Source organism: Liquorilactobacillus satsumensis, from assembly GCF_964065465.1.
Classification (GTDB): Bacteria; Bacillota; Bacilli; order Lactobacillales; family Lactobacillaceae; genus Liquorilactobacillus; species Liquorilactobacillus satsumensis.
Genome location: NZ_OZ061606.1, coordinates 57,672 through 980,417, shown reverse-complemented (window position 1 = coordinate 980,417; position 922,746 = coordinate 57,672). Strand labels below are relative to the sequence as shown.

At 40.2% G+C, this 922,746-nt stretch carries 844 protein-coding genes, 19 tRNA genes, 9 rRNA genes, 2 other RNA genes, 17 pseudogenes, 3 riboswitches and 3 other annotated features (1 of these 897 cut by a window edge); of the genes and pseudogenes, 747 read left to right on the top strand and 144 right to left on the bottom strand.

Features of this window, described 5'->3' with window-relative positions; all coding sequences use genetic code 11:
- From AB3Y88_RS04740 to istA (AB3Y88_RS04710), 7 genes and pseudogenes are all read right to left on the bottom strand, one after another.
- On the bottom strand, positions 1 to 108 hold the 5' portion of the coding sequence (locus tag AB3Y88_RS04740; RefSeq protein WP_228889047.1) for a putative hydro-lyase. The gene continues 687 nt to the left of window position 1, outside the view; 108 of the gene's 795 nt are visible here — the first part of the coding sequence; it begins with the start codon at positions 106 to 108; its stop codon lies beyond the left edge, outside the window.
- 26 nt (positions 109 to 134) lie between these two features.
- Positions 135 to 1,451 carry an acetyl/propionyl/methylcrotonyl-CoA carboxylase subunit alpha gene (locus tag AB3Y88_RS04735; RefSeq protein WP_228889045.1) on the bottom strand — a complete coding sequence of 439 codons (1,317 nt, stop codon included), beginning with the start codon at positions 1,449 to 1,451 and terminating at the stop codon, positions 135 to 137.
- Positions 1,452 to 1,460: 9 nt separating this feature from the next.
- A complete protein-coding gene (locus AB3Y88_RS04730; protein ID WP_367293399.1) occupies positions 1,461 to 1,886 on the bottom strand; it encodes an acetyl-CoA carboxylase biotin carboxyl carrier protein subunit in 426 nt (141 codons plus the stop codon).
- 15 nt (positions 1,887 to 1,901) lie between these two features.
- Positions 1,902 to 2,924 (bottom strand): biotin-dependent carboxyltransferase family protein, encoded by a 1,023-nt coding sequence (locus AB3Y88_RS04725; RefSeq protein WP_228889040.1) that lies wholly within the window; start codon positions 2,922 to 2,924, stop codon positions 1,902 to 1,904.
- Positions 2,925 to 2,927: 3 nt separating this feature from the next.
- On the bottom strand, positions 2,928 to 3,665 hold the full coding sequence (pxpB, locus tag AB3Y88_RS04720; RefSeq protein ID WP_056961738.1) for a 5-oxoprolinase subunit PxpB: 738 nt from the start codon (positions 3,663 to 3,665) through the stop codon (positions 2,928 to 2,930).
- Positions 3,666 to 4,082: 417 nt separating this feature from the next.
- Positions 4,083 to 4,913 carry an IS21-like element helper ATPase IstB gene (gene istB / locus AB3Y88_RS04715; RefSeq protein WP_313819558.1) on the bottom strand — a complete coding sequence of 277 codons (831 nt, stop codon included), beginning with the start codon at positions 4,911 to 4,913 and terminating at the stop codon, positions 4,083 to 4,085.
- Positions 4,900 to 6,113 (bottom strand): annotated as a pseudogene (istA, locus tag AB3Y88_RS04710) (IS21 family transposase). Before istA (AB3Y88_RS04710) ends, istB (AB3Y88_RS04715) begins: the two are co-directional and overlap by 14 nt.
- A 183-nt stretch (positions 6,114 to 6,296) precedes the next feature.
- Here istA (AB3Y88_RS04710) and AB3Y88_RS04705 point away from each other — a divergent pair.
- From AB3Y88_RS04705 to AB3Y88_RS04620, 18 genes and pseudogenes are all read left to right on the top strand, one after another.
- Positions 6,297 to 7,199, top strand: coding sequence for a LysR family transcriptional regulator (locus AB3Y88_RS04705; protein ID WP_228890044.1), 903 nt, complete (start codon positions 6,297 to 6,299; stop codon positions 7,197 to 7,199).
- 33 nt (positions 7,200 to 7,232) lie between these two features.
- Complete coding sequence (locus AB3Y88_RS04700) at positions 7,233 to 8,123, top strand: ABC transporter ATP-binding protein (protein ID WP_056961736.1); 891 nt, start codon at positions 7,233 to 7,235, stop codon at positions 8,121 to 8,123.
- Positions 8,120 to 9,346, top strand: coding sequence for an ABC transporter permease (locus AB3Y88_RS04695; RefSeq protein ID WP_228890041.1), 1,227 nt, complete (start codon positions 8,120 to 8,122; stop codon positions 9,344 to 9,346). Before AB3Y88_RS04700 ends, AB3Y88_RS04695 begins: the two co-directional genes overlap by 4 nt.
- A 1,549-nt stretch (positions 9,347 to 10,895) precedes the next feature.
- Positions 10,896 to 14,515: pseudogene (locus tag AB3Y88_RS04690) on the top strand (glycoside hydrolase family 70 protein); the annotation flags it as partial.
- Between the two features lie 394 nt (positions 14,516 to 14,909).
- Entirely contained in the window at positions 14,910 to 15,671 is a 762-nt protein-coding gene (locus tag AB3Y88_RS04685; protein ID WP_056961732.1) for an ABC transporter ATP-binding protein, read from the top strand.
- Between the two features lie 12 nt (positions 15,672 to 15,683).
- A complete protein-coding gene (locus AB3Y88_RS04680) occupies positions 15,684 to 17,483 on the top strand; it encodes an FtsX-like permease family protein (RefSeq protein WP_261907633.1) in 1,800 nt (599 codons plus the stop codon).
- 46 nt (positions 17,484 to 17,529) lie between these two features.
- Complete coding sequence (locus tag AB3Y88_RS04675; protein ID WP_056961727.1) at positions 17,530 to 17,892, top strand: GntR family transcriptional regulator; 363 nt, start codon at positions 17,530 to 17,532, stop codon at positions 17,890 to 17,892.
- 3 nt (positions 17,893 to 17,895) lie between these two features.
- Positions 17,896 to 18,759 (top strand): ABC transporter ATP-binding protein, encoded by an 864-nt coding sequence (locus tag AB3Y88_RS04670; protein ID WP_056961725.1) that lies wholly within the window; start codon positions 17,896 to 17,898, stop codon positions 18,757 to 18,759.
- Positions 18,760 to 19,548: a hypothetical protein gene (locus tag AB3Y88_RS04665; RefSeq protein ID WP_056961723.1), complete on the top strand. Its 789-nt coding sequence runs from the start codon at positions 18,760 to 18,762 to the stop codon at positions 19,546 to 19,548.
- Positions 19,549 to 19,617: 69 nt separating this feature from the next.
- Complete coding sequence (locus AB3Y88_RS04660; protein ID WP_228890035.1) at positions 19,618 to 20,484, top strand: hypothetical protein; 867 nt, start codon at positions 19,618 to 19,620, stop codon at positions 20,482 to 20,484.
- 33 nt (positions 20,485 to 20,517) lie between these two features.
- Complete coding sequence (locus AB3Y88_RS04655) at positions 20,518 to 21,429, top strand: RluA family pseudouridine synthase (protein WP_054757708.1); 912 nt, start codon at positions 20,518 to 20,520, stop codon at positions 21,427 to 21,429.
- A 109-nt stretch (positions 21,430 to 21,538) separates the two neighbouring features.
- Positions 21,539 to 22,186 (top strand): metal-dependent transcriptional regulator, encoded by a 648-nt coding sequence (locus tag AB3Y88_RS04650; protein ID WP_056961719.1) that lies wholly within the window; start codon positions 21,539 to 21,541, stop codon positions 22,184 to 22,186.
- Positions 22,187 to 22,351: 165 nt separating this feature from the next.
- Positions 22,352 to 22,552 (top strand): cold-shock protein, encoded by a 201-nt coding sequence (locus tag AB3Y88_RS04645; RefSeq protein ID WP_054757709.1) that lies wholly within the window; start codon positions 22,352 to 22,354, stop codon positions 22,550 to 22,552.
- Between the two features lie 65 nt (positions 22,553 to 22,617).
- A complete protein-coding gene (locus AB3Y88_RS04640; protein ID WP_056961717.1) occupies positions 22,618 to 23,793 on the top strand; it encodes an MFS transporter in 1,176 nt (391 codons plus the stop codon).
- 68 nt (positions 23,794 to 23,861) lie between these two features.
- The gene (locus tag AB3Y88_RS04635) at positions 23,862 to 24,605 is read left to right on the top strand and encodes a threonine/serine exporter family protein (RefSeq protein WP_054757711.1); all 744 of its coding nucleotides are present in this window, start codon (positions 23,862 to 23,864) and stop codon (positions 24,603 to 24,605) included.
- 14 nt (positions 24,606 to 24,619) lie between these two features.
- The gene (locus AB3Y88_RS04630; protein ID WP_056961715.1) at positions 24,620 to 25,060 is read left to right on the top strand and encodes a threonine/serine exporter family protein; all 441 of its coding nucleotides are present in this window, start codon (positions 24,620 to 24,622) and stop codon (positions 25,058 to 25,060) included.
- A 202-nt stretch (positions 25,061 to 25,262) separates the two neighbouring features.
- A complete protein-coding gene (locus AB3Y88_RS04625) occupies positions 25,263 to 26,675 on the top strand; it encodes an ABC transporter permease (protein WP_228890032.1) in 1,413 nt (470 codons plus the stop codon).
- Positions 26,676 to 26,686: 11 nt separating this feature from the next.
- Positions 26,687 to 27,343, top strand: coding sequence for an ATP-binding cassette domain-containing protein (locus tag AB3Y88_RS04620; protein ID WP_056961711.1), 657 nt, complete (start codon positions 26,687 to 26,689; stop codon positions 27,341 to 27,343).
- A gap of 145 nt (positions 27,344 to 27,488) precedes the next feature.
- On the opposite strand, the gene AB3Y88_RS04615 is transcribed toward AB3Y88_RS04620, so the two are convergent.
- The 4 genes from AB3Y88_RS04615 to AB3Y88_RS04600 form a co-directional block, all read right to left on the bottom strand.
- Positions 27,489 to 27,758, bottom strand: a complete 270-nt coding sequence (locus AB3Y88_RS04615) for a hypothetical protein (protein WP_054757714.1) — start codon at positions 27,756 to 27,758, stop codon at positions 27,489 to 27,491.
- A 316-nt stretch (positions 27,759 to 28,074) separates the two neighbouring features.
- Positions 28,075 to 29,130, bottom strand: coding sequence for an LCP family protein (locus AB3Y88_RS04610; protein WP_228890030.1), 1,056 nt, complete (start codon positions 29,128 to 29,130; stop codon positions 28,075 to 28,077).
- 42 nt (positions 29,131 to 29,172) lie between these two features.
- Positions 29,173 to 29,547: a DUF1634 domain-containing protein gene (locus AB3Y88_RS04605; RefSeq protein ID WP_054757715.1), complete on the bottom strand. Its 375-nt coding sequence runs from the start codon at positions 29,545 to 29,547 to the stop codon at positions 29,173 to 29,175.
- A gap of 1 nt (position 29,548) precedes the next feature.
- Positions 29,549 to 30,391 (bottom strand): sulfite exporter TauE/SafE family protein, encoded by an 843-nt coding sequence (locus AB3Y88_RS04600; RefSeq protein WP_054757716.1) that lies wholly within the window; start codon positions 30,389 to 30,391, stop codon positions 29,549 to 29,551.
- A 140-nt stretch (positions 30,392 to 30,531) separates the two neighbouring features.
- Between AB3Y88_RS04600 and AB3Y88_RS04595 the strand changes: the two genes are divergently transcribed.
- From AB3Y88_RS04595 to gntK, 24 genes are all read left to right on the top strand, one after another.
- The gene (locus tag AB3Y88_RS04595) at positions 30,532 to 31,410 is read left to right on the top strand and encodes a LysR family transcriptional regulator (protein WP_228890027.1); all 879 of its coding nucleotides are present in this window, start codon (positions 30,532 to 30,534) and stop codon (positions 31,408 to 31,410) included.
- A 50-nt stretch (positions 31,411 to 31,460) separates the two neighbouring features.
- On the top strand, positions 31,461 to 31,976 hold the full coding sequence (locus AB3Y88_RS04590) for a GNAT family N-acetyltransferase (protein WP_056961705.1): 516 nt from the start codon (positions 31,461 to 31,463) through the stop codon (positions 31,974 to 31,976).
- Positions 31,977 to 32,202: 226 nt separating this feature from the next.
- Positions 32,203 to 33,885: an acetolactate synthase AlsS gene (gene alsS, locus AB3Y88_RS04585; protein ID WP_261909646.1), complete on the top strand. Its 1,683-nt coding sequence runs from the start codon at positions 32,203 to 32,205 to the stop codon at positions 33,883 to 33,885.
- A gap of 66 nt (positions 33,886 to 33,951) precedes the next feature.
- Positions 33,952 to 34,126: riboswitch (Lysine riboswitch) on the top strand.
- Positions 34,127 to 34,268: 142 nt separating this feature from the next.
- Positions 34,269 to 35,732, top strand: coding sequence for an amino acid permease (locus AB3Y88_RS04580; RefSeq protein ID WP_228890025.1), 1,464 nt, complete (start codon positions 34,269 to 34,271; stop codon positions 35,730 to 35,732).
- A 300-nt stretch (positions 35,733 to 36,032) separates the two neighbouring features.
- Positions 36,033 to 37,301, top strand: a complete 1,269-nt coding sequence (serS, locus tag AB3Y88_RS04575) for a serine--tRNA ligase (protein ID WP_228890023.1) — start codon at positions 36,033 to 36,035, stop codon at positions 37,299 to 37,301.
- Positions 37,302 to 38,067: 766 nt separating this feature from the next.
- A 16S ribosomal RNA gene (locus AB3Y88_RS04570) occupies positions 38,068 to 39,628 on the top strand.
- A gap of 80 nt (positions 39,629 to 39,708) precedes the next feature.
- Positions 39,709 to 39,783: transfer RNA gene (locus AB3Y88_RS04565), tRNA-Ile, on the top strand.
- Positions 39,784 to 39,799: 16 nt separating this feature from the next.
- A tRNA-Ala gene (locus tag AB3Y88_RS04560) sits at positions 39,800 to 39,872 on the top strand.
- 161 nt (positions 39,873 to 40,033) lie between these two features.
- A 23S ribosomal RNA gene (locus AB3Y88_RS04555) occupies positions 40,034 to 42,951 on the top strand.
- An 85-nt stretch (positions 42,952 to 43,036) separates the two neighbouring features.
- Positions 43,037 to 43,153 (top strand): 5S ribosomal RNA (rrf, locus tag AB3Y88_RS04550).
- The 16S, 23S and 5S rRNA genes sit together here with 11 tRNA genes alongside, the layout of an rRNA operon.
- Before the next feature lie 6 nt (positions 43,154 to 43,159).
- Positions 43,160 to 43,232 (top strand) — tRNA-Val (locus AB3Y88_RS04545).
- Positions 43,233 to 43,234: 2 nt separating this feature from the next.
- A tRNA-Lys gene (locus tag AB3Y88_RS04540) sits at positions 43,235 to 43,307 on the top strand.
- A gap of 12 nt (positions 43,308 to 43,319) precedes the next feature.
- Positions 43,320 to 43,404: transfer RNA gene (locus AB3Y88_RS04535), tRNA-Leu, on the top strand.
- A gap of 9 nt (positions 43,405 to 43,413) precedes the next feature.
- Positions 43,414 to 43,489: transfer RNA gene (locus AB3Y88_RS04530), tRNA-Thr, on the top strand.
- Between the two features lie 7 nt (positions 43,490 to 43,496).
- A tRNA-Gly gene (locus AB3Y88_RS04525) sits at positions 43,497 to 43,568 on the top strand.
- A 28-nt stretch (positions 43,569 to 43,596) separates the two neighbouring features.
- Positions 43,597 to 43,682: transfer RNA gene (locus AB3Y88_RS04520), tRNA-Leu, on the top strand.
- 16 nt (positions 43,683 to 43,698) lie between these two features.
- Positions 43,699 to 43,772 (top strand) — tRNA-Arg (locus AB3Y88_RS04515).
- A gap of 16 nt (positions 43,773 to 43,788) precedes the next feature.
- A tRNA-Pro gene (locus AB3Y88_RS04510) sits at positions 43,789 to 43,862 on the top strand.
- A gap of 40 nt (positions 43,863 to 43,902) precedes the next feature.
- Positions 43,903 to 43,976, top strand: a tRNA-Pro gene (locus AB3Y88_RS04505).
- Positions 43,977 to 44,357: 381 nt separating this feature from the next.
- Positions 44,358 to 44,825, top strand: a complete 468-nt coding sequence (locus tag AB3Y88_RS04500) for a CtsR family transcriptional regulator (RefSeq protein WP_054757885.1) — start codon at positions 44,358 to 44,360, stop codon at positions 44,823 to 44,825.
- A gap of 17 nt (positions 44,826 to 44,842) precedes the next feature.
- On the top strand, positions 44,843 to 47,323 hold the full coding sequence (locus tag AB3Y88_RS04495; protein WP_056960996.1) for an ATP-dependent Clp protease ATP-binding subunit: 2,481 nt from the start codon (positions 44,843 to 44,845) through the stop codon (positions 47,321 to 47,323).
- A 393-nt stretch (positions 47,324 to 47,716) separates the two neighbouring features.
- Complete coding sequence (locus AB3Y88_RS04490) at positions 47,717 to 51,313, top strand: DNA-directed RNA polymerase subunit beta (protein WP_156653517.1); 3,597 nt, start codon at positions 47,717 to 47,719, stop codon at positions 51,311 to 51,313.
- A 63-nt stretch (positions 51,314 to 51,376) separates the two neighbouring features.
- Positions 51,377 to 55,039: a DNA-directed RNA polymerase subunit beta' gene (gene rpoC / locus AB3Y88_RS04485; RefSeq protein ID WP_056960998.1), complete on the top strand. Its 3,663-nt coding sequence runs from the start codon at positions 51,377 to 51,379 to the stop codon at positions 55,037 to 55,039.
- A gap of 576 nt (positions 55,040 to 55,615) precedes the next feature.
- Positions 55,616 to 57,157: a gluconokinase gene (gene gntK, locus AB3Y88_RS04480; protein ID WP_228889773.1), complete on the top strand. Its 1,542-nt coding sequence runs from the start codon at positions 55,616 to 55,618 to the stop codon at positions 57,155 to 57,157.
- 160 nt (positions 57,158 to 57,317) lie between these two features.
- Here gntK and AB3Y88_RS04475 read toward each other — a convergent pair whose 3' ends face one another.
- Both AB3Y88_RS04475 and AB3Y88_RS04470 read right to left on the bottom strand, forming a co-directional pair.
- On the bottom strand, positions 57,318 to 57,605 hold the full coding sequence (locus tag AB3Y88_RS04475) for a hypothetical protein (RefSeq protein WP_367293446.1): 288 nt from the start codon (positions 57,603 to 57,605) through the stop codon (positions 57,318 to 57,320).
- A gap of 132 nt (positions 57,606 to 57,737) precedes the next feature.
- Positions 57,738 to 58,007, bottom strand: a pseudogene (locus AB3Y88_RS04470) (prepilin peptidase); the annotation flags it as partial.
- Between the two features lie 254 nt (positions 58,008 to 58,261).
- On the opposite strand from AB3Y88_RS04470, the gene rpsL reads away from it, so the two are divergent.
- The 56 genes from rpsL (at position 58,262) to hemH (ending at position 101,679) form a co-directional block, all read left to right on the top strand.
- The gene (gene rpsL / locus AB3Y88_RS04465) at positions 58,262 to 58,675 is read left to right on the top strand and encodes a 30S ribosomal protein S12 (RefSeq protein ID WP_056961000.1); all 414 of its coding nucleotides are present in this window, start codon (positions 58,262 to 58,264) and stop codon (positions 58,673 to 58,675) included.
- Positions 58,676 to 58,704: 29 nt separating this feature from the next.
- Positions 58,705 to 59,175 carry a 30S ribosomal protein S7 gene (gene rpsG / locus AB3Y88_RS04460; protein ID WP_056961001.1) on the top strand — a complete coding sequence of 157 codons (471 nt, stop codon included), beginning with the start codon at positions 58,705 to 58,707 and terminating at the stop codon, positions 59,173 to 59,175.
- A gap of 127 nt (positions 59,176 to 59,302) precedes the next feature.
- The gene (gene fusA / locus AB3Y88_RS04455; RefSeq protein WP_056961002.1) at positions 59,303 to 61,393 is read left to right on the top strand and encodes an elongation factor G; all 2,091 of its coding nucleotides are present in this window, start codon (positions 59,303 to 59,305) and stop codon (positions 61,391 to 61,393) included.
- Between the two features lie 484 nt (positions 61,394 to 61,877).
- Positions 61,878 to 62,186 (top strand): 30S ribosomal protein S10, encoded by a 309-nt coding sequence (rpsJ, locus tag AB3Y88_RS04450; RefSeq protein WP_054756437.1) that lies wholly within the window; start codon positions 61,878 to 61,880, stop codon positions 62,184 to 62,186.
- A gap of 38 nt (positions 62,187 to 62,224) precedes the next feature.
- Entirely contained in the window at positions 62,225 to 62,854 is a 630-nt protein-coding gene (gene rplC / locus AB3Y88_RS04445; RefSeq protein WP_056961003.1) for a 50S ribosomal protein L3, read from the top strand.
- Between the two features lie 20 nt (positions 62,855 to 62,874).
- Entirely contained in the window at positions 62,875 to 63,498 is a 624-nt protein-coding gene (gene rplD / locus AB3Y88_RS04440) for a 50S ribosomal protein L4 (protein WP_054756439.1), read from the top strand.
- Entirely contained in the window at positions 63,498 to 63,782 is a 285-nt protein-coding gene (rplW, locus tag AB3Y88_RS04435; protein WP_054756440.1) for a 50S ribosomal protein L23, read from the top strand. Before rplD ends, rplW begins: the two co-directional genes overlap by 1 nt.
- Positions 63,783 to 63,805: 23 nt before the next feature.
- A complete protein-coding gene (rplB, locus tag AB3Y88_RS04430; RefSeq protein ID WP_056961004.1) occupies positions 63,806 to 64,636 on the top strand; it encodes a 50S ribosomal protein L2 in 831 nt (276 codons plus the stop codon).
- A 46-nt stretch (positions 64,637 to 64,682) separates the two neighbouring features.
- Complete coding sequence (gene rpsS, locus AB3Y88_RS04425; protein WP_054756442.1) at positions 64,683 to 64,964, top strand: 30S ribosomal protein S19; 282 nt, start codon at positions 64,683 to 64,685, stop codon at positions 64,962 to 64,964.
- Positions 64,965 to 64,978: 14 nt separating this feature from the next.
- Positions 64,979 to 65,326 carry a 50S ribosomal protein L22 gene (rplV, locus tag AB3Y88_RS04420; protein ID WP_056961005.1) on the top strand — a complete coding sequence of 116 codons (348 nt, stop codon included), beginning with the start codon at positions 64,979 to 64,981 and terminating at the stop codon, positions 65,324 to 65,326.
- 13 nt (positions 65,327 to 65,339) lie between these two features.
- Entirely contained in the window at positions 65,340 to 65,996 is a 657-nt protein-coding gene (rpsC, locus tag AB3Y88_RS04415; protein ID WP_054756444.1) for a 30S ribosomal protein S3, read from the top strand.
- 3 nt (positions 65,997 to 65,999) lie between these two features.
- Positions 66,000 to 66,434 carry a 50S ribosomal protein L16 gene (gene rplP / locus AB3Y88_RS04410; protein ID WP_056961006.1) on the top strand — a complete coding sequence of 145 codons (435 nt, stop codon included), beginning with the start codon at positions 66,000 to 66,002 and terminating at the stop codon, positions 66,432 to 66,434.
- Positions 66,424 to 66,618: a 50S ribosomal protein L29 gene (rpmC, locus tag AB3Y88_RS04405; protein WP_054756446.1), complete on the top strand. Its 195-nt coding sequence runs from the start codon at positions 66,424 to 66,426 to the stop codon at positions 66,616 to 66,618. The genes rplP and rpmC overlap by 11 nt, the downstream gene beginning before the upstream one ends.
- Positions 66,619 to 66,644: 26 nt before the next feature.
- The gene (gene rpsQ / locus AB3Y88_RS04400; RefSeq protein ID WP_054756447.1) at positions 66,645 to 66,911 is read left to right on the top strand and encodes a 30S ribosomal protein S17; all 267 of its coding nucleotides are present in this window, start codon (positions 66,645 to 66,647) and stop codon (positions 66,909 to 66,911) included.
- A gap of 70 nt (positions 66,912 to 66,981) precedes the next feature.
- Positions 66,982 to 67,350: a 50S ribosomal protein L14 gene (gene rplN, locus AB3Y88_RS04395; RefSeq protein ID WP_054756448.1), complete on the top strand. Its 369-nt coding sequence runs from the start codon at positions 66,982 to 66,984 to the stop codon at positions 67,348 to 67,350.
- A gap of 33 nt (positions 67,351 to 67,383) precedes the next feature.
- The gene (gene rplX, locus AB3Y88_RS04390; RefSeq protein ID WP_056961007.1) at positions 67,384 to 67,695 is read left to right on the top strand and encodes a 50S ribosomal protein L24; all 312 of its coding nucleotides are present in this window, start codon (positions 67,384 to 67,386) and stop codon (positions 67,693 to 67,695) included.
- A 25-nt stretch (positions 67,696 to 67,720) separates the two neighbouring features.
- Positions 67,721 to 68,263, top strand: a complete 543-nt coding sequence (rplE, locus tag AB3Y88_RS04385; RefSeq protein WP_054756449.1) for a 50S ribosomal protein L5 — start codon at positions 67,721 to 67,723, stop codon at positions 68,261 to 68,263.
- 13 nt (positions 68,264 to 68,276) lie between these two features.
- Positions 68,277 to 68,462, top strand: coding sequence for a type Z 30S ribosomal protein S14 (locus tag AB3Y88_RS04380; RefSeq protein ID WP_054756450.1), 186 nt, complete (start codon positions 68,277 to 68,279; stop codon positions 68,460 to 68,462).
- A 27-nt stretch (positions 68,463 to 68,489) separates the two neighbouring features.
- Positions 68,490 to 68,888: a 30S ribosomal protein S8 gene (gene rpsH, locus AB3Y88_RS04375; RefSeq protein ID WP_054756451.1), complete on the top strand. Its 399-nt coding sequence runs from the start codon at positions 68,490 to 68,492 to the stop codon at positions 68,886 to 68,888.
- Positions 68,889 to 68,917: 29 nt separating this feature from the next.
- Entirely contained in the window at positions 68,918 to 69,454 is a 537-nt protein-coding gene (gene rplF, locus AB3Y88_RS04370) for a 50S ribosomal protein L6 (protein WP_054756453.1), read from the top strand.
- Between the two features lie 41 nt (positions 69,455 to 69,495).
- Entirely contained in the window at positions 69,496 to 69,861 is a 366-nt protein-coding gene (gene rplR / locus AB3Y88_RS04365) for a 50S ribosomal protein L18 (protein ID WP_056961008.1), read from the top strand.
- A gap of 21 nt (positions 69,862 to 69,882) precedes the next feature.
- On the top strand, positions 69,883 to 70,383 hold the full coding sequence (rpsE, locus tag AB3Y88_RS04360; protein WP_054756457.1) for a 30S ribosomal protein S5: 501 nt from the start codon (positions 69,883 to 69,885) through the stop codon (positions 70,381 to 70,383).
- Between the two features lie 13 nt (positions 70,384 to 70,396).
- Positions 70,397 to 70,579: a 50S ribosomal protein L30 gene (rpmD, locus tag AB3Y88_RS04355; protein ID WP_054756459.1), complete on the top strand. Its 183-nt coding sequence runs from the start codon at positions 70,397 to 70,399 to the stop codon at positions 70,577 to 70,579.
- 37 nt (positions 70,580 to 70,616) lie between these two features.
- A complete protein-coding gene (rplO, locus tag AB3Y88_RS04350; RefSeq protein WP_054756461.1) occupies positions 70,617 to 71,051 on the top strand; it encodes a 50S ribosomal protein L15 in 435 nt (144 codons plus the stop codon).
- Positions 71,051 to 72,346, top strand: coding sequence for a preprotein translocase subunit SecY (secY, locus tag AB3Y88_RS04345; RefSeq protein ID WP_056961009.1), 1,296 nt, complete (start codon positions 71,051 to 71,053; stop codon positions 72,344 to 72,346). Before rplO ends, secY begins: the two co-directional genes overlap by 1 nt.
- Before the next feature lie 87 nt (positions 72,347 to 72,433).
- Positions 72,434 to 73,093, top strand: coding sequence for an adenylate kinase (locus AB3Y88_RS04340; protein ID WP_056961010.1), 660 nt, complete (start codon positions 72,434 to 72,436; stop codon positions 73,091 to 73,093).
- Positions 73,094 to 73,285: 192 nt separating this feature from the next.
- A complete protein-coding gene (gene infA / locus AB3Y88_RS04335) occupies positions 73,286 to 73,504 on the top strand; it encodes a translation initiation factor IF-1 (protein WP_056961011.1) in 219 nt (72 codons plus the stop codon).
- A gap of 37 nt (positions 73,505 to 73,541) precedes the next feature.
- On the top strand, positions 73,542 to 73,655 hold the full coding sequence (rpmJ, locus tag AB3Y88_RS04330) for a 50S ribosomal protein L36 (RefSeq protein WP_003689393.1): 114 nt from the start codon (positions 73,542 to 73,544) through the stop codon (positions 73,653 to 73,655).
- 24 nt (positions 73,656 to 73,679) lie between these two features.
- Positions 73,680 to 74,045 carry a 30S ribosomal protein S13 gene (rpsM, locus tag AB3Y88_RS04325; protein WP_054756467.1) on the top strand — a complete coding sequence of 122 codons (366 nt, stop codon included), beginning with the start codon at positions 73,680 to 73,682 and terminating at the stop codon, positions 74,043 to 74,045.
- A gap of 33 nt (positions 74,046 to 74,078) precedes the next feature.
- The gene (gene rpsK, locus AB3Y88_RS04320) at positions 74,079 to 74,468 is read left to right on the top strand and encodes a 30S ribosomal protein S11 (RefSeq protein ID WP_054756469.1); all 390 of its coding nucleotides are present in this window, start codon (positions 74,079 to 74,081) and stop codon (positions 74,466 to 74,468) included.
- Positions 74,469 to 74,553: 85 nt separating this feature from the next.
- Complete coding sequence (locus AB3Y88_RS04315; protein WP_056961012.1) at positions 74,554 to 75,498, top strand: DNA-directed RNA polymerase subunit alpha; 945 nt, start codon at positions 74,554 to 74,556, stop codon at positions 75,496 to 75,498.
- Between the two features lie 33 nt (positions 75,499 to 75,531).
- Positions 75,532 to 75,915, top strand: coding sequence for a 50S ribosomal protein L17 (gene rplQ, locus AB3Y88_RS04310; protein WP_054756471.1), 384 nt, complete (start codon positions 75,532 to 75,534; stop codon positions 75,913 to 75,915).
- A 318-nt stretch (positions 75,916 to 76,233) separates the two neighbouring features.
- Positions 76,234 to 77,067: an energy-coupling factor ABC transporter ATP-binding protein gene (locus AB3Y88_RS04305; RefSeq protein ID WP_228889766.1), complete on the top strand. Its 834-nt coding sequence runs from the start codon at positions 76,234 to 76,236 to the stop codon at positions 77,065 to 77,067.
- Positions 77,043 to 77,906, top strand: a complete 864-nt coding sequence (locus AB3Y88_RS04300; RefSeq protein WP_056961014.1) for an energy-coupling factor ABC transporter ATP-binding protein — start codon at positions 77,043 to 77,045, stop codon at positions 77,904 to 77,906. The genes AB3Y88_RS04305 and AB3Y88_RS04300 overlap by 25 nt, the downstream gene beginning before the upstream one ends.
- A gap of 4 nt (positions 77,907 to 77,910) precedes the next feature.
- Positions 77,911 to 78,708: an energy-coupling factor transporter transmembrane protein EcfT gene (locus AB3Y88_RS04295; protein ID WP_056961015.1), complete on the top strand. Its 798-nt coding sequence runs from the start codon at positions 77,911 to 77,913 to the stop codon at positions 78,706 to 78,708.
- A 20-nt stretch (positions 78,709 to 78,728) separates the two neighbouring features.
- The gene (gene truA / locus AB3Y88_RS04290) at positions 78,729 to 79,502 is read left to right on the top strand and encodes a tRNA pseudouridine(38-40) synthase TruA (RefSeq protein WP_228889763.1); all 774 of its coding nucleotides are present in this window, start codon (positions 78,729 to 78,731) and stop codon (positions 79,500 to 79,502) included.
- Between the two features lie 121 nt (positions 79,503 to 79,623).
- Positions 79,624 to 80,067 (top strand): 50S ribosomal protein L13, encoded by a 444-nt coding sequence (gene rplM, locus AB3Y88_RS04285; protein ID WP_228889760.1) that lies wholly within the window; start codon positions 79,624 to 79,626, stop codon positions 80,065 to 80,067.
- Positions 80,068 to 80,079: 12 nt separating this feature from the next.
- Positions 80,080 to 80,472, top strand: coding sequence for a 30S ribosomal protein S9 (rpsI, locus tag AB3Y88_RS04280; RefSeq protein WP_228889757.1), 393 nt, complete (start codon positions 80,080 to 80,082; stop codon positions 80,470 to 80,472).
- 44 nt (positions 80,473 to 80,516) lie between these two features.
- Positions 80,517 to 80,711 (top strand): hypothetical protein, encoded by a 195-nt coding sequence (locus AB3Y88_RS04275; protein ID WP_054756484.1) that lies wholly within the window; start codon positions 80,517 to 80,519, stop codon positions 80,709 to 80,711.
- A 120-nt stretch (positions 80,712 to 80,831) separates the two neighbouring features.
- Positions 80,832 to 81,617, top strand: a complete 786-nt coding sequence (locus AB3Y88_RS04270; protein WP_228889754.1) for a carbon-nitrogen family hydrolase — start codon at positions 80,832 to 80,834, stop codon at positions 81,615 to 81,617.
- A gap of 40 nt (positions 81,618 to 81,657) precedes the next feature.
- Entirely contained in the window at positions 81,658 to 82,839 is a 1,182-nt protein-coding gene (locus tag AB3Y88_RS04265) for a pyridoxal phosphate-dependent aminotransferase (protein WP_056961018.1), read from the top strand.
- Positions 82,840 to 83,477: 638 nt separating this feature from the next.
- A complete protein-coding gene (locus tag AB3Y88_RS04260; RefSeq protein WP_056961019.1) occupies positions 83,478 to 83,915 on the top strand; it encodes a MarR family winged helix-turn-helix transcriptional regulator in 438 nt (145 codons plus the stop codon).
- A 129-nt stretch (positions 83,916 to 84,044) separates the two neighbouring features.
- Positions 84,045 to 84,638 carry an ECF transporter S component gene (locus AB3Y88_RS04255; protein ID WP_056961020.1) on the top strand — a complete coding sequence of 198 codons (594 nt, stop codon included), beginning with the start codon at positions 84,045 to 84,047 and terminating at the stop codon, positions 84,636 to 84,638.
- 33 nt (positions 84,639 to 84,671) lie between these two features.
- Positions 84,672 to 85,358 (top strand): glycoside hydrolase family 73 protein, encoded by a 687-nt coding sequence (locus AB3Y88_RS04250; protein WP_056961021.1) that lies wholly within the window; start codon positions 84,672 to 84,674, stop codon positions 85,356 to 85,358.
- Positions 85,359 to 85,513: 155 nt separating this feature from the next.
- Entirely contained in the window at positions 85,514 to 86,104 is a 591-nt protein-coding gene (locus tag AB3Y88_RS04245) for a xanthine phosphoribosyltransferase (RefSeq protein WP_054756491.1), read from the top strand.
- Positions 86,094 to 87,389: a nucleobase:cation symporter-2 family protein gene (locus AB3Y88_RS04240; RefSeq protein ID WP_228889751.1), complete on the top strand. Its 1,296-nt coding sequence runs from the start codon at positions 86,094 to 86,096 to the stop codon at positions 87,387 to 87,389. Before AB3Y88_RS04245 ends, AB3Y88_RS04240 begins: the two co-directional genes overlap by 11 nt.
- Positions 87,390 to 87,572: 183 nt before the next feature.
- Positions 87,573 to 88,730 (top strand): 5-(carboxyamino)imidazole ribonucleotide synthase, encoded by a 1,158-nt coding sequence (locus AB3Y88_RS04235; protein ID WP_056961023.1) that lies wholly within the window; start codon positions 87,573 to 87,575, stop codon positions 88,728 to 88,730.
- 241 nt (positions 88,731 to 88,971) lie between these two features.
- The gene (gene pcrA, locus AB3Y88_RS04230) at positions 88,972 to 91,194 is read left to right on the top strand and encodes a DNA helicase PcrA (protein WP_315972245.1); all 2,223 of its coding nucleotides are present in this window, start codon (positions 88,972 to 88,974) and stop codon (positions 91,192 to 91,194) included.
- Between the two features lie 23 nt (positions 91,195 to 91,217).
- Positions 91,218 to 93,239 carry an NAD-dependent DNA ligase LigA gene (gene ligA / locus AB3Y88_RS04225; protein WP_228889749.1) on the top strand — a complete coding sequence of 674 codons (2,022 nt, stop codon included), beginning with the start codon at positions 91,218 to 91,220 and terminating at the stop codon, positions 93,237 to 93,239.
- A complete protein-coding gene (locus AB3Y88_RS04220; protein ID WP_228889746.1) occupies positions 93,236 to 94,384 on the top strand; it encodes a CamS family sex pheromone protein in 1,149 nt (382 codons plus the stop codon). Before ligA ends, AB3Y88_RS04220 begins: the two co-directional genes overlap by 4 nt.
- 110 nt (positions 94,385 to 94,494) lie before the next feature.
- Positions 94,495 to 94,797 (top strand): Asp-tRNA(Asn)/Glu-tRNA(Gln) amidotransferase subunit GatC, encoded by a 303-nt coding sequence (gene gatC, locus AB3Y88_RS04215; protein ID WP_054756514.1) that lies wholly within the window; start codon positions 94,495 to 94,497, stop codon positions 94,795 to 94,797.
- Positions 94,798 to 94,800: 3 nt separating this feature from the next.
- The gene (gene gatA / locus AB3Y88_RS04210) at positions 94,801 to 96,264 is read left to right on the top strand and encodes an Asp-tRNA(Asn)/Glu-tRNA(Gln) amidotransferase subunit GatA (RefSeq protein ID WP_228889743.1); all 1,464 of its coding nucleotides are present in this window, start codon (positions 94,801 to 94,803) and stop codon (positions 96,262 to 96,264) included.
- A complete protein-coding gene (gatB, locus tag AB3Y88_RS04205; protein ID WP_056961028.1) occupies positions 96,264 to 97,694 on the top strand; it encodes an Asp-tRNA(Asn)/Glu-tRNA(Gln) amidotransferase subunit GatB in 1,431 nt (476 codons plus the stop codon). Before gatA ends, gatB begins: the two co-directional genes overlap by 1 nt.
- A 69-nt stretch (positions 97,695 to 97,763) precedes the next feature.
- Positions 97,764 to 98,801: a diacylglycerol kinase gene (locus AB3Y88_RS04200; protein ID WP_228889740.1), complete on the top strand. Its 1,038-nt coding sequence runs from the start codon at positions 97,764 to 97,766 to the stop codon at positions 98,799 to 98,801.
- Between the two features lie 325 nt (positions 98,802 to 99,126).
- On the top strand, positions 99,127 to 100,494 hold the full coding sequence (rlmD, locus tag AB3Y88_RS04195) for a 23S rRNA (uracil(1939)-C(5))-methyltransferase RlmD (RefSeq protein WP_056961042.1): 1,368 nt from the start codon (positions 99,127 to 99,129) through the stop codon (positions 100,492 to 100,494).
- A gap of 219 nt (positions 100,495 to 100,713) precedes the next feature.
- Entirely contained in the window at positions 100,714 to 101,679 is a 966-nt protein-coding gene (hemH, locus tag AB3Y88_RS04190; RefSeq protein ID WP_228889737.1) for a ferrochelatase, read from the top strand.
- A gap of 168 nt (positions 101,680 to 101,847) precedes the next feature.
- Here hemH and AB3Y88_RS04185 read toward each other — a convergent pair whose 3' ends face one another.
- On the bottom strand, positions 101,848 to 102,231 hold the full coding sequence (locus AB3Y88_RS04185; protein WP_056961031.1) for a DUF4828 domain-containing protein: 384 nt from the start codon (positions 102,229 to 102,231) through the stop codon (positions 101,848 to 101,850).
- A 227-nt stretch (positions 102,232 to 102,458) separates the two neighbouring features.
- Between AB3Y88_RS04185 and AB3Y88_RS04180 the strand changes: the two genes are divergently transcribed.
- The 3 genes from AB3Y88_RS04180 to AB3Y88_RS04170 all read left to right on the top strand — a co-directional run bounded on the left by AB3Y88_RS04180 (position 102,459) and on the right by AB3Y88_RS04170 (position 104,953).
- Positions 102,459 to 103,469 carry a Gfo/Idh/MocA family protein gene (locus tag AB3Y88_RS04180; RefSeq protein WP_228889621.1) on the top strand — a complete coding sequence of 337 codons (1,011 nt, stop codon included), beginning with the start codon at positions 102,459 to 102,461 and terminating at the stop codon, positions 103,467 to 103,469.
- Between the two features lie 18 nt (positions 103,470 to 103,487).
- Positions 103,488 to 104,780 carry a DEAD/DEAH box helicase gene (locus tag AB3Y88_RS04175; RefSeq protein WP_056961033.1) on the top strand — a complete coding sequence of 431 codons (1,293 nt, stop codon included), beginning with the start codon at positions 103,488 to 103,490 and terminating at the stop codon, positions 104,778 to 104,780.
- 99 nt (positions 104,781 to 104,879) lie between these two features.
- Positions 104,880 to 104,953: transfer RNA gene (locus tag AB3Y88_RS04170), tRNA-Arg, on the top strand.
- A gap of 62 nt (positions 104,954 to 105,015) precedes the next feature.
- Here the strand turns inward: AB3Y88_RS04170 and AB3Y88_RS04165 are convergent.
- From AB3Y88_RS04165 to AB3Y88_RS04145, 5 genes are all read right to left on the bottom strand, one after another.
- Positions 105,016 to 106,149, bottom strand: a complete 1,134-nt coding sequence (locus tag AB3Y88_RS04165) for a tyrosine-type recombinase/integrase (protein ID WP_367293398.1) — start codon at positions 106,147 to 106,149, stop codon at positions 105,016 to 105,018.
- 94 nt (positions 106,150 to 106,243) lie between these two features.
- Positions 106,244 to 106,789: a DUF5067 domain-containing protein gene (locus tag AB3Y88_RS04160; protein WP_367293397.1), complete on the bottom strand. Its 546-nt coding sequence runs from the start codon at positions 106,787 to 106,789 to the stop codon at positions 106,244 to 106,246.
- 13 nt (positions 106,790 to 106,802) lie between these two features.
- Entirely contained in the window at positions 106,803 to 107,315 is a 513-nt protein-coding gene (locus tag AB3Y88_RS04155) for an SHOCT domain-containing protein (RefSeq protein WP_367293396.1), read from the bottom strand.
- Between the two features lie 57 nt (positions 107,316 to 107,372).
- Positions 107,373 to 107,918: a hypothetical protein gene (locus AB3Y88_RS04150; RefSeq protein WP_367293395.1), complete on the bottom strand. Its 546-nt coding sequence runs from the start codon at positions 107,916 to 107,918 to the stop codon at positions 107,373 to 107,375.
- A gap of 135 nt (positions 107,919 to 108,053) precedes the next feature.
- Positions 108,054 to 108,746 carry a helix-turn-helix domain-containing protein gene (locus tag AB3Y88_RS04145; protein ID WP_367293394.1) on the bottom strand — a complete coding sequence of 231 codons (693 nt, stop codon included), beginning with the start codon at positions 108,744 to 108,746 and terminating at the stop codon, positions 108,054 to 108,056.
- Positions 108,747 to 108,898: 152 nt separating this feature from the next.
- On the opposite strand from AB3Y88_RS04145, the gene AB3Y88_RS04140 reads away from it, so the two are divergent.
- The 54 genes from AB3Y88_RS04140 to AB3Y88_RS03875 all read left to right on the top strand — a co-directional run bounded on the left by AB3Y88_RS04140 (position 108,899) and on the right by AB3Y88_RS03875 (position 151,118).
- The gene (locus tag AB3Y88_RS04140; RefSeq protein WP_367293393.1) at positions 108,899 to 109,129 is read left to right on the top strand and encodes a helix-turn-helix transcriptional regulator; all 231 of its coding nucleotides are present in this window, start codon (positions 108,899 to 108,901) and stop codon (positions 109,127 to 109,129) included.
- Between the two features lie 4 nt (positions 109,130 to 109,133).
- Positions 109,134 to 109,946 carry an ORF6N domain-containing protein gene (locus AB3Y88_RS04135; protein WP_367293392.1) on the top strand — a complete coding sequence of 271 codons (813 nt, stop codon included), beginning with the start codon at positions 109,134 to 109,136 and terminating at the stop codon, positions 109,944 to 109,946.
- A 2-nt stretch (positions 109,947 to 109,948) separates the two neighbouring features.
- A complete protein-coding gene (locus AB3Y88_RS04130) occupies positions 109,949 to 110,158 on the top strand; it encodes a hypothetical protein (protein WP_367293391.1) in 210 nt (69 codons plus the stop codon).
- A 4-nt stretch (positions 110,159 to 110,162) separates the two neighbouring features.
- Positions 110,163 to 110,492 carry a DUF771 domain-containing protein gene (locus AB3Y88_RS04125; RefSeq protein ID WP_367293390.1) on the top strand — a complete coding sequence of 110 codons (330 nt, stop codon included), beginning with the start codon at positions 110,163 to 110,165 and terminating at the stop codon, positions 110,490 to 110,492.
- 180 nt (positions 110,493 to 110,672) lie between these two features.
- Positions 110,673 to 110,978, top strand: a complete 306-nt coding sequence (locus AB3Y88_RS04120; protein ID WP_367293389.1) for a hypothetical protein — start codon at positions 110,673 to 110,675, stop codon at positions 110,976 to 110,978.
- A gap of 11 nt (positions 110,979 to 110,989) precedes the next feature.
- Positions 110,990 to 111,409, top strand: coding sequence for a hypothetical protein (locus tag AB3Y88_RS04115; protein WP_367293388.1), 420 nt, complete (start codon positions 110,990 to 110,992; stop codon positions 111,407 to 111,409).
- A 349-nt stretch (positions 111,410 to 111,758) separates the two neighbouring features.
- The gene (locus tag AB3Y88_RS04110; RefSeq protein WP_367293387.1) at positions 111,759 to 112,025 is read left to right on the top strand and encodes a hypothetical protein; all 267 of its coding nucleotides are present in this window, start codon (positions 111,759 to 111,761) and stop codon (positions 112,023 to 112,025) included.
- Complete coding sequence (locus AB3Y88_RS04105) at positions 112,022 to 112,411, top strand: hypothetical protein (RefSeq protein WP_367293386.1); 390 nt, start codon at positions 112,022 to 112,024, stop codon at positions 112,409 to 112,411. Before AB3Y88_RS04110 ends, AB3Y88_RS04105 begins: the two co-directional genes overlap by 4 nt.
- The gene (locus tag AB3Y88_RS04100) at positions 112,408 to 112,887 is read left to right on the top strand and encodes a siphovirus Gp157 family protein (protein WP_367293385.1); all 480 of its coding nucleotides are present in this window, start codon (positions 112,408 to 112,410) and stop codon (positions 112,885 to 112,887) included. Before AB3Y88_RS04105 ends, AB3Y88_RS04100 begins: the two co-directional genes overlap by 4 nt.
- Entirely contained in the window at positions 112,884 to 113,567 is a 684-nt protein-coding gene (locus AB3Y88_RS04095) for an ERF family protein (RefSeq protein ID WP_367293384.1), read from the top strand. Before AB3Y88_RS04100 ends, AB3Y88_RS04095 begins: the two co-directional genes overlap by 4 nt.
- Positions 113,568 to 113,569: 2 nt before the next feature.
- The gene (locus AB3Y88_RS04090; protein ID WP_367293383.1) at positions 113,570 to 114,265 is read left to right on the top strand and encodes a putative HNHc nuclease; all 696 of its coding nucleotides are present in this window, start codon (positions 113,570 to 113,572) and stop codon (positions 114,263 to 114,265) included.
- Entirely contained in the window at positions 114,237 to 114,791 is a 555-nt protein-coding gene (locus AB3Y88_RS04085; protein ID WP_367293382.1) for an NUMOD4 domain-containing protein, read from the top strand. The genes AB3Y88_RS04090 and AB3Y88_RS04085 overlap by 29 nt, the downstream gene beginning before the upstream one ends.
- A gap of 15 nt (positions 114,792 to 114,806) precedes the next feature.
- Complete coding sequence (locus AB3Y88_RS04080) at positions 114,807 to 115,214, top strand: single-stranded DNA-binding protein (RefSeq protein ID WP_367293381.1); 408 nt, start codon at positions 114,807 to 114,809, stop codon at positions 115,212 to 115,214.
- A 14-nt stretch (positions 115,215 to 115,228) separates the two neighbouring features.
- Positions 115,229 to 116,011, top strand: coding sequence for a conserved phage C-terminal domain-containing protein (locus AB3Y88_RS04075; protein WP_367293380.1), 783 nt, complete (start codon positions 115,229 to 115,231; stop codon positions 116,009 to 116,011).
- A gap of 11 nt (positions 116,012 to 116,022) precedes the next feature.
- Positions 116,023 to 116,841, top strand: a complete 819-nt coding sequence (locus AB3Y88_RS04070) for an ATP-binding protein (protein ID WP_367293379.1) — start codon at positions 116,023 to 116,025, stop codon at positions 116,839 to 116,841.
- Positions 116,842 to 116,988: 147 nt separating this feature from the next.
- The gene (locus AB3Y88_RS04065; RefSeq protein ID WP_367293378.1) at positions 116,989 to 117,738 is read left to right on the top strand and encodes a site-specific DNA-methyltransferase; all 750 of its coding nucleotides are present in this window, start codon (positions 116,989 to 116,991) and stop codon (positions 117,736 to 117,738) included.
- 12 nt (positions 117,739 to 117,750) lie between these two features.
- Positions 117,751 to 118,059, top strand: coding sequence for a hypothetical protein (locus AB3Y88_RS04060; protein WP_367293377.1), 309 nt, complete (start codon positions 117,751 to 117,753; stop codon positions 118,057 to 118,059).
- Positions 118,056 to 118,613, top strand: a complete 558-nt coding sequence (locus AB3Y88_RS04055) for a hypothetical protein (protein WP_367293376.1) — start codon at positions 118,056 to 118,058, stop codon at positions 118,611 to 118,613. The genes AB3Y88_RS04060 and AB3Y88_RS04055 overlap by 4 nt, the downstream gene beginning before the upstream one ends.
- Positions 118,606 to 119,052: a DUF1064 domain-containing protein gene (locus AB3Y88_RS04050; protein WP_367293375.1), complete on the top strand. Its 447-nt coding sequence runs from the start codon at positions 118,606 to 118,608 to the stop codon at positions 119,050 to 119,052. Before AB3Y88_RS04055 ends, AB3Y88_RS04050 begins: the two co-directional genes overlap by 8 nt.
- A gap of 1 nt (position 119,053) precedes the next feature.
- Complete coding sequence (locus AB3Y88_RS04045) at positions 119,054 to 119,452, top strand: hypothetical protein (protein WP_367293374.1); 399 nt, start codon at positions 119,054 to 119,056, stop codon at positions 119,450 to 119,452.
- Positions 119,445 to 119,711: a hypothetical protein gene (locus AB3Y88_RS04040; protein ID WP_367293373.1), complete on the top strand. Its 267-nt coding sequence runs from the start codon at positions 119,445 to 119,447 to the stop codon at positions 119,709 to 119,711. Before AB3Y88_RS04045 ends, AB3Y88_RS04040 begins: the two co-directional genes overlap by 8 nt.
- Complete coding sequence (locus AB3Y88_RS04035; protein ID WP_261909726.1) at positions 119,704 to 120,111, top strand: hypothetical protein; 408 nt, start codon at positions 119,704 to 119,706, stop codon at positions 120,109 to 120,111. The genes AB3Y88_RS04040 and AB3Y88_RS04035 overlap by 8 nt, the downstream gene beginning before the upstream one ends.
- Positions 120,108 to 120,482 (top strand): hypothetical protein, encoded by a 375-nt coding sequence (locus AB3Y88_RS04030; protein WP_261909725.1) that lies wholly within the window; start codon positions 120,108 to 120,110, stop codon positions 120,480 to 120,482. Before AB3Y88_RS04035 ends, AB3Y88_RS04030 begins: the two co-directional genes overlap by 4 nt.
- Positions 120,475 to 120,732 (top strand): DUF3310 domain-containing protein, encoded by a 258-nt coding sequence (locus tag AB3Y88_RS04025; RefSeq protein WP_367293372.1) that lies wholly within the window; start codon positions 120,475 to 120,477, stop codon positions 120,730 to 120,732. The genes AB3Y88_RS04030 and AB3Y88_RS04025 overlap by 8 nt, the downstream gene beginning before the upstream one ends.
- Positions 120,692 to 121,207, top strand: a complete 516-nt coding sequence (locus tag AB3Y88_RS04020; RefSeq protein ID WP_367293371.1) for a hypothetical protein — start codon at positions 120,692 to 120,694, stop codon at positions 121,205 to 121,207. The genes AB3Y88_RS04025 and AB3Y88_RS04020 overlap by 41 nt, the downstream gene beginning before the upstream one ends.
- A 10-nt stretch (positions 121,208 to 121,217) precedes the next feature.
- Complete coding sequence (locus tag AB3Y88_RS04015) at positions 121,218 to 121,634, top strand: transcriptional regulator (protein ID WP_367293370.1); 417 nt, start codon at positions 121,218 to 121,220, stop codon at positions 121,632 to 121,634.
- Positions 121,635 to 122,008: 374 nt separating this feature from the next.
- A complete protein-coding gene (locus tag AB3Y88_RS04010; RefSeq protein ID WP_367293369.1) occupies positions 122,009 to 123,208 on the top strand; it encodes a helix-turn-helix domain-containing protein in 1,200 nt (399 codons plus the stop codon).
- Positions 123,209 to 123,370: 162 nt separating this feature from the next.
- Complete coding sequence (locus tag AB3Y88_RS04005; RefSeq protein ID WP_367293368.1) at positions 123,371 to 124,294, top strand: terminase small subunit; 924 nt, start codon at positions 123,371 to 123,373, stop codon at positions 124,292 to 124,294.
- Entirely contained in the window at positions 124,284 to 125,525 is a 1,242-nt protein-coding gene (locus tag AB3Y88_RS04000) for a PBSX family phage terminase large subunit (RefSeq protein WP_228889510.1), read from the top strand. Before AB3Y88_RS04005 ends, AB3Y88_RS04000 begins: the two co-directional genes overlap by 11 nt.
- A gap of 21 nt (positions 125,526 to 125,546) precedes the next feature.
- Positions 125,547 to 127,022 (top strand): phage portal protein, encoded by a 1,476-nt coding sequence (locus AB3Y88_RS03995; RefSeq protein WP_228889507.1) that lies wholly within the window; start codon positions 125,547 to 125,549, stop codon positions 127,020 to 127,022.
- On the top strand, positions 127,000 to 127,305 hold the full coding sequence (locus AB3Y88_RS03990; RefSeq protein ID WP_228889504.1) for a ribosomal-processing cysteine protease Prp: 306 nt from the start codon (positions 127,000 to 127,002) through the stop codon (positions 127,303 to 127,305). Before AB3Y88_RS03995 ends, AB3Y88_RS03990 begins: the two co-directional genes overlap by 23 nt.
- 4 nt (positions 127,306 to 127,309) lie before the next feature.
- On the top strand, positions 127,310 to 128,539 hold the full coding sequence (locus tag AB3Y88_RS03985; protein WP_228889501.1) for a minor capsid protein: 1,230 nt from the start codon (positions 127,310 to 127,312) through the stop codon (positions 128,537 to 128,539).
- Positions 128,540 to 128,826: 287 nt separating this feature from the next.
- On the top strand, positions 128,827 to 129,486 hold the full coding sequence (locus AB3Y88_RS03980; protein WP_228889498.1) for a DUF4355 domain-containing protein: 660 nt from the start codon (positions 128,827 to 128,829) through the stop codon (positions 129,484 to 129,486).
- 16 nt (positions 129,487 to 129,502) lie between these two features.
- Positions 129,503 to 129,862 carry a hypothetical protein gene (locus AB3Y88_RS03975; RefSeq protein WP_054756182.1) on the top strand — a complete coding sequence of 120 codons (360 nt, stop codon included), beginning with the start codon at positions 129,503 to 129,505 and terminating at the stop codon, positions 129,860 to 129,862.
- A 37-nt stretch (positions 129,863 to 129,899) separates the two neighbouring features.
- A complete protein-coding gene (locus AB3Y88_RS03970; protein WP_367293367.1) occupies positions 129,900 to 130,940 on the top strand; it encodes a major capsid protein in 1,041 nt (346 codons plus the stop codon).
- A gap of 17 nt (positions 130,941 to 130,957) precedes the next feature.
- Positions 130,958 to 131,263 carry a phage head-tail connector protein gene (locus AB3Y88_RS03965; protein WP_367293366.1) on the top strand — a complete coding sequence of 102 codons (306 nt, stop codon included), beginning with the start codon at positions 130,958 to 130,960 and terminating at the stop codon, positions 131,261 to 131,263.
- The gene (locus AB3Y88_RS03960; protein WP_056961229.1) at positions 131,260 to 131,619 is read left to right on the top strand and encodes a hypothetical protein; all 360 of its coding nucleotides are present in this window, start codon (positions 131,260 to 131,262) and stop codon (positions 131,617 to 131,619) included. Before AB3Y88_RS03965 ends, AB3Y88_RS03960 begins: the two co-directional genes overlap by 4 nt.
- Positions 131,612 to 132,163 (top strand): hypothetical protein, encoded by a 552-nt coding sequence (locus AB3Y88_RS03955; RefSeq protein ID WP_056961228.1) that lies wholly within the window; start codon positions 131,612 to 131,614, stop codon positions 132,161 to 132,163. Before AB3Y88_RS03960 ends, AB3Y88_RS03955 begins: the two co-directional genes overlap by 8 nt.
- The gene (locus AB3Y88_RS03950; RefSeq protein ID WP_056961227.1) at positions 132,163 to 132,528 is read left to right on the top strand and encodes a hypothetical protein; all 366 of its coding nucleotides are present in this window, start codon (positions 132,163 to 132,165) and stop codon (positions 132,526 to 132,528) included. Before AB3Y88_RS03955 ends, AB3Y88_RS03950 begins: the two co-directional genes overlap by 1 nt.
- A 27-nt stretch (positions 132,529 to 132,555) precedes the next feature.
- Complete coding sequence (locus AB3Y88_RS03945) at positions 132,556 to 133,026, top strand: phage tail tube protein (RefSeq protein ID WP_056961226.1); 471 nt, start codon at positions 132,556 to 132,558, stop codon at positions 133,024 to 133,026.
- A 111-nt stretch (positions 133,027 to 133,137) separates the two neighbouring features.
- Positions 133,138 to 133,542, top strand: a complete 405-nt coding sequence (locus AB3Y88_RS03940; RefSeq protein ID WP_054756761.1) for a DUF6096 family protein — start codon at positions 133,138 to 133,140, stop codon at positions 133,540 to 133,542.
- A gap of 89 nt (positions 133,543 to 133,631) precedes the next feature.
- A complete protein-coding gene (locus AB3Y88_RS03935) occupies positions 133,632 to 133,904 on the top strand; it encodes a hypothetical protein (protein ID WP_261909621.1) in 273 nt (90 codons plus the stop codon).
- 15 nt (positions 133,905 to 133,919) lie between these two features.
- Positions 133,920 to 139,739, top strand: a complete 5,820-nt coding sequence (locus AB3Y88_RS03930) for a phage tail protein (protein ID WP_367293365.1) — start codon at positions 133,920 to 133,922, stop codon at positions 139,737 to 139,739.
- A gap of 13 nt (positions 139,740 to 139,752) precedes the next feature.
- Positions 139,753 to 140,115, top strand: coding sequence for a DUF6711 family protein (locus AB3Y88_RS03925; protein WP_228889475.1), 363 nt, complete (start codon positions 139,753 to 139,755; stop codon positions 140,113 to 140,115).
- A 15-nt stretch (positions 140,116 to 140,130) separates the two neighbouring features.
- Complete coding sequence (locus tag AB3Y88_RS03920) at positions 140,131 to 144,825, top strand: gp58-like family protein (RefSeq protein ID WP_367293364.1); 4,695 nt, start codon at positions 140,131 to 140,133, stop codon at positions 144,823 to 144,825.
- The gene (locus tag AB3Y88_RS03915) at positions 144,822 to 145,259 is read left to right on the top strand and encodes a DUF1617 family protein (RefSeq protein WP_228889470.1); all 438 of its coding nucleotides are present in this window, start codon (positions 144,822 to 144,824) and stop codon (positions 145,257 to 145,259) included. Before AB3Y88_RS03920 ends, AB3Y88_RS03915 begins: the two co-directional genes overlap by 4 nt.
- Before the next feature lie 2 nt (positions 145,260 to 145,261).
- Positions 145,262 to 145,492: a VCBS domain-containing protein gene (locus tag AB3Y88_RS03910; RefSeq protein WP_367293363.1), complete on the top strand. Its 231-nt coding sequence runs from the start codon at positions 145,262 to 145,264 to the stop codon at positions 145,490 to 145,492.
- 34 nt (positions 145,493 to 145,526) lie between these two features.
- Entirely contained in the window at positions 145,527 to 145,880 is a 354-nt protein-coding gene (locus AB3Y88_RS03905) for a hypothetical protein (RefSeq protein WP_228889464.1), read from the top strand.
- Positions 145,880 to 146,242, top strand: a complete 363-nt coding sequence (locus tag AB3Y88_RS03900; protein ID WP_367293362.1) for a holin — start codon at positions 145,880 to 145,882, stop codon at positions 146,240 to 146,242. The genes AB3Y88_RS03905 and AB3Y88_RS03900 overlap by 1 nt, the downstream gene beginning before the upstream one ends.
- Positions 146,243 to 146,253: 11 nt before the next feature.
- Complete coding sequence (locus tag AB3Y88_RS03895; RefSeq protein ID WP_367293361.1) at positions 146,254 to 147,489, top strand: GH25 family lysozyme; 1,236 nt, start codon at positions 146,254 to 146,256, stop codon at positions 147,487 to 147,489.
- A gap of 423 nt (positions 147,490 to 147,912) precedes the next feature.
- Positions 147,913 to 149,058, top strand: coding sequence for a non-hydrolyzing UDP-N-acetylglucosamine 2-epimerase (gene wecB / locus AB3Y88_RS03890; protein WP_315972251.1), 1,146 nt, complete (start codon positions 147,913 to 147,915; stop codon positions 149,056 to 149,058).
- A 27-nt stretch (positions 149,059 to 149,085) separates the two neighbouring features.
- Entirely contained in the window at positions 149,086 to 149,460 is a 375-nt protein-coding gene (locus tag AB3Y88_RS03885; RefSeq protein ID WP_367293360.1) for a hypothetical protein, read from the top strand.
- A gap of 125 nt (positions 149,461 to 149,585) precedes the next feature.
- Positions 149,586 to 150,161, top strand: coding sequence for an alpha/beta hydrolase (locus AB3Y88_RS03880; protein WP_228889447.1), 576 nt, complete (start codon positions 149,586 to 149,588; stop codon positions 150,159 to 150,161).
- Positions 150,162 to 150,365: 204 nt separating this feature from the next.
- Positions 150,366 to 151,118 carry a C39 family peptidase gene (locus AB3Y88_RS03875; protein ID WP_056961043.1) on the top strand — a complete coding sequence of 251 codons (753 nt, stop codon included), beginning with the start codon at positions 150,366 to 150,368 and terminating at the stop codon, positions 151,116 to 151,118.
- 376 nt (positions 151,119 to 151,494) lie between these two features.
- Here the strand turns inward: AB3Y88_RS03875 and AB3Y88_RS03870 are convergent, their stop codons facing one another.
- Positions 151,495 to 152,196, bottom strand: coding sequence for a LysM domain-containing protein (locus AB3Y88_RS03870; RefSeq protein ID WP_228889445.1), 702 nt, complete (start codon positions 152,194 to 152,196; stop codon positions 151,495 to 151,497).
- 542 nt (positions 152,197 to 152,738) lie between these two features.
- On the opposite strand from AB3Y88_RS03870, the gene AB3Y88_RS03865 reads away from it, so the two are divergent.
- The 8 genes from AB3Y88_RS03865 (at position 152,739) to rrf (AB3Y88_RS03830) (ending at position 166,005) form a co-directional block, all read left to right on the top strand.
- Positions 152,739 to 153,917, top strand: a complete 1,179-nt coding sequence (locus AB3Y88_RS03865) for an acetate/propionate family kinase (RefSeq protein ID WP_056961036.1) — start codon at positions 152,739 to 152,741, stop codon at positions 153,915 to 153,917.
- Positions 153,918 to 154,087: 170 nt separating this feature from the next.
- A complete protein-coding gene (locus tag AB3Y88_RS03860; protein ID WP_056961037.1) occupies positions 154,088 to 155,212 on the top strand; it encodes an exonuclease SbcCD subunit D in 1,125 nt (374 codons plus the stop codon).
- Positions 155,209 to 158,319: an AAA family ATPase gene (locus AB3Y88_RS03855; protein WP_228889442.1), complete on the top strand. Its 3,111-nt coding sequence runs from the start codon at positions 155,209 to 155,211 to the stop codon at positions 158,317 to 158,319. The genes AB3Y88_RS03860 and AB3Y88_RS03855 overlap by 4 nt, the downstream gene beginning before the upstream one ends.
- 105 nt (positions 158,320 to 158,424) lie before the next feature.
- Positions 158,425 to 158,886: a Fur family transcriptional regulator gene (locus AB3Y88_RS03850; RefSeq protein WP_156653518.1), complete on the top strand. Its 462-nt coding sequence runs from the start codon at positions 158,425 to 158,427 to the stop codon at positions 158,884 to 158,886.
- 279 nt (positions 158,887 to 159,165) lie between these two features.
- Entirely contained in the window at positions 159,166 to 160,419 is a 1,254-nt protein-coding gene (gene tyrS / locus AB3Y88_RS03845) for a tyrosine--tRNA ligase (RefSeq protein ID WP_228889439.1), read from the top strand.
- A 699-nt stretch (positions 160,420 to 161,118) separates the two neighbouring features.
- Positions 161,119 to 162,679: ribosomal RNA gene (locus AB3Y88_RS03840) — 16S ribosomal RNA — on the top strand.
- A 205-nt stretch (positions 162,680 to 162,884) separates the two neighbouring features.
- Positions 162,885 to 165,802, top strand: a 23S ribosomal RNA gene (locus AB3Y88_RS03835).
- Between the two features lie 86 nt (positions 165,803 to 165,888).
- A 5S ribosomal RNA gene (gene rrf / locus AB3Y88_RS03830) occupies positions 165,889 to 166,005 on the top strand.
- An 83-nt stretch (positions 166,006 to 166,088) separates the two neighbouring features.
- Here the strand turns inward: rrf (AB3Y88_RS03830) and AB3Y88_RS03825 are convergent.
- Entirely contained in the window at positions 166,089 to 166,679 is a 591-nt protein-coding gene (locus tag AB3Y88_RS03825; RefSeq protein ID WP_056959856.1) for a sigma-70 family RNA polymerase sigma factor, read from the bottom strand.
- Positions 166,680 to 166,972: 293 nt separating this feature from the next.
- Between AB3Y88_RS03825 and arcA the strand changes: the two genes are divergently transcribed.
- Positions 166,973 to 168,199: an arginine deiminase gene (arcA, locus tag AB3Y88_RS03820; protein ID WP_056959854.1), complete on the top strand. Its 1,227-nt coding sequence runs from the start codon at positions 166,973 to 166,975 to the stop codon at positions 168,197 to 168,199.
- A 392-nt stretch (positions 168,200 to 168,591) separates the two neighbouring features.
- Here arcA and AB3Y88_RS03815 read toward each other — a convergent pair.
- Together AB3Y88_RS03815 and helD are read right to left on the bottom strand one after the other, a co-directional pair.
- Positions 168,592 to 168,664: transfer RNA gene (locus AB3Y88_RS03815), tRNA-Thr, on the bottom strand.
- A gap of 75 nt (positions 168,665 to 168,739) precedes the next feature.
- Positions 168,740 to 171,010 (bottom strand): RNA polymerase recycling motor HelD, encoded by a 2,271-nt coding sequence (gene helD / locus AB3Y88_RS03810; protein WP_228888897.1) that lies wholly within the window; start codon positions 171,008 to 171,010, stop codon positions 168,740 to 168,742.
- 325 nt (positions 171,011 to 171,335) lie between these two features.
- Between helD and trpS the strand changes: the two genes are divergently transcribed.
- Both trpS and AB3Y88_RS03800 read left to right on the top strand, forming a co-directional pair.
- Complete coding sequence (gene trpS / locus AB3Y88_RS03805; RefSeq protein ID WP_056959850.1) at positions 171,336 to 172,349, top strand: tryptophan--tRNA ligase; 1,014 nt, start codon at positions 171,336 to 171,338, stop codon at positions 172,347 to 172,349.
- A gap of 62 nt (positions 172,350 to 172,411) precedes the next feature.
- Positions 172,412 to 173,386 carry a Ppx/GppA family phosphatase gene (locus AB3Y88_RS03800; protein WP_228888894.1) on the top strand — a complete coding sequence of 325 codons (975 nt, stop codon included), beginning with the start codon at positions 172,412 to 172,414 and terminating at the stop codon, positions 173,384 to 173,386.
- Between the two features lie 2 nt (positions 173,387 to 173,388).
- Here the strand turns inward: AB3Y88_RS03800 and AB3Y88_RS03795 are convergent, their stop codons facing one another.
- Positions 173,389 to 174,168, bottom strand: a complete 780-nt coding sequence (locus AB3Y88_RS03795; protein WP_228888892.1) for a transporter substrate-binding domain-containing protein — start codon at positions 174,166 to 174,168, stop codon at positions 173,389 to 173,391.
- A gap of 108 nt (positions 174,169 to 174,276) precedes the next feature.
- On the opposite strand from AB3Y88_RS03795, the gene AB3Y88_RS03790 reads away from it, so the two are divergent.
- The 9 genes from AB3Y88_RS03790 to ispE all read left to right on the top strand — a co-directional run bounded on the left by AB3Y88_RS03790 (position 174,277) and on the right by ispE (position 183,023).
- Positions 174,277 to 175,542 carry a hydroxymethylglutaryl-CoA reductase, degradative gene (locus tag AB3Y88_RS03790; RefSeq protein WP_056959843.1) on the top strand — a complete coding sequence of 422 codons (1,266 nt, stop codon included), beginning with the start codon at positions 174,277 to 174,279 and terminating at the stop codon, positions 175,540 to 175,542.
- A complete protein-coding gene (locus AB3Y88_RS03785; RefSeq protein WP_228888889.1) occupies positions 175,542 to 176,495 on the top strand; it encodes an IpaB/EvcA family protein in 954 nt (317 codons plus the stop codon). Before AB3Y88_RS03790 ends, AB3Y88_RS03785 begins: the two co-directional genes overlap by 1 nt.
- Positions 176,496 to 176,528: 33 nt before the next feature.
- The gene (locus AB3Y88_RS03780; protein WP_056959839.1) at positions 176,529 to 177,221 is read left to right on the top strand and encodes an NAD-dependent protein deacylase; all 693 of its coding nucleotides are present in this window, start codon (positions 176,529 to 176,531) and stop codon (positions 177,219 to 177,221) included.
- 121 nt (positions 177,222 to 177,342) lie between these two features.
- Positions 177,343 to 179,370, top strand: a complete 2,028-nt coding sequence (gene metG / locus AB3Y88_RS03775; RefSeq protein ID WP_056959837.1) for a methionine--tRNA ligase — start codon at positions 177,343 to 177,345, stop codon at positions 179,368 to 179,370.
- A 75-nt stretch (positions 179,371 to 179,445) separates the two neighbouring features.
- Positions 179,446 to 180,210 carry a TatD family hydrolase gene (locus AB3Y88_RS03770; protein ID WP_056959861.1) on the top strand — a complete coding sequence of 255 codons (765 nt, stop codon included), beginning with the start codon at positions 179,446 to 179,448 and terminating at the stop codon, positions 180,208 to 180,210.
- A 2-nt stretch (positions 180,211 to 180,212) separates the two neighbouring features.
- Positions 180,213 to 180,776: a ribonuclease M5 gene (gene rnmV, locus AB3Y88_RS03765; protein ID WP_056959835.1), complete on the top strand. Its 564-nt coding sequence runs from the start codon at positions 180,213 to 180,215 to the stop codon at positions 180,774 to 180,776.
- Positions 180,773 to 181,663 carry a 16S rRNA (adenine(1518)-N(6)/adenine(1519)-N(6))-dimethyltransferase RsmA gene (rsmA, locus tag AB3Y88_RS03760; protein WP_228888886.1) on the top strand — a complete coding sequence of 297 codons (891 nt, stop codon included), beginning with the start codon at positions 180,773 to 180,775 and terminating at the stop codon, positions 181,661 to 181,663. The genes rnmV and rsmA overlap by 4 nt, the downstream gene beginning before the upstream one ends.
- A 99-nt stretch (positions 181,664 to 181,762) precedes the next feature.
- On the top strand, positions 181,763 to 182,005 hold the full coding sequence (locus AB3Y88_RS03755) for a Veg family protein (RefSeq protein ID WP_054757906.1): 243 nt from the start codon (positions 181,763 to 181,765) through the stop codon (positions 182,003 to 182,005).
- A gap of 139 nt (positions 182,006 to 182,144) precedes the next feature.
- Complete coding sequence (gene ispE, locus AB3Y88_RS03750) at positions 182,145 to 183,023, top strand: 4-(cytidine 5'-diphospho)-2-C-methyl-D-erythritol kinase (protein ID WP_056959830.1); 879 nt, start codon at positions 182,145 to 182,147, stop codon at positions 183,021 to 183,023.
- Between the two features lie 666 nt (positions 183,024 to 183,689).
- On the opposite strand, the gene argH is transcribed toward ispE, so the two are convergent.
- Both argH and AB3Y88_RS03740 read right to left on the bottom strand, forming a co-directional pair.
- Positions 183,690 to 185,087 carry an argininosuccinate lyase gene (gene argH / locus AB3Y88_RS03745; RefSeq protein WP_228888901.1) on the bottom strand — a complete coding sequence of 466 codons (1,398 nt, stop codon included), beginning with the start codon at positions 185,085 to 185,087 and terminating at the stop codon, positions 183,690 to 183,692.
- A gap of 2 nt (positions 185,088 to 185,089) precedes the next feature.
- Entirely contained in the window at positions 185,090 to 186,331 is a 1,242-nt protein-coding gene (locus AB3Y88_RS03740) for an argininosuccinate synthase (protein ID WP_056959828.1), read from the bottom strand.
- Between the two features lie 546 nt (positions 186,332 to 186,877).
- Between AB3Y88_RS03740 and AB3Y88_RS03735 the strand changes: the two genes are divergently transcribed.
- The 6 genes from AB3Y88_RS03735 to AB3Y88_RS03710 all read left to right on the top strand — a co-directional run bounded on the left by AB3Y88_RS03735 (position 186,878) and on the right by AB3Y88_RS03710 (position 194,263).
- On the top strand, positions 186,878 to 188,062 hold the full coding sequence (locus tag AB3Y88_RS03735) for an aminotransferase class I/II-fold pyridoxal phosphate-dependent enzyme (RefSeq protein ID WP_056959826.1): 1,185 nt from the start codon (positions 186,878 to 186,880) through the stop codon (positions 188,060 to 188,062).
- Positions 188,059 to 189,048 (top strand): D-2-hydroxyacid dehydrogenase, encoded by a 990-nt coding sequence (locus tag AB3Y88_RS03730; RefSeq protein WP_228888884.1) that lies wholly within the window; start codon positions 188,059 to 188,061, stop codon positions 189,046 to 189,048. Before AB3Y88_RS03735 ends, AB3Y88_RS03730 begins: the two co-directional genes overlap by 4 nt.
- Positions 189,049 to 189,074: 26 nt before the next feature.
- On the top strand, positions 189,075 to 190,118 hold the full coding sequence (locus AB3Y88_RS03725) for a PTS transporter subunit IIC (protein WP_056959822.1): 1,044 nt from the start codon (positions 189,075 to 189,077) through the stop codon (positions 190,116 to 190,118).
- A gap of 414 nt (positions 190,119 to 190,532) precedes the next feature.
- A complete protein-coding gene (gene purR / locus AB3Y88_RS03720; RefSeq protein WP_056959819.1) occupies positions 190,533 to 191,369 on the top strand; it encodes a pur operon repressor in 837 nt (278 codons plus the stop codon).
- 429 nt (positions 191,370 to 191,798) lie between these two features.
- Complete coding sequence (gene glmU, locus AB3Y88_RS03715; protein ID WP_056959817.1) at positions 191,799 to 193,202, top strand: bifunctional UDP-N-acetylglucosamine diphosphorylase/glucosamine-1-phosphate N-acetyltransferase GlmU; 1,404 nt, start codon at positions 191,799 to 191,801, stop codon at positions 193,200 to 193,202.
- 83 nt (positions 193,203 to 193,285) lie between these two features.
- On the top strand, positions 193,286 to 194,263 hold the full coding sequence (locus AB3Y88_RS03710; RefSeq protein ID WP_056959814.1) for a ribose-phosphate diphosphokinase: 978 nt from the start codon (positions 193,286 to 193,288) through the stop codon (positions 194,261 to 194,263).
- Between the two features lie 374 nt (positions 194,264 to 194,637).
- Here the strand turns inward: AB3Y88_RS03710 and AB3Y88_RS03705 are convergent, their stop codons facing one another.
- From AB3Y88_RS03705 to AB3Y88_RS03695, 3 genes are all read right to left on the bottom strand, one after another.
- Positions 194,638 to 195,492: an aldo/keto reductase gene (locus AB3Y88_RS03705; protein ID WP_056959812.1), complete on the bottom strand. Its 855-nt coding sequence runs from the start codon at positions 195,490 to 195,492 to the stop codon at positions 194,638 to 194,640.
- Positions 195,493 to 195,504: 12 nt separating this feature from the next.
- Entirely contained in the window at positions 195,505 to 195,735 is a 231-nt protein-coding gene (locus tag AB3Y88_RS03700; protein ID WP_054757758.1) for a hypothetical protein, read from the bottom strand.
- Between the two features lie 64 nt (positions 195,736 to 195,799).
- Entirely contained in the window at positions 195,800 to 196,408 is a 609-nt protein-coding gene (locus tag AB3Y88_RS03695) for a GNAT family N-acetyltransferase (protein WP_056959810.1), read from the bottom strand.
- Between the two features lie 175 nt (positions 196,409 to 196,583).
- Here AB3Y88_RS03695 and AB3Y88_RS03690 point away from each other — a divergent pair, with 175 nt between their 5' ends.
- Positions 196,584 to 197,258 (top strand): hypothetical protein, encoded by a 675-nt coding sequence (locus AB3Y88_RS03690; RefSeq protein ID WP_056959808.1) that lies wholly within the window; start codon positions 196,584 to 196,586, stop codon positions 197,256 to 197,258.
- A gap of 573 nt (positions 197,259 to 197,831) precedes the next feature.
- Positions 197,832 to 198,539: a glucosamine-6-phosphate deaminase gene (gene nagB, locus AB3Y88_RS03685; RefSeq protein WP_228888881.1), complete on the top strand. Its 708-nt coding sequence runs from the start codon at positions 197,832 to 197,834 to the stop codon at positions 198,537 to 198,539.
- Positions 198,540 to 198,738: 199 nt separating this feature from the next.
- On the opposite strand, the gene AB3Y88_RS03680 is transcribed toward nagB, so the two are convergent.
- A complete protein-coding gene (locus AB3Y88_RS03680; RefSeq protein ID WP_056959806.1) occupies positions 198,739 to 199,722 on the bottom strand; it encodes a biotin--[acetyl-CoA-carboxylase] ligase in 984 nt (327 codons plus the stop codon).
- Positions 199,723 to 199,890: 168 nt separating this feature from the next.
- Between AB3Y88_RS03680 and AB3Y88_RS03675 the strand changes: the two genes are divergently transcribed.
- The 4 genes from AB3Y88_RS03675 to AB3Y88_RS03660 all read left to right on the top strand — a co-directional run bounded on the left by AB3Y88_RS03675 (position 199,891) and on the right by AB3Y88_RS03660 (position 203,198).
- Entirely contained in the window at positions 199,891 to 200,988 is a 1,098-nt protein-coding gene (locus tag AB3Y88_RS03675; protein WP_056959804.1) for a YibE/F family protein, read from the top strand.
- Entirely contained in the window at positions 200,985 to 201,746 is a 762-nt protein-coding gene (locus AB3Y88_RS03670) for a YibE/F family protein (protein ID WP_228888878.1), read from the top strand. The genes AB3Y88_RS03675 and AB3Y88_RS03670 overlap by 4 nt, the downstream gene beginning before the upstream one ends.
- A 72-nt stretch (positions 201,747 to 201,818) precedes the next feature.
- The gene (locus AB3Y88_RS03665) at positions 201,819 to 202,805 is read left to right on the top strand and encodes a hypothetical protein (protein WP_056959800.1); all 987 of its coding nucleotides are present in this window, start codon (positions 201,819 to 201,821) and stop codon (positions 202,803 to 202,805) included.
- Between the two features lie 27 nt (positions 202,806 to 202,832).
- On the top strand, positions 202,833 to 203,198 hold the full coding sequence (locus tag AB3Y88_RS03660) for a DUF3899 domain-containing protein (protein WP_162256063.1): 366 nt from the start codon (positions 202,833 to 202,835) through the stop codon (positions 203,196 to 203,198).
- A gap of 215 nt (positions 203,199 to 203,413) precedes the next feature.
- On the opposite strand, the gene AB3Y88_RS03655 is transcribed toward AB3Y88_RS03660, so the two are convergent.
- Positions 203,414 to 204,760: an HD domain-containing protein gene (locus AB3Y88_RS03655; RefSeq protein ID WP_228888876.1), complete on the bottom strand. Its 1,347-nt coding sequence runs from the start codon at positions 204,758 to 204,760 to the stop codon at positions 203,414 to 203,416.
- Positions 204,761 to 204,937: 177 nt separating this feature from the next.
- Between AB3Y88_RS03655 and AB3Y88_RS03650 the strand changes: the two genes are divergently transcribed.
- The 7 genes from AB3Y88_RS03650 to AB3Y88_RS03620 all read left to right on the top strand — a co-directional run bounded on the left by AB3Y88_RS03650 (position 204,938) and on the right by AB3Y88_RS03620 (position 211,442).
- Complete coding sequence (locus tag AB3Y88_RS03650; protein ID WP_162256062.1) at positions 204,938 to 205,372, top strand: DUF1934 domain-containing protein; 435 nt, start codon at positions 204,938 to 204,940, stop codon at positions 205,370 to 205,372.
- 44 nt (positions 205,373 to 205,416) lie between these two features.
- Positions 205,417 to 206,004, top strand: a complete 588-nt coding sequence (gene rpoE / locus AB3Y88_RS03645; protein ID WP_228888873.1) for a DNA-directed RNA polymerase subunit delta — start codon at positions 205,417 to 205,419, stop codon at positions 206,002 to 206,004.
- 180 nt (positions 206,005 to 206,184) lie between these two features.
- Positions 206,185 to 207,780: a CTP synthase gene (locus AB3Y88_RS03640; protein ID WP_056959791.1), complete on the top strand. Its 1,596-nt coding sequence runs from the start codon at positions 206,185 to 206,187 to the stop codon at positions 207,778 to 207,780.
- Positions 207,781 to 207,860: 80 nt separating this feature from the next.
- Complete coding sequence (locus AB3Y88_RS03635; protein WP_054757766.1) at positions 207,861 to 208,070, top strand: LBP_cg2779 family protein; 210 nt, start codon at positions 207,861 to 207,863, stop codon at positions 208,068 to 208,070.
- Between the two features lie 414 nt (positions 208,071 to 208,484).
- Positions 208,485 to 209,747 (top strand): UDP-N-acetylglucosamine 1-carboxyvinyltransferase, encoded by a 1,263-nt coding sequence (locus AB3Y88_RS03630; protein ID WP_056959788.1) that lies wholly within the window; start codon positions 208,485 to 208,487, stop codon positions 209,745 to 209,747.
- Between the two features lie 28 nt (positions 209,748 to 209,775).
- A complete protein-coding gene (gene rho / locus AB3Y88_RS03625) occupies positions 209,776 to 211,077 on the top strand; it encodes a transcription termination factor Rho (RefSeq protein ID WP_228888898.1) in 1,302 nt (433 codons plus the stop codon).
- Between the two features lie 113 nt (positions 211,078 to 211,190).
- A complete protein-coding gene (locus AB3Y88_RS03620) occupies positions 211,191 to 211,442 on the top strand; it encodes a type B 50S ribosomal protein L31 (protein WP_056959784.1) in 252 nt (83 codons plus the stop codon).
- Positions 211,443 to 211,787: 345 nt separating this feature from the next.
- On the opposite strand, the gene AB3Y88_RS03615 is transcribed toward AB3Y88_RS03620, so the two are convergent.
- On the bottom strand, positions 211,788 to 213,008 hold the full coding sequence (locus tag AB3Y88_RS03615; protein WP_228888870.1) for a multidrug efflux MFS transporter: 1,221 nt from the start codon (positions 213,006 to 213,008) through the stop codon (positions 211,788 to 211,790).
- A 232-nt stretch (positions 213,009 to 213,240) separates the two neighbouring features.
- Between AB3Y88_RS03615 and AB3Y88_RS03610 the strand changes: the two genes are divergently transcribed.
- Together AB3Y88_RS03610 and AB3Y88_RS03605 are read left to right on the top strand one after the other, a co-directional pair.
- A complete protein-coding gene (locus AB3Y88_RS03610; RefSeq protein ID WP_228888868.1) occupies positions 213,241 to 214,548 on the top strand; it encodes an NCS2 family permease in 1,308 nt (435 codons plus the stop codon).
- 499 nt (positions 214,549 to 215,047) lie between these two features.
- A complete protein-coding gene (locus tag AB3Y88_RS03605) occupies positions 215,048 to 215,878 on the top strand; it encodes a TIGR02452 family protein (protein ID WP_056959776.1) in 831 nt (276 codons plus the stop codon).
- A gap of 537 nt (positions 215,879 to 216,415) precedes the next feature.
- Here the strand turns inward: AB3Y88_RS03605 and AB3Y88_RS03600 are convergent.
- The gene (locus AB3Y88_RS03600; RefSeq protein ID WP_164478093.1) at positions 216,416 to 216,553 is read right to left on the bottom strand and encodes a hypothetical protein; all 138 of its coding nucleotides are present in this window, start codon (positions 216,551 to 216,553) and stop codon (positions 216,416 to 216,418) included.
- Positions 216,554 to 216,646: 93 nt separating this feature from the next.
- Positions 216,647 to 217,516, bottom strand: coding sequence for an alpha/beta hydrolase (locus tag AB3Y88_RS03595; RefSeq protein ID WP_228888865.1), 870 nt, complete (start codon positions 217,514 to 217,516; stop codon positions 216,647 to 216,649).
- A gap of 84 nt (positions 217,517 to 217,600) precedes the next feature.
- Between AB3Y88_RS03595 and AB3Y88_RS03590 the strand changes: the two genes are divergently transcribed.
- The 10 genes from AB3Y88_RS03590 (at position 217,601) to AB3Y88_RS03545 (ending at position 226,506) form a co-directional block, all read left to right on the top strand.
- Positions 217,601 to 218,035 carry a GNAT family N-acetyltransferase gene (locus tag AB3Y88_RS03590; RefSeq protein ID WP_056959771.1) on the top strand — a complete coding sequence of 145 codons (435 nt, stop codon included), beginning with the start codon at positions 217,601 to 217,603 and terminating at the stop codon, positions 218,033 to 218,035.
- Positions 218,036 to 218,615: 580 nt separating this feature from the next.
- Positions 218,616 to 219,173, top strand: coding sequence for a LemA family protein (locus AB3Y88_RS03585; protein WP_056959769.1), 558 nt, complete (start codon positions 218,616 to 218,618; stop codon positions 219,171 to 219,173).
- A gap of 24 nt (positions 219,174 to 219,197) precedes the next feature.
- On the top strand, positions 219,198 to 220,085 hold the full coding sequence (htpX, locus tag AB3Y88_RS03580; protein WP_056959767.1) for a zinc metalloprotease HtpX: 888 nt from the start codon (positions 219,198 to 219,200) through the stop codon (positions 220,083 to 220,085).
- 33 nt (positions 220,086 to 220,118) lie between these two features.
- A complete protein-coding gene (locus tag AB3Y88_RS03575; protein WP_367293359.1) occupies positions 220,119 to 220,901 on the top strand; it encodes a hypothetical protein in 783 nt (260 codons plus the stop codon).
- Positions 220,902 to 221,172: 271 nt separating this feature from the next.
- Positions 221,173 to 222,540, top strand: coding sequence for a UDP-N-acetylmuramoyl-tripeptide--D-alanyl-D-alanine ligase (gene murF / locus AB3Y88_RS03570; RefSeq protein WP_056959763.1), 1,368 nt, complete (start codon positions 221,173 to 221,175; stop codon positions 222,538 to 222,540).
- Between the two features lie 46 nt (positions 222,541 to 222,586).
- Positions 222,587 to 224,083 (top strand): DEAD/DEAH box helicase, encoded by a 1,497-nt coding sequence (locus AB3Y88_RS03565; protein WP_056959761.1) that lies wholly within the window; start codon positions 222,587 to 222,589, stop codon positions 224,081 to 224,083.
- 213 nt (positions 224,084 to 224,296) lie between these two features.
- Complete coding sequence (gene acpS, locus AB3Y88_RS03560) at positions 224,297 to 224,662, top strand: holo-ACP synthase (RefSeq protein WP_056959758.1); 366 nt, start codon at positions 224,297 to 224,299, stop codon at positions 224,660 to 224,662.
- An 18-nt stretch (positions 224,663 to 224,680) separates the two neighbouring features.
- Entirely contained in the window at positions 224,681 to 225,805 is a 1,125-nt protein-coding gene (gene alr, locus AB3Y88_RS03555; protein ID WP_228888860.1) for an alanine racemase, read from the top strand.
- A gap of 66 nt (positions 225,806 to 225,871) precedes the next feature.
- On the top strand, positions 225,872 to 226,141 hold the full coding sequence (locus tag AB3Y88_RS03550; RefSeq protein ID WP_054757643.1) for a hypothetical protein: 270 nt from the start codon (positions 225,872 to 225,874) through the stop codon (positions 226,139 to 226,141).
- Positions 226,138 to 226,506 carry a type II toxin-antitoxin system PemK/MazF family toxin gene (locus tag AB3Y88_RS03545; RefSeq protein WP_054757644.1) on the top strand — a complete coding sequence of 123 codons (369 nt, stop codon included), beginning with the start codon at positions 226,138 to 226,140 and terminating at the stop codon, positions 226,504 to 226,506. The genes AB3Y88_RS03550 and AB3Y88_RS03545 overlap by 4 nt, the downstream gene beginning before the upstream one ends.
- Positions 226,507 to 227,026: 520 nt before the next feature.
- Here AB3Y88_RS03545 and AB3Y88_RS03540 read toward each other — a convergent pair.
- Complete coding sequence (locus AB3Y88_RS03540; RefSeq protein ID WP_054757645.1) at positions 227,027 to 227,764, bottom strand: hypothetical protein; 738 nt, start codon at positions 227,762 to 227,764, stop codon at positions 227,027 to 227,029.
- 2 nt (positions 227,765 to 227,766) lie between these two features.
- Positions 227,767 to 228,660 (bottom strand): XRE family transcriptional regulator, encoded by an 894-nt coding sequence (locus AB3Y88_RS03535; RefSeq protein WP_054757646.1) that lies wholly within the window; start codon positions 228,658 to 228,660, stop codon positions 227,767 to 227,769.
- Positions 228,661 to 228,869: 209 nt separating this feature from the next.
- On the opposite strand from AB3Y88_RS03535, the gene istA (AB3Y88_RS03530) reads away from it, so the two are divergent.
- Both istA (AB3Y88_RS03530) and istB (AB3Y88_RS03525) read left to right on the top strand, forming a co-directional pair.
- Positions 228,870 to 230,084, top strand: coding sequence for an IS21 family transposase (gene istA / locus AB3Y88_RS03530; RefSeq protein WP_228890254.1), 1,215 nt, complete (start codon positions 228,870 to 228,872; stop codon positions 230,082 to 230,084).
- Positions 230,071 to 230,901 (top strand): IS21-like element helper ATPase IstB, encoded by an 831-nt coding sequence (gene istB, locus AB3Y88_RS03525; RefSeq protein WP_313819558.1) that lies wholly within the window; start codon positions 230,071 to 230,073, stop codon positions 230,899 to 230,901. Before istA (AB3Y88_RS03530) ends, istB (AB3Y88_RS03525) begins: the two co-directional genes overlap by 14 nt.
- Positions 230,902 to 231,245: 344 nt before the next feature.
- On the opposite strand, the gene cbpA is transcribed toward istB (AB3Y88_RS03525), so the two are convergent.
- Both cbpA and AB3Y88_RS03515 read right to left on the bottom strand, forming a co-directional pair.
- Positions 231,246 to 231,884 carry a cyclic di-AMP binding protein CbpA gene (gene cbpA / locus AB3Y88_RS03520; RefSeq protein WP_056959754.1) on the bottom strand — a complete coding sequence of 213 codons (639 nt, stop codon included), beginning with the start codon at positions 231,882 to 231,884 and terminating at the stop codon, positions 231,246 to 231,248.
- A gap of 304 nt (positions 231,885 to 232,188) precedes the next feature.
- Positions 232,189 to 233,157 (bottom strand): L-lactate dehydrogenase, encoded by a 969-nt coding sequence (locus AB3Y88_RS03515; RefSeq protein ID WP_054757647.1) that lies wholly within the window; start codon positions 233,155 to 233,157, stop codon positions 232,189 to 232,191.
- Between the two features lie 280 nt (positions 233,158 to 233,437).
- On the opposite strand from AB3Y88_RS03515, the gene pth reads away from it, so the two are divergent.
- The 23 genes from pth (at position 233,438) to AB3Y88_RS03400 (ending at position 259,235) form a co-directional block, all read left to right on the top strand.
- Positions 233,438 to 234,001, top strand: coding sequence for an aminoacyl-tRNA hydrolase (gene pth, locus AB3Y88_RS03510; protein WP_228888857.1), 564 nt, complete (start codon positions 233,438 to 233,440; stop codon positions 233,999 to 234,001).
- A 25-nt stretch (positions 234,002 to 234,026) separates the two neighbouring features.
- Entirely contained in the window at positions 234,027 to 237,581 is a 3,555-nt protein-coding gene (mfd, locus tag AB3Y88_RS03505) for a transcription-repair coupling factor (RefSeq protein ID WP_228888855.1), read from the top strand.
- Positions 237,553 to 239,109, top strand: a complete 1,557-nt coding sequence (locus AB3Y88_RS03500; protein ID WP_261909652.1) for an oligosaccharide flippase family protein — start codon at positions 237,553 to 237,555, stop codon at positions 239,107 to 239,109. The genes mfd and AB3Y88_RS03500 overlap by 29 nt, the downstream gene beginning before the upstream one ends.
- 17 nt (positions 239,110 to 239,126) lie before the next feature.
- Entirely contained in the window at positions 239,127 to 239,396 is a 270-nt protein-coding gene (locus AB3Y88_RS03495) for an RNA-binding S4 domain-containing protein (RefSeq protein WP_054757649.1), read from the top strand.
- A 79-nt stretch (positions 239,397 to 239,475) separates the two neighbouring features.
- A complete protein-coding gene (locus AB3Y88_RS03490; protein ID WP_056959748.1) occupies positions 239,476 to 239,868 on the top strand; it encodes a septum formation initiator family protein in 393 nt (130 codons plus the stop codon).
- A gap of 103 nt (positions 239,869 to 239,971) precedes the next feature.
- The gene (locus tag AB3Y88_RS03485; RefSeq protein ID WP_054757650.1) at positions 239,972 to 240,469 is read left to right on the top strand and encodes a S1 domain-containing RNA-binding protein; all 498 of its coding nucleotides are present in this window, start codon (positions 239,972 to 239,974) and stop codon (positions 240,467 to 240,469) included.
- A gap of 174 nt (positions 240,470 to 240,643) precedes the next feature.
- Positions 240,644 to 242,008: a tRNA lysidine(34) synthetase TilS gene (gene tilS, locus AB3Y88_RS03480; protein WP_228888849.1), complete on the top strand. Its 1,365-nt coding sequence runs from the start codon at positions 240,644 to 240,646 to the stop codon at positions 242,006 to 242,008.
- A gap of 8 nt (positions 242,009 to 242,016) precedes the next feature.
- Positions 242,017 to 242,559, top strand: coding sequence for a hypoxanthine phosphoribosyltransferase (gene hpt / locus AB3Y88_RS03475; RefSeq protein ID WP_054757653.1), 543 nt, complete (start codon positions 242,017 to 242,019; stop codon positions 242,557 to 242,559).
- An 84-nt stretch (positions 242,560 to 242,643) separates the two neighbouring features.
- Entirely contained in the window at positions 242,644 to 244,698 is a 2,055-nt protein-coding gene (gene ftsH / locus AB3Y88_RS03470) for an ATP-dependent zinc metalloprotease FtsH (protein ID WP_054757654.1), read from the top strand.
- 92 nt (positions 244,699 to 244,790) lie between these two features.
- Complete coding sequence (hslO, locus tag AB3Y88_RS03465; RefSeq protein WP_056959744.1) at positions 244,791 to 245,675, top strand: Hsp33 family molecular chaperone HslO; 885 nt, start codon at positions 244,791 to 244,793, stop codon at positions 245,673 to 245,675.
- 74 nt (positions 245,676 to 245,749) lie between these two features.
- Positions 245,750 to 246,766, top strand: a complete 1,017-nt coding sequence (gene dusB, locus AB3Y88_RS03460) for a tRNA dihydrouridine synthase DusB (RefSeq protein ID WP_056959742.1) — start codon at positions 245,750 to 245,752, stop codon at positions 246,764 to 246,766.
- Between the two features lie 63 nt (positions 246,767 to 246,829).
- Positions 246,830 to 248,326: a lysine--tRNA ligase gene (lysS, locus tag AB3Y88_RS03455; RefSeq protein WP_056959740.1), complete on the top strand. Its 1,497-nt coding sequence runs from the start codon at positions 246,830 to 246,832 to the stop codon at positions 248,324 to 248,326.
- Between the two features lie 564 nt (positions 248,327 to 248,890).
- A 16S ribosomal RNA gene (locus AB3Y88_RS03450) occupies positions 248,891 to 250,451 on the top strand.
- A gap of 205 nt (positions 250,452 to 250,656) precedes the next feature.
- Positions 250,657 to 253,574 (top strand): 23S ribosomal RNA (locus AB3Y88_RS03445).
- A gap of 84 nt (positions 253,575 to 253,658) precedes the next feature.
- Positions 253,659 to 253,775: ribosomal RNA gene (rrf, locus tag AB3Y88_RS03440) — 5S ribosomal RNA — on the top strand.
- A 95-nt stretch (positions 253,776 to 253,870) separates the two neighbouring features.
- Positions 253,871 to 253,942, top strand: a tRNA-Glu gene (locus tag AB3Y88_RS03435).
- 10 nt (positions 253,943 to 253,952) lie between these two features.
- A tRNA-Thr gene (locus AB3Y88_RS03430) sits at positions 253,953 to 254,025 on the top strand.
- Positions 254,026 to 254,462: 437 nt separating this feature from the next.
- Positions 254,463 to 255,932, top strand: a complete 1,470-nt coding sequence (locus AB3Y88_RS03425) for a peptide MFS transporter (protein WP_056959722.1) — start codon at positions 254,463 to 254,465, stop codon at positions 255,930 to 255,932.
- 138 nt (positions 255,933 to 256,070) lie between these two features.
- Positions 256,071 to 256,156: transfer RNA gene (locus AB3Y88_RS03420), tRNA-Tyr, on the top strand.
- Positions 256,157 to 256,160: 4 nt separating this feature from the next.
- Positions 256,161 to 256,232, top strand: a tRNA-Gln gene (locus AB3Y88_RS03415).
- A 311-nt stretch (positions 256,233 to 256,543) separates the two neighbouring features.
- Positions 256,544 to 257,347, top strand: a complete 804-nt coding sequence (proC, locus tag AB3Y88_RS03410) for a pyrroline-5-carboxylate reductase (protein WP_228887844.1) — start codon at positions 256,544 to 256,546, stop codon at positions 257,345 to 257,347.
- Between the two features lie 37 nt (positions 257,348 to 257,384).
- Positions 257,385 to 258,518, top strand: coding sequence for an N-acetylglucosamine-6-phosphate deacetylase (gene nagA / locus AB3Y88_RS03405; protein WP_228887843.1), 1,134 nt, complete (start codon positions 257,385 to 257,387; stop codon positions 258,516 to 258,518).
- A gap of 18 nt (positions 258,519 to 258,536) precedes the next feature.
- Entirely contained in the window at positions 258,537 to 259,235 is a 699-nt protein-coding gene (locus tag AB3Y88_RS03400) for a GntR family transcriptional regulator (RefSeq protein WP_054757914.1), read from the top strand.
- Positions 259,236 to 259,384: 149 nt separating this feature from the next.
- Here AB3Y88_RS03400 and AB3Y88_RS03395 read toward each other — a convergent pair whose 3' ends face one another.
- Positions 259,385 to 260,125, bottom strand: coding sequence for a WecB/TagA/CpsF family glycosyltransferase (locus tag AB3Y88_RS03395; protein WP_056959715.1), 741 nt, complete (start codon positions 260,123 to 260,125; stop codon positions 259,385 to 259,387).
- Between the two features lie 143 nt (positions 260,126 to 260,268).
- Here AB3Y88_RS03395 and AB3Y88_RS03390 point away from each other — a divergent pair, with 143 nt between their 5' ends.
- The 5 genes from AB3Y88_RS03390 (at position 260,269) to AB3Y88_RS03370 (ending at position 264,483) form a co-directional block, all read left to right on the top strand.
- Positions 260,269 to 261,732: a nicotinate phosphoribosyltransferase gene (locus tag AB3Y88_RS03390; RefSeq protein WP_056959713.1), complete on the top strand. Its 1,464-nt coding sequence runs from the start codon at positions 260,269 to 260,271 to the stop codon at positions 261,730 to 261,732.
- A gap of 54 nt (positions 261,733 to 261,786) precedes the next feature.
- On the top strand, positions 261,787 to 262,614 hold the full coding sequence (gene nadE / locus AB3Y88_RS03385) for an ammonia-dependent NAD(+) synthetase (RefSeq protein ID WP_056959711.1): 828 nt from the start codon (positions 261,787 to 261,789) through the stop codon (positions 262,612 to 262,614).
- 201 nt (positions 262,615 to 262,815) lie between these two features.
- Positions 262,816 to 263,286 carry a SprT family protein gene (locus AB3Y88_RS03380; RefSeq protein ID WP_054757912.1) on the top strand — a complete coding sequence of 157 codons (471 nt, stop codon included), beginning with the start codon at positions 262,816 to 262,818 and terminating at the stop codon, positions 263,284 to 263,286.
- A 25-nt stretch (positions 263,287 to 263,311) separates the two neighbouring features.
- Positions 263,312 to 263,397, top strand: a tRNA-Leu gene (locus AB3Y88_RS03375).
- 90 nt (positions 263,398 to 263,487) lie between these two features.
- The gene (locus AB3Y88_RS03370; RefSeq protein ID WP_056959710.1) at positions 263,488 to 264,483 is read left to right on the top strand and encodes a beta-ketoacyl-ACP synthase III; all 996 of its coding nucleotides are present in this window, start codon (positions 263,488 to 263,490) and stop codon (positions 264,481 to 264,483) included.
- A gap of 326 nt (positions 264,484 to 264,809) precedes the next feature.
- On the opposite strand, the gene AB3Y88_RS03365 is transcribed toward AB3Y88_RS03370, so the two are convergent.
- Entirely contained in the window at positions 264,810 to 266,015 is a 1,206-nt protein-coding gene (locus AB3Y88_RS03365; protein ID WP_261909882.1) for an LCP family protein, read from the bottom strand.
- A 197-nt stretch (positions 266,016 to 266,212) separates the two neighbouring features.
- Between AB3Y88_RS03365 and AB3Y88_RS03360 the strand changes: the two genes are divergently transcribed.
- The 4 genes from AB3Y88_RS03360 to AB3Y88_RS03345 all read left to right on the top strand — a co-directional run bounded on the left by AB3Y88_RS03360 (position 266,213) and on the right by AB3Y88_RS03345 (position 270,826).
- Positions 266,213 to 267,157, top strand: a complete 945-nt coding sequence (locus AB3Y88_RS03360; protein WP_056959708.1) for an AEC family transporter — start codon at positions 266,213 to 266,215, stop codon at positions 267,155 to 267,157.
- A gap of 14 nt (positions 267,158 to 267,171) precedes the next feature.
- Positions 267,172 to 268,131: a DMT family transporter gene (locus AB3Y88_RS03355; protein ID WP_056959706.1), complete on the top strand. Its 960-nt coding sequence runs from the start codon at positions 267,172 to 267,174 to the stop codon at positions 268,129 to 268,131.
- A gap of 445 nt (positions 268,132 to 268,576) precedes the next feature.
- The gene (locus tag AB3Y88_RS03350) at positions 268,577 to 269,758 is read left to right on the top strand and encodes an NlpC/P60 family protein (RefSeq protein WP_228887841.1); all 1,182 of its coding nucleotides are present in this window, start codon (positions 268,577 to 268,579) and stop codon (positions 269,756 to 269,758) included.
- Positions 269,759 to 270,139: 381 nt separating this feature from the next.
- Positions 270,140 to 270,826, top strand: coding sequence for a 2,3-diphosphoglycerate-dependent phosphoglycerate mutase (locus AB3Y88_RS03345; protein WP_054757908.1), 687 nt, complete (start codon positions 270,140 to 270,142; stop codon positions 270,824 to 270,826).
- Positions 270,827 to 271,262: 436 nt separating this feature from the next.
- Here AB3Y88_RS03345 and AB3Y88_RS03340 read toward each other — a convergent pair whose 3' ends face one another.
- From AB3Y88_RS03340 to AB3Y88_RS03330, 3 genes are all read right to left on the bottom strand, one after another.
- On the bottom strand, positions 271,263 to 272,597 hold the full coding sequence (locus tag AB3Y88_RS03340) for a C1 family peptidase (RefSeq protein WP_056959704.1): 1,335 nt from the start codon (positions 272,595 to 272,597) through the stop codon (positions 271,263 to 271,265).
- A gap of 69 nt (positions 272,598 to 272,666) precedes the next feature.
- Positions 272,667 to 273,350 carry a ribose-5-phosphate isomerase RpiA gene (gene rpiA / locus AB3Y88_RS03335; RefSeq protein ID WP_228887840.1) on the bottom strand — a complete coding sequence of 228 codons (684 nt, stop codon included), beginning with the start codon at positions 273,348 to 273,350 and terminating at the stop codon, positions 272,667 to 272,669.
- Between the two features lie 15 nt (positions 273,351 to 273,365).
- Complete coding sequence (locus AB3Y88_RS03330) at positions 273,366 to 273,656, bottom strand: GNAT family N-acetyltransferase (RefSeq protein WP_054757212.1); 291 nt, start codon at positions 273,654 to 273,656, stop codon at positions 273,366 to 273,368.
- A gap of 105 nt (positions 273,657 to 273,761) precedes the next feature.
- Here AB3Y88_RS03330 and AB3Y88_RS03325 point away from each other — a divergent pair, with 105 nt between their 5' ends.
- The 17 genes from AB3Y88_RS03325 (at position 273,762) to mprF (ending at position 289,397) form a co-directional block, all read left to right on the top strand.
- Positions 273,762 to 274,298, top strand: a complete 537-nt coding sequence (locus AB3Y88_RS03325; RefSeq protein ID WP_056959699.1) for a dUTP diphosphatase — start codon at positions 273,762 to 273,764, stop codon at positions 274,296 to 274,298.
- An 83-nt stretch (positions 274,299 to 274,381) separates the two neighbouring features.
- Positions 274,382 to 275,752 (top strand): DNA repair protein RadA, encoded by a 1,371-nt coding sequence (gene radA, locus AB3Y88_RS03320; protein ID WP_056959697.1) that lies wholly within the window; start codon positions 274,382 to 274,384, stop codon positions 275,750 to 275,752.
- A 26-nt stretch (positions 275,753 to 275,778) separates the two neighbouring features.
- The gene (locus AB3Y88_RS03315; RefSeq protein WP_056959695.1) at positions 275,779 to 276,900 is read left to right on the top strand and encodes a PIN/TRAM domain-containing protein; all 1,122 of its coding nucleotides are present in this window, start codon (positions 275,779 to 275,781) and stop codon (positions 276,898 to 276,900) included.
- A gap of 122 nt (positions 276,901 to 277,022) precedes the next feature.
- Positions 277,023 to 278,513 (top strand): glutamate--tRNA ligase, encoded by a 1,491-nt coding sequence (gltX, locus tag AB3Y88_RS03310; protein ID WP_228887839.1) that lies wholly within the window; start codon positions 277,023 to 277,025, stop codon positions 278,511 to 278,513.
- A gap of 435 nt (positions 278,514 to 278,948) precedes the next feature.
- Positions 278,949 to 280,376 (top strand): cysteine--tRNA ligase, encoded by a 1,428-nt coding sequence (cysS, locus tag AB3Y88_RS03305; protein WP_228887838.1) that lies wholly within the window; start codon positions 278,949 to 278,951, stop codon positions 280,374 to 280,376.
- Positions 280,369 to 280,785: a Mini-ribonuclease 3 gene (locus tag AB3Y88_RS03300; RefSeq protein ID WP_056959689.1), complete on the top strand. Its 417-nt coding sequence runs from the start codon at positions 280,369 to 280,371 to the stop codon at positions 280,783 to 280,785. Before cysS ends, AB3Y88_RS03300 begins: the two co-directional genes overlap by 8 nt.
- Positions 280,766 to 281,521 (top strand): 23S rRNA (guanosine(2251)-2'-O)-methyltransferase RlmB, encoded by a 756-nt coding sequence (gene rlmB, locus AB3Y88_RS03295; protein WP_056959687.1) that lies wholly within the window; start codon positions 280,766 to 280,768, stop codon positions 281,519 to 281,521. The genes AB3Y88_RS03300 and rlmB overlap by 20 nt, the downstream gene beginning before the upstream one ends.
- Complete coding sequence (locus tag AB3Y88_RS03290) at positions 281,522 to 282,061, top strand: NYN domain-containing protein (RefSeq protein WP_056959685.1); 540 nt, start codon at positions 281,522 to 281,524, stop codon at positions 282,059 to 282,061.
- Between the two features lie 58 nt (positions 282,062 to 282,119).
- Positions 282,120 to 282,269, top strand: coding sequence for a 50S ribosomal protein L33 (gene rpmG, locus AB3Y88_RS03285; protein WP_082610387.1), 150 nt, complete (start codon positions 282,120 to 282,122; stop codon positions 282,267 to 282,269).
- 12 nt (positions 282,270 to 282,281) lie between these two features.
- Positions 282,282 to 282,449, top strand: a complete 168-nt coding sequence (gene secE, locus AB3Y88_RS03280; RefSeq protein ID WP_054757221.1) for a preprotein translocase subunit SecE — start codon at positions 282,282 to 282,284, stop codon at positions 282,447 to 282,449.
- Between the two features lie 135 nt (positions 282,450 to 282,584).
- The gene (gene nusG, locus AB3Y88_RS03275) at positions 282,585 to 283,136 is read left to right on the top strand and encodes a transcription termination/antitermination protein NusG (protein ID WP_056959683.1); all 552 of its coding nucleotides are present in this window, start codon (positions 282,585 to 282,587) and stop codon (positions 283,134 to 283,136) included.
- Positions 283,137 to 283,172: 36 nt separating this feature from the next.
- Entirely contained in the window at positions 283,173 to 283,907 is a 735-nt protein-coding gene (locus tag AB3Y88_RS03270; protein ID WP_228887837.1) for an alpha/beta hydrolase, read from the top strand.
- Between the two features lie 118 nt (positions 283,908 to 284,025).
- On the top strand, positions 284,026 to 284,451 hold the full coding sequence (gene rplK, locus AB3Y88_RS03265) for a 50S ribosomal protein L11 (protein ID WP_056959680.1): 426 nt from the start codon (positions 284,026 to 284,028) through the stop codon (positions 284,449 to 284,451).
- Between the two features lie 102 nt (positions 284,452 to 284,553).
- The gene (gene rplA, locus AB3Y88_RS03260) at positions 284,554 to 285,243 is read left to right on the top strand and encodes a 50S ribosomal protein L1 (protein ID WP_228887836.1); all 690 of its coding nucleotides are present in this window, start codon (positions 284,554 to 284,556) and stop codon (positions 285,241 to 285,243) included.
- Between the two features lie 58 nt (positions 285,244 to 285,301).
- Positions 285,302 to 285,433, top strand: a sequence feature (ribosomal protein L10 leader region).
- 22 nt (positions 285,434 to 285,455) lie between these two features.
- On the top strand, positions 285,456 to 285,959 hold the full coding sequence (rplJ, locus tag AB3Y88_RS03255; protein ID WP_054757231.1) for a 50S ribosomal protein L10: 504 nt from the start codon (positions 285,456 to 285,458) through the stop codon (positions 285,957 to 285,959).
- A 53-nt stretch (positions 285,960 to 286,012) separates the two neighbouring features.
- Positions 286,013 to 286,381, top strand: a complete 369-nt coding sequence (gene rplL / locus AB3Y88_RS03250; RefSeq protein ID WP_054757233.1) for a 50S ribosomal protein L7/L12 — start codon at positions 286,013 to 286,015, stop codon at positions 286,379 to 286,381.
- 430 nt (positions 286,382 to 286,811) lie between these two features.
- Entirely contained in the window at positions 286,812 to 289,397 is a 2,586-nt protein-coding gene (gene mprF, locus AB3Y88_RS03245; protein ID WP_228887835.1) for a bifunctional lysylphosphatidylglycerol flippase/synthetase MprF, read from the top strand.
- A gap of 209 nt (positions 289,398 to 289,606) precedes the next feature.
- Here the strand turns inward: mprF and nrdF are convergent, their stop codons facing one another.
- The 3 genes from nrdF to nrdH form a co-directional block, all read right to left on the bottom strand.
- Positions 289,607 to 290,563 carry a class 1b ribonucleoside-diphosphate reductase subunit beta gene (gene nrdF / locus AB3Y88_RS03240; RefSeq protein ID WP_056959673.1) on the bottom strand — a complete coding sequence of 319 codons (957 nt, stop codon included), beginning with the start codon at positions 290,561 to 290,563 and terminating at the stop codon, positions 289,607 to 289,609.
- A 21-nt stretch (positions 290,564 to 290,584) separates the two neighbouring features.
- Positions 290,585 to 292,756: a class 1b ribonucleoside-diphosphate reductase subunit alpha gene (gene nrdE / locus AB3Y88_RS03235; protein ID WP_056959671.1), complete on the bottom strand. Its 2,172-nt coding sequence runs from the start codon at positions 292,754 to 292,756 to the stop codon at positions 290,585 to 290,587.
- Between the two features lie 254 nt (positions 292,757 to 293,010).
- Positions 293,011 to 293,244 carry a glutaredoxin-like protein NrdH gene (gene nrdH, locus AB3Y88_RS03230; RefSeq protein ID WP_054757237.1) on the bottom strand — a complete coding sequence of 78 codons (234 nt, stop codon included), beginning with the start codon at positions 293,242 to 293,244 and terminating at the stop codon, positions 293,011 to 293,013.
- Positions 293,245 to 293,439: 195 nt separating this feature from the next.
- Between nrdH and AB3Y88_RS03225 the strand changes: the two genes are divergently transcribed.
- The 17 genes from AB3Y88_RS03225 to tsaD all read left to right on the top strand — a co-directional run bounded on the left by AB3Y88_RS03225 (position 293,440) and on the right by tsaD (position 305,404).
- Complete coding sequence (locus AB3Y88_RS03225) at positions 293,440 to 294,042, top strand: class I SAM-dependent methyltransferase (protein WP_056959669.1); 603 nt, start codon at positions 293,440 to 293,442, stop codon at positions 294,040 to 294,042.
- Positions 294,043 to 294,063: 21 nt separating this feature from the next.
- Entirely contained in the window at positions 294,064 to 294,555 is a 492-nt protein-coding gene (gene tadA, locus AB3Y88_RS03220; RefSeq protein WP_228887834.1) for a tRNA adenosine(34) deaminase TadA, read from the top strand.
- Positions 294,556 to 294,596: 41 nt separating this feature from the next.
- An RNA gene (gene ffs, locus AB3Y88_RS03215) (signal recognition particle sRNA small type) lies at positions 294,597 to 294,683 on the top strand.
- A gap of 73 nt (positions 294,684 to 294,756) precedes the next feature.
- Positions 294,757 to 296,484, top strand: coding sequence for a DNA polymerase III subunit gamma/tau (dnaX, locus tag AB3Y88_RS03210; RefSeq protein WP_228887853.1), 1,728 nt, complete (start codon positions 294,757 to 294,759; stop codon positions 296,482 to 296,484).
- A 21-nt stretch (positions 296,485 to 296,505) separates the two neighbouring features.
- A complete protein-coding gene (locus tag AB3Y88_RS03205; protein ID WP_054757239.1) occupies positions 296,506 to 296,820 on the top strand; it encodes a YbaB/EbfC family nucleoid-associated protein in 315 nt (104 codons plus the stop codon).
- Between the two features lie 33 nt (positions 296,821 to 296,853).
- Positions 296,854 to 297,453 carry a recombination mediator RecR gene (gene recR / locus AB3Y88_RS03200; protein WP_056959728.1) on the top strand — a complete coding sequence of 200 codons (600 nt, stop codon included), beginning with the start codon at positions 296,854 to 296,856 and terminating at the stop codon, positions 297,451 to 297,453.
- 23 nt (positions 297,454 to 297,476) lie between these two features.
- Positions 297,477 to 297,716 carry a YaaL family protein gene (locus AB3Y88_RS03195; protein ID WP_056959667.1) on the top strand — a complete coding sequence of 80 codons (240 nt, stop codon included), beginning with the start codon at positions 297,477 to 297,479 and terminating at the stop codon, positions 297,714 to 297,716.
- A 134-nt stretch (positions 297,717 to 297,850) separates the two neighbouring features.
- Positions 297,851 to 298,489, top strand: a complete 639-nt coding sequence (tmk, locus tag AB3Y88_RS03190) for a dTMP kinase (protein ID WP_228887833.1) — start codon at positions 297,851 to 297,853, stop codon at positions 298,487 to 298,489.
- A 26-nt stretch (positions 298,490 to 298,515) separates the two neighbouring features.
- Complete coding sequence (locus AB3Y88_RS03185; RefSeq protein ID WP_054757243.1) at positions 298,516 to 298,845, top strand: cyclic-di-AMP receptor; 330 nt, start codon at positions 298,516 to 298,518, stop codon at positions 298,843 to 298,845.
- Positions 298,846 to 298,855: 10 nt separating this feature from the next.
- Positions 298,856 to 299,851 carry a DNA polymerase III subunit delta' gene (gene holB, locus AB3Y88_RS03180; RefSeq protein WP_228887832.1) on the top strand — a complete coding sequence of 332 codons (996 nt, stop codon included), beginning with the start codon at positions 298,856 to 298,858 and terminating at the stop codon, positions 299,849 to 299,851.
- Positions 299,852 to 299,872: 21 nt separating this feature from the next.
- Positions 299,873 to 300,214 carry a DNA replication initiation control protein YabA gene (locus AB3Y88_RS03175; RefSeq protein WP_056959660.1) on the top strand — a complete coding sequence of 114 codons (342 nt, stop codon included), beginning with the start codon at positions 299,873 to 299,875 and terminating at the stop codon, positions 300,212 to 300,214.
- Complete coding sequence (gene rsmI, locus AB3Y88_RS03170) at positions 300,214 to 301,122, top strand: 16S rRNA (cytidine(1402)-2'-O)-methyltransferase (protein ID WP_056959658.1); 909 nt, start codon at positions 300,214 to 300,216, stop codon at positions 301,120 to 301,122. The genes AB3Y88_RS03175 and rsmI overlap by 1 nt, the downstream gene beginning before the upstream one ends.
- Positions 301,115 to 301,864: an acyl-[acyl-carrier-protein] thioesterase gene (locus AB3Y88_RS03165; RefSeq protein ID WP_228887831.1), complete on the top strand. Its 750-nt coding sequence runs from the start codon at positions 301,115 to 301,117 to the stop codon at positions 301,862 to 301,864. The genes rsmI and AB3Y88_RS03165 overlap by 8 nt, the downstream gene beginning before the upstream one ends.
- A 104-nt stretch (positions 301,865 to 301,968) precedes the next feature.
- Positions 301,969 to 302,064: riboswitch (THF riboswitch) on the top strand.
- Between the two features lie 34 nt (positions 302,065 to 302,098).
- Positions 302,099 to 302,623 (top strand): folate family ECF transporter S component, encoded by a 525-nt coding sequence (locus AB3Y88_RS03160; protein WP_054757251.1) that lies wholly within the window; start codon positions 302,099 to 302,101, stop codon positions 302,621 to 302,623.
- A 454-nt stretch (positions 302,624 to 303,077) separates the two neighbouring features.
- Complete coding sequence (gene tsaB / locus AB3Y88_RS03155; protein ID WP_056959655.1) at positions 303,078 to 303,800, top strand: tRNA (adenosine(37)-N6)-threonylcarbamoyltransferase complex dimerization subunit type 1 TsaB; 723 nt, start codon at positions 303,078 to 303,080, stop codon at positions 303,798 to 303,800.
- Entirely contained in the window at positions 303,775 to 304,371 is a 597-nt protein-coding gene (gene rimI, locus AB3Y88_RS03150) for a ribosomal protein S18-alanine N-acetyltransferase (RefSeq protein ID WP_056959653.1), read from the top strand. Before tsaB ends, rimI begins: the two co-directional genes overlap by 26 nt.
- Positions 304,364 to 305,404, top strand: coding sequence for a tRNA (adenosine(37)-N6)-threonylcarbamoyltransferase complex transferase subunit TsaD (tsaD, locus tag AB3Y88_RS03145; protein WP_056959651.1), 1,041 nt, complete (start codon positions 304,364 to 304,366; stop codon positions 305,402 to 305,404). The genes rimI and tsaD overlap by 8 nt, the downstream gene beginning before the upstream one ends.
- Positions 305,405 to 306,155: 751 nt before the next feature.
- On the opposite strand, the gene AB3Y88_RS03140 is transcribed toward tsaD, so the two are convergent.
- A complete protein-coding gene (locus AB3Y88_RS03140) occupies positions 306,156 to 308,096 on the bottom strand; it encodes an ABC-F family ATP-binding cassette domain-containing protein (RefSeq protein ID WP_056959649.1) in 1,941 nt (646 codons plus the stop codon).
- Positions 308,097 to 308,322: 226 nt separating this feature from the next.
- Between AB3Y88_RS03140 and AB3Y88_RS03135 the strand changes: the two genes are divergently transcribed.
- Positions 308,323 to 308,976, top strand: a complete 654-nt coding sequence (locus tag AB3Y88_RS03135) for a redox-sensing transcriptional repressor Rex (RefSeq protein ID WP_228887830.1) — start codon at positions 308,323 to 308,325, stop codon at positions 308,974 to 308,976.
- 264 nt (positions 308,977 to 309,240) lie between these two features.
- Here the strand turns inward: AB3Y88_RS03135 and AB3Y88_RS03130 are convergent, their stop codons facing one another.
- On the bottom strand, positions 309,241 to 309,876 hold the full coding sequence (locus AB3Y88_RS03130; protein ID WP_228887829.1) for a CPBP family intramembrane glutamic endopeptidase: 636 nt from the start codon (positions 309,874 to 309,876) through the stop codon (positions 309,241 to 309,243).
- Between the two features lie 184 nt (positions 309,877 to 310,060).
- Here AB3Y88_RS03130 and groES point away from each other — a divergent pair, with 184 nt between their 5' ends.
- From groES to AB3Y88_RS03110, 4 genes are all read left to right on the top strand, one after another.
- Positions 310,061 to 310,345, top strand: coding sequence for a co-chaperone GroES (gene groES, locus AB3Y88_RS03125; protein WP_054757258.1), 285 nt, complete (start codon positions 310,061 to 310,063; stop codon positions 310,343 to 310,345).
- A 47-nt stretch (positions 310,346 to 310,392) separates the two neighbouring features.
- A complete protein-coding gene (gene groL / locus AB3Y88_RS03120; RefSeq protein WP_261909399.1) occupies positions 310,393 to 312,021 on the top strand; it encodes a chaperonin GroEL in 1,629 nt (542 codons plus the stop codon).
- A gap of 441 nt (positions 312,022 to 312,462) precedes the next feature.
- Complete coding sequence (locus tag AB3Y88_RS03115) at positions 312,463 to 314,292, top strand: APC family permease (RefSeq protein WP_056959639.1); 1,830 nt, start codon at positions 312,463 to 312,465, stop codon at positions 314,290 to 314,292.
- A gap of 138 nt (positions 314,293 to 314,430) precedes the next feature.
- Positions 314,431 to 315,564, top strand: a complete 1,134-nt coding sequence (locus tag AB3Y88_RS03110; protein ID WP_056959637.1) for a glycosyltransferase family 4 protein — start codon at positions 314,431 to 314,433, stop codon at positions 315,562 to 315,564.
- 286 nt (positions 315,565 to 315,850) lie between these two features.
- Here the strand turns inward: AB3Y88_RS03110 and AB3Y88_RS03105 are convergent, their stop codons facing one another.
- Positions 315,851 to 316,486: a YigZ family protein gene (locus tag AB3Y88_RS03105; RefSeq protein WP_228887827.1), complete on the bottom strand. Its 636-nt coding sequence runs from the start codon at positions 316,484 to 316,486 to the stop codon at positions 315,851 to 315,853.
- A gap of 51 nt (positions 316,487 to 316,537) precedes the next feature.
- On the opposite strand from AB3Y88_RS03105, the gene AB3Y88_RS03100 reads away from it, so the two are divergent.
- The 28 genes from AB3Y88_RS03100 to whiA all read left to right on the top strand — a co-directional run bounded on the left by AB3Y88_RS03100 (position 316,538) and on the right by whiA (position 348,359).
- Positions 316,538 to 317,920: a DEAD/DEAH box helicase gene (locus AB3Y88_RS03100; protein ID WP_228887826.1), complete on the top strand. Its 1,383-nt coding sequence runs from the start codon at positions 316,538 to 316,540 to the stop codon at positions 317,918 to 317,920.
- Entirely contained in the window at positions 317,883 to 318,575 is a 693-nt protein-coding gene (locus AB3Y88_RS03095; RefSeq protein WP_056959633.1) for a ComF family protein, read from the top strand. The genes AB3Y88_RS03100 and AB3Y88_RS03095 overlap by 38 nt, the downstream gene beginning before the upstream one ends.
- 118 nt (positions 318,576 to 318,693) lie before the next feature.
- A complete protein-coding gene (gene raiA / locus AB3Y88_RS03090) occupies positions 318,694 to 319,245 on the top strand; it encodes a ribosome hibernation-promoting factor, HPF/YfiA family (RefSeq protein WP_228887825.1) in 552 nt (183 codons plus the stop codon).
- Positions 319,246 to 319,466: 221 nt separating this feature from the next.
- Positions 319,467 to 321,830 (top strand): preprotein translocase subunit SecA, encoded by a 2,364-nt coding sequence (gene secA / locus AB3Y88_RS03085; RefSeq protein WP_056959629.1) that lies wholly within the window; start codon positions 319,467 to 319,469, stop codon positions 321,828 to 321,830.
- Between the two features lie 98 nt (positions 321,831 to 321,928).
- Positions 321,929 to 323,048 (top strand): peptide chain release factor 2 gene (gene prfB, locus AB3Y88_RS03080; RefSeq protein ID WP_228887824.1). Its coding sequence is split into 2 segments (ribosomal slippage): positions 321,929 to 322,000 and positions 322,002 to 323,048, totalling 1,119 coding nucleotides; the frame shifts between segments, so codons are not numbered across the junction.
- A 98-nt stretch (positions 323,049 to 323,146) separates the two neighbouring features.
- Positions 323,147 to 323,845 (top strand): cell division ATP-binding protein FtsE, encoded by a 699-nt coding sequence (gene ftsE, locus AB3Y88_RS03075; RefSeq protein WP_056959625.1) that lies wholly within the window; start codon positions 323,147 to 323,149, stop codon positions 323,843 to 323,845.
- Positions 323,826 to 324,713, top strand: a complete 888-nt coding sequence (gene ftsX / locus AB3Y88_RS03070; protein ID WP_056959623.1) for a permease-like cell division protein FtsX — start codon at positions 323,826 to 323,828, stop codon at positions 324,711 to 324,713. The genes ftsE and ftsX overlap by 20 nt, the downstream gene beginning before the upstream one ends.
- 219 nt (positions 324,714 to 324,932) lie before the next feature.
- Positions 324,933 to 326,084, top strand: a complete 1,152-nt coding sequence (locus AB3Y88_RS03065; RefSeq protein WP_056959621.1) for a PDZ domain-containing protein — start codon at positions 324,933 to 324,935, stop codon at positions 326,082 to 326,084.
- A gap of 16 nt (positions 326,085 to 326,100) precedes the next feature.
- On the top strand, positions 326,101 to 326,835 hold the full coding sequence (locus AB3Y88_RS03060) for a response regulator transcription factor (RefSeq protein ID WP_054757833.1): 735 nt from the start codon (positions 326,101 to 326,103) through the stop codon (positions 326,833 to 326,835).
- The gene (gene pnpS, locus AB3Y88_RS03055) at positions 326,813 to 328,231 is read left to right on the top strand and encodes a two-component system histidine kinase PnpS (RefSeq protein ID WP_228887823.1); all 1,419 of its coding nucleotides are present in this window, start codon (positions 326,813 to 326,815) and stop codon (positions 328,229 to 328,231) included. The genes AB3Y88_RS03060 and pnpS overlap by 23 nt, the downstream gene beginning before the upstream one ends.
- Positions 328,232 to 328,423: 192 nt before the next feature.
- Positions 328,424 to 329,098 (top strand): phosphate signaling complex protein PhoU, encoded by a 675-nt coding sequence (gene phoU, locus AB3Y88_RS03050; protein WP_082610385.1) that lies wholly within the window; start codon positions 328,424 to 328,426, stop codon positions 329,096 to 329,098.
- Between the two features lie 102 nt (positions 329,099 to 329,200).
- Complete coding sequence (locus AB3Y88_RS03045; protein WP_054757831.1) at positions 329,201 to 329,518, top strand: PspC domain-containing protein; 318 nt, start codon at positions 329,201 to 329,203, stop codon at positions 329,516 to 329,518.
- A 26-nt stretch (positions 329,519 to 329,544) separates the two neighbouring features.
- Positions 329,545 to 329,895 carry a phage holin family protein gene (locus AB3Y88_RS03040; RefSeq protein WP_056959619.1) on the top strand — a complete coding sequence of 117 codons (351 nt, stop codon included), beginning with the start codon at positions 329,545 to 329,547 and terminating at the stop codon, positions 329,893 to 329,895.
- 71 nt (positions 329,896 to 329,966) lie between these two features.
- The gene (gene hprK / locus AB3Y88_RS03035; protein WP_056959617.1) at positions 329,967 to 330,908 is read left to right on the top strand and encodes an HPr(Ser) kinase/phosphatase; all 942 of its coding nucleotides are present in this window, start codon (positions 329,967 to 329,969) and stop codon (positions 330,906 to 330,908) included.
- Positions 330,909 to 330,923: 15 nt separating this feature from the next.
- A complete protein-coding gene (gene lgt / locus AB3Y88_RS03030; RefSeq protein WP_056959615.1) occupies positions 330,924 to 331,760 on the top strand; it encodes a prolipoprotein diacylglyceryl transferase in 837 nt (278 codons plus the stop codon).
- A gap of 11 nt (positions 331,761 to 331,771) precedes the next feature.
- Positions 331,772 to 332,794: an NAD(P)H-dependent glycerol-3-phosphate dehydrogenase gene (locus AB3Y88_RS03025; protein WP_056959613.1), complete on the top strand. Its 1,023-nt coding sequence runs from the start codon at positions 331,772 to 331,774 to the stop codon at positions 332,792 to 332,794.
- A gap of 80 nt (positions 332,795 to 332,874) precedes the next feature.
- A complete protein-coding gene (trxB, locus tag AB3Y88_RS03020) occupies positions 332,875 to 333,813 on the top strand; it encodes a thioredoxin-disulfide reductase (RefSeq protein ID WP_056959610.1) in 939 nt (312 codons plus the stop codon).
- Between the two features lie 203 nt (positions 333,814 to 334,016).
- Entirely contained in the window at positions 334,017 to 335,744 is a 1,728-nt protein-coding gene (locus AB3Y88_RS03015; protein WP_228887822.1) for a phospho-sugar mutase, read from the top strand.
- A gap of 399 nt (positions 335,745 to 336,143) precedes the next feature.
- The gene (locus AB3Y88_RS03010) at positions 336,144 to 336,659 is read left to right on the top strand and encodes a transcription repressor NadR (RefSeq protein WP_228887821.1); all 516 of its coding nucleotides are present in this window, start codon (positions 336,144 to 336,146) and stop codon (positions 336,657 to 336,659) included.
- A gap of 90 nt (positions 336,660 to 336,749) precedes the next feature.
- Positions 336,750 to 338,183, top strand: a complete 1,434-nt coding sequence (locus AB3Y88_RS03005) for a nicotinate phosphoribosyltransferase (RefSeq protein WP_082610384.1) — start codon at positions 336,750 to 336,752, stop codon at positions 338,181 to 338,183.
- A gap of 133 nt (positions 338,184 to 338,316) precedes the next feature.
- The gene (uvrB, locus tag AB3Y88_RS03000) at positions 338,317 to 340,320 is read left to right on the top strand and encodes an excinuclease ABC subunit UvrB (RefSeq protein ID WP_228887820.1); all 2,004 of its coding nucleotides are present in this window, start codon (positions 338,317 to 338,319) and stop codon (positions 340,318 to 340,320) included.
- 31 nt (positions 340,321 to 340,351) lie between these two features.
- Positions 340,352 to 343,186: an excinuclease ABC subunit UvrA gene (gene uvrA / locus AB3Y88_RS02995; protein ID WP_228887819.1), complete on the top strand. Its 2,835-nt coding sequence runs from the start codon at positions 340,352 to 340,354 to the stop codon at positions 343,184 to 343,186.
- Positions 343,187 to 343,258: 72 nt separating this feature from the next.
- On the top strand, positions 343,259 to 343,732 hold the full coding sequence (locus AB3Y88_RS02990; protein WP_054757991.1) for an S-ribosylhomocysteine lyase: 474 nt from the start codon (positions 343,259 to 343,261) through the stop codon (positions 343,730 to 343,732).
- A gap of 504 nt (positions 343,733 to 344,236) precedes the next feature.
- The gene (locus AB3Y88_RS02985; protein ID WP_056959598.1) at positions 344,237 to 345,088 is read left to right on the top strand and encodes a PhzF family phenazine biosynthesis protein; all 852 of its coding nucleotides are present in this window, start codon (positions 344,237 to 344,239) and stop codon (positions 345,086 to 345,088) included.
- A gap of 208 nt (positions 345,089 to 345,296) precedes the next feature.
- Positions 345,297 to 345,452 carry a hypothetical protein gene (locus tag AB3Y88_RS02980; protein WP_156653463.1) on the top strand — a complete coding sequence of 52 codons (156 nt, stop codon included), beginning with the start codon at positions 345,297 to 345,299 and terminating at the stop codon, positions 345,450 to 345,452.
- Between the two features lie 32 nt (positions 345,453 to 345,484).
- Positions 345,485 to 346,369, top strand: coding sequence for an RNase adapter RapZ (rapZ, locus tag AB3Y88_RS02975; RefSeq protein ID WP_056959596.1), 885 nt, complete (start codon positions 345,485 to 345,487; stop codon positions 346,367 to 346,369).
- Complete coding sequence (gene yvcK, locus AB3Y88_RS02970) at positions 346,366 to 347,388, top strand: uridine diphosphate-N-acetylglucosamine-binding protein YvcK (RefSeq protein WP_228887818.1); 1,023 nt, start codon at positions 346,366 to 346,368, stop codon at positions 347,386 to 347,388. Before rapZ ends, yvcK begins: the two co-directional genes overlap by 4 nt.
- Positions 347,389 to 347,408: 20 nt before the next feature.
- A complete protein-coding gene (gene whiA, locus AB3Y88_RS02965; RefSeq protein ID WP_056959594.1) occupies positions 347,409 to 348,359 on the top strand; it encodes a DNA-binding protein WhiA in 951 nt (316 codons plus the stop codon).
- A 224-nt stretch (positions 348,360 to 348,583) separates the two neighbouring features.
- On the opposite strand, the gene clpP is transcribed toward whiA, so the two are convergent.
- Positions 348,584 to 349,177: an ATP-dependent Clp endopeptidase proteolytic subunit ClpP gene (gene clpP / locus AB3Y88_RS02960; protein WP_054756571.1), complete on the bottom strand. Its 594-nt coding sequence runs from the start codon at positions 349,175 to 349,177 to the stop codon at positions 348,584 to 348,586.
- A 494-nt stretch (positions 349,178 to 349,671) separates the two neighbouring features.
- Between clpP and AB3Y88_RS02955 the strand changes: the two genes are divergently transcribed.
- Positions 349,672 to 349,977, top strand: coding sequence for a hypothetical protein (locus tag AB3Y88_RS02955; RefSeq protein WP_156653478.1), 306 nt, complete (start codon positions 349,672 to 349,674; stop codon positions 349,975 to 349,977).
- A gap of 311 nt (positions 349,978 to 350,288) precedes the next feature.
- Here the strand turns inward: AB3Y88_RS02955 and AB3Y88_RS02950 are convergent.
- A tRNA-Arg gene (locus tag AB3Y88_RS02950) sits at positions 350,289 to 350,360 on the bottom strand.
- A gap of 64 nt (positions 350,361 to 350,424) precedes the next feature.
- Between AB3Y88_RS02950 and rpoN the strand changes: the two genes are divergently transcribed.
- The 9 genes from rpoN (at position 350,425) to smpB (ending at position 361,217) form a co-directional block, all read left to right on the top strand.
- Positions 350,425 to 351,747: an RNA polymerase factor sigma-54 gene (gene rpoN, locus AB3Y88_RS02945; protein WP_228887817.1), complete on the top strand. Its 1,323-nt coding sequence runs from the start codon at positions 350,425 to 350,427 to the stop codon at positions 351,745 to 351,747.
- 322 nt (positions 351,748 to 352,069) lie between these two features.
- Complete coding sequence (locus tag AB3Y88_RS02940; protein ID WP_056960205.1) at positions 352,070 to 353,098, top strand: sugar-binding transcriptional regulator; 1,029 nt, start codon at positions 352,070 to 352,072, stop codon at positions 353,096 to 353,098.
- Between the two features lie 58 nt (positions 353,099 to 353,156).
- Positions 353,157 to 354,170: a type I glyceraldehyde-3-phosphate dehydrogenase gene (gene gap, locus AB3Y88_RS02935; protein ID WP_054756656.1), complete on the top strand. Its 1,014-nt coding sequence runs from the start codon at positions 353,157 to 353,159 to the stop codon at positions 354,168 to 354,170.
- Between the two features lie 103 nt (positions 354,171 to 354,273).
- The gene (gene pgk, locus AB3Y88_RS02930; RefSeq protein WP_056960173.1) at positions 354,274 to 355,464 is read left to right on the top strand and encodes a phosphoglycerate kinase; all 1,191 of its coding nucleotides are present in this window, start codon (positions 354,274 to 354,276) and stop codon (positions 355,462 to 355,464) included.
- Positions 355,465 to 355,507: 43 nt separating this feature from the next.
- The gene (tpiA, locus tag AB3Y88_RS02925; RefSeq protein ID WP_056960171.1) at positions 355,508 to 356,263 is read left to right on the top strand and encodes a triose-phosphate isomerase; all 756 of its coding nucleotides are present in this window, start codon (positions 355,508 to 355,510) and stop codon (positions 356,261 to 356,263) included.
- Positions 356,264 to 356,363: 100 nt separating this feature from the next.
- The gene (gene eno, locus AB3Y88_RS02920; RefSeq protein ID WP_054756660.1) at positions 356,364 to 357,689 is read left to right on the top strand and encodes a phosphopyruvate hydratase; all 1,326 of its coding nucleotides are present in this window, start codon (positions 356,364 to 356,366) and stop codon (positions 357,687 to 357,689) included.
- Positions 357,690 to 358,037: 348 nt separating this feature from the next.
- On the top strand, positions 358,038 to 358,274 hold the full coding sequence (secG, locus tag AB3Y88_RS02915) for a preprotein translocase subunit SecG (RefSeq protein ID WP_054756662.1): 237 nt from the start codon (positions 358,038 to 358,040) through the stop codon (positions 358,272 to 358,274).
- 105 nt (positions 358,275 to 358,379) lie between these two features.
- The gene (gene rnr / locus AB3Y88_RS02910; RefSeq protein ID WP_228887816.1) at positions 358,380 to 360,722 is read left to right on the top strand and encodes a ribonuclease R; all 2,343 of its coding nucleotides are present in this window, start codon (positions 358,380 to 358,382) and stop codon (positions 360,720 to 360,722) included.
- Between the two features lie 24 nt (positions 360,723 to 360,746).
- Positions 360,747 to 361,217, top strand: coding sequence for an SsrA-binding protein SmpB (gene smpB / locus AB3Y88_RS02905; protein WP_054756666.1), 471 nt, complete (start codon positions 360,747 to 360,749; stop codon positions 361,215 to 361,217).
- 361 nt (positions 361,218 to 361,578) lie between these two features.
- Here smpB and AB3Y88_RS02900 read toward each other — a convergent pair whose 3' ends face one another.
- Genes AB3Y88_RS02900 through AB3Y88_RS02890 form a run of 3 tightly spaced genes read right to left on the bottom strand, consistent with a single transcriptional unit; the run spans position 361,579 to position 363,579 of the window.
- Complete coding sequence (locus AB3Y88_RS02900; protein WP_054756667.1) at positions 361,579 to 362,145, bottom strand: GNAT family N-acetyltransferase; 567 nt, start codon at positions 362,143 to 362,145, stop codon at positions 361,579 to 361,581.
- 22 nt (positions 362,146 to 362,167) lie between these two features.
- Positions 362,168 to 362,683 carry an LURP-one-related/scramblase family protein gene (locus AB3Y88_RS02895; protein WP_056960167.1) on the bottom strand — a complete coding sequence of 172 codons (516 nt, stop codon included), beginning with the start codon at positions 362,681 to 362,683 and terminating at the stop codon, positions 362,168 to 362,170.
- 29 nt (positions 362,684 to 362,712) lie between these two features.
- Positions 362,713 to 363,579, bottom strand: coding sequence for a Cof-type HAD-IIB family hydrolase (locus AB3Y88_RS02890; RefSeq protein ID WP_054756671.1), 867 nt, complete (start codon positions 363,577 to 363,579; stop codon positions 362,713 to 362,715).
- A 163-nt stretch (positions 363,580 to 363,742) separates the two neighbouring features.
- Between AB3Y88_RS02890 and AB3Y88_RS02885 the strand changes: the two genes are divergently transcribed.
- From AB3Y88_RS02885 to tsaE, 3 genes are read left to right on the top strand one after another with little or no spacing between them, the layout of a single operon-like run.
- Positions 363,743 to 364,471 (top strand): uracil-DNA glycosylase, encoded by a 729-nt coding sequence (locus AB3Y88_RS02885; RefSeq protein WP_228887815.1) that lies wholly within the window; start codon positions 363,743 to 363,745, stop codon positions 364,469 to 364,471.
- The gene (gene pta / locus AB3Y88_RS02880) at positions 364,458 to 365,438 is read left to right on the top strand and encodes a phosphate acetyltransferase (protein WP_056960163.1); all 981 of its coding nucleotides are present in this window, start codon (positions 364,458 to 364,460) and stop codon (positions 365,436 to 365,438) included. The genes AB3Y88_RS02885 and pta overlap by 14 nt, the downstream gene beginning before the upstream one ends.
- 20 nt (positions 365,439 to 365,458) lie before the next feature.
- Positions 365,459 to 365,947 (top strand): tRNA (adenosine(37)-N6)-threonylcarbamoyltransferase complex ATPase subunit type 1 TsaE, encoded by a 489-nt coding sequence (gene tsaE / locus AB3Y88_RS02875; RefSeq protein ID WP_054756675.1) that lies wholly within the window; start codon positions 365,459 to 365,461, stop codon positions 365,945 to 365,947.
- A 590-nt stretch (positions 365,948 to 366,537) separates the two neighbouring features.
- On the opposite strand, the gene AB3Y88_RS02870 is transcribed toward tsaE, so the two are convergent.
- The gene (locus tag AB3Y88_RS02870; RefSeq protein WP_228887814.1) at positions 366,538 to 367,098 is read right to left on the bottom strand and encodes a TIGR01440 family protein; all 561 of its coding nucleotides are present in this window, start codon (positions 367,096 to 367,098) and stop codon (positions 366,538 to 366,540) included.
- A 213-nt stretch (positions 367,099 to 367,311) separates the two neighbouring features.
- Between AB3Y88_RS02870 and nrdD the strand changes: the two genes are divergently transcribed.
- Together nrdD and nrdG are read left to right on the top strand one after the other, a co-directional pair.
- Entirely contained in the window at positions 367,312 to 369,471 is a 2,160-nt protein-coding gene (gene nrdD, locus AB3Y88_RS02865; protein ID WP_228887852.1) for an anaerobic ribonucleoside-triphosphate reductase, read from the top strand.
- Positions 369,461 to 370,045 carry an anaerobic ribonucleoside-triphosphate reductase activating protein gene (gene nrdG / locus AB3Y88_RS02860; protein ID WP_056960161.1) on the top strand — a complete coding sequence of 195 codons (585 nt, stop codon included), beginning with the start codon at positions 369,461 to 369,463 and terminating at the stop codon, positions 370,043 to 370,045. The genes nrdD and nrdG overlap by 11 nt, the downstream gene beginning before the upstream one ends.
- 240 nt (positions 370,046 to 370,285) lie before the next feature.
- On the opposite strand, the gene AB3Y88_RS02855 is transcribed toward nrdG, so the two are convergent.
- Together AB3Y88_RS02855 and AB3Y88_RS02850 are read right to left on the bottom strand one after the other, a co-directional pair.
- A complete protein-coding gene (locus AB3Y88_RS02855; protein ID WP_228887813.1) occupies positions 370,286 to 370,843 on the bottom strand; it encodes a M15 family metallopeptidase in 558 nt (185 codons plus the stop codon).
- Positions 370,844 to 370,895: 52 nt separating this feature from the next.
- Positions 370,896 to 371,357 carry a hypothetical protein gene (locus AB3Y88_RS02850; protein ID WP_056960157.1) on the bottom strand — a complete coding sequence of 154 codons (462 nt, stop codon included), beginning with the start codon at positions 371,355 to 371,357 and terminating at the stop codon, positions 370,896 to 370,898.
- A 93-nt stretch (positions 371,358 to 371,450) separates the two neighbouring features.
- Here AB3Y88_RS02850 and AB3Y88_RS02845 point away from each other — a divergent pair, with 93 nt between their 5' ends.
- From AB3Y88_RS02845 to pepF, 5 genes are all read left to right on the top strand, one after another.
- Positions 371,451 to 372,185 carry an MBL fold metallo-hydrolase gene (locus AB3Y88_RS02845; protein WP_054756680.1) on the top strand — a complete coding sequence of 245 codons (735 nt, stop codon included), beginning with the start codon at positions 371,451 to 371,453 and terminating at the stop codon, positions 372,183 to 372,185.
- A gap of 317 nt (positions 372,186 to 372,502) precedes the next feature.
- Positions 372,503 to 372,901 carry a transcriptional regulator SpxA gene (gene spxA, locus AB3Y88_RS02840; protein WP_054756682.1) on the top strand — a complete coding sequence of 133 codons (399 nt, stop codon included), beginning with the start codon at positions 372,503 to 372,505 and terminating at the stop codon, positions 372,899 to 372,901.
- 225 nt (positions 372,902 to 373,126) lie between these two features.
- A complete protein-coding gene (locus tag AB3Y88_RS02835) occupies positions 373,127 to 373,852 on the top strand; it encodes an adaptor protein MecA (protein ID WP_056960155.1) in 726 nt (241 codons plus the stop codon).
- 363 nt (positions 373,853 to 374,215) lie between these two features.
- Positions 374,216 to 375,238: a competence protein CoiA family protein gene (locus tag AB3Y88_RS02830; RefSeq protein ID WP_228887811.1), complete on the top strand. Its 1,023-nt coding sequence runs from the start codon at positions 374,216 to 374,218 to the stop codon at positions 375,236 to 375,238.
- 70 nt (positions 375,239 to 375,308) lie between these two features.
- On the top strand, positions 375,309 to 377,117 hold the full coding sequence (pepF, locus tag AB3Y88_RS02825) for an oligoendopeptidase F (protein ID WP_261909401.1): 1,809 nt from the start codon (positions 375,309 to 375,311) through the stop codon (positions 377,115 to 377,117).
- Positions 377,118 to 377,451: 334 nt separating this feature from the next.
- Here the strand turns inward: pepF and AB3Y88_RS02820 are convergent, their stop codons facing one another.
- Complete coding sequence (locus tag AB3Y88_RS02820; RefSeq protein ID WP_054758147.1) at positions 377,452 to 378,087, bottom strand: DsbA family protein; 636 nt, start codon at positions 378,085 to 378,087, stop codon at positions 377,452 to 377,454.
- A 206-nt stretch (positions 378,088 to 378,293) separates the two neighbouring features.
- Between AB3Y88_RS02820 and AB3Y88_RS02815 the strand changes: the two are divergent.
- From AB3Y88_RS02815 to mgtE, 4 genes and pseudogenes are all read left to right on the top strand, one after another.
- Positions 378,294 to 378,929: pseudogene (locus AB3Y88_RS02815) on the top strand (GTP pyrophosphokinase family protein).
- Positions 378,930 to 379,028: 99 nt separating this feature from the next.
- Positions 379,029 to 379,835, top strand: a complete 807-nt coding sequence (locus AB3Y88_RS02810; RefSeq protein ID WP_054758148.1) for an NAD kinase — start codon at positions 379,029 to 379,031, stop codon at positions 379,833 to 379,835.
- The gene (locus tag AB3Y88_RS02805; protein ID WP_228887809.1) at positions 379,825 to 380,730 is read left to right on the top strand and encodes an RluA family pseudouridine synthase; all 906 of its coding nucleotides are present in this window, start codon (positions 379,825 to 379,827) and stop codon (positions 380,728 to 380,730) included. The genes AB3Y88_RS02810 and AB3Y88_RS02805 overlap by 11 nt, the downstream gene beginning before the upstream one ends.
- A 38-nt stretch (positions 380,731 to 380,768) precedes the next feature.
- Positions 380,769 to 382,097, top strand: a complete 1,329-nt coding sequence (gene mgtE, locus AB3Y88_RS02800) for a magnesium transporter (RefSeq protein ID WP_235803433.1) — start codon at positions 380,769 to 380,771, stop codon at positions 382,095 to 382,097.
- A gap of 346 nt (positions 382,098 to 382,443) precedes the next feature.
- On the opposite strand, the gene AB3Y88_RS02795 is transcribed toward mgtE, so the two are convergent.
- Entirely contained in the window at positions 382,444 to 383,478 is a 1,035-nt protein-coding gene (locus AB3Y88_RS02795) for a lactonase family protein (RefSeq protein WP_228887808.1), read from the bottom strand.
- Between the two features lie 133 nt (positions 383,479 to 383,611).
- Here AB3Y88_RS02795 and AB3Y88_RS02790 point away from each other — a divergent pair, with 133 nt between their 5' ends.
- Entirely contained in the window at positions 383,612 to 383,968 is a 357-nt protein-coding gene (locus AB3Y88_RS02790) for a PTS glucitol/sorbitol transporter subunit IIA (RefSeq protein WP_056960147.1), read from the top strand.
- Between the two features lie 454 nt (positions 383,969 to 384,422).
- On the opposite strand, the gene AB3Y88_RS02785 is transcribed toward AB3Y88_RS02790, so the two are convergent.
- Entirely contained in the window at positions 384,423 to 385,400 is a 978-nt protein-coding gene (locus tag AB3Y88_RS02785) for a GMP reductase (protein WP_054758084.1), read from the bottom strand.
- A gap of 207 nt (positions 385,401 to 385,607) precedes the next feature.
- On the opposite strand from AB3Y88_RS02785, the gene AB3Y88_RS02780 reads away from it, so the two are divergent.
- From AB3Y88_RS02780 to AB3Y88_RS02690, 19 genes are all read left to right on the top strand, one after another.
- Positions 385,608 to 386,108, top strand: a complete 501-nt coding sequence (locus tag AB3Y88_RS02780; RefSeq protein ID WP_054758085.1) for an aminoacyl-tRNA deacylase — start codon at positions 385,608 to 385,610, stop codon at positions 386,106 to 386,108.
- Positions 386,109 to 386,124: 16 nt separating this feature from the next.
- Positions 386,125 to 386,985 (top strand): methyltransferase domain-containing protein, encoded by an 861-nt coding sequence (locus AB3Y88_RS02775; protein ID WP_054758086.1) that lies wholly within the window; start codon positions 386,125 to 386,127, stop codon positions 386,983 to 386,985.
- Between the two features lie 202 nt (positions 386,986 to 387,187).
- Entirely contained in the window at positions 387,188 to 387,700 is a 513-nt protein-coding gene (locus AB3Y88_RS02770) for a tRNA (cytidine(34)-2'-O)-methyltransferase (RefSeq protein ID WP_056960145.1), read from the top strand.
- Positions 387,701 to 387,780: 80 nt separating this feature from the next.
- Positions 387,781 to 390,108 (top strand): DNA translocase FtsK, encoded by a 2,328-nt coding sequence (locus AB3Y88_RS02765; RefSeq protein ID WP_056960142.1) that lies wholly within the window; start codon positions 387,781 to 387,783, stop codon positions 390,106 to 390,108.
- A 344-nt stretch (positions 390,109 to 390,452) separates the two neighbouring features.
- Positions 390,453 to 391,706: an EF-P 5-aminopentanol modification-associated protein YfmF gene (locus AB3Y88_RS02760; RefSeq protein ID WP_228887807.1), complete on the top strand. Its 1,254-nt coding sequence runs from the start codon at positions 390,453 to 390,455 to the stop codon at positions 391,704 to 391,706.
- 5 nt (positions 391,707 to 391,711) lie between these two features.
- Positions 391,712 to 393,013: an EF-P 5-aminopentanol modification-associated protein YfmH gene (locus tag AB3Y88_RS02755; protein ID WP_228887806.1), complete on the top strand. Its 1,302-nt coding sequence runs from the start codon at positions 391,712 to 391,714 to the stop codon at positions 393,011 to 393,013.
- Position 393,014: 1 nt separating this feature from the next.
- Positions 393,015 to 393,740, top strand: a complete 726-nt coding sequence (locus tag AB3Y88_RS02750) for an elongation factor P 5-aminopentanone reductase (RefSeq protein WP_228887805.1) — start codon at positions 393,015 to 393,017, stop codon at positions 393,738 to 393,740.
- A 98-nt stretch (positions 393,741 to 393,838) separates the two neighbouring features.
- A complete protein-coding gene (locus AB3Y88_RS02745; protein WP_056960137.1) occupies positions 393,839 to 394,744 on the top strand; it encodes a helix-turn-helix domain-containing protein in 906 nt (301 codons plus the stop codon).
- 31 nt (positions 394,745 to 394,775) lie between these two features.
- Positions 394,776 to 395,363 carry a CDP-diacylglycerol--glycerol-3-phosphate 3-phosphatidyltransferase gene (gene pgsA / locus AB3Y88_RS02740; RefSeq protein ID WP_056960135.1) on the top strand — a complete coding sequence of 196 codons (588 nt, stop codon included), beginning with the start codon at positions 394,776 to 394,778 and terminating at the stop codon, positions 395,361 to 395,363.
- Positions 395,364 to 395,546: 183 nt separating this feature from the next.
- Positions 395,547 to 396,791, top strand: a complete 1,245-nt coding sequence (locus tag AB3Y88_RS02735) for a competence/damage-inducible protein A (RefSeq protein WP_056960134.1) — start codon at positions 395,547 to 395,549, stop codon at positions 396,789 to 396,791.
- 105 nt (positions 396,792 to 396,896) lie between these two features.
- Positions 396,897 to 397,985 (top strand): recombinase RecA, encoded by a 1,089-nt coding sequence (recA, locus tag AB3Y88_RS02730; protein ID WP_228887804.1) that lies wholly within the window; start codon positions 396,897 to 396,899, stop codon positions 397,983 to 397,985.
- 721 nt (positions 397,986 to 398,706) lie between these two features.
- Entirely contained in the window at positions 398,707 to 403,836 is a 5,130-nt protein-coding gene (locus tag AB3Y88_RS02725) for a glycoside hydrolase family 70 protein (RefSeq protein ID WP_261909402.1), read from the top strand.
- Between the two features lie 384 nt (positions 403,837 to 404,220).
- Positions 404,221 to 404,931 (top strand): Crp/Fnr family transcriptional regulator, encoded by a 711-nt coding sequence (locus AB3Y88_RS02720; protein ID WP_228887802.1) that lies wholly within the window; start codon positions 404,221 to 404,223, stop codon positions 404,929 to 404,931.
- Between the two features lie 85 nt (positions 404,932 to 405,016).
- A complete protein-coding gene (locus AB3Y88_RS02715) occupies positions 405,017 to 405,487 on the top strand; it encodes an arginine repressor (RefSeq protein WP_228887801.1) in 471 nt (156 codons plus the stop codon).
- Positions 405,488 to 405,586: 99 nt separating this feature from the next.
- A complete protein-coding gene (locus AB3Y88_RS02710; RefSeq protein WP_056960126.1) occupies positions 405,587 to 407,704 on the top strand; it encodes a PBP1A family penicillin-binding protein in 2,118 nt (705 codons plus the stop codon).
- 63 nt (positions 407,705 to 407,767) lie between these two features.
- A complete protein-coding gene (locus AB3Y88_RS02705; RefSeq protein ID WP_228887800.1) occupies positions 407,768 to 408,112 on the top strand; it encodes a YlbF family regulator in 345 nt (114 codons plus the stop codon).
- A 146-nt stretch (positions 408,113 to 408,258) separates the two neighbouring features.
- A complete protein-coding gene (locus AB3Y88_RS02700) occupies positions 408,259 to 409,476 on the top strand; it encodes a DNA repair exonuclease (RefSeq protein ID WP_056960124.1) in 1,218 nt (405 codons plus the stop codon).
- Positions 409,454 to 411,859, top strand: a complete 2,406-nt coding sequence (locus AB3Y88_RS02695) for an AAA family ATPase (RefSeq protein ID WP_228887799.1) — start codon at positions 409,454 to 409,456, stop codon at positions 411,857 to 411,859. The genes AB3Y88_RS02700 and AB3Y88_RS02695 overlap by 23 nt, the downstream gene beginning before the upstream one ends.
- Positions 411,860 to 411,878: 19 nt before the next feature.
- The gene (locus AB3Y88_RS02690) at positions 411,879 to 412,850 is read left to right on the top strand and encodes a 3'-5' exoribonuclease YhaM family protein (protein ID WP_156653472.1); all 972 of its coding nucleotides are present in this window, start codon (positions 411,879 to 411,881) and stop codon (positions 412,848 to 412,850) included.
- Between the two features lie 182 nt (positions 412,851 to 413,032).
- Here AB3Y88_RS02690 and AB3Y88_RS02685 read toward each other — a convergent pair whose 3' ends face one another.
- The 3 genes from AB3Y88_RS02685 to AB3Y88_RS02675 form a co-directional block, all read right to left on the bottom strand.
- The gene (locus tag AB3Y88_RS02685) at positions 413,033 to 413,923 is read right to left on the bottom strand and encodes a peptidylprolyl isomerase PrsA (protein ID WP_056960103.1); all 891 of its coding nucleotides are present in this window, start codon (positions 413,921 to 413,923) and stop codon (positions 413,033 to 413,035) included.
- Positions 413,924 to 414,096: 173 nt separating this feature from the next.
- Complete coding sequence (locus AB3Y88_RS02680) at positions 414,097 to 414,393, bottom strand: hypothetical protein (protein ID WP_056959867.1); 297 nt, start codon at positions 414,391 to 414,393, stop codon at positions 414,097 to 414,099.
- 3 nt (positions 414,394 to 414,396) lie between these two features.
- Positions 414,397 to 414,825 carry an HIT family protein gene (locus AB3Y88_RS02675; protein WP_228887798.1) on the bottom strand — a complete coding sequence of 143 codons (429 nt, stop codon included), beginning with the start codon at positions 414,823 to 414,825 and terminating at the stop codon, positions 414,397 to 414,399.
- A gap of 135 nt (positions 414,826 to 414,960) precedes the next feature.
- Between AB3Y88_RS02675 and AB3Y88_RS02670 the strand changes: the two genes are divergently transcribed.
- The 4 genes from AB3Y88_RS02670 (at position 414,961) to trmB (ending at position 418,656) form a co-directional block, all read left to right on the top strand.
- Positions 414,961 to 415,701 carry an ABC transporter ATP-binding protein gene (locus AB3Y88_RS02670; RefSeq protein WP_054757033.1) on the top strand — a complete coding sequence of 247 codons (741 nt, stop codon included), beginning with the start codon at positions 414,961 to 414,963 and terminating at the stop codon, positions 415,699 to 415,701.
- Complete coding sequence (locus AB3Y88_RS02665; RefSeq protein WP_228887797.1) at positions 415,694 to 416,905, top strand: ABC transporter permease; 1,212 nt, start codon at positions 415,694 to 415,696, stop codon at positions 416,903 to 416,905. Before AB3Y88_RS02670 ends, AB3Y88_RS02665 begins: the two co-directional genes overlap by 8 nt.
- 64 nt (positions 416,906 to 416,969) lie before the next feature.
- Entirely contained in the window at positions 416,970 to 417,761 is a 792-nt protein-coding gene (locus AB3Y88_RS02660; RefSeq protein ID WP_056959871.1) for a phosphotransferase family protein, read from the top strand.
- 238 nt (positions 417,762 to 417,999) lie between these two features.
- Complete coding sequence (trmB, locus tag AB3Y88_RS02655; RefSeq protein ID WP_054757041.1) at positions 418,000 to 418,656, top strand: tRNA (guanosine(46)-N7)-methyltransferase TrmB; 657 nt, start codon at positions 418,000 to 418,002, stop codon at positions 418,654 to 418,656.
- Positions 418,657 to 418,685: 29 nt separating this feature from the next.
- Here trmB and AB3Y88_RS02650 read toward each other — a convergent pair whose 3' ends face one another.
- Entirely contained in the window at positions 418,686 to 419,018 is a 333-nt protein-coding gene (locus AB3Y88_RS02650) for a hypothetical protein (protein ID WP_054757043.1), read from the bottom strand.
- 161 nt (positions 419,019 to 419,179) lie between these two features.
- Between AB3Y88_RS02650 and AB3Y88_RS02645 the strand changes: the two genes are divergently transcribed.
- From AB3Y88_RS02645 to AB3Y88_RS02510, 28 genes are all read left to right on the top strand, one after another.
- Positions 419,180 to 419,500 carry a thioredoxin family protein gene (locus AB3Y88_RS02645; protein ID WP_056959873.1) on the top strand — a complete coding sequence of 107 codons (321 nt, stop codon included), beginning with the start codon at positions 419,180 to 419,182 and terminating at the stop codon, positions 419,498 to 419,500.
- 59 nt (positions 419,501 to 419,559) lie between these two features.
- Positions 419,560 to 420,174 carry a YtpR family tRNA-binding protein gene (gene ytpR, locus AB3Y88_RS02640; RefSeq protein ID WP_056959875.1) on the top strand — a complete coding sequence of 205 codons (615 nt, stop codon included), beginning with the start codon at positions 419,560 to 419,562 and terminating at the stop codon, positions 420,172 to 420,174.
- A gap of 161 nt (positions 420,175 to 420,335) precedes the next feature.
- Positions 420,336 to 422,660 carry a DNA translocase FtsK gene (locus AB3Y88_RS02635; protein ID WP_228887796.1) on the top strand — a complete coding sequence of 775 codons (2,325 nt, stop codon included), beginning with the start codon at positions 420,336 to 420,338 and terminating at the stop codon, positions 422,658 to 422,660.
- A 75-nt stretch (positions 422,661 to 422,735) separates the two neighbouring features.
- On the top strand, positions 422,736 to 424,067 hold the full coding sequence (gene murC / locus AB3Y88_RS02630) for a UDP-N-acetylmuramate--L-alanine ligase (RefSeq protein WP_056959879.1): 1,332 nt from the start codon (positions 422,736 to 422,738) through the stop codon (positions 424,065 to 424,067).
- A 466-nt stretch (positions 424,068 to 424,533) separates the two neighbouring features.
- Positions 424,534 to 424,998, top strand: coding sequence for a MaoC/PaaZ C-terminal domain-containing protein (locus AB3Y88_RS02625; RefSeq protein WP_261909404.1), 465 nt, complete (start codon positions 424,534 to 424,536; stop codon positions 424,996 to 424,998).
- A gap of 13 nt (positions 424,999 to 425,011) precedes the next feature.
- Complete coding sequence (locus AB3Y88_RS02620; protein WP_056959883.1) at positions 425,012 to 425,713, top strand: Bax inhibitor-1/YccA family protein; 702 nt, start codon at positions 425,012 to 425,014, stop codon at positions 425,711 to 425,713.
- A 434-nt stretch (positions 425,714 to 426,147) separates the two neighbouring features.
- Positions 426,148 to 428,820 (top strand): DNA polymerase I, encoded by a 2,673-nt coding sequence (gene polA, locus AB3Y88_RS02615; RefSeq protein WP_228887795.1) that lies wholly within the window; start codon positions 426,148 to 426,150, stop codon positions 428,818 to 428,820.
- A 26-nt stretch (positions 428,821 to 428,846) separates the two neighbouring features.
- A complete protein-coding gene (gene mutM / locus AB3Y88_RS02610) occupies positions 428,847 to 429,674 on the top strand; it encodes a DNA-formamidopyrimidine glycosylase (RefSeq protein WP_056959887.1) in 828 nt (275 codons plus the stop codon).
- Positions 429,675 to 430,283 (top strand): dephospho-CoA kinase, encoded by a 609-nt coding sequence (gene coaE / locus AB3Y88_RS02605; protein WP_228887794.1) that lies wholly within the window; start codon positions 429,675 to 429,677, stop codon positions 430,281 to 430,283. It abuts the gene before it with no gap.
- Between the two features lie 21 nt (positions 430,284 to 430,304).
- Complete coding sequence (gene nrdR, locus AB3Y88_RS02600) at positions 430,305 to 430,802, top strand: transcriptional regulator NrdR (protein ID WP_056959890.1); 498 nt, start codon at positions 430,305 to 430,307, stop codon at positions 430,800 to 430,802.
- 21 nt (positions 430,803 to 430,823) lie between these two features.
- On the top strand, positions 430,824 to 432,182 hold the full coding sequence (locus tag AB3Y88_RS02595) for a replication initiation and membrane attachment family protein (RefSeq protein WP_228887850.1): 1,359 nt from the start codon (positions 430,824 to 430,826) through the stop codon (positions 432,180 to 432,182).
- A gap of 15 nt (positions 432,183 to 432,197) precedes the next feature.
- Positions 432,198 to 433,121 carry a primosomal protein DnaI gene (dnaI, locus tag AB3Y88_RS02590; RefSeq protein ID WP_056959893.1) on the top strand — a complete coding sequence of 308 codons (924 nt, stop codon included), beginning with the start codon at positions 432,198 to 432,200 and terminating at the stop codon, positions 433,119 to 433,121.
- A gap of 311 nt (positions 433,122 to 433,432) precedes the next feature.
- Positions 433,433 to 435,376 (top strand): threonine--tRNA ligase, encoded by a 1,944-nt coding sequence (thrS, locus tag AB3Y88_RS02585; RefSeq protein ID WP_228887793.1) that lies wholly within the window; start codon positions 433,433 to 433,435, stop codon positions 435,374 to 435,376.
- A gap of 53 nt (positions 435,377 to 435,429) precedes the next feature.
- Positions 435,430 to 435,560 (top strand) — a sequence feature (ribosomal protein L20 leader region).
- A gap of 45 nt (positions 435,561 to 435,605) precedes the next feature.
- Positions 435,606 to 436,103, top strand: coding sequence for a translation initiation factor IF-3 (infC, locus tag AB3Y88_RS02580; protein ID WP_056959895.1), 498 nt, complete (start codon positions 435,606 to 435,608; stop codon positions 436,101 to 436,103).
- Between the two features lie 32 nt (positions 436,104 to 436,135).
- Positions 436,136 to 436,336 carry a 50S ribosomal protein L35 gene (gene rpmI, locus AB3Y88_RS02575; RefSeq protein WP_054757056.1) on the top strand — a complete coding sequence of 67 codons (201 nt, stop codon included), beginning with the start codon at positions 436,136 to 436,138 and terminating at the stop codon, positions 436,334 to 436,336.
- Positions 436,337 to 436,440: 104 nt separating this feature from the next.
- Positions 436,441 to 436,800 (top strand): 50S ribosomal protein L20, encoded by a 360-nt coding sequence (gene rplT / locus AB3Y88_RS02570; RefSeq protein WP_054757059.1) that lies wholly within the window; start codon positions 436,441 to 436,443, stop codon positions 436,798 to 436,800.
- Between the two features lie 401 nt (positions 436,801 to 437,201).
- Entirely contained in the window at positions 437,202 to 437,732 is a 531-nt protein-coding gene (locus tag AB3Y88_RS02565; RefSeq protein WP_056959897.1) for a YqeG family HAD IIIA-type phosphatase, read from the top strand.
- A complete protein-coding gene (yqeH, locus tag AB3Y88_RS02560) occupies positions 437,725 to 438,840 on the top strand; it encodes a ribosome biogenesis GTPase YqeH (protein WP_228887792.1) in 1,116 nt (371 codons plus the stop codon). The genes AB3Y88_RS02565 and yqeH overlap by 8 nt, the downstream gene beginning before the upstream one ends.
- 9 nt (positions 438,841 to 438,849) lie before the next feature.
- Positions 438,850 to 439,173, top strand: coding sequence for a ribosome assembly RNA-binding protein YhbY (gene yhbY / locus AB3Y88_RS02555; protein WP_054757063.1), 324 nt, complete (start codon positions 438,850 to 438,852; stop codon positions 439,171 to 439,173).
- A gap of 45 nt (positions 439,174 to 439,218) precedes the next feature.
- Positions 439,219 to 439,815 (top strand): nicotinate-nucleotide adenylyltransferase, encoded by a 597-nt coding sequence (locus AB3Y88_RS02550; protein ID WP_056960106.1) that lies wholly within the window; start codon positions 439,219 to 439,221, stop codon positions 439,813 to 439,815.
- Positions 439,808 to 440,404: a bis(5'-nucleosyl)-tetraphosphatase (symmetrical) YqeK gene (gene yqeK / locus AB3Y88_RS02545; protein WP_228887791.1), complete on the top strand. Its 597-nt coding sequence runs from the start codon at positions 439,808 to 439,810 to the stop codon at positions 440,402 to 440,404. Before AB3Y88_RS02550 ends, yqeK begins: the two co-directional genes overlap by 8 nt.
- A gap of 16 nt (positions 440,405 to 440,420) precedes the next feature.
- On the top strand, positions 440,421 to 440,777 hold the full coding sequence (rsfS, locus tag AB3Y88_RS02540) for a ribosome silencing factor (RefSeq protein WP_054757067.1): 357 nt from the start codon (positions 440,421 to 440,423) through the stop codon (positions 440,775 to 440,777).
- Between the two features lie 3 nt (positions 440,778 to 440,780).
- Positions 440,781 to 441,518 carry a class I SAM-dependent methyltransferase gene (locus tag AB3Y88_RS02535; protein WP_228887790.1) on the top strand — a complete coding sequence of 246 codons (738 nt, stop codon included), beginning with the start codon at positions 440,781 to 440,783 and terminating at the stop codon, positions 441,516 to 441,518.
- Between the two features lie 11 nt (positions 441,519 to 441,529).
- Positions 441,530 to 442,702 (top strand): nucleotidyltransferase, encoded by a 1,173-nt coding sequence (locus AB3Y88_RS02530; RefSeq protein WP_228887789.1) that lies wholly within the window; start codon positions 441,530 to 441,532, stop codon positions 442,700 to 442,702.
- A gap of 55 nt (positions 442,703 to 442,757) precedes the next feature.
- Positions 442,758 to 443,300 (top strand): DUF177 domain-containing protein, encoded by a 543-nt coding sequence (locus AB3Y88_RS02525; RefSeq protein WP_054757071.1) that lies wholly within the window; start codon positions 442,758 to 442,760, stop codon positions 443,298 to 443,300.
- A gap of 85 nt (positions 443,301 to 443,385) precedes the next feature.
- The gene (rpmF, locus tag AB3Y88_RS02520; protein ID WP_056959905.1) at positions 443,386 to 443,565 is read left to right on the top strand and encodes a 50S ribosomal protein L32; all 180 of its coding nucleotides are present in this window, start codon (positions 443,386 to 443,388) and stop codon (positions 443,563 to 443,565) included.
- A gap of 152 nt (positions 443,566 to 443,717) precedes the next feature.
- The gene (gene yihA, locus AB3Y88_RS02515) at positions 443,718 to 444,335 is read left to right on the top strand and encodes a ribosome biogenesis GTP-binding protein YihA/YsxC (protein ID WP_056959907.1); all 618 of its coding nucleotides are present in this window, start codon (positions 443,718 to 443,720) and stop codon (positions 444,333 to 444,335) included.
- Positions 444,322 to 444,621: a nucleoside triphosphate pyrophosphohydrolase family protein gene (locus AB3Y88_RS02510; protein ID WP_054757084.1), complete on the top strand. Its 300-nt coding sequence runs from the start codon at positions 444,322 to 444,324 to the stop codon at positions 444,619 to 444,621. Before yihA ends, AB3Y88_RS02510 begins: the two co-directional genes overlap by 14 nt.
- Before the next feature lie 55 nt (positions 444,622 to 444,676).
- Here the strand turns inward: AB3Y88_RS02510 and AB3Y88_RS02505 are convergent, their stop codons facing one another.
- Positions 444,677 to 444,805 carry an SPJ_0845 family protein gene (locus tag AB3Y88_RS02505; protein WP_252894950.1) on the bottom strand — a complete coding sequence of 43 codons (129 nt, stop codon included), beginning with the start codon at positions 444,803 to 444,805 and terminating at the stop codon, positions 444,677 to 444,679.
- Between the two features lie 202 nt (positions 444,806 to 445,007).
- Between AB3Y88_RS02505 and AB3Y88_RS02500 the strand changes: the two genes are divergently transcribed.
- The 3 genes from AB3Y88_RS02500 to uvrC all read left to right on the top strand — a co-directional run bounded on the left by AB3Y88_RS02500 (position 445,008) and on the right by uvrC (position 449,179).
- Complete coding sequence (locus tag AB3Y88_RS02500) at positions 445,008 to 446,468, top strand: ABC transporter substrate-binding protein/permease (protein ID WP_056959909.1); 1,461 nt, start codon at positions 445,008 to 445,010, stop codon at positions 446,466 to 446,468.
- Positions 446,461 to 447,201, top strand: a complete 741-nt coding sequence (locus AB3Y88_RS02495; RefSeq protein WP_054757073.1) for an amino acid ABC transporter ATP-binding protein — start codon at positions 446,461 to 446,463, stop codon at positions 447,199 to 447,201. Before AB3Y88_RS02500 ends, AB3Y88_RS02495 begins: the two co-directional genes overlap by 8 nt.
- Before the next feature lie 208 nt (positions 447,202 to 447,409).
- Positions 447,410 to 449,179, top strand: coding sequence for an excinuclease ABC subunit UvrC (gene uvrC, locus AB3Y88_RS02490; protein ID WP_228887788.1), 1,770 nt, complete (start codon positions 447,410 to 447,412; stop codon positions 449,177 to 449,179).
- A 5-nt stretch (positions 449,180 to 449,184) separates the two neighbouring features.
- Here uvrC and AB3Y88_RS02485 read toward each other — a convergent pair whose 3' ends face one another.
- Entirely contained in the window at positions 449,185 to 449,898 is a 714-nt protein-coding gene (locus AB3Y88_RS02485; protein WP_315972246.1) for a cation diffusion facilitator family transporter, read from the bottom strand.
- A 61-nt stretch (positions 449,899 to 449,959) separates the two neighbouring features.
- Positions 449,960 to 450,106: pseudogene (locus tag AB3Y88_RS02480) on the bottom strand (transporter); the annotation flags it as partial.
- 269 nt (positions 450,107 to 450,375) lie between these two features.
- Here AB3Y88_RS02480 and obgE point away from each other — a divergent pair.
- Both obgE and AB3Y88_RS02470 read left to right on the top strand, forming a co-directional pair.
- The gene (gene obgE, locus AB3Y88_RS02475; protein ID WP_082610394.1) at positions 450,376 to 451,686 is read left to right on the top strand and encodes a GTPase ObgE; all 1,311 of its coding nucleotides are present in this window, start codon (positions 450,376 to 450,378) and stop codon (positions 451,684 to 451,686) included.
- 32 nt (positions 451,687 to 451,718) lie between these two features.
- Positions 451,719 to 453,623 carry an acyltransferase family protein gene (locus AB3Y88_RS02470; protein WP_228887786.1) on the top strand — a complete coding sequence of 635 codons (1,905 nt, stop codon included), beginning with the start codon at positions 451,719 to 451,721 and terminating at the stop codon, positions 453,621 to 453,623.
- A gap of 76 nt (positions 453,624 to 453,699) precedes the next feature.
- Here AB3Y88_RS02470 and AB3Y88_RS02465 read toward each other — a convergent pair whose 3' ends face one another.
- Complete coding sequence (locus AB3Y88_RS02465) at positions 453,700 to 454,011, bottom strand: hypothetical protein (RefSeq protein WP_228887785.1); 312 nt, start codon at positions 454,009 to 454,011, stop codon at positions 453,700 to 453,702.
- Positions 454,012 to 454,178: 167 nt separating this feature from the next.
- Between AB3Y88_RS02465 and rnz the strand changes: the two genes are divergently transcribed.
- The 6 genes from rnz (at position 454,179) to AB3Y88_RS02435 (ending at position 460,471) form a co-directional block, all read left to right on the top strand.
- Positions 454,179 to 455,117 carry a ribonuclease Z gene (gene rnz, locus AB3Y88_RS02460; RefSeq protein ID WP_056960111.1) on the top strand — a complete coding sequence of 313 codons (939 nt, stop codon included), beginning with the start codon at positions 454,179 to 454,181 and terminating at the stop codon, positions 455,115 to 455,117.
- 11 nt (positions 455,118 to 455,128) lie between these two features.
- Entirely contained in the window at positions 455,129 to 455,938 is an 810-nt protein-coding gene (locus tag AB3Y88_RS02455; protein ID WP_056959916.1) for an SDR family oxidoreductase, read from the top strand.
- A gap of 13 nt (positions 455,939 to 455,951) precedes the next feature.
- Entirely contained in the window at positions 455,952 to 456,308 is a 357-nt protein-coding gene (locus AB3Y88_RS02450; protein ID WP_056959918.1) for a lipopolysaccharide assembly LapA domain-containing protein, read from the top strand.
- A 21-nt stretch (positions 456,309 to 456,329) separates the two neighbouring features.
- The gene (recJ, locus tag AB3Y88_RS02445; protein WP_056959920.1) at positions 456,330 to 458,648 is read left to right on the top strand and encodes a single-stranded-DNA-specific exonuclease RecJ; all 2,319 of its coding nucleotides are present in this window, start codon (positions 456,330 to 456,332) and stop codon (positions 458,646 to 458,648) included.
- Positions 458,649 to 458,669: 21 nt separating this feature from the next.
- Entirely contained in the window at positions 458,670 to 459,188 is a 519-nt protein-coding gene (locus AB3Y88_RS02440; protein WP_054757079.1) for an adenine phosphoribosyltransferase, read from the top strand.
- Between the two features lie 617 nt (positions 459,189 to 459,805).
- On the top strand, positions 459,806 to 460,471 hold the full coding sequence (locus AB3Y88_RS02435) for a TrkA family potassium uptake protein (RefSeq protein WP_054757304.1): 666 nt from the start codon (positions 459,806 to 459,808) through the stop codon (positions 460,469 to 460,471).
- Between the two features lie 73 nt (positions 460,472 to 460,544).
- Here AB3Y88_RS02435 and AB3Y88_RS02430 read toward each other — a convergent pair whose 3' ends face one another.
- The gene (locus tag AB3Y88_RS02430) at positions 460,545 to 463,196 is read right to left on the bottom strand and encodes a YfhO family protein (protein WP_228887784.1); all 2,652 of its coding nucleotides are present in this window, start codon (positions 463,194 to 463,196) and stop codon (positions 460,545 to 460,547) included.
- A 213-nt stretch (positions 463,197 to 463,409) separates the two neighbouring features.
- Between AB3Y88_RS02430 and AB3Y88_RS02425 the strand changes: the two genes are divergently transcribed.
- From AB3Y88_RS02425 to AB3Y88_RS02395, 7 genes are all read left to right on the top strand, one after another.
- A complete protein-coding gene (locus AB3Y88_RS02425; protein ID WP_056959924.1) occupies positions 463,410 to 465,470 on the top strand; it encodes a penicillin-binding protein 2 in 2,061 nt (686 codons plus the stop codon).
- 134 nt (positions 465,471 to 465,604) lie between these two features.
- Positions 465,605 to 465,754 carry a 50S ribosomal protein L33 gene (rpmG, locus tag AB3Y88_RS02420; protein WP_082610395.1) on the top strand — a complete coding sequence of 50 codons (150 nt, stop codon included), beginning with the start codon at positions 465,605 to 465,607 and terminating at the stop codon, positions 465,752 to 465,754.
- Positions 465,755 to 465,936: 182 nt separating this feature from the next.
- Positions 465,937 to 466,482 (top strand): 5-formyltetrahydrofolate cyclo-ligase, encoded by a 546-nt coding sequence (locus AB3Y88_RS02415; RefSeq protein WP_261907342.1) that lies wholly within the window; start codon positions 465,937 to 465,939, stop codon positions 466,480 to 466,482.
- A gap of 16 nt (positions 466,483 to 466,498) precedes the next feature.
- Complete coding sequence (locus tag AB3Y88_RS02410; RefSeq protein ID WP_056959928.1) at positions 466,499 to 467,155, top strand: rhomboid family intramembrane serine protease; 657 nt, start codon at positions 466,499 to 466,501, stop codon at positions 467,153 to 467,155.
- 33 nt (positions 467,156 to 467,188) lie between these two features.
- Positions 467,189 to 467,407: a YqgQ family protein gene (locus AB3Y88_RS02405; protein ID WP_056959930.1), complete on the top strand. Its 219-nt coding sequence runs from the start codon at positions 467,189 to 467,191 to the stop codon at positions 467,405 to 467,407.
- A 13-nt stretch (positions 467,408 to 467,420) separates the two neighbouring features.
- Entirely contained in the window at positions 467,421 to 468,380 is a 960-nt protein-coding gene (locus tag AB3Y88_RS02400; RefSeq protein WP_054757309.1) for an ROK family glucokinase, read from the top strand.
- 23 nt (positions 468,381 to 468,403) lie between these two features.
- Positions 468,404 to 468,814: a rhodanese-like domain-containing protein gene (locus tag AB3Y88_RS02395; RefSeq protein WP_056959931.1), complete on the top strand. Its 411-nt coding sequence runs from the start codon at positions 468,404 to 468,406 to the stop codon at positions 468,812 to 468,814.
- Positions 468,815 to 468,894: 80 nt separating this feature from the next.
- Here the strand turns inward: AB3Y88_RS02395 and AB3Y88_RS02390 are convergent, their stop codons facing one another.
- Positions 468,895 to 469,071: a DUF3042 family protein gene (locus AB3Y88_RS02390; RefSeq protein ID WP_082610396.1), complete on the bottom strand. Its 177-nt coding sequence runs from the start codon at positions 469,069 to 469,071 to the stop codon at positions 468,895 to 468,897.
- Positions 469,072 to 469,187: 116 nt separating this feature from the next.
- Between AB3Y88_RS02390 and miaA the strand changes: the two genes are divergently transcribed.
- The 4 genes from miaA (at position 469,188) to glnA (ending at position 473,232) form a co-directional block, all read left to right on the top strand.
- Positions 469,188 to 470,108, top strand: coding sequence for a tRNA (adenosine(37)-N6)-dimethylallyltransferase MiaA (gene miaA, locus AB3Y88_RS02385; protein ID WP_228887782.1), 921 nt, complete (start codon positions 469,188 to 469,190; stop codon positions 470,106 to 470,108).
- Between the two features lie 17 nt (positions 470,109 to 470,125).
- The gene (locus AB3Y88_RS02380) at positions 470,126 to 471,403 is read left to right on the top strand and encodes a methionine gamma-lyase family protein (RefSeq protein WP_056959935.1); all 1,278 of its coding nucleotides are present in this window, start codon (positions 470,126 to 470,128) and stop codon (positions 471,401 to 471,403) included.
- A 73-nt stretch (positions 471,404 to 471,476) separates the two neighbouring features.
- On the top strand, positions 471,477 to 471,866 hold the full coding sequence (locus AB3Y88_RS02375) for a MerR family transcriptional regulator (protein ID WP_054757314.1): 390 nt from the start codon (positions 471,477 to 471,479) through the stop codon (positions 471,864 to 471,866).
- Between the two features lie 22 nt (positions 471,867 to 471,888).
- The gene (gene glnA / locus AB3Y88_RS02370) at positions 471,889 to 473,232 is read left to right on the top strand and encodes a type I glutamate--ammonia ligase (RefSeq protein WP_056959936.1); all 1,344 of its coding nucleotides are present in this window, start codon (positions 471,889 to 471,891) and stop codon (positions 473,230 to 473,232) included.
- A gap of 203 nt (positions 473,233 to 473,435) precedes the next feature.
- Here glnA and AB3Y88_RS02365 read toward each other — a convergent pair whose 3' ends face one another.
- Complete coding sequence (locus tag AB3Y88_RS02365) at positions 473,436 to 473,759, bottom strand: hypothetical protein (protein WP_054757315.1); 324 nt, start codon at positions 473,757 to 473,759, stop codon at positions 473,436 to 473,438.
- A gap of 186 nt (positions 473,760 to 473,945) precedes the next feature.
- On the opposite strand from AB3Y88_RS02365, the gene gmk reads away from it, so the two are divergent.
- From gmk to AB3Y88_RS02310, 11 genes are all read left to right on the top strand, one after another.
- Positions 473,946 to 474,566, top strand: a complete 621-nt coding sequence (gene gmk, locus AB3Y88_RS02360) for a guanylate kinase (RefSeq protein ID WP_056959938.1) — start codon at positions 473,946 to 473,948, stop codon at positions 474,564 to 474,566.
- Positions 474,563 to 474,775: a DNA-directed RNA polymerase subunit omega gene (gene rpoZ, locus AB3Y88_RS02355; RefSeq protein ID WP_054757316.1), complete on the top strand. Its 213-nt coding sequence runs from the start codon at positions 474,563 to 474,565 to the stop codon at positions 474,773 to 474,775. The genes gmk and rpoZ overlap by 4 nt, the downstream gene beginning before the upstream one ends.
- Before the next feature lie 159 nt (positions 474,776 to 474,934).
- Positions 474,935 to 476,122: a bifunctional phosphopantothenoylcysteine decarboxylase/phosphopantothenate--cysteine ligase CoaBC gene (gene coaBC / locus AB3Y88_RS02350; protein WP_228887781.1), complete on the top strand. Its 1,188-nt coding sequence runs from the start codon at positions 474,935 to 474,937 to the stop codon at positions 476,120 to 476,122.
- A 15-nt stretch (positions 476,123 to 476,137) separates the two neighbouring features.
- Positions 476,138 to 478,555, top strand: a complete 2,418-nt coding sequence (priA, locus tag AB3Y88_RS02345; RefSeq protein ID WP_228887849.1) for a primosomal protein N' — start codon at positions 476,138 to 476,140, stop codon at positions 478,553 to 478,555.
- A gap of 20 nt (positions 478,556 to 478,575) precedes the next feature.
- Positions 478,576 to 479,529 (top strand): methionyl-tRNA formyltransferase, encoded by a 954-nt coding sequence (fmt, locus tag AB3Y88_RS02340; protein ID WP_261907339.1) that lies wholly within the window; start codon positions 478,576 to 478,578, stop codon positions 479,527 to 479,529.
- Positions 479,522 to 480,889 carry a 16S rRNA (cytosine(967)-C(5))-methyltransferase RsmB gene (rsmB, locus tag AB3Y88_RS02335; protein ID WP_228887779.1) on the top strand — a complete coding sequence of 456 codons (1,368 nt, stop codon included), beginning with the start codon at positions 479,522 to 479,524 and terminating at the stop codon, positions 480,887 to 480,889. The genes fmt and rsmB overlap by 8 nt, the downstream gene beginning before the upstream one ends.
- On the top strand, positions 480,890 to 481,642 hold the full coding sequence (locus AB3Y88_RS02330) for a Stp1/IreP family PP2C-type Ser/Thr phosphatase (RefSeq protein ID WP_056959947.1): 753 nt from the start codon (positions 480,890 to 480,892) through the stop codon (positions 481,640 to 481,642). It abuts the gene before it with no gap.
- Entirely contained in the window at positions 481,639 to 483,621 is a 1,983-nt protein-coding gene (gene pknB / locus AB3Y88_RS02325; protein ID WP_228887778.1) for a Stk1 family PASTA domain-containing Ser/Thr kinase, read from the top strand. Before AB3Y88_RS02330 ends, pknB begins: the two co-directional genes overlap by 4 nt.
- Before the next feature lie 37 nt (positions 483,622 to 483,658).
- Positions 483,659 to 484,537 (top strand): ribosome small subunit-dependent GTPase A, encoded by an 879-nt coding sequence (gene rsgA, locus AB3Y88_RS02320; protein WP_228887777.1) that lies wholly within the window; start codon positions 483,659 to 483,661, stop codon positions 484,535 to 484,537.
- A gap of 15 nt (positions 484,538 to 484,552) precedes the next feature.
- A complete protein-coding gene (gene rpe, locus AB3Y88_RS02315; protein WP_056959953.1) occupies positions 484,553 to 485,206 on the top strand; it encodes a ribulose-phosphate 3-epimerase in 654 nt (217 codons plus the stop codon).
- 1 nt (position 485,207) lies between these two features.
- The gene (locus AB3Y88_RS02310) at positions 485,208 to 485,852 is read left to right on the top strand and encodes a thiamine diphosphokinase (protein ID WP_228887776.1); all 645 of its coding nucleotides are present in this window, start codon (positions 485,208 to 485,210) and stop codon (positions 485,850 to 485,852) included.
- A 73-nt stretch (positions 485,853 to 485,925) separates the two neighbouring features.
- Here AB3Y88_RS02310 and rpmB read toward each other — a convergent pair whose 3' ends face one another.
- The gene (rpmB, locus tag AB3Y88_RS02305) at positions 485,926 to 486,111 is read right to left on the bottom strand and encodes a 50S ribosomal protein L28 (protein ID WP_056959959.1); all 186 of its coding nucleotides are present in this window, start codon (positions 486,109 to 486,111) and stop codon (positions 485,926 to 485,928) included.
- A gap of 238 nt (positions 486,112 to 486,349) precedes the next feature.
- On the opposite strand from rpmB, the gene AB3Y88_RS02300 reads away from it, so the two are divergent.
- From AB3Y88_RS02300 to rplS, 15 genes are all read left to right on the top strand, one after another.
- Positions 486,350 to 486,712, top strand: coding sequence for an Asp23/Gls24 family envelope stress response protein (locus AB3Y88_RS02300; RefSeq protein WP_054757319.1), 363 nt, complete (start codon positions 486,350 to 486,352; stop codon positions 486,710 to 486,712).
- A 37-nt stretch (positions 486,713 to 486,749) separates the two neighbouring features.
- Positions 486,750 to 488,447, top strand: coding sequence for a DAK2 domain-containing protein (locus tag AB3Y88_RS02295; RefSeq protein WP_056959961.1), 1,698 nt, complete (start codon positions 486,750 to 486,752; stop codon positions 488,445 to 488,447).
- A 150-nt stretch (positions 488,448 to 488,597) separates the two neighbouring features.
- Positions 488,598 to 490,634 (top strand): ATP-dependent DNA helicase RecG, encoded by a 2,037-nt coding sequence (gene recG / locus AB3Y88_RS02290; protein WP_056959963.1) that lies wholly within the window; start codon positions 488,598 to 488,600, stop codon positions 490,632 to 490,634.
- Between the two features lie 21 nt (positions 490,635 to 490,655).
- Entirely contained in the window at positions 490,656 to 491,693 is a 1,038-nt protein-coding gene (gene plsX, locus AB3Y88_RS02285; protein WP_056959964.1) for a phosphate acyltransferase PlsX, read from the top strand.
- Positions 491,686 to 491,934 (top strand): acyl carrier protein, encoded by a 249-nt coding sequence (gene acpP, locus AB3Y88_RS02280; protein ID WP_054757321.1) that lies wholly within the window; start codon positions 491,686 to 491,688, stop codon positions 491,932 to 491,934. The genes plsX and acpP overlap by 8 nt, the downstream gene beginning before the upstream one ends.
- A gap of 267 nt (positions 491,935 to 492,201) precedes the next feature.
- Positions 492,202 to 492,897 (top strand): ribonuclease III, encoded by a 696-nt coding sequence (gene rnc, locus AB3Y88_RS02275; protein ID WP_054757322.1) that lies wholly within the window; start codon positions 492,202 to 492,204, stop codon positions 492,895 to 492,897.
- A gap of 40 nt (positions 492,898 to 492,937) precedes the next feature.
- On the top strand, positions 492,938 to 496,486 hold the full coding sequence (gene smc, locus AB3Y88_RS02270) for a chromosome segregation protein SMC (protein WP_228887775.1): 3,549 nt from the start codon (positions 492,938 to 492,940) through the stop codon (positions 496,484 to 496,486).
- Between the two features lie 23 nt (positions 496,487 to 496,509).
- Positions 496,510 to 497,499 carry a signal recognition particle-docking protein FtsY gene (gene ftsY, locus AB3Y88_RS02265; RefSeq protein ID WP_056959969.1) on the top strand — a complete coding sequence of 330 codons (990 nt, stop codon included), beginning with the start codon at positions 496,510 to 496,512 and terminating at the stop codon, positions 497,497 to 497,499.
- Between the two features lie 28 nt (positions 497,500 to 497,527).
- Entirely contained in the window at positions 497,528 to 497,866 is a 339-nt protein-coding gene (locus AB3Y88_RS02260; protein ID WP_054757333.1) for a putative DNA-binding protein, read from the top strand.
- Positions 497,867 to 497,882: 16 nt separating this feature from the next.
- Positions 497,883 to 499,316 carry a signal recognition particle protein gene (ffh, locus tag AB3Y88_RS02255; protein WP_054757323.1) on the top strand — a complete coding sequence of 478 codons (1,434 nt, stop codon included), beginning with the start codon at positions 497,883 to 497,885 and terminating at the stop codon, positions 499,314 to 499,316.
- A gap of 105 nt (positions 499,317 to 499,421) precedes the next feature.
- Positions 499,422 to 499,697, top strand: a complete 276-nt coding sequence (rpsP, locus tag AB3Y88_RS02250; RefSeq protein ID WP_054757324.1) for a 30S ribosomal protein S16 — start codon at positions 499,422 to 499,424, stop codon at positions 499,695 to 499,697.
- An 11-nt stretch (positions 499,698 to 499,708) separates the two neighbouring features.
- Entirely contained in the window at positions 499,709 to 499,957 is a 249-nt protein-coding gene (locus AB3Y88_RS02245; protein ID WP_056959972.1) for a KH domain-containing protein, read from the top strand.
- A gap of 74 nt (positions 499,958 to 500,031) precedes the next feature.
- Complete coding sequence (gene rimM / locus AB3Y88_RS02240) at positions 500,032 to 500,544, top strand: ribosome maturation factor RimM (RefSeq protein WP_056959973.1); 513 nt, start codon at positions 500,032 to 500,034, stop codon at positions 500,542 to 500,544.
- Positions 500,544 to 501,281, top strand: a complete 738-nt coding sequence (trmD, locus tag AB3Y88_RS02235) for a tRNA (guanosine(37)-N1)-methyltransferase TrmD (protein WP_056959975.1) — start codon at positions 500,544 to 500,546, stop codon at positions 501,279 to 501,281. Before rimM ends, trmD begins: the two co-directional genes overlap by 1 nt.
- 175 nt (positions 501,282 to 501,456) lie before the next feature.
- Positions 501,457 to 501,807, top strand: coding sequence for a 50S ribosomal protein L19 (gene rplS / locus AB3Y88_RS02230; RefSeq protein ID WP_056959977.1), 351 nt, complete (start codon positions 501,457 to 501,459; stop codon positions 501,805 to 501,807).
- 104 nt (positions 501,808 to 501,911) lie between these two features.
- On the opposite strand, the gene AB3Y88_RS02225 is transcribed toward rplS, so the two are convergent.
- Positions 501,912 to 502,331 (bottom strand): ImmA/IrrE family metallo-endopeptidase, encoded by a 420-nt coding sequence (locus AB3Y88_RS02225; RefSeq protein WP_054757330.1) that lies wholly within the window; start codon positions 502,329 to 502,331, stop codon positions 501,912 to 501,914.
- A 2-nt stretch (positions 502,332 to 502,333) separates the two neighbouring features.
- Positions 502,334 to 502,675, bottom strand: coding sequence for a helix-turn-helix domain-containing protein (locus tag AB3Y88_RS02220; protein ID WP_054757331.1), 342 nt, complete (start codon positions 502,673 to 502,675; stop codon positions 502,334 to 502,336).
- A gap of 216 nt (positions 502,676 to 502,891) precedes the next feature.
- Here AB3Y88_RS02220 and AB3Y88_RS02215 point away from each other — a divergent pair, with 216 nt between their 5' ends.
- Positions 502,892 to 503,101, top strand: coding sequence for a hypothetical protein (locus tag AB3Y88_RS02215; protein WP_054757332.1), 210 nt, complete (start codon positions 502,892 to 502,894; stop codon positions 503,099 to 503,101).
- Between the two features lie 337 nt (positions 503,102 to 503,438).
- On the opposite strand, the gene AB3Y88_RS02210 is transcribed toward AB3Y88_RS02215, so the two are convergent.
- Positions 503,439 to 503,558 carry a DUF4044 domain-containing protein gene (locus AB3Y88_RS02210; protein WP_082610401.1) on the bottom strand — a complete coding sequence of 40 codons (120 nt, stop codon included), beginning with the start codon at positions 503,556 to 503,558 and terminating at the stop codon, positions 503,439 to 503,441.
- Positions 503,559 to 503,732: 174 nt separating this feature from the next.
- Here AB3Y88_RS02210 and asnB point away from each other — a divergent pair, with 174 nt between their 5' ends.
- The 29 genes from asnB (at position 503,733) to AB3Y88_RS02065 (ending at position 535,312) form a co-directional block, all read left to right on the top strand.
- Positions 503,733 to 505,619, top strand: coding sequence for an asparagine synthase (glutamine-hydrolyzing) (gene asnB, locus AB3Y88_RS02205; RefSeq protein ID WP_056959979.1), 1,887 nt, complete (start codon positions 503,733 to 503,735; stop codon positions 505,617 to 505,619).
- A gap of 23 nt (positions 505,620 to 505,642) precedes the next feature.
- On the top strand, positions 505,643 to 506,842 hold the full coding sequence (dapG, locus tag AB3Y88_RS02200; RefSeq protein WP_054757536.1) for an aspartate kinase: 1,200 nt from the start codon (positions 505,643 to 505,645) through the stop codon (positions 506,840 to 506,842).
- Positions 506,843 to 506,853: 11 nt separating this feature from the next.
- A complete protein-coding gene (locus tag AB3Y88_RS02195; protein ID WP_056959981.1) occupies positions 506,854 to 507,207 on the top strand; it encodes a DUF3397 family protein in 354 nt (117 codons plus the stop codon).
- Between the two features lie 410 nt (positions 507,208 to 507,617).
- A complete protein-coding gene (mraZ, locus tag AB3Y88_RS02190; RefSeq protein ID WP_056959983.1) occupies positions 507,618 to 508,049 on the top strand; it encodes a division/cell wall cluster transcriptional repressor MraZ in 432 nt (143 codons plus the stop codon).
- Between the two features lie 17 nt (positions 508,050 to 508,066).
- Positions 508,067 to 509,014 carry a 16S rRNA (cytosine(1402)-N(4))-methyltransferase RsmH gene (gene rsmH, locus AB3Y88_RS02185; RefSeq protein WP_056959984.1) on the top strand — a complete coding sequence of 316 codons (948 nt, stop codon included), beginning with the start codon at positions 508,067 to 508,069 and terminating at the stop codon, positions 509,012 to 509,014.
- Between the two features lie 31 nt (positions 509,015 to 509,045).
- Complete coding sequence (ftsL, locus tag AB3Y88_RS02180; RefSeq protein ID WP_056959986.1) at positions 509,046 to 509,417, top strand: cell division protein FtsL; 372 nt, start codon at positions 509,046 to 509,048, stop codon at positions 509,415 to 509,417.
- A complete protein-coding gene (locus tag AB3Y88_RS02175; protein ID WP_056959988.1) occupies positions 509,414 to 511,567 on the top strand; it encodes a penicillin-binding protein in 2,154 nt (717 codons plus the stop codon). Before ftsL ends, AB3Y88_RS02175 begins: the two co-directional genes overlap by 4 nt.
- A 16-nt stretch (positions 511,568 to 511,583) precedes the next feature.
- Positions 511,584 to 513,071 (top strand): UDP-N-acetylmuramoyl-L-alanyl-D-glutamate--2,6-diaminopimelate ligase, encoded by a 1,488-nt coding sequence (locus tag AB3Y88_RS02170; protein ID WP_056959990.1) that lies wholly within the window; start codon positions 511,584 to 511,586, stop codon positions 513,069 to 513,071.
- Positions 513,072 to 514,034, top strand: a complete 963-nt coding sequence (gene mraY, locus AB3Y88_RS02165; RefSeq protein ID WP_056959992.1) for a phospho-N-acetylmuramoyl-pentapeptide-transferase — start codon at positions 513,072 to 513,074, stop codon at positions 514,032 to 514,034. It abuts the gene before it with no gap.
- Between the two features lie 57 nt (positions 514,035 to 514,091).
- The gene (gene murD / locus AB3Y88_RS02160) at positions 514,092 to 515,465 is read left to right on the top strand and encodes a UDP-N-acetylmuramoyl-L-alanine--D-glutamate ligase (protein WP_228887774.1); all 1,374 of its coding nucleotides are present in this window, start codon (positions 514,092 to 514,094) and stop codon (positions 515,463 to 515,465) included.
- 1 nt (position 515,466) lies between these two features.
- Complete coding sequence (gene murG / locus AB3Y88_RS02155; protein ID WP_056959996.1) at positions 515,467 to 516,561, top strand: undecaprenyldiphospho-muramoylpentapeptide beta-N-acetylglucosaminyltransferase; 1,095 nt, start codon at positions 515,467 to 515,469, stop codon at positions 516,559 to 516,561.
- A gap of 22 nt (positions 516,562 to 516,583) precedes the next feature.
- Entirely contained in the window at positions 516,584 to 517,441 is an 858-nt protein-coding gene (locus tag AB3Y88_RS02150; RefSeq protein ID WP_228887848.1) for a cell division protein FtsQ/DivIB, read from the top strand.
- A 137-nt stretch (positions 517,442 to 517,578) separates the two neighbouring features.
- A complete protein-coding gene (gene ftsA / locus AB3Y88_RS02145) occupies positions 517,579 to 518,916 on the top strand; it encodes a cell division protein FtsA (RefSeq protein ID WP_228887773.1) in 1,338 nt (445 codons plus the stop codon).
- 21 nt (positions 518,917 to 518,937) lie between these two features.
- Positions 518,938 to 520,197, top strand: a complete 1,260-nt coding sequence (gene ftsZ / locus AB3Y88_RS02140) for a cell division protein FtsZ (protein WP_056960003.1) — start codon at positions 518,938 to 518,940, stop codon at positions 520,195 to 520,197.
- Positions 520,198 to 520,232: 35 nt separating this feature from the next.
- On the top strand, positions 520,233 to 520,655 hold the full coding sequence (locus tag AB3Y88_RS02135) for a cell division protein SepF (RefSeq protein ID WP_054757554.1): 423 nt from the start codon (positions 520,233 to 520,235) through the stop codon (positions 520,653 to 520,655).
- Positions 520,656 to 520,674: 19 nt separating this feature from the next.
- A complete protein-coding gene (locus tag AB3Y88_RS02130; protein ID WP_054757574.1) occupies positions 520,675 to 520,953 on the top strand; it encodes a YggT family protein in 279 nt (92 codons plus the stop codon).
- 12 nt (positions 520,954 to 520,965) lie between these two features.
- A complete protein-coding gene (locus AB3Y88_RS02125) occupies positions 520,966 to 521,751 on the top strand; it encodes an RNA-binding protein (protein ID WP_056960006.1) in 786 nt (261 codons plus the stop codon).
- Between the two features lie 24 nt (positions 521,752 to 521,775).
- Positions 521,776 to 522,495, top strand: coding sequence for a DivIVA domain-containing protein (locus tag AB3Y88_RS02120; protein WP_056960008.1), 720 nt, complete (start codon positions 521,776 to 521,778; stop codon positions 522,493 to 522,495).
- A gap of 264 nt (positions 522,496 to 522,759) precedes the next feature.
- Positions 522,760 to 525,555, top strand: a complete 2,796-nt coding sequence (ileS, locus tag AB3Y88_RS02115) for an isoleucine--tRNA ligase (RefSeq protein ID WP_056960010.1) — start codon at positions 522,760 to 522,762, stop codon at positions 525,553 to 525,555.
- A 416-nt stretch (positions 525,556 to 525,971) separates the two neighbouring features.
- Positions 525,972 to 526,964: a diaminopimelate epimerase gene (gene dapF, locus AB3Y88_RS02110; RefSeq protein WP_228887771.1), complete on the top strand. Its 993-nt coding sequence runs from the start codon at positions 525,972 to 525,974 to the stop codon at positions 526,962 to 526,964.
- A complete protein-coding gene (locus AB3Y88_RS02105) occupies positions 526,954 to 527,505 on the top strand; it encodes an NUDIX hydrolase (protein WP_228887770.1) in 552 nt (183 codons plus the stop codon). Before dapF ends, AB3Y88_RS02105 begins: the two co-directional genes overlap by 11 nt.
- Position 527,506: 1 nt before the next feature.
- Positions 527,507 to 527,761, top strand: a complete 255-nt coding sequence (locus AB3Y88_RS02100) for a hypothetical protein (RefSeq protein ID WP_054757563.1) — start codon at positions 527,507 to 527,509, stop codon at positions 527,759 to 527,761.
- A gap of 13 nt (positions 527,762 to 527,774) precedes the next feature.
- A complete protein-coding gene (locus tag AB3Y88_RS02095; RefSeq protein ID WP_228887769.1) occupies positions 527,775 to 528,461 on the top strand; it encodes a 5'-methylthioadenosine/adenosylhomocysteine nucleosidase in 687 nt (228 codons plus the stop codon).
- Between the two features lie 13 nt (positions 528,462 to 528,474).
- Positions 528,475 to 529,629, top strand: coding sequence for a cysteine desulfurase family protein (locus AB3Y88_RS02090; protein ID WP_056960015.1), 1,155 nt, complete (start codon positions 528,475 to 528,477; stop codon positions 529,627 to 529,629).
- Between the two features lie 6 nt (positions 529,630 to 529,635).
- Positions 529,636 to 529,980, top strand: a complete 345-nt coding sequence (locus AB3Y88_RS02085; protein WP_056960017.1) for a DUF1831 domain-containing protein — start codon at positions 529,636 to 529,638, stop codon at positions 529,978 to 529,980.
- A 113-nt stretch (positions 529,981 to 530,093) separates the two neighbouring features.
- The gene (mnmA, locus tag AB3Y88_RS02080; protein ID WP_228887768.1) at positions 530,094 to 531,218 is read left to right on the top strand and encodes a tRNA 2-thiouridine(34) synthase MnmA; all 1,125 of its coding nucleotides are present in this window, start codon (positions 530,094 to 530,096) and stop codon (positions 531,216 to 531,218) included.
- 258 nt (positions 531,219 to 531,476) lie between these two features.
- Positions 531,477 to 532,130: a histidine phosphatase family protein gene (locus tag AB3Y88_RS02075; RefSeq protein ID WP_056960020.1), complete on the top strand. Its 654-nt coding sequence runs from the start codon at positions 531,477 to 531,479 to the stop codon at positions 532,128 to 532,130.
- A gap of 11 nt (positions 532,131 to 532,141) precedes the next feature.
- Complete coding sequence (locus AB3Y88_RS02070; RefSeq protein WP_228887767.1) at positions 532,142 to 532,825, top strand: tetratricopeptide repeat protein; 684 nt, start codon at positions 532,142 to 532,144, stop codon at positions 532,823 to 532,825.
- 12 nt (positions 532,826 to 532,837) lie between these two features.
- Positions 532,838 to 535,312, top strand: coding sequence for an ATP-dependent RecD-like DNA helicase (locus AB3Y88_RS02065; RefSeq protein WP_228887766.1), 2,475 nt, complete (start codon positions 532,838 to 532,840; stop codon positions 535,310 to 535,312).
- 336 nt (positions 535,313 to 535,648) lie between these two features.
- Here the strand turns inward: AB3Y88_RS02065 and AB3Y88_RS02060 are convergent, their stop codons facing one another.
- The 3 genes from AB3Y88_RS02060 to AB3Y88_RS02050 all read right to left on the bottom strand — a co-directional run bounded on the left by AB3Y88_RS02060 (position 535,649) and on the right by AB3Y88_RS02050 (position 538,939).
- Positions 535,649 to 536,650 (bottom strand): diacylglycerol kinase family protein, encoded by a 1,002-nt coding sequence (locus AB3Y88_RS02060; protein ID WP_228887765.1) that lies wholly within the window; start codon positions 536,648 to 536,650, stop codon positions 535,649 to 535,651.
- A 397-nt stretch (positions 536,651 to 537,047) separates the two neighbouring features.
- Entirely contained in the window at positions 537,048 to 538,724 is a 1,677-nt protein-coding gene (locus AB3Y88_RS02055; RefSeq protein WP_056960024.1) for a ribonuclease J1, read from the bottom strand.
- Complete coding sequence (locus AB3Y88_RS02050; RefSeq protein ID WP_056960026.1) at positions 538,721 to 538,939, bottom strand: DNA-directed RNA polymerase subunit epsilon; 219 nt, start codon at positions 538,937 to 538,939, stop codon at positions 538,721 to 538,723. Before AB3Y88_RS02050 ends, AB3Y88_RS02055 begins: the two co-directional genes overlap by 4 nt.
- A gap of 262 nt (positions 538,940 to 539,201) precedes the next feature.
- Here AB3Y88_RS02050 and AB3Y88_RS02045 point away from each other — a divergent pair, with 262 nt between their 5' ends.
- Positions 539,202 to 539,672 (top strand): hypothetical protein, encoded by a 471-nt coding sequence (locus tag AB3Y88_RS02045; RefSeq protein WP_228887764.1) that lies wholly within the window; start codon positions 539,202 to 539,204, stop codon positions 539,670 to 539,672.
- A gap of 209 nt (positions 539,673 to 539,881) precedes the next feature.
- Here the strand turns inward: AB3Y88_RS02045 and def are convergent, their stop codons facing one another.
- The gene (gene def, locus AB3Y88_RS02040) at positions 539,882 to 540,436 is read right to left on the bottom strand and encodes a peptide deformylase (protein WP_056960031.1); all 555 of its coding nucleotides are present in this window, start codon (positions 540,434 to 540,436) and stop codon (positions 539,882 to 539,884) included.
- A gap of 223 nt (positions 540,437 to 540,659) precedes the next feature.
- Here def and AB3Y88_RS02035 point away from each other — a divergent pair, with 223 nt between their 5' ends.
- The 3 genes from AB3Y88_RS02035 to typA all read left to right on the top strand — a co-directional run bounded on the left by AB3Y88_RS02035 (position 540,660) and on the right by typA (position 543,754).
- Positions 540,660 to 540,953: a UPF0223 family protein gene (locus AB3Y88_RS02035; RefSeq protein ID WP_054758099.1), complete on the top strand. Its 294-nt coding sequence runs from the start codon at positions 540,660 to 540,662 to the stop codon at positions 540,951 to 540,953.
- A 22-nt stretch (positions 540,954 to 540,975) separates the two neighbouring features.
- Positions 540,976 to 541,758 carry an inositol monophosphatase family protein gene (locus tag AB3Y88_RS02030; protein ID WP_228887763.1) on the top strand — a complete coding sequence of 261 codons (783 nt, stop codon included), beginning with the start codon at positions 540,976 to 540,978 and terminating at the stop codon, positions 541,756 to 541,758.
- Between the two features lie 145 nt (positions 541,759 to 541,903).
- Positions 541,904 to 543,754, top strand: a complete 1,851-nt coding sequence (typA, locus tag AB3Y88_RS02025; protein WP_056960033.1) for a translational GTPase TypA — start codon at positions 541,904 to 541,906, stop codon at positions 543,752 to 543,754.
- A gap of 272 nt (positions 543,755 to 544,026) precedes the next feature.
- Here the strand turns inward: typA and AB3Y88_RS02020 are convergent, their stop codons facing one another.
- A complete protein-coding gene (locus AB3Y88_RS02020) occupies positions 544,027 to 544,848 on the bottom strand; it encodes an IS3 family transposase (RefSeq protein ID WP_228887847.1) in 822 nt (273 codons plus the stop codon).
- Positions 544,849 to 544,895: 47 nt separating this feature from the next.
- Entirely contained in the window at positions 544,896 to 545,414 is a 519-nt protein-coding gene (locus AB3Y88_RS02015; RefSeq protein ID WP_228887762.1) for a helix-turn-helix domain-containing protein, read from the bottom strand.
- Positions 545,415 to 546,212: 798 nt separating this feature from the next.
- Here AB3Y88_RS02015 and AB3Y88_RS02010 point away from each other — a divergent pair.
- The 11 genes from AB3Y88_RS02010 (at position 546,213) to holA (ending at position 559,215) form a co-directional block, all read left to right on the top strand.
- Positions 546,213 to 547,382 carry an FtsW/RodA/SpoVE family cell cycle protein gene (locus tag AB3Y88_RS02010; RefSeq protein WP_056960117.1) on the top strand — a complete coding sequence of 390 codons (1,170 nt, stop codon included), beginning with the start codon at positions 546,213 to 546,215 and terminating at the stop codon, positions 547,380 to 547,382.
- A gap of 61 nt (positions 547,383 to 547,443) precedes the next feature.
- Positions 547,444 to 550,872, top strand: coding sequence for a pyruvate carboxylase (locus AB3Y88_RS02005; protein ID WP_367293440.1), 3,429 nt, complete (start codon positions 547,444 to 547,446; stop codon positions 550,870 to 550,872).
- Between the two features lie 5 nt (positions 550,873 to 550,877).
- The gene (locus AB3Y88_RS02000; RefSeq protein WP_056960035.1) at positions 550,878 to 552,011 is read left to right on the top strand and encodes a CAP-associated domain-containing protein; all 1,134 of its coding nucleotides are present in this window, start codon (positions 550,878 to 550,880) and stop codon (positions 552,009 to 552,011) included.
- A gap of 12 nt (positions 552,012 to 552,023) precedes the next feature.
- Positions 552,024 to 552,323: a YlbG family protein gene (locus AB3Y88_RS01995; RefSeq protein ID WP_054758057.1), complete on the top strand. Its 300-nt coding sequence runs from the start codon at positions 552,024 to 552,026 to the stop codon at positions 552,321 to 552,323.
- 4 nt (positions 552,324 to 552,327) lie between these two features.
- Positions 552,328 to 552,885 carry a 16S rRNA (guanine(966)-N(2))-methyltransferase RsmD gene (rsmD, locus tag AB3Y88_RS01990; RefSeq protein ID WP_228887761.1) on the top strand — a complete coding sequence of 186 codons (558 nt, stop codon included), beginning with the start codon at positions 552,328 to 552,330 and terminating at the stop codon, positions 552,883 to 552,885.
- A 2-nt stretch (positions 552,886 to 552,887) separates the two neighbouring features.
- Positions 552,888 to 553,364, top strand: a complete 477-nt coding sequence (gene coaD / locus AB3Y88_RS01985) for a pantetheine-phosphate adenylyltransferase (RefSeq protein ID WP_228887760.1) — start codon at positions 552,888 to 552,890, stop codon at positions 553,362 to 553,364.
- Positions 553,364 to 554,398, top strand: a complete 1,035-nt coding sequence (locus AB3Y88_RS01980) for a SepM family pheromone-processing serine protease (protein ID WP_228887759.1) — start codon at positions 553,364 to 553,366, stop codon at positions 554,396 to 554,398. The genes coaD and AB3Y88_RS01980 overlap by 1 nt, the downstream gene beginning before the upstream one ends.
- Before the next feature lie 276 nt (positions 554,399 to 554,674).
- Positions 554,675 to 555,352, top strand: a complete 678-nt coding sequence (locus tag AB3Y88_RS01975; protein ID WP_228887758.1) for a helix-hairpin-helix domain-containing protein — start codon at positions 554,675 to 554,677, stop codon at positions 555,350 to 555,352.
- Positions 555,353 to 555,417: 65 nt separating this feature from the next.
- Complete coding sequence (locus AB3Y88_RS01970) at positions 555,418 to 555,924, top strand: ComE operon protein 2 (RefSeq protein WP_056960039.1); 507 nt, start codon at positions 555,418 to 555,420, stop codon at positions 555,922 to 555,924.
- Between the two features lie 71 nt (positions 555,925 to 555,995).
- The gene (locus AB3Y88_RS01965; RefSeq protein WP_261909466.1) at positions 555,996 to 558,170 is read left to right on the top strand and encodes a DNA internalization-related competence protein ComEC/Rec2; all 2,175 of its coding nucleotides are present in this window, start codon (positions 555,996 to 555,998) and stop codon (positions 558,168 to 558,170) included.
- Positions 558,171 to 558,180: 10 nt separating this feature from the next.
- Positions 558,181 to 559,215: a DNA polymerase III subunit delta gene (holA, locus tag AB3Y88_RS01960; RefSeq protein ID WP_056960042.1), complete on the top strand. Its 1,035-nt coding sequence runs from the start codon at positions 558,181 to 558,183 to the stop codon at positions 559,213 to 559,215.
- A 193-nt stretch (positions 559,216 to 559,408) separates the two neighbouring features.
- Here the strand turns inward: holA and rpsT are convergent, their stop codons facing one another.
- The gene (gene rpsT, locus AB3Y88_RS01955; protein WP_054755973.1) at positions 559,409 to 559,663 is read right to left on the bottom strand and encodes a 30S ribosomal protein S20; all 255 of its coding nucleotides are present in this window, start codon (positions 559,661 to 559,663) and stop codon (positions 559,409 to 559,411) included.
- Positions 559,664 to 559,948: 285 nt separating this feature from the next.
- Here rpsT and rpsO point away from each other — a divergent pair, with 285 nt between their 5' ends.
- The 14 genes from rpsO (at position 559,949) to AB3Y88_RS01885 (ending at position 577,323) form a co-directional block, all read left to right on the top strand.
- Positions 559,949 to 560,218 (top strand): 30S ribosomal protein S15, encoded by a 270-nt coding sequence (rpsO, locus tag AB3Y88_RS01950; protein ID WP_054755975.1) that lies wholly within the window; start codon positions 559,949 to 559,951, stop codon positions 560,216 to 560,218.
- Between the two features lie 214 nt (positions 560,219 to 560,432).
- Positions 560,433 to 561,482: an aspartate-semialdehyde dehydrogenase gene (locus tag AB3Y88_RS01945; protein ID WP_228887755.1), complete on the top strand. Its 1,050-nt coding sequence runs from the start codon at positions 560,433 to 560,435 to the stop codon at positions 561,480 to 561,482.
- A 14-nt stretch (positions 561,483 to 561,496) separates the two neighbouring features.
- Positions 561,497 to 562,369, top strand: coding sequence for a 4-hydroxy-tetrahydrodipicolinate synthase (gene dapA, locus AB3Y88_RS01940; protein ID WP_056960044.1), 873 nt, complete (start codon positions 561,497 to 561,499; stop codon positions 562,367 to 562,369).
- 17 nt (positions 562,370 to 562,386) lie between these two features.
- Positions 562,387 to 564,090, top strand: a complete 1,704-nt coding sequence (locus tag AB3Y88_RS01935; RefSeq protein ID WP_056960047.1) for a ribonuclease J — start codon at positions 562,387 to 562,389, stop codon at positions 564,088 to 564,090.
- A gap of 97 nt (positions 564,091 to 564,187) precedes the next feature.
- Positions 564,188 to 565,084, top strand: a complete 897-nt coding sequence (locus AB3Y88_RS01930; protein WP_228887754.1) for a hypothetical protein — start codon at positions 564,188 to 564,190, stop codon at positions 565,082 to 565,084.
- A 220-nt stretch (positions 565,085 to 565,304) separates the two neighbouring features.
- The gene (gene tuf / locus AB3Y88_RS01925) at positions 565,305 to 566,492 is read left to right on the top strand and encodes an elongation factor Tu (RefSeq protein ID WP_054755984.1); all 1,188 of its coding nucleotides are present in this window, start codon (positions 565,305 to 565,307) and stop codon (positions 566,490 to 566,492) included.
- 315 nt (positions 566,493 to 566,807) lie between these two features.
- Complete coding sequence (gene tig, locus AB3Y88_RS01920; protein WP_056960050.1) at positions 566,808 to 568,121, top strand: trigger factor; 1,314 nt, start codon at positions 566,808 to 566,810, stop codon at positions 568,119 to 568,121.
- Between the two features lie 169 nt (positions 568,122 to 568,290).
- Positions 568,291 to 569,541: an ATP-dependent Clp protease ATP-binding subunit ClpX gene (clpX, locus tag AB3Y88_RS01915; RefSeq protein WP_056960052.1), complete on the top strand. Its 1,251-nt coding sequence runs from the start codon at positions 568,291 to 568,293 to the stop codon at positions 569,539 to 569,541.
- Between the two features lie 387 nt (positions 569,542 to 569,928).
- Positions 569,929 to 570,170: a binding site (T-box leader), on the top strand.
- A 70-nt stretch (positions 570,171 to 570,240) separates the two neighbouring features.
- Entirely contained in the window at positions 570,241 to 570,801 is a 561-nt protein-coding gene (locus AB3Y88_RS01910; protein WP_054755988.1) for an ECF-type riboflavin transporter substrate-binding protein, read from the top strand.
- A 9-nt stretch (positions 570,802 to 570,810) separates the two neighbouring features.
- Positions 570,811 to 572,541: an ABC transporter ATP-binding protein gene (locus AB3Y88_RS01905; protein ID WP_228887752.1), complete on the top strand. Its 1,731-nt coding sequence runs from the start codon at positions 570,811 to 570,813 to the stop codon at positions 572,539 to 572,541.
- Positions 572,513 to 573,349 (top strand): energy-coupling factor transporter transmembrane protein EcfT, encoded by an 837-nt coding sequence (locus AB3Y88_RS01900; protein WP_228887751.1) that lies wholly within the window; start codon positions 572,513 to 572,515, stop codon positions 573,347 to 573,349. The genes AB3Y88_RS01905 and AB3Y88_RS01900 overlap by 29 nt, the downstream gene beginning before the upstream one ends.
- 131 nt (positions 573,350 to 573,480) lie before the next feature.
- Positions 573,481 to 574,902 (top strand): NADP-dependent phosphogluconate dehydrogenase, encoded by a 1,422-nt coding sequence (gene gndA / locus AB3Y88_RS01895; RefSeq protein ID WP_228887750.1) that lies wholly within the window; start codon positions 573,481 to 573,483, stop codon positions 574,900 to 574,902.
- A gap of 211 nt (positions 574,903 to 575,113) precedes the next feature.
- Positions 575,114 to 575,800 (top strand): response regulator transcription factor, encoded by a 687-nt coding sequence (locus tag AB3Y88_RS01890; RefSeq protein WP_054755990.1) that lies wholly within the window; start codon positions 575,114 to 575,116, stop codon positions 575,798 to 575,800.
- Entirely contained in the window at positions 575,797 to 577,323 is a 1,527-nt protein-coding gene (locus tag AB3Y88_RS01885; RefSeq protein WP_228887749.1) for a HAMP domain-containing histidine kinase, read from the top strand. Before AB3Y88_RS01890 ends, AB3Y88_RS01885 begins: the two co-directional genes overlap by 4 nt.
- Before the next feature lie 164 nt (positions 577,324 to 577,487).
- Here the strand turns inward: AB3Y88_RS01885 and AB3Y88_RS01880 are convergent, their stop codons facing one another.
- Both AB3Y88_RS01880 and recU read right to left on the bottom strand, forming a co-directional pair.
- The gene (locus AB3Y88_RS01880; RefSeq protein WP_228887845.1) at positions 577,488 to 579,800 is read right to left on the bottom strand and encodes a transglycosylase domain-containing protein; all 2,313 of its coding nucleotides are present in this window, start codon (positions 579,798 to 579,800) and stop codon (positions 577,488 to 577,490) included.
- Positions 579,790 to 580,422: a Holliday junction resolvase RecU gene (gene recU / locus AB3Y88_RS01875; RefSeq protein ID WP_054755995.1), complete on the bottom strand. Its 633-nt coding sequence runs from the start codon at positions 580,420 to 580,422 to the stop codon at positions 579,790 to 579,792. Before recU ends, AB3Y88_RS01880 begins: the two co-directional genes overlap by 11 nt.
- A gap of 130 nt (positions 580,423 to 580,552) precedes the next feature.
- Between recU and AB3Y88_RS01870 the strand changes: the two genes are divergently transcribed.
- The 4 genes from AB3Y88_RS01870 (at position 580,553) to AB3Y88_RS01855 (ending at position 583,167) form a co-directional block, all read left to right on the top strand.
- Positions 580,553 to 581,116: a DUF1273 domain-containing protein gene (locus AB3Y88_RS01870; protein WP_228887748.1), complete on the top strand. Its 564-nt coding sequence runs from the start codon at positions 580,553 to 580,555 to the stop codon at positions 581,114 to 581,116.
- A gap of 67 nt (positions 581,117 to 581,183) precedes the next feature.
- The gene (gpsB, locus tag AB3Y88_RS01865) at positions 581,184 to 581,525 is read left to right on the top strand and encodes a cell division regulator GpsB (RefSeq protein WP_054755996.1); all 342 of its coding nucleotides are present in this window, start codon (positions 581,184 to 581,186) and stop codon (positions 581,523 to 581,525) included.
- Between the two features lie 23 nt (positions 581,526 to 581,548).
- Positions 581,549 to 581,916, top strand: an RNA gene (gene rnpB / locus AB3Y88_RS01860) — RNase P RNA component class B.
- A gap of 81 nt (positions 581,917 to 581,997) precedes the next feature.
- Positions 581,998 to 583,167: a class I SAM-dependent RNA methyltransferase gene (locus AB3Y88_RS01855; RefSeq protein ID WP_056960066.1), complete on the top strand. Its 1,170-nt coding sequence runs from the start codon at positions 581,998 to 582,000 to the stop codon at positions 583,165 to 583,167.
- Between the two features lie 280 nt (positions 583,168 to 583,447).
- Here AB3Y88_RS01855 and AB3Y88_RS01850 read toward each other — a convergent pair whose 3' ends face one another.
- Positions 583,448 to 583,837: a ribonuclease HI family protein gene (locus AB3Y88_RS01850; RefSeq protein WP_056960120.1), complete on the bottom strand. Its 390-nt coding sequence runs from the start codon at positions 583,835 to 583,837 to the stop codon at positions 583,448 to 583,450.
- A gap of 30 nt (positions 583,838 to 583,867) precedes the next feature.
- Between AB3Y88_RS01850 and AB3Y88_RS01845 the strand changes: the two genes are divergently transcribed.
- The 23 genes from AB3Y88_RS01845 (at position 583,868) to pflA (ending at position 610,715) form a co-directional block, all read left to right on the top strand.
- On the top strand, positions 583,868 to 584,251 hold the full coding sequence (locus tag AB3Y88_RS01845) for an EbsA family protein (RefSeq protein ID WP_054755999.1): 384 nt from the start codon (positions 583,868 to 583,870) through the stop codon (positions 584,249 to 584,251).
- A 128-nt stretch (positions 584,252 to 584,379) separates the two neighbouring features.
- A complete protein-coding gene (locus AB3Y88_RS01840; RefSeq protein WP_228887747.1) occupies positions 584,380 to 586,035 on the top strand; it encodes a formate--tetrahydrofolate ligase in 1,656 nt (551 codons plus the stop codon).
- A 402-nt stretch (positions 586,036 to 586,437) separates the two neighbouring features.
- On the top strand, positions 586,438 to 587,103 hold the full coding sequence (locus AB3Y88_RS01835; protein ID WP_228888904.1) for a glycerophosphodiester phosphodiesterase: 666 nt from the start codon (positions 586,438 to 586,440) through the stop codon (positions 587,101 to 587,103).
- Entirely contained in the window at positions 587,096 to 587,902 is an 807-nt protein-coding gene (locus AB3Y88_RS01830; RefSeq protein ID WP_056960072.1) for an ABC transporter permease, read from the top strand. The genes AB3Y88_RS01835 and AB3Y88_RS01830 overlap by 8 nt, the downstream gene beginning before the upstream one ends.
- 14 nt (positions 587,903 to 587,916) lie before the next feature.
- Entirely contained in the window at positions 587,917 to 588,897 is a 981-nt protein-coding gene (locus AB3Y88_RS01825) for an ABC transporter ATP-binding protein (RefSeq protein ID WP_056960074.1), read from the top strand.
- A 4-nt stretch (positions 588,898 to 588,901) separates the two neighbouring features.
- Entirely contained in the window at positions 588,902 to 590,080 is a 1,179-nt protein-coding gene (locus tag AB3Y88_RS01820; protein ID WP_056960076.1) for an extracellular solute-binding protein, read from the top strand.
- Positions 590,081 to 590,084: 4 nt separating this feature from the next.
- Positions 590,085 to 590,933, top strand: a complete 849-nt coding sequence (locus tag AB3Y88_RS01815; protein ID WP_228888907.1) for an ABC transporter permease — start codon at positions 590,085 to 590,087, stop codon at positions 590,931 to 590,933.
- 4 nt (positions 590,934 to 590,937) lie between these two features.
- Positions 590,938 to 591,402 carry a hypothetical protein gene (locus AB3Y88_RS01810; protein WP_054756004.1) on the top strand — a complete coding sequence of 155 codons (465 nt, stop codon included), beginning with the start codon at positions 590,938 to 590,940 and terminating at the stop codon, positions 591,400 to 591,402.
- Positions 591,383 to 592,357 (top strand): CehA/McbA family metallohydrolase, encoded by a 975-nt coding sequence (locus tag AB3Y88_RS01805; protein ID WP_054756006.1) that lies wholly within the window; start codon positions 591,383 to 591,385, stop codon positions 592,355 to 592,357. Before AB3Y88_RS01810 ends, AB3Y88_RS01805 begins: the two co-directional genes overlap by 20 nt.
- Positions 592,358 to 592,832: 475 nt before the next feature.
- Positions 592,833 to 594,032 (top strand): enhanced intracellular survival protein Eis, encoded by a 1,200-nt coding sequence (eis, locus tag AB3Y88_RS01800; RefSeq protein WP_228888909.1) that lies wholly within the window; start codon positions 592,833 to 592,835, stop codon positions 594,030 to 594,032.
- Between the two features lie 113 nt (positions 594,033 to 594,145).
- The gene (gene lspA, locus AB3Y88_RS01795; protein ID WP_056960082.1) at positions 594,146 to 594,592 is read left to right on the top strand and encodes a signal peptidase II; all 447 of its coding nucleotides are present in this window, start codon (positions 594,146 to 594,148) and stop codon (positions 594,590 to 594,592) included.
- Positions 594,576 to 595,490 carry an RluA family pseudouridine synthase gene (locus AB3Y88_RS01790; RefSeq protein WP_056960085.1) on the top strand — a complete coding sequence of 305 codons (915 nt, stop codon included), beginning with the start codon at positions 594,576 to 594,578 and terminating at the stop codon, positions 595,488 to 595,490. The genes lspA and AB3Y88_RS01790 overlap by 17 nt, the downstream gene beginning before the upstream one ends.
- Positions 595,491 to 595,652: 162 nt before the next feature.
- Complete coding sequence (gene pyrR / locus AB3Y88_RS01785; RefSeq protein WP_054756014.1) at positions 595,653 to 596,192, top strand: bifunctional pyr operon transcriptional regulator/uracil phosphoribosyltransferase PyrR; 540 nt, start codon at positions 595,653 to 595,655, stop codon at positions 596,190 to 596,192.
- 135 nt (positions 596,193 to 596,327) lie between these two features.
- Complete coding sequence (locus tag AB3Y88_RS01780; RefSeq protein WP_315972240.1) at positions 596,328 to 597,614, top strand: solute carrier family 23 protein; 1,287 nt, start codon at positions 596,328 to 596,330, stop codon at positions 597,612 to 597,614.
- A gap of 12 nt (positions 597,615 to 597,626) precedes the next feature.
- Positions 597,627 to 598,574 (top strand): aspartate carbamoyltransferase catalytic subunit, encoded by a 948-nt coding sequence (locus AB3Y88_RS01775; protein ID WP_228888912.1) that lies wholly within the window; start codon positions 597,627 to 597,629, stop codon positions 598,572 to 598,574.
- Between the two features lies 1 nt (position 598,575).
- The gene (locus AB3Y88_RS01770; protein WP_228888913.1) at positions 598,576 to 599,874 is read left to right on the top strand and encodes a dihydroorotase; all 1,299 of its coding nucleotides are present in this window, start codon (positions 598,576 to 598,578) and stop codon (positions 599,872 to 599,874) included.
- A 2-nt stretch (positions 599,875 to 599,876) separates the two neighbouring features.
- A complete protein-coding gene (locus tag AB3Y88_RS01765; RefSeq protein ID WP_056960091.1) occupies positions 599,877 to 600,962 on the top strand; it encodes a carbamoyl phosphate synthase small subunit in 1,086 nt (361 codons plus the stop codon).
- A complete protein-coding gene (gene carB, locus AB3Y88_RS01760; protein WP_228888916.1) occupies positions 600,955 to 604,143 on the top strand; it encodes a carbamoyl-phosphate synthase large subunit in 3,189 nt (1,062 codons plus the stop codon). The genes AB3Y88_RS01765 and carB overlap by 8 nt, the downstream gene beginning before the upstream one ends.
- A gap of 48 nt (positions 604,144 to 604,191) precedes the next feature.
- Entirely contained in the window at positions 604,192 to 605,130 is a 939-nt protein-coding gene (locus tag AB3Y88_RS01755; RefSeq protein ID WP_228888918.1) for a dihydroorotate dehydrogenase, read from the top strand.
- The gene (pyrF, locus tag AB3Y88_RS01750) at positions 605,130 to 605,849 is read left to right on the top strand and encodes an orotidine-5'-phosphate decarboxylase (protein ID WP_228888921.1); all 720 of its coding nucleotides are present in this window, start codon (positions 605,130 to 605,132) and stop codon (positions 605,847 to 605,849) included. Before AB3Y88_RS01755 ends, pyrF begins: the two co-directional genes overlap by 1 nt.
- Positions 605,846 to 606,463 (top strand): orotate phosphoribosyltransferase, encoded by a 618-nt coding sequence (pyrE, locus tag AB3Y88_RS01745; protein WP_054756020.1) that lies wholly within the window; start codon positions 605,846 to 605,848, stop codon positions 606,461 to 606,463. The genes pyrF and pyrE overlap by 4 nt, the downstream gene beginning before the upstream one ends.
- Before the next feature lie 961 nt (positions 606,464 to 607,424).
- Positions 607,425 to 609,683, top strand: a complete 2,259-nt coding sequence (gene pflB / locus AB3Y88_RS01740; RefSeq protein ID WP_228888924.1) for a formate C-acetyltransferase — start codon at positions 607,425 to 607,427, stop codon at positions 609,681 to 609,683.
- A 207-nt stretch (positions 609,684 to 609,890) separates the two neighbouring features.
- On the top strand, positions 609,891 to 610,715 hold the full coding sequence (pflA, locus tag AB3Y88_RS01735) for a pyruvate formate-lyase-activating protein (RefSeq protein ID WP_228888928.1): 825 nt from the start codon (positions 609,891 to 609,893) through the stop codon (positions 610,713 to 610,715).
- Between the two features lie 289 nt (positions 610,716 to 611,004).
- Here pflA and AB3Y88_RS01730 read toward each other — a convergent pair whose 3' ends face one another.
- Positions 611,005 to 611,607: a nitroreductase family protein gene (locus tag AB3Y88_RS01730; RefSeq protein ID WP_228888931.1), complete on the bottom strand. Its 603-nt coding sequence runs from the start codon at positions 611,605 to 611,607 to the stop codon at positions 611,005 to 611,007.
- A 267-nt stretch (positions 611,608 to 611,874) separates the two neighbouring features.
- Here AB3Y88_RS01730 and AB3Y88_RS01725 point away from each other — a divergent pair, with 267 nt between their 5' ends.
- The 3 genes and pseudogenes from AB3Y88_RS01725 to AB3Y88_RS01715 form a co-directional block, all read left to right on the top strand.
- On the top strand, positions 611,875 to 612,318 hold the full coding sequence (locus AB3Y88_RS01725; protein WP_228888934.1) for a PTS fructose transporter subunit IIA: 444 nt from the start codon (positions 611,875 to 611,877) through the stop codon (positions 612,316 to 612,318).
- A 3-nt stretch (positions 612,319 to 612,321) separates the two neighbouring features.
- Positions 612,322 to 613,755: a PTS fructose-like transporter subunit IIBC gene (locus AB3Y88_RS01720; protein ID WP_228888937.1), complete on the top strand. Its 1,434-nt coding sequence runs from the start codon at positions 612,322 to 612,324 to the stop codon at positions 613,753 to 613,755.
- 16 nt (positions 613,756 to 613,771) lie between these two features.
- Positions 613,772 to 614,608: pseudogene (locus AB3Y88_RS01715) on the top strand (MalY/PatB family protein); the annotation flags it as partial.
- A 65-nt stretch (positions 614,609 to 614,673) separates the two neighbouring features.
- Here the strand turns inward: AB3Y88_RS01715 and istB (AB3Y88_RS01710) are convergent.
- On the bottom strand, positions 614,674 to 615,504 hold the full coding sequence (gene istB, locus AB3Y88_RS01710) for an IS21-like element helper ATPase IstB (protein ID WP_313819558.1): 831 nt from the start codon (positions 615,502 to 615,504) through the stop codon (positions 614,674 to 614,676).
- Positions 615,491 to 616,704, bottom strand: a pseudogene (gene istA, locus AB3Y88_RS01705) (IS21 family transposase). Before istA (AB3Y88_RS01705) ends, istB (AB3Y88_RS01710) begins: the two are co-directional and overlap by 14 nt.
- 21 nt (positions 616,705 to 616,725) lie before the next feature.
- Here istA (AB3Y88_RS01705) and AB3Y88_RS01700 point away from each other — a divergent pair.
- A complete protein-coding gene (locus AB3Y88_RS01700) occupies positions 616,726 to 617,142 on the top strand; it encodes an aminotransferase class I/II-fold pyridoxal phosphate-dependent enzyme (protein ID WP_367293358.1) in 417 nt (138 codons plus the stop codon).
- Positions 617,143 to 617,154: 12 nt separating this feature from the next.
- Positions 617,155 to 618,861: an HTH domain-containing protein gene (locus AB3Y88_RS01695; RefSeq protein WP_228888942.1), complete on the top strand. Its 1,707-nt coding sequence runs from the start codon at positions 617,155 to 617,157 to the stop codon at positions 618,859 to 618,861.
- A 135-nt stretch (positions 618,862 to 618,996) separates the two neighbouring features.
- Here AB3Y88_RS01695 and AB3Y88_RS01690 read toward each other — a convergent pair whose 3' ends face one another.
- The 3 genes from AB3Y88_RS01690 to AB3Y88_RS01680 form a co-directional block, all read right to left on the bottom strand.
- Positions 618,997 to 619,506, bottom strand: a complete 510-nt coding sequence (locus tag AB3Y88_RS01690) for an HdeD family acid-resistance protein (RefSeq protein ID WP_056962051.1) — start codon at positions 619,504 to 619,506, stop codon at positions 618,997 to 618,999.
- A gap of 204 nt (positions 619,507 to 619,710) precedes the next feature.
- The gene (locus tag AB3Y88_RS01685; RefSeq protein WP_228888944.1) at positions 619,711 to 621,441 is read right to left on the bottom strand and encodes an ABC transporter ATP-binding protein; all 1,731 of its coding nucleotides are present in this window, start codon (positions 621,439 to 621,441) and stop codon (positions 619,711 to 619,713) included.
- A 23-nt stretch (positions 621,442 to 621,464) separates the two neighbouring features.
- A complete protein-coding gene (locus tag AB3Y88_RS01680; protein WP_228888947.1) occupies positions 621,465 to 622,043 on the bottom strand; it encodes a MarR family winged helix-turn-helix transcriptional regulator in 579 nt (192 codons plus the stop codon).
- Positions 622,044 to 622,614: 571 nt separating this feature from the next.
- On the opposite strand from AB3Y88_RS01680, the gene AB3Y88_RS01675 reads away from it, so the two are divergent.
- From AB3Y88_RS01675 to AB3Y88_RS01620, 12 genes are all read left to right on the top strand, one after another.
- Positions 622,615 to 623,190 (top strand): hydrolase, encoded by a 576-nt coding sequence (locus AB3Y88_RS01675; protein ID WP_056962067.1) that lies wholly within the window; start codon positions 622,615 to 622,617, stop codon positions 623,188 to 623,190.
- Between the two features lie 164 nt (positions 623,191 to 623,354).
- Positions 623,355 to 624,329, top strand: a complete 975-nt coding sequence (locus AB3Y88_RS01670; RefSeq protein WP_367293357.1) for a LysR family transcriptional regulator — start codon at positions 623,355 to 623,357, stop codon at positions 624,327 to 624,329.
- Positions 624,330 to 624,368: 39 nt separating this feature from the next.
- The gene (locus AB3Y88_RS01665; protein ID WP_228888950.1) at positions 624,369 to 625,289 is read left to right on the top strand and encodes a manganese-dependent inorganic pyrophosphatase; all 921 of its coding nucleotides are present in this window, start codon (positions 624,369 to 624,371) and stop codon (positions 625,287 to 625,289) included.
- 275 nt (positions 625,290 to 625,564) lie between these two features.
- Complete coding sequence (locus AB3Y88_RS01660; protein WP_056962055.1) at positions 625,565 to 626,326, top strand: DeoR/GlpR family DNA-binding transcription regulator; 762 nt, start codon at positions 625,565 to 625,567, stop codon at positions 626,324 to 626,326.
- Positions 626,327 to 626,642: 316 nt separating this feature from the next.
- The gene (locus AB3Y88_RS01655; RefSeq protein WP_054757788.1) at positions 626,643 to 626,972 is read left to right on the top strand and encodes a hypothetical protein; all 330 of its coding nucleotides are present in this window, start codon (positions 626,643 to 626,645) and stop codon (positions 626,970 to 626,972) included.
- A 397-nt stretch (positions 626,973 to 627,369) separates the two neighbouring features.
- On the top strand, positions 627,370 to 627,909 hold the full coding sequence (locus AB3Y88_RS01650; protein WP_228888953.1) for a biotin transporter BioY: 540 nt from the start codon (positions 627,370 to 627,372) through the stop codon (positions 627,907 to 627,909).
- Between the two features lie 100 nt (positions 627,910 to 628,009).
- Positions 628,010 to 629,197, top strand: coding sequence for a pyridoxal phosphate-dependent aminotransferase (locus AB3Y88_RS01645; RefSeq protein ID WP_056962057.1), 1,188 nt, complete (start codon positions 628,010 to 628,012; stop codon positions 629,195 to 629,197).
- 55 nt (positions 629,198 to 629,252) lie between these two features.
- Entirely contained in the window at positions 629,253 to 630,032 is a 780-nt protein-coding gene (murI, locus tag AB3Y88_RS01640; protein ID WP_056962058.1) for a glutamate racemase, read from the top strand.
- A 592-nt stretch (positions 630,033 to 630,624) separates the two neighbouring features.
- On the top strand, positions 630,625 to 633,261 hold the full coding sequence (gene acnA / locus AB3Y88_RS01635; RefSeq protein WP_261909578.1) for an aconitate hydratase AcnA: 2,637 nt from the start codon (positions 630,625 to 630,627) through the stop codon (positions 633,259 to 633,261).
- A 2-nt stretch (positions 633,262 to 633,263) separates the two neighbouring features.
- Positions 633,264 to 634,370, top strand: a complete 1,107-nt coding sequence (locus AB3Y88_RS01630; RefSeq protein ID WP_056962060.1) for a citrate/2-methylcitrate synthase — start codon at positions 633,264 to 633,266, stop codon at positions 634,368 to 634,370.
- Positions 634,371 to 635,648, top strand: a complete 1,278-nt coding sequence (icd, locus tag AB3Y88_RS01625) for an NADP-dependent isocitrate dehydrogenase (RefSeq protein ID WP_228888959.1) — start codon at positions 634,371 to 634,373, stop codon at positions 635,646 to 635,648.
- 160 nt (positions 635,649 to 635,808) lie between these two features.
- Positions 635,809 to 635,952, top strand: coding sequence for a hypothetical protein (locus tag AB3Y88_RS01620; protein WP_228888961.1), 144 nt, complete (start codon positions 635,809 to 635,811; stop codon positions 635,950 to 635,952).
- Between the two features lie 195 nt (positions 635,953 to 636,147).
- On the opposite strand, the gene AB3Y88_RS01615 is transcribed toward AB3Y88_RS01620, so the two are convergent.
- The gene (locus tag AB3Y88_RS01615) at positions 636,148 to 636,708 is read right to left on the bottom strand and encodes a sigma factor (RefSeq protein WP_228888964.1); all 561 of its coding nucleotides are present in this window, start codon (positions 636,706 to 636,708) and stop codon (positions 636,148 to 636,150) included.
- Between the two features lie 209 nt (positions 636,709 to 636,917).
- Here AB3Y88_RS01615 and AB3Y88_RS01610 point away from each other — a divergent pair, with 209 nt between their 5' ends.
- The 21 genes and pseudogenes from AB3Y88_RS01610 (at position 636,918) to istB (AB3Y88_RS01510) (ending at position 657,400) form a co-directional block, all read left to right on the top strand.
- Positions 636,918 to 637,685 (top strand): hypothetical protein, encoded by a 768-nt coding sequence (locus AB3Y88_RS01610; RefSeq protein ID WP_228888966.1) that lies wholly within the window; start codon positions 636,918 to 636,920, stop codon positions 637,683 to 637,685.
- 557 nt (positions 637,686 to 638,242) lie between these two features.
- Complete coding sequence (locus AB3Y88_RS01605; protein WP_228888969.1) at positions 638,243 to 638,914, top strand: sugar transferase; 672 nt, start codon at positions 638,243 to 638,245, stop codon at positions 638,912 to 638,914.
- A 17-nt stretch (positions 638,915 to 638,931) separates the two neighbouring features.
- Entirely contained in the window at positions 638,932 to 639,819 is an 888-nt protein-coding gene (rfbA, locus tag AB3Y88_RS01600) for a glucose-1-phosphate thymidylyltransferase RfbA (protein ID WP_228888972.1), read from the top strand.
- Positions 639,816 to 640,385 carry a dTDP-4-dehydrorhamnose 3,5-epimerase gene (gene rfbC / locus AB3Y88_RS01595; RefSeq protein WP_228888974.1) on the top strand — a complete coding sequence of 190 codons (570 nt, stop codon included), beginning with the start codon at positions 639,816 to 639,818 and terminating at the stop codon, positions 640,383 to 640,385. The genes rfbA and rfbC overlap by 4 nt, the downstream gene beginning before the upstream one ends.
- A 1-nt stretch (position 640,386) precedes the next feature.
- Positions 640,387 to 641,370, top strand: coding sequence for a dTDP-glucose 4,6-dehydratase (gene rfbB / locus AB3Y88_RS01590; RefSeq protein ID WP_228888976.1), 984 nt, complete (start codon positions 640,387 to 640,389; stop codon positions 641,368 to 641,370).
- A 45-nt stretch (positions 641,371 to 641,415) separates the two neighbouring features.
- Positions 641,416 to 642,528: a beta 1-4 rhamnosyltransferase Cps2T gene (cps2T, locus tag AB3Y88_RS01585; protein WP_367293356.1), complete on the top strand. Its 1,113-nt coding sequence runs from the start codon at positions 641,416 to 641,418 to the stop codon at positions 642,526 to 642,528.
- A gap of 88 nt (positions 642,529 to 642,616) precedes the next feature.
- Positions 642,617 to 643,830: pseudogene (gene istA, locus AB3Y88_RS01580) on the top strand (IS21 family transposase).
- Positions 643,817 to 644,647 carry an IS21-like element helper ATPase IstB gene (gene istB / locus AB3Y88_RS01575; protein WP_313819558.1) on the top strand — a complete coding sequence of 277 codons (831 nt, stop codon included), beginning with the start codon at positions 643,817 to 643,819 and terminating at the stop codon, positions 644,645 to 644,647. Before istA (AB3Y88_RS01580) ends, istB (AB3Y88_RS01575) begins: the two are co-directional and overlap by 14 nt.
- 157 nt (positions 644,648 to 644,804) lie before the next feature.
- The gene (locus tag AB3Y88_RS01570) at positions 644,805 to 645,791 is read left to right on the top strand and encodes a DUF6625 family protein (RefSeq protein ID WP_228888980.1); all 987 of its coding nucleotides are present in this window, start codon (positions 644,805 to 644,807) and stop codon (positions 645,789 to 645,791) included.
- A 15-nt stretch (positions 645,792 to 645,806) separates the two neighbouring features.
- Positions 645,807 to 647,249: a flippase gene (locus AB3Y88_RS01565; RefSeq protein ID WP_228888983.1), complete on the top strand. Its 1,443-nt coding sequence runs from the start codon at positions 645,807 to 645,809 to the stop codon at positions 647,247 to 647,249.
- A 10-nt stretch (positions 647,250 to 647,259) separates the two neighbouring features.
- The gene (locus AB3Y88_RS01560) at positions 647,260 to 648,405 is read left to right on the top strand and encodes a glycosyltransferase family 4 protein (RefSeq protein ID WP_228888986.1); all 1,146 of its coding nucleotides are present in this window, start codon (positions 647,260 to 647,262) and stop codon (positions 648,403 to 648,405) included.
- 19 nt (positions 648,406 to 648,424) lie between these two features.
- A complete protein-coding gene (locus AB3Y88_RS01555; RefSeq protein ID WP_228888988.1) occupies positions 648,425 to 649,417 on the top strand; it encodes a glycosyltransferase family 2 protein in 993 nt (330 codons plus the stop codon).
- Positions 649,414 to 650,418: a glycosyltransferase family 2 protein gene (locus AB3Y88_RS01550; RefSeq protein ID WP_228888991.1), complete on the top strand. Its 1,005-nt coding sequence runs from the start codon at positions 649,414 to 649,416 to the stop codon at positions 650,416 to 650,418. The genes AB3Y88_RS01555 and AB3Y88_RS01550 overlap by 4 nt, the downstream gene beginning before the upstream one ends.
- Before the next feature lie 19 nt (positions 650,419 to 650,437).
- Positions 650,438 to 651,592: an EpsG family protein gene (locus AB3Y88_RS01545; RefSeq protein ID WP_228888994.1), complete on the top strand. Its 1,155-nt coding sequence runs from the start codon at positions 650,438 to 650,440 to the stop codon at positions 651,590 to 651,592.
- Between the two features lie 82 nt (positions 651,593 to 651,674).
- On the top strand, positions 651,675 to 652,625 hold the full coding sequence (locus AB3Y88_RS01540) for an LCP family protein (protein WP_228888997.1): 951 nt from the start codon (positions 651,675 to 651,677) through the stop codon (positions 652,623 to 652,625).
- An 18-nt stretch (positions 652,626 to 652,643) separates the two neighbouring features.
- Entirely contained in the window at positions 652,644 to 653,408 is a 765-nt protein-coding gene (locus AB3Y88_RS01535; protein WP_228889000.1) for a YveK family protein, read from the top strand.
- A gap of 11 nt (positions 653,409 to 653,419) precedes the next feature.
- A complete protein-coding gene (locus AB3Y88_RS01530) occupies positions 653,420 to 654,175 on the top strand; it encodes a CpsD/CapB family tyrosine-protein kinase (protein ID WP_056960650.1) in 756 nt (251 codons plus the stop codon).
- Positions 654,126 to 654,944, top strand: coding sequence for a tyrosine-protein phosphatase (locus AB3Y88_RS01525; RefSeq protein ID WP_228889002.1), 819 nt, complete (start codon positions 654,126 to 654,128; stop codon positions 654,942 to 654,944). Before AB3Y88_RS01530 ends, AB3Y88_RS01525 begins: the two co-directional genes overlap by 50 nt.
- Positions 654,945 to 654,982: 38 nt before the next feature.
- Positions 654,983 to 655,336: a hypothetical protein gene (locus AB3Y88_RS01520; protein WP_367293355.1), complete on the top strand. Its 354-nt coding sequence runs from the start codon at positions 654,983 to 654,985 to the stop codon at positions 655,334 to 655,336.
- A gap of 32 nt (positions 655,337 to 655,368) precedes the next feature.
- Positions 655,369 to 656,583: an IS21 family transposase gene (gene istA, locus AB3Y88_RS01515; RefSeq protein WP_228890254.1), complete on the top strand. Its 1,215-nt coding sequence runs from the start codon at positions 655,369 to 655,371 to the stop codon at positions 656,581 to 656,583.
- Positions 656,570 to 657,400, top strand: coding sequence for an IS21-like element helper ATPase IstB (istB, locus tag AB3Y88_RS01510; protein WP_313819558.1), 831 nt, complete (start codon positions 656,570 to 656,572; stop codon positions 657,398 to 657,400). Before istA (AB3Y88_RS01515) ends, istB (AB3Y88_RS01510) begins: the two co-directional genes overlap by 14 nt.
- A gap of 647 nt (positions 657,401 to 658,047) precedes the next feature.
- Here the strand turns inward: istB (AB3Y88_RS01510) and AB3Y88_RS01505 are convergent.
- Complete coding sequence (locus AB3Y88_RS01505; protein WP_228889174.1) at positions 658,048 to 659,040, bottom strand: 1-phosphofructokinase family hexose kinase; 993 nt, start codon at positions 659,038 to 659,040, stop codon at positions 658,048 to 658,050.
- The gene (locus AB3Y88_RS01500; RefSeq protein ID WP_054756835.1) at positions 659,037 to 659,798 is read right to left on the bottom strand and encodes a DeoR/GlpR family DNA-binding transcription regulator; all 762 of its coding nucleotides are present in this window, start codon (positions 659,796 to 659,798) and stop codon (positions 659,037 to 659,039) included. Before AB3Y88_RS01500 ends, AB3Y88_RS01505 begins: the two co-directional genes overlap by 4 nt.
- 251 nt (positions 659,799 to 660,049) lie before the next feature.
- Between AB3Y88_RS01500 and AB3Y88_RS01495 the strand changes: the two genes are divergently transcribed.
- From AB3Y88_RS01495 to AB3Y88_RS01405, 19 genes and pseudogenes are all read left to right on the top strand, one after another.
- Entirely contained in the window at positions 660,050 to 660,520 is a 471-nt protein-coding gene (locus AB3Y88_RS01495; RefSeq protein ID WP_056960661.1) for a PTS sugar transporter subunit IIA, read from the top strand.
- Positions 660,521 to 660,544: 24 nt separating this feature from the next.
- On the top strand, positions 660,545 to 660,880 hold the full coding sequence (locus tag AB3Y88_RS01490; protein ID WP_056960662.1) for a PTS galactitol transporter subunit IIB: 336 nt from the start codon (positions 660,545 to 660,547) through the stop codon (positions 660,878 to 660,880).
- Positions 660,881 to 660,894: 14 nt separating this feature from the next.
- Positions 660,895 to 662,280: a PTS galactitol transporter subunit IIC gene (locus AB3Y88_RS01485; protein ID WP_228889176.1), complete on the top strand. Its 1,386-nt coding sequence runs from the start codon at positions 660,895 to 660,897 to the stop codon at positions 662,278 to 662,280.
- A 27-nt stretch (positions 662,281 to 662,307) separates the two neighbouring features.
- Positions 662,308 to 662,547 carry a hypothetical protein gene (locus tag AB3Y88_RS01480; protein WP_056960664.1) on the top strand — a complete coding sequence of 80 codons (240 nt, stop codon included), beginning with the start codon at positions 662,308 to 662,310 and terminating at the stop codon, positions 662,545 to 662,547.
- A 16-nt stretch (positions 662,548 to 662,563) separates the two neighbouring features.
- Positions 662,564 to 663,376: a class II aldolase/adducin family protein gene (locus AB3Y88_RS01475; RefSeq protein ID WP_228889179.1), complete on the top strand. Its 813-nt coding sequence runs from the start codon at positions 662,564 to 662,566 to the stop codon at positions 663,374 to 663,376.
- A 125-nt stretch (positions 663,377 to 663,501) separates the two neighbouring features.
- Positions 663,502 to 663,723, top strand: a pseudogene (locus tag AB3Y88_RS01470) (alpha/beta hydrolase fold domain-containing protein); the annotation flags it as partial.
- 283 nt (positions 663,724 to 664,006) lie between these two features.
- Entirely contained in the window at positions 664,007 to 664,318 is a 312-nt protein-coding gene (locus tag AB3Y88_RS01465) for a PTS lactose transporter subunit IIB (RefSeq protein WP_054756846.1), read from the top strand.
- A gap of 2 nt (positions 664,319 to 664,320) precedes the next feature.
- A complete protein-coding gene (locus tag AB3Y88_RS01460) occupies positions 664,321 to 665,562 on the top strand; it encodes a PTS sugar transporter subunit IIC (RefSeq protein ID WP_228889182.1) in 1,242 nt (413 codons plus the stop codon).
- 81 nt (positions 665,563 to 665,643) lie between these two features.
- On the top strand, positions 665,644 to 666,003 hold the full coding sequence (locus tag AB3Y88_RS01455; RefSeq protein WP_056960669.1) for a PTS lactose/cellobiose transporter subunit IIA: 360 nt from the start codon (positions 665,644 to 665,646) through the stop codon (positions 666,001 to 666,003).
- The gene (locus AB3Y88_RS01450; protein WP_056960670.1) at positions 665,996 to 667,444 is read left to right on the top strand and encodes a glycoside hydrolase family 1 protein; all 1,449 of its coding nucleotides are present in this window, start codon (positions 665,996 to 665,998) and stop codon (positions 667,442 to 667,444) included. The genes AB3Y88_RS01455 and AB3Y88_RS01450 overlap by 8 nt, the downstream gene beginning before the upstream one ends.
- A gap of 38 nt (positions 667,445 to 667,482) precedes the next feature.
- A complete protein-coding gene (locus AB3Y88_RS01445; protein ID WP_367293354.1) occupies positions 667,483 to 669,408 on the top strand; it encodes a transcription antiterminator in 1,926 nt (641 codons plus the stop codon).
- 39 nt (positions 669,409 to 669,447) lie between these two features.
- Positions 669,448 to 670,029, top strand: a complete 582-nt coding sequence (locus tag AB3Y88_RS01440) for a YitT family protein (protein WP_056960672.1) — start codon at positions 669,448 to 669,450, stop codon at positions 670,027 to 670,029.
- Between the two features lie 156 nt (positions 670,030 to 670,185).
- Positions 670,186 to 670,332, top strand: a complete 147-nt coding sequence (locus AB3Y88_RS01435; protein ID WP_156653493.1) for a hypothetical protein — start codon at positions 670,186 to 670,188, stop codon at positions 670,330 to 670,332.
- 467 nt (positions 670,333 to 670,799) lie between these two features.
- Entirely contained in the window at positions 670,800 to 671,807 is a 1,008-nt protein-coding gene (locus AB3Y88_RS01430) for a LacI family DNA-binding transcriptional regulator (RefSeq protein WP_228889189.1), read from the top strand.
- Between the two features lie 69 nt (positions 671,808 to 671,876).
- Positions 671,877 to 672,338: a PTS sugar transporter subunit IIB gene (locus AB3Y88_RS01425; protein ID WP_054756855.1), complete on the top strand. Its 462-nt coding sequence runs from the start codon at positions 671,877 to 671,879 to the stop codon at positions 672,336 to 672,338.
- A gap of 17 nt (positions 672,339 to 672,355) precedes the next feature.
- Positions 672,356 to 673,150 (top strand): PTS sugar transporter subunit IIC, encoded by a 795-nt coding sequence (locus AB3Y88_RS01420; RefSeq protein ID WP_228889192.1) that lies wholly within the window; start codon positions 672,356 to 672,358, stop codon positions 673,148 to 673,150.
- Positions 673,143 to 673,964, top strand: a complete 822-nt coding sequence (locus AB3Y88_RS01415; protein ID WP_367293353.1) for a PTS system mannose/fructose/sorbose family transporter subunit IID — start codon at positions 673,143 to 673,145, stop codon at positions 673,962 to 673,964. The genes AB3Y88_RS01420 and AB3Y88_RS01415 overlap by 8 nt, the downstream gene beginning before the upstream one ends.
- 12 nt (positions 673,965 to 673,976) lie before the next feature.
- Positions 673,977 to 674,396, top strand: coding sequence for a PTS sugar transporter subunit IIA (locus AB3Y88_RS01410; RefSeq protein WP_228889196.1), 420 nt, complete (start codon positions 673,977 to 673,979; stop codon positions 674,394 to 674,396).
- Positions 674,389 to 676,098: an alpha-glucosidase gene (locus AB3Y88_RS01405; protein ID WP_228889279.1), complete on the top strand. Its 1,710-nt coding sequence runs from the start codon at positions 674,389 to 674,391 to the stop codon at positions 676,096 to 676,098. Before AB3Y88_RS01410 ends, AB3Y88_RS01405 begins: the two co-directional genes overlap by 8 nt.
- Before the next feature lie 207 nt (positions 676,099 to 676,305).
- Here AB3Y88_RS01405 and AB3Y88_RS01400 read toward each other — a convergent pair whose 3' ends face one another.
- Entirely contained in the window at positions 676,306 to 677,481 is a 1,176-nt protein-coding gene (locus AB3Y88_RS01400; protein ID WP_056960675.1) for a hypothetical protein, read from the bottom strand.
- A gap of 198 nt (positions 677,482 to 677,679) precedes the next feature.
- Here AB3Y88_RS01400 and AB3Y88_RS01395 point away from each other — a divergent pair, with 198 nt between their 5' ends.
- From AB3Y88_RS01395 to AB3Y88_RS01350, 10 genes are all read left to right on the top strand, one after another.
- Positions 677,680 to 678,879: an amidohydrolase family protein gene (locus tag AB3Y88_RS01395; RefSeq protein ID WP_056960676.1), complete on the top strand. Its 1,200-nt coding sequence runs from the start codon at positions 677,680 to 677,682 to the stop codon at positions 678,877 to 678,879.
- 51 nt (positions 678,880 to 678,930) lie between these two features.
- The gene (locus tag AB3Y88_RS01390) at positions 678,931 to 680,130 is read left to right on the top strand and encodes an amidohydrolase family protein (RefSeq protein WP_056960677.1); all 1,200 of its coding nucleotides are present in this window, start codon (positions 678,931 to 678,933) and stop codon (positions 680,128 to 680,130) included.
- A 12-nt stretch (positions 680,131 to 680,142) separates the two neighbouring features.
- Positions 680,143 to 681,480, top strand: coding sequence for a M20/M25/M40 family metallo-hydrolase (locus tag AB3Y88_RS01385; RefSeq protein WP_228889199.1), 1,338 nt, complete (start codon positions 680,143 to 680,145; stop codon positions 681,478 to 681,480).
- Between the two features lie 269 nt (positions 681,481 to 681,749).
- Positions 681,750 to 682,595 (top strand): hypothetical protein, encoded by an 846-nt coding sequence (locus tag AB3Y88_RS01380; protein WP_054756868.1) that lies wholly within the window; start codon positions 681,750 to 681,752, stop codon positions 682,593 to 682,595.
- Between the two features lie 108 nt (positions 682,596 to 682,703).
- On the top strand, positions 682,704 to 683,846 hold the full coding sequence (locus tag AB3Y88_RS01375; protein WP_228889202.1) for a glycoside hydrolase family 3 N-terminal domain-containing protein: 1,143 nt from the start codon (positions 682,704 to 682,706) through the stop codon (positions 683,844 to 683,846).
- 82 nt (positions 683,847 to 683,928) lie between these two features.
- On the top strand, positions 683,929 to 684,816 hold the full coding sequence (locus tag AB3Y88_RS01370; RefSeq protein WP_056960680.1) for a zinc ribbon domain-containing protein: 888 nt from the start codon (positions 683,929 to 683,931) through the stop codon (positions 684,814 to 684,816).
- A gap of 3 nt (positions 684,817 to 684,819) precedes the next feature.
- Positions 684,820 to 686,232: a zinc ribbon domain-containing protein gene (locus AB3Y88_RS01365; RefSeq protein WP_228889205.1), complete on the top strand. Its 1,413-nt coding sequence runs from the start codon at positions 684,820 to 684,822 to the stop codon at positions 686,230 to 686,232.
- 439 nt (positions 686,233 to 686,671) lie between these two features.
- The gene (locus tag AB3Y88_RS01360) at positions 686,672 to 687,235 is read left to right on the top strand and encodes a biotin transporter BioY (RefSeq protein WP_228889208.1); all 564 of its coding nucleotides are present in this window, start codon (positions 686,672 to 686,674) and stop codon (positions 687,233 to 687,235) included.
- 36 nt (positions 687,236 to 687,271) lie between these two features.
- Positions 687,272 to 687,577, top strand: coding sequence for a CHY zinc finger protein (locus tag AB3Y88_RS01355; RefSeq protein ID WP_156653494.1), 306 nt, complete (start codon positions 687,272 to 687,274; stop codon positions 687,575 to 687,577).
- 137 nt (positions 687,578 to 687,714) lie between these two features.
- A complete protein-coding gene (locus AB3Y88_RS01350; RefSeq protein WP_228889210.1) occupies positions 687,715 to 688,152 on the top strand; it encodes a GyrI-like domain-containing protein in 438 nt (145 codons plus the stop codon).
- A 429-nt stretch (positions 688,153 to 688,581) separates the two neighbouring features.
- Here AB3Y88_RS01350 and AB3Y88_RS01345 read toward each other — a convergent pair whose 3' ends face one another.
- Genes AB3Y88_RS01345 through AB3Y88_RS01335 form a run of 3 tightly spaced genes read right to left on the bottom strand, consistent with a single transcriptional unit; the run spans position 688,582 to position 691,964 of the window.
- Positions 688,582 to 688,857 carry a SemiSWEET family transporter gene (locus tag AB3Y88_RS01345; RefSeq protein ID WP_056960683.1) on the bottom strand — a complete coding sequence of 92 codons (276 nt, stop codon included), beginning with the start codon at positions 688,855 to 688,857 and terminating at the stop codon, positions 688,582 to 688,584.
- Between the two features lie 34 nt (positions 688,858 to 688,891).
- Positions 688,892 to 690,562: an alpha-glucosidase gene (locus AB3Y88_RS01340; RefSeq protein ID WP_228889213.1), complete on the bottom strand. Its 1,671-nt coding sequence runs from the start codon at positions 690,560 to 690,562 to the stop codon at positions 688,892 to 688,894.
- 16 nt (positions 690,563 to 690,578) lie between these two features.
- The gene (locus AB3Y88_RS01335) at positions 690,579 to 691,964 is read right to left on the bottom strand and encodes an SLC45 family MFS transporter (protein WP_056960685.1); all 1,386 of its coding nucleotides are present in this window, start codon (positions 691,962 to 691,964) and stop codon (positions 690,579 to 690,581) included.
- A gap of 212 nt (positions 691,965 to 692,176) precedes the next feature.
- Here AB3Y88_RS01335 and AB3Y88_RS01330 point away from each other — a divergent pair, with 212 nt between their 5' ends.
- On the top strand, positions 692,177 to 693,157 hold the full coding sequence (locus AB3Y88_RS01330) for a LacI family DNA-binding transcriptional regulator (protein WP_228889216.1): 981 nt from the start codon (positions 692,177 to 692,179) through the stop codon (positions 693,155 to 693,157).
- Between the two features lie 158 nt (positions 693,158 to 693,315).
- On the top strand, positions 693,316 to 694,239 hold the full coding sequence (locus AB3Y88_RS01325) for a GH25 family lysozyme (RefSeq protein ID WP_228889221.1): 924 nt from the start codon (positions 693,316 to 693,318) through the stop codon (positions 694,237 to 694,239).
- Positions 694,240 to 694,337: 98 nt separating this feature from the next.
- Here AB3Y88_RS01325 and AB3Y88_RS01320 read toward each other — a convergent pair whose 3' ends face one another.
- On the bottom strand, positions 694,338 to 696,203 hold the full coding sequence (locus AB3Y88_RS01320) for a beta-glucoside-specific PTS transporter subunit IIABC (RefSeq protein WP_228889223.1): 1,866 nt from the start codon (positions 696,201 to 696,203) through the stop codon (positions 694,338 to 694,340).
- A gap of 193 nt (positions 696,204 to 696,396) precedes the next feature.
- Here AB3Y88_RS01320 and rpe (AB3Y88_RS01315) point away from each other — a divergent pair, with 193 nt between their 5' ends.
- The 14 genes from rpe (AB3Y88_RS01315) (at position 696,397) to AB3Y88_RS01250 (ending at position 710,349) form a co-directional block, all read left to right on the top strand.
- On the top strand, positions 696,397 to 697,047 hold the full coding sequence (gene rpe / locus AB3Y88_RS01315; RefSeq protein ID WP_228889226.1) for a ribulose-phosphate 3-epimerase: 651 nt from the start codon (positions 696,397 to 696,399) through the stop codon (positions 697,045 to 697,047).
- Positions 697,048 to 697,058: 11 nt separating this feature from the next.
- Positions 697,059 to 697,553 carry a ribose 5-phosphate isomerase B gene (rpiB, locus tag AB3Y88_RS01310; RefSeq protein WP_315972302.1) on the top strand — a complete coding sequence of 165 codons (495 nt, stop codon included), beginning with the start codon at positions 697,059 to 697,061 and terminating at the stop codon, positions 697,551 to 697,553.
- An 81-nt stretch (positions 697,554 to 697,634) separates the two neighbouring features.
- Complete coding sequence (locus tag AB3Y88_RS01305; protein WP_261909863.1) at positions 697,635 to 698,657, top strand: LacI family DNA-binding transcriptional regulator; 1,023 nt, start codon at positions 697,635 to 697,637, stop codon at positions 698,655 to 698,657.
- A 222-nt stretch (positions 698,658 to 698,879) separates the two neighbouring features.
- The gene (locus AB3Y88_RS01300) at positions 698,880 to 700,367 is read left to right on the top strand and encodes a PRD domain-containing protein (RefSeq protein WP_261909862.1); all 1,488 of its coding nucleotides are present in this window, start codon (positions 698,880 to 698,882) and stop codon (positions 700,365 to 700,367) included.
- Positions 700,357 to 700,842 carry a PTS sugar transporter subunit IIA gene (locus AB3Y88_RS01295; protein ID WP_228889238.1) on the top strand — a complete coding sequence of 162 codons (486 nt, stop codon included), beginning with the start codon at positions 700,357 to 700,359 and terminating at the stop codon, positions 700,840 to 700,842. The genes AB3Y88_RS01300 and AB3Y88_RS01295 overlap by 11 nt, the downstream gene beginning before the upstream one ends.
- Before the next feature lie 2 nt (positions 700,843 to 700,844).
- The gene (locus tag AB3Y88_RS01290) at positions 700,845 to 701,159 is read left to right on the top strand and encodes a PTS fructose transporter subunit IIB (RefSeq protein ID WP_228889241.1); all 315 of its coding nucleotides are present in this window, start codon (positions 700,845 to 700,847) and stop codon (positions 701,157 to 701,159) included.
- 16 nt (positions 701,160 to 701,175) lie between these two features.
- Entirely contained in the window at positions 701,176 to 702,258 is a 1,083-nt protein-coding gene (locus AB3Y88_RS01285) for a PTS fructose transporter subunit IIC (RefSeq protein ID WP_228889245.1), read from the top strand.
- A gap of 16 nt (positions 702,259 to 702,274) precedes the next feature.
- Positions 702,275 to 703,138, top strand: a complete 864-nt coding sequence (locus tag AB3Y88_RS01280; RefSeq protein ID WP_228889247.1) for a class II fructose-bisphosphate aldolase — start codon at positions 702,275 to 702,277, stop codon at positions 703,136 to 703,138.
- A gap of 20 nt (positions 703,139 to 703,158) precedes the next feature.
- A complete protein-coding gene (locus tag AB3Y88_RS01275) occupies positions 703,159 to 704,052 on the top strand; it encodes a ketose-bisphosphate aldolase (protein WP_228889251.1) in 894 nt (297 codons plus the stop codon).
- A gap of 251 nt (positions 704,053 to 704,303) precedes the next feature.
- On the top strand, positions 704,304 to 705,725 hold the full coding sequence (locus AB3Y88_RS01270) for a GH32 C-terminal domain-containing protein (RefSeq protein WP_228889254.1): 1,422 nt from the start codon (positions 704,304 to 704,306) through the stop codon (positions 705,723 to 705,725).
- Positions 705,726 to 705,767: 42 nt separating this feature from the next.
- Positions 705,768 to 707,039 (top strand): MFS transporter, encoded by a 1,272-nt coding sequence (locus AB3Y88_RS01265; RefSeq protein WP_228889257.1) that lies wholly within the window; start codon positions 705,768 to 705,770, stop codon positions 707,037 to 707,039.
- A gap of 1 nt (position 707,040) precedes the next feature.
- On the top strand, positions 707,041 to 708,078 hold the full coding sequence (locus AB3Y88_RS01260; RefSeq protein ID WP_228889260.1) for a LacI family DNA-binding transcriptional regulator: 1,038 nt from the start codon (positions 707,041 to 707,043) through the stop codon (positions 708,076 to 708,078).
- Entirely contained in the window at positions 708,075 to 709,448 is a 1,374-nt protein-coding gene (locus AB3Y88_RS01255) for a glycoside hydrolase family 32 protein (RefSeq protein ID WP_228889263.1), read from the top strand. The genes AB3Y88_RS01260 and AB3Y88_RS01255 overlap by 4 nt, the downstream gene beginning before the upstream one ends.
- Before the next feature lie 28 nt (positions 709,449 to 709,476).
- Complete coding sequence (locus tag AB3Y88_RS01250) at positions 709,477 to 710,349, top strand: ROK family protein (RefSeq protein ID WP_228889288.1); 873 nt, start codon at positions 709,477 to 709,479, stop codon at positions 710,347 to 710,349.
- Positions 710,350 to 710,508: 159 nt separating this feature from the next.
- Here AB3Y88_RS01250 and AB3Y88_RS01245 read toward each other — a convergent pair whose 3' ends face one another.
- A complete protein-coding gene (locus tag AB3Y88_RS01245) occupies positions 710,509 to 710,829 on the bottom strand; it encodes a DUF898 family protein (protein ID WP_056960699.1) in 321 nt (106 codons plus the stop codon).
- A 195-nt stretch (positions 710,830 to 711,024) separates the two neighbouring features.
- The gene (locus AB3Y88_RS01240) at positions 711,025 to 712,710 is read right to left on the bottom strand and encodes a LysM peptidoglycan-binding domain-containing protein (RefSeq protein ID WP_228889297.1); all 1,686 of its coding nucleotides are present in this window, start codon (positions 712,708 to 712,710) and stop codon (positions 711,025 to 711,027) included.
- A gap of 4 nt (positions 712,711 to 712,714) precedes the next feature.
- Between AB3Y88_RS01240 and AB3Y88_RS01235 the strand changes: the two genes are divergently transcribed.
- Positions 712,715 to 713,506, top strand: coding sequence for a hypothetical protein (locus tag AB3Y88_RS01235; protein ID WP_367293445.1), 792 nt, complete (start codon positions 712,715 to 712,717; stop codon positions 713,504 to 713,506).
- Positions 713,507 to 713,553: 47 nt separating this feature from the next.
- On the opposite strand, the pseudogene AB3Y88_RS01230 reads toward AB3Y88_RS01235, so the two are convergent.
- The 3 genes and pseudogenes from AB3Y88_RS01230 to AB3Y88_RS01220 form a co-directional block, all read right to left on the bottom strand.
- Positions 713,554 to 713,670 (bottom strand): annotated as a pseudogene (locus tag AB3Y88_RS01230) (KxYKxGKxW signal peptide domain-containing protein); the annotation flags it as partial.
- A 143-nt stretch (positions 713,671 to 713,813) separates the two neighbouring features.
- Positions 713,814 to 714,059, bottom strand: a complete 246-nt coding sequence (locus AB3Y88_RS01225; RefSeq protein WP_054757585.1) for a hypothetical protein — start codon at positions 714,057 to 714,059, stop codon at positions 713,814 to 713,816.
- A 128-nt stretch (positions 714,060 to 714,187) separates the two neighbouring features.
- Entirely contained in the window at positions 714,188 to 714,868 is a 681-nt protein-coding gene (locus AB3Y88_RS01220) for an EAL domain-containing protein (RefSeq protein ID WP_228889266.1), read from the bottom strand.
- 72 nt (positions 714,869 to 714,940) lie between these two features.
- Here AB3Y88_RS01220 and AB3Y88_RS01215 point away from each other — a divergent pair, with 72 nt between their 5' ends.
- The 15 genes from AB3Y88_RS01215 (at position 714,941) to AB3Y88_RS01145 (ending at position 737,353) form a co-directional block, all read left to right on the top strand.
- Complete coding sequence (locus AB3Y88_RS01215) at positions 714,941 to 716,320, top strand: FAD-dependent oxidoreductase (RefSeq protein WP_056960701.1); 1,380 nt, start codon at positions 714,941 to 714,943, stop codon at positions 716,318 to 716,320.
- A gap of 618 nt (positions 716,321 to 716,938) precedes the next feature.
- Positions 716,939 to 717,886, top strand: coding sequence for a GDP-mannose 4,6-dehydratase (locus tag AB3Y88_RS01210; protein WP_056960702.1), 948 nt, complete (start codon positions 716,939 to 716,941; stop codon positions 717,884 to 717,886).
- A 105-nt stretch (positions 717,887 to 717,991) separates the two neighbouring features.
- Entirely contained in the window at positions 717,992 to 720,091 is a 2,100-nt protein-coding gene (locus AB3Y88_RS01205; protein ID WP_056960703.1) for a DUF4118 domain-containing protein, read from the top strand.
- Positions 720,079 to 720,993: a hypothetical protein gene (locus tag AB3Y88_RS01200; RefSeq protein ID WP_056960704.1), complete on the top strand. Its 915-nt coding sequence runs from the start codon at positions 720,079 to 720,081 to the stop codon at positions 720,991 to 720,993. Before AB3Y88_RS01205 ends, AB3Y88_RS01200 begins: the two co-directional genes overlap by 13 nt.
- Positions 720,986 to 722,821 carry a DUF2194 domain-containing protein gene (locus tag AB3Y88_RS01195; protein ID WP_056960705.1) on the top strand — a complete coding sequence of 612 codons (1,836 nt, stop codon included), beginning with the start codon at positions 720,986 to 720,988 and terminating at the stop codon, positions 722,819 to 722,821. Before AB3Y88_RS01200 ends, AB3Y88_RS01195 begins: the two co-directional genes overlap by 8 nt.
- Before the next feature lie 5 nt (positions 722,822 to 722,826).
- Entirely contained in the window at positions 722,827 to 724,254 is a 1,428-nt protein-coding gene (gene pelF, locus AB3Y88_RS01190) for a GT4 family glycosyltransferase PelF (RefSeq protein ID WP_228889269.1), read from the top strand.
- Complete coding sequence (gene pelG, locus AB3Y88_RS01185) at positions 724,223 to 725,686, top strand: exopolysaccharide Pel transporter PelG (protein ID WP_201780643.1); 1,464 nt, start codon at positions 724,223 to 724,225, stop codon at positions 725,684 to 725,686. Before pelF ends, pelG begins: the two co-directional genes overlap by 32 nt.
- Before the next feature lie 205 nt (positions 725,687 to 725,891).
- Entirely contained in the window at positions 725,892 to 726,743 is an 852-nt protein-coding gene (gene rfbD / locus AB3Y88_RS01180) for a dTDP-4-dehydrorhamnose reductase (protein ID WP_056960708.1), read from the top strand.
- A gap of 512 nt (positions 726,744 to 727,255) precedes the next feature.
- Complete coding sequence (locus AB3Y88_RS01175) at positions 727,256 to 728,545, top strand: dicarboxylate/amino acid:cation symporter (protein ID WP_056960709.1); 1,290 nt, start codon at positions 727,256 to 727,258, stop codon at positions 728,543 to 728,545.
- A gap of 452 nt (positions 728,546 to 728,997) precedes the next feature.
- Complete coding sequence (locus tag AB3Y88_RS01170) at positions 728,998 to 729,804, top strand: MurR/RpiR family transcriptional regulator (RefSeq protein WP_056960710.1); 807 nt, start codon at positions 728,998 to 729,000, stop codon at positions 729,802 to 729,804.
- Positions 729,805 to 730,500: 696 nt separating this feature from the next.
- Positions 730,501 to 731,361 (top strand): MurR/RpiR family transcriptional regulator, encoded by an 861-nt coding sequence (locus tag AB3Y88_RS01165; RefSeq protein ID WP_228889270.1) that lies wholly within the window; start codon positions 730,501 to 730,503, stop codon positions 731,359 to 731,361.
- A gap of 199 nt (positions 731,362 to 731,560) precedes the next feature.
- A complete protein-coding gene (locus AB3Y88_RS01160; protein ID WP_228889273.1) occupies positions 731,561 to 732,646 on the top strand; it encodes a MupG family TIM beta-alpha barrel fold protein in 1,086 nt (361 codons plus the stop codon).
- A complete protein-coding gene (gene murQ / locus AB3Y88_RS01155; RefSeq protein ID WP_056960717.1) occupies positions 732,643 to 733,551 on the top strand; it encodes an N-acetylmuramic acid 6-phosphate etherase in 909 nt (302 codons plus the stop codon). The genes AB3Y88_RS01160 and murQ overlap by 4 nt, the downstream gene beginning before the upstream one ends.
- A gap of 12 nt (positions 733,552 to 733,563) precedes the next feature.
- Positions 733,564 to 735,534 (top strand): glucose PTS transporter subunit IIA, encoded by a 1,971-nt coding sequence (locus tag AB3Y88_RS01150; protein WP_228889276.1) that lies wholly within the window; start codon positions 733,564 to 733,566, stop codon positions 735,532 to 735,534.
- A 634-nt stretch (positions 735,535 to 736,168) separates the two neighbouring features.
- Positions 736,169 to 737,353, top strand: coding sequence for a GGDEF domain-containing protein (locus tag AB3Y88_RS01145; protein ID WP_261909648.1), 1,185 nt, complete (start codon positions 736,169 to 736,171; stop codon positions 737,351 to 737,353).
- Between the two features lie 429 nt (positions 737,354 to 737,782).
- On the opposite strand, the gene AB3Y88_RS01140 is transcribed toward AB3Y88_RS01145, so the two are convergent.
- The 3 genes from AB3Y88_RS01140 to AB3Y88_RS01130 all read right to left on the bottom strand — a co-directional run bounded on the left by AB3Y88_RS01140 (position 737,783) and on the right by AB3Y88_RS01130 (position 739,424).
- Entirely contained in the window at positions 737,783 to 738,010 is a 228-nt protein-coding gene (locus tag AB3Y88_RS01140; protein ID WP_054758007.1) for a DUF2922 domain-containing protein, read from the bottom strand.
- 23 nt (positions 738,011 to 738,033) lie between these two features.
- A complete protein-coding gene (locus AB3Y88_RS01135) occupies positions 738,034 to 738,231 on the bottom strand; it encodes a hypothetical protein (RefSeq protein ID WP_228888125.1) in 198 nt (65 codons plus the stop codon).
- A 161-nt stretch (positions 738,232 to 738,392) separates the two neighbouring features.
- The gene (locus tag AB3Y88_RS01130; RefSeq protein WP_056960721.1) at positions 738,393 to 739,424 is read right to left on the bottom strand and encodes a dihydrodipicolinate reductase; all 1,032 of its coding nucleotides are present in this window, start codon (positions 739,422 to 739,424) and stop codon (positions 738,393 to 738,395) included.
- A gap of 419 nt (positions 739,425 to 739,843) precedes the next feature.
- Between AB3Y88_RS01130 and AB3Y88_RS01125 the strand changes: the two genes are divergently transcribed.
- The 8 genes and pseudogenes from AB3Y88_RS01125 to AB3Y88_RS01090 all read left to right on the top strand — a co-directional run.
- Entirely contained in the window at positions 739,844 to 740,380 is a 537-nt protein-coding gene (locus tag AB3Y88_RS01125; protein WP_054758009.1) for a phosphatidylglycerophosphatase A, read from the top strand.
- Positions 740,381 to 741,137: 757 nt separating this feature from the next.
- A complete protein-coding gene (locus AB3Y88_RS01120) occupies positions 741,138 to 742,553 on the top strand; it encodes an amino acid permease (RefSeq protein WP_056960722.1) in 1,416 nt (471 codons plus the stop codon).
- Positions 742,554 to 742,975: 422 nt separating this feature from the next.
- A complete protein-coding gene (locus tag AB3Y88_RS01115; protein ID WP_228888124.1) occupies positions 742,976 to 744,352 on the top strand; it encodes a cytosine permease in 1,377 nt (458 codons plus the stop codon).
- The gene (gene codA, locus AB3Y88_RS01110) at positions 744,342 to 745,592 is read left to right on the top strand and encodes a cytosine deaminase (protein ID WP_056960724.1); all 1,251 of its coding nucleotides are present in this window, start codon (positions 744,342 to 744,344) and stop codon (positions 745,590 to 745,592) included. Before AB3Y88_RS01115 ends, codA begins: the two co-directional genes overlap by 11 nt.
- Positions 745,593 to 745,622: 30 nt before the next feature.
- Complete coding sequence (locus AB3Y88_RS01105; protein ID WP_228888123.1) at positions 745,623 to 746,732, top strand: acyltransferase family protein; 1,110 nt, start codon at positions 745,623 to 745,625, stop codon at positions 746,730 to 746,732.
- Positions 746,733 to 746,812: 80 nt separating this feature from the next.
- On the top strand, positions 746,813 to 747,838 hold the full coding sequence (locus AB3Y88_RS01100) for a zinc-binding alcohol dehydrogenase family protein (protein ID WP_228888122.1): 1,026 nt from the start codon (positions 746,813 to 746,815) through the stop codon (positions 747,836 to 747,838).
- 54 nt (positions 747,839 to 747,892) lie between these two features.
- On the top strand, positions 747,893 to 748,828 hold the full coding sequence (locus AB3Y88_RS01095) for an NAD(P)-dependent oxidoreductase (protein WP_228888121.1): 936 nt from the start codon (positions 747,893 to 747,895) through the stop codon (positions 748,826 to 748,828).
- A 1,385-nt stretch (positions 748,829 to 750,213) separates the two neighbouring features.
- Positions 750,214 to 753,420: pseudogene (locus AB3Y88_RS01090) on the top strand (glycoside hydrolase family 70 protein); the annotation flags it as partial.
- 65 nt (positions 753,421 to 753,485) lie between these two features.
- On the opposite strand, the gene istB (AB3Y88_RS01085) reads toward AB3Y88_RS01090, so the two are convergent.
- Positions 753,486 to 754,316, bottom strand: a complete 831-nt coding sequence (istB, locus tag AB3Y88_RS01085) for an IS21-like element helper ATPase IstB (RefSeq protein WP_313819558.1) — start codon at positions 754,314 to 754,316, stop codon at positions 753,486 to 753,488.
- Positions 754,303 to 755,516, bottom strand: a pseudogene (gene istA / locus AB3Y88_RS01080) (IS21 family transposase). Before istA (AB3Y88_RS01080) ends, istB (AB3Y88_RS01085) begins: the two are co-directional and overlap by 14 nt.
- Positions 755,517 to 755,632: 116 nt before the next feature.
- On the opposite strand from istA (AB3Y88_RS01080), the gene AB3Y88_RS01075 reads away from it, so the two are divergent.
- Positions 755,633 to 757,627 carry a hypothetical protein gene (locus tag AB3Y88_RS01075; RefSeq protein ID WP_367293439.1) on the top strand — a complete coding sequence of 665 codons (1,995 nt, stop codon included), beginning with the start codon at positions 755,633 to 755,635 and terminating at the stop codon, positions 757,625 to 757,627.
- Between the two features lie 326 nt (positions 757,628 to 757,953).
- On the opposite strand, the gene AB3Y88_RS01070 is transcribed toward AB3Y88_RS01075, so the two are convergent.
- The 4 genes from AB3Y88_RS01070 to AB3Y88_RS01055 all read right to left on the bottom strand — a co-directional run bounded on the left by AB3Y88_RS01070 (position 757,954) and on the right by AB3Y88_RS01055 (position 761,294).
- The gene (locus AB3Y88_RS01070) at positions 757,954 to 758,505 is read right to left on the bottom strand and encodes a YiiX/YebB-like N1pC/P60 family cysteine hydrolase (protein WP_054757086.1); all 552 of its coding nucleotides are present in this window, start codon (positions 758,503 to 758,505) and stop codon (positions 757,954 to 757,956) included.
- Positions 758,506 to 758,728: 223 nt separating this feature from the next.
- Entirely contained in the window at positions 758,729 to 759,460 is a 732-nt protein-coding gene (locus AB3Y88_RS01065) for an EAL domain-containing protein (protein ID WP_228888119.1), read from the bottom strand.
- A gap of 231 nt (positions 759,461 to 759,691) precedes the next feature.
- Entirely contained in the window at positions 759,692 to 760,018 is a 327-nt protein-coding gene (locus AB3Y88_RS01060; protein WP_054757088.1) for a hypothetical protein, read from the bottom strand.
- A complete protein-coding gene (locus AB3Y88_RS01055) occupies positions 759,999 to 761,294 on the bottom strand; it encodes a Y-family DNA polymerase (protein WP_228888118.1) in 1,296 nt (431 codons plus the stop codon). Before AB3Y88_RS01055 ends, AB3Y88_RS01060 begins: the two co-directional genes overlap by 20 nt.
- Before the next feature lie 191 nt (positions 761,295 to 761,485).
- Here AB3Y88_RS01055 and AB3Y88_RS01050 point away from each other — a divergent pair, with 191 nt between their 5' ends.
- From AB3Y88_RS01050 to AB3Y88_RS01040, 3 genes are all read left to right on the top strand, one after another.
- Entirely contained in the window at positions 761,486 to 762,388 is a 903-nt protein-coding gene (locus AB3Y88_RS01050; RefSeq protein ID WP_228888117.1) for an NADP-dependent oxidoreductase, read from the top strand.
- A gap of 336 nt (positions 762,389 to 762,724) precedes the next feature.
- Positions 762,725 to 763,258, top strand: coding sequence for a GNAT family N-acetyltransferase (locus tag AB3Y88_RS01045; protein ID WP_056960730.1), 534 nt, complete (start codon positions 762,725 to 762,727; stop codon positions 763,256 to 763,258).
- Positions 763,259 to 763,300: 42 nt separating this feature from the next.
- Positions 763,301 to 764,065: an NAD(P)H-dependent oxidoreductase gene (locus AB3Y88_RS01040; protein ID WP_056960731.1), complete on the top strand. Its 765-nt coding sequence runs from the start codon at positions 763,301 to 763,303 to the stop codon at positions 764,063 to 764,065.
- Positions 764,066 to 764,578: 513 nt separating this feature from the next.
- Here the strand turns inward: AB3Y88_RS01040 and AB3Y88_RS01035 are convergent.
- Complete coding sequence (locus AB3Y88_RS01035) at positions 764,579 to 767,227, bottom strand: YfhO family protein (RefSeq protein WP_261909583.1); 2,649 nt, start codon at positions 767,225 to 767,227, stop codon at positions 764,579 to 764,581.
- A 324-nt stretch (positions 767,228 to 767,551) separates the two neighbouring features.
- On the opposite strand from AB3Y88_RS01035, the gene AB3Y88_RS01030 reads away from it, so the two are divergent.
- The 4 genes from AB3Y88_RS01030 (at position 767,552) to AB3Y88_RS01015 (ending at position 772,729) form a co-directional block, all read left to right on the top strand.
- Complete coding sequence (locus AB3Y88_RS01030) at positions 767,552 to 768,808, top strand: MFS transporter (RefSeq protein ID WP_201780644.1); 1,257 nt, start codon at positions 767,552 to 767,554, stop codon at positions 768,806 to 768,808.
- 69 nt (positions 768,809 to 768,877) lie between these two features.
- On the top strand, positions 768,878 to 769,327 hold the full coding sequence (locus AB3Y88_RS01025; protein ID WP_054757103.1) for an NUDIX hydrolase: 450 nt from the start codon (positions 768,878 to 768,880) through the stop codon (positions 769,325 to 769,327).
- 164 nt (positions 769,328 to 769,491) lie between these two features.
- Positions 769,492 to 771,939, top strand: coding sequence for a YfhO family protein (locus AB3Y88_RS01020; protein WP_228888115.1), 2,448 nt, complete (start codon positions 769,492 to 769,494; stop codon positions 771,937 to 771,939).
- Positions 771,940 to 772,531: 592 nt separating this feature from the next.
- Positions 772,532 to 772,729, top strand: coding sequence for a hypothetical protein (locus AB3Y88_RS01015; RefSeq protein ID WP_056960735.1), 198 nt, complete (start codon positions 772,532 to 772,534; stop codon positions 772,727 to 772,729).
- Positions 772,730 to 772,968: 239 nt separating this feature from the next.
- Here AB3Y88_RS01015 and AB3Y88_RS01010 read toward each other — a convergent pair whose 3' ends face one another.
- On the bottom strand, positions 772,969 to 773,268 hold the full coding sequence (locus AB3Y88_RS01010; protein WP_056960736.1) for a hypothetical protein: 300 nt from the start codon (positions 773,266 to 773,268) through the stop codon (positions 772,969 to 772,971).
- Positions 773,269 to 773,518: 250 nt separating this feature from the next.
- Between AB3Y88_RS01010 and AB3Y88_RS01005 the strand changes: the two genes are divergently transcribed.
- The 18 genes and pseudogenes from AB3Y88_RS01005 (at position 773,519) to AB3Y88_RS00920 (ending at position 793,162) form a co-directional block, all read left to right on the top strand.
- Positions 773,519 to 774,874, top strand: a complete 1,356-nt coding sequence (locus AB3Y88_RS01005; protein ID WP_228888114.1) for an FAD-dependent oxidoreductase — start codon at positions 773,519 to 773,521, stop codon at positions 774,872 to 774,874.
- Between the two features lie 175 nt (positions 774,875 to 775,049).
- Positions 775,050 to 776,222 (top strand): AI-2E family transporter, encoded by a 1,173-nt coding sequence (locus AB3Y88_RS01000; protein WP_056960738.1) that lies wholly within the window; start codon positions 775,050 to 775,052, stop codon positions 776,220 to 776,222.
- A 223-nt stretch (positions 776,223 to 776,445) separates the two neighbouring features.
- Positions 776,446 to 777,687 (top strand): MFS transporter, encoded by a 1,242-nt coding sequence (locus tag AB3Y88_RS00995; protein ID WP_228888113.1) that lies wholly within the window; start codon positions 776,446 to 776,448, stop codon positions 777,685 to 777,687.
- A 196-nt stretch (positions 777,688 to 777,883) separates the two neighbouring features.
- A complete protein-coding gene (locus AB3Y88_RS00990; RefSeq protein WP_056960740.1) occupies positions 777,884 to 778,978 on the top strand; it encodes a S66 peptidase family protein in 1,095 nt (364 codons plus the stop codon).
- Between the two features lie 63 nt (positions 778,979 to 779,041).
- The gene (locus AB3Y88_RS00985) at positions 779,042 to 779,692 is read left to right on the top strand and encodes a LysM peptidoglycan-binding domain-containing protein (RefSeq protein WP_228888112.1); all 651 of its coding nucleotides are present in this window, start codon (positions 779,042 to 779,044) and stop codon (positions 779,690 to 779,692) included.
- A 540-nt stretch (positions 779,693 to 780,232) separates the two neighbouring features.
- Positions 780,233 to 780,655, top strand: a complete 423-nt coding sequence (locus AB3Y88_RS00980) for an OsmC family protein (RefSeq protein WP_054757114.1) — start codon at positions 780,233 to 780,235, stop codon at positions 780,653 to 780,655.
- A 17-nt stretch (positions 780,656 to 780,672) separates the two neighbouring features.
- A complete protein-coding gene (locus AB3Y88_RS00975) occupies positions 780,673 to 781,593 on the top strand; it encodes an alpha/beta hydrolase (protein WP_228888111.1) in 921 nt (306 codons plus the stop codon).
- A 368-nt stretch (positions 781,594 to 781,961) separates the two neighbouring features.
- Positions 781,962 to 782,867: a magnesium transporter CorA family protein gene (locus tag AB3Y88_RS00970; RefSeq protein ID WP_054757116.1), complete on the top strand. Its 906-nt coding sequence runs from the start codon at positions 781,962 to 781,964 to the stop codon at positions 782,865 to 782,867.
- Between the two features lie 107 nt (positions 782,868 to 782,974).
- Positions 782,975 to 783,445 (top strand): RpiB/LacA/LacB family sugar-phosphate isomerase, encoded by a 471-nt coding sequence (locus AB3Y88_RS00965; protein ID WP_054757118.1) that lies wholly within the window; start codon positions 782,975 to 782,977, stop codon positions 783,443 to 783,445.
- 298 nt (positions 783,446 to 783,743) lie between these two features.
- The gene (gene ndk, locus AB3Y88_RS00960; protein ID WP_056960742.1) at positions 783,744 to 784,175 is read left to right on the top strand and encodes a nucleoside-diphosphate kinase; all 432 of its coding nucleotides are present in this window, start codon (positions 783,744 to 783,746) and stop codon (positions 784,173 to 784,175) included.
- 55 nt (positions 784,176 to 784,230) lie between these two features.
- Positions 784,231 to 784,659 carry an iron chaperone gene (locus tag AB3Y88_RS00955; protein WP_228888110.1) on the top strand — a complete coding sequence of 143 codons (429 nt, stop codon included), beginning with the start codon at positions 784,231 to 784,233 and terminating at the stop codon, positions 784,657 to 784,659.
- Positions 784,660 to 785,078: 419 nt separating this feature from the next.
- On the top strand, positions 785,079 to 786,002 hold the full coding sequence (locus tag AB3Y88_RS00950) for an ABC transporter ATP-binding protein (RefSeq protein WP_056960744.1): 924 nt from the start codon (positions 785,079 to 785,081) through the stop codon (positions 786,000 to 786,002).
- Positions 785,992 to 787,380 carry an ABC transporter permease gene (locus tag AB3Y88_RS00945; RefSeq protein WP_228888109.1) on the top strand — a complete coding sequence of 463 codons (1,389 nt, stop codon included), beginning with the start codon at positions 785,992 to 785,994 and terminating at the stop codon, positions 787,378 to 787,380. The genes AB3Y88_RS00950 and AB3Y88_RS00945 overlap by 11 nt, the downstream gene beginning before the upstream one ends.
- A gap of 290 nt (positions 787,381 to 787,670) precedes the next feature.
- Positions 787,671 to 788,321 carry a TetR/AcrR family transcriptional regulator gene (locus AB3Y88_RS00940; protein WP_056960746.1) on the top strand — a complete coding sequence of 217 codons (651 nt, stop codon included), beginning with the start codon at positions 787,671 to 787,673 and terminating at the stop codon, positions 788,319 to 788,321.
- 225 nt (positions 788,322 to 788,546) lie between these two features.
- Positions 788,547 to 789,287: an ABC transporter ATP-binding protein gene (locus tag AB3Y88_RS00935; protein ID WP_228888108.1), complete on the top strand. Its 741-nt coding sequence runs from the start codon at positions 788,547 to 788,549 to the stop codon at positions 789,285 to 789,287.
- The gene (locus AB3Y88_RS00930; protein WP_228888107.1) at positions 789,265 to 790,404 is read left to right on the top strand and encodes an ABC transporter permease; all 1,140 of its coding nucleotides are present in this window, start codon (positions 789,265 to 789,267) and stop codon (positions 790,402 to 790,404) included. The genes AB3Y88_RS00935 and AB3Y88_RS00930 overlap by 23 nt, the downstream gene beginning before the upstream one ends.
- A gap of 9 nt (positions 790,405 to 790,413) precedes the next feature.
- Positions 790,414 to 791,064 carry a TetR/AcrR family transcriptional regulator gene (locus AB3Y88_RS00925; protein WP_056960749.1) on the top strand — a complete coding sequence of 217 codons (651 nt, stop codon included), beginning with the start codon at positions 790,414 to 790,416 and terminating at the stop codon, positions 791,062 to 791,064.
- A gap of 331 nt (positions 791,065 to 791,395) precedes the next feature.
- Positions 791,396 to 793,162, top strand: a pseudogene (locus tag AB3Y88_RS00920) (oleate hydratase).
- A gap of 379 nt (positions 793,163 to 793,541) precedes the next feature.
- Here the strand turns inward: AB3Y88_RS00920 and AB3Y88_RS00915 are convergent.
- Positions 793,542 to 793,781 carry a SemiSWEET family transporter gene (locus tag AB3Y88_RS00915; protein WP_082610455.1) on the bottom strand — a complete coding sequence of 80 codons (240 nt, stop codon included), beginning with the start codon at positions 793,779 to 793,781 and terminating at the stop codon, positions 793,542 to 793,544.
- 266 nt (positions 793,782 to 794,047) lie between these two features.
- Here AB3Y88_RS00915 and AB3Y88_RS00910 point away from each other — a divergent pair, with 266 nt between their 5' ends.
- The 8 genes from AB3Y88_RS00910 (at position 794,048) to AB3Y88_RS00875 (ending at position 800,100) form a co-directional block, all read left to right on the top strand.
- Positions 794,048 to 794,734 (top strand): MgtC/SapB family protein, encoded by a 687-nt coding sequence (locus AB3Y88_RS00910; protein WP_056960751.1) that lies wholly within the window; start codon positions 794,048 to 794,050, stop codon positions 794,732 to 794,734.
- A 25-nt stretch (positions 794,735 to 794,759) separates the two neighbouring features.
- Positions 794,760 to 795,230, top strand: a complete 471-nt coding sequence (locus AB3Y88_RS00905) for an N-acetyltransferase (RefSeq protein ID WP_156653498.1) — start codon at positions 794,760 to 794,762, stop codon at positions 795,228 to 795,230.
- 107 nt (positions 795,231 to 795,337) lie between these two features.
- Positions 795,338 to 795,820, top strand: a complete 483-nt coding sequence (locus AB3Y88_RS00900; RefSeq protein WP_056960752.1) for a glutathione peroxidase — start codon at positions 795,338 to 795,340, stop codon at positions 795,818 to 795,820.
- Positions 795,821 to 795,881: 61 nt separating this feature from the next.
- Positions 795,882 to 796,409, top strand: a complete 528-nt coding sequence (locus AB3Y88_RS00895) for a hypothetical protein (protein ID WP_228888105.1) — start codon at positions 795,882 to 795,884, stop codon at positions 796,407 to 796,409.
- Between the two features lie 255 nt (positions 796,410 to 796,664).
- Entirely contained in the window at positions 796,665 to 796,964 is a 300-nt protein-coding gene (locus AB3Y88_RS00890) for a hypothetical protein (protein ID WP_228888104.1), read from the top strand.
- Between the two features lie 357 nt (positions 796,965 to 797,321).
- Positions 797,322 to 798,833 (top strand): ribosomal protection-like ABC-F family protein, encoded by a 1,512-nt coding sequence (gene abc-f, locus AB3Y88_RS00885; RefSeq protein ID WP_228888103.1) that lies wholly within the window; start codon positions 797,322 to 797,324, stop codon positions 798,831 to 798,833.
- Between the two features lie 74 nt (positions 798,834 to 798,907).
- On the top strand, positions 798,908 to 799,549 hold the full coding sequence (locus AB3Y88_RS00880; protein WP_056960754.1) for an HAD family hydrolase: 642 nt from the start codon (positions 798,908 to 798,910) through the stop codon (positions 799,547 to 799,549).
- A 41-nt stretch (positions 799,550 to 799,590) separates the two neighbouring features.
- On the top strand, positions 799,591 to 800,100 hold the full coding sequence (locus AB3Y88_RS00875; RefSeq protein ID WP_228888102.1) for a GNAT family N-acetyltransferase: 510 nt from the start codon (positions 799,591 to 799,593) through the stop codon (positions 800,098 to 800,100).
- Positions 800,101 to 800,479: 379 nt separating this feature from the next.
- On the opposite strand, the gene AB3Y88_RS00870 is transcribed toward AB3Y88_RS00875, so the two are convergent.
- The gene (locus AB3Y88_RS00870) at positions 800,480 to 801,019 is read right to left on the bottom strand and encodes a DUF1440 domain-containing protein (RefSeq protein ID WP_228888101.1); all 540 of its coding nucleotides are present in this window, start codon (positions 801,017 to 801,019) and stop codon (positions 800,480 to 800,482) included.
- Positions 801,020 to 801,529: 510 nt separating this feature from the next.
- Here AB3Y88_RS00870 and AB3Y88_RS00865 point away from each other — a divergent pair.
- The 6 genes from AB3Y88_RS00865 (at position 801,530) to AB3Y88_RS00840 (ending at position 807,576) form a co-directional block, all read left to right on the top strand.
- Positions 801,530 to 802,666 carry an epoxide hydrolase family protein gene (locus tag AB3Y88_RS00865; protein ID WP_228888100.1) on the top strand — a complete coding sequence of 379 codons (1,137 nt, stop codon included), beginning with the start codon at positions 801,530 to 801,532 and terminating at the stop codon, positions 802,664 to 802,666.
- 118 nt (positions 802,667 to 802,784) lie between these two features.
- Positions 802,785 to 803,426 (top strand): cation transporter, encoded by a 642-nt coding sequence (locus AB3Y88_RS00860; protein ID WP_228888099.1) that lies wholly within the window; start codon positions 802,785 to 802,787, stop codon positions 803,424 to 803,426.
- A 95-nt stretch (positions 803,427 to 803,521) separates the two neighbouring features.
- Positions 803,522 to 805,045, top strand: a complete 1,524-nt coding sequence (locus AB3Y88_RS00855; RefSeq protein WP_228888098.1) for a ClC family H(+)/Cl(-) exchange transporter — start codon at positions 803,522 to 803,524, stop codon at positions 805,043 to 805,045.
- Between the two features lie 117 nt (positions 805,046 to 805,162).
- Complete coding sequence (locus tag AB3Y88_RS00850) at positions 805,163 to 806,749, top strand: APC family permease (protein ID WP_228888128.1); 1,587 nt, start codon at positions 805,163 to 805,165, stop codon at positions 806,747 to 806,749.
- Positions 806,750 to 806,942: 193 nt separating this feature from the next.
- On the top strand, positions 806,943 to 807,290 hold the full coding sequence (locus AB3Y88_RS00845; protein ID WP_056960759.1) for a helix-turn-helix transcriptional regulator: 348 nt from the start codon (positions 806,943 to 806,945) through the stop codon (positions 807,288 to 807,290).
- Between the two features lie 79 nt (positions 807,291 to 807,369).
- Positions 807,370 to 807,576, top strand: a complete 207-nt coding sequence (locus AB3Y88_RS00840; protein WP_056960760.1) for a hypothetical protein — start codon at positions 807,370 to 807,372, stop codon at positions 807,574 to 807,576.
- 122 nt (positions 807,577 to 807,698) lie between these two features.
- On the opposite strand, the gene AB3Y88_RS00835 is transcribed toward AB3Y88_RS00840, so the two are convergent.
- On the bottom strand, positions 807,699 to 808,292 hold the full coding sequence (locus AB3Y88_RS00835) for a TetR/AcrR family transcriptional regulator (protein WP_054756890.1): 594 nt from the start codon (positions 808,290 to 808,292) through the stop codon (positions 807,699 to 807,701).
- A 206-nt stretch (positions 808,293 to 808,498) separates the two neighbouring features.
- Here AB3Y88_RS00835 and AB3Y88_RS00830 point away from each other — a divergent pair, with 206 nt between their 5' ends.
- The 4 genes from AB3Y88_RS00830 to AB3Y88_RS00815 all read left to right on the top strand — a co-directional run bounded on the left by AB3Y88_RS00830 (position 808,499) and on the right by AB3Y88_RS00815 (position 816,417).
- Complete coding sequence (locus tag AB3Y88_RS00830; protein ID WP_367293352.1) at positions 808,499 to 812,152, top strand: MMPL family transporter; 3,654 nt, start codon at positions 808,499 to 808,501, stop codon at positions 812,150 to 812,152.
- A 577-nt stretch (positions 812,153 to 812,729) separates the two neighbouring features.
- Entirely contained in the window at positions 812,730 to 813,593 is an 864-nt protein-coding gene (locus AB3Y88_RS00825) for a metallophosphoesterase (RefSeq protein WP_056960762.1), read from the top strand.
- A 114-nt stretch (positions 813,594 to 813,707) separates the two neighbouring features.
- The gene (gene map / locus AB3Y88_RS00820) at positions 813,708 to 814,505 is read left to right on the top strand and encodes a type I methionyl aminopeptidase (RefSeq protein WP_056960763.1); all 798 of its coding nucleotides are present in this window, start codon (positions 813,708 to 813,710) and stop codon (positions 814,503 to 814,505) included.
- Between the two features lie 166 nt (positions 814,506 to 814,671).
- Complete coding sequence (locus AB3Y88_RS00815) at positions 814,672 to 816,417, top strand: methyl-accepting chemotaxis protein (RefSeq protein ID WP_228888096.1); 1,746 nt, start codon at positions 814,672 to 814,674, stop codon at positions 816,415 to 816,417.
- Positions 816,418 to 816,592: 175 nt separating this feature from the next.
- On the opposite strand, the gene AB3Y88_RS00810 is transcribed toward AB3Y88_RS00815, so the two are convergent.
- On the bottom strand, positions 816,593 to 817,696 hold the full coding sequence (locus tag AB3Y88_RS00810) for a serine hydrolase (protein WP_056960765.1): 1,104 nt from the start codon (positions 817,694 to 817,696) through the stop codon (positions 816,593 to 816,595).
- A 13-nt stretch (positions 817,697 to 817,709) separates the two neighbouring features.
- On the bottom strand, positions 817,710 to 819,464 hold the full coding sequence (locus tag AB3Y88_RS00805; protein WP_367293351.1) for a hypothetical protein: 1,755 nt from the start codon (positions 819,462 to 819,464) through the stop codon (positions 817,710 to 817,712).
- A gap of 466 nt (positions 819,465 to 819,930) precedes the next feature.
- Between AB3Y88_RS00805 and AB3Y88_RS00800 the strand changes: the two genes are divergently transcribed.
- On the top strand, positions 819,931 to 821,283 hold the full coding sequence (locus tag AB3Y88_RS00800; RefSeq protein WP_261909606.1) for an aspartate aminotransferase family protein: 1,353 nt from the start codon (positions 819,931 to 819,933) through the stop codon (positions 821,281 to 821,283).
- Between the two features lie 291 nt (positions 821,284 to 821,574).
- Here AB3Y88_RS00800 and efp read toward each other — a convergent pair whose 3' ends face one another.
- Positions 821,575 to 822,132, bottom strand: coding sequence for an elongation factor P (gene efp, locus AB3Y88_RS00795; RefSeq protein ID WP_228888093.1), 558 nt, complete (start codon positions 822,130 to 822,132; stop codon positions 821,575 to 821,577).
- Between the two features lie 189 nt (positions 822,133 to 822,321).
- Between efp and AB3Y88_RS00790 the strand changes: the two genes are divergently transcribed.
- On the top strand, positions 822,322 to 822,780 hold the full coding sequence (locus AB3Y88_RS00790) for an HIT family protein (RefSeq protein WP_228888092.1): 459 nt from the start codon (positions 822,322 to 822,324) through the stop codon (positions 822,778 to 822,780).
- 470 nt (positions 822,781 to 823,250) lie between these two features.
- Here the strand turns inward: AB3Y88_RS00790 and AB3Y88_RS00785 are convergent, their stop codons facing one another.
- Complete coding sequence (locus tag AB3Y88_RS00785) at positions 823,251 to 823,520, bottom strand: TetR/AcrR family transcriptional regulator (protein WP_228888091.1); 270 nt, start codon at positions 823,518 to 823,520, stop codon at positions 823,251 to 823,253.
- Positions 823,521 to 823,611: 91 nt separating this feature from the next.
- Between AB3Y88_RS00785 and AB3Y88_RS00780 the strand changes: the two genes are divergently transcribed.
- On the top strand, positions 823,612 to 825,033 hold the full coding sequence (locus AB3Y88_RS00780) for an MDR family MFS transporter (RefSeq protein ID WP_267476069.1): 1,422 nt from the start codon (positions 823,612 to 823,614) through the stop codon (positions 825,031 to 825,033).
- A gap of 5 nt (positions 825,034 to 825,038) precedes the next feature.
- Positions 825,039 to 825,758 (top strand): DUF4811 domain-containing protein, encoded by a 720-nt coding sequence (locus AB3Y88_RS00775; protein WP_228888090.1) that lies wholly within the window; start codon positions 825,039 to 825,041, stop codon positions 825,756 to 825,758.
- 10 nt (positions 825,759 to 825,768) lie between these two features.
- Here AB3Y88_RS00775 and AB3Y88_RS00770 read toward each other — a convergent pair whose 3' ends face one another.
- Entirely contained in the window at positions 825,769 to 826,674 is a 906-nt protein-coding gene (locus tag AB3Y88_RS00770) for a cation transporter (RefSeq protein ID WP_228888089.1), read from the bottom strand.
- Positions 826,675 to 826,685: 11 nt separating this feature from the next.
- Entirely contained in the window at positions 826,686 to 827,105 is a 420-nt protein-coding gene (locus tag AB3Y88_RS00765) for a MarR family winged helix-turn-helix transcriptional regulator (protein WP_054756915.1), read from the bottom strand.
- 290 nt (positions 827,106 to 827,395) lie between these two features.
- Between AB3Y88_RS00765 and msrA the strand changes: the two genes are divergently transcribed.
- Positions 827,396 to 828,244 (top strand): peptide-methionine (S)-S-oxide reductase MsrA, encoded by an 849-nt coding sequence (gene msrA, locus AB3Y88_RS00760; protein WP_228888088.1) that lies wholly within the window; start codon positions 827,396 to 827,398, stop codon positions 828,242 to 828,244.
- Between the two features lie 47 nt (positions 828,245 to 828,291).
- On the opposite strand, the gene AB3Y88_RS00755 is transcribed toward msrA, so the two are convergent.
- Together AB3Y88_RS00755 and AB3Y88_RS00750 are read right to left on the bottom strand one after the other, a co-directional pair.
- Positions 828,292 to 829,107 carry an HAD family hydrolase gene (locus AB3Y88_RS00755; RefSeq protein WP_228888087.1) on the bottom strand — a complete coding sequence of 272 codons (816 nt, stop codon included), beginning with the start codon at positions 829,105 to 829,107 and terminating at the stop codon, positions 828,292 to 828,294.
- Complete coding sequence (locus AB3Y88_RS00750; RefSeq protein ID WP_056960773.1) at positions 829,100 to 829,870, bottom strand: DeoR/GlpR family DNA-binding transcription regulator; 771 nt, start codon at positions 829,868 to 829,870, stop codon at positions 829,100 to 829,102. Before AB3Y88_RS00750 ends, AB3Y88_RS00755 begins: the two co-directional genes overlap by 8 nt.
- Positions 829,871 to 830,261: 391 nt before the next feature.
- On the opposite strand from AB3Y88_RS00750, the gene AB3Y88_RS00745 reads away from it, so the two are divergent.
- From AB3Y88_RS00745 to AB3Y88_RS00700, 10 genes and pseudogenes are all read left to right on the top strand, one after another.
- Positions 830,262 to 831,260: a hypothetical protein gene (locus AB3Y88_RS00745; RefSeq protein WP_228888086.1), complete on the top strand. Its 999-nt coding sequence runs from the start codon at positions 830,262 to 830,264 to the stop codon at positions 831,258 to 831,260.
- A gap of 22 nt (positions 831,261 to 831,282) precedes the next feature.
- A complete protein-coding gene (gene secY2 / locus AB3Y88_RS00740; protein ID WP_228888085.1) occupies positions 831,283 to 832,524 on the top strand; it encodes an accessory Sec system protein translocase subunit SecY2 in 1,242 nt (413 codons plus the stop codon).
- Positions 832,525 to 832,572: 48 nt separating this feature from the next.
- Positions 832,573 to 834,180 (top strand): accessory Sec system protein Asp1, encoded by a 1,608-nt coding sequence (gene asp1, locus AB3Y88_RS00735; protein ID WP_228888084.1) that lies wholly within the window; start codon positions 832,573 to 832,575, stop codon positions 834,178 to 834,180.
- Positions 834,164 to 835,729 carry an accessory Sec system protein Asp2 gene (gene asp2, locus AB3Y88_RS00730; protein ID WP_261909603.1) on the top strand — a complete coding sequence of 522 codons (1,566 nt, stop codon included), beginning with the start codon at positions 834,164 to 834,166 and terminating at the stop codon, positions 835,727 to 835,729. Before asp1 ends, asp2 begins: the two co-directional genes overlap by 17 nt.
- Positions 835,726 to 836,703, top strand: coding sequence for an accessory Sec system protein Asp3 (gene asp3, locus AB3Y88_RS00725; protein ID WP_228888082.1), 978 nt, complete (start codon positions 835,726 to 835,728; stop codon positions 836,701 to 836,703). The genes asp2 and asp3 overlap by 4 nt, the downstream gene beginning before the upstream one ends.
- Positions 836,696 to 839,071, top strand: coding sequence for an accessory Sec system translocase SecA2 (gene secA2, locus AB3Y88_RS00720; RefSeq protein ID WP_228888081.1), 2,376 nt, complete (start codon positions 836,696 to 836,698; stop codon positions 839,069 to 839,071). Before asp3 ends, secA2 begins: the two co-directional genes overlap by 8 nt.
- 22 nt (positions 839,072 to 839,093) lie before the next feature.
- A complete protein-coding gene (gtfA, locus tag AB3Y88_RS00715) occupies positions 839,094 to 840,611 on the top strand; it encodes an accessory Sec system glycosyltransferase GtfA (RefSeq protein WP_228888080.1) in 1,518 nt (505 codons plus the stop codon).
- On the top strand, positions 840,604 to 841,929 hold the full coding sequence (gene gtfB / locus AB3Y88_RS00710) for an accessory Sec system glycosylation chaperone GtfB (RefSeq protein ID WP_228888079.1): 1,326 nt from the start codon (positions 840,604 to 840,606) through the stop codon (positions 841,927 to 841,929). Before gtfA ends, gtfB begins: the two co-directional genes overlap by 8 nt.
- Before the next feature lie 21 nt (positions 841,930 to 841,950).
- Positions 841,951 to 842,124, top strand: coding sequence for a hypothetical protein (locus AB3Y88_RS00705; RefSeq protein ID WP_228888078.1), 174 nt, complete (start codon positions 841,951 to 841,953; stop codon positions 842,122 to 842,124).
- A 617-nt stretch (positions 842,125 to 842,741) separates the two neighbouring features.
- Positions 842,742 to 842,846 (top strand): annotated as a pseudogene (locus tag AB3Y88_RS00700) (KxYKxGKxW signal peptide domain-containing protein); the annotation flags it as partial.
- A 173-nt stretch (positions 842,847 to 843,019) separates the two neighbouring features.
- On the opposite strand, the gene AB3Y88_RS00695 reads toward AB3Y88_RS00700, so the two are convergent.
- Positions 843,020 to 843,910, bottom strand: a complete 891-nt coding sequence (locus AB3Y88_RS00695) for a hypothetical protein (protein ID WP_228888077.1) — start codon at positions 843,908 to 843,910, stop codon at positions 843,020 to 843,022.
- 134 nt (positions 843,911 to 844,044) lie between these two features.
- On the opposite strand from AB3Y88_RS00695, the gene AB3Y88_RS00690 reads away from it, so the two are divergent.
- Both AB3Y88_RS00690 and AB3Y88_RS00685 read left to right on the top strand, forming a co-directional pair.
- Entirely contained in the window at positions 844,045 to 844,188 is a 144-nt protein-coding gene (locus AB3Y88_RS00690; RefSeq protein WP_228888076.1) for a hypothetical protein, read from the top strand.
- A 23-nt stretch (positions 844,189 to 844,211) separates the two neighbouring features.
- Positions 844,212 to 844,442: pseudogene (locus tag AB3Y88_RS00685) on the top strand (MucBP domain-containing protein); the annotation flags it as partial.
- A gap of 542 nt (positions 844,443 to 844,984) precedes the next feature.
- Here AB3Y88_RS00685 and AB3Y88_RS00680 read toward each other — a convergent pair.
- On the bottom strand, positions 844,985 to 846,757 hold the full coding sequence (locus tag AB3Y88_RS00680; RefSeq protein ID WP_367293350.1) for a hypothetical protein: 1,773 nt from the start codon (positions 846,755 to 846,757) through the stop codon (positions 844,985 to 844,987).
- Here AB3Y88_RS00680 and AB3Y88_RS00675 point away from each other — a divergent pair.
- Positions 846,750 to 846,941 carry an LPXTG cell wall anchor domain-containing protein gene (locus tag AB3Y88_RS00675; RefSeq protein WP_315972249.1) on the top strand — a complete coding sequence of 64 codons (192 nt, stop codon included), beginning with the start codon at positions 846,750 to 846,752 and terminating at the stop codon, positions 846,939 to 846,941. The genes AB3Y88_RS00680 and AB3Y88_RS00675 overlap by 8 nt on opposite strands.
- 182 nt (positions 846,942 to 847,123) lie before the next feature.
- Here AB3Y88_RS00675 and AB3Y88_RS00670 read toward each other — a convergent pair whose 3' ends face one another.
- On the bottom strand, positions 847,124 to 847,600 hold the full coding sequence (locus AB3Y88_RS00670) for a MarR family transcriptional regulator (RefSeq protein WP_228888073.1): 477 nt from the start codon (positions 847,598 to 847,600) through the stop codon (positions 847,124 to 847,126).
- A 92-nt stretch (positions 847,601 to 847,692) separates the two neighbouring features.
- Here AB3Y88_RS00670 and AB3Y88_RS00665 point away from each other — a divergent pair, with 92 nt between their 5' ends.
- The 10 genes from AB3Y88_RS00665 to AB3Y88_RS00620 all read left to right on the top strand — a co-directional run bounded on the left by AB3Y88_RS00665 (position 847,693) and on the right by AB3Y88_RS00620 (position 861,751).
- The gene (locus AB3Y88_RS00665) at positions 847,693 to 848,289 is read left to right on the top strand and encodes an NAD(P)H-dependent oxidoreductase (protein ID WP_228888072.1); all 597 of its coding nucleotides are present in this window, start codon (positions 847,693 to 847,695) and stop codon (positions 848,287 to 848,289) included.
- Between the two features lie 148 nt (positions 848,290 to 848,437).
- The gene (locus tag AB3Y88_RS00660) at positions 848,438 to 849,613 is read left to right on the top strand and encodes a cation:proton antiporter (protein WP_228888071.1); all 1,176 of its coding nucleotides are present in this window, start codon (positions 848,438 to 848,440) and stop codon (positions 849,611 to 849,613) included.
- A 414-nt stretch (positions 849,614 to 850,027) separates the two neighbouring features.
- A complete protein-coding gene (locus AB3Y88_RS00655) occupies positions 850,028 to 852,208 on the top strand; it encodes a glycosyltransferase family 39 protein (RefSeq protein WP_228888070.1) in 2,181 nt (726 codons plus the stop codon).
- Between the two features lie 77 nt (positions 852,209 to 852,285).
- A complete protein-coding gene (locus tag AB3Y88_RS00650) occupies positions 852,286 to 853,332 on the top strand; it encodes a glycosyltransferase family 2 protein (RefSeq protein ID WP_082610444.1) in 1,047 nt (348 codons plus the stop codon).
- A gap of 458 nt (positions 853,333 to 853,790) precedes the next feature.
- Complete coding sequence (locus AB3Y88_RS00645; protein WP_082610445.1) at positions 853,791 to 853,880, top strand: potassium-transporting ATPase subunit F; 90 nt, start codon at positions 853,791 to 853,793, stop codon at positions 853,878 to 853,880.
- Complete coding sequence (gene kdpA / locus AB3Y88_RS00640; protein ID WP_056960777.1) at positions 853,877 to 855,652, top strand: potassium-transporting ATPase subunit KdpA; 1,776 nt, start codon at positions 853,877 to 853,879, stop codon at positions 855,650 to 855,652. The genes AB3Y88_RS00645 and kdpA overlap by 4 nt, the downstream gene beginning before the upstream one ends.
- 16 nt (positions 855,653 to 855,668) lie before the next feature.
- Positions 855,669 to 857,747 (top strand): potassium-transporting ATPase subunit KdpB, encoded by a 2,079-nt coding sequence (gene kdpB, locus AB3Y88_RS00635; protein WP_056960778.1) that lies wholly within the window; start codon positions 855,669 to 855,671, stop codon positions 857,745 to 857,747.
- A gap of 16 nt (positions 857,748 to 857,763) precedes the next feature.
- Positions 857,764 to 858,348: a potassium-transporting ATPase subunit KdpC gene (kdpC, locus tag AB3Y88_RS00630; RefSeq protein WP_056960779.1), complete on the top strand. Its 585-nt coding sequence runs from the start codon at positions 857,764 to 857,766 to the stop codon at positions 858,346 to 858,348.
- Between the two features lie 54 nt (positions 858,349 to 858,402).
- On the top strand, positions 858,403 to 861,063 hold the full coding sequence (locus tag AB3Y88_RS00625; protein ID WP_228888069.1) for a sensor histidine kinase KdpD: 2,661 nt from the start codon (positions 858,403 to 858,405) through the stop codon (positions 861,061 to 861,063).
- On the top strand, positions 861,056 to 861,751 hold the full coding sequence (locus AB3Y88_RS00620; RefSeq protein WP_228888068.1) for a response regulator transcription factor: 696 nt from the start codon (positions 861,056 to 861,058) through the stop codon (positions 861,749 to 861,751). The genes AB3Y88_RS00625 and AB3Y88_RS00620 overlap by 8 nt, the downstream gene beginning before the upstream one ends.
- A 120-nt stretch (positions 861,752 to 861,871) precedes the next feature.
- On the opposite strand, the gene yjeM is transcribed toward AB3Y88_RS00620, so the two are convergent.
- Positions 861,872 to 863,383, bottom strand: coding sequence for a glutamate/gamma-aminobutyrate family transporter YjeM (yjeM, locus tag AB3Y88_RS00615; protein WP_228888067.1), 1,512 nt, complete (start codon positions 863,381 to 863,383; stop codon positions 861,872 to 861,874).
- Positions 863,384 to 863,977: 594 nt separating this feature from the next.
- Here yjeM and AB3Y88_RS00610 point away from each other — a divergent pair.
- From AB3Y88_RS00610 to AB3Y88_RS00590, 5 genes are all read left to right on the top strand, one after another.
- Positions 863,978 to 865,450 carry an anthranilate synthase component I family protein gene (locus AB3Y88_RS00610; protein WP_228888066.1) on the top strand — a complete coding sequence of 491 codons (1,473 nt, stop codon included), beginning with the start codon at positions 863,978 to 863,980 and terminating at the stop codon, positions 865,448 to 865,450.
- Complete coding sequence (locus tag AB3Y88_RS00605; protein ID WP_367293349.1) at positions 865,434 to 866,027, top strand: aminodeoxychorismate/anthranilate synthase component II; 594 nt, start codon at positions 865,434 to 865,436, stop codon at positions 866,025 to 866,027. The genes AB3Y88_RS00610 and AB3Y88_RS00605 overlap by 17 nt, the downstream gene beginning before the upstream one ends.
- Before the next feature lie 252 nt (positions 866,028 to 866,279).
- On the top strand, positions 866,280 to 866,675 hold the full coding sequence (locus AB3Y88_RS00600; RefSeq protein ID WP_054756942.1) for a CrcB family protein: 396 nt from the start codon (positions 866,280 to 866,282) through the stop codon (positions 866,673 to 866,675).
- Complete coding sequence (gene crcB, locus AB3Y88_RS00595; RefSeq protein ID WP_228888065.1) at positions 866,672 to 867,025, top strand: fluoride efflux transporter CrcB; 354 nt, start codon at positions 866,672 to 866,674, stop codon at positions 867,023 to 867,025. Before AB3Y88_RS00600 ends, crcB begins: the two co-directional genes overlap by 4 nt.
- A gap of 137 nt (positions 867,026 to 867,162) precedes the next feature.
- Complete coding sequence (locus AB3Y88_RS00590) at positions 867,163 to 867,681, top strand: helix-turn-helix domain-containing protein (protein WP_056960785.1); 519 nt, start codon at positions 867,163 to 867,165, stop codon at positions 867,679 to 867,681.
- Between the two features lie 277 nt (positions 867,682 to 867,958).
- Here the strand turns inward: AB3Y88_RS00590 and AB3Y88_RS00585 are convergent, their stop codons facing one another.
- Entirely contained in the window at positions 867,959 to 868,612 is a 654-nt protein-coding gene (locus tag AB3Y88_RS00585) for a haloacid dehalogenase type II (RefSeq protein WP_228888064.1), read from the bottom strand.
- Between the two features lie 124 nt (positions 868,613 to 868,736).
- On the opposite strand from AB3Y88_RS00585, the gene AB3Y88_RS00580 reads away from it, so the two are divergent.
- Positions 868,737 to 869,384 (top strand): helix-turn-helix transcriptional regulator, encoded by a 648-nt coding sequence (locus AB3Y88_RS00580; protein WP_228888063.1) that lies wholly within the window; start codon positions 868,737 to 868,739, stop codon positions 869,382 to 869,384.
- Positions 869,385 to 869,453: 69 nt separating this feature from the next.
- On the opposite strand, the gene AB3Y88_RS00575 is transcribed toward AB3Y88_RS00580, so the two are convergent.
- Positions 869,454 to 870,641: an MFS transporter gene (locus AB3Y88_RS00575; protein ID WP_056960787.1), complete on the bottom strand. Its 1,188-nt coding sequence runs from the start codon at positions 870,639 to 870,641 to the stop codon at positions 869,454 to 869,456.
- A 247-nt stretch (positions 870,642 to 870,888) separates the two neighbouring features.
- Between AB3Y88_RS00575 and AB3Y88_RS00570 the strand changes: the two genes are divergently transcribed.
- From AB3Y88_RS00570 to AB3Y88_RS00515, 12 genes are all read left to right on the top strand, one after another.
- Positions 870,889 to 871,692: an alpha/beta fold hydrolase gene (locus tag AB3Y88_RS00570; protein ID WP_228888062.1), complete on the top strand. Its 804-nt coding sequence runs from the start codon at positions 870,889 to 870,891 to the stop codon at positions 871,690 to 871,692.
- 45 nt (positions 871,693 to 871,737) lie between these two features.
- Positions 871,738 to 872,316 (top strand): TMEM175 family protein, encoded by a 579-nt coding sequence (locus tag AB3Y88_RS00565; RefSeq protein WP_054757751.1) that lies wholly within the window; start codon positions 871,738 to 871,740, stop codon positions 872,314 to 872,316.
- 86 nt (positions 872,317 to 872,402) lie between these two features.
- Positions 872,403 to 873,104 carry an MBL fold metallo-hydrolase gene (locus AB3Y88_RS00560; RefSeq protein WP_228888061.1) on the top strand — a complete coding sequence of 234 codons (702 nt, stop codon included), beginning with the start codon at positions 872,403 to 872,405 and terminating at the stop codon, positions 873,102 to 873,104.
- Between the two features lies 1 nt (position 873,105).
- Positions 873,106 to 873,663 (top strand): TetR/AcrR family transcriptional regulator, encoded by a 558-nt coding sequence (locus AB3Y88_RS00555; RefSeq protein WP_054757749.1) that lies wholly within the window; start codon positions 873,106 to 873,108, stop codon positions 873,661 to 873,663.
- A 263-nt stretch (positions 873,664 to 873,926) separates the two neighbouring features.
- Entirely contained in the window at positions 873,927 to 874,460 is a 534-nt protein-coding gene (locus AB3Y88_RS00550; protein WP_228888060.1) for a GNAT family N-acetyltransferase, read from the top strand.
- A gap of 303 nt (positions 874,461 to 874,763) precedes the next feature.
- A riboswitch (FMN riboswitch) is annotated at positions 874,764 to 874,896 on the top strand.
- Positions 874,897 to 875,130: 234 nt separating this feature from the next.
- Positions 875,131 to 876,186: a bifunctional diaminohydroxyphosphoribosylaminopyrimidine deaminase/5-amino-6-(5-phosphoribosylamino)uracil reductase RibD gene (ribD, locus tag AB3Y88_RS00545; RefSeq protein ID WP_228888059.1), complete on the top strand. Its 1,056-nt coding sequence runs from the start codon at positions 875,131 to 875,133 to the stop codon at positions 876,184 to 876,186.
- Position 876,187: 1 nt separating this feature from the next.
- A complete protein-coding gene (locus AB3Y88_RS00540; RefSeq protein ID WP_228888058.1) occupies positions 876,188 to 876,784 on the top strand; it encodes a riboflavin synthase in 597 nt (198 codons plus the stop codon).
- Positions 876,781 to 878,001, top strand: a complete 1,221-nt coding sequence (gene ribA / locus AB3Y88_RS00535; RefSeq protein WP_228888057.1) for a GTP cyclohydrolase II — start codon at positions 876,781 to 876,783, stop codon at positions 877,999 to 878,001. The genes AB3Y88_RS00540 and ribA overlap by 4 nt, the downstream gene beginning before the upstream one ends.
- A complete protein-coding gene (gene ribH, locus AB3Y88_RS00530) occupies positions 878,002 to 878,469 on the top strand; it encodes a 6,7-dimethyl-8-ribityllumazine synthase (protein WP_228888056.1) in 468 nt (155 codons plus the stop codon). It abuts the gene before it with no gap.
- 106 nt (positions 878,470 to 878,575) lie between these two features.
- Positions 878,576 to 879,175, top strand: coding sequence for a cadmium resistance transporter (locus tag AB3Y88_RS00525; protein ID WP_056960791.1), 600 nt, complete (start codon positions 878,576 to 878,578; stop codon positions 879,173 to 879,175).
- 250 nt (positions 879,176 to 879,425) lie between these two features.
- A complete protein-coding gene (locus AB3Y88_RS00520) occupies positions 879,426 to 880,502 on the top strand; it encodes an NCS2 family permease (protein WP_228888055.1) in 1,077 nt (358 codons plus the stop codon).
- A gap of 2 nt (positions 880,503 to 880,504) precedes the next feature.
- Positions 880,505 to 881,050, top strand: a complete 546-nt coding sequence (locus tag AB3Y88_RS00515) for a phosphoribosyltransferase family protein (protein ID WP_056960793.1) — start codon at positions 880,505 to 880,507, stop codon at positions 881,048 to 881,050.
- Positions 881,051 to 881,299: 249 nt separating this feature from the next.
- Here the strand turns inward: AB3Y88_RS00515 and AB3Y88_RS00510 are convergent, their stop codons facing one another.
- Positions 881,300 to 882,781 carry a DHA2 family efflux MFS transporter permease subunit gene (locus AB3Y88_RS00510; RefSeq protein ID WP_228888054.1) on the bottom strand — a complete coding sequence of 494 codons (1,482 nt, stop codon included), beginning with the start codon at positions 882,779 to 882,781 and terminating at the stop codon, positions 881,300 to 881,302.
- A gap of 457 nt (positions 882,782 to 883,238) precedes the next feature.
- On the opposite strand from AB3Y88_RS00510, the gene AB3Y88_RS00505 reads away from it, so the two are divergent.
- Positions 883,239 to 884,051, top strand: a complete 813-nt coding sequence (locus tag AB3Y88_RS00505) for a Cof-type HAD-IIB family hydrolase (RefSeq protein WP_228888053.1) — start codon at positions 883,239 to 883,241, stop codon at positions 884,049 to 884,051.
- Between the two features lie 139 nt (positions 884,052 to 884,190).
- Here the strand turns inward: AB3Y88_RS00505 and AB3Y88_RS00500 are convergent, their stop codons facing one another.
- From AB3Y88_RS00500 to AB3Y88_RS00490, 3 genes are all read right to left on the bottom strand, one after another.
- The gene (locus AB3Y88_RS00500; protein WP_056960796.1) at positions 884,191 to 885,279 is read right to left on the bottom strand and encodes an Ldh family oxidoreductase; all 1,089 of its coding nucleotides are present in this window, start codon (positions 885,277 to 885,279) and stop codon (positions 884,191 to 884,193) included.
- 71 nt (positions 885,280 to 885,350) lie between these two features.
- On the bottom strand, positions 885,351 to 885,683 hold the full coding sequence (locus AB3Y88_RS00495; protein WP_228888052.1) for an AzlD domain-containing protein: 333 nt from the start codon (positions 885,681 to 885,683) through the stop codon (positions 885,351 to 885,353).
- Positions 885,670 to 886,377: an AzlC family ABC transporter permease gene (locus AB3Y88_RS00490; RefSeq protein ID WP_056960797.1), complete on the bottom strand. Its 708-nt coding sequence runs from the start codon at positions 886,375 to 886,377 to the stop codon at positions 885,670 to 885,672. The genes AB3Y88_RS00495 and AB3Y88_RS00490 overlap by 14 nt, the downstream gene beginning before the upstream one ends.
- Positions 886,378 to 886,617: 240 nt before the next feature.
- Between AB3Y88_RS00490 and nadB the strand changes: the two genes are divergently transcribed.
- The 22 genes and pseudogenes from nadB (at position 886,618) to AB3Y88_RS00380 (ending at position 907,737) form a co-directional block, all read left to right on the top strand.
- Positions 886,618 to 888,078 (top strand): L-aspartate oxidase, encoded by a 1,461-nt coding sequence (gene nadB, locus AB3Y88_RS00485; RefSeq protein ID WP_367293348.1) that lies wholly within the window; start codon positions 886,618 to 886,620, stop codon positions 888,076 to 888,078.
- A gap of 7 nt (positions 888,079 to 888,085) precedes the next feature.
- On the top strand, positions 888,086 to 888,925 hold the full coding sequence (gene nadC, locus AB3Y88_RS00480) for a carboxylating nicotinate-nucleotide diphosphorylase (protein WP_367293347.1): 840 nt from the start codon (positions 888,086 to 888,088) through the stop codon (positions 888,923 to 888,925).
- Complete coding sequence (nadA, locus tag AB3Y88_RS00475) at positions 888,922 to 890,019, top strand: quinolinate synthase NadA (protein ID WP_228888050.1); 1,098 nt, start codon at positions 888,922 to 888,924, stop codon at positions 890,017 to 890,019. Before nadC ends, nadA begins: the two co-directional genes overlap by 4 nt.
- Before the next feature lie 8 nt (positions 890,020 to 890,027).
- A complete protein-coding gene (locus AB3Y88_RS00470; protein WP_228888049.1) occupies positions 890,028 to 891,125 on the top strand; it encodes a cysteine desulfurase family protein in 1,098 nt (365 codons plus the stop codon).
- Between the two features lie 478 nt (positions 891,126 to 891,603).
- Positions 891,604 to 892,053 (top strand): annotated as a pseudogene (locus AB3Y88_RS00465) (aggregation promoting factor); the annotation flags it as partial.
- Positions 892,054 to 892,671: 618 nt separating this feature from the next.
- Positions 892,672 to 893,388 (top strand): metallophosphoesterase, encoded by a 717-nt coding sequence (locus tag AB3Y88_RS00460; RefSeq protein WP_261909565.1) that lies wholly within the window; start codon positions 892,672 to 892,674, stop codon positions 893,386 to 893,388.
- A gap of 28 nt (positions 893,389 to 893,416) precedes the next feature.
- The gene (locus AB3Y88_RS00455; protein WP_054756131.1) at positions 893,417 to 894,010 is read left to right on the top strand and encodes a DJ-1/PfpI family protein; all 594 of its coding nucleotides are present in this window, start codon (positions 893,417 to 893,419) and stop codon (positions 894,008 to 894,010) included.
- A gap of 245 nt (positions 894,011 to 894,255) precedes the next feature.
- A complete protein-coding gene (locus AB3Y88_RS00450) occupies positions 894,256 to 894,468 on the top strand; it encodes a hypothetical protein (protein WP_054756129.1) in 213 nt (70 codons plus the stop codon).
- 379 nt (positions 894,469 to 894,847) lie between these two features.
- A complete protein-coding gene (locus AB3Y88_RS00445; protein ID WP_056960801.1) occupies positions 894,848 to 895,957 on the top strand; it encodes an SLC13 family permease in 1,110 nt (369 codons plus the stop codon).
- A 14-nt stretch (positions 895,958 to 895,971) separates the two neighbouring features.
- Positions 895,972 to 896,838, top strand: coding sequence for an alpha/beta hydrolase (locus AB3Y88_RS00440; protein ID WP_228888047.1), 867 nt, complete (start codon positions 895,972 to 895,974; stop codon positions 896,836 to 896,838).
- Positions 896,839 to 896,884: 46 nt separating this feature from the next.
- The gene (locus AB3Y88_RS00435; protein WP_056960802.1) at positions 896,885 to 897,838 is read left to right on the top strand and encodes a zinc-binding dehydrogenase; all 954 of its coding nucleotides are present in this window, start codon (positions 896,885 to 896,887) and stop codon (positions 897,836 to 897,838) included.
- A 16-nt stretch (positions 897,839 to 897,854) separates the two neighbouring features.
- Positions 897,855 to 898,841, top strand: a complete 987-nt coding sequence (locus tag AB3Y88_RS00430) for a nitronate monooxygenase (protein ID WP_324250759.1) — start codon at positions 897,855 to 897,857, stop codon at positions 898,839 to 898,841.
- A gap of 34 nt (positions 898,842 to 898,875) precedes the next feature.
- Positions 898,876 to 899,736 (top strand): arginase family protein, encoded by an 861-nt coding sequence (locus AB3Y88_RS00425; RefSeq protein WP_228888045.1) that lies wholly within the window; start codon positions 898,876 to 898,878, stop codon positions 899,734 to 899,736.
- Between the two features lie 339 nt (positions 899,737 to 900,075).
- Entirely contained in the window at positions 900,076 to 900,474 is a 399-nt protein-coding gene (locus AB3Y88_RS00420; RefSeq protein WP_367293438.1) for a DUF3021 family protein, read from the top strand.
- A 6-nt stretch (positions 900,475 to 900,480) separates the two neighbouring features.
- Positions 900,481 to 901,230, top strand: coding sequence for an alpha/beta fold hydrolase (locus tag AB3Y88_RS00415; protein ID WP_228888044.1), 750 nt, complete (start codon positions 900,481 to 900,483; stop codon positions 901,228 to 901,230).
- 91 nt (positions 901,231 to 901,321) lie between these two features.
- Positions 901,322 to 902,527 (top strand): MFS transporter, encoded by a 1,206-nt coding sequence (locus tag AB3Y88_RS00410; protein ID WP_228888043.1) that lies wholly within the window; start codon positions 901,322 to 901,324, stop codon positions 902,525 to 902,527.
- A 225-nt stretch (positions 902,528 to 902,752) separates the two neighbouring features.
- Positions 902,753 to 903,244 (top strand): PH domain-containing protein, encoded by a 492-nt coding sequence (locus AB3Y88_RS00405; protein ID WP_056960806.1) that lies wholly within the window; start codon positions 902,753 to 902,755, stop codon positions 903,242 to 903,244.
- Positions 903,237 to 904,679, top strand: coding sequence for a PH domain-containing protein (locus AB3Y88_RS00400; protein ID WP_228888042.1), 1,443 nt, complete (start codon positions 903,237 to 903,239; stop codon positions 904,677 to 904,679). The genes AB3Y88_RS00405 and AB3Y88_RS00400 overlap by 8 nt, the downstream gene beginning before the upstream one ends.
- 266 nt (positions 904,680 to 904,945) lie before the next feature.
- Positions 904,946 to 905,869 carry an ABC transporter ATP-binding protein gene (locus tag AB3Y88_RS00395; RefSeq protein WP_228888041.1) on the top strand — a complete coding sequence of 308 codons (924 nt, stop codon included), beginning with the start codon at positions 904,946 to 904,948 and terminating at the stop codon, positions 905,867 to 905,869.
- Complete coding sequence (locus AB3Y88_RS00390; protein ID WP_228888040.1) at positions 905,859 to 906,632, top strand: ABC transporter permease; 774 nt, start codon at positions 905,859 to 905,861, stop codon at positions 906,630 to 906,632. Before AB3Y88_RS00395 ends, AB3Y88_RS00390 begins: the two co-directional genes overlap by 11 nt.
- Positions 906,632 to 907,288 (top strand): TetR/AcrR family transcriptional regulator C-terminal domain-containing protein, encoded by a 657-nt coding sequence (locus AB3Y88_RS00385; RefSeq protein WP_056960809.1) that lies wholly within the window; start codon positions 906,632 to 906,634, stop codon positions 907,286 to 907,288. Before AB3Y88_RS00390 ends, AB3Y88_RS00385 begins: the two co-directional genes overlap by 1 nt.
- 182 nt (positions 907,289 to 907,470) lie before the next feature.
- Positions 907,471 to 907,737: an SDR family oxidoreductase gene (locus AB3Y88_RS00380; RefSeq protein WP_228888039.1), complete on the top strand. Its 267-nt coding sequence runs from the start codon at positions 907,471 to 907,473 to the stop codon at positions 907,735 to 907,737.
- A gap of 277 nt (positions 907,738 to 908,014) precedes the next feature.
- Here AB3Y88_RS00380 and AB3Y88_RS00375 read toward each other — a convergent pair whose 3' ends face one another.
- Positions 908,015 to 908,776 (bottom strand): CPBP family intramembrane glutamic endopeptidase, encoded by a 762-nt coding sequence (locus tag AB3Y88_RS00375; RefSeq protein WP_261909566.1) that lies wholly within the window; start codon positions 908,774 to 908,776, stop codon positions 908,015 to 908,017.
- A gap of 431 nt (positions 908,777 to 909,207) precedes the next feature.
- Positions 909,208 to 909,759 carry a TetR/AcrR family transcriptional regulator gene (locus AB3Y88_RS00370; RefSeq protein WP_054756100.1) on the bottom strand — a complete coding sequence of 184 codons (552 nt, stop codon included), beginning with the start codon at positions 909,757 to 909,759 and terminating at the stop codon, positions 909,208 to 909,210.
- A 139-nt stretch (positions 909,760 to 909,898) separates the two neighbouring features.
- On the opposite strand from AB3Y88_RS00370, the gene AB3Y88_RS00365 reads away from it, so the two are divergent.
- The 7 genes and pseudogenes from AB3Y88_RS00365 to AB3Y88_RS00335 all read left to right on the top strand — a co-directional run bounded on the left by AB3Y88_RS00365 (position 909,899) and on the right by AB3Y88_RS00335 (position 914,111).
- Positions 909,899 to 911,053: an alpha/beta hydrolase gene (locus tag AB3Y88_RS00365; RefSeq protein WP_228888037.1), complete on the top strand. Its 1,155-nt coding sequence runs from the start codon at positions 909,899 to 909,901 to the stop codon at positions 911,051 to 911,053.
- Between the two features lie 110 nt (positions 911,054 to 911,163).
- The gene (locus AB3Y88_RS00360) at positions 911,164 to 911,415 is read left to right on the top strand and encodes a hypothetical protein (protein ID WP_367293346.1); all 252 of its coding nucleotides are present in this window, start codon (positions 911,164 to 911,166) and stop codon (positions 911,413 to 911,415) included.
- A gap of 11 nt (positions 911,416 to 911,426) precedes the next feature.
- Positions 911,427 to 911,489 (top strand): annotated as a pseudogene (locus tag AB3Y88_RS00355) (hypothetical protein); the annotation flags it as partial.
- Between the two features lie 84 nt (positions 911,490 to 911,573).
- On the top strand, positions 911,574 to 912,128 hold the full coding sequence (locus AB3Y88_RS00350) for a GNAT family N-acetyltransferase (RefSeq protein ID WP_228888075.1): 555 nt from the start codon (positions 911,574 to 911,576) through the stop codon (positions 912,126 to 912,128).
- A 58-nt stretch (positions 912,129 to 912,186) separates the two neighbouring features.
- Positions 912,187 to 912,597: a hypothetical protein gene (locus AB3Y88_RS00345; RefSeq protein ID WP_228888036.1), complete on the top strand. Its 411-nt coding sequence runs from the start codon at positions 912,187 to 912,189 to the stop codon at positions 912,595 to 912,597.
- Positions 912,598 to 912,916: 319 nt separating this feature from the next.
- The gene (locus AB3Y88_RS00340; protein WP_228888035.1) at positions 912,917 to 913,948 is read left to right on the top strand and encodes an MFS transporter; all 1,032 of its coding nucleotides are present in this window, start codon (positions 912,917 to 912,919) and stop codon (positions 913,946 to 913,948) included.
- Complete coding sequence (locus AB3Y88_RS00335; protein ID WP_228888034.1) at positions 913,938 to 914,111, top strand: hypothetical protein; 174 nt, start codon at positions 913,938 to 913,940, stop codon at positions 914,109 to 914,111. The genes AB3Y88_RS00340 and AB3Y88_RS00335 overlap by 11 nt, the downstream gene beginning before the upstream one ends.
- A 63-nt stretch (positions 914,112 to 914,174) precedes the next feature.
- Here the strand turns inward: AB3Y88_RS00335 and AB3Y88_RS00330 are convergent, their stop codons facing one another.
- On the bottom strand, positions 914,175 to 914,549 hold the full coding sequence (locus tag AB3Y88_RS00330) for a helix-turn-helix domain-containing protein (RefSeq protein ID WP_228888033.1): 375 nt from the start codon (positions 914,547 to 914,549) through the stop codon (positions 914,175 to 914,177).
- Positions 914,550 to 914,706: 157 nt separating this feature from the next.
- On the opposite strand from AB3Y88_RS00330, the gene AB3Y88_RS00325 reads away from it, so the two are divergent.
- The gene (locus AB3Y88_RS00325; RefSeq protein ID WP_228888032.1) at positions 914,707 to 914,925 is read left to right on the top strand and encodes a hypothetical protein; all 219 of its coding nucleotides are present in this window, start codon (positions 914,707 to 914,709) and stop codon (positions 914,923 to 914,925) included.
- An 89-nt stretch (positions 914,926 to 915,014) separates the two neighbouring features.
- On the opposite strand, the gene AB3Y88_RS00320 is transcribed toward AB3Y88_RS00325, so the two are convergent.
- Entirely contained in the window at positions 915,015 to 915,476 is a 462-nt protein-coding gene (locus AB3Y88_RS00320; protein ID WP_056960815.1) for a GNAT family N-acetyltransferase, read from the bottom strand.
- 1,565 nt (positions 915,477 to 917,041) lie between these two features.
- Positions 917,042 to 917,512 carry a MarR family winged helix-turn-helix transcriptional regulator gene (locus tag AB3Y88_RS00315; RefSeq protein ID WP_228888031.1) on the bottom strand — a complete coding sequence of 157 codons (471 nt, stop codon included), beginning with the start codon at positions 917,510 to 917,512 and terminating at the stop codon, positions 917,042 to 917,044.
- A 93-nt stretch (positions 917,513 to 917,605) separates the two neighbouring features.
- On the opposite strand from AB3Y88_RS00315, the gene AB3Y88_RS00310 reads away from it, so the two are divergent.
- Positions 917,606 to 918,580 carry an aldo/keto reductase gene (locus AB3Y88_RS00310; protein ID WP_228888030.1) on the top strand — a complete coding sequence of 325 codons (975 nt, stop codon included), beginning with the start codon at positions 917,606 to 917,608 and terminating at the stop codon, positions 918,578 to 918,580.
- Between the two features lie 595 nt (positions 918,581 to 919,175).
- Here the strand turns inward: AB3Y88_RS00310 and AB3Y88_RS00305 are convergent.
- Positions 919,176 to 919,412 carry a hypothetical protein gene (locus tag AB3Y88_RS00305; protein ID WP_228888029.1) on the bottom strand — a complete coding sequence of 79 codons (237 nt, stop codon included), beginning with the start codon at positions 919,410 to 919,412 and terminating at the stop codon, positions 919,176 to 919,178.
- A 184-nt stretch (positions 919,413 to 919,596) separates the two neighbouring features.
- Positions 919,597 to 920,433 (bottom strand): helix-turn-helix transcriptional regulator, encoded by an 837-nt coding sequence (locus AB3Y88_RS00300; RefSeq protein ID WP_228888028.1) that lies wholly within the window; start codon positions 920,431 to 920,433, stop codon positions 919,597 to 919,599.
- Between the two features lie 159 nt (positions 920,434 to 920,592).
- Here AB3Y88_RS00300 and AB3Y88_RS00295 point away from each other — a divergent pair, with 159 nt between their 5' ends.
- Complete coding sequence (locus AB3Y88_RS00295; RefSeq protein ID WP_228888027.1) at positions 920,593 to 921,792, top strand: MFS transporter; 1,200 nt, start codon at positions 920,593 to 920,595, stop codon at positions 921,790 to 921,792.
- Between the two features lie 266 nt (positions 921,793 to 922,058).
- Here AB3Y88_RS00295 and AB3Y88_RS00290 read toward each other — a convergent pair whose 3' ends face one another.
- The gene (locus AB3Y88_RS00290) at positions 922,059 to 922,718 is read right to left on the bottom strand and encodes a YitT family protein (protein ID WP_056960817.1); all 660 of its coding nucleotides are present in this window, start codon (positions 922,716 to 922,718) and stop codon (positions 922,059 to 922,061) included.
- Positions 922,719 to 922,746 lie beyond the last annotated feature (28 nt).

Below are 922,746 nucleotides of genomic sequence, written 5' to 3'. Positions count from 1 at the left end.
TGCCTGAGTATAACCAGGAGCAAGTCCGCTGGTAGGAGCAGTATATTTACCTGCGCGAATCAAGTGGCGCAATTTTTGCGGTGATAACTGTGTGAGTGAGCTGTCCATTTAGAAAACCTCTCTTTCGCTTAATTTTAATTTGCGGTTAAGTGGTCAAGCCAATTAATATCGGTCGTATTAGCCAAAAATGCTGGTTCGGCGAGTAGTTGCATGAGAAAGTCCAAATTTGTCTGCGGGCCGGCGATGACAGTTTCGTCAAGCGCATTCAACATCATTTGGATCACCGTCTGCCTTTTTGGACCGAACGCAATAATCTTGGCAATCATTGAATCGTAGTTTGGAGGAACTTGATATCCTTGGTAAAGAGCGCTGTCAGTTCTAATGCCATAGCCGGCCGGCAAATGCAGCGCCTGAATTTTGCCCGCAGTTCGTGCATTGATGCGGCATTCAAGTGCAAAACCCTGTGCAATTTTATGGTTGATTGTACTAGGTAATTTTTCCCCAGCAGCAATGCGTAATTGGAGAGTGACCAGATCGAGTCCGCTTGTCAGTTCTGTCACGGGATGTTCGACCTGAATTCTGGTGTTCATCTCCATGAAATAGAAGTGGTCTGGATCATCAAGCAAAAATTCCATTGTTCCAGCGCCAACATAACCGATTTCTTGAGCGGCTTTTACTGAAACAGCAAACATCTGTGCTCGAGTTGCCGGTTTAAGAATAGTTGCCGGTGCTTCCTCAATTACTTTTTGATGGTGCTGTTGCAGTGTACAGTCCCGTTCGCCTAAAGCGACTGCATTCCCGAATTTATCTGCAAAAACCTGAACTTCAATATGGCGTGGATGAGGGAGGTATTTTTCTAAGTACATATGATTGTCATTAAAGGCATGCAGGGCCTCATTTTGAGCGAGTGTAAAACTCTCTTTAAACTGGTCTTCATGTGAAATGATACGCATCCCTTTGCCACCACCGCCGGCACTTGCTTTTAACATGACTGGAAAGCCCAACGCAATTGCAGCCTGCAGCCCCTGTTGCTGATCATTAAATTCTGTTTTGCTACCAGGAACGACAGGTACTCCTGCTGCTTGCATCGTTTCTCGTGCTCGTGCTTTTTCTCCCATTAATGCAATCACATGTGCACTTGGTCCGATAAAGGTAAGGTTATGCTCCGCACATAATTGCGCAAAGACGGCATTTTCAGAGAGAAATCCATAACCGGGGTGAATTGCATCCGCGTTAGTCAATTTTGCTGCGGTGATAATCGCGTTCATGTTTAGATAACTCTGCTTGGGTGCTGCGGGGCCGATACAGCAAGCTTCATCAGCAAGCTGCACATGAAGAGCAGTACGATCAGCAGTCGAATAGACTGCGACTGTTTTCAAATTTAATTGCCGACAGGCGCGAATAACACGCACTGCAATCTCACCGCGATTTGCGATTAAAACTTTTTTCAAAAAAGCACCTCATTTCGCAATCACAAAGAGTTCTTGATCATATTCAACATTTGCCTCGTTTGTAACTAGAACTTTTGCAAGTGTTCCAGCACACGGAGCTTTTATTTCATTCATCATTTTCATCGTTTCGATAATTCCTAGGACTTGTCCCGTTTGTACCTGTGTCCCAACTTTGACAAAGGGCGATTCTGTGGGACTGGCAGCTGCATAGAACGTTCCGATGAAGGGTGCCTTGACTACTTGAGTAGTACTAGGTAGCTTAGGTGTCGGACCAGGCTTGGAAGTTGGAGTTTGAGCAGTGCTTGGTAACTGTGAAATTGAGGGAGCAGGCTTTTTTTCTAAAATAATGTGTTCGTGCTCGTTTTGAAGCTCCAAGCGGGTCAGTTGCGCCTCATTGAATAGTTTAGTTAATTTGGGTAATTCTGGGATTTTCATCAAAATTCAACTCCTTCACTGGTTTTGGATGATTAATTTTGTGATTTTGGGTGCAGCTTTTCGGGCTGGGCCTAGAGGCTGCTGATAGCGTAATTCTTTAAATTCAACTGCTAACTTTTTCAAAGAAGCACGTTGATTTTCAAGTGCCTGTGTCGCAGTTGCAAGGGTTACTTGCTTAAAATGAATCTTTTGTTCACTAGTGAGCTGGGTAAACATACTTAAGTCTGCAGCAATAATTGTTCCGATCACGGGATAGCCACCAGCAGTTTGGCGATCTGTCAATAAAACGATGGGTTCGCCTGCCCGGGTAATTTGGATATTGCCCAAGACAGTACCTTCAGAAAGCATGTTTTTGTTGGGAACTGGTAAGTTGTCACCTGCCAGACGATACCCCATGCGGTCGGCCTGTGGAGAAATATTAAAAAGTTTGGTAGTGAACGCCGCCTGCGCCTCGGTAGAAAAAAGCTGCCATTGTGGTCCCTGCATAAAACGAACATTGACCGTTTTATTTTGAGAAATAGCAGTCAAATTAGTCTGTCTAAATGCCAGGCTTGGCATTTGAAAACATTCATTGTGCGGAATAAGATCACCTTGTGCTAACTTGCGTCCGTGATAACCGCCTAGAGAAATTTTCACTGTAGTCGAGCGGCTTTGAAGAAGCGGTGCAGTTAAGATTCCTCCAGCTGCAAGTGCTAAATAGCCGAAACGACCGGCCGCCATTGGAGAAAAGCTGAGAATGTCACCACAATGAACGGCATAAGCTTTGCCACGACTCAGGTCTTTACCATTTAGGCAAGGGTTTGAGGCTCCACCTGTCACGGCAATAAAAGTATGACAATTAAATTTTATTTTGGGACCAAGGAGCATAAACTCAAGGGTAGCGGCAGTCACAGGATTGTTAACCAATAAATTGGCGAGCTGGTGTGCAAACAGATCTGTCGCCCCGGACACAGGAATTCCCTGTGCCTGGTATCCACGACGACCGGTATCTTGCACAGTAGTTGCCAAGCCACCTGCGAGAATTTCAAACTGAGCCATCAGCTACGCCTCCTTTGTTTTTTTGATATTAAGGTGGTATTTTCCAGCCTGATCGACGGTTTTGATCCGTTCGTATTCTTGGCGATTAATGGCTTTAAATTGAATTCGGTCTCCAGGTTGGTATTTTGGAAGTGGGGCATGGGGATCATAAAGCTTTAAAGGCGTCCGTCCGATAATACGCCAGCCGGCAGGTGAGGCCACTGGGTACATTCCAGTTTGTTTTCCTGCAATTCCAACACTGCCAGCCGGGACCTCTGCTCGCGGTCGGTTGAGACGTGGCATTGCGATTTGATCAGGGACGAATCCCATGTAGGCAAAGCCCGGTAAAAAGCCCATCATATAGATAAAATAAGAATTTTGGGTGTGCATTTGAATTAATTGCGGGATCGAAAGCCCAGCAAAAGCTGCAACATCCTTAAGATCGGGACCAAATTCAGGGGTGTAACACACCGGTAATTCGAGCACGCGCTCCTGAGTAACAGCAACTGCGTCTGTATAATTATGTAAGTAAACGGTTAATTTGGACCTGAATTGAGCCTCGGAGATGCGTTGAGTGTCGAAGTAGAGTGTTAACGTGTGATAAGCAGGAATTGCATCAAGTAAAGCAAACGTAGGGTCTGTTCGCAAATCCTTAGCGATCCTTTGAATCGTTTGATTTTCCGCAACATCAATTTTTTCAGGAAAGACAAGATTCATAGCTTGTTCACCGACTGCTACTAAGTTGTAAGGGTACATTAACATTCTGTCACCTCATTCGGACAAATTTATTTAGGACGCTCTTTGCAAATATTTTGCTATGATTAATAAAATACAATTAAAGAATAATTATTGAAAGGGGATTCTGAGAAAAGTTAAGAAACAGAGGATATGTGGCACAAAATATTTTTTAACAATTGAAAAAGCTGAATTGAGTTTTTAAAAAAAACTAAATATCATTTATATTAAAAAATAATGAGTGCTGTCGCTAACTTTTAATTTAGAAAAATTATTAATGCAGAAGTCTTTCTAGATTGGAGTAACGCGGGTGTAAAACTTTTGAAAAAGGGTTAGCCATAAGGACTTTAGAATATTTTAAAACTAATTAATAATTCATGTCAACGCCGATGTGAAAATGTAGTTTTTTGCCGATTAAAAAATGCTGTTTTTTACCGATAAAGTTTACAGTGTCTCACTGCTCCTTTCTTTATTTTGTGCGTTGAAACCTGATAAATCAGGTCCGGAATTATCCTTCTTTTCAATTAAATGATCTTTCATTCGATATGATCGACCAGTGATTCGGATAACTTTAGCGTGATGAACCAAGCGATCTAAAATGGCGTTAGCTAACATCTTATCTGAAAAGGTGTTTCCCCACTTAGAAAGCGGAATATTAGTGGTGATAATGGTTGATTTCCGTTCGTATCGTCTTTCAATTAACTGAAAAAACAGCTTAGCGCCCACTGACTCAATTGGAAGATAACCAATCTCATCAATGATTAGAATTTGAAAACGGGCATACCGGCGTAGCACTTCTTCGCTCCGGCCTTGAACTTGTGCTGTTTGAAGCTTGTTGATGAGGTCGCTACATCGAATAAACTGCGTTGAAATTCCTTGTTTACACCCTTCAATTCCAATGGCGGTGGCTAGGTGAGTTTTACCGACACCGGAGGTGCCGATAAACAAAACGTTTTGATTCTCTTGGGTGAATCTTAGTGATCCCAAGTCCTCAATTATCCCTTGGTTAATTCCCGGTTGATAACTAAAGTCAAAGTCAGCTAACGTTTTTTCATATGGAAAGCGGGCTAGTTTAATTCTCAAATTAATCTTTTTTTGTTCCCGGTATTTAAGCTCAGCCGTTGTCAATTCGAATAAGGCATCACTCAAGGACTTGGGTGCTTCATCTTGATGATCCAATAGGTAGCCTAAATGTTCGGCGAAACGATCTAACTTTAATTGTCTAAGGTTGGTGTATAAAGCTTGGTAATTGGCCATTTTCTCACTCCATTTCATCAAACATCTTCAGGTTTCGGTCGACGTAATCATCAATGACTCGGTCATCACGATTCTTATAAAGGTCTGATCGGACAATCTCTTCCATGTCATCGCGAAGGTAAGTAAATCTTTTCAGTGAAATAGGGTGAGAACGAATTAATTCTCCGTTATAATAAATGTATAGAGTATTGTCATCGTGTTTAATTTGTACGGTTTCGTCAATATATCTTATGGGGACGGAGTATTTCCGATTTTGAAAGACAATCATTGATTCCTTGCTAACTTTCCTTGCGATGGTTTGGCTGGCATAGGCATCGAGTAAGTCGTGATCAAAATCCTGGAGATACTCTTTTTCTTTATCAAGCAATAAATAAGGCGGAATTTGAGTCGCCTGAGACTTCTCATGATTCAGCTGATCACACGTCAAATGGACGATCTCGGCTAAGTCTAGCGGCTCTTCAAACTCATGGTTGTAAACTTTGATTCGCTGAGTAGTTCTGGCCAGCGCCTCAACCTTTCCTTTGGTTTGTGGCCGAAACGGTCGACAAGCAATTGGCTTGAAACCAGCGTCCTTAGCGTATTCAACGAAGGTTTCATTAAATACCGGCTTACCAAAATTACTTTTATGATGATCGACGACAACCTTTTGGTTGTCAAACCAGATTTCTTTCGGCACACCCCGGTTGCCCAAAAGGCATTAGTTAAGCAATCAAAAAAGGTAATTTGGCTGCGACTGAAGGTAAATTGCATGTATTTCATTCGCGAGTACCCTAAAACATATAAGAAGATGTTGCCTTTGACAATCTCTCCATGCCGAGAAACCAACGTTAAATCTTCTTTCCAATCAACCTGGGCTGAAATCCCTGGCGAGGTTTCAATCCGGATAGTGGCTTTTTTCGTTGCGGCTTTTCTGATGGTTCGACAATAGTCTCTGAGAATACTTTGCTTTCCTTGATAGCCACGTTCTTTGATAAAGTAATAAATTGCCGTTGCCGAACAGCCTTCTAGAACCTTTTCTTCAATCGTTTTTCGATAATCGTCAAGTTTACTCGGCCGCCGTAAGGGTTGTGGCTGCTCATCTGGGGGCGTAAGCCCTAAATTGTAGTATCTTTTTACCGTTCGTGGATCAACACCGTATCGCCGACCAATTTCAGCGAAGTTGGGCTTTATTTTGTTCATAATATATTGCTGGACACACTGCTCAACATCTAAACGCATTTCAGTTCCTCCAAATTTGAGATGCGTTTATTTTACCGTAAAAAAATGTTGGAAAACCGACATTTTCTAATCGGTATTTTCCAACATTTTACAACCGTTGCTGACAATCACGGTTGTATCTAATAATAAGAATAATTTATAATAAATGGAGCACATTGATTCTAGGGGGAGGAAGTGGGCAGATTGAATACTAAAGATCTTGAATATTTTATCAACTTAACACAGCTGAAAAATTTCTCTAAAGTAGCACAAAAATTTGGGGTGAGTCAACCGACGATCACATTTGCATTGCAACGACTCGAAAATGAACTGAATGCAAAGTTAATTATTAGGCATCGGGCACAACGAAGACTTGTTATTACTGAAAGTGGACAGCAGTTACTTGAACATGCTACCGATATTATGCTGCATTATCAGTGGTTACAAAGAGAAATTCTTGCAGGTCACCAGAAAAAGCTTTCATTAGGATTACCGCCGATTATTGAAAATAATTATTTTCCACGAATTGCGAAGCGTTTGAAAGAACAGAAATTGTTGGATAAAATCCAAACGATGGAATATGGTTCTAAAACTACCTTGGAAGCTTTACAGACTGGGGAAGTAGATCTTGCATTATTGGGCTCAATTGATCCGCTCAGCAATGAGGAAATCATCACTGAGGAATTTGATCGGCAACCTTTTGTGATTTATGTGGCGCGCACGCATCCGCTAGCGCACCAAAAGACGGTTAGTTTTGCTGATTTGAAAGCTGAAGATTTTGTGCTATTTAAAGATGGTTTTGTTCATAATCAAGCTTTTAATTTATTAGCTAAACGGAGTCATTTTCGGCCACATGTTGTCTTTCGTTCCAATGGGACACATAGCTTGATTAATTTGATTGCCGATGGAGTCGGGATTGGATTTTTGACCGCTACAATTAAAACAAAGCGTTCAGACGTTGTTCGTCTTGAATTACGTGACCCGGATGCACCTTCTTTTGTCACGAATATCGCTTATCGCCGTTCGCACGTTTTTAATAAATTACAGCAGCAAATTTTGGATTCTATTAGAGAAACCTTGATTACGAATAAATATGATGGATGCTAAAGTTCATGCTAAATACGACTAAGGGGGAGCTTAATGCTTGAAATTAAGGAACTACATAAAAGCTTTGGGGCTAAGAAGGTTCTAAAAGGGATCAGCTTCAAGGCCAACGCAGGGAAAATTACCGGTCTAATTGGGAAAAATGGTGCCGGGAAAACGACTATTTTCCATAGTATTTTGAATTTTGTCGAATCTGAGGGGGAGATTACCTTTGCAGATAAAAAAATCACGGCCAAAACGTATCAAGAGATTGGCTATTTACCAGAAGAAAGAAGTCTGATGCCCAAATTAACAGTTTTTGAACAAGTGCGGTTTTTAGCGAACTTGAAGGGGTTAACTAACCACGAGATCCGTAAAAGACTGGAAAAATGGCTGGTTAGGTTGCAGGTTAAAGGAAAAAGTGAAGACAAGATTAAAAGTCTTTCAAAGGGAAATCAACAAAAAGTTCAATTGATTTGTACGCTGATTCACGAGCCAAAGCTAATCATTCTAGATGAACCCTTCAGCGGGTTGGATCCAGTTAACACAGACTTGCTTAAGCATATTATTTTAGATGAAAAGAAGCGTGGAGCAGTTATTATCTTCTCAGACCATGATATGACCAATGTTGAAGAACTGTGTGATGATTTAGTGATGGTTAACGCGGGACAAGTTGTTTTGGATGGCGACATTCGTTTTATCCGAGAAAGTTTTGGTTTGACCCGCATTTTTGTAAAGACGGCTGTGCCCTTAGAAGAACTACAGCAGATGCCGCATGTAATTGAAGTCTCAGTGACCAAGCAGGGTAATTATCGACTGGTAATTGACGATGAAAAAAGTGGTGCTGCTATTTTTGATAAGGTAACTGGCGGAAGCTACGTGCAAACGTTTGATCAACAACCGCCAACGCTTAATGAAATTTTCAAACTGAAAGCAGGTGATGAATGATGAAGCAGATCGGAATTGTTGTTTTGGAGACATATCGGCGCCAAGTCAAATCATGGAGCTTTTTATTACTGGTACTTTCACCTTTTATTTTCTTGTTGCTTTCCTTTGGAGTTGGTTATCTAAGTGCAACTGCAACGAAAGGCAATGCTGAAAAAGTGGCAATTATTGCTGCTCCAAAACAACTGACGCAGCAATTGGTTGTTGATCAGAAAAACACAACAACAAGGTATCAAACTGTCGCGACTGCACAAAAAGCACTCTCAAATAAGGATCTCAAGGGTTATTTAGTGGTTAAAAAGACAGCTGGAAGATTGCAGGCAACATATCATGGGACAGAAAAGCTATCTCAGACGCAAAGTAGCCACTTTTTACAAGTTTTGACAGCCTACCAGCAATCCTTAAATTTGCAGCAAGCCAAGTTGAATCAGCAACAATTGACAGCGTTGCAGACGACACCGCAGTTAAGACAAAAAGTTACACATGTAGATAAGAATAATGATGACGCCGTTAAATTAGTGTCGTTTATGCTGCTTTTATTTTTGATGTACTTTATCTTGCTTACTTATACAACAACCGTTGCACAAGATATTGCTTCGGAAAAGGGTACTAAAATTATGGAAGTGATTTTTTCTAGTATGCCCGCTAGAAATTATTTTTACGGTAAGATTTTGGGAACGTTGAGCGTAATTATAACGCACTTATTGATTTATGTTCTTGGGGGGATAGCTTTCTTCTTAATGGCTCCCCAGCTTGCAATTACCAAAAAAGTTTTCAACGAAAATCATGAGCTGATTACTAAAGTACTTGGCAATCTTGCAAATTTGAACCTGCTCTATGTTTTATTAGGGGTAATTATTTTTACGGTTTTGGCGGCACTTTGTGGATCACTGGTTGTGCGTCCAGAAGATACGTCAAAGGCCATTCAACCTGTAATGTATTTGGTAATGGTAGGATTCTTTGGGGCACTAATTTTAGGACAGACAGATGATAATCTAATCGTAAAAGTTGCTTCGTTCATTCCTTTCCTGTCATCCTTTTTTATGCCAATCAGGCTGATCAATGAGCACCCAGCCGGATGGCAAGTAGGATTGTCACTTTTGCTTTTATTAGCAAGTACGGTTGGTTTGAGTGTTTATGTGGGGAATCTTTATTCAGGGTTGATTTTGCAAACTGATGATGTTGGAATGCTCAAGAGCTTCCGCAGAGGGTTAAAGATTAAATAACTTGCGGCTAGTCGCATATCTGGGTCAAAATTCTCCGTCTAACTGCGCATTGCTCAGCGCAGAGAATGCGCACGGCTTGTAATTCTGCGTTAATATTCAAATTCTAGCGACGACTATCATACTCTCAATAAATTATTTTAGTTAAGTCAAAAAAGCAAGTCTGGTAAAAGCTTAACTGCTAAAACCTTTTACCCTAATTTATTAGGAAAGGCCAAACTGTTGGTTATTAAAAAGCTTTGCGGCTTAAGTTGAAATGACGAACTTAGTACTGAAATAATTAGCGATAGTTTGTGATTGAAAGTTAAAAAAGGTTGCCGAAGAATAAGTTTCAGTACTGTGTAATGAGGCAGGCTCGAACATTCCAGTATATAATTGCTCTGGTTTAGCGGTGAATGACGGATTGCTATGAGGAAGAATAAGGAAAACTAGGTTAAAATTTTAGCCTAGCTTTTTTTGTTAGGGAGCGTTTTGTAATTTATCGGCTGGGTTAATTACAATAGGATATGTTTCTGTAGGTTGTTCGCAATTTACATGAAAGATGGGGTAATAAAAGTATTTTGCAAATCTGATGATAGTTTTAGGCATTAACCAAGAAAACAAATGTGGTTATTTAAATAGTTCTTAAATATTTTTTATTATATGATTAGTTTTTTCATGATACCGGTAATTATGTTTTTAGATTGAATTGAAAGCAGGGAGAATCTATGCTAATTTATAGACGTGTGTTAAACGTTTAGCACATTTTGCAGAAATTTAACTATTTTTGTATACCATTGGGAGGCATATGAGGGATATGGCTAGATTAGATAAACGAAAACTTGTTTTAAACAAGCCTGAACGATACTTAGTGACGGCTGAGATTGCATTAGCACTTGGATTGGGGCTTAATTGTACTTTTGGGGCACATGTGCACGCTGATACAGTGATGACAACAAAACAGGTACAGGTTACTGAGAAAACAACCAGTGACAGCCCAGATTCCGCTGAAAAGACTGGGGTAACGACTGCAAGCACAAAGGACACGGTTCAATCTGGGACAGCAACCACGACACAGACACCTGAAACAACACAAACACCGAATACAGGGGCACAGCTAGGAGCTCCGTTAATCGAAAACACAACGCAAACAGCAGTAACAAGTTCCACACCAACAGCAACACCGAATACTGCAACGCAAACAGCAACACCGGATACCACAACGCAAACAGCAGCAACAAGTTCCACATCAACAGCAACACCGGATACCACAACGCAAACAGCAACAAGTTCCACACCAACAGCAACACCGAATACTGCAACGCAAACACCAGCAACAAGTTCCACATCAACAGCAACACCGGATACCACAACGCAAACAGCAATAAGTTCCACACCAACAGCAACACCGAATACTGCAACGCAAACACCAGCAACAAATTCCACACCAACAGCAACACCGGATACCACAACACAAACAGCAGCAACAATTTCCACACCAACAGCAACATCGAGTACCGCAACACAAACAGCAGATTTGACAGTAACAACAGCATCATCTACCGGCGACACACATATTCAAACAATCGAAGGAAAAACCTACTTTGTGGGTGACGATGGAAAAGTTAAAAAAATTTTACTGCAGTTGTTAATGGACAAGTGATGTATTTTGACAATGAGACAGGGGCACTGACTTCGAATGAAAAACAATATACGAACGGCCTTGTCAATATTGGAAATGAACATAATGCAGCATATTCAGCATCTGCGGACAACTTTACACAGGTAAACGGATATTTGACAGCTGAAAGTTGGTATCGCCCAAAAGATATTCTCAAAGGCGGGACGACTTGGACGGCTTCAACAGCAACCGACTTTAGACCATTGTTGATGACATGGTGGCCTGATAAAACAACACAATTGGCTTACTTGGAATACATGCAAAAAAATGGATTATTGGGAACTGACGTAAAGCTCGCTAGTAACGACAATCAGCAATTATTGACGGATGAAGCTTTCAAAGTCCAACAGAACATCGAAAGCAAAATCAGCTCTGTGGGCAGTACTGATTGGTTGAAGAATAGTATTACACAATTTGTAGATGCACAGCCTAATTGGAATATTACAAGTGAGTCAAAAGGGACCGATCATCTGCAAGGCGGGGCTTTGTTGTATGTTAACAGCAGCCTAACTCCTGCTGCAAATTCGGATTCAAGATTGCTTAACCGCACGCCTAAGAATCAGGAAGGACAGATTCCGAGTACCGAGAATCAAGGCGGTTATGAAATGCTTTTAGCGAACGATGTTGATAACTCAAATCCTGTGGTCCAGGCAGAACAGCTGAACTGGCTGTATTATATGATGAATATCGGAACTATTGCTGGCAATGATTCAAGTGCCAACTTTGATGGTTATCGCGTCGATGCAGTCGATAATGTTGATGCCGATTTGTTACAAATTGCAGGTGATTATTTTAAAGCTGCATATGGAACTAATCAGAACGATGCTAACGCCAATCGTCATTTATCAATCCTAGAAGACTGGGAGAGCAGTGACGCAGCTTATGTTAAAGAACATGGAAATAATCAATTAACAATGGATTTTCCGATTCACTTAGCGCTTAAATACTCATTGAATACGCCACTGGGTCAGCGGAGCAACTTAGAAGCCAATCTGACGACCAGCTTAGTTAATCGTACAAATGATAATGCAGCTGAAAGCGGAGCGCAACCCAATTATTCTTTTATTCGGGCGCATGATAGCGAGGTCCAGACCGTTATTGCACAGATTATTAAAGATCACATTAATCCAAACTCTGACGGATTGACCGTGACCCCTGAAGAAATTGCACAAGCCTTTAAGATTTACAATCAAGACGAATTACAGGCTGATAAAAAGTATACCGCATACAACATTCCCTCGTCTTATGCACTTTTATTAACGAATAAAGATACAGTTCCCCGGGTCTATTACGGTGACTTGTTTACTGATGATGGTCAGTATATGGCGGCGCATTCTCCATATTACGATGCATTAACAGCCTTGTTAAAAGCCAGAGTCAAATATGTTTCTGGCGGTCAGAATATGGGAGTCGAGTATGTACAAGGCGATAGCACAATGGACAGTGGCAGTTACCGTGGAGTATTAACTTCGGTACGTTACGGCAAAGATGCGCTGTCTGCCAGCTCTACCGGGGATGCTGACACGCGAACTCAAGGGATGGCAGTCGTCTTAAGCAATAATCCAGACTTGAAGTTAAGTCAAAGTGATCAAGTTGTTGTTAACATGGGTGTAGCTCATCGAAACCAAGCCTATCGCGCACTTTTGCTGACTACTAAAGAAGGCCTAAAGGTTTATTCTGCTGATGATGGGGCCCCGGTAGTGTACACCAACGACTTAGGGCAGTTAATCTTCAAGCGCGATTCGATTTTTGGAGTCAGTGATCCGCAGGTTTCGGGTTACTTAGCCGCCTGGGTTCCAGTGGGAGCAAGCAGTACCCAAGATGCGCGTACTGCCAGCAGCACTGCTGTTTCAACAGATGGAAGCACATTTCACTCTAATGCAGCTTTAGATTCACAAGTGATTTTTGAAGGATTTTCGAATTTTCAAGCAATGCCGACACAAACAGCGGAGTATACCAATGTCAAGATTGCGCAGAATGCACAGTTGTTTAAGGACTTAGGCATTACAAGTTTTGAGTTAGCACCGCAATACCGCTCAAGTACGGATGCTAGTTTCTTAGACTCTGTTGTTCAAAATGGATATGCATTTACTGATCGCTATGATGTGGGGTACAATACGCCAACTAAATATGGGACGGTTGCACAACTTCTGAGCGCCATCAAAGCATTGCATGCCCAAGGAATTCAGGCAATTAACGACTGGGTTCCAGATCAAATCTATAATCTTCCAGGTGAGGAGATTGTGACAGCTGAACGCACAAATTCTGCTGGAATCTATGATCAGGATTCAGCAATTAATAATACACTCTATGATTCTCATACTGTTGGCGGTGGTCAATATCAGGCAATGTATGGGGGCGCATTCTTAGATAAAATTAAACAGCTTTACCCAGATCTGTTTAAGACCAAGCAAATCTCAACCGGACAATCCATGAATCCTAATGAAAAGATCACTGAATGGTCAGCTAAATATTTCAATGGCTCTAATATTCAAGGTCGTGGAGCATGGTATGTTTTGAAAGACTGGGCAACGAATAAGTACTTCAGTGTCTCCAGCAACAATAGTTTTCTACCTAATCAGTTGTTGGCAGGAAAGGCAAGTACAGGCTTTGTAACCGAGAATGATAAGACTACTTTTTATTCAACCAGTGGATATCAGGCTAAAGGAACTTTTATTCAGGATGGGAATAACTGGTATTATTTTGATAATGACGGTTATATGGTAACGGGCGCTAATAAAATAAACGGCTATAACTACTATTTCTTGCCTAATGGAATCGAGTTAAGGGATGCTTACTTGTCAGATGGTAATAAAAGTTACTACTATAACAAGGCCGGGCGACAAGTTGCCGATCGTTATTATTTACTAGCTGATGGCAACTGGAGATATTTCTTCAAAGATGGCACGATGGCAAAGGGATTGACCCAAATTACAGCGGTAAATGGTGAAACGGTAACGCAATACTTTGATTCTGAGGGAATTCAGGTTAAGGGCAAAGCTGTGATTGATAGTAGTAATAACATCAGATATTTTGCTGAAAATACAGGAGATATGGTTATTGATGGGTTTGGTAAAGACAGTGATGGTTCGTGGTTGTATCTTGACCATCAAGGAGTAGCGGTCACTGGCAAACAGGTTATTAATGGACAAACCCTGTACTTTAATGCAGACGGTCGTCAGGTTAAGAATGATTTCAAGGAACTAGCCGATGGTTCGTGGTTGTACCTTGATCAAAACGGGGTTGCAGTTACGGGAAAACAAGTCATTAACGGACAAACCTTGTATTTCAATGCAGATGGTCGCCAAGTTAAAGATGATTTCAAAGAATTACCGGATGGCTCATGGTTGTATCTTGATCAAAATGGAGTCGCAGTTACAGGTAAGCAAACGATTAGAGGTCAACACCTTTACTTTAAAGCGGATGGAATTCAGGTCAAGGGTGATGCAGTCTTAGAGGCTGACGGTAAGTTGCATTATTATGATCCTGATTCAGGTGAAGAGTGGCTATAATGAACAACTTGACATTTTAGTGAACTATGCAACTGTTAATTAGGATTTAATAATGTTTAGTTAATTAAAAAAGTGGAGCGTGGGACAAAAGGCGTTTAGTTGGCGGGCATTACAGCGTAAGACGGAAAATTTTGGGATGGAATTGTCTGACTTACGGGGGTAGGTGCAGCCAACTACCTTTTGTCCCAAACTCTTGCTGCGTGAAATTTAAATTTGAAGCAGGAACTGGGCTAAAGATACTTTTTGACCTGGTTCCTTTTATTTTGCACTGCAAACTGAGATTTTGCGGAGTTTGTGCAAGTTATTAAAAACTAATTGCAATTCAGGTTGTTCAGTGATATGGTTAGTTACATAAGTAATTAACTACACCACGAATGGGAGAAGATGTTCAGAAATGAAAGCTAAAACAATTATTAAAGTTGAACGTTTGCGAAAAGTATACGGTAAGCAAACTGAAAAAAAGTATGAAGCCTTAAAAGCAATTAGTTTTGAAGTTGCACAAGGTGAGTTTGTAGGAATCATGGGGGCATCTGGTTCGGGGAAAACGACTTTGCTTAATATGCTGGCAACTTTTGATCACCCCACTAGTGGAACAGTTAAAATCAATGACACAGAAGTTAGCCGATTAAAGGGAAATCAATTAGCAGATTTCCGGGCCAAAGAGATCGGTTTTATTTTTCAAGATTTTAACTTACTTGAGAATTTAACTGCCGCAGAAAATATCGGGTTAGCTCTTTCACTGCAGAATGTGAAACCAAAAACAATCGAAAATAGCGTAGTCAAAATTGCAGCAACTTTAGGAATTTCTGATTTGTTAGAAAAATACCCCAGTGAACTTTCTGGAGGGCAAAAGCAACGTGTAGCCTGTGCAAGAGCACTAGTACATGATCCAACAATTTTATTTGGTGACGAACCAACAGGAGCACTTGATTCCAAGTCTGCACGCGAATTACTGGAATTGATGTACCGAGTTAATGAACAACAGAAAACATCAATTTTAATGGTGACACATGATGCATTCTCGGCCAGTTTTTGTAAAAGAATTATTTTTATCAAAGATGGGCAGGTCGAACATGAGTTGGTGAAGCAGGTCCAGGCTAGTCGCACACAATTCTACCAAGAAATATTGGATATCTTAGGAACTTTTGAAAAGTAAGGGGGGCGTAGAATGCTAAGAAAATTAACAATCAGCGCGATAAAATACCGTTGGAAAGATTATTTAATTCTTTTTTCGGGTTTGATCATTTCAAGTGCAATTTTCTATTTGTTTGAGACGTTGGCGACTAATAACGTTTACCTGCATGCCAATGGTCAACTTGTAAGTATTATCGGGTATATTTTTTCTTTTGGTGCGGTCTTATTAATGCTGATCACGTTTGTCTACATTAACTATGCGAACAGTTTTCTGCTGAGCATGCGTCAACATGATTATGGTTTGTTTATGATTCTAGGGGCACGTCGCAAGAAGATTGGGCAAATGATTTGGCTTGAAACAGTCTTTGTAGGGATAGTTTCGACGGTGCTGGGGATTATTGTCGGGATTGGTTTGAGTGCTTTAATGCAAAGCTTTGTGCTGAAGTTATTTTCCGTGACGGCTAAACATTATGCCCCATTTTGGGGGAAGGCAGTGATTTGGACGTTATTTATGTATCTGGGGCTGTTTCTGTTAGCTGCTTTTTTCAATACATTTGTGATGACGCGCAAATCGGTATTGAAGCTGCTGCATAGCTCACAAGAAATAAGCAGGCATCGAATTGTTTGGTGGAAACAAATAATTCAGGTGCTATGCGGACTTGGATTGTTAGGAACAGGTTATTGGTTCATTATGCATCCGCTGGTCTTGAAACAGCAGACTATTCCTACTGGTTTATTTACGCTCTCATTTGGTACATTTTTCTTATTCAACGCTGTGATTACAGCAGGAGTAGCTTTTTTGCGAAAGACAAAGAATGCTAAAAAGGGTTTACGCACGTTTACATTAGGACAGTTAGAGTTTCGCATACACGATTATACAAAAATTTTGACTGGAGTCGCAATGCTGTTTGCACTTGCCTTGGGGGCCATTACGACAGGAATTGGATTTAATAATATAATTGAAAAAACTGCTACTGCAGGCAGTGCTTATACACTTGGTCTAGTTGGACCAACTGCGCAGCAAAAAAAGCTTGTAACTGCATTGAGACCGCAAAAACAGGTGACCTATCTTTTTAAGAGCGATCAGCAGAATGTTTATTTTATAAAGCAGCAGTTTGAGCAGGAAAAATTTGAAATTCCAGTGACAAAAAAGAGCACGTTCACAAGCGTGTATCGTGGGCAGAAGGTTGCTGAGTTGCAAAAGGACCCTACAGATCTGATGACAGCGATGGGAGCCAAGTTTGCCACACGACACCCACATTTTATTAGTGAGCGCGCTTTTGCAAAAAAAGAGGGATCAACAAGCAGTTTATTCTTGTTTAGAACTGAAGGGTTGACTTCAAAGCAAGCAGTATTGGACAAGTTGGTAAAAAGCGAAGCTGCTAAAACAACGGAAATGTCAGCTTCCAGCCAAGCAGCTTTTCGTGGTAGTTATGATGCATTTAAGGTTGTTAAACCACTCTATTCAGGACTGCAATTTATGGGGATTTTTCTGGGAATTGCTTTTTTGGCAATGTTGGCCAGTTGTTTAATGTTTAAGTTGCTTTCTGGAGCTTTTGCCGACAAACGGCGTTATGAATTGTTAAGGAAGCTGGGTGTTCGTCCTCAATTACTTAGAAATGCAATTAAAAAGGAAGTGGGGCTATTGTTCTTGCTGCCTGCGTTAGTTGGAGTGGTGCATGTTTTATTCGGACTAAATCTTTTTAAAGGCTTGTTGGGAAATCCTTATTACGGAATTTGGATTCCATTTACGTTCTTTGCTGCGTTATACTTTGGGTACTATGTCGGATTGGTGTTATTGTACCAAAAGATAGTGCTGAGTGAAGAAAATTAATAAATAATAGGATTGCGCACTTGTGACAGATGATGAGGTGAAAAGAGTGTATTTTAACTTTAACAGTGCAGAACCAATCTATTTGCAGGTTGCACAGCAAATAGAAGAAGCTATTTTCACGGGAAGTTATCATGAAGGGGCTCAAGTTCCTTCGACGACAGAGATTTCAAGAGATTTCCACATCAATCCAGCTACAGTTTTAAAAGGAATGAATCGATTGGTAGAAGCGGGATTGATTGTTAAGAAGAGGGGGATTGGCATGTTTGTTGCGGAAGGTGCACATGCTGTAATAGTTGATAGACGGCGCAAAGCTTTTTATCAGGATAAGGTTATTCAACTCATTAAAGAAGCAAAGGGATTGCAAATCTCTGAGGGAGAACTTGTAGATTTAATTAAACGGGGGTTTTAACTGATGGGAATTGAAGTCAAAAATATTAAAAAGCGTTTTGGTAAACATGAAGTCCTACGTGGGATAAATTTAGAATTTGTTCCCGGAAAAATCTATGGGCTTTTGGGCAGAAATGGTGCAGGAAAGAGTACATTGTTGAATATTATCGCTGCCCGGATCTTTCCAACTGCAGGTACGGTAACGCTTGACGGGAAAACAGTCTGTGATGATGACAGTGCGCTTGAACAAATTTACTTAATGAGTGAGCGCAATCTTTACCCCGAAGGAGAGCGCTTAAAAAAATTATTAAAAACGACTGAATTGCTCTATGGCAGTTTTGATTATACTTATGCTAACAAACTGGCAGCTGAATTTTCGTTAGATCTCAATCAAAAATTTGGTAAATTATCTACGGGCTATCGTAGCATTTTTAAATTGATTGTAGCTCTTTGTGTGCCAGCACGTTACGTTTTTTTGGACGAACCGGATCTGGGATTGGATGCAAATCACCGTGAGTTGTTTTATCGTGAATTGATGGAAAATTACGCGCAGACACACCGGACATTCATTGTTTCAACGCACTTAATTGGTGAATTCGCTAATCTTTTAGAACGAGTTTTTATTATTAAAAATGGGCAGATTTTAGTAGCTGGTGAAGTTGAAGATGTGTTGGCTAAAGCGTATTTAATTGCGGGGCCTAAGGAAGATGTCTGCAAATATTCAGCTGGGTTAAATGTGATTGGTCATGAATCTTTGGGGAATATTTATGGTAATTACGTTTTTGGCGGAGTAGATGATGAACGCCACTTGCCGGACACTGTTTCATTAGAACATCTGGACCTGCAGAAATTATTTATCAATTTAACCAATGAAAAGGGGGAAAAGTAAATGCTGACGGCTAAAGAACGGAGTGTGACGATCTATCTTTTCAAACGCGCCTTAGTGCAGTTACTTTATATTATATTTTGGATGATAGTGGGTTTTGTGCTTGTTCCTGCTGCAATTTCGTTAATAAACAGCAATCCGCTTGATCTTAAAGGTCTGCTCCGCAATACTCATGTTGGCCAAATGCTCTTTTTCTTGATTTCATTATTAGCGCTGTTTGGATATCGAGATTTTAAGCTCTTAAATCAAAATGGAATTTCACGAAAAACCTATTGGAAAGCACGTTTGCTGGCTTACTTTGGAATTAGTACTTTAGGTCAGATTGTTGGAATTTTATTCACATTGCTTGTACCCTTTCAAGATTCATGGAACAGAAGTTCTATTTATATGGAAATGTATGGCAAATTTTTTGCCAATCCGCTTTTAAATATTTTAGCCGCACTTGCATTTATTATTTTAGCAGCGTATGTTGTTGCACTTGGCGGGATTTTTGTAGGTAGTATCTTCACGCTTTTTACTAGGAAACAACGGGTTTTGATCTTTGTTGCGCTTGCAACTTTGAATGTAGTTGGAGTGTCATTCATTGCTAGTTCAGCTAGTCAGGATTCATTTACTGGCTTAGCGCGTTCGATACTTAAATTAATTTATTTTTTAGTGGGAGATGCTAGTAGAAATGCAACTCTAGGCTCTTTCGACCCTACGGTACCGTTTATTGTAATTCTTTTGGCAGGAATTGTTTTTTGTTATGGCAGCCGGATAGTAATCGCACACTTCAAGCTCAAGAGTGAATGATCCGCTTGTTGCTGTCCGTCCCCCGGGTTATACTGATGGTGTGAATTGGTTAATTTAAGGGGTGGAAGAATGAACAGGGGAAATGAAGGGTTACGCAGAAGTTCTTTGCAGCAAAGAAGAGTTCCAGGAGCTGGGCTGAGTAGATGGCTGGCATTTTTCCTTGGGCTGGTATTATTAATATTTGTAGGTACATTTTCGCTTAATAAAACAGTTTTCAAAGCAGATGTAGCGGTGGCAGAAATTACAAAACCGGTTTATGTGAACGAAGCAACCACGACCTTGAATCAAGTCGTGGCTGCTTTGGCAGCTGAAAATAATATTCCAACTGCAGTGACACAGAATTTGCTGACTAAAGCCCAGGTAAAAACCGATCTGGCGGCTTTAACGCGCAATGTCTATGCAGGCAAACAGCAATTGATTGAGACGACTACTGTCAAACAGCAAATTGGGGAAAACATTGCACAAAAAGCTCAAAAAGTTGGAATTCCAACCAGCAATGCACTTTATCAGTCAGCCCAAAATACTTTCCTTGATGGACTGGGTGAATATCTGAATAAAAAAGTTTCAGCAACGTCAGCACCACGTTTGGCGACGACTCTAAGTACGGCTGTTAAGCTTAATCGTGGTCTTTTGTTTGGAAGCCTGATTTTAGGCATAGTATTATTGCTACTCCAGTTATTTCATGAACGCAGTTTTTTGAGATGGTTACATTATCTTGGATTAGCAGCTTTAGTGAGTGGATTACTGCTTTTGGTGGCTGCTTTTCTAATCGGGAATTCTGGGATAATTACGACAGTCTCTGCACAAGCACAACAGGCAAGCGGCTTAGTTGCGACTCTTTTGGAGAAAGCTTTTAATCAGATGCAGGTTTCAGGAGTTTGGCTGAGCGGCTGCGGTATCTTAGGGCTTGTGCTAGGATTTTTTAGAAAAAAATAAGGTAGTTAAAAAGAAATTTTGAGAGTGTAAATAATGAAGTATACGTGGATAAACGATCTTAAAGCAGAAGTCACAATTAAAAAATTGTTAACCGTCAAAGGTGTTAGTCACCGCATTCTTTCACGTGTCAAACGTGGAGAAGGTGAAGTTTGGCTAGAGGGAAAGAAAAGTAACCTGACTCAAAAGGTGGCAATCGCTGAACATGTAACTTTGGGCTTAATACCTGAAAATAACCCTGCTATTTTACCAGCGGTTGGAGCATTAAAAATCTTATTTGAAGATCAAAATTGGCTCGTGGTTGATAAACCAGCCGGGATTACCAGCGTTCCAGGACCAAGTAATCGTAAGTCTACCTTGGTTAACCGAATTAAGGGATACTTAATGGCTCAGGGAGCGCAAGATCTTGTACCGCACATCATCACACGCTTGGATCGTGATACAAGTGGAATTGTCTTAGTTGCCAAAAACAGACTGGCACAAGGCTTAATAGGTAAACAAACCGAAAAACAACAGCTTCAAAAAAGATACTTGGCAGTCATAAGCGGTCGGTTGCCACAGCAACATGGGCTGATTGAAGCCTGTATTGGACGTCAGGATAAGCAAATCAAGCGGGAAGTGACTGCTGCAGGACAATTTGCAAAAACCGAGTATTGGGTGCTTGATGAGTCTTCTGGAACAACTTTAGTTGAGGTTAAGCTCCATACTGGAAGAACGCATCAAATTCGAGTCCACTTTAGTGCAATTGGCTGTCCGCTTTTAGGTGATGAACTTTATGGAGGAGACTTGAACAAGGGAATTACGCGGCAGGCGTTGCACGCTTTTAAGCTCAGCTATCTTGATCCATTTACATTGCAAAAAAATGCTTGCACTGCGGCTTTACCGGATGATATGCAGGCTTTGTGTTCACATTTGGGACTCGACATACTAACTAGTCAAAGAGAATAAATAGTGTTTTTTTACTGCCTAAATTGTTTTTTTGGTATAATATAGATTAGACATTGTTTTCTAAGCAGTTGTTATACTAAAAGTGAACCGGGCAAGTGAGGTGAAAAACTTGACTCCAAAAAAGGAAGATTACTTAAAAATAATTTTTGAATTAGGCGGAACCCAGAAGAAGGTTACCAACAAGCAGATTTCTTTAAGCTTGAACGTGGCTGCAGGTTCTGTAACTGAGATGGTTAGCAAATTAGTAAAAGATGGGTTGGCCGAACACACCCCATATGCTGGAATTTCTCTAACCCATGAAGGAATCCAGGTTGCTGAAGAATTGGTGAGGCGGCATCGCCTGTGGGAGACGTTCTTAGTGTCTGCACTAGGATATAAGTTACAGGATGTGCATACTGATGCCGAGGTGTTAGAGCATATTACAAGTCAGAATTTGATGGATCATCTTGAGGTCTTTTTAGGACATCCAACCCATTGTCCACACGGTGGGGTAATTCCTGACAAGTCTGGAAATTATCAAGAGGACAGTCACCAAGTTCTGGCAGATGCGCAAGATGGTCAGGAAGTCATCGTTGACCGTTTTATTGATAATCATGACTTGCTACTTTATCTTGATGACATCGAACTTCAGTTGGGTGACAAGTTACTCATTTTAGGGCATGCTCCTTTTGAAGGTCCTGTTAAAATTAAAGTGGCACGGACTGGACAAGAAACAAGCGTTAGTTTTAAAGCAGCTCATTATATTTTTGTGAAATAGTTGAAAACACTATCTTTTTTATAATAAGCATGCTATACTATGAGTTGTATTTTTGTATAGGTTACCGTGGTTAGATTGTTTCAAATAACTTTCCCCATTTGTGCCGATCAAGAATTACAACTATTTCAAAATAGTGCCAGATTAGGCACAAGGAGGATTTTATTTATGGAACAAGGTACAGTTAAGTGGTTTAATGCAGACAAGGGTTTTGGTTTCATTACTCGTGAAGATGGCAGCGATGTATTCGTACATTTCTCAGCTATCCAAGGTGACGGCTTCAAGACTTTAGACGAAGGCCAACACGTAACTTTTGATGTAGAAGAAAGCGACCGCGGCCCACAAGCTGTTAACGTTAATAAAGACTAATTAAGTCATAAGAAACCGGAACAGGGCGGAAGCCTTGCTCCGGTTTTTTTGTTGGGGGAAAGAAGATGACACAAAAGAGACTTAAATTAAGCTGGCTGCTGCTGGGAAGCCTGATTGCGAGTACTGGAACTAGTTTTATTTGGCCGTTGACAACAGTTTATATGCACGATTATTTGCATCAGACACTAACATTAGCAGGCATTGTCTTATTTGTTGAATCAGTGTTGATGATTGGCGGGAGTTACTTGGGAGGATATATTTATGATCATTTCAATTATCGTCCATGGCTACTGGGATCAATTGGAGCTTCGCTAATTTCAATGTTTTTGCTGATTTTCTTTAATGGCTGGCCGCTTTATCCGCTGCTGCTGCTTGTAAATGGTTTTGGTGGAGCAATTGCAAATACAATTATTAATGCATTAGCAACTACTATTAAACATCATGATGCTGCGTATGTTTTCAATATGATGTATTTTGCCGCTAACTGTGGGGTTGTGCTAGGCACCTTTATTGTGGGTTTCGTTGTTAAATACAATATTCGCTATGTTTTTGTAGTGACCTTTATTTTGTTTGTATTTTTCTGGTTAATTGCTCAGCGCCACTACCGAGTTCCACGCAAGGTAGCAGTACCTGAAAAGACCGCTGCAACTGATCCGCTTTTGCCGAAAAAAACGCCGGTCTTTGCTGTTTGGATTGTCTGTGGATTGTTACTTGCGTATTTAATGATAGAACTTGGGTATAGTCAATGGCAATCAAATTTGGCAGTTTATATGCAGTCGTTAGGAATTGGCCTCAATAAATATAGCTACTTATGGACAATCAATGGCATTATTATTGTGATTGGGCAACCGCTAATTAATTATTTGGAACTTCATTTTGAGATTAATGGGTATCACAAAGTTTACGGTGGTTTTTTGCTGTTTATACTTGGTTTTGGTTCCTTGATTTTTGCGAAGGATTATCCCCACTTTATTCTTTCAATGGTAATTGTCACCCTTGGGGAGGTAATTGCATTTCCAACAATTCCTGCACTGGTGGCTAGTCTAAGCAGTGAGGCGGAAAAAGGAAAATATCAAGGGTTTGTGAGCATCTCTGCTTCGTTAGGTCATGCAATTGGTCCGTTACTTGGTGGAGTAGTAATTGAATTTGCTTCGTATGAGGTGTTATTTGAGGGGTTAACATTTTTGATAGTGATTGCTGGGGTACTGAGTATGATTATTACGTGGTTTAAAAAAATTTAAAAAGAAATTGCATTTAACATTTTTTTGTTAGATAATTTGCCTCAAAAGAGCAGGAGGCTGGGTGAGTGATGGAACGCGATGATCAAATTATTGAAACTGTGTTATTGGCAGGGAAAATAATGATTGAAAATGGTGCAGATATGGCACGAGTAGATGATACGATGACAAGAATAGCACGAAATGCCGGAATTAAAGATCCTAAAATTTTCGAAACGACAACTGGAATATTAATGTCTCTTCCTGAAAAAAGGGCGTCACAAGTTGAGCCGATTCAAAAAAGAACCATTGATCTTGAAAAAGTTTCGTCAGTCAATCAGCAGTCACGCGCGTTTCAAAAGGGCCAAATTTCATTGCAGGAATTTAGAGATAGTTTAATTAAATTAAATGTGACCTCCCCTTTTTTCTCGTTTTGGTTGCAGCTTGTCGCAGCAACAGTAATCAGTGTGACTTTAATGTTAATGTATGGTGGCGCTTGGCAGGATATGTTCGCAACTGCCTTAGCAGGCGGTTTCGGGTACAGCTGTTATTATTTTATTAATAATCGTTTGCAGGTACGTTTTGTTAGCGAATTTTTAGGAGCCTTTCTGATTGGCATTACGGCGGTCTTATGTGTGCGTTGGGGAGCTGGAAATCAGATTGATATGATCACAATTGGTGGGGTAATGCCGCTTGTGCCTGGGGTTCCGATCACTAATGCAGTTCGCGATGTTTTTGCAGGGCACTTTCTCAGTGGAATGGCACGGGCATTAGAATCTTTACTGAGTGCATGTGCAATTGGAATGGGAATTGCATTTGTTTTTCGATTTATGTAAAAGAGGTGACAGCAATGGTGATTTTATTGCACGTAAGCTGCAGTTATTTAGCTACTTTGGGATTTGGAATCATTTTAAATATTCCGCACCGCGCATTAAATTCCTGTGGTTGGGTAGGGGTTTTAGGCTGGATGGCTTATCTTTTTGCATGGCATCTGCACGCCGGCACAATGCTTTCGAATGTCACTGGGGCTTTGGTAATCGGACTTAGTTCAATGGTGATGGCGCGCAGACTTAAGATGCCGATGATTTTATTCAATATTCCCAGTTTAGTTCCACTTGTTCCAGGTGGACAAGCGTATAAGGCGGTCCGAAGCTTTGCAGCTGGTAATGATTTAGGTGCAATTGATTATTTAGTGCAGGTTACAATGATTGCAGGTTCTATTGCAATGGGTTTTTTTATCTCTGAATTGGTTGCGCGGGCTTATTTTCGCCTTCGCGCAAGTGGTAAGTAAGCTGGATTAAGAGCGTTGGTTAGTAACTAGAAGCACGAAAAGATCTTGCATTTTGAATTAGTGCCAACAATATCAAATTGCAATAAGTTCACAAATAATTTGTATTTTTTAACACGGAAAGTCCCACTTTTTTTCACACTTTTTGCTTACTCTGTAAGTAGTAATGATTGAACGGAAGAGTGAGCGGACAGAAGGTGTGAAAATGAGTCTTAGGAAACGCGTATTTTTGAATGTTAAGATTAACAAAGGGCGAAGTGTTGGATTGTTTTTAGTACTCTCAATGATCCTCTTATTTATACTAGTCGGTCTGATCCTAGAACAAACTGCCAAGGAGGCAATTCAGCGCGTAAAGAGTAGTGCAAATGCAACTGTTACACTCACGGCTAATCGCGAACAGGCATTCAGAAATATTACCAAGCCTAAGGGAACACAGCAACAACTAACTTTGCCTGCTGTAAGGATTGCGGTTGCTAAAAAAATAGCGGCTGCAACAGCAGTCAAAAGTTACAATGTTTCAAGTATGACGACTGTTAAAGCAGTCTCTTTTTCTGCAGTTACTGAAACGGCAGACGCAAATGCGACACATGTCAGTGGACGTAAACAAAATACTGAGAATCTCTCGCTTTTAGGTGTGACTAGGACTACTAGTTTGATTGCTTTTTCGAGTGGAGGTTCGAAAATAACACAAGGACGTGCTCTTAGAGCCAGCGATGGGCGCACACGTAACATCATTATTGAAGAGCAACTTGCTAAGAAGAACAAACTAAAAGTTGGGTCTAAAATTAGTATTAAAAGCAGTAGTCAGAAAAATATTAGCTTAAAGGTTGTGGGAATTTATCAAGGAGGAGCTCCTGCGAGTTCTTTAGCATTGGGACAGATGAATACCAGTAATACAATTTATGCTGGAGTAGAAACCGTTAATCAGTTGAAAAATACAAACGGCATGGCGGATTCAGTAACTTTTAGTTTAAAAAATGCGGTAGTGGCAAAGAAGTTTGTTAAAATGGCTAGTTTGCAATTAGATTCTTCCCAATATGTCTTGGCGGCAGATGACAGTGTTTATCGTGCATTGTTAACTCCTTTAAATAATGTTAGAACTTTTGCAAAGGGTTTATTGCTGGTTTCTGTTAGCCTGGGAACGATTATCTTGACAATTATAGTTGCTGCGATAATGAGCAAAAGACGTGCTGAGATTGGAATTTTACTCTCATTAGGAGAAAAGAGAATGAAGATTGCGGCGCAAGTAGGGAGTGAGTTATTGTTAATCGGGCTAGTTGCAAGTGTGATGGCGGTTTCTGGGGGTACAACACTTGGAAACTTAATCTCAAAGCAGCTAATACAGCAAAATTCAGCGAATGCCAGTAGCCTGACAATTGGAACTGCCCAGAATCAGCAGGCTGAAAATAATGCTACGACCGAGGAGGTTTCAGCACAAACAGGAACACAACAGGGAATTTTGCGGCAAAATCAACAGTTAAAAACATTAACAGTTCATCTTAGCTGGAATACTTACGGTAAGTTGATAGTACTTGGAAGCCTAATTATTGTGCTAGCGGTTTTAATTGGTACAGCACATATTCTTTTTCTGGAACCGTACCGCTTTATGAGCAGATAAGGAGGATTAGGATGCTAAGAACGAAGAAACTATCCTATTGGTATGGAAATGCTGCTAATAAATTATTTGACCACGTTGATCTTGAATTTACAGCAGGACACCTTTATGCAGTAGTCGGCAAAAGTGGAGTTGGGAAAACAACCTTTCTCTCCTTGCTAGCAGGACTCACGCGTCCAAGCAAAGGTGTAATTGAATTTGAAGGTCGAGGATTGGCAAAAATCGGCATGTTGAATTATAGAAAAAGACATGTTTCAATGATTTTTCAAACAGAGAACCTTTTTTCATACATGTCAGCCTTAGACAATTTATTGACAGCAATGGAAATAACGGAGGCGCATCATGCTGGAGATCAAGGATATGCACTGCAGCAGCTTGAGCAAAGTGGTATTGACAGGCGAAGTGCCCAGTGTAGAGTTACACAACTGACACTTGAACAACAGCAACGCGTTGCCGTTGCACGCACAATGTGTTGCGATTCGCAGATTATAGTTGCTGATGAGCCGACAAATCAAGTGGGGCAAGAAGGTGCCGGAGACATTCTAGAATTGCTGCAAGCAGCTGCTTATGAGCAGCAAAGGTGCGTGATTGTCGGAACAAAAAAAGTTGAAGTCGCCAAAAAATGTGATGCTGTAGTTGAATTGCATCAACGTAAATTTGAATGGCTGTAAGTTTAGTAACAACTGTTTTTTAGCTTGCTTGGGCACGTTTCAGCACTAGCTGTTTGGAAAACACGAACACAAAAAAAGAGTTTGCGACTTTTGTCCCAAACTCCTAGACTGTGCGGTGAATGTCATTATCGGTGTTAAGCTGATCTTAGCTATTTTTTTGTAGTTGGTTGATATAGTAATTTTCGGTCGGAACATGATGCTTTTTCATCACGCCGATAAAACATTGACTGAAAAGGTCAAGCTCCGGAATATTAGATTCAATTAACCAATGCTTGTGGTGAATCTGAACTAAGTTGCCCAATTGCTGAACCTCGGGAAAATTTTCGATTTGAGGAACAAGGACGCTTTTTTGGAAATCGATCTCATAAGTGTGCGGCGTTTTTTCTAACCAAGCGCGGTAGCTGTTTTCGTTCATAAAATAATTCCTCCTTCAATGTAAGCGTTTACTTTAGTATAAATATACTGCTTTTTTAGCAGTTGTCAACTCTAGATTTGCAGATTGTTAAGAAAGAAGTGCGATTACCAGCGGTTAAGCTCCGTAGGCGAAGGCTCAGCTTACGCGGTAATAGATGTACATAAGACAAAAAAAGCGACTCTCTTCGTGATGGAAGAAAGTCGCTTTTTATCTTGATCAGTTCTTTAATCTCAAGTCTGCTGATTTAAGTAGGGTTCGGCCAATTGTTGTAGGTAAAGCGAAACTATTTTTTCGGTAAAAACTTAATAAGCATATGTTATTTTGCAGTAGTGTCAATTGTCTGGGAGCTCTTTAAGGTATTTCCAGTAGAAGCACTTTCGAGCTCAAGTGATGAGCGCAACAGGTCAGTGACTCGCTGTTTTTCTGTCTCTGAGACAACTTCAAAGGATTGAGCGGAGATCATGGCTGAGCTGCCTTGGGCATGATCGGAGGCAATGTTGTGGGTTGCCGCACGATATTTTAGTGCTAACAAAACTAGATCATTAAAAGAAAGATCGGTTTTTAGTTGTTGTTTTAATTCAGTGAAAAACTGGTCTCTTAGCAGGATCTGCAGCTTGGTTGCGCTAAAGGCTACTGTTGTTAATACCTGACGTTGGCGTTGCTGACGTCCGTAGTCTCCTTGTGGATCAGTATAGCGCATTCGGACATATGCGAGTGCCTTAGCACCGTTCATATGAGTTTGCTGGTCCTTAGTAAAGGAATATCCGCCATAGCTGAACGTTAATAATGGTTTAAGGTCCACTCCGCCAACCGCATTAACGAGATTCTCAAGTCCCCCCATATTGATCGTTGCATAAAAATCAATTGGAACGTTGAGATACTGTTGCACAGTTTTAACAGCAGTTGCAGAGCCACCATAATCATAGGCAGAATTCAGCTTGCTTGGGTAGTGCTGTTTATAACCGCTGACTGCGACCAAACCGTCCCGTGGCAGGCTGACAACGGTCATTTTTTTCTTTGTCGGGTTAAGGGTTAGGACGATCATAGTATCCGTCCGTCCTTTAAAGTTGCGTCCCAATGCACCGGTATCTGTCCCAAGCAGCAAGATTGAAATCGGACGACCTTCTTTAAGAAGAGCTTGGGGGTTGCGGGCTTTAGTGATCTTGCTGGGGCTATAAATTGCATTTGAGGCATCACGTGCACTTTGATATACACGGTTTAGGCTAAATAAGATAAAACCGAGTATAAGCAACAGGATTACAAGCAAAAAAGTAAAAAAACGCTTCTTTTTTTTGTGATGCCGTGTGGGTTTATGTCTTCGCTGAACGCGTTCACTCCGATTCAGCTGCTCTGGTTCATTTTGTGTAGCCACAGCAAACATCTCCTTTTAACATTTCTATTCTAACAAAAATTCTTAGTGATGACCAATGAGGTAACTAATGATTAAAATGAAAAGCACTGCGGAGGTAATATAAACATAAAGGAAGTCTTTTTCTTTCCAGAATGCATAGATTGAGACGATAACACGCAGGACAGGAGTTAGAATTAAAAAAAAGATTCCGGCCATCATATAGGCATAGGCTTTAAAATGAAGCGTACCTTGAAAAATCAATGTTAGCGTAGTTGGAAAGGTTGCACCCGGGTATCCGCTCCCTTTATTTATGAAGAAAAGCCCCATTCCAACCAACATGAAAACCGCTGCAAGTACAACACCTACACGCATTATTTTTCCGATTGTCAGTTCAATTTCCTTCATCTCAAGTGCTAGTGTTGGTTTTTTCTTTTCCATTTTAAAGCACCCCCGTTCCTTTGAGAATCATTTGTAAACCTAAATAAAGGAGCACTGGGATAAAGACGGCTCTAATAATTTTTGAAGGTAATAACTGCATAATGCGGCTGCCAATGGTTGCACCAACTAGGATTCCAAGTGCAAGTGGGACAGCAATATCCGGTCTGATTGAACCGTTGAAAAAATAGACTGTTGCACTGGCAGCGGCAGTAACACCCATCATTAAATTACTAGTTGCACTGGCAGGTTTCAAGGGCATCTTCATGGCATTATCGAGCGCCATAACTTTGAAAGCTCCTGAACCAATTCCAAGCATCCCGCTTGCTAAACCAGCTCCAAACATGATACTTAGACCTGTTGGAATATGCTCAACTTGATAATCTATTTTAGCTTTTAGATTTTTATCATAATAACTATCATTGAGCTTAAAGCGGGTTGCAATTTTATCGGGATGAGTGAGCTGCAAGACCTCTTGCCCAGCACGTAGCTTGCGCAACATATTCCAGCTTGAAAAAACTAGCAAACTACCGAACAGTACATAAAGAAAGCCAGAATTAATTACTCCAGTCAAAATTGCACCGGCAATCGCACCAATCGTTGTTGCAATTTCAAGGAACATTGCAACCCGCAGATTCAAAACATCGTCTTTTAAAAAAGCGATCGTCGCACCTGAACTAGTAGCAATTACGGCAATAATGCTTGCACCAATCGCATACTTAATCTCAAGCCCAAGGGCAAGCGTAACAATTGGAGTAATAATAATGCCACCGCCAAGTCCAAGAATGGCACCCATAGTGCCAGCGAAAAGACCAATTAACAATAAAATTAAAATATCATTTGACATAGTAGAAACCCCTTTAAAGAAGGATATTTGCTCATTAAGAATACCACTCTTCCTGCTATCTGAAAAATACCAAATTCAGATAACTTTCATCAAATTATTATATACTAACTAATGAATACAGCAGTAAGGAGGAAGTTCATTTGAATTTAAAACAATTATCTTTTTTTATCACGATTGCCGAGGAGGGCCAGATTACAGCCGCTGCCAAAAGATTACATATTGCACAGCCGCCTTTGAGTTATCAGATCAAGCAGTTGGAATTAGAATTGGGTGTTGAGTTATTTAAAAGAACTTCACGCGGTATCAAGTTGACTGAAGAAGGAAAACTGTTTCGTAAATATGCGTTGCAAATTGTTGACCTAACCCAACTTGCACAAAGTAAACTGAAGGCTGCAAAAAAGGGTGTCGGGGCTACGATAGTTGTAGGATCGATCTCATCTTCGGTCAAACTGTTACCTAGTCAAAAGCTACGCAATTTGCAGCTTAACTATCCTGGATTAAAATTTGAAATTATAGAGGATAACACATATGGTGTAATTGAAAAACTACGTAAAAAAATGATTGAGATTGCAATTGTTCGGACCCCTTTTAATGGGACCGGATTGCAGATGCAGTATTTTCCGTCTGAACCGATGGCAGCCATTTTTCCACGTGAATTTCAGGCGCATTTAAAAGCGCAAATTACGCTGCAAGAACTTGTAAAATGGCCATTAATCACATACCGGCGCTTTAGCAGTCAATTTGAACAAACCTTTTTAAGAGCAGGTCTTACTCCTCAAATTGCAGTAACTTGCGATGACGCACGAACTGCTTTACGTTGGGCAGATTGTGGGTATGGGGTTGCGCTTATTCCGTCTTCGGTAACGCACACCGATACGCTTCATGAAGTTGTCCCAGTTGCATGCCACGCCTGGGAAACGCAACTGGCACTTGTGTGGCCTAAGGAGCACCTCATGACGCCCTTTTTAAGGGATTTTATTACCGCTTTTTCTTCTGAGATGTGTACCAAAAAAAATTAAAAAAATAGCATGTACTTTACCAATTTTAAAAATGAAAGAAGATGTTTGCTGTGAACAACGAGGATATTCTTTTACGGCGGGTAGTTCAAAGCGATGTTGGCGCGCTGTTTAGATACAGTTCGCAAAAAGAAGTTGCAGCAGCTGCTGGGTTTAAGCGTGCTAACAACCAAGCAGATGCACTTTCCTTTATGCATTTTTTGGACAATGATTTTTCATGGGTGATTGAAGAGCAAAAAAAGAAACAGGTAATTGGTAATATCTGTTTATATGAAGGTAGTAATGCAGCTGGTGAACCAGTCACAACTACTCGGACTTTGGGGTATGCACTTAACAAAGACTATTGGAATCAAGGAATAATGACACTAGCTTTGAAGCAATTACTAAAAACTTTGCCGCCAGGAACGGTGAAAACAATTGAAGCTTTTGTTGCTTTAGACAATCCAGCATCAGCTCGCGTTTTAGAGAAAAATGGATTTGTATGCCAAGACGTGATCACACTTCCTTTTTGGAAGAATTTTGCGCAGCAGGAGAGGGCCTGCGTTTATCGGCGCGATTTTACCGGCTGATTTTAAGGTTGTGTGCAACGTTAAGAATTTAACAATTTAATTTTTTTCTGAGAATGCTTTCAAAGGCAGCGCAGGATGCAAGGCATCTTACTTTAATTACTTTATTCACAATGAAAAAACACGCTAGTATTTGCATTTTTGCAATGCTATCATAATGACTGTATTTGTTGTACCCGCGGAGTGCAATTGGTGAAACAACTTTTTTAAGTAAAGAGGAGTTTTTATAATGGAAGATAGCAAAAAATATTATGGAGCCGACGCGATTATTGACAGCCTTGCTAATCATGATGTCAAGTATGTCTTTGGAATTCCAGGCGCAAAGATTGACCGGGTTTTTGAGCGCCTTGAAAAACCAGTTAATCCTAAAGCACCTAAATTGATTCTCACGCGTCATGAACAAAACGCAGCCTTTATGGCGGCTGGAATTGGTCGAATTACGGGTAAACCAGGAGTTGTAGTCACAACTTCGGGCCCAGGTGCCAGCAACTTGGCAACCGGCCTAGTTACAGCAACTGCCGAGGGCGATCCAGTTCTAGCGATTTCTGGACAAGTCCAGCGCACAGATCTACTGCGTTTGACGCACCAAAGCATGGATAACGCAGCTTTATTTGCACCAATTACCAAATTCAGTGCCGAGGTGCAAGATCCGGAAAATATCTCCGAAGTGATTGCGAATGCTTATCAAGAAGCTGAAGCTGGCAAGCAAGGGGCAGGGTTTGTTTCAGTTCCCCAAGACGTGATTGATAGTGAAGTCAAAACCAAGGTGATCAAACCTTTAATAGCGCCTAAGCTCGGACCGGCTAGTCCCATCGAAGCAACCCTCTTATCCCAGCGAATCAAAGCAGCACAGTTACCTGTTCTTTTACTGGGAATGCGTGCATCTTCACCTGAAACGACCAAGGCAATTCGAACACTAATTGAAGAAACTCATTTGCCAGTTGTTGAGACCTTCCAGGGTGCAGGAATTATTCCGCGTGCGATGGAAGATGATTTCTTTGGAAGAGTTGGATTGTTCCGCAACCAACCTGGAGATCAGTTACTAAAGCGCAGCGACTTAGTGATTGCGATTGGATATGATCCGATTGAATATGAGCCGCGTAACTGGAATTCAGATGGAAAGGCTAATATTGTAGTAATTGATACTATTAGGGCTCAAGTCGACAAGAACTTCCAGCCAGAAAGAGAGCTCGTTGGCGATATTGCACAGACGCTTGATTTCTTAGTACCTTACATGAAGGGTTACGAAGTCCCACAGACTTCACGCAAGTATTTGGCTGAACTGCATGACAAACTTGAAAAAAGAGACGAAGCTCCAGCAGTAAAAGACGATCAGATCCTTAATCATCCGCTCAGTGTAATTCAAGAATTGCAAGAGCATGTAAAAGATGAGATGACGGTCACGGTAGATGTCGGCAGCTTTTATATCTGGATGGCACGTCACTTTAGAAGTTATGCACCGCGTCATTTGCTTTTCAGTAATGGGATGCAGACCTTGGGAGTTGCTTTGCCATGGGCGATTGCCGCTGCATTACTCCGCCCACAAACACAAATTGTATCAGTTTCTGGAGATGGTGGTTTCTTATTCTCTAGTCAGGACTTAGAGACTGCAGTCCGGCTGCATTTGAATATTGTGCATATTATTTGGAATGATGGCAACTATGACATGGTTAAATTCCAAGAAGAGATGAAATATGGTGCTTCTGCCGGCGTTAAATTTGGACCAGTTGATTTTGCCAAGTATGCTGAAAGTTTTGGTGCTAAAGGGTTGCGTGTTTCAAAGGCTAAAGATCTTAAAAAAGTTCTAGATGAAGCTTTTGCTACGAAGGGCCCAGTAGTAGTCGATGTTCCAGTCGATTACAGCTTTAATCAGGAACTTGGAAAACAAATTCTTGAGGATCAATTACATTAGCTTTAAGTTAAAAAGTTGATCGCTAGTCAGCTTGTTTTTTGAACACTGTTTAGGGTATAATAAGTTTTATCGAAGAGAGGTCGCGAAAGCTATCAGTAACTGTTTTCAGATGGTAAAGCATTGTTAAAGGACAGTAAAAGGAGAATTCGCCGAAGCAGATGCTGCTTTAACAGCATTGAGCTGGGCCCCATTCTAATAAAATGGGGACTGTCGCGTTAATTCGCGGAGCGCTATCGAGTATGACTTTTGTATTTTTAGTTGCTAGAGACTATTAAGAGTCCTGCCGGTAGGTAAATATACTGGCAGGGCTTTTTGATGTTAATTGCGTTTTTAGATACTTAAGTGCAACACAATAGGCCTCTTTATTTTTAAGGAGGATTTTTATGGAAACAACAGCTAAGTCTAAGCCTGAGGGCCACATCAGACGTGCGCTCAAAACACGTCATCTTTCGATGATTGCATTGGGCGGCAGTATTGGCACCGGACTATTTGTTGCAAGCGGGTCCGCCATCAGCACTGCTGGTCCCGGTGGTGCATTGGTTGCGTATATTGGAATTGGAATTATGGTGTATTTCTTGATGACTAGTTTGGGTGAGATGGCGACCTATTTACCGGTGACCGGATCATTTGCAACCTATTCTTCACGTTTTGTTGATCCAGCTTTGGGTTTTGCGATGGGATGGAATTACTGGTTCAACTGGGCTATTACATTGGCGGTTGATGTTAGTACTGTGGCATTGGTGATGAAATTTTGGTTGCCAGGAGTGCCGACTTGGATTTTTAGTGCCGCTGCCTTATTGCTGATTTTTATGATCAATGCTTTCTCAGTCCTTTCATTTGGAGAAGCTGAGTATTGGATGTCTTTGATAAAAGTCGTAACTGTCATTATCTTTTTAGTAATTGGATTTTTGACAATTTTTGGGATTATGGGCGGCCATGCAGTTGGTTTAGAGAACTTTGTCTATCACAAGGCTCCATTTGTAGGCGGAATTCCGACTGTTTTGAGTGTTTTTGTCGTCGCGGGCTTTTCGTTTCAAGGGACTGAATTGATTGGAATTACTGCGGGGGAATCAGCGACACCAGAAAAGAGTATTCCTAAGGCAATTAAGCAGGTTTTTTGGCGAATCCTTTTGTTCTACATTCTTTCTATTTTTGTGATTGCGTGTTTAATCCCTTATACTAGCCATAATTTATTAGGTTCGGATGCAAAAGATATTGCGATCAGTCCATTTACACTTGTTTTTCGGCGTGCAGGGCTTGCCTCAGCAGCCAGTGTCATGAATGCTGTTATTTTGACTTCAGTAATTTCAGCTGCTAATTCGGGAATGTATGCATCCACGAGAATGCTTTATTCGCTGGCAAAGGGTGGTAAGGCTCCACGTATCTTTGGTTTGCTAAATAACCGCGGGATTCCTGTTTTTGCACTTTTGGGGACGACTTTTGTCGGTCTGTTGACTTTTTTAGCAGGTATTTATGGAAATCGCATTTATACATTCTTGTTGAGTGCTAGTGGATTGACTGGATTTATTGCTTGGCTTGGGATTGCTTTTGCGCATTATCGTTTCAGACGTGCTTTCAAAAAACAAGGCAAGTCGTTATCGCAGTTACGGTACCGTGCAAAACTCTTTCCATTTGGTCCGTTATTATCTTTGGTGCTATGTATTCTTGTAATTGTCGGACAGGACCTGAAGTCTTTTGCAAATTGGGATTGGCAGGCAATCGGGGTTAGCTATATGAGTATTCCGTTGTTTGTGATTCTCTATTTATTTTATAAGATTAAGTATCATACTAAGCTAATTCCGCTAGAAGAAGTTGATTTGACACCACACGATATTCATAAGGAATAGTGTGCGATATGTAAAAAACCAACTTGCTATTTTTGGTGTAAGAGGTTAAAATAATGGCATAATAATCGTGAAACATCAGAGTTCGCCATAAGTAGACAGTCAGAGACATGGTGGGTGGTGCAAACCATGAGGTCGAAATTCCAGCGTTCGGAGTATGGGCAGGTAATGCTGCACGGGAGACCGTTATTTTGCTTGAGTGCGACAGAATTGTCGAACATGGGTGGTACCGCGAAACAAAAGTCTTTTCGTCCCAATATTTGGGATGAAGAGGCTTTTTTATTTTTTTAGGAGGAAAACTGAATGTTAGATATTAAAATGATTCGTCAGAACACGGCGGAAGTTAAACAGCGCTTGGCCACACGCGGTGTCAAACCGGCAACACTTGATAAGTTGATGGAGTGGGACCAGCAAAGACGTGAATTGGTTGTCCAAACCGAGTCGTTGAAGCAAAAAAGAAATGAAGTTTCACAGGCAATTGCCACTGCCAAGAGAGCTAAAAAAGATGCTGCCCAACAGATTGCTGCAATGCGGACAGTCGGCGGTCAAATCAAAGAATTAGATGAAAAGCTGGCGCAAGTAGAAGAAGAGGTTCAAAAGATCGCTGCGCGGTTGCCAAATTTGCCTAATCCTACAATTCCAGTTGGACCGGATGAGAGTGCTAATGTTGAAATTAAGGTCGTGGGAGAGCCAACTAAGTTTGATTTTAAACCACAACCACATTGGACAATTGGTGAACAACTGGGAATTTTGGATTTTGAACGTGGGGCAAAGGTATCCGGCAGCAGGTTTGTCTATTATGTAGGTTTAGGTGCGAAGTTAGAGCGTGCCGTCTATAACTTTATGCTGGATGAACATGCTAAAGAGGGCTATACAGAAGTTATTCCACCATATTTGGTAAATGGAGATTCCATGTATGGGACTGGACAGTTTCCTAAGTTCAAAGAAGGTGTTTTCCAAATTGAAGATCAGGATTTGACATTAATTCCAACTGCAGAAGTGCCTTTAACCAATTACTATCGGGATGAAATTATTCCAACTGAAAAATTACCAGTTTACTTTACTGCGCTTTCACCTTCGTTTAGATCGGAAGCTGGGAGTGCAGGGCGTGATACGCGAGGCTTGATCAGAATGCATCAGTTTAATAAAGTTGAGATGGTTAAGTACACTAAACCTGAAGACTCTTATTCGGAATTGGAAAAAATGACCAAAGATGCTGGAGATATTCTTGAAAAATTGGGCTTGCCATATCACATTATTACACTCTCAACTGGTGATATGGGCTTCTCTGCCGCGATGACACATGATTTGGAAGTGTGGATTCCAGCGCAAAACACGTACCGCGAAATTTCGAGTTGTTCAAATTGTGAAAACTTTCAAGCTAGGAGAGCTCATATCCAGTACAGGGATGAAAATGGCAAACTTAATTTTGTCCATACTCTTAACGGGTCAGGCTTGGCAGTTGGTAGAACAGTGGCTGCAATTCTTGAGAATTATCAAAATGAAGATGGGACAGTCACAGTTCCTGAAGCTTTAAGACCTTATATGGGTGGGGTAACTTTGATTAAATAGATGATTGGATGTTTAGTTTAAGCAAGTGCAGCAAACTGGCTTAGCATCTGAAAAATTGAATCACAGGAGATTAAGGAAGAGAGTGTGACATAAGTCGGGCAACTTTGAGTGCTAACTCGAAATTACGAACATAGCGAGTACTTTGCTATGAGCAATTCGAAGTTAGACGGAGGATTTTGACTTATGGAACACGTTTATCCGGAATAAAAGAGGGGCTGTGACAAAAGTTAACTTTTGTCACAGCCCCCTTCCTTTTTTATGTTAGTGGAATACTAGGCGAAAGACTGCGTATCAGAAAATTTCTATATAATTGTGGAGAACGGCTGGTGTTTAAAGCTTTTAGGGCTCAGGGAGGATGCTGCAAAGCAAAGAATACACGGGATAAAAAAGTAGGAATGGTTGTTTATAAGGATTTAAAAGCTTGAGCTCATAAAAAAATAAAAAAAGTTATTGACGGAGCAACAAATAGTTGGTATGATATTCATTGTTGCTAATGACGAAAGTTGTTAGTTAATCCCTTTCCAACAGGCATTAACGTCGATTTGAGGCGAGAGCGGGAAAGGATAATGTATAAAAAATGTTTTAAAATTATGTTGACTTTTAATTTAATTGATAGTATAATAATTAAATGTGTTACATAATTCAAGTAGACCTTTGAAAACTGAACAAAGTTTCGACAAATCAAATGTGTAGGGCTCTTGCAGTGCAAGAGCAAACATTTGCGAAGTCAATTTCGCTAGTATTAAATTAATGAGTCACAAACTTTTAAAATGAGAGTTTGATCCTGGCTCAGGACGAACGCTGGCGGCGTGCCTAATACATGCAAGTCGTACGCAGTTTCTTCACCGAGTGCTTGCACTCACCGAAGAAACTGAGTGGCGAACGGGTGAGTAACACGTGGGTAACCTGCCCAAAAGAGGGGGATAACACTTGGAAACAGGTGCTAATACCGCATAACAACAAAAACCGCCTGGTTTTTGTTTAAAAGATGGTTTCGGCTATCACTTTTGGATGGACCCGCGGCGTATTAGCTAGTTGGTAAGGTAATGGCTTACCAAGGCAGTGATACGTAGCCGAACTGAGAGGTTGATCGGCCACATTGGGACTGAGACACGGCCCAAACTCCTACGGGAGGCAGCAGTAGGGAATCTTCCACAATGGACGCAAGTCTGATGGAGCAACGCCGCGTGAGTGAAGAAGGTTTTCGGATCGTAAAACTCTGTTGTTAGAGAAGAACGTGTGTGAGAGTAACTGTTCATGCAGTGACGGTATCTAACCAGAAAGCCACGGCTAACTACGTGCCAGCAGCCGCGGTAATACGTAGGTGGCAAGCGTTGTCCGGATTTATTGGGCGTAAAGGGAACGCAGGCGGTCTTTTAAGTCTGATGTGAAAGCCTTCGGCTTAACCGAAGTCGTGCATTGGAAACTGGGAGACTTGAGTGCAGAAGAGGAGAGTGGAACTCCATGTGTAGCGGTGAAATGCGTAGATATATGGAAGAACACCAGTGGCGAAAGCGGCTCTCTGGTCTGTAACTGACGCTGAGGTTCGAAAGCGTGGGTAGCAAACAGGATTAGATACCCTGGTAGTCCACGCTGTAAACGATGAATGCTAAGTGTTGGAGGGTTTCCGCCCTTCAGTGCTGCAGCTAACGCATTAAGCATTCCGCCTGGGGAGTACGACCGCAAGGTTGAAACTCAAAGGAATTGACGGGGGCCCGCACAAGCGGTGGAGCATGTGGTTTAATTCGAAGCAACGCGAAGAACCTTACCAGGTCTTGACATCTTTTGCTAACCTGAGAGATCAGGTGTTCCCTTCGGGGACAAAATGACAGGTGGTGCATGGTTGTCGTCAGCTCGTGTCGTGAGATGTTGGGTTAAGTCCCGCAACGAGCGCAACCCTTATTACTAGTTGCCAGCATTTAGTTGGGCACTCTAGTGAGACTGCCGGTGACAAACCGGAGGAAGGTGGGGATGACGTCAAATCATCATGCCCCTTATGACCTGGGCTACACACGTGCTACAATGGACGGTACAACGAGTCGCAAGACCGCGAGGTTTAGCTAATCTCTTAAAACCGTTCTCAGTTCGGATTGTAGGCTGCAACTCGCCTACATGAAGTCGGAATCGCTAGTAATCGCGGATCAGCATGCCGCGGTGAATACGTTCCCGGGCCTTGTACACACCGCCCGTCACACCATGAGAGTTTGTAACACCCAAAGCCGGTGCGGTAACCTTTTAGGAGCCAGCCGTCTAAGGTGGGACAGATGATTGGGGTGAAGTCGTAACAAGGTAGCCGTAGGAGAACCTGCGGCTGGATCACCTCCTTTCTAAGGATAATTACGGAAACTGCACATTCGTCGAAACTTTGTTTAGTTTTGAGAGGTTTACTCTCATTTAAGGATGTTATGGGCCTATAGCTCAGCTGGTTTAGAGCGCACGCCTGATAAGCGTGAGGTCGATGGTTCAAGTCCATTTAGGCCCATCCTTTTTATGATTTCGGGGCCTTAGCTCAGCTGGGAGAGCGCCTGCTTTGCACGCAGGAGGTCAACGGTTCGATCCCGTTAGGCTCCATTAGCAACTATATGGTTGCTATAACTTGTTCTTTGAAAACTAGATAATATTTTTTCTGATTTAAATTAACAAACCGAGAACACCGCGTTTTAAACGAGTTTTGAAACAAGATTTAGTTCTTTAACGTAAAACTCATAGCCGCTTTACCGTAGGTAAAGTTAGGTTAAGTTATTAAGGGCGCATGGTGGATGCCTTGGTACTAGGAGCCGATGAAGGACGGGACTAACGCCGATATGCTTCGGGGAGCTGTAAGTAAGCTATGAGCCGGAGATTTCCGAATGGGGCAACCCAATAGTTTTAATCAACTATTACTGCTGATCGAATTCATAGATCAGTCAGAGGAACACGCAGGGAACTGAAACATCTAAGTACCTGCAGGAAGAGAAAGAAAAATCGATTCCCTCAGTAGCGGCGAGCGAACGGGGAACAGCCCAAACCAGAAAGCTTGCTTTCTGGGGTTGTAGGACTGAACATTTGAGTTACCAAAGTGGACGTTAACCGCATGACCTGGGAAGGTCAGCCAGAGAAGGTGAAAGCCCTGTAGGTAAAAGCGGCCACTCTCAGTTCAGGATCCTGAGTACGGCGGAACACGTGAAATTCCGTCGGAATCCGGGAGGACCATCTCCCAAGGCTAAATACTCCCTAGTGACCGATAGTGAACCAGTACCGTGAGGGAAAGGTGAAAAGCACCCCGGAAGGGGAGTGAAACAGTTCCTGAAACCATGTGCCTACAAGTAGTTAGAGCCCGTTAACGGGTGATAGCGTGCCTTTTGTAGAATGAACCGGCGAGTTATGTTTGTCTGCAAGGTTAAGCCGTCAAGGGTGGAGCCGTAGCGAAAGCGAGTCTGAAGAGGGCGTTTGAGTAGGCAGACATAGACCCGAAACCAGGTGACCTACCCATGTCCAGGTTGAAGGTGCGGTAAAACGCACTGGAGGACCGAACTCATGTATGTTGAAAAATGCTGAGATGAGGTGTGGGTAGCGGAGAAATTCCAAACGAACTTGGAGATAGCTGGTTCTCTCCGAAATAGCTTTAGGGCTAGCCTCGGAAATTAGGATCGTGGAGGTAGAGCACTGTTTGAACTAGGGGCCCGTCTTGGGTTACTGAATTCAGATAAACTCCGAATGCCACTGATCTTTATCCGGGAGTCAGACTGCGAGTGATAAGATCCGTAGTCGAAAGGGAAACAGCCCAGACCACCAATTAAGGTCCCTAAATATATGTTAAGTGGAAAAGGATGTGGAGTTGCACAGACAACTAGGATGTTGGCTCAGAAGCAGCCACCATTTAAAGAGTGCGTAATAGCTCACTAGTCGAGTGACCCTGCGCCGAAAATGTACCGGGGCTAAACATATTACCGAAATTGTGGATGCAACCGTGAGGTTGCGTGGTAGGAGAGCGTTCTAAGGGCGAAGAAGCCAGACCGGAAGGACTGGTGGAGCGCTTAGAAGTGAGAATGCCGGTATGAGTAGCGCAAGACAGGTGAGAATCCTGTCCACCGAATGACTAAGGTTTCCTGGGGAAGGCTCGTCCTCCCAGGGTTAGTCGGGACCTAAGCTGAGGCCGCAAGGCGTAGGCGATGGATAACAGGTTGAGATTCCTGTACTAGTTATATTTGTTTGAACGATGGAGGGACGCAGGAGGCTAGGAATGCACACTGATGGAAATGTGTGCCCAAGCAGCAAGTTTGGTTACGAGTTAAATGCTTGTAACTGAGGACAAGCTGTGACGGGGAGCGAAATTATAGTAGCGAAGATTCTGATGTCACACTGCCGAGAAAAGCTTCTAGTAAGAGTATAACTACCCGTACCGCAAACCGACACAGGTAGTCGAGGAGAGAATCCTCAGGTGAGCGAGAGAACTCTCGTTAAGGAACTCGGCAAAATGACCCCGTAACTTCGGGAGAAGGGGTGCTGAGCGTAAGCTCAGCCGCAGTGAATAGGCCCAGGCGACTGTTTATCAAAAACACAGGTTTCTGCAAAATCGTAAGATGACGTATAGGGGCTGACGCCTGCCCGGTGCTGGAAGGTTAAGAGGATGGGTTAGCTTCGGCGAAGCTCAGAATTGAAGCCCCAGTAAACGGCGGCCGTAACTATAACGGTCCTAAGGTAGCGAAATTCCTTGTCGGGTAAGTTCCGACCCGCACGAAAGGCGTAACGATCTGGGCACTGTCTCAACGAGAGACTCGGTGAAATTATAATACCCGTGAAGATGCGGGTTACCCGCGACAGGACGGAAAGACCCCATGGAGCTTTACTGTAGCTTGATATTGGGTGTTTGTACAACTTGTACAGGATAGGTAGGAGCCATAGAAGTCGGGACGCTAGTTTCGACAGAGGCATTGGTGGGATACTACCCTCGTTGTATGAACACTCTAACCCGCGCCACTAAGCGTGGCGGGAGACAGTGTCAGGTGGGCAGTTTGACTGGGGCGGTCGCCTCCTAAAAGGTAACGGAGGCGCCCAAAGGTTCCCTCAGAATGGTTGGAAATCATTCGCAGAGTGTAAAGGCACAAGGGAGCTTGACTGCGAGACAGACAAGTCGAGCAGGGACGAAAGTCGGGCTTAGTGATCCGGTGGTTCCGCATGGAAGGGCCATCGCTCAACGGATAAAAGCTACCCTGGGGATAACAGGCTTATCTCCCCCAAGAGTCCACATCGACGGGGAGGTTTGGCACCTCGATGTCGGCTCATCGCATCCTGGGGCTGTAGTCGGTCCCAAGGGTTGGGCTGTTCGCCCATTAAAGCGGTACGCGAGCTGGGTTCAGAACGTCGTGAGACAGTTCGGTCCCTATCCGTCGCGGGCGTAGGAAATTTGAGAGGATCTGTCCTTAGTACGAGAGGACCGGGATGGACACACCGCTGGTGTACCAGTTGTTCCGCCAGGAGCATCGCTGGGTAGCTACGTGTGGATGAGATAAACGCTGAAAGCATCTAAGTGCGAAACTCACCTCGAGATAAGATTTCCCATTTCTTCGGAAAGTAAGACCCCTGAGAGAAGATCAGGTAGATAGGTTGGAAGTGGAAGTACAGTGATGTATGGAGCGGACCAAAACTAATCGGTCGAGGACTTAACCAAAAGAAAAAAACGGAGTTTTTGGAAGTTAACGCAAAGCAGAAGAAATATTAGCTAGTTTTGAGGGAACAAGGTTTTCTCAAAAGAGTGCGGTGATGATGGCAGGAAGGATACACCTGTTTCCATTTCGAACACAGAAGTTAAGCTTCTTAGCGCCAAGAGTAGTTGGGGGATCGCCCCCTGCGAGGGTAGGTCGTTGCCGTGCGATGTTGGAGGATTAGCTCAGTTGGGAGAGCGTCTGCCTTACAAGCAGAGGGTCACAGGTTCGAGCCCTGTATCCTCCATCGAGTCGTTAGCTCAGTCGGTAGAGCATCTGACTTTTAATCAGAGGGTCGACAGTTCGAGCCTGTCACGACTCATGCGTCAATTTTGCGGGTGTGGCGGAATTGGCAGACGCACTAGATTTAGGTTCTAGCGTTGAAAGACGTGGGGGTTCAAATCCCTTCACCCGCACCATTTATTTTTGCCGACTTAGCTCAGTTGGTAGAGCATCTGATTTGTAATCAGAGGGTCGGGCGTTCGAATCGTCTAGTCGGCACCATTTTTATGCGGAAGTAGTTCAGTGGTAGAACATCACCTTGCCATGGTGGGGGTCGCGGGTTCGAATCCCGTCTTCCGCTTGTTTATTGTTTTTTATTGCCGTTTTTTGCCGGGGTGGCGGAACTGGCAGACGCACAGGACTTAAAATCCTGCGGTAAGTGATTACCGTACCGGTTCGATTCCGGTCCTCGGCATTATAAAAATATTTTTGCACCCATAGCGCAATTGGATAGAGTGTCTGACTACGAATCAGAAGGTTGTAGGTTCGACTCCTACTGGGTGCATTTTTGTTTTATTTATCGGGAAGTAGCTCAGCTTGGTAGAGCACCTGGTTTGGGACCAGGGGGTCGCAGGTTCGAATCCTGTCTTCCCGATCATCCTCAGTTTTAAACAATCAGTTTTGTGTATTGTTTTCGGGAAGTAGCTCAGCTTGGTAGAGCACTACGTTCGGGACGTAGGGGTCGCAAGTTCGAATCTTGTTTTCCCGATATGAGTTAGATCAGTGAAACATGTTAATATAACAATTTAGAGTTAGCTCTAATTTGAGAATTGATGAAGGTCAGTTTTCAGATTAGAGCTTTTTACTTTTTAATAAGAGTAAGAGTTAGAAAGCAGCGATCAAATTCAGTTACTGCAAATTAATGATGGCAAAAGATAATTGGACATGGTAATGTGCAGATTATAAAATGAAATTAAGAAGTTAAACCAAAGATAGTTGGTGGATTTTTGCTAATAATAGAGAAGGGACTAGACTATCTTCAAAACCATGTGTGGTAAATATTTTGCAAATCCGAATTAATAACTTTGCTTTTTAGAAATTTTTTCGTATAATGAAAGTCAATATTAGTCAAATTCAAGGAGATGATTGCATGCAAGGTCAGAATATTTCAGATATTATTGAAAAATATCTGAAAAGTATCTTGGCTGATTCACGTCAAGTTGAAATCAGACGTTCTGAAATTGCTCAACTTTTTAATTGCGTACCATCTCAGATTAATTATGTAATCAACACACGTTTTACGATCCAAAATGGATATATAGTAAGAAGCAAACGCGGAGGCGGTGGTTATATCAGAATTGCAAAGGTAAATTTAGTTGAGGATTCCACTGTTTTAGATGATCTGCTTTCATTAATCGGTGACGAGATCGATCTGAATAAGGCTTTTCAAATTATTCAAAGCTTGTTTCAGGATGGTTTCTTATCACGAAGAGAAGCAAATATTATTCTAGCGTCAATTGATAGAAAAACATTAGCATTTGAGAGCCACAAACTTGAAAATGTTTTGCGAGCGCGTATCCTTGTAAATGTATTAAATCGTCTGCGTTACGATGATTAGAAAGTGAGGGCACAATTATGGATAACTTATTTACTCCCAGTGCAAGAAAGGTTTTGGTCTTAGCACAGGAACAGGCAAAGTATTTCCGGCACCAGGCAATTGGGACAGAACATCTGCTACTCGCTTTAACGCTTGAGGAAAATGGGATTGCGGCAAAAGTTTTAAAACAATTCATTGTGACAGAGACTGATGTGCGCGAAGAAATCGAACGACTTGCTGGTTATGGAACTTTGAAACGGACTAGCAAGGGTTATCTGCCGTATTCTCCGCGGGCGAAAGAGATTTTAGCGGTTGCTGGTGAAGAAGCCAAGCGAACCAACTCAATTAAAATTGGAACTGAGCATCTGTTATTGGCCCTGTTGCGAAACAACGACATCCTGTCAACTCGAATTCTTCAAGGATTAAATGTTGATACTCGCAGAATGTATCAAGCAATTGTGCATAAATTGGGTCTTAGTGAAGCACAAATGAAGAAGTATGAAAAAAAGGCGACTAAATCTGCTGGAACACCAACGTTGAATTCATTAGCACGGGATTTAACCGAGCTAGCGCGTAAAAAGAAAATTGATCCCGTGATTGGGCGCGAAAAAGAAGTTAGACGCTTAATCCAAGTTTTAAGTAGACGAACCAAGAATAATCCAGTTTTACTGGGTGAACCTGGAGTTGGAAAAACGGCGATTGCTGAAGGTTTGGCCGAATACATTGTCAAGGGTGATGTTCCAGAGTCATTGCAAAACAAGCGCGTGATGATGTTGGATATGGGCTCATTAGTTGCAGGTACAAAGTATCGTGGTGAGTTTGAAGATCGTGTTAAAAAAATTATTGATGAGATTTATGCTGATGGACATGTAGTTCTCTTCATTGATGAGTTGCATACCTTGATTGGAGCTGGTGGAGCTGAAGGTGCAATTGATGCTTCTAATATTTTAAAACCAGCATTAGCACGAGGAGAAGTTCAAGTTATTGGTGCAACAACCTTGGATGAATTTCAAAAATATATTGAAACAGATTCTGCACTTGAACGGCGGTTTGCCAAGATATTAGTTGAAGAACCTTCTACTAAGGATACAGTTGCAATTCTTAAAGGATTGCGGCCGAGTTATGAAGAACATCATCAACTCAAAATCACAGATGAAGCACTTGAGGCAGCGGTCAGTTTAAGTGTCCGTTATATTTCGGATCGTTTCCTTCCTGACAAAGCAATCGATTTGATGGATGAAGCTGCAGCTCGTGTGCGGCTTGACAATGTTGGACAATCCAAGAAGATTGCTAACAAACAGGCTGCACTCAAGGAATTGGAAGGGCAAAAGATTGTGGCCCTCAGTGCAGAACAATTTGAAGAAGCTGCGGCAATTCGTAAGAAAGAATTACGTGCGAAACAGCAACTTGACAAGCTGACGGAAGCTGCAGCTGAAAAAAAGGGACAGTATGATACAAAAGTTACTGAAGAAGATGTAGCAGCAGTCGCTTCTGAGTGGACAGGTGTACCTTTGACACAAATGAAGAAAAAAGAATCAGAACGTTTGCTTGATTTGGAGAAAGTTCTTCATAAGCGAGTGATTGGTCAAGATGAAGCTGTTTCTGCAGTTTCACGCGCAATCAGACGAGCACGAAGCGGTTTGAAAGATCCTGATAGGCCCGTGGGCTCATTTATCTTCTTAGGACCGACAGGTGTCGGGAAGACTGAGTTAGCGAAGGCTTTGGCACAAGCGATGTTTGGTTCAGATGATGCAATGATCAGAATCGACATGAGTGAGTACATGGAGAAGTACGCAACTAGTCGTTTAATTGGCTCGCCTCCTGGCTACGTGGGTTATGAAGAAGGCGGACAGCTGACTGAGAAAGTTAGACAGCATCCTTACTCCGTAGTTTTATTTGATGAAATTGAAAAAGCACATCCAGATGTTTTCAATATTCTTTTGCAAGTGTTGGATGATGGTTATCTTTCAGATTCAAAAGGCAGACAAGTTGATTTTAGAAATACGATCATTATTATGACCTCTAACTTGGGTGCAACCGCACTTAGAGATGAAAAGGAAGTTGGTTTTGCAAGCGTCTCTGTGCAAGATAACTTTAAGGAGATGTCAAAGCGAATTCGCGAGATTCTTAAAAAGACATTTAGGCCCGAATTTCTCAACCGAATTGATGAAAATGTTATCTTCCACCCACTGAAGAAAGAAGAGCTGCATCAGATTGTCAAATTGATGGCGAAAGATTTGCTCGATCGTGTGCGTGAACAAAACGTGGAGATTAAAATTACTCCTGCTGCAATTGATGTTATCGGCAAGGCTGGTTTCGATCCGGAGTATGGTGCAAGACCAATTCGGCGAGCATTGCAGACAAGAGTCGAGGATCGTTTAAGTGAGTTATTGATTACCGGGCAAGTGAAAGTCGGCAGTAAAGTTACAATTGGTGCAAGCAAAGGCAAGATTAATTTTTCGGTAAAAGATGAAGATAACGATTCTAACAGAGGACGCAACAAACAACTGACAAAATAATAAAATAAAGCTTTTTTCACCAAAAGGGTGTCGGTTTATGACATGCAAGTGCTAAGGGGGTGGATCAAAACATTAGTTTTGGACCAATCCCTTAGCTTTGTTTTGCAAGGCTTGTCCTAGTGCGGCATACTTCTGTGGATTTCTCCTTAAAATCAACATTAAACTTGACAGTCTTTAAAAAGCTTGTTATAGTAAGTAATTGCAAAACTGTGAAATATTTGACAGCTGTGATCTATTGTCCATAGTTGTCTTGATAGGAAGCAAAAATAGTGGTTATCACCCGTTGAGGTGTGTGCTGTTTTTGGTTTTTTTTTGCCAAAAAAACAATAAATTTGCAATTTGTAATCAAATTGTAATATTTGTTTGATGGCTGTCGCAGAAAAATTTTGAGAGGTGAACAACTTGGCAGGACATTTAGTAAAATACGGTAAACACCGTACCCGTAGAAGTTACGCACGGATCAAAGAAGTTTTGGATTTACCAAATCTGATCGAGATTCAAACGGATTCCTACAAATGGTTCTTAGATGAAGGTCTGCGTGAAATGTTTGAAGACATTATGCCAATCGAAGACTTTGCTGGTAACTTGTCACTAGAATTCGTTGATTATCAATTACTGGAGCCAAAATATACGGTCGAAGAAGCCCGGCAGCATGATGCGAATTATTCCGCACCGTTGCATGTTACTTTGAATTTGATTAATCATGAGACTGGTGAGATCAAATCCCAAGACGTTTTCTTTGGTGATTTTCCGTTAATGACCGAACAAGGAACGTTCATTATTAATGGGGCAGAACGTGTAATTGTTTCCCAGTTAGTGCGTTCACCAGGGGTCTATTACAACTCTGAACTTGATAAAAATGGTCGCGAAAATTACGGAACGACAGTTATTCCTAATAGGGGTGCTTGGCTTGAGTACGAAACTGACTCAAAAAACATTGCCTATGTGCGAATTGACCGTACCCGTAAGATTCCACTAACAGAGCTGATTCGTGCTTTAGGTTATAGCACAGATGACGAAATTATCAAATTGTTAGGTGAAAACGACAGTTTGATGTTGACACTTGAAAAAGATGTGCATAAAAATGCCGATGATTCGCGGGTAGTCGAGTCTTTGAAAGACATTTACGAACGGTTACGTCCAGGTGAACCTAAGACAGCGGATAGTTCCAGAAGTTTGCTGACTGCGCGTTTCTTTGATCCAAAGCGCTATGATCTTGCACCTGTAGGGCGTTACAAGATCAATAAAAAATTGAATTTAAAAACACGCTTACTGAATCTGACTTTGGCTGAAACCTTAGCTGATCCAGAAACAGGCGAGATTATTGTTAATAAAGATACTGTTTTGGATAAGCATGTTATGGAAAAATTAGCACCTTATTTGGAACGGAATGACTTTAAGACGGTTGTCTTCCATCCTTCAGAAGAAGGGGTGGTTACCAATCCAATGACGCTGCAGATGATTAAAGTGTATTCTCCTAATGATCCTGACAGAGTAGTTAATATGATTGGCAATGGAAATATTGATCTTAAATTCAAACACATTTTGCCGGCTGACATTATTGCCTCAATGAATTATTTCTTCAACTTACAAGAAGGAATTGGCGTGGTTGATGATATTGATCATTTAGGTAATCGTCGGATTCGTTCAGTTGGTGAATTACTGCAAAATCAGTTTAGAATTGGGTTATCTCGGATGGAACGTGTTGTGCGTGAAAGAATGTCGATTCAAGATACCTCGACTGTTACACCACAGCAATTGATTAATATTCGCCCAGTTGTTGCTTCTATTAAAGAATTCTTTGGTAGTTCTCAACTTTCACAATTCATGGATCAGACTAATCCGTTGGGTGAATTAACGCATAAACGGCGTTTGTCAGCCTTAGGACCGGGTGGCTTGACACGTGATCGTGCGGGTTATGAGGTTCGTGATGTGCATTATACGCATTACGGTCGGATGTGCCCAATTGAAACTCCTGAAGGTCCTAATATTGGACTGATTAATAGTTTGTCATCATATGCACGGGTTAACAAATACGGGTTTATTGAGACTCCATATCGGCGTGTTTCATGGACGACGCATAAAGTTACAGATAAAATTGATTATCTGACCGCGGATGAAGAAGATAATTATGTAATTGCACAGGCTAATTCACCATTAAATGATGATGGTTCATTTGTTGATAATGTTGTTATGGCCCGTAGTAAGAGTGAAAATATTGAAATTACTGTCGACAAAGTCGATTATATGGATGTTTCTCCTAAACAAGTTGTAGCCGTTGCGACTGCATGTATTCCATTCTTGGAAAATGATGACTCCAATCGTGCGTTAATGGGGGCCAACATGCAGCGTCAGGCGGTTCCATTGTTAGATCCACATGCTCCACTTGTAGGAACTGGGATTGAGTATAAGACTGCGCATGATTCCGGGGTAGCTTTAATTAGCAAACATGCTGGAAACGTTGAATATGTCGATGCACGTGAAATTCGTGTGCGCCGCGAAGATGGTTCACTTGATAAGTACAAGCTGATGAAGTTCCGGCGTTCAAATGGCGGCAAGAACTATAACCAACGTCCGATTGTTAAAGTTGGCGATCATGTTGATCCAGATGAAATTCTTGCAGATGGGCCATCCATGGAAGGCGGAGAGCTTGCCTTAGGTCAAAATCCATTAATTGCTTTCATGACTTGGGATGGTTACAACTTCGAAGATGCAATTGCGATTAATGAACGTTTGGTAAAAGAAGATGTCTATACTTCGATTCATATTGAAGAACATGAATCAGAAGCACGTGATACAAAGCTAGGGCCGGAAGAAATGACCCGTGAAATTCCTAATGTCGGAGAAGATGCACTAAAAGATCTTGATGAATTTGGAATTGTACGGATTGGGGCTGAAGTTCATGATGGCGATATTCTAGTCGGTAAGGTAACTCCAAAAGGGGTTACTGAATTATCAGCTGAAGAACGTTTATTGCACGCTATCTTTGGTGAAAAAGCACGCGAAGTTCGGGATACCTCCTTACGTGTACCGCATGGTGGCGGTGGAATTGTACAGGACGTGAAAATCTTTACGCGTGAAGCTGGAGATGAACTTTCACCAGGTGTGAATATGATGGTTCGTGTTTATATTGCACAAAAACGTAAGATTCAAGTTGGTGACAAGATGGCCGGACGGCATGGTAATAAAGGAACGGTTTCAATCGTTATTCCTGAAGAAGATATGCCATTTATGCCTGATGGAACTCCTGTTGATATTATGCTTAGCCCAATGGGTGTGCCTTCACGTATGAATATCGGACAAGTTCTTGAACTGCATTTAGGAATGGCTGCACGCAAACTTGGAATCCATGTTGCTTCTCCTGTTTTTGATGGGGCACAGGATAATGATATCTGGGCGGCTATTAAAGAAGCTGGCATGGCTAGCGATGGCAAGTCAGTACTTTATGACGGTCGGACAGGGGAACCCTTTGATAATCGAATTGCTGTAGGTGTGATGTACTACATGAAGCTTGCGCATATGGTTGATGATAAGATCCATGCACGTTCGATCGGACCGTACTCACTTGTAACTCAGCAACCTTTAGGAGGGAAAGCTCAGTTTGGTGGTCAGCGTTTTGGTGAAATGGAAGTTTGGGCTTTGGAAGCATATGGTGCTGCATATACACTGCAAGAAATCATGACGTATAAGTCAGATGATGTTGTTGGTCGTGTTAAGACTTATGAAGCAATCGTTAAGGGCGAACCGATTCCAAAACCAGGAGTTCCGGAATCATTCCGTGTACTAGTAAAGGAAATGCAGTCCCTTGGCTTGGACATGAAAGTCTTGGACAATGAAAAACAAGAAATCGAGTTGCGTGATATGGACGACGATGATGATGAGGTTGTTAACGTCGATGCATTAAGTAAGCTTGCTAAAGAACAAGCAGAAAAGAAAGCACAAGATGCAGTTGGAGACACGGAAAAGGCTGAAACAAAGACCGAAAATTAATTTTTTTCAAGTCGTTGGACCTTTTCGCACTGAAATCAACTAGATGAAAGGGAGGTCGGTCTTTTGATCGATGTCAATAAATTCGATAGTATGCAAATCGGTTTGGCTTCGTCTGACAAGATCCGCAGTTGGTCATATGGAGAAGTAAAGAAACCGGAGACAATTAACTACCGCACACTTAAACCGGAAAGAGACGGTTTATTTGACGAAAGAATCTTTGGCCCTACTAAAGATTGGGAATGTGCCTGCGGGAAGTACAAACGAATTCGCTATAAAGGAATTGTTTGTGACCGTTGTGGTGTAGAAGTTACACGTTCAAAAGTACGGCGTGAACGAATGGGACACATTGAACTTGCTGCCCCTGTTACTCATATCTGGTATTTCAAGGGGATTCCTAGCAGAATGGGCTTAGTGCTCGATATGAGTCCTAGAGCGTTGGAAGAAGTCATTTATTTTGCTTCTTATGTAGTGACGGAACCAGGAAATACTCCGCTTGAAAAGAAACAATTGTTAACCGAGCGAGAATATCGTGAAAAACGTGAACAGTATGGACAAGAATTCAAGGCTGGAATGGGTGCAGAAGCAATTAGAACCCTGTTGCAAGATGTTGGTCTTGAAAAAGAATGTAAAGAATTAAAAGAAGAGTTAAAGGAAGCTACCGGGCAAAAAAGAACACGTGCGGTTCGCCGCCTGGATATTTTGGAAGCTTTCTTACAGTCAGGCAATGAACCAGCTTGGATGGTCATGGATGCAATTCCAGTAATTCCACCCGATTTGCGTCCAATGGTGCAGCTGGAAGGCGGGCGTTTTGCAACTTCCGATCTAAATGATTTGTACCGGCGTGTAATTAACCGTAATAATCGTTTGAAGAGACTGCTTGATTTAAATGCTCCTGGAATCATCGTGCAAAACGAAAAACGGATGCTACAAGAAGCTGTCGATGCTTTAATTGATAATGGTCGTCGTGGACGTCCGGTCACAGGACCTGGTAATCGTCCATTGAAATCTTTGTCTCACATGCTGAAAGGAAAGCAAGGACGTTTCCGTCAAAACTTGCTGGGTAAACGTGTAGATTATTCTGGACGTTCAGTTATTGATGTCGGACCGAAATTAAAGATGAACCAAATGGGGATTCCACATGAAATGGCTTTAGAGCTCTTTAAGCCATTCATGATGAAAGAACTTGTTAAACGTGAGATGGCATCAAATATCAAGAATGCCAAACGTAAAATTGATCGGCGTGATGAAGATATTTGGGATGTACTTGAAGACGTCATTAAAGAGCATCCGGTGCTGTTAAACCGAGCACCTACACTTCATCGCCTGGGAATTCAGGCCTTTGAGCCGACATTGGTGAATGGTAAAGCGATGCGCTTGCATCCTTTAGCTTGCGAAGCTTACAATGCCGATTTTGATGGTGATCAGATGGCGATCCATGTGCCACTTTCAGACGAAGCTCAGGCTGAAGCACGTTTGTTGATGCTTGCGGCTCATCACATTCTTGCACCTAAGGATGGTAAACCAATTGTGACACCATCTCAGGATATGGTAATTGGTAACTACTACATGACCGTTGAAGAGACTAAACGCGAAGGCGAAGGCATGATCTTCAAAGATGTCAACGAAGTCAGAGCGGCTTATCTGAGTAATTATGTGCATTTGCATACGCGAATTGGACTGCAGACTTCATCGTTAGCTGCAACTGGCAAACCGTTCACTGATTGGCAAAAAGAACGAATCATGGTCACAACGGTTGGTAAAGCAATTTTCAACGAAATTTTACCGCTTGATTTTCCATACTTGAATGAGCCTACAGCTGCGAACTTGACAGGTGGGATTCCGGATAAGTACTTTGTTGACCCGGGAGTTGATATTCATCAATTCTTAGCTGAACAAGAACTGGTTTCACCATTTAAAGCTGGTTTTTTGAGTGATATTATCGCTGAAGTTTACAAGAAGTTCAAAGTTACAGAAACTTCTAAGCTGCTTGATCGTCTCAAGGACCTTGGCTACTATGAATCTACTAAATCAGGATTGACAGTGGGAATTGCTGATGTCACAGATTTGAAGGAAAAACCAGAAATTATCGACAATGCCCATAAAGCTGTGGATAATGTCGCTAAGCAGTTCAGAAGAGGTTTGATCACAGAAGACGAACGCTATGAACGGGTTATTGCAATTTGGAACAATGCTAAGGATCAGATTCAAGAGAAACTGGTTCAAAATATGAATCCAAGAAACCCAATTCAAATGATGTCAGATTCAGGTGCTCGTGGTAATATCTCTAACTTTACCCAGCTTGCTGGGATGCGTGGCTTAATGGCTGCTCCTAATGGCAAGACAATGGAACTGCCAATCATTGCGAACTTCCGTGAAGGCCTTTCTGTGATGGAAATGTTTATTTCAACTCATGGGGCGCGTAAAGGAATGACTGATACTGCGTTGAAGACTGCTGATTCCGGTTATCTGACACGTCGTTTGGTTGATGTTGCACAAGATGTTATTATTCGCGAAAAAGATTGTGGAACCGATCGTGGTTTAGATGTGACTGCTATCCGTGAAGGCAACGAACTAATCGAACCATTGTATGATCGAATCTTAGGCCGCTATACAATTAAGGAAGTAAAAGATCCTCAAAGTGGTGCAATCATTGCTCCTAAGAATGTTTTAGTTGACGAAGATCTTGCACAAAAGATTGTGGATGCAGGAGTTGAAAAGGTTACGATTCGTTCTGCGTTTACATGTAATACACGTCACGGTGTTTGTGAACATTGTTATGGTCGCAATATGGCCACAGGGGATGAGGTTGAAGTTGGTGAAGCAGTAGGAACAGTTGCTGCTCAGTCGATTGGTGAGCCTGGTACTCAGTTGACGATGCGGACCTTCCATACTGGTGGGGTTGCTGGAGACGATATTACACAAGGTCTTCCACGTGTTCAGGAAATTTTTGAAGCGCGTAACCCTAAAGGACGTGCCGAAATTTCTGAAGTTACCGGAACAATTGAAGCAATTGAGGAAAACCCTGCTGAACGGACAAAGGAAGTTACAGTTAAGGGTGAGACTGATACCCGGACGTACAGTTTGCCATTTACTTCAGTATTGAAGGTTAGTGAAGGAGAAAAAATTCACCGTGGTGATCCATTAACGGTTGGGTCAATTGATCCTAAGCAATTAATTCAAGTTCGTGATGTGCTCTCTACTGAAAATTATATCCTGCGTGAAGTTCAAAAGGTTTATCGGATGCAAGGGGTGGAAATTTCAGATAAGCACGTTGAGGTAATGGCGCGGCAGATGCTCAGAAAAGTTCGGATTATGGATCCAGGCGATACAGATCTCTTACCAGGAACCTTAATGGATATTATTGATTTCAGAGATCGCAACTACGATACTTTGATCAAAGGTGGAATTCCAGCAACTTCACGTCCTGTCTTACTGGGAATTACGAAAGCATCGCTGGAAACAAATAGTTTCTTGTCAGCGGCTTCCTTCCAGGAAACAACGCGTGTATTGACCGATGCTGCTATTCGCGGTAAGAATGATCCACTGGTTGGTTTGAAGGAAAATGTTATCATTGGTAAGATTATTCCTGCAGGAACCGGGATGCCAGTTTATCGCCAAATTAAGCCTAAAGAAGTCGGAGCAGTTTCAGAAAATGTCTATTCGATTTCCGATTTGGAAAAGAAGATGAAGGCTGAAGAAGGCCAAACACAAGATACAAATAAATAATTTTTTAAGACAATGCTCATTAACTGCAGTTAGTCTGACTTAAATAAAAGCAATCTAGTTTAAAGGGTTAGTTACCAGACCTTTAAGCTAGATTTTTTTTAGCGAAAATAGGATGGATAACCTAGTTCGAATGAAAGGATAGCATCCTTAATTCAAACTAGAATTGGGTGAAATACTCTCTGATGGAAGCCAACTGCGACAACTAGCACAGCCCCGCTGAAAATTGACGTCGGGTGAGATTTTGCTTGACGGAGGCAATCATTATTAAAAAGATTCTCTGGTTCAAAATGAGAGATTGAAAAAGATGAATCAGCTGGTTTGATATTGTGACCTCAGGAGGACGGATGAGACACGATACTACGGTTATATTTCCTAGTTGGTGGGTTATGTTAAAGCTTTTCAAAAATTGAGGTACGCTTTAAACAGCTTGCACAAAAAGACGCTTGTTTATATACTGGGCTTGCCGGAAGGAAGATGCATGCGCGTCCGGTTGCAGATGAAATCCTTGCTGAAAAAGCGATTGCTACCGTACGAAATGGACTTGGCAAAGCGAGATTAAAGAATGGAGGAAGCAAAGTGAAGTATATGATTGGTGTTGACATTGGCACAACTAGTACTAAAGCGGTGTTATATGATCTGAAAGGAAACGTTAAGCAGTCAGCTAACAGTGAGTACCAATTGTATCAAACTGAACCAGAAATGGCAGAAGAGGATCCAGAGGAGATACTTGCTGCAGTAATTGAAGTCTTGCAGCGAGTTGTTCAAGGTGCAAAACTTAATCCAGGTGAATTACAAGGGATCAGTTTTTCTGCTGCAATGCACAGTTTGATTTTGGTTGATCATGAAAACAAGTTATTAACACGGGCAATCACGTGGGCTGATAATCGAGCTGCTAAATATAGCAAAGAATTATTAGCTCAAGGAGTTGGGCAACAGATTTATGCACATACAGGAACGCCTATTCATCCCATGGCGCCGCTTTCAAAGATAATTTGGTTGCGCAATGAAAAAAAAGATCTCTTTCAAAAAGCAGCCTATTTTATTGATATTAAGACCTATGTTTTTTATCAATTATTTCATGTTTATCGGATGGAATACTCACTTGCCTCGGCGACAGGTCTCTTCAATATCTTTACTTTAGATTGGGATGAACAGGCACTGGCAGTAGCTGGAATTGAACGTAGTCAGCTCCCAAAACTGGTGTCACCGACTGCCAGTATTCAAGGGCTAGCTGAAATTTATTGTAAAGCTATCGGAATTAGCGCGGATGTTCCTTTTATCTACGGTGCCAGCGATGGAGTCTTGTCAAATTTAGGTGTAAATGCAATTGACCCGGGCGTTTTGGCAGTGACAATTGGAACTAGTGGTGCTGTCCGAACAGTGCTGGATCATCCTGTAGTCGATCCGCAAGGACGGCTGTTTTGCTACGCATTGACGAAAGATAAGTGGGTAGTTGGAGGTCCCGTAAATAATGGGGGGATCGTTTTTCGCTGGGTACGCGATCAGTTATTTGCACCTGAAAAGGCTCCAGTCAAACAGCTTCAAGTTCCTACTTATGAAGCTTTAACGCAGATTGCAAGTAAAATTCCAGCTGGAGCTGACGGATTACTTTTTCATCCTTATTTAGGAGGGGAACGTGCCCCCTTGTGGAACGCTGACGCGCGTGGTTCTTTTTTTGGTTTGACGCGGCAACATACACGGGCACATCTGGTTAGAGCTGCTTTAGAAGGAATTGTTTACAATTTATATATGGTAGTGTTAATGATCGAAAAAGTCAGTGGAAAACCAACCCGCATTCAGGCGACAGGAGGGTTTGCACAATCTGAGCTATGGCGACAAATTTTGGCAGATGTGTTTGAACAGCAGGTGACAATTCCAGCAAGTTTTGAGAGTTCTTGCTTAGGAGCGGCAGTGTTAGGAATGTACAGCTTAAAGTTAGTAGATAGCTTGAATGTAGTTAAGAAAATGGTGGGCGTGACGCATGTACATACTCCTAAAGCAGAAAATTTTGCAGTTTATCGTGAATTACTTCCAATTTGGATCCGGCTTGCGCATGCAGTCAGCCCAGAATATAGTGCAATTGCAGCCTTTCAGCGAAAACATTTAAAAGCTAAATGAGCACGAGCAGGCAGAGAATTTAGCAGCAATGATCAATAAATGATTGCCCTGGACGGGCCGAAATTATTTTGAATTCGGGATTAAAACAGTTTTAAGCCAGCACTTGAAAATTTATTTTTAGTTAGCAGTCGAAAAACGTTAATTGTCAGTTGGCAGTAGCTTAAACGATTAGGAAAAAGAGGAGGATTCCACTCGAGAGGTACGGGATAAATGGAACCTCTTTTTTTAAAGAAAAATAATTAAAGCAAAGTGCGCCTAATGAGGCAAATAGACAAGTAAAGAGAGTTGCAAGAGTACCAAAAGCGAGCATAACAAATAAGAGGTAGTATAGATCAGCAGAACCCATTTTTTTGAGCAGCACCAGTAAGAGTAACAAAGCAGCTAGTGGTAAAATGATCCCCCAGTCATTTAAAAGCTTTTTTTGGACGACAAATGAAATGCTTAGCATTAAAAAGGCCCCTCCTAGGAGGAATGTAGCTGAAACTGTCCGGCTGTAATAATCTTGCATACTTAAAATGAGAGACCATAACGCAACTATAAATAGAAAAAGAAATGATATCGGGTTTGCATGCCAAAAGAGCAGTACAGAATATCCCCCGAATAAGAGCTCTACCACTGTACTAGTGCGCGCAATCTGCTGACCGCAAAAAAAGCAATGACCGCGTTGTAGACAAAAGCTAAGCAGCGGAATAAGTTGATAAAGTTTAAGACGATGATGGCAATGTTCACAGAAAGAAGATGGCGCAAAAAGTGAAATTGAATGGGCGAAGCGCCAGCCACAGCAAACGGAAAAAGACGCGCAACTTGACCCTAATAAAAAAATAAGCAAAAAAAGAAAGACTGTTTTCATTGAATTCCCTCCTTAGTTTTAAGATACGTTAAATGAGGTGATTATTTTTTTATTGACTTGTTGACAGCACAACATCAGCGTGGTAACCTGTAAAAGGTGCTTTATGTAGACAGTTCTTCCGTTTGTGGAACATGCTGACTGTGTTGCGTTAGCATACAATTGCAAACATTTGGGCATTATTTTTTTGTGAAAAAATGGTCCGCCTGGATGTGTGTACTTAAAAAAGGTAAATCAAAGAAAGGAGGAAGCTTTAGATGCCAACAATTAATCAATTAATTCGTAAAGGGCGTAAGTCTAAAGGTTCAAAATCTGATTCCCCAGCTTTAAACTTCGGATATAACAGTTATAAGAGAGTACAGACAAATAATCCTGCACCACAAAAACGTGGAGTTGCAACTCGTGTCGGCACAATGACACCTAAGAAACCTAACTCTGCTTTGCGTAAGTATGCACGTGTACGTTTGTCAAACCTGATTGAGGTTACAGCATATATTCCCGGAATTGGTCACAATTTACAGGAACATAGTGTTGTTTTAATTCGTGGAGGTCGTGTTAAGGATCTTCCTGGTGTTCGTTACCATATTGTGCGTGGTGCTTTGGATACGGCTGGTGTTACAGATCGTAAACAAGGACGTTCTAAGTATGGTACCAAGAGACCTAAGAAATAAATTTGGATTGGTTTAAGGAGGTTATTTAGATGCCAAGAAAAGGTGCAATTTCAAAGCGTGAAGTACTCCCAGATCCAATTTACAAGTCTAAATTGGTCACACGCTTAATCAACCGTTTGATGGTTGATGGAAAACGGGGAACGGCTTCAAAAATTTTGTACGCAGCATTTGATCAAGTTAAGGAACAAACAGGCAATGAACCTTTAGATGTTTTCGAAGAAGCAATGAAGAATGTAATGCCTGTCCTTGAAGTTAAGGCTCGTCGTGTTGGTGGATCAAACTATCAGGTTCCAATCGAAGTTCGTCCGGAAAGACGTTCTACATTGGCTTTAAGATGGTTGGTTAACTACTCACGTCTGCGTGGCGAACACACAATGTCAGAACGTTTGGCAAAAGAAATTGTTGATGCAGCTAATAATACTGGTGCATCAGTTAAAAAACGTGAAGATACCCACAAGATGGCGGATGCTAACCGTGCATTTGCGCATTATCGCTGGTAATTTTTAAAAAATGGCTATTATATGATTTCAGGAAATCCACAGGAAATCCTATAGTAGTCATTTTTTTGGGAAAGCTGGTTAGATGCTCGTATACTGCTAAGTAGATTTGGAAGGAGAAAACTCTCAAATGGCTAATAAACGTGAATTTCCGTTAGAAAAGACGCGTAATATCGGAATTGTTGCCCACATTGATGCTGGGAAGACAACGACGACTGAGCGTATCCTGTACTACACTGGTAAAATCCACAAAATCGGTGAAACCCATGAAGGTGCTTCACAAATGGACTGGATGGCGCAAGAACAGGAACGTGGAATTACAATTACGTCTGCAGCAACGACTGCTCAATGGAAAGATCATCGCATTAACATCATCGATACCCCAGGACACGTTGACTTTACAGTTGAAGTTGAACGTTCACTCCGTGTGCTTGATGGTGCTGTGGTAGTTCTTGATGCACAATCCGGGGTTGAACCTCAGACTGAAAATGTTTGGCGTCAAGCTACTACCTATGAAGTACCAAGAATTGTTTTTGTCAATAAAATGGATAAAATTGGGGCTAACTTTGACTATTCAGTTAGCACAATTAAGGATCGTTTGCAGGCAAATGCGGTTGCAATTCAGATGCCAATCGGTGCTGAAGATAATTTCGAAGGTGTCATTGATTTAATCGAAATGAAGGCCGACATTTATGATGAAGACAAGCTGGGTGCAAAATGGGATACTGTTGACATTCCAGATGAATATAAAGAAGACGCTCAGGCACGTCGTGAAGCAATGATCGAAGCAATTGCTGATGTTGACGATGGAATTATGGAAAAATACCTTGGTGGCGAAGCAATTTCAAACGATGAACTTAAGAATGCGATTCGTAAAGCTACTTTGGGCTTAGAGTTATTCCCAGTTCTTGCAGGCTCTGCTTTTAAGAATAAAGGTGTCCAAATGATGTTGGATGCTGTTAACGATTATCTGCCATCTCCACTGGATGTTAAGCCATATAAGGCTACTGATCCTGACAGCGGCGAAGAAGTCGAATTGATTGCCGGTGATGACAAACCTTTTGCTGGACTGGCTTTCAAAATTGCAACTGATCCATTCGTTGGACGTTTAACATACCTACGTGTCTATACCGGAACACTTGAAGCAGGTTCTTATGTTCTGAACGCAACCAAAGACAAACGTGAACGTGTTGGGCGTTTGTTGCAAATGCATTCAAATCACCGTAAAGAAATTCCTGAAGTATTTTCAGGTGATATCGCTGCTGCGATTGGTTTGAAGGATACAACTACGGGTGATTCTTTAACGGACGTCAAGCGTCCATTGATCCTTGAATCTATGGAATTCCCAGATCCAGTTATTCAAGTTTCAATTGAACCAAATACAAAAGCTGATCAAGACAAGATGGACGTTGCTTTGCAAAAACTTGCAGAAGAAGATCCAACTTTCAAGGCTGAAACTAACCCAGAAACAGGCGAAACCTTGATTTCTGGAATGGGCGAATTGCATTTGGATATCATCGTTGACCGTATGAGACGTGAATTCAAGGTTGCAGCTAAAGTGGGTGAACCTCAAGTTGCTTACCGTGAAACATTTACCAAGCAGGTTTCAACTCAAGGTAAATTTGTCCGTCAGTCTGGTGGTAAAGGACAATATGGTGATGTTTGGGTTGAATTTACACCTAACGAAGAAGGCAAAGGCTTTGAATTTGAAAATGCCATCGTCGGTGGGGTAGTTCCGCGTGAATATATTCCATCAGTAGAGCAAGGCTTGAAGGAATCAATGCAAAATGGTGTTCTTGCAGGATACCCATTAATTGATGTTAAAGCTAAGTTATATGATGGTAGTTACCATGATGTCGATTCTAGTGAAGCAGCCTTCAAAGTTGCTGCATCATTGGCATTACGTAATGCTGCTAAAAAGGCCGGAGCTGTGATTCTTGAACCGATTATGCGGGTTGAAATTGTCACACCTGAAGATTACTTAGGTGATGTTATGGGACATGTCACAGCACGTCGTGGACGTGTTGAAGGAATGGAAGCTCATGGCAATGCTCAGGTTGTTAAGGCTTTTGTACCATTGGCTGAAATGTTTGGTTATGCGACTGTGTTGCGTTCTTCAACACAGGGTCGTGGGACATTTACAATGACAATGGACCATTACGAACCAGTTCCAAAGTCAATTCAAGAAGAAATCATTAAGAAAAATGGCGGTAATGCTTAGAAATTTCTAAAGCACAACGGTCACTAGGTTAACTAGGAAAGAGAGTGTGACATAAGTCGGGAAAATTTGAGTACTAACTCGAAATTACGAACATAGCGAGTACTTTGCTATGAGTAATTCGAAGTTAGACGGAGAACTTTTGACTTACGGAACACGTTTATCCGGAATAAAAGAGAGGGGCAGTGACAAAATTCAACTTTTGTCACTGCCCCTTTTTTTGATACTTACAGCAGTCCTCAAAAGAAAATGAACAGTTTGCACAGACTAAAGCAAAGTCCAACCTAATTAAAAAAACACCTTGCATTCTGAGAAGAAAAAAGGTATCATAGTTAGGTACTTGTCTAGGGATTAAGTGCGCACAAAAAGAAGAACGCTGAGCAATGATGTTGAAGGTTGCGACACACCCGGGAGCTTTGCCATGGGGTGGGTTGGGAATTTCGACGGAGCTAGTCTTGTTTTTAAAATAGACGAAGGAGGGAACACAATGGCAAAACAAAAGATTCGTATTCGTTTGAAGGCATACGAGCATCGCATTTTAGATCAGTCAGCTGACAAGATTGTCGAGACAGCAAAGAGAACTGGTGCAGCAATCGCGGGTCCAATTCCGTTACCAACGGAACGTACATTATATACGGTTATTCGTTCACCGCATAAGTATAAGGATTCTCGTGAACAATTCGAGATGCGGACACATAAACGTTTGATTGATATTGTAAATCCAACACCAAAGACAGTTGATTCATTAATGAAACTGGACTTGCCTAGCGGTGTGGATATTGAAATCAAGTTATAATTTTAGTGCAAACAAATAAATTTATTGGAGGTGTACTCATGACCACAAAAGGAATCTTAGGTAAAAAAGTAGGTATGACACAAGTCTTTACTGAAAACGGAGAATTAGTTCCCGTAACAGTTGTTGAAGTTGGAGGAAATGTTGTCTTGCAAGTTAAAACCGTTGAAAATGATGGTTACGAAGCAATTCAATTAGGCTTTGATGATTTACGTGAAGTCTTGTCAAACAAGCCTGCTAAAGGTCATGCAGCAAAAGCAAAAACTGCTCCTAAGCGCTTCATTCGTGAGATTAGCGATGTAACGCTGGGAGATTACAAAGTCGGAGATGAAGTTAAGGCAGACGTCTTTGAACCCGGTGACATCGTTAGTGTTACAGGTACATCAAAGGGCCATGGCTTCCAAGGTAACATTAAACGCTGGGGACAATCACGCGGACCAATGGCTCATGGTTCTCGTTATCATCGTCGTCCTGGTTCAATGGGTGTTATTATCAACCGTGTTTTCAAAGGTAAACTTCTTCCAGGCCGAATGGGTGGAAAACGGGTTACGATCAAGAATCTTGAAATCGTTAAGGCTGATACCGAAAACAACGTTCTGTTGATTAAGGGTAACGTCCCAGGAGCAAACAAGTCATTAGTTACGATTACAGGGAACGTAAAAGAAAAATAAAGAGGAAGGAGGAATTTTAAATGCCAAAAGTTACATTATATAAGCAAGATGGCAGTCAAAATGGTGAGGTTTCTTTGAATGAAGGAATTTTTGGAATCGAACCTAATAATAATGTCGTTTTTGATGCAGTTGTTATGCAACGTGCATCACGTCGTCAGGGAACACATGCTGTTAAAAACAGAAGTGCAGTTTCCGGGGGCGGAAAGAAGCCATGGCGGCAAAAAGGAACAGGGCGTGCGCGTCAAGGATCAATTCGCTCACCACAATGGGTTGGTGGTGGAACTGTCTTTGGCCCGACACCTCGTTCATACAGCTACAAACTTCCAAGGAAGGTTCGTCGCTTAGCAATCAGATCTGTCCTTTCTCAAAAGGTGCTTGATGAAAGCTTAGTGGTGGTTGACAAATTAGCATTTGAACAACCAAAGACAAAATCCTTTGCAGAAGTATTGGACAACTTAGATGTTAAGACAAAAGTATTAGTAGTTCTTGAAGATGGTAACGACTTAGCTGCACTTTCAGCGCGTAACTTGAAAAACGTTACGGTCATCGATGCAAAAGGCGTGAACGTCTTAGATGTTATCGACAATGATAAGTTGGTCTTGACTCAAGAAGCTCTTTCTCAAGTAGAGGAGGTTCTTGCATAATGGATGCACGCGATGTGATTTTAAAACCAGTTATTACTGAAGCTTCAACTGATCAAATGGATTCGAAACGCTACACTTTTGATGTAGCAGTAACTGCTACCAAAATACAGGTTAAAAAAGCGGTTGAAGAAATTTTTGATGTTAAAGTTGTTAAAGTTAACATTATGAACGTTAAAGGTAAAATGAAGCGAATGGGACGCTACGCTGGATACACCAAAAAGCGTCGTAAAGCGATTGTTACTTTGAGCGCTGATTCAAAAGAAATCAAATTATTCGAAAAATAAAAATTAATTAGGAGGGAATTCACGTGGGGATCAAAAAATTTAAACCGACCACAAACGGACGTCGTAACATGACCGGTTCAGATTTTTCTGAGATTACAAAAACAGTGCCAGAAAAATCATTACTTGAATCGCAAAGTAAGACAGCCGGACGTAATAGTTACGGCCGGATTACTGTACGTCATCGTGGTGGCGGCCACAAACGTCAATATCGTTTGATTGATTTCAAACGAATTAAAGACGAAGTGCCAGCAACAGTTAAGGCAATCGAATACGATCCAAACCGTTCTGCTAATATCGCACTTTTGGTTTATGCAGATGGAATTAAGTCGTATATTCTTGCACCTAAAGGCCTTGAAGTAGGTCAAATTGTTGAATCTGGTAAAGAAGTTGATATTAAGGTTGGAAACACCCTACCACTGGGAAGCATTCCAGTTGGTACAGTGATTCACAATATTGAACTTAAACCAGGAAAAGGCGGACAACTTGTACGTTCAGCTGGTACCTCGGCTCAATTGCTTGGTAAAGAAGGTAAGTATGTTTTAGTTCGTTTAACTTCGGGTGAAGTTCGAATGGTACTTGCAACTTGCCGTGCAACAATTGGTGCAGTTGGAAATGAACAGCATGAACTTATTAAAATTGGTAAAGCTGGTCGGACACGTTGGGCTGGCAAACGTCCTACAGTTCGTGGATCTGTTATGAACCCTAACGATCATCCACACGGTGGTGGTGAAGGTAAAGCTCCTGTTGGACGTCCAAGCCCAATGTCACCATGGGGTAAGAAAACTATGGGTTACAAGACACGTTCTAAGAAAGCTCAGTCAGACAAGTTTATCGTACGTAAACGTAATAAGTAGCCACCAAGCTGCTTAATAATCAGATGATCCGAAAGGAGGATTCACTTTGAGTCGTAGTTTGAAAAAAGGACCTTTTGCTGATGCACATTTGATGAAAAAAATCGAAGCGCAGGCAGATCAAGAAAAGAAATCCGTCATCAAAACATGGTCTCGTCGTTCAACAATTTTCCCAAGCTTTATTGGTTACACAATTGCAGTATATGATGGTCGCAAGCATGTGCCCGTATATATTCAAGAAGATATGGTAGGCCATAAGCTGGGTGAATTTGTGCCAACACGGACTTTCCATGGTCATGGCAACGTAGATAAGAAAACGGCAGTTAAGTAAGGGAGGATAATAAAATGGCTGAACAGGTAACATCAGCAAGGGCAATTGCCACCACAGTTCGCATTCCTGCGCGTAAAGCGCGCCTTGTGATCGATTTGATTCGTGGCAAGAGTGTAGCTGAAGCCTTAGGGATTTTAAAATTCACTCCTAGAGCTGGCTCCCCGATCATTGAAAAAGTTTTAAAATCAGCAATTGCAAATGCAGAAAATAACTTTGATTTAGACGTTGAAGATTTGTTTGTAAGCGAAGCCTATGTCAACGAAGGACCTACGCTCAAGCGTTTCCGTCCCCGTGCAAAGGGTTCAGCTTCTCCAATCAACAAGCGTACAAGTCATATTACTGTAGTTGTATCCGTAAAATAAGGAGGGATAATGCGTGGGTCAAAAAGTAAATCCAACGGGATTACGTGTTGGAATCATTCGTGACTGGGATGCTAAGTGGTATGCTGAAAAAGATTATGCAGCAAACTTGCACGAAGATTTGCACATCCGTAAATATATTGCAACTAAATTAGCCGATGCAGCTGTCTCTACCGTTGAAATTGAACGTGCCGCAAAGCGTGTTAATATTTCAATCCATACTGCAAAACCTGGTATGGTAATCGGTAAAGGCGGATCAGAGGTTGAAAAGCTTCGTAAAGAATTAAACGAATTAACAGGTAAGAGAGTTCACATTAACATTGTTGAAATCAAAAAACCTGATTTGGATGCTAAGCTTGTGGGCGAAAATGTTGCGGTTCAGCTTGAAAACCGTGTGGCATTCCGTCGTGCAATGAAGCAAGGTATTCAACGTACAATGCGTGCCGGCGCAAAGGGCATCAAAGTTCAAGTTGCTGGCCGTTTGAATGGTGCGGACATGTCACGTGTTGAACATTTTTCTGAAGGAACTGTTCCTTTGCACACATTGCGTGCAGATGTTGACTATGCATGGACCGAAGCTCAGACTACTTATGGTAAATTAGGCGTTAAAGTTTGGATTTACCGTGGGGAAGTTTTACCTGCTAGGAAAGAAAATAGCAAAGGAGGGAAATAACCTATGTTAGTACCAAAACGTACAAAGCATCGTCGCGAATTTCGTGGCAAGATGCGTGGTGAAGCTAAGGGTGGTAAGTCGATTGCCTTTGGAGAATATGGCTTGCAAGCTGTTGATTCTCATTGGATCACGAACCGTCAAATTGAAGCTTGTCGTGTCGCAATGACACGTTACATGAAACGTGGTGGGAAAGTTTGGATTAAAATTTTCCCTCACAAGTCATACACAGCAAAAGCAATTGGTGTTCGTATGGGTTCTGGGAAAGGTGCTCCCGAAGGTTGGGTAGCTCCTGTCAAACGTGGTAAGATTTTATTTGAAATCGGTGGGGTTTCTGAAGAAGTTGCCCGCGAAGCATTACGTTTAGCTTCCTACAAGCTCCCAATCAAGACCAAGTTTGTAAAACGTGAGGAAGTAGGTGGCGAATCAAATGAAGACTAAAGAAATTAACGAATTAACCACTACTGAAATGCTTGAAAAAGAGAAGCAGTTCAAGGAAGAATTATTTAACTTGCGTTTCCAATTAGCTACCGGACAATTGGAAAATACTGCTCGTTTGAAAGAAGTACGTAAAACAATTGCGCGTCTTAAGACCGCATTGCGTCAACAAGAATTAAACAAATAGAATACGAAGAAGGAGGAAAATAAAGTATGGCTGAAACTCGTAACCAGCGTAAAGTCTATCAAGGACGTGTTGTTTCGGACAAAATGGACAAAACAATCTCTGTTGTTGTTGAAACCTACAAGACTCACAAGACATACAACAAACGTGTTAAGTATTCCAAGAATTTTAAGGCACATGATGAAAACAACGAAGCAAAGGTTGGAGACATCGTCAGGATTATGGAAACTCGTCCATTGTCAGCTACGAAACGGTTCCGTTTATTAGATATCGTTGAAAAAGCAGTTATTATCTAGGTTACTTTGTTCCTAGTTAAAAATACTTTGATTCGTATTCTGATTTGTTAACGAAAGGAGGTCACATACAGTGATCCAACAAGAAAGTCGTTTAAAAGTCGCTGATAATTCTGGAGCACGTGAAATCTTGGTAATCAAAATTTTAGGTGGTTCCCGTGTAAAAACTGCGAATATCGGTGATATTATCGTTGCTACTGTCAAACAAGCAACACCAGGTGGCGTTGTCAAAAAGGGTGACGTTGTTAAGGCCGTTGTTGTGCGTACTAAGTTTGGTACACATCGTACAGACGGTTCTTACATCAAATTCGACGAAAATGCTGCTGTGGTAATTGGTGATGACAAAGCACCAAAAGGCACACGTATTTTCGGACCAGTTGCTCGTGAGTTGCGTGATGGAAACTTCATGAAGATTGTTTCCCTGGCACCTGAAGTATTGTAATAAACCAACGTTGGCAAGGAGGTGCAAATCTAAATGTTCGTTAAAAAGAATGATAAGGTTAAAGTGATTGCCGGTAAAGATAAGGGTAAGACTGGTACGATCGAAAAAGTTTTTGCTAGCAAAGACCGGGTGATCGTAAAAGGTGTGAATATCATTAAAAAACACCAAAAGCCAAGTAATGCGAACCCAAATGGTGGAATCGTCGAGGTTGAAGCACCGATCCATGTTTCTAATGTTATGCTGGTTGACTTGTCTAATGATGAGGCTACTCGTGTTGCAAACAAGATCGTTGACGGCAAAAAAGTGCGAGTTTCCAAAAAAACTGGTAAAGCGCTAGACAAGTAGGCAGGAAAGGAGGATTACTTTCTTCATGGTTAATCGTTTAAAAGAAAAATATGACAAGAATATTGCTCCGTCATTGATGGAGAAGTTTAATTATACTTCAATCATGCAAGTCCCAAAGGTTGATAAAATTGTGATCAACATGGGTGTGGGTGATGCTGTTAGCAATGCTAAAAATTTAGATGAAGCAGTTGAAGAACTAACTTTGATCGCTGGTCAAAAACCAGTGATTACAAAGGCTAAAAAGTCAATTGCTGGTTTCCGCTTGCGTGAGGGAATGCCCATCGGAACAAAAGTTACATTACGTGGACAACGGATGTATGAATTTTTAGACAAATTGGTTTCAGTTTCATTACCACGTGTGCGTGATTTCCATGGTGTTAGCAAACGTGCATTTGATGGACGCGGAAATTATACATTAGGTATTCACGAACAACTGATTTTCCCTGAAATCGATTTTGATAATGTTAACAAAGTTCGCGGAATGGATATCGTCATTGTTACTACAGCTAACAGTGATGAAGAATCCAAAGAATTATTGACTCAATTAGGAATGCCATTCGCCAAATAAAGGGGGTTTCACATTGGCTAAAAAATCACAAATTGCAAAGAATAAACGCCAGGCTAAGTTCTCGACACAAGAATATTCGCGCTGTGCACGTTGCGGTCGTCCGCATTCTGTTTATCGCAAGTTTAAACTATGCCGTGTTTGCCTTCGAGATCTTGCACATAAAGGTCAGATTCCTGGGATGAAAAAGGCTAGTTGGTAATCCAATAAAGTAAAGGAGGGCAAATTAATGGCTATGACTGATCCAATCGCAGACTTCTTGACTCGTGTGCGCAATGCAAATGTTGTTAAGCATGAATCACTTGAAGTACCTGCTTCAAAAATCAAGCATGATATCGCTGAAATCCTTAAAAATGAAGGTTTTGTCCGCGATGTTGAATATATAGATGATGACAAGCAAGGAATCATTCGCGTATTTTTAAAATTTAACAAAAATAACGAACGTGTTATCACAGGAATTAAACGAATCTCTAAACCAGGTCTGCGTTCATACGTTAGAGCTGACGCTGTTCCTAAGGTTTTAAACGGCTTAGGAATTGCAATCCTCTCAACCTCAGAAGGGGTTATGACGGATAAAGAAGCTCGCGCTAAAAAAATCGGCGGCGAAGTGCTCGCATACGTTTGGTAGAAAAATAACGAAGTAAGGAGGTGTCATTCATGAGCCGTATTGGTTTTAAAGAAGTTACTTTACCTGAAGGTGTTGAAGTTAAACGTACTGACAATACCGTGACTGTTAAAGGTCCAAAGGGTGAATTAACAAGAGAATTTTCTGACAAGATTTCAATGGAAATCGAAGGCAAAACAGTTAAGTTTGATCGTGAAAGTGATGACAATAAAGTCAAGGCTTTACACGGTACAACACGAGCTTTGTTCCATAACATGGTGCTCGGCGTAACTGAAGGTTTCAAAAAAGAATTAGAACTTCAAGGTGTTGGATATCGTGCACAGATGAAGGGCAATAAGCTTGTCTTGAGTGTTGGTTATTCACATCCAGTTGAATTCGAACCTGAAGAAGGATTGAAAGTTGAAACTCCTTCTGCAACTTCAATTATTGTTTCTGGAATTTCAAAAGAAGAAGTTGGCGATTTAGCAGCACGGATTCGTTTGACTCGTGCTCCAGAACCTTACAAGGGTAAAGGGATTCGCTATGTTGGTGAATATGTTCGTCGTAAGGAAGGTAAGACTGGTAAGTAATACCAGTTTTTCTAAGTAATGCTAGCAGATTAAATTAAGAGGTGAAAATAGTGATTTCAAAACCAGATAAGAATAAAACACGTCAAAAGCGCCATACTCGTGTTCGTGGTAAGATCTCTGGTACATCTAAGCGCCCACGCTTAAATATTTATCGTTCAAATAAAAACATCTACGCTCAAGTAATTGATGACGTAGCGGGTGTGACGCTAGTTAGTGCCTCGACATTAGATAAAGAAGTTAGTGGTCAAACAAAAATTGAACAAGCTACTTCCGTTGGTGCAACTGTTGCCAAACGTGCCGTTGAAAAAGGTATTAAGGAAGTTATTTTTGATCGTGGTGGCTACTTGTATCATGGGCGCATTGAGGCTCTTGCTGCTGCTGCACGTGAAAATGGATTAGATTTTTAAGAAAGGGAGGGAAACTAGTTTATGACTTTTATCGATCCAGCTCAGTTAGATTTAGAAGATCGTGTGGTTGCAATCAACCGAATTACTAAAGTTGTTAAAGGTGGACGTCGTCTGCGTTTTGCTGCACTTGTAATTGTTGGCGATCATAATGGACACGTTGGTTTTGGAACTGGTAAGGCACAGGAAGTTCCAGATGCTATCCGTAAGGCTGTTGAAGCTGCACGCAAAAGCCTTATTAAGGTACCGATGGTCAACGAAACTCTTCCACATAAGGTTATCGGTGAATATAGCGGAAGCCGTATTTTATTGAAACCAGCAATTGCCGGTTCTGGTGTTGCTGCCGGTGGAGCAGTTCGTGCCGTGATGGAATTAGCAGGTGTTGCCGATGTAACAAGTAAGTCACTCGGTTCAAATACACCAATCAACGTTGTACGTGCAACAGTTGATGGCTTGCAGAAAATGAAGAGTGCTGAAGAAGTTGCAGCACTCCGTGGCGTTTCTGCACAGCACTTAGCAGAATAAGGAGGACTCAATTGTGGCTGAATTAAAAATTACATTAACTCGCAGCGTCATTGGGCGTCCTCAGAACCAGCGTGAAATTGTAAAGGCGCTTGGCCTGGGACGTGTCAACAGTTCGGTTGTGCTTCCTGACAATGCTGCAACTCGTGGTGCCGTTGCAAAGATTAATCATTTGGTTGCTGTTTCAGTTGCCGAATAAGTCATGCTATAATTACTAATAAGGAGGTGCCAACCTGATGAAATTACATGAATTAAAAGCGAGTGAAGGTTCACGCCAGACACGCAATCGTGTCGGCCGTGGAACTTCATCCGGTAATGGTAAGACTGCGGGCCGTGGTCAAAAAGGCCAAAAAGCGCGTGGAAAAGTTCGTTTAGGATTTGAAGGTGGACAGATGCCATTGTTCCGCCGGATGCCAAAACGTGGCTTCCAGAATATCAACCGTAAAGAATATGCTGTGGTAAATCTTGAAACGCTTAATAAGTTTGAAGATAACACTGAAATTACTCCTGTTCTTTTGGTTGAAAATGGTGTTGTTAAAGACGAAAAAGATGGTATCAAAGTTTTAGCAAATGGTGAATTGACGAAGAAATTGACTGTTAAAGCCAACAAATTCTCTGCTGCAGCTAAAGAAGCCATCGAAGCAGCTGGCGGTCAAGCCGAGGTGATCTAATGCTGAAAACAATGAAGAACGCCTTAGCTGTAAAGGAGATCCGTAATAAAATCTTATTTACATTAGGTGTCTTGATTGTCTTTCGTTTAGGCACATATATCACTGTCCCTGGGATCAACGCAAAAGCCTTGAGCAGCGTTGCATCTTCAGGGTTAGTTAGTATCTTGAATACCTTCAGCGGCGGCGGTTTAACTAACTACTCAATCCTTGCAATGGGTGTTTCGCCTTATATCACTGCGCAAATTGTTGTTCAGTTGTTGCAAATGGATATTGTGCCTCGCTTTGTTGAGTGGAGCAAACAGGGTGAAGTTGGCCGGAGAAAGCTGAATCAGGCTACCAGATACTTGACTATTGTGCTTGCGTTTGTACAGTCAATTGGGATCACAGCTGGTTTTAATGCGTTGAGCAGTTTGAATTTAGTTACTAATCCAGGTGTTAAGACCTATATTAGTATCGGAATTGTTTTAACAGGTGGGTCATTGTTTACAACCTGGTTAGGTGATATGATTACTGATCGCGGTTTTGGAAACGGAATCTCGATGATTATCATGGCAGGTATTTTAGCCAGAATCCCAACAGGTGTTAAACAGATTTATACTGAACAATTTGCAGATGCTTCCTCGGGTGAACTTTGGAAAGGAATTTTATTCGTAGCGGTCTTACTGGTTGCAATTTTGGTCATTGTGACATTTGTGACTTACGTCCAACAAGCGAATTATAAAATTCCAATTCAGTACACACGGCGGTTAGCTGGTGCAACGAATAATTCGTACTTACCGCTTAAAATCAACGTTGCGGGCGTTATTCCTGTTATTTTTGCAAGTTCATTTATTGCGACACCACAAACAATTCTGATGGCTTTTACCCAGAGCCATGGTGAGGATACGTGGTACAAAGTGTTGACTAACATTTTTAACATGCAGGCAACTGGCGGAATGATTCTCTATACGTTCTTGATCGTTGTCTTCACCTTTTTCTATGCTTTTGTGCAAGTCAATCCGGAGAAGCTCTCGGAAAACTTGCAAAAGCAGGGGAGTTACATTCCAAGTGTCTGGCCTGGGAAAGAGACTGAAAAGTATGTTTCCCATCTCCTGATGCGTCTTAGTTCCGTTGGTTCACTCTTTTTGGGATTAGTTTCCTTAATTCCATTAGTTGCTTCAAATATTTGGGGCTTAGATGAATCGATTGGCTTGGGCGGAACGAGCTTGTTGATTGTTGTCGGGGTTGCACTAGAATCTATTCGGCAATTAAAAGGTATGATGATGAAGCGTGAATATGTTGGCTTTATCAGGTAATACTCTGGATTAAGTTGGGCTTTGCAGTCTGCGGAGCCAGCTTTTTCATTTGAACTTATTTAAATTTCAATGGGGGTAAACGAAGCAATGACTGCTAAGAATCTAATGTTAATGGGGCTCCCCGGTGCTGGTAAAGGAACCCAGGCGGAAAGAATCGTAGCTGATTTTGAAATTCCACATATTTCGACCGGAGATATTTTTCGGGCCGCAATTAAGAATGGCACGCCAATGGGTCTTAAGGCTAAGAGTTTCATTGATAAGGGCGAGTTAGTCCCTGATGAGGTTACAAATGGCATCGTCAAGGAACGTTTAATGGAAAATGATACTGCAAAAGGATACTTACTTGATGGTTTCCCACGTAATTTAGCGCAAGCTACAGCGCTGAAAGAGATGGGCACAGAACTTGGAAAGCCTTTATCAGCTGTTATTAATATCCATGTTGACCCGAACTCTTTAATGGAACGGTTGACAGGACGATTTATTTGTCGAAATTGCGGCGCAACCTATCATAAGATTTTTAATCCAACGAAGGTTGAAGGAACATGTGATCGTTGCGGAGGTCATGAGTTTTATCAGCGCGAAGATGACAAGCCGGAAACTGTTAAGAATCGGTTAGAGGTTAACATCAAGATGAATACACCGTTGCTGTCTTTTTATCAAACACAGGGACTGTTGCATCAAGTTGATGGTAATCAGGAAATTAGTAAAGTCTTTAGTGATATTAAGGATATTTTGCAAAAGTTGTAAGCGATGTTTAGTAGTATTTCAGCTTGCTTATTTCTAGACAAGATGATATAATATTCCAGGTTTATCTTTTCAAGAGGGGGAGTCTGTCCATTTGGCAGATGCTCCTGCAGAAAAGGGCACTTAGACTTCGGTTGGAAGTGTCTATCATTATTACGTGTGAAGTTTTGAAATCATTTAAGGAGGTACTTTTGCGTGGCGAAAGATGATGTGATTGAAATTGAGGGCAAGATTAAAGAAACACTGCCCAATGCGATGTTCAAAGTTGAACTCGAAAATGGGCATGAAATCTTAGCCCATGTTTCTGGGAAAATCCGGATGCATTACATTCGCATTTTACCCGGTGACAGGGTAACGGTTGAAATGTCCCCTTACGATTTGACTAAGGGTCGCATTACCTATCGCTTTAAATAGATTGTACTTCATCAAATATCTATGGGAGGTATAATTCATGAAGGTAAGACCATCAGTAAAACCAATGTGTGAACACTGTAAAGTAATTAAGCGCAAAGGCCGTGTTATGGTTATTTGTTCTAATCCAAAGCATAAACAACGTCAAGGATAATAAAAATTAGGAGGTGTAATTGTTATGGCTCGTATTGCAGGTGTCGATTTACCACGCGATAAGCGAATCGTAATCGGCTTAACTTACATTTATGGAATCGGTAATACTACTGCACAGAAGATTGTGGCAGAAGCAGGTGTTTCTGCAGACGTTCGTGTCCGTGATTTGACAACAGATCAAGAAGACAAGATTCGTGCTGCTGTTGATAACTACAAGGTTGAAGGTGACCTTCGCCGTGGAATCAGCTTGGATATCAAGCGTCTTTCAGAAATTGGTTCATACCGAGGCCTTCGTCATCGTCGTCATTTACCAGTTCGTGGACAAAACACGAAGAATAATGCACGGACACGTAAAGGCCCAGTCACATCAATTGCTGGCAAAAAGAAATAATTAAATTAATAGACAAAGGGGGTCAGCTAATTCATGGCAGTTAAGAAAGGTACACGTAAACGTCGTGTCAAGAAAAATATTGAAAGCGGCGTTGCACATATTCACTCAACGTTTAATAACACATTAGTTATGATTACTGATGTGCATGGCAATGCGATTGCATGGTCATCAGCAGGTTCTCTTGGCTTCAAGGGAAGTCGTAAATCGACTCCATTTGCTGCTCAGATGGCTGCGGAAGCTGCCGCTAAGGGTTCAATGGAACATGGAATGAAGAGTGTAGAAGTTGCAGTTAAAGGACCAGGCTCTGGTCGCGAAGCTGCTATCCGTGCATTACAAACAACAGGACTTGAAGTAACTTCTATTCGCGACGTTACTCCTGTTCCTCATAATGGATGTCGTCCTCCAAAGCGTCGCCGTGTTTAATGTGGTATCGTATTCATTTTGAGGTAAATCTTCATAATGTTTTCGCCAGATTGCACGCAGCGTTTTGAAAGGGGTAAAGATAAGAATGATCGAATTTGAAAAACCAAAAATTCATAAAATAGAAGAAAGTCATGATTATGGCAAATTTGTTGTTGAACCGCTGGAACGTGGTTACGGCACAACATTAGGCAACTCTCTTCGTCGAATTTTGCTTTCTTCGCTACCTGGTGCAGCAATCACAAGTATCCAAATTGATGGAGTTCTTCATGAATTCTCAACAATTAAAGGTGTACTTGAAGATGTTACACAAATTATTTTAAACTTGAAGAAGGTCGCTTTGCGGATTGATTCAGAAGAAGACCAAACACTGGAGATCAGCGTTAATGGGCCCTTAGAAGTAAAGGCCGGCGATATTCAAGGTAGTAGTGATGTGGAAGTGCTGAATCCAGATCTGTATCTTTGTACAGTTGCTGAAGGCGCATCTTTTCACGTACGCATGAATGCTAACACTGGTCGTGGTTATGTTTCGGCTGATGAAAACAAGATTAAGGCCGATGATATGCCGATCGGTGTTTTGCCAATTGACTCAATTTATACCCCGATCGAGCGTGTCAACTATCAAGTTGAGAAAACACGTGTTGGTCAAAGAGATGATTACGATAAATTGACGCTGGATGTTTGGACCAATGGTGCAGTTTCACCTAGCGAGGCAATTAGTTTATCGGCTAAAATACTCACTGAGCATTTAACTTTATTTGTTGATTTGACTGATGAAGCTAAAAATGCTGAAATCATGGTCGAAAAAGAAGAAACGCATAAAGAAAAAATGCTTGAGATGACAATTGAAGAGCTTGATCTTTCTGTACGTTCTTATAACTGTTTAAAACGTGCTGGGATTAACACTGTTCAGGAGTTAACTAATAAGTCTGAAGCCGATATGATGAAAGTTCGTAATTTAGGACGTAAATCACTGGAAGAAGTTAAAAATAAATTAACTGATCTTGGGTTATCATTACGTCATGATGACTAAAATTAATTAAGGACAAGGGAGGGGAACAAACTCATGGGTTACCGGAAATTAGGACGTACAAGCGGACACCGCAAGGCACTTTTACGCAATCTGACGACGGACTTGCTTGTTAATGAAAAAATTGTGACAACTGAAGCACGTGCTAAAGAAGTACGTAAAACAGCTGAAAAGATGATTTCATTAGGAAAGAAAGGCGACTTGCCTTCACGTCGACGCGCTGCTGCATATTTAATGGATGTTGTTGCTGACGTTAAGGAAGATGGCGATGATGTTGTTGTACAAACTGCATTGCAAAAGCTTTTCTCTGATGTCGCAGATCGTTTCAAAGAACGCAATGGCGGCTACACAAGAATTCTGAAGATGGAAGAACGTCGTGGCGATGCTGCCAAGATGGTTGTTCTTGAATTGGTTGATTAGTCAGTAATTTTTAAAATTTGTCACTTTTATAACGATAACTGGGCGTTACGATGTTGGTGAATACCTAGTCTAGTCCTAAGTACCCTGTTGGGGAAACCTTCGTTGTAAAAAGTGATTTTTTTTGGCCCTGGAAGAAAATCCAGGGCTTTTTGCATCTCCAATTAATTGTCACTTGCGACCAGCTGTTTCGGTGCAGAAATTTAGCAGTTGTGTACAAGCCTTTTTCAGCACTGACGTCATTGATTTTTAATATATTTGAACAGGGGAGTTGTGGTATGATAGGTGCAATAAGTTCAACTTGAGGAGCGATATTGGACAATGGAAAAGATAATTGAGATTGCAGACCTGACTTTTCACTATCCGCAACAGGATTCGGAGTTGTTGCGCCAAGTTAATCTCACAATCCATAAGGGAGAATGGGTGGCCTTGATTGGACATAACGGAAGTGGTAAGAGTACACTTGCACGTCTAATCGATGGTCTGCTAGTCCCGACGACTGGAACGCTTAAAATTGGGGGAACCATTTTAAGTGACGCTTCAGTGTGGCAAATTAGGAAAAAAATTGGAATGGTTTTTCAAAATCCTGACAATCAATTTGTGGGGGCAAATGTTGAAGAAGATGTTGCCTTTGGGCTGGAAAACTTGGCAATTCCCCGTGCACAAATGCAAGTTCGAGTTAAGGAAGCACTTCAAAGAGTTAACATGTGGGAGTTTCGTGAACATGAACCAGCTCGCCTTTCTGGGGGACAGAAGCAAAGAGTTGCATTGGCGGGTGTAATTGCGATGCGTCCAGAAATTATTATCTTAGATGAGGCGACCAGCATGCTTGATCCAGAAGGTCGCAAAGATGTTATTAAAATAATTCAAGAATTGAGTCAAGCTGGTTTTACCATCATTTCAATTACTCATGATATTAATGAAGCTTCTTTAGCGCAACGCGTGGTAGTCTTAAATGATGGTCAGATATTGCAAGATGCTACACCGCAGACTGTGTTTGCAAGAGGCGAAAAATTATTAGCTGTAGGGCTTGATGTGCCATTTTCTGAAAAACTAAAGGTTGCCTTGAGTAGGCAGGGACTGCATGTACCAGCGGGATATTTAACAGAAGAAGGGATGATCGACTGGTTATGTCAATCCATTTCAAAAACGTAAACTATATTTATCAACAAGCCACACCGTTTGAACAGCAAGCACTGTTTGATATTTCACTTACGATCCCCAGCGGAAGTTATACAGCAATCATCGGACATACCGGAAGTGGTAAGTCAACTTTACTGCAGCATTTAAATGGGCTCTTGAAACCAACGAGTGGACAAATCACAATTGAAAAGCAGATAATTACACCCACTACAAAAAATAAGGCATTGAGTAGTTTGCGTAAACAAGTCGGAATCGTTTTTCAATTTCCAGAAGCACAGTTGTTTGAAGAGACGGTCTTAAAGGACATTGCATTTGGACCTAAAAATTTTGGGAGTTCTGAGCAAGAGGCAACTCAGCTGGCTCGTCAGATGGCACACTTGGTTAACTTACCGGAGGAACTGCTTGAAAAATCACCCTTTGAACTTTCGGGTGGTCAAATGCGTAGAGTGGCGATTGCTGGTATTTTAGCGATGGAGCCACAGGTCTTGGTACTCGATGAACCGACTGCGGGATTAGATCCGCGTGGAAGAGCAGAAATTATGGAAATCTTTCAAGCGTTAAGAATAAAGCAGCACTTGACGATCATTCTTGTAACTCATCAAATGGACGATGTTGCACGCTATGCAAATCATGTGATCGTTTTGGAAAAAGGACGGTTACTGGCATCAGGAACTCCAACAGAAATCTTTTCCGATCCGGATTGGTTGCGGACACATCACTTGGCTTTGCCTCAAGCTACTCGCTTTGCTAGTGCACTTCAAAAAAAGAGCGGGTTTGAATTTTCAAAAATGCCTTTAACTGAAGAAGAGTTAGCTAACCAACTGGTTCAGCAACTGGGGAAAAGGGGGTAAGTGTATGAATAAGATCATTCTTGGTCGGTATATTCCAGGGGCTTCCTTTGTACACCGCTTGGACCCTCGTTCAAAGCTGATTTTAAGTTTTTTCTTTATTGTAGTGATTTTCTTTGCAAATAATGTACAGTCTTATTTGTTGCTTGGAGTCTTTACACTTTTTTGCGTATATTTATCAAAAATTAGCTTGGCATTTTTTATTAAAGGTGTCCGCCCGTTGATTTGGTTAATTTTGTTTACGGTTGTGCTCCAGATTTTCTTCACCCGTGGTGGGCAGGTCTACTGGCAATTTGGACCTTTTTCAGTGACACATTTTGGACTAGTCAATGGCGGTTTTGTCTTTTGCAGATTTGTCCTCATCATTTTTATGTCGACGTTGCTGACTTTAACCACAGCACCGCTTGAGATTGCCAGTGCATTGGAAGCCTTGATGTTGCCTTTGAAGAAATTTAAGGTGCCGGTTTATGAAATTTCATTAATGATCTCAATTGCATTACGTTTTGTACCAACGTTAATGGATGAGACTGAGAAAATAATGAATGCGCAGCGTTCTCGTGGAGTGAATTTTGGAGAAGGCAGCTTGATTAAGCAACTTAAAGCAGTTGTCCCACTGCTAATCCCGCTTTTTGTTGGAGCCTTTAATCGTGCAGAAGATCTCGCAACTGCAATGGAGGCCCGCGGTTATCGCGGCGGAGAAGGCCGGACCAAGTATCGAGTTCACTTCTGGAAACGCCGTGACACGCTTAGTTGTGTGTTATTTGGATTATTAACACTGTTACTTTTATTTTTACGTAACTGGTAGTTTTGAATGTGGAGAAGAGAATGTCTAAGAGATATAAAATTACGATCGCATATGATGGAACAAATTTTGCTGGTTTTCAAAGCCAGCCCCAGCAGCGGACAGTTCAAACTGTTTTGGAAGCTGCAGTCAATAAAATGAGTACAGCAGCCGATTTTGTGCATGTTTTCGGATCGGGGCGCACAGATGCAGGAGTGCATGCGTTAGGTCAAGTCGCTCATTTTGATCTTGAAAACGAAATTCCTGAACAAGGGATTGTGAATGGCTTGAATAGTATTTTGCCGCTAGATATACAAATTTTAGCTGCGCAAGTTGTGCCGACAAGTTTTCATGCACGCTTTACGACACATGCTAAAAGTTATGTTTACCGTGTTAGTCGCGGCAGATTCGTAGATCCATTCAAACGCTTTTACACCGGGCATTATAAATACCCACTGGATGTGAAGTTGATTAAGGCAGCTTTGCCTGATGTCATTGGTGAACATGATTTTTCAAGCTTTGTAGCAGCTGGGAGCCAGGTACGTTCGCACGTTAGAACAATTTATCAGGCAACTGTGACTGAGAATCCTACCAGCAATGAAGTTGTTTTTGAGTTTTGTGGTAATGGCTTCTTATATAATCAAGTTAGAATTATGGTTGCAGCTCTTTTGGAAATTGGCAATGGTAGGCGACCAGTTCATGATTTTCTAAGACTTTATGAAGTGAAAGATCGAAATGAATGCCGCCAGACTGCACCAGCAAGTGGATTGTATCTTAAAAAAGTATATTATAATGATGATTGGCTTAAAAATGTGTAATAGTTTTGATTGACTTTGATCAAGAAAAATTGTATCATAATATTTGGTATTGTTTGCCCCACAGTAGGCCCCGGAAACTTATTATGTGTCAAACAAGCATATAAAAATGGAGGAAATAATCGTGCGTACAACATATATTGCAAAACCAGGTGAAGTGGAACGTAAATGGTATGTCGTAGATGCAACAGATGTTCCTTTGGGACGTCTGTCGGCAGTCGTTGCTTCTATCTTGCGTGGTAAAAATAAACCAACTTTTACACCTAATATTGATACAGGTGACTTTGTCATTGTAATCAACGCAGAAAAAGTTGCTTTGACTGGACGAAAAGCAACTCATAAAATTTACTATCATCATACAGATCATCCAGGTGGCTTAAAGAGTCGGACAGCTGGCGATTATCGTCAGAATGATCCTGAAAACTTAATTGCACTCTCTATTCAAGGGATGCTTCCAAAGGGAACCCTTGGTAAAGCTCAGGCTAAGAAGTTACATGTTTATCGTGGAGCAGACCACAAACATGCTGCACAGCAACCAGAAACATTAGATATCACAAACTTAATCTAGGAGGAAACGTAATTGGCTCAAGTACAATATAAAGGAACAGGCCGCCGCAAAAATTCTGTTGCGCGAGTACGCTTGGTACCCGGTACCGGAAAAATCGTTATGAACGGCAAACCTGCTGAAGAATATATCCCATTTGCAAACTTACGCGAAGTCATGGTACAACCATTTAATGTTACAGAAACAAAAGGTAGTTACGATGTTCTTGTCAACGTTGATGGTGGCGGCTTCTCTGGTCAAGCAGGTGCAACTCGTCATGGAATTGCACGTGCACTGCTTGAAGTAGATCCTGATTTCCGTGGTGTTCTGAAACGTGCAGGACTCTTGTCACGTGATGCACGTATGAAAGAACGTAAGAAGCCAGGTCTTAAAAAAGCTCGTAAAGCTCCACAATTCTCAAAACGTTAATTTTTATATTGAGACTAAAGCTCTCCTTCTGGGGAGTTTTTTTGTTGCAACAAATTATTGACAGCAACAAGCAGAGCCTGCTCTTGTTACTGCTTAAGCAATATGCTACACCCAAATATCCAGCTTGTCTTTTGAGCTTGACAACTTATGGTTTTCCGCTAGAATGGCAGTATGCATTAAAAATAAATGAAAATCTGCTAAATAAAAATGTTAAATCTAGAAGCAAACCTGTTTTTTAAAGAACTAGGTACACAATCAAAGCGGGATGTGACAAACCAAGTTCCTTTCGCAGGTAAGTTGAACTTTTTTTCTGCATACATAGTTATTCAACTATTAGGGCAAAGGGAGTGAAATAATAAGTGAAAAATTTTAAAGTGGCGTTGTTGCAGTTTGATATTGCGCTTGCAGAACCTGATAAAAATTATCAAAAGGTTGAGCAGCAAATTGCATTAGCTGCGCGCACACACCCAGATGTAATTGTCCTTCCGGAAATGTGGAACACGGGGTATGCGCTTGACCAGCTCAAGCGACTTGCCGATCAGAATGGTGTACGTACGAAAGCTTTTCTACAGCAGATGGCGCAGCAGTATCAGCTCAATATTGTAGGCGGTTCAGTGGCTACTCAAAAAAATGAACATTTTTTTAATACTAGTTATGTTTTTGATAAATCTGGTGAACTCCTAAGTGAATATGATAAAGTCCATCTTTTTGGATTGATGGAGGAAGATCAATGGATTACCGCAGGCCAAATGGGAAATAGCTTTCAGTTCGCCGGAATTTCTGCTGCGGGTGTAATTTGCTACGATATTCGCTTTCCAGAATGGGAACGTAAGTTAATGGCAAACGGGCAGCAGGTGTTGTTTGTAAGTGCCCAGTGGCCGCAACCAAGAATTGCGCAGTGGAAAATTTTGTTGCAGGCAAGAGCCATTGAAAATCAGGCGTTTGTTGTTGCAGTTAACCGTGTCGGCACTGCCAATGCCGACTATTTTAATGGACATTCGCTGGTAATTGATCCGCTGGGGAAGATCATGTTAGATGCACAAAATGCAGAGGGCATTTTTACAGCCGAGCTTGATTTTTCTAGGTTAAAAAAAGTCAGAGGCGAAATTCCTGTTTTCAAAGATCGCCGCGTAGACCTTTATTAAGTAGATAGCTTTAAGCTGAACAAAGAAGGGAATCGTAAATATGTTTTTTGAAGAGTCACAATTACTAAAGGGACTACCATCACAATTCTTTGCCACTCTCGTACAGAAGGTCAATCAAAAAATTGCAGCCGGCAATGATGTAATTAATCTGGGACAGGGCAATCCTGATCAACCAACGTTTGACTACATAGTTAAAGCACTGCAAAAAGAAGCTGCTAAACCGCAGAATCATAAGTATTCGCAATTTAGAGGCATGCATTCTTTGAAGCAGGCTGCCGCTGATTTTTATCAAAAACATTATCAAGTTAAGCTTGATCCGGAAAAAGAAATTGCAATTTTAGGGGGATCAAAGATCGGCTTGGTCGAACTCCCGTGGGCGCTGATGAATACTGGTGAAAACTTGTTGCTTCCAGACCCGGGGTATCCGGACTACTTATCTGGAGTGGCCCTAGGGAAAGTAAATTATAGTACATTTCCATTAAAAAAAGAGAATAACTTTTTACCAGATTATGCAGAAATACCTGCAGCAGATGCACAAAAGGCAAAGTTTATCTATTTAAACTATCCTAATAATCCAACTGGGGCGGTTGTAAATCGTGAATTTTGGGCGGAAACGGTGGCTTTTGCCCAGAAATATCAATTAGGTGTAGTTAGCGACTTTGCATATGGTGCTTTGGGCTTTGAGGGTTACAAAAATCCGAGTTTTCTACAGGCTCCTGGGGCAAAAGAGGTCGGAGTAGAGTTTTATACTTTTTCCAAGACCTTTAATATGGCAGGCTGGCGCATTGCATTTGCGGCTGGTAATGCTTCAATGATTGAAGCAATTAATTTAATTCAGGACCATTTATTTGTTAGCGTCTTTCCTGCAATCCAAGCAGCAGGAGTGACGGCGCTCACAGCTGCAGACGAGGAAAAAGAAGTCGCACGGTTAGTGGCTATTTATGAAGAAAGACGCAATGCGTTTATCAAAGCTGCTGCTCAAATTGGGTGGAAAGCTTTTGTGCCAGGAGGGACATTCTATGCTTGGATGCCAGTTCCAGAAGGCTATACTAGTGAAAGTTTTGCAGATATCTGTTTGGAAAAAGCAAATGTTGCAGTTGCACCAGGAAGAGGATTCGGTGCACGCGGTGATGGCTACGTTAGAATTGGGCTTTTGGTTTCGCCAGCCCGTTTAATTGAGGCAGTTGAAAGAATCGGTAAACTTAATTTATTTGAGAAGTAGCTTCAAAGCAAAAATTACTTGTGTAAAGTAAATAGTAATAGAGCGAATTTAAAGTTCTTCAGTATATAATGAAGCAGTCTAAGAATCTTAAGGCCAACATGTAAGTGCCAAGATCTAAGTATTATTGGTAAAATACAGGTTGAGTCTGGAGATAATGAGGCTGTTTTTTGTTTGAAAGTTCAGCTAAACAGCGTGAACAGAGACTTTTATAAATAAATCTTAAAAAGATTAAAAAAAGAGGAAAAAAGCAAAAATAATTTGCTAAAAAAAATTAGTCAAGTTATAATTAATATAAGGTTGAGTTTATTAAAATTTGTATTTTAAGTAATACATATTAATGTTAATTAGTTCATTTTTTGTTATTTAAGTAGTACAATGAGTAAACAAAGTAGAGAATAAGTGGCAGTGAAGAGGTTTTCTTAAAAGGGGTGATTCATTACAAAGATTATTAAAGTGAACGTTTTTGTCGTCTTACTGCTGTGACTTTCTCGATTCTCTTCATAAAAGGCGTAATAAAATTAGCTTTATGAAGAAATTGCTAAGACGTTTCCGACTGACTTGACAACGGAAGAGTATTTTAGTATATTATTGTAGTTTAAGTAGTGCATAAATTATTTTAAACTTTCGGAGGCAAAAAAGTGATAACTTTACAAAAATCCCTAACAAACTTAATGCAAGTGCTGCGCTTACATGAACATCGCCAAAATGATCCAGATTTTGAACGTTTAGGCGCAATCGATGTTTACTATTTAGAAGCAATTTATCAATTAAAAGAGCCAACGATTGGAATGATTTCTAGACTACTTGATCAATCTACCCCCAACACCAATTATCATATCAAGAAATTAGTGAAATTAGGTTTGATCGAAAAAAGACTGGATGACACCGATCGTCGTGTGACCCATTTACGTGTAACTGACAAATATCTTAAAATGCTCAATCTTGATAGTGATTTTTGGCAACGCTTGGAAAATCGCATGGAAGATGAAGTCGCACCTAAAGATCTCGCTATTTTCAAGCGTGTATTACGACAAACAACAGAATTGGTCGCAGATGAGAGCCTTGATGAATTCTAAAATAGTTTTCAACCAGAGTATGTTTTTCACTGATAACACTGACAGCTAAGAAAGCCAATTAAAATCGGCTTTCTTAGTTTTTTTTTAATATGCTATAATCAATGCATGGAAAAGACGGGGGTTGAAACTTTGGGTAACAAGAATAGAACATTAAGAAGTGTTTTTATTGCATTTTTTTGTGCAATTATCATTTTACAAAATCTAATTCCTTTTCTAGGATATATTCCGCTAGGACCGTTGGATCTGACTCTGATTCATATTACGGTCATAGTGGCAGCTTTTGTTTTAGGTGTACGTGCAGGTGCTTTAGTTGGTGGAGTTTGGGGCGTGATTACTTTTATCAGGGCTTTTGTTTGGCCGACGAGTCCGCTGGCAACGATTGTCTTTATTAATCCACTAGTTGCGATTTTTCCGCGCATCATGATTGGAGTCGTGGCGGCTGTAGTTTTTAGGCTTGTATTATCAAAAACTAACAAAGCATTTGCTGCAATGTCACTTGCGGCAGTTTTGGCATCATTGACAAATACGTTCCTGGTGTTAGGACAGATCTATTTTTTCTATCAAGGAAAATCGCAGATCCTTTATCATTTAGATGCACAAGCATTACTCCCTTATTTACTAGGGGTAATCGGTACTAACGGAATCCCAGAAGCCATTCTTGCTGGGATTATAGCACCATTGATCAGTATGCCATTAATTAAGAAGTGGGACTTTCAAAAGTAAGAATCTGAACATCAAAATGAAAGGTTGAATAGAGTGGCAGTTAAGCGAAAAAGGAAGACAACTAAGCGAAAAAGTCGCGGGAGAAGACCGCAGCAAAAACATAATTTTTTGTTTGAAAATGGGCACTTGCAAGTGACCAATCTTTTAGTGGTGCTTCTTTTTTTAGGAGTTCTAATGCTGCAATTTGTTGGTTGGACGAGTCAGGATAATTCCCAGAAAAATTCTGCTACGAACGCAACAATGCAGATTACAGACAATCAGAAAAGGGCATTTATTGCACAAATTTTACCTATTGCCCAAGCAGAGCAGCAAAAATACAAGATCTTTGCTAGTATAACGCTTGCACAAGCAGCGCTTGAATCTGATTGGGGCCAAAGCCAGCTTGCTAGCCAGTATCACAATCTTTTTGGTGTAAAAAGTAGTGCTTCGGATGCACAATTGCTCACAACTAAAGAGTACGTAAATGGGCAATGGATTACGGTACAGGCACGTTTTGCAACTTATGCCAGTTGGAAGCAGTCAGTGCAGGCGCATACACAATTATTTGTAAATGGTACAGCTTGGGATCACGCACATTATGAAGAGGTTCTGACGGCAACTAATTATCAGCAAGCTGCCGAGGCTTTGCAGAAGAAGGGATATGCAACAGACCCAGAATATGCCCAAAAGTTGATTTCGCTGATTAAAGAATATCAATTAAACAAGTACGATGGACTTTAATGGATAGAATACGAACAATTGTGGTTGAATTAGCTCTTATTGTATGATATTCTTCTGGAGGGCTGACTAGCAATGCAGCATTGGAAAGCAGATGTGATGTTAAGCAGCATTAAGCTGATTTTAGATACAGTATAGTGAAGGGAAGAACGACAAAAGTGAAATTATTAGAGGATCGAATCCGCGAAGATGGAGTAGTGCTTCCAGGAAACGTGTTAAAGGTTAATCAATTTTTGAATCATCAGATTGATCCAGAATTAATGTATGCACTTGGTAAAGAGTTTGCAAACCTGTATCAGGCAGAAAAGATCACGAAGATTTTGACGATCGAGGCTTCTGGAATTGCTCCGGCAATTATGACAGGGCTTATATTGCATGTGCCAGTGTTGTTTGCACGTAAACAAAAAAGTGTCACAATGAATGATAATCTCTATACTGCCGATGTCTATTCGTATACAAAGAAGACTAAAAATAAAGTGGCAGTGACGAAGAATTTCTTACATGCTACAGATCGAGTATTGATTGTGGATGATTTTTTAGCAAATGGTCAAGCGGTAAATGGACTCTTGGATATTTGTGAGCAGGCACACGCAGGAGTGGTTGGAGTTGGAATTGCAATTGAAAAATCATTTCAAGCGGGTGCACAGCTAATTAGAAAAAGAGGAGTTCGGCTTGAATCGCTAGCACGTATAGCTTCTTTTACCAATAATGAGGTTCATTTTGTTGGAGGAGAAGACAGTGAAGAATAATGAAGTAAAGAATGTAGGCCAATTTCAGACTGCAGTTTTAGGACTTCAGCACTTATTGGCAATGTATTCTGGTGCAGTTGCGGTTCCTTTGTTGATTGGAACTGCGCTTAAATTCAACAGTGCACAGATGACGTATTTGGTCTCAATTGATATTTTTATGTGTGGTCTAGCAACACTTTTGCAATTATTAAGAAATCGCTATTTTGGAATTGGTTTGCCGGTAATTCTTGGGTGTGCAATTCAAGCTGTGGCACCTTTGAAGATGATTGGAAAAGAATTTACGATCGGAACAATGTATGGGGCAATTATTGTCGCGGGTTGTTTTGTTTTTTTGATTGCGGGCCAGTTTTCACGAATTAAGAAACTTTTTCCACCTGTGGTGACAGGGTCATTGATTACAGTAATTGGGCTTACCTTGATTCCAATTGCGATTCAAAACTTAGGTGGAGGAGACGCTACCGCTAAAAACTTTGGTGACCCACAGAATTTATTGCTGGGCTTTTTGACAATTGTAGTAATCTTGGGTGTTCAGATCTGGGCCCGGGGTTTTTTGAGCACAATTGCAGTTTTATTGGGCTTGATAGTAGGAACAATTGTTGCCGCAATTAGTGGGATGGTTTCGGCTGCCCCAATTACTGAGGCAGCCTGGTTCCACATCCCGCAACCTTTTTATTTTGGGATGCCGCATTTTGAATGGTCTTCAGCGGTGACCATGATAATTATTGCCTTGGTTTCAATGGTTGAGTCGACCGGGGTGTTCTTTGCACTTGGAAATGTCCTCGATAAAAAAATTACAGCTGCTGACCTGAAAAGAGGGTACCGTGCAGAAGGGTTAGCCGTTATTCTCGGTGGTGTTTTTAATACCTTCCCGTACACAACTTTTTCACAAAATGTTGGGTTGCTACAGCTTTCGGGAATTAAGACTAAACGGCCGATTTACTGGTCAGCGGGGCTTTTGATGCTGATGGGACTGCTGCCCAAAATTGGGGCGTTAGCGACGATCATTCCTACGGCTGTACTTGGCGGCGCAATGTTGGTAATGTTTGCGATGATCAGTGTGCAAGGGATTCGAATGTTATTGCGAGTGGACTTCAATGACCAGCGCAATATCTTAATCGTAGCAATCTCGGTTGGTTTGGGACTGGGGGTCTCCGTTTACCCCACGATTTTCCAATTCTTACCTAAGGCTATTCAGTTATTTTTAGGCAATGGGATCGTAGTTGCAAGTCTAGCATCTGTCGGATTAAACATTATTTTTAAAGGAAGAGCCGGTTTAGATGAGTAATTCATGAAACAAAACCCTACACTTTTTTTTAAAGTTGGGGTTTTTTACTGTTTTTTTAATTATTACTTTAAAATTTGGAATAAGTCTTCGTCCAATTCTATGGTAGAATGTGAATAAGAGAAGTTTAGCTGGGCTTTACCCGGAACAAACAGTTAATCTATTCATAAGGAAAGTAGTGAGAGAATGGACAAGAAAATATTGTTTCCAGGGAGCACAATCGGAATCATTGGCGGGAGTGCGAGCGGTATTATGCTTGCAGAAGCTGCTAAAAAGATGGGTTTCAAGGTAATTGCTTATAACAGTGATGAAGCAGCTCCAACTGTTCAGGAAGCCGACCTGGGAATTACGGGTTCCTATACTGATCACGGTAAATTACAGGATTTTGCTGAACGCTGTGATCTGGTAACATATGAATCAGAAAATGTCCCTTCTGATGTAATCGCATTTATTTCACAATTTACGGCGGTTCCTCAGGGAAAAGATGCTTTGGAAATTGCACAGGATCGTTTATTAGAGCGGGCCTTTTTAGAGCAGGTGAACGTTAATATTGCTCCTTACGCGACAATTGTGAGTTTGGATGACATTTATCAAGCGATTGGTTCCATTGGCTATCCATGTGTACTTAAACCAATTCAAAAAGGATTTGGTAAGCGACGTCAACAAGTGATTCGCAAACAGTCTGATATTGCTAAATGCGCAGATCTAATTGATTTAGGAACCTATGTACTTGAAGCTTGGGTTCCTTATATGAAAGAACTATCGGTAATTGTTGCTAAAGAAGCTGATGGGGCACTTAATCTTTTTCCAGTTATCGAAAATGTTTATCGTGATCATCGCCTCTTTGAGTCAATTGTCAAATGTGAGCTTGACTCGGCTGTTGAAGAAGAGATACGGCGGCTGGCAACCGAAATTGCTAAACAATTAAACTATGTGGGTGTTTTGGAAGTTGCTTTTTTCCTAACAAAAAGTGGCACAATTTATGTTAAACGGATCGTGCCTGCGTTGCATAAAGCAGGATTTGTATTTGATAAAGCTACAAATGTCTCGATGTGCGAACAGCATTTGCGTGCATTGGCTCAGATGCCACTGCCGCAGGTGCATTATTTACAACCAACAGTCATGGTTGCTCTACAATCCTCAGAACTGGAACCAATGCATACGCAGTGGGTTTTAAAAGACAATTGGTATTACCGCTTCTATCGCTATCCTCAGATGGCACGGACACGTGCTCCGGGCTATCTGCTTGTCTTAGCCGAATCTACTGCTGCTGCACTGCAGCAAATTGAGGCTACGGGTATTTGGAGTGAGCCCGAACAAGCAGCTGAAAAAGATATTCAATGAGAGTTGGAGTACGTGAATTTTAAGTAACAGCAATAAAAAATGAGCAGTCTGAACAGGAACTGGTGAGATTTTCTCATGAGTCCCTTTTTGTATTGGCGTTAGAAAAGTCGGTTTTTAGTACATTTTTAAGTTAGAGATGCAATAAAACAGATGTTGTGTCTTTTTGCTTTTTTCCTAAGAAGTAAATTGAGTTTTTTGCTATAATTAGAATTGATTGGAATTTAAGAGAGGGTTGAAAAAAGTGACAGCCGAAAAACTATTAAATGGAATGAATGATAAACAACAAGAAGCTGTGCTATGTACTGAAGGGCCGTTACTTGTGATTGCGGGTGCGGGAAGTGGAAAGACACGTGTTTTAACGCATCGGGTTGCGTATTTAATTGAGGAAAAGGGCGTTAATCCGTGGAATGTGTTGGCAATCACTTTCACCAACAAAGCGGCTGCTGAAATGCGCGCAAGAATTACTAACTTGCTTAGTGAAGACCTTGCAGCTGATGTCTGGGTATCGACATTCCATGCACTAGGTGTGCGCATCTTACGCAGAGATATTGATAAGCTGGGATATAACCGGGCGTTTGTGATTACTGGGACTAGTGAACAGCGGACTCTTGTTAAACATATCTTGGCTGAACTGAATGTCGATCCTAAAAAATTTGATCCACGGGCAATTATCAGTACAATTTCGAATGCTAAAAATGATCTGCAGTCTCCGCAAACATATGCGCAAAATGCGCGGACGCCTTTTGAAAAAGTTGTGGCAGAAGTTTATCCACTGTATCAAAAACGTTTGGAAAGTAACCAAGCAGTGGACTTCGATGATTTAATTATGCTAACACTGAGGCTATTCAAAGAATTTCCTGATGTTTTGCAGTTTTATCAACGTAAATTTAAATATATTCATGTGGATGAGTATCAAGATACAAATCAGGCGCAGTACGAACTTGTTAACTGCCTCGCACAGAAAAACAAGAATTTATGTGTGGTGGGCGATGCCGATCAGAGTATTTACGGATGGCGCGGTGCCAACATGGAGAACATCCTCAACTTTGAGAATGACTATCCTGATGCACAAATTGTGAAGTTAGAGCAAAATTACCGGTCAACCAAAAATATTCTAGAAGCTGCGAATGCTGTTATTCAAAATAATGTAAAACGCAGGGCCAAAAATTTATGGACGCAAAACGCTACCGGTGATAAAATCCATTATTATCGTGGGCAAAATGCTAATGATGAGGCTTTTTATGTTGTTCGACATATCCAGCAATTGCTGAAAGAGAGCGGTTATCGGTATAGTGATTTTGCTGTTTTATATCGGACCAATGCTCAGTCGCGAATGATTGAAGAAACATTTATGAAGGCTAATATTCCGTACCGGATTGTAGGTGCGCATAAATTCTATGATCGAAAAGAAATTCGAGATGTGCTTGCTTATATGCAATTAGTTACCAACCCAGCAGATTCCTTTAGTTTTGAGCGCGTTGTGAATGAACCCAAGCGTGGGATCGGAGCAACTAGTCTTGAAAAATTGACGGCCTTTGCGCAAATGAATGGGATGTCGTTACTGGATGCAGCTGCAAATGCAGTGCTAGCTAATCTTTCTGCTAGGGCAAGCAACGCTTTAACAGATTTTGCAACCGTAATTCAGGACTTGCATACACAAAAAGATGAATTGAACGTCACGGAACTGACTGAAGAAATACTGAAAAAGACAGGTTACCAAAAGGCTTTGGAACAGACGAATAATCTGGAAAATCAGAGTCGGCTTGAGAACTTGAAGGAATTTCTGTCAGTCACTAAGCAGTTTGATGATGCGTGGCAACCAACTGATGAACAAGCAGATCCGTTCGTAGATTTTCTGGCTGAGTTGGCATTAGTCTCAGATCAAGATATGCTTGAACAAGAAAATGCTGAGGTAACTTTGATGACGCTGCATGCGGCTAAAGGATTGGAATTTCCAGTTGTCTTCTTGATGGGAATGGAAGAAGGAATTTTCCCGCTCTCGCGTGCAATGATGAATGAAGATGAGATGGAAGAAGAAAGGCGTTTAGCATATGTCGGAATTACACGTGCCGAAAAAGAACTTTTTTTGACCAATGCACTCTCACGAATGCTTTACGGAAGAAGACAAAGCAACCCAGCCTCTCGCTTTATTACGGAAATTGGTCCCCAGCTACAAGCGGATAATCAACAAGTCGCAAATACAACTAGGAATACAGCATCCTATCCTTTTAGTAGAAAGAAAAATTGGATGCCAGCGGGTACTGTAGAAGAAAACAAAGGAACTGGTGCAGCTAAGATCACATGGCAGATTGGTGATAAGGTATTGCATAAAGCATGGGGAGAAGGGACTGTCGTTAAACTTTCCGGCACTGGTGATGACTTGGAACTTGACATTGCTTTTGCAGGTAAGGGAATTAAGCGGTTGTTAGCAACCTTTGCCCCGATTTCAAAGAAAACAGATTAATGGCGGCAAGAGGAGGAGCACAGATGGAAGACGAAGCGCAACGGCAGGCTGTAGCAGACGTTCAAGCTTTGCGTGCCAAACTTGATCGCTGGCGTCAGCAATATTATGTTGAAGACCAGCCAACTGTTGAAGACTATGTTTATGACAAGGCCTATCAGCAATTGGTGGAGCTCGAAAAGGCTTATCCTGCACTAATTACTGACGATTCACCGACACAGCGAGTAGGCGGTCCGGTTCTAAGTGGTTTTCAGAAAAAAACACATGAGATTCCGATGTTATCACTAGGCGATGTTTTTTCGAAAGAGGAGTTAGTTACTTTTGACCAACGTTTGGAAAAAGCTGTGGGGAAAAAGCAGCATTACAGTTGCGAGCTAAAGATTGATGGATTGGCAATCTCACTTATCTATCGCAATGGCAAATTTGTTGAAGGTTCGACGCGCGGAAATGGTATCATTGGTGAAAACATCACGGAGAATTTAAAGACGATTAAAGCGATCCCACTGCGTCTTAGCGAACCAGTTTCGTTAGAAGTTCGTGGGGAATGTTATATGCCTAAAAAAGCTTTTGCGGCTTTAAACGAAAAACGTGAAGCGCAGGGCAAACCAATTTTTGCTAATCCGCGAAATGCAGCCGCAGGAAGTCTACGGCAACTGGACACACGGATCACAAACAGCCGCCAATTAAGTACCTTTATTTATTACTTGATGGAACCGCAACAGTACGGGCTAAGTACCCAGACCGAAGTTTTGCACCAACTGGCGGCGTGGGGATTCAAAATCAACCAAGAATCAAAAAGAGTCTGCACAATGGCAGAAATTGAACGCTATCTTGATGAGTATCAGCAAAAAAGGGCCACATTACCTTACGATATTGATGGAATTGTATTAAAGGCTGATGAGATAGCTGTCCAGCAACTCGTGGGAAATACGGTTAAGGTTCCTCGTTGGGCCATCGCTTACAAGTTTCCCCCAGATGAGCAAGAAACGGTTGTCAGACAGATTACTTGGACAGTTGGGCGCACTGGGATTGTTACACCTACTGCTGTGATGGATCCTGTCCAACTTGCTGGTACCACTGTTGCACGTGCTTCCTTGCACAATCCAGACTACTTACAGCAAAAAGATATTCGTTTGCTGGATACTGTCAAGCTGCACAAAGCAGGAGACATTATTCCGGAAGTCTCAGAGGTTGTTATCCAAAAAAGAGCGGCCACTTCTGAACCATACCCAATTCCCAAAAATTGTCCGGTTTGCAAGGCCAAGTTGGTGCATCTGGATGAAGAAGTTGCTTTAAGATGTATTAATCCTAAGTGTCCTGCACTCCTTAAGGAAAGTCTAGTGCACTTTGCCTCGCGCAATGCTATGGAGATTACAGGATTAGGGCCGCAAATTGTCGCTCAGCTATTTGCCAAAGGACTTGTAAATGATGTTGCAGGTCTGTACCGCCTTTCCTTTGAAGATTTGCTTAAATTAGATAAATTTAAGGATAAGTCTGCACGCAACTTATTGACAGCCATTGATAAAAGTAGGCATAATTCTGTTGAACGTCTTGTTTATGGCTTAGGAATCAGACACGTGGGCGCAAAAGTTGCGCGTATTCTGATGTCCCATTTTGGAAACCTTCAAAATTTAATGGCCGCATCTGTTACTGAGATTCTTGAAATTGATTCTTTAGGAGAAGTGATTGCGCAAAGCATTGTAACTTATTTTTCTAAGAACGAAGTCAAGGAATTGATAACAGAGCTCAAAGAAGCGGGGCTTAACTTTAAGTATCTTGGGGTCAGCGCAGCAAAGGCCGCCCAAAAAGAGGGTTTCTTTGCAGGAAAGAAAGTAGTTTTAACCGGAACACTTTCTCAAATGAAACGTACAGACGCTAAGAAATGGTTAGAAGCTCAGGGCGCTGATGTGACTGGGAGTGTTTCCAAAAACACTGATTTTGTGATTGCGGGACAAGATGCTGGGAGTAAACTGACGAAAGCTCAAAAACTCGGAATCACAGTTTTGGATGAACAAGGATTTAAAGAACAAATGGAGGCAAGAAATTGAGAAAAAGCAATCTTATTTTAGGAGCGATCGCCGGAATTTTTCTACTTGCTGGTTGCGGCAGGTTGGATTCTTCCACCTCCACAACTACTACTGCTAAAAATTCTTCTTCTGGTTATCGCACGACTGGTCAAACTAGTGACAGTGAATATCAAGGTGTGATTAAGGATGGCAAGTACTTAACCAGCAAAGCAAGAGGAGTGGGAGTCAATCAGAATTCGGACAATCTGCTTAATTTGAAGAGCTTTGAGTCTGGGCTGACACAACTTTCAAAGAACCAGTTTTCAACCAGCAACTATATTTTTCAAGAAGGCCAATTATTATCATCTTCAACAATTGAGAATTGGCTGGCACGCAAGTCAAAGAACAATCAGGATGGTTTAAATCCTGAAGACAACGGACAGACAGATGCAAATAAGCGTAATCCGATTTATATCCAGCAGATTGAAGAGCAGGATTATATGAAGGAAAAAAATGGTAAAATGTCTCTAGCTGGAATTACAATTGGGATTGGGATGAATGCTAAGGATTATTATCAAAAGGAAAGTTATGGTGCAACCTACACAACTGATATTTCTGAAGATAAGATGATTGCTGAAGGCAAGATAGCTGCTGCTAAAGTTCTGCAAAGATTGCGCAGCACAAGCGGGGTTTCTGCTGATACGCCGATCTTGATTGGGATGTTCAAACAGGCGCCTAATGACAGTTTAGTTGGTGGTTCATTTTACGCTTATACGCTTGTAAAAAATGGTCAAGTGATTAGTACTTGGAATAATATTAACATTAAAAGTTATGTCTTTCCGTCAACGTCGTCTTCATCAGTTCCAAATGACAATGATGAAACTTCCTTCGAGAGTTTTAAAAAGCAGGTGCAAAACTTCTTCCCTAACCTAGCAGGGGTAACCGCACAAGGGCAGTATAAGAATAAGTCATTACAGGGGATGCACGTTAATATTACAACGCAGTTCTATAGTGAAACAGAAATCACAAGTTTTACACAGTATCTGGCACAGGCAGCGAAGACCTATTTACCAAGTGGAATTCCAATTGATATCACGGTTAAGGGCAGTGATGGAACGGTCCAAAGTTTCCTGTCACGCCAAGCTAAAGATAGCAGCTACTACACACATGTTTTCAGTAGTTACTAAAATAAATTTGAGAACCGTAAAGAATTTATTTTAAAAAGAAGAGATGCCAGCCGCAGGAGTAACTGTTTATGCTAGAATACTACTATAAAAAAGGGAAAGAAGGAGTAGAAGTGGCAATTAACGCAAGCGAAGTCAAGCACGTTGCAAAGTTAGCAAAACTTGCTTTTTCAGAAGATGATTTACAAAAATTTACAGGACAGATGGATAAAATTATTCAGATGGTTCAGCAACTGAGTGATGTTGAAACTGAGGGAGTTCCTGTAACAACTCATATTAGTGATACTCAAGGAGTAATGCGAGCGGATCAAGCTGAGCCAGGAACCTCACGGGATTTGTTGATGAGAAATGTTCCCCAGCATCAGGATGGTTATATCAAAGTACCCGCAATTATTGATGAAAGCGAGGAAGCATAAGGAATGGACTATTTTAAATACGATCTTGCAGCCTTGCATGCATTGTTAGTAAAAAAGGAACTCAGTGTCTCAGATCTAGTTAAGGAGACTTTCAAAAGTATTGAAGCACGTGAAGCAGATGTTTCTGCCTTCGTGACACTTAATGAAAAACAGGCACTTTCACAGGCCGCAAAGCTTGATCAACAGGGAATTGCTCAGGATAATGTTTTATTTGGAATTCCTTTAGGCATTAAAGACAATATTGTTACGCAGGATTTAAAAACAACGGCAGCAAGCAGAATTTTAGAGAATTTTAAGCCCATTTACAATGCTACAGTGATGGACAAGCTGAATGCAGCGGCTATGATCACTGTTGGGAAGACCAATATGGATGAATTCGCAATGGGCGGTTCAACTGAGACATCAGCTTTTAAAATTACCAAAAATGCTTGGGATCGGACAAAAGTTCCAGGTGGTTCGTCAGGCGGTTCAGCAGCTGCAGTGGCCGCAGGCGAAATAGTGGCATCTCTAGGAACAGATACAGGTGGTTCAATTAGACAGCCAGCATCTTTCAATGGAATCGTGGGGGTTAAGCCAACATATGGCCGTGTTTCGCGTTATGGGTTAATTGCCTTTGCTTCCAGTCTGGATCAAATTGGGCCGTTAACTCGTTCTGTTAAAGATAATGCATTGATCTTGAATGCTATTAGTGGAGTAGATCCGCATGATTCGACGAGTGCTGCACGTGAGGTACCTGATTTTACTGCAAAACTTGATGGAAATATTCAAAAAATGCGAATCGCAGTGCCAAAGGAATACATGGGTGAAGGAATCGCTCCTGAAGTTCGTGCCGCAATTAAGAAAGCAATTACAACTTTTGAAAAATTAGGTGCAGTTGTTGATGAAGTTTCATTGCCACATAGTCAATACGGCATCCCCGTTTACTACATTATCGCTTCTTCAGAGGCAAGTTCAAATCTGCAACGCTTTGACGGGATTCGTTATGGCTTTCGGGCACAAGATGTCAAAAACTTAGAGGACGTTTATGTCAAATCACGTTCAGCAGGCTTTGGTGATGAAGTTAAGCGCCGGATTATGTTAGGAACTTTCTCGCTTTCAGCAGGTACATATGATGCCTTCTTTAAGAAAGCAGCCCAGGTCAGAACATTAATTTGTCGTGATTTTGCCCGCGTCTTTGCAGATTATGACTTGATTTTGGGACCAACAACACCAACACCAGCATTTGGGTTGGGTGAGGATACAAAGGATCCAGTGACAATGTATATGAACGATATTTTGACAGTGCCTGTGAATCTGGCTGGCCTGCCTGGCATGTCGTTACCAGCAGGCTTTACAAATGGCTTGCCAATCGGAATGCAGTTGATTGCAAATCATTTTGATGAGGAAACCATGTACCGTGCAGGCTATGCTTTTGAACAGGCAACCGACTACCACAAAGAAGTACCAACGTTTGGGGGGCAGAACTAATGAATTTTGAAACAACTATCGGTCTGGAAGTCCATATTGAAATGAAGACCAATTCCAAGGCATTTTCACCAGCACCTGTGCAATATGGGGCAGCACCAAATACTAATACAAATGTTGTGGACTGGGGCTACCCGGGAGTTTTGCCAACGGTTAACAAAGGTGCAGTTGAATTTGGAATGCGTGCTGCACTGGCATTAAACTGTGAGATAACTAAAGATACTCACTTTGATCGTAAAAATTATTTTTATCCTGATAATCCGAAAGCTTATCAAATTACACAAGCACAGGAACCGATCGGCCGCAATGGCTGGATTGAAATTGAAGTCGATGGGCACAAGAAAAAGATCGGGATCGAAGAAATGCACGTCGAAGAAGATGCCGGGAAAAACACACATAGTCCTGATGGCTATTCATATGTTGATCTTAACCGGCAAGGGACGCCACTAATTGAAATTGTTTCAAAACCTGACATTTCGTCGGCTGATGAAGCCTATGCCTACTTAGTTCGGTTACGTCAGATTGTTCAGTTTACGGGTGTTTCTGATGTTAAGATGGAAGAAGGCTCGATGCGTGCAGATGTCAATGTCTCTGTGCGACCAATTGGTTCTGAAAAAATGGGAACCAAGACAGAAATGAAGAACCTGAACTCTTTCGAGCACGTTAGAAAAGGGGCGCATTATGAAGCTAGGCGCCAAGAGAGACTGTTATTAGCTGGAAAGAGCATTCAGCAGGAGACACGCAGATTTGATGAGGCCTCCGGTGAAACTGTCTTAATGCGTGTCAAAGAAGGGGCTAGCGATTATCGTTATTTCCCAGAACCAGATATCCCCCCACTGCATATTTCTGATGAATGGATTCAGCAAGTTAAGGATTCCATTCCTGAAATGCCAGATAAGCGACGTGCAAAATACGTTACTGAATGGGGAATTCCAGAATACGACGCGGGTGTCTTAACCCAGACTAAAGAAATGTCTGACTTTTTTGAAGCAGCAGTTGCACAAGGTGCACAACCTAAGCTGGCTGCCAACTGGTTGATGGGGGAAGTTAATGCTTATTTAAACACTAATAAGCTTGATCTGCTTGAAACGAAGTTAACCCCAGAACATCTGGCCACAATGATTAAATTAATTGAAGATGGGACAATTTCATCTAAGATTGCTAAGAAAGTCTTTAAGGAAATTATTACGAACGGCAGTGAACCCAAGAACTGGGTGGAAGAAAAGGGATTAGTGCAGTTATCTGATCCTCAAGTACTCGAACCAATCATCACTGCGGTTTTGGATGATAATCAAAAATCAATTGAGGATTATCAAAATGGCAAGGGGCGTGCAATCGGCTTTTTAGTGGGGCAGATCATGAAACAAACGCATGGCAAAGCTAACCCCAAGATTGTTAATAAGCTGTTGATAAAGAACCTGAAAGAAAGATAACGTGGCAGGCTTTTCTTGTAACATGGCGAGAATAAGTGCTTTTTGTAAGGAATTAAAGGAGAGGTAGCGATGAAAAAGCGTTGCAGGATTATTTATAATCCAACATCGGGCCGTGAAGCAATGAAAAATGATTTAGTTGATATCTTGAATATTTTGGAAAGAGCTGGTTATGAAACTAGTGCTTTCCAAACTACTCCGGAATTTAATTCAGCTAGAGATGAAGCTGCACGTGTCGCACGCGATGGCTTTAATTTAGTTATTGCAGCCGGTGGAGATGGGACGATTAATGAAGTTGTGAATGGAATAGCGCCTTTCAAGCAACGTCCTAAAATGGGGATTATTCCAGCTGGAACGACAAATGACTATGCGCGCGCTTTAAAGATTCCACGAGAAGATCCCATTGCTGCTGCTAAGGTAATCGCTAAGGGAAAAACAGTACGCATGGACATTGGGCAAGCCGGTAAAAAGTATTTTGTCAATATTGCAGGTGGTGGCTTATTGACAGAGTTAACCTATGGAGTGCCTTCACAGTTCAAATCATTGTTCGGTTACTTGGCATACTTGGTTAAGGGAGCTGAGATGCTGCCACGCATTAAACCCATTAAAATGCATCTTGAATATGATACAGGTGTATTTGCTGGAAAAGCTTCGATGTTTTTCTTGGCATTGACGAATTCAATTGGTGGTTTTGAACAAATTGTGCCGGATGCTTCACTTGATGATGGAAAGTTTACGCTTATTGTTGTTAAGACTAGTAATTTAGTTGAAATTTTACAGTTAATGACAATGGTTTTGAACGGTGGTCGTCACATTAATGATCCGCGAATATTGTATGTCAAAACTTCTAAACTGGTTGCTAAACCGGTTGATGAAAAAATGATGATCAATATTGACGGGGAATATGGCGGTGATGCGCCAATGGTCTTTAAAAACCTGAAACAGCATATTGAAATGTTTGCTAATACAGAAAAGATTCCGCTGACTGCAATTACTTTTAGTAAAACACCAGCAGAAGTTGATGCTAGTGAGCACTTTGTCGAAGGTGTCGAACACCTCGCAGGACAAAGGCTAACTAACAATGGTCAGGAACAAGAAAGTAAAAAATAAATTAGGCGACAGTTGTTTGATACTGAAACTTGGTTTGACGCTGTGGTTTAATTAATTGCCAGTGTAATGGAAGACTGTGCTAAAATTGGAGGAGGTTCCAATTTTTAGTGCAGTCTTTTTTGAAAATTCCATAACGTTTTAAAAGTAGGTTTAGCGAACCTGTTTGTGCGTGTTTAACATCGCACTTTTATTTTTAAGGTGTCCGCAATCAGCTGCTGGAGCTAATTTCCAAATTGTACAGAGTTTAAGGATGTCAACTTGGCAATTTGGAGTTGGTGTTGGCGGTTGCAAATTGTTAGGCACTTCTAATACAAAGGAGAAAGAAATGAATAAAGCACCTGTAACCAAAAATCAAGAATTAGAATTAACAATCACCGACCTAAGTTATGAAGGCAAAGGGGTCGCAAAAATTGAGCGCTATCCGTTGTTTATTGCCAATGCACTTCCAGGTGAAACTGTAGTGGCGCACGTGATGAAAGCCGGAAAAAATTTCGGTTTTGCGAAGGTAATTAAACGGTTAAATGACAGTCCACAACGAGCAACAGCTATAGAAGATAAATATATGCAAACTGGGATTGCGCCATTAGAGCATCTTAAATATGCAGCGCAGCTTGAATTTAAACGCACGCAAATTGTTGAATTGCTGAAAAAAGCACATTTGGAGCAACTGCAGGTGGCACCGACTGTCGGGATGACCACACCGACTCACTATCGAAATAAGGCGCAGATTCCTGTCAGGATGGTTCGCGGCCAATTGGAAACGGGCTTTTTTCACCAAAACAGCCATCGTCTGATTCCAATGGAAAATTTCTTAATTCAGGATCCGCGGATTGATGAAGTTGTCAAAAAAGTTCGTGATATTATGCGTAAATACCAGGTAATTGCCTATAACGAAGACGGGCATAGTGGAATTTTACGCCATCTGATTGTGCGTCGGGGACACTACTCCCATGAGGTCATGGTAATTCTGGTTACACGAACTAAAAGGATGCCACAAAGTGAACAAATCACGCAGGCAATTCTGCAAGAATGCCCTGATGTTGTGAGTGTGATTCAAAATATCAATCAAGAAAAAACAAATGTAATTTTGGGGAGCAAAGATCGTTTGTTAGCGGGTAAAGCACAAATTACCGATACTTTAAATGGAATCAGTTTTGCAATTTCTGCACATTCTTTTTATCAGGTTAATTCTGTTCAGACTGAAAGACTCTACCAAGAAGTTGCGCAGCGTGCAGAGCTGACAGGAAACGAGACCGTGATTGATGCATATTGTGGAATTGGCACGATTTCATTGAATCTAGCTGCAAAAGCGAAACAGGTTTATGGGGTAGAGATTGTCCCAGAAGCGATTGCTGATGCACGTAAAAATGCAGAAATGAATAAAATTGCTAATACTACTTTTGAAGTTGGAACGGCAAGTGAATGGATGACTAAGTGGTCACAAGCGGGACTAAAGCCTGATGTTGTAGTTTTTGATCCACCGCGTAAGGGCTTGGATAATGAAGTTATTCAAAGTACAGTTACATTAGCCCCACGTAAAATTGTGTATGTCAGTTGCAATCCGGCAACCTTGGTTCGTGATTTACAGATATTTATCCAGCAAGGATATGAAATTAAGCAGCCAATTTTACCTGTCGATCAGTTTCCGCAAACGGTACATGTCGAATCAGTCACTGTTTTGGAACGTGCTTAAAAGGTTAAAAATTACGCAAGGATAAAAAAACAAGCTCTCATAGTTTAATGCATAATTAGTATTTTAATATTTTAACGCAGCTCTAGCCTACTAGTCAGGAAACTTCTAAGCAGTTTGCGAGCTAATTAACGTGTAGTTAGGGAATTGACATTCGGTAAAAGTTAATGTAATTTACTTAATTAAAGGAAGCAAATTATAGAAGATAGCCGGTGATTGACTATGAAAAAGGGAATTTTATTAATTAACTTGGGGACTCCCGTGGCACCCACTGCGGCGGCAGTCAGACCATATTTAAGACGCTTTTTAGGTGACCCGCGGGTGATTGCAATGCCGCGTTTGTTGTGGAAACCCATTTTAGAATTGATGATCCTGCCTAAGCGGCCCGCAGCCTCTGCAAAGATGTATCAAGCAATTTGGTCACAAGACTATGGGTCACCGTTGGCATATTACACTCAAAAACAAGCGACACGCCTGCAAGCTTTGCTGCCAGACAGAATAGTGAAGTATGCTTTCAGTTATAGTGCACCGTTTATTCCAGAAGTCTTGCGTGAATTTGCCCGTGAGCAGGTGGAAGAATTAACAATCATTCCACTTTATCCGCAATATTCGACTACGACAGTCGGGTCTGTGACGGATGAAATTACTGCATTCTATCATAAAAGTACTTTTGTGCCTAATCTGCGCGTGTTAACCTCTTTTTATCAGGCACCAGATTATATCGAAGTATTGGCAGCAAAGATTAAAAATGCCTGGCAACAAAAGCATTATGATAAATTGCTACTCTCTTATCATGGAATTCCAGAAAGCTACGTTGCAAAAGGGGATCCGTATGCACGCCAATGTCATGCTACAACCCAACTTTTACGTGAGAAGTTGGGCACTATTCCCGTATTGGAAACCTTTCAGTCTAAATTTGGAAGGGCTAAGTGGTTAGAGCCAGCCACAGATCACACGTTGAAAAGTTTACCACAGACTGGAATTAAAAATGTTTTGGTTGTTTCACCGGCGTTTGTTTCGGATTGTTTGGAGACGCTGCATGAATTACAGCTCGAAAACAGGGAATATTTTATGTCCGCTGGCGGGCAGACCTATGATGTTGTTCCGTGTTTAAATGATGATGAGGATTTTATTAAGGTACTTAAAAATTTAGCGGTTGCGCCTGCAGATCAGCACGCGCTGCGTTAAAGAGAGCTTAAAAAAGATGCGGTTTTTTGGGATTTGCGCGGTCTAAAAACTAATAAAAAAGCTGGGACAAAACTGGAAATAGTTTCCAATTTTCTCTCAGCCTTTTTATTTTTTACAGGTTGAACTCACGAATTAAAAAAGTAGTTTTCATAGAATGAAAGGCTAAAATTATTTTTCCGATGCTGGATCATTTGTTTGCAAGGTTTCACACCTTGTAACAGGATAGACTTGATTGTCTGCCTCATCAAATAGGCTGATTGGCTTATGTTCTGAAAGATCAACACGAAGATGGTAACCATAGTTATCTAAAAAAAGCAATTCCTTTTCATCCAAGTGAACTATTTTTCCGGGAAGCTTGCGCCCATCAATTAGAACATCAAGGGGTTCTGTGATCTGTAAAACATGGATACGTCCATTCAAATCATCTGTGAAATTCCACTTGCCAATGTAATAAGCAGGAAGATCTACGCTGCGATGATGTTTTCTAAACAGCGGAAGAAAGCTGAGGTGATTGCGCAACCTGAATCCCGTGTTTTTCTGGTTTCGGCTCATTTTACTGCGCTCCTCCCTCGTAAACAATAAAAACTTGGACTAATATTTTCACATATAATATAACATTTTTTTGTCCGATAAAGTAGCCATTCAACTGAAATTTAACACTAATATGAAACAAATGAAATATTTTTGTGATGTATGTTTCATAACCGTCCGCCTTGATATACGGTCCGTCTTTTTTTTGATACAATGCTTATAGTGAAAAAAGCAAAGGAGGGGTACAAATGTTAAAATTAGGGGTAATTGGAACGGGATGGATCACTAAACAATTTGTTGAGGCTACCCAAGAAGTCGGTGGGTGGCAACTTACAAGTGTTTTTTCGCGTAACCTTGAGCGAGCTCGCGCTTTTGCAGCTGATTTTGCGGGGGAAATTAAAGGGTATCGTGATTTAGATACTTTTTTTGCAGAAGGTGATTTTGATGTTGTTTATATTGCGTCGCCTAATAGTTTGCATTTTGCACAGGCACGACAAGCGATTCTAGCAGATAAGCATGTGATTGTTGAAAAACCGGCCTGTTCAAATCCTAATGAGATGAAGGTCTTAATTAGATTGCTGCGGCGTAAGCACCACATCTTTTATTTTGAAGCTGCACGGCATTTTCATGAGCCGAACTTTAAAGCCGCTGAACGGCAGCTTCGAAAAATGAAAACGTTACAAGGAGCTACATTGACTTACCTAAAATACTCGTCACGCTTTGATGACTTTCTGGCGGGTAGTGAACCCAACGTTTTTTCTCTGGATTTTTCTGGTGGAGCACTGCAAGATCTTGGGGTTTATCTGGTGTATGATGCAGTTTCTTGGTTTGGAATGCCGCAAAAGGCAATGTATTTTCCACATAAATTACGTAACGGAATTGATGGTAAAGGGGTTGCAATTTTACAGTATGCTGATTTTGAAGTTACGCTTAATCTTGGTAAAACTGCTACTTCGTATCTTCCAAGTGAGATTTATGGTGCGCGGGATACGCTCTGGCTGGATAATGCCGCAGAGCTGAAAAAGGTTACTTATTTTGCAGCAGATGGTTCAAAAACAGATTTGACGCAAAAGACTGCTGAGAATCCAATGGTTGCAGAGGTCAAAAATTTTACAGCCGTGTTGCAAAGGCCCGAATCGCTTAGTAATAAACAGTTAATGGAAGACTGGTTAGCGGTAGCTGTGCAGGTAAATCGGGTTTTATATTCTCTCAGACAGAGTGCACAGCTTCAATTCAGAGCAGACTTTGAGTTTAGATAAGAAATAGAAGAGGAAAAGATGGATTTAAAATTTCAAGAATTTTTTAAAGAACAAGGATATACGCAACAAACAATTATTCAACAGACGGTGTATCAACCGCTAAAAGCTGGAGAGAGTATTTTAGGTCTTGCACCAACCGGTTCAGGCAAAACCTTGGCATATACGTTGCCGCTTTTAGAAAATGTTGTACCGGCTCAAGGCGTGCAGTTGATGATCGTGGCACCTTCACAAGAACTTGCCGCCCAACTTGCAACGGTGATTAGGCGCTGGGCAGCATTAAAAGAACTCAAAGTCACAACTTTGATTGGCGGAGCAAATGTTAAACGGCAACTCGAAAAACTTAAAAAAAAGCCAGAAGTGATTGTCGGGACACCAGGTAGAATGTTAGAGTTGGCTGACGCTAAGAAGCTTAAATTGCATCATTTACACGCGGTGGTCTTTGATGAAGCTGATGAACTGTTGACAGACGAAACACTTACGGCTTGTCGTGCATTGCTCGCGCATGCTCCTGGGCGCCAAGTTCAATTGAGCTTTTTTTCCGCTACTACTGCAGATATTTTTCAACAACTGGAACACTGGTTTGGGGTGCCGATTAAAACTTACGATGTGCGGGCACAGGATCAAACGCAAGGGGAAGTGACACACTACTTGCTCGAAACTCCCACACGTAAACGAACAGAAGCTTTACGTCGGCTTGCACACTTAGAAGGCTTTAGTGCATTGGTATTCTTCAAACAAGTTGCGGTGCTTGAGGAAGTCGCAGCTAAACTAGATTACCAAAAAGTGCCGGTAGCGACTCTTGAAGGTCAAAGTCGGCAACAGGAGCGGCAGCGTTCATTGGAACAACTGAGACAAGGAAAGATTAAACTGTTACTGACAACTGACGTGGCTGCTCGCGGTTTGGATATTCAACAGTTGCCCGCAGTGGTCAATTATGATTTACCTGCAGATATTACGATTTATATTCATCGGGTCGGTCGTACTGGGAGAATGGGAGCTCAAGGTGCTGTGATTAACTTGGGTAATGAGCATGTTCTCAGGACCTTTCGTCAGTTGTTGCGTGCTGGTGGCTATGAGCCCGTCCAAGGAGAACTTTTTGGCGGTAAATTGCTTAAAGCAAATGAGGTTGCAGCAAAATCAGAGCTTAAAAGCCCCCTTGACCGCACTTCCAAGAATGTGAAGCCACGCACAAGCAAACCGGTTAAAATGGACAACTCAGTTTCTTTGAAGAAAAAGCACAAAGGGCATAAAAAGCGAAAACGAGACCAACTTAATAAGGGAAAGAGACGTGTTTCTAAGAAAATACAGTAAATGCCTGTTTCTTCTCCAAAGATGACTTGCAAGCGAAGTATTGACTTTATGCAATTTAATTTCTATACTAATAGAGTTAGTGCTTTAATTGTGCGTCATGCGCTTGTAGCTCAGCAGGATAGAGCGACCGCCTCCTAAGCGGTAGGTCATCGGTTCGATTCCGATCAAGCGCATTTTTAACATATGCTAGAAAATGGGAATGCCGGTATAACAGCATTTACACGATTATAAAATGTTAAGGAAGGCTAAGAAATGCAACTTTGTTGTCCAGTTGTTGTCCTCCTAAATGGTCTATTAAGGATTCAATTTTGTCGTCGCTACGGGCTTTGTACTCATCGATCAAATAGGCATATTTTTTAACTGTTGTCGTCATGTCTGAGTGACCAAGCCTCTTACTAATAGCATATATATCAACGCCTTTAAATAAAAGGTAAGCGACATGTGAGTGACGCAGACTATGAAAATGAAAGTTTTTCTTCTTTAAACCGCATTCCTTTAATAGCGCACGCAGTTTTATATTCACAGCATTGGAACTTGGAATGGTGCTTTGATCGTTTTCAAATACCATTTTATAGTTGTTTGTTTTGAGTTGCTTCAAATATCCCAACAGTGTTTTGTTAACTCTGACAGTGCGGTAAGAGCAACTTGTCTTAGGCTTTTTGAAGCCTCCGCCTTCTTGGTAGTTCCATGCTTTGTTAATTGAAATAGTGTGGCGCTCAAAGCTTATATCTTTCCATGTGAGTGCTTGGATTTCTCCTAAACGCATTCCAGTGTAAATCGCCGTTAGTATCATATATCGGCTTGTAAAACGTGGAGAAAGCTTACTAGCAGTCATATTTATAAGCTGATTTATTTCAGATACATTAAGGTATTCAACTCGTAAAGTTCTCTCACTGTCGTAAACTAGCTCAACGTCAGTAGTAAAGTCCTTGGTAATGATGTCGTCAAAGATTGCTGCTCGTATGCACGCTTTAACTGTGCTGTTAGTTTTTTGCATAGTATCTTTTGAATGGTTCTTACCAAAAACGTTAATGAATTTTTGGTAGTGATTCCTCTTTATGCTTTGCAGCTTTTGGTTGCCGAAATATTTTTTGATAATGCTCGAAGTAACCCGGTACCTATTTAATGTAGATGCTGCTACTCTGTTTTCTTTATACGTTTTATACCAATTGTCAAAGTACTCAGAAAAAACTACATCACGCTTGGCAACTATGACGCTTCCGTTTTGAGACTCAATTTTGGCAGCATATACCTTAGCTTCGCTTTTTGTTGAAAATCCACTTTTAGACATTTGCCTGAGTTTTCCGTTTTGATCTCTCTTTGAAACTATCACTTTCCAGCCAGTACTCATTTTACGGTAGCTTGCCATAATATTTCACCTCCTTTATAATGTAATAGGAGCGTAAGCTCCCTTAGTAATCTGTTAGCACATCTTTCGTCTTGGTCGGGGAGAGATGTGTTTTTTATTGTTGTTGTTCAATTTTATATGTCTGAGATCCTATCTTAGATCCGTCATAACCTTTTGTAGCTTGAAGCTTAACTGGAGTTTTCATATCTGTAAGTTCATAAGTTGATTCATTTTTAACTGTTCCATTTTTCTTTATTTTTTCTGATTGAGTATCTAAATACTGTTCATCGATAGTTGAACCTATCTCCAATTTATTAACGCTGTTAGCATCATTATCTTGATAAGCAGTGAACACCGCTTGCCAAGCACTTATAGGATCGATATCCTTGTTAGTCTTATTAGTTACCTTGTAATGAAAAATAATTAGTGGCTTGTCTGAGTAAGAATTTGTTTGATCTGCATTCTTAACCTCAACCTTAGTAATTTCAATTTTAAGATCGTGTATTTCAGCTACATTGTTTTTAAAGTAATATTTCTGTTGTTTTTTGACTTTAACAACAGATTTTTTGCTAGAATTGTTTTTTGAGTTTGTATTATTACTACAAGCTGTGAGAATGGAAATGCCTGCTAAGCATAATAGGACTGATGATATTTTTTTCATATTTCACCTTTTTTTATAATTTAAGTAGTTGCTTTTTCTTAGCTTCAAATTCTTCTTGAGTAATTACACCATCATCAAAAAGTTTTTTCATTTTTATTAATTCATCTGTTGAATCGTCATTTGCAGAAACCTTATTTAGGGTGCTTTTTGTTTCAGCTTTAATTTGTTGCTTGCTTTTTTTACTAAATCTGAAAAGAGCTATCGCTGTTAAAATTATATATCCCCAAGCAAAAATCATAAGATCTTGGAAATATTTAGATGATGACATAATTGCGATGAACCCAAAAATCAAAGTGATTATTAAAACAGTCCAGAAAACCCAGCGTTGATCCTGCTTGCTGGTCACTATTAATATAATTCCTGTCACTGCACAAGCAAATGCCATAATTATGCCACTTGTTGCAGCAAATGATCCAGAATCTGAATTAGCAAATGCAAATAGCTTTGATGCAGTGCTTGCTTCGTCATAGGTTATAAAAGCTAATAATAATTGTACAGCTCCTATGACAATCCTTTTAATGTTCATGATAAATCCCCCTAATGATTCAGCTTTTAAAGTCGTCAGATTTTGGACGAGTGCACGCTAAAATTTTATTTTGAATTTCTTGCCACATTGCATACATATAGCATCATATTTTTTACCACGTTTACCTGCAAAACCAACTATTGTTCCAATACCGCCATATATAACACCGCCTATTGCAGCCTTGCCTAAAGAAAATGCTTTGCGTCTATTATCAAGCACTTGAATATCATGTGATTTACATTTAGGGCATTTTGGAGCATGACGCTTGTATTTTTTCTTAGGCTGCTCATTAATGGTAATATTTTGAACAACAGGCCGTTGAGCTTTTAAAGCTTTTTCTTCTTTGTCTTTTTCGTTTTCTTCATGAACATGATTCCAAAATTTAGAATCATCATCTTTAATCTGTTCAGGCGTTCTTTTATCTTTAAATTTAGGCTGTGTCCCAACTGTTAACCAAACGACAATCCACACAATTAGTCCTAGATGCCAAACATGTAGAAAAGCTATATTTAATATTCCAACAAATAGTCCTCCAAACATGCCATACACAAATCCCGCAACTGCATCGCCTTTCCAAAACTTAGGCTCTTTTTTATCGTCCACCACGAATCCCCCCTGATAATTTAAAAATAATATGTGTTAATAAAAAATATAAATCATTATGTAAAAATATCTGAGTAGTGGTATATTTTACTCAGATACATGATAAGTCTTAGCCTTCACATCCTATCGGGAGGGCTAGGACTTTTTCTTTTCCTCTAACATAATTTTCCCAATTACATCAACATCTTGTGCAGGATAAACCATGTCTTCATATTTATCATTGATAGATTTCAATCTGATTTTTCCATCTTCACGATAAATCTTCTTGCAAGTAACGCCTACATCTTTAATCCTAACAATTACTACTTGTCCATCGGTATCAGGCACTGGCTGATAATGTAAAAAAGCCTGCGAACCTTTTGGAAGCAAAGGTTCCATAGAATCTCCAGCAATTGTTACAACTTCATCGGCGCCTCTAGGAACTTCGTTTCTAATGACTACCATTTCTTGCTGGCTGTCTTGATAGTCACCATCTATAGGAGCACCAGCAGCGGTTGCACGCCCTGAACGAACGGTTTTACTGTTTTGCTCATATAATTGCGCTTCAGCAAAATGATAAACTTGTTTTTGCCTTAATGGTTCAAGCTCTTCGTAAATAGATAGAATATCATTACCACTGTTAGATTCTGGGAAAAATCTATTAATGCTAACACCTAAAGCATTTGCTAACGCAAACAAAGTATCTTGCTTGGGTGACCTAAGACCAGCCTCATAATTAGCAATTGCTCCTTTTACAACACCAACTTTGTTAGCCAATTCAGTTTGAGTCAAATTTTTTTCTTCACGAAGATTTTTAATAACTAGTCCAGCATATTTAGCTAAATCCAAATTGTTCATCTCCTTATCTATACCTATATAATATGCTTGGCTGTGAACTTAGTCAACATAAAAAACACGAAAAGTGAACTTTTTTTGCCTTTTCTATTGATTAATGTTCACGAATAGTGTACTATAAAAATATAGAAAAGAGGTGAGCAAAAATGCAATACAAACTTTTAGCCCTTAGAAAAGAGAAAAATGAAACCCAAAAAGATGTTGCAGAAATGCTTGGTATTACAGAGGCTTCATATAGAAACAAAGAAAATGGTAAAACACAGTTTAAGATGAATGAAATGTTTTGTTTAGCTAGCCACTATTGTCATTCAATCGAGGAAATTTTTTTGCCTCGAAAGTTCACAATTAGTGAACAAAAAGAAAAAGTGAGGAAGTGAAATTATGAAAACAGAATTAAAAGCAATCGGGAAACAACACATTGGAAAATATGAATTTACTGGAATTGAGGGCGGATTTGGCGAAGGCAAAAAAGCGATGCTGGTACCAGACATTGCAAAAGTTCACGACAGGCCAGTGTACAAAATTAATGAGCTTATTAATCGAAATATAAAAAGATTTAAGTCAGGAATTGACTTGATTGATTTAAAAACCGTTATCCCTCAGAAGGATAAGGAAAAATATGGCTTTAGTCAAAATGCGTGGAACAGGGCCTCAAACATTTACTTAGCATCTGAACGTGGATATGCGAAACTTCTCAAAATACTTGAAGATGATAAAGCTTGGGAAATTTATGACGAACTGGTCGATAACTATTTCAACATGCGACAAGCAATTAAGAATAATCAGCCAGAACTATTGAAGGACAAACGTTTGGCTATTCTAGAAACAAATGCTGCTACTAGGCGAGCGAAATTGCTTTATGATGTTGCCTTGAAAATGCCAGAGGGAATTGAACAACAAAGACTTTTTTCTAAAGTTGCATCAATGATTACTGACGAAACGATTTTACCCATTATGAATAAGGCAGAGTATTCAGCTAAGCAAGTTGCTGAAAAAATTGGTCAAGGCTTAACAGCGAATATGGTTGGAAGAATTTCCAACAAACTTCATTTGAAGGCTAAACAACCTGAGCAAAATAAATATGGCCGTTGGGCTAATGGCAAGTCTCAATATTCAAGTAGAGAAACGCCGCAATGGATTTATTTTGACAAAGGATTAGATGCTATTAAGAAATATAGACAGCAGGGGGCTTGAAAATGGAAATTGAAAATATTCGTGAAACATTAAAAGTACTTCTTGACTATAACAACAGTGAACTTAATCCTGACTTGATGGTTGGGGAGTATGGAAAATCTCAAAGAAAAGCAACAGTAGAAGACGTTCAAGAGCTTAATTTAAGCCTTCTTACTAGCATTGCTGACTTGCTAGGTATGAGCGATTTATATCTTACTGATGAAAAGGAGTGATCGTATGCCAACTCTTTTAAATGAAGAAGTGCTGAGAAACGTCCTACAAGAGCCTGTACACAAATTAGCTGATGAGATGCTTAGCAAGGAACTCTCAGGACGGACGTGGGGAATTGATGAATTTCGTAAAGCTTGCTGTGGCGGAAAAGATAAGCCTTGGGTTTCAACCTATGTTTTTGCACCGTTCAAAAAAGAAATAGATGTAAAAAATGGTGGTTGGCTAATACCTGCTCATGGAAAAGGAACCAAATTTGTCATTTTTGCTAAGCCAGCTTGCGAATGGATGGAAGAAAACAGGCAGCGCATTGATTGGGAGGCAAAGATTCCAAAATGACTATGTTTTGGCTAGGAGTGCTAATTGGCGGAGTGATTGGAGAGTTCACAGGAATCGTGCTTGCGGCTTTATGCAATGCAAATAAAAGGAGGTGAAGTGATGTTACTTGTAGGCTGGCTAGCCACAATCGTTCTTGCATATTTTATAGGATCGTACGAAGGAAGGAATGGTAGAGCATGATTGGATACGGAATTTTCACATTGGCATTTGGGTTTATCTGCTTTTGCATCGGTGGAGTGCTTTCAAAGTGGGCATATCAAGATGAAAGCAAATAAAAAAGAGCTGAGTGCAATCAGCTCGATTAGAAATATATTTACACGTTTATTTTATCACACTCCAGAAAGAAAGGTGAATGACGATTTTTTCAGCATAGAAATATTGAATCAGGCCGCACAAAAAATGGGTTACGACTATTTTTACAACGTTCCTGATGATGATGTACAAGACATGTTTGATTTAGCAGAAGACTTATCAATGGAAAACTAGGAGGAACAGAAATGACAAAAACAATTGATTTAAATGGTAAGAAGTTTGTGATTGAAGAACAAAAAGTAACAAAGGTAAATGAATTTAAAATAGGCGACACGGTAAGAATTTTAGACAAGCATTATGACCCTGCAACTATCAATTCTGGAGTGATTATTGAATTTCTTGATTTTCAAGATTTGCCAACAATTAGAGTGGCAGTTTTCACTGACAGTTGGGGAAACACATCTTTGGAATATAAAAACATTAATGACAAATCAGATAATTTGGAAATCCTGCCAGCAAGCCCAGATGAATTAAAAATTGACATGGATATTATCAACGGGAGCCTTGATTCAGATATTGCGAAGAAGCAACGTGAAGTGGAAGAATTGAAGCACAAAAAAATGTTTTTCAACAAGTTTTTTGGAAATGGATTAAAGGAGAAATAGCCATGAATAACGAACAGGCACAACAAGCATTAGAAAATATTGGTAGCAAACTAAAGCTTGAAATGGATAGCAGTATGCCAAGTTTTAGATATGGTAATTAGCCTATTGGGTACGTTTCAACTTCGAGCATTTCAATTTATCCATTTGGAGGCTATCTCAAACACAAAATAACTGATGAAGAATATCAAATACTAGTGCAATTGTCACACACAAGGTTAGACGATCGTGTAGTGAACGACACTTTTTCAAAGTTTACTGACAGTTTAAGGCGAGCTGATGAACCAACACGCACGAAAATAATTAATTACGTTAAGGAGCTGATTTCAAATGATAACAGGAGGGAAAGTTGATGGAAACTAAAATTGGTGCATTGTTGCCAAATGGCACTCGTGTATATGAAGACTGGGAGTCGAATGATTTAACCAACGAGAGCTATTTTCTGATTGAGTTTGGTTCACAGTCGGCATACCTAGTTAAAGCTGAGGGCTTGCATAAATGGATAGAATATGTATTCGAGACAAAGCTACCTAATATAGACGAAGAGTTCTGTGAGGGCTGGCTGTTTGCCAATGAAATTAACTACATGAGAATTAATGAATTGGAGGAATTGGAATGAAGAGTCTTGAATTTGTTTTAAAAAATTTTAAAAGTGACTGTATTGACGGAAGAGATGCCTATAGATTGGGAGAATATACGCCAAAAAGTGAGCTTAAGCTTTTAGGACTCGAACTTAAAGATGATGCAACACACAATCCAAAAGAATGGTGTGAGGAAAATATTCTTGATGATTTAAAGGACGACATTAGATTTGGATATACAAAAGCAATAAACGGTCGGGGAATTTCATCTAAATTCATGGCCTCAGTTGTTGAGATGTGGGACTGGATATTAACCGATGATAAAAAACTACTAGAACACCATGAATCATTTTGTGACAATCATTTAAACACATTTATGGGGCTGGCAACAAAATATGGCATAAGTTTGGAGGAATTGAAATGAACCTATTTGAATTAACAGATAAATATACAGAACTTGCTAATCGAGATGATTTAGATCCTGAAATGATTAAGGACACGTTGGACAGCATTGAAGATACATTCAATAGCAAGGTTGACAACATTGCTACTTGGATTGAGCGCAATCAAATGAATGTAGATTGGCTTACAAAGAAAATTCAAGAGTTGCGAGAATTGCAGACTACTTTAAAAAATAAGAATAAGCAACTTAATCAGTATCTAACAGAAGCAATTGATAACGCTGGGTACAAGGAAGTTAAAACAGATAATCATTTCTTAAAGCCTAGAAATTACAAGGCAAGTGTGATCATCAACGATGAAAACCAGATTTCAAGCAAGTATGCAACTGTTGAAACAGTTATCAAGCTAAATAAAAAAATGCTCTATGAAGACTTAAAAAACGGTATCTATGTAGAAGGAGCAAGCTTAAAGCCTAGTCGAAAGGTGGTAATTAAATGACCGAGGAAAAGCAGAACACTTTAGTTACTATCCAAAGCACGTTGAAAGCTCCTAAGGGTCAATACAACAGCTTTGGTAAATATAAATATCGAAGTACAGAAGACATTCTGACAGCCTTGAAACCTATTCTAAGAGCTTTGAATTCAACACTTACTATTACTGATGAACCTACATTAATTGGGGAGTGGCATTATATCAAAGCCACAGCAACACTCACAACTCCTGATGGTGAATTTAAGACAACAGGATATGCACGCGAGAGTGTTTCTAAGAAAGGCATGGACGACAGTCAGATAACAGGTACAGCAAGCTCATACGCACGTAAATATGCCTTGAATGGACTGTTCCTAATTGACGATACAAAGGACGCTGACACTGACGAACATTACAATCAAACGAATCGTCAAGCAACGAAAACTACTGGTCAAAGTGCAAAAAAATCATATCAGAAAAATGATCCAATGATTCAGAAGAAAGCTTTAATTATTGGATATTTAAAAGCCATTTCCCTTGCTACACAATCTGACGTAAAAACAGTTCAGCAAGAGGCACTAAAGCAAGCAGCTACTAAACCTGAATGGAAAACAGCGGATGCAAATGAAAAAGCAAATATCACTTGTCATATTTTGGAAGAAATGAAGAACAGCCTTGGTAAAGACAAAGTATTTGAGGAATTCTAATCATGTTCGGCAAGCTAATCAAGATTTCAAATAACAAGGTTGAAATCGAATTAGGCGAAGAACTAGATATGTACAAGCTGCAAAAGCTGGCAAACGATAAACAGCCAACAGTTGAATTGAGTATTCAAGACGGAAGACAAATTAGCCCTGATCAACGTAAGAAGATATGGGCGCTGCTGAATGATATGTGCGACTACACCGGAGATGTTCCTGAGGAATGGGAGAAGCGTTTTAAATTCAAGACTCACCTTGATCTTGGTATTAAGCCATTCAGCTTGTCTGATTGTTCGATGACAGTTGCTAACTACATGATTTTGGAAATATTAGATTATCTGTTCACAGAGGATATACCTTTCAAACTGAAAACTTGGGAGAGCATACCAGATTTTTTTCCAAAACAGTTATTGTGTATGAAAAACAGAACTTGCGTCATATGTGGAAGAAAAAACGCACAGCTTGCCCATTTTAAAGCCGTTGGTATGGGTAGAAATCGCAGAACGATAGACGAAAGAAAAATGTATTTCATGTCTCTATGCGTTTTTTGCCATCAAGAGCAGCATCGCATTGGAATTAACTCATTCATGAGTAAGTACCATATTAGGCCCATAAGACTTAATGATGAAGATTTAATAAGATTCAATATCATGTCTAAGAAAGGATTAGATAAGTTTGAAAAAAGAGATTTGGAAATCAATTAAAGGTTATGAAGATCTTTATGAAATATCAAATTTAGGAAGGGTCAAAAGTTTGGAGAAAAAATTCTTGATACCACACCACGGAAAAATGGAAATGGCTATTAGAAGAGAAAAAATTCTAAAACAGAGTAGGAATGCGGACGGATATATGCAGGTATACCTTTGCAGAAACAAAAACCAAAAAACTATGATGGTTCACAGATTAGAATTGTCATCTTTTAGTGGTACTCCATATAAAAATAATCTTCAAGTGAATCATCTAAATGAAAAAACTGATGATAACCGCTTAGAAAATCTCGAATGGTGTACACCGTCATATAACATTAATTATGGCAGCAGAAATAAACGTGTTTCTAAGAAAAATAGCAAGAGAGTTATTGCTACCAATATCGATACTAAGAGCAATAAAATTTTCGAAAGTGTTTTACAAGCTAGCAAAAAATTAGGCTTACAAAATAGTCATATTTGTGAATGTGCGAATGGAAAACGATTTACTACAGGTAATTATAAATTTGAATACGTCAATTAGGAAGGATAGATAAAGATGATGAACTCAGTTAATTTAACAGGGCGTTTAGTTGCAGACCCTGAACTTAGATATAGTGCAAGCGGAACAGCTTTTGCAAATTCAACTATTGCTGTTCAAAGAAACTTTAAGAATCAGCAGGGAGAATATGAATCAGACTTTATTAGATTAACAGCAAGTGGCAAACGGGCAGAAACCTTTGCAAATTACTTCCACAAAGGAAGCTTGCTAGGAATAAGCGGAGAAATTAGAACAGGCAGCTATGAGAAAAACGGGCAAAAGGTTTACACAACAGATGTGAATATTAATCAGCTAACTTTTCTTGAATCAAAAAGCAGTAATCAGAATACTCAATCTAGCCAGCAGAATAATCAATATTCAAACGATAAACAGATTAATATTGATGATGATTCGTTGCCGTTCTAGGAGGTATACCAATTATGGCTCAAAGAAGAATGTTTAGTAATCGAATTACTAACAGCGCAAAGTTTTTAAAAATGCCACTTAGTAGTCAAGCTTTATATTTTCATCTTGGACTGCATGCTGATGATGACGGAGTAGTTGAGGCTTTTACCATCATGCGACAAGTTGGGGCAGTTGAAGATGACCTTAGAATCTTAGCAGCAAAAGAATTTGTCGTAGTGCTTAATAAAGATTTAGTCACTTATATTACTGATTGGAATGAAAACAATCGAATTAGGGCTGACAGAAAAGTTGATTCAATCTACAAAAACATGCTTTTAAAGATTCTTCCTGAAGCAGAAGTAATCAATCCTAAACCCCGTGCTGACACGGGTAAGCCAACTGGACGTCCACTGGACAACAAATGGACCGCACAGGTTAGGTTAGGTAAGGATAGGTTAGGTAAGGATAGTAAAACATATAGTCCTGCTAAAGCAGAACCACATCTCCCTTACAAAGAAATAATCGACTACTTGAATGAAAAAGCAGAAACAAGTTATCGAGCAACTACTAAAAAAACTCAAACTTTAATCAAAGCTAGGTTTAAGGAGAAGTTTAGCTTAGATGATTTTAAAAGAGTTATTGATAACAAAGTAGCTGAATGGAAAAACACTGATATGGCTAAATATCTTAGGCCTGAAACACTGTTTGGAACCAAGTTTGAGAGCTACTTGAATCAGAAAGCAAGCAAGGGCAAGCAACGCTACAACCATTTTGAGGGCGAAAATGACCCGAGCGTTTATGATAATCTACCATTTTAGGAGGCGAAAGCATGGAAAGCGTGGCAGATGCATTTGCAGAAATGGAAGAACGACTGTTTGAAACTTACGGTATTAAGTGCCCTAAGTGCCACAAACTATTGCTTCGTCCAAAAATTTTCAACAAAAAAGGTGAAAAGATGGCTGGAGCTTGTGCAACCCCAGGGTGTGGGTACAAAGAAGCAGACAGCAAGGCAAAAGAACGGCGCAACGAAAATGTTGATTTGACAATCAAGGCTTATAAAAATGATGCCTATGGTTATTTAGAAAAAGCCTCAGTTACTAGTTCATTAAAGGTGTTCAGCAAAAGTTTTGCTAATTATTCAACTGGAACGGTCAATGAGAAGCGAGCTTTAACTTATGCAAGAAATATTTCAGCTAAGCTATGCGATGAAACTGTGCATGCACTACTGGTAGGCCAAACAGGCACCGGAAAGACGCATTTGGCAGTTGGAATTATGCTTGACTATTTAAAACGCAATAACTACATGAAAAAGGCTATGTTTATTGACTTTCCACAGTTGATGGACCAGCTGAAAATGGGGATCAGCAATGATGACATTGGCAAAAAAGTGAATCAATGCCTAGAAGAAGCTAAAAAATGTGATTTGCTGGTGCTGGATGATTTAGGAGCTGAGAGAGACAGTGATTACTCGCTGAGCGTTGTAGATACGATTTTTAGGGCAAGAGAAAACGAAAGCATTGTCGTAACTTCAAACCTTGCAGGAAACACCTATGAAGAAAGATATGGTGCACGGACGTTTGGAAGACTAAAAATGCACGGTAGCGGCAACACATTTTCGTTTAATGGAATCGACGACCATAGGAGGTAAACATGCGTGAATGTAAGCTATGCGGTGGCACAGGCATTGAGCATATCGAAACAAATTGTGGCATGCAGGTAAGACCGTGCATTGTGTGCGGAGCGGTAGACGAATTGATAAGGAGGCACGAAAGTGGAACACGAGCGAAAAGCAAAATTGCAATTAATTAATGACCATTTTCAAAATTACAAGCGATATGCGATTCCTAAAGCACAGTTAGTGATTGCGGATATACCTTATAACTTGGCTGATAATGCCTATGCCTCTAACCCTTTGTGGTACAAAGGCGGAGATGATAGAAATGGCCAATCAGATAAGGCGGGGAAAACATTTTTTGACACTGATGTTGATTTTAGAGTTGCTGAGTTCATGCATTTTTGCTCACACATGCTAATTAAAGAGCCTAGGCAAACTGGTAAAGCGCCGGCAATGGTTGTCTTCTGTGCTTTTCAGCAAATGCAAATGGTGATTGACTACGCAGAAAGATATGGGTTCAAGCATAGTATCCCACTTGTGTTTATAAAAAATAGTTCAGCACAGGTGCTAAAAGCCAATATGAAAATCGTGGGAGCTACAGAATATGGGCTAGTTCTTTATCGTGATAAATTACCAAAGTTTAATAATGACGGGCGCATGATTTTTAACTGGTTTAACTGGGTAAATGACAACAGCTATCCTAAAATTCACCCCACTCAGAAACCAATGCCTGTTTTAAAGCGACTGATTGAAATTTTTACGGATAAAGGCGATACGGTAATCGACCCTGTGGCTGGCAGCGGTTCAACACTTAGGGCAGCAGCAGAGCTTAACCGTAGCGCATACGGTTTTGAAATTAAAAAGGATATGTGCAAATTGGCTCAAGAAAAAATGTTAAAAACTACAGAATTATCATTACTGTCAATTTAAGGAGGCGCGAGCATGAAATTAGACGAGATAGCAGCCAAAGCAGAAAAAGCAGGATTCATTGTTAAGCGGCAGGACGTTGGCAACGGCACAACTTTTTTGAATGTGGACGCGGTTGTATATGACAAGACAATCGACATTGTCAATGATTGCATGCCAATAGCAAGTTTGCTAGGAAACAAGCTCAATATGTACGAGGTATTCAGCAAGCATGAGGAGTATCGCAAGGTGGATAAGGTTACGCCGATTAGAACGGCAGACGTTGTGGAAGTGCTGACAGACATGTTCGAGTATGCAAAAGGAAAAGTGGAGGTAACAAAATGAAGTATAAGAAAAACGACAAGGTTTTAATTCTATGCACTGTGGATTATGGTGAAGAAGGTTTCACTGTGCTTAAAGAGTCACCATTAGAAGGACCAAATATTTTAGGCAAGTTGGAAGATTTTCAGCCTAAAGAAGAAAAAATAAAGTTTACACCTGAAATTAAAAAAGAGTTTGATAGCATCTATAATTCATGCTTCATTCTTTATAGTGCAATGACTAGAATATATAGAAATCCACGCAATTTTCCTAATCTATATCATTTTTTGTTCTGTTGTGAAACGGGAATGGAGCAAGCACAAAATCAAAGAACATTTTCAAATGCGATGTTTAGTTATTCCTTAGTTGAAACTGCTCAACCAGAAAAGCACACGGTCAAAGTTGGCGAGGAATGTCTATATTTTGCACAAGATCAAGATCAAGAAAAAGTATTTGGCTTTGCTTATGATTCTGATGATTTCAAATTAACACTTGATGAAGTGAAAGAAGCAGAAAAGAAGCTGGGCGTTCAAGGCTTGCAAGCTAAATGGTACGAAGCAAGTGAAAAGGATGAATAGGGTAGGCACACACTTTGCGACTAAGCCAGTTATGGATGGCATAAAATTCGACAGCAAACGTGAAATGCAGTTTTACGCCAATTTCGTGAAAGGCAAGCACAGGTTTGAGTACCACAAGAAATATCCGCTGTTTGATAAATTTGCTGTAGGCGGTATGAATATGTTCGGAGCCAGTTACACGCCGGATTTCGTGATTTATGACGTAGACGGAAATGCGATTCATATATTAGACATAAAGACGGGTTTCTCATCGTCAGCAATCAACAGTGGCATACGGCTTCGATTTGAGCTGTTTGCGAGGAGATACGGTAAACCGGTAGAAGTTATCGTTCCAGCAACTAAGACGTTCAGAATGAAGATTCTGGGGCTGACAACGCCATTTGAAGTTAGAAAGTTTAGCAATTTTGATTATACAGTGTTTGATCTGATTGGAGGATAAAATGACATTTGATGAAGCGTGGAAAAAAATTGATGAGGATTCGTTTCCGTTTGAAATTCCTGATGAAGCTAGTGACTCAGAAATTCTTCAGTCTGATTTGATTTATGTTTTTGAAGAACTGCGTAAAAAATATGCACCAATTGTTGAATTGACGCAAGAACAGAAAAACGTTTGGGATATAGCAGTTGATGCGTCTAATCAACATCCTAAAGATTTCATATTCTTTGTAGATATGTTAGAAAATGTAGACGAATTTCACGGGTATGTGTTTGAAGAAAAACTGACAAAATTTAGGCATAATTCAGGAGACTTAATAAACATGTGGTTACACCCGGAAACAATTAAGGTTGTTGGCAACATTCACAATAATCAAGAATTGTTGGAGGATAGTCATGATTGATAGACAATTTATACAGGATAAGGAAACTATAGAACACTACGTCAGAAGAAGTATGAAGGATGCCAATTCAGTAACTGAGATAGTTGCAAAGCTAATCACTAAGTATGTGAGATGCAAACGGAATGGATTTGAGCCATCACCAGAAATCAAGGCGTTGTTCAGGATAAGCGAGTTGCCCAATGGGACAGACCGGTTAATGCAGCAGTTGCTGATTGACAAAGGTAATGGTGAATTTGAGGGGGTTAAATTAAATGATTGAAAGCAATGCATTTACTGATAAATATGGTAAGCAAATACTTGTGGTGGGGAATAGAACAAATATTGAACTTGTAAGTACTGAAAATACAGAAAAAATTACTTTTGATTTAGAAAATACAGATATCTTGCAATTTATTTATAAAGTAGCTAAAAGAACTTGGAAGAACTTTACTCCAAAAATGGCATGGTCGGACTCGTCTGATTACTATGCCTACTATGACAGAAAGCTGGATAGTGAAGGAGGGCTAACCCTATCAACGAGTCTAAGAAGCTCTCAATTAGTTGTTGAGAGACCTTATGGAGCTGGTGAAGTCTACTACAGATTTAATAAAGTACGTTGTGAGACTTTTATTTATGATGTTCTTGATTGGTTTCCAGAAACTAAGGGGGTAAAGGAATGAAGACTAGGGAAGAACTTTTAAAGATGTTTGAAGGAGATAAATTATTTTTTCCCAAAGGAAGCACGCTTGAAGACCAACATAGAAATATTTGTTTATTAGATATTTTGGATGTTTTAGCAGCACCCACTGAGGAACAATCAAAGTGCGAATACTGTCATTCCCCTTTTAAGTACTTAATCCAAGCTTGGAATTATTATAAAAATAAACCTGACTTAAAAGTAAATTTTTCTGAATTGGAAAAAGATTATCAAGGTGATGCGGCTAAAGAGTATTTGGAATTGAAATGGGGCGATAAGTTAACAGGAGTTCCATTGGGATTTTATGGTTGGAAATATTGTCCAAAATGTGGAAGAAGGCTGAATGATGAGTAAATTACGACCAGATTATTACAAGGGTAAAAATGGTCATGACTTGTTCTGGTTCTTTGAAACATTCTTGCCTAAGCCGTGGGTAATCGGATTTTATGTGCTGAATGTGATCAAATACGTAGTCCGACATGAGGGCAAGAATGGTATTGAAGACTTAGGAAAAGCCAAGACTTATGTTGAACGGCTAGTGGAGTTCGAGGAGGCAAATAAAAATGATAAGCGAGGAAGCATACGAAATAATACATCAGATTGACCGGGAGCGTGGCTGGAACAGTATTAAGCCCACCGATGAAAGACTGGCTAAGCTAAGAATTTTAATGAGCTATTCTAGTAAGGAGAAACAGTTTGCTGAAACAACAGAAAAGCTTGGCATTAGTAAGCAAAACTTTGCTGACGAGATCAGAAACTTCAATTCTATTAGAGGAATGGCGGAAAAGTTTGATATTGAACGCAAGAAGGTTATGGACTATATAGAGAACTTTGGGCTCAGAGATCTTTATTATGATTATGTAGAAAAGAGCCATGCCTATGTAATCAAAAATAACCAAAGCGGATATGTTCAGACTATATATGGCGGCAATAAAGCACTAGCGAAGTTTTTTGGAGTGGCGAATGGAACAATGCAGCATGCAGTTTTATTTGGGAACTATAAGGGCTACAAAATCATGAGAATGCAAGATTTCTTAGGCGAACGTGACTACAGTGCACAGCGAATAAAAGCTAAATAGAGGTGTAAGCGTGAAAAGGACAACTTTTAATTATATTGCAGATATGATCAGAGATTATCCGTCGGCAGAGGAATATGTTCGTCGACGCGAGCAAGAGCTGATGTATAAATATCAAGAGTTTCAAGATGAAAATGTTGGCGGTGGCCGAGCGGAAAACAAGAAAGACGAAGGCGTAGCTCAAATGGCTATTACATTGGCGACAGATAGACGCATTGAGAATATTAAAAGAAATCAGCAGGCTGTAGGCAGAGCACTGCAAAGGTCTAGCGACATCACGAGAGATATAATTTATGAGCTGTATCTTCGAGAGAATGGAATTTACAATACAGAAGGCGTAGCTCAAATGGCACATATTTCAACTAGCCAAGTAAGACGTAAACGAAATAAATTTTTTGAATTAGTTGCAGAGGAACGAGGACTGATTTGAGCATGCGTGAAACGTGCGTGTTTTTGCCATTGTAATATTGATAAAATGGTATTGTCGGAAAGTTGATAGTGACCGACAACCTATGATGGTTTTCTCATTTTTAATTAATTTCTAAATTTGGTAGCAATGGTCGGCGTATGATGGTTCGATTCCATCACATTGCGTAGTGTTTGTAGTAATCACTTAAAACTACCGTGTAGCTATGTTACAAGCTTGGCAGTCGGGAGGCTGTTTTACATAAATAAACCTAATCCAGTAGCAACTAGTATACGCAGAAAAGTCTGCCAAGCTTTTCCTACTTGTTACAAATGGATAGAGCGTTATAGCAATTGAACTGTCAACAAATAGTTGATGGTTCTTTTTAATTTAAGGTGGTGGTACAGACGAAGTGGAACAAAGAACATATTCAGTACATTAAAGAGTTGCAAGAAAAAGGGCTAAGTTCTGAAAAAGCAATCAAAGTGTTTAATAAGTATTTCGGTAGCGATACAAGCGCTAGATATCTGAGACAGAAAGCGTACGAAAATGGAATACCGTTTGAAAATCATGGTCGCAAGCCTAAGTCTGTATCATCACGTACTAAGAAACAGACTCAATCATGGAATGCAGATGGTGTGCAAACCTCTGAAACAATAATCAAAGTCATTAAAGGTCAGAAGATGAGTGATGAAGACTTACTAAAAGCTCATGGATATGACCCTGACAAATTTATTTTAGCTAATGCAATATCTAACTTTTGGAAGCAAACTCCCGAAGCAACGTTATTTCAGACTAAAATATCAATCAAGCCTAAGAATGAATTATCTGCTAATGAGTATGTGGATATATTTAATAGCAAGATTGAACCATTGCAAGTTAATTTAATCAGAGAGGGACGACATAGTTTAGTCGTTCCGCTTTTTGACCTTCATATGGGCATTATGACGTTTGATCTATACAGAGAGCAGTTGGCAGAGATTGAAGAAATCATGAGTCGTGGCTTTAAACATATTGTTGTTGAACAAGGCGGAGACCTCTTTCATTCAGATTTCATGAACAAAACACAGACAGTCAAGGGCACGCAATTAGACCACGTTGATATGGTCAATGCAATAAAGGACGCTAAGCGATTCTATGATGAAATTCTTAAGTGTGCTTTAGCAAATGCACCAAAGGTTGATGTTTATTCAGTAGGCGGTAACCATGATGAAGATATGGTGTATATGTTTACAGACGCTTTAGCAGATCGTTTTCCGCAAGCAACTATACACAATACTAATGAATATCGACAAGCATATCAGATTGACAAGGTTGGTATCATGCTTGCACATGGCGACAAAGCACAAAAGAAGTTTCCAATGCTGTTTGCGACAGAATATCCGTTTATTTGGTCACAGAGTAATTACAGGGAAATACATTACGGACATTTCCACAAAGAAGTAACCAATGATGATTATGGAGTTGTCACACGTCAAATTGGCACGCCTAAACTAAATGACCCATATGAGAAAGCAAATGGATATACGATGGCTACACATAAGCTACAGTTATTTGAGTATGGGATTGATAAGCTGAAAGCGACATACGAGATATAAGGAGTGATTATATGAGATGAAAAAAGACAGTGAGTACGGACTAGTTAGCAGCAGGGAAGAACTGTAACTACTGCGTGAGTTAGATAGAGAATTGAAGTGTGATGAATTTAAAGTGACGATTGGTGAGATTGTTAAAGCAAAGATAGGTGGTGGTGATATGACATGACAGAGCAAGAGCAAGAGCAAGCTAAGAAGGATTATTTAGCAGGAATGAAGTATAAAGACATTGCTACCAAGTATGAAGTGTCTATCAACACCGTTAAAAGTTGGAAGAATAGATATGGGTGGCAAAGAGGTGCACCCACTAAAAAAAGTATGCACACAAAAACAAAAAAGGGTGCACACAAAATTACAAAGGTTGCAGTTGAAAAAATAACAGAGAATGATGAACTGACAGAAAAGCAAAAACGTTTCTGTCTTTTTTATTTGCAAAGATTTAATGCAACGTGGGCGTACCAGCAAGCTTATGAGTGTAGTTATGAGGTGGCCAATGCTAAAGGACCATCCTTGTTAGTAAAAGATAGTATTAAATTAATGCTCAAAGAATTAAAGAAACAGCAGTCACAAGAGCTTTATGTTGATGCAAATGATATTCTGCAAGGCTACCTAAAGCAGGCTACAGCGGACGTTACGGATGTTGTGGAGTTCGAGACGGTTAAGCGATTGAAGTGGCAGAAGGACTATTCAAAGAATGGTAAGTATGGTCCGAAAAGTAATCCCTATGATTATGTTCCTGTCATTGATCCAGATACTGGGGAGCAGGCTTTTTACTTTGAGCAGGTCGTTAAATTACGTGATAGCAAGAACGTTGATACCTCCAATATCAAGTCAATCCGGATTGATAAAGGCGAAGCGGTTGTTGAGATGTACGACAAACAAAAAGCTATGAAAGAACTGCTTGAACGATTACCTGCAACAGATGATTTAAATAAGCATAAAACACGTAAGCTGAAAGCCGAAGCGGATATTGCAGAAGCTAAGGCACGCATTCTAAATGATAAAGGCGATGATACTGAGACTAAAGTGTCTAAGTTGTTGGATAAGATAGACGAAGCAATCGAAGGAAATGATAACAATGATAACTGATTTGTATTCACCTAAACAAGTAGATGTGATGAGGACAGTGCTTCACCGTCATGATTGGCGTTTGCTGATTAATTATGGAGCTGTGCGTTCTGGCAAGACAGTTATTGATAATGATATCTTTCTGATGGAGTTACGCCGAGTGCGTATGTTAGCAGACAAGTTAGATGTAGATGAGCCGATGTATATTTTGGCTGGTTATTCTAGTAAATCATTGCAAAATAATGTGCTGCAGGAAATATCGAATAAGTATGGTATTGAGTTTAAGTTCGATAAGCATGGATCATTTGTTTTATTTGGAGTTAAAGTAGTACAGACATTTACTGGTTCGATTGCCGGCCTTGGTGCTATTCGTGGTATGACAAGTTTTGGTGCATATGTAAATGAAGCATCCCTTGCTAACGAAGAAGTATTTAATGAAATTCTTAATCGCTGTTCTGCTAGAGATGCACGGATCATTTGTGATACTAATCCTGATGTGCCAACTCATTACCTCAAGAAAGATTACATTGATAACCAAGATCCTAAAGCTGGTGTAGTAAGCTTTCATTTTACGATTGATGATAATAAGTTTTTGGATGCTAAATATGTTCAGAATATGAAAGCTGGAACTCCCACAGGAATGTTCTATGATCGCAGTATTTTAGGCTTGTGGGTGTCTGGTGATGGAATGGTGTATCAAGACTTTAACAAGGACACGATGATTATTCCACGAGATAAACTTCCAAATGATCTCAAGTATTACGTTGGTGTCGATTGGGGCTATGAACATAAGGGCACAATTGTTGTTCTTGGTGATGATAAGGATGGTAATACTTACCTAATAGAGGAACATACGAAGCAGTACAAAGAAATTGATTACTGGGTGAGTGTGGCAAAAGACATTCAGAAGAGGTATGGAAAACGAGTTAAGTTTTGGGCTGACTCAGCCCGACCAGAACATGTTGCGAGATTTAAAAGAGAATTTATAGATTGTTTCAACGCAAAGAAGAGTGTTATTTCAGGTATTGAATCAGTGGCCAAGTTAATAAAAACCGGTCACTTTTTTGTTGTAGAAGAATCAATCGAAAGTTTTCTCGATGAAATTTATCAATATGTATGGGATGAAAAGAGTGGACTTCCAGTTAAAGAAAATGATGATGTGATGGATGCTGTTCGTTATGCAATTTACAACACACATGAACGAATCAAAGCTAAGGTCACAAAAAAGCCGAGCTTCTTTTATAGAAATTAACGATAGATTGGAGATGAGAACATGGGAGTTCCGATTGATGCAGAGTTACTACAGGATCCCAACGATCCTAACTACAAAGTTTTAAATTATGTAGTTCAGCAACACAATAAAGAAAAGTACCGACTGCAGATGCTATCGGATTATTACGATGGCAAACATGAGATATTGCATCATTCAATGGCAAATAATCAGTACAGTAGCAATAACAAGGTAGTCGTCAATCACGCCAAGTACATCACTGATATGAACGTTGGCTTTACCACTGGTAATCCGATTGCGTACACAGCTGAAAAAGGTAAGAACATTGATCCGATTACTGATGAATTCAATAAGATGGATGTTCAGACACACGATGCAGAGCTTGAAAAGGATTTGAGCGTGTTCGGTGTCGGCTTTGAAGTTCATTACCTCAAAACGACAGGGTTTGCAGATGATAAGCAGAAACAACCGATTACAGAGGAACGGATTGAATGTATCGATCCACGAGGGATTGTAATGTGTACCGATGATACGGTCGAACATAATCCGTTGTTTGCGATCCACATTCAAGAAAAATTCGATCTAGACGGAACAGCTAACGGCTATTTGCTCGATGTGTACACCAAGACACAGCTAATTTCTTATCGCACAAGATTCGGTTACAACTTGGATGATAGCAATATCGACAGCAGGAAAGTAACACCGCATTACTTTGGTGATGTGCCGGTAGTTGAGTTCAGAAACAACGAAGAGCGACAAGGCGATTTTGAACAATGCAAGTCACTGATTGATGCCTACAACACGTTACAGTCTGATCGGATTACTGATAAGCAAGACTTTATTGACGCTTTACTGATTGTGTATGGATTCAGCTTAATGGGTGACGATGAGGAAGAAAGCAAGAGTAAACTTAAGAACGGCTTTATTGACGGGGCACCAGGCAAAGGTGAAGATGGTGCATCTGTTGAATGGCTCACTAAGCAGTTAGACGAAACACAGGTTGAATTGTTAGCCAAGTCAATCGAGAATGACATTCACAAGATTTCTTATGTTCCTAACATGAACGATGAGAACTTCATGGGCAATGTCTCAGGAGAAGCAATGAAATACAAGCTGTTTGGTTTGCTAAATCTGCTGTCTACCAAAACGAGATACCTGGTTAAAGGTCTTCGCAGACGTTTAGCTTTAATGCAGAACATCCTGAATAAAAAAGGACAAGGCGTTGATGCTTCTGGTTGCAAGATTACCTTCACACCAAATATTCCGGTTAACTTATCAGATATTATTACCAACATGAAGAATGCTGACGGAATTATTCCGCGAACCATTACCTATGGGTGGTTGCCTGACGTTGACGATCCGGAAGAAGTAGCAGATCAGATGAAACAACAAAAGGCTCAAGATATTAAGGACAGTCAAAAAGCTCTAACAGATGATACTGGCAAGAATATTGACGATGAGGAGTTTAATCAAGACGACAAGGGAGGGAAGAAAGATGATCAAAGTTCAAATGATTGAAACACGCCGCTTTGATGAACGTCAGGTCTCAATTAGAGCAAGTGGCCATGCAGGCTTTGATCTACCTGGTAAAGACATCGTGTGCGCTGCTGTTTCAGTTTTATTGGAACATACCACACAAAATTTAACCTCTTGTCGTATTAATGATGATGGGGTCAGTTATAAAGCCGATGTCTTGAACATTGATGAGGGAGATAAACGGCTACTGAGAGCGCTAGGCAACACTTTAGCAACAATTGCTAATCAATATCCAGATAATCTTTCATTCACTACAAAGGTCTGATGATATGGCTGATAAAGATAAGTTAACCTACTGGGAGCTACGAGCTGTTAGAAATGAACAAAAAGCACACGATGATGCAAACGACAAAGTTGATATCATAACGCGTGCTTATTTACGTGCACAGAGATATTTGGGTGACCAGGTCAATGATATTTACAAAAGATACTTTTACAGTGGTAATTACACGGCCGTACAGGCAGAAGAAATCATGAACACGGCTGTTAGCCCTACCGAGCTTGTAACTTTGCGTGCGTTAGCTAAGAATGTTACAGACGCTGAGTCTAAGAAACAGGTTACAGATTACTTATCAGCTTTGGCGGCTAAAGGACGAATCACTCGCTTAGAAGAGTTACAGGCTAAGTCCTACATTGCGGTTAAACAAGCAGCTAGTGTTGAGATTGAACATTCAACTGGACTGTACACCAAAGTAATTCAAGACGCATGGAATCAAGCTGCTGCAGAAAAGATTATTGGTGATGTTACCAAAGATGTGCAGCTTTACGAAAAAGGTTATGTGGCTGAGTTAGACAAAACAAAACGTCAAATTAGAATTGCTGATCCTGAAACTGGTAACGAGATCACAACGGTTAATGCAGTACCAGAGAAGAAGGTTACTGAGTTCAGGCAACTCTCCACTCGTTACGTTAAGCAGGCGTTAAGTGAACGATGGCACGGTAAAAATTACTCACAGCGTATTTGGAACAATACCGATAAATTAGCAGATAGGTTGCAGGAGTTGTTTACCGCCCAACAGATGTCCGGAATGTCTGAGCGTGAGATGGCGCAAGAAATTGAGAAAGAGTTTGGTGCCGGTATCTACAATGCAAAACGTCTGATCAGAACTGAGGCTAACTATTTCCATAACAAGATAAAGCTTGATAGCTGGAAAGAACGTGGCGTAGAGGAGTACCAACTAGTTGCAGTCCTGGATAAGCGTACGTCTCAGATATGTAGGCACATGGACGGTAAAGTGTTCAAGGTTAAGGACGCAGAAGTAGGCAAGACAATGCCGCCGTTACACCCTTTTGTAGAACCGTGTGTGTCATTCATTTTCAGAATAGCCCGTATTCTGGTGCACGCACGGCTAATAATCCTAAAACGGGAAAGAGATTTAAGCTTGACCAGAGCAAAACTTATCATGACTGGGAGAAAATCATTAACAATGAAAGAGAAAATAATGCCAACAATCATTGATGCAATAGTGTTCTTAGACAGTTTTATGATGAATATTTAAGGATGAAAGAAAATGGTGGAGTTCACAATGAGCCTGACACTTCCGAAGCTAAAAAACGACTTGTGAAAAGAAGAAAAGATTTACGAGATATGATAAAAAAAGAATTTGGATATACAATCTAAATTTTGACCTGTCGAATGTCACTAAACTAGGCAAATTAAATAGCGTGTGTGGGTTTAACTACTCTACATAATGATTGATAGCACTGTACATGGGGCATTTGCCGTGTGTGGGGTGCTATTTTTCGTGGAGTGAATTAAATGTGCATGGGCTAAGGAGGAGTCACAATGGAAAAGATACGATTTTACAGCACTTTATTGAATCTGCAACGTTTCGCTGAAGGCGGAGAAGGAAGTGGTGAAGGTTCTGGCTCAGGCGAGGGTGAAGGTTCAGGTGAAGGAACTGGTACCGGTGAAGGTAAAGAAGATAAGCCGTTCAAGGCATTCAAAACTGAGGATGAATTCAATAGCTGGTTTGATTCTGCTTATGACAAGCGGTTTGAAAAGGCTGCAGAGAATTTGAAAGCCAAATGGGAGAAAGAGTCTAAGGAAAAGAAGTCCTACGACAAGATGACTGACGCTGAAAAAGCTGAGTATGACTTCAATCAGAAGCAAGAAAAGCTCAATCAACGTGAGCAGGAAGTTACCGTCAAAGAAAATCGTGCCAACATCACGAATAAACTCGCTGAGGATGGCTTACCAGTTAGCTTGGCTAAGGCTTTCGCACCGGCGTTTGCTGACACAGATAATCTTGAAGCAACTTACAAAGAAATTACCGAGGGATTCCGTGAGGCACTCAAGCAAGGCGTTGATAAGGCACTGGCTGATTCATCTAAAACACCTGGTGCCGGTAGTGGCGGTTCGAAGTCTACCGGTGAAACCTTTGCTCAAGAGCGAAACAAGCAGAGTAAGGGTGCTGCAAAGAGTATTTGGGACACAGTCAAATAAATAAGGAGGAATTTCAATGTATGTAAAAGGGAAAACAGTAGTTAACCAGATCAATTTCTTAGCTTCAGAAGTATCATTAGTTCCATTTCCACAGACAGTGGATAACACCAACTACAATGTACAGACTGATGATCTTGGTCACAAGATCATTCCAGCCGGTACCGTATATCCAACAAACGATGCTAAGGCAATTGGGGTAACTTACAACGAGGTTGATGTAACTAATGGCAAACAGCCTGTGGCAGTCATTCAGGAAGGTTGGGTACTTGGTCAACGCTTGCCAGTTGCTCCGTCTGCGGATGCAATTAAGGCAATGACCACAATTCATTTCAAGGATATTGATGCTTTAACTGCCGCACAAGGCGGTCAAGGCTAGTATTTTTGTTCAAATCACAAATTAGGAGGAACTGTTAATGCCAAAATTAATTGATTTACAACGTTTTGCAGATATTGCAGAACTTTTCTCGCAACGAGAAATCTTAGATTACACCCGGAATCGTGATTATCCAGTAATGTTGGGTGATACGTTATTCCCAGCACGCCGGACACAATCACTTGAATTAGATCAGTTGAGCGGCGGGACACGCACACCGATTATTGCTTCACTGTCTGCATTTGATGCCGAAGCTGAGATTGGCAGCCGTCAAGCTGAAAAGAAAGCAATGGAACTTGCGTACATTAAGCGTAAGATGCAGATCAAAGAAAAAGATCTCATTGCTTTGAAGAATCCACGAACACCGGAAGAGCAGCAGTATCTTATGAGTCGTGTATTTAACGACATCGATGTTTTGGTGCAAGGTGTCAATGCACGTGTTGAGAAGATGGCTATGGATGTGTTGGCTACTGGTAAAATTACCGATGAAGATCTTGATATTTCTTTGGATTACCAAGTTCCAGCAGAACATCAAACAACGCTCACAAGTACTAAGACATGGGATAAAGACGGTGTCGATATTCTGAACGACTTGGTTACTTTTGCTGATGCGTTGGATATCACACCAACGCGTGCACTGACATCTAAGAAAGTCTACCGTTTGATTACTACTAACGCTAAGGTGCTGCAGGGTATTTATGGGACTTCAACACGTGCGTTGAGCCAAGCAGACTTTGATGCATTCATGCAAGCACAGGGATTACCAATTATCCGCACGTACGATAACAAGTACAAAAAGGAAGGCAAGGACGGTAAGCTTACCTCTGAACGCTACTTCCCTGAAAATCGGATTGTGCTGATGAATGACGATCTGTTAGGTGAAAAGGTTTATGGGCCAACACCTGACGAGATTGCTTTACCAAGCAACTCTGATGTGCAGTCAAATCAGATTGGAAATGTGTTTACTGCTATTTACTCTACAACTAAGGATCCGATTGGTACTTGGGAAAAGGCAGCTGCTACTGCATTACCAGGTTTTGCAGCAGTTGATGAAGTATTCCAAGCACAAGTTTTAGCTTAGGCATGGAGGTGTAGTCGATGAATGACGCTCAACAGATTGCTGCATTGGTTACACGTTTAGGTATCAGTACAGACCTTGCAACCGATTATTATAACGACGGTGTAGCTGAGATTCTCGACTACACTAACCGAGACAAGTTGGTTGGGAATATGGCGGTGTATGCTAAGAAATTAGCAATCATTGCTTATAATCGAGACGGGATTGAGGGCGAATCAGAACGTACTGAGGGTGGAGTAAGTAACACCTTAGAACTTGGAATTCCGCTTGAAATCAGACATGGGTTAAATAAATATCGGACTGCAAAGGTGGTTGATCTGCAATGAGACTTAAAACAGCAGATTTAACCACTATTTATTTACGTGAACCGATTAATGGTCAAGATGATGAGGGTAATATCATAAAAAATGGTTGGGGCGATCCAATCACAATTAAAATGAATGTCCAAAGTGCTGGTGGTACTGTCAATGCTCAAATCTGGGGCAAAGACCTTAAGTATATCAAGTCCTGTAAGTACCAAGGAAACTTGATAAACGAAGGACAGCAGGAAAACTGGGGCATTTGCCTGCATGTTGCTAAGGATGAGGAACCAGATTATCTGATAAATTCCATTCAAACCTTTAGTGACCACAAGAATATTACGTTGGAGAAACGTAACAAAGGCAGTGATTCTAATGGCTGAGATTGAATGGAAAGGTTATGACAGTTTAAAAGCTAAACTCGCTAAGCTACCTAAGATTGCACATGATGCAATTTGGGATGGGAGTTTTGACGTTGTCGAAAAAGTGCAAGGTTACGCGATTAGAGAACTTCAATCCAGTGTAAAGCATGGAAATGGAGAGCTTGCACGCAGTCTGAAGTATGAAGTAATTGATAAAGAAGGCAAAGTGGTCGGTCGTGTTTGGTCCGATGATGCGGTGGCTTGGTTTAGAGAATTCGGGACTGGGAAGGTTGGTCAAGAGTCACCAAAAGAACTTCCGAAGGGATTTAATCCTTCTTACAGGCAAACGCCTTGGTTTATTCCGGCGGATAAGGTAGGAGTTGACCTTAACGAAATCTATGGAATGCCAAAAATCAAAATTAATGGGAAGTTATTTTATCGGACTAATGGTCAGCCGGCACGCCAATTCTTAACACCGGCAATCAACAAGGTTAAGGACGAAGCACCTGAGATTGTCAAAGCTAGAGTCAATAATGCAATCAGAAACAAGTTAGGGGGATCATGATGGAAATATTCAACGTGAAATCCCAAGTATTTAAGACACTGAAATCTGTAACTGAAATAAAACAGGTTTCGACAACTTATCCAGATCAGTTTGTGGTTTATCCCGCTGCAGTTTATTATGCACAGCACAAGGCTTATTTCAGGGATAATCACATGCAGGAATTACAGACAGAATGGACAATTACCGTTGATCTATTTATTGATCAAGGTAGTTTAACCAGCATTACCAATCAGCTCATATCGCTATTTAGTGATATGGGCTTTTCTAATGATGTCGGTGATGACAACTTAGCTGGGATCACACGTTGTGTTCTGCGATTCACTGGGGTAGTTGATAATCAGACACTAAGAGTTTTTCAGAAATAGAAAGGATGAAACATATTGGAAAAATACATGAAGTATGAAACATTGCTCAATCTGCAGCGATTTGCTGACACGGTAGATGCTAGTGCTGGTCTTGCTGGTACTGGTTCAAAATTGGAGATGTCATCTGATAATGGAACAACTTTTACTGAAGTTGCCTCAATTAAAACAATTCCCGATATCGGTGCTGATCCAGAAAATATTGATGTTACCTCCTTAGCTGATGACAAGAAAAAGAATGTCCCGGGTATTCAAAATACTTCTACATTGGCATTTCAAGTTGTTTATAAAGGAGACAACTTCAAAACTGCGCTTACACATGCTGGGGATCACAAACAGTATAAATGGAAAGTTACTTATCCAGATGGAATGACAGCAACCTTTGAAGGTTCATACACGATCAAGATGGGCAACGTGGCAGTTAATGGTGCGTTGGACTTCACGATTTCAATTGTGGTATCTGATGGACCGGACTTTACAGCTGCCAGTAGTGGCCAATAATGGAACGACAACCTATTATCCAACAACTGGGTAAGTAATTAACTAGGTAAGAGACGAGCAAGCCTAAAAAGGTGGATATGAGACGATTAAATAAAACGGAGGAATTTAATAATGCCAGTAAAAAAAGCAACTAAGAAGTTTGAATTTGGTGGTCTGCAGCTTGAATTGAAGTTAAGTGGCCGTGACGTGATTAATATTGAAAAACGTTTAGGAAAGTCCATGATGTCGTTATTTATGAGTGGAGATGGAGACATGAAGTTGCCACCTGCTAATGAAATGCTGATTGTATTGCAAGGTGCAAATCAGACTCACGGGGTCAGCGAAAATGACATTATTACTGCCTTTGAAAAGTTCTTCGATGAAGGGCATGCACCAATGGAATTATTCTCTGTGTTGACAGATTTATTCCAGGAATCAGGTTTTTTCGGCAAAAAGGATTCGGTTTCGAAGACGAATTCCAAATCGGAGTTGGAAGTGTTGGACGGAGGAGTAAAGGATCCGGAAAGCGTACTGTAAAAGAAAGTTATTCAACTGTATCTGAACTGCTGAGAGCTGTTTATCCATTGGCAGTTCAATCCGGTATTGATGCAGAGCAATACTGGGAGATGAATTTTGAGGAAGTCATGGTGCAAACTTTGGCTAATAATCGTAATAGAATTCAAGACTTACGAATGCGAGCCATTATGGATCATAAGCAATCGGAGCTTATGGCGTACGCGTTAAATGATCCGGGTAAGATGCCAAAAGTAGAAGAAGCTTATCCATTTGTTAAGGGGTCGGAACCTAAACAAGTTGAGCAGGTACCACAATGGAAAAAGGATCAACTGATGCTTATGCAACAGGCGCAGAGAATCAGAAATTCTAGAAAAAATACATAGGAAGGAGGCAATAACGTGGAATTAGAAGAGATGGAAATGCTGTTCAAGGTTAATACCCAGCAAATGGAGGAACAGTTTGCGAAGATTCAGCCGATGATTGACCGTTTTATGGGTAAAACAGCCGATTCTGCTAAAACTGGGATGTCTAAAACTGAACAGTCGATGGACGTTTCCAAAGGAATTACCAAAGTCCAAGAACAGCTATCTAAGTTGAACGAAAATTTTGGCAGCATGTTTGAAAAAATCCGGAATACAGCTTCAACTGGTGCAACTAAAGTTAGTCAAACTACTGGCAATATGTTTAGTGGTAGTCGTACTAAAGTTAAACAAGACCTTGATGCAATGTTATCAGACATTAACGCTAAGATGGACCAAGCACGTGCAGCGCAAGCAAAGGCAAGAGATCTAGTCAACCAGAAGAATTCTTTGGGAACTGCGCAACAAAGCGGAACTGAAGGAGTTAAATTTGACGGTCAAATAGCTTCTGCACAAGCTCAAATGACACGTTACCAGAACCAAGCTAAAGCTCTAGCACAAGCGATGCAGCGTGAATTTAATGCTGTACCTGATTCATTAAAACGCATTGCGCAAACAATGGATCAGAATGAGGTTAAGATTGAGACCTTACGCAGGCAATTAACGGCTTTACAAAGTTCTTATAAGGACGTCCAAGAATCACTAAGTGTCATGGGTGACAATAGTCGGCTTGTTAGACAAAGTACTTCATTGGAAAAAAGTATTATGAGCGTTCGCGATAAGATGAATCGGCTTATCAATTCTAATGATGACCTGAATAAGTCATATGCGTATGTTTCTGATCGTGGAGAGAAACTAAAGTCGATTGTTGGACAGTTAAACACTGAATTAGGTACATCCGGCAGTAAAGCTAACAGTTCAAGCGGAATGTTTAACCGACTTGGAAACTCAATGCGTGAAGCTGCCAGTCGAATGATGAATTTTGGTAATAATAGTAGCAGTTCAATGGAAAAGTCATCAAGCAGCGCTAGAAGATGCAGATCTGCAATTGGAGAAATTAGCCAGCAACTGAAATTTTTGCCAGCTCAATTAATCGTCTTTGGTTTGATGTACCAAGGTATTATGTCATTAGCTAGCGGACTTGGTTCTGCTTTAAAAGCTAATACACAGTTTTCCAACAGTCTCAATCAGATCAAGGTCAATTTGCTGACAGCTTTCTATCCAATTTATAACTATATTCTGCCAGCAATTAATGCTTTAATGTCTGCACTTGCTAAAGCAACTTCTTGGATCGCACAGTTCAGTTCTGCTTTATTTGGCATGAATTATTCAACTGCACGGAGTGGTGCTTCGGGCTTGTACGATCAAGTTAAGGCGATGAACGATACTTCATCTGCTTCCAAAAAGGCTTCTGAATCTGTAAAAAAAGCAAATGAAGAAATTAAGAAGCAAAATGAGGCACAGTCAAAGGCAGTACGTGATGCTAATCGACAAATTACAGCAGCAAACAAAGAAGGAGCTGCTCAAGTTCAAGCTGCTAACGAACAAATTAAGGCTTCAAATAAACAGGCTCAGGAGTCATATGAGGAAACTAAGAAGAAAAACCAAGAATTAGCTGAATCATTAATGGGTTTTGATGAACTCAATCTTTTAGATAAGAGTTATGGGAATGATAGTCTGACCAAGCCCGAAAGCCAGCCTTATGAGAAGTTTGATGCGCAAGATAAACAGCAAACACCAGATTCGCAACCACTTGAATCAACTGATGATGCAGATGGTAGCGGAGACGGTGTTAATTTTAATGTTCCGCTAGGCAATCAGTTTAATAGTGCGTCCGATGCTGCTAAGGATCTTAAAAAAATCTTGGGTGAGTTATTCGACCCGATGAAAGAAGCTTGGGACGCTAAAGGAAAAGAAGTTGTTGATGCGGCTAAGTATGCTTGGAATGAAGTTAAACGCGCTCTCGAAGATGTTGGTAAATCCTTCATGCATGTGTGGGATAACGGTACAGGTGAGAAGACAGTTGCCAATATTTTGCAGTTACTGGCAGACATGCTGAACATTGTTGGTGATATCGCCAAGGCATTCTCACAAGCTTGGGAAGGTGGCGGCGGTCGAGGAACTAAGCTTATCCAGACAATTTTCGATTCGCTTAATAGTGTCCTGAAACTCTTGCATGATATTGCCACTTCATTCAGAGCGGCGTTTAATGATAACAATCTTGGTGAACGAATCATGGCTAACATCTTGGAAATTGTTACCAATATTTTCAAGACGATTGGTAATTTAGCTAGTCAGTTCGACAAGGCTTGGAATAAGGGGAATGTAGGAACCTCAATTTTTAAGACGCTGCTTGGTATAGTGAATGATTGCCTATCAGTTATTAACGATATGACTGGAGCAACTGCAAAATGGGCCGCTAAGCTTAACTTTACACCGTTACTTAATTCGATTGATACATTGTTAAAAGCTATTCGACCAGTCGTTAAGGATGTATGGGATGGACTTGATTGGGGTTACCAGAATCTCTTATTACCACTTGCTAAATACACGATCACGCAGTTAATTCCGGCGTTCTTCAATGCTTTTGCGGCAGCTCTCAAAGTTGTACACAGCATTGTTCAAGCAGCCAAACCAATTTTTCAATGGCTATGGGATAATTTCTTGCAACCAATTGCTAAATGGACTGGTGGGATAATTGTAGGTGCACTCAATACCTTAGCGAATGCACTTGAAGGAATCGCAAAATTTGCTACTAACCATAAAACTATTATGGAATGGTTGATTGGTACCCTTATTGCCATGATGACAATTAAATACACAAGTAAAGCATATGCTGGTTTAATTACTGATCTTGGTAAAATAATTGTCGCTACTCAAAATGCCAAGGGAGTTAGCGGTATTATAAAATCTATGTTCAGTAAAATCACTGGGCTAGATGATTTGAAAAAAGCGTTGGAATACACAAAGAGTCTTGGTAATATCCCTGGACTAGGAAAAGTGGCAACAGGTCTTACAAGTATTTGGAAAGGTCTTAAAAATTGGAGTGTTTGGTCTAAATTAGCTGCTGCAGGTCAAGCAGTATTAAGTGCAGCTATGGTAGCTGCACCTTATGTACTAATTGCAGGTGCGATAGCAGCAGTTATTGTTGGTTTTGTTGAGTTGTACAAGCACAATCAAAAATTTAGAGAATTTTGTCAAAACATTTGGAATAGTGTAACTAAATGGTTTGGTGCTGTACTGGATTTTGCAAAGAAAAATTGGGCAGGTTTAGCTATGCTAATAGTGAATCCTGTGGCTGGTGGTTTGAAGCTTCTTTACGATAATAATTCAGGATTTAAAAAATGGACCGATGATTTGTGGACTTCTGTCAAAGGTGGTTTAGACAACTTCGGAAAAGGCTGGACTAAATTTTGGAGTTCTACTATGGATTGGATTAAGAAAAATTGGGTTGGTGTGGGCCTGCTAATTGTAAATCCAATTGATGGCGCTATTAAACTTCTTTACGACAACAATCCTAAGTTTAAAAAGTGGGTTGACGATCTATGGTCGGGAATGCAAAAGAATCTTTCTAACTTTAAAAAAGGCTGGGATAGTTACTGGGATAAACTGCATGAAGGTGCGGACAAAACTTGGGATAATACCAAAAAAGGCTGGAATGATTTTTGGCAGGGATTAACTACTGATCAAACTAAAAATAAAAACAAGAAATCATTTACTCAAGGTTGGGAACAGTTCTGGTATGACTTAGGAACAAACATGAATAAATGGTGGAAAGACGTTCAAGGTGGTTGGAGTGACTTTTGGAATCAATTAAATATTGAACAAGGTAAGAACAAAAATAAAAAAGCCTTCTCTCAAAATTGGAATAGTTTTTGGAGTGGAATAGGTAAAGACTTACAATCCACATGGAATGATGCCAAACAAAGTACTAACAGCGCTTGGAATTATGTAGCGTCAAAAGTTATGGAAGGCGCAAATAATGCACGTAACGGTTCTGCTGCGGCTTGGGACAACATTAAAAGTAAAACAAGTAGTATATGGAGTGATGTTTGGAACAATACAAGTAGTACTTGGTCAAATGTCCGAGATCGAATAAGTACATTAGCTTCCAATGCTAAGGAAAACACTTCGAATATTTGGAATGCCTTGCGTCAAAACACAAGTGACTCTTGGGCTAATGTCAGTTCTGCTGCTGGTAATATATGGAATGATATCAGGAATAAGGTTAGTTCTGCTGCAAGTAATGCAAAAGACAATACTTTATCTGCATGGGATAATTTAAGGAACAATACTCCAGGTTATTTTGAAAACATTAAGTCAACTATCGGTAATGCATTCAATAGTGTAGTAAGTAGTGCTGGTTCATTGGGCGGTAGAGTTGCTAATGGTATTAGAAATGGTATGAGCACTATCAGAAGTGCTATAGGTGACATGGCTAATTCCATTAAAAATCCAATAAAGAATGCTATTGATAAAATAAAAGATGGTATTAATTGGGTCTTGAGCAAAGTAGGTCAAAGCGGCTTTGATTTTGGATGGTTCAATTGGGCTACTGGTACAAATAGTCATCCAGGTGGACTTGCTATGGTCAATGATCAAACGGGACCAAGTTATCGTGAATCTTTCGAATTACCAAACGGTAAACAAGGAATTTTCCCTGATGTTAGGAACTTGCTTTTACCATTACCACAAGGCACTAAAGTTAAAACTGCCGCCGAAACAGCTAAGCAAGTTGCTGCAATGACTCCTCATTATGCTGGTGGAATTGGAGATTTCAATTTTGATTTCAGCGGATTAGATCATCTGATGGACGGTTTCGATTTCAGTAGTCTTTTGAGTGGAATTGGAGATTTTACCAGTGGCATAGTTGATGAGTTTGACAATATTCTCGACGATATAACTCATCCAAGAAAAATGCTTGATTATATGATTAACAAGTTTGTGAAAATCTCTGAGCCAAGTGAGTTGCAACAGAAACTCACAAAAGGTGCTGTAAATAAAACCGAAGATGGTTTAGTTGGTTGGGCATCTAAGATACTCAAACAGTTCGGTGGAAGTACAAAACAGAACGGTGCTGGTGCAGAAGGTTGGCGGAGTGCTGTTAAAAAAGGTTTACGCGAAAATGGGTTACCAACTACTGACTCGTATGTAAATGCTTGGATTCGTCAAATTCAGACTGAATCTGGTGGTAATGAAAGAGCCGTTCAAGGCGGATATACTGACATCAATACTTTAACTGGGGACCTTGCCAAGGGCTTACTGCAAACAATCAGCGCTACATTCAATGCTTACAAGTTCCCTGGTCATGATGACATCTTCAAGGGTTACGATAATATTCTTGCCGCTATTAATTACGCAAAACATCGTTATGGTTCAGATATGTTAGGGGTGATTGGTCATGGTCACGGTTATGAGAATGGTGGCATGGTTAGCCTTGATGGTATGTACCATGTGGCAGAAGGAAACAAGCCAGAAATGATTCTACCGTTAACTAATACTCCACGTGCACTAGAACTGATTAAACAAGCACTTGCTTTCATGGGACAAACATTTAGTGGTGGCTTACAGATGCCAGCAGCACTTACGCAGCAGATGGATTTAGGCAGCCTAGGTGTAACTTCAAGCAGCGGCTCTCAGAACATTAATGGAGGCGGAATTAATGAACTTGGTTCTTCAATTGTTAATGCGCTGTTACAAGGTTTGCAAATGACAAATATCAGTAATAGTTCAGCGAGTTCGCAGCCAATTAATCTTAATCTTACACTGCAAGTTGGTGATGAGAAGTTTGGCAGTGCTGCTATTAAAGGTATCAATGCAGTCAATCAAAAGAATGGTAAGAATATGCTGAAGTTATAGGAGGCGGTTACGATTGTCATACTCACTATCGATTGGAGGGGCACAGGTTAAAGCACCTGCGTCTCTTGATTGTATAATACAAGATATTGATGCAAAAGCTTCACGTGATGCGAATGGACTGCTCCATCGTGATCGTGTTGCTGTAAAAAGAAAATTAACTTTGAAATGGGGTCCATTAACTGTTTCTGAATGTAGTACATTATTGCAAGCTGTCTCCGGACAGTTTTTTTCTTGCACTTATTTAGATGCGCAAGATGGAGGATTAGCTACACGAACATTTTACGTAGGTGATCGAACTACACCAGTATACACATTTAATACTGATTTATCGGAGTATGTGTGGCAGAACTTACAGATGGACTTTATTGAACAATAGTCAGGAGGTGATAATTTGATAACACAATCAGATAAAGCCCTTGAAGCTTGGAGAGCAACCGAACGGGTATTGGACGCAATTGTAACGATTAATGGCACTGATTACCACACCACTGATATTACCTCTATTGCCTATGATTCTGGAGCATTTACTGGTGATACGTTTGCCATTGGTTCCACGTATGAAAATGGGCTGACAATCGAGTTCTCACATATTGTTGAGGGCTTGGAACAAGGACAAAAAGTCACAGCAAAAGTTGGTATTAAAACATCTGATGGGACGTACGAATACTGTCCATTAGGTGTTTTTATTGTTTCTGATGATATTCAAATGGACCGTAATAATGATCAGACTTCGATTAAATGTTATGACCAGATGTGTTTAATGGAAGGAACTTATACTTCTAAGTTAAGCTATCCTGCGAGTGCTGCAGATATTATTGCAGAAATAGCTAATATGGCAGGAGTTACGCTTAACACCGATGAGATTGCAAGATTACCTGCAGTGACAAGTTTAGCAAATGCAATTTCAGGACAGACTTATCGTGATGCAATCGGTTGGATAGCACAGTTTTACGCCGGCTTTGCGACTTTCGATAGAGATGGAAAGCTGACAATTCGTACAATAGCCACTCCAGATTATACTTTGAATCCAAGTCAGTATGAACAAGCGGGGCTTACCAAGAATGAGGCTCCATACAAAATCGGCGGTATTCAGTGCGAGGTAACTACAACTACTACTGATTCAACTGGAGAATCAACAGATAATACCGTAACTTTGCAAGTTGGTGATTCTACTGGATCACAAATTAAACTAACCAACAACTTAATGACACAGGAAAGACTTGAAATGGTTTGGGCACAGCTCAAAGATATTAATTTTTATCCTTATAGTCTAAATTGGTTTGGAAATCCTGCCATTGAAGCTGGTGATTGGCTAACTCTCCAAGATACAAAAGGTAACAAGTTCAATGTTCCTAATAATTCTTACACTATGACCTTTGATGGGAGCTTTTCAGCAGTCTCTAAAGCTGACCAAACATCTACTTCAAGTTCAACTTATGCTTGGAACGGTCAACTGACGCAAGTGGTAAAAACGTTGGTTGGTAAATTAACCCCTGCCGGTAATTTTATTTATGGGCCCGAGACAACCGATGAGCCAACGGGGGCTAAGTTTAATGATCTTTGGTATAAGCAAAATGGGAACAAGTTGGAGATGTGGACCTATGAACGTCAAAGTGATGGTTCTGGTAAGTGGTCTCAGACTCTTTCCGATGCGACTGGCGAAGATGTAAAGAGTGCGGTAGCTGCTAATCAGGCAGAAGCAGAGATTGCGAAAACAAACTCTCAAAATGCAGTCGATAAGGCTGATAGTGCTATCCAGCAGGCTGTTTCAGCGTATACACTTGGTTCGAATGCAAATCAACTGGCATCGGATGCTAAGAATGATGCAGCGACAGCATTAACAAAAATTGGTCAGACTGACAATAATCTTACGAATGTTCAAACTCAATTAACTGATGCAAAGAGTGACTTATCCGCAGTTACTCAGAAAGCAAAAGAAAATGGCGATAGTATTATCGTTGTTCAATCTGATATTAGTGGATTTAAGAATCAATTAGCGGATACTGATGGAAGAGTTAGTTCAACGGAACAAGATATAAATGGACTTAAGACTGCTGTAACAGATAGCAAGAATGATATTACAGTACTGCAGACAACTGCCACAGGGCTGACTGCTAATATGCAAGACGCTCAGGGAAATATCGCCTCACTGCAAGCTACCGCTCAAAATATCACGCAGACGGTTAGCGCTGTTCAGGCTAGTGTTAATACCAGTGCAGTTGGAACTAATCTGCTCACAGGTACAAGCGTAGATTTAGTTATTGAAGATGATTCGGCATCTGGACAGGGGTGGAAATGGAATGCCATATATAACGATTTACAGCCCAATACTGTTTACACTTTTGCGTCAGAGATAACTTTAACGGGTACTAATAACGGAGTTTCACTAGTTACTTTCAACAGTGATGGAAGTACTAATGAAAGCACCAGAAAAATTTTAGTTGCAGATGGTACAAGACAATCATGCACATTTACTACTGATACTAGTCATTTAATTCTTATTATTTATGCAGGAATTACAGGAAGCACCGGGCAACATACAGCAAATTTTCATCATAATAAACTAGAAAAGGGTTCAGTTGCTCATGACTGGAGTCCAGCACCGCAAGATTTTACCGATCTTTCTACAATAGTTACAGGCCACACAACTCAAATCGAACAGAATGCTGCTGCAATTAGTCTGAAAGCTAATTCAACCGATGTCGATCAATTAGCCGGACGTGTTTCAACCGCCGAGGGTAATATTTCTGTTATGACCGGACAGATTCAGACTAAAGTAACCCAAAATGATATCAATAATGCTCTTACAGGATATGCTACCCAAGACTGGACTAACGGCCAGATAACAGTTAAAGCCAATGAGATTAACAGTTCTGTGGCACGTGTACAGACCAATCTCGATAATTTACAAATTGGTGGTACTAACTTATTAAAAGGCACAAGTTCTACTTATGCAGTAGTAGCAAACGCAACAGGCTGGAACACAAATCTTTATTATGATGATGTAGAAATTTCTGTTAGTTCAGCTACAACTTATACACTGAGAGCTTATCTCAAACCTACTACTCATAGCGTGCATGTACAGTTAAATTATGAAGATTCTAGCGGAACGTGGTCATTCAACAACGGAAATGACATTGATGCCGGCAATGAAGGCTACTCTACGGTAACTGTCACCGTTCCAGCAGGAGCAATTATCAAAGGTGCTACAATGGCATTTGTTACGCAACAATCTGATAGCACACAAGTAGAATACAAGGAATTTAAACTAGAAATTAGTACAAAGCCCTCAAGCTGGTCCCCAGCTCCGCAAGATATGGCAACTAACGTCGCGTTGACTGAGGTTAAGCAAACGGCTGACAGTATAAGCACTACAGTAACTAATAATAAGAATGATGCCGATTCTAAATTTAGTACTATTAATCAGACTATCTCAGGTATTCAATCCACTGTGTCAAATAAGGCGGATAATAGTACCGTTACGCAACTTTCAAATGTTGTTCAAACAAAAGTTTCATCGCAGGATTATACTTCTAAAGTTACTCAGCTTAACAGCATGATTGATGCTAGAGTCACAAAAAATGGAGTCATTAACGCTGTTAATATCAGCTCTGAGGGTATTCAGATTTTTGGTAATAAGCTGCATATCACGGCTTCAACTTATATTGATAATGCAGTAATTAAATCTGCCATGATCGATACTTTATCAGCAGATAAGATAACGGTAGGAACTTTAAATGGTGCTAATGTCAATGTGATTAATCTCAACGCTGCCAACATTACCGCTGGCACATTGAGCGGCATAGCGGTTAACGTTACTAACAGTGGTGCGAAAATTAGTCTAGACAACAATGGGATAACAGTTAACGCTAGTGGCAATCGGACGTACATTGATCATATTGGTATTCATAACACTAATGGCAATGGCAATGATGTCTGGATAAACAATGGCCAGATTACAGCTAACGCTGGCAAAATACAGAGTGCTGCAATAGTTAGTCTTTCCGCCGATAAAATTACGGCTGGCACGATTAATGGTGCAAACGTAAATGTGATTAACCTGAACGCCGCAAATATTACCACCGGTACATTAAGTGGATCAAATTTGAGTTTGAATCTTGATACTGGGGAAGTTCTGTTTCAAAAAGGTACAATTAAATCGACTGACGGTTTATTAGATATTGAAATTAATGATGGAACATTTTCTCAGAATAATTCCAGTGGTGACGGATTTATATTTAGAAATGGCAATATCTATTTCTCTAATAAGTCATCTTGGGCTGCTTGGGATGCACCATTATATGGGACAATCAGTCTTAATGAGCGTGCATTTGCAGCTGGCCAAGGTGGAATGGCAATTAAAGGTGCAAAAAATGTTGTAGTACAAACTGATGATTATAATGGTGATTTTGTTATGGGGCCTCCATCAAATCTAACAGGTTCCGGCTTACTTTTGAGGGAAGACCGAATCGAGATGGCTTCTGCACAAACCTATCTTTATGGGGGGCATGGATATAGTTATATTAACCATCCGTTTATTGAAATAGGTACTAGTATTTGGGAGAACCAATACAATGATAATGTTGGTTCAAATGTATTAATTAGAGCGTCGGGAATCATACTAGATGGTAATGTAATGAGTCTAAATGGTTTCCACATTGCAAATAACTATATAACAACAGCCGGTGACGGATTATGGGTCAACAGTGCTTTTGGAAGCGGTGGAAATGCAACTATTCATGCTCAATCATTTAGTCAGACGTCTTTGTTATCAAAGAAAACTAATGTTATTCCGCTTGATAGGCTTAAGGCACGGGATGCTATTCGAACTGTTGATATCCAAGAATACATGTACAAAGATGATGTTGAGAATGGCATTACGAAAAAGTATTCTTCGGGAATCATTGACGACATTAATGAAAAGCCAAAATATTCAATGCCATTTGATTGGATTTCAGCAGATGGCAAGGGACGTGAGGATGGAACGGCACTTGGATATACGATAGTTGCAGTTCAGGATTTATACGATCAAATTGAGGATTTAAAAGAACAGGTCAAACAATTAAAAGGAGAGAGTGCAGTATGACAAAGACATTGGAATTTAGAAATGGTGAAGTAGTAGCAGTTGGTAATTTCTTGGCGGGTTTGAAATTAAAGAATAAGGCTAGTCGCGGGCGTACCAAATTAATTAAGCTGCTAGATAAAAAGAATAAAGAGTTCAGTGAGGATCGCGATGAAATTCGTGATCCTTATTTTGTTAAAGATGAATCTGGAAAGGCGGTGGTTAAGGACAACCAATACGAATTAAAGGATAAGGATAAAGTAGGAGAACTGAACAACAAGTTAAATGAACTAGCTGAGGAAAAGGCTGTGATTGAGTTTACTGAGTACAACGAGAAAATCAAGGCTCTCTATGATGCGCTCAGTAACTACACCGAAGATTTAAGCAATAGTGACGCTATTCTTTATGATTTAGTGATGGACCAGCTCGAAAACAACTTTACAAAGGAAGGTAAATAATTATGGAAACTACATTAAATAGAATTGCTTATAGTTTTGCAACTGACGGCACAACTCAAGCCGTTTCAGTAGGTTTAAATGGTAGTCAGGATAGTAATGCAGTCAGCGCAAGCATTCAGCTGACAGCTGAGGATGTGACCGATGGGAAAACGCTTGATGATTTGACCAAAAAAGATTTTCAAGCTCTTGCTAAAGCTAAGTTAGCCAAGTTTACTGCAGTCCAAGCCTCGTAAGAGGTTTTTATTTTGGAATTCTAGGAGTGGGAAGATGATTCAATTAGGGTATTGGCTACAGATATTTAGTGAACTGGGTGGTGTGGGTGTGATCGCATGGGCTGTAAGAAATTGGACGAAGTACTTAGAACATAAAAAGGAAACGCACCAAAAGACAATGGACGGTCTGCATCAAACAGATAATCTATTAAAAGCTGGTGTAGTCGCCATGCTTCATCATGAGCTTTATGCCAATTGTACTAAATATCTGAAAAATGATTATGTGACTCCTGGTCAGTTAAACGATTTGGAGTATATTTTTTCAAGTTACAAAGATCTTGGAGGCAACGGTACAGGGGAAGTCTTATACAACAAAGTTAGGGCGTTATCAATTAAGGAGGAAGAATAATGGAAATTTTGAAAAATTTATTAGGATCAGGTACCAACGCAACAGTAGGATTAACGGTAATTGTAACTTGGGTGCTAGTTCAAGTTATTAAACCAGTCGTGAAGAACCAGAAGTATTTACCACTTGTATCTGCAGTTGCCGGAGGTGTTGCCGGACTGGTAGTTGCCATGCAGAGTAAAGATGCAAGCTTATTGTTGTCTGATACAGTTTTAGGGATTGTAGCCGGGTTCGCTGCAACTGGTGTTAATGAAACTTTCACCAAGTCATTTAATGAAGTTATCGGAACAACCACACAAAAAATTGCTGGATCTGTAAATGATTCAGCAGAAACGAAAAAAGAAACTCCAACTCAAAATAAATAGGAGGTCATCCTGTGAAATTTAAAAAGTTATTATTGGGAGTAGCCCTTGTGGTTGCTCCTTTTCTGTATGCTGAGAATGCCCATGCAATGACTCAGACGGCCAGTCAGCCTCGTGTTGATATGGTTGATGTTAGCTCACACAATGGCAACGTTTCAGTTGCTGATTACCAGCAGATGAAGTCCCAAGGAACTAAAGCCGTTGTTGTTAAGGCAACTGAGGGCAACACCTATCAGAATCCATACGCAAAAGAGCAAGCGCAAAATGCTGATAAGGCTGGATTGGCAATCAACTTTTACCATTTCAGTCATTTAACTAGCGAAGCTGACGCAATCAGTGAAGCTAACTGCTTCGCTGACTACGTTCAAACGATTACCTCCGATCGCCATGTGGTTATGGTGAATGACGAAGAATCATCAACTTCTACCTATTATACGTTTGATCAGAATAATACGTTTAACGCAGCGTTTGTAAATCAACTCAATAAACGTGGATATTACTCTACTGACATTTATTCTAGTGCTAGTTGGTTTAACTACCGCTTTAGTGCGAACAACGCTAATAAGGGCTGGGTAGCAGCTTATCCAAGTATCCCGACAGGAACACGTTATTCCACTAATAATTCTTGGCAATGGGGATCAGACTTCCAGTTTTGGGGTATGGGTGGAAGAAACTTTGATGTTTCACAGAACTACTCTGATAAGTATTACCATACTGGAACATCTAACGCTTCCCAACCTGCACAGGCAATTACCAACGGGACAGCTTCGGCAACGACAAGTGCTCTTAGTGCTGGCAACACGGTTTACATCAAAACCGCAGCAGGTAAGTATTACGGATCCAACACAGACATTCCTAAGTTTGTAAAGAATAAGAATTATCATGTTCTTTCGGTTAGTGGGAATCGAGTAGTAATTAAGGAAATCCTGTCAGCAGTAAACCGTACCGACGTGGTTAAGGTAAACCAAGTGTCTAGTCAAAGCACAGCATCTGTTTCAGATACATTTAACGATGACGGCTACACAATTCACCGTGAAGATGGTTACTTTACACCTAACCAGACATTGCGTGTGTTTGCATACCCTGGAGTACAGCCAACTGGTGCTGCTTACTATCCTGGCGAAACTGTTAAGTATGATGGATATATTAGACGTGATAACTACATCTACATTAGTTACGTGAACTACGCAGGTTATCACCATTACATTGCAGTACGTGAGAACGGTGTACCGCTCGGAACATTTAAATAAACGCATTCGATCGAATCAACATTCAAATCAAATGCAAAAATTAAGCCTCGCTCTTAACTGAGTGGGGCTTTTTTTGTTGTCCAATTGTTGTCTTACACTTCACAAACACTACTACCAGTAAGGCAATTCGATTCCGATCAAGCGCATTAGTTGGACAGCCTGTGGCAGAGCTAAAGTTAGTTTTTTCTCCGAAGCTTGTAACTGAAGTTGAGGTTTAAGCAGCTGCTGTGGAAGGAATCTCTAAGAAGTATCATTACTTTACAATTCAAGTTAATGAATTGTAAAGTAATGATACTTTTTTAGTTAAATGACTTTGTTTAACTAAAAACTTAGAAAGTGTTTAATTTCACAGATTGAGTTTTCTGTTAGGGTTTGTTTGTAGTACAATGATGGTAAGAAAGTTGATATTGAGGTGGTCTCCAAGTGAAAAAAATTAAAGTGATGACAGTATTCGGCACACGCCCAGAGGCTATCAAAATGGCACCAGTTATTTTGCAATTGAAGAAACGTACAGCAGAATTTAAAGCTGTGACAGTTGTGACGGCACAACATCGTGAAATGCTCGATCAGGTTTTGAAGGTCTTTAATATTCGTCCTGATTATGATCTGAATATTATGAAGAGTAATCAAACCCTAGGAGATATCACTGCAAATGTGCTGCAGTTACTTGATGGAGTTTTGGCGGAAGTTCAACCTGAGATAGTACTGGTACATGGTGATACCACCACCACTTTTGCTGCAGGTTTAGCTGCTTTTTATCGGCAAATTCCAGTAGGCCATGTTGAGGCTGGATTGCGTACTTGGAATAAATATTCACCATATCCTGAAGAAATGAACCGCCAAATGACAGATGCACTGAGTGATTTATATTTTGCACCGACCGCTATGAGTCGGGATAATTTATTGAAAGAAAATCATGCAGCAAAACGAATTTTTGTCACGGGCAATACTGCAATTGATGCTTTACGTGAGACGGTTAGTGCCACTTATCAGCATGAGGTACTTTCTCAAGTTGAGGCACAGCACCGCTTAATTTTATTAACCATGCATCGTCGTGAGAACTTAGGAGCCCCGATGGCAGCTGTCTTTAATGCAGTAAAGAATGTGGTTGCAAAACATCCGGATGTCGAAGTGATTTATCCACTGCATCTAAACCCGAAAGTACGCAAGGTTGCACGTGAAATTTTAGGGGACGTTTCACGGGTACATTTGGTTGAGCCATTAAATGTAGTGGATTTTCATAATCTGTGCGCCCGTTCTTATTATATTATGACTGATTCAGGGGGAGTGCAGGAAGAGGCGCCGGCACTTAAAAAACCAGTACTCGTATTGCGTGATACAACCGAACGCCCTGAAGGAGTTACTGCTGGAACGTTGAAACTCGTCGGAACAAAACAAGCTACCGTGGAATTGGCCATGGAGCAATTGTTAAATGATAATGGAGAATATGAAAAAATGAAAGCTGCACGTAATCCATATGGAGACGGGCAGGCAGCTGCACGTATTTTAGCTGCAATCCGATTTCATTTCGGACAAACGGAAGCCAAGCCAAACGAATTTGTCGAGTAAGTGTTTGTTTTTTAGGGGGAGATACCCATGGGTAAAATGGAAGTTGATCGCCACGGTTTCAAGTTTTCACTATATACGATTGGATTGCGCTATTACCCTGAGTTGTTTAATCTACTTGAACAACATCCAGACCCAGAGAATCCGCGAACAATTTCATCGAATATGAATGTTGTTTTTGCAATTTTACGTTATCAGGAAATGACCAAAGATCTAGTTAGTTTGCAGGCTGTCAGCCAAGTTAGCAAAACTGAGGGCAATATTTCGTGTGAGGTCAAAGAGTTGCGGAAGATTATCGATACACTTGAACATTTGCAATATATGATTGCACACGATCCCAGTGTGGCTAAAAATGCACAAGTTGTTAAGGATAAGATTCTTGATCTAGATCATTTTAGAAAGTAGTTCCTAAACGGAGTTACTTTATTTTTATACATTATAAAATATTTTGCTGATTTTGAAACAAGCCCTTTCTGGTGGTTGGGAAAATTTATTTTGATAGAGCAATGAAATATAAGGGAGAGTTATTTTTGAAATATAAGCAGGAGGTTATCTATCCACGTGGGGAAGTCGTTAATGCTCAGACGCCAGTCGTGGTTACGCTACATGGAATGGGGACGAACTATTTAAATTTAAGACCTTTGATGCCGATTTTTGCACTTCCGATCATTGAAATTCATCTTGAGGGTGATCTAACCTATGGTGATGGTTATACGTACTATATTCCTGAATTTATTCATCAAAGTGAAGAAGCGGTGATTACGGAAACTGCATTGGCTGTGCACACTGAAGTGGCAGCTATTTTGGCGAACAGAGGATTAGCAGAAAATCCGTTGAATGTTTTGGGATTCAGTCAAGGGGCTATTTTAGCAACAGCTTTAAGTGTGCTTTACCCAAGCTGGATTAACAATGTCGTACTGTTATCTGGCAGACTGCCAGCCTTTTTATGGAAAACTGCGCAGACCAAATTAAAGTCCAAGAAACTTCAAACAGCGTGTTTTATTTCGCAAGGTGAAAAGGATCCGCTATTTCCAGTCGAGGCTGGACAAGAACTAGTACGTTTTTTTAGGACCTATGCGGCTATCGAACCTGAGTATCACGTATAACCTTTTGGACACGGTGTCAGTTATCAGGCCGTTGAGGACATTTACAATTGGTATGTTAGGCTGCATGCCGGGACTTGACGGTCGCTGGTAATTACGGTTTTGAAAATGGAGTTCTTTTGTCAGACGTGGTATTCTTAGAATTGTAGCAGATTTAATGATTGGTAGAAAGAAGGTAATTACTTGAGGAGGCGCCGCCGAAGAGTGATGTTTTCAATCATCATGTTGTGTGTGCTGATTGGAACTAGCGTCTATGCTTTCCGAGAGGTTATCTTGGGGGACGATCAAGGAGCTGTAATCAGAAAGTTTACAGATTCTGTGCGGATGATGACTACTGGGAAAAAGGCAAATGAAGAAAAAACACTAAAAAAAGTTAACAAAGTTGTTTTGGATGTACCATTGATTAATCAGATGGATGATCCAAAATTATATAACGGCTGTGAGGTCACTTCCTTAGCGATGCTGTTGCAATACCATAAGATAAATGTCAGCAAGAATACCTTAGGGGATGAGATTGAAACAGTACCGTTGGACTATGATGATGGGCAGCATGGAAATCCCAATGTAGGGTTCGTCGGGGATGTTACGGGCGATTCTGCAGGATTGGGAGTCTATCATGGGCCAGTTGCAAAATTAGCACAGAAGTATTCTAAGAATGTCCACGATATTAGCGGTCAAAGTTTTTCAAAGGTAATCGAACGTTTAGAGCTCGGGCAGCCTGTGTGGACGATTACAACAGTTAATTTTGCTCCGGTAGATGATTTTCAAGACTGGCAAACGCCACAAGGTGAAATGAAGATTACTTTTTCAGAGCATAGTGTTGTGATTACAGGATTTGATCGTAAAAACAGCCTAATTTATATTAACAATCCTTTTGGAAATAAAAATCAGGCTGTCAGTTGGAACGACTTTGAAGATGCTTATAATCAAATGGGTAAGCAGGCAATTTATATTGACTAGGGAATTTAAATTGCCCAGTGATCCAGTATTATAGTGATAGCTAGATACGCATGCCATGAATTAAGGTTAGACATCAAAACAGGATACTGATCATTTTGGCAGTTTGCCAAGTGAATTAATTTACTCCAGCAAAAAAACTGATTTCAGATAGTTTTCTTGCTGGAGTTTTTGCAATTGCTAAATAAAATTGTGTGCTGGCAAGCGCTAAAACAGGATAGGGATTAGCAGTAAGTTTAAAAAAGCACAAAAAAACAGGGGAACGAGTCATGTTAAAGCTCATGAACCCTGATCACCTGTTGAAAATTACTTTAGATTGTTGTAGTAAGAATTATTACCAACAAAATTATTTTTTATAATCAATTATTTATTGAGTAGTTTAGTACCAACCGTTACTCAACCAATGCTGTTTAGCAGCACTCCATGAACCATAACGTGAAGTTACATAGCTTTCAGCAACAGCTTCTTGGTTAGCAGCTGAATAGTCACCATTCAAGTATGAAGCACTCAATTGGTACTTACCAACGTACTGACCATTACGAGCAGTGTAGCTACCACCAGATTCTTGGTTAGCAATCCATGCTTTTGCAGAAGCATCAGAATCTGAAGAAGTACTTACGGTAGTATTAGTTGTTGAGCTGGTTGTAGCAGCTTGCTGTGTAGAAGCAGTGTTATTGCTTGTACTTGCAGCGGCAGCATTATTATTAGTGTTGCTACTTGCAGCAGCTGTATTACTTGTTGTAGTGCTTGCTTGCTGTTTTTGTGCAACAGGTGCTTGTGCCTGTGTACTTGTTTGTGTTGAAGCTGCAGTTGTAGAACTTGCAGTGTTACTTGTGCTTGTTGTAGTACTTGCAGTTGTGCTTGCACCAATTTCAAGCTTTTGACCAACGTAAATCAAATTCTCGTTACTCAAATTGTTTGACTGTTTGATCTGTGCAACTGAAGTGTTGTACTGGTGAGCTAATTCGGAAACTGTTTGTCCAGATTGGACTGTAACAGAATCGGCATTAGCTGCCAATGTTCCGGCTGTCAGTACACCTGCAACGGTAGCTGCTGATAACAAAATTTTCTTAATATTCATAATATATCCTTCACTCCTGTGATTTTTTGACACGTAGCAAATTTGCTACAATACTTACGATCACTTTCGATCGAATCAACAATGATTAGTATATAGGGCTAATATAACAAGCAGATAGCAGTGAAATTACTATTTGCACCGTTTTTGTAATATTTTCTTATTTTTGTAACATACTGTAACAATAAATTATTAACTTTTTGTGGGAGATCGGGACAGAAAAGCTATTAAAATAGGAAAAATGGAGCTTAAAGGCTGCAAAAGTTAATATGACAAAAAGAGTGTTAAATTTGCGAAAAAAAGTCATATTTTCTTTTAAAAAGAGTCAAATTAATTTGAAATTTAGCTTGACAGCAGCAAAAAAAGTTTTTTTAGGGGGAAAGATTACAAAATATCCGACTTTTGTAATCTTAGACTGCTTTCAATTCCCACATTTTTAAATTTTTAAGCAAAACAGATTTTTACGACCCAGCTTTTCTTTTTACAAGCTGAAAGCAGCGACGAAATATTATATAATTGAGGAAGATTAATTGGAGGTGCCTCAGGTGGGGAAATTTTTATTGGTTAATGCCGGCAGTTCGTCGGTTAAGTGGCAGCTATTTGAAGCTGAAAATGAAAAAACCATTGCTAAGGGATTGGTTGAACGGATTAATATGCCTGATTCCTTGTTTACGGTTAAATATAATGGAAAAAAACAGCAGCAAAAGTTTGACCGTCTTTCTTATACAGATGCTGCCAGAATGCTCTTCAAGCAATTAGTGCAACTGGGAATTATTACTACACTAACAGAGATTGAAGCTGTTGGACATCGTGTAGTAGCCGGCGCAGAGCTTTTTACGCATGCAGTTGAGTTATCAGCAGCAAACTTGGAAAAACTTCGTGGATTAAATGATTTTGCTCCTTTGCATAATCCGTTAGAAGTGAAATATGTTGAGATTATGCAACAAGAGTTACCAGAAGTGCCACAGTATGCTGTTTTTGATAGTCAATTTTTTACAGATCTCCCAGAGATGAATGCGATTTTCAGTTTGCCATATGAGGATACTGCGGAATTGGGAATTAGGCGCTATGGAGAACATGGGATTAGTCATGCCTATATTTCCCATAAAGCAGCACAACTGTTAGGAAAACCACTGACTTCTTTAAAAATGATTACTCTTCATTTGGGGAGCGGGGCCTCGGTGGCAGCCGAAAAAAACGGCAAAGCATTTGATACCTCGATGGGTTTTACTCCTTTAACTGGTTTGACGATGGGGACGCGGGCAGGAGATGTTGATCCTTCGGTGATTCCATATCTAATGAAGAAACGTTCGCTTACTTTGGAAGAAGTTTTCATGCGGTTGAATGCCCAATCTGGATTATTAGGAATTTCAGGAATTTCGCCTGACATGCGTGATTTACTGGCTAATAAGAGCCAAAAAAGGGTGCAACTTGCAATTGATATTTTTGTTAATAGAATTATTAAGTATATCGGGAGTTATTACACAGAGCTAGCCGGAATTGATGTGTTAGTTTTTTCTGGAGGAATTGGGGAAAACAACGCACAACTACGAGCAGCGATTGTTGAGAAACTGGCAGTTTTGGGATTGGAACTTGCACCAGAACTCAATGAGAGTGTGTCTGAAGGCTTAATTTCGACACCTGCTTCGAGTGCCCAAATCATGGTGGTACCTACCAATGAGGAATTATCAATGGTTAGACAAATCAAGGAACTGCGGCAGTAATTTTTATGTGGTTATATATAGGAAGATAATTAAAAAGTAGTCCAGCTAAATTTCTTTTCAAACTAGTGTTTTGTTAAAAAAGGATGGCTGGACTGCTTTTTCTTACGGGAAAAGGTTGCTATGCTATAATAACGACGAACAGAAGTTCGAAATTCTAAGGAGGAATCAGGGTGCGTTTTTTACATACAGCAGATTGGCACATCGGCAAGAAATTGTATGGGTATGATTTGGAACAAGAGCAAGAGGATGCCTTCAAGCAAATTGCACGCTTAGCTGTCACGCAAAAAGTTGACGCGGTTGTCATTGCCGGCGATTTATTTGATCGTGCAACTCCAAGTGAAGATGCAGTTGCACGTTTGGATAGAATGATTATTCAACTTAACTTGAAGTTAAAAAAACCAGTGTTGGCAATTAGCGGGAACCATGACTCTGCTGTGCGGTTGAACACGGGACGTGAGTGGTATAAAGCTACATCATTTTTCTTAACAACTGCTTTAAAGGATGCCCTTGTCCCTGTTGAATTTGCTGATACTCAATTTTTCCTGCTGCCTTATTTTCGAGCATATCAGGTCCGCAATTTATTTGATGACCCAGAGATCACCGATACAACGAAAGCTTTACAAAAGTTAATTTGTGAAATGAAGAAGAACTTTGACCCCGCGAAGAAACACGTATTAGTTGCCCATTTTTTTGTGATTGGAAGTTCGCAGTTGGATCCTGAAATGCAGCCGCAAGTGGGTGGATTGAATGCTTTCTCCACAGATCTATTAACAGATTTTGATTATGTTGCTTTAGGCCATCTTCATGATAAAAATGCGTTGAAAAATGAAAAAGTGCGGTATAGCGGTGCACCATTAAAATTTTCACTAGCAGAAGCTAAAACTAAAAAGGGTGTGTGGATTGTTGACACTGCTCCTTTTACCTGTGACTTTCATGAAATAAAGCCTCTACACGATGTTGTATTGCTACAAGGATCTTATCAAGAACTAACTACTCCTGAGTATTATAAGCAAGTTGCCGCTACAGACTATGTCGGCTTGCAGCTGACGGATAAAGCGGTGATTCCAAATGTCATTAATAACTTACGGGGCTTTTATCCGCGAATTATTAACCTTGAAAGAACTGCAAAGGCTGCAGCACCTCAAGCTAAGGATCAAGAAAAATTGGATCTTTCGCCAATCCAATTGCTCCAGCGCTTTTTTACAGAAATGACTGACAGTCAAATCTCAAGTTCGCAGCTTAAGTGGGCGCGTGAAAGTCTGGAACGAATTAAGACAGAAGGTGAAGGTAAATGAAACCGCTGAAAATTGAGCTTCAAAATTTTGGTCCCTATGAAAAGCAAATAATTGATTTTTCACGTTTCGAAGGCGCACCGCTTTTCCTAATTAGCGGGAAAACCGGCAGTGGAAAAACGACTATTTTTGATGCGATGTGCTATGCGCTGTTTGGGAAAACTTCTGGAATGGATAGACAGCCTGAACAAATGCGTTCTGGGTTTGCACAGGCTACACAAAAAACCTGTGTGCGGTTTACATTTTCTCATCAAAATAAAGTGTACCTAATAGAAAGACAACCACGACAAAGATTGGCCAAAAAACGAGGACAGGGAACTACTGAAAGAAAGATGGAAGCCTGTCTTAAGTTCAAAGATAATGCGGGCAAGGAAAAAGAGCTAGCGAAGGTTGGAGCTATTAATACTTTTATCCAGGAGCTATTGAGCCTGACTCCTGAGCAGTTTACCCAGATTATAATGTTACCGCAAGGAAAATTTCGCAGTTTTTTGGAGGCGGATAGCAATGAAAAAGAAAGGTTACTGCGTGACTTATTTGGAACGGAGATCTTTAAACTCTGGGCAGATGATCTTCAAAAGCATGCCAAGCAATTTTTTTATGAAAATGAAAAAAGGCGTACTCAAATCGATATTTTAAAAAAACAAGTTGAAGAAGTTGACCAAGAGCTTGAATTACCAGATTGGTTGCCTGCAATGGAAAGTTATCTTAAAGGCATTACGGTTAAAGCACAGGCAGCGGAAAAAGCATTGTTGCAACAAGACAAGTTACTTGCACGCGCTCAGCAGCACTATGAAGGACAAAAACAGTTGCAAGCGGAGATTCAGGAGCTACATGAATTAAGACAGCTTTTGACACAAAAGTATCAACCGCAAGAAGATACGCAAAAAAAGAAAATAATCGCGCAATTAGTGGAAGTTCAGAAAATAGAGCCATTGTTTGTTCAACAAGAGGATTTACAGGAAACACTGCGAGAAACTCAAGCAAAACTGGTGACTAATGAGAACAACCAAACTGCTTTGCAGATTAAACTTGATGAACAACTGAAAAACGAAAAAGAGCTAATGAAACAGCAGACCGAAATGGAGAAGCTGCAGCACAAAGTTAATCTCTATACCGAAAAGGTTCCTTTATATGAAAAGGCGGCTAAGTTAAAAGCTGACCTGCTTGAATGTCAGCATATGCAACGGCAGTTGACGGCTAAAAAAGTTACATATGAAAAAAAAGAACAGCAAATTGCGGCAGAAATTGAAGCAAAAAAGCAGAAAATTGTAAATGAAGCTGAACTTTCACAACAAGCTTTGCAACTGCAAAAACAAGTACATGAGTTAGAGCGGGGAGCAGAACTGTTGAAGAGTCAACGTACCAAAGAGGCTGAATTCACTGAATTACAACAGACACTGCACGTTAAGCAAGTCGAATTAACGCAGCTTGCGGCAGCTGAAAAGGCGGCAAATCAAGTGTATGAAAGGCTGGATAATGATTTCGCATTAACTCAAATTGAGCGCTTGCGGCAGCACTTGCTTCCGGGAGCCCCTTGTCCAGTCTGCGGCTCTAAAACACATCCAGCTCCAGTTCTAAACGCAGTTAAGCAGGTTTCAGAAAACGAGGTCAAGGACGCAGAAAAAAACGTCAAGCAAATTTTAGCGCAAAAAGGTCAATTAGAGGGCAAGCTCACGGCTATGAATAAGCGGCTGGTGGAGTTAAAAGCTGAATTGCGGACGGTCTCACAGAAACTGCAGCGTTTATTTCCGGCTGCAGATTTAAAGAATAGTAGCTTAACAGCTGCATTATTAACCAAAAAGGAGAAAGCTTTGCATGCTGCGCAGTCAGTTTTCAAGCGTAACAAAACCGAAAATCAGCAAGCCAGTCTGCAAATTACTAATTTGCATGCTGAGCTTAAGGAGCTACAAATAACACTTAATGCTGTTGTACAAAACTTGCAGGCAACTGAAATTGAATGTGCTAAAGGTAAGGTCAAATTGGAACAGGCAATTGCACAATTACCGTCTGAATTGACGAGTCTTAAGGACTTAGAAGAGTTCTTAACGCTCCAGCGTGAAAAATTAACAAAGTTTAAAGTGCGGCGTGAGCATACGCATAGCGTAATTGAAGATCTTGAAGGGACCAGGACATTGCTTTTATCAATGGAAAAGGAATATCAAAGGAATCTTCAGGCATTACAGGAAAAAGAAAAGCAAACAGCTGCCAAAATTGCACAAAAAAGCGCACAGCATTTGGCAGATCTGAGCCCCGCACAGCTCACTAAAAGGCGCCATCAACTGCCGCAACTTGCGGATTTGCAGACAGAATTTGCTGCGCGCGCAGCGGAGATTTTGAAGCTGCGAGTCAAGATAGAGCAGTTGGAGACACGGACAGCAGCGCAAGTTCCACGACTTGTGCAAAGTAAAACTGAATATGAAGCAGCAGGTAAAAAGCGCCAGGAATTATTGCTGGAGTATTCAAGTGCAAATCAACGAAAAGAAACAGCCCAGAAAAATTTTGCAGCTGTTGAGCATCATTGGATAAAATACCAAGAACAGCTCCAGACTGAGGCGGACTGGAACCAACTTGTCGAAGTAATTGGTGGCAAAGGAAGAGTCAAGTTAGGACTTGAACGCTATGTTTTACGTAGCTATCTTAAACGAGTTTTACAAGTGGCCAACCAGCGCTTGTTTACGCTCACAAGCGGACGCTACCGGCTTGAGTTAGCACAGGAAAACGGTTCTTATGCAACGAATACGGGACTTGAATTGAATATTTTTGATGATGACTTAGGTAAAGTCAGAAGCGTGCACACTTTGTCGGGCGGAGAAAGTTTTATTGCAGCGTTATGCTTAGCTTTAGCCTTGGCTGAAGTTGTACAGCGTGCGCATGGAGGAACTCAAATAGAGGCCTTGTTTATTGATGAAGGTTTTGGGGCGTTGGATGATGATGCACTGCAAACTGCCTTAGAGGCACTCCAGACACTTGATGCACAACACCGCTTGATTGGAATCATTAGCCATGTGAGTGCGTTGCGTGCTCAGATTCCAGATCAGTTAAGAATTAGTTCGCATTTTGGAAGAAGTCAGGTGCATTATGTGGCAGATTTTGAAGAAATTGCTGATTAATGTCACATGTAATTATATTTATGGACTTTTTTTCTGTAAGTGGAGTATAATGCTTTATGAGAATAACTGCTAGTTAAAATTTTTACCGAAGGGGGAAATCAAATGATGGTGCAAAGCCAAGAGACGCTTCTCTCAGCTGCCAATAAACTGAAGGAATACCGGATAAAGAATACACCACAGCGCCAAGTTATTTTATCTTACTTGATGACCTCACATGCCCATCCTTCGATTGAGATGATTTTCAAGTATGTTCGGAGTAATGGCTTTAGTGTTAGTCTGGCAACAGTCTACAACACCTTGCAGTTATTGATCGATCATAACTTGATTATTGAAATTGCAGCTGATAGTGGCGGACATATGCGATACGATTATTTTGAAACCCCGCACTATCATGTGATTTGTGTTAACTGCAACAAGATTGTTGATGTGTTTGATGCGAGTTATAAGCAAAACGAACGGGAAGCAGCACAAGAGACTGGGTTTCAGGTTTTTAATAGCCAGTATGAAGTTTATGGACTTTGTCCTGCATGTCAACAAAAGCTTGCGGAAACTGAACACAAAAATTGAGGTTGACTTTTGAGGCATGATGCAATATATTAACTCTAATAAAACTGATGAAGTAGCATAGTAGGGAAAGCAGCATTGCAAACAGAGACTTGATGGCAGCTGAAAATCAAGGCGTGTGTTTTTCTGAATTACACTACTGTAAAATTCATCTGATTCATCTCTTTACTGATGACAAGAGCTGATCGCTGAATGCGATAACTTGGGTGGTAACGCGGAATTTAATGTTCGTCCCTGACATGGAAGTGTCGGGGACTTTTTTTATTTTAAGGAGGAAATACTATGAATATTATTGATGAGCTGAAGTGGCGTGGAGCAATTAACCAAATGTCGGATGAAGAAAGTCTGCATCGGTTAGTTGCTGAAAAATCAGTTGGCTTATATTGTGGAGTTGATCCTACAGGTGATAGTCTGCATATCGGGCATCTGATTCCTTTTATGATGTTGAAAAGGTTTCAAATGGCTGGGCATCGTGCACACATTGTAATTGGTGGTGGTACGGGATCAATTGGTGATCCTTCAGGAAAAAAATCAGAACGTGTTTTGCAGAGTATGGAGCAGGTTCATCATAATGAGCAAAAGTTGACTGAACAAATGGAACGGCTGTTTGGAAAAGATAATATTACGATTGTAAACAACTACCAGTGGCTTTCTAAGATTGATTTACTGAGCTTTTTGCGTGACTATGGCAAGTTGTTTAATGTTAATACAATGCTGGGTAAGGAAATCATTGCTAGCAGACTTGAAGCGGGAATCTCATTTACAGAGTTTACATACCAGATTTTGCAGTCCATTGATTTCTATCATTTGTTCAAGGAAAATGATGTGCAATTGCAAATTGGTGGAGCAGATCAGTGGGGCAATATTACAGCTGGAATTGACTTAATTCATAAACTCAATGATTCTGATAAAAAGGCTTTTGCCTTGACTATTCCGTTAATGCTTAAAGCAGATGGTACCAAATTTGGGAAGACTGCCGGTGGAGCTATTTGGTTGGATCCAGAAAAAACTACTCCGTACGAGTTTTATCAGTTTTGGTTAAATCAAGATGATCGGGATGTAATCAAATATTTGAAATATTTCACTTTTTTGAGTCGCACTGAAATTGATCAATTGGCAGAGAAAGTGAAGATTCAACCAGAAAAAAGAGAAGCACAACGCCGTTTAGCTGAAGAAGTGACCGCTTTTGTTCATGGAAAAGAGGCTGTTAAACAAGCAGAACATATTTCTCAAGCTTTGTTTTCCGGAGATGTGAGACAGTTAAATGCTGTTGAGATTGAGCAGGGTTTTAAAAACATGCCAACTGTTGAAGTTGAAAATCAGGCTGAGAACATTATTGAGTGGTTAGTGCAGACCAACATTGAAAAATCAAAACGACAAGCACGTGAAGATGTTACCAATGGTGCAATTTCCATTAATGGAGAAAGAATTCGTGATCTTGAGTTTACTATTGATCCGGCCGCAAACTTTGATGGTAAATTCATCATTGCTCGCCGAGGGAAGAAAAAGTACTTTTTGGCAAGAGTTAAAAGGTAGTTTTGATAGGCAAGTAAGAAGTCGAATTACGAATGAAGCTGGCAGGAGTTTAAGATTCAGCTTCAGTAGCAAATGCAAGCACGGTTAATTACAGTGATAAGGTTAAGAAGATTGAAAGAGAAGTTGTAAGCTAAGTTTAAAGGATGAGAGTGTGACATAAGTCGGGAAAATTTGAGTGCTAACTCGAAATTATGAACATAGCGAGTACTTTGCTATGAGTAATTCGAAGTTAGACGGAGAATTTTGACTTATGGAACACGTTTATCCGGAATAAAAGAGGGGCTGTGACAAAAGTTAACTTTTGTCACAGCCCCGTCCTTTTTTGAGTCATTAAGGGTAAATAACATTTAATGAGTAGGAGTGTTGGTCTAGAAATTAGCTGATATTTTTTTGAAAATATTTCTTGACGTACTCTGTCTTTCAGAGTATAGTAATAAATGTTGTTGGTTCGGGTTGTTACTTCTCATGTGAAAATTATATTTGACATTGGAAATCAGATCAGATATAATGTAAGAGATAAACAACTTAGAAATATTCGTTCTGAATTGAATGCGTCTGTTTCTAAACAATCTTCAATAGGTAGACCTTTGAAAACTGAACAAAGTTTCGACAAATCAAATGTGTAGGGCTCTTGCAGTGCAAGAGCAAACATTTGCGAAGTCAATTTCGCTAGTATTAAATTAATGAGTCACAAACTTTTAAAATGAGAGTTTGATCCTGGCTCAGGACGAACGCTGGCGGCGTGCCTAATACATGCAAGTCGTACGCAGTTTCTTCATCGAGTGCTTGCACTCACCGAAGAAACTGAGTGGCGAACGGGTGAGTAACACGTGGGTAACCTGCCCAAAAGAGGGGGATAACACTTGGAAACAGGTGCTAATACCGCATAACAACAAAAACCGCCTGGTTTTTGTTTAAAAGATGGTTTCGGCTATCACTTTTGGATGGACCCGCAGCGTATTAGCTAGTTGGTAAGGTAACGGCTTACCAAGGCAGTGATACGTAGCCGAACTGAGAGGTTGATCGGCCACATTGGGACTGAGACACGGCCCAAACTCCTACGGGAGGCAGCAGTAGGGAATCTTCCACAATGGACGCAAGTCTGATGGAGCAACGCCGCGTGAGTGAAGAAGGTTTTCGGATCGTAAAACTCTGTTGTTAGAGAAGAACGTGTGTGAGAGTAACTGTTCATGCAGTGACGGTATCTAACCAGAAAGCCACGGCTAACTACGTGCCAGCAGCCGCGGTAATACGTAGGTGGCAAGCGTTGTCCGGATTTATTGGGCGTAAAGGGAACGCAGGCGGTCTTTTAAGTCTGATGTGAAAGCCTTCGGCTTAACCGAAGTCGTGCATTGGAAACTGGGAGACTTGAGTGCAGAAGAGGAGAGTGGAACTCCATGTGTAGCGGTGAAATGCGTAGATATATGGAAGAACACCAGTGGCGAAAGCGGCTCTCTGGTCTGTAACTGACGCTGAGGTTCGAAAGCGTGGGTAGCAAACAGGATTAGATACCCTGGTAGTCCACGCTGTAAACGATGAATGCTAAGTGTTGGAGGGTTTCCGCCCTTCAGTGCTGCAGCTAACGCATTAAGCATTCCGCCTGGGGAGTACGACCGCAAGGTTGAAACTCAAAGGAATTGACGGGGGCCCGCACAAGCGGTGGAGCATGTGGTTTAATTCGAAGCAACGCGAAGAACCTTACCAGGTCTTGACATCTTTTGCTAACCTGAGAGATCAGGCGTTCCCTTCGGGGACAAAATGACAGGTGGTGCATGGTTGTCGTCAGCTCGTGTCGTGAGATGTTGGGTTAAGTCCCGCAACGAGCGCAACCCTTATTACTAGTTGCCAGCATTTAGTTGGGCACTCTAGTGAGACTGCCGGTGACAAACCGGAGGAAGGTGGGGATGACGTCAAATCATCATGCCCCTTATGACCTGGGCTACACACGTGCTACAATGGACGGTACAACGAGTCGCAAGACCGCGAGGTTTAGCTAATCTCTTAAAACCGTTCTCAGTTCGGATTGTAGGCTGCAACTCGCCTACATGAAGTCGGAATCGCTAGTAATCGCGGATCAGCATGCCGCGGTGAATACGTTCCCGGGCCTTGTACACACCGCCCGTCACACCATGAGAGTTTGTAACACCCAAAGCCGGTGCGGTAACCTTTTAGGAGCCAGCCGTCTAAGGTGGGACAGATGATTGGGGTGAAGTCGTAACAAGGTAGCCGTAGGAGAACCTGCGGCTGGATCACCTCCTTTCTAAGGATAATTACGGAAACTGCACATTCGTCGAAACTTTGTTTAGTTTTGAGAGGTTTACTCTCAAACTTGTTCTTTGAAAACTAGATAATATTTTTTCTGATTTAAATTAACAAACCGAGAACACCGCGTTTTAAACGAGTTTTGAAACAAGATTTAGTTCTTTAACGTAAAACTCATAGCCGCTTTACCGCAGGTAAAGTTAGGTTAAGTTATTAAGGGCGCATGGTGGATGCCTTGGTACTAGGAGCCGATGAAGGACGGGACTAACGCCGATATGCTCCGGGGAGCTGTAAGTAAGCTATGAGCCGGAGATTTCCGAATGGGGCAACCCAATAGTTTTAATCAACTATTACTGCTGATCGAATTCATAGATCAGTCAGAGGAACACGCAGGGAACTGAAACATCTAAGTACCTGCAGGAAGAGAAAGAAAAATCGATTCCCTCAGTAGCGGCGAGCGAACGGGGAACAGCCCAAACCAGAAAGCTTGCTTTCTGGGGTTGTAGGACTGAACATTTGAGTTACCAAAGTGGACGTTAACCGCATGACCTGGGAAGGTCAGCCAGAGAAGGTGAAAGCCCTGTAGGTAAAAGCGGCCACTCTCAGTTCAGGATCCTGAGTACGGCGGAACACGTGAAATTCCGTCGGAATCCGGGAGGACCATCTCCCAAGGCTAAATACTCCCTAGTGACCGATAGTGAACCAGTACCGTGAGGGAAAGGTGAAAAGCACCCCGGAAGGGGAGTGAAACAGTTCCTGAAACCATGTGCCTACAAGTAGTTAGAGCCCGTTAACGGGTGATAGCGTGCCTTTTGTAGAATGAACCGGCGAGTTATGTTTGTCTGCAAGGTTAAGCCGTCAAGGGTGGAGCCGTAGCGAAAGCGAGTCTGAAGAGGGCGTTTGAGTAGGCAGACATAGACCCGAAACCAGGTGACCTACCCATGTCCAGGTTGAAGGTGCGGTAAAACGCACTGGAGGACCGAACTCATGTATGTTGAAAAATGCTGAGATGAGGTGTGGGTAGCGGAGAAATTCCAAACGAACTTGGAGATAGCTGGTTCTCTCCGAAATAGCTTTAGGGCTAGCCTCGGAAATTAGGATCGTGGAGGTAGAGCACTGTTTGAACTAGGGGCCCGTCTTGGGTTACTGAATTCAGATAAACTCCGAATGCCACTGATCTTTATCCGGGAGTCAGACTGCGAGTGATAAGATCCGTAGTCGAAAGGGAAACAGCCCAGACCACCAATTAAGGTCCCTAAATATATGTTAAGTGGAAAAGGATGTGGAGTTGCACAGACAACTAGGATGTTGGCTCAGAAGCAGCCACCATTTAAAGAGTGCGTAATAGCTCACTAGTCGAGTGACCCTGCGCCGAAAATGTACCGGGGCTAAACATATTACCGAAATTGTGGATGCAACCGTGAGGTTGCGTGGTAGGAGAGCGTTCTAAGGGCGAAGAAGCCAGACCGGAAGGACTGGTGGAGCGCTTAGAAGTGAGAATGCCGGTATGAGTAGCGCAAGACAGGTGAGAATCCTGTCCACCGAATGACTAAGGTTTCCTGGGGAAGGCTCGTCCTCCCAGGGTTAGTCGGGACCTAAGCTGAGGCCGCAAGGCGTAGGCGATGGATAACAGGTTGAGATTCCTGTACTAGTTATATTTGTTTGAACGATGGAGGGACGCAGGAGGCTAGGAATGCACACTGATGGAAATGTGTGCCCAAGCAGCAAGTTTGGTTACGAGTTAAATGCTTGTAACTGAGGACAAGCTGTGACGGGGAGCGAAATTATAGTAGCGAAGATTCTGATGTCACACTGCCGAGAAAAGCTTCTAGTAAGAGTATAACTACCCGTACCGCAAACCGACACAGGTAGTCGAGGAGAGAATCCTCAGGTGAGCGAGAGAACTCTCGTTAAGGAACTCGGCAAAATGACCCCGTAACTTCGGGAGAAGGGGTGCTGAGCGTAAGCTCAGCCGCAGTGAATAGGCCCAGGCGACTGTTTATCAAAAACACAGGTTTCTGCAAAATCGTAAGATGACGTATAGGGGCTGACGCCTGCCCGGTGCTGGAAGGTTAAGAGGATGGGTTAGCTTCGGCGAAGCTCAGAATTGAAGCCCCAGTAAACGGCGGCCGTAACTATAACGGTCCTAAGGTAGCGAAATTCCTTGTCGGGTAAGTTCCGACCCGCACGAAAGGCGTAACGATCTGGGCACTGTCTCAACGAGAGACTCGGTGAAATTATAATACCCGTGAAGATGCGGGTTACCCGCGACAGGACGGAAAGACCCCATGGAGCTTTACTGTAGCTTGATATTGGGTGTTTGTACAACTTGTACAGGATAGGTAGGAGCCATAGAAGTCGGGACGCTAGTTTCGACAGAGGCATTGGTGGGATACTACCCTCGTTGTATGAACACTCTAACCCGCGCCACTTAGCGTGGCGGGAGACAGTGTCAGGTGGGCAGTTTGACTGGGGCGGTCGCCTCCTAAAAGGTAACGGAGGCGCCCAAAGGTTCCCTCAGAATGGTTGGAAATCATTCGCAGAGTGTAAAGGCACAAGGGAGCTTGACTGCGAGACAGACAAGTCGAGCAGGGACGAAAGTCGGGCTTAGTGATCCGGTGGTTCCGCATGGAAGGGCCATCGCTCAACGGATAAAAGCTACCCTGGGGATAACAGGCTTATCTCCCCCAAGAGTCCACATCGACGGGGAGGTTTGGCACCTCGATGTCGGCTCATCGCATCCTGGGGCTGTAGTCGGTCCCAAGGGTTGGGCTGTTCGCCCATTAAAGCGGTACGCGAGCTGGGTTCAGAACGTCGTGAGACAGTTCGGTCCCTATCCGTCGCGGGCGTAGGAAATTTGAGAGGATCTGTCCTTAGTACGAGAGGACCGGGATGGACACACCGCTGGTGTACCAGTTGTTCCGCCAGGAGCATCGCTGGGTAGCTACGTGTGGATGAGATAAACGCTGAAAGCATCTAAGTGCGAAACTCACCTCGAGATAAGATTTCCCATTTCTTCGGAAAGTAAGACCCCTGAGAGAAGATCAGGTAGATAGGTTGGAAGTGGAAGTACAGTGATGTATGGAGCGGACCAAAACTAATCGGTCGAGGACTTAACCAAAAGAAAAAAACGGAGTTTTTGGAAGTTAACGCAAAGCAGAAGAAATATTAGCTAGTTTTGAGGGAACAAGGTTTTCTCAAAAAGAGTGCGGTGATGATGGCAGGAAGGATACACCTGTTTCCATTTCGAACACAGAAGTTAAGCTTCTTAGCGCCAAGAGTAGTTGGGGGATCGCCCCCTGCGAGGGTAGGTCGTTGCCGTGCAAATAAAAAAGCATTTCGAGTTTTTCTCGAAATGCTTTTTTTGTGTGGTTAAAATTAAAAACTGGGTTAAGGACTTTAACAAGTTACTGCTGTAAGGCCTCTTTTAACTTAGCTTTACAACGTGAGATGGCACGTTTAATTCTTGATTCAGGAACAGCAAGAAAGCTTGAAATTTTATCGGGATGAAAATGTTCGAAATAAAGTAAGGAAAAGACATGGTATTCAAAGTCAGAAAGAATATGCGGCAGTGAATCAATCACTTCTTGAATAATTGCGAGATCTTCAGGCTGGACCTGTGTAATTGAATAGGAATAACAATCGCCCTGAGTTTCCAAAAGATTTTCAAATGATTCTGCGAAACGTTCTCCCTGGCGTTTAACAGCTGTTTCCTTACGCAAGAGACTGCAGTACCTATTCAAGAGACTTTGTTGATAAAATTTACCAAATGAAATACTTGTTGACTGATTGTAAGCCTGTACTGCTTGAAAACAAACAATTCGGGCTTCTTGAAGAAGATCATCAGTTTCATGAAATCTGAAATGGTAACGTTGCATGGCATTGATCACTAGGGGGCGATATTTAATGAACAGTAATCTGAAAGCTTCACTGTCATTTGATTGGCGGATCTTTGTGATTAATGAAAAGTCTTCAGTTTTAATATTATTGTAGTTCATCTGTATGCACCTCGTTTTATAGTAATTTGATATAACTTAAATATAGCAAGATAAAAAAATACAGGTGAGATCTACTTCACAGAAACTAATAAATTTGCAAAAAAAATTTATGATGAGCCTTGTGAATATTTCTAAATATACATTGTATGTATTAAAATACATGCTGCTTTATTAAATTTAATGAAGCACCCATTTTAATTAGCAAATTATTCCTATATAATAGCAATAATTTGACTTATATTCAGTTGAATAATATACTGGGCACATATTTGATCCAAGAAGGGGATGTGTATATGCAAAAACCAATCCATGTGTTATCAGAAATTGGGAAGTTGCACACAGTTATTTTAAAACGCCCAGGAACTGAGCTTGAAAATTTGATTCCCCAAATGATGAAATTTTTACTTTTTGATGATATTCCATATTTAAAAATTGCTCAACAAGAACATGATTATTTTTCTGAGACTTTGAACAGACTTGGAACTGAGGTCTTGAATCTCGATGATCTAATTGCGGAATCTTTAACCCAGCAGAATGTTAAGAAAGATTTTATTGAACAAGTGATTGACGAATCAGGTTTTCTACACGGACCTGTTCATGATGCTTTGGAACAGTACTTGCTTTCCTTAGAAACGCAAAAAATGGTAGCTAAAGTAATGTCCGGAGTACGTCGGAATGAGGTTGAATTAAAAGAGGTGGGGTTGAAGGAATTGACGGAAGATACTCGATTTCCTTTTTATATGAATCCGATGACGAATCTTTATTTCACACGTGATCCGGCTGCTGCAATTGGAGAGGGAATTTCGATTAATAATATGACGTTTGCAGCGCGCAAACGCGAGTCTTTATTTATGGAGTACATTATTGCACATCATCCCCGCTTTGCGAATCAGGGAATTAGAGTTTGGCATAATCGTGCTCAAGCAACAAGTATTGAAGGTGGAGATGAATTAGTTTTAAGTGCTCAGGTGCTAGCTATAGGAGTTTCTCAGCGTACAGATGCAAGTGCAATTGAAAAAATTGCACAAAATTTGTTTGAAAATTCGAATTTTAAAAGCGTACTTGCAATTCGAATTCCACATAATCATGCAATGATGCATCTAGATACAGTCTTTACGATGATTAATCGTGATCAATTCACGGTCCATCCCGCAATCTTGAATAAAAAAGGTCAAATTGATAGTTGGGTATTGCATCCTAAAAAAGGTGGTGGAACTAGCATTGAGCACCATACTAACTTAAAAGCAACTTTAAAAAAAGTTTTAGGACTATCAGAGATTGATCTGATTCCAACAGGTGGCGGAGATGAGATTGCAGCTGCTAGAGAACAGTGGAATGATGGCACTAACACATTAGCAGTTGCTCCAGGTGAGGTTGTTACATATGACCGAAACTACATTTCAAACAAGTTGTTGCGCGAACATGGAATTTTAGTACATGAAATACATTCTAGTGAATTATCACGCGGACGTGGCGGCCCCCGCTGTATGTCAATGCCAATTATTAGGGAAGATTTATAAGGAACGGTCAAAGGGGCACGGTGCAGTACGAAACAAAATATATTATTTTGCATGTTATAAAAGAGAAGATCAATTACTCTAAGGTGTTACTGAATGGTTGCTGGACTTCAATTAATCAATGAAAATTAGCTGCTGTTCAACAACACAATTAGCGTTTCTAAACAGTATCTTAATTCGTGCAATCTAAAATAAAACAGAGGAGAGTGTGACATAAGTCGGGAAAATTTGAGTGTTAACTCGAAATTACGAACATCGTGAGTACTTTGCTATGAGTAATTCGGAGTTAGACGGAGAATTTTGACTTATGGAACACGTTTATCCGGAATAAAAGAGGGGTTGTGACAAAATTTAACTTTTGTCACAGCCCCTTCTGTTTCATTAATCTAAACTTAAGCCACTTACCGGACTTGAACCGGTGACCCCCACCTTACCATGGTGGTGCTCTACCTGCTGAGCTAAAGTGGCACTGAATTACTGACTTAAATAGTATATCTGATATATGCTATAAAATCAATATTTATCAGTATTTTTTTCAGGAAATTAATGAAGTTTGACCTGCCGTTCAATGCTAAAAAGGGATGCAGGTACTTGGCGGATAAAGTCAGCTGGCGTTTCAGTACTTAATAGAATAAGTTCATGCATTGCACGCGAACAAATTGTATAGAGAATGCCTCGTGTACTTTCGGAGGAATACTGTTTTTGAGAAACATCCGGGATAATAACGGCATCAAATTCTAACCCTTTAGCCAAATAAACAGGAAGTAGCACTAACCCCTGGGGAAGCTGTCGGTCTTTTGCACTGATCAATGTATGAGGTTGAGCTGAACCCAGTTTGAAATGCAGTTGTTGCGCTTCTTGTAAATTTCGTGTGATGATGGCCACTGTCTCGTATTTTTGCAATAGTTGGGCTGATTTTCTGCGTAATTCCGTTAAGGTAGCAGTTGAATCCGGTGCGATGACCAACTCCGGGAGTTTACCTGGACGAGTAAATGCTTGAATACGCTCGCCGTCTGGCAGTAGTGCTTTCATAAAGGCGGTGATTTGTTTAGTAGCGCGATAACTCTTATTTAATTCGATTAAACGTGCATTTTTAGGTGAAAGAGTGTGTTTGAGCGTCTCCATCAGTTCAGATGGAGATTGCATTTTTCTAAAAAGGGCCTGTTCGCTATCGCCTAGTAGTGTTAATTTGGCATTAGCAAAAGTATACTTAAGGTAAAATAATTGAGCAGCAGAGTAATCTTGCATTTCATCAATAAATAGATACTGAATATTACGATTCTGTCCTGTCCCAGTCAGCAGGTCCCGCAGATACAGCAGGGGTGCACAATCTGCTAATGCAATTTTATGAAATTCGAGGAGCTCAGTAAAAGCTGTACGCGCTTGTGGGAGTGCCTGTTCCAAAAAGTCAGTGTATTGGCGATAAATATCAATGAAGTAATCATTGTAGAGCGCATCATAGATAGGTTGATATTTTTTCAAGACAATCTGGTAGCCAAGATAATCTTCCTCGCTTTTAAGCTGTTCAAAACGGCTGCGCTGATAATCTCCTAAGAGGCTGTGATAATGCTCATCGTCAAGTTCATTGATTCTGCGTAGGACCCAATCAGCATTTCTTTGTGCAAGAATTTTGTGTTTAAGCTGCTTGATCAGTATGTTTTTTGTATCAGCAAAGCGAAGCGCTACAGGTAATGCGTTCGGTAAGCTGGCATAAACTTGCGCAATTTCTTCTTTTGTGAAAACAACTTCATCGGCCAGCATCAGATCGGTAAAACAGAGATTTTGAGAAGGTAAATTGAGTAGATATGCTTTGACCTTTTGCATAAAATGAGTTGTTTCCTTTTGAGCATCAGTTGCTTGCCAAGCATGAGTAGCATGTTGTTTTTCAAAGTGGTCAAAAAGTGTTTCCACTTCAAGTCCTTCAAAGCGCTGTGCAAAGAACTCTGCCAAAGTTACTTGGCGCATATTACGTTCTCCTAAACTGGGAAGGACCTCTGAAATATAGTGACTAAATAAGCGATTAGGCGAAAAAAGGACAATTTGATCCGCATTTAATGCAGTTCGATTATGGTAGAGCAAGAAGGCGATCCGCTGTAAAATGGCGGAAGTCTTGCCGCTGCCAGCTACTCCTTGGACAATCAGCAAGTCATGACGAGTATCACGAATAATATCGTTTTGTTCTTGTTGAATAGTTGCAACGATATTTTTCATATATTCATCGCCGGCTTGGCCTAGCATTTCCTGCAACAGGGCATCCCCAACGGTTTCATTGGTATCGAACATATTTTTAATCTGTCCATCTTTAATAGTGAATTGCCTTTTTTTTAATAAATCAACCTGCTGTTTGCCTTGAGGAGAAGTATATGTGACAGCACCTAATGTCCCATTATAATAGATACTTGAAATCGGAGCTCGCCAATCGTAAATCAAAAAATTGTTATTTTGATCTGTGAGCGAGGCTGTTCCGATATATAAGGTCTCTTGTTCTTTTTCACCATCTTCAAGAATATCAATCCGACCGAAGTAAGGGGATTTTTGGAGTTCATCAAGCACTGCAAGTTGTCTTTTGAGGATCTGCTCAGTTTCAATATTTTTGGAAACCAGCTGTTTTTGTTGCTGGACTTCAGCATTTGTCTCCATCTGATCGTCAACTTCAAAAGTATTGATTTTAGCATTTTGAACATAGTTTTTTTCAACTGAGGAGCGTTCTGCTTGAGCCTTACGATATTCCTGTCTTGTTTTTTGCAATATATTTTTGATTTGTGCGAGTACATGCGTAACACGTTTTTGTTCGAAAGAGTATTCTTTATCCAAAACAACTGCTCCTTTCCAGCTTTTCGTAGATAGTAATATTAACACAAACATTAAACGACAACAATCAAACAGTTCAACCTTTGACTTTAGGCGTGCTTGTGCGTAAAATAACAGTGTTCGATACTTAAAGAGTAGTTCGGTCACAGACAGAGAGACATCCTTGGGCTGAAAGATGTTTTGACAGAGCGAAATGGAATTGGAAGTTTTATTGATTTTAATGATTGAGTGGCAGGTTTTCCTGCAAAATAGGTGGCACCGCGGTCATTCGCCCTATTGTTTTTTTGCAGTAGGGTTTTTTGCTATAAAAATAGGAGGAATTATTGTTATGAAAGAAACGATTTTAACAGGCGATCGACCAACTGGGAAACTGCATATTGGCCATTATATTGGTTCTTTAAAGAATCGGGTCAGGATGCAAAATACAGACAAATATCAGACATTTATTATGATTGCTGATCAGCAAGCTTTAACAGATAATGCACGTGATCCTGAAAAAATTAGGCATTCCTTAATCGAAGTTGTTTTAGATTATTTGGCGGTGGGCATCGATCCTGCAAAATCAACCATTTTTGTGCAGTCACAAATTCCAGCACTGACTGAACTGACAAGTTACTATCTTAACTTAGTGACTGTTTCTCGGCTTGAGCGCAACCCAACTGTCAAAGCTGAAATTCAACAAAAACATTACGAACGTTCACTGCCAGCTGGCTTCTTTATTTATCCGGTTAGTCAGGCTGCAGATATTACAGCATTTAAAGCGAGCCTTGTCCCAGTAGGAGATGACCAAGAACCAATGCTTGAACAGGCTAGAGAAATTGTCCGCAGTTTTAATTCAATTTACGGGCAACAGATTCTGGTTGAACCCCAGGGAGTTTTTCCACCTAAGGGTGAAGGACGCTTGCCTGGACTTGATGGGAACGCTAAAATGAGTAAATCACTCGGAAATGCAATCTACCTATCTGATGATGCTGATACGCTTAAGAAGAAAGTAATGTCGATGTATACAGACCCAGCACACATCCACGTTGAAGATCCAGGAAAGGTAGAGGGAAATACAGTTTTTACTTATCTCGATATTTTTGACCCGGATCAAGCCAAGGTTGCAACGCTAAAGGAACAGTATCGCAAAGGCGGTTTGGGAGATGTGAAAATTAAACGTTACTTAAATGACGTACTGGAGGCGCAGTTAAAACCAATTCGTGAACGCAGAGAACGATTTGCCAAAGACATTCCGGCTGTGTATGATATTTTAAAAGCAGGAAGTCAGAAAGCCAATGCGGTTGCCGAACAGACCTTAAGTGAAGTACGTGCGGCAATTGGGGTTAACTACTTCGACTAAAAGCATACAAAAGCCAAGAGAACTTTGAGGTCTGACGTTAAACTAAATAGGAGGCTGCGGTTTTGAAAAATGTAGTGGTGCTTGACTTTGGTTCTAATTCTGTCCGGTTGTCTATCAATCAAATGCATGAACGTAATGGAAAAACGTTTTTTAAAGAAATTAAGCGTTTGAAAGATACAACACGTTTAGCAGAAGGAATGGGTGAGAGTAGAAAAAAGCAGTTAAGTGCAGCAGCAATTGAGCGAACTCTTGCCGCAGTTCGTCATTTTAAAGACATTTACCAAAGCTATCCTGAATATCAGGTATACGCGATTGCAACAGCGGCAGTTAGAGAAGCACAAAATAGTCAAATATTTTTAGAACAGATTAAGCAATTGACTGGCTGTGCGATTAAAGTTTTGTCCGGTGAGACTGAAGCTTATTATGATTATCTTGGGGCTGCCAATTCTTTAGCACTAAAGGATTTTTTGATAACTGATATGGGTGGCGGCAGTTGCGAACTGATTCTCGTGAAAGCAGGTGCAATGCAGGAACGGGTTAGTCTTCCTTATGGAGCGGTCAGTCTCACGGAACGCTTTTGTTATGCAGGACAGCTAAGTGCCGCACGGCTCTTTGAATTTCAGAATTTCATTTCAGATAAGCTAGGTCCTTTGAGCTGGTTGCAGGAGGCAAATACATTACCACTTGTATTGATGGGCGGCTGTAATCGGACTGTGGCACGGATTCAACGTGTGCGTGAGGGATATACTCAAATAGATAATATTCACGGCTATACTGTTTCAACAGGACATTTTTTTCAGATATATAAAACATTTTTAAAGAAGAATGTTGTGCAACGTGAACATATTGCCGGCATGGAGCCTGCACGTGCAGATATTATCCTCGGCGGAATGACCCCTGTAGTGTATTTATTGCAGCAGTTACACAGCGCGGGAGTTGTTTTTTCTGAAAGCGGAGCGCGTGAAGGTTTTCTTTATGAGCTTTTGCAAAAACAGGAGCAAGCAAAAAAACACATTCAATTTGAGAATGAGAAATAGTTTTATTCTTTTGTATAGTCTTGATTAAAATAACGCAAAGAAAGCTGTCCAAGCTTTCCTTGTGCCCGTAGCTTTTTAAGTACACTGCCGATTTTTCGAGCCGCTTGCGGTTGAACACGTGCAGTGTATTTTTGGGCTGTGACTGGCGGAAGCGTGTGCTTTACCTCCAGTTCTGTAAGAAAACGGGGTGTGTTTTCAGTCAGCGCCGCATAATCGGTGGTACTAAGCAATGCAGCTTTGATTTGCTTGGCTTCCAGTGCAGCTACAGTTTGTTGCACTGTTGAATAATACTTGCGCGTTAGAGGAACTGTTGTCAAGCTTGTCGGAAGCTGCATGCTGTGCGGCAAGCCAAGTACAAGTTTTCGGTGTAGCCGGGTCAGGTTACCTAGAGTTTGACCGCTGCGAGTTAGTAGAACGTTGGGAAGATAGAGATAGGTAATTGTCTTTTGACCAGTCTGAACAGCGTTAAGTTGTGTGCTGGTGTTGACTAGCAGAACATCGAGTTGATGCTTGGTAAAGGCTTTTTGCAACTGATTCAGACTGCCTTGCTTGATGACAAGTTTCTCCTGGGTTTGCTGTGCCAATTGGTGTGCTAATGCTTTGTTCAGCCGAACGAGCTGGATTTCTTGACGAGAATCAGTCTGGCGAGTGGCTTGGACGATTCCGACACGTAACTGGGAAAGCTGAGTTTTATGTAAATGCTTGCGGGCTATGTTCCATAAAAGAAGGAAGCAGAGCGCAACAATGGCAAATGATAAGATAATTTTTAGTATTTTGTTCATTTTGGTTAGCCAGATTTTGGCTACAAAGCCCCTTTGTTATTTAGATTCAGTACATATTATATAATAAAAACAACTTATAGATGTTATTTCTTTATTAAGGAGGCTACTATGCAGGAATTTGGAAAGTTCTACCAAAAAACACGAGATCAGCGGCTGCGTTTGTTACGCAAGTTCAAAATAACTGCCCAACAAGAAGAGGTGCTTCGTAAGCAGGCGGTGAACCCTGCGCTGGGAGATACCATGATTGAAAATTATTTGACAGATTATACTCTTCCAGAAGGTTTGAGCTTCCATTATCTGATTGACGGGGAAAAATACTTGGTCCCAATGGTTACGGAAGAACCTTCTGTGATTGCTGCCAGCAGCCATGGGGCTTCTTTGGTAGAACAAGCGGGTGGATTTTCAACGAAATTGACTGCACGTTTGCTGCTTGGTCAGATTGTCATTGAAAATGTACAAAATATGGAGCAACTGTGTTCACAGTTAGAAGCAATCTTTCCGCAATTGCTGGAGACTGCGCAAAATGCACATCCGTCGCTTAGTAAACGCGGTGGCGGAGCACGCTGGTTACGTACCCGTCCTCTGAGTGCAGATCTGCTTTCTTTGGACCTTGCAGTGGATGTGCAAGAAGCCATGGGAGCTAATATGATGAATACGATGCTGGAAGCAGTTGCACAAGAGATCACACAGCGTTTGGGAACGGATGTCTTGCTGGCGGTCTTATCGAATTATGCAACGGAATGCCTAGTGACAGCAAGCTGTCGGATTCCTATTGACGTACTTGCCAAAGGAGAGCTGGCGGGGGAGACAGTTGCAAAGAAAATTGTGCAGGCTAGCCGCGTTGCGCAGTTGGATCCTTATCGAGCGGCAACCCATAATAAGGGAATTATGAATGGAATTGATGCGGTTGTGCTTGCAACTGGAAATGATTGGCGGGCGATTGAAAGTGGGATTCATGCATTTGCAACTCGTACAGGAAGCTATCGTGGGTTAAGTACTTGGGAACTGACAGGCGGCAGTTTAGTCGGAAAGTTAACTATTCCAGCGCCAGTTGGCTTTGTGGGTGGTTCAATTGGAATTGTTCCCTTAGTTGCAGTTAATCACGAATTATTACAGCTTAAAAGCGCGCGTAATTTAGAAAAAGTAATTGTAAGTGTCGGGCTTGCACAAAACTTAGCCGCGCTCTATGCTTTGGTTACAGAAGGCATTCAACGTGGACATATGAGATTGCAATTGAAATCACTGATCCTGACGGCAGGTGCAGCACCAGATGAAGTTGCCCCTTTGATGGCACAACTTTTACAGTCTGAAAAACAAGATCTGGCGGCGGTTAGCCGTGCTTTGCAAGCTTATCGCAAAGGGAGAGAGAGTTAATGACAGAACTTAATTTAGATGCACAAACACGTACACTAGTTAAACAAGTAGAAAAGGCACTGGGGTATCAGTTGGAGTTTAAAATTCATGAAGGAAAAGTAGGGTATTTGAGGCATGATCAAGCCCAGCATTATTTGCGTGGGGGTAAGATGGTACTTGAACTTAGCGATTTAACGGCCCCGTCTTATACGGTCGCACACGAATTGCTGCATATTTTGTTATTGACAAAGAAAATACCTGAAATCACCTTTAACTTGACAACAACCAAACCCGCTTTAGATACTAAATTAATGGCTGTAGGCTTAGAGTTATATGAGATCGTCATGCACTTCACAGTTTATCGGATGCAAGCGGAGATGGGGTTATTCACTGAAAAGATTCAGGAACTCTACTTGAAGGGACTCTTTGCGACACTTAAACCTGAACCAGCAAATGGCAATGATAATTGGATGATATTGCGTACGTTGGGAATCTTGGATACTTTAGTCTTCTTTAAGCGAGATCAGGACCGAGTATTGCCTAAGCTAAAACAGCTTTATCCTAAGACAACGGCTGCAGCTGTGGCACTTTACAGTGACCTGACAGCACATGAAGTCGAGAGTGCTTTTGGAATTCGTCGCGCCGTGGTCAAGCTGTATCATAGTTTAGATGAAGATTTAACTGCCTGGGGTCTTGCTCCCTTGAATTTGAAACAGTTCGTAACACTCACACTGGTTTTAAGTGCACGGCAGACGCGTTTACAAGTCCGGCAATTGTTTGAAATTTATCATTCAGCACTGCACGAAAATATACATGATACAACAGCATATCTGGGTTTTTATAAAAAAGATGGTCAAAATTCTTTTGTCTTACCACAACCTAAAAATCATCCTGAACAAGAATTTCAGCGGATTTATGCACTTACGCTCGGAACATACTTAGATGAAATCGGGGTTCCATATTTAACACGTTAGATTTTAGGCAGGAAGCTTCAAGGGGGAATCAGCATGCAGTTAAATGATGAGATTGCGCGCTCTAAGCAGCTTTTGTTTTTGACAGGAGCAGGTGTTTCAACTGCTTCTGGAATTCCGGACTATCGCTCAAAAAATGGATTGTATGCGGGAAAAGAGAGTCCAGAGTATTTGCTGAGTTTGACTTGTCTAAAACAGCAGCCTGAGTTATTCTATCGCTTTGTGAGCCAGAAAATGTATTATCCGGCAGCACAGCCTAATATTATTCACCGGCAGATGGCGTTAGCGACACAGAAAAGAAGAGCCGGCATCATTACACAAAATGTTGATGGACTGCATACCAAAGCAGGGGCTAAAAATGTAATTGAGTTTCATGGAAACCTTTACCATGTAACTTGCCAACGCTGTGGACAAAAAGTTCCATACACTGATTATCTTAACCAGGGGATGCGACATGCGTGCGGCGGAATTTTACGGCCAGAGATTGTTTTATATGAAGAACAACTTGCACCAGAGGTAGTTGAACAGGCAGTTGCGGCTGTTGCCCAAGCAGATCTGATTATTGTGTGCGGGACTTCTTTACAGGTTTATCCCTTTGCGGGCTTACTTGATTATCGGAGGCCCGATGCACATTTGATTGCGATCAATCGTGAGCAATTGAAATTACCACAAGGCAGTCGGCAATTGCGCATGGATGCGGCCACTGTTTTTGCACAGTTGATTTTTTAAGTGAACTTGCTGTAATTTATTTTTCATTTTACCTATGAGGTTATGATATAATTTAAACGACTAACAAAAATTAAAAATCACAAATTATTTCAGCTGACTTAGAGCGAAAGGATTTGAACTTATGTGTACTGATAAAACATTTTATATTACAACTCCAATCTATTATCCATCTGGAAAATTACATATCGGCAACTCCTACACGACGATTGCTTGTGATGTGATGGCACGTTATAAGCGGCTTCAGGGATTTGATGTGTTTTTCCTAACAGGAACGGATGAACATGGATTAAAGATTGAGCAAAAAGCCGAGCAGCTTGGCACTACTCCGAAAGCATATGTGGATGAGATGGCTGCCGGGATTAAGAAACTTTGGAAACTGCTTGAAATTTCAAATGATAAATTTATTCGAACAACGGATGACTATCATGAAAAAGCAATTCAGAAAATTTTTATGAAGTTACTGGATAAAGGTGACATTTACCTAGGCGAATATGAAGGTTGGTATTCTGTTTCTGATGAAGAATATTTTACAGAATCACAACTTGCAGAAGTTTATCGCGATGCCACCGGCAAGGTGACTGGAGGAAAAGCTCCTTCTGGCCACGAGGTACAGCTGGTGAAAGAAGAATGTTATTTCTTTAAGATGAGCAAGTATGCTGATCGTCTGGTGAAATACTACAATGAGCATCCTGATTTCATTATTCCAAATTCACGCAAAAATGAGATGCTAAATAATTTCATTAAACCTGGACTGGAAGATTTGGCGATCACAAGAACAACGTTCAATTGGGGAGTAAAGGTTCCTAGTAACCCCAAACATGTTGTGTATGTTTGGATTGATGCACTGTGTAACTATATTACAGCACTTGGCTATGGCACTTCCGATGACACGCTTTTCAAGAAATATTGGCCTGCTGATATTCATATGGTTGGAAAAGAAATTGTCCGGTTCCATACAATTTATTGGCCGATTATCTTAATGGCTTTGGAACTGCCGTTACCTAAACATGTAATTGGGCATGGCTGGTTATTGATGAAAGACGGTAAGATGTCCAAGTCAAAAGGTAACGTTGTCTATCCGGAGATGCTGGTTGAAAGATATGGCCTGGATGCATTGAGATACTATCTAATGCGTGCGGTGCCATTTGGCAATGATGGGGTCTTCACCCCTGAAGATTTTGTCAGTCGCGTCAACTTCGAGCTCGCTAATGATCTTGGCAACCTGCTTAACAGAACTGTGGCGATGATTAATAAATACAATGCTGGTCAGATTCCAGCATTGACTGCAAATGTAACAGCTTTTGATAAAGAACTTGAAAAGGTTGCACAAGAGACAATTACCGCTTATGCTAAGGAAATGGATGAGGTCCATTTCTCAAATGCCCTCGCAGAGGTTTGGCAGCTTGTTAGTCGGACTAACAAGTATATTGATGAGACAGAGCCTTGGATCCTTGCAAAAGATGAAACCAAAAAAGAAGCGCTTGATAGTGTGTTGGCACATTTAGCTGCCAGTTTGCGGGTAATTGCAATTCTACTGCAGCCGGTGATGACCCATGCACCTAAGGAAATCTTTGCACAGCTTGGGTTAAGTAATAGCAAGATGGAGATTAAAGACGTCAAATATACGGATTTGCCTAAAGAGGCAGTAGTTGTCTCAGCCGGGACTCCGATTTTTCCACGACTTGATATGGAAGCAGAAATAGAATTCATAAAATCCAAGATGTCTAAGAATGAAAAGGCCAAAGGGCGCAAAGCAATGGCAGAGGCTGCACGCAAAACAGCCGAGCAAGCTGAGACTGCAGAACTTAATCTGACTAAAAAAGAAATTCGGTTTGATAAATTTGATAAAGTTGAGTTAAAAGCTGCTGAAATTCTTAATGTTGAGCGTGTTTCAGGTGCTGACAAACTTTTGAAGTTTACGTTAGCTGCAGGCGACAAAGGGCCTCGTCAGATCCTGTCTGGAATAGCTCAGTGGTATCCAGAACCACAAGAACTAATTGGCAAGAAGGTTATTATTGTGGCTAATCTGCAACCACGTAAGATGCGTGGTGAAGTTAGTCAAGGAATGCTTCTTTCAGCGGAGTACGGTGAAACTGTTAAATTGTTGGAAATCAGCGATCAGATTCCTAATGGATCTTTGATCGGTTGAGGTTAGGAGGGGCTTTTCTGTCCAAGTGTTTTTCACTTGCGGTGGAAAGCTTCTTTTTTAGAAAGCGAGGATTTAATGGAAATCTTTGATTCGCATACCCATATTAATGCACCAGAATTTGCAGACGACATCCCAGATGTGATTCAAAGAGCGAGTGCGCTGGATGTCACGGCGATGCTGGTCATCGCCTATGACGCTGACAGCACTGCCAAGATGCGGAAGCTCGTTGCAGATTTTCCAGAAATTTACGGGGCAATCGGCTGTCATCCAGAAGATGCAGCGGCCTATGATGAAAAATTGGAACGTTCCTTTATCTATAATCTGCAACAGCCCAAAGTTTGCGCTTTAGGTGAAATTGGGTTGGATTATCATTGTGAAGTTTCACATGATTTGCAGCAAAGCGTGTTCGCACAACAACTTAAATTAGCGCAGCGTTTACAGGTCCCGGTCAGTATTCATAATCGGGATGCATTTGAGGATGTCTACCGAATTCTGCGTGCAGGTGAAGTTTGGAAGACGGGTGGGATAATGCATAGTTTTAATGGAGACGCTGCATGGGCGCAAAAATTTCTTGCGTTAGGGATGTCCCTTTCATACAGCGGAGTAAGTACTTTTAAAAATGCTGGAGATGTTCGGGAAGCCTTTTTAGCAACACCGCTTGATAAAGTTCTAGTGGAAACAGATGCTCCTTACTTAGCCCCTGTGCCTTACCGCGGTAAACGAAATGAACCAGGATACACCCGATATACACTTGAGTTCTTGGCACAACAGCGTGGGTTGAGTGCGCCTGAACTTGCGCAGAAAACATTTGAAAATACAAAGAGGATATTAGGAATTTAAAAATGAAAAAAATACAAGAAGTCATAGTGGTTGAGGGAAAAGACGATACTAAAAGAATAAAGTTAGCTGTCAATGCCGATACACTTGAGACTCGTGGATCAGCAATTAGCGATGAAGTCTTGCAGCAAATCGAACAGCTACAAAAGAAACGTGGAGTAATTGTATTTACGGATCCTGATTTTTCGGGAGAAAAAATCCGCGGAATTATTACACGTGAAGTTCCAGGGGTTAAACACGCCTTTTTGAATAAAAAAGATGCAGCTCCTGCAGCTAAGGGGAGCTTGGGAGTCGAGCATGCTTCACCAGAGGCTATTCGAGAAGCACTGAAACATCTTTATACAGAAGAAACGGTCACAACTCCACAAATTTCACTTGCAGATTTGCGTGCGGCAGGTTTGATTGCGGGGAAAGGTGCAAAAGAAAAAAGGGCTTTACTAGGTGAGAATCTGCAAATCGGCTATACCAATGGAAAACAGTTGTTTAACCGCTTAAATCTTTTCCAAATCACAGCAGCACAATTGCACGCGGCACTTGAAGAAATTGCAGCTTTGGAGGAAGAAAAATGACGGATAAAACCCCTGAGATTGCTTCGCCTTTGAGAACGAAAGCAATTATGAATGCCTATGGACTGACATTTAAAAAAAGCTTGGGACAAAATTTTTTAACAGATGTAAATGTGCTTCACAAAATTGTGACTGCCGCTGAGATCTCTGCAGCCGACGATGTCCTTGAAATTGGGCCCGGAATTGGGGCATTGACTGAGCAACTTGCTAAAAAGGCTCATCAAGTGGTCGCACTTGAGCTTGATGAACGTCTGCTGCCAGTCCTTGCTGATACACTTGCACCTTATAAAAATGTCACAGTCTTGCATCAAGATGTTTTGAAAGCTGATTTACAGCAATTACTGGCAACTAATTTAGACGGAGCACACCAACTTAAGGTTGTTGCTAATTTGCCATATTACATTACAAGTCCAATTATTCTACATTTGTTGAATACCGGAATTGGGTTTGAAGCGTTGGTAGTTATGATGCAAAAAGAAGTGGCCGAGCGGCTTAGTGCAGATCCAGGGACCAAAGCCTATGGTTCGCTTTCTGTGAGAGTCCAGTATCAGATGGACGTCAAGACAGCATTTATTGTACCGCGGACGGTTTTTGTACCGCAACCTAACGTTGATTCTGCGATTGTTAGTTTGACGCCCCTAAAAACCAAGCAACTGCTACCTTTCAATGAAGCTGCCTTTTTTAAAGTGGTTAAGGGCTGTTTTGCACATCGAAGAAAAAGCCTTTGGAATAACCTGAAAAGCATGTTCGGCAAAGAGGAGACGCAAAAGACCGCTTTGACGCGTGTATTAGCTGAATTAGAGCTTTCACCGCAATTAAGAGCAGAAAAGTTAACAATTCAGCAGTTTATTTTGTTAGTTAATAAGTTGCACGAACTAGAATTACTCTAAAAATTAATTATTTTCTAATTGAACTTTTGTGGGGCTTTGTGGTATAATTGCATTTTCTGTGAAACTATGTTACAATTGTTTCACAGAGAGGTGAAGACAATGCCACTAACTTTGGCTACAATTAAGCAGAAGCTCGATAGTTGTGTTGGTGAACGGTTAACCGTTGTTGCTCAAGCAGGACGGCGCAAGATTATTAGGCGCCACGGTGTGTTACGGGAAACGTATCCAGCAGTGTTCGTTGTTGATTTGAATCAAGAAGAAAATTCTTTTGAACGTGTCTCCTATAGTTATACTGATGTCCTCACGAAGAATATTGAACTCGATTTTAGTGAAGAAAATTAGTCTGTAAATTTAATGGTTATCAAATTTTTAAGCCTGTGATTAATTGCATGGCTTTTTTTAGTTTACAGAGATAGTTTTTCTTTCCAAGATAGTCTATTTTTAAGTATAATAGAATTAAAACATTTGAGTAGGTGACAGAATGGAGATTATCGAAAAAGCGCCAGCCAAAATTAATCTATCTCTGGACACTCCATTTCGTCATCTTGATGGCGCCCCAGAGTGGCGAATGGTAATGACGGCGGTTGATCTGGCTGATTATGTCCAAGTCAAATCTGCTGCCCGTTTTACGGGGGTCAAGGTTGAAACTGACAAGGGTTTTCTACCGCAGGACTATCATAATCTAGCTTATCAGGCGGCCAAAAAAATGCAGCAGCTGTTTGCGGGGCATCAAGGTGTTCAAATCAGAATTCGCAAGCGAATTCCAGTTGCTGCAGGGATGGGCGGCGGTTCTGCAGATGCTGCCGCAGTTTTGCGAGCTTTAAATAAGCTTTGGCGGTTGAAACTTTCAAGGGCTCAATTAGCTGAGATCGGACTAGAGATTGACTCTGATGTCCCTTTTTGTGTGTACAGCGAACCGGCGCTCGTGACGGGTAAGGGAGAGAAGATCCTGCCTATAGGTGAATTACCTGCGATGTGGATTGTATTGGCTAAACCCAAGGCAAGTGTTTCTACGCCTACCATTCTCAAAAAGATTTCATATGCCCAATTGGCTCATCAGGATGTAACGCGAGTGGTAGAGGCGATCAAACAAAAGGATGAAGAATTGTTGTTTCAAACAATGGGGAACACGTTGGAAGAGATCACAGTCACAGTACTTCCAGAAGTAAAAAAACTGAAGGATAAGATGCTTGAATTTGGCGCAGAAGTTGCACAAATGACTGGCAGTGGACCGACAGTTTTTGGGCTTTGTTCAAGATATTCGCGAGCACAGCACGTTTACAACAGTTTGAAAGGTTTTTGCGATGAAGTCTATTTGGTACGTCCGTGCAAACTTGATTCAGTTGAAGCAGAATGCTAAAGATTCAACCAAGCACAAAACAGCTTAAACGCAGTTCAAAGTGTTGAGTAACTCAGCTTTTTGAACTGTATTTTTTTGAACTGCTTGAAGGTAAATTATAAATACAGTACTGATAAAATAGCTCAGGTTGCATTTTTGGCCTCAGGTTTAATGTACTTAAAATGGTACGTGAGCGAGAGATCAACAAAATTTGGATACTAACGCCAAACTGCGAACAGCATGCGCATTTTGGGCTGGGGAGTTCAAAGTCAATCGAGAATTTTGACTTATGGAACACGTTTATCCGGAATAACTAGAAAGAGAGTGTGACATAAGTCGGGAAAATTTGAGTACTAACTCGAAATTACGAACATAGCGAGTACTTTGCTATGAGTAATTTGAAGTTAGACGGAGAATTTTGACTTATGGAACACGTTTATCCGGAATAAAAAAGAGAGTGTGACATGAGTCGGGAAAATTTGAGTACTAACTCGAAATTACGAACATAGCGAGTACTTTGCTATGAGTAATTGGAAGTTAGACGGAGAATTTTGACTTATGGAACACGTTTATCCAGAATAACTAGAAAGAGCCAGGTCAAAATTTAATTTTTGACCCAGCCCTAGAACTTGGTTTAGCTTATTCATTCAATGAGGTAGAACGAGAATTGATGCTAGCTAGTAAATGCTAGTTTTTGGGTGAATTTGAAGCCAATTCCGCGCGTGCTTGTGCCAGTTGTTTTTTAATTTGGGAAAATCCGGTTCCACCAAAAGAATTCCGACGGGCAACAGCCTCTTTTGAAGTTAGTTTTGCATAAATGTCGTTGGCAATTAGCGGTGAGACGGCTTGCATTTCTGCTGGCGTCAAATCCTGCAAATTTCTTTTTTCTGCAATGCATTTTAAGACGAGTTCTCCGACGACCCGGTGTGCCTCCCTGAATGGTAAGCCTTTGCTTGCAAGGTAATCGGCAAATTCTGTTGCATTCGAAAGATCGTGGGTGGTCGCTTGTTCCATTTTTGCGGTATTTACTTTGAGTGTTTTAAGCATTCCTGTGAAAATTTTGAGCGTTGGAATAATAGTCTTGACGGTATCAAAAACACCTTCTTTGTCTTCTTGCAGATCTTTATTATATGCAAGTGGCAAACCTTTCATCGTCGTGAGCAGTCCGAGAAGATGACCAAAGATGCGTCCACTTTTACCCCGAATGAGTTCAGCCATGTCGGGGTTCTTTTTTTGCGGCATGATTGAACTACCGGTTGAAAAAGAGTCGTCAAGTTCAAGATAGCCGAATTCGTAGCTGCACCACAGAATGATTTCTTCACAAAAACGCGAGAGATGCACCATTAAAATGGAAGCATTATTAAGAAATTCCAAGACAAAATCACGATCAGAGACGGCATCAAGAGAATTTGAATAGGTTTTTGAAAAGCCCAAAAGCTTTGAAGTGTATGCACGCTCAATCGGAAAAGTGGTTCCTGCCAAAGCTGCCGCACCTAAAGGATTAATGTCAGTATGTTGTAGATTGAATTCGAAACGTTCACGATCACGACTGAACATTTGATAATAGGCCAACAAGTAATGGGCATAAGAGATCGGCTGAGCATGCTGCAAGTGCGTGTAACCTGGCATAATCGTCGTTACATGTTGCTGTGCTTTTTGCACCAAGACTTCCTGTAATTCCAAAAGCGCGGCATTAATTTCAGGGAGACGATGTTTTAAATAGAGATGAAGATCGGTTGCAACTTGGTCGTTGCGGCTGCGGGCAGTATGCAATTTACCAGCGACAGGGCCGATTTTTTGAGTGAGTAGGGTTTCGATATTCATGTGAATATCTTCAAGTTGGACATCAAAGGTTACCTTGCCTGCTTTAAGATCATGTTCAATCTCTTTTAGACCAGCGATAATTTGTTCGGCGTCTGCCGGACTGATTATACCGGCTTTTTTGAGCATTTGGGCATGTGCAAGTGAGCCTTCTAAATCTTCATGTGCCATTTCCTGATCGAAGCTAATGGAGGCACCAAAGCTGTCGATCCAAGCGGCACTTTGTTTTGAAAAACGCCCGCCCCAAGGTTTTTTGTTGCCCATCATTACTGAACCTCGCTTGGAATTGACGGGGTTTTTTTAGTTGATGCCACACTTTTTTGTTGTACTTGAGCATAAACTTGTGATGGTAAACCCCAAAGTTTAATAAATCCGGCCGCCGCCTCCTGGTCAAATTCATCCGCTGCCGTGTAAGTTGCAAGATTTTTATCGTAGAGAGAATTAGGTGACTTCCGTCCCTCACAAATTACATTTCCCTTGAAAAGTTTAATCCTGACTGTGCCATTCACATTTTTTTGCGATGCTGTCAAGAAAGCTAAAAGAGCTTTTGTTAAAGGAGAGAACCAAAGTCCATTATAGATAATCTCACTGAGCTTTTGTTCAATTACAGGTTTGAAATGTGCCAGATCACGTTCGCTAGTCAAGTCTTCCAAATCCTTATGTGCTTTTATTAAGACTGTGGCTGCTGGACACTCGTAGATTTCCCGCGACTTGATTCCAACCAACCGATTTTCAATATGATCAATCCGGCCAATTCCATGCTGACCAGCTAGCTTGTCAAGCTTCATGATCAATGTTGCTAGCGAATAAGGCTCTTCATTTAACTTAGTTGGAATTCCTTTTTCAAAGGTCAATGTGATAGTTGTCGGTTGATCAGGGGTATCTTCGATTGCGTTTGTCCGTGCATAAGCATCTTCTGGGGCGCTTGCCCATGGATCTTCTAAGATACCACATTCATTTGCTCTGCCCCATAAATTTTCATCAATCGAGTAGGGACTTTTCTTATTGATTGGGACTGGAATTTCATTTTCAGCAGCATACTGAATTTCTTCTTCCCGTGACCAGTGCCAATCTCTGATTGGGTCTTCAATTTTAATTTCTGGTGCAAGTGCGTGAATCCCGACTTCGAAACGAACTTGATCATTCCCTTTACCAGTGCAACCATGAGCAATTGCAGTTGCGTTGTATTTCTTTGCAACTTCGACTAGCTTGGTTACAATCAGTGGCCGTGAAAGCGCTGAAATCAGCGGATATTTATTTTCATAATAGGTATGGCCTTGGAGTGCAACGAGCGCATAGTCATGTGCAAACTCTTCTTTAGCATCGATCGTTAAAGAAACAGTGGCACCCACCGCTAGTCCCTTTTGTTTAATAGCTTCCAAGTCTTTGCCTTCACCTACATCAATGCAGCAGGCAATGACATCGTACCCTTTATTTTTAAGCCATGCGATGGCGACTGATGTATCCAGACCACCAGAATATGCGAGAACAACTTTTTCTTTTTTCATAATAATACACTCCTCAATTGTTATGGCTTGCGATTGATCAAACAATAACATTAATATGCGTTAAATGCAATAATATTTACAAAAAAAGTATTTTTAACGGATATTTTGAATAAATATAAGCTTTAGAGTGAATATACACAATCAATATAAAGTATGCTTCCAGAAATTATCAGGGATCAGTGTGTGGACTTTTGAGATTTTACATTGACAGTTTTTATTTTTTAGGTTATAGTCAATTTATTCAATTTTAAGGAGTTTTTAATTATGATCTCAAATAGCGGACTCACACAATTGAATGGTTACTATTACTTTTGGTTTTTTCACGAGTGTTTGTAGTTGATCGAATTTCGATGAGGTGCAAACACGTTTGCAAACGTATTTGCATCTGTGGGGAAAACAAGAGTTAATTTGCTGAGGAATTTTAGCAAAGCCGCACAGCTGTAACAATAGTCTGACGGCTTTGATTCAAATAAAGAATGTAAAAAGCCAGAGGACTGTTGGAGTCTTCTGGCTTTTTTGTGTCATTTTGAAAGGAAGGGTTAGTTTATGAAATCACTAGTTTCAAGTATGAAAAAGGAACTTTCATTACTCAAACCGTCAGATATTCGGACTTTTGATGAGTTTGCTTCGAAGATTCCTGGAATTATCAAGTTTACAATGGGTGAACCTGATTTTGCAACACCAGAGCATATTAAAGCAGCAGGTATTAAGAGTATTCAGGAGAATCAAACTCATTATGCGCCTTCGAATGGAACGGTCGCATTGCGTCAAGCCGCTGCTTCTTTTCTACAGCAAAAGTATGCGCAGCAATATGATCCAATGAATGAAGTGATCGTGACTAATGGAGCGACAGAAGCGATTTACACGGCTTTAACTTCCATCTTGAATCCAGGCGATCAAGTTATTATTCCGACGCCAATTTTTCCGCTATACATTGCGATTACGCTTTTGAATCAAGCCACCCCAATTTTAGTTGACACCTCCAAAAACGGGTTCAGAATGTCGCCTGAGATGTTGCAAGAGCAGTTGGACAAGCATGAAAATGTTAAGGCAGTCGTTCTTAACTATCCTTCTAATCCGACTGGGGTTACTTATAGTCAAACTGATTTAGATCAGCTTGCAGCTGTAATCAAAGGCAAACAGATCTTTGCAATTTGTGATGAGATTTACAGTGAGCTCAACTATGATGCACCGCATGCTTCGTTAACCAAATCGCTGCGTGAACAGACTATTTTGTTAAATGGTGTTTCCAAGTCGCATGCAATGACAGGCTGGCGAATTGGAATAATGTGTGCACCTCGTGCGATTGCACAGGAGTTAAGCAAAGTTCACCAGTTCACGATCACGACAACTTCTACCATGACGCAGGCTGCTGCAACAGAGGCTTTTGCTAATGGGATAAACGATAGCGATGCAATGAAAAAGGAGTATCGCAAACGCCGCGATTATTTATTTGAAAAAATGACTTCTTATGGTTTTGAATGCGCCAAGCCGGAAGGGGCATTCTACCTCTTTGCTAAGATTCCCCAGGGGTTAATTCAGGATGATCAGAAATTTATCTATGATCTAGCTGAAAAGGCCAAAGTTGCCTTGATTGGTGGCAGCAGCTTTGGTCCTGGCGGTGAAGGCTATGTGCGTATCAGCTATGCTGCAAGTATGGAAGATATTATTACAGCAATGGAACGTGTCGGCAGTTATGTTAAGGAAAACAAAGGAGCAAAAAGCAGATGACAAAAATTTTGATGCTGAGTGTGCGCGATGATGAAAAAGCCGCAATAAAAGCATGGGAAAAGCGCAATCAGATTGCAGTTACAACAGTTCCTTGGGAATTGCATCCTGAGACGGCTAGCAAGGTTGCCGGCTTTGATGGGTTAGTTGTCCAACAACGCAGCAAGATTGAAGCAGAAGTTTATCCGCTGTTAAAAGCAGCTGGATTAAAGCAGGTTACAACCCGAACTGCGGGATATGATATGGTCGATGTTAAGGCGGCTGTCGCAAACGGGTTGGTGGTGACAAATGTTCCTGCCTATTCTCCACGATCTGTTGCAGAGCTAGCTCTGGCACATACAATGCGGCTGATTCGTAACTTGGAAATTTTTGATAAAAGAATGGAAAAACAAGATTTTCGCTGGGTGGGGCTGCAAGCAGCTGAAATCCATTCTTTAACGATTGGAATCATTGGAGCAGGGCGAATTGGGGCCACAAGTGCGCAAATCTTTAATGCCTTAGGTGCCAACGTGATTGCATATGATGTTCAAGAGCGTGAGGAACTTAAAAGTATTTTAACTTACAAGCGCAAAGAAGAAGTTTTAGCACAAGCAGATGTAATTTGTTTACATGTTGATTTGAACCCGACTTCTGTCAAGCTGATTGATAAAAAGGCACTTTCTTTGATGAAGCCGACTGCTTTTTTGGTAAATGAATGCCGAGGTCCAGTGGTCGATACGGAAGCCTTGATTACGGCGTTAGAACACAAGCAACTTGCTGGGGCAGCACTCGATACATTAACAGGTGAAGAAAATTTCTTTAATTTCAACCTAGAAGGGAAAAAATTGCCAAGTCAACAGCTTGAGCGGCTGCGTTCTTTTGACAATGTAATTTTGACACCACATGTCGGATTTTATACTAATATTGCGGTCAAAAACATGGTTGATATTAGTTTGGACGATGTGGTTACGATTCTCCATGGTGGTCGCAGCGAACATCAGGTTTCCTAAATAAACTAAAAATATGAGGTAAGAAGATGATAAAAAAAGTTACAGGTCAAGAGTACAGTATGAATGTACTGAATGGAATCAGTTTAGGTGTAGTCGTAGCACTTGTGCCAGCAGCTTTAGTGGGGCAATTAATGCAAGCACTAAAAGGAATTTTGCCAGGAGCAATGCAAATAGTGATGATGACGACTTTTGCGATGAGTTTACTTCCGGTAATTGCTGGTTTGTGTGTCGCAATTCAGTTTAAATTGAATCCCATTCAGATTTCAGCTGTTGGAATTGCAGCGATGGTCGGTTCAGGTGTAATGCAACAAGTTAACGGGAGTTTTATTTTAAAAGGAACTGGCGATATTATAAATACGGGACTGACAATTGCATTTGCAGTCTGGCTGGCACTATTTTTAGGCGACCGTTTCAAAAACTATACAATCCTGCTTTTGCCGTTATTGGTAATTGTGATTGCGGGTGGTGCAGGCTTGCTTGTGCTGCCATATGTTAAGCTGGTTGCAACTACGATTGGAGCTTTAATCGCACATTTAACGACTCTGCAGCCGTTGCTGATGGGACTTTTAATGGGGATTTGTTTTGGAATCTTAGTTGTTTCACCGATTAGTTCGGTTGGGATAGCGACTGCCATTGGTTTAGCTGGAATTGGTTCGGGGTCTGCTAATCTTGGAATTACAGCTGCTAGTTTTATGTTAGCGGTCTACGGCAGTACTGCAAATAACTTTGGAACTACAATTGCACATTTTATTGGTTCACCCAAGATTCAAATGGGAAATCTGTTACAAAAACCAGCACTCTTTTTTCCATTAAGTATAAATGCTGGAATAATGGGCTTTGTGGGGGCAATCTTTGGTATTAAGGGGAATCCAATGAGTGCCGGTTTTGGTTTTAGTGGCTTGATTGGACCTTCAGCGGCCTATCAGCAAATGCCACATTCGGGCGTGAACTTGGGATTGTTGGTGCTCCTGTTTGTCGTTTTACCAGTCTTACTAGCTTATCTTTCCCGCTATCTTTTTGTAGAGAGGTTGAAGTGGTTCCGTGCCGATGATTTACTTTTACAGATTTAGTAACTGCTAGGGATCTCAACTTAAGCCACAGCATAGGATAATTTTAAATTAGGATGACCTATAATTGTTAGCTAAAAGAGCTAATGATTATGGGTTTTTTATTCTTGAAGCTGCAAATGGAATTTTGGCTATTATTTTAAACTGTTGCGAATGCAGCTCTGAGTTTTTTTCAATCTCGGAGTCTTAAAGGCGTGCTGAGTGCGCTGTAAAGAAGTGTTTGTCAAAGACGAATGTTAGACAAAATTAATTTTTGAGAAATAAAAAGAGCGATGATCAGAATAATTTGCAACAAAAACGAACTATTTTTGTAATTGAGGTAAAAAAACTATGCAAATTACGTAAAATGCCTTATAATGACTGATAGAATATTTTATTAATAATGATATTTTGAAATGAAGTATTGGAGGACTTAATGTGAAAACAAGAAGAAGTGATCGGCTGATCGATATGACTAATTATTTGCTTGAACGGCCACATACGCTGATTTCTTTGACCTATTTTGCAGAACGCTATGAATCTGCAAAATCATCTATCAGCGAAGATTTATCTATTATTAAACGTACATTTAAAGCACGAGGGATCGGTATTTTGGAAACGATTCCCGGAGCCGCTGGTGGTGCACGCTTTATTCCTTCAATTGATGAACATGCAGTTAGAGCATTTATTGCAGAAATGACGGAAAAATTATCTGAAAAAGACCGCCTTTTACCGGGTGGTTATGTCTACCTATCTGATTTATTAGGTAGACCCGATATTTTGCGTGAAGTCGGACGAGTGATTGCAAGACAATATCTTGATCGGCAAGTTGATGCGGTGATGACAGTTGCTACCAAAGGGGTCCCAATTGCACAAAGTGTTTCTACTTATCTTAATGTTCCGTTTGTTATTTTGAGAAGAGATTCTAAGATTACAGAAGGCTCTACGGTTTCAGTTAATTACGTCTCTGGTTCAAGTGAACGAATTGAGAAAATGGAACTTTCCAAAAGGAGTCTCAAACGGGGTTCACATGTTTTAGTTGTGGATGATTTCATGAAGGGTGGCGGCACTGTTAATGGAATGAAAAGTATGATCGAAGAGTTTGAATCTGAACTGGTAGGAATTACGGTTTTTGCGGAAGCAGCATTTGAGGGCCACCGCATGATTGATGACTATACTTCTTTGTTGAAAGTTGACAAGGTCAATACCCTGGACAAGACGATTGAGGTAAGTGCAGGAAATTATCTTGAAAGAGTCTATGGTGACAAAAAGTAGTTTTTTGCAGGCCGACGGTAAAGGTTGAGACTAACTTAAAATGATCGACAAAGCGTGTTTACTCCGAGTAATTTAAGGTTAGATGGAAGAGCTTGTCTGAAGGAGCACACTGACCGCAATAAAGAGAGAGTGTGACATAAGTCGGGAAAATTTGAGTGCTAACTCGAAATTACGAACATAGCGAGTACTTTGCTATGAGTAATTCGAGGTTAGACGGAGAATTTTGACTTATGGAACACGTTTATCCGGAATAAAAGAGGGACTGTGACAAAATTTAACTTTTGTCACAGTCCCTTTTTTATCCAAAGGAACTTGGAAATTTTTAGAATTACGTATTTTTAATGATGCGAAGTGACCGGTTCTTGCACAGCAGAAGTCACTAATGTATGATTAATAGGGAAAACACTAAAACTTAGAGGAGACATTGAAATGACGGCGAAATATGCGGTTATTCTTGCTGCCGGACAAGGCACAAGAATGAAGTCCAAGTTGTACAAAGTTTTGCATCCAGTTTGTGGGAAACCCATGGTTGATCATGTGTTGACCCAGATTGAAGGAAACAAGATGGACCAAGTTGTAACGGTAATTGGTCATGGTGCGGACAAGGTGAAGGAAACCTTGGGGAAGCGGACCGCCTATGTGATGCAAAAAGAACAGCTCGGAACAGGGCATGCAGTTTTGCAAGCTGAACAGCTTTTAGGGGGAAAAGACGGAATTACTTTGATTGCGTGTGGAGACACCCCGCTTTTTACCACGCAAACCTTTAAGGAATTATTTGAGTATCATCAGCAAAAAGGGGCTGTAGCAACGGTTTTGACGGCTGTGACAGACCAGCCTTTTGGTTACGGACGGATTAAGCGTAATAATCTTGGAATTGTTGAAAAAATTGTTGAACAAAAAGATGCAACTGCCGAAGAGGCTGCAATTACGGAGATTAACACTGGAGTTTATTGTTTTGATAATAAGGAATTATTTGCAGCATTACACCAGATCAAAAATGATAATGCACAGGGTGAATATTATTTAACAGATGTGATGGAAATTTTTAAAAAACAAGATAAAGTAATTGCTGCATATAAGATGAAAAATTTTGCAGAATCAATGGGTGTGAACGATCGAATTGCATTAGCACAAGCCGCCCGAGTGATGAGAAAGCGAATTAACGAAAAACATATGCGCAATGGTGTAACGTTAGTGGATCCAGCAACGACATACATTGACGTTGATGTAACAATCGGATCTGACACAGTGATTGAGCCAGGAGTCTTGTTGAAGGGCAAAACTGTGATTGGAGCTGATTGTGTCATCGGGGCACATTCTGAAATCAGAGATAGCGTAATCCATGATGGGGTTCATATCACGTCTTCACTCTTGGAAAATGCGCAGATGGAGGATGGCAGCAATATTGGACCATATAGTCATCTTAGACCTGAGGCACAGATTGGCAAACACGTTCATATTGGTAATTTTGTAGAGGTTAAGCGGGCACAGATCGGTGAAAATACAAAAGTAGGTCATTTAACCTATGTCGGTGATGCTACACTGGGCAAAAATATCAATGTTGGTTGCGGGTGTGTTTTTGTAAACTATGATGGTAAAAATAAACATCAGACACATGTAGGCGACTATTCCTTTATAGGTAGTGCTTCCAATTTGATCGCCCCACTTGAAGTTGCGGATCATGCTTATGTTGCAGCCGGTTCAACCATTACAAATGATGTCGCTGCCAGGGATATGGCGATTGCCCGCGGACGACAAGTCAATAAAAAAGGGTACTATGACCGTTATCCATGTGCTCAAACAGCGCAAGAAGAAGAGAACGGGAATGATTAAGTGATAAGAGTCTAATTGAGCTTGATTTTAGTGTTAAAAGTGAATAAAATTATTGTAGATAAATATGAAAGATGGAGGCTGTCATGTCTGGACAATATAATGATCCAAAGCTCAAAATATTTGCTTTGAATTCGAACAAACCCTTAGCCGAAAAAATTGCTGCTTCGGTTGGCGTGGAATTAGGTAAAACTTCGGTTGATCGCTTTAGCGATGGCGAGATCAGGATTAATATCGAAGAAAGTATTCGTGGAGATGAAGTCTTTATCGTGCAATCAACTTCTGCACCCGTAAATGACAACTTAATGGAACTTTTGATCATGGTTGATGCTTTACGCCGTGCAAGTGCTGAAGTTATCAATGTGGTGATGCCTTATTACGGATATGCACGTCAGGATAGAAAGGCACGTCCGCGCGAACCAATTACTGCTAAGTTAGTTGCAGATATGATAGTTAAGGCAGGTGCAGACCGGGTGGTTGCGCTTGATTTACATGCCGCGCAAATTCAAGGGTTCTTTGATATCCCGGTTGATCATTTAATGGGTGCTCCATTGCTGGCAGATTATTTCTTAAATGCTGGTTTAGAAAAAGATGCAGTAGTTGTTTCACCTGATCATGGTGGAGTGACACGTGCACGTAAATTGGCGGAGTTTTTGAAAGCCCCAATTGCGATTATTGATAAGCGGCGTCCGAAGGCAAATGTTGCTGAAGTGATGAATATTATTGGTTCAGTCGATGGCAAACGTTGCATTTTGATCGATGATATGATTGATACGGCTGGAACAATTACGTTAGCTGCTCAGGCGTTAAAAGATGCCGGTGCGACCGAGGTTTATGCATGTGCAACTCATCCTGTTTTGTCCGGTCCTGCAATTGAAAGAATAGAGAATTCACCTATCAAGCGTCTTGTGGTGACTGATTCAATTAAGCTGCCAGAAGAAAAACAAATTGATAAGTTACTGCAAGTTTCTGTTGGGCCGTTGATCGGAGATGCCATCAAACGGATTCATGAGAATAAATCTGTGAGTCCACTCTTCAAGAAACGCTTTCACGAAGAAAATTAAACCTGAGTTTCCTTGTTAAATAAGACAAGAGAGCGGTATAGGTCGGTATGCTTTGAGTATTAATGCAAAATTGCAGGCATACATGTCTTTGGCGATGAGTAACTGTGGAGTTATCGAGTATTTTGATTTATGGAACATGTTTATCTGGAATAAAATAGAGAGTGTGACATAAGTCGGGAAAATTTGAGTACTAACTCGAAATTACGAACATAGCGGGTACTTTGCTATGAGTAATTCGAAGTTAGACGGAGAATTTTGACTTATGGAACACGTTTATCCGAAATAAAATAGGGGCTGTGACAAAAGTTAAATTTTGTCACAACCCCTATTTATTTTAAGCTACGCATTTAACGTCCACCAATCATCAAGTTCGGTTAAAATTCTTGATAAACTGCTGGGTTTTGATTGTTAGTGCGTCCATTGTCTTTATCAAGAGAAGAAATTGCAGTTACTTCTGCTGCAGATAATTCAAAATCAAACAATGTAAGATTTTGAATTTGTCTTGAAGTCGAACTTGACTTGGGGATCACAGCAGCTCCTAATTGTGTTTCCCAACGCAGAATAATTTGTGGGATTGTTTTGTTGTGCGCCACTGCGATTTTCTTAATCAGCGGATCTTTCAAGACAGCATTGGCGCGACCAAGTGGACTCCAAGCTTGAGTGACAATACCATGTTCGCGGTCAAAAGAAAGCTGTTTGGGCTGAGACCAGTAAGGATGGAGCTCAATTTGATCGACAACCGGCAAGACACCAGTTTCTTTTTCAAGTCGCTGCAAGTGTTCTGGCAAAAAGTTAGAGACTCCAATTGAGCGGACTAAGCCGAAACGTTGGGCATCAATCAATGCCTGCCAAGCCTCAACATATTGATCTTTGAGTGGATTGGGCCAGTGAATCAGATAAAGGTCAAAATAGTCAAGTTGCATACGGTACAGTGATTCTTGAATTTCGGTGAGTGCTTCTTGATACTGATGATGTCTACCCGGAAGCTTCGAGCTGATAAAAAGCTCCTCACGTGCAAGGCTAGACCGACGAATTGCGGCTCCGACAGAACCTTCATTTTCGTAATTAACTGCGGTATCAAGAGCACGATAGCCATTGTTTAAAGCTTGCTGAATAGTGTTTACTCCTGCAGCCCCACGTAATTTATAAGTACCAAACCCTACTTGAGGTAGTCGATTGCCATCACGTAATTCAAGAAAAGGTGTTTGTTTTGCTAATTCGTAATTCACACTGGTTCCTCCCTATTCATCTTTTTCAATTCTTTTGATAATTTGGTAGCTTTTGCTTGTCTGCTTGTTTGTAGCCGGCCGGTCTTTGTCGAACACGTAGTAAAGTTTGCCCTTTTCTTCCTGTACGATCAAGGGATAGCGCTTTGTTTTTTTACGGTAGATCTTGGCTGCTAAGTAAGCTTCTTCATAATCATAGCTACTGGAGATCATTTGACCTGGATTGAAGAGAACATTTTCAGGCATTGCTATCACTCCTCTCAAAATATCGTTGTTCCTCAAGAATCTGCCCACATTCTACCATGAAAATTCAACAATCAGTAGTATTTGGCTCTGTGTAAAAAGCAGTGCTGATTTCAGGAAACTTGTGAAAACTTGGAGCTGGGATAGTGTGCGCCGCGAGTATCTTCTCCATCCAAATCATGTCGTACCACGTTGAAAATTTATAACCGCATTGGTGAAAATGAGCAGTTTGGACGTAACCCATTTTTTTATGAAAATAGACACTTGTTAAGGGGAGGTGGGCGGTTTGTGTTTCAGAAAAACTAATGCAGGCGTTAAGATTGAGAATATTTTGCGCGCGTGCAATTTTTTCGAGTTCTGCATATAAGCGACTGCCAATCCCTTGATGACGAGTTTTTGGATCAAGGTAAATGGAAATTTCCGCGGACCAGCCATAAGCTGCGCGCGGATGAAAAGCAGACAGATAGGCATACCCCACAATTTTTTGATTAACTAAAGCTACCAAGTAGGGGTACCGCCTTGAGATTTTTAACATGCGTTTTTTAAACTCAGCAATACTGGGAACAGTATACTCAAAAGTAATTGCAGTTTGTTCAACGTAGTACGAGTACAGTTTGACTAAAGTTGCAGCATCTTGGAGAACTGCCGGTCTGATTTTGAAAGTTTCTGCTGTCATTTAGATAACTCCTTATGTAAAATTAGCTCAATTTTAGCGCTTTTTTTGCAATGCACAAGCGTTTATTAGATAAAATAAATAATAATCTTGTAAAGTTATTGAAAATGTTCAAACGCTAAAGTAAGATAATCACTGTTGATAATGGAATAATGTTTTTTAAAATTGGAGCAAAGTAATGGAAAAAAAATCACTTAGTAAAACATCTGAGCTGCCTTTAATGCTTGGGTACTTCGTTTTTTCAATTTTTTTAAATAGCTTAGGTAATGCGCTGACAGTTTCTCTTAATCTAGGAAGTGCATTGTGGACAGCAGCAGCAGTCAATGTTGCCCATGCAACTGCTCTTCAGTTGAGCTGGATTCTTTTTGTGGAAGGCTTTTTAGTAATCTTGCTTAATTTGTTTTTAGTCGGACATCTCTCAGTGAGAAGAGTTGTGGGTAATTTAATTTTTATGGTTTCTTTTTCTTATTTGGTAGGGGGTTTGTCTGGTGAGCTGGTTACTTTAGGCATTGGTAATCTTGCACTTCCTTTGCGTATTGTCCTTGATTGCGTGGGAATTGTTTTAATTGCAACTGCAATTTCAATCTATCAAAGGGTTAATTTGATAATGCACCCATGTGATGATTTGATGCAAATTTTACGCTTCAAGTTTTTTAAGGGTAATCCAAGTACTGCACAATTGGTATCTTTTATTCCACCAATTGTTGCAATTGGGGTTGTTTTTGGTTTTACACAGCAGATTTTTGCGCTTAATATCGGGACTATTTTCGCACTTATTTTTCAAGGAGCTTTAGTTGGAATTGCAGATCAAAGAGTTTTTCCGACATTACGCCACCATGATCTGGAAATTTAGAGCAGAGAATTTCAGTGTTACGTTTTTTAAATCCGGAGTTTCATAATTTGAAGAGGCTAGTTAGAAGTTTGGGACAAAAAGTCGCGAACTTTTTTTGTGCCCGCTATTTCCAAACAGCGAGTGCTGAAACTTGCACTAAAAGGTAACTAGCTGTACTTAAACTCGTAAACCAGACAACCCAATTCCGGAACTATTCGGTTGATACTGTTGATTCTCGCCATCTAAACGCCTTTTAACCCACTCGCACTTTAGTTTTCATTTTGTAAGTTATGAATTAAGTTGCTGCAATTATCAGCCGTGGGTGTTTACGATTTGCGTAAAGCTTAATGTTGAGGATTACAATTTCAGCCGTTGCTACAGTGATATCTGATTTTGAAATTGAATTTACAGATAAATACAGCATATTTTAAGCACTTTTAATATTTTAAAAGTTTTTTTAAGTCTTTAAAATCATTTACAAGCGCTTACAAGGATGTTAGAATAACTCTGTTAGGTGAAAAGTTATCTGTTAGCTTGCTTTTTTGGTATAGTCCAATTATAATAGGACTATACCAATAATTGGAGGTAGTCATAATGAAACTGATTGTTGTTAAAGATAGTGAACAAGGTGGCAAAGAAGCTTATCAGATTTTTGCAGAAGCCCTCAAAAATGGAGCAACAGTTTTTGGACTTGCAACTGGGAGTACTCCGCTTACGACCTATCAAAAGCTCGTAGCAAGCAAACTTGATTTTTCAGATGCTATTTCGATCAATCTAGATGAATATGTCGGATTGAAGCCAGATAACCCGCAGAGTTATCAATATTTCATGCAAGAGCACCTTTTTAAGAGCAAACCTTTTAAGCGGTCTTATTTGCCGCAAGGAGATGCCAAAGATGCAGCGCAAGAAGTAAAGCGCTATGACCGGGTAATTGCTGAGAATCCAATTGACTTACAGCTGCTTGGAATTGGAAGGAATGGTCATATTGGTTTTAATGAACCGGGTTCTGATTTTACTTCAGCCACCCATAAAGTGGCTTTAACACCGTCAACAATTGCTGCAAATGCGCGTTTCTTTAAAAATAAAGATGAAGTTCCGCGCTATGCTTATTCAATGGGAATCGGCACAATTTTAAAGTCTAAAAAGATTATCCTTGAAGCTTTTGGAGCAGCCAAAGCAGCTGCAGTTGCTGCGATGATCGAGGGACCAGTAACTCCGGCTTGTCCAGCAAGTGCCTTGCAAAAGCATGCTGATGTGGTAGTGATTGTTGATGAGGCAGCCGCTGCTAAACTGAAAAAGTAAGCAGTAAAATATGGGCTAAAAGCCAGTAGCTTGTGTACGAACACAAAATTGGGGACAACACACACTCCACCCCTCGCTCAGTTCGTAGCATAAGTATACTGCCTTTTGGCCCATATTTATTTTTCTCAAGAGTGATCGCAAGCAGATATCCCGTTCTTTTGGCGTTTACAAGCAAAGGAAAGGCTAAATACACTAGGCACTACCGTTTTTTTTCAGTGACAAGACGAGTTTTGGTTACTTCACCAGATGAAAAGCGGGTCCCATCATGCAAGACCAATCGCCCTTGATCATCGATAGTCTTAACGATCCCAGAAAATTTGCGGTTTCCTTGGACTAAAGTGACCTCCTTACCGAGCATCAGAGAACGTTTGCGATATTCGTCTAAAAAGGCACCATCTTCATAATGAGCGTAAAGTGTAAAGAATTCGTTTAAGATATTTGCGATAAAAATGTTGCGAGACACTTTTTGAGCAAGGACCGCTTGGCGCAAACTTCCGGCACGTTTTTGCAATTCAATTGGGAAACTTGTCGGATCGGTTAAGTAGTTAACGCCAATCCCCACAACGAGCTGGCTGATGGTTTGGCTTTCAATATCAGCAACTGCCTCGGTCAAGATCCCAATTACTTTTTTATCATTTAGGACGATATCATTAACCCACTTAATTTTAGGAAAAACAGCGAGTTTCTTTTCAATCGCCAGTGTGAGTGCAAGGGCAGTGGCAGTTGTTAACAAACCAGGGTTTAGGGAAGTACTTGGATTCTTGAGTAAGATGCTCAGATAAATTCCGGTTCCAGGTGAATCGAAATTGCGTCCGTAGCGACCATAACCATTCAATTGTTGATTTGCCAAAATAACGGTAGGAGAGGTTTGCGAGCCGTGCACTGCCAATTCTTTGGCACGAGTGCTAGTCGAACTGATTTTTTCATGAACTTCAAAGCTTAACTGTGTCCGCAACTCTTTTTTTAGATGTTGTTGAATAATAAAGGTGTTTAACTTGCCAGTGTCGGTGTAGTAGTATCCAGCATGACGTTTACTGCTGATAGGAAAACCATCTTCTTGTAGATGTTTAACTATTTTCCAGATTGCAGTGCGCGATAGCTGCAGTTTGGTTGCAATTGCCTCCCCAGAAACGTAATCTGGGCTAGTTGAAATTAATTTCAATACTTTTTGTGTGTTATCCATATTTTCTTCCTTAAAAGACTTTTACCTTGGATTATAACCGGACATTTTCAAGAATTCAAATGAGGATCAATTATCTTTTTTCTCATAAGAAAATTAGTGCTCTCTTTTTTTACAAGGATATCCATGATATCTTAGAAAAAGAATTGAAAATAAAAAGAAGTGAGTGTGTTGAAAGTAAAAAAAATACTGTTGGAAGTTGCAGTAATATTTTTGGGGGGCATTGCGCTTTATTTTGCTACCAGCCATAATGCTTTTATGTACCAGCAACCAATTCTGCAAGTTACAGCAGTTGAAAATGGGAAAACAAGTGTCACGAAAGATGAATTTAGTAATCGTGATGAGCAGACTACTCAAAGACTGACTGGGCGAATTTTAAATGGTTCTTCTAAGGGTGAAAAGTATACTTTTAGCAATACATATACAAAATCTGGCGGAATAGATCAAAAATTTCACGTCGGACAACAACTCTTTGTTAATTTGTATCATCAAAAAGGACGGACGTCAGTCTCGGTTTCAACCTACAAACGTGATACTTATTTTGCGATACTTGTGTGGATTATGCTGTGCCTACTCCTCTTAGTGATGAAAATAAAGGGATTACGGGCACTTGGTAGTGTTTTATTTAACTTCATCCTCTTTATTTTAATAGTCCAGTTGGATGTTAACTGGAATATTACTTCCTTTTTTGCAATCTTTGCCTGCAGTGCGCTGATTTTTACAGCACTCACGCTGGTCTGGATTTTAGGCTGGAATAAACAGTGTTTAATAACATTAGAGGCGATTGTCATTGGGACGGCGCTGGCGTTTGCCATTTGTATTTTTGCAATGTGGATCACCAATGATCAAGGGATGCATTATGAGGCACTAGACTTTGCCACCCAGCAACCTAAACAACTTTTCTTAGCCGCTAGTGTAATTGGCTTGTTGGGAACCGTAATGGATGCCGCAACCGATATTGTGTCAACTCTTTTTGAAATGAAACGACGGCAGCCACAGGTTGGGTTTAAGCGGCTATACAGTTCCGGAAAGCAGGTTGGCAAGTCGATCATGGGGCCGTTAGTGAATGTCTTATTATTAATCTTTTTTGCAGAGACCTTTACATTGGCAATTCTTTACTTTAGAACTGGCAATTCAATTGGATATACTTTTTCGTGGACAATGTCACTGGGCTTAGTGCAATCCTTAATTAGTGGAATTGGAATTACATTAGTGATCCCAACAGCAAGCTTTTTGGCTGCAATTACTTTGGGGAGAACGGAAAAATGACAACAATAAGTTTATTGACAATTATTTTAGCTGTTTTGATGGTAATCAGTGGTGGCCGCAGAGGCGCAATTTCATTTGTAAGTCTTTTACTGAATTTCACGCTTTTATTTTTAACAGTAATTCTGATTGCTGGAGGATTACCTGTTTTACCAGTTACCTTTCTTGCGGCAGTTTGCATTCTAGCAATTACCATTTACTTAGGAAACACAGATGAAGTAGAAACAAATGTAGCTTTCCTTGCAACGCTTGCAGTGCTGGTATTAATGTTATTGCTAATTGTTCCCCTTGATCATTTGGCCCAAATTCATGGATTCAGTAATGAAGAGTCGGAAGAAATTGAAGCTTTTAACTTAGCAATCGGAGTTAATTTTGAAGAAATTGCCCTGACTACGACTTTACTGAGTACCTTGGGAGCCATTGCCGAAGCCGCAATTGCGGTGGCAAGCGGAATGGCTGAGATTATTCGCCAGACTGCCACTGAAGGAGACTCGGAGTTGCGAAAGAGTGGTCGCAATATTGGTCTTCAAATAATGGGCATGACCTTTAATACGCTCTTTTTCGGCATGTTCGGCGGTAATTTGGCGTTATTCATTTTACTGTATAAATTACATGCTTCGTTTGGTTATTACTTAAACTCAAAGATTTTTGTGGGCGAGACCTTCTTGGTGCTCTATTCTGCAATTGCGGTTATTTTGGTTATTTGGCTTACGATTGAATTTATGATCATCAAAGCCCACAAAATGAAGCAGTCAAAATAACCTGGATATTAATGTTTACCTAGTCGTGATATAATTAATAATAAAGAATTCACGCTTGGGGAGTGAAGCTTAATGAATAATCAAGTCCGGAAAAAATTAGTCGCTATGGCAGTTTTAATGCTTGCAGTGGGGACTGCTGCGTGTTCGGCAGGAAGCCAAACTACTTCAAAAAGCAGTTCTAGTGTGGCACAAAACACGGAGATGACAAAGACAAGTTACCGCAAGGCTTTAACGGATTTGCAAAATGGTGCCCCGCAACAAGCATATCATGAGCTTGAAAAGGTTGTTGAAAAGGGAGCTGCGGACCGTAAAACAAAGGAGCTTTATTATAGTCTTAAAACGTTGCTAGCTGCCAAAAAAGCGGTGACAGCGAATCAGCTCGAAACAGCTGCAGCTAAGCTAGAAGTACTGGAGCAAGTTAAGACGCCGCAAAGCTTAGTTAAACAAATTAAAGCAGTTAAATCTGAGTATCAGGCAGTTAAATTGGCCAAAATGTATTACAATGAAACGATTGCTTATTACAAGGCTGCACGTTATTCAGAAGCTGGCGGCAGTCTTGAAATGCTCTTGGCATTACCTGGGAAATATCAGGCAGTGGTTGCATATCAAGAAAAAGGCAAACAGTATTCAGGCCAGATTGCAAGCGCCCAAAGCAAAGCAACCTCCACCAGTTCTGCGAGCGCGGCGAGCGCTGCAAACTCTCAAAGTAGCGGATACACTAATGCACGCAGCTCCAAAATTGTTAGTTCAGAATATAAGCAAAAAACGGGAAGTTCCATTTCTTCAGCAACTAATAGTCAAGTGTCATCAGTTGCTGAGGAACTCTCGGATTCAGAAATCTTAGGCAAGTTTCGGAGTGTTACAGGTATTCCGCAAGAAGCTGGCGATCAGTATTATGTTAAGAAACTGGCGGATCATCTGTATCAAATTGAAATTAGACATACGAGTCCCTCAAATACAAGCGTTTCAAATCTTAAGGGAATGTACAAGTATGATTATGGAACTGGGACCGTCGAAAAGATGAATGAGATTTCTGGAGAATATTCACGGATTAATTAAAATAACTTAGAAGTTAGGATGATGAGGGTGGAGAAGCTACAGCGCCACTACTATGTTAAGACAGTTGCATTTTTCCAGTTCATCGGTTTGTTGTGCTTTTTCTTAGGCATCCTAGGATTCAAACGTTTGCAAATTGCAGACGGCTTGTTTATGGTGGGACTGCTGGGAATTTGTTGTACTGTAGTCGATATTTTATTAGGGGCGCACTTGCTAGCAGGTTGGTTTCGCTGGCGTAGAAAAGGCGAGACTGATGCCGAATATCAGGCTGCCAAGATTGACCCGCATCAAGTCGGACGTCTTAAAGATAAACCGTTGCGCTTTAGCCGCTTAGGGAAAAGTTGTTTGAGTGTAGGGCTGGGCTATATTGTTTTTTCGATTCTTTTAACCTGGTGAACTAAAAAATGAGCACACTAGCATCTCAGACTCGGAGTTCAGCAACTCTGGATGAGAAATGCGCAGTGTGCCCATTTTTTATGGTGGATTTTTTTGAGAAAAAGAGGACTGTTTCTCAGGACTTCTTTACCAGCAAACTTCATGCTGAGGATTAGCTTATTGTCACAAGTCTAGGTTACTTTGTAGACTAGCACCTGGTTTTTCGGGTCTGAGCGTTATTTGTCGGCATTTTTGGGGATGATGACCCATCTGTTTTTGAGATAGTGTTGGAAAGCCTGATAGATGGGAGTAAAGACTTCAGGATCTTCCGAAGATGAAAGCATCTCTTTTGGGAAAAAGAAACGCTCATCACCAGAGAATTTTCCTGTAATAGCACTCACCAAACTACTGACGGCTGAGAGCTCAACCAGCGAACCATCGTCTTGCATCAACTCAATTTGATCAGCTTTTTTGGTACTACCAGGGACATAGGTATCATAGGGCAGATCATAGCTATCGTTGGTCGCAGTATAATATTCTGCGTTGTAGCCTGCTTCGCTAACGAGTTTACTGAGTTCTGGAAGTAAAAATGCGGTTTTAGAAGAAAAGCGGACTGATTTCAAAGGCTTTCGATTGAGAAAACGTTTAGCGAGATCGCTTAGAATGTGGTCTGGACTGGTACACCATTGAATAAAATAAGTATTTAGTACACCATCATCTAACTTGAGATAGTCGTCAATCGAAAAATCTTTTTTGAAAAAAGGCAGCAACAGACTGGGGTTTCCAATTGCTTCTAAGTCTTTGTGCTCAAACAGATATTTTGCTCTTTTTAATAAATGGCTTAAAATAACTTCCATGGAACGAGAAACTGGATGAAAATAAACTTGTTGATACATCTGAAAACGGCTCACAATGTAATCTTCAACGGCGTGCATCCCACTAATGTGGAAAGTAATGCCATTGTGATAAGGTCGCATTACACGTAAAATACGTTCAAGGTCAAAAGTTCCATAATTGGTGCCGGTGTAGTAGGAATCACGTAACAAGTAATCCATCCGATCGGCATCAATTTGGCTAGAAATCATTTGGACTACTTGAGGATCTGGATAGCTTTTCTGAATGACACTTGCAACTTTGGCGGGAAAGTCAGCAGAAACGCGTTTTAAGACCTGATTAACTTCTGTTTCTGGAGAAGTTAGGATGGCAACTGTTAATTTTTCGTGATCAGTATGGAAGATATGTTCGAAAGTATGTGAATAAGGACCATGGCCAATATCGTGGAGTAAAGCAGCACATAACGCTACTAAGCGCTCATGATCGTCCCACAGCCCATCTTGGGGTGTCTTTGTCGGATAATTTCGTTGAAAAAGATCACAAATTTGACGTGTGATCTCATAAACACCGACTGAATGTGTGAACCGGGAATGTTCTGCTCCATGGAAAGTGCTGCTAGCAGTTCCAAGCTGACGAATGCGACGTAAACGTTGAAATTCACGGGTATTAATCAGATCAAGGATCACTTGGTGTTGGATATAGATATAACTATGGATCGGATCGCGAAGGACTTTCTCCATCGGCAACATTTTATTTTTGTAAGCAATAATAGTTCCTCAGCCCCTGACTGTACATCGTTTTGTTTAGATTAATCTAGCCTTATTATAACTTAAACTAGGCACAGCTGCACAGTACCTTTCGTTTCAAAAGACTAACTAATTTAGGCAAAATGCTATATAATTAATTCAAAGAGTGTTAAAAAGGAGGTGGTTGCGTTGGGCAATGGAACACCTGTTTTAATCTATTTAAAAACTAGACATAATCAGGACGGAGAAACAGTTGAATATGAAAAGGAGTTTCAAGGACAGATTTTTCAAATGGGCAGTTCACTTTACTTACGTTACAATGAAGAAACGGATGAGCAGAGTACTGTGACTTTTAAGGTATTTGAAAATGGAAATGTGCAGCTTACCAGGAAAAACGAGGATTTGCGGATGCAACTTTTCTTTGGAGATAATCGCCGCATTTCGGCCACATATCGGACTCCCTACGGTGATATTCCAATTGAGACTGTTACACCTGATTTGACTGTCAGACTAAGTGAAGCACCTTTAGCAGGCAAGATCAATATTGATTATTTATTATACAGTGGTGGACAGTTACTAGGAGAATATAAAATAAGATTGCATTTTACTACTTAAGATTGTATGATAATACGTAGACTGTAGAAGGGACGTGTACCAGTTTGGAGCTAGAAATTTTTAAGGATGCCAACAAAAGTGAATTGTCTATGATTGAAGTTGCTCATGCTATCCTTAAACAGCGCGGGGATGTGATCCCTTTTGCTGATTTAGTTAATGAGGTTCAAGAATATCTCGCTAAAAGTGATGAAGAAATTAGAGATCGTCTTTCACAATTTTATACCGATTTAAATGTTGATGGCAGTTTTATTTCTCTGGGTGACAATCTTTGGGGGCTGCGTTCGTGGTATCCATACGACTCCATTGATGAAGCTGTGATTCACGTTGAAGATGATGATCCAGAAGAACCTAAAAAGAAAAAAAGAAAAAAAGTCAATGCTTTTATGTCCGATGCTGCTGAAGATGATGATGTAATCGATTATAACGATGATGATCCAGAAGATGATGATCTGGATGCTGATTATGCTGATGACAGTGACGATGACAAAGAATTGAAGGAATACAGCAAGGATTTGAGTGATATTGATGATCCGGAAGATGAAGAAGAACTCCCAGATGGAATTGAGGGACAATTGACTGAGCTTTCGGATGATGATTTGAATGAAGATGATGACGAACAAGAAGGTCGTTAAATCTTACTTGACTGTGATTGCTTGATTGGGTACAATACTCATTGGGCACCTCATGCTTTTTGTGAGGAACGTGAACGGAAATGATCACAAGCTCCCTATTCAGTGTGAATAGGGAGCTTGTTATTTTATTTTTTATGATTGTTGTGCGAGCCTTCAAAAAATAACTAAAGGAGTTTTGTAATGACCAAGTATATTTTTGTGACTGGTGGCGTTGTTTCATCGTTAGGGAAAGGAATTGTAGCTGCTTCTCTGGGACGATTACTGAAAAATAAAGGCTTGAAAGTTATGATTCAGAAATTTGATCCTTATATTAATGTTGACCCTGGAACAATGAGCCCGTATCAACATGGTGAGGTTTTTGTGACAGATGATGGCACTGAAACTGATTTAGATTTGGGGCATTACGAACGTTTTATTGACATTAATTTGAATAAGTATTCGAATGTCACCACGGGAAAAATCTATTCAGAAGTTATTAAAAAAGAACGGCGTGGAGATTATCTTGGGGCAACGGTCCAAGTGATTCCACATATTACCAATATGATCAAAGAAAAGGTCATGCGTGCGGGCACAACTACCAATGCGGATGTTGTCATTACCGAAGTCGGTGGAACGGTTGGCGACATTGAATCGCTGCCTTTTCTGGAAGCTTTACGACAGATGAAGGCTGATGTTGGGAGTGAGAATGTCGTTTATATCCATACAACTCTAGTTCCATATCTTCATGCTGCCGGAGAAATGAAAACAAAGCCAACACAGCATAGTGTAAAGGAACTGCGCGGTTTAGGAATTCAGCCGAACGTTTTAGTGGTCAGAACTGAGCGCCATATTTCTCAAGCAATGCGTGATAAAATTGCAAGTTTTTGTGATGTTGAGCCCGAAGCAGTGATCGAGTCGATGAATGTCGATACGCTTTATGAAATTCCACTTAATTTGAAGGCCCAGCATATGGATGATATTGTCTGCAAACTTCTTCACTTGCAGACACCTGAATCTGACATGAGTGCATGGGAAGCATTGACAAAAAAGGTCAAGCATTTGGATAAAAAAGTTAAGATAGCACTTGTTGGTAAGTACGTCAAACTTCCAGATGCGTATATTTCTGTTGTCGAAGCACTAAAACATGCCGGGTTTAAGATTAATGCAGATGTTGAAATTGCGCTGTTTGATTCTGAAAAGTTAACCACAGAAAATGTTTCAGAAAAATTAGGAGCCTATGATGGCATCATTGTACCAGGTGGTTTTGGAGATCGCGGATTGGAAGGGATGATTGCTGCAATTCGTTATGCACGTGAGCAAAATGTACCTTATCTTGGGATCTGTCTAGGAATGCAGATGGCCTGCATTGAGTTTGCCCGCAACGTTGTTGGTTTAAAAGATGCCAATACGACAGAGGTAAATCCGAACTGTGAAAATAAGATCATTGATTTGATGGCTGATCAAGAAGATGTTGAAGATATGGGTGGAACTCAAAGATTAGGCTTATATCCATGCAAATTGAAAAAAGGGACAGTTGCTGCACAAGCTTATGGCGATCAAGATGTCATTCAAGAAAGACATCGTCACCGCTATGAATTTAATAACAAGTACCGCGAAACATTCTCTGCGAATGGATTGACTTTCTCAGGAACATCGCCTGACAATCATTTGGTTGAAGTGGTAGAGCTTTCTGAGCATAAGTTCTTTGTGGCCGCCCAGTATCATCCAGAATTTCTCTCACGTCCGCAAAGACCAGAAGGGTTATTCAGTGCATTTATTGCTGCAAGTTCCAAGTAATTTAAAAAGAACACACTTACTGCAAGGAGTTGTGTTATTCTTAAGAAGTAGGTTATGTAACTTGCATAGGAGTGATTTAAGTGAGTCAAATACAGCAGTCTCAGGAATTAGCTGAAAAGATTTTAACTTTCCAGGAGAATTTTCATTTAAACGACGCGACACTTTCATTGGTTAGTCATCTATCCGTTGAAAAAGTGCATGGAATTAAAGTTGGGAAATATGCTCCTAGTCACGAAGAAAGCGAATTGCTTCTTGAGTTTATCCAAAATTATCGTAACAAGGAACAATGAAAAACACGTGGCACAGGTACTGAATTTATAAAGACAAGAGATTGTAACAAAACTCAGGTTTTGTTACAATCTCTTGTCTTTTTATTTAACTGCCAGTTTTACTTGAGGTAGAATAATTTTAGGAGTGCGCTTTAAAAGTGTTAAGCGCTAGGGATTACCGGGAGGTGATCTTTAAAACGACCACCGTTGTATAGTTGTAAAAAAACAACAAGATTCAAATTGGCGTTGTAATAAAGCTGCTTTTTTTGGTGAATATTTGGGAATATTTTCCTTAATTTTAATTTTTTTGATTGAAACGATTGCGGCGATCTTGTAGTATTAGAAGAGGCACTTTTGGTGTCACCAGTTTGTAGCGAATGACTTAATAAATGAATAAGTCCTTTTGTTTGATACTTGAGTGGAGATTTATAGACGATGAAAAAAATGATTGTTAGAGGCGGGCAGAAACTGTCTGGCGAAGTCACAATTGGCGGAGCTAAAAATAGTACAGTTGCCCTAATACCAGCGGCGATCTTAGCAGATACGCCCGTAAAATTTGATTCTGTTCCAGCTATTTTAGACGTACGTAATTTAATGTTGATTTTAAATTCAATGAATGTTCCTTCTACCTTTAACCACGGGGAACTCCAGCTTGATCCGACACATATTAAAAATGTTCCGCTTCCAGGGGGAGCAATTAAAAGTCTGCGGGCTTCCTATTATTTTATGGGGGCGCTTTTGGGCAAATTTGGGGAAGCGGTGGTTGGCTTCCCTGGTGGCGATAATATTGGACCGCGGCCGATCGACCAGCACATAAAGGGTTTTCGTGCATTGGGCGCTAAAGTGGTAGAAAAAAATGACGCTGTGCATATTACAACAGGCGCCGGTGGGCTTCATGGAGCACGGATCTTTTTTGATATTGTCTCAGTGGGTGCGACGATTAATGTTCTTTTAGCTGCCGTCAAAGCACAAGGGACGACGGTAATTGAAAACGCTGCTAAAGAACCAGAGATTGTCGACTTGGCGACTTTTCTAAATAATATGGGAGCACAGATTAGAGGCGCAGGTACGGATGTGATTCGAATCAAGGGCGTCCCAACGCTTAAAGCAACCAATACACATACTATTATTCCTGATCGAATTGAAGCAGGAACATACCTCGCATTTGCTGCAGCAAATGGTGAGGGAGTCTTGGTTAAAAATGTAATTACAGAGCATTTGGAACCGTTCATTGCAAAGTTAGTCGAGATGGGCGTTTATCTTGAGGTCAACGAAGATAGTGTGTATGTTGCTGGTGGTCACGAGCTTACGCCGGTTACAGTCAAGACGGCTCCTTTTCCTGGATTTGCAACGGACCTGCAGCAACCGATTACGCCCTTGTTGATGAAAGCCAAGGGAGACAGTACGATTATTGATACACTTTATCCTGAGAGAATTAAGCATATCTCTGAAATGAAACGGATGGGTGGCTTGATTTCTAGCAAAGACGGTGTGATTACCGTGCAGCATTCAACACAACTTAAAGGGACCACGGTCAAAGCAAGTGAGATTCGAGCAGGGGTTGCCCTTTTGGGATTAGCTTTGATGTCTGAAGGAACGACAACAATTATCAATGCGGAAAATATTTTACGTGGCTATGAGAGAATTGTGGAAAAACTGAGAGGACTTTCGGTGAACATTGAGATTGCAGAGGATTAGTCTGGTGTGGTAATGATCCGGGAATCAGATTCGAGGAGAGAGTAATACGAAAAATTTAACTTTAATAGACTTAAAGGACAAAACCCTCAAGGAAATTTATAGTTATGCACGAGAGTTTAAAATACCATATTATAGTCAGATGAACAAAAAAGAGCTTTCATTGGCTGTTATTCGAGCACAAGCTGCTTCCCAAGGATATTACTATATGGCAGGCGTGCTTGATATCTCTGCACAGCAGGAAGGTTTTGGATTTTTGCGGCCAATTAACTATGGACCTTCTCAAGAAGATATTTATATTTCGGCTTCCCAGATTAAGCGTTTCGGGTTGAGAAATGGAGATTTGGTGGCGGGCAAGGCGAGAACGCCTAAACCGAATGAACGTTATTATGGTTTGATGCATGTGGATAGTGTTAATGGAAAACATCCTGAAGAAGCTAAACAACGGCCTCATTTTCCGGCATTAACGGCCCTTTATCCTGAACAACAAATGGTGCTTGAGACTAATGAGCATGAAATTGCAACGCGGGTCCTTGATTTGTTTGCCCCGATTGGTTTTGGACAAAGAGGCTTGATAGTAGCACCCCCGAAAGCTGGAAAGACGACATTACTTAAAAGAATTGCCAACGGGATTACTCACAATTGTCCGACAGCCAAGTTGATTGTACTTTTAATAGACGAGCGGCCCGAAGAAGTTACCGATCTTGAACGGACGGTGCACGGGGAGGTAGTCTATTCAACTTTCGATCAGAAGCCTGAAAATCATGTCAGGGTTTCTGAACTAGTGCTTGAACGTGCAATGCGGCTGGTTGAAGATAAACAAGATGTAGTTATTTTGCTGGATTCTTTGACGCGTCTTGCGCGTGCATACAATTTGTTTGTACCGCCGAGCGGACGGACGCTTTCTGGAGGGATCGACCCCCAGGCTTTATTCAAACCTAAGAAATTTTTTGGAGCGGCCCGCAATATTGAAGAAGGCGGCAGTCTGACGATTTTGGCGACTGCACTGGTTGATACTGGGAGCCGGATGGATGACGTGATTTACGAAGAATTTAAAGGAACTGGAAATCAGGAGCTCCAGTTAGCCCGTGAATTAGCAGAACGCAGAATTTTTCCGGCGGTAGATTTACGCAAGTCTGGAACCCGCAAAGAGGAATTGTTATTAGACAAGAAAAAACGTGAGCAACTGTGGGAACTACGTAAAGAATTGAGCAATGATCCAGTTAGACAGGCTGAACAATTATTTGCAATGATGCGGCAAACTAAAAGTAACGAAGACTTACTTGCTTATGCGATGCAAAAAAAACGACAACAATATGCGAAAAAGAAATGAACTATAAAAGATTGATTGCAACTCGTTTTTTTTCATGGTAGAATGTTTATTGTTGTAGCATTGAAGATTAACTCTGGTACAGCAAATGGACCAGGGCAAAGGAGAGTATATTAATGAAAAAAGGAATTCATCCAGATTATCATAAAGTTGTTTTCCAAGATTCTGTTACGGGCTACAAGTTCCTTTCAGGATCAACGAAGACTTCAGCTGAGACGATTGACTGGGAAGATGGCAACTCGTATCCTTTGATCCGTGTTGAAATTTCCTGTGATTCTCATCCATTTTATACTGGGCGTCAAAAATTCACCCAAGCAGATGGCCGTGTGGATCGTTTCAACAAAAAATATGGTTTTGCCAACAAATAGGTATTGCAAAAAAGCATCCCAGCAAGGGATGCTTTTTTTATTAAGGTAAAATAAGAGAGTGTGACATAAGTCGGGAAAATTTGAGTGCTAACTCGAAATTACGAACATCGCGAGTACTTTGCTATGAGTAATTCGAAGTTAGACGGAAAATTTTGACTTATGGAACACGTTTATCCGGAATAAAAGAGGGGCTGTGACAAAAATTAAATTTTATCACAGCCCCTTTATTAAGGTAAAATAAGCAAAAAGTAGCAGTTAACTTAAGTCATAGATTATCTATCACTGGGGGATACACCTAATTGAAACTTAGCATAAATTGTCTTAGATTGCACCTCAAGCTGCCACTTAATCAGGTTCTTTAGTGGCAAAAGTAACCCACAAAAAGCCCATGAAAAGGACGACAGCGGTGGAAATAAAAACACCATTATAGTTCCAGATACCAGAGACAGTCGAACCCAGTAGCGGGCCAAGGACATTGCCCATCGCCTGAAATGATTGATTATAACTGAAAATTCTACCAGTGGCTGCGGCCGGAGTGTTTTTTGCAAGCAATGTTTGGACTGCTGGCAGCAAAGCACCGTCGGAAATTCCAACTAAAAAGCGAAGCGAACCGAATTGCCAAATGTTGGTTACTAATGCCATTGGTAAAAAGATTGCCACGGCAAAAAGCATTCCGATTTTAAGAATCCGAGCCGTTCCAATTTTATCGCCTAAAGCCCCTAGGCGCGGAGCAGCAAGCAGAGTTGCGATTCCAGGAAGCGAAGCAATAATTCCACTGGCAATGGTAATCGGACCGGCATGATGCATCAGGTCACGGATGTAAAGACTGATAATTGGACTGATTGAAAAATTACCTAGTTGAATAAGCAATGTGGTCACCAGCATTCCAAAAACAATTTTTCGATTTTTAAGGTTGCGAAAAATGGTTGCACCGGTTTGCATTTTATTCTTGGGAACTGGTTGAAAGTTTTCTTTGACAAAAACGGCACTGAGTAAGAAAACCAGGAATAAGATTAAGCCGGTTAGAAAGAAAGTCAACCGATAGCCAAAGATTGCGGCCACAACTCCGCCAACTAACGGACCAAAAAGTGTTCCAGTGACGTTTCCTGTAATTAAAATTCCAAGAGCTTTACCACTACTTTGTTTGGGTGTTTCTGTAGCGATCAATGCATTTGAATTGCTAACGTACCCTGAAAAAACTCCTTGTAAAAGGCGCAATAAAATTAATTGAGTTACATTAGTGACAAGTCCCATTGCGGCAATCACAATGGCCATTCCAAATGAAGCACGTAAAATCATTAATTTTCGGCCCCTGCGGTCGGCTAATCTGCCCCAAATAGGTGAGACGATTGCCATAACTAAGAAAGTGGCTGAGTATGTCAATCCACTATATAAATTAAGCTGTGCACTGGAAAATTTGCCGAGAGTATCAATATACAAAGACAAAAACGGCATTACTAAACTAAAAGCAATGCCGGCCATGAAGGTTCCGATCCAAAGGACGATCAGATTTTTTTCCCAAAGCTGGCGTGGACGCAAAAAAAAGTTTTTGATTTTTTCAAACATCGGACTGTTCCCTTTCTATAGTCTAAATTGAGCTTAGTATCTTAATTGTCGCTAAAATCAACGTTAATAGCAAATGATAAACAACATTTAGTGAAAATTAAAAGTGATTAAAGGCGAACATTAAATTGAAATATTAAGTGTATTTACATTTTTTAATCTCTATAGTATAGTATTTATCGGGTTCAATCACCAAAGAAAAATAATAATGTTCGTAAAAAAAGGGGTAAGAGTTTTGAAAGAAAAGTTAGAGGCGTATTTTCAAATCGACAAGCTTGGATCAAATGTCGGACGTGAGGTATTAGCGGGATTCACAACTTTTATTTCAATGGCATATATTTTATTTGTTAATCCCAGTGTTCTCGGAGCAGCTGGAATGGATAAAGGTGCTGTTTTTACTGCAACAGCACTTGCAAGTGCTTTAGGCTGTTTATTGATGGGGTTATTAGCAAAATACCCGATTGCAACGGCACCAGCACTTGGAATCAATGCTTTTTTCACATATTCAGTCTGCATCGGCATGAAAGTTCCTTGGCAGACTGCACTAGCAGGTGTGTTTGTAGCGTCTTTGATATTTTTGTTGATTACTGTTTTTAAATTACGGGAATTAATCATCGATGCAATTCCTGCCAATTTGAAATATGCGATTTCCGCTGGGATTGGTTTATTTATTGCTTTTATTGGTTTAGCCGATGGTGGTTTAATTGTTGCTGATAAATCTACGCTGGTTAAGCTTGGAAGCTTTGCAGGAACTACGTGGTTAACTATTTTTGGGTTGATTGTGACTGCAATTTTACTGGTGCGGCGAGTGCCAGGCGGAATTTTCATCGGAATGATTGCGACTTCATTACTTGGAATTATTACAGGAATGATCAAATTACCAACGGCCTTGGTGTCTTCAGCGCCTAGCCTTTCACCCACTTTTATGGTCGCACTTAAACATGTTAGTGATATTAACACTATTCAACTTGCAGTAGTCGTGTTGACATTTTTATTAGTAACTTTTTTTGATACTGCTGGAACCTTAGTCGGACTTGCTCAGCAAGCTGGGTTTATTCGTGATAATAAGATGCCCCGGGTGGGAAAGGCACTTTTATCAGATTCTGTTGCGATGACAGCAGGTTCGCTTCTGGGAACTTCACCAGTAGGGGCCTATGTTGAATCTTCTGCAGGAATTGCTGTCGGAGGTCGTTCCGGTTTAACGGCAGTTGTGACAGGTCTGCTCTTTATCGGCGGCATGTTTTTCTCACCCCTGCTGGCAGTTGTCACTAGTCAAGTTACAGCTCCAGCCTTGATTATTGTGGGTGTTTTGATGGCACAAAGTATGCGGAAAATTGAATGGGATAAGATGGAAATCGCAATTCCTTCATTTTTGATTTTACTAGGAATGCCATTAACCTATAGTATCTCAGACGGTTTAGCTTTAGGTGTAATTGCTTATCCAATCACGATGATTGCTGCTAAAAGAGGCAAGGAAGTTCATCCAATTATGTATGTTCTTTTCTTCGTTTTCATTGGATTTTTCTGGATTCTTAATAAGTAAAAATTAGCTGATAGTTTTGATATCTAAGCGGCCTGATTCCATGTTGGAAGGGTCGCTTTTTGTATCGAATCAGCGCAAAAATAGTGAGGAAAAACTTTTTTGATTTTAAGCTGCTAAAACGACAGATAAAAGCAAGGATGATTAGCTGATTAAATACAGAATGTGATATTATTAAAGAAAAGCGTGACACTTGTGAAGTGCCTTACAAAAGCGCCTCGCCTTGACGTAAGTAAGGCAAGGGGGCTGACAGTGGAGCATGTTAAAGAAATGTCGACAAACAGCGTTTAGGTCCTTAAGACTAGGTGCTGGCTTACAAAGTACCTAGGTTTTGGTTACGAGTAAGTCAGTCCTAGGCGATAGGAGCTGCTGGATGGAGCATGTTAAAGAAATATCGCGCAACCCTCGGGGAATACGTTAATTGTCAGCTGATAAAATTAAGGGATTGAAGTCAAAGATATTTTTTAAACCAGTTCCGGTTTTAAAAGAAGGAAGTAGTGGCATGAAAACTAAAAAAGAAGTTTTGCAAGAAATTGGTCACCGGACCATGAATTTGTATCAGATCGAGATGAATAAACTGGAGCAAAGTTCTATTTTAGTTACGCAGCTTCTTCCTGCGACAAAAACGCAGGGAACTTTTCCCAGCAAAATCAGTGTACTTGCAGAAAATGTGCTTACACGGATTCGTTTGGAAAATGAAGCTGGCGTAAAAAAGCTGGGAGTTTTGAATTTTGCTAGCCCAATTATACCGGGAGGGGCTTTTTTAGAGGGAATTGATGCGCAAGAACAGGCACTGTGCCGTAACAGTTTTCTTTATCCTGAACTTTTAAAGTATAAAAAGAATTACTATTTGAAAAATCAACAAAATCCACAACATTATTTCTATAGTTCAGCTTTTATCTTTGCACAAAATATTAGAATTTTGCGTGACGAAACAGAACAGAAATATTTGCCTGGTAATTGTTTAGTAGATGTTGTTAGTATTGCGGCACCCAATGTGACAGAAATGAAACGGCACGGTCTGCAAGTGAACAGCGCCGCACTTCAAGCAGATTTTAACTGCAAAGTGCAGCAGTTGTTGCGGCAGTTCAAACGCGCGCACGAGCGCATTTTGCTATTAGGGGCTTTTGGATGCGGCAGCTTCGGAAATGATCCGCGATTAGTTGCTCAGACTTTTAAAACACAGCTTAACGCGCCTGAATTTGTAGGTTGTTTCGAACATATCTACTTTTCCATTTACCAAGATTCTAAAGCATTGGCAGCTTTTTCGGCAGTTTTTGCACCGAAACGGATTAAAACAGCGGCTGCAAAGGGGCAGCCTGATAGTGAGTAGTGCATACTTAGCTGATTTATAGTCTTAGGATGCAGTTGCAGTTAAGCAAAATTAAAGGAGAGTGTGACATAAGTCGGGAAAATTTGAGTACTAACTCGAAATTGCGAACATAGCGAGTACTTTGCTATGAGTAATTCGAAGTTAGACGGAGAATTTTGACTTATGGAACACGTTTATCCGGAATAAAAGCGAGAGTGTGACATAAGTCGGGAGAATTTGAGTACTAACTCGAAATTGCGAACATAGCGAGTACTTTGCTATGAGTAATTCGAAGTTAGACGGAGAATTTTGACTTATGGAACACGTTTATCCGGAATAAAAGCGAGAGTGTGACATAAGTCGGGAGAATTTGAGTACTAACTCGAAATTGCGAACATAGCGAGTACTTTGCTATGAGTAATTCGAAGTTAGACGGAGAATTTTGACTTATGGAACACGTTTATCCAGAATAAAAAAGGGACTGTGACAAAATTTAACTTTTGTCACAGCCCTCTTTAATTTAATTGTGTTAAATGCTTATGCCCAAAGGCAAATTCTTTAACGCTGAAGTTTCTTTGCGTCAGCATCCAGACGGGCAAAGCCTGAGCCATCTTTTTTGGTTGGGTGTTTTGCGCGGTCATCTAAAGCCTTGCGAGCCAATGCTTTTTTTTCTTCTTTGCTTAATTTCTGTGACATTGATATCGCCTCTTTATATTGAAGTCCACACTGTGAAACAATTTCCACACCTTTATTTTAGTCCTAAATTGAAATATAGCAAATGAAAATAAGCTACTTTGGCCAAAGAAAGTTAATTACAGCTTGGTCTACGGTTGTATTATGATTGTGGAGCAAGGAATGTTGAGCATTGGCCCCCTTGACCATTAATTCTTGATATGATGCTACGTGACCCCGAATTAAGTAAGCTAAAGAACGTGCAGAAACATTGGTCACTAAACCGTCAGAATTTGTGCCGTCTTCTAGATTGCCGAAGATGTTTAAAACTTTAGTTTGTCGTGGAAAGCGACTTCTAAACTTGAAGTAGTCACGGTAAGCAGTATTTTGAGAAGTCGGTTTGCCAGAAGCTTCCAATGAATTTTGGTTGGGAGTATCATCAATATAAATGACGCCATTAAAAGGACCAGCAATTGGAACGAATTTATTTAGAACAGGTCCGTTTTTTTGCCGGAGATGGACTGCCCAGTAATATGTGACGGGTCCGCTCATTGAATGAGTCACCACATTGAATTTTTGCATATTATAATGCTGGTGCAGATAGTTAACCACCTGCTTGAGCCAAGCTGCTTCAGTCGGAATCTCAGCTGTATTATCATCAAAGATAACTTGGACAATCGGATTTTTTTCTGACCAAGACCATGTTCCCTGAAGATGTAATTGTCCATCTTGAGAAACATTTATAGTTAGAGTTTTTTGTGCGCGTCCACTTTTTTCAGCAGCGGCAATCATTTTATTGGTGGAAGCTGCACCACCGCCGTAACCATGCAAATAAATAGTGGGAATAATCGCCGTGAAGTGAAGTTTTCTGTCGTGAGTGTTTTCGGTTGCACCTAGTAATACTAAAGTACAAGCTAAAAGCATCAGTAGGATACGGATAAGGAAGGTCGAAAAAAAGCCTTTTTTTCTTTTAATGTGTTTCGCCAAGATATTCACCTGATTATTATGTTAGAATAATGTACTCTCAATCTAGTATACAATTATAATCTTTTTTTGAAAGGACTGAGTGCGATGTTAAAGTTTGAACAGACAGACAATTTGGATTCCAAGTGCTATCAGGATGCACTTGCCATCCGTAAACAGGTCTTTATCAAGGAACAAGGAGTTGCTCCTGAATTGGAGGTAGAAAATGAGGCGGCAGCCGAATATTTTGTGGCCTACTATGATGGACAACCCGCTGCGACTGCACGTGTTTTACGCGAAGAGGGTCCAAGCTGGCACGTCCAAAGAGTAGCTGCCTTACCTGAATTCAGGGGTAAGGGAATTTCAAGGGCTTTGATGCAGGTAATTGAGCAAGCAGCTTTAAAACGCAAGATTTATTTTCTAAAGCTGGGAGCTCAGGACCAGGCACAAGGTTTTTACAGCAAGCTGGGGTATCAAGTGACAGGTCCAGGTTTTTTGGATGCCGGGATTGCACATCATCAGATGGAAAAAAAGTTACACTAAGCTGAGCTTGTCTTTTGAAGGTTGATGTAGTAGAATGAAACTATGCGATGAGTCGAGACAGTCAGGCGATCAGTAGATCGTTCCGCTGCGGCGGCTAGTGACTTTTCGAAGCGGAGTACAAATGCTAGCGGATTTCTAGCGTACTTATAGGAAACTATTGTGGAGTAGTACCTATTTATCAGTAATGATACCGCATAGGGGCTGTGACAAAAGTTAAATTTTGTCACAGCCCCTCTTTATTCGGATAAACGTGTTCCATAAGTCAAAATTCTCCGTCTAACTTCGAATTACTCATAGCAAAGTACTCGCTATGTTCGTAATTTCGAGTTAGCACTCAAATTTTTCCGACTTATGTCACACTCTCTTTTTTAATTGTGTCGGTGGCTAACTTGTTAGAGAAAATGAGTTTAATTATTTTTAAAATACAAGATAATCAGCTTTATTAAAGAACAGTAATTTGCTATGATAATTATGGGTAGTAGTCAGTGTTACAACGTGTTCAGCGGGGTATGCATGTGCGCAATGTGTAATAACTGAAGTTGTGATTTTACTTACGCACAAGATATTGGAGGAGAAAAAGATGTTTTGGATTATACTGATAATAATCATCGCATTAGTTGTATTTGGATATATTGGACTTTATAATGGTTTGCAAACTGCTAAGGTTTATACAGAAGAGTCATGGAGTCAAATTGATGTCCAATTGAAACGTAGAAATGACCTGATTCCGAACCTGGTTGAGACCACTAAGGGGTATGCTAAGCATGAACGTGAAACTTTTGCACAAGTAGTGCAATTAAGAAATCAATTGGTTAGCTTGCCAAGTGATGCGCATCAACAGAAGATGGAAGTTTCTAATCAGCTGACCGACACACTGAAGTCAATCTTTGCCTTAGCTGAAAATTATCCAGATTTGAAAGCAAATCAGGAATTTACCAAGTTAATGGAAGAACTGACCAACACTGAAAATAAAATTGCATACTCACGTCAGCTTTTTAATTCTAGTGCAGCATCTTTCAATCAGAAATTGATGACGTTCCCTTCTAATTTTATTGCAAAAATTCATGGCATGACTAAAGTTGGTTACTTAGAAGTTCCTGCAGAAGAAAAAGTAGCACCCAAGGTTTCTTTTGAGTAAACCTGATTCAAAGGAGTATAGTGAATGTTATTTCAGCAAATAGCACGTAATAAAAGGCGGACTGTTTATGTGATGATCGCCTTTTTCTTATTAGTTTTGGTAATTGGCGCTGCTGTAGGTTACGTTTTTTTTAATAATTCTGCCTTGGGAATTGTGATGGCTGCGGTTTTAGGTGTCTTTTACATGCTTGCCATGCTTTCACGTTCGACTGAAATTGTGATGGGGATGAATCACGCAGAAGAAATTCAGCAGGAAAGTGATTTTCCAGAGCTGTGGCATGTTGTTGAGGATATGGCTCTCGTGGGACGTGTTCCAATGCCACGGGTTTTTGTCATTGCTGATGAAAGTCCCAATGCTTTTGCGACAGGAAACAATCCTGAGCATTCGGCTGTTGCTGTCACACAAGGGTTGCTTGAACGCTTAAACCGTGAAGAACTTGAAGGTGTGATTGCACATGAAATCTCGCATATTCGTAATTACGACATTCGCTTGCAAACTACTGCGCTCGCCTTAAGTGCTGTTATTTCAGCACTTGTTAATTTGGGTTTCAACTCATTTTGGTGGGGCGGTGGTCGCAGAAGAGATAATGAAGGTGGCGGAGCTAATGCAATTTTAATGGTCTTATCAATTGTGGTGGTTATTTTGGCTCCGGTAGCGGCAACCTTAGCTCAACTTGCCCTGTCACGCAATCGTGAGTATTTGGCTGATGCTTCAGGTGTTGAGCTAACTAGAAATCCGCAGGGACTAATCAATGCACTGGATAAGATTTCGCAGAGTGAACCGATGAAAGCCGCGGATCCGAGCAGTTCATCTTTATATATTGCAAATCCTTTCAAATCGGGTTCTTGGACCCATCTTTTTGACACGCATCCACCAATTGAAGATCGAATTGCACGTTTGCGTAAGATGTAGATATGTATTTTTTAATAGAATAGAGGAAAAATGATGCGTAGCAATCTTGTTTACGTATATGTTGAAAAAATATCCCATCTCACCTTGAGTTATGGCATTTCCACAGCAGATTTTATCACAAAGTCTTCGCGGCCACCTGACAACGTTCTTTCACTTGGGATTGTCGATCCCCAACAGGAAATTGATATTTATTCAGGGTTCAATATGTATTTAGGAACGGAAAATGTCAAGGAGTATTTAATGCAAAAACATGCTCGTCCGTTAGAGTGGATTGATTTTGACGATGTGAATGATTTGGAGTCGCTTTCACCACGGGAAGTGGCAGAATTGCTTTACTTAGGGCATGCGTACACTCATCTTAAAGCGCCTTTTTATTACAAATTGCAAAATAATTATGTCTTTTTGACTTTACCAAATGGTGCAAAAAAGGTATACTATCGTTATTTGCCCCATTTTTACCAATTACTTTCAAAGTGTCTTGCTGCACGTCTTGGGGAGACTTATAAGGAAAGACGTCCCTTTTTGCGTGCACGAAGACGCTTTCGTGATTTACCAGCTGAAATTATGCAGAAGTTGACAGCGTTACTCGTCAATGGAGCGGTCTTTGATTTTGGCGGTTTAAAAATAAAAGGACAAGAAGCCTCGATTCCAATGCTTGCTGCACCTGAAAGTGTCTATCAACTTAAATGGCATGAGCCAACGATGCTGATCGAAAAGTCAAATTTGGTGGGAAGATTGCATTATCAGCTAAATACAGAAGAATGGGAATTGGAGATTCTTTCACCGACAGCCTTTGAAGATAGTTTCAACATATAATTTAAGGAGTATTGGCTTAATGCAGGAGTTGATTCTTGATGTTTTCTTGTGCCCAAGCAGTCGCAAGAGAATCGACACCTGCTGTTTTTGAGTGGTAGTAAATAATTATTTTTGAGTAAGTGTAAGTCAGGTTTTTAATATGTGATACAATAACTAAGGGTGAATTTTGTCTTCAGGAAACGGCAGGTAGATATTCACTTTTTGAAACAAGCGGAATGCTTATGGGACACTGCGTTTGGTTAACAGTGCCAGGAGAAAGGAAGATAGTCACATGAAGATGCGATTAGCAGAAATTGCGAAAGCACTACAGGTAGAGTCAGCTGAAGAATGGGCGGATGTCGTTGTTACAAGCGTTTCATTTGATACCCGTTCATTAAAACCCGGGGCGCTTTTTGTACCGTTAAAGGGGGAGCATGACGGCCATGATTATATTCAAAATGCAATTTCAAGGGGTGCTGTTGCAACGCTCTGGGAGGAAGGTCATGAGAATGGGCCAACTGATTTTCCTAAGATAACAGTTACTGATAGTTTGGCTGCCTTGCAGCAGCTTGCAAAGTATTATTTGCATAAAATTAATCCAAAAGTTGTGGCGGTCACTGGTAGTAATGGGAAGACAACTACCAAGGATATGATAGCTGCTATTTTAGGGACGCAGTTTAATGTGAAAAAAACACATGACAACTTCAACAACTATATTGGTGTTCCAATTACAGTTTTGGCGATGGAGCCCAACACTGAAGTGCTAGTTGTCGAAATGGGCATGGATCACTTTGGTGAACTTGATGGACTAAGTCATTTGGTTGAACCTGACATTGCAGTGATTACGATGATTGGGGAGGCACACATCGAATTCTTTGGTACAAGAGATAAGATTGCAGATGCAAAGATGGAGATTACCCATGGCTTAAAAGAAGACGGTGTGTTTATTTATAATGGTGATGAACCACTGCTAACACAAAGAGCCAAGGAGCTTTCTCAAGAAACAATAACTTTTGGGAATCAAGATTCAGATGATTTTCGAGGACTTAACATTGTTGGTAATGAGAATAAGACGAGTTTTCGAGTTTCAAAGTGGCCAGATGAAAATTTTGTTATTCCGATGATTGGTTCATATAATGTCAACAACGCGCTGGCTGCGTTGAGTGTCGGTGATTACTTCAGAATTTCGGTTAAAGTAATGCTCAAAGCATTGTCTTCCTTTGCTTTGACTAAAAATCGCACTGAATGGGTCAAGGGAAGTCAAAACGAACGTATTTTAAGTGATGTCTATAATTCGAATCCGACTGCTGCCAAGCTGGTCCTTAAGGCTTTTTCTCAGGCGGAAACGTCAGGTAAGCGGATTGTAGTATTAGGAGATATGTTGCAGTTGGGGACACGCTCTAAAGAGATGCATGCCGGTTTAGCAGAGGCGATTGACCCAGAGAAGATTACGAGCCTTTATCTTTGCGGCGATGAGATGGAAGAGTTAAAGGCAAGTCTGGCAAGTAAGTTCTCAAGCGCCCAGTTGCATTGGTATCGGGCAGATCAAAAGGAACAGTTGGTGGCAGCGTTGCAGGCTGAAATCGAACCAGAAGATCTCGTGCTGCTAAAAGGTAGTCATGGGATTCATTTGGAAAAAGTGCTTGCAGCTTTAGTTTAAGTACAATAGGATAGAAAACACAGAGCTATATAGGAGGAAATATTTTTTGAAATTTACAGAACTCGGACTTTCAGACAATTTATTAAAGGCAATTAAACGCAGCGGATTTGAAGAGGCAACGCCAATTCAGGCTGAAACAATTCCTTTAGTTCTGGAAGGTGACGATGTTATCGGACAGGCACAAACAGGGACAGGTAAAACGGCAGCTTTTGGATTGCCACTGTTGAATCATATTGATGTTAAGAAAAATGAGATTCAAGCAGTTGTAATTTCACCAACACGTGAACTTGCAATTCAGACGCAAGAAGAATTGTTTAGACTTGGACGCGACGAGCATGCTAAAGTTCAAGCTGTTTATGGTGGTGCAGATATCAGGCGCCAAATTAATATGTTGAAGCGCGCTCCTCAGATTATTGTGGGAACTCCTGGACGCCTGCTTGATCATATTAGAAGAAGAACGGTTGATTTAAGTAAAGTTAAGACATTGGTTTTAGATGAAGCTGATGAAATGCTTGATATGGGTTTTGTGGATGATATTGAAAGTATTATTGCAAAGATCCCTACTGAAAGACAGACGCTTCTCTTTTCAGCAACGATGCCTGCAGCAATCTTGAAAATCGGTGAAAAGTTTATGACGAAGCCTAAGATTGTTAAAATTAAGGCAAAAGAGTTAACAACTGATTTAGTAGATCAATTTTATGTCCGCGCCCGTGATTTTGAGAAGTTTGATACGATGACCCGGATTCTAGATGTTCAGGCTCCGGAATTGACAATTCTTTTCGGCAGAACCAAGCGGCGTGTGGATGAACTCTCAAAGGGCCTTGAAGCACGCGGATATAATGCAAAGGGAATTCATGGTGATCTTTCTCAGCAACGCAGAATGAGTATTTTAAAACAATTTAAAGCAGGAAAGCTTGATATCTTGGTGGCAACAGATGTGGCTGCTAGAGGTTTAGATATTTCGGGAGTCACACATGTGTACAATTATGACATTCCGCAAGATCCAGAAAGCTATGTTCATCGGATTGGGAGAACAGGGCGTGCCGGACATCATGGTGTTTCAGTTACCTTTGTTACTCCCAATGAAATGGATTATCTGCGCGTGATTGAGCGCTTAACAAAGAAGCGCATGACACCGTTGAAGCCACCGACAGAAGAAGAAGCCTTTATTGGTCAGATTTCTTCAGCAGTTGAAGGCATTGATGACTTAGTCAAAAAGACGAATACAGCCAAATTTGAAAAACAAGTTACCCAATTACTTGAAAAGTATGATGCAACAGACCTAATTGCGGCCTTGATCAATGAAATGGCCAAGGACAATGCTAGTGAAGTCCCGGTTAAGATTACACCTGAAAGACCATTACCGAACCGACGTAAAAAATCTGGCCACTATGGGCATAATAATAAGCGGCGGTCATGGCATGATCGTGATAATGGGAAGAATTCTAAGGGGTACAAACCCAGAAAAGATCAGAATCGCGAAAAATACAGTCGTGACCATAAGAAAAAGCGTAAATTCACAATCAGAGTTAAGAAAGACTAATTTACTTTGATGAGTGTAATGCTGTCTTGAAGAAGAGTGCGGAACACATTAAAACAAATAAGATCTAAAAAGAAGGTGCTGTAGCCGAAACTTGATTTTTGTCTCAGCCTCTTCTTTTTTGTATTTAAGAGATGTGGTAAGATAACCAGTAGATATGCAATAACTGCACTTTGAAGATTTGGTCTGGTTGTTTTAAAAGGAGAAGTCGATAAGGTGATTTTAGGAACGGGAATCGATATTACCGAAATAGCGCGCATTAAAGAGGCCGCCCAAAGGCACGCAGGCTTCGTACAAAGAGTCCTGACACCTGCAGAAGTGGAGTATTTTGAAAAATACGGTGGGCGCCGCCGATACGAATTTTTAGCAGGTAGATTTTCTGCTAAAGAGTCTTACAGTAAGGCAATGGGGACTGGGATCGGCAAAACAGTGCATTTTCAGGATATTGAGATTATTGAAGATGGAAAGACAGGCAAACCGCAGATTACGCGGCATCCGCGCAGTGAACTTCGAGCGCATATTTCAATTTCACATACTGCAACACTGGTAATGACAGAGGTAATTTTAGAAAGTAATCAATAGACAAGGAAGATGCTGGGAATGGTTGAAGGAACACATCGTAATACTTATGCTGAGGTAGATCTTGAAGTTATCAAACAAAATATTAATGCTGAAAAGAAATTAATGGATACACAGCAATCGTTATTTGCGGTTGTGAAAGCCAATGCCTATGGTCACGGATTAGTGGAGGTTTCACAAGCTGCACATGCTGCGGGAGTCGATGGCTTTTGTGTTGCAATCATTGATGAAGGGCTTAAATTGAGAAGTATTGGATTGAGCGAGATGATTCTAGTCCTGGGTGTTAATCCTGCAGCTCAGGCGGTTGTAATGGCGCAAAATAACCTTTCGGCAACAGTCGATAGCCTTGAATTTCTTGAAGATGCCGCAGTTTTCTTACGAGCACACAAGCTTCAGTTGGCAGTGCACCTGGCGTTAGACACTGGTATGAGTAGAATTGGTTTCCGAACTCCGGCAGCTTTAGCCGCAGCAGTGACTTTTTTGAAGGCCCATCAAACTGAATTCAAGTTCGAAGGGATTTTTACGCATTTTGCGACTGCTGATTCTTCTAAGGCAGATGCTCGAGCATATTATCGCCAGCAGTTGACGAAATTTCAGCAGTTGATGGCGGTGGTTGCTGAAAAGCCGCGTTACGTCCATGTTGCTAATTCGGCGGCTTCTTTGTGGCATCACGAAGCCAAAGGAGATGCTGTTCGTTTTGGAGTTGCAATGTATGGACTTAATCCGTCGGGAGGAGATTTGGAGTTACCGACAGTTTTTAAACCAGCACTAAGTTTATCTAGTGAGATTATCTCGTTACGCCGCCTTGCAGCGGGTGAATCGGTAGGATATGGTAAAACTTACACTGCCAAAAATGATGAATGGATCGCGACTGTTCCCATTGGATATGCAGACGGCTGGCTGAGAAGAATGCAAGGTTTTGCCGTGTTGGTGGCAGGTAAGAGCTGTGAAATAGTCGGACGTGTCTGCATGGATCAAATTATGATCAGATTACCCCAAAAAATAGCAGTCGGCACACGAGTGACACTGATCGGTGAAAATCAAGGGAAAACCATAACCGCACAGGATGTCGCAACCTATTCTGAAACAATTCATTATGAAGTACTTTGTGCCCTTTCCGAAAGAGTGCCACGGTATTATAATTAAAGTAGCTACCATTTGTGAAGATTTGTGGTATTATTAATGAATAAATAATGTTGGGGGCCGCTTGCGATGACATATCACTTTGATGAAAATACGACAAATGGTTTTGTCTCTAAAGAAGATGAACGTCTTTCGATATATTGCGATTATTATTCAATTGATCAAGGAGAGCTTAAAAATAGTTTGATAGCGGATTATGTAGATGCGCATCATCAAATTCTTGATGAATTAATCAATGGTTATAAAGAGATGGGACCACTTAATAAGAAGATCTGTGATGAATTTGTTGGCTGTGAATGTGAAGCCGGCTACGAAATAGAAAATAGAGGGATTATATGACAGTTGATGATGTCAAGCGCGGCGACATTTTTTTCGCCGACCTTTCACCTGTTGTGGGATCAGAACAAGGTGGGATGCGGCCTGTGCTGATATTACAAAACAACATTGGCAATCGTTATAGTCCGACAGTTATTGTTGCAGCGATTACTGCAAAAATTCAAAAACCTAAAATGCCCACACACGTTGGACTTTCAGCGACAGAAGTGGGGTTGGAGAAAGATTCAGTTGTGCTCCTTGAGCAGATCAGAACAATCGACAAACAGCGTTTATTGGACCGAGTTGCACATATCAGCACTAAAGGAATGAGCGCAATTGATCATGCGTTGGAGGTCAGTCTAGGACTGACTGATATACATAAACAGTAACTTAGGCAACGAAATTGCAATTATAAGGAATTTTTAAAGGTGAAGCAGTGAAAGGTATGATAATAGAATCGAGAGTGTGACATAAGTCGGGAAAATTTGAGTGCTAACTTTAAATTACGAACATAGCGAGTACTTTGCTATGAGTAATTCGAAGTTAGACGGAGAATTTTGACTTATGGAACACGTTTATTCGGAATAAAAGGTGGGCTGTGACAAAATTTAACTTTTGTCACAGCCCCACCTTTTTTGTGTGGATCCGTTAAATTGGAGACAGTTTTGACAAGTTTAAATTAAAATACTGAATCTGCTCTATAGTCTACAAGTTAAAGGACCTGATCAAAAACTAATTGATCAAGTCCTTTTTGAGATATTTTTAAAGGGTAGCGTTGTTGAGGGAAGGGCACGCTGATTGTCTGTTTAGCCTGATTTGCTGTAATGAGCTGTGTGGAATTTTGCTAGTCTGTGAAATCACCATTTTAAGAATTTTTTGACAAAATCGTACAAATTTTTAAACATTTATCTACCGTGTTTTTTTAATTAATTTCACCCAGAGAATTGCTAAAAATGGTATCAGAGTAATGCCAGTTGTAAGACAAAAAAACAGCAAGGGAGCGGTGAGATTTTTATTATTCATTAATCGATCCGCAATTGGGTATAAATAATACCCGGGAAATAATTTTTGAATTGCAGTCACAAGATCAACAAAGGGCCCAGCAGTAAAGGATTTAAAGGGAACAATGAAAAGTGAGACAATAATCATCAAGGGTGCACTTGCCGCGTCAATAATAGAGCTGTCCAGTAAAATGCCTACAACGAAGCCAATGATACTGGAATAGATTCCAAAAACATTTAATAGTACAAGAGAAATTAGTAATGTTAAATTAGTAGGAATAGTTCCCAGCACAAACCCAGTGGTCACAATCACAAGCATGATAAGTGTGTTTAGAATGAATTGTGTTAGAAGCTGGTCGCACATAAATCTCCAAAGCGAGTAGTGCGAAAGATGGGTTTCGAGTAGATAATAGTTTCTGCCAGTGCTGGTTCTTTTACTAAAGGTCACAAGTGAGTTGCCTGTAATGCCCATTAAACAAGCCACTAAAAACCACATAAACCATAAATGATTTAAAAGTGGGTTGGAAAGGTGACTGTCTTTTACTAGATTAAGCATAAAAAGATACCAGAAGCAGGGAATTATGATTGTAAAAAAGAAGAATCTTTTATTGCGTAAAACTTGTCTCAGTTGAATATAGGCAATCATTTTTATTGGGCCTCCGTAGCGTTAAAGTGGCGATACCACTGTTCAATAGTTTGATTATGGCTGTGTATTTTATCAATCGAAACGTCTTGTGCAATTTTGCCATTTTTTAATAGTAAAACTCGTGAAAAATATTGATCAATTTGATTGAAATCATGGGTAATTGTAAGCACACTGCCACTCACATGATCCAGATAGTTCCAAAAAAAGTCAATTGCATCTAGATCCATTCCAACAGTGGGTTCATCCAAAATTAAGAGTTTCGAAGGTTTTAGTAGGCTTAAAAGTAGTGCAAGTTTTCTTTTTTGCCCACCTGAAAGTTTACTAACAGAGGTAGCTGATTGTTTATCAAGTTTGAATTTTTTGATCATTTGTGTGACGAAAGCCGGTGAATATACTTTATTAAGACGTGCTGTTAGTTGAACGTGTTCTGCCAATTTGAGATCTTCAATTAGAATATTTTCTTGCGGCATGACCCGAAGATCATCCTTATTTGAGATAAAGCTTTCAATTTGACCGCTGTCGGGTTTTAGCTTGCCATAGATGATTTTTGCAAGCGTAGATTTGCCAGCACCATTACTTCCAAGTAAAGCAATGCGTTCTCGCCCATAGAGATTCAAGTTGATGCCGCGCAATACTGGAGTCGTGAAGGCTTTTTTTAAATTACGGATTTTTAAAATGACATCAGTTGGTTTTTCAGTGTCTAAAATTAAAAAATCTAGAGTAACTCCAAAAATTTCTGCGAGCGCTACTAATTTGTCAATCCCTGGTTCAGCATCACCATTTTCCCATTTTGAAATTGATTGGCGTGAAACATACAATTTACGGGCGAGCGCGGTTTGCGACAGTTGTTTGCGTCTGCGCAGGGTAATCAGTTGTTGTTTAAAAACATTTTGCATATTACTTTTTTCCTCCCTTAAGTCCTTCTTTAATTATCCAGTTAGCTTTTCATTAGTAAAGGGAAAGTGTGACTAATTATCACTGCGGACCTGGCAACTTGAGTGTCAGCAACGGTTGTAAAATGTTGGAAAATACCGATTAGAAAATGTCGGTTTTCCAACATTTTTTTACGGTAAAATAAACGCATCTCAAATTTGGAGGAACTGAAATGCGTTTAGATGTTGAGCAGTGTGTCCAGCAATATATTATGAACAAAATAAAGCCCAACTTCGCTGAAATTGGTCGGCGATACGGTGTTGATCCACGAACGGTAAAAAGATACTACAATTTAGGGCTTACGCCCCCAGATGAGCAGCCACAACCCTTACGGCGGCCGAGTAAACTTGACGATTATCGAAAAACGATTGAAGAAAAGGTTCTAGAAGGCTGTTCGGCAACGGCAATTTATTACTTTATCAAAGAACGTGGCTATCAAGGAAAGCAAAGTATTCTCAGAGACTATTGTCGAACCATCAGAAAAGCCGCAACGAAAAAAGCCACTATCCGGATTGAAACCTCGCCAGGGATTTCAGCCCAGGTTGATTGGAAAGAAGATTTAACGTTGGTTTCTCGGCATGGAGAGATTGTCAAAGGCAACATCTTCTTATATGTTTTAGGGTACTCGCGAATGAAATACATGCAATTTACCTTCAGTCGCAGCCAAATTACCTTTTTTGATTGCTTAACTAATGCCTTTTGGGCAACCGGGGGTGTGCCGAAAGAAATCTGGTTTGACAACCAAAAGGTTGTCGTCGATCATCATAAAAGTAATTTTGGTAAGCCGGTATTTAATGAAACCTTCGTTGAATACGCTAAGGACGCTGGTTTCAAGCCAATTGCTTGTCGACCGTTTCGGCCACAAACCAAAGGAAAGGTTGAGGCGCTGGCCAGAACTACTCAGCGAATCAAAGTTTACAACCATGAGTTTGAAGAGCCGCTAGACTTAGCCGAGATCGTCCATTTGACGTGTGATCAGCTGAATCATGAGAAGTCTCAGGCGACTCAAATTCCGCCTTATTTATTGCTTGATAAAGAAAAAGAGTATCTCCAGGATTTTGATCACGACTTACTCGATGCCTATGCCAGCCAAACCATCGCAAGGAAAGTTAGCAAGGAATCAATGATTGTCTTTCAAAATCGGAAATACTCCGTCCCCATAAGATATATTGACGAAACCGTACAAATTAAACACGATGACAATACTCTATACATTTATTATAACGGAGAATTAATTCGTTCTCACCCTATTTCACTGAAAAGATTTACTTACCTTCGCGATGACATGGAAGAGATTGTCCGATCAGACCTTTATAAGAATCGTGATGACCGAGTCATTGATGATTACGTCGACCGAAACCTGAAGATGTTTGATGAAATGGAGTGAGAAAATGGCCAATTACCAAGCTTTATACACCAACCTTAGACAATTAAAGTTAGATCGTTTCGCCGAACATTTAGGCTACCTATTGGATCATCAAGATGAAGCACCCAAGTCCTTGAGTGATGCCTTATTCGAATTGACAACGGCTGAGCTTAAATACCGGGAACAAAAAAAGATTAATTTGAGAATTAAACTAGCCCGCTTTCCATATGAAAAAACGTTAGCTGACTTTGACTTTAGTTATCAACCGGGAATTAACCAAGGGATAATTGAGGACTTGGGATCACTAAGATTCACCCAAGAGAATCAAAACGTTTTGTTTATCGGCACCTCCGGTGTCGGTAAAACTCACCTAGCCACCGCCATTGGAATTGAAGGGTGTAAACAAGGAATTTCAACGCAGTTTATTCGATGTAGCGACCTCATCAACAAGCTTCAAACAGCACAAGTTCAAGGCCGGAGCGAAGAAGTGCTACGCCGGTATGCCCGTTTTCAAATTCTAATCATTGATGAGATTGGTTATCTTCCAATTGAGTCAGTGGGCGCTAAGCTGTTTTTTCAGTTAATTGAAAGACGATACGAACGGAAATCAACCATTATCACCACTAATATTCCGCTTTCTAAGTGGGGAAACACCTTTTCAGATAAGATGTTAGCTAACGCCATTTTAGATCGCTTGGTTCATCACGCTAAAGTTATCCGAATCACTGGTCGATCATATCGAATGAAAGATCATTTAATTGAAAAGAAGGATAATTCCGGACCTGATTTATCAGGTTTCAACGCACAAAATAAAGAAAGGAGCAGTGAGACACTGTAAACTTTATCGGTAAAAAACAGCATTTTTTAATCGGCAAAAAACTACATTTTCACATCGGCGTTGACACTTGAGGTTGCATTGCTGATTTAAAGGCTTCTTGGGACATAAAAAAGCCATTTCTTGGGGGGATGATTTGTGTTTTTTTAAAAATTCAGCATAAGAAAACTGTACTAATGGACAAGTGAGATAGCAGACTATCCATTTTTTTCGTGATGCTAGCCAATAAAAAGACCCCTCTAAGTTAAAAAGTAACTTAGGGAGGTAATTTAAGCCAACGATTTTTTTACCTAACTAGTTAAATTAGCTAGTTAATGTTTCAAGGGCAAGCTGAAATGGTGCAGCAGCTAGAGTGCCTTTAAATCTTCAATCTCAGGAACTTTGAAACTTTTGCGTTCTAAATTTGCAATGATTTTGCGTAATGTTTCTGGGGATACTCCCTCGGGTAGCGTAAAAAGGGTTCGGCGTACGAGGACATTTGCCTGAACATCAAGCGTAATACAGCTGGCAATCGAAGTATACTTAGTAATAATCTTAGACATTTCTACTAGATCTCCACGTTCGCCTGATGAGACAACAGTTAATACGTAACTCCCAATTCCAACGTTCCATGATTGTGAAAGCATTCCGAGTAAGCTGGAATGCGTTAAAATGCCATAGAAGAAATTTTGTTCGTCTAAAACAGTAATGTACGGTAGATCTTTAATGGAAAAGAAAACCTTAAAGAAGGCTGAGTCGAGTGTAATAAACTTAGTTGCATTTTTAAGCAAATACGTAACTGGCAGGTGCATATCTCCCCCGCGTGACTTATGCCGATAAATATGCATTTTATAGATGTTGCCTCGAAAGATTTGTCCAGTTTTATCGAGAATTGGAACACATCGGAAACCGGATTCTTCGAGAACTTTCAGCGCCTCTTCCAGGGTGATGTCTTCACGCACCGTAGTAAGGTCTTTTTTTGGTTTAATAAGTGATTTGAATAGCATGAGATGTTATCCTCCATATAATTAAAAACTTCTAATACATATTATCATAGATCACGCGTAAAAGGGAAAGATATCTTTTAGTTTTACGTTTTATTTAGCGGTCAGAAGTGATTATAAAATAAAATGCAAGTTTGACTATTTGTTAAATTAACCTTAGAAAAAGGGCTATAGTAAAACTGAAGTCTAGCTCCAGTCTTACTACAGCCCTTAAGTTAAACAAGGTGTTTAACTTAGCATTTCGTTTGCAACAAAGCAAACGCATTAATGCTGTATTGTAATCAAAACTTTAATAAGCAAGTTGAAATTAAGCGTTTTGTTCAAGGTTCTTTAAACCGTCGTTTAAAACCTTTTTAAGCGTTGTTGCTGAATCGCTCATCTTTTTGCTTTCTTCTGCATTTAAAGGAACTTCAAGGATCTTTACAAGACCTGTGCCATTAACAACGGCTGGTGTCCCGATATAAATGTCGTTAAGCCCATATTGTCCTTCCATGTAAGCAGAAACAGGCAAAACAGCATCTTCATCACGCAGAATTGCTTTAGAAATACGAGCAAGGGCGGTTGCAACACCATAGAAGGTTGCACCTTTTTTGCTGATGATTGTATAAGCTTTGTTACGAACATCATCTTCAAGCTTAGCAAGTGTTTCTTTAGAAACATTGTTTTCTTTTGCCCAGTCAAGGATTGGAAGGCCACCAATTGTTGCAGCAGAATATGCAGCAAATTCTGAATCTCCATGTTCGCCCATGATGTAAGCATGAACCGAACGAGGATCGCGAATACCTGTTAACTCGCCAAGAGCAACACGTAAACGTGATGTATCCAATGATGTACCTGAACCAATAACTTTGTTCTTAGGGAAGCCAGAGAATTTCCATGTTGCATATGTCAAGATATCAACAGGGTTGGCAGCTACCAAAAAGATGCCGTCAAAACCAGATTCTACAACTGGCTTTACGATACTTGATAAAATCTTCAAGTTCTTGTTAACCAAGTCAAGACGTGTCTCGCCTGGTTTTTGAGGAGCGCCGGCTGTAATTACAACCAAGTCAGCGTCTTTGCAGTCAGAATATTCAGCAGAGTAAATCTTCTTTGGGTAAGACAATGCTGTTGCATCGGAAAGATCAAGCGCATCGCCTTCTGTACGTTCTTTCACAACATCGACGATTCCAAATTCTTCAGCAACTCCTTGGAGTGCCATCGCATAAGCAAAACTTGATCCAACAGCGCCGTCACCGACTAAGATAACTTTTTGATGATTTTTTGTTTCTGACAAAGTAACACATTCCTTTCATTAAGTGGACTTGTTAGCACACTGTAAGTATATCACGTTTTTCTGAAAAATGTGAATAAGTTTTCAATCATTTTTTTGCAGGTCAAACACTGGCTTATGGTATACTATGAAAGAACTTTGAAGAAGTGCTAACAGGCAACGGGTCGATTTAACGTCCCGGATTTTTGTTGTGTAATTATACGAAAATACATTGAAACAAAATGTAAACAGTCTGGGTAGAGTGCACGAGCTACCCAGAGCTAATGAAAATTGGAGGATACCGATGAAGTTAATTGTTGGATTGGGTAATGTTGGTAGTAAATATGCAGGAACACGGCATAATGTCGGGTTTATGACAGTAGAAGAGTATGCGCGGCAGAAGGGAATTGAATTTTCTCAAATAAAACACGAAGCCGAAATCGCCGAGTTCTTCTATCAAGGAGAGAAAATTATCCTAGCGAAACCTTTAACATATATGAATGAATCAGGGAGAAGTGTCAAACCTTTACTAAATTATTCTAATCTTGCAGTTTCTGATTTAGTTGTAATTCATGATGATCTGGATTTGCCGGTTGGTCATCTCAGGTTAAGACCGCAAGGCTCAGCTGGTGGTCACAATGGAATTAAGAGCATTATTGCGCAATTGGGTACGCAAAAATTCAAACGAATACGAATCGGCATTGACCACCCTCAAAAAGTCAGTGTGGTTGACTGGGTTTTGACGCGCTTTACACAGACTGAACAAAAGGAACTTGCGCAAGGGATTGAGCAGGCCACGGCAGCTTTAGATAATTGGATTGAAAATGATGATTTTATGTTGACCATGAATAAGTTTAACCACAAGTAGAGGAACTAAGGAGTTTTGCACGTAGATGAAATTAGAAGATCTGTTGCTGGATTCACCAGCACTAAAACAATGGTTTAAAGGAATCAAAATAAAGAATGAACGACATCTGGTAACTGGACTGTTGGCTGCCGCTAAACCGCTTTTTATTGCAAGCCTGTTTAAGCGGTATCAGAAAACAATTCTATTGGTTTCCGATTCATTGCATCATGCCCAGTTATTAGAACGCGCTTTGGGTGGGATCGTGGGCTCAGACAACGTTTATCTATATCCGGTTGAAGAGGCCACTGCTGCTGAGGTTGCGGTAAGCTCGCCAGAGTATCGTGGTGAGCGGGTGGCTGCGTTGACTGCGCTTTGTGCTACAGAGCCTCGAATTGTGCTGGCTTCTGCTAAAGGAATGAAGCGCTTGTTACCACCACGTGCGGTGTGGCAGAATGCTAAACTGGAATTTAATGTGGGGCAGGAGATTGAGTTGGAGCAGGTTGCTGCCCAGTTATCTTTATTGGGATTTGAGCGCCATAAATTGGTGGATAAACCAGGAGATTTTGCAATTCGAGGCTCAATTATTGATATCTATCCGTTGAATTTGGGACATCCATTAAGAATTGATCTGTTTGATAATGAAATTGATTCGCTGCGTGAATTTGCCCCAGATACTCAGCGTAGTTTGAAAAATATTGAACATGCTATAGTTCTACCGGCAACGGATCTTATTTTGCCGGCACAACTTAGACCAGCTGCGCTTGAAAAAATTAAAGTTCAGTATCAAGCTGATAAGCAGGCAGTTAAAGAGCAAACGGCACTGAATAATCTAAAGGAAACGTATCGCACGTTGCACGAAAGTATCTCTACAGGACAGTTGCAGCCTGCCCAAGTAATCTTTACTGACCAACTGTATCCCACACGAACAGCGCTGCTTGATTATTTAAATTCAGACGGTTTTTTGTTAGTTGATGATTATCCGCGTGTGCTTGAAAGCGAACGAATGCTGGACGAAGAAAATATGCTTTGGAAAACAGAGCAGTTGAAAAGTGGCGGACTTTTTTCAAAAGAAAATTGGGAAAATCAGTTGCGACCGTTACTAAAGGGAGCAACCCAAACCAGCTTTTTCTTTTCGCTGTTTGAAAAGGGAATGGGGCAGTTAACTTTTAATTCAAAAGTTGATCTCAAGGTTAGAGCAGTTCAGCAATTTTTTGGACAAATGCCACTGCTGAAAACAGAGCTTGAGCGCTGGAAAAAGCAAAAACAAACGGTTGTGTTCGCTTTAAGCACACAGGAACAGATTGAGAAGTTTATGCAGACCTTGGATGATTTTGAGGTTTCTGCGATTTTAACGAAGGCTGATTCGATTCAACCGCACAGAGTTCAAGTGATCTTGGACAATATCGAAAACGGTTTCGAATTTCCGCAAGGACATGCAGTTGTCTTGACCGCACATGAGATTTTAAAAAAAGTAATTAAACATCGTCCGCAACGACAGACGATGGAGAACACGGAACGCCTTCGAAGTTATACTGAGTTGAAGCAGGGTGATTACGTTGTGCATCTTAATCATGGGATTGGTAAATATGAAGGCATGAAGACGATGGAAGTGGGCGGAAAGCATCAGGATTATTTAACAATCACATATCGTGATAATGCTAAGCTTTTCCTGCCTGTCTCACAGATTGATCGGATTCAAAAATATGTCTCCTCTGAATCGCGGACACCGCGCATTAATAAACTCGGAGGAAGCGAATGGGTAAAGACTAAGAAAAATGTTGCTGCGAAGATTGAAGATATCGCGGATGATTTGATTGAATTATATGCACAACGTAAGACTCAAAAAGGATACTCATTTTCTCCGGATAATGAATATCAGCATGAATTCGAAGAAGCATTTCCATACACTGAAACTCCTGATCAGTTGCGCAGTGCTCTTGAAATCAAACGCGACATGCAAAAGGCACGACCGATGGATCGCCTTTTGATAGGGGATGTTGGGTACGGTAAAACTGAAGTGGCATTAAGAGCGGCGTTTAAAGCAATTCAAGATCAAAAGCAAGTTGCTTTTTTGGTACCTACGACTGTTTTGGCGCAACAGCATTATGAAACAATGATTAATCGTTTTGACGAATTCCCGGTTGAAGTGGGAATTCTTTCACGTTTTAGGACTCAAAAACAGATTTCACAGACGTTAATGGGATTGAAGAACGGGACGGTTGATATTGTAGTCGGCACGCACCGCTTATTATCTAAAGATATTCACTTTGCTGACCTTGGTCTTTTAATCATAGATGAAGAGCAGCGTTTTGGAGTTAAACATAAAGAGCGTCTCAAACAACTGCGTTCTAAAGTGGATGTCTTGACCCTGACAGCAACACCGATTCCGCGCACGCTCAATATGTCGATGCTGGGAGTCCGAGATCTTTCAGTAATTGAGACTGCACCGATGAATCGTTATCCAATTCAGACATATGTGATGGAACAAAATTATGGTACGGTTGCTGATGCCATTTCACGTGAACTGGCACGTGGAGGACAGGTTTTTTATTTGCATAACCGTGTTTCTGATATTGAAAAGGTTGTAGCTGAAATTAGAACTTTTGTACCGGAAGCTCGGGTGGCATATATTCACGGACAGATGACAGAATTTCAATTGGAGCAGGTCTTATATGACTTTATTGCAGGAGAATACGATGTCTTAGTGACCACCACGATTATTGAAACAGGGGTCGATATTCCAAATGTTAATACTTTAATTGTAGAAGATGCGGATCATATGGGATTAGCACAACTTTATCAATTACGTGGGCGCGTTGGGAGAAGCAACCGTGTTGCTTATGCTTACTTCATGTATCAGCCAAATAAGGTGCTGACAGAAGTGAGTGAAAAGAGACTGGAAGCCATCAAGGACTTTACAGAATTGGGATCGGGCTTCAAGATTGCAATGCGTGATCTTTCAATTCGGGGAGCAGGCAATTTGCTTGGAAAACAACAGCATGGATTTATTGATTCTGTTGGCTATGATCTTTATACCCAAATGTTAAAGGATGCGATTGCAAAGAAACAAGGCAAGCAAAAAATTAAGCAAACCGATGCCGAAATTTCATTGGAGTTGGAAGCCTATCTGCCATCGACGTATTTAGAAGATCAAAGGCAGAAAATTGAAGTTTATAAACGAATTAGACAGTTAGAAAATGAAGACCAGTACCGTGAGGTTCAAAGCGATTTGATTGATCGCTTTGGTGAATATCCACCAGAGGTTGAAAATTTGCTGCAGATCGGATTGCTAAAAATGTATGCTGATCGTGCGCAGGTTGAGACCATTTCGCAAAATGGCAAGCAACTCAAAATTTGTTTTGCAGCAGAAGTTAGTCAGCAACTGAAGGCACCTAGTTTTCTTAAGGCGCTTTCTTATACAAAGCTGAAAGCTTCATTGAAGGTTGTTGCTCAGAAAATGCAATTAGGAATTGTGCTTCAACCGCGTGATGACTTGCAGTCTGTAATTGCGGATTTACAAGTGGTGTTGAACAAGATTATGGAATATTTAAACGAGAGTAAGGAAAGTGATTATGAAAAAGCCAACGGAAAATCTCTTTAAAGGTGCAGCGGTCTTAACGCTTGCGGCCTTGGTTGCTAAGATCTTAAGTGCGCTTTATCGAGTCCCGTTTGAAAATCTCGTTGGTAATACGGGATTTTATATCTATCAGCAAATCTATCCTTTTTATGGGATTGCTGTCACATTTTCGTTAACCGGATTCCCGGTGTATATTTCAAAGTTAATTTCAACTTGCACAACTGATAAAGCACGAGAAAAAAATGCTTATCATTTGTTCTTACTCTTGGCGGTATTTGGATTAGGTGTGTTTGGGTTACTGCAGTTGCTGGCTCCGGATTTAAGCCAGTTAATGGGCGACAGATTACTGGCACCTTTAATTCGCAGTGTTTCTTGGAGTTACTTGCTAGTTCCATTTCTTGCAGTAGGACGGGGGTATAAGCAGGGAATCCTAGAAGTGGTCCCAACGGCCTTATCACAATTAATTGAGCAGACTATCAGGGTAATAATAATTGTTGGTGTTGCTGTAGGAGCTACTCACGCAGGCTGGTCACTTTATCGGATCGGTTCTTGGTCACTATTTGCGGGTGCCATTGGCGCATTTTGTGCGCTCCTGTTTTTTAAAGATTTCTTTAGCCAATTATTGAGGCTTAAAGTTCCCCTTGAAACAACGCTGTTTAAAAAGCTTCTACGTGGCCTTTTTTCGGAAGGGTTGGTAATTTGTTTGTATTCTGCACTGCTAGTGTTATTACAGTTGATTGATTCTTTTACGCTGAAAAATGCGCTAGAGGCGGCTGGAAATAACCCCGCACTGGCTAAGAGCTTGAAGGGGGTTTACGATCGGGCCCAACCCTTATTACAGTTGGGGCTGGTACTTTCGTTGAGTTTTTCTGCCAGTTTAATGCCGCTTTTAAGCCGAAAGTCAATCCGACACACCGCTGAATATCAGCAAACACTTGAGCTTGCCTTTCGAATTTGTGCGACTGTGGCTACAGCTGCCAGTGTTGGCATGTTTGTCTTGATGCCTGCGATTAATGAAGCACTTTTTGGGAATCGACAAGGGACTTGGGCACTGGGAGTTGCTGCTTTTTCGGTGATTGCCGCGTCGTTAATTATCTTAATGAATTCTGTCTTGCAAAGCCGCGGACAATATGTGAAGACAATTGGAACGCTGATACTCATTGTTAGTTTGAAAGCTGCTACAAATTATTTATTTGTGTATTGGTGGGGTCTCAGTGGTGCAAGCTTTTCTTCGGTGTTAAGCTTAAGTGGTGGCTTACTTTTTTCACGCCTGATGCTTTCAAATGAAGGTCTGCGGGACTTTTTAAGTGTTGCTTTTTGCGGGCGCATTTTCATTTGCTTAGCTTTTCTTGCGCTATCTGCCTGGGGCCTGGCAGCCGGTGCTGCAGTTTTTCTGGGGGATGGACGTTGGGCAAGCTTTATGCAGTGTGTTTTGGGAGCCGCTGGAGGTGCAGGAGTTTTTGCCCTTTTGGCGCGCAAATTACAGCTGTTTTCAACGGCAGAATGGTTAGAATTTCCAGGAGGCCGGATCATTGTTAAACTTTTTAAATAAAATAATGAGGTGAATAAATGAGGTTAGATAAGTTTTTAAAAATTTCACGAATAATCAAGAGAAGGACTGTCGCAAAGGAAATTGCTGATAAAGGAAGAATCACTGTTAATGACAGGCCTGCTAAATCTGCGACTAATATCACGGTCGGCGATCTCTTGGTGATCAATTTTGGCAATAAGATCTTGCGGCTTAAGGTCTTGTCAGTCAAAGAGACTGCGAAAAAAGATGAGGCATCTGAGCTTTATCAGTTAATTGCAGAAGAATTCAAGGAAGATTATCGCAAATAGTACATGTAATTAATAGACTTCAAACTTTGGAGTTTGGTATACTTAACGTAGTAGAAATTTAAGCGAAAGGAGTGACAAGATGGCTGGCGGGCATAAGGTCAGAGTCCTTGATAATTCTTTTTTCAGGGAAAAAAATAAAGCACAGAAGATGCATGAACGAAAATCACGCGTGCGAATTGTACATCGGCGGCGCTTAATTTTTATAGGGATTTTTGTCGCTTTGACTGCTTTTTTTTGCGGTTATCAGATTATTCATACTCACTTTTTGACTGCCAATCTTGAAGCTCAGGTTAAGAGTGCACGCAGTAAGCTCGACCAGGAAAAACAAACTCGCGTGAATCTTAAACAACAGGTTAAACAATTGAACGATCAGGATTATCTGCAAAAACTCATTCGTGAAAAATATTACTATTCAAAAGATGGTGAAACCATATACAGTCTACCCAGCACCAAAACAAATAACGCGAATTAAAGAAAGAGAGAAACTAGTACACACTTCCCGTTTCTGTCTATTGCATCCCTTTGAGGGCGTGTTATACTGAAGTGTATATAATTTAAGGAGGAGCAGCATTTTTATGGCAATTGAAGTAGGAGCTAAAGTTACTGGAAGGGTTTCGGGGATAACTAATTTTGGTGCATTCGTTGATTTAGGTGAAAAGAAGAACGGCTTGGTTCATATTAGTGAAATTTCTGACAGTTATGTAAAGGACATTCATGATGTTTTGAGTGTTGGTGATGAAGTAACTGTTAAAGTTCTGTCGATTGCCGCTGATGGGAAAATCAGTCTTTCAATTCGTAAAGCTACCGCTAGTGCTCCTAGTAACAGTGAAACAAAGTTTAATAAAAGTGAGCACCATGAAAGCTATAATCATGCACATCACACCAGTGCAACGGGAGTTAAAACACACAGTAGCAACGGGCACTATAATCAATCATATCGGAAGCCAGAACCAAAACCAAAGGACTTTGACTCTTTGCTTTCGGGATTCTTAAAAGAAAGTGAAGCGCGGCTAACATCGTTAAAGAGAAACACTGAAGGAAAACGTGGCGGTCGTGGCGGTCGTCGCAGCTAAGCTTTTGCAGTCTAAGCTAGCGCGCAACTAGATTTTGAAAAAGATTTGGGCTTAGGGGTTGAGTTTTTTCGCTAAGACACGTTAATCTACAGCTACTGTAGGCCAAAACAAAGGGACTGGGTCAAAACGTGAGTTTTGGCGCAGTCCTTTTGTTGATAAGGTTGGGAAATGTTTATGGATTTAAAACGAGAATTTACGCAATATTTTAAAAAAATTTCACATAGTTCCAAAGTTCTGGTGGCTGTTTCAACAGGGGTTGATTCAATGACACTCTTGGACCTCCTGTTACAGTTGCCAACTAGCGTGCGCCCGCGAATCTATGTTGCTTACATTGATCACCAGCTGCGTCAAGAGAGCAGACAAGAGCGCGAGTTTATTGTGGAATTTTGCAAACAAAAAGGTCTGCCACTTTTCAGTGCGGTATGGCCACTTAGTGAACACCCGCAAAGCGGCGTTGAGGAAGCTGCTCGCAATTTCAGATATACTTTCTTTCAAAAAATATTGAAACAAAATGCAATTAGTGAACTTTTGACAGCACATCATGCAGATGATCAAGCAGAAACATTTTTAATGAAGCTGATACGCGGTGGAGAACTCGGTCAGTTGTGCGCTATCAGACAAAAGCGCTCATTTGCGACTAACTTTTGGCTTATCAGACCGTTACTACCGTTTTCGAAGAATTTGATACGTGAATATGCGCAAAAAAGACAACTTTCTTTTTTTGAGGATCGTACTAACCAGACAAACGCTTTTTTGCGCAATCGTCTCAGGCATCAAGTAGTTCCTTTGTTAAAAAAAGAAAATCCACGTTTCTTAGAGCATATAAATGCCTATACTGCGCAACTAGCAGAAGTGTGTATAGTGGCACAGCATGTGATTGCAAAACAAGTTAATCAGCTTAAAAATGTAACTGGTTCTTACTCGCTTCAAGGCTGGAAAGAGCTGACCACAGCGGAGCAAACGATGGTCCTGAGGCAGATTATTAGCAGTCATAACTACCATGCTTCTGAAAGACAGTTGGAACAAGCGGGTGCACTATTACTTAATGACGCTAAGCCGCAAGGTTGGATTCAATTGCAAAAAGCGCTTTTTTTAAAAAAAGAGTACACTACCTTTACGATTTCTCCAACTCAAAATGTAACCGTGGAGGCGTCTGTCTTTAATTCTCAATTGAATTTAGGAGAATGGACAAGGTTACCACATGGCGCAGAAATTGGGTTGTTTGAGAGCACTGCTGGAATTGAGGCTGTCTCGGGTGAGCAACGGTTTTATTTTTCAAAACGAGCTTTCTTGCCCTTAACTGTCAGACATCGTCTTCCAGGAGATAAGCTGCCTACACGTGTTGGGAAACAAAAAATCAAGAAAATTTTTATTGAAAAAAAGATTCCATTGCAGGAAAGAAATAAGAAGTGGATTGTGGCAGCTTCCAGTGGCCTTCCCTTATGGATAGTCGGAGTTAGGCAATCTGATTTGTCAGAGCAGAAGGTAAATGATAAAATGCAATACATGGTGATTTTTAGAAACATAACTGAGAAATGAGGCTGACTATGAACGAAGATATCAAAGAGGTCCTGTATAGCAAAGAAGACATTAGCAGGATTTCACACAAGATTGGGCTGCAGCTGACCGCTGATTATAAAGATAAAAACCCGCTAGTAATCTGTGTGCTAAAGGGGGCTTTTCTTTTTATGGCAGATATTGTCCGTGAAATTCAAACCTATGTGGAGATTGACTTCATGGATGTATCAAGTTACGGAGATGAAACTGTTTCTTCCGGAGAGGTTAAGATCATTAAAGATCTTGATGTCCCGGCAGAAGGACGCGATATCATCATTATTGAAGATATTATTGACACTGGAAAGACTTTGCAGTGTTTGGTCGAGCTATTTAAACATCGCAAGGCTAATTCTGTTAAGATTTGTACGCTTTTGACTAAACCTGAGCGTCGTGTTGCAGGAATTGAACCAGATTACGTTGGTTTTGAAGTTCCAAATGAGTTTGTGGTCGGTTACGGCTTGGATTATAAAGGAAGGTATCGTAACCTTCCTTATGTTGGGATTTTAAAGCCAGAAATTTATGAGAATAATTAATAGTCAAGAAAAGTCAAGTATGTTATGATTTATGCGTTAGCTGTTTAAAGACAGCAATTTGTGCATCAGTCAAGGAGGAAGCAGATGAACAATAACAAGAATGGGCTTTTTAAAAATAGTCTATTTTATATTGTGATTTTCCTTGGGATAATGGGGATGTTATATTACTTCTTCGGAGGTAAGGCAAGTTCACAATCTCAACAAATCCAATCAAGCCAATTTATCAGTGAATTACGGAAGGACAATGTAAAAGACTTTACAATGCAGCCTTCCGGGAGTACCTATAAAATAACAGGTACATACAAGAAGGCACAAAAAGCTAAGGAAACAACTGGAATTGGCGGGTTCGCTTCTAGCAGTAGCAAAGTGACTTCATTTACCAGTAATGTGTTGACGAATGATACTGCGGTTAAGCAGATTCAGGAGTTGGCACAAAAAAATGATGTTAAAAACGGCGCAAAGGAAGAAGAATCCAGCAGTTTATGGTTGCAGTTGCTAATTTATTTGCTTCCAGTGATCTTCTTTATCTTCTTCTTCTATATGATGATGGGTCAAGCCGGTCAAGGTGGCGGCAACGGACGGGTCATGAACTTTGGCAAGTCCAAGGCTAAGCCAGTTGATAAAAAGGCAAACAAAGTCCGCTTCTCGGATGTTGCTGGTGCTGAAGAAGAAAAGCAAGAACTTGTGGAAGTGGTAGAATTTCTACGTGATCCGCGCAAGTTTCTGTCTTTGGGTGCCCGCATTCCTTCTGGTGTTTTGCTAGAGGGACCTCCTGGTACAGGTAAAACATTGCTCGCACGTGCTGTTGCTGGTGAGGCCGGTGTTCCATTTTTCTCAATTTCGGGATCTGATTTTGTGGAAATGTTTGTCGGCGTCGGCGCAAGTCGTGTACGTGACTTGTTTGAAAATGCAAAGAAGAATGCACCTTCAATTATTTTCATTGATGAAATTGATGCCGTTGGGCGTCAACGTGGCGCTGGAATGGGTGGAGGTCATGATGAACGTGAGCAGACTTTGAACCAATTGCTGGTGGAAATGGATGGGTTTGAAGGAGACGAAGGTGTCATTGTGATGGCAGCTACTAACCGTTCAGATGTTTTAGATCCAGCTTTACTTCGCCCAGGTCGTTTTGATCGGAAGATACTTGTCGGACGTCCAGATGTTAAAGGGCGTGAAGCAATTCTGAAAGTGCACTCGAAGAATAAACCACTTGCGAAAGATGTTGATCTGAAGATGATTGCCAAACAAACACCTGGTTTTGTGGGTGCTGATTTGGAAAACTTATTAAATGAAGCTGCTTTACTGGCAGCTAGACGTAATAAAAAAGAAATCGATGCTTCAGATGTTGACGAAGCAGAAGATCGAGTTATTGCTGGGCCAGCCAAGCGGGATAAGGTTATTAACAAAAAGGAACGCAGAACAGTTGCCTTTCATGAAGCGGGGCATACGATTGTTGGGTTAATTTTAAACGATGCACGTGTTGTGCATAAAGTTACAATCGTGCCACGTGGGCGTGCAGGCGGGTACGCAATTATGCTGCCTAAAGAAGACCAAGCACTTCTTTCCAAACGCGATTTGAAGGAACAAATTGCTGGATTAATGGGTGGACGTGCTGCTGAAGAGATTATTAACAATGAACAATCTTCAGGCGCTTCCAATGATTTTCAGCAGGCAACACAGTTGGCCCGTGCGATGGTTACGGAATATGGGATGAGCGAAAAACTAGGTCCAGTGCAATATGAAGGACAGAGTAACATGTTCGCCGGAGCAGGCATGCCTGCAGGGCAACCTAATTATTCTGGACAAACAGCTAACTTGATTGATGAAGAGGTCAAAGCACTGCTGAACGAAGGAATGAAAAAGGCCAAAGAAATTATTGAACAACATCGCCAACAGCATAAAACAATTGCTGAGGCTTTGCTTGAATATGAAACTTTGGATGAAAAGCAAATTTTAAGTTTATTCAAGACAGGTCATATGCCAAATAAAGCCAAAGAAGAGTTCCCAAGCGAAAAGGCCGCTACTTTTGAAGAATCAAAAGAGGCTTTAGAACGCAAAGAAGCTGAAAAGCAAAAGGAAAGCAAAAAGACTGCAGAAGATGACGGTGAAACAGTCACTTTCTATCCTAAAGACAAGTAAGTAAATATTAAAATAAGTGAGTTGATGGGCGGAATGAAACAGTTGTAAAATTGTTTTGTTCCGCTCATTAATTTAGTAAAAAGGAGAGTAACATGACGGATTATTTAGTTAAAAGTTTGGCCTTTGCAGGGCAGTTAAGAATTTATGCAGTTGATACCACTAAAACCGTGCAAAAAGCACAGCAACTTCACGATACATGGAGTGCAGCTTCTGCTGCTTTGGGTAGAACATTGACAGCGACTGCTTTGCTTTCTCAAGCACTTTTAAAAGAAAGTGGGCGGCTGACGGTGAAAGTGTTAGGAGATGGACCTGTAGGCGCATTAGTAGTTGACGGTGATGCACAGGGACAGCTTAAAGGTTACTTACAGCATCCGCATGTGCATCTGCCATTGAATGAAAAACATAAAATTGATGTGAAAGGGGCGGTTGGAACCCATGGCTTTTTAGCAGTTACAAAAGATCTTGGAATGAAGACGCCCTTTACCGGGCAAGTACCGCTGGTGTCAGGAGAATTGGGGGAAGACTTTGCATACTATTTGGCTAAGTCTGAGCAAATTCCTTCGGCGGTGGGACTTTCTGTCTTTGTTAACGAGGATAATACGGTACGGACGGCTGGTGGGTTTTTAATTCAGGTTTTGCCAGGAGCACAAGACGAGTTACTGGCAAAATTAGAACAGACGCTTGCTACACTTCCCTCAATTTCTGAAATGATGGCAACTGGGATGACGCCAACAGAAATGATTGCTAAAATTTGTGGAGCAGGGAACTATCAAATTTTAGCGAAAAGTGAAATCAAATACCAGTGTGACTGTTCAAAGGAACGGTTTGAAAAAGCGTTGGCCGCAATTGCAGTATCAGATCTGGAGACGATGATCAACGAAGATCATGGAGCAGAGGCAGTTTGTCATTTTTGTGGAAAAAAATATATTTTTACAGAAGCAGAGTTACGCCAGTTGCGTGACGGGAAAAATGATTAACATTTTTGCTTTAGATTGTTTTGTGGTATCATGCAAAAGGTATAATTGACTATGTGAAAACGAGGTGTAATAAAATGGAATGGAAGATCGGCAATCTTACGATCCCAAATCAAATTGTAGTTGCTCCTATGGCTGGGGTCACGAATGTTGCTTTTCGAATGATCTGCAAGGAATTCGGTGCAGGCTTAGTTGTCTGTGAGATGATCTCCGATCGGGGAATTCAATTTAGAAACAAAAAAACGCTAGGAATGCTGAGATTTGACCCCACAGAGCATCCGGTTAGTGTGCAAATTTTTGGCGGAAATAAAGATACTTTGGTCGAAGCCGCACGCTACATTGAAGAAAATGTTGATGTTGACATTATTGATATTAATATGGGATGTCCAGTGCCTAAGGTCACTAAAGCTGAGGCAGGGGCTCGCTGGTTGTTAGATCCTAATCAAGTTTATGAGATGGTTCATGCTGTAACAAGCGCATGTTCTAAGCCTGTAACCGTTAAAATGAGAACTGGATGGGATGAGGATCATATCTATGCAGTTGAAAATGCATTAGCGGCACAAGAAGGCGGAGCAGCAGCTTTAGCCATGCACGGTCGAACCCGCAAACAGTTATATAGCGGACATGCTGACTGGGGAATTCTCAAAGAAGTCGCAGATCATCTGCATGAAATTCCATTTATTGGGAATGGAGATGTGCGGACTCCTGAAGATGCTAAGAAGATGTTAACAGATGTCGGAGCTGATGCAGTCATGATTGGACGTGCTGCATTAGGAAACCCTTGGATCGTGAAACAGGCTTCAGAGTACCTTGCAGGGGAAGAGGTTGTTCCAGAACCAACTCCCGCTGAAAAAATTAAAGTAGCTAAAGAACATCTACATCGCTTGGTGGGGATTAAAGGGGACTATGTCGGACCACGTGAATTTAGAAGTCAGGCCGCCTATTACCTCAAAGGCATTCCGCGGTCAGCGCGGGCAAAAGCAGCTTTAAATGATGCTGCAACGGAAGCTCAAATGATTACAATTTTTGATAACTTTTTAAGTGACGTTGAAGATTACGTTGAACGTAAAAAACAGCGTCAATTGGCAAAATAGATTTGCAATTTAGCGGTAGAATTGGCAATATATAAGATGGAAATTGTTTTTGGAGGGATAAGTTTGGCGAAAGAAGAGAATTTAAATGATCAGTTGCGGGTGCGGCGTGAGAAACTAGCGGAGCTGCGCACAGAAGGAATTGATCCGTTTGGTCACCGTTTTGAGCGGACAGCAATGTCACAGGAATTACATGACAAGTATGATCAAAAGACGAAACAAGAACTTGAAGATTTAGATATTAAAGTAAAGATTGCCGGAAGAATGGTTGCCAAGCGAGGCAAAGGCAAAGTAGGTTTTGCTGATATTCAAGATCGTGACGGCCGTATTCAATTATATATTCGTAAAGATGTTGTCGGTGAAGAAAAATATCATATTTTTAAACGGTCCGACTTGGGTGATCATCTCGGCTTGAGCGGTGAAGTTATCAAAACCGATATGGGTGAACTGACGATTAAGGTGACAGATGTGACCTTCTTGTCAAAAGCCCTGCGACCACTTCCTGATAAATTTCATGGACTGCAAAATGTTGAACAAATTTATAGACAGCGTTATCTTGATTTGATCTCAAATCGTGATAGTTTTGATCGCTTCTTGAAACGCAGTAAAATTATCAGTGCAATTCGAGGCTATCTTGATGAACATCGTTTCTTGGAAGTGGAAACACCTGTCTTGCATAATCAGGCTGGTGGTGCAGCTGCACGTCCATTTATTACCCATCATAACGCGCTCGACATTAAACTATACTTGCGGATTGCGCTTGAGCTGCATTTGAAGCGCCTAATTGTTGGCGGTATGGAACGCGTGTATGAAATTGGCCGCGTTTTTCGTAATGAAGGAATTGATACTAAACATAATCCTGAGTTCACAATGCTGGAATCATATGCAGCTTATTTTGATTTCAAGGATGTTATGGATGAGACAGAGGGAATCTTTAAAGCTGCGGCTAAAGTAGTTACTGCTGACGGAATTGTTACTTATCAAGGAAATAAAGTCGATTTCAACAAGCCATTCAAACGGATTCACATGGTTGATGCGATCAAAGAGGAGACGGGAGTTGATTTTTGGCAACCGATGACAATTGAGCAAGCGCGCCAGCTTGCAGATGAAAAGAATGTTCATTATGAGGATTATTGGACAGTTGGACATATTATCAATGAATTTTTTGATAATTTTTGTGAAGCTCAGCTTGTAGACCCTACATTTGTTTATGGACATCCAGTCGAAGTTTCTCCGTTGGCTAAGAAAAATGCTGACGATCCGCGCTTTACTGACCGTTTTGAAATGTTTATTTTGGGTAACGAATTTGCCAATGCATTTACTGAATTGAATGATCCGATTGACCAACGACAAAGATTTGAGGCACAGGTAGCTGAGCGGGCCGCTGGTAATGATGAAGCCGAGGGAATTGACGAGGATTACATCGAGGCTCTTGAGTATGGCATGCCGCCAACGGGTGGTTTAGGTATTGGGATCGATCGCCTTGTAATGTTAATGACCGATGCGCCATCTATTAGAGATGTATTACTATTTCCAACTTTACGCCCTGAAGAACATAAGTAGCGCACGGATGCTGTTGGAGTCTGCGCGAAAGTATACTTAACGGTAATTTAAAAAGCAGCTAGCTCCAATTTGAAATGCTAAATTTAAATAATACGCTTTTTGAGATTCAGCACAAGACGTTGACTACATAACGTTTTGTGCTGAATCTTTTTAATTTGACTTAAAAACTAGGAGAAAATGAAATTTTTAGGAGTTTGAAATCAGACTATTAACGGAATTCCGAGGTAGAAGAACGTCAGTTATCGCTGTTTAAAGCAGTTGAGAGCTGTTTTTAAACTGACAAAATTTAGCTGAGTTATTTTTTGAATTTTATCTTGCATTAATTATTAGGCGTGCTATAATATAAAAGTTGGCTGTTGATGAGAACGGTGTTTAGAAAAAAGTTCTTGCATTTAATTCAAATTGCTAGTATAATAATCTATGCTATCTCATAGCAGACTTTAAGTAGACCTTTGAAAACTGAACAAAGTTTCGATAAATCAAATGTGTAGGGCTCTTGCAGTGCAAGAGCAAACATTTGCGAAGTCAATTTCGCTAGTATTAAATTAATGAGTCACAAACTTTTAAAATGAGAGTTTGATCCTGGCTCAGGACGAACGCTGGCGGCGTGCCTAATACATGCAAGTCGTACGCAGTTTCTTCACCGAGTGCTTGCACTCACCGAAGAAACTGAGTGGCGAACGGGTGAGTAACACGTGGGTAACCTGCCCAAAAGAGGGGGATAACACTTGGAAACAGGTGCTAATACCGCATAACAACAAAAACCGCCTGGTTTTTGTTTAAAAGATGGTTTCGGCTATCACTTTTGGATGGACCCGCGGCGTATTAGCTAGTTGGTAAGGTAATGGCTTACCAAGGCAGTGATACGTAGCCGAACTGAGAGGTTGATCGGCCACATTGGGACTGAGACACGGCCCAAACTCCTACGGGAGGCAGCAGTAGGGAATCTTCCACAATGGACGCAAGTCTGATGGAGCAACGCCGCGTGAGTGAAGAAGGTTTTCGGATCGTAAAACTCTGTTGTTAGAGAAGAACGTGTGTGAGAGTAACTGTTCATGCAGTGACGGTATCTAACCAGAAAGCCACGGCTAACTACGTGCCAGCAGCCGCGGTAATACGTAGGTGGCAAGCGTTGTCCGGATTTATTGGGCGTAAAGGGAACGCAGGCGGTCTTTTAAGTCTGATGTGAAAGCCTTCGGCTTAACCGAAGTCGTGCATTGGAAACTGGGAGACTTGAGTGCAGAAGAGGAGAGTGGAACTCCATGTGTAGCGGTGAAATGCGTAGATATATGGAAGAACACCAGTGGCGAAAGCGGCTCTCTGGTCTGTAACTGACGCTGAGGTTCGAAAGCGTGGGTAGCAAACAGGATTAGATACCCTGGTAGTCCACGCTGTAAACGATGAATGCTAAGTGTTGGAGGGTTTCCGCCCTTCAGTGCTGCAGCTAACGCATTAAGCATTCCGCCTGGGGAGTACGACCGCAAGGTTGAAACTCAAAGGAATTGACGGGGGCCCGCACAAGCGGTGGAGCATGTGGTTTAATTCGAAGCAACGCGAAGAACCTTACCAGGTCTTGACATCTTTTGCTAACCTGAGAGATCAGGCGTTCCCTTCGGGGACAAAATGACAGGTGGTGCATGGTTGTCGTCAGCTCGTGTCGTGAGATGTTGGGTTAAGTCCCGCAACGAGCGCAACCCTTATTACTAGTTGCCAGCATTTAGTTGGGCACTCTAGTGAGACTGCCGGTGACAAACCGGAGGAAGGTGGGGATGACGTCAAATCATCATGCCCCTTATGACCTGGGCTACACACGTGCTACAATGGACGGTACAACGAGTCGCAAGACCGCGAGGTTTAGCTAATCTCTTAAAACCGTTCTCAGTTCGGATTGTAGGCTGCAACTCGCCTACATGAAGTCGGAATCGCTAGTAATCGCGGATCAGCATGCCGCGGTGAATACGTTCCCGGGCCTTGTACACACCGCCCGTCACACCATGAGAGTTTGTAACACCCAAAGCCGGTGCGGTAACCTTTTAGGAGCCAGCCGTCTAAGGTGGGACAGATGATTGGGGTGAAGTCGTAACAAGGTAGCCGTAGGAGAACCTGCGGCTGGATCACCTCCTTTCTAAGGATAATTACGGAAACTGCACATTCGTCGAAACTTTGTTTAGTTTTGAGAGGTTTACTCTCAAACTTGTTCTTTGAAAACTAGATAATATTTTTTCTGATTTAAATTAACAAACCGAGAACACCGCGTTTTAAACGAGTTTTGAAACAAGATTTAGTTCTTTAACGTAAAACTCATAGCCGCTTTACCGCAGGTAAAGTTAGGTTAAGTTATTAAGGGCGCATGGTGGATGCCTTGGTACTAGGAGCCGATGAAGGACGGGACTAACGCCGATATGCTCCGGGGAGCTGTAAGTAAGCTATGAGCCGGAGATTTCCGAATGGGGCAACCCAATAGTTTTAATCAACTATTACTGCTGATCGAATTCATAGATCAGTCAGAGGAACACGCAGGGAACTGAAACATCTAAGTACCTGCAGGAAGAGAAAGAAAAATCGATTCCCTCAGTAGCGGCGAGCGAACGGGGAACAGCCCAAACCAGAAAGCTTGCTTTCTGGGGTTGTAGGACTGAACATTTGAGTTATCAAAGTGGACGTTAACCGCATGACCTGGGAAGGTCAGCCAGAGAAGGTGAAAGCCCTGTAGGTAAAAGCGGCCACTCTCAGTTCAGGATCCTGAGTACGGCGGAACACGTGAAATTCCGTCGGAATCCGGGAGGACCATCTCCCAAGGCTAAATACTCCCTAGTGACCGATAGTGAACCAGTACCGTGAGGGAAAGGTGAAAAGCACCCCGGAAGGGGAGTGAAACAGTTCCTGAAACCATGTGCCTACAAGTAGTTAGAGCCCGTTAACGGGTGATAGCGTGCCTTTTGTAGAATGAACCGGCGAGTTATGTTTGTCTGCAAGGTTAAGCCGTCAAGGGTGGAGCCGTAGCGAAAGCGAGTCTGAAGAGGGCGTTTGAGTAGGCAGACATAGACCCGAAACCAGGTGACCTACCCATGTCCAGGTTGAAGGTGCGGTAAAACGCACTGGAGGACCGAACTCATGTATGTTGAAAAATGCTGAGATGAGGTGTGGGTAGCGGAGAAATTCCAAACGAACTTGGAGATAGCTGGTTCTCTCCGAAATAGCTTTAGGGCTAGCCTCGGAAATTAGGATCGTGGAGGTAGAGCACTGTTTGAACTAGGGGCCCGTCTTGGGTTACTGAATTCAGATAAACTCCGAATGCCACTGATCTTTATCCGGGAGTCAGACTGCGAGTGATAAGATCCGTAGTCGAAAGGGAAACAGCCCAGACCACCAATTAAGGTCCCTAAATATATGTTAAGTGGAAAAGGATGTGGAGTTGCACAGACAACTAGGATGTTGGCTCAGAAGCAGCCACCATTTAAAGAGTGCGTAATAGCTCACTAGTCGAGTGACCCTGCGCCGAAAATGTACCGGGGCTAAACATATTACCGAAATTGTGGATGCAACCATGAGGTTGCGTGGTAGGAGAGCGTTCTAAGGGCGAAGAAGCCAGACCGGAAGGACTGGTGGAGCGCTTAGAAGTGAGAATGCCGGTATGAGTAGCGCAAGACAGGTGAGAATCCTGTCCACCGAATGACTAAGGTTTCCTGGGGAAGGCTCGTCCTCCCAGGGTTAGTCGGGACCTAAGCTGAGGCCGCAAGGCGTAGGCGATGGATAACAGGTTGAGATTCCTGTACTAGTTATATTTGTTTGAACGATGGAGGGACGCAGGAGGCTAGGAATGCACACTGATGGAAATGTGTGCCCAAGCAGCAAGTTTGGTTACGAGTTAAATGCTTGTAACTGAGGACAAGCTGTGACGGGGAGCGAAATTATAGTAGCGAAGATTCTGATGTCACACTGCCGAGAAAAGCTTCTAGTAAGAGTATAACTACCCGTACCGCAAACCGACACAGGTAGTCGAGGAGAGTATCCTCAGGTGAGCGAGAGAACTCTCGTTAAGGAACTCGGCAAAATGACCCCGTAACTTCGGGAGAAGGGGTGCTGAGCGTAAGCTCAGCCGCAGTGAATAGGCCCAGGCGACTGTTTATCAAAAACACAGGTTTCTGCAAAATCGTAAGATGACGTATAGGGGCTGACGCCTGCCCGGTGCTGGAAGGTTAAGAGGATGGGTTAGCTTCGGCGAAGCTCAGAATTGAAGCCCCAGTAAACGGCGGCCGTAACTATAACGGTCCTAAGGTAGCGAAATTCCTTGTCGGGTAAGTTCCGACCCGCACGAAAGGCGTAACGATCTGGGCACTGTCTCAACGAGAGACTCGGTGAAATTATAATACCCGTGAAGATGCGGGTTACCCGCGACAGGACGGAAAGACCCCATGGAGCTTTACTGTAGCTTGATATTGGGTGTTTGTACAACTTGTACAGGATAGGTAGGAGCCATAGAAGTCGGGACGCTAGTTTCGACAGAGGCATTGGTGGGATACTACCCTCGTTGTATGAACACTCTAACCCGCGCCACTAAGCGTGGCGGGAGACAGTGTCAGGTGGGCAGTTTGACTGGGGCGGTCGCCTCCTAAAAGGTAACGGAGGCGCCCAAAGGTTCCCTCAGAATGGTTGGAAATCATTCGCAGAGTGTAAAGGCACAAGGGAGCTTGACTGCGAGACAGACAAGTCGAGCAGGGACGAAAGTCGGGCTTAGTGATCCGGTGGTTCCGCATGGAAGGGCCATCGCTCAACGGATAAAAGCTACCCTGGGGATAACAGGCTTATCTCCCCCAAGAGTCCACATCGACGGGGAGGTTTGGCACCTCGATGTCGGCTCATCGCATCCTGGGGCTGTAGTCGGTCCCAAGGGTTGGGCTGTTCGCCCATTAAAGCGGTACGCGAGCTGGGTTCAGAACGTCGTGAGACAGTTCGGTCCCTATCCGTCGCGGGCGTAGGAAATTTGAGAGGATCTGTCCTTAGTACGAGAGGACCGGGATGGACACACCGCTGGTGTACCAGTTGTTCCGCCAGGAGCATCGCTGGGTAGCTACGTGTGGATGAGATAAACGCTGAAAGCATCTAAGTGCGAAACTCACCTCGAGATAAGATTTCCCATTTCTTCGGAAAGTAAGACCCCTGAGAGAAGATCAGGTAGATAGGTTGGAAGTGGAAGTACAGTGATGTATGGAGCGGACCAAAACTAATCGGTCGAGGACTTAACCAAAAGAAAAACGGAGTTTTTGGAAGTTAACGCAAAGCAGAAGAAATATTAGCTAGTTTTGAGGGAACAAGGTTTTCTCAAAAAGAGTGCGGTGATGATGGCAGGAAGGATACACCTGTTTCCATTTCGAACACAGAAGTTAAGCTTCTTAGCGCCAAGAGTAGTTGGGGGATCGCCCCCTGCGAGGGTAGGTCGTTGCCGTGCAAATAATAGTACTCAGGAGGATAGATAACCGGGGAACTGATTATTTTTAATTTTCTGAGTACCTTTGTTTTATAGTAAGTTAAAAGCTTACTTATGACCCGTTGGTCAAGTGGTTAAGACACCGCCCTTTCACGGCGGTAACATGGGTTCAAATCCCGTACGGGTCATCAACATTGTGCCGGCTTAGCTCAGCTGGTAGAGCATCGGTATCGTAAACCGAGGGTCACAGGTTCGAATCCTGCAGCCGGCATATCTATGCAAGTACATAATTTCTTTTGAATTAAGGGTCTGGGACAAAAGTCGCGAACTCTTTTTTTGTGCTCTTTATTTCCAAACAGCTAATGCTGAAACGTGCACCAAAAGCCAGATGGCTGCACTTAACAGTGTAAGTCAGCCACCATCCCATCGCGGAATTATCCGCCTTATGCTGTTAATTCTCGCCATCTAAACACCTGTTGTCCCACTTTTTATTTTTACTGTGAAATTCAAAATAATTAGTTTGAAAATTAGCATGATTGCGCGGTGGCTTGAAGAAATTCTAGGCTGAAAGAGCCTTCACAATTAGAGTTGACGCTCTGAGGTGAAGCTCCTATAATTAAATCTGTTGTGTGTTAAGTGTTAAGTCATTTAATTGAACTATTATTAATTTTCTTGTAGCTTATACAAGATATTTGGAGGAATTAGGTAATGAATAAAGAAGCGCAGGATACTGCTTTTTTAGGGCATCCGCGAGGATTAGCGACACTTTTTTTCACAGAAATGTGGGAAAGGTTTAGTTACTATGGAATGCGTGCCATCCTTTTGTATTATATGTACTATTCAGTGACGGCTGGCGGATTAGGTTTTAATCAAACGGTTGCAGCATCCATAATGGCAATTTATGGATCCTTGGTGTATCTTTCTAGTGTTGTGGGGGGGTTCGTTAGCGATCGTCTCTGGGGCAGCAGAAGAACCGTTTTTGTAGGCGGAATTTTGATTATGTTGGGGCATATTGCTTTGGCAACACCATTTGGAAAACTGGCTTTGTTTATTTCAATTGCACTGATTGTCGTGGGAACTGGGCTTTTAAAACCTAATGTTTCTGAGATGGTGGGTGATCTTTATCAAGCTACTGATTCACGACGCGATACAGGATTCAGTATTTTTGTTTTCGGAATTAATATGGGAGCTTTCGTGTCACCATATCTTGTAGGTTATTTAGGGCAAAAAGTAAACTTTCATTTAGGGTTTTCGTTAGCTGCAATTGGAATGTTTTTCGGTTTGGTTCAATATTATTTTGACGGTAAAAAATATTTGACCAAGGACAGTCTTTACCCAAAGGATCCAATTGGTCCGGTAGAGATGAAGAGCTTAGTTAAAAAAGGTATTTTGGCAGTAATTGCACTTATTTTAATTTTTGTCATTATGGGCTTGTTTGATCTTTTAAATATTACTAATGTTATTCTACTGATTACAATTTTGGCAGTCTTAATTCCGGTTTATTACTTTGTTTTAATGCTAAACAGCCAAAAACTGACTACTAAAGAACGCTCTCGGGTATGGGCTTACGTACCGTTATTCATTGCAAGTGTGCTTTTTTGGTCCATTGAAGAACAAGGTGCGGTGGTCTTGGCATTATTTGCAGGGCAGCAGACGCGGCTGACCCTTTGGGGATTTAATTTCCCAGCAAGTTTTTTCCAGAGTATGAATCCGTTTTTTATTATGATCTATGTCCCGCTGTTTGCGCTGTTGTGGACTAAACTTGGTAACCGCCAACCTTCTTCACCTACAAAATTTGCTTATGGCTTATTCTTTGCCGGAATTTCATTTTTGTGGATGATGCTTCCAGGGATGTTATTTGGTTCTGAAACTAAGGTTGGTCCGCTATGGCTAGTGATGAGTTGGGCACTAGTAATCATTGGGGAAATGTTAATTTCTCCAATCGGCCTTTCGGCTACAACCAAACTTGCTCCCAAAGCTTTTCAATCACAAATGATGAGTATGTGGTTCTTGAGTGATGCAGTTGCGCAGGCTTTCAATTCACAGATTGTTCGTTTTTATACTAAGGGATCGGAAGTCCTCTATTTTGGAATAGTAGGTGCGGTAACTATCATTTTTGGAATTGTATTGTTAATGCTTGTACCACAGATTAAAAAATTGATGGTCGGTGTCGCTTAAAAGGTATCAAATTATTTGATGAGATTCAAAGAGATCTTCAAGAATTGTATTAATTGAATTGAAAAAAAGCTTGCATCTAGATCACAATCATAGTATTATTATAAGGTCGGATATATGATATCTGTGTTTGTGATCTTTGGAAGGGTAGCGAAGTCTGGCTAAACGCGGCGGACTGTAAATCCGCTCCTTCGGGTTCGGTGGTTCGAATCCACTCCCTTCCACCATAATTGGGCTATAGCCAAGCGGTAAGGCATCGGGTTTTGATCCCGTGACGCGCTGGTTCGAATCCAGCTAGCCCAATCAGAAAAAGTGAAAGAACGTTGCTGAAGAGTGATGTTCTTTTTTGTTGCGAAAAAAATTTTATTTGGCAAGAATATTATTTTAAACTGTAATATCCGAATTAAATTTTTAGGATAAATAACTTTTTAAGGCAACAACGAATTACCCTTAGCCAAGATCAGATGATGTTCGCAATTTAGCATAGTAGATAGTTGAAGCTGCCGATTAGCATAAAATTTTCTTTGAAATTATTAAGGCTCTTGATTGACATTTGGAGCAAAAATAGGTACATTCACTGTATTGGTATATATCATTTATGAGGAGGGTATCAAATGAAAATTGGGTTTATTGGTGTAGGCAACATGGCAAAGGCGATTATAAATGGGTGGCTGACTTATGGGGAAGTAAAAGCTCAGGATATTTTTGTACATAGTGCGCACGCGCAAAATTATCGCAAGTATGCATTTGAGAATCATTTGGAACCAGTTGACAGCAATTCAGAACTTGCAAATCAAGCCGAAGTCATTTTTCTTGCGGTAAAACCAACTGTGTTACCCAGTGTTTTGGCTGAGATCAAGGAAGCCGTTACCACGCAAAAAACGGTTCTTGTTTCAATGGTTAGCGGGGTTTCATTAGCTGAAATAAAGGCTTCTTTGGGCGCAGGCAATCATGAATTATTACGTATAATGCCAAATATTAATGTCGAATTGCATGCTGGAATGACTGCTCTGGCTAAAGGAGAATTTTTATCAGAGGCGCATTTTGATGAATTACAAGGCTTACTTAATCAGCTTGGAAAAACAACCCTGCTTCCGGAAAAAGATTTTAGTACTTTTGTAGCCTTGGCAGGAAGTTCACCTGCTTTTATTTACCTCTTTATTGATGCGATGGCGCGAGCAGGCGTTAAATACGGCTTAACTAAAAAACAGGCGACTCAAATTGCAGCACAAGCAGTTTGGGGCAGTGCCGCGAAAGTTTTGGGAACGCCTAAAACACCTTGGGATTTGATTGATGAAGTTTCGTCCCCAGGTGGCACAACTGTTGCAGGACTTTTAGCAATGGAAGATGCAGGATTTATGAGTGCTGTGGTCAAAGGAATTGATGCCGCAATTGCTAAAGACCAAGAAAAGCATTAGTAGATTTTTATAATTATAAAAGAAAGAAGCATTACTAATGAAGACAGTTTTAAAACATGCACATCTTTATACAGGAACTGAGCAAATCAGTGACGGCTTCATTCGCTTTTCTAAAAAAATCGAAGAGCTTGGACCGATGAGTGCGTATCAACCGCAAAGTGATGAAAAGGTTATCGATCTTGCGGGGCAACTGATTGTTCCCGGCTTCATTGATGTTCACAGTCATGGTGGTTATGGCTTTGATGCAATGGATGGGGATGCGGCACAGCTTGATGAGATGGTTCGTCACATGGTGCATGAAGGAATTACCAGCTACTTTCCAACGACAATGACACAGTCGCACGCGAAGATTGCACACGCAATGAATGGGATTCGTGAAGCTGCGGCAAAAAATCCTGTGATCCAAGGAATCCATTTAGAAGGTCCCTTTATTTCTCCGGTATTTAAAGGGGCTCAACCTGAGGAATATATTCAAAATCCTGATGCTGCTTTACTCGCGCATTGGGATGAACTTTCGGGGCACCGTGTCAAATTAATTACTTATGCTCCAGAAGACGAACATGCTGCTGAATTTGAAGACTACTGCCTAGCACATGGAATAGTTCCGTCAGTCGGTCATAGTAATGCCTTAAGAGAGCAGCTCAAGCATTCAAAAGCTAGTCATGTGACCCACTTGTACAACGCACAACGAGAATTTAAGCATCGTCAGCCTGGTGTGACAGGACACGCGCTGCTTGAGGACAACCTGTACTGTGAAATGATTGCTGATGGTTTTCATGTAGTTCCTGACATGATTAAATTGGCCTACGAGATTAAAGGCCCTTACAGAATGGAACTTGTGACGGATTCGATGCGTGCAAAGGGGATGCCTGAGGGAGTTTCTGAACTGGGTGGTCAGAAGGTAATCGTAAAAGATAAGCAGGCACGGTTAGAAACTGGTAATCTTGCAGGCTCTGTTTTGCAATTTCAAGATGCTTTCCGTAATATAATCAGATTCACCGGATGTGGCATCGCCGAGGCTGTGCTCATGTCTTCCGTTAATCAGGCACGTGAATTTGGACTTGAGCATAAGGGGACACTGACTGTAGGTAAGGACGCTGATCTGAATGTTTTCGATCAAAATTTGGAATTAAAGGAAACATATAGTTTGGGGCAGCTTGCTAGTGATTAATAGAAATGAGGGAGTAAGATGACTTCGCCTGTTTATATTCAAATTCATAACGTGATCAAACGGTCAATTGAGTCCGGTAAATGGTCAATCGGCGATCGCATCCCTTCTGAAAGAGAACTTGCTGTTAAATTCGGAGTCAGTCGCATGACGCTCAGACAAGCAATTCAGACATTAGTTGACGAAGGTATCCTTGAACGCCATGTAGGTTCAGGAACCTATGTTGCACGGCGAAAAGTGCAAGAAAAGATGTCGGGTGTCACGAGTTTTACGGAACTTACAAAAGAACAAGGCAAGGTTCCATCAAGCAAGACACTTTCTTATCACGTGACGACACCTTCTTTAAGTGAAATGGAAAAACTTAACTTGAAGGAAAAAGATCAGGTGTTGCGCATGGAAAGAATTCGTTATGCTGATGAGACTCCAATTTGTTTTGAGGTTGCTACGATTCCAGCGCAGTTAGTTAAGGAATTCAGTAAAGAAGAAGTCACGAGTTCGTTATACCATGCTTTAGAAGAGAGCGGGTATGCGATTGGACATGCACAGCAAACAGTAACTGCAATGCTTGCCTCTGAAAAAATCGCCGATTATTTGGATATTAAACGTGGAGATGCGATTCTACGTTTACGCCAGATTACGAATTTAAAAGACGGTCGGCCGTTTGAATATGTACGCACACAGTATGCAGGAAACCGGTTTGAATTTTATCTCGAAAAATAACTTAGATTCCAGAGATACCAAAATTAATAAAAGATCCAGTGAAAGAGGTAGAAAAGCCTTTCAAACTGGATCTTTTTTACTTTTAAGAAACAAATTTGGTGTATGGGAAACTAGTCATTAATTGGTTAGAAAAGCTGCAGATTAGGTAATTATTTTTTCTGATGGTTATATTTTGAAAATAAGACCAATGCGAGATAGCGCGGTAAAGACAAAATTCTGCCAATTCTGGTAGGTTCTTGCAAAAGCCGATAGAGCCATTCGATGTGATGCTTTTGCCAAAAAAGCGGAGCACGTTTGACGGTCCCTGCTAAGACATCAAAACTACCACCAACTCCCATCCAAATTGCAGAGGCACAGGAGCGATACTTTGCAATAAAGAATTCCTGTTTTGGAAATCCTAGTGCAACAAAGACAAAGTCAGGGGCACTTGCTGTAATCTCAGCGGCAACCTGCGCCGCGTCGTCGAAATAACCATCATGGTAACCAACAATTTTGAGATGCGGATATTGCGCATGCAAGTGCGCAACTGTCAATTCTAAAACAGCTGACTTTGCACCTAAAAGAAAGACCCTTTTATTATTTTGCGCAGCAAATGCAAGCAGCGCAACCAAGGTATCAAAACCGGTGACACGTTCAGGTAGCGGGGTATGCAAAAGTTGTGCCCCCTTGATAATCCCGATACCATCTGCGGTTATATAATCAGCCTGCTGGATGACCCTAGCATATGCAGGATCATGCCGTGCATACAAAACAATTTCAGGATTGGCAGTAACAACAAAACGGTTTAAGTGCTGTTGGCTGTCTGCTATCAATTGCGTGCGCAAGGCATGATTTGTGATCTTGGTAAAGTTCACTCCGAGAACATTCACCGTTGGATATTTTGCTTTCATGGGATCCCTACTTTCGAAACAAGCTAGCCTAAGTATAACAGAAATGACTGTGCAATGAAAAAGTGCTAAAATAATATAATGTTTATTCTATAATTACGGTACCTTAAAAATCAACTCAGCGTGACTGAGAAGGAGTATGAATGATGGTAAAGATTTACCCAGATGATAGCTATGCCCTTCACACGGATGAATATCAATTAAATATGATCCAAACATATTGGGAAAAGGGAATTGATCAAAAGAAAGCGGTTTTTGAACTATATTTCCGAAAACTACCGTTTGAAAATGGCTATGCTATTTTTGCTGGTTTGGAACGTGTAATTGAATATATTAACAAATTGCATTTTAGTGCGACCGATCTTGAATATTTAAAAGGAACAAATGACTTTCCACCTGCTTTTTTGGAATATCTGCGTGATTTTAAATTTACAGCAACAATTAGATCAGTGGTTGAAGGTGAAGTCGTTTTCAACAATGAACCAATTTTGCAGGTTGAAGGCCCGCTTGTTGATTGTCAGCTGGTGGAAACTGCTATTTTGAATGTTGTTAATTATCAAACTCTCATTGCAACTAAAGCTGCACGGATGCGTTCGGTAGTTCACGATGATGGTATCATGGAATTTGGAACTAGAAGAGCACAAGAATTTGATGCAGCTATTTGGGGTACGCGTGCGGCCTATATTGGTGGTTTCGATGCGACAAGTAATGTGCGCGCAGGAAAAATATTTGGAATTCCAACCAGTGGAACGCATGCTCACGCGCTTGTGCAGGCTTACCGCAGTGATTATGAAGCTTTTTGCGCATACGCAGCAACGCATAAAAATTGTGTATTTTTAGTGGATACCTACGATACTTTGCGTAGTGGAGTGCCGAATGCAATTAAAGTGGCACAAGAATTCGGGTCTAAAATTAATTTCTTAGGTGTCCGGATTGATTCGGGGGACATGGCCTACATTTCAAAGCGTGTGCGCGAACAGCTTGATGAGGCTGGTTTTCCTAACGCCAAAATCTATGCTTCAAATGATCTTGATGAAAAAACAATTACTAATCTTAAAATGCAGGGTGCTAAAATTGATGTCTGGGGTGTCGGTACTAAATTAATTACAGCATTTGACCAACCTGCTTTAGGCGCAGTTTATAAAATGGTGGCAATTGAAGACGAAAACGGGAAGCTTGAAGACACAATTAAGTTGTCTAGCAATGCTGAAAAAGTCTCTACACCAGGACGCAAGCAAGTTTGGCGAATTACCAAGAAAGCCGATGGCAAATCCGAAGGCGATTATATTGCGCTGTGGTATGAGAATCCAACAGCTATTAAATCGCTTTATATGTTTCATCCGCACTACACTTATATCAATAAATATGTGACTGATTTTGATGCGCGGCCGCTACTCCATGATATTTATCGCGCAGGTAAATTGGTTTATCAACTACCTCCACTTGAAGTGATCAAACAATATGCACATGATCGGTTAGATAGTCTCTGGGAAGAGTATAAGCGTGATTTGAATCCGCAAGATTATCCGGTAGATCTTTCACAGGATTGTTACGATAATAAGATGAAAATAATTAAAGAAATTCGTGAAAGTATTACTAAAAAAGGGTAGAATGATGGTAGATGTTATCACATTGAATTGAGCTTTACTTCAGGAGGACTAGCGATGCGTGAACTTCAACAAAAAATAATCAAGGAATTAAGAGTTAAACCTGAGATTGATCCCCAACAAGAAATCCGGAGGAGCGTTGAGTTTCTCAAAAATTATTTGCAAAAGCATTCTTTTTTACGCTCACTTATTCTAGGTATTTCTGGTGGACAGGATTCAACCTTAGCTGGGAAGCTTTGTGAAAAGGCAGTGGAAGAATTGCGTCAAGAAACCGGAAAGCAAGATTATGAATTTATTGCTGTCCGTCTTCCATATGGCAATCAAGCGGATGAACAGGATGCAATGGACGCAATTGCATTTATGCAAGCCGATAAGACTGTAAGAGTAAATATCAAACCTGCAACGGACGCAACAGTTGCAAGTATTGAAGAAAATGGTGTGCTTGTTAGTGATTTTAATAAGGGAAACATTAAGGCTCGTCAACGAATGATTGCACAGTACGGTGTTGCAGCGGCCAGCCATGGAGCAGTTGTGGGCACAGATCACGCTGCTGAGGCGGTCACTGGTTTTTACACGAAGTATGGTGATGGAGGAGCCGATGTGACTCCTTTATGGCGTCTAGATAAGCGGCAGGGTAGAAAAATGCTGGAATTGCTGGATGCGCCTAAACATTTGTATGAGAAGGAACCAACTGCTGACTTGGAAGATGGTCGTCCGGCTTTACCAGATGAAGTTGCGTTAGGTGTAACTTATGCTGATATTGATAACTACTTAGAAGGGCGCCCAGTCCCTGAAGATGCGGCGAAGAAAATAGAGACTTGGTATTTTAAAACGCAGCACAAACGTCATTTGCCAATTACGGTTTATGACGAGTTTTGGAAATAGCAGTTTTTGTTTAAAGTCACAGATTTTTAAGCCCAGAGCTTCTGAACCTTGCATTAGCTGGTAAAACCCGCTAGCATATTCAGGAGTGGAGGGCTTTTTTAGACGAACAGTTTTACTTCTGAAACAGGTTACCTTCCTTGTCAGATGTTGTTTTTTTTAATATTGAAAGCGAGCGCAATTAAATGAAAAGGAGGCTATCATATGAAGGATGACCAACTGCAGACGCTTGTAACTCAGATTTCGCGGCATTTTTTTCAACTGGAGTTTAAACATAAAGCAACCTTTAATAAGCGGTTGCGAACTACTGGAGGAAGATATCTCCTAGAACAGCATGATATTGAAATCAATCCTAGAATGGCTGTTTTGGGAAACGGTGTTTTGATTGGAATTATCAAGCACGAACTTTGCCATTATCATCTACATTTGCAACATCTAGGTTATCGGCATCGAGACCATGCGTTTAAGGAACTGTTGTTGCAAGTTGGTGGGTTGAGATATGCGCCCAGAACAGCTGCACCAGTTTGGAAGTATAAATATCGTTGTCGTAATTGTGGTCAGTTGTATTTTAGACAAAGAAAGATTAATAGACGGCGGTATGTTTGCGGAAATTGTCATGGTGTTTTAGAAATTTGTGCAAAAAGAAATGTAAAAAAGCTTGCCTCTGATGCTTAGATTTGATATAATTATTTTTGTTGTTGCGGGTATGGCGGAATTGGCAGACGCGTCAGACTAAGGATCTGGTGGGCGTTATAGCCCGTGATGGTTCGAATCCATTTACCCGCATTTTAAAAGAGGGACCCAGGAAGACTTGGGTCCCTTTTGCTACACCTTAGTATTAAAATTTGAGTGCCTGAAAGGAAGATGCAGAAAAAGATGGTTAAAGCTGTTAAAATTGCTGCAACTGCTCATTATGTGCCACAGCGAATCGTTACAAATGATGAACTCAGTAAGATTATGGAGACATCAGATACGTGGATTCAACAGCATACGGGCATTAAGACACGACATTATGCACTTGATGAAAATACTTCTGATTTGTGTGCTAAAACGGCGGTTAAGTTGTTAAAAGAAGCTCAACTTCCTGCAACGGCAATTGACCTGATTATCGTTGCGACAATTACACCGGATGCATTAACACCTGCAACGGCAATTTTAGTACAGCAAAAGATTGGAGCTGATGCTGCAGTTGCTTTTGATGTGAATGCAGCTTGCGCCGGTTTCGTGTTTGCACTCAATACTGCAGAAAAATTTATGCGCCAAGGAATATATAAGAATGCACTTGTGATTGCTGGAGAAGTTAATTCAAAAATGATGGATTTCCAAGATAGAACTTCCACCGTATTTTTCGGTGATGGGGCAGGCGGGGTGTTGCTAAGCGCAGTGGATGACCCTGCACAAGAAGCTTTTGTGGCACAGGAATTGGCAACTAAGCCTGCACCTGAAGTAATTCATAGTGGCCGAATTCCGCATGTAACACAAGTTTCAGCGCAAAATTATCCTAGCTTGGATGCTTTCTATCAAGATGGACATGCTGTCTTTGATTTTGTGATTACAGAGGTTCCACGCTACATTCAGCATTTTTTGCATATTAATAACGTCAGCCTTGAAGAGTTAGGGTTGGTCGTTACACATCAAGCAAATTTGAGGCTGATCGAGGGAATTGCACACAAACTTGCTTTACCCCTGCATCTTTTTGCTCAGAATGTTGTTTATTATGGAAACACTTCTTCTGCCGGGATTCCCATCGGTTTGGATCTTGCGCTTAAGGATGGCCGCGGACACAAAGGCTTAAGTCTGCTCTCAGGTTTTGGTGCAGGTTTAAGTTACGGGAGCATCTTATTGGATTTGTCCCATGTTGGCAATCATTAAAGAAGCCACCAGAATGGATGCAACGCATGTTTTTCAGCATTAATCTGAGAAATTATAAATTAAATGAAATTTTAATTTTTGAAATATGTTTAGCTGCAATAAAAAGGAGAGTGTGACATAAGTCGAAAAATTTGAGTGCTAACTCGAAATTACGAACATAGCGAGTACTTTGCGATGAGTAATTTGAAGTTAGACGGAGAATTTTGACTTATGGAACACGTTTATCCAGAATAAAAGAGGGGCTGTGACAAAAGTTAACTTTTGTCACAGTCCCTCTTTTTTAATACTTCTCAAGCAAAAGCGAATGTTAGTGTTGTTATTAAATTTTAGTAGCCGTTATTTGAATATCCGCCACCACCGGGTGAATAGGTGGAGCCACTAGTACCAGTACCATTGGTTCCAGTTCCATAATTTGAAGTAGAGCCATTCGAATAGGTACCATAACTGCTTCCAGTTGTAGTGCTTGAGTTCGTGGTAGTAGAAGATCCGCCGATTTGACCCACAAAAGTTTCTGTGGAAGCGCTGAGCCCCAATTCTTTACGAATGCGATCAGAAACCTTTTTCTTTTCCGTAGCCGACGCCACTTGGTAGGAGAGACCATCGATTGTTGCATCTTCCCCTTTAAGGACATACGATTTAATGGAGCCCGCTGCGGCTTTATAATTTGTTTCAATTGTGATCATGTCATCATATGTTAAATCGGTTTGCATATTACTTTGAACAGTGTTCAGAATCTTTTGGTAATTTGAAAGGGAAGTAACCGACAATAATTTATTAACAATGGCTTCAATCACTTGTTTTTGCCGTTTTTGCCGACCATAGTCACCTTCTGGGTCAGTATAGCGCATGCGTGAATAGGCAAGGGCTTCTTTACCGTTTAACTTCACTGTTTTACCTTTAGTGACATTTGCATCGCTATAACTGAAAGTCAGCAGTGGAGTGAGTGTGACACCGCCAACGGCATCAACTAATTTACGCAATCCGCCCATGTTAACCAAAAGATAAAAGTCTAGCGGAATGTGTAATGTGTTTTGAATCGTTTTAACTGCGGCGGTTGTGCCTCCGCTTGTGTAAGCTGCATTGACTTTTTCGTAGGCACTTGAATCTCCGCTGACTTTAACTTGAGTATCACGTGGGATACTTGTTAAAGTTGCGCGTTTTGTTTCGGGATTAATGGTTGCAATAATGATTGTATCCGTTCTACCTTTGTCGCTGCGTCCAAGATCACCAGTATCAGTTCCTAGTAAGAGAATTGAAAAAGGCTTCTTTTCTTTTAATACTTGCGAAACGTTCCGTAACTTCTTTACATTTGTTTTCTGATATGTTTTGTTCAATGTCTTCTCAGCGGCCCCTAATAGTCCATGGACGTAGACGCCCGCACCATAAAAAGCCACTAAAACAACCACTAAAAGAGCGGCGCAAATTTTTCTGCGTCTGCTATGCGGGCTGACTTTACGGTGCGAACTACCTGAATCGCTGCGCCTTAGGGGTGTTTCAAGAAAGTCATTATTTTCTTTTTCATTTTTATTCATAAAAAACTCCTTAATTGCACATTTCGACACTATGTGAGAATTATACTACTTAATAAAGAAATATGAAGCGGTATTTTTTTTTTTAAAGGTAAATTAAGTAATTGGGGGCATTTAGTTGACAAATCAATAAAATTTAATTTGCCAACTGTGATATACTGGTGATTGTTTATGGAATGATTAGAGAAAGAGATGAAAGTATGGAAGTTTTTGAACATAGCGTTTCGGGTGTTTTAGTGATTTTAGTAATGATCGTATTAGGCTACATTTTAGCTGAACGTGGCTGGTTTGATCAGAAATCATCTAAACTGATTGCTCGAATAGTTACACAGATCTCCCTTCCCTGTTACATGATGGCTACGATTACTAACCGATTTACGGCGCAAGAACTCGCAAAAATGCTTCCAGATCTGCGTTTCCCGGTTATCTCAATGCTGATTTTAATGGCTTTTGCATTTGCAATTGTACAGCTGTTTAGAATTAAAGATAGTCACGCCGGTTTATTTTCTTCGATGTTTTTTAATTCAAATACAGTTTTTGTAGGTTTACCGATTAATCAAGCTTTGTTTGGGAGTGCAAGTGTACCATATGTGTTGATTTATTATATGGCTAACACCACAATTTTTTGGACACTGGGGACCTATCTGATACAGCGCGATGGGACTGTTGAGGTTAAGATGAGTTGGAAAAAAACACTCTCCAAAATATTCTCGCCACCATTGCTGGGATTCTTAATTGGAGTTGTTTTTGTGTTACTGAAGATTAAGCTACCGGTTTTTATCAATTCGGATCTAAGTTACGTAGGAAGTTTAACAATTCCGCTTTCAATGATCTTTATTGGGATCTCTGTTTCACATGCTGGTCTAAGAAATATTGCATTCCGCAAGGATAATATTCTTGTTTTACTAGGGCGTTTTTTCTTTGCACCTTTGTTAATGATGATCTTAGTAATTCCATCTAACATGCCGCTTTTAATGAAACAGGTTTTTATTTTACAGTCTGCGATGCCTGTAATGACCAATGCACCTGTTGTTGCAAGTTTATATGGGGCAGATGCAGATTATGCTGCTGTCATGGTAACTGAGACCACGTTAATTTCCCTAGTTATGGTCCCGTTACTGATGATGGTTACACAAAGTCTTTAAAAAGGAAGTTTATCATGAAAAAAACAATAATTTATGTCGTGATCTCGACTTTAATGTTTAGTTCAATGGAGATTGCGCTAAAAGTTGCGGGGGCAACTTTTAATCCAATTCAATTAAACTTAATTCGCTTTTTTATTGGAGCGCTGGTCCTATTTCCAATTGCTAGTAAAACACTTAAAAAGCAACAGCGGAAAATTGAAAAAAAAGATTGGATGCTATTTTTAATTACTGGTTTTCTCTGTGTAATCGTAAGTATGTCATTGTTTCAGTTAGCTGTGGTCGCAACCAAAGCTTCAACTGTAGCTGTGCTTTTTAGTTGTAATCCGGTATTTGCTTTGATTTTTGCTTTTGTGATTTTGCATGAACGGTTGGGCAGGGCCAACTTGATTGCGGTGACAATTTCGATTATTGGCTTGATTGTGATTGTGGATCCCTTTCATCTGAGCAGACCGTTCGGTATTATTTTAGCGTTATTATCTGCAGTTACCTTTGGTTTTTATTCTATTATTTCACGCTATGGTTCTACCCAACGCGGTTTAAGTGGAATAGTCATGACATGTTACACATTCATTGCAGGAACCCTCGAATTATTGGTGCTTGCGTGGATTACACATATTCCAGCCGTTGCAAGTTATTTAAGCAGAATTCCTGCTTTAGCCAGTTTTAGCAAAATTCCGGTTCTTCAAAACATCACGCTTGCTTCTGTACCGATGCTGCTTTATCTGGGAATTTGCGTTACTGGTGGTGGCTTTGCCTTTTACTTTCTTGCGATGGAAAATTCAGATGTTTCCACGGCATCGCTGGTTTTCTTCATTAAACCAGGGCTGGCTCCAATTATGGCAGCAGTCTTGATTGGTGAACACATTACATTGCTCACGATTATTGGAATTATAATTATTCTGATTGGTTCAGTGGTTACCTTCGTAGGCAATCGTGTCAAAGAAGATAACACGGTTGTACCAAAAGATAATTAAAGATTCTTTGGTTACTTGGTAAATCAAAGAACGACCTCGGCTGTTAATAAAAGTACTATTTGAAAATGTTAAAAGCAGGCTCAGTTTTTATTAAAGCTGGCTAAAGGAATGCAGAAAATGCACTTTTTTAGCCGGCTTTTTTAGTGTGGTGAGACAAATTACAACTTTTTTGCATCATATAGAGGGGTTAAAAGTTCATTATTGAGCAAAAATTCATTGAAATAGGTGAATGAGTGTTAATAAAAATCCCATTTGGCGCGTTTGAAATTTAAAATGTTACTTTTGACACACAATCGTAATAAAAGGTACCAAAAAGCCTATAAAAACGTTATTTTTGTAAATAGACTGTAATGCTCACAACTGAATTAAAATGGTACTATTATAAGCGTGGTTAGAATTAAAAATTAAAATTAAAAAACAAATTCGACGTCAGAGGTGTTCGTTAGTGAAAAAAGGGGTTTTTTCAAAGGTGGTCGTTGCAGCAGTTGCTTTTTCTGCTGTTTGGGGGCTAAGTGTTCGTGCGTTAGCATCGGATACAGAACAAAAGCTTAATGAAGTGAATCAGAAAATAACACAGAAACAAGATCTTGTAGACGGAGGTCAAAAAAAGCTCTCCAAATTACAGGATCAGCAATTCAGCGATGAAACTGAAATCAAAGAGTTGACTAAAAACATAAATGCGCGCAAAGCACATTTATCTGACCAGGCACGGTCAGCACAGGTTAATGATACAGGTAGTTTGATCGAATTTGTCACAGATTCAAAAAGTGTGAGCGATGCGGTGGGACGGATTGCGACAGTTGCAACGATGGTCAATGCTAACAATCAGACGTTGAATGATCAAAAAAGAGATAAGCTTAAGGTTGCCGCCGACAAACAACGGATTGCAGAAGCTGTGACACAGCAACAAAAGCTTAACGAACAGTTACGTAATGATATGGCAGACCTTGCAGTGCAAAAAGTTGAATTAAAAGTTCAAAAAGCAAAAGAAGATGCTGATAAGAAAAAAGCTGAAGATGCTCTCGCAGCCACAAAGCAGGCAGCCGCAGCAGCTAAGCAGGCTAAGGATAATGCAACGGCAGCTCAGGCATTGGCAAATGTTAATAAAGCAGCTGCAACGGTGACTACAAACAAGACTACCAGTACAGCTGATAGCAGCAGTAGCACAACCGCAACAACTACTAATACCACTTCAACGAACACAAATAGTAACGTTCAGACGGTTGCAGTTAAGAGTACAAGCACAAGCTCTACCACGCAATCAAGTATGGACACCAGTTCGGTTGTCAGTGCGGCACTTTCATTGACTAAAATGGGAATTCCATATGTTTGGGGAGGAAGTTCTTTGTCAGGGATGGACTGTTCTGGTTTAACAGCCTATGTCTATAGTCAATTTGGGGTTTCACTACCACATAATACTGTTTCTCAAGAAGGCTACGTTACATATGAGAGTGTGTCTCAGGCCCAACCAGGTGATTTACTGTTCTGGGGATCTAAAGGAAGCTCTTATCATGTTGCCATTTACATTGGCGGTGGACAGTTTGTGCACGCTCCAACAGAAGGTGAAAATGTTAAAGTAGGCAGCATTAGCAGCTTTGCACCAAGTTTTGCAGGACGTTTAAAATAGTAATAGGTTAGTCGAAAAGAGTATAAATTCAGTTCAAGGTGCCGTTTAAATTTGTCTTGGCACAAAGTGACCTACAATTTGTTAGACCAAGCAAGTCTAATGATTGTAGGTTTTTTGTGTTTACAATTAGCAACCGCTTCAAAAGAACACAGTTGACTGCTATTTTAAAATTGAGCCTAGTTCTTTAAGGCGCAGTTGAATTAATTAATGATGCAGTATTTTAAATCCGGTACAACAAAAATTCAAAGTTAAGCATTCCTGCCAGTTTCAAATAAGAGGCGTTTTTGTGCAGATTTAGTGTTTAAAAATTGCGACTATTGTTACACACATCTCTTAATTTTGGTATGATAAAGTTGTCTGATATTTCAAAGGAGCGGTCATATGGTAAAGTTAGTTTTGCTACGTCACGGCCAAAGTGTTGCCAATCAAAAAAATGAATATACGGGATGGACGGACGCACCTTTAACTACTAAAGGTGAGCTCCAGGCACAGCTCGCAGGTGATCTTTTGCATGAAACCAAGATTGTATTTCAGCAGTTACATACATCGGTGCTTTCACGTGCCATTAAGACGGCAGAGATTGTTTTAGAACGAATTGAGCAAAATAACATTCCGGTTTTAAAGACATGGCGTTTAAATGAGCGACATTATGGTGCTTTAAGAGGGTTAAATAAGGACTGGACACGTCAAGAATATGGCGCTAAACAGGTGGCATTATGGAGACGCAGTTTTATTACCGTGCCTCCTTTGATGGAATTTCCGGATCAGGATCGACGTTATGCTAGTTATCCACAATCGATTTTACCGCGAGCTGAGAGTCTTAAAATGGCGTCCGATCGTATCATTCCGTATTGGATAGATCAAATTGCTCCACAGCTCTTACACGGGCATAATCAATTAATTGTCGCACATGGAAGCACGTTGCGGGCTTTAATCAAGTATATTGAAGAAATTGATGATAAAGACATTGATGGAGTCGAAGTTGCCAATGGGGTGCCGCTGATCTATGATTTGGATAATAAGTTGCGGATTCAACAGAAGCAAGTTTTACGTAAGCATGAAGTCTAACAATCAGTTTTTAGCGTAAATAAAAGAGACGCTAAAAGGGTGGCAATTAGAAAACACCTTTAAGCAATCGTTTGAGAATAAAAGAGGGGCTGCAACAAAACGTATGTTTTGTTGCAGCCCCTCTTTTATTTCAGGATAAACGTGTTCCATAAGTCAAAATTCTCCGTCTAACTTCGAATTACTCATCGCAAAGTACTCACGATATTCGTAATTTCGAGTTAGTACTCAAATTTTCCCGACTTATGTCACACACTCTCTTTTATTTCAGGATAAACGTGTTCCATAAGTCAAAATTCTCCGTCTAACTTCGAATTACTCATCGCAAAGTACCCGCTATGTTCGTAATTTCGAGTTAGTACTCAAATTTTCCCGACTTATGTCACACTCTCCCTTCTGGTAAGATTTGCTCTTGTCAGATAAAATTTAAACTTTGAGTTTAAGCAAGTGAACCCATTGGATCCCAAGGAGCAAGAACAGTCGGTTTTTCTTTAAGAATTTCTTGTAATTTCGCAGGTAAATGTTTCTTGTTAACAACTACTTGGTAGCAGTATTCGTTCATCCAAGCATTGCTCATGACGAAGAAACCGTCATTTCCAACTTTTTTACCCCAAGAATTTTCAACTTTCCATTTGGTTGGTTTATCATCAATCAAATCAACCCCTGTCAGCACCATTGCATGCGTCATAAGGCTTTCTGCGTAGTCTAAACGCTGTGCTTTTGTCATCTTAAGGTCAATATCGAAAAGTTCTCCCTTGTGATACAAGGTCGTGTCCATAATGCCTTTTTGCCTGTCAGATTCTTGACCAACATCGCAGCCAAACCAGACGCTTTCGCCTGATTGCAGTTGTTTGATAGCCACCGCTCTAAAGGTTTCCATATCGACATTTAGATGGCGTACTTGGCGACCATCAACTACATTACCCAGCATTTCTACAGTATACATCTGATTGTAAGGTTTATCTGCAGTTGGCCCATTGATAATAGAAACGTAATCAGCTAAGTCCCAGCCAACATATTTTTCGAAAAATGCGGTCGGAGTTAATCCACGGTCAAGATGATAGTTCTTGGCAGCATCACGATATTCAAAATCAAATTGGGCTGGTGGTTCTCCAAAGCTGTAAGCTAACATCCGATAAACATCATTTAGAAGCTCTTCTTTGAAAGCTGCGATTTTAGCTGCAGGTGTATTTGCGGCAACTAATTTTCGGAGTGCTACGGCATCTTTGCGTAATTTTAAATTGAAAGTACTGTTGAATTCGCTTGATTTAGAAGAATTATATGTTTCAGGCATTGCAGCTTTAGGGACGACACCGTATTTTTGAATAATTGCGACAATCATGTCCCACTGACCACCATCTTGTTGCGGGGTTGTCATTAGCCAGGCTACTTTACGATCAGAGGTTGGCAAATCAGCAGTTGCAAGGACATTTTCGTAAAAGTAATTTGCTTTTTCAAGTTTATCCCAAAAATAAGTGTAGTTTTGGGATAGCTCAAAGTCCTTTGGAACGTTAAATTTATTTTTAATCTCATGACGCATGGTGTTTAAAGCTGCAAACATCCAGCAACGGCCGGATTGTTTCTGGTTGGCAACATCACCAGTGTCAAGATCAATGGAGAAGACGGGTGTCATTTTGGTTTCAGCTTGATAATCCGCCGCGGACGCCAAAATCCCATTTCTTGTGATGGTTCTTTCTAAAACCTTATGTTCGGGACGCTCTTGTAGCGCGTCTTTGAACTTAGATAACTGTTGTTGCACGATTGCTTTAGTCAATTAAGTCACTCCCTAAAAAGATATAAAGGTATTATATGCTAAAAAAGATAATGCGTAAATACTGCAGGCTTAGCGCACTTCAAACACCCGAGGTCCATCATCAAAACCTGCAATCACAGTATTGACAGTGTCTAAAAAGAGTCCCTGTTCAACTACCCCGACTTGTTGCTTGAGATAGGTTGCCATTTCAGCAGGGGCCGTAATTTCACCAAGATGAAGATCAATAATGAAATTATCAGAATCTGTTTTAACTTTTTGACCATCGGATGTCAAACGAAAGCTGGGATGGAAACCTTTGGCTTCGAAACGGGTAAGCAATTGCTGGCTGCCATACGGAATAACCTCAACAGGTAATGGAAATGCTCCCAACTGTTTAACAAGTTTGCTTTGGTCAACAATCCAAATGTTTTTACGGGAGTTAGTTGCTACGATTTTTTCAAAAAGTAAGGCTGCACCGCCGCCTTTAATTCCTTGATAGTCTGCACTTACCTCATCAGCACCATCAATGGTTAGATCAATATGATCAACTTCATCCACACTTTTTAGCCTAATTCCCAGAGAGCGGGCCTGTTCTGCCGTGCGGGCTGAGGTAACAACACCAGTGATTTCAAGGTGTTCCGTTTTGATTTTTTGTGCAAGTGCAGTCACCATATACTTGACGGTCGAGCCAGTTCCCAGGCCGACAATCATGTCGTTATGCACCCAATCAACAGCTTTTTCACCAACTAGTTTCTTTAGTTCTTCTTGTTTCATAAGTTTCCTCCGATTTCAGCGTTCTTTAGCCAACAAGGATTTGTATTCGGGATTTTTTTCAAAAAAGGCACGTGTGAATGGACATAAAGGCAAGACTTTTTTCTTTTGAGCGGCAACTTGATCAAGGAAATCCTTGGTAATTCTTCCAGCAAGACCTTGTCCGCGTGCTTCTTCAGCTACCCAGGTATGCTCAACCACATAGGTTTGTTCATGATTAATAAGTCTAAAACCAATGTGGGCCACAGGGTTTTTGTCCGTCTGAGCTCGATAATAGTCAAAAGCGCTTTCACTCCAAGCAGTAAACATCTCATCACCTCATTTTTTATTTAATTATATCATAGTAATCTGGACCTGTATCTAGGCCGGAAATGATGATAGAATAAGAATACTAAGCAAAGAAAGAGTGATTTTTTGAAAAGAGGATTTGAAATTGTCAGCAAGTACGAATCTCAAGGGATCCACCTGCCGATTAGGGCGACACAAAATGCAGCAGGATATGATTTCTATGCTGCGCAAGACTTTATCATTCCAAGTATCTGGAGACTTAATTTTATTAAACTTTTGTGGAAGATGGCGACAGCCAAAGAAGTCTTGGAAGACGAACAGTTTGCTGCACAAAAAGACCTGAAACCTTTTTTGGTACCAACTGGGATTAAGGCCTATATGCAGCCTGATGAATTCTTATTGCTGGCTAATCGTTCCAGTAATCCTTTAAAGCGGAGTTTAATCTTGCCAAATGGAGTCGGAATCGTTGATGCTGACTATTACAATAATGCGGATAACGAGGGGGAGATCTTTTTCCAGTTGCTTAACTTTGGGGTTAAAGAATTGCGGATAAAAAAAGGGGAACGGATTGGGCAAGGTATTTTTGTGCCATTCCTGTTAGCTGATGCCGAACAAAAAATTGTTCGCAAACGAACGGGTGGCTTTGGATCTTCCGGACGTTAAAGCAAAGGTTTAGTGGTATAAAAGTCAAAAAATTTCGCTAATTATGTTAAGATGGTACGAGAAAGAAGAAAGAAGGTTCCCCTGTGGCAAAGACGAAAACGCATTATGTTTGTCAAAATTGCGGATATACCTCTCCCAGATATCTGGGACGGTGTCCTAACTGCGGTTCGTGGAACACACTGACTGAGGAGCTGCAGCAACCAGAGTCAAATAAAAAAGCCGCCCGGGTTAACTTTAGTGGAAACAGGATCAAGCCACAACTGTTGCGAGATGTTAGCGTTCAGGAAAATCCGCGTGTTAAAACTGATTCACGCGAACTTGATCGTGTTTTAGGGGGAGGAATTGTCCCAGGCTCGCTCGTTTTGATTGGAGGCGATCCTGGAATCGGCAAATCAACACTTTTGCTGCAACTTTCGGGACAGTTAGCTGCTAAACAAAATACTGTGCTTTATGTTTCAGGTGAAGAAAGTGCCGTTCAAATTAAGCTGCGTGCCAAACGTCTGGGAGTTAACGGGGAACAGTTCTATCTTTATCCTGAAACTGATATGCCAAGTATTCATCAGTATATAGAACGGATGAAACCTGATTTTGTGGTAATTGATTCTGTCCAAACGATGCAGGAACCGGAAATGTCCTCTGCAATCGGGAGTGTTTCCCAGATCCGAGAAGTGACTGCCGAATTGTTACAGATTGCCAAAACCAATGGTGTTACAATTTTTGTCGTTGGTCATGTGACTAAGGGAGGGGCTTTAGCTGGTCCTAAAATTCTGGAGCATATGGTAGATACGGTGCTTTACTTTGAAGGAGACTTGCATCACGCATACAGGATACTGCGTGCCGTTAAAAATCGTTTTGGTTCAACTAATGAGATCGGAATTTTTGAAATGAAGGAAAATGGGTTGGTCGAAGTTCCCAATCCTTCTGAGATCTTTTTAGAAGAACGTCTTCAAGGTGCAACCGGATCTGCAATTGTAGTTTCACTGGAAGGAACGCGACCAATTCTGGTCGAAGTACAAGCGCTGGTTACACCCACAGCTTTTGGGAATGCTAAGCGAACTTCAACCGGATTAGATCACAATCGGATTTCATTGATTATGGCGGTGCTTGAAAAACGTGCCGGTTTATTGTTACAAAATCAAGATGCTTATTTAAAAGCGGCTGGTGGGGTCAAATTGGATGAGCCGGCAATTGATTTGGCAATTGCAGTTAGCATTGCCTCAAGCTATCGCGATGCCGAGACACGCCCGACCGACTGCTTTATTGGTGAATTGGGTTTGACCGGTGAAATCAGACGTGTTAATCGAATTGAACAGCGAGTTGCTGAAGCTGCAAAGTTAGGGTTTAAACGGGTGATTTTGCCTAAAAACAATGCAACTGGCTGGAATCCACCTGCAGGGATAAAGATTGTTGGAGTGGCAACTTTGGCACAAGCCTTACAAACCGTGTTTAATTAATAATTAGGCTGGAAAGGAGTAAAAACATGAGAAAGAAAATGATTAAAGTTGTCCTTGCCGTTCTTGGAATCGGCGCAGGGTACACTTTTTTACCATATTTGTGGCTACTATTGGCACTCCAAAACAACTTTTGGATAAATAACTTTATTGTCAATGTGTTACTTGGGATTGCAGTCATGTCTATTGTCTCATTATTTGTGACTGATCCGCTTGAAAAGCTCATTCAAAGAATTGAAAATAACTTAGCACGTCAGAGCCCGTATGTAATTATCTCAACGAGCGTTTCTGTAGTCGTTGGTTTGATTATTGCAGCGTTGCTCTCAACACTTTTTTCGCATTCGCGCTTATTTCTTTTAAATACAGTTATTCCAGTGGTGCTAATGGTTATTTTAAGTTATTTAGGCTATATCGTTGGGAGGAATCATCTCGATTTTTTCAAAAAGTTGATTACACAACGGCGCAAACCTGAAAGAGAACGAGAAGATTCGCGGCAAAATATTTTAGAACGAAAAGCGGGGGAAAATTTCCACCGAGTTAAGTTGCTGGATACTAATATCTTGATCGATGGTCGTATCTATGATTTGGTAAATACTGGTTTTATTGAAGGAACACTGGTTGTTCCCAATTTCGTCTTGTATGAGCTTCAATATATTGCCGATTCAGCGGATAGTATTAAGCGCGTCCGAGGCAGGCGGGGGCTAGACATTTTAAATAAGTTACGGAGCGAGAAAAATGTTCCTGTGGAGATGTATGATGGGGACTTCGAGGATGTTCAAGAAGTGGACAGCAAATTGATTAAGCTTGCCAAGCTTCTTGATGCAGTGATTGTTACAAATGATTATAATCTAAACAAAGTTAGCGAATTTCAAAACGTTGAAGTTTTGAATGTAAATGCGCTTGCCAAAGCATTGAAACCGCGAGTTGTTCCGGGTGAAAAGATGACAGTGACAGTCATCAAGAAAGGGACTGAGCGGCAACAAGGAGTTGCTTATCTTGATGATGGCACAATGATTGTGGTGGAAGATGGGCGTTATTATACCAATCAACCGCTTGAAGTTGTTGTCACTAGTGCATTGCAGACTGATGCAGGCCGGATGATTTTTGCTAAGCCGGTCCATGCTACGCGGAGTCTAAAAGAAAAAAATTAAACAACAAATATAGAGCTGTTGGTTTATTTTTTTTTTTATTCATTGTAGAATTATCAGAGTAACGATCGTTCGCTTTTTTCAGGGATGATCAAATCAAGAAAAAGAAAGAAGAGGCGCTAGAATTGGCAGACAAAAAAATTCGTGTCCGGTATGCTCCTAGTCCTACTGGACATTTGCATATTGGAAATGCACGTACAGCATTATTCAATTATCTCTTTGCTCGACATAATAATGGGACTTTCGTTATCAGAATCGAGGACACTGACTTAAAACGGAATATTGCCGATGGTGAAAAAAGCCAATTAGATAATTTGACTTGGTTGGGAATGGACTGGGATGAAGGTCCGGACAAACCTGGTGAATATGGCCCTTACCGTCAATCAGAACGTTTGGCAATCTATAAACCCTTAGTCCAGGAGTTACTAGACAAAGGCTTGGCCTATGAGTCGTTCATGACAGAAGAAGAGCTGACAAAACAGCGCGAAGAGCAAAAGGCGCGTGGTGAGGCTCCTAGATATGTTTATGAATATGAAGGAATGAATGCTGAAGAAATTGCTGCAAAGCAGTCACAAGCTCGTGCTGCAGGTCTAGAACCGGTTGTCCGGATTCGAGTTCCTCAAAATAAGACTTATGAGTTCGATGATATCGTCAAAGGACATATTAGTTTTGAATCCAACACAATTGGTGGAGATTTTGTTATTCAAAAACGTGATGGGATGCCAACATACAATTTTGCCGTCGTGGTGGACGATCATCTGATGAAGATTACGCATGTCTTACGGGGAGACGACCATATTGCTAATACTCCTAAGCAGTTAGTTGTGTATGAAGCTTTTGGTTGGGAACCTCCTGTTTTTGGGCATATGACTTTAATTATTAATACAGAAACTGGCAAAAAACTCAGCAAGCGGGACGAAAGTGTGTTGCAATTTATCGAACAATATCGCTCCTTGGGTTATCTTCCTGATGCTATGTTCAACTTCATTACTTTATTAGGGTGGTCACCAGTTGGTGAAAAAGAAATCTTTAACCGTAAAGAATTGATTGGCATGTTTGATCCGAAACGTCTCAGCCGCTCGCCAGCCTCGTTTGATGCCAAAAAGCTGGAATGGATTAATAATCAATATGTTAAGAATGCACGAGAAGATTTGATTGCAGATTCTTCCTTGAAACAGCTGATTAAAGCAGGCAGAATTCCCGCTGACCCTGATGCTAAAACAATTGAATGGGCGCGTAAATTGACGAATCTCTTTAAACAGCAGATGTCATTTACAGGACAGATAATCAAACTTTCAGAAATTTTCTTTGATGATCCGGCAACTTTAGATGAGGCGGCTTTGAAGGAACTTGCTGATGAAAGTGCACCCGTTGTTTTGAACGCATTTGCGCAGAAGATTAAAGAATTGCCGCTTTTTGATGCAACGGAAATCCAAAATGCAATTTATGCTATTCAGCACGAAACTGGCGTCCGTGGACGTAAGTTGTATATGCCGATTAGAATTGCAACAACGCGTGAAACCCACGGACCTGAACTAGCAGCTTCTGTCGAATTGCTCGGGCGCACTAAGGCGTTGATGCATTTGCAAAAAACCCTGGCTGAGATTGGAAAATAAGTGACAGGGGTTAGGATTTAACCAAGTATTTTGAAATAAAAAAGTGTGGTAATGGAAGTGCACTATAAGACGGTAAAATTTGATGACTAACTTGCGGTTACAAAAATTACGCGTACTGCGGCATGAGTAATTTAAAGTTAGGGCGAAAATTTTGACTTATGGAACACAGTTATCCAGCATAAATAGAGGGACCTGATCAAAATTTAACTTTTGACCCAGTCCCTAATTTTATTTTAGGGATCTTTGGGGGTACGACCCCAACAGCAGATTGTGTCAAAGTTAGGAAAGTTTGCAGTTCAATGCTTTTAACTTCGTGCTATTGGTGTTAAGCGTCGCTGGTGCCTTGAGGTTGGAAAATTTGCTGAAAATTTTTCAACTTATACCACACTCTGTGCGAATCGTATATAATTAGAATTAAAAAAGGAGGCACGCTGCATGATTCAACTATATAATACTTTGACAAATAAAAAAGAAGAGTTTGTTCCGCGCGTTCCCGGAGTAGTGAACATGTATGTCTGTGGCCCGACTGTTTATAATTACATTCATATTGGAAATGCAAGAAGTTCAATTGCATTTGACACGGTCCGGCGTTATTTTGAGTTTAGAGGTTATCATGTTAATTATGTTTCTAACTTTACTGATGTAGATGACAAGATCATTCGTGTAGGGCACGAGCAAAATATCAGTCCACGCGCGGTAGCAGATAAGTACATTGAGGCCTTCTATGAAGATACCGATGCACTGAACATTGAACGTGCAACACTTAATCCACGAGTTATGGATATTATGGATGATATCATTGCTTTTGTAGAAGCACTTGTTGCCAAGGGGTACGCGTATGAATCACAAGGAGACGTGTATTATCGGGCACGTAAATTTAAAAATTATGGGCAGCTATCAGGACAATCTGTCGATCAGCTTGAAGAAGGTGCAAGCGAGCGGATTAGTACAGTTGAAGCACTTAAAAAGGAAGATCCACTTGATTTTGCGCTTTGGAAGGCAGCTAAACCAGGTGAAATTTCGTGGGACTCGCCATGGAGTAAAGGACGTCCTGGTTGGCATATTGAATGCTCTGTGATGGCAACTAAGTATTTAGGCGCAACGCTTGATATTCATGCTGGTGGGCAGGATTTAGAATTTCCGCATCATGAAAATGAAATTGCACAAAGTGAGGCCAAGACCGGGCAAAGATTTGCAAACTACTGGTTGCATAATGGATTCGTAACGATTGGTGACGATGACGAAAAAATGAGTAAGTCATTGGGAAATTTTGTAACAGTTCATGAACTCATCAAAAGTGTTTCACCCCAGATTTTACGCTTTTTTATGGCAACGACACAGTATCGGCGACCTATCAGATACAGCCAGGCTAATTTAGATGAGGCGAGCGCTAACCTTAAAAAAATAACAAATGCTTATCAGAATGCGGGTTATCGCTTACGTTTTGCTGAGCCAAAAAAGGCGCTTGAAAGTAATATGGCAGCCTATTTGCAAGCAAAAAAAGCTGCATTTATTCAAGCAATGGATGATGATTTAAATGTCCAAAATGGAATTACTGTTGTTTATGAAATTGCAAAGGAAGTAAATGTATATAGCGCTTCAACTGCACCAGCAGCAGCAACGCTTATAGCCTTGAGAACACTGCTGCAAGAATTACTGCAGATTTTTGGGATCAAGTTGACTGATGGCGAAACTGAGCATCAAAAGGATGATCAGCAGATTGAAGACTTAATTGCACAACGGGATGTGGCGCGTGCACAGCGTGATTTTGCGCGGAGTGATGCTTTGCGTGACGAGTTAAAAGAAAGAGGGATAATATTGGAAGATACTCCTCAAGGAACAAGGTGGAAAAGGAATGAATGACGAATCTTTTGAACAAATCAATGGGATCGCCTTAGCTTATATGGGTGATGCAATTTATGAAGTCTACATTCGTCGGCACTTGATTGCTGCAGGGTTGACGAAGCCCAATAAGCTGCATCGCATAGCAACGCACTTTGTTTCCGCGAAGGCCCAAGCTTTTTTAATCACAAAGATGGAAGAAGAGGACTTATTAACTCCTGTCGAGCAGGAGTATTTCAAACGGGGGCGGAATGCTAAAAGCCACACAACTGCTAAAAACACTTCTGTATTAACTTATCGTATTTCAACTGGTTTTGAAGCTTTATTTGGCTATCTTTACTTAAGTGAACAAACCCAAAGATTAGACGAGCTGGCACAGTGGTGTATAGTGACAATTGAAGGAAAGAAGGATGAACTTGGACAAGACTGAACAGAATGCAGAGTTCATAATTGGGAGGCATCCTGCCTTAGAGGCATTAAAGAATCATCAAAATATTAATAAGGTTTTTATTCAAGAAAAGAACCAGTCTGATGCACTCAGCGAACTCAGTCAACTTGCTAAAAAAAGGAAAATCATTGTGTCAACGGTGCCTAAAAGCAAATTGGATTTGTTGGCTGACGGGCAAAACCATCAGGGAGTTGTGGTTGCAGTAGCGGCTTATGCCTACGCCCAGCTAGATGATCTTTTTGCAGCAGCTGCGGCTAAAGGGGAAGCACCGTTTTTTTTGATTCTTGATGGCATAGAAGACCCGCACAATTTAGGTTCAATGATGCGAACGGCTGATGCCGCCGGGGTACATGGGATTATTATTCCTAAACGACGGGCGGTACAGTTGACTTCAACTGTTGCGAAAACTTCAACTGGTGCAATTGAACACGTTCCTGTAACTCGGGTTACCAACTTAGTACAAACTGTCCAAAAATTAAAGGAAAAAGGACTGTGGATTTTTGGGACCGATATGAGCGGCAAAGATTTTCGCAAGTGGGATGCACACGGTGCAGTTGCACTAGTGATTGGAAATGAAGGTAAAGGAATTTCGCCACTTTTGAAAAAAGAATGTGACGAGATGCTGACAATCCCAATGAGCGGTCATGTTCAAAGTTTAAATGCCAGTGTTGCTGCTGCACTATTGATCTATCAGGGATTCACTTCAAGGAGAAAATAAATGAAGAAGAACATCCTGATTGTTGATGCCTATAACATGATTGGAAATTGGCCAAAATTAAATAAGCTTAAATTATCCGGTCGTTTGGAAGAAGCGCGCGATCAACTGTTGCGCATTTTATCCAATTATCACAAACAACGGGATTATCAGATCATTGTGGTTTTTGATGCGATGTACGTTCCGGGGTTAAGCAAGAGTTATCGGCAATACGGGCTCAAGATTATTTGGACCGCGGAGGATGAAACTGCGGACACCCATATCGAGTCGCTTGCAAAAGAATTGCAAAATCGGCTGACACAAGTCACAGTTGCTACGAGTGATCAAGCTGAGCAGTGGACAATCTTTTCACAAGGGGCAATGCGGATTCCAGCTTGGGAGCTGTACCAGGATATTAAGCGTGCTAACAAAGAAGTTCAACGACAAGCCCAAAAGTATCAAGACGAAGCTGCGGTAAGAAGGCTTCCTTGGGATGAACAGCAGCTCCAGAAATTAGCGCAGCTACGTGAACAGCTCTCACACGAGGATCATAGTGATGATTGACAGTTAACGTGCTGCATGTTAGAGTTATTTCTGAATTAATGACTGAGAGGTATTTGAAATGTCACAAAAAAAGGTCGCTTTAGCATGTTCAGTTTGCGGCTCGCGTAACTATACTCTGAATTCTAATGCTAATCGAGTAGAGCGCCTGCAGGTTAAAAAATTCTGTAAATATTGTAATAAACATACATTGCATCAGGAAACAAGATAGGGAGGGCTTTTGGTGAAGTTTTTCAGAAGTGTCATCAAAACAATTAAAGAAACAAGATGGCCAACGCGCAAAGAAACCGTCAGCGATACAACAACTGTGATTTCAACAGCTGTCCTATTCGCTATCTTCTTTGCAGTGGTCGATTTTGCGGTTCAGCAATTGATTAGCTTATTGGCATAGAAAATTAGAGCTAGCATAAAAAAATCTAGTGGTTGAGTTTAGTTTTATGCTATACTTAATTGTAGTGAGGAAAACTTCGTTTGAGCGAGGTTTTTTTATTTTTCGTTTTTTCGGTTAACTTAAGGAGGCAAAATCATGGCCGAGTCATTAGAAAAAAATTGGTATGTTTTACATACCTATTCTGGATATGAAAATAAGGTAAAGACTAACTTAGAGTCGCGGGCACAGTCAATGGGAATGGAAGACTATATTTTCCGCGTAGTGGTTCCTGAAGAAGAAGAACATGAAACTACTAAGACTGGGAAAGATAAAGTTGAGAGTAAAAAAACTTTTCCAGGATATGTTTTAGTAGAAATGGTGATGTCTGACCGTTCGTGGTATGTTGCACGTAACACCCCTGGAGTCACAGGCTTCGTTGGTTCCCATGGCGCAGGTAGCAAACCCGCTCCTTTATTAGGCGAAGAAGTTGAATTAATTCTGCGCCGGTTAGGAATGAGTTCGCGGCATAAGGAATTTGACGTTGAGGTTGGCGAATCAGTTAAAATTGTTGAGGGTGCTTTCTCTGGGTTAGTCGGCAAAATTACAGAAATCGATCGGGAAAAGATGAAGTTGCGGGTTAATATCGATATGTTTGGCCGTGAAACGGCAACTGAACTAAATTACGATCAAGTTGATAAATTAGTTTAAGCTAAAATACTTCGAGATTGAAAAAGAGTGAGAGTTATGAATAAAAAATTTGATGAACCACTGCTCTTTATTCATGGTTATGCAGGAAATTTTTTTTCTTTTGATAGGATGATTCGTTTTTTTAAGCAAAAGCAGCTCTGTTCAAAACGAACTTTGGTATTTATCAATTCTCGAGGTAAAAGTTGGATCTGGGGAAAAAAGATTCGCACTGGAGTTGCTGTTCAAGTAATTTTCTTGCGCAATCATGCTTCAGTAACCCAGCAAAGTGCATGGTTAAAGGAATTGCTCTTCAAGCTTAAGAACGAGGATAATATTCAGCATCTGAGTATTGTTGCACATTCTATGGGAGCAGTCAGCGTGCTGCATTTATTGACTACATGCGCACAAGATCCTTGTTTGCCGCAGGTGAGAAAAATTGTTTGTTTAGGCGCGCCTTTTAATGATCTTGAACCTGGACGAGATACAAAAGAAGTAGAGCGAATTCCTGTTTCACATTTGGGACCGCTATATCCTACTAATTTATTTGCGCAGATGCGGCGTGGAGCGGTTAATATTTCAAGAACGACGCAGTTTTTGAACATTATTGGTGACATTGATGATGGTTTTTCTGACGGAAAAGTCGCGGTCAGTTCGGCGCGGATGCTGCGTTTTTTACTGAAAAAAGGCAATTTTTATCGAGAATTAGTGTTTGAAGGTAAAATGGCGGCACATCAGCGGCTGCACAGAAATAACGCAGTCTTTGCAGCGATCGCAGCTTTTTTGCTTAAATAAAACTCTTGCACCGAGTTTGAAGATGTGCTATGTTAATCTAGTATGCTGTTGCGTACTAGTGGGAGGTCAAATAAGCTGACCATCCGTACCACACACGGACTTTAAGGAGGTATGTACCGTGGCTAAAAAAGTAATTAATGTTGTTAAATTGCAAATTCCTGCAGGGAAAGCAACACCGGCTCCCCCAGTTGGACCGGCTTTGGGTCAAGCAGGAATTAATATTATGGGCTTCACTAAGGAATTTAATGCACGTACAGCTGATCAAGCTGGCATGTTAATTCCTGTTGTGATTTCTGTTTACGAAGATCGTTCATTCGACTTTGTAACAAAAACACCACCTGCGGCTGTCTTGTTAAAGAAGGCTGCTGGTGTTGAACATGGTTCCGGCGAACCTAATACTAACAAAGTTGCAACAGTTACTAAGGCACAAGTTAAGGAAATCGCTGAAACAAAAATGCAAGATCTAAACGCTGCAGATGTTGAAGCTGCAATGCGCATGATTGAAGGTACTGCACGAAGCATGGGCTTTGTCGTAAAAGATTAAGCTTCTCTTTACCGTGCTTCTCAGTCGGGTACTTTATGAAAATAAATGTACCAAGTGGGAGGTATATCCGTTTCACCACACATTGCAAGGAGGAAAACACAAATGGCTAAAAAGAGTAAAAAATATATCGAGGCTTCTAAGAAGATCGAAGCCGGAAAAGCATACGATGCAAATGCAGCGTTAGCTTTAGTTAAAGAAATCGATTTTGCAAATTTTGATGCAACAGTTGAAGTTGCATATCACTTAAATCTTGATACCAAGCAAGCTGACCAACAGTTGCGTGGTGCTGTTGTTTTACCAAATGGAACTGGTAAAGAGCAGACAGTCATCGTTTTTGCTAAAGGACAAAAAGCTAAAGATGCAAAAGAAGCTGGTGCTGATTTTGTTGGGGATGATGATTTGGTCCAAAAGATTACTGATGGCTGGTTAGACTTTGATGTTGCAATTGCTACCCCTGATATGATGGCCCAAGTTGGTCGATTAGGACGTGTTTTAGGACCTAAAGGCTTAATGCCAAACCCTAAGACTGGTACAGTTACAATGGATGTTACTAAAGCTGTTTCTGAATCTAAAGCAGGTAAAGTGACTTACCGGACTGACAAAGCTGGTAATGTGCATGTACCACTTGGCAAAGTTTCGTTTTCTGCAGAAGCATTAGCAGAAAACTTCAAAACTATTCAAGATATTATTGCAAAATCACGCCCTGCATCTGTTAAGGGACAGTACATTCAGCATGTTTCTGTTGCTTCAACGTTTGGCCCAAGTGTAGCGCTTGAGATTTCAGCACTTTAGTTTGCAACCGAACGTTGGTTGACTTCGTTTAACTGATGTGGTATGTTAACTAAGGTCAATTTTATAAATGATTCTACCTAAGACTCAGGTGGCGGATGCCTTAATATAACCTGGCGAGGAATTTGAGTGAATATTTTACTTTAAAACTTTCTCTATGTCTTGGTGGACATAGGGTTTTTTTAAACCCTGACACTGACTGGGAGGTGAATCGAATGAATAAGGAAATTGTTGCAAAAAAGGCTGCTGCTGTTGATGAAGTTCTTGAAAAATTCAATTCAGCTGTTTCGTGTGTAGTTGTTGACTACCGTGGTGTGACAGTTGAGGAAGTTACAGCTTTACGTAAGGAATTACGTGATGCAGGCGTAGAATTACGTGTTATTAAGAACACATACTTGAAGCGTGCTGCTGATAAAGCAGGCTATGAAGGATTAGATGACACATTTGCTGGTCCAACTGCAGTTGCTTTTTCAACAGAAGATGTTGTTGCTCCGGCACGTATCTTGGCAAAATTTGCTAAAGATATTGATTCTTTGAAAATCAAGGGTGGCATGATCGAAGGCAAAGTTGCTTCTTTGGAAGAAATCACTGCACTTTCGAAATTACCAAACCGCGAAGGCTTACTTTCAATGTTACTTTCTGTCTTGCAAGCTCCAGTCCGCAATGTTGCATATGCGGTTAAGGCTGTTGCTGATAGCAAAGATGGTGACGCTGCTTAAGCGTTCTAAAAGCGAACACACAAAAAAATCATTTTTATATGGAGGGTATTACAATGGCTTTAGATACAGAAAAAATTATTGCTGACTTAAAAGATGCCAGCATTCTTGAATTAAATGCATTAGTTAAAGCAATCGAAGACGAATTCGGTGTTTCTGCAGCTGCTCCAGTTGCTGCAGCAGGTGCCGGCGCTGGTGAAGCTGCCGCAGAAAAAGATTCTTTCGATGTTGAATTAACAGAATCTGGCGACCAGAAGATCAAAGCAATCAAGGCTGTTCGTGAGATTACAGGTCTTGGTTTGAAAGATGCTAAGGGCTTAGTTGATAACGTTCCTTCAATTCTTAAAGAAGGCGCAACAAAGGACGAAGCTGAAGATATTAAGGCAAAACTTGAAGCTGTTGGTGGAGTTATCACTCTTAAATAGTTTTTAGGAATAGTTTTTCTAAAAAGGGGGCTGTGACAAAAGTTAAATTTTGTCACAGCTCCTCTTTTATTCCGGATAAACGTGTTCCATAAGTCAAAATTCTCCGTCTAACTTCGAATTACTCATCGCAAAGTACTCACGATGTTCGTAATTTCGAGTTAGCACTCAAATTTTCCCGACTTATGTCACACTCTCCTTTTGTTTTAAACTTAAACGCAATATAATTGGATTTTTTTACTCTTTTTGGTAAGGGACAGGTAGCTTGAAAAACGAGTGACGCTGCAACTTGGGGAGCGTTTGCGAAAAGTGAAATTGAGGCTGCTTGAATTGGGGGCTTAGAGGGCTTATTATAATCAACGATTACACATTTAAAGAGCAATTACTGGTTATGGTGTAAGCTAAGAGATGAATGTTTTTAAGGCGGGGTTTTATGAAGGATAAATTAAAAAGTTTGGCAATGTTTGTTGATAGGAAGATAGCAGCAATTAAGTTTTTGTTTGTACTTTCGGTTTTAATTTTTATTTTCTTTGAATTGGGCAGAATTTTCAAAGGGATGTCTTGGGAAAATATTAAAGGCAGCATTGCAGGACAATCGCCTGCGGCAATGCTGTTGCTGGCAGTCTTAGGATTTGTGGCAGTTATTCCCATGTTGACATATGATTTTGTAGTGGTTTCTTTTCTGCCTGCAAAGTATTCACGTAAATACATTTTACGCAGCGGCTGGATTACGAACACTTTTACTAATATAGCTGGATTTGGTGGCTTTTTAGGGGCCACTTTACGTGCGAATTTCTATAATCGTTCTTCGACCAAAAAGCAGGTCGTCTTTGCAATTTCAAAAGTAGCGCTGTTTCTATTATCAGGGCTCTCAGTGTGTTGTTTATTTGCCTTGATTGCATTATTTGGCTTTGGAGTTGGGGATCAATTTGAACAATACAGCATCTGGCTTTTTGGTGGAGCGCTTTATTTTCCGGCATTGCTTTTACTTACCCATTTTAGGGACTCCGCTTTTTTCAAAGATCTTTCCTTCAAAAAAGAGATTATTCTAGTGCTTGGTTCAACACTGGAGTGGGGAGCAGCTGCGGGCTTCTTCCTTTTAGTAGGGGCAATGATGGGCCTTTCAGTCGATTATACGGCTGTTTTTATCCTATATGTGATTGCTTCGATTATCGGGGTAATTTCGATGGTTCCTGGGGGATTAGGTTCATTCGATGTTTTCATGTTAATCGGTTTGACTAACCTGGGTATCCTAGATGAAACTGGTGTGGTGTGGCTCCTGTTTTTCCGTATTTTCTACTACATATTGCCCTTTATTGTAGGAATTGTGCTTTTTATTCATGATACAGGACGTAAAATTAATACATTTCTTGATGGAATTCCAGAGGCAATTTTGCGTAAAACAGCTCACGGAATTTTGACACTTTTCCTATATGCTTCTGGGATTGTAATGCTGCTAGAATCAACGGTTCCTAATTTTGCGTTTGGCAATTCATTGATTGTGAAGTTGTATCCCTATACTTTCTTTTTTCTGAATCAGATTTCCAGTGTAGTTTTTGCTTTTTTGTTAATTGGGGTCGCACGTGGAATCGAGTCTAAGGTTAAACGTGCATATTGGTTAACGTTGATTGTGTTGGCAATCGGGATAGTAAACACTTTGTGGCGTAGTTTTTCACTGGGAATGGTCGTTTTCTTGTTTATTATTATGATGATTGTTTTTCTTTCGCGTAAAGAATTATATCGGAATCATTTTGCTTATTCTTTTGGCAAGGCATGCTTTGACAGTGTGCTTTTTGTAGGCAGCTTTGTTTTGTATTCAATTGTTGGGGCTGTTAATTCTCCACAATATACAATTCATCATGCAGTCCCGGATGCACTTTTCTTTCCTTCTGAACGGGTCTGGTTGTCGGGTTTCTTAGGACTAGTTTTTGCAGCTCTCATTGTTTTGTTGATATATCGCTATCTTTCTTTAGGAGACTCTTTTGAAGATAAAAGTTTTCCAGAAAAAAGAGTACGTGCGGTCCTTGAAAAGTACGCAGGAAATGAGACCAGCCACTTAGCATTTTTAAGAGATAAACGGATTTTCTTTTTTCAGCATGAAGGTGAAGATAAGCTGTTTTTTATGTACAGAAAAAAGGCCGATAAACTAATCATTATGGGGGAACCAGTCGGAGATCGTAGCTTTTTGCGAATTGCAATTGCTAACTTAATGCAAAAGGCGGACTGTGCTGGATACCAGCTAGTTTTTTATGAAATTAATAGTGCAATGACATTAACGTTGCATGATCTTGGCTTTGACTTTATCAAAACGGGCGAAGAAGGATACGTTAAACTCTCAGACTTCACCTTAAGTGGTAAAAAACAACGTGCTCAAAGAGCATTAATGAACAAATTTGAACGCCAAGGATATCGATTTGCGCTTATCAAGCCGCCTTTTGCACACGAAGAGATTCAGGAGTTGAAAAAGGTTTCTGATAGTTGGTTGGATTCACAGGAAGAAAAGGGCTTCTCGTTAGGCTTCTTTGATGAATATTACCTGAACCAGGCACCAATTGCAGTTATTCGTGACGCCCAAGGGCAGGTAGTTGCCTTTGCTTCTTTGATGCCTTCAGGCAGTAAAAAGATTCTCTCGATTGATTTAATGCGGCATCTTAAAGAAGCACCGTCAGGGATCATGGATAAAATTTTCATCAGCTTATTTGAGTATGGCAAGGAAAATGGATATGAATACTTTAATATGGGAATGGCGCCACTTTCAAATGTGGGTCGCTCGGAGTATAGCTTTATTGAAGAACGAGCGGCACATTTAATCTATGAGTATGGATATCATTTTTATGGTTTTCAGGGCTTACGTTCATATAAGAATAAGTATGTAACTAAGTGGCATTCAAAATATACTGCTTATCGCAAACGTAATTCTGTGTTAATTACGATGCTCCAACTAGCAAGTGTAGTTAATCAGCATGCTGCCACAGGACAGTCTAAACGTGCTTTGATGATTGCTCATTTCTTTAAGTAGAGAGGGTAAAGCCCTGCCTGTTAGCGCTAAATTATAATAGTACGTGTTCTTTACAATTCAGAGATAAAGGGTTTGACTTATGGAACACGTTTATCCGGAATATAAAGAGGGGCTGTGACAAAATTTAACTTTTGTCACAGCCCCTTAATTTTAGACTGACTGTAAAAGACAACGCTGTTACCTAAATGCACATGTAGTACGTTATATAGTTATTTGATATTGTAGTCTTCGTCTGACATTGCTTCAACATCGCCTAATAAATAGCCATTGCCTACCTGGGAGAAAAAGTCGTGATTAGAAGTAGTAGTCGAGATGCCATTCATAACGACAGGGTCGACATCATCTGCTGTGTCTGGGAAAAGCGGGTCTAATCCTAGATTCATCAACGCTTTGTTGGCGTTATAACGGAGGAAGGTTAAGACTTTATCTGCCCAGCCGACTTCATCATAGAGATAATGAGTATACTTTTCTTCATTAGCATAAAGATCATAGAGCAGGTCATAGATCCACGCAGAAAGCTTGTCTTGTTCTTCTTGATTCAATTCACGAAAGCCAAGTTGGAATTTGTATCCGATATAGGTCCCATGAACGGATTCGTCGCGTAAGATCAACTTAATGATCTCAGCGACATTAGCCAGCTTGTTATGCCCTAACCAATATAAAGGAGTGTAAAAACCAGAATAAAATAAGAAGGTCTCAAGGAAAACCGAAGCGACTTTTTTCTCTAAAGGTGTTCCCGTACGATAAATTCCATCAATTTTTTGAGCTTTGTATTGCAGATATTTATTTGTGTGGGTCCATTCGAAGATTTCTTCAATTTCCTTGGGTGTATTCAAAGTGGAAAAGATTGAAGAGTAGCTTTTGGCATGGACAGATTCCATAAATTGAATGTTATTCAAGACAGCACGTTCATGCTGAGTTCGAATATCCTTCATTAAAGAGTCCATTCCATCTTCGGATTGGACGGTATCTAACAGTGTCAAACCGCCAAAGACACGTTCAACTACTTTTTTATGCTCTGGTGCAAATTTACGCCAATCAGCGAGATCATTTGAAAGTGGGATTCTAGTATCGAGCCAAAATTGTTCAGTTAATTTTTCCCAAGTTGCTTTATCGATTTGATCTTCCAGTTTGTTCCAGTTGATTGCTTGATAATAATCTTTCATTTGTCTGGGTCTCCTTAGTTATTAAATAACACAGCTTTCGCATTCATTTGCGCCGACTTCATTTTGATCATCAGTAAATGTACGGACATAATAAAGTGATTTGATTCCCTTTGCATGCGCATAGTTCCGCAAAATTGATAAGTCGCGGGTCGTCATTTTATCTGTATGACCTGCTTTCCAGTCATATAACCCTGCAGGAATCGTTGAACGCATAAAGAGTGTTAAACTCATGCCTTGATCCACGTGCTGTTGTGCTGCAGCGTAGGTGTCAATTACTTTTCGCATATCTGTGTCATACGCGGAAGTATAGTAAGGGAGCGTTTCGTTTGAAAGATAAGGAGCTGGATAATAAATTTTACCGATTTTACGTTCCTGACGTTCCTCAATGCGATTGATGATTGGGTGCAGACTCGCAGTTGTGTCATTGATATACGAAATGGAGCCATTCGGTGCCACAGCGAGCCGATTTTGATGATATAGACCATCTTTTTGCACGGCTGCCTTCAAATCTGCCCAATCCCGCTGGGTAGGAATAAAAATCCCGGCAAAAAGTTGTTTAACCTTATCGCTTTGAGGCTGGAAGGTTTGCGTCGTATATTTGTTGAAATAAGTACCATCAGCGTACTTGCTCTTTTCAAAGCCTGCAAAAGTTGTTTGACGTTCAACTGCGATTTGATTTGAGGCCTTTAAAGTCCAGTAATTTAAGAGCATAAAGTAAATATTAGTAAAGTCAATTGCTTCTTTTGAACCATAATGAATTTTGTTCTTGGCTAAGAAAGCATGTAGTCCCATTGCACCAAGCCCAATCGTATGGCCTAATTTGTTTCCTTTTTGGATAGAAGGAACAACATCAATGTCTGAATGATCGGTAACATAGGTTAGAGCGCGTACCATGGCTGCTACTGAAGCCCCAAAATCAGGGGATGCCATCAAATTAACAATGTTAGTAGAACCCAAATTGCAACTGATGTCAGTACCCAATTTATCAAAGCCTTGAGTATTATTGACAATTGAAGGTTGTTGGACCTGTAGGATTTCTGTACACAAGTTACTCATAATAATTTTGCCGGAAATTGGATTCTCCTGATTAGCAGTGTCAATATTAAGAATATAAGGATATCCTGATTCTTGCTGCAACTTGCTGATTTCAGCTTCGAGCTCGCGTGCTCTAATCTTCTTTTTAGGAATTCTGGGGTTCGCGACAAGTTTATCATATTCTGCAGTGATATCAACGTAGGAAAAAGGCACCCCGTATTCGCGCTCTACACCCCATGGATCGAAGAGATACATTTCTTCATTTTGACGGGCTAATTCATAAAATTTGTCAGGAACCACTAACCCGAGTGACAAAGTTTTGACACGAATTTTTTCATCTGCGTTTTCTTTTTTAGCTGATAAGAAAGCAACAACATCAGGATGGAAAATATTGAGGTATGCCACACCAGCACCTTGACGTTGACCTAATTGATTAGAGTAAGAGAAACTATCTTCTAACAATTTCATAACGGGTACGACTCCAGAAGCTGCTCCTTGAATGTTCTTAATTGGTGCTCCAGCACCACGCAAATTGCTGAGGGAAATGCCAACTCCGCCGCCAATTCTGGACAGTTGCAAAGCGGAGTTAATTCCTCTGCCGATCGAGTTCATATCATCAGTAACTTGGATTAAGAAGCATGAAACCAGTTCTCCACGGCGTTTACGTCCAGCATTGAGGAAAGACGGAGTAGCAGGTTGGTAACGCTGATGAATAATTTCATCGGCAAGTGCAAGCGCTAATTTTTCATCACCGTCTGCAAAGAAAAGAGCATTGGCAGCAACTCGATCGATGAAGCTTTCAAGATAGAAGTCGTTATCATTGGTGCGTAACGCATACTGTGCGTAAAATTTATAGGCAGCCATAAAAGTCTTGAATTTAAAATGTGCGTCTTCCAAAAATTTGTAAAGTTTTTCAATAAAATGAAAATCAAACTTTTCGATAAACTCACGTTCAAGATAATCGTTTTCGATTAAGTAATTAAAACGTTCTTTGAGAGAAGGAAAAGTTTTAAGATTAGGTTTAACGTTTTCTGCTAGGAACGCTGCCAGTGCTTCTTTGTCTTTGTTGAGCGGAATTTGTCCATTTACAGGAAGATTGATCTCGTTATTTAGGTCATAATAGGTTACTTTGTTACTGTCTATATCTTTAAGTGTCAATTTCTGTCACCACTTTCTAAGTTGTAAAGAACTTAATGAATGAGCTCTTGTGCTGCTGTGCTAAGCTGCTTAATAAGATTGAAAGAAGATTTTCGGCTTTCGGGGCAAACAAAAAGAGCTCAGCGAGTTTTTTGATCGCCGTCGACTACGCTGAGCAAACTTAAACTGGGCTTTAAATGCTAAGAAAATCAAGGCTTCAAGCTGAGGTTATGCGAAAAAGACAGCCTTTTTTCAAAGCTCAACCCCAAACGATTTTAAAAATTAGCAACTAAGTTTTTTAAAAGATCGGGACGAAAGCCATTGATAATTGGAGCATCATTTTTTTCGATCACAGGAACAGAGCGAAATCCTTTTTCTTTCAGATAAGTAATGTACTGTGGTTCGCTGCTGACATTATGCTCTTCAAAGGAAATATGGTGTTCTGTTAGAAACTTTTTTGTCATCTTACATTGGATACAGTTGTTTTTTGTATAAATTGATAATTTCATAGTTGGCACCTCGCGTTAATATGTTGTATGCTTAGTATACATCATTTGACGAATTAATCAAGAAGCAAACACCATATATGGTATTTGCTTCTTTTAATGGTATACGATATATAGTATTTTTTGGAAATACCGCAAGCTTAACACGCCTAGGCTTCAGCTTGCGTAGGAATTTAAAGTAGGATATGAGGTTGAAAAATGACAAATTATTATTATTCCAAAAATCCAGATGTAGTTCATCAAGAAAGCAGCTGGGATTTTACGTTATTGGGGCAACCAATGCATTTTGTAACCGATAATGGTGTTTTTTCCAAAAGAACGGTTGATTTTGGTTCACGGGTTCTTTTGGAAAATCTTCCCTTAACGACCTTGATTGATGGCCCAATCTTGGACGTAGGCTGTGGGTATGGGCCCTTAGGGTTAGCGGTCGCTAAAAGCGAATCCCAAAGACAAGTGGACCTGGTTGATGTAAATGAACTTGCTTTACAGTTGGCACATAAAAATGCGGCTTCTAATCAGGTAGACAATGTTAATATTTGGGAATCAGATCTTTATACTGCAGTGACTGAAACTGCTTATGCGTTGATCCTTTCAAATCCACCTATTAGAGCAGGCAAACAAGTTGTCCACCAAATCTTGACGGGTGCAAAAGCACATTTGAAAGAGGGCGGGAAATTGGTGATTGTGATTCAAAAAAAGCAAGGAGCTCCTTCAGCACGTCAAAAAATGGAAACAACCTTTGGCAACTGCCGAGTAGTTGCCAAAGACAAGGGATATTTTGTGCTTGAAAGTACCAAGTAAAATGCTGGAGGAGGTCCGTCTGTGGAACTAGATGCACAACAAAAAATAAAATTTATGCAAGAGGCACTTTATGAAGCACAAAAGGCAGCTGCAATTGCGGAAGTTCCAATTGGGTGTGTGATTGTGTCGAATGGTAAAATAATTGGACGCGGACATAATCTACGTGAGCATAGTCAAGACGTCACAATGCATGCTGAGATGATTGCCTTACAAGAAGCCAATGCGGCCGTTAAAAGTTGGCGTTTACCGGACGCACAACTTTTTGTAACCTTAGAACCATGTCCAATGTGTAGTGGTGCAATCATAAATGCACGGATTAAAGAGACTTATTACGGAGCACCTGATCCTAAGGCGGGTGCGGCTGGGTCTTTATTGAACTTGCTAGAAGATCAACGGTTTAATCATCAAGTAAAAGTAGAGCGCGGGTTATTGGCAGCCGAGTCCAGTGCGCTGCTTAAGAGCTTTTTTAGAGAGATTCGACAGAAAAGAAAAAAATCCAAACGTGAAGACTAGCATTTTTATTACATTTCATGTATTATAGATAGTGCCGCAAGGCCTTGGGACAATGTCGTCCTTGTGAACTGTGTCAGGTCCGGAAGGAAGCAGCACTAAACTTGGTACGGCATGTGTCTCAAGTTAATATGACAAGTTACCTCCCGATCATAGCGGTCGGGAGCTTTTTTTAAAATGAGGCAAGATAAAGGAAGTGTTGAAATGGGATATCAAGCTCTCTACCGTGTCTGGCGACCACAGCGTTTTGCTGATTTAGTGGGCCAGGAAATGATCACGAAGACCTTGCAAAATGCGATCGTGACTGGGCAGACGAGTCACGCATATCTTTTTACCGGTCCTCGTGGTACAGGGAAAACATCCGCTGCCAAAATTTTTGCTAAGGCACTTAATTGCCATGCACGCAAAGATGGCGAACCTTGTAATCAGTGTGAAATCTGCCAGGCAATCACTGCTGGCAGACTAAACGATGTCATTGAAATTGATGCAGCTTCAAACAATAGTGTAGATGAAGTCCGAGAGATTCGCGATAAGGTTAAATATGCGCCTACCGTAGCTGATTATAAAGTTTATATTATCGATGAAGTGCATATGCTTTCAACCGGGGCATTTAATGCACTGCTGAAAACCCTTGAAGAGCCACCGGCCAATGTTGTCTTTATTCTCGCTACTACAGAGCCCCATAAAATTCCAGCAACAATTATTTCACGCACGCAGCGGTTTGATTTTCGTAGAATCAGTAACCGGGATCTTTTTGCCAGAATGAAATACATCTTAGAACATAAAAGTTTCAGTTATGAAGAAGATGCGCTCCAAGTGATTGCACAAGCAGCTGCCGGAGGAATGCGGGATGCACTCAGTATTTTGGATCAAGTTCTTTCCTTTGGAGACGATACTGTCACGTTGAAAAATGCATTGTTGGTGACTGGGAGTATTACGCAAGAGAAACTTTATCAGTACTTAGAGCTGGTATTTACACATCAACCTGCAAAGGCGCTCGATAAGCTGCATGTTTTATTGGAAGAAGGGACCGACGCTAACCGGTTAGTGGAGGCGACAATTAAATATTGTCGTGATTTGCTAATGTATCAGACGGCTCCTGAAATTCTTGAAAAAGAAGGCCTAGGGAAAGTCAATGAGAACTTGAAAAAGCTTGCTGTTGAACTGACACCGGCAGAATTGTACGCTGCAATCGATATTTTGAACAAAGAACAGCAGACAATGCGTTTAACCAGCCATACCGATATTTGTCTAGAAGTTTTGACAGTTAAATTGGCACAACAAAAGAGTAAAGAAAAGCCTGCTATTCCACAAGCAGCGAACGGTGAATTAAGTACTTTAAAGAAAGAAATCAAAGACTTACGCCGGACAGTTGACGAATTGCAGCAAAACAAAGGGCAGGCAGGGTCTGCTCAACAGCCGTTGGCACATAAAAAAAAGGCGACCGCTGCTTCTAAAGGGAAAATGGTAATTAACCTAAAGAAAATTTATCCAATTTTAAGCACTGCAACACGCGATAATTTGATACAATTAAAAGATGTATGGGTGGACTTGATGAGCATGCTTTCAGTAACACAACGAGCAATTATGAATGTCAGTCAGCCAGTCGCGGCAAGCTCAGCTGGGGTAATTATTAGTTTTCGCTATGATTTTCTTTGTGAAAAAGCCAGTCAGGATGCAGAGCTAAAAGACGAACTTGCAGCTGATTTGGAAAAATTAGCAGGCAGTCAGTATGAATTAGTCTTTATCCCTAATGAACGCTGGCCTGAAATCCGGAAACAATTTTTACGTGAGCATGGGACTGAACTTGAAAAGGATCAGGCACAAGAACAAAAACAGGCTGAAAAAAATCAGGATGAACAGCTTGTTAAACAAGCTGTTCATATCTTTGGTGAAAATGTGACTAAAATTGTAGATGTTAAAGAGGATTAACTAAGAAAGGATCTTGATAATATGATGCGTGGAATGGGAAATATGCAAGGTATGATGAAACAAATGCAAAAGATGCAAAAGAACATGAAGAAGGATCAAGAAGAACTAGAAAGCCAAGAATTTATAGGTAAAGCGGCTGATGAGGCGGTTGTGGTTAAATTTACTGGGAAAAAAGAAATGACTGATATTCAAATTAAACCAGAGGCGGTCGATCCAGATGACATTGACATGTTGCAGGATTTAGTGATTATGGCCGTCAACGACGCGATCACACAAATTGAGCAAGAAACCCACAAAAAAATGGGCAAGTATACCCAAAATATTCCTGGATTTTAGCTCTAGTTTAGAACTTACGAGAGGGATGTCATGATGCAGTATCCAGAACCGATCGCCAAGTTGATCGACAGTTATATGAAATTACCAGGAATTGGAGAAAAGACAGCAACACGTTTAGCTTTTTTCACAATTGATATGCAACAAGAAGACGTTGTTGGTTTTTCCAAAGCTCTTTTAGCAGCAAAGCGTGATTTGCGTTATTGCAGTATTTGCGGAAACATTACTGAAAGCGATCCTTGCGTGATTTGTGCTGATAAAGCTCGAGACCAAGCTAAAATTATTGTGGTTGAACAACCTAAAGATGTAATGTCACTGGAAAGAATGCGCGAGTACCATGGCCTTTACCACGTGCTTCATGGAGTCCTTTCACCAATGGAGGGGAAAGGTCCTGAGGATATTAACATTGCCAGTTTGCTACGTCGCTTGCAGCATAATTCTGAAATCAACGAAGTCATTATTGCAACCAATGCTACGCCTGAAGGTGAGGCAACTGCAATGTATATTTCACGCTTAATCAAGCCAGCAGCTATTAAAGTGACCCGCTTGGCTCACGGATTAGCTGTTGGAAGCGACATTGAATACGCTGACGAGATGACTCTCTTTAAAGCAATCGAAGGTCGGCAAGAAATCTGAACTCACTAAAGAGGAGTGATTGTGTGTTTGGCAAGAAAAAGAAAAGGCTCAAAGTAATTTTCGACGAGAAATTGTTGAGTGCAATTGATATTGCAGCTGCTGAATGGGAGCATGCCAAGCAAACACAAGTGGCTGTACGTGAAGAGGATAATGAATTGAGCGCACAGACTAAATTGGCGGAAGCAAAGTACACTTTTTTGTACATGGAGGCCCGCAGGCGAAGAGTCAGAGGTCATCTGCAATCTTCAATAATTGAGCACTGAAATTTTTCAGTGTAATCATTCAGCAAGGACCGATCATGGCAAGCAACATTTTGATCTGTCCTGTTTTTTTATTGTTAGACACTGGAACACTAGTAAAGTAGAATAAAAGAGTACAGGTGAAAGAGGTTATTTAAGTGGCGGGAAAGTTTATAACTTTTGAAGGTCCAGATGGGTCAGGGAAAACAAGTGTATTGAAAGAAATTGCAGCCAGACTTACACAAAAAGGAACTATTGAGTATCTCCTAACACGTGAGCCAGGCGGTAATCGCATCGCAGAAAAGATCAGAGGAATTATTTTAGACAAACAGCTGGGAGAAATGGATGCACGGACAGAAGCATTACTTTATGCTGCCGCGCGGAGACAGCATCTTGTCGAAACGGTCCTTCCTGCACTTAAGGCTGATAAGCTTGTTCTTTGTGATCGTTATGTGGACAGTTCAATTGTTTATCAAGGTGCTGGTCGCGGATTGGGTGAAGCTGCGGTAGCACACATGAATGAGTTTGCAACTAATGGATTATTACCGGAGTTAACGCTTTACTTCGATGTTTCGCCTGAGATTGGGTTAAAAAGAATCGCACGTTTTCGCAGCAATGAAGTTAATCGTTTAGATAAAGAATCATTAACTTTTCATGAAACTGTACATGCGGCATATTTGCGAATGGCAAAGGCCGAAAAAAGAATCGTTACAATTGATGCAAGTCAGCCGTTTAAGAATGTTGTGAGTGCAGCTTTGCAGCAACTCAATAAGGCGCTGCCAGGTTTGTTTGATTAATTTTGTTAAAAATGGAGGGAAACAAGATGAAAATGATCATTGCAATTGTGCAGGACAAAGATAGTAACCGTCTTAGCAATCAATTTATTGAAGAAAATATTCGCGCCACAAAGTTGTCGACGACAGGTGGGTTTTTAAAATCAGGGAATACGACTTTTATGATTGGGATTGAGGACGAACGGGTCCACGATGTGCTGGAGTTAATTAAGGAAACTTCGCGTACACGGAAGCAATTCATGACACCTCCAATTAACTTGGATGCTTCGATGGATTCATCAGCAGCTTATCCGGTAGAAGTTCAAGTTGGCGGAGCAACTGTTTTCGTCTTGCCAATTGATTCATTTCAACAATTCTAGGATGAGCTAAATGACTGCTACTAATAAAGTAAAAAATTTGCAACCGCGACTGATGAATTACTTTGCAAAATTGGTTGCTACTAAAAAACTTGCACATGCATATCTCTTTGCTGGTCCTGAGGGTGCAGGGAAACGGGAACTTGCTGTCTGGATTGCACAAGGGATTTATTGTGAGCATGCGGCAGCGGGGCGTCCGTGTCTTGAATGCTCTGAGTGTCATCGAATTGCCGCTGGAAACCAGCCGGATGTGGTATATGTCGCACCTGATGGACTTTCAATTAAGGTTGAACAAATCCGGTTTTTAAAGGACGAGTTTAGCAAAAGTGGTGTAGAAAGCAATAAAAAAGTGTTTATTATTGAAAATGCCGAAAAAATGACGGTCAGTGCTGCAAACAGTCTGCTTAAATTTTTGGAGGAACCAAGCGGACAGGTTGTGGCGTTTTTACTAACGACGCAACCGGCTGCACTTTTGCCAACGATTGTATCACGATGTCAGCTTTTTGAACTGCAACCCCTAAGTGCCAGGCAGCTAACAGCTTTGTTGGAAGCAGAGAATGTCCCTAGGGAAAAAGCTGTTTTGCTTGGAAGGTTGACCAATAGCTTAGAACGTGCGCGTCAACTCGCACAAGCACCGGTCTTTGATAAGCTGAGTGGGAGTGTTTGCCAATGGTATTTACATATATTGCAAAATGATTGGCGTTGCTTTGTGGAAGTCCAAACCAAGTTGATGGCAGAGGTCACGAATAAAGAAGATGAAAAGATTTTACTAGACCTGCTTTTACTTTTGGGAAAAGATTCACTAGAATTAACTAATGGTGAAAAAGAAAGTGCATTTAAAAAATATCAAACTCGTTTTGCAGAACAGCTCGCGGGAATTTCAAGCGCGCGAGTCGCTGAAGGAACAGAGTTTTTTTTACAAACTTTATATCTTTTGCGGATCAATGTGTCTTTTCAAAATACAATTGAAGCATTGACGCTGAAGCTTTGTCGGTGCTATCACGGATAACGGATAAATGAAGGTGATTTTTTGAACAAGCGGGAATTATACGATGGTTTTGCACAGATGGGAGCCGAAGCTCAAAAGATGCTTGAGCGTATTGAGGCGATCAAAGTAGAGATGACACGGGTAATTGAACGAAATGCAGAGCTTGAGACTGAGAATCAGCATTTACGTGCACATCTGCAGGAACTTGAACAACAAAAACAAAGCAATGGGCAAGCAGAATTGTCAAAATCGAAAAAAAATTTAGAGATGCTGTATGAAGAAGGATTTCACGTATGTAATGTGGATAATATGTACGGGACACGCAGAATTAACGATGAACCGTGTGTTTTTTGTCAAGATGTCATTTATGGGGAGAGACGCTGATGGCTTTTGAAAAAATGAGTAGTTTTCAACAAGCCGAAACTAAAGGGGCACTTTATCTAGTACCTACACCAATCGGTAATTTAGAGGATATGACGATCCGGGCCGTTAAGGTGCTGCAGGAAGTGGATTTGATTGCTGCAGAAGATACCCGAAATACCCAAAAACTGCTGAATCATTTTGAGATTAAGACTCCACAGATCAGCTTTCATGAACACAACACGCAAGAAAGAATTCCGATACTTTTGCGTAAGTTACAGGATGGACAAAAGATCGCGCAGGTTAGTGATGCGGGGATGCCTTCAATTAGCGACCCAGGGCATGAATTGGTGGTGGCAAGTCTTGCTCAAAAAATTCCTGTTATTCCGCTGCCTGGGCCAAATGCGGGACTTACAGCGTTGATTGCTTCGGGAATTGCACCTCAGCCTTTTTTGTTTGTAGGGTTTCTTGCGCGGAAAAAAAAGGAAAAAGAAGCGCAATTGGAGGCTTTGTCTAAAAAAACTGAAACAGTGATTCTTTACGAGGCACCACATAGGTTAAAAAAGACGCTTAAAGCTTTAGCCGCCTCTTTTGGGGGAAAAAGGCAAATTGTTTTATGTCGGGAACTCACTAAAAAATTTGAAGAATTTTTGCGTGGAACCTTAGATGAAGCCTTGGCGTGGGCAGAAAGTGAGCAAATCAGAGGCGAATTTTGTCTGATTATTGCAGGTAATCAGCAGGTGCAACAACCCGCTTCACCTGAGTCGATCCTGCCTTTGGCTGATCAAGTTGAGTTATTGATTGCTACCCAAGGCTATAAACCTAATGAAGCAATTAAAACGGTTGCTAAGAAGAACGGGCTGAAGAGACAGAGTGTTTATAACAGCTTTCATCACATTGAAGCTGAACAAGGAGGGCAAGCGCGTGACTGAAGGAGTATTTAGTGAAAAGCATCAAGTGTTATTCTATGAAACGGATCGAACTAAAGAGACAACAGTCGGGATGCTTGTAAATATTTTGATGTTGGCTTCGCAGGACCAGAGTATTGCATTGGGGTTGACGGAAGAAAAGATCAACGCCCTTGGATATGGCTGGGTAATTACGCAACATCTGATTGAAATTGTGCGGATGCCAAAATATGGGGAACAGATTACAATTTTCACAAAAGCCGATTCTTATAACCGCTATTTTTGTTACCGTGATTTCTGGATTGAATCACAACAAGGAGAGCGACTAGCCAAAATGCATAGTGTGTTTGTTTTGATGGACCAACAGAAAAGAAAGATCGCACGTGTGTTAGATGAACTGATTGATCCTTATAATTGTGAGTACTCTGCAAAAGTAGAGCGGATGCCAGATCCTAAGCGCTTAGCGCAAGGAAGACAATTGCCAGCTAAACAGTATCGCGTGCGCTTTATGGATATTGACTCTAATCAGCATGTTAACAATGTACATTACTTTGACTGGATGATTGATGGCCTCAGTGAAGACTTCTTATTAAGGCATAAGCTGCTTAAAATGAATATCAAGTATAAACGTGAAGTTCATTATGGCGAAATGGTCGAAAGTGCGACTGAAATTGATGAAGCCAAACTTGAATCTTTCCATGTGATCAAAACAGTTCAAGGCGAAAGTTGTCGTGCACGCTGTCTTTGGCAAAAAAGAAGCATGTGAATGGCGGGCATGAGCGTCACTAGCAGTGATTATAAAAAATTTAGGTAAAGAAGCTTCTCCGCCCTTGGAGTGTGGTATAATGAACGGGCATGTAATTATGCAAATTCGGGGTAGGAAATAAGGCGTTAAGTGCTGGAAGGACGGAATGTGTCTTCTGGACGAAAGTGGAGACCTGCGATCTTATTTCCGCATTCGCCGCATCTTTTTGTGGCAACTCCAAAAGGGAGATGTCTTATGAATAGTTTTGTTGCACGTTTGACAACACGCAAATTATCTTTGCTGGGTTTTTTGATTGCATTGGATATTGTGGTTGCCAAGTTTTTGTCATTTGGTATTTGGTCAGTGAGGGTCAGTTTAACCTTCGTGGTCGTTTTTTTTATGGCTTTGTGGTTTGGCCCGTTACTTGCTGGGATTGCTGCTGGGTGTGCTGATATTGTGGGTACCCTCATCTTCGGCGGAATCGGTGGTTATTTCTTTGGTTTTACAATCTCTGCGTTTGTAGGAGCTTTTGTGTACGGTATCTTTTTTTATCAGCATAAACCACAGTTATGGCGGATCATCGTAGCAGTTTTGATTAATGTTTTGTTGATTGATGCGTGCTTGAATACGTTTTGGTTAATGGAGTTGTATCATGCTTCTTTTTGGGCACTTTTTCCGACACGCATTGTTAAGGAGTTAATTATGATCCCGTTGCAAGTAGTGTTACTTTACTTTGTGAGTCATAATAGAACTTTACAAAGTTTGGAAAAGAGAATTTAATTGAGTTGTTAAGGTTCTAATGCACAACATGAATGTGTGCAGCAATTTTTTTGAATACTAAGATTACTCAGCCAAGGGGGCTGTGACAAAATTTAACTTTTGTCACAGCCCCTCTTTTATTCCGTATAAACGTGTTCCATAGGTCAAAATTCTCCATCTAACTTCGAATTACTCATAGCGAAATACTCGCTATGTTCGTAATTTCGAGTTAGCACTCAAATTTTCCCGACTTATGTCACACGCCCTTGTTCATTTGAATAAGGTGGTCATACTTAGCAATTTTGGATAATTAGGCTCGCATTAGGCGTAACTTTGAATCCGATTTACTTTGTAACGCAAGACTTAACTCGTGGAGGTTAGGGGGACTTCTCTTTAAAATACGGGCGCATTCTTAACCCAAATGTGGTAGTATTATTGTTGGAATCGGACTAAGAATTGGAGCGGAATTAAAGAAATGAAAATATTAGCCATTGATACTTCGAATCAGCCGTTAAGCTTAGCGCTACTTGAAGATGAGCGGTTATTGGCGACGATGACAACAAATCATTCTAAGAATCACAGTGTAGCTTTGATGCCACAAATTGCTGCACTTTTGAAAAGTGTTGCGCTTGAACCTACAGAGATTGATCGAATTGCAGTTGCTCAGGGACCAGGTTCGTACACAGGTCTTAGAATTGGGGTCACAACAGCTAAGACACTTGCTTTTACTCTGAATAAAGAGTTGGTAGGAATTTCAAGCTTAGCAGTTTTAGCAGGAGCAGTGCATGTTGCGGAAACGGTGATTGTTCCTCTTTTTGATGCACGGCGGGGAAATGTTTTTGCTGGAATTTATCAAGAAAAAGAAGGGATTCTAACATCCTTGGTTGCTGATCGCCATCTTGGACTGAGTGAATTATGTCTAAAGTTACAAAAATATCCCCATATCGTTTTTGTGGGGAATGATAGTCAACAATTTGCACAGCAGTTTAAACATGCATTCAAGCCGCAACAAGTTAGTTTTGCACATCCTGAGTTGAATTATCCTCAAGCGTACATTCTTGGATTATTAGCTTTGCGTCAAAAACCAGCAGAAATTCAAAATTTTATTCCAAAATATCTGCGTTTAACACAAGCAGAAGCACAGTGGAAGAAAAAACATCAGGGGACTTTAGATGGACCGCTTGTTGAAAAAATTTAAGAAAATGCAGCTTTGGCTGCAAAAGCATCGAATCAAAAAAGATGAATTAGAATTTGCTAATCTGCGGGTTGAGATTAATGGTGAAAATTATTTGCTTTGCAGGGCACTAGTCCCTGACATTCCTGAAATGTATGCACTTCAACGACAGGTTTATCCACAAGATGCCTCCTGGGATCCGACAGTCTTTGAGAGCGAGTTGCAGGATCAGGCGCATAAAATATATTTTATTTTGCGCTACAATGATCAGTTGGTAGCTTTTATTGGTGGGACCTTTGCAGTTAGGAGTAAGGACGTTCATATTACAAATGTGGCTGTTATGCCTTTATTTCAGGAACGTGGCCTAGGCAGTTTTTTATTGAAAAAAATGATTGCATATGCAGCACAGCATTCTTTTAAAACAATTACTTTAGAGGCGCGTCTAAGCAATGTTCGTGCACAGAGGCTCTATGCTGCATTAGGATTCAAAAATAATGGGTTAACGAAAAATTATTATCAATCAAATCGAGAAGACGCAATCAATATGAAGTATGTGATCAAAAAAGAAAAAAGGGAAAGTAAAGAAAATGAATAGTCTTAAAAGAGAACTGATCTTGGCTTTTGAAACCAGCTGCGATGAAACCAGTGTAGCAGTTGTAGAAAACGGGGAGAAAATTCTTGCAAACGTAGTTGCTACCCAAATAAAGAGTCATAAACGTTTTGGCGGCGTCGTGCCGGAAGTGGCTAGCCGACATCACATAGAACAAATTACACTTTGTTTGCAAGATGCTCTTGCTGAGGCTGCAGTTACCTATGAGGAACTTGATGCAGTGGCTGTAACATATGGACCAGGGTTAGTTGGTGCGCTTTTAGTTGGTGTTGCGGCAGCAAAGGCTGTTGCTTTTGCACATAATTTGCCGTTGATTCCAGTTAATCATATGGCGGGTCATATCTATGCAGCACGTTTCGTTACTCCGCTTGAATTTCCAGCGATGGCACTGCTTGTTTCCGGAGGTCATACTGAACTTGTTTATTTACCTGAACCTAATCGTTACGAGATCGTGGGAGAAACGCGTGATGACGCTGCGGGGGAAGCTTATGATAAGATCGGTCGGGTGCTGGGACTATCATATCCTGCGGGTAAGGAGATTGACGCACTAGCACACGCAGGAAAAGATTCCTTCAAATTTCCACGAGCAATGTTGCATGAAGAAAATTATGATTTTAGTTTCAGCGGGCTAAAAAGTGCATTTATTAACACAGTTCATCATGCACAACAAGTTGGAGAAGAACTTAACAAAAATGATTTAGCTGCGAGTTTCCAACAAAGTGTAATCGATGTGCTAGTCGCTAAGACAATTAGGGCGTTGCACGCTTTTCCAGTGAAACAGTTAATTCTTGCAGGCGGGGTGGCAGCTAATCGGGGATTACGGCAGGCGCTCGCACAACGTTTGACGCGCTTAGATGAAGTTGAATTTGTGAAGGCTCCACTTACTCTTTGCGGTGACAATGCTGCAATGATTGGAGCTGCAGGTTATGTGGCTTGGAAAAATGATGTTAGAGCTCAACTTGACCTTAACGCAGAACCGAGTCTTGAGTTCCCATGGGTAAAAGGTGCATTGAAATAGGACGCAACTATCTAGAACTAATAGCGTAGAAGATCCTTAAGAGAGTGTGACATAAGTCGGGAAAATTTGAGTACTAACTCGAAATTACGAACATAGCGAATACTTTGCTATGAGTAATTCGAAGTTAGACGGAGGATTTTGACTTATGGAACACGTTTATCCGGAATAAAAAAGAGAGTGTGACATGAGTCGGGAAAATTTGAGTACTAACTCGAAATTACGAACATAGCGAATACTTTGCTATGAGTAATTCGAAGTTAGACGGAGGATTTTGACTTATGGAACACGTTTATCCAGAATAAAAAAGAGAGTGTGACATAAGTCGGGAAAATTTGAGTACTAACTCGAAACTACGAACATAGCGAGTACTTTGCTATGAATAATTTGAAGTTAGACGGAGAATTTTGACTTATGGAACACGTTTATCCAGAATAAAAGAGGGGCTGTGACAAAAGTTAAATTTTGTCACAGCCCCTTTAGTCTAGCATGATTAAAGTGCACTAAAATTTTTGTAACAGTTTACACAAGCGGGTTAAGGGGCCAACAGATGCTTGATTTAGAAAGCTAAAGCTGTCTATTGATGCCGCCAAGTGTGCATGAATCTGAAAATTGTTTTTGGGGTGTAAATAAAAAGGATCCAATTCAAAAAACTGAATTTAATCAGAGTTTTAAACTGCATCTTTTAGTTTAAAGTATTTTTACTAAATCCGTTGGAATAGTCAGCAACAAGAGAACTGCGAGTTTAATTAAGTTAGAGCTCTTCATTTTCCAGACTTTTATGCTCCCACTGCTGTTCCAATTGGTCCTGAATATCTTGGGCTTTTTTTAGTTGTTGTTGCAAGGTTTTACTTTTAGCAGGATCTTTATAGTTTTCAGGCAGAGTCATCTGGGTCTGGATCTGTTCAATTTCTGTAGCCTTGTCTTCGAGTTCTTGTTCGAGCAGCGCGATTTCACGTGTGAGTTTGCGTTTCTTTTTTTGCAGCTCTTTGCTTTGGAGATAATTTTGCTGAGTTTCTTTTACAGTTTGTTTTCCCAAAGCAGTGCTGGGGACTGCCTGGTCATCTGCCAGTGCTTGTTCCTCTTCTTTTTTATCTAGGTAATAATCGTAATCACCTAAGTATAATTTGCTGCCGGCAGATGATAACTCAAGAATTGAACTGGCAAGTTTGTTGATAAAATAACGATCATGAGAAATAAAGAGGACGGTTCCATCAAAGTTTTGCAGTGCTTCTTCTAGAACTTCTTTGCTTTCGATGTCTAGGTGGTTGGTAGGTTCATCGAAAATCAAAAAATTATCGTGCTCAAAAGCCAATTTTGTAAGCAGTAAACGCGCCTTCTCGCCACCAGAAAGATTATGAACCAATTTTTTCACATCGTCGCCTGAAAAAAGGAAGCTACCTAAAATTGAACGAATTTCGCCTTCAGGAGTTGTAGGATGATCGTCCCATAACTCCTGAAGTACGGTTTTGCTGGAGTGCAGTCTTTTTAATTCTTGGTCGTAGTAACCGACATCTACATTTGTACCAAAACGAACCTCACCAGAAAGTAATTGGATTTTTCCAAGAAGGCTTTTAAGAAGAGTGGATTTTCCCACTCCATTTGGTCCAATAATTGCCATTAGTTGGTGCTTTCTGAGATCAAGGTTAATCGGGCCCGCGAGTGGTTGTGAATTGTAACCAATGTATGCAGCGGTGACATTTAACACTAAGTTGCCGCTTTGCCTGGCAGGCGTGAATTGAAAACGGGGTCCCTTGGCTGCAAGTGTAGGTTTTTCAAGGCGTGTTATTTTTTCAAGCTGTTTGCGCCGGCTTTGTGCACGTTTAGTAGTAGAAGCACGGACAATATTACGTGCAACGAAGTCCTCTAATTTTTCAATTTCTACTTGCTGTTTTTCATACTGTTTGAGTTGTTGTTGGTAACGCGCTTTTTTTTCATCAATGTAAGCCGAGTAATTTCCTGGATAATGTTCTGTTCCAGTAGGCGTTAGTTCATAGACTTCATGCGCCACTTTATCAAGAAAATAGCGGTCATGTGAGATGAGCAACAGGGCACCTGAATAAGTTTGCAGATAATTTTCAAGCCAACTCAAAGTCTCAATGTCCAAGTGATTGGTAGGTTCATCCAGAATTAGTAAATCCCTTTTTTCGAGTAAGAGCTTTGCTAGCGCCAAACGTGTTTTCTGTCCACCAGAAAGAGTTGCAACCTGGCGCTTATAATCTTCTTCAAAAAAATGAAAACCATGCAAGACAGAGCGAATTTCGGATTCATAACCATACCCGTTGGCTTCTTTGAAGTCATGTTGGAGTTGATCATACTTCTTTAGTAGGTGCTGATAAGCAGCACTTTTTGTGCTAGTCGCAGTTGCAGCAATTTCTGCTTCGATTTGATGGAGCTCATTTTCCATGTGACGTAAATTTTTAAAGACTGTCAACATTTCAGCATAAATTGTATTTGAAGTTTCTAAACCAGTATCTTGTGCAAGATATCCCAGTGTGAGCCCCTTATTTTTACTAATTTGTCCTTGATCAGGACTTTGTTGTCCGACAATCATTTTCACAAGCGTCGATTTTCCCACACCGTTGTGACCTACAAGTGCGATGCGCGCATTTTCCTGGACGTCCAGATTAACATGTTCAAAGAGGACGTCACTTCCAAAAAAGCGTGCGACCTGTTGTACCTGTAATAAAATCATGGTTGTTTCTCCACCTCTTTAAAAATTGATTAAGTAAAAGTCCGATTGAGCAAAGTAGCTTGAAACATTCTTTATTGCACGAAAACATAATTTAGTGTAGCATAGTCACGGTAAAAAGTAGTGCACAAGCTACTCACTTGTGAAGTTGACTAATAATTGTTTTCACAAATTTGTGCTATACTACAATTATGAAAATCTTTTTATTGTTTATGAAAGGAGCAGTGCAATGGCAACATCGAAGATTCCACACGCAACGGCAAAGAGACTGCCTATTTATTACCGCTATCTTCATTTTTTGGCTGATGCTGGCAAACAAAGAGTTTCCTCTACTGAACTTGCTGACGCAGTCAAAGTCGATTCAGCGACTATTCGTCGTGATTTTTCCTATTTTGGTGCTTTGGGGAAGCGCGGTTACGGCTATGAAGTAGAAAGTCTGCTTGCTTTTTTTAGAAAAACATTGAAACAAGATAAGTTGACCAATGTTGCCTTAATTGGAGTAGGTAACTTGGGACATGCTTTATTGAATTATAATTTCCATCAGAGCAACAACGTCAGAATCAGTGCAGCATTTGATATCAATGAAGATATCACTGGGACAATCCAAAGTGGTGTTCCAATCTATCATATGAACGACATGAAGGAGCAGTTGACTGTCCAGCAAATTGAAATTGTCATTTTGACTGTACCCTCAAATGTTGCCCAAGAAGTTACTAATGAATTAGTAGAAGTTGGGATAAAAGGTATCCTGAATTTTACACCACTGAGAATAACGGTTCCGAATTCTGTCAGAGTTCAAAATGTTGATCTGACTAATGAATTGCAAACATTGATTTATTTCCTTGATAAATTTGGCAAGGATGATGAAACACCTGCTGAGTAGCCTAGTTACATATTGCGCAGACTGAGAAGGGCAGTTACTTGTACATGTTGTCGCATGTTACAAGCTAAAGCCTAATAAAGTAAGTGCATGTACGGTCACCTGATTACTAGGTTAGTTGTGACTAAAACCAGCTAAGTACGTTGATTCGTAGCTTCTCAGATAAAGCTAAGGGACTGGACCAAGCATTAATTTTGGCCAGTCCCTTAGCTTTTTGTGTTTTGTAAGGGTCTCAGAATCTATGCTACTTACATGATTTTGAAGGTGTCAAATTACAAATTGCAAGACGATTATGATCGCGTTCATCAGAATGTGAGCAGTCATGGACGTCAACAATCTGCCGGTTTTACGGTAGAGATAACAAAAAAATAATCCAAGTAGCGCATAGGTTAAAAAATGGCCATCAGCATGTGCAATACTGAAAAGAATACTTGAGATCAGCGCAGCTCCAATGGGAGGAATTAATGTGCCTAAATTGCCAAAAAGTACTTTACGAAACACAAATTCTTCCATCAAGGGGGCAGCCCCAACAAGATAGACGAGATAAAAAGGGTACCGGCGCATAATTGCAAGTGCTTCCGCCGTATTTTGCGATGAAACTGACTGACCTAAAATACCCGTTTCAACGATTAAAGAAAAGTGCTGTAAGACAAGGGCAACAATAGCACCGCCAATACCCCAAAGTAAGCTGCTAAAAACGGTCGTTGTTTTCTTTTCCAAGTTGTTTTTGTAGGCATTTTTTTTATTAAGATGAAACATGGTAGCTACTCCAAGTAAACTGCAACACAAGGTTGCATAAAATAAAAGTGTATTATTTTTAACAATTAAAAAAAGGATACTTGGGAACAACATCACGGTAGCATATGTAAGCAGTAATCCAAACGAATTTTTTTTAATTTCCATTGACGATACTCCTATCAAAAGCTTCTTGTAGTCAGTATAACATAAAAAAACTAGCGCTTAGCACTTGCAACATAAGAGTGACAAAACTCTTGCAATTAATTTGTAAATTGATTATAGTAATAAATGTGGTTAGCACTTAGAGATATAGAGTGCTAAAAGCATAACAATATTGGAGGGATAGATAGTGCTTAAGCCTTTAGGAGATCGAGTTATTTTAGAAGTTCAGAAAGAAGAAGAACAGACTGTTGGTGGAATTGTAATCGCAAATAATGCGAAAGAAAAACCACAAACAGGCAAAATTGTCGCAGTCGGAAGCGGCCGTGTCTTAGACAATGGTGAGAAGGTTGGATTGTCAGTCAAAGTAGGCGAAACCGTTTTGTTTGACAAGTATGCTGGCACAGAGGTCAAATACGATGAAAAGCCGTATTTGGTTGTCCATGAGAAAGATATTGTTGCAATCGTAGACTAATGCTCTTTTTACTTATTGAACTATTCTAATTATGAGGTGAATAATTAATGGCAAAAGAAATTAAGTTTTCAGAAGATGCGCGTTCAAAGATGCTTGCTGGTGTAGACCAACTAGCTAATACTGTCAAATCAACACTTGGGCCAAAGGGAAGAAACGTTGTATTGGAACAGTCTTACGGTTCTCCTACGATCACAAATGATGGTGTGACAATTGCTAAGGCGATTGAACTTGAGGATCATTTTGAAAATATGGGTGCTAAACTTGTTTCAGAAGTTGCTTCAAAGACAAATGATATTGCTGGTGATGGTACAACAACTGCAACAGTTTTAACACAGGCAATTGTAACTGAAGGAATGAAGAATGTGACAGCTGGTGCTAACCCTGTAGGTATTCGCCGTGGGATTGAATTGGCAACCAAAAAAGCTGTCGATGCTTTACATGAAATGTCGCATAAAGTCGAATCCAAGAGTGATATTGCGCAAGTTGCTGCAATTTCCTCTTCAAATGAAGAAACTGGCAAATTAATTGCTGATGCAATGGAAAAAGTTGGCAATGATGGCGTTATCACGATTGAAGAATCAAAGGGAATCGATACTTCATTAGACGTCGTAGAAGGAATGCAGTTTGATCGTGGTTATCTTTCACAGTACATGGTGACAGATAATGATAAGATGGAAGCAGATCTTGACAATCCTTATGTTTTGGTAACAGATAAGAAGATTTCTAACATTCAAGAAGTCTTGAACTTGTTACAATCAATCGTTGAACAAGGTCGTCCTTTACTGATTATTGCAGATGATGTTGATGGCGAGGCTTTACCAACACTTGTTTTGAACAAGATTCGTGGCACGTTTAATGTCGTCGCAGTAAAGGCTCCTGGTTTTGGTGATCGTCGTAAAGAAATGCTGCAAGACATTGCAACCTTGACAGGTGCAACAGTTATTACTGATGACCTTGGCTTACAATTGAAGGACACCAAGATCGAACAATTGGGTTCTGCAGGTAAGATCACAGTTACAAAAGAAAAGACTACTATTGTAGAAGGCGCTGGAGATAAAGCAGCGATTGCTGAAAGAGTAAATACCATCAAGAAACAAATTGCCGAGACAACTTCAGATTTTGATCGCGAGAAGTTGCAAGAACGTTTGGCTAAGTTAGCTGGTGGTGTTGCAGTTATTAAAGTTGGTGCTGCAACTGAAACAGAACTTAAAGAACGCAAATATCGGATTGAAGATGCCTTGAACGCTACACGTGCTGCTGTCGAAGAAGGCTTTGTTCCTGGTGGTGGAACAGCCTTGGTAAACGTAATCAGCCAAGTTGCTTCGATCAAGGAAACTGGCGATGTTGCAACTGGTGTTAACATTGTTAAGCGCGCGTTAGAAGAACCAGTGCGGCAAATTGCTGAAAATGCAGGGCTTGAAGGCTCAGTGATTGTCGAAAAATTAAAGTCACAAAAGCCAGGTGTAGGTTACAATGCGGCTGCTAATAACTGGGTAGATATGGTTGCAGCTGGAATTGTTGATCCTACAAAGGTAACACGTTCAGCACTTCAAAACGCTGCGAGTGTTTCAGCTTTGTTGTTGACAACAGAAGCAGTTGTAGCTGAAGTTCCAGAACCTGAAAAACAAGCTCCAGCAGCTCCTGCACCAGGTGCTGGCATGGGCGGTATGATGTAATTTAAGCCACTTACTAAAAGATGGTCAAATAGAGAGTGTGACATAAGTCGGGAAAATTTGAGTGCTAACTCGAAATTACGAACATAGCGAGTACTTTGCTATGAGTAATTCGAAGTTAGACGGAGGATTTTGACTTATGGAACACGTTTATCGGAATAAAAGCGGGGCTGTGACAAAAGTTAAATTTTGTCACAGCCCCGCTTTTATTTTATAAGCTGCAAATTAATTTGCACCGATAGTCAAACTTACCTCTTTTTTATGCGTATTTTTGATTAGTGTACTGAAGGTTTGACAAAAGGGGGTGCAACTCTAAATGAAATGTGATAAATTGATTTAATAAGGACTGGGCTTGCGAAGAAAGTGAGCAGCTCATCTCCTTTATTTATTTTTTAGAACAAGGATTTATTATACGTATTATGTACACAAAGGAGAAATTGAAAAATGTGGCGTTATTTGAAACGGTTGCTGATTGGCAAACCGTTAAAGACAACAGATGAGGGTGGACAGCAACTAACAAAATTTAAAGCTCTAGCCTTGCTTTCTTCGGATGCTTTGTCATCTGTTGCTTATGGAACTGAGCAAATCACAGCTGTTTTGGTGGTGCTATCCGCAGCAGCTACGTGGTACGCACTCCCAGCGGCTGGGATTGTACTTATTCTCCTGTTTGCGATTACGATGTCTTATCGCCAGATTATTCATGCCTATCCTTCAGGGGGTGGAGCCTATGTTGTGGCAACTAAGAACTGGGGGACAGGGACAGGCTTGGTTGCAGGCGGTTCATTGTTGGTTGATTATATGCTGACTGTTGCTGTATCAGTAACATCTGGAACAGAAGCAATCACCTCTGCGGTTCCTTTTTTACGGGAATATAGTGTTGCCATTTCAATTGTCATCGTTTTATTTATCATGACATTGAATTTACGCGGAATGCGTGAATCTGCATCATTTCTCACAGTTCCGGTTTATTTATTCATTGTCATGTTAGTGATGATGATCAGTTGGGGATTGTTTAATATTGCAACTGGTAGAGTGCAATATAATGCCGCAGCACCGGTTGGCAGTTTTGTTCCTGGAATGTCATTGCTATTATTTCTAAAGGCTTTTTCGGCAGGTTCTTCTTCCCTAACCGGTGTTGAAGCAATCAGTAACGCAGTGCCTAACTTTAAAAAACCAAAACGCAAGAATGCTGCCAACACACTCGCTTTGATGGCAGTTTTGTTAGGATTATTCTTTGCGTCTGTAACTTTTCTAAGCTATTATTTGGGTGTGATGCCTAACAATGATGAAACGGTGTTGTCTCAGATTGGGATGGCAGTCTTTGGTCATGGAATTTTATATTATTTGCTGCAATTAGCAACAGCGATGATTCTGGCTGTAGCAGCTAACACTGGTTTTTCGGCGTTTCCCATTTTGGCATATAATTTGGCAAAGGATAAGTTCATGCCGCATATGTTTATGGATCGAGGGGACCGGCTTGCATATTCAAATGGGATTATCTCATTAGCAGTGGGTGCAATTGTTTTGATTTCAATTTTTCATGGACAAACCAGCAGATTGATTCCGCTGTATGCGGTCGGCGTCTTCGTTCCGTTTACGTTGTCGCAATCTGGGATGATTATTCACTGGTTCCGAACTCGTGATCGCAATTGGATTCTCAATTCGCTGGTCAACTTGTTAGGGACTGTGATTTCTTTTTTGCTAGTCGTATTTCTCTTTTTGCTGCATTTTGATACCGTCTGGCCTTATTTATTGATAATGCCGGTGTTGCTCTATGCATTTTATAAAATTCATGAACATTACGGAATTGTTGCTGCACAGTTGCGTTTAAGTGAAGAGGCAGAACTGCATGATTATGCTGGATCAACGGTAATTGTACTTGTCAGTTCAGTGACGCATGTTACGACAGGGGCAATTAATTATGCACGTTCAATTGGCGACTATGTAATTGCAATGCACGTGTCGTTCGATGAGAATCCGAAGAAAGAGCATGAAACGGCCAAAGAATTTAAGGAATCATTTCCAGATGTGCGGTTTGTTGATCTCCATTCTTCATATCGTTCGGTACCAGCACCTGTGCTGCGTTTTTGTGATGTAATGGCAAAAAATTCTGCACAAAAGAATTTTACGACGACTGTTTTGGTACCACAGTTTGTACCACGAAAGCCGTGGCAAAACATTTTGCATAATCAGACAAGTCTGCGTTTACGGGCTGCATTGAACTCGCGCGAGAATATCATTGTTGCAACTTATAGTTATCATCTGAAAAAGTAGTTAGTTTCTAAGCAGTGTGATTAAATCTCGATACAAAAGTAGCTAGGATTTATGGTATAATAAATACCAATTAGTGCAGAAATGATCTAAAGTTTTAAGCTCTTCTTTGGATGATTACTAAAAGAAAGAGGACGGCGTATGTATAGAATTGTTGCGTCTTTATTTGTGACAATGGTTTTATCCTTTCTCTTAACGCCATTAGTTCGCAAATTGGCGGTTAAGATTGGAGCGGTCGATAGTCCCAATGCGAGACGCGTCAATAAGATCCCAATGCCAACAATGGGTGGTTTGGCGATTTTTGTGGCGTTTAACATCTCATGTTTTTTTTTAATGAAGCAACAGTATCCCGCACACCAGCTCTGGACCCTTTTTATTGCTGAGTGTGTTGTGATTGCAACGGGGGTTCTAGATGATGTCTTTGAACTAACTCCTAAGCAGAAATTGTCAGGGATCACGTTAGCTGGACTGATCGTTTTTTTCTTTGCGAAAGTCAGAATGACGACACTCACGCTCCCTTTTTTGGGCACGCTCAATCTTGGATTATTGAGTTTACCAATCACATTATTGTGGATTCTAGCAATTACTAACGCTGTTAATTTAATCGACGGGTTAGATGGTTTAGCAACCGGTGTCTCGATTATCGCGCTCTTTACCAGTGGATTAACTGGCTTTTTCTTTTTAAATGTAACGAGTACATTTGTTTCAATTTGGATCTTCACGCTGGTGGCTGCCTTACTTGGCTTCCTGCCATTTAATTTTCATCCGGCTAGCATCTATTTAGGAGATACTGGTGCGTTATTTATTGGATTTATGATTTCAGTTTTTTCGCTGTACGGGCTTAAAAATGCGACCTTTATTACGATTGTAATTCCTGTGATTATTCTTGGTGTTCCAATTACAGACACAGTATATGCAATTCTAAGGCGCTTTTTGAATAAGAAGCCAATTTCTCAGGCTGATAAGCATCACTTACATCATCGTTTGATGGAAATGGGATTATCGCATACCCAAACCGTCTTAGTAATTTATGGAATTGCGTTAATCTTTTCGTGTATTTCCTTACTGTATCCGATCTCCAATGTGTTGGGGTCAGTTTTACTGACAGTTGCGACTTTGTTTGGGCTTGAGCTTTTTGTGGAGTCGATTGGACTTGTAGGTTCTCAACGTAAACCGCTACTGAATTGGATCAGCAAGATTGTGGGAGAAAAAAAGCAGGAATTGTTGGCAGCTGAAAAGAAACGTAAACAAGAAAAAAACAAGAAAAAAAAATAAACACATTCAAATTTTAGGAGAATTTGGGTTGTTAGGTTTGACTATTAGAAAGTTGTGTCTGGGGCTCAAAACCGAATATTTGAAATGTGCTAATTAATACTTTAGGTCAAAAATAAAAGAGAGTGTGACATAAGTCGGGAAAATTTGAGTGCTAACTCGAATTACGAACATAGCGAGTACTTTGCTATGAGTAATTCGAAGTTAGACGGAGAATTTTGACTTATGGAACACGTTTATCCGAATAAAGAGGGACTGTGACAAAAGTTAAATTTTGTCACAGCCCCTCTTATGCGTGATAAGGCAGCTCACGATAGCGGAGCTGCCCTTTTTTAATTTTAACTGCGTTATTAAGGAGCTCAATTACCTTTTTTTCAAATTGAGTGGCATTTTCTTGAGGAACGGCTACAGTTAGAGTGACACTCACAAGATACTCAGTGTTAATGAGTGAAATCGCTTCTGATTCAAGGAAATGTTGCAGTTTTCCCAGTTGAGGGTAAGCAATTTCGAGCTCAAGAATTTGCTGCGGTTGACAGATAACGATTGTTTCTGCGGTAAGTGCTTGGCTGGTAGCTTGGCTATATGCGCGAATCAAGCCGCCAGTACCTAGTTTAATTCCCCCAAAGTAACGGGTAACCACAGCAGTCACATTGCGTAAATTGTTTTTTTTCAAAACTTCTAAAATGGGATGTCCGGCAGTCCCAGAAGGTTCGCCATTATCACTTGAACGCTGGATTTCATTTTGCATCCCCAGCAGATAAGCAAAGCAATTATGGGTGGCTTTTGCGTGGGATGCCTTAACTTGTGTGATAAACTGGGTAGCTTGTTCTTCTGATTCTGTGCGCGACACACTGCAGATAAAAGTTGATTTTTTAATTAATAATTCAGTCTGATGCTGATTTTTAACGGTAAGATATGTTTTCAATCAAATTCCTTCTTTTTACGTATTTTAATAATGGAAAGGGGGAGGATCAGCGTGACTGCGTCTAAAACAAATGCATATAATGAATTATTTGGCAGGTGGTTGACCGGTAGAAATGGTTTTACACCTATACAAGCAAACGAGCTGAAAATTATTGCACAACCAGCTCTTGAAGTTAGTGCTGGAAAAATAAGGTGTAGACGTTGTGGACAAAAAACCGGCAAAAAACGGGCGCTGCTGCCGCATGGGCAGTATTATTGTCCCCGGTGTCTGAACTTCGGACGGCTGACAAGTCTAGATACATTATACACTATCAGTGAACCGAACTTTTTTGAACCACCTAAGCAGATTTTAACATGGGAGGGACAGCTTTCACCTTACCAGCAAAAAGCTGCTAAGCGTCTGTTGCAAACTATTGACCAGCAAGAAACCTTCTTACTGTGGGCGGTCACGGGTGCCGGAAAGACAGAAATTCTCTTTCCAGCACTGGCGCGTGCTTTTGCCCAGGGAAAACGCGTTTGTCTGGCTTCTCCGCGAATAGATGTGTGCAATGAGCTTTATCCACGATTAATGAGCGCTTTTTCCCAGATTTCGCTTGTACTGCTTCATGGACAACAACAGCAAAAATATCGGTATACACAACTTGTGATATGTACTACCCACCAATTGATTCGGTTTGTAGCTGCATTTGATGTGCTGATTGTTGACGAAGTAGATGCTTTTCCTTTTAGAAACAATGCTTGGCTTTCATATGCTGTGCAAACAGCCAGAAAAAAGAACAGTACATTGCTTTTGCTCACGGCAACTCCAACGAAACAACTTTTGCGGCAGGTTCACAAAGGAAGATTAGCTTTTGGGTATCTCCCATTGCGTTATCATGGATACTTGTTACCACAACCGCAAGTTTTTTGCGAAATGGCATGGAAGAAAAAAATTGCTAAGGGCGAAGTTCCTGCACGTCTCAAACGAATTCTCTTAACCTGGATAAAGCAGCAAAAACCTTTCTTAGTTTTTGTTCCACGAATAACTTTACTGGCACCCGTTTATCGTGCAATTTGCCGGGTTTTACCATCCAAAATTCAAGGAACCACGGTTCATGCAAGCGATGTACAAAGAAGTGCGAAAGTCGCTAAAATGCGTCTAGGTGAGTATCATTTTCTCGTTACCACAACGATTTTAGAGCGCGGGGTCACGTTTCCCCGGCTTAATGTAGTGGTTTTAGGAGCAGATGATGAGATCTTTATGCAGTCAGTGCTAGTCCAAATTGCTGGGCGTGTAGGACGAAGCCGTGCGTGTCCAACAGGAGATGTTTATTTTATTTGTACAATGCAAAATACTGAAATCAAAGCAGCTTGTAAGCAAATTGCTTTTGTGAATAGAAAAGGACGGAGGATGAAAAATGAAATGCTGTCTGCTTTGCCAAAGAAGAAAATATGAACCGTTTAGCTTTGCTTGGCTTTTTTCACTGCAGTCCGAAAGTGATGCGCTGCTTTGTCAGCTTTGTCAAAGTGCATTTACACCGCTTAAAGAAAAGATTTGCACCGGTTGCGGGAGGGAAGGAACATATGTTAACTACTGTACAGATTGTCAACGGTGGTTGCAGACCGGAATATCAGAATTACTTTATAATAGAGCCCTCTATCGCTATAATGATGCAATGAAAAAATATTTTGAACAGTTTAAATTTGCAGGCGACTATTACTTGCGCATACTCTTTAAAAGAGAATTGGCACGTTTTTTGCGGCAGCGTTACCGCCAAGGGTGGCTTTTTGTTCCAATTCCAGTTACAGCAGAAACAGCTACTAAACGCTGTTTTAATCAAGTTGAGGGACTTTTTGAAAACGTTACTTTACACAAAGTGATTTACAGCAAGATAAAAAGCAAAAAACAGCAGTCATTGTTAAAGCGAAGGGCACGGTTGCAGACGCCACAGCCATTTGCAATTACTTCTCAAGATCAAAGCAGGTTATCAGGGGCAAAGGTGGTCTTAGTGGATGACATTTATACGACGGGGCGAACGTTGTATCATGCAAGGGCGGTGCTAAAAGCGGCGGGAGTTGCACAAATTCGGGCAGTTACATTAGCGAGATAGATAATATTATTTGTTAATTGTAACGTTTTCTTTTATAATATAATAAACGTTGATAGATCATAAGTGGTCTATCCTGCATGTTAAATGCAGTGTTTAGTTGTGAAAGGAGAGGTTTGTTATGCTAAATTACAATATCCGCGGGGAAAACATCGAAGTGACGGAGGCTATTAGGAATTACGTCCAGAAAAAGCTTAACAAACTCGAAAAGTATTTCGAGAATACTTCCGATTCAATTGCGCATGTAAACTTGAAGGTTTACTCGGATAAGACTGCTAAGGTCGAAGTTACAATTCCACTTCCTTATTTAGTACTACGCGCAGAGGAGACTTCACCCGATATGTACGCGAGTGTCGATTTGGTTACTGATAAACTGGAACGACAGATTAGGAAGTATAAAACTAAGATAAATCGTAAATCACGTGAAAAAGGCTTCAAAGAATTTCAGTTTAATGATGAACAAAATACCAAGGCAAATGATGAAAATAAATTTGATATCGTACGCACAAAGCACTTCTCATTGAAGCCAATGGATAGTGAAGAAGCTGTTTTACAGATGGATATGCTTGGACATGACTTCTTTATTTATGAAGATGCAGAAACAAGCGCAACTAATATTGTTTATCGGCGAAAAGACGGACGCTATGGCTTAATAGAGGCAAGCGAGAAGTAGCAAAGCACTAAGAATAGACAGAGATAAAATATGTTTTTTATGACAGGCTATCCATTGATCGGATTAAGCCTGTTTTTGTGTCACTTATGAATAGTTAGAAGTTGTTTCAAAATACTTTAAAAGATGATAAAATACAACATGGTATACTGTTTTGCTGAAATTGATAAAGTTATAATGAATTTGAATGAGATTTAATGTTTTTTTGAGAAAGGAAATCTGACATGGCCAATGTCCTAAGAAAATGGGTTGAAAGTGATAAGCGCGAATTAAAGCGTTTAGGAAAAATAGCAGATAAAGTTGAAGCTTATGCTGATGATATGGAAGCACTAAGCGATGCTGAATTGAAAGCTAAGACACCAGAATTAAAAAACAAATATCAAGACGGAGCAACGCTGGATGATCTTTTGCCAGAAGCATTTGCGGTCGTTCGTGAAGGTGCAAAACGTGTTTTGGGGTTGTATCCGTTTCGTGTCCAGATTTATGGTGGAATTGTTTTGCACGAAGGCAATATTGCTGAGATGAAAACAGGTGAAGGTAAAACTTTGACGGCAACGATGCCGGTTTATCTAAATGCTTTAGCGGGCGAAGGTGTGCACGTTGTAACAGTTAATGAATACCTTTCAAGTCGTGATGCTAAAGAAATGGGTGAACTATATACTTGGCTGGGACTGACTGTTGGTCTCAATATTTCAGGTAAAACCCCAGATGAAAAAAGAGAAGCCTACAACTCAGATATTACTTATTCCACTAATAGTGAATTAGGCTTTGATTATCTGCGCGACAATATGGTAGTTTATCGCGAAGATATGGTGCAGCGTCCTTTGAATTTTGTGATTGTTGATGAAGTTGATTCGATTTTAATTGATGAAGCACGAACACCATTGATTATTTCAGGGCAAGCAGAACAATCAACTACTCTTTATACGAGAACAGATCGTTTTGCCAAAACGTTGACTGAAAAAGCAGATTATAAGATTGACCTTGAATCCAAAACAGTTTCTTTAACTGAAGAAGGGATTAAAAAGGCTGAAAAATATTTTGGATTAGAAAATTTATATGATCCTGATAATACGGCCTTGACACATCATTTGGACAATGCTTTACGGGCTAACTTCATCATGTTGCGCGATAAAGATTATGTGGTTTCAAACGGTGAGGTTTTAATTGTTGATCAGTTTACCGGTCGAATCATGGAAGGCCGTCGTTATTCAGATGGTTTACATCAAGCCATTGAAGCAAAAGAGCATGTTGAGATTCAACAAGAAACCAAAACAATGGCAAATATCACTTATCAGAACTTTTTCCGGATGTACAAAAAAATTGCCGGAATGACTGGGACGGCGAAGACTGAGCAGGAAGAATTCCGCGAGATCTATAACATGGAAGTTATTTCGATTCCGACCAATAAACCAGTAATTCGCGAAGATCGGCCTGATTTGTTGTATCCAACGCTAAAAAGCAAGTTTAAGGCAGTGATCAACGATATTCGGGAACGTCATGAAAAGGGACAACCAATTTTGGTGGGGACAGTTGCAGTTGAAACTTCTGAACTGCTTGCGCAATTGCTTGATCAAGCTGGGATTCCACATGCAGTTTTGAATGCTAAAAATCATGCAAAAGAAGCCGAAATTATTATGAATGCTGGACAACGTGGTGCAGTTACAATTGCGACCAACATGGCTGGGCGTGGAACAGATATCAAGCTTGGACCTGGTGTTCGTGAAGTCGGAGGCTTGGCTGTTATCGGAACTGAGCGGCATGAGTCACGCCGGATTGATAATCAGCTGCGTGGACGCTCTGGCCGTCAAGGAGATCCAGGACTGACACAATTTTATCTTTCACTAGAAGATGATCTGATGCTACGTTTTGGTTCTGAGCGGGTGAAAGCGATTCTTGAAAGGTTCAAAGTGGCTGATGAAGATGCTGTAATTCAAAGCAAAATGATTTCGCGTCAAGTTGAATCAGCGCAAAAACGAGTTGAAGGAAATAACTATGATACTCGTAAGCAAGTTTTGCAATATGACGATGTTATGCGTGAACAGCGTGAAGTTATTTATGCACAAAGACAACAAGTAATCATGGAAGATGAATCACTTAAGCCAGTAATTATGCAGATGATCAAGCGCACAGTCGCACATATTGTCCAAATGCACACTCAAGGTGAACAAAAAGACTGGAATTTGCAGGCAATCCTTGATTTTGCAGTTGCGGCGATGGTTAATGAAGATAGTATTACTTTGTCTGACCTCCAAGGCAAAGATCCAGATGCAATTGTGGCATATTTAGTAGATCGAGCAGAAGCTAATTATGCCCTCAAAGAAAAGCAACTTTACGATGCATCTCAAATGTTAGAGTTTGAAAAAGTTGTTGTTTTGCGTGTGGTTGATTCACGTTGGACTGATCATATTGATGAGATGGATCAGCTGCGACAATCAATTGGATTGCGTGGTTATGGTCAGTTGAATCCATTAGTAGAATACCAAACAGACGGTTTTAGAATGTTTGAACAAATGGTGGGTGACATTGAATATGATGTGACGCGGCTCTTCTTGAAAGCAGAAATTCGACAAGATATCAAACGTTAAACAAAAATAATAAAAGAGAAGAGGGAATCTTAGTATGCGGTAACTAAACGTACTGAGATTCCCTCTTGAATTAAACAACTAGAAAGGATAGATAACTGATGGATAATGGGGAATACAAAAAGATTATTGAAAAAATGAAAAAACAAGTCGCTGACTTTAGGGGGTCTCTTTGACTTAGATAGTCTGAATGAAAAAATTTCTGAAAATGAAGAGCAGATGGCTGCTCCTGATTTTTGGAGCGATCAACAGAGTGCTCAAAAAGTTATCGCGGAAAATAATCTGTTAAAAACAAAATATGATAACTTCAAGCTGCTAGCTAATGCAGTGGACGATATTGAAGTGCTCTTTGAACTTTTGCAAAGCGATCCAAGTGACCAAGAATTATTGACGGAACTTGACAATAAAATTGCAATAGTTCAGAAAAAGATGAATAGCTATCAGTTAGAATTACTGCTTAATGGCAAATATGATAAAAATAATGCACTGCTAGAGATTCATCCTGGGGCTGGCGGCACAGAGTCGCAGGATTGGGGAGCCATGCTGTTGCGCATGTATGATCGCTGGGCTCAGCAGCATGCCTTTGAGGTGGAGCTGCTTGACTACCAAGATGGCGATGAAGCAGGGATTAAGAGCGTTTCATTGCGAATTAAGGGAGAAAATGCGTATGGTTATTTGCGAAGCGAAAAGGGTGTTCACCGGCTGGTACGGATCTCACCGTTTGATGCTGCTGGCAGAAGACACACCTCATTTGCATCAGTAAATGTCATGCCGGAACTTGCAGATGACGTTGAGGTCGAACTACGGCCTGAAGAGATTCGGATGGAGGTTTTCCGTGCAAGTGGAGCTGGGGGACAGCACATCAATAAGACTTCTTCCGCGGTGCGTCTGATTCACGAACCGACCGGAATTGTGGTTTCCAGTCAAGCTCAGCGTTCGCAATTTCAAAACAGAGCAACGGCAGAAAGTATGCTGCGTTCGCGCCTTTATGAGCTGAAGTTAGAAGAACAAGAGAAAAAACGAGCGCAGATTCAAGGAAAGCAACTTGAAATTGGTTGGGGTTCTCAGATTCGCTCCTATGTTTTTCATCCTTATTCTTTGGTCAAGGATCATCGAACAGATTACGAGACAGGTAACACTCAGGCAGTGATGGATGGTGACCTTGATGGTTTTATAAATGCTTACTTGCAGTTTGAACTTCAAAAAGAAAACCCCCAATAAGGTAATTGAAACTTAAACGTAATATGATTGTAATATCACTCTTTTTATTAATGATATAATATCTGGGTGCGTAGCCGAATATGGGGGGGAAAGTCCTTTTGATAGAGTTCAAACATGTTTTTAAGAAGTATGCAAATCAGGTTGTTGCTGTTAACGACTTTAATATTAAGATCCAACAAGGAGAGTTCGTGTATGTGATCGGACCAAGTGGAGCAGGAAAATCGACTTTTATCAAAATGATGTATCGGGAAGAAAAACCGACATCTGGGCAGATTAAGGTCAATGATTATCAGCTAGAAGAAATCAAAAATAGCAAGGTTCCCTTCTTACGCAGAGAGTTAGGGGTTGTTTTTCAGGACTTTAAATTGTTACCCAAACTCACAATCTTTGAAAATGTTGCATATGCACTACAGGTAATTGAAAAACAGCCTGCTGCAATTAAGGCGAGAGTTGAGCATGTTTTGGGATTGGTTAAATTGGCTTCCAAGGCGCCAGCATTTCCCAACGAACTTTCAGGTGGAGAACAGCAGCGTGTTGCAATTGCCCGCGCAATTGCAAATGAGCCCAAAATTTTGATTGCAGACGAACCAACGGGTAATCTTGATCCCGAAACAGCTGCAGGCATTATGGAAATCCTTGAAAGGATTAATCAGCAAGGTACAACAGTGGTAATGGCTACTCACAACAGCCACTTAGTGAACGAATACCGACACCGCGTGATTGAAATTGAAGGTGGACGCGTGATTCGCGATCAGGACGAAGGGAGATTTTTCCAAGATGAAGCTAGCAACTTTTAAACGACATCTCATTGAAAGTTTTAAAAGCCTGAAACGCAATGGGTGGATGTCCGTAGCAGCTTTTAGTGCGGTCACCGTGACTTTGCTTCTAGTCGGAGTGCTGTTGTCAGTTTTAATGAACGTGAACAAGATTGCGGCTGATGTTGAAAATGATGTGCAGGTGCGGGTGCTGATTAATCGTGGGACAACACAAGCACAACAAACTAAATTGAAAAATAAACTTGAGAAACTAGCTGAAGTTAAAAAAATAACGTTTTCAAGTAAAGAAAATGAATTAAGCAAGGTAGTAAAGAGCTACGGCAAAGGCTTCAAGCTTTTTGGTGGCGACGGCAATCCGTTGTATGATGTTTTCATAGTCCAAGCAAAAAAGCCACAGCAAACCGTACGGGTAGCGCAACAGGCAAAGAAAATGAGTTTTGTCTATGATGCAAAATACGGCGGAACTTCTGCTAAGAAGATGTTTGCAATTGTTGATAATATTCAAAAATGGGGCTTAGGTATCAGCTTATTGCTGCTGTTTGTAGCGGTGTTCCTAATTTCAAATACGATTCGAATTACCATTCTTTCGCGCCAAAATGAGATTTCTATTATGCGGTTAGTGGGTGCGACAAATAGTTTTATCAGATGGCCTTTTATTCTTGAAGGAGCGTGGACAGGATTATTTGGCGCGGTCATACCTTTAGTAATCGTTAACTTTGGATACGTGTGGACGCATCGGGTGCTCTCCCAAGCACTTGCAAGTACTAGTTATCGCTTGTTGACTCCGGGGACTTTTCTGCTTGAAATTGACGCTCTCTTAATTTTAATTGGAATTTTTATTGGAGCGCTTGGAGCAGGTTTTTCAATGCGCCGCTTTTTGAAAATTTAATTTCATTTCAAAAGAAATGGACATTACCATGACAACTGGAGTGTCGCGTGCGGGTTATTAATTTAGTTATAGGGCTGGACCAAAACTTAGGTTTTGTGCGCAGCCCTATAATTATGTCTTAGAAACAGAATTTTTTTGTGATTAAAGCTCAGCGGGCTTTGTGCTCGATTTGATTAATTGGTATACTTAAGTTTGAGAAAAAGCTTAGGAGCTGTAATTATGTTGATGATAAAATTCATTTTGTTATGGGGATTGCAACCAGTCTTTTGGTTTGGCTTTTTAGCAACAAGTTGTGCGCATTTTTTGCGGATCAAGCATGAGCGTGAGCATTATCACGTTGCTATTAACCGAGATTTTTATGAAGGACGGCATTATTTGAAAAATGGGTTCATTTTTTCATTACTGGGTTCAATGCTGTGCCTCGGACTGGGTGTGGTTTTTCCTATAAAATGGATTTTTATGTATAGTATCGCGGCTATCTTAGGAATAATTTTCAGTGTTTTTTGTGATGCCGGTTTATTCTTTTTACTGAGTGCATGTCTGCTGCCGATCGGTGTCCACTTCCTACAGACGTGGTTTCCACATACCAACATGCTTCAGCTTGAGAAGCTTGTGCCGCAGAATTTTAATGGCACAGCATTCCTATTGCTATGCGCGCTTTTCTTCTTATTTAGATGGTTGCTATTAGGACGTTTTTCTCCCGAATTTTTGACTCCTAAAATTAAGCAAGGCAAACGGGGTCGAAAACTGGCTTCATATAATTGGCGGGAATTAACCGTTGTTCCTTTAGTAGTTTTGATTCCAGGCAATTTTTCTCAAAATCTAATTCCGTTTTGGCCTTTAGTAACATTTCAAGGGCAGCATTATAGTTTCTTTGTACTACCTTTACTAGTTTCGGGCAGCTTGTGTATTTGGCGAACCGCAGTCACTGTAGGTGTTGCGCAAGCCCGCAAAAATGCGGCACAGCTGCTGGGATTTTGTCTGTTAGGTGCCTTAATAACAGCAGTAGTTTCACAAGCGGTTGGTGTAGTTTTTCTTTTATTGGTTTTGATGGTCGTCTTGCGCTTTATTAGAAGATATGCCAAGATGAAGAAGCAAGGAAAATGGTACGTGGAGACTTATAATGGCATTCGCGTGATTGCAGTTCGCCCCAATACTCCGGCAGCCAAAATGCAACTGGAACCCGGCGATGTGATTCTTGAATGTAATGGCAAAACCGTTGTGAATGAAGCTGAGTTCTATGCAGCATTGAAACTTGTACCAACCTTTTGTCGTCTCAAAGTCAAAACTTATGCAGGCGAGTTAAAGATTGCTGAAAGTGCGATCTTTGCTAACTCACCTCATGAAATAGGTTTAGTATTATTTCACTGATTTTGGAGGGAACATTTTGAAGAAAATATTAGTTGTCGATGATGAAATTTCGATAGTCACATTGTTGAAATATAACTTAGAACAGGCCGGCTATGAAGTGGCAACTGCAGTCGATGGCCAAACAGCACTTGAAATGGCCAGAAGCAACGGATTTGACTTTATATTATTGGATCTGATGTTGCCTCAGATGGATGGACTGGAAGTTACAAAACACTTACGCCAAGAAAAAATTAAAACGCCTATTATGATTTTAACGGCAAAAGGTGAGGAATATGACAAGGTTATTGGGCTTGAGTTGGGGGCCGATGACTATATGACGAAACCTTTTTCTCCACGTGAAGTTATTGCACGGATTAAAGCAATTGCGCGTAGGACAGAAAATGCGACAGACAAAGATGGAAAAGCGAGCGATCGCATTGCAGAAGAACGGACTGAATACTTTGAGTTTCCTGACTTTTCAGTTGATTTGGTTAATTATACCGTGACTAAGGATGGTCAAAAAATCAAATTAACACCCAAAGAGTTTGAACTGTTGACCTATTTTATTAGAAGGCAGCATCGCGTGTTAAGTCGTGATAAACTTTTAAACGGTGTTTGGGGTTTTGATTATGTAGGACAGACTCGAATGGTCGATATGCATGTCAGTCATTTACGTGAGAAGATTGAAAAAGATCCGAAAAAGCCACACTACATAGAAACTGTGAGAGGTTTTGGATATCGTTTTGAGGGTGAAGCAAATCAAAATAATTAAAACTTTTTGTAGCGATGTTGTGATTATTTTTCTTTTTTTGGCAGCAATTTTTTTACTAGTGATACAGCAATCCGGTGTGGCTGTACGCCATGCGTGGAGTTTTGAGACATGTTTTTTATTGCTGGTAACTGCAATGATCTTAGCGGCGGTCGATGTTTGCGGAAGATTTCTGCGGTTTAAGAAGCGTAAAGATGAATTGCAACTCTTAAATGCTAGATTGGATGACATTATTGATGGGAGAAAGCCTAAGCATGTTTTGCTGGATCCCACTGATCCTTACTATGAATTATCACGCACAATCAGTGCTGTCCAAAGCATGAAAAATGATCTTTCTAAAAGTTTTGTCACGCAGCAACGCGGTTATTTTTCGTTGATCGAATACTTAACAATTGGTGTTTTGGTTTTGGATCAAGATCGTAAGATCTACCTTAGTAACCATGCCATGAGTGATTTGATCGGGCGTGAGATGAATCTTAAGGGACAAATTTATGTTAATGTCTTGCGGACTTATGAATTAAGCCAGTTGATTGAGAAGGTTTATCAGGATAAACAGGATCAGCATGTAGAAATTAAATTAGATTTTTCCGCTAAGATTGTAGATGCGCATGTCGTTTACGTTCCGGTAAGCGAGCATCATTTCTTAGTGATGGCGCTCCTTTATGATATTACAGAATTAAAAGAGATTGAAAGAATGCAAATGGATTTTGTTGGTAACGTCAGCCATGAGCTCAAAACACCGATCACGGCAATTACCGGTTTCAGCGAAACGCTTTTGCAAGGAGCAATGAATGATCCCAAGGCTTTGAATGAATTTTTGAACATTATTCATCAAGAAAGTTTGAAATTGACTGAGTTGGTGGAGGATATTCTGTCACTTGCAAGAATTGATGCCAGCCCTGAACTCAAATTGGTTGAAATCGATCTGCGGAAGTTTTTAATCGAACTTTTAAAATCTTTCAGACCGGAAATTAATAAAAAAGAAATTCAAATTTACATTGAAATCCCAAGTGGATGTGTTGTGCAGGTAGATCAAAACAAATTACGTCACGTCGTCAATAACTTGGTGCAGAATGCGATTAAATATAATAATCGTAAAGGAAAAGTTTGGCTTAAAGGAACAATCAAAAAAGATTTTTGGTTTATCAGTGTGATTGATAATGGCTATGGGATTCCCAAGGATGAAAAAGATCGGATTTTTGAAAGATTTTATCGGATTGATACTTCGCGTTCTCGTCAAAATGGAGGCACCGGATTGGGGCTTTCAGTTGTGAGGGAATATGTAGAAGCAATGTCTGGAAAGATTACAGTTGAGAGTCAAGTTGGCGTTGGCTCAACGTTTACGGTAACATTTCCAGTAGTGTTGCCAAAAAAAGAATTGAATAACGAAGCTGAATAGCGGCGGGCTGTATCGATGCTTGTTAAGAGCTGGATACAGCCTGCTTTTAAAATAAAATCAAAAAAAGCTGATTTAATACTTTTGAGAATTGCACGAAGTCAGAGAAAAGTATAGAATCAAAATAATCAAGAGCTTTTGCGTTTTATTTGGGGATGAGACTATCAAAGTTCAAGCAGGCTGGGGGTGAAGGAATTGAGAAAGACTTTCAATAATGAATTGAACAAAATGCATGTACGGTTTGCAGAGATGGGGATGATGACCCACGAGGCAATCTTTCGTTCAGTTAAAGCTTTTGTCGATCATGACAAGGAACTTTCCCGCGAGGTAATTGCCCGCGATCAGGCAATTAATGAGTGTGAGAATGAACTTGAAAAGATGACCTTGGAAGTCATTGCGCTCTATCAGCCAGTGACTGCTGATTTGCGGGATGTAATAACCATTTTGAAGGCTAGCTCGGATATCGAACGAATTGGAGATCATGCAGTCAGTATTTGTCATGCAACCATCAAAATGAAAGGGAGCCAGCGGATTGCGGCAGTTGAAGTTGAAATTGCCAAGATGGGTGACTATACGTGTTCAATGGTTGAGCAGGTTCTTGACGCCTACGTCAATCGTGATCTTGAGGCTGCTTACAAGCTTGCAAAGGAAGATCGCTTTCTTGATCAAGAGCTGAAAAAAATTCGCTCTCTTTGCATGAAAGTTATGCAACAAGAACCTGATGCAGTGTTCAGTGGGTCGTATTATATTTCAATTGCAACTTATCTTGAGCGAATTGGTGATTATGTAACTAATGTCTGCGAATGGATTGTTTTCTTGCAACTTGGTGAGATTGTCGAGCTTAATCCCAGCGCACGCAATGAGCTATAGTTTTGTTTAAGTTTGCCGCACTTAGTTTGCTAAAAATCAAATGAAAATGTACAATTTTCATAGGTAACGTTACACAAGATTAAGTTTAGGAGGCTTGTTTAAATGAATAAAGATGCTAAAAAAATCAGGAGATCGTCAAATCGGTTAATTGCTGGTGTATGTGCGGGCCTGGCTGAATATCTTAATCTGCAGCCTTGGATTGTGCGCGTAATTTTTTTGATATTAGCCCTCGTGCCACATCTGACTTTTTGGATGATCTGTATTTATGTCATGCTGATTGCATTGATACCAGCAGTTGAAAGCAATCCTTTCACGGCCCTTTTTTCGTTGTTTGGAGAACAAAAGACGTCAGCAAAGGAAGATCATTCTAAAAATAAACGACGCATTATTAAAGATGCACGTGAAAAAGATATTCATTAAAAAAGAAAAATTTAGGAGGAATTTAGATGTCATTCTGGCGACGTGTGGTGGTGAACGCACTCGTATTTATAGCTACGGCAGGCTTTTTTTCGCAGTATTTTCATGTTGCTAACATATGGGTTTCACTAATTGCTGCGTTTGTGCTGGGCTTATTAAATATGTTTGTCAAGCCTGTTTTGCTGATTTTGTCGCTACCAATCACTTTTGTGACGCTTGGTCTTTTTTACTTTGTCATCAATGCTTTGATGCTTGAGATGACTTCTTTTTTAATTGGGGATTCATTTAAATTTGCAAATTTTGGGGCGGCATTTTTAGTAGCCTTGATTTTAAGTTTTGTTAATTTGATCATCACTAATTATTTTCAAACGGATCATTAGTTAAGTTACACACCAAAGGAATTGTAGTAGAAGGAAAGCTGTTTAGAAAGCTTGTGCAGGAGGTCTTTAGGGTGGATAACGCTGTAAATGTACAAAGTCTAGTTGAAGCAACGGGGTTGAAAGTTTTTTCTGGCGGAAAATATTTAAAAACTAAGCAGATTTATGCAAGTGATATTTCACGTCCTGGTTTGGAATTGACGGGCTATTTTGATTATTATCCTGCTGAAAGAATTCAGGTTCTCGGAATGACAGAAATTTCTTATGCCCGAAAAATGGATCAGGATAAGCGTAAAGAAGTGATGGCTAAGTTATGTGCTGATGCTGCGACACCTTGTTTTATTATTTCACGTTATTTACCTGTTCCAGCAGAACTGGATGTTGCTGCTAAAAGCAATGGGATTCCAGTTTTAAGATCAAAGCTTCCCACGACACGCCTGCTAGCCAAGTTGACAGATTTTTTAGAGTCCCAATTGGCCGAAAGAAAGTCTTTGCATGGAGTCTTAGTGGACATATATGGTTTGGGAGTCTTGATTACAGGTGATTCAGGTGTCGGTAAGTCTGAAACAGCACTTGATTTGATTAAAAGAGGTCATCGGCTAATCGCAGATGACCGGGTCGAAGTTTATCAAAAAGATGAGCAGACTATTAGAGGTGAGGCTCCTAAAATCTTGAGGCATTTACTCGAAATCCGCGGAATTGGAATTATTGATGTCATGAATCTTTTTGGGGCAGGAGCAGTGCGGGCAGAAACTGATATTTCATTGATTGTCCACTTGGAAGACTGGGGACCGGATAAACAGTTTGATCGGCTGGGCAGTGGGGAACAAAAATTCAAAATTTTTGATGTGGAAGTTCCACAGATTGCGGTTCCCGTTAAAATTGGGCGCAATCTTGCAATTATAATTGAAGCAGCGGCGATGAATTTTCGTGCCAAAACAATGGGTTATGATGCAACAAAACTTTTTGAAAATAATCTGAATAATTTGATTAAAGAGAATTCAAATGAACAGTAAGGATGTGTTTATTAAGTGAATTATCTATTTGGCGCCCTTAATCCCGTGGCGTTTTCGGTGGGGCCGCTTGAAGTGCACTGGTATGGAATCATCATTGCCAGTGCAGTTGTTTTGGCGGTGATTTTAGCAGTTCGTGAGGGAAAACGGCGCGGCATCAGCGAAGATACTGTCTATGATTTACTGCTGTGGGCCATGCCTTTTTCAATTATTTCTGCCCGCATCTACTATGTAATTTTTCAATGGAGCTATTATTCCCAGCACCTTAATGAAGTTTATCGTATCTGGGATGGTGGCATCGCGATCTATGGTGCTTTGATCGGTGCAATTATAGTAATTATCTTTTTTTGCCGGCAAAGGCAGATTCCGGTTTGGTTATTATTGGATGTGATTGCCCCTACAGTAATTATGGCGCAAGGAATTGGACGCTGGGGTAATTTTATGAATCAAGAAGCACATGGAGTTAAAACGACACTTAGCTTTTTGCAAGAATTACATTTACCAGAGTTTATTATTCGACAGATGAATATTAAGGGTACATATTATCAACCAACCTTCCTGTATGAATCAGCATGGGATCTTGCAGGTTTTGTGGTGCTGCTTGGACTGCGCCATCGGAAAGGGCTTTTTAAACGCGGCGAAGTTTTCTTTGGCTATGTAATTTGGTATTCCTTTGGTCGTTTCTTTGTTGAAGGAATGCGGACCGATAGTTTGATGCTTGGTTCATTGCGTGTTTCACAGTGGTTATCCGTTATTCTTTTTGGTGGGGCAATTGTGTGGTTGCTTTTACGGCGCTACTGGAGGCCGCTTGATCCGTGGTATCTTGATGGAACAAAAGATGTATTTGAAAAATAGGAGTGGTTGTTTTGTGTGAAAAAATTGCAGTGATCGGTGCCGGATCTTGGGGAAGTGTACTTGCCAATATTTTAATTTTAAATGGTAAGCAGGTCTGCATTTGGTCGCGCAGGCAAGAACAAGTAGAGGAATTAAATAATTTACATACAAATGAGCACTATCTTCCCAAGCTGAAATACGATCCACGTTTAGAAGCGACCACTTCTTTAGCAAGGGCGCTTGCAGGAGCAGATGTGATCTTATTCGCAATTCCTACCAAGGCGATTAGAGCAATGGCACAGCAGGTTGCAACCTTACTTAAAGCTGGGGCACACCCGGTGATTGTGCATGCCAGTAAAGGATTGGAATTGAAGACACATAAACGGATTTCCGAGATTCTTGCAGAAGAAATTCCCAGTGAGAATCGTGCTGGAATTGTGGCACTTTCAGGTCCCAGTCACGCTGAAGAAGTTGCACGGCATGATTTAACCTTAATTACTGCGGCAGCAAAAGATAAGAAAGCCGCGCAGTGTGTGCAGAAAATTTTTATGAATGAATATTTCCGCGTGTATACAAATAGCGATATCATCGGTGTTGAATTAGGTGCAGCTTTTAAAAATATTATTGCCTTAGGTGCGGGGGCATTACATGGTTTAGGCTATGGTGATGATGCAAAAGCTGCTTTAATGACACGCGGGCTAGCTGAAATTGCACGTCTAGGGGTGGCACTTGGTGCTGATCCGATGACTTTTATTGGATTAACCGGAGTGGGTGACCTAATAGTGACATGTACCAGTGTGCATTCACGAAACTGGCGTGCTGGTGACCAATTAGGTCGCGGACAAAAATTAGCGGATATAGTTGCAAATATGGGAATGGTGATTGAGGGCATCAATACCACTAAGGCTGCCTACGAATTAGCGCAGCAAAAGCAGATTGAGATGCCAATTACTGAGGCAATTTATGAAGTTCTTTATCAGGGGAAAGAAATTAAAGCAGCGATTGCAGATTTGATGAAACGTGAAGGCCGCTCGGAAGAAGAAACAAATTACTAGCATGCTTACAATTTGTAAGCTATAATGTGACGGAGTCCTGAATGAAAGACATTGAGGAAGAGAAGGAAGGGTGACTTAATTTGGTAAAAAAATATGATGTGATTATCATCGGAGCTGGTCCAGGAGGAATGACGGCGGCTTTGTATGCTTCACGTGCAAATTTGTCAGTGCTGTTGCTTGATCGTGGCGTCTACGGTGGACAGATGAACAATACGGCTGAGGTTGAAAATTATCCTGGATTTAAGTCCATTCTTGGACCGGATCTTGCAAAAGAAATGTACGAAAGTGCCACTCAGTTCGAAGCAGAGTACGCTTATGGAACCGTCGAAAGTGTTACGGTCTCACCTACAGGGATTAAAACGGTAAAAACAGACAGTGCTGAGTTTGAAACACATGCCTTGATTATTGCCACGGGTTCACAATATAAGAAACTCGGTATCCCGGGTGAAGAAGATTATAGTGGACGTGGTGTTTCCTACTGTGCTGTCTGTGACGGTGCTTTTTTCCGTGATCGTGATGTGGCAGTTGTCGGAGGTGGGGATTCTGCAATTGAGGAAGGCTCTTATCTGACACAGATGGTTAAAGAAGTTAATGTAATTCACCGACGTGATCAGTTACGCGCACAGCAGATTTTGCAAGAACGTGCTTTTGATAATCCTAAGATTGACTTTACGTGGGATACGATTGTCACTCAGATTGAAGGTGACGGACAGAAAGTCACCGGTGTGAAGACGCATAACAAGAAGACAGGTGAGGATAAACTGCTCCCGGTTTCGGGCGTCTTTATCTACATTGGTCTGTTGCCCATGACTGAGACCGTCAGTCACTTAGGAATCACAGATGACGAAGGCTGGATCATTACCAATGAAAAAATGGAAACGAAAGTTCCCGGAATTTTTGCAGTTGGTGATGTCCGCAAAAAAGATTTACGCCAAATTGCAACTGCAGTTGGTGATGGCAGTATCGCAGGGCAAGAAGCCTACAATTACCTTGAAACCGTTAAAGATGTCCAGCGATAATTAGCAGATCAAGAAATACTTTAATAAAGCTCTTGTTTAAGAACTGTTAAAAAACAGGTACTTGAATGAGGGCTTTTTGAATGGATCTGAAATCAAATGCAGGATTCCAATTTTTTTACTTAACTGGTAAAGAATTTCTCTTTTTTGTATAAAAGCGGTTTATTTATAGTATACTATCAGTAGAATAATTTAGGAGTGATTATGTGAGCTGGAAAGAAAATTATACCGCATGGACAAATTTTGCTGGCCTCAATCAGCAGTTGCGCGGCGAACTTGAAAAGATTAAAAATGATCAAGAAGCGCAAGAAGATGCTTTTTATGCACCTCTTGAATTTGGAACAGCGGGGATGCGTGGAGTCCTCGGAGCCGGAATTAATCGGATGAACATTTATACAGTCAGACAAGCTACTGAGGGACTGGCTTTATTCATGGATACTTTAGATGAGAAGCTAAAAAAACGTGGTGTGGCAATCAGTTTTGATTCAAGACATCATTCCCAGGAATTTGCGCATGAGGCTGCCCGTGTTTTGGGGGCACATGGAATTCCAAGTTTTGTTTTTGAAAGTTTGCGTCCAACACCTGAACTTTCATTTACTGTGCGTCATCTAAAAACATATGCAGGTATTATGATTACAGCAAGTCACAATCCTAAACAATATAATGGCTATAAAATTTATGGTGAAGATGGCGGTCAGATGCCCCCTAAAGAATCTGATTTGATTACTAAATTTGTACGGCAGGCAAATGATTTGTTCAATATTAAAGTAGCAGACGAAAACGACCTGCAGGCTACGGGATTAATGAAGATCATTGGTGATGAAGTCGATCAAGCCTATTTAGCTGAGGTTGACCAAGTTACGATTAACAGGGACCTTGTTGCAAAAGAAGGCAAAACACTGAAGCTGATCTTCTCACCGCTGCATGGCACTGGAGCAGTTTTGGGTGAAAGAGCTTTAAAGCAAGCAGGATTTACCAACTTTACGATGGTCAAGGAACAAGCTACTCCCGATCCAGAATTTTCGACAGTTACTAAGCCCAATCCGGAAGACCCAGCTGCTTTTAATCTAGCAATTGAACATGGTAAAAAAGAAGATGCCGATCTGCTGATTGCTGTTGATCCAGATGCTGACCGCTTGGGAGCTGCAGTGCGGCAGCCTTCTGGTGCATATCAATTAATGACAGGTAATCAGATTGCTGCGGTGATGTTAAATTATATTCTGACTGCTCACCAAGCAGCAGGAACATTGCCTGCGAATGCGGTAGCTGTAAAATCGATTGTTTCAAGCGAATTTGCGACTGCAATTGCCAAAAATTACAATGTGAAAATGATTAATGTGTTAACAGGGTTCAAATTTATTGCTGAACAAATTAAAGACTATGAACAAACAAAAGCACATACCTTTATGTTTGGTTTTGAGGAGAGCTACGGATACCTTATTCGACCGTTTGTCCGCGATAAAGATGCGATTCAATCACTTGTTATGCTGGCAGAGGTTGCTGCTTACTACAAGAGCAAGGGACAAAATCTGTATGATGGGTTGCAGGAGCTTTTCAACAAGTATGGTTTCTTTGCAGAAAAGACGATTGCGTTAACTTTTGATGGCGTCGAAGGTGCCACAGAGATTAATACTTTGATGGCTAAGTTTAGAAAAGCTGCACCTAAAGCATTTGCAGGTGTTTCTGTGGCTGCAATGGAAGACTTCTCGAATTCTGAAAAGAAGACCGCAGAAGGTACGGTGACCAAGATTGAGCTGCCTCAAGCCAACGTTTTGAAGTATATTCTGACAGATGGTTCATGGCTGGCGGTTCGTCCTTCCGGGACAGAACCAAAAATTAAGTTCTATATTGCAACTGAAGCACAAACGCAGGTCGAAGCAGTGGCCAAAAGGGAACAATTTGCAGACGAGATTCTGGCCTTTGCCAAAAAATAACGAAGACTGCATGTTTGGCTGTGTGAGTACCTGCAGTGAAATGTGGGAATTCAAGCAGTGGGACTGAGAGTGTGACATAGGTCGGGAAAATTTGAGTGCTAACTCGAAATTACGAACATAGCGAGTACTTTGCTATGAGTAATTCGAAGTTAGACGGAGAATTTTGACTTATGGAACACGTTTATCCGAATAAAAGAGGGGCTGTGCCAAAATTTAACTTTTGTCACAGCCCCTAGTCTTCTCTAATATTATGCGGTGCTTATGTCTGCAAGGGGTCGCTTAATGCACATGTCAAGGTTAGACTAGTTTTGCATTTACCAAAAATGAGTAGGTTGTCGATAAATTATCATAATTGCTATTTGGGTTTTTTAATGCAAGTTCAGGCGAGGTGGTGACAAGATGAAAAGAAATAATGTAGAGCGTAGAGCCGCGCTCAAAGATGACTTGTTGAATAATGAGGTTGTGAGCGCAAGCGAGTTGGCGCGCAAGTACCAGGTTAGTCGGCAAACGATTGTGGGCGACATTGCGTTAATGCGTGCACAGGGAGAAAAAATCATTGCTACTGTGAACGGCTATAAATTTAAAACGAAGAGTGCTTCTTTCCATGGCATACTTGTCTGCCAACATGACTTTAAGCAAACGCGTTTGGAACTTGAAACAATTGTAAAAGCAGGCGGTGAAGTTTTAGATGTTACGGTGGATCACAATGTTTATGGTCAGTTAGTGGGGACACTGGGAATTGCGACTGAAGCTGATATCAATGACTTCATGAGCCGCGCTGTGCATGGCAAGCATAAATTGCTCTCTAGTCTTACAAATGGAATTCACCTGCATAACATTGCCTGTGAGAGCGAAAAAAAATTTGACGAAATAAAACGCAATTTAGGAAGCTTGGGGTTGCTTTATAAGGAGTAAGCTTGACTGCTGCGGTAGATAGGTATAATTTAAAGGTATTAGATGTCTTTACATCCCTACCGGCCTGTAAGACAGAGTTGGAGGAAACAGATGAAATCACGTAACTTAACGCTTTTGTTAGACTTGTACGAGTTAACGATGGCTAATGGTTTTTTTGAAGAAGCTCCCCAAAAAAGAGGTTACTTCGATCTTTATTTTCGTAAAATTCCTGATAAGGGTGGCTTGGTAATTTATGCTGGACTTGCACAAGTAATCCAGTATCTGAATGAATTGCATTTTAGTGAGTCTGACCTTGATTATCTTAAAAAACTCGAGATCTTTTCGCCTAATTTTTTGGAATATTTGCGGACTTTTAAATTTGAGTGTGATGTGTGGTCCGTTGAAGAAGGAACTCCAGTTTTTCCAAATGAACCTTTGATTACAGTCAGGGGACCGCTGGTTCAGGTCCAACTGTTAGAAACAATGCTCTTGAATATTGTTAACCACGAGTCTTTGATTGCTACAAAGGCACGCAGAATTTGTATGGTAGCACGTGGACGTTCCGTGATGGAATTCGGTTCACGCCGCGCTCAGGGAGCGGATGCGGCAACTTATGGTGCGCGGGCAGCTGTGATCGGCGGCTGCTCTGGAACAGCAAATGTGTTGAGTGCAAAACTCTTTGGGTTAAAACCGCTTGGGACAATGGCACATAGCTGGATTCAATCGTTTTCTTCTGAAAAAGAGGCTTTTATGGCATGGAAAAAGATCTATCCACATAATTGTCTTTTACTGGTTGATACTTATGATGTTTTGCACTCCGGCGTTTTGAATGCATTAGAAGTTTTTAAACAGTTAAAAGAAGAAGGTATTCAAAGTAATCTTGGAATTCGGATTGATTCTGGTGATATTACGTATCTGACAAAGCAAGCTAGACGCATGCTCGATGATGCCGGATTTAAGGATGCAACAATCACGGTTTCAAATGCACTTGACGAAGATGTAATTCAAAACGTGCTTGAAGAAGGCGCTTCGATCGACAGTTTTGGGGTAGGAGAAAAGTTAATTACCGCTTCTTCTGATCCAGTTTTGAGCGGAGTGTACAAGTTGGTAGCTACTCAAGAAAATGGGGAGATTATTCCCAAGATCAAGCTCAGCAACACAGTTGAGAAAACTACTATTCCAGGGTTTAAAAATCTTTACCGGCTTTATGATGATGATGGGCAAGCGCGTGGTGATCTTTTAACATTGGATGGAGAAAAAATGCGGCATAACAGCCAACTTTTCAATGCGGATCCAAATAAAACATATCAAAAAAAGAAGCTGCGCGGGTTGCAGTTGAAACCACTGCGGGTGCAAGTTTTTGCTAAAGGAAAGTTAGTCTATCAGGAACCAGAAACGATGGAGATTCAAAGAACTTCGCAAGCAAAACTGGCGACATTGCCAGCAGCATGTTTGCGTTTGAAAAACCCAGATATTTACGATGTCTATTGGACGCGGCAACTTAAAGAACTGCGGACTCAAATGATCGAACAGTATTCCGAATAACTGAATTTAAAAGCGTGCGAAAGTATGTTCGCTATGTTAGAATAATAAGGCGTGATAGTAGACCGTGACGAGTCATATTGTCATGGCCTTTTTTGCAGTTAATAGCAATCAAAATAACAGGGGGTTGGCGAACGTGATAGAAAGACAAGAAGAGCGTGAATTTGACTTAGTTTCTGGGTATCAGCCGACAGGTGATCAACCGACAGCTATTCAAGAACTCTCTCAGGGAATCTTGCAAGGTGAAAAAGCACAGGTTCTTTTAGGAGCAACCGGAACCGGTAAAACCTTTACGATTTCCAATGTTATTAAAAATGTCAACAAACCGACACTTGTCTTAGCGCATAATAAAACTCTGGCAGGGCAGTTATACAGCGAATTTAAGGAATTTTTCCCGAATAATGCGGTGGAATATTTTGTCAGTTATTATGATTATTATCAACCAGAAGCGTATGTACCTTCAAGTGACACCTATATAGAAAAAGATTCAAGTATTAATGACGAAATCGATAAGCTTCGTCATTCGGCTACCAGTTCGCTGCTTGAACGCAATGATGTGATCGTTGTCGCTTCGGTCTCCTCAATTTTTGGATTAGGGGATCCTAAAGAATATAAGGCACATACCCTATCTTTACGTGTGGGGCAGACATTGGAGCGTGATACTTTACTGCGGCAGCTGATTGATATTCAGTTTGAAAGAAATGACATTGATTTTCAGCGTGGGCGTTTCCGGGTTCACGGAGATGTAGTTGAGATTTTTCCGGCTTCACGGGATGAACGTGCCTTACGGATTGAATTCTTTGGAGATGAGATCGATCGCATTCGTGAAGTTGATGCGCTTACCGGTGAGATCGTAGCTGAGCGGGAACATGTCTCGATTTTTCCAGCAACTCATTTTATGACGAATGACGACATTATGGATAAAGCCATTGCGGGAATTCAAGCAGAATTGGCAGCGCAACTTGAAAAATTAAAGGGTGCAAATAAGTTGTTGGAAGCGCAAAGGCTTGAGCAAAGAACCACCTATGACATTGAAATGCTGCGCGAGATGGGGTATTGCTCAGGAATTGAGAATTATTCTAGGCATATGGATGGGAGAAAACCTGGTGAACCCCCATATACCCTTTTAGATTTTTTCCCAAAAGACTTCCTGCTTGTAGTGGACGAATCGCATGTTACGATGCCACAGGTTCGTGGAATGTATAACGGAGACCGTGCGCGGAAACAAATGTTAATTGATTATGGTTTCAGGCTTCCCAGTGCACTTGATAACCGGCCGTTAACTCTGACAGAATTTGAGCAGCATATTCATCAAATAGTCTATATGTCCGCAACACCAGGTCCTTATGAGCTTGAGCAAACAGATAAGATTGTCCAGCAGATTATCAGACCAACAGGACTTTTGGATCCTTTAATCGAAGTGCGTCCGATTATGGGGCAAATGGATGATCTTGTGGGTGAAATCAACAAACGAGTTGCTCGCCATGAACGTGTTTTTGTAACGACACTCACTAAAAAAATGTCCGAAGATTTGACAGATTATCTTAAAGAATTACAGATCAAGGTTAAATATCTGCATTCTGACATTAAAACATTGGAGCGAACGAAAATTGTGCGTGATCTTAGATTAGGAGTCTTTGATGTGTTGGTAGGGATCAACTTGTTACGTGAAGGAATTGATGTACCTGAAGTTTCTTTAGTAGCAATCCTTGATGCCGATAAAGAAGGGTTCTTGCGTAGTGAACGTTCGCTGGTACAGACCATTGGGCGTGCAGCGCGCAATGAAAATGGACGTGTGATTATGTATGCCGACCATGTCACTGATTCAATGCAAGGCGCAATTGATGAAACAAAAAGACGGCGCAGTATCCAAGAAAAGTACAATGAAGAGCACCATATTGTGCCACATACTATCAAGAAAAAGATTCGTGCACTGATTTCAATTACGAAACCGGTGCGCGGTGGCAAGTCAGAAAGTTTCAGCACACTAGAGTTTAAAGACATGGAAGAAAAACAGCAGCAAGAAACGTTAATCAAATTGGAAGATCAAATGCGGGCAGCGGCCAAACAGTTGGACTTTGAACAGGCAGCAACCTTGCGTGATACAATCATTGAATTGAAAGGGCAAACTGGCAAATAGTTGGATTTATTGAGAGGAAGAAGGCAACGGTTTGGGACAAAATAAAATAGTGATTCAAGGGGCACGAGCACACAACCTGAAAAATATCAACGTTACAATTCCTAAAAACAAGCTGGTAGTGATTACTGGTTTGTCGGGATCTGGCAAGAGCTCACTAGCATTTGATACTTTATATGCTGAAGGGCAACGGCGTTATGTGGAAAGCCTTTCGGCGTATGCCCGTCAATTTTTAGGTCAAATGGATAAGCCAGATGTCGATTCGATTGACGGTCTTTCTCCAGCAATCTCGATTGACCAAAAAACGACTTCGAAAAATCCACGTTCGACGGTCGGGACCGTCACAGAAATAAACGACTATCTTAGGTTGTTATGGGCCCGAGTTGGGACACCCATTTGTCCGAATGATGGTCATAAGATTACAAGTCAGTCACCTGAACAGATGGTTGATCGTGTTTTAGAACTTCCTGAAAGAACAAAAGTCCAAATTCTCGCGCCAGTTGTGCGCGAAAAAAAGGGACAACACAGGAAAATCTTTGAAAAAATTAAACGTGATGGTTTTGTGCGTGTGCGTGTCGATGGTGAAATTCATGAGATTGAAGAACCCTTGGAACTTGCTAAAAACAAAAAACACTCTATCGAAGTGGTGGTTGATCGGCTTGTGATCAAACCCGAAGTTCGTTCCCGGCTGTTTGATTCTTTTGAGGCTGCGCTGCGTCTTTCTGAAGGATATGCAAATGTCGATGTGCTTGAGGGAAAGTTATTGCAATTTTCTGAAAACTTTGCATGTCCTTATTGTGGCTTTACGATTGGCGAACTTGAGCCCCGGTTATTTTCTTTCAATGCACCATTTGGAGCATGTCCAGATTGCGATGGCTTAGGAATCAAACTTGAAGTTGACCGTGATTTGGTGGTACCTGATACAACGAAAACATTGGCAGCGGGTGCGATTGAGCCCTGGAATCCAATAAGTTCACAGTATTATCCGACACTATTAGCACAAGCTTGCGCTGCATTTGGGATTTCACTTGAGACGCCTTTTGAGAAGCTTTCTCAAGCAGAACAACGGACAATTTTATACGGGGCAAATGGACGAACTTTCCATTTTCATTATGAAAATGATTTTGGCGGTGTGCGTGATGTCGAGGCACCCTTTGAAGGAGTAATTCCTAATATTGAGCGACGCTACCATGAAACAAATAGTGATTTTACCCGCGATGTGATGCGCAAGTATATGACAAGTTTGACTTGTCAGACTTGTCATGGTTATCGTTTGAATCGTAAAGCTTTGGCAGTCAAGATAAACGGCAAGCAGATTGGCGAAGTTTCGGATCTCAATATTGCCGATGCCCTTGATTTTTTCAAGCAGCTTTCCTTTGGGGAACAGGACGAAACAATCGCACGCCCAATTTTGAAGGAAATAAAAGACCGCTTGACTTTTCTGATTAATGTCGGACTTGCTTACTTAACGCTCAGCCGCTCAGCTCGAACTCTTTCTGGGGGAGAAGCACAGCGGATCAGACTGGCGACCCAGATTGGGTCGAATTTATCCGGTGTCTTATATATTCTTGATGAACCTTCGATTGGATTGCATCAAAGAGACAATGATCGATTGATTGACTCTTTGAAGAAAATGCGTGATTTAGGTAACACATTGATTGTGGTGGAGCACGACGAAGACACAATGCGCGCAGCTGATTATGTAATTGATATTGGTCCAGGAGCTGGGAGTGCTGGCGGTCAGGTGATGGCAGCCGGGACACCTAAGCAAGTTGCACGCAACAGTAAGTCGTTAACTGGGCAGTATCTTTCAGGCAAGAAGTTTATCCCTGTTCCACCTAAAAGAAGAACAGGAAATGGGAAAAAAATCGAATTGCTAGGAGCGGCTGCAAACAATTTGAAGCAGATTGATGTGGCGTTTCCCTTAGGGACTTTTATTGCTGTGACCGGAGTTTCCGGCTCAGGCAAGTCAACGTTGATTAATTTAATACTGAAGCGCGCATTGGCTCAAGAGCTAAATCACAATTCAGAAAAGCCAGGTAAATTTAAGCGCCTTTTAGGAGCAGAGAACCTTGAAAAAGTAGTTAATATTGATCAAAGCCCAATTGGTAGGACTCCGCGAAGTAACCCGGCAACCTATACGAGTGTCTTTGATGATGTGCGTGGACTTTTTGCGCAGACCAACGCTGCCAAAATGCGCGGTTACGGCAAGGGGCGTTTTAGTTTTAACGTTAAAGGCGGACGCTGTGAGGCCTGCAAGGGCGATGGAATTATCAAAATTGAGATGAATTTTTTGCCGGATGTTTATGTTCCATGTGAGATCTGTCATGGTGCACGTTATAATTCTGAGACCCTTGAGATTGAATATAAAGGGAAAAATATTGCCGATGTTTTAGATATGACAGTTGCAGAAGCGTTGGAATTCTTTAGTGCAATTCCTAAAATTAAACGAAAGCTGCAAACAATTGTGGATGTTGGGCTCGGATATGTCAAACTTGGACAACCGGCAACAACGCTCTCAGGCGGAGAAGCACAAAGAATGAAGCTTGCCTCAGAATTGCATCGTAAGGCAAATGGTAAAAGTTTCTATATTTTGGATGAACCAACCACAGGGTTACACACCGATGATATTAAAAATTTATTAAATGTTTTGCAACGCTTGGTAGATAAGGGCAACACGGTGCTGGTGATTGAACATAACTTGGATGTGATCAAGAGTGCTGATTATCTGATTGATCTAGGACCTGAAGGTGGCGACGGTGGTGGCAGGGTGATCGCAACTGGAACACCGGAAGAAGTTGAAAAAAGCACTGTTAGCTATACCGGAAAGTATTTACATCAGGTTTTAGAACGAGCACGCAGGCATTGAGCACTTGCTTTTTGGGGGTGAAATGCTTAGAGTAAGTTTGAAAGGTTAATTCTAAAAAAGGAGTGTTTAATGATGGCTAAGGTTGAAAGTTTTACTTTGGATCATACAGCAGTGAAGGCACCATATGTGCGGTTAATTACAATCGAAAAGGGTCAAAAAGGTGACGAGATCTCGAATTATGATCTGCGGTTAGTGCAGCCAAATGAAAATGCGATTCCAACAGCTGGGTTGCATACAATTGAGCATATGCTCGCGGGATTTTTGCGCGACCGTCTTGACGGAGTGATTGATTGTTCACCATTTGGTTGTCGTACAGGATTTCATTTGATTGTTTGGGGTGAACACGACACTACAGAAGTTGCTAAAGCTTTGAAGGGCGCTTTGGAGCAAATTACTAAGTCCACATGGGATGATGTGCAAGGAACGGATATTCGCAGTTGCGGTAATTATCGTGATCATTCACTGTTTTCTGCACAAGAGTGGTGCAAAAAGATTTTGGCAGCAGGAATTTCTTCCGATCCATTTACCCGTAAGGTTGTTGATTAGAGTAGCATTGATGAGCTTAAGTCGATGCTGCGTAATCCGCTGGTTACAATAAAAGTTTTGGATTACAGAAAATGTAAAAATATGTTTTTGAGCATATTTAGCAATTAAATACTGTCGTTAAGAGAGTGTGACATAAGTCGGGAAAATTTGAGAGCTAACTCGAAATTACGAACATAGCGGGTACTTTGCGATGAGAAATTCGAAGTTAGACGGAGAATTTTGACTTATGGAACACGTTTATCCGTAATAAAATAGGGGTTGTGCCAAAAGTTAACTTTTGGCACAGCCCCTTTTTATTTTGAGTTAAGAAAGTAGATAATTGACATTATAGTTAATAAGTTTCGGAGTTTATCACGACAATGAAAAAGTGGTGACAAGCTCACATTTGTTGGGCGTAGCTCAGGTGGCGCTAATGGCGATATTATTGTAATTATGTACATAAATTGATATACTAACTAAAATAAAGTATCGACTAAATCAATTTTTGAATAGGAGACAAATAAAATGGTTGAAGTACATGTTGTAAGTGCCTTTAGTAAGGACAATACTGGGGGTAACAAAGCCGGTCTTGTTTTTGATAGACCTGATTTGAATTCAATTCAAAAAATGGCGATCGCTAAAGAGTTAGGCTATGCTGAAACTGCTTTTATCACTAAGTCAAACTTAGCAGATTTTTGTTTAGAGTATTTCACACCTACAGAGGAGGTACCGCTCTGTGGACACGCTACAATAGCTACTTTCGCATTTTTGAATTTAATGAACAAGTTATCTAAAAATGAATATACGATAGAAACAAAGTCAGGCATTTTGTCCATGAGAATTGATTCAGACGGTATGGTATTTATGGAACAAAATGCTCCTACTTACGCTGATGTTCTTTCCCTCGATTCATTTAATAATTGTTTAGATACAAATTCAATCGACCCAAAATTACCAATTCAGATTGTATCTACAGGATTATGGGATATTCTTTTACCAATAAAATCAGGTGAAGAGCTTAAAAAGTTAGCGCCTGATTTTGACGTTATGACTGAATTAAGTAAAAAACATGATGTTATTGGTGTTCATGCTTTTGCGTTAGAAGATAAAGAAAATAACATTACTGCAGTTTGCAGAAATTTTGCACCACTTTATGAGATCAATGAAGAATCTGCGACAGGAACTTCTAACTGTGCGCTAGCTTGTTATCTATTTAAATATGTTGAAAAGAAGTCGCAATATATTTTTGAGCAAGGGTATAATCTAAATAATCCAGCAAGAATTGTTGTTAACCTAACAACTCATGATGACATGATTGATGCCATCTTTGTTGGCGGCTATGGTTATCTTGTAGAAACAAAATCAGTAGCTGTTTAAATTAATTAAGAATGAATTAACAGTAGACACAGTCTCAAATGTACAGAGCTGTGTTCTTTTGAATATGCCATGCATAAGGTAGGCAATCGATTATGGGCTAGAAAGGGTTTAATCGATCTTAGGACCATAAGGAGCAGCGACAAAATTGTACACCGATATGCTATTATGATTTTAACGGAACGCCAAACTAGGAACACAGTGTTATTTTTTGGATCGTAGTAAAAAGTCTAATGAAATGGTTGCTGCTTTTAAACTCTTTGATGAACATTACGGCAAAGCTGTGCGGGCTGTGATGGCTGAGTGTCGTGTTTATTTTTATGAAAAAGCAACAAAGGATGAAGACGGCACACCCGGTGTGTTATAATTGCCTGAAGGCTTTTGGATGGAGGATTGAAGATGGAAAAACAACTAAAACTTGTTGTTGTAACCGGAATGAGCGGGGCAGGCAAAACAGTTGCAGTTCAGAGCTTTGAAGATCTGGGCTATTTCTGCATTGATAACATGCCCCCATCACTGCTGCCTAAATTTTGGGAACTGGTGCGCGAATCCGGCAAGATTGACAAAGTTGCGTTAGTAATTGATTTACGTTCCCGTGCTTTTTATGATGAAATTATTGAAATGCTGCGTAACTTAGGCAGCGATGGGTTAATTGATGCAAAGATCCTTTTCTTGGATGCTTCCGATGAGGAACTTGTTGCACGCTATAAAGAAACCAGACGCTCGCATCCTTTAGCGATGGAAGGCCGCTTGATGGATGGAATTAGACTTGAACGTGATCTGTTAAAAGATATCAGATTAAAAGCCCAACTGGTGGTCGATACAAGTAAGTTGACACCTCGACAGTTGCGTGAAGAGATCTTTCATAATTTTGATACCAGCAAATCAACTTCATTTCATATCGAGGTTCTTTCATTTGGTTTCAAGTACGGTTTGCCAATTGATGCTGATATCGTGATGGATGTTCGTTTCCTGCCTAACCCGTACTACATTGCTGATTTGAAAAATAAAACAGGGCTTGAGCAGCCAGTCTATGATTATGTGATGGATTCTGATAAAACCACTATTTTTTACCAGCAATTTATGACTTTATTGCGTAATATTATTCCCGGTTATAAAAAAGAAGGGAAAACTAGTTTAACAATTGCAATTGGTTGTACCGGCGGGCAGCACCGTTCTGTGGCACTTGCGGAACGGATTGGTAGAGCTTTAGATGAAGAGTATCCTGTTAGGATTTCACATCGAGACGTTACAAAAAGGAAGGAGACGACTAACCGCTCATGAGAAGAAAGCCAGGCTGCAAAAGCCAACGGCCACATATTGTTGTGATCGGTGGAGGGACAGGACTTCCTGTAATTTTAAAGGCTTTGCATAAAAAAAATGCCGATATTACTGCAATTGTTACGGTAGCTGACGATGGAGGTTCGTCAGGTGTTATTCGTGATTATATTAATGTTGTTCCTCCAGGTGATATTCGGAATGTTTTAGTTGCACTTTCAAATATGGCGCCCATTTATAAACGAATTTTTCAATATCGCTTTATTTCGACAGATCAATTTTTCTCTGGACATGCGATTGGTAATCTAATCATTGCCGCTTTATCGGAGATGAATGATAATGGTATTTTTAATGCCGTGCAAGAGCTCTCACGCATGATGGACGTTGAGGGACATGTCTATCCGGCAGCCAACGAACCCCTTGTCTTGAATGCCCAATTTTCCGATGGGAGCGTCCTAGCGGGTGAATCTGAGATTTCTGCGGCTGAAAAGACCATTGAAAGGGCCTGGGTGTCAGGCAGCGATGGGACACCACCACGTGCCGTTGATGAGGTTATTGCGGCGATTATGGATGCTGATCAAATCGTTTTAGGACCAGGCAGTTTATTTACAAGCATTTTACCCAACTTGATGATTTCAAACTTGGGTGCTGCTGTTTGTCAGACTAGTGCAGAAGTCATTTATATTTGTAATATTATGACCCAAAAAGGTGAGACTGAACATTTTACTGATGCAGATCATGTGCGGGTTTTGAATCGGCATATGGGGAAGCAGTTTATTGATACTGTCTTGGTAAACACAGAGCCCGTTCCAGCCGACTATATGGATCATCAAAAGTATGGAGAATATCTGTACCAAGTTAAACATGATTTCAAAGGGTTACGTGAGCAGGGATGCCGCGTGATTTCAAATAATTTCCTGGAACTGCGAGATCATGGTGTTTTCCATAATGGTAATCAAGTTGTGGATGAATTATTGCGGTTGACAGGCAGACCGCTATCATGGTTTGACGGTGAGTTTAATTAGGCCTAAAGGAGGGGATTCCATTGTCATATGCGAGTGATGTTAAGAAAGAACTTACGACTTTGGAAGTTCACTTTGGAAATGCTAAAGCGGAGTTAATGGCGCTAATTCGGATGAATGGCGCGGTGAGTATCATTAATCATCATTTTGTTTTGAACATCCAAACTGAAAATCCTGCGATTGCGCGCCGAATCTATCAATTGCTAAAGAAGTTTTATGATGTTGAAAGTGAATTGCTGGTTCGGCGTAAAATGAAGCTCAAGAAAAACAATCTGTATATTGTGCGACTCAAACGCGGCAGCGAAACGGTGTTAAATGATTTAAAAATTTTAGATGATTATCATTTACAACCGACACTTCAATTAGATTTACTAACTGATGATGCACAGATTCGGTCATATTTACGGGGCGCGTTTTTAGCGGCCGGCTCAGTCAATAATCCAGAGACTAGCAGGTACCATTTGGAGATCTATTCACTTTATGAAGAGCAGAATAATGCAATTTGTCAATTGATTAATCGTTATGGGTTGAACGCCCGTAAGACGGAAAGACGCAGCGGGTATATTACCTATCTTAAAGAAGCAGAAAAGATTGCTGACTTTTTGTCGCTGATTGGTGCAACAAATGCAATGCTTAAATTTGAGGACATTCGGATTGTGCGCGATATGCGCAACTCTGTGAATCGGATTGTTAATTGCGAGAATGCTAATATGAATAAGGTGGCGGATGCCGCTAATCGGCAAATTGAAAATATCAAATATCTTGATGAACGGATGGGGCTCAATAAGCTTCCGCCTAAGTTGCAAGATGTTGCGCGTACCCGGGTGACCCATCCAGAGATTAGCCTAAAGGAATTAGGTGAAATCGTTCCTGGAGGTCCGATCTCTAAGTCAGGAGTTAACCATCGCTTACGTAAGTTGAATGAATTGGCAACAAAAATGCGTGCAGGTTTAGAAGTTTCGGAATATAAATAAGGCTAGAGAGTGTGACATAAGTCGGGAAAATTTGAGTACTAACTTGAAATTACAAACATAGCGAGTACTTTGCTATGAGTAATTCGAAGTTAGACGGAGAGTTTTGACTTATGGAACACGTTTATCCGGAATAAAAGAGGGGCTGTGACAAAAGTTAACTTTTGTCACAGCCCCTTGCCTTATTTGAATTACCTGATTATAGACAATCCAAGCATTAAACCAGCTTATTTGACTTCTTTTTTATTCTTCATAATCCCATCGATTAAACCGTATGAGACAGCTTCAGAAGCCGTCATGAATTTATCACGTTCAGTATCATGATTGATGGTTTCGATATCTTGACCAGAACCATCGGATAAAATTTTGTTAATCAGTTTGCGGGTTTTTAAAATATGTTCAGCCGCAATACTGATTTCGGTTGCTTGGCCTTGCGCTCCACCTAATGGTTGATGGATCAATATTTCTGAGTTTGGTAAGGCAAAACGTTTGCCCTTTTCGCCAGCAGTCGCTAGTACACTGGCCATTGAAGCTGCCATTCCCATTACGATTGTTTGAACATCAGCTTTGACAAAATTCATTGTATCGTAAATTGCCAATCCAGCCGAAACACTGCCACCAGGAGAGTTGATGTAGATATAGATATCTTTTTCAGAATCTTGTGCATCTAAGAAAAGCAGCTGCGCAATGATTGCATTTGCCATGTCATCATTGACTTCACCGGAAAGCATAATAATCCGATCTTTTAACAAGCGTGAGTAGATATCGTAGGCACGTTCTCCGCGAGATGATTGTTCAATTACTGTAGGAACTAAATTCATGAACTGAAACCTCCTCAAATTAATTAATTGACGTTTTTAGTTTAGCATTCTAACGTCTGTATTGCTAGTTTAACCCGTTGGTCAAAAAAGGTCAAACAAAAGAACCAGTTCATAAAAATAAAAAAGGTTTGGGAGAAGGACAAGCTTACAAGCTGTAACTTTGTAAAAATTATGGGGCTACTGTAAAAGAAAAGTGAGGTAAATTAAGAAGCGTGAGCAAAAAATTGCCAACTGAACTGCATCAATGGTATAATCATTACATATTGAGCGTTATTTAATTTACAAATCAGTATTGAGTTTTTTGATCTTTCATAATTTGGGCGCAGTTTTGGAGCTGTAATGATTCTGTAGAGGTAGGGGCAGAATCTTGGAAGCTAGAATTTGACTTTGGTTCTTGTAATAAAATTTTGAATTAATTTAATGTAACTAACTTAATTAGAAGGCGTCGTACTGGTGATGTATGACGCCTTTGTCCACTATAAGGAAGTGATTTTTTGGCAAAAGTCTTAGAGAATTTAAAATTAATCATTGGAGACGAATCTGAGTTTTGTGTCTATATTGGAACTACTAACGAAGAGAGTGAAGATGCTGTCGCAACAACTGTTCAAGGCAGCGGGCATCTGGTAATTGTAAGTGAGAATAATCCAGAGAATAACACAATTCAGCATGCAGACGGCGCGGCTTTTCCGCAAAGGCCTGATATGAAGATCTCCAAGATTTCAGTGAAGGATTCTTACAGAATGGATAATGTTAAGTACGATGATATTAAGAATGATATTGTCAAAGAAAAGACGCTTTAGTGTTTACGTTGTTTCCTTCCAGTTAAGCAGACGATTCAGCTCTGCTTGGTTGGAAGGCTTTTTTATTGAAAAAAATTGTTCAAACTGAGGTTGGCAGAGCTTGAATGAAAAAGATCAATTAAGAGTTCTTTTGGCTGTAATCCGCAAAAGAGTCAGCTATGGTTATGCCTATTATTTTGGTAAAAACAGAGCGTGAATGTTATCATTAAAAAGAAAGCGTTACAAAGTCTGTTGCTAGGCCTAGAAAGGTCAAAAATAGGGCAATAAAAAAGCCTCAATCAGTATGAGGCTTTCACAAAAAATTAGTTTAATGCGCCACGTGGGAGTCGAACCCACATTACAAGAACCGGAATCTTGCGTGCGATCCATTACACTAGCGGCGCAATACTCTATCCATTTTAACTGAATTGATCCAAATATACAAGTATAAAAAGTAGGTGAATTAAATTGGCACTTGAACAAAGCTTTGGACAGGAGCAAAAACAAGTTCAAAAACTAGCAATGACGCAGAAAATGCAGCAATCCTTGCAGGTTTTACGTTTTAGCATTGAAGATCTTCATGAGTTTTTGGCCCAAAAACAGCTGGATAATCCCTTTATTGTAGTAAAGGGTGGCATGAACTACCAGGCGGGTGCGTCTGCAACTGATCTTCCAAAGGAAACTTTTTTAAAAGCACCAGAACATAAAACACAATCGCTCTTCGAATATCTCTTGGCGCAAGTCCATTTGACGATGAGAAAGACTGTCCTTCGTGGCTGGGTGGTCTTTTTGATTGACCATTTAGATACAAATGGTTATCTAACAGTTGATCTGGAAGAAATTATTCAGCAGACGCATGTTGATCGGACGACGCTGCTGGATGCTTTGACATTGCTGCAACGTCTTGATCCACCAGGTGTCGGAGCACGAGACTTGCAGGAGTGTTTGTTATTGCAAATTGAAAATGATGACAAAGCGCCTGCAATGGCAGCGGCAGTAATTACGCAGATGTTTCATGAGTTTGCAGATCATAAGTGGAATGAACTGACACACAAGTTTAAGCTTAGTTTGGGGGAAGTGCAGCAGATCGCTGATTATATCAAAACATTATCTCCAGCACCAGGCGCTGCATTTGGGGGCGACGATATTGGCTATGTCTACCCTGATTTAGTAGTCAAACGAAGTGCTGATCAGCAGACCTTAGAGTTAACGGTTACTAAGAAGACCCAACCGGTGATTATGTTTAAAGAAAAATATTATGCGCAGTTAGAAAAAATGCCTGATAAAAGTTTACAACACTTTTTGCGCCTCAAAAAAAATGAATATGCTGAAATGCTAAAGGACCTTGAACAAAGAGGCAGAACTATCGAACGGGTCGGTCAGGTTATTTTAGAATATCAGCAGGAATTTTTTATGGGAAAGACCCAAACTTTGAGGCCGCTATTGTTACGCGACGTTGCCCATCGACTTCAATTGCATGAATCAACGATCAGTCGTGCGGTTAATGGCAAATATCTTAAATGTGAACAAGGCGTGTTTGAGCTAAGATCTTTTTTCAAAAAGCCAGTTACGATGGGAAATGAGGCAAGTGATCTTTCAGCAGATGCGGTGCAGTCTCAGCTCAAAGCTTTAATAGATGCAGAAGATAAAACTAATCCTCTTTCAGATAATCATTTAAAAAACTTGTTACAGAAAAATGGTGTGGTGATTTCACGCAGAACAGTAGCAAAATACAGGGAATTGTTGGCAATTCCGTCATCAACTAAAAGAAAACGGTACGCTACCAGATAGTTTTTTTGCGACTTTTTGGGTGCCCAAATATTTCAGGGGAAGAAAAGTTCGTTCTTCTTTAGGATTTGTCCTTTTTTATAAAATATTATTCGGGAACCTCTACTTTTTAAATGAATTATTTGGAGTTAGTGCGTGTTTAAACTTAATTGGCAGTAAAAGTCCGTGACTTGCATAACCGGCCATTTGTTGCTATAATTCAAAGCGTGGTAAGGGTATGAGAACAATTTAAAAAATATTGTTGTTGTGCTTTGTTTTTTTTGATTTGCTGGGTCGTTTTACGACACGGCCGGACGTTTTTTGTCCCGCTAGGAAGGGAAATATGATGCACCAGGAATTTGAGTGGATAGAAGAGATTGCACCGGATTTGGTTGAAGTTATGGCCCAGCGGTTTACAATCTTGCGTTATATTTTTTGGACTGGTCCAGTTGGAAGAAGAACACTGTCGCAAGAGCTTGGCTTTACTGAGCGCTTTCTCAGAACAGAGACAGACTTTCTCAAGGACCAAGGATTGATTGCAACTACGCGTTCAGGAATGATTATTACCATTAAGGGACGTGAAGTGATTCAGGGATTGCGTGGAGTCATGGATCAGTTAGCTGGAATTCGGCAACAAGAAAAGGAACTGGCTTCTTTATTAGGAATTGAGCGCTGTTTTATTGTTTCGGGCAACGCTGATGAGCAGTCCAAAGTTGTTGTGGCGATGGGAAAGCTGGTCAATGAATCACTTGAAGCCCTGTTGCCAGACGGCAAGAACGTAATTGCTGTGATGGGTGGAACAACTATGGCATTAATTGCTGATTGTTTAACCCCTCATTTGGCTGAAAAACGTGAATTGCTGTTTGTACCGGCTCGTGGAGGGCTAGGCGAGGCAGTTGAGATCCAAGCCAATAGTGTGAGCGCAAAGATGGCTTTGCGCACAGGAAGCAAGCATCGTGCATTGTATGTTCCCGAGCAACTAAGTGAAGAAGCATACGCTCCCTTACTAAAAGAACCATCTATTCAAAAAGTAGTTAAACTGATTCGCGGTAGTGATGCTGTTATTCATAGTGTAGGTTCCGCGATTAGCATGGCAAAGCGGCGGGGAATGTCACCTGAAGTGTTGGCGATGTTACGCAAAGCGCATGCAGTTGGTGAGGCATTTGGCTACTTCTTTGATGAATCAGGTAAAATAGTGTATAAGATCCCACGAATTGGACTTCAACTTGAGGATCTCACTAAAATGGAATGTGTGATTGCAGTTGCGGGTGGCTCTTCAAAGGCCAAAGCAATTGCGGCATACATGAAACATGCTCCGCGTCAGACATGTTTAGTGACTGACACTGGAGCCGCAAAGATGATTTTAAAAAAGTAGTGTTAACCAGCACACTTTTTAAAATAAATTTTTATTTCCTAAAGGAGGAAATTTTAGTATGACTACTAAAGTAGGTATTAATGGTTTTGGCCGTATCGGTCGTTTAGCATTCCGTCGTATTGCTGAAACTTCAGAAGGTTTGGAAGTTGTTGCTATCAACGACTTAACTTCTCCAGCTATGTTGGCACATCTTTTGAAGTATGATACAGCTCATGGTCGCTTCGATGCTGAAGTCTCTGCTACAGACAACGCACTTGTTGTTAATGGCAAAGAAATTCCTGTATATGCTGAAGCAGATGCACATAACATTCCTTGGGTTAAGAACGATGGTGTTGAATTAGTTCTTGAATCAACTGGTTTCTATACTTCAGAAGAAAAGGCTTCAGCACATATCGAAGCCGGCGCTAAAAAAGTTTTGATTTCTGCACCAGCTGGCAACCTGAAGACAATTGTTTATGGTGTTAACGATGAAGAAATCACTGCTGATGACAAGATCGTTTCTGCTGCTTCATGCACAACAAACTGCTTGGCTCCTTTAGCAAAAGCTGTTAACGATGCATTTGGTATCAAAGCTGGAACAATGACAACAATCCATGCTTACACAGCTACACAGAAGTTGCAAGATGGCCCAGATCGTAAGGGTAACGTTCGTAACGCACGTGCTGCTGCTGAAAACACAATTCCTCATTCAACAGGTGCTGCTAAAGCTATCGGCTTAGTTGTTCCAGAATTGAAGGGTAAATTGGATGGCCATGCACAACGTGTACCAGTTATCACAGGTTCATTAACAGAATTAGTTACAACTCTTAACAAAGAAGTTACTGCTGACGAAGTTAACGAAGCTGTTAAGAAAGTTACAGAAGGTAACGCATCATTCGGTTACAACAATGATGGCATTGTTTCTTCAGACGTTATCGGAACAACATTTGGTTCAGTATTTGACCCTACACAAACACAAGTTGTTGGTAAGGGTGAAGGACAAGTTGTTAAGACTGTTGCTTGGTATGACAACGAATCTGGCTTTACTGCACAAATGATCCGTACACTGGAAAAATTTGCTAGCTTACTTTAAGATTTAGCTGACGCTAAGTTGATAAGCAATTGTAAGTCATCGAGGCGGGGGGAGGCAATACTCTCTTCGCCTTTTATTTTTAAAAAATGGAGGATTACCATTCATGACTAAATTAACTGTTTCAGATTTAGATGTAAAAGGTAAAAAAGTTCTAATTCGTGTAGACTTTAATGTTCCTATTAAAAACGGTGTGATCGGAAACGATAACCGGATTGTGGCTGCATTGCCTACAATTAAGTATGTAACGGAAAACGGTGGCAAGGCAATCTTATTCTCACATCTTGGCCGTGTTAAAAAAGAAGAAGACAAGCAGGAACTTTCCTTGCGTCCAGTTGCAGAACGTTTAGCTGATTTAATCAAAAAACCAGTTACTTTTGTACCTGCTACCCATGGTACACAGCTTGAAGAAGCAATTGACAAGCTGAGCGACGGCGATATTTTACTTGTTGAAAATACACGTTTTGAAGATTTAGATGGTAAGAAGGAATCTGGTAACGATCCTGAATTAGGCAAGTACTGGGCTTCTCTTGGTGATGTGTTTGTAAACGATGCTTTCGGAACTGCACACCGTTCACATGCTTCAAACGTTGGAATTGCAAGCAATATTGGACAAGCTGCAGCTGGCTTCTTACTTGAAAAAGAAATCAAATTCTTGGGAAATGCAGTTGACAATCCTGTTCATCCATTTGTTGCGATTCTTGGTGGTGCAAAAGTTTCTGACAAGATTGGTGTCATTGATCATTTACTTGGCAAAGCTGACAAAATCATCATCGGTGGTGGGATGACTTATACATTCTACGCTGCAAAGGGCATCAAGATTGGTAATTCTTTAGTTGAAAAAGATAAGATCGAATTGGCTAAAGAAATTATTGAAAAAGCTGGCGACAAGTTAGTTCTGCCTGTTGATTCAGTTGTTGCAGAAAAATTTGCTAACGATGTTCCTAACAAGGTTGTTGACGAAGATATTCCTGATGGTTACATGGCGCTTGATATCGGGCCTAAATCTGTAGCATTATTCGAAAATGTTTTGAAAGATGCTAAGACTGTTGTTTGGAATGGACCAATGGGTGTCTTTGAAATGAGCAATTACGCTAAGGGCACACTGGAAGTTGGTAAGTTCCTTGGAACCTTGAAAGACGCAACAACTATCGTTGGTGGTGGTGATTCTACAGCTGCTGTTCAACAATTAGGGGTTGCTGATCAATTGACCCACATTTCAACCGGTGGTGGTGCTTCACTTGAATATCTTGAAGGAAAAACACTTCCCGGCATTGCTGCAGTTTCAGAAAAGTAGTTCAGACTATTTAAAATAGATTACCATTGAGAGGATGATATGAGTGCGTACTCCAATTATTGCAGGTAACTGGAAAATGAACATGAACCCAGAACAAACTGCTGAATTCGTTAAAGCTGTTAAAAATGATCTTCCTGAAACAACCAAAGTTGAAGCAGTTATTGCTGCTCCAGCAGTTGATCTCCCAGCATTGTTAGAAAATGCAAAAGGCTCAAACTTAAAAGTGGCTGCTGAAAACTGTTACTTTGAAGATGCAGGTGCATTTACTGGCGAAACTTCACCTAAAGTTTTAAAAGAAATGGGTGTTGATTACGTTGTAATCGGTCATTCGGAACGTAGAGATTATTTCCATGAAACCGATGAAGAGATTAATAAAAAAGCACATGCAATCTTTAGAAACGGTTTACTTCCAATTATCTGCTGTGGCGAATCACTTGAAACTCGTGAAGCTAATAAGGCAGAAGAATGGGTTGAAAGACAGGTAACTGCTGCACTTAAAGATTTAAGTGCTGCTCAAGTTTCAAGTCTTGTAATTGCTTATGAACCAATCTGGGCAATTGGAACTGGTAAAACAGCTTCTGCAGATCAAGCAGAAGAAATTTGTGGCGTTGTACGTAAGACGGTTGCAAAGCTTTATGATGAAACAGTTGCAGAAAAAGTGCGTATCCAATATGGTGGTTCTGTTAAACCAGCAAATGTTAAAGAGTTAATGGCTAAGGAAAATATTGATGGTGGTCTGGTTGGTGGAGCTTCATTAGTTCCAGAATCATACCTTCAATTAGTTAACTTCAACAAATAATCAGATTTGTTAAAGAGATAATTGAAAGTTATCGGTAAAACCTTTAAAATAAGTTTGAGGTCAAACTCAAGTCAATCTAAAACTCAAAGGAGAGTAAATTATGTCTAGTATTACAGAGATCTATGCACGCGAAGTCTTAGATTCACGTGGCAACCCAACAGTTGAAGCAGAAGTTTACACAGAAGCAGGTGCTTTTGGCCGTGGAATTGTTCCTTCAGGTGCTTCTACTGGTGAACATGAAGCTGTTGAATTACGTGACGGCGACAAATCACGTTATATGGGCAAGGGTGTTACCAAAGCTGTTGCTAATGTAAATGATGTAATCGCAAAAGAAATCGTTGGCTATGAAGTAACAGATCAAGTTGCTATCGATAAGGCAATGATTGCTTTAGACGGTACACCAAACAAAGGTAAGCTTGGTGCAAATGCTATTTTAGCTGTTTCAATTGCTGCTGCACGTGCTGCTGCTGACGAATTGCAAGTTCCTTTGTACAACTACTTAGGCGGTTTCAACGCACATGTTCTTCCAACACCTATGATGAACGTTATCAATGGTGGTGCACATTCTGATAACAAGGTTGACTTCCAAGAGTTCATGATCATGCCTGTTGGTGCATCTTCTGTCAAAGAAGCTATCCGCATGGGTTCTGAAACATTCCATAACTTGAAAAAGCTTTTGGGCGATGCTGGTAAAGTTACTTCTGTTGGTGACGAAGGTGGTTTTGCACCGGACTTTGCTAACAACGAAGAACCATTACAATTCTTGATCGAAGCTATTGAAGCTGCTGGTTACAAACCAGGTAAAGAAATTGCCATTGCAATTGATGTTGCTTCCTCAGAATTATGGGACAACGAAACTGGCAAGTATAAGCTGCGTTGGTCAACTGGTGAAGAATTCACAACTGAAGAATTCATCGATTATCTTGAAGGCTTGACAGTTAAATACCCAATCATTTCAATCGAAGATCCGATCGATGAAAACAACTGGGATGACTGGAAGATCATTACAGACAAACTTGGCAAAAAAGTTCAATTAGTTGGTGATGACTTCTTCGTTACAAACACACAATACCTGAAGAAGGGTATTAAGATGGGTGCAGCTAACTCAATCCTGATCAAGGTTAACCAAATCGGTACATTGACAGAAACTGTTGAAGCAATCGAAATGGCTAAAGAAGCTGGCTATACAGCAATCGTTTCACATCGTTCAGGCGAAACTGAAGATACAACAATTGCAGACTTGGTTGTTGCTACAAATGCAGGACAAATTAAGACTGGTTCTATGAGCCGGACTGATCGTATTGCTAAGTACAACCAGTTAATGAGAATTGAAGACCAATTAGGAAAGACTGTTGCCCAATATAAGGGAATTCAGTCATTCTACAACTTGAGTGAACAAGCTCGCGAAGAAATCGAAAGCAAGTAATTCAAGTAAATTATTGTTATTTACAGTCAATTTTTTGGAGGTCAGCTTGATTATTTGTGCATTTATTTCGACTTTGTCTAAATCTTTAGGCTGAGCGATGGTGTGAGTGTGGTTGAGTTACGCTTCTAATGATGCGATTGCAAATAAATGAAGGAACCAAGGCAAAGTACTAAGTGCCTTGGTTCCTTTTTGATATTGAAAAGTGTCGCAATTTTTAGTTGCTATCCAGTATTTTGGGTTTTTTCAAGGTGTAAGATATATTATAATATTTTATAGAACTGGAAATAGAATTTCATTTATGCTACATTATAATAGATATAGAGTGTCCGACGACAAGGAGGTAGGAGTTTGTATAATTTACTTTTGACAGTTTTGATGATTGTCTCCATTTTGATCATCATTGCGGTAATGATGCAGCCAGCAAAAAATGATAATGCGTCAACTGCACTGTCCGGCGGGGCAGCCGATCTATTCAACAAGCAGAAACCTCGTGGCTTTGAGGCTTTCATGCAGAAAGTAACTGCGATCTTGGGGATCATTTTCTTTGCACTTTCACTGGCTTTGGTTTACCTTTCATCGCATTAGTATTAGAAGTGACTGCCTCCTGCATGCTTTGATCAGGGGGTTTTTACTTTAAGGAGTCTGAAGCAAACAAGCAGTTGATAATCAATTAATCGAATGAGGAATCGAATGGAAAATACTAAAATTAAAGAAAAATTATTAGGCATATTAAAAGACGCACCTGATCGCGATTTTTCAGTGCGCGAATTAGTAGATACTTTAAGAATGAAAAGTGCAGTTCAGTTTAAGGCTGTAGTCCAAAATTTAGCACAATTAGAGCAGAAAAAGCTGATTACCTTGAATCAAAATGGAGCATTCACGATTGCTAAAGATGACTCCCTTCCTAAATTTGAAGGAGTCTTCCATGCTAATGAGCGCGGTTATGGTTTTGTGACGGTCGATGCGGAATCACCTGACTTTTTCATTAACCCTACACAGACGATGTCGGCTTTAAACGGCGATGAAGTTGAGGTTGCAATGCTGCATGCCGCTGATGAAAGGCTTGGCAGAGGACCAGAAGGGAAAATCACTCAAATCCTAAAGCATGCGCTTGAACAGGTTGTGGGTGAGTTTAAAGTCGACCCTGAGGAAAATTATCCTGAAGGAATTATCGGAGCAGTTGCCATTAAGGACCGTAAGCTCTCGCATTATACGTTCTTACTGGAAGATAAGGGCCTCAATCCTGTCCCAGGTGAAGTCATCCTGGCGGACATTACAGCTTATCCAGATCCGCATCTCCCAGGAATTCTCAAGGGCGTTGCCAAAAAAATTATTGGGAATGTTAATGATCCAGGAATTGATATTTTACAAATTGTTTATCAACATAATATCCCTACTGCCTTTCCAGATGATGTAATGGAAGAGGCTGCTCAAATTCCAGATCATGTCACTGCTGCTGAAAAAGAAGGGCGAGAGGATCTGACTGCACAGCAGCTTGTGACCATTGATAGCATTGAATCCAAGGATTTAGATGACGCAGTGAATGTGTGGCAGCTTGAAAATGGTAATTACCATTTAGGGGTGCACATTGCCGATGTTTCGCATTATGTTACACCTGGAACGGCTTTGAATCGAGAGGCTTATGAACGTGGCACGTCGGTTTATCTGACGGACAGAGTGGTGCCAATGTTGCCGCATAAGCTGTCAAATGGCATTTGTTCACTTAATCCGCAAGTTGAACGACTGGCGATGAGTTGTGAAATGGAAATTGACCATGAGGGAAATATTATAAATCATCGAATTTTCCCAAGTGTAATCAAGTCGACTGAAAGAATGACATATGTTGCGATCAATAAGATACTCGAAGCACATGATGAAAAAACAATGAAACGCTATGCGAGTCTTGTGCCAATGTTTGAGACAATGGGTGAATTGCATAAAATTTTGGTGAAAATGCGCAAACGACGTGGTGCAATTGAGTTTGAAGATACAGAGGCTAAAATCATTGTCGACGAAAAAGGTCACCCAACTGACATTCAACTACGGGAACGTGGGACAGGTGAGCGGTTGATTGAATCCTTTATGTTGGCTGCAAATGAGACAGTAGCTGCGCATTTCAATCATTTGAAGGTGCCTTTCATTTATCGAATTCATGAAACCCCTAAAGCTGAGAAAATGCTGAATTTCTTTGAGGCCCTCTCAAGTCTGGGAATCCAGGTTGCAGGGAGTAGTCATGATGTGAAGCCTAAATTGTTGCAGACAATTTTGAAAAAAGTAGCAGGCAAACCTGAAGAAGCAATGGTTTCAACGATGCTTTTACGTTCAATGCAACAGGCTAAGTATGCAGACCAGCCTCTCGGACATTTTGGGTTAGGTGCTGATGACTATACGCACTTTACCTCGCCAATCAGACGTTATCCTGATTTGATGGTCCATCGTTTAATCCGCTTCTATAAGAAAAATGGAATTTCAGAAGAAACACAAGAGACTGTTAAGCAGGACATTCCAGAAATTGCACTGCATAGTTCGCAAATGGAAAGAAGAGCGATTGATGCAGAACGCGACACGGATGCAATGAAAAAGGCTGAATACATGGCAGATCACATTGGTGAAGAATTTGATGCTGTTGTCAGCTCGGTTACCAAGTTTGGAATGTTTGTGGCCTTACCTAATACAGTTGAAGGCTTAATTCACATCAGTGAAATGAAGGATGACTACTACGAATATCTAGAAAAACAGATGGTGTTGGTCGGTAAACGCACCAAGCGGACTTATCGTATCGGACAGCCAATCAGAATCAAAGTTGTCAGTGTTAATGTCGATCAAAAGGAAATTAATTTTACACTGTTACATCCTGAAAATACACCAAAGTCTGATTTATTAGCCAAGAGTGGTTTCAATTCTCATGGACGCAATGGTGAACAGCGCAATCGAGGTCACTATGACAATAAAAAAGGAAAAACTGCTTTTAATAAAAAGAACCATACCAAGGGTTATCGGCCGTTCAAAGAAAAATTTAAAAACCATCGTTAACCCTTAAATAGGAGGTGTTTAAGGATGGCAAAGACAAAACCGCAACATGCTCAGCCGTTAGCGCAAAATAAAAAGGCGCGTCATGATTACTCAATTATCGCAACTTTTGAGGCTGGGATGGTTTTAACTGGAACTGAGATTAAGTCAATCAGAGCGCGGCGAATTAATTTAAAAGATGGGTTTGCTCAAATTCGCAATGGTGAGGTTTGGTTACTGAATGTGCATATTTCACCTTATGCACAGGGAAATCAGTTTAATCATGATCCTTTGCGCAATCGAAAATTATTATTGCATAAAAAAGAAATTGCGCAGTTGGCTAAACAGGTCAGTGATAAGGGAATTACGTTAGTCCCTTTGAAAGTTTATCTTAAGCAGGGCTTTGCAAAGGTGCTACTAGGTGTTGGAAAAGGTAAGCGCGATTACGATAAGCGCGAGACTATTAAACGTAAAGATCAGGAACGTCAAATTCAGCGCACATTAAAAAATTTCGACTAGTTTTAAGAACAGTGCTTTTTTTGCGAATACCGCTAATCACATTATTTAGTGATTTTAAAAGGCGGTTGGCAATTAAGAGCTAGCTGTTTTTTTTTGCCAAAATTGCATTGTTTAAATAGAGGTGCTTCAATTTAAACAATGCAGGCTGAATGTGTTAAAAAAGATGACAAACAAAAGAGAGTGTGACATAAGTCGGAAAATTTTGACTTATGTCACACGTTTATCCGGAACAAAAGAGGGGCTGCGACAAAATTTAACTTTTGTCACAGCCCCTAGCGAAGCTCATTGTCCGCATGTTGTGAGCAGTGTTTTGCTGATCAAGTAAACATTTGAGCGAACTTAAATAGCGTAGTTAGGAAAATCAAACTTCTTTTTGGAGATGGTCGTAATGATGCTGGCTCAAGATTGTAGTCCCTACCTTTTGGAAGCCATGCCGCTTGTATAAAGCAGCAGCATTAGGATTGGCCCAATCAACGTTCAAGCCAAGGCACTTTTTATTATTTTGGCGCGCGATTTGTGGCAGGGCCTTAAGTAGTTGAGTTCCAATTCCCTTTCCTTGAAATGAAGGAGAAACTGCAATGGAATCAAGATACCATTCATTTTTAAAGCATTCATCATCTTCAAATAAGACAGTTCCAGCTGGAAAGCCAACTTGTGGGAAAATAGCAAGCAATTTTTGATTTACAGCCTCTTCGTTTTCATCTGGATAACCAAATGCAAACCCTGCTACGCGTTCATCGACTTCGGCCACGAGAGTCTGAGCTTTGCTGGTTCGATACGTTTCAGATGCAAAGGCTTTTTGAATCGCACGGTTAAGAGTTGCACGTGAGAGTTTTTGGAGTGCAGGAAGCTCCATTTCTTCTAAAATAAGATTGAAAAGCGGTACAATTTGAGCAGCATCTGCTGCTGTGGCTTGTCTAATTAGCATTTTTAACTCCTTAGTAGTGTCTTTAATCGAACTTGGCACGCGGAATAAGAAAAGGATTCTTTTTTCGGTGAGCAGAATGAGCAAAATAATCGAGAATGGCAACAATACACAGACAAAGTGCTTCATCTTCTGTATTTTTAACAGCAAGCTCTAAGTAATCTCCACGTGGTAAAGCAACTTCTCGCAAAGACATTAAATGTTCTTTGCCGCTATATATGTTATAGCGATAAGTTGAAAAGTCGCCTAGAATAATCCAGTTCAATTTTTTTACCAGCAAAACGTCTTTTCTGCCGAGATGGTAACGCCGTAAAGTTCCGACGTGTTGTTGATGGGAGAAAAGTTCAAAACGTGGGAAGATGCCAAAGCCACGTTGCTTGATTTCTGCTAATAATTCCCCCGAGATAGCATATACCGAAAGCACGTCCTGATGCCGTCCCCATTTGCCGACAACTAAATAAATATTTTGCTGAAATTCATTAGTAATTTTAGTTGCGCCCAGCGCTCCGAGCCGGTATTTATGGGCGTATAATCTACGCAAATTGCCACCTCCTTTAAAAAACCTTCCTGCTAGTCTTCTTTGAGCACTTCCTCAATTGCATGGCCTACTCCATCTTCAGTATTGGAAGTGGTGAGGCGCTTAGCAACTTTTTTTACTTCAGTAATTGCATTGCCCATCGCATAACTGACACCTGCCAGTTTCAACATCGAAAGATCATTATTATTGTCACCAATTGCCATGACATTGTCCATGGGAACATTTAAACTGTCAGCGTAAGCCTGCAAAGCAGCACCCTTTTGTGCGTTTACATGATTAATTTCGATATTGGAACTTGAAGAAGAGGTGATAATGAGGGCATCGAACTTTTCTAATTCTTTTTTAATTGGGTCAAGGACCTGGTGACCTTCATTGCTGAAAGCCACAATTTTGAAAATTCTTGTGTGAGGATCTTCAACTAACTTGGCATAGTCATCGATATAATTGATGTTCATCAATTCAAGACGTGCAGCAGCCATCGAGACTGCTAGCTTATAGGGTGTCTCCGGACTGACGCGTGTCAGAAGTTCCGCAAAGTTTTCAATTCGTTTGGCTTTATTGTCTGAAAAAATTCCTTTCGACGCGACAATTTCAAAATAAAGATTTTGTTGTTTGAGAAAACGAATTATTTTGGTTGAAAGCTGATCATGGATAGGCGCTGCAGTAATTAGTTTACCGGATTCATCAAAAACTTGCGCACCGTTTAAAGTAATCATCGGGCAGTTGAAACCTGCATCTTTGACTAATGGTTTGACCTCAGTGTAGCCACGACCAGTCGAGACAACAAATTTGACGCCAGCTGCCTGTGCTTTTTTGATAGCGGCCGCATTTTTTTCGGAAATAACCATGTGGTCGTTGAGTAAGGTACCATCCATATCTGATGCGATAATTTGAATCATAATGTGTGTTTCCTCCAATTTCAGCTTAAATTTACCTCCATCTTACCATGAAATTTTTTTTTTTTTTAGTCTGAACCTGCTCTTTATCAAAATGAAAAGGAAATGTGCAAAAAAACGAAAATTTTAGTATTAAATATGGTAGAATACAAACGAGGTGTCGAAGATGAAAACGCTTATTCATAATGATTGGCAAGCTGTTTTAGGTCCAGAATTTGAGAAAGAATATTATAAAAGACTGCACGCTTTTTTAAAAAAGGAATATACGACAAAGCAAATTTATCCAGATATGTATCATATTTTTCAAGCTTTTGAATGGACGCCTTTTTCCGAGGTTAAAGTCTGCATTCTTGGGCAGGACCCTTACCATGGTCCACATCAAGCACATGGCTGCAGTTTTTCGGTTTTACCAGGAGTTAAATTGCCACCGTCTTTAGTTAATATCTATAAAGAACTGCAAGCTGATTTAGGCATTAAACCGGTAACACATGGCTACTTAGAAAAATGGGCTAAACAAGGAGTTTTATTACTTAATACGGTTTTAACTGTCAGAAATGGACAAGCTTTTTCTCATCGTGGAAAGGGCTGGGAACAATTGACTGATAAGGCCATTTCCAGTTTGTCAGCGCGAACGGAACCAGTGGTTTTTATTCTTTGGGGGCGTTCTGCACAGGATAAGATCAAGCTGATAGATGAAAAAAGAAATGTGGTTTTAAGTTCAGCACACCCTAGTCCCTTATCAGCGCATCGTGGTTTTTTTGGTTCACGTCCCTTTTCGAAGACTAATGCAGCCTTGACTGCAATGGGAGAGCAACCGATTGATTGGCAACTACCTGAACATGTAGCTGCTGCTGAGCTTAATAATGATGGAGGTCGACAAAATGGAGTTATTTGAGAGTTTAATTGCAAAAGTCAAAGGAACCGGTAAAAAAATTGTTTTCCCTGAAGGAAACGATGAACGGATTGTTAAAGCCGCCGTGCGTTTGGCAACAGATGGAATCATTGAACCAATAGTTTTAGGCAAGACTGCAGCGATCAAACAGCTCGCAGGAGTTACACAAGAACTACCAGCAACCTTAAAAGTTCTTGACCCAGCAACTTATCCAACCGCTAAGTTTGAGGAAATGGTGAGTGCATTTGTGGAACGTAGAAAGGGTAAAAATACGGCTGAACAAGCGCGTAAGTTGCTGCAAGATGTCAATTATTTCGGAACTATGCTGGTTTATTTAGGGATAGCAGATGGTTTGGTTTCAGGAGCGGTGCATCCTACGGGAGATACTGTCAGACCAGCTTTGCAGATTATTAAAACACGCCCAGGAGTCTCAAGGACAAGCGGAGCTTTTATTATGACCAAGGGCACTGAACGTTATCTTTTCGCTGATTGTGCAATCAATATTGAACCAAATGCACAAGAATTGGCTGAAATAGCGGTTTCTAGTGCTGCCACAGCGCGTTTATTTGATATTGATCCGCGAGTTGCACTACTGAGCTTTTCGACTAAAGGTTCCGCTAAGGCAGAGACAGTTACCAAGGTAGCTGAAGCCACAAAGATTGCTCACGCTGCAGCTCCAATGGAAAAAATTGATGGAGAGCTACAGTTTGATGCGGCTTTCGTTGAAACAGTGGCTCGAAAGAAGGCACCGGATTCTGAAGTTGCGGGACATGCAAATGTGTTTGTCTTTCCGGAACTACAATCAGGCAATATTGGCTATAAGATTGCGCAGCGTTTCGGGGGCTTCGAGGCCATTGGACCGATTTTGCAGGGACTTAATAAACCAATTTCTGATCTTTCACGTGGTGCAGTTGAAGAGGATGTTTACAAAGTTGCAATTATCACTGCATTGCAAGCTACAGGCGCTTAAACAATAAGGAGGAAGACTTCGTGGAATTTGTTGTTGAAAGTTCTGCAGAAACCGCTAAGCTGGCACAGCTTTTAGCAAGTTTTGTGACTGCTGGCGATGTTATTTTATTAGAGGGCGATTTGGGTGCAGGAAAGACAACTTTTACTAAAGGGTTTGCTGCTGGTTTAGGGATTCATGGCAATGTAAAAAGTCCAACTTTTAACCTTATTAAAGAATATCACCAAGGGAGGCTGCCGCTTTATCATATGGATGTTTATCGTTTAGAAGGAGTAGGCGGCGCTGACCTGGGGTTAGAAGAATATTTTAATGGTACAGGTGTGAGTGTTGTAGAATGGCCACAATTTGTAGCGGAAGATCTTCCGGCTGAGCGGCTGACGATCAAGATAAACAAGTCAAAAAGGAACACTGAGAAGCGTTTGTTAGAATTCATTCCCATAGGTGCTCATTTTGTAGCAGAGTGTCAGCAGTTAGCTAAAGTAGCTGCTAAAAATGGAATTAAGCCTAGCTAAGATTTGTTGAGAGCACTTTTTTAGCTGCTTATTAGAGGATTTTTTGCAAAATTTATTAAATGAAGTGGGAAGACACCTTAGAAAAGTAAAATTTAATTGCTGAAACACGTTTAGTTGCAATAAAAGGGACTGTGACAAAAGTTAAATTTTGTCACAGCCCTTTTTTATTCCGGCTAAACGTTTTCCATAAGTCAAAATTCTCCGTCTAACCTCGAATTACTCATCGCAAAGTACTCGCTATGTTCGTAATTTCGAGTTAGCACTCAAATTTTCCCGACTTATGTCACACTCTCTCTTTTATTCCGGCTAAACGTGTTCCATAAGTCAAAATTCTCCGTCTAACTTCGAATTACTCATAGCAAAGTAATCGCTATGTTCGTAATTTCGAGTTAGTACTCAAATTTTCCCGACTTATGTCACACTCTCTCTTTTATTCCGGCTAAACGTGTTCCATAAGTCAAAATTCTCCGTCTAACTTCGAATTACTCATCGCAAAATACTCGCTATGTTCGTAATTTCGAGTTAGTACTCAAATTTTCCCGACTTATGTCACACTCTCGTTTTGTTTACTAGTTTTTGGCTTTTTCCTACTAGATGGTAGGCCACTCATATTTGGCACGTTGTCCGCCAATCAATTTAGGTCGACTTCTCAAATAAGTAGTGTGTGCACTGCCAATTTCTTTGATACTTGTTCTAACTGGAATTTGGACAAATTTAACATGCATGCCAATTGCAGTGTCTCCAATATCCATCCCAGCTTGTGCGATAATATGTTCAACTTCAACTGGTTCTTTAAAATTTTCAAAAGCTGCAATTTGTGCAGCTCCGCCGGCATGAAGTGCAGGAAAGACCGTTACAATTTCAAAGCCGGCTCTTTTGGCAACATCTTTTTCAACTACCAAAGCCCGGTTTAAGTGCTCACAGCCTTGAACTGCTAAATTAATTTGTAACGGGTGTAAAACGGCAAGCACTGTTTTAATGATAGTTCTTCCAATTGCAAGATTGGAATTTTGACCGATTTTGTTACCTTGAATTTCACTAGTACTGCATCCAAGGACAAAAAGATCACCTGGTTCTAAGTGTGCAGTCGCAAGCAGTTCATTCAGACCTGTGCGGACACGTTTTTCAATTTCAACTAAATCTGGCGTCACTGTGGATTCCTCCCTGATGGAACAGTAATTGCTATTATTATAACGCGTGGTTTTAATTGTGCAATCTTAGGAAATAAATCACTAACTAAATAACATATTTTGCACAATATATTGTATTTTTTAAATATCCATACACTACTGGTTGTATTTATGCCCGTTTGAGCATACAATATATATATTGAATCACTAGCAGGAGGTACTAGATAAATGGCAATGACAGAAACAATGGTTGAAAAAAAAGTGCAAAGTCCAGCTGTCTTTATTAAAAGAGGCGGGGAACAGGTTACTTTTGAGCGCTTTAAATTACAGCTCATCTTAGAACGGATGGGATTAAAGGAACAGGAAACTAAAATCATTGAGACTGTCATTGAACAGCTGAAGGAGAAAAAAGCTGTCAGTGCACACGAAGTTCATCGTGAAATGATTGTTGCCCTTAATCAATTGGGTTTTGCAAAAGAAGCAATTAAGTTTTTGCAAGTTTATCAAAAAAATGAAAAAAATTGGATAGAGGAGACTGATCCGCAAAAGAGGCTGGAACGGCTACAAGTTAAAGATCCTAGTCTTGTACATGAAAATGCTAATAAAGATAGCAATGTTTTTAATACACAGCGTGATCTAACAGCTGGGGCGGTTGGTAAAACACTTGGGCTTAAGATGATGCCTGAATATATTGCCAAAGCTCATTTGCGTGGCGATATTCATTATCATGATCTTGATTATACGCCTTGGAGTCCGATGACCAATTGTTGTTTGATTGACTTCAAGGAAATGCTGAATAATGGATTTAAAATTGGAAATGCAGAAGTAGAAAGCCCGCATTCTATTCAAACCGCGACTGCGCAGATGGCACAAATTATTGCTAACGTAGCCTCGAGCCAGTATGGTGGCTGTTCTGCTGATCGTGTCGATGAATTGCTAGCCCCTTTTGCATTGCGTAATTATCATAAACATTTGGAAGCAGCTGCAGAATATATTCCAGACGAAGCCAAACGTAAAGAATTTGCCCAAAAAAGAACAAAAAAAGATATCTATGATGCGATGCAAGGATTAGAGTATGAAATTAATACACTGTTTTCTTCACAGGGACAGACACCGTTTACGACTTTAGGATTTGGGCTTGGAACCTCATGGGTAGAACGCGAGGTACAGCGCGCAATTCTAGAAGTTCGGATTAAAGGTCTGGGACGAGAAAAGAGAACCGCAATTTTCCCTAAGCTCGTTTTTACGCTTAAAAAAGGGCTAAATTTAAAGCCGGGTGATCCTAATTATGCACTAAAAAAACTAGCAGTTGAATGTGCTACCAAACGGATGTACCCTGATGTCTTGATGTATGACAAAATTAAGGAACTAACCGGTAGTTTTAAAGTTCCGATGGGATGTCGTAGCTTTTTGCAAGGTTGGAAAGACAAAAACGGTCAAGAAGTGAATTCTGGCCGGATGAATCTTGGGGTTGTAACGGTTAATTTACCTCGGATTGCCCTTGAATCCAATGGTAATCAGCAGCTTTTCTGGAAGATTTTTAAAGAAAAGATGGCATTGTGTAAAAATGCGCTAGTCTTTAAAGTGGGGAGAGTCAAAGAGGCTCTTCCAGAGAATGCACCAATTCTTTATCAATATGGGGCATTTGGCAAACGACTGCAGCCGGGTGAAAGTGTTGACCAACTGTTTAAAGAAAGACGTGCAACAGTTTCTTTGGGATATATTGGTCTTTATGAAGTCGGGACAATTTTTTATGGACCGGAATGGGAGCAGAATAAAGAGGCACATGATTTTACACTTGAAATTGTCAAGAAAATGAAAAATAGCTGTGTAGCATGGTCAGATGAGTATGATTATCACTTTAGTTTGTACTCGACTCCAAGTGAATCTTTAACTGATCGTTTCTGTGTACTCGACACTAAACGTTTTGGCAAAATCAAGGATATTACTGCTAAAGAATACTATACTAATAGCTTTCACTATGATGTTCGTAAACATCCGTCTCCGTTTGAAAAGTTGAAGTTTGAGATGGATTATCCCAAGTATGCTTCTGGCGGATTCATTCATTACTGTGAGTATCCGAATCTAAAGCAAAATCCTAAGGCACTTGAAGCTGTCTGGGATTGGGCGTATGACAAAGTCGGTTATTTGGGCACCAATACACCAATTGATCATTGTTTTAAATGTGATTTTAAAGGCGAATTCAAAGCAACTGCAAGGGGATTTGAGTGTCCAGAATGTGGGAACCATGACCCTAAAACATGTGACTGCGTAAAAAGAACATGCGGTTATCTGGGGAATCCATTACAACGGCCAATGGTTCATGGGCGGCACGTTGAGATTGCTTCCCGGAAGAAAAATCTTTTTAATGGGGCGATTAATAATGAAGAATAGAGCAGAACGAAAACCACGCGATCCCAAGCCGGAAGAATGGTTGGCTTCGGATTTAAGCCAACAGTATATTGCAGACTATAAACCCTATAACTTTGTTGATGGTGAAGGAGTCCGCTGCAGTCTATATGTCAGCGGCTGCAAGTTTGCTTGCCCTGGATGTTATAACAAAGTTGCACAAAATTTTCATTATGGAACTCCGTATACCCAGGAACTGGAAGATCTGATTATTGAAGATTTGGGGGCTGATTACTGTCAAGGTTTAACGCTTCTGGGAGGAGAGCCTTTCCTTAATACACAAGTCTGCTTGCGACTTGTTAAGCGGCTGCGTCAGGAGTACGGTCATACAAAAGATGTCTGGTCTTGGACTGGATATAAATGGGATGAGTTATTAATTGATTCAGCAGATAAACGGGAATTATTATCTTTAATTGATATTTTGGTAGACGGTAGGTTTGAGTTGCCCAAAAAAGATTTAACCCTCCAGTTTAGAGGAAGTTCTAATCAGAGAATTATTGATGTGCAGCGGTCATTGCAAAGCGGCGATGTGGTTTTGTGGGACAAGTTGCTCAAATAGTGTCAGCTAAGTTTTCTGCAAAAATTAAACTGGATGAAAATTGACTAAATGTCTGGTAAAATTTAAGAAAACGAAGATAAAAAGGATCATTAAAAACTCCAGCTAGGACTGATGCAGCTCAGTCACTGGCTGGAGTTTTTGGATTGATAAAAATCACTTGTTTTTAAAGTGGATTTTTGTGTGTAAGCGTTTTTGGGTCAAAGGTGTTGACGCTTAGCGAAAAAGCTTAAAATCAGCAATTTATTGATAATCATTAGGATCAGCCGCTAACGGCCCATAAGTGTCTTTTTCGGTATCACGAAAATCCCACCACTCAGCTGCATAACCCTCGAAGCCAGCAGCGATCATTGCAGAATTTAAGAGTTGATAATTTTTAGCTTGCTGCGGGGTGCGTTCAAAATCTCGATGTGCTCGTGCAGAAAAGTCATCAAAACCACTCTGCATTTCTAATTCCTTGCCTGTAGAATCTGTAATAGTCAGGTCAAAAGTAACTCCTTTTTGGTGGCTAAAATTGGGGTCTGGAAGTGCCACAAAAGTTGGATCAGGATAAACTTCAAAAAGTCTTTTTTGGGCACTGACAGGGCGATAGGCATCCCAGACTTTAAGGCGAAATCCTTGTTTACGCAATAGATTGCTGGCGGCGGCGAGCTTTTCGGCAGTACCGATTCGTGCAATTGCGGTTTTAAAGTCATAAATGACTTGATGAGTGAAATTATCAGTAGTTGCGTACTTAAGTTCAACAATAATTGTCGGATCGAGTTTTTGAATGTTAATGAAACCATTTTTTAAAGTGTTCATCCGCTGTCCTCCTTGGCTTTTGCTTGAAAAATGGTGCGCAGTAGTATGCCTTTTAGTTTTTAGCGAGTGTAAATACACGTTTGTAGGGAGAATCAAAAGTCCCGTTTGCATTTGATAAGAAAGGATGCTGTGCTATCCAGTCTGAGTATTTGGACTCATCATCCCAAGTGGTGATCGTCAGAAAGTTAAAGTCGTGCTTAATGGATTGACCAAGTAGATATTGTAGACTGGCAGCTGGTTTTGTTAAAGTTGGCAACCATTTTTTTTGGTCATCTTCATCAAGCATAAAGTGGTTAAAATAATAATTAACATCTTGCTGAATATGAAAATTTCCCGCCAATACTTTGAAGCCAATTCCCGATTTAAAGACAGAATCTGCAGAAGTAATATCTAGAAGTGCACGTTTTTGCTCATTTTCAAAGGAAGCCAATTCGACAAATTGATGCGTCGGATTTTGCGACTTGAGTTCCGTTAAAATTGATTTTGAGCCAAAAGTTAAATAAAGATAATTCAAAATGAGCTCCTTTCTGTGATCTTCTGAGCCAGAATACTTGTGTTATAATCGAATTGATTTTAAAAGCAAGTAATTTTAGGAGGAGATCTACATATGAAAATAACAGTGTTAGGGATGTATGGTGGCTATCCTTATGACAATCAAGGAACAAGCAGTTATTTACTGCAAGAAGATGGCTTTAATCTGTTGTTAGATTGCGGCAGTGGTGCTTTATTGAGTCTGGAACATCACCTTGATCCGATGAAGTTAGATGCAGTTTTGCTATCTCACTATCACTATGATCATATCGCCGATGTCGGAGTTTTACAATATTATTGGCAACTGAATAATGATGAAGGAAAGAAAATTCTCCCAATTTATGGGCATCAAGAAGATCAGGAACATTTTACAGCCCTTACATGGCCGCATGCCACCAAGGGGTATGGATATGAACCGCAAAAGCCTCTTGAAATCGGGCCTTTCCAGATTCAATTTTTACGGACTAAGCATCCTGTGACAGCTTTTGCAATGAGAATTACTACCCGAGAACGTAAAACTTTTGTTTTCACAGCTGATACTGCCTACTTTTCTGAACTTGTGCCGTTTGCACATGCTGCAGATTTACTGCTGACAGATACGAATTTTGATGCTACCAAAACAGGAACGAAGTGGCACATGACCTCCCTCGAATCTGGGAACTTAGCTAAAGCAGCAGGAGTTAAGCAACTAGTACTTTCACATCTACCCCAAAAAATTGAATTCAGTAAGTTACAGCAAGAAGCACAGCAGGCAGCTGGGCGGCAGGTTATAGTTGAAGTTGCAGGTGTTGATAAAAGTTTTAGGGTTTAAAAAAGAGATAACGTTTACATTGGAATATGGAAAGGGCTTGCAGTTTGTTTGGACTAAGGCGCTTTAATAACTATTTGACTATCAGTTCTATAAACAAAAAGTAATGTTAGTTGAAGCTAAAACTCACTTACTATCCCTTATATGTAATGGAAAGTGAAGAATTATCGACCTTTACAGTATTTTTACAAAGCCACTTTGACTAATTTATTTGTTTTTTTTATCAAATAAAGGTATTAATTTTTTGATACAAGCGGTATAATATGCTTGTGGGCGATATTAATTACAAGTTGCTTTTAATGTAAAGGAGCGGATAAGTTATGGTTACTTTATATACATCACCAAGTTGCACTTCTTGTCGTAAAGCACGTGCGTGGTTGAGGAAACATGAGATTCCTTTTAAAGAACGCAATATCTTTTCTGAACCATTGAGTATCAACGAGATTAAACAAATTTTACAGATGACCGAAAACGGAACTGAGGAAATCATCTCAAAACGTTCTAAAGCTTATCAAAAGTTGAATGTTGATTTGGATGAGTTACCTCTCAAGCAGCTTTTCGATTTAATTCAGAAGAATCCAGGTCTTTTAAGACGACCAATCATTCTGGATGAAAAGAGATTACAAGTCGGTTATAATGAAGATGAGATTCGGCGTTTCTTGCCACGTGAAGTTCGTGCTCTTGAACTACAGCGTGCCCAAGAGTTGGCAGGTTTTTAGTTTAATTAAATAGGCAATTGGTGGAACTTTATAGATAGGGGGCTATAGCAATTTTAATGAGTTGCTGTAGCCTCCTTTGGTAACTTTGAGGATGTAGAAGGATAATCAAACAGAAATTCATCTTTTCTGCTAGATTAGCTTTCTTTTTAGGATAAAGTCCTTTACAATTTCTTTTTTTTAGTTATCATTAAGCGAGAGGGTATATCGGAAAGGTGGGTGACCATGATGGAGATGGAAAAAATCAATGACAATACTATTAGGGTATTGCTTGAGACTGACGACTTGACCGAACGTGGAATTACTGTCCTCGACTTGCTTGGCAATCATAAGGAAATTGAGAATTTTTTCTACAGCATTTTAGAAGAAGTCGACGTTGATCATGAATTTCGTGAAAATGATGCGGTGACTTTTCAGTTACTACCTAATAGAAATGGACTAGAACTTTTTATTAGCAAGGTGAATCCAAAAGATGCTGGAAAAAAAGACTCAAAAGAAGGTAATGGTGACACCCCCAACGATTTGGACTTTTCGCTCCTTGGAGCTGATGAAGATGTTTCGGAATATATTAAACATGAGTTGACAACCAACCCTGATAAGAAAAAAGGGGCAATTGTTGATGATGGTGACGGGGTTTCTGGATATTTGAATGACAAGAGTACAGAACGCAGACATTATGTCATTGAGTTCAAGGATTTTGAAGATTTTGTACAGGCGTCCAAGGTTCTTCGCAGTGAGGATGTGGCTTCGAGCCTCTTCTTCTTTAAGGATAAGTATTACTTGGATCTTGTTTTCTTTGTGGAACAGACAAGTGATAGCCAGATTAAAGATATTTTATCGCTGGCGGTTGAGTATGGTAAACGCGTGAATGTTTCTCCTGATCTTTTGCAGGAAAGAGGAAAAATGATTTTTAAGGCTTCTGCATTTGAACTGGCGCGTTACTACTTTAAGTAAAGTAGGATTTAGAATGATGATTGGAATGTATTAAATTACATTGCCAAAGATAAAGTTAGACGGGGCTATGACAAAAGTTAAATTTTGTCATAGCCCCTCTTTTATTCCGGATAAACGTGTTCCATAAGTCAAAATTCTCCGTCTAACTTCGAATTACTCATAGCAAAGCACTCGCTATGTTCGTAATTTCGAGTTAGTACTCAAATTTTCCCGACTTATGTCACACTCTCGTTTTTGTGTAGCACAGTCTATTGCTTGAAACAGATTTTTAATCTGTAAAAAATAACAAAACTACCTTTTAGTTTCAACAATAGATGCAGCTTTTCGACCTAGTTTGCGTAATTTTAACTAGGAGGTGATCGAATGTTGCAAGCTTGCAACTTGGATGGGGAACCGATTGCTGCATATCAGGCTGAAAGTGGAGAAAGTTATTATTGCCCAGCCTGTCATGCAGAATTGATTTTAAAAAGCGGAGCGCACAAAATTACACATTTTGCACATAGAAATAATCCAGAATGTGCTGCTCATTCTGAAGGAGAGACAAGTGAACACTTGACTGGGAAACTTCAACTTGCACAATTGCTAAAAGTCCAAGGAAAAACGGTTATAGTTGAGTATTATATTGAGGTTTTAAAACAAAGACCAGATCTGTTTGTGCGACATCAGCAACAGAACTTTGTACTTGAATTTCAGTGTGCGCCACTTTCAGTTGAAAAAATGAAACAACGCTCGGAAGGATACAGACGACTTGGAATTGCTTTTTTGTGGATTTTGGGAGAGCGTCATCGGCTCCAACGGGGGATTACCCAGCAAATTGCCCAGTTTATTCGATGGTTGCCCAACTTGGGCTTTTACTTGGTATATTATTCCGTCAAGCGAAAAAAACTAGAACTATATTATCACCTCGAACAAGCCGACTATTTGCCGGTTGCAAGTTTGTCCTTTACAACTGCTAATTTCCAAGAATTAATTACTTTCATGAAAAAGCCATTAAGATTAGTGCCTCAAAAATTAACATCTAGGCAGAGAAGTCAGCAAATTCTTAAATTTCAACGTGACTGTTTTTATAGTCAAGGCAAAATTCGCGAGCTTCAGCAGGATTGGTATCAAGAAGGATTAGTTTTGCAACAGTTGGAGTTCTTATTTATGCAACAAAGTTATAGCGCACCACTTTATGGAGTCAAACAACTTTATTGGAAGAGTAAATACTTACTGGCAGTTTATCGTGAAAAAGGTAAACTGGCAAAATTACATCAATTGGGTATAAGGCTTCAGCAACAAAGCAGCTTTTCTTTGCCTTTAGTTAAGCTTGAACATGTTTGGGAGGAGCAACTGGTAGATTTTAATGGAATCTTGAAGAAGTATCACTGGTTTTTTAGAGTGTAGTTCATTGTATTCTGACCTTAGGTATGTTTCTATAAAAAGAGTACCATTAGTAAATTGTGGGGTGAGAGCAATGGAGAAAAAGAAAATTGCGTTACTTGCAAGAACTGAAATTCCTGCAGAGCTTACATGGGATTTGACCAAGATTTTTGCGACTGATGCAGCATTTGAAACGGAAGTTCATTTGATTACAACAATGGCAGGTGCTATGAAGCAGTACCGGCAGACAATGCAAAAAGATGCTGATGCATTAGTTTCTGTTTTGGAAACACTCCTGAATTTAAAAAGAAGAATTGAAAAAGTTTATGTTTATGCCAGCCTTAAGAATGATGAGGATACAAACAATAAACGCTATCAAGGATATTTTGCTAGGATTCAAAAGCTGACAGCTACTGTTTACGCTTCTTTTGCATGGTTTGAACCTGAAGTACTTGCATTGCCGGCGGAAAAATTAGCTCATTACTATGAAAGTGATGCGCGGTTGAATGCTTATCGGCATTTTTTAGACCAAATTAGGCTACAAAAGAAGCATTTTCTTTCTGAAAAAGAGGAGGGCTTGTTGGCGGCTGCATCTGATATTTTTGCGGCTCCGGAAAATATTTTTGGGATTTTAAACAATGCAGATTTAAAATTTCCAACCGTACATAACGATCAGGGACAGACAGTTGAGTTGTCACATGGATTATTTGGGAAATTGCTGGAATCTACTCACAGAGCAGTCAGAAAAGAAGCTTTTAATGCTCTTTATCAGACTTATGAGCAATTTCAAAATACTTTTGCAACAGCTTTAACAGCACATGTACGTACGCATAATTTTGAGGCCCAAATTCGTAACTATGCAACTGCCAAACGGGCCGCACTTGCCCCTGATAACTTACCAACAGCAGTTTATGATCTTTTGATAGCAAGGGTCAATCAATTTCTGCCACTTTTACAGCGGTATGTAAAATTAAGAAAACAAGTACTTAAGCTTGATGAAGTTCACATGTATGACTTGTATGCGCCGATTACTGCTGTACCAGAGAAAAAATATAGTTTTTCTACGGCTAAGAAGATCACACTTGAGGTTTTGGCGATTTTTGGAACCGAGTATCTTGAAATAGTAAAGCGGGCTTTTTCAGAAAGATGGATCGATGTGTGTGAAAATCGCGGGAAAAGAGATGGTGCATATTCTTCAGGAACGTACGATACACCACCTTATATTCTTTTAAACTGGCAAAATAATCTTGAAAGTTTGTATACACTTGTGCATGAGATGGGACACAGTGTGCATTCGTATCTTAGCAACCACCGCCAAGCTTATCAAAATAGCGATTATTCAATTTTTGTCGCAGAGATTGCATCAACTACTAATGAAAATCTATTGACGCAGTATTTACTTGAAAATACTACCGATACAGGTTTCAAAGCGTACATTTTAAATCATTATTTGGATAGTTTCAAAGGAACTGTTTATCGGCAGACTCAATTCGCCGAATTTGAGGATTGGCTGCATATTCAAGATGCTGCGCAAAAGCCCTTGACTGCAAAAGAATTAAATGAAAAATACCTTGCATTGAATCAGCATTACTATGGGCCTAGTATGCAAAAAGATGCGCTAATTGCCCTTGAATGGACTAGAATACCGCACTTTTACTATAATTATTATGTTTATCAATATGCAACCGGTTTTGCAGCGGCGAGTGCTTTGGCGGCGAAGATCAGGGATGAAGGACCCAAAGATTATTTACGTTTCTTGAGCACCGGCAATTCGCAATACCCGTTGGAGGCAGTTAAGCGTGCGGGAGTTGATATGACAACTGTGGAATATCTTGACGCAGCTTTTGCAATTTTCCAGCGCCGTTTAGCAGAATTAGAAGGATTGTTGCGCAAAAAAAGTTAGTTGCTAAGTTGAAGTTGCAGTAAAAAACGTGCATTTTTGGAAGTTAGACGGAGAATTTTGGCTTATGGAACACATTTATCCGGAATAAAAGAGAGAGTGTGACATAAGTCGGGAAAATTTGAGTACTAACTCGAAATTACGAACATAGCGAGTACTTTGCTATGAGTAATTCGAGGTTAGACGGAGAATTTTGGCTTATGGAACACGTTTATCCGGAATAAAAGAGGGGCTGTGACAAAAATTAATTTTTGTCACAGCCCCCTTAGTTCTGCCCAAAATACTTTACTTGATACTTCAGCGGTTAACTATCAAGTAGAAAAGTTCTGCTAGTTAGTTATAAAATATGAATCGATGAATGATGTCCTTTAGCGTCTAACTTTGCACTCTTGGTCGAGAGCAACTCGGCATTGAGCTTGCCTGTACACAGATCTTTTAGTAATTCAAATGACTGGCAGTCGGTAAACGAAATGCCAAAATCAAATTGATCCCAGTCATAAAGCACCGCGGTCGGATGAGTTTCGACTTTCATTTCTGCAGCCATCTGTTGATCTCTTTTGAAAGATTCAACCGTAAACTTTGAGGTACGGTCATGATTGAACATTTCAAGATCAAGCCCACTTTTTTTGGCAACTTCTGCAACAACTTGATCGCAGTATTCTTCTCCGCAAACAATCACACTTTGCTGCAAATTCAGCAGATAGTTTCGACCACGGCGGCTTCCTTGGAAAAGTGCTGCTTTGTAATCTAGGGCAGACTGATACACAAGTTTGAAAATACGATTTCTGGTATGAAGGTCATTTAATGGAAGATGACGTTCGCTCATAATCGTAGTGACCGTATTAAGATTTAAAAACGGGATAAACCGAAATTTAACATCCGTACTAAGCTGGTCAACTAACTTAATAATGTTTTGTTCCGACCGATAACACTTACTCCCAATTGGATTAATGAACAAGTATATTTCAAGCACAACTATTCCTCCGCACAACATTTTCGCACAACTGTATTCTACAAAACTGCTAACTATACTTTAACAAAAAAAAAAATATTTTCAATGATTGTGCACCCCTTTTTCAATTGAATGAAAGCAAAAACACAACTTTCTTTTATAATCTCCTGAATGTCTATGGTAAACTAATTGAGAGTCTTAGTTATTTACGATAGAGGGAATTAAGTATGGAGAAAGAATGGACAAGATTTTTACTACCATATGAGCAGGCTGTTTCAGAATTAACGGCGAAGTTTCTTGCGTTAAAAGAACAGTACGTGATTACAAAAAAGCATGTTCCAATTGAATTTGTGATTGGCAGGGTTAAACCGGTAGCCAGTATTTTAGAAAAAATGGAACGACGGCATATCGCTTGGGGAGAGTTGGCACAAGGGATGGAAGATATTGCTGGTGTTAGAATTATGTGCCAGTTTGTAGCTGACATTTACCAACTAGTAGAAGTCATGCGGTAGAGAAAGGATATGCACATTATTGAAGAAAGAGACTATATCGCTAATAAAAAGGCGAGTGGATATCGTTCTTACCACGTGATCGTTGAGTATCCAGTTGAGATGTTGACTGGCAGAAAGACTGTTTTGGCTGAGATTCAAATTAGAACACTAGCCATGAATTTTTGGGCAACCATCGAACATTCCTTGAACTATAAATATCAAGGCATTTTCCCCCAAGAATTGAAGCAACGTCTTCAAGGAGCCGCAGAAGCAGCTTTTAGACTGGATCAGGAAATGTCAGCAATTCGAGAAGAAATTAAAGAAGCACAAGAGGCTTTTTCATATTACCGGCATAATGAAAAGAAAAAATAATATTTAAATGAATAGTACGTAAATTGTTTTATTTCATCTTCAAGAAGTGTAATAATAAAACGTGTAACTATAACGGGCACAAGATAAAAGAGGTAAGCTATGAAGATTGCGATTTTTGCAAATGATGGGCGGCTTTCACAGATTGTAAGTCAAAGGCTGCGTCAAAAATTCAAAGATACACACTTTGTTTTGGATGATCAAAATCCAGATATTGTTGTGACTATTGGTGGTGATGGAACACTTTTAGCAGCGTTCCACAAGTATAGCGCATTGCTGGAAACAGTGCGCTTTGTGGGTGTTCATACTGGGCATCTAGGCTTTTACACTGATTGGCGCGATGATGAAATTGATGATCTTGTGATTAGTTTGCAGTCTGATAATGGACAGTCGATCAGCTATCCTCTTTTGGATGTCCGTGTGACATATGCTGATAAGCAAAAACCTGAGAATTTTCTAGCACTTAATGAAGCAACCTTAAAGAGGTGGAGTGCAACCATGGTTACTGATGTTTATATCGGTGGAGAGTTGTTTGAAAGATTTCGTGGTGATGGGTTGTGTATCTCTACTCCATCAGGGTCAACTGCCTATAATAAATCTTTAGGCGGAGCTGTAATTCATCCTAACTTAAAAGTTTTGCAGGTTGCTGAGATTAGTTCAATCAACAATCGTGTTTTTCGGACACTTAGTTCACCAATGATTATTGCTCCAAATGATTGGGTGACGTTAATTCCGGCACGCGAAAGTGATTATTTGTTGACTGTCGATCAAAATAGTTTTCATGGTAAAAAAATAGCTCAACTAAGATTTAAAATTTCTAAAAAAAGTATTCATTTTGCCAAATATCGCCATATGCAGTTTTGGCAACGAGTACAGGATGCTTTTATCGGCTCAGAATATGCAAATTAATTGGCGTTATCAGGGGAAAGAGCCCATCAAGATTAAAACTTTTCTCAAAGAAAAAGGAGTATCGCGCCGCTTGCTTGCCAGTATTCGGTTTCACGGAGGAGAGCTGCTATTAAACGGCTTTCCCGGACGCAAGGTTGATCAGATGGAATTTGCAGACCAATTAACGTTAAGGCTACCCGCTGAAAAAAGTAGGCAGCAACTGCAGCCATCGTATGTTCCGCTTGATATTTTATACGAGGATCGTGACTTTTTACTTGTCAACAAACCGGCAAGAGTGCCGTCGATCCCGTCTTTTTTGTACCCAAACGACTCCTTAATCAACCGCGTATGGGGCTATTACTTATTAAGGGGATATCAGGGAATTATTCCACATATTGCCACGCGCCTTGACCGTGACACATCTGGAGTTGTTTTGTTTGGAAAGCACCGTTATGCACATGCATTGTTAGACCAGCAGTTACAGGCACACCAGGTCGAAAAAACTTATTTAGCGATGTTATCAGGCAAAATTACCACAGCGCATTTCTTACTGGAATTGCCCTTAGACCGTGTCCCGGGATCGTTCATTAAACGTCGAGTAGAAGTGACAGGCAAAAGAGCAAGCACAGAGATGTGGAAGCTTGCTGGATTTCCACAAGCAACTTTGTGCAAGGTTCGGCTACATACAGGAAGGACCCACCAGATCAGAGTACATAGTGCATATCTTGGGCATCCCTTGGTGGGAGACACTCTTTATGGCGGTGAACTAAGTCAGCAGTTGCAGCGTCAGGCACTGCATTGCCATAAAATAGTTTTCTTTCATCCTTTCAAGCAGAAAAAAATTGAGGTTGTTGCTCAATTGCCAGCTGATTTACAAAAATATCTTGAGGAGAATCAACGGGGTGAACTGTCGTGAGTGAAGATAAACAAAAAAGTGAAGTAAAACAAGCCCAAATCGTCACCTATTTGGAACAGCAACAGGCGACAAAGTTTCGTGAAAATTTTTTGCTGCTGCATGTTTATGAGCAAGCACAGATTTTGACTGAATTGACAATTAGGCAACGTGCACGACTATATCGCTATTTGACTCCGGAAGAGCTCGGGGCCACTTTTAACGCAGTTGAAGAAGAACCTGAAGCGGTTATTAAATATTTCGATGAAATGACGCCTAATTATGCGGCAGCGGTTTTGGGACAGATGTATACCGATAATGCAGTGGATATTCTTGCCTTTGCAGAGAAGAAGAAATTGGTACAATATTTACGATTGATGCCAACTGAAAAATCAGCCGAAATTAAAGAAATGCTTCATTATGAGGATAAAACTGCTGGTGCGATCATGGCGACTGAGTTTGTTCAGATTGTCAGTAACCAGACTGTACGTTCAGGGATGCACGTTTTGAAAAAAGAAGCAAAAGAAGCTGAAATGGTTTACTATGCTTATGTCGTCGACGATGAGGAAAAGCTGATTGGCGTTGTGACCTTAAGACAGCTACTAATTAGTGATGACGATGCTTTGATTAAAGATGTGATGAATGATCAGGTCAAGGCTGTCAAAGTGGATGAAGATCAAGAAGATGTTGCTAAAACCATTAGAGATTATAATTTTCTTGCAATTCCGGTTACAGACTATGATGATAAATTAATTGGGATTATCACAGTTGACGACATTATTGATGTTATCGACGAAGAATCCGCTGAAGACTATTCTGGACTTGCTGGGGTTGATATTGAGGATAGCCCAGAAGATCCCATTAAAGCAGCTTCAAAGCGTTTACCATGGTTAATTACGTTGCTTTTTTTGGGGATGTCGACTGCTACTCTTATTTCGCATTATGAACAACTCGTCAGCGAGGCAAGTATTCTGGCAGTTTTCATTTCATCAATTACAGGAACCGCGGGGAATGCCGGAACTCAAAGTTTAGCGGTTGCAGTCCGTCGTCTTGCTTACAAGGGTGATGATAATAAAACCTTGTTACGGACAATCATCACAGAGGTTATCACTGGAGTTGTGATTGGGCTGGTCACGGGACTAACAATTTTTGTAATTGTTGGTTTGTGGAAACACAACTTTATATTAGGTTTTGTGATCGGGTTGGCAATGATGTGTGCAATTATCGTAGCGAATCTTGCCGGCAGCATTATTCCAATGGCGATGGACAAGCTGGGGTTCGATCCAGCTGTTGCTTCAGGACCGTTTATTTCAACCTTAAGTGATTTAACCTCTGTACTGATTTACTTCAATATTGCGAGCATCTTCTTGTCATTTATTACTGGCAAATGAAGCCGCAAAAACCTGTGTCTGATTTCTAAATGAAAGTTGGCGGTGTGAGAACCGCAATTTCATGGAGAGAATTGATTGGTGGCATGTATTAATTGCGCAGATGACAAAGTAAAACAAAACTAAAGGGAGCTGTGACAAAAGTTAAATTTTGTCACAGCTCCTCTTTTATTCCGGATAAACGTGTTCCATAAGTCAAAATTCTCCGTCTAACTTCGAATTACTCATAGCAAAGTACTCACGATGTTCGTAATTTCGAGTTAGTACTCAAATTTTCCCGACTTATGTCACACTCTCTTTTTTGATGTTTGCGAGTTTAAGCTGTGTAACATAGCGAACTATTAAAAAATTAGAGTTGGAAATGTGAAAATGAAACGCAAACGCCTTCTGGGACAGGAATATTTTTTTGCTTGCAAGTGAGTGCGCCGGTTGCAAGCGAACGTTCAAAAAGTGTGGCATTATTTGTCTTTTGGTTAGCCACTACCAAAAAGCGATCGGTCGAATCGAGTGCGAAATCGCGTGGAAATTCTCCTTCAGTTGCTGTAAAAGCAGTTGCTTGCATTCTGCCATCAGCCGCAATGGCAAAGGTTGCAAGCGAATCATGGCCGCGGTTTGAAACATAGAGGAATTTACCATCGCGCGTAAGGCGAATGGCAGCCGCTCCATTTTCACCATGCCAGTCAAGTGGTAAGGTTGAAAGTGTCTGTTTGTGTACTAATTCCCCAGTTTCAGCGTGATATTCAAGCATAGCCACTTGGCTGCTTAATTCACCTACTAAATAAGCATATTTATGATTGGGATGAAAGACAAGATGCCGTGGAGCAAATCCAGATTCTGCATGATAAGTGAAAACATGTTCAAGTTCATGTGTCGCTGAGACATTATAAATATAAACGCGATCACTGCCGAGATCACAAATTGCTAACCTCTGGTCGGGTGTGAGATCAGTATAATGGATGTGCGCTTGTTCTTGACCAGGGAGCGGACCACTGCCAGTAAATTTAAGTTCCTTAATCAACGTCAGTTTGCCGGCAGTTGAAGAAAAAACACTTAAAGTTGCTTTATGATAATTTGCGGTGTAAACAAGGTTGCGTCCAGCATCCCAACCGACATAGCAAGGAGGAGCACCTGCAGAAAGCAGTTGCGACTGTTGCTGTGGTTGTGCATCTTGATTGCAGGCAAAGCTGGCAATTCCGCCAGCATTTCCCTTTTTTGCAACCGTATACAAATTACCTGAAGCAGTTGTTTGCAGATAGGTTGGATTGTCAATCTTAATAAATACAGTTGGTTTACTCAAGCGCGCTGTTTGCGGATCCAGTTCTGAACGGTAAATACCGGCAGAAATTTTTTTCGTATAAGTGCCAAAGAAAAGAGTTTGATTCACGTTTATATCCTCCTTTATGATTATGAATTTAAGTATAGCATAATTGGATCAACTAACTGTAATTTTGGTAAGAAAGCTGCAATTTATGCTACAATGTAAGTGTTACAAACAATGAATAGAAGGGGTTAGGGGTATGCTAGAAGCAAAAGTTGTTGAAATTGGGCCTGAAGCGGTTTCTAAAGATGACGATCTGTTGATTCTCTTTGATGAAACTGCTTCAACTCAATTGAGACGTGTCTCCATTGTACAACGCTTTGCTAAATCAAAAGATGAAAAGTATCAATTTCGTGCAGGTCGCAAATTGAGAATTGATGATCAGCTCTATGAGATTTTGTATGTCGGACAGTTAGTTCAAAGTAATATGGAAATGATTGGGCATGCGACTCTTTTCTTTGAAGATGTACCAGAAAAACCACAACATAATGGAATTTATCTGACACCGCAAAAAATGCCGGAAATCCACGTTGGAAGTGTCATCAAATATCTTTAAACTGCGGCTTTGGCGAGTGTATTGGAGCAGATAGTTTGATATCAAGCAATTAAAATGAGGCGGTCTAGCCGGTCGTAAGGCTTTGATGGGTAGGATTGAATCAAAATAAAATTAAGAGGGGCTGTGACAAAATTTAACTTTTGTCACAGCCCCTCTTTTATTTCGGATAAACGTGTTCCATAAGTCAAAATTCTTCGCCTAACTTCGAATTACTCATAGCAGAGTACTCGCTATGTTCGTAATTTCGAGTTAGCACTCAAATTTTCCCGACTTATGTCACACTCTTTTTCTAGTTATTCTGCATAAACGTGTTCCATAAGTCAAAATTCTCCGTCTAACTTCGAATTACTCATAGCAAAGTACCCGCTATGTTCGTAATTTCAAGTTAGTACTCAAATTTTCTCGACTTATGTCACACTCGCTCTTTTTATGTGTTTGAGTTTATTTGAGTATTTTAAATATTATCACCATTAAAAATGGAATTTTTGACGATGACATAGTCAACTTTACGTAGTGCTGTGAGTTCGCGGCCTCCAGCATATGAAATGGAAGACTGTAAATCTTCGTGCATTTCACGCAAGGTATGTGCAATGCTTCCGCGATAAGGTACAAGTAGTTTTTTGCCTTCAACATTCTTATATTGACCCTTTTGATATTGTGAGGCTGAACCAAAATAGGTTTTATACTTTTTCCCATCCTCTTCAATAATCTCACCGGGACTTTCCTGATGTCCAGCAAATAAGGAGCCGATCATACACATGGAAGCTCCGAAACGAACAGATTTAGCAATGTCTCCATTATGACGGATACCGCCATCAGCAATAATCGGTTTACTAGCAGCTTTGCCGCACAAGCGCACAGCTGCCAGTTGCCAGCCGCCTGTTCCAAAACCAGTTTTTAGTTTTGTGATACATGCTTTACCAGGACCAATCCCGACTTTGGTTGCATCAGCACCCGCATTTTCAAGTTCACGCACGCCTTCAGGAGTCCCAACATTGCCCGCAATTACAAAGGTGCCAGGCAGATTTTTTTTAATATATTTGATCATTTCGATGACGGTGTCAGCATGGCCGTGCGCAATATCAATTGTGATATATTCTGGAAGTGCACGCTCAGCTGCCAAATCATCAATCAATTTGTATTCTTTTGGTTTAACACCAACAGAGATTGATGCAAAAAGGTTTTTTCGATGCATTCTTTTTACAAAGGGTAAGCGTTCCTCTTCGTTGAAACGATGCATAATGTAGAAGTAGCCGTTTTGCGCCAACCAGACTGCAAGTGGTTCATCAATGATTGTTTGCATATTGGCAGGAACTACCGGGATTTTAAAAGTCATCGGTCCAAATTTAACAGTTGTGTCGACTTCGGAACGGCTTTTGATGATGCATTTATTTGGTACAAGCTGGATATCTTCGTAGTCAAATACAGGCATTCTTAAAACCTCACATTCTTAATTAACAAAATAATTCGTTGATTATGTTTGTTTAACTCACAAACACACATAAATCTACAACACTCTAATGTGAAAGTCAAATGAAACAAAAAGATCAGGTGGAAAATATTCGCTTTTTGATCGAAGTGACGCCGTACTTTATTCGGGTTATAATTAGTAGCGAAAGTTTTAATAAGGAGTTTTTTTATGGCAAAGAAGAAAAAGATCAAGAAAACAAATGATGAGCGGATTTTGGATCAACATCACATTGAATATGAAGAAACGGTTTTTAATTGGTTAGAGGAGGGATACGACGCGCTTGCTGAGGCTCAGGCAGCAGGGATTGAAGCAAAAAGTATCTTAAAGACAATTGTTTTGCGCACAAGTGAGAAGGAAACAGATCATTTAGTAGTTTGCTTACCGTTGGAATATGAACTTGATCTTAAACTGATTGCACATGAGCTTGGTGAAAAGCAAGTTCATTTGGCGGACAATAAGAAGTTAATCAAAATTACTGGATATGTTCACGGCGCTAATACTCCGATTGGAATTAGTGTGCGCAAGGGTTTCCCAATTTATTTTGATGAACGGATAAAAAAGTTTGAGAAGATCTCAGTTTCAGCTGGTCAAGTAGGTCGTTCTGTAAGATTGAAACAAAGCGATCTGATAAAGTTGGTTAATGGAAAATATTTAAAGGTTCAGGAATGATGAAGGCGGTGAATTAGTGAAAAAAATAGAACGTGGAATGGCTTTTGTAGCGAAAAATTTAGCGTTGTTTAGGTGTCCTGTGTGTCATCGTCCCTTTTTAAAAGTCGAACACCAGAGTGTTTTTTGTAGCAATAAGCATAACTTCGATTTTGGACGTAAAGGAACACTATATCTTGTTAATCATGGTTTAAAAAGCGATTATGATGACGACAAACTCTGGGCCGCCAGGCGAATTTTACAGCAAGCCGGTCTTTTCAAACCCATTGTTGCCCAGATTGGAGACAATCTTCCAATTGAAAAACCGCTTAAGATTCTCGATATTGGTTGTGGTGAAGGTTCGACACTGCATCTTTTGGAGCAGCAGCGTCATCAGCAAGATGATGCACTGGTAGGCTTTGACATTTCAAAACGTGCATTGAACCGTGCAACCCAGTTAGAGACTGCTGCCTTCTTTTGTGTGGCAGATTTAGCACGCCTACCTTTTCAGACCGCATCTTTTGATGTCCTATTAGATCTCTTTTCACCATCAGCATATGAAGAATTTGAGCGAGTTTTAAAAAGTGGCGGACACTTGTTTAAAATTGTACCCAATTCTGAATATTTACAAGAATTGCGCCACTCATTGTATGTAAAAGAGGATCCACGGCATAACTATAGTAATGAAAAAGTAGTCACACTGTTTAAGAAAAATTATCCGCAGGGAAATGTTCAAAGAATCAAGTATGAATTTCCTTTGAACAAGGCACTTTTTGAAAACCTGATGTATATGACTCCACTTCATTGGGGAGCGACGCAAGCCCAAATTAACGAGAGCTTGCGCAAGGGTTTAGACAAGATTACGATTGATGTTTCACTTTTGAGTGCAAAAAAAGAATGAAAAACAGTTTTTTTGTGAAAAAAGCTTGAAAACCAAAGACTGTGATGGTACTATTATTTCAAGAAATCGGTTGTTAGTGATTAACGGGACTGTCGTTAGTCATTACATAATTGTACTTCACTAACGTAGCTGTTCGCCGTGCCCACACCGAATGGCTACGCTTTTTTGTGTCTATAAATGAAACGAAAAGAGGATTATTACTTTGGCGAACCATATTGTATTATTTGAACCTCTCATGCCGGCGAATACTGGTAATATTGCACGCACTTGTGCTGGAACGAATACACAGTTACATTTAATCGAGCCTTTGGGATTTTCGACAGAGGATAAGTACTTAAAAAGAGCTGGGTTAGATTATTGGGATAAAGTTAAGATTACCTATCATAAGAATCTGCCCGCTTTTATGGCGTCGTTAGGAGCGCAAGCTGAACTTTTTTTGATCTCTAAATTTGCACCGCGGGATTATACGCAAGTCGATTATACGACTCCAGAAAAGGATTATTATTTTATCTTTGGGAAGGAAACGACTGGATTGCCTGAACCGTATATGCGGGCAAATGAAGAAAAATGTTTGCGTATTCCGCAAAATGATAAACATATTAGGGCGCTCAACCTTTCTAATTCTGCGGCAATTGTGATTTATGAAGTTTTACGTCAGCAAGACTTTCCCAAACTTGAAAAAAAGCATCTTTATGAAAATGACAAATTGAAATGAAAGCTAGCCTACCGCTAAATGCAGTGATGCTATGTTACAATAGATATAGTGAAAATTCTTGCTAGAAAGGGGATCACAGCGTGGCACAACGCAGAAAGAAAAGCCGCAGCAGGACAAGAAAGAAGCAGCTTGGTTCTAAAAGGATTGCAGGAGGATTTTTAATTTTCTTTGCACTTTTAGGGCTGTTTAAACTTGGCTATTTGGGAATCTTGTGTCTTAACCTCTTTCGTGTTTTGATTGGAGACGCTGCTCCAATCGGCTTAGCATTTCTCGGACTTGACGGACTTTTGATTCTTGTGACCGGCAAAGAAGTCTCTTTGAAAAAAACGACTATTTTAGGTACATCTGGAATTTTGCTGTGTAGTCTGCTTTTTTTGCATGCAGTTTATTTTGGGACCCTAGATCTTCACGCTAATTTTATCAGTATTACGTGGCAGTATTTGCGCAGTGACTTGGTGACAGGCGGAATTGGTGGCAGTGTTGGTGGGGGAATGCTCGGTGCGTATCTCTATGCACTTGCCTACTTCTTGTTTTCTCAGCTTGGGACCTATATTGTTGCGAGTTTTGGATTGCTTTTTAGTATCTGTCTGCTTGTCGGCATTCCATTTGAGAAAGTTTTGAAATATTGCGGCGATCTTTTTGTGAAGCTGGGGCAGCTGGCTAAAAAAGCGGGGCATTTCGGGATGCAGTTGCTTAAATTAGGTTTCTTACATATGAGTACGTGGATTAAGCAATTAGCGCACAAAAAAAATGGTATCCGGCCGGTTCGCAAAAAATCTCCTGCAAAAACACTGGTTATTCCTGAAGAAACAAGTCATCAAGATGAGCAGCGTCCTACTATAACTCCGATTAGTACCAATCGTTGGAGCGCACCTTCAGCGGAGAAAACCGAACTGGATTCAGGCACTATAACTAAAGAAAATCAAGAAAAAGAAGATGAACAGCAGGTCTTTGAAACCAGCAATAAGATCAATGATGAGTATGAATTGCCCCCTTTTAGTTTGCTGCATAATATCGATTTGGAGGATCAAAGTGCCGACTACCAAAGAATTGAACGCAATACGAAGGTCTTGAAGCAAACCTTTCAAAGCTTTGGGGTTGATGTTGAGATTAAGCGTGCAATTTTAGGACCGGCTGTAACCAAATACGAATTGCATCCTGCCATTGGCGTTAAGGTCAGTAAGATTGTTAATCTTTCAGATGATTTAGCACTGGCATTGGCTGCAAAGGATATTCGAATCGAGGCACCAATTCCTGGAAAATCATTGATCGGGATTGAAGTCCCAAATCAAAAAGTTTCGACTGTTTCTTTTCGAAGTATTATTGAAGAACAGCGCAAAAAACCTCAAAAACCGCTTGAAGTTCCACTGGGGCGTGATATTTCAGGAAAATTAGTAACAGCTGATTTAGGTAAAATGCCGCATCTGCTGATTGCAGGTTCCACGGGGAGTGGAAAATCAGTAGCAATCAATGTGATTATTACCAGCCTCTTGATGAACTGTCCGCCGCATTTGGTTAAATTGATGTTGGTGGATCCTAAAAAGGTTGAACTCGGGGTCTATAATGGGATCCCACATTTATTGACTCCTGTTGTGACAGACTCTAAGAAGGCTTCGCGGGCATTGCATAAACTGGTTTCTGAGATGGAGCGCCGGTATGAATTGTTTGCGAACACAGGTCAGCGTAACTTAGCTGGGTATAATGAGATGGTAAAGAGGCAGAATAAGGAAATGAAGACCGCTGAGCCGCTGCTACCATATATAGTAATTATCGTTGACGAATTATCTGATTTAATGATGGTTGCTTCAAACGAAGTTGAGGATTCAATTATTCATTTGGCGCAAATGGCCCGAGCTGCCGGGATTCACATGATTCTTGCAACCCAGCGGCCTTCTGTTGACGTCATTACGGGCTTAATCAAAGCAAATGTTCCCTCGCGGATGGCGTTTGCAGTTTCGAGCGGAACTGATTCTCGCACAATTCTTGATTCGAATGGCGCGGAGAAGTTATTGGGGCGTGGCGATATGCTTTTCTTGCCAATGGGAATGAATAAACCAGTACGTGTGCAAGGTGCCTTTATTTCTGATGAAGATGTTGCTAGTGTTGTCGACTTTGTTAAACAGCAACAACCTGCTGAATATGATGAGTCGCTGGTTGTTTCAGATGAAGAAACCACACAAGAGCAGGCGACTGATCCAGAAGATGAGCTTTTTGAAGATGCCGTCAAGTTGATTGCTAAAGAGCAAAGCTGCAGTATCTCAATGCTCCAACGGCGTTTTAGGATCGGTTACAACCGTGCAGCTCGCTTAGTAGATGAACTTGAAGCAAAAGGAATGGTTGGCCCTTCAGAGGGCAGCAAACCGCGAAAAGTTTATGTGCCGCAAGCAGATGATGACTCAGCACAATAATGCTAATGATGTAATCAGATTGACAAGGAAGTGCGATAATGGGGCCTGTGACAAAAGTTAACTTTTGTCACAGGCCCCTCTTTATTCCGGATAAACGTGTTCCATAAGTCAAAATTCTCCGTCTAACTTCGAATTACTCATAGCAAAGTACTCGCTATGTTCGTAATTTCGAGTTAGTACTCAAATTTTCCCGACTTATGTCACACTCTCTTGGTGGCACATCCTTTTTTACATTCTTTCTTCAGCAACCAACTTTTTAAAAGATTGTAGTTGTGAAATGCTTAATTGTCTTTTAAATTTTTTTCGTTTATGATGAAGTGTATGCTTTTTTGAGGAGGAATTAGATGCGTACTGAACTGAAAGAAGGAGTGGCGCTCACAGTCATTCCGACTAAGCAATTTAAAACAACTAGAATAACGATTAATCTGATAACGGCTTTGACTGCCACCAAGCTAGCTAAGCGACTGTTGCTGGGAGCACTTCTAGAGTGTGGTTGCCAAAAGTATCCCGATCAAAAAGCGATTGCTGATGAACTTGCTAGAATGTACGGTGCAGGCTTTGAGATTTCGAGTGTTCGTAGAGGAAACCTGCATTTTTTGAGTGTCTCTTTTGATTGCGTAAATGATGAGTTTCTGGCAGAAAAGGAAGATTTATTGCAAGCAGGGTTTTCATTTTTGCAAGAAATCTTGTTTCGTCCGCTTGTAAGTCAAAAACCTGCTGCTTTTGCGGCAGAGTTTGCGCGTCAAAAAAAGAACGTAGTTGATTATGCGGGTGCAACACAAGATAATAAGCAGCTATACGCGGATCTTTCACTGCAAAAGCTTTTGTTTGACGATGAAAAACAAGCATTGCCATCTTTTGGTAACTATCAAGAACTTTTGAAAATTACAGCAAGCCAACTTTCAAGCTCTTATCAAGAGTGCTTAAATAAAGATCGGATCGAGATAATTGTTTCCGGTGATGTGAAAGAGGAAAGATGTAGACAGTTAGCTCAGCAACTTCCATTCGCAGCACGGAATCTCAGAAAGGAAGAAATTTTTTATGTGCAGGAAGGACATGCGCTTAGAAAAAAAGAAGAAAAGCAAAAAGTGACTCAAGGAAAACTCAACCTTGGTTTTTCATTGCCAGTCTTCTTTGCTGACCCTTTATATTTTACCGTTTTGGTTTTTGAAGGCCTTTTCGGGGGCTTGCCGCTTTCCAAATTATTTGTTAATGTGCGTGAAAAAGCACAGCTTGCCTATTATGCAAGCAGCAGCTATGATAGCTTTCGCGGAGTAATGACAGTCCGGACTGGTCTTGATCCTAAGAATAAAGAACAGGCACTTGCAATCATTGAAGCTCAACTCAAGGATGTTCAAGCAGGACGTGTAACACAACAAGAAATTGAAGATACAAAAAAATCTTTGATTAATGAATATTTAAGTGGACTTGATAGTCAGGCAAATGTGATGCAACGAGTCTTGATAGCGATACTGACAGGTAGAACCTTGTCCACGACTTCTTGGATAACGGGAATTCAAAACGTAACACTTGCACAAATACAAGCAGCCGCGAAGATGACAAAGCTTCAGGCGGTCTATTTTTTAGATAAGGAGTAATTTAAATGAAAAAAATAGAATATCCGCTATTAGGTGAATGTGTTTACCGGACAGTTTTGAAAAACGGATTAAAAGTCAATCTGGTGCCACGTCCGAACTTTCATAAAGTATATGGCATTATTTCGACGGACTTTGGTTCGAATGACACACATTTCTGCTTGCCGGATACGCAAGAAGTCAGAAAAGTGCCTGCCGGAAGTGCACATTTTTTAGAACATAAGCTTTTTGAAAAAAAGGACCATGATGCGTTTGAACTTTTTGGTCACTTCGGCGCAGATGCAAATGCATTTACTTCTTATACAAAAACTAGCTTTCTTTTTTCAACAACTACTAATGTTAAAGAGAATTTGGAAATCTTGTTAGATTTTGTGCAGAGTCCATATTTTACAGCCAAAAGTGTTGCCAAGGAAAAAGGGATTATTGCTCAGGAAATCAACATGTATGCTGATGATGCTGATTGGCGTCTATATGCAGGCCTTGTAAAAAATCTTTATCCAGGGCAGCCGCTTAGTTACGATATTGCAGGTACAGTTGACTCAGTCAATCAAATTAGTGTAAAGGACTTGTACGACTTGTACCAGACCTTTTATCACCCAAGTAACATGGACCTTTTTATGGTGGGTGCTATAGATGTAACAGAAACACTGGAGTGGATTAATAAAAACCAAGCAAAGAAAGAATTTGCGCCAGCCATTGTGCCACAGCGCTTAGATGGCAGGAATGAAGTTGCAGCTAAGGCCGTAAATCCTGAGCAGCAGTTGGCATTTTCTGTTAAACGAGCCAAGGTTGCAATTGGCATAAGAGGGTTTGATCGCCTGCCTGCAGGAAAAGCAGGATTGAAATATAAACTGGCACTGCAACTACTATTTTACTTATTGTTAGGTGAGTCTTCCCAAGACTATCAAGAATTGTATAATCAAGGAATTGTTGATGACAGCTTTGATTATAGCGTGGTGGTTGAACGTGGATTCCATTTTGTATGGTTCAGTGGAGATACTGACCAGCCAGCTATTTTTCGTGCCAAATTAACCTCCTTAATCTTGCATGCAACTTCTGTGTTAAAAACTCAGACGGTTGAATTTCAGCTTGCTAAAAAAGAGTTTATTGGCAGGCAAATTCGTGCGATGAATGTCCTTGAAGCAATTGCTGAACAATACGAAGGCAGCTTATTTGATGATGCAACTCTCTTTGACAAGATCCCGTTATTACAAGAACTTACCTTGGAGGATTTGTTAGAAACAGCCGCTAAGTTTATTTCACAGCCGGGGATGAGCGTCTATGCGCTTTGTCCAAAGGAGGACGATTGAGATGAAATGGGCGCTGATAATAGGAGCTTCTGGCGATATTGGAGCCGCGGTTGCCAAAGATTTGGCGGCACAAGGATGGTCACTTTATCTTCACTACAACAACAACGCTGCCAGAGTTGCAAGCGCGTTAGCTCAGTTTAGGCAGCACTATCCGCAACAAGATTTTTTAGGCATCAAGGCAAATCTTCTAGAAAAGGAAAGCGCTGAACAGATTGAAAAGCAGCTGTTTGGAATTGATGCGGTGATTTTTGCTGAAGGAACAACGAGTTATGGTCTTTTTAGCGAAATGCCGCCAGCACGGCTACATGAAATGTTGTTAATGCAGGTTACGACCCCATTACATTTGCTCCAATTGCTGGAGAAGAAGCTCGCACAGAACCATTTTGGCAGAATTATTTTCATCGGCTCTGTTTATGGTGGTACTGGGAGTGCAATGGAAGTTGGGTATAGCACGGTTAAGGGAGCGCTAACCGCTTTTGCCGCTGCATATAGTAAAGAGGTAGCCTCCTTAGGGATGACAGTGAATGTGATTGCACCAGGGGCAGTTGCAACCCAAATGAACGCACTTTTTTCAGCACAAGAAAAGGGCCAGGTTGATCGTGAAATTCCGTTGGGACGCTTTGCTAAGACTTCAGAAATCAGCTATTGGGTGAGCGCTTTACTAGATGAACGGGCTGCATACATGACAGGACAGACGATTTATGTGACTGGTGGCTGGTTGAAATAAACGATTCTTAATTAATTATTCGTAACAGCTATGATATACTAGAAACGAACTTTAGATAGTTGAACTAAGATATTTAATAATATTGGAGAGTTTTAAAAATGAGTGAGATTGGAAAGACTTTAAAAACTGCACGTATAGAGAAGGGTTATACGCTTGATGACTTGCAGCAGATCACCAAAATTCAAAAGCGTTATCTGATTGCAATTGAGGACGAAAATTTTGCTGCACTTCCGGGTGATTTTTATGTCAAAGCATTTATTAAACAATATGCTGAGACTGTCGGGCTTGATCCAGCACAGTTTTTGAATACATTTGAACAACAAGACGCCCCAGAAGAAGTTAAGGAGACGCCAGTTGCTAATACAAGAAGTGCGCGAGTTGAAACTACCCGGGAAAGTATGGAAAAAACTAATACTTTCAATCGTGTTTTGAGTTATCTGCCCACGATTGTTATTGTCACAATCGTTGTGATTATTTTAGGCTCAATTTACTTTGTTGCTTGGAACAATCATCAAAAGACCGCACAGACGCAGCAGATTGAAAGCAGTAGCAGCAAGGTGTCTGTCTCATCGGAGAAGGCAACTTCAACAAAAACTGCAGCTAAGAAATCCTCTGCTGCAGCGACTTCAAGTGCTAAAAAAAGTACAAGTAAAGCTAAGAAATCTTCAAGCAAAAAAAGTGCAACTAAGCTACAGCTTGCTTCCAATTCAGGCTCGACATTTACGTATAATTTATCAGGTGCTACCAAGATTGAGACCGTGAAATTCAGTGTTTCTGGTTCAAATGCCTGGAGTGCTGTTTCGGTTAACGGAACGCAACAATGGCAGGGAACGCTAAGTGATGGACAAACACACGCTGTTACATTGCCAAGTGGAACGACGAGTTTAACAATCAATTTAGGTAACTCAAATGCTACAAGTTTAAAGATAAATGGCAAAAATTTCAACTTTAAAAAAGATAATGATTCTTTGACTGTGAGAACTTTGACAGTCAACGTTAAATAAAGCTTTACTTACAGGGGGAGCTAAAATAATAATGAATCTACCAAATAAGTTAACAGTTATTCGCATTTTCCTAATACCGATCTTCATGCTGGTGCTGTGTCTACCTTTGGCTTGGGGAAGCGTTTCTTTGGGGGGCACGACTATTCCGGTAGTTCAAGTTATCGGAGCTGTCATTTTTGCTGGTGCCTCACTGACTGACTTTGCCGATGGTCAGATAGCACGAAAACAGCATCTTGTGACTAATTTTGGCAAATTTGCTGATCCCTTAGCAGATAAAATGCTTGTAATGACAGCCTTCATTATTCTAGTGTCATTAGGAAAGGTTCCTGCATGGGTGGCCGCAATCATCGTTTGCCGTGAATTGGCAGTTACCGGTTTGCGGTTAATTGTTGTTGAAAATGACGGTCAGGTAATTGCAGCTGCAATGCCAGGAAAAATTAAGACAATGACTCAAATGTTTTCCATCATTTTTTTGTTGCTGAACAATGTTTTTTTTGCAGCAATTAATCTTCCAGTAGGAGAAATTTTATTATATATCTGCCTCTTCTTTACGATTTATTCTGGGGCAGAATACTTCATAAATAGTCGAAGTATCTTTGCAGATTCTTTCGATAAGTAACATAAACGAGACTGTGACTAGTTTTAGGTGGTCGCGGTCTCGTTTTATATGTTTAGCTGGATTTTAAAATTACGCAGTCGTACATACGCGGTAAATTCGGAGCAAGTAACCAAAAAGGTTCTCGCTTTGCTTTGGAAAATATTTTAACGTGAGACTGCGTATTTACATAAGGGGGCATTCAAAATGAAAGCAGAAATTATTGCAGTTGGGACTGAAATTTTGTTGGGACAAATTGTCAACACGAATGGACCATTTGTTTCAAAACGATTGGCAGATTTAGGAATAGACGTTTATTTTGAAGAAACAGTCGGAGATAATGAAGAAAGATTGAAACAAACAATTTCACTGGCTGCTAAGCGCAGTGACCTCGTTGTGTTGCTGGGAGGACTCGGCCCAACCAAGGATGATCTGACAAAGCAAACGGTGGCACGTTATTTGAATAAACCACTGATTGAGGATGCAGCAGCAATGCAAAAAATCACACGTTTTTATAAAGAAACAAGACGTCCGATGACTGAAAATAATCGTTTGCAGGCATTGTACATTGCTGGTTCTCACCCGTTAAAAAATTCAACTGGTTTTGCAGTGGGAATTTTTTATCAAAACGAAGAGGGTCCAGATTTTCTTCTTCTTCCTGGGCCTCCAGGGGAGTTAAAACCAATGTTTACTCAGGTAGTACAACCCTTGCTGCAAAAAGCCTACTTTAAAGATCACCATTTATATTCACGTGTACTGCGCTTTTTTGGAATTGGAGAGTCTTTATTGGTCACAAAATTGGCAGATTTAATTGACCACCAAAGCAATCCTACAATTGCACCCTATGCGAAAACTAGTGAAGTTACTTTAAGATTGACAGCCAGCAGTCGAAATGAACATGTGGCTAAAAAATTGCTTGATGAAGTTGAACAAAAAATTCAATCTAGGGTAGGTGAGTATCTATATGGCTATGGCGATCAAAATAGTTTAGTGAATGTAGTTGTTAACTTATTGGAACAAAAGAAGTTGACAATTTCTGCAGCAGAAAGTCTTACAGCTGGAGCTTTTCAAGCAATGTTAGCCGATGTACCAGGAGTTTCAAGTGTTTTTGCAGGTGGAGCAGTTACCTACTCTAATGAAGCCAAGATGAAGTTGCTGAAAATTCCAGCAGAGGTACTTGTAACTGAAGGGGCAGTCAGTGCACAAACTGCCAAGTTGATGGCAAGTGCAATTAAGAATCAGCTTGGCACCCAGATTGGAATTTCATTTACAGGTGTGGCCGGACCAGATGAACTTGAAGGTAATGCTGTTGGCACTGTTTGGATTGGCTTGGCATTTAAAGATCAGCCTGTTGAAGCTCGTTTGTTTCATTTCTCAAATGCCAGACCATACATCAGAGAAAGGTCAGTACTGACTGGATTAGACTGGCTACGGCATGAACTTATAAAATAACTCGAACTTTTGTTCGCTTTTTCTTGCATTTTAATTTTCTTACCTGTATCATTGACAGGTGAACAGATTGGTTTAAACTGTACGAATTTGTTAGGAGGAAACAATTTGGCCGATGAACGTCAGGCAGCATTGGATGCTGCATTAAAAAAAATTGAAAAAAATTTTGGTAAGGGTTCAATTATGCGCATGGGTGAGAAAGCTGACACTCAGATTTCGACAATTTCAAGTGGGTCGCTTGCATTAGATGAAGCGCTGGGTGTGGGCGGTTATCCGCGCGGAAGAATTGTTGAAGTCTATGGACCTGAAAGTTCTGGTAAAACAACGGTTGCTTTACATGCAGTTGCTGAAGTCCAGCATAACGGTGGGGTTGCAGCATATATTGATGCAGAGAATGCACTGGATCCAGCATATGCCACGAATTTAGGTGTCAACATTGATGAGCTCTTGCTTTCACAACCAGACACTGGAGAGCAGGGCTTAGAGATTGCTGATGCACTTGTTTCCTCAGGAGCAATTGACATTGTGGTGGTTGATTCCGTGGCAGCGTTGGTTCCAAGAGCTGAGATTGAAGGCGAAATGGGAGATGCGCATGTTGGATTGCAGGCCCGTTTGATGTCTCAGGCGCTTAGAAAACTTTCGGGGACTATCAACAAAACTAAAACAATTGCAATCTTTATTAATCAAATTCGTGAAAAAGTCGGAGTGATGTTTGGCAACCCAGAAACTACTCCAGGTGGAAGGGCTTTGAAATTTTACGCGACTGTCCGTCTGGAAGTACGTAGAGCTGAGCAGATCAAAGATGGTGCCGATATTATTGGTAATAGAGTGCGTATCAAGGTTGTGAAAAATAAAGTTGCACCACCATTTAAGCGAGCTGAAGTTGACATTATGTATGGCGAGGGTATCTCTAAGACAGGTGAATTAGTTGATATGGCTGTCGAAAAAGAAATTGTTAAAAAGAGTGGTTCTTGGTATTCATACGGGGAAGATCGAATTGGTCAAGGGAGAGAAAACGCTAAGCAATATCTCACTGATCACCCAGAAACAATGCAGGAAATTACGCTCAAGGTCAGGAAGGCTTATGGAATTGCTGATGAGGAATCTCCTGAAGAGGCGGACCCGACTTCTTTGCCACTTGAAGATGGAAAAAATGAAAAAGCAAAGAACCAATTAGAACAAAAGCAATCCAAATAAATACAAGTCAAGTTTAATATAAAAGACTAATTATTGATGTGTATTAATGCGGATAAAGTAAAATAAAACAAAGGAGGCTGTGACAAAAGTTAAATTTTGTCACAGCCTCTCTTTTATTCCGGATAAACGCGTTCCATAAGTCAAAATTCTGCGTCTAACTTCGAATTACTCATAGCAAAGCACTCGCTATGTTCGTAATTTCGAGTTAGTACTCAAATTTTCCCGACTTATGTCACACTCTCCCTCTTTTATTCCGGATAAACGCGTTCCATAAGTCAAAATTCTGCGTCTAACTTCGAATTACTCATAGCAAAGTACTCACGATGTTCGTAATTTTGAGTTAGCACTCAAATTTTCCCGACTTATGTCACACTCTCTTTTGTAGTTAGGTAGAAAATTACCAAGGTATGCTGGCTGATTATTTTGGGTGAAAAGAGGAACTTTGAAAGCCAAAAATGGGTTTTTAAGTTCCCAAAAATAAAATAATATTTTTTCAAAAAGAAACCGTTTTATCTTAAAAAAATATTTAATGTACACAACACATCATGTTAGAATAAAAACAAGAAAAGAAAGTTATGAAAACAAATATCTTTTTTCAAATTAATTAATTAGTGTTTTTTTTATATTTTCAAGAGATTGGAATTTCGGGGGGCTAAGAAGATAAAATGTTTTCATAATGAAAGCAGCTGTCTTCGGTACCAGAATTTAAGGGGAGAGAAAAGTGAAGGAAACAAAGACGCATTATAAGATGTATAAAAAGGGGAAAAATTGGGTTTTTGCAGCGATCACAGTCACAACGATTGGTTATGGCCTTTTAGGAATAAATAGTGAGCATGCTGCAGCTGCTAGCAATGATGCGACTGTGACTGCAGGCAGTGAGACTGTCTCAAGCAACACAAGCAGTTCAACGCAAGCCGAAAAAACAAGCGAGCAGGCGACAAGCAGTGCTAAGGTTACGACCTCCACTAGCAGTAGTGCTAGTGACTCAGATTCTAAAACCAACAGTAGCAGTAGTACACAAAAGGTATCTAATAGCCAGTCTAATACTACGACTTCCGCTAGTCATGTTTCTTCAACTGAAGCTGCTGTTTCAAGCAGCGCTAAGAGTTCAACGAATGCTGATAAGACTTCAAGCAGTCAAGCTAGTTCACAAAGCAGCCAAAGCAGCTCTCAAGCGAGCTCAACAGCACAGTCAAGTAGTGCTCAATCGAACTCATCATCTCAAAGCGAAACAAACAAAGATACCGCAACAAAGGATCCTTTAGTAGACACGGAAACAAATTTGCAAAATGGGCACTATGTTGCTAACAACGATACTTGGACATATGTTGATGATCAAGGAAATGTTGTTAAGGGACTGAAAAAAATTGATGGGAATGTACAGTATTTTGACCCGCAGACAGGTGTTCAGATTAAGGGTGAATATGTCACTGTAGGCAAGCAGACCTATTATTTTGATCCACATTCCGGAAATGCGATCGCCTATTCTAAAACAAATGGTGATACCTTTGCAGCATATAATGCTGACAGTAGTGTAGCACAACAGGGCTTTTTTACTGATCAAAATGGTAATACCTATTACTTGGAGAGCAGTACGCAATATAAAATCGGTCTGCAAGAGATTAATAAGGTTACATATTATTTTGGAGAAGATGGCATTCTTAGGAAAAACACCACGCAGACAATCGATGGTAGATTATACTGTTTTGCCAGTGATGGGAGCGCTAAGTTACTTCCACAGGATAAGTTGACTGAAAGTCAGGCATCCGCAAAAGAAGTTGCTGATTTTGCGGCGCACAATGTAGCTAAATCGTACGATGCACAAAGCTTTGAAAATACTAATGGATATCTGACAGCTGATTCATGGTACGTTCCTAAGTATATCTTGTCAAATGGACAGCAGTGGGTTGCATCAAGTGCGAGTGATTTCCGGCCTTTATTGATGGCATGGTGGCCAAGCAAACAGGTGCAAGCTGACTATTTGAATTATATGGCCGGTCGCGGCGTAGTGGCAGCTACCAAAACCTATTCAGCCAATGACACTTCATTGGAATTAAATGGAGCAGTTGAGGCAGTCCAGGCTACAATTGAACGTGCACTAAAAATCACGGGGAATGTGACTTGGCTGCGTGATGTTATGTCAAAATTTGTCAAAGAAGAGACAATTTGGAATAAAGAGAGCGAAGATGTTCAATATTATGGGCTGCAATTACAAGGCGGTTTTTTAGCTTATCAAAATAGTAGCTTAACCCCTTGGGCAAATTCTGATTATCGCAAGTTAGGTTTTACTCCAGGATATCTAGATGGTAAGTCAAATAAAGATGCTGAATTTTTATTAGCCAATGATATCGACAACTCCAATCCAACTGTTCAGGCTGAACAACTAAATTGGTTATACTATCTAACTAATTTTGGAACAATTACTGCAAATAATGCGAATGCCAATTTCGATGGGATTCGGGTGGATGCTGTTGATAATGTCGATGCCGATTTGCTCCAAATTGCAGCTGATTATTTCAACGCAGCTTACGGTACAAATCAAAGTGATGCGAGCGCTAATAAACATCTGTCAATTCTTGAAGATTGGGGGATGAATGACCCAGCTTATATTAGCGAGCATGGTGCCTCTCAACTCACGATGGATAATTATATGGGTGTGCAGCTCAATAGTTCGTTGACAAATGCACAAGGTCAAAATGATAAAATGGCGCGTTTTGTCCAATGGTTCTTAATTAACAGAACAAATGACGATACTGAAGACACAGCGATTCCAAATTATAGTTTTGTAAGAGCACATGACTCTAACTCACAAGATCAAGTAAGGCAAGCAATTCAAGATGCAACAGGAAAACCCTATGGTCAATTTACTTGGGCTGATCTTGAGAAAGGTTTGGAATTATTTTATAAGGACCAAGACTCTACAGTAAAGAAATATAACAAGTATAATATTCCAAGTGCTTATGCAATGTTACTGACTAATAAGGATACTGTTCCACGTGTTTTTTATGGAGATATGTATTCAGAAGGTGGACAGTATCTTTCACAAAAAACAATCTATTACGACACGCTCACCAACTTACTTAAATCTCGAATCAAATATGTGGGTGGCGGTCAGACAATGGCCGTAGATCAAAACGACGTATTGACAAGTGTTCGTTTTGGCAAGGGAGCATTGAATGTTACAGATCAAGGAACGTCTGAAACAAGAACTGAGGGTGTCGGCGTAATCATCGCTAATAACACTGACCTGAAGTTGAAGGACGGCGAGCAGGTTGTGTTGCACATGGGTGCTGCACACAAAAACCAGGCATTCAGAGCGGCAGTGCTAACGACTAGCACTGGACTGGTCAACTACGAAAATGATACTGCTGCGCCGGTAGTTTACACAGATAACAATGGTGATCTAATTTTTACGAATAAAGATCTGGTTGTCGCTGGTCAAACGGTTGCCAATACCGCAATTCAAGGGGTAGCTACTCCGCAAGTTACTGGTTATTTGGCTGTGTGGGTTCCAGTTGGCGCAGCTGCTGAGCAGGACGCACGAACTGCGGCCTCAGATCAGACTTCAACTGACGGCAAGGTTTTCCATTCCAATGCAGCATTAGATTCAAACGTGATTTTTGAAGGCTTTTCTAACTTTATTTCTTACCCACAGGAGCGCTCACAGTACGCTAATATTGTAATTGCCCAAAATGCAGCCGCCTTTAAGCAGCTTGGGATTACGAGCTTTGAACTGGCACCGCAATATCGTTCAAGCAGTGATGGCAGCTTTTTGGATTCGATGATTGATAATGGGTATGCATTTACTGATCGTTATGATTTAGGATTTGGAACGCCTACGAAATATGGAACTGCGGCTGATTTGAGAAATGCGATTGCAGCACTGCATGCCAATGGAATTCAGGCAATTGCTGATTGGGTACCCGATCAAATCTATGCTTTACCTGGTCAGGAAACAGTTACAGTTACACGTACTGACGATCATGGTAATTGGATTAGCGATTCCAGCATTCATGATTCACTCTATGTCGCTAATACGATTGGCGGCGGTGAATACCAGAATAAGTATGGTGGAGCATTCCTCGCTGAATTGCAGCAAAAGTATCCTGAACTGTTTACTAAGAACCAAGCAGTTACCGGTGTTCCGATTGATGGGAGCACTAAAATTAAGGAATGGTCTGCAAAATATCTGAATGCTACAAACATACTTGGCCGCGGGTCAGAATATGTATTGAAGAGTAATGACAACGGCGAATATTTCTATGTTGGCACTGAGCGTACTGCCTTTCTTCCAGCTGTTTTAGTTGCTCAAAATGAACGGGCAGAATATGCAGCTGGTGATTCTTCACAAGCAAGGTATTACACGCAGCTAGAGGATACTGCTGGACATTGGTATCTGATTGATCCTACGACTGGGACAAAGCAGACTGGTTTTCAAAAGATAATAGATCAAAATAAGGTAGTCTATTATAACAATGCTGGTCAAATGCAATATGGGCAACAAAAGATAAATGGACAGTGGTACTTGTTCGATAGCTATGATGGTGCAATGAAGACCGGATTACAATCCATCAAGGGTCAAAATAAAACTGTTTACTACAACGACAAGGGTCAGATGCAATACGGACAGCAAAAGATTAACGATAGCTGGTATCTTTTTGACGGGTACACAGGTGCGATGAAGACTGGCTGGCAATATCTTGCTGCTCAAAATAAGTTGGTCCACTATGCTACTAACGGTCAAATGCAACATGGTCAGCAAAAGATCGACGGTCGGTGGTACTACTTTGATACGGTGACTGGATCGCAGAAATTTGGGCTGCAGTATCTTGCTGATCAAAATAAGACGGTCGATTATGGCAGCCAGGGATGGATGCAATATGGTCAGCAGAAGATTGATGGACAGTGGTACCTGTTCGATAGTTATGATGGCGCGATGAAGACCGGGTTACAATATATTAATGGTCAGAACAAGACTGTTTATTATAACGCTAAGGGTCAGATGCAATATGGTCAGCAAAAAATTGGTGATAACTGGTATCTTTTTGATGGTTACACAGGTGCAATGAAAACTGGCTGGCAATACCTCGCAAGCCAAAACAAATTGGTCCATTATGCAAGTAATGGGCAAATGCAATATGGCCAACAAAAAATCGATGGTCGGTGGTACTACTTTGATACGGTGACTGGATCGCAGAAATTTGGATTGCAATATCTTGCGGATCAGCATAAAACAGTCTTTTATGGTGATCAAGGTCAGATGCAATATGGCCAGCAGAAGATTGACGGACAGTGGTACCTATTTGATAGTTATGACGGTGCGATGAAGACCGGTTTACAGTATATTAGTGGTCAAAATAAGACTGTTTATTACAACACCAAGGGTCAGATGCAATATGGTCAGCAAAAAGTCGGCGATAACTGGTATCTCTTTGATGGTTATACAGGTGCAATGAAAACTGGTTGGCAATATCTTGCAAACCAAAATAAACTAGTTCACTATGCAAGCAATGGGCAAATGCAATATGGGCAACAAAAGATTAACGGTCGCTGGTATTACTTTGATACATTAACTGGAGCACAAAAATTTGGTTTACAGTATCTGGCGGATCAAAATAAGACGGTTGACTATGGCAGTCAGGGGTGGATGCAATATGGACAACAGAAGATCGGCAACGATTGGTACTTATTTGACGATTACGACGGTGCAATGAAGACCGGCTGGCAATATCTTGCGGCTCAAAACAAGACTGTATATTACAATGAGAGTGGAAAAATGGTCTACGGTCAGCAAAAGATTGACGGCAAAGTATATAATTTTGATACAGTCACAGGTGCATTAAAAAAATAGAGATAACTTTAAACTAATCTAGAAAATTGCTTCTATTGCCTAACGTGAAAAATGAGGTTCTGGAGAAACTAGAATGAAAGCTTAAAGTACAATTAAAGAGTTTGAATGTCTCAGTGAGATTTTATTAGTTGGGATGCATTGACTCAAAAATTGTAGGGCCAAGTTACGGAGCTGCAACAAAACATTAGTTTTGTCACGGCTCCGTTTTTGCCCTTTAAGGTGTAATAATTTTTGCTTTATTCAAATAGTAAAAATTTTGTAAAGTCAGCGTAGAAGTTGCGTATTTTAATTGAGCAAGCTTTGTCAATAAAGGCAAGTCAGATTTTGTTTGGTAGGTTGGTTATTTGAGAAAACACAGCTAAATTAAGTATTGGGGGAAATGGCATGGAAGGAAGATACGATACACCAAAAGTTAAAGAAAGATTAGCACAATTGCAGTTCTTTTTGTTACTGAATGAACAGCAACAAATGGAATTTGCAGCACATGTAAATTTTAGAGAGTTGAGAAAAGGTGAGAAACTGCAGCAATTGGGGAAGGATTATGGAGGCTGCATCCATTTAATAACTAAGGGACTGGTAAGTATTCGCAAGTACAGTGTTAATGGGGAAAGGATCGCTTCTTTGCCGTTAGGAGTCGATGATTTTTGCTCTTTTGAATATATAGTAGGAGAGGGTGTCAGCAATTATGAGATTATGACGCTCACACCGGTTTCAATTGCAGCAGTTCCCGTACAATTCTTTAAAAAGTTAATTGGGAGTAATCAAGCAGCGCTTGAATTTATTATTTCAGGGACGCGTACTATTTTAGGTGATATGCTTGATCACCGTTCAATCTTCGCACTTTCACGACCAAGAATCAGAGTAATTACCTTTTTGCTATATCTTAGCAAGAAGGCTGGTGATCCTAGTGAAGATGGTAGCCGGCCGGTCCCAGAATGGCTGACGCAAACAGAACTAGCGTTGATGGCTGGGACAACAAGAGAAACAGTTTGTGCAACGTTTAAAGCTTTGCAACAAGATGGCGGTTTAGTGACAGAAGGTAAACGTTTGAGGTTAGGGATGGCTTTTTACGAAAAGTATAAAGTTTCTGTTTGAAAAATAGTGCGCTGAGTTAATAAAAACAGATAATTTGTTATAATATATGATTATGATCATAATCAAAAACAGCGAGGAAAAATAAATGAAAAAAGAGACACGACAGGCCAAGATTGAACAATTGATTACACAGTATGAAGTCGGCACCCAAGAAGAATTGATGAAGCTGTTAACCCAAAACGGGATTGCAGCAACCCAAGCAACTATTTCGCGTGATATGCGTGAAATGCGGATTGTTAAGGAGCAAAGCAGCAGTGGAAAGATCCACTACGCGATTTTCAAAGGTAATGCAGTTTCAGAAAAAGAGAAGCTCTACAATAGCATTTCGGAGGCGGTGCTTGAGGTTGTACGCGTGCAATTTATTAATATTGTTAAGACCTTGCCGCATAATGCTAATGTTTTGACTGCAATCATTGATGAACTTGCACTTGATGAAATTGTCGGCACAATCGCCGGTTATGATACTATTTTAGTCATTAGCAAGTCTGAAGAGGACGCACGTAAAGTTAATAGTTTATTTACTAAGTATGCTCAACACGATGAGTCAGCACAATGAGTTTCTTAATTAAATCTAATAATTAGTACTCGGTTTTGCTCTTAAAAATCCTTATGGTAGAATTAAAGTTATACTTTATAAAAGATTGGAAAATGAAGCATGGATGTCAATTCCTTTTTTTCACAATTATGGCAGAATTTTAAAAAGATTTCACAACGCTTTGCGGCGTGGTTCAAACAGAAGTGGTTGCGATTTCAGTTATGGCGTTGGCTGACAATCGCTATTTTGAGTATCTTTCTTTTGATGAGCAGTTATCTTGTTTTTGTCGCTAAGACAACCAACGTTAAGGATTTAAAATCAGAACTGGAACGTTCAACCGAAATCTATGATGAAAAGGGTCAAAAGGCAGGATACTTATACTCACAAAAAGGAACGTGGAAGTCGCTTGATCAAGTTTCGCCCAACATGGTTAATGCCGTTTTATCGACTGAGGATCAAAATTTTTATCATGAGTACGGGTTTTCTTTTAAAGGAATCGCACGTGCAGTCTTGCTCTATGCCAAAAATAAAATTCTTGGACGTAACTATATCAGTGGTGGCGGAAGTACTCTGACGCAACAATTGGTTAAGAACGCGTTACTATCCCAAGAACAGACTTTTTCGCGTAAGGCAAAAGAAATTTTTATTGCCATGCAGGTTGAAAATGAATATTCTAAAAAAGAAATCATGACGATGTATCTTAATAATGCCTATTTTGGAAATGGTGTTTGGGGAGTCGAGGATGCCTCAGAAAAGTATTTTGGGGTGCATGCAAATCAGCTGACTGTGCCGCAGGCAGCGACTTTAGCGGGAATGTTGACGAATCCCAGTGGTTTTAATCCTTTAGATCATCCTAAAAGTGCAACCGCACGGCGAAATGTTGTATTGGAGTTGATGGGTGCAAATCAGAAGTTAACGCAGACACAGGTTAAGCAATATCAGGCAACTGCAATGGTGACAAATGACCGTTACCAATATGCTTCTGGCTACCGTTATCCTTATTACTTTGACGCAGTAATTTCTGAAGCAATTAATAAGTATGGTTTAAGCGAGTCAGATGTGATGAATCGCGGCTACAAGATTTATACAGGGCTTAATCAGACTTATCAAGAGAAGATGCAAAACAGTTTTGCAGATTCAACCTTATTCCCTTACAATGCAGCAGACGGAACGAAAGCACAAGGAGCATCAATCGCAGTTTCACCAAGCACAGGTAATATTATGGCTCTTGTGGGTGGGCGCAGTGGCACACATGTTTTCCGTGGTTATAACAGGTCGACGCAATTAATCCGTTCACCAGGTTCAACCATCAAACCAATTGCGGTCTATGCTCCAGCATTAGAGGCAGGTTATCATTATGATTCAACCTTAAAAGATGAACTCAAATCTTATGGCAGCAACAAGTATACACCGCATAACTGGAATGATGTTTATGCAGGAAATATTATGATGTATAAGGCGCTTGCACAGAGTAAAAATGCTGCAACGGTTTGGCTTTTAAATAAAATCGGGGTGGATGCAGGCTACAAGATGGTTAAAAAGTTCAATTTGAATATTTCAAGTAGTGACCGCAATTTAAGTTTGGCACTAGGTGGTTTATCGCAAGGAGAGTCACCCGCAAAAATGGCGGGTGCTTACACAGCTTTTGCGAACGACGGTAAAATGACTTCTCCGCATTTGATCAGAAAGATTGTGGATGCATCAGGAAAAGTAATTGTTGATAATACCAAAACTTCCAGCAAACGGGTGCTCAGTCAAAAAAATGCGCGTGAGATGACGAGTATGATGCTGGATGTTTATCAAAATGGGACAGGAACTGCTGCCAAACCAGCAGGTTATCAAATAGCTGGTAAGACTGGTAGCACACAAAGCGCTGATGGACAGACTACTAATGATAAGGATCATTGGTATATTGGCTATACTCCAGACGTGGTGGTGGCAACTTGGGTCGGATTTGATAACACAAAATACTCTTTGGAAAATGAAGGAACACGTGGAGGGTCAGCTCTTTTCAAAGACGAAATGGAAGGAATTTTGCCAAATACAGCGCAAACGTCCTTTAAAGTTAAGAGTGCTTCTGCTCGAGTCGCAACTTCGGGAAAGAGTAGCTCCAGTCTATGGAACGGTTTGAAGAATGCTGGAGATAGTGTTTCTAAATCAGCTTCTGATCTTGGTAAAAAAGCAGCTGATCTTTTTGACGCTGGAAAGCAAAAAGTCGAACAGTGGTTCGGCAATTAAGGCGTATTTTAGCTTAAAGCATGGTACAATTTAAGTGTGAATAATAATGGAGGAGAAAAATAAATGTCTAATCTTTATGATGCAGCTTATGAATTTGAAGACCAAATTCGTCAAAGTGCTGAATTCAAAGCATTAACAAAGGCGTACAACCAATTGAAAACTGATGATGAGGCTTTTGACGAGTTTAAAAAATTGCAAAAAATGCAAATCGAGTTCGGCAAAAAACAAGTTTCTGGAAAAGTTGAACAACAAGATCTGGATGCATTGACACAAGAGGGAAAGAAAGCTTCTAGTTATAAGGCACTGCTGGAACTTGAGGAAAAGGAACAGACGCTTGCTAAAATAATCGATGAAGTGCATGGTATTATGTTTAAACCAGTCGAAGAACTGTATACAGCTAAAGATTAAGAGGCAAGTGCTGTATTTTCTGCAGTAGGCAGAGATCCTCACTGCTGTAAAGCTGACAGCATTGGCACGAATTATCCCCCGGAGGCAATAATTCGTGCTTTTTTGTCTTTATCGCAAAAGTATTTTTTAGATTGAGAGGTCATCGCATGAAGTTCATTCATACCGCTGATTTGCATCTTGGCAGTCCCATTGAAGGGTTAACGACAATTCCAGAAAAATATTTACAGTTGCTGCATGAGCATACAAATCAACTTTTTGCACAATTAGTTAAGGCGGCTTTACGCGAAAAAGTTGATTTTATACTAATCGCAGGTGATTTTTTCGATAATCATGCTCCGAGTGTTGCGTTGCAGGTGGCAGTGCATGAACAATTTGAGAAGCTACAGCGAGCAGGAATTAGTGTTTATCTTTGCTTAGGAAATCATGACTATTTGAACCTTGATAAAGAGCACGTTTTTTTCCCCGAGAATGTCTTTCTTTTTCCAAATTATCCCATGACAAAACATTTTAGAGTAGGCACAGCAGAAGTAGCTTTGACCTCCTTTAGCTATGCACAACGTTGGACAAGTGGAATTTTGCAGCAATTTCCGCGAAAAGGACCTGAAAAATGGCATTTGGGCATGTTGCATGGAGCATTGAAGGAAAACGATCCTGGAGGTCATTATGCTCCCTTTGACATTCCAGAGTTGCTGGCAAAGAGATATGATTACTGGGCTTTAGGGCATATTCATAAACGGATGGAATTAGCCGCTGATCCTCCAATCGTTTATCCCGGCTGTTTGCAAGGAAAAAATCGGAAAGAAAGCGGTAGCAAGGGCTTCTATGTGGTAGAAGAACAGGCTGGGAAGCTTGTACCGCATTTTTGTCCAATGGAGACGCTTAGATGGCAAACAGTGGATTTTACGCTTAAAAAGGGTGAAGATGAGGCCAAGATCGAACAAAGGATCTTTTCCGAATTAGTAAAACTGTCTCAAAAAAATGATAAAATTGCATTGTTATTGATAACTGTGCGGCTTTTTTTGACACACGGTACGGCAACTAGTCTGCAGGAGAAAGTTTCCAGCGGCTTTTTAGTACGCCGCTTGCGTGATTTGCTTAAAGAGCTGCCCAATCTCTATGTTGAAAAGCTGAGTGCGCAACTAATAAGTGAACCTGCAATCTCCTTAATTGACCAAGAAATTTTGGCACAGGCTCGGCAAAAAACCTTTCAAAGCAGTCAGTTGACTGCAATGGCAGGTAAATTGTTGAACTATCCTTTTATTGAGAAGCACCTTTTAGAAAAGGAAGTGCAACAAGAGATTGAGACGGCAGCAGTATTTGATCTAGTTGAGGAAGCTGATGATGATGAGAATATTACAGGCTGAGATCTACGGTTTTGGCAAATTCACAGATACAAAATTTGATTTTGAGCATAAGCTGCAATTTATTACGGGTGCAAATGAGGCGGGAAAATCAACGCTAAAAGCCTTTATTAGTGCAATCCTATTTGGCTTTGTTGACCGGCGTCAGCGCTTCAAGCGTTATGAACCTAAAAATGGGGCAAGATATGGCGGCAAATTAATAATCGAGCAGGAAAAACAATTATATACATTAGAACGGCTTGAAGGCGAAAAAGGGGGGCAACTGGTAATTACATCCCTTAATACGGGACAACAGCTGCCGGCTAGTTTGCTGCAGCGTTGGTTGAATTCGTTGACAAGCGATCTTTTTGAAGCTGTTTATGCCGTTGATCAAACGAGTTTGGAACAGATTAGGCAGTTGGCACCGGAAGAATTGGAAAAAAGTTTTTTGACAATTGCTGCAAGTGGCAGTCAGCAAATCATGATGCTGCAAAAAAAATTGCAAAAAAAAGCGGAACAAATTTACAAACCAAATGGGCGGTTACCCCAACTGAATAGATTATTACAAACTTACGAAAAACAAACGCAGGAACTGCGAGCAGCCAATCGTGATTCACATCTTTTTGTGGAGTGGGAAAAGACGCTTGAGAAAGAAAAAGAACAGCAAGAAGCGGTCAAGAACCAAATTAAAATTCTAGAAAAAGAGCTGCTACGGCAACGACAATTGGATAATTTGTGGCCTACTTTTGTTGAATTGGAACGTCTTCGAACTAAAGAGAAAAACCAGCAGCCAATTGGATTGACGCCGCAAGAGTTTACCGCTTTACAGGAACTGCAGCTCAAGGTAAAAACCAAGCAGGATTCCAGTAATAGTCTGACAGCTAAGTCTCAAGCTTTGATGCAACAGGGGCAGCAAACAATTAATCTTGAAGAGTTGCAAAAATACGATGCGGCCAAGGACCAGTTTGACAATCTTTTTCACCAACTTGACGTTCACTCTACTGAGATACAACTTGCTTTGGAATTACAACAAACGGTTAACCAGCAGTTGTCTTCTCCACAAGCTGCTTCAAGGGAAAATGAAGTTTTGAGGAGGACCAGAAAAAAAGTTCAAAAACCACTTTTTAAGCAAAATAGGCGGCAGCTCGCTTTGCTGGGATGGGCACTAATTGCAGGTAGCTGTCTTTTGCTCAGCTTTTTTAGCTCGAAAATTACAATTAAATTGCTAGCTGTTGGTGGATTATTGGCTGCACTTTTTGCCGTGTGGCAGAGTATGTCTAAAAAAAGCGGACAGTCAGAATCCAGGTCCCAAAATTCCTTGAGTACAGGATCTGCGCAGGAAAGAGACTTAATGGTGCAGAGTGTGGAGGCAAAACGACTGCAACAACTCTTGGAACAGCTTGCTTTTTTTACGCAAGCGAGTGCTTTTTGTACTGCTAGCTTGCAACTACCCGTGGAATTGCTAAAACGGTTAGCACGTTTGCAGCAATTTAAAACACGGATTAAAGATGCTTTACGTGAACGCAGCAAGCGTGATCGGTTTTTGGATTATTATCGACAAGAACATGAGAGAGTAACTGCAGAATTGACTGCTTTAACTGAACAGTTAAAGCAGCAGCTGCAAAAAAATGGGGCAAGTTCTTTTGCACATCTGCAAGCACAGTATTTGCAGCAGCAACAAAATACAGAAAAAAATGCAAAGTTGCAAGGTTTGCAGACACAGCTTCCAGCTGAAGTTCAAAATGAATTACGGCGTTATCAGAGTCGAGAAGAATTCAAAGCGCACTTGAGCAAAAAGCAAGACGAGCTCCAACACCAAAAAGAACGACTTTCTCAACTGACTGTAAGTATCACTGAAAAAGAAGTTAGATTGGAACAATTTGGCAAGTCAGTGCGTATCTTAAGATTAAAACAAGAGCTTGCCAATAAGCAGGCACAGATTTTAGCTGAAGTTGACAGTTGGCTTGCGTTGAATGCTGCAAACCAGTGCTTGGAAAAAGTACTAGAAATAATGTCACAGCATACCTTGCCGCACGTTATGCAGTTGGCACAACACTATTTTAGACGGCTGACACGCGATCAGTATGAAAAAATTGTAATGGTAGAACGCCACTTGCAGTTAGTTGATAAAAATAAAACACAATATGATGTACGCGAATTATCGCGTGCGACCGCTGAGCAGCTTTACTTAGCATTGCGGTTGGCTTTTATTGTGCAGATTAATCGGACAATTAAGCTACCTGTCCTAATTGATGATTGTTTTGTCAATTTTGATGAGCAGCGCAGAAATGAATTACTAGCACTTTTAGAAGAAATTAGTGCTGAGACGCAAATTATCTGTTTTACAGTCGATATTTCATTTTTATATGATAAGGTAGATAAAGAGAACATTTTAAGAGTCGACTGAAACCAAGGGAGGATTACACGTGAGTCATAAAAAGATTTACGAATATGCGGTTGATGAGAATATGGAGCTATTTGTACTTATTAAGTCAGCAGATGTCAGGGTAGCTAAGAATGGTAACCAGTTTATTGCGTTTAACTTTTCTGATAGTTCTGGCGAAATTAGTGCGAAGTTTTGGGATGCATCTCCGGCGGACACTGCTGCTTATCAACCTGGGAAGATTGTGCTGCTTAAGGGTAAGCGAGAAATTTATCAGGGAAACCCGCAGATTAAAATTTATCGGATGCGCCTGGTAAAAGAAGGTGAGCCCAATGATCCTAGCCTTTTTGTTCAGAAAGCACCAGTTTCAAAAAATGCCATGGAAGCAGAGTTTAATCAGGCTATTTTTGAAATTACCAACCCTAATTGGAATCGAATAGTTCGTTTTTTGTTGAAAAAACATCAGGAAGATTTTTTCAGCTATCCTGCAGCTAAGAAGAATCATCATGCCTTTGCAGGGGGCTTAGCTTTCCATACCCTCTCTATGCTGCGCTTAGCACATGCTGTAGCCCATGAATATCAAGAAATTAATGCCCCTTTATTATACGCAGCTACTATCTTGCATGATTTGGGTAAGACAATTGAACTTTCTGGGCCGGTAGCAACCCAGTATACACTTGCGGGAAACTTAGTTGGTCATATTGTGTTGATAGATGAAGAAGTTGTCAAGGCAGCCGGTCAGCTGAAAATTTCATTAGAAAGTGAAGATATGCTTCTTTTGCGGCATATGCTCTTAGCACATCACGGCTTATTGGAATATGGTTCACCCGTTCGTCCGCATTTATTGGAGGCTGAAGTCCTTCATCAAATTGATCAGTTGGATGCTTCGATTCAGATGTTAAAAGGAACGCTAAGCCATACACAGCCGGGAACTTTTTCGGAAAGAATCTTTGGCATGGATGGACGCAATTTCTATAAACCGCTTGCTGAGACAGAGCAACCAGAACAGGAATAAAGCATGAATGTGGCTCAAACAGTGCGCGTTCTTCAGTAGAAGTGGGGTAAAAGAGATCAGCTAATAAGAACACATTTTGAAAAAAAGCTCTATTAAAGAAGCGGGCTCGTACAAAACTTAAGTTTTGTACGAGCCCGCTTCTTTAATAGTTTAATTTAATTGTGAGGCTCCTAATACTTTAATTAATTGGAGCTAGAGCTGGATGATGAAGAAGAGAGGTAACTTGAAAGAACATCTTTCAAATCGCTATCTTTGATGCTGACGTTACCCTTCTTAAGCACCTTCGAGATTACAGCTTGTAATGCTGAAGAATCATTGTTCATCTTGTTATCAATAATTTGGTCTTTAAGTTCACTGATGTGATCCTTCATGTTACCCTTAGCAGGCTTCTTGAGCACCTTGATGACATGGTAGCCGTAACTGGTCTTGACAGGTGTTGTAGTATATTCCCCTTGTTTTAATGCAAAGGCAGCCTTCTTAAAGGTAGAGTCTAAAGAAGTATCAGTATTATCAAAGGCAGTTAACTTACCACCGCTGTTCTTGGTTGTACTATCAGTAGAATATTCCTTAGCAAGCTTGGTGAAGCTTTCGCCACTTTGGAGTTTCTTGATAACTGCTTTAGCAGTGTCTTCTTTAGCAACTAAAATATGTGCAACAGTTGTCTTAGGTTCGTATGATTTCCATTGTTTCTTCAACTGAGCATTTGTAATTGTAGTATTTGCTTTAACCGCTTCACGTAAAAGTAAGTTTGAGCGCAACTGCTTTTTGAAACTTGATTTTGTCATTGAGTTTTGTGAAAGTACTGAAGAAAATGATGAGCCGTATTGTTTTGCGTAAGTGTTATACTGAGCGTTAACCTTTTTAGCAGATACCTTGCTCCCATATTGTTTTTCAAGTACTTTTTCAAGAATCATCTGTTGCAGAATCTGCTTACCAGATGATGTCTTTTTCATGCTATCGTAATACTCACTCTGAGTCACTTTACCGCCAGAGGTAGTTGCGACGGTTTTAGAACATGCGGCCAAAGTGACCGTCATTGTAAGTGCCGCGAGTGCAAGTAGCCATTTTTTCATTATAAAAAACACATCCATTCGTTATTTTTGATTGCACAGCCTCATACAAATCAACGTTAATAACTATAACACAAACATAGAATAAGGTTTACTCAAAAGGTAAAGTTTACAAAAATTTCATGTTTAATGCTTTATTTCTTCTTAATCTTTGCTTGTTAGCTAGAGATTTCAGGTTAATCAACGAATTTTTGTGTTTTAGCATTTAAACGATCAACATGGGGTTGAATTAAAAATTGAAACTCTGCCAGCTTGTTCTCGAGTTCTGCAGCAGTCTGGGTTGCCAAAGGGCTTTGAGCCGCAAGTTTGTGCACATTTTGCACGACTTCTTGATAGGCATTTTTGACTTCCGTAGCTGAAGCAAGCAATTCTTGTATTTTATGAGTCCGATCTTCCTTTTTTTTGAGATAAAGATAGCCAAGTCCGCCTAAGCCGCCAATAACAGCCAGAGATATGATCGCTTTTTTTCCCATTGATTAGTCCTCCAATTTGGCCTTAATACGTGCTGCAATTTTTTGCAAAGCAGTTGCAGTATATTTGGCTGAATTATCTTTGAAAATCATCTTAAAATCGTCATCTGCACTGTAACGCGGAATGAGGTGGATGTGTGAGTGAAAGACTGACTGATAGGCAATTGCACCGTTATTATTAACAATATTCATGCCCTTGATCGCAGGATCGCTTGCCTTAATTGCCCGCGCGATTTTTGGAATTCTCGAGAAAACGACAGCTGCAAATTGTGCATCATATTCAAAAATATCTGCAATATGTTTTTTGGGAACAACGAGTGTATGACCTGGTGTACCTTGTGAAATATCTAAAAAGGCCTTGACCTCACTATCCTCATAGACTGTCGTGCTGGGAATGTCACCTTTAATTATTTTACAAAAAATACAATCATGCATTAGATAACCTTCTTTCTAGACTATTTATCTTAAAGTATACACTACTACCGCTTTTTAGGCGTGGTTTTCACCACTGTCTTGCATGAAACTTATGTTATAATTTGCGTAATCGGACTGAAAGGAACGAATTTAAATATGACTTTAAAAATTAATAATCTGACGGGTGGATATTCCCGTATTCCTGTTTTAAAAGACATTTCATTTGAAGTGGGTGACGGGCAGCTTGTGGGTCTGATCGGACTCAATGGGGCCGGAAAGTCGACGACCATTAATCATGTGATTGGACTCCTTGTGCCACAAAAAGGAAAGATTACGATTGATGGCAACACTTTAATGGATGATCCGCAAAATTATAAAAGTAAGATTGCATATATCCCTGAGCTTCCGGTTCTTTATCCTGAATTGACACTTAGAGAACATCTCGAACTTACAATGATGGCTTACGGATTGGAAACAACCTCAGCATGGCAAAGAGCGCGTGTTTTACTGCAAACTTTTCGTTTGGAGAACAAGTTGGACTGGTTTCCTGCAAAGTTTTCAAAAGGAATGCGGCAAAAGGTGATGATTGTCTGTGCTTTTGTTACACAGGCCAAGCTCTATGTGATCGACGAGCCCTTTTTAGGCTTGGATCCTTTGGCCACACGGGATTTGTTAAATCTGATTGCAGCGGAGAAAAAAAGGGGAGCTGGAATTTTAATGTCGACGCATGTGCTTGACACCGCCCAGGAATATTGTGATCATTTTGTTCTTTTGCACGAAGGCCGCGTCAGAGCACAAGGAACACTTGAACAGTTGCGCGATCTGTATGGCGATCTGAATGCCTCTTTGACAGAACTTTATCTTGGAATGACTCAGGATGTGAACGGAAATGAATAAAATTTGGGAGAATAGATTAAAAAAATATCAGAAGATGCTGCTGCATTATTCCAAATTTGTTTTGAATGATCATTTTGTAATTGCGTTGCTTTTCTTTGTTGGTGGCCTAGGGTTAGCATACTCGAATTTCCTCCAAACACTTCCTGCATACCCATTTTGGTGGGAAAAACCGCTGGTCTTGATTTTACTGGTTCTGTTCCTTAGAGCCGGGTCTTTGGCAACTTTATTGCAGGAACCGGATACTGTTTTTTTAATGCCACAAGAGCATAATTTACCGCTTTATTTAAAAAGGGCAGTAGCGCATTCTGTCTTGTTGGCAGAATTTTTTCAACTTTTTTTCTTGTTGCTGCTTTTACCGCTGCTGTCACGCGGACTGCACCTCGGGCAGTTGGCGGTTGGAATACTAGGATTAACGCAGCTGCTGTTAAAATATTTTGAAATGCACTTCGAAGCTCAAAGCGCATATATATCTAACTACGAGCACTGGAACTTTAAAGTTTTACGAATAATTGCAGTGCCATTAATAGTGCAAGGATTGGTGCTTTACGTTGAACCTTTGGCAGGCTTTTTAGTAGTCTTAGTAATTGTGGGTTTACAATTTATGGCAGCCAAAAAGACCGCCCAACATTATGTTTTTCGCTGGAACAAAATGGTAGAGCTGGAGAGCAACAGAATGATGCGGCTCTATCGTTTTATTAATCTTTTCACAGATGTTCCGCAGGTAAGTGGGAAGGTCCGGCGTTTGCGTTTCTTAGACCGCTTTTTACCGCATGCAAAGAGGGATGGGGTTTTCAGTTATCTATATTGGAGAACTTTCTTGAGGAAAAGTGATTTTAGCGGTTTATACTTGAGGTTGCTTCTTTTAGGGAGCTGTTTGTTATTATTTATTCCTAACTTTTGGCTGAGTTTTGTCTGTATACTGGTGTTTCAGTATTTGATAGGCTTTCAATTGTTACCCCTTTTCGCCGCCTTTGAAGATAATGTCTTTATGTATCTTTATCCGCTGGAAAAAAGTGATCAGTTGGAAGCATTTAAACTTGTTTTACGTAAATTATTGTTTGGCAGTTGGTTCTTTTTTAACTTGAGCGCTTTGATTGCACTTGGCATCAGTTGGAACTATCTAATTTTGCTGATCGCTTCCATGCTTGAGATTGCGGTCTTTACTGGCAATTATTTGACAAAACGACTGGGAGAAAATACTTGACACTTAATTAGGGACTCTGTATTCTTGATGAAGAATAGGTTTCGTAAAGAGGAGATTGGCCAATATGGATTTCAGATTAGACGACGGTTGGCTGATTCGGCCGCTCGGGGGTAACACTGGAACCGCATATATGGGCGTCAAGGAGCAGAAAAAGCTCTTCATCAAACGAAATACTTCACCTTTTTTAGCAGCTTTATCCTTAGAAGAGATTACGCCACGTTTACTATGGGCGAAGCACATCTCTACTGGAGATACACTCACAGCGCAAGAGTGGTTAAATGGACGCAGCTTGACTAGAGAAGAAATGAAGGAAACGCGTGTAGCAAAGTTGCTTGCACGCGTTCATCATTCTGGAGTATTAAGTAAGATGTTGCAGCAGGTCGGGGGAAGATACATTTTTCCAGGCGAACTGCTTAATGATTATTTTCGGGGATTAAGCAGTGAGCTAAGACAGCATCCTCTGTTAAGAGAGGTTGCTGCTCGTTTACGAGCGCATCCCCCCAAACTTGATTACCATGAATGTGAAGTGTGCCATGGTGACTTGAATCATAAGAACTGGTTGTTGTCAGATTCAAATCAACTGTATTTGGTTGACTGGGAATCTGCGGCATTATCGGATGCAGCATTGGACATAAGCATGTTAATGTGTCAGTATGTCCCACGTAGTGAATGGCAGGAATGGTTGGTTAAAAAATATGGTGCACAAATGACACCTACGTTTAACCGAAAGATTGGTTGGTATTGTAAGATTAATTTACTGTTGTCCATCAAAGATAAGCATCAACGTGGTCATTTTTTCGAGATGAACCAAGACATATTACAGTTAGCAGAGATATTTAGTGAGCAGCGCGATTAGTTTATGCTATTATACAGAAATTGATTTTGAAAAGTTGCAAATGCAACTAAAAGGTTACCTTTCCTTAAATACTTGAAAGTCCGGATGGTGTGTATTGAGGAAGGTTAAGTAACAAACACCGCAGAAATGTTTATGAGCAGGGCTGTGACGAAACGTTTGTTTTGTCAGAAGCCCTTGTTTTATGTTTTGAAAAATATTATGAGGGATTTTAAAGTAATTTTGTTTGTAGGAGGAAGATATGCGTTTAAGAAACAAACCCTGGGCAGAACCCTTGATTAAAGCCAATCCAGAGTGGATTGTAACTGATCCTGAGAAATACCAAGGAAAATGGCAAGAACGTTTTCCAAAGGTAGCACCTCTGTACATTGAAGTTGGCATGGGAAAAGGTGGATTTGTGCTCGCGATGGCTCAAAAGTATCCTGAAAGAAACTTTGTTGGGATAGAGCTGCAGACAACAATTGCGGCGATTGCACTTAAAAAACAGTTAGAATTGAAGTTGCCTAATTTGCAGTTGCTGCGCGCAAATGGCGGTGAATTAAGCGAGTACTTTGCGGCTAATGAAGTTTCGGGAATCTATTTAAACTTTTCCGATCCTTGGCCTAAAAAAAGACAGGCTAAAAGGCGATTAACCTATCCGACTTTCTTGAAGCAGTATGCCCAGGTTATGCAAGCAGATGGTTTATTAGAGTTTAAGACCGATAACCGAGGTTTATTTGAATATTCATTGGTCACGATGAATAATTACGGAATGGACTTTGCAGGTGTCTACTTAGACCTTCATCAGGATCTTGAAAAAAATGCAGAAAATGTGATGACAGAATATGAAGAAAAGTTCAGTCAAAAAGGACAGCCAATCTACAAAGTGGAAGCCGCTTTTACGAAGGCCTCCCATTAAGAGAAGAGCTGTCCTGAATGAATTGATTCTTAATAATCAACACGCTGCAGATCTAAAATGCTGCCTGTTTTGGCATCTGCAGTGAATTCATAACGTACCAGTTGATGATCTTCGAGACGAGAAAGCCCGCCACGATAAACATTGGTTCTGAGTGCAAATTTTTGAAAAGGCTGCGGTTTAGTCGCAATCCATGAATCTTGGATTGGCGTTTCGTTTTGAAATGAGTGCTTAACATTGGCGAGGATTGCCCGCGAAGAGAGCAGTTCTCTTTTATGGACTGCATTTCGAGCTTGAAGACCACCAATAAAGCCCGTTAGTATTCCCAGAACCAATGGTAGAATTTTATTCAGTTGAATTGACATTGGCACCAGCTCCTATTCTTTGTCTATCTTTGTTCATTAGTATAACACCAAGCTTCACCGTTGAATACGTCAGTTGCTTGGATAGCGAAACAAAGTTCTTTTTTTTATGGCCAAATGTTTTATAATAACTTCAGGTTAGCTTTAATTAAGGAGATGTTAACATGGAAGTACTTACAAAGACAAATTATGCGGGCTTGAAACAAAAACTTGCCCAGGGTTCTTATGTACTGTTCTTCACCGCAGGTTGGTGCCCAGATTGTCAGTTTATCAAACCAGCGATGCCAGAAATTGAAGCACAGTATTCTGATTATCAGTTTATTCAGGTTGATCGTGATGAAAACAGCGAATTATGTCAAGAAATGACAATTCTTGGAATTCCAAGCTTTGTGGTCTTTAAAGAAGGCAAAGAGGTTGCACGTTTTGTCAACAAAGACCGGAAGACAAAAGAAGAGGTTGCACGTTTTCTTGATGGGGTAGCATAGAAATGTAAAATCGGGGTGTGGCAAGAATGCAATGGGGCCCCAAAATAAAGGAGAATTTGATGTTGATTGCTAGTTATAACCCTGCTCAATTGGGTGATGTTTTAGTGGTCCTGTTACATCAGGATACACCAAAACAGGTAGTTAAACGTGCAGGGGATATTGTTGAGATCAGTAGCGAAGAAGACGGAACTGTCCTGGGGTATAATTTTTTCAATGTCTCGGAATATCTTGGAAAAATGGGGACGGGACAAATTTTTCTCACTGCTGCACAGTTGGAAAATTTGCAGCAGCAACTGGAACAGGTCGGTTTTACGACTAAGCTGGAATTGGACCGGACGCCTAAGTTTGTGGTCGGCTATGTTGAAGAGCTCAAGGAACATCCTGACTCTGATCATCTCCACATCACCAAAACAAGGATTTCTGCCACGGAAGTCCTACAGATTGTTTGCGGAGCGCCTAATATTGCTGCGGGACAGCTGGTTGTGGTTGCAAAAGTAGGTGCCATGATGCCTAATGGAGAGATTATTTGGCCGGGCAAACTTCGTGGGGTCGAAAGCGATGGCATGATTTGTTCAGCACGAGAGTTAGAATTGCCACATGCACCTCAAAAGAGGGGAATTTTGGTCCTTTCTGCTACTAAGTATCAAGTTGGAGCATCATTTGCACTCAAATGATGCTAGGAGACTGCAACTTTTATGCTAAAATAAAGGCTGGAACAAAAGATTAATTTTGTTGCAGTCTTATTTTGTGTCTTGCTGAATTTTTGAGCTTTCACAGGTGAAAGAGATTACGAGGCTGCAATGTTCCGAATTTTTAGTGTTAGGATGAAGAGGTTATGCAACATTACGATGGACCGGCATTTTACCGTCGATTTAAGGAAAAAAAAGTTAAAAGTGCTGAAAGTCAATCTGCTCGCAAAGTAGCAGAATACGCACGAGACGAAATTCCTATGAGGAAAACGACGTTGCACAAAAAGCATTTTGGGGAAAATAGTATCCCGGAAAGCCATCCTTTTCGGCCTACCTATGTTCCACCAGCTTTCAATCATAAAGGGAGTTTTGCCAAAGCACAGCGCCGGTATCAGCAACTTTACAATGAACTGGCTAAACCGGCAGCTAGTTTTTATCTGCTTGCAAACGAAGATGAAGAGGTTGCCCAAAATGACCTGATTTTTATGGATATTCCTGAGCACCATGAAAACGTAAAAAATTCCAGTCCAGATTTGTTATCGAATCAGCAAGCAAATCATGGGCTTAACCCCAGCGTTGAAGAGGATGCAGGGACTACTTCTAGCGCTGAACAGGGTGTGTTTGAAAATTCAAAGATTAGCCCAGAACAAACAGCTGTTGACGCTGCAGAGTCAGATTCGACCGCAACTTTAAACCGGACTATTGCAGAAAATAAGCCAGCTGCAGTACTAAATGATGAAACACCTGGACACTCTCTTGCAACTGTGAATACTCAGTCCGCAAAAATGCTCCCTGAATCTACTAAAAAAATTGTCCAAAATGAAAAACGGCTTGAATCAGAGAAAATAACAACTGAGGTTCCACAGGTTGAGAACAATCATTTTGCTGAAAATAGTTTTGCGCAAAATACACCTGCTATTTCTCAGACAAATTCAATTGGCAAGTTTATTTCACCTTCAGCGGCCATTGTTGAAAAAAAGCGGGCTGCGGCTTCTCAGCCACTGACAAGCTCGCCTGAAAAAGTTCAGGCAACAAAAACGAGCAAGGGTTATCATTTTCCGCCGCTTTCCTTGCTGCCGCAAGCTGTGACTGACAATGATCCGTCGATGATTGAATGGGTGCGTGGACAAAAAGAAACTCTCAATGATACTTTGCGTTCTTTTAAAGTGAATGCGGCAGTCAATCGTTGGACAATCGGTCCTGCAGTTACCCAATTCGAGATTACGCTTGGCAGAGGTGTGAAAGTAAATAAAATTACCAATTTAGCAGATGATTTAAAATTAGCTTTGGCTGCTAAGGATATTAGAATTGAAGCTCCAATTCCTGGTAAAAGGAGCGTCGGAATCGAAGTTCCAAACTTGCATTCACGTCCAGTAATGCTTGCTGAGGTTTTGGGGTCTGCACGTTTTCAAGAAAGTACCTCTCCTTTAACGGTTGCACTTGGAGTGGATCTGTTTGGACGTGCACAGGTCACGGATCTTCGGCGCATGCCCCATGGTTTGATTGCAGGAGCGACTGGGTCAGGAAAATCAGTCTTTATTAATAGTTTGTTGCTTTCTTTATTGTACAAAGCAACTCCTGCACAGGTTAAGTTGTTATTGATTGATCCTAAAGCCGTTGAAATGGCACCATACCACGAAATTCCACATTTGCTGGCACCGGTTATCTCGGATCCGCAAGCAGCCGCAGCGGCGTTGAAGTGGGTGGTTACTGAAATGGAAGAGCGCTATCAAAGACTGGCTGCAGCAGGTGCACGCAATCTTGAAGCTTATAATAAGAAGGCAGCCGCTCGAGGCGAAGACGGGCTGAAAATGCCATATATTGTGATTGTGATTGATGAACTGGCTGATTTAATGATGGTTGCTTCTTCTGAGGTTCAAGATTACATTGCACGTATTACGCAAAAAGCGCGCGCAGCTGGAATTCATCTTTTAATTGCCACGCAAAGACCAAGTGTTGATGTGATTACCGGAACAATTAAGAATAATATTCCAACGCGCATCGCCTTTATGGTATCAAGCCAAGTTGATTCAAGGACAATTATTGATACTGCAGGAGCAGAACGCTTATTAGGGCGAGGTGACCTGCTTTACCTTGGAAACGGAGCCAGTCAGCCATTGCGCCTGCAAGGGACTTTTGTGCAGGATGAAGTTGATGAATTGGCAGAATTTGTGCGCAGGCAAGGCACTCCACACTATGCATTTGATCCTGCTGGCTTGAAGAAAAAAACCCAAGAAGCAGAACAAGAGGATGCCTTGTTTCCACGTGTTTTAGATTATATTGTAAACGAAGAAACAATTTCAACTTCCAAATTACAACGTGTTTTTTCAATTGGCTATAATAGAGCCGCTAATTTGATTGATGAGTTGGAACAAAAACAGTTTATTTCACCTGCGCATGGTTCAAAACCGCGGTTAGTTTTTCTGACTCAGAAGGATTTGCAGGAGTTAAGAGGTCAGTCGAGTTCTTAAAACTTAAAACATAGCATGTCAGTTTTGTGGTAAACTAAGCGTTGATTGTAAAGATAGAAAAGAGAGGACAACAGCATGAATACTGAAACCACTTATTATTTTGTCGGAATTAAAGGCACCGGCATGAGTTCCCTTGCACTTTTGTTGCATGATAAAGGCTTGAAAGTAATGGGCTCAGATATTGAAAAGTATACTTTTACTCAAAGAGGACTTGAATTGGCAGGAATAAAGATTCTGCCTTTTGCTGCAGAAAATATTAAAGATGGTCTGACAATCATCAAAGGAAATGCTTTTGGAGATGATCAGCCAGAAATAAAACGGGCACATGAATTAGGTTTACAGGTGATTACATATCCTGACTTCCTTGAAAAAATTGTGGAAAATACTACGAGTATTGGGATTGCTGGTGCGCATGGAAAAACAAGTACAACTGGACTGCTGGCACATGTATTAGGCGGAGTTGCTCCAACCAGTTACCTTGTTGGAGATGGTTCGGGTAAAGGCGTCCCAAATGCACGTTTCTTTGTATTTGAAGCCGATGAGTACCGGCGTCACTTTGTTGCTTATCACCCTGACTATGTGATTATGACTAATATTGACTTTGATCATCCAGACTATTTTACGGGAATCGAAGATGTTTTTGACGCTTTTGAAACTTTAGCTAACCAAACCAAAAAGGGAATTTTTGCGTGGGGTGAAGATCCTAACTTACGCAATTTGAAGGCAAAGGTACCGGTTCATTATTACGGAACCAGCAAAAATGATGATTTCAGAGCAGTTAATATTAAACGCACTACTAAGGGCTCCTCGTTTGACGTTTATTTGCATGATGAGTTCTTAGGCAATTATGAAATTCCATTATATGGTGAACATAATGTACTAAATAGTTTAGCTGTAATTGCTGTTTCTTATTTTGAGAAAGTTGACCAAGAAGAAATTAAAGAAGAACTATTGACTTTTAAGGGTGTCAAACGGCGCTTTACAGAAAAATTTGTGGCCGACATGACGATTATTGATGATTATGCGCATCATCCTTCAGAAATTAAGGCAACCATTGATGCAGCACGGCAAAAGTACCCAAGTAAAAAAATCATCGCTGTTTTTCAACCGCATACTTTCAGTCGGACGATTGCGCTAATGGACGATTTTGCTGCCAGTCTTAATTTAGCAGATCGAGTCTTTTTAACTGATATTTTCAGCTCAATTAGAGAGCATGGTGGAAATGTTTCAAGCAGTGACTTGGGAGACAAAATCACAAAGGGCGGAACAGTTCTTAAAGTCGATAACATGTCACCATTGCTTGATTTTCATGATGCTGTGGTTGTCTTTATGGGCGCTGGTGATATTCAAAAGTACGAGTATGCTTATGAAAAACTATTAAGCAGCTTAAGTCTTAAAAATAATTAATTTTTAGGAAAAGCCCTTAATTAACAAAATTGATAGCAAACTCAATAGCATAGTAAGAGAGTGTGACATTGGTCTGGAAAATTTTGACTTATGGAACACGTTTATCCGGAATAAAAGCGAGAGTGTGACATAAGTCGGGAAAATTTGAGTGCTAACTCGAAATTACGAACATAGCGAGTACTTTGCTATGAGTAATTCGAAGTTAGACGGAGAATTTTGACTTATGGAACACGTTTATCTGGAATAAAAGCGGGGCTGTGACAAAAGTTAAATTTTGTCACAGCCCCTTAGTGTTTGCTTACAATATTAAGAATCAACTTGGAATGCTGGTGCAATTAGATACTTAAAGTTTTGCTGATTTTTGACTAGCTTTTCAGATTTAATATTTTCTAAATAACTTATCGATTGTCGCATAAATGTGGATATGCTAGAATATTCTTAAGACTACGTGGAGGTGGCGCTATATATGTCAGAAGATACTCATAGGCGGGGCAAAACAATTGATGAGTTAGCCGAAGGTGATTCGCTGACCGTAAATGAAAGCATTTCTGATCGGGATATTATGCTGTATTTGGGAATGACAAACGATAACAATCCGCTGTATACTCAAGACGAGTATGCTAAAAGAATGGATTATGAAGGGGCAGTTGTACCACAAATCCTTCTGATGGGAATCATCACCAGTTCAATTTCAAAATTACTGCCGGGGCCAGGCAGTCAAGTTGTTAATTCATCAGTTAATTTTGTTTTACCGGTGTATCACAATGAAGATGTCACGTTTAACTTTGAAGTGATCAAGGTCGATACCATGAAGGAAGTTATTACACTTTCTGTAACTGGTGTTAAGGGGAGTGACGAACGTATTATTGACGCGGTCTTGATGGTCAAGCCGCCTAAAGAATTTTCAGTAGTCAACGAAACAAAAAAATAGGGGTGAGTAGTTAATGAATAACGAACGAAAAATTATTAATCAAGAGCGTTCCGGCGTAAACAGTTTTTTAGCAAAAATGTATGCTTTTATGGCTGGCGCAGTTGGAATCTCAGCATTCGTTGCTTATTTAATCAACAATGTTTATTATGAACAAACAATGACGTTTATTGCGCAAAATCGCTTTATGCTCTTTGTGCTAATCGGCTTGCAGTTCTTTATTGCACTTTCAATGTCTTTTAAAGCCAACCGTGCTCCTGCTATCACAGGTCTCGGGTTAGTAGTATTTGCTGCAATTCAGGGGTTATTCTTTGGCATTGTGCTCTCAGTTTATACCGCGGCAGATGTTACGATGGCATTTGTTGCAGCAGCAGCGGTCTTCCTTTCGATGGCTACAATTGGTACCGTGACTAAACGTGACTTGTCTAAAATCGGCACACAGGCTTTGGCTGCTTTGATTGGTTTGGTAGTTGTTTCGGTTATCAACATTTTCTTGCAAAGCACAATGATCCAATTTGTATTTTCATTTTTCGGGGTGCTTATTTTTACAGCTTTAACAGCTTGGGATGCACAGAAATTCAAGCTTCTTTATCAGCAGACTGGGGCTCAGGTTTCGGCAACCAACTTGGCACTAATGGGAGCCTTGCAGCTGTATTTAGATTTTGTTAACTTGTTTATCAGTTTACTGAATATCTTTACTGGCTTTAACAACAAATAATAATTTGTTCTGGGTGTTATAATTGAGTTCAACTTGCTAGAACGGTCAATCTGGGTAATGGACACGAACCGGTTTAGTTTAACAATGCGAGCGACTTTATTCCGTTAGGAAAGAGGTCGCTTTTTTAGTTCGTAATTAGCTACAGTTCGATTAAGAATAATTTTCACCTTAAACAGATTTAGTTTTGTAATTTGGTGTTCGTGCACATAGCCTAACCGATACCTGTCGGCACTTCTATATAACGTGTTCCAGGTATCAGGCTGATGCGCCTAACCTCAAATTACGCATCGTCATAGCCCAACGATTTTGTAATTTGGTGTTCGTGCACACAACCTAACCGATACCTGTCGGCACTTCTAGCTAGTTCCTACCTTCCAAGTAAAATGTTTGGTAGAATAAAGCAAGGTAGACAATCGTTAAAAGGAGTTCGAAAAATGAATAATAAAAAAAAGCTTTTATTAATCGATGGCAACAGCGTCGCTTTTAGAGCGTTCTTTGCTCTGCACCAATCGTTAGAACGCTTCGTTAATCACAGTGGATTGCATACCAATGCAATTTATGGATTTAATACGATGCTCGATAACATTATAGAAAAAACAGCTCCCACACATGCATTAGTTGCATTTGATGCCGGCAAGCAAACTTTTCGAACTGCCAAGTTTTCAGATTATAAAGGTGGACGTTCCAAAACACCTACCGAACTTTCTGAACAACTCCCATACTTGCAAAAATTATTAACAGCTTATGGAATGAAAAGCTATGAACTAAAGGAATATGAGGCCGATGATATCATTGGAACACTGGCCAAGAGGGCCGAAGAAGACGGTTTTGAAGTTGTCATCGTGACTGGTGATCGTGATCTGACACAGCTAGCAACTCCTAAGACAACAGTTGCAGTGACACAAAAGGGAGTCAGTGAAGTTGAAAACTATACCCCTGAACATGTCTTAGAAAAATATGGAATTACTCCCGCACAAATTGTTGACATGAAGGGATTAGTGGGCGATTCATCTGATAATTATCCTGGAGTTGCCAAAGTGGGTGAAAAAACGGCGCTCAAACTTTTAAAACAGTTTGGTTCGTTGGAAGCATTGTACGAAAATCTCGATCAGTTAAAACCTTCGAAAATGAAGGAACACTTGGAAGAAGATCGTGAGACCGCCTTTTTATGTAAAGATTTGGCACGTATCCGGCAGAACGCACCGGTTAGTCTTGAACTCGCTGAGCTGGCATGGGCAGGGGAAAATAATGAACAGCTAACGTCTTTTTATGAAGAAATGGACTTTAAAAGTTTCTTACGTAAACGCGCGGCTAAAAATCCTGCAGAACAGCCAGAAAGAAGCATAAAAAAATTTGCTTACACAGTACTTGACGAGCAAACTATCATAAAGAGCAATTTTCAAGCGCAACAGGGCATTTCTTTTTACCTTGAAATGAGTGGCGCTAACTATCATCAAGCACCTTTGGTGGGGTTTGTACTCGTGTTGGGTGCTCAATACTTTGTTTCGCGAGACTGCAAATTATTACAGCATCCCAAGCTACGTCAATTACTGGCTGATCCCAAGGTGAAAGTGGACCTCTTTGATGGTAAGAGAACTTTTGTAGGGTTAGCACGGCTTGGAATTAATTTAACTGCAATTGATTTTGATCTTTTACTTGTTTCTTATCTTTTGAATACTAGTGAAAACAGTAATGATTTGGGTAAATTGGCACAGTTACATGGCTATGAAGACGTGCGCTCCGATGAAGAGATCTATGGGAAAGGAGCTAAGTATCAAATCCCGACAGATGATAAAATCTTTTTCGGTCATTTGTGCAGTAAGGCACACGCGATTACAACGCTAAAGGCCCCCTTATTGCTGAAATTAAAAGAAAATCAGCAAGAAGAGCTCTATTTGAAGATGGAACGACCACTCTCACTAGTTCTAGGCGCGATGGAATTGGCAGGTATCAAAGTTGATCAGGCGCGGCTTGAACAAATGGGAAGTGAGTTCAAGGAAAGAATTAAAGAAGTTGAGCTGGAAATTTATAATGAAGCTGGTGAAGAGTTCAACTTGAATTCTCCAAAACAATTGGGAGTAATTCTGTTTGAGAAGCTGAAACTTCCGGTAATTAAAAAAACTAAGACCGGTTATTCAACTGCTGTCGGAGTACTTGAACAATTGCGGGGAATGGCACCGATTGTCGATAATATCTTAAAGTATCGTCAGATTGCTAAAATTCAGTCGACTTATGTGGAAGGCTTATTAAAATATATCTCACCTAAGGATAGTAAAGTGCATACAAGATATACACAAACTTTGACTGCAACTGGAAGATTATCGTCAGTTGATCCTAATTTGCAAAATATTCCGATTAGATTACCTGAAGGCAAGAAGATTAGACAGGTATTTGTGCCACGCAAAGCGGGCTGGGAAATCTTTTCTTCTGATTATTCGCAGATTGAGCTGCGCGTACTAGCGCATATTTCACATGACGAGAATATGCAAACGGCCTTTAAAGCTGGTGCTGATATTCATGCCAATACGGCAATGCAGATTTTCGGGTTAGATGCGCCCACACAGGTGACACCTAACATGCGGCGGCAAGCGAAGGCTGTTAATTTTGGAATTGTTTACGGAATCAGCGACTATGGTCTGGCACAAAATATTGGAATTACACGCAAACAAGCCAAGGCGTTTATTGAGAGATATTTTGAAATCTTTCCAGGAGTCCACGAGTACATGAAACGGATTGTTGAGCAGGCACATGCAAAAGGATACGTTGAAACACTTTTCAAACGGCGTCGCTATCTACCGGACATTAAGAGCAAGAACTATAATCTACGCTCTTTTTCAGAAAGAACAGCGATGAATACCCCAATTCAAGGAAGTGCGGCTGATATTATTAAAGTCGCAATGATTAATATGCAAAAAATGCTGCAGCAAGAAAAACTTCAGGCAGTCATGCTACTACAAGTGCATGATGAACTGATCTTTGAGGCGCCCGATGATGAGATTGAACGCTTGGAAAAACTTGTGCCGCAAGTGATGGATCAAGCTGTTTCGTTAGAAGTTCCGCTTAAAGTAGAGAGTTCTCATGGCAGCACGTGGTTTGATACTAAGTAAGATTGTGATGGAAGGAAGAAAAGCAGATGCCGGAATTGCCAGAAGTAGAAACGGTGCGTCGCGGGCTTGAAAAATTAGTACTTGGCGCCCAGATTGAGAATGTGAAAATTTATTACCCCAAAATTATCAATGGGGATCCCCAGAGCTTTCAACAAGAATTGCGTGGACGGACGATTGAAAGTATTACACGGCGCGGAAAATATTTGATCTTTAATTTCGATACTGGGATATCGTTTGTCTCCCATTTACGGATGGAAGGAAAGTACTTTGTTGAAAATCCTAAAACTCCACTTGAAAAACATACGCACATTGTTTTTACACTTTCTGATGGTCAGCAATTAAGATACAATGATGTGCGCAAATTTGGCAGGATGCATTTGGTGAAAACGGCGCAGGTCCAACAACTTCCAGGGTTAAAGAAGCTAGGTCCCGAGCCGACAGCAGCTTTATTTGACAAGCAACTTTTTTATGAAAGATTGAAACATAAGAAAAAAATGATTAAGCCTGCCTTACTAGATCAAACGATTGTTGCGGGGTTGGGGAATATTTATACAGACGAAGTTTTATGGTCTAGTAAAATAAATCCGCAGACACCTGCTGCACACCTCAGCAAAAGTGAGGCTGATCGCTTACATGATGAAATTATCACTGAGCTAGCACGAGCAACTAGCCAAGGAGGGACAACTGTCTTTACGTATACTGATACGTTTGGGCACGCAGGTTCTTTTCAAAAACAACTACATGCTTACGGCAGAAAAGGACAGCCTTGCGAACGCTGTGCAACACCACTGAAAAAAATAGTGGTCGGGCAGCGTGGGACCACCTTTTGCCCGCAATGTCAGAAGGTGAAATAATTGACATATGTTTTGGGGTTGACTGGCGGCATTGCAGCTGGCAAAACAACTGTCAGCGATTACCTAAAAAAAGCAGGTGCAGTCGTGATCGATGCAGATGTAATCGCACGCACGGTGGCATGTCCTGGAACTCCGGGCTTAAAGCAGATCGTGGCGGTCTTTGGCACGGAGATCCTCACTTCTAAGGGACAGTTAGCCCGTCAAAAATTGGGAAATCTTGTTTTTGCGGATCAGCATAAGCTGGCGAGCTTGAATCGCATTATGGGACCGTTGATTCACGCAGAGATTTATCGGCAACTAAAGGTTTATAAAGAAAAAAAAGTAAAGCTACTTGTGTTGGCAATTCCTTTATTATTTGAGGGCGGATATGCAAAATACTGTGATAGTGTAATGACGATTTCAAGCAGCAAAACATTGCAGCTTCAACGTTTAATGAACCGCGATGGATTAACGCAACAGCAGGCCAAGGAACGTCTTGAAGCACAAATGTCCGAAAAAGAGCGCAACCAACGTGCTGACATTGTGATTGATAATACTAAAGAAGTTGAAGAAACCCTGTCACAAGTGCTAAAATGGCTTATAACGAATGGGTTTGCAGAAAAAGCATAGTATTTTAACGAGGTGAAAAATATGAAATGTCCCCGCTGCCATCATAATGGTTCGCGCGTGGTTGATAGCCGACCTGCTGATGGCGGACATGTAATCAGGCGCCGACGCGAGTGTGAGGCCTGTGGGTTTCGCTTTACTACTTTTGAACGAGTTGAAGCGACACCGTTACTTGTCATTAAAAAGAATGGAACACGTGAGGAGTTTAACCGCGAGAAAATTCTACGTGGAATTGTCCGTGCTGCAGAAAAACGTCCGGTAGGTATGGATGAAATCACACGCATCGTTGATGACGTTGAAAATAAGGTCCGGTCATTAGGCGAAAATGAAGTTTCCAGTCAACTGATTGGTGAATATGTAATGGGCTTATTGGCGGATGTTGATGAAATTTCTTACATCCGTTTTGCGAGTGTTTATCGCCAATTTAAGGACATGAAAGTTTTCTTGAAAGAACTCAAGGAAATGATGGCACGTGATAAAAAAAATAAAAATAAAAATGAGAATGAATCCGATGATCAGTAAGGGGGAGTGACCAGCTTGACGATGGTTAACGATAGTTTTTCACCCAAAGATGGATTCATTGTTTTTTCTCGGCAGAAGTTGCTTGCAGGTGATCCTGAAATAGTCATTAAACTATATCAACCCCTGATTGGAGCAGCTTCATTCAGTCTTTATATGCTATTGCGCACGTTTGTTGCACAGAGGGTTTCGCTCTCTGAACGCAGAATGCACACAACTCTGTTAGAGCTATTGGATATGGGAGCAAATAAGCTATATGAGGCACGGTGTAAATTAGAAGCAATTGGACTGTTACGGACGTATGAACAAGAAGATCAATTGGGGAAAGTTGTTCTTTACGAATTACAGGCACCCCAACTTCCACGTGCATTTTTTGAAGATGATCTTTTGCGGACACTCTTGCTTGAGACTGTTGGAGAGCAGCAATTTAAAGCGCTGCAGCACTACTTTTTTAACCCGCTTTTTGAGCACCCACAAGCAGTTGAGACGACTAAACATTTCTTGGAAGTTTTCAATATTCAACCGCGCACACTGCAACAAAAGACTCGATTAGCAAGTCTTTTCGAGAGCTCTGCGACGAAAAAGCCTGAGATGAGTTGGAAAGAGACTGGACTTGATCGTACTTTCGTAGTTGCGCTGCTTGAACATTCATTTATAGATACAAAGCAGGTGTTGGAGCATGAAAAAAAATTATTAGTGGCACACGTAGTTTATGGACTTGATGAGCTTACGCTGGTTAATCTTTTGGAGCAAGCCGCAAATGTAGCAACTAACAAAGTTGATTTTGCACTTTTTGAAAAGTTAGTACAACAGCAAAAACCACAAGGTGCGCTTACAAAACAGGTGAACCAGCCACAGGCTGAAGCTGTTACCAGCCAAGATGTTCCTCAGTTGCGACAAGAAGATCAAGGACTCTTAGATGCGTGTCGCGCCTATGCACCGGCAGACTTTCTGCGCGTCTTGAAAAAGGAAAAAGGGAGCTTTGCGACAGCTTCTGAATTGCATACTTTAGAATGGGTTGGACAAAAGAAACTTTTTCACCCTGCTGTGATTAATGTTTTGATTCATTACATGATGATTGACAGAGAAATGGCATTGTTGAATCGAAATTTTTTTGAAGCGGTGATTTCCGATTGGAGTCAAAAAAAGATCGCGACTCCTGAAGAAGCAATGCAGCAGGTACGCAGTTTCAATTCACTTAAGAAGCAACAAAAAACGCCGACTTCGAAAACACGACCGCGCAGACGCACGCAGGTAATTCAAAAAGAAAAGTTACCTGATTGGGCAAAGGATGGAGCACAGTTAACACCGCAATCTAAATTCAGCGAAGCAGACCGGCAGAAGTTAAAAGCGCGTCTTAGCAAATTTAAAAAGAAACAGTAAGAAGGGGGCGAAAAAATGAAGAACGTCGGTGATGAACTTGCGCAACAGTTAAAAAAGCACAACTGGACCAAAAATTATCAACAACTGATTCGACAAGCTTTTGCTGATCAAGAAGTTGCACGGTTTATTAAAGAAAATCAAACTGAGTTATCAAAAGAGGATCTCGTCCGCAGTGCAAGTAAGGTTTACGAATTTGTGACAATTAAAAAAAAGTTGGCAAATGGAGAAGAAGTTCCAGTACCAGGATATCGGCCCCAGCTGATTTTGAATAATCATCTAATTGAGGTTGCGTATGTCCCAAGTGAACAATTACTGCTTGCTAGAAAGCAACAGGCTGTGCGTGCACGTGTCCGTTCTTTGAATATGCCTAAAAGTGTTAAAGCTGCACAATTGTCGGATTATGATTTAGAAGGACGTGAAGAAGTTGCGGCTGCGGCTGGGAACTTTATTGAGCAATATATTGCGCAACCGCAAACATTTATTCCAGGGATGTATCTGGAAGGCAGCTTCGGTGTAGGTAAAACTTTCTTGCTAGGAGCGATTGCAAATGGCTTAGCCGAAGAAGGATACCAGTCGACGCTTCTTCATTTTCCTTCTTTTGCTGTTGAACTTAAAAATGCAATTAGTGGCGGCGGTACACTGGCAATGATTGAAAGTGTTAAAAAAGCTCCGATTTTAATGCTCGATGATTTAGGTGCTGATCAACTGTCAAGCTGGTTACGAGATGATGTCTTGGGCGTTATTTTACAATATCGAATGCAAGAAGAGTTGTCGACCTTTTTTAGTTCAAATCTATCAATGAAAGAGTTGCAGGAGCAGTATTTAACAATTAATAATCGCGGTGAGGCGGAGCCACTTAAGGCACGCCGTATCATGGAACGCATTCGCTTTTTAGCTCGAGAATACACAGTCATTGGGCGTAATAGAAGGCATTCTTAAAATCTAAAGTTAGTCTTGAATTAACAAAAAGATAGTGGTTTAATAATAGATGTTAACCGTGGAAGATAAAGAGCTTATCCTTGCAGGGATGGACGGTACTAACTGAAAACTGTCCAGTTGATATAGCTGACCACTTCCATTTGTTTTTCCAATGAAAAGTTGGAACGATTCGTTTCGTTAGCAACGTCTTGAGGAAGTTATGCTAAGCATGACTTTAAATTTTGGGTGGAACCGCGTTCTTAACGTCCCTAATGTGCAAGCGCACGTTAGGGGCTTTTTTTATTTATTTTTACGGGGAGGTATTGAGAATTATGGAAAAAATTAAGCTTGAATTTCCAGATGGAACGGTCAAAGAATTTGCAAAAGAAACAACAACGGAAGAGATTGCGAAGTCAATTAGTACTAGTTTAGCTAAAAAGGCAGTAGCTGGGCGTCTTAATGGTGAGCTGATTGACTACGAGTTTCCGCTTGTAGAAGACGGAAAAATTGAAATCATTACGAAAGAAACAGCAGAGGGTTTGCGGATCTTATGGCACACCGCAGCACTTGTTTTAGGTGCTGCACTGCAAGAACTTTATCCGACAATGAATTTTGGAGAAGTGCAGGAGACTGCGCACGGATTTTATCTTGATACTGATAATGCTCAGGGCCAGGTTGCTGAGACTGATTTTGAAAAAATTACGCAAAAGATGAAAGCAATTGTGAAACAAAATGTTCCGGTTAAAGCAGCCGTATTGTCACAAGCAGCGGCACTTAAATTAGTTGCAGATGATCCTTATACAACTGAACTTATTAAAGAAACAGGAAAAGATCAGGTACTCGTACATCGTTTGGGCGATTTTGTAGATGTTTCGCAAACACCGACACTTTCACAGACAAGTTCAATCAAGGTTTTCCAATTGCTGTCAGTCGCAGGTGCCTATTGGAAGGGTGCTTCAAGTAATCCAATGCTGCAACGTGTTTACGGAACTGCATTCTTTAAACAAAAAGAATTGGAAACAGAGCTGCAAAGAAGGCAAGAAGCCCGTGAACGCGATCATCGTGTGATTGGAAATGAACTTGATTTGTTCTTTGTTGATCCTAAAGTTGGTGCAGGATTACCTTACTGGATGCCTAAGGGTGCCACAATCCGCCGGACAATTGAACGTTATATTATTGATAAAGAAGTTTCGCGTGGTTATGAACATGTCTATACTCCTGTGTTAGCTAACCTTGATCTTTATAAGCAATCAGGTCATTGGGATCATTACCGTGAAGATATGTTTCCTCCAATGGATATGGGCGACGGTGAAATGTTGGAATTACGTCCAATGAACTGCCCATCGCATATTCAAATTTACAATCATCACATTCGTTCTTACCGCGACCTTCCTTTAAGGATTGCAGAACTTGGAATGATGCATCGCTATGAAAAATCGGGTGCTTTGACAGGACTTTCGCGTGTAAGGGAAATGACTTTGAATGATGGTCATACCTTTGTAGCACCTGATCAAATCGAAGAAGAGTTTAAACAAACGTTGCAGTTAATGGTTTCTGTATATGCTGATTTTGATATCAAGGATTATCGTTTCCGGTTAAGCTATCGTGATCCTAAGAATACCCATAAGTATTTTGATGATGATGAAATGTGGGAAAAGTCACAAAAGATGCTGAAGTCGGCGATGGACGACCTTGGTCTTGATTACTTTGAAGCAGAAGGCGAAGCAGCGTTTTATGGTCCCAAACTTGATGTCCAGACCAAAACAGCACTCGGCGGTGAAGAAACACTTTCAACTATCCAACTTGATTTCTTATTGCCTGAGAAATTTGATCTGCACTACATTGGTGCTGACGGTGAAGAACATCGTCCTGTTATGATTCATCGTGGAATTGTTTCAACCATGGAACGATTCACTGCCTATTTGACAGAAATCTATAAGGGTGCGTTCCCAACATGGCTTGCACCACAGCAGGTCACGATAATCCCTGTTAAAAATGAATTGCATGAAGAATATTGCAAACAGTTGCGTGACCGTCTAGTTGCTCATCAAATTCGAGTTGAAATTGATAGCAGAAATGAAAAGATGGGTTATAAAGTAAGACAGGCACAGGTTAACAAAGTACCTTATACTTTAGTAGTCGGTGATAAAGAAGTAGCAGAAAATGGAGTCTCTGTTCGTCGATATGGTGAAAAACAAATGACAAACGCAACTGCTGCCGGTTTTATCAATGAGATTTTAGCAGATATTGAAAGCTACAGTCGGCCTAACAAATAAAAATGGGCATTCATCCTTGACATGAAGTTTGATAGTTGCTACAATTAAACGGTTGAGAAAAGCAGAAGCACCCGCTTCTCGCCTAGCAAACGTGTTAGTTTACGGGCTATGAGTAATTAATTTCGAATTATGAAATAACGGTTTGCGGGTAGTTTTTGTTAACTACCCGCATTTTTTCTGTGTTTTCTCTTAATTTTAATGGAGGTGAAATACCATAGCAGTTGATAAAATGGTAAACGAAGGCATTCGTGCACGTGAAGTACGGTTGATTGCCAATGATGGTTCCCAGCTTGGGGTAAAAACCAAACAAGAAGCACTGCGGTTAGCAGAACAGGCTAATCTTGATCTCGTTTTAGTTGCACCAAAAGCGAAACCACCTGTTGCCAGGGTTATGGATTACGGAAAGTATCGTTTTGAACTGCAAAAGAAACAGCGTGAGGCCAGAAAGAACCAAAAGATTGTGAATGTTAAAGAAGTGCGTTTAAGTCCAACAATTGACGTCAATGACTTTAATACAAAAATGAAAAACGCGCGCAAGTTTCTTTCAAAAGGGGACAAAGTTAAAGTCTCTATTCGTTTCAAAGGACGAGCAATCACGCATAAAGAGATCGGCTATGATGTCTTAAATCGCTTTGCAAAGGAAACCGACGAAGTTGCGACTGTTGAATCCAGAGCAAAGATGGATGGACGCAGCATGTTTATGATGCTAGCACCTAAAGCTGAATAGCTAGTTTTTTTAACACTAGGAGGAAGAGTATTATGCCAAAACAAAAAACACATCGTGCATCAGCAAAACGTTTCAAACGGACAGGAAACGGCGGTTTAAAGCGTGCTAATGCTTTTACAAGCCATCGCTTTCATGGCAAGACGAAGAAGCAACGTCGTCAATTAAGCAAGCCATCTATGGTGTCAAGTTCTGATATGAAACGTATCAAACAAATGTTATCTCAAGTTAAATAATATTTGTCCGGGTTTCAATTAATTTTGATGAGGGTCTCAAGAAGACCTATATGCAGGTCAGCCTCAGATGAGAGCTGCTTGGATAAGATAAGGGAGGAATTTTCATGCCACGTGTTAAGGGTGGAACAGTTACGCGCCAACGCCGTAAGAGAATGATTAAATTAGCAAAAGGATATCGTGGAGCAAAGCATATCCAATTTAAAGTCGCAAAACAACAGGTAATGAAGTCTTACCAATATGCTTTTCGTGATCGCCGCAAGACGAAAACTAATTTCCGTAAATTGTGGATTGCACGTATTAACGCTGCAGCACGGATGAACGATATTAGTTACAGCAAATTGATGCATGGATTAAAGCTTGCGCAAATCGATGTTAACCGTAAGATGTTAGCTGACTTAGCAATCACTGACGGTGCAGCATTTACAGCAATTGTTGATGAAGCAAAAAAAGCATTAGCAAAATAGTTGTAGTAAAAAGCAAGAGGGTTGTGCCAAAAGTAGATTTTTGGCATAGCCCTTTTTTTAAAGTTAGGTGGGCGTATTCAGGAAAAACGATCTGGGGGCTCAGCCTGTGCCTAAGCCTAAATTACGCGTAACCAAATGCGGGTTACTTTGTAATTCATTGCTTAGTCCATGGAGGTTAAGCGCTGATGGTCGCACTTTTGTTTTAACGTGCTCCAATCAGCAACCTCCTGTGCCTAAGCCTAAATTACGCGTAACCAAATGCGGGTTACTTTGTAATTCATTGCTTAGTCCACGGAGGTTAAGCGCTGATGGTCGCACTTTTGTTTTAATTTTTTGCCACCTAAGTGCTTTTTAGCATATAATTAACTGATTGATAAGTAAATTGTTAGGAGTTGTCATCAATGTTTACACGTTTCAAACCAACTTGGGCACTGAGTTCGATTTACGAACTGACTCCTGAAGAACTTAAAAAACACGGAATCAAGGTAATCTTGACTGATCTGGACAATACCTTGATTGCCTGGGACAACCCTGAAGGTACGCCTGAGCTGAGAAGTTGGCTTGATAGGATGCAAGCAGCGGCGGTTCCTGTCATTGTGGTTTCAAATAATAGTAAAAAAAGAGTGGCACATGCGGTTGCACCGTTAAATTTGCCTTTCATTGCGCGTGCCCTAAAGCCATTTTCTCGCGGAGTAAATCAGGCTAAAAGAATGTTAAACTTAAGTGACAGCGAATTGGTGTTAGTGGGTGATCAATTGGTCACAGACATAGCTGCGGCAAACGCAGCCCAAATTAGGAGTATTCTGGTGAAACCAATTGTTGAGACAGATGCATGGAATACTAAGATTAATCGCTTTTTTGAAGGAATAATTAAAAACTATCTTAAAAAAAACAATGAATTAAAGGCATGGGGGCATTCATTAGATGACTGAAACCGAAGAGTTATATTGTATAGGGTGCGGTGCTTTGCTGCAGAGTACAGATCGTGAAGGATTAGGTTTCGTACCTGCCGCATCACTACAGAACAGAGAGGATCATAAGGAATTATATTGCAGACGCTGTTTTCGTTTACGCCATTACAATGAACTAGCGACGGTGTCATTGACTGATGATGATTTTCTGCGGGTTTTGTCTAAGATTGGAGAAACAGATGCTTTGGTGGTCAACGTGGTCGATATTTTTGACTTCAGCGGATCACTTATTCCTGGGCTCCAGCGGTTTGTAGGCGATAATCCAATTTTGATGGTTGGCAACAAAGAAGATTTGCTGCCTAAATCTTTAAAACGGTCTAAACTAAAAGATTGGATGCGGCAAGAAGCTAACAAAGTGGGATTGCGCCCAGTAGCAGTTTCGCTGGTAAGTGCCAAAAAGAACCATGCTTTAGCTGACCTGATGACCACTATTGAAAAGTACCGCAAGGGAAGAGATGTTTACGTGGTTGGGGTTACAAATGTTGGTAAATCAACCTTGATTAATCAGATCATTAAGAAGCAATTAGGAGTCGCGGAATTGATTACAACTTCACGGTTTCCTGGTACGACGCTTGACAAGATTGAAATTCCTTTAGATGATGACCATTTTATGATTGACACACCGGGAATTATTCATGCCCAGCAAATGGCGCATTACTTGACTGGCAAAGATTTGGCGCTCGTCGCACCGCAAAAGGAGATTAAACCGAAAGTTTATCAGCTTACAGGAGGTCAAACTCTTTTTCTAGGAGCACTGGCACGCTTTGATTATCTTACCGGTGGAAAAAGCGGCGTTGTGGTGTATACCGATAATAACTTGCCGCTTCATAGAACCAAAACCGAAAATGCAGTTTCTTTCTATGAAAGACATGCGGGTGAACTTTTACAGCCACCGGCAAAAGAAAATTTGGAGCAGATTTTACCATGGGAACGCTTTGAATTTAAAACAGAACAAAAAAGTGATTTAGTTTTTGCAGGTTTAGGCTGGATTACCGTTCCGGCAGATGCGGTAGTTGCCGGGTGGGTTCCTCAAGGAGTAGGGGTCACACTCAGACGCACGATGATATAAGGAGAAAAAATGATAACTGGAAAACAAAAAAGATATTTGAAAGCACAGGCACATAGTATGCGCCCTGTTTTTCAGATTGGTAAAGAGGGCTTGACAGACGAATGGTTTGAACAAGTGGGACATGCCCTCGAAAAAAGAGAATTGTTAAAAGTCAACGTACTTCAAGGAGCAATGCTTGAGGCTAAAGAAGCTGCAGCAGCAATTACCGCTAACTCTGAAATTACAGTTGTGCAGGTAATCGGACATGTATTGGTGCTTTACCGTCAAGCTCAAGATCCAAAGAATCGACAAATTTCAACTTCACTCCAAAAGATTACACAGCACAAGAGGTGAAAAAGGTTGGCTGTTAAAACGCTTAAAGAAACAGATGTGCAGGTTATGCCTGAATTGAAGAGTAGTCATGAAAAGAAAAGGGTTGGGATTTTGGGAGGAACTTTTAATCCCCCTCACTTAGGTCATTTGATGATTGCCGAGCAAGTGGCGGATCAGCTTGGATTAAATAAAGTGTTTTTCATGCCTGATGCAAATCCGCCACATGTTGACCACAAAGACGCTATTGCCGCAGATCAGCGAAAAGCAATGGTGGAATTGAGCATTGCACATAATCCACTTTTTGAACTTGAGACTTGCGAACTTGACCGCGGTGGAATTAGTTACACATATGACACAATTAAAGAGTTGCGTCTGCGTCATCCAGATTGGGAATATTATTTCATTATTGGTGGAGATATGGTTGCGTATTTACCAAAATGGCATCGAATATCTGAACTAGTCAAATTGGTTCACTTTGTCGGAGTTGGACGTTCAGGCTACTCACGCAAAAGCCGTTTCCCCATTTTATGGGTTGATGTCCCCTTGATAGAAATTAGCTCGACTAACATTCGCTGGCGTGTACGCAACCACTGTTCCATCAAGTATCTTGTTACGGACAATGTTATGGATTACATTCGGGAAGAAGGACTTTATCGTGAGTGAAATCGTATATCAAAAGCTGTATTATCCTAAAAGTAGGAAAAAGCTCTTAGCTGTTTTGAAAAAGAGTGTGTCTCCTAAGCGTTACCAACATTTGCTGGGAGTTGAACAAGCGGCATTGCGGCTGGCTGAGTTGAATCAGGTTGACCTTGAAAAAGCTAGTATAGCAGCACTTGTGCATGATTATGCGAAGGAAAGAAGTGCTGCAGACTTTCGGAGTGTTATTACTAAAAGCAACCTTGATCCAGATCTGTTGAATTGGAATAATGTGATTTGGCATGGGGTTGTTGGAGCACAAATGATTAAAGATGAACTTGGAATTCAAGATGAGGAGATTTTAGATGCTGTACGCAAACATACAGTGGGCGCTCCACAAATGACGCTACTTGATAAAATAATTTATGTTGCTGATTTTATTGAAGAAGGTAGAGTATTTCCAGATGCGCAGTTGGCACGTACCATTGCATATGCAGATCTTGACAGCGCAGTTGCGTTTGAGACCAAGCATACATTGCAATATTTAATGTCAGCAAATAAAGTCATTTATCCAGCAGCCATCTTAACATATAACAAATGGGTTGTAGAAAATTGAAATAAAGGAGAATTAGATGGAAAGTAAAGAAATTTTAAAAAATGTGGTTGAGGCTGCAGATAATAAAAAAGCAGAAGAAATCGTGGCACTTGATGTACATGAACTCAGCTACTTGGCAGATTATTTTGTAATTATGCAAGCCGATTCTGCGCGTCAGGTAAAAGCAATTGCTGATAACATTGAAGAAGCAGTTGAAGAGGCAGGAATTAAAATCAAACAGATTGAGGGTAAAAACAGTGGCAACTGGATTTTGATTGATCTGTATGATGTGGTAGTCCATGTCTTTAAAACAGAGACACGGCAATTTTACAATTTGGAAAAACTGTGGGCAGACGCACCACTGGTTGAACTTTCCAATTGGATTACGGAGTAGTCGATGATTTATGCAAGTTTTGCGGAACTCTATGATAAATTAATGGATCCGAGTATTTATGAAGATTGGGCCAATTTTATTATGCGGCTTGTTCCATCAAAGCGGCAGACAATTCTTGATTTGGCGTGTGGAACGGGACGGCTGGCGGTGAAGCTTGTGCAAGCTGGTTATGCAGTTAGCGGGGTAGATCTTTCGCCAGAAATGCTTTCTTTAGCAGAGTTGAATGCGCGTATGCAAAAAGTAACCCTTCCCTTGATACAGGCTGATATGACAGCTTTAGACGGTTTGGAACGCTTTGATGTTGTCGTGAGTTGTTTGGATTCACTGTGTTATTTGCAAAGTCCTGCTGATTTAAAGAAAACTTTTGTGCAAGTAAGGGAACATTTAGAAGATGAGGGAACCTTTATCTTTGATGTGATTTCTCCATATCAGACGGATACTGTCTATCCCGGATATACGTACGCACATACAACAGAGCAGCAAGCATTTACTTGGGAGAGTTATGCTGGAGAACAAGCACACAGCGTGATCCATGACCTAAATTTTTTTATAAAAGAGCAGCAGACACAACAATATCGGCGTGTCACAGAAATTCATCAAGAGCGGACTTATCCGGTTGCAGACTATCTGAAATTCCTTTCTGAAGCTGGATTTGCACGAGTTGCAGTTTTCAGTGACTTTGGCAGGCAAGACGTCACAGCAACAACAACGCGGTATTTCTTTGTTTGCCATAAAGAGTAGGAGGAACCAAGATGGTTGTTGTGGGCATCATTGCTGAATATAATCCGTTTCACAATGGACATCTATATCAAATCAGACAAACACGCAAACGATTTCCAACAGCAACACTTGTTGTTGTGATGAGTGGTAATTTCTTGGAACGTGGCGAACCAGCTATTGTTGATAAGTGGACACGTGCTAATGAAGCGCTGCATTGTGGTGTCGATCTTGTCGTTGAACTTCCGGTTGCTTTTTGTGTCCAGCCGGCGGATCGATTTGCTGCGGGGGCGGTTTTATTACTACGTGAAATGGGAGTTCAAAAACTCGTTTTCGGAGCTGAACATGCAGATTATGATTTTGCAGCTTTAGCTGAAAAGGTTGGGACCGTGCATGGTGATTTTTCACGCTACAATGAATCTTTTGCAGCCGCTTATCAAAGAGTGGTAGCTGAAAAAATCGGACATCGAGTAGACCAGCCCAATGATATGTTGGGACTGGCATATGCAAAGGCCAACCGGGAAATGGGTAATTTTCTTGAACTGGTACCGTTGCAACGCATGGGAGCGGCGCATCATGCGACTGTGCTAGCACCTGGAAAAAATATTGCGAGTGCCTCAGCGATTAGAGCACAATTAATGCAAGCTAAGACTGCTAGTGTTAATAATTATGTACCGCAACAAACTTTGAGTGATTTGGCTGAACAACAGCTTGTTAGCTGGGCAGATTTTTGGCCATTACTGCGTTACCAATTGTTGACTGCCACACACGAGCAATTACGGAATTTTTATGACGTGACTGAAGGATTAGAGTTTCGCATGAAAGAAAAGTTAGAACGATTGCCACAGACTGCAGATTTTGAAACTTGGTTGCAGGCGGTCAAGTCTAAGCGTTATACTTATACCCACCTTGCGCGGCTTGCGGTCATTATCTTATTGCAGGTGACAGCTGCAGAAGTCAAGCATGTCTCAGAAAAACCTTATTTACGACTTCTCGGGTTTACCCCTGCTGGACAACAGCTGCTTAATCAACGTAAGAAAAAGGTTGCATTTCCGCTAATCACACGGGTTACACAGCAGATCAGACAAGAGCAATTGCAAGTGGATTATCGTGCCGGTTTGATTTATGAACTGGCGAGTCTTAGAGTTCAAGATCATGGAAGGGCTCCACTACGTGTAGGTTACTCACTGTCAAGGGAAAGCCATTGACATTGTATTTTACGACAGGTATAATCAAGTTTGTTGCATTAGGGGGAAGTACTCAATGAAATGGTCTTTAAATGAATTGCGTCAAACAGGTGCAGCACCATTTGAAGTTGACGAAACTATTGATCTTTCTGAGTCCATCCGGAGGCGTAATGAAAATATTATTGCAATTTCTCCGGTGCATGTGAAGGGCTTTTTGGTAGTTGATAGTTTAGGTCTGTTGGGCTCTTTTCAGATCAGTGCTAAACTGACAGTACCTTCTACAAGGTCACTGAATGAAGTTGAGCTTCCGTTGAATTTTGATGTCAGCGAGTATTATGTAGATCCGCGTGAAGGCAATTTAGCACGTTTTGCCGCCGATGATGTGGTAATCAACGTGGAGGATGGATTGCTTGACCTTGCACAGGTTGCTGAGGACAATATTTTATTACAGATTCCAATGCGGGTGTTGACTCCGACAGAGCAACAAGGAGAGGCGCCTTTACCTCAAGGTCAAAGTTGGACGGTTACTGAAGATGATCAGCAGACTGACAATGATGACCATTCTCAAATTGATCCACGTTTGGCTAAGTTGAAGGATTTCTTCAAAAAGGATGATTGAGTCTGTCTGGGCGGGTTGCTATATTCGCAAACAACAAGTACAATTTCTCTTGTTGATTAAATTAATATGAAGGGGGTGTTTGTTGATGGCAGTACCAGCACGTAAAACATCAAAAATGCGTAAAAGATTACGCCGTACACATTATAAGCTGCAAGTACCTGGAATGAGTGCATGTCCTAATTGTGGTGAATTGAGAAGATCTCATCGTGTATGCTCAAGTTGTGGTTACTATGGTGACAAAGAAGTTGTGAAAATCAAAAAGTAAGCAGCGATGATACTTTATTATTAAAACAGCTAAGACGAGTGTTCTGGACAGGTGGTTCGGAATACTCTTTTTTTGTAATGTTTTTTTCTGTTTGAGTAGTGTGATCAGGGCGGATATGTTAAAATTTATCAGGACAGAAGGGAAGTTACAAAATGAAAGTGCATAACGTCAGTTTGAAGATCAGCGCAGTCGGTGCTGCTCAGTATCCGCTAGAAGGGTATCCGGAGATTGCATTGGTAGGGCGTTCTAATGTTGGAAAGTCTTCATTGGTCAATACGCTGATTAATCGCCGAAGCTATGCGCGGACTTCGAGCCAACCGGGAAAGACGCAAACACTTAACTTTTATGAGGTTGAGTCGCAGCTTTTTTTGGTCGATGTTCCGGGTTACGGCTATGCGAAGGTTTCAAAAAAAGATCGGCAAAAGTGGGGTAGAATGATAGAAGAATACTTAACGCAAAGGCAGACTTTGCGTGGAGTTATTATTCTGTTAGATGGCAGACACGCACCAATGCAACTTGATTTGCAAATGATTGATTTTTTGCATTATTACAAGCTCCCTCTTTTGATAGTGGCGACTAAGGTTGATAAGGTTCCCCGTAGTAAGTGGAACAAGATTGAAAAGGAGATTAAGCAAAACGCTGATTTACAACCACAAGACCAGCTAGTGCTTTTTTCGGCCACTACCAAAGCTGGGGCGCCAGTAGTTTGGGATTGGATCGAAAAAAAGACAAAAATCAATGAGGGGATGTTGGATGATGGAGTTCAATGAATATCAAAAGGCAGCAACAAGGACGTTATATGGTAACGAGCAGGTACTAACTAACTGTGCACTTGGTCTAGCGGGTGAAAGCGGTCAGTTAATTGATTTAGTCAAGAATTATACATTTAAGGGTAAAGATCTTAATCGTGAGGAAATGATTCATGAAATGGGCGATGTTTTATGGTATCTTTCTCAGATTGCTGCTTGGGCTGATATTCCCTTTGATGAAGTTGCTCGTGATAACATCGAAACACTGAATAAGCGGTATCCGCACGGTTTTGCCCAAGATAAATAAGTATTCATCCTTTAAAATCGGCAAAAAAAGGGTATTAAAAAAGCTCTTAACGAGCTTATTTTTTTTGATCTTTGGGATCCTTTTTGTTTTTCGGTTTTTGTTCTTCCCGTGGTTTTTTAGGATCGAGTGCGAATTTTCCAAAAAGTTCATCCACTTTATTTTGGTTGTTTACGGTTAGTCCCATGAACGTTCCTCCTAACATGGTTTAATCGATACTACCCAAAGGATAACAATTTTCCAGACCTTTTTCAAATACAATGATTACTGTGAATTCTTTTTTGGTTATTTTATGCATAAAAACAATAAATTAGCGATTTATATTGCATAATAATTCTTTTACTAGTATAATTTCTTACATAAGCAAGGAAAGTCAGGGAGATAGTGAAATGAAGACAAAAAGTTTATGGCTCTTTTTATGTGTTTTTGTGTGTGCACTTTTTATTCCATTCCAACAGACACAAGCAGCGACTGATGGATATTTACAAAAGGTTAAGGATCAAGGAACTTTAGTAGTCGGAACCAGTGCCGATTATCCACCTTACGAATTTACGGTTAAGCAAAATGGAGAGACTAAGTATGTTGGGCTTGACATGGAGATTGCCCAAAAATTTGCTGATAATTTGGGAGTAAAATTAGTAGTCAAGAATATGAATTTTGATTCTCTATTAGTTGCACTTGAGACGCATAAAGTTGATATGGTAATTTCAGGAATGAACCCAACTCCTGAACGGCAGCAGAGTGTTGATTTCTCAAAAGTATACTATTCTGGAGATCAATATATGTTGATTAATAAAAAAGATCTTGCTCGTTTTAAGACCATCAAGAGTTTTAAGAACAAAACGATTGGGGCACAAACAGGTTCACTGCAATATACACTTGTTAAACAACAGATGAAAAACAATGAGATTAAAGGGCTTGCCAAATTAAACGATCTTGTGATTGCGCTGCAGTCCGGTAAAGTCAACGCAGTTGCGATGGAAGAACCGACAGCAAGGGCTTTTGCAGAAAATAATTCAGGATTAGTGGCTATCAATCCAAAATTTAAAGTTGATGCAGGGCAAACAGGTGCGGCAATCGCCTTTCCTAAGGGAGCAACTTCTTTAGTGAATGCGGCTAATAAAACGATTACCCAAATTAAACAGCAGAATTTAATTAATAAAAAATATATTCCACAGGCTGGGAAATACATGGCTGGAAATACGAAGAGTAATTCAATTCTGAATTACTGGACGTACTTTGCAAAAGGAATTGAATATACGCTTATAATCACTGTCGTTTCAGTTTTCTTCGGATTTGCCTTGGGTGTCTTGTTTGCGCTGATGCGGTTGTCACGCAATAAATTGTTTCATTGGTTAGCAGTTGCCTATATTGAATTTGTGCGGGGAACTCCGCTCATGGTGCAGGTAATGTTTGTCTATTTTGGAATTGGAGCGGTCATTCAATCATTACCAGCCCTTGTTGCTGGAATCATAGCTGTGTCCTTAAATTCAACAGCGTATGTGGCTGAAGTTATTCGTTCAGGGATCGAATCAATTCCGGCAGGTCAGACAGAAGCAGCTCGGAGCCTAGGCATGTCACAGAAATTGACTTATCGGTATGTAATTATTCCACAGGCTTTAAAGAACATTTGGCCTGCGCTAGGCAATGAATTCATTACCTTAATTAAGGAAAGTTCAATTGTTTCAATTATTGGTGTCACCGATTTAATTTACCAGATGCAACTGGTCCAGTCTGCAACTTACAAAGGCGTTGTTCCAATCTTCATTGCAATGGTAATCTATTTTGTAATGACATTCAGTTTATCCAAGGTTTTGGGTTATTTTGAAGGGAGAATGAAACATGCCTAGTCTGATAGAAGTGAAAGAACTTGAAAAAGCTTTTGGTGAAAATGTTGTTTTGAAAAATATTAGCGAGACGGTCAAAAAAGGAGAGGTTATCTGTGTAATTGGTCCTTCAGGATCGGGAAAAAGTACTTTTCTGAGATGTTTAAACGTGTTGGAAAAACCTACCAGCGGACAAGTTTTGTTTGAAGGTAAAGAGTTAACTCATCTGAATGAAGAAGAGCTGAATTTATTGCGTGAACGGATGGGAATGGTTTTTCAGGGCTTCAACTTATTTCCAAATATGAGTGTCTTGGATAATCTAAAGTTGGCTCCATTGCATGTCAGAAAAGTTACTGAAGAAGCAGCTACGACCACGGCCCAACGCCTGTTAGCGCAGGTTGGGTTGGAAGATAAGGCCAAGCAGTACCCAGAGAGCCTCTCAGGTGGACAGAAGCAGCGTGTAGCCATTGCGCGTGCTTTGGCAATGGATCCAGAGGTCATGTTGTTTGATGAGCCGACATCGGCGCTTGATCCTGAGATGGTTGGTGAGGTATTGAAGGTGATGCGTGATCTTGCAGATTCCGGAATGACAATGGTTGTTGTTACTCATGAGATGGGCTTTGCTAAAGAAGTTGCCGATCAGATCTGGTTTATGGATGGCGGCTATATTCAGGAAAAAGGCAAACCGCAAGAATTCTTTGCTGCACCTAAAACTGAACGTGCACGGCTGTTTTTGTCGAAGATCTTGCCAGAATAAGGCGTTGATAATTAGGGCTTTATTCTAGGATTGGCTGGCTTGAAAGCTCACAATTAGCCTTACTGATTTGACTCATACTTATTAAGTACCCCAAAATTGCATGGCTGTTTGGCCCAATTTTTGGAGGTGCTTTTTTATTCTATAAAGTTGTGGCAGACTGTACTATAATATTAGAAGTGTTTTATTAATAGACGAGGTGAAATTAAAAATGGCAACAAAACATATTGAAAATAAATTAAAGTTGCTGCCAGATTTACCGGGATGCTACCTTATGAAGGATCTTAATAGCAAAATTATTTACGTGGGCAAAGCAAAAAATCTAAAGAATCGGGTGCGCTCTTATTTTAAAAGTGCGCATGTTGGTAAAACGGCTAAATTAGTTTCCGAAATCCGTGATTTTGAAACAATCATCACTTCGACAGATAAGGAAGCCTTTTTGCTTGAAATTACACTGATTCAAAAGCATAGTCCCTACTATAACATTCGGTTAAAAAGAGGGACGGGTTATCCGTATATCAAAATTACTAATGAAAAAGATCCGCAACTTAAAATTGTCAGTCAAATCAAAAAAGACGGTGGTTCATATTTTGGACCATATCCCAATGTATATGCAGCTGAAGAAACAATTCAACTACTGCAAAAGGTATACCCTCTACGGCGTTGCAATGGTTACCAAAAACGTCCATGCCTCTATTATCATATGGGCCAATGTTTAGGCGCATGTTTTAAAGAGGTACCACAGGAAAAATATCAAAGACAGATTAGGAAAATTAAGTCCTTTCTGAATGGAAATGTGGGTCACATCAAAAGAACACTTGAAGCTAAGATGAGTGATGCTTCGGCTAAGCTGGAATTTGAAAGAGCTGCAGAAGTACGCGACCAGATCCACTATATTGAGGTCACAGTTGAGCGACAAAAGATTATCTCGAATGATAATACGCCGCGTGATCTTTTCAACTTTTATATGGATAAGGGCTGGCTTTCGCTTCAGATCTTCTTTATCCGGCAAGCGCGGTTAATTAAACGTGAAAAAAGACTTTTTCCATGTATTGATAAGCCTGAAGCTGAACTGGAATCCTTTATTTTACAGTTTTACAATCAAAAAAATAGAATCTTGCCCAAAGAAATTTTGGTTCCTACCGGCGTTTCACAAGATGTGCTGGCAGAGATTCTCAAGGTTCCGGTGAAGACTCCGCAACGAGGCGCTAAACGGGATCTAATGCAATTAGCCCAGCAAAACGCTAAGCTGATTTTAGATGAAAAATTTCGCTTACTTGAACTTGATGACCGCAAGACGACCGGTGCAATGGATGAGCTAACACAGGCCCTCCATTTGCCGCAAGGCCATCGAATTGAAGCTTTTGACCACTCTCACTTGCAAGGGACAGATCCAGTTTCAGCAATGATTTGTTTTATTGATGGGCGTCCTGAAAAAGATCAGTATCGTAAATACAAACTTAAAACAGTTACACATGCAGATGAGGCCGCAAGTACACGTGAGGTAATCAGACGGCGCTATAGTCGCTTGCTAAAGGAACATGCGCAGCTCCCGGATTTAATCTTGATGGATGGGGGAATTGTCCAGGTTGAAGCGGTAATTGATGTGTTACAAAATGAATTGAACCTCTCAATTCCTGTTGCCGGGATGGTTAAAGATGAACATCACAAAACAGCGGCGTTGATGAATGCTGCTTTCCAAAAAGTTCCGTTAGATCCCAAAAGTGAGGGCTTTTACTTGCTGCAACGGATTCAAGATGAGGTGCACCGCTTTGCGATTACTTTTCATCGTAAAGCACACTCCAAAAACTCGCTTTCATCAAGGCTGGATCTGATTCCGGGTGTAGGTCCTAAGTCACGGACTAAGCTGTTGCGCAAATTTGGGTCAATGAAAAAGATCACCGAGGCTCCTGTTAATGAGATTCAAGCGTTAGGAATCTCAAAAAAAGTTGCCCAGATGATCAAGCTGAGTCTTAAATAGTTTTTTTAGTGGCTATTAAGTTCGTTTGGAAGTTGTGGTTCATAGTCGATATCCCACGGTTCAACATGTACATCTGTGTCAAAGACCCCATATTTGCGACGCAATAGACTTTCTATTTTCTCAGTAATGTGATGACTGCGTCTGACTGTCATCTGCGGGTCAACCCAAATGATAATGTCAACAAAGATATTTGCACCATAAGAACGGCCTTGAATATTATGAACAAGTTCCACTCCATCAATTTTTTGAACAGCGGCCGTATACTCATCCAGTAGATCATCATCGAATCCATCAGAAAGTGAAAAAGCACTTGCTGAAAAAATATTGTAGGCGGTCTTTAAAATTAAAAGGCCGATAATGAGTGCGGCGGCGCCATCTAGCCAAGGCATGTGGAAATTTGCACCGATAATGGCAGCTGAAGTGCTGAAACTAGTCCAGGCATCGTTGCGGCTATCTTTTGCAATCGCGCCCAGCGCTTCGGAATTGATTAATGCCGCCCGCTTTTTATTGCGCAGATAGATTATAAACATGACAATTCCACTAAAGAGACCCACAAAAAGAGCATGGATATCGGGGGTTGTACTCTTTTGAAAGAGCAGATCCTGAACGGACGAGTAAAGGACACTCAAGCCTACAAGCAGCATGATAAAGGAGACAAGCAAAGTGGCAATTGTTTCTGCTTTCCAATGGCCGTATTGGGCCGTATTGGTGATGTTCATCAGGTGGACGCTGAGCTAAGCGTAAACCGACCATAATGGCACAAGACGAGAAGACGTCTGTCAGATTGTTAGAACCATCGGCAATTAGGGTTGCAGAATGGCTAAGCTGTCCTACAACCAGTTTTAAAAGTGTGAGTACAATATATGCACTGATATTTAAGAGAACGCCTCTTTGTGCTATTTTTAAGTTTTGATAACGTTCTTGCATGGTAGACACTCCTCGGGCAAAAAACACTATTTTTAATCATTAGCTACAATAGATAAATTATAAATGATTTTTGTATTAAAGCAAATGAAGGCGTTTTTCATTTCTTTGACCAGCTGCAAAAAAACTGGTATAGTGAGGCTTGGTAGTTTTCAGAACGGATGAGAGAAGTTCATTTTTTCTTTTTTCTTGGAAGTTAATGAAGCTGTGTATTAATTAATGAAGTTTTGTATTTTTATTTTAGGTCTGAAAAGAAAGAAAGGTGAGCAGAAGTGGCATTTGTTGATCAAGTTAAGATCAATGTCAAGGCCGGAAACGGCGGCAATGGAATGGTGGCATTCCGTAGAGAAAAGTATGTTCCAAATGGCGGACCTGCCGGCGGTGACGGTGGCAAGGGCGGCAGTGTAGTTTTAAAGGTAGATGAAGGATTACGCACCCTGATGGATTTTCGTTACCATCGGCATTTTAAAGCTAAAAGCGGCGGCAACGGAATGATTAAAGGGATGTATGGCAGAGGTGCTGATGATCTGTATATTGCTGTTCCTGAAGGTACAACGGTCTCTGATGAAGAAACTGGTGAAGTTCTAGGTGATCTCTTGCATGAAGGAGACGAATTGGTAGTCGCTAAAGGTGGTCGTGGCGGCCGTGGCAATATTCACTTTGCAAGTCCTCGCAATCCAGCACCTGAGATTGCTGAAAACGGTGAACCCGGCGGTGAGCGCATTTTGAAACTTGAGCTAAAAGTCTTAGCTGATGTTGGCTTGGTCGGATTTCCATCTGTTGGAAAATCAACCTTGTTAGCGACAGTTACAAGTGCAAAGCCAAAAGTTGCTGCTTATCATTTCACCACACTTGTGCCTAACCTAGGAATGGTGCGTCTAGAAAATGGCAGTGATTTTGTGATGGCTGACTTACCGGGGCTAATCGAAGGGGCTTCCCAAGGTGTTGGACTTGGAATTCAATTTTTGCGGCATGTTGAAAGGACCCGGGTTATTCTGCATTTGATAGATATGAGCGGTTTTGATGGCCGCGATCCTTACGATGATTTTATCAAAATCAACCAAGAATTGGAAAGTTACGATGAACTACTTTTAGAGCGACCACAGATTGTGGTTGCTAGTAAGATGGATCTTCCAGAAGCAGCAGCTAATTTGCGTCAATTCAGGGAAAAAATGCAAAAACAACAAATTTTGGCACAACAACCTGAAATTATTGAAATCTCATCCGTTACACGTCAAGGACTGCAGGAACTTTTGCTTAAGACTGCTGCATTGTTAGATAAGACACCGGCCTTTCCCACTCTGGCACAGCGGCAAACAACTAGCGATGAACAGCTTTATCAATTTGAAGATGGAGAGCAGCCAGATTTTGAGATTACACGTGATCCAGATGCAACTTGGGTTCTTGGGGGATCTAAGCTAGAGAAGCTCTTTAAGATGACTAACTTTGATCACGATGAAAGCATAATGCGTTTTGCTAGACAGCTTCGTGGAATGGGTGTCGATGATGCATTGCGTGCGCGTGGTGCTAAACCAGGCGATCATGTCAGAATTGATAAATTCACTTTTGAATTCGTAGAATAAAAGGCAGTTTGATGTTTTTGAGGTTAAGATAAATGGGAGTAAATACAAAAAAACGTCGGTATATCACTGGATTTGACGGCATCCGGACGTTAGCCGTTCTTGGGGTAATTCTATATCATTTATTTCCGTATAATATTCAAGGCGGGTATCTTGGGGTGCCTATCTTTTTTGTACTTTCTGGATATCTGATTACGGATATTTTGAATGAAGAGATTGAAAAATACGGAAAAGTTCACGTTTGGGAATTTTATCAAAGACGGATGAGACGTCTTTATCCGGCTCTGGTAGCAATGGTAATCGGGACAAGTGCCTATATAACGCTCTTTCAGCGGGATATGTTAGTTCATATTCGGAGAACGATCATTGCTAATTTGTTATATGTCTATAACTGGGTACAAGTTGGACAGGGACAGTCCTATTTTGATCGCTTTGGAGCACAGTCGCCTTTTACGCATCTCTGGTCGCTTTCAATCGAGGGACAGTTTTATTTCTTTTGGCCCCTGATTTTAACAGTCTTGTGGGTCTTATTACGCAAAAAGCAGCCGGTTTTTGATGTTATTTTTGTGGCAGCCTTTGTGTCGGCGTTGATGATGGCGGTGTTATACCGGCAAGGACAAGACCCTTCACGAATTTACTTTGGCACCGACACCCGGATGTTTGCAATTCTTCTGGGAGCAGCCTTGTCGGTTATTTGGCCAAGCAAGAGTTTAAAAGAACGGCTCAGCAGTCAAGCACGTTGGTTTTTGGATGCTGCCGGGATCTGTGCACTGCTGTTAATTGTTATTTTGTTCTTCAAGATGCCAGGTGAAAGTGATCTGACTTATCATGGCGGGATGTTCTTCTTTACACTCTTGTCTGCTGTCCTAGTGGCAACTGTGGTTCATCCAGGAGCAGATTTAAATCGAATTATGTCCAATCCTGTTTTCAGCTGGGTAGGTAAGCGAAGTTATGGGATCTATTTATACCAATTTCCTGTAATGATTTTTTATGAAACCCGAGTTGCGAATGTAGCAGCACATCCCGTTTTGCATAGTTTGGTAGAAATTGCGCTCATTATTGGAATTAGTCATTTATCTTATGTTTATCTTGAGTTACCACTTCAGCACTTTGACTATCGCCGAACTGGTGAAGTTATCAGTGAGTTTTTTCAGCGAAATTCACGCTATGGTTGGCGCCGTTTATGGGTCTGTGCCGGGGTGCTCTTGAGTGTTCTTGCGTTAGTGGGAGCCATTGCGCAACCATCTTCAGCTTCAAATAGTTCCGCGCAACAATTGAAAAAAGTGATCGAAAGTAATCAGCGCAAGGTTGCAAGTGGAAATGCACGTGAACAAAAGAAAGCTGCTACTAAGCAAAGTGCAGCACAAAGTTCGCAGGTGCAAAGCTCTTCAGCTGACACGGCGCACAGTAAGCAACAGTCACAGCAGTCTGAAGAACTGACTGATCGTCAAAAACAGCAAGCTCAAAACTTGAACGTGACGGCAGTTGGAGATTCAGTTATGGCTGATGGAGCAGTTAAGTTACAAGGAATTTTTCCGCGAATGTATGTTGATGCGCAGGTTGGCCGCCAGCCGCGCGATGCGATTGGAATTCTACAAGGACTTGCTCAAAATGGAAAATTGGCGGATACTGTCTTGTTGAGCCTTGGAACAAATGGACCTTTTTCAGATGATGAATTAGATCAGATTATGGCGGCAGTTGGGAAAAGACAAGTCTTTTGGATTAACACACATGTTCCTACGCGTCGTTGGCAAAATCAGGTAAACGACTCTTTAAAGGCTGCGGCGTCTAGGTATCATAATCTGAAAATTATTGACTGGTATGATTACAGCAATCGTCATCCAGAGTGGTTTTACGCAGATAATGTGCATCCCAACGAGTATGGCCTTAATTATTACAGCGGCTTTATTGCAAAGGAAATGTTAAGTTCTTCTAAGTAAATCTGCGTTTACCTTGTGAAGACCAATAAAAAGGCTCAGCGTCACTTTGTTGGCGGCTGAGATCTTTTTGTCTTAACTACGAACTTTGAAGTGCCAACCCATTAAAAACAAGACCATTGGCGATAATGCGATAGCCTAAGACTGGATAGTTATGACCTGCATACTGGATGAAAACTGTAACAGGGGCTGCTGAATCATGAAATAAAACCGGGACTTCACCTAGCTTGAGCGCCTTTTGTTTACCCAAGGCGGTGCTGAAGACTAGTCCAGTAGCGGGTACCATGTTAAAATTTGTGATTGGAGTTTTGGTGTTTTTTTCGATTTCAAAGAATAAGCGTAATTCTTTGTTTAAGTCTGCAGTGAGAGTGCAAAGGTCAGACAGATACATAGTTAACCTCCTTTCAAGGTTTACTGTATATTATAATGTGGGTTGTTTTAGCAAACAAGGCAATCATTTTTAAATTAAGATGGTGACAGCTTATTTTTTGATGTTAAAATAAAAAAAGGTATTATTAATTTTAAGCTGTCTTGTGGCTTAATAGATTGGATAAGTTTATGGAAATTGAATTTTTAGGAACAGGAGCCGGTTCACCGGCAAAAGCACGCAATGTTACGAGCATTGCTTTGAAGCTGCTTGAAGAAATTAATGAAATTTGGCTTTTCGATGTAGGTGAAGGGACGCAGCATCAGATTTTGCGTACGACGATTAAGCCGCGCAAAATTGCGCGCATCTTTATCACCCATTTGCATGGGGACCATATCTTTGGCCTTCCGGGTTTTTTGAGCAGCCGCTCATTTCAGGGAGCTGAAAAGTTAGGTCAATTGGTAATCTATGGTCCAAAAGGTATTCAAGAGTACGTGCAAACAAGTTTACGTCTTTCACAGTCAAAACTGACGTACAAGATTAAATACGTTGAAATTGATGAAGAAGGGTTGTTATTCGAGAATTCAAAGTTTCAAGTGTTTGCAGCTCGGCTGGATCATCGAATTGAGTGCTTTGGTTTTCGTATTGTGGAGCGTGACTATCCTGGTGAATTACAGGTTGATCGTTTACGGGCAGAAAAAGTACCTTCTGGGCCGCTATATGGAAAGCTTAAAGCTGGTGAGAAGGTTGTTTTGCCGGATGGACGTACGCTTAACGGTAAGGACTACTTAGGCCAACCTAAGCGCGGAAGAATTGTAACTATTTTGGGGGACACGCGACAAACCCCTAACGTGCTTGCATTGGCACAGCACGCAAATGCGCTTGTTCATGAAAGTACGTTTGGCAAAGATGAAAGTCAGCTAGCATTCAGTTATTATCATTCCACAAACATTCAAGCTGCCAAAGTTGCTCAAAAGGCGCAAGTCGGTAAATTATTTTTGACGCATATTTCAGCTCGTTACGTGGGATTAAAGTCGCTGCAGCTTGAAAAAGATGCACGGACAGTTTTTAAGCAAACGACGCTGGCTAACGATTTTGACACTTTTTTCATTCCATTTTCGCGGAAGTAGGAGGATAGATAATGAGGGGTTATAAGCAGCTGAAAGATTTACGCAATCGAATTGCAGTTGTTACCGGAGCTTCTTCAGGTCTTGGGGAACAAATCGCATATGAACTTGCACGTCAAGGTGCTATTGTGGTTGTTTGTGCACGCAGGTTAAAAAAACTCGAAGAAGTCAGTGAAAAGTGCCAGCAACTTTCAGGGCGCATTTCAATTCCCAAAGAGTTGGATGTTGCCCAACCTAAGAAGATCGAACGATTGGTAGCTCAAGTTGAAAGTGAACTTGGACCGATTGATATTTTGGTTAACAATGCTGGCTTTGGTTTAATGGAAGATGCTTTGTCCTTTGAAATGGAGATCGCTGAAAAAATGTTTCGAGTTAATGTTTTGGGGACGATGTATCTTTCAAAGTATGTTGCGCTCAAAATGGCACGTAGACAGCGGGGGGCGATTATTAATGTTGCTTCCGTGGCCGGAAAGATCGCAACCCCTAAGTCAGCGGTTTATTCTGCTACTAAAGCTGCGGTGCTAGGATATTCCAATGCACTGCGGCTTGAATTAAAAGCCTTGGGAATTTCAGTTTTAACAGTTAATCCGGGACCAATTAAGACTAACTTTTTTAACTTGGCCGACAAATCAGGCGAGTATTTAAAAAAAGTCGGTTTTTTGGTGCTCGAACCTGATGAACTTGCTCAAAAAATAGTCAGCACTGTAGGAACGAACCGCAGAGAATTGACTTTACCATTTATTTTTGAAGTTGCACATCACTTTTATGAACTTTTTCCGCATGTGGGGGATTATTTAGCAGGAGATTTGTTTAATAAGAAGTAGGGGAGCAGATAACATGAAGAATCAATGGAGAATGATCTTAGCTTTGGTATTAGCATTAATTGTCATTATTTTTGCACTACTTAATACACAGGATGTGGCAGTTAATTTTATTTTTGGTAAATTCAGTTTACCGTTAGTCTTACTGTTGGTGATCTCACTTTTAGTGGGAGCCTTAGTGGCTGCACTTTTTTCAACTGTCACAATTATGGGACTGAAAAAGCAACTTAAAGACAAAGAAACTCAGCGTCAGGAAGAAAAGCTTACCGCTGAAAAAGAGTATCAACAAAAATTAGCAGAGACACAGTCTAAATATCAACGCAGATTGAACGGAAAGACGGCTGCTGCTGTAAAAAGTGAAGATAATCGTTAGTTAAGTAGGAGCTGATTATGCTTGTTTGAGTCACGTTATGTGTGGAAACAGAACCAGGTTACCCATGATCCTGAAAAAATAGCACAAATTGAACAACAATTCGCCGTGGGTCCCTTTGTTGCAGGGCTTTTATTAGAACGCGGGTTGGGAAGTAAAGAAGAGCTCGATTCTTTTTTGCACCCGCGTCCAGAAAATCTTGTAGATCCCTTTTTAATGCATGACATGCACAAAGCGGTTGATAGAATTCAAACTGCAATTATTGAAGGGCAAAAGATTACGATCTATGGTGATTATGATGCTGATGGGATCACGAGTACTGCTGTGATGTATGAGACCCTCGTCCAACTAGGGGCAGATGTTCATTATTATCTTCCGGACCGCTTTATTGATGGCTATGGGCCTAATCAAGCGGCTTACCAAAAAATTATTACAGCGGGGACACAACTAATTATAACGGTGGATAATGGAGTTAGCGGAATGGCTGCAATTACGGCGGCACAGACTGCGGGGGTTGATGTAATTATTACTGACCATCATGAACTGCCGTTGAATTTGCCAAAAGCCTTCGCAATTGTGCACCCACGTCATCCGGCACAACCCTATCCAACTGCAGAATTAGCAGGTGTAGGAGTGGCTTTTAAAGTTGCGTGTGCTCTTTTGGATGAAGTTCCGCAAGAACTCTTAGATTTGGTTGCAATTGGAACGGTGGCTGACCTTGTGCCACTGACTGGTGAAAATCGGATGCTTGTCCAATTTGGCTTGCAGGCCTTACAGCAGACCCAACGCTTGGGCTTGCAAGCGCTGATGCGTGCTGCTCAAATTACGCCACAAACAGTTAATGAACAAAAGATCGGGTTTACAATTGCGCCGCGGCTGAATTCACTTGGCCGGCTTGAAAGTGCTACTCCGGGAGTACGCTTGCTGACTACTTTGGATGAAACCGAAGCTACGCAGATTGCTGCTCAGACAGAAAAATTGAACCAAAAAAGGCAAAAACTGGTGGAAAAAATCACAGCTGCGGCACTTGAAAAGCTGGATGCTGTTTCTGAGACACACTTGGTGAATGTGATTGCTGCTCCAGATTGGCATGAAGGTGTTTTAGGGATTGTGGCTTCACGCCTGGTTGAGAAAACAGGTAAGCCAACACTTGTACTCAGAATTGATGCTGACCGCAAGTCGGCAAAGGGCTCAGGGCGTTCAGTTGAAGCTTTCCACCTCTTCAAAGCACTGGATGTGCACCGCAAACTATTTCAGAGTTTTGGTGGGCATCACATGGCGTGTGGGCTTTCATTAGACCCAGAACAATTACCAATGTTGCAAACCGCTCTTGATGAAGAGGCCCAAAAGCAAAAGCTTGAGCTCGATCAAAAAGGGACATTGGAGATCGCCGCTCAACTCTCACTTGATGAAATTGATGAGAATTTACTTGCTGATTTAAAAAAACTGGCACCTTTTGGTCCGGAAAATCCGCAACCGGTTTTTGCATTTAAAGACTATCAGCTTCACGGCTTACGTTTATTAGGGCAAAAACAGAATCACGTCAAATTAACATTAACTGGAAAAAAGACACAGATTGAGGCACTTGCGTTTTCAATTGAAGATCAGCGTGCGGATCTCTTACAAGATGCTGCCAGCATAGAGTTTGTAGGAAAAATAGAAGAAAATACTTGGCGAGGCCAGACCAAACCACAGATTTTAATCTGCGATCTAGCGGACCGGCAGCCTGCCTTTCTAGATCTACGGACAAAACGTCTTACACCACAACTTTTCACGAAAAATGGAACTTATTTTTTCTTTAATCAAAGAATTCAACAAAAATTGGCCGGATATTTGCCTCCCGCTGCGGTTCAGGTCACCGGTTTGGAGTCTTTACCGGCTGAGGCTGAGTTTAGTGAGTTGATTGTTGTTGATTGTCCGCCGTCGTTGACAGAACTTGAGCAGCTTTTACAGACAGTTTCGTATACACGTCTTACCGCTATTTTCTACCCGTATAAACCGGTATATGAAGTGGGGATGCCTACACGCGCGCAGTTGGCACGTGTTTACCGCTTTGCAATCACGCATGAAAATATTGACCTGAAAAATCAACTGCAAGAAGTTGCAGATTATCTTAAAATAAGAAAAGAGTTACTGACGTTTACATTGCAGGTGTTTTTTGAAGTCGGATTTGTTAAAATAGAAAAAGGTTTGATGACAGGATGTCCTGCTCATCAAACGGTCAACCTAAAAGAAGCACCCAGTTATCGTTCAAGACAACAACTGCTTCAGGCTGAAAAGGTATTATTGACTAGCAAAACAGCCGATTTGAAAAAGTGGCTTTTTCAGCTTTCGGCAGTCTAATTTAAAGGAGCGTTTAAAAAAATGGCATTAGATTTGACAGAGTATGTGGCAAGTATTCCGGATTACCCGGAGAAGGGAATTATTTTCCGTGATATCTCGCCACTGATGGCTGATGGAGAGGCCTATAAACAAGCAACCGCTCAAATTGTCCAATTTGCACGCGATAAGGGTGTTGAGATGATTGTTGGTCCTGAAGCCCGTGGCTTTATCGTGGGGTGTCCGGTTGCCTATGAACTGGGTGTTGGTTTTGCACCTGCACGCAAGAAGGGCAAACTTCCACGTGCAACAGTTAAGGCGGAATATCAATTGGAGTATGGCACTTCTGCGCTCTACATGCATAAAGATGCTGTTAAACCGGGACAGCGGGTACTAGTCACTGATGATTTGCTTGCAACTGGTGGAACAATTGGGGCAACAATTGATTTGGTAAAACAGCTTGGCGGTGTCGTGGTTGGATGTGCTTTTATTATTGAATTGAACGCTTTAAAGGGCCGCGAAAAGATTAAGGACTATGATGTTTTGAGTTTAATGAATTACTAAAATGAAGTGTCGACAAGCAGTGGGAGGCTTTGAGCACTAACAGCAAATTGCAAAGTAGTCGATTTTTGACTATGTGCAATTTGTAGTTAGGCACAAAAGGCTGGTGGTTGGAGCACGTTAAAGGAGAAGTGTCGACAAGCAGTAGGAGGCTTTGAGCACTAACAGCAAATAGAAAAAACACAAGAGGCTGTGACAAAAGTTAACTTTTGTCACAGCCTCTCTTTTATTTCGTATAAACGTGTTCCATAAGTCAAAATTCTCCGTCTAACTTCGAATTACTCATAGCAAAGTACTCGCTATGTTCGTAATTTCGAGTTAGTACTCAAATTTTCCCGACTTATGTCACACTCTCTCTTTTATTTCGTATAAACGTCTTCCATAAGTCAAAATTTTCCGTCTAACTCCGAATTACTCATAGCAAAGTACTCGCTATGTTCGTAATTTCGAGTTAACACTCAAATTTTCCCGACTTATGGAACACTCTCTTGTATTTTTATGATTTCTATATCAATAGAAATGGTGCTTTGGTGATAAGAAGGCCCAGCCGCAACATGTGCTTTGCTCCCATTTTTACGTTATTAGAGGTATAAATAGACATAGAGATTGGAGCTGAACAAATGACTAAACAAAATTATGCAATTATTGGCCTAGGCAGATTTGGTGGAAGTATCTGTCAAACCTTGATCGCTGGTGGTGCCGAGGTGCTCGTGATTGATAAGGATGAAGCTCGTGTTAATGATTACAAAGAGATTGCAACTCAAGCTGTGATCGCAGACGCTCAAGACGAGCACACATTGAAAGCACTCGGAATTCGCAATTTTGATCATGTTGTGATTGCCATCGGTGAGGATATCCAAGCTAGTATTTTAGTAACCTTAATGGTTAAAGAATTAGGTGTTAAGTATGTAACAGCCAAGGCTCAAAATGAGTACCACGCACGCGTATTGACTAAATTGGGAGCGGATAAAGTTGTCCACCCAGAACGCGACATGGGTATCAGAATTGGGCGTAACCTGCTTTCCAAGAACATGCTGGATTACTTAGACCTTTCTCCTGAGATCAAAGTGGCAGAGATTAAAATTACGCAAAAGACCTTAATTGGAAAATCCTTGAGCGAGCTTAACTTTCGTAAAAATTTTGCGTTGAACGTAATTGCTGTCCGACGTAAAGAAGAAGTGGAAATTTCACCAGCTCCGAGTGAAGCCCTTAAGTTAAATGACAGCTTATTAGTCGTCGGTTACAAAAAAGATGTTGAACGGTTCAGTCAGTTAATGGACCGTTAACGTGCCAAAAATTTGCAAGCAACTTGCTCGGCACACGGCGTTGTTTTAGTTTATTTCAGGATACATTTTTAAACTAGAGGTCTTTTTCGGACCAGCGTCGTCTTTTATTAAACCGAGGCCTGATAGACAAATACACTACAATTAAGATTGAGAGTCCGGAAATTAGACAGCCAATCACAAAATAAGGTGGGGTAAAGGTAAGCTTGAGCGTATGTCTGCCTTTAACCGCTTTAATTGCCAAGAAAGTATTTTGCACTTTAAAAGTTGGAACGCTCTTCCCGTCAACTAGAACACGCCAGCCCTTACTATATGGAATAGTGGTGGCTAACAGCAGTCGGTTGTTTTTAGCTTCATAATAGCCCTCAAACTTTCTTTGCGATTTCTGGGTTAATTTGACTGTTCGATTTTTGAGTGTCGCAAGTTTTTGCGAGACAACCGCATTGTTCATGCGGTAAAGCACGAAGTTATTTAACCACAGCGACGATTTTTTTAATTTAGCCGTTAACACGATTTCCTGGCCTTTTGCATGGTTTGCAAGGTTAACCACAACAGCATGACGGAAGGTTCCGTATTGATTTAACTGACGGTTATTGAGGTACCAAGTAACGTTATCTTCATCTAATGATGGTCCTAGCGTCAGATAATAGGAATCATTTGTAGTCGGGGTGAACTTAAAAATAATTTGGCCATCTTTTGTAAGATCTTTGCGGCGGAAAATTGTATTAGTCAGCTTTGTCTGCTGACTGATATTTTGAAAGACAACCTCGTTGAAGTTCTGAGCTGTAAAGTACGCCAATCCCTTGGTACCAGTGGCATTATTTAACCATTGAGTTTGGTATTCGAGTGGGTTGTCATAAAAACCAGAGAAAGATTTTAAGCTGGTATCAGCAAGATAGGCATAACCAAGTGCTGATTTATTTTGGTAAAGACGTGTTAAAGAATTACTCTTAATCATTTTGTATGCTTTCAAGTCGGGCTTTTCAGTTAGTTGCTGCAATGGTTGGCCATTCTTAAGTTCTGAAAATGCCTTGGGTGCGCTAAAATACTTCATGTTAAGCAAAGAATCTGTGATCATTGTTCCATTTGAATAAGTTACGTAATTATCGCCATCGGGATTCCCGATCATGCCGTAAAAATCAGGAATACTTTTTTCAAGCGCAGAACTGAAATATGAACCAGTGTTTAACGAATTAGCAATCCCATCATTTTTAGTTCTGCTATATACTTGTCCAGTTCTGTATGCAGCGTGATCTCGTTTATTCAAATAACTGCTGTCTTGCATGAGTGCGGTCGTTGGTTGCGTGTATTCCTTGGCCGTCAGATAACTCAGGTTATTGAGTGATAAACATGCATTTAAAGTAATCTCGGTTGTTACAAGTACAAACAGCCAAAGAAACTTGACGCGTGCATATTTAGGCTTTGGGGTGAAGGCCAGTGTTGCGAGCGTTAAAGTGGCAAAAACTGCCGTAAAAAGCAAAGTTTCATTTGAAATAAAACTGAATTTTTTAATGTTCAACAAGAGATACGTTAAGGATGAAGCAAACAGAAGAAAACACAGCCAGACTTTCCAAGCCTCTAAGTGCAATGTCGCGCGCAAAGAGCGTGCTGCCAGCAAAAGCATCCAAAAACTAACGATAAACGAAAAACGATAAGGGTACCAAACTGGAAACTGCATTCCATGCCAGAATAGATCAAGGGGTTCAAAACAAAGCGAAAGAAATAAAAAGATACTAATAAACAAGGCCGCGAGCCGCTCGCGTAAGCCAATTTTTGCATTTAAAAAAAAGGTTAAGAAGCCGATCAAAGCTAGCGAACCAATAAATAAATTAGGATAACCAGAAGGCATCTGTTGGAAATTAAACGCACCTACAATAAATTTGGAAAGCATTTTTAAAGGAGCATATTCAAATTTGAAGTGGATGAAGTTTTGGGTATACTGCCCCTTACTTTCAATTAAAGAAAAGGCAGTTGGTAGTAAAATAATAGCTGCCAGACCGACTCCAAGCAGTGAATTGAGTGCAAAACGCAGGAAAAGAGCAGCATTTTCGCGCAGGGTCAGGCGCTTGGTTGTCAGATACCAGAAAAAGTAAGCAACTAAGAAGATGCAGACCATATATCCCATGTAGTAATTGTCAATCAATAAAACTGCAAGCAAAACAGGATAATGCCAATTGTTTTGCTGCTGCAACAATGAATCAAGTGCAAGAATGACTAAAGGCAAAAAGATTGCTGCATCCAGCCAAAGCAAGTTAAGTTGGTTAGCGACAAACCAGCCCATCAGTGCGTAGCAGGTTGAAAAAAGCAGGGGGGTAACTTTTTGTGTGGGCATTTTTTTCCTAAGTAAGGCACAAAAAGTTAAACCAGCACACCCGTATTTGACTAAAGTGACAAGCATAATGCCTGCTGGTAATGTTTTTTGAGGGAAAAATAAGAAGATCAGGTTAAAAGGACTCATTAGATAATATGCCCATTCACCAATCATACTTCCGCCAATTTCTTTTGAAAAAGAGTAAAAGAAGCTGCTGGGATCATGTAGCAAAGCTCTGCGGAAGTAAGCAAAAAAATCAATGTACTGCTGACCTAAATCGACTGTCAGCAGACTGCTCTTTCCAAAAGGAGACATTCCGCGTGAGATAAAGTACGTTAGCATAATAATTACTGGGATAAAGAAGCTTAAAAATAAAGGATATTTAGTTTGCCAAAACTGCGTTAATTTTGTTCTCATTTTGCACCCCTAAAAACGTTTTTAAAGTTCATAGTTAATAACTCTATTATACAGACTTGTTTTTGGATTTGTACAAGCGCATAATTTTTATTAAAGTTTAACAAGTAGTCTAAGAAACTTATGATTTGTATGGTAACATGAATAATGTTACGTGAGTATCTGAAGTCTAGGATAACACGATCAAGTTTTTTGAGTGATGTGAGGTTAGTAATTTTGAAATATCTAAGAAAAAGAAACAAACCCAAAAGAGTAAAGTCGCAAATTCCGTTTCGGCTGAATTTTTTATTTTTGGTGGTCTTTTTGCTGTTTGCGGCTCTATTAGGACAACTTGCATATTTGCAGATTGTGCATGGAACCAAGTTCGAGTCTGAAGTCAGCAGTACTGATACCAAAACGGAAACGAAAAGTGTACAAAGGGGTATGATCTATGATTCGACCGGCAAAGCACTGGTTTCAAATAGTGCTTCGCGCGCGATTACATACACTAAGCCACTGACGGTGACTGCTACGCAAATGTATCGGATCGCAAATGATTTAGTTAAGTATGTTTCAATTGATACCTCAAACATTACACCGGCAAATGAGGCAGATTATTATTTGGCTTTACCGGCGCATCTTACAAGTGTGCAAAAAAAGATCCCGGGCTACGCCAAGCTCAGTACTAGTGTTCTTTATCAGCGTGAAGTGGCATATGTGAAGGCTAAAGGGCTCGCAAATGGGCTTTCAGATAAACAAAAAGAAGCAGCAATTGTCTATTCAAAGATGAATGGTGCCTACTCACTTTCGACAGTCTATCTTAAGTATGCAGATGTTAGTGACACTGAAATGGCTAAAGTGGGTGAGAACTTGTCCTTGATGCCGGGAATCAAGATCGGGACAAGCTGGTCGCGCAGCTATCCGAATGGGGATTCGGTTAAAAGTGTAATTGGAACAGTGACAAGTCGTAGCCAAGGATTACCCAGCGACGAAATTAACAGTTTGCTCGCACAGGGTTATTCACGCGATGACAGTGTGGGTTCGAGCTACATTGAATCACAGTATGAAAATGTGTTGAAGGGTACAAAGTCAATTACCACATTAGAGACTCAAAACGATAAGATTACCAAAGAGATTAAGACTTATGGCGGTAAAAAGGGCGATAACGTTGTTTTAACAATTAATTCTGAATTTCAGAATAAAGTTCAAGATATTATGAAGAGTTCAGTTGAGAGTGTGGCAGGCAGTAATCCATATCTGCCAGGTGCGTATGCAGTTGTAATGAATCCTAATACTGGAGCGATCTATGCTTTGGCAGGAGTCAACCGCAATCTTCAAACCGGTAAGATTAGTGAAAATGCTTTAGGTGCAATTAATCAGACCTATGTTATGGGATCGGTTGTAAAGGGTGCAACTGTGATGGGTGCATTATTGTCAAATGTGATTACTCCTAGCAGTAGTACGTTGACTGATAAACCCATTAAATTGCAAGCAACTGCAACCAAGTCATCTTGGTTCAATAAAACAGGGAGCGCGGATGTAGCCTTAACCGCTTCTGATGCACTAATGGTTTCATCTAACTCCTATATGATGCAATTGGCGATGCTTGAAGGTGGCTTTAAGTATAGTGACAATGCAGCTTTAAGTTTGCCAACCTCGATTTTTTCTAAGTTACGAGGATACTTTAACCAGTTTGGCTTAGGTGTGAAAACAGGGATTGATATTCCGGGAGAGGCTACTGGATTTGAGGGACCTTCTAACCAGTCGAGTATTGGTAAAGCGCTGGATTTGTCCTTTGGGAACTACGACTCTTATACTACTATTCAATTGGCACAGTATATGTCGACTGTTGCCAATGGTGGTTATCGCCTGCAGCCGCACATTTTACAGTCGATTCGCGGAACTAACAAGGATGGTACGTTGGGTGCAGTTAAGTATGAATTTACCCCAAATGTTTTGAATGTTGTTAGTGCTACTGACAGCCAGTGGAACGTTGTAAAAACCGGCTTTTGGAATGTTGTGCATGGTTCAAGCTCATTACGGACAGGGAGTGCTTTAGCAAATGTAAAGCCCTCAGTAGTCGCTAAAACAGGGACAGCGCAAACTTTCCATGGAAGTACTGAAACAGAAACCTTGAGTGCAGTCTCATACGCGCCCGCAAAGAATCCGCAGGTAGTGGTCGCAATTGCATTCCCAGGAATGGCCGGGGAAACAACAAGTAAGATTAATTCACAGGCAGTCAGCCAGATTTACTCTGCGTATTGGAAATATGTTGAGTCTAGCGATGGGCATCAATAGTTGGCAGAAGACTCTGTCAAGGTGTTTTACTTAACAAATTACAAAAAACGCTAGCTTCACTGAAAAAAAGATGGTATCATAGTAACGTTGAAGATTAAATATTTTCGAAATTAGCAAAGTTTGGAGGGTTAGGAATGCGTGTACACATCACATTAGAATGCACAGAATGTCATGAACGGACATATCTCTCAAGCAAAAATAAGCGTAACAACCCTGATCGCTTAGAGTTAAATAAATATTGTCCACGTGATAGAAAGGTTACATTGCATCGCGAAACAAAATAGTGTTGACAGATGCTATTTTGGTATAACATCTGCTCGTCTCTATCAGCGGCAGGTGTTATTTTTAAAAACAGCTATCACTGAATTTAAAAACGTGTTGCTATTCATTAAAAAAGACTGGGCAGATTATAAGTCTCCCGGTCTCTTTTACTATCTAAACAGTCTAAGCAAGGGGGACGGCGGCAGTGAACAAAGCAGAGATTCGCCAAGCTCAGTTAGCTAAGTTGGTACGAGCAGATAATAGCTGGGAAAAAGAAGCGCAGGAACTTTGTTTATATGAACAGCTATTTGCACTTTCGTGTTGGAAAAAAGCACAAACAATTGGGCTTACGTTGAGCCAAAAGGGCGAAATAGACACGAAACCGTTAATTTTACAGGCACGGCTGCAGCATAAACGAATCTGCCTTCCGCGGACTTTACCCCAGCGACAACTGCAGTTTTTTGAACTTCAAAAAACAAGCAAACTTGAAAAAAGTTCGTTTGGTATCTGGCAACCTGCTCTAACGGAAAGAAAAGTTGCCAAAAACGCATTAGATTTGTTGATTATTCCTGGGCTGGCATTTACCGCACAAGGTCAGCGGATCGGATATGGCGGGGGATATTATGATAGATTTTTGGCAGGTTTTGCAGGAGATACGGTCGCACTTGCTGAAAGACAGCGTTTTTTTACGACTGCTGCTTGGCAGACAGCAACAACAGATCAAATTGTGCAGCAAGTTTTGACTATCTAGAAAAAGGAGAAGTACAATGGCTTTGATCCGTAAACCGGTAGTGACATATGCGTTGCTTGCCGTGAATGTTTTTATCTTTTTATTGATGACATTATTAGGTGGCAGTCAGCAGATTTCAATTTTGGTCGCATTTGGCGCCAAAGTAAACAGTTTAATTCTAGCAGGTCAATGGTGGCGCTTAGTAACCCCAATGTTTCTGCACATCGGTTTTGAACATTTGATTTTAAATATGGTAACCCTTTATTTTATCGGCAGTCAGCTGGAGTTAATTTTAGGACACGGTAGATTTTTACTGGTGTACTTTATCAGTGGCATTATGGGAAATATTGCGAGTTTTGCATTTAATCCAAATGCCTTATCGGCAGGTGCTAGTACCGCATTATTTGGGTTATTTGGGGTCTTCCTGATGATGGGCGAATCTTTTTGGGAAAACACCTATATTCGTCTGATGGCGCGCCAATTTCTGCTTCTTGTCGGAATAAATATTATTTTCGGATTTTTTGGGAATGTTGACTTAGCAGGCCATTTAGGCGGCTTGTTTGGTGGCTTTTTGGCAGGTTACTGTGTTGGCGTACCGGCTGTTGGACGTGTACCGCTGGTAAAAAGAGTTCTCAGCTTGGTTACCTTGTTGATTTTATGTGTGTTGATGTTATCAGTGGGTTTTAAAAGCTGAGAGTTTCCTTTATAATTAATTGGAGGTGTTTTCGTGAAGACACTTTATGATGTGCAGCAACTCTTAAAGCGTTTCGGGATTTTTGTTTATGTGGGGAAACGGATCTGGGACATTGAACTGATGGCCTTAGAACTTGATCATTTGCATAAAGCTGGCGTAATCGATGATCCAACTTTTATTACGGCAAAGCTGGTCCTGACAAGAGAACACAGATTTGAAGAAAAACATCAAAATGAATTAACGGATTTTTAGTGGAGGTTTTTTAATGGATAAAAAGCTAATTGGAGTTGACCTTGGTGGCACGACAATCAAGTTTGCAATTTTAACCACAGAAGGTGAAATTCAGCAAAAATGGAGTATTGAAACCAATATTTTAGATGAAGGGACACATATCGTTCCAGACATTGTCTCTTCAATTAATCATCATATTGCCCTTTATAACATGCAAGTGGAACAATTTGTCGGAATTGGTATGGGTTCCCCAGGCACGGTTGATCTGGATGCCGGAACTGTAATTGGTGCTTATAATTTAAATTGGAAGACCCTGCAGCAGGTAAAAAAAGTAGTTGAACAGGAAACGGGGATTCCATTTGCAATTGACAATGATGCGAATGTGGCGGCTTTAGGTGAACGTTGGAAAGGTGCTGGCGAAAATAATGGTGAAGTTGCATTTATCACTCTTGGAACCGGGGTCGGTGGCGGCTTAGTCTCAAACGGCAAGCTTCTCCATGGTGTTCGGGCTGCTGGTGAAGTTGGACATATGATTGTGCAACCGCAGGGCTATTTATGTACTTGTGGCAATCATGGTTGTTTGGAAACTTATGCCTCTGCAACTGGAATCGTCAGAGTGGCACGTGATATGGCAGAAGAATTTGCCGGCAACTCAAAGCTAAAGCAGATGCTTGATGATGGGCAAGAAATCACGTCTAAGATTGTGTTTGACTTAGCCAAAAAAGAGGATTTACTTGGTAAAATGGTGGTTGAACGTGTCTGTTACTATCTCGGGTTAGCCTGTGCAAATTTAGCTAATCTTTTGAATCCTTCATTCGTAGTAATCGGTGGGGGAGTTTCGGCAGCCGGTGAGTATCTACTAAAACGAGTAAATAAATATTTTCAAGAATTTGCTTTTCCGGTTGTTGAGAAAACGACAACGCTTAAGTTAGCTCAACTTGGAAATGAAGCAGGTGTAATTGGAGCTGCCTCACTTGCATTGACTTTTAAGTAGTCTGTGTGAAAGGAGAAAGTCAAATGTTTTTACAAGCAATCTCAATTTGGGGAATTATTGACATTATTTTGATTGTCGTCATGCTTTATATTTTGGGCAATCAGTTATACTTATGGTATCAAGGGCGCAGAGTAGCTCATTTTCTTGAGAACCAGGAATTTCGTCACGGGATGCATGTTGCACAGATTATCGACTTGCGTGATAAGGATAATTTTGATGCAGGACATATTATGGGAGCGCGAAATGTCCCTTACGCGCAGTTTAAAATTATGAAAGAATCAATTCGCAAAGATATGCCAGTTTACCTTTATGATCAAGGAAAGTCGCTTAGTACACGAATTGCTGTTAGGCTGCATAAAGATGGATACACGGACATTTATATTCTGAAAAATGGTTTTGATAAATGGGATGGACGGGTAAAAAAAAGAAGTTAAGTTTTTTATCCAAATAGATCTGGTTTATTAAAACGAAAAAAAGAGGCTAACAATAAAATGTCAGAGCCTCTTTTTTGCTGTTAGCCTTGATGTGATGAGTGCATTTTACGAATAGCACGTCTGCGATGCTCAGCGATCATTTCTTCTTTTTCTTCGATCGGTTCGACCACGGTACGCTTAAAAGCGTAAAAGCAACCTGCTGCAGCACTAATGGTCGTTGCTACTCCGAGTATAAATCCTCTGCTAAATGGTTTCATTGGGTTGACCTCCTTTACCTGCTTCTACTCTCAATTATGCAGGTTTTGGGGTTGGATTTCCAGTTTTAAGCGTGTAATTCATGAATAAAAATTAAGAGTAAGGATGGGAAATTGAAATGGCGACTAAAATCGTATTGATAGTAGGACCAACTGCAGTTGGCAAGACAGCCCTTTCAGTTGCTTTGGCCCGCCAGTTCAACGGAGAAATTATTTCGGGTGATTCAATGCAGGTTTACCGCGGGTTAAACATTGGAACTGCTAAAGTAACTCCTTCAGAAAAAAAGGGGATTCCGCATCATTTAATTGATATTAGACAGATTAATGAACGTTTTTCCGTCGCAGACTTTGTTACAGCTTGTCGGGCACAGATTCAGGCAATTACAGCCAGAGGTGCACTCCCATTTATTGTCGGTGGAACCGGTTTTTATTTGCAAGCGTTACTGGATAATTTCAAATTAGGAAATGACCAGTACGAACAAAACGAAAAAATCAGAGAAAAATGGCGAAATTTTTCGCAGCAATATGGCAAGGAGCAGTTGTGGCAACATTTAGCGCAAATTGATCCTGTGGCTGCCAAGAAAATTCCACAGAATAATGAACGTCGTGTTATCCGGGCACTTGAAGTTTTTGAAAAAACAGGTCGCTTGTTTTCTGAACAAAATGATATGGCAAGTTCTGAGTTTGAACCGCTGATCATTGGCTTAAATACAGAGCGCAAATTACTGTATGAAAGAATTGAAAAACGGGTCGACCTGATGCTAGCTGCTGGGTTGGTGGAAGAAGCGCACACGCTTTACGTTGCTGGAGGCGAACATTTGCAAGCCGGTCATGGAATTGGCTATCAGGAATTCTTCCCTTATTTTAGAGGTGAGATTTCATTGGCACAGGCCGTGGCAGCTTTGAAGAAGAACTCGCGGCACTATGCAAAACGGCAATTAACTTGGTTTCGCAATAAAATGGATGTTAACTGGTTTGATCTTGTCACAAAAGATGATGAAAGCGATAAAATAAAGACTTTAATCGAAAATTGGCGGTAGAAAAGGGGTAGATATTGATGAAGCTCTCATGGAAAAATGAATTACCACAAGATTTACAGGCAAAGGTGGCCGCTGTCGAACGCCAAATTGCGCCGCGGATAGCTGAAATTGATGAACAGGTGACTTATAATCAGATGCGTGTTTTGGAGTGTTTTAGAAAGCATCATGTCGCTGAAGAAGATTTTGCGGGGTCGACTGGTTACGGATATGACGATGTTGGTCGCGATAAGTTGGATGCGATTTATGCCGATTATTTTCATACGGAAGATGCAATGGTGCGGCCCCAATTAATTTCTGGAACACATGCAATTGCCACTGCACTTTTTAGCATTTTACGCGCGCAAGATACTCTCTTTTACATGACTGGAATGCCGTATGATACTATTCAGCATGTGATTGGAATAGTTGGTGATGAACCAGGGACAATGCTGGATTACGGGATCAATTTTGATTATGCAAAACTTTTAAAAACTGGAAAAGTCGATTATAAGACAGTTGCTGCTAAGCTGCAAAAAAATGACAGTATCAAAGTTGTAGCGATTCAACGTTCACGCGGATATGCGCTGCGAGACAGCTTTACGGTAGCTGAAATTAAAGAGATGATTGCATTTGTGCGCGCAAGACTGCCACATGCCATTATTTTTATCGATAATTGTTATGGTGAATTTTCTGAGATCCATGAACCAACGGAAGATGGTGCTGATCTCATGGCGGGTTCTCTGTATAAGAATGCAGGTGCAGGCATCGTCAAAACGGGTGCATATCTTGTTGGAAGGAAAGCTTTAATTAAAAAAGCGGGCAATCGCTTAAATGTTCCTGGGGCCGGAAAGCATGAAGGTGCAACTATCGGACACATACGTGACATGTACCAAGGCTTTTTCTTGGGACCACATGTTACGGGAGAAGCGATTAAAGGAGCAATTTTTACTAGCGCGCTGCTCGAAAAAATCGGTCTGACTGTTTCACCGCGCTGGGATGCACCACGGACTGATTTAGTCCAAACGGTTAATTTTGGTGACCCCACCGCAATGATCGGTTTTTGCCAAGCAATCCAGCATTATTCACCCGTTAATTCATATGTTGACCCTGTTCCAAGCGTGATGGATGGCTACGAGGATCCTGAAATTATGGCTTCTGGAAGTTTTACAGAAGGTTCAACCATTGAACTGTCATCGGACGGCCCGATGAGACCTCCATATACGCTGTATATTCAGGGTGGATTAACTTATTCCCATGTGAAAGTTGCGATTAGTAAGGCAGTTGCAGAAATTTTTTACGAAAAGAAAGACATGTAATAAAATATAACATTCACTGTTGACATTTAAAATTCGCCTTGCTATTATTAGTGCGTGAGTTAGGAGGGTTGTTATGAAAGAAAAGGAACTCAGACGTTCTCTTGCCGTTTTACCGATTGGGACCGTCATGAAGTTAACAAACTTGTCGGCGCGACAGATCAGGTATTATGAGGAGCAAGAGCTGGTAAAACCCGAACGCAATGAAGGAAATCGCAGGATGTATTCTCTCAATGATGTTGATCGCTTATTAGAGATTAAAGATTATCTTGATGAAGGCATTAACATGGCTGGGATTAAGCATATTTACGTTGAAAATGAACGTAAGCGTGCTGCAAAAGAAGCACAGTTGGCTAAACCATTAACTGATTCAGATGTTCGTAAAATTTTACGGGATGAATTTATCTCTGTCAGCGGTTTGGGCAAGAGAGAAGAGTTTCCTTTCAAACATAATAAGAACCTCTAAATTTTAAAAAGGAGCGATTTATATGGGAAAGCCTAGCTACACCAAGGATGACATCCGCAAGATTTCTAAGGAAGAAAATGTTAAGTTTTTACGCTTAATGTTCACAGATTTATATGGCGTGATTAAGAACGTTGAAGTTCCAATTAGCCAATTGGATAAGTTGCTTGATAACAAGTTGATGTTTGATGGCTCCTCGATTGATGGTTTTGTGCGTATCGAGGAAAGTGATATGATTCTGTATCCGGATTTATCGACGTGGATGATCTTCCCTTGGGGGAGTGAGCATGGAAAAGTCGCACGGATTATTTGTGAAGTTTACAATGCAGATCGCACACCTTTCATTGGGGATCCGCGCAATAATCTGATTCGTGTTTTGAAAGAAATGAAGGAGTTAGGCTTTACAGACTTCAACATTGGGCCAGAACCTGAGTTTTTCTTGTTCAAATTGGATCCTCAAACTGGCAAACCAACGATGAGCCTGAATGACAAGGGGAGTTACTTTGATCTTGCCCCTGTAGATTTGGGTGAAAATTGCCGACGTGATATCGTGCTTGAGCTTGAAAATATGGGCTTTGACGTTGAAGCCTCCCATCATGAAGTCGCCCCTGGGCAACATGAAATTGATTTCAAGTATGCAGATGCATTGCACGCTTGTGATAACATTCAAACCTTTAAGCTGGTTGTTAAGACAGTTGCACGCAAACATGGATTACACGCAACATTTATGCCAAAGCCACTTGATCGGATTAATGGCTCTGGGATGCACATCAACATGTCACTTTTCACGGCCGATGGGAATGCTTTCTTTGATGAAAAAGGAGAGATGCAGCTTTCACAAGAAGCACATTACTTCTTAGGTGGCTTGTTGAAACATGCTCGTGGATTCACAGCTGTTACTAACCCAACTGTTAACTCCTACAAGCGACTTGTTCCAGGATATGAAGCACCTGTTTATGTTGCATGGTCAGGTCGCAACCGTTCTCCACTTGTACGTGTGCCGATTGCACGTGGACTATCAACCCGTCTCGAATTACGAAGTGTTGACCCTAGTGCTAATCCTTACCTTGCAATTGCAGCTATTCTGGAAGCTGGGCTTGATGGTTTGCGTAATAAAATCGAAGCTCCTAAGCCAATTGACCGGAATATCTATGTAATGGACGATGAAGAGCGCAAGGCAAATGGAATTTCTGACTTGCCTTCGACTTTGCATAATGCTTTGAAGTCACTTGAAGCTGATGAAGTGATTGCCAAGGCAATGGGTCCTCATTTGTATCAAAACTTCATTGAAGGTAAGAAGCTCGAATGGGGCGCTTATCGTCAAGAAGTTTCACAATGGGAACGTGATCAGTACTTAGAATTATATTAAAAAGCAAGTGTATTTTGTAGCCTGAGACTGGTAATCAAAGTACATTAATAACAGTATTGTAAATAAGGTTATCAGACTGGACAAAACATAAGTTTTGAGCCAGCCTGATAGCCTTATTTAGGTACTTGAACTGTTATAAAGAAATGTAATCCAACAATAAGGCATCAACATTTCTGGAATTAGCAGGACATTAAAATAGCTGCCTATGAAAAATTAACGATTTTTACATATTTAATCTGTGCAAACATTATGAGGTGGGAGATCCCACCATAAAGATCAGCGACAGTGAAGATTTGGTCATTATTCTTATTTTTACTAATAAATCCCGTTGCAACGAACTCGTGGCCTTCAAGATCTGTTAAGCAAAGGCTAAGCGGCTTGTGTTTTTGAATTGCTTGCTCAATAAAGAGTTTTAGTTGAAAAGCTGGCATCTGTTGATAATGTGTATTCTCAGCTTGTGCACTAAGATTGAATTTGGCTTGGATACTTTCGATAATTTGCTGTAAAGTAGTTTTTTTAAGTGCCATAACAAGTCGCTCCTTTTTAAGAACATTTGTTCGATAAATTCATTATAGAACATTTGTTCGCAATTGCAAGCGTGATTTTATTTTTTTATCCGAGAATAATTATTTTTTGAAGAGAGAGGCTTGAAAAAAGATTCAAAAAAGTACATTATTGAGTTAATACATTATTTTAGAGGAGAATTTGCAGACATGTCTAAACGCGGAATGCTGATCGTATTATCTGGACCTTCTGGAGTAGGTAAAGGAACCATTAGGAAGGCCATTTTTGAACAAGATGATAACAAATTCCATTATTCGATCTCGATGACCACCAGAAAGAAGAGACCAGGAGAAGTAGACGGAAAGGATTATTTCTTTGTTTCCAAAGATGAATTTGAAAAAGAAATCGCAACCGGAGGCATGCTGGAGTATGCGCGTTATGTTGACAATTATTACGGGACACCGTTAAAATATGTTAATGAGATGCTTGATAGTGGTAAAGACGTTTTCCTTGAAATTGAAGTCAGAGGGGCAATGCAGGTTCGTGAAAAATGTACTGACGGCTTGTTTATTTTCTTAACCCCCCCAGATTTGATGGAGTTGAGGCATCGGATTATCGAGCGCGGCACCGATGATTTAGCAACGATTGATAAGCGGATGAAAAAAGCTGTTGGCGAGATTGAAATGATGCAAAACTACGATTATGCGGTAGTCAACGATGAAATCCCGGCAGCAGTCGAAAAGATCAAAACTATCATTCGTGCTGAACGTTGGCGTGTGAAAAGATTTTTACCAGATTACAAGAAACAGTTAGGAGATGTTTTGAAATGATTTTATATCCTTCAGTCGATGATCTATTGAAAAGAGTCGATTCGCGTTACTCATTGGTAATGCTTGCAAGTAAACGTGCGCACGAACTTGATGGCGGCGCTGTTCCAATGCTGAATAAGTATGAATCAGTTAAAAATGTTGGGAAAGCACTAGAGGAAGTCGTTGCGGATGATTTGATAATTGATCCGAACGAACACGAAAAAGTTTAATTGGTTGCGTAAAAACGCATAAGATAACTGGAGATCCTGGTTGAGCACAGAGACAACTTTATTACGGTTGTGAAGTGTAATCTAGCTGATCTCTTTTTTGTTGTGTTTTTTGCTGCTAAAATTGTTACAATATGATTATTAGATACTGGAGGCGACACAGTGAAAAATCAACATGTGGCAGTCTATGTGACTGGTGGGATTGCAGCCTATAAAGCGGCATTCTTTGTGCGCGAAATGATTAAAAAGGGAGCACAAGTCAAGGTAGCACTGACTAAGAGTGCATGTGCCTTTGTGACCCCCTTGACCTTTCAAACTCTTAGTCAAAATCCGGTCTATATTGATGGGGAAAATAGTGCTGAAATTGTCCCGCATATTGAACTGGCAGTGTGGTCTGATCTAGCAGTCGTCATCCCTGCAACGGCTAATCTGATTGCAAAAATGGCCACTGGAATTGCAGATGACTTTGTCAGTTCGGCGCTTTTAGCTTCAGCTTGTCCGAAGTTTGTTGTTCCTGCAATGAATGATCAAATGTACTACAATCCTGCAACTCAAAGGAATCTGAAACAACTTATGGAAGACGGCATTTGTGTATTAGAGCCAGCGACTGGTTTTTTGGCTGAAGGATATACGGGCAAGGGTAGGTTACCAGAAATCGAACAGGTAGTTGAGTGGCTCACATTTAACTACACGCGAATAAGCCAAAAACAGGACCTGAAGAATAAACAGGTGCTCATTACTGCCGGTGGGACAATTGAGCCATTAGACCCTGTCCGCTATCTTACGAATCGTTCATCCGGGAAAATGGGCTATGCGCTCGCTGAGAATGCGCTTTTACGTGGTGCGACGGTGATCTTGATCTCCGCCCCTACACAGTTAAAGCCACCTTTTGGGGCCAAAGTTATTGCAGTTCAAACAGCGCTAGAAATGGCTAAGGCAGTTGAGACTTATTATTCAAAAATGGATATCGTGATTATGGCAGCAGCTGTCTCGGATTACCGCGCAGCAAAACCGGCAGCACAAAAAATCAAAAAAAAGGACACAACTTTGGCATTACAATTGGTCGAAAATCCAGATATTCTTTTAGGACTTGGAGCTAAAAAGAAACAGCAGCTGTTAGTCGGGTTTGCGGCAGAAACGCAGCAGTTAGTGCAAAATGCAGCCAAAAAAATGGTTAAAAAACGGGTTGATTTGCTAGTTGCTAATGATGTTTCGCGTAGCGACATCGGTTTTGGAAGTAACCAAAATGAAGTAACTTTTCTGCGACCGCACCAAAAGCCGTTATTAGTTAAAAAAACTACCAAAGAAGAAATCGCCGCACAGATTTTTGATGTGCTACTTTCACAATAAAAGGAGGTGCTGGCAATCGCACAGTATGCGGAAGTGATTGTTGATGTTCCAACAATGCAAACTAATCAGCCTTATACTTATAAAGTGAAGCACAATTTTGAAAATGAATTGAGTCCTGGAATGCGCGTAATTGTGCCATTTGGACGCGGCAGTCGGTTGGTACAAGGTTTTGTAATGCGTGTTTTTTCACAGGCTTCTTTTGCAGGAGAACTCAAAGAGATTGAGGCCTTAACTGATCTTGAACCGGTTTTAGACGCTGAAGCGCTTGCCTTGGGACCGTGGTTGGCACAGACGACTTTTTCATTTTTAATCAGTTGTTTACAGGTGATGATTCCCAGCGCACTCCGAGCTAAATATAGCAAAGAGCTAGAGTTGACTAATAAGTTCAATGTTCCAGAAGCTGTACGCGCTTTTTTTGGGGCGCACACCAAAAAACTTTTTGATGAGCAAAAGGTTGCAGAACCATTACGCTCACAACTGCTAACTGCACGGCGGACTGGCATGCTTAAATTAAACTATGTGGTAAATGATCGTCTGCAGGCTAAACAGGTCAGCTTTATCAAAGCTGCGCTTGATAAAGCTGAATTGGAGCAGGCGGTCGGCAAGCTGCGTGCAAATGCACGTAACTTACACACACTTCTAACTTATTTATCGCAGCATCCACAAGCGATGCAGCAGGGACTACTGGAAAAGAAGCTGGCACTTTCTCCTGAAACTTTCCGGAATGCTGAAAAAAAAGGCTGGATCACCCGTTTTAAGCAGGTTCAATATCGCAATCCAGTTAGGCAATTGAACGTTAAACGCACAGTTCCGCGACATCTAACCCCAGCACAAGCAGCCGCGGTTGCTGCAGTTATTGCGCAAATTGACCAACAGCAACCAACTACTTTTTTACTTGAAGGCGTCACTGGAAGCGGCAAAACAGAAGTTTACCTGCAGATCATTGCGCATGCGCTTGCCCAAAAGAAAACAGCCTTGATGCTGGTTCCGGAAATTTCGTTGACTCCGCAAATGGTTAAGCGAGTCGTGGGACGCTTTGGGACGCAGGTTGCACTTTTGCATAGCGGCCTTTCAGATGGCGAACGTTTTGATGAATGGCGTAGAATCAAAGAAGGACAAGCAACCGTCGTGGTGGGGGCCCGTTCTGCGGTCTTTGCACCTTTAAAAAGGCTTGGGGTGATCATCATAGATGAAGAGCATGAATCTAGTTATAAGCAGGAAAAAATGCCGCGTTATCATGCACGCGATGTGGCAAAATGGCGTGCTGATTTTCACAGTTGTCCTGTAGTTTTGGGGAGTGCTACACCCTCGCTTGAATCGCGTGCTCGTGCGCAAAAGGGTGTCTATCGCTGGTTGAAGCTGCCGCAGCGGATTAATAATAAGCCGCTGCCCCAAGTGTCACTGATAGATATGCGGCAAGAAGCCAAGAAAACTCGTTTCCCGGATTTTTCGCAAGCTTTGATTGATGCGGTCGAAATACGACTTGCCAAAAAGGAACAGGTTATTTTAATGCTTAACCGGCGCGGATATTCTTCGTTTATGATGTGCCGGGATTGCGGTTATGTACTGAATTGTCCCAACTGTGATATTTCGTTGACTTTTCATCTTGACACACACTCAATGAAGTGCCATTATTGCGGACATGAAGAAGCAATTCCGCATGTTTGTCCGTCTTGTGGTAGTCGCCAAATTAGATACTATGGGACGGGAACCCAGAAAGTTGAACAAGAATTGACACAGCTTTTTCCACAGGCCAGAATCTTAAGAATGGATGTTGATACAACCAAAAGAAAAGGGGCGCATGCCCGAATCCTCAGAGAATTTGGTGAACGAAAAGCGGATATTTTGCTAGGAACACAGATGATTGCAAAGGGGCTTGACTATCCGGATGTTACTTTAGTAGGGGTCTTAAATGCGGATACTGCTCTGGGGCTTGCCGATTTTCGTGCAAGTGAACGGACCTTTCAACTACTTACACAAGTCAGTGGAAGAGCAGGGCGTGCACAAAAAGAAGGCAAGGTTATTATTCAGACATATAATCCTGAACACTATGCTTTATTGTTGGCACAAAAGCAAGATTATGAACAGTTTTTTATGCGTGAGATGGATATTCGGCATCGGGGAGGCTATCCGCCATATTATTTTACGATTCAAGTAACTGCCAGTGCACCAGCTGAAAGTCAAGCAGCTAAGAAAATTTTTGAGACTTATAAAACCCTTAAAACGGCGCTCAGTAGTAGTGCAGTTATTCTAGGACCAACCCCTAAAGCAATCATGCGTATTAATAAGCGTTATTATTATCAATTGATTATTAAGTATAAAAAAGAACCTGGGCTGGCAGCATGTCTTAGTGAATTATTGCAAAAGAGTCAACGTTCCGAAAGAACTGGCGTGCTGCTGACGATTGATCGCGAACCACTGAATTTTATTTAAGAAAAGGAATGATGATATCGATGACCTCTGTTGTTTTTATGGGAACCCCGCAGTTTGCAGCAACTATCTTGGAAGGACTAGTGGAAGCTGATTATGATATTAAGGCGGTGGTCACTCAACCTGATCGATTGACTGGCCGCAAGCGTGTTTTAACACATCCCCCAGTTAAAGCAGTTGCATTGAAACATGGAATTCGAGTACTACAACCACAAAAAATTAGTGGTAGTCCAGAAATGGCAGCAGTTATTGAACTTGCTCCAGATTTAATCATTACGGCTGCATTTGGACAATTTCTACCTGACGCACTCATTGCTGCAGCCAAAGTTGGAGCAGTGAATGTTCATGGTTCACTGTTACCCAAGTATCGCGGTGGTGCGCCGGTTCAATATGCAATCATGAATGGGGATTCGCTGACTGGGGTGACCTTAATTTATATGGTTAAGAAAATGGACGCAGGTGCAATGTTGGCGCAAGCAAAATTGCCAATTGGTGCCACAGATGATACTGGAACAATTTTTGCCAAAATGAGTGTGCTAGGTCGGACGCTTTTGCTGGAAACTCTGCCTAAGTTATTGCAGGGGGAAATTGAGGCCGTGCCTCAAGCTGAAGATCAGGTTACTTTTTCTCCTGTGATTAGACCAGAACAAGAAACACTGAGTTTGCAACAAACAGCAGTTGAGTTAGATTGGAAAATCCGGGCACTTCGGCCACAACCAGGGGCATATTTTAAGCAATTCCTAGGGAAACGAACAAAGCTTTGGCAAATTAAACCACTGACTGAAAAAACAACACTGGCCGCGGGCTTTGTAGTTGAAGTTGATAAGAAGCACTTAAAAGTGGCAGCGGCTAAAGGAACAGTTTATCAACTTGAAGTTTTGCAACCGGCAGGCAAACCCAAAATGAATATCAGCGCTTACTTGAATGGTCAGGGTCAAGGAATCAAGGCTGGTCAGAGGATAATTACAGATGAATAATAAGCCCTTAAAAAGAATAACAAAACCAACGGCCCGTTTATTAGCCGTTGAAATTTTAACACGGATTGTACGTGAAAATGCCTATTCAAATATCTTATTAAATCAGACACTGCAAAAAAAACAGTTGTCACGAGTTGACGGTAATTTGCTGACTAGGCTGGTTTATGGTGTCCTACAGCATCGGTTGACGCTTGAATATTGGCTTGAACCTTTTATTAAAGGTAAAAAACTGGAGCCTTGGGTACAACAGCTTTTGCTGGTTTCTTTGTACCAATTGCAATATTTGGATAAAATCCCTGCACGTGCAGTTTTGAATGAAGCCATTGAAATTGCCAAAAGCAAGGGACACGATGGTGTGCGAAAATTTGTGACAGGTGTTTTGCATGCAATTTTGCGGACAGGTGTACGCAATTTTGAGGAGCTACAGCAACCTACAAAGCGACTTAGCATCGTTTATAGTGTCCCAGAATGGATAATTAACCGTTTGCAGCAGCAGGTTGGAGACGAGAAGACTATTAAAATTTTATCTTCGTTGGCGCAAATTCCGCATGGTGCTGTGCGAGTTAATCAGTCACGGATCACTGTCGCGGCAGCAAAAAAACAGCTTATGGCAGCGGGCTTTGAAGTTGAACAAAGCGCAGTTTTTACAGGAAGTTTGCTGCTAAAAAAAGGGCATGTACTTGATAGTCCTCTTTTTCAGACAGGCAAGCTCATGCTGCAAGACGAAAGTGCAGCTTTGGTTGTTGATTCCATGCAACTATCAGGAACGGAGCAGGTTCTAGACGCCTGTGCCGCTCCCGGTGGTAAAACGATGCAGATTGCTGATGAGTTAACTACCGGACAGGTCACAGCGCTTGATATTCATCGGCATAAAGTTGAATTAATTAAAGAAAATGCCAAAAAATGTGATTTTTCTGCTAAAGTAAAAGCAGTGACACTCGATGCACGTGCGGCTGGAACAAGATTTGCGGCACAAAGTTTTGCACAGGTTTTAGTGGATGCACCATGTTCTGGGATAGGTCTGCTACGACGCAAACCTGAGATTCGGTATGAAAAAAGCCCACAAGATTCAGTTAACCTGCAGCAGATCCAGCTTGAAATTTTGGAAAGCGTCGCACCTTTAGTAGCACCAGGGGGTAAGCTTACCTACAGTACATGTACTATTTTAAAAACTGAAAACCAAGATGTGATCACGCTCTTTTTGAAAAAACATCCTGAATTTGAACAGCTTGAGACAACGACTAGTCTGCCTGTAAAAAAGGCTGGGCAGTTGGCATTGACGATTTATCCGGATGAGTACAATTCCGATGGTTTCTTTATTGCAACATTGCGCAGGAAAAAGACGGTGGAGATGAACTAAATGATTTTTGCATATCAAAGCGACATTGGGAAAATTCGTAAGCGTAATGAAGATTATGTCGGCGTTTTCCAAAATAAGCAAGAAATTCAGTTTGCAGTCGTTGCAGACGGACTTGGGGGCCATAAAGGAGGCGATGTGGCTTCTGAAATGGCTGTTTCACATCTAGGTTTCAGATTCGAAGAAACGACCTTTTCCACTCTCCAAGAAGGTGCCCGTTGGTTGGTTGAAGAAGTCAATCGTGAAAACACACTGATTTTGGAACGTGCCCAGCAATATGAAGATTTGAACGGCATGGGAACCACACTGGTTTGTGCTCTTTTTTTCGGTACAGAATTTTTGTTAGCTAATATTGGGGACAGCCGGGGGTATTTGCTGCGCAAAAATGAGCTGATCCAAGTTACAGAAGATCATTCATTAGTCAATGAACTGCTTAAACGCGGACAAATCAGTTCAGAAGAAGCAAAACATCATCCGCAAAAAAACATTGTAACACGCACACTTGGTGTTTCTGGCAATGCAACTTTGGATGAAAAAGTAATTGAATTACAATCTACAGATATGCTGTTGCTGTGTACAGATGGATTGACCAATATGCTTGAAGATGCAGAAATTGAAAAAGTCTTGCAAAGTGATGCGCAGCTTGATGAAAAATGCCAGTTATTGATTGCACAGGCAAATAAAGCTGGCGGGAGTGATAATATTACGCTTTTGCTTGCACGAGCCGCAACGCACGGTGAGGTGAAACCGCGATGAAAGCAGGATATGTACTGAGCGGTCGGTATAAAATAAAAAAGAGCTTGGGTGAAGGTGGCATGGCGAATGTCTACCTTGCCTTTGATCTCATTTTAAAACGTGAAGTCGCAGTTAAATTAATGCGACTTGATCTGCGGGATAATCCGGCAGCAATTCGGCGCTTTAAACGTGAGGCAATTTCTTTAACTGAACTTGCCCATCCCAATATTGTTAGTATTTATGACCTTGGCGAAGACAATGGCATGCAGTATTTAATAATGGAATATGTGGAAGGCATGGATTTAAAAGAGTATATCGCACAAAACTTTCCATTTGCATATTCGCGGGTTATCGGAATTATGGAACAAATCCTTTCAGCTGTATCTGAGGCGCATGCCCATGATATTATTCATCGTGACCTTAAACCACAAAATATTTTGATCAATGAACAAGGTCAAGTCAAGATTACCGATTTTGGAATTGCACTTGCGACTTCCGAATATTCGTTGACACAGACGAATACCCTCATGGGCTCGGTTCATTATCTTTCTCCTGAACAGGCGCGAGGTAGTTTAGTAACCAAACAATCAGACATTTATTCTCTGGGAATTATTTTATTTGAGATGCTGACAGGGCGTGTCCCATATCAAGGGGAGACCGCTGTTTCCATCGCACTCAAACATTTTCAAAATGAGATGCCGTCAGTGCGCGCCTTTGACCACAGTATTCCACAGCCGCTCGAAAATGTTGTTTTACGTGCAACTGCTAAGAATCTGAGAGAACGTTATCAAACGGTGGCTGAAATGGCAGCGGACTTGCGTACAACACTCTCTGCAACGCGTGCGACCGAGCCTAAATGGCACCCGTTTGAAACCTTGGATGACGAGACAAAGGTCCTTGAACCGCTTAAAATAGCAACTAAAGTCCAAAAAAAGAAACCAACTGTACCGGAAAAAAAGCCAGAGACCAAGGCCAAAAAATGGAGTACCAAAAAGAAATGGCTTTTTTGGGGTGGCATCTGTTTTATACTTTTGCTGGTAATTTTTGCAGCGCTATCGTTTGCTTTAAGTCCGCATAATGTCAGTATTCCTGATTTGAGGGGAATGACTAAGGCAGAGGCTAAGGGGGTCCTTTCAGATCGTAATCTAAAGGTTGGAAAGGTCTCTTATCAAAATAATGATAAGTATTATCAAGGACAAGTGATCTCCTCAACACCAGAAGAAGCAACGAATGTCCGTGAAAATTCACAAGTTTCGCTTGTTTTGTCCAAGGGGCCAGAGAAATTTAAATTTGGTGATTATACCGGGCAGTCTTATGCGACTGTCAAGAAAAAGCTTGAGGCAAAAGGTGTGACAGTTTTAAAACAAAATGAGTATTCTAATACTGTCGCTAAGGGCGAGATTCTAGATCAGACGCTTTCTAAAAATAAAAAGGTCGTCTGGGATCAGACAACTGTGACTTTTACAGTTAGTTCTGGAGCAGGACAGTCCTATTTAAGAGATTTAACCGGCTATACAGAAAAAAGTGTGCGGGACTACGCTAACGAATTAGGGCTTGTTTTGAAAGTCAAAAAGGAAAGTTCAAGTGACTCAACAGCAGGTTTAGTAATTGCACAAGATCCTGCGGTGGGTTCTCCCGTTCAAAGCGGGGATGTTTTACAAGTTACACTAGCAGCAAATACAACAAGCTCTTCCAGCAGTAGTAGTGCTTCAAGCAGCTCGCAAGAAAAGACGTTTGCTGTTAATGTGACTTTGCCATATGCTAATAATGCAAGTTCTACAAGTACTGGAGCACAGCAAAGTACAACGAATAAAATTGAAATTTATCTTCAAGATAAAAATCACAGTTTTAGTTCGGTGTATCAAACGCTGACGATTGCACGTGACACGGAGATTTCTTTACCGTTTACTTTGGATGGGTCTGCAACGGGAAAGTATAAGGTTGTACGCGATGGTCAGGTTGTTGCTGAAAAAGATAATATTAAAGATAGTGGAAATTAGCGATACAAAGTTGCAAGGATTAGAAGGAGGCGTTGGGGTGGTAGCAGGACAAATTCGACAGTCTTTAAGCGGATATTACGACATTGAAGTTGATGGACTGATCTATCGGACTAGAGCACGTGGCAATTTTCGGAAGAAAAACCAGACTCCCTTAGTGGGCGATTGGGTTGAATTTAAGGCAGATAGTCAAACAGAGGGCTATATTTTAAAAATTGCTGCACGGAAGAATCGGCTAGTAAGGCCGCCAGTTGCAAATGTTGATTTTGCGATTGTGGTGACCGCGGTTAAGGAGCCGGTTTTATCAACTAATTTATTGGATCGGCAATTAGTGATGCTTGAAAAAAATAAGATTACACCGTTACTGTATTTTTCTAAAATTGATCTTTTAAATACGGCGGAAAAGCACAAGCTAACAAAGTTAATTGCTGCCTATGCGGTTTATTACAAATGCTTTATGTCACCAGCACCGGCACCAACTGAACTTTTTGCAGGATTGGCAGGACAATTGGGAGTTGTGATGGGGCAGACAGGAGCAGGAAAATCGACATTGCTCAATGACTTGAAGCCGGAACTTGAATTAGAAACCGGGGTCGTGTCAAAGGCGTTGAGCCGTGGCAAGCACACGACTCGCAAGACAGCACTATTTCCTTTAGCCGGGACCTTAATTGCTGATACTCCTGGTTTTTCTTCTTTTGACCTGCTGGATGTTACCAAGGAACAACTGGGCGGCTTCTTTCCAGAACTACGAGCTTACAGTGCAACCTGTAAATTCAGAAGTTGTTTGCATCTTAATGAACCTGGGTGTGCCGTTAAAGCCGCAGTTGCAGCTGGAGAGATCCTAGAAAGTCGTTACTTGAATTATGTACAGTTTCAAAAAGATATCAGTTCACAGAAGCCAAAATATCGTAAATCATAAATGAGGTGTTATAAAATGAAAATTGCTCCTTCAATTTTGAGTGCAGATTTTGCTAATTTACAACGCGACATAAAAATTGTCGAAGATGCGGGTGCGGAATATCTTCATCTGGATGTGATGGATGGTCACTTTGTTCCTAATCTTTCTTTTGGGGTTCCGTTAATTAAAGCCTTGAGACCAAATTCTAGCTTAATATTCGACTGCCATCTGATGGTCAGTCGTCCTGAAGATTACATCTCACCGTTGGCTGAGGCAGGCGTACAGATCATCGGCGTACATTACGAGGCTACCCCCCATATTTATCGGATGGTACAATTGATTCATCAGGCTGGATGCAAAGCGGAAGTGGTCTTAAATCCGGGGACGCCGATCAGTGTGCTGCAAGAGTTATTGCCAGTAGTGGATGCTGTTTTAATTATGACAGTTAATCCTGGATTCGGCGGACAGAAGTTTATTCCTGAGACTTTGGATAAAATAGCTCAATTAGCGACCTTGAAGAAAGCTCAAGGATTGACTTTTGAAATCGAAGTTGATGGTGGTATTGATGAGAAAACAAGTGTCCTGTGTCAAGCGCGCGGTGCGACCGTGGCAGTTGCGGGGTCGTTTGTTTTTGAGAGTCAATCACCGGCTGCGCAGGTCAAATTATTACATAAAGTGACGGGTGAGTAAGATGATTATCAATTTATTAGTTGGTGGACCGGTCTGTGAATGGCCGGAACAGCTTTTTGAGGATCAAAAAGCAGCTCTTTGGGTAGGTGCAGATCGGGGTGCTTTACGGCTAGTCAAGCATGGGATTAAGCCAGCATTAGCGATTGGAGATTTTGATTCTTCATCACCCGCTGAAAGAAAACTCGTTTTTGCTAACAGTCAGCAGGTGGTGACTGCAAAGGCACAGAAAGATGATACGGATACCGAGTTGGCACTTAAGTTGATTTTTAAGCAGTTTGATTGCGAGCGGATTAATATTTACGGTGCGACGGGTGGTCGTTTAGATCATTTCCTAGCAAACTTGTTTTGCGTGCTGCGGCCCCCCTTTGATCAGTTTCTTGAAAAAATTTATCTCTATGATCGCTTTAATACCGTTAGTTTTTTTAAACCAGGAGTGCATCGGCTGAAAAAAGAAGAAGATAAGAAGTATCTGGCGTTTATTCCACTGACAGCAGTGAAAGCACTGGAGCTCTTTGATGAAAAATATCGGTTAAGTCAGACTGATTTTACGCATCCAATTTCATTAGCCAGCAATGAGTTTATTGGCGAGACTGGAAAATTCAGTTTCAGCAGCGGGGTTGTGTGTGTCATTCAAAGCAAAGATTAACAATAATCGTTAAGCACCCAGCAGTCCGTTAATTTAGAAACAAAAAAAGACTCGCAAAACGAGTCTTTAGTAATTATACGCGTGTTACTTTGCCCGATTTCAATGCTCGAGCTGATACCCAAACTCTTTTAGGCTTGCCGTCAACCAAAATTCTTACTTTTTGCAGATTTGGTTTCCATGAGCGACTCGTTTGGTTCAAAGCATGTGAACGCTTTTTGCCGAAAGTTGTTTTGCGGCCAGTAATAAAGTCTTTTGCCATTGTTATTCCTCCTTTGTTGCTAGGATTAAAAATACAGCTGCTGTTAACTCACTTGACTAAGTTATCATAATTCAGTTTTGAATGCAAGATTTTTCTGTAAAGTAAATTAACTTGGCAGTTACTAATCCGCGTCGGCTTCGTCTGCGTTGAAATCGGGCGATGTCTGCGGTATAGTGGTTTATTGTAATTTATGCTAAAATGTTGTTGACGATTGTGCTAATTAAGGAGGCTGTATTTTATGGCTGTAAAAATCAAAACGCAGTTCGGAAACATTGATATTAATAATGATGTAATTGCGACGGTTGTAGGTGGTGCTGCAACCGAAATTTTTGGAATAGTCGGCATGGCTAGCAAAAATCAAATTCGTGATAACCTTAACGAAATTTTAAAACGAGATAATTATTCAAAGGGAGTAGTTGTTCGTCAGGAAGATGCTGGCGTCGCGGTTGATGTTTATATTATTGTAGGTTATGGAACAAAGATTTCCGAGGTCTGCCGTAACGTTCAAGACAAAGTCAAATATAATTTGGAAACCATGCTCGGGATAACGGCCAGTTCTGTAAATGTTTTTGTACAGGGTGTACGAGTAATTGAGGAATAAGCTGGCTGTTGTTGGGGACCAAGGAGGATAAATAAAGTTGAAAGTGACGAAAATAACTGCCGCTGAATTTAGAAAAATGGTTGCGGTCAGTTCTAAAAGACTGAATAAAAATGCCGAATTTATCAATTCATTAAATGTTTTTCCTGTACCAGATGGAGACACAGGAACGAATATGAGTCTTTCGTTTGCAAGCGGAGCAAAGTATGTTTCTGAATCAACTGCGCAGAGCGTCGGCTCACTTGCGGTTGCGTTGGCTAAAGGCCTTTTGATGGGTGCACGTGGTAATTCGGGAGTGATTTTATCACAGATTTTCCGCGGCTTTTATAAGAGTACAGAGGCTAAAGAAGTCTTAACAGCTGCGGATCTTGCAGGTGCTCTGTCCGCCGGGGTAGAGTCTGCTTACAAAGCGGTGATGAAACCGACTGAAGGCACTATTTTGACGGTTGCACGTGAAGCTGCCAAGGCTGCTAATCAAGCGGCTGCAAGAACAACTGATGCAGCAGCAGTCATGACTGCCGCCTATCAAGCTGCCAAAAAGGCGTTAGCTAAAACCCCGGAACTGCTTCCTGTTCTTAAGGAGGTTGGGGTGGTGGATTCTGGTGGGCAAGGACTAACTTTTGTTTATCAGGGATTCGCTGATGTTTTGACCGGAAATCAGCGCGAAGAAGAGACGGAAACCCCGCATCAACCGAGTGTTGAAGAGATGGATGAGATGGTGAATGCACAACACCATAAGAGTGTTCAAAGTCAGCTGAGCACAGAAGATATTCGGTATGGTTATTGTACAGAGATCATGGTGCGTTTAGGTGCCGGAAGGTTGGTCGATCAAAAGTTTGATTATGAAAAATTCCGAACGGCATTAAGCGAAATTGGAGACTCACTGTTAGTGATTGCTGATGATGAGATTGTGAAAGTGCATGTGCATACTGAACAACCAGGTAAGGTTTTAGCCTATGGACAACATTTTGGTTCGCTGATTAAGGTAAAGGTTGACAATATGCGGCTGCAGCACGAAACTATTTTGGAACACGATCAAGAAAACAATAGTGTGGATGCAAGTCAACCGCACACGACTAATAACGGTTACGGGGTTATCGCCATCGCTTCGGGCGCTGGATTAGTTAAACTTTTCCGTGGATTGGGTGCGACTTATGTTTTAAATGGCGGGCAAACGATGAATCCAAGTACCCAGGATATTGTTGATGCAATCGCTAAAACACAGGCACAAAAAGTAATTATCTTACCAAATAATAAAAATATTTTGCTTGCTGCACAACAGGCGGCTCAAGTTGTGGATGCCGAAGTTGCGGTTATTCCAAGCAAGACAATTGCACAGGGAATGTCGGCACTTGTTTCTTTTAACCAAGATGACACGCTCGCTGCTAATCAAGCAGAAATGACAGCAGATTTAGCAACTGTCAAATCCGGACAGGTCACAATTGCTGTTCGCGATTCAACAATTGATGGTCAAGCAATCAAGAAAAACGACTATTTGGGAATTGTCGATGGTAAAATTTTGGTCACTGCTCCTAATCAGCAACAAACGGCGCTCGCAATGGTTAAGGAGATGCTGGATGATGACAGTGAAATTGTAACTATTATTTACGGAGCAGATGGGTCAGCGCAACAGGCAGAAGAACTTAAAACAGCTATCTTAGAGCTGGATGAGGATCTGGAAGTCGAAATTCATGAGGGTGACCAACCAGTTTACCCGTATTTAATCTCAGTTGAATAAAGGTGTCTGCGAGTCTGAGCAACTTATTGGAATTATCGGACTTTCGAAAGGCTAAGAGTGTGACAATCAGCCGGGTGACTGTGAGCAATTTGGTTTCAGTGCTCACAGTCTTCCGAACGTTGTCGCATTTTTGTTTGCGAGGTGACTAAAATGAAAAAACTTGATGATCCAGTCAGCGTATTACCTGGGGTAGGCCCCAAAAAGGTAGTCGCATTGAACAAATTGAATATCAATACGATCGAAGATCTGTTAAATGCCTTTCCTTTCAGATATGAAGACTTTGCCGCACGTAAACTAGCTGAAGTTAATGATCAAGAAAAGGTTGCTTTAAAAGGGACTGTAGCCTCGGAACCAGTCGTGAGTCGCTTTGGAAGAAATAAGAATCGTTTGAACTTCAGACTTTTAATCGAACATGAAGTGATTATGGTAACTTTTTTTAATCAAGCTTATCTTGCTAAGCAGATTGAAACTGGCAAAGAAATGGCGATTTATGGCAAGTGGGATGCTAAAAAGCAAAGATTGATGGGCATTAAAATTCTTGCGGCAGCCGCGGAGGATGAACTTGGTGGAGTATATCGTTCTTCAAAGGAGATCAAACAAAGTCAGGTGAAGAAGTTAGTAGCGGAAGCTTTTCAGGCATACCATGAATTACTTGTCGATTTAATCCCACTAGCTTTGCGTAAGAAGTACAGACTGATGTCGCGTGTTGAGATGGTGCGCAATATTCATTTTCCAGATAATGCGACAACTGCAAAACTGGCACGGCGGACAGGAATTTTTGAGGAATTTTTTCTTTTTCAAGTGAAAGTTCAATATTTAAAAAAACACAATCGAGTTGCAGATGGGATCAAGCTCGACTATGACTTAAGTAAGTTAAAAGTTTTGATTGCACAGTTGCCATTTACACTTACCGCTGCTCAAAAGAGGGTTGTTAATGAGATTTGTGCAGATCTGCATCATGATTATCATATGAATCGTTTGTTGCAAGGGGATGTGGGCTCAGGTAAAACAATCGTGGCTGCAATTGCACTCTATGCGGCGGTGACTGCGGGCTTCCAAGCTGCGTTAATGGTTCCAACCGAGATTCTGGCACAACAGCATGCAGAGAAATTTGCCCATCTTTTCAAGGATTTGGATGTAAATCTAGCGTTACTGACGAGTGCTACGCTCGGGCGCGCTAGTCAACGCAAAGAATTGCTTAAAAATCTAGCAAATGGGCAAGTTGATCTTGTGGTTGGAACCCATGCACTAATCCAAGACGATGTGAATTTTAAAAAATTGGGGCTAGTTGTAACCGATGAGCAGCACCGCTTTGGAGTTTCGCAGCGCCAAATCTTACGCCAAAAAGGACACGCTCCGGATGTACTAATGATGACGGCTACTCCAATTCCACGAACTCTTGCACTTACAACGTACGGTGAAATGGATGTTTCTACAATTGATGAACTACCAGCTGGACGTAAGGCAATTGAGACTATTTGGTTGAAAAATAAGCAACAAGAACAGGCATATGCTTTTATCGAAAAACAGCTTGACAATGGGGCACAAGTCTATATTGTTAGTCCGCTGATTGCAGAATCAGAGATGATGGATCTTAAAAACGCCGAAGAGGTTTATCTTAAGGCTAAAAAACGGTTAGAGCCACAATATCATGTTGGTCTGCTTCATGGTAAAATGAAGGGTGAGGAAAAAGAACAAGTAATGCGCGCCTTTAAAGCCCAGCAGTTGCATGTCTTGGTGGCAACAACTGTCATTGAAGTCGGAGTTGATGTTCCAAATGCGACTGTCATGATGATCCTCGATGCAGACCGTTTTGGCTTAGCGCAGCTTCATCAGTTGCGTGGACGGGTCGGCAGGGGAACGCAGCAATCTTATTGTTTGTTGCTAGCAGATCCTAAAAATGAGTACGGAAGCGCCAGAATGAAAGTTATGACTCAAACAAATGACGGATTTGTAATTGCACAAAAAGACCTTGAGTTGCGCGGCCAAGGGGATGTTTTAGGCAGTAAGCAGGCTGGAGTTCCCGATTTTAAGTTGGGCGATCCGGTTGCAAATTTAAATGTGCTGCAGGTTGCACAAAAAGAAGCCGCTCAAATTGTCAAGGATCCAATGTTTACTACCGGGAATCAGAGCGAACTTTATCGGTATGTGAGACGCAGTTTAGTAACAGGAATGAGTTTTGATTAAATGAGGAGATGGGTAGACAAAATGAAAATAGCTGTTGATGCAATGGGCGGGGATAATGCCCCGCAAACGGTGGTTGCAGGGGTTGAACGTGCCCGCGATGAATTCACCGATCTTGAATTTATCTTATTTGGTAAAGAAAATGAGATTAAGAAATATCTTAAAAATGAAGATCGGATTAAAATTGTTCATACTGACGAAGAAATTGTGATGAACGATGAGCCTGTCAGAGCAATTCGCAGAAAGAAAAATTCTTCGATGGTACTGGCAGCTAAAGCCGTCAAAGAACAGCAAGCGGATGCATTCTTTTCTTGTGGAAATACCGGGGCACTTTTAGCGGCCGGCTTGTTAATTGTCGGACGGATCAAAGGAATTACCCGTCCTGGCTTACTTTCCACCATGCCAGTGCTGGGCCAGACAGATGGGGCCTTTAACCTGCTTGATAGCGGAGCAAACGCTGAAAATAAACCGGAACATTTACATCAATATGCTATTTTAGGGAAATATTATGCCCAACGTGTTCGTGGAATTGAAAATCCACGAATTGGACTGTTAAATAATGGCACAGAGCCGCATAAGGGAAGTCAAGTAACACAAGCAGCTTATCACTTACTTTCAGCAGATGAGTCCTTGAATTTTGTGGGGAATGTTGAAGCAAATGCAATTTTGAAGGGCGTTGCAGATGTCGTCGTTGCAGATGGATTTACAGGAAATGCTGTCCTTAAGGCAATTGAGGGCGCAGCCGGAGCAATGGTTCATCTGCTCAAGGAGACAATTATGAAAAGTGGAGTTGTCGGTAAGCTAGGTGCATTGTTGCTTAAATCCAGTCTGAGCGGCCTAAAAGATAAAATGGATCAATCACGCTATGGTGGTGCAGTTTTATTAGGTGTGAAAGCGCCAGTTGTTAAAGCACATGGCGCAAGTGATAGTACAGCGGTGTATTATACTTTGCGCCAGATTCATAAGATGCTGAAAGAAGAAATGGTCCCAGAGCTGGTAAGTTATTTTGCACAGCAGGAAGAAAAAAAAGCAGCTCAAAAAACGGAGGAAAAAAATGACTGAAAAAGAAATTTTTACTAAGATTGCTCAGATTATTCATGAACGTTTTGAACTTGATTTAGCACAGATTACTCCAGCATTGAACTTTGCAAATGATCTTGATGCAGACTCAATTGATATTGTGGAATTTGTACTTGAGTTGGAGGATACATTTGGTTCTGAAATCCCAGACGAAGAAGCTGAGAGGCTCGCCACCGTAGGCGATGTAGTTAAATATATTGCAGCCCATCAGAAAAAAGCCTGACACTTAGATTCAGGGACAGGGGTTGTCAGAAAAACACATTAATTTGTATACTGCAAGAGGGTTAGGGGACTAGGCTAAATTCAAATTTTGGCACAGTCCTTTAACTTTACCTTGCAGGTTACAGCACCTCTTTACAAGTCGATGAGCTTCTTTAACATGGTGCAATTTTTGAGCAAAATCAGTAAAGCTATTCTAGCGCAGAAGTTGGTTGGACTTGCAGGGAAAAGGTATAATAAACCTATGACATGATAAAAGGAGAAGAACAACGTGATTATCGGTTTGACTGAGAAATTAAAAAATGATTTTGGAATTACATTCAAACATCCTGCACTGCTTGACGAGGCATTTACGCATGCTTCTTATGTGAACGAACATCCACGTAAGAAATTAAAATACTATGAAAGAATTGAATTTTTAGGCGATGCTGTGATGCAACTATGCGTTTCCGAGTATTTATACAAAAGATATCCATCGATGCCTGAAGGAAAGCTTTCACGATTGCGTGCAGCCATGGTCTGTGAAGACAGCTTTAGCAAATTTGCAAAGGAATGCAACTTTGATGAGTATATTCGGTTGGGAAAAGGTGAAGAGAAGGCAAATGCAAGACAGCGACCTTCTCTTTTGTGCGATATCTTTGAATCCTTCATTGGAGCATTGTATCAAGATCAGGGTAAAAAGGGTGTCGATCAATTCATTGGACAAGTTGTTTTTCCAAAGTTGGACATGGGTTGGTTCGATCATCTGTTGGATCACAAGACAGAATTACAAGAACTGCTGCAAAAAAGTGGAGAAGTCGCGATTAGTTATACAGAAGTTACAGATGAAGGTCCAGAGCATGACAAACAGTATACGATGACGGTCAGTGCCAATGGAACGGTACTTGGAACCGGGCAAGGACATTCTAAAAAAGCGGCAGAACAAAATGCAGCAAATGCAGCATTAAAGAAACTTAACGCAAAGTAAACGTGAATTTTAACGGAGCGTAAAAGGAGCAGTCTATTTAATGAAACTGAAGTCACTTGTCATTAATGGCTTTAAATCTTTTGCGGACAAAACGCAAATTGATTTTCAAACTGGAATGACGGCGATTGTTGGCCCTAACGGCAGCGGCAAAAGCAACGTAATTGAGGCAATTCGCTGGGTGCTAGGGGAGCAGTCTGCCAAAAGCTTGCGCAGCGGCAAGATGCCCGATGTGATTTTTGCTGGAGCAAGTGAACGCAAACCCTTAAATCGGGCTTCAGTTACGATCACCCTTACCAATACAGATCGTTATTTGCCACTGAACGAAGATGAAGTTGTAATCACACGACGAATCTATCGTGATGGCGACAGTGAGTTTTTGTTGAATGGCAAACAAGTGCGCTTAAAAGATATTACTGGGTTGATGCTTGACACCGGTCTTGGAAAAGAATCATTTTCGATTATTTCTCAAGGACGAGTTGAAGCAATTTTTAAGAGTAAGCCTGAGGAGCGCCGGGCAATTATTGAAGAAGTTGCAGGAGTGCTAAAGTATAAAAAAGAAAAACAAAAAGCACAACAAGAACTTGCCCAAACAACTGAACACCTGAATCGGGTTGCTGACATTGTCGGCGAGTTAGGGAACCAGCGTGAGCCTTTAAAAAAGCAAAGCAGTCTTGCAAAGGACTACTTGGCACAAAAAAAAGATTTTGACCATTACAACCTTGCACGATTGGTTTTAGAAATTGAACGCGATCGTGCTAAAAAAGAAGACCATGATGCTGAACTAAATAAGCTGCTGCAGTTGAGTGCTCAAAAACGTGCAGCTTTAGCACAAATTAAGCAGCAAACAGCAGATTTGCAGCAGCAACAGCATGAACTTAACGAGCAACTTGATGCATTGCAGGAACGGTCAGTGGAAGTGGCCGAACAGCATGAGCGTTTGAGTGGGCAGCGCGAATTATCCCAAAAAGAAAAGGATTTTCAGCAGCTGCGCCAACAAGAACTTGAAAAAAAACATCAGGAAGATTTGCAAAGAAGCAAGCATCTGGCAGTTCAAAAGCGGCAATTACTTGAGCAGTTAAAAACACTGGAAGCCACTCAGAACACACTACAGCACGAAATCAAAGCGTTAAAACATGTTCAAGGGCTCGATGAAGCTACTCTTGAGCAAGAGATTGAGGAACTGCGTAGTCAAATTATTACCAAGATGCAGGAGCAAACTACGTTGACTAATCAGCTTACTTACCTTGAAAAAGAAAGGCAGCGTGAGGCAGCTACGCAGAGTTCATTTGCCAAAAAGCGAGCTGAAATAGCACAGATCACACTTCAATTAGAGGACGAAGCACAAAAATTAAAAACTCAGTTGGATCGCGAAACCGCTAAAACTGCACAATTAGAGGCAGGAGTAATGGCCCTTAAAAAGCAATTAGCACAAAAACAGCAAAAGTTCGCAGCACAAAAAAAACGCTGGTATCAGGGCTTAGAAATTCTGCAACGGGCGCAGGCGCAACATGATAGTTTAAAAAGTGTTTCTGAAAACTATGCCGGCTATTTCCATGGAGTTAAGGAAATTTTACGCGTTCGGGGACAATTTAAAGGAATTATCGGTTCGGTCGCTGAACGTTTGAATGTTCCGGCACAGCTTGCAGTTGCAGTTGAGATGTCGCTTGGAAGTCAATTACAAAACGTAGTAGTTACAGATGAAGAAGCTGCTAAAAGAGCAATTGCTTATTTAACTCAAAAAAAGCTAGGCAGAGTTACATTCTTACCGCGGACTGCCGTGCGTCAGCGACGGCTCAGCAGTTATCAACAAAAGACGGTGGAGTCTTGCTCAGGCGTTTTAGGGGTGGGCAGCCAATTAATCACCAGCCAAACAGCTGATCTTCCGATTTTAAATTATTTGCTGGGAACAACGGTTTTTGTTGAAAACATCGAAATTGCAATTGAACTTGCTAAAAAGTTAGAACATAGCGTCCGTGTTGTTACCTTGGCAGGAGATGTGATCAATCCTGGCGGGTCAATCACAGGAGGGGAATTGCGCCAACGCAGCAGCGGCTTGCTAGAACAAAAGCAAAAGATTCAGCAATTGACAGCTAATATAAAAACCATGCAGGCCAAGATGAAGGAGCTAGAAATTGCAGGTAATGCTTTACAGGCTGAACTGGATGACGGGCAAAGACAGATCACTGCACAGGAAGAACAGTGTGCTCAAAAGCAGCAGTCGCAGCAAGCAACGAAGAATGAACTGGCAGTTGTAGAGAATAAATTGAAGTATCAACGGCAGCAAAATGAGTTGCGACAATTGGAATTCCAAAGTAGTCAACAAACCGGTTCGAATTTTGCAGCGCAAAAACAAAAAATCAAACATGCCCAAGTCAAGCTTAATACACAGGTTCAGCAGCTGCAGGACAGCTATCAGCAAAAAAAAGCTGAATTGACGAATCTTAATAAATCGCAGCAGCAAAACCAAAGCCATTTAAATGAAATTCGGCAAAAATTAGCGGTTGCGGCCGAACGGTTAGCTAGTCTGCGTGCCAAGCAAAAAGAACTTGATGAACAGGCTGAACAGTTGCGGCTCGAGGACAAAGAAACTCAAGCCGCATTGCAGCAATTTGTCCGCCAAGTAGAACTCGACTCACAACAAGGCAGCACATGGGCAACGCGCATCGCCAACCTGGAAGCGGAAAAAGAGCAACTTGCAGTGCAGATTAGTCAAGGAAAGAAAAAAAGAAGTGCGCTCCACGAGCAGTTGGTTGTAGTTCAAAAAGAAAATGTGCGGTTAACTGAATTGCAGGAAATCGCACTTAATCAGCAAAAAGAGCAAAGTGTGCTGCTGAATGGAATTAACACTGCGCTTGATCGCAATTTGCAGGAACTAAGTCAGGAATATTCACTTTCATTTGAAGCAGCCAGACTGCAAATTAAGGAAGAAAATATTGAACATGTATTGCACCAATTGAAACTACTTAAACTTGGGTTGAAAGAATTAGGGAATGTAAATCTGAATGCAATTGAAGAGTACGAACAGATTAATCAGCGCTACCAATTTTTAGAAACTCAGCAAACTGATTTGCTTGAAGCTAAGAAACAGTTGCAAAATAGTATGCAGGAAATGGATAATGAGGTCAGGGTACGTTTCAAGCAAACCTTTAAAGACGTCGCAGCTGCTTTTAGTAAGCTATTTCCACAGATTTTTGGTGGTGGGCAGGCCGCTTTGAAGTTGACTGCACCAGAAAATCTGCTAACTACTGGAATTGAGATTATGGCACAGCCGCCGGGAAAGAAACTCCAACAGTTGTCATTGCTATCAGGTGGCGAAAAGGCTTTGACAGCAATTACGTTGTTGTTTGCAATTTTGAAAGTCAAGCCGGTTCCTTTTGTAATTTTGGATGAGGCAGAAGCGGCACTGGATGATGCGAATGTCGAACGCTATGCACAATATTTACGTCATTTTCATGCACAGACACAATTCATCATTATTACACACCGCAAGGGTACAATGGAGCATGCAGATATACTTTATGGAATAACAATGCAAGAGTCTGGGGTTTCAAGAATGGTTTCGGTCTCTTTGGCAAATACCAGACAATAATGGATTGACGGGGAGGATAAAAAATGGGCTTTTTTGATAAGTTAAAACGCGCTTTTGGTGGTGAAACTACTGAACAGGCGAGTGAAGAAGAAAAAAAATATGATCGTGGACTAGAAAAATCACGAAAAACTTTTGGTGATAAACTAAATGCACTGTTTGCAAATTTTCGCAGTGTCGATGAAGAATTTTTTGATGAACTCGAGGAGACACTGATTGAGGCTGATGTTGGGTTTGAGACGGCTGTTCGTATCAGTGACGAACTCAAAGAAGAAGTTAAATTACGCAATGCCAAGGACAAGCAGGCAGTTTCACAGGCTATTATTGAAAAATTAGTTGCACTGTATGAGGCAGAAGGTAAACGTGAAGAAAATGCATTGCATTTTGCACCTGCTGGACCGACTGTTTTTCTGTTTGTGGGTGTAAATGGAGTTGGAAAGACAACAACGATTGGCAAGCTGGCCCATCGCTTCAAGAATGAAGGGAAAAAAGTTCTTTTGGCGGCCGCGGATACTTTTCGTGCGGGAGCGATTGAACAACTTGTTGAATGGGGCAAAAGGGTAGATGTTGCGGTCGTGCATAAAAAAGAAGGTAGTGATCCCGCTGCAGTGGTTTTTGATGCAGTGCAGCGTGCTAAAGAAGAAGATTATGATGTCTTGTTGGTTGATACAGCAGGGAGGCTCCAAAATAAAGTTAATCTGATGAACGAACTGGCTAAAATCGCACGTGTCATCACACGTGAACTACCAGATGCGCCTCAAGAAGTTTTGTTGGCTTTGGATGCAACTACGGGCCAAAATGCATTAACACAGGCTAAACAGTTCAAAGAGGTAACTAATGTGACCGGAATAGTTTTAACTAAGCTCGATGGTACAGCTCGCGGAGGGATTGTCTTGGCAATTAGGAATGAACTTCATTTACCTGTTAAGCTGGTCGGATTAGGTGAACAAATGGATGATTTACGCGATTTCGAACCTGAAGAGTTTGTGTACGGGCTTTTTAAGGGATTGGTCTAAAAATCAAAATGAGAGTGGTGAGCTGCAGATGGCAATTGAAAAAACAAATCGCATTAATGCACTATTTGAGTTTTATGAACCGCTCTTGACCAGCAAACAAAATGAATATATTGCACTTTATTACAGGGATGATTATTCTTTAGGCGAAATTGCGGAAAATTACCATGTTTCTCGGCAGGCAGTCTATGATAACATAAAGAGGACTGAAGTAATCCTTGAGGCATATGAAGAGAAATTGCATCTGCTACAGCAATTTCAGCAGCAAAGCGCACAAACTGATCAACTGTTAGCGTATGTTGAAGAAAATTACCCAGAAGATTCAGTTTTATTAAAATTGGTGAAGAAGCTAGAACAACTAGAAGAATGAAAGTTGGTGGCCAAAAGTGGCATTTGAAGGATTAACAGAGCGTCTGCAAAACGCAATCAGCAAACTAAGACGCAAGGGCAAGGTTAGTGAAGCGGATGTAAGAGAAGTTATGCGTGAAATTCGCCTTGCGTTACTGGAAGCTGATGTTAATTTCCAAGTTGTTAAGGATTTTGTTAAAACGGTCAGAGAGCGGGCAATTGGAGCAGAAGTCCTAGAGAGTCTGACACCGGCACAGCAGATTGTTAAGATTGTTAATGATGAATTGACCAAGGTAATGGGACAAGAAGCAGTGGAACTGGCCCAGGCGCCCAAGATTCCTACGATCGTAATGATGGTGGGACTGCAAGGAGCCGGGAAAACAACCACTCTTGGCAAATTGGCATTAAAACTTAAAAATGAACAAAAAGCGCGCCCATTGTTAATTGCAGGTGATATTTATCGTCCAGCTGCAATTGACCAGTTGAAAATTATTGGGAAAAATATTGATGTGCCGGTCTTTTCTTTAGGGACAGATATTTCTCCGGTTGAAATTGTCCGGCAAGGACTTGCATTTGCACAGGAAAAGAAAAATGATTATGTTTTGATTGATACAGCCGGACGTCTTCAGGTTGATGAAAAATTGATGAATGAGCTGGCTGAGATCAAGCAATTAGCACAACCTAATGAGATTTTACTGACAGTTGATGCAATGACCGGGCAAAATGCCGTCGATGTTGCTAAAGGTTTTAATGAGCAGCTTGATGTAACCGGAATTGTGCTAACTAAGCTGGATGGAGATACACGTGGCGGGGCTGCACTGTCAATTAGAGCGGTGACGGGTAAACCGATCAAGTTCATTGGGCAAGGCGAAAAGATGACGGATTTGGATGTCTTTTATCCTGACAGAATGGCGTCACGTATCTTAGGAATGGGCGACATGCTGACCCTGATTGAAAAAGCACAGCAGGATTTTGATCAGAAAAAAGCAGATGAAATGCAGGAAAAGATGAGGGAAAACACCTTTGATTTTAATGATTTCATTGATCAGATGACGCAGGTGCAGAAGATGGGCCCAATGGAAGATGTTATCAAAATGATTCCAGGAATGGCAAATAATCCTGCACTTAAGAATCTGAAAGTTGATCCTAAGGATATTGAACATTTGAAAGCAATCGTTTTTTCGATGACTGAAAAGGAGCGAACTGAACCAGATGTCCTAAATCCAAGTCGAAGAAGAAGAATTGCAGCTGGGTCAGGAAGACCTGTTCAAGAAGTCAATCGGATGATCAAGCAGTTTAATCAAATGAAAAAGATGATGAGCAAATTTTCAAAGGGCAACTTTTCAGGGATGGAAGGAATGCTGGGAAATGGAATTTCTGGAAAGTTGGCAAAAATGTCGATGAATTCAATGATGCGCAAAAATAAGAAACGCAAACTCAAACGCTTGCGCAATAAAAGAAAACGTAAATAAGGATGCAAAATCTTTTTTTTAGCTCTGTCAAGAAATAATCCTTTACAGCAGCTTGAATTACTGGTATATTATTTATCGTTAAGAAAGATATTAGGAGGTGTATTTATGTCAGTAAAGATTCGTTTGAAACGTATGGGTTCTAAGAAGCGTCCTTTCTACCGAATTGTTGTTGCAGACTCACGTTCACCACGTGATGGTCGTTTTATTGAAACAGTTGGTACGTACAACCCATTAGTAGAGCCTGAAAAGGTAACTCTCAAAGAAGAAAACATTTTGAATTGGTTGAATAATGGTGCACAGCCTTCAGATACAGTGCGCAATATTCTTTCAAAGAATGGTGTCATGAAGAAATTCCATGATGCAAAGTTTGCTAAGAAATAGGGAAATTTAAAATGACAGAAGCAGATGTGCGCCAATTGATCATTGCGATTATTAAACCACTTGTTGCTAAGCCCCAAATGATTTCACTTGAAGTTAGTCAGGGCAGTCATTTTTTAATTTTTAATCTCAGCGTAGCACCGCAGGACCTGGGACGGGTGATCGGCAGGAATGGCCGAATCGCAAACGCTTTGCGGACGCTCATCCATAATACCCGTCTGAATGGCAAGCAGCGCGTTCGTTTGATTATTAAAAATACCTAATTGAGGACCTCTTGATGAAGCAGCAATGTTTCATTTAGAGGTTTTCTTTATATTAAGAAAGGAAAGGTGCTCAGATGGATTACTACGAAGTTGGGCAGATCATTAATACTCACGGTATTCGTGGCGAAGTTAAAGCAGCTACGATTACTGATTTCGCAGCTGAACGTTTCCAAAAGGGGAAAAAGCTTTACCTTCAAACTACAAGTGCGCAGCCACTCATGGTTGAACTGCAGAATGTCCGGCAGCAAAAACAATTTTATCTGCTTAGTTTTGTTGGTTATGATGACATTAATCAGGTTGAGAAATTCAAAGGATGCAAATTACTGGTTACCGAGCAGCAGCAACAGCGCTTAAGCGATGACAATTTTTACTATCACCAAATTGTGGGTTTACAGGTTCAAGATCGGCAAAAGGGGAGCTTGGGGACAGTTAAAGAAATTCTCAGCCTCGGAGCAAATGATGTTTGGGTTGTGGCACGTCCCCCAAAGAAGGACCTGCTTTTACCAGCTATTAAAGATGTGATCAAAAAAGTCGATTTGGAAAACGGTGTGGTTGAAATAGAGCTTTTAGATGGGTTGGATGAGTGATGAAAATCGATATCTTAAGTCTTTTTCCAGAGATGTTTGCAGGGCCTTTACACCAATCAATCGTGGGTAAAGCGCTTGAGAAAGAATTGCTGCAAGTTGATATTACAAATTATCGAGATTTTACTGAAAGTCGGCAGCACCATGTCGATGATTATCCTTACGGCGGAGGAGCAGGAATGCTGTTGCAGGCGCAGCCGATTTTTGCTGCACTTGATCAAGTGCAGCAAAACAGCGGTGATCTTGGCCGTGTAATTTTGCTTGATCCTGCCGGAAGACAATTTAATCAAGCTGTGGCGACAGAGCTAGCAAAAGAACAGCATTTAACTTTTATTTGCGGACATTATGAAGGTTATGATGAGCGGATTAGAACGCAAGTAACAGATGAGATTTCTCTGGGAGATTACGTCTTAACTGGAGGAGAACTCGGAGCAATGGTAATTATTGATGCAACAGTTAGATTGTTACCAGGTGTTTTGGGCAACACTGCCTCGGCAGGTGATGATTCTTTTTCAACCGGTTTGCTGGAGTATCCGCAATACACACGTCCAGCCGTTTACCGTGGGTTAAAGGTGCCAGATGTCCTCTTGAGCGGTAATCACCAAAAAATAGCACAGTGGCGTGCTTATGAGTCGCTAAAGAGAACTTATCAACGGCGTCCGGACCTGTTAGCTGGGTTGAAGTTGACAGCGCAGCAGCAAGCGTGGCTGCGAATCATTAAACAGCAAAGTGGAATTTAAAAGTGCAGTTACTAGGCACTAAATTCTGCAGATTGAGTTAACTGCTGAATTTTTGAGTTGTCCAAGTTTAACTTGAAATTCTGATTTTGATGTGGTAACATTCTTATTGGCTTATGCCAAATTAACGATATTCCGCTGTGAATGGACATGAATGTCGGCGAAAGGAAGAAACATAATGAATCCATTGATTAAAAAGATCACGGAAGGTCAATTAAGAGACGACATTCCTGATTTTCGTCCAGGGGACACTGTTCGTGTTCATGCCCGCATTGTTGAAGGGACACGCGAACGTATCCAGATTTTTGAAGGTGTAGTTATCAAACGTCGTGGTGAAGGGATCAGCGAAACTTATACTGTGCGTAAAATTAGTAGCGGTATTGGGGTTGAACGTACTTTCCCAGTGCATACACCACGTGTTGAAAAGATTGATGTAATTCGTCACGGCCGTGTTCGTCGTGCTAAACTCTATTACTTGCGTGCTTTGCATGGTAAGGCAGCTCGTATTCCTGAAAAGCGTCGTAAGTAAGAGGATTATAAGTATACTTAACTTGGGTATGCTAAAAAAGGTTGTGTTAAGTTGGAATTAGTTCCAGCTTAGCGCAACCTTTTTTGATGCTTGAAAAATGAATTTTAAAGATGGTAATATGCTTTCATTTGTGAAAAAACTTCCTCATTCAGATGAGCAGGAATTGCAAAAATGCTGATAAACTCTCCTGCATTCGCATCTTCTCGCTCTTTTTGTTCGCAGTAAAAAGGAAGCAATAGCTTAATGGCTCCGCTGTTAGCGTTGGCTTCAATCAAAGCGCGCTGAGCATAGGAACATTCATAAAGAACCTCGTCGCCGATATTCTTGAACAGCAAATGTGCAATTTCATGCGCAAGCTGAAAGATGAGCTCATTACGCCGGTGCCAATTCAGGTTCATGATAATGCAGCGCTGTTTTAATGCAATTATTGCAGGTGTTTCAGCAGCCAATTCTTTTGTCCAAATAACTTTGATTCCTAAAGCTGCAGCAGTTTTCAACAGTGAGTTGAGCACCAGCGATTCCATGCCTAATGATCCTCCGAGGTGTCACTTTGAGTATTTCGAAGCATTTTTCTAATCAGTTCAAGTTCGTTGTCTGGAATAACTTTACCTTCAAAACTTAAAATTCCTTGTTGAGTTTCAGCTAAATCAATTTTATTAGTGTTAATTTTTTCGTTAGCGGAACGTCCCATCAGATAGTCTAATGAAACATCGAAATAATCAGCAACTTTTTTAACACGTTCAACAGAAGGCGTTCTTTTTGTCCACTGATAGATCGTATTTTTGCCGAACCCAAGCTGTTCTTCAAGTTCGTAGACTGAGATATGATGTTCTTTTGCAAGGTTCTTGATTCGATCTACTGTACACATAAGGAGTCTCCTATCAGGAAAATATAACTAAAAAGTTAGAAAGTCATTGAAAACTAATCAATAAGTTAGTATAATTACCACAGACGATAAATTAATTAATATTTAATGGAACTGCAATGTGTGACCTCACACTGCGCTTCCTTGTTGATTTTATAATACTGTCACTGGGTCGTCAAACAAATTAGCTAATTTTAGCCTGATTAGGAGTGGATTGAAATGACATATGAACTGTCAGATGCAATTTTACTGTGTCTGAAAAGAAATAAACGAATGGGTATTAGGCCAAGTTCTCAGTCTGATATTGCCAATCACTTTGGACTCTCTAAACCCTATGTCAATCAACTGATCAATGGAAGAGTGGCTGATTCTGAAAATACAAGGAATTGGTTGAACAAAATTCGTAATTATGTTGGCGTCAATGATTAAGGCGACTATCCAGCAGTAGAAAAGAAGTGCTAAGGTTAGGCAGGTTTTGCAGCACGTTAATTCAGACATTACAAAATAAAACAAAAAGAGTGTGACATAAGTCGGGAAAATTTGAGTGCTAACTCGAAATTACGAACATCGTGAGTACTTTGCTATGAGTAATTCGAAGTTAGACGCAGAATTTTGACTTATGGAACACGTTTATCCGGAATAAAAGAGGGGCTGTGACAAAAGTTAACTTTTGTCACAGCCCCTTATTGCTAATCATGGACATTGTTTTTGTAAATTTAAGTCTAAGCACGCTTGCGGTTATCCTAAGCGCGGTCCTGGAAGGTAATTAATACCCCATAACGGAAATAACAGCAGTCATAACCATTGTTCCGATCGTGGCAATGATCATCACCCACACAACAGCCATTGTAATTTTTTGAAAACGCGACTTCTTTTTCTTGGCCAAAACACGCTCACCCTTCATTTGTCTTTTGAAGTTTACTATACCGTTTGGTACCCTGGTGTGTCAAATGCTAGTAAAATTCTTTCGAAAGTTATAAAATTCTGAAACAAATTGAATTTGAACTTGCAAACATTTATAATGAAAAAGATGGAAAACTTACCGGAAGAGGTGCCGATTATGTGTGGTTTTGTAGGGTGTTTAAGTGATGTCGCAAAAGATACCGGAAAAGAATACAATGAAATGATACACTCAATGAATAAAATGGTTGTCCATCGCGGACCGGATGATGCAGGTTATTTTGAGGATCAAAATATTACAATGGGATTCAGAAGACTCAGCATTATCGATCTTGAAGGGGGACATCAACCTCTTTCTTATGATAATGAACGTTACTGGATGACTTTTAATGGAGAAATTTATAACTATATTGAATTACGTGAAGAGTTAAAAAAAGAAGGCTATGGATTTAAGACCGACTCTGATTCTGAAGTGATTCTTGCAATGTATGCAAAACATCGCGAGGATTGTGTTAAGTTCTTTCGGGGAATGTTTGCCTTCGTAATTTGGGATAAGCAGGAACAGGTTTTGTTTGCGGCCCGTGATCATTTTGGAATCAAACCTTTCTATTATGCTATGGTAGATCATGATTTTTATTACGGTTCTGAGAGCAAGGCGATTTTCAAAGTATTGCAACATAAGACTTTTGATCAAGATGCACTCCAAGACTATATGACTTATCAGTATGTACCTGAACCTGAGTCGCTGGTTAAAGAAATTCGGATGCTTGAACCTGGACACTATTTAACCAAAAAATTAGGACAGCAACCAGAGATTAAGCGGTATTATTATGCTCAATTTAAGCCGGTTATTCGTCCCGAAAATGAGTATATTAAGAAAGTACGCGCTATTTTATTCGATTCAGTTGAAAAGCATATGCGAGCAGATGTTCCAGTAGGTTCCTTTCTTTCTGGTGGGATTGATTCTTCAATCATCGTAGCAATTGCCAAACAGTTCAATCAGCAAATTGAAACTGTTTCTGTTGGCTTTCAACGCGAAGGTTATAGTGAACTGGATGTTGCCCAAGAAACAGCTGAAAAATTAGGGGTTAAGAACTACAGTTCAATTATTACCCCTGAGGAATTTATGCAAGCTTTCCCACATTTTGTGTGGAATATGGATGACCCCTTAGCTGATCCGGCTGCAGTGCCGCAGTATTTTGTTGCTAAAGAGGCGCGTAAGCACGTGAAGGTGGCTTTGACTGGAGAAGGCGCTGATGAGCTTTTCGGTGGTTATACGATTTACAATGAGCCTAATTCATTACGGCCTTTTAATTATACGAAACCGCTCAATGGAGTTTTGCATAAAATTGCAGAAATGATTCCAGAAGGTGTTAAAGGAAGAAGCTTTCTGCTGCGCGGCACAACCCCACTTGAAAAGCGTTATGTTGGGAATGCCTTTATTTTCAATGAAGCTGAAAAACATCAATTCATCAAGAATTATGATAATGCTCATCCATTACAGTCAATTACGCACCCTTTTTATCAGGATGCGCTTGACTATGATCCAATTAGCCGGATGCAATTTATTGATGTGCATACATGGTTGAATGGCGATTTACTGCACAATGCAGATCGGACTACACTTGCACACAGTTTAGAGTTGCGGACTCCGTTTTTGGATAAAGAAGTGTTTGCAGTTGCAAGTGAAATTCCTGCTAATCTGCGAATTGCGCATGGCACAACTAAGTATGTTTTACGTAAAGCAGCTGAAGGAGTTGTGCCTGAACATGTGCTAAATCGTAAAAAATTAGGTTTCCCAGTCCCGATTCGCTTCTGGTTGCGTGACGAAATGTATGATTGGGCGCGCAATATTATCGAGTCATCACAGACTGAACAATTTTTTGACAAAAATTACTTCTTGCAGCTTTTGGAAGATCATCGGCTGCAAAAAAGAGATAACTCACGTAAATTATGGACAATTTTAACGTTTATGATGTGGCATAAAATTTACATTGAAGCGCCAACGCTGATGGATTCAGCTGAGGCAGCTCGGTTAGACAGTTAATAATAGGGAATGAGGGATTGTCAGTGGAAATAATGGTTCAAAAGTTTGGCGGAACTTCCGTCCAAGATGATGCGGCACGGCATAAGGCACTCGAACATGTGCGCTATGCAGTATCCAAAGGATATAAAGTTGTGGTGGTGGTCTCAGCGATTGGGCGCAAAGGTGCACCATATGCCACTGATTCCTTATTGAACTTAGTTAAAGGCGAGCAGACTAAGCTTTCTCATCGCGAACTTGATATGCTTGTTTCTGTGGGAGAAATTATCTCAACAGCTGTCTTTACAGAGCTTTTAAAAGAAAATGGATTGGCTGCGACTGCGATGACTGGTGCAGATGCTGGTTTTCGAACTGATAATGAGTATCAAAATGCTAAAGTACTTGATGTTAAAACTGAAGGAATTATCAAAGCCTTTTCGCAAAAAGATGTAGTCGTTGTCGCCGGTTTTCAGGGATTATCACGTGAAGGTCATCTGGCGACGCTAGGACGTGGTGGAAGTGATACTTCAGCTGCCTTGTTAGGCGCTGCGTTATCTGCTAAAAGGGTCGATATTTTTACAGATGTTTCGGGGATGATGACAGGAGATCCGCGAATAGTTAAAAAAGCGCGCTTTTTAAAAAATGTCAGTTATGAGGAAGTTGCTAACATGGCACATGAAGGCGCAAAGGTTGTTCATCCACGTGCCGTAGAGATTGCACAGCAAGCACATGTGCCTTTAAGAATCAGATCAACATGGGATAGCGTTTCTGAAATGGGAACACTGATCTCAGATCGTGACTTGTCAATTCAGGATTACCGGAGTGTCACTGGAATTGCTCATCAAGTCGGTTTAACTCAATTCAGTGTCTCGACTGCTGCCTATCCTGCTGATAAGATTTTCAACTTGTTAGCAGCTAATCATTTAAGTGTTGATTTTATTAATATTCTTCCCGAAAAGGTTGTCTTTAATTTAAATCATGTACAAACTTTAGTTGCACAAGAGCTGTTGGCTAAAGCAAAAATCACAGCTGAAGTCATCAATGACTGTGCTAAGGTTTCAATTGTCGGTGCAGGTATTATGGGCACTCCAGGAATTACCGCCAAAATTGTGGCAACTTTAGTGAAAAATAAAATTGAAATTCTGCAGACAACAGATAGTTATACGACAATTTGGGTTTTAGTTAAACAAAGTGATCTGAATGTTGCAGTAAATGCGCTTCATGATACTTTCTTGTTGAATGTCTAAGGATGATTGAGATGTTTCAGTGGTATTGGCAATTAGTTTATTTATGCTTACTCTGGTTAATTTTTAAATTTTGGAAAAAAATGAAGTTGCGTCCTCGAATTTTTTCTGGGCGGATTAAACCCTTTGATGTTTTGGCGTTCTTTGTACTTTTAGGGATTCATCAACTTTCAAGCGCACGGTTTCAGATTTCATTGCTGCCTTTTATTTTTCTGGGAATGGCAGTTTTAGGAATTGCAATGAGTCTCGGATATGCACTTGTAGAAAGACAACTTGTTTATCGGACGTTTATACTGCGTTATTGGCGTTTTTTTGACATTGTCATTTATGGGGCTTATGGGGTGCTTTTGATTTTACAATTTCTTTAAAAGGCTACTTTGTAGTTGGGTGTCTGGTCTTGGAATTTCTTGAAAAGAATAGTAATAATTTAATGAAATAGGAGAGTGTGACATAAGTCGGTAAAATTTGAGTGCTAACTCGAAATTGCGAACATCGTGGGTACTTTGCTATGAGTAATTCGAAGTTAGACGGAGAATTTTGACTTATGGAACACGTTTATCCAGCAATAAAAAAGAGACTGTGACAAAATTTAACTTTTGTCACAGCCTCTTTTTTTGTGTGCTTGAATTTTCAATAACTTGAAAGCGCATTATGCAATTTTTGAACGTTGTGCTGGCTTCAATTTATTTCAAAGTGGTTAAAAGTGGTAAATTTGTGGTTTAAAGTGGGGGAATGTGGTAATATCAGTTTAAGGTAGTGTCAAAGGAGGTGTCTTTTGATGTTTATGGGAGAGTTTCGTCATACGATCGACGAAAAGGGTCGCCTAATCATTCCCGCCAAGTTCCGTGAGGACCTTGGTGAAAAATTTGTGATCACACGGGGAATGGATGGCTGTTTATTTGGTTATCCTCAAAACGAGTGGGACAAATTGGAACAAAAGCTGCAAAAACTCCCATTAACTAAAAAAGACGCACGTGCCTTTGTGAGGTTCTTTTATTCCGCCGCAACCGAGTGTGAATTCGATAAGCAAGGGCGAATCAGTGTTCCTAAGCCCTTACGCGAGCATGCTGCACTCGATAAAAAATGTGTGGTGGTCGGGGTTTCAAATCGTTTTGAAATTTGGGCTCAAACACGCTGGGATGACTTTTCAACTGAAGCAGAGGGCAACTTTGATGAAATTGCCGAAAATATGATTGATTTCGGGCTTTAGGTCTAGAGGGGGTTACTTTGGAAGAATTTAAACATACAACTGTTCTATTACATGAAGCAATTGCAGGTTTGAATGTTAAGGCGACAGGAATTTATGTTGACTGCACACTTGGTGCTGGAGGACATACTAGTTTATTGCTGCAGGGGTTATCGACCGGGCATCTTTATTCCTTTGACCAAGATCAAACAGCGATTACATATAATTTAGAGCGGTTTAAAGACAGCACTGCTGCAAAAAAAGTAACCTTTATCAAAGCCAATTTTCGTGAGCTTCAGCTGAAATTACAAGAAAACGGAGTGAATCAGGTTGATGGGATCGTCTATGATTTGGGAGTTTCTTCTCCTCAATTTGACGATGCCGAACGCGGATTTAGTTATCGTTACGATGCGCCGCTTGATATGCGGATGGACCAAAGCCAGCAACTGACAGCGCGGGTAATTGTGAATGAGTGGCCTTACGCAGACCTTGTGCGGATTTTCTTTCGGTATGGCGAAGAAAAATACGCTAAATCAATTGCACGTTTGATTGAAAAAAGACGTCTTACCCAAGAGATTGTGACAACCGGCGAACTGGTTACGCTGATTAAAGAAGCAATTCCGGCACGTGCTCGCCGAACTGGAGGGCATCCTGCCAAACGAGTTTTTCAGGCAATCAGAATAGCTGTTAACGATGAATTAGGGGCACTAGAAGCATCGCTGGAACAAGCACTTGAGTTGCTGCAGGTAGGTGGACGGATTAGTGTCATCACCTTTCAGTCACTTGAAGATCGGTTGGTTAAAAGTCTTTTTAGGGAAAAAAGTTCGCTTCCTGAACTTCCGCCTGGGTTACCGGTAATTCCAACAGAGTATCAACCGAAGTATCGACTCGTGACGCATAAGCCGATCGTCCCTTCTGAAAGGGAATTGCTTGAAAATCATCGGGCACATTCTGCCAAACTAAGGATTATCGAGCGAATTAAAGAATAATTTAATAATTTAGATCGAAGGATGTGATAGAATGGCACAGAACACCGCAAGACAAATTAAAGTTCAACCACAAATTGAACATGAACCTAGAACATTACATACAAAAGAAGTTAAAACTTATTCTAAGAGAGTTCCGTTGTCACGTTTGGAAGTTTTTGGGGTTGTAATTGCAGGTCTGATGGTCATGGTGTTGATGATTACTGTGATCTCTGCTAAAATCACACTTTCAAAGGCACAGTATAATTTACAGCAGGTTAATCAGGGCATTGTCAGTCTGCAAAATAAAAACGTTGATACGAAGCAGGAGATCAGTGAACTATCAAGCCGGAGTAGGTTGACACAGATTGCTCAGAACCTGGGCCTGAAGATGAATAATCAGAATATAAGGAATGTTTCAAAATGAGCAAGCAGAGTAAGCGGCAGATAGATAGACGAATACAGCAAAAAAACAGAAAATTGTATGGACGTGGAATTTTCTTTATCGTTGCGCTGCTATTCGCACTATTTATCGGTCGCTTTTTTTATATTGCAGTCTTTAAAACTGCAAATGGTGTTGATCTTCCTAAAAGGGTTGCTCAGCTTTATGCAAGCAAGACTGAGGTTAAAGCTCAACGAGGCACAATCTATGATGCAAATAACCAACCAATTGCAGAAGATACCTCGACGTATTCGATTTATATCGTCTTGTCTAAATCAGCAGTTGCTTTTGGGAAACGACAGTATTTGGCTGAAAGTGAAAAGACAAAAGCGGCTAAAATCTTAAGTCAAAATCTAACGATCAGTTATGATCAGGTACTTAAAATTTTGAATCCCAGCGACAAGGAAACTTATCAAGTTGAGCTGGGAACGGCTGGAAAGAATATTTCACTTGAAACTAAAAAGAAAATTGAAGCGGCTAATTTACCGGGAATTAATTTTAAAGAGTCGCAGGCACGTCTTTATCCTAATGGAATTTTTGCTTCACATCTGATCGGGCTTGCTGAAAATGAGTCGAATAAGATGGTGGGAGTCATGGGGCTTGAAAAAATCTTTAATAAGCAGCTAGCTGGAGTCAACGGAGTCCGCAGTTTTGAAAAGGATGTTCGTGGAACCCCAATTCCGGGATCGAAAGTCAAAACTCGCAAAGCCAAGGATGGAGATAATGTTTACACGACCTTGGATTCACGGTTGCAGACTTATCTAGAAACTTTAATGACTCAAGCCCAGGAAAAATATCATCCGCAATCCATGAGTGCTGTGTTAATGGATCCAAAAACAGGAGAGATTAAAGCGGCAACACAACGGCCAACCTTTAATGCGCAAACCAAGGATGGATTGAATCAAATGTGGCGCAATATCTTGGTGGAAGATGGTTTTGAACCTGGTTCTACCATGAAAGTCTTAACGATGTCGGCGGCAATTGATAGTGGGATATATAATCAAAACAGCACTTTCAAGTCAGGAACTTATAAAATCGATGGTAAAACGGTGGATGATTGGAACACTAATGGTTGGGGCAACATTACTTACCGTGATGCTTTTATTCGTTCTTCGAATGTCGGGATGGCGCATTTGGAACAACAAATGGGAGCAAAACGCTGGTTGAACTATATTCACCGCTTTGGCCTGTTACGTTCGACTTCCTCAGGTTTATTGAATGAAACTAAAGGAAGTATTGAATATAAATATCCGATTGAGCAGGCGAATACTGCTTACGGACAAGGCATCAATGTTTCAGTTTTACAAATGATGCAGGCTTTTTCGGCAGTTGCTAATGATGGTAAAATGGTTAAGCCGCGGATCGTCAGCAAAGTGGTCAATCCAAATACAGGCAAAACGGTTTATCAAACAAAAACAAAGGTTGTTGGACAGCCAATCAAGAAATCAACTTCAAAAAAAGTGTTGAGTATGATGCAAGATGTTGTCTATAATCAAAATGGAACTGGATCTGCATTTAAGATTGATGGGTATCGGATTGCTGCTAAAACTGGGACGGGACAAATTGGCAATAGCTCGGGCACCGGTTATTTGACGGGTGAGACCAACTATACTTTTTCGGTAGTTGGAGTTGCACCTGCAGATAATCCGCAATATATCTTGTACTTAGTAATGAAACAACCAAAAACATTTGCAAATGGAACTTCTGGAGAGATGCTGGCGTCTGTGTTCAATCCTTTGCTGAAAAGGGCACTTGATGAAAAGCAGGAATCCAGTACAACTTCAAGCACGCAAGTTACAATTCAAAATGAAGTCGGTCAAACAGCCGCAACGGTTCGCCAGCAGTTGAGTAATAGTGGACTATTAGTTGTAGAGGTAGGGAACGGCAAAAAGGTTTTGGCGCAGTCTGAAAATGCAGGAAGTGTGAAGCTTTCAGGTGAGCGAATCATTTTGTTGACTGGTGGTGAAAAAGTTATGCCGGATCTTTCAGGCTGGTCACGCAGCGATGTTGCCAAGTTAGGGAAACTTCTTGGAATCGAATTTGATTTTTCAGGTTCCGGATACGTCAGTTCACAAAGTGTGGCAGCTAATAAATCTTTGACAGGTGTTAGCAAAGTTTCAGTTCAATTAAAGTAGAATGATGTGGTGAATTATGCAAGCAAGTAAATTAATTAATAGTTTGAAATTTAAGCAAGTGGTTCCAGGAAGCTATGAAGATTTCAGAGTTTCTTTGCTCACACAAGATACCCGGGAAATTATTGATAACAGCGTTTTTATTGCAATTAAGGGTGCAGTTGTGGATGGACACACATTAGTTAAAACGGCACTAAAAAAAGGTGCAAAAATGATTATTGCACAAGAGCAAGTCGAGACTGGGAGTATTCCAGTTGTATATGTGCAAGATACTAAACGCGCGATGGCTGTTTTAAGCAGTTATTTTTATGCTGGTTCTAGTCAAGCCTTGCGAGTGGTAGGAGTAACTGGAACGAATGGAAAAACAACAGTTACTCATATAGTTGAAGCAATTTTCCGCGCTCACGGAGAAAAAACTGGCTTGATTGGCACAATGTATCGTAAGATTGGGGATGAAATCCTAAAAACTAAAAATACTACTCCTGACATTATTACGCTGCAGCGTACCTTGAATAAGATGGTTGAACGTGGTGTTTCAACTGTTTCAATGGAAGTTTCATCAATTGCGCTTATTCAAGGCAGAGTTTGGGGAATTGATTTTGATGTAGCGGTCTTTACGAACTTAACGCGCGATCATCTTGACTATCATAAGACAATGGCAAATTATGCGCATGCCAAGAGTCTGCTGTTCTCACAATTAGGCAATTCCTATGCGCATAATAGTGATGGTAAAATTGCTGTTTTGAATATTGATGATCCGATCGGTAGACAGTTGGAGCACGATACCGCGGCCCAAATCTTAACCTATGGAATCAAACAAGCGGCGATGATCAGAGCCACTAATATTGAAATTCATAGTCAGGGAACAGATTTTGACTTGCAGCTTTTTGAACAAAAGTGGCATCTTAGAGTAAAAATGGTGGGTCTGTTCAATGTGTACAATATTTTGGCTGCTTTTGCAGCGGCCTATGCTTCTGGTTTGGAGCCAAGCGCGATTATCCAAACATTGGAGGCCTTTCCAGGTGTTAAAGGCAGACTGCAGTTAATTTCGTCTCCCACCAAAGTGGCTGCAATTGTTGATTATTCACATACACCGGATGGTTTGCTGAATGCACTTGAAACTATTAACGATTTTGTTAAGGGCAAAGTTTTTTGCGTAGTCGGTTGTGGCGGTGACCGTGATCACGGCAAACGGCCTAAAATGGCTCAAATTGCTTGCAACTACAGTGACTATCCAATCTTTACTTCTGACAATCCGCGTTCAGAAGAACCGCAGGCAATTATCAATGACATGCTGCAGGGAGTTCCACAAGGACGCACGGTTGCAACTTTTGTTAACCGTAAAGAAGCAATTCAAGCGGCGATCAACCAAGCGTGTCCGGGCGATATTGTATTAATTGCCGGAAAGGGACATGAAGATTATCAGATCATCGGAGCTCATAAATATCATTTTGATGATGTTGAAGAAGCACAGGCAGCACTTAAAATAAAGGAGCAGGAAAGTTAAATGTCAATTCTTAAGATGGCAATCGCCACGCTAATCAGTTTTGTGGCGACAGTCAGTTTTTTACCATTATTTATAAATTACGCACATAAGAAAAAGCAGGGACAAATGATTCGCGAAGTTGGTCCTAAGTGGCACGAAAAAAAAGCTGGGACTCCAACAATGGGCGGATTGGTTTTTAATGGGGCAATTCTTTTGACAGCACTGATTTTGCCACTTTTTTGGCATCAGCTGACTTCACAATTGCTGGTTTTGGATTTCATTTTGCTGCTTTATGGCGCACTGGGATTTTGGGACGATTCAATTAAATTGTGGAAGAAACAAAATGAAGGAATGAAAGCTTGGCAGAAATTGCTGGGACAGATTATCGGGGCATTGATTTTCATGGTTGTTTACACACATGAAAAATTACCAGCGTCATTAAGTTTCATGGGTTTTGAAGTTCATCTCGGGTTGCTCTTTACTTTATTTGTAATTGTGTGGCTGGTAGGCTTTTCAAATGCGGTTAATCTGACCGATGGAATTGACGGGTTAGTTGCGGGACAAGCAATGATTGCTTTTGGAGTTTATGCAGTGATCGCACATGCACAGCACAAGGTTGATATTTTGCTGTTTTGTTTAGCTGTCATTGGTGCACTTGCAGGTTTTTTAATTTTTAATCATAAGCCAGCCAAAATTTTTATGGGTGACATGGGTTCACTGTCGCTGGGTGGTGCATTGGCAGCCGTTTCAATTTTATTACACCAAGAATTATCTTTGCTGCTGGTTGGAATTATTTTTGTAATTGAAACTGCAAGTGTTATGCTGCAGGTTGCATCTTTCAAGCTGACTGGTAAGCGAATCTTCAAAATGAGTCCCATCCATCATCACTTTGAACTTAGCGGTTGGAGCGAATGGCGCATCGATTTGACCTTTTGGTTAATTGGTTTAATTGCAGGAATTCTGACACTCTGGAACGTTCTTTAGAGTAAAAAATACTATAATTTTGTGTTTGTGCAAATTGTGAAAAGGAAGTCTATGCAGATGAAAAAAATAACAGCGTATGAAAATAAAAAAGTGCTGGTAATTGGATTAGGCAAAAGCGGTGTGAATGCAGCTAAACTTTTGTGCGAATTGGGAGCTGACGTAACTGTCAATGATCTCAAAGCGCCCAAAGATCCTAAAGTGGCAGCTGGACTGCGCCAGCAAGGGATTCGGCTGGTGACGGGCGGACACCCACTTTCCTTACTTGAAGGTACTGAACTGGTTGTTAAAAATCCGGGGATTCCATATAGCAATGTGCTTGTTGCAGCTGCTGTTAAGCAACATTTGCCGATCATCACCGAACCAGAACTTGCCTTTGAAATTCTTGATGCACCTTTGATTGGGATTACAGGGACAAATGGAAAAACGACGACAACAACAATGATCGCATTGATGCTAAATCAAGGAGCAACTAAGGGGCAGGCATTATTGGCGGGAAATATTGGAATTCCAGCAAGTCAAGTTGCACAAAAAGCCACGGCTGCAGATGTAATGGTCACAGAGCTTTCAAGTTTTCAACTTCTAGGAATTACAAAGTTAAAACCTCATATTGCAGTTTTGACAAATATTTACGAGGCGCACACAGATTATCATGGTTCACGTGAAAACTATGTTAAAGCAAAGATGCGCATCACGATGAACCAAGATCAAGCTGATTTCTTTGTAGTTAATTGGGATGCTGCTGAATGGCGTCAACTTAGTCAGTTGTCACATGCCCAAGTTGTTCCCTTTTCAAGACAGGATAAAACCGAAGCAGGTGCCTATCTGAAGGACGGCTGGCTCTGTTTTAAAGGCGAGAAAATTATGCTGGCAAGTGCGATCAAAGTTCCTGGAGACCACAATGTGGAGAATGCCTTGGCTGCCTTAGCAGTTGCAAAATTGATGGGTAAAAGTAATGAACAGATTGCAGAGGTTTTACAAACTTTTTCCGGCGTACGCCATCGGACACAGTATGTTACCACAATTAACGGTAGGAAGTTCTATAATGACTCGAAGGCTACCAATATGGAAGCCACAGAAAAGGCATTAGCTGGTTTTACGGCACCAGTTGTCTTAATGGCAGGCGGCTTGGATCGTGGCTTTACTTTTGAGCGCCTTGAACCGTATTTTAAGAATTTACGCGGTTTAATTGTCTTTGGTGAGACGGCAGATCTTGTAGCAGCAGCGGGCAAAAAAGCTGGTGTTAAAAAGATTGTACATACTAAAGATGTTGTTTCGGCAGTTCCTTTAGCCTATGAAATGAGCCAGGCTGGTGATGTAGTATTGCTTTCGCCGGCCTGTGCGAGCTGGGATCAGTATCCAACTTTTGAAGTTCGTGGTGACCTGTTTATTACGGCTGTTACCAAGCTGCAAAAGCAAGTGGAGGTGAAATAGGATGCGTATTTTAATCTCTGGTGGTGGAACTGGAGGACACATCTATCCAGCGTTAGCTTTGATCGAGACTTTGAAAAAAGATGATCCTGCGACGGAAGTTCTGTATGTTGGAACGCATAAGGGATTAGAAAGCAAAATTGTGCCAGCTGCAGGAGTCGCTTTTCAGACCATTAAGATTCAAGGATTCAAGCGGTCATTGTCGCTTGAGAATTTTAAAACGATTTACCTCTTTTTAAAAAGTGTTCATGATGCCAAACGGATTATTCGTCAATTTAAACCTGACGTTGTTGTGGGGACTGGTGGTTATGTCTGTGGTGCGGTAGTCTATGCTGCTGCAAAAATGAAAATTCCAACTTTTATTCATGAACAAAATAGCATTGCAGGGATTACAAACAAATTTTTAAGTCATTTTGTTGATAAGATTGGGATTTGTTTTGCACAAGCGGCAGCTGAGTTTCCTGCTGCAAAAGTAGTTTTCACCGGCAACCCGCGCGCACAGCAGGTCGCAGGAATTAAGCCTTCTGGACGGCTGCAAGAATTGGGTCTAAGTGCCACTAAGAAGACAGTCCTGATTTTTGGAGGATCACGCGGAGCACGCAGAATTAATGAAGCCACAATCGCGGCTTTTGAATATTTTGCCGAAAAAGAATATCAGGTACTATTTGTAACAGGCAGTGTCCACTACCAAAAAATAATGGATGAGTTAAAGACACCTGTGCCGCAGAATATTTTAATTAAGCCGTATATTCCTGATATGCCGGCAATCTTACCCGAGGTAACCTGTATTGTTGGGCGAGCTGGCGCAACTAGTTTGGCAGAGATTACAGCCTTGGGGATTCCTTCTGTGCTGATTCCAAGTCCTTATGTAACACATGACCATCAGACGCATAACGCACAAAGCTTGGTGACGGTCGGAGCTGCTAAAATGATTACAGAGGCTGATTTGACAGGGGTCAAACTCGCAGATGCGGTTGATGAACTTTTGCGTAATGACCAGTTAAGAATGGAAATGTCTGCTAAAGCACGCGCAGCTGGTGTACCGGATGCGGCAACTAGAATTGAGCAACTGTTGCAGCAATTGATTGCCAAAAAATAATTTTTAAAGGAGGTTGGTCGTGATGCGCCATAATCGGTTTTTGAAAAGAAAAAATATCAAGGACCAGCCTCTGACTCCATGGGAGGAAATGCAGCGAAAAAGGCGGCAAAAGAAGAGCAAAAAACGACATTTCTTTAAGAGGAAAAAACGAATCGGAGATAAACTGCCATTGTTGACAAGGCAAAGAAATCAGGTCTTACGCCGACGCTTGAGCATTAACTTAGTCTTCTTTTCGTTAATGGGAATACTGTCTTTGTACTTTATACTCCCAATTAGCCGGATTAGCCAAGTCACAGTCACTGGAGCAGATGCCCAGACGCGTTCGGCTGTTTTAGCTGCTAGCGGGTTAAAAAAAGGTGGGCTGCTGTTAAAAACAGTGCTTATGCAAAAAAAGATTAAGCAAGAGATTTTGACTGCTGTGGCAGAAGTTAAGCAAGTCCGTTTTAATTATGATTGGACAACTGTTAAGTTGCAGACGACCGCTAGTCCAGTGAGTGGTTACGTGTTAGATGGAAAGCAATACTATGCCCTGACCAAAAAGGGAGTCCAGTCTCAGATTGCACGGAATCAGCCGGCTGACAATTATCCTGTTTATTCGGGGTTCGGAAAGAAACCGCAGTTAAAATTGTTGGCTATTCAAATGAATAAGATGCCGGCTAAATTGACGAGTGCTATTTCAGAGGTGCATTATGATCCGTCACAGGTCAATTCTGGAAGAATTCGAGTTTATCTGAACGATGGTAATGAGGTGATTGCAACTATCTCAACTTTTGCAACTAAAATGGCTTATTATCCGGCTATCAAGGCTAAAGCTACGCAAAAAATTCTCGTTGATTTTGAAGTGGGGGCATTTTCTTATCCTTTGAAGTCAAATAATTGACAAATGTTTATCAATTGTACAAATAAAGGCTTGAGAAGTGTATAAATGAGAAACAGTGTGGTAAAATCTAATTAATCGGTTTGAGTGAAATATTGGAATGCAAGTTTGGAATATTAGGGAAGAAGGGGGCTCGATCAATGGAAAATTCTGGGATATATGTTGGCCTTGATATTGGGACGACATCAATCAAGGTAATCGTCGCGGAATACGTAAAAAACCAGCTGAATATCATCGGAGTTGGAAGTGAGCGCTCGGATGGTTTGAGTCGTGGTGTTATCGTGGATATTGATCGTGCGGTCACCGCAATCAAGAAAGCTGTTGCGCAAGCTGAACAAAAAGCAAATATTCAAATTTCAGAAGTGATTGTTGGAATTCCAGCTAATCTACTTGAGATTGTACCATGCAGTGGGATGATCGCAATTGGCGATGAAAGTGGAAATTCAAAAGAAATCGGTAATGATGATGTGTATCGAGTGACTAAAGCTGCTTTAACACAAAAGTTGCCACCTGAGCGTGATATCATTGACATCTTACCGGATGAATTCATTGTAGATGGATTTGATGGAATTAAAGACCCACGGGGTATGATTGGGGTCCGTTTGGAGATGAAGGGCGTTGTTTATACAGGCCCGAAGACGATTCTGCATAATACACTGAAGTGTGTGCAGATGGCTGGTCTAAAGGTTAAAGATACCCTTGTAGGGCCCCTAGCGCTTTCGACGGTTGCCTTGAGTGATGGTGAACGTGATTTTGGGACTGTGTTGCTTGATTTGGGTGGCGGTCAGACGACTGCGGCTGTTGTACATGATCACAAATTAAAATATACATATGTTGACCAAGAGGGCGGTAAATTTGTCACGAAGGATATTTCAGTAGTACTGAATACTTCACTTGAGAATGCTGAAAAAATCAAGCGTAATTATGGTTATGCTGCAAGTTATCTTGCATCAAAAGAAGACCTTTTTCCCGTTGAAGTTGTTGGTAAAACAGATAAGGTCCAAGTCAGCGGTGAATATCTTGGTGAGATTATTGAAGCTCGCTTGACACAAATCTTCACTAAGCTGAAAGATGCACTTGAGCAAATTGATGCACTTGGATTGCCTGGAGGAATTGTGATTACGGGTGGAATGGCTGCCCTTCCAGGGGTCAAAGAGCTGGCTGAAGATGTTTTTGATGTTAATATTAAAATCTTTATTCCACAGCAGATGGGACTGCGGCATCCTTCCTTTACGCAAGCGATTGGACTTGTCCAGTACATGACGGTGCGCAGCGAAATTGAGTTAGTGGTTAAAGGTGTTTTAAGTGGTAAGACAGTGCAGCAGGTGGCGCCGCAAAGGGCCACCAAGGAAGCGGATGATGAGCAACTTGTTAAAGTTGATTTTAATTCCGAGAAAGCTGAGAAGAAGCAAAAGAAGAAGGATGGCAATGGTGCCTTCGAAGGCCTCAAGAACTTTTTTAATACATTTTTTGATTGATTTTAATTGGAGGGAAATGCAATGGAATTCTCACTAGATGCAAACGAAAATACAGGAGCAACGATCAAAGTTATTGGGGTCGGCGGTGCAGGTGGCAATGCTGTTAATCGAATGATTGCTGATGATGTTAAAGGCGTGGAATTTATTGTTGCTAATACAGATGTTCAGGCACTTGAAAGTTCAAATGCTGAAACTAAAATTCAATTAGGGCCTAAGCTTACGCGCGGTCTGGGAGCAGGATCAAATCCTGAAATTGGCAACAAAGCTGCACAAGAAAGTGAAGAAGCTTTAGCAGAAGCATTGCAAGGTGCCGATATGATCTTTGTTACTGCGGGCATGGGTGGTGGTACCGGAACTGGGGCTGCACCTATTATTGCTAAGGTTGCAAAAGATCAAGGTGCACTGACGGTTGGGGTTGTTACACGACCATTTAGTTTTGAAGGGCCAAAGCGTGCACGCTATGCGGCTGAAGGTGTTGCCCAAATGAAGGAACATGTCGATACGCTCGTGATCATCGCGAACAACCGTTTGCTTGAAATTGTGGATAAAAAGACACCAATGCTTGAGGCTTTCAAAGAAGCAGACAATGTTTTGCGCCAAGGTGTGCAGGGAATTTCAGATTTGATTACCTCACCAGGATATGTCAACTTGGACTTTGCGGATGTTAAGACTGTGATGGAGAATCAGGGTTCGGCTTTGATGGGAATCGGGTCCGCCAATGGTGAAAACAGGACGGCTGAAGCAACTAAAAAAGCAATTTCTTCACCGTTGCTTGAAGTTTCAATTGATGGTGCAGAACAAGTACTGTTAAACATTACTGGTGGTCCAGATTTAAGTCTTTTTGAAGCACAGGATGCTTCGGATATTGTAGCACAAGCTGCCACCAGTGATGTTAATATTATTTTTGGAACCTCAATTAACGAAGATCTTGAAGACAAAGTAGTGGTTACTGTGATTGCTACTGGAATTGATAAGAAGAAAGAAGAGCGGGCAGCTCGCCACAAACGGATGAACAACAGTAACCCAAGCGAAGGTGCACGGTTGGACTCTTTTAATAACAGCACTGCTGCCAAGCCAACCAATGATCCCCTTAAGGACTGGGATTTACGCCGTGAGATTACGGGTGAACGTCCGCTTGAAAATTCAGAACGTACAAACGAGTTCCAAAATGTCGAAAAGAAAAAGTTCGATATTTTTAAAGCTGATACTGCTAAGGAACAGAATGAAACGGAAGATGACGGGTTAAATACACCACCATTCTTCCGTCATCGGCGTAAGTAATTTGTCAGCCGGTACATGCTGAAGGGGGTGTTGGAATGGCTTTAGGCAATAAGCTGAGTCGTTTTTTTGGAATGGCTGATGAAGAGGACTATCAAGAAGAGTTTCCTAATAAAGAAAGTGAACCAACTTCCAATTTTTCTCAAAGTCAAAAAGTCGTTTCTCTGAATGGTAAGAGGCAGGAAATGGTCGAAAAGAAGATTGCTTTGTTTGAACCACGAATCTATTCTGACGTTAAAACTATTGCAACGCGCTTGCTTAATGAACAAGCGGCTGTGATTAATTTTCAAAGAATGGATGATGAGCAGGCACGACGGGTTGTTGATTTCTTGACTGGAACAGTTTTTGCAATTGAAGGCGAAATTCAACGCGTCGGCGATAATATTTTTCTATGCACACCACGTAATTTTGTTGTCGAAGGAAATGTCACCGCAGATTTTTCGGAATCTGATCTCAATTAGTTTAGGAGTATGAGAATTGATTATCTTAACAATTGTTAACCGCTTGTTCCAACTCTATTCACTTGCACTGGTTGTTTACGTGCTAATGACCTGGTTCCCAGGAGCTTTGCAGTCACGGTTGGGTGTTATTTTAGGACGCTTCTGTGAACCATATTTGGCGTTCTTTGATCGCTTCATTCCAACGTTCGGTGGAATCAGCTTTTCACCGATTGTTGCACTTTTAGCCTTGCTGTTCGTTCAAAACGGCGTCAATCTTGTACTGACTTCGCTTTTGAGTGCTTTAGGCTTTGCATTTTAGAAGAAGGTCAGTATGGTAAAGGAAACAATCTATCAACATTTTAGAGCAGAGGAAAGCACAACTGTTACAGAACTGGGAACACTGATTGCGCAAGCACAAACTGAATATAGACCGATCTTAACGCATTTCTTGAATCCACGTGAACGTTTTATTGCGGAAACGCTTGTTCATGAAGATAACAGAGTTAAATTGGCAGCTGAGGGGCTCGTGCCTAATGCTGAACGGCAAAGAATGCTTTTTTATCCAGACTATTACGAACCTGTGCTGGCAGATTTTGAACTTGCTTTGCTAGAGGTTAAGTATCCTGTTAAGTTTGCTACGCTTAAACATAGCCAAATTTTAGGGGCCTTAATGAATTCTGGGATTAAACGAGAGGTCATTGGTGATATTATTACTGATGGAAGTCGCTGGCAGTTAATTGCAGATCAGCAGTTCAGTCGTTTTTTGCAGACACAGATTGAAAACGTTGGCAGAATTAAGGTCCGGCTTAGTGAACTTGAACCAAGTGCTGTTGTGATTCCTTTAGATGAATGGCAGGAAGAACAGGTTTCGGTAAGTTCCTTGCGGATTGATGTTTTGGTCGCTGCTGTCTATCATCTCTCGCGGAATCGGGCCAAGGAACTACTAAACAATAAGTTGATTCATTTGAATTGGATGTTGCTGGATAAACCTGATCATGAAATTGCTGTCTATGACGTCGTTTCAGTCCGCGGCTTTGGGCGGTTTAAGCTTGAAGAAATTCGTGGTCTTTCAAAAAAGGAAAAAATCCGTGTCGTTGTTGCTGTTTTAAAAAAATAATACATACATGGAGGTGTTGGGGATATGACTTTGACCCCATTAGATATTCACAATAAAGAATTTCGTGTAAAACTGCGTGGCTATGATCAGGACGAAGTTAATGATTTTTTGGATCAAATTATCAAGGATTATGAACTTAACCTGAAAGAAAATGAACACTTAAGTGAAGGCTTGAAACAAAGCCAAGAGAAGCTTAAATATTTCAATGATCTAAAAGACTCTTTGAACCAATCAATTATTGTTGCACAAGAAGCTGCTGATAAAGTAAAAGCAAACTCGCAGCGTGAAGCAGAAATCATCAATCGTGAAGCACAAAAGCAGGCACAAGATGTGGTTGATCAGGCAAATGAGAAGGCACGTCACATTATTGAAGGTGCTTCGCAAAAGGCTAAACGGTTAATCTTTGAAACCGATGATCTGAAGAAGCAGGCACGGATTTTCAGGCAGAAATTGCAAGTAATGTTGGAATCTCAACTTGAGGTTGTTAAAGGCAGCGAGTGGGATGATATCTTGAAACAGGGCGATACCAGCAACTATGAAGAAATTCAAGAAGCAATTAGAAGAGAAGAGGAGCTTGACAAAAAGAGTGCAAAAGAAGTAAAATCATTCTCAAACGTTGAAGCTCAAAAGGAACAAGAGACTGGGGATAACCAGAATAACAAAGCCGTTGTGATTTTTCCTGAAGAAGAAGATGGCGGACAGCATTTTGATGAAGTTGCTGCTGATGCGCAAAAGAATAAATAAAGCTAAAAAAAGAACAATAGTTTTGGTATGATATCATAGCGAGCCGGTGTCTGGTGCAAGTCCGGTGGTTTCTCATTTCAAGATTTATCATCTTTTTAGCGACAGGCTGAATTAAGAGTAAGGCTGTTCGGAGAATGACCGTTAGTCATTTTGAGGAAAAGGGTTTGGTCCCTTTTTGAATTTGGGTGGTACCGCGAAGATTTCGTCCCTTGCTGGGAATGAAGTCTTTTTTTTTATAAAAATTAGCGAAAAGGAGAGGATTTTATGAGAATTAAAGAAACTTTAAATTTGGGAAAAACAAAATTCCCAATGCGCGGAAACTTACCCGTGCGCGAAGCTGAAAGACAAACTGAATGGGAAGAAAATAAGGTTTATGAACGACGTCAAAAATTAAATGAAGGCAAGCCAAGCTTTGTTTTGCATGATGGCCCTCCATATGCTAACGGAAATATTCATATGGGGCATGCGCTTAACAAAATTACCAAAGATTTCATTGTGCGTTCGAAATCTATGATGGGCTTCCGTGCACCATATGTCCCTGGCTGGGATACGCATGGTCTGCCGATCGAACAGCAGTTGAAAAAGGCGGGGGTTGATCGGAAAGCATTGTCAGTTGCCGATTTTCGTGAAAAGTGCCGAGAGTATGCACTAGAGCAAGTTGACAAACAAAGAACTGATTTCAAGCGCCTTGGGGTTGCCGGTGAATGGGATAATCCATATGTAACACTCGACCCATCATTTGAAGCACAGGAGATTCGTGTTTTTGGCAAGATGGCGGAATTGGGCTTGATTTATAAAGGTAAAAAGCCAGTCTTTTGGTCATGGTCTTCTGAATCAGCACTAGCAGAGGCGGAAGTAGAGTATCATGATGTAACTTCGCCGTCTGCTTTTTATGGCGAACAAGTTGTTGATGGTAAAGGAGTTTTAGATACTGATACGTACATGGTCGTTTGGACAACCACACCATGGACAATTCCGGCTTCAGAAGGAATTACAGTTGACAAAGATTTTGATTATGCAGTTGTACAACCTGCAGGTGATCAGCGTAAATATGTGATTGCAACAGAACTGGTAAAAAATTGTGCCGAATTATTTGGTTGGGAAAAGTATGAGATTGTTAAGCAGCTTAAAGGAGCAGCTTTGGAATATGTCACCGCACAGCATCCCTTCTATCCTGAACGTAAGTTGCTAACGATGCTCGGCGATTTTGTCACGCTTGATTCTGGGACCGGGCTAGTGCATACGGCTCCTGGTTTTGGGGAAGATGACTTTAATGTCGGTAAGCAATATGGCTTGGATATTTATGTTCCAGTAGATGATAAGGGTTATTTGACTGAAGATGCTGGTCCTGATTTTGCACATGTTTTCTATGATGATGCAAATCAGATTTCATTGGATAAGTTAAAAGCAGCCGGATTGCTTTTGAAATTCATGCCGTTGGAGCATAGCTATCCATTTGATTGGCGAACCAAAAAACCGATTATTTTCCGTGCAACTCCGCAATGGTTTGCTTCCGTTGGAAAGATTCGGACCCAGATTTTAGATGCAATTGATGAAGTTAAATTTTTCCCAGATTGGGGTCAAAAACGGTTGCATAACATGATTCGTGATCGTGGTGACTGGGTAATTTCACGTCAGCGGGTGTGGGGCGTGCCACTACCAATTTTCTATGGTGAAGATGGCGAAGCAATTATCACTAAAGAAACGGTAGCACATGTAGCTGATTTAATTGAAAAACACGGGTCGAACATCTGGTTCCAGCGAGAAGCCAAAGACTTATTGCCTGCTGGATTCACCAGTGAGCATTCACCACACGGTCAGTTTACAAAAGAAACTGATATTATGGATGTTTGGTTTGATTCTGGTTCTTCACATCAAGGAGTTTTGGCGCAACGTGATTATTTGACTTATCCAAGTGACATGTATCTTGAAGGTTCCGACCAATACCGTGGCTGGTTCAATTCAAGTTTGATTACGAGCGTTGCCTTTTCAGGAAAGGCACCGTACAAACAGATTCTTTCACAAGGATTCACCCTTGATGGTGAAGGCCGCAAGATGAGCAAGTCGCTGGGAAATACGATTGTTCCAGCTAAAGTCATTCAACAAATGGGCGCTGAAATCATTCGTTTGTGGGTATTGAGTGTCGATTCCTCGGCCGATGTTCGGGTTTCGATGGATAGCTTTAAACAAATCTCCGAATCCTACCGTAAAATTCGGAATACTATTCGTTTCATGTTGGCTAATACGACTGATTTTGATCCGGCACATGATACAGTTGCTTTTGATGATCTTGAAGCGCTTGACCAGTATATGGAAATCAAGGTTAATAAGTTCACTAAAGAAGTGCTGGACGATTATGCTGTTTATGACTTCATGGATATCTATAAGAAACTGATTAACTTTGTTTCTGTGGAACTTTCAGCTTTTTATCTGGACATCGCCAAAGATGTTGTTTACATTGAAAGCGCAGATGCGCGTAAGCGGCGTTCGATGCAGACGGTTTTATATGACGTGGTAGTCAGACTTACAAAATTATTAACACCAATTTTGCCGCATACCACAGAGGAAATCTGGAATTATCTAAAGGAACCTGAAGATTATGTTCAACTGGCTGAAATGCCTCAAGTACAGCATTTCAATGCGGAAGAAAAAATTACTGCACGTTGGGAAGAATTCTTGAAAGTGCGGACGGATGTTTTAAAAGCATTGGAAGAAGCCCGCGATCAGAAGTTGATTGGTAAGTCATTTGAGGCGCATGTAACACTTTATGCAGATGAGCCTACGCAGGAATTACTGGCCGCACTTGGAACTAATGTCCGTCAAGTCTTAATTGTCTCAGCACTTGATGTTAAAGAACTTGCACAGGCACCAGCCACTGCTGTTAAATACCATGAGGTTGCACTTACAGTTGAGCATGCTGATGGCAAGGTTTGTCCACGTTGTCGGATGATTAAAGAAGATGTTGGGACCGATGCTGACTTGCCATTGTTGTGTGCAAGTTGTGCTGCTTTGGTAAGAGCTGATTATCCTGCAGCAGTTGCAGAAGGCTTAACAGAATAAAAAGGAAGTACAAGGCAGCGGTTGCAGACTTTGAAAACTAACAGCAATTTGTAAAGTAGTTACAATTTGGTTAACTTAATTTACAGTTGCTGGTTAGGTTACATTATAAATACGCAATAAAACTAGGAGAAGTGTGACATAAGTTGTTAAAACTTGTGGACTGACGTAAATTACGAACGTAAAGTGTATTTTATTATGAGTAATTCGAAGTTAGACGGAGAATTTTGACTTATGGAACACGTTTATCCGGAATAAAAGAGGGGCTGTGACAAAATTTAACTTTTGTCACAGCCCCTTTAGTCTAGGTAGAACTTTTTTATTTAAGTAACTAACGCTAAAAAGTAAAAAAATATGACAGTCAGTGATTAATAGTTGTATGATATGATGATAATAGAATTAATTTGGAGGTCATTATAATGAAGTTGCTGAAAGTTCATGGTTCGGGCAATGACTTTTTCATTTTAGATCAAAGCAAGTTGGAGAAGCCCTTATCTGAAGCAGAATTAAAATTGTTAGCACAGAAAATTTGCGATCGTAAAAGCGGGCTTCATGGTGGTTCTGATGGCGTATTATCTGTAACCGCAGGGCATAATGATGCAGTTGTCGGCAAGATGCGGGTGATTAATGCAGACGGCAGTGAAGCTAGTATGTGCGGTAACGGAATCAGAACAGTTGCCCGTTACCTAAGCGAACAAAATAATCAGAATGCTTTCAAAGTTGAGACGATGCAGGCTGATTTGGAAGTTAAAAGAGAACCTGATTTTGCACCAGGGATTACTGTCTTTGAAGCAGAAATTTCACCAGTTTCTTTTACTGCTAAAGCTTTAGGGATGCATGTTGCTGGAAAAGAAAAGTTAGTTAATGAAAGCATCCCAGAACTGTCTGCCACTTTAAAATTTTCTGCAGTCGCAGTTCCTAACCCGCATTTAATCGCATTTGTGGACCATGCGACTTTAATCGGCGAAGAACTCGGAAGAATTGCAAGCTATTTAAATTCAAAAGGAAACCCGATTTTCCCGGATGGAGTGAATGTTAGCTTTGTTGAAGTCTTGGCAAAAAATAAAATCTTTGTTCGGACCTATGAACGCGGGGTCGGGTTTACAAATGCCTGCGGGACAGCTATGTCTGCCTCTAGTTTGATGTATGTACTCCTGTTTACTGGTAAGAGCGGCTTAGAAGAAAAGATTACAGTTTTGAATCCTGGCGGGATGGTAAAGACAAAGGTTCATCAGCGTGCTGATGGTTCTTATTGGATGTCTTTGATCGGCAATGCAACTTTTGTGGCAACGGTCGAAGTTGAATTATCGGCGGCCCTAGCAGGCGACTTTTCACAAGTGAACTGGCAGGAAACGGGTGAACAAAAAGCATATGAACACTTTGTAAGGAGTGTTGTTAAAAATGAACTTTGAAGAAAAATTGTTGGATTCTAAGCGAATTTACACTGGCAAAATTATTAATGTTGAAGAAGAAACAGTGCAGCTTCCTGATGGAAAAAATGCTAAAAGGGAAATTGTCAGGCATCATGGGGCAGTCGCACTGCTATGCATTACAGCAGATGATAAAATGATCTTTGTCAAACAATGGCGCGAGCCGCTGCGTAAAACTACCTTGGAAATTCCGGCTGGCAAGATTGAACCTGCTGAGGAGCAGTCACCTCAAGAAACCGCTAAACGCGAGCTCAACGAAGAGGTTCGATTGCGGGCTGAAAAGCTGGAACAGATTGCTGTCTTTTATACTTCTCCAGGTTTTGCAGATGAAAAAATGTTTCTTTACCATGCTCAGGGATTGTCGCCAGTGGCGCAAGCATTACCGCAAGATGACGATGAGTTTTTGAATGTGTATGAATTGACTTTAGCAGAAGCACAGGAGCAGATTAAAGCTGGTCTAATCTGCGACAGTAAGACAATCATGGCCGTTTGGTATTGGATGCTTAAGTTAAGGAGTGTTTAATGTGGGAATCAAAGAAAGACTTTCACGCACTGCCAGGCAACATTCTGAACACAAAGAGGAACCAAAAAAGACACGCTCGCAGGCGGTAGAGAATTCTCCGGATGAGCTGAGTCGTGCACAACTGCGTAAGTTTAGGCAAGCGGAAGTTGAAGAAGAGAAGAAACGCCGATTAGGGCGCAAACTAAATTGGATAATTTTATTTCTAGTGATTGCAATTGTGATCGTCTACTGTTTTATGATTTTTGTTAATTTTTGATGGAGGAAGACAAATGAAGTATGGGATTTTGTGTGCCATGGATGAAGAGTTAAAAGAACTGCGTGCGCAGTTGAGTGCAGAAAAAGCAGTCACACTGGGCGGAATTAATTTTTATGAAGGGTGTTTAGGTCAGCAAAAAGTTGTTTTAGTGCGCTCGGGAATCGGCAAAGTTCAAGCGGGCATGACAACCGCGTTGTTGATTGTAACCTTTGGGGCAACAGCCGTTATTAACTCTGGTTCTGCAGGTGGAATTGGCACTGGGTTGCACGTCGGCGACGTTGTTTTGTCTACTGCAGCTGCCTATTATGATGTTGATACCACAGCTTTTGGATATCTTCCAGGGCAGCTTCCACAACAGCCGCAACGTTTTATGGCTGATGAAAAACTAGTTGCACGGATTGCTCAAGCAGCTCAAAAAAATGGTCTGCATACTAAAACTGGTTTGATTGTTACGGGCGATCAATTTGTAGCTTCTTCTGAAAAAATTGCAAAGATTAAGCAAACCTATCCAGCGGCTTTGTGCTGTGAGATGGAAGGTGCTGCAGTTGCTCAAGCTGCATTTCAGTTTAAGGTTCCTTTTGTGATTGTCCGTGCAATGTCCGATGTTGGGGATGAAGAGGCTGGTCAGTCTTTTGATGAATTTATTATTGAGGCCGGTCGCCGTTCCGCCCAGATGATTTTGAACGTTTTAAATGTTTGAGGGGTTTTGAAAAATGAAACATATTTATTTAGACAATGCAGCGACAACACCGATGGCGCAACCCGTTATTGACAAAATGACGGCGGTCATGACACAGGTTTTTGGCAATGCATCGAGTACTCATTATTATGGCCGACAGGCGCGTGCAATTCTTGACGAAAGTCGGCATGTAATTGCAACGTCAATCAATGCCAAGAAGGATGATGAAATTGTTTTTACGAGTGGTGGCACTGAGAGTGATAATACAGCGATTATTGAAACTGCCTTTGCCCGTAAAAATGAAGGACGTCATTTAATTACAACGGCAATTGAACACGAGGCAGTTTTAAAGTCAATGGCTTATTTGGAAACTCAAGGATTTGAAGTTACCTATCTGCCGGTTGACCGGACCGGTAAAATTTCACTTACGGATTTGCAAAATGCTTTACGAGCTGATACGATTTTGGTCTCAATTATGGCGGGAAACAATGAAGTTGGGAGCAGGATGCCAATTCACCAAATTGGGCAGATTGTGGCTGCTTCTAATGCCTGGTTCCATACTGATGCAGTTCAGGCTTATGGGCTGGTAGATCTTGATGTTCAAGCTGATCAGATTGATTTGATGTCAACTTCTGCACACAAATTGAATGGTCCGAAATTTTTAGGTTTTCTTTATCGTGCTGAGCATGTTGTGATTCCGTCGCTAATTAAGGGTGGCGATCAGGAACTCAAACGCCGTGCAGGAACAGAAAATATTCCTGCGATCGCAGCGTTTGCACAAGCTGTTAAACTAGTTGACTCGCAGGAAAAAGCTGCGCGGCAGCAAAAGTATGCAGGGTTCAAGCAGCAACTGGTAACGGGTTTGCGTGAAAATGGGATTGAGGTTGAGGTTAATGGGGACCTTGAAGGTCATAATCTGCAACATGTTTTGAATCTATGGTTCAAGGGCTGTCCAAGTGATGCGTTGTTAACTAATCTTGACTTGAACGGAATTGCAGTTTCTGCAGGATCGGCTTGTACAGCGGGAAGTCTTGAACCTTCACACGTGTTAATTGCGATGTATGGCAAAGATAGCCCACGCATCGCAGAATCTTTGCGTTTTAGCTTTGGTGCAGGTAATACAGCGGCTGAGATTGAAGTTGTAATTGCAACTTTAAGTACGATTGTTAAAAAATTAAAAAGGGAGTAATACAAGATGGCATACCAGAAAAAAGCGTCTCTTTTAGGTGATAAACGCACTTTTGAGTTAGCTGCGCAAATCAAAAAATATACTTTACGAGATGTTGGTTTTACTGAAAGTCATGGTGGTAAATTTGTACTGGAACGGTCACTTGATCCAAATTCACCTTTTAATGCAGCTCTTAAGTTCAAAATGACAATCAGTGCCGAACTTAAAACGTTTAAAATGGCAGTGACTGCTGCAAATGGGTTGAAAGAGGTCAATCTTTTTAAAGAAAATGATGCGGCTGCGCGAATAGAGCAACTAGATTATTTATTAGCTGTTCTGGTAAAAAGGCAAATTCTGACACAGGTTGTTTAAAAACCCGTGACTTGTCAAAGTAACCGCAAGTCGATATAATGTAACTTACTGAAATAATACGACCTTCAAATCGTAGGTATTCAGAATCTAGATTGAATGATGGTGATAGTATTATGCAAGACAACAGTCAGACACGTGTTGTTGTGGGGATGAGCGGTGGAGTTGATTCTTCGGTGGTAGCATATCTTCTCAAGCAGCAGGGTTATGATGTCGTTGGTGTCTTTATGAAGAACTGGGATGAGGAAAAGGATAGCGGTGTTTGTACAGCAACTGAAGATTATGAAGATGTTGCGAAAGTTGCAAATAAGATCGGGATCCCATATTACTCAGTTAATTTTGAAAAGGAATACTGGGACAGAGTTTTTACGTATTTTCTTGACGAATACAAGCATGGCAGAACGCCAAATCCAGATGTCATGTGCAATAAGGAAGTCAAATTCAAAGCATTCCTTGACTACGCTTTAAAGCTTGATGCCGACTATATTGCAATGGGACACTATGCACAGCTACGGCGTGATGCTGATGGGACAGTGCATCTTTTGCGCGGTGCAGACAGCAATAAGGATCAGACCTATTTTTTGAGCCAGCTTGCGCAAAATCAGTTGCAAAAAGCTCTTTTTCCAATTGGAGATTTGCAGAAAAAAGAAGTACGCGCGATTGCCGAAAAGGCGGGGCTTGCAACCGCAAAGAAAAAGGATTCCACCGGGGTTTGTTTTATCGGTGAGCGTAATTTTAGTAAATTTTTGCACGAATTTTTACCTGCGAAGTCCGGTCTAATGAAGACTGTGACCGGTGAAGTTAAGGGAAAACATTACGGCTTGATGAACTATACAATTGGTCAACGCAGAGGTCTTGGTATTGGCGGAAATGGTCAGAGTAATGATCCTTGGTTCGTCATTGGAAAAGATTTGAGTTCAAATACCTTATATGTTGGTCAAGGATATCATAATAAGCACTTGTATGCAGATCGGCTGGATGGCAGTAAAGTAAGTTTCATTGCACCATTGACACGCGGTTCGATTTTTCATTGTACAGCGAAATTTCGTTACCGGCAGCAAGATTCAGGCGTTACTGTTTATTTGAATTCTGATCAGACAAAAGTACGAGTAGAATTCGACGAGCCGGTTCGCGCAATTACTCCAGGACAGGAAGTTGTTTTTTACGACGGCGAGGAATGCCTAGGGAGTGCCACAATTGATCGCGCTTATCAAAAAGAGCGCGTCTTGCAATATGTCTAAATTTGTGATGTACCTGAATTAATTAACAGAAATATAATGATGAAGTTCAGTCGGAGATGCAGCAATTTGCTCTCTGGCTGAACTTTTTGTGCTTAACTAAAAAATTGTGTAATTCCGCAACGCTAGCAATTTAGCAAAGCATGCACATTTATGCAGCATTTCAAGTGGTAATTACCTAAAAGACTTTGTTTTTCTCTTCACGCAAACATTTTTTGTGGCATAATTAGAGATAGCAAAAAAGAGAAAAGGGGATTCGTTGTGACTAGATTATTCTTCATCAGACATGGCAAAACAGAATGGAATCTTGAAGGACGTTATCAAGGTGCACAGGGAGATTCTCCCTTACTGCAGGAAAGTTATACTGAGATCAGCCAGTTAGCGGTGTATTTACGCCAATATCAGTTTGAGGCACTTTACAGCAGTCCAATTAAACGGGCTTTGACAACTGCGCAGCAACTTTCTGAGAAATTACCGCAGCAACTGCCCGTGCAACCAGAAACAGCTTTGCGGGAGTTTAATCTTGGAAAGATGGAAGGGATGAAATTTACAGAAGTTGCCCGTCTTTATCCCGCTGAGCTGGCTGCTTTTGGTAAACATGCCGACTTGTATGATCCGACTATAATTAAAGGTGAGACTTTTCCACAGGTTTTTGAGCGGATGACACCAGCTATTCAAAAAATAGTTAGGCTTCATCCTAAAGGAGATGTCCTGCTTGTCAGCCATGGAGCTGCTTTATGTGCAGAAATCAGGCATTTGTTAGGTTATTCGCTAAAAGAATTGCGTGCTAATGGTGGGCTGGCAAATACTAGTACTACGATTTTAGAGACACATGATGGCAAGAATTTTACCTGTTTAGCATGGAATAAGACAGATTATCTCAAACGCAAGTTAGACGCGACAGATATTGTCTAAGGAGTGGGTTAATGAACAAGCAACGGAAACAGCTAGTCAAAAAGACTGATGAATTAATTAAAGCAGCGATTCAAAAAATTGATGATGAACCTAAGAACGCCCAAAATTACTATGACTTAGGCTCTCTTTTGACGGAACTTAAAAACTATGAACAAGCTGAAGCCCTTTTTCGAAAGGCATTACCACTTTTTGCAACTGAACAACATGACAGCAGTTTGCTCTATTATGGATTAGGTAATGTTCTTTATGCGGCTGGGTTATACGCTCAGGCAGTTGAAGTATTTCAGAAAGTTCAAGAACAAAAGCTGCAGCAAGATGCCTATTTGATGCTTGCGCAGTCGGAGTTTGCACAAGAGCATTACCAACAAGCACTTGCTTTTGCGCTGACGGCTGCGGAAAGAGGATCACATCAGGATGCCGCGCATTTATTGATGGGTGAAAGTTTTTTAGCTTTAGGAGACTTCGAGCATGCGCAAGAATATTTTGAGCAGGTGCGCACACGAGAGCCACAGAACTTTAAAGCTAATTTTGAGTTGGGTGTGATCAATCTTGTGTTGGGCAAAGAAAATCCGTGTTATTTTCAACAGGCGCAAAAAAGTGACCCTAGCGCATTTAAACGGATGCAGTCACGCTTAGCTGACATTGAAAAGGTGCTGCTTGCCAAAAAGAACACTACTCATGAAAAAAAGGCCTAAGGAGGAGTCGCGTTGATAAAAGGTGAACAACAAGAGCTCTTTCAACCTGATGCTAATCAAACAGAAAGCTACATCAGTGGTAAGGTCGATGCGGTTTTTTTTGAGAGCCCAGAAACGTTTTATAAAGTGATTCAGGTTAAACTTAATGCGCAAAATATTTCATGGACAGACAATGAGATTGTAGTGACTGGAAACTTTGCAGAACTGAATGAAAATGAAAATTACCGTTTTAGTGGTAAGTTAGTTGAACATCCTAAATACGGAAAACAATTTCAAGCTTTCAATTATCAAAGTGAGACTCCAACTAGTAAAGAAGGTCTAATTACTTATCTTTCAGGTAAGAGTTTTAGTGGGATCGGACAAAAAACAGCTGCGAAAATTGTCAATCATTTAGGAATCAATGCAATCCCGCAAATTCTCAAAGATGCAGGCTGTCTGCGCGGACTAGGACTCAGCCAAAAACAGCAACAAATGCTCTTAGAAACATTGCAGGCTAATAATGGGACGCAGCAGATTATAGTGGAACTTAATAGCTTTGGTTTTGGGAGCCAATTGGCCACCACGATTTTTAACAAGTACCACGAAAAAACGCTTGCGGTGATTCACGAAGATCCTTATCGCCTGGTGCGTGAAATTCCTGGGATTGGGTTTAAACGGGCCGACCAAATTGCTGAAAAATTAGGCTTTGCTGCCGATTCTCCCTTACGAATCAAGGCTGGTTTGTTCCAAGGAATTTTTGATATTTGCCATGAACAAGGGAACACTTTTACCAATACCAAACAGCTTTTGCAGCAAACTCTTTTTTTACTGACAGACAGTCGGCGCGTGCAACTGGAGCCGCAATTACTGGCACAACAGCTAGTTGCACTTGCCGATGAAGGTAAAATTGTTGGTGAACAGCATCGAATTTATCTACGCAAATATTATGAGGCTGAATGGCGAATTGCACAAAGTCTGAAGAACTTACAGGCTGAATCGGTTGAATTACCTGCTGATTTTGAGTCACAGTGGCCTGTACTTTTAAAAGCGGCTGAGACGCAACTTGGAATTAACTACGGTCAGGATCAGATTGCGGCGATCAAAGGAGCAATCGCTGCTCCAGTTTATTTGCTAACCGGCGGACCAGGGACTGGTAAAACAACAATTATTAATGGAATCGTGGCCATCTATGCAGCTTTACATGAACTATCTTTGGATCCTAATACTTATCGTGATGAGACGTTTCCGATTATCTTGGCTGCTCCGACCGGAAGAGCCGCCAAAAAGATGAATGAAACGACTGGGTTACCGGCTGGGACCATTCATAGACTACTGGGATTAAATGGTAATAATGATGATGAGGAACGTGCCGAACAGCGTCAACTTGAAGGAAAATTGCTGATAGTTGATGAGATGTCGATGGTGGATACTGAACTACTGGATCTGTTACTCGCAGCTATTCCGCATAAAATGCAGGTTATTCTGGTGGGTGATAAAGATCAGTTACCTTCAGTTGGACCGGGGAGAACTTTTGCTGACTTGTTAGAAAGCAAATGTTTAGCACAAAGTCAGTTGCAAACGATTTATCGTCAAGGTGACGAATCAACAATTATTACGCTGGCCCATGCGGTGAAAAATGGACAGTTGCCGGCTGACTTGCAGCTTAACCGCAGTGATCGATCATTCATTGCTTGCAAGGCTTCTCAGATTGAAGAGGTTGTAAAACAGGTGGTTTTAAAGGCCCATGCGCGTGGCTTTAAGACTAAAGATATTCAGATTTTGGCACCAATGTATCGTGGTGTTGCAGGGATAGATAAGCTGAATGTGATGCTGCAAAATATCTTAAATCCACTTAAACCAGAACAAAAACAACTTGAATTTGGAAAACAGGTTTTTAGAATTGGAGATAAGGTCTTACATTTGGTAAATAGCCCTGAAGACAATGTTTTCAATGGGGATTTGGGACAGGTCGTTGGAATCACAACGGCCAAGGAAAACAAAGATCATCAAGAGTCTTTGACAGTTGATTTTGATAATAATGAAGTTGAGTTCAAGCGTAAGGACTGGTACAAATTAAAATTGGCATATTGCATGTCGATTCATAAGGCACAGGGCAGTGAATTTAAACTGGTGATTTTACCGCTGGTTCATCAGTATATGCGGATGCTTAATCGCAATTTATTGTACACAGCAATCACACGCGCAAAAGATTTTTTGATTCTCTTAGGAGAATTACCGGCCTATCAAGCTAGTGTTGCACAGATTGCAGTTGATCGTGAAACAACGCTCCTAGCAAGAATAAGGGAAGTTTTTGACCAGGCAGGTGTTAGTGAGCCGCCGCACCATCAAACGGTTCCAAAAGACAAACAGGTAAAGCTGGCTACAACTAAAGCACAACCAGCAGAAAAACAAGAGCAGCAACCACGCCTGACACTGGAATTAATAACTACTGGCCAGATTGATCCTCTAATTGGGATGGGAAATATTCGGCCCGCTGACTTTATGTAACTTAAAAAAAGTAAAAGTGTCGTGGTACCAGTGAATTATCTTGGCTAGTTCTGGCGGCTAAATAAATAAGAGGAGAATGTGACACAAGTCGGTAAAATTTGAGTGCTAACTCGAAATTATGAACATCGCGCGTACTTTGTTATGAGTAATTCGAAGTTAGACGGAGAATTTTGACTTATGGAACACGTTTATCTGGAATAAGTAAAGGAGCTAGACTAAAATTTCACTTTTGGTCCAGCTCCCTCTTATTTATTATTGACAAAATACACTATTAAGCTAATTTTGACATCGCATTTTAAATAAGCCGCAATCAAAATCAAAAGTGATTAATCCGTGTTAGTCTTTAGAGTCTGTGTGCTGAGTATCAATGTTTTTTCTTTGACTTAGCGAGATACTAGTAACATCGAACCAAAAAGGATAGCTAATGATTTTAAAGAAAACATCGTAAAACTTATTTGTTAATTCGCGATTATCAATCTGACCAAATTCCAGCGAGTTGATCATCAAATGAACCTGATTTTGTTTGAAACGATGTACAAAAGGCAGCTTATTTGCTAAGTCAAATTTGCGACTAAGGGATAGTATCAGAAAAGAAAATGGATTCAAACTGCTGATCACATCAACATTCAATAGTGGAGCAGTTTCTGCTTGCGATTCATGTGGAGCAAGCGTTTCGAGGGTTGGATTGCTGATCCTAACAGCAAAAGCCTTTTTGAAAAAATGGTACTTGCGTGCAACTCTAAGTGTTGCTGCAAACCGTTCTTGGTTGATGAACGCATCTGCTAAGCCGCATAAACGCGCCAAAAAGGTTAGATGATACTTTTGCATGAAGATAAGTAATTTTGAATTTCGTTGTAAGCTGGCGAAATATGCCTCAAAACCAATCGTAACTTTATCTAAGAATATTTTTTTAGTTGTATGTGCAGCTTCATCCATTTCAACCAAATTGTAAAAAGTAGGGCGCATCGTATTGAGAATTTGTTTGAGCGCTAATAAAGGATCGAATGAAACTCCAATTCTTTTAGCAAATGCATTTTTGGTTTCAAAAGGAATAAAAGCAACTGGAATTTTTTGTTTGGCTGAGTGCAAGAGAGTAGACAAAACTTCAAGAAAAAATTCATTTCTCCCGCAGGTGACAATCACGCAGTCGTTGATTTCTTGAACAGTTGTTGTTGCGAGTAACTGTTGGACGGTACGTGAAGTTTGGTCGTTGCTTGAAATGCTAATTATTTGAAAATTAACCTGGCTTTCGTTAAGAGCTGTTTCGATTTTCTGCCATGTTTTTTGTTGACCGTTATTTACCATTTCTTCATCAATCATGAAAAAAAAGGTCCTCACGCTTTTCTCCCCCATTCTTTCTGAGTAATACCAAATTATTATAGTCTGCTTTACATGAATTTTACAAGCGGAGACAAGGAAGTTTATAAAAATTTTGGAATTTATTTTCAACTATTCTAACGGACACAAGCTATTCTGTGAAAATAAGGAGCAAAAAGAGGGTGGAAAATGAAACAAAAACCTTGAGAGTGTGACATAAGTCGGGAAAATTTGAGTACTAACTCGAAATTACGAAGATAGCGAGTACTTTGCTATGAGTAATTCAAAGTTAGACGGAGAATTTTGACTTATGGAACACGTTTATCTGGAATAAAAGAGGGGCTGTGCCAAAATTTAACTTTTGTCACAGCCCCCAAGGTAAATTGCTTGAGTTACGTTTTTTAATTATTGTGCAGTGCTAAACAATTACCAACATTGGGATAATCATTGGTCTGCGCTCAGTTTGTTCATACAGAAAGGTTCGTAAATCATCTATAATGGCCTCACGCAGCATTCCTTCAGTTACATTTGGTTTGCTGAGTGTACGTCGCATCACTCTAAAGAGACGTTTGCGCCCGCTATCGATCAGTTCTCCGGATTCACGCATATAGATAAAACCGCGTGAAAGCAGATCGGGACCTGCTAGGATTTCTTTCTTCTTTAAGTTGAGTGTTGCGACAACAATTACTAAGCCTTCTTCAGACAGAATACGACGGTCACGCAAAACAACGTTACCAATATCACCAATGCCTGAACCATCGACGTAGACTGCACCTGCATTAAAGTGGCCAGCTAGGCGCGCTGAATCTTTAGTCAGTGCCAAAACATCCCCATTTTGCATAATGAATGAGTGATCTTTGGGTACATCACATTTTTCAGCTAATTCAGTATGAATTTTCAACATCCGATATTCACCATGAACAGGAACAAAATACTTGGGTTTGATCAAACGCAGCATCAGCTTCTGTTCTTCTTGGCCACCATGACCTGAAGCATGAATATTATTGACTTTACCATGGATCACAGCTGCTCCAGCTTCTTCTAATTCATTAATAACATGGTTGACGCTTAAAGTATTACCTGGAATCGGTGAACTAGAGAAGACCACAGTGTCTCCAGGTTGAATTGAAACTTGCCGATGAGTTCCATTTGCGATTCGGCTCAAAGCAGCCATTGGTTCACCCTGAGATCCGGTACAAAGAATCATGACTTTGTTAGCAGGCAGACTGCTAATTTCACGTGCATCTACCAGTGAGTCCTCGGGGATGTCAAGATATCCTAGTTCACGGCCGTTATTGATTGCAGCATCCATACTGCGACCGAAAACAGCGATTTTACGTCCTTTGGCAACAGCAACTTCTGCAGCTTGCTGAATACGTGAGATATTAGATGCAAAGGTGGCAAAAATAATTCGACCTTCAACTTTTTCGAAAATTCTTTTGATCGATTTTCCGACCCAGCGTTCTGATTTGGTAAAGTTAGGAATTTCAGCGTTTGTGCTATCGGATAGGAGGCACAAAACACCTTCACTACCAAGCTTTGCCATCCGTTGCAAGTTCGGCGGCTGGTTAGTAACTGGCGTCAAATCAAACTTATAGTCTCCGGTTGCAACAATTGTACCGCTTGGAGTTTTGACTGCTACACCTAAGGTATCAGGGATCGAATGAGTGGTTCTGAAAAAGGAAACGCTCGTTTTCCGAAATTTCAAGACGCTATCTTCGTTAATCTCATGTAACTCCGTCGTTCTTAGCAATCCATGTTCTTCAAGTTTGCTTTTAATTAATGCTAGAGCTAAAGGACCAGCGTAAATAGGTACATTAATCTGTTTTAACAGATATGGAATTCCGCCAATATGATCTTCATGACCATGTGTGATCACAAGCGCTTTGATTTTTTGCTGGTTTGCGACGAGATATTGATAATCAGGAATTACATAGTCAATTCCTAAGAGATCATCTTCTGGAAATTTGATTCCAGCATCGATCACAATAATTTCATCCTGAAATTGGACCCCATAAGTATTTTTTCCAATTTCTCCCAGACCACCAACAGCATAAACAGCAGTCTCATTGTTTTTTATTTTTAACTTTTTCATTTACTGAACTCCGTCAGTTGATAATTGGGATTTTGTTGGGCATATTCAAGCGCTTTGGGGCTTAGTTCTTCAATATATTCAACGTTGTATGAAGTATTTTGTTCAACACTACTTCTTGCGGCCACCTCAGAATCAGCCTCTAAGTAGAGAGCCAATGTGTTTTCACGGCGTGGGCTGATTTTTTGTGATGGTTGATAAAATATTTTGTAAATCATTAAACATTTCTCCTTAAATTCATCTTAAAACAGCGGACTACTTGCACTAAAAGCAGCAGTTCGTCAGTTTTGGTTATTATTAGTACTTAGTTTCCGAACATGGATTGTTTGCACAATAATTGTTTACATTTTAGCATAATAGTCTATATAAGTATATAAACTGGAATTCTATTTAAACGGATCATAACTGATTGGGAATCCAAAGAAACGCTTTTAAGGTTCAACATGGTATAATTGTAAAAAAAGAAACGAAGGGATTTTGATGCAACACATGTTTTTTTGGATTATGCTGGTTGTGCTCTTGCTGGTTATTTTTTGGTTGCTGCGCGAATTTTTACATGTCCGCCGCTTAAAAAAGATGCAGCTGAGCAACAAAGAAGTTACAAGTAAAGCGCTGAAATTTGCATTTGCGCAGTTTAATCTGCATCATGCAAATGAGAAACTTACAATTGCACAGAAGACGGCCAAATTAGCAGATGTGTGGGGCAGCGGCGTTATGGCTTATGAATTTCAAGTTCACATAGGACAGGCAGTCGCACTAAAGGGACTGAAAAAAGAATTGACAAAATCTTTGCAAAGCTATGCAGAAAACAGAAAATTATTTTATCAAGGATCACAGGCGTTTGTAATCTCAGACTTATGGCAAGCGGCAGGAATTTTGCATCTTGATATCACATACGTAGTTAATGAAAAAACGAAGAATTACTTGCAGGATCTTCAGAAAGTCGAATAAGCGTATCCAGCCACCAGAGACTAAGCCCATGAATTAGAATGCAACTCAAGTTTGGGATGCCGCATTCAAGGCTAACAACAAGCGGTTGACGAGGGGGAGTTGCAAAAAAGAGGCCAACGCAAAACATAAGTTTTACCCAGCCTCTCGTATTTTGCTATTAGTGCACTGCAATTACTAGACAGTTAGCGCGCATTTTCCAATTCCTTGGCTTAGCCTAAAATGATTGTATTTTCAGCAACTTTGAAGGGATTTTTGGTGTTGATATGGTCAAAGAAAAGAATCCCATTCAGATGATCGATTTCATGCTGGCAAACAATTGCCGGGTAGTCGCGCAATTTGTCAACATGCTTATTGCCATCAAGATCAAACCAACGAAGTGTAATCTTATCATGACGCGGAACGTAGCCTGGAACGTCACGATCAACTGACAAGCAGCCTTCTCCTTCAGAAAGAGCAGCCATGCGGACAGATTCACTCATAATGGTCGGATTGACCAGCACGTGTTTAAAAAGGGGTTTGTCATGTTCATCCGGAACAAGCACAGCGGTCATTCTGAGTGAAACATCAACTTGAGGAGCAGCCAGACCTACACCGGCTCTTAGCTTATATTTTTCAGCAATTTCAGGATTTTGACTATTCTCCAAAAATTCCATCATTTTATGTGCAAGATCTTTTTGTTCGTTGGTCATGGGGAAAGTAACTTCTTTTGCACGTGCGCGCAAAGTTGGATTTCCCTCACGAATAATATTTTTCATGGTTATCACAACTACAGGCCTCCAAATTTAGCTTACTTTTTAATTATAGACTATTAGAATCTCTTTTTAAAAGGATTTTATGTGGAGATCTTAAAAAATAACACAGATTTCAGGTGACCGTGTATAATTATGATTTAAAGAAACAGCAATCCCGATCGCTTCCAAACACTGGCTGCAGAAAATAACAAAATGACTTGCTGAGGACAAGCTGAAATGAAAGGAGTTTACGCGTATGAAAGTTCCTGAAAATTATAGTTATCCGCTTAGAAGTGAATGGACGACGTCTGAAATCGTAACTGTGATGAATTTTTATCAAGCTGTAGAACAAAGCTATACTTCCAAAATACTGCGCAGCGAATTTTTAGAAAAATATCGTGCTTTTCTCAAAGTTGTGCCGATGAAGATGACTCAAAAACAACTCGATCGTGATTTTATGCACAACACTCAAATGAGTATCTATCAGGCTGTTAAAAGAGCCCAGACAACAAAGCAAAAGTATGTATACTTGAACGAAAAAAGTAACTAATCTGAAAGAGGGGGCAGAGGGAATGGATTCACTGGCACAGATGGACGCACTGGTGAAAGAATGGATGCATGCTGCTCGAACAGAAATTATTCAGGGATTCAAGCAGAAAATAGCGGTTTGGACTAAATCCGGGCGCAACGATTTAGTGACAAATATGGATCGTGCAGTTGAAGCTTATTATGTCGAAAAAATTCACACTTTTTTTCCAGAGGCCGTAGTAATTGGTGAGGAATGCCATCACCAACAGAATAAGTACCAGACTTCAGGGTGGGTTTGGGTAATTGATCCCATTGATGGGACCATGAATTTTGTCAAACAACAGGATCACTTCGCAAGTATGATAGGCGTTTACCATAATGGAGTCGGGGTGCGAGGATACATTTTTGATGTCATGAATGATGATCTTTTCTGGGGAGGACCTGAAAAGGGCGTCTTTTGTAATGAAACATCCTTGCAACCACCGTTGGACACAGGATTGCGAGATGGGTTAATCGGAATTGGCATGCCTTATTTAGTACATAATTATCGTAATTTGCAACAGGTCGCACTTGCAAGTAGTGGAGTCCGGATTTATGGCAGTGCCGGTATCCAGATTATTCATGTTTTACAAGGCAAATGCACGGCGTATGTCTCATATTTACGTCCATGGGATTTTGCAGCCGGGAAAATCTTAGCAGAAGCACTGAATTTACAAGTAAAGACGATTGACGGGTGTACACTTGATATGCTATCATCTAGTGATGTATTAGTGGCTACGAAAAATGCTCAAAAAGACATTCAAAGTCTTGTCGCTCCTGCCCGTTAGTTTCGGCTGTGACGGTTCGGTCACAGTTTTTTTATGCTAAACAATGAAAATTCTGATTTTCGTTTTCAGGCATCTTTCGATTCTGCGAAAGGGCGAGAGCTTTTTCAACCAATGAGATTTATATTTTTGAAAGGAAGAAAAAAATTTGAAAACACGTGATGATATCCGTAACGTCGCAATTATTGCTCACGTTGACCACGGCAAGACGACCCTTGTCAATGAGCTATTGAAACAATCGGATACTTTGGATGAACATACACAAATCGACGACCGCGCTTTGGACTCAAACGCGATTGAAAAGGAACGCGGAATTACCATTCTTTCGAAGAATACTGCTGTTAGATATCAAGACAAACAGATCAATATTCTGGATACACCAGGACATGCCGACTTTGGTGGCGAAGTTGAGCGGATTATGAAGATGGTTGATGGTGTCTTACTAATCGTTGATGCTTTTGAAGGAACCATGCCACAGACACGCTTTGTGCTGAAAAAAGCTCTAGAACAGCATCTGACACCAATTGTTGTCATTAACAAGATCGACCGTCCAGGTGCGCGGCCAGAAGAAGTTGTTGACGAGGTCCTTGACCTGTTTATTGAGTTAGGTGCTGAGGAAGATCAACTTGAATTCCCTGTAATCTATGCTTCTGCTGTAAACGGAACTTCTTCGCTTGAATCTGATCCAGCAACGCAAGCACATACGATGGATCCGATTTTTAAGGCAATTATCAAAACGATTCCTGCACCAATTGACAATTCTGATGAACCATTACAGTTCCAAGTTTCAATGCTTGATTATAATGAATTCGTTGGTCGAATTGGGATTGGCCGTGTTTTCCGCGGTCAGATCAAGGTGGGCGATCAGGTTACAGTTATGAAGCTTAATGGAACACAGAAGAATTTTCGTGTTACCAAGCTGTTTGGTTTCTTTGGCTTAAAACGCTTAGAGATTAATGAAGCTAAAGCAGGCGATTTGATTGCTGTTTCAGGGATGGAGGATATCTTTGTCGGTGAAACAGTTTGTCCAATCGATCATCCGGAAGCCTTACCGATTTTACGGATTGATCCGCCAACTTTGCAGATGACATTCAGAACAAATGATTCTCCATTTGTTGGTCAAGAAGGGGACTTCGTGACTGCACGCAAACTTGAAGATCGTTTGAAAATGCAATTGCATACAGATGTTTCATTAAGAGTTGAAGACACAGATTCTCCTGATGCATGGGTTGTTTCAGGACGTGGTGAATTACATCTGTCAATTTTGATTGAAACATTGCGCCGTGAAGGTTTTGAACTTGCAGTTTCACGTCCACAGGTTATTTACCGCGATGTCGACGGTAAAACTTGCGAACCGTTTGAAAGTGTTACAATCGATACACCAGATGAATATTCTGGCGCTGTCATTGATTCCCTTTCACAACGTAAGGGCGAAATGCTGAATATGGAAACTAATGCAAATGGTCAGACTCGTTTGACATTCTCTGCACCAACACGTGGTTTAATTGGATATGATTCACAATTTCTTTCAATGACACGTGGTTATGGGATCTTTAACCATACGTTTGCTGAATATAAACCTGTTATTCATAACTGGGAACCTGGCCGCAGAAATGGTGCATTGGTTTCAATCAATCGTGGGAAAGCGACAACTTACGCCATCATGGGTGTTGAAGATCGCGGTACAATCTTTGTTGATCCCGGGACTGAGGTTTATGAAGGCATGATCGTGGGTTCAAGCTCACGTGAACGCGATATTTCAGTGAATGTTACTAAGGGCAAGAACATGACCAATGTGCGTTCTTCAAATAAGGATCAGACAGCCTCAATTAAAAAGCCAACTCACTTCACGCTTGAAGAATCACTTGAGTTCTTGAATGAAGATGAGTTATTGGAAATCACGCCGGAAAGCATTCGCTTACGTAAGCGGATTTTGGAAACAAATGCGCGTGAAAAAGCTGTTAAGCAAAAGAAAATTGCTTCAAAAAAGAATAAATAAGCGCGAGATTGCGTAATTTATAAAATGTAAAGAGGAAACTGAATCAAAACAACCGTTTTGATTCAGTTTCCTCTTTTTAATTTGGGTCTGTGACAAAAGTTAGGTTTTGTCACACTCTCTCTTTTATTCTGGATAAACATGTTCCATAAGTCAAAATTCTCCGTCTAACTTCGAATTACTTATCGCAAAGTACTCACGATGTTTGTAATTTCGAGTTAGTACTCAAATTTTCCCGACTTTGTACTGCCTTAAAAAAGTTGGACATGTTTATTTTAATTGTTAGCTAGATACTGTTTACGATATTCGACTGGAGTTAATCCATGCCGTTTAAGTGAAATTCGCTGGGTATTATACCAAGCAACATAATGTTCCACTAACGTGCTCAGTTCACTAAGAGAAGTAATCCTAACACGCCGTAAGCATTCACGTTTAAGCATACTGAAAAAGCTTTCAACTGGGGCATTGTCTAAACAATTTCCCTTACGAGACATGCTTTGAATGAAATGATGATGTCTTAGTTTAACTTGATAATTGGTCATTTGATATTGCCACCCTTGATCAGAGTGCAGAATTGGTTTAGTTGTTGCGGGAATCTTTTTAATAACAGTTTCAAGGGTCTGATTGATCAAAACACGATTGGGTGTTGAACTAACTTTAGCGGCTAAAACTTCATTACTGGCTTCATCAATAACTGTCGAGATATACCCCCATTTTCCACACGTAAGTTTAAATTGACTGACGTCTGTATGCAAAACAGTGTATGGCTTCTGGGCCTTGAATTGTTGATTGAGCAAATTAGGTACCACCTGGCCGATATGACCATGATATGAGTTGTATCGCCCAGAATGTTTTGAAAAAAGAGTAACCTTTAGACCCATAGAAAACATAATTTTACGAATGGTTTCCAGACAAAGCTTAACATGATGCTTTTTTAAAACAAGTTTCATGCGACGATAACCATAAGTTTGATGAGAGCGGACAAATTCTTGCCGAATAATTTGTTTAATCTGACGATGTTTATCAGGACGGTTTAGACAAGCTAAATGATAGTAATACGTTGAACGTGCAAGTCCCGCAACTTTTAAGAGCGTAATAAAGGGATAATCACGCCGTAATTCGTTAATTATTTTGACTTTTAAGTTTATTTCTTGTTTCGAATTACGGCATCCAATTTTTTTAGATAAACATTCTCAATTTTAGTATAGGAAAGTTCCTGTTCCAAATGTTTGATTTGTTTTTGTTGCCGCTTAATTAGCTGTTGTTCAGTATTTCTCTTGGATGTTTCTTTCTTTTTCTTAACCATCTTGGGTCGTCCTATCTTAGATAAAATTATGGCTTTAATTCCAAATTGTCGCATTAATTTAAGCCAATTATAAACGACTGTGTGGCTGATATCAAAGTGGATGGCTGTTTTTTGAATACTGGTAGAGTGGTTCAAGTAGTAGGTAATAACCGCTAACTTGAAATCATTAGAATAGCGACGACGTTTAAACTGTTTAAGTCCAGTGGGGCCAAAAGCTTTATAACGCGACACCCAAATTACTAACGGTGTATCACTCGGCATCTTATACTTCAAACACAGTGTGTGTAATGAATTTTCACCATTTAAATATTCTTTAACGACTTTCAGCTTAAAGCTGTAGGTATAATTACGTGTCAAAAAAGCACCTCCAAAACTTGATTTACATGTCCAAGTTTTGTAAGGCACTTCACTTATGTCACACTCTCTCTTTTATTCTGGATAAACATGTTCCATAAGTCAAAATTCTCCGTCTAACTTCGAATTACTCATCGCAAAGTACTCACGATGTTCGCAATTTCGAGTTAGTACTCAAATTTTCCCGACTTATGTCACACTCTCTTTTTTATTCCGGATAAACGTGTTCCATAAGTCAAAATTCTCCGTCTAACTTCGAATTACTCATCGCAAAGTACTCACGATGTTCGTAATTTCGAGTTAGTACTCAAATTTTCCCGACTTATGTCACACTCTCTCTTTTTAATTTACGAATAAATGGCGAATTATTAAAAAATAGTTGCTGAAGCAATTCGAAGTAAGTTGTTCGTACAAAACCTTATTTTCTTAATTAAAAGTAGTTTTAGTTCGGTAAAAACAAATAATTTAGTATAAAAACTATGTTTTATTTGAAAAATACGAATTTTAGCGACATAATAAGACAATAAAGCAGTTGCGAGTCCACTGGAAAAACAACTGCTTTATTGCAACATAAAGATCCATTTCAACACTAATACTTATATGCTATAATTGCTCTAGATCAGGGAAGCAGCAGAAGCAGGCAAGAAAAGGCTGCTAGTTTTTTCTAGAAGAAGATAGTTGAAGACATATAATCTTTAGTAATCCCAGGTGCTCTGCGGAGCATTTGCAGAGATTTTGTGGCTGACTATTCCTGTTTATCCTTATGCTGTAGCCGGAAAGGATGAATTACTTCTGCTCATTATGAAAAAATTACGAAACAAGCTTCATTATTTTGATTTTTATCTTTTTATTCCATACGTTCTATTGTGTGCGATTGGAGTGGTCATGGTTTACTCAGCCAGCTCCATTAATCTCTCTTATTCAGGGGCCGCTACCAGTACCTATCTGTTAAAACAGCTACTTTATGTTTTTCTAGGTTTGGGTTGTTTTGTATTTGCGTACATGTTCCAGCTTTCAAAACTCACAAATAAGGTTTTTATTATTATTGGGTTCTTCGTGATGGTTGTGCTTTTACTTTACGCTAAATTTTTTACCACCGCGATCAATGGTGCAAATGGCTGGATTGACCTGAAAATTTTTAGTTTACAACCAGCTGAATTGTGTAAGTTGTATTTAATACTTTTTATGGCTCAATTGCTGACGCGTCGAGAAAAAATGTCAATTGCACAAAGAAAACAAAGTGGCAAAAAACCGTATTTTTTGGCAGCAATTCTGTTAATTTTGATTCTAATTGAACCGGATTTAGGGGGCTTCTCGATCAACGCAACCATTGTTTTTGTGATGTGGTTAGCTAGAGGAGGCAGTTACAAGAAAGCGTGGGCAATTATGCTTGGTCTGGGTGGAGTCCTTGCAGCAGGAGTGCAAATTTTGCGTTTTTGGAACCCACTTACCGGGACAAAATTTGCTTACATGTATGGACGCTTAGCAGCTTTTTATAATCCCTTCCATGTTGCCAGTACGAGTGGGCAGCAGCTAATTAATTCTTATTATGCGATCAGCAATGGTGGTTTGTTCGGGGTTGGTCTGGGCAATAGTGTGCAAAAAAGGGGCTATCTTCCGGAACCATATACTGATTTTATTATAGGAATCATCAGTGAAGAATTAGGCGCAATTGGAGTAACGGTTGTCTTATTGCTGCTGGCTTGGATTGTACTTCGGACTTATTTGATTGGGATTCGTTCAAATAGTACATATGATACTTTAATATGTTACGGAGTTGCTACTTTTATGACGGTTGAAGGACTTTTCAATGTTGGGGCTGTCAATGGATTATTGCCAATTACAGGGGTAACTTTTCCCTTTGTATCCTATGGCGGATCAAGTATGTTGGTGCTTTCGTTAGCACTTGGGATTGTGATGAATGTTTCAATTAATCAGCGCCGCGGTAAAATGACGCAAATTGAGCGTTGAAGACCGCAAGTTGTGATTTTTAAAGTTTAGCTTATTTAGAGAAAGTGGGAGTGCAATGAAGATTGAAAAAGTGTTGGTTGCAAACCGTGGAGAGATTGCCATTCGAATTATTCGTGCCTGTAGCGAATTAAAGTTGCAGACGGTTGCTGTGTTTGCAAAAGAAGATGAATTTTCCGTACATCGTTTTAAGGCTGATGAAGCTTATCAGATTGGGGCAGGTAAGAAACCAATTGAAGCTTATTTAGATATGGACGATATTATTCGGGTTGCAAAACAGACAGGGGCAAATGCAATTCATCCCGGATATGGTTTCTTAGCGGAAAATGAATTATTTGCACAAAAATGTCAAGATGCTGGGATTATCTTCATTGGACCGACTGTCGCACAGTTAGATACTTTTGGTGACAAGGTTAAGGCTAAAGCAGCAGCATTGCGTGCTGGTCTACATACGATTCCAGGGAGCGATGGACCCGTTTTTTCAGTTGAAGAGGTGCGCGACTTTACTGCCAAACACGGTTTTCCAATTATGGTTAAGGCTGCATTGGGCGGTGGTGGCCGTGGAATGCGCATTATTCATAACGAAGAAGAAATTGCTGAAAGTTTTGCACGTGCTCAGAGTGAAGCCAAGCAATCTTTCGGCGATGATGAGCTTTACATTGAAAAATACTTAGAAGCTCCTAAACATATTGAGGTTCAAATTTTAGCCGATCAACATGGTAACGTGATCCATCTTTTTGAACGCGATTGTTCAGTGCAAAGACGTCACCAAAAAGTGATTGAGGTGGCTCCAAGTGTGTTGAGTGAAAAACGGCGCGCTGAAATTTGTGCAGCAGCGGTTGCTTTAATGAAGAGTGTTCATTATCAAAATGCTGGGACGGTTGAATTTCTAGTAACTCCAACTGATTTTTATTTCATAGAAGTCAATCCGCGAGTTCAGGTTGAACATACAATTACTGAAATGATTACGGACATGGATATTGTCCAATCGCAAATTCTAATTGCTGCGGGTAAAGATTTGTTTGCGGACTTGAAAATTCCGCAACAAGCTGAGCTTCAGCATCATGGTTTTGCAATTCAATGTCGTGTGACCACAGAAGATCCGGAGAACAACTTTATGCCTGACACCGGCAAGATTGAAACTTACCGTTCTCCAGGTGGTTTCGGTGTTCGTTTAGATGGCGGAAACGCTTATGCGGGTGCGGTGATTAGTCCTTATTTTGATTCGCTGCTTGTTAAAGCTTGTGTCCAGGCACGAACCTTTATTGGAGCTGTCCTCAAGATGGATCGTGTCCTTGATGAATTCCGGATTCGCGGAATTAAAACAAATATTCCCTTCATGCAAAACGTGATTAATCATCCGGACTTTATTGCGGGCAAAGCATCAACGACATTCATTGATACGACACCTGAATTGTTCCGAATGTCACACCCTAAAAATACTATCAACCAATTACTGAAGTACATTGGCAATGTGACTGTTAATGGCTTTCCAGGGACTGAGCATCATCGTAAAGTCTTTGTTCCGGATATTAAGCTAACAGACGATTTTGGACCACGGCAGCGAGTTCAAAATGCCAAAGCAATTCTTGAAAAAGAAGGTGCAACGGCGGCTATGGCCTGGGTTAAGGCACAACAGAAAGTGCTTATCACGGATACATCGATGCGTGATGCTCATCAGAGCCTTTTTGCGACTAGAATGCGTACACGGGATATGTTGCCGGTTGCTAATGTTTACGATCGTGCAATGCCAAAGATCTTTTCTGCAGAAGTTTGGGGTGGAGCTACATTTGATGTTGCGTACCGTTTTCTCGATGAGGATCCATGGGAGCGACTGCAAAAAATTAGAAAAGCAATGCCGCAAACATTGCTTCAAATGCTTTTCCGCGGTTCAAATGCAGTTGGCTACAAGAATTATCCTGATAATGTATTACAGCGTTTCATTCAGCGCAGTGCAGCAGATGGAATCGATGTTTTCAGGATTTTTGATAGTTTAAACTGGGTTGAACAGATGGAAAAAAGTATTCAGTATGTACGTGAAACTGGAAAAATTGCTGAAGGAACAATGTGTTATACTGGTGATGTTTTAAATCCAGCTGAGCATAAATATGATCTCAATTATTATCGCGGACTGGCACGCGACTTAGTTGCAGCAGGCTCTCAGATTATTGGAATCAAGGATATGGCCGGTTTGTTGAAGCCACAGGCAGCCTATGAGTTAATTTCGACTTTAAAAGAAGAATTAGATGTTCCGGTGCATTTACACACACATGACACAACTGGGAATGGGGTTGCAACTTATGTCCAAGCTGTCCGTGCTGGAGTTGATATTGTGGATGTTGCTGCTAGCGCACTTTCAGGCACAACTAGTCAACCAAGTATGAGTAGTCTGTATTATGCACTGTCTGGTAATGAGCGTCAGCCTGAACTTAAGATTGAAAATGTTGAAAAAATAAATCGCTATTGGGCAGGAATTAAACCCTTCTACAAAGATTTCATGAATGGAATTACCTCTCCTCAAACTGATATCTATGAAACAGAAATGCCTGGCGGACAATATTCTAACTTGCAACAACAAGCAAAGGCTTTGGGAATCCAAGACTTTGAACAGGTTAAACAAGCTTATCGTGAAGTGAACAAGTTGCTTGGTGGAATTGTGAAAGTGACACCCAGCTCAAAAGTTGTCGGTGATTTTGCAATCTTCATGATTCAAAATAAGCTGACTGCTGAAACGCTTTATGAGCGGGGAAAGACACTTGATTTCCCAGAATCTGTGGTAAACTTTTTTGCAGGTGACCTAGGGCAGCCAGTCGGCGGTTTTCCTAAAAAATTGCAAAAAATTGTTCTTAAAGATCGGCAACCGATCACAGTTCGTCCAGGAAGTTTGGCAAAACCAGTTGATTTTGGTAGCCAAAAAGATGAACTTCAGGGCAAGTTAAAAGAACTGCCGAGTGAAGAAGAACTCTTAAGTTATCTGCTTTATCCGGAAGTATTTCTTGACTATGAAGAGGCCGTTAAACAATATGGGGATCTTTCCTTACTAGACACAACGACTTTCTATCAGGGGATGCGAACCGAAGAAACTGTGCATATCAAACGAACAGAAGGTAAAGTTGCAATTGTTAAACTGGCTTCAATTGGTGATGCTGACGAAGAAGGACAACGAATTTTGTACTTTACGGTTAATGGTCAGGACCAGCAAATTGTCATTCGGGATAAGAGTAAAAAGGGTAAGGTCAAAACTAATTTAAAGGCTGAACCAACGAATCCACACCATATTGGAGCAACGTTGAGTGGATCGGTGTTAAAAGTGCTAGTTACTAAGAATCAAGTTGTTAAGAAGGGAACGCCTTTAATTGTTACTGAAGCAATGAAGATGGAGACAACTATCAAGGCACCTTATGATGGAGAAATCAGCCATATCTATGTTAAGGCAGGCGATATTTTAGAAACGCGTGATCTTTTGATGGAGATTGAGCCGATTAAAAGCTAAGAATAATGAAAAAAAGAATCCTAATTAAAACCATCCGCAACTTTATAGTTATTTTTACTGTGCTTTTGTTGGGCAGTTACTTTATTGCTGCTTTGCGGGGACGTAATACTATTAATATGACGCGGCCAACAGAGCGGGTTAGAAAGACAAGTATTCATCTAACAACTCCAAAAGTTTCTAGAATCAAGACTCAAGGGTTGGCGCGTTATGTGGGAGTTTCTTCAAGTCAAATTGAGCAGGTTTTCGGTGAACCTCAAGGTAAATTGGATAGCGCAATCAATGTTGAATGGTGGCTGTATAATTTGGACTCGACAAATTATTTGAAAATTGGAATTGATCAGTATACTAAGAAAGTTAGCGCAATTTTTGTGACCGGGTCAAACCCTGAGCAAAATGGGAATTTGAAAGTTGGGATGACTTTCAAAAAATTATTGCAATTGACGTCGTTGTCGGCAAATTTTGGCTTGTCTTACCATGAACAAAAGTTTCAATTAGAGCTTTCAGAAGCAGACATGAATCAAAGACCGCTTGTCGGTTTTAAGAATGGAACTTATGCAATTACGTATCTCAACCCTAACTCTCAAAACGTTGATGCAATTGAGTATCTGGATACAGACATGCTACTCAAGAAGAATATTTATCAAGTTATTTCACAAACACCATTACCTGCACAATATCAAGGAGATACGAACTGGGAACAAATGGACATTATGCTGCCGTTTGATTTAATGCAGATGATTAATACTAAGCGCCGTTTGCTCGCCAATCAGACGTTGCCGATCGGTGACCCGCTTGTCCAGTCTGCACATGATGTGATTAGTAATCTAACTGATAACCCGCAAAGATATTTAAATAATAAGGATGCACGGCTTTTGAAGAGTATTATGAGCGGTGATCTTGGACAACAAGGGCTGGTTTCTTTAGATAGCGGACAACTTCCAAAAAAGCTCTATGACGATGCAGGTCTTAACGAGAAAAAATACAAAATCTACTGTATGTTTCCGTATTATGAAAACTCAGTACTTTTTGAACGGCTTTCTTTAAGGCAGAATATTTGGAACGACTTAATTACTGGGCAAACAGAAAAGATTGGAATTGCGTATGATCGCGGGATTCTGGTTGTAATTATTAATAAATAAAGGTGGCTGATCATGGATTTTAAGATTAAACAGCGCCAAGGCGTAGTTGTTTACCTCTTTCATTTAAAAAATAGTCGACAACTGAAACGCTTTGGAACGATTCACTATGTTTCACGGCGGATGAAATATGTTGTTTTGTATATGGATCAAGAAGCGGTCAGCGAAAGTCTAGTTAAGCTCAAGGAAATGCGCTTTGTAAAAAAAGTTATGCCTTCTCCTTTACCAGAACTTAAAATCGACTTTAGCGATTCATTGGGCGACTACAAATTGACTGATGAAGATCGTGAAAAGTTTAAGGATAATAAAGAGTGAGCGCATGAGAATAATTTCGGGTAGTTATGGGGGACGGCGTTTGAAGGCTGTTCCAGGAATGAAAACACGACCTACAACAGACAAGGTAAAAGAAGCGATGTTTAATATCATCGGTCCTTATTTTGAGGGTGGCAGGTCGTTAGATCTTTTTGCTGGCAGTGGCGGGTTGAGCATTGAAGCTGTTTCTCGTGGGATTGAACATGCTTATTTGGTTGATCGTCAGTTTCAGGCGATCAAGACCATTAAAGAAAACATTGCAGTCACGAAAGAAGAAACCAGGTTTACAGTTTTAAAAGCGAGTGCAGAGCATATCTTAGACCGTTTAGCAACTGAGGGTTTGAAATTTGATTTGTTGCTGTTGGATCCGCCGTATAAAAAACAACAAATTGTTGATCTGTTAAAACAAGTTGTTGCTTCTAAATTACTGGCATCAGGTGCATTGGTTATCTGTGAAACGGACCAGCAGGCGCAATTACCACAGGAACTCGCTGGATTTGAGTTGCTGCGGCGTGCTGATTATGGCATTACAGAGCTAACAGTTTATCGCTATCGAGGTGAGTAAAGATGAAAGCAGTTTTCCCTGGAAGTTTTGATCCGGTGACAAATGGGCATTTGAACTTGATTAGGCGTGCTACTAGAATCTTTGATGAAGTAACAGTTTTAATTATGACTAATACGAGCAAAAAAAGTCTTTTTAGTCTTTCTGAGCGAAGCGCATTTTTAAAAGAGGCCTTGAAAGATTTTCCAGAAGTAACGGTGCAGGCAGTTTCCGACGAATTAACAGTTAAAGTGGCACAAAAAATTGGGGCACAGGTAATTATCAGGGGTGTGCGCAATGAGAAGGATTTTATTTTTGAGAGTGAAATCACAGCTATGAATGCGCACCTTGCTCCCAAGTTGGAGACGGTTTTTCTACCAAGCGCTCCCAAATTTACGCAGCTTTCTTCCAGCATTATTAAAGAAGTTGCTAAATTTGGAGGAGACTTGACAGGGCTCGTGCCAGTTGCTGTAGAAAAAGCGCTTAAAGAAAAGGAATATTAATGAAAAAAGGTAAATTTTTTGGAATTGTAGCATTTGCAATCATTTTACTTGGTTTTTTATGTTTGTTTCCCTTACCGATCTATATTGAAACTGTTGGTAAGGCGCAAAATGTGGCGCAGTATGTCAGGGTTGCACAAAAAAAGGATCGGACAGCGGGTTCGCTCATGTTGACCTATGTCAGCGTGGCACGTGCTACACCGGTCTTATATGGAGCAAGCTTTTTTGACAAATATGCTTCCCGATTACCAGAAGAAGAAGTCAGTGGAAACGAGACTGATTCTGAATATGAGCGGGTGCAGACATATTATATGGAAGATGCGGTTAATCAAGCTAAAGCAGCTGCTTTACGTCTGGCGGGAAAAAAATATCAGCAAAAGTATCTAGGAATTTATGTACTGTCTTTACTGCAAGGGTCAACTTTTAAAAACAAACTTGCTGTTGGGGATACAGTAACAGCCGTTGATGGGCAGTATTTTTCTAAGACTGCTGATTTTGTTGCCTATCTTGCAAAGCAAAAAGTGCGTAAACAAGTCACAGTTACATATTTGCGCAACGGAAAACAGCGTACAGTTAGCGGCAAGACGATGAAATTACCTGGGACTTCGCGAACAGGAATTGGAATTTCACTGGCTGAACGTTCTCAAATTACCACTTCCGAGAAGATTACGACTGATATGGAAGGAATTGGCGGACCGTCGGCTGGGTTAATGTTGGCACTACAGATGTATTCCCAATTAGCGAATCAAGATCTCAAGCTTGGGCGTAAGATAGCTGGAACAGGCACAATTTCTGCGGATGGAACGGTTGGCGAGATTGGTGGAATAGATAAAAAGGTGGTTGCAGCTCAACGAGCAGGAGCAACGCTCTTTTTTGCACCCAACAATCGAGTGACTGCAGCCGAACGCAAGGTTGATGCACAAGCGGTTTCCAATTACAAAGAGGCTCAAGCAGCTGTTAAAAAGTATCATTTAAAATTAAAGGTTGTGCCGGTTACGAATATTAAGGATGCGTTGCATTATTTGAAGACGCATTAAGAAGAAGTGACGACCAACAGCGCTTAGCCACCGCAGACTAAGAGAATGTGACATAAGTCGGGAAAATTTGAGTGCTAACTCGAAATTACGAACATAGCGAGTACTTTGCGATGAGTAATTCGAAGTTAGACGGAGAATTTTAACTTATGGAACACGTTTATGCGGAATAAAGAGGGGCTGTGACAAAAGTTAACTTTTGTCACAGCCCCTTTTTGCAACTTGATTAACGGTAAAAGCTCAAGTTTGCGTATTTAGTTAGTGAAGGGAGGAATCGGTATGCTGGAGCAGCTGCGAGATTTTTGGGAAGAGCATCGGTCACTGCTAGTTGTTTCTTTTATCTTGATAAGCGGGGGATTTTTAATCGGCAGTAATTTGTATAATAACTCTAGGAAATCAACAACTTCGCAATTTGGAGTTGCTAAAAGTAGCATGAGTGCTTCAACTCGCTCCAAAGCAGTCCAGTCGACTGCGGCTACAAGTCACTCAGCCTTGGTATCAGTTGACGTTAAGGGCGCGGTTAAAAATCCTGGCGTGTATCATGCACAGGAGGGAGCACGTGTCAATGAAATTATAACAGCTGCGGGTGGTTTTGCGGCAACTGCTGATCAAAATCAAGTTAACCTAGCATTGAAAATTAAAGACCAGCAAATAATTTACGTTCCTTTTCGCGGTGAAATCGCAAGCAAACCAGTTACCACGGTTACTGCAAATATAAGTGAACAAGCAGGTTCGGCGGCGGGAACTGTCACTGAAGGAACAAAAATTGATCTGAATCAAGCTAAGAAAGAAGATCTGCTCAAAATTCCAGGCATTGGAGACAAGAAAGCTGAACAGATTCTGGCTTATCGTACGGAACATGGTAATTTCAACCAACTTGATGAACTAAAAAATATTTCAGGAATTGGTGATAAAATTTTAGTCAAACTAAAATCTTATTTGAAGATTGGTTCCTGAGCTGCTGTTTGCAGTTCCAATTTTCTGCTATACTATGAATAAATTTATGACGCGAAGGTGAGAGTATGTCAGACGCAAGAATTCCATGGGATCAATATTTTATGATGCAAGCGGTTTTGTTATCAATGAGAAGTACATGTGAGCGGCTTTCTGTGGGAGCTATTTTGGTACGTGATCGGAGGATCATTGCGGGCGGTTATAACGGTTCTGTTTCGGGTGATACGCATTGTATTGATGAAGGCTGCTACATTGTAGATGGTCACTGTGTAAGGACAATTCACGCTGAAATGAATGCAGTTTTGCAGTGTGCAAAATTCGGTGTAGCAACGGCCAATGCAGAAGTTTACGTGACGGATTTTCCCTGTTTGCAGTGTACTAAAATGCTGTTGCAAGCTGGAATTAAGAAAATTTATTATTTGCGTAACTATCATAACGATGATTATGCAGTCAAGTTATTAAGGTTGAAAAATGTTGAAGTACATCAAGTTAAGCTGGAGCAGGAGTATTTACGCAAACTTGCGCCAGAAAATAATTTTAGTGATTTAACGGGAAAACAGCAGTCGAAAGACTGATTTTTTTACTGGCAATTGCGGCATTCCTGCTGTGTCTGTTACTGCTTTCATTCAATTGGATTTGGCTATTATTGCTAGGCTGTGTCCTACTGCGTTTGGTAGCCACGCACAGAGGTCTTTGGATTATAAGTGGTGTTATTTTTATTAGCTTACTGGCAATTTGGATTCTGGAATGGCAAAATAACTGGCAACAAAAGGGCTTCTCAACTAAAACTGAACTGCGGCAGCAACATCTACTTGTGCAACCAGATGAGTATTTTATTGATGGTGATTTGCTTAAGCTGACAGGTAAATGGCTTGAACGTAATGAGGAGGTCCAGTTCTTTTATTCACTGAAATCACAGGCGGAACAACGACGATTTGCAAAAATAGAGACTGCAAAGATTTTTTTATTTGCTGGAACCGTCCAACGGGTTGCAGGACCAACTAATGAAAATCAATTTGATTATCGTCGTTTTTTGCAGGGAAAAAATATTAGTAACACAATTATGCTTTCTCAGTTAAGCTCGGAAAAAGAAGTTTCTCTGCAAGATCAAGGAGTCTTTTTCCTAGCGTGGTTGCATGGAATTAGGAAAAAATTGCTTAATCAGCTTGAAACGCTTCCTCAGCCATTAGCAGGCTATAGCCAACTGCTTTTGTTGGGATTTTACGATCAGAGTTTTGAGACGCAGTTAAAACAGATTAGTTCGTTAGGGTTATTGTATCTTTTTAGTTTATCTGGAATGCACATTTTCTATCTTGCGGCTTTTTTTCGGTGGTTATGTACACAACTTGCAATCACGCGTGAAACCTGTGATACACTTTTATTGTTGCTGCTGCCTTTATATGCTGTTCTAGGAGGCTTTTCAGCTAGCTTAGTCAGAGCTGTCATGATGGTGTGGATAATTTTGAGTGCCCGTAAATTTTTAGGTATTTCAGTCAGTGGAATTACGGCAGAAGGTCTTGTGCTGATTTTAAATTTACTACTTTGTCCAGCATTAGTTTTTTCGTTAGGGGCACAGTTGAGTTATTTACTGACGCTTATTTTGCTGCTTAATCGGCAACAATCGCAGTTGCTGGTGGGGCTGAAGATGACTGCATATAGTTTGCCGCTTATTTTATGGCAGACATTTCAGTGGAATTTATTAACAGTGTTATTGTCAATCGCGATTGTGCCGCTATTTGAGCGCATTGTAATTCCAGCAGTGGTGCTAGGTGTTTTTTTCTCTTGGTTAGTTCCTATAGCAGTGCCAATACTGCAGTTTTTTTGTGACAGCTTTGCTTTTTTGGCGCAATTACCGACTACTATTACTTTCGGGAAGCCTCCCTTGCTGTTTATTGTTTTTTGGTTAATAATCCAATTTCTGTTAGAGTATTCAAAGCATGCACGTTGGCTCTTGGGAATTTTAATCTGCTCGTATGTAATTGCGGCAGCACTAATTAGATTGCCTTTTACTGCTGAAGTTGTTTATTTCGACATTGGTCAAGGAGACTGCACTTTGATTCGTGAGCCTTTCAATCAAAGTGTGACCTTAGTTGATACTGGAGGAAAAGTCAATTTCCAGCATGAGCAGTGGCGTGAACGCCGTGTGAAAACTACAGGAGAAACGATCGTGGCAAATTACCTTTTGAGTAAGGGGATCAGCCACGTTGATAATCTCTTTTTGACACATCAAGATACTGATCATGTGGGCAATTTTGCAAGTTTGAGCAAAGTCATTGATGTACACCGTATTTTAGTACCGCAGGGAATGGAACAACTGGCGTCATTTAGAAAAAGATTGCGAGTTTCCAACAATACATTGCAGCAAGTGCAGGGAATATCAACAAAAGTTACTTCTCGAATTGGAATGTTTCACTTACTGCATCCTTTTGCAAGCGGAACAGGGAAAAATGAAGATTCAATCGCGCTTTCTTTTTCTTTACAGCGTATAAAGTTTATCATTAGTGGAGATCTTGATAAGCAAGGCGAAGTTGAAGTTGCACAGCGTAATCCAAAATTGCGTGCCGATGTGCTTAAAACTGGGCATCATGGTAGCAAGACTGCAACCGCCAGTGTATACGTCAGCCAGTTGCAACCACAGTTGGCAATCATTTCAGCCGGGGTAAATAATCGTTACGGGCATCCAAATGCAGCCACGCTAGCAACACTGGCAAAGCAGCACATTCCGTTTCTGAATACGGCAAATGCAGGAATGATTAAGCTTATGCCCCAAGAAAAAGGATTTATAATACAGACATTTAATGAGAATCGAAAGGTGAAATGAGGTAGTGTAAATGAAGGTCAATGAGTTATTCCAGAGTCTTAAGCAAAAAAAACCAGCAGCCATCTACGTAATTTTAGGACGCGAGGAATATACAGCACGCAAAATTCTGCAAAGTTTTGTAGCTTTGGTACCAGAAGAACAGCGTACTGTGAATGTGGGGGAGTATGACATGGAAACCACTCCGCTGACAACTGCTCTGGAAGACGCACTGTCTGCCCCTTTTTTTGGTGAAAGAAGAGTAGTATTGATCAAGCGGCCATACTTTCTGACAGGCGAAAATAAAAAGAGAAAAATTGAACAACATCCGGAGGCCTTGCTTTCATATTTAGATCACCCTGAGCCAACTTCAGTCGTTGTTTTTTGGGCACCTTATCCTAAGTTGGATGAACGCAAAAAGGTTACTAAGCGATTATTGAAAAAAGCAGTGGTGGTTGACAATGATTTTTTGAATGAACGGAGCACGCGTGCGTATTTGAAACAGCAAGTAACCACTGCTGGGTACACAATTGAAAAAGAAGCTTTTGAATTACTGCTAAAAAAGACTGAAAATCAGCTTTCTTTAATCATGAATGAGTTACCTAAACTTTTTCTAGTGGCCCAAGCAACTAAAAAAATTACAGGTGTGATGGTTGAAAGAATGGTGGCACAGACACTGGAACAGAATATTTTTGATCTCAGTGCACTTGTGCTAGATAAAAAAGTGCAGCAGGCTGTGGTGATGTACCATAATTTACTTGAACAGCATGAAGAACCGCTCAAGTTAAATGCGATTCTAGTGGGACAGGTTAGACTATTATTACAGGTTTCAATTTTACAACAAAATGGATATGCGCAAGGCAATATCGCAAGTGTCTTGAAGACGCATCCTTACCGTGTTAAGTTAGCGTTGCAAAAATGTCGTCGTTTTGGGCGTGCTGAATTGCGGAATGCCTATTTAGGTTTAATTCAGCTTGAAGAAAAAATGAAGTCCACGCAACAAAACCCGCAGCAACTCTTTGAACTTTTTATGCTAGGTTATTTTACTAGAGAAAAAACAACTGGTTAATTTGATGGATCCGTGGGGGCAGGAAAGAAGGACTACATGTGATTTAGGGGAAACTTAAAATCGCGTTTATTTGGAACAAGAAAAGATTCCGTTAAAATTAAATTTTTGATCCTACTCAAAAAAAGAGAGTGGAATACAAGACACAAAAAAAGAGTTCGCGACTTTTGTCCCAAACCCTCTTTTATAAAATTATTTATTTTGCTAGCCGAGCTGCTAAACGTGACTTGTCACGAGCTGCTTTGTTAGCTTTAATCAGACCTTTTGACTTAGCTTGGTCGATTGCTTTAACAGCTGCTTTGTAAAGTTCATCAACATTATCAGCACCTGCTGTTTTAGCATTTTCAAATTTCTTAACGGCACTACGTGTTGCACTTAATTTTGCTGCATTACGCACGTTAGCCTTTTCGTTAGTCGTTACACGCTTGATTGCGGATTTAATAATTGGCAAAGAATTCACCTCCATGACACATGATCCATGCCGGTATCATAAAATTTTCAACATAGGCTATTATACAAGAGCGAAGACGACAATGCAATAAAAAAGTTAAAATGTGTCAAGGAAATTTCCTTGACTAGTAATAAAAATAGACAATCATTTTTAACTTGCAAAATAAAGATTTCATCGGTATAATCTAGTTTAGTGCTAAAAGCACATAACCTTGGACTCAGAACTGCGCTCCTCACCGACGTAATTCCGGGACAACGGTTTAATTATCAGAAAGGTGGGATAACCATGGCAATTTCAAAAGAAAAGAAAAACGAAGTTATGCATAAGTATGCTCGTCATGAAGGGGATACTGGTTCAGCAGAAGTTCAAATCGCAGTTTTAACTGCAGATATCAACGAGTTGAACGAGCATATTCGGACACATAAGAAGGATTTCGCTTCACAACGTGGATTGATGAAGAAAATCGGACATCGTCGTAACTTGTTGGCATATTTACGTGAAAACGACATTCAACGTTACCGTGAATTGATCAAGAGTTTAGGTTTACGTCGTTAAGATTGCAGTATTTGCATTTTATGATACTCAGAAAATATAGAGAAATCCGGGATGTCTGTAAAGAAAGCCGGGTTTCTCTTTTTTTAGATTGGATACGCTAAAGAAAACGAGCATTTTTAGGATGAATAAGATCTTTTATTAGTTTCTGAGACCATCATTCTATTAATAAATATGGTATAATAATGTTTCAATAAGAAGCGAAGAAGGTTTTCAGATGAACGGATATCATGTGGCTGTTGTTGGTGCAACAGGTGCGGTTGGGACAAGGATGATCCAGATGCTGGAGCAATCTACCTTGCCAATTGCAAGTGTGAAATTATTGGCTTCAAAACGTTCAGCGGGTAAAGTGTTGCAGTTTAAAGGACAAGATACTGTGGTTGAAGAGCTTGTTCCAGATTCCTTTAAGGGAATTGAGTTGGCGCTGTTTTCAGCTGGCGGAGGTGTGTCAAAAAAGTTTGCTCCAGAAGCTGTTAAACGCGGAGCTGTGGTTGTCGACAACACAAGTGCATTCCGAATGGATCCTGCCGTTCCGTTGGTTGTTCCGGAGGTTAACGAAGCGGCTTTAGCGCAGCATCATGGTTTGATTGCTAATCCTAACTGCTCAACGATTCAGATGGTGGTTGCTCTGGAACCAATTAGGAAAGCTTTTGGGTTGAAGAAGATCGTTGTGACGACGATGCAGGCGGTTTCTGGGGCCGGGAATCGCGCTATTCAAGAACTTCGTGATGAAACGCAAGCAGTCCTTGATGGGCAGGACTACGAACCACAAGTTCTTCCAGTTGCGGGTGCTCAGAAGCATTATCAAATTGCCTTTAATCCATTGGCACAAATTGACGTTTTTGAAGAAGACGGTTATACCCATGAAGAATGGAAGATGATCCACGAAACTAAAAAGATTATGGCAGATCAGAATATTCAAGTGACTGCAACTTGTGTGCGTGTGCCTGTCGCAGTTGCTCATTCTGAATCTGTGTGGTTTGAGGTATCTCAAAAAGGAGCAACAGCAGCGAAATTACGCGCAATTTTGCAAAAAGCTCCTGGGGTTGTGTTGGAGGATGATCCGGAAAACCAGATTTTCCCTCAGGCAGTTCAGGCTGCGGGCAAGAAAGCAACTTTTGTGGGTAGAATCCGTCCTGATCAAGAACAAGCTGATGCATTTCATTTGTATTGCGTCGCTGATAACTTGTTAAAGGGTGCGGCTTGGAATTCAGTTCAAATTGCGGAACGCTTGCATGCACTTAACTTATTGCGGGTTCCTAAATAAATGGAGGGTTAGTAATGACATTTGAGAATGCTGAAGTTATCACGGCGATGGTGACCCCTTTTGATGACGAGGGAAAGCTTAGTTTTACGCGGTTAGAAAAGTTAATTGCACATTTGCTTGCAACCGGGACGCAAGGAATTTTGGTCACGGGAACGACAGGTGAAGGTCCAACTTTGAGTGAAGCAGAAAAGCTGGAGCTAGTTGCACAAACTGTTAAAATTGTTGCCAAGCGAGTTCCAATCATTGTGGGAACAGGTTCTAATAATACGGCAGCAACAATTGCATATACGAATAAAGTTGCACAGATTAAAGGTGTGGATGCTGCGTTAGTTGTGGTTCCTTACTATAATAAGCCGGACCAGCGAGGGATGCTTGCTCATTTTACTGCTGTTGCAGATGCAAGTCGAATTCCGCTCTTCATCTACAATATTCCGGGTAGAACTGGGGTTACGATGCAAGTTGAGACTATTGCGAAGCTGGCTCAGCACCCGAATATTATTGGAGTTAAAGATTGTACTGGAAATGTCAACTTGAGCCAAATTGTGGCAAAAACTCCAGCTGATTTTCTTGTTTATACTGGTGAAGATGCTGATGCACTTGCCTCTAAGACAATTGGTGGGCAAGGTGTCATTTCGGTTGCTAGTCATTTGTTCGGCAGCGAAATCACCACGATGTATGCTAAAGTTGATCAAGGTGATTTTAAAGGGGCAGCACGTTTGATGCAGAGTCTAACTCCAAAAATGGCGGCTCTTTTTTCCTATCCTTCACCTAGTCCGCTTAAAGCAGCTTTGAATTATCGTCATCTTTTAGTAGGTGGCTGTAGACTGCCAATTGTTGATCTAGATGAAAGAAGAAGCGCTGAGGTAATTAAAAAACTAGGTATTTAATAAAGAGAGGTGAAAGTATGAGTAATATAAAGATCATTCCCTTAGGGGGCGTGCGTGAGAATGCTAAAAATATGTATGCTGTCGAAGCGAATGATGAGATTTTTATTTTAGATTGTGGGTTGAAGTACCCTGAAAATGGACTTTTTGGGATTGATACCGTGATCCCTGATTTTTCTTATCTTCGTGATAATGCACAAAAAATTGTAGGAGTTTTCCTAACACACGGGCACGCAGATGCAATTGGTGCGTTGCCATATTTTCTTAGCGAATTCAAAGTCCCTGTCTTTGGGACTGAGCTAACGATTGCACTTGCTAAAATTGGAATTAAAAATAATCCGCAGACAGCAAAATTTGCAGATTTCCATGTTATCAATGAACAGACTGAGATTGATTTTGAAAATGCGACAGTCTCATTCTTTCGGACGACACACTCGATTCCCGACTCTGTTGGCATAGTTGTTAAAACCAAAAAGGGCAGCATTGTCTACACTGGTGATTTTAAGTTTGATCAAACTGCGACAAATGGTTATCGCACAAATCTCGCTCGCTTAGCTGAAATTGGCAAAGATGGCGTACTTGCATTATTGAGTGATTCCGCGAATGCTGAAAATCCGACAGAAACAGTTGCCGAACATGAAATTTTTGAATTTATTAATGATAACTTTGAATATCGGAACGGACGAATTGTTGTGGCTTGTGTCGCTTCAAATATTATGCGTGTCCAACAAGTCTTTGATGCCGCTGCAAAAAATGGGCGTAAAGTGGTTTTGACCGGGCATGATGCTGAGGAAATTGTCAATACAGCTTTGAATCTTGATAAGTTGCATTTACCCGTCGATGACTTGTTAGTTGCGGCTGAAAAGCTTGATTCATTAGAAGATGATCAGGTTGTTATTCTTGAGACAGGACGTTCTGGTGAACCGTTAAAGGCATTACAAAAGATGGCACTTAAGAAGCACCGGACTATCAGCTTGCATGAAGGCGACCTTGTTTTTATCACTACTACACCTTCACATGCGATGGAAACAGAAGTTGCCCGCACTCGTGATATGATCTATCGCGCGGGTGCCGATGTCAAAGCTATTTCTGAGGAACTTAATTCTTCAGGACATGCAAGCAGAAATGACTTGCAGCTGATGATGAACCTGCTACAGCCTGATTACGTAATTCCAATTCAAGGAGAATATCGCCTGTTATCTGCTAATGCACGTTGCGCTCTTGAGATTGGAATCCCCAAAGATCATATATTTATGGTTTCTAAGGGCGACATCATTGAGTATGACCATGACAAATTATTGTTAGCTTCATCTGTTGAAGTGGGTGACACTTTAATTGATGGCAGCGGTGTGGGTGATATTGGGAATATTGTTCTGCGCGATCGTAAGATTCTTTCAGAAGATGGTGTCTTTATTGCGGTAGTTACGATTGACCGGCGTAAGAAAAAAATCGTCAATCAACCACAGATTACATCAAGAGGATTTGTCTATGTGAAAACCAGTCGTGATCTGATTACTGAAAGTGCAACTATTGTGACTGAAGCGGTCCAAAAAAATTTGGATAACAAAGAATTTGACTGGGGTCACTTGAAACAAGATGTCCGCGAGCAGCTAAACCATTTTCTTTATGAGCATACTAAGCGGCATCCGGTTATCTTACCAGTTATTATGGAGATCAATCAGCATCGTCACTTTAACAGAAAAAAGAAGAGCACCGAGGAGTAGTGGAGGGAACAGCACTTTTTTGGACCTGCAAATTTTGGCTTAACTCGAAGACTTCATGCACTGCAGTTTTAGGGTAACTCTATTTAGGGGGGAGAATGTGGAAAAATTAGAGTATCAACAGCTTTTTTCAACTGGGACGCTGGCCTTGACCGCTAAGGAATTTGGACGTGCAGCGGCCGCACTTGAAAGTTGTTATGCATTTAAAACTAATTTCCGCACTAATTATCTTCTCTTTTTAGCAATGTGCGGGCAAAAAAAATTTGCAGCAGCGTTCACATTAGCGCAGGAATATTTACGTGAATATATTAGTGATAATGAACGCTTTGAAAAGTTGCTGTTTGCAGGTGCGCAGGCGCAGAAATTTATTGAAATTCGCAAAATTTGTACGGCTGTTGCCCCCTATATGAGCGCCACTGAGAACAAACACTTTTTTACATTACTTGCACGCCAGGAAGCAGAATTTGTGAAGCAGCAACCCGTGTTGTATCACAAATTAAAAAAAGAAGTTGTGTACTGCGGTTCGTTTGATATCTTTAATCAGCGCACCGTTTGGCGCAAAAGTCATGCGCTTCCTTTAGCTGATTATTTGATCACGGTTGGTTTTTTATTAAAGGATCCGAACGTGCATCAACTGATCAAGGTAAATGTCTTGGACGACTTGCGGACTTTGAAAGTCGCAGATGAGTATGAACTTTCATTTCTTGATCATAAGTTATACAAAATCCAGCCGAATAAGTTGCATCTTTTTGCGTCCTCAAAACTTTACCAGGCTTTTGAAACCAGCTTGTTGGAATGTAATCAGGATGGTTTGGGACAGAAACGTTGGGAAGAAGTACGTTTAAAGTTAAGTTTGCTTTATCCGTTTGAAACCCAGCTTGTTTCTTTTTCAAAGAGCTGGCAGCGAATTTTGCTGTATGAAAAAGAACATTTGACGGCTGCCGAAAAGTTGTGGGCCAATCGACTTGAAAGCAGTCTTACGGCTTGGAATATTTGAAATTAGCCAGGTTACAGGTTAGTAGCAGCTCATAAGGTTTTTGAGATTTAAGTGTTTACAAATGACAGACAGCTCTTTATAATAGCATAAGGATTCTTCTTTCCAAGGGTGCTAATTATCTTGGTATTTCTGTTGGGAAGTAGTATAATAAATCTTAAAGGATTATCGGCAATTGTTTTGTTGCGGATTTTTCTTGCAAAATTACAGGAGGTTCGTATTAATGGCAAAAGAACATTACGAAAGAACAAAACCCCATGTAAACATCGGTACAATTGGACACGTTGACCATGGGAAAACAACTTTGACAGCTGCAATTACAAAAGTATTGGCTGCAAAGGGATTGGCAAAGGCTGAGGATTACGCTTCAATCGATGCTGCTCCAGAAGAACGTGAACGTGGTATTACTATCAATACTGCTCACGTTGAATATGAAACAGAAAAGCGTCACTATGCACATATTGACGCTCCAGGACATGCTGATTACGTTAAAAACATGATCACTGGTGCTGCTCAGATGGACGGTGCTATCCTCGTTGTTGCTGCAACTGATGGTCCGATGCCACAAACACGTGAACACATTTTGCTTGCGCGCCAGGTTGGTGTTCAATATATCGTTGTTTTCTTGAACAAGTGCGACTTAGTTGATGATGAAGAATTGTTAGACTTAGTTGAGATGGAAGTTCGTGAATTATTAAGCGAATATGACTTCCCTGGTGACGATATTCCTGTTATCCGTGGTTCAGCTCTTAAAGCTCTTGAAGGCGACAAAGATGCTGAAGAACAGATCCAGAAATTGATGGATACAGTTGATGAATACATTCCAACTCCAGAACGCCCAACAGACAAGCCATTCTTGATGCCTGTTGAAGATGTCTTCACAATCACTGGTCGTGGTACTGTTGCTTCTGGTCGTATTGACCGTGGAACAGTTAAAGTCGGCGATGAAATTGAAATCGTTGGTTTACGTGAAGAAGTTCTGAAGACAACTGTTACAGGTTTGGAAATGTTCCGTAAGACACTTGATCTTGGTGAAGCCGGCGATAACGTTGGTGCTTTGCTTCGTGGTGTTAACCGTGAACAAGTTGAACGTGGACAAGTTCTTGCTGCACCTGGTTCAATCCAGACACACAAGAAGTTCAAGGGTGAAGTTTATATCTTGACTAAAGAAGAAGGTGGACGTCATACTCCATTCTTCTCAAACTACCGTCCTCAGTTCTATTTCCATACAACTGACGTTACTGGTGTTATCGAATTGCCAGAAGGCGTTGAAATGGTTATGCCTGGCGATAACGTTACATTTACAGTTGAACTGATCGCTCCAGTTGCTATCGAAAAAGGTCTTAAATTCACTGTTCGTGAAGGTGGACGTACTGTTGGTGCTGGTGTCGTTTCAGAAATTGACGACTAATATCTTTAAAAGCTCGGATTATTCCGAGCTTTTTTTGTTACTACAGTTCTTTTTTTGAAGCGAAATGTTCGAGATTTTGTTTTTCAATAATTTGTAGACTTTATGCGTAATTTATGGGAAACGTGTGCCTGAAGATCCTCCTAAAAAAATTTTCAGTGAGAAGATTTCCCAGAAATTGCAACTTCTTCCGGTAAAAAGCTGTTGGATGTTCTTTTTTTAGAGAGAATTATTTACAAGTTGGTGTTTCTACGGTAAACTTATTTAGTATGCAATTAGTAAATAAGTTGTACAAATTTTTTGTGCGGAGGGAAAATAATGTCTGCAAAATGGGAAAAACAAGGTGAAAACACAGGAAAGCTTACTTTCGAAATTTCACCTGATAAAGTTAAGGAAGGCTTGGATTTAGCCTTCAAACGTGTTAAAAAGGATCTTAATGTACCTGGATTCCGTAAAGGTAAGGTGCCGCGTCAGGTTTTCAATAGAATGTACGGTGAAGAAGCTCTTTATCAAGATGCTGTAAATATCTTATTACAGGATGCTTATACAGCTGCGATTGAAGAGACAAAGATCAAACCTGTTGGACAGCCACAAGTTGACGTAGAAAGCCTTGAAAAAGACAAGCCTTGGGTTTTAACTGCTGTAGTTTCAGTTGAACCTGAAGTTAAATTAGGCGACTACAAAGGTCTTGAAGTTACACCACATCCAACTCGTGTACTCGTGAGTGATATCGAGAAGAGATTGGAAGAACTGCGCACTCAAGAAGCTGAGCTTGTCTTAAAAGAAGCTGAACCAGCTGCAAAGGGCGATACTGTTGTGATTGACTTTGAAGGCAAGATTGACGGCAAGCCGTTCGATGGTGGCAAAGGTGAGAATCATTCACTTGAACTGGGTTCAAACTCCTTTATCCCTGGATTTGAAGATCAATTGATCGGTCATAAAGCAGACGAAGAAGTTGCCGTTAAAGTAACTTTCCCTGATGATTACCAAGCTAAAGATCTTCAAGGTAAAGAAGCCGTCTTTGAGGTTAAGATTCATGAAGTTAAAGAAAAGCAGCTTCCTGAAATTGACGATGACTTTGCTAAGGACGTTGACGAAGACGTTGATAGTCTTGAAGAACTGAAAGCAAAGATTAAGGACGAATTAAAAGAAAAGAAAGTTGCTGATGCAAAAGCAGCTATTCAAGATGAAGCATTAGATGAAGCTGTTGAAAATGCCGAAATTGGCACAATTCCTGAAGAAATGATTTCAGAAGATATCGACCGTCAGATGGATCAATATCTTGCTGGAATGCAACAACAGGGTATTAATGCTGATATGTATTTCAAACTGACAGGAACTTCTAAAGAAGACTTACGCAAACAATTTGCTGCAGATGCTGAGAAACGGGTTAAGACAAACTTAGTGCTTGAAGCAATTGTAGCGCAAGAAAATGTTGAAGTTAGTGCAGACGAAATTGAGCAAGAGATCAAGGGCTTGGCTAAGCAATACGGGATGGAAGAAAAAGCAGTCCGGAATGCTTTGAGCGATAAAATGCTGCAGCATGATATTGCAATCCGTAAGGTAGTCGATGAGATTGCTGACTCTGCTAAGCAAACGCGTGAAAAAAAAGAAACCCCAAAAGATAAGTAAGCGTACAAAGACTTTTATCTGAGTAATGATCACGTTAGGCTTCCTGCCCAACGTGATTGTTTTTTCACTATTAAAATTTTTCAAGGTGTTGACCGCAAACCAAGTATTAGCGTTTCTGGATTTTGTCTGGTAGAATTTAATAAAGTAAATGAGTTTTAGGGGGTCAAACATGTTCGAAAATACAGATAAGAATGGTCCTGTGATGTGTTCGTTTTGTGGAAAATCTCAAGATCAGGTTAAAAAAATCGTTGCCGGCCCAGGTGTGTACATCTGTAATGAATGTATTGATTTATGCAAAGAAATTATTGATGAAGAGTTTAGAGATAAAGCTGCTGAGGAACTCACAGATGTTCCTAAGCCGCGTGAGATTGTACAGGTCTTAAATCAATATGTAATCGGGCAAGAACAGGCCAAAAAGACGCTTGCAGTGGCTGTCTACAATCACTATAAACGGGTTAACGCTACTTTGGATAAGGATGACGAAAGCGAGACGGAATTACAGAAAAGTAATATCTGTCTAGTGGGTCCAACTGGTTCAGGAAAGACTTTCTTAGCTCAAAGTTTAGCAAAAATCTTACAAGTTCCATTTGCAATTGCAGATGCGACTACTTTGACTGAAGCGGGGTATGTTGGCGAAGATGTCGAAAATATTTTACTAAAGCTGTTGCAAAATGCAGATTTTGATGTTGAAAGAGCCGAACGTGGGATTATTTATATTGATGAAATTGATAAGATTGCCAAAAAGAGCGAAAATGTTTCAATTACCCGTGATGTTTCCGGTGAAGGGGTTCAACAAGCCCTTTTGAAAATTCTGGAAGGAACTGTCGCAAACGTTCCGCCGCAGGGTGGGCGTAAGCATCCACAGCAGGAATTCATTCAGATCGATACGAGCAATATTCTCTTTATCGTCGGTGGGGCATTTGATGGAATTGAAGCAATTGTAAAGAGTCGTTTGGGCGATAAAACAATTGGTTTTGGAGTCGATTCGAAACAGCAATTGGATGAACACAAGAGTTTAATGCAGCAGATTATTCCTGAAGACTTGCTCAAATTTGGATTGATTCCAGAATTTATTGGACGCTTACCAATTTTGACAGCCCTGGAAAAGCTTACAGAAAGCGATCTTGTTCGCATCTTAACGGAACCTAAAAATGCTTTGGTTAAGCAGTATGACAAATTGCTGCAGCTTGACGAGGTTAAGCTGAAGTTTGAACCGGCTGCTTTGCGTGAGATTGCGCGCCTTGCAATTGAACGTAACACAGGTGCACGTGGATTACGTTCAATTGTTGAGAATACAATGCGTGATGTCATGTACGAAATTCCAAGTCGTGATGATGTTAAGGAAGTTGTGATTAACAAGGGGAGTATCGATGGGCATCAGATGCCTAAGATTGTCTTGTCCGACAAGCGTGCTTCATAAGCCTTGATCACTGCTCATTCAAAGTGATTTTGACTAAGCTGAATTTATTTAAGATAGTTTAAAGTCGCTAAAGCGGAGAGTGTGACATAAGTCGGGAAAATTTGAGTGCTAACGCGAAATTACGAACATAGCGAGTACTTTGCTATGAGTAATTCGAAGTTAGACGGAGAATTTTGACTTATGGCACACGTTTATCCGAATAAAAGCGGGGCTGTGCCAAAAGTTAAATTTTGGCACAGCCCCTTTTTTTACATATTTTAATTATGTATATCTGAAACAGTACGGAACCTGAGTAAAATTTAACTTTATGTATTGTTTCGGCAAACTAAATTGAAAATTGCTTTTTGTAAAAGAGTATTGTAAACTAAGCTAAAGTTAGCTTTTACTTATAGAACTGTGAAGAAATGAGTAGTTTTCCGTCATACCTGCAGAGAGTCGTGGCAGCTGAGAAACGATGGTAGAGGAAGATGAAGATGGTTTCTGAGAAGTTGTCGTGGCGAGCTCTAAAAGATAAAAGAGTAAGCTGCAGCCGGTTATTAACCGTTATCTTTGAAAAATACAGATTGTATTTAACAAGAAACCAGTTTTGGTTTGAAGAATGGTGGTACCACGCTAAAAGCGTCCTTTCAGCAAAAGGATGCTTTTTTGTTTTCTCAGGGATGTAAGTCAAAGTTAAAAACTAAAAAGGAGTGAAGTTTTATGTCACATAAACAGAATGATTCGATTCAAACAGTTGTAGCTACAGGGATTGGAGCAGCCATTATTTTTGTCCTGATGAAGTTTGTCGCCATTCCGACAGGGATTCCAAATACACAAATTAACGTCGCCGAGGGTTTCTTACCTTTGCTGGGAGCAATTTATGGTCCAGTAGCAGCAGGATTGGCAATTTTGATTGGGCATACACTAAACGATTTCGTAACCTATGGTTCACCGTGGTGGACTTGGGTCATAACGGATGCATTGATTGGAGTTGCTTTTGGTGCAACTAAGAATAGGCTAAAAATTCAAGCAGGAGCATTGTCAACTGCCAAGTTGATTTGGTTTAACCTTTATCAGGTAGTGGTGAACTTTATTGGTTGGGTCCTGCTAGCACCAACTGGCGATATTCTTGTCTATCATGAACCTGCTAAAAAGGTCTTTTTTCAAGGAGTAACGACGTGGATTGTTAACAGTCTCTCAGTGGCAGTAATTGGGACTATTCTCTTGGTGCTGTATTCACGGACGAGAACTAAAAAGGGCAGTCTTAAAAAGGAAAGATAGTATTTAAAGATGATAAAACCAATTATTAGTTTTAAAGATTTTTCATTTCAATATGAAGCTCAAGCAGAAGCAACCTTGAAACATATCAATTTGGATATCTATCCAGGCGAGAAAGTTTTGGTGGCAGGTGCCTCAGGTTCAGGCAAATCAACGCTTGGGCGCTGTTTGAATGGTCTCATTCCGCAAGCTTATCCTGGTAAATTTTCGGGTTCCTGTACTGTCAACGGGAAACCGATCACTGAAAGTTCGATTTTTGACTTGTCTTTTGATGTTGGGACCGTGTTGCAGGATCCCGATAGTCAGTTTGTGGGGTTAACTGTTGTAGAGGATTTAGCATTTTCGCTTGAAAATGACTGTTGGTCCCAGGCAAAAATGCGACAGGCAACCCAGAAATGGGCGGCGCGTTTGCAGTTAAAGCCGCTTTTACAACATGCACCACAAGAAATTTCAGGTGGTCAAAAACAAAGAGTTGCAATGGCAGGCGTTTTAATTGATGAGAGTAAAATTCTGCTGTTTGATGAACCACTTGCAAGTTTGGATCCTGCCTCGGGTGCAGCTTCTATTCAATTGATTGATCAACTGACAACCTCTGAGGAATTAACTGTGATTTTAATTGAACATCGCATTGAAGAGGTTTTACGCGGAAAAATTGATCGGTTAGTTGTACTGCAGGATGGTCAAATTGTGGCTAACGATCAACCAGAAGAGATCTTGCGGGCATCACTTTTGCAACAACTCGGTTTGCGCGAGCCACTTTATTTGAATGCCTTGAAAAAAAGCGGAGTTTCTTTACAGGCATGTACGGAGATTGCTGATGTTAAACACATTACAGCACCTCAAGCAAAAGAAAAGCTGGAGCAGTGGATGACTGGTACACAGCTAAAACAACCTGTTCCTAAAAAAGAAGAGCTGCTCAAAATTAAGAATCTGACATTTAGTTATGCTAAAGAAAAGCCTGTGATCAATAACTTGTCTTTGACGATTCACAAAGGGGAAATGGTGAGCTTAGTCGGCCGCAATGGTACAGGAAAGTCGACATTGAGCAACTTGATTACAGGCTTTTTAACGCCACAACAAGGAACCTTAACATTTTCAGGAAAGGAGCTTGAGGCTCTTTCCGTAAAGGAACGTGCTGAGCAGATTGGGTATATTTTGCAAAATCCGAACCAAATGATTTCCAAGACGACTGTGTTTGATGAGGTTGCCTCTGGGCTGCGTTTACGGGGCATAACTGCAGAAATTGAAGACAAGACCAATGCTGTTTTGAAAGTTTGTGGTCTGTATGAAATGCGACACTGGCCAATTTCTGCATTGAGTTTTGGGCAAAAAAAACGGGTAACGATTGCAGCGGTTTTGGTATTGGAACCTCAAATGCTGATTTTGGATGAACCAACTGCGGGCCAGGACTTGCAGCATTACACTGAAATTATGACTTTTTTGGAAAATTTGAATCGCAAACAGCAATTGACCATCATATTAATTACGCATGATTGTCACTTGATGCTGGAGTATACGGAAAGAACGATTGTGCTTGCTGGAGGTCGAGTCATAAAAGACGCGGCTCCAGCACAGATTCTCACAGACGAAGAAGTTATCCAGCGGGCTGCGCTTGCTAAAACCAGTCTTTTTGAATTAGCGGACCGTTTCAGGCTACCTAGCGCTACAGAATTTGTTGCCAAATTTATCCAAGCTGAAAGAAAGGAGCGCGCTGATGAACAGTCAATTTCTAATCGGATATAGCCCCCGCAAAACTTTTTTACACCGCTTGAATGGCAGTACTAAATTAATTGGGTTTGTCGCACTTTCGCTCATCGGAATGATTACTTATGACACAAGGTTTTTAGCGGGGATCTTTCTTTTTTCGGGAATCTTATTTTATTTTTCAAAGATTAGCTATCAGGAAATTGCTTTAGTTCTTAAAGTCATTATGGCTTTTGCCGCCCTTAATTTGATCATGGTTTACGTTTTTGCTCCAGGCTACGGGATGACGATCTACGGGACGCAGCACATGCTTTGGGGGAGCCCGCAACATTATTTTAATCTTTCATGGGAAGAAGTTTTTTACATATTCAACCTGTTTTTAAAATATACTTTTGCAGTTCCACTTGCGCTGATCTTTTTGCTGACTACAAATCCAAGTGAATTTGCTGCGAGCCTCAATAGAATTGGGATTCCTTACCGCACGAGTTATGCTGTTGAAATTGCTTTACGTTATATTCCAAGCGTGCAACGTGATTATCGGACGATTAGTCTTGCACAGCAAGCTCGTGGTTATGAAATTTCTAAAAAAGCTAAGTTGCGGACACGAATCATCGGAAGCGCCCAAATTATCTTACCTTTAATCTTCACGAGTTTAGATCGAATCGAAGTTGTTAGCCAGGCAATGGAGCTACGGCGTTTCGGACACAACAAAAAACGGACTTGGTATCTGGCACAACCCTTTGCGCTACGCGATTTTTTGGCACTTGCAACGATTGTTGTGATTGTGATTTGGGGAGTTGTGTTGTTTAAAATAAACGGTGGGCGTTTCTGGAATCCTTTCAAATAGCTGAATTTATTTAGCAGGGAAAGTCCACTTTTAATTGTCTGAGATGCTTGTTAAATTAAGATACTTCTTTATCTTTAAGCGGTATTTTGGTAACATGAGGTAGTAAAAGAATAATAGTAGGAGGTTTGGTCATGGACAAGCCACAAATTGGTGTGATCGGCATGGCAGTGATGGGCAAGAACCTTGCGCTCAACATTGAAAGCCGTGGTTACACTGTTGCTTTATATAATAGAACAGGGGCAAAGACTGAGAAGGTGGTTGCAGATCATCCCGAAAAGCATCTGGTTCCGAGTTACTCAATTGCAGATTTCGTCGCATCACTTGAAACACCGCGCCGGATTATTTTGATGATCAAGGCAGGAGCACCTACTGACGGAATGATTAAACAGTTGCTGCCACATCTTGATAAGGGCGATGTCTTAATTGATGGTGGGAATACCTTCTTTGAAGAGACTGTTCGTCGGAATAATGAACTCGATGAGTCTGGAATTAACTTTATCGGGATGGGCGTTTCAGGTGGTGAAAAGGGTGCTTTAGAGGGCCCTTCACTGATGCCTGGTGGTCAAAAGAGTGCCTATGATTTAGTTGAACCAATTTTAAATAAGATTGCTGCTAAAGCTGAAGACGGAACACCTTGTGTAACCTACATCGGGCCAAATGGTGCCGGACACTATGTCAAAATGGTTCATAACGGGATTGAATATGGCGACATGGAATTAATTTCTGAAAGTTACAACTTGTTGCGCAACGTATTAGGGCTTGATGTGAATGAAATTGCTGCAATTTTCAAAGAATGGAATCAAGGAGAACTTGACAGCTATTTGATGTTAATTACTGCTGAAATTCTGACACGCAAAGATGATCAGGGAACTGGAAAACCAATTGTCGATGTTATTTTGGACCGTGCTGGGAATAAAGGAACCGGTAAGTGGAGTTCACAGAGTGCTTTAGAGCTGGGTGTTCCGCAATCCTTAATTACTGAGTCAGTTTATGCGCGTTATATTTCAGCGCTAAAAGATGAACGCATGACTGCAAGTCAGACGCTGCAAGGACCAGCTTTTAAGGTGGCAGATGCTGATAAAAAGGAATTAGTTGAAAAAATTCGCCAAGCGCTCTACTTTAGTAAAATCATGAGTTATGCTCAAGGATTTGAACAGATGAGAGTTGCTTCCGAGCACTATGACTGGAAACTTAAGTATGATGAGTTGGCAATGATTTGGCGTGCCGGCTGTATTATTCGGGCACAATTTCTGCAGAAGATCACAGATGCTTTTGAAAAAGCACCTGAGTTGAAAAACTTGATGCTCGATCCTTATTTCAAGGGAGTTACTGATAAGTATCAAGCTGCTGTTCGTGAAGTGGCTGCCCTAGCGATCAAAGCAGGCGTACCCGCGCCAGGATTCACTGCTGCAATTACCTACTTTGACCAGTATCGTGCTGCTGTTTTACCAGCTAATATTATTCAAGCACAGCGTGATTACTTTGGCGCGCATACGTACGAGCGGACAGATAAGGCTGGAATTTTCCACTATGAATGGTATCACGAAGAGTAATCTTTATTTAAAATAGAGCAGTCAGTTCGATCAACAATGAATCTGAAGACCGATTCATTGTTTTTTTTGGGTCATAAACGCATTAAGAGTGTTCATAAGAACGACTAATTTCATTTTTTATGTTAGATTAGTCTTAAGTGAATTTAATTTTATTTTCAGCATAAGCGAAACAATCTTACGGAATAAAACAATTTTTTATAGGGGTGTAGATATGAGTCGGATATTAATAATTGAGGACGAAAAAAACCTAGCTCGGTTTGTTGAGCTTGAATTACAGCATGAAGGGTACGAAACAGAAGTCCATTATAACGGGCGGACTGGACTGGAAGCTGCATTAGAAAAAGATTGGGATGCGATTCTCTTGGATCTCATGTTACCTGTGTTAAATGGATTGGAAGTTTGCCGGCGTGTGCGTCAGGCTAAAAATACACCGATTATCATGATGACTGCGCGTGACTCTGTCATCGACCGGGTTTCTGGCTTGGATCATGGCGCAGATGACTATATCGTCAAGCCGTTTGCTATTGAGGAGTTACTAGCACGTCTGCGTGCACTTTTACGGCGCATTGACATCGAAAGTGAACAAAATGTTTCTAAACAGACTAAGGTCACTTACCGCGATCTTACGATTGAAAAAGAAAATCGGGTTGTTCGCCGTGGTGATGAAGTGATTGAACTTACCAAAAGAGAGTATGAACTCCTTTTGACATTGATGGAAAATGTTAATGTTGTTTTAGCACGCGACGTTTTATTGAAAAAAGTTTGGGGTTACGAATCTCAAATTGAGACCAATGTGGTTGATGTTTATATTCGTTATCTGCGTAATAAAATTGATCGACCTAATGAAGAAAGTTACATTCAGACTGTGCGTGGAACAGGGTATGTGATGCGTTCGTGAAAAAAAGTAAAGACATCGTTGCTGCTTTAAAAGAAAAAAGAAAAGAACGGCGGTTTTCGCTCAAATTGAAGTGGTCGTTGGGAACTGCAATTGGCGTCTTGGCAATTTTTGCGGTCTTTGCCACGCTCTTGTTTCAAAGCTTTTCGAGCTTGATTTTAAGACAGGAGAAGCAATATGCCTCTGATGCACTGTCAGTAGCTGCTAATCATCTTGCAACGCTTGAAAATGAGCTTAACGAAAGCAATACAAGAAGAGAACTAAGCTCAAGTATTGAAGAAACTGAACAGGAAAGAGAAGAACCAACCCGTTTGTATTCAAATTCTGTTTTTGTAGCTTTTTCCCGTAAGAACATCGGGGTTGGGGCATATAATTTGAATGGGCAAAAGGTCTTTTCTTCACGAAAGCTGCCAGTTAATTTTAATATTAAAGAAACAGATACTGGCAAAGTTGTTACGACCGGTGGAACGAACGTCTATGTTGAACGCCGCCCTGTCATTTCAAAAGGAACGCGTAAAACAATTGGTTATGTTCAGGTCACCAACAGACTGCTCGATTATGACAATACGCGGCACAAATTGGTGTTAATCTTCATTGTCTTTGGGATTACAGCGGCCTTTGCCAGTGCAATTCTAGGGTATGTACTGGCGTCGTGGCTTTTACGTCCAATTGATGTGATCAATGCTACAATTAATAAGATCAATGAGGCAGAAGAAGGCGATCCGATCGCTGATATTCGTGTTCCTGAGATGAAACATCAAGATGAATTGACAGACTTGAGCAGGCTTTTTAATGACATGCTTGATCGCATGCAACGTTACATTGAGCAGCAACAGCAGTTCGTCGAAGACGTCTCACACGAACTGAGGACGCCAGTTGCGATTATTCAAGGACACTTAGATCTTTTGAATCGCTGGGGCAAAGATGACCCGCAGGTTTTGGCAGAGTCAATTTCAGCTTCATTGCAAGAAATTACGCGCATGAAAAGTCTAGTACAGGAAATGTTGGATCTTTCTCGCGCCGAGCAGGTTGAAATTCATTTTGGAAAAGAAGTTACTGATGCACGTGAAGTTGCACTGCAAGTTTTCAATAATTTTAAAATGATTCATCCAGATTTTGTTTTCTTGATTGATGATGATCTGAAGGATGAAACACCTGTTAAGATCTATCGTAATCACCTTGAACAGGTGTTGATTATTTTAATGGATAATGCGGTTAAGTATTCGCAAAAACGCAAAGAGGTTCATTTATCTGTATCGAAAAATGAACGCTACGTCGACCTTGCTGTCCAGGATTTTGGTGAAGGGATTGCACAGCAAGATATTGCACGCGTCTTTAACCGCTTCTACCGTGTTGATAAAGCGCGTAGTCGCGATGCTGGTGGAAATGGCCTGGGACTGTCAATTGCACAGCGTTTAATAGAGGGCTATCATGGACAATTAACGGTCGAGAGTGTCTTAGGACAAGGATCAGTTTTCCGGATTTCATTACCGTTAATAATTAAGGAACAAAAGAATGCGGATTAGCTCAACGATACTGAAATCCAATCAGTTAAATAGGTTTTAGAGTAATTTAATAGCAAGAGAGTGTGACAAAAGTGAAGTGCCCCATAATCGTTAGATTTGTTTGTCTAACAATTATGGGGCACTTCACTTTTGTCTCGAACTTTTCTATTTATGAAATTGAGGCTTTATTGGCCATTTTGCTCTTCAGAACTCGACGAAGATGAAGATGACGAAGATTCGCTGCTAGAAGGACTCTCCGAAGTGGTCTGAGAACTCTGCGACGATGAGCTGCTTGAAGAAGGTTGTGAACTTGAACTCGACGAACTCGAACTCGATGAACTTGAACTCGACGAACTCGAACTTGACGAACTTGAACTTGACGAACTCGAACTGGATGAACTTGAACTCGACGAACTCGAACTGGATGAACTTGAGCTTGACGAACTGGTTGAATCCGATGACGAGGTCGTGGTTTCAGGCGAGCCTGCAAGATAAAGTTCACGCACACCATTAACAGTTTTAACGTATACATTGCTAGGTTTTTCCCAATCAGTATTAGTTTTACCTTCCGAAAGGTATTCCATTGCGTATTTATAGAAGTAAGACGCAATCCGCGATGATGACGAAGTCAGATAGTTCCCAGATTCATAGGGGTGATCATAGCCTACCCAAACCGAAATTGAATAGTGTTTTGTATAACCGTTAAACCAAGAATCCATATCAGCCGAAGAAGGGAACTTAGAAGCAACGTCGGATGGGTAACTATTTGTTCCTGTTTTGCCAGCTTGATATAATCCGCTAATGTTGGCATATCGTCCAGTTCCGGAACTGCTTGTGATTACGTCTTTAAGCATATCGGTAATCATGTAGGCAGTTGAAGATTGCATAACTTGCTTTCCAGAACTTGAATAAGATTTTGTTTCGCCATCAGCTGTCTCAATACTATTAATATAGGTTGGTGAATAATAAGTTCCACCATTGGCAAAGGCGGCATAAGCTGCTGCATTTTGCAAGGTAGATGAAGGAAGACCAATTCCGTTTTGGAATTCAAGGGTCTTGCTATACTTCATCCCTAACTTGCTGACAAAGTTTTGAGCTTTTGTAATTCCAACAGCCTCAAGCGCTCTGATTGCTGGGATATTCCGGGACTGAATTAAGGCATTGCGCATTGTCATTGTGCCTAGATGTTCGTGATCAAAATCTGAAAGTTCGATGCTGGTTCCTGGATAGACGTAGCTAGTATCTTTTAGCTGATGATAAGTTGCCCAACTGAGATATTCAATTGCTGGGCCGTAATCCATCAACGGTTTTGCAGTCGAGCCGTTTGTTCGATCCGTTTGAACAGCACGATTGAGACCGTATGTCACATTACCGGTCTTGCGGCCACCAATCATGGCGACTACTTTGCCGTTATTAGGATCGACAACCGTAGAAGCTACTTGAAGCTTATTATCCGGATAAGAGATCGCAGAAGAGTTATTAGCAAGATTATAGAGACGTTCCTGTGCTTTCATATTCAGGTTTGTATAAATTTTAAGGCTGTTCTTGTAAGGATCATAACCTTTAGCACGTGCTTCTTGAATAACCTGCTTAAGATAAGAATCGGCGATCTTGGCTTTTTGGCTGGTCTGAGTAGCGCTGTGATTTGTGACAAGATCTTTTTTAACATCTTCTTGTTTTGCCTGTTTTGCTTGCGCGCTTGTAATTTTTTTGTTGGCGACCATTGCATCTAAGACCTCATTGCGTCGACTTGTTGCAAGCGTAGCATTTGAGATTGGATTATAGCTTGAAGGCGCATTTGGAATTCCTGCAATCATTGCAGTTTGCGCCAAGTCGAGCTTAGCCAGTGATTTTCCATAGTAATAATAAGCGGCAGTTTGCATGCCGTAAGTACTGTCACCCATAAAGACTTTGTTAACGTAGAAAGTCAAGATTTGTTCTTTACTATAAGTATTATCCATCTTCAAAGCGAGCCAAGCTTCCTGCGCTTTACGTTTGAAAGTTTGATCGGAACGTTTAGTAGAGAAAAATGATAACTTGATCAATTGCTGATCTAGCGTACTACCACCTTGTAACCCAGAAGACCGCGAAACGTTTGAGACGGCTGCACCGAGGATTCTGACCGGGTCAACTCCATGGTGTTTGTAGAAGCGCCGATCTTCAATTGAAACGACAGCGTCTTTTAAAGTTTGTGGAATATTTTTACTTTCGACATACTGGCGGTTTTGTGAACCAAGGCTGAGAATTTTTTTACCTTCAGAATCATAAATGACCGTCGAGCCGGTACTTGAAAGTGCTTTTTCAGTGAGGGCAGGAGCGCTCTTAGCATAAATGAAAAAGACGGTTGCTCCTAAAGCAACCACAACTTCGAGGACAACTAATAAAGTTAATAATGTTCTTTTGAAGATTCTCCCGAACTTACTTCGGGGTTTGGTCTTCTTGGTGCTCTTTTTGCGACGCGCCACGCGCGAAAGCTTTGGATCTTGATTACTCATGATGTGCTCCTTTTACATTCCGAAGATTTTCAATCAGCTTGTCAACGCAGGTTAAGTACGGAATTAGTGGTTGGAACTGATACGCAATTGCGAAACCACTGTCTGCAATAATTTTCTTTGGGATCGATTTACGCCCATGCGTTTGTTGATCCCAATACTCAAAAAGAGTCGCTGCAGGAAGCAGAAATAACTCTTGAGTTATCGAAAATTTAATAATGGTAAAACAGATTCCAGCTTGCCTGACGCAGGCTTTCATATGATTGATTTGATGCTCGTGAAAGTTATTGAGCGGAAACGAGGTTTTATTACGCGTTTCCTTAGCCTCAAAATCAAGGTAATACCCGTGATATACTCCATTGTAATCAGTGGTTGATGCCTGCTTGAAATAAGCCTCTTTAATGACTGCAGCACTGCGTCTAGGATAATCAACCTGTACTATTTGAATGGGCACAGGTTTCTTGTGAATAACTGCAACTTGCTGCTGCAAGTAATAAAGATTACTTTGGTTTAGTTCTTCTTCCAGTGACATGCCACGATTGCCAAAGATAACATCACGCTGATTTTTGCGGGCGTGTCCCGCAGAATTTGGGTTGTAGTCCTGGCCGTTTGGATATCTAATGACCATACTTCCATCCCTCCCATTCGACTTATTATACCAACAACATACAAACTTGGCAAAAGGACAGGAAACTTGTCTGCTAGTACTAAATTTTCATATAATAGGTTGGGAATTATGTTTAGAAGGGAAGACATCCATGAGAATCTGGTTGACCGGTTATCGTAGTTATGAATTGAATATTTTCAAAGATTCTGACCCCAAAGTTGAAGTTATCAAAAATACGCTCAAAGAATGTCTAATCCAGCAAATGGCTGATGGATTGGACTGGGTGCTAGCCGGAGGACAGTTGGGAATTGAACAGTGGGGGCTTGAGGCAGTCACGGAGCTTAAAAATGATTACCCAGAATTAAAGAGTGCGTTGATGCAGCCCTATCAGGAATTTGAAAAAAATTGGCGTGCAGATAAACAAAGCAAGTTTCAAGCGCTAAAAGCTGCGGTTTCGTTTTCTGCGAGTGTTAGTCAAACACCATACAATAATCCGCAACAATTACGCAATTGGCAAAATTTTATGCTGACACATACAGAAGGCGCTTTATTGGTGTATGATCCTGAATATGAGGGAAAAGCCAAATATGCTTATTCCGCGATTAAAAAATTTCAAGAAACGCATGATTACACGCTGACGCTAGTTGACATGGACTGGCTTGAAACGAGTGCGCGTGATTTTTTTGAGAGAAAAAGCGAGAATGATTTGCAATAGGTGAAAACTCTGGTATAATTAACAGAGTTGTAAAGTTAGTTTTCTAGAGAATACGAGGTGCATTTCTGTGGATAAGATAAATTTCACGCCTAAAGACATTGTAAACAAAAATTTCAAACCTAAAATGCGTGGCTATGATCCGGCAGATGTAGATGAGTTCCTTGATGATGTAATTAAGGATTATGAAACGTATTCTAAAGAAACACAGCGCTTGCAGATGGAAAATGATCGTTTGGTTAGCAAGGTTGACGAGTTGACCAAACAGCTTGCCGTTGGAAAGAGCGGTCAAGTTAGTCATCCAACATCCAATGTGACGAACATGGATATCTTGAAGCGCTTATCCAACCTTGAGCGTCATGTGTTTGGCGCTCAGTTGAATGATGATGCCGATCAGGACAGTCGGTTCTAATTAACTGAGACATATTTGATGATGTTCTCTGGTAATCGCGGTCTGCTTTATGCAGGCTGAGGAAAGTCCAAGCTTGCACAAGCTGAGATGCTTGTAGTGATCGTGCTTGCTGAAAAAATAAGGCAAGGTACCTTAGGGTAACGGCAGATAAAAGAGCTAAGGCTTCGGCTATGCTCGAGTAGTCTTGAAAGTGCCACAGTGACGAAGCAGTGTTAGAAATGGCATTGGTGGAACGAGGTAAACCCCGCGAGCAGGTAACCCAAACTTTGGTAGGGGCGCTTCATGACGGAAATGAACTAATCATGGGGGCAGGCATTTTGCCTGGAGATAGATGATTACCACCGATTCTGGTTTCCTGAACCAGATGACGTACGGAACGTGGCTTATAGAGGACTCATCACAGGACTGGCTAGGAGTATTTTCGGATATTCCTAGCCTTTTTCTTTTGAAAAATAAACGAGGGATGAACAAAATGAAAAAATATAAACTACTGGCAACTGCCGCTGCTGGAATTGAAGGCTTAGTGGGAAATGAGTTGCGTCATTTAGGTTACGAGGCGCAAGTCGAAAACGGGCGTGCACGCTTTCAGGGAACATTTGAGGATATTTTACGAACTAATTTGTGGCTGCGAACTGCAGATCGTGTCAAGATTATTATTGCAGAATTTAAGGCAACCTCATTTACTGAACTTTTTGATCACGTCAATGCGTTGCCGTGGGATGAATATCTACCTTTGGATGCAGCTTTTCCGGTAGAGGGTAAATCCCAGAAGTCGAAACTCTTTAGTGTGCCAGATGTCCAATCGATCGTCAAAAAAGCAATCGTGGACAAAATGAGTAGCGTATACCATAGACGGACACGCTTGCCTGAAACTGGTGCAAAGTATCCGTTGGAAGTTGCCTTGAATAAGGACATGGTTCTTTTGACACTGGATACAACTGGTTCCAGCTTGTTTAAGCGTGGCTATCGGATTGAAAAAGGACCCGCTCCCTTAAAGGAAAACATGGCCGCGGCCTTAGTCCTACTGGCACATTGGTATCCGGAAAAACCATTCGTTGACCCAGTTTGCGGGTCAGGAACTATTCCGCTGGAAGCTGCGCTAATCGGACATAATATTGCACCTGGATTTAATCGTGATTTTATTTGTGAAAGCTGGCCGAATGTACCTCAAGGATTGGCCGAACAGTTGCGGGCAGCTGCCGATGCACAGGCAGATTATGAGCGTGAATTGGATATCACGGGTTACGATATCGATGGAAAGATGATTGAGATTGCACGATTGAATGCACGCGAGGCAGGGTTACTGCATAATGTGCATTTTAAGCAATTAGCAGTCAAAGATTTCAAGACTACTAAGCAAAACGGTGTGATTGTTGCTAATCCGCCGTACGGTGAACGACTCAGTGATCAAGAGGCGGTGCGGGAGCTTTATCGCCAAATGGGAGATGTCTACCGGCCGTTAACTTCTTGGAGCAAGTATATTCTGACCAGCGATTTGCAGTTTGAGAGTTACTATGGTCAGCGTGCCACCAAGCGGCGTAAACTTTATAATGGTTCTCTTAGAACAGACCTCTTTCAGTACTGGGGACAGCGACCAAGTAAGAAAAATCCCGCCAGTCAACGTCCAAATTCAAAGGACTAAGATCAGCGGAAAAGGTATGTAGTAAAGATTTCGCGGAGCGGGGCTGTGCCAAAAGTTAAATTTTGGTACAGGCCCGCTTTTATTCCGGATAAACGTGTTCCATAAGTCAAAATTCTCCGTCTAACTTCGAATTGCTCATCGCAAAGTACGCGCTATGTTCGCAATTTCGAGTTAGTACTCAAATTTTCCCGACTTATGTCACACTCTCCTCTTTTTTTTAATTGAAAGGGTATAATTAAAGGTGTTCTCAGCTTTAATTAACAGCAAGATCATAGCAGTTTTACTTTAATTTGTGCAACCCTTGAGTAGCTAAAGTGTGTGCGCCTTTATTTTCTTTTTCCGGGATCCAGCGATTGATGACTAACGGAAAGGTTTCTTGCAGTGTTAATAGCTGTTGCAATTGTTGCGGATAGCTTTTGGAATACTTTTTTGCAAGACTATCCATCACAATCCGGCTATCACTGAAAAAGAGAATGGTTTCGGCAGGTTGGGCGAATTCGGCAAGTTTTTTCCAGCCTGCAATAGCTGCATTAAATTCTGCTTCGTGATTGGAGCTGGGGGGAAGCTGTTGCGAAAACTGATATTGTTTTTGGGCAGCAACAATTAGGATTCCAGCACTGCTGGGTCCAGGGTTGCCTTTAGTTGCTGCATCCGTGTATAATTTGAGCAGTTCGATCACTCCTAGAAAGGTGTTTTATTTATGAAAACTAAATTTTGGTACCAACCTGATTTTGCGATGGCAATTACATGCTGGTCATATACCTTTATGATACTCCTTGCAGGCTTTTTATTGTGGCTTGAGATCACAGTTTTTCAAGTTTGGTCAGGAATCGTTTTTATATTATTTGGAATTGCGGTTTTGCTGCAGCTGTTTTTAAGATGGGTCGAAATTACGCCAGACTCGCAGTTCCTGATTCTGCACACTGTTTTGCCGCAGAATACGAAAAAGATCAAATTAAACACGATTCGTAATGTTTCCTCAAGCAAGACTGGAATCTCCTTTAGGGATGACCAACGTCAGTATAAAATTATCATGTTAAAGAATAAGAAACAAATGCTATATAATCTGATTAGTAAGGACTAAAAAGTTCGTGTTTTATAGTTGAAATTACTTTTTTTAACCTTTAAAAGGACTGGAAAACGATTTTTTAATGACACTAAACGAACTATGCGTTATACTGAATTTATTATAGATGGGGAGGAACTTGGACATTGAACGATATTGAAATTGCGCAACAGGCCAAGATGGACAAAATCACAGAAGTCGCTGCTAAAATCGGCCTAGATAGCAGCCAAATTGAGCAGTACGGAGACTATAAGGCAAAAATCAAGCTACCAGTTGGATCGCAGAAAACAAAGGGCAAGCTGATTTTGGTAACTGCAATTAACCCTACCCCAGCAGGAGAAGGAAAGTCGACTGTGACGGTTGGCTTAGGGGATGCTTTCAGCCTCTTGCAGAAAAAAGCAATAATTGCATTGCGTGAACCTTCATTAGGACCCGTGATGGGGATGAAAGGCGGAGCAACAGGCGGTGGTTATTCGCAGGTAGTTCCAATGGAAGATATTAATTTGCATTTTACTGGCGACATGCATGCTCTAACGACTGCTAATAATACACTGGCAGCGTTAATTGATAACCATATCTACCAGGGAAATCAGTTGCATCTGGACCAAAGGCGTGTTCAATGGAAACGAGTTTTGGATATTAATGACCGGGCGTTGCGCCATGTCGTTATTGGAATCGGTGGAGTTACTCAAGGAATTCCCCGCGAAGATGGCTTCGATATTACAGTTGCCAGTGAATTGATGGCAATTCTTTGTTTGGCGAAGAATTTAGCTGATTTGAAACGGCGAATTGGCCAAATTGTCATCGGATATACGGCTGAAAAGAAGCCTGTGACGGTTGCTCAATTAGGGGTGACGGGTGCCATTTCGTTATTATTGAAAGATGCTCTCAAACCTAATCTGGTTCAGACTCTGGCGCATACCCCAGCAATCGTACACGGGGGACCTTTTGCTAATATCGCTCATGGCTGCAATAGTGTTCTGGCAACCCGAACAGGTTTAGAGCTGGCTGACTATACGCTCACGGAAGCTGGATTTGGGGCGGATCTAGGTGCTGAGAAGTTTCTTGATATTAAAGCACCTGTTTTAGGCAAAACACCGGATACAATTGTGATTGTTGCTACTGTACGTGCGCTTAAGATGCATGGTGGCCGGGCTAAGTCAGAATTGAAAACAGAAGATTTAACTGCTTTAAGGGCAGGTTATGCCAATTTACAAAAGCACGTTGCTAATATGAAGCGCTATGGGATTCCGGTTGTAGTTGCGATCAATCGCTTTACTTCTGATACCACGGCAGAATTGCAGCAGTTGCAAGAACTTTGTGCACAGGATAAAACCGCAGCCGTAGTAGCCGATGTGTGGGCCAAAGGCGGCGCAGGTGCACTTGAACTTGCACGCAAAGTTGTTGAATTAAGTGCTGAAGAACATACTTTTAAGCCGCTTTATAAGGCAGATGCTGGGATTAAAGAAAAAATCGAACAAATTGTGACCCAGATTTACGGCGGTACGGAGGTTGTATACAGTCCTAAAGCATTACGCCAGTTAAAATCTTTCGCAGAGTTTGGCTGGGATCGTTTACCTGTATGTATGGCCAAAACCCAGTACTCATTGTCTGATAATCCCAAAGCTTTGGGCGCACCGAAAGACTTTGCAATTCATGTACGTGAATTTGTGCCAAAGTTAGGCGCGGGCTTTATCGTGGCATTGACAGGCAATGTGTTAACGATGCCTGGATTGCCTAAAGTCCCAGCAGCTAATGGGATGGATTTGAGTGACGACGGCACAGTTTCTGGACTTTATTAAATTAAAAATAAGCTAGTTTTAAAAAAAGATCGCATGGATGAGCTGCTTAATTGGAGCTTGTAGATGCGCTCTTTTTGTTTTTCCAAAAATTCAGCGGCTGAGTGCAAGAGCGTGCCTTAGCAATTAAAAAAATATGTGAGCACTGTTTTTATTTTGCGAGCTTATTAATAGTAAACTAATTAAATATTTTTAAATTAGCTGAAAACTTTTTTTATAAGTAAACTATTGTATAATCAAAAGATTTGCTTATTACAAATTGCTTAATTGCTTGTGAATACTAAAACAAAGAACCTAATTGGCTTTTTTTAGCTAGACTTTACAAACTTTTTACTCAAATCATACCTAATTATTTACATTAGATATATATAATCAAAAGATGTACGTACGACTAACTAATAAGGGGTGGTTGAAATTATTACAGCACATTCTGGAAGCGACGGGCTTACTCCTAACAGCGTGCAGTTTCTAGAAAAAGCTTCGCAGTGGCCAGTGGCTGCTTTGGAGATCGATGTTAGATGGGATAAAGAACAACAGCAGTTATTATTAGGGCACGATCAAGTTTTTACAGGAGGCTTAACGCTGAAAAAGGCTTTTGCTGCTTTTAGTCGCAGTAATGAACAAAAGTTGCTGAATTGTGACCTCAAGGAACCTAATCTGGCAGCACATGTTGTTGCGTTGGCTGGTACATATGGACTTGAGCAGCGCTTGGTTTTAACCGGGGAGTTGAATGCTAGTGAACAGCAGCGCTGGCCAGGATTGGTTTGGCGTAACATTGAAACCCTTTTGCCGCAGTCTTCTTTTGAACGAATGTTAAAAGATAAGTATTTTTTCAAAAAGGTGTTGCTTGAAGCAGTTGATGAGGGCTGTGTGTGGCTTAATCTTCCTTTTCAGCTGCTACACCCCGTTAATCTGGCATTACTTAAGGCGACGAATTTGAAACTTTCAGTCTGGACCGCGGGAGATGTTAGTGAGATTAAGGCATTATTGGATTGTGGTGTCGATAATGTTACTACAGTGGCAGCAAGTGCTTACTATGAATTTTTGAGGGGAATGAAACAGCTTGAGTAGGAAAAAACTAATCCTGAATTTCTTAGTATTGTTTATCTTTGCTTTCTTTATGTATGGACCATTACTCAATACATTAATGCTTGCATTTGCCAACAAGTATCAAGCACCGCATGTGCTACCGTTAAGTTTTGGTTTTACCTGGTGGCAAAATGTCTTTGCACAAAGTGATCTGCTGCAGGCTTTCTTCAATTCCTTTCTAGTTGCAACGCTTTCGACTTTCTTTTCAATGCTGATCTGTCTGCCTGCGGCTTATGCAATTGCACGTTATCATTTCAAGGGTAGAAGCCTGTTTCTCTTTTCTTTTTTACTTTCAAATGCCTTCCCTAAAATTGGGCTCTACACCGCAATTGGAATAATTTTTTATAAAATGCAGTTAATGGGAACTCTAACAGGGGTAGTGCTGATTAACATCTTGAACACTATGATCTTTATGATTTGGATTCCGACTGGCGCGTTTCAAAATGTTTACCGGCAGCAAGAAGAAGCTGCCCGTGATGTAGGGGCAGGACCCTTGCGGACATTCTTTACAATTACTTTTCCGAGTGCGCTGCCAGCAATCGTGGTGGCGGCAATGTATACCTTTTTAGGAGCACTCGACGAATCACAGGGAACTTTGCTGATTGGATTTCCGCAAGTCAAGACCATGGCGACCGCGATGTACGGTATTATTCTTGATCAAGCTCCGATGGTCGGCGCGATCTTTGCACTTTTGCTAGTATTGCCGGCAATTTTGATTCTGTGGTTATGCTACAAGTTTTTTGGAAAAAAGTCGTTTCTACAGCAACTATTTATTAAATGAGAGAGTGATGATGCATGACAGTCAAGCTTAGGATCGCAGGTCTTTCCAAGAAGTATGAAAATGGAGATGGAATTCAGGATATTAATTTAACCGTTAATTCCGGTGAAATTCTAACTTTGTTAGGTCCTTCAGGTTGTGGTAAAAGTACTTTACTGCGTTCGATTGGCGGTTTTGAACAAGTTACCACGGGAAAAATCTTGATTGCGGAGAAAGATGTTACGCGGCAACCGCCAGAAAAAAGACCGACTATCATGGTTTTTCAAGGTTACAATCTTTGGGAAAGAATGACAGTGTTTGAGAACCTGGAATTTGGTCTTAAACTGCGTAAAATTTCCAAAACAAAAAGAAAGCAACAAATTATGGAAATGCTGACGATGCTCGGGATTGAAGCCATGGCTGCGAAATATCCGCAGCAGCTTTCTGGGGGACAGCAGCAACGCGTTGCCATTGGACGAGCTTTAGTATTGCGCCCGGAGATTTTACTTTTAGATGAGCCCTACTCTGCACTTGATGCAAAGATTCGAGTGCAGATGCGCGAAGAATTAAAGAAGATTCAACGTCGGTTACAGATTACCATTATCTTTGTTACCCATGATCAAGAAGAGGCCATGATGCTTTCAACCAGAATTGCAGTCATGAAAAAAGGTGAGATTGTGCAGGTGGGCACCCCCAGCGAAATCTACAATAATCCCAAAGATATTTACGTTGCTTCTTTTATTGGTGAAATGAATTTCTTGACTACAGACGATGGTCACGAGGTTCAAGCCTTCAGACCAGAGGATGTGCGCCTGGTTTCGGAGCAAGCAGCAGGTGAAAATACTTTTCACGCAACAGTGCAGCAAAGTACACAGATGGGGCATTACTCACAGCTGACAGTCAAGCTTATAGAGCAAACAATCATTCTGTTCGCTGAAAAAGATGCCTTTGAGAGTTATCCAGAAGGAACCGAGATTTTTTTTGAAGTCAGAAAAATGCAGAATTTTACAAAGGGGTAGAAAGATGAAATTTTGGAAAAAAGCAACAGCAGCTGCAGCAGGGGTACTGCTTTTAGCAGGGTTAGCAGGTTGCAGCAGTTCAAGTGCGAGTTCAAAAAAGGCAAGTTCAAGCAGTGTCAAACAGACCACTGTTACTCTGTGGGCAGGCGGATCACAAAATGTCAAGGATGGGATGAGCAAGATTGTCTCGGCCTTTAATGCGAGCCCTGAAGGTAAAAAATATCATTTGAATTTAGAGTTCATCTTATCAGGAACAAGCGCTGCAAGTTTACAAGACCGCTTAGTAGCAGCTAAGAAAGCTGGTCAAAAGAAAACAAATTATGATTTGATTTTGGCATCTGATTCAGATTATGCTGCGTATACTCAACTTGGGGGTAAAAGCATTTTTGAAAAGTACGACAAAAGCCAAATCTCAAATCTTAAAAACGATAAAGCAACAATCAGTGCTGGAAAAGGGTATTTAGTTCCTTACCGTGGGACAACAGTTGTTTTAGCATACGATTCAGCTAAAGTTAAAAACCCACCGAAGACTGCTAAGGAACTTTATGCTTGGATTAAAGCAAATCCTGGAAAATTCGCCTATAATACACCAGAATCCGGTGGAGCTGGAGCCGCCTTTGTACAAACTGCAGTTTACAACTATTTACCTAAGGCTGCATTAACCTCAAGCGATACTAAATGGGCTAATCAATGGAACAAGGGCTTATCCCTGCTGAAATCATTGAATAGTTCTATGTACAAGTCAGGTGGAAAAGTTGTTTATCCAAATAAAAATCAGGGCACAATGGACTTGTTGGCTAATGGTCAGGTAGAAATGATTCCGGCATGGCAAGATATGACTACAATGGCATTGACAGCAGGAACATTGCCAAAAACAGTTAAGATGACGCAAATTTCTCCTGCATTTACGGGGAACCTTGACAGTCTCGTAATTCCTTCAATCGGTTCAAACAAGAAGGGTGCAGAGGCTGTAATGAATTTCATGCTCAGCAAAAAGGCTCAAAATATTTTAGTTGACACGATGGCTGCAATCCCTGTAATTGATCAAAAAGAAATTACTTCTGATAATTTGAAGTACATCAAAGGCTTGAATGCAAAAGACTTCCGCTTCTCTAGTACCGGAAATCTTGCAACTCAATTGATCCAAAAATGGGATTCAGAAATTGGAAATGGAGTAAAGTAATCAAATGAAAAAAAGCGATGATCTGCAGAAAAAATGGACGCCTTATCTTTATGTTCTGCCGGCCTTTTTTCTAATTCTACTTTTGATTGTTTACCCGGTAGTTACATCGCTGAGTCTGTCGCTTAAAGATAAGGTTACTTCACACTTTACATTAGATAACTATCATTATTTTTTTACTGATCAAGTTCAACTCGGTAACATTGGTTACACGTTGTTTGTGGCTGTTATGACCGTTATTTTGGCACTGCTGCTGGGCTTTATGCTGGCTCTTTATATTCGATTTAACAATAATAGTCTGAGTAAGACAGTCGTTGCACTGACCGTTTTGCCACAGTTTATTCCCGGCTTAGTTGCGGTTTACTCGATCATGCTCGTGGTCAGAAATGGGGGTGTGCTCAGCCGAATTGCTCAATCGTTGGGATTTACCTTTAATCCTAATCTGATGTATTCGGCTAATGGACTTATCATGGTAAATCTATGGTTCAACATTCCTTTTGCGGCCTTGTTACTGCTTGCAAGTCTCGCAAATGTGAGACAGGCATCGATTGAAAGTGCTCGTGATATCGGCGCTGATAAATGGACGGTTTTGTTTAAAATCATTTTGCCAGCGACTTACAAGCAATTCTTTATTGCCGGTGCTTTTGTCTTCATGACGAATGTTGGTTCTTTTACAACCCCATTTTTGATGGGAGGAAACAATCCGCAAATGTTGGGAGTGGTCTTGTATAAAGAATTTAATCAATATTTGGATTACAATAAAGCAGCTGCACTTTCGGTCATTTTATTTTTACTGTGCAGTCTCTCAGCCATTGTGTATGTGATAGTTAATCTGCGTCAAGAAAAGTGGAGATGAGCATTTGAAAACAATTTTGACCCGTCACTTTGAATTGGGACCTCAGGATGATAAGACGACAATTCCTGTGAAGTTCACCCTGACAGCTGCAGTTGGCTTATTGATCGACTTTGCTTATGCGCCACAAAATGTGGAACCAGCGCGTGCTACACGGTTAATTAAAGCAGAATTGCTTGCAGCCGATTTATCTGCAGCGCCGCAGAATGTTGCCCAGTATCTGCCATTGCAGAACCTGATAACTATTTCAGCTGCAAAAGATGGTCATTATTTAGGCAATCATCACTATAAGGCACCGCAACAGCAGATTCTACTGTCGCCCGAACACTCGTCATTGGGGTATCTTAAACCTGATGTGATTAGTGGTCAGTGGCAGATTAGCCTGCATCAGCATTGCATCGCTTCTGAATTAGTCAAGGTGCAGCTTACCCTCAGCAAGTTGGAGGAACACAATGAATTATTACAGTATTGAATGGCATACGCATACAGTTCATAGTGATGCAGATCAAACAGTCGCGCAACTTTTAGATACCGCCGCAAAAAGTCATTATGAAATTCTCAGTATTTCTGATCATAATACGCTAAGTGCATATGCTGAAATCGCGGAAAAAGGCTTAACGACACCAGTTTTTTTACTGCATAATTCGCTTGAATGGACGACTTTTTATGGGCATTTGTTGGTGTTAGGAGTTCGTGAGGCGCTTAATTGGTATGATGCAAAGCCGACTGAGATCGATCTGTGGGTTAAGAAAAATAAGGAAGCCGGAGCAGTTTTAGGAATCGCCCATCCGTATGAGTTGGGCAGCCCAATCTGTACTGGCTGTCACTGGGACTTTTTGGTTAGAAATTGGGATAATTTTGACTTTATCGAAATTTTAAATGGTGATTCACCGCAAGAGCAAGATTATAATCAAAAAGCATATACACTCTGGTCAGAGCTGTTACGGCAGGGACATCATCTTGCCGCCAGCTGTGGGCGTGATTGGCATCGACCGAAGAAAGAAACAGCGAATGTGGCGGTTAATTATCTGGGAGTTGAGCATTTGGATGAAGAAAGCATTAAGGCCAGTATTCGCCAAGGTAACTTCTATATAACTTTAGGTCCAAAATGGGAGCTGAGCCTTAGTTCAAAAGAACAGCCTGCGATTTTCATGGGTGCGACAATTACGCAAGGAACATATCATTTAGCAGTTAAGTTTCAAAATCAGGATGACGATTTCAATAGGCAATTTGGTGAGACTATTAAAAAAATCAAACTACTGCAAAATGAAGAAGTGATTGCGGAATTTTCACGTACTGCTTTTGGAGCAGAGCTGAAGACCGAGGTTGTTTTGACTCCAGGACCTTTCAGGATTGAAGCCTGGGGTGCTTTCAAAGAAAATCCAGACCAGCGCTTAGTAATTTCAAATCCATTCTATGTTGAATAGGCAAGGTAGCGCCTGAGCAAAATAAGCGACAGTTTGACTGAATTGGGTTATCCGATACAGACACATTGATATAGGTTTGGGGACTGCGGCAAAACTTGCATTTAGGGCGGTCCTCGATTTTTTGTGTCTAACTACAAATTACACATAGACACAGCCTGTTTACTTTGCAATTTAGTGCTAGTACTCGAAGTCTCCCGGCGCTTGTCGGCACTTCTATCTTAACGTGTTCCAAAAGGCAGGTTTTTGTGTTTAGCATGGATCACACCGGTAACAAGTTCAGTTACCACTGTGATCCAACGCTAAGCCTCAAAACCTAGCGCCTTTTTGCGCACTTCCTATTAACGTGCTCTAACCAGCAACCACCTGCGTCTAAGCCTGCCTTACGCGTAACCAAGATCGGGTTACTTTGTAATTCAGGACTTAGTCTGCGGCGGCTGAACGCTGCTTGTCGCACTTCATTAAAAAGGAGAGAACAATGGCACCTAAAAAACTTACAACCATTGAAGACCTTGACCGCTTTTATCAACTTTTCTGCCAAGTATTCAAAAAAGAAGACACCGCACAGTTTCGCAAAAGCTTCTTAGAGATGCATGCCAACGGTACCGTTCTTGGAATCACTAAAAACAGCCAATTATTGAGTGGACTTGCCTGGTGGCGCTTTGAAGTTAGTTTTCAAGGTGTCAGCTATAAGATGGGGGCTGTGGGTTCAGTGATGACGGCACCATTTGCCAGAGGACAGGGGAGTGCAACTCAACTACTGCAAGCAGCACTTGCACAAATGGCAGAAGCAGGTGTAACCCTATCCTATCTAGATCCCTTCTCACATGCCTTTTACCGCAGATTAGGTTATGGAGCTGCAATCAAGCGTTTATACTATACAATTGACCCAGCGCAACTCCAATTGCCAACACCACTAGTCAGTAGATCGCAACAAGCAACTGGCGGCAGTCTACAAACAGGACCATTGTCACGGTATTTAGACAAAGTAGCTCCTTTTTATGCGCAACAATTGACGCATAAAAGCGGCGGTTTGCTGCGCCCTCAGTGGTGGTGGGGACATCTGCATGCAGTGGGGACTAAAGTTGGTTGTTATCTAAATGCCCAGCAACAGCTTGAAGGTTACTTTCTCTATCAAGAGCTGAAAGAGTCTTGGGTTGTCAAGGAGTGGTTGGTGACAAATATTATTGCAGAAAAAAATTTACTACAATTGCTGCATGCACAAAAGCAAAGTCTTAACCAGCTGATTTTTGAATCTGATGAAACACTTTATCGTGGACAGTTGTTAAACGAGCCGCTTGCCTTAAGCGCTCAAGTGAAGTCCTTCATGATGGTCCGTATAATCAATTTGCGGGACTTTATACTGCATTATCCTTTTAAAAAGCTTGATTTCGGTGAGCTTAGCTTAGCAGTTACTGATCCACAGTTACCGCAAAATGATGGTCTTTGGCGGTTATGTGCCAAAAATGGCTGCGTTTCTTTTAAAAAATGCGGGTCTGCTGCCCAAGCAGCTGATATTAGTCTGCCAATCGCTGAATTTGGACCGCTTTTTGGTGGTCAATATTCTCTAGAATGGGCAGCTTTCCAGCAAAAAATTAGTGTGAGCGCTCCGTACCAAGCTGCGAAACTTCAAACGGTCTTGTTAGCGTCTCCTGTTAGTTTTAATGATGATTTTTAAAGCTGGATAGTGGGCGGCTGCATTTTAATATTTAAGATTGCGGCACAGTGTTGTATAATTAAGCCTTGAAATCAATTAATGTGTTGAGGCACGGGCAGGAGGGGCTTTTAATAGTGGCACTTTATTTTCTGTTAATTTTTGCGGTCGTTTTATTGGACCAGCTGATTAAATTTTTTGTTGTTAACGGTGTTCCGTTAGATCGGAGTGTCGACTTTATACCGCACGTCCTTTCGATTGCGCATATTCGAAATTATGGTGCTGCATGGAATATCTTCACGGGGCAGAAGCTGTTCTTATTTGCGATTACGATTATTGCACTCGGAATTTTGGGCTACTTTTTCAAAAAATTATGGAAAAATTGGGGTTACGCACTCGGGATTAGCCTAATGATTGGCGGAACACTGGGGAATTTTATTGACCGGTTGCGTTTAGGTTACGTAGTTGATATGTTTCAACTAGACTTCATTAACTTTCCAATTTTCAATGTGGCAGATGCAGCTTTGAATGTCGGAGTTGTTGTTTTGCTACTGGTGATGCTGCGAGATGAATTTCGTGGTTGAAAAAAGAAAGATTGAGCTGACAGCGGGTCGGGTCGACAAAGTCGCCGCTACGCTGTTTTCAACATATTCACGTTCACAGTTGAAGCAATGGATCATCGGTGGGCAGCTGCAGGTTAATGGTCAGACTGTTAAGCCCAATTACCAGGTTCATCTGGGAGACGAATTGGAGTTGACGCCCCCGCCGATTAAGCAGATTAGTCTAGCCCCTGAAAAGATTCCCTTGGAAGTTGTCTATGAAGATCCAGATGTTTTAGTGGTTAATAAACCCCAAGGAATGGTTGTCCATCCTTCTGCGGGGCATCCTGATCACACCTTGGTGAATGCCTTACTTGCGCATTCGCCGCTGTCTACAATTAACGGTGAATTTCGTCCCGGAATTGTGCACCGCATTGATAAAGATACATCAGGTTTATTGATGGTTGCCAAAAATGATTTTGCGCATCGCAGTTTAGCTGCGCAACTGAAAGCTAAAAGTAATGTACGCGAATACCTGGCACTGGTACACGGTGTTATTAAAGAAGAAAAAGGAACCATCAATGCGCCGCTTGGACGTTCGCCAAAGGATCGTAAGAAACAGGCCGTTGTTGCAGACGGACGTCCTGCGGTAACCCACTTTTCTGTTGTACGGCGTTACCAGAACTACACCTTAATTAAATGTTTTCTTGAGACAGGGAGAACCCACCAGATCAGAGTACACCTTAAGTATATAGGGCATCCGCTGGCAGGGGATCCCTTGTACGGACCAACTAAAACGTTAAAGGGGCACGGTCAATTTCTGCACGCCGGTAAGCTGGGATTTAAGCATCCGCGTTCCGGAAAACAATTGCTGTTTGAAGTGCCACCACCTGCAATTTTTAAAAAGATATTGGAACGACTTGACAAAAGTGATCGAAATTAGTAAATTAATATTAATGATCGTCCTTTAAAATTAGTCCCGTGAGGCTAAGAAGGCAGTGTCTTTTAGAACTCGGAAGAAGACTGCAGTCTACCGCTTAGTCACTCGACTAAGCGGCTTTTTTTATAGGATAGTTACTTGATAATTATAAAAGGAGTGAAGGGCATGGCTAAAGAAATTGTCGATTCAATGGCGATGAAACGAGCTTTAACACGGATGACGTATGAGATTATCGAAAAGAATAAAGGGATCGAGGATCTAGTTATCATCGGGATTAAGACTCGTGGTATTTATCTGGCAAAGCGCATTGCGCAGCGGTTGCAACAACTGGAAGGCGCCACAGTTCCAGTTGGAGAACTTGATATTTCGCTTTATCGAGATGATCGTCATGAAATTGACAACCATCATGATCCAGTTGTTAATTCAGCAAAATTAGGGTTGGATATCACCGACAAACAGGTCATCTTGGTAGATGATGTGCTGTTTACCGGTAGAACTGTCAGAGCAGCGCTTGATGCACTTATGGACCAAGGACGTCCCCAAAAGATTAATGTAGCAGTTTTAGTTGATCGAGGCCACCGCGAATTACCGATCAGAGCTGACTTTGTTGGTAAAAATATTCCGACCGCACTTGATGAACAAATCGCTGTTGAAGTTGAAGAAATTGACGGTAAAGATGCGATTGCGATTAAAAAAATCAAATAATGACCATTTAATTGACTCCAGAGAGAGCAAAAGGGTTTGAATTTTCACTGACACTGTAAGTCTGCCAGTGAGAAATCCTTTGCTGACCTGGATCAAAAATGATTCAGGTTTTTTTATAGGAAAGGAAGAACGATTTTGAATTCAGGCAAAAAAGAAAAGTTTAGAAATGATGAGGCGATTCTGGATATTGGAGACCGCCCACAATTTGGCCATTGGCTGGTACTTTCGATTCAGCATTTATTTACAATGTTCGGCGCCACAGTTTTAGTTCCACTCTTAGTAGGAATTAATCCGAGTATTGCACTTTTTAGTTCCGGTGTCGGCACGCTTGTCTATATTTTGTGTACTAACGCCAAGATCCCGGCTTACTTGGGCTCAAGTTTTGCCTTTATTGTGACAATGCAGGCACTGATGAAGGCTGATGGTTATCCTGCTGTTGGTCAAGGAGCAATTTCAGCTGGACTGGTATACGTGATTGTTTCTTTATTAATCGGCCGCTTTGGTTCTGCTTGGGTCGATCGCATCTTGCCACCAGTCGTAGTGGGACCAATCATCATTGTAATTGGACTGTCATTAGCAACAACAGCTGCAAATGATGCAATGTTGAAAAATTCTAATTACGATTTGAAGTATTTCGGAGTTGCCATTTTTACACTGCTAATCACAATTATTTTCAACATGTTTTTACGCGGCTTTTCCAGTATGATTCCTGTACTGTTAGGAATTATCTGTGGTTATCTGATGGCGCTTGCTATTGGAATCGTGAATTTGCAGGCAGTTGCAGCTGCAAAATGGTTCTCATTACCGGCTTTTAATGTCATGTTTATCAACTATCATTTTAAATGGTATCCTGCAGCAATCATTGGGATGGCACCGATCGCTTTTGTGACAATGACTGAGCATATGGGACATATTATGGTCTTAAACAAGCTGACCAAACGCAACTTCTTCAAAGATCCTGGATTGCACCGGACACTCTTTGGCGATGGTCTATCTTCAGTAATTGCTGGTTTTGTGGGTGGACCGCCAACTACCTCCTATGGTGAAAATATTGGAGTGCTTGCGATGACAAAGGTTCACAGTGTTTGGGTTTTAGGTGGCGCAGCACTCTTTGCAATTTTGTTTAGCTTTGTGGGTAAAGTCAGTGCCTTAATTCAGTCAATTCCTTCACCTGTCATTGGTGGAATCAGCTTTCTGCTCTTTGGAATGATTGCATCGAATGGTTTACGCATTTTAGTTGATAACCATGTGAATTACGAATTAAAACGCAACCTGATTATCACCTCGGTTATCTTAGTTATTGGAATTGGTGGAACTTATCTTAAGCTTGGCAGCTTTCAGTTAACCAGTATTGCATTAGCAACACTTTTCGGAATTGTTTTGAATCTGGTGCTGCCTGTAAAAGCAAGCAGCGAAAAATAAGGAGGAACAGTAATGGTGGAAGTAGCAAAGATTGTCACACTGCAACACTTTTTGACGGTCAAAAAGTTGCAGGTTGAACAGGTGGAATCGTTGATTGCACGGGCAACGTTCTTTAAAAATGGGGGCGCAGTCCCGCAGTTTGAAACTCCGTTGTATGCGGCGAACCTTTTTTTTGAAAACAGTACGCGCACGCATTGCAGCTTTGAAATGGCAGAACGCAAATTAGGCTTGCAGACAATTCCTTTTGACCCTTCCACAAGCTCTGTTAGCAAGGGAGAAACGCTCTACGATACGTTATTGGCATTGGAGTCGATAGGGGTCAATCTTGCAGTTATCCGACATTCGCAAAACGAGTATTATCGTGACCTGGTAGAATTGACACCGCCGCAAAAATTAGAGATGGGAATTGTCAATGCAGGTGATGGCAGCGGACAGCATCCTTCACAGTCTTTATTAGATATGATGACGATTGCTGAACAGTTTGGCAGTTTTGCCGGTCTAAAAGTTGTGATTGTTGGCGATCTGACCAACTCACGTGTAGCGCGCAGTAATATGGAGTTACTACAGCGCTTGGGAGCACAGCTTTATTTTTCAGGACCGCGTTGCTGGTACTCTGAAGAATTTGCAGCCTATGGCACTTATCGGCCGCTTGACGAAGTATTGCCGCAAATGGATGTAGTAATGCTTTTACGGGTCCAACACGAACGGCATCAAGCTGAAGCGGATTTTTCTGCAGCTTCCTACCATACAAAATATGGGCTTACGGAAAAGCGCTATGCGCAGTTGAAAGAAAAAGCAATTATTATGCATCCAGGTCCTATCAATCGGGGAGTTGAATTGAGCTCAAGTCTAGTTGAAGCCCCTAAATCAAGGTTTACCACCCAGATGCAAAATGGGGTGTTCATGCGGATGGCAATGCTGGAAAGTGTTATCCGTGGGCGCCACTTAGGAGGACGATAGGATGAATTCACAGAAACTATTATTGAAAAATGGCCTTGTCTACCAAGGCGGTCAGCTGCAACGCTTAGATCTATTATTAGCGGATGGCTTAATTGCAGCGATGGGTTCAGATCTGACCGCACTCTTACCGTCAGACTGTCAAACATACGACTTGCAGGGCAAACTGGTTTCACCTGGCCTAGTTGATGTGCATGTTCATTATCGTGAACCTGGTTTTACGTATAAAGAAACTATTAAGACAGGCACGCAAGCAGCTGCACATGGAGGCTTTACGACTGTATGTGCAATGCCAAATGTTTCACCTGTTCCAGATACACCTGAACTTTTAAATGCTTTGCAAAAACGCAATCGCACAGATGGATGTGTTCATGTTAAACAATATGCTGCTATTACCCAAAAGCGCGCCGGTAAGCAGCTCAATGATTTTAAGGCTTTAAAAGCTGCGGGCGCCTTTGCTTTTAGTGATGACGGCAGTGGAATTCAAACTGCAGGTACAATGTATGCGGCAATGAAGGCCGCAGCGGCGGAGAATATGCCGCTAGTGGAGCATATTGAAGATGACTCACTCTTGCAAAATAAAGGTGTGATGAACGCGGGTGCACGTGCGACTGCACTAGGTTTGCCAGGTATGCTGGGACTAAGCGAATCCAGCCAACTGGCACGCGACTTGGTGCTGGCACAACAAACTGGCGTCCATTATCACGCATGCCACTTGTCAACACGCCAAAGTGTTGAACTGGTCCGCTTGGCCAAAGCACATCATATTAATGTCACTTGTGAGGTTGCACCGCATCATTTATTGTTGGCAGATGAAGACATTCCAGCAGATGATGGCTTTTATAAAATGAACCCCCCGTTGCGTAGTGTCCAAGATCGGGAGGCTTTATTAGCCGGACTCTTAGATGGAACCATCGATATGATTGCAACCGATCACGCGCCACATGCTGCTGCGGAGAAGGAAGGCGGCATGTGTCATGCGGCCTTTGGAATTACAGGAAGCGAAACTGCATTTGCACTTTTATATACTCAGCTAGTCAGAAAACACAAAGCACGCCTCGAGCAATTACTGGATTGGATGAGCATTGCACCAGCGAAATGTTTTGGAATGAGTAAGGCCGGAGCATTGTTTGTTGGAAAGCCAGCTGATTTGGCGGTTTTTGATTTAGAACATGAATTTGAATTGCAAAAAGACAGTTATTTCTCAAAGGGAAAGAACACCCCGTTTACCGGTGAAAAAGTTTATGGTGCAACCTATATGACCTTTGTTTCCGGCAAATTGGTTTATAAAAAGGAGGACTGACCTTGAAACGTTACTTGATATTAGAAGATGGCAGCACCTACGAAGGCGAAGGTTTTGGTGCACATGCGACCACAACAGGTGAAGTTGTTTTTACAACTGGGATGACAGGTTATCAGGAGGCTGTGACTGATCAGTCTTTTGCCAATCAGATTCTGGTTTTTACCAATCCCTTAATTGGCAATTATGGAGTAAATCTCGATGACTACGAATCAATTGAACCCGGCTGCAAGGGTGTGATCTGTCATGAACTTGCGCGGGTATCGAGTAACTGGAGGCAGCAGGGAAGTTTCGCCGCTTTTCTAGAACAAATGGGAATTCCAGGAATCACAGGAATTGATACTCGTGCTTTAACTAAGAAATTGCGGGTTGCAGGAACAATGAAGGGCAGAATTATTGAGGATCTGACAGATGCCGAGCATGCCTTTTCACAACTTACAGCGACAGTTGTTAATGAGAATCTAGTTGCTCAAGTCTCAACTTCAAAGCCGTATCCTAATCCGGGAAGCAAACGCAATGTGGTTGTAGTTGATTTTGGGCTCAAGCACAGTATTTTACGCGAGTTGGCGCAACGAGATTGCAATACGATTGTGTTGCCTTATACTGCTACCGCCGAAGAAATATTCAGACTCAAACCAGATGGCGTGTTGCTTTCAAATGGCCCAGGGGATCCTAAGTCATTGCCCGCTGCCATTAAAATGGTCCAAAAAGTTGAAAAACGGTTGCCGCTTTTTGGGATTTGTCTAGGACACCAGCTTTTTGCACTTGCAAATGGTGCTGATACGTTCAAGATGAAGTTTGGACATCGGGGATTCAATCATCCAGTTAAAGAGATTGCCACTGGCAGAATCTGTTTTACTTCACAGAACCATGGATATGCGGTTGCTGCTGAGTCAGTTGACAGCGAGCTGATGAATATTACTTACCGCGAGTTGAATGACGGTACAGTTGAAGGATTACGGCATAAGAATTATCCTGCTTTCAGTGTTCAATTCCATCCCGATGCGGCACCGGGACCACATGATGCTGTAGCAATTTTTGATGACTTCATGCATATGATTGATGTAAGAAAGGATGAGAGCGATGCCTAAGAGAACAGATATTCATAAAATCATGGTGATCGGTTCTGGTCCGATCATTATCGGACAAGCTGCCGAATTCGATTATTCAGGAACGCAGGCGTGCATGGCGTTGCGCGAAGAAGGATACGAAGTTGTGTTAGTAAATTCTAATCCTGCTACCATTATGACCGACACTGAGATTGCGGATCGGGTGTATATTGAACCGCTGACTACCGAATCAATTTCGCGAATTATCCGGCAAGAATATCCCGACGCGCTGTTGCCGACTTTAGGCGGTCAAATCGGATTGAATATGGCAATGGCGCTAGCTAAGACCGGGATCCTAGACGAACTTGGAATTGAATTGTTGGGCACAAAGCTTGAGGCAATTAATCAAGCAGAAGACCGTGAGCTTTTTAAGGAGCTGATGGCGCAGTTGCACGAACCGATTCCAGAGTCTAAAACGGTGAACACAACCGCAGAAGCATTGGCTTTTGCTGATCAGATTGGGTATCCGGTGATTGTACGGCCGGCTTTTACGATGGGTGGAACAGGCGGCGGTCTGTGCGATAATCGCGAACAGCTGGCAGAGATTGCAGCTAATGGGCTTGATCTTTCCCCAGTGACACAATGTTTGATTGAAAAAAGCATTATGGGATATAAGGAAATTGAATTTGAGGTTATGCGCGATCATGCGGACAATACAATGGTGGTCTGCTGCATGGAGAATTTTGATCCGGTTGGTATCCATACCGGAGACTCGATTGTACTGGCACCCACACAGACCTTAACTGATCGTGAATATCAGATGCTGCGCGATGTATCTTTGCGGCTAATCAGTGCCTTAAAGATCGAAGGCGGCTGCAATGTCCAGTTGGCATTGGATGCCAATAGTTTTAAATACGATGTGATTGAAGTTAATCCGCGTGTCAGTCGATCTTCTGCGCTTGCTTCCAAAGCTACCGGATATCCGATTGCTAAGATGGCCGCTAAGATTGCGGTAGGCTTGACGTTGGATGAGATCAAAAACCCAGTGACTGGGACAACCTATGCTGAGTTTGAACCTGCACTTGATTACGTAGTTGCCAAGATTCCGCGCTGGCCATTTGATAAGTTCCCACGTGCTAACCGCAAGTTGGGGACACAGATGAAAGCTACCGGAGAGGTAATGGCAATCGGCAGAACGGCTGAAGAAGCACTGCAAAAGGCTGTACGTTCGCTTGAAATTGATGAACAGGATCTGTTAGCGCCGGCAGCTCAGGCCGCGACTGACAGTCAGCTTGAAGAAAAATTGGTACATCCGCAAGACGATCGTCTTTTTTATCTGGCGGAAGCCTTCAGGCGCGGTTACACGCTCAACGAGGTGCATGAGTTAACAAAGATTAATCATTATTTTCTTGATATTATCATGCATTTGACTGAATTAGAGGCGCAGCTCAGCCGTCATCCGCATGATTTGGAAGTCTTGAAAAAGGCTAAACGCTACGGCTTTAGTGATCTGACAATCGCTAAATTATGGAATCTGAAAGCTGATGAAGTCCGTCAATTGCGGCAGGCTAAGCAGATATTACCTGTTTATAAAATGGTTGACACCTGTGCGGCAGAATTTGAGTCACAGACTCCTTATTTTTATAGCACCTACGATCAAGAAAATGAGAGTCAGCCATCTGCTAAAAAATCAATTTTGGTAATTGGTTCAGGTCCAATTCGAATTGGGCAGGGAGTTGAATTTGATTATGCAACTGTCCATAGTGTCAAGGCAATTCAAAAACACGGTTATGAAGCGATTGTCATGAATAGTAATCCAGAAACAGTTTCAACCGACTTTTCGATTTCAGACAAGCTCTATTTTGAACCTTTGACCCTTGAAGATGTGTTAAATGTAATTGAGCTTGAGCAACCAGCCGGAGTGATTGTGCAATTCGGCGGTCAGACAGCCATCAATCTAGCCGCAGGGTTAGTTGACCACGGCGTCAAGATCTTGGGAACCAGTGTTGAAGATCTTGATCGTGCAGAAGATCGGGAACTCTTTGATCAAGTTATTAATCGATTAGGGTTGAAGCAGCCAAAAGGACAGACTGCAACGACACAGGCGGGTGTAATTGCTGCTGCTCAAGAGCTCGGCTATCCTGTGCTTGTTCGTCCAAGCTATGTATTAGGCGGACGTGCCATGGAAATTGTTAATAATGAGGTTGAACTTAAAGAATATTTAGCCCAGAATGCGCAAGTCGCGAGTGATCATCCTATCTTAGTTGATAAGTATCTTGAGGGAAAAGAATGCGAAATTGATGCAATCTGTGATGGAAAAGACGTGCTGGTGCCTGGCATCATGGAACATATCGAACATGCCGGAGTTCATTCAGGTGATTCAATGGCTGTTTATCCACCACAATCTTTTTCACAAGATGTTAAAGATCAAATCGTAGCAGCGACCCAAAAATTGGCGGTGGCACTGAAGTGCATTGGAATAATGAACATTCAGTTTATTATTCACGAACATGAAGCATATGTGCTTGAGGTGAATCCGCGTGCTAGCCGGACAGTGCCGTTCTTGAGCAAAATCACCGGCATCGAGATGGCACAAGTTGCGACGCAAGTCATTTTAGGTAAGTCATTGCACGAACAAGGCTTTCAGACCGGACTCTATCAAGAAAGCAAGACGATCCATGTAAAGGCACCAGTCTTTTCTTTCAGTAAATTGGAAGATGTTGACAGCTACCTTGGGCCGGAGATGAAATCAACCGGTGAAGTAATGGGAAGCGATCATACATTTGAAAAGGCACTCTTAAAAGCTTTTGCAGGGGCTAAGATGCAAATGCCGCTTAGTGGGAACGTCTTATTGACAAGCGACCATCATGATAAAGAAGCACTGCTTCCTTTAGCTAGACGTTTCAGTGCGATCGGGTATCAGTTGCTGGCTACCAGCGGGACTGCCAATTTTCTACGCTCACATGGCTTGCGCGTCTTGAAGGTCAATAAAATTGGCGAACATGACGAAGCGGGCAGTGATCTGCTTGAAGATTTGCGGAATGGTCAAATCCAATTAGTGCTGAATACGATGGGACACGACCAGGAAGCAACTTCAGCTGGTTTTATTATTAGACAAACTGCGATTGAACACAATATTCCATTGTTGACTTCGTTGAATACCGCAGAAGCATTAGTTCGTGCACTTGAGAACCGCACATTTGCGACAGATGTTCTCCACTAAATCGATTTGTAAAAAGGCTTGCTTGTTTTAAAAGATGGAGGTTTTGAAATGACAGTAAATGAACGACTCGCAGTGGAACTTCCCGGACTAAAATTAAAAAACCCGGTAATGCCCGCCAGCGGCTGCTTTGGTTTTGGGGACAATCGTGCAGCACAGCTTTATGATTTAAATAAACTGGGCGCGGTCGTAATTAAGTCGGTGACCCTTGAAGCTCGGAACGGTAATCCGGCACCGCAGATTGTGATGGCTGGACAAAACGTTTTGAACGCTGTGGGATTGAAAAATCCGGGACTCAAAGTGATCTTAGCTGAAAAATTACCAGCTTTGCGCCAGAAGTATCCTGAGCTTCCCCTTGTGGCAAGTGTTGCCGGGGCAAGTGTGGATGAGTATGTAGAAGTTGCACGGCAATTAGCCGCTTCGGGGATGGTGAATGCCCTGGAGTTAAATATTTCATGCCCCAATGTTCATGAAGGCGGGATGCAGTTTGGAACGAATCCAGAGACTGTTTGCACGTTGACAGAAGCTGTTAAGAAAGTAATTGGAGAGGTTCCGCTTTATGTTAAGCTTTCTCCGAATGTAACAGATATTGTTGTCTTAGCTCAAGCTGCAGCGGCTGGTGGTGCGGATGGTTTAAGCATGATTAATACTCTTTTAGGGATGAAATTTGATTTGAAAACGCGGCAACCGGCACTCAGAAATGTTACCGGTGGGCTTTCTGGTCCTGGCATCAAACCGATTGCAGTTCGGATGATTTATCAAGTGAGTCAAGCAGTTGCTTTGCCGATTATTGCATTAGGCGGCATTGAGACCGCTGCTGATATTATTGAAATGTATCTGGCAGGAGCGAGTGCGGTCGGGATTGGAACAGCACACTTTAATTCTCCAACCGCCTGCCTTGATTTGATCGAAGAACTGCCGCGTGAGCTGGACAAACTTGGAATTAGCAGTTTGCAGGCATTAATTGAAGAAGTTAGGAGTACACGTTAATGGGGATTAAACGGCCGATTATTGCACTTGATTTTCCTGATCGGATTGCGACAGTTGCTTTTTTGCGCCAATTTCCAAACGATGAACAACTTTTTGTCAAGATCGGGATGGAACTTTTTTACAGTGAAGGACAGGACATGGTTAAAGAAATCATGGCACTTGGTCATGATGTCTTTTTGGATCTAAAATGCCATGATATTCCGCATACTGTTGAGATGACAATGCGTGTGCTTGGTAAATTAGGTGTCAGTCTGACAACATTGCATGCTAGCGGCGGCAGTGAGATGATGCGTGCTGCTAAAACAGGTTTGCTAGATGGCAGTGCAGGGAACAAGCACGCCAAGTTATTAGCAATCACACAACTGACTTCAACTTCGCAGCAGCAGCTTGTTACAGAACAACAGCTTAATGTGCCATTGCAAGAAAGTGTCTTGCATTATGCAAAATTAGCCCAGAGCGCTGGCATGGACGGAGTAGTGTGTTCAGCACATGAAGCAGCTGTGATTGCACAACAGACACCGCCGGAATTTTTGCGGGTTACACCTGGAATCCGCCTTGCAGGTGGAGCTGTTCAGGACCAAAAAAGAGTAATGACCCCGGCTGAGGCTGCAAAAAATCATAGTAGCGCACTTGTAGTTGGCAGAGCAATCACACAGGCACCTGATAGCGTGAAAGCTTATCGCTTGGTCAAAAAAATGTGGGAGGAATCATTGGCATGAAGCAAATTGCACATGATCTATTAGAAATTAATGCAGTCACATTAGCACCGCAAAAGCCTTTTATCTGGGCCAGCGGCATCAAAAGCCCAATCTATTGTGATAACCGCTTAACAATCAGTTATCCAAAAATCCGTACCCGGATTGCGCAGGGACTTGCGGCGCTTATTAAAGATACTTTTCCTGAAGTTGAAGTCATCGCGGGCACCGCAACTGCTGGAATCCCGCATGCGGCCTGGATTGCTGAAGAACTGCAACTGCCGTTGGTTTACGTGCGTTCCAAGCCTAAAGACCATGGGCAGGGAAAGCAAATTGAAGGAGTGTTGCATGCTGGACAAAAGACAGTTTTGATCGATGATTTGATTTCGACCGGCGGCAGTGTTTTGCAGGCAGTGCGTGCTTCACAAAAAGAAGGTGCTGAAGTTATTGGCGTTTGTGGAATCTTCAGTTACCAGCTAAAAGCAGCTACCGAAAACTTTGCACAGGCCAAAATTCCCTTTGAAACGTTGACTAATTATAGCGAATTAATTGATGTTGCTGAAGAAGAACAGCGCATTAATGCGGTAGAAAAGAAATTACTACAAAATTGGCGAAAAGACCCGGAAAATTGGCAGTAATTTTGATTTTGTTACCGCCTAATTCGGGTTCAGTTATAAATATTGGTTAGTGATCGTCTATCCGGAATAAAAGAGGGGCTGTGACAAAATTTAACTTTTGTCACAGCCTCTAATTTTAATAGATAATCACATTTTTGCTGCTAGTTGGGTTACTTAATTTCAGCTTTGATAATGATTTCAGCAACTTTTTATAATTATTATCAGATAATAATTATAATAGACATAATTAGATTTTTATGTTATATTATTACCACAAAGAAAGCAACGGCGGTCTTTTAGATCAATTTTTTTGATATTGAAAGTAATTCTATTTTTAAGCTTAAATACATAATCATTTAGCGACTGTTAAGCAAGAAGTGCCGACAAGCACCGGGAGACTTTGAGCACTAGCAGCAAATTGCAAAGTAGTCGGTTTTTGACTATGCGCAATTTGTAGTTAGGCGCAAAAGGCTGGTGGATGGAGCATGTTAAGAAGAAGTGCCGACAAGCACCGGGAGACTTTGAGCACTAACAGCAAATTGCAAAGTAGTCGGTTTTTGACTATGCGCAATTTGTAGTTAGGCGCAAAAGGCTGGTGGATGGAGCACGTTAAGCAAGAAGTGCCGACACTCAGCGTTTAGCCGCCGTGGACTAAGATCTGGATTACAAAGTAACCTGAACTTGGTTACGCGTAATGCAGGGTTAGGCACAGGAGGCTGCTGTGTGGAGCACGTTAAAGAAGAAGTGTCGACACTTCCACAAGACAGCCACTAAATGAGCTACATTTTTGTGATTTTTTGTGCAATTAAATGTACAAAAAGAATTACGTTTTACACGATATAAATTGAGACATTTAGAAATAATCAAAATTATTTTTAATATGTTGTGAAAAACCTTGCTTGCAGTTGATAGTGGTGCTATCATTCAGGATGTAGAAAGCGTTTTCTTAAAACCTTGATTTAAACAATAGGGGGCAATATAAATGAAACAGCTCGAAAAGAAAGTTAACCAGACAGCTTGGGACGGATTCAATGGTGGTAACTGGCAAAAAGAAATTGACATTCGTGACTTTATTCAACAGAACTACCGTCAATATGAAGGCGATGAGTCCTTCTTGGAAGGTCCGACAGCGGCCACTACAACTTTAAATGACAAGTTGGTTTCTTTGAAGTTAAAGGAACGTAAAGCAGGCGGTGTTTTGGATGCAGATACAAAAGTCGTTTCAACAATTACTTCACATGGCCCAGGTTATTTGGACAAAGAGCTGGAGAAAATTGTTGGTCTGCAAACAGATAAGCCCTTGAAAAAAGCATTAATGCCATATGGTGGAATTCGCATGGCAAAGGACGCACTTGAGGCGTATGGGCTCAAGCTCGATCCTGAAACTGAATATATTTTCAATGATTTGACCAAGACACATAATCAAGGAGTCTTTGATGCCTATACGCCTGAGATTAGACGTGCGCGTCATTATAAGATTGTGACTGGACTACCTGATGCTTATGGTCGTGGGCGTTTGGTTGGTGATTTTCCACGAATTGCTCTTTATGGGATCGATCGTTTGGTGGAAGAAAAACTGAATGATTTAGACAATTATGGCGATACCGAGATGACTGCTGATGTAATCCAGATGCGTGAAGAGATCACGGAACAAATCAGAGCTCTGCACCAGATCAAAGAAATGGCTGCAGCATACGGTTTTGATATTTCACAACCGGCTACAAATACGCAAGAAGCATTGCAATGGTTATACTTTGGCTACTTAGCAGCTATCAAACAGCAAAATGGGGCTGCAATGTCAATTGGTCGAATTGATACCTTCGTCGATGCTTATATTGAACGCGATTTAGCTCGTGGAGTTTTGAATGAGCAGCAGGCACAAGAATTGATCGATCAGTTTACAATGAAACTGAGAATGGTTTCCTTCATTCGAACACCAGAATATAATTCCCTTTTCTCAGGTAATCCGATTTGGGCAACTCTTTCACTTGCAGGAATGGGTATTGATGGCGAACATCATGTCACCAAGACAGCTTTCCGCTTCTTGAATACTTTGAAGAATATGGGAGCAGCACCAGAACCAAATATTACGCTCTTGTGGTCACAAAAACTGCCTGAAAACTTCAAACGTTACGCTGCCAAGGTTTCAGTTGAAAGCTCAACCATTCAATATGAAAATGACGATTTGATGCGTAAACAGTGGGGAACGGATTACTATGCAATTGCCTGCTGTGTTTCAGCTCAGCCGGTCGCAGATGGAATTCAGTACTTTGGAGCGCGTGCAAATCTTGCTAAAACCGTCTTATATGCAATCAATGGTGGTAAAGACGAGATTGGCAAGGCACAAGTTGGACCTGCTTATGCCCCGATTACTAGTGAATATCTTGACTATGATGAATTTATGAGCAAATTTGATCCAATGCTTGATTGGTTAGCGGATGTATATGTGAATGCGTTAAATACAATTCATTATATGCACGATAAATATTATTATGAATCAGCACAATTAGCTTTGAAAGATACACGCCTTGACAGAACATTTGCAACTGGAATCTCCGGTTTGTCGGTGGCGGCTGATTCAATTTCTGCGATCAAGTACGGCCATGTTAAAGTAATTCGGGATGAAGACGGAATTGCAGTTGATTTTAAGGCTGAAAACGACTTCCCTCGTTATGGTAATAATGATGATCGGGCAGACGAAATTGCAGTTTGGCTTGTAAAAGAACTCTACACGAAGATGAATAAGCATCACCTGTACCGCAATTCGAAGTTATCAACCTCTGTGTTGACAATTACTTCAAATGTTGTTTATGGCAAAAATACAGGGACCACGCCTAACGGTCGTAAAAAGGGAATGCCATTTTCTCCTGGTGCAAACCCAGCGTATGGTGCTGAAGAAAGCGGCGCGTTAGCTTCCTTGCTGTCAGTTGCTAAATTGCCTTACAAGTATGCAACCGATGGAATTTCGAACACATTTGCTGTTACACCAACTACTTTGGGACATGACGAGCAGATGCAAGACAAGACCTTGGTTAATATGATTAATGGTTACATGAAGAATAATGGGCATCACCTCAACATTAACGTCTTCAATCGGGAAACATTACTTGATGCACAGAAACATCCTGAGGAGTACCCGACCTTGACGATCCGTGTTTCCGGATACTGTGTTTACTTTGCAGATCTTACGAAGGAACAACAAGACGACGTAATTTCACGGACATTCCATCAAAGCATGTAGGAGTGAAAGTGTAAAAGACACAAAGCTGAAAAAGTAGTCATGCGTACTAAAAGGAGGACTGTGCTGCAAATAACTTTTGTGCACAGTCCTTTTTGAAATCAGCGTCCAAGGTTGATTAAGGATCAGAAGATGAGCAATCTTGGGATGAATCCAAGCGAAATCTTGGCACAAAATTTCTTTTTAGATTAAAGATTAGGGGGAAGAGCAATGGTTTATGAACGACGCATTCATGAAAGAAAAGTTCCAATGCGGGATGGACAGATCCTGGGCTATGTACATTCTACTGAGAGCTTTGGAGCTGTTGATGGCCCTGGAATTAGGTTTGTTGTCTTCATGCAAGGATGCAATATGCGCTGTCAGTTCTGTCATAATCCTGATACCTGGAAGAAAAATGTTGGGACAGAGATGACAACGGCTGAGGTATTGAACAAGGCATTACCGTATCGCCAATTTTGGGGTACCGATGGCGGAATTACGCTTAGCGGAGGTGAAATTCTGCTGCAGATTGATTTCGCTATCGAGCTCTTTACCAAATGTAAGCAGCTTGGGATCGGGACATGTTTGGATACCTGCGGGCAACCATTTACACGGCGGCAACCTTGGTTTTCTAAATTTGAACAATTAATGAAAGTGACCGATATTTTGCTGGTTGACATTAAGCATATTAATTCAGATGAGCATCGCAAGCTAACCGGATACCGCAATGAAAATATTCTGGACATGTGCAAGTATTTGTCGGACATTGGCAAACCAGTGTGGATCAGGCATGTGCTCATTCCAGCCAGAACTGATTTTGATAACTACTTGGCTCAACTGGGCGATTATATTAAAACTCTCAAAAATGTGCAAAAGGTCGAGGTACTGCCTTATCATACGATGGGTGTCCACAAGTATCATGAGATGGGGATTAAATACAGTCTTGAAGGTATTGAACCACCCACACCTGAGCGAGTCAAAAATGCTGAAAAACTCCTGCATGTGGAAGATTATCGCGGATATTTAACTAATACAACAACTACAAGTAAAGCTTAAGCAGTAAATAAACTAATCAAGGACGGGGCTGTGACAAAAGTTAACTTTTGTCACAGCCCCGCTTTTATTCTGGATAAACGTGTTCCATAAGTCAAAATTCTCCGTCTAACTTCGAACTACTCATAGCAAAGTATCCGCTATGTTCGTAATTTCGAGTTAGCACTCAAATTTTCCCGACTTATGTCACACTCTTGTCCTTTTTGTTTTGTGTTTATATTTAAAGAAATAAGTAATTGCGGTTGAGACTAATGTTTAGTTCGCAATGATGCTTTGTCAAACCTGCCGCGATTTAACGTAAAACTCTGAATTGTTCGTTCTTAGATAATTTTTCTTTAGCAGGAGCTTCTTCCTCAATTGAACCAAAGTCCAGTTGTGCACGGAGCTTCCAATTAGCAGGGAACTGAAAGGCTTCTTTAACTAAATCGTCAATAATGGGGTTGTAATGCTGCAGATTGGCGCCAATTCCATTTTCTGCTAAAGCCACCCAAGTATTCGCCTGAACAGAACCAAGTGCTTGTTCTGACCAATCTTTGAAGTTCGCCGCGTAGAGCGGAATATCTTTTTCCAACTGAGCAACTTGATCAGTATCAATGAAGAATAAGATCGTCCCAAAAGCTGCCTTAAAGCTGGAAATTTTGGCGACTGTGTTTTTGTAGGCTTCTTCATTTGGAACTTCGCTCTTTAAACGTTTAACCACAATTTCCCAGAATTGATCGTGTTTTTCGCCAAAGAGAAAAGCAGCACGTGTCGTAACTACATTGAAAGAGTGCGGCGTTGCTTGCACTGTATCTTCCACCAGTTGGACAATTTCAGCTTGGCTGAATTTTACATCTTTACCTAAGGCGTATACTGAATGGCGTTTTTCTAACAAATCTAAAAGCTTAGTTTCCATGTTTTTGAACACTCCTATCTTGTGAATGTTGTCATTATATCAACTTATTTTTAGTAAGTAAAGTTAAAAATAGATGAAACATTTGATTTCATAAAAACATCTCAGAAAATTCAAAAACGGCAGTTCTTCTAATGAAGTGTTTTCTCAAAATAATAGTTGTTCAATTGTAGTTTTATTAATATCACTTTTTGACACTTTTCAGTGTCAAAATAACTATTAATCTTACTAAAAATGTAGGCTATATTAATAGTAAAGGAGGAAGACAAAATGTTTAAAAAAGAAAATATTATCTTAGATGCTACGGGTGGCAGCAAAAAAGAAGTTTTGGATGAATTAGCTAGAAAAGCTTTTTCATTGAATTATGTAAGCGATGCCATAAAGCTGCTGGATGATTTGTTAGAAAGAGAGGAAGAATCTACAACTGGATTTGGAAATGGAGTTGCAATTCCACACACCAAAAGTCGAAATGTTCTAGAACCAACAATTCTTTTTGAACGAACCATACAGCAAATTGAATGGAATTCTTTAGACGATAAACCTGTTACTACTCTGATCTGTATTTTGGTACCTGCAAATGAATCTAATGAGCATTTGAGAATATTGGCGAAGTTGAGTCGCCAATTGGTTCATAAAGAGTTCGTAGATAAGTTGAAAGAATATGACGCAGATCATATTTATATGTTAATTAACCAAATAATAGGAGAGGAGTGAAAAATGATGGAAATTGTAGCCGTCACAAATTGTCCTGCTGGGATAGCACACACCTACATGGTGGCAGAAGCTATTGAAAATGAAGCGAAGAAAAAGGGCTATACAGTTCATGTTGAAACTCAAGGTGCAAGTGGAGTGGAGCATAAATTGACCGCAGATCAAATTGCTACTGCAGATTATGTTATTTTAGCGCTTGGGAAGGGAATGTCTGATGAAGATCGAGCGCGTTTTAATGGGAAAAAAGTATTAGAAATCCCAGTTTCAGATGCTTTAAAAAATATTTCCCATCTAATGGCTGACTTACCAAATGAAGCTCATTTATTCTCAAGTTCTAAAGTAAAATTAGGTGCCAATCAGAATGCTGTAAAAACTGGTGTTATCAGTCACTTAATGGCTGGTGTATCTGCAGCATTACCGTTTGTTATTGGTGGAGGACTTTTGTTAGCACTTGGTAGTATCCTAGTTCAATTTGGTGCAGCAAATGTCGCTCCCAAAAATGGTAATATGGCTTCTTTAGCTTGGGTTTTAAATACTGTAGGGGGATTAGGTTTTACCTTTATGATCCCAATTATGGGTGCGTATATTGCTTATTCGGTCGGTGATAAACCAGCACTTGCTCCTGCATTTCTAGCAACATATTTATCAAATTCTCCCGATATTTTGGGAACTAAAACGGGTGCTGGTTTTCTGGGTGCCGTTGTACTAGGATTGACAATTGGTTATTTTGTTAAATATTTCAAAAAAATCAAAATTGGTAAGACATTTCAATCTACTATGGGATATTTGATTATCCCATTTATTACACTTTTAATATTTGGATTACTAACTTATTTCTTGATCGGCCCATTTATGGCATGGCTTATGGCAAGTTTAATTTCTTTCTTGAATAGCATACCACCATCAATGAAAATTTTAGGTGGTTTCGTTGCAGGCTGTATGCTTGCATTTGATATGGGAGGGCCAGTTAATAAAGCTGCATGGTTTTTTGGATTTTCCTTGTTAAGTTCACACGTTTATACTTGGTATGGCATTGTCGGAGTTGTTACAACACTTCCACCAATGGCAGCAGCAATTGCAAGTTGGTTGAGACCAAAAATGTTTACTAAACAGGAGCGTGAATCAAGTATTCCAGCTTTTTTAGTAGGAATGACGGTAGCTACGGAACCTGCAATTCCATATGCTCTTGCAGCTCCATTACCAATGATCGCTGCTAACACACTTTCTGGAGGGATAGCTGGTGCATTTTCGATGGCTCTCGGTGTTGAAAGAATTGCTCCAGGATTAAATGTTTTTGATCCGATATTAGGATTGGTTCATCCTTGGTATAGTTATTACACCGCTTTTGCAATTGGATTATTTTTCAATGTTTTATTTATTATTATCTTTAAGGGGATATGGCTAAGGCGAAAACAAGGGCAAATGAATACTGTCAAATAAAGAAAGAAGATTAAAAATGGCTATTAACTTTGATGAGATTATTGATAGGCATGGCACCTATAGTACACAGTGGGATTATATTGAAGATCGATTTGGTCGTGCCGATATTCTGCCCTTTTCAATTTCCGATACAGATTTTTCAGTGCCAACAGGAGTACAGGATGCGATAAAAAGAAGAATAGAGCATCCTATATATGGATATACAAGATGGAATCATGAGGAATACAAAGAGAGTGTATGCAACTGGTTTGAGAAGCAAGATAATGTAAAAATATCAAAGAATTGGATATCATATAGTCCAAGTGTTATTTTTTCTGTTTCAGTATTTATTAGAATAAAATCTGAACCTGGAGATTCAGTGGCAGTGTTTACTCCAATGTATGATGCATTTTATGGGGTAATTAAAGAAAACAACCGATTTTTAGTTCCTATCAGACTTGGCAATGCATATAGTGATTATAATGTAGATTGGGATAGCTTAGAAGCAGTACTCAAACAAAAACAAACAAAAATTCTCTTATTAACTAACCCCCATAACCCAACAGGAAAAGTTTTTTCGAAAGAGGAATTAAAGCTAATTAGTGAGTTGTGTGAAAAATATGAAGTATTTATTATTTCTGATGATATTCACCGGGATGTTGTTTTTGACCAATATAAGTACGTTCCACTAACAGAAGTTCGAAAAAAAGATATGGTACTTTGCAGCTCAGCTTCAAAAACTTTCAATATCCCAGGACTTATTGGATCATATTTAATTCAACCAGATGAACAGCTTTATGCGGCCTTTCAGATTGAATTAAAACAAAAAAATGCTCTTTCTTCTGTTAGTATTTTGGGGATGTTAGCCCAGGTTGTCAACGCCGATGTGAAAATGTAGTTTTTTGCCGATTAAAAAATGCTGTTTTTTACCGATAAAGTTTACAGTGTCTCACTGCTCCTTTCTTTATTTTGTGCGTTGAAACCTGATAAATCAGGTCCGGAATTATCCTTCTTTTCAATTAAATGATCTTTCATTCGATATGATCGACCAGTGATTCGGATAACTTTAGCGTGATGAACCAAGCGATCTAAAATGGCGTTAGCTAACATCTTATCTGAAAAGGTGTTTCCCCACTTAGAAAGCGGAATATTAGTGGTGATAATGGTTGATTTCCGTTCGTATCGTCTTTCAATTAACTGAAAAAACAGCTTAGCGCCCACTGACTCAATTGGAAGATAACCAATCTCATCAATGATTAGAATTTGAAAACGGGCATACCGGCGTAGCACTTCTTCGCTCCGGCCTTGAACTTGTGCTGTTTGAAGCTTGTTGATGAGGTCGCTACATCGAATAAACTGCGTTGAAATTCCTTGTTTACACCCTTCAATTCCAATGGCGGTGGCTAGGTGAGTTTTACCGACACCGGAGGTGCCGATAAACAAAACGTTTTGATTCTCTTGGGTGAATCTTAGTGATCCCAAGTCCTCAATTATCCCTTGGTTAATTCCCGGTTGATAACTAAAGTCAAAGTCAGCTAACGTTTTTTCATATGGAAAGCGGGCTAGTTTAATTCTCAAATTAATCTTTTTTTGTTCCCGGTATTTAAGCTCAGCCGTTGTCAATTCGAATAAGGCATCACTCAAGGACTTGGGTGCTTCATCTTGATGATCCAATAGGTAGCCTAAATGTTCGGCGAAACGATCTAACTTTAATTGTCTAAGGTTGGTGTATAAAGCTTGGTAATTGGCCATTTTCTCACTCCATTTCATCAAACATCTTCAGGTTTCGGTCGACGTAATCATCAATGACTCGGTCATCACGATTCTTATAAAGGTCTGATCGGACAATCTCTTCCATGTCATCGCGAAGGTAAGTAAATCTTTTCAGTGAAATAGGGTGAGAACGAATTAATTCTCCGTTATAATAAATGTATAGAGTATTGTCATCGTGTTTAATTTGTACGGTTTCGTCAATATATCTTATGGGGACGGAGTATTTCCGATTTTGAAAGACAATCATTGATTCCTTGCTAACTTTCCTTGCGATGGTTTGGCTGGCATAGGCATCGAGTAAGTCGTGATCAAAATCCTGGAGATACTCTTTTTCTTTATCAAGCAATAAATAAGGCGGAATTTGAGTCGCCTGAGACTTCTCATGATTCAGCTGATCACACGTCAAATGGACGATCTCGGCTAAGTCTAGCGGCTCTTCAAACTCATGGTTGTAAACTTTGATTCGCTGAGTAGTTCTGGCCAGCGCCTCAACCTTTCCTTTGGTTTGTGGCCGAAACGGTCGACAAGCAATTGGCTTGAAACCAGCGTCCTTAGCGTATTCAACGAAGGTTTCATTAAATACCGGCTTACCAAAATTACTTTTATGATGATCGACGACAACCTTTTGGTTGTCAAACCAGATTTCTTTCGGCACACCCCGGTTGCCCAAAAGGCATTAGTTAAGCAATCAAAAAAGGTAATTTGGCTGCGACTGAAGGTAAATTGCATGTATTTCATTCGCGAGTACCCTAAAACATATAAGAAGATGTTGCCTTTGACAATCTCTCCATGCCGAGAAACCAACGTTAAATCTTCTTTCCAATCAACCTGGGCTGAAATCCCTGGCGAGGTTTCAATCCGGATAGTGGCTTTTTTCGTTGCGGCTTTTCTGATGGTTCGACAATAGTCTCTGAGAATACTTTGCTTTCCTTGATAGCCACGTTCTTTGATAAAGTAATAAATTGCCGTTGCCGAACAGCCTTCTAGAACCTTTTCTTCAATCGTTTTTCGATAATCGTCAAGTTTACTCGGCCGCCGTAAGGGTTGTGGCTGCTCATCTGGGGGCGTAAGCCCTAAATTGTAGTATCTTTTTACCGTTCGTGGATCAACACCGTATCGCCGACCAATTTCAGCGAAGTTGGGCTTTATTTTGTTCATAATATATTGCTGGACACACTGCTCAACATCTAAACGCATTTCAGTTCCTCCAAATTTGAGATGCGTTTATTTTACCGTAAAAAAATGTTGGAAAACCGACATTTTCTAATCGGTATTTTCCAACATTTTACAACCGTTGCTGACACCCAGGTAGCAGCATATAAAGATGAGCATTATGTAAAGCAACTTGTAGATTATGTGCATAAAAATATGCTCAGATTAGAAGAATTCACCCGTGAGGAGGATCTTGGCCTTTGTTTTAAGTGCCCTCAGGGAACTTATCTTGCATGGATTGATTCATCTCAAAGTAATATGACGGGAGATGAACTACAAAATAGGCTTGTTAATTATGGAAGAGTAGGAATCATGCCTGGTTCGACCTATGGTGACCAAAAATGTTTGAGGATGAATCTTGCATGTCCACGATCTAAGTTAGAAGAAGGACTTAAACGGATAAAACTTGCGTTAGAAAAATAGGATGTGATATTGATGTTGACGGAGCGTGAGAAAGAAATACTGCTGTATTTGCAAAAAGAAGATCTTTCTGGCCAACAACTTTCACAGTTTCTTGGAGTTTCTCGTAGAACGGTTATTCGTGATATAAAAAATATTAATTCTTTTTTAGCAAGGGATCATTTGGTGCAAATAACGATTAAGAATAGTTATCACTTGAAAGTCATTTCTAAGCCTTATTTACTACGTTTACTTAATCAGTCAATCCCTGATAAATATAGAATATTGGTAGATCTTCTTTTGTGTCGGGTCATCTCTTTTGATGAATTATCAGAAAAGGTTTTCCTATCAAAACCAATTATTAAACAGTGTATTTTAGATTTGAACGATGAGTACAAACTATTTTTTAATATTAAGATAAAAAAAGGGTATGGAATTTCATTGAATGTCTATTCAATTTCAAGACCAGATATACTAGCATCATTAATGTTAAATTTTCCAGAATTACAAAGAGTAATAACGGAAGACCAGTACAAAAATAAAAAAACACTTCTAAGTTGTGACAAGGAAATGAAGAGTTACTTTGAAGTCAGTTCCAAGTTTATTTCAGATCGCGAGATCAAGTTACAGCTTTTAGCTGCTAATGCCTGTTATTTTAGGTATTGCAAGTGTAAACAAGAATTAAATGAAACTAAAAGAATACGAGGTTTCTTTATAAATAAGCACCTCCTTTACCAAAAACTGTCAGAGAATAAGCAAAATGTAACTAATTTAATTCAAACTGCTCTCAAGCGCTACTCTTCGACCGAGCCGGGATATTCAGTCGTTGAGTTGATGTACAAGCATATTTTACGGAGTGCACTTTTTCCAGCAGTGGTTCACACATTTTTGAAGAGAGATTTGTATGAACTTGCTAAGAAAGAACCATTTGCTTTTGATTTTGGAAAAGAGCTTTCAATAAAATTAACGGCAATTTTTCCTAGGTTATTTGTTGGTCCTGAATATTTGGTTTTATATGCTTTAATGGCTTTCAAAGAGCGGAACACGAAAAGCAACTACAAGGTTATACTGATTTCAGAGCATCAATCACTTGGAGCAATTAATAAATTGCTACTTGAGAAAAATTTACCTGGTATCAACTGCAACCTTGAAAGCCATTTTAAAGATATACACGTTTCAAAAAAGGACACTATTATTTTATTAAATAGTGATTTAATTAATTTTCCAGAAGACTCTATACCAGATTATTCTTTTTCAGGATTACTGAATGAAAAACAAATATATCATATTAAAGAAATTGTTCGTGATAAAAAATTTCAAGATATTTTTGTGAAAGAAATTGATGAGCATCATGTGATTTATGTTAAAAAAGATTTTAAGGGGAATTACTTTGATGTTCTAAAAAAATGTCTTGGTAAGTTGGTCTTTGAAGGTGCGATAACTCCAGATGAAGAAACACGTTTAATTCAACGTGAAAAAGCGGGGAACCAACTCATTGTAGATCATTTTGCGATACCTCATATTGTTGCAGAGACTGCTATAAAATCATATCGGATTTTTTCTATTTTCATTGAAAAACCAGTTATAGTTGAAAAACAAAAAGTTAGCAATATTTTAATAGTTTTAGTTAGTGAACCACAAGCGGATAAAAGTAATATATTTGGATATCTGTATAAGAAAATCACTGGTAAAAAGGGTAGTAGTCCTGCATCTAGAGAAGAGTTACTGCGAATGTTTCATTAATTATATAGAGGTAAAAAGCCAAACAAATAAGGACTCTCCTAAGAAAAAACAAACAGGGGAGTCCTTATTATATTTAAAATGATTTAATGTGAAACAGTCTGCTTTTACAACTGCAAGTCAAGGTATTTCCTGCAGCTAAATCGCATGAATAAGCATTTCAATCCCGTAAAGCATAAAAAACATTGCAATCAGGAAAGAAATTGAAAAGATTGACAAAGCAGGTGAGAGGAACAACAGGATTCCAATCACAATTCCGAGGATTGCGATTAGCACATCTACAATGAAGTAACGGGGCTCAACCTGTCTAATCACGTTTGCCAGCCAGAGATTTGTCAGTGAATCGAACAAGAACATGAGCGCAAAAGAAAAAGTAATCAAAAGCATTCCAAATTGAAGGTTAAAGAGCATTAACAACCCAATGAAGATATCTAAGCCAGCAGTGAAAGTAAACCAACCAGTTCTTTCTAGCACTGGACGGTAACTAAAGAGTTTTAGTGCACCTCTGAGAATTGCCAAGACGCCGGTAATGATAATGACAGCTCTAAAGGTCGGCAGCGGATTACGCAGACAAAGAATGGCCGTGATGATACTTAGAATGCCGATGATAAAGGTAAATGGATCAAAGTTAGCAAGTTTTTCTTTCATAAAATAATCCCCCAAGATAAATAAATTTAGCTTTCAACATTAACCATAGCACAAATTAAGCCATAGAGTGTCAATGAGACTTTTAGGGATGATAAAGTGTTAAGGGCAAGAAAAAGTCACAGCCTCTCTTTTATTCCGGATAAACGTGTTCCATAAGTCAAAATTCTCCGTCTAACTTTCCCGACTTATGTCACACTCTCCGTATTAGTTGCCAAATTGATTTGAAACATATTCACGGTAAAGTGCATGTTTGGCAACGAGTTCTTGATGAGTACCATGACCGCTAACTCGTCCTTTTTCAATAAAGTAGATTTCGTCAGCATCGACAATTGTGCTGAGTCGATGGGCGATTACCAGGGTGGTCCGATTACGCATCAGTTTTTCGAGTGCTTTTTGCACCATCATTTCGGACTCTGAGTCAAGACTGGCGGTGGCTTCATCCAACATCAGAATTTTGGGATCGCGCAAGAATGCGCGTGCAATTGCAAGTCTTTGACGCTGGCCTCCTGAGACCTTGACTCCGCGTTCGCCGACTTGCGTATCCAGGCCTTGCGGCATTTGAGCCACAAAATCTTTTGCGTATGCCATTTCGAGTACTTGCCAGAGCCGTTCATCTGCGTAGGTACCGTTTAAACCATAAGTCAGGTTGTAGCGGATAGTTCCAGCCATAATGGCGGCATCTTGACCGACAAGACCGATCTGCTGGCGCCAGTCAGTTAAATTAACAGTTGCAATGTTTGTGTCGTCAATCTTGATTTCACCGCTGTCCGGGGTGTAAAAGCGCTCCAGCAGACTAAAGATTGTCGACTTGCCGCCTCCAGAAGGGCCTGCAAATGCCACGACGGTATTCGGGTGTGCAGTGAACGAAACAGCGTTTAAGATCTGTCGGTTCTGTTCATAAGAGAAGCTGACATTTTGCATGCTCAGAGTCTGCCCCACGACATCCTGAGTTTTTCCTGAAGTTTGATCTTCTTCTGGAAGTTGCAGCAATTCTTGAAGCCGGGTTGTTGAACCGCTAGCTTTGGCAGTTTCAGAAAAGAATTGTCCTAAGACAACGAATGGTCCGATCATTTGGACAAGGTACATCAAGAATGAAAAGAGGGTGCCCATGTTCATTGTACCTTGAGCGACTCGGGTAGCGCCATAGCCCAACATGCCGACAATCATTCCCATCATTACCATTGTCATCAATGGACCAGCAACAGAGTCATAGATAGCTTCCTTGAGCCCAATCTGGTACAGCTTGTGAATTCGCCGATTTCCTGAATTGAGCTCGGCATTTTCAGCATTCGAAGACTTTACTAATCGGACTTCGCTAAGAATTTCACTGGCTTCACCGTTAAAAGCCGCGAGTGTGTCTTGCCGGGCATGCGCAATTTTATGTGCTCGATTTGCAACTGGTAGAATGGCTAAGACAACCACGGGAACTGCGATGAACATCAACACTGTCATTTTCCAATCCATCACGAGCATCAGTGCCAAGGCTCCAAACAGCTGCAAAAGCGAGGTTACCATTTTAGGCATCGAATTTGCGAGTAGATCTTTTACCTGAGTGGAGTCATTTACTAGACGTGAGGTGATCTCTCCTGATTTTGTTTTGTCAAAATACGGAACAGGGAGGGTTAGTAATTTTTGCCACAGACGTGCGCGCAGCTTATAGACCACGTCCTCTCCGAAAAAGCCCAGAATTGCTCCCGAAACAGCACTGATCAATGCACTGGCGACGAAGAGGGCGATGACTGTCAGAACTAGTTCAAGATTGACGTGTTTGCCTAATTCATTAATCAAATCTTTAGCAAAATGCGGAACTGCCAGCTGCATTGCAGTAGCAATCAGACCGAGTATTAAACCACCGCTAAGTTGCCAATAATGCGGCTTAATCTGTGTAATCAACTGCAGGAAATCTTTGGTTTTAAAATTCATTTTTGCTTGCATGCTTTTCTCCTAGCGCATTCTTTTTAGTCGTGAAAACGGTCAAAGCGTTGCTTGAAGTCTGGGTGTGAGCGCTCAAAGCCGTGATGCATTTGACGCAGTTGTTTCATAAAATCATAGAAATTATTACCTTTTTCATTGTGCCAATCAAAAGGAGCTTTTTCATCGAGATCAGCTAGTAATTTACGTAAAAGTGTCCGGAGTTGCTGCTGTTCTTCAGCGCTTAGGGCTGAAAATAATGATTCTGATAATTCATCTTTTAGTTTGTGCGAATCGTTGATAAACTGCGTGCCTTTAGCGGTTAAAGAAATTAGTAAGACCCGTTTGTCGGTGGGGGATTCTCGCCGTGCTACCAGTTCTTCTTCTTCTAATTTACGCACTAGCGCACTGACTGAACTCGGGCGGATGTCTAATTCTTCTACAATTTCTGAATTGGTTAATTGTTCTTTTTCAGTGAGCAACTGCAACAAGCGTAATGGACCACGGTTGTCTTGCGGGCGCTGCTGGTCTCCAAAACGGGTACTTTTGATAGCAGCAGCTACGAAGGCATGTTGCTGGAAAAGACGGCCGAACAAAGTTAGTAATTCTTGTGAGTCATAAGTCATTTAAAACACTCCCATTTTTGATTTAGATTTAGTTAGTTTTTACATTTACTAACTAACAATCACAGCATAAACTGTTAGTTAGTTTTTGTCAATAAAAACTAACTAAGTTTCAAAAAAACTTTTTGGCTTGCTAGTGGAGTGTTATGAGTTCCATTTTAGTCGGGGGTGTGACATAGGTTGTTAAAATTCGAAGTCAGACCGAAGATTTTGACTTATAAAAGATTTATGCGTCGTAAATAAAAGATGAGCACCACAGTGAATTTTTAATCCGAACATTTAATTTGCAGAGAATTGCGGTCAGTGTGAACTCTTTTTGTCCAAAAAAATGGCGGCTGGCTGAGCCTAAGATTACAAGTTTGTATTTTTAAACTTTTTTGCTTGCCAAAGTATGTTTCTATGGTATTTTATTTAGTGCTGGCATTTATTCATACGGATGTTTGCAACCAACTAATATAAGGGGTGAGTTCGATTGATTAATTCATTCAAATACAAATACAACGTCTCCACAAACTTAAGAAAGCAGCTTGTGACGGTCCCCACGGCGATTGAAACCGCAAGTGGAATCTCATTTATGGGGCGTAACGTGAAATCGCTTATTTTTACTACTGATATTGCAATTGTCAGAAATACGAATGCAGACGCTATTTTAGCAGTTTATCCGTTTACCCCCGATCCGGCAATCATGCAAGCGATCCATGTAGCTTCTGATCGTCCGGTCTTTTCAGGTGTCGGCGGCGGTTTGACGAATGGAAAACGCTCTGCTGATATGAGCCTGTTTGCAGAAAGCTGGGGAAGTCTTGGGGTAATTGTCAATGCTCCGACTTCCGTTGAAACGATTAAATTAATCAACGATGTGGTGGATATCCCCATTATTTTAACGGTTGTCAACACCGAGGTTGATTTTGCCGAGAAGTTCGCTGCCGGAATTGATGTTATCAACGTTAGCGGCGGCTATCAGACCGCTCAAATAGTGCATACTATTCGGGAACGCTATCCTCAAGTTCCAATTATTGCAACGGGCGGTCATAGTGATGAATCAATTAAACAAACAATTGCCGCTGGTGCAAATGCAATCACATACAATCCACCGACCACCAGTAGTTTGTTTGCCCAAAAAATGAAGGAGTATCGCGAATTTGGATTTTGATTGGGACAGGGTGCAGTCAAAAAAGTGAAAACTTTAAAATAATCACTATTTTTTATGCTATTTGGCTTGTGTGAGCCCTCTAGTTTGTTTTATTATTAGGTTGATTCGATAAGTTTCGGATAGTACTTATTATTAATAATAATTAATAGAGGGGAACTGGACACATGAAAACGAAGCAGGATAGTATCTTTTCTTCAAAAACGCTCACCTACTTCCTTCAACTAGCAGAAACAATGAGTAGTTACACGCAGGCTGCACAAATCTTGGGAATTACGCAACCGGCGCTCACACAGCAGATTAAGAAGTTGGAGCGAACAGTCGGGGCACCATTATTCTATTCCGTGGGGAAAAAACTGCACCTGTCTGATGCAGGCTATACCATGTTGGATGCAACTCATCAGATTTATGAAACACTCAATGAAGCTGCCGATGAGATCCAGCAATCGACAAGTGCATTGCATGGCGAGATCCATCTGGGAATTCTGGCGTCGATTGAAGACCGTGTCTTTAGTCAGTTTGCAGTTGAGTATTACATGGCTCACCGGAGTATTAAGATTACTTTTCATATGTTGACACGCAAAGAAATTTGGGAACTCTTGGAGAATAATGAGATTGATCTTGCAATCATGTATCTGCCTGATGAGAGTATTAAGAACTGGAAACCATATCAGTCGAAACTAATTTTGACAGAAGATCTGTTATTTTTGCATAATCGCCCGGAATTTTTCAAGAAGAAAAACATTCGTTTGCGCGATACGACTGGCAACGATTGGGTCACATATCCACCGGGTTACTATCTGCACAGTACCATGCTTGAAGCTTATAAGAATAGTATGATCGATCCGCCTTCTTCGGTTGCTTATTTTGCAAAACCAGGCCAGATTTTTGAATTCGCCCGAGCAACGGATGTTTACACCGCCTTGCCAGCTTCTTTCGTGCGTGCACATAATGCAACTGCTGCTGGCACTAAGTTGCATGTTGCACACTTTGAGCCGGCAATCAAATTTGATCTGGCGTTTGTTTTCCGCAAGGGGAAGAATCAGATTCCACGAATTGCTAATTTTTTGAAGGAATTTGATGATTATCTGACAAAACAGGATTACAATTCGCGCTTGACAGAAATCAGCAATCAAGGTTAAATCAAAATAGGAAATCAATTTAAGATGGGAGATCTTTTGATGAAGGAACTAGTTTTTGGTCATAAAAATCCCGATACGGATGCTATCGTAGCTGCAAAGGCGTTTTCGTACCTGGAAAATCAGTTAGGTGCAGAGACTGAAGCGGTCGCACTTGGTACACCGAATGAGGAAACAAAATTTGTTTTGGCACATTTCGAGGAACCTGCACCGCGGGTTGTTGAAAAGGTTGCACCTGAAGTTGAAGCAGTCATGCTGGTTGATCATAATGAAGCCCAGCAAAGTGTAGCAGATTTGAAAGACGTAACTGTTACACATGTGGTCGATCATCATCGAATCGCTAACTTCGAGACGTCACTGCCACTTTATTACCACGCAGAACCAGTTGGCTGCACAAGCACGATTATCTTGAAACTTTTCAAGCAAAACCGGGTTGAGATTCCTGCAAAATTGGCGGGCTTGATGCTTTCGGCCATTATCTCTGATACTTTGTTATTCAAATCACCAACAACAACTGACGATGATAAGGTAGCCGTTAAAGAACTTGCTGGAATTGCTAAAGTAGATTATCAGCAATATGGTTTAGAGATGCTTAAAGCAGGGACAAACCTTGGCAGCAAATCCGAAAAAGAACTCATTGATGCAGATGCTAAGTCATTTGAAATGGGTGGCAAGACTATCCGGATTGATCAGATCAATACAGTGGATATCGATGAAGTCTTTGCACGTGAAGCTGCTTTGCGGGCTGCAATCAGTGAAGAAAATCAAGCTGAAGGCTATGACTTATTCCTCTTAATGGTTACCAATATCCTTAATAGTGACACCCGCTTGCTTGTGGTTGGCGAACCACAAGACGTGGTTGAAAAGGCTTTTGATATTCAGCTTAAGGACAATAAGGCTGAACTTCCAGGCGTGGTTTCACGTAAGAAACAAGTTGTACCGCCATTAGAAAAGGCCTTTTAAGCGCAAGGTACTTTTTGTGAACGGGCGTGAGCAGCAACTGTTTTAAAATTTGATAATGTGATTAAACGGGGGTTGCAGCAAGTGTTTTTTGTTGCGCTCCTTTTTTAAGTCTATTTTACATGTGACTATGCGCGTAGGCCTTTGATTTACAACAAAATTTGTTTTAACGAGAATTTTTATTGATTAATAAGTATTTCTGTTAAGTGTTTTGCTATAAACACTTAACAAGTGTATAATTATTATTAGATTTTCAAAAAAGATTTGAGGTATGCGCAATGAGTCAGGAAAAAAGAGTTGAGCTGATTAAGCAGCTGCTTGAAGAAAAACAAGAATTGACTACCAGAGATATTATGAGTGAATTTGGGGTCTCACAAGATACCGCTAGACGAGATATTGTGTTGCTGTCTAGGCGAGGTGAGGTCAAGCGCACTCATGGAGGGATTCTTCCACTTGATTTTGGCAATAAAGTTCCTAATTTTCAAAGCCGGCTATCACGGTTTACCAAGCAAAAAACGAAAATTGCGCTGGAAGCTGCAAATTATTTTCAGGCACATCACGTTTATTTTGTCGACGCTTCGACGATTTTGTTGAAGACGTGTCAAAATATTAATTTACCGATGACGATTATTACGCATTCACTGGACAATTGTACGGCGTTAGCGGAGGAAAATAAGGTTACAGTCAAGGTTTTAAGCGGGACCCTTGATCACCAAAACCGCTTTTTCTATTCGACTGCAGCAATTAGTGAGCTCGATAACATTGCACTGGACACTGCCTTTATTGCAGCATCAGGCATTGATGAGCATGGGATCTACTTACTTAACCAAGAAGATGCAGAGATTGTTGGCAAAGCAGTCGAGCGTGCGCGCCGTGTCATTTTGGTAGCTGAACATCACAAATTCATCAATAACTCTTATTACAGTATTTGTTCCCCAGAAAAGATCTCAGTTTTCATTACTGATAAGGTTCTTTCTGAAAGGGAACGGGCGATCTTCCCTGAGTCAACTAAGATTCAATTAGCAGGGGAGCTTGATTAAGCTTTTTGCGGAAGGTAAACATAATTTAACTCTGATTTATGGAATTAGGCAGAAATTTCCGTAAATCAGAGTTTTTTTGTGCTCAAGCTGAAAGCTGCTTCAGACACCTGATCCCAGCAAAACTTTCTTTAGAAAATGTTAAAAGTAACACTTTTTTTAGATTTTGCTTGTAAATCTTGCAATCAAAGTGAAAATATAATAACATTTTAATTATATGATTGGCTGTGAGGCTAATCTTGCAGTTGCTTTGTGTGGATTTGGCAGGAGGATTTAAAAAATGTGTTAAATAACCAGCGTTTGCAGGAGGTCGATTAGCGTGGATATCAAGTTAGATGATGTACTGTTTGAAAAGATTTCGAGCGGTTCAAAGACGGTCGAGGTTTTTCTCAATGATGGACAGATGAAGCATTTCGGAGTAGGTGATACGATTGCGATCCATCGAGGCAGCAATGATGAAGACATGGTGCTTGTGAGTGCCTGGAGTATCAAAAAATGCCGTAATCTCGCTGAATTATATCAAAAATATTCTCCAGCTGCTGTTGGAATGGAGCAGGCGGAGTTGGCGCAACTTTACAGTGCCGAGGATATCAAAAAACATGGCCTTTTAGCAATTAAGATCAAGCTCCTAAAACCTAATTTCGAATAAGTTCAAAGCTTAAGCGAAAGCCAAGAATCAGCCTGCTTACAGCGTGGTCTGTTTTGTGCTAGTATAGCAGGATGGGTTCTGTGCGGTTAATTTTGGGGGTAAACATCAAGTGGATGCTTGCTGGGATAGAACTTTAAAAGCAGGCACACTAACGGAATTTTTGGATAACAAAATTATTAAAGCTCAATTTTAAAATAGACAGAACTGCAACTTGACTGAAACGAAGACTTTCAGCTTGTTGTAGTTCTTTTTTAGTGAATTAAGCAACTGAAGGTGTAAATTTGGATGACAAAGCAGGTGCTTATTCGGCATTGTCAACCACATTATTAATAAGGTTGACTAACTTAGGAATTTTCGCTATGCTGAGACTATTCAAAAGATGAAGGGATGTTTCATAATGAAAAGAGAAAAATTACATAATTTAGTATTGGCGGGTATTTTGCTGGCCGTTTTGGTAGTCTGTTCACAAGTGACGATTCCGTTGCCGATAATTCCGCTGACGCTGCAGACCTTTGGAATCGGCTTGATTGCTTCTTTGCTGCCGGTCAGCTATGCGGTTGAAGTTGTCTTGGCTTACCTAATTCTGGGGGCGGTCGGGTTGCCTGTTTTTGCTGGCTTTTCAGGTGGTTTTGCAGCATTGATGGGACCGACTGGCGGATATTTGGTTTCATTTGTGCTCTATGCGCTTGTGACGGCTGCCTATCTTAAATATCGTGGCCGTTCCTTCGCCAACTTGATCAGTGGCAACGTGTTAGGTGCTGTGGTGAATTTACTGTGCGGTTCATTGTGGATGGTGCCGGTGCTTCATTTGAGTGTCAAGTCTGCTTTACTAGTCGGATTGGTGCCATTCTTGCTTCCAGGTTTGATCAAATTGTTGGTCGTAGCGCTGATTACTTTGCGTTTGCAGGGTTCCTTAGGATTACGGCCGCAGCGCTAAGATGTTGGGAGGCACACGCTTGCGCTGCACAGTTTTTGCGGTAACGTGGTATAATAAAGGCTAAGTTTCTTAATTCTTTAACGGTCAGGAGTTTTGAAAAATGGCAAAAAGCAAATTCAATGAAAAGATCGAACGCATTGCAATCTCAGATATTCGTCGCTTTGATGAAGAGGTCAGTGCGATTCCGGACATTCTCAAGCTGACGCTAGGGGAGCCCGATTTTAAGACACCCGAACATATCAAAAAGGCTGCAATCAAGGCCATCGAAGCAGATCATTCACATTATTCGCCAACTGGTGGGATCATGCCTTTGCGTGCGGCTGCAGCTGCTTATTATAACGAAAAGTATGATCTGAACTATACACCAGAGCAGGTTGTGACGACAGTCGGAGCCACAGAAGCAATTGCAGCCAGTCTGCAAACGGTGTTGAACCCAGATGAAACGGTGATTGTGCCTACTCCGATCTTCCCGCTGTATATTCCGATTACCAAAATTAACGACGGACGTGTGATCCTGACTGATACCAGTGCAGATGGGTTTATTCTGACTGCAGCCAGACTGCGTAAAATTATTGCAGAATACCCATTGGCAAAGGTTAAGGCAGTCGTACTTAATTATCCTTGCAACCCAACCGGTGTGACTTATTCGCGTAAGCAATTAGCAGAATTGGCGGCGGTGATTCGCGAACAGGGGCTGTGGGTAATCAGTGATGAGATTTATGCTGAATTAACATATGCTAAAAAACATGTTTCAATGGCTTCAATACTTCCTGAGCAGACAATTCTAGTTACGGGGCTTTCGAAGTCGCATGCGATGACTGGTTGGCGGATGGGCTTCATTCTGGGACCGCAAGATTTTATTGATCAGGCATTAAAGGCGCATCAGAATATGGTCACTTCAGCAACTACCAGTGTTCAATTTGCAGGTTTGGAAGCGATGCAAAATGGTAAACAAGATAGTGTGCCGATGCGCAAAGAATATGCCCGTCGCCGTGATTTCTTGATTAAGGAGTTGACACAGCTCGGTTTTCAAATGGCAAGTCCAGATGGGGCTTTTTATCTGTTCGCCAAGATACCTGCCAATTGTCCACAAAGTTCTTGGAAATTTGTCCGTGATCTTGCGCATCAGGCAAAGGTCGCTTTAATTCCAGGAATCTCTTTTGGACCTGGAGGAGAAGGATATGTACGTTTGAGTTACGCTGCAAGTTATGAAAGTCTTGTAGAAGCGGTTAAACGCATTCGCGGATATGTAACAGCGCGCGGGCCAGTTGAGCCGGCTGCCAAGTAGCTGAAACAGACTTAAAAGTTTCGTTTTAGGACTGTCTTGAGAAAGGAAAATCGAAATGGCAAGTAAAACACAACCAATTGGGGTTTTTGACTCTGGTGTGGGCGGGATTAGTGTCTTGCGTAACTTACACCGCTTAATGCCGCAGGAAGATTATCTTTTTTACGGTGATTCAGCTAACGCCCCATATGGCGTTAAGACCGTTGCCCAAGTCCAGCAGTTGAGCCGGGCAATTGTTGAAAAATTCATTGCACAGAATGTCAAGGCGATTGTGATTGCCTGTAATACAGCAACAAGTGCTGCAATTGATAAATTGCGTGCACAATATCCGCAGCTGCCGATCGTAGGGCTCGAACCCGCTGTAAAGCCAGCAGTCATGCGCAAACCGCATTCACGTGTGTTGGTGATGGCGACTCCGTTAACACTGCGTGAGCAAAAGTTTCAGGAGTTAATGCAGCAGTATGATAAGTTGGCAGAATTGATCCCGGTTCCAGCACCGCGGCTGGTTGAATTTGTTGAAGCGGGCGAACTTGATTCACCCGCAGTTGAAGCTTATTTGACAGAGCTTTTGCAGCAGTATCGCGGACAGGTCGATGCAATTGTTTTGGGATGTACCCATTTTCCTTTTGCAGAACCGGCAATTATTAAGGTCATGGGGCCTGCACCGTTCATTATTGACGGCGGACCTGGTGCAGCGCGCGAGTTACAGCGCCTGTTACGCGAAAAAGAATTGTTGGAACCGCTTGGGCATCCAGGTTCAGTCAGCTTTGCTAACAGCGAACCTGGAGCAGCCAAGCTGGAATTGAGTAAGCGTCTGTTTGCGGAGTCAGGGCGTTAAATTTTTAGTGCAGGATTTTGTCTATTTAAAGAATGAGTGCGATCTTCTTTCGTTTTAGAAAGGGGTCGCTTTTTTAGTCAGAAGCAGCTACACTGATTGCCAAATGAGAGTAAAAGCAACGCATGAATTTTGCTTAATAATTTTATAGCTGTTAAATTATTTTTATCTATTTTGGGTAATAATTTGATTTGTCAACTTATTATCTGGCGGACAGGTAACCTCACCATGTTCAAAGGCAACACTTTTTAACTCGCTTCAGCTCAAATGCAAAGTTAAAGACTATAGATTATGATTGTGTTCCAAGAGTCCATTGCTTAGTATTACCGCTGCCAGGCAAAATTTTACGAAATAAAAGGACTGTCGGCTTAAATAAGTGGGGCATAAGGGCACTTTGTACAAAAAAGCACAAATTGTTTCGTTTAAAAAGTTGGTAGCGCTTACTTAGTTATTTAGTAATTTTATTATGCAAGAACGGTTCCGAATAGATAATAAATCGTGGGAGATAACATTTACTGTTAGTTGCGCCTAATTAGAATTATGTTAGAATGATTAAAAATTAAGGCGTAAAAAGTGCCGGACGGAGGAGTTTAACATGACAGCAGACTATCGCAAAAGCTTTACTTTAGCGCAACAACAGTATGACTACTTTGACATTGCAGCTTTTATGGCAGCACATGGCAAGCGCATCCAAACGTTGCCCTATTCAATTAGAGTCTTATTAGAACTAACCCTGCGGCATAGCGCAACACAGCCGGAAATGCAGCAATACCTGCCTGCATTTCTTGCTTGGGATCAGCACCATGAACAGGATGTTCCTTATAAGCCTGAGCGTGTCGTCTTGCAGGATTTTACCGGCGTCCCGGCTTTAGTTGATCTTGCGGCAATGCGTGAAGAAGTTTTGCGCAAGGGTGGAGATCCAGCACAGATTAATCCGGATGTGCCTGTCCATCTAGTAATTGATCATTCGGTGCAGGTGGACTTAGCTGGCAGTGAAGCAGCTTTCGATTACAATATAAAACAAGAATTTAAGCGCAACCGCGAACGCTATCTGTTTTTGAAGTGGGCCCAGGAGAGTTTTACTAATTTGACAATTGTCCCTCCGGATACTGGAATTATTCATCAGGTCAACCTTGAGTACTTATCACCGGTTATTCGGCACTCCAACGCTGAAATTCCAGTGCTCTTTCCCGATACATTAGTCGGAACTGATTCGCACACGACAATGATCAATGCCTTAGGAGTCTTAGGCTGGGGTGTCGGCGGCATTGAAGCTGAAGCCAGCATGCTGGGACAAGAATCATATTTTCCAATGCCACGGGTCGTCGGGGTGCGTTTAACTGGAGAAATGCCGCAAACTGCAACCGCGACGGACCTTGCATTGACCTTAACGCGGATTTTGCGGGAGCATAATGTGGTCGGTAAGTTCGTTGAATTCTATGGACCGGGGTTAAAGACGCTGCCGCTGGCAAATCGGGCTACGATTGCCAACATGGCACCTGAATATGGGGCAACGTGCGGCTTTTTCCCAATCGATGAGCAAACTCTTGCATATTTACGACTGACTGATCGTTCTGCACAACAGATTGAAAGAGTGGCAGCTTATGCCCGTCAGAACTCATTGGCATATCGCGAAGATGAGGATGAAGAGCGGCATTATTCTGAAGAAGTCACGCTTGACCTGGGGACTGTCCGCAGTTGTGTGGCTGGGCCCAAACGACCGCAAGATTCGGTTGAACTTCCGAACTTACCTCAGAATTTCCGCGGCTACGACCAGATGAAGGCATTAGCTGTGACTGCAGCCGATAAAGAATTTGCCTTACGTCCCGGTGCGCTTGGAATTGCTGCGATCACAAGCTGTACTAATACTTCCAATCCGGAAATCCTGATTACGGCAGGTTTAATGGCCAAAAAAGCAGTTGAGCTCGGGTTGCAGGTTCCAGCGTACGTGAAGACTTCTTTTGCCCCTGGGTCACGTGTTGTTGCGGACTATTTGGAGGCATCCAGACTTCAGCCGTATCTGGATCAGCTGGGGTTTAATATTATCGGCTATGGCTGTACGACTTGTATTGGCAATTCAGGCAAGTTGAAACCCGGAGTGCAGGAAGCAGTTGCACAGACGAATTACCCGCTTGCTGCAATTGAAAGCGGCAACCGAAACTTTGAAGGGCGCGTGAATCCTTTAATTAAAGATACTTATTTGGCGTCACCGCCGCTGGTGGTTGCGTATGCTCTGGCAGGAACGCTGGATCTTGACGTAACCCAACAGCCGCTGGGAACCAGTGCTACAGGCCAGCCAGTCTATCTCACTGATCTCTGGCCGCAAGTCAGTGAAGTCAGTGCTGTAATTCACAAGTATCTGAAACCAGAATTGTTCTCGCATAACTACCAGAACATCTTCCAGCAAAATGCCGCTTGGAATGCATTGCCAGCCAGCAAATCTGTGACCTACGATTGGCAAGCGGATTCTACCTACTTAGCATCACCGCCGTTGTTTGAACATGCGAGCGGTCAGCTTACGGGGCTGCGTGTACTTGCCAAGTTGGGGGATTCCATTACCACGGATCATATTTCACCTGCCGGATTCATTGGGCAAAAGACACCAGCGGGCAAGTATCTGCTGGCACAAGGTGTTAAGCCGCAGGATTTCAATTCTTATGGTTCGCGGCGGGGCAATCATGAGGTGATGATCCGTGGGACACTTGCGAATCTGCGGTTGCAGAATCAGCTGACGCCGGATAAACGCGGCGGTTACACCAAATGTTGGCTGGATTCCCAAGAGACGACGATTTATGACGCTGCGATGGCTTACCGCAAACACGGAATCGGGACGATTATTTTAGCCGGTCAGGATTATGGGATGGGTTCTTCGCGTGATTGGGCTGCTAAAGGTGTGCAGCTGTTAGGAGTTAAAGCGGTGATCGCCGAAAGCTTTGAACGAATTCACCGTTCCAATCTGGTGATGATGGGGGTTATTCCGCTCCAGTATCTTCCAAAAGAGAATGCTGCCAGTCTCGGGCTGGATGGAGATGAGGCTTTCGACATTACATTGGTCGATTTGCAGACCGCCCATGTACGGGCAAGTTCTGCCAAGCATGAAGTTGAATTTACAGTCAAGGTCCGCTTTGATGCCCCAATTGATGTTAAATATTACCAAGCAAATGGAATCTTGCCTTATGTGATTGCTAAGAAGATGGGCGGTGAACGTCAAGTTGCTGGAAGGAGGAAGTAAAGATGGAATGTCCAAGAGGTTTAGCAGGAGTTGTCGTTGATCAGACTAAGATCAGTTCGACTGCTGGGGCACACCTGACCTATGCAGGGTACCCAATTGAAGAATTGGCACATGCTTCATTTGAAGAGGTGGTCTTTTTACTATGGCACACGCGCTTGCCAAGCGAAAATGAAATCGCAGTTTTTCGGCATCAGCTGGTCTCACAAATGGTGCTGCCGGCAGAAACAGTCAGATTGCTGTTGTATGTGGCAAAAGAACCGCAGCACCCGATGAGTATTTTACGGACAACGACGTCCTTATTAGGAACAACGAACGACGTTGACCATGACGAACCGCCGAAGATTTTAGCCAAAATGCTGATCACGGTGGCAGCGATTATCCGAATCCGCGCAAATGAACCGCTGCTGGAGGTAGATCCGCATTTGGGTGTGGTTGAGAACTTTCTTTATCTGATGACTGGTAAGCGACCCAGCAAGGAACTTGCGCGAATGTTTTCAACGGTGATGATCTTGCACGCCGACCATGAATTCAATGCTTCCACCTTTACTGCACGGGTCGTGGCCTCCACCTTTGCTGATTATTATTCGTGTTTGACTGCTGCCGTCTGTGCTTTAAAAGGACCATTGCACGGCGGTGCCAACGAACGAGTCTTTGAGATGCTGTTGGAGATTAAGGAACAGGGCTTGGATCCGCGTGAATTTGTAGAAGATCAGGTGAAGCAAAAACGAAAGATTATGGGCTTTGGTCATCGAATCTATAAGAACGGCGACCCGCGTGCTGCAATTTTAAAACAAATTGCCGGTAAACTGGCGGCAAAAACAGGCAATTCTGAATATTTTGAGATTCAACGGCAGTTGGCTGACTATATGCTGCAGCGCTTTAACCTGCACCCGAATGTCGATTATTATACTTCACTGATTTATCATTGCCTTGGATTGGACAAGGAAGTCTTTACCATGCTCTTTGCGGCGTGTCGGACAGTCGGCTGGCTGGCACATGTAATGGAACAGCGCAACGAGAATTGTTTGATCCGTCCAAATTCCGAATATGTGGGTCCGACAGACAGACATTATTTGGGGGAACAAATTCAGAAAAGGGGGCATGCTTAGATGAATAAACCAGAGAAATTAAGCGTTGCTGCTGGACAGCTGCAAGTTCCGGCAGTTCCGATTATTCCTTTTATTGCTGGAGACGGGATTGGTCCGGAGATCTGGCAGGCGGCACGGCAGGTTTTTGATGCAGCTGTCAAGCGAGTCTATGGCAATGAGCGGCGCGTAGAATGGAAGCAGGAATTAGCAGGGCAGGTAGCGTATGAACAGACTGGCAGTTGGCTGCCGGCTGAGACTTTGCAGGCATTACGCACTTATTTGGTAGCTATTAAAGGTCCGCTGACGACTCCAGTCGGCGAGGGGCATCGGTCAATTAATGTGACGCTGCGCCAGCAATTGGATCTGTTTGCCTGTGTGCGGCCAGTACGTTATTTCGCTGGAACACCGTCACCAGTTAAACATCCAGAACGTGTCGACATCACGGTTTTTCGTGAAAATACAGAAGATATTTATGCTGGAATTGATTTTGCAGCACACACGTCTGGAGCACAAGCACTCTTGACGCTCTTGCAGGCACAGCAGCAAGCTGACAAAGTCCGTTTCCCTCAAACTGCAGCGTTTGCGCTCAAACCGATCTCAAGTGAAGGTTCTAAAAGAATTGTGACCGCAGCACTCGAATACGCACTTGCTCAGGGCAAGCAGACGGTTACCCTAGTACATAAGGGAAACATCATGAAAAAAACCGAGGGTGGTTTCAAGCAGTGGGGTTATGAGGCAGCCGCAGCTTTTGGAGAACAGGTCTTTACCACACCAGAATACGAGCAGATTCGGCAACAGCATGGGACAGCTGCCGCACAAGCCGCACAGCAAGAAGCCGTGCGAGCAGGAAAGGTGATTGTCAACGACATTATCGCCGACAATTTCTTTCAACAGGCACTCTTGCAGCCCGAGAAATTCTCAGTGGTGGTGACCACGAACTTGAACGGTGATTATATTTCCGATGCTCTGGCAGCACAAGTTGGCGGTATTGGGATCTCACCGGGAGCTAACATTAATTATCAGACCAAGCGGGCCTTATTTGAGGCAACGCATGGGACTGCACCGCAATTTGCCGGGCAAAACAAACTGAATCCGACTTCGCTGATCTTGTCAGGTGCCATGCTCTTTGAGTATTTGGGGTGGACGCCTGTTGCAGAATTGTTGCGCAGCAGCATTGGACAAGCCATTGCACAGCAGCATGTGACAATGGACTTTGCCCGCGCACTGCCAGCAGCAGTCGAGTTGTCGACCAGCGGTTTTGCAGCTTATTTGACAGAATTAATTGCACAAAGTAAATAAATTTGATTAAGTCGGAGGGCCTGCTGACAATGCAGCTGCTGTTTAGGGTGGTGTGTTGTTAGGAGGCTTTTTGTGCGGTTTTAAAATAAGAAAATTAAAAGTGACACTTTGTAAGTGTAGTAAAAATCACCGGAAAACGGTTAGTGGACTGTCAAAGAGAGTGGCTGAAAGTTTAACGCATAACCAAATCACGTTTGATCAAGCTGCTGCTTTTTTGAAATATGCAGATCCAGCTTTAGCAAAAAGTTACTTAAAGAAACGTGCACGTCAGGCTGCAAGGCAATTAGGTGAGAATGATGAATGAACGGACTGACAAAATCTTCATTGACACTGCTAGGCGGTTGCCTGTTAAATGATGAAGGTCAAAACTAGTGAAGCTATTATAAGAATTACCCCATAAGCAATAGTTAATTCAACTAATGATTATGGGGTATTAAAATCTTCTTTTTTTGTAAATTTATTTGTGTCTACTTAAAAAAGCTAATTAATAAATGAACTGTCAGTCTAAGATCCGGCGCGCCTTTTCGTGCACATCGCTGCGCCAATTATAGACTGTCTGGCGCGAGACGTGCTCTTGCTTGGCAAAGTCGCTGATCTTTTGTCCCAGCAGACGGCTGTTGAGATAGCGTTGTTCATGTGCCAAGCAAATACTCCATAATTCTTGAAAAAAAGCGGCGGCGGTTAAGTCGGCGGCAAAAGCTAAACCGTTGGGGTCGCTGACCTCAATTCCAGTAAGATGCTCAAAGTCTTGCTTGATTGTGACCAATGGCTCGCACGGTGGATGATACAGCTGCTGATGGCGCAGCAGATCCAGCAAACGCCAGCGAATCGTGCGAAAGGCGAACTTGCCAAAGGCAGCTGGGACTTCTTGGCTGGAATGCAATTGGCAAAAGCGTTTGTAAGCTTCGACAAAAAGCAGACAGCCTTCTTGCAGCAAGTCTTCATAATCACTGCGAGCCGGTGAGATATGCAGCGACTTGAGCACACCATGGATTAGGCGCATGTTCTGATTTGCCAGCAGGAGGGTAAAAGCCTCTTCAGTTATCTGATTTTGGTTCATCGAATCACTCCAATTGTTTTTGAATTGTGATTCAAGGCCTTGAACTTCTTTAGCATAAACTAATTAGCAGATTAATTAAGTATAGAGTAAAAATTAATTCATATAGAGATAAAAAATTAGTATAAATAACAAACTTAAAATGGTACAATCAAAGTGCACCAATAGGAGTGCTAACAATTCACAGCTATCCCTAGAGGGGGATAACTGAATTGGGAAAAAAATTCCTAAATATCTTCAAAATTCATAGCGAGCGGTATGCAGAACTAATCAAGCAGGCGGAGTTCGACGATGAGGCAGTCATCAATGCCCATACAACACTCTTGGTAATGGATTGCCAGTCTTTTCCGGAGTTGAACTGCAAGTCATTCTTATTAGATCAATACCGCGGCATTATTAAGACCAATAAGGAGACCCGGAAGCTGATCAATCAGTTTGTTGCTCAGCGGCCGCTTTCTTTTTGGGGGATGCGAATCTTTTCTGCTTGCACTGCTCATCAAGGGGCACTATCTTATGTTTTTGGCAACACAATCTTAATACCTTTGACCGGCGCCACTCAGCATTCGACGCACTGGCTGATGCTCAACAAAGTCAAGAGCAGCTCGTTCAACCATGAAAGACGAACCATGAATGTATGGTTCTCGACCTTGGAACAAAAGCTTTTGCACGTTGAGATTGCAGTCAAAAAGGCGGTTGTCCATCAGCACATTGTTCAGGCCATGAAGACCCATATCACGCAAAGACGGCTGCTTGACGCTTTAATGCGCGATTTCAACGTCAGCGAAGCAGCAGGTCAGCTGCAGTATCTGGCAGAGCATTTTGATGAAGAGACCGACTACGTCACGCTGAAGAATTACACTGCCGCATGGAAAGAAGAGATTGTAACTGCGACGCTCAAAGAAATACTCGGAGCCGAGGTAACACCAGCGTTAACGCAGCAGTATCTGCGGGCGCTCCGTAAAAAATGGGAAAGGTTATAGATTACAGCGAGTCCGCAGCACGACAAGAACAAACTAGCGCTATTCATTGAGTCACTACAGGAGGAAGTTCTTGGATTGGTATTATTGGCAAACAAATAAAAAAATATGGATACTGTGAAGAGGTTTTAAAGGTATCTCCTACGGTGCACGTAAGAAACAGTGAAATAATTGACACTGTTTCGAAAAATAACGAAAATATGGCTCCAGCAGCACTGACAATCAAAGTCAGCGTTTCTGGGGCTTTTTATGTGGTTTAAAGGTAATTAAATACCAGTTTAAGATATCAAATGATATGTGCAAAATAGTTTGTAAACAAATCTTTACAAAAAAAGTTTTGCAGAAAACGTTTGCTTGTTTTACAATAACTAGGTGTTAATGTTTAAGAAATTGTTAATTTATTCACTTTTTAGTTAACTTCCATGATTTTTTTAAAAAAAGGTAGCTAAAACTATAAGGTTACATTTGTTAATTTATATTTCTTTAAATTCGTAGCTGTGTATAATAGACGTATAACTGAATGTTAAGAATTTATTAAGTAAGCTAGGGGAGATTGTTCCATGGAAAATTTCGAGGGGGAGCACGGACATTTAATTCAGCTCGACAAGACTGAGATTGATCATCGCTATGTTTATCGAGTTACCAAGCGGATGGCAGATATTCTTTTCAGTGTGGGAGGAATTATCGTTTTGTCACCGCTTTTTGTGTTACTTGCAGTTGCTATTAAGCTTGAAGAACCAAGTGGAACGATTCTCTACAAGCAGGAACGCTTAGGCCGCAGAGGTCGAAAGTTTTTGATTTATAAATTCCGCTCGATGTGCATGGATGCAGACCAAAAATTAGCGCAGTTGAAAAAATATAATGAAGTGGGCGGTGCGATGTTTAAGATGAAGCATGATCCACGAGTTACGCGGGTGGGTCGTTTAATTCGCAAGTTCAGTCTTGATGAACTGCCCCAGCTCTTTAATGTTTTACGCGGAGAGATGAGTCTTGTCGGGCCGCGTCCGCCGCTGCCGCACGAAGTTGAGCAATACAGTGAGTATGACAAACAGAGATTATACGTTATCCCGGGGTGTACTGGTTTATGGCAGGTCAGTGCACGCAACGAAGTCGGCTTCGAGGAAATGGTCGAGTTAGATCTGAAATATATTCAAAAAAGCAATTTATTATATGATTTTACTTTAATTTTAAAAACAGTAAAAATAATGGTGCTCCCTAATGGGGCATATTAAGAAAGTGAGTGTTTTGTGTGAAAGGAATTGTTTTGGCAGGTGGAAGTGGCACAAGACTTTACCCGATTACGCGTGGAATCTCCAAACAATTGATCCCAGTATACGATAAACCAATGATTTATTATCCAATCTCAACTTTGATGCTGGCAGGTGTTAAAGATATTTTGGTAATTTCAACCCCACGTGATATTCAACATTTCGAAGATTTATTGGGTGATGGATCCGATCTGGGAATTAATTTTTCATATGCAGTTCAAAAGCAGCCAAATGGATTGGCAGAAGCCTTTATTGTGGGTAAAGAATTTATTGGTTCTGATTCAGTTTGCTTAATTCTGGGGGATAACATCTATTATGGCAGCGGAATATCTAAGTTGTTGCAGCAGGCTGCGGCTAAAAAAAATGGTGCAACTGTCTTTGGATATCATGTCAATGATCCAGAAAGATTCGGAGTCGTTGATTTTGATAACAAAATGCATGCACTCTCGATTGAAGAAAAGCCATCGCAACCTAAGAGCAATTATGCAGTAACAGGTTTGTACTTCTACGATAATCAAGTGGTTCAAATTGCGGAAGACTTGGAACCTTCACCGCGTGGTGAATTAGAGATTACGGATGTGAATAAAGTGTACTTGAAGCGAAATCAATTAGACGTGAAGCTGATGGGGCGCGGTTATGCTTGGCTTGATACCGGGACCCATGATTCTATGCTGGAAGCTGGAAGCTTCATTGCGACAATTGAGAAACGTCAGAGCTTGAAGGTAGCTTGTTTGGAAGAGATTGCTTACCGGATGGGATATATTGATGCAACACATTTGGAGCAATTGGCACAACCAATGAAGAAGAACGATTATGGACAATATTTGCTACGGTTGTTGGCGAACGAAAAGGGAGAAAAGATCGGATGAAGGTTATTAAAACAAAGTTGCAAGACGTTAAATTAGTAGAAACTGATGTGTTTGGAGATCATCGCGGCTTCTTCACTGAGACCTATACTAAGAACAAATTTCAAGAAGCAGGAATTGACATTAACTTCACACAAGATAACCAGTCACTTTCAGTTGAACCAGGTGTTTTACGTGGAATGCACTATCAATTGGCACCTTATGCACAGACTAAGTTACTGCGAGCTGTGACTGGTGTAATCTATGATGTTTTGGTGGATATTCGTAAGGGATCTCCTACATATGGAAAATGGGAAGGTTATCTTTTAAGTGAGTATAATCATCGGCAATTATTGGTTCCAAAGGGCTTCGCACATGGCTTTGTAACGCTAACTCCGAATGTCAATGTTGCCTATAAGGTGGATGGATATTATGCTCCAGAAGCTGACGGTGGAATTGCTTATGATGATCCTGAGATTGGCATTGAATGGCCAATGCCACTTGACCATCTAATTCTTTCAGACAAGGATAAGAAGCATCCATACTTGAAAGACGCCAAGCTTAATTTCGTCTACGAGGAGGGAAATTAGGATGAATCTTTTAGTCACTGGTGGAGCAGGTTTTATCGGTAGTAATTTTATTCATTACATGTTGCAAAAATATCCTGCCTATAAGATTGTCAACTTGGATTTGTTAACTTACGCAGGTAATTTGCACAACCTTGATGATATTAAAGATAATCAGCAGTACACGTTTGTGCAGGGTAATATTACTAATTGGGAATTGGTGACGCATCTAGTGGAAGAGTATCACCTAGACACCATTGTTAATTTTGCTGCTGAGAGTCATGTTGATCGTTCGATTCTTCATCCAGAAATCTTTGTAGAGACTAATGTACAAGGGACCCTAGCTTTGTTAGATGTAGCCAAACGGTGTAATTTAAAGAAATATCTACAAGTATCAACTGATGAAGTGTATGGAACGCTAGGAGCAGAGGGTTACTTTAAGGAAACAACACCTTTGGCACCGAATTCACCATATTCAGCAAGCAAAGCCTCTGCCGATCTTTTAGTGCGAGCGTATTACGAAACTTATGGATTGAATGTTAATATTACTCGTTGCTCGAATAATTATGGTCCTTATCAATTTCCTGAAAAGTTAATTCCATTAATGACATCTAATGGGATGGATGGCAAAAAATTGCCGATTTACGGCGATGGTAAAAACATTCGTGATTGGCTGCATGTTTCAGATCATTGTCAAGCAATTGATCTTGTATTGCATAATGGCAAGAAGGGTGAGGTTTATAATGTCGGTGGGCACAATGAACGTACTAATAACGAGATTGTACATCTGATTGTAAACAAACTTGGTTTAGGCGAAGATGCAATCGAATATGTGCAGGATCGACTTGGACATGATAGAAGGTATGCTATAGACCCGACTAAAATTGAAACTGAGCTAGGGTGGAAACCCAAGTACACATTCGAGGTTGGAATTCAGGAAACGGTTGAGTGGTATTTGAATAATGAAAAATGGTGGAGACCTTTAAAAGAGAACACTATTCTCAGATGAGTATTTGTCTGTAGAAGATAAAAAATAGAATTGGTGGGTTTTAAAGTGAAAGACGTATTTATAGTTGGTTCAAAGGGAATTCCTGCTAAATATGGGGGGTTCGAAACATTTGTAGATAATTTAGTTACACGCCAAGTAAATAGCAAAATTAAGTATCATGTTTCTTGCCTAACTTTTGACAAGAAAGTTAAGAGCTACGAATATAATGGTGCGGAGTGCCAAGAAATTTATGTTCCTAATATTGGGGGAGCAAAAGCAATACTTTATGATTTGCGGTCTTTAAGATGGTCATTGTCAGAAATAAAAAAGAGAAATTTAAATAATGGTATTATTTACATATTGGCTTGTCGAGTAGGACCGTTCATACATAAGTATGTTAGTGAATTTCATAAATATGGATTTCAAGTTTTTGTTAATCCTGATGGACATGAATGGAAAAGGGCTAAATGGTCGTTGCCTGTTAGAAAATATTGGAAGTTTTCAGAGAAGTTAATGGTTAAAAATGCAGACTTGCTAATTTGTGATAGTAAAGCAATTGAAAAGTATATACGTAATGATTATTCAATATATAATCCTAAAACAACATTTATTGCCTATGGTGCAGACTTGAGTCCATCAAATTTATATAATAATGATAAAAAAGTGATGAAATGGTTTGATGCATATAAATTAAAACAAGGTAATTATTTTTTGATGGTTGGAAGATTTGTTCCTGAAAATAATTTTGAAATAATAATAAAAGAATTCATTAAATCAAGTACCAAAAAAAAATTAGTTATTGTAACGAATGTTGAGAAAAATAAATATTATAAAAAACTAAAAGAAAATACTTTTTTTTATAAAGACAACAGAATAAAATTTGTAGGAACGGTATACGATAAGCAGTTATTGAAATTCATTAGGGAGCATGCTTTCGGCTATATTCATGGACATTCAGTTGGAGGAACAAATCCATCATTGCTTGAGGCTTTGAGCAGTACTAAATTGAATTTACTATATAATATTAACTTTAATGAAGAAGTTGGCAAGAATGGTGCTTTATACTGGAATAAAGAAAAAGATAATTTAATGAATTTATTAAATAGATGTGATTGTATGTCAATGAATGAATTAAAAGATATTGAAGTGAAGGCTAAAAAATGTCAGCAACGGTTGTAAAATGTTGGAAAATACCGATTAGAAAATGTCGGTTTTCCAACATTTTTTTACGGTAAAATAAACGCATCTCAAATTTGGAGGAACTGAAATGCGTTTAGATGTTGAGCAGTGTGTCCAGCAATATATTATGAACAAAATAAAGCCCAACTTCGCTGAAATTGGTCGGCGATACGGTGTTGATCCACGAACGGTAAAAAGATACTACAATTTAGGGCTTACGCCCCCAGATGAGCAGCCACAACCCTTACGGCGGCCGAGTAAACTTGACGATTATCGAAAAACGATTGAAGAAAAGGTTCTAGAAGGCTGTTCGGCAACGGCAATTTATTACTTTATCAAAGAACGTGGCTATCAAGGAAAGCAAAGTATTCTCAGAGACTATTGTCGAACCATCAGAAAAGCCGCAACGAAAAAAGCCACTATCCGGATTGAAACCTCGCCAGGGATTTCAGCCCAGGTTGATTGGAAAGAAGATTTAACGTTGGTTTCTCGGCATGGAGAGATTGTCAAAGGCAACATCTTCTTATATGTTTTAGGGTACTCGCGAATGAAATACATGCAATTTACCTTCAGTCGCAGCCAAATTACCTTTTTTGATTGCTTAACTAATGCCTTTTGGGCAACCGGGGTGTGCCGAAAGAAATCTGGTTTGACAACCAAAAGGTTGTCGTCGATCATCATAAAAGTAATTTTGGTAAGCCGGTATTTAATGAAACCTTCGTTGAATACGCTAAGGACGCTGGTTTCAAGCCAATTGCTTGTCGACCGTTTCGGCCACAAACCAAAGGAAAGGTTGAGGCGCTGGCCAGAACTACTCAGCGAATCAAAGTTTACAACCATGAGTTTGAAGAGCCGCTAGACTTAGCCGAGATCGTCCATTTGACGTGTGATCAGCTGAATCATGAGAAGTCTCAGGCGACTCAAATTCCGCCTTATTTATTGCTTGATAAAGAAAAAGAGTATCTCCAGGATTTTGATCACGACTTACTCGATGCCTATGCCAGCCAAACCATCGCAAGGAAAGTTAGCAAGGAATCAATGATTGTCTTTCAAAATCGGAAATACTCCGTCCCCATAAGATATATTGACGAAACCGTACAAATTAAACACGATGACAATACTCTATACATTTATTATAACGGAGAATTAATTCGTTCTCACCCTATTTCACTGAAAAGATTTACTTACCTTCGCGATGACATGGAAGAGATTGTCCGATCAGACCTTTATAAGAATCGTGATGACCGAGTCATTGATGATTACGTCGACCGAAACCTGAAGATGTTTGATGAAATGGAGTGAGAAAATGGCCAATTACCAAGCTTTATACACCAACCTTAGACAATTAAAGTTAGATCGTTTCGCCGAACATTTAGGCTACCTATTGGATCATCAAGATGAAGCACCCAAGTCCTTGAGTGATGCCTTATTCGAATTGACAACGGCTGAGCTTAAATACCGGGAACAAAAAAAGATTAATTTGAGAATTAAACTAGCCCGCTTTCCATATGAAAAAACGTTAGCTGACTTTGACTTTAGTTATCAACCGGGAATTAACCAAGGGATAATTGAGGACTTGGGATCACTAAGATTCACCCAAGAGAATCAAAACGTTTTGTTTATCGGCACCTCCGGTGTCGGTAAAACTCACCTAGCCACCGCCATTGGAATTGAAGGGTGTAAACAAGGAATTTCAACGCAGTTTATTCGATGTAGCGACCTCATCAACAAGCTTCAAACAGCACAAGTTCAAGGCCGGAGCGAAGAAGTGCTACGCCGGTATGCCCGTTTTCAAATTCTAATCATTGATGAGATTGGTTATCTTCCAATTGAGTCAGTGGGCGCTAAGCTGTTTTTTCAGTTAATTGAAAGACGATACGAACGGAAATCAACCATTATCACCACTAATATTCCGCTTTCTAAGTGGGGAAACACCTTTTCAGATAAGATGTTAGCTAACGCCATTTTAGATCGCTTGGTTCATCACGCTAAAGTTATCCGAATCACTGGTCGATCATATCGAATGAAAGATCATTTAATTGAAAAGAAGGATAATTCCGGACCTGATTTATCAGGTTTCAACGCACAAAATAAAGAAAGGAGCAGTGAGACACTGTAAACTTTATCGGTAAAAAACAGCATTTTTTAATCGGCAAAAAACTACATTTTCACATCGGCGTTGACAAAAAAACGAATAGTTAAAGTTTATTCTTGGGAATTGATTGTAGAAAAGTACGAAAAATTATACGTAATAAGGTGAAAGGACATGGAACTATATGAAAAAATGTTGTTTTTTAGTTCCGTATTTTGGAAAATTACCTAATTATTTTCCTGTTTTTTTAAAAACATGTGCCTATAATAAAGATTTTAATTGGATAATTTTTACTGATGATGTACGTGAATTTGATTTTCCGGATAATGTTGAAAGGAAGATAATGAGTTTTAAAGATCTACAAATTTTAATAAGAAGTAAATTTGTAGAGGAGGTTTCAATAGAATCTCCATATAAACTTTGTGATTATAAACCTGCATTTGGTTATATATTTGAAAATTACATTACTGATTTTTATTTTTGGGGACACTGTGATTTAGATGTTCTTTTTGGAAATATAAAAGATTTCATAACAGAATTAATGTTTCAAAACTATGATAAGATATTTTGCTTAGGACATTTGGTTTTGTATAAAAATAATTACAGTAATAATAGAAGATTTATGAATCCGATTAACTCAGAATTTTGGTATAAAGAAGCTCTTGGTACTAAAGACATATTTGTTTTTGATGAACCATACGGAGATGAAAGAAATATCAATACTATCTTTTTGAAGGAAAAATTAAAAGTTTATAGCAGAGACCTTTCGTTGAATTTTAAAGTTAACTATACTAGGTTTGTAAAAACAACATATACTGGAAATGAAAAATTCGTTTCAGAAAAAAAGATTAACGCAAGGAATAGGCTATGTATATGGGATTGTGGAAAAATTTTCAGATTACAAAAATCCAAAAAAGGGATTATAAAAAAAGAATATCTGTATATACATCTCCAAGAAAGGCATATGAGATGGAATAAAAGAGTTCTTAAAATTAACTTTTTTAAAATAGTTCCTAACGCAATTTCTCCAGTCTTTTTTAAAAACGTAACTAAAAAAAATTACAATTTTATTTTAAAAAGATCCCTTAATTTACATTTTTTTCGCCAACAAAGTAAGTATTTAAAATGGCACATAAAAAATGCATTAAAAAAATATGCATGTTTTAGTTGAGGTGAAAAACAATTTATGCATTCCAAAAGTTTGAAAATTAATTATATATATAATTTATTGTATCAATTTTTAGCGATTGCAGTTCCTTTATTAACTACGCCATATGTATCTAGAGTCTTAGGTGCTAGAAATGTAGGATTATATAACTACACTTTAGGAATTGTATATTATTTTGGAATATTTGCTGTAACTGGTACTGCGACTTATGGTCAACGTGAAGTTGCAACACGTCAAAATGACAAGAAAGAAAGAAGTAGGATTTTTTGGGAAGTATTTATATTTAGATTTTTTTGTGTGACTATTGTGTTTTTGATTTATACGTTTTTTTTGAATAATTTTATGTTGCAATACAAACTTCTTTTTTTAGTTAATATATTTACAATTTTTTCTTGGCTTGTCGACGTTAGTTGGTATTTTCAAGGTGTTGAAAATTTTAAAGTGACAGCTATTAGGAACAGCATGGTTAAGCTAGTGGCTACAGTTTTAATCTTTACTTTTATAAAAAATCCAACAGATCTTTGGCTGTATACTCTGATATATGCTTTATCAAATTTTGCAGGAAACTTAACAATGATTCCACAACTTTTTTCGGAGGTTATGATAGTAAAAATTAGTTTTAGAAGCATAATGGCAAATTTTAGAGGCATTATGGAATTGTTTATTCCGGTTGTAGCGATTCAACTTTATACTGTTTTAAATAAGATAATGTTAGGTTCTATGAGTAGCGCTACACAAGTTGGTTACTATTCTCAAGCAAATCAGATTATAAATGTATCAATAACAGTCATTTATGCGTTTGTTGCAGTATTGACACCCAGAATTGCTTTCTTGTATAAGGAAGGTAATATGGATGAGGTGAAAAGATATATAAGGCAAGCATTTGAAAATGTATACATGCTTAGTGTACCAATGTTCTTTGGAAGCATATGCATTGCTGATTTATTTGTACCAATATTTTTCGGAAGTGGCTACAAACCTGTTATATATTTAATATACATAATGAGTTTTCTTTTCGTTATAATTGGATTAGGACAACTTTTGGGAACTTTTTTAATTGCAACGAACAGACAAAACAATTATACAGTAGCTGTGTCAATGGCTGCTTTAATAAATTTAATATTAAATTTTATTTTATTGAGTTTAGGGATGAAAGCTGTAGGAGTTTCGATTGCAACATTAGTTGCTGAATTAATTGCTACGTTGATTCAAGTCTATGCGTTGAAAGATTTAATTAATTTCAAAATATTAAATAATAATTTATATAAATATATAGTGTCTTCTATATTGATGTGTCTAGCAATTATTTTTGTAAGAATGATTTTTGTGCCAGAATTAATTGCGTTATTAGCTTCTTTATTTATTGCCATAGTTTGTTATTTTTCTACTTTAATAATATTAAGAGATAGCATCTTTTATCCGAGCTTTAAAAAGATAATAAATAAAATTAAAAAACAGTAGAGGTTTAGGAATGAAAAAAATGGCGTTCGTTGATTTAACAGATTTTGTGAGCTGGCCCATGGGTGGTATGTTAGAGTATGAAAAAAATATACTTCCATATTTATCACAAAAATATGATATAGATTTGTGGGGTGTATCTGTTAATGGCAAAAATAATGGTGAAGTCACTATTAAGGGCAAAACCTATAAGAAATATGTTTGGGCAAATGTAAAAACTGGCACAAGAATAATTCCTAATTACTTTCGAGGATTATTCTTAGGATTGAGAAAAAAGAAAGACTTCGAAGATTATGATATTGTTTACGCACACACTGGAAGCTGCATTGTTGCATTATCTAGATTAATTGATAAGGAAAAAACAAAATTAATTTATCATCAGCATGGTTTAATGTATAAAGTTGATTTTTCACTTAAAACTTCCATTCAGAAGCCTTTCATGACAAAAGCACAAAAAATTTCTGATATTACTTTTGTTGTATCAGATCCTTCTTCGGTAGTTAAGCAAATGGAGTATTTAAAAAATGAGGAAGAAAATAGACTTATTAGTATTGGTAGTCCTGTGGAACTAGACAAATTTAATGAGACGAAAATTAAAGAAAAAATTAAAGAAAACAAGGATAAGCACATTCAAAATTTTTTATATACTGGAAGGCTAACCCATTTCAAAAATGTGCCAGTCTTAGTTGATGCTTTTTTGTTATATATCAATAATTATGATGAAAAAGCAAACTTAATTATAATTGGGGATGGTCCTGAATATAATCTTATAAAGAATAAACTTAAAGAATTACACATTAAAGACAGAGTTAAATTGTTGGGAGCAGTTCCTCATACACAAGTATATTCCATCTTAGAAAATTGCGACGCATTTGTTATTCCTTCAAAGGGAGAGGGGGTATCAGTTTCGGTTGTTGAAGCAAATGCTGCAGGGCTTCCGGTTGCATGTTTTGCTGTACCAGGTCTTGAATCACAAGTTATTGACAATGCTACTGGTGCCATCTCTTACGAAATGTCAGCTGAGAGTTTATATAAAGCTATGGTAAAAATTGATAAAAATAGATTTTTATTTTCGTTAAATGCTTTAAAAGAATCTAAAAAATATGATTCTGAAAGAATATCTAAAAAAATATATAATAATATTGAGAAGCTGTTCTAGTGAAGATTAGGAGTAATAAATGAATAATTTAATAAGCATAATTGTTCCTATATTTAACGTCCAAGATTACTTGTCTAAGTGTTTAGATAGTCTTGTAAGGCAAACATATAAAAATATTGAAATTATACTTGTAGATGATGGATCCACCGATGCCAGTGGTGATATTTGTAAAAAATTTGCTTCTTTAGATTCAAGAATAAAAATAATAAGTAAAGCAAACCAGGGCTTGTCATCGGCTAGAAACGATGGTATACGAATAGCAACTGGAGAATACATTTTTTTTGTGGATAGTGATGATTATATCGCTCTAGATACAGTTGCATATATGTATGGGTATATGATCAAACATAGAGAAGTAGATATGGCTTTATTCAATTATCGTGACGTTTTCATGAAAGATTCCAAACTTTCTAAAAACATATGTAAAAATCCTATCATAAAAGATGCTATCTGGTCAGAACATGATTTTTGGAATGCTTATTATTTAATTAATAATGTGTTTTGTACTGTGGCTTGGAATAAAATATACAAGAAAAAATTATTTGAAAATTTGAGATATAAAAATGGTATGTTAAATGAAGATGAGCTTATTATTAGAAGTTTAGTTAAAAAATGTAATAAAATTGGTATTACTCATAGAGTTTTTTATTATTACGTTCAAAGAGTTAATAGCATAACTAGGGGGTTAAATAATAAGATACGTAGTGATGCTGTTATCGATGAATTAATTGAAAGAAATAATTATTTTCTAAAAGCAAAAGAGTATTCTCTCGTTGAGAAAAATACACGTTTACTTTTGAAGACTTTGTCTGATAACTATCAAAGTTTAACAAATCAGCAGTCATCAAAAATAAATTTTGGCATGCAATATAGTAAAGCTAAGCAAAATTTAACGAATATTTTTAGAGTGAATATTAATTTAAAAACTCAATTGATGGTTGTTTTGTTTTGTGTGAATATAAGAATGTATACTATAATATATAACTTTATAAAGAGGAGGTTGGTTAATTGAATATTAGCTTTATTATTCCAGTTTTTAATACACCAGAAATTAAACTAGAAAAATGTATTGATTCAATCATGGATAATAAATTAGAAAACAACTCATTTGAGATTATTATTGTAGATGATGGATCAAGACCTTATGTAGGGGCATTATGCAGTAAGTATCAAAGCAAAAACTTTTTATATGTGTATCAAAGCAATCAAGGAGTAAGCGCTGCCAGAAATAAGGGCATTGAAATTGCTAAAGGAAAATATTTATTTTTTGTAGATGCGGATGATACGTTAAGATTAGAAGAATTAAAAGGGAATATAATTAGAAGCAATTACGATATCATAATTTATGATATGGTTGTTAAAAGAAAATCAGATGAAAAAGGTTTATTGTGGACATTGCCCGATGAAGAAGGGAAAATTCGAGTAGAAAAAATTATTTTTTATTTGCTTAAAAGTGATACTTTGAATAGTGTATGTGCAAAATTAATAAGAAAGAGTTTTTTAGTTGAAAATAAGATAAAATTTAACAGAGGTCAAGTCAATGGAGAAGATGAGGATTTTGTTATAAAAGTATTTGAAAACTCACCAAGCACGTTTTATGTAAAACATGCCATTTATAACTATAACTTATCTTATGTATCTAGAACAACGCGATCAACTGAAAAAGCTCAAGTCGTTATGAATGACTTTATAAAAAATTTCATCAAAAAGAAAAAATTAATTTCTTCTATTGAAAGTGTTGCTTGGAATACCAACTTAAGGAAGTATTTAGAGTGCATCATTGAAAATAAGCTTGTCAAGGATTTAACTAATGTTATGTTTGATTTAGCAACGCAAAAAAAATCTTTTATTGGAATTGAAGAACATGAAAAAAAATTTTTTTGTGAATATATATCTTTAGAAAATTTAAATTTTCTAAATAAAATGAGATACTTTATAATACTAAAAAAAAGAACAAATTTTATTATTTTTATTGGGTTTTTGAGGCTGATGTATTTGAAAACTTTTAAATAAAAAGAACGGTGGTCACTAAATGTATATTTACTTGATATTTTTTTCAATATCTTGTTTATTTTTTAAAATTTCGGAAAATAAAAATAAAATAATTTCAATTGCGTTTATATTTTTAGCCATTTTGATCCCATGTTTATTAGCAGGTTTTAGGGCAGATACTATTGGCACAGATGTTAGAAATTATGTAAAACCTTTGTTTGAGTTATCTATCCAATCAAAATCTTTTTACAGTTTTTACGGTCAATTCATTTATAAAGGTTGGCAAGTTTCGCCGGTTTCTTCCATAGAAATTGGCTACTTAATATTAACATATAGTGTAACCAAAATATTTGGGTCTTTTATAGTTCTTAAAATGTGTATACAATTTTTTATTATTTTTCCAATCTACATTGGACTAAGACATTTTAAAGGGAAAATACCTGTATGGTTCGGTATGCTTGTATTTTATTTAATGTTCTATAACGAATCTTTAAACATGGTTAGACAATGGATTGCCATGGCTATTTTAATAATGGGTACAAAGTATCTTACTGAAAGAATGTCTATTAAATTTTTTTTAATAGTCTTGCTTGCAAGTTTGTTTCATGCAACAGCAGTTATCGGAATTCCAATATATTTGTTATATGGTTTTTTAGTTAACAATAAAACACTGAATATTAAGTTCAGGAATTCTAGTGATTTTAAAGTCACTACACGCAGCAGTGTTTTTAATTTTTTTCTGATATTTCTATTTGCAGGAATATTAGTTTTTAGCATCGGTAAAACGGGAGATTTGTTGAGCAAATTTGGGTTAGCACAATATAGTTATTATGTTAGTGGCAGTTTAAATATTTCGCTTAACCAAATTATTGCAAGATTACCGATTATTATTATTTTGGGTGTAAATGTTCATGAAAAATATGACGAAGATTTATTTTATTTTTATGTTTTACTACTAGGCTTAGTATTTTCACAGTTAGCCAGTCTATCGAATTTTTCTATAAGGATGGTTAGCTATTTATTTATGTATAATATAATTAGTTTTCCTTTACTAAGCCTAAGTAGTTGCAAAAAGAAGACTATTGTTGTTAGAGCTTGTGTGATTTTATATTTGGTTATCTTTTGGTATTATTTTTTTGTTATAAAGGGAGATGATCAGACTGTACCATACGTTTTTTTAAATTCACAATTTTAATTAAAACATATATTTAATTTTTATTTGTAAATTTGTTATGATTAAATTGGTTTTCATAGAGTAACTAATTGGGGTGAATTTTTTGAAAAAGAACAGAAATATTCATGGACAGCAATCAAAAGGGAAAAAGCGCCTATTTAGATATTTAATAATCTTTGTGATAGTTTTTCTTGCAATTGATGCAATTGTAATCTATAAGGTCTACAATGATGCCAAGCAGGCTGTTAGTGTAACATATAAAAAGGTTAAGCATGATAGTGGTAGGGATAGTGCCAGCAATATTAATAATGGCAAACCATTCTCAATATTATTGCTGGGTACAGATACAGGTGAGTATGGGCGTACATATACCGGGCGTTCTGATACTATTATGGTTGTTGTAGTTAATCCTAAGACAGAAACGACCACACTTGCCAGTGTTCCACGAGATACTAAAGTTGCAATACCAGGACATGGATTTAATAACAAGATTAATGCGGCCTATACTTATGATGGTGCGAGTGGTGCGATGAATATTGTACAAAGTTATTTAAATGTTCCGATTGATCATTATATTGAAATGAATATGGGAGGTTTAGTTCAACTTTCTTCTGCTTTAGGATCTATTAAAGTCAATAATGACTTAAATTTTACTAATCTGGGGGTTCATTTTCCTAAAGGTGAAGTTACAATTGATAAAGACAATATTTTAGCTTACACACGGATGCGCTATGAGGATCCACGAGGTGACTACGGGCGGCAGTTGAGGCAACGTGAAGTTTTGACTGGACTGGTTAAGAAAATCACGACATTAAATGGTATCATGAAGTATCAAGATGTGCTTTCAGCCCTTTCCAGTAATATGAAAACGGATATTACTTTTGATCAGATGAAAACGATTGCCAGCAAGTATCGCAAGGCAGATAATGTCAAGCAGCTTCAGCTTCAAGGCAATGGTCAGATGATTGATGGTGTTTCATATGAAGTTGTTCCACAGAGTAATTTAAATAAAATTACTACCGAGCTGCGTTCAGCATTGGACATCAAAAAATAAAAGTATAGGAGCAGTTTAATGAGTGAAGAAGCAAATAACGAAACAGTAATTGATCTCAGCAGATTATTTACATTATTTAAGAAGAACTTTGTTGGCATTATTTTATGGGGAATTGCGGGCGCAATTGTTGCGTTGCTTGTATCGATTATTTTCATGACACCAAAATACAGTGCAACCATTGATTTGTTAGTTAACCAAAAAGCAGATAACGCAGCAACACAGTTTAATGCGCAGCAAGCCGACTTGCAAGCAATTAATACATATAAGGATGTTTTGAAGAAAGATGTTATCTTAACTCCCGTATTAAAACAAGTTAAACAGACAGATAATTATGCTGGAAATTTGAGTTCTTTGGCAAGCTCGATTCAAATCACTAATTCAACTAATTCACAGGTAGTTAGTGTAACGGTCACTGATAAAAATGCTTACACAGCGGCTGACATTGCAAATACGATTGGCACGGTATTCAGTTCAAAAATCAAAAAGATGATGAAGGTTGATAATGTAACGGTTGTTACTAAAGCAACTGCGAATACAGCACCCGTTTCTCCTAAAACAAAACTCAATTTCTTAATTGGAATTATTTTGGGATTGCTAATTGGGATTGCGATTGTCGTGATTCGCGATTTAATGGATACAACTGTCCGCGAAGAGAAGTTCCTCACGGATGAACTTGGACTGACTAGTTTAGGTGCAGTCAGCCACATGGGTGGAAAGAACAGTAGACACGCAGTAAGTGTGCTGCAAAGTTCTAATACATCCGGAATGTCACGACGGGTTTAGGGGGAGAATTCATGTTTAAATTTAGTAGTAAGAAGAAAAAGCTGGCTCTTTCGACTGATTCGATGGAAAATGGGGTGCATATGATTACGGCCGCTGCCCCGAGTTCAGTTATTTCTGAGCAGTTTAAAACGATCCGAACAAACATTCAATTCTCAAATGCTGATGTTCAGTATAAGAATATTATGCTGACTTCTTCACTAGCTTCTGAAGGCAAGTCGACAGTAGCTGCTAACCTAGCAGTCACCTTTGCAGATCAAGGACTTAAAACACTTTTGGTGGATGCTGATATGCGGCGACCAACTATTAATGCAACATTCAGTATTGCCAATCCTAAGGGGTTAACCAATTATCTAACTGATCGTGATTTTGATGTCAATGATGCAATTTATGAGACTTCAGTCGATAATTTGTTTGTAATGCCAAGCGGACCGGTACCGCCTAATCCGTCTGAGCTGCTGAATTCACACCGGATGGATCTGCTGGTAAAAGCTTTGTCGGAACAACTTGATTTAGTAATTTACGATGCTCCGCCAGTCCTTTCAGTGACTGACGCCCAGATTCTCTCGACTAAGGTGGATGCAACAATTCTGGTTGTACGTGAGAATATTGCTGAAAAAGAAGCCGTTAGACATGCTGTTGATCTTTTGAAGCATGTGAACGCTCACCTGATTGGAACAGTCTTTAATGATGTTGAAACAGCTGGTGGAGGAGGCTATTATGGTTACTACGGATATGGCTACTACGGAAAAGCTGACAAGCAGCAATAAAATCGTTGATCTGCATTGCCACTTGCTTCCAGGCATAGATGATGGTTCACCAGATTTAGAGCATTCACTGCAGCTAGCGCAAAATGCTGTGGCTGAAGGTATTACGCATATTCTGGCAACACCGCATCATCTGGATGGTGATTATGTTAATCATAAAGCAGATGTGATTCAGCATGTGAATGCTTTTCAAGCTGAATTGGACAAGCAAAAGATTCCGCTGACAATTTTCCCGGGGCAAGAAGTACACATCAATGGCGATCTGCTGGAACGCTATGCAGATTTGCTGGGGGTTGATGAAGCTAAGCATTATATGCTGATTGAATTTCCACACGGCAGCGTTCCCGCATACGCGCAGCGGCTCTTCTTTGAGTTGCGTAAGCAGGGAACGACTCCAATTATCGTACATCCTGAGCGCAACCATGAGCTGCAGGAAAACATGAATATGCTGTATGACTTTATTGCAGACGGGGCGCTTGCACAGCTCACGGCCACCAGTTACATTGGCGGTTTCGGTCCCAAAGTGCAACAGATCTCTGAACAGTTCGTGACACATGGTCTTGTACAACTCTTTGCTTCTGATGCTCATGCGCTCAAAGGCAGGAAGTTCGCTCTTCGCGAAGCCTTTCTTGCTTTGCGCGCACAACACGATCAGGCAAAAGTCGATCAGTTCGAACAAAATGCCGAAGATCTCTTGAATGGTCTGCCGGTTATGGCAAAGGGGTATTCACGAATAGCGGAGAAGCGGAAGAAGAAGTTCTTTTTCTTTTAGTTTATTTTTCGTAATTTAATTTGAAGGATGGCACTAGTATGAGACATGCAATTTTAGTGATTGGCCATGGTGATTCGTCCGTTTTGCAGGAAACTATTAAGGTTCTTGATGATAAGGACATTGATTTTTATATTCATTGGGATAAAAAATTTCCTAAACCTGCTCTTAAAGCAACTAATTCTAATTTAATTTTTATTGATAGAATGAAGGTATATTGGGGAACTGATAGTCAGGTAATTGTAGAGAAAAAGCTTATTGCAGCAGTAGTGAATTCTAAAAATAATTATGATTATGTTCATTTAATCTCTTCAACTGATATGTCAGCAACGGTTGTAAAATGTTGGAAAATACCGATTAGAAAATGTCGGTTTTCCAACATTTTTTTACGGTAAAATAAACGCATCTCAAATTTGGAGGAACTGAAATGCGTTTAGATGTTGAGCAGTGTGTCCAGCAATATATTATGAACAAAATAAAGCCCAACTTCGCTGAAATTGGTCGGCGATACGGTGTTGATCCACGAACGGTAAAAAGATACTACAATTTAGGGCTTACGCCCCCAGATGAGCAGCCACAACCCTTACGGCGGCCGAGTAAACTTGACGATTATCGAAAAACGATTGAAGAAAAGGTTCTAGAAGGCTGTTCGGCAACGGCAATTTATTACTTTATCAAAGAACGTGGCTATCAAGGAAAGCAAAGTATTCTCAGAGACTATTGTCGAACCATCAGAAAAGCCGCAACGAAAAAAGCCACTATCCGGATTGAAACCTCGCCAGGGATTTCAGCCCAGGTTGATTGGAAAGAAGATTTAACGTTGGTTTCTCGGCATGGAGAGATTGTCAAAGGCAACATCTTCTTATATGTTTTAGGGTACTCGCGAATGAAATACATGCAATTTACCTTCAGTCGCAGCCAAATTACCTTTTTTGATTGCTTAACTAATGCCTTTTGGGCAACCGGGGGTGTGCCGAAAGAAATCTGGTTTGACAACCAAAAGGTTGTCGTCGATCATCATAAAAGTAATTTTGGTAAGCCGGTATTTAATGAAACCTTCGTTGAATACGCTAAGGACGCTGGTTTCAAGCCAATTGCTTGTCGACCGTTTCGGCCACAAACCAAAGGAAAGGTTGAGGCGCTGGCCAGAACTACTCAGCGAATCAAAGTTTACAACCATGAGTTTGAAGAGCCGCTAGACTTAGCCGAGATCGTCCATTTGACGTGTGATCAGCTGAATCATGAGAAGTCTCAGGCGACTCAAATTCCGCCTTATTTATTGCTTGATAAAGAAAAAGAGTATCTCCAGGATTTTGATCACGACTTACTCGATGCCTATGCCAGCCAAACCATCGCAAGGAAAGTTAGCAAGGAATCAATGATTGTCTTTCAAAATCGGAAATACTCCGTCCCCATAAGATATATTGACGAAACCGTACAAATTAAACACGATGACAATACTCTATACATTTATTATAACGGAGAATTAATTCGTTCTCACCCTATTTCACTGAAAAGATTTACTTACCTTCGCGATGACATGGAAGAGATTGTCCGATCAGACCTTTATAAGAATCGTGATGACCGAGTCATTGATGATTACGTCGACCGAAACCTGAAGATGTTTGATGAAATGGAGTGAGAAAATGGCCAATTACCAAGCTTTATACACCAACCTTAGACAATTAAAGTTAGATCGTTTCGCCGAACATTTAGGCTACCTATTGGATCATCAAGATGAAGCACCCAAGTCCTTGAGTGATGCCTTATTCGAATTGACAACGGCTGAGCTTAAATACCGGGAACAAAAAAAGATTAATTTGAGAATTAAACTAGCCCGCTTTCCATATGAAAAAACGTTAGCTGACTTTGACTTTAGTTATCAACCGGGAATTAACCAAGGGATAATTGAGGACTTGGGATCACTAAGATTCACCCAAGAGAATCAAAACGTTTTGTTTATCGGCACCTCCGGTGTCGGTAAAACTCACCTAGCCACCGCCATTGGAATTGAAGGGTGTAAACAAGGAATTTCAACGCAGTTTATTCGATGTAGCGACCTCATCAACAAGCTTCAAACAGCACAAGTTCAAGGCCGGAGCGAAGAAGTGCTACGCCGGTATGCCCGTTTTCAAATTCTAATCATTGATGAGATTGGTTATCTTCCAATTGAGTCAGTGGGCGCTAAGCTGTTTTTTCAGTTAATTGAAAGACGATACGAACGGAAATCAACCATTATCACCACTAATATTCCGCTTTCTAAGTGGGGAAACACCTTTTCAGATAAGATGTTAGCTAACGCCATTTTAGATCGCTTGGTTCATCACGCTAAAGTTATCCGAATCACTGGTCGATCATATCGAATGAAAGATCATTTAATTGAAAAGAAGGATAATTCCGGACCTGATTTATCAGGTTTCAACGCACAAAATAAAGAAAGGAGCAGTGAGACACTGTAAACTTTATCGGTAAAAAACAGCATTTTTTAATCGGCAAAAAACTACATTTTCACATCGGCGTTGACACAATACAGTTAATTTTGCCACACTATTCATCAAGTTTAATACTTTATGAAGTGTATTAAGCTTTAATTGCGCACGTTTTTACGTGGGTGTTTTTGGGCGGTAAAATGCTGATTTTATCAATAATAAATTACGCAATTTTGAAAAGGGTAGGTATGTAAATGTAACTCAAAGGGTTGCAGGGAGATGGGGGTGATACGCAAACCAGTTTAAACAATGGGCACTTATTAATGAAAAACGAGATATCGAAAACTTTAAAGGCAGCACTATTAAAATACATAACGAGAAAAAGAGATTAGTTCGAACAAAATGCCGAAGATCTCTTGAATGGTCTGCCAGTTATGGCAAAGGGGTATTCACGAATAGAGGAGAAGCGGAAGAAGAGGTTCTTTTTCTTTTAAATAAGGAAGATTGAGGTCGGGGCGAGAGAAGCCACGGCTTTTTATTTGTCATTTTTAAGAGCGTGCTTCATAACCAATGAAGAGTAAACAAGGAGAAGACTAATGGTGCGATTTGAAAATGACCAATTAAAACTTATCATATGGAGCAATGAACTAGATCACATCGCGTACAAAAACAGAGGATCAATAAACTAGTTCATCAGGACTTTTTAACTTTATGATACTAATTTTTGATTTGTCATTCACATAAGAGATTACATTTTTAGATTGCACATAACCCGTCTTCTGTTCTATAACGTTAGCCATCCCAGCGGCCATTCCATATTTTATTACTTGTAAATCATTAAAGCCTTGATCAATTGCATAAAGCATGCCGGCTACCGTAGAATCACCAGCGCCTTGAGTATTTATGGCGGATAAAGAATGTGTTTTAACAAAATAAAAAGAAGGATTTTTAAGGTGCACTTTAACAACTGCTCCAGTCGCTCCTAAAGAAGCAACTACTGTAGGTATTTTTTTTAAACGTTTATCCTGCAGGGCATATAAAGCTGATGTGGGATCTTCAGTTACTTTATACCCGAGAAAATCAGATAGTTCATCATTATTTGGCTTAATGATATCGGGTTGGCTAGATCCTTCTAGTGTTGAACACAAAGCTGATCCGGATGTATCTAAAATAATTTTAGCATTGGGTGCAATTGAGCGTAATTTTTTGATTAATGTGGAATATGCATTTTTAGGAAGCCCTGGAGCAATTGAACCATTAATTGAAATGGCAGTTAAGTTTTTCAAATGGTCTAATTGTTGCAGAAATAGATTAAAAGATTTATATGGGACAGGTATTCCAAGTTCGTTTAACTCAGTCTTTTTATTACGTTTATCGTAAATTTGATAACAGAAACGTGTCTCTCCTGGTGTTTGGATAAATTTATCTATTAGACCATATTGTTTTAGTTCTTTTTCTAGGATACTGAAATTTGTAATTCCTGCAAAACCAGCGGCTATTACTTTGTTTGCTTCTGACCCAAATAAAATTGAAGCAACACGTGCTGCGTTGATCCCCTTGCCGCCTACTACTTTTTGATGGCTTATTTCACGATTAGTTGCCCCTATCGTGAATTCTTCAGTACGATAGATAATATCAAGAGATGGATTAGTTGTAATAGTTAATATCATTTATGTTCCTTCTTTCCGACAATGACATTTGAAAATTGCTTATAATGGTTTAAATTTTCGCTAGATATCTCTGAATCAGTAATTATACCGTCAACATCATCAAGTGATAAAAAACTAAATCGATCCGCTTTACCGAATTTTGTATGGTCACATACAACATAGACTTTTTTAGATCTTGAAATTGCGGATTGTTGAACATTTCCTTCGGATAAATGGGAAGTTGTAACGTTATTTTCCCAGATACCATTGGTACTAATAAAAGCAATATCAAATACATAATTTCTCAAAGAGTTTTCTGCAACAGGTCCAATAAATTCATTAGTAGTTTTATGGTATGACCCTCCAGTGAGGACAACATCTATATCCTTATTAACTAAATAACGAAATGCCAAATCCGAATTGGTGATGTATTGAACCATGTCATCTTTAGGTAGGAAGTTTAAGCTTGCAAAAATAGTGGTTCCAGCACCAAGATAAATGGTCATCTTTGGATTTATGAGATCAGCTATTTTATGCCCAATTTCGAGTTTAGGCTTTTTTTGTAATTCACGTTTTTCAGTTGTAGTTCTTTCAGTTACTAAACTTGCACCTCCATAGACTCTGATGAGAAGCCCATTTTCTGATAATTCTTTTAAGTCTCTACGGATTGTCATTGCGGCAACTCCTAGTTGTTTCGCTATAGTAGTAGTTGCCAAATGTCCTGTACTGGATGAACTAAGTAAATTTATTATTTTTTTTTGTCTATCTTGTTTAAGCATCTAATCACCTCTAACTTCTGTTAATTATATTATGCAAAATCAAAATGTTCAAGTATGTTCTACTTGTTTTTTTAATATATTTACTTATTTTTACTGTAAAACTATATTCTTTTGATTATATAGAGATACATGTGACTTAGAAATAATTTTATAAAAGTGTTGACTATCGTAAAGAAAGCGTTTACTATACTAATTGAAACAAAGTCAAACATATTTTTAAGAGGTGAACACAAAAGAAAGAAGGTAAAGTAATGTATGAATCAATGTTTAGTAAGAGTTTGGTCAATCTAAATGTTTGTGTAAATAATGCAGATGAATTGTTCGACTTTATTGGAAAGGATGCACATGAGAAGGGATTTGCTAATGAGAATTATGTGAGGGGGTTGAAAAAAAGGGAGGCACAGTATCCAACTGGATTAATTTTTTCTGATATTAAGTTAGCTTTGCCACATGTTGATTCAATCTATATTAATAAACCATTTATTTATGTTGCAAAAAACGCGTTTCCACTTAAATGGTTTCAGATGGGAGATTCTAAAGAAATGGAAGTAAACAACTTTCTTTTTCTCGGAATCAAAGAACCTCAGAAACAAGTGGGCCTTCTATCATCAATAATTGCATCTTTTCAGGATAAATCATTTGTTGATGATTTTAAAAAAATTGATACTTCTGATGTGATGGTAAAGCTAATGATTAATAAATTTGCACAAATAGCTGTATAAATTATTTAGTTAGGAGAGATTAATATGAAAATAATTTTAGTATGTTGTGGTTCTGGGGTTGCTACTAGTCCACAAGTAGCTAATAAAATTAATGATTTTTTGGCTGATAAGGAACTTGATGATGTAGTACAGGCCGAGCCGCATCCTGTAGAAACTGCTAAGTCACGTATCGAAACCAACCCAAACATTATTGTTTATGTTGGCATTGCGCCAGCAGATGATGATTTACGTGAAACTATTGAAGAAAATAATGTTACTGAAATTGTAGGGGTTCCATGGCTCACAGGCATAGGTGAAAATGAAGCAAATGCAAAAGTGCTTGCAGCTGTAGAACTAGCAACACAAAAACCAACTCAATGAAGAGGTGAGAGTGTATGAATTGGAATAGTATTGTTCAAGCTATTTTATCACCAGGTCCATCAGTTGTTATTTCTATATTAATTATGATCCTAGGTTTATTTTTTGGTATGAAAGTATCTAAAGCGGTTCTTTCAGGACTCTATTTAGGTGTGGGCTTCATAGGCATGTCAATGGCAATTAACCAATTAGTTACAATCGTTACGCCTGCTACTAAGGCTTTGGCGAAAAATACGGGTATTAATTTACCTGCGGTTGACTTTGGCTGGACTGGAGCTTCAGCCATTACATGGGCTTGGGCTGTAGCATTTGTATTTTTTGCAATTGAAATTGGTGTGAATTTAGTGATGTTAGTCACAAAAACTACAAATGTTGTTAATGCAGATATGTGGAATGTCTGGGGATTAGCACTTACTGGTTATATGGTTTACTTTGCAACAGGAAGTTATATTTGGGCGTTTATCGCGGGTGTAATACAAGCCATAATTAGTTTAAAGCTTGGAGACATGTGGAGCGAAGAAATTGAAAATATGTTAGGTTATCCAGGCATTACAGTCCCTCATATTGAAGCATTCACTGCTATTATTATGTGGCCTGTAAATAGATTATTGGACTTTATTCCAATATTTAACTATAGATGGAGTGCAAAAGAACTTAAAAAGAAAATCGGCATTTTATCAGAGCCGGTTGTTATGGGATCGATTATCGGGTTAATTATTGGTCTTGCTGGCCGCTACACTATTGCTAACGCCTTAAGCTTAGCTATTACAGTAGGAGCGGTTATGGCTATTTTTCCAGTAATGGCTAAATTTTTTATGGATTCATTAACTCCGTTCGGTACAACAATGAGTAATTTCATGAAAAATCGTTTTAAAAATAGAGAATTTGTTATTGGTCTTGATTGGCCTGTGTTAGGTCAGAGTACTGAACTATGGGTTACTATGGTTGTATTAATTCCTGTAAGTATTGCTTTTGCAGCGATTCTTCCTGGAAATCAAGTCCTTCCTATCGCTGGCGTTATTAATTACTGTTTGGGTGTTGGGGGACTTCTGTTAACTGGAGGTAACTTACTACGAATGTTAGTTTTGGGTATCATTTATCAGCCATTATTTTTATATGGCAGTACCTATTTTACTAATGTATTCACTAAGTTAGCCCGAGATACAGGAGCTGTAAATGTTCCAAAGGGAAGTTTAGTTTCTTGGAGTTCTATTGAAGCTCCTGATCTACGTTTCTTGATGAGTAAGGCTTTTACTGGAAATATTTTTGCTTGGATAGGATTAGTTAGTTTGCTAATACTATTCTGGTTTGTCTATCGATCCTTTAAGAAAAATCCAGTGCCATCAAAGAAATATAAGGAACAACTCATCAAAAAAAATCCTAAAAGTGTAGTAGCTAAATAATTAAAATACAAAGGTGATGTTGTAGCAATGCCAGATTTGGGAAAAAGTAAAAGAATTTGGACATTTATAAGTTTTATAACTTTCATATTATTTGGATTAGCTGCTTTATTACACCAGTATTGGATTAATATATTTGTTATTATTTTTGGCCTGCTGATTAAGTACTATGGATCAAATGTGTTATTTACTAAAGGCAAGGAGAGAAGAAAGTATCTGAAACAAAAACTTATAGAAGCACGTGTGATTTCAATTAAAAAGCAAAAATGAAGGGAAGGTAATAGTTATGATCAAAGCACCAGATGGACGTATTATTTTTGAACACGAACGCCAAGACTTAGCCAAGCTTGTTAATATTACTATGAAACGCAATGATACTAATGTTGCGGGAGGAAACTTTTCGTTTAAAGTTAGAAATGATGATGGTAAAGATTACATTATTATGACACCCACGATGATGTCGCAGGCTTATCTTGGAGAATTAAATCCAGAACAAATTTTAGTTGTTGAACCGCATACTCGCAGGATTATCGCTGGGGAAGGAAAATTGACTCGTGAAATTAACCTTCATGAAGGAGTTTATGATGCTAATCCAAATATTCGGTCGGTTTTTCATTCTCACGCAAAGAATAGTATGTTTTGGGCTACGAGTGGTTTAAATGAACCTAACATTACTGAAGCAACTCAGAAGCTTAAAAAAATAGAATCATTAAATTATGAACCAAACTGTTCCGAGCCACTTGCTGACCTTGTTAGTGATAAGATTCGTGAAATTGGCGACGCTGGATTAATGCATTTATATTTGCTTAACAGTCATGGTATTTTGGCTACTGTCGGGAAAAAAGATGAAATTATGGATGGTCTGTCAGCTGTTCATCAGGCTCTAGCAATTGTGGATACTGCTGAATGGAACGCAGAAATTGCTTATAAACAGGCAGTCTTTCAAAGCCTTGGAATTATAGACGGCTTTTATTCTGAAAGTTCTAGAGTAGGTACATTGAAGGATTTAGTTGCTGGCAAAGCAATTTATAATAAAAATGCGGGTCAGGGAGTAACGAAGTATTCTAACTCTAAAGCAGTTACAGTGAATGGTGATTAACGTAATAATATTAATTAATAAAGCATATTTTTTCGCTCTTTGACTCCAATTATATGGTGCGGGCGATAGTGTAAGCAAAAATTTGGAGTTATTTGTGGATTGAAGGATAAAAGCCACATTATGCACAAAATTTTAAAGATTTTCCGGACATAACTCTTGTGGAAGCTGAGTTTGATTACTTTCTCCAAAGTAACATTTTTTTCTCTAAGAAATTAAAATCCTTAGGCCTAGATGTTGATCTAATAATGTATAAGGGCCTTGATCATGGCTTTTTTGATAGATTAGGAACTCTAAAACAAGCAGAGGATTTAGTAAACGTAATTGCTGATATTTTAATTAGTGAGTAGCAAGATAAATAACGTGCTTTGTGTAGTCTAAAAATAACAATAATTAAATGAAAACGTTTCTATTGTAAGATATAGATGATCAATCCAAACATCTTACACATGGAGACGTTTTTTAATTTATTTTTTAAAAGTGACAATGAACTTTTAAATATTGCCTTTTACAAAGCTTGATAATGTGTATCCAAGAGAACTTTATTTCCTAACAACCTGAAAAAACATTAAATGATAGCGCATTCATAAGTGATACGCTTTTGTTAGTTAAAAGAAAGGAAGGTTTTATATTATGAAAAACATTTTGTTGATTTGTGGTTCAGGTGCATCTAGCGGTTTTATGGCAGCAGCGATAAGAAAAGCTGCCAAAAAAAGCGGAATTGAAATGAAAGTTAAAGCAGCAAGTGAATCTCAATTGGATGATCTTATTAAGGATACAGATATTTTACTAATTGGTCCGCATTTATCATACATGTTGGCAGAGTTGGAACAAAAAACTCTTGGTAAAGCTATCAAAGTTGCTGTTATTCCACAAAGTATTTACGGAGCATTAAATGGACCTAAGGCAGTTGAAATGATTCAAAAAATGGAAGGAGAAGATTAAATATGCATCGGATAATGAACTATATGCAAAATTCTTTTGCACCAAGAGTGAACAAAATTGTCAAGAACCCTTGGATATCAGCAATTCAAGATGCAATTATGACTGCTTTGCCTTTGGTATTTGTAGGTTCACTAATAACTATTATCTTACTCATTAGAAATCTTGTACCTGCCGTACCTGATATGACAATGATTAGCAATTTCTCTTTTGGGATGTTTGGACTAGTAGTTGCTTTTTTAATTGCATATTATGTAATGGAAAAGAAGCACAATGATAAATATAAACTAATAAGTGGTGCAACTGCAACCGTCTTTTTTCTAATGCTGCTGTACCCATCATTGGATAAAGCTGGGACAAATATTACTTTTGTTTTAGCGAGGTTTGGTGCTCAAGGAATGTTTACCGCAATTATTGCCGGATTGTTTGTAGGCTGTGTTATGAATTTTTCTAGTAAACATTCATTTTTTAGTGAAGATACTGCTATTCCGGATTTTGTAGTGGGATGGTTTGATAGTTTGCTTCCAATCACATTTATTATGGTTGTTGGTTGGTTCTTAACTGGATTAATACATGTCGATGTTTTTAAAGTGATTTTATGGGTTTTTAGTCCATTGTCGGGAATAGTACAAAGTTATCCAGGATTTGTGTTATCTGTCTTTATTCCAGTTTTTCTTTACACGTTTGGGATCAGCGGATGGGTAATGATGCCCGTTATTTATCCTGTTTATATGCAAGGATTAGCACAAAATGCTAAAGAAGTAGCTGCTGGCGGAACGGCAACACATATAGCTACTCAAGAAACAATTTACGCTTTCTCTAGCATAGGAGGAGTTGGGACCACTTTAGCATTAGCTGTAATTATGCTGTTATTTAGCCATTCAGCGCAATTGAAGGCAATCGGTAAAGCGATCATAGTACCCTCTATTTTTAATATTAATGAACCTTTAGTTTTTGGAGCGCCAATTGCATTTAATCCCTACTTAATGGTTCCTATGTGGATTAACGGATTACTAGTACCTACCATTGCATATGCAGCAATGGCATTTCATCTTGTTTCAATTCCAAGTAAAACTTTCTTGCTCTGGTATATTCCTTATCCAATAACTTCTTATCTGGCAACACAGGATTGGAGAGCAATTATTGTGACCTTGATAATTTTCGTTGTGACATGGCTGGTATTTTGGCCCTTCTTTAAAGCCTATGACAGATCATTGATTTTAAAGGAGAAGGAGGAACAGGCTTAAGACGATTAAAGTGTGCTGGTTAGTATTAGAACTGTGTATTTAACAGAACGACTTTAATATAAAGAGATAGGAGAATAATGTATGGAAGCTAGTAAGAATGGTGCAGATAAGTTAAATGAATTATCAATGAACATTTTAGTGCATGCAGGTAATGCACGTAATTTTATGGTACAGGGGCTACAGATTGTTGAGACGGAAAATAACTATAATAAGGCAGAAAAATTAATGGATAAGGCGCATAAGGAAATTGTGGTAGCGCATGGATTACAGACAGAAACATTACAAAAAGAAGCAATGGGTAGATCAATTAGATATTCAGTTTTATTTTGTCACGCCCAGGATACTTTGATGACAGCACAAAGTGAAATTCTAATTGCAAAACATTTAATTAAATTATGCAAGTCCAAATCTATAAAAGAAAAGAGTGATATACATGATTAAAGATTTTTCGATGCCAAAAAATTTTTTGTGGGGAGGAGCAATCGCGGCTAATCAAGCGGAGGGTGCTTCTGAGGTTAATGGTAAAGGAATGAGTTTAGCCGATGTACACAAACTCTATCCTGACAAGACAAATGAAGAAATTCAAGCAATTCAACATAAAGGTATGACTAAAAGGCAAGTAGAAGAAAATATAACAGATAAAGAAGGATACTATCCCAAAAGGCACGGTATTGATTTCTATCACTCCTATCCTCAGGATCTTAAATTATTAAGCGAGATGGGTTTTAAAACATTTCGCACTTCTATTGATTGGACTCGTATATTTCCCACAGGAGATGAGGAAAAACCGAATGAAGCTGGTTTGAAATACTATGACAATTTAATTGACAAAATTAGTGAATTAGGGATGGAACCGATTATCACCATGCTTCATTATGAAACACCAATTAACATTACTCTTAAATATGGCGGCTGGAATAATCGAGATGTAATTCCTTTATTTGTCAAATATGGAAAAACTTTGTTAGAAAGATACCAAAGAAAAGTTAAATACTGGATTATTATTAACCAAATTAATTTAATCCAATTTGAACCCTTTAATTCTACTGCGATTTGCTATGACCAAGTTGATAATTATTTAGAAGCCAAATATCAGGCTGTCCATAACCAGTTTGTAGCTAGTGCTGAGATAGTAAAATTTGCAAAACAATTAAATTCAACTTTAAAATTAGGCACAATGGTGGCAGATAGTACAACATATCCTTTCTCATGTAAACCAGAAGATGTGATTCTAGCACTTGAACGAAATAGAATGCAATATTTTTATACTGACGTTCAGCTGCGCGGAGCATATCCGCAATATGCACTTAATTATTTTAAAGAAAATAAAATTAATCTCAAAATACAAGAAAGTGATTTAAAATTACTTAAGAACAATACGATGGACTTTATGGCTTTGTCATACTATTATTCTCAAATGGTAAATTCTGAAAAAAATGATATGAATTCGCTGACAACAGAGAGTAATCCATATCTTAAGTCAAATCCATGGGGCTGGGGCGTGGATCCATTAGGACTTTATAATACTTTGTCGCAATATTGGGACCGCTATCAAAAGCCAATAATGATTGCTGAAAATGGCTTTGGAATGTATGACAAAATATCAGCGGATGGTAAAATTCACGATCAGTACAGAATATCTTATTTAGCTGAGCATATCGCTGCAATGAAAAGGGCAATTTATAATGGCGCAAATATTTTCGCATATTGTGCTTGGGGACCAATAGACATTGTTTCTTGTTCATCGGCACAGATGGGAAAACGTTATGGTTTTATTTATGTTGATTTAGACGACGAAGGTCACGGGAGTGGTAAAAGAATAAGGAAAGACAGTTTCAATTGGTATAAACATGTTATTACAACAAATGGCGCAGAGCTTTAATAATATTGAAGAAAATTTCTCTTGGAAGGTGGGTCGATATGTCATCTTTAGATAATGATATTATTAATTATTTACGTTCTAAATCACATATAAAAGCAAGGGACTTGGCAATGCTTTTAAATATAACGACTCGAACTGTGAGAAATCATATTAAAGTAATTAATCAGAAATTTCCAGGGCTGATACTGTCAAGTCAAAATGGGTATGCGATTAATAGTTCTAGACGTTATGACAGTTTGTCAAACAAGGAATTGAAAGACTTAACTCAAAATTCTAATGAGGAATATCTAACAATGTATCTATTGCGATCATCTGATGCCGGAGAAAGTATTTTTAATTTAGCTAATGATCTTTTTGTTTCAGAATCTCAATTAAGGTTAATTCTTAAGAGTTTAAAAAGATCTGTTGCTAAATTTAATTTACAAATTAAGATCAAGCATTATCGTGTCTACTTGTTTGGTTCAGAACGTAATAAGAGAAAGTTGATTTTATCTTTGCTGTATGGGAAGGGAAATCTACAAGGTAATCTTAAGGATACTCTGCAAAAGCTTGTAGGCAATATCTCAATGGAAGTGTTGTACAAAACTATTAAAAATGTATGTGTTTCGCATCAAATTTACCTGACACCTTATGTTATGGAAAATATAGTGATGCACTATGCCATCGCGATAGAGCGAATTAGGAATGGGAAACATGTTACTTTAGATCCAGCACTCAACCATCTATCTTCTCAATCCGTTGAAGTTATACTAGCTTCAGAAATTATAAATAAACTTCCAAACAACATGCGTTTATATTTTTACCAGAGTGATATTGAACAATTGGCAATTTTATTTATAGGAAACACGGTCAAGAATACAGCAAATAATGCAGTTGAAAAATTTGTAGCTGAAGATGTCGCGGTTGTTTTGCATCAGATTTTGAAGGATGTGTCGGAAAATTTTCTAATCGAGTTGAATAAGCCGGAATTTTTTGATCGCTTAGCGTTGCACGTACAAGGCTTAGTAAACAGGTCTGAAAATGGGGAATTAATTAGTAACAGTAAGGCAATTGAGATTAAGATAACATATCCTATTATCTATGATATAGCAGTTTACATTGGATCTTGTTTGAGTTCTAAGCTAAAAATCAAGTTCAATGATTCCGAAATAGCTTTATTGGCTCTGCATATTGGTGCATTTTTAGATTCTCCGGAAATAATAACGCAAAAATTAAAGGAGAAAGTATATATATTGGCCATTATTCCTGAATATAAGCAAATCTTGAATGATTTTATTTCTAAAATACAAAATCTTGATAATTCAGAAATTGAGTTGGAAGTAACAACAAACATTTTTAACCAATATAATTTTGACAAGTTTGACATAGTTATAGTTAGTGGGGATGACCAGAGAATTGGTGGGAACATAATTAATGTGCATCCTTTGCCAACTAGAAACGACTTGAAAAGAATTGAAGAGGTGGTAAAAAATATAATTAGCTCAAAGAAAACATTGAAATTAAATGAAATGATTAGTTGCTATTTATCTGCAGAGTTAGTAGAGTTTAATGAATTTAAAGAACCATTTTCAAAATTAAATTTTTTAAAATATGCAACTCAGATTTTAGAGAAAATGCATATAGCGGATCGCCAATTTTTAAATGAATTACTGGAAAGGGAAAACATGTCGACAACAGCTTTTCCAACAGGTGTAGTTATCCCACATAGTATGCACATGAATGCATTAAAGACAAAAATATTAATTGTAAAGTTTGAAAAACCAGTTATATGGGGGGGTCAAAGAATCAAATTTGCATTTGTTGTAGCTCAAAATACTAAAGATGCACAGATATTTAATGATTTTTTTCAACAGTTGGTTGAGGTATTAAGTGATATTTACAATGTAGATATGCTATATAACTCTGAATCTTCTGATGAATTATTGAATAAAATTTATCAATTTATGAAGAATAATCTTGATTAAAAAGATGGAGGATCCTCGAAAATAAAAAGAATTAAGAGCTTGATACTGACAATTAGTGGCAGTATTTTATCAGGAATTGGAATTGAATTGATTGTACTTGCAAATCATGGTGTTGATTCATTAAGTACGTTAATTTTGGGAATAATGAAACATAGTAATTGGGAGTTTGGAACTTGGAGTCAAATTTTAAGTATTATTTATTTAATAATTTCGTTAAGTGTGAATAGTAAAACTTTAGGGATAGGGAGCTTATTAAATGCATTATTGATTGGGCAAACTGTAAAATGGATTGATCCAGTCTTCAGAAAATCAATATCGTTAAATAGCTATTTTACTATGGCTTTTGGTTTTCTAATTATGGCTTTTGGAACTTCGATGTATTTGAAAGGAAATCTGGGTTCTGGTCCGATGGAGGCAATGATGTATGCTGTATCTCAAGTTCTTAGAATGGATATGGCGATGTCTAGGATCATTTTAGATGCTTTCAATGTTTTGCTTGGAATTTTCTTAGGAGCTACTTTTGGAATTGGAAGTGTACTCGCAATTTTTGGATTAGGTCCAATGATAAAAATATTTAATGGGCTGTGGAATAAAAAAATTTATTTTGCAAAGACTAAGTAATCCAATTTATGCTGTTGCAGCGGTGTGCATATTATTCAAAGCTGCTTAAGTTCCATAGGATTAGCTTTTATTGTACTATTATTAGAGATGATTGCTAATGGAATTATGCAATAGTCAAGCAGGTTAGGCATCGCTTTTCCAAAGGAGTGGAATCTTATGAAATATCTGATTTTCGCAGTTGAAGTAGTTTTATTGGTGCTTTGGTGGGGCTTTACTGCGGTATCTGTGCTCGGTAAAATCATTGGAACGGTGGTTATTATTGGAATCTCGCAGGGAATGCATATTTTACTTAAGGCAAGATAGATTAGGGTAATAGTTCAGAATATCGGAATATTTTACAAAGCCACTTTTTAGTTTAGGAGCAGTTTTCAGGTAGCTTAAGGTTAAGTGCTAGTTCAAAGCGAAGAGTGGGACAAAAGGCATTTAGTTGGTGAGAATTAACAGTGTAGTCAACTGACTTATGGAACACGTTTATCCGGAATAAAAGAGGGACTGTGACAAAATTTAACTTTTGTCACAGCCCCTTTTAAAATGATTGGGAAAGGGTACTTAGTTTAAAAAGTAATCTTGCTACCAAGTATAGTAATTCATTACGTAGCTTTTGAAGATGCTATAACAGAAGTTTTGAACAGTTGGATAAGTTTGGAAGGAACGTTTCTTTATTGCCAGTTAAAATAAATTTTGAAAACGATATCAAATTCTATTGACAATCTAATTTTAATGCTGTAACCTTTACTTTGTGATAGCGGTAACTTGTAGGAGGTGATATTTTGGCAACGATTTCAGATGTTGCACGCTTAGCAGGCCTTTCAGTTTCAACTGTTTCTCGTGTGATTAATAATAACCCGCATGTCATTCCCAAAAAGAGAAAACTGATTGAGGATGCAATGCAGCAGCTCGGATATGTTCCGCGACCAGCAGCGCGTCAGCTGCGCGGTTCCAGTACTAATACGATGGCAGTTACGATTCCGCGAATTGTCAATCCGTTCTTTTCGTACCTGGTAGATGCGATCGAAAGAACACTCGACGAAGCAGGCTACACCACGATCATTGTCCAGACCTTTAGTCGTCCTGAAGAAGAATTGACAGCGCTTAAGATGTTGCGCAATCAGCAAGTTGACGGCGTGATCCTCTGTTCAATTGAAAACCCATGGTCGGTTATTCAGCCTTATCTGCAGTATGGGAGGATCGTCTTAGTCAATGAATATCTTGCTGATGTACCCGTTCCGATTATCAGGGCTAATCAGTATCAGGGTTTCTATAATGCTACCGAATTCTTACTGCAGCACGGCTATACAAAGCTTGCCTATGCTACTGGACGCAAGCAGGTTGCGCTGGCAGAAAGTGGGGTCAATTTTGACTCAGATCGTTTTTCGGGTTTTCAGGCAGCCTTGAACAGTATTGGCAAAGTTCGCTTTAATTCTCATTGGTTGTTCACTAATGCACATACTGCAACGGATGGAAAACTGATCCTGCAAAAGATTATTGCAAGTCCAGATAAACCCGATGCCATTCTGGCAGGAAGTGATGAAGTTGCTCTGGGACTTCTAGAAGAAGCTCAGGCTCAGGGTGTCCAAATTCCGGCACAATTAGCGGTGCTGGGAGTCGATGATCAGCCGTCTTCAAGCTTTCTGAAGATCCCATTGACCACTATTCGGCAACCAGTTGATCAGATGGGATCTGCGGCAGCAAAAGCAATGGTGGCGGCATTGCAGGATCAAGCCGTGACTTTGCCGCAAATTTTTCCGCTTGAAATTGTTAAAAGAGCCTCAGTCTAAAGAACATCAACATAACATGTTCTTTTTCAAAGCAATTTGGTATCGATACCAAAAAGGAGATTGATAAAAATGACAGTAGTTTTAGCAAGAATCGATCAGCGTTTAATCCATGGTTTAATTGTTAATCAGTGGGCCCAGAAGTTAAAGGTCAAACGTTTCATGGTTGTCGATGATGAAATTAGTAAAAATGAAGCGATCAAAGACAGCATGAAGATGTCTAAACCCGCAGGCACAGGGATGTCGATTATTGACACTCAAAAAGCAATTACTAATTTCAATGCCGGTAAATATGATACTCAGCGCGTCTTCGTCTTAGTAAAAGAGCCTGCAACTTTAATTAAGTTAATTGAAAACGGAGTCGCAATTCCTAAAGTCGATCTTGGTATTATTTTTAATGAAAATGGGCGTAAACCGGTAACTAAATTTATTGCGTTGAATGATCAGGAACGTGCAGACTTGGAGACTATTAAAGCTAAAGGTGTGCCTGTTGTAGTGCAATATGTACCGACAGATCCTGAAGAAACTTATTAAATAGAGGGTGAATAAAAATGTCTAGTATTGAAATTTTGCAGGATATCTTAATTATTCTTCTTGCTGGTTTTATGACTGTTGATCAAAACGGTCTGGTAATTATGTCATGGTTTCCAGTCATTGTAGGAATGATTACTGGTCTGATCATGGGTGACCTGCATACAGCACTTGTGATTGCGGGTACTTTCCAATTAATGATGTTGGGGGTTGCTGCACTTGGAGGAGCCTCCGCACCAAATTATGGCTTAGCCACGATTGTAGGCGCTTTCGTTGCTATTCGAACCGGGACTGGAATTAAAGCCGCCATTGCAGTGGGCTTACCGGTGGGGTTGATTGCAATTCAGTTGGAAGTGGTTGCCAGAATTATTTGTAACTTTTTGGCTCACAAAATGAAAACGGATAACCAGCAGCATAAATGGCAGACAATGCGCCGCGAAGCTTGGTTAGGTCCGATCTTGTTCAGTCTGCAAACCGCAATTCCAACTTTGTTAGTTGTATTGGTGGGACCACAGTTTGTCAAATTCATTCTTAATGCGATTCCAACTTGGGTTACAAATGGCCTGACAATTGCTGGTGGCATGTTGCCAGTTGTCGGAATTGGAATGTTGATGCATTATATGCCAGTTAAAAAATTTCTGCCGTATATTATTGTCGGTTTCGTGCTTTCTGCGTATTTAAAAGTGGCCGTTTTAGGAATTGCATTATTAGGTTTTGCTGCTTCTTACTGGTACTTTACCTCTGAGGCACGCAAGGTCAAAGAAGCTGTCACACAAGCAGCTGTTGATGAAGACGGGGAGGATTATGATGAGTAAACAAGAAAAGAGTGCTAATCCAAAGATTACCAAAAGAGATTTACGGCGTGCCGGCAGCCGCTACAACTTTATGGCTGTCAACTTGTTCAACTATGAATCACAAATGGGTCCTGCCGTTGCATGGGCACTTGCACCGATTCTTAGGAAAATCTATCCAGATGACGATGAATATCAAGCAGCTTTGGACAATCACTTTAACTACTTTAATTCAACAACTGTAATGTCCAGCATGATTTTAGGTGCAACAACTGCAATGGAAGAAAAGGACGGTCCGCAGGCCAAAGAAGCAGTTCAGTCTCTGAAAACTAGTTTGATGGGTCTATTAGCCGGAGTGGGTGACACCTTGGTATGGGTTTTGTGGCCGACGATTATTGGATCTATTTCCGGATATATGGCTTTACAAGGCAACCCGTTAGGCGCAATTATCTGGCTGATCGCTAATATAATTTTCTGGTTTGTTAAAGTTAAGTTATTTGAGGTTGGATATACCTCTGGGACAAAGCTGGTAACCTCCTTAGGCAGCAAAATGGTTCTGTTTACCGAAGCGGCTTCAATCATGGGCCTAAGTGTGGTTGGTGCTTTAATTGCGACAGTTGTTAAAGTCACTACTCCCTTAACATTTCAATTTGGTAAAGTTTCTTTAGCACTGCAAACGGGAGTCTTGGATAAAATTATGCCTGCATTGCTCCCAGCACTGCTGACATTACTGGTTTACAAATTACTTGATAATAAAAAATGGACCCCGACTCGAATCATTTTGCTGGTAATTGTGATTGCTTTAGCAGGTTCGTATTTCGGAATACTAAAAGCATAGGAGAGGTTAAAAATGGAAAGAAAAATTATACTTGCATCACATCATCGTTTTGCTGCCGGCTTAAAAGATACAGTTGAATTTATTGCGGGGGACCTAGCTGAAAATAGAATTTCTACTCTGACAGCTTACTTAGATAATGCACCGATCAAAGAAACTGTAGCCGATTTAATGCAGACTTTCCTGGCATCAACTGAAGTAATTATTTTAACCGATATGATGGCGGGAAGTGTCAATCAAACGTTCTTTGGTTATCGACTCCGTGAACATACTCATCTTGTGAGCGGGATGAATTTACCACTGGCTTTAGCATTTACTATGGAGCCACAGGATAATTATCTGACCGCTCAAAGAGTCCGTGAAATTGTCGCTGAGGCACAGCAAGCAGTGGTATACATCAATGACATTAGAATTGGCGATGATGATGATGAATGAGATTCCATGGTGGAAAAAGAGTGTAGTTTATCAGATTTATCCGAAGAGCTTTTATGATGCTAATGGCGACGGAATCGGTGATTTGCAAGGAATTATTCAAAAGCTGGACTATTTGGTAGAATTGGGCATTGATGTGTTGTGGTTGAATCCAATTTATCGTTCCCCTCAAGTCGACAATGGATATGATATTTCAAATTATCACGAGATAGAACCAGAACTGGGCACTATGGCCGATTTTAATGAATTGCTTGCAAAGGCACATGAAAAGGGGTTAAAAATTATTCTAGACTTGGTGGTGAACCACACTTCAGATCAGCATCCGTGGTTTAAACAGGCAAAACAAGCTAAAAATAATGCATACCATGATTATTATATTTGGAAAAAACCAGTCAAGCAGCAGGCACCGAATAACTGGGGTTCAAGTTTTGGAGGATCTGCCTGGACTTATGAAGCAGAGGTTGCGGAATACTATCTTCATTTGTTTGCTAAAGAGCAACCTGACTTGAATTGGGAAAATGAACAGGTACGGCGTGAGATTTATACTTTAATGCGTTTTTGGCTGGATAAGGGAATTGATGGCTTCCGGATGGATGTAATTTCATTGATCTCCAAGGATCCCGCTTATCCAGATGGTCCAATTATTCAAAATAAGCAGTACGGCAGTTACTATGCGGGAGCTGCAAATGGGCCGCGGGTGCACGAATATTTGCAAGAGATGAATCGTGAAGTGCTCTCGCACTATGAGATCATGACCGTTGGTGAGACTCCACACACTACGGTTGAAGAGGCTACCAAATACACCGATGAACATAAGCATGAGTTAAATATGGTTTTTCATTTCGACCACATGCACCTTGACTACGGTGAAAATGGCAAATTTTCAACTAAACGTTTTGCACTGAGCGCATTAAAACGAGTCTTCACCAAGTGGCAAGTAGGAATGGCGCAGCATAATGGCTGGAATAGCTTATATTGGAGTAATCATGATCAGGCACGGCCTGTGACACGTTTTGGAACGGATCAGCAAGAATATCGACAAGCTGCAGCTAAAATGCTGGGAACGATCCTGCATATGCAGCAAGGAACACCGTATATTTTCGAAGGTGAAGAGTTGGGAATGACGAACGCTCGTTTTAATTCGATCGACGATTACAATGATATTGAGACCAAGTCAGTCTACAAGGATTTCACTGAAAATAAACATCTAGGGTCGGATTACGCAATGGAAACGATTTATTTAAAGTCACGCGATAATGCGCGCACCCCGATGCCTTGGTCTGCAACCAAAAATGCAGGATTTACTACGGGTAAACCATGGCTTTTGCCTAACCCTAATTATCCGCAGATTAATGTGGAACAAGCACTTCGAGATCCAGATTCAGTGTTTTATTACTACCAGCAGTTAATTAAATTACGACATACGCTACCCATCGTGACAACCGGGAAATATCGCTTATTGCATCCACAAGACGAACGTAATTATACTTTCTTACGCGAAACGGCCGAACAAGTCTTGTTTGTAACGGGAAACTTCACCGCACAAGCAGAGCAGCTTGAATTGCCAACTTTCTTGGCAGGATTGGAAAATAAGTTAATTATCAGCAATTTTACAGCACCCCAAAGTACTTCAAAGACTGTCAACTTGCCAGCTTATGGAGCAGCGGTGTACTTGTTTACAAAAGAGTGTGACAAAAGTCGATAAAATTTCACTTTTGGCCCAACCTTAAATAGGCTCGATTTAGTAACGTAGTTTGGATTTGGAATATTTCCAAACGACACAAAAAAGCAGTTTACCGAATTTTAATTTTGACTTTCGGCAAACTGCTTTTTGAATTAGGAGTACAATTGTATTTTTCACAAAGTGAGAGAACTGCTAACTGTGTGTTGTTAAGTTGGATTCAGCGCTTATCTAGATAAGCTTAAGGAAGATAGAAGCAATAATTACTGAAGCTACTGAAACAGTTGCAAAACCACCAACCAGCATCTTCGGCAGGATATTTTCCAAAAGATAAGCCTCTTCTTTTTTGTTGCTTGCAACACTGTGACAGATTTCTGTAGTTAAAATGTAGTCAGCTGGGAAACCGAATAAAGCAGTTAATGAACAAGAAAATGCCATTGGACCGCTCATTCCAAACGGCTTAGCAAGGATCCAAGAAGCGATGAACATCCCGAGCAAACCTAACAGAATTAAAACAACAATTTGTAAGATAATGGTTCCCATGATTGCAGGAGTCGTTAAGTTCAGTTGTTCAAAGACATATGCCAAAAGGCCGTACATTAACCAGTTGAAGACGCCCGCTTGTTTCAAAGCATTGCTTTCTAAGAAACCGAGCTGATGTGCAATTACCCCAAAAATCAGACAAATTACGTTAGGGTTAATCACATTGTGTATCAGGACTGCGAAGCCGTTACTAAGCAATGCCACAATCGCGACACGTACGAGAATAAATGCTGGTGTTTGAAATTCTTTGGGGAGCTTGAAAATTCTGGGACTTTCATTGGACAAAGTCGTTAAAGGAGAGTTTTCGTCAATTTCGATTTTTTCCCTTCTGAATTTTCCGACTAAGCGACGGCCTTCCTTTTTCAACATGTATGAAGTTAATGGATAACCGATCACTGAATGCAAAACGAACATTGAGACTGGCAATGCTACTAAAGCGGTGATCCCTTCAGCTTTAAGACCGCTTGTCATTAAGAGTGCCGCTACGAGCCCGCCTGTCAGCGGAGGTACTGCCGCCACAACCGTATGCCAGTTAAAAATCAAAGTTCCAACTGTCAGTGTCAAGATCAAGGTTCCAGCAACACCTAAAAGAGCAATACACACTGCTTTCCACTGTGCAATTAATTCGCGCAGATTCATCAGTGTTCCTAAGTGGACTAATAATAAAGAAACACAGATTGTAACAAAATTAGTGCCAAATGATGCTTGTGCAACGATGTCCTTTGGAATAATCGTCCAAAAGCCGATTACGAAAAGAATAGCAGTTACAAAGATAGAAGGGATGTACGCTTTGGTTGCCGCAGAAACCCATTCTCCAATCAGCATGAAAAGCATGACAATTGTGAAAAATATAATAAAATTCATATAGATGAACCCCCATAAGATTAAAATGAAATGATAAAATTGAATCAGATATTATAGTATTATAAAATTGATTAACTTTCAATAGTGACTTTTAAGATCTTTGGTGTTAAATTTAGCTTAATGCTAATTAAATATAATTATATTTTAGTGTGTAAACTATTAACTTTTGCTATTGTAATTTGATAAGGAGATGCTTGGATGACTAAATTGTTTACTAATTTTAACTTGTTTGATGGTGCCGAAGCTGAAACTAAGGCTGCTTCCTGGATGGAGGTCGACGAAAAAAGCGGAAAGATAGTTCAAGTTGGCCGCGGTGATGCCCCTGTTCGAGGTGAAAAGATCGACTTAAAAGGCAAATACGTCATGCCGGGTTTGATCAATGTCCATACTCACATTATGATGAATCCGCAGACCAATAAGCTGGAATATCTTTCTGAGACTGAAGTTGCTTATCAGGCATTGCAGAATCTAAAGGAATTATTGAAGTCCGGTGTTACATATATCAGGGATTGTGGCTGTGCTTTTGATGTCGATATCAAGTTAGCTAAGCTGCAAAGCCAAGGAGTCATCGGCGGCACAGAGATCATGCCTTCCGGACGCCCAATGTCAATGACTGGCGGGCATGGCGACTTTACTGAAGGTTGGGACGGAGAGACTACTTGGGGATATTTAACTGATTCTCCAGATGAAATGCGTGCATCTGTACGCCAAGCTTTTAAAAAGGGTGCTAAAAACATAAAATTAATGGCAACTGGCGGTGTCATGTCAGCTACTGATCAGATTGATGATATTGAACTCAGCTTGCCGGAATTGAAGACGGCTGTTGAGGAAGCACATTCTAAGCATATGACTGTTGCAGCACATGCTGAAGGAGAAAAAGGAATCCACAATGCTGTTTTAGCAGGGGTTGATTCTGTCGAACATGGTTCTTATGTTTCTGATGAAGATATTGAATTGATGATCAAGCAAGGAACCTTTTTGACAACTACTTTGATTGCAGCCTATACAATTCCTAAATATGGTGAAGGAAAGTTGCCGCAGTATATGTTGGATAAAGCAAATGCTTTCATGGATAAGTATTTTGAACGGATCGGTGCTGCAATCAAAGCGGGCGTTAAGATCTCCTTTGGGACAGATGCGGGAACACCTTTTAATGGATTCAAGGACACATCTTTTGAACTTGAACTTTTGACGAGGGTTGGTGCGACAAATGCACAGGCTTTATTTGCAGCAACCAAGAATGCAGCGGAACTGATGCATATTGATAACGAATATGGTTCTTTAGCAGCAGGTAAATATGCTGATTTTATTGTATTAGATACAGATCCATTGGCAGATATCAAAGCAGTTCAACAAGAAGATAAGGGTGTTTATAAAAAAGGTGTGAAGCAGTTCTAAGCTTAAAAATAATTGACGGAGTAAGTTGGCAACCTTTAAGGGGAGAATGCAATGAATATAATTTTTAAAAATGCAAATCTTTTTGACGGACAGCATGCACAACTGCAACAAAATAGCTGGCTTAAGGTCGATGATCTCACTGGCAAAGTAGTCGCAACTGGAACTGGGACTGCGCCTGAAGCCAAACGGGTTGTTGACTTGCAGGGCAAATATCTAATGCCTGGGTTAATCAATGCCCACACTCACATTATGATGAATCCTGTTACCAACAAATTAGAATATCTCTCTGAAACAGAGGCCACAGTGACCGCTTTAAATAACTTGCAGGAGCTGCTTAAAGCCGGAGTGACCTATATCAGAGACTGCGGCTGTGCCTTTGATGTGGATGTGAAGCTGGCTAAGCTGCAGCAGGAAAACGTACTTGGCGGCACGGAAATTATGCCATCTGGACGTCCGATGACAATGACGGGCGGACACGGTGACTTTATCGAAGAGCCAGACGGAAGCGCGACTTGGGGACACCTAACTGATTCTGAGGACGCAATGCGTAAAGCAGTCCGTCAAGAATTCAAACGAGGTGCCAAGAATATCAAAGTTATGGCAACAGGTGGGGTCATGTCTGCAACTGATGAAGTCGATGATATTGAATTGAGCTTAGCCGAGTTGAAAGTGGCAGTTGAAGAGGCACATTCCAAGCATATGACAGTTGCATCGCATGCTCAAGGAAATCAGGGAATCCAGAATTCATTAGTTGCGGGCGTCGATTCGATTGAACACGGGATCTACATTGATGAAGACCAAGCTGCTTTTATGCGAGAAAAAAACATCTTCTTAGTACCAACGTTGAATGCTCCGACCGCAATTTCTCAAGATGGACGTGGTAAATTGCCTGAATATATGTTACGTAAAAACGATCTGGTTAAAAGTGACTTTTTTAAAAATGTCTCTCAGGCGATTAAGCAAGGTGTCAAAGTGGTAGTCGGAACGGATGCAGGAACACCATTTAACTCTTTTGGCAAGGGAACCTGGAATGAATTGAAGTTAATAGTGGAATTGGGAGCTTCTCCAGCACAGGCTTTGTTTGGTGCAACCAAGTATGCAGCCGAATTGCTTAAAATTGATGATTTGTACGGTACATTAGCAGCGGGTAAATTTGCGGACTTTTTGATTTTGGACGACAATCCATTAGAAAATGTCGGGTCACTTGAAAGTCTTAAAGCTGTTTATAAAAAAGGCAAAAAAGTAAACTAAGGGTGTGATTTTTTGATTGAAAAGCAGAAGTTAAAGGCATTTGCTGAGCGTGAATTAGACTCGTTTTCGGATTATCTGAGGATTCCGAGTATCTCGGCACAAAATAGTGGGATAAATGAAACTGTTGCGTGGCTGCAGGAAACCTTCAGTGCGCTGGGAGCGACAGTCGAAGTCTGGCATGATCAAGGAGGCAATCCGGTTGTTTTTGCTGAGTTGAAGGGGAATTCTTCCAAAACAGTTCTTTTTTACAATCATTATGATGTCCAGCCACCAGAACCATTAGATGAATGGAAAACACCGCCCTTTGAACCTACGCTGGTTGCAGGAAAATTAGTTGCACGCGGGGTTTGTGATGATAAGGGCGAGTTGATGTCGCGGTTAACGCTCATAAAATATTTCAAGGAAAATGGCGGTCTGCCAGTCAATCTTAAATTCATAATCGAAGGTGAAGAGGAACTTGGAAGTCCGCATGTTGATGCCTATGTGCATGCACATGCCAGTCAGTTGGCTGCCGATGTCTGCATCTGGGAAGGCGGCGGTCGGAATGAAAGCGAACAATTTCAGATAACCTGTGGGCTAAAAGGAATTGCCAGCTTTGATTTGGAAGTTGTCACAGCTGCTAGTGATCTACATTCTTCACTTGCAAGTTATGCAGATAATGCCGCTTGGAGACTAGTGCAAGCACTGAGTTCGTTAAAAGACCAGCAAGGCAGAATTAAAGTTGCAGGTTTTTATGATGACGTGATGCCGTTGACTGAAGATACTAAGAAGGCTATTAAAGATATCAAATTCGACGCAAAACGAGTCACACAGGAATTCGGTTTACTGCGGCCTTTTGTAACTGATGATCCTGCAAAAGCTCTGGTCAATAGCGCCACACTGACAATTAATGGGCTGTCGTCAGGCTATGAAGGGGATGGCACTAAGACCGTGGTACCAAGAAGGGCAGTTGCAAAATTGGACTGCCGGCTTGTTCCTAACCAAGAACCGGCTAAGATTGCAGAACTTATTCAACAACAGTTAATAAAGAACGGTTTTGCAGATGTTAAATTGCACTATAATACAGGTGAAAGTGCATTTAGAACAGATTTGAATGATCCTTTTGTGAAGTTGAATGTCGCGGTTGCAAAAGAGGTTTATGGTGCTTCTAATTATGTTGTGGTACCAAACATGCCGGGTGGCGGTCCTGCTAAGCAATTTGTTGATGAACTTGCAGTTCCAATTGTAATGATTGGAATTCATTATGCCGGAAGTGGCCCGCATGCTCCAAATGAGAACATCAGATTATCTGATTATCAGGATGCAACGGCTTATCTGGGTAGACTGTTAGAAGCGTACCAAGCAGAATAGATTTAAAATAGCTAAAATTCAGCTGATGTTGACAGTAATGAAAATGTCGACAAGGGCTGGATTTTTTTGTTAGCAATAATTATTTTTTATTGAGTTACTTGATACCACACATGTGAGTTATATCACAATTAATAATGGTTGTGGTAATTAGTAATAACCTGAAATAATTATTTTACATGTAAATATAAATATTATTATAATAGCCAAGATTGCGTTAAGATATGCATGTAACTTTAATTATAGTAATTTTTAAAAAGGGAAGGGTAAAGATGTTAAGGTACAAAAGAATTATTTTGGGGGAAATCTGTACCGCGTGTATTCTTTTATTGACTGCTTGTTCTTCTGGTGTAGCAGCTAACAAGATTGGTAGTCATAGAACCAGCGAGCAGGCAAAAGCGCAAGTCACGTATTATGAAGATTTGAGTACTTTGGATAAACATGCGCTAAACTTTATTTTTAAAATTGAACAGGATGAGACTAAAGATAATACTGCTGATCCGGTCTATGCTGTTTCACTCAAAGTCAAAAACAATACGAATAAGACTGTCAAGTTTGATAAAAGTAAGTTCATTTATTTTGCAAGCGACCGTAAAATTCTTTCTAAAAAGAAAGGTACGCTAACGCTTAAGCCGCATACTAGCAGTTCTGAGCATCAACTTTTTGAGAGTGTTGCTGAACAGGAGACTGTGGGAGGTGGTGCAATTGCTTATCTTAATCAAGACAACTTACTTTCTTATGATAGCTTTATTAATGGGATTGCAACTTCGACTAATCTTAAGAGCTCGCAATTAGCAAAGCAGTTTAAAGCACGAAAAGACAATGCTGAGGAAAGTACTTCATCAAATACACAAGATAGTACCGTGAATTCTACTACAGCAGCTAATGCAAGTAATTCTGAAGCTGCGCAGCAAAGTTCTGCAGGATTAACACGCGAAGAAGCTATCAATACGCTTCAAGAATGGGCTAAAAATAATGGTGCTGAAGCTTTTGAGATCGATGCACTGCAGATTGGGCAAGGCGATAATGGTAGTTGGTCTTTTACTGATAGCAACGGACAATCATGGACAGTCTCGCCCACAGGTAAAGTACATGCACCTGGAGATCCCATTGAATAATAGTTAAAGTGCACAGCTTGTTTTGAAGTCGGATAGTTATTCATGAAGAGTTGGATTATACTGGTAATTATGTTTCATAAAGAAGTTTTTGTAAAAAGGGCAGGGAAAATGAAAAAGTTATTTTTATTTCTAATATCCATTATATTATTTTTATGTGTACCAGTAGCAACCATTGAGGGACAGAAAGTTTCAAAAATCAGCAACCAGCAATTAAAGAAAGTCATTAACAAGATGACGCTGCAACAAAAAGTCGCTCAAATGTATCTGATTCCCACTCAATCCGGACAGCAAAATACAGCAGCTTTCATTAAAGAAAACCAACCGGGCGGGTTAATCTTGTTTGGAAATGATTTCAAGGAACAAACAAAACAACAATTTATTGGCAATCTGCAAAACTATCAGGGACAGGCAAACCTATCTTTATTAATTGGAACTGATCAAGAAGGTGGAACAGTCTCACGGTTGGACGCTAACCCACAGTTGACTGGAAATCAAACTTTTGCTTCACCACAGCAGCTTTACCAATCAGGTGGGAGTCAGGCAGTGGTTAAAGCGGCAGGGGCAACGGCGCAATTATTACATTCTTTGCAAATTAACTTGAATTTTGCACCAGTGGCAGATGTCTCTAGCGACAGTAACAGCTTTATTTATAAGCGAACATTGGGCTTAAATTATCAGCAGACCGCCGCTGTTATCAAGACTGAGATTCCTCAGATTCAAAAGAATCACGTTGCAGCCAGCCTCAAGCATTTTCCAGGTTATGGGGCGGCTGGAGACACGCATACAGGTTTTGCCTCGACAGACAAAACACTTGCGGATTTTGAGAAAAATGATTTTTTGCCATTCAAGGCGGGGATTAAGGCCGGGGCACAAACTGTTTTAGTCTCACATATCTTTGTGACTGCAATTGATCCCGACTATCCAGCATCGTTGTCACCTGAGATCCATCAACTTTTACGGCAAAAGTTGCATTTTAAAAAGGTCATTATTACTGATGACCTCAGCATGGGTGCGATTACTAAATTCGCTGCCGATCGGCATGTCTCGCCTGATTTGCTGGCAGTTGAAGCGGGGAATGACATGCTCTTGAGTAACAATTTTGCGCAAGGCGTGCCAACAATTGTCAAAGCTGTTCAGGATAAACAGATTAAGGAAGCACAGATTAATAAGTCAGTTTATCGTATTTTAAGTTTAAAAAGAAATTTGGGACTTTTAAAGCAGGAAAATCTTAAGGATTATCAAAAAAACTAAAGAATATATTTAATTTATTAAATATGTTATAATTTTATGTTGTGTTATAAATATATAACAAATTACATTGGGGGAATGTATCATGAAACTTTGTCCAAATTGTCATTCTGAGATAGAAGACAATGCAAAATTCTGTACGAAATGCGGGACTAAATTAACCGTTACCACAGCACATTCAACAGCTACTGCAGCTAAAACAGCGCAAGCTCAAGGAACTGCTGAAGATGCTCAAAAGAATAATGCAAACACTCACAGTGACGCTGCCGCAATCAATACCCAAGCGCTGCAAAGTGCTTTTCAAGGATATTGGAGTTGGCTGCTTGCATCCTGGAAGCAGCCTTTCAAGGCACAAAAAACAACTAAATATGCTGGAATATTAACTTTATTTTTAGAAAGTTTATTTTTTACTTTAGGTATTGGACATTGGGCTCAAACCGCAACTTCAGCCGCCTCAAATGCAGCTAACAATCTTTTAGGATCTTTTTCTAATAATTCAGCTAGCTATAATACTTCCTATTCAATTGGAATTGGATTTTATTTTACTATTATTTTGACAATCCTAATTGCAGCAGTGGCAATGGTCGGTGTGGCTTTTCTGATTCACCGAGCGGTCAGCAAAGCAGCTGAAGCTGAAAATTTCATTGATTATCTGAACCGTTTGGCACATTACAGCAGCTCAATTCTTTTATTGACAGTCCTCTTTTTCTTAATCGCGTTATCTGGGATGAGTATTGTTTCAATGCTGGTGATCAGCTTGATCCTGCTTTTAATTTCGGCTATTTGGGGAATAACTATTGTTTGCGGAGTTGTTGAACTTGAAAATGGTGGGCAACTTGATCGAATTTATGGTGCTGCTATTACGGTGGCAATTTGTGTTGCAATCGAAACAATTGCTTTTTCACTTGTAATATCACAATTAGGTGATACAGCTGGTTCATTTGTTTCTTCAGTATTTAAAGGGGGGCTCTAAGTAATGGCCTCAGAAACATTTTGTCCTGAGTGTGGAACTCAAGTTAAAGCCGGTGCAGCATTTTGTCCTAATTGCGGACATAACTTAACAAGCGCAGCAACTGAGAAAAAAAGCGAGTCTACGGCTGAACCAGAGGATAGTACCCAAAAACCGCTGCAGCGCAGTACGCCTGTGCAGCCTCGAAAACCGCTCAATAAACGCATGGTTGGGGCTGTTGTGGCAGTCGTTGTGATCTTAGTTGCCGGATACCTAGGGTTAAAGAATTACTACCAACCACAAAAGCAACTTGAGCGGATTATTACAACGATGGGGAACTCTGATAAAAATCTGGCTAAATACGTAAAGACGAGTGATCCAACTTTACAAAATGAAATATCGAATAAAAATTTAAAACCAGTTCAAAAGTATTTTGAGAACAACCGTCAGGAATTAGCCGCGTTAAAAAGTGCGCTTCAAACCGGTTCGACGTATGATAATACCTATTCAATTGAACAAAGTGGCAATGCATGGTTACTTTTCCCACGCTATAAGTTAAATATTGCTGCTGCGTATGTTACGTTATCTACTAATCACGCAGGGGTTGTTTTTTATCAAAATGGGAAGAAGTTGGCAACGACGACTAGTTCTAGTGATAGCAAAAAGGTTGGTCCGCTGTTCCCTGGACAATATAGTTTCAAAGCTGTAGGGAAGATCGCCGGCAGAAAATTAGTGAACACTGCAACCACCAAGCTAACTGCCGGTTCTCAATCTTTGCCGTTAAAACTAAAAATAGCAACATTTACAATTAGTGGAACTAAGGGTGCAACTGTGTACTTGAATGGAAAAAAAGTCGGCGAGTTAAACAGTGAAGGTAAATTAAGCTTCAAAGACTATCCAGTCAGCAACGACTTGAAAGCTTACATTACATTGCCTGTTTCAGGTCAGACTGTCAAATCAAAGACAATCAACGTTAGTGATCGGCTAGCGGAAGGCGAGCATACAATTGCACCTGCATTCGAGGGCATGGTCGCTAAGTCAGATGCTGAAGAATTACTTGATAATGTTTTTTCGGGAGCTCAAACCGGTACGGATGATTCGTCAACTGCAGAACTTTTTGTAGGGCAAGAAAGCAATTCAAGTTATAATGATTTGCTAAAATTCTTTGCTTCTTTTAAGACTAACAGTAAGATCGAGAACTATACCGCTGAAGTTACTAAAGTTAATTCAGTTACTCCGGCAGGTAAGAACAAAGCAACGGTCTCTTATTCAGTTAAGTATACTTTTAATAATAGTGGAGATGCAGGCGATTCTACTAAGGTACAGCAGTTTACTTATCCGAATGCAGAAATCGTTAAGCAAGGCAGTGACTACAAAATTCAAACAATTGGTGATACTAAGTCAGCTGATTGGGAGAAGAACTATTCTAATGATAATTAACAGATTTTAGAAAAAAATTTTTCTATGATATTGAATTAGGGGTGTATTCTAAGCTGAATAACTTCGCTTCAGGTTAGGTAGCAAATTGGTGCGCTCATAGTGTATCAATCATTAGAAAGGCTAAGGAATTCGAGAGTGTGACATAAGTCGGTAAAATTTGAGTGCCAACTCGAAATTACGAACATAGCGAGTACTTTGCTCTGAGTAATTCGAAGTTAGACGGAGAATTTTGACTTATGGAACACGTTTATCCGGAATAAACTCGGGGCTGTGACAAAAGTTAACTTTTGTCACAGCCCCGAGTTCTTTTTTTTGTAGTGCAACCTTTTTTTAGCGGGAACTACGCAATATTTTGTTAATTGTAAACTATTTATTGAAATTGGGTTTACAGTTGAATATAATGAGACTGTTACTAATTTAAGAGTTGGGGTTGAGTTAAGTGAAGGATCATCAAAGAACCAAGAATTTAGTTTTAGCTGCAATGTTGGTGGCAATCTTAGTTATTTTGGGTTTATTGCCTGGAATTCCGCTGGGGATTATTCCAGTGCCGCTTGTTTTACAGAACATGGGAGTAATGTTGGCAGGCGGCTTATTGGGGTCTAAGTATGGAACTGCCGCAGTAGGTCTGTTCTTGTTGCTTGTATTTTTGGGATTACCGCTCTTATCTGGTGGTCGCGGTGGAGCCACTGTTTTTCTCGGTCCAAGTGGCGGATACTTGATAGCTTGGTTGTTTGTTCCGTTTCTAATAGGGTGCTTAAAACGACTTTTTCAAGTCCGTGCCCAGCATTCATGGTGGCATGAACTTTTGATTGTGGGTGTTGCTGGAGTAATTTTTGTAGATGTAGTCGGTGCCTTGTGGTTGTCTTTGCAATCCAGCATACCGCTTTCGACTGCCTTGGTCTCAAATCTGGTTTTCATTCCAGGAGACTTGCTTAAAGCAATTTTAGCAGTTGTGATTACTCGCCGAATCAGGAATTTAATGCAACTTGAAGTGGAATATTAAAGAAGTTGTCGCTAGTACTTTAAATTAGGTGGGGGAATTACGTTGAGTATCATTCATGGAATCGAGGTTGATGAGGCAGGGCGCTGCTGCCATTATCATCAGGCCAACGACATTGTAGGTTTAAAGTGTGCGCAGTGCCAGCAATATTTTGCATGTTATAAATGTCATGATACCTTAAGGGACCACCGCTTTGTCCCGTGTGCTAAACACGCTGCACCGGCAATTTGCGGTGTTTGTAAGTTCACAATGGATTTTCAAAAATATGTACAGGGATTTTGTCCCAATTGCCAGCATTCTTTTAATCCAAAGTGCCGTGTACATTATGGGATCTATTTTAAGTAAGCTGCTGGTTGGTCGAGCTATGGAAGCTTGATGTGGCAGCGATTTTTAGGAAATTTAAAAAAATTGGTGATTTTCATTTTAACTGGGGTTAAACTTTTGTTACAGGGCGTCCGAGTAAAAAGATGGAGTGACCAGAATTGAAAATTGAATACTTGCCACCAGTCAGAGTAGCTTATTTTAGAAAAGTTGGAGTTTACGGATTGGAAAACCAGGTTTTAATGAAAAATTTTAAAAGGTGGGTTAAAGCAGAGGGACTCTGGGAAAATGCTGTTATTCTCGGAATTGCACTAGATGATCCGACAAGAATAACCGCAAAAAATTGTCGATACGATGTCTGTCTTGTTACTAATAAAACAAACTTTAAAACTTGTGTAAAGCAAAGGGTTATCCAAGGTCAAAAGGTAGTAGTTTTTAAAATTAAGCATACTGAAGAGGTGATTAGTGAATTTTATGGTCAATTGGCTCAAATTATCAGTAAAAATTGTCTTAAAGTATTAAAGCAACCTTTGATTGAACGTTATAAGTTTTCGTTAGTCCAATCAGGGTATTGTGAGATATTAATTCCAATTAAGTGAAGTATGTTTAGTTTTAAGTCATGAAATTAATTGGGTGAGCGCACTTAAAAATCGATAGGTGGTCGAAATAAGCTAATCTTAAAAGAGAAATTTGTGTTAAAGCAGAGGGGCACTAAAGCTATCAATACTGATTAAAGGATTCATGAATAGTTTTGCAAGAATGAATTTAAAGAGCAAAATATTTATACGAAGTTTTGAGGTTGTTTAGAAAACTTAATAATTAATAAGAGAGTGTGACATAAGTCGGGAAAATTTGAGTACTAACTCGAAATTACGAACATAGCGAGTACTTTGCGATGAGCAATTCGAAGTTAGACGGAGAATTTTGACTTATGGAACACGTTTATCCGGAATAAAAGAGGGGCTGTGACAAAAGTTAACTTTTGCCACAGCCCCTTCCTTAGTTAAAATTTAGGTGGTCTTTGCATATTATTTAACAATAGAGGTCAAGAAGGTTATTAAACCTAAGATTACACCTGGAAGGTTTGCAATAATAATTGGTAGATCTTTTTTGTCTTTTAAAAATCCATAAGTAACCCAAAGAAAGGCATTAATAGCGGCAAAAAGAGGCTGAATTGAAGGCACCGGTTTTGAAGTCAGATTAGCAATAATTTGTTCAATGTAGGAAAAATACATTATTAAACATGCGACTGTTGCAGTTTTGCCCACTAAGCTGAGCTTTTTTATCCTCTTTGTTTTATTCATAAGCGTTTCCTTCTCTTAACATGAGATCTTAAAGTTAATTGAATAAGTAAACTTTTGTTTCATAAGGGCGAATCAGAGTTATTTCATCGTCTGGGTAATTTCCGATAACTAAAGAGTCAGCATTTTTTTGATTATAGTCACGAGTGAGTTCTTCAGCGGTAAAGTTACTAATTACCAACAATTCTTGCTTTTTATATGTTCTTTTGAATGCAAAAACTTTATCATCATTAGGATCGAGTTCCAAATAATCACCATAAACTATTAGTGAGGATTTGTGTCTTAATTGAATTAGTTTTTGATAATAACTGAAGACTGAGTTAGGATCATTGATTTGTGCAGCGGCATTAATCTGAGCTTTATTTTCATTTACCTCAATCCACGGAGTTCCGGTTGTAAAACCGGCATTTTTTGAATTGTTCCATTGCATAGGAGTGCGTGCATTATCGCGAGACATATTAGCAAAGTAGCTCATCATTTTTTCTTTAGAAACAATCTTTTCTTTGTTGACTAACTCATCATATGCATTAAGTGTTTCCAAGTCTCGATAATCAGCCATGGTTTTAAAATGGTTATTGGTCATGCCAAGTTCTTCACCTTGATAAATATAAGGAGTTCCTTTCAACATATGAAGAGTAGTTGCTAACATTTTTGCAGAAAGCTCTCGATATTCAGGAGAATCGTTACCAAAGCGTGAAACTGCCCGTGGTTGATCATGATTATTCCAATAAAGACTATTCCAGCCTTGTTTATTTAAACCATTTTGCCATTTTGAGAGAGAATTTTTAAGATCAACTAAATTTACAGGAATATCATTCCATTTACCGAGTCGTTTGTCTTTATTTGGAGTTAAGGTGACGTGTTCGAATTGAAAGATCATGTCTAATTCATGATTATTACGCCCTGTGTATTCAAGGGCATCTTTTACATTTGACCCAATCATTTCACCAATTGAAACTACATTATATTTGGAAAGAACTTCCTTGTTCATCTCTTTTAAGTAATTTCCCAATCTTTTACCATCAGCAACAATGGGTTGGGCATCAGCATAAGTTGCATTTGCAGGGTTGGGAGCATCTGGATAGTTATCTGGTTTGTCCAGCAAGCTAATAGAATCCATCCTAAATCCGTCAATTCCTTTATCGAACCACCAACGCATTAGACGATAGACATCTTTACGCATCTGAGGATTTTTCCAGTTCAGCTCGGGCTGTTCTTTAGCAAATAGGTGCATATAATATTGCTGGATTTCTTTATCATAGGTCCAGGCTGGTCCACTGAAGTAGGAACCCCAGTTATTTGGTAACTTTTTTGGATCACCGTCTTTCCAGATATAATAATCATGGTAAGGATTATTTTTTGATTTTCGAGATTCAACGAACCATTTTTGTTGATTAGAACTATGATTAACGACTAAATCCATCACAACTTTAATTTTGTGTTGATGTGCTTGCTTTAAAAGATTATTAAAAATTTTCAGATCGCCGAATATGGGTTGAATGTCTTGATAGTCACTGACATCATAACCATTGTCTACATTAGGGGATTTATAGATGGGATTTAGCCAAATTATATCTACTCCAAGCTTCTTTATATAATCAAGACGCGAAATAATCCCGTTAAGATCTCCAATGCCATCGCCGTTACTATCTTGAAAACTCGCTGGATAAATTTGATAAACAACTGCATTCTTCCACCATTTTTCCATAACTTTAGTTGCTCCTTTAATTTTTATTATTAATTTTTATTTTTTCTAATTCACCGTATGTCTCTTTTACAAATAAAACACTAATAGCAGACAGAATCAGTAAAATTCCAGCGATCAACATCATGATATGTTGGGCACCAACTCCGTGATTGCTGGAAAATTGTAAGATTAGAGTTCCGCCAACGAGATTTGCAAGAATCTGTGGAATACAAATAGTACAGTTAAAGAGTCCTAGATAAGTTCCAATATTATTTCCATCTAATGCATTGGTCACGATTGTAAAGGGAATAACGGTATTAGCTCCCCAAGCCAGGCCAAACGCAATGAAGGAAAGAATCAAAACATATTTATTTGTTACCAGAGAGACAGAGCCTAATCCGAGCCCACCCATAAAAAGTGAAAAAGCCCATAATGGTCTTTGTTGCTGTGGAAACTTAGCGATAGCAAGTGGCCAAATTGCACCCACAACTGCCGAAATTGCACTAAGAAATCCGAACCAGTTGCCGGCGGCTTGAAAGCCAGTTGAACTCACGTTAGTAGTTTTCCAGACTTTTTCTGCTATGCCTCCTGTAGCGTAAGTGGTCATATACATATAAGCTGCCCAGTAAAATAATTGGACAATTCCTGCTGTCCAAAAAGCTTTTGGGGCTGTACGCAGCAGTTGGAAAATATTGTGCTGACCGTTTGTTTGGTCCTCAGATATGTGGTGAAACTTCGCATATTCTTTTGGAGGTAACTCATGTACTTTAAAAAAAGAATAGATACAGCAGATGAATAAGGTTAGGGCTGCAAAATAAAAAGTAAATTTTACAGTATTGGGAATTACTCCTTTAGAAGCAACATTAGAAATGCCAATCATTGTTAAAATCATTGGGAAGATTGAGGCAACAACTTGACCCATATTTAAAACAAAAGTCATAATAGAATATGATTTTTCCTTTTGTTTTTCATTCACCATGTCGCCACTAAGCATTTTGAAAGGTTGCATTGCCATATTGGATGAGACATCTAAAAATAAAAGAGAAAGAACTCCAAACAACATGGATGTTCTGGTTCCATAGCCTAATCCAAGATTACCGGCATTTGGCATCAAAATAAGCACAATTATAGAAACCAGCCCCCCAACATAGAGCCAAGGGAGCCTTCTTCCAAAGCTGGTCCATGTTCGATCAGAGATGGCACCTACAATTGGTTGAACGAACATCCCTGCAATGGGCGCGGCCAGCCAGAAATAGCCAATGTCATTAGGGTTCGCTCCGATTGTTTGAAAGATTCTTGACATATTAGCAGATTGTAAAGCAAAAGCCATTTGTACACCAAAAAAACCAATGTTCATATTCCATAAAAAGGTATTGCTCCGACTACTTTTATTTAGAACTTCAATTTTATTTATTCTTTCCATAGTTATTCCGATTATTAGGTCGAAAGTCTAAATAACTCTTTCGGCAAATCGATTACACCTCCAACAATGAACTTGAAATTTGCGTAAGCGCTTACTCAACTTTCAAGTTCATTGTAAACGTTTTCTTGAAAGTGTCAAGACTTTTATAATAGTTATATTTGTTGTACTTTATGTACATACATAATTAATAAAAAAAGTGGGAGAGGATTAAGGTGCCAGTCAAAATTGCAGATATTGCTAAACTAGCTGGAATTTCATCAGCGTCTGTTTCAAGAATTTTAAACGAAACTGGTAGATATAGTGAAGAAACTGCAGCACGGGTAAAAAAAATTGCTAAAGATATAGGTTACTATAAAGATCGTTCGGCAGCCGATTTGGCACAAAAAAGCAACAAGACAATTGGTGTGATTTACACTAATTCGAAGACGAACTTTAACAATATTGTCATTAATGGGGTAATGGCTGAAGCAGATGAACATGGGCTGGATATTATTTTAATGGCCACAAAAAGGAATGATTCTAAAAAATTATTAAAAACAGTGCGTAATATGATAGAACGTCGAGTTAATGCGTTGTTGTTGATTTCACTGCAACCAACTAGTGAAGTAATTAATATGTTAAAACAAGTAAAAATTAATACTAAATTGGTGGGAACTTCTACAGATAAGGATATTCACTTTATATCCTCAAATGATTTCCTGATGGGGTATCAGGCAACAAAAAGTTTGATTAGAGCTGGATATAAAAAAATTGGAATGGCTGGCAGCGATATTATGCAAGATTATGTTGCACGCTTAAGGTACAAAGGATATCTGAAGGCTCTAGGAGAGGCTAAGATAAAATTTCAAACTGATTGGTTGTCACCTGGAAACTTCAGTTATGACTCGGGGATTGAAAGTGCGGCGTATTTTCATGAAAAGAAAAACGTTTCCGCGATCATTGGTGTAAGTGACGAGGTTTCGCTCGGTCTTTTGAATGGTCTCCATGATCTAGGAGATACTGTTCCTGCAGATTTTTCAATTGTTAGTATTGATGGAACTGAAATCTGTAAGCGTAGTAGACCGCAATTGACCAGTATTACACAGAACTTTGCCCTTATGGGAAAAATAGCAGTTACTGAATTTCAAAATAACAAGCAAAATGTACTTGTTCCATTTAAACTAGTACAGCGTTCCACGACAAAAAAACTGTAAAAAGTTCTTTAGATTAGTGAGTTAGACATAAAATTTTTACTGCTGTTATTTACCCCAAAGTTGATTTTTAAGTGATAGCTATTAAAAATAATTTGACATACTGCAAGGATAATACGTTTTATAGTATATTAGCTTGATTAATAAGAGGAGGTTCTTTTATGACCAAAGATTACGAGTTAGTTGCTGACGTTGCAAGCTATCAACCAGACACTTTGTCTTTTTTTAAAGCCTTAGCTGCCCAAAATGTCCGCGCAGTAATTGTCAAATTGACGGAAGGTAGTGCAAACGGCAGTGCCTACGTTAATCCTAAAGCTGCTGCCCAATTAGCGCATGCACGTGCCGCAGGTCTGTTAGTTCATGCGTATCATTATGCTAAGTTCAAGGGAAGCCAGGATGCAAGTGCTGAAGCTGCTTGGTTTGTGCAGCACGCACAAGCTCTAAAGATTACTCCAGCTTCTGTAATGGTTCTTGATATTGAGGACCAGCAAAATGCCAACTGGGCTACTGCTGACGCCAATACGTTTTTGCAGGCAGTTAAGGCCGCCGGATATCCACATGTCGATCTTTATTCAATGGCAACCTGGTTTTGGAGTGGGCGTTTGGACCCCAGTAAGTTGTTGGCTAAGAATCTCTGGGTTGCTAATTACGGTGTAACTGCTCCTGGAGTGGCAGATGTGGGCTTATGGCAATACACGAATAGCTTTGAAGTTGCAGGTCTGCAGATTGATATGAGTTATGACTTTAATGGTTTCTATTCTAAGGCGCTGACTAGCGCAAAACCTGTAACACCTGCTGTCCAAAATACCAGTTTCAGCGATGACCTTGGCGATAAGTGGACTACAGAAACCGGAATATTTACGACGAAAACCGCCATTAAATTGCGCTGGGGTGCCAAAACCACTAGTTCTGTAATTGCACTTTTACCAAGCAATTCAGTGATCAATTATGACGCATATTCAATGCATGATGGTTTTGTTTGGTTGCGTCAACCACGATCAGCTGGCAAGTTTGGCTACTTGGCAAGTGGTGAAGAAGTGGCTGGTAGGCGGACTAGTTGCTGGGGTGAATTTGAAAGTAACTAAGTATAGGTTATCTAGAAGATAATAAAAAAATGCTGTAAACTTTAATTGTTACAGCATTTTTAACTATTTAGAGACTAATTGCTAAACCCTATTCATAATCAAATAGTAGCTTGCAAAATTTTGCGACCGTGATTACCAAGATCAGCTTTGAGGAGTCGAACATCTTTATATTCAGTACTATTTGTCACAATTACAAAAGTTGAAGTGTCATAGCCGGCTTTTTTTAAAGCAGCGAGATCAAAATGGATTAAAAGCTGACCAGATTTAACAACATCACCTTGTTTGACCTTTGAGGAAAAATATTTCCCATTTAATTTGACAGTATCAATTCCAATATGAATTAACACTTCAGTTCCTCGGTCGGAGGTAATTCCAATTGCGTGGTTTGTTTTAAACAACATTGAAATAGTACCATCAAAGGGGGCGTAGACATCACCACTTGTAGGATGAATGACAGTTCCTGAGCCCATTGAACCAGAAGCAAATGCTGGATCGTTGGCTGACGCAATGTCAGCAACAGTTCCATCTAGGGGTTGAAGAATTGAGGCATCAGAAATTTGTTTTGTATTGCCAATTTGATCAGTTTGTACTTTGGTGTTTTCGGCCTCATCAATACCGATTAACAACGTTACAATCATTGCGACTACAAAACAAATAATTAAACCAATTACATAAGAAATGAATGTCTTGCCAATGAAAGCGGGTAGTGTGGTTATGCCTCCAAAAACAAAAGCAAAGGCTTTAGCGTGAAGTCCACCGATAAAAGCTCCCCCTATTGCACCTCCAGTAACAGCACCAATTAGAGGCTTTTTGTACTTAATACCAATTCCATAGATTGCTGGTTCGGTAATACCCGCAAAGAAAATTGAAAGAAGTGCAGAAATAGAATAGGCTTTCATTTTACTGTCTTTTGTCCTAAAAAAGGTTCCAAGTGTTGCTCCAGCCATTCCAAAGTTCGCAGCAGCTGTTAGCGGAACAATGAAGTCATAACCAAGTTTACTGATATTTTGGATCATTACTGGATTGACAGCCCATTGAAGTCCAAAAATAACAAAAATATTCCAAGCACCACCAACAATAGCACCAGCTAACCAACCATTTGCATTCATTAAAAAATTAATTCCATCAGAAATCCATTCCCCTAAGTAGACACCGAATGGTCCAAATATTCCAGCTGTTAATGGAACCATGATGAACAGAGATATTAGCGGAACGAAAAGTAACTGAAGGTTTTCAGAAATAATTTTTTTTAAATAGTATTCAACATATGATAAGCACCAAATTGATAAAATTGCAGGAATTACTGTCGATGTATACGTCATTGTTACAATTGGGATTCCTAAAAAATGAGTTATGATACCGTTTCCATGATTGCCCATAATTTGTGTGAATTCCGGCATTATCAAGGCGCCCATAATTGCTGCGGCAACGTACTTATTAACTTTAAATTTTTCTGCAGAAGTAAATGCTAATAATATAGGTAAAAAATAAAATACCGCAGTAGATGCAGCAGTTAAAATATGGTAAGTTCCAGAGGTTTCAGATAACCAACCTACTTGAGTTAATAATAATACAATTCCTCTTAAAACACCCGAGCCCGCAAGTAGAGGAAGTAGAGGAGTAAAAATACCTGCTACAATATCCAAAAAATTAGAAACTAAACCATGACTGTTTTTTTCCTTAGTATTATCTTGATTAGTCTCTTGGGTTAGGTTTGTTCCATCAAGAAGTTGGTCGTATACATTTGTTACCGCGGGGCCAATTATTACTTGAAACTGTCCGCCGTTTTCAACAACACTTATAACGCCAGTTAAATTTTCAATAGCTTTTTTATTTTTATTGGCAATTCGATTATCTTTTAATAACATGCGTAAGCGAGTAGCACAATGAGATATCCCTTGAATATTAGCTTCACCGCCGATTAAGGATAATATTTTTTTCCCTAATGATTTTTCATTCGACATATTTAGTCACCTCGTTTATTTTTTGAGCAAACGATTTCTCAAATTGAATAGTACCATTAAGTTTATTTTCTGTCAATTATCCATATATTACGATGATAGCTTCGATTAAGATCTATTTGACATATCGAAAGGCAGATGATATATTTATTTTTGAGCAAACGATTTCTCAAAAATAATATTAAGGTTGATGAATATGGAAAAATTAATTTGTCCTTCGTTAATGTGTGCAAATTTTTCGAATCTCAAATCTGAAATTCAAAATCTTGAAGCTGCAGGTGTGGATATTTTTCACATGGACGTTATGGACGGAAACTTTGTCCCTAACATGGCTTTAGGGCTTGAAGATTATCAAACTGTTAGAAATTTAACTTCGGTTTCAATGGATGTGCACCTAATGGTTAAAAGACCAAAGAATTTTATTCATATGTTTTATGCAGCAGGGGCCGATATCATGTATATCCACTCAGAGGTAGATCCTATGGCAGCTACTACATTGTTAGAAATAAAGAGTTTGGGTATGCACCCAGGGTTAGCGATTAATCCAGGGACTGCAGTTGAGTCTATTAAGGAGTTGCTTCCATTAGTTGACTATGTACTTGTTATGACTGTCAATCCCGGCTTTTCTGGACAAAAATTTTTAGACTTCGTAGTTCCGAAGATTGAAAAACTTGCTGTTTGTAAAAATGATAGTTCATTTAAATTAATGGTTGATGGTGCAATTTCTCCGAAAAAAATTAGTCAACTTTCAAAAATTGGTGTTGACGGTTTTATTGTTGGAACTTCATCATTGTTTGGGAAAAACAAATCTTATAACAAAATCGTAAACGAATTGAAGGAGTGTTAGAAATGAAAAAAATAAAAATTGCTTTTGGATCCGATCATGTTGGCTATGAGTTAAAGCCTTTAATTATCGAATATGTGCGTTCACTAGGATATGAAGTTCATGACTTTGGAACTTACTCAAATAAAAGAACTGATTATCCTATCTACGGAAAAAAGGTTGGTGAGGAGGTAGCTAATGGTAATTATGATTTGGGAATTATCATGTGTGGTACTGGGATTGGTATTTCAATATCTGCGAACAAGGTTTCTGGTATTCGTGCGGCTAGTGTTAGTGAACCTTATTCAGCTGAATTATCACGAAGACATAATAATTCAAATATACTTGCCTTAGGTTCTAGAGTAGTTGGTTCTGAACTTGCCAAAATGATTGTTAAGGCATGGTTAGATGCTAGTTTTGAAGGCGGAAGACATCAGCGAAGAATTGACGAAGTAACTGCAGAAGATGAGCATGATGAACAAAAATTTGATAGAATTGTAAATGATGACAGTGGAAAATATTCAGATTGAAATATTGAAACCTGATGTACTTTGTCTAGTACAATTCCACTCTCGCAAGATATAACATTAAGAACGTTTTGGAAGTGGATTATGGATAAAAAAATTTCAATCAAAGAGATTGCTAGATTAAGTGGAGTCTCTGTTTCAACCGTTTCAAGAGTCATCAATAACAATGGACGTTTTTCTGAAGACACTCGGCAGCGTGTATTGAGAATAATAGAGAAGTACCACTACCAAACAAATACCCTTGCAAAGGGGCTGCGAATGAAAAGATCAAATACGATTGGTATTATTGTGCCAGACTTATCTAATACATTCTTTTCATCTTTAGTTGAAAAAATTGAAAATCAATTTTTTTCAAAGCAATACTCTACTATTATCTGTGATACAGGAAGAGATTCAGAAAAAGAAGAAACTTATATACGAATGTTAGAGGCAAAATTAGCAGATGGACTAATAGTCATTTCAGGGAAAAAGACCTTTGACAAAAATATTCTAAGTCGATCAATTCCAGTAGTTTGTATTGATAGGAAGCCCAATGATAGTAACACAATTTTTGTTAGTTCAAATCATTATGAAGGTGCTGTAATCGCAACAACAGAATTATTAAATGCTGAAACACTTCCGACTCTTTTTAGAGTTACTGGGGATTCGTCTTCTATTTTGGATAGAATTAAAGGTTTTAAAGATACACTAGAAGCAAGTAATTTAAAATTAAGTCAATTTTCAATTATTAGTCTAGATTCTCAGCATCTTTCTGGATCAGAGCAAAGAAGGTTGGAAATTCGAAATGAATTACGAAAATTAATAAGTCATAATGAGTTACCGATTGGTATTTTTGCAGTAAGCGATACTTTAGCTGCCGATATTATGATTGCAGCTAGAGATTTACACTTGAGTATTCCAGGAGATTTGAAAATTGTTGGATTTGATGATGCACCAATTGCTAAGTATTGTTATCCTGAGTTAACAACTATTCACCAAAATATTGACAAAATTGCTCTACAGGCAAGTCAACGATTGATATCAGCAATAAAAGGAACAAGTAATAGCTCAGAAGAAGTCACGCATACTATTATTGATGTTCACTTAGTTAAAAGAAAAACAGTTTAAATACAAGAAATTGAATGCAAATTAATGTACAATGAGTTAGATCGAAAAGAACATTTAAGGACTGGGACAAGCAAAATTTTGCCACGGTCCTTTTTGAGTACACGTTACTTTTTGACTAATATGAGGTTCTATTTTTTAATGGCAGTTGTTTATGACAGAAAAGTGTAAGCGCTTGCAAAATTGAAAAGATATACTATAGCTGAAGGAAAGGAGAGGTGGGAGATGTCATTTAGAGAAAAAGAAAAAGCACTTCTTGAATTCCTTAGCCAAAATGATAACTACTTTACCTCTAATGAAATAGCCGAGAAATTGGAAATTTCGACACGTACTGTTGCTCGTTATATCGAAAAAATTAACGAAAGAAGTGATGAAGACCAATTAATAATTTCGGAAAAAGGGAGGGGATACCGCATAAATTATCCTGAGTATTTACGTAACAAGGAACAGCAAAGTCAAAACAGTTTCTTTTCCCCTGTTGAGCGGCGCAACGAGATTTTATTGAAAATACTTTTCAGCTCTCCACGAGAGTTAAAAGTTATTAATCTTTTTGAAAAATACTATGTTAGTGAAACTGTTATCAATGGTGACTTGATGGTAATCAAGCAGCAATTAAAGAAACAAAAGATTCAACTGATTCGAAAAAGTCATAATGTTGGTGTGAAGGGCAGTGAATTAGCCATTCGACGTGCAATTTTACAAAATATTACTAAAGCTAATGATATTGAGACAGAAAAAATTAGTTCAAAGTTTCCTACTTTAAATCGTTATGATATGCGGTTTATTATCGAACAATTTAGGTTGATTGAAAATCACTTGAATTCAATTATTCCTTATCCATATAATATAAATATTTTTTCACATATATATATCTTAGTTAGTCGTTATCGTAATGGATTTGCAACTAAAAATCAGAAGTTTAAATTGGTAGATGTTTCTTCGAATGAGGAACGGTATCGTAATCAAAAATTTTTTGAGATTGCCGATATTATCATTGATAATTTATCAAAATATTTAGGGCAGGAATTACCCCAAGAAGAGAAGATATTTTTGTTACAGTATTTGAATTCATCGAGGTTGTTTTTTAAAAATACTAATAAGCTAAATTTTTCAACTGAAATAATTGAAATTACAATGGAGATTATTAATGGAGTTAGTACTGTCAGTGGAATCGCATTCAATATCGAACAATTAAAAACTGAACTTATAAATCATATTAAACCTCTTGTTAACAGAGTTAAAAATCATATTGAGATTACTAATAAGTTACTAACTGATATTCAAAATGAATACTCTCAAATATTTGTACAAGTTAAACAAGTCGTGAACGAAGTTTTTCAGGAACATTTTCAACAAAAGTTGGATGATGATGAGATTGGGTTTATTACACTTTACTTTGCAAAATTCATTGAACAAAATCCCCCAAAAATAAGAGTCCTAATTATGTGTGCAAGTGGAGTTGGTACTTCTGAGTTACTGAAAGTTAAAGTGCATAAGTTTTTCCCTGAATTACAAATTAAAGATGTCATCTCTTTGCGACAATATCAAAAAGAAAAGAGTTTTTACGATCAGCAAGTGGATTTTATTATCACTACAATTTTTGCAGAGAAAGTGAGTATCAAACCGACGCTATTGGTAAATGCAATGTTTAATAAAAATGATCAAATAAATGTGAATAAAATGTTAAAGGTGTTGAGAGAAAATGGAAAGTAATATTAACAATTTTGAGATCGCGAAAGTGATCACGCCAGAACTGATTTCAATTGATCTTAAGGCAGTTACAAAAGAAGAAGCAATTGAGGAACTGACAGAATTACTTTTTATGCATGGAGACGTAATCAAGCGTAAAGAGTTTAAGGAGGACGTAATGCAACGCGAGACTGAGGGAATGACAGGATTAGGACAAGGAGTTGCAATTCCTCATGGAAAGTCGAAAGCTGTCAAGAATACAACTTTAGCAGTAGGGATTAGTCACCATAAAATTGCTTGGGAAACATTGGATAATGAACCAGTAACAATTGTTATTCTTTTTGCTGTAAAAGATACTGACGCTAATACTCTGCATATTCGTTTATTACAGAAAGTAGCGATTCTATTAGCAGATGAGGCTTTTATTGCAGGTTTGCACAGAGTAAGGACAAAAGAAGAAGTATTAGAATTATTATCACAAAATCCAAAGGAGGAGTAAGAATGAAAATTGTAGGAATTGCTGCATGTACCTCTGGAATTGCGCATACGTATATAGCACGGGAAAAGATTATGAAAGCAGCACAAAAATTGGGTTACGAGATTCATATGGAAACACAAGGAACGATTGGAACTGAAAATGAATTAACAACTGATCAAATTAAGGAGGCAGATTTTGTACTTCTAGCTGTTGATATTAAGATTGGTGGGAAAGAGCGTTTTAAAGGAAAAAGAGTAGTAGAAGTACCAACAAACACAGCTATCAAAGCACCTACAAAATTACTTCAAGCAGTAGTAACTAAATTAAAAGAGACTTAAATTGGAGGAATGAAAGATGCTAAAAAAAATGCAGTTGAAAAAACATGCGATGACCGCAATTTCATACATGTTACCACTAGTTGTTGCTGCGGGTTTACTAATTGCAATTGGGAATCTAATGGGAGGTTCAGTGATTACCAATTTTAAGAGTGGCTATTCAATTCCCTCTGCATTCACAACTCTTGGTGTTTGGGGAATGGGACTTCTAGCACCTGTGATTTCCGCAGCAATTGCTTATTCAATTGCTGATCGGCCTGGAATTGCTCCGGGATTATTAAGTGGAATAATTTCATATAACATTGGTGCTGGATTTTTAGGTGGAATGCTGGGCGGCTTTTTAACAGGGTGGTTAGTACTATTTTTGCTGAAATATATTAAAGTTCCAAAATGGGCTGAAGGGTTAGTTCCAATGATGATTATACCTTTACTGTCTTCTCTGATAATGGGGCTATTGATGTTTTTTATAGTAGGTCAACCAATCGTATGGGCAACTAACGCTTTAACTTCATTTCTAAATAGTATGAAAGGCTCTGCTAGATTTACATTCGGTGCGATTTTAGGCGGAATGGCTGCCTTTGATTTCGGTGGACCAGTCAATAAAGTTGCTTCTTTATTTGCTGATGGATTACTGCTTCAAGGAGTCAAAGAACCAGAAGCTGTTAAAATCTTAGCCTCAATGGTACCACCATTTGGCGTAACACTTTCTTGGCTGTTGTCAAGATTATTTAAACATCAGATTTACACTCCAGAAGAAGAAGATAATATAAAAATTGCCTTTCCAATGGGAATCGTCATGATTACAGAAGGTGTAATTCCATTGGCCGCTGTTGATTTGATTAGAATGGTGGCAGCTTGCTCAATAGGAGCAGCGGTTGGAGGTGGCTTATCTATGACATGGGGAATTGAGAGCCCAGTTCCTTCAGGTGGGATGTTTATAGTACCAGCAATGAACAAACCGTTGCTTTTTTTGCTTGCCTTGTCAATTGGTTCTGTCGTAACAGGATTAATACTATTTGCTTGGAAGAAGATGCCAAGTAAAGAAGATGAACATTTGGAATCTGAAGAAGACATTAACTTAGATGATATTCAAATTAATTAATGCTAGGAGGCACAGCATGTACGTTTCAATGAAAGGAATGTTAGCTAATGCTAACTCACATAATTATGCGGTAATGGCTATCAACTGTTTTAATTTAGAAAGTGCATATGCGACTATCTGTGCAGCAGAATCAATGGATGCTCCAATAATTATAGATTTATTAATGGAACATTTACAAAAGCATATTCCTCGTGAATACGTTTTACCAGGAATTATCAAAATGGCGGAAAAGGCTAACGTTGAAGTAGCAATTAATTTAGATCATGGAAATTCCAAAGAATACGTCCTTCAAAGTATTAATGCTGGGTTTTCAAGTGTAATGATAGATGCGTCTGAGTATAAGTATGATGAAAATGTTCGAATTACGAAAGAAGTTGTTAAAATGGCAAGTTCTCGCGGTGTAAGTGTTGAAGCAGAAATTGGGAATATGGGAGCTGTTGCAAATAATCAATTTACACGCACGAGTATGTATACTGACCCACAAGAAGCAATCTCATTTATAAAAGAAACAGGGGTGACGGCACTTGCAATCTCTTTTGGTTCAAGTCATGGTAGTTTACCGCAAGATGTTACTCCAGAGTTTGATTTTAATATTGTCCAAGAGATAAAAAATGCAACCCATCTTCCATTAGTTTTACATGGGGGATCTGGGTGCGGTGAAAAAAATATTAAAATGGCAATTCAGTATGGGATCAATAAGGTCAACGTAGGTTCCGATGTCATGCAAGCGCAAGCTGATTCGGTGTTTGAACAGCACTCAAAAAACCACAAGATAGAGTACGTAAATCTTATGACAACTACAATGCAAGCAGCTAGGGAGATGGTGCGTTACTATATAAAAATTTCGGGTTCAGCAGGAAAGACAAGTAAAAATAGCTAGACAAGAAGGGAAGATGTTAAATGTTATTAAATATGAAACAAATGTTGAAAACTGCACAAGAAAATCATTTTGCGGTAGGGGCCTACAACGTCTCTAATGCTGAATTATTAAGATCGGCCATTGAACAGTGTGAAGCAGATAATGCACCAGGTATTATTGCAGTTCATCCAACTGAAATGGCCTATGCAAAAGATGACTTTTTTGCCTATGTTCTACAACGAATTAAAAATAGTAAGGTGCCCTTTGTCTTGCATCTGGATCATGGTGATACTATTAAAAATGTTGCTCGTGCAATTCATAATGGATTCAGTTCGGTGATGATTGATGGGTCACTAGCTTCGTGGGAAGAAAATGTTGCACTTACCAAGAAAACTGTTGCGATGTGCCACTTAGTAGATGTTTCAGTAGAAGGCGAGCTAGGAACAATTGGTCAAACTGGGAATCATATTAAAGAGCACTTGCAAAATGGAATTTATACTCAACCCACAGACGCTCAAAAATTTGTCGAAGAGACCGGTGTTGATACGCTAGCGATTGGAATTGGTACAGCTCACGGAATTTACCCTTCAGATGTTACTCCCAAAATTAGAATAGATATTTTAAAAGATATTATGGCTGTTGTTGCAAATCCGCTAGTATTACATGGGGGATCGTCCAATCCAGATGAACAAATTGAGGAGGCTGTTAAAACTGGAATTTCAAAAGTAAATATCTCTTCTGACTACAAATATGCTTTCTTTGCTAAAGCAAGAACAATATTAGCTGAGGAAGAAGGATGGGATCCAAATAATCTTTTTCCAGAATGTATTGCAGCAGCTAAAAGAGTTGTGCATCATAAAAATCAACTTTTTGGAGCGCTCGATAAGGCACCATTATATATTGATGTGGAACCTTGGCGTAGAACGTTACTTTGAGAGTAGATGTAAAGTGACAAGGTAAGTTATCAAAAGATTACTAGAAAATATAAGGGCTTTGACAAGAATTGTCTTAGTCCTTTATTGTGTTAATTGTGAAAACTTTTTTGAATCGATTCGTTGAGGTCAAGAAAAAGCGAACTTAAAAAATTTAGAAAGACTATTGACAATTTAAGAAAACCCTTTCATAATAGCTTCGTTAATTAGCGTGCTTAAACGTTTAAGCAAAATTTGTGTAAAGGGTGAATTAAATGACAAATGATATTTTTTATAGACCAACTGACGGATTTGTGGGTGATGTAATCCCATTTACTAAGAATGGAGAGGCATACCTATTCTTTCTTTTCGATGAGCGCAAGGAACCTAAAACAGGAATGCCTTGGAAAGTTATCAAAACTAAAGACTATGCAGCTTTGAATGATCTAGGAATTGCGCTACCATCAGGTGGTCTTACTGCGAAAGATTATAATTGTTACACTGGCAGTGTTGTCACAGATGAGCAAGGGACAGACCATCTTTTTTACACTGGTAATAATCCACATACAACGGACACGAGCGGACGCTCACTTCAATTAATTATGCATGCAACTAGCACTGATAACATGCTGAGTTGGACTAGACATCAGGAGCTTACTTTTGGAGCGAGTTCTAATTATGAAAAATATGACTGGCGGGATCCTTTTGTATTCAGAGATGAGGAAAATGGAGTTTGGCGAATGATCTTTGCTGCTCGTAAGAATTCTGGCCCAGAAAGAAGACGAGGTGTGACAGCTCAATATATTTCAAAAGATTTGAATTTTTGGAAAGAGGTTGAACCTTTTTGGGCACCTAATAGATATGTTGCAATGGAGTGTCCTGAGGTTTTTAAATGGGGAGAATGGTGGTACTTTGTTTATTCAGAATTCACTGATGCTTTTACAACGAAGTATAGAATGTCAAAATCACTTAAGGGTCCGTGGATTGCTCCTGAACATGATTCAATTGACGGACGGGCCTTCTATGCAGCTAAAAGTACTTTTTTGAATAACCGTAGATATTTTACAGGTTGGATTGCAACTAAGAAAAATGAATCAGATGATGGTGAATGGCAATGGGCTGGTAATATTGCAACATTAGAGGCTACCCAAAATGCAGATGGGACTTTAAATTTTAAGTTTCCTAATGAATTAGTAACTACCTTTAAGAATACCGTTGCTACTTCAATTGAAAATACTACTCTCAATGTTCCTGATGGCTATGACTGTAGTCTAACTGGCAATATTTTGCCAAACAGGGCGACATACATTAAAGCTGAATTGGAATTCTCAATGCAGACGCACGAAGTTGGTTTCTTATTACGAGCATCTAACGATGGAGACTCGGCTTATATGTTGCGTTTAGAGCCAAAACGTGCGCGCGTCGTTTTTGATCGTTGGCCTCGTAAAAAAACAGGAACAGAACAATGGCAAATTTCGGGAGACGTTCCTTATTATGTGGAACTTGAACGTCCCTGTGAACTTTTGGCTGGAAAACATACGGTCGAAATCCTTATTGAAGGAACTATAATGGTTGCTGTAATTGATAAATCAGTGTCATTAAGCGCCAGAATCTATGATAAAGAATCTGGTAGATTTGGCTTCTTTGTAAGTGATGGTCAAGCAAAACTTACTTCTTTAGAAATCAAGGATCGTTAGTTTTTTACTAGTCAAAGTTAAAGATGGAATGGACTGATAAAAGTGAATAGTATAAAGGAACATAATGCTAATAAATTATCAATTACACCAATCACCAAACTCACTTCCTATAAATTTATTATTGGTTTTGGAACGTACGCTATTTTGCAGAATATGGGCTTCTATATGATAGCTGCGGTATTGATGCCGCAAAGGCTAAAAGATGTGGGAGTTGCCAATCCAGATGCTCTTTTAGGTACGATTAATGCAGCTGGTGCGCTAATTTCCTTGTTTGTAAATGTTTTTGTAGGCGCTTTATCTGATAAAACACGTTCCCGTTTTGGAAAGAGAACTCCGTGGTATTTGGCGGGTGCTTTAATCGCTGCATTTTCGTTTTATTTGATAGGAATACCCACTACTGGAACCGGAATTTTGTTAGCATATTGTTTTGCTAATGTTGGACAGAACATGATGACTGCACCCATTGTAGCAACACTTTCAGATCGCGTGCCTAAGATTAACCGGGGGACTGTTTCTGCAGCGTATGGTGGTGGAATTACTGTAGGACAGGCAGCCGGAACTTTTCTTGCTTCATTGTTTATTGCCAAAACAACAATTGGCTTCTTATTGGCTGCACTGATGTATATTATTGCTGGTTTATCAGCATTTTTGATTATTCCACGGGAACCTGCCAATAATGTTACGGTTGCCGGAAAAGAAAATGTTATGCAAGTAATTCTTAGAGCTTTCACACCACCTATTCGTAATGCCGCAGATTTCTGGAAGGCGTTTGTGTGTCGAACGAGTTTAATTGTTGCTTATCAAATGGTGGCTGCGTATCAGTTATATATTTTAGAAGATCATCTAGGGCAATCACGTACTGAAGCCGCAGGAGTTATTTCAGTGATGTCAGTTATTACAATGATAGTTTCTTTTATAGCTGCAGTAACTTCCGGACCAATTTCTGATAGAATTGGAAGACGTAAACCACCTGTGGTAGTTGCATGTTTGCTTTATGCAATTGGAATTGCTATGCCATGGATGTTACCGTCAACGCTTGGAATGCTTCTTTTTGCCGGAATTGCAGGTTTGGGCTATGGAATGTACATGGCAGTTGATCAGGCCTTAAATGTTGATGTTTTACCAGATAAGGAAAATGCAGGTAAGGATTTGGGTTTTTTAAACGTTGCTTCATGTGCTGGACAAGCAGTCGGTGCTGGAATTACATCAATTCTCGTAACAACGATGGGTTCTTATACTCCAATTTTTCCAGTCGCAATTATAATTACTATAATTGCAATTATTTCAGTTTTATTAATTCGAAAGGTTAAGTAAAATGAGCAAAAAAAAGCCAACACTAAAAGATATTGCTGAGATCGCAGAAGTATCAGTTGCAACTGTCTCATGGGCAATTAATGGAACTAAAGCACGGATTCCTCAAAAGACACGTGCAAAGATTATTAAAATAGCAAAAGAAATTGGATATCGACCTAATGTACTTGCACGTAATTTAGTACAGGGAAAGACAGACTTGATTGGGTTTGTTACAGATGATGTTGCAACTTCACCATTTGCAGGTGAAATTATTGCCGGTGCACAAGAAGAGGCGTGGAAGAGTAACAAAATTCTTTTAATTGTTAATACTGATGGAAAAAAAGAAGTGGAAGATAATGCTTTGAAGATGATGAAAGAACAGCAAGTTCAAGGAATTATTTACTCAACTTGGTATCATCGTAAAGTTACTTCACCATCTTTATTTGCTGAAATCCCGTCACTTTTTGTTAATTGTTATAGTCAACAAGAAGATTATATGGCAGTTGTTCCTAATGAAGTACAGGGAGGAAGAACTGCAACTGACTTATTGATTAAAGCTGGTCACAAAAGAATTGCTTTTATTAACACTACCTCTGTTTCACCTGCTCAATCCGATAGGCTTCAGGGTTATAAAGATGCTCTGAAAAATGCAAATCTGACCTATGATGATGCGCTAGTTATTTATGCAAAACCTAATCAAGAAGGAGGTTATGATGTTGCAAATTCAATTATCGGTTTAGGAGTTAGTGCTGTATTTTGTCACAATGATCGAGTTGCAATGGGTCTTTACGATGGGTTACGAAAAAGAAATGTCAAAATTCCAGCAGATATTTCAATTGTCGGTTTTGATAATCAAGAAATTATTGCAGAACATTTGCATCCTAAACTAACTACAGTCGCGTTACCACACTATAATCTTGGTGCAATTGGAGTCCAACAGCTGTTGCAGAAAATTGAAGAGCATCAAATTTTTGATAAAAAGAAATTAATTAAAGTTAATTGTCCGCTAATTACTAGAAACTCAATCCGAAAACTTCGCAAGGAGGAGAAGCCATTATGATAAAGGTAAAAAACACTCGGTTTCGCCAAAAATATCATGTTATGCCACCTAAAGGATGGATGAATGATCCCAATGGATTGTGTTTTTTTAATGGATATTATCATGTGTTTTTTCAATATCATCCGCATAGTGCTGACTGGGGGCCAATGCATTGGGGACATGTTAGAAGTTTGGACCTTGTTCATTGGGAGAACTGTCCTATTGCTCTTGTACCAGGAAATAAAGAGGATAAAGATGGTTGCTTTTCGGGGAGTGCAGTAATAAAAGATGACAAATTATACCTGATTTATACAGGTCACCATTATGTGCCTGGGTCAGGTAAAAAAAGTTTTTGGCAAACTCAAAATATTGCTGTTAGTACTGACGGGCTGCATTTTGAAAAATATGAAAATAATCCAATTATTACAACGCCGCCTGCTGATAACTCTGAAGATTTTAGAGATCCTAAAGTCTGGTATGAAAAAGGACTATGGCAGTTGATATTAGGCAGTCAAGGTAGTGAACATCAAGGAAGAGTTCTTTTATATCGTTCTCCAGATCTATTTAATTGGAAGTATGTAGGGGTACTAGCCCAGGCAGATTTGAAAAATAATGAGGGTTTTATGTGGGAATGCCCTGACTTATTTCAATTGGGTCATCAACAAATTTTATTAGTATCACCACAAGGAATTAAGGCAACTTCTGAGAAATTTAAGAATCTTTACCAAACTGGGTATTTTATAATTAATTCAGAAAATAAAAGTAATTTTTATGAATTAGATTCAGGGCATGATTTTTATGCTACACAGACCCAACTATTAGAAGATGGGCGTCGAATTATGTTTGCATGGATGGATATGTGGGAAAGTAAGATGCAAGAACAGCTAGATGGATGGGCAGGAACATTGACAGTACCGCGGGAATTGAGCGTCAAGAATGGTAAATTATATTCTTATCCAATTTCTGAGTTAAAGTCATTACGACAAAAATTGTTATTTAGCCAGCAAAGTGATGGCATGGAGATTAATTTCAGCAGTGCATCACATGCGTTAGAAATAAATGCAGTGATTGAATGGCCAAAAAGCGCTACAAATATTATCTTTAGTCTAAAAGATAAGTGCGAACAGGATATTATCAAGCTACTTTTTGATTTCCAAAGCCGGATCGCGTATTTACAGCGAGTAGGGAGTGATGGAAAGAGACAATGCTCATTTAGCCAGAATCATGAACTCAAATTAAAAATCTATGTAGACAGTTCCTCTTTAGAAATCTTTATTAACGCTGGAGAATGTAGTTTTAGTGAACGTTTTTATGTGGAAGATCAGTTGAATTTTCAATTCAAAGCAAACAGACAAATTAAGCAACATATTGATGTTTACCAATTAGATTGAAGTTTAAGGAAAGATAGAGGTGGGAAAGATGTTATTAGGCAGTATTGAAGCAGGTGGAACAAAGTTTGTTTGTGCAGTTGGAGACGAAGATTATCGGATTAAAAATAGTGTTAGGATAAACACTACCTCACCAAAAGAGACCCTTACTCTGGTAACCGACTATTTCAAGCAATTTTCTCTCGATGCATTATCGATCGCTTCATTTGGTCCCATTGATGTTCAGCACATTAGTCCAACATATGGTTTTATCACAAATACACCTAAGCCTGGTTGGAAAAATGTTGATTTCGTTGGAGGTATCAAACGATCATTAAAAGTACCCGTTTTTTTTACGACAGATGTAAATGGGTCTGCATTTGGAGAGTATACAATGGCACAGCTTTTTAATGAAAAATTGAATTCGCTAGTATATTTGACTGTTGGAACTGGAGTTGGTGGAGGAGCTGTAATTGATGGTAAAATTTTAGGTAGTGGTGGACATCCAGAAATGGGACATGTTTATCTCAAAAGACATTTTGATGACGTGACATTTACTGGTAATTGTCCCTTCCATAAAGATTGTTTAGAGGGATTAGCTTCTGGACCTGCAATACAAGCAAGAACTGGAATTGCTGGAGAGAAAATTTCACCAAATGATAAAGTTTGGAATATAATTGCTTATTATCTTGCACAGAGTGCATTGCAACAAACACTAATTCTACGGCCAGATAGTATTACCTTTGGCGGTGGGGTTATCAATGATGTATTGCTTGAGAAGGTTAGAGTGGCTTTCGAAGAGTTAAACAGTGGTTATATTGAGATTCCAAAATTGAAAGAATATATTCGAATGCCTAGAGTAAAGAATAATGGATCAGCAACTGTAGGAAATTTTGCACTGGCATATTCGTTGTTGCAAGCTTAAGATAGCATTTTAGGATTATCAACTAATATTTAAGGAAGAACCAAACCAGGTAGTAATAGCACCGAATTAAAGGGGTGCGGAACTACCTGGTTTTTTCTGTGCTATATAACAAAAATTAATTTTTTGAGATCGGCATAAATTATTCAAAATTATACAAGTCTAATTCATAAAACTTGTATTTTTAGCCTTCCAATCTTCGAGTTTTATTCCAACCCAAAAAAGATAAATTCCAAGAGTTATGATGCTTAATAATAACCATTTAATCCAGTTACCAAACAAGCCAACGGCAGAACCGTGAAAATGCATTCGGTGGCCAGCAATAACTGTATGATTGATTTTCCAACCATAAACTAAACATAGCGCCCACGGATAGCAAATCCCCAAAGTACAGGTGGTCAAAATAATCCCCAAGAGATTCCAGCCAATATAAGAGAATAGTCCGCCATCAAAAAATGAGTTTCGACCATGTTTGATTTCCATAATTAAATTCCTCCTCCAAGCACAGCTTTTAAAGTCTTCAGAGTTTGGACTGGTTAATCCCAAGATAGTAGATGAGCCTCTTTAATGCTGCTGTTTAGGCTGCGTTACTGTAATCAAAAAGCTGCGACGAGCTGGAATCAATCCAGATTTGCCACAGCTTAATTTTAGCAATTAGCTTTGTTTATTCAAATATTTCTACAGTGTCAACTTTTGACCAACGTAAATGTAATCTTCATTGCTGATTCCATTTGCTGTCACTAACTTGCTGACGGTTGTACCATTTGCGGCTGCAATTGCACTTAATGTGTCACCTGACTTAACAGTATAACTTCCACTGGTAGTAGATGATGATGTTGAGCTGTTATTAGAACTCGAACTGCTATTAGAGCTTGAACCTGAAACAGTTAGCTGCTGTCCCACATAGAGATAGTTCGTATTACTGATACTGTTTAAGGATGCGAGCTTGCTGACAGTCGTGTTATATGTGTTAGCAATAGCAGTCAATGTATCACCGGATTTAACTGTATAAGTTCCATTATTGGAGGACGTCGCTGAACTATTCGAAGTTTTTGATGAACTCGACGAACTGGAACTCGAACTTGAACCTGAAACCGTCAGCTTTTGTCCGACATAGAGGTAGTTGGTGTTACTGATACTATTCAATGAAGCTAACTTGCTGACAGTGGTCCCATATGTTGAGGCAATTCCGCTCAACGTATCACCGGATTTGACTGTATAAGTCGTGCCAGTACTATTCGAGGAACTAGTTGTAGTTGCTGAATTAGTTGAACTCGAACTACTTGTACTCGATCCAGAAACAGTCAATTCTTCTCCGATATAAATATAATTAGTATTGCTAATACTGTTCAACGAAGCGATTTTGCTAACTGTCGTCCCATATGTCTTAGCAATTGAAGTCAACGTATCGCCAGATTTCACCGTGTAGGTCTTCTTGCTAGTGGATGAGGTTGACGAACTGCTTGAATTGGAAGAACTGGAGCTGCTCGATGCAACAGTCAATTTCTGTCCCACGTAGATATAATTAGCATTGCTGATACTGTTGAGTGAAACGAGTTTGCTGACAGTTGTGTCGTATGTGTTAGCGATTGAACTCAGGGTATCGCCAGATTTCACCGTATAAGTATTGCTGGAAGAAGTCGACGAATTGCTGCTTGAACTGTTAGCGCTGGAACTGCTTGCACTTGAAACCAGCAATTCTTGTCCCACATAGATAAAGTTAGCATTACTGATATTATTAAGTGTTACTAAACGACTAACGGTAGTACTGTAGTTGTCAGCAATTCCACTCAACGTATCGCCAGATTGAACGGTATAATAAGTATTTGTGGTAGAGCCGCTACTGCTTTTAGAATCACTGTCAGAGTCACTGTCAGAACTGCTATCGACGTCTACACCGCTATACTTAAAGGCTAATTCATCCCAGGCAGTTAAATCATAAGTTTCAATAATAGATTCCAATTTGGAGGTATAGCTAATATCAGTTGCATAACCATCTTCATAAATCTTAGTGGCTGCAGTGCTTGAATTGGTTTCACCAACCAGATTACTGTAACGGGAACTTTCAGCTAGCAATTCGGCATGATCGGTGATGCTTTGACTATCATTATCATAAGCTCTGAAGGTTGAATTAACCGTATGATAACTGCCATCATAGTATTCTTCTGTTTGTAACGTAACGGTTTTGCCGGTCCAAGAAGTTCCAGACTTAATGCCAAACAGATTATGATATTCACTGGCTAAACTAGATGTTCCCCAGCCACTTTCCAGAATTGCTTGAGCTGCTGTCAAAGAAGGTAAGATTTTATATTTGGTCCAGCTTTCAATTGCGCCGTCCAAGATTTGATTTAAGAAGGTGGACACCTTGGTGCTGTATTCAGCAGTATTTTGTTTTTTAAGGGCAGCAATTTTGGCTTCTAACTCAGCTTCAGTAATTGTGGTCGTAGAAGTAGAAGCAGTTGTTGAAGAACTGGCTGCAGTGACGCTGCTTGCAGTACTTGACTTAACAGTCGCTGAACTTGTCTTAGCACTGGATGCAGAACTTGCTGCAGCCGAACTTTCTTTAGCAGAAGAGCTACTGCTTGCTACAGAAGAACTACTGCTTGCTACAGAAGAACTACTTGCAGCTGAACTTTCTTTAGTAGATGAACTACTGCTTGCTACAGAAGAACTACTTGCAGCTGAGCTTTCTTTGGCAGAGCTGCTTGAATCTGCTGCAACAGAAGAGCTAGTAGCGGTGGAACTTTCTTTAGCAGCAGAACTACTGTTTGAAGAAGAACTATCTGCAACTGAACTGCTTGATGCTGAATCTTTTGTGCTAGTAGAAGCAGCCGCAGTTGAGCTGGTTGAACTGGCATTAGTTGAAGAAGTTGTTGCTGCAGCGGTGACAGTTGAACTATCAGCTGAGGAAGCTTTTTCACTAGCTGAACTTGACGTTGTCGCACTTGAACTGTCCTTGGTTGAAGAGGTTGTTGCTGCAGCAGTGACAGCTGAACTATCAGCCGCTTCACTAGACGAACTGCTGTTAGCAGTGGAACTTTCTTTAGTAGACGAACTACTGCTTGCTACAGAAGAGCTGCTTGCAGCTGAGCTTTCTTTGGTTGAAGAGCTGCTGGCAGAACTGCTTGAGTCTGCAGCAGATGAAGATGAGGCCTTTTGAGATGAAGTATCACTCTCAATCTTTGCTTCACTTGCAAGTGCCGTTGAGACCGGTTTCAACTGGACCCCAACAACGAATGATGACACTGCAATTGTACTGTAAAGCCAGAATTTTCCGGCTTTGTACATTTTATAATGCAGCTTTTCTTCATTATGTTTATGCATAAAAATAACCTCCTAGATTGTGTTTTCCCCAATATAAATGTCTCCCTGCAGCTATAATAGCATAATCACAAATTACATATCTTAATAAATAATGAATGTAATCTTAATGTAATATTAAACCAGTGTTCGTACTCGAAAAAGGCCTACCTGACAATTCGATTCCCAATATTTAAGTAGTGTTTTTCAAGTGCTTCCATAAACTTTGCTGTATTCTGATGAGAATTATTATAAAGGTCGATTTCATTTAAAAAAGTAATGAAGTCCATCGGCTTCAATCGATATTCGATTTGTTCCTGCGTCAGGATATTTTTCTTTAAGATTTGGCGATGATTGGCATCTGTGAAAAGTGCGAAAGATTGTATATTTGCAATCAGTTCATAGTTGTCCATCTGGATCCTTCTTTCTAAATAGGAAGTTAATCCTTGAATTTTAACAAAAGCTACTCTTTATTTTAAAATGGATAATTAAAAGATAAAAGTATATGTACTCGGGAAGACTTGCGGTAATCGGTGCTACGCTACAGCTTGGGATCTCCAGGTAATCGCAAAAGATGGGGCTTTTCATAGAAAAATCCTTGGCGTAGCGGTAAACCGAGCTCATTTAAGAGTTCATCATCGGCAGTGCTTTCGATTCCTTCGACGATCAAACGCAAATGATAGGTGCGTGCGACTTTTCGCCAAAATAACAATTGGCCAGGAATCTCAGCGAGACGGTTTTCTTTGCGCAGATTTTGTAGTGGAAACTTGATCTCGGCAGCGCACGGCAAAAGTGGCTCAATCCTTTGATAAACGTTCTCTCCAGTGCTGACATCATCAATACTCAGTTCGATGCCAAACTCTAAGAAACGTTGGGCATACTTTTTTACGGTATCTAGGTTAATCCGCGGGACACCGGCATCTTCTGTGAGTTCAACCACAAGGGTCAGGGGGTAGATGTGTTTTTGCGTTTCTATCAAAGCTTGTGCCATCGTTTCGTCTACAAATTGATTTTGGTTAAGATTAAAAGAGATAGAGTCTACTTTCAGTAATAAAACTGTGCCAATCTGCTTCAACAGTTCAATTTGTTTCACAATTGGAACAGAGGTGAAATCTTGTGGCAACTGCCATTTATTGTTATTATATTTACGAATTAACATTTCATAGCCAATCAGTGAATTAGTAAACATATTTTTTTGTGGTTGGATATAAAAGCGATACATAGCAACGATCCTCTCATGCGGTAAAATGCTAAAAAATATTACATTACCTATTATGAACTAAGGAGAGTCATTATGAAAGTAATAATCATCGGCTGCACTCATGCAGGCTTAGTTGCTGCACAAGAGATCTTGTCGACTCATCCTGAAACACAGCTTACTATATATGAAAGAAACAATAATTTTTCTTTTTCGACCGATGGCATTTTTTTATCCCTGAATAAACAAGTAAAAAAATTAGAAAATGTTTTTGTTTCTTCTCCGGATAAAATACGCAAATTAGGTGCTGTGGTCCGAGAAAATCACACAGTATTACGTGTAGACATGGAGCGCCATCAAGTACGTGCGGTTGATATGAAAAAGGGAAAAGTTTTGGTTGATCATTATGATAAACTGATCATTACGACGGGTGCTAATGTGCGTCTCCCAGCAATTGCAGGGATTGATAATCGACGTGTTTTATTGTGCAAAAATTATTTGCAGGCGAAGAATGTTTATGAGATGACTAAAGCCAATCGGCGAATTGCAATCGTGGGTGCAGGTTATGCAGGAGTTGAACTTGCGGAAAGCCTTGCTCAAAATGGTAATGAGGTTCAACTGTTCCAGGCGCAAAAGAGAGTTTTAAACAACTATTTCGATCCAGAGTCAGCAGATTTAGCAGTCAAATTGTTGCAAAAGCATGGCGTAACAGTCCATCTGAATACACATGTAAAAGAATTTGCAGATGCAGGTGCGACTACCATTCGGGTGACAACTGAGAGTGGTCAGTTTGTAGAAGAAATGGCGATTGTTTGTACGGGCTTCATTCCAAATACCAAGTTGTTTACCGGACAACTAAAAATGGAACGCCATGGTGCTTTAATCCTTAATGAATATTTGCAAACTTCTCACCCCGATGTTTATGCTGCTGGTGACTGTACCGCGGTCTACTTCAATCCACTGAAGCAAACTATTTACGCACCATTTGGAACTAATGCAGTCAGACAAGGATTGCTGGTCGCCCGGAATGTTTTCGGCAATTGTGAGCCGTACATGGGGACACAGTCAACTTCAGTGCTGCCATTATTTGGTTATCATTTTGCAACGACGGGCTTGACACTCGAAACTGCCAAGCGAGCTGGACTAAATGCGCTAAGAGCTGATTACAAGGGAATCTGGCGGCCACCATACATGCCCAAGACTGACCCAGTAACTGTTTCATTAGTGTATAATCGGGATAATCGAAAGATCCTAGGATTACAGCTACATAGCAAGCAAGATATTACGCAAGCGGTTAATACTGTTTCACTTGCGATTCAAAACAATAATACGATTGATGATCTAGCACTCGTTGATATGTTTTTTCAACCTAACTTCAGTCGACCGTTTAACTATCTTAATTTAGTAGCACAAAATGCAGTAACACAGGAACGCAAACACGGTTTTGGACAACCGCGTTATACGCATCTTTATTAGCACATTTAACATGAACGAACGCATCGTACATCGTAGACCATCCTAAAATTGTCAGGAACAACTGGCAATTCTAAGGTGGTCTTTTTTTATGGTCAAAGCTTGTTCAAGACTAGAAGTGATTATTTGAAATGGATAAAGGGACCGTTAGAAAATAAAAATTAATAGATGTCCTTATTATTTTATTAGATTTTTTAAAAAAGGTAGTATTATTTTCATTTAATTAATAGATGAATAAAAATTATAAATTAAAAATATATCTAATTTGTCACGCGGCATAAGTGCTTCGAAATTATTATCCAAGTTAAAATTGCCAAATGGCGGTAACAAAATAGGATGCCTTTTGATTAAGTATAAGGTAACTTTTAACAGCACTATTACCTATATAACAGTAAAAAGTTTCTAGAGGTTTCTGTTTGGCTTTTTAAAAATAGAAAGTGAACTGAATTTTATTTTCAAAAGTAGAACAGGCAACAGAAAATTATTATCATAATGATTGTAAGCTTATAATTATCTTTTTAATGATAAAATATAGTGTTTAAAAAAAATAAGATATAGGATATAATCGTTTGGGCGTTGTAAATAATAATTTAATAGTGGGCCCAGCGGGGGAGACAAATTTTGGCTAGTTATTTAGTAACAGGTGGTGCAGGGTTTATTGGTTCTAATTTGACAAAGAAACTCATTCAACAAGGGCACGATGTGTGTGTGGTTGATGATTTATCGATGGGTCAGATTACTAATTTGGAAAAAAATAATAACACTCACCTGCAATTCTATGAACATTCGATTACTGATAAGCAGTTTATGCAGAATTTACTATTAAAAAATAAATTTGATTATATCGTTCTTTTAGCAGCAGTTGCGAGTGTAGCTGACTCAATCGCACGTCCCTATGCGACACACAAGGTTAACCAAGAAGCTAATATTAATATTCTCGAAACTATTCGGAAATATCAGTTGCCAATCAAAAAACTGCTCTTTTCATCTTCAGCTGCGGTCTATGGGAACTTACCAGAACTCCCTAAGAGGGAAGATTCCAGGGTTGAACCGATGACGCCCTATGCAGTTGATAAATACGCCACAGAAAGATTTGTGCTGAATTATGGGCGTTTATATAATCTTCCGACCGTTGCGACTAGATTTTTTAATGTTTACGGGCCAAACCAAAATCCACGTTCCCCATATTCAGGTGTCCTTTCGATTATTTCCGAGTGCTTTAAAAACAAGCAGGAGTTTACTTTATTTGGTGACGGAAGTCAGGAACGTGATTTTATCTATGTTGAAGATGTGGTGGCGGCTCTGGAAATTTTGTTGCATTCTAAGGCTCAGCATGAGGTTTACAATGTTGCCACCGGACAGACAGTTACATTGCTTGGAGTGATTCGGCAAATGGAAAAGCTGATTGGATGCCAGCTGCAAATCACAAAAAAGCCGGCACGTGAAGGAGATATTCAGCGTTCTCAAGCAGACATAACTAAATTACGACGTCTTGGCTTTACAGCTCAAAATGATTTAGCAACCGGATTGAAAAAATATTTGCACTTTTCGCAATTAATCGAGCAGTGAACAGGAAGAGGAAACTTGCATGGAGAAAATAAATTTAGTCCTGAAAAATAAGGCACAACACTGCGTATTTTGTTTAAGGAATAGGAAAAGGAGGGGAATCCGAAAGTGAGAGTTTTATTAGCGGGTAATACTGGTTATTTGACGAAGAAAATGATTGGAGAACTTTTTCCTAAATGTGATGTGCTGATCATCGGAGACCCTCTCGTTGAAACAAGCTTTGATAAAAAAATTACAGCAATTTCGAAAAACTATGAACAACTGACTGATATTGTGGAATTGCAGTACTTCGACAAAATTGTGTACTTTTCTGCTTTTTTAACCTTTACAGGCAGAGTTCAACACGAAGTCGAAGAAATGAGCTCTTTGCTGGAATATTGCGAGCAAAACAAAGAAACGCAGCTATTATATATTACAAAGCCTAGCACTTTGGGAAAAGATAAGCGAAATGAGGAACTTATTTTACGCCAGCTGGCAGATCTATGTGCTTATTATGCAACCGAAAAAGGGGTAGACGTGAAAGTTATTAAGAGCCCATTTTTATATTCGGCTGAGAAAAGCAATGATTTTTTGTATAAGCTGTTTCAAAGTGCAGCAGCGCAGAAGTCTTTCCGGATAGCAGCTAGTCGGCGACAGTCGTTATCTTTTATTGCACCTGAAGATTTATGCAAATTAATCCGAAAAGTCTGTGATAGCTGGGAAAAAGGTTTTGAAATTCTCAATATTCCGCAGCAAAATGAGCTCGATTGGGACCAGCTTGAGGATGAAATTCCGCAAAGTAAGCTTATTTTTACGGAAGATTCCACAACTGCAACTAAACTTGAGCAGCTAACGGATTCGCAACTTGGTGACAGGTATAACTGGAAACAAGAAATCAAGCTTAATGAAAAGCTGCCTGAATTGTATCGCAAATATCGCAAAAATATTTCCTCAGTGGGAGCTTGGGAGCGGATTAATAACATTCTTTTTAAAAAGCACCATAAGTTAATTGCTGTATTAGAAGTTCTTGCAGCTTTTGGAATCTGTATTCTTTTAAACAAATTAGCAAGCAATAATTCTGAATTCAAGTTAATTGATATCAAGTTACTTTATGTTGTTATTGTGGGAACGATTTATGGAATTGATCTCGGATTAGTGGCTGCAGGATTGGCATCGGGGCTGCTGGTTTATTCTTTTGTGATCAGTGGAACAAATTGGCTAATGTTATTTTATGATCCTTCCAACTGGCTACCATTTATCGGTTATTTTATTATCGGAGCTATTTGTGGATACCTGCAAAATAAAAATAAAGATAGGCTTAATTTCTGGGAGAAAGAAAATAAACTTGTGCAAGAAAAATACAGCTTTGTACAGCAACTTTATGGGGAAGAATTGCGCGAGACTAAAGAGCTGCGGAAACAGATTCTAGGCAGTAAAAATAGTTTTGGCAAGATCTTTGAAGTAACGCAAAAGCTTGATTCCGTTGAACCTTCGCAGATTTTTAATAAAGCAATTAAAGTTTTGGAAGAATTGCTCGAGAATAAAACAATTTCAATTTACAAAGTTGAAAAAAACGAGGCTTTTGCTCGGTTGCAAGTTGCGTCTAGCGCGATTTTAAAAGAACAACCCTTTTCATTAGCACTTGCAGACTATGGCGAAATTATTGCGACTGTCAAACGAGGTGAGGTCTGGGTTAATAATAATTTAGACAAACGTTTTCCAATGTATGTTACCGGCATAAGCCAAGATGCACGTTTATTGCTCTTGATAACCGTTTCTCACGTCGACTATACGCAAATGACACTCTATTATCAGAACTTATTTAAGGTGTTGTGCGGCTTAGTCCAAAGTGCTGTCTTAAAAGCGCTTTTCTACAAAGAAACCGTCTACAATAAACTTCATTATGAGCAAACTAAAATTTTAAAAGAGCAGGCTTTTATCAATGAGTTGAAGATCGCTAAAAAGTCAAAAGAAGAGCAAAACTCATTGTATGAGCTACTTAAAATTGATGTCAAAAATATGACTGAACTTAAAACGGCTTACTCCAAACTTGAAGGATTAATTAGAGAAAATGATCTTTTTGGCATTTTTGATGATGGAAGTTTTTATTTGTTGTTAACACAAATTTCTCCTAAAAATGTACCGCTTGTGCTGCAGCGTTTTTCTAAAGCTGGAATTAAAAGCCAAGTTGTCTCTGAAAATGAGGAGGAAAAGCTGTGCGGATTATAATTTTTTTGCTGATCATCCACCTCATCGGGTGCGTAATTGTCTACGCCGGTGTTAAGCTGCGGCTGTTACATCTTTCTAAGATTATTCTGCCCTTTGTGCTACTAGTTCCGTTTTTCGGCAGTGTCTGTGCGGTGATTGTGGGAATCTTTTTTTCAACAACAACTAATCGCCGAAAAAAGGTTGACCTAGAAGAAGCTCTGGAGGATACGTCCGCACAAAACAGCTTAGTAGTTGAAAGAGAGCGAAATTATCAGAACATTGTTTCGATGGAAGAAGCTTTGCTGATTAATGATCCAGAGGTTAGACGCAAATTATTGTTGACGGTGTTGAACGATGATCCCAAACAATATATTGAGATGTTGTCAAAAGCGCGCATGAACAATGACGTTGAAGTTGTTCATTATGCGACGACGGCACTGGCTTCAATCTCCAGCGATTTTGACATACAGTTACAGGATTTTGAACGTAGGTATCGAAAAGCACCGGACAATCTTGAGTTGCTGCAAGCTTACAAGAATTTTTTACAGCAGTATCTTAAGTCGGATTTTATTGAAAAGCACACCTATGAGATTCAACGCAGTCAGTATGTGAATTTATTGCAAAAGTTAATTGATGTAGGGCAAGGCGACCTTGAAACTTATCTTGAAATGATTGACACTTTGCTGGAGTCAAAAAATTACAGCCGTGCTTTATTTTATCTCGGTGAAGTTGAAAAAAGCTGGGGAGATTCACAGGAATATTGGTTAGAAAAAATCAAATATTATTTTTCACAGCACGATCACCAGCAGATCATTAAAACAGTCAAAGAAATTGAAACCAAGAACATTTACTTCTCGAAGCAAAATAGGGAGTTAGTGGAATACTGGATGGCAAAGGAAGAAAGGAAAAAATTCCATGAATAGGTGGAAAAGTTTTAGGTATAAGGCACTTTTTTTTATCATGCTGACTTTTTTCATAATGGCACTCATCCTCTTCTTTGAACGAAGCGGGATTCACTATACGCAACCAGCTAAGCAGGTTAATTATTTACCAACCAGTAAAGTGATACAAAGTTCAGCTGCGGTTAAAAAGGCTCCAGTGACTTGTTTAGTTTTAACTGATAGTACTGAGCCAGATTGTCGAGTAGCTGAGCCGCAGATTAAGCGAGTTCTTTTGGATATGAAAGTCGGATATAGAACTGTTGATTTATCAAAGCAAACACTGCCTGCACTGGGAGCTTATCAAACAGTTGTTGTACTGACAGAAAATATTAGTAGTTTTGGGACGCAGCAGAATGTTTTTAAAAATTGGATTAGCGCTGGAGGTCATGCACTATTTGTACTGCCAATTCAAAAAGAAGAGGGAGTTGATAACTTTTTCGGTGAGTTGGGCGTCACAAGTGCGACTGCTAAAAATGAAGTAGTTTCCGGTTTTTATGCCGCTAAGGGTTTTATGGCGGGTGGCAACAAGGAGTATAAATTTAGTGATCCGTTCAAGTCTGCACGTAAAATGAAGTTAACGCGCAATGTTAAGACATATGCCTGGACCGACAAGAGTCAAAAATTCCCATTAGTTTGGGAGAATAAATATGGTAAAGGGCAAGTTGTAGTAGATAACATTGGAATTGTTGAAAAAGTTAACAGGGGAATCTATGCGGCTTCATATAGCTTATTAGGTGCAGTGGGAGTCTATCCTGTGATTAATGGGTCTGCATTTTATTTGGATGATTTTCCATCACCAGTTCCTAATGGGGATGGCAAGTATGTAAAGCGTGACTATCATATGAATATTGCTGACTTTTACTCCAAAGTTTGGTGGCCGGACCTGTTGAAACTTTCGGCGCGCCATGGTGTCAGGTTTACAGGTGTTATTATTGAAAATTATGGAAATCAGACAAATGGAAAGGTCACAACGACCCAAGATACAAGTCGTTTCAGATATTTTGGTAATATGTTATTGCACGCAGATGGTGAATTAGGTTTTCATGGTTATAATCACCAACCATTGAATACTGGGGAAGTCAGTTACAAGGGACAGCATTTACCATATAAACTTTGGAAAAATACCCAGGCGATGAAGAACTCAATTGAACAATTAGAGACCTTTTCAAACAATGTCTTTCCCGAGACAAGAAAATCAGTTTACGTACCACCGTCTAACATTCTTTCAGCTAAAGGCAGAAAGATGCTTGGAAAAGACAAAGAAATTAGGACGATCGCGAGTGTTTATTTTCCGGGGGATGCCGGTTATTCGCAGGAGTTTGGAGTTTCAAAAGATGGAATTGTTAATCAACCACGAATTATTTCGGGTGCACTTTTTGATAAGTATAATAAGCTTGCCGCTTTTTCTGAGTTAAATATGCATTACGTGAATACTCATTTTATGCATCCTGATGATCTCTTAGATGTTGATCGTGGTGCTAAGCTGGGGTGGAATAAATTGAAAAATAACTTAGCATCCTATATGGAGTGGTTGTTCACCGCAGCACCAGGGATTAGAAACTTAACCGGTTCAGAACTTTCTGGTGCAATTGAAAGATATAGTGCAGCGGTTGTGACCAAAAAAGAGGTTACCGCCACTGAAGTTAAGTTGGAGCTTGGCAACTTATATGACGAAAGCTATTTAATGGTACGTCTAAATGAAGGCGGCAAGCCTCAAGGCGTGGAGGGCGGAACGCTTCGTCACGTCACAGGCGATCTCTATTTGCTGCGTGCGACTAGCAGGAATGTCACCATTAACTTACGGAGATGAGAAAAATGCGGATTTGTTTAGTATTAGAGGGTTCTTACCCCTATGTTCATGGTGGGGTTTCTACCTGGATGCAGCACTACTTAGAGGATATGCCTGAACATGAATTTGTTTTGTGGGTTATTGGGGCACATGCAAAAGATCGCGGGCACTTTGTCTATGATTTTCCCAAGAATGTGGTTGAGGTGCATGAAGTTTTTCTGGGTGAGGCTTTGAAGCAAAGACCGCATGGTAAGTTAAGGCATCACTTCTCTTTTGCAGAAGAAGAAGCCTTGGAACAATTGATGGAATGTGCGCATCCCAATTGGGAATTACTTTTTCAATTATTCCAAGATAAGAAAGTTGCGCCGCTCGCACTGTTGCAAAGCGATCTTTTTTTAAAACTCTTAACCCAACTATGTACTAAAAAATATCCGTATTCAGCTTTTGCAGATTCATTCCATACAATGCGTTCGATGTTGTTGCCACTTTTTTATCTCTTAAGCCAAGAAGTTCCAGTAGCAGATGCCTACCATGCAATTGCAACTGGATATGGTGGTCTGTTGGCTACGCTTGGGAGTTGGCGCTATCAGAAACCGTTGTTGTTAACTGAACATGGAATTTATACGCGTGAACGTGAGGAAGAACTTATCCGGGCACAATGGGTAGCACCAACTTTTAAAAAGCAATGGATTCAACTTTTTTATATGTTGTCAGATGCAATTTATCAGCGCGCTTTTAGAGTAACGAGTCTATTCGAGAATGCCAAGAAGATTCAAGCAGAGATTGGGTGTCCCATTGAGAAATGTCGGGTAATCGAAAATGGAATTGACTATGATAAAATGCATGCCATTCCAGAAAAAAAGGCGGGGGAGATCGTCGAAATTGGAGCAGTGGTCCGGCTGGCTCCGATTAAAGACATCAAAACGATGATCTATGCTTTTGCTGAACTTTTAACGCTAAGAAACAATGTACGCTTGCATATTATGGGAGGAACTGATGATGAGCAATACGGAAGCGAGTGCCATGCATTGGTCGAGGCTCTTCAAATTACCGACAAGGTTCTTTTTACTGGTCGGGTTAACGTGGTTAAGTACATGGAAAAGATTGATTTTACACTTTTGACGAGTATTTCTGAAGGACAGCCACTTTCAGTATTGGAATCGTTGGCAGCCAAAAGGCCATGTGTTACAACGGATGTCGGTTGCTGTAGAGAGTTACTTGAAGGTAAAAAAGACGATAATTTAGGAGTTGCGGGGTACTGTGTGCCACCAATGTATCGAGAAGGATTGGCGAAAGCCATGCATAAAATGTGTCAGTCGGATTCACTTAGAATGAAAATGGGGACGATTGGAAGCAAGCGGGTCAGCTTATTTTATCGCCAAGAACAAATGATGGCAAAGTACCGTAATCTATATGAAGAGGTTGAAGAAAAATATGGCAGGGATCGGATTTGAATTAAAAAAGCTGTTTAAAAAAAGAGGTTTGTTAGCAACTGCCCGTGCATATGGATACGCCGGAATTGTATGCACTGGACCGATGATTTTGGGGATTGTGCTGCTTTTAAGTATTCTTTTTTTAAGTAGAGCATACAATATGAGTTTCCATGGACAGGAAGTCTTTGTGAGCACAATAACCTACACACTTTTATTTTCTTTGACGGTCTCCGGATTCTTTTCATTAGTAGTAACCAGATTTATCGCTGATATGCTTTATGAAAAACAAGAAAAGAAGATCATGCCCTCATTTTGGGGTTCAAATATGCTGATGTTGATAATTGGTGAGTTGCTCTATACTGCATTTTTATTATGTTCTAATACTAACTTAACGCTGACTGTGATGTGCCTAGCTATTTTTGCAGAAATATTGGTTGTTTGGAATGCAATGTGCTATTTAACCGCGATTAAAGAGTACAACGGAATTTTGTTTTCTTTTGTCTCTGCGGTCATTGTAGCGTTTCTATTGGCTTGGGCTGTGATCAGGTTAGATGGGATCTCAGTCTTAGGGATGCTTTTCGCTATTTTTTGTGGCTATGGAGTAATGTTAGTCTGGGATGTAGTATTACTGTATCGTTTCTTCCCTCGGAGTGCGCAGCAACCTTTTCTTTTTTTGCAATGGTTTGATAAGTATTTAGAATTGGCGTTTGTCGGTTTATTTATCAATATTGGCTTATTCGGACACATTGTGATGATTTGGAATAGTCAATTGGGAGAAAAGATTGAAGGGTTATTCAGAGCAGCGCCTTACTATGACATTCCTGCATTATTGGCCTTTTTAACCACGTTGATTACAACCATGAATTTTATGATTTCGGTTGAAGTTAATTTTTACCCTAAGTATAAGGCATACTATGCATTGTTTAACAATCGAGGTTCAATCAGGGATATCAAGCAGGCCGAAGATGAGATGTTGACAGTCTTAAAGTCGGAGCTGAAATACACTGGTTTAAAACAACTATTTACAACAGCAATTGCAATTTCAGTTGGCGAAGCAGTAATCAGTCTGCTGCCATTAGGTTTTAATGACATCATGTTCGGGTACTTCAGAATACTTTGTGTTGGTTACGGCCTTTACGCGATTGCTAATACAATCATGTTGATTCTCTTGTATTTTGTTGATAATCGTGGGGCCTTTATAGGAACCCTGATCTTTGCGTTGGCATCACCAGGATTAACCTTTCTCATGTTCAATTTGTCGCCTTTATATTACGGATTTGGTTTTGTAATTGCCTGTGGTCTTTTTTTCGTGATCATGTTAGCCAGATTAACAAATTTTACGCGGAAACTGTCATATCATTTACTGAGCAGACAGCCGCTTGTTGAGGAGCATAAAACGGGAATTTTTACGAGTTTGGGATTAAAACTTGATCGTCTTTTTGCACAAAAATAGTCTAAAAATTTAGAGGCTACTGGCGACTTGAGCAAGCTTAATAGATTGCTATTGAAAATTTTTTGAGCAAAAGGTAGATTTGAAATAAAAGTCCAATAATGCTTTAATGATGAAAGTATCAACTGCTTTGCAGCCAGAACTGTGCATTATTTAAATGGCAAAGTAAGTTGATTTCTGAAAACGCAAAAAAGTGGAGGAAAGTAAAGTGAAGATTCTTATTACTGGAAGCCATGGCCAATTGGGTCAAGAACTGCAGCATTTACTAAAAAAAAGACACATCGATTTTTTAGCAACTGGTTCACAGGAATTGGACATAACAAATGAAGCTGCGGTTGAGCAGTATTTTGCACACAACCAGCCTGAAGTTGTCTACCATTGTGCGGCTTATACAGCGGTCGATCAAGCTGAAGGTGACGGCAAAGAAACAAATTGGAAAGTTAATGCAACGGGGACGGCAATTATCGCGAAAGCGTGCGCAAAGTATGCCGCAACGTTGGTTTACATTAGTACAGATTATGTGTTTGATGGGACACGAGTGACAGGTGAATATTTACCTGACGATGCTAAAGGTCCTCGAAATGAATATGGGCGTGCTAAGTTAGCAGGCGAAGAAGCTGTTCAAAAATACTGTACTAAGTATTATCTTGTCAGAACTGCATGGGTTTACGGTCAATGGGGACATAATTTCGTTTATACGATGTTGAAGCTTGCTCAAACGCATGATAAATTAACGGTTGTAGCGGATCAAGTCGGACGGCCTACTTGGACACGTACTTTGGCAGAATTTATTACATATTTGGTTGAGCGGCAAAAACCATATGGGATTTACCAGTGCAGCAACTCTGGCCAGTGTTCATGGTACGAGTTTGCCCAAGAAATATTGCGTGATAAAGAAGTCACGGTAACACCAGTTTCATCTGATCAGTATCCAACGGCAGCTTTTCGACCGCACTACTCAGTAATGCAACTTTCTAAAGAAACTGGATTTGAATTTCCAAAGTGGCAAGATGCACTCCACCAGTTTATGCACCAGATTGAAGGAGAGCAGTTGCGTTAATTTAAAAATCAATGTCTTCTGAAAATTAAGCAGGTGGTTGGTTTCGCATTTTACGCAGTAATTAAACCAAATGTCAGGGATTGTCAGATTGATTGGAAATGAGAGCATAAAGCGTGAATTAAAGCAGGCGCTTAGATTCGAAATTAAATGAAGAAATTCAATTTATTAAACACGTTTATCTGGACTAAAACAAAGAGCTTTGATCGAAGTTTAACTTTTGATCAAGGCTCTTTGTTTTTATAATATCTGGATTAATCTCTTTGAAGGATGAATAAGTTTGAATTACAATTGGCATTTTTCTCACCTTTCTGTATAAAATTCCAAAAAAAATTAAAAAGAAGTTTACCAATGATGAAGATATCTCTTAGCTATCTCTTTTATTAGCAACGAAATTTTGGTAAGATAGTTTTGTTTGTGAATTATTTCTACTTAATGTTTAACTGTATTTTAATTGAAAATTACTGAGAAAATACGATTAAAGATTAAGAATTAAATGTGTGTAGGAGCGGAAAATGAAAAATTATAAGTTGTGGCGCTTGAATCTTGGCTGGCAGATTTTTATTGGCTTAATTGCAGGAGTAGTGCTGGGAGTTGTTTTTTACAATAATTCGACAGCTATTACAGCAATGCAAAATATTGGGACAATGTTCATCAACTTGATTCAAATGATTGTTTTACCAATTGTTGTTTCCTGTTTAACAGTTGGAATTGCAAATATGGGTGATGTCCGCAAACTTGGCAGGGTTGGCGGCAAGACACTGATTTATTTTGAAATCATGACAACAATTGCAATTATACTGGGTTTGTTAGTTGGCAATGTTTTCCATCCGGGCAGTTATATTGACGTCCATCAACTGCATTCTCAAAATATTGATCAGTATGTTCAGACCGCTAAAAAGGCAAAAGAAAGTGGAATCTGGGCTACAATTGTCGGGATTATTCCTACTAATATTTTTAAGGCTTTAAGTAGCGGTGAGATGTTACCGATTGTTTTCTTCTCAGTTTTCTTTGGCCTTGGAACAGCTTCTTTGGGAGAAAAAGGAAAAATTATTATTGATTTTTTGCGGGCAGTCTCCGAAGTTATGTTTAAAATCACGAATTGGGTTATGCGGGTTGCTCCGTTAGGGGTTTGTGCATTAATCGGGACAACAGTTGCGCAGTTGGGCTTAAGCGCCCTGGCACCGCTGGGGTATTTCATTATTTTAGCGTATGCCACTATGATAATTTTCATCGTTTTTGTAATGGGAGGTGTCGCACACCTTTTTGGGATCAACAACTGGAATTTATTAAAGGTGATTAAGGATGAAATGGTTCTCGCTTTTTCAACTGCTAGTTCGGAAGCCGTTTTACCGAAAATTATTGATAAGATGGATCGTTTCGGTGTTAGTCAAGGAATCGTATCATTCGTCATTCCGACAGGTTATACATTCAATCTAGATGGTTCCGCAATCTACCAATCGCTAGCAGCGCTCTTCTTAGCTCAAGCTTATGGGATTCATTTATCGGTAAGTCAGCAATTAACGCTGGTTTTGGTATTAATGATTACTTCAAAGGGGATGGCAGGTGTCCCAGGTGCATCATTTGTGGTTTTATTGGCGACGATTTCTTCGATTGGGGTTCCGTTGCAAGGATTGACCTTTATCGCAGGGATAGATCGGCTTGTCGATATGGGCAGAACGGTTGTCAATGTAGCTGGTAATTCGCTGGCTGCTGTTATTATCGGCAAATCTGAAAAAGAATTCGATCAAGCAAAAAATTTACAGTACCTTCAGACCCTTTCTTTGGATAATAAGAGAAACTAAATTCAGCGGTTTTTACAAGCAATATTTGTCCAAAATGGCTGAATGGCAGGATTTAGCGAAACTTTAATGAAAAACTCTGCGAAAAAATTTTATTGAAATTTTAACCTTTTTTCCATAGAATCTTCAAATTTGTGGTGCATAATCTCTAAAAAGAGTCAAATCAGACTAGTTCAAAACTAATAGAGACAAGGAATCTACTCTGGAGAACAACTAAGCAAAAAACGTGTTTTAAAGTGGAAAACACTGGATAACTGGTGATTTAAGTACTTAGGAAATTCGGTCGATAATAACTGGAGGCCACAAATTTCCTAATAGAACTTTCATTGAGCAGATCCTCACTAAATGAAAGAATCGCAGAGCAGTTGGAAGACAGTTTGACAACTTGCACTTTGATTATCTTGCATGATATTAGCGAATGTTTTTGGCATAGTGATAATTGAGGAGAGATTACATTGGAAGATATTCTACTTGTCATTAAGGGCATGAGCGCTGATTTTAGCAAGAAAGAAAAGGAGCTTGCTGCGTATATTCAAGCGCATTCGCGGATTGTCCCTAAAATGTCGGTCCAGAAGCTTGCACAAGAATCAGGTGTGAGTGCAGCTACGATTGTTCGTTTCTGTCGAACGTTGGGGTTGAATGGTTATTTTGAGCTGAAAATGTTGTTGGCAGCTGCCAAAGAAGATACCTCTAGTTACCGTGAAATTAAAATGGGAGAAAGCGTCCGTCAAATTATTAAGAAACTTGAGCGGCAAAATACAAGTGCGCTTAAGCTTACCTTACAGGGGCTTGAGCCGCAAACTGTCGAAGAAATGCTCAACTGTTTACATCGTGCACCGGCCATTTATTTGTGTGGAACTCGTAATTCGGCTGTCTCCGTGCGGCAGCTCGCTAAGCGGTTTGAGTTGCTGAAAATGATCTTAATTCAAGTTGGCAGCTATAAAAAGGCTGCTTCAGCTTTGGCAGCCGCACCGGCTACTGCAGTTTTTGTTTTTGTTGCCGATGAGCACACTCAGACGGCAGAAAGCATCAAATTATTCGAATTGGCGCAGCAAAGAAAAGTTTATACAGTGTTGTTGACGCCTAATCGCAATTCTGCAGCTGCGCAGCTTGCAGACTTTGTCATTCCGACCAAAGCACTACGCAAAGCGGCCTTTTCTACTGGAATTACAACAATCACTGAAATGCAGCTTTTTGTAGCCGAGGTTTTGTTCTTTAGTTATGTAACAAGATTTGGGATTGAAATTGCTTCAAATATTTAAATAAAAATGGAGCAGAGTTATTAGATGCTTGTCAAAAAGGAAATGTTAAGGGGATTTTTGCGGGGCACATCCATTTTCCTACAACCTATGCTACTGCTAGAATAATAAATGCTGTAGCTGAGTCGACCGCCTATCACATTGATTGTCGGAGTTACAAAAAACATGAGGTAAGTGATGTAGTTGGCTACAATATCATTACGCTTTCGACTGCTGGTGAAATCGGAGTTGAAAATAGATATCTTTATTGGGGACAGGAGATTGTTAAAGAAATTTCAGTTGATCAGACAGATTTTGTTGATCCGCAGATTTTTAAAAAATAGGCGTCGCTTTATTATATGAATGTCGCACTGGCAAAACCAAGGGATAGGTCAAATCATGATTTTTTGACCTATTTCTTGGTTTTGCTTTTTTTAAGAGAGTGTGACATAAGTCGGGAAAATTTGAGTGCTAACTCGAAATTACGAAGATAGCGAGTATTTTGCTATGAGTAATTCGAAGTTAGACGGAGAATTTTGACTTATGGAACACGTTTATCCGGAATAAAATAGGGGATGTGACAAAAGTTAACTTTTGTCACAGCCTCTTAACTATTTTGCAATTTGATGTTAGGCTCAAAGTCTAGTGGCGCTGGTCGTACTTATACTTGTTATTTAAGGGACTCTCAGCCATAATAAAAATAAATTGGAGGTGTCCTTCGTGGAGAATATTTTGATTGTCATTCATAGTATGACACCAAGTTTTAGTAAAAAAGAGGCGCAGCTAGCTGCTTTTATTCAGGAACAGCCGCAACAAGTGGTTGAAATGTCAGTTCAATCTCTTGCGCTAACAGCTCAGGTTAGTGCGGCTACAATTGTGCGTTTTTGCCGTAAAATAGGTTTAAACGGTTATAGTGAATTAAAACTCGCACTTTCTGCAATTCAGCATAGTATTGCCACCGATGGCTATCGTGAGATTGCACCAGGAGAAGATGCACAGTTAATTATGAATAAATTAGAGACTCATCTTACAAGTGCTTTGGAATTGACCAAAAAAGAATTGGATCTGCAACTGATTGAAAAAGTTGTTGATTTATTACATACGGCTTCTTCGGTTCAGCTCTTTGGGTTGGTGGCGTCTGCTTTACCAGTGCAAGATATGTACCAAAAATTTAATAGAATTGGACTGCCAACTCTCCAAAATAGTGATTTACGGATGGCTGTAACGTGTTTATCGGCAGCTAAAGATAATACATTACTGTTTTGTGTTTCAAATAGCGGTGAAACAAGAGAAGTGATTGAATTGTTAAGACTCGGACATGAAAAGAATCTGCCCACAGTGCTACTGACTTCTAATGCCGCTTCAACTGCTGCTCAATTGGCAGAAGTTGTGCTCCTAACTAAAAATATTGGCGAATCTGCCATTCGCCCAGGGGCTACAACCTCTGTTTTAATGCAACTTTTTGTGGGGGATCTGTTGTTGTTTCGCTACGTGTCAAAATACTATGAGACTGTCTCTGCTAATCTTAAGGCCACGCAACAAAATATTAACAGAATTGAACGTAGTCGAGATCTAAAATAGGCTAACTGCGGCTGACCACAGGTAAATGTAACTTTGTTTTCTTTGCCAAGGACGGCTCTTTTTTTTATTAAAAGAAACAAAATTTCTATATTTTGCTTGTTTAAGCTTTAAAAAGGAAATTTTATTGCATTAGTTGAAGGTGCATGCTATTCTACGATCAGGCAAGCGCGGAGAGGGGACTTCAAAAAGGAGGGATTCCGTGAACTACGGTTTTTCATTTTATTTGGACAAAGAACTTGATTCTGAGGCTAATATTTATATTAAAAGAATGGCAGCACAGGGATTTAGTGGTATTTTTACATCAATTCACTTGCCAGAAGATCAAGTCGCAGTCTATCGAGAAAGATTATTACAATTAGCTGCAATTGCACGCGAGAATCAACTGCAATTGGTCGTCGATGTTGCTGCTGATTCGCTGGAGCGCATTGGGTTATCAGTCACAGATCCTAAGCAACTACGAAAATTTGGGATTACAGGCTTACGCTTAGATGAGAAACTGCCATTATCAGTAATTATTAATTTAACCCAAGAGCTTGCGCTTGTAGCCTTAAATGCCAGTACTTTGACGCTTGAAGATGTGGCACAGTTAAAACAAGCCAAGGTTGATTTTTCAAAACTTGAGGCGTGGCATAACTACTACCCTCGACCTGAAACAGGACTTGCTGCAACTTGGTTTAGCAAACGCAATCACTGGCTGCGTTCTTTAGGAATTCATGTTCAAGCTTTTGTTCCTGGAGATGGGCGTCTAAGGGGACCGCTTTTTGCTGGATTACCTACGCTGGAAGAACACCGCAAGTGGCATCCATTAGCGGCTGTGCTGGCATTGGCGAAAATGGGAGTTTCAACAGTTTATCTGGGCGATCCAGAGCTTACAACTGTTACACAAGCGCAGTTTGCCTTATATCTTAAGCAAAAAATCATTTTATTGCATATTAAGCCGATTGAAAGCTGCAGTCGTTATTTCAAATACGTTTTAGGGCTTCACCAAAATCGGTTGGATCCTGCCGCCGCAGTGATTCGTTGTGCAGATTCGCGGCAGCTGGGAGTGCCGCAGATTGTTGCGGAGCCAAGCTATCCGCGCACTCAAGGGGCTGTTACGCTCGACAATGAAAAATATCAACGGTATATGGGGGAAATTCAGCTTTGTCGAATTGCTTTACCCGCAGATGAAAGGGTCAATGTAGTTGGGCAAGTGTTGCCGCAGGAACTCACACTTTTGAATCAGCTTGGAGCTGGTGAACGCTTTGAGTTGCGTGCGGCGGTTGAAAGGGAGGAACTAAAATGACACGAATTGATCTTGATGAACTGGTAACAGAACAACGTAATCCGCATACAATGAATTTGGATGAATTTTCACTTGCAGAAGCTTGTCGCAGAATGAATGCTGAAGATCAGACGGTCGCTGGTTGCGTACAAAAACAGCTACCTCAAATTGAGCAGGCGGTGGCAGCAATCATTAATGCTTTCAACCAAAAAGGAAGGTTGATTTACCTAGGAGCTGGAACGAGCGGACGGTTGGGTGTCTTGGATGCTGCAGAGTGCGTCCCGACCTTTGGGGTAGCAGCAACGCAAGTGGTGGGTTTAATTGCTGGTGGTCCGCAAGCGATGACTAAAGCAGTGGAAGGTGCTGAGGATTCACTTGAGCTCGCAAGCCAAGACTTGAAGAAAATTCAGTTGACAGCTGCAGATGCTGTTGTAGGAATTGCAGCTAGTGGTCGCACCCCGTATGTAATTGGCGGCTTGAATTATGCCAGAGAAGTTGGTGCGGCAACGATCTCGTTGGCATGCAATCGACCAGCACAAATCTCACAGTTTGCACAAATCGCGATCGAAATTGACTGCGGTCCTGAATTTCTGACAGGGTCTACCAGACTGAAAGCTGGTACGGCTCAAAAAATGACCTTGAATATGCTGTCGACACTCTCTATGGTCGGAATTGGCAAAGTTTATAATAATTTAATGGTTGATGTGCTCCCAACAAATGCTAAATTAGTTGAACGCAGCAAACGTATTATCATGGATGCTTGTGGAGTTGACTATCACACTGCGGCGCATTACTTTGAGCAAGCCGATGGGCAAGTTAAGGTTGCACTTGTAATGCTGCTTACTAAGTGTTCAAAAGAAAAAGCAAAGCAGAAGTTAGCCCAAAAGGCAGGATTTGTGAAAAGGGCCGTAAATGAAAAGGACTAGGAGGGGATCATAATGGGTAGCAAAGGATTTGATGCAAACAAGATTGCTGCAGCAATTTATCAAAATGTTGGTGGACCTGAGAATGTCAGTTCCTTTAATAATTGCATGACGCGAGTCAGAATGAATATAAAGGATCCGAGCCTACTTGATTTGGAAGCGCTTAAAAAAGTTCCGGGTGTTCTAGGCGTTGTTAATGACGAACAGCTTCAAATTGTGATTGGTCCTGGAAAAGTAAATAAAGTTGCATCCGCGATGGCAGAGATTGCAGGAGTTGAGCTTGGTGAACAATTTCCAGAAAAAAAGAGGACGGATGGAAAGAGCACGGTTGTTGAAAAAGCAGCGCAAGTTAAAGCCCAGACAAAGGCGCGCCAAAAGCCTTCCAAACTAAAGGCGATTTTAAAAGATATTTCAAATATTTTCGTACCAATGATTCCAGCTTTTGTGGGGTCCGGGCTAATTGCCGGAATTGCTGCCATTTTGACTAACTTAATGACCTCGAAAACAATTAGCGGTTCGGAGTGGACCCAGATTGTGCTTGTTTTGAATGTGATTAAAAATGGGATGTTTACGTATCTCGTAATTTATACTGGGATTAATGCGGCCCGTGTGTGGGGAGCAACCCCAACCCTCGGCGGGGTAACGGGTGCAGTTACATTGTTGACTGGAATGACACCAGATGCTCCAATTAAAAACCTGTTTACCGGTCAGGCATTGGTTGCGGGCCAAGGTGGGATCATTGGAGTGATTTTCGCTGTGTGGCTCTTATCAATGCTTGAAAAAAGGTTGCACAAAATTATTCCTGATGCAATTGACATTATTATCACTCCAATGATTGCACTCTTAGTTTTAGGTTTAGCAGAAATTTTTGTAATTATGCCGCTTGCAGGATTTGTTTCAGATGGCTTAGTCGGGAGTTTGAAATGGGTCTTGAATGTCGGGGGTGCCTTTTCCGGTTTTGTTTTGGGAGTGGCATTTCTACCAATGGTGATGCTGGGGCTGCATCAAATTCTAACACCAATTCATGTTCAGATGATCCAACAACTCGGAAACACGCCCTTACTACCAATTCTAGCAATGGCAGGTGGCGGGCAAGTTGGAGCGGCCTTTGCGCTTTGGATCCGGCTGCGGCATGATAAAGAGCTTACTGAAATGATCAAAGGTGCTTTGCCGGTTGGAATTTTAGGGATTGGGGAACCGTTAATTTATGGTGTCACCCTTCCATTAGGGCGTCCTTTTATTACAGCCTGCTTAGGTGGAGGAATCGGTGGAGCCGTAATCGGCTGGATCGGACATGTGGGTGCAATTGCAATCGGTCCTTCGGGGTTGCCACTAATTCCATTAATTGCGAATGGATACTGGTGGGCCTATGTTTTGGGATTGTTAGCAGCGTATGCCGGTGGATTTGTGATCACTTATTTCTGGGGCATTCCGAAAGATAGACTTGCACAACAACCGCAATTAGCACGCAATGCTATGGCGGACGCCGCCGCTGATAACCAAGTGAGTGTAAAAAGCGGCGACACTGAAACTCTCAGGGCAGTAACTGCCGGAAAAGTCCAAGGCATTGAACAGGCGGTTGATCAGGCTTTTGCTCAAAAGGAATTAGGAGATGGTTATGTAATTACGCCGACAGCAAATGAAGTCTATGCTCCTGTTTCAGGAGTGATTTCGACAATCTTTCCTACGAAACATGCTTTAGGAATTACCTCAGATGCCGGTTTTGAAATTTTGGTGCATCTTGGTGTCGATACAGTAGAACTTAAAGGAAAGCCTTTTGAGATTCATGTTGTACAAGGACAGCGGGTCACACCAGCAACCTTATTAGCCGAGGTTGATTGGACTGCAGTCAAAATGGCAGACAAAGCGACCGAGACAATGGTAATTATTACCAATATGGAAGCTGTGGCACATTTTCAATTACACCAAGATCTGGGACAAAGCAGTCAAGCAGGTGATGTTGTCATCGATGTTGTGCGCAAGTAAATGAACCGGAGTATGTTTTAGTATAATAAGCATGCGGTATCCGAGGCCAAAATAATTTATAAATAGGTTCAGTTCAAAGTGCTGATTAAAGTCAGGCTGGTGAACTGGATTTTTTTGCGTTGAAAAAAGGCTAAAGCAAATTGGAGTGTTGAAATTTGACTTTCATAGTATAAAATGGCAAATACTATGCGTATGGAACAATTAGGTAATTTTTATAATTTGGAAAAATGATTAATTTTTAACTCATTTTTGGCTTTGATAGCGTAATCAGCTAAATTCAAGCGGTACAAAAATGGTTAATAAAGGGAAAATATCAGCAATTTTTTAAATTAGAATTAAACATATTACTATTAATTAATAAAATGTAGATATAAGAATTAATAAATGATATACTTTATTCATCATTAGGTGTGGCCATTGCTATAATTCTTTTGGTTTCTTATTTGAAACAGCTAAACAGTGAGCAGGTGTTTTGAGTAAGAAGCTATTTTTGCACGGCTACTTTTCTGAAACTTATTTGATTGTTGCGGACGCTGTGGAGATAGGAGCTTATAATAATGCTCTGCTACGTGTTTATAACTGAAGAATTGCGTCTGCGTCTGTATAAGTGTTGGCGATCTTCAAGGAGACTAAAATGAATCGGATCTTTTTTTTAAGCATTCTAATGCCACTGTTAGTAACAGGCTTCATTTATGGAATGTATGTGTATAATGAAAGCGAGTTGCTGACAAAGGTTAGTCAAAGAACAAAAACTGTCGCGGTCTTTATGCTGTATATTGTACAGGAGCTTCTTGTAATCTTCATTTCAGACAAACTGGTGGGAATGATCTGTTTTCAATATACTTTGGGTGTTTCTGCTTTTATGCTTTCTCGCAAATATGCAGGTCTGTTGATTTTGACGACACCAGTCATAACCAACCTTTATCTTTTTTTTAGTGGAAGAGACAGTATCTTATCTTTAGTCTTAGGATTAGTTAGTATCTATGTAACTTTGGTGGGAATGCATGTTATTAAGCGCCGGTTGTTATTTCAGGATTTGCTGCAGTATTTTATAATCTTGATGCTTGCGAATGTGATTCCCATTCATCGTCTAGGTCAAAAAAATGTTGATATTTTGTCAGAATTTTATGATAAAAATGATGTTGTGTGGATTGCGTTAGGAACTTGTTTAATCTTTTTTTTGACGTTCCTGCTTTTGCGCGAGGTAGATCTCAAGCGCAAACGGATTGCTCGGCTTGTCTATGAGGAATCTCACGATAAATTGACTGGGATGAGAAATTACCGTCAGTTTAGACGTGAACTTGACCGCATAGAGGAACGAGGGAGTCTTGCATATATTGCCTTAATGCTCGACATTGATAATTTTAAGTTAATTAATGACACCTATGGTCATACTGAGGGGAATGCAGTTTTAAAGTTTTTTGCAACCGAATTGAGAAAATGGCGCAAATATGTTCAAAATGAGACTGGAAAACGGATTAAGTTATTCCGTTTTGGTGGTGAAGAATTCTTCGTACTGATTGAAAATATGGAAATCGATGATGTTTTTGAGCGCATCGAACAGTTTAAGAATGAATTTAATCATCAGAATTTTGTGACAGAGGATGGACAACAGTTGAAGATTTCATTTTCTGGTGGACTTTCTGATGCACGCGAGACAACTAGTATTAGATTAGCGGTTAAGGACGCGGATGAAGCTTTGTATGTTGCTAAAAATAGCGGGAAAAAGCGAGTTGTTAAAAGAAGACAAAAAAGTTTAGTGGTTAATTCAAAAGATCTGCGGCCGCATTACTCGGAGCAAGAAAAAGTGCAAGATTAGCTTTAATTTCATGTTTAGAGTTTAAAGCCAAAAAGTGAGCGCGGTTGGAAAGCTTACTTCGCAGCTTTTGAGACAGAAATAAGGAGAGTGTGACATAAGTCAGGAAAATTTGAGTGCTAACTCGAAATTACGAACAGAGCGGGTACTTTGCTATGAGTAATTCGAAGTTAGATGGAGAATTTTGACTTATGGAAAACGTTTATCCGGAATAAAAGAGAGAGTGTGACATAAGTCGGGAAAATTTGAGTACTAACTCGAAATTACGAAGATAGCGAGTACTTTGCTATGAGTAATTCGAAGTTAGACGGAGAATTTTGACTTATGGAACACGTTTATGCGGAATAAAAGAGGGGCTGTGACAAAAATTAACTTTTGTCACAGCCCCTTTATTTAACTTGAATTGTAACTTAAGCTAACTAGTTATTGCAGTTATGCGGCTTCAATAATTGGAGTTTCTACTGATTCAACGTATTTTGCTGAAACTGGTGTTCCATAAAGTGATGCTCCATCTTTATTGACGAAGATGGAAAGGGCAGAGAGGTCGTCCATTGCTTTTTGAACTGTTTCTTTATCTAAAGCAGTGTTGGCATAGTTCAAACGAAAATGGCTTTTTGTTTTGGTACCGGCGACATTAAAGACCAAATCAAGCTGTTTCATTTTAGCTGCCCCTTAGTTTTGCTTTAACCGACGCTGTTGACACTTGTCAACTGAACTTTACTAGTAGGCTGCCCTGTCAAGGTGCTTAGAATATTTCCGAAGGTTGCAATCTTTTCATCCGCAGCATCTGCTCTAATGTTGTTAAACGTTCTTTTGCGTTCACTGCCGTCTGCTTCAATCGTGATTGCTCCAATACTAGATTTAACCCATGTTTTAGCCATGTTATACGCTCCTCCGTGTTTTTTTGTAAGTGCTGCAGCTGCTTACAAGGATATTAACGCGGGAAAAATCAAAGATGTCAACCACAAGTGCTGCTTGATGTTAAAAATAAGGAGAAGTTGCTTGAAAATATCAAACTAGTAAGGTATTTTGCATACCAGTCTTAATGCAAATACATTTCCAACGGATAAGTTGGATATTGCAAGTCTGTGATTTTTTCGGCTGTGTAAAATCCAGCAGGGGCTTCAATAATATTTGGAAGACGGTTAACGATAGTTGCACAAGTATGTGCGACTGTATCTGGTTTATCGACATGAAAAGAAACATTGGGTTCCCCAGTAATTTTCCAAGCACAAAGATCTCCATCTTCAGGGCGATAAACTTTTCCGATACATTGGAGGATTAACTTAATTCCTTGATAAGTTTCGATTGTGACAACAGCGGACATTCCGATAGCATTACCAGCTGTAATCTCTTTTTCAAGCGTTTTGGAATAAATATCCTTAGTCAAGGTTACTGGTACGCTCTTTTGACTGATTTTTTTAATAGTCCAATGAAATTTTGCACAAATTGCTTCTCCGGAGTTCCATACATAGGAAGGAAGACTCTGGCTGTGAGCAATTTTTTGTTCAAATTTTTCAAGTGAGTATCCTACTCCATGGGCTTGTGCAAGTGCAATGCCGTAATCTTCAACATTGTAGCTGACACTTCCTTCGATTTGGGTAATTTGGTGGCTTCCGCCTGCAACCGTATACAATAAGTTGTTCCAAAAGATGTCCTGCATTCCGCTGCCAGTAATTGTCACTCCATTTTCCTTAGCTAGACGATCCAAGCGATTCGTTTCACGCGGAGCGGTATTCCAAGGATAGATAGCTTCTTCACAGGTAGAAATAACATTTACACCGTGTACGAGACATTTTTCAAAGAAAGGGTACATTTCGTTTAGATAGCTAGAAATTGTAACAATTGCAACGTCTGCTGCACAGGACTCTAAAACTTCGTCAGCATCTGCTGAAATTTTAATTCCTGTTGCTTGCTCCAAACCAGCAATTTCACTAAGATCTTTGCCGATGAGGTGAGGATTATTATCAATTGCACCCACAATTTCAACATTATTCGCCAATAGATAACGGATGATAGTGATCGCCATTTTCCCACAGCCATATTGAATAACGCGAATTTTTTCTTTTGGCATAGCTTTGTCCACCTTTCAAAGTGATTGTGCCTTATTTCACATCTAAGTTTAGCTATACAGCATAATTAAAAGAAACGTCAAGTAATATGCTGAAAGCAACAGTCAGCACACAAGTTTGAGCGGTATAATTGGTTTGTTGCAGAATGATTTTTGCAAGGGAGATCACGGTTAAATCTCAGGAATTTTCTTTTATTTTAAGCTGCGGTCGTGTTAAGCTTAAACTACCGCTTGGTAATTATGCTGAACTAATTTGCAGTCTGCAAGCTTAGCTGGGGCAGCAAACTGAGTACAGTTTTTATATGCAAGTGGTGATTTTTGTAGTTCAACTGGTAGGAGTGCTTTAAAGGAAGCGTTGCTGTGAGCAGCCACTACCTTGAATCAAAAATAGTGAAGTAAGATTGTTAGATGAGGTGAGAGAATTGGTTGCAACAAGGAATATGGAGTACCCGGATCAAGAATTATATAATTTTGTGTTAAAAGAAATGAAGAAGAGAAATATTAATCGAAAAACGATTGGTGAGGCCGTGTATGAGTTGCAACACCAATATTTTCCCAAGCTGAAGCCAGAGGATTTTGGCAAGGAATTACCCAATGTTCTAAAAAAACGTGAGGTCTTGAACTTGCTGGCAACTGGATTTATTCTTGATAATTTAGCATCCGAAAAAAAATTACCTGAACCTTACCAGCAGATTGTTGAAAATGATCTCGGACAGTTCGGTGTTGACGAAACCCTCGCAATTGCAGTTTCTCAATTATATGGGTCACTTGGAAACACCAACTTTGGTTACGGCGATAAGATTAAGGTTGGCTGGGCCAAAAACTTGGATACTGACACAAAGCAGAATCGGGTTAATACTTTTGCAGATGATCTCTTTTTGGCACTGGTTTCTGGTGTAGTCGGTAGATTTGGACATGGACGTCCTTTAAAAATTGCAAGTGAGCCTGAAATCGAATGACTTTGAGTAATTTATAAATAAGAACAAAAGAACTGGTATTGGAGTTATATTAGTATTGACAATATTAAGATAAGATCAAGGGTTGGGTAAGCGTTAAAGTTTGCTCAAGCCTTTTTTGATTGCGGATAAACAAGATTCATAAGCTAACCAAACCTAGTCACAGTCCGCCTATTTTTCAATTTGATGTTAGTGCTCAAAGGCTTGCGGAGCTGGTCGGCACTTCTTTATTAACGTGCTCCACCCAGCAACCTCCTAAGCCTAAGCCTGCCTTACGCGTAACCAAATTCAGGTTACTTTGTAATGCAAGACTTAGTCTACGAAGGCTTGACGCTGAGTGTCGACACTTCTTTATTAACGTGCTCCCAGCACCAGCCTTTTGCGCCTAATCACAAATTGCGCATAGTCACAGCCCGCCTATTTTGCAATTTGATGTTAGTGCTCAAAGGCTTGCGGAGCTGGTCGGCACTTCTTTTAACATGAGTAACAAGCATCATATAGGTGAAATTAATTCATCTTAGAAAAAAACAGTTTATTTATAGTTATTTGAAATTTACCCAAATGTTTGCTTTCGAAAATTTAACAGCGGTTTTAAAAAATAAAAGTCGTGTAAAAGGTATTTCTGGTTTATAAACTGAAGTTTTGGGAGACTTTACTGACTGTTCATGTTATAAAATGTTACAGAAAATGGAGCTGATATTTGACTAAATTAAAAAACGATTATAGAATTATGAGCACACTGATGGAGGGTGATGTTACTATGAGTAGTATTTTTAGAAAAAAGAGTGTCGAGGAATTGACCGCACATGCAACTCCATTAAGGAGAACATTACATACGGTAGATCTAACTTTCCTAGGCATTGGTGCAATTATTGGTACTGGAATTTTCGTGTTAACTGGGAAAGGGGCGCTAACTGCTGGGCCTGCGTTGTCATTATCTTTCTTAATTGCAGCGATTTGTTGCGGCTTCGCCGGTCTTTGTTATGCAGAATTTGCCTCAATTGCTCCGGTTGCCGGTTCGGCATATACCTATTCCTACTTGGCATTTGGCGAAGTGATTGCCTTTATCATTGGTTGGGATCTTATTTTGGAGTATGCACTAGGTGCAGCGACCGTTTCAGTTGGGTGGTCGGGATATTTTGTCAACTTATTGACGAATATGGGGATCCACATTCCGACTGTACTGACAGCTGCCGCAGGGACAACTGTTGGGGTGCATACACTCTTTAATCTCCCAGCTTTTTTAATTGTCTTAGTAATTACATGGATCATTTCTGTTGGAATTAATCAAACAAAGCGCGTTAATGATACGATGGTAGTTGTTAAACTCGCTGTAATTATTCTATTCATTGTTTGTACTTTCTGGTTTGTTAAGCCGCATAATTGGACGCCATTTTCACCTTTTGGTTGGTATTCGTTCAATCATGGGACTGCCGCAGGAATAATTCCGGCTGCATCGATTGTTTTCTTTTCTTTTATTGGCTTTGATTCAGTTGCTTCTAGTGCTGAGGAAACTGTTAATCCAAGCAAGACTTTACCGCGTGGAATTCTACTTTCGCTTTTGATTTCAACAATCCTTTATATCATCATGACATTGATTATGACTGGTGTAGTTAAATATACGGTTTTTGCGAAATATTTAAACGCTCCAATTCTAGCAGTTTTGCACGAAACAGGTCAGACATGGTTGTCGATTATCGTAAGTATTGGTGCAATTTTAGGGATGACAACCGTAATTTTGGTTCAACTATATGGACAATCACGGATCACTTATTCCATGTCGCGTGATGGGCTTTTTCCTAAATTCTTTGGTGAGGTACATGAACGCTATCGGACACCTTTTAAAGGAACTTGGTTTTTTGGAATTGTAACGGCACTTGCTGGTGGATTCATTAACTTGAATATCTTGGCTGAGTTGGTAAATATTGGAACTCTAACTGCATTTATTCTTGTTTCTGCAGGAATTCTTTGGATGCGCAAGTCACATCCAGAATTGCACCGTGGTTTCCGTGCACCAGGGGTTCCAGTAACACCTGTGATTGCGATTGTTTTCTGTTTAGTTTTGATTGCAGGTCTTAATTGGGAGACATGGGTTCGCTTTGCAGTTTGGTTCTTAATTGGAATGGTGATCTACTTTGTCTATGGTAAAAAGCATTCATTGATGAACGAAGAATAAGATATTAGCATGCAATAGTGTGAGCAGTATCTCGATTGAACAGGCCATTGGTTTTTCTAGTAAAAATGATAATAACTAAGAATTTTGAATATTATGGGGCTGTGACAAGAGTTAACTTTTGTCACAGCCCCTCTTTTATTCCGAATAAACGTGTTCCATAAGTCAAAATCCTCCGTCTAACTTCGAATTACTCATAGCAAAGTACTCGCTATGTTCGTAATTTCGAGTTAGTACTCAAATTTTCCCGACTTATGTCACACTCTCTTAGTATGCAGAGATTTTTAGCGTCTTTAGCGTGACAATTTATTTTTACTGTTTCTAAACCACTATTTCAATGGAAAGCAAAAAATTAAAATCAATTATATTCGCTGTTCCTAAAGTATAATATAATGTGGATTAGAACATTTAAGGGGGAAAGTTTAGTGAAACGTGACAAAGAAACAAATTTGAGCATTCCACTTGAGCAACGCAGGACATCTGCATGGGATATGTTTGCGACTTGGGTTGGGGCAAATGCCAACAATGGGACTTGGTATATTGGTGGAGTTCTAGCCGCTTGTGGCTTTGCGTTGGCGATCAAGGTATTGCTTTTTTCATCAGTTCTTTCATATATATTTTTATCATTGGTAGGGTTTATTGGCTATAAAACGGGTGTTTCGACAATGGGGATTAGTCGTGCATCATTTGGAATTCGCGGCAGCTATCTGCCTTCGCTTGTTAATTTCACACAGTTTATTGGTTGGACTGCGGTTAATACCTTTATTGCTGCAACTTCAGTCAGTTATCTGTTGCATGATCTATGGGGCTGGCCGCTTTATGGGCATGCTGGCGGTGCGCGTGGAATGTTTATTGGAATTGTTGTCATGAGTATTTTACATATTATCAGTATTGCAAGTGGCTCGCGCTCGGTTCAGCTGATTGAACGGGTTGGAATTGTCCTAGTTTTTATTTTTGTTATCTGGGAATCAATTGTGGTTTTTCAAACAGTCTCATTACAGCAGATTTCTGCATGGCAAGTACCAGCAGGACTTAAAATGAGCAGTGGAGTTGCCGTGGATACAGTCGCAGCATTTAATCTGGCATGGGTAACAGCTGGAGCTGATTTTACACGCTTTACTGCTAAAAAATCTTCTGCAACCGCAATGCCTTTTCTGGGTGCTTTGCTGGGAGTACTTTGGTTTGCATTTATTGGGTTGATCGCTACAATCAGTATTGCAATTGCCACGGGAGCATACGATCCAAATAACTCAGATCCAAGTACAATTGCCAGTAAATTAGGTTTGGGATTGCTAGCGCTTGTGGTTATTATTCTAACTAGCATGACGGCTAATGCGGTGAATCTGATGGCTGCCGGTTCGGCACTTTCAAATATTTTTCCACGCTTAAGTCTGAAAGCATCATTATGGATTGTCGCAGCACTGGCAACGCTTGTAACGTTTGTGCCAATGATTTTGGGGAGCTTCTTGACAGCTTTTATTGTCTTTTTGGATTATATTGGAATGGTGCTGGGACCGATCATTAGTGTGATTATTGTTGATTTTTATTGTCGTAGTCAAAGACAATATCAAGTTGCAGAACTAACAATTCGTGGCGGCAAGTACTGGTATCACTTCGGGGTTAATTGGTTTGCAATCTTAGCGTGGGCCTGCGGAGCTGCTCTTTTCTTTTTATTACGTCAATTAACTTTTTTAAGTACTACAATTGGAGCGACATTTATCGATATGGTGTTTAGCGGTGTGATTTATTATGGTTTGATGAAACTTTGGGAGCGAAGGAGAAAGCAAAAAAATGCTGATTAGAAATGTACATATTGATAATCGTCAGGAATTACAGAGCGTGCGGATTCAAAAAGGCAAGTTTGTTGAGATTGCGGCTTCTTTAGTGGCTCAGGAAAATGAAGAAGTCATCGAAGGCCAAGGCAAACTGTTGCTGCCACCCTTTATTGATTCGCATATCCATTTGGATGCTACCCTGACAGCAGGACAGCCCGAATGGAATCAAACAGGAACCCTATTTGATGGGATTCGGATTTGGTCAGAACGCAAAAAAGAATTAACGCTTCAAGATGTTAAGCAACGGGCTAAAAAAACAATTTTGCAGCAGCTTAAATATGGTGTTCAGTATGTTCGAAGCCATGTTGATACTACTGATCCGCATTTAATTGCTTTACAGGCCTTGCTGGAGTTGCGTGCAGAATTAAAAGATGTGGTTGAATTACAGCTGGTAGCTTTTCCGCAAGAGGGGATTCTCTCTTTTCCCCAAGGCAAAGAATTATTAGCACAGGCACTTAAAGAAGGGGCCGATGTGGTTGGTGGAATTCCGCATTATGAATTTAATCGGTTTTATGGCGCCGATTCATTGAAATATCTAATTAGTTTGGCTGAAAAGTATGATGTCTTAGTTGATGTTCACTGTGATGAAATTGATGACCCAGGGACGAGGAACTTAGAAGTTCTGGCAACGCTAGCATATGAAAGTGGACTTAAGGATCATGTGACCGCCAGTCATACCACTGCAATGGGTTCTTACAATGATGCATATACTTATAAGTTATTTCGCTTACTCAAACTAGCACAAATGAATTTTGTGGCAAATCCTCTAGTCAATATTCACCTTGGGGGACGGTTTGACACATATCCTAAGCGCCGGGGATTAACCCGGATTAAAGAATTAACAGCTGCTGGAATCAACGTCTCTTTTGGGGAAGATGATGTGCAGGATCCGTGGAATCCACTAGGCAACGGTAATATGCTGGACCCACTGCAAATGGGTGTTTATGCAGGACAATTGATGGGATATGAACAACTGCAGCAATCTTTTAATTATATTACTTACAATGCTGCGCGTACCCTTCACGTGAACGCACGTTACGGTATAAAGGTTGGATTACCGGCCAATTGTATCCTGTTGAATGGCGATGATTTTTATCATGTGCTCAATCAACATGCAGAAGTTTTGTTGAGTATTCGCCAAGGGAAGATCTTAGCACGGACACGACCAGCGCAAACTGAGCTTTTTGGATTAGAAAACCAAGACTAAAAACTAAATATTTTAGGGGAGATTTTGGGAGTGAAAAGAATTGAATGGATCGATATCGCGCGGGGGTTAGCGATGTTGATGATTGTTGCAGGCCATACTTTGTTTGGCTTTACATTTTCTCCGGTGGCACGAATGATTTTTGCTGTCCATGTACCAATTTTCTTTGTGCTATCGGGTTATTTATTCAAGGAACGAAAGTGGAAAGTCCTTTTTAACAAAATAAATCATAATCTGTTATTACCGTATATAGGTACTTGCTTAATTATGGTTGGAATTTCGTGGTTTGCAATTCATGATCCACGTAATTGGATTTTTGCAGCAACAATGGAAACACATCAAATGGTTTTTGCGGCAATGTATGGATTAGGAACCCCATTAGCTTTGCCACCTGAGATGGGGGCAGCAGGAGTTACAATTCCAGCAATCGGAGCAATCTGGTTTTTGGTGGCAATGTATTTGGGCGATCTCTTATTCAATTTAGCATTTAAAGTATGCGGAAGGTTCAAAAATAAACTGACTTTTATTTGGTTACTAGCGATTAGCGAATGTGTGCTCGGTTTCTATCTTGGTGGTATTTTACATTTACCGTTACCGTGGTCACTTCCTGCTGCACTTGTCAGTCAAGTCTTTTATGCGGCTGGTTTCACAATTAAGCAGTTTACATTGATGGATAAAAGCAGCTTGTGGGCGGTCGGAGGAACATTTTTATGGGCGTTTTCAGTGCACTCTGGTTTTTTCTACCTTAATACGGCATACGCTGATCGACCTTTAGCTGCTGTATTAGGAGGGATTGGTGGTAGTTTTGCAATCATGCGTTTTTCAAAATGGCTTGAGAGTCTTTCAGCTGTTCAAGGCGGAAAGTTAGGGATGCTTGAAACCTACGGACGACTTTCTTTAATTGTTTTATGTGCTCATTTATGCGAGGCAATGCTGGTGAGGATTGCACCTGCATTGCACCAAGCTTTGCTGCCACTTTGGGGAGAATTTGGGGCAACGCTTGCAGCAATTGGTTATCGGGTCTTCTTTACTGTACTTGCACTTTTGCTTGTCCCGCGGATTCCTTTATTACGTTCTTTTTACTTAAATCAACGTTTTCCTTTTAAACTGTCAGTGAATAGAATGCACCGTGATCAAAATTAGCACTGGTTTCGAGTGAGAAAAGTTGCACTTCAGTTCAAGAGGGTGCGACAATGATAATAATTAATAAAGGAGTGTTGAGGATGCCAGAAATGATGAAAGCAATTGGTTTTCAGCAGCATTTGCCAGTGACTGCCGAACGGAGTCTCTTTGAATTTGAAACTATTAAACCTCAAGCGACTGGAAGGGATTTATTAATAAAGATTGAGGCGGTTGCCATCAATCCATTGGAGGTTCGCATGCGTGCTACTGGGAAAGAAACTTTAGAAAAACCGCGGATTCTTGGATGGGATGCTGTTGGAATAGTCGAAGACTGTGGCAAAGACGTTGCAATGTTTGCAAAGGGAGAGCGCGTCTTTTACGCGGGCGCTTTAGATCGTCCTGGCTGCAATGCAGACTATCAAGTGGTTGATGAGCGTCTTGTGGGACACGCACCGCATACGCTTTCGGTGGCACAAATTGCGGCCCTGCCAGTGACGGCATTAACGGCTTGGGAAGCACTTTTTGAGCGACTCGCAATCAAGCAAGACAAGCACAGCAACCAGGGAAAAACAATTTTAATTATTAATGGTGCTGGAGGAGTTGGTTCAATTGCAACTCAGTTGGCTCATTGGGTTGGATTGCATGTAATCGCGACTGCTTCACGCCCGGAGACGATTAAATGGACACTGTCACACGGGGCAGATGAGACTCTTAATCATCGTAAAAATTTGGTTACTGAACTTAACGCTGCTGGACATGATTCCGTTGATTACATTCTAGAACTTAATGATATTGACGGTCATTGGGAAGAAATGGCCAAAATGATTAAACCCTTGGGTAAAATTGTTTCGATTACTGGGAATAAGAAGTCGCTTGATTTAGGACTTTTGAAAGCAAAGAGTGTGACATTTTTGTGGGAGTGGATGTTTACCAAATCTTTTTATCATTTACCAGAAATGAGCAGCCAACATAAGATCTTAGAAAAAGTTGCTGATCTACTTGATGAAGGAGTTCTCGAAAGTACGGTGACGAAAGTATTTAAAACCTTATCTGCTGCTAATTTGCGACAGGCGCATGCTTTAGTTGAAACTAACCGTACAATTGGTAAAATTGTTATTTGCAAATGAATTCAGCTTTGTTAGTTGTGTTATGCAATTTAAAGTAAGACGGGAGGGTTAAAAATGACAAAAGTTTTGTTATTGGTTGAACCTAAGACAGAACAGTTGCAGCAACTTAAAAGTGAGTTTCCAACTGCAACTTTTACTACAGATCCAGCAGATTGTCGTGATGCAGAAATTATTCTTGGTTGGAAGGCAGATTTGGCAGCGACTATTTTGAAGAATGAGCAATTACAATGGATTCAGGCAAAGTCTGCAGGGGTGGATTATTTTCCATTACGGCAGCTGGAAGGTTTGGGAATTACACTTACCAATGCTTCTGGGTTGCATTCGCGCTATATTGCAGAAACAGTAAGCGCCTATCTGCTGATTGAAAACCGAGGATTACGACCGGTAATCAAAGAACCAGGCCAGTGGATTGAACCAGCTGTTTTGGAGACTGCGAGTCAAAGAGTAATCATTTTTGGGACTGGACATATTGGGCAAGAAATTGCACGTTATTGCCGTTTCTTTGGAATGCATGTTACGGGAATTAATCGGCATGGGTCTGATGAGCATTTAAGTGCCCTTTTTGATGATGTGATTACTATGCAACAGTTTGCAGCGGAAGATGAGCTTTTGGTTACTGATTATGTCATTAATATTTTACCGGGGACGGGAGCAACTACACATTTCTTTGATGAAAAACACCTGCAGAAGTTTACGTCTGGTTATACTTTCATCAATGTTGGTCGCGGCACTACGGTTGTGACTAGTGATCTGCAGAAAATGCTGGCGACAGGTTATCTACGCAGCGCATATCTGGATGTTTTTGAACATGAACCTTTACCAGCTTCATCAGCATTGTGGCGTTCGCCGCAAGTTATTGCGACTCCTCATATTTCTGGATTAATGCAGCATTTTAGAGTGGCGTTGTATCCGCTGTTTGTTGATAATTTACGCAGGTATTTCGCAGGGACACATTTGCGCAATGTTGTAGATTATCAAAAAGAATATTGAAACGAATAGTATGGTAAACGTTTTGCAGAATAAAAACCGGGCTTTTAAGTCAGTTTCACTAAATATAAAATAAATTATATTTAAAAAAGTTGTTTGTTTGCCGGCCTTTTACAAAATTTGAGTGAGTAACGAATACGCTGTGATTTTTGTTTTCAGAGTAAATATCTAATTTTTGTGATTATATTCAAAGTGGTATTTTAGTATTTTATTTCAAATTCTAATTACTGAAGAACTATCTTATGCTCCATTTTGATCAATTATTTCGTTATTAGCGGAATAAGTGGTCAAAATGGGGCTTTTTTTTATTTTTTTAGAAAACTTTTGAAAAATTATTTCAAAATATAATTTAGATAATCACAAAAAAATAATTAATTTATTTTTTTAAAAAAAGCGTTTTGAATTTATAAAGCGCTTTTTTGGTGATGTAAAAAGGCCGATTTTATATTACAATGTTTTATTTTAAAAATTGACAATTTATTACCTTCGTGATAACTTATTAAACGTTGTGTTAGCTATCGAACGAAATGTCAAACGTTTAGCACTTTTTATGGAGCATTTTACACGTGTTTAGCCATATAACTTGGGGGCAAATTAAAAATATGAATAGAATAGATACACGAAAATCTAGATTAGGTAAGTCTGAAAGATATTTAGTCACGGTTGAAGTTGCACTTGCATTGGGATTGGGACTCAATTGTACATTTGGTGCACATATCAAAGCTGATTCAGTCTTAGGAACTAAGCAAGCTCAAGTAACAACGCAGGCTACAACTAAGCAAACTACAAATGATCAGGCACAAACAACTGCAACGCAGAATACAACTGGTCAAACACAGGACACAACTAAGCAAACTACAAATGATCAGACACAAACAACTGCAACGCAGAATACAACTGGTCAAACACAGGACACAACTAAGCAAATTACGAATGATCAGACACAAACAGCTGCAACGCAGAATACAACTGGTCAAACACAGGACACAACTAAGCAAACTACGAATGATCAGGCACAGGCAGCTGCAACGCAGAATACAACTGGCCAGACACAGGACACAACTAAGCAAAACACGAATGATCAAACAAAGACAGCTGCGACACAGAATACAACTGGTCAAACACAGGACACAACTAAGCAAAACACGAATGATCAAACAAAGACAGCTGCGACACAGAATACAACTGGTCAAACACAGGACACAACTAAGCAAACTACAAATGATCAGACACAAACAACTGCAACGCAGAATACAACTGGTCAAACACAGGCTACAACTAAGCAAAACACGAATGATCAGGCACAGGCAGCTGCGGCGCAGAATACAACTGGTCAAACACAGGACACAACTAAGCAAACTACGAATGATCAGGCACAGGCAGCTGCAACGCAGAATACAACTGGCCAGACACAGGACACAACTAAGCAAAACACGAATGATCAAACAAAGACAGCTGCGACACAGAATACAACTGGTCAAACACAGGACACAACTAAGCAAAACACGAATGATCAAACAAAGACAGCTGCGACACAGAATACAACTGGTCAAACACAGGACACAACTAAGCAAACTACAAATGATCAGACACAAACAACTGCAACGCAGAATACAACTGGTCAAACACAGGCTACAACTAAGCAAAACACGAATGATCAGGCACAGGCAGCTGCAACGCAAACTAAAAGCCTTTCTGCTAGTGATACTCACATTAAAAGTATTGATGGGAAAACCTATTTTGTGGGGGATGATGGGCAAGTAAAAAAGAATTTTACTGCTGTTATTAATGGACAAGTACTTTATTTTGATAAGGATACTGGTGCGCTGGCTTCAAATGATAAGCAATATACTAATGGCTTGGTTAATATTGGGAATCAGCACAATGCTGCATATTCGACAACTACAGATAGTTTCACACAAGTTGATGGATATCTAACAGCTGAAAGTTGGTATCGGCCAAAAGATATTCTTAAAAATGGTACGACTTGGACGGCTTCAACAACAACCGACTTTAGACCACTGTTGATGACGTGGTGGCCTGATAAGAATACACAATTGGCATATTTGGAATATATGCAAAAGGCGGGGTTATTGGAAGATAGTGTCAGCCTTTCCAACACCAGCACACAGGCCTTTTTGACTAATGAGGCTCTGTCAGCTCAGGCAAATATCGAAAAAAAGATTAGCTTAGCGGGGAATACTGATTGGCTAAAAACTGAAATCACACAGTTTGTAGATGCACAGCCTAATTGGAATATTAAAAGTGAATCAAAAGGGACCGATCATCTGCAAGGCGGGGCTTTGTTGTATGTTAACAGCAGCCTAACTCCTGCTGCAAATTCGGATTCAAGATTGCTTAACCGCACGCCTAAGAATCAGGAAGGACAGATTCCGAGTACCGAGAATCAAGGCGGTTATGAAATGCTTTTAGCGAACGATGTTGATAACTCAAATCCTGTGGTCCAGGCAGAACAGCTGAACTGGCTGTATTATATGATGAATATCGGAACCATTGCTGGCAATGACTCAAGTGCTAACTTTGATGGTTATCGCGTCGATGCAGTCGATAATGTTGATGCCGATTTACTGCAAATTGCGAGTGACTATTTTAAGGATGCATATGGAACCAATCAAAGTGATTCAAATGCGAATAACCATTTGTCAATTTTAGAAGATTGGGAGAGCAGTGATGCTGATTATGTTAAAGAACATGGAAATAACCAATTAACAATGGATTTTCATAGTCATTTGGCAGTCAAATACTCACTAAATATGCCAACCAATGAGAGAAGTGGTTTAGAACCAGAATTAACATACAGTTTGGTTAATAGAACTGGCGATAATTCAACTGAAAATGTTGCACAACCTAACTATTCCTTTATTCGCGCACATGATAGTGAAGTTCAGACTGTTATTGCACAGATTATTAAAGACAAAATTAATCCTGATTCAGATGGCTTAACGGTCACTTCAGCTGAAATTGCACAAGCCTTTAAGATCTACAATCAAGATGAGTTGCAGGCTGATAAAAAGTATACCGCATACAACATTCCCTCGTCTTATGCACTTTTATTAACGAATAAGGATGTTGTTCCACGAGTTTATTATGGTGATTTGTTTACTGATGATGGTCAATATATGGCAACTCATTCTCCATATTACGATGCATTAACAGCCTTGTTAAAAGCCAGAGTCAAGTATGTTTCTGGTGGTCAGAATATGGGAATTCAATATGTACAAGGGGACAACAGCATGGCTAGTAGCAGTTACCGTGGAGTATTAACTTCGGTACGTTACGGCAAAGATGCGCTATCTGCCAGCTCCACCGGTGATGCTAATACACGGACTCAAGGAATGGCAGTCGTCTTAAGCAATAATCCAGACTTGAAGTTAAGTCAAAGTGATCAAGTTGTTGTTAACATGGGTGTAGCTCATCGAAACCAAGCCTATCGCGCACTTTTGCTGACTACTAAAGAAGGCCTAAAGGTTTATTCTGCTGATGATGGGGCCCCGGTAGTGTACACCAACGACTTAGGGCAGTTAATCTTCAAGCGCGATTCGATTTTTGGAGTCAGTGATCCGCAGGTTTCGGGTTACTTAGCCGCCTGGGTTCCAGTGGGAGCAAGCAGTACCCAAGATGCGCGCACTGCCAGCAGCACTGCTACTTCAACAGACGGGAAAACTTATCATTCTAATGCAGCTTTAGATTCGCAAGTGATTTTTGAAGGATTTTCGAATTTTCAAGCAATGCCGACACAAACAGCGGAGTATACCAATGTCAAGATTGCGCAGAATGCACAGTTGTTTAAGGACTTAGGCATTACAAGTTTTGAGTTAGCACCGCAATACCGCTCAAGTACGGATGCTAGCTTCTTAGACTCTGTTGTTCAAAATGGGTATGCATTTACTGATCGCTATGATGTTGGTTATAATACACCAACTAAATATGGGACGGTTGCACAACTTCTGAGCGCCATCAAAGCATTGCATGCCCAAGGAATTCAGGCAATTAACGACTGGGTTCCAGATCAAATCTATAATCTTCCAGGTGAAGAGATTGTAACTGCTGTACGCACAAATGGCTCTGGAGTATCCAACCAAGATTCAGTTATTAATAATACGCTCTATGATTCTCATACTGTTGGCGGTGGTCAATATCAGGCAATGTATGGGGGCGCATTCTTAGATAGAATTAAACAGCTTTATCCAGATTTGTTTGAAACCAAGCAAATCTCAACCGGACAACCCATGAATCCCAATGAAAAAATCACTGAATGGTCAGCTAAATATTTCAATGGCTCTAATATTCAAGGTCGTGGAGCATGGTATGTTTTGAAAGACTGGGCAACGAATAAGTACTTCAGTGTCTCCAGCAATAAAAGTTTTCTACCTAAACAATTACAAGGAAAAAAAGCAAGTACAGGTTTTGTAGTTGACAGTAAGAACAGAACAAAATTTTATTCAACGAGTGGTTACCAAGCCAAAAATACTTTTATTCAAGATGGCGACAACTGGTATTATTTTGATAATAATGGGTACATGGTAACAGGTGCAGATAAAATAAATGGTTATAATTACTATTTCTTGCCAAATGTCAACGCCGATGTGAAAATGTAGTTTTTTGCCGATTAAAAAATGCTGTTTTTTACCGATAAAGTTTACAGTGTCTCACTGCTCCTTTCTTTATTTTGTGCGTTGAAACCTGATAAATCAGGTCCGGAATTATCCTTCTTTTCAATTAAATGATCTTTCATTCGATATGATCGACCAGTGATTCGGATAACTTTAGCGTGATGAACCAAGCGATCTAAAATGGCGTTAGCTAACATCTTATCTGAAAAGGTGTTTCCCCACTTAGAAAGCGGAATATTAGTGGTGATAATGGTTGATTTCCGTTCGTATCGTCTTTCAATTAACTGAAAAAACAGCTTAGCGCCCACTGACTCAATTGGAAGATAACCAATCTCATCAATGATTAGAATTTGAAAACGGGCATACCGGCGTAGCACTTCTTCGCTCCGGCCTTGAACTTGTGCTGTTTGAAGCTTGTTGATGAGGTCGCTACATCGAATAAACTGCGTTGAAATTCCTTGTTTACACCCTTCAATTCCAATGGCGGTGGCTAGGTGAGTTTTACCGACACCGGAGGTGCCGATAAACAAAACGTTTTGATTCTCTTGGGTGAATCTTAGTGATCCCAAGTCCTCAATTATCCCTTGGTTAATTCCCGGTTGATAACTAAAGTCAAAGTCAGCTAACGTTTTTTCATATGGAAAGCGGGCTAGTTTAATTCTCAAATTAATCTTTTTTTGTTCCCGGTATTTAAGCTCAGCCGTTGTCAATTCGAATAAGGCATCACTCAAGGACTTGGGTGCTTCATCTTGATGATCCAATAGGTAGCCTAAATGTTCGGCGAAACGATCTAACTTTAATTGTCTAAGGTTGGTGTATAAAGCTTGGTAATTGGCCATTTTCTCACTCCATTTCATCAAACATCTTCAGGTTTCGGTCGACGTAATCATCAATGACTCGGTCATCACGATTCTTATAAAGGTCTGATCGGACAATCTCTTCCATGTCATCGCGAAGGTAAGTAAATCTTTTCAGTGAAATAGGGTGAGAACGAATTAATTCTCCGTTATAATAAATGTATAGAGTATTGTCATCGTGTTTAATTTGTACGGTTTCGTCAATATATCTTATGGGGACGGAGTATTTCCGATTTTGAAAGACAATCATTGATTCCTTGCTAACTTTCCTTGCGATGGTTTGGCTGGCATAGGCATCGAGTAAGTCGTGATCAAAATCCTGGAGATACTCTTTTTCTTTATCAAGCAATAAATAAGGCGGAATTTGAGTCGCCTGAGACTTCTCATGATTCAGCTGATCACACGTCAAATGGACGATCTCGGCTAAGTCTAGCGGCTCTTCAAACTCATGGTTGTAAACTTTGATTCGCTGAGTAGTTCTGGCCAGCGCCTCAACCTTTCCTTTGGTTTGTGGCCGAAACGGTCGACAAGCAATTGGCTTGAAACCAGCGTCCTTAGCGTATTCAACGAAGGTTTCATTAAATACCGGCTTACCAAAATTACTTTTATGATGATCGACGACAACCTTTTGGTTGTCAAACCAGATTTCTTTCGGCACACCCCGGTTGCCCAAAAGGCATTAGTTAAGCAATCAAAAAAGGTAATTTGGCTGCGACTGAAGGTAAATTGCATGTATTTCATTCGCGAGTACCCTAAAACATATAAGAAGATGTTGCCTTTGACAATCTCTCCATGCCGAGAAACCAACGTTAAATCTTCTTTCCAATCAACCTGGGCTGAAATCCCTGGCGAGGTTTCAATCCGGATAGTGGCTTTTTTCGTTGCGGCTTTTCTGATGGTTCGACAATAGTCTCTGAGAATACTTTGCTTTCCTTGATAGCCACGTTCTTTGATAAAGTAATAAATTGCCGTTGCCGAACAGCCTTCTAGAACCTTTTCTTCAATCGTTTTTCGATAATCGTCAAGTTTACTCGGCCGCCGTAAGGGTTGTGGCTGCTCATCTGGGGGCGTAAGCCCTAAATTGTAGTATCTTTTTACCGTTCGTGGATCAACACCGTATCGCCGACCAATTTCAGCGAAGTTGGGCTTTATTTTGTTCATAATATATTGCTGGACACACTGCTCAACATCTAAACGCATTTCAGTTCCTCCAAATTTGAGATGCGTTTATTTTACCGTAAAAAAATGTTGGAAAACCGACATTTTCTAATCGGTATTTTCCAACATTTTACAACCGTTGCTGACAGCCAAATGGGATTGAATTACAGGATGCCTATTTTGCTGATGGTACTAAAGAATATTATTACAGCAAGTCCGGAAAACAGATTCTAGATCAATATTATCAAGATTCTAATGGCAATTGGAGATATTTCTTCAAAGATGGCACGATGGCAAAGGGATTGACCCAAATTACAGCGGTCAACGGACAGACTGTGACCCAGTACTTTGATACTGACGGAATTCAGGTTAAAGGAAATGCTGCTAAAGACAGTGATGGAAAGTTAAGATATTTTGATGGAATAACTGGCAATATGGTCGTAAATTCATTTGGAGAATTACCGGATGGCTCGTGGTTGTATCTTGATGAAAACGGAGTAGCGGTTACTGGTAAGCAGAATATCAATGGGCAAACGATGTATTTCAACGCTGACGGTCGTCAAGTCAAGAATGACTTTGGAGAATTAGCCGATGGTTCATGGTTATACCTGAACAGCGACGGGGTAGCTGTTACAGGCGAACAAGTTATTAACGGAAAAACTTTGTATTTTAATGCAGACGGCAAACAAGTCAAGAACGACTTTAAGCAGTTAGCTGACGGTTCATGGTTATACTTGAATGGCGATGGTGTAGCCGTTACAGGCGAACAAGTTATTAACGGAAAAACTTTGTATTTCAACGCAGACGGCAAACAAGTCAAGAACGACTTTAAGCAGTTAGCCGACGGTTCATGGTTATATCTGAACAGCGACGGGGTAGCTGTTACAGGCGAACAAGTTATTAACGGAAAAACCTTGTACTTCAACGCAGACGGCAAACAAGTCAAGAACGACTTTAAGCAGTTAGCCGATGGTTCATGGTTATATCTGAACAGCGATGGTGTAGCTGTTACAGGCAAACAAGTTATTAACGGAAAAACCTTGTACTTCAACGCAGATGGCAAACAAGTCAAGAATGACTTTAAGCAGTTAGCCGACGGTTCATGGGTATATCTGAACAGCGACGGGGTAGCTGTTACAGGCGAACAAGTTATTAACGGAAAAACCTTGTACTTTAACGCAGATGGCAAACAAGTCAAGAATGACTTTAAGCAGTTAGCCGACGGTTCATGGGTATATCTGAACAGCGACGGGGTAGCTGTTACAGGCGAACAAGTTATTAACGGAAAAACTTTGTATTTCAACGCAGACGGTCGTCAAGTCAAAAATGACTTCAAGCAGTTAGCCGATGGTTCATGGTTATACTTGAACGGCGACGGGGTAGCTGTTACAGGCAAACAAGTTATTAACGGAAAAACCTTGTATTTCAACGCAGACGGCAAACAAGTCAAGAATGACTTTAAGCAGTTAGCCGACGGTTCATGGGTATATCTGAACAGCGACGGGGTAGCTGTTACAGGCGAACAAGTTATTAACGGAAAAACTTTGTATTTCAACGCAGACGGCAAACAAGTCAAGAATGACTTTAAGCAGTTAGCCGATGGTTCATGGGTATACCTGAATGGCGATGGTGTAGCTGTTACAGGCGAACAAGTTATTAATGGAAAAACCTTGTACTTTAACGCAGACGGTCGTCAAGTCAAAAATGACTTCAAGCAATTAGCCGACGGTTCATGGGTATACTTGAACGGCGACGGGGTAGCTGTTACAGGCAAACAAGTTATTAACGGAAAAACTTTGTACTTCAACGCAGACGGCAAACAAGTCAAGAATGACTTTAAAGAATTAGCAAATGGCTCATGGTTATACTTAGATGGAAATGGTGTGGCCGTTACAGGTAAACAGGTCATCAACGGACAGACAATGTACTTTAATGCAGATGGAACTCAAGTTAAAAATGATTTTGGTGAATTAGCTGATGGTTCATGGTTATACCTTGGTGCTGATGGAGTAGCCGTTACAGGCAAACAAACAATTAGAGGACAGAAACTCTACTTCAGGTCTAATGGAATCCAAGTTAAGGGTGGTTCAGTACTCGAAGAAGACGGACAGTGGCATACTTATGATTTGAATTCTGGAGAAGAATTAAGGTAAGCACGGGCAACATACTAACTAATAGACTATAAAGTAAACTAAAGAGAGTGTGACATAAGTCGGGGAAATTCGAGTGCTAACTCGAAATTACGAACATAGCAAGTACTTTGCGATGAGTAATTCGAAGTTAGACGGAGAACTTTGACTTATGGAACACGTTTATCCAGAATAAAAGAGGAGCTGCGACAAAATTTAACTTTTGTCATAGCTCCCTTTTGTTATGCTTTACGATGTTAAATGCCTCTTGCGGCATATCTTTTGACTGCCGACACGTAGTTTTCCAAGCTAGACATTATTTTAAACAGCAGATCAGGTTTAAGTTTACATTACTCAAAAACCGTAAACATTTCTACTTGGTGCAGCATTTCATTTGGATTGATTCCCGGCTCAGCAACTGGAATTTTAACTGCTAGTTTTTGGTAATAGTCATGCCAGAAGGGGAGTACTGTATGATTTGGTCCAAAAGTCATTGGGATTAGGCTAAAGATACCAGTCGGAAAGATAGTATAGATAAAATCTGCACAGTAAAAGCCTGGAGCAGTTGGCGCAAAACTGAAGTTGTAAGGAGAACCTAGTAAAGAATAAGCTGCACGAAGCACCGTAGAAGGATCAAAATGATAACGTGGAGAAAGACGATAAAAGTCGCAGTGCTCTGCTACACGTTTTTTAAAACCGGATAAGGTTTCACGAATACAACCGCCTTTTGAAGTAGCATGCAGCACAAATTTTTCCCCATGGTCCGTGACCTCTATCAAGCCGACATGCGAATAACTTGGTAAGTTGTTTTTTCCCTTATTAAGTTGCGTACTTGCTCCGATTGTTTTGGCAAGTTCATCTGCAGTGGCAGTTACAAAAACTAGATCACCTGTTTTTAACATTAGTTACCTTCTTTCTCAATAAGCGGCAGTAGTGTGTGTAATTTTTATTTCATTATACAAGACAAAATACCGGTTAAAAATTATTTTGGTTATTATTGAGTAAAGAAAAGATTATCATTGATTAAAATTCACACTAAATACTACATTATGGAAAGAAAAGTAACAAAGCTTTACCAAGAAACGAAACCTGTCCGAAAACTAAAGCAGTCATAAGCGCAATTGCTTAACTTTTATTTAATGTAATAACTTCCGGTTTTTGCCAATAAAAGCCCTGTTGGATAAGAAAATCATTGTCTACTAATGCTGCCACGTCTTCAATGTTGTCAATTCCTTCAATTACAAGTTCAAGATGATAGCAGTCGGCTAGTTGATGCCAAGATTTTAAAAAGGACAGCAAAACTGAACTGTCAAGTTCCTTAAAGGCCAGAAGTGAAAGCTTAATACGATCAATATTATGTAGATTGTCTGTAACCAGCTTCAAGGTATTTTGACCACTGTCAATATCATCAATGACCGTGGTAAACCCCATTTTTTTAAGACGGTGGAGATAAAGTGTCGGCAAGTCATTTTGCATCTTAGTACTTTTGGATTCTAATGGAATTGCTTCAGTAATTTCAACAGCAAGGTTTTGATGGAAAGGGGCCATTCTTTTAAAGAAGCGCCACGTAGAGAAAAAACTGAGCTGCTGCGGATCAATATTAATATCGAAGCGATAAGAGTTAAAGTCATTGAGAATATCAATTATTTTTTGCTCGAACCAGTGAAGAAACTTTGCATTAGTGTCTTCATGGGCGGTCAGCAACTTGAATTCTTTATATGGAAACCGTTCACTGACCTTTGAACGGATCAATATTTCGTAGTCGACCACGTCATCTAGAATTAGGGTATGGTGAACCCTGACGACTGGTTGACAGACTAAATAGAAGTCTTTTAATACCTTATTTACGTTTATCATTTTATAGCTGTCCAATGTCATCATTCCCTTTAACTTAGGATATCGGCATTTTTATCGTGAATTTAAGTCTGCTTTTTTAAAATGCGATCCCTTTACTATAATAATACGAAAAGCGAGAATAATGTTGAATATAAATAAAATAAATGATGTAATTTTTTTGTAATGGACAACTTTTTTGTTAGCGTTGGCCAGTAGTAGGAATGTCTAGGAAGTTGCACTAGGAACGGACGGCTAGTTAAATGTGATTCTTTTGAAATTACTAGGCCAACGTGCAGTCCCAAATTTTTTAAAGGTAATTGTCAAGGCTGTTAAAGAATGAATGTACTTAATTAGTTCTTCCAAATATTCTAGGTGGTAGGTCGTAATCCGTCGTAGTGGAATTGAACGAGTAAGCTGCTGCGGACGCAAAACATTGAAAAAAAAGTTGTATGAATGTCCATAAGTATTATTGACCACGAGAATAGTGTAGCGCGCCTGAACATAAGGTTTAAAGTACTTTTGCAAACGTTCGACGATTAAAGCCGCTTCTTTTTGTGGACTATTCAAATGTGTTACCACCGTTATGCCCCCCAACTAAATTATTGCGTTGAATAAATGTTCCTCCTTTAAGCAAGCTATTTGCATACATCAGTGTCCCAACTCCGTAACGGTCACGAACTTGATCGATTAAACGGTTAAAGGTAATTTTTTTAGCTTGTGCTTGATAATCTTCAAAAAAATTCAGCTGATTACCGCTGCCATAACTCAGTTTGCTAAAGGCGACGCTAACATGTCTAACAGGCTCACCTTGCCAAAAGCTGCGAAAGAGGTAAAGCAGTTGAGTATTCAATACCTGAGTCTCATCAGTAGGTGGGATACTTAATTCATGAGCAAACCCACTATGATCTTGGGTTGCTGCACTGAGTGCAAAACCAATTCCAAGACGGATACAGCCGGTCTGCCTGTTCCGGTGCCGCAGTCGGGCAGCAACTTGCTGACCAATTTCTTTAATGACTATCTCAATTTCTGCTTGCTTACAGTAATCACGCGGCAGTACCTGCGAGTTGCCTAAGCTTTGATTGTGCGGTATTTTCTTTTTACGAAGACAGGTGCGATCGATCCCCCATGCTAAAGCGAAAAGTTGAGTACCAATAATGCCCAGTTCTTTTTTTAAAACAAAAGGATTAAAATGTGCGAGCTCTCCGATGCTGTGGATTCCGAGCCGTTCAAGATGCTGGGCAGTTCGTTTGCCAATACTCCAGACATGTGCAAGTTCTGTACAAGGCCACAATTTTTCTGCAAAGTTAGGATAGTTTAGCTCGCCAATTAATTGCGGAGCATGTTTAGCAAACAAGTCGAGAGCTAACTTAGCTTGAACAGGATTTTCCCCAATGCCCACACTAGTGTAGATACCGGTTTGCTGTCTAACTGTGTCTTGAATTTTTTGAGCAACTTTGAGCGGTGAAGTGCCAAATAATTTCCATGAATGGGTAACATCCAAAATTGCTTCGTCAATTGAATATTGATAAACATCTTCTTCCGAGGCAAAATGAGTAAAGATGTTTTTGATAGCCAGGCTTTTGCGAATGTAGAGATTCATTCGTGGTGGAACAACCGTTAACCGCGAATCGTCAGGTAGATCACGGCGCCGATCAACATTACTGATTCCAAAAATCTGCTTAGCTTGTGGAGAAGCAGCCAGCACCAGCCCACCATTTGTATTTTCCTGTTCTGACATGACAACTAGCACCGCTTCTAATGGATTCTCCCCGCGCTCCACACTTTCAACACTTGCATAAAATGATTTGCTGTCAATCATGAAGAAAATGCCATGGGGTTCATTGGTATAGTCCATAGGTTGTTCCTCACTTTCTAATATCTCAATTATACAAACATACGTTCGCTTTTTCAAGGGGAAGTGTCCACAAAAGTGACGCTATTGATGTAAGAGCTTTTGAAAGTGAATTAAGTGTTCGTAACCGTTATAATGAAGGAGAATGAAGTCTTGGACAGTTAGGAACGTTTATGAAAGGAATGTGATTATGCATGTTTGCAATTCAGATTAGAGATTATGGAGCGGTCGATGTCTTTGAAGAAGTTGAGACTCCACGTCCAAAGATTAAGCCTAAGCAGGTCTTAGTTAAACAGCATGCTGTTGCCATTGATCCGTATGATGTCAAGTTTCGTCAGGGTTTAATGGGGAAAGATCAGCAACCGCCAATAGTTACCGGTTCCTCAGTTGCTGGGGAAGTTGTTGCAGTTGGCGATAAGGTTCAAGCATTTAAGGTTGGCGACAGAGTGGCTGCGAGTCCACATCTGCGTTCGTATGCAGAGTACGTTGCAGTTGGTCAATCTCAATTAGCGCAGATTCCGGCGACTGTTAGCTATGAACTAGCTGCTGCAGCTGCCTTAGGTGTTCAGACTGCTTATCAATTAACTGAAAAGGCTTTGGAATTGCAACCGGGTCAAAGCGTGTTGGTCCATGGAGGGGCAGGAAGTATTGGTTTTGCCGTTTTACAATTCGCTAAGCATCATGGAATTCATGATCTGTATACAACTGCGAGTGGGCAAGGCGTTGGCTTTTTACGTAATTTTGATACACGTCTTCGAGTTATTGATTATCGTAAAGAAGATTTCACCAAAAAAGTTCCATTATTTGACAGAATTGTTGATCCAATCGGCGGCAGTGTTCTACAAAAATCTTTGACAGTCCTTAAATCAACAGGTAAGTTGATTTCTACTGTGGCGGATGCGGATGATCCACGTGTGGAACACTTCTTCATGAAATCAAACGGGGAAGATCTTGCAGCTGTCCTACACCAATTAGCAACGGACGAACTCTACCTTGAAATTGCGGCAGTTGCACCTTTTAATGTTGAAAACTTGCGGCGTTTCCAGCAGGCACAACATGTCGTTGGAAAATTAGTGTTGACGTTTGCAAGCAATTAATTGAAATGTTAAAAATTAATCAAGCTTAATGAGCTAAACTTAAGGGAGGAATGCCGGCAGATGAGCACTTTTACACTGCTAGTGCATGCTCCTTTTAATTTTGCCAGTCGGGTTTTCTCAAAAAAACATGCTCTTCGTAATTCATAAGGTAGTACTCAGATTTTACCGATTTATAGCATACTCCGATGCGGCTGCAATTTATTCCTACAGTAAAGGGACCGAAAATTTTTCCAAGTTGGTTTGCTTAGCTATTTATGGTAAATTTTATTGTTAGAGGGTTAAAAGCAGATAGGTTTAGTACATACCCCTGTACCCCTGATGGAGGAGTGGATAAAGATGAAACAGAGTTATCGTATCAACGATGTCCTGACACTGCGAGTACCGGCAACAAGTGATGCACATCAGCTTTACTCGTTGATTGCTCATGATCAAAAAGAACTGCAGCGCTGGTTGCCATGGGCTAAAACAACTTTATCACCTGCAGATGAAGAAGCTTTTATTCTATATTCTTTAGGTCAGATTCAAGAGGGCAAGTTATGGTCCGCAACCCTGTGTGTCGCTGATACTCCGGCGGGGACAATTGATATCCATGAAATCAGTATGCAAAATGCGCGCGGGCAAGTTGGATACTGGTTGGGTCAAAAATACCAGGGAAAAGGATTTATGACGCAAGCGCTCACTAAAGTTATTGAAGTGGCTTTTTCTGAGTTAGAACTGCATCGTCTTGAATTGATTACCGATAGCAGAAACAAAAAAAGTCAAAAAGTGGCTACGCGTGCAGGATTTAAACGCGAATGTTGTTTACACGATTATTTACGTGAAGAAGCGGATTTTCATGATGCTTTTCTTTATGTACTTTTTTCGAAATAAATCTCTTTTGATAAGCAAGTTAAGAAAGCAGGCAGATTTAAGATGAAAGTGTTAGGAATTCTTGGTGCACAGCGAAAAGACGGTGTGACTGCGAAAATGTTGGCGGCGGTTTTCCAAGGAATTGCAACTGACAACACAACTGAGGTGATTTACTTGGAAGATTTTGCGCTTAAAGCAGATGTTCCGGGAACTGCCAATCCCGAACTGGATTTGATTGAAAGCAAAATGCGTGAAAGTGATGTTTGGGTACTAGCTGCTCCAACTTATTGGGGAAGCTTAAGCGGTAGGCTGAAGAATCTTTTTGATTGTCTGCGGCAACGTCTCGTCAGATTTGATCACACAGGCACAATGCATCCCGCAAGTTTTAAGAATAAACACTATATTAGCTTGACCAATTGTTATACCAGCAGCTTTGAAAATATGATTTGCGGTGTTACAGATGCATCTTTACGGCTCTGTGACAAAGTAATGAGTGCTGCAGGTGTGATTAAAATAGGCGAAGCAGTGGTAACAGGAACTTGGGGAATGGAAACATTAACGCCTAAGAAAAAGAAAGAATGTTTGGATTTAGGGCATAAGATAAATCGGATTCGAAGAAGGGATGACCAAACGGTGAAACGATATTTTGAGTTATTTTTCATGGTTGCTGTAATGGCATTAATAACAATGTTGCTGCAAAAAGCCTGTGCTTCTTTTATTCCGTTAGATAATTTTTGGTTCAACTATCTTTCCTTTACTGTGATTTTTTTCATTTTACTAGCATCGATGCTTCATTTTGTAACATTTATGAAGCATAAGCGTCACTAAAAAGAAGTGTGCAAAAAGGCGTTAGGTTTTGAGACTTAGAGTGAATCACGGTGATAACTGAACTTGTTACCACCGTGATTCACTCTAAATACGGAAACCTGCCTTTTGGAGCACGTTAAGAAAGAAGTGCCGACACACAGCGTTCAACCACCGTAGACTAAGTCCTGCATTACAAAGTAACCTGGTTTTGGTTACGCGTAATGCAGGCTTAGGCATAGGAGGTTGCTGGGAGGAGCACGTTAAGAAAGAAGTGCCGACAAGCACCGTTAGACTTTGAGCACTAACATCAAATTGCAAAATAGACGGGCTTTGTCTATGCGTAATTTGCGGTTAGGCGCAAAAGGCTGGTGCTGGGAGCACGTTAAAGAAGAAGTGCCGACACACAGCGTTCAACCACCGTAGACTAAGTCCTGCATTACAAAGTAACCTGGTTTTGGTTACGCGTAATGCAGGCTTAGGCATAGGAGGTTGCTGGGAGGAGCACGTTAAAGAAGAAGTGCCGACACACAGTACCTAATTAATCAATTTCTTTTTCCAATTATGCCAAAACGTGGAGGTTAAAAGCAGGCACAGCAGCAACAAAGATAGCAGTGAAATCAGCAAACTGCCTCTTAATCCAGGAACACGATAGTGGAGAACAATGTGGTGATTACCTTGAGGAACTTCGAGCCCAGTAAGTGTTTTAAGGGCTTTTTTTGTTCCAACAGGATGACCATCAACTGTTGCTGACCAGCCCTGATCGTATGGTAAAGATAACATTACTGGACCACCATTAAAACTTTTAGTAGTTTTAAATGAGATCGTTGTTCCTTGTTGTTGAATTGCTTTGAGCCCACTATTTGCGACTACTTTTTTTCTAAGAGCAGTAAATGCCGTTTGATTTTCGACAGCTACAAAAGGTGTCTGCGTGAATTGTGCAGCAATATTTCCTCCAGTTAAGCTGATCTTTACCGGCGTATTTTGGGAAAAGCGGCCTAAAGAAATTACACCATTTTCTCCAAACAGACTGCCACCAAAAGCAGTTGTAATGAATTTTCCATTGCAGTAAATTTTTACCTGAGTAGGTGGATTCATTTCTTGGGCTGACGGAACGTATAGATAAAGATTTCCAGCAGAATTTGTGTTCAACTGTAGGTCAAGCTGATTGGGGGTTGTAGCTCGTGTAATTTGTTGTGTTTGATAAAGATCTTTACTAGAACCAAGAGCTTTAAAAACTTGGTTCTGGAACACAAAAGGATTGTTCATTGTACTGTAGTGAAAGTCAAATGCAAAGGCTGCAGCCGTTGTTTTGAACGCTAATGGGAAAGCCAATTTATTTTGGTAAACGGTAAAAGCATTTTGTTTGAAGAGAACATCGTTTAAAAAGAGTGGTCGCAAAGGGTTAGTCGCTGTCAGACTTTTAGAAGCTTTAATGTCGGTTTGAAAATTCTGATTGTTGTTTGCGACGACATACTTAATCCCCAAGAAACTATCCATCGCTAAAGTTGAGCCGTTATTATATGAGCTCCAGCGCAGCCAACTGTGTTTTTGAAAATAACCTGCTGCTGATAAGAAGTTGGTCAATCGAGTTGGCTGTTGTGATAGGTAGTTTTGCATGCCACGATAATTGAATTCTAACGGATCATTCGGATTTAGCTGGTAAGTTGTAGCTACTCTGAAAAATCCATGATCTAATGAATTGAGTTTGTTGAAAACCGGCGTGCTTTGTGCGACAACTCTTGAAAAAGCAGGATAGTTCGCCGCTTTTTTAGCGAGGCTTAGCGAAAGCTTGGTGTTGGCAGCATAAATATCGTAGCTCACTAATAAAAGAAGCAGGAGTGGAACTAAACGCGACAACTTTCTCCGTTTGAAAAAGAGCTCTAATAAGAAGACGTCTAAAAGTAAGAAGATTAGGGTCAATAAGATAATATTGCCATTAAAATATCCGGTAAAATATGAACTAAAGAACAAAATTCCGGTCAGCACCCAGAAAGATTTGCGCAACGGATGACTATTGCCTTCAAATTTTTGGAGTTTGAGGGCGCGATAGGCAATACAGACCAGCACAAAAACTACCACAAAACTTTCACGCTGAAAATAACCGTTCGGCATTGTGAAACCGTGCCAAAACATGTAGAAAGTACTTAACCAAGTTGAGATGAAGATAAAGAGCAGGAAAATACCGGTAATATTTTTTTCAATGGAACCGATTTTTTTAGTAAAGAAGAAGGCAATTACCAGCAATGGTACAAGTAAGCTGGAATAAATGAGTGGCGCACTACCAACACTTGTTCCTGGGAAAAGCGCGGCAAGCACGTCAAGTGACTTATAGATAGGAGTATAGTCATATTTAACGGGGGCTTGCGAAACGTGCTGTTGTGCAAGCCAGCTCGGGATAAAGACAACTAAAGAAGATAACAGCGAAAGCAAGGTATAGCCAAAGACACGCACACTAGTTAGAAAAACTGACTTAAGTGCTTTTTTTTCAAGCAGGAATGCCTGTGCGATCCATAAGAGCGTCACGAGAATTAAAAAGAGAACCGTGATAATGCCCATGTAATAATTGGTTAATAATAAAAGAACGAGAAAAGGCCAGTAAAGGTGCGGTCGATTACAATTGAGCAGACGATCCAAACCAAGTAATACAAGTGGGAACAGGCTAATTGCGTTGAACCACATTACGCAGTTTGCATAAGTTAAAAAGAAGTTGGTCAAAGCAAAAGAGGTGCTCAACGCAATGGTGATAAATTGCTGGGTACCGTTATTTTTAAATGAATCTGCAGACTGCCGATTGAGCCAAATTGATTTTGTTAAAAATAGATACATCGTCAGGCCCATCATCCCAATATTAAAAATCATGTTTAAGGTAAAAAACGCAAGGATGTCTTTTTGGGGAAATAAGAGCGATATCAAGTTAAGTGGTGAAGAAAGGTAATATGTAAACACAGCAAAAAAATTTCCTCCCAGCGAAAGCTGAAATGAATATAATAAATTTTCTGGATGAAAGATGTTGTTTCTAAAGTACGTCAAAGTGGCTGCATATTGGTTGATGAGGTCTTCGTTGGCAACAGAGCGGCTGCCAAAAGGAAAAATTTGACCATTTGAGTAAAGTAGTAGTAATAACAACATCGGCACACAAAAAGCGACTAATGGGAAAAAAGTCTTATTTTTAAAGAATTTCATTGCCTAGTTCCTTTCATTTATTAAGAAAAAGAGCGCTGGCAGCCAGACAGCAGCCCAAGTTCTAAGATCAGCTAAAATGTGATCTTGAAGAGTTTTCTCCTGATTTTTAGCATATATTTTAAACTATATACACTTATCAAGTATACTTCAAGTAGTGGATAACTCAATGAGTGAGTTTGCATGTTAATTGTTCTTTTAGAAGGCAAGCTCGGTAAATGTCCTTTACAGAAGTTTGACACAATTTTTACTATGTTGAAACCTTAAATTTTCTTTTTTCTGTAGAATTAAAGGTAAGCCAGTTCTTATGAAGAGAGGAAGAAAATTTTGAAGTTTACTAAAGAAGAGAAAAGTTGGATTCTGTATGATTGTGCTAACTCCGCATATTCATTAATTATTGTAACTGCAATCTTACCCGTCTATTTTAAGTTTGTTGCGGGAAATGCAGGAGTTTCAGCCCATGACACGACAGCCTATTGGGGCTATGTGAGTTCTTTTTCAACCCTGATTGTTTCGTTACTCGCCCCTTTTTTAGGCGCCTTGGGTGATTATTTAGGCAATAAGAAACGTTTTTTTCGGTATTCACTATTCATCGGTTTGCTGATGACAGCCGCTTTGTTTTTCGTACCCACAAATCAATGGCAGTGGTTACTAGTTATTTATACGTTCTCACATATAGGTTATCAGGCCGCTAATCTATTTTATGACGCTTTTATCACTGATGTGACACGTAATGAACGCAATGATTTAGTCTCATCTTATGGTTTTGGCATTGGGTACATCGGCAGTGCGTCACTTTTTGTAGTTGCAATGTTGTTGATTACAACTTCAACTTTTGGGTTGACGTCTGCGCCCCAGGCTATCAGAATTGTATTTATGCTTACTACACTTTGGTGGTTTCTGTTTTCGCTACCAATGCTGCGTAATGTAGAACAACACTACGGTTTGCCTCACCCCAAATCCGCTTTAAAAGAAAGCTGCCAAAGAATGTTGGCAACCTTGCGGAAAATTCGCCATTACAAGCAAGTTTTGGGGTTTATGCTCGCTTATTTCTTTTTTATTGATGGGGTGGATACGATCATTACGATGGCAACCGCGTTCGGAGTTGACATGGGTGTGAGCACGAGTACACTGTTGGTGGTTTTACTAGTTTTGAATATTGTTGCTTTTCCGTGTACTTTAATCTATGGAAGATTGGCACAGCGTTACGGGACTCGCATCATGTTGCTAATCGCAATTACTGTTTATCTTTTCATCTGTGTATATGCATTGTTCATGAAAACGGTTCTTGACTTTTGGATTTTAGGAATCTTAGTGGGTTCTTCACAAGGAGGAATTCAAGCATTAAGCAGGTCTTATTTTGCGCGAATCATTCCCAAAAAACAGGCTAACGAATTTTTTGGCTTTTATAATATTTTCGGTAAGTTTTCAGCTGTTTTAGGTCCAGTCTTGTTTTCGGTAACTACACAACTGACTGGGCGGTCACAGATGGGAATTGCAAGTTTAGCAGTGCTCTTTCTTTTAGGCGGTTTCTTTATGTTTCGTTTGCGCGAAGTTCCTGTAGCCGTTTCTGAAAAAGAGTAGGGGAAACGGCGTTAGAAATCGCTGATACCCAAGGATGTGGCAACTACTTTTTGGAAGGGAGATTAGAAAATGGCGGATTATATTAAGATGATCAGAGGCTTGGTCGGGCATACGCCAATTATCTTAAATACAGCAGCCGGCGTAGTCCTCAATGCTGAACATGAAGTGTTGTTGAATTTACGAGCAGATACCCATAATTGGAGTTTGCCTGGTGGTTTTCTTGAATATGGTGAAACATATGCGCAGGCGTGCGTACGCGAAGTTAAAGAAGATAGTGGGTTGGAAGTTGAGGTAGTGAGGTTATTAGCAACTTTTGATGAGGGGACAGTCGCGTATCCGAATGGCGATGTTGCACAGACAATTACACAGTTATTTTTAACCAAGCCTGTAGGTGGAAACTTGTTAGAGACTAAAACCAACGAAACACTTGCACTTGAGTATTTTCCTTTCTCGCAGTTACCACCGTTACTTAATAAACAGACGGAAGAAATGCTTAAATTTGCCGAAAAAAATGCTTAGAATTACGAATTGAGATTTCAGAAAGAAACGTGGCAATTTTAGCCGACATACTCTGTTATGATACAATCTTTTTAAATTCTTAACTTTTTTTATAAAAATTAATAATATTTAGAATGTAAAATGACATGTGGCTCTACAAATAACACGATTCCGAGGGTGTTTTGATGCAAAATGTTGGTATACGAAAGAAAAGTTCCAAAAGCACGTATGTATTGGCGGCTTTAATTCCGCCCTTATTGGTCATCTTAGTTTGGGCGACTAAAGGTATCTTTCCTTTTGGTAACAATAATCTTTTGGTCAGTGATCTAGGGACCCAATATGTTCCATTTTTGACAGAAATGCGTAGGCAACTGCTTAGTGGGCAGTTAAGCATTTATAGTTTTTCTTTAGGATTAGGAGATAATTTTTTCCCAGTGGCTGCTTACTATCTGATCAGTCCTTTCAATTTAGTTAGTCTTTTGTTTCGACCAGAACAGATGCCAGTGGCAGTTGAACTCATTATTTTACTTAAGATTAGTGCAATGGGACTAACTTTTACATATTACTTAAGAAATGCTTGGCAGCAGACCCGGCAAACTTGGCTTTTCGCAGTTGTGTATGCATTAAATGGTTTTGTAGCCATGAATTTTTACAATATTATGTGGCTTGATGCACTTGTGTGGCTTCCATTGGTTGCACTTGGAATGAAAAACATGGTAACACATGGTAAACGCCGCTTGTTTTTATTTAGTTTGACAGTCACAATTTTCTGCAATTATTATTTAGGCTACATGACAGTGTTATTTACAGGGTGTTACCTCTGTTACTTATTATGGCGTAAAGAACGCACTTGGGCTGCAAGTTATCAAGTTATTAAAACTTATCTCAAAACAATGGTGCAGATTGTCTTATTGGCGTGCTGTCTATTATTGCCTACCTTTTTGGGAATGCAAAAGACAGATAAGACAGGAATCAAGGCTAGTTGGTTCTTGCCGACACCAGAATTTGGAGTCAGTTTTTTTAAACAAATGGGAATTTCAGGCAGTTCATACTTACAGCGCTTGGATCATGCTCCCAGTGTCTTTGTGGGAAGTTTAGTGGTAATTCTTGCAGTTCTTTATTTTTTTGAACGTACACGAGATAAGCGGGAGAAAATTGCGGCTTTTCTTCTAGCTGGTTTCTTTTTTCTCTCACTTTGGCTGCGTCCTTTGAATACCATTTGGCATTTAATGAATCGCCCAGCCGGCTTTCCATACCGCAATGCCATTTTTTTAATTTTTTTCACCATTACCTTAGCAGCACGACAGTGGCAAGTCCATAAAAAATTTGATAAGGCAAGCACCAGCCTAGTTGCCGGAGTTTTTGCGAGCTTACTAGTCTTAGATATTTTACTTACGCGGACAGATATCTTTTGGATTGTACTTTCGTTAGTTGGGATTGCAATTGTCACAGTTTCTTTAATATGTTTGACAGAGAAATGGCGCAAGTTAGTGCTGTTATTGCTAACTCCATGTTCTCTAGCCGCTAATCTTTATGGCAGTATGGCAGGAATGGATTTTGGAAATCAAGTTAATTATGAAAAAGAATACTATGCAGCTGAAAAAGCTGTTACCATTACTGACCAAAAAGAAATCCCAAGTTACCGGATAGTGGGTCAAGGAAGCTTTTTCAAACAGGCCTACAAAGAAGAATACAATGGGTACAATGATGGGCTATTGCTGGGATATGAAGGCTTGACACTTTATAGTTCTACGTTGAACAAACAAACGCGCCACTTTTTTACTAGTATGGGGTATTATAGTAAAAATGTGCGCCGGATTAGTGCTGTCGGTGGGACAACTTTCTCAGATTCATTACTAAATGTTCGCTATTATTTAAAGGCAACTAACAATGGAATGCGAACAGAAAAAAACAACAATGCCCTTGGAAATGGACTTTTAACAACTGCAGCGGCACAAAAAATAGTCTATCAAAGTCATAATGCTTTCGACAATCAGGAAAAAGTTTGGCACACGCTACTGCCAAGTTCCAAGCAACTTTTTCAAAAAACGAAGATCCTTGCTGTTAAGCAGCTGAAGGGGAAAGACTACCTTGTAAAACTGAGCACCTCGGCTGCAGGAACCCTTTATTATGCTCAGAAGTATTACGACGAAAATGGACATGAGCAGCAGCAACTCAAAAAATTAAGAAAAGTTGGAAACTCTCAGGTCTATGAATTTCGCTTAGGAGCGTCTTCGCAAAATGAACTGACCGCTAATCACTTGCGGGTCTTAAACCAACACACTTATTCGCAAGGAATAACGGTTCTTCAAAAAAGAAAACTTCTATTAGAACATAGATCCGGCAGTTCACGTTTGAGGGGTCACATTCAAACAGAGGGTAACCGTAGTACAGTCGTCTTTAATATTCCCTTTGATACAGGCTGGAGTATCACAAGTAATGGGAAGAAATTAAAGACTAAACAGGCTCTAGGCTCATTTCTAGCGGTAAACTTGCCTCAAGGAGCCGCTAAAATAACTTTACGTTATGTTGCACCCGGAAGTCTAGTTGGCTTTTTGATTACAATAGTTGGAATTAGCTGGTTAGGGTTAGATTGGTTTTTGGCGCGAAAAAAAGAGATTAAGCGTAACTAAAACTCTGCACCAAAGTAATTGAAGCTTGCTTTGGGTGCGAGAGTTTTTTTCTTGACTTTAGGAAGCGTTTACATATAATTAAGAGTGTAAGGAGAATATAACTCCACCATAGTTGAACAGCCACCTGTAGTGTGGAAGGAAGATTTAAGAAAACAATCGGAGTTATAGTACTCCTTAAAGGCTGGCATGTTTGGAAATCCAACTGTTACACCTTGACAACGTTTTTCGTCAAGTATTTCCACAGAGTTAAAAACCAGCAACACACTGTCAGCCGCAAGCGGGACTGGGTCAAGGTTTACATTTGATCCAGTCCTTTAATTTTACTTTAGAGTTAAGCAGAGTACTTTTCAAAAGTTAATTCTTAGGTTACGTTTTTCTTTTTATGCGGACATGACTAGAGACAGTTAGTCACTATTCTGCTATAATTTTTAGAGTGGAGGGTGACAAAACGTGGTACATTCAAACTCGTTAAATGCAGTCCCTTCACTTTAGGTGTTTTATAAGCCGCCTATTATTATTTACGACGCGGATAGAAGTTGTCGTTCACTGATTTTTGAGCGCTCATTATTCAAAAGAAAGGGGTGCCTTTCGCATGTCTTCAGCACAGAATGTCTTCTTAGTCGTATCTGTTGTAGCACTGTTAAGTATGGGGGTTATGCTCCTGGGACTTTCCTGGGGATTGTCTTTTCAAGCAGTGTTGGTTGGCAGCGTGGCGTGCTTTAGTGTGGCATGTCTCACAACGATAGCGGCTTTAATACTTGGAGTTGCAAAAATAATAAAAAGAGTTTAGTAAAAAGTATTAAATCTCTAATTGGGGAACTAAGGGGCTGTGACAAAAGTAAAATTTTGTCACAGCCCCTCTTTTATTCCGGATAAACGTGTTCCATAAGTCAAAATTCTCCGTCTAACTTCGAATTAGCACTCAAATTTTTCCAACTTATGTCACACTCTCTTAGTTTTATTTAATAAGCTATAATTTAATCGTCACTAGCCGTAATCCGCAGAACTTGCGAATTATTAATAAGCTAGCTAGTCCGAAAAGCGATTTGCGGAGGAGTTCACAGAATCTTTGATTTCTTTGAGACAGGCAATTATTTGTTCATTTTGAGCAACTAGGATCCAATTTTGTTCAACAAGTGCACGCAGGAATTCGATTTTGATCTCGTTACTTTTGTCGTTAAAATCAACGTGGGTATTTTCTCGCAAAAGCCCGTGTCTTTGAAGCCCACCTAAAATGGCTTCAATCTGTGCAGAAGTTTCTTCACTAACCTCATCAAGTCCACGGTCTGCAAGGATACCCTGGATTTTATTATTGTTGAATATCCCCATTGTCCTTCTCCTTTCAATCAGTCCCTGAGCCACATCCTTTCAGTATTATTGTATCATTTAAGGAACATCTGCTGAGAGTAAAATGCTTCAAGTACAGTAAAAGTGGCTAATCAGTGTACTTTGTTAAATTTAATTAAAGCGCTATCATTATGCTTGCCAAAAGAAATAGATTGTGTAATATTTAAATTAACGTATGTTTGTTATTGAGCAAGCCACCCAGCCATCTTTAAATAAAATGGAGGAGTTCATTATGAAAAAAGTTGCCGTAGTAGGTTGTACGCACGCAGGAACGTATGTTGTAAAGGAGATCTTGAAAGAACATCCAGATACCCAGGTCAGAGTGTTTGAACGTAATGAGGAAATTTCCTTTCTTTCCTGTGGCATCGCTCTTTATCTAGGAGGGCAGATTACTGATCCAGCTGGTTTGTTCTATTCAAACCCACAGGAATTACGCGCGCTAGGAGCAGAAGTTTTTACGCAGCATGATGTTACGGCTATCGATACCGCTAAGCATACATTACAGGTCAAGAATCTTCAAAACAATGAGGTCTGGGAAGAAGAATACGACAAAATTGTAATGACTACTGGTTCATGGCCTGTAATTCCACCTATCCGTGGAATTGAGAGCTCAAAGGTAGTTCTTTGCAAAAATTGGGAACATGCGCAGGAATTATTTAAAAGAGCTCCACAAGCTGAGAGAATCGCTGTGATTGGAGCGGGCTATATCGGGGTAGAACTTGCAGAAGCGTATAACTTAAAAGGGCATGCTGTCACCTTAGTAGATGCCCAAGAGCGGATTATGCCCAAGTATTTTGATGAACCATTCACGACCAAAGTAGAACAAATCTTTCTTGAACGCGGAATTGAGCTTGCATTAGGACAAAATGTCATCGAATTTAAAGAGCAAAACGGTGAGTTGTTGCTCAAAACTGATCAAAATGAATTTGCAGTTGACTTAGCGATTTTGTGTATTGGTTTTAAACCGAATACAGCATTACTTGCAGGTCAGGTAGCAATGCTTCCGAATGGCGCGATCATTACTAATGAATATCAGCAAAGCTCTGACCCGGCCGTTTTTGCTGCGGGTGACAGTGCTGCAATTCATTTCAACCCAACAGGTAAACCTGCCTATATCCCACTTGCAACGAATGCGATTCGACAAGGAAGACTAGTAGGGCAGAATTTGTTTGCACCTCGAATTCGCAGTTTGGGAACACAAGCGACATCGGGACTAGCTCTTTTTGGAACCGCACTTTGCTCTACAGGATTAACTGTCGCCGCTGCTAAAGAACAAGGAATTGAAGTGGCTCAAGTATTTTTGGAAGATAATTATCGACCAGAATTTATGCCGACTACTGAGAAAATTCTGATGTCGTTAGTTTATGATCCACAGACTTTGCGGATTCTAGGCGGCTCCTTTTTAAGCAAACATGACATTTCTCAGGCTGCCAATTTGCTGTCAGTTTGTATCCAAAATCAAAATACAATCGCAGACTTAGCTCAGGTAGACATGCTTTTTCAACCACATTTCGATAAACCATTTAATTACCTTAACTTGTTGGGGCAAGCTGCACTTGCACATGAGCAGGACAGGCTGCTGCAATAAAAAAGTGATAAACAGCGAGTTTCTTTGTAAAGAGGGCTCTGAAAATTTGAGTTGGAGCTAATCTTTAAATAACGAAAAATTTAGCTGAAAGCCATTTACTACTCCAAACAGCAAACATTCTGTATACTAAAGTTACGAACTTTTGTATCATAATTTGGTGTTTGGGGGTTTTTTTATGGATAAAGAAAGCAGATGGATTCGCTTTCTAGGCGGTCGTAATCTGGTTTTTACATTACTGGTGCTTGGTATGCTTGGAGCAGTAATTTTTTTATATAGCAAAGTTGATTTTATTTTTAAACCATTAACAATGACATTAACTATTATTTTACCACCGGTTATTTTTGGACTTATTTTGTTTTATTTAATCAATCCATTGGTTGTCAGACTTGAGCGTTTTTTGAAGAGAACTTGGATCATTACTGTAATCTATTTATTAATCTTAGGATTACTGGTTTTTGGCGGCATTGAGTTAATAATTGCTGCCAGAACACAGACGCTTGATCTTGTACGTCATTTGCCGCAAATCATGCGCGGCTTTCAACGTAATGTTGATCATCTGACAGCAACATTACCATATACGAAAGAACTAGAGCAAATGCTATCAGATGTTGATCTTTCCGGCATGAAAATTAGTAGTTTTGCACAAAAATATTTTCAAAGTGGTGTTCATGGTTTTAGTGGTGTTTTTTCAGCCCTCTCGACAATGTTGTTGACAATTGTGGTTGGTCCAATTATTGCTTTTTTCCTGTTAAGAGACAAAGAAAAGTTCTTTACTTCAGTTCGACGATTAGTTCCGCCTGTTTTCCGGCGTGACTTTACGGAATTCGGTAAAATTGTGGATCAGCAAATTGGAGGATACCTTAAAGGACAAATTATTGCTTCAGCGATTCTAGGATTGTTATACTGGCCAAGTTTTTTATTGATCGGTTTGCATTACTCAGGTGTATTGGCACTTGCCGCAGGAATCTTAAGTATCGTGCCCTACGTAGGATCTTTTGCAGCTTTTTTACCAGGATTGATTATTGCGTTTCAAGGGTCACTTTGGCTAGCCGTTAAATTTACATTAGTGTGGTTTATTATTCAGTTTCTGCATGGTCAATTGGTGGTTCCACGCATTATGGGAGACAATCTGCAGTTGCATATGATTACCGTCTTGTTGGTCTTATTGGTGATGGGAGATCTATTAGGATTAGTCGGAGTTGTTTTTGGGATTCCTATTTATTGCTTTATCAAAGCTTTTTCAATCTATCTTTTCCGGCACTTTAAGCAAAGATACAATCGTTTCTATGGTGGTAAGGGAAGATATGAAGAAACAGAATTTTCTAAAGAAGAGTATCTAAAAAAATAAGGTTTAAAAGCAGTGATCTTGGAGCTTTTAAAACTTCCTGCGGTTGCTTAGGCAAACATTATCGACTCTGCGATGTACGTGATTTTGTGTTAGTACGCAAACTTTAGCAACTTAGCACACACTTTTTTTAGGTTTGCATTTTTAGAAGGACTGTGGAATAATCGTGTAAGGCATTAGCAAAATAAAGGATGGCAGAGATCATCCATTTTGGAGGAATCGGATAATGGAACAGTCAAAAAATTCGGCACAAGGTCGGTTTAGTAGTGAACAAAAGTGGGTCATCGCATCAACTTCAGCTGGTTTTTCACTTGAAAATATGGATATTATGTTTTTATCCTTTGCGCTTGCACCAATTATTGCAAGTTTGCATCTTTCAAGTGCAGCAGCCGGTATGATTGGTTCAATTACCAATCTAGGGATGTTGGTCGGTGGCGCACTTTTTGGTATTTTAGGAGATCGTTTTGGGCGTGTGCGGACATTTTCATATACGATCTTTATTTTTGCTTTTGCAACCGGGATGATGTATTTTGCGGATAACCTGACCCAGATCTATCTCCTGCGATTTTTTGCAGGGATTGGAGCTGGTGGTGAGTATGGTGTTGGAATTGCGTTGATTGCCGAAAGCTTTGAACAACGCCATGTGGGCCGAATGACATCGGTTGCCGCCATTGGAGGGCAGTTGGGCGCAATCATTGCTGCTTTGGCAGCGGCCTACGTAATTCCACAATATGGTTGGAACACACTTTTCCTTTTAGGGGTTGTACCTGTGTTACTGACTTATTTCGTACGGCGCCACTTACATGAAAGTGAAGATTTTGTTGCAGCTCACAAGGCTGTGGCTGCAAAAAAAGAGAAAGTTTCACTCAAGCATTTATTTGCAACACCAAAGATTGCACTGCAGACAGCAAGTTTAATGGTCATGACAATTGTCCAAATTGCAGGTTACTTTGGTCTAATGAACTGGTTGCCCGTAATCGTGCAGCAAAAACAAGGTCTCAGTGTTTCAGGGTCTTCATTGTGGATGATCGCCACTATTATTGGAATGTGTTTGGGAATGGTCGTTTTTGGAAGCTTATTTGATCGTTTTGGACCACGACTTGCCTTTGGTATTTTCCTCCCCGCATCTGCCTGTGTGACTTTTGCGTTGGTGCTTGCGCAGTCTACCTTTCAATTAGTGCTGATCGGGGCAGTTGTTGGCTTCTTTTCAAATGGAATGTTTGGCGGCTATGGAGCCATCAGCTTACTATATCCGACTGAAATCAGATCAACTGCGAATAATATTATTATGAACGTTGGACGTGCAGTCGGTGGATTTTCATCAGTTGTCATCGGTATTTTAATGGATCACTTTTCATTGTTTGTTACGATGGGCTTTTTAGCAATTCTTTACTTAATAAGCTTCGGTGTGATGCTGACTTTACCAGGTCTGATTAGACTTAGGCAAGCGACTCGGCTTAACAGCTAAAAAGTATTATAAGTCAAATTAAGAAATTAGAGTAATTCCTGAATTCTCAATCACCTTTTTTGTTACTGAGCTACACTTAGGACCGCTTCTGATTAGGCGGTAAGTTGGAGTGCTGTTCAAGTTAGGTTGTTGGGAATTTTTAGTCGATGTCCAAAGTGGTAAAAGAGTTTATTTTCGAGGAGGTGCGTGAGATAAGATGATTAAACCCAGACGTTTGAAAAAAGGAGACAAAGTTGCAATCGTAAGTCTTTCTAGCGGAATTTTAGGTGAAAAATTTGTCCGGCATGAACTCAATCTGGGCCTGCAGCGTTTACAGGCTCTGGGATTAGAACCGGTAATCATGCCCCATGCTTTAAAAGGCTTGACCTATTTGAAAGAACATCCAGCAAAACGCGCTGCAGATCTTAAGTCGGCATTTTTGGACGATACTATCGCTGGAATAATTTGCGCGATCGGTGGAGATGATACATACAGGCTCTTACCTTTTTTATTAGAAGATCAGGAATTTATACATGCGGTCAGGGAAAAGCCCAAGTTTTTTACGGGTTTTTCTGATTCAACGGTTAACCATTTGCTTTTTTATCAACTCGGAATGGTGAGCTTCTACGGTCCTAATTTGCTGAATGATCTTGCGGAATTAGATGTGGCAATGCTGCCATATACCGCACGAATCTTTAGGTCCTTTTTTGAAAATCCGGCTACAAGAAAAATTGTCTCCAGTCCCATCTGGTATGAAGAACGCACTGATTTTTCACCTGCAGCAATTGGAACACCACGAAAAGAGCATCTTGAAGAAGCAGGTTATCTGGTATTACGTGGGCATGGGATTGTTACTGGTCAGCTATTAGGAGGATGCCTTGACAGCTTTTATGATCTGTTGCAGGTTGGGCGTTATCCTGATGAAGTTCAGGTTGCAACAAAATTCAAAATTTTTCCGCAAGCAGCTGAATGGCAGGACAAATTATTATTCATTGAAACGAGTGAAGAGTGTCCCGAACCGCAGCTTTTTAGAAAAATGTTGTGTGCATTGAAAGCTCAAGGTATTTTTGCAAAGCTTAAAGGTATTTTACTAGGAAAACCTCAAAATGAGCGTTTTTTTAGAGAGTATAAAACGATCCTGCTCGAAGTGACACAGGAATTTGGACTGCCGCTGATGGTTAATTTGAATTTTGGCCACGCGTATCCCCGCATGGCACTGCCATATGGTTTGCAGGCACGGCTTGATTTAAACCAGGGAACTTTAACTATTATGGAAAGTTTTTTTACAGACTTTGAAGAAAAGCAAAATTAATTAGTGCAAACTTGATTTTTATTGCTATAATCAAAACAGATAAAGTTTACGGGGGAAGACGGAGTGGGAATTGATACAAGTGTAATAAATGCGGTGCAACAGGCTAATACCAACCAGACGACTACGAGTGAACAACAGGGAGCACAGGATTTTGCGCAAGTGCTAGCCGAAAAACTTGGAACAACGACGACAGCACAAAACGCGACTAAAACACTTTCAGTTGTGCAAGGAGATACTGTATCTGAACTTGCTGAAAAGTATGGTTCATCGACGGCTGCGATTGTCCAAGCTAATCAGTTGCAGAATCCTGATCTTATTTTAGTGGGACAACAGCTGATAGTTCCCTTAAAGCAAACCGGGTCTGCGGGAACGACAGCTATTACGAAGACGACTGCAGTTAATGACGCAACTACTCCCGCAACTTCAACAGCACAAGCAGCAGCTGCATATACTACCAATGCGACGACAACGACCACAGCGGCGGAAAGCTCAAATGAGGCTCAAGCACGTGCCTATATTGTGCAACATGAATCTGGTGGTGACTATAGCGCACGTAATGGCAAATATATTGGCAAATACCAATTAGATCAAAGTTATCTAAAGGGCGACTTTTCAGCTGCTAACCAAGAAAAAGTTGCTAATGAATACGTTGCAAGTAGGTATGGTTCTTGGGAAAAAGCAATGCAGCACTGGAAGGCTAATAATTGGTATTAATTAGCGGAATAGCTGGGATTGTTGGTTTAGTTCAGGTAAGCTGTTTTCAAATCCATATTAATACCAGATTTAGAGAGTGTGACATAAGTCGGTAAAATTTGAGTACTAACTCGAAATTACGAACATAGCGGGTACTTTGCTATGAGTAATTCGAAGTTAGACGGAGAATTTTGGCTTATGGAACACGTTTATGCAGAATAACTAGAAAGAGAGTGTGACATAAGTCGGGAAAATTTGAGTGCTAACTCGAAATTACGAACATAGCGAGTAATTTGCTATGAGTAATTCGAAGTTAGACGGAGAATTTTGGCTTATGGAACACGTTTATCCGGAATAAAGTAGGGTCTGTGACAAAATTTAACTTTTGTCACAGCCCCTTTTCTATTTTGTATAAACGAGTTACCTAATTCAAAAATTGCCATCTTGCCAAATTGAGCATTATTTCACAGAATTGAAGCGAAGCTGTCTATAATAAACTCAAAGTGATAGTTAATGTTAGTTGAGAACGCAAACAGCAAATTAAATGCAGGAGGAAAGCAAATGGCTTATAAAGTAGAAACAGAATTACGCAAGATTGGTGCACAAGTCAAAGTTCAGGTGCGCGAGCATACTTTTTTGGCGGACGAACCGCTTAGTCTCAAAGGAACTGATGCAGGGCCAAATCCAGTTGAATATTTGTTAAGTGCTTTGGGAGGGTGCCTTTCTATAACAGCCGCCGATATTAACAGCCGTCATCCCGAAATTGGCTTAGAAAAATTTGAGACTGAAATCAAAGGGAGAGTACGCCGTTTTTCTGATAAGACCTCAAAGCTTGACCAGATCAGTATTAAGTTCAATGTTGTTTCACAATTGGATGAAAAGCAGCAGCATGCATTTATTAAATCCGTGATCAAGTACTGCACAGTGCATGCTTCACTTGATAAAGAAATCAAAATTAATTATCTTGATGGTGACAAGCAGTAAAGGAGGACGCTTTTAAGATGACACCACTTGAACAGTTGCGGCAAAGCTGGGCTCAAACTGCCCAAAAAGATCAAGAACGGATTTTTGAACAGGAGAAACCCCAAGGGGCCTTCGCCGAGACGGGCTACTCTTATATTGCGCATGGCAGTACGTTACAGACCTTGAATCTTTATTTTCCGCAAAAAAGCGAGAGCTTGAAGCCATTACCCACTATTATTGATATTCATGGCGGTGGCTGGATGTATGGCAATCGGCGTCTCAATGAGAATTACTGCCGCTTTCTAGCTGCGCAAGGCTATGCGGTAATGGCGATGAGTTATCGTTTATTTCCTGAAGTCGGTTTAAAACAAATGATGGCAGACATCTTTGCAAGTCTGCACTGGCTTGAACATTTTGGACCGCAAAAGGGTTGTAATCTTAACAAGGTTTATCTAGTGGGAGACTCTGCGGGAGCACATCTTGCAGGACTGGCGGCTTGTCTGCAAGCCAGCACAAAACTACAACGGATTTTTGCGCTGGCACCCGTGAACTTTGAATTTACAAAAATTGCATTAATTAATGGGGTGATGGAACCAACGCGACTTGCTGAAGGAAAGGGGTTAATGAGCAAAACTGCGGATCTGCAACTTGAACTTTTTGAAAAGCAAGCTCCAGAAATTGCGCCTTTTATTGATTTTTCAAAAGCCTGCAGCGGTTTGAAACTTCCTCCAATTTTAGTGATTGGAGGTGAAAATGATAGTTTCTGGTGGCAGACTGAGTTATTGATCGCTACTTTAAATGAAACTGGGGCCCCTTATCAAACCAAGTTATGGACGCAAGAGGATGGGCCACATCTTGGACATGTTTTCAATGTTGCACATTGGGAGTGGAGTGAAAGTCGAACAACAAATCTAGCCATGTTAAGGTTCTTTGCAACTGAGGAGGCTAATCAAACATAATTGCATTACTGGATTTTTAAATTGCATTATACAAACAATTCTTTTAGTGTTGTTACAGCGGTGCGCAAGTTATACAATTGCTAGTTTGTTAGAGATGCAATTGACAGTTTGGGGACTGTCCATATAAAATGAATAGGGTTGAGGGGCTGGGCCAAAAATTAAATTTTAGCCTGGCTTCTTTACTTGTTCCGGATAAACGTGTTCCATAAGTTAAAAATTTCTGTCTAACTTCGGATTACTCATAGCAAATTACTCGCTATCTTCGTAATTTATTGTTAGTGCTCAAATTTTAGCGATTTATGTCACACTCTCTTTTTATTTGGATTTTATCCAAAGATCACGTTTAGCTGTCTAGGGGAGGGATAGGAATGATCGAGATCAAACCAATCGATATTGGCTCATTTAAGACTTGGTTGAATGTTAAGGAAGCACAACCAGCAGATGCTGCAATTTTGCAGTCTAAGTATGGTCTGACACAGGATGTCATGGATTATGCAATGGATATTGATGAACCTTCAAATTATGATTATGATAAAAAATCAAAATCGCAATTATTTATTTACCATCTGCCTTATAGTACGCAACAAGGGTATTTGACAATTCCGGCTGTAATTTTGTTAAAAGGGAGTCTTTTGATTACCTTGACACATTCCACAAATGCTAAAGTCGAAAGTATTTTTCAGAAAGATATTGTTGAAAAAGAATACGCAAACGTAAACTTAACAGTGTTAAAGTTACTCAAACATCTGAGCGATGCCTTTTCTTTACCAACTCATGAAATCAGACGCCGCAGAAAAGAATTAAATGATCTTTTGAGCAGTCGTGCTGAAAATAAGCATTTGATTGGTTTGGCCAACCTAAGAAAAAGTTTAATTTATTTTACCAGCTCTACTCATAATAATTATGTGATGCTGCAGAATTTAAAAAACAAGTACTTTGGCAGAACATTTCATGAAAATGAGGACGAATTTTTGGTTGATGCTCAAATTGAAGCTAATCAGGTGCAACAGTTAGTTGAAATGGAAGCTGAAATTGTGACTCAGCTGATTGCGACGTTCGATACAATCCTCAGCAATAACCTGAACAGTATCATGAAGATTTTGACGATTTGGTCGGTAGTCTTGGCGATTCCAACAATTATTACTGGTTTTTACGGGATGAATGTTGATTTGCCATTGATGCACCTGCGCTTAGCATGGGTTGTGATTGTTGGCATTACACTTTTTTTGATTGGATGGGTTGTTGTGTTGCTGTATCGTCATCGAATTATTTAAGAAGTTAATGCTGGACTTTTTCCGCGAGGGTTAAAAAATGAGTTATAATTAAAACGTGTTATTGCAATATAAACATATTTTTTATTACGACAAGAGGAGCGATTTCAGTGAAAATTGTGTTAGCAAGCGATCATGCAGGTGTAGCTTTAAAAAAAGAGGTAAGTGCATTATTAACCTCAATGGGGCATGAAGTTGACGATTTAGGCCCTTTTACGAGCGATTCTGTTGATTTGTCCGATTATGTTTATCCGGCAGCTTTAAAAGTTGCACAAAATAAAGACACCCGTGGAATCTTTATCGACGGTGTTGGCTATGGGAGTGCAATGATCGCCAATCGGATTTATGGGATTGACGCGGTGGTCTGCCAAGATCCTTTTTGTGCTAAACTAGCACGGCAGCATAATGACAGTAATGTTTTGTGTTTAGGTGGTAAAATTATCGGACCCGCGATTGCTTTAGAGATTGTCAGGGTTTGGATGACAACTGATTTTTTGGCACAAGAAAAATATATTCGGCGAGTTGAAAAGGTTAAACAAATTACGGCAAAACATCTTAAAAAATTGGATGAACTTGCTTAGATCTGGCTTAAATTTTGATTCAAAAATTAGCGCAACGTTAAAATGATAGTTGAGGTTTGCACACTATCTTAAATTCAGATACTAAAAATGATTTCCAATAGTTCTCTTTCTTTTTGTCGGAGTCTTAAGTGTAATTTTCATGAATTCGCCCTATACTTGTAGTTAATGGCGGTGGTGAAAATAATCTTTTGCTGAATGGCGTTAAAGTCAGGGAACTTTTTGGTTAGTTTGAGAATTTTCAGAAACAGCAATTTTTGCTAAGAATTATAAGTTTTGCAGAAAAGTCGGAGGCGTAAAAATGGAGAAGGAGAGAACGTTAATTTTAATCAAACCTGATGGAGTTGCACAAAGGCACATCGGTGAAATTTTGACACGCATTGAACGCAAGGGTTACCAGATTATCGCCTTAAAAGTGACCACCGCAACGCAAGAAAAATTACGCGCACACTACGCCCAAAAGGTTGATAAACCATATTTCAAAGATATCTGTGCTTACATGATGGAAGGCCCCCTCGTAGCAGTAGTTGCCGAAGGAATTAATATAATTGCGGCTTTTCACCGAATGGCAGGTGCAACAGAACCGCTGGCGGCTGCTCCAGGCACAATTCGTGCAGATTTTGGATGCGAGTGGGCTGACGGTAATCTAAGAAATGTGGTCCACAGTTCAGATGAAGCTCAAAGCGCAGCTCAAGAAATAAAGATTTGGTTTCCAGAACTGACAGAAAAATAAAAATCAGGTAAAATCAGGTAAAATCAGTTTAAAAAGATGAAGAAGGTGCGTTGCAATGTCAAAGCAAGGGTTCTCAGAATTTGAAAAACAGGCGATGAAGGAACGTGCACAGGAATTGCGTCGTGATGCAAGTCAGAAAAAGAATCCGTTGGCGGACCTGCTGGAAAAGATTGCTGCGATGCCAGAAGATGAGGCATATTTGGCTGCTCAGTTACATGAGCTTGTACAGCAAAATGCACCCCAGTTGCAGCCTAAAACATGGTATGGTATGCCGGCCTATGCTAATCAGGAAGGAAAAGTTGTCCTCTTTTTTCAACCAGCAACCAAATTTAAAGCGCGTTACAGCACGCTAGGCTTTAATGATAGTGCGTTACTTGATACGGGGAAAATGTGGCCTACAGCATATGCCCTGTGTTCTTGGGATGCAGATATTGCACGGCAGGTGGCAGTGTTAATTCGCAAGGCAGTTACGGAAAAAGCGTAGTGCCTAAAATACACCGATTAGACTAATTAAACTAGTAATCTAAATGAATTAGTAGTTGCAGCCAGACTGATTTCAACCTCTTTTTAAACTTTTTTACTTGGAAGTTAAAGAATATTAAATAAGGTCTATCTAACGTTATCGTGCGGCTACAAGTTAAGCCAAAACCAGTTTGGTCCGTGCGCTAACATTTAAGGTGAGCGAACTAAAGATCGGAATTCTTTAATTCGAAGCTTGCAACAAGACTAAAAGCTTAAGCCAAAACAGCAACTTGGCTTAAGTTTTTTTTATTTTTTATATTGACTAGCCAGTCATTGACTAATAAGTCAACGGGGAATATACTCTACTTGTAGCAGCAACCAAGCATAAGTCGCACTTTTAAAGCGCTAGTTAGCTGAGAATTCTAAAAGGGGAGATTAACAATGGAAGAAAATGTACTCGAAGTTTCAAAGTTGCAGAAAAATTTTGGGAAATTCAAAGCACTGAAAAAGATTACATTTGAGATTAAAAAAGGAGAGGTATTTGGGTTTATTGGACCTAATGGTGCGGGGAAATCGACCACGATTAGAATTCTTTTAGGTATTTTACGTGCTTCAGGCGGTCAAGCCAAAATATTTGGGCAAGATGTGTGGCGAGAAGCCGTTGGTGTTCATAAAAAACTTGCTTATGTCCCGGGGGATGTTTATCTTTGGCCTAACTTAAGCGGTGGTGAAATTATTGATTTGTTTTTAAAACTAAATCAACAAAAGCACACGGTTAAAACCGATGAACTGATCAAACAATTTGAGTTAGATCCTACTAAAAAAGCCCGGACCTACTCCAAAGGCAATCGGCAAAAAGTTGCATTAATAGCAGCATTTTCGACAGATGCAGCTTTTTACATTTTTGATGAACCGACCAGTGGACTGGATCCGCTGATGGAGGAAGTTTTCCAACGAAATGTTTTGCAACTTAAGCAGCAAGGGAAAAGTATTTTATTATCAAGTCATATTCTTTCCGAGGTTGAAAAAATGTGCGATCGAATTGGGATTATTCGGGACGGGCAAATTATCGAAACAGGTACATTGGCTGAGATGCGTCATCTGACACGGACTATGATTACAGTTGTGACAAAATTACCACTTGGACAGGTTGCTCAATTGCCAGGGGTCCATCATTTCAAACAAGAGTTATCCGCGCAAAATGAAAATCGGGCAACCTTTGCAGTCGATTCGGAACAAATTGGGTCAGTGATGGCGCAATTAGCCACTTATGAAATCAAGACACTTCAAAGCACACCACCGACTTTAGAGGATTTGTTTTTACGCTATTATCAAAAAAAGGAGGAAGACCGTCATGGAGAATAGCAGGTTCAAACAAACGGGGTATCTTTTACTTTTTTATTTGCGGCGAGATTGGCTGCTAATTGTTGGTTGGTTGATTGCAATCGTTGGATTGATGGGAGGCGCAGCAGCTAAGTTTGATAATCTTTATGGGACGCACAAGGCAATCACAGCAATCGCAACAACGCTTAAAACACCTGCAATGGTCGCATTATTTGGCCCTTTTACAGCCAAAGAGCCATATACTGCTGCCATTATATATGCAAGTGAAATGGTGGTTTTCATGGGTCTGTTTTTTGCCATAATGAACATTTATTTTGCAGTGAAAAATACGCGCGCTGAGGAAGATAATGGGACATTGGAACTAATTCGGGCACATGCCGTTGGTCAGTTGAGTCCTTTAACAGCAACAGTCCTTGAATTGATACTAATTAACTTAATTGTGGGTATTTTGGCGGCCGGTTCACTTGAATTTGCGCAGATGACAGGTGCTAATAGCTTAGGAAGCTGGCTTTTTGGGCTTGCTTTAGCAGTCTTTGGAATGCTGTTTGGTACGTTAGCATTGCTCATGGCGCAGCTTGCAAGTAACGCACGCGGGGCAACGAGCCTGAGTTATTTGGTGTTAGGTTTATTTTTCATTGCCCGGATGTTAACAGACGTTAAGAATCCAGACTACACGTGGTTTACAGTTTTTGGATTGATTGAAAAACTAGCAGTTTATAGTAGTAATGATTGGTTGCCAGTCGGTTATATGCTGTTTTTAACAATCGTTTTTGGAGCAGTTGCTTTGATCATGAATACACACCGAGATGTAACAAGTGGATTGCTGCCCTCAAGACCCGGGCGAAAAACTGCTTCGTTCTTTTTAGCAAATCCCTTCAGTCTCGTGTTGCGTTTGGAGCGGACTAGTTTGGTGATTTGGTTGTGCAGTTCATTTGTTTTAGGAATTAGTTATGGTTCAATCTTCGGAAATATCGGCAATTTAATCAAGACCAATCCAGCGATTGCTAAATTAATGGGGACGGCTGCAGTTGAGGCCGGTAATCGAAATTTAATCTTGAATTTTGCTGCTACCTTGTCGGTCATCTTTGCAGTAATCGCAACCATTCCAGCTCAAATTACACTGCTAAAGATCAATAATGACGAGCAACGTGGATGGCTAGAGCAGGTGCATGCAAGAAGTGTCTCACGCTTTAAACTCTTTTTCAGTTATGTCATAGTAGCACTTTTTTACCAAGCAGCATGTCTTTTCTTAGCGTTGTTGGGGATGGGACTCGCGGGTGTTAATACTAATGATGTCGTGTCGCTAGGGCGTTTTTTCAGAGCTTTTGCAGGTTATTTACCGATTTTGCTTGTCATCTCAGGCATTACAACCTTATGTGTTGCTCTTTTACCACGCTAGCAAAAAATTGTTTGGATTCTGCCGATCTACGGACTTTTTTCAATGTATTTTGGAAATTTGTTGAATTTACCTCAGTGGGCAAAAAGAGTAACACCATATGGATGGGTAAATCGAGTGCCATTAGAAGCCATTCATTGGGGAAATGTTCTCCTGTTTTTGTGCTTAGCACTTGGTTTGTGGCTGCTGAGTTATTTATTATATGCAAGCAGAGATCTAGTAGAAAATTAATGTTCACGGTTAACCAATCAGAGTATACTTGATATTTAGAAAAGCAAAAAAGGATGGTTTAAATGGCAGCTCCACGCAGAAGTTCTAAAGATCCTGAAAAAATTAAGAGAATTATGGAAAGCGCACTTCGGATTTTTGCGCGTTCAGGTTACCGGGAGACCAAAACTGATGAAATTGCGCAAGCGGCAAATGTTTCAAAAGGGACGCTTTTTCACTATTACAAAAATAAAGCCAATCTTTATTTGGAAACATTGCGTTCTTCAATTTCACGTGTCAGCCAGGCAGCAGATTATTCCGTCTGGACTGATTCCAAGGATCTTGTTGAAATGGTTGTTAGGGCGACTAAATACAAGATTCAATTGCAATTAAAATATCCGGAAGATTTTCGGCTTTTACTGAATGCTTATGCACTCAGCAGTTCGTTACCAGCAAAACTACGTACAGAAATTGCACAACTATATGCCAAGAATACAAAAGTAGCTTTGGATCAAGTGATCGAACCAGTACTCAAAAAACTTCCTGTGCGCGCGGATCTTCCGCTTCCGGTAGTTGAAAAAGCAATCACTGCACTTGAAGAAGTCATAACACAAGAGGCAAGAGACTTTATTAAGGAACATCCAACGGCACAAATTGCGGACCTAGAACCAGTGATTACGCATGCCCGGATGTATATGGAAATCTTGCAGCGAGGATTTATGGCTGACTCACATTAATTTGCAAGCTTTAACTTAACGAGTAAACTAGAAAAAAACAAGTGCAGCATCGCTGAAGCACCTCACAAGACTTGGGCACGCAGACCAAGTTTGAGAGGTGCTTTTATGTTATAAATATATTTAAATTAACGATCATTAAACCTAATTAAGTGGATGACTTGCAAAATAGCAATTCTTTCTTATAATAATAAGTGAGTGCTCACTTATTATAAAAAGGAGGAACTTATGACTAAAGTTATTGAAGTTTTAAATTTAAGACAGGGTTATGGCAAAACTGTGGTATTGAAGCAAATCAATTTAAAGATCAAAGCTGGTGAAATCTTAGCTTTGTTGGGGCCTAGCGGTTCGGGGAAAACAACTTTGATTAGCTCAATTATGGGGATGCTTAAGCCGCAGAAAGGGACTGTGACTGTGTTAGGCAATCAAATGCCTAATCGCCAGATGTTATCTGAAATTGGATTTATGGCACAAACAGATGCTCTTTACGGAACCTTAACAGCGCGAGAAAATCTGACTTTCTTCGGCGCGATGCAAGGAGTTCCCAAGGCGAGGTTAGGTGCGCGGATCACCTATGCTGCTGGGGTTGTAAAGCTTAACTCCCATTTAGATAGGGTGGTTCAGTATTTTTCAGGAGGAATGAAGCGGCGATTATCATTAGCACTTGCCCTAATTGCGGATCCACGGATCTTGATTTTAGACGAACCTACAGTTGGCATCGATCCAGAGCTGCGCCAGCAAATTTGGAAAGAATTACATCATCTTGCCGCTGAAGGAAAGACGATTTTATTAACAACCCATGTGATGGATGATGCACTCCAAGCTGACCAACTCTTGTTGATTCGTCAAGGAGAAGCAATTGCCCAGGGCAGTCCAGCAGGGCTCGTTGCAGAATATCGGGTCAAGACAATTGAGGAAGTTTTTTTAAAGGCAGGGAGGATGCAAGATGCGCATAATAGCAATGGCTAAAAGAGTTATCACTGAAATGCTACGGGATAGACGGACACTCGCCTTAATGTTTCTAGCACCGCTTGTAATTTTATCGTTGTTTTATTTCCTGTTTCAGTCTAACAAACAACAAACCACATCACTAGCAGTTAGAAATGTTGATGATGCGCTTGTCCAGGAACTTAAGGGCAAACATTTAAAAATCCATAAAGTAACTGCTGACAAAGACGCACAAACATTAATAAAAAAGTATAATTATGCTGGATTTTTGACGCAAAATGGAAACAAATTAACGTTAACGCTCCAAAACAGTGACCAAAGTAAGACGGCGCGCATTAAGCAAAGTTTCCAATCAGCTCAAATCAAATTGCGTGCAGCAGAAACTAAGAAGCAGCTAAAAAAACAAGCAATAATGATACAACGTTTGCAGCAACAGCTCAATGCAAACCACCCACAGTCGCAGACAAGTTCCAGTAACCAAACAAAGAGTGCTCAATATCAACTTAAAGCGAATTATCTTTATGGCAGCAGCTCTTCAACTTTTTTTGAGACACTTTTACCGATCATGATAGGTTTTGTTGTCTTCTTCTTTGTCTTTTTGATTTCCGGAATTTCACTGTTGCGTGAACGCACCAGCGGCACATTAGAACGTTTGTTAGCTACGCCGATTAGACGCAGTGAGTTGATCGGCGGGTACTTACTAGGCTTTGGGATTTTTGCACTGTGCCAGACAGTTGTCATTGTATTATTTAGTATCTTTGTTTTCAAAGTACAAATTCTGGGCAGTCTGTGGAATGTTTTGCTGGTAAATATTTTGCTGGCGTTTGTTGCGCTAGCTCTGGGGTTATTCGTTTCAAGCTTTGCTTCATCGGAGTTTCAAATGGTACAATTTATTCCATTAATCGTGATTCCACAGATTTTCTTTTCAGGAATCATTCCGGTTGCGCAGATGTCAGCGCCATTGAGAATGTTTGCCCATTTGATGCCGTTATATTACGGAGGGCAATCTTTGGCGAATGTGGTTGAAAAGGGTGTCAGTTTTGCACAAATTGCTCCTAACCTGGGAATTCTTTTGATCTTTGTAGTAATCTTTCTAGTTTTAAACCAGCTGGCACTTCGCAAATACCGTCAAATATAGGAGGAAAAAATGGCAATTAATAGCGTTAATGTACTTTTTACGCACGCTTTGGCAGATACGGCGTTATCAGCGAAGCAAAAAGAAGTTTTAAAAGCAAGTCTTGTTCTATTTTCAGAACAGGGATTTGATCGTACCAGTACCAGTGATATTGCTAAAAAAGCAGGCGTCTCTGAAGGAACAGTCTATAAACAATTTAAAACCAAGGAGGGCATATTAGCAGCCATCTTAAAACCTTTTGCACAATCTGTGATTCCCACAGCCGCAAGTGAGTTTGTAACGATGATTTCAAGCACCAGCTATCCTTCACTTGAAGAATTTCTAAGGCATGTTGTACAAAACAGAATGCAGTTTGCAAAAGAAAATAAACTGCAATTAAAGATTTTTGCTCAAGAGTTACTGCATAATACCGAATTAGTCCAAGCACTAGAAGCCGAAATTAAGCCAAAGCTGATTAAACAGATGGGGCAGGTGTTGGAATATTATCAAAAGCAGGGCCAGTTGGTTGCGTGGCCAGCAGTCAGAATCTTCCGGTATGTAATCAGTGTTGTGTTCAGTTATTTGGTCCCATATCTTCTATTGGAACTGCCACTAGATGTGGAAGAAGCCAGTCAAGAAGCCGTTGAGTTCTTGCTAGGCGGATTGAGTCCAGCAACAAAATAAAGTGAGCCTAAGATAATTGATAAAAAAGCAATATTTAAGTGGATTTCTGCGATTGCGGATAAACGTTGTCTAGCAATCAAAGTATGGGAGTTAACTTCGAATTACTTATAGTTGAAGCTGAATAATGTTTGTTATTTTAAGTTAGCATTCAGAATTTATCGCCTAATACCCCGCGCGCTTTAGTTAACTTTTGCTACTGAAGCTGGTACGCTGAAAAAGAAGTGTGGCAGACATTGAAAAACTTGCAACTTAAGCTGTGAATTGTACTACTGGCTTTGTCTGTTTGCATTTGCTGTTGACAGCGTTTGTCGTTTTGAAAGGGGTTAATGGTATGTATTACTCAAGTGGAAATTATGAAGCATTCGCACATCCGTAAAAACCCAAGAATGTTGAGCAAAAAAGTGCTTATCTTGTAGGAGCTGGGCTAGCATCTTTAGCAGCAGCTGCTTTCTTAATACGTGACGGTCAGATGGATGGCCAAAAAATCCATATCTTAGAAGAATTGCCTGTGGCAGGCGGGTCGCTCGATGGAGCCCTTGATTCACAGGTCGGCTTTATTATTCGTGGGGGAAGAGAGATGGAAAACCATTTCGAATGTCTTTGGGATTTATATCGTTCGATTCCCTCGTTAGAAGAACCCGGGGCTTCAGTGCTGGATGAATTTTATTGGCTGAATAAGGAAGATCCTAACTCTTCCAATTGCAGGATGATTTATAATCGTGGTCAACAGATCCCAGATGACGGAGATTTTACACTCGGAAAAGCGGCAAATGAATTAATCAAACTAGTTCTGGTTCCCGAAGAACAGCTAGGAACGCAGACAATTGAAGAGTTTTTCTCGTCTGAATTTTTTGAATCTAATTTCTGGTACTATTGGTGTACAATGTTTGCCTTTGAAAAATGGCATTCTGTGGTTGAAATGCGGCGTTACGTGCTGCGGTTTATTCATCATATTAAAGGTCTGCCTGATTTTACTGCGTTGAAATTCACGCGTTACAACCAATATGAATCACTGGTTTTGCCCTTAGTTACTTATTTGCAAAAAAAGGGAGTCGATTTTCAATATGAGACCACAGTCACTAATATTCTTGTTGAATTTGAAGAACACAAAAAGATTGCAAAGAAACTGCAACTGCAGCACGCTGGCAGTCAGCAAGAAGTTCCACTGTCGGAAAATGATTTGGTCTTTGTTACAAACGGCTCAATTACTGAGAGTACAACCCATGGTGATCATCAGACACCGGCACCGCCGACGCATGAATTAGGCGGTAGTTGGAAGTTATGGCAAAACCTTGCAGCACAATCAACAGCATTCGGAAAGCCAGCAGTTTTTTGCAAAAATTTACCGCCAAAAAGTTGGTTTATTTCTGCAACTATGACTCTAAAGAATGCTGAGATAGAACCTTATATTGAAAGATTAACACATCGGGAAATTCATACTGGAAAAATTGTTACTGGTGGGATTGTAACGATCAAAGATTCCAACTGGCTGTTAAGTTTTGCAGTTCACCGTCAGCCCCATTTTAAGAAACAAGCACCTGAACAGACCACCGTTTGGATCTATGGTCTTTATTCAGATACCCTCGGCAATTATGTGCATAAAAAAATTGTGGATTGTTCAGGCGAGGAAATTGCACAGGAATTACTATATCATTTAGGTGTTCCTGAAACCAAGCTTGCGCGGTATGCCCGCGAAGCTTGTAATGTGGTTCCCACCTATATGCCATTTATTACAGCGTATTTTATGGTGCGTCAACCAGGTGACAGACCGCAAGTAGTCCCACAAGACTCAGTTAATTTAGCATTTATCGGTAATTTTGCGGAAACACAGCGCGATACAGTTTTCACAACCGAGTATTCTGTGCGGACTGCCATGGAGGCCGTTTATACACTGCTTAACGTCGATCGGGGAGTTCCGGAAGTGTTTGCTTCCAGTTATGATATCCGTGAATTGCTAAAAGCAGTTTATTATTTAAATGATCGTAAGAAACTATCAGAGTTAAAGCTGCCTATCCCAAAGTTGTTGTTAAATCTTGGTCTTAAGAAGTATCAGGACACTTACTTTGAGGAGTTACTGCGCCAAGCACATTTGCTTTAGAATAATAAAGGGTATCAGCGTAAGTTGGGATGTTCGAATCTGACCACAGCTTCGCGTAGTTAAAATTTTAAACAAGTTCTATTTTTTAAAACAAAAAGCCAAAAGAGTGGCTGATCCCTTTTGGTGCACGTTTTTGCACTAGCTGTTTGGAAACAAAAGATCTAAAGAGAGTGTGACATAAGTCGAGAAAATTTGAGTGCTAACTCGAAATTACGAACATCGTGAGTACTTTGCTATGAGTACTTTGCTATGAGTAATTCGAAGTTAGACGGAGAATTTTGACTTATGGAACACGTTTATCCGGAATAAAAGAGGGACCGTGACAAAAGTTAAATTTTGTCACAGCCCTTTTATTTAGTGAGATGATCAACTTTTATTTTTAATGAAGATAAATTGTGATAAGCGTAACAAATCCAAAAATGATGCCGGGTAGATTTGAAATAATAACTGGCCAATCTTTATAAGTCTTAAACCAGCCGTAGCAGACCCATAGTGTAGCATTCAAAGTTGCAACAGCAGGTTGAATGGGAGAAACAGGGGAGCCTGAAAAATTTTGGATAATCTGAGGAATGTAGGAAATATACATTAGGGAGCAAGTTAGAATTGCAAACTTGCTCATGATCTTCAAGCGCTTAATCCTTTTTTCCGAGACTGCTACTTTTTGTTTAGGAATTTCGTTATCGACTCTAATAAATAAAACCTCCGTTTTGAAAATTAGCTGTGAAAATAACCATCTTTAATTGTAACATATTCTGAAAAGTTGTATTCGACTGAGTGTTTATCACCAAAACAAAGATGTCCCTGGCTGAAGAAGAGCTGCTGCGTTCGTAATATTTTAATTTTTCGGTATAATTTAAAATAAAGAACAGCGAGGAGGTGTCTAATGTGAGTGCTGAATTGCTTGGCAACCAGCAGATCGAATTGTGCCTGAGATTGATCTTTGCAGGCCTTTGCGGCGGAATGATTGGCTATGAACGTAGAAGCAAGCTAAAGTCCGCAGGTGTCAGAACACATATGTTAGTTACAATAGGTTCGGCTTTATTTATGCTTGTTTCAAAGTATGCATTTTTTGACGTCACTCAAATTGCGGGGGTTTCGCTAGATCCCTCCAGAATTGCGGCACAAGTTGTTAGTGGAATTGGTTTTATCGGGGCTGGTGCAATTCTCACGAAACACAAGATTATTGACGGATTGACAACTGCAACTGGTTTGTGGGTGGCAGCGGGCGTTGGATTGACTATTGGAGCGGGGATGTATCTAGTAGGAGCAGTTGCCACGAGTTGTGTTTTATTGACACAAGTTATTATTTCGCATCTGGATCAGCATAAGATTCACGGTAAAACCGGACGCAATCTTTTTATTAGTTACCGTGGAAAATTAACTGCAATTTCGCAACTACAGTCACGCCTGTTGCAGCAAGGTTATGCGGATGTAAATTTTGACACCCTTTATTATGAGGAGAATTATTTTAAAGTTCGGTTGCATGTGGCAGTCTACAGTAAACAGGAGTTAAATGACTTGCTTGATTATCTTGCACAGGATCCGCAAATGCTTCACATGGAAATTGAATAATAATACTAAGAAAAGAGCGACTTATATGGAAATCAGAGAGCTGGAAATCAGAATTTTTAAGCGGCCTACCCCAGCACATTATCAACTTTTATTAACCGCTGATCCTTCAAAAAAGATTGTCGCTGCCTATCTTGAACGCAGTACTTGTTTCGAAGCACGTCGCGGACACGAATTGATAGGCGTTTTTATTCTTTTAGCAACTCGGCCCGAGACTGTAGAGCTGGTTAATATCGCCGTGGCTGCTCGCTTTCAAGGGCAAGGAGTTGGAACTCACCTAGTAAAAGCTGCCTTGCAATGGGCACAGCATAAGGGATACCAAGTTGTTGAAATTGGTACAGGGACCACCAGTTTTCAACAATTAGCTTTGTATCAAAAATGTGGATTCCGGGTTGTTGGAGTTGATCCTGATTTCTTTACTAGAAATTATCAGGAACCGATTATCGAAAACAAACTCAGACTACGTGACATGTTACGGTTACGCAAGTATCTTGCTTAATTTTAATGGGAGGTCCAGCAAAGCGATAAAAGCAGGTTTGTTGGACAGGCGCTGTTGTGATGATATATTTAAAGTGTACAAAAGTAACCAGAAAAGAGGAGATTCACATGTCTGTTTATGATTATGACGTTACCCTTGAAAATGGGGAAACCTATTCTTTAAGAAAATATGAAAATCATCCAATGTTAATTGTCAATACTGCGACAAAGTGCGGACTAGCTCCCCAATTCAAGGAATTGGAACGAATTTATGAACGTTATCGTGCGCAAGGGTTGGTCGTGCTAGGTTTTCCATCTAATCAATTCCATCAAGAACTCAGTGACAGTCAAGCGGCTGCGCAACAGTGCCGCACAACTTATGGGGTAACCTTTCCAATGCATCAGATTCATGATGTAAACGGTAAGAATGCATTACCTCTTTTTGATTACCTTACAAGTCACCAAACTGGCAAGTTGACGCGGGCAATCAAATGGAATTTCACCAAATTTTTAGTTGACGCTAATGGACATGTACTTGAACGTTTTGCTCCCACAACAACTCCGCAGAAAATGATTCCTGCAATTGAACAGTTGCTGGCAAAATCTCTTTAATGTAATTCTTTTAAAATGTACACTTTTTGCTGGGAACCAGTCTCACAAAGGTGGTGTGACCATGGATAATTTACGTGATCATTTAATGTACGCTGCTGTTTTTGGATGGTTTAGTTTCGTTTGGTTTGGCTGGGCGCAAGAAGCTCCGCCAGCAGCTTGGAGAGCCTGGCTTGGAAGTGGCGCTGTATTGGGTTTAATAACCGGAATAGTTGGCGGTTACTTGAGTTATCAGCACTGGCACGCAGCTTCAGCACTTAACAGTAATCGTAATTTTCAGTGGTACTTGGTGTTCTTTGTGGCAGAGTTAAGCTTGGCGCTGGTAGGCGCGTTAGGATTATTTTATTTGCATAAAGCAGATCAAGTTGTGGAGTGGGTTTCCCTAGTGGTGGCGGTACATTTTATTGGGCTTAAATTTGTTTTTGATGACAGTGCACTTTTTGGCCTGGCCGGGTTGATGCTGCTGGTATTGATTTTTGCGTATCCCATGGCAACTCATTTCCAGGTAGCATTAAGTGCAGTTATTGGAGCAGCCAATGGGATCTTATTACTAGGATTTGCCTGGTTGGGTTTTTTACGGTTTTTAATGTAATCGCTTTCTGAAATACATGGAAGTGTTACCTGCAGCCCTGTAATAGCAAGGTGAGCACTGTTAAGCTTATGAAGCTTGTGCCAATTGTTAGTTGAGAAATAGTTAAAATTTGCATTTTTCTTAGTAAACACCTTAGTTTTTATTCAAAGGAAATTCAAATCTTTCTTTTATCATAAGCAATAGTAAAAGTGATTGCAGTGCAATGCTTGTTGCAGGAAAATGAGAATAAGCTTTTGATGAAAGAAGATCGAAAATATGAAAAAAAAGAGTGAAATACACCCAGATAATAATACTGAAAAAAAGATTGCAGCAGAAAAACTAACTGAAATTGTCTCTGTTAAAATAATCGGTTTTAAAAAAGGACAAGTGATTTGTAAAACTGAAACTGACCACATTTTATTAATTAAGGAACCCCAGGCAGCTAAAAAAGATCGTATTTTTGCTGAGACGATGCTGGATCTACTCAAAAATGGGCTTTGGATTCCAGTTAACAAAAAGCTGAAACAATTTCTGCAGTACGACTGGCTTGATGAACGGGCATCTTTTGCTTTGTAAGCGGGTTTTGAAGATACAGTCCGAATTGGATGCAAATTGAATTGTTTTTCTGGGACGAAGTATGCTAAGATACGACTATAAAGTAGAAAAGAGGGATCCTGACGTTGAGAAATTAAGCCATTCTTTGAAAATGCAAATGATGATTAATGCTCTTTTAGGGTGATAGTTTGCAGATTTTCAGAATTGGTTTTTCTCAATGACAGGGTCTTTTTGTGTGCACAAAAAATCAAACAGATGTGTTTTTGTAATCTAAGTATTTAAAAAAAAGCCCAAATTGAGTAAGTCAAGGCATGAAATCTGATTGCGATCGCCAGCAAAATAGTTACTAGCGCAGCTTATATCGGAGGAATGAATGCAATGACTAGGATTGAAATTAAAAATTTAACTTTTGGTTTTGACGAACAGCTCCAACCGCTATTTAAGGATGTTTCCTTAACGTTAGATGCCAGTTGGAAACTAGGGTTAATCGGACGTAACGGACGCGGTAAAACGACTTTTTTAAAGTTGTTGCAAGGGGTGTATCCGTATCAAGGTAAAATAAAACAGCAGTTAAAATTCAATTATTTTCCACAAAAAATTATGAAGCAACAGCAAACAGTCACTCAGATTTTAAAAGAATCTACAGTTGCGGAAGAATGGAAGCTGGAAAGAGAATTGAATTTGTTAGCAGTCGACCCTGGAATTTTAGAGCGGAGTTTTGCGAGTCTTTCTGGTGGTGAGCAGACTAAGGTCTTGCTGGCATTACTGTTTACGCACGAACTAGCTTATCCACTGATCGATGAACCAACCAATCATTTAGATCTGGCTGCTCGTAAACAGGTGATGCACTATCTGCAGCAAAAAAAGCAGGGCATGATTGTGATTAGTCATGATCGCGAGTTTATGAATGGGATAGCAGATCACATTTTGGCTCTCGAAAAACAGCAGCCGGTTTTATATCAAGGTAATTTTGCGACTTACGAGGAAGAAAAAAGACGATGTGATGAACATGCACAACAGGAAAATATTAAATTAAAAAAAGAAAGCACGCGGCTTAGACAAACGGCCCTGCAAAAAGCTGAGTGGGCGCAGGGACGTGAAAGGGATAAATATGGTTCCCCTATCCAAAAGGGAAGCGGGGCAATTTTGGATACAGGATTCATTGGGGCACGAGCTGCCAGAACAATGAAACGTGCTAAGTTGCTCGTTCATAGGATGGAAGAAAAGGCAGCTGCAAAGGAAAATTTATTACAGAATATTGAAAAAGTTGAACCACTTTCGTTAAATTTTAGACCGCAGCATCATCAAGTTTTGTTACGCGTTGAGCAGTTTCAACTTTTCTATGCAGATCAAGCTTTGTTTCAACCATTGAATTTTGAGCTGCATCAGGGACAATGTCTAGCTCTAATGGGAGTAAATGGGGTTGGAAAGTCTTCTTTGATGCATTACTTGCTGGGGGATTTTGCAGGCACAAGTTCTGGAGAAGTTATGCGGCCGCAAAAATTAAAACTTAGTTATCTGCAGCAAAAATTTGAGAACAACACAGGTACGCTGGTGGAATTTGCAGATAAATGGAAGCTGGAGTATGGTCAATTGTTGAATACTTTGCACAAGTTAGGTATCAACCGGAAGGTCTTTGAGAGTCCACTTGAAAAAATGAGTATGGGGCAAAGAAAACGGGTTGAATTAGCCAAGTCTTTACTTACGCCAGCTGAATTGTTTCTGTGGGATGAACCCTTAAACTATCTCGATGTTTTTAATCGTGAACAACTTGAGCAGTTAATTGCGCAAAAGCAACCTACTATGCTGCTGAGTGAACATGATGAAACTTTTATTAAAAATGTAGGGGCGCAAAAAGTTGTCTTGCACCGCTTGACCAATACTAACTAACTGTAAGTTTCGTTAGGAAGAATTTTGTATTATACTTAACTGAACATTTAATCTTATCCGGAGAGGAAATAACCATGCAAAACTTTATCTTTGATTTTGACGGCACTTTGGCTGACTCAGGCAAAACAGCTGTACTTGCGACTCAAGCTGCTTTTAGAGACTTTAATTTGAAAGAACCGACGGCTGCCACTGTACAATACTATATGGGAATCCCAATTGAAGTTTCATTTAAAAAAATGGCAGATCGAGATTTTTCAGACGAAAGCTTTGCCGAGTTGCTGGATACTTTTCGCAGCTACTATAAAGATCTGGAAATGAACAGCATCTCATTGTTCCCCCAGATGGAAAATGTTTTACACCAACTTTTTAACGACGGGCGAACGCTTTTTGTGGTTTCAAGCAAACATTCAGTGGCTTTGCAACGCAACTTGGAGCGTCTCGCAATCGCACCATACTTTAAGAGTGTTTGCGGTTCTGATCAGGTAGCACACTTTAAACCCGCTCCAGATGGAATTTTAAATTTACTTGAGGGGTTTCAACTCAATGAAAGAGAAAGCGTCATGATCGGGGATGCAATCTATGATTTGCAGATGGGAAAGGCAGCAAATGTACAAACCTGCGGTGTGACTTGGGGGGCACATGATCTGGCACTTTTACAAAAGGAAAAGCCCAATTATTTAGTGTCAGAAGTTAACCAGTTATTAGAACTTGAATAAGACGATAAAAATACTGGAATTCACTATAAGAGGTTTTTAGCATGGTTAGTAATGAGAGTAAGGAACGTATTAGATTAGATTTTTTACCAGTAAGTTTAGCGCCGCAAGAATATGCAATTTTTAAGAATCCTAATTTGAGCAAATTTACTAAACATGGACCATTTACTGATCTAAAAACTACCCAGGCTTTTATTGCAAGGCACAACCAAAGCGGCAATTTTTTTGGCATTTATCTGCAAAACGGAGAGTTGATTGGAAATTGTCAGTTGGTCGTAAATCAAAATGCTAAAACAGGTGAGGTTGCCTATGGAATTGCTGAGGAGTACTGGGGAATGGGATATGGAACAGAGGCCTTGCAGTTGCTTCTTGCTTATGGAAAAAGGACTTATGCTTTAAAGCAGATCATAGGTGTTTGTGCAGCAATGAATGTGGCTTCTCAAAAGGTACTGCAAAAAAATGGTTTTCACTACGTGAGAGTCGAAAAAAATGCTTTGCAGAAGTTCGATGTCGCTTACGATCTGATTTACTTTGAAAAAACTCTAAGTAATTAATTTAATTTTGGACTCGGCCTGAAAGGCTGTGAGAAAGTTTATCTGTAAAAATTAAGAGAGTGTGACATAAGTTGGGAAAATTTGAGTACTAACTCGAAATTACGAACATAGCGAGTACTTTGCTATGAGTAATTTGAAGTTAGACGGAGAATTTTGACTTATGGAACACGTTTATCCAGAATAAAAGAGAGAGTGTGACATAAGTTGGGAAAATTTGAGTACTAACTCGAAATTACGAAGATAGCGAGTACTTTGCTATGAGTAATTCGAAGTTAGACGGAGAATTTTGACTTATGGAACACGTTTATCCGGAATAAAAGAGGGGCTGTGACAAAATTTAACTTTTGTCACAGCCCCTTAATTTTTAGTAACTATCTCCTCAGAGATTTTCAAGAGTATGTTTTTTGTCTTTTGCGGCCAAAAAATAACCGACTGCATAAATTGACCAAGCCCAGACGATGTGACCAAAGAACTCAGAAAAATGTTCATCAAATGGCTGGTTCCACGCTGCGGGCACAGTCCCCATTGCAGGCATAATAATCAGATGAAAAGCTACCCAGACAGCAATCCCATAAGCTGCACCTTGCCAGAGTGTAACTTTACTCCAGTACTGCGCAAGAAATAGGAATAGGGCTGCAAAAACGATTGAGAAGGCGAAATGAATAATAAGAGCAACATAGAAGACCTTCTGATCGGTAGAATAATACACAAATGCATGCGTTGTTGCATGCGACATCCCAAGCTGTTCAAGTAAATGCTGCGGTGGATTTGTGGCGTTTCGGGCTAGAGTTCGTGGTGGGAGCAATGTTTCCCAACCAATTTTGACCATTCCGGAAATCATTCCAGCAATTAAACCATACCAAAGTGTTTTGGCAACAATTGCACCAAATGGAGCATGCGGTTTAGAAATTTGAAACATGATATTCACCTCGTTAATTTAGGAACAGTGATCATTATAGGTTTATGTGATTTTTTTATCAAGTATGATGATTGCAACTAAAGCTTTAACATTGGTTATTATAATAATTAACTAAAAAAGTCACAAGACCTCTTTAAGCGCATCTTTTGCTAGTGAAAAATTCTTATGCTAAGGTTAACATAAATCTTATAATAGAGGTTAAGTTCGCTACGAATCAAGGCATGCTTAGCAAACGAATGGGACACTTTAAGTATTTGGCAAGGCATTGCCACAGGAGTACAAGTCTATACTGGAGATGACTAGCGCTCAAATTATTTTGCTTTCCAAGGTAACCAGCTTGAAACGCTGAGTCCGCTCCTAGATGCAAAGCCGCCGATCACCTTTAAAAATATTCCTTAAAAAATGATAAATTATGGCGGGGCAAGTTCTTTAAGCAACAAGGACACAGTATTCAGAAAAAGTACTTGCCGAAATAGTTACAGCATCTTAGCAGAAATTGGGGGGATTGGAATGACAATTGAACCATTAACAATTAAAATCGGAGGAGAGCAACTTGTTTTTCTCAAAAAAAGGCTCCGGCAAACCATGCTTCCAGCGGCATTAGAGATGTCTGACTGGGATCAGGGCATGAGTGGTGACTATTTTCAGAAACTGATCAGTTATTGGAGTACTGAGTTTAGGTGGCAGCAACAGGAAGTCAAACTTAACCGCTTCAAGAATTTTCAGGCGGTTCTGGGTGATTTTAGAGTACATTTTATTTATGAACGTGGTGCAAGTTCAAACTCGATCCCGATCATCTTAACACATGGATGGCCGGATAGTTTCTTACGCTACACTAAAGTATTGCCGCTTTTGACCAAAAAGAGAAGGTTTGCAGACGGACAGGAGTTTTCCTTTGACGTGGTGATTCCTTCTTTACCTGGATTTGGTTTTTCTAATTATCCTGCGGCCGTTCCCGCAATTAACAATGCTACAATTGCAGCATTGTGGCAGAGACTGATGACTGAAGAACTAGGATATTCAAAATTTATTGCAGCAGGTGGAGATCTTGGTTCAAGTATTTCACGTTATTTGGCAGCTGATAATCCGGCTAACTTGCTAGGTCTTTATCTAAATGATGTTGGCATTATTAGGGAACTTTTAGCTCCGCAGCCAGATGATCAAGCAGATTTACGCATTTATCAAAAAAAGGTTCAGACGTGGTTGCGCACGGAAGCTGCATCCATGAATTTGCAAGCAACTAAGCCGCAGACACTCGCATTTGCCTTAGCAGATTCACCTGCCGGTTTGGCCGCTTGGTTGTTAGAAAAATTTCATGCTTGGAGCGATAGTCAGACAACGTGGAAACTTGATGAGCTTTTAACGAATGTCATGCTTTATTGGCTCGGAAATTCAAGTGCAACTGCAGGCAGACTTTACTATGAGAATGCCCACCAGCTTAAATCATTGGGAAAACTTACCGTACCGACGGGAGTATGTCGACTTCCGGCAGACCTTTTGTTACCGCCCAAGGACTGGGTAGCAGCTCACTTTAATCTGATTCACTGGACTAAGTTGTCATCTGGTGGTCATTTTACTGCTTGGGAAAATCCCCAAGAATATGCAACCGACCTTTTTGACTTTACGCATAAGCTCAAGTTGCTGTAAATATCAAACCCAAAGCTAAAGTCTGCCCTGATTTACTGTAAGTAATTTTAATGCTAATATGCACATATGAAATAAAAAACATGCAAAGCTGTCGTGTCAGCGGTAAGAAGGTCTGAACATGCAAGTAAAAACTAGTTACAGTAAATTACTACAAAAAAGTCTGCGAACTGAATATTTTTCAGTGGGCTGGATGTTTCTTGAATTTTTAGTGGCCCTTTATTCAGGAATAAGGGCCGGATCCATTCTCTTGATTGCTTTTGGTCTTGATAGTCTGCTTGAAATTATTGCCGGATTGACATTGATTTGGCGGTTACACAAAGCGGAAGTTGCGGGAATGACTGAAAGTGACCTAAAAATTGCAGAGCGTCGTTCATCTTTAGTGGTTGGCAGTGTGCTGCTATTGCTTGGAATTTATATTTTTAGTATTTCAATTTATGATTTAACTGCACATCAAGGGGCGCAAGATAGTCTGATGGGAATCGGGCTGGCGGTTACTGCGGTGTTCTTAATGCCTTTTTTAGTACACAAAAAAAGAAGTCTAGGCAAAGCTTTGCATTCGAAAGCCTTAATTGAGGATGGGATGTGTAATATTACCTGCGCGTATATGGCTGCAACTGTGCTAATCGGGACCTTGTTTACAGCATTATTTAACTGGTGGTGGCTGGATGCGACAGCAGCCTTATTTTTATGCTATTTCATTATGAATGAAGGCCGCGAAGCGCTGCATGAGGGATTAGCACAGGAAAAAAAGGACGAATAGAAGATAAAGTAGCTGCATTGGAGCAGGTATTTTATTTTTTTGTGTTTTAATTGGATTAAGATGTAATAGTTTTTACAGGAGATAAATACATAATTATGAAAGAAAGAGATTTGATTAGAATTAGGGCGGTTTTTCGCGGAGTTATCGTTGGAAGTTTAGTTGGCTTGGTTGTGAGTGCTTTTCGTTACACGATTAGCGAACTCCTAGTTTTTTGGAAATTCTGCTATCATTTAGCTGGAACTTCGGTTTATGATGCATGTCTGGTAGTCTTTGGACTGCTATGTTTAACCTGGATAATTGGATTGTTTATCACCCATGAAAAACATATTATGGGCTCAGGAATACCAGAAGTTGAATTGCAATTAGTAGATCGCCTGCAACTGAATCCGGTTTCTGTTTTAATCAGCAAGTTCATTGCTGGCAGCTTAGCGCTCGGGACTGGTGGATTCCTTGGACGTGAGGGGCCTTCTGTGCAACTCGGTGCTGCAGTTGGACAGATTTATGCAGAAAAAATTAAAGTGTCTAAGGCTGACTGGCGCCTCTTAGTGGCAACTGGGGCAGCCGCAGGACTTTCTGCGGCGTTTGGTGCACCTTTAGCCGGGACAATGTTTATCCTTGAAGAAGTGGCGCATAGCTTTTCAGTTTTGTTATGGATTGAGGCTTTGAGCGGTGCTTTAGCTGCTGATTTGGTGACAGATCACTTTTTTGGACTTGAACCGGTACTTGCGATTCACTACAGTGCAAGTTTCCCACTACGTTATTATTGGATCTTAGTATTATTAGGACTTTTGCTTGGCGGTTTAGGGATTATTTACCAGCAAGTGACCTTGAATACCGGGATTTTTTATCGCTTTTTGCGTTGGATTCCACGCAAATGGCAGTCGATTGTAATGTTTGTTGCCATCTTACCACTTGGAATCTGGGCACCGACCTTATTAGGAGGCGGAGAAAATTTAATCAAAGGTTTGCCACTAAGTAACAGCAATTTGCAAATTATTTTGCTGCTTTTTTTAGTGCGCTTTGTGCTCTCAGCTGTTTCGTTTGGTTCCGGAAGTCCGGGTGGAATTTTCTTGCCAATTCTGACCCTTGGAGCAATCATCGGGCTGGCAGTCGGCAGGAGTGCAGTTAATTTGCAGCTTTTGCCAGCAGTTTATCTGCCTAATATCATTATTTTTTCTTTAGCAGGCTATTTTGCTTGTATCAGTAAAGCGCCTTTCACTGCAATTTTATTAATTGCTGAAATGGTCGGTTCGCTTGCACACCTTTTGCCGCTGGCATTTGTTTCTTTGATTGCCTACCTCTTCGTTGATCTTTTAGGTGGGGCACCTATATATGAGTCACTAGCTGCCAGAATTGGATTGAACACTGTTTTAAAGGAACGAGAAAAGCCTCAGTTGCAACGCGTTGAACTTAGTGTCTCACCTGCAGGCAGTTTTGCTGATCGGGAAGTTAAGGAGATTCCGTGGCCAACACAGGTAATTTTAACCAGAGTGGTGCGCAACGGAAATGAATTATTAGGTAAAGGGGATTTAATAATTCAACCCGGTGATAAGTTAATTTTGCTTGTGCCTGCAACGACCGCAGCAGCAGTTTCTACCGCTTTAGCACGCCTGAATTAACTACCATCATGAGGTCTTTAGAGATTGTGTTATACTTAAACGTGTATTGTCAATTTTTAAAGGAGTGAGTATTTTATTAACGCAAAAAGTAAGAAAATCAGTTTGTTTAGCCTTGTGATGCTTGGACTCGGGTCGTTAATCGGCTCAGGCTGGCTTTTTGGATCATGGGAAGCAACTAAAGTCGCGGGCCCGGCTGCGATTATTTCATGGGTCGTAGGTGCCGTGATTATTGGTGTAATCGCGTATAACTATATCGAGCTGGGAACGATGCTGCCAGAATCAGGTGGAATGAGCAAGTATGCACAATATACACACGGTTCTTTATTGGGTTTCATCGCCTCCTGGGCGAACTGGATTTCTTTAATTACTTTAATCCCAATTGAAGCAGTTGCGGCTGTTCAATATATGGGATCGTGGCCATGGAGTTGGGCAAGTTTTACCCATTCTTTTATTAAAAATGGCACAATCACTACTACAGGGCTGCTCGTAGTTTTTCTGTTTATCATTATCTTTACTTTGTTTAATTACTGGTCAGTTTCTTTGTTGACTAGATTCACAAGCTTTATTTCAATTTTCAAGATTGGGATTCCTGTGCTGACGATTCTAATGCTCTTTCTTTCAAGCTTTCATCCTGAAAATTTTGGAACTAACCTGCATGAATTTATGCCGTATGGGTCTTCGGCAATCTTTAGAGCAACGACTGTTTCAGGGATTATTTTCTCGTTTAATGCATTTCAAACGGTCATTAATATGGGCAGTGAAATCGAAAACCCTAAGATGAATATTCGAAGAGGTATCGTTTTTTCATTGTTAATCAGTGCTGTAATTTATATTTTATTACAGGCGGTCTTTATTACTGCCTTAGAACCGCAAACAATTGCCAAAGCAGGTTGGAGCGGCATCAATTTTAATTCACCATTTGCCGATTTAGCAATTCTCTTGGGAATTCATTGGTTATCTGTCTTGTTGTACATGGATGCTTTTGTGTCACCCTTTGGAACTGGCGTTTCGTTTGTAGCTTCAACTGGGCGTGCGCTGGCTGCGATGATCGACAATAAGCATCTTCCACATTTTCTTGGGAAAGTTGATAAAAACCTTGGAATTCCACGAGTAGCAATTGTCACAAATTCACTGTTGAGTATGGTGCTCGTTTCGATTTTCCGTTCATGGGGAACACTTGCAAGTGTAATTTCCACAGCGACACTGATTGCCTATTTAACAGGTCCGGTGACAGTCGTTTCCTTCCGTAAAATGGCACCGGAGTTTAATCGACCGGTTAAAAATTCTAACTTAAAATTTATGGCACCTTTAGCCTTTGTACTTTCTTCACTAGCAGTTTACTGGGCAATGTGGCCGACTACGATTCAGGTGATTTTGGTGATTTTGATTGGGCTTCCATTTTATATTTATTATGAATGGAAAACTGATTGGTTTAAGACTAAAAAACAAATTGCAGGAAGTCTCTGGATGATTTTCTACCTTGCATTTTTAACCTTGATTTCGTTCATTGGCAGCAAGGATTTTAACGGATTGGGGATTATTCCGTATCCTTTTGATTTTCTGGTCGTGATAGTAGTTTCCCTGTTCTTTTATCATTGGGGGACAGAAAGCCGCTTATTTACCAAGTATTTTAAACAGGCAAAAAGAGTTAACAACTTGACCAAAAGAAAAGGCGGTCAAAAATCCTCTCAAGAGGAGAAATAATTTCGTTTGCAGCTTAGCTGTTTTTACGCTTTGAATTTCAAATTTGCTAATTTTGGATTGTTTTTAAAAGAAAAAGCAGGCAAATATGCGGTTATGTGATAGCATGTAGTTAGATTGGGACGCAGAGCTTAAGCGCTATTAAGCAACTGAAGCTCAGTAGACCACGTTATAAGTGAGGAGGCGTTATTTCTACGTGAAGAGAAAAGAACACGTCCAAACTGAGGTCCAATTGATTGATGAGCGCCATTTGGCCGAATCTAAAAGGATCTTTAAGCTGTTAAGCAATCCAATTCGGCTTCAAATGCTGAATGTATTAGAACAAAAAGAATTAAATGTGGGAGAAATCGGGCATTTACTGCAAATTGAGCAGTCAGTAATTTCGCATCAATTAGCGCTTTTACGGCAGCACCAACTGGTCAGTGCACATAGAGTTGGCAAGGCGAACTATTATCGCTTAGATGATCCCCATATTTTAGATGTTATTAATGAAATGATTGAACATGCAGATCATGTGATGCGTGGGCAAAAACATGGCCATTAAGATAAGAAAGTACCAGGTATGAGACACAGGCTAGTTGATTTCCCCAAATTCCTTTAGGTTAATGGAGAGGATCGAGAATATGAGCAAATATGATACTTTGTGGGCATACTTTCGCAATAAAAGGGAACCAGAGATTAAGTTGAGCTTTGCGAAGATTAAAAAAATAGCGGGGATCGAATTGGACCATTCCTTTTTGAGTTACAAAAAGGAACTACTGACGTATGGTTACACAGTTAGTAAAATCTCGCTTAAGAGTCAATACGTTGTTTTCAATCGGATAGATTAGCAGCAAGGCGTAAAAAGAACTGCTCCAAGCAAACCTGAATTTAATCAGTTGCTTGGAGCAGTTTTTTTTTGATGACTAGCAATTTTTGGATAAGATGTGTTTCGTCCACAATGATGGTGTGGTTAATCTTTTCCACGTAAAACAACGCTGCGAAAATGCAATTGTTCATCACCATAGACCCATTTATCGATGTAGCTTGCAAGCTCTTCGGGTGATTCTTTGAGACCGGTTTTTAACCAATAGCGAACGGCGCCAATAATTCCATTTAAGCAATATTCAAACATGTAGTGTTCTTCGGTTTTATTTTTAAAAGGGAATGTCTTGATTTCGTGGTCATTTTTTAGAATCTCATTTTTAGCGTTTGTTAGAAACTGTGTTAAGAATTCTGGATCGTTTGTCAGCACAAAAAGTGAGACTGCTGAGCGTTTTTTGACGACTTCTAAAATACTGGTCAAAACATTTTTTAAAGAATCTGGACTAGTGCGTCGATTAATAATGGTCAGTAATTTTTCAGTCGTTTCCTGCTCCATCTCATGCATACAATCAGGAATATCCTGATAATGGGCGTAAAATGTAGCCCGATTGACATCTGCAATTTTGCATAATTCGGTTACTGTAATTGCATTCAATGTTTTTTCTTGTAGCAAATCAATTAAACTGCTTTGAATTATGAGTTTAGTCATCTGTACACGTCGATTATTTTTTGTTCCCGCCATTAGAACTTGCTCCTTTTTTAGCATAAATTCAACGATTTAAGCAATAATGTTGATTTAAAAACACCTGTTGGTTAGCTGTTGGTTGAAAAATAGCTTTCTTTATTCTAACATATTAGTATCATTTAAACACATTGTTGTAAAGATGTCACGACGTTGTACTACATTTTGACAGCAATCTAAAAATTTTAAGGGAGAGAAGTCACGAGATGAGAGGGAGTAAAAAACAGTTCATAATTCAAGCAGTTGTCTGGCTTCTTATAATGTGTGCTGCAGTTATTTTATTACCTAATGTGGGGCAGTTAGTGCGTGACAAGGGGCAAATGAAACTGCCAAGTAGTGCTAAGAGCCAAGTTGCACAGGTAATTCAAGACAATTGGGGACGTGGTCAGGGAAATACGCGTCAAGTAGTTGTGGTCTTTAATAATGGCAGTTCGCCATTGACAACAGCACAAAAGAACAGAATTAAACAAACTGTCAGTCATTTTAAGACTAGCAAGCAAAAGTATGGGATCAAAGATGTGACAGCAGCTAATGACAATGCTGCTACCAAGAAACAGTTGATCTCGAAGGATAAGTCAACTGAATTGTTACAATTGATGGTCGACAAACAACAAACCGTTAAGAAAATGAAGACGTTGATCACTTCTGGGGCTAAAACCCAAGGTGTTAAAACTTATGTTACAGGCAGCGACATCTTGAATGATGATTTTATTCAAGAGACAGAACAAGGCTTAAAGAAGACTGAGTTAATCACTGTGATTTTTATTTTCATTATCTTAACTTTGGTTTTCCGGTCGCCAATTACGCCACTTGTTTCATTGCTTTCGGTCGGGGTATCTTTCATTATTTCGTTAAGTGTTGTGATGAACCTTGTTGAGAAATTTAACTTTCCGCTTTCAAATTTCACCCAAGTCTTTATGGTTGTGGTTTTATTTGGGATAGGAACGGATTACAATATTCTGCTGTTTGATCAATATAAAGAAGAACTTAGTCGCGAAAAAGACGTGATTACGGCCACTAGGAATGCGTTGCGGATTGCAGGACGCACGATCCTATATAGTGGTTCATCAGTTTTGATTGGTTTTACAGCATTAGGATTAGCCAATTTTTCTGTTTATCGTTCAGCAGTGGGAGTTGCAGTGGCCGTAGCAGTTTTGCTACTAGTTTTATTGACGCTCAACCCATTTTTTATGTGGATTTTAGGGCGGCGTCTTTTTTGGCCGACTAAGAACTTTGGTAGCGGCAGTAGTAGTCGTTTGTGGCACGGGATTTCCACGCGAGCGGTTAGGCATCCATTCATTGCAATCGCGCTTGTCTTAGTAATTGGGGTTCCGTTTCTTGCGACATATCATAATGAGCTTAACTATGATACGCTTGCAGAATTAAACGATTCGATTCCAGCTAAAAAGGGCTTTAAAGTAGTCCAGAAACATTTTTCTAAAGGGACAGCTGAGCCTTCAACACTGTATATTAAAACCAATCATCCTTTAAACAATGAGAAAGACTTGAAGGAGATTGACGCGCTAACACGCAGGCTTAAGAAAATTGCTGGTGTAAAAACAGTTGCATCTGTAACACAACCAGGCGGTTCTGAAATTAGTAGCTTGTACGTTACTAAACAGCTAAAGACAGTTACTAACGGTATGAAATCTGCAAGTAGTGGGTTAAACCAAATTGGAACTGGGTTGAATAGTGCCAACCAGCAACTAGGAAATGCAAACTTGCAACAGGGTGTTACGGGTGCAAAACAGTTGGCTAGTGGGACGGCAACACTTAAGTCCGGGAGTCAACAGTTAAGTAGTGGTGCAACGACACTTGCTAATGGGGCGTCTGCATTGCAGCAAGGAACCACGACTTATACCAGTGGAATTAATACGCTCAACAACGCACTCAATACTTTGAACAGCAAGCAGTCCCAGATAACGACAGGTGTGGGGACACTTAATAGTAGTGTCGCGAAGCTGCAAAGCGGTTCGCAACAAGTAGCAGCCGGATTAGCACAATTGCAAAGTAAAGTTAACGCAGCTACAGGGACAGGCAATACGGCACAGATTCAGGAGCTAAAAAGCAAGTTAGGCGAGTTGAATAGTGCAATGGCCCAACTTGAAAAATCAACCGGTAGCACCAATTTACCGGATATTAGCGGTATAAAAACAACTGCAACGGCATTGACGAGTTCGAGTACAAAGGCGCAAAATGATGCGCAAACGCTGCAGACTGCGTTAACGAGTCTAGCAAGCAGCAATTCGGATGCAGCTACACAGCAGAAAATGTTAAATGAAATTTTTGCTGCAATTGCACAGACTGGGACGGCATTAAACACACAGCAAAAAGCTGCCTTAACCACTGTAATGAGTTCGATTGCAAAGTCTAATGTACAGCAATTAAGTGGTGCAACGACCGCCGCTTCGAGTTTGAAAAATGATCTTAGTGCTCTTACTACAGCCGGAAACAGCTTAAACACTGAATTGAACCAATTAAATGCTCTTAGTTCACAATTATCACAATTGTCTAATCTCAATCAGCTGGCGGCTAGTTCAATCCAAGCAAACACGGCTTCAATGCAGGCATTGGATAAATTGAGTTCAGCTGTTCAGGGAATGCAACAGATTAAAAGTGCACTTAATGGAAGTACTGGGCAAACAGGACTCACCAGTGGTTCACAACAAGTTGCCAGTGGGCTTAGTCAATTGAGCTCTGGCACAGACGAGATGGCTAGTCAGTTAAGTCAGTATACTAGCGGTGTTGCTAGTGTAACTGCAGGTGCAAATAAGCTGGCTTCAAATTCAGGAACTCTGACTAATGGGACAGCACAGTTAGCTGCTGGCAATCAGCAGTTAGCAGAAAAACAGAGTGAGTTGACCGCTGGATTGACAACCGTCAATAGTGGGCAACAAACGATGTATAATTCTTTGCAAGGATTAGTGGGTCAGATGCAAACCCTTAGAAACGGGCTCAGCACTGCAAGCAACGGGACGCAGAAAATTAAGCAAGGTGTTGGTTCAGCCAATAGTTATCTGACAGGCTTGAAAAATTCTGCGGCTTCTAAAACGTATTATGTTCCTAAGAGCGTTTTGCAGGGTAAGACCTATAAACAAAGTTTGCAAGCTTATATGTCTGGCAATTACAATGCAACGAAGATCACGATTGTTCTGGATGAAAATCCAAGTTCTGAAAGTGCGATGAACAAGATTTCAACTATTCAAGACCAGGCTCAAAAATCATTGAAAGGCACTGCACTTGCTGGTGCGACGGTCGCAATCGGAGGACAAACTTCGACTACTCATGACTTGCAGCAAACTGCATCAAATGATTTCTTGAGAACTGCAACTATTATGTTAATCGGGATCTTGATTGCATTAATGGTTATCACGCGCTCAGTGTTGCAGCCACTATATATCCTAGGGACACTCTTATTAGCTTATGTGATGTCCCTAAGTATCACGAAGCTAATCAGCAGTGCTTTTCTTGGACAGAGCATGCTAACTTGGAATACACCATTCTTTGGCTTTATTATGCTGATTGCCTTAGGGGTGGATTACAGTATCTTCTTAATGATGAAGTACCGCGAATTTGGTAATTTTACAGGGACACCAATTATCAGAATTGTGCGGGCCTCAGCTGTGATTGGAACTGTTGTAATCTCAGCAGCTGTAATTTTGAGTGGGACCTTTGCCGCACTGATTCCATCAGGTGTGTTGACATTAATTCAAGTTGCACTGGTTGTGATCATCGGTCTCATTATTTTGGTATTTGCAATTCCAACGATCATTCCAAGCCTTATTCGGTTAACTTATCCGTTGAAGGATAAAATGGACGATGAAGAGAAGTTCAAAGAGACAGAAAAAAAGCAAAAATAAAATAAGGTTACGAGAGTGTGACATAAGTCGAGAAAATTTGAGTGCTAACTCGAAATTACGAACATAGCGAGTACTTTGCTATGAGTAATTCGAAGTCAGACGGAATAAAAGAGGGGCTGTGACAAAGGTTAAATTTTGTCACAGCCCCTCTATTTTGTAATTTGTTGTTAGCACTCAAAGGCTAACGGTGTTTGTCGGCACTTCGATTTAACGTGCTCCAATCACCAGCCTTCTGCGCCTAACCTCAAATTACGCATAGACACAGCCCGTCTATTTTGTAATTTGTTGTTAGTGCTCAAAGACTAACGGTGTTTGTCGGCACTTCTTTTAATGTGCTCCAAAAGGCAGGTTTCTGTGTTTAGAGTGAATCACACCGGTAACAAGTTCAGTTACCACCGTGATCCAACTCTAAGCCTCAAAACCTAACGCCTCTTTACGCACTTCTATCTTAACGTGCTCAAAGGCTAACGGTGCTTGTCGGCACTTCGATTTACTAGTCGCACTTATGTTATACTCAGCTAGTGGTTTGTGCGCAGTACAAAATTAGTAATTAATAAAGAGTTTGGGGGAATTGAGGATGAACTCACGCATCGCAATCGTTTCAGATAGTCACGGGAATGCAACCGCATTGAAAGCTGTAATTCGAGATGCACTGGAACAAAAAGCTGCTGAATTTTGGTCACTGGGAGATATCGGTTTTGGAGGGGCAAACTCAAAGGAATGTTTTGAACTCCTTGCGCAACAAAATACGACACAGTTTTTAATGGGAAACTGGGAAGCAAGCTATAATGAAGTGCTAACTAAAAAGGTTTTTAATATAAATGATCCGAGTGATGTCTATTTTGTAATGCTTGCAAAATATGAGTATGAACACTTAGGCTCGTACTGGAATCAACGTTTATTAAAACTCCCCCTCACAGCACAAAAGCAGCGCTATAACAGAATTTTTTCATTGACACATAATCTACCTACTAAAAACTATGGACCGGCTTTGCAGCCAACACAACCGCAGGCCAATTTTGACCAGCTAACTCTTGATCCTAAGGTCGATGTGGCATTATATGGGCATACACATACACCCATTTGGAGATATACACAACAAGGCCAGCTAATTTTGAATCCCGGTTCTGTAGGAGAAATCTTTTTTTCACGGACGCGGTTAATGCAAAATCGGAGTGCAAGTTATTTGTTATTGACAGTGACTGCTGAGGGAATTACTGAAGTTGATTTTCGCCGAGTTCCGTATGATGGCGAAATCGAGCTCAAAAAAGCAGCAGCACAAAATTTTCCTTACATGGAGCTGTATCAAAAAAATGTTCAGACTGGAAAAATTGAAACGCATAATCAGCCACTTTTAAAAAAGATCAACGAAGAATTAGGATATCGCAGGGTTGCACAGGAATTTATTACGAGTCTGCAATCAATTCAAGTTGATCATTAATTTAAGAAACCAGCAAGTTAGTGATAGTTTTTCTAAGAAGATTGGGCTGTTGAAAATTACTAAAAGTGGTAGGATAGATTCATTGGTAATTTGGGAAGGGAGTTTTTTAGTTACATGATTACTTTAAAATCGGCACGTGAAATTGCTGGAATGAACAAGTCAGGTGCCATTCTAGCCGCAGCGCATCGGATGCTGCGTGATAAAATTGTTGTCGGAATGGACACATGGGAGATTGAACAATTAGTTGATAACTTTATTCAAGCACATGGTGCGACTGCTTCGGAAAAAGGGGTGGATGGCTATAAATATGCGACTTGCATTAGTATTAATGATGAGGTGGCGCATGCAATTCCGCGTAAGGGCTTGAAGTTAAAAAACCATGACGTGGTAACTGTTGACTTTTGCGTTAATTGGCAAGGTTATCAGAGTGATTCAGCTTGGACCTATGTTGTGGGTGAATCCACGCCAGAAATTGAGCGTTTGCTTGCTGTGACCCATAAGGCGCTTTACTTGGGAATTGAACAGGCACAAGTTGGTAATCGAGTCGGTGATATTGGGTACGCTATTCAAAATTATGTGGAAAATCAAGCACACATGGGTGATGTGCGTGAATTGATCGGCCATGGAATTGGGCCATCCGTGCATGAGGAACCTGATATTTTTCATTATGGGCGTCCGCACCATGGTCTGCGATTGCGTGCAGGAATGGTGATTACGATTGAGCCAATGGTCAATGCGGGCGGTTCGAGTCACATTGAGACAAAAGTTATGCCCAAAATTGACTGGGAGTACTATGTTTCCGCTGATCGCAGTTTAGCCGCTCAATTTGAACACACACTTGCAATTACTGCAACAGGACCTAAGATTTTGACGTCTCAAGATAATGTCTTTGATCAAAAATATTTGCTTTAAAGAAAATATTAGTTAATAAAAAGCTTGTTTGTTTGAATTCTCAAGAATCTGCGGGAATCAAACAAGCAAGCTTTTTTGGTAAATTAAACTTTTAATTCTTACTTAACTGAAAGCTCATTCAATCCGATTAGAAGTATAAGGGCAGCTTTGAATGGAGGAAAATTGGATGAGCATTACTAAAAAGATGACTCTAAGCGTGACAGCAATCGTTTTTTTTAGCGTAGCAGTTCTTGGAATTACAAATTATTTTTTCAGCTATCGAGAAACGTTGAAATCAGCTGGCGTAGAACTTACTGGGTGTGCCAGTATCACAACGGGAATTGAAACTCCTGAGTACCTAATGCAAGTTAAGGCTGGTAAGCTCGAGAATCAGAGTAAGCTTGAAAAACAGGTAGACTGGATTGTGCAGCATAAAAAAATTTTTGCGGAAGCTTATATTCTGGATACTCAAGGAAAGCTAATAGTTGCAGATCAACATGCACGTCAATTGGGTTTTAAAAGAGGAACACAATTCAAGCTTTCAGCTGCAGCACTTAGACAAATCAAAAGTGGCAAAACATATTACACAGGAATCTATGAGCTTAGGGGCCGGCGGGTCATTACAGGATATGCGCCGGTCTATCGCACACAATCTACTTCAATGGCTTCAATGCCAGGAATGTCGCAGAATTCTGGGAAAGGCGCGGTCATTGCAATTAATGCGATTGATTTTGATGGTGGAATTGTCAGCGCTAGAACTTGGGAAATGAATAAATTTGTAATTTTGCTGAGTGTTATTTTGCCGTTGTTGGCTGCAATGATCACAATGTTCTTTGTGCGCCGGCTAACTATCCCAATTAAAAAAATCGGTAGACATGTTGAAAAGGTTGCCCAAGGTGATCTTTCATTGAAGCCATTGGAAATTACGGCGCATGATGAGTTAGGCCAACTGGCTCATGATTTTAATGGAATGGTGGCACAATTGCAAAGATTAATTGGCAATGTCGCCAGCACTAGCCAAAAAATAACCCTTAATTCGCAGGAATTAATTGAGGGTTCTCAAAAAGCTCAAGCTGCGACTGTCCAGAGCGCAACTCAGCTTGCAGAGGCCAACGAGAGCGTAACGCAGCAATCTGTATTAACACAGCAAGCAAATGAGGATCTTGGACAAATGTCGCTGCAATTTAAAGCAATTAGTACTCATATTGAGACTGCTGCACATCAAGCTAACAAAACAAAACGTCTATCACAGGCTGGTAATACAGTTGTTAAGAATACAATTGCTCAAATGGACAGAATTAAACAAAATAGTACTGAACTACAGCAATTAGCAGCTGGTTTAAATGAAAAAGCAAAAGCAATCGATCAAGTTATGACTTTGATCAATGGAATTTCAAAACAAACAAACCTGCTGGCTTTAAACGCGTCCATTGAAGCAGCGCGATCAGAAAATACGCAGGGCCAAGGATTTACAGTTGTTTCAGATGAAATTCGCAAACTTTCGGAACAAACTGGGCAAGCAACACTTGAAGTAGCTGAAGTTGTTACTAAGATTCAAAAAGATGCGGCACTGTCAGTCGCAAAGACGATCGCAGGTGCAACCAGTGTGGCTACAGGAATTACATTAATTAATCAGACAAGTGCCTCGTTTACACAAATTTCAGACAAATCAAATGAAACCTCGCAGCATTTAGCTAGACTTGCGCGCGAAATTTTACAACTACATGCAAAAATGGACAGCATAGTAGGGGAAATCGCACACATCACTTCCTTTGCAGCTGGAATTGCAGCTAATACTAGTAAGATTAGCGAAGCTGGCAGACAGCAAAAGGAGACAATGCAAGAATTTGTCACAGTTTCAGCTGAATTGTCGCAAATCGCTGCGCAATTACTAGCCTTAGTCAATGAATTTAAGTATAAAAAAATAAATTAATCCGAGTATCAAATTTTTCAAAGAAAAGAAGGCTGCACCAAAAGTGAAATTTCAGCACAACCCCGCTACTTATTCCGGATAAACGTGTTCCATAAGTCAAAATCTTCTGTCTAACAAGAAGTTTTGGCTTATGGAACACTCTTTTTGTCTTTGTTTAGCTTGAACCGTTCGGCAATTACGACAATACAATGTCGTGAATGGTTTTGATTAATTCGTTTCCAGTGGTCATTGAAGCACAGCGATTAGTAAAAAAGATAATGGTCAACTTGTTTTGACTGGTTCCATAGTAGAAAGTATGATAATTCATGTCAGCGCCCTCAGCATGATGAAAAAAGGAGGAGTAGTAAATTCCGCCTGAATAGCCAGCATGTGTGCCCATTAGCTGAACAAACTGTGCGTGATTCAATAGCTTTTGTGATTGTAAAGCATTGATAAAAGTATAGTAATTAGTAATACTTGAATAAAGATTGCCACAGCCAAGTTCAGAAGACAGTAATGGCCGCGTGCCCATGAACGGTGCGAGGGGAGTCTTAGTAGCAGTATAAGAATCCGGGACTAAGCTCCTGGTTGGTAACTGATCCCAGATATAAGTCTCTCTCAAATTCAAGGGTTGAATAATCTCAGAATTTAAATCCGTACTGAAGGGGCGCTTTGTTATCTGAGTAATGACTCCTGCCAATAAGGTGTAGTTGGCATTACTGTAATTCCATTTGTGAATGCCTGTAGAAGTCAAATGTGTAATTGTCCAATTAAGTGCGGCTTGATCGCCATGAAGTACTTCTCGTGGCTCAGGTTCTGCCATTTGAATCCCAGAAGTGTGATTTAATAGCTCACGAATCGTAATCTGGTGTGCGTATTTGATCTGAGGATAAAAAGCAGAGATATTTTCATCGAGCCGAATTTTGCCGGCAGAAACCAAGCGTTCGATCATAAAAGCAGTGTAGGCTTTTTGCAGCGACGATAAAGGATATAATTCAGTTACAGTATTTCGCACCTTATGCTGATAGTCTGCATAGCCGTAAGTCCGATAAGTTATTTTTTTTGAACCACTGGCGGTGATTAAAAGCGTTCCCCAAACTTTTGCCCGCGAAACAGCATTATCGATTTTTCGAACTTTAGCTGAAGTGAGTGTAATGTGCTGATTGTCTGCTGCGATTAGATTGCTTTCATTTGATGCGCGCGAAAGCTTGCCATTTCCCAATTGAATCAACAAAAAAAGTGTAATAACAAGCAGACATTTGAAAAAAAAGTGAGTTTTGTGCAACTCCCCCTGAGACATTAAAAAAACCTCTTTAACTAATTAAATTTTTATGTGTATGTTTGTACTTAAAAAGCAAAAAGCAAGTCAAGAGCCATAGAACCAAGGAAAATAGCTGAAGTACTGTCCGATAAGGTTTATTTTTGAGCGTGATCTTAATGGTATTTTTGCCTTTAGCAACATTTACTAGAAAAGTTCCCCGCGTTGACTGCCGAATTTGCTGGACATGTCCATTAACACTTAGTTCATAGTAATCACCAAAATAGTGTAGCAGGGGAAGATTCATCAGTTGTTTCTTTGAACTGTAGAGCTTAAAAGAGAGATGATTATGCGTAAAGTTAAACGGCGGCATTCTTTGTGTTGAGCCGTCTGCTTTGTAGATCAAATTGTGCAGAATTGAGTAGCGCTGCGCATACGCTTTTTGTGGATAATAGTCCGTATGCGCTGCAGTGTTATTCATATTTGAAAAATAACTATAATAATATTTGCCGGGCAAAATAAAACGGGCGTGCGTATTTTCTTCTTTAGCATGTTTAATAAACTGATAAGTTTGAACTTCATAAGCGTGGCTACTATAGGCGGCGCATAGGCCTGGAAAAGCGGCAATCAAGATTGCAACGCAAACAATCCATTCGAAGTTAAGTCTGCTGAAAAATGGTGTAGTACATAAATATTCTAACAGCCATGACCCTGTAAGTGCCATAAAAAATGCAGCAATTCCAAGTAAGCGCCATGGAAACTGAATAACCGCAACGGGAGTGTGCTGGAACAGACCCCAAGGAAAGATAGTTGTAGTTACGACTGTAAATAAAATTGTTAGTCCCAAGCTGACTTGATAGAGTTTGGGCATTTTTTTCCAATAAATAACACCAGCAATGATTATGAGGAGTACAAAAATTCCCAAACTCATATTTAGCTGATTTTTAAGGCACAAACCAATAAAACTGAAAATATCAGGCAGCTTGCCGCCAGGGCTGCGCAAGAGGTTATACTTTCTAGGAAAATGAATCTTGTTTTGAACACTTAAAACAATCATCGGAACGATTTCAAACAGGGTCATACCAAGTGTGAGCAGACTAGCTTTTAGGGCTGCTTTGGCACGAGCATGTAAATCACCTGTTTTGCAGTAGCAAGCAATAATAGCAAAAAGGAAGCAGACTGAAAGTGCAAGCAACGTGGATAAAACATGACTGTAAGCTATTAAGGTTAGCCCGATTGCCGCAAGATACCAGGAGTGCCAATTGCGGAAAAACAATTCATATGCGCCTAAGAAAGCCAGCGGGAAAAAACTCAGCGCAATCCATTCTCCAATATCAAAACGATTAAAGATATCAGTCAGATGGTAGACAGAAAAGTTGAATAAAACGGTAAAACAAACCGATTGCAACACGTTATTGCCAGTAAAACGCATCATCGCATAGTAACCAACGATAAACCCTAAATATGTATAGATAATGATGCCAATATAAAAAGCAAGTAAGGGATGCGGGAATACAATCCGCAAGAGTGCAAATGGCAGTAATGTTATATTGGGATAGAACTGTTGGGAAACAGCTCCTACATTCCGAAAAGATGAAAAACTAAAAGGTGCTAATAAATTATTATGATTCTGAATTGCATTTGTGAGTTCGGTGATCCGCGAGAGGTGGAATTTGATATCGCCGCCGCCGTAAAAGTATCCTTTGGAAGAAAAGATATATACGCTGAGATAGGATAATGCAAGGAAAATTAACTGAAGCATAATTTTCTTTAATAAAGTAGACTGTTTTTTGTTAATAAAAGTGGTCATTTTGGAGACTCCCATCAACTATAAGATTGTAAATAAATGCTTACGCTACTTGTAACTATGCGAGTCAAATTAGACTAATCTATGATCTTTCAGAAATTTTTAGATAATTTTAAGAGACGTTGCATAAATTTACATATTTCTCAGCAAAATGAGTAAGCAAAAACCGCATTAAAAGTACAGTTGCTGACAGAGATGCGACAAGCGGTCTTTAGTTTTATTTAATATGTAAGTCATCCAAAATAATTAATCGTTACAATAAAAAAATTTGGTTATAAATTTTTATTGGTTTGAGCTGGTATGTAGATCGCGTTAATAATGGATTAGAAATAAGTGTTGACAATTTAATGTTAGATACGTTAAACTACATGCAATCTTTAATGTAAATTAAAACTGTTTTGAATCTGTAGTTTGCTTGCTATACATAACATATCCAAGCGGTTCAAGAAGAAAATGAGGGGTTGCAGAGATGGCAGATCTGGAAAAAGCTAGAAAATTAATTGCAAAAGAAAAGAAGTATTTTGCGCGTTCTGCGCGAATCAACTACTATGATTTAGTAATTGACCATGCACATGGTGCGACTTTAGTAGATGTTGACGGCAATCACTACTTAGATTTGTTAGCGAGCGCATCAGCAATTAATGTAGGTCACACTGATGAAAGAGTTGTCAAAGCAATTACAACACAGGCGCAGAAGTTGATTCATTATACTCCTGCGTATTTTCATCATGTGCCAGAGATTGAACTTGCCCAGAAATTAGCAGAAATTGCACCAGGCAAATCACCTAAAATGGTGACATTTGGTAACTCTGGTTCAGATGCGAACGATGCCATTATCAAATTTGCACGGGCTTACACAGGGCGTCAGTATCTGGTTTCTTATATGGGTGCATATCATGGTTCAACCTATGGCTCCGAGACGCTCTCAGGTGTGAGCCTTAATATGACACGCCAGATTGGACCGATGCTTCCAGGAGTAGTTCATGTGCCATATCCGGATCTTTATCGCAGATTACCGGGTGAAAGCGAACACGAAGTTGCTTTGCGTTTTTTTGCTGAGTTTAAACGGCCATTTGAATCTTTTCTCCCTGCAGATGAGACTGCCTGCGTATTAATTGAGCCGATTCAAGGTGACGGAGGAATTGTCAAGGCACCTGAAGAGTATATGCAGCTGGTCTATAACTTCTGTCACGAAAACGGGATTCTTTTTGCAGTGGATGAAGTTAATCAAGGGCTGGGGCGGACAGGCAAAATGTGGAGTATTCAGCAATTTAAGGATATTGAACCAGACTTAATCTCCGTTGGTAAATCTCTAGCTGCAGGGCTGCCATTAAGTGCTGTGATCGGTAAAAAAGAAATTATTGATGCGCTAGGGACACCAGCACATTGCTTTACAACTTCTGGTAACCCAGTTTGTGCAGCAGCGTCATTAGCAACGTTAAACGTCATTGAAGCTGACCATTTGGTTGAGAAGTCTGCTTCTGATGGTGAATATGTAAAAAAACGTTTCTTAGAGATGCAACAAAGGCACCCAGCAATTGGTGATGTACGGATGTGGGGGTTAAATGGCGGAATTGAACTTGTTAAAGATCAAAAGACAAAAGAACCAGACAACGAAACTGCAACTAAGGTCATCTATTATGCCTTTGCTCATGGTGTTGTTTTGATTACACTTGCTGGCAATATTCTCAGGTTTCAACCACCTTTTGTAATCACACGAGCACAGCTTGATCAAGCACTAGCAGTCTTAGATGATGCATTCAGTGCAGTTGAGCAAAATCAAGTTGAATTGCCACAAACAAACGAAAAAATTGGATGGTAAAAAAGGCAAAACTGGGCATATGTTGAAAATTTTGGTTTAGAGCACACGTTTATCCGGAATAAAAGAGGGGCTGTGCCAAAAGTTAAATTTTGGCACAGCCCCCCTTATTTGATGTGGATAAACGTGTTCCATAAGTCAAAATTCTCCGTCTAACTTCGAACTACTCATAGCAAAGTACTCGCTATGAGTAATCTCGAGTTAGCATTCAAATTTTCCCGACCTATGTCACACTCTCCCACTATTTATGCCAGCCAAGTGTCTCAAAATAAAGCGGCACATATTTTTTTAAATTTAAACGCGCTGTTTATAAGTCCCATTGGTGGTGTTAATGGTTAAAACATCATCTTTTTGAATGAAGTTTGGAACGGTTACAACAAGACCGGTTTCCAGTGTTGCTGGTTTACCACCACTTGCGGCCGTTGCACCTTTGATGTTGGGCTCGGTCTCAGTTACTTTTAAGTCAACGGTAGTTGGCAAATCAAGACCGATAAGTTCAGTTCCACAAAAATTTAGTTGAACTTGCAGGTTAGGAATCAAGTACTTGCTTTCAGCGCTAACTTGTTCAAGCGGAAGCTCGTATTGCTCATAAGTTTCTAGGTCCATAAAGCAAAGCAGTTTGTCTTGGCGATACAGATACTGTGCCTGCTTTTTGTCCACAATTGCTAATTCGACTTTCTCAGTTGGACGCATCGTGGTTTGGACAATAGCACTTGAACGGACGTCTTGCAGTTTCATCTGCATGACTGTGTTTCCTTTACCTGGCTTGTGATGATTAGTTTCAAGAACTTTGATCAGTTTGTTGTCTTTTTCAAAAATCATTCCTGTTTTTAAATTAATTGCTTCTACCATTAGGATAATACTCTCCTTTTAGATGTCGAGGTCAAATTCAAACAATAAGTCTCGAAAAAAGTGAGGAGGCGCCAATGATAATGCAAAACCGCGACGAGGCATTTATTTACCACCATTCCTTGAATGTCATTATTTCCAGTGTAGCATAGTTAATGTAGAATACGAAATCAAAATAAAGAGGTCTTTAGAATGTGTTTAATTTGCGATCGGATCCAGTTAATTAAAAAAGGTGCTAACCCTTATTTTGTAAAAGAGTTGGCAACTGGCTATGTGGTATTAGGAGATCACCAGCATTTTAGCGGATATACGTTGTTCTTATGTAAGCAGCATGTTACTGAGTTACATCTTTTAGAACCGATTTTTAGGGACAAGTTCTTAGCCGAGATGGCACTTGTTTCAGCCGCAGTTAGTCGTGCTTTTTCAGCTCAAAAGATGAATCTTGAGTTGCTTGGAAATGGCGACTCACACATCCACTGGCATCTTTTCCCACGTCAAGCAGGTGATTTGGGTGAATACGGCATGAACGGCAAGGGACCGGTCTGGTGGTATCCGGCAGAAAAGATGTTTGCGCCTGAAACGCAGGTAGATGCTGCAACACTTTGCAAGCTGAAAGAACAACTTTTAGCTGAATTGAAGTTGGTGGATTAACGCGAATTTTTTAAAAATAACGGTAACAATATTTGCTCAACAATTTGAGTAACCGCCGTGTGTGACAATGTTTTTTGCGATACAATTTTGTTAACTAATAACAGTAAAGGAAGTTCCACAATTCTTGGCGCTAAAGATTCCAATCTAAAGATCACCCCGTGCTTGAGCTTGTTTTAAGAGCACAATAATCATTTTTTGAAGTTCATTTTCATGATTTTTGGTTGTCAAAAACATGTGTCAGATCAACGTCCTGCAATCGGTCTAGCAGTAGGCACTTCATTTTCCCTTGAGTTAATTGATTAAATAAGACAAGAAGGAGAGTGTGCCATAAGTCGGGAAAATTTGAGTGCTAACTCGAAATTACGAACATAGCGGGTATTTTGCTATGAGTAATTCGAAGTTAGACGGAGAATTTTGACTTATGGACCACGTTTATCCGGAATAAAAGAGGGACTGTGACAAAATTTAACTTATGTCACACTCTCGTCATCTCGCAGCTTTCCAATACTGGAAAGCTGTATTTTGGGTTTGGGGCCAAATTGTGCGCATGCGGCAAGTACTAATACAGCTTTATTCGGCCAATGACGATAAACAGTGTTTTTATTTGTGTGAGCCAGCTGGGCCACTTCTTTAATAGTTAATTCTTGATAGCCAACTTTATTTATTTGTTCCCAAACAGTTGTTAAAATTGCCATTTCAAGCTGTTTTCCATGGCGGCTGGTTTGTTTTTGCAGGGTCATCTTTAAAACTCTTTCTTGCCTTTTTAAACTTAAGGGGGTACTATCTTTTTAGGAACCCGGGTACCTTAATGAGAGAGTGAGGTCTGTTTTGATGAATGAAAAGGGTAACAGGCGCAACATCGCTAAAGTTGCTTTTGTACTTGTATTAGGCGCGATTGCACCAATGCTCGATACGACAATGACTAACGTTGCACTTAACACTATTATGAATGATTTAAACAGTTCTGTCGACATAGTACAGTGGGTAACCACCGGCTATGTTCTGGCTCTGGGCGTGATTGTCCTTTTTACCGGTTGGGCCGCAGATAGATTTAACGGGAAAAAGCTTTATTTAGTTGGCATGTTGATTTTCTTAGCAGGTTCGCTGATTTCTGGAATAGCAACTAATATTGGAGTTTTGATTGGTGGACGTTTAATTCAAGGAGCTGGTTCGGGGATTGTTATCTCTTTAGTATCGACGTTAATTGTACGTGCGGCTGGTGGGAAAAGTTTAGGTAGCTTAATGGCAATCGTCGGCTTACCAGTAGTTTTGATTCCAATTTTAGGTCCCACGATCGGTGGTTATCTGATTGACCGGTTGAATTGGCACTGGATTTTCTATATTAATGTACCAATCGTAATCCTTTCGTTTGTTTTAATTGGTTGGCTGATGCCCAGCTTTCCGGTTACAAAGACTAAAAAGAATTTCGACTGGTGTGGATTTTTTCTTTTAGGCGGAATGTTTTCTTGTTTAATTTTAGGGATTGTAAAATTCAGCAGCACTGGAAATCTAGCTACACTTAAGGTCTTATTACCAAGTTTTATGGGTGTCGATCTACTCGCAGCATACCTTTTTTATGCGAAAAAATTTCCACAGCGGGCTTTAATTAGTCTGGACCTTTTTAAGTCACGAAATTTTTCAGGCGCATCAATTATCTTATTGATGTCGGGAATTACCGTCAATGGTGCCATGTTTTTATTACCGCTTTATCTCCAGAACATTCAGGGGTTAAGCGTAGTTTGGTCGGGCACATATTTAATGTCACAAGGAGTTGGGTTGCTTGTTTCGCGAAGCCAAATTGGAAAGTTGACTGATCGGTTTGGAGCACGCTGGATTGTCATAGGATCGCTTGTGTTGGCGGTTTTAAGTACCTGGCCGTTTATTTATTTTAACGCTGCAACGAGTAAGTACCTAATTTGGTTTGTGCTTTTCTTCCGCGGGATTGCTCAAGGAGGAATTGAGATTCCAGTAATGGCAGATTCTTACAGCGGTATTCCAAGCACCCAGATTTCAGAAGCAACCACTGCCACCCGAATGCTGCAAAATGTTGGTGGCGCATTCGGTTCGGCAATTTTGGCAACAGTGATTCAGAATCGTCTAAGTTTTGTGGTACCAACTGTTGCGAATCAAGCGATTGCATATCAGATGGCGTTTATCTGGTCGGTGGTTATTACTGCAATTGCAGTGGTACCAGCATGGTTCCTGTCGCACCATGATGTGTCAAAAAGATTTAAAAAAGAACTGGAGGGATAGAAAGTATGATTCTTATTCTCAGTGCTATTTGTCTGGTCGGAATCATCTTACTAAGTATTAGGGCTAAGTTTCCTGGACGCGGAGGATACCTTGCACTGTTAACAATTACTCTTTTAGGCAGTCAATCCTATTTATTAATGGATACGCAATTTCATTGGGGAACTAAGCTAGTTACAAAAAAACACACTGTCAAAATTTATCCAATAGTATCATTTCCTGGTTCAAATCAGGTCTTAATTTATCGAAATTTTGGCAGTGGTAAAATAAAAAAGCAGATCTATGTGACTGCAAAAGATCCGCAAAAAAAGCAAAAAAGTTTGCTTTATTCGGACGGCATCAAGGTTAGACTACGGTCATATAGGCAAAAAAGCGCACTAAGAATAACAGCTCAGTCGGAGTACCATTACACTAGTAAATTAATGCAAGTTCTTTTTGCAGGAATTACCAACAATCATCACCTTAAAGCAACGACGGTCACTTTTTTGCTACCGGGAAATTGGTCTGTACTTTCAACTTCTAATGCAAGACAAGCTGGTACTGCTTTAAAGAATGGGAAAGCTGAGCTTAAGCAAAAAGTAGCTGGACGAGTTCAAAAATATCTTCGGTTACATCCTGAAAAGGCAACTGCTCAGCCAGTCCTTAAAAGGATAGAAGAACAAGCGCTTCAAGTTGAGACGCACCGGATTTTGCAAAAATTTGCGGACCGTCAAGCTTCTCATGATTAATTGTGTTGGGTTATGCGACACAAATTTCAAGTTTGATAAAAGCAAAATGTGCAGAAAGTTCTTTTAGGATCAATTTTTTTTGGTGCTGCAAGCTCTCGTTGTTGATAGTGTGGAGCTGACTGCTTAATTGGACATGGACACGCAGGGACATTCCCGTTTTATAAATTAAACACTGTTTAATGGGAAAGTTGGGTAAGAGATGTGTCTGAACGCAAGCATTAATTGTTTGTTGCAGGTTTTTGTTCGTCAACGTACCGCCGCTGATCTCGATAAAGCAGTTTTTCATGATATGCAAAGGAATCCTGACTGTGAGGAGAATTAGTGTTAATGTAACAAAAAAGTCCCCTGTATAAAGCAAAAAGCCTAGACTAGAATGTTCTTTAATAAACAACAGTACACAAGCAACAACTCCAATTCCGGCTGACATAATACCATCAATTAACGTACTTTTTGACTCAGCGGAAAGCATTGTGCTGGTATGATTGATTAATCTGTTTTGTTTACTATAGTACCAAGAAAGTCCCCAAGAAAGTGACACCATCACGATTTCATAAGGAATTACCGGTCCGACTTGCATCACAGTTCCTTGTCCGGTAGTGAAGTAAACAAGGGCTTTTTGGGTAACGCTAAGTAAGGAACTTGCAAGTAGTGTTAATGTCAATGCAGCTTGAAAAAGGGAGTAAAGCGGCTCTAAAACAAAGAAACCTTGTGGAAAACGCTGACTTGTTTTTTCACTGAATTTTGAGATGAAAAACGAAACAATTCCTGAAAGTAGAGTAATGATTGTAAAATAGGCATCAACAAACAGTGCCTCGATTTGTGTCAAATAAAAAACTGTCATCCCTGCAATACTCATTAGCAGGTTAATCATAATTCCAGCAAGGAGACCACGTTGTTCAATTTTCTTTTGTTTCATCTGCTGTTCACTCAAATCTTTTGGTTGATTTTACGCAGGAGTAGTTGAAGTTGGGCTTGCTCTTCCTTTGTAAGTGCAGCGGTACATTCAAGAAAGACACTGTCAAAGAGTTGATAATTTTTTCTGCAATGGTTCCGGACAGCCTTGGTTAAAGTAAGGTAGGAGATCCGCTTATCTTGCTTTGAAGGATGTTTGGTTAGATAACCAGCAGCAATGAAACGCTGAATAATTCTAGTTGCCGCTGGTTTTGAGATCTTTGCAGCAATTGCAAAACTAGTCCCAGTGGCATTCTTCAATGTATATAAAAGATCGATGTAATGTTCATCATTGGCAGACATCTCAGGAAATGCAGTACTGCGCGCGGGACTATTTTGGTATTTAATGAGAACTTTGTCGTATAGTTCCGAAAAAATTTGACTGATTCTTTCCATGTTATGTCACTCCCACAAAATATAGTTAACAAAGTTAATTACTTTTGTTAATCATATTGCGGGAGTGTTTTTTTGTCAACTAGTAATGTACAACTAAAATGGCAAAAAGGATGGACTAAGTTCCGGTCAAGGATATCATACCAGGTTCAACCGGTAGTTAGGTTCTTAAAAAATTACTGAACGCAGCTTCTAAGCAAGACGTTTATCCTAAAGTATTTTTTGCGGTATACTGCAAGCAGAAAAGCTAAACATTAAGCAATCATTTGTTGTGCTGGAAGGGAGTGAGGACAATGGAGAAACAAGAAAAAGAAATGCTCGCAGATCTTTATAATTTAATATTAAATCCTGCCACCCGTAAATGGGAACGCTCACTATTAGTGGAGACCAAAGAACAGCTTTCAAATCAAGACAAGCCAGAAAGAGAACTCGCACAACTTGAATACAAGTTACGACCACTGGCGATTAGAAATAACTTAACACCTGATGTGGCTGATTTTTATGCCAAACTCACGGGCAATGCAGCAAAAGCAAGGCACTTTGATCTAACTAAACATGCCGCAAAAGATCCAGCGTTTCAAGAACGAGCTATTTTTGCAGGAGGGTGTTTTTGGTGTATGGTGGAGCCGTTTGAAACTAGACGCGGCATTATTTCTGTCTTATCAGGGTATACTGGAGGCACACTAAAAAAACCGACATACGAACAGGTAGTCAGCGGGACTAGCGGTCATGTTGAAGCGGTTGAAATTATTTTTGATACGCGAATCATAAGTTACGCTGAACTCGTAGAACTTTATTGGAAAATAACGGACCCTACTGATGCACTTGGGCAGTTTGAAGATCGCGGCAGTAATTATCGTCCGGTGATTTTTGTAAAAGATGAAACTCAAAGAAAAATTGCGACAGAATCCAAGCAACGCTTAGCGGCGTCTGGACGTTATCGAAAACCAATTGTGACTGCAATTGAAGCTGCCGGAACTTTTTGGCCTGCGGAAAATTATCATCAACAATTCTATCAAAAAAATCCGGAACGTTATCAACGAATCAAGCGCATCCGGCAACAATATTTAATGTTTCAGCGTTTGCATGGAAAAGTTCGGAGCGAACTGATGCACTTTAGAAAAAAACGGGTACACAAATAGCCTCTAAGTGTGCTGGGAGTTTATTTAAAATAGGTCTGCGCTTTATTTTAATGAGGATTTTTGGCTAAAATTTTTTGAATTCCATAACCAACACCATCAGCGTCATTAGAGCGGGTCACATAGTCTGCAGCCTTTTTGACCGTTGGCTCAGCATTTGCCATTGCGATAGCGGTTCCAACCACATCAAACATGGTCATATCATTACGTCCATCGCCAAAAGCAGCCAGTTCGTGTTTAACCAACCCATTTCTTTTCTTGAGATACAAAATTCCATTACGTTTTGAGATTTCTTCGTTAGTGATTTCCAGATAATTTCGATTTGAACGTGTGACTGTCACTCCTGGGAAGTGCAGGGTTTGCAGATATTTCTCAAGTATTTCGGTATCAGCAGGAGTGGGGCTGATCAGCATAATTTTATAGATCGTCGTTTTGGTTAACTGTGTTAATTCATTGAATGGCATCATAACCGGCTTTTGATGCGTGATGTTGGCCTCACGAATGATCGCTTGGCTCTTTTTTTCTGTAAACCAGTCTTGTAGTGTAAACCAGCTGGCGGACGTTTCAGGAAACGCTTTTTGCACAGTTGCTAAAATCTGAGTAACAGTTTTAAACGCTATTCCCTTACTAAAGAGGGTTTCGTAGGTGGAACCGGTCATTTTAAAGATTAATCCTCCATTAAATGCAACTTGTTCATCAACAAGTGCTAGTTGTGAAATCGTGGTTCGCATGGCTGCAGGGGGACGTGCGGTCACAAGTGTCACCGGAATTCCGCAATGTTTAATCATGCTGATATTCCCCTTTGAAAGCTCTCCTGCTGAATTTAGCAAGGTGTTATCCATGTCTAGAAAAATATGCTTAATCATCCTGTTCCTCCTTTGCGATCACGATTTTAATATTTTTATTAAACCAGTTTCTTTGGGGCTCTTTTAAGCTGCTATCTGTAATTAAAGTATCTATTTTTTTGCAGGAACAAATTTTATAAGCAGCTTTTTTTGAGTTGAATTTGTATTGTTCGGCAACTGCAATGATATGACGTGCGTGTGCGACAACATGTCTAATCACGACTGCATCATCTTTGTTGGATAAGTAAAAGCCTTCCGGGGTGACTCCTGAAGTACCGATAAACACTTTTGCAAAAGAAAAGTATCCAAGTTCTGAGAGTGTAGAAAGTGAGCAGGTGTACCGGTTGCGCTTGTCAACAGTTCCCCCTAGAAGTTCAATTTTAACAACTCCGCTTTGCGTTAAGGCCACCGCATTGTCAATTGAATTTGTGACCACAGTTGCACCTTGTTGCTGAATTTGTTCACACATCTGTACTAGAGTAGTTGAAGCGGCAATAAAATAAGCTCCAGCCATCTGAATTTCCTGCAATGCTAATTTTGCCATTTCAGCCTTAATAGGAGATAAAATGTGTGTGCGTGCTAGATATTCGGGTACACTGCTTACACTATAGGCAAAAATTCCCCCATGCATCCGTTTAGCTCTGCCAGTTGAGACAAGCTTCACAATATCTCGCCGTGCAGTATCTCTGGAAACATTAAAATATTGTGCAATAAAACGAGTACTCAGCTTTCCCCTTTTTTTCAATAAGGCTGTAATTGCGACCAATCTTTCAGCTTGTGACATCTAATACACCTCCCTTTCAAATAATATTTTAGCATTTTTTTAAGCGCATACATTCACTTTGGTACAGAAAATTATTCTTTTTCTGCACTTCTAAGCAATTGCTGATTTAAATGCGTAAGCACAAAGTGTTAATGAGTTTATAGAAGATGTAATTCTTTGTGTGGAAGTGGCTAAACGATAAAAAAATAAATACCTGTAATTGTTAAAATTTCGAATATTATGTACAATAAGTATGAAAAGAAAGCCAAGCATCTCCAACTTTGTCATAAAACGTGTATTTTAATAGAAAAATAAAGTGAGTTGTAAATAAACTAGGTGAGAAAAAAATAGTCTAGTTACTTGGCCAAAATTTTAAATCAATTAGCATGATCAGTTTAAGGGAGGCGGTCGTTTGCGGATACATATCACGAATATTTATGGTCAATCTTCAAAAAGTGTGGCTATGATTGCGCAAAATACAACAGCTGAAATTGCAAAAAGTTTGGGGTTTAATGAACTTGCAATCTATTTTTATGATATAAATGTCGATAATTCACGTGAATTAAGCTGTCGCATCGATGGTATTTTGTCGGGAGTTGCGAATGGGGACATCGTTTTTTTCCAATCTCCAACATGGAATGACATGCGTTATGATGAAGCTTTCATCGCAAAGTTACAAGCATACCGCGATATTAAGATTGGAATTTTTGTAAATGACGTTTTGCCCTTGATGTTTGAATCAAATGAATATTTGCTGAAAAGGGTTGTCACCTTATACAATCAAGCGAGCTTGCTAATTGTGCCTTCAGATAGAATGTTGCGTTTTTTACAGAAGAACGGATTGACAGTTAGAAAAACAGTAATTCAGCAATGCTGGGATTATCCAACTGCAGCACATTTAGAAATTCCTATGGCTAAACCATATCTTAATTTTATTGGTAACCCGGAAAAGTTTGAATTTGTTAGGAATTGGCAATATGAGTTCCCACTGCATCTATTTACTGCCCCAACTGAAATAGTGAAAGGTAATGTTACTTTTGAGGGATGGCAGTATACTACAAATTTGATTTCCAAGTTGTCCAAGGGTGGTTGGGGGCTTGTTTGGGCACAAGGACATGTAAAAAAATATATGGAAATGTGTGTTTCATACAAATTGAGTACTTATTTAGCTGCAGGTATTCCAGTAATCGTCGAAGAAGATCTTTCAAATCAAGAAATAATTCGTAAAAATGATTTAGGGTTGGTGGTCGAGTCATTGGAGCAAGCAATCAATATTTTAAAGCACATGACTCCTGCTGATTATCAAGCAAAGGCTGCCAACGTCAAACGTTTTTCCTTCTTACTTAGAGAAGGCTATTTTACAAAGAAGTTTTTACTGGATGCAGTGCATAAAATTTTGCAAAATTCTTGATGAGTGGAGGTAGGTAGAGGATTTGTTAAGAGAAAAATGCGCAGAGTCGAGCAGTAAAGCAATTTTTGTTAAAAAGGGTCTTCAGAGCATTGTAATTTTAATAATATATATGATTGGTAGAAACATTCCTTTGCCCCTTGTTGAGTACGAGAACGTTCTTCAAAATACAAAGCATAGCTTACTTTTGGAACTATCAGCGGGCGCTACAGGTGCAAATTTAGCGCAAACTGCGCTTTTTTCCCTTGGATTGGGGCCTTGGATGTCAGCGATGATTATTTGGCAATTGCTAATTATGATAAAAAAATTTAATTTTGATAAGTTGAGTAAAAAAGAAGCTGATATTTACCAGCTAATATTAATGTTGGGAATTGCGGTAATCGAGGCTCTCGGAATGATTGTTAACTTTGATTTAGTAGACAGAAGTGTTGAGACAACGTTTTTTCTTGTAACTGTCATGACAGGTGGAGCTTTTTTATTAACATGGCTCGCAAATATGAATGGTGAGTTTGGAATCGGAGGTCCAGTTTTAGTAGTATTTTTTGGAATGATCGGAAGTATTGAACAACAATTAGCAACCACGCTGAGAACAACTGAAAAGACATCTTTTTATCTAGCAGCTTTTTTATTAATATTTGCCATAGTTTCAACTTTAATTGTAGTTCTCACTGTTATTTTTGAAAAAGCGGAGTATCGAATCCCGCTTAATCGTATTTTAGTAAACAGTAAATTTGGGGCACAAACTTATTTGCCTATTAAGTTAAACCCTTGTGGAGCGATTGCTGTCATGTTTGGGCTTTCAGTGTTGCTTATTCCCAGTTATTTAGTTCAAATTATGAGCAATTTTTTTCCGACAGTTAATTTTTTATATTGGCTTTCACAAAACATGGGGCTTAATTCATATTTTGGAGTTTCATTGTATGTGTTAGCAATTTTTAGCCTTTCTTTTGTTTTTGGATTTATCAATGTAGATGCGGAAAAAATAAGTGAAAATTTGCGAAATAGCGGTGATTACATAAATGGTATTCGTCCGGGTAAGGCTACACAGCGCTTCTTGCAACTCTATGTTAGACGTTTCTCATTTGTGGGGGCGACATTTAATACATTGATTGCCGGAACTCCTGTTTATCTAGGAGTTGTTTATCCGCAATATTCAGTAATTGTGATGGTTCCGGGCTTTTTGCTGATGGCAGTCGGGATGGTCTTGATGATTAGTGCACAGTTAAAAACTATTAACATTTTACACAATTACCATCAACTTTTGTAATTACTTTAAAAATGAATTGGATCGGCTAAGGATGTTAGGAGGGGTACATTGTTTTATTTGTTACCATCATGGAATAACAAGAGTGCATGCTTTTGGAATAATACTCCTTTGCCATGGTATCGCGGAACGAAAAAAATGGAGTTTGATGAAACAGTTAATCAACTGCGAATGTTCTATGATGCACAGGAAAGGACCAAGGCACTAATTTTGAATTATTCGCCTAATTTGCGTACCTTTTTACAGCGTGAAAATATTTTTGAAACGGAGTACTACAGTATCTTTGATGAATTGCAAAACATTAAGACCAAAAACACACGAACCTTTGATTTTAAAAGCTTAACTTGGCCACCAGATGTTGCTTTTAGCTATACTCCTTTTTTGGTAATTGCACGCCGCCAAGGAAAACCGTGGGCAAGAATTGAATTTGATTCAATGGGTAAAGTTCTTGAAATTCTTTTTTTGAAACAAAGCCTGCCAACTAAAAAACTGGTTTTTGATGACCGTGGCTTTTTATCTAGTATTATTTATTATGATACTAAGGGAATTGCAAAGGAACAAAAATTTTTAGATCAAGCAGGGCGATGGCAGTTCAAACTTGATTTACGCACTGAAACATATTGTGTAGATGTAAATCCAGATTTTCGAACAAGGTTTTCACGGTTACGTTATCCAGATATTAAGGACCTTTTGATGGAAAAATATCAATTATTCCTAGAAAAGAATCTTTCCCAAAAAGACCTTTTAATTATTGCAGCAGAACGAATCCAGACTGCAAGAGTTTTAAAAGCACAGTCAAAGGCACGGATGGTCTTGTCTTTTTTTAACAAACGCTACCCGCTTACTGATCATAAGAATTTATTACATATGATTAATAACGCTGACTGTTGTGTTGCAGATACTAATTATAATGTCGAAAAAATCAAGAAAATCTTGCGAGAAAATGGAATTCAAAAAGAAGTTACACAAGTAACGCCATTTGATAGTCGCTTGGAGTTAGGTAAAAGTCAAAGTGTCAAAGAATTAAAAATTTTTTTGTTGATTTCTGGATTATCCGCAGTGCGTTTTTCTAAAATACTAAAATCAATTCTGTCCTTTATGGAAAAGCAACCACTCGCGGAATTAATTATTGCTGCTTATCCGGGGCAAAGCAGCCAATCGCAGGCTATTAAACAACAAGTTACTGCGGTTTTAAAGCAAGAAAAGCTCAATGATATTTTTACTTTTGAGCAAGAAAAAAATAAATTATCAATTACTGAATTAGCGTTATCTGGACATAATGTCGGTGAAACTCGTGATCTTCAGTGGCTAGCGCTTGAATCAGAAGATGATCTTATTAGTGCATTAGCAGATGTGCGTCTAATCATTGATCTAAGCGCACAACCAGATTTATTTTTGCAAATTGCTGGAATTAGTGCTGGAATTCCTCAAATTAACCTGACTGATAGTAGTTATGTTGAACATGGTAGGAATGGATTAATTATTGAATCAATTAAAGCGTTACCGGACGCAATTGCTTATTACTTTACAGGGTTGGCACATTGGAATGAGGCATTAGTGTATTCTGCAAATAAAATCTCTGAATATTCAGGAGAGAATTTAGTTAGCAAGTGGAAGCAGATAATGAAAGGTGCTGAGCATGATGTCGGAACGGATTAAGGTGCTGCAGATCGGTACATCCAATTGGAAAGAGCGGAGGTCACTGCCTTCGCAACTAGAATGGTTTTTCGTAACACCGCCTAATATTAAGCAAGTTCTTGCTGAGATAAAGGAAGGGCCTTTTTTTACAAAACCAAAAGAAAGAAAGAAATTCGATGTTGTTTTTTTTACAGAATTTTCCGGGATTGAGAACATTGAATGCCTAGATAATCTTGTCGACGCCTATAGAGTTATTTATGTGGCAGGACTTTCTATTAAAAAGGGGGCAGTTAAGCAATTTTTACGCAAAAAGATGGCATGGAAGGTGCCAGCTGAAACACAAGACAAACTCTTGGCTGAAATAGCTACGTGTTTTTTTGAAAAGCAAAATGGTATTAAAATGGCAGTCAAAACGATCGAAGTAGCAGCGACATTTACCGGAAATTGCAGTTATCAAGGAAACTCAGCTTTAACACTTGAAGGTAATTTTGGGGAAGATTTTAAACCGCTAGCATTTTGGCGTAATAGTTTATACGTTGATCCTGGAAAGACGCTTGAAATCTGGCCAGAATATTATAAAGAGGGCAATTGCAAACTTAAGCTGTTTTTTTATGAAACCGTGAATGGGTCAAGCGATAGTCAACAAGCTTCGTGGAGTGTTACAGAGGACCAGTTACAAAGTCCTTTAATTATTAAGGGGACACATAACAACGACAGTGGCACTTTTTTAAACGTTATCCTTTACGCACAAGGAACCGGGAAAATTAGTTTAGGGGCGCTGCATTACCGCTGGTCGCGCCAAGGTTTCGGTCAATTTATCCCTGGTGGGCAGCGTTTTGCAGATAAGAAACGCCAAGAATTTTTATATTACTTTGATCCAGGTGATCTTAAACCACCATTAAATGTTTACTTTTCAGGTTATCGTTCACTGGAGGGGTTTGAAGGTTATTTTATGCTAAAAAAAATGGGTGCACCCTTTTTACTAATCAGTGATCCTCGGCTGGAGGGAGGAGCATTCTATTTAGGAACCGATGAGTTTGAAGGTAAAATTTCTAACATTATCCAAGCAGCTTTAACTTGGCTTGATTTTAATAACAAGCAATTGATTTTATCTGGAATCTCTATGGGAACTTTTGGTGCCTTGTATTACGGGAGCCTGTTTCAACCGCATGCTATTATTGTTGGTAAACCATTGCTTAATGTTGGGACTATCGCCATAAATGGAAAATTACTGCGCCCACAGGACTTTGATACAGCTTTGGATTTACTGCAGCTTTTATTAAAAACTGATTCGCAGAGTGCAGCAGTTAAACTCAATCAGAGATTCTGGGATAAGTTTGCATTTGCAGATCTAAGTGAAACTACAATTGCAGCGGCCTATATGGAAAATGACGACTACGATCGCGATGCTTTTCAAAAAATGATAACGGGTTTCCCAAATAATCAAGTTAAGATCATTGGAAGAGGGTATGTAGGGCGTCACAATGATAATAGTCCAGCAATTATCAAATGGTTTTTGGCACAATATCATTATTTTTTAAGGAATGATTTTGAAAGGAACTTGTTATGAGTGAATATATAGCGAACATTATTCATTGGCAATCTGCTGCTGCAACTTATCTGTTTGGCTCTTCAGTCACGTTTAAGAAGAACGCACAAGTCGTCTTCAAAAACGATTTGATGTCGCCAGGCAAAGCAATTAATACTTGGTATTCAAGGACCAACTATCAAGCGCACCGGTTTAGTCCTCAGCTTCCATTATTAAAAAAAAAGGTGAAGTACCGGCTATTACTAGAAGCCAAGAGTCAGCCAGTTGGCACCGTCTATCTGCGGCTAAATTTTTTTGGACGCACTGATAAGCTAATTGGACAGGTCTTTATTAAAGACCGGACAGGTGTTTTTGAATATCCAGAAAATGCTTATTATTATGAGATTGCCTTATTAAATGCTGGCTGTCAACAGGTTACCTTTGATTATATAAAACTTGCAACTAGTAGCTTAAGTAATACTAATGCCAATGTCAGCTTTTCAGAACAACTGAATCAGAGTGCCTGTAACACAGGTAATATTATTTTTGAAGAACCTGTTTTGAATGCTGTTGCAGAGTTAGATAACAAGGTGCTTGGTAATTTAAAAAATTGTTTTATCGTTAATTGTATAAAAAAGCAGAGTGATTTAGTTTTATCAGCAGCGGTTATGAAAAAAATAAAAAAACTCAGTGCAAGTTTTGAACATATAAATTTTTGGGGAATGGGTCCATCTTCTAATTACTGTGCTGCTTTTTACAGGCATTATTTAAAAAACGCAAGTGCATTTGTGACGACGGAAGTTTTACCGACGGCAGATTATCAACATTATATGCAAGCAAGTGCGAAGATGCATAAAACTGCAAATCTTTTAACAAATGATGGTAGATTAAAGGGTGCACAGATTTACGAAAATTCTGTTAATGAATCAGCTTTAGCACTGTGCGGACCTTTGCTTGAAGGTGCCCCTATTTTAGAAGATTATCTTGCAAAAACTGGAGGGAAAATTAGTGATTAAAAAACGAAAGGCTGTTAAAACTAGTAAACACAAAGGGTTGCATCGTTTGTTAGCTGAAGTTAATGGCAATGCAAAAACAATAGCAGCTCTTTCAGATAATCAACTAAAAGCAAAAACGCAATTTTTCAAAAAGCAGTTTCAAGCAGGGGTGAGTCTGGACGAATTATTGCCAGAAGCATTCGCAGTAATTCGGGAAGCGGACAAACGTGTTTTGGGAATGTTTCCTTTCGATGTTCAAGTCCTAGGTGGAATTGTTCTTCATCAGGGAAATGTCGCGGAGATGAAAACTGGTGAGGGAAAGACACTAACTGCCACAATGCCTTTATACCTTAATGCCCTGTCTGGGGACAGTACTATTCTGGTGACAACTAATGATTATTTGGCACAACGAGATGCAACAGATATGGGTAAGGTCTATCGTTGGTTGGGTTTGAGTGTTGCTTGTGGTGTTACGGATCAGGCAATTGAACTCAAAGCAGCAGATAAGCAGAAAATTTATAGTGCAGATATTGTCTATACGACAAATAGTGCACTCGGTTTTGACTATTTGCTGGATAATTTAGCAGATAAAATTGCAGATAAGTATATGCCTCCTTTCGGTTATGTAATTGTTGATGAGGCAGATGCCGTTTTATTGGACAGTGCTCAGACCCCACTGGTTATTTCTGGGGCGCCACGAGTTCAATCGAATATGTACCAGCTTGCAGACAATTTTATTTTAACGCTTGCGCAGGGAAACGGATATTGCCTGGATGAAGAAAGAGAACATGTTTGGTTGACAGCAGCTGGAATCAATGAAGCAGAACGTTACTTTTCTTTAACCAATTTATATGATGGTAAACACACTGAACTAGTTCGCCATATTGAATTAGCATTACGAGCACATGCGCTGTTTGAAAATGGAAAAAAATATGTGGTTGCAGCTGATCAGGTCAAGCTTTTAGATGAACAAAATGGACGTATCTTGGAAATGACTAAATTACAAGCAGGACAACATCAGGCATTGGAAGCAAAAGAAAGGGTTAAGGTCACACCTGATATGCGCGCGATGGCATCCATTACTTATCAAAACCTTTTTAGGATGTTTAAAAAAATTGGAGGAATGACAGGCACTGGCAAGTCAGCAGAAGATGAATTTATTGAGACTTACTATATGAAGGTTGTCCAAATTCCAACAAACATGCCAGTTTTACGTAAAGATTTACCGGATAATATTTATACAACATTGCCGGAAAAATTGCTTGCTTCGATGAAGCTGGTAAAAAGATTATATCGAAAAGGACAACCGGTACTGCTCGTCACGGCTTCAGTTGAAATTTCTGAAATTTATTCAGAATTATTATTGCGCGAACGAATACCACATAATGTTTTAAATGCACGTAATGCAGTTAAGGAAGCACAGATTATTGCGGAGGCTGGTCAGAAAAAAAGAGTAACAATCGCTACTGCGATGGCCGGACGCGGAACAGACATTAAACTAGGTAAGGGTGTAAAAGAACTCGGTGGGTTAGCAGTCATTGGGACAGAAAAAATGGCTAATGAAAGAAGTGAACTGCAATTACGGGGACGTTCAGGAAGGCAGGGTGATCCTGGATTTAGCCAATTTTTTGTCTCGCTTGAAGATGAGGTGGTTATCAAATATGGTGCTAGATGGCTACATAGTTACTATGAAAAACATAAAGAACGATATGTAAAACCACATTTACTGTCTTCGTGGCGAATTCGTCGAGGGGTTCGACGTGCTCAACGTGTCAGCGACAGCAATGGATATCAGCAACGGAAAAATACGCTTGAATTTGATGAAAGCGTGCGTGTACAAAGAAACGTGATTTACAATCAAAGAAACGAGTTTATTTATCAAGCGGATGAATTTAAATATGACGTCAATGCTTTGATTAATAAATACATTGAAAAATTTATTCGAGATAACGAGAAGTTGAATGTGACTAAAGTTTCGCGGTTTATTTTTGATAATTTGAGTTACAGGTACAGTGGGGTTCCAGCACAATTTAATTTAGATGATGCAGACACAGTGCGAGATCTTTTACAAGGAATTGCACAAAAGGAATTACAAGTTAAAAAGGAACAGTTGAATACACCACAAGAAATTTTTAATTTTTATAGATTGTCACTGCTGAAAGCGATTGATAACTGCTGGATTGAAGAGGTCGACAATTTACAGCAGTTAAGGGCGGTTGTCTTTGGCAGGCAATATGCTCAAAGGAATCCGCTTTTTGAATATCATCGTGAAGCCGCACGTTCATTTCGGCAAATGAAAGAAGATCTGCAAACACAGGCAGTCAAAAATTTACTTTTAAGTTCAATTGTAAAAGAAGAGAACGGTAATTTGTCAGTTTATTTCTCGTAGAAGTAAGCAGGAGGAAGAGCACATGACAGTTTATAACTTTAACTTAGGGATTGGTTGGGCCAGTAGTGGAGTTGAATATGCGCAAGCCTATCGTGCAAAAGTATTACGCAAGATAGCACAACCGGCAAAATTTGTGTTTACTGACTTGATTTTAAGTGAGAACATTGAGCATTTAACACAAAATATTGGTTTTAAGGATGATGAGGTTATTTGGTTATATCAATTCTTTACCGATATCAAGATATCACCAACAACTTATACGCGTGCTCAACTTGAAAAAAGTATTCGCTTTAAACAACGAAAAGGGGTTGTCGAGGCTGTTGGAGAAAAAGCTATCCGTTACTCGTTTCCTGCTGAACATAAATTTGTAACTGCTTTTTTGAAAGAAAAGGGTGGACAGGTCGTGGAACGAGCCGAGCACGTGTCGCATGACTATTTAATTCGGAAGGATTATTTTACATACACAAAGCTTTTTTCTGAATATTATACTCCGCGTGACAAGCGTGCTTATGTATACCAAAGAAGGTTTTTTAATGAAGATGGTTCGATTGCTTATGAACAATTAGTTGACGGAAAAGATGAGTTATATCGTTTCTCCGACGCGCTACTTTATTCTAAGACAGATTTGGTTAGATTCTTTATGCAAAGATTACAGTTAACTTGCAAAGACGTTATTATTCTTGATCGTGCTACGGAAATTGGTCAAACTATTTTCCGTAATCATGGTCGAGCAAAACTGGGAGTTGTTATCCATGCTGATCATTTTAGCGAGAATGCAAGCACAGATACAAATATTTTTTGGAATAATTATTATGAATATCAATTTGATAACGCCCAAGCAGTTTCATTTTTTATTACTGCCACCGCAGCCCAAAATAAGCTGATGAAAAAACAGTTTAAGCAATACTATAATTATGTTCCGAAAATTGCATCAATACCAGTTGGTAGCCTCTCGAAACTGAGGCATCCTCAAACCAAGCGCAAGCCTTATTCACTGTTAACTGCTTCGAGACTAGCAACAGAAAAGCACGTTGATTGGTTGATTTATGCTGTTGTCGCAGCTCACAAAATTATTCCCGAACTGAATTTTGATATATATGGAAAGGGCAGCGAGGAAGTCAAGTTAAAAAAGTTAATAATTCAGCAAAATGCAACAAGTTATATTCGACTTAAGGGACACCAAGATTTAACTAATATTTACCAGGAATATGAGGCTTATCTTTCCGCATCTACCAGTGAAGGTTTTGGATTAACATTGCTAGAAGCAGTTGGTTCAGGATTGCCATTGATTGGTTTAGATGTACGTTATGGCAATCAAACATTTATCAGAAATAATAAAAACGGTTTTTTAATTCCCTTTACTGAAGATGAAAAATTAGCGCTGACAATTGCACACTTAACAAATAAAATTGTGGAATTATTTACTAAAAGTGAGCTTAAGAATTTCCAACAAGCTTCATATCAAATTGGTAAATTATTTCTGACTAGTGAAGTTGAAAAAAAATGGCAAGATCTTTTGGGGGAATTGAAAAATGATTAATATATTCGATAGAAATGATCAGGCAACCCGAGACTTGCAGGTTTCTTTGCGCAAGGCAGGTTTTGTGCAGCCAACCGTAATATTACAGGATGATGGTTGGTTACCACCCAAAACTGAATCTCCATTTAGCTGGTTTTTAAGAGAGGATAATCAAGGAAGACCACTTTTCTTTAATCAAGTTATGGTTCCAGCAATGTGGGAAATAAGAGGAGACAACAATGGCGGGGCAATCTATGATTATGAGCGTAAAGCTGCTGAAATAGTATATGCTGTTCCTAAAAATATGCGACTGATTAAAGAAGTTAGATGGTTAGATCAATCAGGAAAAGTGCGAAGTATAGATCATTATAATCAAGCTGGTTGGCGCTTTGCACAAACTATTTATAATCTAAAAGGGCAAGCGATTACTAAAACTTATTATTCACAGCAAAACAAAGAAGTTATTGTGGTAAATTTCGTAACACATGATTTGCTTTTGAATTACCGAAAAGGTATTTACAATTTTCAATCTTTTAGAGAATTTGTGAAATTCTATCTTAAGATAAGAAAGTATAATTTGGATAGAATCTTTTATAATTCACTTTCAGATCCTTTTTTCATTTCCTTAGATCAACCCAAGGCCGGTAAGGACCTTTTGTTTTGGCAAGAGCCTTTAAAGCAAAGTATTCCAGGGAATATGCAAATGATTTTGAATGGAAATGCGCCACGTACAGAGAAAATTATTTTTAATGAACAAACTGTTTTTGAGCGTTCTAAGAAACTGATTACAGGTAAAACTGCAGTCGAATGCAATCTGCTAGGATATATTTATGAACATAAACGTGAAAATCGGGCTGGAAATGCGGCTTTAATCATGACAAATTCGGATAACTTAGAAAATTTTGAGTACTTGGTTAAAAACCTTCCAGAAATATACTTTAATGTTGCTGCAATTACAGAGATGTCACCAAAGTTAATGGCTTTTTCAATTTACAAAAATGTATCGCTTTATCCTAATGCTTCGTTTAATATGTTAAACAATTTATGGCTGAATACAGATTATTATTTTGATATCAATCATGAAGGTGAACTAATGAATGCAGTCCGTACCGCATTCGACAACAATTTAGTAATTTTTGGATTCGAAAATGTGGTTCATAATCAGCGTTATACTTCTCCTGAAAATATTTATAGAGTTGAAGATACTAAAAAATTAATAGCCAAAGTAGCACGATCTTTGAAAGATGTCACTTACTTAAAAAAGCTTTTATATGCACAGCATTTAGCTGCTAATGAAGTAACTAGGGCTGCATATCAAAAAGAACTACAGCTAAAATGATAAGAAAGGGAGATTTTGTAGATGGATAAAAATAAAAATGACCTTTTGAAAAAAAATATTGATGAACGGCTTAGTAAGTTGCGTTATGAGAAAAAGGAAACGGAAGATAAACATAGTGGAAAACAGACAGCTGCCATTATTATCAGTATTGTAGTTGTTGCCGGAATTATTTTTTCACTTTTTAATGCGTTATAGAATATATCTTGGGGGTAAAGGGCTTAAATTGAATTTATTCGAGTTCCAGATTGGCACAGCAAAAAATAAAATTATCATATAGTAGGCACAATAAAATAGACAGCTTGAATTCGTTAGTTCATGCAGCACAAACAAGGTAAAGGAGTTGGATTAAAAATTTAATCCAGCTTCTTTACTTCACTCAACTTTATTAAGGTATGGTTGTAGTGCATACTTAAATCCCGAGTCTTTAACTACTGCTACACTCCTCTTTTCTGATTTTTACCAACTTAAAGTAACTGGTTTGATTTAATTCTAATTTATGATACATTTTATGGCCGACTTTTATTTTTATATGTCGGTAAAAATTTAAATTTAATCCAATAATACTTCGAATACTTGCTTTCAATTAAATTTGAAAACAAGTATTTTTATGCTATTAAATTACACTTTAAAGTGTTTTAAAAGATAAAGTTACAAAAAAGGGTTATTTATTATACATTTATTTAGAATTGTGTTAAACTCCGAGTGTTTGGGGGCCTTATAAATTGTTTTAGCTGGTTATTTTTTAGTTTTCACAAATTTATTCGTTTGGAGTTGTTTTTGTTAAACATAGATTAGGAGGAGAGTAGCGATCTATGAAAAGAAAATATAAAGGAAATTATTCTGAAACCAATCGGGTTACAAGAGTAAAAATGTATAAAGCAGGGAAAAGATGGGTTAGTTCATTGATTTCTAATATAGGTCTTTTGAAAATATTTCGGAAATCAGATATTCCTGAGATCAGGGTTCAAGATGTAGAAACTGAGGACAAAGAATTATTGGAAAAAGATAACAGTAAACCTTGGAAACTGTTAGCTTCGTTGGGGGCTTTAACTGGTGGGGTTTTTTTAGCTTCAAATACAGTTTCGGCTGATCAAGTAGCAGCAAAGGCCGTCGAAAAAAGTGTTTCAGCAAATAGTGTTTTGGCGAATAAGGAATCTGCAACGTTAAGTAGTAATACAAATACAGATTCAGCTACCGCTACGCAAGATAGTACCTCTACTAGGTCAGAATCAGCAACGAATGAAAATAGCGAAAGTTTATCAACAAGTGAAAGCTTTTCTACAAGCACTTCAGCGTCAACGAGTACCAGTGAGTCTGCCTCGACTAGCACAAGTGTGTCTAACTCAACGAGTTTGAGTGCAGCGACTTCAGAAAGCTCAAGTAATGAAAAAGCAGCAAGTACGAGTGGGACAAATAGCACAACAAGCTCAACGGCTCCTACATCAAGCGAACAAAATTCTATTCGTACTTCAGGAAAGGCTGTAACTACTAATTCAGAAACAACTATCAATAGTTCAACCAGTAATGAAATACCAACAAGTACTTCGAAAAATACGTCGAATATCAGTTCGAATACGCATAGTGAAGCTGTAAACAACAGTGCAGCAACAAGTTTTTCAGAAAATACATCAACTACTAGCTCGACAACGACTGACAACAGTGTGACGAGCAATACCATACGTGCAAGCACTTCAGAAACTGCGATAACTACGGACTCAACTGTTAATAGTGAGGCATTAAAGAGTGCGGCAGCTGCAAGTTCTTCTGTCAGCACTTCATCCTCAAGTGTTGCATCGACAGCAATCAAAACTAGCGAATCACTTGCAACAGCTACAAGTGAACAAAGTGCAGTTTCTGGGGCTACTTCAACCAGTGAAAAGAATACTGTTACTAGTGAATCACTTGCGGCAACAAGTGTTGCAAAAACTGCGGAATTTTCTGCATCTACAGCTAACTCAGGCTTTTCAGTAACTGATCCCACTTACCCGACTAATATGCCACACAATACGGATAACGCGAATCGCTATGATTTTGAATGGTTAACAGTTTATAACGGAAACTCTAAGGTGGGAGATATTTCCGTTTCAATTGATCGAAATGGAAGCGGGACGTTATATGTTCGTGAAATTCCAACAAGTGGTTCAGAAAGTGACTTTACCATTGCTCAGAATTCCGGAACTGATACTAATGGGACTGCATCAAAATCATTTTCAGGTCTTAAGTATTATTATGATGAAGTTGATGGTAATGGTTCACTGATTGTCATTGGGAATGGATCCACATTGGGGAACAATTATGTTAATTATGTTAGTAGCAATAGTACACAAAAATTTGGCACAGTTTCTAACTTTGTTCCTAAGAACATTACACAAACAACTAGCTATATTGATAGTACCGGAGCAGCTGTCAGCGATCCTGTAACCCAGACGGGGTGGACGGGTCAGAGTTATACGACTTCTTCTGGCAAAGTAATTAACGGATACTATGCTGTGGATACTAATAACAATGGTAACGGTAAAATGTCACAGTTCGGTCAGATTGGTGCGCAGTATGAAAAAAACTACCATAATGGCGTGAGCGTAATCTATACCCAAATTGACAATCAGGGAACGATGAAAGTTGATATCTATAATAATGGTCAACGGGTAGATGGAGTTGAAAGTTTAGCTGCTGGAAGTACTCTGGTTAAAACCATTAAAGGAACTGTCTACAATATTGTTAATCCATACGTTTCGCAAACCCAAAACATTGAATATAAGTACCTGAAGCTTGGTAGTTTAATTGTGGAAGACGAAAATGGGAATACACTTAGTTCAACACAATATCTCAACGATGCTACAAATGCCTCTAAAGCATACTATCCAAGTGATAAGGTGCCAAATGATCCACGCTATACTTATACAGCCGTTGACAGCGAGGGTAACGCAGTCGATCTTACAGCAATTGAGAATGGTACGGAACCAAATAATCTAGGGATTAACACCATAGTTACTAGGCATAAAAATTCAACCTCAGCCTCAATAAGTACCAGTCAGTCGGCTTCGACAAGTGTAAGTCAATCAGCCTCAACGAGTTCGAGTGAATCGGCTTCGATGAGCTCAAGTGAGTCCGCCTCAACGAGTTCGAGTGAGTCCGCCTCGACGAGTTCGAGTGAATCGGCTTCGACAAGCTCGAGTGAGTCGGCTTCGACAAGTTCGAGTGAATCGGCTTCCACGAGTTCGAGTGAGTCGGCTTCGACAAGCTCAAGTGAGTCGGCTTCCACGAGTTCAAGTGAGTCGGCTTCGACAAGCTCAAGTGAGTCGGCTTCCACGAGTTCAAGTGAATCGACCTCGACGAGTTCAAGTGAGTCAGCTTCAACGAGTTCGAGTGAGTCCGCCTCAACGAGTGTGAGTGAATCGGCTTCGACAAGCTCGAGTGAGTCCGCTTCAACGAGTTCGAGTGAGTCCGCCTCAATGAGTTCGAGTGAGTCGGCTTCGACAAGTTCGAGTGAATCGGCTTCGACGAGCTCAAGTGAATCGGCTTCCACGAGTTCGAGTGAATCGGCTTCGACAAGCTCAAGTGAGTCGGCTTCGACGAGCTCAAGTGAGTCCGCCTCAACGAGTTCGAGTGAGTCCGCCTCGACGAGTTCGAGTGAATCGGCTTCGACAAGCTCGAGTGAGTCGGCTTCAATGAGTTCGAGTGAGTCCGCTTCAACGAGTTTGAGTGAGTCAGCCTCAACGAGTGTGAGTGAATCGGCTTCGACAAGCTCGAGTGAGTCCGCTTCAACGAGTTCGAGTGAGTCCGCCTCAATGAGTTCGAGTGAATCGACCTCGACGAGCTCAAGTGAATCGGCTTCGACGAGTTCAAGTGAGTCAGCCTCAACGAGTTCGAGTGAGTCGGCTTCGACAAGCTCAAGTGAGTCGGCTTCCACGAGTTCAAGTGAATCGACCTCGACGAGTTCAAGTGAGTCAGCTTCGACAAGCTCGAGTGAGTCCGCCTCAATGAGTTCGAGTGAGTCCGCTTCCACGAGTTCGAGTGAGTCCGCCTCAATGAGTTCGAGTGAGTCCGCTTCCACGAGTTCGAGTGAGTCGGCTTCGACAAGTTCGAGTGAGTCCGCTTCAACGAGTTCGAGTGAGTCGGCTTCGACAAGTTCGAGTGAATCGGCTTCGACGAGCTCAAGTGAATCGACTTCCACGAGTTCGAGTGAATCGGCTTCGACAAGTGTGAGCGAATCGGCCTCGACGAGTTCGAGTGAGTCCGCCTCAACGAGTTCGAGTGAATCGACCTCGACAAGCTCAAGTGAGTCGGCTTCAATGAGTTCGAGTGAGTCCGCTTCAACGAGTTCGAGTGAGTCAGCCTCAACGAGTTCAAGTGAGTCCGCCTCAACGAGTTCGAGCGAATCGGCCTCGACGAGTTCAAGTGAGTCCGCCTCAACGAGTGTGAGCGAATCGGCCTCGACGAGTTCAAGTGAGTCCGCCTCAACGAGTTCGAGTGAATCGGCTTCGACGAGTTCGAGTGAATCGGCTTCGACAAGCTCAAGTGAATCGGCTTCAATGAGTTCAAGCGAATCGGCTTCGACAAGCTCAAGTGAGTCGGCTTCGACGAGCTCAAGTGAATCGGCTTCGACAAGCTCAAGTGAATCAGCTTCAACGAGTTCGAGTGAATCGACCTCGACGAGTTCAAGTGAGTCAGCCTCAACGAGCTCAAGTGAATCGGCTTCGACAAGCTCAAGTGAATCAGCTTCAACGAGTTCGAGTGAATCGACCTCGACGAGTTCAAGTGAGTCAGCCTCAACGAGCTCAAGTGAATCGGCTTCGACAAGTTCCAGCGAGTCCGCAGCAATTAACACAAGCAACTCTACTTCGGGAAGTACTAGTGAAGTCGCTGCTCTGAATAGAAGCTCAAAAACTGGTGAGTTGCCACAAACAGGCGAGTTTGAATCAAATACTGATGAGTATCTTGGTGGCGTAGCACTTTTGACTGCGATTTTATTGGGATTGAAGACTAGAAAAAAGAAAAATCAGCAGCAGTAGTATAAGATTAAGACGGAATTTATAAAGTTGTAAAGAGTATCACAGCTAAAAGATGTTGAAGGATACTGTCTTTGAACGGAAGCAAACGCAAAAAGATGGGATTAGATCAAAACTTCGGTTTGAATCTAATCCCATCTTTTTGTGTTTAATCAGCAACAAATAATGTTTTTAAAAAACAGTTACTATTTCTCACGTAACTCATTAATCTCATGTAATATTTGGGCTAATCTGATTAAGTCTGTATTATTAAAAGTTGCTCCGAGCTGATTCAATTGCTGATTTTTCTGGGTGTGGTACTGTTCGTGCAAGTCTGCAACTAAGCAACCATGTTCGGTTAGCTTCAGATAAACATCTTTTTTATTGTTGGGTTGATGATATTTTTTTACTAGCTTTTTTTTAACTAAGCGGTTAACGATCTTCGAAACGGTTCCTTGTGGAAAGTAGGTTGCCGTAACTAATTCCTTGATTCTCAAAGAAGAAGCACAAGAAATTGCTTGTAGAACATCCAGTTCCGTAATTGAAATTTTGTTAACAATGTGCTTGGCTGCAGCAGGAGCGACTTGTGCAAGATGTTCTTGAACTTTCTTAGTATCGTCAAATGCAAGATAGCGATGCAATTCGCTGTCAATTTGTTGCAGTAAGGGATTTAATTTCGACATATATATTCCTCCGAATATAAATTGACTTTCAGCTTTAAGCCTGTTAATGTATATTATATTCCAAGGAATATAAAAGATAAAGGAGAATTAATATGCACATTACATTAGTCCTTGATCATCCCTATATGTTAGAGTCAAGTGAAAACATTCCGCATAAGCGTTCCTATTCAGCTGCAATTGCTCAGAATGCGATTGAAATGTTGCAAAGAAGCGGACATAGTGTAGAGGTCATTGATCTTCAAAAAGATAGATATAATCCGGTGCTTGATCGCCAAGGATTACTTAACTGGCGGACAAAAGAATACGTTGACACGCAGAGTATGAATTATTTGCAACGCTTACGGGTAGCAGATGAAATTATTTTTATTTTTCCGCTTTGGTGGGAGATCATGCCGGCAATGACCAAAGGATTTATTGATAAAGTTTTTTGCAAAGGGCAAGTCAAAAAAATTGCAGGCAAGCACTTAATTTTAGATCCGAAAACTAAAATTCGGGTTTTAACTGCCTGTGGCACACCGCAATTTATCTATAGTTGGCATTATCGTAATCCCCTTGGAAAAATGCTTAAAATTGGAGTATTCGGTAAACTAGGTTTAAAAGATTTTAAACTGGTTAACTTTAACGCAGAAGATCAAAGTGAGCAGAAACGAATGAAAAATCTAAAGCAGCTTAAGAAGTATCTTCTATAAAATTGATACGTTGCTAAGACGTCTTCCAAAACTTTTATTTTATAGGATCTATTTATCTTTTTGAATCATTCTTTAAAGTAGTATGCAGTGCTTTGACATGGTAAAATTAAGTTAATTTTTTAATTTATTCATGAACGGGGTTGCTTTAATGTCTTTTATTGGTACATTAGTTTTAATTTTGGCAGGTACTACTCTAGCAGGGCACCTAACTGCACGTTGTGGAATTCCGGCAGTCTTGGGTCAATTGTTAATTGGAATTGTGCTCGGTCCTGGAGTTTTAAACTTAATCCACCCGTCAGAATCAATTACGCAATTTGCTGAAATTGGTGTGATCTTACTGATGTTTATGGCCGGAATTGAAAGTGATCTGCAACAATTGAAAAAATATTTGAAGCCGGCACTTTCTGTGGCGGTTTCGGGAGTAATACTTCCAGTCGTAGTTATGGGAGCAACCAGTCTTTTATTCGGTTACCATTTTCAAGAGGCACTCTTTATTGGCGTTGTTTTTTCGGCGACTTCTGTGAGTATCTCAGTAGTTGTTTTGCGAGAATTCAAGGCACTTAATGGAAAAGAGGGAGCGACGGTCTTAGGCGCTGCGGTTGCTGATGATATTTTGGGTGTGCTTCTTTTGAGTCTGATGATTGCATTGGTTGGAACAAATAGCGGGACTAGCAGCCATGGAGGTACCAACAATTTATTGATTCAACTGGTTTTCCAAGGACTTTTCTTTGCGGGGGTCGTTTTTCTTGTGCGGTGGATCGCACCAGGTATTATGTATTTGAGTAATAAATTACTGATACCTACGGGGCGCACAATTTGTGCAATGATTATTTGTCTGTCAATGGCATATTTAGCTGAATTAGTTGGCTTATCGGGAGCAATTGGGGCTTTTTTTGCCGGAATTGCGATTGGGCAAACATCTGCAAAAAAGATTGTTGATCCTAATATCGAACCGATTAGCAATGCAGTTTTTGTTCCTGTTTTTTTTGTAAGCATTGGTCTGAGCGTTTCGTTTAACAACTTTATCACAGCATTGCCTTTTATTTTTGTAATGACAGTTCTCGCTGTCATTACAAAATGGCTTGGCGGTGAACTGGGTTCTATTTGGGCCGGTTTTGATCGGAGAAGTGGTCGCGTTGTTGGTACTGGGATGATTGCCCGCGGTGAAATGGCATTGATTACAGCCCAAATTGGGTTTAATGCGCATTTGCTTGAAAGAGCGTTATACGTTGATATTATTTTCGTGATTGTAATTGCTACCTTAATTGCCCCTTTGATGTTACGGTTGGCATTAAAGGGTTTGCGTAACTCAATTGATAAGTAGCAGAGCACTTTTCTTAATTGAGTTGTAAATTTTAATTTGTCTGCACCAACGCATGCAGTCAATTAAATCAAAACGCTTTAAGTCATAGAATACCCTCGTCATTATTTAGTAGCAATGCTGATAACGAAGGGCTTTTTTGTTGTGAAATAAAGTGAAGTAAATCTGATGTGGATTGAAGGATGGTTTACAAGATTAACAATTTTTATGTAAACGTTTTAATTGTAAAGGACGGATTTAAGAACTGGCAATTGTTAATAAATCTTACAAAAATGTTGTTATAACAGCATTTGTTCTTTGAATAAATTACAAAGTTTAATAATCTTAACTTCATAGAAAGTTCAAATTTAACAGCTACCCTTGAATTATAAGTTTGGAGGTATCGCACTAAAAATACAGGTAATAGGGTGATAATTTATGATAAGAGAGCGAATAAAGCGTTGGGACTATTGGTTAGTCGGTATTTTAATTTTAGCTGCTTTTCTATATGGCTGGAGCATTTGGACAGCCGGATATTCAAATAATTTTTATACAGCAGCAATTGTAAGTATGAGTGAGAGCTGGAAAAATTTCTGGTATGCCAGTTTTGATCCAGCCAGTTTTATCACAGTTGATAAGCCACCTGTTGCACTGTGGTTCATGGTTATCTGTGTTAAAATATTCGGTCTTCACGGCTGGAGCATTGTTTTGTCTTCAGTTCTTTTCGGAATCGGCTCTGTAGCATTAATATACAAGATGATTAAACCATATTTTGGGAGATTAGCTGCTAATATGGGTGCGTTTTTTATGACGATTACACCCATTGTGGTAGCTGTATCACGGACAAATAATATGGATGCAACTTTAGTTTTCTTCCTCTTGCTGGCAGGTTATCTGCTGCAGGTGGCTGTGAGCAAGCAGCGAGCGTGGTTAGTGGCAGTCTCATTTGCATTAATCGGGGTTGCTTTTAACATTAAAATGCTGCAGGCTTTTATGGTTTTACCAGCGATGTACTTTTTCTACTGGATTGCATCAACTGCAGGGTGGAAGAAAAAAATTATGCACCTAGTTGCTGCAACAGCTGCCTTGGTGGTCTTCACATTACTGTGGCCGCTGGCAGTTGATTCAACAAGTACCAGCAAACGTCCATATATCGGAAGTTCTTCTACTAACTCAGTCTTGAACTTAGCTTTTGGTTATAATGGAAGTCAGCGGCTCTTGGGACAAACTTCTGGAACTGGTGGTCGTTTTAGTGGCATGGGTGGTTCAAGCAAGAAGGGCAATCATGCAGGTAAAATGAATGGTACACGGCCAACTGGAAGCAAAAAAATGACTGCTCCTAAGGGAATGACTGGTATTAAAAAAGCGGGCACTGCTGGCGGACAGACCGGTAAAATGGGTCAAAACGGCGGCGGTGGTGGCGGCAGTAATATCTTTAATGTTGGATCCGCTGGGCCATTTAGATTATTACAAAAGGCGTTAGGTCAGCAGGTTAGTTGGATGTTCCCATTGGCTTTAATGGGGTTAATTGCAACTTTCCTTTATGAAATTAAAAAGCAACGCAGATGGTGGCAAACAACTAAAAAACAGCAACAGCTCTTCTATTGGGCTGGTTGGTTAGTGCCAGTTGGTGCATTTTTCAGTATTGCAAGCTTCTTCCATCCTTATTACATGGTAATGGTGGCCCCACCGTTAGCTGCTTTAGCTGGAATTGGCGTAGCAACTTTTGTGGGCGCCTTAAGAACTAGCAAACCACAGTGGCAACTTTATCTTCTAGCTGCAAGCTTTTGGTTGACTGGGATTTTACAGGCATGGTATGCATACAGTTATTATCCATGGCTAAGCTGGATTATTGTGGCCGGGACAGCTGCTGCATCGTTACTAGCAGTCTTCTTTTACCGAAATACGCTTAAAAGTATGGTATGTGCCGCTGTAGCGACTGTTTTTCTCTCACTTGCACCTGGTTTTTGGGCGTTGACTCCTACTTTGGCGGGGGCTTCTGATGCAATTCCTTCAGCCGGACCTGACTTGTTAAGTAGTTCAGGCGGAGCAAGCGGTGGTTTAGGCAGCGAGCAGGCTAATACAAAAATGATCAAGTATCTTGAAAAGCATAACAACGGAGCAAAATATTTATTTGCGACGATGGATTCAAATACTGCGGCTCCATATATTATCAAGACCAAAAAAGCAGTCATGACCATTGGAGGTTATAATGGAACTGACAATGCAATTTCATTGGCACAGTTCAAGAAACTGGTTAAAGAAGGCAAAGTTAAGTACTTCTATCTCTCTGGGAAAACTACGAATAGTGCACTTGTGCGCTGGGTTAAAAAGTATGGGACCAAGGTAAAATCAAGTGAATACTCGAATAGCAGTTCAACACAGCAAACGACAACTGGGAAGAGTAATACTGCAATGAAACAGGGCACACCTGGAAAAGGAGGAAAGCGGCCTAGTGGAAAAGCGCCTCAAGGCATGAAGGGCAACCAGATGGGTGGTCGTAAAAACATGAAACAGGGTCAACCTGGCAAGAACGGGAAGACTTCAAGTAATTCGCAGACAAGTTCCTTTGGCGGTTCGATGGGTGGCCAAAGTGGCACACTCTATAAACTGGATTAAAGTGGTTCGTATAAAAGCTAATTTATCATTTTTAACGAGGACTTAAACACACACTAGTGAATAGGAGGTCAACTTCTATGGGTAACAGATTAACAATTGTTTCGCCATGTTACAACGAAGAAGATGTACTTGCGGAAGCTGCTAAATTGCTGGGAGAAATTCTGGATAAATTGATTGCACAGGGAAAAATTGCAGCAGACAGTAAGATTCTTTTTGTTAATGATGGAAGTGTTGATGCAACTTGGCAAATGATCAAAGAACTTGAACACAAGTCTCCCAAATATACTGGAATCAAGTTCAGTAGAAACTTCGGACATCAGAATGCACTGATGGCAGGGTTAAAAAAAGCTCTTCCTTGGTCAGATATGGTGATCACAATTGACGTTGATTTGCAAGATGATGTTGAAAAAATCTATGAAATGGTAGATTGTTATCATGCCGGTAATGACATTGTATACGCGGTCCGTAATAATCGTGATACAGATTCCAAGTTTAAGCGAAACACGGCCTTGTTCTTTTACTGGATGATGAAGAAGATGGGGGTTGAGCTTGTCCCCAATCACGCTGATTATCGGCTAATGTCTCAACGTGCAGTTAAAGCACTTCTTGAATATCGAGAGGAAAATCTCTTTATTCGAGGAATCATCCCTAAGTTAGGATTTAAGAATACCAAAGTATATTATGCCCGCAAAGAGCGTTATGCAGGAGTAAGCCACTATCCTTTGAAGAAGATGTTGAACTTTGCGATTAATGGAATCACATCGTTTACTATTGTTCCCATTAAAATCATGCTTTACTTGGGAATCGTGATCAGTACACTCAGCGGATTATGCTTATTATGGGTCTTATATTCCTTTTTAACGAGCCACACGGTCTCGGGATGGGCATCTGTAATGATGTCGCTCTGGTTTCTCGGAGGTTTCCAGTTGATTACAATTAGTATTGTAGGAACTTACATTGGTAAGATCTTTGTTGAGACCAAGCACCGTCCACGGTATATCATTGAAGAAGATGATTATACTCAAGGAATGACTAATCAACTAGCTCAAAGTCAAGTTGCTCATGGCACATTAAGAGATGCAGGAAAACTTCCAAAAGAGCTGAACCATGTTAATGTTAATTAATATTAGTAAACTATAGATAAATTAAAGAGAGTGTGACATAAGTCGGGAAAATTTGAATGCTAACTCGAAATTACGAACATAGCGAGTAATTTGCTATGAGTAATTCGAAGTTAGACGGAAAATTTTGACTTATGGAACACTTTGATCCGGAATAAAAAAGAGGCTGTGACAAAATTTAACTTTTGTCACGGCCCCTTTTTGTGTTCTTGATTTCTAAACAGCTAGTGCTGAAATGTGTACCAAAAGACAGTTGGCTGCACTTAACCCCGTAAACCAAACAATCTAATACCTGAATTATCCGCCTGACGCTGTTAATTTCTGCCAACTAAATGCCTTTTGTCCCGCTCGCTTTTTGACCAGCAGTGCTTTAACACGGAATTAACATCTGAGGTGGAAGATTAACACTGCTTTAACAGTAAATTTGTTATATTACGTGATAGAAAATAATAAAGGAGAAGATGAAGATGATTATTTTCACAACCGTACTTGTAACACTTGGTTTATTTATCTATCTTGGTTACGTGCTGTTGAAGGAGGAAGACAGATGAAGATGTTATTACAGTATTTGCCATATTTAATATTGCCATTAGTGCTAGCGATTCCGCTGGGAATTTTTATGAGTAAGTTAGTATTGGGGGAAAAGACTTTTATGACAAAGTTCTTGGCTCCTGTCGAAGGTAAAATCTATCGTTGGTTTCGGATTGATCAAGCGGAAATGGATTGGAAAAAATATACACTCAATCTGCTAAGTTTTTCAGCGATCGGTTTTATCTTTTTAATGTTAGTATTGAAATTTCAGAATTACTTACCATTAAATTCGCAGCATTTTGCGGGCATGTCATGGTCTTTAGCCTTTAACACAGCAGCCTCATTTGTGACCAACACGAATTGGCAAAGTTATTCTGGCGAATTTGCCTTATCCAACTTTTCGCAAATAGTTGGATTAACGGTACAGAATTTCATTTCTGCTGCCGTCGGGATTGCAGTGCTATTTGCTTTAATCAGAGGGCTCAAGCGCACCTCTGTGAAGCTGATTGGTAATTTCTGGAAAGATATTATCCGGATTTTATTATATGTTTTACTGCCTTTGAGTTTCGTAATTTCCCTAGTATTAGTGTCAACGGGAGTTCCTCAGACCTTAAGTGGGTCACGCACAGTTGAATTGGTACAGCCGGTGGCAGTTAATCAAGACGGGGCTCCAATCATGAACGCGCACATTGATGAAAAGAATAAAGTAGTTACAGTCAATGGCAAGAAAATCACGAATGCAACAATTGTAACTCGAGAAGAAGTGCCGCTTTATGCGCAGGCCAGTCAAGTTGCCATTAAACAACTTGGAACCAATGGTGGTGGGGTCTTAGGTGCTAATTCGGCCCATCCTTTTGAGAATCCCAATCCGCTTTCAAATCTGGTCCAGATTACTGCGATGCTATTGCTGCCAATGGCACTTTGTTTTACTTTTGGATATTCCTTGAAAAAGAAAAAGGAAGGAATCACAATTTTTGTAACAATGTTTGTGCTGTTAGCTACTGCCTTAGTTATTAATGGCTTGGCAGAACAAAAGGGGATTTCGCTGGCACATATTGGCAACCTTAATCTGGAAGGAAAAGAAACACGTTTTGGAGTGACACTTTCGTCATTATGGTCAGTAATAACGACAGCAACTAGTACAGGGTCTGTAAATGCTTCCTTGGATAGCTTTTCAGCAATCGGTGGAATGATTGCAATGATGCTGATGCAAATTGGTGAAGTTGCTTTTGGTGGTGTGGGCTCTGGTTTGTACGGCATGCTAGGATTTGTGATTTTAACGGTTTTCATTGCCAGTTTGATGGTAGGTCGGACCCCAGAATATTTAGGGAAGAAGATTGGACCAAAAGAAATGCGGATGGCAGTTTTAGCTTGTTTAGCAACTCCTTTGGCAATTTTGATAGGAAGTGGCATCACCGCCGTTTTCCCAGATACTGTTAAGAGCTTAACAAATGCTGGGGCACATGGATTTTCTGAGTTTCTCTACGCATTTTCGTCAGCTGGGGGAAATAATGGATCTGCTTTCGGTGGCTTTAGTGCTAACACAACGACTTTTAATATTGCATTGGGCCTGGTAATGCTATTAGCGCGTTTCTTGCCAATCATAGCTTTATTGGTAATTGCCGGGAGAATGGCACAGCAAAAGATGACAGCCACTACTAGCGGAACTTTGTCGACTACAAATACAGTTTTTGTGGTCCTTTTACTAATCGTAATTCTTATTATTGGAGTCTTGAGCTTCTTTCCAGCCCTGGCTCTGGGACCAATAGCTGATTTTCTGGCGAGTCATTAGTTAAGGGGGAATCCTCATGGAAGAACAAAAAGGAAAAAATAAAATGCTTGATAAATCAATGTTAATTGCAGCTTTAAAGGAATCGTTTTTAAAACTTGCTCCACGTGATGAAATTAAAAATCCGGTCATGTTTCTTGTCTATATTTCTGCATTGTTGACTACATTGCTCCTCGGATACTCGCTTTTCAATATTAAAGATGGGATTGTAACGAGTGGTTTTATTTTCTCAGTGGCAGTGATCTTGTGGTTAACGTGTTTATTTTCAAATTTTGCAGAAGCAGTCGCAGAAGGACGCGGCAAAGCACAGGCTGAGTCCTTAAAAGCAGCACGTAAAAATGTTGTGGCCCATAAAGTGGATGGGATAACTCACAAAAAAACAGTTGACGCCGACAGTGCTTCTTTAGTTAAAAATGATTATATTTTAGTTAATGCAAACGAACAAATTCCGGCAGATGGAGAAGTGATTGAAGGAGCAGCTTCTGTTGATGAGAGCGCAATTACAGGAGAATCCGCACCTGTGATTCGGGAAGCCGGCGGGGATCGTTCTGCTGTAACTGGCGGAACTACAGTGTTATCGGATTGGTTAATTATTAAGGTCACGCAAGAACCCGGGAAAAGCTTTCTCGATAAGATGATCGGCATGGTTGAAGGTGCCAATCGGAAAAAGACACCCAATGAGATTGCACTTGAGATATTACTGGTGGCACTTTCACTCATTTTCTTGCTGGTAACGGCTTCCTTGTTTACCTATTCAGCATTATCAGCCTCTATTTTAGGGGTGAAAAATCCGATTTCGATTATCTGGTTGGTAGCCTTGCTCGTGTGTTTGGCACCCACAACCATCGGTGCTTTGCTTTCGGCAATCGGAATTGCAGGGATGAGTCGCTTAAATCAGGCGAATGTATTAGCAATGAGTGGACGTGCGATTGAAGCAGCTGGAGATGTTGATGTTCTCCTGTTAGATAAGACAGGAACAATAACGCTAGGAAATAGACGTGCAGCTGAATTTATCCCGGTTGATGGTCATGCGGAAAGTGAAGTCGCAGATATCGCACAACTGGCATCTTTAGCCGATGAAACTCCTGAAGGTCGTTCAATTGTTGTTTTGGCTAAAAAACTTTATGGTTTGCGGGGTCGAACAATCAACGATCAGCATTTCAAGTTTGTTCCATTTACAGCTCAAACAAAAATGAGTGGCGTCGATTATGCGGGGATTGAGATTCGTAAAGGTGCGGCAGACAATGTGGCTCAATATGTCCAAGCTGCTGGTCAAAAGTATAGCACTGCTTGTAAACAGGTCGTTGAAGATATTTCTAAAAAAGGTGGGACACCTTTAGTTGTGACGCGCGATCATGAAGTCTACGGTGTGATCTATCTTAAAGATATTATAAAAAAGGGTGTTAAAGAAAAATTTGCAGATTTAAGGAAGATGGGGATTCAAACAATTATGATTACCGGTGATAACCCTGTTACCGCAGCTGCAATCGCTGCAGAAGCCGGTGTTGATGACTTTTTGGCACAAGCTACACCAGAAAGCAAATTAAAAACAATCCGTGAATTTCAGGCCAAAGGTCATTTAGTTGCCATGACGGGTGACGGAACTAACGATGCGCCTGCTTTGGCGCAAGCTGACGTAGCAGTTGCGATGAACTCAGGAACTCAGGCGGCTAAGGAAGCTGGCAACATGGTTGATCTTGATTCATCACCCACAAAGTTGCTTGAAATTGTGAAGATTGGCAAGCAGCTGTTAATGACACGCGGCAGTTTAACAACTTTTTCGATTGCCAACGATATTTCAAAATATTTTGCGATTATTCCTGCAATCTTTATGAATCTCTACCCACAATTGCAGGTGCTAAATATTATGCGACTCAGCAGTCCTACAAGTGCAATTCTGTCAGCTTTAATCTTTAATGCACTGATCATTGTCGCATTAATTCCACTAGCACTCAAAGGAGTTAAATATCGCGAAGTAGCTGCAAAACAGTTATTGAATCATAATCTGCTTGTCTATGGGATTGGTGGACTGGTGATTCCTTTTATCGCCATTAAAGCCATTGATCTGTGTGTTTCTTTACTGCTAGGACTTTTATAAAAGGAGAGGATTACAAATGAGACGAGCACTTAAGGATTCTGTAGGAATCTTACTAACAGTGGTTGTATTGTGTGTATGCTATACGTTACTAGTTACACTTTTGGGGCAGCTGTTTTTTAATAAGCAAGCCAATGGGAGTTTAATTACTAATTCTAAGGGGCAAAAGGTTGGCTCTGAGCTTTTAGCACAACCTTTTACAGCGAAGAAATACCTCTGGGGCCGAAATATGATTTTAGATACTACGAGTTTTAAGAGCACTCAAGGACGCGTAGCTTATGGAACAATTTCAAATCTCTCACAAACCAGCACGGAATTACGGACCCAAGTTAAGCAACGTGCTGCAGTCATTGGAGCTTTAAATAATCAAAAAAATGTTCCTGCGGAGTTAGTGACAACTTCTGGTAGCGGTCTAGATCCAGAGATTTCACCACAAGCCGCGGCTTATCAAGTCGAACGAATTGCACGTGCACGCTCGCTTTCAGCTAAAACAGTTCAGAAAGTAATTTCCAAGTACACCTCTCAGAAAACAGGAGGAATTTTGGGAGCGGCAAGGGTCAATGTTTTACAGGTCAACTTGGCGCTTGATAAAATAAAGAGCTAATTTTTATTTTTCAGACAAGCTGTGGTAGGCTTGAGTTTAAGGGAGGTGGTGTTCATGCAGGAAGATTCAAGTACGCAGAATCTTTTAGCACAAATTAAGAAAACCCAAGCTAAAGAGCGCGGCAAAAGAGGAAGGCTAAAGATCTTCTTCGGTTATGCTGCAGGTGTCGGAAAAACTTTTGCAATGCTAGAAGAAGCACGCGAACTCAAAATTGAGGGTTATGATGTTGTAATCGGCTACTTGGAACCGCATGACCGCCCAGAGACAGCACAGCTAGCAGAGGGTTTGGAACAGCTTCCTCCAAAACGTGTGCAGCATCAAGGACTTCAAGTTAATGAATTTGATTTGGAAGCTGCGCTTAAAAGAAAACCAACTTTCATTTTAGTTGATGAACTTGCACATTCTAATGTAGACGATCAAAAACATTCAAAAAGGTATCAAGACATTGCGGAACTTCTTAATGCAGGGATCAATGTTTATTCAACTTTGAATGTGCAGCATTTAGAGAGTTTAAACAGCGTTATTGATAATTTGTTGCATGTGGCTGTGACTGAGACCGTTCCGGATTATATTTTTGATAATGCCGATGAGATCAAACTTGTTGATTTGGAACCTAAAGATTTGACAATGCGACTGCAGCTGGGCAAGATCTATTCAACTGTGCATGCACGTAAAGCCTTAAATAATTTTTTCAAAATGAATAATCTGACGTACCTGCGTGAACTAGCACTGCGTAAAATGACAATGAGACTTGCTCATAGAAAAAAAGCAAGCGAGCGCCTTTTAGTTTGTATCTCAGGTGCACCTAGTAATCGGCGAGTGATTCGAACAGCAGCGCAATTGGCGCATGCTTTTAGTTGTGAATTAAGTGGAATATATATTAGTGACGATCAGGATGAAACAGCGCATAGTCAGCAATTAACTGAAAACATTCGCTTGGCGGAACTTTTAGGCGCAAAAGTAGCAACCTTGTATGGTGCGCAAAAAGGAGAGCTGATTGCAGAATACGCCAAGGAAAAGGAAATTTCGAAAATTGTCTTGGGTGCCAGTCAGACAACTTGGCTAGAAGAGCTATGGCGCGAGGACATAGTTGAACAGCTCAATACACTGATTCCTGAAATTGATAAGTTTGTGATTACAGAAAAGAAGCACCGAAAAAAAAGAAAAAAGCTTTTTAGTGTATCCCTTAATCAAGTTGCCAACCTTTCAGATCTATTGAAAACTTTTGCGATTTTAACGGGATGTAGTTTTCTCGGACTTCTTTTAAAGGAAATCGGGTCCAATGACGTTAATATTGTGTTGCTTTATATTCTGGGAGTCATGATAAATGCGCTTGTGACTCATGGTAAACGGTATTCGCTCTTTTACTCGTTTGCAATGCTGTTACTCTATGATTTTCTGTTTACGCAACCACTTGCTTCTTTTCAGAGCAGCCCCAATAATCTTTTGACTTTTATAGTCATGTTTTTAGTCGCCTTTTTGAGTAGTTCGTGGACTACAAAGCTTAGAAAACAAGGCATTTTAGATGCCCAAAGAGCGTATCGTACTGAAATATTACTAAAAACAAATCGGCTCCTGCAACGCTCCCCTAGTCTTGCAGAAATCTATCAGGTGACAGGGGAACAACTGCGTGAACTTTTAAAGTGTCCAGTTTGTATTTTTCCCGGTAATCAAGAAAATTTGAGTATGCCACATTTTTTTGGTGATGGCAAAGACAACCAGGCAACAACCATTACCACGACTGAACAGGCAATCGTATTGTGGGTATTGCGTAATCGCAAAAGAGCAGGGTTTGGGACAGATACTTTGCCCAAAGCAGACTATCTGCACCTTCCGCTTAATGATCCGGAAGAACCGCGTTATGCATTGGCAGTTGTTTCATTAGGTCTTAAAAAAAGTGTGCATCCGGATTCCTTTACACTGGATTTAGCCTATTCTATCTGTGATGAATGCGAACAGGCTGTTTTAAGAATTAAAAATCTTAAGCAAAAAAACGAAGGCGAAGCGCTGGCACGACAGGAAAAATTGCGAGCTAATTTGTTACGCGGGATCTCGCATGATTTGCGCACACCTTTGACTACGATTTCTGGGAATGCTGATATTTTACTGCATAGTGAATATGAGTTAGAAGAGACGCAGCGAAAAGAGCTATACCATTCGATTTATAATGATGCTACCTGGTTAATCAATCTGGTTGAAAATCTACTGGCGATGACCAAGGTTGATGAAGGAAGTCTCAAGGTTAAACGCAGACCAGAATTAGTAGAAGATATTTTCCAAGCAGCACTCAGTCATTTGAGTGCGAATGCTGTAAAACACACCCTTGAGACTAAAATTGAATCGCAGATGTTGATATTAGATACGGATGGACAGTTAATCACCCAAGTACTCATAAATATCATTAATAATGCAATTCAATATACGCCAACCGGTTCTAAAATTATTCTGACAGCTAATTCGACCGCCAATGGACGTGCGCAGATTAGTATTTACAATGATGGACCGCATATTGATGAACAGGCGATGACTAAGATTTTTGAATTGTTTTATTCAGGAAATTCCATCTATGCTGGTCGCAAAGGAATGGGGATCGGGTTGGCGCTTTGCAAATCGATAATAGCGGCTTGTGGAGGGCGCTTAGAAGTCGAGAACGTGCAACCAAAGGGAGTCCGTTTCTTTTTCACATTACCATTATGGAGGGACAAAGATGAGTAAAATTCGCATACTTGCTGTAGAAGATGATCAAGAGGTTGGCAGATTGATTACAATGACTTTAAAAGCCAATCATTATGTGTATGAGTGGAGTAAAACAGGGAATGATGCGTTAAGTGTTTTCTCACTTTTTCAACCAGAGGTAATTTTACTTGATTTAGGATTGCCTGACATGGATGGAATTGAAGTCATCAAACAGGTCCGAGCAATTAATCAGACTCCAATAATTGTGATTTCAGCACACAGTGAAGAAGAAGATAAGATTAGTGCACTTGATGAAGGGGCAGACGATTATCTAGTTAAGCCCTTTTCCGTTAATGAGATGCTGGCGCGTATTCGAGTTGCATTGAGACGCAGGCAAGTAGTTGCAGATAGTGCTGCACAACAGCGCAGTTACGTGAATGGCGCTCTAAAAATTGATTTTTTAGGCAGAACTGCCTATCTGAATGCCAAACCCTTGGCTTTAACGGAGACAAATTATAAATTACTATGCCTGTTGGCTGCCAACACAGCTAAAGTGCTGACACATGGCTATCTAATGCGTGTTCTCTGGCAGGATAAGCCATTAGATGATACGACTTCGCTACGTGTAGCAATTGCTGGGTTAAGGAAGGCGCTAGAACCAACCGCAAACTCACCGAAGTATATTCAGACTCATATTGGCGTAGGTTATAGTTTTATTCAACATTAAAGTTAACGCCATCAGTTAAAGATAAACGGCGAACTACTAGGAAGTCTGCAATTGACCAAAGTAGTTCGCCGTTTGTATAAGTATTGATTTTAAAAATGTCTGTTTTAAAGTTCCGCTCGTTTAAGCTTGGGAATGTTTCACCTTGGTGCGGTACAACCGGTAAAGAGTATAACCAATCAGACCAAACAACAACGGTCCAATAATTTCTAAGAAAAGGTCCCAGTATTGGTGTGCACTAACCGCAGAAATAACTGTTGCGCCAACTCCCACAAGTAAGAGTGCATCTGTCAAACAAACGACGATTAAGGTACTCCATTGATGCTTGAAAAAAACAATCTCGGTTTCATTAAATGAATATTTAGCTTTGAAGAAAGCAAAGGCCGTGACTAAAAATAGATAGGGCAGGGTAGAAGAAATATTATCCATCAAAGTTAAGACATTATAAAAACTTACCGCACTTTTGCCGCCAAATGAAGTCAAAGCTAAAAGGATACTGACAAGCAAGGCTTGTGCCCACATTGCATTTGCAGGCATCTGAAAATGATTTAGCTTTGTCAAAAAAGCTGGCCACAATTTTTTAGGAGTACCAAGAATAAATGACTTGATTGGCATAAAGGCAATTACGAAAAAAGAACCACAATAGCTCAGTAACATCATTAATGCTGCAAAACGGGCACACCAAAAACTAAAGGCCGGTGCCGCCGATTTTAAACCTAACGAAAGTGCCATAGTGCGCCCAAGATTACTCATCAGCACGTAGGTTGTATTCCCAAGATTAACTGAAGAAGCAGTAAAAGTTTTTGTCCAATTGGCAGAAGCTCCCCACATGAAAATAAAGAGGGCATAAATAACGGTAATTAAGATCGCACCGAGAGCCATTGCAAATGCAAAATTACGCTTTGCATTTTTCATACGATCAGAAACACCACCGAGAGCTTCAATGCCCGCAAAAGCATAAACTGCAAAAATAACAAATGAGACCGTCTGGCTAACTGACTGATAACTTTTGCGTGGTGAAACCAGCAGGCTTTTAGGTAATGAAATCGGTTCTGCTAATTGAAAATGATTAAGACATAGGACAAACAGGCTTGCAGCAAAAAAGAAAAGTGTGATAGCAACTGCCGCTAGACCGCCAATTGAAGCCAGGTGCACAATTTTTTCAATTCCTTTGGTCGAAATGAAAGTTACAAAGCAAAAAAAGAGAATGCTAATCAGGCCCAAGGTAGTAGTTGAGTCCAGGTTTCCAAAATGCCAGGTACTGGTTTGGTCTGCGCCGGATAAGGTAGTTGAAAGCATAATCCATATTTTTGAAACGGTGGAAACAATTAAAATAATCCAGGATGCAATCCAGACAAATCCGCCAATAAAGGCCCATTTGATGCCCAAGGAATTTTCAAGCCAAGCATAAACACCACCAGGTTCGTTATGAAAGGCGGCTCCAAATTCGGCAAACATCAGTGAAGATGGTACGAAAAATAGGAGTGCTGCCAAGATGTACCAGACGATTCCAGCATAGCCCATAGTGTAATAAGCAATTGAAGTATTATCAAAAGCAAAAGTTGATGTGAAAATCATCAGCATAACACTCAGAAATGTGACGGTTTTAGGAGACAAAGTTGTTGATTTTTGCAAGTCGTTCACCTCAAGCATAGTTTACAGGTTAAAAAACAATAAGTATTTTTAAATTTTTTATAAGCAATCTGTTAAAATTGTACACTGAAAAATAAGATAAAGAAACAAGTTTTTGCAAATTAATGAAAACTATTGTGAAAAAAGTTGGTTTTCAATTTTTTGAAAATTTTACGACCTTGTTTTTAATTAGATATTTACAGAACGGAAATTCTGGTGTAGACTACAACTAATAATTTTAATAATGATATTTTAATAGTAATCTTAAACCGTTGATGCGGAGATCAAGATTGTTGTGCACGTTAAGAGAGTCACCGAAGCTGGGAGTGTGACCGAACGCAGGCAGTTAAATGGACCGCAGAGGGCTTTTCCGAAAACAAGTGTGAGTACGGAAAGACGTCAGACATACGTCAGTTGTCGGGAGTGTGTTGGCACTTCGCTAAGAGTGTGATTACCAGTTTTAATAGTCTTATTTAGTCAACGACTGTTGGATTGGTGTCAAATTAAGGTGGTACCGCGAAAATATTCGTCCTTAAGAATGCTAAAGCATTCCTAAGGACTTTTTTTATGCTCAAAATATAGAAAGGTGTGTCTAAGATGATTGCAGAATTAGAGAAGTATCACGATTTTCCAGCTGTTCCGGTGACAATCCAGTTTAAGGTGGAGTCTTTTGCAGCAATCCAAGTAATTAATAGTTTCAGAAAGGAACATGTGCCATGTTTTTTATTGACGCGTACGACTGAAAAAGATGAAAAGTACACATACTTGGGGATTTCTCCGCAAAGAAGTTATCAAATGCATGCTGAAATGGTGACAATTAATACCCCGAAAGGACAGCAGGTTAAGCATGAGGTGCCTTTTTCAAAAGTCCTTGAGCAGGTCTTAGCCAAATACCAAACACCGCACATTCCAGAGTTACCTCCCTTTCTTGGCGGTCTGGCCGGTTATTTTAGTTATGATTATGCTAAGACTGCCACCTCTGCTCATTTTGCAGATGTGACCGATCCACTCGAACTCCCAGATGCAGACCTATTATTATTAGATCAAGTGATTGTCTATGATCACCGCAAAAAAGAAATTACGCTAAGTCGAATAGTCTCAACGCAGATCACCCCCACAAAGTATCGCGCAGTTCTTGAAGATTTACGTACTTTGAAAGAAAAAATCTTGCATTTACACCTAGATTCGGATTTACCAACTTTTTCAATGGGGAAACTTAAAATGCATTTTTCTTTAGCAGAATTCGAACAGCATGTCGAAGAGGTGCGACGCAGGATTAAAGATGGAGATATTTTCCAGTTAATTCTCTCGAATATGCAGGAAACAAGCATGCGAGGCTCATTATTAGCAGTTGCTCCGCGGCTTTTCACTGATTGCCCTTCACCATATGAATTCTATTTTCAGCATGCAGATTTTGAAGTGGTCGGAGCCTCGCCAGAAACTTTGGTTGGCAAAAACGGACAGCAACTGTTCGCATATCCATTAGCTGGAACACGCAGACGCGGTGCAACAGCTGCCCAGGATGCAGCTTTTGCACAAGAGTTATATCACGATCCCAAGGAACTTTCAGAGCATAACATGCTGATTGATCTGGGAAGAAACGATTTGGGGCGGGTCAGTAAATTTGGCACTGTTCAGGTAACTGGAGTACGCAAACTCTTAAAATTTGCCAACGTGATGCATTTAGGTTCAACGATTGAGAGTACCGTTGCACCCAAAACAACTGCAACTGAGATTGTTAAAGCAGTGCTACCCGCAGGAACACTTTCGGGTGCTCCCAAAATTTCTGCGATGCAGATCATTGCACAGCTTGAGAAACGTAAACGGGGTCTTTACGGCGGCTGTCTTGGTTATTTGGGATTCGATGGGGATTTGGATATGTGTATTGGAATCAGGCTGGCTTATCGCAAAGCGGAACATTTAGTGGTCCATTCCGGTGCAGGAATTGTAGCAGACAGTGTCGCGAAACATGAATATCAAGAATTCAATAATAAAGCAGCTGCTGTGAAAAAGGCACTTGCAGCAGTAAATACCACTGAGGAGGTAGCAGTCGATGCATTATTTGATTGATAATTACGATAGTTTTACCTATAATTTGTATCAAATGGTCGGGACTTTAACTAACGAAACTGTTAAAGTAATCAAAAACGACGAGTTGACCGTTGCGCAGTTAAAGGAACGCAAACCACAAAGCCTAATTTTCTCACCCGGACCGGGGCGCCCACAGGATGCAGGGCAGATGGAAAATTGCCTGCGTGCCTTCATTGGACACATTCCGATCTTAGGAATTTGCTTAGGTCACCAAGCAATCGGCGAAGTCTATGGCACCAAGGTTGTTCACGCTAAACAACTGATGCATGGGAAATCATCATCGATTCATTTAACTCACCCGGATAATCTTTTTGCGGGTTGTCCTGAAAGCTTCACTGGGGCACGGTATCATTCTTTGGTACTTGAGCGCAATAGCCTCGCTTCGGCTCTAAAAATCACGGCCGAAAGTCAAGATGGTAGCATTATGGCAATTGCAGACGATGTTAAGCAGGTTTATGGGCTGCAATTTCATCCTGAATCAATTATGACTGAGCATGCAGTGGGCCAACAAATCATGCGGAACTTTTTGCAACTTGCTGAAGCGGTTTATGCGTAGCAACCACTACTTAATGACATTGACATTTAAATTTTTAACCTGCATAATAAATGGTAATAAAACGTGATGGTGTTCGCGGATAACTATCGAAAGATTGATAACACCTACCTGCTTGCATGGGGGTAGGTGTCTTTTTTTGTCTCTCTTGCAAGCAAATAAACCTGAGGGGGATTAGCAATGAAGCAACCAGTTATTAACTGATAAGAAGCAAGCAATTATTTTGAAGAACAAGCTATCGGGGTGGGAGAAAGAATGAAAGAGAATTTAAAAAATGATGTTAGTGTCATCTGCTTTGCTTTTGGAGGCGGGTGTTTACGCTATTTTTTTACAACGTGGTTAGGTTTTAGTGGAACAGTCGTAGTTAATTTAAGTGGATGTTTTTTATTGGCTTGTCTGACTTATTTCTTTTTGACCTTTAAGAATTTTTCAGAATGGTTAACAATCGGTCTAGGAACTGGATTAATCGGTTCTTACACAACATTTTCCAGCTATAATCTTGATCTCTTAAAGATGATTCTCCAACACACCACAGGAGAAGCGGTGCTATACTTGGTAATCAGCATTTTAGGCGGGCTGCTTTGTGCTTATTGCGGAGCTTTTTGCGGAACCAGTCTAGGAAAAAAGTTGGTTAGGAGGCGGCAGCGATGATTTATTTAGTTGGATTAGGCTCAGCGATTGGATCGTTATTACGTTTTGAAGTGACCAGAAACGTTAAACGGCGTTATCGTCAGAACTGGCCGCTGGCGACGTTTTTGATTAACTTAGGCGGGGCCTTTTTACTCGGGTTTATCTTTGGCTTGCATCTGACTCAAGTTTCTTTTGCATTTTTAGGAACAGGTATAGTAGGCGGTTTTACAACTTTTTCAACTTTAAATACGGAAGTCCTTGGTTTATTCAATAACCAGCATGTCCACACCGGGACCAGCTACTTGCTGTTTAGTTACTTAGGTGGTGGGCTCTTAATTTTTAGCGGCTACTTTTTGGGGTCACTGGTCTAGCATAGAATAGAAAGTTTGAGTGTAAAAATAGTGTCAGCTTAACTTTAGTAAGATCTTTCTGTCACCTTTTAGGTTATTATGAACTATCTTGGATAGTAGCCAGTTCAAAATAAAACTAAAATTAAAGGTGAGGATAAATGGAAATCAATCAAATCTTAAAGAGTGAGCGAAAAAAATTAAAGTTGACACAAGCACAGGTTGCTGCAGAAATCTTTGTTTCGCAAAAGTCAATTTCTAATTGGGAAAATGGACATTCATTTCCTGACATTGATAGTTTGATTCGGTTAGCTTCTTTATATCATTTATCCTTAGACAATATTTTATTGGAGGATTCTAAAATGGTGAAAGATCTTAAGGAAAAAACTGATTTGAATGCAATGAAGAAAATTCAAATGACAGTCTCTATTACCAATTCGCTCTTAATACTAGTGGTTTGTGCCCAGAGTTGGCTGGGGGAGCTGTCTTTGCCAACCACAGTTTTGATCAGTTTGGTTATTATGCTAAACATCGTTTCAACAGTCTACTTTTCGAAGTTAATTAGCCGCCTTGATAATGCAGCAGCAGCTAAAACAAAAAAGAAGCGGCAGATAGTCCGATTCTTGATTTTTGCAATTATTTTTGGTGGTTGTCTGTTAATTGGAACCTTACTGAATTAGGCTTTGAAAGCTGAGTTACAGGTAGTTGACGAAACAGTTATGGTTCTATTAACTAGAAAATTTTGAACAGGGGGCGGTGACAAAAGTTAAATTTTGTCACCGCCCCTCTTTTATTCCGGATAAACGTGTTCCATAAGTCAAAATTCTCCGTCTAACTTCGAATTACTCATCGCAAAGTACTCGCTATGTTCGTAATTTCGAGTTAGCACTCAAATTTTCCCGACTTATGTCACACTCTCCTTAGTTTGCGCGTTGCACATCGTTGGTGAATGAGAGGTTAACGAAGTAACTGCTCCAATGAATCAACCTCGGTGACAGGCGCAAATGGTAAATTTTCAAAAGGCGCTCTGGTTCTATTAATCCAAGTTGTGTTAAAGCCATAACTAGTGGCGCCGTAAATATCCCAAGCATTGGAAGAGACAAATGTGTAATTACGCGCCTCTTCTTTAGCGGCAATTAAACCATAGACACTTGCCGTTGGTTTATATTTTTTGACTGTGTCAGCCGAAAAAATGTTACTAATGAATTGATCGATGCCCGTCTTTTGCAAAATGGGAGTGAGCATTTCGGGAGTTGCGTTTGTTAAAATTACAATTTTTTTATTTTCAGCTGTTAATTTTTGCAATACTTTAAGCGTGTCAGGAAACAAAGGTGCAATTTGATAAGAGAGCAGCATTTCTTGTCGTAAATGAGAATCTTTAATATTAAAGAACTCAAAAGTATAGTCGAGCGCTCTCTTCGTTAAATCCCAAAAATTCAGGTAGAATGTGGGATCTTGTTGCGAAATAAGCCACGCGTATTCTAATTGCTTTTTTCGCCAGAGATCATTAAAATCTTTTGTTAAGGAACCTAACTTGTTGGAAAACTGGTCTGTGACAGCATTTAGATCAATTAGGGTCCCATAAGCATCAAAAATTATTGTCTTTTTCATAACGTTCCTCCTAGCTATTTGTCAATAATTATAATTTATCATTAGAATATCTCGAATGCTTTCGAGATAAGCTTGGAAAGAAGGAAATGATATCAAAGAACCCAATCTTAATCAGGTAGCATATTTGCTAAGTAATGCGCAACGGACAAAAATATTACTTTTTTTGCTGGATAATCGCTTCCATACTGTTAATGAAATTACGCAAAAAACGGATTTGAAGAATAATACTGTCTCATTTCATTTAGGCAAGTTTCTTAAAGCCGCTTGGGTAATTTGCACAGTGAAGGGCAAATTTCATTATTATAGACTTAAAAATGCTCAAGTTGCGGCTCTCATAGAAACAATGCTGGTGCTCGCCCCACGAAAGGAAATCCTTTCTTTTACTCAAAATAAGGTTTATTTACGCCTGAAACAAGCACGGGTTTGCTATGACCATTTAGCAGGCGAGCTTGGCGTGAATTTACTACAGCAGCTGCTGCAAAAGAAATGGATTACTAATACTGCTTCCGGGTTAGTGATTACAAGCCATGGCAGTTTCCAGTTTGCTCAAAAATTTAATATTAGTTTTGCAGCATTCGAATTACAAGACACAATGATCCTGGCAACTTGTCCTGACTGGAGTGAAAACAAACGGCATCTAAAAGGTGCGCTCGCCAGGCAGTTGTTACGATTTATGTTTGTGCATGCTTGGCTTTATTTTCCAGTTGAAGATAGTCGAGCGGTTGCGTTGACCGCTAAGGGACGGCGCAAGTTCAAAGAATATTTTGACTGATCAAGCAGCCTTAACAGCCGAGTTTTGGGACTAGGCACAACGAGTTAGCTTTTAAAATAACTGCAAAAACTACTGTGCTTTTGGATCTGCTGAACTGACAAAAAGCAGGCCCACTAGGAATGTACAACAGGCAAGCAGTAACAAGACCACTAGCGCAACTTCCCAATTACCAACGCTAGTTTTAAGTTGTCCTAACAAAGTTGGACTCAGACAAGCGATGAGGTAGCCGATTGATTGGACAATCCCGCCGATTGCACTCGCTTCGCGTGCAGAATGTGCGAGTGTTGTAATGAGGCTCAAAGACAACGAGAAAATTGCAGCAGTTGTCAAGCCTAAGCAAATCACGGCGCTTGTTAATAGCAGCAGTGAAGGCTTGCCAAGCAGCAACAAGCCTAAGCCAATGAGGTACCCACTAAGCAAAAAAATCAGTACCGTTTGCAATGTGCGTCTTGAGGTCTTAAGGCGCGGAATAAGATACGAAATTGGAATTCCACTGAATTGAAAAAGTGCAAAAAGCCCGCCAACTGCTAAAACGGAAAGTTTTAAATTACTCAAAATACTGGGTAACCAAGCTACTAATCCATAAAAAATAAAAGATTGCATTCCCATGAAAAATGCGAGAATTAGCACTCGTGGTTGTTTAACAAGCAACTGTTTGAGACTCTTTTTCTGGGGCATTGGCGCGTGGTGATCGTTGACTTGAGCGTTGCTTATTTTTTTAGGAAGCAGGAACCAGCCGCAAAGCGCGACAACTGGCGGAAGTGAGACTAACTGAATGACTGCTTGCCAACCAATATTTTTGGCTAAAAAGGCTGCGGAGTAACCAATTAATGCAGCCCAGAGACTAAGTGCCGCAATGTAAAGGCCATTTAAGATACTAGCTTTTTCCGGGGCGCGTTCCATAATGATGGTGGGGATTAGAACATTTAAGAGCGTAATTGCTGTTCCTACAAGTGCAGTTCCCAAAAAAAGCAACGGCAAGGAGTAGATCCGCACGAAATTTGCAACCAGTAACAGTGTCAAAGATAGCAGTAACGAGCCTTGTGTTCCCAGTCGGTGAATTACTAAAGGTGCTAACACTGAAAATATTCCAAAACAAACCAGCGGAATAGTGGTTAAGATCCCCATTTCAGTAGCAGAAAGTTTAAAGGCTTGCATAATATAAGTACTCAATGGCGGAATAACAATAATTGCTAGGCGCAGATTGCCGGCAATTAGAAAAATCTCCCAATTCAAATTAAACTTTATTTTTTCCATGCTGATGATTCGCTCCCTTTAAATTAATTAAAACAATAAAAAGCCCACCTAAACAAGCATTCTTGCCTAGATGGGATCCATTCTAGTATCATGACGAAATAAATTTCGCTATCAGAATTGTACCGCATTATTTTAGCACCTGATCTTTCTTAAAGTCAAATTCAAGTGTAATTAGCAATAAATTGAATTAAGATTAAAGCTGAGAAGGTATAAAAAAAACAATTTAGTAAATTTGGAGGTCCCCCAGATGCAACAGAAAATCGATAATTTTTCAATCCACTACGAGATTCGTGGAACAGGAATACCGGTTGTCTTTTTACACGGCTTATGCTTAGATTTGAATTTTATGAAAGAAAACTACGCAGAATATTTTGATTCAAAAAAATACCAGCAGATCTACCTTGATCTTCCAGGAATGGGAAAGAGCAGCTCATTTTCAGAACCGCTTCCGAGTGGAGATTATTTATGTACTGTCATCACGCGATTTTTGGATAGTCTGGGAATTAAGGACTTTTACCTTTGTGGTCATTCTTATGGCGGATATCTGGCCTTAGGGATTGCCTATCGTTGTGCGCAGCAAGTTAAAGGGTTGTTTTTGACTTGTCCAGTTATCACTGCGAATGCAAATAAAAGAATTACTGAAAAACATCTTAATTTGACCTTGGCTGAAATTAAGCCGACTAATGCAACAGACTATGCCGATTATAAAGAAATGAATGTTGTTATTAATGATTTAAGCTGGCAGAAATATCAAAAAGAGATTGTTAGCGGACTTCAACAGTGTGATTTTCAGTTTATTGAGCAACTGCAACGGGATGATTTTAAGGCTTACCAGTTGAATGACGAAGAAAATATTAAGAAATGGCAGACGCAGATTCCAACTTTTTTGTTACTGGGACGGCATGATCAAATTGTCGGTTTTCGCGAACAGTCTAAGTTGTCACTGACTTTTGTAAATTGCAATCTACTGGTTTTAGATTCCGCGGGGCATAATTTGCCACTTGATCAACCGCAAATCTTTAAAAGCTGTCTTAATTATTTTTTTAAGTAAGTAATTTGTTTACACTAATTAGTGTGTAAAAGGGAAGTGAAAACCATGTCAAAAAGTCGCTTAGAAGCTTTCAGTGATGGAATTTTTGCAATTATTATTACTATTATGGTCCTCGAGTTGAAGGTGCCTGCGACAGGTGCTTGGAGTGAACTAATCAAACCGAGCTTTTTTGCTACCTTGTCAGCCTACTTACTTAGTTTTTTATTTGTGGCTAGTTTTTGGATTAGTCACCACATGATTATTACTCCAGTCAAAGTAGTTGATAAAGTTCTACTATGGTCAAATATTGGACTTCTTTTACCAATCAGCCTATTGCCATTGGTGACTGCTTGGCATGGTAGGTATCCTAGTGCTACTGCTCCAAGCGTTTGTTACCTGTTAATATATGTCTTATCAGTTTTGGGTTTATATATATTAGGTCAAGTTTCATTAGCACGTGTCAGCCCAGTACAAAGAACAGAGTGCTATGAAACGAACAAAACACGGTTATGGTTGGTTGTTTTCGGTTTGATTTCACTTGCGGTTACTTTTGTGATACCTTTAGTTTCCTCGGTGTCAGTTTTTATTATTTTGATTTATTGGTTAAGAGCCTCTAACCAAAAAGATGTTCGCCGAAAATTTTAGATTATGAAAACCTCAAGCATTTTTTTAGACTTAACTAATATGATTAGTTATAATACTAATAGAGTTAGTTAAAGGAGGTCAGGAAGATGAAAATCAAAAAAATGCAGCACCTTTATCAACTTACTTTTTTGCCGCATTTATTTCCGATTAACTGTTATCTTTTTGAAACGAATGCAGGATTAATTGTAATTGATATGGGAGTTTCTTCTTTCGTATCAACGATTCAAAAACTCGCCCGTGACAGCCATCAAAAAGTCGCAATGCTTTTACTGACACACGCGCATGGCGATCATGTTAATGGAGTACCAGCATTTCGAAAAGCCTTTCCCCATGCAAAAGTTGGAATTTCCAAAAGAGATTCAGCGTTTTTAAAGGGGAATTTTGCACTGCAGGCTGGAGAAGCACAGCGTAAGATTAAAGGCGGATTTTCTAAGCAGCAAATTCAAGTAGATTTTACGTTTACAGACCGTGAATTGATTAATGGACTAAAAGTAGTTGCAACTCCCGGTCATACACCGGGCTCAGTTTCTTTTTTGGAAACTGCTACAAAAATAATAGTTGCAGGCGATGCCTTGCAAACTCAAGGCGGAATTGCAGTGGCAGGGGTTCTTAAGTTGCGCTTCCCGTTCCCAGGGTTGGCAACGTGGAGTCCAGCAATTGTGCTTGCAAGTGCAAAGAAGATTGCTCAACTGCATCCGGCAGTACTAGCGGTCGGACATGGGGAAATGTTATTGAAACCTGAAAAAACGCTGCAAAAAGCAATTAAAGCTGCTGAAAGGAAAGTTTGAAGTGAAAAAAGGAATAGATCAAGATGCAATTATTAAAGCTGCACTAACACTTTTGGACAAAGAAGGGTTAAAAGCAGTCACATTAAAAAATGTTTCAGTCCTTTTAGGAATTAAACCACCTTCTCTTTATAATCACGTTGAAAGTCTAAACGAACTTCTCGAACTCACTGCTAAAAACTGTTTGGCAAAACTATCGCAGAATCTGCTGGAGTCAGTGGTGGGACTGCAAAGCAAGGAGGCATTGTTGGCGTTATCGAATGAGTACCGCAAATTTTTTAAATGCTATCCTAATCAATACCGTTTAATCCAACAAGTTGGTGTCTGGAGTCAACACGCAGGTGCGAGTGCTGAATCTACCAAAATGATTGCATTGCTTTCCAAAGTGCTGGCAAAAAGTGGATTGTCACAAAAGGAAATGATTCATTTTATCAGAGCATGGCGCAGCTATATGCATGGCTTTTTATTATTAGAAACGAATGACTCCTTTAAAATGAAAGAAGACATTAATGCAAGTTTTGCTTACGGATTAGCTATTTTTGCTGCTAAATTAAAAGAGTGAGTGAAAGCCTGGTATGAAAAATGTGCAATCAATTTAAACGGTTGGGATAAAACCCATTTATTATTTGTTTAGCAGTAACGTTTAACTAAGAAAAAACGACAAATAAAATGGTTCTTATTAAAAATACAACAACAATCAGAATTGCTAACTGGGAAATTGACAATACTGTATCTCTTGTGCGTGCCTTTTGGGCTTAGTTGCAAGTTATTCAGCAAAAATAGTGATTTAGCAGTATAATGATAAAATCTGGTGGAGGTAGGAATATGAGTTATTTGATTGAAACACAGCGAATTGGGTTTAAGCAATGGGATAATAGTCAAGCTGAACTAGCCACTCAATTATGGGGCAACGCAGAGGTAACTAAGTTCATTCATAAAAACGGAGCCTTTTCGCCTGCAGAAATTAGGCAACGTTTAGCGACAGAAATTAAGAGCATGGAGCTGCATAATGTCCAGTATTGGCCGCTATTTTTGAAAGCAACAAATGAATTTGTTGGAGTTTGCGGTTTAAGAATGGAAGGAACCACGGGAAGCTATGAACTTGGATATCACTTGCTGCCTGCTTTTTGGGGGCAGGGAATCGGGACGGAAGTTGCTCGCAGAGTCGTTAACTACGCTTTTGAAGAGTTAAATGCCGTCAAATTAGTTGCCCGGCACCATCCAGAAAATCAAGGATCAAAGAAAATAATACTCAAACTTGGGTTCGTCTTCAAGGGTTTTCAATATTATCAACCGACAGGATTGCAGCATCCGCATTACGAATTAACGCGAACAGACTATTTAGGAACGCTTAAATAGCAATTCGTACAACATTTTTTTGTTTTTATAATTTAATGCAAGCAAATTAAGCGAGATTGGGGTAAAAGTGAAACTTTGACTCAACCCCGTTATTTTATTCTGGATAACCATGTTTTATAAGTCAAACTTCTTCGTCAAAACTCGAGTTACTGATGTAAAGTGCGCACGACATTTGTAATTGCGCGTTAGTCCTCAAATTTGATTGACTTGGGCCTGCGCTAATTTTTAAACGTGATCACGCTGCATTCAAAAAAGACTTGTATCTAAAAAAAGCGTGCGTTACACTTAAAATGACAACTGAATAGATTTCTTCGGGGCAGGGTGAAATTCCCGACCGACGGTGACAACTTTGAGTTGAAGTCCGTGACCCGCGTTTAGCGGTGGACCCAGTGTGAGTCTGGGACCGACAGTAAAGTCTGGATGGTAGAAGAAAACACTTAATAAGTTTCGTTTCTGTGAAATGTGTGACAGAAAAGGCACGAATCTTTAGGCAGGCATAAGTCAAGTTTGAATTTTGGCTGTCATTGAAGAATGCGTGACTGTCATTTTTTCATGACTAAGAAAAGGGAATTATTTCAAGAGTCCTTTTTGGAATAACCTGGCTCAATTGAGATCTTATTTAGCTTTCAAATCTTTGCCCCGCATCTTGTTGCGGGGCTTTTTTTGTGGGGTGAATCAAATTAAAACAACAAAATTCATGCAGCTAGCATTGCAAAACGCGCAAAAGGGAACGGGAAGTACTTGGACAAATCCACTTGTAGGTGCAGTCATTGTCAAAGACCAAAAAGTACTTGCAACTGGCTATCATCATCACTTTGGTGGCCGGCATGCTGAAATAGATGCGCTAAAAAATTTAGCTAAAATCACAGATGCCAAAGGTGCAACCATGTATGTCACTTTGGAACCTTGCAGTCATTTTGGGAAAACACCGCCGTGTGCCCGCACACTTGTTAAGGCCGGAATTAACCGCGTCGTCATCGGCCAACGTGATCCTAATCCACTTGTGGCCGGCAAAGGAATTGCAATTTTGACAGCGGCGGGGATTGCAGTTCAAATTTTAGGTCAGACAGGTGGCTTGAATGCTGCCTATAACTTCTTTTATGAGCAACATCGACCATTAGTAACACTTAAATATGCGATGAGTCTTGATGGCAAAATTAATGCCAACGCAGGTGTTCGCAGTATTTTAACGGGAAAGAAAGCTTATGCAGATAGTCAGCTGCTGCGGCGTAGCAACCAAGCAATTTTAATTGGCGAACATACATTCAAAGTTGACGATCCTTTGTTGACAGTGCGGCAAACGGTTCCGGAATTTGAACCTTTACGCATCATTTTGGTCAATGATGCGGATGAAATCGATTTGCGGGCACGTCTTTTCAAAGCTAAGGCCCCGATCTTATTGCTTAGTCGTAGGCAAACACAACGAAAATGGCCAGCAGGTGTCGAGGTGCACACTAAGTCTGACTGGAAGTCCAAGCAAATTCTTAACTTATTAGCAGACAAAGGGATTCAGTCCTTGCTGGTTGAAGGTGGCAGTCGAATACAAGCAGACTTTATTGCCGCCGATGTCGTTGAACATTTGGTAGTTTATGTTGCACCGGTGATCTACGGTGGCGGGGGCTTGCCAGCAGTTTTTGGAACTTCAGCTCACAGATTAGCCCAGTATCAGCTTGTCGACCGCAAGCAATTAGCACAAGATACGCGTTTTGAATTAAGGAGGAATTGAAATGTTTACCGGAATTATTACAGGGAGTGGACAGATTGCAGCCATTGAGCGTCAGGCTGAAGCAGCAAGGATTACTATTCAGACAAACTTGACACAAAATAATCACAGCCAACTAGGCGATAGTATTGCTGTTGATGGGATCTGCTTAACAGTTTCTGCTTTGGTGCCGCAAGGTTTTACAGTAGATGTGATGCCAGAGACCCTTCGCCGTACTAATTTAGCGAAAATTCAAGTTGGTGGGACGGTTAACCTTGAATTAGCATTGCTTCCAACCACGAGATTAGCGGGTCATTTTGTAACAGGGCATGTAGACACTAAGACACAGGTCTGTGAACGTATTTCGGATCAAAACGCGGTTATTTTAACGTTTCGACTCCCGTCCCGGTATTGGCGCTACGTTGTTGAAAAAGGGTCACTCGCTGTTAATGGTGTCAGTTTGACCGTCTGTGCAGTTACAAAGCAGACTTTTAGCGTTAGCTTGATTCCTTTCACACTAAAAAATACCAACCTTGGCGCTTTAGCTGTGGGTGATTTTGTAAATATCGAAGTGGATATTCTCGGAAAATACATTTTAAAACAGGAAGGTGTTCAGTTATGAAGCAAAATGAAGTTATCACACGGGTGAAGAATGCATTAGCAGTTTTGAAAAAGGGCGGTTTGGTGATTGTAACTGATGCTACAGATCGTGAAGGAGAAGGCGATATGGTCGGCCTCGCCGAATTTGTAACGCCTCAGGCTGTGAATACAATGATCACTAAGGCGCGTGGGTTGTTATGTGTTCCAATGAGTAAAGCGGTGGCGGACCGACTTGGCCTCCAACCAATGGTAACAAATGCAACAGATGCTTTCGGGACAGCTTTCACAGTTAGTACCGATGCTAAAACCACGAGTACAGGGATTTCTGCTTTCGATCGTGCCGATACAATCAGTCAGTTGGCAAATCCGCACGCAAAAGCAACCGCTTTTTATCATCCAGGACATGTTTTCCCACTAATTGCTCGAGAACGGGGGGTGCTTGAACGCGATGGACATACTGAGGCCGCGGTCGACCTAGCTAAGTTAGCTGGAGCACAGCCGGTTGCTTACATTACTGAAATTATTAAAAAAGATGGTACAATGGCACGCCGCAAAGAATTAAAATCATTTGCCGAGGGTGTTCAGATGCCGTTACTATCGCTGGACGACCTTAAAAAGTATCGCTATCTGCAAAATTTTGAGGTTGCCAGCTCAATTACTAAAGTAAAGCTGCCAACTCGCTATGGAGATTTCACTTTAGAAGCTTTTGATACCCACGATGGTCAAGAACCGACACTGCTCCTATCTCAAGGAGAAATTCAACCACATGTACCGCTGTTATTACGTCTGCACTCAGAATGTCTGACAGGTGATCTCTTCGGATCGAAACGGTGTGATTGTGGTGAACAATTGGAAGTTGCATTGAAAAAGATTGCAGCTGTGGGAAAAGGGGCAGTTCTTTATTTACGGCAAGAAGGTCGTGGAATTGGACTCGCAAATAAGTTAAAAGCCTATCATCTCCAGCAAAAGGCGGGGCGCGATACTGTTGAGGCTAATCTTGAGCTGGGCTTTGCTCCTGATGAAAGAAATTACGGCATTGCAGCAGCAATTTTGCATCAGAAAAAAGTTGCAGAAGTTGCATTATTGACCAATAATCCTGATAAGATTGAACAGCTTGAAGCACTGGGAATTAAGGTTACGCGACGAGTTGCGCTTGAAGTTCCGGCCCAGCCTGAAAATCAACAATATCTCATAACCAAGAAGCATAAGATGAATCATCTACTTAAGGAGGTCGATTAAATGAATGAATATCTAGGAGCCTTCGCTGGAAAGAATCAAAAAATTGGGATTGTAGTCGCAAAATTCAATGAGTTAGTGACGCAAAAACTCCTGGCAGGTGCGCAGCAGACTTTGCTACAAGCAGGGGTAAATGCAGCAGATTTGCTTGTTATTTGGGTTCCCGGAGCTTTTGAATTGCCGCGTGTGGTAAGACTTTTAAGTGAGAGTCAGCGAGTTGCAGGTATTATTGCGCTTGGCGCGGTGGTACGCGGTGAAACCTCCCATTATGATTATGTTTGTTCAGAAACAGCTTCGGGTTTGGCAGCAGTTTCACTGCATGGACCAGTTCCTGTAATGTTTGGAGTTTTGACAACTGATAATCTGGAACAGGCTCTTAACCGTGCAGGTGGAAAGGCAGGGAATAAAGGGAGCGAATGTGCGTTAGGGGTCTTAGAAATGATAAATCTCCAAGAAAAATTGCAGCAGTAGCAACAACATGTGTTTAATAGAATAGTCTTCAAATTAAATATGTTGATTATTTCATATGTTAATGATATCATATGAAAAACAATATGATTAGTTTGGAGGAGCTTAGATGCTGCAAAATATTTTGACTGGAATTACGGCCTATCTTTCAACGAGTATTGACTATGTGATTATTTTAATGCTTATTTTTGGGACGATTGGTAAGCAATCTCATTGGGCAGTTTATTGGGGGGATTTGCTGGGAACAGCAGTTTTGGTGCTGGTTAGTTTCTGTTTGGCAAATTTGTTAAAATTGGTTCCTGCGACTTGGGTATTAGGTCTGTTAGGACTAATTCCGATGTTTATGGGAGTAAAACTTTGGTTTTTCGGAGAAAACGGGAGTGATGCTGCTGTAACTAAACAACTTCAAACTAAAAGCAGTCTTAGTTTAAGTGTTGCAGCAATCACAATCGCGACTTGCGGGGCAGACAATCTCGGTATTTATGTTCCACTTTTTGCACAATTGTCGCTAGCTGGTAGTTTAACGGTCATGCTGACTTTTTTAGTAATGCTTTCTTTGTTTTGGTGGTTAGGCTTGTTTTTAAGCCGACTTCCACTGATTGCAATCTTACTGGAGAAATGGGGAGGATATATCACAGCGCTTGTTTATGTTGGGCTAGGCTTTTATATTTTGTGGGAGAGTGGCACATTAATGCATTTCTTAGTCTAATTTTGCTTAAATTAAGGTGGTAATAGCATGGTGCAGCGTAAACAGCTGGCTCTGCTGGTTGCCACCTTTTTAGCTACTGCTAAGTATGAATAGAAAATTATCGGGGGTAACCAGCATAAATATTTTTAAACTATTGTTCCTAATATTTAAACTAAGTATTGCTATATTGTTGTATTTATACTAAAATTATTCATAAATACGAACTATTCTGTGATAAATTCATAGAATGTTTATTATAAGGAGAAGTAGCATGCATTTTTTAGCTGATTTAATGGCGGCTCTCGGAGTTGTTTTAAACGGGATTCCGCAAGGTATTATGGCAATGGGACTAGGTTTTGCAGTTTTTCCAACGACTTTTTCATTCGTATTTGCTTCTGCAGTCAATGGATTTTATGGTTCAGTAGCACCACTTTCTTTTCAAGCTGAGTCACTGGCCTTGACTGGGAATCTAGGGAAAGATATCAGAGAGCGGACTTCAATTATCTTTGGCGGTTCATTAATCATGGTGGTCATTGGATTTACTGGAACTTTGACTAAGATTGTTTCCTACTTAGGCAATAATATTATGGCAGGAATGATGGCTGGAGTCGGATTGATGCTTGCCAAGATTGCAATTGAAATGACGAAAAAGCAACGTACGGTAGGCTGGATTTCAATTGGATTAGCGGCAATTACATATTTAATTACTAAGGATCTGGTATGGACAATCACTATTTCAGTGATTCTTTCAAGTCTTTACGCAGTTAAAGTAGAACAGTATCGTGCAGAGCTTCCGTCATACGTCACTGCGCGAAAATTCAATTTTTTACGCCCACAATTTAACCTGCGAATTTTGCGCGGCGCCTTGGGTCTGGCATGTTTAAATATTGGAGCAAATATCTCTTATGGTTTAATTACAGGACAGATGACGGGGGTTAAACCTAATCCGGTTAACTTGAATTTACTGACAAGTACGCAGGCGATCGCTGATATGGGAACTAGTTTATTAGGCGGAGCACCTGTCGAAACAATCATTTCTGCGACTGCAAGTGCACCTGAACCTGTCATTGCAGGGATTATGATGATGTTAATTATGGCTATTATTCTATTTGCAGGCTGGCTTCCTAAAATTGGTCGTTATGTTCCCAGTACTTCAATTGCAGGTTTCTTATTTATTTTAGGAGCGGTCGTTATTTTTCCCGAAAATGCTGCCACAGCAATGACAGGCTCGGGGGTCACAGTTGCAGCAATTACCTTAGTTGTCACGGCAATTTTTGATCCTTTTGCTGGGTTGGTCACTGGAGCAGTATTGAAGTTTGGCTTACCATTATTAGGCTTGGGGGTATAGAAATGCAAAAATTTTATGAATTAAAGATTGGTAGGGTAACGCGTCAGTTACCAATCATGAAGCTCAACGAGGAGCTTGCAATTGCTTCTTTTGTTTTATTAGGTGATGCAGAGTTAACACATTATGCTGCCGAAAAACTAGCTGCAAAAATAGATTTTGACTTTGATTATTTAGTTACGATGGAAAGCAAAGGAATCCCGCTGGCACAAGAAGTTTGTCATTTCTTAAAAAAACCACGCTATGTAGTATTGCGCAAAAGTATTAAGGATTATATGAAAGTACCAATCAGTGTTCCGGTTAATGCAATTACAACCAGCGCTCAGCAACAGTTAGTAATTGACGGAAACGATGCTGCATTGTTAAAAGGCAAAAAAGTTGTGATTATTGATGACGTCATCAGCAGTGGAGGTTCGATTGCGGCTGCCGAAAAATTGTTGCATAAAATAGAGGCAAACGTTGTTGCACGCGTGGCAATTCTGGCAGAAGGTGATGCCGCCAAACGTTCTGATATTCAATTCTTACAAAAGCTGCCGCTGTTTAAAGCTTGAGCTGACTGCTTGCGGTGTAATAATCGAATTGTGGTTAGCTGAAATAAAAAGAGGGGCTGTGACAAAAGTTAAATTTTGTCACAGCCCCTCTTTTATTCCGGATAAACGGGTTCCATAAGTCAAAATTCTCCGTCTGATTTCGAATTACTCATAGCAAAGTACTCGCTATGTTCGTAATTTCGAGTTAGCACTCAAAATTTCTCGACTTATGTCACACTCTCTTATTTACTGCAGATACAAATATTATGCTCATTTATCTTTTGGCATTTTATTAGTCAGCAGCAGGGTTGGTAAAATAATCAACAAGGCAGCAACCGCAATAACCATAAATCCAAATTGAAAAGATTGCACTTTAATTAACATTAGTTGATGTTGCACGAAAGTTTGCAGCTGGTCAGGAGCAACTTGAAATTTTCCCGCAGCCAGCTTTTCTTTGAAAGCTGCCACATTATTATTAGCATGGGCAGTTACTACAGTAGCAATTAAAGCTGATCCAAAAGCACTTCCAATATTTTGAATTGTGCGCGCACCGATTGAGGCTGCTGGAACTTGCGCCTGGGCCACCCCAGTATAAGAATCCGCCATTAAAGGCATGAGAATTCCACCGGCACCGATTCCGCGTATGAAAAGAACTAATGCGATAATCCAAGCGGAAGTCTGTCCATCAATCCAGTTAAATGGAATGGTTCCACAAAAGGTGATGAATAAACTAGCTAGGACTACATATTTGGCGCCGATATAATCAGTTAATTTTCCTGTTAAAGGACGTGAAATTAGCATACCGACTCCCTGTGGAATTAAAGCAAGACCGGCTGCCATCACAGTCATTGAACGAACATCTTGAAAAAATAAAGGTAGTAACAACATTGCACCGTTTAAAACTGTTCCCGCAATAAAGAGACCACTGACAGAGCCACTAAAAGAGTGGTGGGTAAAAAGTTTTAATGGCAAGACGGCTTTTTCCTTGAGGTAGGCTGCCCAAGTAAGGTAGCACACCATCAGTACTAAGCCAATTCCTACAAATAAAAGCGTAGTCTGGTTAGTGAAATCTCCACTATGAGCTGCTTTAACAATTCCATAGATCATGGTGGTTGTGGCTGAGGCAAGTAGTATAATTCCAAGCAAGGCCATCTTTGCATTTTTATTTTGTGCAGGAAAACTCGGCATTTTCCAAATAATCAATAGAATTGAAAGCACCGCAATCGGAAGATTAACCCAAAAGATCCAATGCCACGAAAGATATTTAATAATAATACCTCCGATAATCGGACCAACTAATGGGCCCAAGATTATTGGCAGCCCCACAGTAGCCATCATTTGACCCATTAATGCAGAATCGGTCGTCTGCACTAGTAGTGTTGTCAGCAAGGGCATGATGAGTCCACCTGCGAATCCTTGAACTAATCGAGCAGCAATTAAAGAACTAATCGTTGGAGAAATTGCTGCTAAAAACGAACCACCTGCGAAGAGAATTTCACCAGTTAAAAATACAAGTTTTCCATCAAATTTATTTAGTAGCCAGCTTGAAAATGGAACGGCAATTCCGGTCGCCAAAACATAACAGGTAATTGTCCACTGCACTGTTTCAACGGAACTATTCAAATCCTTGACTAAACTATGCAATGCAATATTGATCATGGTTGAATCTAATAACGGTGCTAATGCTCCAAAGACGAGAATCCAAGCAGTTGTCATAACTGCTGTTGGAATTTTGGTTTTTGTTTTTTTCATCTTTAAAATCTCCTTCTGAATAAGAAACTTTTTGTATCTTAATGCTACGTCTGTTAGCTTAACCAGTTAAAAGGCAAATGTCAATAAGAAACTTTTTGTATCTTAATTAAAATTAGCAAGCTATCGTATTATTCAAAACGGTGTTGGTAAATCTTTAACCTTGACCCATAAACAACAACTAATTTTTTGAGAACTTTTTCTGCCGATGATTTGCATATTGCAATTATGATAAATATCAACTTACATAACGCTTTAACAACGATCCTAAAAAGATAAAAGATATTAAAGATCTAATTAAAACGGGTGATTTCAAGCAGTAAATTCTTCTTAAGAATTGAATTGTATAATGCAATAATTAACATAAAATCAATTTAGGAGGCCTGCACTTGAAAACAATAAGGTTAATCGGTTATCATGTAAGCGTAGACATAAAATAACGTAAAGCGAGTTGAAGTAGATGGCTATTAAATTAATCGCACTTGATATTGATGATACTTTATTAAACTCTCACGGCTTTATGCTGCAGTCGACAAGAGATAGCCTGTCACAAGCACTCGCAGCTGGAATTAAAGTTGTGCTGTGTTCTGGTAGACCTTTAGCAGGAGTACGACCGTTTTTAAATGAACTGGCTATTCGTCCAGATCAGCAATATGCGATTACTTATAATGGCAGTATCATTGAATCAGGTAATGGCCATGTCATTGCTGAGCTTGGCCTTACAAATGAAATTTATCGCCAAGTCGACATTTATGCACACAATTATCGTTTGCAATATAATGTTTTGGATCGAAACAGTGTCATTTATACAAGTAATCAAGATGTTAATCGAATGACCGTTGTGCAAGCATGGGAAAATCAAGCGGGTCTTTTGATTCGAAAACCGGATGATTTACCAGCCAAATTTTCAATTGTCAAAGCCGTTTTTGTCGGTGAGACGACTGTTTTAGATCAGCATGAAGCAGGGATTCGCATGGAGTTTGGCGCTAACACTTATGTGGTTCGAACAGCTGCTAATTTTTTAGAAATTATGAATCAGCAAGCAAATAAGGGACGTGCTTTAGCTAAATTAGCGGAAAGCTTATCATTGAACCCAGCAGAAATTTTAGTTTTTGGTGACGAAAGAAATGATCTTCCGATGTTTGATTATGCTGGTCAAGCAGTTGCAATGGGGAATGCGACCGCCGCTGTAAAGCAGCATGCGACCTATGTGACGGCCTCTAACGACGAGGACGGAATTGCTAAAGCATTAACTAAGCTAGTCTTTAACTAGAAGTGCAGCAATAAATAATTGCTAACACCACAGTCTTTAAACCGCAAAAAAGCCTGAGCACCAGGATGTGAAATCCTAGCTTTGTCAGGCTTTTTTGGACGGATATTTTACTAGAAAAAACTGGAGTAGAGATAGTATTTTAGTTTAGATATTCACTAGTGGAAACATGCAAACGTTTTGCAATTGCAGTGATTTCTTCTAATGTGCGATCATCGATTTCAATCCCATATTTCTTCGCGTTTTCATAAGCCAAAGCTTCTTTGTCACCATGGACATAGATTGTTTTACCTGGAACTGCAGGCAAATGCCGAATATCTTGCAGGTACGCAGAAAAACGCTCAATGATTTGTTCCTTGTCACCGAAAATAGCTGGATCAATTGCCACGAAGCTTTGACAAGGACCGACTTCGAGATTTTCTGGACTGATCTCTGTTGAAATATTGCCCAAAGACAAAATTGAAGTAAAAATTTCGACGATAATTCCAAGGCCAAATCCTTTATGGCTGCCGGTTTCTTCAGCGACTCCACCTAAGGGAGTGAGTGCGACATTAGCATCTGGGTCACGCAATAAATCAAGATCTTTTTTATCAGTATGTGAAGTCACCGGTTCGGTCCCATTTTTGGCAACCCAAAATGCAGGAAGATCTTTTTCAAGTTTGCGATACACCTCAATTTTGCCTTGAGGAACCGTACTTGTAGCTGCATCGAAAATAAAAGGGTGCGGTTTAGCTGGCATTGCAAAGCCGATTGGATTTGTGCCGATAAAAGCCTTCATTGCATGAGTCGGGACCATTGCCGGACGCGAATTCGTGGATGACATCCCGATCAATCCTGCGGTTGCAGCTAAGTTGGCATAGAAACCTGCAATTCCATAGTGACCAGAGTTTTTTGTAGTCACGATTCCGACGCCATGTTCTTTTGCCTTTTGGATTGCAACTTCCATACTGTAAATTCCATTTAGTTGCCCCAACCCAAAATGAGCATCAACGACTGCACTGACATCTGTTTCCTTAATGATTTCTGGTTTACTTTGTACTCGAATTTTACCATTTTGAATGAAATGATCATACATCGCCAAGCGTTGCACTCCGTGGGATTCAATCCCGTGCAGATCTGTATAGAGTAGAGTAGCGGCAACTTTTTCGCTATCTTCATTCGAAAAACCATATGCTTGGTAAATTTTGAAAACTAACTGCTTAATTTTTTCACTATTATATCTTTTCACCATTATTAATCACCACATTATCTAGTTTATTTGTTAAAGTCTGTTCGGCTAATTAGCGCTCGGAAAGCTTTTAGTTAAACACTTAGGAAAAATCGAATTGCTACCAGCGAAATAATTCCGACTACCACAATTACCAGCAAATTTTTAGAAAGAAATGCGCTCAAAACGGTTGGCACAGACGCCAGCAGATTGCCTAAGTTAATTTGCGGAAAATGACCCAATCGTTGTACAAACAAACTTTCAAACCAAAGTGCAGCCATAATTGCAAGTGGTACAAAACTTAGAAATTCTGTTAAAGTGCGGGACATTTTGAATTTTTTTAAGAGAATAAAAGGGATAACACGTGAGAGCCATGTGACAACACCGCACCCTAAGATAGTTATAAAGACAAAGTTAAAAGAAGGCATGTTTAATAATCACTCCAAATCCGCACCCTAAGAGTGTGATGACCAGAATTAAAATATTAGCAGGGATAAAAATTAAGCCTAAGTATGTTAACACTAGCACAAAAGTCACAACTGCCAACTGCAAGCTAACTTGCAAAACCTGATCACTGATAATTTGCAAATAAAGTAAGCCAATAAACATCGCAACCAAAGCAAAATCCAAACCTAGCTCTTGGGGAGAAGCCACAAAGTTACCTAGAAAAGCTCCCAATAAAGAAGCAACTGCCCAAGCAAAATAAGCAATTAGATTACTGGTATTAAACCATGCAAAATTTAGTTGACCAGCAGTTGAGTTGGTCTTATTCATACCTAGCGCAAATGTTTCGTCCGTGAGTAGCGAGCCAATCCAAAGATTTTTAAAGAGAGATTCATTTTTAAAATAGGGTGCAATTGTCATGCTCATCAAAATCATTCTGGAGTTAATTAAAAAAGTTGAAAGAAGCATCGGCAAAAGAGCGCTATGGCCAAGCAACATACTGATGATTACAAATTGAACTGAACCGCCGTATGTCAAGAGTGACATTAACAAAATTTCCAAGGTGCTAAGCCCTGCGGCTTGTCCGACAACCCCAAAAGCGATTCCGATGCCAAGATAACCAAAAACTGTTGGTAAAGTTTCTTGGAACGCTGCTTTGGGAGTGAGTTGTGCGTTCACATAAAATCCCCCTCCTAAAATATTAGGACTAATCTTTCCAAATAGACGTTAAAAAGTATATCAAAAATGTATCCTTTTTTTAAGAAGCTGTCAACCACTCTAAACAGGGAGTTTTAGTAATTAGTGAGCAATTCGCAAGTATGAGGCACAGAATAAGATTGTTCACCAGAGGGTGTCTTGACACCTGCTGCTTTTTAAGCCATAATCACTTTAATTACAAATTGAGAGGATCTAGCAAGAATGAAAAAAGTCGTAATCGTTGGTGCAGGTTTAGCAGGAAGTTACTTGGCAGCTCATCTTTCAGCTGATTGTGCTGTAACTTTAGTCACTAAGAAAACCCGGGGGGATAGCAACTCAATGCTTGCACAAGGCGGAATTGCAGTTGCAGTTGCTACAGGAGATTCTGCCGCACAACATGCAGATGATACTCTAAAAGCAGGCAAGTATCACAATAACGCTGCAGCAGTTTCACAGTTAGTTACTACCGGTCCAGTATTGGTCAAGGAACTTCTAGCGCAGGGAATGCCCTTCGATAAAACGTCAAATGGAGAATTAGCATTTGGACTGGAAGGGGCCCACAGCTGTCATCGCATTTTACATGCTCAAGGTGATCAGACTGGGTATGCACTCACACAGTTTGTTCAAGGAATGATTCAAAATGTTGAGTGGAAAGAAAATACAACGGTTGTTGATCTACTAATCGCAAATGGTGAGTGCAGGGGTGTCATGCTCAGGAATGCACAGGGACAACTAAGACCAGAATATGCTGACTTTACAGTGCTTGCAACCGGTGGCCTTGGACATTTGTATCCTTTGACCACTAATGATGCTACTATCACCGGCGATGGGATTGCTTTAGCCCAGAGAAATGGGGTAAAACTTGCAGACATGGCATATGTTCAATTTCATCCGACACTACTAACTAAAAATGGTAAATGCTACGGGCTAATTACTGAAGCTATCCGTGGGGCAGGTGCAATTTTGGTCGATGAAAACGGAACGCACATCATGCAAGACTTTCCACAAAAAGATCTTGCTCCAAGGGATGTAGTTACGCGGCAGTTAAAAGCTTGGCAACAAAAGGGACATCAGCTTTTTCTTGATATCTCGGCTATTAAAGACTTTCGTAAAAAATTTCCAGGTGTCAGTCGAAATCTCGACAAACATCGGATTAACTTTGAAGAAACCGCACTGATTCCAATTAAACCTGGCGCCCATTTTTGTATGGGAGGAATTAAAACGGATTTAAATGCACAAACTTCGCTCAAACGACTTTTTGCGATTGGGGAAGTGGCCTGCAATGGAGTCCATGGTGCAAATCGTCTAGCAAGTAACTCCTTATTGGATTGTTTAGTGAGTGCCCACAAGGCGGCTGCGACAATTAGTACAAGTGCAATGAAAACTGATCAGACAGTCGCAGTTAAAACACAGCCGGCTGAACCAAAAATTATCCCCCATTTGCCTGAACAAACGCAGCTGCTAGAAATGGCTTGGAAATCTATCGGAGTTGTCCGTACAAAAGAAACACTCAAAGAATTTTTGAATTGGTTAGCGCGCTTTAACTATCAGGATTTGCGACCAGAACAGCTGTCAGCACAAGAGTTGTCAATTGCAAATTTATGCGTATGTGCTGAATTGATTGCAAATTCTGCTCTTGCACAGCCTAGAAGTCTTGGCGCAAATTATATTGAAGGAGAGTAACTGACAGATGAATCATTTAATAGCACAGGAAAAAATTGCTGCTTTTTTGCGTGAGGATCTTTCTTTTGGAGATGCAAGTGCTTTTTTATTTAAAGAAAATGAGGGTGTTAGTGGTTCTGTGGTAGTTAAACAAGCCGGGATACTTTGTGGCCAAGAAATTCCGCAAATTGTGTGTGATTTATTAGGTGGTGCGAGCTATCAACCATTTCTTCCGGATGGTAAACAAGTTGCTGCAGGGACTGTTTGCGGCCGGATCAATGGTAAGGCCACGACAATTTTGGCAGGGGAACGCGTGATCTTGAACCTGATGCAGCGTATGAGCGGGATCGCAACTGCCACCCAAAATGCGCTTGAACGTCTTAACGATCCTAGTATTAGGCTTACTGATACTCGTAAAACAGCCCCTGGATTAAGATTATTTGATAAGTATGCCGTCAGAATTGGCGGTGGATGCAATCATCGTTTTGATCTTTCTACTGGTCTGATGCTTAAGGATAATCATTTAGCAGCAAAGGGTGGAATCCGAAAAGCATTGGCCTTGGCAACGCAAAATGCTGGCCCATTAACGAAAGTAGAAGTTGAGATCGAAACTAAGGAGCAGCTCGAAAGTGCGGTGAAAAGCAGGGTAGATACGATTATGTTTGATAACCAAAGACCTGAAACTATTAGACAATGGGTTAAGTTAGTTCCAGCACAAATTAGTACCGAGGCTTCAGGTGGAATCGATTTAACCAATATTGCGGCTTATCGTGGCTGCGGGGTTGACTTCATTTCACTGGGCTTCCTTACCAACGAAGTCAAGCCATTAGATATCAGCTTTGTCTTGGATGGGGTGGTTAAAGCATGAATTTCACAAAACTTGCAGAAAAAAAGAAACTAGAACATTACTATACTGAAGATCCACAACAACAGATAGAACGGATTTACAAAATTAAAAAGCATTTTGGTAAAGATCTTTTTCTGGTCGCGCATCATTATCAAAAGGATGAAATCGTACAGTTTGCAGATGCAACTGGAGATTCACTGAAACTGGCACAAATTGCTGCAACCAATAAGGAAGCAAAGAAGATCGTTTTTTGCGGCGTCCATTTTATGGCCGAGACGGCTGATATTTTGACGGAGGATAAACAACAAGTTATTTTGCCTGACCCAAGCGCAGGTTGCTCACTTGCAGACATGGCTAACAGTTTTCAAGTAACCAAGGCATGGAATTATTTGGAAAAAAAATACGGCCCCGATATTATGCCGTTAACGTATGTTAATTCCAGTGCGGCAATTAAAAGTTTCGTGGGCCAAAAGAACGGAATTGTTGTGACATCCGGCAACGCCCCTCAAATAGTTGCCTGGGCATTGCGGCACAGCAAGCATTTATTTTTTCTTCCCGACCAGCATTTAGGTAGAAATACTGCCCTGCAACTGGGAGTTAGTTCAGAAGAGCTGGGTGTTTGGAATCCATTGACTGAAACTTTAGTAGCGCCAAAGCCTGCAGCGGTTAAAGTGATTTTATGGGACGGTTATTGTTCTGTCCATCAGCAATTTACGCCAGAGCAAATTGCTAAATTGCGAGCACATTACTCAGATATTAAAATTATTGTTCACCCTGAGTGTTCACATGCTGTTGTTGCTGCGGCCGATGAAGTGGGTTCAACGGCGGCAATTATTCGCTATCTAACGCAAGCACCTGTAGGAGCAAGAATTGCCGTAGGGACCGACAATAATTTAGTGCGAAGATTGCAGCAGCGGTTCACTGATAAAAAAATAATGTTGTTAAATCCGATTGCTTGTTCTTGTGTATTAATGAATCGGATTGATTTGCCACACTTAGCATTTACACTGGATAATTTGTTGCAAGATCCAGCCGCGTTAAATATCATCAAAGTTGATGATCAGACGGCCTTTTGGGCTAAAAAAGCCTTGGATAAAATGTTAACTCTTAGTTAGGAGAAAAAATGATTTATTTTGACAATGCCGCAACTACAAAAATGAGTAAAGCTGCACTTGAGGCGTATCATGAAGTGGCAGAAAATTTTTATGGTAATAGTGAAAGTCTGCATTTATTTGGGACACAAAGCAATACATTGATTATGCAAGCACAACAACAAATTGCCACGTTATTCAAACTTCCCGCAGCGGGGTTTATTTTTACAAGTGGTGGAACAGAGAGCAATCAGCTCGGGATTGAAAGTTTGAGCTCTGTTAATAGTCAGAAAAGGGAAATTTTAGTCAGTCCGTTAGAACATTCTTCTGTCTTTCAGATTCTAGATAAGTTAGTAACTGAAAAGGGCTTCAAAGTAAAAACGCTTCCTGTAAATAAACGCGGCAAAATCACGCCTGCTGGATTGAGGGGGCGGCTTTCTGCTCAAACTGCTCTAGTAGTTATCCAAGCAGTGAATTCAGTGACTGGAATTTGCCAGGACATTTCGGCTTTAAAAAAAATAACTGGTGCACAGCAGGTACCACTATTTGTGGATGCTGTGCAGGCAGTTACAAAAATTCCAATGTCCTTTGCTGGCTTGGCTGGATTTAGCTGCAGCGCTCACAAGTTTAACGGTCCCAAAAGCAGTGGCTTACTATTTTTGAATCCTAATATGCCAGTAAACACACGTTTTAACAACGTGTTTCAACAAAATGGTTTTTTGCCAGGAACATTGGACGTTCCAGGAATTGTCAGTATGGCAACTGCACTACAAGCTGAATTTTCAAAAGTGCAGCAGTCTTATGCAGTCGTGACAACCCTTAGAAAAAAGCTTAAAGAACTCGTTTCGCCGCAAATTCGGGTAATTGCGGGAGATTATCCCGGAATTTGTGGTCTTATTTTACCACAGACACAAGCACAAGAGGCTGTCACAAGAATGGGACAGCTTGGCTTTTGCTTTTCAACCGTGAGCGCCTGCAGTATCCGTGACCCGCGGCCGGACCGGACCTTACAAGCTTTAGGACTAACGGCAGCTGAAAGCAAACGTTATCTTCGAATCTCACTAGGTCCGCATAATACACTTTCCGAAGTAGAACGTTTTGCAACCTGTTTGAATCAGCTTTATGGTTAGCAGCATAAGTTGTTTCAGAAATAAATAAAGCTTTAAACAAAGTTATTAATTATGCTAAATGCCGGAGTAGTGGTAAAGAAACGCTGATTTTTACATTCTTAATTATTTGAATTACTAATGTTTTTCTTATTTATCGGTTTAAAAGCCTTATTTAATGGGAAAAATCAGTTGAAAAAAAGTTTTATAAAAAAAGTATTTGTTATTACAATGTTACATTAGTTTGACAATATTGTAGAATCTTAAGTAATTAGTAACCTCAATAAAATGGCTTTGAGACATTAATAGTGCATACTTGGCGACATAGTTGATTAAGTCACAACACAAATTTTAGGAGGAAAACATTTATATGAGATTCAAAAAACAGCTTACTGTCGTAGCTTTGGCAACAACAAGTATTTTGGCACTTAAAGTCGGGTCAGCCAACGCTGATGGCGTGCAACAAAATCCTGGAGCAAATCGTCAACCAGCAGTCGCTCATTACAATGGAAATTCTCAACAACGTGGTTATGGATACCATTATGGTTATCGAGCAGGCAGAAGTATCAATGTTTATCGGACTGCTAATACAGCATCAACCGGCAACACAGCTTCAACAACGAATACAGCATCCACGACGAGTTCAAGTACTACCAATACAAGTTCGTCTAATACCTCAAGTACTTCAAGTTCAACAACTTCTTCAAGTACTACCACTTCAACTTCAAGTGCTGAAGAAGCGGCTAAGGAATGGATTGCACAAAAGGAATCCGGTGGTTCATATACAGCTCAAAATGGACAATATTATGGTAAGTACCAGTTGACAATCAGCTACCTGAATGGTGATCTGTCAGCAGCTAATCAGGAAAAAGTTGCAAACCAGTACGTTTCGTCACGCTATGGTTCGTGGGTAGCAGCTAAAGCACACTGGGAAGCTTACGGCTGGTATTAAAAAACTTCAGTGATCGCTGGACTAGCATTCAATAAAGATCACTGAACCCGCAGAGAGTGTGACATAAGTCGTGAAAATTTGAGTGCTAACTCGAATTACGAACATAGCGAGTACTTTGCTATGAGTAATTCGAAGTTAGACGGAGAATTTTGACTTATGGAACACGTTTATCTGGAATAAAAGAGGAGAGTGTGACATAAGTCGGGAAAATTTGAGTGCTAACTCGAAATTACGAACATAGCGAGTACTTTGCTATGAGTAATTCGAAGTTAGACGGAGAATTTTGACTTATGGAACACGTTTATCCGAATAAAGAGGGGCTGTGACAAAAGTTAACTTTTGTCACAGCCCCTCTTTGTGGCAAGAAACACGGGTCATCATTAGAAGATCTTTTCGTCTAGGCTCAAATTGATCGTCCTATGTCACCCTTTTCAAATTCTTATTTTTCCTTGATTCTTTGAGATGTTGTGTTGGAGAAAGTACGAGTCCTTGCTTGCTGTGCACACTTGCTGCGTAACACAAAATTATTTTATAATTACCTAAGTAACCGCCTAAATCGAAGCAAATTTTTCTGAAGTTCATAATTCTAAAAAACTAGTATGAAATCAGGTAGATATCATGGCAACAAAAATTGCACTTTTCTCAGACGTTCATGGCAATTTAGCAGCGCTCAATGCATTTTATGCTTCCTCAAAACAGCTTGGTGCCACAGAGTATTGGTTTTTGGGAGATTTATTTGGTCCGGGAGATGGGGCACAGGCACTCTGGGATAAGATGCAAGTGATTAATCCAACAGTGAAAATAAGAGGAAATTGGGACGATTTCTTTTTGAACTGTCAAGCTAATCATGATCAAATTGCTAAATGTGAACAAAAAATAGCACACAGATTAACGAGTTATACTAAGACACGCCAAGCAATTGCAGCCTGGCCACTACACCTGGAAAAAAGAGTCAACGGAGTTTATTTTGGACTTTCACACAATCTGCCCACGCATAATTATGGAGATTCTCTTTCTGTCAGAGCAGATAACCAAGCACTTGCTGCACTTTTTGCAGATAACCGGCAACCTTGTGATGTGGCTATTTATGCCCATATTCACCATCCAACCATGCGTTACGTTGATCTGCATGCTTGCAGTAATGCTAAAAAGTTGGAGAAAGACTACAATAACAACCAAGCAGATGAACGACTGGTCTTAAATATCGGCTCTGTCGGAATGCCTTTTGATCGACCTGCTTGTCATAGATTGGAAAATAGAGCTGAATTCTTATTGTTAACCATCGAAGAAGATGGGACGCTCACTCCGGATTTTAAAAGAGTTGCATATCAATGATGAACGTTAATTAAGGAGGAACATGAAAATGGATGTTAATGTCTTGTTATTCCCAGGGTTTGAACCGCTTGATGTTTTCGGCCCAGTCGAGGTTTTGTTACATCTTAAAGGCGTTAATTTGCGTTATTTTTCTTTAAATGGAGGTAAAGTGGGCACCTATAAAACACTCTTTATTGAGACACTTCCACTTGAAGAAATTCATGCGGCTGGTGTTTTTTTGCTTCCTGGAGGACCGGGAACGCGAAAATTGGTTAACGAGCCGCTATTTTTAGATAAGATCAAGGAAATTGCTGAACAGGCAACTTCAGTTTTAACGGTCTGCACTGGATCTGCTTTACTTGCTAAAACAGGACTTTTAGATCACAAACAGGCCACTTCAAATAAACGTGCTTTCAAATGGGCAACAGCTCAAAATAAGCAGGTTCTTTGGATCAAAAAGGCACGTTGGGTTAAAGATGGCAATCTTTATTCATCCTCAGGTGTTTCCGCTGGCATTGATATGGTACTTGCTTTTGTTGCAGACATTTGCAGCACCGCACAGGCTGATAAAATCGCTACCCAGATTGAATATCACCGCAACAAAACTGCAAATGATGATCCTTTTAGCGAACTTTACGACTGACAGTAACCAAAAAAATATAGAAAACTGGAAAAGAGCTAACTTTCACGAAGGAATGTTGATATTTGTGCTGAAGCTAACTAGAGGAAAGGGAAATTTTATTTTATTGTTAACGGCAATTATCTGGCGAACTAATTATATTTTTATTAAGCAGGTATTACGCACAAATCTACCAACTGACTTAAATACACTGCGGGGGCCATTTTCAATGCTTTAATCTATCTCTTTTTTCAAAGGCAATCCGGAAAATGACCTGCGCTGATTTTCGCATTGAATGTAGCGCAGGAATTATTAAATTTCTGGGATATCAACTGCAGGCAGGCGGTTTAAAATATACCAGTCTTGTAGAATTTGAACCATTCACTGATAATTTGTTGTTGGGTGGGACTTTAATTGTTCTTTCGATTTTAATCATGGAACTTAACATTCGAAAAATGATTTTCTTTAAAAAAACGTTTTGATAAAAATCGACAAGATAGTGTGGAGTAGAATGCAACCTAAAGCAAGAAGAGGTTGCTTTTTATTTTATAAACAAGTCTCGTTTCTAAAGAGTAACAGCCAATTACTGCAGTATGCTATACTACTTCTCGTATTAAACTTTAAGTTAATGAAAAGTGTTCAAGCTTGTTGAAAATTGCATGTTTATCATTCGTTAACATGTTGGTTTTAACGCCATTTTCTGCACTCTTGAAGCGCTTTTCCAAAGATCTTTGCTGAAGTTTTTTTACATAGGTCAGACACACGCAAGTAACTAAAATAATGGTGTGTCTTAACTTAAAGCTGCTTGAGTGTTAGCTAGGATAGCCAGCAGCTAAAATAACTTATTTTAGGAGACTTTTTGTGGAAGTTTTAAATAAAATCATCAAAGATCGGCTTTTGTGGCTGTCTTTTGGGGCGATGCTATTAAGCTTGCTAATTAGCAAACCACAAAGTAGCGATATTAGTTGGCAGACAATTATTTCGTTAACCGCATTAATGCTGCTTGTGCAAGTTTATCAACGGTTAAAGCTGCTTGACTATGGTGCACTTATTTTAGTTCGAAAAGTAAGAAATCAACGACAGCTCATCCAGTTATTAATTAGCATTACTTTTGTAGGTTCGATGTTTTTGACAAACGATGTAGGTATTATTACAATTGTTCCTTTATTAGCGCTAATTGCAAGAAAAGTGAAAATCCCACTTGCACTGCCTATAGTACTAATTAATGCAGCAGCTAATTTGGGGAGCCTAGTTACTCCGATCGGGAATCCACAAAATCTGTATTTGCTTGCGTATTATCGAATTGATGCACTAACTTTTTTTAAAATGGCAGGTCCAATTACTCTGGCTAGCATACTTGTTTTATGGTTCTGGTCACTATCTTTTAATCCTATTCCACTAAAACCAGCTGAATTTACTTCTCCGAAAATTCAGTTGGGCAAGGCAAGCCTTACTGTTTTAGTCAGCATCCTGGTTATTTTAGGAATTTTTGCTGTTATTCCTTTGTGGATAATGCTTGGTGCAACTTTGTTTTTGACGCTTGTGATTGACAAACACTTATTTAGTAAGCTTGATTATGCATTATTATTGACATTTATTTGTTTTTTTATAACTGCGGGAGACATCGGGCGCAATTCTGCTGTTAGAGACTGGCTGCAGCAAATTGGTCAGCACAAGGAAGGCGTTTATTTTACTGGCCTGGGACTTAGTCAGATTATCAGCAATGTTCCGGCCGCAATTTTGCTAGCACCTTATACAAGGCACGTCTATTCCTTATTCTTAGGGGTTAATATCGGTGGTTTGGGTACTTTAGTTGCATCACTAGCTAATCTGTTAGCCTATAAACAATATCGTTTAAACAAACTTCAAGAAGATAAAAACTATTTAAAATTATTTCTAATAGTAAATGTAACCAGTCTTTTTATCCTTGGAGTATGTGGATACATGCTCAGCTATTGGGGTCTGAAATAATGGGGGAGAAATAAATGAAAATGATGCAGAGGCATAAATGGTTAATTTTTCTGACTTGCTTAGTAGCCGCAGCGATTATCAGCATGCTTTTTTTTATAATCAAGTCGCAAACACATCTTCGGACTGGAAACCGTTCAAATAGCATCCCAACGCTGTATCTACATGGGTGGGGTGCAAGTGCGAAGTCAACTAACAGTATGATTAACTATGCACAAAGGAATCAAGGGGCTAAAAAAGTGTTAACTGCGACTGTGTTAGCAAATGGACAGGTTGAGCTTTCAGGTGATTGGCCTGCGAATACACGGCACCCGCTGGTTCAAATTGTGATGAAGGACAATCGAAATGGCAATTATCAGGTCACACGTGAATGGTTCTATCACGTAATTTTAGCCCTGCAAAAAGCCTATCATATTCGCCAGTATAATACCGTGTCACATTCAATGGGAAATCTGACGACAATCTATTATCAGCTAAAATATGGGAGCGTTCAAAAATTACCGCGCTTACATAAACAAGTCAATCTTGCAGGACATTTTGATGGTATTATTGGAATGGATGATCAGCCAAACAAAAACTACTTTTTAGCTGATGGCAGCCCTAAAATTCAAAACCGAAATTACCGCTATCTTTTAAAACAGCGCAATAATTTTCCAGCTAATCAAGTGCAAATCTTGAATATTTTTGGGAATTTAGAAGATGGGACTAATTCTGACGGAGATGTCTCAGAAGTTTCTGCACGTTCGTTGAAATATCTGCTGCAAGGTCGGTATAAGCGCTATACAGAGATTGAAATTAAGGGAAAAAAGGGACAGCACAGTCAGTTGCATGAAAATAAACAGGTTGATCAAGCAATTGGACGCTTTCTATGGAATGTCAAATGACTTTGAATGCGTTAAGGTAAAATACTTTTTAAGGGAGTAATATGAGATGAAAGCCTTGTATTTCGATCATTTTGGAGATAATTCAGTTTTACAGTATGGGGACTTGCCTGTTCCTCAGATCACGGCTGATGAGGTTTTAGTGAAGATGAAGTATATCGGTTTGAACTTCGCGGATATTTATCGACGCAAAGGCAATTATCATCTCGAACCGCATCTACCTTATATTAATGGTTATGAAGGACTAGGGACAATTGTCAAGCTGGGGGAAAATGTGACTGAACTTAAATGTGGTGAACGGATTCTTTTTGTAGATGTTCCATTAGCTAATGCTGAACTAGTTGCCGTGCCACTTACCCATGTCATCAAGGTTCCGCCAGAAATTGATGATAAACTCGCGGCAGCAATCGGTTTACAAGGCTTAACAGCAGATTTTTTAGCACATGATTTGGCGCAAAGCCAGCCAGGTGAACGTGCCTTTATTCAAGGAATTAGCGGTGGAGTGGGACAAATTCTTTTACAAATGCTTACCGCAGATGGAATTCAAGTCTCAGGAGTAACCTCTACAAGGAAAAAACAGGAATTGGCTTTCAAACAAGGGGCAAGCCACGTCTATCTGCGGACGGATCAATGGGCTGAACAACTCTGCGATACATTTGCAACAGTTTTTGATGGTGTGGGTAGCACATTAAAGCAAAGCCTTGCACTTGCCAAACACAAAGGGCAGGTGGTCTTCTTTGGGATGGCAGGAGGGAATCCAACTAAAGTTGACCCTTTAGCGCTACTTGAGCATTCCAAAAGTATTTTGACAGGTGATCTGTGGGATTACCTGTCTAGTCGAAGCGAAAGGCAGTCAAGATTTGAGCGACTAGCATCCTATTTTATTAGTCAAAAAATTGTAATCAATGAACCCCAATGTTTTCCGTTATCAGAGGGCCAAAAAGCATATGCATTCCTTGAAAGTGGAAGTAGTAATGGAAAAATATTGATGGAATGTCGTTAACCCAAAATTATTAGCAATTAAGAGGAGATGTTACTACATGAAACAACAAGTGCTACAAATTCTCAAGACTAAATATCCGCTTATTCAAGCACCGATGTCTTGGATCACCAATGCACAATTTGTGGGTGCAGTTGCAAATGCCGGAGGTTTAGGTGTTTTAGGCCCAAATGCAGGCCAAACTACAATCACATCAGACCCAGGCCAAACCGCGAGTTTAATGCAGGCGGAAATTCAAAAATTGCGCCAAATCACAACACATTCTTTTGGCTTAAATCTCTTAACGCCTAGTACTCCTGAACAAGACCTCAATCCCTATAGTGCTGCATTATTAAAAATGGCATTTGCAGAACGAGTCAAATACTTTGTGACAGTTGGCTCTTATAATCGAAAAGTGTTTGAACAGATTAAACAACATAATGGGATCATCATTCATCGTTCAGAGATGATTTCGCTTGCAAATTTGCGTGCAGCTGAAGAAGCTGGCGCGGACATTCTGGTAGCGACAGGAATTGATGCGGGCGGAATTTTTCCTAGGCGCGCTTTTGGGACCTTTGCTACCTTGGCTGAATTCAAACGTTGCCTCCATGTTCCGTTATTGATCGCAGGCGGTATAAATACAGCTAAAGAGGCTAAAGCTGCAACTGATTTAGGAGCTGATGGAATTTATGTCGGTACTAGATTTATCGTTACGCCAGAATCCCCAGCTAGTCAAGCAGTCAAGGATTTAATTGTTGCTGCAGATTCTGATGACCTTGAATTTGTTTTTGAGCGGGAACGTTCACTTAAAACTTTAGCTGCAGATCGTTTGAATAAGCTTTTCAATGATCCCACTAATAAAGTAGATCTCAGTCAAGAAGTTAAGCGCTTAGGCGGAGTTCGACCTGCAATGCTGCTGGGAAAAGTGGAACAAGGGATTATTCCAGTTAACACTGGTGTTGGGAGCATCGTTGAAGAAAAACCAGTTAGTACACTGATCAATGAGTTAAGTGCAGGATTGTTATAATTTAAATTTAAGCACAACGAAAAGGAGTGTTTTTATGACTAACACCATTAAATTAGAAATGCCGCAGTGGCAAGGCGGCGAGAACCCTAATTATTTTTGGGGATCAAAAATATTAGCAGCAATCGTTCCTGATATTAAAGGTGAAACCTTCAAAATTGGAGTAAAGGAAAATTTTACTGTGACTGGCAATGATCGTGGCGCTGTTTTCCAAGAAGACGCTTTGGTGGCACAATTCGTTGAGACAAAACAAATTCTCGCATTAAAGCAACCCGAGAGAGTTATCACCTTAGGTGGTGATTGTGCAACTTCACATGCACCCTTTGATTATTTAAGCGGACGTTACCAAGATGATCTCGGTGTAATCTGGTTAGATGCACACCCTGATATTTCCAGTTCCAAGGAATCTAAACATGCTCATGAAATGGTAGTGACGAATCTTCTAGGTCTGGATAATACAAAATTGGCGAAACAAACTGCACACCCATTGCAGCCGCAGCAGGTACTCTATGCAGGCTTAAAAGCTCAAGATTTGCGCCCGATGGATCAAGCAGTTAAACGATTGCAGATTGCATTTTTAACTCCAGAAAAATTACGTCAAGACAATGCGGCAGTGACTAAGTGGCTCAAGCAGCATCATTTCAGTAAAGTTGCTGTGCATTTTGATCTGGATGTTTTGACACCCGCAGACTATCGATCTATTTTGCCCGCTAACCCACATGCAGATATTTCTCAATTTGGCGCAGCGGTCGGCAGCATGACTTTATCAGAAGTTAGTCAGTTTTTTGAAAAACTTACGCAAGCTAGTGAGCTGGTGGGCTTAACAATCGCAGAACACATGCCATGGGATGCCATGAATCTGCATGCGATGTTGCGCAACTTGGCAATCTTTAATTAAATTGGTTCAAATTTCAAAGATTATGCACAAACTTATTTGTAAAATGAATTAAAAACCCAACAATTGCAGGCTTGATTGTGTGTTTTTCAAGATGTGATTGTTAGGTTTTTAGTGCTCATAATTCAGCATGGAGGAGGGGTAACATTAAAATAGAGATTAAGCGGTTAGCAAAAGATGCTCAGCAAGAAGATCAAGTGCTATTTCATGTCCATGAGCTCACATCAGCAATTCAAGCTGCAATCAGTCTTTTACAAAACACTCAGAATGTTCTTTTAGCCAAACTAATAGACAGTCAGCGTGAAGAAAAAATCAGGTTTACTGAGCTCTTATACGTAGAGTATCTGGTTTAGACATATTTTTAACGGCCTTGGTATCGGGGCGGTCGTCTATTTAAGCTTGGTTTTTGTAAACGACGGCGTGTCTGTTTCACGCAAAGACGTGCTCTTTGTCTTTATTGTGTCCTGTTTTATCGGGATTAGCACCTTTATTTTTAAAATATCGTCTTTGAACTTCCTGAGTTCTTTAATTCTGTATTATTTAGGAGTAGTTGTATTCATCATTTTGCTGGATTTTGTTTTCGGGACGCAAGTGGAGTTTGTACAAATTATCAGTAGTACCACTATTATTTATCTGATTTCATACGTAGTAACAATCGGCAAGTTTTTCCTCGTGACTAAAGATATGAATGAAAAACTTAAACAGCTCAATAATAAATTAAAAAGTAGGCGGAGGCTTTAGTGTCAGATGAAGTTAAGAATCTGTGACAAGCTTATTAACTATGAAGTAATTGGCAGCGGGCGTCCTGTGGTGGTGCTGTGCTTGAATCACACGTTAATGAAAACTTGTTTTGAACGCATCCCTTGTCTACAGAAATTTCAACGGATTTATCTCGACATTCCAGGGACAGGTGCAAGTTCAGCATTTTATCAACCGCATCCAAGTAGCGATTATCTGCTACACTTACTGCTTCTTGCACTTAAAAGACTGGTTAGTGAACCTTTTTATCTGTGTGGCTATTCATATGCAGGTTATTTAGCATTAGGGATTACCACCTATTTTGAAAATAACATAAAGGGTCTTTTTTTAGTGTGTCCTGTAGTGATTGCTGCTGTAAATCAACGAAAATTGGCAGGAATTCAGCAAAATCACTTTACCTCAAAAAAGAGAGCTGCAGATGTATGGTATCAACATCTACGCAGCTTAGATTATGCAACTAAAGAAGTTGATTTACATTTTTGGCAAAGTTTACAGTGTAAAAATTATAAATACTATCGTCTATCCGTAGAACCCGCTTTAAAAAAAATCCAAATTGCAGTTCCCACACTCTTTTTGCTTGGTAAAAGAGACAACATTGTCGGGTACGAAGATCAAGTTAGGTTATCGAATAGTTTTAGCAATATAGCACTTGCTATTCTAAATGATGCGGGACACAAACTGTTGTTATGTAAGAAGCACCAATTTTTATTTTATGCCGCTCACTTTTTCAAGCATTAGCGTTAAAAAAGTTACGCCTTTACGAGTTCGTCTAGGGCCGAAAATTCACTGATGTTGAATCTTTTGCAAGAATAATGTATCATTAACAGTTATGATAAATAAACTTAAAAATCCATATTTCCCATTGATGCTGAGCCCGTTTGCTTCGCAGCTAGGGTCAGCGATTTATGTTTTAGGGCTTAATTGGTTAATTGTGCAAGTAACTGGAAGTACGAAGTTGTTAGGGCTGATCGAAGGCTTAGGCGGATTTGCTTTTCTTTTAGGAGATTTTTTAGTAGGGCTATTAGTCGATCAACATAATCGCAAAGGTGTATTAATTTGGACAGATCTTATCTCGGCTGCAATTTGTTTGCTGGGCAGTTTTTTTGTAGATAACACCACCCCGCAAACCTGGTTGCTAATTATCATTACGTTTGTCTTGAATTTAATGCTTGCATTGAATTATCCGGCAGCCAAAGCGATCACTCCTGAAGTGATTGCTAAGACGCGGTTACAGACATTTAATGCACTCGCAAACACTGTTTTTAATTTTGCAAATATCCTTGCCCCGCTAGTGGGAGGACTCTTATTAGCAATTAAAGGAATTGATTTTAGCGGTTTTTTGCTAATTAATGCATTGTCCTATTTTTTTGCGCTCTTATTAAATCTGTTAATTCCATACTCTTTTAGCCCCGCGCTAAATAAAGCAGGTCAAGAATCGATTCTTAAAAGTACGTGGGTTGGCTTCAAGTATATTAAACACCATCCTAATCTGCTGTTATATATGCTCGCAATGGGGATTTTCAACTTTTGTCTGGCCGGCTTTTTACTAACAGCACCTTATATTGGACAGCACTTTTTTGGAGGTCATGCGACAAATTACAGTTTATTTCTCACCGTCTCAGCGAGTGGAGGGTTACTAGGCGGTCTAGCATTAGCTTTGCAAAAAAGAACGGTAACTCCGCAGATTATTTATAGGGAACAGCTTTTTTATGGAATTGTACTGGTGATTTGTGGAACCTTTCTTTCTGTCTATACTTGGATGACAATTGCCTTGGTCTATGGCTTTTTTCAAGCACGTTTTTTCGGAAGTATTACGACTTTTATCCAAAATGAAACTGATGTGGCCTTTTTAGGCAGAATCTTTGGGGTGACATTCCTATTCTTTGATGGGGTACAGCCAATTGGTTCCTTCATTTTTGGTTTCTTCATCAATATCTGGCAGCAGTGGACCTATGTCATTCTAGGCTGCTGCTTAGTAGTTTTCTTTTTGCTATTATTATATTTAAGAAAAGAAAAATATGCGGAGATGGCATAAGTTGTTAAAATTTGAGCATTAACGTATAAGCACGGAGTTAAATCGGAGAATTTTGACTTATGGAACACGTTTATCCGGAATAAAAGAGGGGCTGTGACAAAATTTTACTTTTGTCACAGCCCCCTTTATTATTAGCAGCACTTTTCAAAAGACAGCGTCCCCTTGTCAAGAATAGGTTGATTTGTTATCCTAAAAAGAGTTTATAGAAAGTTGGACTAATAATTTATGAATACATATCCGTTACTACGCAATCTCCTACCACTCCAAATCAAAGTGGTTTGGTTTTTGCGTGCACTGCTTGATTTTTGCATTTCGCTAGTGCTTACAGCCTTGGTTTGGTGCTTAGCCTTTAAATTTTGGAATCCCAGTTGGTTATATACTGCTGGATTTGCTGTTCTAGCTTTGATCGTCGTGAATTTAGTGGGGGCTTTGCTGCTAATTCCATATCGCTATGCCTTTCATCGCTATGAAATAAATAGTGAAGAATTGGCTTTTCAGAAGGGTTTCTTTTTCCGTCAGACAGTTTTTGTGCCGCTCGTCCGCATTCAACATGTTGAAACGCGACAAGGACCTTTACTGCGTCAACAGAAATTGATGTCACTAGTTGTGTATACTGCTGCTACCGAGCATCAGATTGCAGGTCTGAGCAGCGATGAGGCTTTCAAGTTGCGCAATCAAATTTTGCATTTGGTCAAGGCGGTGCGCGAAGATGTCTAACATGCGACATTTCAGCGCTTTAATGCTGTTGCAGCGCACGGTCCACAATCTTCGTGCTTGGATTGTTTTACTAGTATTAGTTGTTTTCAAAAACATTTCAAATCCAAAACTGCTTGTCTTAGGACTTCTTATTTTTCTTTTATTAGCAGTTGCGCAAGCCTACTATCACTGGCTATCCTATCGTTTTGTGCTCAATGAAAAACATTTACTGATGCATTATGGCTTTATTTTTAAACATCAGATAGATATTCCTTATGAGCGAATTCAGGCAGTTCACCGTGAAGTTTGGTTTCTATTTAAACCTTTTAAAGTTGCAAAGTTAACGATTGAAACTGCAGGAAGCCGGGGTGGCAAAGATGACGTTGTGCTGGAAGCTGTTCCTGAATTCATCTATCGTGAACTTGAAAAAAAGCGTAACCACGGTACTGAATTACCGGCTGCGAAGACTTCCGTGCAAACCACGCTTTACCAAGTCTCTGTAAATGATTTATTTGTCTTTACTTTTACAGATCTTAATTTGGTTTCAGTTTTGCTGGCAATGTTGGGGATCTACAGTGAAGCAGGAAGTTTGGCTTTTCAAAAATGGGTGGAGACGCGCCTCAATGAAATTGTTGCCGGTGGGATATTAATGATTGCTCTTTTGATCCTGTTAATCTTGTTTATCTTGTTTATTGTAGTCTTAACCCGTAACTTCCTGCGTTATTTTCGCTTCTTTGTTTGGCGGACAGATGATCATTTAATTATTGAAAGAGGACTTTTTACGCGGCGGCGGGTTAGCATCCCAATTCAACGGATCCAAGCGCTCCAGTTGCGGCAATCACTGTTACGGCGCCTCTTAGGATTACAAACTGTGGAAGTTATTTTAGCAGCTGGGCAAGGTGATAATAAAAAAGAGGATGTTAACGACAATACCTTTTATCTACTTCCAATTATTCGGGACAAAGAAGTTTGGCAAATGTTACAAAAACTGCTGCCGGAGTGGCAACCGACAGCGCTTGTACCGAATTCTAAAAAGTCCCACTGGTTTTTATTTGCCCGTTTCCGTCTACTCGCATTATTAATTTTGGGTGCTGCTGCAATTTACTTTTTCAACCTTGTGTGGGGAATAATAGTAATCGGTCTGCTGGCTCTTTTTGTGGCAATCTCTTTTTGGACCGCTGATATTCAAACCGCGGCGCTTGATAAGAACAGCTTGCACACTGTGACTGTAGCTGGTATTTCCCGGATAGAAACACTATGTCCGTTTAATAAAATTCAATCTGTGAAATTAAAAACCACTTATTACTTAGAGCGGCACCAATGGGGTCATTTTGAACACTTTGTTAAAGCAGGACGAATACGTCGACGAATCAAACTAAGATATCTTGATTTAGCGGAATGTACACGTCTTAAACAACGCGTCTTAGCTGGGCGGACAACTTTAAAGAATGATTAGGCCTGTAATAATTTGACGTGACAGCTGTTAGTTCCAGAATAGATATCAGCAAAAATATAAAACTAAGAGAGACTAAGTCGAAAGTTAATTTTTGATTTTGTCTCTCTTAGTTTGTTTTGCGTTCTTCGATAGTAGCTTCTTTGCAATGTTAGCAGTTTTACATACACTTGATTTACTGTTAAATGCGTTATTTTAACTTGACTTTAGCAGTCATTTGTTTACAATGTAAATGTAGTTTACGTTGTAAACAAAAAGGAGAGTTCAAAATGCCAAAAGCAATTGAATTAGTACATGTCGGAAAAAAATTTAAAAATAGAACCATTCTGAAAGATATTAATTTGGTTATTAACAGTGGAGAAATTATTGGATTATTAGGTCCTAATGGGGCTGGAAAGTCAACTTTAATTAAAATTATGACGGGTTTAATTAAACAAGACTATGGAGAGGTGTATTTGTTAGGACGACAGCTTGGACAACAGAGACGGAATACTAATGCGCTTTTAGGATTGGCACCACAACAATTAGCTCTTTACCCACAACTAACCGTGGTTCAAAATTTAAAGAATTTTGGTTTCATAAATGGTTTAAATCAAACTGAAGTAAACCAAAAGACTTCTGACTTATTAGCTACTTTTGCATTAACTTCAATTAAGAAACAGCTTGCTGAAGACTTGAGCGGTGGTCAAAAAAGGCGTTTGCATTCGGCTATCGCACTGATGAATAATGCCAAAATTGTTTTTTTAGATGAGCCAACTGTCGGAGCTGATGTCACGTCACGTGATAAGATTCTAAATGCAGTTAAAAGGCTCAGTCAGCAAGGAATTACCGTTATTTATACAACCCATTATTTGCAAGAAATTGAGGATTTGAATGCCAAAATTGTTTTCTTGAATCATGGTAAAATCGAAGCAATCGGATCTAAAGAAAAAATTATCCAACAGTATGCACATCCGGCAATTGAACTCTGGTTCCAAGGAAAACTTCCCACCATTGCAGGCTGGAAAAGAAAGGGGAATTGTTTGGAATACAAGACCGCTCCAGCCAACTTCCCAGTGGCTATGATTTTAAAAAGTGCCTTAACTGACAATGAAATTCAAAATTATCAATTGCAGGAAATCAAGCTTTCACATTCTAATCTGGAATCTGCATATCGTGGTTTAATAAAAGGAGGCATCTCCCATGAAGTTTAGACAAATATCGGCGGTCACGCGCTTAAACATGCATTTACAGTTGGCTGAGCCGTCTGTCCAAATTATTATGATTTTAATTCCAATTGTAATGGCACCTTTTATGCTTCCAGCTGCTAAGGCCCAACTGTTAGTGCAAGGATATCATGCTGCTAACGGCTCGGAACAAGTTGTTCCAGGATTGGCCGTTTTATTCTCGTTCTTTTCTGTCCAACTGATTATTCAGAACTTTTTTAATGAAGCGACCTACAACACTTGGGACCGGCTTCAAGTTTCAATAACTTCTTTGCCAGAAATTATTACCGGAAAAGCGATTATTGCGTATATCATTCAATTGTTACAATTGATAGCTGTAGTGCTGCTCAGCAGTGTTCTTTTTAATTTCAGTCCTAATGGTAGCTGGCTGGCATTAGCCGTTACACTCATCATTTTTTCCGCTTGCTTAACATTTTTTGGTATTTTGCTAGTGAGTTGGACTGATTCAGCATCATTTGCGCTAATGCTTTCAAACTTTTTAGGTGTCTTAATGGCCGGGTTGGGTGGTAGCTTATCGCCAACCAATTCATTTCCGGATTGGGCGCAAAAATTAGCTTGGTTCGATCCTGCTTATTGGGCCCTGTCAGCGATAAAAAAAATCAGTCTTGATCATGGTAACCTTTCAATGATTAAAACCAACCTCATTATTTTGATAATCATTACTTCACTTTTTGTTTTATTAGCGTTGCTCGGATTTAAATTAAAACCACTGAAAGCAGGCGATCACTAATGGTTGATAAACCGCTAAAGGAAACCTTAAGCCGCGAATACATTTTGCAGATCTCATTAGCTTTAATTGATCGTGACGGAATTACATCTTTTACGATGCGTAAATTAGGGCGTGAACTGCACGTTTCTCCCATGGCTGTATACCGCTATTTTCCAAATCAGGGGAATTTGTTTGATGGCCTTGTTGAATTTATTTGGAACAAATCACTGGCGCTTAATGAATTGAAGCTCGCTGCCAATTTAAATTGGCAAAAAATACTGATTGAGTTGATGTCGCATTTTCGGCGAACATTGTTGCAGCATCCTAATGTTTTGCCACTAATGTCAACGCATCCGCTTGTAACCGCGCGGCAATTCCAATTAGTTGGAAGTTTTCTGACTTTTCTAGTTGAAAAGGGAATGAAGATTCAACCGACTACTATCTTTCTAGTTAAGAGTTTGGCCGTTTATACGTTAGGCTTTGTTTGGGCTGAAGCAATTGAACCCGAAAATGGTGGTGTCATTGATACAGCAAATTTGCAGAATTCTAAGCAAAAACTGCCAATTTTAAAAGAATTCATGGATTCCTTACAAAGCGAACAGTTTGATGAGGAACACCAATTTTTGTTGGGAATTTCAGCCATTATTAATGGTTGGGATGCAAGGCCGTTTGTTTAGTACGCGAGATAGGAGTGAAAAAGTAGTCAGACTTACAATTCTGACTTAGTAAAAAGACAAACAACTAATTACTTACAATTTTTTTTTCGAGTGTCTGGATCTTATTTTGAATTTTTTCGAGATAGTTTTTTTGCTGTGTCAGGTCTTTTCTGATTTTTCTTTCTTGCTTTTTTAGTAGTTCAATGCGCTGGTTTAGCGTTTTGTATCCTGCAGCCGTTGAATTCACAAAAAATCTGATTTTTTCTAATGAGCTTCTTGCACGACAAATAACCGTTAATACAATTGCGCCAGGACCAATGGATACACCTTTTTTCTATAGTCAAGAGACAAAAGAGTCTACTTCATTCCATAAAGCGCAAGCAATGGGAGACCGACTAACAAAGATTGAAGACATTGTTCCAATCATAAAGTTCTTAACTACTGCTGGTTGGTGCTGGTTGGTGGATTAACGGCCAGACTATTTTCGCTAATGGGGGTTACACGACCCGTTAAAATGATTGAAAATTATTTTTGCAAAACCAGTAAAGCGCTCAAACTTTAATCATGGTAATTCACGTATTTTAGGATAAAGCTAAGAGAATAGGACAAAAGGCGTTTAGTTGGCGCGAATTAACAGCGTGAGGCGGATAATTCCAAAATTGGTTTGTCTGACTTATAGGGTTAATTCGCGCCAACTGCCTTTTGGTGCACTCCACTTTTGTCCTGGGCCCTTATTCTTTTTCATTTTTATGTCTCTTTTAATGACAACTGACGATCCACATAAATCAGATAAATAAGGCTTGTGACAAGAAGCGGGGTAAAAAGTACAAATAACAAACTCCAGCTCATACCAACGCTATTGTTTGAAGCGGCAATCAGGGGTCCCCAATCTAAAATAAAATGTAATAAAATTACCCACAACAAACAGTTAGTTGTGATGCGCAATGCTGCCAAAAAAACGCCGGTAGCAAACGCGTACAGCATCTGTTGCAAGGTAGCTCGCGGACTTTCTCCAAACAAATTGATCAGATGCATGCTGCCAAATAATACAGCTGACCACACAGCTGCTTTAGTAAACTTATAAGAAGAACTCTCATAGATAAATAGCCCCAGAAAAGCAGATAGAATTAAACCACGACAAATTGATTCCTCAAAAATTGCCGCAGACAGGGCTATCATTGTGTCTAACAAGAAATTCTTTGAGTTAATAACAGTAATAATATTTAAGGGAACATTCTCCACACTCATTATGATAATAAAAATGGCAACTGCAAGGATGCCCCAAATTCCTAAATTTCTAGTAAAAAGCAACTTTGTGTTAATCAACTTAAATGACTTAAGTCCTCTGAATGCAACTAATAAAGCCACAAGCGCTAAAACAACATTAACGATCGCTTTAGTAGTGTTAGAGGCATCATAAATGAACATGTTTAGCCACCAAAAAAGCAGGAACAAGATAATTCCCCAATATAATTGTCTGCCCCAAGTCCAGCGATTATTTAATAGCATTGCCAGCTTCCTCCTTAATTTTCCAGTATTCGTAATATTATAATGATATCATTATTTTTAAATAAGCAAACGGATACTTTTAAAAAAATAGCTCGCAATTAAATAAATATTTAATTAAAGTATTGATGAGGGAGGCGGTCGTTGTACGCGCAGTAAAAATAGGGGTTGAGAGACCAACAAAAGTATATTTACCTGGCTGGATGGGAAATCAGACAGACTCCACACATAAATTTTAGGATTAGATCTGCTAGATGTTATTTTAGCAATGAAAAGGCGTTGATTGTGAATAACAGCGATAACTTGAGCTGCTCTTGCTAAAGCTGCTTAGGTTAGCAGGCAGAAGATCAGGAAGCCTCCGCAGTAGTAATTGACTGAACCCAAGGATATTTTGGTTGTGCTTAACCGGATTTAGCAAAAAGCAATTAGTATTTTCAATCTTCAATCAATACAACTCTCATTTTTTCGGCAAATTTTAGCGCGCGGTTGTCAATTCCATGCTCAAAAGTCCAATTTAAAATTTCAAAAATAACACCCGCGGCAATTTGGGTCGCCAAATCTACATCGACCTCTAGGGATAGTTCATGCTGTGTAAAGTATGCTCTTAGATAGCTTTCAATAACTCGTTTAAATTCATTTTGCAAATTATACTGCGGTACGTTGATCTGAAATAAAACAAGAATAGATTCTTTGTGTGCGATTAATTCAGCATAGAACTGTTCAATTGACATCTTCCAGTTCAATGTCATCAAAGACTTAAGCCGTTTTTTAACAATCAGTTCGAAGTCTTCAACCTGTTTATTGAATACTTTTTCTAGTAAATCAAACTTATCTAAATAGTGTAAATAAAAAGTTGATCTGCTGGTGAATGCCACTTTGCAAATGTCTCCGATTGTAATTTTAGCAAAGTCCTTTGTCTTTAATAATTTAATGAAGGCTTGCTCAAGATTGCGTTTTGTTTTAAATTTTCTAAGATCTTCTACCAAAACAATTCTCCTTTTTATATCCAATAATGGTCAATCTAGGTCCAAATGTCCTTTTATGGACACTTTTAAAAATGATGACTGTTGCTGCCGTGTTATTTGCCAGTTAAACTGCAGATATCACAAGAATGGAGGAACAAAAATGTTTTTTGAATATCTTAAAGGGCAGCAACAGATGAACTTACAAATTAATAGGCAATTAAATGGTCTTCATGATAATCCTAAAGTCAAACAGGATTTAAAGGTCGTTATTCCACAAATTCAAGATGAAGAAAGCTGGTTTTCAGCATGGCAGACGGTAGGTGAAAAACGAGAGCGTCAAGCAGATTTTGCACTTGCCTGTGCTTACTTCGCGCTGGCACAATTTTATTTAAATAAGCATGATTCTAGGAAAAAAGTGACTGTCCATCGTTATTTAAACAATTTTTACCGCAGTCATCCAGGGCTTAATTATGTTGAATACAAAGTTCCATATGAGAATTCCTATCTTCCGGCTCTGAAGGTTGTCGTTAATCCGGGTGCACATAAAACGCTGTTAATTATTAATGGCTTTGATAGTTTTATGGAAGAAATTTTAGCAGTGACTGACTTTTTTAAAGGCACCGACTATAATTTGATTTTGTTTGATGGTCCCGGTCAGGGAAGAGCCTTAATTGATAATGGAATTCTCTTTACACCGTATATGGAAAAAGCTGTGACGCAACTTTTAGACTATTTTGAACTTCAAGAAGTGGATGCCCTCGGTGTGTCTTGGGGCGGCTATTTTGTTATTAGGGCAGCTGCATACGAAAAAAGAATTAAACAGGTAATCTGCTTTGACTTCTTCTATGATGGTCTGAATGTCTTTTTGAATGGTTTACCTAGCGAAACAAAAGAACGCTTAAGAAGTGCTTTAGAACAAGGAAATGAAACTAGCGTGGAAAAACTCCTCAAGCCCTTTATCCAAACGAACGCGGATTTGAAATTTAAGCTTAATAAAGGATTTGAAAACACCGGTACAAAAACTCTCTGTTCTTTATTAAAACAGATTGCCTTGCATAATGTTAGTGGGTTGGGCAAAAAAGTGACTGCAGATGTGCTACTTTTAGCTGGAAGTAAAGATCAGTATGTTCCATTTCAGGATTTAGCATTGGAACAAGCAGAGTTAAGATCCGCCAGATCATTAACAACCAAAATTTTTACAGAAAAAACCGGCGGAGAACAACACTGCCAAGCTGGAAGATATGACCTTGCTTTGAATGCCGTACGTATTTTTTTAAATCAACCAGCCTTGCCTGGTCATGAGACTTCAATTTGAAGTGTGTGCTGTTCGAATGTTTTTCAAAAGATCCCAGTTAAAACTATATATTTGTTTAAAAGCATGCTAAACTTTCCTGCATAAGGATGATGCTATCCGAGAAATTTAACATGGGAACTAAAACCTTTTTCAATTTTAATTTATTCGATGGTATAGATTCGATCGAACATGGTTTTTATGTTAATGATGAAGAAATCGAATTAATGTTGGAACCCAATACTTATTTAACACCAACTTTACTAGCAGATACCTTTGAGAACCTCAGTGTTGCGTATCAACAAGGAGCCAAGTTCACCTGTGGAACAGATGCAGGTAGTCCTTTTAATGGTTATGATAAAACGTGTATGAATTTGAATTGTTGACTAAATTAGGGATGACCCCGTTTACCTACCGATGCTCAACAGTCAATGCTGCTAAACTATGTCAGATTGATGCTGAATATGGCACTTTAACAGCAGGAAAGGTTGCTGACTTCATTGTTCTAGATTCAGACCTTTTAGAATTGTTAGGGGAACTAAGAATGCAAATTATTTTAAAAGAACTTCAGCAAGACGAACTGACTGACTTTTGGGAATTAGCGTTCAGTAATCCGCATGCAGAATGGACCAAATGGAATGGTCCGTATTTTCATGATAAGCTGCCCTCAAAAGACACTTTTATTGATAGCAGCCAGAAGAACGTGTATCTGAATAATCCGTTGCGCAAAGTGATTTGGAACAATAATCAAATGGTGGGGATGGTTTTTGCGTATTATGCAGACGAACCCTTAGAAAAGTGGCTGGAGGTCGGAATAAGTATTTATCAACAAGCAAACTGGCAGCAGGGAATCGGGCGGCAAGCTCTAACCCAGTGGATCACTGAGCTATTTAAGCAAAGTACGCTGCCACATCTTGGATTGACAACGTGGTCAGGCAATTACCGGATGATTGCCCTTGCTGAAAGTCTAAACCTAAAGAAAGAAGCAGAAATCCGCCAAGTCCGCCAAGTCCGCTATTGGCAAGGAAAATATTGGGATTCTATCAAGTACGGGATTCTGCGGACTGAATGGACTAATAAAAATAAAACAAGTTTGTAATTAGCGTAAATTATATTTATGAGCTAATGATACGTAAATTGAGAGGAGTTTGACTAATTTGGAAACTACAGGCTTGCTTAATCATTTCGAAATCAATGTTAGTAATCTTGCTGCCTCGCGGAAATTTTGGGATTGGTTGCTACTCAAGCACTTGGGATATCAACACTACCAAGTATGGGAGCAGGGGATCAGCTACATCAAAAAGCCGTACAGTTACTTAGTTTTTGTACAAACTGATGTCCAAAAATTAAGCGCTGGTTACCGTAGAACTCATGTTGGACTAAATCACTTGGCATTTTCTGTTGCAGACAAGCAACTAATTACTCGAATTAAAAAAGAACTAGGGCCACTTAATTATAATGAACTTTATGCTGCTCGGTATCCCTATGCGGGCGGAAAAAAGCATTATGCGCTTTACTTTGAAGATCCGGACAGAATCAAAGTAGAAATCGTTGCAATCGGAGAGTAGCTGTTATTAGTGGAATTACAGCAAAGGCAAGAATCATTGGAATAGGGATAAGTATAGTTAAAGCTCAGCTTTGAAGAGAATGCAAGCTTACTCTTTAAAGTTGAGCTTTTTTATAATCCCTAATTACTTTGGTGGATATGCCAAATAATGTTGAATAAGTAACCTAATACTGTCAATTTCCACTCAGCAAGTTTGTCTTAATTTGACAACAGGTATACTTTTGTTCACTTGTTTGTCACTCTAGTTAGTTCTATGATCCCAACTAGAGAGAAATCCCTTAAGATTGGACAAAAAACTAATTAATCAAGGAGCGCTAACATTGAAATCAACTAGAGCAGCAAATTCACAAATTGCGATATTCATAATCATCGGGCTATTTTTTGGAGTTTTTGTTATCGGGGCTGATTCTTTTATTATTTCACCACTTTTACCAACGATTGCCCACGAGTTTAAAGCGTCCGTAGCAGAGACCTCCGCGAGTGTTACCATCTATGCACTTTGTTACGCACTGGGAGCTCCATTCTTTGGCCCTTTAGGCGATTGTGTAAATAAGCGTTTGCTTTTAATGACAGGAATCCTGATTTTTTTAACCGGAACACTTTTATGTGCGTTAGCGAATAAGTTGGCGTTGTTTTACATGTATCGTGCACTCGCAGGGATTGGAGCGTCAATTTTTTTACCAAATGTTTGGGCTTTTATCGGTGACTTTTTTTCGGGGAAACAATTGAATCAGGCTGTCGGAATTGTCATGTCTGCCTTATCCCTGTCAATCGCAATCGGGGTACCGTTAGGAACGACCCTTTCACAACTGAGCGATTGGCATATGGCCTTTTGGGGCTCTGCATTCCTGACACTGGTTTGCATGCTGGTTTTATTTTTTACTATTCCTAAAAATTTATCTGTAATACAGCATCCCAAAAATATTGGTTATTTTAATAGTTTCAGTACGGTCTTAAGTACGCCGAATGCAGTTCCTGCATTGCTAATTACCCTATTTTGGATGTTTGGCTTTTATAGTGTTTATACTTTTTTGGGAACATTTATTGTTGACACTTTTAAGTTTAATACTGCCACGACAGGTTACATCTTTATTGCTTACGGTCTATCCAATTTCTGTGCTAGTTTTTTTGGGGGAAAAGTCATGAATTATCTTGGTAAAAAAAGGAGTGTTCTCACAAATGGTGGGGTTTCCTTACTCGTTATGCTAGTAATTGCTTTTTGGGGAAATAACTTAGGAATTTTGCTGCTGGCTTTAATCCTGTTAGCTCTGACTCAAGGCTTTGGAGTAACTGCACTGCAAGCCTATTGTCAACGTGGTGCCTTCAAATCGAGCAACTGTCATGTCAATTAACAGTTCTTTTCTATATCTAGGCCTAACGTTAGGTTCGCTGCTTGGCGGCTTGTTATTAAAGTTCACTGGTTTCAAATCAATTACTATTTTGGCAGCTTTTGGTTTTTTACTGGCACTTCTAATTACATTGAAGTTGAGCCAACAACCGAACAGAAAACCTTAGCTGTAGTTCAAAAACCTGGCATCACGACTGTCTGAACCATGAAAACGCAAGGGATAGTCAGCATTAGCAATCTAAGTTATTGTTGCCTGCAATTTTACCAGCATTTTCTTTGAGATAATGGCTGCCCCAGGAATTCAATGCAGTCACCAGTGGCGCTAAGCTCTGACCCCATGCTGTCAAAGAGTATTCTGTGTGAAAAGTTGCTGTGACCTGACGCTCGATGATTTGATCCTCTTGCAGTTCAGACAATTGCAGTGCCAGCATTCGCGTAGAACACTTCGGAATTTCTTTGTGTAACTCACTAAAGTGTAATGAAGCAGACATCAGCCTACAAATGATAATTGACTTCCATTTTCCGGATAAAATACCAAGTGTCGTATCTAATGGGCAATATTCAAAGTGTTTTTGACTACTTTCGATCGCATTTATTGTACGCATTTTTTTCTCCTTACTACAGTAATATTAACAACTCAATGATACTTCAAAGATAGGCCAAAACAACTTTAATTGCCTGTCGTACTTAAACATTTTTGCAATGATGCTACATATTTAGCAGATTATCAACTCAAAATTTGCTAATTGCAGTCTTTGCCCCTTGACCATCATGCAACGTAACGGTTTAAACTTCAAAATGGAGAAAGGGATGATAAAGATGCCCTTAAAAATTTTAACTGCTCAAAGATATGCAGACTTAAGTACTTTACCAAAAATTAAACGCCGTTCGTATTTTTCAAAACATGGCTTAGCACCTTTTGCAGAAAAATTTAAAAAGCAACATTTTACCATAAATGACAGCTGGGCGACTATTTTATAGTATCTGTAAAAGTTGATGCAGCGTTACTTTGAAGAGCGATGTTGACGTAAACATTGATTTGATATCCCTGTAATAAAAAAAACTCTGAATTAGAGTTTTTTTTGCATAGTTATATCAGTTGTAGTGAAGCCATTTTTTTCGTAGACATGGATAGCTCTTTTGTTACTTCCAAAGACATGTAAGGCTATTGAACTAAAACCTTTTAATTTGGCTTCCTGAGTTGTCAATTGTAGAGCTTTGGAACCAAAACCCTTGTTTTGAAAATTGTCGTAAATTTTAAAATCATAGATGAATGCCATTAAAGGGTTATCTCGGTAGCTGGCAAACCAAATATATCCAACAGTATCAGCTTGAAACGTAATTGAGTAAAAGAAAGTATTGGCGGTCTTTATCCCTGCTGGGAGTAATTCTTTGAAGCTGGCATTGGCATTTTTAAATGCATTTTCATTGGTCCATGTGCCGGCATCTATTTTGTTTTTTGCGTATTCTTTAATAGCGGTTGATAGATAATGCTGAAATTCAATTTCTGTCATGGGTAATAGATGCATTATGATTATTTCTCCCCGTTTTTAATGTATGAAGTTAGTATAGCACCAAAATTATAGAAAGAAGAGTACGTAAATGAAATACCACGCCAGAAGTCCACATTTAGCATCTGTGCTTGGTTTTGCGGCTGATTTGTAGTTTAAAAAGGAGAAATAACGGCTTTATAATTGGTAATTAGCATTCTACCAAAACGCATGCTTTCAAGCATAGTAAAGATTTGATACAGTTGCATGACTAATAATCGCACAGCAAGCTTTAATCAATTTGTCGGGATAGTAAAGGGCTTGCTGATGCATCAAACCATTAGTGGACTTTTAGTACATATTGCAGTGAAAGGTGCGGTTGCTATTTATGCGCTAAACGCTGTCCCATTACAACCATTCCCCAGTGGATCCAGCCGAGATTAACAACAAAAAGAACAGCTATAATTAAAATAATAAGAACCCATTGCCAGGCGAGCGAAGCTGAATTAACTGAATTTACTAATAAAAATATTCAAGTTCCTTTGCAAGAATATAAATTTATAATTTTCTTAGGGAAAAAGACAAGCTCTATATTACATTTGAGTGCAGGCTACCTTGGAGATGGAGGGATTCCAGGATTTTTATCAATGACATTCGTCGCCGTAGAAGAATTGAAAAAAAGTAGGTCATCTATTTGCCCACGAGGGCAACCAAGGTGTTGCAACCAATTTTTAAAGACGTGCTCAATCTCGAATGGATGACAGCAATTATGCCATACATTTATGGTGATCAACTAGCCACAATGCTTGGCCATCCTCCTAAGTGACTCCCGTATGCCGTCGAATATTCCTTAGGTTATCAGCTAATCAAATTTTATTTAGCACAGACTGGCGTCGGGATTGAAGCGGCCACGATTTTACCGGCTGAAAAATTATGAAGGAAGTGCACAATTTTTGGAACTAATGAAGTGCCTTATAAAATTTGGATGTGTAAATCAAGTTTTGGAGGTGCTTTTTTATCGACTACAACCCATTAACTTGTTTTAAAAGACAACGCTAGGTCTTTTAAAATATTAGAGTTAAGTGCAGCTTTTGAGATTTGATGACTAGACATTTATTCCTTTATTAATCTTTAAATTAGCAATTAAAGCATTGATTAACATAAATAGATGATGTATCATTTAAATTGTTAAAATATATGCAGACATTGTTAAGAAAGGAACTTTTTATGCTAAAAAAGAACTTTAGAAACATCCGGGTTAGCAGTTTTTGCTTGAAAAGAACAGGTGAGAGGTCACAATTATGACGAAGAAAGGGGAGCAAAATATATTAGAATATCAGAAACATCTTTAAAGACAATTTAAAAAGCTCATAAAATTTATCCATGCATAATGGAGGAGAGATGTTGAAAAAGAGAGATTACAGGTGCAAACATTGTAATTGTAGCATATAACCCATTAGGAAGAGTTTTTCAAACAATTTTAGCTTGGAAGAATCTAAAAGAGATGTTTGTTAATCTCTACCTAGGTTCCAAGCTGAGAATTTTGCGGCTAATCAGGAAGTATTTAAAATTATTGATAAGCCGGTAAAAAGTTGGCAAAAGCTTCATCAATTTAGTGGTAAATCCATGTTAATTCTTCTTTCGATCTTTTTTTGACTTTCCGTGCCGTTGATTTGAAATTTCAAAGCAGATATGAGGGTTTTAACATCAATAACATTGGCTAATGATGCAATATTATACTCATTAAATAGATCTTCTTTTTCTTTGATATCGGGGATTAACTTGCGTCCCTTAGCAGTTAAGTGCAGCACTGATTTTCGATTATCGTCAAGCGCTTGACTTTTATAAATAAAACCATTTTCAACTAAACGCTGGACTAAACGGCTAGGGCTCTTGCTTTCACAAATTAGCAACCCACCTAACTCCTTTAAGGACAAGGGTTCTTTCTTAGATAAAACTTGTAAGACTTCACTTTGATTAGGTGTAATGCCAAGCGGGGCTAACAACTCAGAATATTTTTTCTGACCCTCTTTTTGGACAGCATTAATAAGGTACCGTAATAAATCAGCATCATTCATGTTATTCATCCTAGCTAGAAGTATTTTTATCTATAATAGCACATTAAAACAAACTTTGGTCCAATAAAAAAAGAAAAGAGGAATCAGACAATCATGAACAATCTCAGACAATTAGGACAGACTAACCTATATTTATCACCACTTGGATTAGGAACTTGGCAATATAGTACAAAGGACAGCAAGCGAAGTTCAATGTGGGGCAACGCCGAGACAGAAACTGTTTATGAAATTATTAAATATTCTTTACAACATGGAATGAATTGGATAGACACAGCTGAAATATATGGCAATGGTACTTCTGAAAGATTTATTGGCGAGGCTACACAACGCTTGCAAGCAGAAAATCTACTCTCAGCTAAGCCGTTGATTGCGAGTAAATGGTTCCCGTTAGCGCGTTCTGCAGCATCAATTGCAAAAACAATTGATGACCGCCTAAAATATTTGAAAGTCCCGACTATCGATCTTTATCAGATTCATCAACCAACCTCTAGATCATCGTTGAGAAAACAAATTGAAGCACTGGTTTCGCTTGCAGATCAGCATAAAATAAACCAAATTGGTGTTAGCAATTTTTCTGCCAAACAAATGGTTAAAGCTCATCGCCTGTTGCAAGAATATGGAATGACGCTTGCTTCAAATCAAGTTAAGTACAATTTATTACATCGTAATCCCGAAACAAATGGTACGCTCGAAGCAGCTAAAGAACTGGGTATAACATTAATTGCTTACTCTCCATTACAACAAGGCTTGTTAACTGGCAGATTTCATGAACATCCCGAAACTTTAGCGCACATCAGTCGATTCAGAAAATTACAATCAAATTTAACTACTAAAACATTGCAAAGAACAGCACCTCTTTATCAAGCATTAAAAATGATGGCGGTCAGTTATGACGTGACAATTTCGCAGATTTCTTTAAATTGGCTTATCAATTCTCAAGGAGATACCGTTTTAGCAATTCCTGGAGCATCTAAAATACAACAAGCACAAGAAAATGTTGCCACACTAGATTTTGAATTGTCAATTAGTGATATTGCCAAACTAAATAAAATCTCTGCAGCTCTATAATTTCAGCTCAATTAGACTTGATTTAGCAACACTAATCAAATACTCTTATTAAGTGAAAATTTTAATGTTTGCTTTGAATTTAAACATGCTGATAAGCTGTTCATTGTGTTCCAAAAAAACTTACCATCTATCTAGATCAAATATCTAATAATTAAAATATGGAGTTTTAGTATCACCCCACAGCGGACTAGGGAGTTCTCAAAGCCAATTGACTTGAATGTTTTGACACGTGCGCGGGCTTCTGTGACCACTTTTGAGACAATTTGCATACAATTAAATAACTAAGGGATTGACTCAACTATGAAAGAAAGTACCGCTAAAATAAAGTCGGGATTTTAGTACTTGCTACGTAAATCCAGCCTTAAAATCCAAAAATCATTAAAAGTAGTAGCTTTGGCGTAATGATGGCAGAGTTCAAATGTTCGAATTATTTCATTCTTTGCCTTATCTAAAATGCTAAAACGCACAAGAAATTGTTTTCGTACTCCTAATGGGAGTGTGACATAAGTCGGGAAAATTTGAGTGCTAACTCGAAATTACGAACATAGCGAGTATTTTGCTATGAGTAATTCGAAGTTAGATGGAGAATTTTGACTTATGGAACACGTTTATACGGAATAAAAGAGGGGCTGTGACAAAATTTAACTTTTGTCACAGCCCCATTATTGTAATAGAAATCAGCACCATCACAATTATCTGAATTAAATAAGAGGACAGCTTTTTTATCACTATAAACTTTTAGCAGATCAATCATATCAGCTAAAATGGTTCTTTTCAAAGATAACTTTTCATTTTCAAAAGTAGGGCAGTTCTCAAAAATAGTTTGCTGCATACTACTGTCCTTCGATCTGGTTGAATGCTTTCAGAAAATACGTTCGTTTAATGAACATATGTTCTGCAATGGCTGATTTAGCAAAAAGATTCTATCTTGTCAAACAATGCTAATCTTTCATCATTGCCAATCACGGTGAGTGGAAGCAATCAGTATTTTGTTTTTCAAATGCACAAACTATTTTTTACAACATTGCTATCAAATTTTTCATCTTGTATTCTGTTTCTGTTCCAGGTGCTGGCGCATTGATAAACAGCTTAAGATTCATATTAGCTGCCACAAAAAAACTGGTATGTTCAAATATTAACTTTCCAGCGGTTGGATGGTTGAAGGTTTTATAATATTCCCTTTCCTTTGCAACATTATGCATTGACCACCATTCAGCAAATTCTGGGCTTGCAGCTTGCAATTGCCGCACAAATTTCGTTACCCAAGGATCTTCAATATACTTGCTGCATTCTGCTCGAAAACGAGCAATTAACCCTTGTGCTTGTACTTCCCAATTAGTAAATCTTTTTTTGTATTGAGAATTTGTAAACATTAACCAAACACAATTTAGATCTTCTGTTGCGAGCGTATCAAAATCGAATAATGCCACCCTGGCTGCGGTATTCCAAGCAACTAAATTCCAGCGAGTATCAAGAATAATTGCCGGAGAGAACGTAAGGCTTGCCAGTATACGTTGTAGCATTGGCGCAAGAGCCTGCTGTTGTGGGGGAATATCCAGTGGGGAAGGTTGATTTGCGAGGATGTACAGATGACGAATTTCTGCTTTATCCAACATCAATACACGCGAAAGGCTTTCCAGTACTTGTGCTGAAACCTGAATCTCCCTGCCTTGTTCAAGCCACGTATACCAGGTAATTCCAATTCCCGCAAGAGCAGCAACTTCTTCACGTCGTAAACCAGGTGTTCTCCGGCGGATACCCACAGGTAAACCAACTTGACTAGGAGAAATTTTGGCTCTGCGCGTTTTTAAAAAATCCCCAAGTTCCTTATAGCGTGCTAATGATTCTTTCATTTTCAATAATCTCCTTTTAACAATGTAACAGCGGTCATCTATGTTTAGACAGGTAGTATTTATACTATTATAAATACCTATCTAGTAATAGTATCTCTCTCAGAATATACTGAATCCTGTTCTTCTGAAAAGAATAATTAGGAAACGGGGCAGCAATCAATGAATTCGAATAACAAAAAGATTTTTACTGAACCTACTTTGTTAAACCAACATTTAGTGCCAATTATGTCAGTTGCGGGTGCGTTCACGGTAGCAAATATATACTACGCCCAACCTCTGTTAGCACGAATTGCACAATATTATCATGTAGCAGAAGGTTCTGCAGGACTACTGGCAACTTTAACCCAAATCGGTTACGCTTTGGGTCTACTACTGATTTTACCACTAGCAGATCTCATCGAAAAACGAAGACTAATTTTAACGATGCTGATGGGTGCAACTGTATTTTTATTATTGTTATTTTTCGCTCCTAATATTTCGATTGCAATCCTTGCTTCTTTTGGAATTGGATTTTGTTCTGTAGTTCCCCAGCTTTTAATTCCCTTTGCTGTTCAACTAACCAATTCTAGCGAAAGAGGACGGGTTATTGGAAGCATCATTGGAGGATTATTGCTTGGAATTTTACTTTCGCGTGTAGTCAGTGGTTTAGTTGGAAAATATTTAATCTGGAAAGATATGTATTTGATTGCGGCCTGCATGATGTGCTTACTTTGGATAAGCTTACGCATAGCACTTCCAAAAAATTATGGAAAATCGAGTATAAAATATAGTGAGTCATTAAAATCAATGTTCAGCTTAATTAGGCAATTTTCTGTCTTAAGAGAAGCTTCAATTGTCGGATCTATGGGTTTTTTAGCATTCAGTACATTTTGGACGGCACTTGTGTTTTTGCTGCAGGGATCCCCCTACAATATGGGCGCCGACGTAGCTGGACTTTTTGGTCTAGTTGGAATTGTAGGTGCACTTTTTTCTAAGGTAGCAGGTAAACTTTCAGACAAGAAAGGGGCACGATTTACAGTCGGCATCAACATTCTTGTTATTATAGTAGCTTATCTCGTTTTTGTCCTTTGGGGATTTCACTTATGGGGACTCATCTTAGGCGTTATTTTGTTAGATTTAGGGGTTCAATCAAGTAATGTTAGTAATCAAGCTCGTATTCATCAGTTAAGCGATAAAGCTCGTAATCGGATAACTTCTATTTACATGGTATCGTATTTTTTAGGTGGTGCTTTAGGTTCGTGGTTAGGTGCGTTCAGTTTTCAACATTTCGGCTGGGGCGGCGTGTGTGTGGTTGGACTATTCAGTCAGTTTATAGCAGTATGTGCTCACTTAAGCGGTCATCAGCATAAGCAGGCATAAGCGGAAGAAAAATTGTAATGGCCACGGAAAGCATGTTAAATTTGGAAGATGTAAAAAAAGAGAGTGTGACATAAGTCGAGAAAATTTGAATGCTAACTCGAAATTACGAACATAGCGAGTACTTTGCTATGAGTAATTCGAAGTTAGACGGAGAATTTTGACTTATGGAACACGTTTATCCGGAATAAAAGAGGGGCTGTGACAAAGTTTAACTTTTGTCACAGCTCCTTTATTAGTCTTAGTTATCTAGCTAACGGAATTAATTTTCAGTTATTCGCTGAAAATTTTGTTTTCCAAATTCCAAAAAAATATTCCCAAAAATTAACTAGTGGTCCCACTAATAACACAGCTAAAAGAGTCCCACTACCAATCGCAGTAATATGACTACTGAATATTAAGCTCAAACAAATTGAAATAATAATCATTGTTAAGTCAAAACCAAGTTTCGCGCTTCCAAACGTTGCACTTAACTTTGTGCAAATCACATTAACGACACCATCTGGTGGATTCAGAATAAAATTAGCTTTAATCATCATAAAGACTCCAACTGAAGTAAAAACAATTGCTAATAAGGTTACTAGAATTTGTTCCCACCAAACGGGTAAAACAACACTCGTTAAACCAATTCTTAAACCATAAAAATCAACAATCCAGCCAAATACAATTGCCACAAGTAATTGAAAAACGATTTGCCATTCAATTTTGTGCAATAAAAAAAGCTCAATTAGAACAAAAACTATAAAAATTAGTGTAGTTGCTTGACCTAAAGTAATTGGTAAAAAAAGTGACAGAACTTGGGGGACGGATACTAAGGCACTGACCCCTAATTTACCACAAGTAAATAACACCGTACCTAAAGCCAAAATATTCAAACCAGCAATGTATAATAACAGCCGTAAGAAATTAAAATGTTTCTTACTATGCAAATTGATCTTCCTTTCTTTTTCGCAAAAC

Bases quoted from the DNA above. Each gene is read 5' to 3' on its own strand.
- AB3Y88_RS01100 (WP_228888122.1), top strand. From the start codon at position 746,813: ATGCCAGAAATGATGAAAGCAATTGGTTTTCAGCAGCATTTGCCAGTG.
- recU (WP_054755995.1), bottom strand. From the start codon at position 580,422: ATGGTCATTAGATATCCAAACGGCCAGGACTACAACCCAAATTCTGCG.
- rlmD (WP_056961042.1), top strand. From the start codon at position 99,127: ATGAATAAAGCACCTGTAACCAAAAATCAAGAATTAGAATTAACAATC.
- AB3Y88_RS01670 (WP_367293357.1), top strand. From the start codon at position 623,355: ATGAAAACGAAGCAGGATAGTATCTTTTCTTCAAAAACGCTCACCTAC.
- AB3Y88_RS03970 (WP_367293367.1), top strand. From the start codon at position 129,900: ATGCCAAAATTAATTGATTTACAACGTTTTGCAGATATTGCAGAACTT.
- pelF (WP_228889269.1), top strand. From the start codon at position 722,827: ATGCGGATTTGTTTAGTATTAGAGGGTTCTTACCCCTATGTTCATGGT.
- AB3Y88_RS02395 (WP_056959931.1), top strand. From the start codon at position 468,404: ATGTTTTTACAAGCAATCTCAATTTGGGGAATTATTGACATTATTTTG.
- AB3Y88_RS03875 (WP_056961043.1), top strand. From the start codon at position 150,366: ATGTTTTCAATCATCATGTTGTGTGTGCTGATTGGAACTAGCGTCTAT.
- AB3Y88_RS03270 (WP_228887837.1), top strand. From the start codon at position 283,173: ATGAATAAAAAATTTGATGAACCACTGCTCTTTATTCATGGTTATGCA.
- AB3Y88_RS00440 (WP_228888047.1), top strand. From the start codon at position 895,972: ATGAAAATGATGCAGAGGCATAAATGGTTAATTTTTCTGACTTGCTTA.
- pyrF (WP_228888921.1), top strand. From the start codon at position 605,130: ATGGGGATTAAACGGCCGATTATTGCACTTGATTTTCCTGATCGGATT.
- AB3Y88_RS03630 (WP_056959788.1), top strand. From the start codon at position 208,485: ATGAAAAAAATGATTGTTAGAGGCGGGCAGAAACTGTCTGGCGAAGTC.
- smpB (WP_054756666.1), top strand. From the start codon at position 360,747: ATGGCAAAGACAAAACCGCAACATGCTCAGCCGTTAGCGCAAAATAAA.
- AB3Y88_RS04500 (WP_054757885.1), top strand. From the start codon at position 44,358: ATGCAAGGTCAGAATATTTCAGATATTATTGAAAAATATCTGAAAAGT.
- AB3Y88_RS01395 (WP_056960676.1), top strand. From the start codon at position 677,680: ATGACTAAATTGTTTACTAATTTTAACTTGTTTGATGGTGCCGAAGCT.
- htpX (WP_056959767.1), top strand. From the start codon at position 219,198: ATGTTATTTCAGCAAATAGCACGTAATAAAAGGCGGACTGTTTATGTG.
- AB3Y88_RS01065 (WP_228888119.1), bottom strand. From the start codon at position 759,460: ATGATAAACGTAAATAAGGTATTAAAAGACTTCTATTTAGTCTGTCAA.
- AB3Y88_RS02225 (WP_054757330.1), bottom strand. From the start codon at position 502,331: ATGGAATCGCTGGTGCTCAACTCACTGTTGAAAACTGCTGCAGCTTTA.
- AB3Y88_RS02940 (WP_056960205.1), top strand. From the start codon at position 352,070: ATGCACCAGGAATTTGAGTGGATAGAAGAGATTGCACCGGATTTGGTT.
- rlmB (WP_056959687.1), top strand. From the start codon at position 280,766: ATGAACTTGGACAAGACTGAACAGAATGCAGAGTTCATAATTGGGAGG.
- AB3Y88_RS00775 (WP_228888090.1), top strand. From the start codon at position 825,039: ATGATTCTTATTCTCAGTGCTATTTGTCTGGTCGGAATCATCTTACTA.
- AB3Y88_RS03540 (WP_054757645.1), bottom strand. From the start codon at position 227,764: ATGATTGCCTATATTCAACTGAGACAAGTTTTACGCAATAAAAGATTC.
- ispE (WP_056959830.1), top strand. From the start codon at position 182,145: ATGGAGATTATCGAAAAAGCGCCAGCCAAAATTAATCTATCTCTGGAC.
- AB3Y88_RS00405 (WP_056960806.1), top strand. From the start codon at position 902,753: ATGAATACATATCCGTTACTACGCAATCTCCTACCACTCCAAATCAAA.
- AB3Y88_RS01320 (WP_228889223.1), bottom strand. From the start codon at position 696,203: ATGTCGAATGAAAAATCATTAGGGAAAAAAATATTATCCTTAATCGGC.
- murD (WP_228887774.1), top strand. From the start codon at position 514,092: ATGAAAAAAATAACAGCGTATGAAAATAAAAAAGTGCTGGTAATTGGA.
- AB3Y88_RS04055 (WP_367293376.1), top strand. From the start codon at position 118,056: ATGAAGTATAAGAAAAACGACAAGGTTTTAATTCTATGCACTGTGGAT.
- AB3Y88_RS01615 (WP_228888964.1), bottom strand. From the start codon at position 636,708: ATGAACCAAAATCAGATAACTGAAGAGGCTTTTACCCTCCTGCTGGCA.
- AB3Y88_RS01770 (WP_228888913.1), top strand. From the start codon at position 598,576: ATGAATTCACAGAAACTATTATTGAAAAATGGCCTTGTCTACCAAGGC.
- nagB (WP_228888881.1), top strand. From the start codon at position 197,832: ATGAAACTGATTGTTGTTAAAGATAGTGAACAAGGTGGCAAAGAAGCT.
- AB3Y88_RS01970 (WP_056960039.1), top strand. From the start codon at position 555,418: ATGTCAGACGCAAGAATTCCATGGGATCAATATTTTATGATGCAAGCG.
- holA (WP_056960042.1), top strand. From the start codon at position 558,181: ATGAAGGTCAATGAGTTATTCCAGAGTCTTAAGCAAAAAAAACCAGCA.
- recG (WP_056959963.1), top strand. From the start codon at position 488,598: ATGAAAAAACTTGATGATCCAGTCAGCGTATTACCTGGGGTAGGCCCC.
- AB3Y88_RS03725 (WP_056959822.1), top strand. From the start codon at position 189,075: ATGATAAAAAAAGTTACAGGTCAAGAGTACAGTATGAATGTACTGAAT.
- AB3Y88_RS00295 (WP_228888027.1), top strand. From the start codon at position 920,593: ATGAATTCGAATAACAAAAAGATTTTTACTGAACCTACTTTGTTAAAC.
- AB3Y88_RS04165 (WP_367293398.1), bottom strand. From the start codon at position 106,149: ATGGCAAGCTACCGTAAAATGAGTACTGGCTGGAAAGTGATAGTTTCA.
- raiA (WP_228887825.1), top strand. From the start codon at position 318,694: ATGCTAAATTACAATATCCGCGGGGAAAACATCGAAGTGACGGAGGCT.
- AB3Y88_RS03735 (WP_056959826.1), top strand. From the start codon at position 186,878: ATGAAATCACTAGTTTCAAGTATGAAAAAGGAACTTTCATTACTCAAA.
- AB3Y88_RS03205 (WP_054757239.1), top strand. From the start codon at position 296,506: ATGATGCGTGGAATGGGAAATATGCAAGGTATGATGAAACAAATGCAA.
- AB3Y88_RS01195 (WP_056960705.1), top strand. From the start codon at position 720,986: ATGAATAGGTGGAAAAGTTTTAGGTATAAGGCACTTTTTTTTATCATG.
- glnA (WP_056959936.1), top strand. From the start codon at position 471,889: ATGGGAAAGCCTAGCTACACCAAGGATGACATCCGCAAGATTTCTAAG.
- rplP (WP_056961006.1), top strand. From the start codon at position 66,000: ATGTTAGTACCAAAACGTACAAAGCATCGTCGCGAATTTCGTGGCAAG.
- AB3Y88_RS01500 (WP_054756835.1), bottom strand. From the start codon at position 659,798: ATGCTTAAACAAGATAGACAAAAAAAAATAATAAATTTACTTAGTTCA.
- AB3Y88_RS01220 (WP_228889266.1), bottom strand. From the start codon at position 714,868: ATGTATCGCTTTTATATCCAACCACAAAAAAATATGTTTACTAATTCA.
- cysS (WP_228887838.1), top strand. From the start codon at position 278,949: ATGATTCAACTATATAATACTTTGACAAATAAAAAAGAAGAGTTTGTT.
- AB3Y88_RS04680 (WP_261907633.1), top strand. From the start codon at position 15,684: ATGCTAAGAAAATTAACAATCAGCGCGATAAAATACCGTTGGAAAGAT.
- AB3Y88_RS03795 (WP_228888892.1), bottom strand. From the start codon at position 174,168: ATGAACAAAATACTAAAAATTATCTTATCATTTGCCATTGTTGCGCTC.
- AB3Y88_RS04100 (WP_367293385.1), top strand. From the start codon at position 112,408: ATGAACCTATTTGAATTAACAGATAAATATACAGAACTTGCTAATCGA.
- AB3Y88_RS02435 (WP_054757304.1), top strand. From the start codon at position 459,806: ATGACTAAACAAAATTATGCAATTATTGGCCTAGGCAGATTTGGTGGA.
- AB3Y88_RS02095 (WP_228887769.1), top strand. From the start codon at position 527,775: ATGAAGTATGGGATTTTGTGTGCCATGGATGAAGAGTTAAAAGAACTG.
- rnr (WP_228887816.1), top strand. From the start codon at position 358,380: ATGGAAAATACTAAAATTAAAGAAAAATTATTAGGCATATTAAAAGAC.
- AB3Y88_RS01400 (WP_056960675.1), bottom strand. From the start codon at position 677,481: ATGAATTTTATTATATTTTTCACAATTGTCATGCTTTTCATGCTGATT.
- glmU (WP_056959817.1), top strand. From the start codon at position 191,799: ATGACGGCGAAATATGCGGTTATTCTTGCTGCCGGACAAGGCACAAGA.
- rplX (WP_056961007.1), top strand. From the start codon at position 67,384: ATGTTCGTTAAAAAGAATGATAAGGTTAAAGTGATTGCCGGTAAAGAT.
- AB3Y88_RS00905 (WP_156653498.1), top strand. From the start codon at position 794,760: ATGGAAATCAGAGAGCTGGAAATCAGAATTTTTAAGCGGCCTACCCCA.
- rpsK (WP_054756469.1), top strand. From the start codon at position 74,079: ATGGCAGTTAAGAAAGGTACACGTAAACGTCGTGTCAAGAAAAATATT.
- AB3Y88_RS01775 (WP_228888912.1), top strand. From the start codon at position 597,627: ATGGTGGAAGTAGCAAAGATTGTCACACTGCAACACTTTTTGACGGTC.
- AB3Y88_RS03345 (WP_054757908.1), top strand. From the start codon at position 270,140: ATGGTAAAGTTAGTTTTGCTACGTCACGGCCAAAGTGTTGCCAATCAA.
- AB3Y88_RS01485 (WP_228889176.1), top strand. From the start codon at position 660,895: ATGAATTGGAATAGTATTGTTCAAGCTATTTTATCACCAGGTCCATCA.
- rplO (WP_054756461.1), top strand. From the start codon at position 70,617: ATGAAATTACATGAATTAAAAGCGAGTGAAGGTTCACGCCAGACACGC.
- AB3Y88_RS01870 (WP_228887748.1), top strand. From the start codon at position 580,553: ATGAGAATCTGGTTGACCGGTTATCGTAGTTATGAATTGAATATTTTC.
- ndk (WP_056960742.1), top strand. From the start codon at position 783,744: ATGGAGAAGGAGAGAACGTTAATTTTAATCAAACCTGATGGAGTTGCA.
- AB3Y88_RS00520 (WP_228888055.1), top strand. From the start codon at position 879,426: ATGCATTTTTTAGCTGATTTAATGGCGGCTCTCGGAGTTGTTTTAAAC.
- AB3Y88_RS04235 (WP_056961023.1), top strand. From the start codon at position 87,573: ATGGACAAGAAAATATTGTTTCCAGGGAGCACAATCGGAATCATTGGC.
- rpmI (WP_054757056.1), top strand. From the start codon at position 436,136: ATGCCAAAACAAAAAACACATCGTGCATCAGCAAAACGTTTCAAACGG.
- AB3Y88_RS03370 (WP_056959710.1), top strand. From the start codon at position 263,488: ATGGTTAAAGCTGTTAAAATTGCTGCAACTGCTCATTATGTGCCACAG.
- AB3Y88_RS01325 (WP_228889221.1), top strand. From the start codon at position 693,316: ATGACCAAAGATTACGAGTTAGTTGCTGACGTTGCAAGCTATCAACCA.
- AB3Y88_RS00350 (WP_228888075.1), top strand. From the start codon at position 911,574: ATGCAAATTATTTTAAAAGAACTTCAGCAAGACGAACTGACTGACTTT.
- AB3Y88_RS03550 (WP_054757643.1), top strand. From the start codon at position 225,872: ATGACATATCACTTTGATGAAAATACGACAAATGGTTTTGTCTCTAAA.
- ftsY (WP_056959969.1), top strand. From the start codon at position 496,510: ATGGGCTTTTTTGATAAGTTAAAACGCGCTTTTGGTGGTGAAACTACT.
- rsmA (WP_228888886.1), top strand. From the start codon at position 180,773: ATGACGGATAAAACCCCTGAGATTGCTTCGCCTTTGAGAACGAAAGCA.
- AB3Y88_RS03785 (WP_228888889.1), top strand. From the start codon at position 175,542: ATGACAGAACTTAATTTAGATGCACAAACACGTACACTAGTTAAACAA.
- AB3Y88_RS02010 (WP_056960117.1), top strand. From the start codon at position 546,213: ATGAAAAAATTACGAAACAAGCTTCATTATTTTGATTTTTATCTTTTT.
- rplJ (WP_054757231.1), top strand. From the start codon at position 285,456: ATGAATAAGGAAATTGTTGCAAAAAAGGCTGCTGCTGTTGATGAAGTT.
- AB3Y88_RS00990 (WP_056960740.1), top strand. From the start codon at position 777,884: ATGATTAAACCCAGACGTTTGAAAAAAGGAGACAAAGTTGCAATCGTA.
- AB3Y88_RS02170 (WP_056959990.1), top strand. From the start codon at position 511,584: ATGCAAGCAAGTAAATTAATTAATAGTTTGAAATTTAAGCAAGTGGTT.
- fusA (WP_056961002.1), top strand. From the start codon at position 59,303: ATGGCTAATAAACGTGAATTTCCGTTAGAAAAGACGCGTAATATCGGA.
- rplE (WP_054756449.1), top strand. From the start codon at position 67,721: ATGGTTAATCGTTTAAAAGAAAAATATGACAAGAATATTGCTCCGTCA.
- AB3Y88_RS01295 (WP_228889238.1), top strand. From the start codon at position 700,357: ATGGAAAGTAATATTAACAATTTTGAGATCGCGAAAGTGATCACGCCA.
- AB3Y88_RS04265 (WP_056961018.1), top strand. From the start codon at position 81,658: ATGTTTTTTGAAGAGTCACAATTACTAAAGGGACTACCATCACAATTC.
- AB3Y88_RS02675 (WP_228887798.1), bottom strand. From the start codon at position 414,825: ATGCATGATTGTATTTTTTGTAAAATAATTAAAGGTGACATTCCCAGC.
- AB3Y88_RS00385 (WP_056960809.1), top strand. From the start codon at position 906,632: ATGGTTGATAAACCGCTAAAGGAAACCTTAAGCCGCGAATACATTTTG.
- yqeH (WP_228887792.1), top strand. From the start codon at position 437,725: ATGACTGAAACCGAAGAGTTATATTGTATAGGGTGCGGTGCTTTGCTG.
- AB3Y88_RS02245 (WP_056959972.1), top strand. From the start codon at position 499,709: ATGACAGAAGCAGATGTGCGCCAATTGATCATTGCGATTATTAAACCA.
- AB3Y88_RS00925 (WP_056960749.1), top strand. From the start codon at position 790,414: ATGGCAATTAATAGCGTTAATGTACTTTTTACGCACGCTTTGGCAGAT.
- AB3Y88_RS02150 (WP_228887848.1), top strand. From the start codon at position 516,584: ATGCGCCATAATCGGTTTTTGAAAAGAAAAAATATCAAGGACCAGCCT.
- AB3Y88_RS03620 (WP_056959784.1), top strand. From the start codon at position 211,191: ATGAAAAAAGGAATTCATCCAGATTATCATAAAGTTGTTTTCCAAGAT.
- AB3Y88_RS01270 (WP_228889254.1), top strand. From the start codon at position 704,304: ATGACAAATGATATTTTTTATAGACCAACTGACGGATTTGTGGGTGAT.
- rpsQ (WP_054756447.1), top strand. From the start codon at position 66,645: ATGGCTGAAACTCGTAACCAGCGTAAAGTCTATCAAGGACGTGTTGTT.
- AB3Y88_RS02035 (WP_054758099.1), top strand. From the start codon at position 540,660: ATGAAAGTTCCTGAAAATTATAGTTATCCGCTTAGAAGTGAATGGACG.
- AB3Y88_RS00550 (WP_228888060.1), top strand. From the start codon at position 873,927: ATGAGTTATTTGATTGAAACACAGCGAATTGGGTTTAAGCAATGGGAT.
- groL (WP_261909399.1), top strand. From the start codon at position 310,393: ATGGCAAAAGAAATTAAGTTTTCAGAAGATGCGCGTTCAAAGATGCTT.
- AB3Y88_RS01520 (WP_367293355.1), top strand. From the start codon at position 654,983: ATGAGACATGCAATTTTAGTGATTGGCCATGGTGATTCGTCCGTTTTG.
- pflB (WP_228888924.1), top strand. From the start codon at position 607,425: ATGAAACAGCTCGAAAAGAAAGTTAACCAGACAGCTTGGGACGGATTC.
- nrdG (WP_056960161.1), top strand. From the start codon at position 369,461: ATGAAGAATAGAGCAGAACGAAAACCACGCGATCCCAAGCCGGAAGAA.
- AB3Y88_RS02625 (WP_261909404.1), top strand. From the start codon at position 424,534: ATGTCAGAAGATACTCATAGGCGGGGCAAAACAATTGATGAGTTAGCC.
- AB3Y88_RS02495 (WP_054757073.1), top strand. From the start codon at position 446,461: ATGCCTAGTCTGATAGAAGTGAAAGAACTTGAAAAAGCTTTTGGTGAA.
- AB3Y88_RS02440 (WP_054757079.1), top strand. From the start codon at position 458,670: ATGGCATTAGATTTGACAGAGTATGTGGCAAGTATTCCGGATTACCCG.
- AB3Y88_RS03535 (WP_054757646.1), bottom strand. From the start codon at position 228,660: ATGCAAAATGTTTTTAAACAACAACTGATTACCCTGCGCAGACGCAAA.
- miaA (WP_228887782.1), top strand. From the start codon at position 469,188: ATGGCGACTAAAATCGTATTGATAGTAGGACCAACTGCAGTTGGCAAG.
- AB3Y88_RS01815 (WP_228888907.1), top strand. From the start codon at position 590,085: ATGAAAAAAAGCGATGATCTGCAGAAAAAATGGACGCCTTATCTTTAT.
- plsX (WP_056959964.1), top strand. From the start codon at position 490,656: ATGAAAATAGCTGTTGATGCAATGGGCGGGGATAATGCCCCGCAAACG.
- rplW (WP_054756440.1), top strand. From the start codon at position 63,498: ATGGATGCACGCGATGTGATTTTAAAACCAGTTATTACTGAAGCTTCA.
- AB3Y88_RS04185 (WP_056961031.1), bottom strand. From the start codon at position 102,231: ATGAGCCGAAACCAGAAAAACACGGGATTCAGGTTGCGCAATCACCTC.
- icd (WP_228888959.1), top strand. From the start codon at position 634,371: ATGAATAAACCAGAGAAATTAAGCGTTGCTGCTGGACAGCTGCAAGTT.
- AB3Y88_RS03360 (WP_056959708.1), top strand. From the start codon at position 266,213: ATGGAAGTTTTTGAACATAGCGTTTCGGGTGTTTTAGTGATTTTAGTA.
- AB3Y88_RS04200 (WP_228889740.1), top strand. From the start codon at position 97,764: ATGAAAAAGCGTTGCAGGATTATTTATAATCCAACATCGGGCCGTGAA.
- AB3Y88_RS00500 (WP_056960796.1), bottom strand. From the start codon at position 885,279: ATGGTGAAAAGATATAATAGTGAAAAAATTAAGCAGTTAGTTTTCAAA.
- ftsZ (WP_056960003.1), top strand. From the start codon at position 518,938: ATGGAATTCTCACTAGATGCAAACGAAAATACAGGAGCAACGATCAAA.
- AB3Y88_RS03710 (WP_056959814.1), top strand. From the start codon at position 193,286: ATGTCTGGACAATATAATGATCCAAAGCTCAAAATATTTGCTTTGAAT.
- gatB (WP_056961028.1), top strand. From the start codon at position 96,264: ATGAATTTTGAAACAACTATCGGTCTGGAAGTCCATATTGAAATGAAG.
- AB3Y88_RS00860 (WP_228888099.1), top strand. From the start codon at position 802,785: ATGCAAGTAAAAACTAGTTACAGTAAATTACTACAAAAAAGTCTGCGA.
- AB3Y88_RS01055 (WP_228888118.1), bottom strand. From the start codon at position 761,294: ATGGACTATACCAATGAACCCCATGGCATTTTCTTCATGATTGACAGC.
- AB3Y88_RS01935 (WP_056960047.1), top strand. From the start codon at position 562,387: ATGAGTAATATAAAGATCATTCCCTTAGGGGGCGTGCGTGAGAATGCT.
- AB3Y88_RS01015 (WP_056960735.1), top strand. From the start codon at position 772,532: ATGTCTTCAGCACAGAATGTCTTCTTAGTCGTATCTGTTGTAGCACTG.
- AB3Y88_RS02365 (WP_054757315.1), bottom strand. From the start codon at position 473,759: ATGGCACTTAAAAAAACTACTTTACAGCAAATTATCGAAAGTATCCAA.
- AB3Y88_RS03870 (WP_228889445.1), bottom strand. From the start codon at position 152,196: ATGAATATTAAGAAAATTTTGTTATCAGCAGCTACCGTTGCAGGTGTA.
- acnA (WP_261909578.1), top strand. From the start codon at position 630,625: ATGACAGCAGACTATCGCAAAAGCTTTACTTTAGCGCAACAACAGTAT.
- AB3Y88_RS03495 (WP_054757649.1), top strand. From the start codon at position 239,127: ATGAGGTTAGATAAGTTTTTAAAAATTTCACGAATAATCAAGAGAAGG.
- rfbC (WP_228888974.1), top strand. From the start codon at position 639,816: ATGAAGGTTATTAAAACAAAGTTGCAAGACGTTAAATTAGTAGAAACT.
- AB3Y88_RS03990 (WP_228889504.1), top strand. From the start codon at position 127,000: ATGATCAAAGTTCAAATGATTGAAACACGCCGCTTTGATGAACGTCAG.
- AB3Y88_RS01290 (WP_228889241.1), top strand. From the start codon at position 700,845: ATGAAAATTGTAGGAATTGCTGCATGTACCTCTGGAATTGCGCATACG.
- nagA (WP_228887843.1), top strand. From the start codon at position 257,385: ATGAAGACAGTTTTAAAACATGCACATCTTTATACAGGAACTGAGCAA.
- hemH (WP_228889737.1), top strand. From the start codon at position 100,714: ATGAAAAAGGGAATTTTATTAATTAACTTGGGGACTCCCGTGGCACCC.
- rpsH (WP_054756451.1), top strand. From the start codon at position 68,490: ATGGCTATGACTGATCCAATCGCAGACTTCTTGACTCGTGTGCGCAAT.
- pyrE (WP_054756020.1), top strand. From the start codon at position 605,846: ATGAAGCAAATTGCACATGATCTATTAGAAATTAATGCAGTCACATTA.
- AB3Y88_RS00750 (WP_056960773.1), bottom strand. From the start codon at position 829,870: ATGTCACAAGCTGAAAGATTGGTCGCAATTACAGCCTTATTGAAAAAA.
- AB3Y88_RS04040 (WP_367293373.1), top strand. From the start codon at position 119,445: ATGATTGATAGACAATTTATACAGGATAAGGAAACTATAGAACACTAC.
- AB3Y88_RS04495 (WP_056960996.1), top strand. From the start codon at position 44,843: ATGGATAACTTATTTACTCCCAGTGCAAGAAAGGTTTTGGTCTTAGCA.
- AB3Y88_RS03695 (WP_056959810.1), bottom strand. From the start codon at position 196,408: ATGACAGCAGAAACTTTCAAAATCAGACCGGCAGTTCTCCAAGATGCT.
- AB3Y88_RS00655 (WP_228888070.1), top strand. From the start codon at position 850,028: ATGATAAGAGAGCGAATAAAGCGTTGGGACTATTGGTTAGTCGGTATT.
- AB3Y88_RS03045 (WP_054757831.1), top strand. From the start codon at position 329,201: ATGAATAAAGATGCTAAAAAAATCAGGAGATCGTCAAATCGGTTAATT.
- AB3Y88_RS02700 (WP_056960124.1), top strand. From the start codon at position 408,259: ATGAAGTTCATTCATACCGCTGATTTGCATCTTGGCAGTCCCATTGAA.
- AB3Y88_RS04030 (WP_261909725.1), top strand. From the start codon at position 120,108: ATGAAGACTAGGGAAGAACTTTTAAAGATGTTTGAAGGAGATAAATTA.
- AB3Y88_RS01275 (WP_228889251.1), top strand. From the start codon at position 703,159: ATGTTATTAAATATGAAACAAATGTTGAAAACTGCACAAGAAAATCAT.
- AB3Y88_RS01945 (WP_228887755.1), top strand. From the start codon at position 560,433: ATGAACGGATATCATGTGGCTGTTGTTGGTGCAACAGGTGCGGTTGGG.
- AB3Y88_RS02695 (WP_228887799.1), top strand. From the start codon at position 409,454: ATGATGAGAATATTACAGGCTGAGATCTACGGTTTTGGCAAATTCACA.
- gtfA (WP_228888080.1), top strand. From the start codon at position 839,094: ATGACAGTTTATAACTTTAACTTAGGGATTGGTTGGGCCAGTAGTGGA.
- rplS (WP_056959977.1), top strand. From the start codon at position 501,457: ATGAATCCATTGATTAAAAAGATCACGGAAGGTCAATTAAGAGACGAC.
- AB3Y88_RS00805 (WP_367293351.1), bottom strand. From the start codon at position 819,464: ATGACCACTTTTATTAACAAAAAACAGTCTACTTTATTAAAGAAAATT.
- nrdH (WP_054757237.1), bottom strand. From the start codon at position 293,244: ATGAAATTATCAATTTATACAAAAAACAACTGTATCCAATGTAAGATG.
- AB3Y88_RS02380 (WP_056959935.1), top strand. From the start codon at position 470,126: ATGAAGCTCTCATGGAAAAATGAATTACCACAAGATTTACAGGCAAAG.
- spxA (WP_054756682.1), top strand. From the start codon at position 372,503: ATGGTTACTTTATATACATCACCAAGTTGCACTTCTTGTCGTAAAGCA.
- rplL (WP_054757233.1), top strand. From the start codon at position 286,013: ATGGCTTTAGATACAGAAAAAATTATTGCTGACTTAAAAGATGCCAGC.
- gtfB (WP_228888079.1), top strand. From the start codon at position 840,604: ATGATTAATATATTCGATAGAAATGATCAGGCAACCCGAGACTTGCAG.
- acpP (WP_054757321.1), top strand. From the start codon at position 491,686: ATGACTGAAAAAGAAATTTTTACTAAGATTGCTCAGATTATTCATGAA.
- AB3Y88_RS01490 (WP_056960662.1), top strand. From the start codon at position 660,545: ATGAAAATAATTTTAGTATGTTGTGGTTCTGGGGTTGCTACTAGTCCA.
- AB3Y88_RS01335 (WP_056960685.1), bottom strand. From the start codon at position 691,964: ATGGAAAGAATAAATAAAATTGAAGTTCTAAATAAAAGTAGTCGGAGC.
- AB3Y88_RS04625 (WP_228890032.1), top strand. From the start codon at position 25,263: ATGAGTCTTAGGAAACGCGTATTTTTGAATGTTAAGATTAACAAAGGG.
- AB3Y88_RS03995 (WP_228889507.1), top strand. From the start codon at position 125,547: ATGGGAGTTCCGATTGATGCAGAGTTACTACAGGATCCCAACGATCCT.
- AB3Y88_RS02125 (WP_056960006.1), top strand. From the start codon at position 520,966: ATGGTAAAGGAAACAATCTATCAACATTTTAGAGCAGAGGAAAGCACA.
- AB3Y88_RS03095 (WP_056959633.1), top strand. From the start codon at position 317,883: ATGAAATGCTGTCTGCTTTGCCAAAGAAGAAAATATGAACCGTTTAGC.
- AB3Y88_RS01890 (WP_054755990.1), top strand. From the start codon at position 575,114: ATGAGTCGGATATTAATAATTGAGGACGAAAAAAACCTAGCTCGGTTT.
- AB3Y88_RS00540 (WP_228888058.1), top strand. From the start codon at position 876,188: ATGTTTACCGGAATTATTACAGGGAGTGGACAGATTGCAGCCATTGAG.
- AB3Y88_RS04020 (WP_367293371.1), top strand. From the start codon at position 120,692: ATGATAAGCGAGGAAGCATACGAAATAATACATCAGATTGACCGGGAG.
- AB3Y88_RS02635 (WP_228887796.1), top strand. From the start codon at position 420,336: ATGCAACATTACGATGGACCGGCATTTTACCGTCGATTTAAGGAAAAA.
- pxpB (WP_056961738.1), bottom strand. From the start codon at position 3,665: ATGTTAATGTACCCTTACAACTTAGTAGCAGTCGGTGAACAAGCTATG.
- AB3Y88_RS03790 (WP_056959843.1), top strand. From the start codon at position 174,277: ATGCAGGAATTTGGAAAGTTCTACCAAAAAACACGAGATCAGCGGCTG.
- argH (WP_228888901.1), bottom strand. From the start codon at position 185,087: ATGGGCAACAAAAAACCTTGGGGCGGGCGTTTTTCAAAACAAAGTGCC.
- rpsL (WP_056961000.1), top strand. From the start codon at position 58,262: ATGCCAACAATTAATCAATTAATTCGTAAAGGGCGTAAGTCTAAAGGT.
- AB3Y88_RS03980 (WP_228889498.1), top strand. From the start codon at position 128,827: ATGGAAAAGATACGATTTTACAGCACTTTATTGAATCTGCAACGTTTC.
- AB3Y88_RS00380 (WP_228888039.1), top strand. From the start codon at position 907,471: ATGCGCTGGTTTAGCGTTTTGTATCCTGCAGCCGTTGAATTCACAAAA.
- AB3Y88_RS01645 (WP_056962057.1), top strand. From the start codon at position 628,010: ATGGCAAAAAGCAAATTCAATGAAAAGATCGAACGCATTGCAATCTCA.
- AB3Y88_RS01260 (WP_228889260.1), top strand. From the start codon at position 707,041: ATGAGCAAAAAAAAGCCAACACTAAAAGATATTGCTGAGATCGCAGAA.
- AB3Y88_RS02300 (WP_054757319.1), top strand. From the start codon at position 486,350: ATGGCTGTAAAAATCAAAACGCAGTTCGGAAACATTGATATTAATAAT.
- AB3Y88_RS04155 (WP_367293396.1), bottom strand. From the start codon at position 107,315: ATGAACATTAAAAGGATTGTCATAGGAGCTGTACAATTATTATTAGCT.
- rplT (WP_054757059.1), top strand. From the start codon at position 436,441: ATGCCACGTGTTAAGGGTGGAACAGTTACGCGCCAACGCCGTAAGAGA.
- AB3Y88_RS04005 (WP_367293368.1), top strand. From the start codon at position 123,371: ATGACAGAGCAAGAGCAAGAGCAAGCTAAGAAGGATTATTTAGCAGGA.
- AB3Y88_RS02260 (WP_054757333.1), top strand. From the start codon at position 497,528: ATGGCAATTGAAAAAACAAATCGCATTAATGCACTATTTGAGTTTTAT.
- AB3Y88_RS01020 (WP_228888115.1), top strand. From the start codon at position 769,492: ATGCAAAATGTTGGTATACGAAAGAAAAGTTCCAAAAGCACGTATGTA.
- gndA (WP_228887750.1), top strand. From the start codon at position 573,481: ATGGACAAGCCACAAATTGGTGTGATCGGCATGGCAGTGATGGGCAAG.
- murI (WP_056962058.1), top strand. From the start codon at position 629,253: ATGGCAAGTAAAACACAACCAATTGGGGTTTTTGACTCTGGTGTGGGC.
- AB3Y88_RS01755 (WP_228888918.1), top strand. From the start codon at position 604,192: ATGACAGTAAATGAACGACTCGCAGTGGAACTTCCCGGACTAAAATTA.
- AB3Y88_RS00415 (WP_228888044.1), top strand. From the start codon at position 900,481: ATGAAGTTAAGAATCTGTGACAAGCTTATTAACTATGAAGTAATTGGC.
- rpsG (WP_056961001.1), top strand. From the start codon at position 58,705: ATGCCAAGAAAAGGTGCAATTTCAAAGCGTGAAGTACTCCCAGATCCA.
- AB3Y88_RS01525 (WP_228889002.1), top strand. From the start codon at position 654,126: ATGGTTACTACGGATATGGCTACTACGGAAAAGCTGACAAGCAGCAAT.
- AB3Y88_RS01460 (WP_228889182.1), top strand. From the start codon at position 664,321: ATGCATCGGATAATGAACTATATGCAAAATTCTTTTGCACCAAGAGTG.
- AB3Y88_RS01405 (WP_228889279.1), top strand. From the start codon at position 674,389: ATGAATGAGATTCCATGGTGGAAAAAGAGTGTAGTTTATCAGATTTAT.
- AB3Y88_RS01505 (WP_228889174.1), bottom strand. From the start codon at position 659,040: ATGATATTAACTATTACAACTAATCCATCTCTTGATATTATCTATCGT.
- AB3Y88_RS01175 (WP_056960709.1), top strand. From the start codon at position 727,256: ATGAAAAATTATAAGTTGTGGCGCTTGAATCTTGGCTGGCAGATTTTT.
- AB3Y88_RS00895 (WP_228888105.1), top strand. From the start codon at position 795,882: ATGGATAATTTACGTGATCATTTAATGTACGCTGCTGTTTTTGGATGG.
- pknB (WP_228887778.1), top strand. From the start codon at position 481,639: ATGAAAGCAGGATATGTACTGAGCGGTCGGTATAAAATAAAAAAGAGC.
- pgsA (WP_056960135.1), top strand. From the start codon at position 394,776: ATGAATCTACCAAATAAGTTAACAGTTATTCGCATTTTCCTAATACCG.
- AB3Y88_RS03575 (WP_367293359.1), top strand. From the start codon at position 220,119: ATGCGTAGCAATCTTGTTTACGTATATGTTGAAAAAATATCCCATCTC.
- rpe (WP_228889226.1), top strand. From the start codon at position 696,397: ATGGAAAAATTAATTTGTCCTTCGTTAATGTGTGCAAATTTTTCGAAT.
- AB3Y88_RS03700 (WP_054757758.1), bottom strand. From the start codon at position 195,735: ATGCCTGAAAATGTTCTCTTCAATCCAGGTCAAATGATCTCCAGTAGC.
- AB3Y88_RS02735 (WP_056960134.1), top strand. From the start codon at position 395,547: ATGAAAGCAGAAATTATTGCAGTTGGGACTGAAATTTTGTTGGGACAA.
- AB3Y88_RS04300 (WP_056961014.1), top strand. From the start codon at position 77,043: ATGTCAATCCATTTCAAAAACGTAAACTATATTTATCAACAAGCCACA.
- AB3Y88_RS01495 (WP_056960661.1), top strand. From the start codon at position 660,050: ATGTATGAATCAATGTTTAGTAAGAGTTTGGTCAATCTAAATGTTTGT.
- AB3Y88_RS00375 (WP_261909566.1), bottom strand. From the start codon at position 908,776: ATGCTATTAAATAATCGCTGGACTTGGGGCAGACAATTATATTGGGGA.
- AB3Y88_RS01035 (WP_261909583.1), bottom strand. From the start codon at position 767,227: ATGAAATTCTTTAAAAATAAGACTTTTTTCCCATTAGTCGCTTTTTGT.
- AB3Y88_RS01000 (WP_056960738.1), top strand. From the start codon at position 775,050: ATGGATAAAGAAAGCAGATGGATTCGCTTTCTAGGCGGTCGTAATCTG.
- AB3Y88_RS01410 (WP_228889196.1), top strand. From the start codon at position 673,977: ATGGAAAGAAAAATTATACTTGCATCACATCATCGTTTTGCTGCCGGC.
- rpmG (WP_082610387.1), top strand. From the start codon at position 282,120: ATGTCACAAAAAAAGGTCGCTTTAGCATGTTCAGTTTGCGGCTCGCGT.
- AB3Y88_RS01805 (WP_054756006.1), top strand. From the start codon at position 591,383: ATGAATTATTACAGTATTGAATGGCATACGCATACAGTTCATAGTGAT.
- thrS (WP_228887793.1), top strand. From the start codon at position 433,433: ATGGAAAAAATTAAGCTTGAATTTCCAGATGGAACGGTCAAAGAATTT.
- tig (WP_056960050.1), top strand. From the start codon at position 566,808: ATGTCTGCAAAATGGGAAAAACAAGGTGAAAACACAGGAAAGCTTACT.
- AB3Y88_RS00770 (WP_228888089.1), bottom strand. From the start codon at position 826,674: ATGAAACAAAAGAAAATTGAACAACGTGGTCTCCTTGCTGGAATTATG.
- AB3Y88_RS01680 (WP_228888947.1), bottom strand. From the start codon at position 622,043: ATGACTTATGACTCACAAGAATTACTAACTTTGTTCGGCCGTCTTTTC.
- AB3Y88_RS03905 (WP_228889464.1), top strand. From the start codon at position 145,527: ATGATTCAATTAGGGTATTGGCTACAGATATTTAGTGAACTGGGTGGT.
- AB3Y88_RS04685 (WP_056961732.1), top strand. From the start codon at position 14,910: ATGAAAGCTAAAACAATTATTAAAGTTGAACGTTTGCGAAAAGTATAC.
- AB3Y88_RS04600 (WP_054757716.1), bottom strand. From the start codon at position 30,391: ATGTCAAATGATATTTTAATTTTATTGTTAATTGGTCTTTTCGCTGGC.
- AB3Y88_RS00785 (WP_228888091.1), bottom strand. From the start codon at position 823,520: ATGACCCTGCAAAAACAAACCAGCCGCCATGGAAAACAGCTTGAAATG.
- AB3Y88_RS04080 (WP_367293381.1), top strand. From the start codon at position 114,807: ATGATGAACTCAGTTAATTTAACAGGGCGTTTAGTTGCAGACCCTGAA.
- AB3Y88_RS01565 (WP_228888983.1), top strand. From the start codon at position 645,807: ATGCATTCCAAAAGTTTGAAAATTAATTATATATATAATTTATTGTAT.
- AB3Y88_RS02810 (WP_054758148.1), top strand. From the start codon at position 379,029: ATGAAGATTGCGATTTTTGCAAATGATGGGCGGCTTTCACAGATTGTA.
- AB3Y88_RS03640 (WP_056959791.1), top strand. From the start codon at position 206,185: ATGACCAAGTATATTTTTGTGACTGGTGGCGTTGTTTCATCGTTAGGG.
- AB3Y88_RS02595 (WP_228887850.1), top strand. From the start codon at position 430,824: ATGGTTAACGATAGTTTTTCACCCAAAGATGGATTCATTGTTTTTTCT.
- AB3Y88_RS01010 (WP_056960736.1), bottom strand. From the start codon at position 773,268: ATGGGGATATTCAACAATAATAAAATCCAGGGTATCCTTGCAGACCGT.
- AB3Y88_RS00300 (WP_228888028.1), bottom strand. From the start codon at position 920,433: ATGAAAGAATCATTAGCACGCTATAAGGAACTTGGGGATTTTTTAAAA.
- AB3Y88_RS03935 (WP_261909621.1), top strand. From the start codon at position 133,632: ATGAATTTTGAGGAAGTCATGGTGCAAACTTTGGCTAATAATCGTAAT.
- polA (WP_228887795.1), top strand. From the start codon at position 426,148: ATGAATAATAAAAAAAAGCTTTTATTAATCGATGGCAACAGCGTCGCT.
- AB3Y88_RS04645 (WP_054757709.1), top strand. From the start codon at position 22,352: ATGGAACAAGGTACAGTTAAGTGGTTTAATGCAGACAAGGGTTTTGGT.
- AB3Y88_RS02500 (WP_056959909.1), top strand. From the start codon at position 445,008: ATGAAGACAAAAAGTTTATGGCTCTTTTTATGTGTTTTTGTGTGTGCA.
- ileS (WP_056960010.1), top strand. From the start codon at position 522,760: ATGAGAATTAAAGAAACTTTAAATTTGGGAAAAACAAAATTCCCAATG.
- AB3Y88_RS02685 (WP_056960103.1), bottom strand. From the start codon at position 413,923: ATGAAAAAATGGCTACTTGCACTCGCGGCACTTACAATGACGGTCACT.
- AB3Y88_RS04605 (WP_054757715.1), bottom strand. From the start codon at position 29,547: ATGGAAAAGAAAAAACCAACACTAGCACTTGAGATGAAGGAAATTGAA.
- AB3Y88_RS03950 (WP_056961227.1), top strand. From the start codon at position 132,163: ATGGAAATATTCAACGTGAAATCCCAAGTATTTAAGACACTGAAATCT.
- AB3Y88_RS01375 (WP_228889202.1), top strand. From the start codon at position 682,704: ATGAAAAAGTTATTTTTATTTCTAATATCCATTATATTATTTTTATGT.
- AB3Y88_RS02120 (WP_056960008.1), top strand. From the start codon at position 521,776: ATGACTTTGACCCCATTAGATATTCACAATAAAGAATTTCGTGTAAAA.
- AB3Y88_RS00565 (WP_054757751.1), top strand. From the start codon at position 871,738: ATGTCAAAAAGTCGCTTAGAAGCTTTCAGTGATGGAATTTTTGCAATT.
- AB3Y88_RS02070 (WP_228887767.1), top strand. From the start codon at position 532,142: ATGAACAAGCAACGGAAACAGCTAGTCAAAAAGACTGATGAATTAATT.
- AB3Y88_RS01255 (WP_228889263.1), top strand. From the start codon at position 708,075: ATGATAAAGGTAAAAAACACTCGGTTTCGCCAAAAATATCATGTTATG.
- AB3Y88_RS03690 (WP_056959808.1), top strand. From the start codon at position 196,584: ATGGAAAAAAAATCACTTAGTAAAACATCTGAGCTGCCTTTAATGCTT.
- AB3Y88_RS02530 (WP_228887789.1), top strand. From the start codon at position 441,530: ATGGTTGTTGTGGGCATCATTGCTGAATATAATCCGTTTCACAATGGA.
- AB3Y88_RS00850 (WP_228888128.1), top strand. From the start codon at position 805,163: ATGCTTGGACTCGGGTCGTTAATCGGCTCAGGCTGGCTTTTTGGATCA.
- AB3Y88_RS00645 (WP_082610445.1), top strand. From the start codon at position 853,791: ATGAAGATGATTATTTTCACAACCGTACTTGTAACACTTGGTTTATTT.
- clpX (WP_056960052.1), top strand. From the start codon at position 568,291: ATGTTCGAAAATACAGATAAGAATGGTCCTGTGATGTGTTCGTTTTGT.
- AB3Y88_RS00460 (WP_261909565.1), top strand. From the start codon at position 892,672: ATGGCAACAAAAATTGCACTTTTCTCAGACGTTCATGGCAATTTAGCA.
- AB3Y88_RS00970 (WP_054757116.1), top strand. From the start codon at position 781,962: ATGATCGAGATCAAACCAATCGATATTGGCTCATTTAAGACTTGGTTG.
- AB3Y88_RS00870 (WP_228888101.1), bottom strand. From the start codon at position 801,019: ATGTTTCAAATTTCTAAACCGCATGCTCCATTTGGTGCAATTGTTGCC.
- AB3Y88_RS03365 (WP_261909882.1), bottom strand. From the start codon at position 266,015: ATGAATAAAAATGAAAAAGAAAATAATGACTTTCTTGAAACACCCCTA.
- AB3Y88_RS01250 (WP_228889288.1), top strand. From the start codon at position 709,477: ATGTTATTAGGCAGTATTGAAGCAGGTGGAACAAAGTTTGTTTGTGCA.
- AB3Y88_RS00855 (WP_228888098.1), top strand. From the start codon at position 803,522: ATGAAAGAAAGAGATTTGATTAGAATTAGGGCGGTTTTTCGCGGAGTT.
- AB3Y88_RS01215 (WP_056960701.1), top strand. From the start codon at position 714,941: ATGAAAGTAATAATCATCGGCTGCACTCATGCAGGCTTAGTTGCTGCA.
- AB3Y88_RS01700 (WP_367293358.1), top strand. From the start codon at position 616,726: ATGCGTTTATTTTACCGTAAAAAAATGTTGGAAAACCGACATTTTCTA.
- AB3Y88_RS02390 (WP_082610396.1), bottom strand. From the start codon at position 469,071: ATGAAACCATTTAGCAGAGGATTTATACTCGGAGTAGCAACGACCATT.
- AB3Y88_RS03900 (WP_367293362.1), top strand. From the start codon at position 145,880: ATGGAAATTTTGAAAAATTTATTAGGATCAGGTACCAACGCAACAGTA.
- AB3Y88_RS02030 (WP_228887763.1), top strand. From the start codon at position 540,976: ATGGATTCACTGGCACAGATGGACGCACTGGTGAAAGAATGGATGCAT.
- AB3Y88_RS04725 (WP_228889040.1), bottom strand. From the start codon at position 2,924: ATGGCTCAGTTTGAAATTCTCGCAGGTGGCTTGGCAACTACTGTGCAA.
- AB3Y88_RS01280 (WP_228889247.1), top strand. From the start codon at position 702,275: ATGTACGTTTCAATGAAAGGAATGTTAGCTAATGCTAACTCACATAAT.
- AB3Y88_RS00865 (WP_228888100.1), top strand. From the start codon at position 801,530: ATGACAATTGAACCATTAACAATTAAAATCGGAGGAGAGCAACTTGTT.
- AB3Y88_RS01005 (WP_228888114.1), top strand. From the start codon at position 773,519: ATGAAAAAAGTTGCCGTAGTAGGTTGTACGCACGCAGGAACGTATGTT.
- AB3Y88_RS04070 (WP_367293379.1), top strand. From the start codon at position 116,023: ATGGAAAGCGTGGCAGATGCATTTGCAGAAATGGAAGAACGACTGTTT.
- pflA (WP_228888928.1), top strand. From the start codon at position 609,891: ATGGTTTATGAACGACGCATTCATGAAAGAAAAGTTCCAATGCGGGAT.
- AB3Y88_RS02705 (WP_228887800.1), top strand. From the start codon at position 407,768: ATGTCTAATCTTTATGATGCAGCTTATGAATTTGAAGACCAAATTCGT.
- AB3Y88_RS03130 (WP_228887829.1), bottom strand. From the start codon at position 309,876: ATGGAAATTAAAAAAAATTCGTTTGGATTACTGCTTACATATGCTACC.
- AB3Y88_RS01245 (WP_056960699.1), bottom strand. From the start codon at position 710,829: ATGGAAATCAAACATGGTCGAAACTCATTTTTTGATGGCGGACTATTC.
- hslO (WP_056959744.1), top strand. From the start codon at position 244,791: ATGACGGATTATTTAGTTAAAAGTTTGGCCTTTGCAGGGCAGTTAAGA.
- AB3Y88_RS04180 (WP_228889621.1), top strand. From the start codon at position 102,459: ATGTTAAAATTAGGGGTAATTGGAACGGGATGGATCACTAAACAATTT.
- AB3Y88_RS02755 (WP_228887806.1), top strand. From the start codon at position 391,712: ATGAAAAAAATAGAATATCCGCTATTAGGTGAATGTGTTTACCGGACA.
- tsaD (WP_056959651.1), top strand. From the start codon at position 304,364: ATGAATAGTCTTAAAAGAGAACTGATCTTGGCTTTTGAAACCAGCTGC.
- eis (WP_228888909.1), top strand. From the start codon at position 592,833: ATGGCACCTAAAAAACTTACAACCATTGAAGACCTTGACCGCTTTTAT.
- rpmF (WP_056959905.1), top strand. From the start codon at position 443,386: ATGGCAGTACCAGCACGTAAAACATCAAAAATGCGTAAAAGATTACGC.
- AB3Y88_RS02450 (WP_056959918.1), top strand. From the start codon at position 455,952: ATGAAGAATCAATGGAGAATGATCTTAGCTTTGGTATTAGCATTAATT.
- AB3Y88_RS04665 (WP_056961723.1), top strand. From the start codon at position 18,760: ATGCTGACGGCTAAAGAACGGAGTGTGACGATCTATCTTTTCAAACGC.
- AB3Y88_RS00945 (WP_228888109.1), top strand. From the start codon at position 785,992: ATGGAGAATAGCAGGTTCAAACAAACGGGGTATCTTTTACTTTTTTAT.
- rpmC (WP_054756446.1), top strand. From the start codon at position 66,424: ATGAAGACTAAAGAAATTAACGAATTAACCACTACTGAAATGCTTGAA.
- AB3Y88_RS01025 (WP_054757103.1), top strand. From the start codon at position 768,878: ATGGCGGATTATATTAAGATGATCAGAGGCTTGGTCGGGCATACGCCA.
- AB3Y88_RS00975 (WP_228888111.1), top strand. From the start codon at position 780,673: ATGACACCACTTGAACAGTTGCGGCAAAGCTGGGCTCAAACTGCCCAA.
- AB3Y88_RS01545 (WP_228888994.1), top strand. From the start codon at position 650,438: ATGTATATTTACTTGATATTTTTTTCAATATCTTGTTTATTTTTTAAA.
- rnz (WP_056960111.1), top strand. From the start codon at position 454,179: ATGGAAATTGAATTTTTAGGAACAGGAGCCGGTTCACCGGCAAAAGCA.
- AB3Y88_RS03140 (WP_056959649.1), bottom strand. From the start codon at position 308,096: ATGATTTTATTACAGGTACAACAGGTCGCACGCTTTTTTGGAAGTGAC.
- proC (WP_228887844.1), top strand. From the start codon at position 256,544: ATGAAAATTGGGTTTATTGGTGTAGGCAACATGGCAAAGGCGATTATA.
- pepF (WP_261909401.1), top strand. From the start codon at position 375,309: ATGGAGAAAAAGAAAATTGCGTTACTTGCAAGAACTGAAATTCCTGCA.
- AB3Y88_RS02760 (WP_228887807.1), top strand. From the start codon at position 390,453: ATGCGTACTGAACTGAAAGAAGGAGTGGCGCTCACAGTCATTCCGACT.
- AB3Y88_RS00505 (WP_228888053.1), top strand. From the start codon at position 883,239: ATGGCTATTAAATTAATCGCACTTGATATTGATGATACTTTATTAAAC.
- AB3Y88_RS02650 (WP_054757043.1), bottom strand. From the start codon at position 419,018: ATGTCAATTCAACTGAATAAAATTCTACCATTGGTTCTGGGAATACTA.
- AB3Y88_RS00830 (WP_367293352.1), top strand. From the start codon at position 808,499: ATGAGAGGGAGTAAAAAACAGTTCATAATTCAAGCAGTTGTCTGGCTT.
- AB3Y88_RS00410 (WP_228888043.1), top strand. From the start codon at position 901,322: ATGATAAATAAACTTAAAAATCCATATTTCCCATTGATGCTGAGCCCG.
- AB3Y88_RS04580 (WP_228890025.1), top strand. From the start codon at position 34,269: ATGGAAACAACAGCTAAGTCTAAGCCTGAGGGCCACATCAGACGTGCG.
- rpmJ (WP_003689393.1), top strand. From the start codon at position 73,542: ATGAAGGTAAGACCATCAGTAAAACCAATGTGTGAACACTGTAAAGTA.
- AB3Y88_RS02470 (WP_228887786.1), top strand. From the start codon at position 451,719: ATGGGAGTAAATACAAAAAAACGTCGGTATATCACTGGATTTGACGGC.
- AB3Y88_RS00585 (WP_228888064.1), bottom strand. From the start codon at position 868,612: ATGAAAAAGACAATAATTTTTGATGCTTATGGGACCCTAATTGATCTA.
- AB3Y88_RS03960 (WP_056961229.1), top strand. From the start codon at position 131,260: ATGAGACTTAAAACAGCAGATTTAACCACTATTTATTTACGTGAACCG.
- AB3Y88_RS03940 (WP_054756761.1), top strand. From the start codon at position 133,138: ATGCCAGTAAAAAAAGCAACTAAGAAGTTTGAATTTGGTGGTCTGCAG.
- AB3Y88_RS00390 (WP_228888040.1), top strand. From the start codon at position 905,859: ATGAAGTTTAGACAAATATCGGCGGTCACGCGCTTAAACATGCATTTA.
- AB3Y88_RS02330 (WP_056959947.1), top strand. From the start codon at position 480,890: ATGATTTTTGCATATCAAAGCGACATTGGGAAAATTCGTAAGCGTAAT.
- AB3Y88_RS03885 (WP_367293360.1), top strand. From the start codon at position 149,086: ATGGGTAAAATGGAAGTTGATCGCCACGGTTTCAAGTTTTCACTATAT.
- AB3Y88_RS04615 (WP_054757714.1), bottom strand. From the start codon at position 27,758: ATGAACGAAAACAGCTACCGCGCTTGGTTAGAAAAAACGCCGCACACT.
- AB3Y88_RS02990 (WP_054757991.1), top strand. From the start codon at position 343,259: ATGGCTAAGGTTGAAAGTTTTACTTTGGATCATACAGCAGTGAAGGCA.
- AB3Y88_RS02805 (WP_228887809.1), top strand. From the start codon at position 379,825: ATGCAAATTAATTGGCGTTATCAGGGGAAAGAGCCCATCAAGATTAAA.
- AB3Y88_RS04045 (WP_367293374.1), top strand. From the start codon at position 119,054: ATGACATTTGATGAAGCGTGGAAAAAAATTGATGAGGATTCGTTTCCG.
- AB3Y88_RS01900 (WP_228887751.1), top strand. From the start codon at position 572,513: ATGAACAGTCAATTTCTAATCGGATATAGCCCCCGCAAAACTTTTTTA.
- AB3Y88_RS00365 (WP_228888037.1), top strand. From the start codon at position 909,899: ATGTTTTTTGAATATCTTAAAGGGCAGCAACAGATGAACTTACAAATT.
- rimM (WP_056959973.1), top strand. From the start codon at position 500,032: ATGGATTACTACGAAGTTGGGCAGATCATTAATACTCACGGTATTCGT.
- rfbB (WP_228888976.1), top strand. From the start codon at position 640,387: ATGAATCTTTTAGTCACTGGTGGAGCAGGTTTTATCGGTAGTAATTTT.
- AB3Y88_RS00780 (WP_267476069.1), top strand. From the start codon at position 823,612: ATGAATGAAAAGGGTAACAGGCGCAACATCGCTAAAGTTGCTTTTGTA.
- AB3Y88_RS04655 (WP_054757708.1), top strand. From the start codon at position 20,518: ATGAAGTATACGTGGATAAACGATCTTAAAGCAGAAGTCACAATTAAA.
- istB (WP_313819558.1), bottom strand. From the start codon at position 4,913: ATGAAATGGAGTGAGAAAATGGCCAATTACCAAGCTTTATACACCAAC.
- AB3Y88_RS03665 (WP_056959800.1), top strand. From the start codon at position 201,819: ATGAATAATCAAGTCCGGAAAAAATTAGTCGCTATGGCAGTTTTAATG.
- AB3Y88_RS03500 (WP_261909652.1), top strand. From the start codon at position 237,553: ATGAAAAAGCCAACGGAAAATCTCTTTAAAGGTGCAGCGGTCTTAACG.
- AB3Y88_RS01455 (WP_056960669.1), top strand. From the start codon at position 665,644: ATGGAAGCTAGTAAGAATGGTGCAGATAAGTTAAATGAATTATCAATG.
- trmB (WP_054757041.1), top strand. From the start codon at position 418,000: ATGCGTTTAAGAAACAAACCCTGGGCAGAACCCTTGATTAAAGCCAAT.
- rpsM (WP_054756467.1), top strand. From the start codon at position 73,680: ATGGCTCGTATTGCAGGTGTCGATTTACCACGCGATAAGCGAATCGTA.
- nadE (WP_056959711.1), top strand. From the start codon at position 261,787: ATGCGTGAACTTCAACAAAAAATAATCAAGGAATTAAGAGTTAAACCT.
- AB3Y88_RS02790 (WP_056960147.1), top strand. From the start codon at position 383,612: ATGCTAGAAGCAAAAGTTGTTGAAATTGGGCCTGAAGCGGTTTCTAAA.
- istB (WP_313819558.1), top strand. From the start codon at position 643,817: ATGAAATGGAGTGAGAAAATGGCCAATTACCAAGCTTTATACACCAAC.
- AB3Y88_RS03740 (WP_056959828.1), bottom strand. From the start codon at position 186,331: ATGAAAAAAGAAAAAGTTGTTCTCGCATATTCTGGTGGTCTGGATACA.
- AB3Y88_RS01070 (WP_054757086.1), bottom strand. From the start codon at position 758,505: ATGTTAAAAACAGGTGATCTAGTTTTTGTAACTGCCACTGCAGATGAA.
- AB3Y88_RS04475 (WP_367293446.1), bottom strand. From the start codon at position 57,605: ATGCTAAGCATTTCATTTGTCGTCCAAAAAAAGCTTTTAAATGACTGG.
- AB3Y88_RS03160 (WP_054757251.1), top strand. From the start codon at position 302,099: ATGAATAGTTTTGTTGCACGTTTGACAACACGCAAATTATCTTTGCTG.
- AB3Y88_RS04630 (WP_056961715.1), top strand. From the start codon at position 24,620: ATGGTGATTTTATTGCACGTAAGCTGCAGTTATTTAGCTACTTTGGGA.
- AB3Y88_RS03110 (WP_056959637.1), top strand. From the start codon at position 314,431: ATGTATAGAATTGTTGCGTCTTTATTTGTGACAATGGTTTTATCCTTT.
- AB3Y88_RS00790 (WP_228888092.1), top strand. From the start codon at position 822,322: ATGTGTTTAATTTGCGATCGGATCCAGTTAATTAAAAAAGGTGCTAAC.
- AB3Y88_RS03135 (WP_228887830.1), top strand. From the start codon at position 308,323: ATGGCAACATCGAAGATTCCACACGCAACGGCAAAGAGACTGCCTATT.
- AB3Y88_RS01095 (WP_228888121.1), top strand. From the start codon at position 747,893: ATGACAAAAGTTTTGTTATTGGTTGAACCTAAGACAGAACAGTTGCAG.
- AB3Y88_RS01535 (WP_228889000.1), top strand. From the start codon at position 652,644: ATGAGTGAAGAAGCAAATAACGAAACAGTAATTGATCTCAGCAGATTA.
- AB3Y88_RS02105 (WP_228887770.1), top strand. From the start codon at position 526,954: ATGAACTTTGAAGAAAAATTGTTGGATTCTAAGCGAATTTACACTGGC.
- rapZ (WP_056959596.1), top strand. From the start codon at position 345,485: ATGGAAAAACAACTAAAACTTGTTGTTGTAACCGGAATGAGCGGGGCA.
- AB3Y88_RS02715 (WP_228887801.1), top strand. From the start codon at position 405,017: ATGAAAAAAGAGACACGACAGGCCAAGATTGAACAATTGATTACACAG.
- AB3Y88_RS00765 (WP_054756915.1), bottom strand. From the start codon at position 827,105: ATGGAAAGAATCAGTCAAATTTTTTCGGAACTATACGACAAAGTTCTC.
- AB3Y88_RS04175 (WP_056961033.1), top strand. From the start codon at position 103,488: ATGGATTTAAAATTTCAAGAATTTTTTAAAGAACAAGGATATACGCAA.
- AB3Y88_RS00660 (WP_228888071.1), top strand. From the start codon at position 848,438: ATGTCTTTTATTGGTACATTAGTTTTAATTTTGGCAGGTACTACTCTA.
- AB3Y88_RS01910 (WP_054755988.1), top strand. From the start codon at position 570,241: ATGTCACATAAACAGAATGATTCGATTCAAACAGTTGTAGCTACAGGG.
- AB3Y88_RS01120 (WP_056960722.1), top strand. From the start codon at position 741,138: ATGAGTAGTATTTTTAGAAAAAAGAGTGTCGAGGAATTGACCGCACAT.
- AB3Y88_RS01415 (WP_367293353.1), top strand. From the start codon at position 673,143: ATGAGTAAACAAGAAAAGAGTGCTAATCCAAAGATTACCAAAAGAGAT.
- rpe (WP_056959953.1), top strand. From the start codon at position 484,553: ATGAAAATTGCTCCTTCAATTTTGAGTGCAGATTTTGCTAATTTACAA.
- abc-f (WP_228888103.1), top strand. From the start codon at position 797,322: ATGACTAGGATTGAAATTAAAAATTTAACTTTTGGTTTTGACGAACAG.
- AB3Y88_RS00935 (WP_228888108.1), top strand. From the start codon at position 788,547: ATGACTAAAGTTATTGAAGTTTTAAATTTAAGACAGGGTTATGGCAAA.
- AB3Y88_RS01475 (WP_228889179.1), top strand. From the start codon at position 662,564: ATGATCAAAGCACCAGATGGACGTATTATTTTTGAACACGAACGCCAA.
- AB3Y88_RS02485 (WP_315972246.1), bottom strand. From the start codon at position 449,898: ATGAACATCACCAATACGGCCCAATACGGCCATTGGAAAGCAGAAACA.
- AB3Y88_RS04105 (WP_367293386.1), top strand. From the start codon at position 112,022: ATGAAGAGTCTTGAATTTGTTTTAAAAAATTTTAAAAGTGACTGTATT.
- AB3Y88_RS00650 (WP_082610444.1), top strand. From the start codon at position 852,286: ATGGGTAACAGATTAACAATTGTTTCGCCATGTTACAACGAAGAAGAT.
- AB3Y88_RS02745 (WP_056960137.1), top strand. From the start codon at position 393,839: ATGAGTGAGATTGGAAAGACTTTAAAAACTGCACGTATAGAGAAGGGT.
- AB3Y88_RS02985 (WP_056959598.1), top strand. From the start codon at position 344,237: ATGGTTGAAGTACATGTTGTAAGTGCCTTTAGTAAGGACAATACTGGG.
- AB3Y88_RS03380 (WP_054757912.1), top strand. From the start codon at position 262,816: ATGAAGGATGACCAACTGCAGACGCTTGTAACTCAGATTTCGCGGCAT.
- AB3Y88_RS00815 (WP_228888096.1), top strand. From the start codon at position 814,672: ATGAGCATTACTAAAAAGATGACTCTAAGCGTGACAGCAATCGTTTTT.
- AB3Y88_RS00605 (WP_367293349.1), top strand. From the start codon at position 865,434: ATGCATTATTTGATTGATAATTACGATAGTTTTACCTATAATTTGTAT.
- AB3Y88_RS00600 (WP_054756942.1), top strand. From the start codon at position 866,280: ATGAAAGAGAATTTAAAAAATGATGTTAGTGTCATCTGCTTTGCTTTT.
- AB3Y88_RS04075 (WP_367293380.1), top strand. From the start codon at position 115,229: ATGGCTCAAAGAAGAATGTTTAGTAATCGAATTACTAACAGCGCAAAG.
- AB3Y88_RS04700 (WP_056961736.1), top strand. From the start codon at position 7,233: ATGCTTGAAATTAAGGAACTACATAAAAGCTTTGGGGCTAAGAAGGTT.
- AB3Y88_RS00450 (WP_054756129.1), top strand. From the start codon at position 894,256: ATGACCTGCGCTGATTTTCGCATTGAATGTAGCGCAGGAATTATTAAA.
- rsmB (WP_228887779.1), top strand. From the start codon at position 479,522: ATGAATAATAAGCCCTTAAAAAGAATAACAAAACCAACGGCCCGTTTA.
- AB3Y88_RS04160 (WP_367293397.1), bottom strand. From the start codon at position 106,789: ATGAAAAAAATATCATCAGTCCTATTATGCTTAGCAGGCATTTCCATT.
- trmD (WP_056959975.1), top strand. From the start codon at position 500,544: ATGAAAATCGATATCTTAAGTCTTTTTCCAGAGATGTTTGCAGGGCCT.
- AB3Y88_RS01665 (WP_228888950.1), top strand. From the start codon at position 624,369: ATGAAGGAACTAGTTTTTGGTCATAAAAATCCCGATACGGATGCTATC.
- AB3Y88_RS00425 (WP_228888045.1), top strand. From the start codon at position 898,876: ATGACTAACACCATTAAATTAGAAATGCCGCAGTGGCAAGGCGGCGAG.
- AB3Y88_RS01340 (WP_228889213.1), bottom strand. From the start codon at position 690,562: ATGGAAAAATGGTGGAAGAATGCAGTTGTTTATCAAATTTATCCAGCG.
- AB3Y88_RS03670 (WP_228888878.1), top strand. From the start codon at position 200,985: ATGACAACAATAAGTTTATTGACAATTATTTTAGCTGTTTTGATGGTA.
- AB3Y88_RS00335 (WP_228888034.1), top strand. From the start codon at position 913,938: ATGTCAATTAACAGTTCTTTTCTATATCTAGGCCTAACGTTAGGTTCG.
- AB3Y88_RS03965 (WP_367293366.1), top strand. From the start codon at position 130,958: ATGAATGACGCTCAACAGATTGCTGCATTGGTTACACGTTTAGGTATC.
- AB3Y88_RS00455 (WP_054756131.1), top strand. From the start codon at position 893,417: ATGGATGTTAATGTCTTGTTATTCCCAGGGTTTGAACCGCTTGATGTT.
- AB3Y88_RS04090 (WP_367293383.1), top strand. From the start codon at position 113,570: ATGTTCGGCAAGCTAATCAAGATTTCAAATAACAAGGTTGAAATCGAA.
- rpsP (WP_054757324.1), top strand. From the start codon at position 499,422: ATGTCAGTAAAGATTCGTTTGAAACGTATGGGTTCTAAGAAGCGTCCT.
- AB3Y88_RS02750 (WP_228887805.1), top strand. From the start codon at position 393,015: ATGAAATGGGCGCTGATAATAGGAGCTTCTGGCGATATTGGAGCCGCG.
- clpP (WP_054756571.1), bottom strand. From the start codon at position 349,177: ATGAATTTAGTTCCTACAGTAATTGAACAATCATCTCGCGGAGAACGT.
- AB3Y88_RS03755 (WP_054757906.1), top strand. From the start codon at position 181,763: ATGCCACTAACTTTGGCTACAATTAAGCAGAAGCTCGATAGTTGTGTT.
- rpsJ (WP_054756437.1), top strand. From the start codon at position 61,878: ATGGCAAAACAAAAGATTCGTATTCGTTTGAAGGCATACGAGCATCGC.
- pyrR (WP_054756014.1), top strand. From the start codon at position 595,653: ATGGCTAAAGAAATTGTCGATTCAATGGCGATGAAACGAGCTTTAACA.
- AB3Y88_RS00315 (WP_228888031.1), bottom strand. From the start codon at position 917,512: ATGAATGATGCTGATTTATTACGGTACCTTATTAATGCTGTCCAAAAA.
- nrdD (WP_228887852.1), top strand. From the start codon at position 367,312: ATGACAGAAACAATGGTTGAAAAAAAAGTGCAAAGTCCAGCTGTCTTT.
- AB3Y88_RS02400 (WP_054757309.1), top strand. From the start codon at position 467,421: ATGGATAAAAAGCTAATTGGAGTTGACCTTGGTGGCACGACAATCAAG.
- AB3Y88_RS01995 (WP_054758057.1), top strand. From the start codon at position 552,024: ATGGATTTTAAGATTAAACAGCGCCAAGGCGTAGTTGTTTACCTCTTT.
- AB3Y88_RS00835 (WP_054756890.1), bottom strand. From the start codon at position 808,292: ATGGCGGGAACAAAAAATAATCGACGTGTACAGATGACTAAACTCATA.
- AB3Y88_RS02310 (WP_228887776.1), top strand. From the start codon at position 485,208: ATGATTATCAATTTATTAGTTGGTGGACCGGTCTGTGAATGGCCGGAA.
- rpsO (WP_054755975.1), top strand. From the start codon at position 559,949: ATGGCAATTTCAAAAGAAAAGAAAAACGAAGTTATGCATAAGTATGCT.
- nadC (WP_367293347.1), top strand. From the start codon at position 888,086: ATGAATCATTTAATAGCACAGGAAAAAATTGCTGCTTTTTTGCGTGAG.
- nadB (WP_367293348.1), top strand. From the start codon at position 886,618: ATGAAAAAAGTCGTAATCGTTGGTGCAGGTTTAGCAGGAAGTTACTTG.
- AB3Y88_RS00690 (WP_228888076.1), top strand. From the start codon at position 844,045: ATGTTCGTGAAATTCCAACAAGTGGTTCAGAAAGTGACTTTACCATTG.
- AB3Y88_RS04050 (WP_367293375.1), top strand. From the start codon at position 118,606: ATGAATAGGGTAGGCACACACTTTGCGACTAAGCCAGTTATGGATGGC.
- yhbY (WP_054757063.1), top strand. From the start codon at position 438,850: ATGATAACTGGAAAACAAAAAAGATATTTGAAAGCACAGGCACATAGT.
- AB3Y88_RS00620 (WP_228888068.1), top strand. From the start codon at position 861,056: ATGAGTAAAATTCGCATACTTGCTGTAGAAGATGATCAAGAGGTTGGC.
- AB3Y88_RS01720 (WP_228888937.1), top strand. From the start codon at position 612,322: ATGATGGAAATTGTAGCCGTCACAAATTGTCCTGCTGGGATAGCACAC.
- efp (WP_228888093.1), bottom strand. From the start codon at position 822,132: ATGGTAGAAGCAATTAATTTAAAAACAGGAATGATTTTTGAAAAAGAC.
- AB3Y88_RS01790 (WP_056960085.1), top strand. From the start codon at position 594,576: ATGAATTTCGTGGTTGAAAAAAGAAAGATTGAGCTGACAGCGGGTCGG.
- AB3Y88_RS00510 (WP_228888054.1), bottom strand. From the start codon at position 882,781: ATGAAAAAAACAAAAACCAAAATTCCAACAGCAGTTATGACAACTGCT.
- AB3Y88_RS03605 (WP_056959776.1), top strand. From the start codon at position 215,048: ATGAAAACTAAAAAAGAAGTTTTGCAAGAAATTGGTCACCGGACCATG.
- AB3Y88_RS03425 (WP_056959722.1), top strand. From the start codon at position 254,463: ATGAATAAAGAAGCGCAGGATACTGCTTTTTTAGGGCATCCGCGAGGA.
- istA (WP_228890254.1), top strand. From the start codon at position 655,369: ATGCGTTTAGATGTTGAGCAGTGTGTCCAGCAATATATTATGAACAAA.
- AB3Y88_RS00940 (WP_056960746.1), top strand. From the start codon at position 787,671: ATGGCAGCTCCACGCAGAAGTTCTAAAGATCCTGAAAAAATTAAGAGA.
- AB3Y88_RS00900 (WP_056960752.1), top strand. From the start codon at position 795,338: ATGTCTGTTTATGATTATGACGTTACCCTTGAAAATGGGGAAACCTAT.
- mutM (WP_056959887.1), top strand. From the start codon at position 428,847: ATGCCGGAATTGCCAGAAGTAGAAACGGTGCGTCGCGGGCTTGAAAAA.
- AB3Y88_RS00670 (WP_228888073.1), bottom strand. From the start codon at position 847,600: ATGTCGAAATTAAATCCCTTACTGCAACAAATTGACAGCGAATTGCAT.
- AB3Y88_RS01140 (WP_054758007.1), bottom strand. From the start codon at position 738,010: ATGAAACAGCTTGATTTGGTCTTTAATGTCGCCGGTACCAAAACAAAA.
- AB3Y88_RS02085 (WP_056960017.1), top strand. From the start codon at position 529,636: ATGGCATACCAGAAAAAAGCGTCTCTTTTAGGTGATAAACGCACTTTT.
- AB3Y88_RS04130 (WP_367293391.1), top strand. From the start codon at position 109,949: ATGGAAATTGAAAATATTCGTGAAACATTAAAAGTACTTCTTGACTAT.
- istB (WP_313819558.1), bottom strand. From the start codon at position 615,504: ATGAAATGGAGTGAGAAAATGGCCAATTACCAAGCTTTATACACCAAC.
- eno (WP_054756660.1), top strand. From the start codon at position 356,364: ATGTCTAGTATTACAGAGATCTATGCACGCGAAGTCTTAGATTCACGT.
- rpoZ (WP_054757316.1), top strand. From the start codon at position 474,563: ATGATTTTATATCCTTCAGTCGATGATCTATTGAAAAGAGTCGATTCG.
- AB3Y88_RS04035 (WP_261909726.1), top strand. From the start codon at position 119,704: ATGATTGAAAGCAATGCATTTACTGATAAATATGGTAAGCAAATACTT.
- rsmD (WP_228887761.1), top strand. From the start codon at position 552,328: ATGAGAATAATTTCGGGTAGTTATGGGGGACGGCGTTTGAAGGCTGTT.
- cbpA (WP_056959754.1), bottom strand. From the start codon at position 231,884: ATGCTATTCAAATCACTTATTAAACCAAAAAAAGACCTTACTACGGTG.
- AB3Y88_RS01135 (WP_228888125.1), bottom strand. From the start codon at position 738,231: ATGGCTAAAACATGGGTTAAATCTAGTATTGGAGCAATCACGATTGAA.
- dnaX (WP_228887853.1), top strand. From the start codon at position 294,757: ATGGGATATCAAGCTCTCTACCGTGTCTGGCGACCACAGCGTTTTGCT.
- rplF (WP_054756453.1), top strand. From the start codon at position 68,918: ATGAGCCGTATTGGTTTTAAAGAAGTTACTTTACCTGAAGGTGTTGAA.
- AB3Y88_RS03005 (WP_082610384.1), top strand. From the start codon at position 336,750: ATGAAATCACGTAACTTAACGCTTTTGTTAGACTTGTACGAGTTAACG.
- AB3Y88_RS03655 (WP_228888876.1), bottom strand. From the start codon at position 204,760: ATGTTGCCGATGGAGAAAGTCCTTCGCGATCCGATCCATAGTTATATC.
- tuf (WP_054755984.1), top strand. From the start codon at position 565,305: ATGGCAAAAGAACATTACGAAAGAACAAAACCCCATGTAAACATCGGT.
- AB3Y88_RS03615 (WP_228888870.1), bottom strand. From the start codon at position 213,008: ATGTTTGAAAAAATCAAAAACTTTTTTTTGCGTCCACGCCAGCTTTGG.
- tilS (WP_228888849.1), top strand. From the start codon at position 240,644: ATGGATTTAAAACGAGAATTTACGCAATATTTTAAAAAAATTTCACAT.
- AB3Y88_RS03945 (WP_056961226.1), top strand. From the start codon at position 132,556: ATGAAGTATGAAACATTGCTCAATCTGCAGCGATTTGCTGACACGGTA.
- AB3Y88_RS01660 (WP_056962055.1), top strand. From the start codon at position 625,565: ATGAGTCAGGAAAAAAGAGTTGAGCTGATTAAGCAGCTGCTTGAAGAA.
- map (WP_056960763.1), top strand. From the start codon at position 813,708: ATGATTACTTTAAAATCGGCACGTGAAATTGCTGGAATGAACAAGTCA.
- AB3Y88_RS02045 (WP_228887764.1), top strand. From the start codon at position 539,202: ATGCAACACATGTTTTTTTGGATTATGCTGGTTGTGCTCTTGCTGGTT.
- AB3Y88_RS04730 (WP_367293399.1), bottom strand. From the start codon at position 1,886: ATGAAAATCCCAGAATTACCCAAATTAACTAAACTATTCAATGAGGCG.
- AB3Y88_RS02195 (WP_056959981.1), top strand. From the start codon at position 506,854: ATGTTTCAGTGGTATTGGCAATTAGTTTATTTATGCTTACTCTGGTTA.
- AB3Y88_RS00590 (WP_056960785.1), top strand. From the start codon at position 867,163: ATGGAAATCAATCAAATCTTAAAGAGTGAGCGAAAAAAATTAAAGTTG.
- AB3Y88_RS02670 (WP_054757033.1), top strand. From the start codon at position 414,961: ATGACTTTAAAAATTAATAATCTGACGGGTGGATATTCCCGTATTCCT.
- AB3Y88_RS03730 (WP_228888884.1), top strand. From the start codon at position 188,059: ATGACAAAAATTTTGATGCTGAGTGTGCGCGATGATGAAAAAGCCGCA.
- AB3Y88_RS01630 (WP_056962060.1), top strand. From the start codon at position 633,264: ATGGAATGTCCAAGAGGTTTAGCAGGAGTTGTCGTTGATCAGACTAAG.
- trpS (WP_056959850.1), top strand. From the start codon at position 171,336: ATGAAAGAAACGATTTTAACAGGCGATCGACCAACTGGGAAACTGCAT.
- AB3Y88_RS02430 (WP_228887784.1), bottom strand. From the start codon at position 463,196: ATGAGAACAAAATTAACGCAGTTTTGGCAAACTAAATATCCTTTATTT.
- AB3Y88_RS01975 (WP_228887758.1), top strand. From the start codon at position 554,675: ATGCTGGAGCAGCTGCGAGATTTTTGGGAAGAGCATCGGTCACTGCTA.
- AB3Y88_RS03490 (WP_056959748.1), top strand. From the start codon at position 239,476: ATGGCTGGCGGGCATAAGGTCAGAGTCCTTGATAATTCTTTTTTCAGG.
- AB3Y88_RS00930 (WP_228888107.1), top strand. From the start codon at position 789,265: ATGCGCATAATAGCAATGGCTAAAAGAGTTATCACTGAAATGCTACGG.
- AB3Y88_RS02665 (WP_228887797.1), top strand. From the start codon at position 415,694: ATGAATAAAATTTGGGAGAATAGATTAAAAAAATATCAGAAGATGCTG.
- AB3Y88_RS04000 (WP_228889510.1), top strand. From the start codon at position 124,284: ATGATAACTGATTTGTATTCACCTAAACAAGTAGATGTGATGAGGACA.
- rplQ (WP_054756471.1), top strand. From the start codon at position 75,532: ATGGGTTACCGGAAATTAGGACGTACAAGCGGACACCGCAAGGCACTT.
- AB3Y88_RS03395 (WP_056959715.1), bottom strand. From the start codon at position 260,125: ATGAAAGCAAAATATCCAACGGTGAATGTTCTCGGAGTGAACTTTACC.
- ftsX (WP_056959623.1), top strand. From the start codon at position 323,826: ATGAAGCTAGCAACTTTTAAACGACATCTCATTGAAAGTTTTAAAAGC.
- AB3Y88_RS03355 (WP_056959706.1), top strand. From the start codon at position 267,172: ATGAAAAAAACAATAATTTATGTCGTGATCTCGACTTTAATGTTTAGT.
- AB3Y88_RS02090 (WP_056960015.1), top strand. From the start codon at position 528,475: ATGAAACATATTTATTTAGACAATGCAGCGACAACACCGATGGCGCAA.
- AB3Y88_RS00880 (WP_056960754.1), top strand. From the start codon at position 798,908: ATGCAAAACTTTATCTTTGATTTTGACGGCACTTTGGCTGACTCAGGC.
- AB3Y88_RS01435 (WP_156653493.1), top strand. From the start codon at position 670,186: ATGAAATATCTGATTTTCGCAGTTGAAGTAGTTTTATTGGTGCTTTGG.
- ftsH (WP_054757654.1), top strand. From the start codon at position 242,644: ATGAACAATAACAAGAATGGGCTTTTTAAAAATAGTCTATTTTATATT.
- AB3Y88_RS04620 (WP_056961711.1), top strand. From the start codon at position 26,687: ATGCTAAGAACGAAGAAACTATCCTATTGGTATGGAAATGCTGCTAAT.
- AB3Y88_RS01690 (WP_056962051.1), bottom strand. From the start codon at position 619,506: ATGAAAGAAAAACTTGCTAACTTTGATCCATTTACCTTTATCATCGGC.
- AB3Y88_RS01365 (WP_228889205.1), top strand. From the start codon at position 684,820: ATGGCCTCAGAAACATTTTGTCCTGAGTGTGGAACTCAAGTTAAAGCC.
- AB3Y88_RS02620 (WP_056959883.1), top strand. From the start codon at position 425,012: ATGAATAACGAACGAAAAATTATTAATCAAGAGCGTTCCGGCGTAAAC.
- rimI (WP_056959653.1), top strand. From the start codon at position 303,775: ATGGACCGCTTGTTGAAAAAATTTAAGAAAATGCAGCTTTGGCTGCAA.
- AB3Y88_RS00330 (WP_228888033.1), bottom strand. From the start codon at position 914,549: ATGCGTACAATAAATGCGATCGAAAGTAGTCAAAAACACTTTGAATAT.
- rplV (WP_056961005.1), top strand. From the start codon at position 64,979: ATGGCTGAACAGGTAACATCAGCAAGGGCAATTGCCACCACAGTTCGC.
- AB3Y88_RS01650 (WP_228888953.1), top strand. From the start codon at position 627,370: ATGAAAAGAGAAAAATTACATAATTTAGTATTGGCGGGTATTTTGCTG.
- ftsA (WP_228887773.1), top strand. From the start codon at position 517,579: ATGGAAAATTCTGGGATATATGTTGGCCTTGATATTGGGACGACATCA.
- mnmA (WP_228887768.1), top strand. From the start codon at position 530,094: ATGCAAGACAACAGTCAGACACGTGTTGTTGTGGGGATGAGCGGTGGA.
- AB3Y88_RS02535 (WP_228887790.1), top strand. From the start codon at position 440,781: ATGATTTATGCAAGTTTTGCGGAACTCTATGATAAATTAATGGATCCG.
- AB3Y88_RS02890 (WP_054756671.1), bottom strand. From the start codon at position 363,579: ATGATTCAAATTATCGCATCAGATATGGATGGTACCTTACTCAACGAC.
- rpsE (WP_054756457.1), top strand. From the start codon at position 69,883: ATGACTTTTATCGATCCAGCTCAGTTAGATTTAGAAGATCGTGTGGTT.
- AB3Y88_RS01465 (WP_054756846.1), top strand. From the start codon at position 664,007: ATGAAAAACATTTTGTTGATTTGTGGTTCAGGTGCATCTAGCGGTTTT.
- AB3Y88_RS02510 (WP_054757084.1), top strand. From the start codon at position 444,322: ATGGAGTTCAATGAATATCAAAAGGCAGCAACAAGGACGTTATATGGT.
- AB3Y88_RS02720 (WP_228887802.1), top strand. From the start codon at position 404,221: ATGGAAGGAAGATACGATACACCAAAAGTTAAAGAAAGATTAGCACAA.
- AB3Y88_RS03855 (WP_228889442.1), top strand. From the start codon at position 155,209: ATGAAACCGCTGAAAATTGAGCTTCAAAATTTTGGTCCCTATGAAAAG.
- AB3Y88_RS02410 (WP_056959928.1), top strand. From the start codon at position 466,499: ATGGCTTTGATCCGTAAACCGGTAGTGACATATGCGTTGCTTGCCGTG.
- murG (WP_056959996.1), top strand. From the start codon at position 515,467: ATGCGTATTTTAATCTCTGGTGGTGGAACTGGAGGACACATCTATCCA.
- AB3Y88_RS02845 (WP_054756680.1), top strand. From the start codon at position 371,451: ATGAAAATAACAGTGTTAGGGATGTATGGTGGCTATCCTTATGACAAT.
- AB3Y88_RS01825 (WP_056960074.1), top strand. From the start codon at position 587,917: ATGACAGTCAAGCTTAGGATCGCAGGTCTTTCCAAGAAGTATGAAAAT.
- AB3Y88_RS04115 (WP_367293388.1), top strand. From the start codon at position 110,990: ATGACAAAAACAATTGATTTAAATGGTAAGAAGTTTGTGATTGAAGAA.
- AB3Y88_RS02055 (WP_056960024.1), bottom strand. From the start codon at position 538,724: ATGAAAAAGTTAAAAATAAAAAACAATGAGACTGCTGTTTATGCTGTT.
- AB3Y88_RS01345 (WP_056960683.1), bottom strand. From the start codon at position 688,857: ATGAATAAAACAAAGAGGATAAAAAAGCTCAGCTTAGTGGGCAAAACT.
- AB3Y88_RS03955 (WP_056961228.1), top strand. From the start codon at position 131,612: ATGGCTGAGATTGAATGGAAAGGTTATGACAGTTTAAAAGCTAAACTC.
- nadA (WP_228888050.1), top strand. From the start codon at position 888,922: ATGAATTTCACAAAACTTGCAGAAAAAAAGAAACTAGAACATTACTAT.
- tsaB (WP_056959655.1), top strand. From the start codon at position 303,078: ATGAAAATATTAGCCATTGATACTTCGAATCAGCCGTTAAGCTTAGCG.
- AB3Y88_RS01380 (WP_054756868.1), top strand. From the start codon at position 681,750: ATGTTAAGGTACAAAAGAATTATTTTGGGGGAAATCTGTACCGCGTGT.
- AB3Y88_RS03910 (WP_367293363.1), top strand. From the start codon at position 145,262: ATGGAAACTACATTAAATAGAATTGCTTATAGTTTTGCAACTGACGGC.
- istB (WP_313819558.1), top strand. From the start codon at position 230,071: ATGAAATGGAGTGAGAAAATGGCCAATTACCAAGCTTTATACACCAAC.
- AB3Y88_RS03300 (WP_056959689.1), top strand. From the start codon at position 280,369: ATGAATGACGAATCTTTTGAACAAATCAATGGGATCGCCTTAGCTTAT.
- crcB (WP_228888065.1), top strand. From the start codon at position 866,672: ATGATTTATTTAGTTGGATTAGGCTCAGCGATTGGATCGTTATTACGT.
- AB3Y88_RS02000 (WP_056960035.1), top strand. From the start codon at position 550,878: ATGAAAAAAAGAATCCTAATTAAAACCATCCGCAACTTTATAGTTATT.
- rpmG (WP_082610395.1), top strand. From the start codon at position 465,605: ATGCGTGTACACATCACATTAGAATGCACAGAATGTCATGAACGGACA.
- AB3Y88_RS00915 (WP_082610455.1), bottom strand. From the start codon at position 793,781: ATGAGCAAGTTTGCAATTCTAACTTGCTCCCTAATGTATATTTCCTAC.
- fmt (WP_261907339.1), top strand. From the start codon at position 478,576: ATGACCTCTGTTGTTTTTATGGGAACCCCGCAGTTTGCAGCAACTATC.
- alsS (WP_261909646.1), top strand. From the start codon at position 32,203: ATGGAAGATAGCAAAAAATATTATGGAGCCGACGCGATTATTGACAGC.
- AB3Y88_RS02565 (WP_056959897.1), top strand. From the start codon at position 437,202: ATGTTTACACGTTTCAAACCAACTTGGGCACTGAGTTCGATTTACGAA.
- AB3Y88_RS00625 (WP_228888069.1), top strand. From the start codon at position 858,403: ATGCAGGAAGATTCAAGTACGCAGAATCTTTTAGCACAAATTAAGAAA.
- istA (WP_228890254.1), top strand. From the start codon at position 228,870: ATGCGTTTAGATGTTGAGCAGTGTGTCCAGCAATATATTATGAACAAA.
- dnaI (WP_056959893.1), top strand. From the start codon at position 432,198: ATGAAGAACGTCGGTGATGAACTTGCGCAACAGTTAAAAAAGCACAAC.
- AB3Y88_RS04295 (WP_056961015.1), top strand. From the start codon at position 77,911: ATGAATAAGATCATTCTTGGTCGGTATATTCCAGGGGCTTCCTTTGTA.
- nrdR (WP_056959890.1), top strand. From the start codon at position 430,305: ATGAAATGTCCCCGCTGCCATCATAATGGTTCGCGCGTGGTTGATAGC.
- AB3Y88_RS02835 (WP_056960155.1), top strand. From the start codon at position 373,127: ATGGAGATGGAAAAAATCAATGACAATACTATTAGGGTATTGCTTGAG.
- AB3Y88_RS02680 (WP_056959867.1), bottom strand. From the start codon at position 414,393: ATGGGAAAAAAAGCGATCATATCTCTGGCTGTTATTGGCGGCTTAGGC.
- AB3Y88_RS01820 (WP_056960076.1), top strand. From the start codon at position 588,902: ATGAAATTTTGGAAAAAAGCAACAGCAGCTGCAGCAGGGGTACTGCTT.
- AB3Y88_RS01570 (WP_228888980.1), top strand. From the start codon at position 644,805: ATGAAAAAATGTTGTTTTTTAGTTCCGTATTTTGGAAAATTACCTAAT.
- AB3Y88_RS01420 (WP_228889192.1), top strand. From the start codon at position 672,356: ATGTCTAGTATTGAAATTTTGCAGGATATCTTAATTATTCTTCTTGCT.
- AB3Y88_RS02505 (WP_252894950.1), bottom strand. From the start codon at position 444,805: ATGGGACTAACCGTAAACAACCAAAATAAAGTGGATGAACTTTTTGGA.
- AB3Y88_RS04110 (WP_367293387.1), top strand. From the start codon at position 111,759: ATGGAAACTAAAATTGGTGCATTGTTGCCAAATGGCACTCGTGTATAT.
- arcA (WP_056959854.1), top strand. From the start codon at position 166,973: ATGCAAAAACCAATCCATGTGTTATCAGAAATTGGGAAGTTGCACACA.
- holB (WP_228887832.1), top strand. From the start codon at position 298,856: ATGACTGCTACTAATAAAGTAAAAAATTTGCAACCGCGACTGATGAAT.
- AB3Y88_RS02830 (WP_228887811.1), top strand. From the start codon at position 374,216: ATGTTGCAAGCTTGCAACTTGGATGGGGAACCGATTGCTGCATATCAG.
- AB3Y88_RS01555 (WP_228888988.1), top strand. From the start codon at position 648,425: ATGAATAATTTAATAAGCATAATTGTTCCTATATTTAACGTCCAAGAT.
- AB3Y88_RS01425 (WP_054756855.1), top strand. From the start codon at position 671,877: ATGACAGTAGTTTTAGCAAGAATCGATCAGCGTTTAATCCATGGTTTA.
- AB3Y88_RS03330 (WP_054757212.1), bottom strand. From the start codon at position 273,656: ATGTTTACTGCTTGGAGTGAAAGCGCTTTTGACTATTATCGAGCTCAG.
- AB3Y88_RS00665 (WP_228888072.1), top strand. From the start codon at position 847,693: ATGCACATTACATTAGTCCTTGATCATCCCTATATGTTAGAGTCAAGT.
- AB3Y88_RS04025 (WP_367293372.1), top strand. From the start codon at position 120,475: ATGAGTAAATTACGACCAGATTATTACAAGGGTAAAAATGGTCATGAC.
- istB (WP_313819558.1), top strand. From the start codon at position 656,570: ATGAAATGGAGTGAGAAAATGGCCAATTACCAAGCTTTATACACCAAC.
- AB3Y88_RS01980 (WP_228887759.1), top strand. From the start codon at position 553,364: ATGAAAAAAGGTAAATTTTTTGGAATTGTAGCATTTGCAATCATTTTA.
- truA (WP_228889763.1), top strand. From the start codon at position 78,729: ATGTCTAAGAGATATAAAATTACGATCGCATATGATGGAACAAATTTT.
- AB3Y88_RS02645 (WP_056959873.1), top strand. From the start codon at position 419,180: ATGGAAGTACTTACAAAGACAAATTATGCGGGCTTGAAACAAAAACTT.
- AB3Y88_RS01560 (WP_228888986.1), top strand. From the start codon at position 647,260: ATGAAAAAAATGGCGTTCGTTGATTTAACAGATTTTGTGAGCTGGCCC.
- AB3Y88_RS00875 (WP_228888102.1), top strand. From the start codon at position 799,591: ATGGTTAGTAATGAGAGTAAGGAACGTATTAGATTAGATTTTTTACCA.
- tyrS (WP_228889439.1), top strand. From the start codon at position 159,166: ATGAATATTATTGATGAGCTGAAGTGGCGTGGAGCAATTAACCAAATG.
- istB (WP_313819558.1), bottom strand. From the start codon at position 754,316: ATGAAATGGAGTGAGAAAATGGCCAATTACCAAGCTTTATACACCAAC.
- infC (WP_056959895.1), top strand. From the start codon at position 435,606: ATGGTAAACGAAGGCATTCGTGCACGTGAAGTACGGTTGATTGCCAAT.
- AB3Y88_RS02550 (WP_056960106.1), top strand. From the start codon at position 439,219: ATGCCTGAATTGAAGAGTAGTCATGAAAAGAAAAGGGTTGGGATTTTG.
- AB3Y88_RS04670 (WP_056961725.1), top strand. From the start codon at position 17,896: ATGGGAATTGAAGTCAAAAATATTAAAAAGCGTTTTGGTAAACATGAA.
- AB3Y88_RS00310 (WP_228888030.1), top strand. From the start codon at position 917,606: ATGAACAATCTCAGACAATTAGGACAGACTAACCTATATTTATCACCA.
- dapA (WP_056960044.1), top strand. From the start codon at position 561,497: ATGACATTTGAGAATGCTGAAGTTATCACGGCGATGGTGACCCCTTTT.
- AB3Y88_RS00840 (WP_056960760.1), top strand. From the start codon at position 807,370: ATGAGCAAATATGATACTTTGTGGGCATACTTTCGCAATAAAAGGGAA.
- secY (WP_056961009.1), top strand. From the start codon at position 71,051: ATGCTGAAAACAATGAAGAACGCCTTAGCTGTAAAGGAGATCCGTAAT.
- AB3Y88_RS03985 (WP_228889501.1), top strand. From the start codon at position 127,310: ATGGCTGATAAAGATAAGTTAACCTACTGGGAGCTACGAGCTGTTAGA.
- AB3Y88_RS00575 (WP_056960787.1), bottom strand. From the start codon at position 870,641: ATGGAAAAAATAAAGTTTAATTTGAATTGGGAGATTTTTCTAATTGCC.
- AB3Y88_RS01150 (WP_228889276.1), top strand. From the start codon at position 733,564: ATGGGTAGCAAAGGATTTGATGCAAACAAGATTGCTGCAGCAATTTAT.
- gmk (WP_056959938.1), top strand. From the start codon at position 473,946: ATGTCTAAACGCGGAATGCTGATCGTATTATCTGGACCTTCTGGAGTA.
- AB3Y88_RS01445 (WP_367293354.1), top strand. From the start codon at position 667,483: ATGTCATCTTTAGATAATGATATTATTAATTATTTACGTTCTAAATCA.
- AB3Y88_RS00955 (WP_228888110.1), top strand. From the start codon at position 784,231: ATGTCAAAGCAAGGGTTCTCAGAATTTGAAAAACAGGCGATGAAGGAA.
- AB3Y88_RS03185 (WP_054757243.1), top strand. From the start codon at position 298,516: ATGAAAATGATCATTGCAATTGTGCAGGACAAAGATAGTAACCGTCTT.
- AB3Y88_RS04695 (WP_228890041.1), top strand. From the start codon at position 8,120: ATGATGAAGCAGATCGGAATTGTTGTTTTGGAGACATATCGGCGCCAA.
- dapF (WP_228887771.1), top strand. From the start codon at position 525,972: ATGAAGTTGCTGAAAGTTCATGGTTCGGGCAATGACTTTTTCATTTTA.
- AB3Y88_RS03680 (WP_056959806.1), bottom strand. From the start codon at position 199,722: ATGGATAACACACAAAAAGTATTGAAATTAATTTCAACTAGCCCAGAT.
- AB3Y88_RS00995 (WP_228888113.1), top strand. From the start codon at position 776,446: ATGGAACAGTCAAAAAATTCGGCACAAGGTCGGTTTAGTAGTGAACAA.
- murF (WP_056959763.1), top strand. From the start codon at position 221,173: ATGAAGATGCGATTAGCAGAAATTGCGAAAGCACTACAGGTAGAGTCA.
- AB3Y88_RS01040 (WP_056960731.1), top strand. From the start codon at position 763,301: ATGAAAGTGTTAGGAATTCTTGGTGCACAGCGAAAAGACGGTGTGACT.
- AB3Y88_RS02135 (WP_054757554.1), top strand. From the start codon at position 520,233: ATGGCTTTAGGCAATAAGCTGAGTCGTTTTTTTGGAATGGCTGATGAA.
- AB3Y88_RS00495 (WP_228888052.1), bottom strand. From the start codon at position 885,683: ATGCCTTCTTTTAACTTTGTCTTTATAACTATCTTAGGGTGCGGTGTT.
- metG (WP_056959837.1), top strand. From the start codon at position 177,343: ATGTGTACTGATAAAACATTTTATATTACAACTCCAATCTATTATCCA.
- AB3Y88_RS00705 (WP_228888078.1), top strand. From the start codon at position 841,951: ATGGATAAAAATAAAAATGACCTTTTGAAAAAAAATATTGATGAACGG.
- AB3Y88_RS02455 (WP_056959916.1), top strand. From the start codon at position 455,129: ATGAGGGGTTATAAGCAGCTGAAAGATTTACGCAATCGAATTGCAGTT.
- AB3Y88_RS00305 (WP_228888029.1), bottom strand. From the start codon at position 919,412: ATGCAGCAAACTATTTTTGAGAACTGCCCTACTTTTGAAAATGAAAAG.
- AB3Y88_RS03825 (WP_056959856.1), bottom strand. From the start codon at position 166,679: ATGAACTACAATAATATTAAAACTGAAGACTTTTCATTAATCACAAAG.
- AB3Y88_RS03115 (WP_056959639.1), top strand. From the start codon at position 312,463: ATGTGGCGTTATTTGAAACGGTTGCTGATTGGCAAACCGTTAAAGACA.
- AB3Y88_RS03010 (WP_228887821.1), top strand. From the start codon at position 336,144: ATGAAAAGAAATAATGTAGAGCGTAGAGCCGCGCTCAAAGATGACTTG.
- ligA (WP_228889749.1), top strand. From the start codon at position 91,218: ATGGAAGACGAAGCGCAACGGCAGGCTGTAGCAGACGTTCAAGCTTTG.
- alr (WP_228888860.1), top strand. From the start codon at position 224,681: ATGGTTGAAGGAACACATCGTAATACTTATGCTGAGGTAGATCTTGAA.
- asp2 (WP_261909603.1), top strand. From the start codon at position 834,164: ATGTCGGAACGGATTAAGGTGCTGCAGATCGGTACATCCAATTGGAAA.
- recR (WP_056959728.1), top strand. From the start codon at position 296,854: ATGCAGTATCCAGAACCGATCGCCAAGTTGATCGACAGTTATATGAAA.
- AB3Y88_RS03290 (WP_056959685.1), top strand. From the start codon at position 281,522: ATGAAGAAGAACATCCTGATTGTTGATGCCTATAACATGATTGGAAAT.
- AB3Y88_RS00525 (WP_056960791.1), top strand. From the start codon at position 878,576: ATGCTGCAAAATATTTTGACTGGAATTACGGCCTATCTTTCAACGAGT.
- AB3Y88_RS01145 (WP_261909648.1), top strand. From the start codon at position 736,169: ATGAATCGGATCTTTTTTTTAAGCATTCTAATGCCACTGTTAGTAACA.
- AB3Y88_RS04135 (WP_367293392.1), top strand. From the start codon at position 109,134: ATGAAAACAGAATTAAAAGCAATCGGGAAACAACACATTGGAAAATAT.
- AB3Y88_RS01845 (WP_054755999.1), top strand. From the start codon at position 583,868: ATGAAAACTAAATTTTGGTACCAACCTGATTTTGCGATGGCAATTACA.
- AB3Y88_RS03040 (WP_056959619.1), top strand. From the start codon at position 329,545: ATGTCATTCTGGCGACGTGTGGTGGTGAACGCACTCGTATTTATAGCT.
- AB3Y88_RS00890 (WP_228888104.1), top strand. From the start codon at position 796,665: ATGAAAAAAAAGAGTGAAATACACCCAGATAATAATACTGAAAAAAAG.
- AB3Y88_RS01480 (WP_056960664.1), top strand. From the start codon at position 662,308: ATGCCAGATTTGGGAAAAAGTAAAAGAATTTGGACATTTATAAGTTTT.
- uvrC (WP_228887788.1), top strand. From the start codon at position 447,410: ATGGCAACAAAACATATTGAAAATAAATTAAAGTTGCTGCCAGATTTA.
- hpt (WP_054757653.1), top strand. From the start codon at position 242,017: ATGAACGAAGATATCAAAGAGGTCCTGTATAGCAAAGAAGACATTAGC.
- AB3Y88_RS01225 (WP_054757585.1), bottom strand. From the start codon at position 714,059: ATGGACAACTATGAACTGATTGCAAATATACAATCTTTCGCACTTTTC.
- AB3Y88_RS01045 (WP_056960730.1), top strand. From the start codon at position 762,725: ATGAAACAGAGTTATCGTATCAACGATGTCCTGACACTGCGAGTACCG.
- mprF (WP_228887835.1), top strand. From the start codon at position 286,812: ATGAAGGATAAATTAAAAAGTTTGGCAATGTTTGTTGATAGGAAGATA.
- AB3Y88_RS01300 (WP_261909862.1), top strand. From the start codon at position 698,880: ATGTCATTTAGAGAAAAAGAAAAAGCACTTCTTGAATTCCTTAGCCAA.
- AB3Y88_RS04660 (WP_228890035.1), top strand. From the start codon at position 19,618: ATGAACAGGGGAAATGAAGGGTTACGCAGAAGTTCTTTGCAGCAAAGA.
- AB3Y88_RS00435 (WP_056960802.1), top strand. From the start codon at position 896,885: ATGAAAGCCTTGTATTTCGATCATTTTGGAGATAATTCAGTTTTACAG.
- AB3Y88_RS00755 (WP_228888087.1), bottom strand. From the start codon at position 829,107: ATGATTAAGCATATTTTTCTAGACATGGATAACACCTTGCTAAATTCA.
- pth (WP_228888857.1), top strand. From the start codon at position 233,438: ATGAAGTTAATTGTTGGATTGGGTAATGTTGGTAGTAAATATGCAGGA.
- ftsL (WP_056959986.1), top strand. From the start codon at position 509,046: ATGGCACAGAACACCGCAAGACAAATTAAAGTTCAACCACAAATTGAA.
- rsmI (WP_056959658.1), top strand. From the start codon at position 300,214: ATGGCTTTTGAAAAAATGAGTAGTTTTCAACAAGCCGAAACTAAAGGG.
- rnmV (WP_056959835.1), top strand. From the start codon at position 180,213: ATGAAAAAAATACAAGAAGTCATAGTGGTTGAGGGAAAAGACGATACT.
- mraY (WP_056959992.1), top strand. From the start codon at position 513,072: ATGTCAATTCTTAAGATGGCAATCGCCACGCTAATCAGTTTTGTGGCG.
- AB3Y88_RS01685 (WP_228888944.1), bottom strand. From the start codon at position 621,441: ATGCAAGCAAAAATGAATTTTAAAACCAAAGATTTCCTGCAGTTGATT.
- AB3Y88_RS00570 (WP_228888062.1), top strand. From the start codon at position 870,889: ATGCAACAGAAAATCGATAATTTTTCAATCCACTACGAGATTCGTGGA.
- AB3Y88_RS02885 (WP_228887815.1), top strand. From the start codon at position 363,743: ATGAAAACGCTTATTCATAATGATTGGCAAGCTGTTTTAGGTCCAGAA.
- AB3Y88_RS04635 (WP_054757711.1), top strand. From the start codon at position 23,862: ATGGAACGCGATGATCAAATTATTGAAACTGTGTTATTGGCAGGGAAA.
- kdpC (WP_056960779.1), top strand. From the start codon at position 857,764: ATGAGACGAGCACTTAAGGATTCTGTAGGAATCTTACTAACAGTGGTT.
- msrA (WP_228888088.1), top strand. From the start codon at position 827,396: ATGGAGAAACAAGAAAAAGAAATGCTCGCAGATCTTTATAATTTAATA.
- AB3Y88_RS04340 (WP_056961010.1), top strand. From the start codon at position 72,434: ATGACTGCTAAGAATCTAATGTTAATGGGGCTCCCCGGTGCTGGTAAA.
- asnB (WP_056959979.1), top strand. From the start codon at position 503,733: ATGTGTGGTTTTGTAGGGTGTTTAAGTGATGTCGCAAAAGATACCGGA.
- pgk (WP_056960173.1), top strand. From the start codon at position 354,274: ATGACTAAATTAACTGTTTCAGATTTAGATGTAAAAGGTAAAAAAGTT.
- AB3Y88_RS02900 (WP_054756667.1), bottom strand. From the start codon at position 362,145: ATGCTAATTAGACAAGCCACAGCAGCAGATGCTGCTCAAATTGTACCG.
- AB3Y88_RS04305 (WP_228889766.1), top strand. From the start codon at position 76,234: ATGGAAAAGATAATTGAGATTGCAGACCTGACTTTTCACTATCCGCAA.
- kdpB (WP_056960778.1), top strand. From the start codon at position 855,669: ATGGAAGAACAAAAAGGAAAAAATAAAATGCTTGATAAATCAATGTTA.
- AB3Y88_RS00515 (WP_056960793.1), top strand. From the start codon at position 880,505: ATGCAAAAATTTTATGAATTAAAGATTGGTAGGGTAACGCGTCAGTTA.
- gatA (WP_228889743.1), top strand. From the start codon at position 94,801: ATGGACTATTTTAAATACGATCTTGCAGCCTTGCATGCATTGTTAGTA.
- coaD (WP_228887760.1), top strand. From the start codon at position 552,888: ATGAAAGCAGTTTTCCCTGGAAGTTTTGATCCGGTGACAAATGGGCAT.
- AB3Y88_RS04095 (WP_367293384.1), top strand. From the start codon at position 112,884: ATGACCGAGGAAAAGCAGAACACTTTAGTTACTATCCAAAGCACGTTG.
- rplC (WP_056961003.1), top strand. From the start codon at position 62,225: ATGACCACAAAAGGAATCTTAGGTAAAAAAGTAGGTATGACACAAGTC.
- codA (WP_056960724.1), top strand. From the start codon at position 744,342: ATGCTGATTAGAAATGTACATATTGATAATCGTCAGGAATTACAGAGC.
- ribA (WP_228888057.1), top strand. From the start codon at position 876,781: ATGAAGCAAAATGAAGTTATCACACGGGTGAAGAATGCATTAGCAGTT.
- ribH (WP_228888056.1), top strand. From the start codon at position 878,002: ATGAATGAATATCTAGGAGCCTTCGCTGGAAAGAATCAAAAAATTGGG.
- carB (WP_228888916.1), top strand. From the start codon at position 600,955: ATGCCTAAGAGAACAGATATTCATAAAATCATGGTGATCGGTTCTGGT.
- AB3Y88_RS03545 (WP_054757644.1), top strand. From the start codon at position 226,138: ATGACAGTTGATGATGTCAAGCGCGGCGACATTTTTTTCGCCGACCTT.
- AB3Y88_RS02220 (WP_054757331.1), bottom strand. From the start codon at position 502,675: ATGTGTACAGTAGATCGAATCAAGAACCTTGCAAAAGAACATCATATC.
- rsfS (WP_054757067.1), top strand. From the start codon at position 440,421: ATGGAAAGTAAAGAAATTTTAAAAAATGTGGTTGAGGCTGCAGATAAT.
- AB3Y88_RS01050 (WP_228888117.1), top strand. From the start codon at position 761,486: ATGTTTGCAATTCAGATTAGAGATTATGGAGCGGTCGATGTCTTTGAA.
- AB3Y88_RS02780 (WP_054758085.1), top strand. From the start codon at position 385,608: ATGGCAAAGAAGAAAAAGATCAAGAAAACAAATGATGAGCGGATTTTG.
- AB3Y88_RS02375 (WP_054757314.1), top strand. From the start codon at position 471,477: ATGAAAGAAAAGGAACTCAGACGTTCTCTTGCCGTTTTACCGATTGGG.
- murQ (WP_056960717.1), top strand. From the start codon at position 732,643: ATGACACGAATTGATCTTGATGAACTGGTAACAGAACAACGTAATCCG.
- AB3Y88_RS01695 (WP_228888942.1), top strand. From the start codon at position 617,155: ATGTTGACGGAGCGTGAGAAAGAAATACTGCTGTATTTGCAAAAAGAA.
- AB3Y88_RS03780 (WP_056959839.1), top strand. From the start codon at position 176,529: ATGCAGTTAAATGATGAGATTGCGCGCTCTAAGCAGCTTTTGTTTTTG.
- AB3Y88_RS03600 (WP_164478093.1), bottom strand. From the start codon at position 216,553: ATGTCACAGAAATTAAGCAAAGAAGAAAAAAAAGCATTGGCTCGCAAG.
- smc (WP_228887775.1), top strand. From the start codon at position 492,938: ATGAAACTGAAGTCACTTGTCATTAATGGCTTTAAATCTTTTGCGGAC.
- serS (WP_228890023.1), top strand. From the start codon at position 36,033: ATGTTAGATATTAAAATGATTCGTCAGAACACGGCGGAAGTTAAACAG.
- AB3Y88_RS01855 (WP_056960066.1), top strand. From the start codon at position 581,998: ATGAAAAAATATAAACTACTGGCAACTGCCGCTGCTGGAATTGAAGGC.
- AB3Y88_RS02785 (WP_054758084.1), bottom strand. From the start codon at position 385,400: ATGCCTGTATTTGACTACGAAGATATCCAGCTTGTACCAAATAAATGC.
- AB3Y88_RS00470 (WP_228888049.1), top strand. From the start codon at position 890,028: ATGATTTATTTTGACAATGCCGCAACTACAAAAATGAGTAAAGCTGCA.
- AB3Y88_RS01905 (WP_228887752.1), top strand. From the start codon at position 570,811: ATGATAAAACCAATTATTAGTTTTAAAGATTTTTCATTTCAATATGAA.
- AB3Y88_RS00810 (WP_056960765.1), bottom strand. From the start codon at position 817,696: ATGTCTCAGGGGGAGTTGCACAAAACTCACTTTTTTTTCAAATGTCTG.
- AB3Y88_RS00950 (WP_056960744.1), top strand. From the start codon at position 785,079: ATGGAAGAAAATGTACTCGAAGTTTCAAAGTTGCAGAAAAATTTTGGG.
- rpmB (WP_056959959.1), bottom strand. From the start codon at position 486,111: ATGGCAAAAGACTTTATTACTGGCCGCAAAACAACTTTCGGCAAAAAG.
- AB3Y88_RS01725 (WP_228888934.1), top strand. From the start codon at position 611,875: ATGTTTAAAAAAGAAAATATTATCTTAGATGCTACGGGTGGCAGCAAA.
- AB3Y88_RS00400 (WP_228888042.1), top strand. From the start codon at position 903,237: ATGTCTAACATGCGACATTTCAGCGCTTTAATGCTGTTGCAGCGCACG.
- AB3Y88_RS04060 (WP_367293377.1), top strand. From the start codon at position 117,751: ATGAAATTAGACGAGATAGCAGCCAAAGCAGAAAAAGCAGGATTCATT.
- kdpA (WP_056960777.1), top strand. From the start codon at position 853,877: ATGAAGATGTTATTACAGTATTTGCCATATTTAATATTGCCATTAGTG.
- AB3Y88_RS01530 (WP_056960650.1), top strand. From the start codon at position 653,420: ATGTTTAAATTTAGTAGTAAGAAGAAAAAGCTGGCTCTTTCGACTGAT.
- AB3Y88_RS02710 (WP_056960126.1), top strand. From the start codon at position 405,587: ATGGATGTCAATTCCTTTTTTTCACAATTATGGCAGAATTTTAAAAAG.
- AB3Y88_RS01730 (WP_228888931.1), bottom strand. From the start codon at position 611,607: ATGGAAACTAAGCTTTTAGATTTGTTAGAAAAACGCCATTCAGTATAC.
- AB3Y88_RS03315 (WP_056959695.1), top strand. From the start codon at position 275,779: ATGAGAAAGAAAATGATTAAAGTTGTCCTTGCCGTTCTTGGAATCGGC.
- AB3Y88_RS03225 (WP_056959669.1), top strand. From the start codon at position 293,440: ATGACAAATTATTATTATTCCAAAAATCCAGATGTAGTTCATCAAGAA.
- AB3Y88_RS02525 (WP_054757071.1), top strand. From the start codon at position 442,758: ATGAAATGGTCTTTAAATGAATTGCGTCAAACAGGTGCAGCACCATTT.
- AB3Y88_RS04125 (WP_367293390.1), top strand. From the start codon at position 110,163: ATGCCAACTCTTTTAAATGAAGAAGTGCTGAGAAACGTCCTACAAGAG.
- AB3Y88_RS01390 (WP_056960677.1), top strand. From the start codon at position 678,931: ATGAATATAATTTTTAAAAATGCAAATCTTTTTGACGGACAGCATGCA.
- AB3Y88_RS03850 (WP_156653518.1), top strand. From the start codon at position 158,425: ATGGTGCAAAGCCAAGAGACGCTTCTCTCAGCTGCCAATAAACTGAAG.
- AB3Y88_RS03390 (WP_056959713.1), top strand. From the start codon at position 260,269: ATGGTAAAGATTTACCCAGATGATAGCTATGCCCTTCACACGGATGAA.
- gap (WP_054756656.1), top strand. From the start codon at position 353,157: ATGACTACTAAAGTAGGTATTAATGGTTTTGGCCGTATCGGTCGTTTA.
- AB3Y88_RS00360 (WP_367293346.1), top strand. From the start codon at position 911,164: ATGGGAACTAAAACCTTTTTCAATTTTAATTTATTCGATGGTATAGAT.
- rplA (WP_228887836.1), top strand. From the start codon at position 284,554: ATGGCTAAAAAGAGTAAAAAATATATCGAGGCTTCTAAGAAGATCGAA.
- AB3Y88_RS01130 (WP_056960721.1), bottom strand. From the start codon at position 739,424: ATGCCAAAAGAAAAAATTCGCGTTATTCAATATGGCTGTGGGAAAATG.
- nrdF (WP_056959673.1), bottom strand. From the start codon at position 290,563: ATGAAAGATTATTATCAAGCAATCAACTGGAACAAACTGGAAGATCAA.
- AB3Y88_RS01305 (WP_261909863.1), top strand. From the start codon at position 697,635: ATGGATAAAAAAATTTCAATCAAAGAGATTGCTAGATTAAGTGGAGTC.
- AB3Y88_RS02050 (WP_056960026.1), bottom strand. From the start codon at position 538,939: ATGATTTACAAAATATTTTATCAACCATCACAAAAAATCAGCCCACGC.
- AB3Y88_RS00825 (WP_056960762.1), top strand. From the start codon at position 812,730: ATGAACTCACGCATCGCAATCGTTTCAGATAGTCACGGGAATGCAACC.
- AB3Y88_RS02660 (WP_056959871.1), top strand. From the start codon at position 416,970: ATGGATTTCAGATTAGACGACGGTTGGCTGATTCGGCCGCTCGGGGGT.
- AB3Y88_RS03065 (WP_056959621.1), top strand. From the start codon at position 324,933: ATGTTGATGATAAAATTCATTTTGTTATGGGGATTGCAACCAGTCTTT.
- pta (WP_056960163.1), top strand. From the start codon at position 364,458: ATGGAGTTATTTGAGAGTTTAATTGCAAAAGTCAAAGGAACCGGTAAA.
- rpiA (WP_228887840.1), bottom strand. From the start codon at position 273,350: ATGAAACAAGAAGAACTAAAGAAACTAGTTGGTGAAAAAGCTGTTGAT.
- AB3Y88_RS01605 (WP_228888969.1), top strand. From the start codon at position 638,243: ATGGAAAATTTCGAGGGGGAGCACGGACATTTAATTCAGCTCGACAAG.
- AB3Y88_RS01370 (WP_056960680.1), top strand. From the start codon at position 683,929: ATGAAACTTTGTCCAAATTGTCATTCTGAGATAGAAGACAATGCAAAA.
- AB3Y88_RS03585 (WP_056959769.1), top strand. From the start codon at position 218,616: ATGTTTTGGATTATACTGATAATAATCATCGCATTAGTTGTATTTGGA.
- yvcK (WP_228887818.1), top strand. From the start codon at position 346,366: ATGAGAAGAAAGCCAGGCTGCAAAAGCCAACGGCCACATATTGTTGTG.
- AB3Y88_RS04640 (WP_056961717.1), top strand. From the start codon at position 22,618: ATGACACAAAAGAGACTTAAATTAAGCTGGCTGCTGCTGGGAAGCCTG.
- asp3 (WP_228888082.1), top strand. From the start codon at position 835,726: ATGAGTGAATATATAGCGAACATTATTCATTGGCAATCTGCTGCTGCA.
- AB3Y88_RS02175 (WP_056959988.1), top strand. From the start codon at position 509,414: ATGAGCAAGCAGAGTAAGCGGCAGATAGATAGACGAATACAGCAAAAA.
- AB3Y88_RS00980 (WP_054757114.1), top strand. From the start codon at position 780,233: ATGGCTTATAAAGTAGAAACAGAATTACGCAAGATTGGTGCACAAGTC.
- AB3Y88_RS02465 (WP_228887785.1), bottom strand. From the start codon at position 454,011: ATGTATCTGTCTGACCTTTGCACTCTCACTGCAGACTTAAACAAAGAA.
- nusG (WP_056959683.1), top strand. From the start codon at position 282,585: ATGGCCGAGTCATTAGAAAAAAATTGGTATGTTTTACATACCTATTCT.
- mraZ (WP_056959983.1), top strand. From the start codon at position 507,618: ATGTTTATGGGAGAGTTTCGTCATACGATCGACGAAAAGGGTCGCCTA.
- AB3Y88_RS02215 (WP_054757332.1), top strand. From the start codon at position 502,892: ATGACATATGAACTGTCAGATGCAATTTTACTGTGTCTGAAAAGAAAT.
- AB3Y88_RS03485 (WP_054757650.1), top strand. From the start codon at position 239,972: ATGGCAATTGAAGTAGGAGCTAAAGTTACTGGAAGGGTTTCGGGGATA.
- secA (WP_056959629.1), top strand. From the start codon at position 319,467: ATGGCCAATGTCCTAAGAAAATGGGTTGAAAGTGATAAGCGCGAATTA.
- dusB (WP_056959742.1), top strand. From the start codon at position 245,750: ATGGAATGGAAGATCGGCAATCTTACGATCCCAAATCAAATTGTAGTT.
- AB3Y88_RS02855 (WP_228887813.1), bottom strand. From the start codon at position 370,843: ATGAACACTTTAAAAAATGGTTTCATTAACATTCAAAAACTCGATCCG.
- AB3Y88_RS00395 (WP_228888041.1), top strand. From the start codon at position 904,946: ATGCCAAAAGCAATTGAATTAGTACATGTCGGAAAAAAATTTAAAAAT.
- AB3Y88_RS00800 (WP_261909606.1), top strand. From the start codon at position 819,931: ATGGCAGATCTGGAAAAAGCTAGAAAATTAATTGCAAAAGAAAAGAAG.
- AB3Y88_RS04140 (WP_367293393.1), top strand. From the start codon at position 108,899: ATGCAATACAAACTTTTAGCCCTTAGAAAAGAGAAAAATGAAACCCAA.
- AB3Y88_RS01285 (WP_228889245.1), top strand. From the start codon at position 701,176: ATGCTAAAAAAAATGCAGTTGAAAAAACATGCGATGACCGCAATTTCA.
- AB3Y88_RS03975 (WP_054756182.1), top strand. From the start codon at position 129,503: ATGTATGTAAAAGGGAAAACAGTAGTTAACCAGATCAATTTCTTAGCT.
- AB3Y88_RS03770 (WP_056959861.1), top strand. From the start codon at position 179,446: ATGGAAATCTTTGATTCGCATACCCATATTAATGCACCAGAATTTGCA.
- yihA (WP_056959907.1), top strand. From the start codon at position 443,718: ATGAAAGTGCATAACGTCAGTTTGAAGATCAGCGCAGTCGGTGCTGCT.
- AB3Y88_RS04315 (WP_056961012.1), top strand. From the start codon at position 74,554: ATGATCGAATTTGAAAAACCAAAAATTCATAAAATAGAAGAAAGTCAT.
- AB3Y88_RS03400 (WP_054757914.1), top strand. From the start codon at position 258,537: ATGACTTCGCCTGTTTATATTCAAATTCATAACGTGATCAAACGGTCA.
- rplD (WP_054756439.1), top strand. From the start codon at position 62,875: ATGCCAAAAGTTACATTATATAAGCAAGATGGCAGTCAAAATGGTGAG.
- AB3Y88_RS01450 (WP_056960670.1), top strand. From the start codon at position 665,996: ATGATTAAAGATTTTTCGATGCCAAAAAATTTTTTGTGGGGAGGAGCA.
- ytpR (WP_056959875.1), top strand. From the start codon at position 419,560: ATGTTGATTGCTAGTTATAACCCTGCTCAATTGGGTGATGTTTTAGTG.
- AB3Y88_RS03915 (WP_228889470.1), top strand. From the start codon at position 144,822: ATGACAAAGACATTGGAATTTAGAAATGGTGAAGTAGTAGCAGTTGGT.
- AB3Y88_RS00610 (WP_228888066.1), top strand. From the start codon at position 863,978: ATGATTGCAGAATTAGAGAAGTATCACGATTTTCCAGCTGTTCCGGTG.
- AB3Y88_RS03590 (WP_056959771.1), top strand. From the start codon at position 217,601: ATGTTAAAGTTTGAACAGACAGACAATTTGGATTCCAAGTGCTATCAG.
- AB3Y88_RS01675 (WP_056962067.1), top strand. From the start codon at position 622,615: ATGGGGCGTAACGTGAAATCGCTTATTTTTACTACTGATATTGCAATT.
- AB3Y88_RS00560 (WP_228888061.1), top strand. From the start codon at position 872,403: ATGAAAATCAAAAAAATGCAGCACCTTTATCAACTTACTTTTTTGCCG.
- murC (WP_056959879.1), top strand. From the start codon at position 422,736: ATGAATACTGAAACCACTTATTATTTTGTCGGAATTAAAGGCACCGGC.
- mfd (WP_228888855.1), top strand. From the start codon at position 234,027: ATGAAATTAGAAGATCTGTTGCTGGATTCACCAGCACTAAAACAATGG.